Annotated in this window: 848 protein-coding genes, 18 tRNA genes, 10 pseudogenes, 1 CRISPR repeat array, 3 riboswitches and 1 other annotated feature (2 of these 881 only partly in view); of the genes and pseudogenes, 500 read left to right on the top strand and 376 right to left on the bottom strand. The window is 53.5% G+C overall.

Annotated elements, in window-relative coordinates; translation table 11 throughout:
- From ybbA to ACOXYR_RS15680, 6 genes are all read left to right on the top strand, one after another.
- On the top strand, positions 1–189 hold the final stretch of the coding sequence (gene ybbA, locus ACOXYR_RS15705) for a putative ABC transporter ATP-binding protein YbbA (protein ID WP_407732217.1). 498 nt of this gene lie to the left of the window's left edge; the window shows 189 of its 687 coding nt (coding positions 499–687); its start codon lies beyond the left edge, outside the window; the stop codon is at positions 187–189.
- Positions 186–2600: a putative ABC transporter permease subunit YbbP gene (gene ybbP, locus ACOXYR_RS15700; protein WP_421356518.1), complete on the top strand. Its 2415-nt coding sequence runs from the start codon at positions 186–188 to the stop codon at positions 2598–2600. The genes ybbA and ybbP overlap by 4 nt, the downstream gene beginning before the upstream one ends.
- A gap of 325 nt (positions 2601–2925) precedes the next feature.
- Positions 2926–4065 carry a porin gene (locus ACOXYR_RS15695; RefSeq protein ID WP_108474090.1) on the top strand — a complete coding sequence of 380 codons (1140 nt, stop codon included), beginning with the start codon at positions 2926–2928 and terminating at the stop codon, positions 4063–4065.
- Positions 4066–4311: 246 nt separating this feature from the next.
- A complete protein-coding gene (locus tag ACOXYR_RS15690) occupies positions 4312–5142 on the top strand; it encodes a MetQ/NlpA family ABC transporter substrate-binding protein (RefSeq protein WP_113858821.1) in 831 nt (276 codons plus the stop codon).
- Positions 5143–5202: 60 nt separating this feature from the next.
- Positions 5203–6219 (top strand): virulence-associated ABC transporter ATP-binding protein SfbB, encoded by a 1017-nt coding sequence (gene sfbB, locus ACOXYR_RS15685; RefSeq protein ID WP_421356519.1) that lies wholly within the window; start codon positions 5203–5205, stop codon positions 6217–6219.
- Complete coding sequence (locus ACOXYR_RS15680; RefSeq protein ID WP_015965490.1) at positions 6212–6871, top strand: methionine ABC transporter permease; 660 nt, start codon at positions 6212–6214, stop codon at positions 6869–6871. Before sfbB ends, ACOXYR_RS15680 begins: the two co-directional genes overlap by 8 nt.
- 99 nt (positions 6872–6970) lie before the next feature.
- Here ACOXYR_RS15680 and mnmH read toward each other — a convergent pair whose 3' ends face one another.
- From mnmH to ppiB, 5 genes are all read right to left on the bottom strand, one after another.
- On the bottom strand, positions 6971–8056 hold the full coding sequence (gene mnmH, locus ACOXYR_RS15675) for a tRNA 2-selenouridine(34) synthase MnmH (RefSeq protein ID WP_421356520.1): 1086 nt from the start codon (positions 8054–8056) through the stop codon (positions 6971–6973).
- A gap of 101 nt (positions 8057–8157) precedes the next feature.
- Entirely contained in the window at positions 8158–9225 is a 1068-nt protein-coding gene (gene purK, locus ACOXYR_RS15670) for a 5-(carboxyamino)imidazole ribonucleotide synthase (protein WP_421356521.1), read from the bottom strand.
- A complete protein-coding gene (gene purE / locus ACOXYR_RS15665; RefSeq protein ID WP_421356522.1) occupies positions 9222–9731 on the bottom strand; it encodes a 5-(carboxyamino)imidazole ribonucleotide mutase in 510 nt (169 codons plus the stop codon). Before purE ends, purK begins: the two co-directional genes overlap by 4 nt.
- 119 nt (positions 9732–9850) lie before the next feature.
- The gene (lpxH, locus tag ACOXYR_RS15660; protein WP_421356523.1) at positions 9851–10573 is read right to left on the bottom strand and encodes a UDP-2,3-diacylglucosamine diphosphatase; all 723 of its coding nucleotides are present in this window, start codon (positions 10571–10573) and stop codon (positions 9851–9853) included.
- Between the two features lie 2 nt (positions 10574–10575).
- Positions 10576–11070: a peptidylprolyl isomerase B gene (gene ppiB / locus ACOXYR_RS15655; protein ID WP_015965485.1), complete on the bottom strand. Its 495-nt coding sequence runs from the start codon at positions 11068–11070 to the stop codon at positions 10576–10578.
- 184 nt (positions 11071–11254) lie between these two features.
- On the opposite strand from ppiB, the gene cysS reads away from it, so the two are divergent.
- The 3 genes and pseudogenes from cysS to ACOXYR_RS15640 form a co-directional block, all read left to right on the top strand.
- A complete protein-coding gene (cysS, locus tag ACOXYR_RS15650; protein WP_113858829.1) occupies positions 11255–12646 on the top strand; it encodes a cysteine--tRNA ligase in 1392 nt (463 codons plus the stop codon).
- Positions 12647–12733: 87 nt separating this feature from the next.
- Positions 12734–12934: pseudogene (locus ACOXYR_RS15645) on the top strand (CysS/YqeB C-terminal domain-containing protein); the annotation flags it as partial.
- Between the two features lie 87 nt (positions 12935–13021).
- Positions 13022–13204 (top strand): annotated as a pseudogene (locus ACOXYR_RS15640) (CysS/YqeB C-terminal domain-containing protein); the annotation flags it as partial.
- Positions 13205–13346: 142 nt separating this feature from the next.
- Here ACOXYR_RS15640 and ACOXYR_RS15635 read toward each other — a convergent pair.
- The 5 genes from ACOXYR_RS15635 to folD all read right to left on the bottom strand — a co-directional run bounded on the left by ACOXYR_RS15635 (position 13347) and on the right by folD (position 17839).
- Positions 13347–13868: a metal-dependent hydrolase gene (locus ACOXYR_RS15635; protein ID WP_421356524.1), complete on the bottom strand. Its 522-nt coding sequence runs from the start codon at positions 13866–13868 to the stop codon at positions 13347–13349.
- Between the two features lie 75 nt (positions 13869–13943).
- A complete protein-coding gene (locus tag ACOXYR_RS15630; protein ID WP_421356525.1) occupies positions 13944–14960 on the bottom strand; it encodes a substrate-binding domain-containing protein in 1017 nt (338 codons plus the stop codon).
- 78 nt (positions 14961–15038) lie between these two features.
- A complete protein-coding gene (locus tag ACOXYR_RS15625; protein WP_108474080.1) occupies positions 15039–16538 on the bottom strand; it encodes a PTS transporter subunit EIIC in 1500 nt (499 codons plus the stop codon).
- A gap of 222 nt (positions 16539–16760) precedes the next feature.
- Entirely contained in the window at positions 16761–16973 is a 213-nt protein-coding gene (ybcJ, locus tag ACOXYR_RS15620; RefSeq protein ID WP_108474079.1) for a ribosome-associated protein YbcJ, read from the bottom strand.
- Positions 16973–17839 carry a bifunctional methylenetetrahydrofolate dehydrogenase/methenyltetrahydrofolate cyclohydrolase FolD gene (gene folD / locus ACOXYR_RS15615; protein ID WP_015965477.1) on the bottom strand — a complete coding sequence of 289 codons (867 nt, stop codon included), beginning with the start codon at positions 17837–17839 and terminating at the stop codon, positions 16973–16975. Before folD ends, ybcJ begins: the two co-directional genes overlap by 1 nt.
- A 406-nt stretch (positions 17840–18245) precedes the next feature.
- Between folD and fimA the strand changes: the two genes are divergently transcribed.
- From fimA to sfmF, 6 genes are all read left to right on the top strand, one after another.
- Positions 18246–18797: a type 1 fimbrial major subunit FimA gene (gene fimA, locus ACOXYR_RS15610; protein WP_113858833.1), complete on the top strand. Its 552-nt coding sequence runs from the start codon at positions 18246–18248 to the stop codon at positions 18795–18797.
- Positions 18798–18861: 64 nt separating this feature from the next.
- A complete protein-coding gene (fimI, locus tag ACOXYR_RS15605; RefSeq protein ID WP_350435263.1) occupies positions 18862–19404 on the top strand; it encodes a type 1 fimbrial protein subunit FimI in 543 nt (180 codons plus the stop codon).
- Between the two features lie 30 nt (positions 19405–19434).
- Positions 19435–20127, top strand: a complete 693-nt coding sequence (gene fimC, locus ACOXYR_RS15600; protein WP_108474110.1) for a type 1 fimbria chaperone FimC — start codon at positions 19435–19437, stop codon at positions 20125–20127.
- On the top strand, positions 20127–22718 hold the full coding sequence (locus ACOXYR_RS15595; RefSeq protein WP_421356526.1) for a fimbrial biogenesis usher protein: 2592 nt from the start codon (positions 20127–20129) through the stop codon (positions 22716–22718). Before fimC ends, ACOXYR_RS15595 begins: the two co-directional genes overlap by 1 nt.
- Before the next feature lie 4 nt (positions 22719–22722).
- On the top strand, positions 22723–23727 hold the full coding sequence (gene fimH / locus ACOXYR_RS15590; protein WP_108474109.1) for a type 1 fimbria D-mannose specific adhesin FimH: 1005 nt from the start codon (positions 22723–22725) through the stop codon (positions 23725–23727).
- Positions 23728–23737: 10 nt separating this feature from the next.
- Positions 23738–24256: a fimbria assembly protein gene (sfmF, locus tag ACOXYR_RS15585; RefSeq protein WP_108474075.1), complete on the top strand. Its 519-nt coding sequence runs from the start codon at positions 23738–23740 to the stop codon at positions 24254–24256.
- A 38-nt stretch (positions 24257–24294) separates the two neighbouring features.
- On the opposite strand, the gene fimZ is transcribed toward sfmF, so the two are convergent.
- Entirely contained in the window at positions 24295–24927 is a 633-nt protein-coding gene (fimZ, locus tag ACOXYR_RS15580) for a fimbria biosynthesis transcriptional regulator FimZ (RefSeq protein ID WP_108474074.1), read from the bottom strand.
- Positions 24928–25736: 809 nt separating this feature from the next.
- Entirely contained in the window at positions 25737–26453 is a 717-nt protein-coding gene (locus tag ACOXYR_RS15575) for a DNA-binding response regulator (protein ID WP_113858836.1), read from the bottom strand.
- 308 nt (positions 26454–26761) lie between these two features.
- Between ACOXYR_RS15575 and ACOXYR_RS15570 the strand changes: the two genes are divergently transcribed.
- A tRNA-Arg gene (locus ACOXYR_RS15570) sits at positions 26762–26838 on the top strand.
- Positions 26839–26853: 15 nt separating this feature from the next.
- Here ACOXYR_RS15570 and ACOXYR_RS15565 read toward each other — a convergent pair.
- Positions 26854–27756 carry a DHHA2 domain-containing protein gene (locus ACOXYR_RS15565; RefSeq protein WP_421356527.1) on the bottom strand — a complete coding sequence of 301 codons (903 nt, stop codon included), beginning with the start codon at positions 27754–27756 and terminating at the stop codon, positions 26854–26856.
- A gap of 75 nt (positions 27757–27831) precedes the next feature.
- Positions 27832–27901, bottom strand: a riboswitch (Fluoride riboswitch).
- Here ACOXYR_RS15565 and ACOXYR_RS15560 point away from each other — a divergent pair.
- The 6 genes from ACOXYR_RS15560 to ACOXYR_RS15535 all read left to right on the top strand — a co-directional run bounded on the left by ACOXYR_RS15560 (position 27877) and on the right by ACOXYR_RS15535 (position 34651).
- A complete protein-coding gene (locus ACOXYR_RS15560) occupies positions 27877–28032 on the top strand; it encodes a hypothetical protein (RefSeq protein WP_158529130.1) in 156 nt (51 codons plus the stop codon). Its footprint overlaps the riboswitch before it by 25 nt.
- 425 nt (positions 28033–28457) lie before the next feature.
- Complete coding sequence (locus tag ACOXYR_RS15555; RefSeq protein WP_421356528.1) at positions 28458–29084, top strand: helix-turn-helix transcriptional regulator; 627 nt, start codon at positions 28458–28460, stop codon at positions 29082–29084.
- A gap of 459 nt (positions 29085–29543) precedes the next feature.
- Positions 29544–31280, top strand: coding sequence for an FAD-dependent oxidoreductase (locus ACOXYR_RS15550; protein WP_421356529.1), 1737 nt, complete (start codon positions 29544–29546; stop codon positions 31278–31280).
- 14 nt (positions 31281–31294) lie between these two features.
- Positions 31295–32410: an NADH:flavin oxidoreductase/NADH oxidase gene (locus tag ACOXYR_RS15545; RefSeq protein ID WP_421356530.1), complete on the top strand. Its 1116-nt coding sequence runs from the start codon at positions 31295–31297 to the stop codon at positions 32408–32410.
- The gene (locus ACOXYR_RS15540) at positions 32407–32730 is read left to right on the top strand and encodes an NIPSNAP family protein (RefSeq protein WP_108474004.1); all 324 of its coding nucleotides are present in this window, start codon (positions 32407–32409) and stop codon (positions 32728–32730) included. Before ACOXYR_RS15545 ends, ACOXYR_RS15540 begins: the two co-directional genes overlap by 4 nt.
- A gap of 1024 nt (positions 32731–33754) precedes the next feature.
- A complete protein-coding gene (locus tag ACOXYR_RS15535; protein ID WP_421356705.1) occupies positions 33755–34651 on the top strand; it encodes a helix-turn-helix domain-containing protein in 897 nt (298 codons plus the stop codon).
- Positions 34652–34669: 18 nt separating this feature from the next.
- Here the strand turns inward: ACOXYR_RS15535 and ACOXYR_RS15530 are convergent, their stop codons facing one another.
- Positions 34670–35488, bottom strand: coding sequence for an SDR family NAD(P)-dependent oxidoreductase (locus ACOXYR_RS15530; RefSeq protein WP_421356704.1), 819 nt, complete (start codon positions 35486–35488; stop codon positions 34670–34672).
- 224 nt (positions 35489–35712) lie between these two features.
- Here ACOXYR_RS15530 and ACOXYR_RS15525 point away from each other — a divergent pair, with 224 nt between their 5' ends.
- Genes ACOXYR_RS15525 through ACOXYR_RS15515 form a run of 3 tightly spaced genes read left to right on the top strand, consistent with a single transcriptional unit; the run spans position 35713 to position 37993 of the window.
- Entirely contained in the window at positions 35713–36480 is a 768-nt protein-coding gene (locus ACOXYR_RS15525; protein WP_421356703.1) for a basic amino acid ABC transporter substrate-binding protein, read from the top strand.
- 39 nt (positions 36481–36519) lie between these two features.
- Positions 36520–37284: an amino acid ABC transporter permease gene (locus ACOXYR_RS15520; protein WP_108474000.1), complete on the top strand. Its 765-nt coding sequence runs from the start codon at positions 36520–36522 to the stop codon at positions 37282–37284.
- Positions 37271–37993, top strand: a complete 723-nt coding sequence (locus ACOXYR_RS15515) for an amino acid ABC transporter ATP-binding protein (RefSeq protein ID WP_108473999.1) — start codon at positions 37271–37273, stop codon at positions 37991–37993. Before ACOXYR_RS15520 ends, ACOXYR_RS15515 begins: the two co-directional genes overlap by 14 nt.
- Before the next feature lie 29 nt (positions 37994–38022).
- Here ACOXYR_RS15515 and ACOXYR_RS15510 read toward each other — a convergent pair whose 3' ends face one another.
- Genes ACOXYR_RS15510 through ACOXYR_RS15495 form a run of 4 tightly spaced genes read right to left on the bottom strand, consistent with a single transcriptional unit; the run spans position 38023 to position 42015 of the window.
- Positions 38023–38796 carry an ABC transporter ATP-binding protein gene (locus tag ACOXYR_RS15510; RefSeq protein ID WP_421356702.1) on the bottom strand — a complete coding sequence of 258 codons (774 nt, stop codon included), beginning with the start codon at positions 38794–38796 and terminating at the stop codon, positions 38023–38025.
- Positions 38797–38806: 10 nt separating this feature from the next.
- Entirely contained in the window at positions 38807–39769 is a 963-nt protein-coding gene (locus tag ACOXYR_RS15505) for an ABC transporter substrate-binding protein (protein WP_015965457.1), read from the bottom strand.
- 52 nt (positions 39770–39821) lie between these two features.
- A complete protein-coding gene (locus ACOXYR_RS15500) occupies positions 39822–40658 on the bottom strand; it encodes an ABC transporter permease (protein WP_108473997.1) in 837 nt (278 codons plus the stop codon).
- 10 nt (positions 40659–40668) lie between these two features.
- Positions 40669–42015 carry an LLM class flavin-dependent oxidoreductase gene (locus tag ACOXYR_RS15495; protein ID WP_113857560.1) on the bottom strand — a complete coding sequence of 449 codons (1347 nt, stop codon included), beginning with the start codon at positions 42013–42015 and terminating at the stop codon, positions 40669–40671.
- A gap of 458 nt (positions 42016–42473) precedes the next feature.
- Here ACOXYR_RS15495 and ACOXYR_RS15490 point away from each other — a divergent pair, with 458 nt between their 5' ends.
- The gene (locus tag ACOXYR_RS15490) at positions 42474–43694 is read left to right on the top strand and encodes an HD domain-containing phosphohydrolase (protein WP_229837671.1); all 1221 of its coding nucleotides are present in this window, start codon (positions 42474–42476) and stop codon (positions 43692–43694) included.
- On the opposite strand, the gene ACOXYR_RS15485 is transcribed toward ACOXYR_RS15490, so the two are convergent.
- The gene (locus ACOXYR_RS15485; RefSeq protein ID WP_421356701.1) at positions 43684–44094 is read right to left on the bottom strand and encodes an EamA family transporter; all 411 of its coding nucleotides are present in this window, start codon (positions 44092–44094) and stop codon (positions 43684–43686) included. The two genes, ACOXYR_RS15490 and ACOXYR_RS15485, sit on opposite strands and share 11 nt — an antisense overlap.
- Here ACOXYR_RS15485 and ACOXYR_RS15480 point away from each other — a divergent pair.
- The 15 genes and pseudogenes from ACOXYR_RS15480 (at position 44078) to ACOXYR_RS15410 (ending at position 60615) form a co-directional block, all read left to right on the top strand.
- On the top strand, positions 44078–44242 hold the full coding sequence (locus ACOXYR_RS15480; protein ID WP_421356700.1) for a hypothetical protein: 165 nt from the start codon (positions 44078–44080) through the stop codon (positions 44240–44242). The two genes, ACOXYR_RS15485 and ACOXYR_RS15480, sit on opposite strands and share 17 nt — an antisense overlap.
- A 491-nt stretch (positions 44243–44733) precedes the next feature.
- Entirely contained in the window at positions 44734–46938 is a 2205-nt protein-coding gene (locus ACOXYR_RS15475) for a TonB-dependent receptor (protein ID WP_421356699.1), read from the top strand.
- 301 nt (positions 46939–47239) lie between these two features.
- Positions 47240–48628, top strand: a complete 1389-nt coding sequence (gene pheP, locus ACOXYR_RS15470; protein ID WP_113857556.1) for a phenylalanine transporter — start codon at positions 47240–47242, stop codon at positions 48626–48628.
- A 180-nt stretch (positions 48629–48808) separates the two neighbouring features.
- The gene (tssI, locus tag ACOXYR_RS15465; RefSeq protein ID WP_421425964.1) at positions 48809–51055 is read left to right on the top strand and encodes a type VI secretion system tip protein TssI/VgrG; all 2247 of its coding nucleotides are present in this window, start codon (positions 48809–48811) and stop codon (positions 51053–51055) included.
- A 14-nt stretch (positions 51056–51069) separates the two neighbouring features.
- Positions 51070–51843 (top strand): hypothetical protein, encoded by a 774-nt coding sequence (locus ACOXYR_RS15460; RefSeq protein WP_421356742.1) that lies wholly within the window; start codon positions 51070–51072, stop codon positions 51841–51843.
- The gene (locus ACOXYR_RS15455) at positions 51827–52498 is read left to right on the top strand and encodes a hypothetical protein (RefSeq protein WP_421356741.1); all 672 of its coding nucleotides are present in this window, start codon (positions 51827–51829) and stop codon (positions 52496–52498) included. The genes ACOXYR_RS15460 and ACOXYR_RS15455 overlap by 17 nt, the downstream gene beginning before the upstream one ends.
- Positions 52499–52620: 122 nt before the next feature.
- Entirely contained in the window at positions 52621–52905 is a 285-nt protein-coding gene (locus ACOXYR_RS15450; RefSeq protein WP_421356740.1) for a type VI secretion system PAAR protein, read from the top strand.
- A gap of 35 nt (positions 52906–52940) precedes the next feature.
- Positions 52941–53420: pseudogene (locus ACOXYR_RS15445) on the top strand (contractile injection system protein, VgrG/Pvc8 family); the annotation flags it as partial.
- Between the two features lie 439 nt (positions 53421–53859).
- Positions 53860–54498, top strand: a complete 639-nt coding sequence (locus ACOXYR_RS15440) for a hypothetical protein (RefSeq protein ID WP_421356118.1) — start codon at positions 53860–53862, stop codon at positions 54496–54498.
- Positions 54485–55075, top strand: a complete 591-nt coding sequence (locus tag ACOXYR_RS15435; protein WP_421356117.1) for a hypothetical protein — start codon at positions 54485–54487, stop codon at positions 55073–55075. Before ACOXYR_RS15440 ends, ACOXYR_RS15435 begins: the two co-directional genes overlap by 14 nt.
- 147 nt (positions 55076–55222) lie before the next feature.
- Positions 55223–55531 (top strand): hypothetical protein, encoded by a 309-nt coding sequence (locus ACOXYR_RS15430; protein ID WP_421356116.1) that lies wholly within the window; start codon positions 55223–55225, stop codon positions 55529–55531.
- 591 nt (positions 55532–56122) lie between these two features.
- A complete protein-coding gene (locus ACOXYR_RS15425) occupies positions 56123–57364 on the top strand; it encodes an MFS transporter (RefSeq protein ID WP_421356115.1) in 1242 nt (413 codons plus the stop codon).
- A gap of 16 nt (positions 57365–57380) precedes the next feature.
- On the top strand, positions 57381–58409 hold the full coding sequence (locus tag ACOXYR_RS15420) for a sugar phosphate isomerase/epimerase family protein (RefSeq protein WP_421356114.1): 1029 nt from the start codon (positions 57381–57383) through the stop codon (positions 58407–58409).
- Positions 58406–59557: a Gfo/Idh/MocA family protein gene (locus ACOXYR_RS15415; protein WP_421356113.1), complete on the top strand. Its 1152-nt coding sequence runs from the start codon at positions 58406–58408 to the stop codon at positions 59555–59557. The genes ACOXYR_RS15420 and ACOXYR_RS15415 overlap by 4 nt, the downstream gene beginning before the upstream one ends.
- 77 nt (positions 59558–59634) lie before the next feature.
- Positions 59635–60615: a LacI family DNA-binding transcriptional regulator gene (locus ACOXYR_RS15410; RefSeq protein WP_421356112.1), complete on the top strand. Its 981-nt coding sequence runs from the start codon at positions 59635–59637 to the stop codon at positions 60613–60615.
- On the opposite strand, the gene ACOXYR_RS15405 is transcribed toward ACOXYR_RS15410, so the two are convergent.
- The 5 genes from ACOXYR_RS15405 to ACOXYR_RS15385 all read right to left on the bottom strand — a co-directional run bounded on the left by ACOXYR_RS15405 (position 60616) and on the right by ACOXYR_RS15385 (position 65143).
- A complete protein-coding gene (locus ACOXYR_RS15405; protein ID WP_015965446.1) occupies positions 60616–61863 on the bottom strand; it encodes a mechanosensitive ion channel family protein in 1248 nt (415 codons plus the stop codon). It lies immediately after the preceding gene.
- Positions 61864–62056: 193 nt separating this feature from the next.
- A complete protein-coding gene (gene nfsB, locus ACOXYR_RS15400; protein ID WP_113857555.1) occupies positions 62057–62710 on the bottom strand; it encodes an oxygen-insensitive NAD(P)H nitroreductase in 654 nt (217 codons plus the stop codon).
- Between the two features lie 123 nt (positions 62711–62833).
- Positions 62834–63202, bottom strand: coding sequence for an MmcQ/YjbR family DNA-binding protein (locus ACOXYR_RS15395; RefSeq protein ID WP_421356111.1), 369 nt, complete (start codon positions 63200–63202; stop codon positions 62834–62836).
- 49 nt (positions 63203–63251) lie between these two features.
- On the bottom strand, positions 63252–64433 hold the full coding sequence (locus ACOXYR_RS15390) for an aminotransferase-like domain-containing protein (protein ID WP_108473987.1): 1182 nt from the start codon (positions 64431–64433) through the stop codon (positions 63252–63254).
- Between the two features lie 131 nt (positions 64434–64564).
- A complete protein-coding gene (locus ACOXYR_RS15385) occupies positions 64565–65143 on the bottom strand; it encodes a TetR/AcrR family transcriptional regulator (protein WP_108473986.1) in 579 nt (192 codons plus the stop codon).
- A 173-nt stretch (positions 65144–65316) separates the two neighbouring features.
- Here ACOXYR_RS15385 and ACOXYR_RS15380 point away from each other — a divergent pair, with 173 nt between their 5' ends.
- From ACOXYR_RS15380 to ACOXYR_RS15370, 3 genes are all read left to right on the top strand, one after another.
- Positions 65317–66432 (top strand): MBL fold metallo-hydrolase, encoded by a 1116-nt coding sequence (locus tag ACOXYR_RS15380; protein WP_421356120.1) that lies wholly within the window; start codon positions 65317–65319, stop codon positions 66430–66432.
- Between the two features lie 37 nt (positions 66433–66469).
- Entirely contained in the window at positions 66470–66814 is a 345-nt protein-coding gene (locus ACOXYR_RS15375) for a RamA family antibiotic efflux transcriptional regulator (RefSeq protein ID WP_108473984.1), read from the top strand.
- 279 nt (positions 66815–67093) lie between these two features.
- A complete protein-coding gene (locus tag ACOXYR_RS15370; protein ID WP_421356110.1) occupies positions 67094–68716 on the top strand; it encodes an alpha/beta hydrolase in 1623 nt (540 codons plus the stop codon).
- On the opposite strand, the gene ACOXYR_RS15365 is transcribed toward ACOXYR_RS15370, so the two are convergent.
- Positions 68648–68893: a DUF1158 domain-containing protein gene (locus tag ACOXYR_RS15365; RefSeq protein WP_108473982.1), complete on the bottom strand. Its 246-nt coding sequence runs from the start codon at positions 68891–68893 to the stop codon at positions 68648–68650. The two genes, ACOXYR_RS15370 and ACOXYR_RS15365, sit on opposite strands and share 69 nt — an antisense overlap.
- Before the next feature lie 507 nt (positions 68894–69400).
- On the opposite strand from ACOXYR_RS15365, the gene ACOXYR_RS15360 reads away from it, so the two are divergent.
- Entirely contained in the window at positions 69401–72115 is a 2715-nt protein-coding gene (locus ACOXYR_RS15360; RefSeq protein WP_421356119.1) for a cation-transporting P-type ATPase, read from the top strand.
- 83 nt (positions 72116–72198) lie between these two features.
- Here ACOXYR_RS15360 and ACOXYR_RS15355 read toward each other — a convergent pair whose 3' ends face one another.
- The 3 genes from ACOXYR_RS15355 to ACOXYR_RS15345 all read right to left on the bottom strand — a co-directional run bounded on the left by ACOXYR_RS15355 (position 72199) and on the right by ACOXYR_RS15345 (position 75772).
- Positions 72199–72924 (bottom strand): phosphodiester glycosidase family protein, encoded by a 726-nt coding sequence (locus tag ACOXYR_RS15355; RefSeq protein WP_421356109.1) that lies wholly within the window; start codon positions 72922–72924, stop codon positions 72199–72201.
- A gap of 73 nt (positions 72925–72997) precedes the next feature.
- Positions 72998–74113, bottom strand: coding sequence for a YbdK family carboxylate-amine ligase (locus ACOXYR_RS15350; RefSeq protein ID WP_189623373.1), 1116 nt, complete (start codon positions 74111–74113; stop codon positions 72998–73000).
- A 93-nt stretch (positions 74114–74206) separates the two neighbouring features.
- Positions 74207–75772 (bottom strand): AbgT family transporter, encoded by a 1566-nt coding sequence (locus ACOXYR_RS15345; RefSeq protein WP_108473979.1) that lies wholly within the window; start codon positions 75770–75772, stop codon positions 74207–74209.
- 354 nt (positions 75773–76126) lie between these two features.
- Between ACOXYR_RS15345 and ACOXYR_RS15340 the strand changes: the two genes are divergently transcribed.
- Positions 76127–77227, top strand: coding sequence for an NADH:flavin oxidoreductase/NADH oxidase (locus ACOXYR_RS15340; protein WP_421356108.1), 1101 nt, complete (start codon positions 76127–76129; stop codon positions 77225–77227).
- A gap of 38 nt (positions 77228–77265) precedes the next feature.
- Here the strand turns inward: ACOXYR_RS15340 and entD are convergent, their stop codons facing one another.
- Both entD and ACOXYR_RS15330 read right to left on the bottom strand, forming a co-directional pair.
- Complete coding sequence (gene entD / locus ACOXYR_RS15335) at positions 77266–77919, bottom strand: enterobactin synthase subunit EntD (protein ID WP_189623375.1); 654 nt, start codon at positions 77917–77919, stop codon at positions 77266–77268.
- 55 nt (positions 77920–77974) lie between these two features.
- Complete coding sequence (locus ACOXYR_RS15330; protein ID WP_421356107.1) at positions 77975–80203, bottom strand: TonB-dependent siderophore receptor; 2229 nt, start codon at positions 80201–80203, stop codon at positions 77975–77977.
- Positions 80204–80455: 252 nt separating this feature from the next.
- On the opposite strand from ACOXYR_RS15330, the gene fes reads away from it, so the two are divergent.
- From fes to entF, 3 genes are read left to right on the top strand one after another with little or no spacing between them, the layout of a single operon-like run.
- The gene (fes, locus tag ACOXYR_RS15325; protein ID WP_407732309.1) at positions 80456–81670 is read left to right on the top strand and encodes an enterochelin esterase; all 1215 of its coding nucleotides are present in this window, start codon (positions 80456–80458) and stop codon (positions 81668–81670) included.
- 29 nt (positions 81671–81699) lie between these two features.
- Positions 81700–81918 (top strand): MbtH family protein, encoded by a 219-nt coding sequence (locus ACOXYR_RS15320; protein ID WP_108473974.1) that lies wholly within the window; start codon positions 81700–81702, stop codon positions 81916–81918.
- A complete protein-coding gene (gene entF, locus ACOXYR_RS15315) occupies positions 81915–85790 on the top strand; it encodes an enterobactin non-ribosomal peptide synthetase EntF (RefSeq protein WP_421356106.1) in 3876 nt (1291 codons plus the stop codon). The genes ACOXYR_RS15320 and entF overlap by 4 nt, the downstream gene beginning before the upstream one ends.
- Positions 85791–85819: 29 nt before the next feature.
- Here the strand turns inward: entF and waaB are convergent, their stop codons facing one another.
- Positions 85820–86959: a lipopolysaccharide 1,6-galactosyltransferase gene (waaB, locus tag ACOXYR_RS15310; protein ID WP_421356105.1), complete on the bottom strand. Its 1140-nt coding sequence runs from the start codon at positions 86957–86959 to the stop codon at positions 85820–85822.
- Between the two features lie 409 nt (positions 86960–87368).
- Here waaB and wzz(fepE) point away from each other — a divergent pair, with 409 nt between their 5' ends.
- Positions 87369–88505 carry an LPS O-antigen length regulator Wzz(fepE) gene (wzz(fepE), locus tag ACOXYR_RS15305; protein WP_108473971.1) on the top strand — a complete coding sequence of 379 codons (1137 nt, stop codon included), beginning with the start codon at positions 87369–87371 and terminating at the stop codon, positions 88503–88505.
- Between the two features lie 82 nt (positions 88506–88587).
- Here wzz(fepE) and fepC read toward each other — a convergent pair whose 3' ends face one another.
- The 3 genes from fepC to fepD are packed head-to-tail and all read right to left on the bottom strand — an operon-like array spanning position 88588 to position 91384.
- On the bottom strand, positions 88588–89391 hold the full coding sequence (gene fepC, locus ACOXYR_RS15300) for an iron-enterobactin ABC transporter ATP-binding protein (protein ID WP_108473970.1): 804 nt from the start codon (positions 89389–89391) through the stop codon (positions 88588–88590).
- Entirely contained in the window at positions 89388–90380 is a 993-nt protein-coding gene (fepG, locus tag ACOXYR_RS15295; protein WP_350435732.1) for an iron-enterobactin ABC transporter permease, read from the bottom strand. Before fepG ends, fepC begins: the two co-directional genes overlap by 4 nt.
- On the bottom strand, positions 90377–91384 hold the full coding sequence (gene fepD, locus ACOXYR_RS15290; protein WP_421356104.1) for a Fe(3+)-siderophore ABC transporter permease: 1008 nt from the start codon (positions 91382–91384) through the stop codon (positions 90377–90379). Before fepD ends, fepG begins: the two co-directional genes overlap by 4 nt.
- Positions 91385–91496: 112 nt before the next feature.
- Here fepD and entS point away from each other — a divergent pair, with 112 nt between their 5' ends.
- Positions 91497–92738 carry an enterobactin transporter EntS gene (gene entS / locus ACOXYR_RS15285; protein WP_421356103.1) on the top strand — a complete coding sequence of 414 codons (1242 nt, stop codon included), beginning with the start codon at positions 91497–91499 and terminating at the stop codon, positions 92736–92738.
- Positions 92739–92822: 84 nt separating this feature from the next.
- On the opposite strand, the gene fepB is transcribed toward entS, so the two are convergent.
- Positions 92823–93788, bottom strand: a complete 966-nt coding sequence (fepB, locus tag ACOXYR_RS15280) for a Fe2+-enterobactin ABC transporter substrate-binding protein (RefSeq protein ID WP_350435733.1) — start codon at positions 93786–93788, stop codon at positions 92823–92825.
- Positions 93789–94035: 247 nt separating this feature from the next.
- Here fepB and entC point away from each other — a divergent pair, with 247 nt between their 5' ends.
- From entC to ACOXYR_RS15245, 7 genes are all read left to right on the top strand, one after another.
- Complete coding sequence (entC, locus tag ACOXYR_RS15275) at positions 94036–95211, top strand: isochorismate synthase EntC (RefSeq protein WP_421356102.1); 1176 nt, start codon at positions 94036–94038, stop codon at positions 95209–95211.
- 9 nt (positions 95212–95220) lie between these two features.
- Positions 95221–96831 carry a (2,3-dihydroxybenzoyl)adenylate synthase EntE gene (gene entE / locus ACOXYR_RS15270; RefSeq protein WP_421356101.1) on the top strand — a complete coding sequence of 537 codons (1611 nt, stop codon included), beginning with the start codon at positions 95221–95223 and terminating at the stop codon, positions 96829–96831.
- 13 nt (positions 96832–96844) lie between these two features.
- Complete coding sequence (locus ACOXYR_RS15265) at positions 96845–97699, top strand: isochorismatase (protein ID WP_421356100.1); 855 nt, start codon at positions 96845–96847, stop codon at positions 97697–97699.
- A complete protein-coding gene (gene entA / locus ACOXYR_RS15260; protein WP_415728686.1) occupies positions 97699–98454 on the top strand; it encodes a 2,3-dihydro-2,3-dihydroxybenzoate dehydrogenase EntA in 756 nt (251 codons plus the stop codon). The genes ACOXYR_RS15265 and entA overlap by 1 nt, the downstream gene beginning before the upstream one ends.
- A gap of 1 nt (position 98455) precedes the next feature.
- Positions 98456–98869, top strand: coding sequence for a proofreading thioesterase EntH (gene entH / locus ACOXYR_RS15255; protein ID WP_113857534.1), 414 nt, complete (start codon positions 98456–98458; stop codon positions 98867–98869).
- Positions 98870–99148: 279 nt separating this feature from the next.
- Positions 99149–101254, top strand: coding sequence for a pyruvate/proton symporter CstA (gene cstA, locus ACOXYR_RS15250; RefSeq protein ID WP_108473962.1), 2106 nt, complete (start codon positions 99149–99151; stop codon positions 101252–101254).
- A 144-nt stretch (positions 101255–101398) separates the two neighbouring features.
- Positions 101399–101596, top strand: a complete 198-nt coding sequence (locus ACOXYR_RS15245) for a YbdD/YjiX family protein (protein WP_421356099.1) — start codon at positions 101399–101401, stop codon at positions 101594–101596.
- On the opposite strand, the gene ACOXYR_RS15240 is transcribed toward ACOXYR_RS15245, so the two are convergent.
- From ACOXYR_RS15240 to ACOXYR_RS15230, 3 genes are all read right to left on the bottom strand, one after another.
- Positions 101593–101997 carry a helix-turn-helix domain-containing protein gene (locus ACOXYR_RS15240; protein WP_149464350.1) on the bottom strand — a complete coding sequence of 135 codons (405 nt, stop codon included), beginning with the start codon at positions 101995–101997 and terminating at the stop codon, positions 101593–101595. The two genes, ACOXYR_RS15245 and ACOXYR_RS15240, sit on opposite strands and share 4 nt — an antisense overlap.
- The gene (locus ACOXYR_RS15235; RefSeq protein ID WP_421356098.1) at positions 101978–102271 is read right to left on the bottom strand and encodes a type II toxin-antitoxin system RelE family toxin; all 294 of its coding nucleotides are present in this window, start codon (positions 102269–102271) and stop codon (positions 101978–101980) included. The genes ACOXYR_RS15240 and ACOXYR_RS15235 overlap by 20 nt, the downstream gene beginning before the upstream one ends.
- 184 nt (positions 102272–102455) lie before the next feature.
- Positions 102456–103544 carry an oxidoreductase gene (locus ACOXYR_RS15230; RefSeq protein ID WP_113857531.1) on the bottom strand — a complete coding sequence of 363 codons (1089 nt, stop codon included), beginning with the start codon at positions 103542–103544 and terminating at the stop codon, positions 102456–102458.
- 114 nt (positions 103545–103658) lie between these two features.
- Here ACOXYR_RS15230 and ACOXYR_RS15225 point away from each other — a divergent pair, with 114 nt between their 5' ends.
- Entirely contained in the window at positions 103659–104819 is a 1161-nt protein-coding gene (locus tag ACOXYR_RS15225; RefSeq protein ID WP_421356097.1) for a pyridoxal phosphate-dependent aminotransferase, read from the top strand.
- On the opposite strand, the gene ACOXYR_RS15220 is transcribed toward ACOXYR_RS15225, so the two are convergent.
- The 4 genes from ACOXYR_RS15220 to dsbG form a co-directional block, all read right to left on the bottom strand.
- Positions 104820–105446 (bottom strand): IbrB-like domain-containing protein, encoded by a 627-nt coding sequence (locus ACOXYR_RS15220; protein WP_189623388.1) that lies wholly within the window; start codon positions 105444–105446, stop codon positions 104820–104822.
- Entirely contained in the window at positions 105431–106654 is a 1224-nt protein-coding gene (locus ACOXYR_RS15215) for a phosphoadenosine phosphosulfate reductase (protein WP_113857528.1), read from the bottom strand. Before ACOXYR_RS15215 ends, ACOXYR_RS15220 begins: the two co-directional genes overlap by 16 nt.
- Positions 106655–106806: 152 nt before the next feature.
- Entirely contained in the window at positions 106807–107721 is a 915-nt protein-coding gene (gene citR, locus ACOXYR_RS15210) for a DNA-binding transcriptional repressor CitR (RefSeq protein WP_421356096.1), read from the bottom strand.
- A 203-nt stretch (positions 107722–107924) separates the two neighbouring features.
- Positions 107925–108671 carry a thiol:disulfide interchange protein DsbG gene (gene dsbG, locus ACOXYR_RS15205; protein ID WP_113857526.1) on the bottom strand — a complete coding sequence of 249 codons (747 nt, stop codon included), beginning with the start codon at positions 108669–108671 and terminating at the stop codon, positions 107925–107927.
- A gap of 412 nt (positions 108672–109083) precedes the next feature.
- Here dsbG and ahpC point away from each other — a divergent pair, with 412 nt between their 5' ends.
- Both ahpC and ahpF read left to right on the top strand, forming a co-directional pair.
- A complete protein-coding gene (ahpC, locus tag ACOXYR_RS15200; protein ID WP_002894394.1) occupies positions 109084–109647 on the top strand; it encodes an alkyl hydroperoxide reductase subunit C in 564 nt (187 codons plus the stop codon).
- A gap of 190 nt (positions 109648–109837) precedes the next feature.
- A complete protein-coding gene (ahpF, locus tag ACOXYR_RS15195) occupies positions 109838–111403 on the top strand; it encodes an alkyl hydroperoxide reductase subunit F (protein ID WP_108473952.1) in 1566 nt (521 codons plus the stop codon).
- A 59-nt stretch (positions 111404–111462) separates the two neighbouring features.
- Here the strand turns inward: ahpF and uspG are convergent, their stop codons facing one another.
- The 4 genes from uspG to dcuC all read right to left on the bottom strand — a co-directional run bounded on the left by uspG (position 111463) and on the right by dcuC (position 114894).
- A complete protein-coding gene (uspG, locus tag ACOXYR_RS15190; protein ID WP_015965402.1) occupies positions 111463–111891 on the bottom strand; it encodes a universal stress protein UspG in 429 nt (142 codons plus the stop codon).
- A gap of 166 nt (positions 111892–112057) precedes the next feature.
- Complete coding sequence (rnk, locus tag ACOXYR_RS15185; protein ID WP_108473951.1) at positions 112058–112468, bottom strand: nucleoside diphosphate kinase regulator; 411 nt, start codon at positions 112466–112468, stop codon at positions 112058–112060.
- 159 nt (positions 112469–112627) lie between these two features.
- Positions 112628–113434 carry a ribonuclease I gene (gene rna, locus ACOXYR_RS15180; RefSeq protein WP_108473950.1) on the bottom strand — a complete coding sequence of 269 codons (807 nt, stop codon included), beginning with the start codon at positions 113432–113434 and terminating at the stop codon, positions 112628–112630.
- An 89-nt stretch (positions 113435–113523) separates the two neighbouring features.
- Positions 113524–114894 carry an anaerobic C4-dicarboxylate transporter DcuC gene (gene dcuC / locus ACOXYR_RS15175; RefSeq protein ID WP_108473949.1) on the bottom strand — a complete coding sequence of 457 codons (1371 nt, stop codon included), beginning with the start codon at positions 114892–114894 and terminating at the stop codon, positions 113524–113526.
- A gap of 331 nt (positions 114895–115225) precedes the next feature.
- Here dcuC and ACOXYR_RS15170 point away from each other — a divergent pair, with 331 nt between their 5' ends.
- The 7 genes from ACOXYR_RS15170 to cspE all read left to right on the top strand — a co-directional run bounded on the left by ACOXYR_RS15170 (position 115226) and on the right by cspE (position 122954).
- Positions 115226–115621 (top strand): hypothetical protein, encoded by a 396-nt coding sequence (locus tag ACOXYR_RS15170; RefSeq protein ID WP_108473948.1) that lies wholly within the window; start codon positions 115226–115228, stop codon positions 115619–115621.
- A 54-nt stretch (positions 115622–115675) separates the two neighbouring features.
- Positions 115676–116008, top strand: coding sequence for a copper-binding protein (locus ACOXYR_RS15165; protein ID WP_108473947.1), 333 nt, complete (start codon positions 115676–115678; stop codon positions 116006–116008).
- A 12-nt stretch (positions 116009–116020) separates the two neighbouring features.
- Positions 116021–117277 (top strand): TolC family protein, encoded by a 1257-nt coding sequence (locus ACOXYR_RS15160; RefSeq protein WP_189623391.1) that lies wholly within the window; start codon positions 116021–116023, stop codon positions 117275–117277.
- On the top strand, positions 117274–118710 hold the full coding sequence (locus ACOXYR_RS15155; protein ID WP_421356095.1) for an efflux RND transporter periplasmic adaptor subunit: 1437 nt from the start codon (positions 117274–117276) through the stop codon (positions 118708–118710). Before ACOXYR_RS15160 ends, ACOXYR_RS15155 begins: the two co-directional genes overlap by 4 nt.
- Positions 118707–121826, top strand: coding sequence for an efflux RND transporter permease subunit (locus ACOXYR_RS15150; protein WP_421356094.1), 3120 nt, complete (start codon positions 118707–118709; stop codon positions 121824–121826). The genes ACOXYR_RS15155 and ACOXYR_RS15150 overlap by 4 nt, the downstream gene beginning before the upstream one ends.
- Before the next feature lie 149 nt (positions 121827–121975).
- Positions 121976–122551, top strand: coding sequence for a lipid IV(A) palmitoyltransferase PagP (gene pagP / locus ACOXYR_RS15145; protein WP_375875742.1), 576 nt, complete (start codon positions 121976–121978; stop codon positions 122549–122551).
- 193 nt (positions 122552–122744) lie between these two features.
- Positions 122745–122954 (top strand): transcription antiterminator/RNA stability regulator CspE, encoded by a 210-nt coding sequence (gene cspE, locus ACOXYR_RS15140; protein ID WP_000034825.1) that lies wholly within the window; start codon positions 122745–122747, stop codon positions 122952–122954.
- Between the two features lie 59 nt (positions 122955–123013).
- Here the strand turns inward: cspE and crcB are convergent, their stop codons facing one another.
- Positions 123014–123391, bottom strand: coding sequence for a fluoride efflux transporter CrcB (crcB, locus tag ACOXYR_RS15135; protein ID WP_421356093.1), 378 nt, complete (start codon positions 123389–123391; stop codon positions 123014–123016).
- A gap of 93 nt (positions 123392–123484) precedes the next feature.
- Here crcB and ACOXYR_RS15130 point away from each other — a divergent pair, with 93 nt between their 5' ends.
- Both ACOXYR_RS15130 and tatE read left to right on the top strand, forming a co-directional pair.
- Positions 123485–124273 (top strand): deaminated glutathione amidase, encoded by a 789-nt coding sequence (locus ACOXYR_RS15130; protein WP_421356092.1) that lies wholly within the window; start codon positions 123485–123487, stop codon positions 124271–124273.
- Positions 124274–124400: 127 nt separating this feature from the next.
- Positions 124401–124607, top strand: a complete 207-nt coding sequence (tatE, locus tag ACOXYR_RS15125; RefSeq protein WP_108473940.1) for a twin-arginine translocase subunit TatE — start codon at positions 124401–124403, stop codon at positions 124605–124607.
- Positions 124608–124834: 227 nt separating this feature from the next.
- Here tatE and lipA read toward each other — a convergent pair whose 3' ends face one another.
- From lipA to ACOXYR_RS15070, 11 genes are all read right to left on the bottom strand, one after another.
- Positions 124835–125800 carry a lipoyl synthase gene (lipA, locus tag ACOXYR_RS15120; RefSeq protein WP_108473939.1) on the bottom strand — a complete coding sequence of 322 codons (966 nt, stop codon included), beginning with the start codon at positions 125798–125800 and terminating at the stop codon, positions 124835–124837.
- Between the two features lie 199 nt (positions 125801–125999).
- Positions 126000–126953, bottom strand: a complete 954-nt coding sequence (locus ACOXYR_RS15115) for a YbeF family transcriptional regulator (RefSeq protein WP_421356091.1) — start codon at positions 126951–126953, stop codon at positions 126000–126002.
- Between the two features lie 250 nt (positions 126954–127203).
- Positions 127204–127875 (bottom strand): lipoyl(octanoyl) transferase LipB, encoded by a 672-nt coding sequence (lipB, locus tag ACOXYR_RS15110; protein WP_415728674.1) that lies wholly within the window; start codon positions 127873–127875, stop codon positions 127204–127206.
- Positions 127876–127936: 61 nt separating this feature from the next.
- On the bottom strand, positions 127937–128200 hold the full coding sequence (ybeD, locus tag ACOXYR_RS15105) for a DUF493 family protein YbeD (RefSeq protein WP_015965386.1): 264 nt from the start codon (positions 128198–128200) through the stop codon (positions 127937–127939).
- 104 nt (positions 128201–128304) lie between these two features.
- Positions 128305–129504, bottom strand: coding sequence for a D-alanyl-D-alanine carboxypeptidase DacA (gene dacA, locus ACOXYR_RS15100; RefSeq protein WP_015965385.1), 1200 nt, complete (start codon positions 129502–129504; stop codon positions 128305–128307).
- A gap of 145 nt (positions 129505–129649) precedes the next feature.
- Positions 129650–130750, bottom strand: coding sequence for an endolytic peptidoglycan transglycosylase RlpA (rlpA, locus tag ACOXYR_RS15095; protein WP_113857519.1), 1101 nt, complete (start codon positions 130748–130750; stop codon positions 129650–129652).
- A gap of 10 nt (positions 130751–130760) precedes the next feature.
- A complete protein-coding gene (gene mrdB / locus ACOXYR_RS15090) occupies positions 130761–131873 on the bottom strand; it encodes a peptidoglycan glycosyltransferase MrdB (protein WP_108473935.1) in 1113 nt (370 codons plus the stop codon).
- A 2-nt stretch (positions 131874–131875) separates the two neighbouring features.
- Positions 131876–133777: a peptidoglycan DD-transpeptidase MrdA gene (mrdA, locus tag ACOXYR_RS15085; protein ID WP_108473934.1), complete on the bottom strand. Its 1902-nt coding sequence runs from the start codon at positions 133775–133777 to the stop codon at positions 131876–131878.
- A gap of 27 nt (positions 133778–133804) precedes the next feature.
- Positions 133805–134272: a 23S rRNA (pseudouridine(1915)-N(3))-methyltransferase RlmH gene (gene rlmH / locus ACOXYR_RS15080; RefSeq protein WP_108473933.1), complete on the bottom strand. Its 468-nt coding sequence runs from the start codon at positions 134270–134272 to the stop codon at positions 133805–133807.
- Positions 134273–134275: 3 nt separating this feature from the next.
- A complete protein-coding gene (gene rsfS / locus ACOXYR_RS15075; protein WP_041686290.1) occupies positions 134276–134593 on the bottom strand; it encodes a ribosome silencing factor in 318 nt (105 codons plus the stop codon).
- A 257-nt stretch (positions 134594–134850) separates the two neighbouring features.
- Entirely contained in the window at positions 134851–135462 is a 612-nt protein-coding gene (locus tag ACOXYR_RS15070; protein ID WP_421356090.1) for an adenosylcobalamin/alpha-ribazole phosphatase, read from the bottom strand.
- Positions 135463–135522: 60 nt separating this feature from the next.
- Between ACOXYR_RS15070 and cobD the strand changes: the two genes are divergently transcribed.
- Positions 135523–136617 (top strand): threonine-phosphate decarboxylase CobD, encoded by a 1095-nt coding sequence (cobD, locus tag ACOXYR_RS15065; protein ID WP_415728670.1) that lies wholly within the window; start codon positions 135523–135525, stop codon positions 136615–136617.
- On the opposite strand, the gene nadD is transcribed toward cobD, so the two are convergent.
- The 4 genes from nadD to leuS are packed head-to-tail and all read right to left on the bottom strand — an operon-like array spanning position 136592 to position 141444.
- Complete coding sequence (nadD, locus tag ACOXYR_RS15060) at positions 136592–137233, bottom strand: nicotinate-nucleotide adenylyltransferase (RefSeq protein ID WP_350436339.1); 642 nt, start codon at positions 137231–137233, stop codon at positions 136592–136594. The genes cobD and nadD overlap by 26 nt on opposite strands.
- 1 nt (position 137234) lies before the next feature.
- A complete protein-coding gene (gene holA, locus ACOXYR_RS15055; RefSeq protein ID WP_108473929.1) occupies positions 137235–138266 on the bottom strand; it encodes a DNA polymerase III subunit delta in 1032 nt (343 codons plus the stop codon).
- The gene (gene lptE / locus ACOXYR_RS15050) at positions 138266–138847 is read right to left on the bottom strand and encodes an LPS assembly lipoprotein LptE (RefSeq protein WP_108473928.1); all 582 of its coding nucleotides are present in this window, start codon (positions 138845–138847) and stop codon (positions 138266–138268) included. Before lptE ends, holA begins: the two co-directional genes overlap by 1 nt.
- A 14-nt stretch (positions 138848–138861) precedes the next feature.
- Positions 138862–141444: a leucine--tRNA ligase gene (gene leuS / locus ACOXYR_RS15045; protein ID WP_189623399.1), complete on the bottom strand. Its 2583-nt coding sequence runs from the start codon at positions 141442–141444 to the stop codon at positions 138862–138864.
- Positions 141445–141667: 223 nt separating this feature from the next.
- Between leuS and ACOXYR_RS15040 the strand changes: the two genes are divergently transcribed.
- Positions 141668–142150, top strand: a complete 483-nt coding sequence (locus tag ACOXYR_RS15040; RefSeq protein ID WP_108473927.1) for a zinc ribbon-containing protein — start codon at positions 141668–141670, stop codon at positions 142148–142150.
- Positions 142151–142236: 86 nt separating this feature from the next.
- On the opposite strand, the gene rihA is transcribed toward ACOXYR_RS15040, so the two are convergent.
- From rihA to miaB, 10 genes are all read right to left on the bottom strand, one after another.
- Complete coding sequence (gene rihA / locus ACOXYR_RS15035; protein WP_421356089.1) at positions 142237–143172, bottom strand: pyrimidine-specific ribonucleoside hydrolase RihA; 936 nt, start codon at positions 143170–143172, stop codon at positions 142237–142239.
- A gap of 122 nt (positions 143173–143294) precedes the next feature.
- Positions 143295–144020 carry an amino acid ABC transporter ATP-binding protein gene (locus ACOXYR_RS15030; protein ID WP_108473925.1) on the bottom strand — a complete coding sequence of 242 codons (726 nt, stop codon included), beginning with the start codon at positions 144018–144020 and terminating at the stop codon, positions 143295–143297.
- The gene (gene gltK, locus ACOXYR_RS15025) at positions 144017–144694 is read right to left on the bottom strand and encodes a glutamate/aspartate ABC transporter permease GltK (RefSeq protein WP_015965370.1); all 678 of its coding nucleotides are present in this window, start codon (positions 144692–144694) and stop codon (positions 144017–144019) included. Before gltK ends, ACOXYR_RS15030 begins: the two co-directional genes overlap by 4 nt.
- Positions 144694–145434, bottom strand: a complete 741-nt coding sequence (gene gltJ / locus ACOXYR_RS15020; RefSeq protein ID WP_015965369.1) for a glutamate/aspartate ABC transporter permease GltJ — start codon at positions 145432–145434, stop codon at positions 144694–144696. Before gltJ ends, gltK begins: the two co-directional genes overlap by 1 nt.
- A gap of 161 nt (positions 145435–145595) precedes the next feature.
- The gene (locus ACOXYR_RS15015; protein WP_113857517.1) at positions 145596–146501 is read right to left on the bottom strand and encodes an amino acid ABC transporter substrate-binding protein; all 906 of its coding nucleotides are present in this window, start codon (positions 146499–146501) and stop codon (positions 145596–145598) included.
- A gap of 430 nt (positions 146502–146931) precedes the next feature.
- Positions 146932–148470, bottom strand: a complete 1539-nt coding sequence (lnt, locus tag ACOXYR_RS15010; RefSeq protein ID WP_421356088.1) for an apolipoprotein N-acyltransferase — start codon at positions 148468–148470, stop codon at positions 146932–146934.
- Between the two features lie 22 nt (positions 148471–148492).
- Positions 148493–149371 (bottom strand): CNNM family magnesium/cobalt transport protein CorC, encoded by an 879-nt coding sequence (gene corC, locus ACOXYR_RS15005; protein ID WP_015965366.1) that lies wholly within the window; start codon positions 149369–149371, stop codon positions 148493–148495.
- 97 nt (positions 149372–149468) lie between these two features.
- A complete protein-coding gene (gene ybeY, locus ACOXYR_RS15000) occupies positions 149469–149936 on the bottom strand; it encodes an rRNA maturation RNase YbeY (protein ID WP_108473921.1) in 468 nt (155 codons plus the stop codon).
- A complete protein-coding gene (locus ACOXYR_RS14995) occupies positions 149933–150979 on the bottom strand; it encodes a PhoH family protein (protein WP_108473920.1) in 1047 nt (348 codons plus the stop codon). The genes ybeY and ACOXYR_RS14995 overlap by 4 nt, the downstream gene beginning before the upstream one ends.
- A 186-nt stretch (positions 150980–151165) precedes the next feature.
- Positions 151166–152590, bottom strand: coding sequence for a tRNA (N6-isopentenyl adenosine(37)-C2)-methylthiotransferase MiaB (gene miaB / locus ACOXYR_RS14990; RefSeq protein WP_108474102.1), 1425 nt, complete (start codon positions 152588–152590; stop codon positions 151166–151168).
- 162 nt (positions 152591–152752) lie between these two features.
- Here miaB and ubiF point away from each other — a divergent pair, with 162 nt between their 5' ends.
- Positions 152753–153928 carry a 3-demethoxyubiquinol 3-hydroxylase gene (gene ubiF, locus ACOXYR_RS14985; RefSeq protein WP_421356087.1) on the top strand — a complete coding sequence of 392 codons (1176 nt, stop codon included), beginning with the start codon at positions 152753–152755 and terminating at the stop codon, positions 153926–153928.
- A 92-nt stretch (positions 153929–154020) separates the two neighbouring features.
- Here the strand turns inward: ubiF and ACOXYR_RS14980 are convergent.
- The 12 genes from ACOXYR_RS14980 to nagB all read right to left on the bottom strand — a co-directional run bounded on the left by ACOXYR_RS14980 (position 154021) and on the right by nagB (position 161077).
- A tRNA-Gln gene (locus ACOXYR_RS14980) sits at positions 154021–154095 on the bottom strand.
- 36 nt (positions 154096–154131) lie between these two features.
- Positions 154132–154206, bottom strand: a tRNA-Gln gene (locus tag ACOXYR_RS14975).
- Between the two features lie 44 nt (positions 154207–154250).
- A tRNA-Met gene (locus ACOXYR_RS14970) sits at positions 154251–154327 on the bottom strand.
- Between the two features lie 19 nt (positions 154328–154346).
- Positions 154347–154421: transfer RNA gene (locus tag ACOXYR_RS14965), tRNA-Gln, on the bottom strand.
- 36 nt (positions 154422–154457) lie between these two features.
- Positions 154458–154532: transfer RNA gene (locus ACOXYR_RS14960), tRNA-Gln, on the bottom strand.
- 23 nt (positions 154533–154555) lie between these two features.
- Positions 154556–154640, bottom strand: a tRNA-Leu gene (locus tag ACOXYR_RS14955).
- Between the two features lie 9 nt (positions 154641–154649).
- Positions 154650–154726, bottom strand: a tRNA-Met gene (locus ACOXYR_RS14950).
- 355 nt (positions 154727–155081) lie between these two features.
- Entirely contained in the window at positions 155082–156746 is a 1665-nt protein-coding gene (gene asnB / locus ACOXYR_RS14945; RefSeq protein WP_421356255.1) for an asparagine synthase B, read from the bottom strand.
- Between the two features lie 256 nt (positions 156747–157002).
- A complete protein-coding gene (nagD, locus tag ACOXYR_RS14940; protein ID WP_108473917.1) occupies positions 157003–157755 on the bottom strand; it encodes a ribonucleotide monophosphatase NagD in 753 nt (250 codons plus the stop codon).
- A gap of 87 nt (positions 157756–157842) precedes the next feature.
- Positions 157843–159063, bottom strand: a complete 1221-nt coding sequence (gene nagC, locus ACOXYR_RS14935; RefSeq protein WP_108473916.1) for a DNA-binding transcriptional regulator NagC — start codon at positions 159061–159063, stop codon at positions 157843–157845.
- A 12-nt stretch (positions 159064–159075) separates the two neighbouring features.
- Entirely contained in the window at positions 159076–160221 is a 1146-nt protein-coding gene (nagA, locus tag ACOXYR_RS14930; RefSeq protein ID WP_421356254.1) for an N-acetylglucosamine-6-phosphate deacetylase, read from the bottom strand.
- Positions 160222–160276: 55 nt separating this feature from the next.
- On the bottom strand, positions 160277–161077 hold the full coding sequence (gene nagB, locus ACOXYR_RS14925; protein ID WP_015965356.1) for a glucosamine-6-phosphate deaminase: 801 nt from the start codon (positions 161075–161077) through the stop codon (positions 160277–160279).
- 322 nt (positions 161078–161399) lie between these two features.
- Between nagB and nagE the strand changes: the two genes are divergently transcribed.
- The 4 genes from nagE to chiQ all read left to right on the top strand — a co-directional run bounded on the left by nagE (position 161400) and on the right by chiQ (position 167452).
- On the top strand, positions 161400–163421 hold the full coding sequence (gene nagE / locus ACOXYR_RS14920; RefSeq protein ID WP_407732333.1) for an N-acetylglucosamine-specific PTS transporter subunit IIBC: 2022 nt from the start codon (positions 161400–161402) through the stop codon (positions 163419–163421).
- A gap of 183 nt (positions 163422–163604) precedes the next feature.
- Entirely contained in the window at positions 163605–165269 is a 1665-nt protein-coding gene (glnS, locus tag ACOXYR_RS14915) for a glutamine--tRNA ligase (protein ID WP_189623407.1), read from the top strand.
- Between the two features lie 395 nt (positions 165270–165664).
- Positions 165665–167068, top strand: a complete 1404-nt coding sequence (gene chiP, locus ACOXYR_RS14910) for a chitoporin ChiP (protein ID WP_108473912.1) — start codon at positions 165665–165667, stop codon at positions 167066–167068.
- Between the two features lie 51 nt (positions 167069–167119).
- A complete protein-coding gene (chiQ, locus tag ACOXYR_RS14905; protein ID WP_108473911.1) occupies positions 167120–167452 on the top strand; it encodes a ChiQ/YbfN family lipoprotein in 333 nt (110 codons plus the stop codon).
- A 52-nt stretch (positions 167453–167504) separates the two neighbouring features.
- Here chiQ and tcuC read toward each other — a convergent pair whose 3' ends face one another.
- The 8 genes from tcuC to ybfF form a co-directional block, all read right to left on the bottom strand.
- Complete coding sequence (gene tcuC, locus ACOXYR_RS14900) at positions 167505–168800, bottom strand: MFS transporter (protein WP_421356253.1); 1296 nt, start codon at positions 168798–168800, stop codon at positions 167505–167507.
- A 55-nt stretch (positions 168801–168855) separates the two neighbouring features.
- The gene (gene tcuB, locus ACOXYR_RS14895) at positions 168856–169995 is read right to left on the bottom strand and encodes a tricarballylate utilization 4Fe-4S protein TcuB (RefSeq protein WP_421356252.1); all 1140 of its coding nucleotides are present in this window, start codon (positions 169993–169995) and stop codon (positions 168856–168858) included.
- Positions 169982–171385 carry an FAD-dependent tricarballylate dehydrogenase TcuA gene (gene tcuA, locus ACOXYR_RS14890; protein ID WP_421356251.1) on the bottom strand — a complete coding sequence of 468 codons (1404 nt, stop codon included), beginning with the start codon at positions 171383–171385 and terminating at the stop codon, positions 169982–169984. Before tcuA ends, tcuB begins: the two co-directional genes overlap by 14 nt.
- Before the next feature lie 97 nt (positions 171386–171482).
- On the bottom strand, positions 171483–172409 hold the full coding sequence (tcuR, locus tag ACOXYR_RS14885) for a tricarballylate utilization LysR family transcriptional regulator TcuR (protein ID WP_113857506.1): 927 nt from the start codon (positions 172407–172409) through the stop codon (positions 171483–171485).
- A gap of 127 nt (positions 172410–172536) precedes the next feature.
- On the bottom strand, positions 172537–172989 hold the full coding sequence (fur, locus tag ACOXYR_RS14880) for a ferric iron uptake transcriptional regulator (protein WP_013367108.1): 453 nt from the start codon (positions 172987–172989) through the stop codon (positions 172537–172539).
- Between the two features lie 281 nt (positions 172990–173270).
- On the bottom strand, positions 173271–173801 hold the full coding sequence (gene fldA, locus ACOXYR_RS14875; protein ID WP_113857505.1) for a flavodoxin FldA: 531 nt from the start codon (positions 173799–173801) through the stop codon (positions 173271–173273).
- Between the two features lie 150 nt (positions 173802–173951).
- Positions 173952–174245: a LexA regulated protein gene (gene ybfE, locus ACOXYR_RS14870; protein WP_015965345.1), complete on the bottom strand. Its 294-nt coding sequence runs from the start codon at positions 174243–174245 to the stop codon at positions 173952–173954.
- A gap of 129 nt (positions 174246–174374) precedes the next feature.
- Complete coding sequence (gene ybfF / locus ACOXYR_RS14865; RefSeq protein ID WP_421356250.1) at positions 174375–175139, bottom strand: esterase; 765 nt, start codon at positions 175137–175139, stop codon at positions 174375–174377.
- Between the two features lie 183 nt (positions 175140–175322).
- Between ybfF and seqA the strand changes: the two genes are divergently transcribed.
- Together seqA and pgm are read left to right on the top strand one after the other, a co-directional pair.
- Positions 175323–175880 (top strand): replication initiation negative regulator SeqA, encoded by a 558-nt coding sequence (gene seqA, locus ACOXYR_RS14860; RefSeq protein WP_015965343.1) that lies wholly within the window; start codon positions 175323–175325, stop codon positions 175878–175880.
- Positions 175881–175904: 24 nt separating this feature from the next.
- Positions 175905–177545: a phosphoglucomutase (alpha-D-glucose-1,6-bisphosphate-dependent) gene (pgm, locus tag ACOXYR_RS14855; RefSeq protein ID WP_113857503.1), complete on the top strand. Its 1641-nt coding sequence runs from the start codon at positions 175905–175907 to the stop codon at positions 177543–177545.
- A gap of 59 nt (positions 177546–177604) precedes the next feature.
- Here pgm and speF read toward each other — a convergent pair whose 3' ends face one another.
- The 7 genes from speF to kdpF all read right to left on the bottom strand — a co-directional run bounded on the left by speF (position 177605) and on the right by kdpF (position 187825).
- On the bottom strand, positions 177605–179767 hold the full coding sequence (gene speF / locus ACOXYR_RS14850) for an ornithine decarboxylase SpeF (RefSeq protein WP_421356249.1): 2163 nt from the start codon (positions 179765–179767) through the stop codon (positions 177605–177607).
- 266 nt (positions 179768–180033) lie between these two features.
- Complete coding sequence (gene kdpE, locus ACOXYR_RS14845; protein WP_421356248.1) at positions 180034–180711, bottom strand: two-component system response regulator KdpE; 678 nt, start codon at positions 180709–180711, stop codon at positions 180034–180036.
- Positions 180708–183395: a two-component system sensor histidine kinase KdpD gene (gene kdpD / locus ACOXYR_RS14840; protein WP_421356258.1), complete on the bottom strand. Its 2688-nt coding sequence runs from the start codon at positions 183393–183395 to the stop codon at positions 180708–180710. Before kdpD ends, kdpE begins: the two co-directional genes overlap by 4 nt.
- Before the next feature lie 2 nt (positions 183396–183397).
- A complete protein-coding gene (gene kdpC / locus ACOXYR_RS14835) occupies positions 183398–183973 on the bottom strand; it encodes a potassium-transporting ATPase subunit KdpC (RefSeq protein WP_421356247.1) in 576 nt (191 codons plus the stop codon).
- A gap of 8 nt (positions 183974–183981) precedes the next feature.
- Complete coding sequence (kdpB, locus tag ACOXYR_RS14830) at positions 183982–186030, bottom strand: potassium-transporting ATPase subunit KdpB (RefSeq protein WP_407732340.1); 2049 nt, start codon at positions 186028–186030, stop codon at positions 183982–183984.
- Positions 186031–186050: 20 nt separating this feature from the next.
- Positions 186051–187718 (bottom strand): potassium-transporting ATPase subunit KdpA, encoded by a 1668-nt coding sequence (gene kdpA, locus ACOXYR_RS14825; RefSeq protein WP_421356246.1) that lies wholly within the window; start codon positions 187716–187718, stop codon positions 186051–186053.
- A complete protein-coding gene (gene kdpF, locus ACOXYR_RS14820) occupies positions 187718–187825 on the bottom strand; it encodes a K(+)-transporting ATPase subunit F (protein ID WP_083867133.1) in 108 nt (35 codons plus the stop codon). Before kdpF ends, kdpA begins: the two co-directional genes overlap by 1 nt.
- A 410-nt stretch (positions 187826–188235) precedes the next feature.
- Between kdpF and ACOXYR_RS14815 the strand changes: the two genes are divergently transcribed.
- The 3 genes from ACOXYR_RS14815 (at position 188236) to phrB (ending at position 190939) form a co-directional block, all read left to right on the top strand.
- A complete protein-coding gene (locus ACOXYR_RS14815) occupies positions 188236–188442 on the top strand; it encodes a YbfA family protein (RefSeq protein WP_108473896.1) in 207 nt (68 codons plus the stop codon).
- Between the two features lie 109 nt (positions 188443–188551).
- Positions 188552–189508, top strand: a complete 957-nt coding sequence (locus ACOXYR_RS14810; RefSeq protein ID WP_108473895.1) for a YbgA family protein — start codon at positions 188552–188554, stop codon at positions 189506–189508.
- Between the two features lie 12 nt (positions 189509–189520).
- Positions 189521–190939: a deoxyribodipyrimidine photo-lyase gene (phrB, locus tag ACOXYR_RS14805; RefSeq protein ID WP_421356245.1), complete on the top strand. Its 1419-nt coding sequence runs from the start codon at positions 189521–189523 to the stop codon at positions 190937–190939.
- Positions 190940–191114: 175 nt separating this feature from the next.
- Here the strand turns inward: phrB and dtpD are convergent, their stop codons facing one another.
- The gene (gene dtpD / locus ACOXYR_RS14800) at positions 191115–192590 is read right to left on the bottom strand and encodes a dipeptide permease DtpD (RefSeq protein ID WP_108473893.1); all 1476 of its coding nucleotides are present in this window, start codon (positions 192588–192590) and stop codon (positions 191115–191117) included.
- A 279-nt stretch (positions 192591–192869) separates the two neighbouring features.
- Between dtpD and ACOXYR_RS14795 the strand changes: the two genes are divergently transcribed.
- The 8 genes from ACOXYR_RS14795 to nei are packed head-to-tail and all read left to right on the top strand — an operon-like array spanning position 192870 to position 199171.
- Positions 192870–193613 carry a type 2 GTP cyclohydrolase I gene (locus ACOXYR_RS14795; protein WP_421356257.1) on the top strand — a complete coding sequence of 248 codons (744 nt, stop codon included), beginning with the start codon at positions 192870–192872 and terminating at the stop codon, positions 193611–193613.
- A gap of 16 nt (positions 193614–193629) precedes the next feature.
- Positions 193630–194286: a 5-oxoprolinase subunit PxpB gene (gene pxpB, locus ACOXYR_RS14790; RefSeq protein WP_108473891.1), complete on the top strand. Its 657-nt coding sequence runs from the start codon at positions 193630–193632 to the stop codon at positions 194284–194286.
- On the top strand, positions 194280–195212 hold the full coding sequence (gene pxpC, locus ACOXYR_RS14785) for a 5-oxoprolinase subunit PxpC (RefSeq protein WP_108473890.1): 933 nt from the start codon (positions 194280–194282) through the stop codon (positions 195210–195212). The genes pxpB and pxpC overlap by 7 nt, the downstream gene beginning before the upstream one ends.
- Positions 195202–195936, top strand: coding sequence for a 5-oxoprolinase subunit PxpA (gene pxpA, locus ACOXYR_RS14780; protein ID WP_421356244.1), 735 nt, complete (start codon positions 195202–195204; stop codon positions 195934–195936). Before pxpC ends, pxpA begins: the two co-directional genes overlap by 11 nt.
- 57 nt (positions 195937–195993) lie before the next feature.
- Positions 195994–196716: a DUF969 domain-containing protein gene (locus tag ACOXYR_RS14775; RefSeq protein ID WP_421356243.1), complete on the top strand. Its 723-nt coding sequence runs from the start codon at positions 195994–195996 to the stop codon at positions 196714–196716.
- Positions 196716–197711: a DUF979 domain-containing protein gene (locus tag ACOXYR_RS14770; RefSeq protein WP_113857584.1), complete on the top strand. Its 996-nt coding sequence runs from the start codon at positions 196716–196718 to the stop codon at positions 197709–197711. Before ACOXYR_RS14775 ends, ACOXYR_RS14770 begins: the two co-directional genes overlap by 1 nt.
- A gap of 9 nt (positions 197712–197720) precedes the next feature.
- On the top strand, positions 197721–198365 hold the full coding sequence (pcp, locus tag ACOXYR_RS14765) for a pyroglutamyl-peptidase I (RefSeq protein WP_415728658.1): 645 nt from the start codon (positions 197721–197723) through the stop codon (positions 198363–198365).
- 14 nt (positions 198366–198379) lie between these two features.
- A complete protein-coding gene (gene nei / locus ACOXYR_RS14760; protein ID WP_415728656.1) occupies positions 198380–199171 on the top strand; it encodes an endonuclease VIII in 792 nt (263 codons plus the stop codon).
- Between the two features lie 57 nt (positions 199172–199228).
- Here the strand turns inward: nei and ACOXYR_RS14755 are convergent, their stop codons facing one another.
- The 4 genes and pseudogenes from ACOXYR_RS14755 to ACOXYR_RS14740 all read right to left on the bottom strand — a co-directional run bounded on the left by ACOXYR_RS14755 (position 199229) and on the right by ACOXYR_RS14740 (position 203090).
- Positions 199229–199507 (bottom strand): bacteriocin immunity protein, encoded by a 279-nt coding sequence (locus tag ACOXYR_RS14755; RefSeq protein WP_108473884.1) that lies wholly within the window; start codon positions 199505–199507, stop codon positions 199229–199231.
- Between the two features lie 11 nt (positions 199508–199518).
- Positions 199519–201281, bottom strand: a pseudogene (gene tssD / locus ACOXYR_RS14750) (type VI secretion system tube protein TssD).
- A gap of 213 nt (positions 201282–201494) precedes the next feature.
- Positions 201495–202778, bottom strand: coding sequence for a citrate synthase (locus ACOXYR_RS14745; RefSeq protein WP_113857489.1), 1284 nt, complete (start codon positions 202776–202778; stop codon positions 201495–201497).
- A gap of 204 nt (positions 202779–202982) precedes the next feature.
- Positions 202983–203090 (bottom strand): hypothetical protein, encoded by a 108-nt coding sequence (locus ACOXYR_RS14740; protein ID WP_420851427.1) that lies wholly within the window; start codon positions 203088–203090, stop codon positions 202983–202985.
- 326 nt (positions 203091–203416) lie between these two features.
- Here ACOXYR_RS14740 and sdhC point away from each other — a divergent pair, with 326 nt between their 5' ends.
- The 8 genes from sdhC (at position 203417) to sucD (ending at position 213126) form a co-directional block, all read left to right on the top strand.
- Positions 203417–203821: a succinate dehydrogenase cytochrome b556 subunit gene (gene sdhC / locus ACOXYR_RS14735; protein ID WP_015965319.1), complete on the top strand. Its 405-nt coding sequence runs from the start codon at positions 203417–203419 to the stop codon at positions 203819–203821.
- Positions 203815–204162 (top strand): succinate dehydrogenase membrane anchor subunit, encoded by a 348-nt coding sequence (gene sdhD / locus ACOXYR_RS14730; protein ID WP_015965318.1) that lies wholly within the window; start codon positions 203815–203817, stop codon positions 204160–204162. The genes sdhC and sdhD overlap by 7 nt, the downstream gene beginning before the upstream one ends.
- The gene (sdhA, locus tag ACOXYR_RS14725) at positions 204162–205928 is read left to right on the top strand and encodes a succinate dehydrogenase flavoprotein subunit (RefSeq protein WP_108473880.1); all 1767 of its coding nucleotides are present in this window, start codon (positions 204162–204164) and stop codon (positions 205926–205928) included. Before sdhD ends, sdhA begins: the two co-directional genes overlap by 1 nt.
- Positions 205929–205943: 15 nt before the next feature.
- Positions 205944–206660, top strand: a complete 717-nt coding sequence (gene sdhB, locus ACOXYR_RS14720) for a succinate dehydrogenase iron-sulfur subunit SdhB (RefSeq protein ID WP_108473879.1) — start codon at positions 205944–205946, stop codon at positions 206658–206660.
- A gap of 269 nt (positions 206661–206929) precedes the next feature.
- A complete protein-coding gene (gene sucA / locus ACOXYR_RS14715; protein WP_108473878.1) occupies positions 206930–209731 on the top strand; it encodes a 2-oxoglutarate dehydrogenase E1 component in 2802 nt (933 codons plus the stop codon).
- Between the two features lie 14 nt (positions 209732–209745).
- Positions 209746–210957 carry a 2-oxoglutarate dehydrogenase complex dihydrolipoyllysine-residue succinyltransferase gene (gene odhB / locus ACOXYR_RS14710; RefSeq protein WP_421356242.1) on the top strand — a complete coding sequence of 404 codons (1212 nt, stop codon included), beginning with the start codon at positions 209746–209748 and terminating at the stop codon, positions 210955–210957.
- 133 nt (positions 210958–211090) lie between these two features.
- The gene (gene sucC, locus ACOXYR_RS14705; protein ID WP_421356241.1) at positions 211091–212257 is read left to right on the top strand and encodes an ADP-forming succinate--CoA ligase subunit beta; all 1167 of its coding nucleotides are present in this window, start codon (positions 211091–211093) and stop codon (positions 212255–212257) included.
- The gene (gene sucD, locus ACOXYR_RS14700; RefSeq protein WP_015965312.1) at positions 212257–213126 is read left to right on the top strand and encodes a succinate--CoA ligase subunit alpha; all 870 of its coding nucleotides are present in this window, start codon (positions 212257–212259) and stop codon (positions 213124–213126) included. The genes sucC and sucD overlap by 1 nt, the downstream gene beginning before the upstream one ends.
- A 98-nt stretch (positions 213127–213224) precedes the next feature.
- On the opposite strand, the gene ACOXYR_RS14695 is transcribed toward sucD, so the two are convergent.
- Positions 213225–213941, bottom strand: a complete 717-nt coding sequence (locus tag ACOXYR_RS14695; protein WP_189623421.1) for a GntR family transcriptional regulator — start codon at positions 213939–213941, stop codon at positions 213225–213227.
- A 203-nt stretch (positions 213942–214144) separates the two neighbouring features.
- On the opposite strand from ACOXYR_RS14695, the gene mngA reads away from it, so the two are divergent.
- From mngA to pnuC, 22 genes are all read left to right on the top strand, one after another.
- The gene (gene mngA, locus ACOXYR_RS14690) at positions 214145–216058 is read left to right on the top strand and encodes a PTS 2-O-a-mannosyl-D-glycerate transporter subunit IIABC (protein ID WP_421356256.1); all 1914 of its coding nucleotides are present in this window, start codon (positions 214145–214147) and stop codon (positions 216056–216058) included.
- Between the two features lie 25 nt (positions 216059–216083).
- Positions 216084–218726 carry a mannosylglycerate hydrolase gene (mngB, locus tag ACOXYR_RS14685; protein WP_421356240.1) on the top strand — a complete coding sequence of 881 codons (2643 nt, stop codon included), beginning with the start codon at positions 216084–216086 and terminating at the stop codon, positions 218724–218726.
- 678 nt (positions 218727–219404) lie between these two features.
- Entirely contained in the window at positions 219405–220973 is a 1569-nt protein-coding gene (gene cydA / locus ACOXYR_RS14680) for a cytochrome ubiquinol oxidase subunit I (protein ID WP_108473871.1), read from the top strand.
- 15 nt (positions 220974–220988) lie between these two features.
- Positions 220989–222128 (top strand): cytochrome d ubiquinol oxidase subunit II, encoded by a 1140-nt coding sequence (cydB, locus tag ACOXYR_RS14675; RefSeq protein ID WP_015965305.1) that lies wholly within the window; start codon positions 220989–220991, stop codon positions 222126–222128.
- Between the two features lie 14 nt (positions 222129–222142).
- Complete coding sequence (cydX, locus tag ACOXYR_RS14670) at positions 222143–222253, top strand: cytochrome bd-I oxidase subunit CydX (RefSeq protein WP_015965304.1); 111 nt, start codon at positions 222143–222145, stop codon at positions 222251–222253.
- A 2-nt stretch (positions 222254–222255) separates the two neighbouring features.
- The gene (gene ybgE, locus ACOXYR_RS14665; protein WP_108473870.1) at positions 222256–222546 is read left to right on the top strand and encodes a cyd operon protein YbgE; all 291 of its coding nucleotides are present in this window, start codon (positions 222256–222258) and stop codon (positions 222544–222546) included.
- A 272-nt stretch (positions 222547–222818) separates the two neighbouring features.
- Positions 222819–223223, top strand: a complete 405-nt coding sequence (gene ybgC, locus ACOXYR_RS14660) for a tol-pal system-associated acyl-CoA thioesterase (protein ID WP_015965302.1) — start codon at positions 222819–222821, stop codon at positions 223221–223223.
- Complete coding sequence (tolQ, locus tag ACOXYR_RS14655) at positions 223220–223912, top strand: Tol-Pal system protein TolQ (RefSeq protein ID WP_015965301.1); 693 nt, start codon at positions 223220–223222, stop codon at positions 223910–223912. The genes ybgC and tolQ overlap by 4 nt, the downstream gene beginning before the upstream one ends.
- Before the next feature lie 3 nt (positions 223913–223915).
- Positions 223916–224344, top strand: coding sequence for a colicin uptake protein TolR (tolR, locus tag ACOXYR_RS14650; RefSeq protein ID WP_015965300.1), 429 nt, complete (start codon positions 223916–223918; stop codon positions 224342–224344).
- A gap of 83 nt (positions 224345–224427) precedes the next feature.
- Positions 224428–225714 carry a cell envelope integrity protein TolA gene (gene tolA, locus ACOXYR_RS14645; RefSeq protein WP_421356239.1) on the top strand — a complete coding sequence of 429 codons (1287 nt, stop codon included), beginning with the start codon at positions 224428–224430 and terminating at the stop codon, positions 225712–225714.
- A gap of 132 nt (positions 225715–225846) precedes the next feature.
- Entirely contained in the window at positions 225847–227139 is a 1293-nt protein-coding gene (gene tolB, locus ACOXYR_RS14640) for a Tol-Pal system beta propeller repeat protein TolB (protein ID WP_108473868.1), read from the top strand.
- A 35-nt stretch (positions 227140–227174) separates the two neighbouring features.
- Entirely contained in the window at positions 227175–227699 is a 525-nt protein-coding gene (gene pal, locus ACOXYR_RS14635; protein ID WP_015965297.1) for a peptidoglycan-associated lipoprotein Pal, read from the top strand.
- A gap of 9 nt (positions 227700–227708) precedes the next feature.
- Complete coding sequence (cpoB, locus tag ACOXYR_RS14630) at positions 227709–228503, top strand: cell division protein CpoB (RefSeq protein WP_108473867.1); 795 nt, start codon at positions 227709–227711, stop codon at positions 228501–228503.
- Positions 228504–228667: 164 nt separating this feature from the next.
- Positions 228668–228743: transfer RNA gene (locus tag ACOXYR_RS14625), tRNA-Lys, on the top strand.
- A gap of 126 nt (positions 228744–228869) precedes the next feature.
- Positions 228870–228945, top strand: a tRNA-Val gene (locus ACOXYR_RS14620).
- Between the two features lie 2 nt (positions 228946–228947).
- Positions 228948–229023, top strand: a tRNA-Lys gene (locus ACOXYR_RS14615).
- Between the two features lie 149 nt (positions 229024–229172).
- A tRNA-Val gene (locus tag ACOXYR_RS14610) sits at positions 229173–229248 on the top strand.
- 3 nt (positions 229249–229251) lie between these two features.
- A tRNA-Lys gene (locus ACOXYR_RS14605) sits at positions 229252–229327 on the top strand.
- A gap of 47 nt (positions 229328–229374) precedes the next feature.
- Positions 229375–229450, top strand: a tRNA-Lys gene (locus ACOXYR_RS14600).
- 32 nt (positions 229451–229482) lie between these two features.
- A tRNA-Lys gene (locus ACOXYR_RS14595) sits at positions 229483–229558 on the top strand.
- A gap of 237 nt (positions 229559–229795) precedes the next feature.
- Entirely contained in the window at positions 229796–230839 is a 1044-nt protein-coding gene (gene nadA, locus ACOXYR_RS14590) for a quinolinate synthase NadA (protein ID WP_108474098.1), read from the top strand.
- Positions 230840–230862: 23 nt separating this feature from the next.
- Entirely contained in the window at positions 230863–231582 is a 720-nt protein-coding gene (gene pnuC / locus ACOXYR_RS14585; RefSeq protein ID WP_113857482.1) for a nicotinamide riboside transporter PnuC, read from the top strand.
- Here the strand turns inward: pnuC and zitB are convergent.
- A complete protein-coding gene (gene zitB / locus ACOXYR_RS14580; protein ID WP_421356308.1) occupies positions 231579–232517 on the bottom strand; it encodes a CDF family zinc transporter ZitB in 939 nt (312 codons plus the stop codon). The two genes, pnuC and zitB, sit on opposite strands and share 4 nt — an antisense overlap.
- A 113-nt stretch (positions 232518–232630) precedes the next feature.
- Positions 232631–233011 carry a YbgS-like family protein gene (locus tag ACOXYR_RS14575; RefSeq protein ID WP_108473864.1) on the bottom strand — a complete coding sequence of 127 codons (381 nt, stop codon included), beginning with the start codon at positions 233009–233011 and terminating at the stop codon, positions 232631–232633.
- Positions 233012–233327: 316 nt separating this feature from the next.
- Between ACOXYR_RS14575 and aroG the strand changes: the two genes are divergently transcribed.
- From aroG to ACOXYR_RS14550, 5 genes are all read left to right on the top strand, one after another.
- Positions 233328–234380, top strand: a complete 1053-nt coding sequence (aroG, locus tag ACOXYR_RS14570; RefSeq protein ID WP_113857480.1) for a 3-deoxy-7-phosphoheptulonate synthase AroG — start codon at positions 233328–233330, stop codon at positions 234378–234380.
- A 166-nt stretch (positions 234381–234546) separates the two neighbouring features.
- Complete coding sequence (locus tag ACOXYR_RS14565) at positions 234547–236718, top strand: TonB-dependent receptor (RefSeq protein WP_421356307.1); 2172 nt, start codon at positions 234547–234549, stop codon at positions 236716–236718.
- Between the two features lie 10 nt (positions 236719–236728).
- Positions 236729–237718: an ABC transporter substrate-binding protein gene (locus tag ACOXYR_RS14560; RefSeq protein WP_421356306.1), complete on the top strand. Its 990-nt coding sequence runs from the start codon at positions 236729–236731 to the stop codon at positions 237716–237718.
- Between the two features lie 18 nt (positions 237719–237736).
- The gene (locus ACOXYR_RS14555) at positions 237737–238795 is read left to right on the top strand and encodes a FecCD family ABC transporter permease (protein WP_421356312.1); all 1059 of its coding nucleotides are present in this window, start codon (positions 237737–237739) and stop codon (positions 238793–238795) included.
- Entirely contained in the window at positions 238792–239559 is a 768-nt protein-coding gene (locus ACOXYR_RS14550; protein WP_421356305.1) for an ABC transporter ATP-binding protein, read from the top strand. The genes ACOXYR_RS14555 and ACOXYR_RS14550 overlap by 4 nt, the downstream gene beginning before the upstream one ends.
- 32 nt (positions 239560–239591) lie before the next feature.
- Here ACOXYR_RS14550 and gpmA read toward each other — a convergent pair whose 3' ends face one another.
- From gpmA to modE, 8 genes are all read right to left on the bottom strand, one after another.
- Positions 239592–240344, bottom strand: coding sequence for a 2,3-diphosphoglycerate-dependent phosphoglycerate mutase (gene gpmA, locus ACOXYR_RS14545; protein ID WP_015965286.1), 753 nt, complete (start codon positions 240342–240344; stop codon positions 239592–239594).
- A gap of 219 nt (positions 240345–240563) precedes the next feature.
- Entirely contained in the window at positions 240564–241604 is a 1041-nt protein-coding gene (gene galM / locus ACOXYR_RS14540) for a galactose-1-epimerase (protein ID WP_421356304.1), read from the bottom strand.
- Positions 241598–242746, bottom strand: a complete 1149-nt coding sequence (galK, locus tag ACOXYR_RS14535; RefSeq protein ID WP_108473857.1) for a galactokinase — start codon at positions 242744–242746, stop codon at positions 241598–241600. The genes galM and galK overlap by 7 nt, the downstream gene beginning before the upstream one ends.
- Positions 242747–242748: 2 nt before the next feature.
- Entirely contained in the window at positions 242749–243795 is a 1047-nt protein-coding gene (gene galT / locus ACOXYR_RS14530; RefSeq protein ID WP_421356303.1) for a galactose-1-phosphate uridylyltransferase, read from the bottom strand.
- Between the two features lie 9 nt (positions 243796–243804).
- Positions 243805–244821: a UDP-glucose 4-epimerase GalE gene (gene galE, locus ACOXYR_RS14525; protein ID WP_113857473.1), complete on the bottom strand. Its 1017-nt coding sequence runs from the start codon at positions 244819–244821 to the stop codon at positions 243805–243807.
- 249 nt (positions 244822–245070) lie between these two features.
- Positions 245071–245982, bottom strand: coding sequence for a DUF2167 domain-containing protein (locus tag ACOXYR_RS14520; RefSeq protein ID WP_421356311.1), 912 nt, complete (start codon positions 245980–245982; stop codon positions 245071–245073).
- Positions 245983–246153: 171 nt separating this feature from the next.
- Entirely contained in the window at positions 246154–247623 is a 1470-nt protein-coding gene (gene modF, locus ACOXYR_RS14515; RefSeq protein ID WP_421356302.1) for a molybdate ABC transporter ATP-binding protein ModF, read from the bottom strand.
- A 67-nt stretch (positions 247624–247690) separates the two neighbouring features.
- Positions 247691–248479 (bottom strand): molybdenum-dependent transcriptional regulator, encoded by a 789-nt coding sequence (gene modE / locus ACOXYR_RS14510; RefSeq protein ID WP_108473852.1) that lies wholly within the window; start codon positions 248477–248479, stop codon positions 247691–247693.
- Between the two features lie 128 nt (positions 248480–248607).
- Here modE and ACOXYR_RS14505 point away from each other — a divergent pair, with 128 nt between their 5' ends.
- The 4 genes from ACOXYR_RS14505 (at position 248608) to modC (ending at position 251437) form a co-directional block, all read left to right on the top strand.
- Positions 248608–248757 carry an AcrZ family multidrug efflux pump-associated protein gene (locus ACOXYR_RS14505; RefSeq protein WP_108473851.1) on the top strand — a complete coding sequence of 50 codons (150 nt, stop codon included), beginning with the start codon at positions 248608–248610 and terminating at the stop codon, positions 248755–248757.
- Between the two features lie 155 nt (positions 248758–248912).
- Entirely contained in the window at positions 248913–249689 is a 777-nt protein-coding gene (gene modA, locus ACOXYR_RS14500) for a molybdate ABC transporter substrate-binding protein (RefSeq protein ID WP_421356301.1), read from the top strand.
- On the top strand, positions 249686–250375 hold the full coding sequence (modB, locus tag ACOXYR_RS14495) for a molybdate ABC transporter permease subunit (RefSeq protein ID WP_108473849.1): 690 nt from the start codon (positions 249686–249688) through the stop codon (positions 250373–250375). The genes modA and modB overlap by 4 nt, the downstream gene beginning before the upstream one ends.
- Before the next feature lie 3 nt (positions 250376–250378).
- The gene (gene modC, locus ACOXYR_RS14490; RefSeq protein WP_407732359.1) at positions 250379–251437 is read left to right on the top strand and encodes a molybdenum ABC transporter ATP-binding protein ModC; all 1059 of its coding nucleotides are present in this window, start codon (positions 250379–250381) and stop codon (positions 251435–251437) included.
- Here modC and ACOXYR_RS14485 read toward each other — a convergent pair whose 3' ends face one another.
- Positions 251438–252256 carry a pyridoxal phosphatase gene (locus tag ACOXYR_RS14485; RefSeq protein WP_421356300.1) on the bottom strand — a complete coding sequence of 273 codons (819 nt, stop codon included), beginning with the start codon at positions 252254–252256 and terminating at the stop codon, positions 251438–251440.
- A gap of 114 nt (positions 252257–252370) precedes the next feature.
- Entirely contained in the window at positions 252371–253852 is a 1482-nt protein-coding gene (locus tag ACOXYR_RS14480) for a UbiD family decarboxylase (RefSeq protein ID WP_108473846.1), read from the bottom strand.
- 115 nt (positions 253853–253967) lie between these two features.
- On the opposite strand from ACOXYR_RS14480, the gene ACOXYR_RS14475 reads away from it, so the two are divergent.
- Together ACOXYR_RS14475 and pgl are read left to right on the top strand one after the other, a co-directional pair.
- Positions 253968–254852 (top strand): LysR substrate-binding domain-containing protein, encoded by an 885-nt coding sequence (locus ACOXYR_RS14475; protein ID WP_421356299.1) that lies wholly within the window; start codon positions 253968–253970, stop codon positions 254850–254852.
- A 197-nt stretch (positions 254853–255049) separates the two neighbouring features.
- Positions 255050–256045: a 6-phosphogluconolactonase gene (gene pgl, locus ACOXYR_RS14470; protein ID WP_421356298.1), complete on the top strand. Its 996-nt coding sequence runs from the start codon at positions 255050–255052 to the stop codon at positions 256043–256045.
- 168 nt (positions 256046–256213) lie between these two features.
- Here the strand turns inward: pgl and ACOXYR_RS14465 are convergent, their stop codons facing one another.
- The 3 genes from ACOXYR_RS14465 to bioA all read right to left on the bottom strand — a co-directional run bounded on the left by ACOXYR_RS14465 (position 256214) and on the right by bioA (position 259495).
- Complete coding sequence (locus ACOXYR_RS14465; protein WP_421356297.1) at positions 256214–257497, bottom strand: putative acyl-CoA thioester hydrolase; 1284 nt, start codon at positions 257495–257497, stop codon at positions 256214–256216.
- Between the two features lie 166 nt (positions 257498–257663).
- The gene (locus ACOXYR_RS14460; RefSeq protein WP_108473842.1) at positions 257664–258140 is read right to left on the bottom strand and encodes a kinase inhibitor; all 477 of its coding nucleotides are present in this window, start codon (positions 258138–258140) and stop codon (positions 257664–257666) included.
- Positions 258141–258205: 65 nt separating this feature from the next.
- The gene (gene bioA / locus ACOXYR_RS14455) at positions 258206–259495 is read right to left on the bottom strand and encodes an adenosylmethionine--8-amino-7-oxononanoate transaminase (RefSeq protein WP_421356296.1); all 1290 of its coding nucleotides are present in this window, start codon (positions 259493–259495) and stop codon (positions 258206–258208) included.
- An 84-nt stretch (positions 259496–259579) separates the two neighbouring features.
- Here bioA and bioB point away from each other — a divergent pair, with 84 nt between their 5' ends.
- Genes bioB through bioD form a run of 4 tightly spaced genes read left to right on the top strand, consistent with a single transcriptional unit; the run spans position 259580 to position 263204 of the window.
- On the top strand, positions 259580–260620 hold the full coding sequence (gene bioB / locus ACOXYR_RS14450) for a biotin synthase BioB (protein WP_108473840.1): 1041 nt from the start codon (positions 259580–259582) through the stop codon (positions 260618–260620).
- Positions 260617–261774, top strand: coding sequence for an 8-amino-7-oxononanoate synthase (gene bioF, locus ACOXYR_RS14445; protein ID WP_415728630.1), 1158 nt, complete (start codon positions 260617–260619; stop codon positions 261772–261774). Before bioB ends, bioF begins: the two co-directional genes overlap by 4 nt.
- On the top strand, positions 261758–262513 hold the full coding sequence (gene bioC / locus ACOXYR_RS14440) for a malonyl-ACP O-methyltransferase BioC (protein WP_421356295.1): 756 nt from the start codon (positions 261758–261760) through the stop codon (positions 262511–262513). Before bioF ends, bioC begins: the two co-directional genes overlap by 17 nt.
- A complete protein-coding gene (bioD, locus tag ACOXYR_RS14435) occupies positions 262506–263204 on the top strand; it encodes a dethiobiotin synthase (RefSeq protein ID WP_421356294.1) in 699 nt (232 codons plus the stop codon). The genes bioC and bioD overlap by 8 nt, the downstream gene beginning before the upstream one ends.
- On the opposite strand, the gene ACOXYR_RS14430 is transcribed toward bioD, so the two are convergent.
- Positions 263170–263892, bottom strand: coding sequence for an ABC transporter ATP-binding protein (locus ACOXYR_RS14430; RefSeq protein ID WP_108473836.1), 723 nt, complete (start codon positions 263890–263892; stop codon positions 263170–263172). The genes bioD and ACOXYR_RS14430 overlap by 35 nt on opposite strands.
- Before the next feature lie 749 nt (positions 263893–264641).
- Between ACOXYR_RS14430 and uvrB the strand changes: the two genes are divergently transcribed.
- Entirely contained in the window at positions 264642–266663 is a 2022-nt protein-coding gene (gene uvrB / locus ACOXYR_RS14425; protein ID WP_108473835.1) for an excinuclease ABC subunit UvrB, read from the top strand.
- Positions 266664–266800: 137 nt separating this feature from the next.
- On the opposite strand, the gene pmrB is transcribed toward uvrB, so the two are convergent.
- From pmrB to yvcK, 4 genes are all read right to left on the bottom strand, one after another.
- Positions 266801–267943 (bottom strand): two-component system sensor histidine kinase PmrB, encoded by a 1143-nt coding sequence (pmrB, locus tag ACOXYR_RS14420; RefSeq protein ID WP_189623440.1) that lies wholly within the window; start codon positions 267941–267943, stop codon positions 266801–266803.
- A gap of 3 nt (positions 267944–267946) precedes the next feature.
- A complete protein-coding gene (gene pmrA / locus ACOXYR_RS14415; protein ID WP_108473833.1) occupies positions 267947–268618 on the bottom strand; it encodes a two-component system response regulator PmrA in 672 nt (223 codons plus the stop codon).
- 4 nt (positions 268619–268622) lie between these two features.
- Positions 268623–270257, bottom strand: a complete 1635-nt coding sequence (gene eptA, locus ACOXYR_RS14410) for a phosphoethanolamine transferase EptA (protein WP_421356293.1) — start codon at positions 270255–270257, stop codon at positions 268623–268625.
- Between the two features lie 76 nt (positions 270258–270333).
- Positions 270334–271242, bottom strand: coding sequence for a uridine diphosphate-N-acetylglucosamine-binding protein YvcK (gene yvcK, locus ACOXYR_RS14405; protein WP_108473831.1), 909 nt, complete (start codon positions 271240–271242; stop codon positions 270334–270336).
- Positions 271243–271467: 225 nt separating this feature from the next.
- Positions 271468–271615: riboswitch (molybdenum cofactor riboswitch) on the top strand.
- On the opposite strand from yvcK, the gene moaA reads away from it, so the two are divergent.
- From moaA to ACOXYR_RS14370, 7 genes are all read left to right on the top strand, one after another.
- Positions 271603–272592: a GTP 3',8-cyclase MoaA gene (gene moaA, locus ACOXYR_RS14400; RefSeq protein WP_108473830.1), complete on the top strand. Its 990-nt coding sequence runs from the start codon at positions 271603–271605 to the stop codon at positions 272590–272592. (Overlaps the previous riboswitch by 13 nt.)
- Before the next feature lie 21 nt (positions 272593–272613).
- Positions 272614–273126: a molybdenum cofactor biosynthesis protein B gene (gene moaB, locus ACOXYR_RS14395; protein WP_015965256.1), complete on the top strand. Its 513-nt coding sequence runs from the start codon at positions 272614–272616 to the stop codon at positions 273124–273126.
- A 3-nt stretch (positions 273127–273129) separates the two neighbouring features.
- Positions 273130–273615: a cyclic pyranopterin monophosphate synthase MoaC gene (moaC, locus tag ACOXYR_RS14390; RefSeq protein WP_108473828.1), complete on the top strand. Its 486-nt coding sequence runs from the start codon at positions 273130–273132 to the stop codon at positions 273613–273615.
- The gene (gene moaD, locus ACOXYR_RS14385) at positions 273608–273853 is read left to right on the top strand and encodes a molybdopterin synthase sulfur carrier subunit (RefSeq protein ID WP_108473827.1); all 246 of its coding nucleotides are present in this window, start codon (positions 273608–273610) and stop codon (positions 273851–273853) included. The genes moaC and moaD overlap by 8 nt, the downstream gene beginning before the upstream one ends.
- 2 nt (positions 273854–273855) lie before the next feature.
- Positions 273856–274320: a molybdopterin synthase catalytic subunit MoaE gene (gene moaE, locus ACOXYR_RS14380; protein ID WP_421356310.1), complete on the top strand. Its 465-nt coding sequence runs from the start codon at positions 273856–273858 to the stop codon at positions 274318–274320.
- Between the two features lie 148 nt (positions 274321–274468).
- Positions 274469–275173, top strand: coding sequence for a Bax inhibitor-1/YccA family protein (locus tag ACOXYR_RS14375; RefSeq protein WP_108473825.1), 705 nt, complete (start codon positions 274469–274471; stop codon positions 275171–275173).
- Positions 275174–275550: 377 nt separating this feature from the next.
- Positions 275551–275751, top strand: a complete 201-nt coding sequence (locus ACOXYR_RS14370) for a hypothetical protein (RefSeq protein ID WP_421356291.1) — start codon at positions 275551–275553, stop codon at positions 275749–275751.
- 4 nt (positions 275752–275755) lie between these two features.
- Here the strand turns inward: ACOXYR_RS14370 and ACOXYR_RS14365 are convergent, their stop codons facing one another.
- Positions 275756–276175 (bottom strand): hypothetical protein, encoded by a 420-nt coding sequence (locus tag ACOXYR_RS14365; RefSeq protein ID WP_421356290.1) that lies wholly within the window; start codon positions 276173–276175, stop codon positions 275756–275758.
- A 34-nt stretch (positions 276176–276209) separates the two neighbouring features.
- Between ACOXYR_RS14365 and ACOXYR_RS14360 the strand changes: the two genes are divergently transcribed.
- The 3 genes from ACOXYR_RS14360 to ACOXYR_RS14350 all read left to right on the top strand — a co-directional run bounded on the left by ACOXYR_RS14360 (position 276210) and on the right by ACOXYR_RS14350 (position 277939).
- On the top strand, positions 276210–276872 hold the full coding sequence (locus tag ACOXYR_RS14360; protein WP_421356289.1) for a Bax inhibitor 1 family protein: 663 nt from the start codon (positions 276210–276212) through the stop codon (positions 276870–276872).
- Between the two features lie 77 nt (positions 276873–276949).
- Positions 276950–277405, top strand: a complete 456-nt coding sequence (locus ACOXYR_RS14355) for a hypothetical protein (protein WP_421356288.1) — start codon at positions 276950–276952, stop codon at positions 277403–277405.
- A gap of 48 nt (positions 277406–277453) precedes the next feature.
- The gene (locus tag ACOXYR_RS14350) at positions 277454–277939 is read left to right on the top strand and encodes a hypothetical protein (protein WP_421356287.1); all 486 of its coding nucleotides are present in this window, start codon (positions 277454–277456) and stop codon (positions 277937–277939) included.
- Between the two features lie 80 nt (positions 277940–278019).
- Here the strand turns inward: ACOXYR_RS14350 and ACOXYR_RS14345 are convergent, their stop codons facing one another.
- From ACOXYR_RS14345 to ACOXYR_RS14335, 3 genes are read right to left on the bottom strand one after another with little or no spacing between them, the layout of a single operon-like run.
- On the bottom strand, positions 278020–278976 hold the full coding sequence (locus ACOXYR_RS14345) for a lysylphosphatidylglycerol synthase transmembrane domain-containing protein (RefSeq protein ID WP_421356309.1): 957 nt from the start codon (positions 278974–278976) through the stop codon (positions 278020–278022).
- Positions 278977–278981: 5 nt separating this feature from the next.
- A complete protein-coding gene (gene clsB / locus ACOXYR_RS14340; RefSeq protein ID WP_108473824.1) occupies positions 278982–280223 on the bottom strand; it encodes a cardiolipin synthase ClsB in 1242 nt (413 codons plus the stop codon).
- A complete protein-coding gene (locus tag ACOXYR_RS14335) occupies positions 280220–280981 on the bottom strand; it encodes an endonuclease/exonuclease/phosphatase family protein (RefSeq protein ID WP_415728626.1) in 762 nt (253 codons plus the stop codon). Before ACOXYR_RS14335 ends, clsB begins: the two co-directional genes overlap by 4 nt.
- A gap of 131 nt (positions 280982–281112) precedes the next feature.
- On the opposite strand from ACOXYR_RS14335, the gene ACOXYR_RS14330 reads away from it, so the two are divergent.
- On the top strand, positions 281113–281529 hold the full coding sequence (locus ACOXYR_RS14330; protein WP_108473822.1) for a YbhQ family protein: 417 nt from the start codon (positions 281113–281115) through the stop codon (positions 281527–281529).
- Here ACOXYR_RS14330 and ACOXYR_RS14325 read toward each other — a convergent pair.
- Genes ACOXYR_RS14325 through cecR form a run of 5 tightly spaced genes read right to left on the bottom strand, consistent with a single transcriptional unit; the run spans position 281491 to position 287148 of the window.
- Entirely contained in the window at positions 281491–282597 is a 1107-nt protein-coding gene (locus tag ACOXYR_RS14325; protein WP_421356286.1) for an ABC transporter permease, read from the bottom strand. The genes ACOXYR_RS14330 and ACOXYR_RS14325 overlap by 39 nt on opposite strands.
- Positions 282598–282626: 29 nt before the next feature.
- Positions 282627–283760, bottom strand: a complete 1134-nt coding sequence (locus ACOXYR_RS14320) for an ABC transporter permease (protein ID WP_108473821.1) — start codon at positions 283758–283760, stop codon at positions 282627–282629.
- A complete protein-coding gene (locus ACOXYR_RS14315) occupies positions 283750–285489 on the bottom strand; it encodes an ATP-binding cassette domain-containing protein (protein WP_108474096.1) in 1740 nt (579 codons plus the stop codon). The genes ACOXYR_RS14320 and ACOXYR_RS14315 overlap by 11 nt, the downstream gene beginning before the upstream one ends.
- Positions 285482–286474 carry a secretion protein HlyD gene (gene hlyD / locus ACOXYR_RS14310; protein ID WP_253896686.1) on the bottom strand — a complete coding sequence of 331 codons (993 nt, stop codon included), beginning with the start codon at positions 286472–286474 and terminating at the stop codon, positions 285482–285484. Before hlyD ends, ACOXYR_RS14315 begins: the two co-directional genes overlap by 8 nt.
- On the bottom strand, positions 286471–287148 hold the full coding sequence (gene cecR, locus ACOXYR_RS14305) for a transcriptional regulator CecR (protein ID WP_421356285.1): 678 nt from the start codon (positions 287146–287148) through the stop codon (positions 286471–286473). Before cecR ends, hlyD begins: the two co-directional genes overlap by 4 nt.
- Before the next feature lie 260 nt (positions 287149–287408).
- Here cecR and rhlE point away from each other — a divergent pair, with 260 nt between their 5' ends.
- The 3 genes from rhlE to ybiB all read left to right on the top strand — a co-directional run bounded on the left by rhlE (position 287409) and on the right by ybiB (position 292079).
- On the top strand, positions 287409–288800 hold the full coding sequence (gene rhlE, locus ACOXYR_RS14300; protein WP_108473818.1) for an ATP-dependent RNA helicase RhlE: 1392 nt from the start codon (positions 287409–287411) through the stop codon (positions 288798–288800).
- 140 nt (positions 288801–288940) lie between these two features.
- Positions 288941–291085 (top strand): ATP-dependent DNA helicase DinG, encoded by a 2145-nt coding sequence (gene dinG / locus ACOXYR_RS14295; protein WP_421356284.1) that lies wholly within the window; start codon positions 288941–288943, stop codon positions 291083–291085.
- A gap of 31 nt (positions 291086–291116) precedes the next feature.
- Complete coding sequence (ybiB, locus tag ACOXYR_RS14290; protein ID WP_108473816.1) at positions 291117–292079, top strand: DNA-binding protein YbiB; 963 nt, start codon at positions 291117–291119, stop codon at positions 292077–292079.
- Positions 292080–292211: 132 nt separating this feature from the next.
- On the opposite strand, the gene ACOXYR_RS14285 is transcribed toward ybiB, so the two are convergent.
- From ACOXYR_RS14285 to ACOXYR_RS14265, 5 genes are all read right to left on the bottom strand, one after another.
- Positions 292212–292649, bottom strand: a complete 438-nt coding sequence (locus ACOXYR_RS14285) for a hypothetical protein (protein WP_421356283.1) — start codon at positions 292647–292649, stop codon at positions 292212–292214.
- Between the two features lie 264 nt (positions 292650–292913).
- Complete coding sequence (locus ACOXYR_RS14280) at positions 292914–293255, bottom strand: hypothetical protein (RefSeq protein ID WP_421356282.1); 342 nt, start codon at positions 293253–293255, stop codon at positions 292914–292916.
- A complete protein-coding gene (locus ACOXYR_RS14275) occupies positions 293252–293689 on the bottom strand; it encodes a glycoside hydrolase family 73 protein (protein WP_421356281.1) in 438 nt (145 codons plus the stop codon). Before ACOXYR_RS14275 ends, ACOXYR_RS14280 begins: the two co-directional genes overlap by 4 nt.
- A 21-nt stretch (positions 293690–293710) precedes the next feature.
- Positions 293711–294292 (bottom strand): hypothetical protein, encoded by a 582-nt coding sequence (locus ACOXYR_RS14270; protein WP_421356280.1) that lies wholly within the window; start codon positions 294290–294292, stop codon positions 293711–293713.
- Between the two features lie 76 nt (positions 294293–294368).
- On the bottom strand, positions 294369–295457 hold the full coding sequence (locus ACOXYR_RS14265; protein WP_421356279.1) for a hypothetical protein: 1089 nt from the start codon (positions 295455–295457) through the stop codon (positions 294369–294371).
- Between the two features lie 100 nt (positions 295458–295557).
- Between ACOXYR_RS14265 and ACOXYR_RS14260 the strand changes: the two are divergent.
- A pseudogene (locus ACOXYR_RS14260) lies at positions 295558–295653 on the top strand (hypothetical protein); the annotation flags it as partial.
- 61 nt (positions 295654–295714) lie between these two features.
- On the opposite strand, the gene ACOXYR_RS14255 reads toward ACOXYR_RS14260, so the two are convergent.
- The 4 genes from ACOXYR_RS14255 to tssI (ACOXYR_RS14240) form a co-directional block, all read right to left on the bottom strand.
- Positions 295715–296419, bottom strand: a complete 705-nt coding sequence (locus tag ACOXYR_RS14255) for a hypothetical protein (RefSeq protein ID WP_421356278.1) — start codon at positions 296417–296419, stop codon at positions 295715–295717.
- A 2-nt stretch (positions 296420–296421) separates the two neighbouring features.
- Entirely contained in the window at positions 296422–299217 is a 2796-nt protein-coding gene (locus ACOXYR_RS14250; protein ID WP_421425943.1) for a glycoside hydrolase family 19 protein, read from the bottom strand.
- Between the two features lie 25 nt (positions 299218–299242).
- Positions 299243–299701: a DUF3828 domain-containing protein gene (locus tag ACOXYR_RS14245; protein ID WP_421356749.1), complete on the bottom strand. Its 459-nt coding sequence runs from the start codon at positions 299699–299701 to the stop codon at positions 299243–299245.
- A gap of 100 nt (positions 299702–299801) precedes the next feature.
- Positions 299802–302003 (bottom strand): type VI secretion system tip protein TssI/VgrG, encoded by a 2202-nt coding sequence (gene tssI, locus ACOXYR_RS14240; protein WP_421425945.1) that lies wholly within the window; start codon positions 302001–302003, stop codon positions 299802–299804.
- Between the two features lie 199 nt (positions 302004–302202).
- Between tssI (ACOXYR_RS14240) and ACOXYR_RS14235 the strand changes: the two genes are divergently transcribed.
- Positions 302203–302430 (top strand): hypothetical protein, encoded by a 228-nt coding sequence (locus tag ACOXYR_RS14235; protein WP_350437201.1) that lies wholly within the window; start codon positions 302203–302205, stop codon positions 302428–302430.
- On the opposite strand, the gene ybiJ is transcribed toward ACOXYR_RS14235, so the two are convergent.
- The 7 genes from ybiJ to ACOXYR_RS14200 form a co-directional block, all read right to left on the bottom strand.
- Positions 302417–302677 (bottom strand): DUF1471 family protein YbiJ, encoded by a 261-nt coding sequence (gene ybiJ, locus ACOXYR_RS14230; RefSeq protein WP_108473815.1) that lies wholly within the window; start codon positions 302675–302677, stop codon positions 302417–302419. The genes ACOXYR_RS14235 and ybiJ overlap by 14 nt on opposite strands.
- 283 nt (positions 302678–302960) lie before the next feature.
- The gene (locus tag ACOXYR_RS14225; protein ID WP_108473814.1) at positions 302961–303227 is read right to left on the bottom strand and encodes a DksA/TraR family C4-type zinc finger protein; all 267 of its coding nucleotides are present in this window, start codon (positions 303225–303227) and stop codon (positions 302961–302963) included.
- Positions 303228–303296: 69 nt separating this feature from the next.
- Entirely contained in the window at positions 303297–303974 is a 678-nt protein-coding gene (gene ybiX, locus ACOXYR_RS14220) for a PKHD-type hydroxylase YbiX (RefSeq protein ID WP_421355617.1), read from the bottom strand.
- Between the two features lie 80 nt (positions 303975–304054).
- Positions 304055–306343: a catecholate siderophore receptor Fiu gene (locus ACOXYR_RS14215; protein WP_421355616.1), complete on the bottom strand. Its 2289-nt coding sequence runs from the start codon at positions 306341–306343 to the stop codon at positions 304055–304057.
- A gap of 346 nt (positions 306344–306689) precedes the next feature.
- Positions 306690–307544, bottom strand: a complete 855-nt coding sequence (gene licT / locus ACOXYR_RS14210; RefSeq protein WP_108474095.1) for a BglG family transcription antiterminator LicT — start codon at positions 307542–307544, stop codon at positions 306690–306692.
- Between the two features lie 164 nt (positions 307545–307708).
- Complete coding sequence (locus ACOXYR_RS14205) at positions 307709–309016, bottom strand: OprD family outer membrane porin (RefSeq protein WP_421355624.1); 1308 nt, start codon at positions 309014–309016, stop codon at positions 307709–307711.
- Positions 309017–309099: 83 nt separating this feature from the next.
- Positions 309100–309897 (bottom strand): histidine phosphatase family protein, encoded by a 798-nt coding sequence (locus ACOXYR_RS14200; RefSeq protein WP_108473810.1) that lies wholly within the window; start codon positions 309895–309897, stop codon positions 309100–309102.
- Positions 309898–310339: 442 nt separating this feature from the next.
- Here ACOXYR_RS14200 and surE point away from each other — a divergent pair, with 442 nt between their 5' ends.
- The 3 genes from surE to ACOXYR_RS14185 all read left to right on the top strand — a co-directional run bounded on the left by surE (position 310340) and on the right by ACOXYR_RS14185 (position 314619).
- A complete protein-coding gene (gene surE, locus ACOXYR_RS14195) occupies positions 310340–311209 on the top strand; it encodes a 5'/3'-nucleotidase SurE (RefSeq protein ID WP_350437205.1) in 870 nt (289 codons plus the stop codon).
- A 127-nt stretch (positions 311210–311336) separates the two neighbouring features.
- Positions 311337–313205 (top strand): PTS beta-glucoside transporter subunit IIABC, encoded by a 1869-nt coding sequence (bglF, locus tag ACOXYR_RS14190; RefSeq protein WP_421355623.1) that lies wholly within the window; start codon positions 311337–311339, stop codon positions 313203–313205.
- A 16-nt stretch (positions 313206–313221) separates the two neighbouring features.
- A complete protein-coding gene (locus ACOXYR_RS14185; RefSeq protein ID WP_421355615.1) occupies positions 313222–314619 on the top strand; it encodes a glycoside hydrolase family 1 protein in 1398 nt (465 codons plus the stop codon).
- A 61-nt stretch (positions 314620–314680) separates the two neighbouring features.
- Here the strand turns inward: ACOXYR_RS14185 and ACOXYR_RS14180 are convergent, their stop codons facing one another.
- The 3 genes from ACOXYR_RS14180 to ACOXYR_RS14170 all read right to left on the bottom strand — a co-directional run bounded on the left by ACOXYR_RS14180 (position 314681) and on the right by ACOXYR_RS14170 (position 316513).
- Positions 314681–315070: a DUF1090 domain-containing protein gene (locus ACOXYR_RS14180; protein ID WP_421355614.1), complete on the bottom strand. Its 390-nt coding sequence runs from the start codon at positions 315068–315070 to the stop codon at positions 314681–314683.
- Positions 315071–315472: 402 nt separating this feature from the next.
- A complete protein-coding gene (gene mcbA / locus ACOXYR_RS14175) occupies positions 315473–315736 on the bottom strand; it encodes a DUF1471 family periplasmic protein McbA (RefSeq protein ID WP_108473806.1) in 264 nt (87 codons plus the stop codon).
- A gap of 159 nt (positions 315737–315895) precedes the next feature.
- Complete coding sequence (locus ACOXYR_RS14170) at positions 315896–316513, bottom strand: flavin reductase family protein (RefSeq protein WP_189623448.1); 618 nt, start codon at positions 316511–316513, stop codon at positions 315896–315898.
- Positions 316514–316607: 94 nt separating this feature from the next.
- Here ACOXYR_RS14170 and rlmF point away from each other — a divergent pair, with 94 nt between their 5' ends.
- Entirely contained in the window at positions 316608–317534 is a 927-nt protein-coding gene (gene rlmF, locus ACOXYR_RS14165; protein WP_421355613.1) for a 23S rRNA (adenine(1618)-N(6))-methyltransferase RlmF, read from the top strand.
- Here rlmF and ybiO read toward each other — a convergent pair.
- The 6 genes from ybiO to rhtA form a co-directional block, all read right to left on the bottom strand.
- Positions 317531–319750: a mechanosensitive channel protein gene (ybiO, locus tag ACOXYR_RS14160; RefSeq protein ID WP_113857444.1), complete on the bottom strand. Its 2220-nt coding sequence runs from the start codon at positions 319748–319750 to the stop codon at positions 317531–317533. The genes rlmF and ybiO overlap by 4 nt on opposite strands.
- Before the next feature lie 213 nt (positions 319751–319963).
- On the bottom strand, positions 319964–320686 hold the full coding sequence (gene glnQ, locus ACOXYR_RS14155) for a glutamine ABC transporter ATP-binding protein GlnQ (RefSeq protein ID WP_108473802.1): 723 nt from the start codon (positions 320684–320686) through the stop codon (positions 319964–319966).
- Positions 320683–321342, bottom strand: a complete 660-nt coding sequence (gene glnP, locus ACOXYR_RS14150; protein WP_108473801.1) for a glutamine ABC transporter permease GlnP — start codon at positions 321340–321342, stop codon at positions 320683–320685. The genes glnQ and glnP overlap by 4 nt, the downstream gene beginning before the upstream one ends.
- A 108-nt stretch (positions 321343–321450) precedes the next feature.
- On the bottom strand, positions 321451–322197 hold the full coding sequence (glnH, locus tag ACOXYR_RS14145; RefSeq protein WP_108473800.1) for a glutamine ABC transporter substrate-binding protein GlnH: 747 nt from the start codon (positions 322195–322197) through the stop codon (positions 321451–321453).
- A 361-nt stretch (positions 322198–322558) separates the two neighbouring features.
- Positions 322559–323062, bottom strand: coding sequence for a DNA starvation/stationary phase protection protein Dps (gene dps, locus ACOXYR_RS14140; RefSeq protein ID WP_108473799.1), 504 nt, complete (start codon positions 323060–323062; stop codon positions 322559–322561).
- Between the two features lie 115 nt (positions 323063–323177).
- Complete coding sequence (gene rhtA / locus ACOXYR_RS14135; RefSeq protein ID WP_113857443.1) at positions 323178–324065, bottom strand: threonine/homoserine exporter RhtA; 888 nt, start codon at positions 324063–324065, stop codon at positions 323178–323180.
- A gap of 354 nt (positions 324066–324419) precedes the next feature.
- On the opposite strand from rhtA, the gene ompX reads away from it, so the two are divergent.
- Complete coding sequence (ompX, locus tag ACOXYR_RS14130) at positions 324420–324932, top strand: outer membrane protein OmpX (RefSeq protein WP_015965202.1); 513 nt, start codon at positions 324420–324422, stop codon at positions 324930–324932.
- Between the two features lie 134 nt (positions 324933–325066).
- Here the strand turns inward: ompX and ACOXYR_RS14125 are convergent, their stop codons facing one another.
- Positions 325067–326650: a phosphoethanolamine transferase gene (locus ACOXYR_RS14125; RefSeq protein ID WP_421355622.1), complete on the bottom strand. Its 1584-nt coding sequence runs from the start codon at positions 326648–326650 to the stop codon at positions 325067–325069.
- A gap of 279 nt (positions 326651–326929) precedes the next feature.
- A complete protein-coding gene (gene mntS, locus ACOXYR_RS14120; protein WP_108473796.1) occupies positions 326930–327055 on the bottom strand; it encodes a manganase accumulation protein MntS in 126 nt (41 codons plus the stop codon).
- A gap of 181 nt (positions 327056–327236) precedes the next feature.
- Here mntS and mntR point away from each other — a divergent pair, with 181 nt between their 5' ends.
- The 4 genes from mntR to ACOXYR_RS14100 all read left to right on the top strand — a co-directional run bounded on the left by mntR (position 327237) and on the right by ACOXYR_RS14100 (position 331046).
- Positions 327237–327710 (top strand): manganese-binding transcriptional regulator MntR, encoded by a 474-nt coding sequence (gene mntR, locus ACOXYR_RS14115; protein ID WP_108473795.1) that lies wholly within the window; start codon positions 327237–327239, stop codon positions 327708–327710.
- A complete protein-coding gene (locus tag ACOXYR_RS14110; protein ID WP_421355612.1) occupies positions 327707–328825 on the top strand; it encodes an anion transporter in 1119 nt (372 codons plus the stop codon). Before mntR ends, ACOXYR_RS14110 begins: the two co-directional genes overlap by 4 nt.
- 107 nt (positions 328826–328932) lie before the next feature.
- The gene (locus ACOXYR_RS14105) at positions 328933–330309 is read left to right on the top strand and encodes a glycoside hydrolase family 1 protein (RefSeq protein ID WP_421355611.1); all 1377 of its coding nucleotides are present in this window, start codon (positions 328933–328935) and stop codon (positions 330307–330309) included.
- Positions 330310–330329: 20 nt separating this feature from the next.
- Positions 330330–331046: a GntR family transcriptional regulator gene (locus ACOXYR_RS14100; protein WP_421355610.1), complete on the top strand. Its 717-nt coding sequence runs from the start codon at positions 330330–330332 to the stop codon at positions 331044–331046.
- A gap of 173 nt (positions 331047–331219) precedes the next feature.
- On the opposite strand, the gene ldtB is transcribed toward ACOXYR_RS14100, so the two are convergent.
- On the bottom strand, positions 331220–332140 hold the full coding sequence (ldtB, locus tag ACOXYR_RS14095) for a L,D-transpeptidase (protein ID WP_108473791.1): 921 nt from the start codon (positions 332138–332140) through the stop codon (positions 331220–331222).
- Positions 332141–332357: 217 nt separating this feature from the next.
- Between ldtB and ACOXYR_RS14090 the strand changes: the two genes are divergently transcribed.
- Together ACOXYR_RS14090 and ACOXYR_RS14085 are read left to right on the top strand one after the other, a co-directional pair.
- Positions 332358–333950 carry an ABC-F family ATPase gene (locus ACOXYR_RS14090; RefSeq protein WP_113857440.1) on the top strand — a complete coding sequence of 531 codons (1593 nt, stop codon included), beginning with the start codon at positions 332358–332360 and terminating at the stop codon, positions 333948–333950.
- Between the two features lie 337 nt (positions 333951–334287).
- Positions 334288–336075 carry a M48 family metallopeptidase gene (locus tag ACOXYR_RS14085; protein WP_421355609.1) on the top strand — a complete coding sequence of 596 codons (1788 nt, stop codon included), beginning with the start codon at positions 334288–334290 and terminating at the stop codon, positions 336073–336075.
- 54 nt (positions 336076–336129) lie between these two features.
- Here ACOXYR_RS14085 and ACOXYR_RS14080 read toward each other — a convergent pair whose 3' ends face one another.
- On the bottom strand, positions 336130–336654 hold the full coding sequence (locus tag ACOXYR_RS14080; RefSeq protein WP_421355608.1) for a hypothetical protein: 525 nt from the start codon (positions 336652–336654) through the stop codon (positions 336130–336132).
- A gap of 179 nt (positions 336655–336833) precedes the next feature.
- On the opposite strand from ACOXYR_RS14080, the gene ACOXYR_RS14075 reads away from it, so the two are divergent.
- Positions 336834–337046 carry a hypothetical protein gene (locus ACOXYR_RS14075; RefSeq protein WP_147251874.1) on the top strand — a complete coding sequence of 71 codons (213 nt, stop codon included), beginning with the start codon at positions 336834–336836 and terminating at the stop codon, positions 337044–337046.
- Here ACOXYR_RS14075 and ACOXYR_RS14070 read toward each other — a convergent pair.
- Together ACOXYR_RS14070 and ACOXYR_RS14065 are read right to left on the bottom strand one after the other, a co-directional pair.
- Complete coding sequence (locus ACOXYR_RS14070; protein WP_147251873.1) at positions 337017–339386, bottom strand: glycoside hydrolase family 31 protein; 2370 nt, start codon at positions 339384–339386, stop codon at positions 337017–337019. The two genes, ACOXYR_RS14075 and ACOXYR_RS14070, sit on opposite strands and share 30 nt — an antisense overlap.
- 14 nt (positions 339387–339400) lie before the next feature.
- A complete protein-coding gene (locus ACOXYR_RS14065; protein ID WP_113857436.1) occupies positions 339401–340702 on the bottom strand; it encodes an MFS transporter in 1302 nt (433 codons plus the stop codon).
- Positions 340703–341001: 299 nt separating this feature from the next.
- Between ACOXYR_RS14065 and ACOXYR_RS14060 the strand changes: the two genes are divergently transcribed.
- The gene (locus ACOXYR_RS14060) at positions 341002–342105 is read left to right on the top strand and encodes a LacI family DNA-binding transcriptional regulator (protein ID WP_421355607.1); all 1104 of its coding nucleotides are present in this window, start codon (positions 341002–341004) and stop codon (positions 342103–342105) included.
- Here ACOXYR_RS14060 and ACOXYR_RS14055 read toward each other — a convergent pair.
- The 5 genes from ACOXYR_RS14055 to ACOXYR_RS14035 form a co-directional block, all read right to left on the bottom strand.
- Positions 342072–343337 carry a DUF1479 domain-containing protein gene (locus ACOXYR_RS14055; RefSeq protein WP_421355606.1) on the bottom strand — a complete coding sequence of 422 codons (1266 nt, stop codon included), beginning with the start codon at positions 343335–343337 and terminating at the stop codon, positions 342072–342074. The genes ACOXYR_RS14060 and ACOXYR_RS14055 overlap by 34 nt on opposite strands.
- Positions 343338–343498: 161 nt before the next feature.
- On the bottom strand, positions 343499–344314 hold the full coding sequence (locus ACOXYR_RS14050) for a Cof-type HAD-IIB family hydrolase (protein WP_113857434.1): 816 nt from the start codon (positions 344312–344314) through the stop codon (positions 343499–343501).
- A gap of 96 nt (positions 344315–344410) precedes the next feature.
- Positions 344411–345301 (bottom strand): Rpn family recombination-promoting nuclease/putative transposase, encoded by an 891-nt coding sequence (locus ACOXYR_RS14045; protein WP_350436725.1) that lies wholly within the window; start codon positions 345299–345301, stop codon positions 344411–344413.
- A 231-nt stretch (positions 345302–345532) separates the two neighbouring features.
- Complete coding sequence (locus ACOXYR_RS14040) at positions 345533–347965, bottom strand: formate C-acetyltransferase/glycerol dehydratase family glycyl radical enzyme (RefSeq protein WP_421355605.1); 2433 nt, start codon at positions 347963–347965, stop codon at positions 345533–345535.
- A 4-nt stretch (positions 347966–347969) separates the two neighbouring features.
- Entirely contained in the window at positions 347970–348869 is a 900-nt protein-coding gene (locus ACOXYR_RS14035) for a glycyl-radical enzyme activating protein (RefSeq protein ID WP_421355604.1), read from the bottom strand.
- A 133-nt stretch (positions 348870–349002) separates the two neighbouring features.
- On the opposite strand from ACOXYR_RS14035, the gene fsa reads away from it, so the two are divergent.
- Positions 349003–349665: a fructose-6-phosphate aldolase gene (fsa, locus tag ACOXYR_RS14030; RefSeq protein ID WP_113857431.1), complete on the top strand. Its 663-nt coding sequence runs from the start codon at positions 349003–349005 to the stop codon at positions 349663–349665.
- A 51-nt stretch (positions 349666–349716) separates the two neighbouring features.
- On the opposite strand, the gene ACOXYR_RS14025 is transcribed toward fsa, so the two are convergent.
- Together ACOXYR_RS14025 and ACOXYR_RS14020 are read right to left on the bottom strand one after the other, a co-directional pair.
- Entirely contained in the window at positions 349717–351708 is a 1992-nt protein-coding gene (locus ACOXYR_RS14025) for a heparinase II/III domain-containing protein (protein WP_421355603.1), read from the bottom strand.
- 19 nt (positions 351709–351727) lie between these two features.
- Positions 351728–352957, bottom strand: coding sequence for an alginate lyase family protein (locus ACOXYR_RS14020; protein ID WP_421355602.1), 1230 nt, complete (start codon positions 352955–352957; stop codon positions 351728–351730).
- A gap of 500 nt (positions 352958–353457) precedes the next feature.
- Between ACOXYR_RS14020 and ACOXYR_RS14015 the strand changes: the two genes are divergently transcribed.
- From ACOXYR_RS14015 to ACOXYR_RS13990, 6 genes are all read left to right on the top strand, one after another.
- Positions 353458–354747, top strand: a complete 1290-nt coding sequence (locus ACOXYR_RS14015) for an ABC transporter substrate-binding protein (protein WP_189623462.1) — start codon at positions 353458–353460, stop codon at positions 354745–354747.
- Between the two features lie 32 nt (positions 354748–354779).
- Complete coding sequence (locus ACOXYR_RS14010) at positions 354780–355697, top strand: carbohydrate ABC transporter permease (RefSeq protein WP_373300315.1); 918 nt, start codon at positions 354780–354782, stop codon at positions 355695–355697.
- Positions 355698–355706: 9 nt separating this feature from the next.
- Positions 355707–356546, top strand: a complete 840-nt coding sequence (locus tag ACOXYR_RS14005) for a carbohydrate ABC transporter permease (RefSeq protein ID WP_421355601.1) — start codon at positions 355707–355709, stop codon at positions 356544–356546.
- A 10-nt stretch (positions 356547–356556) separates the two neighbouring features.
- A complete protein-coding gene (locus ACOXYR_RS14000; RefSeq protein ID WP_421355600.1) occupies positions 356557–357648 on the top strand; it encodes an ABC transporter ATP-binding protein in 1092 nt (363 codons plus the stop codon).
- Positions 357649–357658: 10 nt separating this feature from the next.
- Positions 357659–358810, top strand: a complete 1152-nt coding sequence (locus ACOXYR_RS13995; protein ID WP_189623615.1) for an alginate lyase family protein — start codon at positions 357659–357661, stop codon at positions 358808–358810.
- 375 nt (positions 358811–359185) lie between these two features.
- Complete coding sequence (locus ACOXYR_RS13990) at positions 359186–359866, top strand: oligogalacturonate-specific porin KdgM family protein (protein WP_421355599.1); 681 nt, start codon at positions 359186–359188, stop codon at positions 359864–359866.
- 82 nt (positions 359867–359948) lie between these two features.
- Here the strand turns inward: ACOXYR_RS13990 and moeB are convergent, their stop codons facing one another.
- Together moeB and moeA are read right to left on the bottom strand one after the other, a co-directional pair.
- Complete coding sequence (gene moeB / locus ACOXYR_RS13985; protein ID WP_113857430.1) at positions 359949–360698, bottom strand: molybdopterin-synthase adenylyltransferase MoeB; 750 nt, start codon at positions 360696–360698, stop codon at positions 359949–359951.
- Positions 360698–361933, bottom strand: coding sequence for a molybdopterin molybdotransferase MoeA (gene moeA, locus ACOXYR_RS13980; protein ID WP_113857429.1), 1236 nt, complete (start codon positions 361931–361933; stop codon positions 360698–360700). The genes moeB and moeA overlap by 1 nt, the downstream gene beginning before the upstream one ends.
- Positions 361934–362096: 163 nt before the next feature.
- On the opposite strand from moeA, the gene iaaA reads away from it, so the two are divergent.
- The 6 genes from iaaA to ACOXYR_RS13950 all read left to right on the top strand — a co-directional run bounded on the left by iaaA (position 362097) and on the right by ACOXYR_RS13950 (position 369993).
- Positions 362097–363035 (top strand): beta-aspartyl-peptidase, encoded by a 939-nt coding sequence (gene iaaA / locus ACOXYR_RS13975; RefSeq protein WP_421355598.1) that lies wholly within the window; start codon positions 362097–362099, stop codon positions 363033–363035.
- 11 nt (positions 363036–363046) lie between these two features.
- Positions 363047–364894: a glutathione ABC transporter ATP-binding protein GsiA gene (gene gsiA, locus ACOXYR_RS13970; protein WP_421355597.1), complete on the top strand. Its 1848-nt coding sequence runs from the start codon at positions 363047–363049 to the stop codon at positions 364892–364894.
- Between the two features lie 32 nt (positions 364895–364926).
- Entirely contained in the window at positions 364927–366465 is a 1539-nt protein-coding gene (gsiB, locus tag ACOXYR_RS13965; protein WP_421355596.1) for a glutathione ABC transporter substrate-binding protein GsiB, read from the top strand.
- Positions 366466–366506: 41 nt separating this feature from the next.
- The gene (gene gsiC / locus ACOXYR_RS13960; protein WP_421355595.1) at positions 366507–367427 is read left to right on the top strand and encodes a glutathione ABC transporter permease GsiC; all 921 of its coding nucleotides are present in this window, start codon (positions 366507–366509) and stop codon (positions 367425–367427) included.
- Positions 367428–368339 (top strand): glutathione ABC transporter permease GsiD, encoded by a 912-nt coding sequence (gene gsiD, locus ACOXYR_RS13955; protein WP_421355594.1) that lies wholly within the window; start codon positions 367428–367430, stop codon positions 368337–368339.
- A 418-nt stretch (positions 368340–368757) separates the two neighbouring features.
- Entirely contained in the window at positions 368758–369993 is a 1236-nt protein-coding gene (locus ACOXYR_RS13950) for a hypothetical protein (protein ID WP_421355593.1), read from the top strand.
- A 116-nt stretch (positions 369994–370109) separates the two neighbouring features.
- Here ACOXYR_RS13950 and ACOXYR_RS13945 read toward each other — a convergent pair whose 3' ends face one another.
- From ACOXYR_RS13945 to rimO, 3 genes are all read right to left on the bottom strand, one after another.
- On the bottom strand, positions 370110–370649 hold the full coding sequence (locus ACOXYR_RS13945) for a DUF2058 domain-containing protein (protein ID WP_108474658.1): 540 nt from the start codon (positions 370647–370649) through the stop codon (positions 370110–370112).
- 45 nt (positions 370650–370694) lie between these two features.
- The gene (locus tag ACOXYR_RS13940; protein ID WP_421355592.1) at positions 370695–371177 is read right to left on the bottom strand and encodes a cold-shock protein; all 483 of its coding nucleotides are present in this window, start codon (positions 371175–371177) and stop codon (positions 370695–370697) included.
- A gap of 217 nt (positions 371178–371394) precedes the next feature.
- Entirely contained in the window at positions 371395–372702 is a 1308-nt protein-coding gene (gene rimO, locus ACOXYR_RS13935) for a 30S ribosomal protein S12 methylthiotransferase RimO (protein WP_108474656.1), read from the bottom strand.
- A 228-nt stretch (positions 372703–372930) separates the two neighbouring features.
- Here rimO and ACOXYR_RS13930 point away from each other — a divergent pair, with 228 nt between their 5' ends.
- Complete coding sequence (locus tag ACOXYR_RS13930; RefSeq protein ID WP_108474655.1) at positions 372931–373314, top strand: biofilm formation regulator BssR; 384 nt, start codon at positions 372931–372933, stop codon at positions 373312–373314.
- Between the two features lie 107 nt (positions 373315–373421).
- Positions 373422–374534: a PQQ-dependent sugar dehydrogenase gene (locus ACOXYR_RS13925; RefSeq protein WP_421355591.1), complete on the top strand. Its 1113-nt coding sequence runs from the start codon at positions 373422–373424 to the stop codon at positions 374532–374534.
- Here ACOXYR_RS13925 and ACOXYR_RS13920 read toward each other — a convergent pair.
- Together ACOXYR_RS13920 and ACOXYR_RS13915 are read right to left on the bottom strand one after the other, a co-directional pair.
- Positions 374531–375820 carry an ABC transporter substrate-binding protein gene (locus ACOXYR_RS13920; protein ID WP_113857400.1) on the bottom strand — a complete coding sequence of 430 codons (1290 nt, stop codon included), beginning with the start codon at positions 375818–375820 and terminating at the stop codon, positions 374531–374533. The two genes, ACOXYR_RS13925 and ACOXYR_RS13920, sit on opposite strands and share 4 nt — an antisense overlap.
- A 24-nt stretch (positions 375821–375844) precedes the next feature.
- Entirely contained in the window at positions 375845–376933 is a 1089-nt protein-coding gene (locus ACOXYR_RS13915; protein ID WP_108474652.1) for a glycoside hydrolase 5 family protein, read from the bottom strand.
- Positions 376934–377075: 142 nt separating this feature from the next.
- Between ACOXYR_RS13915 and ACOXYR_RS13910 the strand changes: the two genes are divergently transcribed.
- Positions 377076–378086, top strand: a complete 1011-nt coding sequence (locus ACOXYR_RS13910) for a LacI family DNA-binding transcriptional regulator (protein ID WP_113857399.1) — start codon at positions 377076–377078, stop codon at positions 378084–378086.
- A 6-nt stretch (positions 378087–378092) separates the two neighbouring features.
- Here the strand turns inward: ACOXYR_RS13910 and ACOXYR_RS13905 are convergent, their stop codons facing one another.
- On the bottom strand, positions 378093–378719 hold the full coding sequence (locus ACOXYR_RS13905; RefSeq protein WP_108474650.1) for a glutathione S-transferase family protein: 627 nt from the start codon (positions 378717–378719) through the stop codon (positions 378093–378095).
- 240 nt (positions 378720–378959) lie between these two features.
- Between ACOXYR_RS13905 and dacC the strand changes: the two genes are divergently transcribed.
- The 3 genes from dacC to ACOXYR_RS13890 all read left to right on the top strand — a co-directional run bounded on the left by dacC (position 378960) and on the right by ACOXYR_RS13890 (position 380863).
- Entirely contained in the window at positions 378960–380162 is a 1203-nt protein-coding gene (dacC, locus tag ACOXYR_RS13900) for a serine-type D-Ala-D-Ala carboxypeptidase (protein ID WP_421355621.1), read from the top strand.
- Between the two features lie 279 nt (positions 380163–380441).
- Positions 380442–380654, top strand: a complete 213-nt coding sequence (locus ACOXYR_RS13895) for a DUF4177 domain-containing protein (RefSeq protein WP_421355590.1) — start codon at positions 380442–380444, stop codon at positions 380652–380654.
- Positions 380651–380863: a hypothetical protein gene (locus ACOXYR_RS13890; RefSeq protein ID WP_108474648.1), complete on the top strand. Its 213-nt coding sequence runs from the start codon at positions 380651–380653 to the stop codon at positions 380861–380863. Before ACOXYR_RS13895 ends, ACOXYR_RS13890 begins: the two co-directional genes overlap by 4 nt.
- Before the next feature lie 70 nt (positions 380864–380933).
- On the opposite strand, the gene deoR is transcribed toward ACOXYR_RS13890, so the two are convergent.
- Both deoR and ybjG read right to left on the bottom strand, forming a co-directional pair.
- Entirely contained in the window at positions 380934–381692 is a 759-nt protein-coding gene (deoR, locus tag ACOXYR_RS13885; protein ID WP_108474647.1) for a DNA-binding transcriptional repressor DeoR, read from the bottom strand.
- 69 nt (positions 381693–381761) lie between these two features.
- Positions 381762–382370 (bottom strand): undecaprenyl-diphosphate phosphatase, encoded by a 609-nt coding sequence (ybjG, locus tag ACOXYR_RS13880; protein ID WP_108474646.1) that lies wholly within the window; start codon positions 382368–382370, stop codon positions 381762–381764.
- A 267-nt stretch (positions 382371–382637) separates the two neighbouring features.
- Here ybjG and ACOXYR_RS13875 point away from each other — a divergent pair, with 267 nt between their 5' ends.
- Positions 382638–383873: an MFS transporter gene (locus ACOXYR_RS13875; protein ID WP_108474682.1), complete on the top strand. Its 1236-nt coding sequence runs from the start codon at positions 382638–382640 to the stop codon at positions 383871–383873.
- 34 nt (positions 383874–383907) lie between these two features.
- Here the strand turns inward: ACOXYR_RS13875 and ACOXYR_RS13870 are convergent, their stop codons facing one another.
- Complete coding sequence (locus ACOXYR_RS13870; RefSeq protein ID WP_421355589.1) at positions 383908–384720, bottom strand: Cof-type HAD-IIB family hydrolase; 813 nt, start codon at positions 384718–384720, stop codon at positions 383908–383910.
- Positions 384717–385883 carry an MFS transporter gene (locus tag ACOXYR_RS13865; protein ID WP_421355620.1) on the bottom strand — a complete coding sequence of 389 codons (1167 nt, stop codon included), beginning with the start codon at positions 385881–385883 and terminating at the stop codon, positions 384717–384719. The genes ACOXYR_RS13870 and ACOXYR_RS13865 overlap by 4 nt, the downstream gene beginning before the upstream one ends.
- 117 nt (positions 385884–386000) lie before the next feature.
- Here ACOXYR_RS13865 and ACOXYR_RS13860 point away from each other — a divergent pair, with 117 nt between their 5' ends.
- A complete protein-coding gene (locus tag ACOXYR_RS13860; RefSeq protein WP_421355588.1) occupies positions 386001–386543 on the top strand; it encodes a TetR/AcrR family transcriptional regulator in 543 nt (180 codons plus the stop codon).
- A gap of 2 nt (positions 386544–386545) precedes the next feature.
- Here ACOXYR_RS13860 and ACOXYR_RS13855 read toward each other — a convergent pair whose 3' ends face one another.
- From ACOXYR_RS13855 to ACOXYR_RS13845, 3 genes are all read right to left on the bottom strand, one after another.
- Positions 386546–386887 carry a HigA family addiction module antitoxin gene (locus ACOXYR_RS13855; RefSeq protein WP_407732416.1) on the bottom strand — a complete coding sequence of 114 codons (342 nt, stop codon included), beginning with the start codon at positions 386885–386887 and terminating at the stop codon, positions 386546–386548.
- Positions 386888–386940: 53 nt separating this feature from the next.
- The gene (locus ACOXYR_RS13850) at positions 386941–387246 is read right to left on the bottom strand and encodes a type II toxin-antitoxin system RelE/ParE family toxin (protein WP_421355587.1); all 306 of its coding nucleotides are present in this window, start codon (positions 387244–387246) and stop codon (positions 386941–386943) included.
- 283 nt (positions 387247–387529) lie between these two features.
- Positions 387530–389215: an aspartate:alanine antiporter gene (locus tag ACOXYR_RS13845; RefSeq protein ID WP_421355586.1), complete on the bottom strand. Its 1686-nt coding sequence runs from the start codon at positions 389213–389215 to the stop codon at positions 387530–387532.
- Between the two features lie 274 nt (positions 389216–389489).
- On the opposite strand from ACOXYR_RS13845, the gene ACOXYR_RS13840 reads away from it, so the two are divergent.
- On the top strand, positions 389490–389897 hold the full coding sequence (locus tag ACOXYR_RS13840) for an inner membrane protein YbjM (RefSeq protein WP_108474642.1): 408 nt from the start codon (positions 389490–389492) through the stop codon (positions 389895–389897).
- Here ACOXYR_RS13840 and ACOXYR_RS13835 read toward each other — a convergent pair.
- Positions 389894–390157 (bottom strand): GrxA family glutaredoxin, encoded by a 264-nt coding sequence (locus ACOXYR_RS13835; RefSeq protein WP_015965155.1) that lies wholly within the window; start codon positions 390155–390157, stop codon positions 389894–389896. The two genes, ACOXYR_RS13840 and ACOXYR_RS13835, sit on opposite strands and share 4 nt — an antisense overlap.
- 182 nt (positions 390158–390339) lie before the next feature.
- Between ACOXYR_RS13835 and ACOXYR_RS13830 the strand changes: the two genes are divergently transcribed.
- From ACOXYR_RS13830 to ACOXYR_RS13775, 12 genes are all read left to right on the top strand, one after another.
- The gene (locus ACOXYR_RS13830) at positions 390340–390630 is read left to right on the top strand and encodes a DUF1418 family protein (RefSeq protein ID WP_421355585.1); all 291 of its coding nucleotides are present in this window, start codon (positions 390340–390342) and stop codon (positions 390628–390630) included.
- A complete protein-coding gene (nfsA, locus tag ACOXYR_RS13825) occupies positions 390614–391336 on the top strand; it encodes an oxygen-insensitive NADPH nitroreductase (RefSeq protein WP_108474640.1) in 723 nt (240 codons plus the stop codon). Before ACOXYR_RS13830 ends, nfsA begins: the two co-directional genes overlap by 17 nt.
- 163 nt (positions 391337–391499) lie before the next feature.
- The gene (gene rimK / locus ACOXYR_RS13820; RefSeq protein WP_421355584.1) at positions 391500–392402 is read left to right on the top strand and encodes a 30S ribosomal protein S6--L-glutamate ligase; all 903 of its coding nucleotides are present in this window, start codon (positions 391500–391502) and stop codon (positions 392400–392402) included.
- Between the two features lie 118 nt (positions 392403–392520).
- On the top strand, positions 392521–393003 hold the full coding sequence (locus tag ACOXYR_RS13815; protein ID WP_108474638.1) for a type III secretion system chaperone family protein: 483 nt from the start codon (positions 392521–392523) through the stop codon (positions 393001–393003).
- Between the two features lie 406 nt (positions 393004–393409).
- The gene (gene potF / locus ACOXYR_RS13810; RefSeq protein WP_350435638.1) at positions 393410–394522 is read left to right on the top strand and encodes a spermidine/putrescine ABC transporter substrate-binding protein PotF; all 1113 of its coding nucleotides are present in this window, start codon (positions 393410–393412) and stop codon (positions 394520–394522) included.
- Between the two features lie 102 nt (positions 394523–394624).
- Positions 394625–395758, top strand: coding sequence for a putrescine ABC transporter ATP-binding subunit PotG (potG, locus tag ACOXYR_RS13805; RefSeq protein ID WP_421355583.1), 1134 nt, complete (start codon positions 394625–394627; stop codon positions 395756–395758).
- Between the two features lie 9 nt (positions 395759–395767).
- A complete protein-coding gene (gene potH, locus ACOXYR_RS13800) occupies positions 395768–396721 on the top strand; it encodes a putrescine ABC transporter permease PotH (RefSeq protein ID WP_189623481.1) in 954 nt (317 codons plus the stop codon).
- On the top strand, positions 396718–397563 hold the full coding sequence (gene potI / locus ACOXYR_RS13795) for a putrescine ABC transporter permease PotI (protein WP_421355582.1): 846 nt from the start codon (positions 396718–396720) through the stop codon (positions 397561–397563). Before potH ends, potI begins: the two co-directional genes overlap by 4 nt.
- Before the next feature lie 21 nt (positions 397564–397584).
- Complete coding sequence (locus ACOXYR_RS13790; RefSeq protein WP_108474633.1) at positions 397585–398109, top strand: YbjO family protein; 525 nt, start codon at positions 397585–397587, stop codon at positions 398107–398109.
- A 42-nt stretch (positions 398110–398151) separates the two neighbouring features.
- On the top strand, positions 398152–399285 hold the full coding sequence (gene rlmC, locus ACOXYR_RS13785; protein ID WP_421355581.1) for a 23S rRNA (uracil(747)-C(5))-methyltransferase RlmC: 1134 nt from the start codon (positions 398152–398154) through the stop codon (positions 399283–399285).
- Positions 399286–399358: 73 nt separating this feature from the next.
- Complete coding sequence (locus ACOXYR_RS13780) at positions 399359–400066, top strand: response regulator transcription factor (RefSeq protein ID WP_108474631.1); 708 nt, start codon at positions 399359–399361, stop codon at positions 400064–400066.
- Positions 400063–401541, top strand: a complete 1479-nt coding sequence (locus ACOXYR_RS13775; RefSeq protein ID WP_407732421.1) for a sensor histidine kinase — start codon at positions 400063–400065, stop codon at positions 401539–401541. The genes ACOXYR_RS13780 and ACOXYR_RS13775 overlap by 4 nt, the downstream gene beginning before the upstream one ends.
- A gap of 37 nt (positions 401542–401578) precedes the next feature.
- On the opposite strand, the gene artJ is transcribed toward ACOXYR_RS13775, so the two are convergent.
- The 6 genes from artJ to ACOXYR_RS13745 all read right to left on the bottom strand — a co-directional run bounded on the left by artJ (position 401579) and on the right by ACOXYR_RS13745 (position 406241).
- Entirely contained in the window at positions 401579–402310 is a 732-nt protein-coding gene (artJ, locus tag ACOXYR_RS13770; protein ID WP_108474629.1) for an arginine ABC transporter substrate-binding protein ArtJ, read from the bottom strand.
- 181 nt (positions 402311–402491) lie between these two features.
- Complete coding sequence (gene artM / locus ACOXYR_RS13765) at positions 402492–403160, bottom strand: arginine ABC transporter permease ArtM (RefSeq protein ID WP_108474628.1); 669 nt, start codon at positions 403158–403160, stop codon at positions 402492–402494.
- Entirely contained in the window at positions 403160–403876 is a 717-nt protein-coding gene (gene artQ / locus ACOXYR_RS13760; protein WP_108474627.1) for an arginine ABC transporter permease ArtQ, read from the bottom strand. The genes artM and artQ overlap by 1 nt, the downstream gene beginning before the upstream one ends.
- A gap of 6 nt (positions 403877–403882) precedes the next feature.
- Positions 403883–404614 (bottom strand): arginine ABC transporter substrate-binding protein ArtI, encoded by a 732-nt coding sequence (gene artI, locus ACOXYR_RS13755; RefSeq protein WP_041686492.1) that lies wholly within the window; start codon positions 404612–404614, stop codon positions 403883–403885.
- Between the two features lie 20 nt (positions 404615–404634).
- A complete protein-coding gene (artP, locus tag ACOXYR_RS13750; protein ID WP_108474626.1) occupies positions 404635–405363 on the bottom strand; it encodes an arginine ABC transporter ATP-binding protein ArtP in 729 nt (242 codons plus the stop codon).
- Between the two features lie 362 nt (positions 405364–405725).
- Positions 405726–406241, bottom strand: a complete 516-nt coding sequence (locus ACOXYR_RS13745) for a lipoprotein (protein WP_108474625.1) — start codon at positions 406239–406241, stop codon at positions 405726–405728.
- A gap of 306 nt (positions 406242–406547) precedes the next feature.
- Here ACOXYR_RS13745 and ACOXYR_RS13740 point away from each other — a divergent pair, with 306 nt between their 5' ends.
- Both ACOXYR_RS13740 and ACOXYR_RS13735 read left to right on the top strand, forming a co-directional pair.
- Entirely contained in the window at positions 406548–406871 is a 324-nt protein-coding gene (locus tag ACOXYR_RS13740) for a heavy metal-binding domain-containing protein (RefSeq protein ID WP_108474624.1), read from the top strand.
- Positions 406868–407698, top strand: coding sequence for an N-acetylmuramoyl-L-alanine amidase (locus ACOXYR_RS13735; protein ID WP_421355580.1), 831 nt, complete (start codon positions 406868–406870; stop codon positions 407696–407698). The genes ACOXYR_RS13740 and ACOXYR_RS13735 overlap by 4 nt, the downstream gene beginning before the upstream one ends.
- A gap of 47 nt (positions 407699–407745) precedes the next feature.
- On the opposite strand, the gene ACOXYR_RS13730 is transcribed toward ACOXYR_RS13735, so the two are convergent.
- The 8 genes from ACOXYR_RS13730 to aqpZ form a co-directional block, all read right to left on the bottom strand.
- Positions 407746–408759 carry an NAD-dependent epimerase/dehydratase family protein gene (locus tag ACOXYR_RS13730; RefSeq protein WP_108474622.1) on the bottom strand — a complete coding sequence of 338 codons (1014 nt, stop codon included), beginning with the start codon at positions 408757–408759 and terminating at the stop codon, positions 407746–407748.
- A gap of 85 nt (positions 408760–408844) precedes the next feature.
- Complete coding sequence (locus tag ACOXYR_RS13725) at positions 408845–410287, bottom strand: SDR family oxidoreductase (protein WP_108474621.1); 1443 nt, start codon at positions 410285–410287, stop codon at positions 408845–408847.
- A gap of 10 nt (positions 410288–410297) precedes the next feature.
- Positions 410298–411299 carry a low-specificity L-threonine aldolase gene (gene ltaE, locus ACOXYR_RS13720; protein ID WP_421355579.1) on the bottom strand — a complete coding sequence of 334 codons (1002 nt, stop codon included), beginning with the start codon at positions 411297–411299 and terminating at the stop codon, positions 410298–410300.
- 36 nt (positions 411300–411335) lie between these two features.
- Positions 411336–413054, bottom strand: coding sequence for a ubiquinone-dependent pyruvate dehydrogenase (poxB, locus tag ACOXYR_RS13715; protein ID WP_421355578.1), 1719 nt, complete (start codon positions 413052–413054; stop codon positions 411336–411338).
- Between the two features lie 158 nt (positions 413055–413212).
- The gene (gene hcr / locus ACOXYR_RS13710; protein WP_421355577.1) at positions 413213–414181 is read right to left on the bottom strand and encodes an NADH oxidoreductase; all 969 of its coding nucleotides are present in this window, start codon (positions 414179–414181) and stop codon (positions 413213–413215) included.
- Between the two features lie 10 nt (positions 414182–414191).
- Positions 414192–415844: a hydroxylamine reductase gene (gene hcp, locus ACOXYR_RS13705; RefSeq protein ID WP_421355576.1), complete on the bottom strand. Its 1653-nt coding sequence runs from the start codon at positions 415842–415844 to the stop codon at positions 414192–414194.
- Positions 415845–415990: 146 nt separating this feature from the next.
- Positions 415991–416890 (bottom strand): LysO family transporter, encoded by a 900-nt coding sequence (locus tag ACOXYR_RS13700; RefSeq protein WP_421355575.1) that lies wholly within the window; start codon positions 416888–416890, stop codon positions 415991–415993.
- A 261-nt stretch (positions 416891–417151) separates the two neighbouring features.
- Positions 417152–417847, bottom strand: a complete 696-nt coding sequence (gene aqpZ / locus ACOXYR_RS13695) for an aquaporin Z (protein WP_015965127.1) — start codon at positions 417845–417847, stop codon at positions 417152–417154.
- Positions 417848–418329: 482 nt separating this feature from the next.
- Here aqpZ and ACOXYR_RS13690 point away from each other — a divergent pair, with 482 nt between their 5' ends.
- The gene (locus tag ACOXYR_RS13690; RefSeq protein ID WP_108474616.1) at positions 418330–419988 is read left to right on the top strand and encodes an ATP-dependent endonuclease; all 1659 of its coding nucleotides are present in this window, start codon (positions 418330–418332) and stop codon (positions 419986–419988) included.
- On the opposite strand, the gene ACOXYR_RS13685 is transcribed toward ACOXYR_RS13690, so the two are convergent.
- The gene (locus tag ACOXYR_RS13685; RefSeq protein ID WP_108474680.1) at positions 419985–420935 is read right to left on the bottom strand and encodes a VirK/YbjX family protein; all 951 of its coding nucleotides are present in this window, start codon (positions 420933–420935) and stop codon (positions 419985–419987) included. The two genes, ACOXYR_RS13690 and ACOXYR_RS13685, sit on opposite strands and share 4 nt — an antisense overlap.
- A 162-nt stretch (positions 420936–421097) precedes the next feature.
- On the opposite strand from ACOXYR_RS13685, the gene macA reads away from it, so the two are divergent.
- Both macA and macB read left to right on the top strand, forming a co-directional pair.
- Positions 421098–422213 (top strand): macrolide transporter subunit MacA, encoded by a 1116-nt coding sequence (gene macA, locus ACOXYR_RS13680; RefSeq protein ID WP_108474615.1) that lies wholly within the window; start codon positions 421098–421100, stop codon positions 422211–422213.
- Positions 422210–424150: a macrolide ABC transporter ATP-binding protein/permease MacB gene (gene macB, locus ACOXYR_RS13675; protein WP_113857385.1), complete on the top strand. Its 1941-nt coding sequence runs from the start codon at positions 422210–422212 to the stop codon at positions 424148–424150. Before macA ends, macB begins: the two co-directional genes overlap by 4 nt.
- A 65-nt stretch (positions 424151–424215) precedes the next feature.
- Here macB and cspD read toward each other — a convergent pair whose 3' ends face one another.
- Complete coding sequence (cspD, locus tag ACOXYR_RS13670; protein WP_108474613.1) at positions 424216–424440, bottom strand: cold shock-like protein CspD; 225 nt, start codon at positions 424438–424440, stop codon at positions 424216–424218.
- 309 nt (positions 424441–424749) lie between these two features.
- Here cspD and clpS point away from each other — a divergent pair, with 309 nt between their 5' ends.
- A complete protein-coding gene (clpS, locus tag ACOXYR_RS13665) occupies positions 424750–425070 on the top strand; it encodes an ATP-dependent Clp protease adapter ClpS (protein ID WP_015965121.1) in 321 nt (106 codons plus the stop codon).
- A gap of 30 nt (positions 425071–425100) precedes the next feature.
- On the top strand, positions 425101–427380 hold the full coding sequence (gene clpA / locus ACOXYR_RS13660; protein WP_015965120.1) for an ATP-dependent Clp protease ATP-binding subunit ClpA: 2280 nt from the start codon (positions 425101–425103) through the stop codon (positions 427378–427380).
- Positions 427381–427680: 300 nt separating this feature from the next.
- Positions 427681–428128: a CRISPR direct-repeat array (repeat unit 28 nt; unit sequence GTTCACTGCCGTACAGGCAGCTTAGAAA).
- Positions 428129–428301: 173 nt separating this feature from the next.
- Here the strand turns inward: clpA and infA are convergent.
- The 5 genes from infA to trxB all read right to left on the bottom strand — a co-directional run bounded on the left by infA (position 428302) and on the right by trxB (position 434109).
- Complete coding sequence (gene infA / locus ACOXYR_RS13655) at positions 428302–428520, bottom strand: translation initiation factor IF-1 (protein WP_002211347.1); 219 nt, start codon at positions 428518–428520, stop codon at positions 428302–428304.
- 271 nt (positions 428521–428791) lie between these two features.
- On the bottom strand, positions 428792–429496 hold the full coding sequence (aat, locus tag ACOXYR_RS13650; protein WP_113857378.1) for a leucyl/phenylalanyl-tRNA--protein transferase: 705 nt from the start codon (positions 429494–429496) through the stop codon (positions 428792–428794).
- 39 nt (positions 429497–429535) lie between these two features.
- A complete protein-coding gene (cydC, locus tag ACOXYR_RS13645) occupies positions 429536–431257 on the bottom strand; it encodes a heme ABC transporter ATP-binding protein/permease CydC (protein WP_421355574.1) in 1722 nt (573 codons plus the stop codon).
- On the bottom strand, positions 431258–433024 hold the full coding sequence (gene cydD, locus ACOXYR_RS13640) for a heme ABC transporter permease/ATP-binding protein CydD (protein WP_421355573.1): 1767 nt from the start codon (positions 433022–433024) through the stop codon (positions 431258–431260). It lies immediately after the preceding gene.
- A gap of 116 nt (positions 433025–433140) precedes the next feature.
- Complete coding sequence (gene trxB / locus ACOXYR_RS13635; protein ID WP_415729342.1) at positions 433141–434109, bottom strand: thioredoxin-disulfide reductase; 969 nt, start codon at positions 434107–434109, stop codon at positions 433141–433143.
- Positions 434110–434658: 549 nt separating this feature from the next.
- Here trxB and lrp point away from each other — a divergent pair.
- The 9 genes from lrp (at position 434659) to ACOXYR_RS13590 (ending at position 448351) form a co-directional block, all read left to right on the top strand.
- Complete coding sequence (gene lrp / locus ACOXYR_RS13630; RefSeq protein WP_000228469.1) at positions 434659–435153, top strand: leucine-responsive transcriptional regulator Lrp; 495 nt, start codon at positions 434659–434661, stop codon at positions 435151–435153.
- A gap of 120 nt (positions 435154–435273) precedes the next feature.
- Positions 435274–439317, top strand: coding sequence for a DNA translocase FtsK (gene ftsK / locus ACOXYR_RS13625; protein WP_421355572.1), 4044 nt, complete (start codon positions 435274–435276; stop codon positions 439315–439317).
- Between the two features lie 121 nt (positions 439318–439438).
- Positions 439439–440050 carry an outer membrane lipoprotein periplasmic chaperone LolA gene (lolA, locus tag ACOXYR_RS13620; RefSeq protein ID WP_108474600.1) on the top strand — a complete coding sequence of 204 codons (612 nt, stop codon included), beginning with the start codon at positions 439439–439441 and terminating at the stop codon, positions 440048–440050.
- 9 nt (positions 440051–440059) lie between these two features.
- A complete protein-coding gene (gene rarA, locus ACOXYR_RS13615) occupies positions 440060–441403 on the top strand; it encodes a replication-associated recombination protein RarA (protein WP_421355571.1) in 1344 nt (447 codons plus the stop codon).
- A gap of 92 nt (positions 441404–441495) precedes the next feature.
- A complete protein-coding gene (gene serS / locus ACOXYR_RS13610; RefSeq protein WP_113857371.1) occupies positions 441496–442788 on the top strand; it encodes a serine--tRNA ligase in 1293 nt (430 codons plus the stop codon).
- 200 nt (positions 442789–442988) lie between these two features.
- Positions 442989–445433 (top strand): dimethylsulfoxide reductase subunit A, encoded by a 2445-nt coding sequence (gene dmsA, locus ACOXYR_RS13605; RefSeq protein WP_421355570.1) that lies wholly within the window; start codon positions 442989–442991, stop codon positions 445431–445433.
- A 10-nt stretch (positions 445434–445443) separates the two neighbouring features.
- Positions 445444–446061 (top strand): dimethylsulfoxide reductase iron-sulfur subunit DmsB, encoded by a 618-nt coding sequence (gene dmsB, locus ACOXYR_RS13600; RefSeq protein ID WP_015965110.1) that lies wholly within the window; start codon positions 445444–445446, stop codon positions 446059–446061.
- 1 nt (position 446062) lies between these two features.
- Entirely contained in the window at positions 446063–446926 is an 864-nt protein-coding gene (locus ACOXYR_RS13595) for a dimethyl sulfoxide reductase anchor subunit family protein (RefSeq protein ID WP_108474596.1), read from the top strand.
- Positions 446927–447202: 276 nt separating this feature from the next.
- Complete coding sequence (locus ACOXYR_RS13590; RefSeq protein WP_421355569.1) at positions 447203–448351, top strand: MFS transporter; 1149 nt, start codon at positions 447203–447205, stop codon at positions 448349–448351.
- A 51-nt stretch (positions 448352–448402) separates the two neighbouring features.
- Here the strand turns inward: ACOXYR_RS13590 and ACOXYR_RS13585 are convergent, their stop codons facing one another.
- Entirely contained in the window at positions 448403–449476 is a 1074-nt protein-coding gene (locus ACOXYR_RS13585; RefSeq protein WP_189623497.1) for a linear amide C-N hydrolase, read from the bottom strand.
- Between the two features lie 103 nt (positions 449477–449579).
- Between ACOXYR_RS13585 and ACOXYR_RS13580 the strand changes: the two genes are divergently transcribed.
- Positions 449580–450464, top strand: a complete 885-nt coding sequence (locus tag ACOXYR_RS13580) for a LysR family transcriptional regulator (RefSeq protein WP_421355568.1) — start codon at positions 449580–449582, stop codon at positions 450462–450464.
- A gap of 27 nt (positions 450465–450491) precedes the next feature.
- Here the strand turns inward: ACOXYR_RS13580 and pflA are convergent, their stop codons facing one another.
- The 4 genes from pflA to ycaO all read right to left on the bottom strand — a co-directional run bounded on the left by pflA (position 450492) and on the right by ycaO (position 456804).
- Positions 450492–451232, bottom strand: a complete 741-nt coding sequence (gene pflA, locus ACOXYR_RS13575) for a pyruvate formate lyase 1-activating protein (protein WP_108474592.1) — start codon at positions 451230–451232, stop codon at positions 450492–450494.
- A gap of 207 nt (positions 451233–451439) precedes the next feature.
- Positions 451440–453722, bottom strand: a complete 2283-nt coding sequence (gene pflB / locus ACOXYR_RS13570) for a formate C-acetyltransferase (RefSeq protein ID WP_015965104.1) — start codon at positions 453720–453722, stop codon at positions 451440–451442.
- A 56-nt stretch (positions 453723–453778) separates the two neighbouring features.
- A complete protein-coding gene (focA, locus tag ACOXYR_RS13565; RefSeq protein WP_146745466.1) occupies positions 453779–454636 on the bottom strand; it encodes a formate transporter FocA in 858 nt (285 codons plus the stop codon).
- A 401-nt stretch (positions 454637–455037) separates the two neighbouring features.
- Entirely contained in the window at positions 455038–456804 is a 1767-nt protein-coding gene (gene ycaO, locus ACOXYR_RS13560) for a 30S ribosomal protein S12 methylthiotransferase accessory factor YcaO (protein WP_113857572.1), read from the bottom strand.
- Positions 456805–456943: 139 nt separating this feature from the next.
- On the opposite strand from ycaO, the gene ACOXYR_RS13555 reads away from it, so the two are divergent.
- The 14 genes from ACOXYR_RS13555 (at position 456944) to ACOXYR_RS13490 (ending at position 472814) form a co-directional block, all read left to right on the top strand.
- Positions 456944–457639, top strand: coding sequence for a DUF421 domain-containing protein (locus tag ACOXYR_RS13555; RefSeq protein ID WP_108474590.1), 696 nt, complete (start codon positions 456944–456946; stop codon positions 457637–457639).
- A gap of 186 nt (positions 457640–457825) precedes the next feature.
- A complete protein-coding gene (gene serC / locus ACOXYR_RS13550; protein ID WP_421355567.1) occupies positions 457826–458914 on the top strand; it encodes a 3-phosphoserine/phosphohydroxythreonine transaminase in 1089 nt (362 codons plus the stop codon).
- Positions 458915–458982: 68 nt separating this feature from the next.
- Positions 458983–460266: a 3-phosphoshikimate 1-carboxyvinyltransferase gene (gene aroA / locus ACOXYR_RS13545; RefSeq protein WP_113857364.1), complete on the top strand. Its 1284-nt coding sequence runs from the start codon at positions 458983–458985 to the stop codon at positions 460264–460266.
- 142 nt (positions 460267–460408) lie between these two features.
- Positions 460409–461176: a metalloprotease LoiP gene (loiP, locus tag ACOXYR_RS13540; protein ID WP_421355566.1), complete on the top strand. Its 768-nt coding sequence runs from the start codon at positions 460409–460411 to the stop codon at positions 461174–461176.
- Between the two features lie 174 nt (positions 461177–461350).
- Positions 461351–462034 carry a (d)CMP kinase gene (gene cmk, locus ACOXYR_RS13535; protein ID WP_108474586.1) on the top strand — a complete coding sequence of 228 codons (684 nt, stop codon included), beginning with the start codon at positions 461351–461353 and terminating at the stop codon, positions 462032–462034.
- Between the two features lie 114 nt (positions 462035–462148).
- On the top strand, positions 462149–463822 hold the full coding sequence (rpsA, locus tag ACOXYR_RS13530; protein WP_015965095.1) for a 30S ribosomal protein S1: 1674 nt from the start codon (positions 462149–462151) through the stop codon (positions 463820–463822).
- A gap of 153 nt (positions 463823–463975) precedes the next feature.
- Positions 463976–464260, top strand: coding sequence for an integration host factor subunit beta (ihfB, locus tag ACOXYR_RS13525; protein ID WP_015965094.1), 285 nt, complete (start codon positions 463976–463978; stop codon positions 464258–464260).
- Positions 464261–464500: 240 nt separating this feature from the next.
- Positions 464501–466768 carry a ComEC family protein gene (locus tag ACOXYR_RS13520; protein WP_421355565.1) on the top strand — a complete coding sequence of 756 codons (2268 nt, stop codon included), beginning with the start codon at positions 464501–464503 and terminating at the stop codon, positions 466766–466768.
- A 36-nt stretch (positions 466769–466804) separates the two neighbouring features.
- Complete coding sequence (gene msbA, locus ACOXYR_RS13515; RefSeq protein ID WP_113857361.1) at positions 466805–468553, top strand: lipid A ABC transporter ATP-binding protein/permease MsbA; 1749 nt, start codon at positions 466805–466807, stop codon at positions 468551–468553.
- On the top strand, positions 468550–469530 hold the full coding sequence (gene lpxK / locus ACOXYR_RS13510) for a tetraacyldisaccharide 4'-kinase (protein ID WP_421355564.1): 981 nt from the start codon (positions 468550–468552) through the stop codon (positions 469528–469530). Before msbA ends, lpxK begins: the two co-directional genes overlap by 4 nt.
- Before the next feature lie 41 nt (positions 469531–469571).
- Complete coding sequence (locus ACOXYR_RS13505; RefSeq protein ID WP_350435746.1) at positions 469572–470801, top strand: winged helix-turn-helix domain-containing protein; 1230 nt, start codon at positions 469572–469574, stop codon at positions 470799–470801.
- 53 nt (positions 470802–470854) lie between these two features.
- Positions 470855–471037 carry a protein YcaR gene (gene ycaR, locus ACOXYR_RS13500; protein WP_108474581.1) on the top strand — a complete coding sequence of 61 codons (183 nt, stop codon included), beginning with the start codon at positions 470855–470857 and terminating at the stop codon, positions 471035–471037.
- Positions 471034–471780, top strand: coding sequence for a 3-deoxy-manno-octulosonate cytidylyltransferase (kdsB, locus tag ACOXYR_RS13495; protein WP_113857358.1), 747 nt, complete (start codon positions 471034–471036; stop codon positions 471778–471780). The genes ycaR and kdsB overlap by 4 nt, the downstream gene beginning before the upstream one ends.
- A 140-nt stretch (positions 471781–471920) precedes the next feature.
- Positions 471921–472814 carry a YcbJ family phosphotransferase gene (locus tag ACOXYR_RS13490; RefSeq protein ID WP_421355563.1) on the top strand — a complete coding sequence of 298 codons (894 nt, stop codon included), beginning with the start codon at positions 471921–471923 and terminating at the stop codon, positions 472812–472814.
- On the opposite strand, the gene elyC is transcribed toward ACOXYR_RS13490, so the two are convergent.
- Positions 472791–473570 (bottom strand): envelope biogenesis factor ElyC, encoded by a 780-nt coding sequence (gene elyC / locus ACOXYR_RS13485; protein ID WP_421355562.1) that lies wholly within the window; start codon positions 473568–473570, stop codon positions 472791–472793. The two genes, ACOXYR_RS13490 and elyC, sit on opposite strands and share 24 nt — an antisense overlap.
- A gap of 122 nt (positions 473571–473692) precedes the next feature.
- Between elyC and cmoM the strand changes: the two are divergent.
- From cmoM to ACOXYR_RS13450, 7 genes and pseudogenes are all read left to right on the top strand, one after another.
- A pseudogene (cmoM, locus tag ACOXYR_RS13480) lies at positions 473693–474479 on the top strand (tRNA uridine 5-oxyacetic acid(34) methyltransferase CmoM).
- A complete protein-coding gene (gene mukF, locus ACOXYR_RS13475) occupies positions 474476–475798 on the top strand; it encodes a chromosome partition protein MukF (protein WP_108474576.1) in 1323 nt (440 codons plus the stop codon). The pseudogene cmoM and the gene mukF overlap by 4 nt, the downstream one beginning before the upstream one ends.
- Complete coding sequence (mukE, locus tag ACOXYR_RS13470) at positions 475779–476483, top strand: chromosome partition protein MukE (protein ID WP_015965083.1); 705 nt, start codon at positions 475779–475781, stop codon at positions 476481–476483. The genes mukF and mukE overlap by 20 nt, the downstream gene beginning before the upstream one ends.
- Positions 476483–480931 carry a chromosome partition protein MukB gene (gene mukB, locus ACOXYR_RS13465; RefSeq protein ID WP_113857355.1) on the top strand — a complete coding sequence of 1483 codons (4449 nt, stop codon included), beginning with the start codon at positions 476483–476485 and terminating at the stop codon, positions 480929–480931. The genes mukE and mukB overlap by 1 nt, the downstream gene beginning before the upstream one ends.
- A 210-nt stretch (positions 480932–481141) precedes the next feature.
- Positions 481142–482941, top strand: coding sequence for a L,D-transpeptidase (gene ldtD / locus ACOXYR_RS13460; protein WP_407732444.1), 1800 nt, complete (start codon positions 481142–481144; stop codon positions 482939–482941).
- 182 nt (positions 482942–483123) lie between these two features.
- Positions 483124–483675, top strand: a complete 552-nt coding sequence (gene mepK / locus ACOXYR_RS13455) for a peptidoglycan L,D-endopeptidase MepK (protein ID WP_108474678.1) — start codon at positions 483124–483126, stop codon at positions 483673–483675.
- Positions 483676–483690: 15 nt separating this feature from the next.
- The gene (locus ACOXYR_RS13450; RefSeq protein WP_108474573.1) at positions 483691–484338 is read left to right on the top strand and encodes an MBL fold metallo-hydrolase; all 648 of its coding nucleotides are present in this window, start codon (positions 483691–483693) and stop codon (positions 484336–484338) included.
- Between the two features lie 220 nt (positions 484339–484558).
- Here the strand turns inward: ACOXYR_RS13450 and ACOXYR_RS13445 are convergent, their stop codons facing one another.
- The 4 genes from ACOXYR_RS13445 to pncB form a co-directional block, all read right to left on the bottom strand.
- Positions 484559–485749, bottom strand: a complete 1191-nt coding sequence (locus ACOXYR_RS13445; RefSeq protein WP_421355561.1) for an amino acid aminotransferase — start codon at positions 485747–485749, stop codon at positions 484559–484561.
- A 186-nt stretch (positions 485750–485935) separates the two neighbouring features.
- Positions 485936–487018 (bottom strand): porin, encoded by a 1083-nt coding sequence (locus ACOXYR_RS13440; RefSeq protein WP_308434234.1) that lies wholly within the window; start codon positions 487016–487018, stop codon positions 485936–485938.
- A 599-nt stretch (positions 487019–487617) separates the two neighbouring features.
- On the bottom strand, positions 487618–489018 hold the full coding sequence (gene asnS, locus ACOXYR_RS13435; RefSeq protein WP_421355560.1) for an asparagine--tRNA ligase: 1401 nt from the start codon (positions 489016–489018) through the stop codon (positions 487618–487620).
- A 165-nt stretch (positions 489019–489183) separates the two neighbouring features.
- On the bottom strand, positions 489184–490386 hold the full coding sequence (pncB, locus tag ACOXYR_RS13430) for a nicotinate phosphoribosyltransferase (protein ID WP_113857352.1): 1203 nt from the start codon (positions 490384–490386) through the stop codon (positions 489184–489186).
- Between the two features lie 265 nt (positions 490387–490651).
- Here pncB and pepN point away from each other — a divergent pair, with 265 nt between their 5' ends.
- Positions 490652–493264: an aminopeptidase N gene (gene pepN / locus ACOXYR_RS13425; RefSeq protein WP_350436785.1), complete on the top strand. Its 2613-nt coding sequence runs from the start codon at positions 490652–490654 to the stop codon at positions 493262–493264.
- A gap of 40 nt (positions 493265–493304) precedes the next feature.
- Here the strand turns inward: pepN and ssuE are convergent, their stop codons facing one another.
- Positions 493305–493874, bottom strand: a complete 570-nt coding sequence (ssuE, locus tag ACOXYR_RS13420; protein ID WP_113857350.1) for an NADPH-dependent FMN reductase — start codon at positions 493872–493874, stop codon at positions 493305–493307.
- Between the two features lie 347 nt (positions 493875–494221).
- Between ssuE and ACOXYR_RS13415 the strand changes: the two genes are divergently transcribed.
- From ACOXYR_RS13415 to zapC, 9 genes are all read left to right on the top strand, one after another.
- Positions 494222–494773, top strand: coding sequence for a fimbrial protein (locus ACOXYR_RS13415; RefSeq protein ID WP_108474566.1), 552 nt, complete (start codon positions 494222–494224; stop codon positions 494771–494773).
- A 73-nt stretch (positions 494774–494846) separates the two neighbouring features.
- Positions 494847–495524 (top strand): fimbrial biogenesis chaperone, encoded by a 678-nt coding sequence (locus ACOXYR_RS13410; RefSeq protein WP_421355559.1) that lies wholly within the window; start codon positions 494847–494849, stop codon positions 495522–495524.
- Positions 495525–495548: 24 nt separating this feature from the next.
- Positions 495549–498143, top strand: coding sequence for a fimbrial biogenesis usher protein (locus ACOXYR_RS13405; RefSeq protein WP_421355558.1), 2595 nt, complete (start codon positions 495549–495551; stop codon positions 498141–498143).
- Positions 498144–498160: 17 nt separating this feature from the next.
- Complete coding sequence (locus ACOXYR_RS13400) at positions 498161–499207, top strand: fimbrial protein (protein ID WP_421355557.1); 1047 nt, start codon at positions 498161–498163, stop codon at positions 499205–499207.
- A 42-nt stretch (positions 499208–499249) separates the two neighbouring features.
- Positions 499250–499762 (top strand): fimbrial protein, encoded by a 513-nt coding sequence (locus tag ACOXYR_RS13395; protein ID WP_421355619.1) that lies wholly within the window; start codon positions 499250–499252, stop codon positions 499760–499762.
- Between the two features lie 10 nt (positions 499763–499772).
- On the top strand, positions 499773–500282 hold the full coding sequence (locus ACOXYR_RS13390; protein WP_421355556.1) for a fimbrial protein: 510 nt from the start codon (positions 499773–499775) through the stop codon (positions 500280–500282).
- Positions 500248–500961 carry a fimbria/pilus periplasmic chaperone gene (locus ACOXYR_RS13385; protein WP_199538675.1) on the top strand — a complete coding sequence of 238 codons (714 nt, stop codon included), beginning with the start codon at positions 500248–500250 and terminating at the stop codon, positions 500959–500961. Before ACOXYR_RS13390 ends, ACOXYR_RS13385 begins: the two co-directional genes overlap by 35 nt.
- A 110-nt stretch (positions 500962–501071) precedes the next feature.
- The gene (pyrD, locus tag ACOXYR_RS13380) at positions 501072–502082 is read left to right on the top strand and encodes a quinone-dependent dihydroorotate dehydrogenase (protein ID WP_108474560.1); all 1011 of its coding nucleotides are present in this window, start codon (positions 501072–501074) and stop codon (positions 502080–502082) included.
- 165 nt (positions 502083–502247) lie between these two features.
- A complete protein-coding gene (zapC, locus tag ACOXYR_RS13375) occupies positions 502248–502790 on the top strand; it encodes a cell division protein ZapC (RefSeq protein ID WP_108474559.1) in 543 nt (180 codons plus the stop codon).
- On the opposite strand, the gene ACOXYR_RS13370 is transcribed toward zapC, so the two are convergent.
- Positions 502787–503896: a YcbX family protein gene (locus tag ACOXYR_RS13370; RefSeq protein ID WP_108474558.1), complete on the bottom strand. Its 1110-nt coding sequence runs from the start codon at positions 503894–503896 to the stop codon at positions 502787–502789. The genes zapC and ACOXYR_RS13370 overlap by 4 nt on opposite strands.
- 98 nt (positions 503897–503994) lie before the next feature.
- Here ACOXYR_RS13370 and rlmKL point away from each other — a divergent pair, with 98 nt between their 5' ends.
- From rlmKL to rmf, 6 genes are all read left to right on the top strand, one after another.
- A complete protein-coding gene (gene rlmKL / locus ACOXYR_RS13365) occupies positions 503995–506100 on the top strand; it encodes a bifunctional 23S rRNA (guanine(2069)-N(7))-methyltransferase RlmK/23S rRNA (guanine(2445)-N(2))-methyltransferase RlmL (protein WP_108474557.1) in 2106 nt (701 codons plus the stop codon).
- A gap of 12 nt (positions 506101–506112) precedes the next feature.
- Positions 506113–508020 (top strand): ABC transporter ATP-binding protein, encoded by a 1908-nt coding sequence (locus tag ACOXYR_RS13360; protein ID WP_108474556.1) that lies wholly within the window; start codon positions 506113–506115, stop codon positions 508018–508020.
- A 15-nt stretch (positions 508021–508035) separates the two neighbouring features.
- The gene (gene pqiA / locus ACOXYR_RS13355; protein WP_421355555.1) at positions 508036–509289 is read left to right on the top strand and encodes a membrane integrity-associated transporter subunit PqiA; all 1254 of its coding nucleotides are present in this window, start codon (positions 508036–508038) and stop codon (positions 509287–509289) included.
- 4 nt (positions 509290–509293) lie between these two features.
- On the top strand, positions 509294–510934 hold the full coding sequence (pqiB, locus tag ACOXYR_RS13350) for an intermembrane transport protein PqiB (RefSeq protein WP_108474554.1): 1641 nt from the start codon (positions 509294–509296) through the stop codon (positions 510932–510934).
- Positions 510931–511494 (top strand): membrane integrity-associated transporter subunit PqiC, encoded by a 564-nt coding sequence (gene pqiC / locus ACOXYR_RS13345; RefSeq protein ID WP_189623518.1) that lies wholly within the window; start codon positions 510931–510933, stop codon positions 511492–511494. Before pqiB ends, pqiC begins: the two co-directional genes overlap by 4 nt.
- Positions 511495–511750: 256 nt before the next feature.
- The gene (rmf, locus tag ACOXYR_RS13340; RefSeq protein ID WP_015965056.1) at positions 511751–511918 is read left to right on the top strand and encodes a ribosome modulation factor; all 168 of its coding nucleotides are present in this window, start codon (positions 511751–511753) and stop codon (positions 511916–511918) included.
- 57 nt (positions 511919–511975) lie between these two features.
- On the opposite strand, the gene fabA is transcribed toward rmf, so the two are convergent.
- Positions 511976–512494, bottom strand: a complete 519-nt coding sequence (gene fabA / locus ACOXYR_RS13335) for a bifunctional 3-hydroxydecanoyl-ACP dehydratase/trans-2-decenoyl-ACP isomerase (protein ID WP_010429339.1) — start codon at positions 512492–512494, stop codon at positions 511976–511978.
- 69 nt (positions 512495–512563) lie between these two features.
- Positions 512564–514327 carry an AAA family ATPase gene (locus tag ACOXYR_RS13330; RefSeq protein WP_421355554.1) on the bottom strand — a complete coding sequence of 588 codons (1764 nt, stop codon included), beginning with the start codon at positions 514325–514327 and terminating at the stop codon, positions 512564–512566.
- Positions 514328–514510: 183 nt separating this feature from the next.
- On the opposite strand from ACOXYR_RS13330, the gene matP reads away from it, so the two are divergent.
- Positions 514511–514963 carry a macrodomain Ter protein MatP gene (matP, locus tag ACOXYR_RS13325; RefSeq protein ID WP_113857338.1) on the top strand — a complete coding sequence of 151 codons (453 nt, stop codon included), beginning with the start codon at positions 514511–514513 and terminating at the stop codon, positions 514961–514963.
- A 67-nt stretch (positions 514964–515030) separates the two neighbouring features.
- On the opposite strand, the gene ompA is transcribed toward matP, so the two are convergent.
- Both ompA and sulA read right to left on the bottom strand, forming a co-directional pair.
- The gene (gene ompA, locus ACOXYR_RS13320) at positions 515031–516077 is read right to left on the bottom strand and encodes a porin OmpA (RefSeq protein ID WP_108474550.1); all 1047 of its coding nucleotides are present in this window, start codon (positions 516075–516077) and stop codon (positions 515031–515033) included.
- Between the two features lie 351 nt (positions 516078–516428).
- Positions 516429–516938, bottom strand: a complete 510-nt coding sequence (gene sulA / locus ACOXYR_RS13315; RefSeq protein ID WP_189623520.1) for an SOS-induced cell division inhibitor SulA — start codon at positions 516936–516938, stop codon at positions 516429–516431.
- Between the two features lie 208 nt (positions 516939–517146).
- Here sulA and ACOXYR_RS13310 point away from each other — a divergent pair, with 208 nt between their 5' ends.
- Positions 517147–517770, top strand: coding sequence for a TfoX/Sxy family DNA transformation protein (locus tag ACOXYR_RS13310; protein ID WP_108474548.1), 624 nt, complete (start codon positions 517147–517149; stop codon positions 517768–517770).
- On the opposite strand, the gene yccS is transcribed toward ACOXYR_RS13310, so the two are convergent.
- Both yccS and ACOXYR_RS13300 read right to left on the bottom strand, forming a co-directional pair.
- A complete protein-coding gene (gene yccS, locus ACOXYR_RS13305; RefSeq protein ID WP_108474547.1) occupies positions 517767–519893 on the bottom strand; it encodes a YccS family putative transporter in 2127 nt (708 codons plus the stop codon). The genes ACOXYR_RS13310 and yccS overlap by 4 nt on opposite strands.
- Before the next feature lie 18 nt (positions 519894–519911).
- Positions 519912–520358 (bottom strand): YccF domain-containing protein, encoded by a 447-nt coding sequence (locus ACOXYR_RS13300; protein ID WP_108474546.1) that lies wholly within the window; start codon positions 520356–520358, stop codon positions 519912–519914.
- Positions 520359–520478: 120 nt separating this feature from the next.
- Here ACOXYR_RS13300 and helD point away from each other — a divergent pair, with 120 nt between their 5' ends.
- Positions 520479–522533 carry a DNA helicase IV gene (gene helD / locus ACOXYR_RS13295; protein WP_421355553.1) on the top strand — a complete coding sequence of 685 codons (2055 nt, stop codon included), beginning with the start codon at positions 520479–520481 and terminating at the stop codon, positions 522531–522533.
- A gap of 33 nt (positions 522534–522566) precedes the next feature.
- Here helD and mgsA read toward each other — a convergent pair whose 3' ends face one another.
- Positions 522567–523025, bottom strand: coding sequence for a methylglyoxal synthase (mgsA, locus tag ACOXYR_RS13290; protein ID WP_108474544.1), 459 nt, complete (start codon positions 523023–523025; stop codon positions 522567–522569).
- A gap of 168 nt (positions 523026–523193) precedes the next feature.
- Here mgsA and ACOXYR_RS13285 point away from each other — a divergent pair, with 168 nt between their 5' ends.
- Positions 523194–523607, top strand: coding sequence for a CoA-binding protein (locus ACOXYR_RS13285; protein WP_167405869.1), 414 nt, complete (start codon positions 523194–523196; stop codon positions 523605–523607).
- A 59-nt stretch (positions 523608–523666) separates the two neighbouring features.
- Here ACOXYR_RS13285 and ACOXYR_RS13280 read toward each other — a convergent pair whose 3' ends face one another.
- Positions 523667–524644, bottom strand: coding sequence for an NAD(P)H-dependent flavin oxidoreductase (locus tag ACOXYR_RS13280; protein ID WP_350436167.1), 978 nt, complete (start codon positions 524642–524644; stop codon positions 523667–523669).
- Positions 524645–524782: 138 nt separating this feature from the next.
- Between ACOXYR_RS13280 and ACOXYR_RS13275 the strand changes: the two genes are divergently transcribed.
- A complete protein-coding gene (locus ACOXYR_RS13275) occupies positions 524783–525676 on the top strand; it encodes a LysR family transcriptional regulator (RefSeq protein WP_189623522.1) in 894 nt (297 codons plus the stop codon).
- 60 nt (positions 525677–525736) lie between these two features.
- On the opposite strand, the gene hspQ is transcribed toward ACOXYR_RS13275, so the two are convergent.
- Together hspQ and rlmI are read right to left on the bottom strand one after the other, a co-directional pair.
- Positions 525737–526054 carry a heat shock protein HspQ gene (hspQ, locus tag ACOXYR_RS13270; RefSeq protein WP_108474540.1) on the bottom strand — a complete coding sequence of 106 codons (318 nt, stop codon included), beginning with the start codon at positions 526052–526054 and terminating at the stop codon, positions 525737–525739.
- Positions 526055–526114: 60 nt separating this feature from the next.
- Positions 526115–527305, bottom strand: a complete 1191-nt coding sequence (rlmI, locus tag ACOXYR_RS13265; RefSeq protein ID WP_421355552.1) for a 23S rRNA (cytosine(1962)-C(5))-methyltransferase RlmI — start codon at positions 527303–527305, stop codon at positions 526115–526117.
- A gap of 156 nt (positions 527306–527461) precedes the next feature.
- On the opposite strand from rlmI, the gene yccX reads away from it, so the two are divergent.
- Entirely contained in the window at positions 527462–527743 is a 282-nt protein-coding gene (gene yccX / locus ACOXYR_RS13260) for an acylphosphatase (RefSeq protein ID WP_113857332.1), read from the top strand.
- Here the strand turns inward: yccX and tusE are convergent.
- Both tusE and yccA read right to left on the bottom strand, forming a co-directional pair.
- Positions 527740–528069, bottom strand: a complete 330-nt coding sequence (gene tusE / locus ACOXYR_RS13255; RefSeq protein ID WP_108474537.1) for a sulfurtransferase TusE — start codon at positions 528067–528069, stop codon at positions 527740–527742. The two genes, yccX and tusE, sit on opposite strands and share 4 nt — an antisense overlap.
- 89 nt (positions 528070–528158) lie before the next feature.
- On the bottom strand, positions 528159–528818 hold the full coding sequence (gene yccA / locus ACOXYR_RS13250; RefSeq protein ID WP_015965039.1) for an FtsH protease modulator YccA: 660 nt from the start codon (positions 528816–528818) through the stop codon (positions 528159–528161).
- Positions 528819–529019: 201 nt separating this feature from the next.
- Between yccA and ACOXYR_RS13245 the strand changes: the two genes are divergently transcribed.
- Positions 529020–530642 carry an ABC transporter substrate-binding protein gene (locus ACOXYR_RS13245; RefSeq protein WP_421355551.1) on the top strand — a complete coding sequence of 541 codons (1623 nt, stop codon included), beginning with the start codon at positions 529020–529022 and terminating at the stop codon, positions 530640–530642.
- A 144-nt stretch (positions 530643–530786) separates the two neighbouring features.
- Positions 530787–530874: transfer RNA gene (locus tag ACOXYR_RS13240), tRNA-Ser, on the top strand.
- A gap of 142 nt (positions 530875–531016) precedes the next feature.
- Here the strand turns inward: ACOXYR_RS13240 and ACOXYR_RS13235 are convergent.
- Positions 531017–531163 (bottom strand): annotated as a pseudogene (locus tag ACOXYR_RS13235) (DUF4942 domain-containing protein); the annotation flags it as partial.
- Positions 531164–531367: 204 nt separating this feature from the next.
- On the opposite strand from ACOXYR_RS13235, the gene ACOXYR_RS13230 reads away from it, so the two are divergent.
- The 8 genes and pseudogenes from ACOXYR_RS13230 to ACOXYR_RS13195 all read left to right on the top strand — a co-directional run bounded on the left by ACOXYR_RS13230 (position 531368) and on the right by ACOXYR_RS13195 (position 547891).
- Positions 531368–531667, top strand: coding sequence for a DUF2502 domain-containing protein (locus ACOXYR_RS13230; RefSeq protein ID WP_421355550.1), 300 nt, complete (start codon positions 531368–531370; stop codon positions 531665–531667).
- A gap of 430 nt (positions 531668–532097) precedes the next feature.
- Positions 532098–533705, top strand: coding sequence for a ShlB/FhaC/HecB family hemolysin secretion/activation protein (locus ACOXYR_RS13225; RefSeq protein WP_421355549.1), 1608 nt, complete (start codon positions 532098–532100; stop codon positions 533703–533705).
- An 11-nt stretch (positions 533706–533716) separates the two neighbouring features.
- Positions 533717–544996 (top strand): hemagglutinin repeat-containing protein, encoded by an 11280-nt coding sequence (locus ACOXYR_RS13220; protein WP_421355618.1) that lies wholly within the window; start codon positions 533717–533719, stop codon positions 544994–544996.
- Positions 544997–545380, top strand: a complete 384-nt coding sequence (locus ACOXYR_RS13215) for a hypothetical protein (protein ID WP_113859282.1) — start codon at positions 544997–544999, stop codon at positions 545378–545380. It begins immediately after the preceding gene.
- A gap of 340 nt (positions 545381–545720) precedes the next feature.
- Positions 545721–546095, top strand: coding sequence for a polymorphic toxin type 50 domain-containing protein (locus ACOXYR_RS13210; protein WP_113859283.1), 375 nt, complete (start codon positions 545721–545723; stop codon positions 546093–546095).
- A 10-nt stretch (positions 546096–546105) separates the two neighbouring features.
- Positions 546106–546414: a MafI2 family immunity protein gene (locus ACOXYR_RS13205; RefSeq protein WP_113859284.1), complete on the top strand. Its 309-nt coding sequence runs from the start codon at positions 546106–546108 to the stop codon at positions 546412–546414.
- A gap of 452 nt (positions 546415–546866) precedes the next feature.
- Positions 546867–547388, top strand: a pseudogene (locus tag ACOXYR_RS13200) (endonuclease toxin domain-containing protein); the annotation flags it as partial.
- The gene (locus tag ACOXYR_RS13195) at positions 547388–547891 is read left to right on the top strand and encodes a contact-dependent growth inhibition system immunity protein (protein ID WP_113859286.1); all 504 of its coding nucleotides are present in this window, start codon (positions 547388–547390) and stop codon (positions 547889–547891) included. The pseudogene ACOXYR_RS13200 and the gene ACOXYR_RS13195, both read left to right, overlap by 1 nt.
- 92 nt (positions 547892–547983) lie before the next feature.
- On the opposite strand, the gene ACOXYR_RS13190 is transcribed toward ACOXYR_RS13195, so the two are convergent.
- Positions 547984–549104, bottom strand: a protein-coding gene (locus tag ACOXYR_RS13190) for an IS3-like element ISSen4 family transposase (protein WP_096147877.1) whose coding sequence is annotated in 2 segments (ribosomal slippage) — positions 547984–548846 and positions 548846–549104 — 1122 coding nt in all. Because the reading frame shifts where the segments join, the coding sequence is not laid out codon by codon here.
- Positions 549105–549241: 137 nt separating this feature from the next.
- Between ACOXYR_RS13190 and ACOXYR_RS24800 the strand changes: the two are divergent.
- From ACOXYR_RS24800 to ACOXYR_RS13090, 19 genes and pseudogenes are all read left to right on the top strand, one after another.
- Positions 549242–551404, top strand: a pseudogene (locus tag ACOXYR_RS24800) (VENN motif pre-toxin domain-containing protein); the annotation flags it as partial.
- Positions 551391–551648 (top strand): hypothetical protein, encoded by a 258-nt coding sequence (locus ACOXYR_RS13175; RefSeq protein WP_113858460.1) that lies wholly within the window; start codon positions 551391–551393, stop codon positions 551646–551648. The pseudogene ACOXYR_RS24800 and the gene ACOXYR_RS13175, both read left to right, overlap by 14 nt.
- Before the next feature lie 470 nt (positions 551649–552118).
- Positions 552119–552430, top strand: a complete 312-nt coding sequence (locus tag ACOXYR_RS13170) for a calcium-binding protein (RefSeq protein WP_421355908.1) — start codon at positions 552119–552121, stop codon at positions 552428–552430.
- A gap of 291 nt (positions 552431–552721) precedes the next feature.
- Positions 552722–553699 (top strand): DUF1852 domain-containing protein, encoded by a 978-nt coding sequence (locus tag ACOXYR_RS13165; protein ID WP_421355909.1) that lies wholly within the window; start codon positions 552722–552724, stop codon positions 553697–553699.
- A 27-nt stretch (positions 553700–553726) separates the two neighbouring features.
- Positions 553727–554758 carry a methionine synthase gene (locus tag ACOXYR_RS13160; RefSeq protein ID WP_421355910.1) on the top strand — a complete coding sequence of 344 codons (1032 nt, stop codon included), beginning with the start codon at positions 553727–553729 and terminating at the stop codon, positions 554756–554758.
- Between the two features lie 552 nt (positions 554759–555310).
- On the top strand, positions 555311–555724 hold the full coding sequence (locus ACOXYR_RS13155; RefSeq protein ID WP_108474533.1) for a DoxX family protein: 414 nt from the start codon (positions 555311–555313) through the stop codon (positions 555722–555724).
- A gap of 183 nt (positions 555725–555907) precedes the next feature.
- Positions 555908–556645 carry a gluconate 2-dehydrogenase subunit 3 family protein gene (locus tag ACOXYR_RS13150; RefSeq protein WP_113858466.1) on the top strand — a complete coding sequence of 246 codons (738 nt, stop codon included), beginning with the start codon at positions 555908–555910 and terminating at the stop codon, positions 556643–556645.
- 2 nt (positions 556646–556647) lie between these two features.
- Entirely contained in the window at positions 556648–558432 is a 1785-nt protein-coding gene (locus ACOXYR_RS13145; protein WP_108474531.1) for a GMC family oxidoreductase, read from the top strand.
- Positions 558433–558443: 11 nt separating this feature from the next.
- Positions 558444–559772 carry a c-type cytochrome gene (locus ACOXYR_RS13140; RefSeq protein WP_421355911.1) on the top strand — a complete coding sequence of 443 codons (1329 nt, stop codon included), beginning with the start codon at positions 558444–558446 and terminating at the stop codon, positions 559770–559772.
- Between the two features lie 41 nt (positions 559773–559813).
- Positions 559814–560437, top strand: a complete 624-nt coding sequence (ccmA, locus tag ACOXYR_RS13135; protein WP_421355912.1) for a cytochrome c biogenesis heme-transporting ATPase CcmA — start codon at positions 559814–559816, stop codon at positions 560435–560437.
- Positions 560434–561090 (top strand): heme exporter protein CcmB, encoded by a 657-nt coding sequence (gene ccmB / locus ACOXYR_RS13130; RefSeq protein WP_421355913.1) that lies wholly within the window; start codon positions 560434–560436, stop codon positions 561088–561090. Before ccmA ends, ccmB begins: the two co-directional genes overlap by 4 nt.
- Before the next feature lie 31 nt (positions 561091–561121).
- The gene (locus tag ACOXYR_RS13125) at positions 561122–561859 is read left to right on the top strand and encodes a heme ABC transporter permease (protein WP_407732459.1); all 738 of its coding nucleotides are present in this window, start codon (positions 561122–561124) and stop codon (positions 561857–561859) included.
- On the top strand, positions 561856–562089 hold the full coding sequence (ccmD, locus tag ACOXYR_RS13120; RefSeq protein WP_350436757.1) for a heme exporter protein CcmD: 234 nt from the start codon (positions 561856–561858) through the stop codon (positions 562087–562089). The genes ACOXYR_RS13125 and ccmD overlap by 4 nt, the downstream gene beginning before the upstream one ends.
- Positions 562073–562540, top strand: coding sequence for a cytochrome c maturation protein CcmE (gene ccmE, locus ACOXYR_RS13115; RefSeq protein ID WP_108474525.1), 468 nt, complete (start codon positions 562073–562075; stop codon positions 562538–562540). The genes ccmD and ccmE overlap by 17 nt, the downstream gene beginning before the upstream one ends.
- Positions 562537–564498 (top strand): heme lyase CcmF/NrfE family subunit, encoded by a 1962-nt coding sequence (locus ACOXYR_RS13110; RefSeq protein ID WP_108474524.1) that lies wholly within the window; start codon positions 562537–562539, stop codon positions 564496–564498. The genes ccmE and ACOXYR_RS13110 overlap by 4 nt, the downstream gene beginning before the upstream one ends.
- Entirely contained in the window at positions 564488–565045 is a 558-nt protein-coding gene (locus ACOXYR_RS13105; RefSeq protein ID WP_108474523.1) for a DsbE family thiol:disulfide interchange protein, read from the top strand. Before ACOXYR_RS13110 ends, ACOXYR_RS13105 begins: the two co-directional genes overlap by 11 nt.
- On the top strand, positions 565042–565500 hold the full coding sequence (locus ACOXYR_RS13100) for a cytochrome c-type biogenesis protein (protein ID WP_421355914.1): 459 nt from the start codon (positions 565042–565044) through the stop codon (positions 565498–565500). Before ACOXYR_RS13105 ends, ACOXYR_RS13100 begins: the two co-directional genes overlap by 4 nt.
- Complete coding sequence (gene ccmI / locus ACOXYR_RS13095; RefSeq protein WP_421355915.1) at positions 565497–566300, top strand: c-type cytochrome biogenesis protein CcmI; 804 nt, start codon at positions 565497–565499, stop codon at positions 566298–566300. Before ACOXYR_RS13100 ends, ccmI begins: the two co-directional genes overlap by 4 nt.
- Before the next feature lie 86 nt (positions 566301–566386).
- Positions 566387–567295 carry a LysR family transcriptional regulator gene (locus tag ACOXYR_RS13090; RefSeq protein WP_189623536.1) on the top strand — a complete coding sequence of 303 codons (909 nt, stop codon included), beginning with the start codon at positions 566387–566389 and terminating at the stop codon, positions 567293–567295.
- Positions 567296–567425: 130 nt separating this feature from the next.
- Here ACOXYR_RS13090 and ACOXYR_RS13085 read toward each other — a convergent pair whose 3' ends face one another.
- On the bottom strand, positions 567426–567917 hold the full coding sequence (locus tag ACOXYR_RS13085; RefSeq protein WP_189623537.1) for a DMT family transporter: 492 nt from the start codon (positions 567915–567917) through the stop codon (positions 567426–567428).
- Between the two features lie 8 nt (positions 567918–567925).
- A complete protein-coding gene (locus tag ACOXYR_RS13080; RefSeq protein ID WP_108474518.1) occupies positions 567926–568360 on the bottom strand; it encodes a DMT family transporter in 435 nt (144 codons plus the stop codon).
- 99 nt (positions 568361–568459) lie between these two features.
- Here ACOXYR_RS13080 and ACOXYR_RS13075 point away from each other — a divergent pair, with 99 nt between their 5' ends.
- On the top strand, positions 568460–569395 hold the full coding sequence (locus tag ACOXYR_RS13075) for a LysR family transcriptional regulator (RefSeq protein ID WP_421355916.1): 936 nt from the start codon (positions 568460–568462) through the stop codon (positions 569393–569395).
- Between the two features lie 12 nt (positions 569396–569407).
- On the opposite strand, the gene ACOXYR_RS13070 is transcribed toward ACOXYR_RS13075, so the two are convergent.
- Positions 569408–570181, bottom strand: coding sequence for an AraC family transcriptional regulator (locus ACOXYR_RS13070; RefSeq protein ID WP_421355917.1), 774 nt, complete (start codon positions 570179–570181; stop codon positions 569408–569410).
- 114 nt (positions 570182–570295) lie between these two features.
- Between ACOXYR_RS13070 and ACOXYR_RS13065 the strand changes: the two genes are divergently transcribed.
- Positions 570296–571021 carry a type 1 glutamine amidotransferase gene (locus ACOXYR_RS13065; protein ID WP_421355968.1) on the top strand — a complete coding sequence of 242 codons (726 nt, stop codon included), beginning with the start codon at positions 570296–570298 and terminating at the stop codon, positions 571019–571021.
- 117 nt (positions 571022–571138) lie between these two features.
- Positions 571139–572089, top strand: a complete 951-nt coding sequence (locus ACOXYR_RS13060; RefSeq protein WP_421355918.1) for a bifunctional helix-turn-helix transcriptional regulator/GNAT family N-acetyltransferase — start codon at positions 571139–571141, stop codon at positions 572087–572089.
- Positions 572090–572186: 97 nt separating this feature from the next.
- Here the strand turns inward: ACOXYR_RS13060 and ACOXYR_RS13055 are convergent, their stop codons facing one another.
- Entirely contained in the window at positions 572187–573296 is a 1110-nt protein-coding gene (locus tag ACOXYR_RS13055; protein WP_108474513.1) for an AI-2E family transporter, read from the bottom strand.
- A 99-nt stretch (positions 573297–573395) separates the two neighbouring features.
- Positions 573396–574268: a LysR family transcriptional regulator gene (locus ACOXYR_RS13050; RefSeq protein WP_108474512.1), complete on the bottom strand. Its 873-nt coding sequence runs from the start codon at positions 574266–574268 to the stop codon at positions 573396–573398.
- Positions 574269–574376: 108 nt separating this feature from the next.
- Between ACOXYR_RS13050 and ACOXYR_RS13045 the strand changes: the two genes are divergently transcribed.
- From ACOXYR_RS13045 to ACOXYR_RS13005, 9 genes are all read left to right on the top strand, one after another.
- The gene (locus tag ACOXYR_RS13045; protein WP_421355919.1) at positions 574377–575567 is read left to right on the top strand and encodes an MFS transporter; all 1191 of its coding nucleotides are present in this window, start codon (positions 574377–574379) and stop codon (positions 575565–575567) included.
- On the top strand, positions 575564–576025 hold the full coding sequence (locus tag ACOXYR_RS13040; RefSeq protein ID WP_421355920.1) for an FAD/NAD(P)-binding protein: 462 nt from the start codon (positions 575564–575566) through the stop codon (positions 576023–576025). The genes ACOXYR_RS13045 and ACOXYR_RS13040 overlap by 4 nt, the downstream gene beginning before the upstream one ends.
- Complete coding sequence (locus ACOXYR_RS13035) at positions 576022–577422, top strand: FAD/NAD(P)-binding protein (RefSeq protein ID WP_421355921.1); 1401 nt, start codon at positions 576022–576024, stop codon at positions 577420–577422. Before ACOXYR_RS13040 ends, ACOXYR_RS13035 begins: the two co-directional genes overlap by 4 nt.
- Positions 577412–578752, top strand: coding sequence for a hypothetical protein (locus ACOXYR_RS13030; protein ID WP_421355922.1), 1341 nt, complete (start codon positions 577412–577414; stop codon positions 578750–578752). Before ACOXYR_RS13035 ends, ACOXYR_RS13030 begins: the two co-directional genes overlap by 11 nt.
- Before the next feature lie 14 nt (positions 578753–578766).
- On the top strand, positions 578767–578970 hold the full coding sequence (locus ACOXYR_RS13025) for a 2-hydroxymuconate tautomerase family protein (RefSeq protein ID WP_421355923.1): 204 nt from the start codon (positions 578767–578769) through the stop codon (positions 578968–578970).
- Between the two features lie 144 nt (positions 578971–579114).
- Positions 579115–579756, top strand: coding sequence for a 2OG-Fe dioxygenase family protein (locus ACOXYR_RS13020; RefSeq protein ID WP_421355924.1), 642 nt, complete (start codon positions 579115–579117; stop codon positions 579754–579756).
- Complete coding sequence (locus tag ACOXYR_RS13015; protein WP_350436767.1) at positions 579753–580985, top strand: ATP-grasp domain-containing protein; 1233 nt, start codon at positions 579753–579755, stop codon at positions 580983–580985. Before ACOXYR_RS13020 ends, ACOXYR_RS13015 begins: the two co-directional genes overlap by 4 nt.
- A 36-nt stretch (positions 580986–581021) precedes the next feature.
- Positions 581022–582077, top strand: coding sequence for an AbrB family transcriptional regulator (locus ACOXYR_RS13010; RefSeq protein WP_421355925.1), 1056 nt, complete (start codon positions 581022–581024; stop codon positions 582075–582077).
- Between the two features lie 35 nt (positions 582078–582112).
- A complete protein-coding gene (locus ACOXYR_RS13005) occupies positions 582113–583021 on the top strand; it encodes a LysR family transcriptional regulator (RefSeq protein WP_421355926.1) in 909 nt (302 codons plus the stop codon).
- Between the two features lie 6 nt (positions 583022–583027).
- On the opposite strand, the gene csiR is transcribed toward ACOXYR_RS13005, so the two are convergent.
- The 8 genes from csiR to ACOXYR_RS12965 form a co-directional block, all read right to left on the bottom strand.
- Complete coding sequence (csiR, locus tag ACOXYR_RS13000) at positions 583028–583705, bottom strand: DNA-binding transcriptional regulator CsiR (protein WP_108474503.1); 678 nt, start codon at positions 583703–583705, stop codon at positions 583028–583030.
- Positions 583706–583751: 46 nt separating this feature from the next.
- The gene (gene gabP / locus ACOXYR_RS12995) at positions 583752–585152 is read right to left on the bottom strand and encodes a GABA permease (RefSeq protein ID WP_113858480.1); all 1401 of its coding nucleotides are present in this window, start codon (positions 585150–585152) and stop codon (positions 583752–583754) included.
- A gap of 326 nt (positions 585153–585478) precedes the next feature.
- Entirely contained in the window at positions 585479–586759 is a 1281-nt protein-coding gene (gabT, locus tag ACOXYR_RS12990) for a 4-aminobutyrate--2-oxoglutarate transaminase (protein WP_421355927.1), read from the bottom strand.
- A 13-nt stretch (positions 586760–586772) separates the two neighbouring features.
- Positions 586773–588221, bottom strand: coding sequence for an NADP-dependent succinate-semialdehyde dehydrogenase (gene gabD / locus ACOXYR_RS12985; protein ID WP_421355928.1), 1449 nt, complete (start codon positions 588219–588221; stop codon positions 586773–586775).
- Positions 588222–588243: 22 nt separating this feature from the next.
- Positions 588244–589512: an L-2-hydroxyglutarate oxidase gene (gene lhgO / locus ACOXYR_RS12980; protein ID WP_421355929.1), complete on the bottom strand. Its 1269-nt coding sequence runs from the start codon at positions 589510–589512 to the stop codon at positions 588244–588246.
- Between the two features lie 19 nt (positions 589513–589531).
- On the bottom strand, positions 589532–590509 hold the full coding sequence (glaH, locus tag ACOXYR_RS12975; RefSeq protein WP_421355930.1) for a glutarate dioxygenase GlaH: 978 nt from the start codon (positions 590507–590509) through the stop codon (positions 589532–589534).
- A gap of 207 nt (positions 590510–590716) precedes the next feature.
- Complete coding sequence (locus ACOXYR_RS12970; protein ID WP_415727813.1) at positions 590717–591463, bottom strand: SAM-dependent methyltransferase; 747 nt, start codon at positions 591461–591463, stop codon at positions 590717–590719.
- Positions 591464–591478: 15 nt separating this feature from the next.
- Positions 591479–591736, bottom strand: a complete 258-nt coding sequence (locus ACOXYR_RS12965; protein ID WP_113858485.1) for a YjhX family toxin — start codon at positions 591734–591736, stop codon at positions 591479–591481.
- 1028 nt (positions 591737–592764) lie between these two features.
- Here ACOXYR_RS12965 and ACOXYR_RS12960 point away from each other — a divergent pair.
- The 4 genes from ACOXYR_RS12960 (at position 592765) to ACOXYR_RS12945 (ending at position 599152) form a co-directional block, all read left to right on the top strand.
- Positions 592765–593055: a hypothetical protein gene (locus ACOXYR_RS12960; protein ID WP_421355931.1), complete on the top strand. Its 291-nt coding sequence runs from the start codon at positions 592765–592767 to the stop codon at positions 593053–593055.
- Positions 593056–593112: 57 nt separating this feature from the next.
- Positions 593113–593445 (top strand): hypothetical protein, encoded by a 333-nt coding sequence (locus ACOXYR_RS12955; protein WP_146745481.1) that lies wholly within the window; start codon positions 593113–593115, stop codon positions 593443–593445.
- Between the two features lie 341 nt (positions 593446–593786).
- A complete protein-coding gene (locus ACOXYR_RS12950; protein WP_421355932.1) occupies positions 593787–598307 on the top strand; it encodes an autotransporter outer membrane beta-barrel domain-containing protein in 4521 nt (1506 codons plus the stop codon).
- A gap of 167 nt (positions 598308–598474) precedes the next feature.
- Positions 598475–599152, top strand: a complete 678-nt coding sequence (locus ACOXYR_RS12945; protein ID WP_350437244.1) for a hypothetical protein — start codon at positions 598475–598477, stop codon at positions 599150–599152.
- A gap of 80 nt (positions 599153–599232) precedes the next feature.
- Here the strand turns inward: ACOXYR_RS12945 and ACOXYR_RS12940 are convergent, their stop codons facing one another.
- Positions 599233–599679, bottom strand: a complete 447-nt coding sequence (locus ACOXYR_RS12940; RefSeq protein ID WP_108474493.1) for a hypothetical protein — start codon at positions 599677–599679, stop codon at positions 599233–599235.
- A 166-nt stretch (positions 599680–599845) separates the two neighbouring features.
- Between ACOXYR_RS12940 and ACOXYR_RS12935 the strand changes: the two genes are divergently transcribed.
- From ACOXYR_RS12935 to brnQ, 5 genes are all read left to right on the top strand, one after another.
- A complete protein-coding gene (locus tag ACOXYR_RS12935) occupies positions 599846–600544 on the top strand; it encodes an RluA family pseudouridine synthase (protein WP_113858490.1) in 699 nt (232 codons plus the stop codon).
- A gap of 79 nt (positions 600545–600623) precedes the next feature.
- Positions 600624–601034 carry a RidA family protein gene (locus ACOXYR_RS12930; RefSeq protein ID WP_421355933.1) on the top strand — a complete coding sequence of 137 codons (411 nt, stop codon included), beginning with the start codon at positions 600624–600626 and terminating at the stop codon, positions 601032–601034.
- On the top strand, positions 601019–601657 hold the full coding sequence (locus ACOXYR_RS12925; protein ID WP_421355934.1) for a helix-turn-helix transcriptional regulator: 639 nt from the start codon (positions 601019–601021) through the stop codon (positions 601655–601657). Before ACOXYR_RS12930 ends, ACOXYR_RS12925 begins: the two co-directional genes overlap by 16 nt.
- Positions 601647–602453, top strand: coding sequence for a PhzF family phenazine biosynthesis protein (locus tag ACOXYR_RS12920; protein WP_167405916.1), 807 nt, complete (start codon positions 601647–601649; stop codon positions 602451–602453). Before ACOXYR_RS12925 ends, ACOXYR_RS12920 begins: the two co-directional genes overlap by 11 nt.
- Before the next feature lie 146 nt (positions 602454–602599).
- Positions 602600–603763 (top strand): branched-chain amino acid transport system II carrier protein, encoded by a 1164-nt coding sequence (gene brnQ / locus ACOXYR_RS12915; protein WP_421355935.1) that lies wholly within the window; start codon positions 602600–602602, stop codon positions 603761–603763.
- A gap of 61 nt (positions 603764–603824) precedes the next feature.
- Here brnQ and ACOXYR_RS12910 read toward each other — a convergent pair whose 3' ends face one another.
- Positions 603825–604070, bottom strand: a complete 246-nt coding sequence (locus tag ACOXYR_RS12910) for a YmjA family protein (protein WP_108474487.1) — start codon at positions 604068–604070, stop codon at positions 603825–603827.
- Between the two features lie 46 nt (positions 604071–604116).
- Entirely contained in the window at positions 604117–605010 is an 894-nt protein-coding gene (locus ACOXYR_RS12905) for a LysR family transcriptional regulator (RefSeq protein WP_350437353.1), read from the bottom strand.
- A gap of 91 nt (positions 605011–605101) precedes the next feature.
- Here ACOXYR_RS12905 and ACOXYR_RS12900 point away from each other — a divergent pair, with 91 nt between their 5' ends.
- Both ACOXYR_RS12900 and ACOXYR_RS12895 read left to right on the top strand, forming a co-directional pair.
- Positions 605102–605842, top strand: a complete 741-nt coding sequence (locus ACOXYR_RS12900; RefSeq protein WP_350437352.1) for a pirin family protein — start codon at positions 605102–605104, stop codon at positions 605840–605842.
- Positions 605843–605919: 77 nt separating this feature from the next.
- The gene (locus tag ACOXYR_RS12895) at positions 605920–606558 is read left to right on the top strand and encodes an ECs1377 family protein (RefSeq protein ID WP_407732483.1); all 639 of its coding nucleotides are present in this window, start codon (positions 605920–605922) and stop codon (positions 606556–606558) included.
- A 181-nt stretch (positions 606559–606739) separates the two neighbouring features.
- On the opposite strand, the gene puuP is transcribed toward ACOXYR_RS12895, so the two are convergent.
- The 3 genes from puuP to puuA all read right to left on the bottom strand — a co-directional run bounded on the left by puuP (position 606740) and on the right by puuA (position 609848).
- Positions 606740–608125, bottom strand: coding sequence for a putrescine/proton symporter PuuP (gene puuP / locus ACOXYR_RS12890; protein ID WP_108474483.1), 1386 nt, complete (start codon positions 608123–608125; stop codon positions 606740–606742).
- Positions 608115–608279 carry a YmjE family protein gene (locus ACOXYR_RS12885; protein ID WP_146745483.1) on the bottom strand — a complete coding sequence of 55 codons (165 nt, stop codon included), beginning with the start codon at positions 608277–608279 and terminating at the stop codon, positions 608115–608117. Before ACOXYR_RS12885 ends, puuP begins: the two co-directional genes overlap by 11 nt.
- Positions 608280–608429: 150 nt before the next feature.
- Positions 608430–609848, bottom strand: a complete 1419-nt coding sequence (gene puuA / locus ACOXYR_RS12880; RefSeq protein WP_421355936.1) for a glutamate-putrescine ligase — start codon at positions 609846–609848, stop codon at positions 608430–608432.
- Between the two features lie 212 nt (positions 609849–610060).
- Between puuA and puuD the strand changes: the two genes are divergently transcribed.
- The 10 genes from puuD (at position 610061) to ACOXYR_RS12830 (ending at position 620200) form a co-directional block, all read left to right on the top strand.
- Positions 610061–610825 (top strand): gamma-glutamyl-gamma-aminobutyrate hydrolase, encoded by a 765-nt coding sequence (puuD, locus tag ACOXYR_RS12875; protein WP_350436532.1) that lies wholly within the window; start codon positions 610061–610063, stop codon positions 610823–610825.
- A 25-nt stretch (positions 610826–610850) separates the two neighbouring features.
- Positions 610851–611408 carry an HTH-type transcriptional regulator PuuR gene (gene puuR, locus ACOXYR_RS12870; protein WP_015964977.1) on the top strand — a complete coding sequence of 186 codons (558 nt, stop codon included), beginning with the start codon at positions 610851–610853 and terminating at the stop codon, positions 611406–611408.
- Positions 611409–611572: 164 nt separating this feature from the next.
- Positions 611573–613060 carry an aldehyde dehydrogenase PuuC gene (gene puuC / locus ACOXYR_RS12865; RefSeq protein ID WP_421355937.1) on the top strand — a complete coding sequence of 496 codons (1488 nt, stop codon included), beginning with the start codon at positions 611573–611575 and terminating at the stop codon, positions 613058–613060.
- 2 nt (positions 613061–613062) lie between these two features.
- Positions 613063–614343, top strand: coding sequence for a gamma-glutamylputrescine oxidase (gene puuB, locus ACOXYR_RS12860; protein ID WP_421355938.1), 1281 nt, complete (start codon positions 613063–613065; stop codon positions 614341–614343).
- A 37-nt stretch (positions 614344–614380) separates the two neighbouring features.
- Positions 614381–615646, top strand: coding sequence for a 4-aminobutyrate transaminase (gene puuE / locus ACOXYR_RS12855; RefSeq protein ID WP_421355939.1), 1266 nt, complete (start codon positions 614381–614383; stop codon positions 615644–615646).
- A 231-nt stretch (positions 615647–615877) separates the two neighbouring features.
- The gene (gene cuyA, locus ACOXYR_RS12850; RefSeq protein ID WP_108474476.1) at positions 615878–616891 is read left to right on the top strand and encodes a D-cysteate sulfo-lyase; all 1014 of its coding nucleotides are present in this window, start codon (positions 615878–615880) and stop codon (positions 616889–616891) included.
- A complete protein-coding gene (cuyB, locus tag ACOXYR_RS12845) occupies positions 616888–617604 on the top strand; it encodes a cysteate racemase (protein WP_108474475.1) in 717 nt (238 codons plus the stop codon). Before cuyA ends, cuyB begins: the two co-directional genes overlap by 4 nt.
- Positions 617605–617637: 33 nt before the next feature.
- Positions 617638–618645, top strand: a complete 1008-nt coding sequence (locus ACOXYR_RS12840; protein ID WP_108474474.1) for a taurine ABC transporter substrate-binding protein — start codon at positions 617638–617640, stop codon at positions 618643–618645.
- Positions 618642–619412, top strand: coding sequence for an ABC transporter permease (locus ACOXYR_RS12835; RefSeq protein ID WP_108474473.1), 771 nt, complete (start codon positions 618642–618644; stop codon positions 619410–619412). Before ACOXYR_RS12840 ends, ACOXYR_RS12835 begins: the two co-directional genes overlap by 4 nt.
- Complete coding sequence (locus tag ACOXYR_RS12830; protein WP_108474472.1) at positions 619412–620200, top strand: ABC transporter ATP-binding protein; 789 nt, start codon at positions 619412–619414, stop codon at positions 620198–620200. Before ACOXYR_RS12835 ends, ACOXYR_RS12830 begins: the two co-directional genes overlap by 1 nt.
- A gap of 44 nt (positions 620201–620244) precedes the next feature.
- Here ACOXYR_RS12830 and ACOXYR_RS12825 read toward each other — a convergent pair whose 3' ends face one another.
- Both ACOXYR_RS12825 and ACOXYR_RS12820 read right to left on the bottom strand, forming a co-directional pair.
- The gene (locus tag ACOXYR_RS12825) at positions 620245–620679 is read right to left on the bottom strand and encodes a universal stress protein (RefSeq protein WP_108474471.1); all 435 of its coding nucleotides are present in this window, start codon (positions 620677–620679) and stop codon (positions 620245–620247) included.
- Between the two features lie 229 nt (positions 620680–620908).
- Positions 620909–621226, bottom strand: a complete 318-nt coding sequence (locus tag ACOXYR_RS12820) for a putative quinol monooxygenase (protein ID WP_108474470.1) — start codon at positions 621224–621226, stop codon at positions 620909–620911.
- Between the two features lie 311 nt (positions 621227–621537).
- A riboswitch (guanidine-I (ykkC/yxkD leader) is annotated at positions 621538–621636 on the top strand.
- Between the two features lie 58 nt (positions 621637–621694).
- Between ACOXYR_RS12820 and ACOXYR_RS12815 the strand changes: the two genes are divergently transcribed.
- From ACOXYR_RS12815 to uca, 6 genes are all read left to right on the top strand, one after another.
- Positions 621695–622753 carry a putative urea ABC transporter substrate-binding protein gene (locus tag ACOXYR_RS12815; RefSeq protein WP_421355940.1) on the top strand — a complete coding sequence of 353 codons (1059 nt, stop codon included), beginning with the start codon at positions 621695–621697 and terminating at the stop codon, positions 622751–622753.
- 24 nt (positions 622754–622777) lie between these two features.
- Entirely contained in the window at positions 622778–623593 is an 816-nt protein-coding gene (locus ACOXYR_RS12810) for an ABC transporter permease (RefSeq protein WP_113858501.1), read from the top strand.
- The gene (locus ACOXYR_RS12805; protein WP_113858502.1) at positions 623590–624411 is read left to right on the top strand and encodes an ABC transporter ATP-binding protein; all 822 of its coding nucleotides are present in this window, start codon (positions 623590–623592) and stop codon (positions 624409–624411) included. The genes ACOXYR_RS12810 and ACOXYR_RS12805 overlap by 4 nt, the downstream gene beginning before the upstream one ends.
- On the top strand, positions 624374–625102 hold the full coding sequence (locus ACOXYR_RS12800) for an urea amidolyase associated protein UAAP1 (RefSeq protein ID WP_421355941.1): 729 nt from the start codon (positions 624374–624376) through the stop codon (positions 625100–625102). Before ACOXYR_RS12805 ends, ACOXYR_RS12800 begins: the two co-directional genes overlap by 38 nt.
- Before the next feature lie 10 nt (positions 625103–625112).
- A complete protein-coding gene (locus ACOXYR_RS12795; protein ID WP_421355942.1) occupies positions 625113–625748 on the top strand; it encodes an urea amidolyase associated protein UAAP2 in 636 nt (211 codons plus the stop codon).
- Positions 625749–625911: 163 nt separating this feature from the next.
- Positions 625912–629514 (top strand): urea carboxylase, encoded by a 3603-nt coding sequence (gene uca, locus ACOXYR_RS12790; RefSeq protein ID WP_421355943.1) that lies wholly within the window; start codon positions 625912–625914, stop codon positions 629512–629514.
- 22 nt (positions 629515–629536) lie between these two features.
- Here uca and ACOXYR_RS12785 read toward each other — a convergent pair whose 3' ends face one another.
- The 3 genes from ACOXYR_RS12785 to ACOXYR_RS12775 form a co-directional block, all read right to left on the bottom strand.
- Positions 629537–629728, bottom strand: coding sequence for a hypothetical protein (locus tag ACOXYR_RS12785; protein WP_108474463.1), 192 nt, complete (start codon positions 629726–629728; stop codon positions 629537–629539).
- Between the two features lie 284 nt (positions 629729–630012).
- The gene (locus ACOXYR_RS12780; RefSeq protein WP_015964953.1) at positions 630013–630252 is read right to left on the bottom strand and encodes a DinI family protein; all 240 of its coding nucleotides are present in this window, start codon (positions 630250–630252) and stop codon (positions 630013–630015) included.
- 97 nt (positions 630253–630349) lie between these two features.
- On the bottom strand, positions 630350–631465 hold the full coding sequence (locus ACOXYR_RS12775) for an acyltransferase family protein (RefSeq protein ID WP_167405907.1): 1116 nt from the start codon (positions 631463–631465) through the stop codon (positions 630350–630352).
- 378 nt (positions 631466–631843) lie between these two features.
- Here ACOXYR_RS12775 and ACOXYR_RS12770 point away from each other — a divergent pair, with 378 nt between their 5' ends.
- The 9 genes from ACOXYR_RS12770 (at position 631844) to ACOXYR_RS12730 (ending at position 640946) form a co-directional block, all read left to right on the top strand.
- Positions 631844–632818: an aliphatic sulfonate ABC transporter substrate-binding protein gene (locus ACOXYR_RS12770; RefSeq protein WP_113858507.1), complete on the top strand. Its 975-nt coding sequence runs from the start codon at positions 631844–631846 to the stop codon at positions 632816–632818.
- 4 nt (positions 632819–632822) lie between these two features.
- A complete protein-coding gene (locus ACOXYR_RS12765) occupies positions 632823–633635 on the top strand; it encodes an ABC transporter permease (RefSeq protein WP_189623567.1) in 813 nt (270 codons plus the stop codon).
- Positions 633636–633637: 2 nt separating this feature from the next.
- On the top strand, positions 633638–634372 hold the full coding sequence (locus ACOXYR_RS12760; RefSeq protein ID WP_015964950.1) for an ABC transporter ATP-binding protein: 735 nt from the start codon (positions 633638–633640) through the stop codon (positions 634370–634372).
- 55 nt (positions 634373–634427) lie between these two features.
- On the top strand, positions 634428–635825 hold the full coding sequence (locus ACOXYR_RS12755; RefSeq protein WP_421355944.1) for an LLM class flavin-dependent oxidoreductase: 1398 nt from the start codon (positions 634428–634430) through the stop codon (positions 635823–635825).
- Complete coding sequence (locus ACOXYR_RS12750; RefSeq protein ID WP_421355945.1) at positions 635822–637039, top strand: acyl-CoA dehydrogenase family protein; 1218 nt, start codon at positions 635822–635824, stop codon at positions 637037–637039. Before ACOXYR_RS12755 ends, ACOXYR_RS12750 begins: the two co-directional genes overlap by 4 nt.
- A 200-nt stretch (positions 637040–637239) precedes the next feature.
- Positions 637240–638451, top strand: a complete 1212-nt coding sequence (locus ACOXYR_RS12745; RefSeq protein ID WP_421355946.1) for an SfnB family sulfur acquisition oxidoreductase — start codon at positions 637240–637242, stop codon at positions 638449–638451.
- Positions 638452–638461: 10 nt separating this feature from the next.
- Positions 638462–639127 carry a methionine ABC transporter permease gene (locus ACOXYR_RS12740; RefSeq protein ID WP_108474455.1) on the top strand — a complete coding sequence of 222 codons (666 nt, stop codon included), beginning with the start codon at positions 638462–638464 and terminating at the stop codon, positions 639125–639127.
- Between the two features lie 22 nt (positions 639128–639149).
- The gene (locus tag ACOXYR_RS12735) at positions 639150–639923 is read left to right on the top strand and encodes a MetQ/NlpA family ABC transporter substrate-binding protein (protein ID WP_421355947.1); all 774 of its coding nucleotides are present in this window, start codon (positions 639150–639152) and stop codon (positions 639921–639923) included.
- A gap of 12 nt (positions 639924–639935) precedes the next feature.
- Complete coding sequence (locus ACOXYR_RS12730; protein WP_108474453.1) at positions 639936–640946, top strand: methionine ABC transporter ATP-binding protein; 1011 nt, start codon at positions 639936–639938, stop codon at positions 640944–640946.
- 97 nt (positions 640947–641043) lie between these two features.
- Here the strand turns inward: ACOXYR_RS12730 and ACOXYR_RS12725 are convergent, their stop codons facing one another.
- Positions 641044–641211: a hypothetical protein gene (locus tag ACOXYR_RS12725; protein WP_199538671.1), complete on the bottom strand. Its 168-nt coding sequence runs from the start codon at positions 641209–641211 to the stop codon at positions 641044–641046.
- Positions 641212–641461: 250 nt separating this feature from the next.
- Here ACOXYR_RS12725 and ACOXYR_RS12720 point away from each other — a divergent pair, with 250 nt between their 5' ends.
- From ACOXYR_RS12720 to agp, 5 genes are all read left to right on the top strand, one after another.
- Positions 641462–642289 carry an ABC transporter substrate-binding protein gene (locus ACOXYR_RS12720; protein WP_415727830.1) on the top strand — a complete coding sequence of 276 codons (828 nt, stop codon included), beginning with the start codon at positions 641462–641464 and terminating at the stop codon, positions 642287–642289.
- 1 nt (position 642290) lies between these two features.
- Positions 642291–643109 carry an amino acid ABC transporter ATP-binding protein gene (locus tag ACOXYR_RS12715; protein ID WP_350436517.1) on the top strand — a complete coding sequence of 273 codons (819 nt, stop codon included), beginning with the start codon at positions 642291–642293 and terminating at the stop codon, positions 643107–643109.
- Positions 643106–643894, top strand: a complete 789-nt coding sequence (locus tag ACOXYR_RS12710) for an amino acid ABC transporter permease (RefSeq protein ID WP_108474450.1) — start codon at positions 643106–643108, stop codon at positions 643892–643894. The genes ACOXYR_RS12715 and ACOXYR_RS12710 overlap by 4 nt, the downstream gene beginning before the upstream one ends.
- A complete protein-coding gene (locus ACOXYR_RS12705) occupies positions 643884–644573 on the top strand; it encodes an amino acid ABC transporter permease (RefSeq protein WP_421355948.1) in 690 nt (229 codons plus the stop codon). The genes ACOXYR_RS12710 and ACOXYR_RS12705 overlap by 11 nt, the downstream gene beginning before the upstream one ends.
- Before the next feature lie 103 nt (positions 644574–644676).
- Positions 644677–645918 (top strand): bifunctional glucose-1-phosphatase/inositol phosphatase, encoded by a 1242-nt coding sequence (gene agp, locus ACOXYR_RS12700; RefSeq protein WP_421355949.1) that lies wholly within the window; start codon positions 644677–644679, stop codon positions 645916–645918.
- A gap of 187 nt (positions 645919–646105) precedes the next feature.
- On the opposite strand, the gene ACOXYR_RS12695 is transcribed toward agp, so the two are convergent.
- The 4 genes from ACOXYR_RS12695 to ACOXYR_RS12680 form a co-directional block, all read right to left on the bottom strand.
- Positions 646106–646333, bottom strand: a complete 228-nt coding sequence (locus ACOXYR_RS12695; RefSeq protein WP_015964936.1) for a YccJ family protein — start codon at positions 646331–646333, stop codon at positions 646106–646108.
- 20 nt (positions 646334–646353) lie between these two features.
- Positions 646354–646950: an NAD(P)H:quinone oxidoreductase gene (gene wrbA / locus ACOXYR_RS12690; RefSeq protein ID WP_108474447.1), complete on the bottom strand. Its 597-nt coding sequence runs from the start codon at positions 646948–646950 to the stop codon at positions 646354–646356.
- Between the two features lie 530 nt (positions 646951–647480).
- Positions 647481–648989, bottom strand: coding sequence for a lysine--tRNA ligase (gene lysS, locus ACOXYR_RS12685; protein ID WP_421355950.1), 1509 nt, complete (start codon positions 648987–648989; stop codon positions 647481–647483).
- A 96-nt stretch (positions 648990–649085) separates the two neighbouring features.
- Positions 649086–649628, bottom strand: a complete 543-nt coding sequence (locus tag ACOXYR_RS12680) for an XRE family transcriptional regulator (RefSeq protein WP_421355951.1) — start codon at positions 649626–649628, stop codon at positions 649086–649088.
- Between the two features lie 192 nt (positions 649629–649820).
- Between ACOXYR_RS12680 and ACOXYR_RS12675 the strand changes: the two genes are divergently transcribed.
- From ACOXYR_RS12675 to rutR, 6 genes are all read left to right on the top strand, one after another.
- Positions 649821–650114, top strand: coding sequence for a helix-turn-helix domain-containing protein (locus ACOXYR_RS12675; protein ID WP_189623578.1), 294 nt, complete (start codon positions 649821–649823; stop codon positions 650112–650114).
- A 71-nt stretch (positions 650115–650185) separates the two neighbouring features.
- On the top strand, positions 650186–651511 hold the full coding sequence (gene potE, locus ACOXYR_RS12670) for a putrescine-ornithine antiporter (RefSeq protein WP_421355952.1): 1326 nt from the start codon (positions 650186–650188) through the stop codon (positions 651509–651511).
- Positions 651512–651515: 4 nt separating this feature from the next.
- A complete protein-coding gene (gene cadA / locus ACOXYR_RS12665) occupies positions 651516–653660 on the top strand; it encodes a lysine decarboxylase (RefSeq protein ID WP_421355953.1) in 2145 nt (714 codons plus the stop codon).
- A gap of 293 nt (positions 653661–653953) precedes the next feature.
- Entirely contained in the window at positions 653954–654130 is a 177-nt protein-coding gene (locus ACOXYR_RS12660; protein ID WP_015964929.1) for a con-10 family general stress protein, read from the top strand.
- Positions 654131–654288: 158 nt separating this feature from the next.
- Positions 654289–655212 carry a DMT family transporter gene (locus tag ACOXYR_RS12655; RefSeq protein ID WP_108474441.1) on the top strand — a complete coding sequence of 308 codons (924 nt, stop codon included), beginning with the start codon at positions 654289–654291 and terminating at the stop codon, positions 655210–655212.
- A 65-nt stretch (positions 655213–655277) separates the two neighbouring features.
- Complete coding sequence (gene rutR / locus ACOXYR_RS12650) at positions 655278–655916, top strand: HTH-type transcriptional regulator RutR (RefSeq protein WP_108474440.1); 639 nt, start codon at positions 655278–655280, stop codon at positions 655914–655916.
- Here rutR and ACOXYR_RS12645 read toward each other — a convergent pair.
- A complete protein-coding gene (locus tag ACOXYR_RS12645) occupies positions 655913–656314 on the bottom strand; it encodes a lysozyme inhibitor LprI family protein (protein ID WP_108474439.1) in 402 nt (133 codons plus the stop codon). The genes rutR and ACOXYR_RS12645 overlap by 4 nt on opposite strands.
- 197 nt (positions 656315–656511) lie before the next feature.
- Between ACOXYR_RS12645 and ACOXYR_RS12640 the strand changes: the two genes are divergently transcribed.
- Both ACOXYR_RS12640 and ACOXYR_RS12635 read left to right on the top strand, forming a co-directional pair.
- Positions 656512–657852, top strand: coding sequence for an MATE family efflux transporter (locus ACOXYR_RS12640; protein WP_108474438.1), 1341 nt, complete (start codon positions 656512–656514; stop codon positions 657850–657852).
- Between the two features lie 108 nt (positions 657853–657960).
- The gene (locus tag ACOXYR_RS12635) at positions 657961–658698 is read left to right on the top strand and encodes a C40 family peptidase (RefSeq protein ID WP_108474437.1); all 738 of its coding nucleotides are present in this window, start codon (positions 657961–657963) and stop codon (positions 658696–658698) included.
- A gap of 56 nt (positions 658699–658754) precedes the next feature.
- Here the strand turns inward: ACOXYR_RS12635 and ACOXYR_RS12630 are convergent, their stop codons facing one another.
- From ACOXYR_RS12630 to ACOXYR_RS12590, 9 genes are all read right to left on the bottom strand, one after another.
- Positions 658755–659111, bottom strand: a complete 357-nt coding sequence (locus tag ACOXYR_RS12630; RefSeq protein WP_407732539.1) for a type II toxin-antitoxin system HicB family antitoxin — start codon at positions 659109–659111, stop codon at positions 658755–658757.
- A complete protein-coding gene (locus ACOXYR_RS12625; protein WP_000598760.1) occupies positions 659104–659382 on the bottom strand; it encodes a type II toxin-antitoxin system HicA family toxin in 279 nt (92 codons plus the stop codon). Before ACOXYR_RS12625 ends, ACOXYR_RS12630 begins: the two co-directional genes overlap by 8 nt.
- 101 nt (positions 659383–659483) lie before the next feature.
- Entirely contained in the window at positions 659484–661577 is a 2094-nt protein-coding gene (flhA, locus tag ACOXYR_RS12620) for a flagellar biosynthesis protein FlhA (RefSeq protein ID WP_421355954.1), read from the bottom strand.
- Complete coding sequence (gene flhB / locus ACOXYR_RS12615; RefSeq protein WP_421355955.1) at positions 661561–662700, bottom strand: flagellar type III secretion system protein FlhB; 1140 nt, start codon at positions 662698–662700, stop codon at positions 661561–661563. The genes flhA and flhB overlap by 17 nt, the downstream gene beginning before the upstream one ends.
- Positions 662690–663472, bottom strand: a complete 783-nt coding sequence (gene fliR, locus ACOXYR_RS12610) for a flagellar biosynthetic protein FliR (protein WP_421355956.1) — start codon at positions 663470–663472, stop codon at positions 662690–662692. The genes flhB and fliR overlap by 11 nt, the downstream gene beginning before the upstream one ends.
- 1 nt (position 663473) lies before the next feature.
- The gene (locus ACOXYR_RS12605) at positions 663474–663749 is read right to left on the bottom strand and encodes a flagellar biosynthetic protein FliQ (RefSeq protein WP_113858532.1); all 276 of its coding nucleotides are present in this window, start codon (positions 663747–663749) and stop codon (positions 663474–663476) included.
- Entirely contained in the window at positions 663749–664501 is a 753-nt protein-coding gene (gene fliP, locus ACOXYR_RS12600; RefSeq protein WP_421355957.1) for a flagellar type III secretion system pore protein FliP, read from the bottom strand. Before fliP ends, ACOXYR_RS12605 begins: the two co-directional genes overlap by 1 nt.
- Complete coding sequence (locus ACOXYR_RS12595) at positions 664498–664869, bottom strand: FliM/FliN family flagellar motor switch protein (protein WP_189623589.1); 372 nt, start codon at positions 664867–664869, stop codon at positions 664498–664500. Before ACOXYR_RS12595 ends, fliP begins: the two co-directional genes overlap by 4 nt.
- Positions 664862–665713 carry a FliM/FliN family flagellar motor switch protein gene (locus ACOXYR_RS12590; protein WP_421355958.1) on the bottom strand — a complete coding sequence of 284 codons (852 nt, stop codon included), beginning with the start codon at positions 665711–665713 and terminating at the stop codon, positions 664862–664864. The genes ACOXYR_RS12595 and ACOXYR_RS12590 overlap by 8 nt, the downstream gene beginning before the upstream one ends.
- Before the next feature lie 386 nt (positions 665714–666099).
- On the opposite strand from ACOXYR_RS12590, the gene ACOXYR_RS12585 reads away from it, so the two are divergent.
- From ACOXYR_RS12585 to ACOXYR_RS12550, 8 genes are read left to right on the top strand one after another with little or no spacing between them, the layout of a single operon-like run.
- A complete protein-coding gene (locus ACOXYR_RS12585) occupies positions 666100–667086 on the top strand; it encodes a sigma-54 interaction domain-containing protein (RefSeq protein ID WP_421355959.1) in 987 nt (328 codons plus the stop codon).
- Between the two features lie 14 nt (positions 667087–667100).
- Complete coding sequence (fliE, locus tag ACOXYR_RS12580; protein WP_421355960.1) at positions 667101–667442, top strand: flagellar hook-basal body complex protein FliE; 342 nt, start codon at positions 667101–667103, stop codon at positions 667440–667442.
- A gap of 4 nt (positions 667443–667446) precedes the next feature.
- Positions 667447–669108 (top strand): flagellar basal-body MS-ring/collar protein FliF, encoded by a 1662-nt coding sequence (gene fliF, locus ACOXYR_RS12575; protein ID WP_421355961.1) that lies wholly within the window; start codon positions 667447–667449, stop codon positions 669106–669108.
- Positions 669086–670096, top strand: coding sequence for a flagellar motor switch protein FliG (locus ACOXYR_RS12570; protein WP_421355962.1), 1011 nt, complete (start codon positions 669086–669088; stop codon positions 670094–670096). Before fliF ends, ACOXYR_RS12570 begins: the two co-directional genes overlap by 23 nt.
- Positions 670097–670099: 3 nt before the next feature.
- Positions 670100–670810, top strand: a complete 711-nt coding sequence (fliH, locus tag ACOXYR_RS12565; protein WP_421355963.1) for a flagellar assembly protein FliH — start codon at positions 670100–670102, stop codon at positions 670808–670810.
- Positions 670803–672140: a flagellar protein export ATPase FliI gene (gene fliI, locus ACOXYR_RS12560; protein WP_421355964.1), complete on the top strand. Its 1338-nt coding sequence runs from the start codon at positions 670803–670805 to the stop codon at positions 672138–672140. Before fliH ends, fliI begins: the two co-directional genes overlap by 8 nt.
- Positions 672141–672142: 2 nt before the next feature.
- A complete protein-coding gene (gene fliJ / locus ACOXYR_RS12555; protein WP_421355965.1) occupies positions 672143–672577 on the top strand; it encodes a flagellar export protein FliJ in 435 nt (144 codons plus the stop codon).
- Between the two features lie 2 nt (positions 672578–672579).
- Positions 672580–672984 (top strand): FAD synthase family protein, encoded by a 405-nt coding sequence (locus tag ACOXYR_RS12550; protein ID WP_421355966.1) that lies wholly within the window; start codon positions 672580–672582, stop codon positions 672982–672984.
- Here the strand turns inward: ACOXYR_RS12550 and fic are convergent.
- The 6 genes from fic to flgA (ACOXYR_RS12520) all read right to left on the bottom strand — a co-directional run bounded on the left by fic (position 672978) and on the right by flgA (ACOXYR_RS12520) (position 679458).
- Positions 672978–674054 carry a protein adenylyltransferase Fic gene (gene fic / locus ACOXYR_RS12545; protein WP_421355967.1) on the bottom strand — a complete coding sequence of 359 codons (1077 nt, stop codon included), beginning with the start codon at positions 674052–674054 and terminating at the stop codon, positions 672978–672980. The genes ACOXYR_RS12550 and fic overlap by 7 nt on opposite strands.
- A gap of 174 nt (positions 674055–674228) precedes the next feature.
- Positions 674229–676685, bottom strand: a complete 2457-nt coding sequence (locus ACOXYR_RS12540; RefSeq protein WP_421355969.1) for a glycosyltransferase — start codon at positions 676683–676685, stop codon at positions 674229–674231.
- Between the two features lie 178 nt (positions 676686–676863).
- The gene (locus ACOXYR_RS12535) at positions 676864–677793 is read right to left on the bottom strand and encodes a lysine-N-methylase (RefSeq protein ID WP_421356721.1); all 930 of its coding nucleotides are present in this window, start codon (positions 677791–677793) and stop codon (positions 676864–676866) included.
- Positions 677794–677920: 127 nt separating this feature from the next.
- Positions 677921–678349: a flagellar export chaperone FlgN gene (gene flgN, locus ACOXYR_RS12530; protein WP_421356722.1), complete on the bottom strand. Its 429-nt coding sequence runs from the start codon at positions 678347–678349 to the stop codon at positions 677921–677923.
- Positions 678350–678361: 12 nt separating this feature from the next.
- Positions 678362–678640 carry a flagellar biosynthesis anti-sigma factor FlgM gene (flgM, locus tag ACOXYR_RS12525; RefSeq protein WP_421356723.1) on the bottom strand — a complete coding sequence of 93 codons (279 nt, stop codon included), beginning with the start codon at positions 678638–678640 and terminating at the stop codon, positions 678362–678364.
- Between the two features lie 80 nt (positions 678641–678720).
- Positions 678721–679458, bottom strand: a complete 738-nt coding sequence (gene flgA / locus ACOXYR_RS12520; protein ID WP_421356724.1) for a flagellar basal body P-ring formation chaperone FlgA — start codon at positions 679456–679458, stop codon at positions 678721–678723.
- An 81-nt stretch (positions 679459–679539) separates the two neighbouring features.
- On the opposite strand from flgA (ACOXYR_RS12520), the gene ACOXYR_RS12515 reads away from it, so the two are divergent.
- The 12 genes from ACOXYR_RS12515 to ACOXYR_RS12460 all read left to right on the top strand — a co-directional run bounded on the left by ACOXYR_RS12515 (position 679540) and on the right by ACOXYR_RS12460 (position 690027).
- Entirely contained in the window at positions 679540–679875 is a 336-nt protein-coding gene (locus ACOXYR_RS12515; protein WP_000512950.1) for a flagellar basal body protein, read from the top strand.
- Positions 679876–679877: 2 nt separating this feature from the next.
- Complete coding sequence (flgC, locus tag ACOXYR_RS12510; protein WP_000010954.1) at positions 679878–680309, top strand: flagellar basal body rod protein FlgC; 432 nt, start codon at positions 679878–679880, stop codon at positions 680307–680309.
- The gene (locus ACOXYR_RS12505) at positions 680309–681022 is read left to right on the top strand and encodes a flagellar hook capping FlgD N-terminal domain-containing protein (RefSeq protein ID WP_189623601.1); all 714 of its coding nucleotides are present in this window, start codon (positions 680309–680311) and stop codon (positions 681020–681022) included. The genes flgC (ACOXYR_RS12510) and ACOXYR_RS12505 overlap by 1 nt, the downstream gene beginning before the upstream one ends.
- A gap of 143 nt (positions 681023–681165) precedes the next feature.
- A complete protein-coding gene (gene flgE / locus ACOXYR_RS12500; protein ID WP_421356725.1) occupies positions 681166–682368 on the top strand; it encodes a flagellar hook protein FlgE in 1203 nt (400 codons plus the stop codon).
- Positions 682368–683105 (top strand): flagellar basal body rod protein FlgF, encoded by a 738-nt coding sequence (locus ACOXYR_RS12495; protein WP_032296869.1) that lies wholly within the window; start codon positions 682368–682370, stop codon positions 683103–683105. Before flgE (ACOXYR_RS12500) ends, ACOXYR_RS12495 begins: the two co-directional genes overlap by 1 nt.
- A 78-nt stretch (positions 683106–683183) precedes the next feature.
- Positions 683184–683969 carry a flagellar basal-body rod protein FlgG gene (flgG, locus tag ACOXYR_RS12490; RefSeq protein ID WP_136672118.1) on the top strand — a complete coding sequence of 262 codons (786 nt, stop codon included), beginning with the start codon at positions 683184–683186 and terminating at the stop codon, positions 683967–683969.
- Positions 683970–684421: 452 nt separating this feature from the next.
- Entirely contained in the window at positions 684422–685087 is a 666-nt protein-coding gene (gene flgH, locus ACOXYR_RS12485; protein WP_421356747.1) for a flagellar basal body L-ring protein FlgH, read from the top strand.
- 14 nt (positions 685088–685101) lie between these two features.
- The gene (locus ACOXYR_RS12480) at positions 685102–686202 is read left to right on the top strand and encodes a flagellar basal body P-ring protein FlgI (protein ID WP_147251889.1); all 1101 of its coding nucleotides are present in this window, start codon (positions 685102–685104) and stop codon (positions 686200–686202) included.
- Positions 686202–686501, top strand: a complete 300-nt coding sequence (locus ACOXYR_RS12475; protein WP_000700148.1) for a rod-binding protein — start codon at positions 686202–686204, stop codon at positions 686499–686501. The genes ACOXYR_RS12480 and ACOXYR_RS12475 overlap by 1 nt, the downstream gene beginning before the upstream one ends.
- A 211-nt stretch (positions 686502–686712) precedes the next feature.
- Complete coding sequence (flgK, locus tag ACOXYR_RS12470; protein WP_113858556.1) at positions 686713–688089, top strand: flagellar hook-associated protein FlgK; 1377 nt, start codon at positions 686713–686715, stop codon at positions 688087–688089.
- A 14-nt stretch (positions 688090–688103) separates the two neighbouring features.
- On the top strand, positions 688104–689033 hold the full coding sequence (gene flgL / locus ACOXYR_RS12465) for a flagellar hook-associated protein FlgL (protein WP_421356665.1): 930 nt from the start codon (positions 688104–688106) through the stop codon (positions 689031–689033).
- A gap of 16 nt (positions 689034–689049) precedes the next feature.
- On the top strand, positions 689050–690027 hold the full coding sequence (locus tag ACOXYR_RS12460; RefSeq protein WP_421356666.1) for a flagellar hook-associated protein: 978 nt from the start codon (positions 689050–689052) through the stop codon (positions 690025–690027).
- A gap of 58 nt (positions 690028–690085) precedes the next feature.
- Here ACOXYR_RS12460 and ACOXYR_RS12455 read toward each other — a convergent pair whose 3' ends face one another.
- Complete coding sequence (locus tag ACOXYR_RS12455) at positions 690086–690934, bottom strand: transcriptional regulator (RefSeq protein WP_421356667.1); 849 nt, start codon at positions 690932–690934, stop codon at positions 690086–690088.
- A 434-nt stretch (positions 690935–691368) separates the two neighbouring features.
- Here ACOXYR_RS12455 and lafA point away from each other — a divergent pair, with 434 nt between their 5' ends.
- The 9 genes from lafA to lafU all read left to right on the top strand — a co-directional run bounded on the left by lafA (position 691369) and on the right by lafU (position 698599).
- Positions 691369–692283, top strand: a complete 915-nt coding sequence (gene lafA, locus ACOXYR_RS12450; RefSeq protein WP_113858560.1) for a lateral flagellin LafA — start codon at positions 691369–691371, stop codon at positions 692281–692283.
- A gap of 209 nt (positions 692284–692492) precedes the next feature.
- Complete coding sequence (gene fliD, locus ACOXYR_RS12445; RefSeq protein WP_421356673.1) at positions 692493–693806, top strand: flagellar filament capping protein FliD; 1314 nt, start codon at positions 692493–692495, stop codon at positions 693804–693806.
- A gap of 22 nt (positions 693807–693828) precedes the next feature.
- Entirely contained in the window at positions 693829–694221 is a 393-nt protein-coding gene (gene fliS / locus ACOXYR_RS12440) for a flagellar export chaperone FliS (protein WP_113858562.1), read from the top strand.
- 4 nt (positions 694222–694225) lie between these two features.
- On the top strand, positions 694226–694537 hold the full coding sequence (locus ACOXYR_RS12435; protein WP_044721122.1) for a hypothetical protein: 312 nt from the start codon (positions 694226–694228) through the stop codon (positions 694535–694537).
- Positions 694534–695595, top strand: coding sequence for a flagellar hook-length control protein FliK (locus ACOXYR_RS12430; protein WP_421356668.1), 1062 nt, complete (start codon positions 694534–694536; stop codon positions 695593–695595). The genes ACOXYR_RS12435 and ACOXYR_RS12430 overlap by 4 nt, the downstream gene beginning before the upstream one ends.
- Before the next feature lie 7 nt (positions 695596–695602).
- The gene (locus ACOXYR_RS12425) at positions 695603–696070 is read left to right on the top strand and encodes a flagellar basal body-associated FliL family protein (RefSeq protein WP_421356669.1); all 468 of its coding nucleotides are present in this window, start codon (positions 695603–695605) and stop codon (positions 696068–696070) included.
- 19 nt (positions 696071–696089) lie between these two features.
- Positions 696090–696806 carry a FliA/WhiG family RNA polymerase sigma factor gene (locus ACOXYR_RS12420; protein ID WP_113858565.1) on the top strand — a complete coding sequence of 239 codons (717 nt, stop codon included), beginning with the start codon at positions 696090–696092 and terminating at the stop codon, positions 696804–696806.
- Positions 696807–696818: 12 nt separating this feature from the next.
- Complete coding sequence (gene motA / locus ACOXYR_RS12415; RefSeq protein WP_113858566.1) at positions 696819–697682, top strand: flagellar motor stator protein MotA; 864 nt, start codon at positions 696819–696821, stop codon at positions 697680–697682.
- A gap of 2 nt (positions 697683–697684) precedes the next feature.
- The gene (lafU, locus tag ACOXYR_RS12410; protein WP_421356670.1) at positions 697685–698599 is read left to right on the top strand and encodes a putative lateral flagellar export/assembly protein LafU; all 915 of its coding nucleotides are present in this window, start codon (positions 697685–697687) and stop codon (positions 698597–698599) included.
- Between the two features lie 113 nt (positions 698600–698712).
- Here the strand turns inward: lafU and putA are convergent, their stop codons facing one another.
- Positions 698713–702675, bottom strand: a complete 3963-nt coding sequence (gene putA / locus ACOXYR_RS12405; RefSeq protein ID WP_421356671.1) for a trifunctional transcriptional regulator/proline dehydrogenase/L-glutamate gamma-semialdehyde dehydrogenase — start codon at positions 702673–702675, stop codon at positions 698713–698715.
- Between the two features lie 478 nt (positions 702676–703153).
- Between putA and putP the strand changes: the two genes are divergently transcribed.
- The 5 genes from putP to phoH all read left to right on the top strand — a co-directional run bounded on the left by putP (position 703154) and on the right by phoH (position 709448).
- Positions 703154–704662, top strand: coding sequence for a sodium/proline symporter PutP (gene putP, locus ACOXYR_RS12400; RefSeq protein ID WP_415728070.1), 1509 nt, complete (start codon positions 703154–703156; stop codon positions 704660–704662).
- Positions 704663–704908: 246 nt separating this feature from the next.
- Positions 704909–705742 carry an iron uptake transporter permease EfeU gene (gene efeU / locus ACOXYR_RS12395; RefSeq protein ID WP_407732565.1) on the top strand — a complete coding sequence of 278 codons (834 nt, stop codon included), beginning with the start codon at positions 704909–704911 and terminating at the stop codon, positions 705740–705742.
- A gap of 35 nt (positions 705743–705777) precedes the next feature.
- A complete protein-coding gene (gene efeO, locus ACOXYR_RS12390) occupies positions 705778–706893 on the top strand; it encodes an iron uptake system protein EfeO (RefSeq protein ID WP_113858570.1) in 1116 nt (371 codons plus the stop codon).
- A 5-nt stretch (positions 706894–706898) separates the two neighbouring features.
- Positions 706899–708158, top strand: coding sequence for an iron uptake transporter deferrochelatase/peroxidase subunit (gene efeB, locus ACOXYR_RS12385; protein WP_421356672.1), 1260 nt, complete (start codon positions 706899–706901; stop codon positions 708156–708158).
- A 501-nt stretch (positions 708159–708659) separates the two neighbouring features.
- On the top strand, positions 708660–709448 hold the full coding sequence (gene phoH, locus ACOXYR_RS12380; protein ID WP_189623323.1) for a phosphate starvation-inducible protein PhoH: 789 nt from the start codon (positions 708660–708662) through the stop codon (positions 709446–709448).
- 831 nt (positions 709449–710279) lie between these two features.
- Here phoH and ACOXYR_RS12375 read toward each other — a convergent pair.
- The 3 genes from ACOXYR_RS12375 to ACOXYR_RS12365 form a co-directional block, all read right to left on the bottom strand.
- Positions 710280–710367 (bottom strand) — tRNA-Ser (locus tag ACOXYR_RS12375).
- Positions 710368–710515: 148 nt separating this feature from the next.
- Positions 710516–711193 (bottom strand): isochorismatase family protein, encoded by a 678-nt coding sequence (locus ACOXYR_RS12370; RefSeq protein ID WP_113858573.1) that lies wholly within the window; start codon positions 711191–711193, stop codon positions 710516–710518.
- An 18-nt stretch (positions 711194–711211) separates the two neighbouring features.
- The gene (locus ACOXYR_RS12365; protein ID WP_421356744.1) at positions 711212–712072 is read right to left on the bottom strand and encodes a pirin family protein; all 861 of its coding nucleotides are present in this window, start codon (positions 712070–712072) and stop codon (positions 711212–711214) included.
- A 114-nt stretch (positions 712073–712186) separates the two neighbouring features.
- Here ACOXYR_RS12365 and ACOXYR_RS12360 point away from each other — a divergent pair, with 114 nt between their 5' ends.
- On the top strand, positions 712187–713089 hold the full coding sequence (locus ACOXYR_RS12360) for a LysR family transcriptional regulator (RefSeq protein ID WP_421356745.1): 903 nt from the start codon (positions 712187–712189) through the stop codon (positions 713087–713089).
- A gap of 782 nt (positions 713090–713871) precedes the next feature.
- On the opposite strand, the gene ACOXYR_RS12355 is transcribed toward ACOXYR_RS12360, so the two are convergent.
- Positions 713872–713959: transfer RNA gene (locus tag ACOXYR_RS12355), tRNA-Ser, on the bottom strand.
- Between the two features lie 267 nt (positions 713960–714226).
- Between ACOXYR_RS12355 and ghrA the strand changes: the two genes are divergently transcribed.
- From ghrA to ACOXYR_RS12335, 4 genes are all read left to right on the top strand, one after another.
- A complete protein-coding gene (ghrA, locus tag ACOXYR_RS12350; RefSeq protein WP_407732569.1) occupies positions 714227–715165 on the top strand; it encodes a glyoxylate/hydroxypyruvate reductase GhrA in 939 nt (312 codons plus the stop codon).
- A gap of 93 nt (positions 715166–715258) precedes the next feature.
- Positions 715259–715996, top strand: a complete 738-nt coding sequence (locus ACOXYR_RS12345; RefSeq protein ID WP_421355247.1) for a phosphatase — start codon at positions 715259–715261, stop codon at positions 715994–715996.
- A gap of 20 nt (positions 715997–716016) precedes the next feature.
- Positions 716017–716571: a TorD/DmsD family molecular chaperone gene (locus tag ACOXYR_RS12340; RefSeq protein WP_108474422.1), complete on the top strand. Its 555-nt coding sequence runs from the start codon at positions 716017–716019 to the stop codon at positions 716569–716571.
- 96 nt (positions 716572–716667) lie between these two features.
- A complete protein-coding gene (locus ACOXYR_RS12335) occupies positions 716668–717150 on the top strand; it encodes a DUF1097 domain-containing protein (protein ID WP_421355246.1) in 483 nt (160 codons plus the stop codon).
- Positions 717151–717193: 43 nt separating this feature from the next.
- On the opposite strand, the gene ACOXYR_RS12330 is transcribed toward ACOXYR_RS12335, so the two are convergent.
- The gene (locus tag ACOXYR_RS12330) at positions 717194–717598 is read right to left on the bottom strand and encodes a curli assembly protein CsgF (RefSeq protein WP_421355245.1); all 405 of its coding nucleotides are present in this window, start codon (positions 717596–717598) and stop codon (positions 717194–717196) included.
- A gap of 379 nt (positions 717599–717977) precedes the next feature.
- Here ACOXYR_RS12330 and ACOXYR_RS12325 point away from each other — a divergent pair, with 379 nt between their 5' ends.
- On the top strand, positions 717978–718475 hold the full coding sequence (locus ACOXYR_RS12325; RefSeq protein WP_108474419.1) for a hypothetical protein: 498 nt from the start codon (positions 717978–717980) through the stop codon (positions 718473–718475).
- Between the two features lie 41 nt (positions 718476–718516).
- On the top strand, positions 718517–719773 hold the full coding sequence (locus ACOXYR_RS12320; RefSeq protein ID WP_421355244.1) for a hypothetical protein: 1257 nt from the start codon (positions 718517–718519) through the stop codon (positions 719771–719773).
- 107 nt (positions 719774–719880) lie between these two features.
- On the opposite strand, the gene ACOXYR_RS12315 is transcribed toward ACOXYR_RS12320, so the two are convergent.
- From ACOXYR_RS12315 to csgD, 3 genes are all read right to left on the bottom strand, one after another.
- On the bottom strand, positions 719881–720843 hold the full coding sequence (locus ACOXYR_RS12315) for a CsgG/HfaB family protein (RefSeq protein ID WP_421355243.1): 963 nt from the start codon (positions 720841–720843) through the stop codon (positions 719881–719883).
- Between the two features lie 163 nt (positions 720844–721006).
- Positions 721007–721387: a CsgE family curli-type amyloid fiber assembly protein gene (locus ACOXYR_RS12310; protein WP_108474416.1), complete on the bottom strand. Its 381-nt coding sequence runs from the start codon at positions 721385–721387 to the stop codon at positions 721007–721009.
- Positions 721388–721392: 5 nt separating this feature from the next.
- Positions 721393–722043 carry a biofilm master transcriptional regulator CsgD gene (gene csgD / locus ACOXYR_RS12305; protein ID WP_108474415.1) on the bottom strand — a complete coding sequence of 217 codons (651 nt, stop codon included), beginning with the start codon at positions 722041–722043 and terminating at the stop codon, positions 721393–721395.
- Between the two features lie 510 nt (positions 722044–722553).
- On the opposite strand from csgD, the gene csgC reads away from it, so the two are divergent.
- The 3 genes from csgC (at position 722554) to ymdB (ending at position 724093) form a co-directional block, all read left to right on the top strand.
- Positions 722554–722886 (top strand): curli assembly chaperone CsgC, encoded by a 333-nt coding sequence (csgC, locus tag ACOXYR_RS12300; protein ID WP_421355242.1) that lies wholly within the window; start codon positions 722554–722556, stop codon positions 722884–722886.
- A 194-nt stretch (positions 722887–723080) separates the two neighbouring features.
- A complete protein-coding gene (locus ACOXYR_RS12295) occupies positions 723081–723455 on the top strand; it encodes a fimbrial protein (RefSeq protein WP_113858582.1) in 375 nt (124 codons plus the stop codon).
- 95 nt (positions 723456–723550) lie between these two features.
- Positions 723551–724093 carry an O-acetyl-ADP-ribose deacetylase gene (gene ymdB, locus ACOXYR_RS12290; protein WP_113858583.1) on the top strand — a complete coding sequence of 181 codons (543 nt, stop codon included), beginning with the start codon at positions 723551–723553 and terminating at the stop codon, positions 724091–724093.
- Between the two features lie 45 nt (positions 724094–724138).
- On the opposite strand, the gene mdoC is transcribed toward ymdB, so the two are convergent.
- Complete coding sequence (gene mdoC / locus ACOXYR_RS12285; RefSeq protein ID WP_421355241.1) at positions 724139–725290, bottom strand: glucans biosynthesis protein MdoC; 1152 nt, start codon at positions 725288–725290, stop codon at positions 724139–724141.
- Positions 725291–725542: 252 nt separating this feature from the next.
- Here mdoC and mdoG point away from each other — a divergent pair, with 252 nt between their 5' ends.
- The 3 genes from mdoG to ACOXYR_RS12270 all read left to right on the top strand — a co-directional run bounded on the left by mdoG (position 725543) and on the right by ACOXYR_RS12270 (position 729909).
- Positions 725543–727096, top strand: coding sequence for a glucans biosynthesis protein MdoG (gene mdoG / locus ACOXYR_RS12280; protein WP_421355240.1), 1554 nt, complete (start codon positions 725543–725545; stop codon positions 727094–727096).
- The gene (gene mdoH, locus ACOXYR_RS12275; protein WP_108475768.1) at positions 727089–729617 is read left to right on the top strand and encodes a glucans biosynthesis glucosyltransferase MdoH; all 2529 of its coding nucleotides are present in this window, start codon (positions 727089–727091) and stop codon (positions 729615–729617) included. Before mdoG ends, mdoH begins: the two co-directional genes overlap by 8 nt.
- Positions 729618–729681: 64 nt before the next feature.
- Positions 729682–729909, top strand: coding sequence for a YceK/YidQ family lipoprotein (locus ACOXYR_RS12270; protein ID WP_108475767.1), 228 nt, complete (start codon positions 729682–729684; stop codon positions 729907–729909).
- Here the strand turns inward: ACOXYR_RS12270 and ACOXYR_RS12265 are convergent, their stop codons facing one another.
- From ACOXYR_RS12265 to ACOXYR_RS12255, 3 genes are all read right to left on the bottom strand, one after another.
- A complete protein-coding gene (locus ACOXYR_RS12265; RefSeq protein ID WP_015964894.1) occupies positions 729910–730284 on the bottom strand; it encodes a MysB family protein in 375 nt (124 codons plus the stop codon). It abuts the gene before it with no gap.
- 120 nt (positions 730285–730404) lie between these two features.
- Positions 730405–731631 (bottom strand): multidrug efflux MFS transporter MdtG, encoded by a 1227-nt coding sequence (gene mdtG / locus ACOXYR_RS12260; protein ID WP_108475766.1) that lies wholly within the window; start codon positions 731629–731631, stop codon positions 730405–730407.
- Positions 731632–731749: 118 nt separating this feature from the next.
- The gene (locus ACOXYR_RS12255; protein WP_108475765.1) at positions 731750–732670 is read right to left on the bottom strand and encodes a Kdo(2)-lipid IV(A) acyltransferase; all 921 of its coding nucleotides are present in this window, start codon (positions 732668–732670) and stop codon (positions 731750–731752) included.
- Positions 732671–732892: 222 nt separating this feature from the next.
- On the opposite strand from ACOXYR_RS12255, the gene trhO reads away from it, so the two are divergent.
- Positions 732893–733942 carry an oxygen-dependent tRNA uridine(34) hydroxylase TrhO gene (trhO, locus tag ACOXYR_RS12250; protein WP_108475764.1) on the top strand — a complete coding sequence of 350 codons (1050 nt, stop codon included), beginning with the start codon at positions 732893–732895 and terminating at the stop codon, positions 733940–733942.
- Here trhO and ACOXYR_RS12245 read toward each other — a convergent pair whose 3' ends face one another.
- The 7 genes from ACOXYR_RS12245 to mdtH all read right to left on the bottom strand — a co-directional run bounded on the left by ACOXYR_RS12245 (position 733943) and on the right by mdtH (position 739552).
- Positions 733943–734056 (bottom strand): DUF2770 family protein, encoded by a 114-nt coding sequence (locus ACOXYR_RS12245; protein WP_108475763.1) that lies wholly within the window; start codon positions 734054–734056, stop codon positions 733943–733945.
- Between the two features lie 129 nt (positions 734057–734185).
- Entirely contained in the window at positions 734186–735304 is a 1119-nt protein-coding gene (gene solA, locus ACOXYR_RS12240) for an N-methyl-L-tryptophan oxidase (protein ID WP_421355239.1), read from the bottom strand.
- A 138-nt stretch (positions 735305–735442) separates the two neighbouring features.
- Entirely contained in the window at positions 735443–735697 is a 255-nt protein-coding gene (gene bssS / locus ACOXYR_RS12235) for a biofilm formation regulator BssS (protein WP_350436047.1), read from the bottom strand.
- Between the two features lie 399 nt (positions 735698–736096).
- Positions 736097–736339, bottom strand: coding sequence for a DNA damage-inducible protein I (gene dinI / locus ACOXYR_RS12230; protein ID WP_421355238.1), 243 nt, complete (start codon positions 736337–736339; stop codon positions 736097–736099).
- A gap of 71 nt (positions 736340–736410) precedes the next feature.
- Positions 736411–737457: a dihydroorotase gene (gene pyrC / locus ACOXYR_RS12225; RefSeq protein ID WP_350436037.1), complete on the bottom strand. Its 1047-nt coding sequence runs from the start codon at positions 737455–737457 to the stop codon at positions 736411–736413.
- 154 nt (positions 737458–737611) lie between these two features.
- On the bottom strand, positions 737612–738172 hold the full coding sequence (locus ACOXYR_RS12220; RefSeq protein ID WP_149464674.1) for a lipoprotein: 561 nt from the start codon (positions 738170–738172) through the stop codon (positions 737612–737614).
- A 171-nt stretch (positions 738173–738343) separates the two neighbouring features.
- Positions 738344–739552, bottom strand: coding sequence for a multidrug efflux MFS transporter MdtH (gene mdtH / locus ACOXYR_RS12215; protein WP_189623309.1), 1209 nt, complete (start codon positions 739550–739552; stop codon positions 738344–738346).
- 231 nt (positions 739553–739783) lie between these two features.
- Between mdtH and rimJ the strand changes: the two genes are divergently transcribed.
- The 4 genes from rimJ (at position 739784) to murJ (ending at position 743629) form a co-directional block, all read left to right on the top strand.
- Positions 739784–740368: a ribosomal protein S5-alanine N-acetyltransferase gene (gene rimJ, locus ACOXYR_RS12210; RefSeq protein ID WP_108475757.1), complete on the top strand. Its 585-nt coding sequence runs from the start codon at positions 739784–739786 to the stop codon at positions 740366–740368.
- Between the two features lie 9 nt (positions 740369–740377).
- Positions 740378–741025, top strand: a complete 648-nt coding sequence (locus ACOXYR_RS12205; RefSeq protein ID WP_421355237.1) for a YceH family protein — start codon at positions 740378–740380, stop codon at positions 741023–741025.
- Between the two features lie 2 nt (positions 741026–741027).
- Positions 741028–741951: a Gfo/Idh/MocA family protein gene (locus ACOXYR_RS12200; RefSeq protein ID WP_421355236.1), complete on the top strand. Its 924-nt coding sequence runs from the start codon at positions 741028–741030 to the stop codon at positions 741949–741951.
- A gap of 142 nt (positions 741952–742093) precedes the next feature.
- A complete protein-coding gene (murJ, locus tag ACOXYR_RS12195; protein ID WP_189623307.1) occupies positions 742094–743629 on the top strand; it encodes a murein biosynthesis integral membrane protein MurJ in 1536 nt (511 codons plus the stop codon).
- A 48-nt stretch (positions 743630–743677) separates the two neighbouring features.
- Here murJ and flgN (ACOXYR_RS12190) read toward each other — a convergent pair whose 3' ends face one another.
- The 3 genes from flgN (ACOXYR_RS12190) to flgA (ACOXYR_RS12180) form a co-directional block, all read right to left on the bottom strand.
- On the bottom strand, positions 743678–744103 hold the full coding sequence (gene flgN / locus ACOXYR_RS12190) for a flagella biosynthesis chaperone FlgN (RefSeq protein ID WP_113858594.1): 426 nt from the start codon (positions 744101–744103) through the stop codon (positions 743678–743680).
- A 4-nt stretch (positions 744104–744107) separates the two neighbouring features.
- Positions 744108–744401 (bottom strand): flagellar biosynthesis anti-sigma factor FlgM, encoded by a 294-nt coding sequence (gene flgM, locus ACOXYR_RS12185; protein ID WP_108475752.1) that lies wholly within the window; start codon positions 744399–744401, stop codon positions 744108–744110.
- Positions 744402–744494: 93 nt separating this feature from the next.
- Complete coding sequence (gene flgA, locus ACOXYR_RS12180; RefSeq protein ID WP_108475751.1) at positions 744495–745154, bottom strand: flagellar basal body P-ring formation chaperone FlgA; 660 nt, start codon at positions 745152–745154, stop codon at positions 744495–744497.
- 157 nt (positions 745155–745311) lie between these two features.
- Here flgA (ACOXYR_RS12180) and flgB point away from each other — a divergent pair, with 157 nt between their 5' ends.
- The 11 genes from flgB to flgL (ACOXYR_RS12125) all read left to right on the top strand — a co-directional run bounded on the left by flgB (position 745312) and on the right by flgL (ACOXYR_RS12125) (position 755200).
- Positions 745312–745728: a flagellar basal body rod protein FlgB gene (flgB, locus tag ACOXYR_RS12175; protein ID WP_108475750.1), complete on the top strand. Its 417-nt coding sequence runs from the start codon at positions 745312–745314 to the stop codon at positions 745726–745728.
- Between the two features lie 3 nt (positions 745729–745731).
- The gene (gene flgC / locus ACOXYR_RS12170; RefSeq protein ID WP_108475749.1) at positions 745732–746136 is read left to right on the top strand and encodes a flagellar basal body rod protein FlgC; all 405 of its coding nucleotides are present in this window, start codon (positions 745732–745734) and stop codon (positions 746134–746136) included.
- An 11-nt stretch (positions 746137–746147) separates the two neighbouring features.
- Positions 746148–746837, top strand: a complete 690-nt coding sequence (flgD, locus tag ACOXYR_RS12165) for a flagellar hook assembly protein FlgD (protein WP_015964874.1) — start codon at positions 746148–746150, stop codon at positions 746835–746837.
- A gap of 14 nt (positions 746838–746851) precedes the next feature.
- Entirely contained in the window at positions 746852–748105 is a 1254-nt protein-coding gene (gene flgE, locus ACOXYR_RS12160) for a flagellar hook protein FlgE (protein WP_108475747.1), read from the top strand.
- Between the two features lie 18 nt (positions 748106–748123).
- Positions 748124–748879, top strand: a complete 756-nt coding sequence (locus ACOXYR_RS12155) for a flagellar basal body rod protein FlgF (protein ID WP_108475746.1) — start codon at positions 748124–748126, stop codon at positions 748877–748879.
- A gap of 8 nt (positions 748880–748887) precedes the next feature.
- Positions 748888–749670 (top strand): flagellar basal-body rod protein FlgG, encoded by a 783-nt coding sequence (gene flgG / locus ACOXYR_RS12150; protein WP_015964871.1) that lies wholly within the window; start codon positions 748888–748890, stop codon positions 749668–749670.
- Positions 749671–749780: 110 nt separating this feature from the next.
- The gene (gene flgH / locus ACOXYR_RS12145) at positions 749781–750479 is read left to right on the top strand and encodes a flagellar basal body L-ring protein FlgH (protein WP_108475785.1); all 699 of its coding nucleotides are present in this window, start codon (positions 749781–749783) and stop codon (positions 750477–750479) included.
- 11 nt (positions 750480–750490) lie between these two features.
- A complete protein-coding gene (locus ACOXYR_RS12140; RefSeq protein WP_350436043.1) occupies positions 750491–751588 on the top strand; it encodes a flagellar basal body P-ring protein FlgI in 1098 nt (365 codons plus the stop codon).
- On the top strand, positions 751588–752535 hold the full coding sequence (gene flgJ, locus ACOXYR_RS12135; RefSeq protein WP_421355235.1) for a flagellar assembly peptidoglycan hydrolase FlgJ: 948 nt from the start codon (positions 751588–751590) through the stop codon (positions 752533–752535). The genes ACOXYR_RS12140 and flgJ overlap by 1 nt, the downstream gene beginning before the upstream one ends.
- 73 nt (positions 752536–752608) lie before the next feature.
- Positions 752609–754249 carry a flagellar hook-associated protein FlgK gene (gene flgK / locus ACOXYR_RS12130; protein ID WP_108475743.1) on the top strand — a complete coding sequence of 547 codons (1641 nt, stop codon included), beginning with the start codon at positions 752609–752611 and terminating at the stop codon, positions 754247–754249.
- 15 nt (positions 754250–754264) lie between these two features.
- The gene (gene flgL, locus ACOXYR_RS12125; RefSeq protein WP_421355234.1) at positions 754265–755200 is read left to right on the top strand and encodes a flagellar hook-associated protein FlgL; all 936 of its coding nucleotides are present in this window, start codon (positions 754265–754267) and stop codon (positions 755198–755200) included.
- Between the two features lie 40 nt (positions 755201–755240).
- On the opposite strand, the gene ACOXYR_RS12120 is transcribed toward flgL (ACOXYR_RS12125), so the two are convergent.
- Complete coding sequence (locus tag ACOXYR_RS12120) at positions 755241–756443, bottom strand: MFS transporter (protein ID WP_421355233.1); 1203 nt, start codon at positions 756441–756443, stop codon at positions 755241–755243.
- Positions 756444–756549: 106 nt separating this feature from the next.
- Here ACOXYR_RS12120 and ACOXYR_RS12115 point away from each other — a divergent pair, with 106 nt between their 5' ends.
- Positions 756550–757482, top strand: a complete 933-nt coding sequence (locus tag ACOXYR_RS12115; protein WP_421355232.1) for a LysR family transcriptional regulator — start codon at positions 756550–756552, stop codon at positions 757480–757482.
- A 42-nt stretch (positions 757483–757524) separates the two neighbouring features.
- Here ACOXYR_RS12115 and rne read toward each other — a convergent pair whose 3' ends face one another.
- On the bottom strand, positions 757525–760728 hold the full coding sequence (rne, locus tag ACOXYR_RS12110; protein WP_421355231.1) for a ribonuclease E: 3204 nt from the start codon (positions 760726–760728) through the stop codon (positions 757525–757527).
- Positions 760729–761446: 718 nt separating this feature from the next.
- On the opposite strand from rne, the gene rluC reads away from it, so the two are divergent.
- Positions 761447–762406, top strand: a complete 960-nt coding sequence (gene rluC, locus ACOXYR_RS12105) for a 23S rRNA pseudouridine(955/2504/2580) synthase RluC (RefSeq protein ID WP_108475737.1) — start codon at positions 761447–761449, stop codon at positions 762404–762406.
- 44 nt (positions 762407–762450) lie between these two features.
- Here the strand turns inward: rluC and ACOXYR_RS12100 are convergent, their stop codons facing one another.
- Positions 762451–763035 carry a Maf family protein gene (locus tag ACOXYR_RS12100; RefSeq protein WP_113858603.1) on the bottom strand — a complete coding sequence of 195 codons (585 nt, stop codon included), beginning with the start codon at positions 763033–763035 and terminating at the stop codon, positions 762451–762453.
- Positions 763036–763177: 142 nt separating this feature from the next.
- Here ACOXYR_RS12100 and yceD point away from each other — a divergent pair, with 142 nt between their 5' ends.
- The 14 genes from yceD to ptsG all read left to right on the top strand — a co-directional run bounded on the left by yceD (position 763178) and on the right by ptsG (position 775859).
- A complete protein-coding gene (yceD, locus tag ACOXYR_RS12095; protein ID WP_108475735.1) occupies positions 763178–763699 on the top strand; it encodes a 23S rRNA accumulation protein YceD in 522 nt (173 codons plus the stop codon).
- A gap of 16 nt (positions 763700–763715) precedes the next feature.
- Positions 763716–763889 (top strand): 50S ribosomal protein L32, encoded by a 174-nt coding sequence (gene rpmF, locus ACOXYR_RS12090; RefSeq protein ID WP_002440227.1) that lies wholly within the window; start codon positions 763716–763718, stop codon positions 763887–763889.
- 202 nt (positions 763890–764091) lie between these two features.
- The gene (plsX, locus tag ACOXYR_RS12085; protein ID WP_108475734.1) at positions 764092–765150 is read left to right on the top strand and encodes a phosphate acyltransferase PlsX; all 1059 of its coding nucleotides are present in this window, start codon (positions 764092–764094) and stop codon (positions 765148–765150) included.
- Between the two features lie 60 nt (positions 765151–765210).
- Positions 765211–766164 carry a beta-ketoacyl-ACP synthase III gene (locus ACOXYR_RS12080; protein WP_108475733.1) on the top strand — a complete coding sequence of 318 codons (954 nt, stop codon included), beginning with the start codon at positions 765211–765213 and terminating at the stop codon, positions 766162–766164.
- Positions 766165–766180: 16 nt separating this feature from the next.
- Positions 766181–767110 carry an ACP S-malonyltransferase gene (gene fabD / locus ACOXYR_RS12075; protein WP_108475732.1) on the top strand — a complete coding sequence of 310 codons (930 nt, stop codon included), beginning with the start codon at positions 766181–766183 and terminating at the stop codon, positions 767108–767110.
- Positions 767111–767121: 11 nt separating this feature from the next.
- Positions 767122–767856: a 3-oxoacyl-ACP reductase FabG gene (fabG, locus tag ACOXYR_RS12070; RefSeq protein ID WP_108475731.1), complete on the top strand. Its 735-nt coding sequence runs from the start codon at positions 767122–767124 to the stop codon at positions 767854–767856.
- Between the two features lie 209 nt (positions 767857–768065).
- The gene (gene acpP / locus ACOXYR_RS12065) at positions 768066–768302 is read left to right on the top strand and encodes an acyl carrier protein (protein WP_003857954.1); all 237 of its coding nucleotides are present in this window, start codon (positions 768066–768068) and stop codon (positions 768300–768302) included.
- An 88-nt stretch (positions 768303–768390) separates the two neighbouring features.
- On the top strand, positions 768391–769632 hold the full coding sequence (gene fabF, locus ACOXYR_RS12060; RefSeq protein WP_108475730.1) for a beta-ketoacyl-ACP synthase II: 1242 nt from the start codon (positions 768391–768393) through the stop codon (positions 769630–769632).
- 141 nt (positions 769633–769773) lie between these two features.
- On the top strand, positions 769774–770583 hold the full coding sequence (pabC, locus tag ACOXYR_RS12055) for an aminodeoxychorismate lyase (protein ID WP_421355230.1): 810 nt from the start codon (positions 769774–769776) through the stop codon (positions 770581–770583).
- Position 770584: 1 nt separating this feature from the next.
- A complete protein-coding gene (gene yceG / locus ACOXYR_RS12050) occupies positions 770585–771607 on the top strand; it encodes a cell division protein YceG (RefSeq protein ID WP_113858605.1) in 1023 nt (340 codons plus the stop codon).
- Positions 771597–772238: a dTMP kinase gene (tmk, locus tag ACOXYR_RS12045; protein WP_421355229.1), complete on the top strand. Its 642-nt coding sequence runs from the start codon at positions 771597–771599 to the stop codon at positions 772236–772238. The genes yceG and tmk overlap by 11 nt, the downstream gene beginning before the upstream one ends.
- The gene (holB, locus tag ACOXYR_RS12040) at positions 772235–773239 is read left to right on the top strand and encodes a DNA polymerase III subunit delta' (RefSeq protein ID WP_421355228.1); all 1005 of its coding nucleotides are present in this window, start codon (positions 772235–772237) and stop codon (positions 773237–773239) included. Before tmk ends, holB begins: the two co-directional genes overlap by 4 nt.
- A 10-nt stretch (positions 773240–773249) precedes the next feature.
- Positions 773250–774044: a metal-dependent hydrolase gene (locus ACOXYR_RS12035; RefSeq protein ID WP_421355227.1), complete on the top strand. Its 795-nt coding sequence runs from the start codon at positions 773250–773252 to the stop codon at positions 774042–774044.
- A 381-nt stretch (positions 774045–774425) separates the two neighbouring features.
- Positions 774426–775859, top strand: a complete 1434-nt coding sequence (gene ptsG, locus ACOXYR_RS12030; RefSeq protein WP_108475724.1) for a PTS glucose transporter subunit IIBC — start codon at positions 774426–774428, stop codon at positions 775857–775859.
- A gap of 130 nt (positions 775860–775989) precedes the next feature.
- Here ptsG and mfd read toward each other — a convergent pair whose 3' ends face one another.
- Together mfd and ACOXYR_RS12020 are read right to left on the bottom strand one after the other, a co-directional pair.
- Positions 775990–779436 (bottom strand): transcription-repair coupling factor, encoded by a 3447-nt coding sequence (gene mfd, locus ACOXYR_RS12025; RefSeq protein WP_421355226.1) that lies wholly within the window; start codon positions 779434–779436, stop codon positions 775990–775992.
- Between the two features lie 143 nt (positions 779437–779579).
- Positions 779580–780647, bottom strand: coding sequence for an acyltransferase family protein (locus ACOXYR_RS12020; protein ID WP_421355225.1), 1068 nt, complete (start codon positions 780645–780647; stop codon positions 779580–779582).
- A 298-nt stretch (positions 780648–780945) separates the two neighbouring features.
- On the opposite strand from ACOXYR_RS12020, the gene lolC reads away from it, so the two are divergent.
- The 5 genes from lolC to cobB are packed head-to-tail and all read left to right on the top strand — an operon-like array spanning position 780946 to position 785891.
- On the top strand, positions 780946–782145 hold the full coding sequence (gene lolC, locus ACOXYR_RS12015; RefSeq protein ID WP_421355224.1) for a lipoprotein-releasing ABC transporter permease subunit LolC: 1200 nt from the start codon (positions 780946–780948) through the stop codon (positions 782143–782145).
- The gene (gene lolD / locus ACOXYR_RS12010) at positions 782138–782839 is read left to right on the top strand and encodes a lipoprotein-releasing ABC transporter ATP-binding protein LolD (protein ID WP_108475720.1); all 702 of its coding nucleotides are present in this window, start codon (positions 782138–782140) and stop codon (positions 782837–782839) included. The genes lolC and lolD overlap by 8 nt, the downstream gene beginning before the upstream one ends.
- Positions 782839–784083, top strand: a complete 1245-nt coding sequence (lolE, locus tag ACOXYR_RS12005; protein WP_108475719.1) for a lipoprotein-releasing ABC transporter permease subunit LolE — start codon at positions 782839–782841, stop codon at positions 784081–784083. The genes lolD and lolE overlap by 1 nt, the downstream gene beginning before the upstream one ends.
- A gap of 60 nt (positions 784084–784143) precedes the next feature.
- Complete coding sequence (nagK, locus tag ACOXYR_RS12000; RefSeq protein WP_421355254.1) at positions 784144–785055, top strand: N-acetylglucosamine kinase; 912 nt, start codon at positions 784144–784146, stop codon at positions 785053–785055.
- A 14-nt stretch (positions 785056–785069) separates the two neighbouring features.
- A complete protein-coding gene (cobB, locus tag ACOXYR_RS11995) occupies positions 785070–785891 on the top strand; it encodes a Sir2 family NAD+-dependent deacetylase (RefSeq protein WP_108475718.1) in 822 nt (273 codons plus the stop codon).
- Between the two features lie 37 nt (positions 785892–785928).
- On the opposite strand, the gene bglX is transcribed toward cobB, so the two are convergent.
- Together bglX and ACOXYR_RS11985 are read right to left on the bottom strand one after the other, a co-directional pair.
- Positions 785929–788148: a beta-glucosidase BglX gene (gene bglX / locus ACOXYR_RS11990; RefSeq protein WP_421355223.1), complete on the bottom strand. Its 2220-nt coding sequence runs from the start codon at positions 788146–788148 to the stop codon at positions 785929–785931.
- Positions 788148–789416 carry a PTS sugar transporter subunit IIC gene (locus tag ACOXYR_RS11985; RefSeq protein ID WP_421355222.1) on the bottom strand — a complete coding sequence of 423 codons (1269 nt, stop codon included), beginning with the start codon at positions 789414–789416 and terminating at the stop codon, positions 788148–788150. The genes bglX and ACOXYR_RS11985 overlap by 1 nt, the downstream gene beginning before the upstream one ends.
- Before the next feature lie 214 nt (positions 789417–789630).
- On the opposite strand from ACOXYR_RS11985, the gene ACOXYR_RS11980 reads away from it, so the two are divergent.
- On the top strand, positions 789631–790344 hold the full coding sequence (locus ACOXYR_RS11980) for a GntR family transcriptional regulator (protein ID WP_421355221.1): 714 nt from the start codon (positions 789631–789633) through the stop codon (positions 790342–790344).
- 34 nt (positions 790345–790378) lie between these two features.
- On the opposite strand, the gene potD is transcribed toward ACOXYR_RS11980, so the two are convergent.
- The 4 genes from potD to potA form a co-directional block, all read right to left on the bottom strand.
- Positions 790379–791425 carry a spermidine/putrescine ABC transporter substrate-binding protein PotD gene (gene potD, locus ACOXYR_RS11975; RefSeq protein WP_421355220.1) on the bottom strand — a complete coding sequence of 349 codons (1047 nt, stop codon included), beginning with the start codon at positions 791423–791425 and terminating at the stop codon, positions 790379–790381.
- Positions 791426–791492: 67 nt separating this feature from the next.
- The gene (potC, locus tag ACOXYR_RS11970; RefSeq protein WP_108475713.1) at positions 791493–792284 is read right to left on the bottom strand and encodes a spermidine/putrescine ABC transporter permease PotC; all 792 of its coding nucleotides are present in this window, start codon (positions 792282–792284) and stop codon (positions 791493–791495) included.
- Positions 792281–793138, bottom strand: coding sequence for a spermidine/putrescine ABC transporter permease PotB (potB, locus tag ACOXYR_RS11965; protein ID WP_108475712.1), 858 nt, complete (start codon positions 793136–793138; stop codon positions 792281–792283). Before potB ends, potC begins: the two co-directional genes overlap by 4 nt.
- Complete coding sequence (gene potA / locus ACOXYR_RS11960) at positions 793122–794258, bottom strand: spermidine/putrescine ABC transporter ATP-binding protein PotA (RefSeq protein ID WP_421355219.1); 1137 nt, start codon at positions 794256–794258, stop codon at positions 793122–793124. Before potA ends, potB begins: the two co-directional genes overlap by 17 nt.
- 266 nt (positions 794259–794524) lie before the next feature.
- On the opposite strand from potA, the gene pepT reads away from it, so the two are divergent.
- On the top strand, positions 794525–795754 hold the full coding sequence (gene pepT, locus ACOXYR_RS11955) for a peptidase T (RefSeq protein ID WP_108475710.1): 1230 nt from the start codon (positions 794525–794527) through the stop codon (positions 795752–795754).
- A gap of 59 nt (positions 795755–795813) precedes the next feature.
- Here pepT and ACOXYR_RS11950 read toward each other — a convergent pair whose 3' ends face one another.
- From ACOXYR_RS11950 to rluE, 9 genes are all read right to left on the bottom strand, one after another.
- A complete protein-coding gene (locus ACOXYR_RS11950; RefSeq protein WP_113858616.1) occupies positions 795814–796935 on the bottom strand; it encodes a ribosomal protein uL16 3-hydroxylase in 1122 nt (373 codons plus the stop codon).
- 75 nt (positions 796936–797010) lie between these two features.
- Positions 797011–798474: a two-component system sensor histidine kinase PhoQ gene (phoQ, locus tag ACOXYR_RS11945; RefSeq protein ID WP_108475708.1), complete on the bottom strand. Its 1464-nt coding sequence runs from the start codon at positions 798472–798474 to the stop codon at positions 797011–797013.
- The gene (gene phoP / locus ACOXYR_RS11940; RefSeq protein ID WP_015964830.1) at positions 798471–799145 is read right to left on the bottom strand and encodes a two-component system response regulator PhoP; all 675 of its coding nucleotides are present in this window, start codon (positions 799143–799145) and stop codon (positions 798471–798473) included. The genes phoQ and phoP overlap by 4 nt, the downstream gene beginning before the upstream one ends.
- Positions 799146–799248: 103 nt before the next feature.
- Entirely contained in the window at positions 799249–800781 is a 1533-nt protein-coding gene (locus ACOXYR_RS11935) for an EAL domain-containing protein (protein ID WP_189623289.1), read from the bottom strand.
- Between the two features lie 183 nt (positions 800782–800964).
- On the bottom strand, positions 800965–802335 hold the full coding sequence (gene purB / locus ACOXYR_RS11930) for an adenylosuccinate lyase (protein WP_108475706.1): 1371 nt from the start codon (positions 802333–802335) through the stop codon (positions 800965–800967).
- A gap of 3 nt (positions 802336–802338) precedes the next feature.
- A complete protein-coding gene (gene hflD / locus ACOXYR_RS11925; RefSeq protein WP_108475705.1) occupies positions 802339–802980 on the bottom strand; it encodes a high frequency lysogenization protein HflD in 642 nt (213 codons plus the stop codon).
- A gap of 81 nt (positions 802981–803061) precedes the next feature.
- Positions 803062–804168 carry a tRNA 2-thiouridine(34) synthase MnmA gene (mnmA, locus tag ACOXYR_RS11920; RefSeq protein ID WP_146745460.1) on the bottom strand — a complete coding sequence of 369 codons (1107 nt, stop codon included), beginning with the start codon at positions 804166–804168 and terminating at the stop codon, positions 803062–803064.
- A 53-nt stretch (positions 804169–804221) separates the two neighbouring features.
- Positions 804222–804683, bottom strand: coding sequence for an NUDIX hydrolase (locus ACOXYR_RS11915; RefSeq protein WP_421355218.1), 462 nt, complete (start codon positions 804681–804683; stop codon positions 804222–804224).
- A gap of 12 nt (positions 804684–804695) precedes the next feature.
- Positions 804696–805346 carry a 23S rRNA pseudouridine(2457) synthase RluE gene (rluE, locus tag ACOXYR_RS11910; protein WP_421355217.1) on the bottom strand — a complete coding sequence of 217 codons (651 nt, stop codon included), beginning with the start codon at positions 805344–805346 and terminating at the stop codon, positions 804696–804698.
- Between the two features lie 214 nt (positions 805347–805560).
- On the opposite strand from rluE, the gene icd reads away from it, so the two are divergent.
- Together icd and ACOXYR_RS11900 are read left to right on the top strand one after the other, a co-directional pair.
- Positions 805561–806811 carry an NADP-dependent isocitrate dehydrogenase gene (icd, locus tag ACOXYR_RS11905; RefSeq protein WP_421355216.1) on the top strand — a complete coding sequence of 417 codons (1251 nt, stop codon included), beginning with the start codon at positions 805561–805563 and terminating at the stop codon, positions 806809–806811.
- A 220-nt stretch (positions 806812–807031) separates the two neighbouring features.
- Positions 807032–807592 (top strand): serine acetyltransferase, encoded by a 561-nt coding sequence (locus ACOXYR_RS11900; RefSeq protein ID WP_113858621.1) that lies wholly within the window; start codon positions 807032–807034, stop codon positions 807590–807592.
- A gap of 93 nt (positions 807593–807685) precedes the next feature.
- Here the strand turns inward: ACOXYR_RS11900 and ACOXYR_RS11895 are convergent, their stop codons facing one another.
- Together ACOXYR_RS11895 and fhuE are read right to left on the bottom strand one after the other, a co-directional pair.
- Positions 807686–808849, bottom strand: a complete 1164-nt coding sequence (locus ACOXYR_RS11895; RefSeq protein WP_421355215.1) for an MFS transporter — start codon at positions 808847–808849, stop codon at positions 807686–807688.
- Positions 808850–808963: 114 nt separating this feature from the next.
- Entirely contained in the window at positions 808964–811075 is a 2112-nt protein-coding gene (gene fhuE, locus ACOXYR_RS11890; RefSeq protein ID WP_421355253.1) for a ferric-rhodotorulic acid/ferric-coprogen receptor FhuE, read from the bottom strand.
- A gap of 426 nt (positions 811076–811501) precedes the next feature.
- Between fhuE and ACOXYR_RS11885 the strand changes: the two genes are divergently transcribed.
- A complete protein-coding gene (locus ACOXYR_RS11885; RefSeq protein WP_108475698.1) occupies positions 811502–812593 on the top strand; it encodes a YncE family protein in 1092 nt (363 codons plus the stop codon).
- A 48-nt stretch (positions 812594–812641) separates the two neighbouring features.
- On the opposite strand, the gene ACOXYR_RS11880 is transcribed toward ACOXYR_RS11885, so the two are convergent.
- From ACOXYR_RS11880 to ACOXYR_RS11870, 3 genes are read right to left on the bottom strand one after another with little or no spacing between them, the layout of a single operon-like run.
- Positions 812642–812824: a DUF1869 domain-containing protein gene (locus ACOXYR_RS11880; protein ID WP_108475697.1), complete on the bottom strand. Its 183-nt coding sequence runs from the start codon at positions 812822–812824 to the stop codon at positions 812642–812644.
- Positions 812825–812829: 5 nt separating this feature from the next.
- Positions 812830–813183 (bottom strand): TehB family protein, encoded by a 354-nt coding sequence (locus ACOXYR_RS11875; RefSeq protein ID WP_108475696.1) that lies wholly within the window; start codon positions 813181–813183, stop codon positions 812830–812832.
- Between the two features lie 30 nt (positions 813184–813213).
- The gene (locus tag ACOXYR_RS11870) at positions 813214–813540 is read right to left on the bottom strand and encodes a TehB family protein (protein ID WP_108475695.1); all 327 of its coding nucleotides are present in this window, start codon (positions 813538–813540) and stop codon (positions 813214–813216) included.
- A gap of 184 nt (positions 813541–813724) precedes the next feature.
- Between ACOXYR_RS11870 and ACOXYR_RS11865 the strand changes: the two genes are divergently transcribed.
- Both ACOXYR_RS11865 and ACOXYR_RS11860 read left to right on the top strand, forming a co-directional pair.
- On the top strand, positions 813725–813988 hold the full coding sequence (locus tag ACOXYR_RS11865) for a DUF2534 family protein (RefSeq protein ID WP_015964815.1): 264 nt from the start codon (positions 813725–813727) through the stop codon (positions 813986–813988).
- Between the two features lie 450 nt (positions 813989–814438).
- Positions 814439–815923 (top strand): GGDEF domain-containing protein, encoded by a 1485-nt coding sequence (locus tag ACOXYR_RS11860; RefSeq protein ID WP_421355214.1) that lies wholly within the window; start codon positions 814439–814441, stop codon positions 815921–815923.
- Between the two features lie 17 nt (positions 815924–815940).
- Here ACOXYR_RS11860 and ACOXYR_RS11855 read toward each other — a convergent pair whose 3' ends face one another.
- Genes ACOXYR_RS11855 through ACOXYR_RS11845 form a run of 3 tightly spaced genes read right to left on the bottom strand, consistent with a single transcriptional unit; the run spans position 815941 to position 817178 of the window.
- On the bottom strand, positions 815941–815994 hold the full coding sequence (locus ACOXYR_RS11855) for a hypothetical protein (RefSeq protein ID WP_071532068.1): 54 nt from the start codon (positions 815992–815994) through the stop codon (positions 815941–815943).
- Positions 815995–816011: 17 nt separating this feature from the next.
- Positions 816012–816116, bottom strand: coding sequence for a YoaK family small membrane protein (locus ACOXYR_RS11850; RefSeq protein ID WP_108475694.1), 105 nt, complete (start codon positions 816114–816116; stop codon positions 816012–816014).
- Between the two features lie 45 nt (positions 816117–816161).
- Positions 816162–817178, bottom strand: coding sequence for a GGDEF domain-containing protein (locus tag ACOXYR_RS11845; protein WP_421355213.1), 1017 nt, complete (start codon positions 817176–817178; stop codon positions 816162–816164).
- Positions 817179–817471: 293 nt separating this feature from the next.
- On the opposite strand from ACOXYR_RS11845, the gene ACOXYR_RS11840 reads away from it, so the two are divergent.
- Together ACOXYR_RS11840 and ACOXYR_RS11835 are read left to right on the top strand one after the other, a co-directional pair.
- On the top strand, positions 817472–817720 hold the full coding sequence (locus ACOXYR_RS11840) for a putative hemolysin (RefSeq protein ID WP_350437228.1): 249 nt from the start codon (positions 817472–817474) through the stop codon (positions 817718–817720).
- A 71-nt stretch (positions 817721–817791) separates the two neighbouring features.
- Positions 817792–818097, top strand: a complete 306-nt coding sequence (locus ACOXYR_RS11835; RefSeq protein ID WP_108475692.1) for a hypothetical protein — start codon at positions 817792–817794, stop codon at positions 818095–818097.
- Positions 818098–818129: 32 nt separating this feature from the next.
- Here ACOXYR_RS11835 and ACOXYR_RS11830 read toward each other — a convergent pair whose 3' ends face one another.
- Positions 818130–818474, bottom strand: a complete 345-nt coding sequence (locus ACOXYR_RS11830) for a DUF488 domain-containing protein (protein WP_421355212.1) — start codon at positions 818472–818474, stop codon at positions 818130–818132.
- A gap of 139 nt (positions 818475–818613) precedes the next feature.
- Here ACOXYR_RS11830 and ACOXYR_RS11825 point away from each other — a divergent pair, with 139 nt between their 5' ends.
- A complete protein-coding gene (locus ACOXYR_RS11825; protein ID WP_421355211.1) occupies positions 818614–819321 on the top strand; it encodes a CTP synthase C-terminal region-related (seleno)protein in 708 nt (235 codons plus the stop codon).
- 4 nt (positions 819322–819325) lie between these two features.
- Here the strand turns inward: ACOXYR_RS11825 and ACOXYR_RS11820 are convergent, their stop codons facing one another.
- Positions 819326–820507: a CynX/NimT family MFS transporter gene (locus tag ACOXYR_RS11820; protein ID WP_421355210.1), complete on the bottom strand. Its 1182-nt coding sequence runs from the start codon at positions 820505–820507 to the stop codon at positions 819326–819328.
- Between the two features lie 96 nt (positions 820508–820603).
- On the opposite strand from ACOXYR_RS11820, the gene ACOXYR_RS11815 reads away from it, so the two are divergent.
- Positions 820604–821395: an AraC family transcriptional regulator gene (locus ACOXYR_RS11815; protein ID WP_167405918.1), complete on the top strand. Its 792-nt coding sequence runs from the start codon at positions 820604–820606 to the stop codon at positions 821393–821395.
- Here the strand turns inward: ACOXYR_RS11815 and ACOXYR_RS11810 are convergent.
- The 6 genes from ACOXYR_RS11810 to yeaG all read right to left on the bottom strand — a co-directional run bounded on the left by ACOXYR_RS11810 (position 821379) and on the right by yeaG (position 828068).
- Positions 821379–821825 carry a DUF441 domain-containing protein gene (locus ACOXYR_RS11810; protein WP_421355209.1) on the bottom strand — a complete coding sequence of 149 codons (447 nt, stop codon included), beginning with the start codon at positions 821823–821825 and terminating at the stop codon, positions 821379–821381. The two genes, ACOXYR_RS11815 and ACOXYR_RS11810, sit on opposite strands and share 17 nt — an antisense overlap.
- A gap of 122 nt (positions 821826–821947) precedes the next feature.
- On the bottom strand, positions 821948–822451 hold the full coding sequence (locus ACOXYR_RS11805; RefSeq protein ID WP_108475687.1) for a YbaK/prolyl-tRNA synthetase associated domain-containing protein: 504 nt from the start codon (positions 822449–822451) through the stop codon (positions 821948–821950).
- A 69-nt stretch (positions 822452–822520) separates the two neighbouring features.
- Positions 822521–824020 carry a diguanylate cyclase DgcJ gene (gene dgcJ / locus ACOXYR_RS11800; RefSeq protein WP_421355208.1) on the bottom strand — a complete coding sequence of 500 codons (1500 nt, stop codon included), beginning with the start codon at positions 824018–824020 and terminating at the stop codon, positions 822521–822523.
- Between the two features lie 102 nt (positions 824021–824122).
- A complete protein-coding gene (gene uspF / locus ACOXYR_RS11795) occupies positions 824123–824557 on the bottom strand; it encodes a universal stress protein UspF (RefSeq protein WP_108475685.1) in 435 nt (144 codons plus the stop codon).
- A gap of 187 nt (positions 824558–824744) precedes the next feature.
- The gene (locus tag ACOXYR_RS11790) at positions 824745–826016 is read right to left on the bottom strand and encodes a YeaH/YhbH family protein (RefSeq protein ID WP_113858632.1); all 1272 of its coding nucleotides are present in this window, start codon (positions 826014–826016) and stop codon (positions 824745–824747) included.
- A gap of 117 nt (positions 826017–826133) precedes the next feature.
- Positions 826134–828068: a protein kinase YeaG gene (gene yeaG, locus ACOXYR_RS11785; protein ID WP_015964800.1), complete on the bottom strand. Its 1935-nt coding sequence runs from the start codon at positions 828066–828068 to the stop codon at positions 826134–826136.
- 439 nt (positions 828069–828507) lie between these two features.
- Between yeaG and ACOXYR_RS11780 the strand changes: the two genes are divergently transcribed.
- Positions 828508–829254: a MipA/OmpV family protein gene (locus ACOXYR_RS11780; RefSeq protein WP_108475683.1), complete on the top strand. Its 747-nt coding sequence runs from the start codon at positions 828508–828510 to the stop codon at positions 829252–829254.
- 143 nt (positions 829255–829397) lie between these two features.
- A complete protein-coding gene (locus ACOXYR_RS11775; RefSeq protein WP_421355207.1) occupies positions 829398–830249 on the top strand; it encodes an aldo/keto reductase in 852 nt (283 codons plus the stop codon).
- Positions 830250–830326: 77 nt separating this feature from the next.
- Here the strand turns inward: ACOXYR_RS11775 and ACOXYR_RS11770 are convergent, their stop codons facing one another.
- Positions 830327–831211: a D-hexose-6-phosphate mutarotase gene (locus tag ACOXYR_RS11770; protein WP_421355206.1), complete on the bottom strand. Its 885-nt coding sequence runs from the start codon at positions 831209–831211 to the stop codon at positions 830327–830329.
- Between the two features lie 73 nt (positions 831212–831284).
- Entirely contained in the window at positions 831285–832280 is a 996-nt protein-coding gene (gene gapA, locus ACOXYR_RS11765) for a glyceraldehyde-3-phosphate dehydrogenase (protein WP_015964796.1), read from the bottom strand.
- A gap of 339 nt (positions 832281–832619) precedes the next feature.
- Here gapA and msrB point away from each other — a divergent pair, with 339 nt between their 5' ends.
- Positions 832620–833033, top strand: coding sequence for a peptide-methionine (R)-S-oxide reductase MsrB (gene msrB / locus ACOXYR_RS11760; protein ID WP_189623279.1), 414 nt, complete (start codon positions 832620–832622; stop codon positions 833031–833033).
- Between the two features lie 43 nt (positions 833034–833076).
- A complete protein-coding gene (locus ACOXYR_RS11755; protein WP_015964794.1) occupies positions 833077–833355 on the top strand; it encodes a YeaC family protein in 279 nt (92 codons plus the stop codon).
- Positions 833356–833361: 6 nt separating this feature from the next.
- Here ACOXYR_RS11755 and ACOXYR_RS11750 read toward each other — a convergent pair whose 3' ends face one another.
- On the bottom strand, positions 833362–835284 hold the full coding sequence (locus ACOXYR_RS11750; RefSeq protein ID WP_421355205.1) for an aliphatic sulfonate ABC transporter substrate-binding protein: 1923 nt from the start codon (positions 835282–835284) through the stop codon (positions 833362–833364).
- Between the two features lie 274 nt (positions 835285–835558).
- On the opposite strand from ACOXYR_RS11750, the gene ssuD reads away from it, so the two are divergent.
- The 8 genes from ssuD (at position 835559) to ACOXYR_RS11710 (ending at position 844881) form a co-directional block, all read left to right on the top strand.
- Positions 835559–836731: an FMNH2-dependent alkanesulfonate monooxygenase gene (ssuD, locus tag ACOXYR_RS11745; protein ID WP_108475679.1), complete on the top strand. Its 1173-nt coding sequence runs from the start codon at positions 835559–835561 to the stop codon at positions 836729–836731.
- A gap of 22 nt (positions 836732–836753) precedes the next feature.
- Positions 836754–838136 carry an FAD/NAD(P)-binding protein gene (locus ACOXYR_RS11740; RefSeq protein ID WP_421355204.1) on the top strand — a complete coding sequence of 461 codons (1383 nt, stop codon included), beginning with the start codon at positions 836754–836756 and terminating at the stop codon, positions 838134–838136.
- Positions 838137–838206: 70 nt separating this feature from the next.
- Positions 838207–839613: an LLM class flavin-dependent oxidoreductase gene (locus ACOXYR_RS11735; protein WP_108475677.1), complete on the top strand. Its 1407-nt coding sequence runs from the start codon at positions 838207–838209 to the stop codon at positions 839611–839613.
- Positions 839610–840629, top strand: coding sequence for a methionine ABC transporter ATP-binding protein (locus ACOXYR_RS11730; protein WP_421355203.1), 1020 nt, complete (start codon positions 839610–839612; stop codon positions 840627–840629). The genes ACOXYR_RS11735 and ACOXYR_RS11730 overlap by 4 nt, the downstream gene beginning before the upstream one ends.
- The gene (locus tag ACOXYR_RS11725; RefSeq protein WP_108475675.1) at positions 840626–841321 is read left to right on the top strand and encodes a methionine ABC transporter permease; all 696 of its coding nucleotides are present in this window, start codon (positions 840626–840628) and stop codon (positions 841319–841321) included. Before ACOXYR_RS11730 ends, ACOXYR_RS11725 begins: the two co-directional genes overlap by 4 nt.
- Positions 841321–842196 (top strand): MetQ/NlpA family ABC transporter substrate-binding protein, encoded by an 876-nt coding sequence (locus ACOXYR_RS11720; protein WP_189623274.1) that lies wholly within the window; start codon positions 841321–841323, stop codon positions 842194–842196. The genes ACOXYR_RS11725 and ACOXYR_RS11720 overlap by 1 nt, the downstream gene beginning before the upstream one ends.
- Positions 842197–842243: 47 nt before the next feature.
- Complete coding sequence (locus tag ACOXYR_RS11715; RefSeq protein ID WP_113858638.1) at positions 842244–843659, top strand: MFS transporter; 1416 nt, start codon at positions 842244–842246, stop codon at positions 843657–843659.
- Positions 843660–843669: 10 nt separating this feature from the next.
- Complete coding sequence (locus ACOXYR_RS11710) at positions 843670–844881, top strand: acyl-CoA dehydrogenase family protein (RefSeq protein WP_415728084.1); 1212 nt, start codon at positions 843670–843672, stop codon at positions 844879–844881.
- Positions 844882–844917: 36 nt separating this feature from the next.
- Here the strand turns inward: ACOXYR_RS11710 and pncA are convergent, their stop codons facing one another.
- The 3 genes from pncA to sppA are packed head-to-tail and all read right to left on the bottom strand — an operon-like array spanning position 844918 to position 848490.
- Positions 844918–845559 (bottom strand): bifunctional nicotinamidase/pyrazinamidase, encoded by a 642-nt coding sequence (pncA, locus tag ACOXYR_RS11705; RefSeq protein WP_113858640.1) that lies wholly within the window; start codon positions 845557–845559, stop codon positions 844918–844920.
- Between the two features lie 9 nt (positions 845560–845568).
- Complete coding sequence (gene ansA, locus ACOXYR_RS11700; RefSeq protein ID WP_113858641.1) at positions 845569–846585, bottom strand: asparaginase; 1017 nt, start codon at positions 846583–846585, stop codon at positions 845569–845571.
- Positions 846586–846636: 51 nt separating this feature from the next.
- Positions 846637–848490: a signal peptide peptidase SppA gene (gene sppA, locus ACOXYR_RS11695; protein ID WP_189623271.1), complete on the bottom strand. Its 1854-nt coding sequence runs from the start codon at positions 848488–848490 to the stop codon at positions 846637–846639.
- 164 nt (positions 848491–848654) lie between these two features.
- Here sppA and ACOXYR_RS11690 point away from each other — a divergent pair, with 164 nt between their 5' ends.
- Positions 848655–849206, top strand: a complete 552-nt coding sequence (locus ACOXYR_RS11690) for an NAD(P)H nitroreductase (protein ID WP_108475668.1) — start codon at positions 848655–848657, stop codon at positions 849204–849206.
- A 41-nt stretch (positions 849207–849247) separates the two neighbouring features.
- On the opposite strand, the gene phoC is transcribed toward ACOXYR_RS11690, so the two are convergent.
- Positions 849248–849997, bottom strand: coding sequence for an acid phosphatase PhoC (phoC, locus tag ACOXYR_RS11685; protein WP_421355202.1), 750 nt, complete (start codon positions 849995–849997; stop codon positions 849248–849250).
- Between the two features lie 223 nt (positions 849998–850220).
- On the opposite strand from phoC, the gene selD reads away from it, so the two are divergent.
- Both selD and ACOXYR_RS11675 read left to right on the top strand, forming a co-directional pair.
- On the top strand, positions 850221–851264 hold the full coding sequence (gene selD, locus ACOXYR_RS11680; protein WP_108475666.1) for a selenide, water dikinase SelD: 1044 nt from the start codon (positions 850221–850223) through the stop codon (positions 851262–851264).
- Between the two features lie 4 nt (positions 851265–851268).
- Complete coding sequence (locus tag ACOXYR_RS11675; RefSeq protein ID WP_421355252.1) at positions 851269–853227, top strand: DNA topoisomerase III; 1959 nt, start codon at positions 851269–851271, stop codon at positions 853225–853227.
- A 147-nt stretch (positions 853228–853374) separates the two neighbouring features.
- Here the strand turns inward: ACOXYR_RS11675 and gdhA are convergent, their stop codons facing one another.
- Positions 853375–854718: an NADP-specific glutamate dehydrogenase gene (gene gdhA / locus ACOXYR_RS11670; RefSeq protein ID WP_113858645.1), complete on the bottom strand. Its 1344-nt coding sequence runs from the start codon at positions 854716–854718 to the stop codon at positions 853375–853377.
- 240 nt (positions 854719–854958) lie between these two features.
- Between gdhA and ACOXYR_RS11665 the strand changes: the two genes are divergently transcribed.
- On the top strand, positions 854959–855222 hold the full coding sequence (locus ACOXYR_RS11665) for a DUF1496 domain-containing protein (RefSeq protein WP_108475663.1): 264 nt from the start codon (positions 854959–854961) through the stop codon (positions 855220–855222).
- Here ACOXYR_RS11665 and ACOXYR_RS11660 read toward each other — a convergent pair.
- Entirely contained in the window at positions 855197–855598 is a 402-nt protein-coding gene (locus ACOXYR_RS11660) for a pyrimidine (deoxy)nucleoside triphosphate diphosphatase (protein WP_421355201.1), read from the bottom strand. The genes ACOXYR_RS11665 and ACOXYR_RS11660 overlap by 26 nt on opposite strands.
- A 78-nt stretch (positions 855599–855676) precedes the next feature.
- Here ACOXYR_RS11660 and ACOXYR_RS11655 point away from each other — a divergent pair, with 78 nt between their 5' ends.
- Both ACOXYR_RS11655 and ACOXYR_RS11650 read left to right on the top strand, forming a co-directional pair.
- Complete coding sequence (locus tag ACOXYR_RS11655; RefSeq protein ID WP_189623268.1) at positions 855677–856243, top strand: carboxymuconolactone decarboxylase family protein; 567 nt, start codon at positions 855677–855679, stop codon at positions 856241–856243.
- A complete protein-coding gene (locus tag ACOXYR_RS11650; protein ID WP_421355200.1) occupies positions 856236–856868 on the top strand; it encodes a CDP-alcohol phosphatidyltransferase family protein in 633 nt (210 codons plus the stop codon). Before ACOXYR_RS11655 ends, ACOXYR_RS11650 begins: the two co-directional genes overlap by 8 nt.
- Here the strand turns inward: ACOXYR_RS11650 and ACOXYR_RS11645 are convergent.
- The 7 genes and pseudogenes from ACOXYR_RS11645 to xthA all read right to left on the bottom strand — a co-directional run bounded on the left by ACOXYR_RS11645 (position 856865) and on the right by xthA (position 863959).
- Positions 856865–858169 (bottom strand): sulfurtransferase, encoded by a 1305-nt coding sequence (locus ACOXYR_RS11645; RefSeq protein WP_421355199.1) that lies wholly within the window; start codon positions 858167–858169, stop codon positions 856865–856867. The genes ACOXYR_RS11650 and ACOXYR_RS11645 overlap by 4 nt on opposite strands.
- Positions 858170–858286: 117 nt before the next feature.
- On the bottom strand, positions 858287–858928 hold the full coding sequence (locus tag ACOXYR_RS11640) for an ATP-binding cassette domain-containing protein (protein ID WP_421355198.1): 642 nt from the start codon (positions 858926–858928) through the stop codon (positions 858287–858289).
- A complete protein-coding gene (locus ACOXYR_RS11635; RefSeq protein ID WP_421355197.1) occupies positions 858928–860460 on the bottom strand; it encodes an ABC transporter permease family protein in 1533 nt (510 codons plus the stop codon). Before ACOXYR_RS11635 ends, ACOXYR_RS11640 begins: the two co-directional genes overlap by 1 nt.
- On the bottom strand, positions 860433–861614 hold the full coding sequence (locus ACOXYR_RS11630) for an ABC transporter substrate-binding protein (protein WP_421355196.1): 1182 nt from the start codon (positions 861612–861614) through the stop codon (positions 860433–860435). Before ACOXYR_RS11630 ends, ACOXYR_RS11635 begins: the two co-directional genes overlap by 28 nt.
- 18 nt (positions 861615–861632) lie before the next feature.
- Positions 861633–862326: pseudogene (locus ACOXYR_RS11625) on the bottom strand (TVP38/TMEM64 family protein).
- Positions 862319–863005, bottom strand: a complete 687-nt coding sequence (locus ACOXYR_RS11620; RefSeq protein WP_421355251.1) for a TVP38/TMEM64 family protein — start codon at positions 863003–863005, stop codon at positions 862319–862321. Before ACOXYR_RS11620 ends, ACOXYR_RS11625 begins: the two are co-directional and overlap by 8 nt.
- A gap of 147 nt (positions 863006–863152) precedes the next feature.
- Entirely contained in the window at positions 863153–863959 is an 807-nt protein-coding gene (gene xthA, locus ACOXYR_RS11615; protein ID WP_108475655.1) for an exodeoxyribonuclease III, read from the bottom strand.
- 310 nt (positions 863960–864269) lie between these two features.
- Here xthA and ACOXYR_RS11610 point away from each other — a divergent pair, with 310 nt between their 5' ends.
- The 7 genes from ACOXYR_RS11610 (at position 864270) to spy (ending at position 871697) form a co-directional block, all read left to right on the top strand.
- Entirely contained in the window at positions 864270–864422 is a 153-nt protein-coding gene (locus ACOXYR_RS11610; protein ID WP_015964762.1) for a Hok/Gef family protein, read from the top strand.
- A 434-nt stretch (positions 864423–864856) separates the two neighbouring features.
- Complete coding sequence (gene astC, locus ACOXYR_RS11605; RefSeq protein WP_421355195.1) at positions 864857–866077, top strand: succinylornithine/acetylornithine transaminase; 1221 nt, start codon at positions 864857–864859, stop codon at positions 866075–866077.
- Positions 866074–867108 (top strand): arginine N-succinyltransferase, encoded by a 1035-nt coding sequence (astA, locus tag ACOXYR_RS11600; RefSeq protein WP_113858655.1) that lies wholly within the window; start codon positions 866074–866076, stop codon positions 867106–867108. The genes astC and astA overlap by 4 nt, the downstream gene beginning before the upstream one ends.
- Positions 867105–868583, top strand: coding sequence for a succinylglutamate-semialdehyde dehydrogenase (astD, locus tag ACOXYR_RS11595; protein WP_421355194.1), 1479 nt, complete (start codon positions 867105–867107; stop codon positions 868581–868583). Before astA ends, astD begins: the two co-directional genes overlap by 4 nt.
- The gene (gene astB / locus ACOXYR_RS11590) at positions 868580–869905 is read left to right on the top strand and encodes an N-succinylarginine dihydrolase (RefSeq protein ID WP_421355193.1); all 1326 of its coding nucleotides are present in this window, start codon (positions 868580–868582) and stop codon (positions 869903–869905) included. Before astD ends, astB begins: the two co-directional genes overlap by 4 nt.
- Before the next feature lie 9 nt (positions 869906–869914).
- The gene (astE, locus tag ACOXYR_RS11585; protein WP_350435436.1) at positions 869915–870886 is read left to right on the top strand and encodes a succinylglutamate desuccinylase; all 972 of its coding nucleotides are present in this window, start codon (positions 869915–869917) and stop codon (positions 870884–870886) included.
- Positions 870887–871205: 319 nt separating this feature from the next.
- Positions 871206–871697, top strand: a complete 492-nt coding sequence (gene spy / locus ACOXYR_RS11580; RefSeq protein ID WP_189623261.1) for an ATP-independent periplasmic protein-refolding chaperone Spy — start codon at positions 871206–871208, stop codon at positions 871695–871697.
- Positions 871698–871775: 78 nt separating this feature from the next.
- Here the strand turns inward: spy and nadE are convergent, their stop codons facing one another.
- A complete protein-coding gene (gene nadE, locus ACOXYR_RS11575; protein WP_108475648.1) occupies positions 871776–872603 on the bottom strand; it encodes an ammonia-dependent NAD(+) synthetase in 828 nt (275 codons plus the stop codon).
- A gap of 233 nt (positions 872604–872836) precedes the next feature.
- Here nadE and osmE point away from each other — a divergent pair, with 233 nt between their 5' ends.
- The 7 genes from osmE (at position 872837) to chbG (ending at position 878695) form a co-directional block, all read left to right on the top strand.
- The gene (gene osmE / locus ACOXYR_RS11570; RefSeq protein WP_108475647.1) at positions 872837–873178 is read left to right on the top strand and encodes an osmotically-inducible lipoprotein OsmE; all 342 of its coding nucleotides are present in this window, start codon (positions 872837–872839) and stop codon (positions 873176–873178) included.
- A 285-nt stretch (positions 873179–873463) separates the two neighbouring features.
- Positions 873464–873784 (top strand): PTS sugar transporter subunit IIB, encoded by a 321-nt coding sequence (locus tag ACOXYR_RS11565; RefSeq protein WP_108475646.1) that lies wholly within the window; start codon positions 873464–873466, stop codon positions 873782–873784.
- 79 nt (positions 873785–873863) lie between these two features.
- The gene (gene chbC, locus ACOXYR_RS11560; protein WP_108475645.1) at positions 873864–875222 is read left to right on the top strand and encodes a PTS N,N'-diacetylchitobiose transporter subunit IIC; all 1359 of its coding nucleotides are present in this window, start codon (positions 873864–873866) and stop codon (positions 875220–875222) included.
- A gap of 48 nt (positions 875223–875270) precedes the next feature.
- A complete protein-coding gene (gene chbA, locus ACOXYR_RS11555) occupies positions 875271–875618 on the top strand; it encodes a PTS N,N'-diacetylchitobiose transporter subunit IIA (protein WP_015964750.1) in 348 nt (115 codons plus the stop codon).
- Between the two features lie 12 nt (positions 875619–875630).
- Positions 875631–876470 (top strand): transcriptional regulator ChbR, encoded by an 840-nt coding sequence (chbR, locus tag ACOXYR_RS11550; RefSeq protein WP_255415258.1) that lies wholly within the window; start codon positions 875631–875633, stop codon positions 876468–876470.
- A 111-nt stretch (positions 876471–876581) separates the two neighbouring features.
- Positions 876582–877928: a 6-phospho-beta-glucosidase gene (locus ACOXYR_RS11545; protein ID WP_407732668.1), complete on the top strand. Its 1347-nt coding sequence runs from the start codon at positions 876582–876584 to the stop codon at positions 877926–877928.
- 11 nt (positions 877929–877939) lie between these two features.
- Positions 877940–878695 (top strand): chitin disaccharide deacetylase, encoded by a 756-nt coding sequence (chbG, locus tag ACOXYR_RS11540; RefSeq protein WP_108475642.1) that lies wholly within the window; start codon positions 877940–877942, stop codon positions 878693–878695.
- A gap of 59 nt (positions 878696–878754) precedes the next feature.
- Here chbG and katE read toward each other — a convergent pair whose 3' ends face one another.
- Entirely contained in the window at positions 878755–881013 is a 2259-nt protein-coding gene (gene katE, locus ACOXYR_RS11535; protein WP_421355192.1) for a catalase HPII, read from the bottom strand.
- A 249-nt stretch (positions 881014–881262) separates the two neighbouring features.
- On the opposite strand from katE, the gene cedA reads away from it, so the two are divergent.
- Positions 881263–881517 carry a cell division activator CedA gene (gene cedA / locus ACOXYR_RS11530; RefSeq protein ID WP_421355191.1) on the top strand — a complete coding sequence of 85 codons (255 nt, stop codon included), beginning with the start codon at positions 881263–881265 and terminating at the stop codon, positions 881515–881517.
- A gap of 142 nt (positions 881518–881659) precedes the next feature.
- Here the strand turns inward: cedA and ACOXYR_RS11525 are convergent, their stop codons facing one another.
- From ACOXYR_RS11525 to hxpB, 4 genes are all read right to left on the bottom strand, one after another.
- Positions 881660–883051, bottom strand: a complete 1392-nt coding sequence (locus ACOXYR_RS11525) for an L-cystine transporter (protein WP_015964744.1) — start codon at positions 883049–883051, stop codon at positions 881660–881662.
- A gap of 131 nt (positions 883052–883182) precedes the next feature.
- A complete protein-coding gene (locus tag ACOXYR_RS11520) occupies positions 883183–883773 on the bottom strand; it encodes a metal-dependent hydrolase (protein ID WP_108475639.1) in 591 nt (196 codons plus the stop codon).
- Positions 883774–883863: 90 nt separating this feature from the next.
- On the bottom strand, positions 883864–884625 hold the full coding sequence (kduD, locus tag ACOXYR_RS11515; RefSeq protein WP_421355190.1) for a 2-dehydro-3-deoxy-D-gluconate 5-dehydrogenase KduD: 762 nt from the start codon (positions 884623–884625) through the stop codon (positions 883864–883866).
- Positions 884626–884777: 152 nt separating this feature from the next.
- Entirely contained in the window at positions 884778–885446 is a 669-nt protein-coding gene (gene hxpB / locus ACOXYR_RS11510) for a hexitol phosphatase HxpB (protein WP_421355189.1), read from the bottom strand.
- A 145-nt stretch (positions 885447–885591) separates the two neighbouring features.
- Between hxpB and ACOXYR_RS11505 the strand changes: the two genes are divergently transcribed.
- Complete coding sequence (locus ACOXYR_RS11505) at positions 885592–886128, top strand: YniB family protein (protein ID WP_108475636.1); 537 nt, start codon at positions 885592–885594, stop codon at positions 886126–886128.
- 36 nt (positions 886129–886164) lie between these two features.
- Here the strand turns inward: ACOXYR_RS11505 and yciA are convergent, their stop codons facing one another.
- On the bottom strand, positions 886165–886563 hold the full coding sequence (yciA, locus tag ACOXYR_RS11500; RefSeq protein WP_108475635.1) for an acyl-CoA thioester hydrolase YciA: 399 nt from the start codon (positions 886561–886563) through the stop codon (positions 886165–886167).
- 214 nt (positions 886564–886777) lie between these two features.
- On the opposite strand from yciA, the gene uraH reads away from it, so the two are divergent.
- Complete coding sequence (gene uraH / locus ACOXYR_RS11495; RefSeq protein ID WP_108475634.1) at positions 886778–887188, top strand: hydroxyisourate hydrolase; 411 nt, start codon at positions 886778–886780, stop codon at positions 887186–887188.
- A gap of 255 nt (positions 887189–887443) precedes the next feature.
- Here the strand turns inward: uraH and ACOXYR_RS11490 are convergent, their stop codons facing one another.
- The 3 genes from ACOXYR_RS11490 to ACOXYR_RS11480 form a co-directional block, all read right to left on the bottom strand.
- Positions 887444–887980, bottom strand: coding sequence for a septation protein A (locus ACOXYR_RS11490; RefSeq protein WP_108475633.1), 537 nt, complete (start codon positions 887978–887980; stop codon positions 887444–887446).
- A gap of 55 nt (positions 887981–888035) precedes the next feature.
- Positions 888036–888779, bottom strand: a complete 744-nt coding sequence (locus tag ACOXYR_RS11485; RefSeq protein WP_108475632.1) for a YciC family protein — start codon at positions 888777–888779, stop codon at positions 888036–888038.
- Between the two features lie 148 nt (positions 888780–888927).
- Positions 888928–889332, bottom strand: a complete 405-nt coding sequence (locus ACOXYR_RS11480; RefSeq protein ID WP_421355188.1) for a YkgJ family cysteine cluster protein — start codon at positions 889330–889332, stop codon at positions 888928–888930.
- 276 nt (positions 889333–889608) lie between these two features.
- Between ACOXYR_RS11480 and ompW the strand changes: the two genes are divergently transcribed.
- Entirely contained in the window at positions 889609–890244 is a 636-nt protein-coding gene (gene ompW / locus ACOXYR_RS11475; RefSeq protein WP_108475630.1) for an outer membrane protein OmpW, read from the top strand.
- Between the two features lie 68 nt (positions 890245–890312).
- Here the strand turns inward: ompW and ACOXYR_RS11470 are convergent, their stop codons facing one another.
- Positions 890313–890471 (bottom strand): hypothetical protein, encoded by a 159-nt coding sequence (locus ACOXYR_RS11470; protein WP_421355187.1) that lies wholly within the window; start codon positions 890469–890471, stop codon positions 890313–890315.
- A gap of 551 nt (positions 890472–891022) precedes the next feature.
- On the opposite strand from ACOXYR_RS11470, the gene ACOXYR_RS11465 reads away from it, so the two are divergent.
- A complete protein-coding gene (locus ACOXYR_RS11465; RefSeq protein ID WP_113858665.1) occupies positions 891023–891919 on the top strand; it encodes a diguanylate cyclase in 897 nt (298 codons plus the stop codon).
- Positions 891920–892359: 440 nt separating this feature from the next.
- Here ACOXYR_RS11465 and trpA read toward each other — a convergent pair whose 3' ends face one another.
- The 5 genes from trpA to ACOXYR_RS11440 are packed head-to-tail and all read right to left on the bottom strand — an operon-like array spanning position 892360 to position 898900.
- Positions 892360–893169, bottom strand: a complete 810-nt coding sequence (gene trpA / locus ACOXYR_RS11460; RefSeq protein WP_108475628.1) for a tryptophan synthase subunit alpha — start codon at positions 893167–893169, stop codon at positions 892360–892362.
- Positions 893169–894362, bottom strand: a complete 1194-nt coding sequence (gene trpB / locus ACOXYR_RS11455) for a tryptophan synthase subunit beta (RefSeq protein ID WP_108475627.1) — start codon at positions 894360–894362, stop codon at positions 893169–893171. Before trpB ends, trpA begins: the two co-directional genes overlap by 1 nt.
- Before the next feature lie 18 nt (positions 894363–894380).
- Entirely contained in the window at positions 894381–895739 is a 1359-nt protein-coding gene (gene trpCF, locus ACOXYR_RS11450; protein ID WP_350435427.1) for a bifunctional indole-3-glycerol-phosphate synthase TrpC/phosphoribosylanthranilate isomerase TrpF, read from the bottom strand.
- Positions 895740–895742: 3 nt separating this feature from the next.
- Positions 895743–897338: a bifunctional anthranilate synthase glutamate amidotransferase component TrpG/anthranilate phosphoribosyltransferase TrpD gene (gene trpD / locus ACOXYR_RS11445; protein ID WP_015964659.1), complete on the bottom strand. Its 1596-nt coding sequence runs from the start codon at positions 897336–897338 to the stop codon at positions 895743–895745.
- Positions 897338–898900: an anthranilate synthase component 1 gene (locus ACOXYR_RS11440; RefSeq protein WP_421355186.1), complete on the bottom strand. Its 1563-nt coding sequence runs from the start codon at positions 898898–898900 to the stop codon at positions 897338–897340. Before ACOXYR_RS11440 ends, trpD begins: the two co-directional genes overlap by 1 nt.
- A gap of 34 nt (positions 898901–898934) precedes the next feature.
- Positions 898935–899028 (bottom strand) — a sequence feature (Trp leader region).
- A gap of 163 nt (positions 899029–899191) precedes the next feature.
- On the opposite strand from ACOXYR_RS11440, the gene rnm reads away from it, so the two are divergent.
- The 4 genes from rnm (at position 899192) to ACOXYR_RS11420 (ending at position 904175) form a co-directional block, all read left to right on the top strand.
- On the top strand, positions 899192–900073 hold the full coding sequence (gene rnm / locus ACOXYR_RS11435) for an RNase RNM (protein WP_108475624.1): 882 nt from the start codon (positions 899192–899194) through the stop codon (positions 900071–900073).
- Positions 900070–900690 (top strand): L-threonylcarbamoyladenylate synthase, encoded by a 621-nt coding sequence (locus ACOXYR_RS11430; RefSeq protein WP_108475623.1) that lies wholly within the window; start codon positions 900070–900072, stop codon positions 900688–900690. The genes rnm and ACOXYR_RS11430 overlap by 4 nt, the downstream gene beginning before the upstream one ends.
- 198 nt (positions 900691–900888) lie before the next feature.
- Positions 900889–901773: a 23S rRNA pseudouridine(2605) synthase RluB gene (gene rluB / locus ACOXYR_RS11425; RefSeq protein WP_015964655.1), complete on the top strand. Its 885-nt coding sequence runs from the start codon at positions 900889–900891 to the stop codon at positions 901771–901773.
- 209 nt (positions 901774–901982) lie between these two features.
- The gene (locus tag ACOXYR_RS11420; RefSeq protein ID WP_108475622.1) at positions 901983–904175 is read left to right on the top strand and encodes a TonB-dependent siderophore receptor; all 2193 of its coding nucleotides are present in this window, start codon (positions 901983–901985) and stop codon (positions 904173–904175) included.
- Between the two features lie 41 nt (positions 904176–904216).
- Here ACOXYR_RS11420 and cobO read toward each other — a convergent pair whose 3' ends face one another.
- Complete coding sequence (gene cobO / locus ACOXYR_RS11415) at positions 904217–904807, bottom strand: cob(I)yrinic acid a,c-diamide adenosyltransferase (RefSeq protein ID WP_421355185.1); 591 nt, start codon at positions 904805–904807, stop codon at positions 904217–904219.
- Complete coding sequence (locus tag ACOXYR_RS11410) at positions 904804–905562, bottom strand: YciK family oxidoreductase (RefSeq protein ID WP_421355184.1); 759 nt, start codon at positions 905560–905562, stop codon at positions 904804–904806. The genes cobO and ACOXYR_RS11410 overlap by 4 nt, the downstream gene beginning before the upstream one ends.
- A 251-nt stretch (positions 905563–905813) precedes the next feature.
- Here ACOXYR_RS11410 and sohB point away from each other — a divergent pair, with 251 nt between their 5' ends.
- Positions 905814–906860: a protease SohB gene (sohB, locus tag ACOXYR_RS11405; protein WP_015964651.1), complete on the top strand. Its 1047-nt coding sequence runs from the start codon at positions 905814–905816 to the stop codon at positions 906858–906860.
- A 60-nt stretch (positions 906861–906920) separates the two neighbouring features.
- Here sohB and ACOXYR_RS11400 read toward each other — a convergent pair whose 3' ends face one another.
- Positions 906921–907172, bottom strand: coding sequence for a YciN family protein (locus tag ACOXYR_RS11400; RefSeq protein ID WP_015964650.1), 252 nt, complete (start codon positions 907170–907172; stop codon positions 906921–906923).
- A gap of 407 nt (positions 907173–907579) precedes the next feature.
- On the opposite strand from ACOXYR_RS11400, the gene topA reads away from it, so the two are divergent.
- From topA to ACOXYR_RS11355, 9 genes are all read left to right on the top strand, one after another.
- On the top strand, positions 907580–910177 hold the full coding sequence (gene topA / locus ACOXYR_RS11395; protein WP_350435422.1) for a type I DNA topoisomerase: 2598 nt from the start codon (positions 907580–907582) through the stop codon (positions 910175–910177).
- 177 nt (positions 910178–910354) lie between these two features.
- Complete coding sequence (gene cysB / locus ACOXYR_RS11390; RefSeq protein WP_015964648.1) at positions 910355–911329, top strand: HTH-type transcriptional regulator CysB; 975 nt, start codon at positions 910355–910357, stop codon at positions 911327–911329.
- Positions 911330–911643: 314 nt separating this feature from the next.
- Positions 911644–911805, top strand: a complete 162-nt coding sequence (locus ACOXYR_RS11385) for a YmiA family putative membrane protein (protein WP_108475618.1) — start codon at positions 911644–911646, stop codon at positions 911803–911805.
- Complete coding sequence (locus ACOXYR_RS11380) at positions 911805–911957, top strand: hypothetical protein (RefSeq protein ID WP_158529121.1); 153 nt, start codon at positions 911805–911807, stop codon at positions 911955–911957. Before ACOXYR_RS11385 ends, ACOXYR_RS11380 begins: the two co-directional genes overlap by 1 nt.
- Before the next feature lie 121 nt (positions 911958–912078).
- Positions 912079–912177 carry a small membrane protein YmiC gene (ymiC, locus tag ACOXYR_RS11375; protein WP_229837649.1) on the top strand — a complete coding sequence of 33 codons (99 nt, stop codon included), beginning with the start codon at positions 912079–912081 and terminating at the stop codon, positions 912175–912177.
- Positions 912178–912379: 202 nt separating this feature from the next.
- Complete coding sequence (gene acnA, locus ACOXYR_RS11370) at positions 912380–915055, top strand: aconitate hydratase AcnA (RefSeq protein ID WP_108475617.1); 2676 nt, start codon at positions 912380–912382, stop codon at positions 915053–915055.
- Between the two features lie 312 nt (positions 915056–915367).
- Positions 915368–916258 carry a carbohydrate ABC transporter permease gene (locus ACOXYR_RS11365; protein ID WP_113858690.1) on the top strand — a complete coding sequence of 297 codons (891 nt, stop codon included), beginning with the start codon at positions 915368–915370 and terminating at the stop codon, positions 916256–916258.
- Entirely contained in the window at positions 916251–917153 is a 903-nt protein-coding gene (locus ACOXYR_RS11360; protein WP_421355183.1) for a carbohydrate ABC transporter permease, read from the top strand. The genes ACOXYR_RS11365 and ACOXYR_RS11360 overlap by 8 nt, the downstream gene beginning before the upstream one ends.
- An 11-nt stretch (positions 917154–917164) precedes the next feature.
- On the top strand, positions 917165–918292 hold the full coding sequence (locus tag ACOXYR_RS11355; protein ID WP_421355182.1) for an ABC transporter ATP-binding protein: 1128 nt from the start codon (positions 917165–917167) through the stop codon (positions 918290–918292).
- A gap of 35 nt (positions 918293–918327) precedes the next feature.
- On the opposite strand, the gene ribA is transcribed toward ACOXYR_RS11355, so the two are convergent.
- Positions 918328–918921 carry a GTP cyclohydrolase II gene (gene ribA / locus ACOXYR_RS11350; RefSeq protein WP_015964640.1) on the bottom strand — a complete coding sequence of 198 codons (594 nt, stop codon included), beginning with the start codon at positions 918919–918921 and terminating at the stop codon, positions 918328–918330.
- A 179-nt stretch (positions 918922–919100) separates the two neighbouring features.
- Between ribA and pgpB the strand changes: the two genes are divergently transcribed.
- The 5 genes from pgpB to yciH all read left to right on the top strand — a co-directional run.
- Positions 919101–919865, top strand: a complete 765-nt coding sequence (gene pgpB, locus ACOXYR_RS11345; protein WP_113858679.1) for a phosphatidylglycerophosphatase B — start codon at positions 919101–919103, stop codon at positions 919863–919865.
- A 152-nt stretch (positions 919866–920017) separates the two neighbouring features.
- Positions 920018–920326 carry a LapA family protein gene (locus tag ACOXYR_RS11340; RefSeq protein ID WP_108475612.1) on the top strand — a complete coding sequence of 103 codons (309 nt, stop codon included), beginning with the start codon at positions 920018–920020 and terminating at the stop codon, positions 920324–920326.
- A 6-nt stretch (positions 920327–920332) separates the two neighbouring features.
- Positions 920333–921502, top strand: coding sequence for a lipopolysaccharide assembly protein LapB (lapB, locus tag ACOXYR_RS11335; protein WP_015964637.1), 1170 nt, complete (start codon positions 920333–920335; stop codon positions 921500–921502).
- Positions 921503–921693: 191 nt separating this feature from the next.
- Complete coding sequence (pyrF, locus tag ACOXYR_RS11330) at positions 921694–922431, top strand: orotidine-5'-phosphate decarboxylase (RefSeq protein ID WP_421355181.1); 738 nt, start codon at positions 921694–921696, stop codon at positions 922429–922431.
- Positions 922431–922746, top strand: partial view of a stress response translation initiation inhibitor YciH gene (gene yciH, locus ACOXYR_RS11325; protein ID WP_350435418.1) — the 5' portion only. 11 nt of this gene lie beyond the right edge of the window; 316 of the gene's 327 nt are visible here — the first part of the coding sequence; its start codon is at positions 922431–922433; the stop codon falls past the right edge of the window. Before pyrF ends, yciH begins: the two co-directional genes overlap by 1 nt.

The following is a 922746-nucleotide window of genomic DNA, read 5'->3' as shown; positions in this document are numbered from 1 at the left end:
CTCCTCTTCGCCGATGAACCCACCGGCAACCTCGACAGGCAGACGGGCGATAAAATTGCCGACCTGCTTTTCTCTCTCAATCGCGAACATGGCACGACGCTTATTCTCGTGACCCACGATCCCCAACTGGCGGCGCGGTGTGATCGACGTTTACGCCTCGTGGACGGTGAATTGCGGGAGGAAGCATGATTGCACGCTGGTTCTGGCGAGAGTGGCGCTCGCCGTCGCTGCTGATTGTCTGGCTGGCGTTAAGCCTGGCGGTGGCCTGCGTGCTGGCGCTTGGCAGCATCAGCGACCGCCTGGAAAAAGGCTTGAGTCAGCAAAGCCGTGAATATATGGCGGGCGATCGCGCGCTGCGCAGTTCGCGTGAAGTGTCTGCTGCCTGGATCGATAAAGCGCGGGAAGAAAGGTTAAAGGTTGGCGAGCAGGTTAGTTTCTCAACCATGACCTGGGCGGGGAATACTCCGCAGCTCGCTGACGTCAAAGCCGTAGACCGTGTTTATCCGATGTACGGCACGCTGCAAACCAAACCGGAAGGTGTAAAACCACAGCCCGGCACTGTGCTACTGGCACCGCGTTTGCTGGCGTTGTTAAACCTGAAGGTCGGCGATGAGATTGATGTCGGTGATGCCACGCTGCGCATCGCCGGAGAAATTGTTCAGGAACCGGACGCGGGCTTCAACCCTTTCCAGATGGCGCCGCGCCTGATGATGAACATGGCTGACGTCGAAAAAACCGGGGCAGTGCAGCCTGGCAGTCGTGTGAGCTGGCGCTACAAATTTGGCGGCACGCCAGAACAGCTGGCGAGCTATGAAAAATGGCTACTACCGCAACTGAAACCTGAGCATCGCTGGTATGGCCTTGAGCAGGACGAAGGCGCGCTGGGTAAATCGCTCGAACGTTCGCAGCAGTTCCTGTTGCTTTCCGCGCTGTTAACGTTGCTGCTGGCGGTGGCTGCTGTCGCGGTGGCGATGGGGCACTACTGCCGCAGTCGTTATGACCTTGTGGCAATCCTCAAAACGCTGGGTGCCGGGCGGGCGCAGTTACGCAAGCTGATTATCGGCCAGTGGCTGTTGCTGCTCACGCTGGCGGTCATCACCGGCGGCGCGATGGGGCTGCTGTTTGAACATATATTGTTGATTCTGCTTAAACCGGTTTTACCGGCAGCGCTGCCTTCCGCCAGCGCCTGGCCGTGGTTGTGGGCAATTGGCACGATGGTGGTGATTTCGCTGCTGGTCGGTCTGCGCCCCTATCGCCTATTATTGGCAACGCAGCCGCTGCGCGTGCTGCGGCGTGATGTGGTCGCCAGCGTCTGGCCGCTGAAGTTTTATATTCCGGTGATTTGCCTGGTGGTTATCGGCCTGCTTGCCTGGTTGATGGGCGGCAGCCCACTGCTGTGGTCAGTGTTGGCGGGCGCTGTGGTGCTGGCGTTGTTGTGCGGCGTGCTGGGCTGGATGCTGCTTAACGTGCTCAGGCGCTTAACGCTGAAAGCGCTGCCGCTGCGTCTGGCGGTCAATCGTCTGCTGCGCCAGCCGTGGTCCACGCTGAGTCAGCTGGCGGCATTTTCGCTCTCCTTTATGTTACTGGCGCTTTTACTGGTGCTTCGCGGCGACCTGCTTGACCGCTGGCAACAGCAGTTGCCACCTGAAAGCCCCAACTACTTCCTGATTAACATCGCGCCGGAGCAGGTGCAGCCGGTGAAAACGTTCCTTGCAGAACATCAGGTGATCCCGGAGGCGTTTTATCCCATCGTTCGCGCGCGTCTGACCCAGATAAACGGTCAAAGCACAGGAGGGAATAAAGATGAATCGCTCAATCGGGAGCTGAACCTCACCTGGCAGGATAAACGTCCCGACCATAACCCTATCGTCGCCGGAACCTGGCCGCCGAAAGCGGGGGAAGTGTCGATTGAAGAGGGGCTGTCGAAGCGTCTGAATATCAAACTGGGCGATAAAGTGACCTTTACCGGCGACACCCAGGATTTCAGCGCCACGGTCACCAGTTTACGAAAAGTAGACTGGGAGAGCCTGCGGCCTAACTTCTTCTTTATCTTCCCGAGCGGGGCGCTGGACGGTCAGCCGCAGAGCTGGCTCACCAGTTTCCGCTGGGATGGCAAAAATACATTGTTAACGCAGCTGAACCGTGAGTTTCCGACCATTAGCCTGCTGGATATCGGCGCGATATTAAAACAAGTTGGGCAGGTGCTGGAGCAGGTAAGCCGCGCGCTTGAAGTGATGGTGGTGCTGGTGACCGCCTGCGGCGTGCTGCTGTTGCTGGCACAGGTGCAGGTGGGCATGCGTCAGCGGCATCAGGAACTGGTGGTCTATCGCACGCTGGGGGCCAGCAAGCCGTTGCTGCGCACCACGCTGTGGGCAGAGTTCGCGCTTCTGGGGCTGGTCTCCGGGCTGGTGGCGGCTATTGGCGCCGAGACGGCGCTGGCGATGCTGCAAACGCGCGTGTTTGATTTCCCCTGGGAGCCGGACTGGCGCTTGTGGCTGGCGCTGCCGCTTTGCGGCGCGGTGCTGCTTTCACTGTGCGGCGGTTGGCTGGGGATTCGCCTGTTGAAAGGCAAAGCGTTGTTCCGCCAGTTTAGTCACTAAGAGATTGCCGGATGACGGCGACGCCTTATCCGGCATTGCCGGATGCGCTGACGCTTATCCGGCCTACACGGGGGCCCGGTAAGCGTTAGCGCGACCGGGCAACTGCTGCCACTTAACTTTCATCCCGCAAAAATTCCGCGCGCTGAATCCCACTTTTTACCTTTAACCCCAAAAGTTCCATGGAATTGTTCAATAAAGGCACAGATTGTATAGAACCGTCATTTTAACCGCACAAATCATTAAAAAACGGTAAAGATAAGTTCATTTAGACACGATAATATTCACTGGCTAAATAAATGGCAGTTAACCTATCCAAGGAACAACCATGTCCATAAAAATAAAAGCGCTGGCATTATCGATCGGCGCAGCAGTGGCACTGACGACTTTCGCAACTCAGGCGGAAATCACCGTTTTAAAAGCTGATCCGCAGGCTGGCGATCCGCTGAGCCGTCTTAACTTCACCGTTGGCGGGAGTATCCGTCCTCAGTTCCAGAACATGACCGGGGATGATGGTGCGAACGGCTACAAACGTAATGGCTTCGATGGCGGCACCCGTTTCCGTTTCGCTGCTGATTACTACCTGTTCGATGATATTAGCTGGATAAGCTACTACGAACTGGGTGTTAACTTCCCGGCGATGTTCAACTGGGATAACCACTACGCTGATGGCGCAAACGACACCACCCGTCGTATGCTCTACACCGGTCTGAAAAGCGATACCTGGGGTACGCTGACCTTCGGCCAACAGAACAGCATCTACTATGATGTGGTTGGCGCGAAAACCGATATCTGGGACTACGACATGATCGGTCAGGCTCCGGGTAACGGTATCAACGGTGACTACGATGGTTCTTATCGTACCCGTAAATCTCTGAAATATAAGAAAACTGTAGGCGACGTTGATCTCTACGCGTCTTACCTGTTCAGCGATGATCTTAACCCTAACAACGGCCTGAAATACAAACGTCGTGGCGGCGGTTCTCTGGGTGTGGATTACCACATTACCAAAGACCTGACCTGGGGTACGTCCTGGAACTACACCCGTGCGGAAATGCGCGGTGACGATCAGGGCAGCAAAACCTACGATCAGAACATCGTCGGTACCGCGTTTAGCTGGAAACCAGACAACTGGACCTTCGCCCTGGGCGGCGGCTGGTACCAGAACTTCATGACCACCAAGAAAATCGACGCGAAAGATTACTTCGCGGGCGACGCGTGGGGCCTGGAATACTTCGCGGGTTACACCTTCCCGATTGGTCAATACGCAGTGAAATCCATCCAGCCGTACTTCATGGGTGACCGTATTGAATACGTGAATGGTCGTAACTACCTGCGTACCGACAACGGCGTAGGTATCAGCTTCCAGCTGGATTACGGTTTCCGTGTTGACTACGAACACGTGTTTACCTCCAGCACCGACAACCTGGGTGATATGAACCTGGTTCGTCTGCGTTACGACTTCTAAGTCGTTTCCGCTTTCAAAAGCCGGGCACTGCCCGGCTTTTTGCTGTTTACAACTAAGCATTGTTATTAAACGCATATCCCCTCTCAGCGCCCCTTTAAGACATACTTCGAAATATCATGAAATAATTTCAAGGACAGCAGGTTGTGAACTGTGTCATGTTAAGGATTGCCCCTTTTGTGGACATAACAACAGCGCCGCATCGCACGGCGATATGCACGACATCACAACGTTTAAAATGGAGAAGTTATGGGATTGCGTCAGAGTTTACGTGTCGCGACCGGAGCCCTGCTGCTGGCCTGTGGATTACAGTTTGCCCATGCCAACAGCGACCCGCACACGATAGTTTTCGGCGTTGCGCCGGGGCCGTATGGCGACATGGTTAAGCAGGCGATAGCGCCGTCGCTGAAAGAGAAAGGGTATAAAGTCGTGGTCCGCGAATTTAGCGACTACGTCCAGCCGAATATGGCGTTATCTAACGGCAGCATCGACGCCAATCTGTTCCAGCATTCACTCTATTTCGATAAATTCACCACCGACAAAGGCCTCAAGCTAACGAAGCTGATTGTGGTGCCGACGGCGGGCATGGGCTTCTATTCCCGTAAGGTGAAGAGCCTGGATGAGCTGAAGAAGGGCGATATCATCACCCTTTCCAATGACCCGACTAACCTCGCGCGCGGCCTGCGTTTCCTGCAATCGATCGACCTTATCACCATTAAACCGAATATTGATCCCACCAAAGCCTCCGAGCGCGATATCGCCAGCAACCCGAAAGGGCTGGTATTCAAGCCGCTGGAAGCCGCGCAGTTGCCGCGTACGCTTGATGGCGTTACCGGCGCACTGGTGAACGGTAACTTCGCGGTGGCGGCGGGGCTTGATCTCTCCAGTGCACTCAAACAAGAGCATCTGGACGAGAACCTGAAAAATATTATTGCCGTGCGCAGCGAAGATGCGGATAAACCGTTCGCCAAAGATATCGTCGAGGCGGTGAAATCCCCGGCCTATCGTGCAGTAATAGACGATCCGAAAAATATTTATAGCGCCTTCCAGAAACCCGAATGGATGTCTGACGCGAAGTAATCGCAGGACGCAACCTGACAGAGCAGACGTGTCTGCCCTTTTCGCATTTCTGAGGTGTGTATGATTGAGATAGAAAAGGTCTGTGTGGATTTCTCCACCGGACACGGCCCGTCTACGCGGGCGGTGAATAACGTCAGCCTGCATATCGGTGCGGGCGAAATCTTCGGTATTGTGGGCACCAGCGGGGCGGGGAAAAGCACGCTACTGCGCACGCTTAACGCCTTAACGCGCCCGAGCGAGGGTAGCGTTAAGGTTAACGGCGTGGAAATCTCTGCGCTTGAAGGTGCAAACCTGCGTAAAGCGCGTCAGCGAATTGGTATGATTTTCCAGCACTTTAACCTGATGCACACGCGAACCGTGGCGCAAAACGTCGCCTTCAGCCTGAAAGCGGCGGGCTGGGATCGAGATAAAATTGCGCCGCGCGTAACCGAGATTTTGTCGCTGGTGGGGCTTGCCGATAAAGCAAACCGTTATCCGGTGCAGCTCAGCGGTGGGCAGAAACAGCGCGTGGGGATTGCCCGCGCCATCGCAAATCACCCGGACGTACTGCTGTGTGATGAACCGACATCCGCGCTCGATCTGGAAACGTCCGCAACCATTCTGGCGCTGCTGAAAGAGATCAACGTGAAGCTTGGGATCACGATCGTGCTGATCACCCATGAAATGAACGTGATCAAAACCATCTGCGATCGCGTGGCGGTGATGTCCGGCGGGGAAGTGGTGGAATCCGGCGAAGTATTTGACGTCTTCGCCCATCCGCAGCATGCGTTCACCCGGCAACTGGTGTCGCACACCCTGAACCTGACGCTGCCCGAGCGCCTGCGTGAACATCTGCCGGGCCAGTTGCTGAAAATTCTATTTATCGGCGATTCCGCCGAGCAACCGGTGCTGTCGGAAGTGGCGGTGAAGTTTGGCGTGGCGGTGAATATTCTGCACGGCAAAATTGAGTATATCGCCGAGCGGGCGCTGGGAATTTTAGTGGTGCAACTGACCGCACCGCATAACCCTGCGTCAGTGGATGCGGCGGTGGCCTATATTCGGGAAAATACGGCGCAGGTGGAGGTGATCCGTGGATGATTTACTGCCGGACTTAACGCTGGCGTTTAACGAAACTTTCCAGATGCTGAGTATTTCGACGGTACTGGCGATTGTCGGCGGCCTGCCGCTCGGTTTTCTGATTTTTGTCACCGACAGGCATCTCTTCTGGCAAAACCGCTTTGTGTACCTGGTGTCGTCAGTGCTGGTGAATATCATCCGCTCGGTACCGTTTGTGATCCTGCTGGTTCTCCTTTTGCCGCTCACACAGTTTTTGCTCGGCAACACTATCGGGCCGATTGCGGCGTCGGTGCCGCTTTCCGTGGCGGCGATAGCGTTCTACGCGCGGCTGGTTGATAGCGCCCTGCGCGAAGTGGATAAAGGCATTATCGAAGCCGCTGAAGCATTCGGGGCAAGTCCGATGCGGATTATCTGCACCGTGCTTCTGCCCGAAGCCAGCGCCGGGCTGCTGCGCGGCCTGACCATTACGCTGGTGAGCTTAATCGGCTACTCGGCGATGGCGGGAATTGTCGGCGGCGGCGGGGTGGGTGACCTGGCGATTCGCTACGGCTATTACCGTTACGAAACCCAGGTGATGGTCGTGACCGTTATCGCGCTGATTGTGTTGGTACAGGTGGTGCAGATGTTGGGCGACTGGCTGGCGAAGCGGGCGGATAAGCGTGAACGGCGTTAAGAATGGTGCTTTTTTGCCGGATGCGGCGTAAACGCCTTATCCGGCCTACATCTCGCATCCATTCGGATGTCGGGTAAGCGAAGCGCCACCCGACACTCATTAATGCCCCTGCAACCAATGCTCCACCGCCTCCGATGTGCCGCGAAAGACTATCTTGCTGGCCTTTTTCTCCAGTTGATAGCGGTACATCGGGTCGTAGTATTCATTGAGCAGCGGCACCAGCCAGGCAAAGTGCGGTTCGGTTGAGCCGCTCTGCTGTTGCTCAACAAGTGCCTGATCGAGCTGTTGCGTCAGTTCGGCGAAGCGTTGCAGACCAAGGCGGCGACGAATGGCGAACAATCCGTGATGCAAATACTCACTGTACTCCCCCCAACCTTTCTCTTCGCCAAATGCCTCAATAAAGGCCTGATGCATATGCGTAAAATACTCTTCGCGCAGGCGTTCAAGGCGCAGTTCAAAGGGATCGTCCACCACCGCAATCGGCGATTGCGCCATGCGTTCGCGCAGGCTCTCCGGGAGATGATTCGCGCCAATCATATGACCTTCATCTTCGAGCACCCAACGCACCGTTTCGCGTCCTTCGCTACGCTGAAGCAACGCGCTGGCAAGATGGTTCTCAAAGGTTGCTTGCGGAAACTGCGCGTCCAGTGTGCGGCCAAAGGATGAACCGCGATGGTGTGCCAGCCCTTCCAGGTCAATACCAAAAGGTTGATTGCGCACCAGCGGCGTTTTGCCGTTTCCGGTACAGCCGCCAATCAACACGATCGGATGCTGAACCAGTTCGTCGGTAGCCTGAATCGCCGCCTGGCGCAGCATCTTGTAGCCACCGACAATCAGTGGATAATCGACGCCACTCTCTTTTAACCATGCCTGCACGATATGCGAACGCTGGCCGCCGCGCGCGCAGCAAAGAAAGCCGTATGGAAAACGTGCGCAGGCTTCCCGCCATGCATCAATGCGCGCCTGGCGTATCTCGCTTGACACCAACTGGTGTCCCAGCGCTAAAGCCGCGTCGGGGCCCTGGCGTTTATAGCAGGTACCGACCGCAGCACGCTCGTCATCGTTCATCAACGGCAGGTTGATTGCCGCAGGCAGCGAGCCTTGCTGAAACTCAACGGGGGCGCGAACGTCAATGATGGGGGTACCGGCGGTCAAAATAGCCCGGTAATCCGTCCCATTATTCATGGGCAAATCCTTCTGTAAAAATCGGGAGGGAGACTCGGACGGGATTCTACGCTTGTGACGGGAGCCGGGGAAGGGGAGGATTGTTCCCCGGCACGTTAGGCTTAAACCAGTTTTGACTGTGCCCAGCTAATTCCACTGGCGTATTCTGGCGGTAGCAGCGGGGTAAGCGCTTCAAGCGTCGCGCTTAAACGTCCGGTATCGCTGTCGTTCAGGTTGAGGTGGCCCACTTTACGGCCTGGGCGAACCTCTTTATCGTACCAGTGCAGATGCACCAGCGGCAGCTTCAGCCAGTCGTAATTCAGGTCGGTACCAATCAGGTTAACCATCACGGACGGGCTATTCACCACCGGCGGCGGCAGCGGTAAGTCGGTGATGGCACGCAGATGCAATTCAAACTGACTGATAGAGGCACCGTTTTGCGTCCAGTGACCGCTGTTGTGTACGCGCGGGGCCAGCTCATTAATCAGCAACCCGGCAGGAGTAACGAAGCACTCCATCGCCATCACACCCACGTAGTTCAGCTCGTGCATGATTGCCGAGAGCATGCTTTCGGCCTGATTTTGCTGCTGTGCGTTCGCCTGCGGGAAAGCCACGCTCATGCGCAGAATGCCATCCTGATGCAGGTTGTGAGTCAGCGGATAGAACACGGTGCTGCCGTCGTGAGCTCGCGCGCCCACAAGGGAGACTTCACCGGAGAAATTAATGCCCTGCTCAACGATACATTCGCCATAGCATTCGTCAGGCAACTGAGCGGTCTCATCGGCACGCAAGCGCCACTGCCCGCGACCATCATAGCCACCGGTGCGACGTTTCACGATCGCAAGCTCACCCAGACGTTCGAAAACGGCAGGCCATTGGCTTTGCTCGGCCAGCAGTTGCCACGGTGCGGTCGGCAGGCTGAGTTTGTCGAACAACTGCTTTTGCGTCAGGCGATCGGCAATGATTGGGAAGACGTCGCGGTTGACGAATGCCGGATGCAGCGCCAGCTCGCGGGTTAACGGGGTTTCCGGCCAGCGTTCGATTTCAGCGGTGATGACGCTCTGCTGGAACGGCACCGCTTCCGGCGAGGCTTCCAGACCGACGGGCCACACGGCAATGCCCAGCGGCTCGCCAGCCTGACGCAGCATGCGGCCTAGCTGGCCGTTGCCCAGTACGCAAACCTGCTTCATGCGTCACCTCGTGGGTCTGGGTTTTCCAGCACTTCATCGGTTTGTGCGCGACGCCAGTCGACCAGGCGTTGATGCAGTTCGACGTCGTGCTGGGCAAGAATCTGCGCGGCCAGCAGGGCGGCGTTAGCGGCACCCGCTTTACCAATCGCCAGCGTTCCGACCGGAATACCGCGCGGCATTTGCACGATGGAATAGAGACTATCGACGCCGCTCAGGGCAGCGCTTTGTACTGGCACACCCAGCACCGGTACTAAGGTTTTAGCCGCAATCATGCCCGGTAGATGCGCCGCGCCGCCAGCGCCCGCGATGATCACCTGATAGCCGTTCTCTTCCGCGCTTTCGGCGAAGCTGAACAGTTTATCGGGCGTGCGGTGGGCGGAGACCACTTCGACATGATGAGGAACATTCAGGATATCAAGAACTTCGGTAGCAAACTGCATGGTAGCCCAGTCGCTTTTGGACCCCATCACGATAGCGATACGTGCCGGATTATTGCGGGAAGACATACGTCTTAAAACTCCTGTGGGTGTGCTGCACACGACGATGTAGGGCACAGAGAATAGCATGGAAAATGGGCAAGGAAAACGGTTGCGTGGGCATGAGGCGGGCTTTTGTCGCGGAGTCACTAAAATGGAAAAGCAATCAACTCGACCTCTTTCTCGCTAACTTTCACCATTGACCCTTCCGTATGCCACGCGCCCAGTACCACGCGATACGCGGGTTCGCCGTTGGCGGTCAATGTATGCACATCCGGGCGATGGGTATGCCCGTGGATCAGCCACTGCACATGGTGCTTTTCCATCACATCCACAACGGCCTGCGGGTTAACATCCATAATTTCCATTGATTTATGGCTGTTAGCGGCTTTGCTATCGGCGCGCATGCGGGCGGCAATTTTCTGGCGGAAAAACAGCGGCAGCATCAGGAAGAGTTTTTGAATCCACGGCGTATGCACTTTGGCGCGAAACGCCTGATAACCTGCGTCATCGGTGCAAAGGGTATCGCCGTGCAGTATCAGAACCGGGCGACCATACAGTTCCAGGCGTTGTTCCTCTGGCAGCAGCGTCATGCCGCTTTCCCTGGCAAAGCGTTTGCCGAGCAGGAAATCACGATTACCGTGAATGAAATAACAGGGAACGCCGGAATCGACCAGCGCTTTTATAGCGCGGGCAATGTGCTGGTGCAGAGGATTTGGGTCGTCGTCGCCAATCCAGGCTTCGAAGAGATCGCCGAGAATATAGAGCGCATCGGCGTGACGTGCTTCACCGGCTAAAAAACGCAGAAAACCGGCGGTGATCGCCGGTTCTTCTGTTTGCAGGTGCAAATCTGCAATAAAGAGTGTCGCCACGATTACTCGCTGACGGTCACGCTTTCGATAACAACGTCTTCTTTAGGAACGTCCTGGTGCATACCGCTGCGGCCCGTAGCGACAGCTTTGATTTTATCAACCACGTCCATACCTTCGACGACTTCTGCGAATACGCAGTAGCCCCAACCCTGCAGGCTTTCGCCAGAGAAGTTCAGGAAGTCGTTGTCAGCGACGTTGATGAAGAACTGCGCGGTTGCGGAGTGCGGAGCCTGAGTACGCGCCATTGCCAGCGTACCACGGGTGTTTTTCAGACCATTGTTGGCTTCGTTTTTGATAGCCTCTTTGGTCGCTTTCTGATTCATGCCCGGCTCAAAGCCGCCGCCCTGAATCATAAAGCCGTTGATAACACGGTGGAAAATCGTGTTGTTGTAGAAACCTTCGCGGCAGTAGTCCAGGAAGTTTTTAACTGTTTCCGGCGCTTTGTCATCAAACGTTTTGATTACGATATCGCCGTGATTAGTGTGGAAAGTAACCATTTCTGCATCCTGTTCCGTTATAGTGGTGCGTTAACTCGCGTGCGAGTCGTATATAGGCGCCTGTTATAGCATAACCGCGAGGTTCGATCACCTTGCAATGTGTGCTGCTTCAGAGTTGAATTAAAGGTAGAATACGCCGTTTCAGGCGCAAGCCCAGATCACACACGTCAACATGGAATTATCGATGCTAAAAATCTTCAATACAATGACCCGCCAAAAAGAGGAATTTAAGCCTATTCACGCCGGTGAAGTCGGCATGTACGTGTGTGGTATTACCGTTTACGATCTCTGTCATATCGGTCATGGACGTACCTTTGTTTCCTTTGATGTGGTCGCGCGTTACCTGCGTTTTCTTGGCTACAAACTGAAATACGTCCGCAACATCACCGATATCGACGATAAAATCATCAAGCGCGCCAATGAAAACGGCGAAAGTTTTGTGCAGTTAGTCGATCGCATGATTGTCGAAATGCATAAAGATTTTGATGCCCTGAACATTCTGCGCCCGGATGCTGAACCGCGTGCGACGCACCATATTCATGAAATCATCGAGATTACTGAACGTCTGATTGAACGCGGTCACGCGTATGTCGCTGAGAGCGGTGACGTGATGTTCTCCGTGCCGACCGATCCGAACTACGGCAAGTTGTCGCGTCAGGATCTGGAGCAGTTGCAGGCCGGTGCGCGTGTCGAAGTCGCGGAAGTGAAACGTAACCCGATGGACTTTGTGCTGTGGAAGATGTCGAAAGCGGGCGAGCCGAGCTGGCCGTCGCCGTGGGGCGAAGGTCGTCCGGGTTGGCACATTGAATGCTCCGCGATGAACTGCAAACAGTTGGGGCATCATTTTGATATCCACGGCGGCGGTTCTGACCTGATGTTCCCGCATCACGAAAACGAAATCGCCCAGTCTACCTGTGCGCACGATGGCGAATACGTCAACTACTGGATGCACTCCGGGATGGTGATGGTTGACCGCGAGAAGATGTCAAAATCGCTCGGCAACTTCTTTACCGTGCGTGACGTGCTGAAGTATTACGACGCGGAAACCGTGCGTTACTTCCTGATGTCCGGCCACTATCGCAGCCAGTTGAACTACAGCGAAGACAACCTGAAACAGGCGCGTTCCGCGCTGGAGCGTCTTTACACGGCGCTGCGCGGCACCTCGGCAACGAATGTTGAATTCGTTCGCAGCGCGCAGTACGTCGATCGCTTTAAAGAGGCGATGGACGACGATTTCAACACTCCGGTGGCTTACGCCGTGCTGTTTGATTTGGCGAAAGAAGTGAACAATGCCAAACAGGCAGGCAACAGTGAAGAAGCGAATGCGGCCGCAACCTGTCTGCGTACGCTCGCGGCTGTTCTCGGTTTGCTGGAACAAGAGCCAGAAGCCTTCCTGCAAAGCGGTGCTCAGGCGGATGACGGTGAAGTCGCGGAAATCGAAGCCCTGATCCAGCAGCGTCTCGACGCGCGTAAAGCGAAAGACTGGGCCGCGGCGGATGCGGCGCGTGACCGTCTGAACGAGATGGGAATCGTGCTGGAAGATGGCCCGCAGGGAACGACGTGGCGTCGTAAGTAACCCCTCACCCTAACCCTCTCCCTCAGGGAGAGGGGACCGACAGAGCCAGTGGTAAACTAAGTGCAGTTTTCTCCCCCTCCCTGTGGGAGAGATCCAGAAGCCTTCCTGCAAAGCGGTGCACAGGCGGATGACGGTGAAGTCGCGGAAATCGAAGCCCTGATCCAGCAGCGTCTCGACGCGCGTAAAGCGAAGGACTGGTCGGCTGCGGATGCGGCGCGTGACCGTCTGAATGAGATGGGGATCGTGCTGGAAGATGGCCCGCAGGGGACGACGTGGCGTCGTAAGTAACCCCTCACCCTAACCCTCTCCCTCAGGGAGAGGGGACCGACAGAGCCAGTGGTAAACTCAGTGCAGTTTTCTCCCCCTCCCTGTGGGAGAGATCCAGAAGCCTTCCTGCAAAGTGGTGCTCAGGCGGATGACAGTGAAGTCGCGGAAATCGAAGCCCTTATTCAGCAGCGTCTCGACGCACGTAAAGCGAAGGACTGGTCGGCTGCGGATGCGGCGCGTGACCGTCTGAATGAGATGGGAATCGTGCTGGAAGATGGCCCGCAGGGGACCGACAGAGCCAGTGGTAAACTAAGTGCAGTTTTCGCCTTCACCCTCTGGAAGAACGGGCCGATAGCGCAGGTGGTAATGGATGTGCGGTTTTCTCCCTCTCCCTGTGGGAGAGGGCCGGGGTGAGGGCATCAGTGCGCACCCTTCAACGCCTTTGCCACCACAATATCCCCATCAACACCACTCCCGGCAGCCACACCCAAAGCAGTTCCGACATAATCACCTGATGCCCATATGCCGTCGTATAGCTCGACAGTGCAAACGGCGCGACCTTTATCACCTGCCACGGCGCAAAGAAGCGTTCATCCGACCACGGCCACAGCCAGCCGACGCCTTTCCCGCCCGTTGTCACTGAATCCAGCAGGCTGTGCGATAGCAGCGATACGATCAAAAAGAGCCAGCAGCGAATCAGCCCGGCCCGGAACCACCGTCGGCCAATCAGTACGCAAAGTAGCGGAACCACCAAAGCGAAAAGCAGCGAGTGGGTAAACCCGCGATGACCAAAAGCGTTGCCATAAGCCACGCCAAACTTAAATGCCAGCACGTCGGCGTCGGGGAGCATAGCGAGAACAATGCCGGTAAACAGTAATCGGGGTGGGATAACTCTGCTGCCAAGGCCTAAACCCAGGCACAGAGGAACGGCGGCGTGTGTGATAATGGTTGGCATGGCGAAACATTCCCGGATAAATCAGGAGAATATAGCAGCAAACGGGCGCAGTAAGGCCCGCGCACGATTCTGAAATTAAGCTGATTCCCGCGTAATCAATTGCCCGGAAAGCGTAATTTTCTGCGTTTGCAGTTCCGGCTCTTTGAGCTTACGGATAATCAACCCCGCGGCCTGCCGCCCGGTCTCTTCGCTTGATGATGAGACATAGGTAAAAGAGGGCGAAGTGAGATTCACGTTAAGCATATCTTCAAAGCCAATCAGCGCGACCTGCTGAGTCAGAAAGACATCCTTCCCCACGGTGCGCCCAATCTGGTGAATCCCGCTTATGCTGCCAATCATTGCCGCTGGTGAATGGCACAGCAGGGCGGTGATGGTGTTGTTTTTTTCCAGCAACTGGCGCGTAACGAGGCTTGCTGCATGAGTATCTTCGCTACAGCACGGCGTCGCCTCTTCGCGATTCACCAGGCCATATTGCGTTAACACGTTGCGAAAACCCGCCAGCCGCTGCTGACGAATTAAATCGTCTTCGCGCCCGCCAATGTAGGCAATGCTGCGATGCCCGCGCTCAATCAGATAACGTGCGGCAAGGACGGCGGCCTGGCGGTTATCGCGCATCACCAGGTTGCACTGCTCATCAAGCGGCGACTGGGAAACGACTACATACGGCAGTGGGCAGTGGCGAATTTTGTCTGGAATATGAAGGCTGAAGGCGTCGGACGCGAGGTAGATAACGCCCGCCACGCCCTGTTGTTTAAATGACAGCAGGCAGCGCTCTAAATGATCATGACTGTTGAGCGGTTGGCCGAGAAAAACCATAAACCCTTGTTTTTCCAGCTCCTGCACGATGCTTGCCATCACTTTAATGGAAAAACTGTCGCTAAAATCAGGAAGGATCAGGCCAATCAGATTGGAAGTATTCGCGCGAAGGTTGGCGGCCGCGACGTTGTGAACGTAGCCCAGCGCCTCGATAGCGGCCTGCACTTTGCCGATCGTCGCTTCAGAGATTTTCCCTTTCTGACGCAGCACCAGCGACACGGTCGACACCGATACGCCTGCCTGTTTTGCGACATCAATAATGCTGACTTTCTTCAATTCCGCTCCCTGAAAATGATCGATTCATGCCACGACGCCCCCTCAAGCGTAACGGAGGCGTCGTCGATCGGCATAGTATTATTTGCCAATCATCGTGGACATGGTTTGCGCGATAAACTGTGCTCTGGCACCGAAAATAACCTGAATGCCTTTATCCCCGACGAAGACCACACCGCGCGCCCCGACGCCATTCAGGCCATCCTTATCGACTTTATCCCCCTGTGACACCTCCAGACGCAGGCGGGTAATACAGGAACCGACCGAATCGATATTCTGCGCGCCGCCCAGCAAGGCAATAATTTCCGTTGCCAGCTCGGTATCAGTTTTATCTTTCGCATCGGCGACAACGTCTGCACGTCCCGGCGTTTTGATATCAAAGCGGCGGATCACAAAGCGGAAAGTGAAGTAGTAGATAATCGCCATCGGGATACCGACGATTGCCGCGCTGAGGAAGTTGGTCTGATAACCGTTAAACGACGGCAGAATGCCGAACGAGATATAGTCAATCATCCCCGCAGAGAAGGATTTGGCAATGTGCGCGTGCAACAGGAACATACACATATACGCCAGCCCGGCCATGATAGCGTTAAAGACGTAAAGGATAGGCGCCACGAAAATAAAGGTGAACTCGACCGGTTCGGTGATCCCGGTCAGGAAGCAGGTGAGGGCCGCAGAGAACAGAATACCGAAAGCAATTTTTTTGTTTTTGCTGTTCGCTTCGTGATACATCGCCAGACATGCCGCAGGCAGCGCAAAAAGCATCAGCGGGAATTCGCCCTGCATGAATTTACCGGCATTCTGGTAGGTGTCGCTGCTAAAGGATTTCACGCCTTCTTCCAGCATTTTAAACCAGATAGTCTGATCGCCGTGGATGACCTGGCCTGCCTGCGTGGTGTAGTCGCCAAAGGAGTACCAGAACGACGGATACCAGATGTGATGCAGGCCGAGCGGAATCAACGCGCGTTCGACCAGACCAAAAATAAACGTAGAGGCTGCCTGATTATCACCGTTCACCACCGTGGAGAGCGCATCAATACCCGCCTGAATATGCTGCCAGACGTAGGGCAATAGCAGGCCGAGCAGGAATGACAGCACCGCGGTGGCAATGGCGACAAAACGTTTGCCGGAGAAGAACCCCAGAAATTCCGGCAACTGCATGGCATGGAAGCGGTTATAACACCAGGCCGCGAGAATACCGCAAATCAGCCCGCCAAAGACGCCCATTTGCAGCGTCGGTATGCCGACCACCATCGCATATTTCCCGCCCTGAGACGCCATTTCCGGCGTAATGTTCAGCACGGTACCGATGGTGATATTGGTGACAAACACCGAAACGGCGGCAGAGAGTGCCGCGATACCCGATTCCGACGCCAGCCCCACAGCAGAACCAATCGCGAACAACATCGGCAGGTTATCGAAAATAACCCCGCCTGCGTTCATCATTAGCGGCAAATGGAATTTATCACCGAACGCCAGCAGCAAACCGGCCGCGGGCAGGAGTGAGATTGGCAGCATTAATGCGCGACCAATCATCGATAGTTTTGACAATGATTTAACAATACCGGACAGCAAACCCATACCCGTTCCCCCGACTGGAGATAATGAATTGCGCGTAAATCGCGCTGTTATTGTAAGTAGAACGTTCTACTAGAACGTTCTACTTATGGTCGGAGAAACGTAAAATTTCCGCAACAAGATTATGAAGCGTCGTCATAGGAGATTGTGATTTTTTGAACTTGATCGACAATTGACCGCAAGAGGAGTGGGGAATACCCGGCAGGGTGCCGGGTATCATTCGGCTTACGCCGTAACGGTAATGCTCTGCCCCGCAAAGCTCACCGTTTGCCCGGCGACAATTTTGCAGCGCTTGCGCGTTTCAACCGCGCCGTCAACTTTCACCTGGCCATCGGCAATGACGATTTTCGCCTGCGCGCCGCTTTCGGCCCAGCCTTCCAGTTTCAGCAGATCGCACAGTTCTACGTGCGGGTGTTTTCCTAAAGAGAATGTGGCCATTATGCTTCCTCGACGTCGTGATACTCTTCACAGGCCTGAAGCGTATTCTGAATAAGTGTTGCAACGGTCATCGGGCCGACGCCGCCCGGAACCGGGGTAATGTAAGACGCGCGTTTTGCCGCATCTTCAAAGACCACATCGCCCACCACTTTGCCATTTTCCAGTCGGTTAATGCCGACGTCCATGACGATTGCGCCTTCTTTGATCCAGTCACCCGGAATAAAGCCAGGCTTACCGACGGCGACAATCAACAGGTCAGCATTTTCAACGTGGTGACGCAGGTTTTTGGTGAAGCGGTGAGTCACGGTGGTGGTGCAACCGGCCAGCAGCAGCTCCATGCTCATCGGGCGACCGACGATGTTGGATGCGCCAATAACGACGGCATTCAGCCCATAGGTGTCGATGTTGTAGCGCTCAAGCAGCGTAACGATACCACGCGGCGTGCACGGACGCAGACGCGGCGCGCGCTGGCACAGGCGGCCCACATTATACGGATGGAAACCGTCAACGTCTTTATCGGGCGCAATGCGTTCCAGCACTTTCACGTTATCGATGCCCGCTGGAAGCGGCAATTGCACTAAGATGCCATCAATGGTTTTGTCGGCATTCAGAGTGTCGATAAGCGTCAGCAGCTCGGCTTCACTGGTAGTTTCCGGCAGGTCATAAGAGCGGGAGACGAACCCCACTTCGTCGCAGGCTTTGCGTTTGCTTGCGACATAAATTTGTGATGCCGGGTTGCTGCCAACCAGCACAACGGCAAGCCCGGGGGCACGTTTTCCTGCTGCAACGCGCGCCTGCACTTTTTCCGCAACCTCAGAGCGCACCTGCTGCGCAATCGTTTTACCGTCAATAATCTTAGCTGCCATCAGAGAGAAGATTCCATCTGTCACTTTCGAAAGGGGGATGGCCATATTTTGTCAGATGCGGGGCTTTCTGTCAGTCATCCTTTACGAGTTTTCGCGCGAAAGCCCTTCCCGCTGGCGATTGTCTTACTGATTGTGCGGTTTTGTCCTGGTGAAAATTAGGACGTGGCTTAGCCTGAGCTCAGTGTTTATACGTATTTTCTCTTATTTAATTTCTGTACCTTACCCTCGAAATAAAATTCTTCTGGTGTTATCGCCGGAATATCTCACTGCTTATTATTTGGCAGTGTTTTAACTCTCTCAGGGATGCTGAGGTTATGCGGTCTGGCAATTATTTGCCGTGCTATGTCATGCGAGTCGTACAGGATATTCGGTTCGTCACAATGTTTTAATTCATCAAGGAATACCTATGAAACTGAGTACTATTGCCTCTACTGTGATGGCGTCTTTCGTATTAATGGCGGGTGCCGCACAGGCTGCGCCGGTTTCCGTTAATGGCGGCAGCGTTCACTTTAAAGGTGAATTAGTCAACGCAGCGTGTGCGGTAAATACTGAGTCTTCAGATCAAATTGTTGAACTGGGCCAGTATCGCACGGCGAAATTTACTGCGGTCGGCGATACCACCACCAATATGCCGTTCACCATCGTTCTGAACGATTGCGATCCGAGCGTTTCGGCTACCGCTGCTGTGGCATTTAGCGGCCAGGCTGACGCTACCGACGCAACGCTGCTGGCAGTGAACTCTTCCAACAACAATACTGCGGCGAAAGGCGTGGGTATCGAGATCCTCGACAGCAAATCGAAAACCCTGAGCCCGGATGGCGCAACCTTCTCTTCTGCGCAGACTCTGCTGCAGGGTACCAACACCCTGAACTTCACCGCGCGCTACAAAGCGACGGCGGATACCGCAGAGCCGGGTCAGGCGAATGCGGACGCGACCTTTGTGATGAAGTACGAGTAATCGCTAATACAGGGAGTGACTTTGCCTCAGGGATGAGGCTCGAATCACCTGAAGAGAGCCACGAATGAGAGGGATTGTGTTCCTGCTGGCCACGCTGATGCTTTCTCTGCCTGTGCTGGCACACAGAGTTGTCATCGAAGGTGGAAAGGTACAAATGCGCGGTGAACTGGTTAACAGCGCCTGTGCTGTCGCCACTGAAAGCCAGAATATGCGTATCGAGATGGGGCAGTACCGTACCAACGCGTTTACTGGCCCGGGTAGCTTTGCCACCACGCAGGTACCGTTTACGCTGCGCCTGGTCGACTGTCGAAAAGATGTCTCGCAGACCGTGGGGATAGCCTTCCAGGGGCTAACGCCGACGGAAGATCCGCTGGTGTTTATGACCACTTCGCGCGTCGATGGCCGTCAACCAAACAGTGGGGTAGGGCTGGCGTTATTTGATAATAGCCAGCGGCACATTATTCCGAATGCCCAGCCGGTTTCCTATTTTCCCATTAATGATGATGAGCTGATATTTCATTTCAGCGCACGCTATCGGGCTATTTCCGGCCAGGTTATGCCTGGCGCCATTCAGTCTGATGTCTGGTTTACGCTGCTTTATCCCTGAAGCGTCAAATAAAGAAAAGGTATTGTTGTGATTAACGCATTTATTAAATCAAGCATGGCCCTGTCATTTTTACTGCTGTGTGTCTCGTTGCCTGCACAGGCATCCGGGGGAGTGGCACTGGGCGCTACGCGCGTTATTTATCCGGCGGATGCTAAACAGACTTCGCTGGCCATCACTAACAGCAACGATAAAGAACGTTATTTAATTAACGCATGGATTGAAAACGACCTCGGGAAAAAAGAATCAACATTTGTCGTGACGCCACCTCTGTTCGTCAGCGAGCCAAAAAGTGAAAACACCCTGCGTATTATTTACGCCGGTCAGCCTCTGCCGTCCGACCGCGAGTCGCTGTTCTGGATGAACGTGAAGGCGATTCCTTCCGTTAACAAAGCGAATATCGAAGGGAAGAACGTTCTGCAACTGGCGATTTTGTCGCGCATCAAACTGTTCGTTCGCCCGAAAAATCTGGCGATGCCGCCGGAAGAAGCCCTCTCGCATCTGCGTTTTGAGCGTAGCGGCACGCATCTGAAGGTGACCAATGCGTCGCCTTATTACGTTACGTTGGTCAATTTGCAGCTTGGCGGTCAGCGCATTAACAATCTGATGATTGCGCCGAAAAACAGTGCTCAACAGGCAATTCCGGCCTCAGCGAGCGGCACGCTTTCATGGCAGAGCGTGAATGATTACGGGGCGATCACGCCCGTTCACCGCGTAAATCTCTGATGAAGCCAGGGCAGGCCGACACCATGAAAATCCACCACCCGCTCAGTATGCTGACGCTGGCTGTGATGGCGGCGCTCTGGTCACCCAACGGGCGCGGCGAAAGCTACTTTAACCCCGCATTTTTGTCGGAAGATACGGCCTCGGTGGCCGATCTTTCGCGTTTTGAACAAGGGCACCAGCAAGCGCCGGGTGTTTATCGCGTCGATATCTGGCGCAACGATGAATTTATCGGTACCCAGGATCTCACGTTTGTCGCCGCCGAGGGCTCGCCACCGCCTGCAGCGGGCCTTGCACCCTGTATTCAGCGCGATTTCTTACAGCGTCTGGGTGTCAACATGACGGCCTTCCCGGCGCTGGCCAGTGAGCCGAAAGGAAACTGTGTGGCGCTGGAAACACTGCTGCCGGGGAGCGTGGTGGCGTTTGACTTCGCCTCGCTACGCCTGCGACTCAGCCTGCCTCAGGCGGCGATGAGCAACAGTGCACGCGGTTATATTCCGCCAGACGAGTGGGACGAAGGGATTCCTGCGCTGCTGTTGAACTACAGTCTCACCGGCAACAAAGGCAGCGATGACGATAGCCACTACCTCAATTTGCAAAGCGGCCTGAACTATGGCCCGTGGCGGTTGCGTAATAACGGCGCGTGGCGCTATACCCGTAATAACGGCCATCGCCACAGCGAGTGGGAAAATATCGGAACCTGGCTTCAGCGCTCGATTATCCCGCTGAAAAGCGAAATGGTGTTGGGCGACAGCAATACCGGCAATGACGTGTTCGACAGCATCGGTTTTCGCGGTGGGCGGCTTTACTCCTCAGACAGTATGTATCCGGACAGCCTGCAGGGCTACGCGCCGACCGTCCGCGGCATAGCGCGCACGCCTGCGAAGGTGGTGATTCGCCAGAACGGCTATGTGATTTATCAAAGCTACGTCCAGCCGGGCGCTTTTGCGATAAGCGACCTGAACCCGACCTCATCGAGCGGTGACCTGGAGGTGACCGTTGAGGAGAAAGACGGTAGCCAGCAGCGCTACACCGTGCCTTATTCCACGGTGCCATTGCTGCAACGTGAAGGACGACTGAAGTATGACCTGGTCGCCGGGGAGTACCGCAGCGGAAATAGCCAAAAAGATACGCCATTCTTTGGTCAGGGCACGATGATTGTCGGTCTGCCGGGCGGTTATACCGTTTACGGCGGCACGCAGATGGCCTCGCGCTACGCGGCGGCGGCGATTGGCGCGGGCAAAAACCTCGGTGACTGGGGCGCGATTTCTCTTGATGTCACCCATGCGCGTAGCCAGTTAGCCGATGATAGCTGGCATGAAGGGCAGTCTCTGCGTTTCTTGTACGCAAAATCCCTGAACGGCTACGGTACCAACTTCCAGTTGCTGGGCTATCGCTACTCGACGCGCGGTTTTTATACCCTTGATGACGTGGCGTGGAAACGGATGTCCGGGTATGAGTATTCCGACACAGAAAACGATAAAAACGGCGTGCCGGATGTCGTGAGCTATCACAACCTTACCTGGAGTAAAAAAGGGCGTTTCCAGGTCAACATTTCGCAATCGCTGGGGGATTACGGTTCGGTCTATCTCTCCGGTAGTGAACAAACCTACTGGGGAACCAGCGATTCCAATATCTGGTATCAGCTTGGTTATGCCGGTGGCTGGAAAGGCGTCAGCTACTCGTTGACCTGGTCCTGGAACCGCTCGGTAGGTATCGACGGCACCGATCGAATTGTTTCTGCGAACGTCTCTATTCCGTTCAGCCTGTTTACGCCGAATGGCTATCGTCGCGATAGCGTGCTGGATCGTGCCTATGCCACCGCCTCCGCGAGCCGCAATAAAGACGGTGATAGCAGTTGGCAAACCGGCGTCAGCGGCACGTTACTGGAAGGACGCAACCTGAATTACAGCGTGACCCAGGGCCACACCAGCAACAATGGATCGAGCGGCAGCGCATCTGCAAACTGGCAGGCGACTTACGGCACAGTCGGTGCAGGCTACAACTACTCCCGCGATCAGCATGATTTTAACTGGCAACTGGCCGGTGGCGTGGTCGGTCATGCCGATGGTGTGACCTTTAGCCAGCCGCTGGGCGATACCAACGTGCTGATTAAAGCGCCGGGGGCGAGCGGCGTGAAAATCGAAAACCAGACTGGGGTGAAAACCGACTGGCGCGGATACGCCGTTATGCCTTACGCCACCGTGTATCGCTATAACCGCGTGGCGCTGGATACCAACTCCATGAATGACCATACGGATGTGGAAAACAACGTCAGCAGCGTGGTGCCCACCCGCGGCGCGCTGGTGCGTGCGGCGTTTGATACGCGAATCGGTGTGCGTGCGCTGATCACGGTGCGGCGTGGCGATCGCGTGGTGCCGTTTGGCGCAATCGTGCGTGAAGTCAACAGTGGCGTCACCAGCATGGTGGGTGAAGAGGGGCAAATTTACCTCAGCGGTTTGCCGCTGAGCGGGGAGCTGCTCATTCAGTGGGGCGACAGCGCGCAGGAACGCTGCCGGGTAACTTATACGCTCCCGCAGGAGAGTTTAAATCAGGCGATTACCATGATGGGAGCACGCTGTGAACGTGAATAAGAGTATGAAAGGTGCCCTTGCACTGGCGGCGGCATGTCTGGGAATGACGGCGCTTCCCGCCTGGGCGACGGTGTGTGCGAATTCGGAGGGCGTTGCAAAAGATATTGCCTATAACCTGACGGATGTTTTTACCAGCGCGAATAACCAGGTGGGGCAGATAGTTACGCTGTCGCAGAAGTCGGGTTTGGTGGGTGTCAACGCCATTTGCCCAAAGGGAACCTCTGGCAACACGACCATGCGAAGTTATACCACCGATCTCCCGATTACCAGCGTGGAAGATAAATTCCAGTATGTAAAACTGAATGAATATCTTGATGGTGCCATGAAGATTACGGATGACTATGCAGGGGAGTTTTATCCTCCGGTGCGTTACATCCAGATGGGTTCGCACCCGAATGTCTCGAAAAACAAAGCGTTTCCGGTAACGGATTCCAAGCTGGTTTTCCGTCTTAAAGTGACACGGCGTTTTATCAATATGGTTGTGATCCCTCAGCAGACCATGTTCAGGGTCTATGTCACTACGACAAGTGCTGATCCGCTCACCACCGTCGTTTACACCATCAGCTACAGCGGCACCATTGAAGTGCCGCAAAGCTGTGAAATTAACGCCGGTAATGTGGTCGAGTTTGACTTTGGCGACATTGGCGCATCGCTCTTTTCTCAGGCTGGCGCCGGGCAGCGTCCACCGAGTGTGCCTGCACAGAGCAAAACTATCGGAATTAAATGCACCAACGTGGAAGCCAATGCGTACCTGACGATGCGTATCGAAGCTGAAAAAGTGTCGGGGAATGCGTTGGTCTCCGACAATCCCGATTTAGGTTTCGTGGTTGCTGATGCAAACGGTAATCCGCTAACGCCAAATTCGCTGGGCAGTACCATCCCGTTCCGTCTGGATGACGCCGCGCAGGCGCAGGTGGGCATTCGTGCGTGGCCGGTCAGCATTACCGGCAATAAACCCGCGGAAGGGATATTTACATCGCGAGGCTATTTGCGTGTTGATTACGATTAAGAGAGGCAAGATGCCACGTCATTTCACCTGTGCTCTGACATTGCTGGCGATGATGAGTACTGTACAGGCGGCCACGCCCCTGGGCGAGATCAACATTCAGCTGTCCGGCAATATTGTGGATTTAAGCTGCGTGGTCAACGCCAGCGACAGTGCGAAAGAAGTCCAGTTGGGATCCTGGCCCACAAAGCAACTCCAAACGGCGGGCAGCAAAACTCAGGCGATGCCCTTTTCGATTCGCCTGACGGGCTGCCCGCCGGGGGCGGTATCGATAACCTTTGCCGGAACGCCTGACGCTCAGGACAATACTCTGCTGGCGCTGAATGGCACAAGCCAGGCCAGTCGCGTTGCGGTGGAGATCCTTGATGAGGATAAATCTCGCCTTCCGTTACAACAGGAGAGTAAAGCGGTAGCCATTGACGCACAAGGGGATGCCACTCTGTCGTTTTACGCCAATTACATTTCCACGGCAGATAATCCACAACCGGGGAGTGCCGATGCGGATGCAACCTTTACGCTAAACTATAACTGACTTCCCGGGCCCGTTTCAGGGCCGGGATTCATGAAGGGCTAGAGTAATTCGTGAGCTTTCGCATAATCTATCAGTTCAACGATAGTATGCACGCCAAGTTTGGTGAAAATATTTGATTTATGCGCGCTAATGGTTTTATTACTCAACAATAGTTGGGCTGCTATCTCTTTATTAGACAAACCATTAGCAAGATAACGTAGTACGGTAATTTCTCGATTGGATAACGGCATGTCGTTAAACTTATTACTGCGCGTGTTACCGCCACCGAAGATATTCATGGAGTCGGCCGGGAAAAAAGAATATCCGGCCAGGAGCATCTCCACCGCTTTATAGATATCACACAGATCCTTCCGTTTACTGACAAAACCATTTGCGCCAGCCCTGATCGCCCGACAGGCATAGAACGACTCAGATTTGGATGATAAGAAAAGAACCTTGGTGCTTTCACTGATGTTCTTTATCCGTTTGAGTAATGAAAACCCGTCTGAACCAGAAAGCTCAATATCAAGTATAACCATATCAACATTGTTATTCCTAATGTATTCAATGACTTCATGGCTATTATCTGATTTCAGAACAACCTGAACCTGTGGGTTTTTTTGGAGCAGGACCTCGATCGACATTCTGACTATAGGGTGTTCGTCCATAATGATAACGGATGCCGGTTTCATCTTTATATGCCTCAGACTGGTGGAATAGTTACGTGGGATTCCTTTACGGAAACTATTACAAGTCGAATGGATAAATAAAAAATTTTAATTTTTAGCTTACTTCCAGAGGAGTTATCTATCCCTACTTGTACCATTATAAAGTGACAATTCTGTCCGGTACTTAAACAATGCCTAAACCCTTGAAAAAGGCTTTTCTTATAACACGATAAGTACATGGCTATTATACTTGCTATGAATTGTCCGAAAAGCATTATTAAAGTCGCATCAATCCGTAATTAATATGATGTTCTAGTCAGAAAGTTTATTCAAATTATTTTTGGTATTTACCACCAGGTGTTTAAAATCCTGTAGAGGACTTAACTTTTTTTCCAGGCATAAATATTAATAGATGCTAAATGTTGAAAACGTGTTAATTGATGTGGCGCAATTATTGGGGAATAATCGATCGGTAAACATATCCGGAATGGCGCAATTCAACGATTATTCCACAAAAAATTCCTTTTGATCTCGATGCGAGCTATGGGAATGGCAAAAGAAAGAAATTTTATCTCTGTAATCTAAAACCCTACGATATCTGGCCGTTAACGCCGGTCAGCTCTGCAAATAGCGCTATTTGCAAGGTTCCTTTATGAATACACAACAGAGGAATGCACTTTTACGAACTGGTTTAAGAGTGACTTTCGCTATCTAAAATCGGGTCTTAGGAATAGTTATAAAGTTTGCGATATTGTTTAAATTTAACAAAAAAAGATCAATTCGATTAAGTAATTTCTTAAAACAATCTAAGATTTAAGAGGTTAACGAAATTGTCAGTTTGAACTAGCAGAAAGATTTTTCAGCAAGTGAATAAGTTCTGAGCGATGCTGTAGCTTGAGCCGTTCAACAATGCGCCCCAGGCGATAGATAATCCTGTGATAATCTTTGTCGTGATCGCTGGCGATGGATTTCAACGAACGCCCCTGGGTCAGCGCCATCAGAATGAGCCACTCATCACGTGAGAAATGACTTTTCCGGTTGAACTGCATTGGCTGCGGCATAAGCAATTTTTTGCGCAGCGTACGAAAGGGTGAGTGCCGACTGATTATCCGCAGCGTTGTCACCGCCTTCATAAAATGCAGGGCTTTTTTGTCCTGTGTCGGGGTTATCAGATGAATATAATTTTGCGGAAACGCAAAGCTAATGCGCCGCAAGCGATCCAGCGTTTCGATGGCTGGCGCATCGGTGTAGTAAATATCGACCAGCAGTTGCACGCCGGGGGCTTTGGGAAGCAAGTCCAGCGCATTATCCAGCGTTGAGGTTACCCAACCGTTACTCAGTGGATAGGGGGCGAAACGAAACCCCTGCCGTAAGAATTGATCGCTGCTGACCAGAATAAAATGAGGGGAGTCGGTTTTGTGCGTGAGGGCAAGTGAGTGAGTCAGGCGTTCAAGTCGATCAAAAAACGGGGGCCAGGCGTGTGGATTCTTAAATCCAGGGTGATCGGTGCCTGAACGACGCCTCCTTTCTCTGCGAATTGCGATGCGCATGCTTCTCTTCCTGGCGCCGTCACGCGCGTCTTCACTTATAGCTTATCTAACGATGCGGTCAAACAGCCAGTAGCAGACATTGTGACACCAGAGTCAGGTTCTTCTCTAAGGCAATACTTAAAGTTAGGTAAGGGTTTTCGCAGCACTTAGGCTACCGTAAGAAGAGTGGTTAAAAAAAACGCAAGGGCTGTTCGCGTAATGTCCATCTTCGCGAACAACCCTGATTTCACATTGAAATGGATTGACTCACCGCCCGGTGACCGTATAATTCCTCGCGTTTCACCCCCGCGAAGTTCTGGCTTCACAATGCGCCCTTAGCTCAGTTGGATAGAGCAACGACCTTCTAAGTCGTGGGTCACAGGTTCGAATCCTGTAGGGCGTACCATTTTACCGTCTAGCGTTATTTCCCCTTTGCAAGAGAGTTTTCAAGCCACGGCAATAGCTGTTTTTTACGGCTCAGCATGCCTTCTACTTTGCAGGGCGCGTCTGCTTGCTGGCCTTCCGGCACGGCAAAATAGAGCGTCGAATACCCGGCATTGATATCCGTCAGCATGAGCACCACCCGTTGCGCGCCGGTCTCACGGATATTCTGCGCCATCGCCTGTTGTAACTCATCCAGTACCGCATCCACCTGATTTAATGAAAACAGTTCGATCTGTGCGGCGTTGATCTTCAGGCCCTGGATCTGGAACGTTTTGATATCTTTATTAAGCAGTGCTTTTCCGCTCAGCCCTTCAATGCTGGTTTTTGCGGTCAGTAGCCCGGCAATAAAGGCATCTTTCTCGATGCCCGCGAGAGCTGAGAGTTCCTCAACCGCAAGCGTGTCATCGGGCGTTGTGGTGGGTGAACGCAGCGCGACGGTGTCGCTTATCACAGCACCCAGCATTAAAAGTGCTTCCGCAGGCGTTATCATCTGGCGGATCGCTGGGGTCATCAGTTGCCACAGCAGCGTACTGCTGCTGCCCACCGGTTTTACCCATACTTCCGGAGGCAGACGCGTGACCAGGCCACCAAGGCGATGATGGTCTATGATCCCGACAACGTTACTTTCCGCTAAAGAAGCGGGGCCCTGGGTGGGCTCGGTGAAGTCGACCAGCCAGACATCGCGATCGGCGAGTGAATCGGTGAGTAAGGCGGGAACAGACAGTTGTGCCTGTTCAAAAATAAAGCGCGTTTCGCGATTAATTTCCCCACAACGCCAGGCCTGTGCCTGACAGCCCCTCAGCGTAAGCCAGCGGCTTGCCATATAAGCGGTGCAAACAGCGTCGCTATCAGGATGAAGGTGACCGAGTACATTTATCATTGCTTAAACCTTTTCAGGGAAGCATGTTGAGCTGGAGAAGAAAGGCCAGCCTGACACGCCCCATCGTGAATGAGAGTCATATCAGGCGTCATTAGCCTCCAAACGAGGCGGTTGGGGAAGGTGGAACGCCATCACCTTGCAACCAGTGTGAACCACGGCGCGCTGGCTTTCAAGCGCTTGCGCGGCAGTAAAAAGACTTTGCGCAACAATGCAAAAAAAACGCAAAGTGCTTTAAGAGCAGAAAATTATTTTGAGTTTAAGATTTTAACCAGATGAAAATCTCAGTTCGGTGTAATAACAACAAATGATAATCAATCTCCACTTACATGTAGAAACAATATTTCATTTTAATTTTGTGGTCATTTCACTCCTTTGCAAATAACCTTTATATTAAAATGGTTATCATTAGGTATTACCTCTGATATAAGAGGTGGTATCACAAATTTGATACTTTTTTTTCGTGGTAAAATTCTTACAGATAGCCGCAATTGTCCTGGATGATGTTTGTGTTAGAAGAATGTTTATTATTTAAGTGTTGATTTTTAAAACGTGTTTTTTTTGCGTTTATTTATTAAACCAGGAATATTATCGTATATGTTGGTTTTATCGGTATTGGTATGCTTCAGGCCGGGCAGGGAAGCCATTGACAAGGATTTATGTCAATGGAACTATATATTTACAAAAGGGAGGAGGGTGGCAGTATGTTGTCTGAAGTTAATTTAAAAAAATTAAGCTGTATTACATGCCCTTTAAATTGTGAGATAAAACCTACAACATCAGTGCGTATTGCTTTTTGCCAGAGTTTTTGTTTTAGCACCTGGCCAGAAGGCAGTCGTTATTTTGCTCTGGGTATCACGGAAGGTGTGTTGAAAAAAAGCCATGCGTGGATTTATTCTGGTTGTGTTTTTGTTGATTTTTCAATAAGTTATTTTAGAAGCTATTTAAGCAGACTCTGGCTGGATACGTTGATAGAAACCAAACTTAAAATCATCCTTGTCTGTGACAGGCATCTGCAGGCATTGGCTAACTATTGGTTCAAAAATGACGATAATATTTTTTTGATTTTGTATCCTGGAGAGAAAATCGACGCGGTTGCTGAAAAAATCAAAAGGAAATTTCTCGGGCATCACGCAATGTCCATACGTGGTGAAGTTTTATCCAGGCTAGAATTTAACATCCTGCATGATTTAAGCGCGGGGCAGGATTGTGTCGTAGTAGCTGAGACATTTAATCTGGGGATACGTAGCGTTTATGCCGCAAAGCAACGCGTAGAGAAAAAAATGGGGGCGGATATTAATGATCTTTTCCGTTATTCCTATGCTATGTAAAAGTCTACTGTTCTATTTTGCTATGTTTTAACGATAGTCGTTATAACATTTAACGTTAAGGTCGTAATCTTAAAGCTTTTCTAAAAAGTATTACTTATCATATGCATGACGAATTTACTTTATACGCTTTATTATCGATTGTCGCGGTGATGAATATTTTTATTTTGCTGTTTGTTTTCTAAACTCTATTTTTTCGTTCCGATCGCACAGATCGGAACCCGCTCTTGCTCCTGCTCCTTTCCCCCGGACAAAACTTTGATTCACTCCACACTTCTGCGTCATTGTCGAAAAGTGCAGGTTTTACTTACAAAGTGCCCTTCTTTTTCCCTTTCAGCCTGTCAAAAATGCAGATGAAACAAAATTAAAACATAAATTAAACAAATTGGAACATTCATCTGCGAGGTATCCTATGAACAGTCCTGGCAAGTTTCTTCTTCTTAGGGATAAGGGGAGGGGATTATGACGATGAAGCAACCGGCACGCGAGTGCGATGTTCTGGTGGTCGGCAGCGGGGTAGGCGGCCTCTCGGCTGCGGTGACGGCGGGCCTGAAGGGGCTGGATGTACAGATCATTGAGAAAGAGGCCGTTTTCGGCGGTACGACGGCGTTTTCCGGCGGTGTGCTGTGGATCCCCAACAATCATCTGGCGCAGCAACAGGGCATTGAGGACTCTATCGATGCGGCGCGTACCTATTTGCGTAGCGAAGCGGGCGAAAGCTATCGCCCGGAGCTGGTGGAAGCTTTCCTGCAACAGGCCCCGCAGATGCTGCGCGTTTTTGAAGAGAAAACCCGTTTTTGCTGCAACCTCTATCATTATCCCGATTACCACCCGGATGCACCGGGCGGCGTGATGCGCGGGCGCTCGGTGGTACCGGAAGCGTTCGATATTCGCCAGTTGGGCGATGACATGAAACGTCTGCGTAAACCGTTACGCACTATCACGTTTATGGGAATGATGTTTAGCTCGTCGAATAACGATCTCAAACACTTCTTTAATGCTACCCGGTCACTGAAATCTTTCGCCTACGTGGTGAAGCGGCTGAGCCGTCATCTGCTGGAAATTGCCCGCTATGGGCGCGGGATCACCGCTAACGGCGGGAATGCGGTGGTCGCAAGGCTGGCGTGCTCGGCGCGTGATCTTGGCGTGCCGATTCATACCAGGATGGCCGTCAAAGAGCTGATTGTGGAAAACGGCGTGGTACGCGGTGTGGTGGCTGAGCGCGACGGCGAGCGCGTGTCTTTGTATGCGAATCGCGGCGTGGTGCTGGCTTCCGGTGGTTTTGCCCGCGATGATGCGCGGTTGAAGAACTTATATCCGCATGTTAAACGCGGCGGCATTCAGCTTTCACCGACGCCACCGGGCGCGGACACCGGCGACGGTATTGCGATGGCCGAACGCATTGGCGCGCGTTTTGATAACAGTTATCCGAACGGTGCGGCGTGGATCCCGGCATCGAAAGTGCAGATTGGTCGCCAGCAATTTGTCTTCCCGCATCTGGTCGATCGCTATAAGCCAGGTTTTATCATGGTCAATCGCCATGGCGTGCGCTTTTGTAATGAAGCGGACTCCTATCATGACGTCGGTATCGCCATGATTGAAACCTGCCGCGACGATAACGAAACCTTCGCGTGGCAAATCTGTGACCACAAAGCCTTGCGTAAATATGGCATGGGATTCGCCAAGCCTGCGCCATTGCCCGTTTCGCTGTATACCCGCAACGGTTATCTGCTGAAAGGCAAAACGCTGACGGCGCTGGCAGAGAAAATGGGCGTGCCCGTTGCTGCGTTAAATCATACGGTTACGGCTTTTAACGCCGATGCACGGCGTGGGAAAGATACTCAGTTTGGGCGCGGTGAGTCAGCGTATAACCGCTATCTTGGCGATGCCAACCATCAGCCAAATCCTTGTGTCGCGCCCATTGAACAAGGGCCCTTTTACGCCGTGAAGCTGTTTATGGGCGATCTCGGTACTTTCCACGGTTTGAAAACCGATAGTGAAGCGCGCGTGCTCGACTTACAGGGCTTGCCCATTCCCGGCCTGTACGCCGCCGGAAATGAGATGGCAAGCATCATGGGCGGCAGTTATCCGGGCGCGGGGATCACCATCGGCCCTGCCGCGACCTTCGGTTATATCGCCGCCAACTCCCTTGCCGCACGCGGTGAAACCTCTGCGCTGCTTCAGCGTGAAGCATCCTGAATTCGGAGATGATGATGTCTACACTTTTTACCCCCCTTACCGTGGGGCCGTTAACGCTGACCAACCGTATTGTCGTCCCGCCGATGTCGCAATATTCCGCCGCCCACGATGGTATCGCTACGCCGTGGCACGCCCAGCACATTGGCGGTCTGGCGATTTCCGGTGCCGGGCTTGTGATTTGTGAAGCGAACGGCGTCACGCCTGACGGGCGCATTACGCCGCACTGCCTCGGCTTGTGGCATGACGAACAGGCGCAGGCATTGAAAAAGCTGCTGGCGGATATTCGCACCTACAGCGCCACGCCGATTGGTGTGCAGCTTAACCATGCGGGACGCAAGGCGGGCACCAATCCGCCGTGGCGCAATCAGGGCACTTCACTGGCTGACGAAGAGGGCGGCTGGCCGACGGTCGCACCCTCCGCTATTCCCTATAAACCCGGTTGGCGGGTGCCGGAAGAACTCGACGAAGCAGGCATGACGCGCATTATCGACGGTTTTGTCGCGGCGGCGTCACGTGCTTTAGCGGCGGGCGTCGATTTTATTGAGCTGCACGCCGCCAACGGTTATCTATTGAATCAGTTCCTGTCGCCGCTCAGCAACCAACGCAAAGATGAGTACGGCGGCAGCCCGGAAAATCGAATGCGTTTTCCGCTGCGCGTTGCAAAAGCGCTGCGTGATGCGTGGCCTAAAACGCACCTCTTGGGTGTGCGTTTCAACGGCGGCGAATTTGCCGAAGGCGGTTTAGGGCTGGAAGAGGTGGTGCAGTTTGCCCGCGAACTTCATACGTTGGGCTATGATTATCTTCACGTTTCTGGCGGCTACAATATCTACAACCAAACTCCGCCGGCTGATAAGCCTGGCTATATGGTGCCGTTTGCGGCAGCGGTCAAAGAGGCATTGCCGGACGCGGTGGTAATCACCGTTGGGCTGATTTATGAAGCGCAGCAGGCGGAAGAGATCTTGCAGGAGGGAAGGGCGGATCTGGTCGCGATTGGGCGCGGGATGCTCGACGACCCGAACTGGCCGATCCATGCCGCGATTGCGTTGGGCGAAACGCCGCCGTGGCCGAAACCGTATGACCGCTTTGGGCCGCTTGGCTGGCCGACGCACCAGACTCAGGAGGCCAAATGAATACGATGCCGATTGTCGATCACCGCATTTACACCATTCGCCTGCGTAAGATGAACGAGTTCATCGAGGTGTTTGATTCGCTGGCGATGCCGATTTTGCTGGAAACGCTGGGGCATCCGCTGGGTTTTTACACAAGCTTTGTGGGGCCGCAGAACCAGTTTGTTCACCTGTGGGGGTACGAAAGCCTGGCGGAGTATGAACGCCGGAGTCAGTTGCGCGATTCCCATCCAGGATTTGCCGCCTATTTAAAGGCGTCGGAACCCTTTATTGTGGCGCAGGAGACGCGGTTAATTCGGGCGACGATGGAGGGTGCGCGCTGATGCCCTCACCCCGGCCCTCTCCCACAGGGAGAGGGAGAAAACCGGCGCAGCACTCAACACCGTGCACAATCGGTCCCCTCTCCCTTGAGGGAGAGGGTGAGGGGGGAATGTGCGCACCGATGCCCTCACCCCGGCCCTCTCCCACAGGGAGAGGGAGAAAACCGGCGCAGCACTTAACACCGTGCACAATCGTCCCCCACTCCCTTGAGGGAGAGGGTTAGGGTGAGGGGGGAGTGTGCGCACCGATGCCCTCACCCCGGCCCTCTCCCACAGGGCGAGGGAGAAAACCGGCACAGAACTCAGCACCGCGCACAATCAATCCCCTCTCCCTTGAGGGAGAGGGTTAGGGTGAGGGGGAAATGTGCGCGCTGATGCCCTCACCCCGACCCTCTCCCATAGGGAGAGGGAGAAAACCGGCGCAGCACTCAACACCGTGCACAATCGGTCCCCTCTCCCTTGAGGGAGAGGGTGAGGGGGGAATGTGCGCACCGATGCCCTCACCCCGGCCCTCTCCCACAGGGAGAGGAAGAAAACCGGCGCAGCACTCAACACCGTGCACAATCGGTCCCCTCTCCCTTGAGGGAGAGGGTGAGGGGGGAATGTGCGCACCGATGCCCTCACCCCGGCCCTCTCCCACAGGGAGAGGGAGAAAACCGGCGCGGGACTCGACACCGTGCACAATCGGTCCCCTCTCCCTTGAGGGAGAGGGTTAGGGTGAGGGGGAAATGTGCGCACCGATGCCCTCACCCCGGCCCTCTCCCACAGGGAGAGGGAGAAAACCAGCGCAGGACTCAACACCGTGCACAATCGGTCCCCTCTCCCTTGAGGGAGAGGGTGAGGGCGAGGGGGAAATGTGCGCACCGATGCCCTCACCCCGGCCCTCTCCCACAGGGAGAGGGAGAAAACCAGCGCAGGACTCAGCACCGTGCACAATCGATCCCCTCTCCCTTGAGGGAGAGGGTTAGGGTGAGGGGGAAAATGCTCGCACCGATGTCCCTCATGATTTCCATCCAATGGAGGCACCATGAACCTGACCAACAGCATTCCGGTCTTTAAGCTCTACGGCGAAAGCCTGCACTGGCCGACGCCGGATTTGCTGCATTGTGAATCCATTCACAGCCGCAGTAGCCTCTATGACTGGTGTATCCGCGTGCATCAGCATACGGATCTTATCCAGCTTCTTTACGTCCACAAAGGGCAGGGCGAGATTGAAATCGAAGGCGTGACGCACGCCTTCGATGACGCCTGTATCCAGATAATCCCTGCGCTTTGCGTGCACGGTTTTCGTTTTTCTCCCGGAACCGAAGGGTTTTCCCTCTCGCTTGCCGCGCCGTTGGTGGCGCAGTTCGAGCAGCAGTTTGGCCGCCCGCTACAGGTGTTAAATCAGGCCACCTGCGTCCCGGTTGGCGACTCGCGGGAGAAAATTCAGTCACTTTTCGAGACCCTCCAGCAGGAGTATCAGTCCGATAACGACGCGCGCGATATGATGATTCATTCGCTACTCAGTGCCCTGATGGTCTGGCTGAACCGCCAGGCCGCACCGCAGCCGAGCGCCAGCGATAAAGTTGAGCGCAAACGTGCCGCCATTCGTCGCTTTAATCAACTGGTTGAAAATCATTATCGCGAACACTTACCCGTGGCGCACTATGCCAGTGAGATTGGCATGTCCGGTGTTCATCTCAATACCTTGTGTCGGGAATTTCACGGTTGCAGCGCCCTGAGCGTGTTACATCAGCGTCTGCTGCTGGAGGCGAAACGTAGCCTGCTGTACACCAGCATGACGGTCAGTCAGATTTCGGATTATCTCGGCTTCAGCGATGCGACCTACTTTTCACGCTTTTTCCGCCGTGCAACGGGAGCGTCTCCACGCGGATTTCGTGAGAAACCGACCGCGGGCTGTGAGACGCCTGCCCACGCATAACCGCGAGCAGGACCTGGTTTATTTTCCGCTAAACCCGGGTCGCGGCAGTTTTCCCATCAACATGGTGGGCAGGCCGCCATCGACGCCCAGTTCCGCGCCGTTGATATACCCGGATTTGTCGCTCAGCAGGAACAGTACCGCGTGAGCGATATCTTCCGGCTTGCCGATGCGCTGGCTGGCGGTGAAGGCTTCGCGGCTCTCGCGCACGCCGGGTTGCGCATAATAGTCTGCGGTCAGTGCGGTTTCGATCATCCCTGGCGCGACCACATTACTGCGTATTCCGTCGCTACCCCATTCCACCGCAATCTGTTGTGATAACAGGCCCACCGCCGCTTTGCCCGGGCTGTACGCGCCGCTCCACGGCTGCGGAATGCGCCCCGAAATGGAGCCGATGTGCACAATACTGCCGCTACCCGCCTTGCGCATATCATGGGCAAACTCGCGCGCGCATAGCAGATAACCGGTCAGGTTCACCGCCAGTTGAGCTTGCCATTGCTCAACACTAATCTCCGCAAGCCCCGCCGGGCGCAAAATCCCGGCGGCGTTCACCAGCCCGCAGCACGGCCCCAGTTTTTCTCGTACGCTCAACGCCGCCTCTTTGATTTGTGCTTCGCTGCTGACGTCGCAGGCCACCACTAAACGCCGCCCCGGATAGGTCGCCAGTCGTTGTTTTACCTCTTCGCAGCCTTCGGGATTACGGTCGAGCAGGGCGACATTTGCTCCCTGTTGCGCCAGCGCCGTGGCGATGGCCTCGCCAATGCCGCTTGCCGCGCCACTTACCGCAAAGATGCGCCCGGCAAGGCCCAGCCAGTCGCGAGAATGATGTGATTCGCTCATAGGGTTACTCCCTTTTTATGGTGATGAATGCAGGTGTCAGACGTCTGTTAATTGTTTGATGCACACGGAAAAAAGGGAATGGACGAAAAGAAAGCTGACTGACACTTTTCGATGCGAAAACGCTTTTTGCGAACCCGCGCATGGTTGAGTTCATAAAACTGTTAGTGTATTTTTATTCACTAAAATCGCATAATTAACAAAATTAACTCTTTAGGGGATGAATCATGTTGAAGAAAATGGCACTGGCAGGATGTTTACTGGCGGCGTTGGCAGCGCAGACTGTCGCGGCGGCGCAAACCTATGTGGTGGGCTCTGGCGGAACTTATCGTCCATTTGAGTTTGAAAACAGCCAAAAGCAGCTGGAAGGCTTTGATATCGACATCATCAAAGCGATCGCCAAAGCAGAAGGTTTCGACATTAAGCTGGTGAACACGCCGTGGGAAGGCATTTTCGCCACCCTGAACTCCGGCGATCGTGACATCATTATTTCCGGTATTACTATCACCGACAAACGTCAGCAAATGGTGGATTTCTCTGCGCCTTATTTCCCGGCCGATCAGTCCATTGTGGTGGCGAAAGACTCTGCGGTGAATTCCCTCAGTGCGTTAAAAGGCCAGAAAGTCGGCGTGGTGAACTCCAGCACCGGCGATATCGTGGTTTCGGATGTATTGGGTAAAAACAGCACCGATATCAAACGTTTTGATAATACGCCGCTGATGCTGCAGGAACTGTATGAAGATGGCCTCGGTGCGGCGGTAGGCGATGTGGGGGTCGTGAAGTACTACATCAAAAATCATCCGGAAAAAGCGTTTAAACTGGTGCAGGATGCCAAATTCCAGCGTCAATATTTTGGTATTGCGGTCGCCAAAGGAAACGATGAACTGCTGGGCAAAATCAACGCTGGCCTGAAGAAAATCGTCGCAAACGGTACCTACGCCAAAATTTACACCCAGTGGTTTGATGCCGATGTGCCTGTCTTACCTGCGCAATAACAACGCGGATACTTATTTTAAAAACGGACAGGATGTGTCATGACCGGATTTCGTTGGGAAATCATCCAGGAGTATGCGCCGCTCTTTGTTGAAGGCGCGTGGATGACCATTAAGTGCACCATTATCTGCGTGATTTTGGGCACTTTGTGGGGGTTATTACTGGGCCTCGGGCGGATGGCGAAAGCCGAGCATGGCCCGTGGCGCGTTATTCTGCGCTATTTTGTGCAGTTGCCGGTGCGCGTTTACGTCAGCGCATTTCGCGGTACGCCGCTGTTTGTGCAGATTATGGTCGTGCACTTCGCGCTGGTACCGTTGCTCATCAACCCGCGCGATGGTGTGCTGGTGACGAGCGGCATCATGTCGGTCGATTTCGCCCGTATGCTGCGCTCAGACTACGGCGCGTTTCTATCGTGTATTGTGGCGATTACCCTCAATGCCGGGGCGTATGTCTCTGAAATCTTCCGCGCAGGCATTCAGTCTATCGACCGCGGGCAGATGGAAGCCTCACGCGCGCTGGGCATGACGTGGGGCAAAACCATGCGCAAGGTCATCCTGCCGCAGGCGTTTAAACGCATTCTGCCGCCTCTCGGGAATAACGCGATTGCTATTGTGAAAGATTCTTCGCTGGCTTCGGCGATTGGTCTGGCCGATCTCGCCTACGCGGCGCGGACGGTTTCTGGCGCGTATGCCACCTATTGGGAACCGTATCTGGCTATCTCGATTATCTACTGGGTGCTGACGTTTATCTTGTCGCTGCTGGTTCAGCATATGGAAAAGAGGTTGAGCAAAAGTGATTCACATTGAAAATCTGCAAAAACGTTTTGGTGCGACTCATGTGCTGCGCGGGATCTCCTGCGAGATTAAGCCTCAGGAAGTGGTGTGCGTTATCGGCCCCTCCGGCTCCGGGAAAAGCACCTTTTTGCGTTGCCTGAATGCGCTGGAAACGCCCGATGACGGTAAAGTCTCGGTGAATGGTTTTGATATTCATGAGCCGAAAACCAACCTCAACAAAATGCGCGAAAGCGTTGGCATGGTGTTTCAGCGCTTTAATCTTTTCCCGCATATGACGGTGCTGGAAAACCTGATCATGGCACCCGTGTCGGTGAAAGGGCTGTCGCGCTCTGAAGCGATTAGCCGTGCGGAAGTGCTGCTGCGAAAAGTCGGGCTGCTCGACAAAATCGACGCCTGGCCCGCCAGCCTTTCTGGCGGTCAGCAGCAGCGCGTAGCCATTGCCCGCTCTATGGCCATGGATCCTTCTATCATTCTTTTTGATGAACCGACCTCCGCACTGGATCCTGAACTGGTGGGCGAAGTGCTGGACGTGATGAAAAATCTCGCGCAGGAAGGGATGACGATGGTGATCGTGACTCATGAAATGGGCTTTGCGCGGGAAGTAGCCGATCGCGTGCTGTTTATCGATCAGGGCATTATTCAGGAAGAGGGTACGCCGGAGCAGATCTTTACTGCGCCGCAAAACCCACGCACGGCGGCATTTCTGAGTAAAGTGTTGTGAGTTTCGCCCGGCCTCTGCCGGGCGTTATTTCAGTGCAGACCAAACTCCGCCATTAACTGTTGGCGCAGTTCCACAAATGCGCCGTCGCTGCGTTCACGCGGGCGGGGCAGATTCACATCGATAATCCTGATGGCGTTGCCTTTCTCTTTCGGCAAAATCAGCACCCGATCCGCCAGATAAATCGCTTCTTCCAGGTCGTGCGTCACCAGCACCATGGTGATATTTTCCGTGGCGCGGATGCGTTCCAGCTCTTCCTGCATGGTGATTTTTGTCATCGCGTCCAGCGCACCGAGTGGTTCATCCAGCAGCAGAATTTCCGGGTCGATCGCCAGCGCACGGGCGATGCCGACGCGCTGCGCCATGCCGCCGGAAAGCTGGCCGGGCAGGGCATTTTCATACTGGCTTAAACCGACCAGCTCAATGGATTGTTTCGCGCGAAGGCGCGCCTGCGTTTTTGACTTTCCCTGCACGTCCAGGCTGAAGCTGACGTTATCGAGCACCGATAGCCAGGGCAGCAGGCGAGGCTCCTGGAAAATGACCGCGCGCTCGCGGCTCATTCCCTGCACTGCGCGACCGTCGATGACTACCTCTCCGGCATCGGGCTGCTCCAGCCCGGCAAGAATACGCAGCAGAGTGGTTTTCCCGCAGCCGCTGGGCCCGACGATAGCGATGCTCTGCCCGCTCTCAATATGCAGATTCAAATCGCGAAACACATCAAACGGCTGACCGTCGAGAGAGAACGCTTTATGCAGGCGGCGGATAGCGATATCGCCGCGCGGTAAATCCGTATGTGGCATCGTCATGGCGGTCTCCTCAGACTTTTAACAGTATATCGCTGGTTTTCAGCTGATCTTTTTGCAACACGCCGCCGCGTTGCAGAACATCCAGCCAGAACTGCACGTCGTGATCTTCCGCCAGCCCGCCTTTACGCACGCCATAGCCGGTGAAGTATTTCGCCAGCTCCGGGTTTTCGCCGCGTTCTTTTAGTTTCTGTGCCAGAATTTCGCGCGTTTTTTCCGGGTTCTCGCGGGCGAAATCGAGCGCGCGTGCGGATTGCAGCACAAAGTCACGTGCCGCCTGCGGGTGCGCTTTTACGAAATCCGCGCGCAGAACGGTAAATCCACCGGCGATAGGGCCAAGCACCTCCGTGTCATTCAGAATCGGACGCAGGCCGCCGTGGCTGCGGGCCACGCCTTCAAAGGTGGTCTGCCAGTAGCCAAACGCGGCAACATCCACCTGGCCGGAACGCAGCGTTTGCTCAAGCTGCGGGCCCGGCACCGCCACCAGGCGTGCGGCTTTTTCCGGCAGCCCGGCCTTATGCAGCGCCTCGCGAACCGTGTAATCGAGATGTGCACCTAACGTATTGATAGCGATACTTTTCCCTGCCAAATCTTTCACTGATTTAATCGGGCTGTCTTCCCGAACATAGAAAATCGATTTGGTGGTGTTATCAATGCCGTTGGTTGGATAGGCCGCGACAAACTGATTGCCTCCGGCGATGGAGTTGATCACCGCAGGCGTGGCCGCAGAACCGATATCGATGCTGCCAGAAGCCAGCGCAAACAGCGACTCTGGCCCGCCGCTGGCGTAACCGGCACTTTTAAAGGTAATCCCCGTCCCTTTGAAATACCCTAACGCATCCGCCAGTTCATGGGCCGCAATGCCACCGTGGCTGGTCATATAGCGCATCGTGACTTCATCCTGCGCCTGTGCTGCGGAGGAAGCACCAAAAAGCATCAGCGTGGTCGCCCAAAAAAGCGGAAGAATTTTTTTCATGATCTGTTCCTGTCTGCGATGAGTGTTTTCTTATAGTGGGTGGTGCAAAACGTTATTGGTCACGCGGATTCCAGCGACACAGGCGGCGTTGCAGGAACACCAGAATGCTGTTGGCGAGCAGTCCGGCCAGCGCCAGCAGGAAGATGGCGGCAAACATCAGCGGGATCTGGAAATTGTACTGTGCGTTCATCACCTGGAAGCCAATTCCGCGATTTGCGCCAATCATCTCGGCGGCAATCAGCAGCAGCAGGGCGGTGGTGGCGGATAAACGCAGGCCGACGAAAATGCCCGGAATTGAGGCCGGAACGATCACCCGGCGGAACAGCGTCAGTTCGCCTGCGCCGAAGGTGCGTGCCATCTCCAGCAACTTGCTATCGACCTGCTTCACGCCGCTAATGGTTGATAACAGCACCGGGAAGAGGGCGGCCCAGAAGATGACGAACACTTTCGACGTTTCGCCAAGGCCGAACAGCAGAATAAAGACCGGGTAGAGCGCCAGCGCGGAGGTCTGACGGAAAAGTTGCAGAATCGGATCCAGTGCGCGTTCAATCGGGCGAATTTGCCCCATAAACAGGCCCAGTGGAATACCGATAATCACTGCTGAGAAGAACGCCAGCCCGGCGCGTTGCAGGCTGATTGTGATATCGCCCAACAGCGCGCCAGAATGGACACCGTTCCACAATGCCAGCACCACTTTATCGAGCGGTGGGATCACTGCCGGATTCAGCCAGCCGACGCTGCTGGCGACTTGCCAACCTGCGAAGAAAAGCATCAACAGGCCGTAGCGGGCGAAGAAATTCAGGCTGCGCGTTGACCAAAGCGCCGCGGTTTTCGCCGCCTTACGTGGGCGGGAGACGGTGGCCCCGGTGGAAGGATATAACATGCTCATGATTCACTCCTCAGGCGACTTTGGCGCGGTGCTGGGCGGCATGCCGATTCTCGGCAAACGGCAGCCCGAGGTTTTCGCGCAGCGTCGTCCCTTCGTACGCGGTGCGGAACAGCCCGCGCTGTTGCAGGATGGGCAGCACCAGTTCAATAAAGTCATCCAGCCCCCCTGGCAGCCACGGCGGCAGAATATTAAACCCGTCGGCGGCTTCGTTCTCGAACCATTCCTGGAGCGTATCCGCCACCTGTTCAGCGCTGCCGACGAGGGTAAAGTGACCGCGGGCGGTGGCGACCCACTGATAGAGCTCACGAATGGTGAAGTTGTTTTCATCGGCGATCTGGCGGATCAGCTCCGGGCGCGATTTCATCCCTTCCGTTACCGGCAGCGGCGGCAGCGGCCCATCGAGATCGTAGTCCGCCAGATTGATCGCTCCCCCGGCCAGTCCGTTCAACAAGGCGATACCGTCAGACTCGACAATCAGTGAGGTAATCTTGCGGTACTTTTCCTGCGCGTCTTCTTCTGTACGCCCGACAAACGGCGCGACGCCTGGCATGATCAACACATGGTCAGGATTACGGCCTGCCGCTCTGGCGCGTGCTTTGATATCGCGGTAGAACGCCTGAGCGGTGTGCAGATGCTGATGGGAAGTAAAAATCACTTCTGCGGTGGCGGCGGCCAGCGCGCGTCCGCTCTCGGATTGCCCGGCCTGGACAATTACCGGTTGCCCCTGCGGTGAGCGCGGCACGTTCAGCGGGCCTTTCACTTTGAAGAATTTTCCCCGGTGATGCGTGGCGTGTACCTTCTGCGCATCAAAGAAAACGCCGGAGGCTTTATCGCGGATGAATGCGTCGTCTTCGAAGCTGTCCCACAGTTTTTTCACCACCTCAACATGCTCTGCCGCGCGCTGGTAGCGATATTCATGGGGATGCTGCGTATCAAGATTAAAGTTGTGCGCGGCGGCATCGGTCGCGGTCGTCACCACGTTCCAGCCCACTCGGCCGCCGGAAATGAGATCCAGCGAGGCGAATTTGCGCGCCAGGTTGTAGGGTTCTTCATAAGTGGTGGAGGCGGTGGCGATAAAACCGATATTTTTGGTCAACGGGGCGAGGGCGCTGAATAAGGTGACGGGTTCAAAACCAGCCACTTTGGCGCTGCCGCCTTCGGTTCCGCCAGCGGCGGGAGCTGCCAGGCCATCCGCCAGAAAATAGGCGTCAAACAAGCCGCGCTCAGCCGTTTGTGCGAGCTGTTTATGAAATTCAAAGCTGGTTGCGCCATCTGCCGGCTGGTCCGGATGACGCCACGCCGCGATGTGTTGTCCACCGCCGGGCAGAAAAGCGCCGAGCTTTATCTGTTTAGTCATGTGCCTTACCTCCTGATGGGATACGGGATGTTCCGCCTGGAGGCCAGAATAGCGAGGGAGTTCCGCTAATTTGAAATAACAAATGTTGAATAGATTATCTGTTTTTTGATTATAGTTTGATGACGACAAGAGAATGCAGGCTGATATGAGCGAGTTTTGTATTAATTGTTAAGCTAAATTAGCAATAACTTTGCCTGTCATCGAGAGTACGACTAAGTAGGTAGGTTATTATTTAGTTTTACCAATAGTTCGCCTCTTTTTAATTTGCGATAACATATAATCTGTGTTGCAGATGAGGATAAAATAACGCAGAAGAGCAATAATGGCTGGGTTTTACTGGATATGCCCGACATTTATAATTAAAATAATCGTGACAATCATAATTGCAGGATCTTCAATTCGCAACGAAATGAAGCGGGTGTATCATTGGGTAAAAGAGAGAAAAATAGAATCGAATCATGGATATATCCCTGCAATTATCAATAAAGTTTATTAACGAACTCATTAAAGTTGTCTCTCCAGAGTTAGTGAAACACATGGAGCGAACGGCTATCGTCGCAATGGAGCTTTGCGAGTATCTTGGGCTGAGTAAAGAGCAGCAGAAGAATCTCTACATTGCTGCATTACTCCATGATATCGGCGAGCTTATCGATATCCGTAGCCGCGAACACGGCGATTTTCATTCTAACAATGAATTACATCAGCGTTATTCTTATAACATGCTGAATGGCCTTGAGATTTTTGACAAGACAAAAGCAATTCTCTACACCCGTCGTCCCGGGTATGAAGACAACTATCGGCTGGAAAAAGCTATTCTCTCTTTCTGCGATCGGTTTGAATACGATTTACGCCTGTACCCGGAAAACCTTGCGACCTGTAGTGAAGATATCTGCAACGGATTTGCTCAGCGTTACGCTGATTTTCCCGTTGAGTTTTATGATTTTCTGAAGGTTATCAGTCAGAGAGAATATTTTTGGTTTCGTTTGCAAACCGATAATATTCCTCGGGTTGTGAAGGTTATCTCTCCTATTAAAGTTATTCACCTGGATATCGATGACTTCCAGCAAATTTGTACGCTGATTGCCCGTATTGTTGACACTCACAGCGGGTTTACCGCTGCCCACAGCATGACTGTCGGGCTGGTGGCCCGCGAACTGGCTTATTACAGCGGAATGACCAGCCACGATCAGCAGCGAATTGAAATAGCCGGTTATCTTCACGACATCGGCAAACTGTATGTTCCTATCAGGCTGCTGGAGAAAAAAAGCGCGTTGTCGAGGAAAGAGTACAGCATGCTGAAAGAGCACAGTTATAAGACCGCAGAAATACTTAGCGTTGTGGCGGAATTAGGCGATATTGCTGCATGGGCGGCGAACCATCATGAACGTCTTGATGGTTCAGGATATCCTTATCATCTGAACCGTATTTATCTCGATATCCCCAGTCGTATTGTGGCGGTGGCAGACTTCTTCACCGCATTAACAGAAGTACGTCCATATCGTGGCCCACTGAGCATTCAGGATGCGCTGGACATTATGGATAAAGCCGTAGAGGACGGCTCAATTGACGGTGAAATCGTTGCGTTGCTGCATCAGCACAAAGACGCCTTTTACAGCATCGTAAACCAGGCTCGCGAAGGTGGCCGGGCGCTGGTGCGGGATGTGGCGTCTATTCCTTAGTGTTTCGGCTGCGATCGGCATAGATAACCAACCCAATCCCCGACAAGGTCACAGCGATAGAGATCAGCATACGGGCGGTGAGCGCTTCGCCCAGAAACACCATTCCACCTAACGCCGCCAGACAAGGAACGCTGAGTTGTAGCGTGCTTGCCGTCGCGGGGCTGAGCATTGGCAGCAGAGAATACCATAGCAAATAGGCAGCGCCTGACGCCAGTGCCCCCGAGGTGACCGCCAGCATCAATCCGCTCGCATCCATATGGGTTTGCATTCCGCTCAGCAGAAACACGACCAGCGCAATCGGCACGGCCAGTATAAAATTTCCGGCGGTGGCGGCGGCGGCATTTTGTACCCGTTTCCCGGTGATGCAGTACAACCCCCAGGCGATGCCGGATACGATCATCGTCAACGCCGCGGTGAGCGGGGGATGCGCTGCGCCAGGCAGCAGTAATAGCACCGGCGGCGACGATACCGACGGCTTTCAGCGGCGTCAGGCGCTCGCCGCGCATGAAACCCCACCCGGCCATCACCAGTTGTACCGTGCCGAATAACAGCAGTGCCCCCATTGCCGCGCCCATTGAGACATAAGCAATTGAAAATGCGAAAACATAGAGCGCGAGCAGGCAGGCATTCAGCCAGTTAAATTCCGGTTTCTTTTTAAGGGCGGGAAGCTGCAGCAGAAGGAAAAGTGCAATCGCGCCGCTGAGCAGGCGCACGCTGCTGAAAGAGACGGCGTCCATATGCAGGCCCTTTAACGCCAGACGGCAGAGCAGGGAATTTGCCGCGAACGCGACCATCGCCAGAATAATTTTCAGCAGCACCGATATTCCCCCTCTGTGTAAGCGCTCCATTCTACAGGCTCTGCTTCGTGCGTCATCCCTTTCATTAACCGGCTAATTATGCTTGATTGCTAATTTTTAATGAGTATAGTTCTCGTTCTCTTTATCGTTTGTGGTGAGTTCTGACGCCCTTCATCGGACGTACAGGCAGATAAATAAGCATCGCCGCAAACGTCATCTTCAGCGTCTTTCACGAGCGAATTATGCACAACACACAGGGTTTCACTTCTCTATTACGCAAAACGCTGCTGGCGTTAGCGATAGGCAGCGTAGCGCACTCCGCCAGCGCGGCAACCACCACCGACACTCCGGCTAAAAAAGCGCAGGAAGAGACGATGGTGGTTCAGGCCGTTGAGGGCAGCGATTTTAAAACGGGTGGCGATCAACCGGTTCCGGCCTATCTCGACGGACAAATCGCCCACGGTGGGCGTCTGGGGATGCTGGGCGAGCAGAAAGCGATGGATGTGCCGTTTAACGTCATTGGCTACACCTCAAAGCTGATGGCCGATCAACAGGCGAAAACCATCGCCGATGTGGTCAGCAATGATGCGGGCGTGCAGACGGTGCAGGGTTACGGTAACTTTGCTGAGACCTACCGTATTCGCGGCTTTAAGCTTGATGGCGATGACATGACCATGGGCGGCCTGGCCGGCGTGGTGCCACGTCAGGTCATGGATACCCAGATGCTGGAGCGCGTGGAAGTCTTCAAAGGCGCAAATGCCTTGCTGAATGGCGCGGCGAGCAGCGGTGTCGGTGGGATGATCAACCTTGAGCCTAAACGTGCCGAAGACACGCCAATTACTCGCGTGGGCGTGGACTACACCTCTGACTCGCAGGTAGGCGGTTCGCTGGATCTGGGGCGTCGCTTTGGGGATAACAACCAGTTTGGCGCACGCGTGAACGTGCTGCATCGCGAAGGGGAAGGGGCGGTCGATAACGATAAACGTCGCACCACGCTGGCTTCGGTGGGGCTGGACTATCGCGGCGACCGTTTCCGTTCATCGCTTGATTTCGGCTACCAGAAGAAAACCTTCCACGGCGGCACGATGGGCGTCAACATTAGCGGCGTCGATTTCGTTCCTTCCGTTCCGGATACCACCAAAAACTACAGCCAGAAATGGGGCTACAGCGATATCGAAAACGAATTCGGTATGGCGAAAGCTGAGTACGATCTGACCGATAACTGGACGACCTACGCGGCCTGGGGTATGCAGCATGGTCATGAGCTGGGAACCTACAGCGCGCCGAAGCTGGTCAATGCCAATGGTGATGCGACGGTTGGTCGTCTGGACACTAATCGTCTGATTGATACCTACAGTGGAATGGGCGGCGTGCGCGGCAACTTCGAGACCGGGCCGGTCAGTCATCAGGTGAATATTGGCTATGCCGCACAGGTTCGCAAAGACGCGACGGCGTGGCGCATGTCCTCCAATAACCCGACTACAAACATCTATGATAATCATGATGTCACGATGCCGGATAATGCATGGTTTGGTGGAAATTATACTGACCCGCTGACCACCTCGCGCAGCCGCGTTCAGGGTTGGCTGTTCAGCGATACGCTGGGCTTCTTTGACGACAGCGTGCTGCTGACGGCGGCAACGCGCTACCAGAAAGTGGTGGTACGCAACTACAGCAATGCCACAGGTAATGAAGACCTTTCTGGTCGCTACACGGAAAGCCGCTGGACGCCGACCGTGGGCCTGGTCTACAAACCGTGGGAAGAAGTCTCGTTCTACGCTAACCATACCGAAGCCTTGCAACCGGGCTCCAACGCACCGAGTACCGCCGCCAACGCCGGGCAAAGCACCGGTATCGCACATTCCAAACAGAATGAGCTGGGCGTGAAGGTGGATTACGGCAACGTCGGCGGCTCGCTGGCGCTGTTTGAAATCAAAAAACCGAACGCTATTTCCGATGCGCAGAATTATTACAAAATGGACGGCGAGCAGCGCAACCGTGGCGTTGAGTTAAATGTCTTTGGCGAACCGATGCTGGGCCTGCGCCTGAACGGCAGCACCCAGTGGTTGAACGCGGAACAGCGTAAAACCGCCAATGGCGTAACCGACGGCAAAGATGCTGTGGGCGTGGCGAACTTCTATATGGTGCTGGGCGCTGAGTACGATATCAAACCGGTGGAGGGCTTAACCGCCACCGCACGCGTCAATCATACAGGCTCTCAATATGCCGATGCGGCAAACACCAAGAAACTGGATAGCTATACCACCCTCGACCTCGGGATGCGTTATCGCATGCGCCTGAACGCCGATCAGAACGAAATGGTCTGGCGTGTCGGTGTGACCAACGTGACCAACGAGAAGTACTGGTCTGGTGTGGATGATACCGGCGTTTACCTGTTCCAGGGTGAACCACGAACGCTGAAAGTGTCGATGTCGTACGACTTCTAATCAGATTGCTGACAACGTGCGCTTTGTTCTTGCCGGATGTGGCGTAGACGCCTTATCCGGCCTACAAGATGTTGCGATTTCAATCTATTGCAGGCACCCTGTAGGCCTGATAAGCGTAGCGCATCAGGCAATTTTGCGTTTGTCATCAGTCTCCTGATGTCGCTATTTTCTGCTTCTACGCCCCGGTAAGCCTGGCTTATCGGGGCGTTTCATTAATTACCGCTCTGAATGTATTGCCTTGCGACATCGGCATTGAAGTGTTAAAAGATGCGCCTTCATAAAAAAGCTACAGGGGTTTGACGTGAAAGACACGTCCTCAGCATCCGGGAGTATTCAGGATGCTTCGTCGGAACAGGTTCCGACGCTGCAACGCGGCTTACAAAACCGACATATTCAATTGATTGCCCTCGGTGGCGCGATTGGCACCGGTCTGTTTCTCGGCATTGGCCCGGCGATTCAGATGGCGGGCCCGGCGGTACTGCTGGGCTATGGCGTTGCCGGGATTATCGCATTTCTGATCATGCGCCAGCTTGGTGAAATGGTTGTGGAAGAGCCGGTATCTGGATCATTTGCTCACTTCGCCTACAAGTACTGGGGGCCGTTTGCGGGCTTCCTCTCCGGCTGGAACTACTGGGTGATGTTCGTACTGGTTGGCATGGCGGAACTCACCGCCGCGGGCATCTATATGCAGTACTGGCTACCGGATGTGCCCACCTGGATCTGGGCGGCGGGCTTCTTTGTGCTGATTAACGCCGTCAACCTCGTGAACGTCCGCTTATATGGCGAAACGGAGTTCTGGTTTGCGCTAATTAAGGTGCTGGCCATCATCGGTATGATCGGTTTCGGTCTGTGGATGTTGTTCACCGATCACGGCGGCGATCGCGCCAGCATTGATAATCTGTGGCGCTACAACGGTTTCTTCGCCACCGGCTGGAATGGGCTGATTACCTCGCTGGCAGTGATTATGTTCTCCTTCGGCGGGCTGGAGTTGATTGGTATTACCGCCGCAGAAGCGCGTAACCCGGAAACCACCATTCCAAAAGCGGTTAATCAGGTGGTGTACCGTATTCTGCTGTTTTATATCGGTTCGCTGGTGGTTCTGCTGGCGCTTTACCCATGGGTAGAGATCAAGTCCGACAGCAGCCCGTTCGTGATGATTTTCCATAATCTGGACAGCAACATCGTGGCATCGGCGCTGAACTTCGTGATTCTGGTAGCTTCACTTTCGGTGTACAACAGCGGCGTATACTCCAACAGCCGTATGCTGTTTGGTCTTTCCGTGCAGGGCAACGCGCCGAAATTCCTCACCAAAGTCAGCCGTCGCGGCGTACCGGTGAATTCACTGCTGCTTTCCGGGGCGATCACCTCGCTGGTGGTGCTGGTGAACTATCTGTTGCCAAAAGAGGCCTTCGGCCTGCTGATGGCGCTGGTTGTCGCCACGCTGCTGCTCAACTGGGTGATGATCTGCATGGCGCACCTGAAGTTCCGCGCAGCGATGCGTCGTAAAGGCCGTGAGCCGAAGTTTAAAGCGCTGCTGTCGCCTGCAAGCAACTATATCTGCATCGCCTTCCTGCTGATGATCCTCGGTCTGATGTGCACCATGGATGGCATGCGCCTGTCGGCAATTCTGCTGCCGGTGTGGGTGGTGTTCCTGTTTATTGCGTTTAAGACGTTGCGGCGTAAAGGGTAAATTCCCGCCTTTGGCATTATAAAAAAAATCGGATAGGGGCTAAGCCCTGTCCGGTTTTTTTATTTCCTATCCACGATCTAAACGTATTCTGAATCTTACTGATTTCCTTCCTTCATCACGTTCCCTCCCCTTTTCCGGATTTAAATTACGCATCCTTTAAATACGCAGGGATGTGTGCATATGGCCTTTGACGGATTACGTTTCACCCTGACGGTGGACGGACTGGTGCCGGAGACGTTTGCGGTGGTGGATTTCCGCCTCACGCAGGCATACTCATCGCCGTTTGTCCTGGATGTGGATGTCGCCAGCGACTCGTTCCGCCAGACGGCGGAGAAGCTGCTGGAAAAGGGTGTCGTGCTGACTATCTGGCAGGGCAGCACGGTGCTGCGTTATGTGAGCGGTGTGGTGTCGGGGTTCGGCATGAAGGAGCACAACGGCTGGCAGATGCAGTACCACCTTCAGATACGCCCGCCGTTGTGGCGCAGCGGGCTGCGCCAGAACTACCGAATCTTCCAGCAGCAGGACATTAAGGCCATCTCCGCCACGCTGTTAAACGAGGACGGAGTGACGCAGTGGACGCCGCGCTTTTATGAGAGCCACCCGGCCCGGGAGTTCTGCGTCCAGTACGGTGAAAGCGACCTGGCGTTTCTGACCCGGCTGTGGGCGGAGGAAGGCATCTTCTTTTATGACAGATACGCTGACGACAGCCCGGGGCAGACGCTCACGCTGTGTGATGATGTGGCGGGCCTGCCGGTGTACGGGGAGATACCGTTTAACCCGAACACCCGCGAGGTGACGACGGCGTGCATCAGCCTGTTCCGCTACCAGGCGCAGGTGCGCCCCTCGCAGGTGCGTTCAAAAGACTACACGTTTAAGGTGCCGGACTGGCCGGGTATTTACATTGAGGATGCTGAAAACCTCAACGGGCAGTTAACGCAGTACAAAATACTGGACTGGCCGGGGCGCTACAAGGACGAGCAGCACGGTCAGGACTTCACCCGCTACCGGCTGGAAGGGCTGCGTAACAATGCCGAAGCGGCGACGGGGGTGAGCAACTCCCCGGCGCTGTGGCCGGGACGGCGGTTCACCCTGACGGGGCATCCGGTACAGGGAGCGAACCCGAACCGTGAGTGGCAGGTGGTGAGCAGCACGCTGACGGGGAGCCAGCCGCAGGCGCTGCACGGGAGCCGGGGGCGGGGTACGACGCTGAGTAACCATATCACAGTCATCCCGGCAGACCGGACCTGGCGCTCACAGCCCCTGCCGAAGCCGAAGGTGGACGGCCCGCAGAGTGCCGTTGTCACCGGGCCGGAGGGCGAGGAGATTTTCTGCGACGAACACGGACGGGTGCGGGTGAAGTTTCACTGGGACCGTTATCACGGTATGACGGAGGAGAGTTCGTGCTGGATACGGGTGTCGCAGGCGTGGGCGGGAACGGGGTTCGGCAACCTGGCGATACCGCGCGTGGGCCAGGAGGTGATAGTGGACTTCCTGAACGGCGACCCGGACCAGCCCATTGTGACGGGCCGTACCTACCACGAGGATAACCGTTCACCGGGCGACCTGCCGGGGACGAAGACGCAGATGACCATCCGGTCAAAGACGTACAAGGGCGGTGGTTTTAACGAACTGCGATTCGAGGACGCCACGGATAATGAACAGGTCTATATCCACGCGCAGAAGAACATGGATACGGCGGTACTTAACGACCGGACGACGGACGTGAAACATGACCACACGGAGACCATCGGCAACAACCAGAAAATCACGGTGGGGCTGGGGCAGACGGTGACGGTGGGCACAAAAAAAGAAGGGGGACATGACCAGACCATCACAGTGGCCCATGACCGGAGCATCACGGTGCGCAATGACCAGACGCTGAAGGTGACGAACGACCGGCGGGTGGAGGTCAGCCACGATGACGGTCTGTATGTAAAAAACGACCGAAAGGTGACGGTGGAAGGCAAGCAGGAGCACAGGACGACGGGGAACCACGTCAGTCTGGTGGAGGGGAAACACAGTCTGGAGGTGAAGGGCGACCTGGCGGAGAAGGTGAGTGGCGCGCTGGGGATAAAGGTGGACGGGGATATCGTGCTGGAGAGCAGCAGCCAGATAAGCCTGAAGGTGGGCGGCTCGTTCGTGGTGATACACGCTGGCGGGGTGGATATAGTGGGGCCGAAGATAAACCTCAACGGGGGAGGCAGTCCGGGGACACCTGTGTCAATTCTGGCATCAGATATTTCGCTCATGTTTGATGAGCAATTTTTGCTTCAGGACGACGAAGGGAGTCCAATTGCATTTATGAAGTATAAAATAACAACAAGCGGGGGAATGATTTATAGAGGAACAACTGATCAGGACGGGAAAACAGAACGAATAACAACCACTGAAATAGAAGAGCTTGTTTTTGAATATGACTTTGATTAATTGGAGTGATGGATATGGCATTAAGCAACAATAATGGAAGTACTAACCCGCAAGCTAATAGTCAACAGATTGTAAAGGGAGTCGTGGTATATAGTAATCGCCTTCCTAATGAAACCGAACCTGAAGGTTGGCTAAAAGTTAAAGTGGAGCCTAATGACTATGCTTTCTTACATGAGAATACAAAACTCACTGTTTTAAAGGAAGAAAATGGTCGAGTTTATTATAGAGTTGAAAGTGATAAGTTAGAAGTAATGGGGAAGACTATTAGTTTGGCAAAAAAGAATGCCATCGTTTGCACCCATAAAAAAGGACCAACTCAGGAAAGTGCTATTTTAAAGTTGAAGTATGATGGTAAGCCTGTTAAAGCTGTATCAAAATTTAAAGGTGAGTTATTGCAACAATTCGCGACCCTGACTGTTAATGGTACAGAAATAAAAGCAACTCTTAATAGCTTGTGGCCACCAGAATTTAACTTTTCACCAATTGTTCCTGGTAATCATAAAATAATGGCTCCAGATCATTCTCATAATATTGCAGGGCCAACGGATTGGTACAGAAAGGCATTTCCACCTGGTGTTATAGTATGTAATGATATATGGTTCCCAATAGAGCTGGCTGGAACTCGTGGGAATAGTTCTAGGTATATACATTTAGGGAATTTATCTGAAGGTTGTGTGACAATATATGATGTCCAGAAATGGAATATAGTATATGATTATTTGATTTCGCACAGAACTCCAAATACAAAAGGATTATATATAGGTGAGCTAATTGTGGAAAAAATATAAATTTTTATTGTTATTGCTGCCTCAATATGCAATGGCATGCGATATTGATGACGGTGCCTATGCTGAATTTAAAAAAATACAACATGAGATTTTAGAAAAAAAAGTGTCGAATGATCTTGCGTATAATACGCTAAGAAGACTTTGGGAGAATATAGATGTATATTGTCCAGAGGCAGATAGAATAGTATCTGATGCAAGAAATAGAGTGTACTCGTATGATCAACTAGGAAGGCAAATTAAGGCAAGCAATATATATGAATGTGACGATATTTCCGCAAGTAATCAATGTATTAATAAGTATTATTCAGATTGGGATTGGACCTCAAGGATATATCCACGAAGTTCAACTGAATTAATGAGGCCATCTTTACATCTTAGTGTAAATATGAAATTTCGTTCTGGTTTTGATGGATTTAACCTAACACGTGTTTACTTTACATATGTTTTTCAAGGTGTAGAGAAGTATTTATCGGCAGAGTTGCAAGAGTCAGGTGGGAAATATACTGTTGCTTTCTTTTCTTTCGATGAAAAAATAGTCTTGAATGATGTTATTAATAATGATGATTTTTCTAATTATTGGCTGGTGGCTATATATAAAAAAGCAAATGGGGGAGGGCTTAAAGTTGTTTGGTATTACACCAATATTGTTCGTTGATTCCCATTGGTGCTAATAAACATACCCTTTGACATCAGCTTATAAAAATACATCGAAATAACAATTAAATAACTACAAAGAAGAGAACGATATCTGACCAATATGCATTTAAGGAACTTAACATGCCCACAGCAGCCAGACTCAGTGACAAAGGCACCCAGCATGACGGTTATTACGAGACCGCCATTATTGCAGGCTCCTCCACCGTTTTTATTGACGGCCTGCCCGCCGCCCGCCAGGGCGACCCGCTGACGCCGCACGCCAAACCGGACCATCCGCCTCACCCCCGTAAAATCGCAGGCGGCTCTTCTTCTGTCTTTATCGATGGCCTGTCCGCCGCCAGAACCGGCGATGCCATTGACTGCGGCGGCGTGGTTATTGGTGGCGGCACGGTCAATATCGGTTAATTGCTTTTTACTGTAGCAATATTAGGGAGGTCATCATTCCATTAAAAGGGCTGCGTTTTACGCTGACGGTGGATGGACTGGTACCGGAGACGTTTGCGTTGGTGGATTTCCGCCTCACGCAGTCATACTCATCGCCGTTTGTCCTGGATGTGGATGTCGCAAGCGACTCGTTCCGCCAGACGGCGAAGAAGCTGCTGGAAAAGGGTGTCGTGCTGACTATCTGGCAGGGCAGCACGGCGCTGCGTTATGTGAGCGGTGTGGTGGCGGGGTTCGGCATGAAGGAGCACAACGGCTGGCAGATGCAGTACCACCTTCAGATACGCCCGCCGTTGTGGCGCAGCGGGCTGCGGCAGAACTACCGTATCTTCCAGCAGCAGGATATTCAGGCCATCTCCGCCACGCTGTTAAACGAGGACGGTGTGACGCAGTGGACCCCGCGCTTTTATGAGAGCCACCCGGCCCGGGAGTTCTGCGTCCAGTACGGTGAAAGCGACCTGGCGTTTCTGACCCGGCTGTAGATGTCGTTGAGTCATCTAGGGAAGTGAGCGCAAAGATCTTAGGGGAAGGTATTACCGAGGAAGAATTAGGGAATTATGGTCTCTGGAATGAAAAATAAATTTATTTTGAAAATGTTTGTATTTGTCTTTTCTGTAATTGTAATGACGAATAGTTACAGTTTTATATTTTTTGTTTATGAACATTTTTTTCTGATATCTGCACATAATAGTGTAGGGATAATATTTATTTCGTTTTTTTCTATTTTAATTGCGTCTCCGGTTTTATTGGTTGCAACGTTTCTATCGACAAAGCTAAGTTTTCCAATTTTTTACAGGGAATCGCTTACTTGTTTTTTTGAGTGGTTTTCAATACATTCTCTTTGGATTTCTCTTATGGGGGCATTAGGTTATATTTTTATTGTGATAGTGGATAGATGTTTTTTGTCTAAAATTAGTCATGGGTGAATTATACTTTAAGCATCGTGGTTGGGCACACAGCTCATTTGCGAATTTACTTGGTAGTGTGGAATCCAAAAATGATTATACAGCTTATAATGTTCATGTGACTTACAGAGCACATTTTAAAACTAATTTTACCAGTATGACCATTCAAGAGGTTATGGAATCTCAAGCAGATCCTTCTTCAAATGGTTTATTTGCCACAGGTAGATTTCGGATTGTACCAGTAACTTTAAAGGAAGCCGTAAGGGTGCCTGGACTTGATGTTAATGCCCGGTATGATGAGGATATGCAAGATAGAATATTCGAAGAGTATTTAATTAAAATAAAGCGGTCAGCAATAATTAATTATCTTGACGGGGATCGTAATATTGAAGACGCTATCTATGATTGGGCAAAAGAATTTACTTCGGCAGGAGTTCGCTTGGGGAAAGAAATTAGTCGCTCAAAAACGGAGTTTGAGATAAATTTTGATGGCTCGATTAAAATAGATGCTCATGGGAACAGAATACATAAAAGAAGATATGCTGCTGTTGAAGGCGTGTCTTATTACTCGGGTGATGGTATAAATCGCGCGCACATTATGCCGGAAGATATGTTTAGAGTATTTGAGGAGTCAAAAAATGAAGGTAAATAAAGTCTTTTTGTTTCTGTGTGTATTTTTAACGGCGCATGCTGATGTAAATACACCGCCAAAATTTTCAAACTATCCAGTTAATATAAAGCATGGCGCTTTTGTGGAAGAAGTTGATTTTTCTGACCGGCAGGAGATGTATTCTGAGAAATGGAAAAAGTTAATGAGAAATTCTATTTTAAATCCAGTTAATTTTTCCGGTCACTATGGTATTTATATTAGTAAAAACGGAGAGCTTCCTGAAGAATGTGGCGACGATGGATGGGTATGTGGATGGATTATTGATAAAATTAATGGGAAAAAAGTATCAGAACTACCAGCTTTCAATGGTAATACAAAATATTATTCCATCATTGACAATGGAACACCTTCCCCTGATTTATTTGATGCAGAATTTTATGCTACAAGTAGTATGCTGTGGATTAGGGGTCAAAACATCCCCGCAAATGGAAAAGCAGGAGAAGACAGATGTGCTAATGTGGCATATGATTTTAAATCTGATTTATTCGTAAAATTGTTTTCTGGTGAGTGTGAAATCGAATTGGGTAGTATTCCAAATGCAGACCATAATCTGCCGTAATTAGTATTAAAAGTATGAAACATAGTAAATGTTAACACTGAAATCCTTAGGTTTGTATTAAAGCGACTGAAAAACAAGAAGAAATCTTGTACCTTCGCACAACACTATCATTGATTATAATTAAAAATTCCCGGATGAATTAATAATATGAATGTTTCTGTAGTCGATTTAACAACCCGTCCTGTTGACCTGATATATAAATCACTAACTCCCAGTGTCGCTCCTTATATGATTGAACCAGAAATAGTTGAGAAAAAATGTTCATTTTGCGAGCGCCCGGTAAGTGAATTTGGTCGTCAGGGCTACACGTTTAAAAACAGCTATAGCCAGCATGTTGTACATTTTGTGCAATGCTATAGCTTTTGTGTCTCAGCGCCGGATATTATGGGCATTGACGCTCCTTCAAAACTGAAATCGAGTCAGAAATTTGATCTCTGGCGTGGCGTCGGCGCTTGAATCAATGTTGCTACCCTCAATGCGGTTTTATATGTGACCACCTGTATGGTGAGAAAGCTGCCAGTGGTATTCTTCGACAAAGTGAATGCCATTACAGCCACAATGGCTCAGCAGACTGATTATATTTTTACTGCCGACCTTCAGTATCTTTTTATTTGTAACAGGGTATTCGGGAGAAAAACGTATGAGCTGATCCGGTCGCTGCGGGTAAGTTACAGCGGTAATGTTGTCTATGCCTGGTGCGATACACTGATGACCCGGATGAATGAAGTCGATTTCAGAATTAATCTGAATCAGAAATTTTCAGAAAACATTAAATACAAATTCAACTAGCTGATGACAACAAGCCATATGTTGCACAAGGTTTATGCCTCTTGACGTCGTTCATTAGTATTATGGGGAGGCATGGTGCTGTGGACACTATAAGAGCGGATATCTCACAGTATCACGTTAGCTTTTACGATACGTGCATACTGCTTTAATCGTGACCCATCTCCCAGATCCCACTCATGATCCGCGATCTTCTTTTTGTAATCGATTACTTTTTCTTTAGGGATAAATGTAATCGATTACTTTTTGAGGGTGGCAAATATGGTGTCAACAACCGAAAGTAGTAATGGCCTCGCAGTACAGCACCGCATGCTGGTTCCGCGCTTGTCGTTAATGATGTTTATGCAGTTCTTTATCTGGGGCAGTTGGTCGGTCACGCTCGGGTTAGTGATGACTCAACACAACATGTCGCTGTTAATCGGCGACGCGTTCTCCGCAGGCCCCATTGCGTCTATTCTTTCCCCGTTTGTGCTGGGTATGCTGGTGGATCGCTTCTTTGCGTCGCAGAAAGTGATGGCGGTGATGCATCTGCTGGGCGCGGCGATCCTCTGGTTTGTGCCGCAGGCGTTAGTCGCGCAAAACGGTTCGCTGCTGATTGCGCTGCTGTTCGGCTATACGCTTTGCTATATGCCAACCCTGGCGCTAACCAATAACATTGCCTTCCACAGCCTGGCGAATGTCGATAAAACGTTCCCGGTGGTGCGCGTGTTCGGCACCATTGGCTGGATTGTGGCGGGTATTTTTATCGGCGTGACGGGGATTTCCGATACTACGGGTATCTTTACCCTGGCGGCGATTTGCTCGGTGGCGCTGGCGATTTATAGCCTGACGTTGCCGCATACACCAGCTCCGGCAAAAGGGTTGCCGGTGAAGCTGCGCGATCTCTTTTGCGCCGATGCTTTCGCGCTGCTGAAAACACGTCACTTCCTGGTCTTTGCTATTTGCGCGACGCTGATCTCTATTCCGCTGGGCACCTACTACGCCTATACCGCGTCCTACCTTGCTGACGCGGGTGTGGGAGATGTCAGTACGGCGATGTCCTTCGGTCAGATGTCCGAGATTTTCTTCATGCTGGTTATTCCCTTGCTGTTCCGCCGTTTGGGCGTGAAGTACATGCTACTCATTGGCATGCTGGCGTGGTTTGTACGTTATGCCTTTTTTGCGCTGGGCGTTAGCGAAGAGGGGCGTTTCCTGTTGTATCTCGGCATTTTGCTTCACGGCGTATGTTACGACTTCTTCTTTGTGGTGGGCTTTATCTACACCGACCGCGTGGCGGGCGAGAAGGTGAAAGGGCAGGCGCAAAGCATGGTGGTGATGTTCACCTACGGTATCGGCATGCTGTTGGGCTCACAGATTTCCGGTGCGCTCTACAACCGTTTGGTCGCCGGGCACAGCGTGCCGCAGGCATGGGTCACCTTTTGGTGGATCCCGGCGGTTGCCGCCGCCGTTATTGCCATTATTTTCCTCTTCTTGTTTAAGTATGACGATAAGACGCAGGCGTAGTGTTTAAGGAGGTGGTATGAAAACAATCAAAGGACCGGGGATTTTTCTTTCTCAGTTTATCGCAGGCGATGCGCCCTTTAATTCCCTGGATGGCCTGACGGAGTGGGCCGCCGGGTTGGGTTATAAAGCGCTGCAAATCCCCTGCAATCATCCGGCGATATTTGACCTGGAAAAAGCGGCTGCCAGCCAGACATACTGCGATGAGATTCGCGGCAGGCTGGCGGAAAAAGGGCTGGAGGTAAGCGAGTTGTCTACGCATTTGGAAGGACAACTTGTGGCGGTGCATCCGGCCTATGATAACGCGTTCGACCACTTCGCACCGTCCGCGCTGCGCGGTAAGCCTCAGGCGCGTCAGCAGTGGGCGGTAGGTATAGTGAAGAAAGCCGCGCAGGCATCCGCTCGGCTGGGGTTATCGGCACATGCGACATTTTCCGGCGCGCTGGCGTGGCCCTATTTTTACCCCTGGCCGCCGCACAATGCCGCACTGTTGCAGGACGCCTTTGCTGAGCAGGCGCGCCGCTGGCGACCGATTCTGGATGTGTTTGATGAGCATGGCGTGAACCTGTGCTATGAAATTCATCCCGGCGAGGATCTGCATGACGGCCTGACGTTTGAGCGTTTTCTGGAAGGCGTAGGACATCATCCGCGCTGTCATATGCTTTACGACCCCAGCCATTTACACCTGCAAAATATCGACTATCTGGCGTGGATCGATATCTATCATTCACGCATTAAAGCGTTTCACGTGAAGGATGCCGAGTTTGAGCGCAACGGGCGCAGCGGCGTTTACGGTGGTTATCAAAACTGGCTCACCCGAGCCGGACGCTTTCGGTCATTGGGAGACGGGCAAATCGACTTTAAAGGGATTTTCAGCAAATTAACCCAGCATGATTACGACGGTTGGGCGGTGCTGGAGTGGGAATGTTGCCTGAAATCCGCAGAAGTGGGGGCACGCGAGGGAAGCGAGTTTATTCGTCGGCACATCATCCCTGTGTCCACACGGGCGTTTGATGATTTCGCCGCTGGCAGCGAGGTAGAGAAATGATTCAGGTAGGAATTATCGGCAGCGGATTTATTGGCCCGGCGCATCTGGAAGCGCTGCGTCGGCTCGGTAATGTGCAGGTGGTGGCGTTGTGCGACAGCACTCTGGCGCGCGCGCAGGCTAAAGCAAATGAACTTTCGGTGCCGCACGCTTATGGCGACGTCAACGCCTTTCTGGCGCATCCGGGCTTGCAGGTGGTTCATAACTGCACGCCCAATCATCTGCACGCGCAGATTACCCGGCAAATTCTTGCCGCCGGAAAGCATATCTTCTCGGAAAAACCACTGTGCCTGACGCCAGATGAGGCGCGGGAGCTGGTGACGATGGCGGATGACGCGGGCGTCGTGCATGGCGTCAGCTTTGTTTATCGCCAGTTCGCGATGGTGCAGCAGGCGGCAAGTATGCAGCGCAGCGGCGCAACCGGGCGGTTGTTCTCGGTTTACGGCAGCTACTTACAGGACTGGATACTCAACGAAACGGATTTCAACTGGCGCGTGGATGCCGCGCAGGGCGGGGCGTCGAGGGCGATGGCGGATATCGGTTCTCACTGGTGCGATACAGTGCAGTTTGTAACCGGCAAGCGCATTGTCGAAGTAATGGCGGATCTCGCGATTGTTTGGCCGATGCGCAAAGCGAATGTTGCCGGTTCCTCAACCTTTAGCCAGCAGACGCATGCCGCGCAGTACGCGGATTATCCTGTCACCACGGAGGATGCGGGTTCGGTACTGTTCCGTTTTGACGATGGCAGTAAAGGGTGCTTTAGCGTTTCGCAGGTGAGCGCTGGGCGTAAAAATCGCCTTAGCTTTGAGCTTAACGGCAGCGAATGTTCGCTGGCGTGGGATCAGGAAGTGCCGCAACAGCTGTGGATAGGCAAGCGTGAAGGGGCGAATCAACTGCTCAGTGACGACCCTGGATTGCTGAATCGGGATATTGCCAATAGTGCCCATTTCCCCGGTGGTCACATTGAGGGCTGGCCAGACGCTTTTAAAAACATGATGCAGAACTTCTATCGTGCGGTGGCGCAGGGGGAAATGCCGCCAGCCGGGGTGCGTCGTTTTGCTTCCTTCCGCGATGGCGCAAATGTGATGTATATCATTGACGCAATTATGAAAAGCCATCAGCAACAACGTTGGGTGCGCGTGGCGGATTAAGCCTCCGCCCGGTTCGCCGGGCGGCGTTTTTGTGATAGCCTGCAACCAACGCGTTAATAGCAGGAAATCTCCTTCCTATGTCCATTCAGAAAATTGCGCGGCTGGCCGGTGTGTCGGTCGCCACGGTGTCGCGCGTGCTGAACAACAGCGATACCGTAAAGCCGAAAAACCGCGAGCGGGTACTGCAGGCGATTAAAGAGAGCAACTACCAGCCAAACCTGCTGGCGCGTCAGCTTCGCACGGCGCGCAGTTCGATGATCCTCGTGATGGTTTCTAACATCGCCAACCCGTTTTGCGCCGAGGTGGTGAAGGGCATTGAAGAACAGGCCGAGAAAAAAGGTTATCGCATTCTGCTGTGCCATTCCGGTTCGGATATCGAGCGTTCGAAATCCGGTTTGCGCTTGCTGACCGGTAAGATGGTTGACGGCATTATCACCATGGATGCATTCAGCAAGTTGCCGGAGCTGAAAACCTTTATCGGTGATGCGCCATGGGTGCAGTGTGCGGAGTATGCCGACACCGGCTCGGTTTCCTGTGTGGGAATTAACGATGTCGATGCTGCTCAACATGTGGTGAGTCATCTGGCCGACAAGGGTCGAAAGCGCATTGCGTTGATTAACCACGACCTGAGCTATAAATATGCCCGCCTGCGCGAGCGAGGCTACAAAAGCGTGCTGCATGTGCGCGAACTGGACTATCACTCCGTGGAGTACGCGGCAGAGCTGAGTTCTGCGGCGGGGAAAGCAGCAATGGAAAAATTGCTGGCGCAACAGCCGAGGCCGGATGCGGTGTTCGCCGTTTCTGATACCCTGGCCGCCGGGGCAATGCGCGCGATTGAACAAGCGGGGTTGAACGTTCCGCAGGATATCGCCGTAGTGGGATTCGATGGTACCGAGCTTGCGGAGATGGTCTCTCCGCAACTGACAACGGTGCAACAGCCTTCACGCGAGATAGGCGCGAAAGCGGTAGAACTGCTACTGAATAAAATTGACAACCCGGCCTCTGTGGCCGAGCGAGTGATGATGGACTGGCGCTTTATTTCGCGCGCCAGTGCCTGATTATTGCGCTTGAATGGCGCCTGCCAGTGAACGAATATCGTTCCCGGTAGGCGACTGATATACGCGCAGGCCAAACTCTTCCACAACTGCAAAAATATGGTCGAAGATATCCGCCTGAATGCTTTCATATTCCGCCCAGACTACCGTATTGGTAAAGCAATATATCTCCATCGGCAGGCCGTTATTATCTGGCGCAAGCTGGCGAACCATCAACGTCATATCTTTACGAATACGTGGGTGGTTACGTAAATATTCGTTGAGATATGCGCGGAACGTGCCGACGTTAGTCATTTTACGCAGATTCAGTACCGATGCTTCGCTGCCGTGCTCGCGGTTCCATTCATCAATTTCCTGATGGCGCGAATCCATATAAGGTTTAAGCAATTTGGCCTGAATCAGACGCTGCTGTTCCTGCTCATCGAGAAAATGCACGCTGGTGGTGTCGATATTAATGCTGCGCTTAATTCGACGCCCACCGGATGCAGACATACCGCTCCAGTTTTTAAAAGAGTCAGAGACCAGCGACCAGGTAGGAATGGTGGTAATGGTGTTATCCCAGTTACGCACTTTTACGGTGGTCAGGCCGATATCCGTGACCGCGCCGTCAGCGCCATATTTCGGCATCTCCAGCCAGTCACCAAGCTTCAGCATATCGTTGGCTGAGAGCTGAATACCGGCGACCAGGCCAAGAATCGGGTCTTTAAACACCAGCATCAGCACGGCGGCCATCGCGCCAAGGCCACTAATCAGAATCGCCGGTGATTGCCCCAGTAGCAGAGAAATAATCAGAATACCGACCAGGATGGCACTGACTAGTTTCACCCCCTGGAATATCCCTTTAAGCGGTAACTGAGACGCCGCGGAAAATTTCTGGCTGAGATTAAAGATAACATCTAATAACGAGAAGAAAGACAACAGGGCATAAAGCATGACCCACAGTTGAGCGCAGGTTGTTAGAATTTGCGCCGCATCGCTGCCTTTTTGTAGCCATAAAACGGCCTGTACGTTGACGATAATCCCTTGCAGGGTAAACGCCAGTCGATGGAAAAGTTTATTTTGGGTAATGATTTGCAGCCATAATTTGCTGCTGGCCTGTGCGCGTCGCTCAAATGTCCGTAGCACAATACGGTGCAGGATAATATGTACGACAATTGCGGTAAGTAAAATAATACCAAAGATAATCACCAGGGAACTGGTGTGATTTATTTCGATGCCGAGTTCTTCGACCTGAGCTATCAATTCCTGCATAACATCTCCTTTATAACCAGTGCCTATAATGGCGGCTGGGGGGATATTATGCAAATTGGTGGGAATTACGGTGCGGTTTGGTGCCCTCACCCTAGCCCTCTCCCACAGGGAGAGGGAACCGATCGCGCCAGGTTAAATTTTGGTGCTGGTTTCTCCCTCTCCCTGTGGGAGAGGGCCGGGTGAGGGGGATAAATTAAATCTCAGTCAAGATTTCTGACAGCGGCAGACGCGATTTCGGCAGAGCAGCGTTGAAATCTTCCACGCTGTGATGACCCACTGGCACGACCACCAGGCTGGTGAAGCCTTTCTCTTTCAGGCCAAATTCGGCGTCGAGCACGGCGGCGTCGAAACCTTCAATCGGTACCGCATCCAGGCCCATAGCGCCGACGCCCAGCAGGAAGTTACCGACATTCAGGTAAACCTGTTTTGCCATCCACTGATCGTCATCTTTCAGATCCTTGCGGTGCATATCAGCAAAGAACGTACGGCCTTTGTGGTTAGCGGCTTTCGCTTCCGGAGTGGCAAAGCGGCCATCGGCCTCTTCCTGATCAACCACTTTCTCAAGCCATGCGTCATCCATCGCGGTTTTGGCGCAGAAGACCACCACGTGAGAGGCGTCCAGCATTTTACGTTCGTTGAAGACGTAGTTCCCGGCTGCAGATTTCGCCACGCGTGCTTTGCCTTCATCGCTGCTGGCAACGATAAAGTGCCACGGCTGAGAGTTGGTGCTGGACGGGCTGAATTGCAGCAGCGTCTTCAGGTTGTCTGCCTGCTCAGCGGTCAGTTTTTTGCTGGCGTCGAAGGCTTTAGTGGAATAGCGCTTTTTGGCAACGGAAATGATATCCATAACAACTCCTGAATGATAAAAAGCACCGCTCAAGCGGTGCGTTAAGACGGAAAAGGGTACAGCGCAGAAGGCGATTTGAGAAGTGTGAAAAATGCGATAACAGTTATTGATAAAAACGGAAAATCATTGAGGACGAAACCGTTTTTGCTCGCGTTTTGGCAACTTATCGACAACGCGTTCCCATGAATCGGTAATCAGCGATTCCAGTAACGCTGGCGTAATATCATCACCCGGATAGACAGAGACCCAGTGCTTTTTATTCATATGGTATCCCGGTTTGATGCTGGGATAGATAGCCTGATTGAGCAGCGAAATTTCCGGATCTGACTTGAGATTGACAACGGGCAAGCCGCGAGTCCACAGGTTGATCATAAAGATTTTTCCGCCGATACAGAACACATCGTACTCCGGGCCAAAAGGCCAGGTCAGCTCGGCAAACGGCATCTCCAGCGCCAGGCGTTTTGCGCTGGCGTGTAATGCTTCACTGTCCATCGCTCCTCCGTTGTGCAAAACGGGAACGGCGGCACCGTCCCCGTCAGGCTTACAGTGATTTTGCCAGACGATCGACCGCCTCAACCAACCCTTCGTGAGAAACGGTGGAGTAAGAGAGACGCAGCGTCGTGACGTCAGGCGCATCGTTATAAAACGCTTCGCCCGGCACAAAGACCACGCGGTTTTCCAGCGTCTTTTTCAGCCATTCGGTAGTATTGAACGGGTAGCGGAAATGGGCCCACAGGAACATCCCGCCTTTCGGGCGGCTGAAAGCAAGATGATCGCCCAGTTTGGCTTCCAGCGCACTCGCCAGCGTTTCGCATTTTTTACGATAATCTTCGCGGATCAGCGCAATTTGTGCGGGCAGACGATTCAGAGAAAGATACTGTGCCGTGATTTGCTGCGACAGGGTGCTGGTATGCAGATCGGTCGCCTGTTTCACGATAATGGCTTTGTTTGCCAGCCATTCCGGCATCACCAGCCAGCCCACGCGCATACCCGGCGCCAGAATTTTGGAGAAGGTTGAGGTATAGATGACCTGGTCGGTGCAGCCGAGCGCCATCGCGTGTTGATAAAGCGGCTGCGGGCGTTCATCCGTAAAGCTGATTTCACCGTACGGGTCGTCTTCAACGATGATAAAGCCGTGCTGTTTTGCCAGCTCGACCAGACGACGGCGGCGCGGTTCGCTGAGCGTCTTGCCGCCAGGGTTGCCAAAGGTAGGAACCAGATACACTACTTTAACCGGGCTGGTCTGCACTAAATCGGCCAGTTGTTCCACCAGCATGCCGTCTTCGTCGGTATCGACGCTCTGAATGTTGGCCTGCGCCAGCTGGAAAACCTGCAACGCCGCCAGATAAGTTGGGCGCTCGACGACGACCACATCGCCAGGGTTAAGCAGCGTGCGGGCAACAATATCCAGCGACTGCTGAGAGCCGGACGTGATGTAAACCTGTGACGCGTCACAAGCCACGCCGCGCGCGCGACAAATATCGGCAATCGCCTGACGCAGCGGCGGGTAACCTTCGCTCAGGCTGTACTGCATCGCTTCCTGAAATTGTGACGCCATAACCTGCTGTACCGCGAGCTGAATACCTTCGTTATCAAACAGTTCTGGCGCAGGAATACCACCGCCAAGCGAGATAACGCCGGGCAGTTTGCTGTGTTTGAGGAGTTCGCGGACGGCGGAAGGTTTCAGCCCTGTGGCGCGCGATGCCAGCTGATGTTCGAACATAATGACCCTGATTTCATGATGATGAGAAGAGGGTCTACTATAAAACAGTCTGCCGTAGAATGGCCGCAGCTTTTTAATTTTCAGAATATCGTGCTGTCAACATGGGGGAATCCGCTACCGGACGGATAGCGTTAAGGCTTTTCCTCGGCCAGAGCGCGCCACATTGCTTCAAAACCCAGCGCTTTGAGTTTATCCGCACGCGCGGGCTGTTGGCTGGCGAATTCAATGGTGGCTTCCGCAAGTGAAAGAAACAGCGCGTCGCCAAAGGTTTCGAACTCGCCGGACAGATACACCGGGCGCACAGAACGTTGGCACAGGCGGTTGAGTTCCGGGAACATCTCTTTTACCTGCTGTTTTGTCGCTTCGGTGATCTTTTCGCTCATCGACATACGGCGCATCGCGCGGTTGCCGACCGGATTACGTACGCCCCAGTCGATGTAACTGTTCCAGATGCTGTGAATCACCTCTTTCGGGGCTTCAGAATTGCTGAGCCCGGCAATCATCGCCTGGCAAAGGTCGTATTTCAGATGCAGGTAAAGCGCATTAAGCAGATCGTCTTTGGTGGCAAAATAGCGGAACAGGGTGCCTTCTGCGACCCCCGCGTTGCGGGCGATTAGCGCCGTCGAGGCGGCAATGCCGGATTGGGCAAAAGCCACCGTTGCGGCATCCAGTAACGCCTGCTTTTTATCTTCACTCTTGGGACGAGCCACTACACTTTACCTCACTGCGTACAAAAGAAGAGATTGAAACATGCAACCCGGCCTCACTTCAACGAGGCAGGTCAAAATTCGAAAATCGGCTTGACGATTTTTTCTCCCTCTCTCTATAATGAGTGCCTACTCACTCATAATCAAGTTTTTCACGCTGCTTCAGGATGAGGCATCTGTCTGGTCAGGAAATGAAACCTTTCATCATCAGTGTGGTTGTCATCATGCTTATTGCATCCGCAGCGAGTCTGCCTTTTGTTCTGAATGCCGGTTTCGGCCAGGCTCCGCAGGGGGCTGAGAAGAGCCGGGTAGAGGCGTCGCCAAACTACCGTGACGGTGTATTCCACAATCAGTTGCCGACGCCGGGATTTACCAGCGACAAAAACATGCTGGTGGCCTGGTGGGAGTTTCTGACGGTCAAACGCGAGAATGCGCGCCCGGCACAACCGCTGCCGATGGTCGCGACCGATCTGGCAAACATTCCGTTGCAGGAAGAGGTTACGATTTGGCTGGGTCATTCATCGTGGTATCTGCAACTGGCGGGGAAACGCATTCTGATTGATCCGGTGTTCAGCAACTACGCCGCGCCGTTCTCGTTTCTGAATAAAGCATTTGCCGGGGATTATCCCTGGCACGCGAAAAACATGCCGGAAATCGATCTGCTGATTATCTCGCACGATCATTACGACCATCTGGATTACGCGACGATTAAGGCGCTGATCCCGAAGGTAAAAAGGGCGGTGGTGCCGCTGGGCGTGGGGTCGCATCTGCGTTACTGGGGAATGAATGACGAGCGGGTGACCGAGGCAGACTGGCAGGAACAGGTTGAAATCAGCCCGTCGCTGAGCGTACACGTACTGCCCGCGCGGCATTTCTCCGGGCGCGGTATCAAGCGCAACCAGACCCTGTGGGCCAGCTTTATGTTCGTCACGCCGCAGCGAAAAATTTACTACAGCGGTGACTCCGGCTATGGGCCGCACTTCAAAGCCATTGGTGAGCAGTTTGGTGTTGTTGATGTCGCGATTCTGGAAAATGGTCAGTATGACCAGGACTGGCGCTATATCCATATGCACCCTGAAGAGACCGCTCAGGCCGCCGTCGACCTGCATGCCGCTGCTGTGCTGCCGGGCCACTCCGGGCGCTTTGTGCTGGCAAAACACACGTGGGATGACCCGTATAAACGGCTTGCTCAGGCCAGCAAGGGTAAGGCTTATCGTCTGCTGACACCGATGCAGGGCGAGCCCGTAGCGCTTGCCGACCGTACACAGCAATTCCGGGCCTGGTGGGAATAATCACCAGCAGTAATAAAAAAGAGAAGGAGAGGGAAGCATGACTATTTCCGCTCAGGTTATCGACACTATCGTTGAGTGGATCGATGACAACCTGCACCAACCGCTTCGCATTGACGATATCGCACGTCACGCGGGCTACTCGAAATGGCATCTGCAACGGCTCTTTTTGCAGTACAAAGGCGAGAGTCTGGGGCGCTATATCCGCCAGCGCAAACTCAGCCTGGCGGCGCAGGAGCTGCGCACGACCAACCAGCGCGTGTATGACATTTGTCTGAAATATGGCTTTGATTCACAGCAGACATTTACCCGCGTCTTCACCCGGACGTTTAACCAGTCGCCGGGAGCGTATCGTCGGGAGAATTTTTGTAGTCAGATGCATTAGGGCGGGGCGGCGGCCTGTTCCCCCTCACCCTGTCCCTCTCCCACAGGGAGAGGGGACCGATGGTGCCAGTGGTGAGGTATGTGCGGTTTTCTCCCTCTCCCGCAGGGAGATGGAACCGATTGTGCTGGTGGTGAGGCATGTGCGGTTTTCTCCCTCTCCCCGTGGGAGAGGGCCGGGGTGAGGGGAGAGGCAACGGTCACCCAGCCCCATCTCATCTATTGAAAACAATTCCCATTTGCATTAGCGTTGTTAACAAATTTCAACGGGAATGTGTGTTCGATGAAACTGGCGTGGAGTGGATTACTGATTGGGCTGACGGCGCTGCCTGCATCAGCGATGGAGTGTGAAACCTCTCCCAACCGGGGGGAGCAGAAGGGCAAATTTGATGCCAGCGGCGAGGTTTGTTTTACTCTGCCAGCGCTGGGCGAAAATTATGTCTCGGCGCGCTTATCGGGCGTGACCGATGCGCAGTTACTGGATGAGCAAAACCGCGCCATTCGCACGCTGGTGTCCGGTGGCCCGACGGATGGGCAGCATATGTTGCTGTTTTCTCTGCCGGTTAAGCAGTCCTCTTCACTGGTATTACACGGTGAAGCGGGCTCGGCCTGGCATTTCCAGTGGCAAATCAATGAAACTCACGCGCTGGCGGTGGAAGAGCAGCAATCGCCCGCCAGCCCGCAACTGCAAAAACTCGCACGTGAACTTGCCGCCGGTAGGAATACTGACGCGTTCTGGCTGACGCGTCAGCAGGAAGGAACCCCGATGGTGGAGCCCGTCGACGCGCAGCATAAACGGGTGACCTTCCTGTGGCGCGGCGCGCGCAGCAATGTTTATCTTCTGGGCTCGCCCGGTGGCGATCATGATGCGCTGTTTCGCTTAGGGCAGTCGGACGTCTGGTTTCGCAGTTATGTCGTGCCTGCCGATACGCTGATGCAATATAAACTCGCCCCGGATGTGCCTAAAGTCGCGGGCAGTTTGCGCGAGCAACAGCGCGCTATTCAGGTCAGTGCGCAGGCCGATCCGCTTAACCCGCTGACGCTGAGCCCATTGACGCTCGATCGCTGGAACCGCTTTTCTCTACTGGCGCTGCCAGCTTCCCGTTACTTCTCCGCCCAACGCATGGCCCAGCCGATCCGCTACGGTAGCCTGACGCGCCATACGTTGAGTAGCCACCATCTTGGCAACAGCCGCGAAATCAAAATCTATCGCCCCCGCGTCGCGCAGCCCGCGCGATGGACGATGTTTATGTTTGATGGGCAAAACTGGCAGGATGAGTATCGCACCGCTAACGTGCTGGATGGCCTGATTGCTCGCCATCTGCTGCCGCCAATCAATATTGTTTTCATTGATAGCCTGGACCACGCAAGACGCGGAAAAGAGCTGCCGCCGAATCCTCATTTTGCGGATTTTATGGCCCATGAGCTGGTGCCATTCCTGCAACAGCAAGGCATTACGCTAACGCGGCAGAAGACGATTCTGGCCGGGTCGAGCTACGGCGGGCTGGCTTCTTCGTGGGTGGCGCTGCGCTATCCGCGTCTGTTTGGCAATGTGTTGAGCCTGTCAGGCTCCTATTGGTGGGCGCCGAAAGGCGAGCCGGTGAACTGGCTTGCCCGGCAATATGCGCAGTCGCCGCGCTACCCATTACGCTTCTGGTTACAGGCCGGGCAGTTTGAGAGCAGCGGGCCCGGCGGTGGCAACTATCGCCACACGCTGGCGTTTGAGCAGGTGCTGCGTGAAAAAGGGTATCCAGTGAGTTTTCATGCCTCATCCAGCGGCCATGATTACGCCGGATGGAGTGAAGCGCTGGTGCTGGGGCTGCGCGATTTAACCGGCTTAGCGCACGGCAAACCAGCGGCGCCATACGTAGCGCAGAACAAAGTACTCTACAGCGCCAAGCACTAAAAACCAGAGACAAAACAGCAGGGTATAAAGCTGGTCGAGATCCATCAGATGGAAGGCCTCGACCAGTTTTTGCGCCAGCGTTAAGCCGAGAGAGGGCGCCGGTAGCAGCAGGCAAGAGAGTAGCGCCATAAGCAAAATACCGGCGGCAGAAATCAGGGTTTCGAGCGGGTGTTTCATGCGATGTTAATCTTAGGTTAAAAACTATATTTTCCGGCAATAGGCGGCATAACGCAATGATTCTGTGTAAACATATTTTGGAAAATAAAAAACAGCCGCTACGTATTAATTCGTAGATGAATTAAATAAATACTCTGGGTTTAAATGAACGCTAATTTACGTAAATAATCGTCATGTTTAACCCAGTAGTTTTACAAATGTATAAGTGCTGTAGCCAATCAGCGTTGCAACGATGATTGCAGCGGCGATGTACAGCGCCAGGCGGCGTCCGCGGTAGATTCCGAACATAATTTACCTCGTTTAGTTTGAGTTTAAGAACATTCTGTAATATTAATATTATTAAATCAACTGGCATCATCTTTGAATTTTAATGGATATCGAATATTGCGTGAGATCAATTTTTTCATCCGCAAGGATTAATAATTATTAAAACGTCTTAGCCTTGGCCAGAAATGATTTCAGGCCTTCCGTATACAGGAATTTAGAAGGAAATTTATCGTGTCTAAAATGATGAACCCGCAGAACATACCGCCAACGGGCGGTAACACCCACCGGCAGGCTTATCAGCAAACCCTTGCCCAGATCCTTGAGCAAAAGCAAACCCAGCCGGAAGGTCTGAGCCGGGCTGAAGCCGCCGCTCGCTTGCAGAAGCTCGGCCCTAATGCGCTGCCGCAGAAGAAAGGTAAGCCCGCGTGGCTGCGCTTCCTCGCGCACTTCAACGACGTCCTGATCTACATCCTGCTGGCCGCTGCTGTGATGACGGCGGTGATGGGCCATTGGGTCGATACCGCTGTGATTCTCGGCGTTACGGTGATTAACGCGCTAATTGGTTATATCCAGGAGAGCAACGCGGAGAAATCGCTGCAAAGCATTCGCAACATGCTCTCCAGCGACGCTCAGGTGATCCGCGACGGCAAACACGCCACGATCCCGACCACCGATTTGGTGCCAGGTGATATCGTAGTGCTGCGCGCGGGCGACCGTATCCCGGCGGATATGCGCCTGATTGAAGCGCATAACCTGCGCGTGGAAGAGGCGATTCTCACCGGTGAGTCGACGGTTGTCGATAAGCACACCGACGCGCTGACCGGCGACCTGCCGCTGGGCGATCGCACCAATATGCTGTTCTCCGGCACCACCGTGAGCGCGGGCGGCGGCGTAGGTGTGGTGGTGGCAACCGGGCAGGCGACCGAGCTTGGCCGCATCAACCAGATGATGGCTGACGTTGAAACTAACCGCACGCCGCTGCTGGTGCAGATGGACAAACTCGGTAAAGCGATTTTCGTCATTATTCTGGCGATGATGGCGGTACTGTTCGTGTTCAGCGTGCTGCTGCGCGATATGCCGATGGGCGAATTGCTGCTGTCGCTGATTAGCCTGGCTGTCGCGGCGGTACCCGAGGGTTTACCGGCGATTATCTCGATTATCCTCTCGTTGGGCGTACAGGCGATGGCGCGTAAGCGGGCGATTATTCGTAAGCTGCCAACCGTTGAGACGCTGGGCGCGATGACCGTGGTGTGCTCTGATAAAACCGGCACCCTGACCATGAACGAGATGACCGTGAAAGCGGTGATCACCGCCGATAGCTGCTACCGCGTGGACGGCGACAGCTACGAGCCGGTTGGCAATCTCTACCTTGAGGGCAGCAATGAGCCGGTAAAAGTTCAGCCTTATACGGTGCTGGAAAAATACCTGCGCACGATTGATCTCTGTAACGATAGCCAACTGGTACGCAATGAGCTGGGCCACTGGGGAATTACCGGTGGGCCGACCGAAGGCGCACTGAAGGTACTGGCAACGAAAGCGTCGCTGGAGCCGGTGACCACGGAACTGGTGGCGAAGATCCCGTTTGATTCCCAGTACAAGTACATGGCAACGCACTATAAGCTGGATGCGGAAGAGTGGGTGATGGTTACTGGCGCGCCGGATGTACTCTTTGCGCTGTGTGAGCAGCAGCAGACTGCACGTGGCCTGGCGACATTCGACCGCGCCTACTGGGAGTCCGAGATGGAGCGCTTTGCCCGTCAGGGCCTGCGTATGGTGGCGGCGGCTATTAAACCTGCCGATATCGGCGCGACCACGCTGGATCACAGCGACCTCCAGCAGGGGCTTATCTTCCTTGGTATCGCCGGGATGATGGACCCGCCACGCCCGGAAGCGGTCGATGCGATCCACACCTGCCAGACGGCAGGGATCCGCGTGAAAATGATCACCGGCGATCACCCGCAAACGGCGATGAGCATTGGTCAGATGTTGGGGATCCACAATGCGACCGAAGCGATGACCGGCTACCAGCTGGAGCACATGGATGACGACGAGCTGGCGAAAGCGGCGGTGGAGTATGACATCTTTGCCCGCACCAGCCCGGAGCATAAACTGCGTCTGGTTAAAGCGTTGCAGAAGAACGGTGAAGTGGTCGGGATGACTGGCGACGGTGTGAACGACGCGCCAGCGCTGCGTCAGGCTGATGTCGGCATTGCGATGGGGATTAAAGGCACCGAAGTCACCAAAGAGGCGGCGGACATGGTGCTGACCGACGACAACTTCGCCACCATCGCCAGCTCGGTCAAAGAGGGGCGTCGGGTGTACGACAACCTGAAGAAGACGATCCTCTTTATCATGCCAACCAACCTGGCGCAGGGTCTGCTGGTGGTGATTGCCCTGTTGGCAGGGAATATGATCCCGCTGACGCCGGTGCTGATTTTGTGGATGAACATGGCGACCTCCGCGACGCTTTCCTTCGGCCTGGCCTTCGAAGCCGCCGAGCGTAACGTGATGAATCGCCCGCCGCGTAAAACCGGCCAGCACGTCATGGACGCGTTTGCGGTCTGGCGTGTGGCGTTTGTCGGCTCGATGATTGCCATCAGCGCCTTCATTCTGGAAGCCTGGCTGGCGCCACGCGGCCACAGCGCAGAGTTTGTCCGTACCGTGCTGTTGCAGATGCTGGTGACCGCGCAGTGGCTGTACATGATTAACTGCCGTAACACCGACGGTTTCTCTATCAACCGCGGCCTGCTGAAGAACAAAGGTATCTGGATGGTGACGGGCGTTCTGTTGCTGCTCCAGCTGGCGATTATCTATCTGCCGGTGATGCAGATGATGTTCGGCACCGAAGCGCTGCCTGCTCGCTACTGGTTCGTGACGCTGGCAATGGGTGCGGTGATGTTCTTCATCGTCGAGATTGAGAAGCGCCTGACGAGGCGATTCCGCAAGGCTGCTTAATTGAAAAAAGGCCCGGTGGCGCGTCGCTTACCGGGCCTGTTTACTTGTAGGCCGGATAAGGCGTAGCCGCCATCCGGCAATGCTCAGGAAGACGTTTTACTCTCCACTGTAATCATGGTGACAAACGGATGATACTGCCACGGTACCGAACTTCCCTTCTGATACATCTTCGAAATCGTGCCATCAAGATACAGCATCTGCTTGATATCCAGCTTTGACTGCGCATAGCAGGCGAAATCATAAAAATTGGTTTCTTTCGCGCTCAGCATAAACACCACGCGGCCCTGACGGTTAATGCCCACCGCATTACGTAATTTTCGCGAACTGGCCGACGGCTTTAGACGCCAGTTGATGGTGCCGTTTTCAATCAGCATCGGGCCGGACTGCACTGCGTATTCCATCCCTTTGGTGCTTTTTAGCGCATCAAGCGTCACGATGCCTGCTTTTTGATTCTTGAGATAAAACACGCCGCCCGGGCGAATAAAGAAGTTGCCGCCGCCGGATGCGCGATTAATCGGCGCCAGCTTTTTTCCCTTTTCGATATAGAGCCCCAGTGGCGCATAATCTTTGCCATAAATCCCGCCGTTCATCGCCATCAGCACCTGCCCGTTGCCGTTGATATCCGCCAGCAGCGAATAGAGTGAACCCCAGGCTTTGCCGTCCGGTTTCTTCCAGCGCAGGGTGATATTTTCTTGTTGCAGATCGACTTCATAGCTTTGAAGCTTAAGTGACGGGTCGGTCAGCGTGCAGGCGGCATGGGCGAACGGCGTTAGCGCAAGCAGAGCGGGCAACGGCCAAAGACGCAGCATATCTTCGTTCCTTGTGCGATGAGCGGGAGGGCAAAATAGCGCGTAATCCCGCTCATGCAAAGGTTTTCTGTGCTCAGGCCGCCCAGGTGTCGCAGTGCTGTTGTACCAGGCTTATCAACGAGCCACCCCCGGCGATAAACTCGCGCATGCGCTGGGCTTCGCTTTTTCCGTGTTTCACCATCAGCGCCAGTTCTTCGAGCGCGCTTCCGGCGCGATGTACGTCGGCGTACGGTTGTAGCTGTTCCAGCAGCGTTTCCAGTTCACTGGCAATGGTGCGCTGTTCGCCGCTGGCGACATCGGTCACCACGCCCTGAAGACCATAACGGCATGCCTGGAAGCGATTGAACTTATACAGCAGGTAATCCTGCGGACTGACTTTATGCGGGCGTTTATCAAGCAGCCAGTGCGCCAGCGCCTGAATCAGCCCGGCCATATTCACTGCGTGGCCGAGGGTGAGCGGCGTGTCCATGACGCGCACCTCTACCGTGCCAAAATGCGGGCTGGGGCGAATATCCCAGTGTAAGTCTTTAATGCTGTCGACCATGCTGGTGTAGCTCAACTGGCGAAACAGCCGGGTAAACTCTTGCCAGTTTGCGGCCCAGGGCATGGGGCCGTTATCGGGAAACGCCGAGAAAATATTGAGCCGCGCGCAGGCGAAGCTGCTATCGGCACCTTGCAGATAGGGCGACGCGGCGCTGAGCGCAATCAGATGTGGAACGTAGCGCGAAAGGCCGTGCAGCAGATACAGCGCATCGTCGCCGTTGGTGCAGCCGACATGCACGTGTTGACCAAACACTGTCGCCTGACGGGCAAGGTAGCCATAGGCTTCGAGAGTGTGCTGATAACGGGGATTATCCCCGACCTCCTGACTTTGCCAGCGCTGGAACGGATGCGTTCCGCCGCCGCAAATTTTGACATGCTGCTCGGACGCCGCACGGAGTACGGCGCGTTGAATGGCGGCAAGCTGGGTGGCGGCCTGGTGGATATCGTCACACACGCCCGTTGCCACCTCCAGCATGCTGTTAGTGATGTCATGCTTGATTTCCCCCTGTGCTACTCCACGGCTGGCGGCGGCTATCAGGGCTGAAGAGTCCTGGCAAAGATCGTAACCTGGCGGGTTAATGACCTGAAGCTCAAGCTCAATGCCGAGCGTAAAAGGTGCAGAAACATGAAAGTCAGGTAAAGGCATAGTCGTCTCACGATGGTGACTGGTGCCTTTAGTATAGGTGGGAGAAAAAAAGAGATCGGACGGTGCGATTAAGTACCGTCCGTAACGTTAGGGTTAACCCGCGCTCCAGGTGTACGGCGCAGCGACGCCAAGCGGCATTCCCAGCCCCCACCAGGCCAGCAGGAACAGGCTCCAACTAATAAAGAAGGCGATGGAGTAAGGCATCATCATGGATACCAGCGTGCCGACGCCCGCGCCCTTCACATAGCGCTGGCAATAGACCACCACCAGTGGGAAAAAGACCATCAGCGGGGTGATAATATTGGTGCTGGAATCCCCGATACGGAATGCCGCCTGGGTCAGTTCCGGGGAGATACCGACAGCCATCAGCATCGGTACCATAATCGGCGATAACAAACCCCATTTGGCCGAGGCGGAACCAATCAGCAGGTTCACGGCGGCGGTCAGCAGGATCATGCCAATAATCGTCGCTTCACCCGGCAGCTCCATCGCTTTCAGGCCATCCGCGCCGACCAGCGCCAGCAGTGTGCCAATGTTCGAGTCGCTGAACGCTTTAATGAACATGGCGCAGAAGAACGCCATCACCATGTATGAGCCCATTTTGCTCATCGCGTCATTCATCGACGCGATGACATCTTTTCCGGTTTTAAACGTACCGGAGGCAAAGCCGTACACAATCCCCGGCAGAATAAAGATCAGGAAAATCAGCGGCACAATGGATTTCATGATTGGCGCGCTGTAAGAGGTGAGCGAGCCGTCGGTGCCGCGCAGCATCGAGCCTTCCGGCCAGGCCGCTGCCGCCAGCGCCGCAAGGCCCAGCAGCATTACCAGCGACGCGCGATTAAAGGCGCGGCTCTCTTTGTCTGAGACGCTGGACATATCTTCTTCATGCTTATAATCGCCGTCGATGGTCATTTTGCTGACGCGCGGCTCAACGATGCGCTCGGTGACCCACCAGCCGACCAGGGTGATCAGAATTGAAGACGCAATTCCGAAGAAGAGGTTACACAGCGTGTTGACGGTATAGGTGCTGTCGAGCAACTGCGCCGCGGCCTGGGTAAAGCCCTGCAACAGCGCATCGTTTCCGGTAGGCACCATGTTAGCGGCAAACCCGCCCGAGACGCCCGAGAATGCAGCGGCGATCCCTACCAGCGGGTGACGCCCGGCGGACATAAAGATAATTGCACCCAACGGAATCACCAGTACATAGCCTGCATCTGCCGCCACGTGGCTGAACATCGCGACAAAAATCAGCATCGGCGTCAGCAGTTTCTTCGGCGTCACGCGCAGCATCTTCTTCAGGCCGACGTTAATAAAGCCGGAGCTTTCGGCTACGCCGACGCCGAGCATCGCCACCAGCACAATACCGAGCGGGGCGAAGGTGGTGAACGTCGTCACCATATTGGCCAGCGTATTGGTGAGCGCTTCGGCGGAGAGCAGGTTGTTGACCTGAACGGTCTCCTGCGTCATAGGATTGACGACATCAAAAGTCATCAACGACAGGACGGCAGACAGCCCCATGACGACCAGCAAAAAGTAGAAAAATATTAACGCCGGTTCAGGAAGTTTATTCCCGGCGCGTTCAATCGCATTGAGGAAACCGCTCATCAGACGGCTTTCACCGGCCCCGTTCCCTGGTGTTGTAGTGTGTGTACTCATTCGCTTCCCTTAACACTGACAAAGTGTTTCATAATTTGTCTGAATGTATCACCAGGGATGATAGGGGTAATTACGCGGCTAAACTATCTTTTTTGCCCGCAAAAACTCGACGAATGTCTTATTTATTTACTTACTGTGCTGATTATTCGGTAATTGTTGGTGGATTATTCTATGCTGCCGAATTAATTTGCCGTTCTGTCTGTTTCTTCATCGCAATGGAAGCACGCCATGGTTGGTTTTACGCGAGGAATTTCCTGATTTTGGGCGTAAGGTGGATGACAAACATGACCCGTTGATTTTTTTGCGCGATAGTTAATGTTATCGAAATCCAACAGTCACTCTGGAGTAAAAGATATGTCGCAACCCAAGCTGTTCACGCCTTTTCGCATTCGCAACCTTGAAATTGATAATCGCATCGTGATTGCCCCTATGTGCCAGTACTCGGCAACGGATGGCTGCATGAATGACTGGCATGTGCAGCATCTGGGGCAACTGGCGCAGTCGGGCGCAGGGTTACTGACCATTGAAGCAACCTCCGTTTCTCCCGAAGGGCGCATTACCTTTGCGGATGTAGGTTTGTACGACGATCGTTGTGAAGAAGCCATGGGCCGGGTGATTGCTTCCATTCGTCAGTGGTCAGATATGCCTATCGCAATCCAGTTGGCTCATGCGGGCAGGAAAGCATCCACGTCCAAACCGTGGGAGCAAAAAGGGCCACTCGCGCCCGATGAAGAGGGCGGTTGGCAGACCGTCGCGCCTTCGGCCATTCCCTATAATGAGGGGCATTCCACACCCGCGGCGCTGGATAGCGAAGGGTTAGACACCGTGCGCCAGCAATTTGCGGATGCTGCGAAACGCGCGGCCCGGCTGGATGTGGATCTTATCCAGATACACGCTGCTCATGGCTATCTGCTGCATCAATTTTTATCGCCGCTGTCGAATCAAAGAATGGATAATTATGGCGGTTCTTTTGAAAACAGAGTCCGGTTCCCACTTGAAATCTTTGACGTCGTTCGCGCCGCGTTTCCGGCGGATAAAGCCATCAGTGTGCGCATCTCTGCAACCGACTGGGTTGAGGGCGGGTTCGATATTCAGGAAGCGGTCGAATTTTCAAGACTGCTGGAAGAACGTGGGGTGGATGCAATACATGTTTCCAGCGGCGGTTTGCATCCTGATCAGCAGATTGACGTTTTCCCAGGCTATCAGGTTCCGTTGGCCCGGGCGGTGAAATCCGCCGTTACTATCCCGGTCGTTGCGGTGGGCTTAATTACCGAGCCAGAACACGCCGAGTCAATTGTGGCGGGTGGCGATGCTGATTTTATCGGGCTCGCGCGTGGCGTACTTTATAATCCGAGATGGCCATGGCATGCAGCGGCGGCGCTGGGCGCGCAGGTTCACGCGTCGAATCAATATCTTCGCTGCCAGCCACACAGCCTGAAGCATTTATTTAAATAGCCTGAGTGCGCGATGCGAGACAACGTATCGCGCTTCCATTAAAGAGGAGTCACCGTACAGGTCACCACCTCGTCGCCCTCTACCTCATAAGCCACACTGATCTCCTTCCCGGCAAGCCGGGCTGAAAACGCCGGTGCTAAGCGCAGACAAAGCGCATTCTCATCAATCGCGGTCATCTCTGCTGCTGCAAATCCCGGGCAGGGCTCTGCCTGTGAAGAGAATGCTTTATAGACGCTCTCTTTGGCAGAGAACGCCAGCGTCAGGGCAATCGCAAAAGGCAGGCCGCTGGTTTGCAGGCGAAAAATCTCCGCAGGCGAGGCAATCTGCGTCGCCACTTCGGCAGCTAACTGCGAGCTGAAGATGTGCTCGATATCAATGCCAACGGGCTTGCGGGAAACGGCGGCGATCGCCCGTTTTCCACTGTGGCTGATGCTGCCAAAAATGCCTTCCGGCCACAGTGGCTGGCGCTGTTCACCGATGCCGGGAATGGCTTTCAGGCCAAAGGGCTGCAGCGCATACGCGGCGGCAATGCGTCCGGCAAGATGCTCAATACGTCGTTTTTTGCCGAAATGCGCCAGGTCGGCGTGATGCGGTAACCACAGCAAATCGCCGTCGCTAAAGGTTTCTGGCTGAAAATCAATACGGTGTAGAAGATGGTGGGCGAGGGTAAATGTAGAATGGTAGGTTTGCATCTTTTCCCCATCATCCTCTCCCCTGGCGGGGAGAGGATCCGGAACAACATTACAATTAGAAGTGGGTGTTCACGCTCATAAACCAGGTACGGCCAGATTCGTTATAGGTATTCGCGCCTGCGCCATACATATAACCGGTAGCCCCGCCCGTGGTCTGGGCATTACCTTCACGCCAGTGGCGTTTATCGAAGACGTTATCCACGCCGCTGGTCAGGCTGACGTTTTTGGTCACATCCCAGGTCGCGCTCAGGCCAACGATGCTATAAGGGCTGACTTCTTCTGTTTCCGGGCCCGTGGCCGGTTGCCCTTTATAGTTGTATTTCTTCGGCTGCTGCTTGCCGTACCAGGTGAAGGTCGACTGCAAGGAGACATCCTGATGTACCTGCCAGCTCAGAGTGGAGTTCAGCGTATACTCCGGAATGATGGACAGGCGATCGCCGGTCTCTTTGTTCTTACTTTGCAGCATGTAGGTGATGTTGTTGGTCCAGTTCACCGTTTCGCTAACCGGAATGTTCAACGTTCCTTCAAGGCCTTCAACTACGGCTTTCGGCACGTTTTCCCATTTGTAGATATCGGTACCGCTGGCGTTACTGGAAACCGCAGAGTAGCCCGCTTCAATTTTGTCGCGATAATCGTTACGGAACCAGGTCACACCGGCCAGCCAGCCATCACGTTTGAACTCCAGACCAATCTCTTTGTTGATGCTGGTTTCTGCTTTCAGGTCGTCGTTACCCTGCAGATAGCAGGCACCGCCGCTGGCGTAGCAACCCTGACCTTTACTGTAGAGAATGTAGTTCGGGTTAGTCTGATACAGGCTTGGCGCTTTATAAGCGCGCGCGATACCCATCTTCAGAGTGAAGTCATCGCCCAGACCCTGAGACAGGTTCAGCGACGGGCTCCAGTTGTTGCCGACAATGGTATGATGATCGAAACGCAGCGCTGGCGTCAGCATGGTGCTGTCGGTCAGCTCAATGTTGTCTTCGGCAAACAGAGAGAATATTTCCGCCTGCGAGTAAGGGCTACGGTTCGTGCTGGTTGCGCCCGGAACGTCGCCGCCCATAAAGGTTTGGGTATTCGAACCTAAATCCTTCATGCGCTGCTGGTTCCATTCGGTGCCCAGCGTCAGGTTCTGATTAACCAGCAGGTCGAGCGGAATGCTCACTTCGCTGTGCAACATCAGATCGGCCAGATCGATATTCACATAGTCGTTGGTGGAGAAGATCCCTTCCGTACCGCCCGCCAGACCTTCACCTTTACGGGAGTTGCGAGTGTGCTCGTACTGTACCCAGTTGCTGGTAGTCACGCCGTTATCCCAGCCGCCGTTCCAGGTGACAGAGTAGTTCTGACGGTAAAGACGGTTAGTCTCTTTGCCGTAGTTATCTTTCACTAGCTGGTTGCTGTTGGTGTTCTGGGTATCACCGGCGTAGAGGTTACCCTGGCGGCTATAGCCCGCTTCGAACTCCAGAGACTGCATCGGCGCAAAGTCCCAACGCACCTGGCCGTTGATATCTTTGTTGATGACGCCTTCACGGCCTGCAGGCAGCGTGTCGGAGTAGATTCCTGTACGATCAGACTGATGCCCTTTGTTAATATCCCACGCATCCGCCTGCGTTTTATCCAGGTTACCGTACAGACGGAAGCTGAAATCGCCGCCCATCGGGCCGCTCAGGCTAAAGTTAGTACGCTTGGTGGAGCCTTCGTCTTTGTGCTCCGGCACGTTGAAGTAGGTATCCCACGACCCGTGCCACTCATTGCCGCCTTTCTTAGTGATGATATTCACCACGCCGCCCGCTGCGCCGTTACCATAACGGGCTGCCGCCGGGCCACGGATGACCTCAATACGTTCGATCATCTCCGGCGGTACCCAACTGGTATCGCCACGGGTATCACGCTCGCCGCGCCAGCCCTGACGCACAGAGTTACGGCTGCTGACCGGTTTACCGTCAATCAGGATCAGGGTGTTTTCCGGGCCCATTCCGCGAATATCAATCTGGCGGTTGTTGCCACGCTGGCCGCTGGTGGAGTTACCGGTCAGGTTCACGCCTGGCATGGTACGGATAATTTCCGACACATCGCGCGCAACCGGATTTTTACGGATTTCATCAGCGGTAATGGTCGAAACGCCCGGCGCCTGGAGATTCTGCTGCGCGGCGGTGACGACCATCGTCTCGCCAGTGGATTCGGTTTCGCTGGTGGAGGCGGTTTCTGCGGCGTTGAGGGGGAAGGCGACGCCGTAGATACCCAAATTGACCAGTAAGGCCAGGGATTTGATCTTGTTATTCATCACTAATCCTGCTTTTCTTCGCCGCTTTCTCCACTTGCTCCATTCCCACGGGGAGGAGAGGCGGCATGAGTTGTGTCAGGGAACTGCGAAAGCTGCCATCCATGGGGAAGAAAGCGGTTCCTGACTAATCTTTTAATTTGAAAGACATCTCTTGCGCGCCAATACGTTATTGCAAATGCAAATAGTTATCAATAATATTATCAATAGATTTTTACATGTAACAAAAAATTCCACACTAAACATGGGGTTAACGTGACGGAGAAGTTAGCAACAGGAAGCGATGCCTGGTGGGCGACGATAAAAGGCCCACAATATGAACGCGTTGGCGATCGCTATCAGGTCACATTCTGGTGGCGCGATCCCGAGGGCACCGCGCAAACATCCCCTGTTCGTCGGGTGTGGATTTACATCACCGGCGTCACCGATCATCACCACAACTCCGCGCCACAAACGCTGGAACGCCTGCCTGATACGGATGCCTGGTTCTGGCAAACGACGCTGCCTGCCACCTGGCGGGGAAGCTACTGCTTTGCCCCTTCTGAACGCGAAGATGATTTTCCGGCAGCGATCTTTAGCCAAAGCGTGCCGGATCGTGCGTTGCTGCGCGAAGGCTGGCGCAAGCTCTTGCCACGTGCGGTGGCGGATCCGTTAAATCCCCAAAGCTGGAAGGGCGGACGCGGCCATGCGGTCTCGGCGCTGGAGATGCCCAATGCCCCGGAACAGCCGGGATGGACGGCGCCTGCGGCGCACTGGAACGCGCCGCAGTGTATTGAATGGCATAGCACGATCCTGAATAACACCCGGCGAGCGTGGATTTTTACTACCGGTGACGAGAATGATTCCGACAGGCCGCTGGCGGTGCTGCTGGATGGTCAGTTCTGGGCGGAAAGCATGCCCGTGTGGCCGGCGCTGACGGCGTTAACCCAGGCTGGAAAACTGCCTCCGGCGGTCTATCTGTTGATCGACGTGATCGACAATGCGCACCGCAGCGTAGAACTGCCGTGTAACCCGACGTTCTGGCAGGCGGTACAGCAGGAACTCCTGCCACAAGTTCAGGCCATCGCGCCGTTTAGCGATCGCGCCGATCGCACCGTGGTGGCCGGGCAGAGTTTCGGCGGCCTCTCATCGCTCTACGCCGGGCTTTACTGGCCGGAGCGTTTTGGCTGCATATTAAGCCAGTCGGGATCGTACTGGTGGCCGCATCGCGGTGGGCATGAAGAAGGACTGATTTTACAACGCCTCAAAAGCGGTGAGATACAGCCAGCAGCCTTGCGCATCGTGCTGGAAGCCGGCGTACGCGAGCCGATTATCTTTCGCGCCAATAAGGCGCTCTTATCACAACTACAGCAAACACAGCAGTCGATTTTCTGGCGTCAGGTTGACGGCGGGCATGATGCGCTTTGCTGGCGTGGCGGGTTAACCGCGGGGCTGATAACGCTCTGGGAACCTTTGGTTCACGCCGACTAGCAAAGCACGATTAACGACAGGAGTTTGGTATGCAAGTTAGTAACCCCTTCGACGATGTGCAGGGGCTGTTTTATCTTCTGCAAAATGAACAGCAGCAGTTTAGTCTATGGCCTGCCCAGTGCGCGCTACCTGCGGGCTGGCGCGTGATGAGTGAGCCGCAATCTATTGACGCCTGCAATGCCTGGCTCACGGATAACTGGTCAACGCTTACCCCGTCGCACTATGCCTCTGAAAAGGGGGCCGCATGAGCCCGCGTTTACCGTTAGTCGCCGCCCAACCGGGGATCTGGATGGCGGAAAAACTCTCAACGTTACCCAATGCCTGGAGCGTGGCGCATTATGTTGAGCTTGAAGGCGAAGTGGATGGCGAACTGCTGGCGCGCGCGATTGTCGCCGGGGTGAATCAGGCCGATACGTTACGTATGCGTTTTGGCGAGGACAACGGCGAGCCGTGGCAGCAGGTTGACGACAGCCTGACGTTCACAACGCCTGACATACACGATCTTCGCGCGGATGACGACCCGCACCAGGCCGCAATGCACCTGATGCAGGCCGATCTGGCGCAAAACCTGCGTCTGGACAGCGGTAATCCGCTGCTGTGTCATCAGCTTTATCGCGTCGGTGATCGACGCTGGTACTGGTATCAGCGTTATCATCATTTGCTGGTAGATGGCTTCAGTTTCCCGGCAATTACCCGCCAAATCAGCGAAATTTACCGCGCCTGGCAGCAGGGCGAACCGACGCCAGCATCGCCATTTACCCCGTTTGCTGAGGTGGTGGAGGAATACCAGCGCTATCGGGAAAGCGAGGCGTATCAGCGTGACGGCGCGTTCTGGCGCGAGCAGCGTCAATCGCTGCCGTCACCGATATCACTCTCTCCCGTTCCGCTGCCAGGTCGCGCGGAAACCACCGATATCTGGCGGCTAAAACTGACCGCCGATCGCCACGCGTTTTCACGTCTGGCGGCCTCGGCGCCGCAGTGCCAGCGCGCCGATCTGGCGCTGGCATTGAGCGCGCTCTGGCTTGGGCGTTTATGCGGGCGCAGCGACTTTGCCGCTGGGTTTATTTTTATGCGTCGTATGGGATCGGCGGCGTTAACCGCCACCGGGCCGGTGCTGAATGTGTTGCCGCTCTCCGTCACCCTGAATGGAAAAGAAACGCTGGCAGAGCTGGCGGTACGCCTTTCCGGGCAGCTGAAGAAAATGCGTCGTCATCAACGTTACGATGCCGAGCAGATTGTGCGCGACAGCGGTCGCGCGGCGGGCGATGAACCGCTGTTTGGCCCGGTCTTTAACGTCAAAGTATTTGATTACCATCTGGCCTTCACCGATGTACAGGCGACGACCCATACGCTGGCGACCGGCCCGGTGAATGATCTGGAACTGGCGCTGTTCCCGGATGAGTCGGGCGGCCTGACGCTGGAAGTGCTGGCAAACCAGCATCGCTATGACGAGCCGACGCTTACACGCCACATTGCACGCCTCAGTGCTTTATTGCAGCAATTCGCGGATAACCCGGCGTTAGCCTGCGGCGATGCGGATTTGCTCTCTGACGACGAGTACGCGCAGTTAGAAAAAATTAACGACACCGCGCATGCGATCCCGGCGGCTACGCTGAATTCGCTGGTGGCGGAGCAGGCGGCAAAAACGCCAGATGCCCCGGCGCTGGCGGACGCACGTTATCAGTTTAGCTATCGTGAATTGCGCGAGCAGACGCTGGCACTTGCGCGGTTATTACGCGCTCATGGTGTTCAGCCGGGCGACAGTGTCGCAGTGGCGCTGCCGCGTTCTGTGTTCCTGACGCTGGCGTTGCACGGGATCGTGGAAGCCGGGGCCGCATGGCTGCCGCTTGATACGGGCTACCCGGACGATCGCCTGCACATGATGCTGGAAGATGCGAAACCGAAACTGCTGATCACTTCAGCCGATCAGCGTGATCGTTTCCCGAACATTGAAAGCCTTTGCTACAACGAACCGTTGCCGGTGGATGGCTGTGAACCATTGGGCCTGACTACGCCGCAACAGACGGCCTATATCATCTTTACTTCAGGTTCTACTGGCAGACCAAAAGGTGTGATGGTCGGACATGAAGCCATCGTCAACCGTCTGTTGTGGATGCAGAATCACTATCCGCTGACGGCTGATGATGTGGTTGCGCAGAAAACACCGTGCAGTTTTGATGTCTCGGTCTGGGAATTCTGGTGGCCGTTTATCGCCGGTGCGAAACTGGTGATGGCTGAGCCGGAAGCTCACCGCGATCCGCAGGCGATGCAGCAATTCTTCGCAGAATATGGCATCACCACCACACACTTTGTCCCGTCGATGCTGGCGGCGTTTGTGGCCTCGCTGACGCCGGAGACGGCACGTTGTTGCCGTACGCTGAAGCACGTGTTCTGTAGCGGCGAAGCGCTGCCTGCACAGCTTTGCCGCGAGTGGGAACAGCTTACGCACGCCCCGTTGCATAATCTGTATGGCCCGACGGAAGCCGCCGTGGACGTGAGCTGGTATCCGGCGTTTGGCAAGGAACTGGCGAATACCACCGGAAATAGCGTGCCGATTGGTTATCCGGTGTGGAATACCGGATTACGCATTCTTGATGCAATGATGCGCCCGGTTCCGATGGGAATTGCGGGCGATCTTTATCTGACCGGCATTCAACTGGCGCAAGGCTATCTGGGGCGACCCGATCTCACCGCCAGCCGCTTTATTGCCGATCCGTTTGCACCGGGTGAGCGTATGTATCGCACCGGGGATGTCGCACGCTGGCTGGAAAACGGTGCGGTGGAGTATCTGGGACGCAGTGACGATCAGCTGAAAATTCGCGGCCAGCGTATTGAGTTGGGGGAAATTGACCGCGTAATGCAAATCTTGCCGGATGTGGCGCAGGCGGTCACCCATGCCTGCGTCATCAATCAGGCGGCAGCCACCGGCGGCGACGCACGTCAGCTGGTCGGTTATCTGGTGTCAGAATCGGGTTTACCGCTGGATCGTGACGCTTTATTGGCGCAGCTACGTGAACAATTGCCGCCGCATATGGTACCGGTCGTGCTGCTTCAACTGGATTCTCTGCCGCTGAGCGCTAACGGGAAGCTCGATCGTAAAGCCTTACCGCTGCCGCAACTGACCGTAAGCACGCAAAGCCGCCCGCCATTGGCAGGCACGGAAACGCTGGTGGCGCAGGCGTTCAGCGTGCTGCTCGGTTGCGAGATTACGGATGTGGAAGCGGATTTCTTCGCGCTGGGCGGACATTCGCTGCTGGCGATGCGCCTTGCCGCCCAGTTGAGTCAGGAAACCGGGCGTCAGGTGACGCCGGGGCAGGTGATGGTGGCCTCTACGGTGAGCAAACTCAGCGCGCTGCTGGAGGCTGAAAATGACGAACAGGCGCAGCGCCTGGGCTATGAGACGCTGCTTCCGCTGCGTGAAAGCCATGGGCCAACGCTGTTTTGCTTCCATCCGGCCTCGGGTTTTTCCTGGCAATTCAGCGTGCTGGCGCGCTATCTGCCAGAAAACTGGTCGATTACCGGTATCCAGTCGCCGCGCCCGGAAGGGCCGATGCAGCATGCCGCGACACTGGACGAGGTTTGCGACCATCATCTTGCTACGCTGCTGGCGCAGCAACCGCATGGGCCGTACTATCTGTTCGGGTATTCGCTGGGCGGCACGCTGGCGCAAGGCATTGCCGCGCGGCTGCGTGCACGCGGTGAAGCGGTGGCATTCCTGGGCTTACTCGATACCTGGCCGCCGGAAACGCAAAACTGGTCGGAAAAAGAAGCCAACGGTCTGGATCCGGAAGTGCTGGCTGAAATCGCCCGCGAGCGCGAGGCGTTTCTCGCCGCTCAACAAGGGCAAACCTCTGGTGAACTGTTTACCGCTATCGAAGGCAACTATGCCGATGCGGTGAGGTTACTGACCACCGCGCATAGCGCCCGGTTCGATGGCAGGGCGACGCTGTTTGTCGCTGAACGCACGCTACCGGAAGGCATGGATCCGCAGCAGGCCTGGGCTCCGTGGGTCGGTGAGCTGGAAGTCTATCGTCAGGATTGCGCCCACGTCGATATTATCTCGCCGCAGGCGTTTGTGGCGATTGGCCCGGTTCTGAAGCATATCCTTGGCAAACAATAACCGCTGACCCTCCCTTTCGGGGGAGGGCATCAGTTCAGTGCGGTAGTCAGTCTCGTGCGCTTCTTTTTGCTTTCCTGAAACGAAAGAGAAGGCGTAAGGGAGCGAGAACACAGAATGTCACTTAATCTGCGATAGTAATTATCTGCGTAAAATGCTTCGATGGTGGCCGGAATTGCCGTATGGTCGAACGTTATCTCACCGTTTATCATGGCTGAAATAAGCGCTGAAAGTTCTGCCCGTTCGCCTGGCGGATAGAGGCAACCATTCACTCCGGGAATGATGATATCGCCCGGCCCGGAGACACAGTCTGCACTGATGCAGGGAATACCCCGCGCCATCGCTTCCAGCAGCGTCATGGGGAATCCTTCAAAAGAGGAGGTCAGCAGCAGTGCCGTCACCTGGCCTATCTCTTCCTGCACCACTTTCCACGGTTGTGCCTGCCAGCCATGCCAGGTAATTCGATTCGCAATACATAACTCCTGGGCATATGTTTTGCAGCGATCTCTGTCAGAGCCGTCACCGATCACATGTAATTTCCAGCGTCCGGGTACGCGGGATAAACCGTCGAGTAAATCTTTAACCCGTTTCTGCCCTTCGAATTTTAATCTCCCAACATAGATAAAGGTTGGAATATCCTCCTGATTATGGGCGGGAATAATGATCGGCGTTTTATCCGTTGGATTATAGATGACGTGAATATTCTTTTCGGGTACGCCTCGCTTAATCATCTGCTGGCGGATGCCGCAGCTAATAGCCAGATGCTCATCGGCGCAGGTGATATATTTTGCGTGCTTTTTATGGTCCAGCGAAAAATGTGGCCAGGAAAATAGCGTAAAGTGGCCGTTAATTTTTAAGCGCGCCTTACTGGCATAGAAGCATGATAGTGGGTCGATAGCGATAACCACGTCGGGCTGTTCATCAGCAAGCCAGCCACGCAGGGCGCGAAGGTGTTTCGCTCTGCGTAAAGATGAAATTTTGATAGTCGAAATGGAGTAATGTACATCAATGTCTTTAAGCCATTTCTTATCCATGTCATTCTTGCGACAGGTAAAAAATATTTTACATTGCGCGGAGAACGGTTCGGCGCTTAATGTCTTGATGACATTGCGAATCACCGTTTCCATTCCGCCAAAACCTGAAATAGCTTCACCAATAAATACTATTTTCATTATTTTTTATCCACTTGAACCTTATTGTGATGATGCTGTTAATGAAATAGCTGAAAGGAGACTGGCAGTCTTAGACTAATTTTAACTTTGCTCAAAATAGGGCTCAATTTGGAATATTTCCGGAAGGGGAGTGGAACTGTCAAAATGTGATCGTGATCACGGGTTATTGCAGGTCTGATTATTTGAGAGTGGCAACTGTTCTTGATGCATTATTATCGATATGAATTATTCGAATGCATTTTATTTGAGGGAGTGCGGTTTTGTTACATAGCAGTAACATCGAGCCCGGTTTTCCTGCCATTATTGGTAGCGTGCTTACAATATAGGCAATTTAGAGTAGGAATAATCTGAAGTTCTGGTATTATGTTGTCGGGATGTTATCTATCAGAACCGCTGCAGGACATACAGCATGTCATCAATCAATATAAAACCTAACAAAGATTCAGACTTCTCTTCCTATCCAGCTCTCTCTTCAAACAGTAAAGAAATTGATTTGCTCCACCTGGTGGATATTTTATGGCGCGCGAAAACACGCATTATTGCAATCGCGTTCGGATTTGCCGTGGTAGGACTATTAGCGTCGTTCCTGATGCCGCAAAAATGGACCAGCCAGGCGGTGATCACCACCGCCGAACCGAGCCAGTGGCAGGAGCTTGAGAAGACGCTGGTGGCATTACGCGTGCTGGATGTTGATGTGAGCGTCAAAAAGTCCGAGGTGTTCACCCAGTTTATTAAGAAATTTAATTCACTTTCGCTACTGGAAGAGTATCTGCGCACATCGCCGGTGATTATGGATCAGCTGAAAGGGGCTGAAATTGACCCGCTGGATCTGCACCGGGCCATTGTTGGCCTGAGCGATAAAATGAAAGCGGTAGATAACAACTTCGGTAAGAAGAATGAGCCTGCGTTATTCACCTCCTGGACGCTGAGCTTTACCGGCCCAAACCCGGAAGAAGCACAGAAGGTTCTCAAGGGCTATATCGATTATATCTCGGCAATTGTGGTGAAAGAGACGCTGGACGATATGCGTAACCGTCTCGATATTAAAACCCATTTTGAGAAAGAAAAACTGGCACTGGAGCTGATAAAATTAAAGAATCAGCTCGATGCGAAGATTAATCGTCTGCACTATTCACTGGAGATTGCGACCGCAGCGGGTATTGCAAAACCGGTATACAGCAATGGCCAGGCGGTTAAAGACGATCCTGATTTCTCTATTGCATTAGGTGCCGATGGTATTGCGAAAAAACTGCAGATTGAAAAGGGCGTAACGGATCTTGCGGATATTAATGGTGACCTGCGTAACCTGCAATATCATGTTCAGCAGTTAACTGCGCTGAATATCTCCGATGTGTCGTTCGAGCCGTTTAAATATCAGCTCACACCATCATTGCCAGTGAAGAAAGATGGCCCGGGTAAAGCGTTGATCATTCTGCTGGCCGGGCTGGTGGGAGGCATGGTGGGTTGCGGTGCGGTGCTGCTGCAAAATGCAATGCTTTCTCGCAAGCTTGAAGAAGCGACTCCCCTGGAGGAGCAATTAGCCTAATGAGCATTTGCCGGATGCGGCGTGTAGCGCCTTATCCGGCCACTCACGTAGGCCCGGTAAGCGTAGCGCCACCGGGCAAATATCAGGCACGCCCGGTTCGTCCAAGCGGCACCACCAACGGTGTGCCGGCAACCGGGTCTTCAATGATCATGCATTTTAAACCGTAAACCTGCTCAATAAGTTCTGCGCTGACAATCTTGCCCGGTGCGCCCTCCGCGACAATCTTTCCTTCCTTCAGTGCAATCAAATGGGTGGCGTAACGGCAGGCCTGGTTCAGGTCGTGAAGTACCGCCGCCAGCGTGTAACCCTGTTGACGATTGAGTTCGCTCAGCAGTTCCAGCAGGTCGATTTGATGGCTGATATCAAGCCAGGTGGTCGGCTCATCCAGCAGCATAATGGCCGTTTCCTGCGCCAGCACCATCGCTATCCACACGCGCTGACGTTGACCGCCCGACAGTGTGTCGACGCTTTGGCTGGCGAGATTGGTCACCCCCGTGGCCTGCATCGCCTTCGCCACCGCGCGTTCATCCTCCTCACGCCAGCGAGTGAACAGCGGCTGATGCGGATAACGTCCGCGTGCTACCAGTTCCTGCACGGTGATATCGCCCGGCGTGGTGGCATTTTGCGCCAGTAACCCAATGCGGCGCGCGACTTCCTTACTGGCATAATGCTGAATATGTTCGCCATCGAGAAAAACATGCCCTTGCGTGGGCGTCATCAAACGGCTGAGCGTACGTAAAAGGGTCGATTTTCCGCAGCCGTTGGGGCCAATAATCGCGGTGAAATGGCCATCGGGAATGGTGACGTTAAGATCTTCCGCAATCGTCTTTTTACCATAGGCCAGCGTTAACTGTTCACCGCGCAAACGGGGCTGAGAAACGGTCATTTTTTGCGGGACTCCTGAATAAGCAACACAATAAGGTAAATACCGCCCAGGCTTACGGTGACGACGCCGACCGGAAGCTGGTATGGCTGGAACAATTGCTGCGCGCAGAAATCGGCGGCGGCCAGCAGCAGTGCGCCGCACAGTGCTGCCTGCATCAGACCCCAGCGCGCAGTGCCGCTGAGACGGCGGGCGATATGCGGTGCGACCAGCGCAATGAAGGAGATCGGCCCTGCCAGCGCGGTGGACGCCGCCGTCAGGATGACGGCAACAAACATCATCAGCAGGCGCGAATATTCTACGCGAACGCCAAGCGCGCAGGCGGTGTCATCGCCCATCTCCAGTAGCCGCAGGCGGCGCACCAGCAGAGCGGCGCAGACCAACATCACGATAATAATCGGCACCGACGGCCAGGCTTTTGCCCAGGTCAGACCGTTGAGTGAGCCCGCATACCACAGCCCGGCAGAGATCGCGGTTTCCAGCGACGCGCGTAGCAGCAGCCAGGTATTGAAGGCTACCAACATTGCTCGCACGCCGATACCGATGATGATAAGCCTGAAAGTATCAATGCCGTCGCGCCAGGACAGCAGCCAGACAATCAGCGCGGTCAGAATACCGCCCACCATCGCGGCGACCGCAATGGCGGTAAGGTGCTGATCGAAGAACACCATAGCGACCAGCACGCCGCTCCATGCGCCGGTATTAAAGCCCATCACATCAGGGCTGCCGAGCGGATTGCGCATCAGTGACTGAAAAATAGCGCCGCTGACGCCGAGCGCTGCGCCAATCACCAGCGCCATGACCACGCGGGGCAAACGCCATTCGGTCACCACCATGGTGATAGCGCGCGGAGCATCGCCCAACAGGGCGGAAAGCACCTGGCTAAACTCCAGCGTGACCGCGCCGCTGCGAAGACTCCAGATCATCACCAGCAGACAAGCGGCAGCCAGCAGCAGACAGGTCGCGACTAAACGGCGAGACGGGGCAATCATCGACCACCTCCCGCGCGCTGACGTCGTACCAGGAAGATAAGCACCGGCGCACCGATAAACGCGCTGACTACCGAGACGCGCATCTCACCGGGCACGATTAAGCGGCCAATAATATCGGCGAACAGCAGCAGGGAAGGGGTTGCCAGTAACGTCACAGGCAGCGATCTCCGGTGATCGGCCCCGACCAACCAGCGAGAAATATGCGGCATCATCAGGCCAATAAAGGCAATCGGGCCGACAACCGCCGTGGCGCTACCGCACAGTACGGTGATGATCAACAGGCCGAAAATTTGTGTACGCGCCACTTTACTGCCGAGCGCGGTGGCGGTGTCAGTGCCGAGGCTCAGGCTGTTCAGCGCGCGGCTGAGCATCAGGGAAGCGATACCGGCAATAAGTACGGGGCCCAGCACCACTTTCAGCGTGGTAAAGGTGCGGATATCCAGCGATCCCGCCTGCCAGAAACGCAGTTGGTCATAAACGTCCGGGTTGAGGAGAGCGATGCCGCTGGTTAAGCCTTCCAGCACTGCCGCCAGCGCGACACCCGCCAGCGTCAGGCGAACCGGGCTCAACTGGCCGCCGCCCTGGCTGCCGGTAAAGGCCACAATCAATGACGCTACAAACGCGCCACAAAAGGCCATTACCAGCTGCTGTTCCGGTGAGGCAATACCGAGTAGCGCCGCGCCCAGCACGATGGCAAAACTGGCCCCGGCGTTGACGCCGAGCAGGCCGGGGTCAGCCAGCGGGTTGCGGGTGAGCGTTTGCATCAATGCCCCGGCCAGGCCCAGCGCCCCCCCTACCAGTAATCCTGCCAGCGTTCGGGGTAGACGGGCATCAAGCACGATAGTGCAGTCCGCACTCTGACAGGTTCCGCTAAAGGCATCGACGACCACGGACACAGGAAGCGCTTTCGCGCCGATAAGTAAGCTGAGTGTTACTGCGAGGAGGAGCAGCAAAAATAAACCGGGCAGCGCAAAGGCGCGTAGCGCGGTAGTGGAAAACGACATAACACATCCCTGAAGTTGATAATGATAGTAATTATCGTTATCTATCTTATTCGTTTATGTTAGCATGTGCGCCCACGAAAATGGTATGAAAAAAAAGCATCAAGGCGCTGTAATGAATCGACAATCCTGGCTGCTGAACCTTAGCCTGCTCAAAACGCATCCGGCCTTTCGTGCCGTCTTTATCGCCCGATTTATCTCTATTCTCTCTCTGGGGCTCCTCGGCGTAGCCGTTCCAGTCCAAATCCAAATGATGACCCATTCCACCTGGCAGGTGGGGCTTTCGGTCACACTCACCGGCGGGGCGATGTTTATCGGCCTGATGGTCGGCGGTGTGCTGGCCGACCGGTACGAGCGCCGCAAGCTGATTCTGCTGGCGCGTGGCACCTGCGGCATCGGTTTTATTGGTCTGTGGCTGAATGCCCTGCTGCCGGAACCCTCGCTGATTGCGATTTATCTGCTGGGCTTATGGGATGGCTTCTTTGCCTCGCTTGGCGTAACGGCGTTGCTGGCGGCGACGCCGGTGCTGGTCGGGCGCGAGAATTTAATGCAAGCCGGGGCAATCACCATGCTGACGGTACGTCTGGGTTCGGTGATTTCACCGATGGTAGGCGGCCTGCTGCTGGCATCCGGCGGTGTCTCCTGGAACTACCTGCTGGCGGCGCTGGGCACCTTTATTACCACGTTGACCCTGCTGCGCCTGCCGCAATTACCCCCTCCGCCGCAGCAGCGGGAACATCCGCTGGCCTCGCTGGTGGCGGGCTTCCGCTTTCTGCTCGCCAGCCCGTTGATTGGCGGCATTGCCCTGCTGGGCGGTTTGCTGACCATGGCGAGTGCGGTGCGCGTGCTTTATCCGGCGCTTGCGCTTAACTGGCAGATGTCGGCGGCGCAGATTGGCCTGCTGTATGCGGCGATCCCGCTGGGTGCGGCGTTTGGCGCGCTGACCAGCGGTAATCTGGCGCGCCATGAGCGCCCTGGGCGCATCATGCTGGTGTCCACCGTGGCGGCGTTCGTGGCGATTGGCCTGTTCGCGTTAATGCCCGTGTGGGCAATGGGCGTGGTGTGTCTGGCGCTGTTCGGCTGGTTGAGCGCAATTAGCTCGCTGTTGCAGTACACCTTGATTCAGACGCAAACGCCGGAAGCGATGCTCGGGCGTATCAACGGATTATGGACGGCGCAGAACGTGACGGGCGATGCCATTGGCGCGGCGTTGCTTGGCGGATTAGGGGCCATTCTGACGCCGGTTGCGTCGGCCAGCGCCAGCGGTTGGGCACTGGCGATTGTTGGCGTGATCCTGCTTGGCTTGTTAACCGAGCTGCGACGTTTCCGCCAGCAGCCGGTGATTGTTGAAGGGTAAATCGACCTGTGACCGTTGCGGCCGGCAACCCCTGCGAATGTCGGTAGACCGGATAAGGCGCAACGCGCCGCATCCGGCAAAACGTTACTTCGCGCTAAACAGCGCAGACAACCGCTCCAGCACCAGCATCGCGCTGTAGTAGTCCAGGCGGAAGGTTTCGGTACCCAACGCATAAACATGCTTTTGCTGTACCGCAGGCAGATGGGAAAGCAGCGGGTTGGCATAGATAGCGTCGCTATCTTTCTGGTCGCCCGCAAACAGGAACAGACTTTTACCGTTCAGACCCGTTGCCAGATTTTCCCCGCCAAGTTGAATAATATCGTGACGTTTTCCCTGACTCTGGCTGGCGTGCAGACCTTCGGGCAGCGTCGCCAGTTTAAAGCCCAGTTGTTCCAGCAGCTTGCCCTGTGCAGACTCCGGCGTCCACAGGTTCGCGCTGTGTGCCGCCGCGGTGTATACCATCGCGCTGACTGGCTGTGGCGGCAGGGTGATGTGCTGTTTCACCTCGGCGAGTTTTTTATCAAAGCTTGCAATGCGCGCGCTGGCAGCTTTTTCCTGGCCGGTGATGTGTCCAAGCTGCGTCAGCAGTTCCTGCCAACTTTTATCGTCATAGTTGATGATAAGCGTCGGGGCGATAGGGGAAAGCTGGTCGTAGAGCGCAAGCGCCGAGTCACCACCGGTGGCGCTGATGAGAATTAAATCCGGCATTTGTGCGGCGACGGCTTCAGCGCTGGGTTCGCCAATATAGAGGCGCGCCAGTTTGCGCTGCTTCGCCACATCGCTCCACTGGCGCAGGAAACCCTGACTGTCGGCCACGCGGTTGTTCGGCGTGGTGGCCCCGCTGGCAATCACTGGCGCATCAATCGCCAGCAGTGAACCGGTAAGGGTGACGCTGGTGGAGACAATCCGTTCCGGCTTGTGTTCAAGCGTGATTGTGCCACGGCTATCGCTAACCTGGCGCGGCCAGTCGGCGGCAGTGGCTGAGGATAGTCCTAAAAGGCTGACAAAGCATAACAGCAACAATTTGTGGGGCAGAGTAGGAAAGTTCACAACGCAGTATCCTGTTTATGATGTGGTGAATGCTTCTCATTTTCAATCATTGTGCCTGCCTGATGCAAGTCTATGAAGAAATACCGTAAAAAGCGCGGGGTATTGCGCACTTGCGCTGCAAAGCCGTCTATTGCGCACAACTTACTACCCCGGGCTGTTGACATACGGAGCATTTACTTTTAGGTTACCGACCGAAAATATAAATGATAATTATTCGTAATATCTTTATCGTTTTTTGGAGGATGATATGGAAACGTCACTGGCTGTGGATACGAACGAGCAGCAAGAAACACTCTGCGCGGATAACTTCTTCTTTATGTCGCCTTACCGGAGCTTTACTGCCACCGGTTGTTTTCGTCGTTTTTCCTGCCCGGCGGCAGGTGGCGATGCCCTGAACAGTCCTTTCCAGCAACAACTTGCCGCCGCATTTGCCGAGGCGAAAGCGGCGGGGATCGAAAAACCTGTGATGGTCGGCGCGATCCCCTTCGATACCAACCAACCCTCTTCACTCTTTATCCCGAAACAGTGGCAATCTTTCTCGCGCACCGGGAAGCAGCACTCTGCACGCTATATCGCATCGGCCTCGCCGGTTGGCGTCACCGAGCGCCGCGAAATTCCGCAGCAGCAGGTGTTTATGGAGATGGTTGCCCGCGCCGCGGCGCTGACCGCCACGCCGCAGGTCGATAAGGTCGTGCTTTCCCGTTTGATTGAAATCGCCACCGACCGCCCGCTGGATAGTGGCGTACTGCTGGAGCGTCTGGTCGCACAAAACCCGGCGAGCTTTAACTTCCATGTCCCGCTGGAAAACGGCGGGGTGTTACTGGGCGCCAGCCCTGAACTGCTGCTGCGTAAAGAGGGGAGCCATTTCAGCTCTCTGCCGCTGGCCGGTTCCGCGCGTCGTCAACCGGATGACGTACTGGACAGGGAAGCGGGCAACAAGCTGCTGGCATCGGAAAAAGATCGCCACGAACACGAACTGGTGACCCAGGCGATGAAAGCCACGCTGGCCCCGCGTAGCCGCGCGTTGTCACTGCCGGAAACCCCGCAACTGATTACCACGCCAACGCTCTGGCATCTGGCGACGCCGATTGAAGGCGAGGCGAACCCGGCTGAGAACGCACTTTCGCTGGCATGCCTGCTGCACCCGACGCCTGCCCTGAGCGGTTTCCCGCATCTGGCGGCGAAACGCATTATCGCCGAACTGGAGCCTTTTGAACGCGACCTGTTCGGCGGCATTATGGGCTGGTGTGATGCCGAAGGAAACGGCGAGTGGGTGGTCACTATCCGCTGCGCTGAAGTGAATGCGAACAAAGTACGTCTGTTTGCCGGAGCCGGCATTGTGCCAGCTTCCTCTCCCGAAGCGGAGTGGCGTGAAACGGGCGTGAAGCTTTCCACCATGTTGAACGTTTTTGGTTTGCACTAAGGAGCAACGATGTCTGTGGAATTTACCCGCTGGCCAGCCGAACTGGCGGCACGCTATCGTGAAAAAGGCTACTGGCAGGATCTGCCACTGACCGATATTTTAACCCGCCACGCGAATAGCGATGCCGTTGCGGTTATCGATGGCTCTCGTGAAATCACCTATCGCCAGCTTAATCAGGCAGTCGATAACCTGGCCTCGGCGCTTCAGCGTCAGGGGCTGAAGCAGGGCGAAACGGCGTTGGTGCAGCTCGGTAATATCGTCGAGTTCTATATGACACTGTTTGCGCTGCTGCGAATTGGCGTCGCGCCGGTTAACGCACTCTTCAGCCATCAGCGCACCGAACTTAACGCCTATGCCGATCAAATCGAACCGTCACTGCTGATTGCCGATCGCGACCACGCGTTATTCGCCGATGACAGTTTCCTGAACACCTTTATCGAAAACCATCCGTCAATACGCGTGGTGCTGCTGCGCGGTGGGGAAGGTGAGCACTCACTCGATGCCGCGCTAACCCAGGCGGCGGATAACTTTACCGCCACGCCAACGCCCGCCGATGAAGTGGCGTTCTTCCAGCTTTCCGGCGGCAGCACCGGTACGCCGAAGCTGATTCCGCGCACGCACAACGACTACTACTACAGTATTCGCCGCAGTGATGAAATTTGCCATTTCAGCCCGGAAACCCGCTTCTTATGCGCGATTCCGTCGGCGCATAACTATGTGATGAGCTCGCCGGGCGCGCTGGGCGTGTTCCTGGCCGAAGGCACCGTCGTACTGGCCGCCGATCCGAGCGCGACACTCTGTTTCCCGCTGATTGAAAAGCATCAGGTTAACGTGGCGGCACTGGTACCGCCTGCCGTCAGCCTGTGGCTACAGGCCATCACCGAGTGGGGCAGCAATGCGCCATTGCGTTCGCTGAAGCTGCTGCAGGTGGGCGGGGCGCGGCTTTCCGCTACGCTTGCCGCACGTATTCCGGCAGAGATTGGCTGTCAGCTACAGCAGGTGTTCGGCATGGCGGAAGGGTTGGTGAACTACACCCGGCTGGATGATTCTCTGGAGCGCATCATCAATACCCAGGGCCGCCCGATGTGCCCTGACGATGAAGTGTGGGTTGCCGATGAAAACGGCGAACCGCTGCCGCGTGGCGAAGTAGGGCGGCTGATGACGCGTGGCCCGTATACCTTCCGTGGCTACTACAAAAGCCCGCAGCACAACGCCAGCGCCTTTGATGCTAACGGTTTCTATGGTTCCGGCGATCTCATCTCCATTGATGAAGACGGTTACATCACCGTGCAGGGACGCGAAAAAGATCAGATCAACCGCGGCGGTGAGAAGATCGCTGCCGAAGAGATAGAAAACCTGCTTCTCAAGCATGAGTCGGTTGTCCACGCCGCGCTGGTCAGTATGGAAGACGAGCTGATGGGCGAAAAAAGCTGCGCGTATCTGGTGGTGAAAGAACCCCTGCGCGCCGTTCAGGTTCGTCGTTTCCTGCGTGAGCAGGGCGTTGCTGATTTTAAACTGCCGGATCGCGTCGAGTGTGTAGATGAACTGCCGCTGACCCACGTCGGTAAAGTCGATAAAAAACAACTGCGTCAGTGGCTGGCTTCCCGCGCGCTGGGCTGAAGGAGAGAAGAGAATGGCTATTCCAAAATTAAAGGGTTACGCACTGCCGACGGCAATGGAGCTTCCGGATAACAAAGTGAGCTGGGCGTTTGAGCCTGAGCGTGCGGCGCTGCTTATCCATGACATGCAGGAATATTTCCTCAACTTCTGGGGCGATAACAGCGAAATGATGGAAACCGTGGTGGCGAATATCGCCGCGCTGCGTGATTTCTGCAAAAAGAATAATATTCCGGTCTACTACACCGCGCAGCCGAAAGAGCAGAGCGATGAAGATCGCGCCCTGCTGAATGATATGTGGGGGCCGGGCCTGACCCGTTCGCCAGAGCAGCAAAAAATTGTCGCCGCGTTGACGCCAGACGAAGCGGATACGGTGCTGGTGAAGTGGCGCTACAGCGCGTTCCACCGCTCGCCGCTGGAGCTGATGCTAAAAGAGACGGGCCGCAATCAACTGATCATTACCGGTGTGTATGCGCACATTGGCTGCATGACCACCGCGACTGATGCATTTATGCGTGATATTAAGCCGTTCTTTGTGGCTGATGCGTTGGCGGACTTCAGCCGTGAGGAGCATTTAATGTCGCTGAATTATGTCGCCGGGCGCAGTGGCCGCGTGGTGATGACGGATGAACTGCTGCCTTCTGTTCCGGCCAGTAAAGACGCACTGCGTGCGCTGGTGCTGCCGCTGCTGGATGAATCCGACGAGCCGATGGATGATGAGAACCTGATCGACTACGGCCTGGATTCCGTGCGCATGATGGCCCTGGCCGCCCGCTGGCGCAAAGTGTACGGCGATATCGATTTTGTAATGCTGGCGAAGAATCCGACGATCGACGCCTGGTGGGCGCTGCTTTCCCGCGAGGTGAAGTGATGAGCGGCTTCGATTTCAGCGGTAAAACGGTGTGGGTCACCGGCGCGGGCCGAGGTATTGGTTTGGCCACCGCCCAGGCGTTTGTCGATGCGGGCGCAACGGTGGTGGGGTTTGATCTCGTCTTCTCAGGTGAGGCATATCCCTTTACCACACAGGTGCTGGATGTTTCCGACGCGCGTCAGGTGTCGCAGGTGTGTGAGCGCCTGCTCGCCACCACGCCGCGTCTCGACGTGCTGGTGAACGCTGCCGGTATTCTGCGTATGGGCGCAACGGATGCGTTGAGCATTGACGACTGGCAGCAGACCTTTGCGGTCAACGTCGGTGGAGCATTCAACTTTTTCCAGCAGACCATGGCGACCTTCCGCAACCAGCAGGGCGGGGCGATTGTCACCGTGGCGTCCGACGCCGCGCATACGCCTCGCATCGGCATGAGCGCCTATGGCGCGTCGAAAGCGGCGCTGAAAAGCCTGGCACTGACGGTTGGCCTCGAACTGGCGGGTTCCGGCGTACGTTGCAATCTGGTTTCGCCGGGATCGACGGATACCGATATGCAGCGCGGAATGTGGCAAAGCGACGATGCGGAACAGCAGCGTATTCGTGGTTTTGGCGAACAATTTAAGCTCGGCATTCCACTGGGGAAAATCGCACAGCCGCAGGAAATTGCTAACACGGTGCTGTTCCTCGCCTCGGATTGCGCCAGCCATATCACGTTGCAGGACATCGTGGTTGACGGCGGCTCAACGCTGGGGGCGTAAGATGATCTGGAAACGTCACTTATCGCTTGAAGAACTGAATGCCACCAGCCTGAATACGATGGTGGCACATCTGGGGATTGTTTACACCCATCTCGGGGATGACCTTCTCGAAGCGGAAATGCCGGTGGATGCGCGTACCCATCAGCCGTTTGGCCTGTTACATGGTGGAGCCTCGGCGGCGCTGGCTGAAACGCTCGGTTCAATGGCGGGTTTTATGATGACCCGCGACGGCCAGTGCGTGGTGGGAACGGAACTTAACGCCTCGCATCATCGCCCGGTCTCACAGGGCAAAGTGCGCGGTGTCTGCCGCCCGCTGCATTTAGGCCGCCAGAGCCAAAGCTGGGAAATCGTCGTGTTTGATGAGCAGGGGCGTCGCTGCTGCACCTGCCGTTTAGGAACGGCGGTGATTGGCTAAAGCGACATCAATATGCCTGATGCGCTTCGCTTATCAGGCCTACGATTTGCAAGAATGTGTAGGCCTGGTAAGCGTATGCGCCACGGGGCAAAGCAGCGACCTACCTCACTCATCCTGCCTGTTTTTACACTTCTTTTCGTAACTTAAGTGATCCCGTTAACAATGTAATGTAAATACGTAGTGTTCTTGTTGTACTTATTGGTTTCGGAGTTGTTAAATCAAACCTGTTGATACAGAAATAAAATGTAACACTCTCAGCGACTCACACGGACAACATCTATGAACAATTCAGGGAAATACCTTACATGGGCATTGCTCTCCATTGTCGGAGCGTTTGCCCTGGGCTATATCGCCCTCAATCGTGGTGAACAGATTAACGCCCTCTGGATAGTGGTGGCGTCAGTCTGTATCTATCTGATTGCTTACCGTTTTTATGGACGCTATATCGCCAGAAATGTGCTGGCGGTTGACCCAACGCGTATGACACCCGCCGTGCGTCATAACGATGGGCTGGATTATGTACCGACCGACAAGAAAGTGCTGTTCGGTCACCATTTTGCGGCAATTGCCGGAGCGGGGCCGCTGGTGGGCCCGGTGCTGGCGGCGCAGATGGGGTATCTGCCGGGGATGATCTGGATCCTCGCGGGCGTAGTGCTTGCCGGTGCGGTGCAGGACTTTATGGTGCTCTTTGTCTCCACGCGCCGCGACGGTCGTTCGCTGGGTGAACTGGTGAAAGAGGAGATGGGGCCAACCGCCGGGGTTATCGCGCTGATTGCCACCTTTATGATCATGGTGATCATTCTGGCGGTGCTGGCGATGATCGTGGTGAAAGCCCTGACGCACAGCCCATGGGGAACCTACACCGTAGCGTTTACCATTCCTCTGGCGCTGTTTATGGGGATCTACATTCGTTATCTGCGCCCGGGGCGCATTGGCGAAGTCTCTGTCATCGGCCTGTTCTTCCTGATTTTTGCCATTATTTCTGGCGGGTGGGTGGCGGAAAGCGAAACCTGGGCACCGTGGTTTGACTTTACAGGCGTACAGCTGACCTGGATGCTGGTGGGTTATGGCTTTGTGGCGGCGGTGCTGCCAGTGTGGCTGCTGCTGGCGCCGCGCGATTACCTCTCTACCTTCCTGAAAATCGGTACTATTGTTGGGCTGGCCGTCGGTATTCTGATCATGCGTCCGACGCTGACCATGCCTGCGCTGACCAAATTCGTCGATGGTACCGGCCCGGTGTGGACCGGCAACTTGTTCCCGTTCCTGTTTATCACCATCGCCTGTGGCGCGGTGTCGGGCTTCCATGCGCTGATTGCTTCCGGTACCACGCCGAAGATGCTGGCGAATGAAGGCCAGGCGTGCCTGATCGGCTACGGCGGAATGCTGATGGAATCCTTCGTCGCTATTATGGCGCTGGTTTCCGCCTGCATTATCGACCCGGGCGTGTACTTCGCGATGAACAGCCCGATGGCGATGCTGGCACCTGCAGGTACCGTTGATGTGGTGGCTTCTGCGGCACAGGTGGTCAGTAGCTGGGGCTTTACGGTGACGCCGGAAACCCTGAACCATATCGCTAATGAAGTGGGCGAGCAGTCGATTATCTCCCGTGCGGGCGGTGCGCCGACGCTGGCGGTCGGTATGGCGTACATTCTGCACGGCGCGCTGGGCGGCCTGATGGATGTGTCATTCTGGTATCACTTCGCCATTCTGTTTGAGGCGCTGTTTATACTGACGGCGGTGGATGCGGGTACGCGAGCGGCGCGCTTCATGTTGCAGGATCTGCTGGGCGTCATTAACCCGAACCTTAAGAAAACGGACTCGCTGCCGGCGAACCTGCTGGCGACGGCGCTGTGTGTACTGGCCTGGGGCTACTTCCTGCACCAGGGCGTGGTTGACCCGTTAGGCGGTATCAACACCCTGTGGCCACTGTTTGGTATCGCTAACCAGATGCTCGCAGGTATGGCGTTAATGCTGTGCGCGGTGGTACTGTTTAAGATGAAACGTCAACGCTATGCGTGGGTGGCGCTGGTGCCAACGGCCTGGCTGCTGGTATGTACGCTGACGGCGGGCTGGCAGAAAGCGTTCAGTCCGGACGTACGCGTGGGCTTCCTGGCCATCGCCAATAAATTCCAGGCGATGATCGACAGCGGGGCGATTCCGCCGCAGTATACGGAATCTCAGCTGGCGCAACTGGTATTCAATAACCGTCTGGATGCTGGCCTGACCATCTTCTTTATGGTGGTGGTTGTGGTGCTGGCCCTGTTCTCGATTAAGACTGCGCTGGCGGCACTGAAAGAGGATAAACCGACGGCGAAAGAAACCCCTTATGAGCCGATGCCTGAAAATCTCGAAGAGATTGTAAGCCAGGCGAAAGGGGCGCATTGACAGATGCCCTCACCCTAACCCTCTCCCTCAGGGAGAGGGGACCGACCGAGCTGGTTGTAACATTTGCGTCGGTTTTCTCCCTCTCCCTGTAGGAAAGGGCGGGGTGAGGGGAACAAAACGCACCACAATCAATGAGAAATCACCATGTTCGACACATTATCAAAAGCAGGAAAATATTTAGGCCAGGCCGCGAAAATGATGATTGGCGTGCCGGACTACGACAACTATGTCGAGCATATGCGCGTGACCCATCCTGACCAGGCACCAATGACATACGAGGAGTTTTTTCGCGATCGCCAGGACGCTCGCTATGGGGGAAAAGGCGGTGCGCGCTGCTGTTAACCCTCTTTTGGCAGATACAGACTGATTTGTTCCTGCTTACAGCCGTAAATCGCCGCCAGTTTTTCGCGTGTGCGTTTTTGTGGGCGAGACTCGGGGGATTCAAGTTGTGAGACGGCAGACTGGCTGATACCCAGTTTCTCCGCCACGTCCTTTTGTGATAAGCCGCAATGAATGCGCCATGCTGCCTGTAAGCTCACCCCTTCTTTATCCATGATGTCACACACAATGCCGGGGAGGCTGGTGTTGTCATCGTCATCATGTTCGCAGGGAATATCTTCCCATTCATCGTCATCGTCGCTCGCGGACTCTGCCAGTTGCAAACGCAGGCGATAATATTCGTCGTAAGGGATCACAACGTACTGCGGTTTCCCGTTTTCATCCTTAATTAGCTGAATAGCCATAGGGCGCCTTCTCCTCGTGCAGATATGTCGTTGTTGTTCTGCGCTTCACGGCCACAATGTGGCAGGTGTTTTCGTCGTCTATCACCGTAAAAATAATGCGATAGTCGCCCACGCGCAGGCGATAGTGGTCCTTTGGTGTAGAGAGTTTAACGAGATCGGGCATTGGTGCGTTTCTGTCATTCAACGCCATTATCTTCTCGGTGACTTTTTGCCGATATCTCACATCAATGCTTTCTAACTGCCGCCTTGCCACTCTTGACCAGGTAATAACCATCCTGTACCTCCACTGTACGCTTTCGTGTTGAATAAGTAAAATATAAGTTTATTAGAAAATGATTTATTTCTAATAAACGTCACGATAAGCAAGACTGGGGAGAGGAGGAAGAGGCAAAAGGCAAGGCTTCGTGAAGGCTCGCAAAAACCTCTGTCAACCGACAGAGGCTTGCAGTCGCCGTGGATTAACCCGCGAAGTTTTCCACTTTTTCGAAGGCCGCAAACAGTGTATCCGCGGTTAACGTGATAGGCAGGAAATGAATGGATTCCACCGGGCGCAACGTGTGGGCGATGACTTTATCCAGCTCGGCGCGGTTATGAATATCTACGTCAAGCTGCGCAAGCGTAGTGGGTAAATGGAAGCGCTTATAGGCATGAACCAACTGCGCCAGCACATCATCCTGACCGAGCAGGGCGCTTTGTACCAGAATACCGTAGGCCACCTTCGTGCCATGGAGAAACTTCTCCGTCTGGGGCAGCACGGTAAGGCCGTTATGTACGGCATGTGCGGCGGCAACGCGGGTGAAGCGTTCGCCCAGGCCGCCAACCATACCGCCACCGGCGATAATGGCATCCACCACGTCGCGAAATGCCTGGGTTAATTTCCCTTGCTGCTGATCATTTAGCGCCTGCTCACTGCTTTCCAGCAGCACATCCCGAATCGCCAGCGCGCCGTTAATGCCTAAGCGCACCGTCAGCGGCAGCGTTTCAGGCAGCGGGGCGAGAACCACGGCTTCATACCACTTCGCTAAGGTATCGCCAATGCCTGCCAGCAGATATTCTGCCGGTGCGTCGAGGATAATGCGCGGCTCAACCAGCACCAGGAAGTTGGCATCGTCGAAAATCTCAAAATGCAGCGCCTGACCGGCATCGTTGTACCACACGGAAAGTGGTGTCCACGCGGCGCAGGTGGCGGCGATTGTCGGAATACCGACGAACGGCAGATTCAGCCTGCGGGCTACGGCTTTCACTGTATCAAGCAACGCGCCGCCCCCCACGCCAATCACGACGCTGCGATCGTCGCCTGCCTGTGAAACCAACGTGTTTACATCCCGTTCGCTACAGTGACCGGTGAAAAGAATCTGCGTTGACCCCGGCGCGGTAGCGCATTCCGGCAGATAAGGCCGCGCGCCTGCTATCGCTTTTTCGCCGTAAATCCAGACCGCACGTGCGAGTTGCTCTGGGCTGAAAAAATCATTCAGACGTTGCAGACAGTCAGGATGCGAGAAGTAGTTGGCGGGGCCGGGAACCACGCGTATATCGGTATGACTCATAGATGTTGTGCCTCTGGCTATTATTGTTGTATGGACGTCTAAACGTCTTGATTGCCAAATACTAACATCGTGTTATAGTGGCTTCAACACCGCATCACAGATGGAACAACAATAATGACGCACAACCCACTGATTCCACAGAGTAAACTCCCTAATCTCGGCACCACGATTTTCACGCAAATGAGTGCGCTGGCCCTTAAACATCAGGCGATAAATTTGTCGCAGGGTTTCCCTGATTTCGACGGCCCACGTTATCTCCAGGAGCGGCTGGCGTATCACGTTGCCGCAGGCGCGAATCAGTATGCGCCGATGACCGGCGTACAGGCGCTGCGTGAAGCTATTGCTGAAAAAACCGCTGCGCGCTACGGTTACACGCCGGACGCGAACAGCGATATCACCGTGACGGCCGGTGCAACGGAAGCGCTTTATGCGGCGATTACTGCACTTGTTCGCCCTGGTGATGAAGTCATCTGTTTTGACCCAAGCTATGACAGTTATGCGCCAGCGGTTGAACTGTCGGGCGGCATCCTCAAGCGCATTGCGCTACAGCCGCCACATTTCCGTGTCGACTGGGCCGCGTTTCGCGCATTACTGAGCGATAAAACGCGTCTGGTTATTCTTAATACGCCGCATAATCCTTCCGCCACCGTCTGGCACGCGGCAGATTTCGCCGCGCTCTGGCAGGCCATTGCGGAACGGGAAATCTACGTGTTGAGCGATGAAGTTTACGAACATATCTGCTTTGACCCGCAGGGCCACGCCAGCGTGCTGGCTCATCCTCAGTTGCGTGAACGGGCTATCGCGGTATCTTCGTTTGGTAAAACCTATCATATGACAGGCTGGAAAGTCGGCTATTGCGTTGCGCCGCCCGCGATAAGCGCCGAATTACGGAAGGTGCACCAGTATTTGACCTTTGCAGTCAATACCCCGGCGCAGCTGGCACTGGCCGATATGCTGCGCGCCCAGCCGGAGCATTATCGCCAGTTGCCCACGTTTTACCGTGAGCGGCGAGATCTGTTTATTGATGCATTAAGAGAGAGCCGACTGGACGTTCTGCCCTGTGAAGGCACCTACTTCCTGCTGGCCGATTACAGCGCTATCTCCGACATGGACGATGTGAGCTTCTGCCAGTGGCTAACCACTGAAGTCGGCGTTGCCGCAATTCCGCTATCGGTTTTTTGCGCCGATCCGTTCCCGCATAAGTTGATTCGCCTGTGCTTTGCCAAGCAGGAACCGACGCTGCTTGCAGCAGCAGAACGCTTGTGCCAGCTTTGATTATTTAACGGTCCAGGCCTGCGAGAAATGACGATTTCCGAACATTTCGAGCAGGCCATTAATTTGCTTCAGTCGCAGCACTTCATCACTGTCCATCCCCAGTTCTTTACTGATCTTCTCATCATTCCAGCCTAAACGCGCCAGCTCCAGCACGATATCTGACATGGCATTAATTTGATGTCGCCCACGTGCGCGGTTGTGGCGCACGGTAGCCGCCATACGCGAAGGCAGCGTGGCGCTACGATGATCAATACTGGTAACCGGCAGATAGCCTTTAAATTGTTTTTTTAGCGCTGATTTGCTGCTGGCGAGCGCATAACGGTGGAAACCATCAACGATTTCATACTGATCGCCATCTTTGTCCATAACCACCAGCGGTTGTGTGAAACCATCTGCTTCCAGAGATTTCTGAAGCAGGCGTTTTTCCGGTGGCGCCATATTATTCGGGTTATAGGCATTGGGCGTTACCTGTTCCTCTTTTACCCAAATGACGCAATCAACCGGCTGATCCTTAAACGGGCTGATGCCGTGTAGCGCCTGCCGAAAGTGATTGATGGCTTCTACGCGTGCCTCAAAATCAAGCGATTGCAGCCAGGTAGTCATATCATTAATTAATCGTTGTTGCACAGGATCCCCCATTGTTGACGTTTATGGTTCATCCGCTCACGATAGCGTTGATAGTGGACGGACTTTGTTGGGCTGAAAGAGAGCGCACGACACCAGTAGTCATTGTTTAACATGACCTTACAGATACGACGCCAGGAGGGGATATCCTTTGTGCCGACGTCACCTTCCTGGCTGTCCGGAATATCCTCCATGCCCTGTTTTTGATACCAGCGCAGGTAGACCGCGATTTTATTACGGTAATGCTCAGCGGTGGTTTGCGGCATGCTTTGCAAGAGAAACATTGCGTAGCTTCGCCAGCTGTGATGCGCGGGTTTTTCAATTTTGCGATGACCATAAAACTGATTGTCACGCCCGGCGTAGACGCCGCCACTGTGCACGCCGCTTACGCGCTGGCACATCGCGGCCCAGCGCTCAGGTTCCAGCACATGGTAGAGCCACAATCCCTGGCGCTGTTCCGGCCCGAACGGTTCGCAAATACGCATGTTGCGAGGGGGGACACCGGCCTGGTACATCAAATCGTAAAGAGGGTTGTAGCACTGTTGCGAGTGAGCAAACCATGTCCAGATGTCCGCCGTTTTCCAGTCGTACAGTGGATACACATACCAGGCATGGCCGCCAGGCGCGGCGGTAGTCCACGGTTTATCATCGGCAAAACGCTGCTTGCGTCTTGATGCGATAGTCAGGAATCGATTGTAGGATTCATCGGCGCGGATACCCACCAGAATGGCGGCCGGGCGCTGTTGCGAAAACCACTCTGCAAAGCTCTGGACAAAGCTTTCAAAAGTACAGCCAGGACGGTAAAAAGGGAAAAATGCCGGGTCGGTAATCGCGCCTTTAGGGGGTTGCCTGACCCATTGCGCGCCGGGTTCCCAGCACTGCCATTCGGGTTCAAACTGGGTAAGCGCATTTTGAGTGGTAAGGGGAATTGCCACCCAGTAAAAATCGTCAATAACATCTTTATAGAGATCGCGCATGCGTTTGCAGTGGGCGATAGTGCTCGAAAACTGCGCCTCCCAGTCAATAAACAGAACGCTGATTTTCTTGCCCATTTCCCGTGCCAGTAGCGCGGTGATATGCAGCATTACCGTGGAGTCTTTGCCACCGGAAAACGAAACGCAAACGCGGGGGAAATTTTGTAAGGCCCAGACTGCGCGATGCTGGCTGGCTTCCAGCACGGTACAGGATAGTGGAACCTTTAATAATGACATTGTTGGCAATCCTTGCGAAATATGTGGCTTAATTTATTAGCTATCATATAACGACAAGGATGGCGAATGTAATATTTTTAATTAATGGTTACTGTAAGATACAGATATTGATAAATATGTATCTTACGAGTGAATGCATGACTATTATTAATTCATTCAATAAATTTATCATGCGCTGAGATTCTTTCAATCACTTTTGCAAATGATGGTGTATTCATCGACGAGCGATTATAGATAATGTATATCATTATCGAGGGTAATGGTTCAGGCGTGATAATCTCTTGCAGCTGGCCATTACCACCTAAATAATCGAAAAATTCACGCGGAATAATGCCAATTAAATCGGTTTTTTGAATAATGTTGACCATACCTATAAGTGAATTAGTGCGTAAACCTGTGCGTCTGCCCAGGTACTGCTCATCCACTTCCGTTTGATATCCCTTAATACCGGGTTCTTCAGTTGTGTAGGTCGCGAAACGTTCCTGAAGAATCTCTTCCCGTGTCGCGCGCCCTTCCAGACGAGGGTGATCTTTGCGGCAAACCAGAACGGTAGAGACTTCTTTAAATGGCTCGCAGACAACCGAACGGTTGATGATAGGCGAGGTGCTTAAAACCAGATCAGCCTTCCTGTAACTCATTAAATCTTCGATGTTATCGGAAGTTGCGACGTAATCGTAATGGGCAATTTCAATGCTGGGATCGTCAAGCAAACGTGTCACGATATTGATGACTGGGCCGGAAATGAAAATCTGCGGCCCATAAATGACAAAGCGCTTCGTGAGCTCCGAATTGCTCATAATATTGATGGTTTTTTCCAGCTGATTCAGGTTATCCGCAAGGTGATGATGCAGGTTAACGCCGACCGTAGTGGGAGTGATCCCTTTACCGGAACGAACAAACAGCGGGTCGTTGAGCTGAATACGCAAGCGCTGTAATGACTGACTGACCGCGGAGGGGGTAATAAACAGCGTCTCCGCGGCTTTACTGATGCTGAGATGTTGATAAATGCATTCAAAAATAACTAATAAGTTAAGATCGAACCGCTTTAGATCATAGAGGTTGGCCATTTTGTTGTCCTTGTTTCGGTGCAGGTAGCAGAGAAGGCACTGATGCTCTCCTGTACCGCGAAGATTATTAACATTCCATGTTTTCGTAAAACTTAAAGCACCTTACATCCTGACTAAATATATATCAGAAAATTGCGTTTTACTATAGATCCTAGAAAACAAGGTGATTGATATTTTATTTTTATACAATCACCCTGGATTTATTACTCCTCGCCCATCATGACCTTCAGTTTTTGAGCATCAGGCAGACCGACGACCTGCTGTAACTGGCCTTCTTTATTCATATAGTAAATGGCAGGAGTAACGTTGGCGCCCAGATCATCCATCAGTTTCTGATTCTCGTTTAATGTGCGCATGGCATCCGCAGATGGCGTGGCGGGCAGGGTGAGTTTCATCTTCCCGCCGGATTGTTCATAGTCATGCCAGGTTTTGGCGGGATCTTTCGCCGCCAGGATTGCCGCAGCAGTATCCGGGCTTTCTGGCTTGATAACGCCAACCAGTAGCGTGCGAAGCTGAACTTTTCCCGCATCGACCCACGGGCGAGCCTGCTGCCAGAACTGCTTGCAATACGGGCAGAACGGATCGGCAAATACATACAGTTTGACCGGCGCGTCTTTTTTACCGTCCAGTAACCACGTGCTTTTTTCCATACGCTTCCACATTTCCTGCCCGGCCGGGGTATAAATCTCCTTCTGGAACAGCTGCTCGCTGAGATTTTGCCCCTTCTCATCATACATATAGCCGGAAATGGCGTGTTTGCCGTCTGGTGTCACATAGATAGCCACGCCCATATCCTGATACTTGCCCAGATACCCTTTCATACCTGCGGGTGCATCAAACGGTTTGATGATGGTAATACCCTGTTTTTCGATGGCTTTTACCGGTGCAGGGAGTTCTTCCGCGTGGGCGAGGAGAGGGAGAAGAGTGAGGAGTAAAGAACGTTTTAACATAGAAAATCTCTGTAAAATCAGTCCGTAAGATGAATGAAATGGTGTAGCCTATCACAACCATAGATAAGACCAACCGGCAGCGGATTGCCCTTTGAAGGGTGGGGTGATGTAATCCCTGAGCTGTTACAACCTTTGTTAAGGTAATGTAGAGCGCAACATATTGCCAGCCTGGCTGGTGCTGAATCCACCGACGGGTGTTCAGGTAACGGGGCCGCCTGAAGAGGGGGCCTTTTTACTTTACGCAGATTTAAACGGGCAAGGGGCATTTTGTGCCTTACCCATTTTCAGGTTCACAATGTTGTCTTGAGTCGGTTGTAAGGTAACGCTTATTGATTTGATAATAGAAACGCATTGGCTCTATCAATCAAAATTCGTTAACTTACAACTCAACGAAAACACGGAGGAAGTATAGATGTCCTTGATTAACACTAAAATTAAACCTTTCAAAAACCAGGCATTCAAAAACGGCGAATTCATCGAAGTCACCGAAAAAGATACCGAAGGTCGCTGGAGCGTATTCTTCTTCTATCCGGCTGACTTTACCTTCGTTTGCCCGACTGAACTGGGCGACGTAGCAGATCACTACGAAGAACTGCAGAAACTGGGTGTGGACGTGTACTCTGTCTCTACCGATACCCACTTCACTCACAAAGCATGGCACAGCAGCTCTGAAACCATCGCGAAAATCAAATACGCGATGATCGGTGACCCGACTGGCGCCCTGACCCGTAACTTCGACAACATGCGTGAAGATGAAGGTCTGGCTGACCGTGCGACCTTCGTAGTTGACCCGCAGGGTATCATCCAGGCTATCGAAGTTACCGCTGAAGGCATTGGCCGTGACGCATCTGACCTGCTGCGCAAAATCAAAGCAGCACAGTACGTTGCTTCTCACCCAGGCGAAGTTTGCCCGGCTAAATGGAAAGAAGGCGAAGCGACTCTGGCTCCGTCCCTGGACCTGGTTGGCAAAATCTAAGTCTTTATTGCCCGGCGGCGCGACGCGTGCCCGGGCCTACAAATGTAGGCCGTGTAAACGCTGTGTCATCCGGCAACCAACGGGTGCTATGCACCCGTTTTTCTTCCCCACGCACTATGATGCAAGTTGCATCCAGGCCGCCCGAATGAGGCAGCTTGCATGATGATGTATTTAGCCCAGGAGATTAACAATGCTCGACACCAACATGAAAACCCAGCTCAAAGCCTATCTTGAAAAGCTGACCAAACCTGTTGAGCTGATTGCCACGCTGGATGACAGCGCCAAATCGGCAGAAATCAAGGAACTGCTGGCTGAGATTGCTGAACTGTCAGATAAAGTGACCTTCAAAGAAGATAACACCCTGGCCGTTCGTAAACCGTCGTTCCTGATTACCAACCCAGGTTCCCACCAGGGCCCGCGTTTTGCCGGCTCCCCGCTGGGACATGAGTTCACCTCGCTGGTACTGGCGCTGCTGTGGACCGGTGGTCATCCGTCGAAAGAAGCGCAGTCTCTGCTGGAGCAGATCCGCAATATCGACGGTGATTTTGAATTCGAAACCTACTACTCGCTCTCCTGTCACAACTGCCCGGACGTGGTGCAGGCGCTGAACCTGATGAGCGTGTTGAACCCGCGCATCAAACACACGGCGATCGATGGCGGCACCTATCAGAACGAAATCACGGAACGTAACGTGATGGGCGTTCCGGCTGTGTTCGTCAATGGCCAGGAGTTTGGTCAGGGTCGCATGACGCTGACGGAAATCGTGGCGAAGATTGACACCGGTGCAGAAAAACGTGCGGCGGAAGAGCTGAGCACCCGTGATGCTTATGAAGTGCTGATCGTGGGTTCTGGCCCGTCTGGTGCAGCCGCCGCTGTCTATTCAGCGCGTAAAGGCATCCGTACCGGCCTGATGGGCGAACGTTTCGGCGGCCAGGTGCTGGATACGGTTGATATCGAAAACTATATCTCTGTGCCGAAAACCGAAGGTCAGAAACTGGCTGGCGCACTGAAAGCCCACGTAAGCGAATATGATGTTGATGTGATTGATAGCCAAAGTGCTTCAAAACTGATTCCGGCGGCGCAGGAAGGTGGCTTACACCAGATTGAAACTGCCTCAGGCGCGGTGCTGAAAGCGCGCAGCATCATCATCGCAACCGGTGCGAAATGGCGCAATATGAACGTGCCGGGTGAAGATCAGTATCGCACCAAAGGCGTAACGTACTGCCCGCACTGCGACGGCCCGCTGTTTAAAGGCAAACGCGTTGCGGTGATCGGTGGCGGTAACTCCGGCGTGGAAGCAGCCATTGACCTGGCTGGTGTTGTTGAACACGTTACACTGCTGGAATTTGCGCCGGAAATGAAAGCGGATCAGGTTCTGCAGGATAAAGTCCGCAGCCTGAAAAACGTCGATATCATTCTGAATGCGCAAACCACGGAAGTGAAAGGCGACGGCAGTAAAGTGACCGGCCTGGAATACCGTGACCGTGTCAGCGGTGATACGCATCAGATTGAACTGGCGGGGATCTTCGTACAGATTGGTCTGCTGCCGAACACCACCTGGCTGGAAGGCGCGATTGAGCGCAACCGGATGGGTGAAATCATCATCGATGCGAAATGTGAAACCAGCGTCAAAGGCGTCTTTGCCGCGGGTGACTGCACCACCGTTCCGTACAAACAGATTATCATCGCCGCAGGCGAAGGCGCGAAAGCGTCACTCAGCGCCTTTGATTATCTGATTCGTACCAAAACGGCATAAAAAAAGAAGTAAGACGACACCTGCAAATGAAAAAGGCTACCGAAAGGTAGCCTCTTTTTTTATCTCACCACCATTACCGGCACATGGGCGTGGCGAATAACGCTGGAGGCGTTCGAACCCAGCAGGTGAGTGGAGATGGACGGGTTGCGGGAGCCGATCACCACGACATCCGCTTTCAGTTCTTCCGCCAGCTCATTTACCACGTCGCGAACGCTGCCGATGCGCACGTGCAGTTTCAGGCGCTCAGGGTCGATGCTGAAGTGGCTTTTCATTGTTTCTAAACGGTTGATCGCTTCCTGATGAAGATGCTCTTCAAAGCGACGAACATCCGCGGCAAAACGGCTCATGGTGTAGCTGGCCGAGCCGGGCAGCACGTGGAGCAGATGAATGATCCCATCCTGCTGCGCCAGAAATTCAGCGTGAGCGATAGCTTTATCACTCAATTCCATCTCGAATACGTCAACGGGCATAATGATTGTCTTGTACATATGCATTCCTCCTTGTCTCTGTATTTGATATCAAAGCATATTACGACGTTTTAGTTTGTCATTGATATCGCAAATTTCTCGTTCGCTGTGTGGATGGATGTAAAGTTTTTTCAATGTCACCAAATACAGAAAGAGGATGCCGGGGCATCCTCTTAATTCATCGCGATTAGCGTTGGTAATCACCGGCTGCTTCCGGCTGGTAGAGCAGTTCCAGCACCTCCAGATGCGTGGATGCGCCGCCGGGGAGCTCCCAGTGAATGGTGCTGCCGACGCGCAGGCCAATCAGCGCCGCGCCCACCGGGGCCAGCACGGAAAGCTGCGTGTTGCTGTCTGTCATTTGCGTGGGAAATACCAGCGTTCGCACGCGCTCTTCGCCGCTGGTCAGATCGCGAAATCTCACCTGGCTGTTCATGCTTACGACATCAGGCGGAACCTGTTCCGGCGGGCACATTTGCGCGCGGTCCAGTTCTTCATTCAGCGCGCCAGCCACCGGAGAGTTTGCGTAAGCAGGCAGTTCCAGCAGTCTGTCGATACGCTCCGCATCGAACTCATTAATGATGATGGCAGGTCTGGTCATAGTTACTCCATGTCGTTCCAGATACGTCTTTCCAAAAGAAAACCCTCACCGCCAGCGGCAAGGGTTCATCTCACACCATCATACGCATTCAATCATCAGGTTTGAAGTGATACAACGCACATTCAATCACTGAAAATTATCGATTTATCGCGATTATTGTCAGTATCCCACTTTATCCAGCACAAACTGTTTACCACAGTTACCTGGGTGCGGCTGAGGCAGGAACGACGCGGGAGAAAGTGGGGCATTGATGTTCCCGGCTTTTAGTGAAATTTGCATCTCTGTGAGATAGCCCGGGTTGCCATTACAGGTCAGCTTAAACGCTTTGACGTTCTCCTTGCCAAAGGCGCTGGCGACGGCGGCATCAAAATCGCTGCGCTTCACTTTTTGCCCATAATTAGCGGCTAAAAATTGCCCCAGCGCACTGGCTTTCACTTCGCTGTTCAGGCGCACCATGGTGCCAAAATATGCATCCGGGTCGAAACCAAAACAGACACCGTGTTTGGCATATTCATAACGCTCAAGGCAGGATTTTCCGCCGCTGCCGGGCATCACGCCGTTCAGCTTGTTCGCCATTTCCAGCGATAAACCGGTTTCAGGGGCAGAGCATTTTCTGCTGCCTTTGGCTTCCGGCATGTTCGGAATCGGGCGCGTCGCGCATCCAAAGCGCATCCAGCGGCCTTCATCCACGCCGCGAGAGGCGATGGATTTTGGCAGCCCCGGCCAGAGACCATGGACGGTGAGGTGGTCGGCTTTATTCGCCGTCTCTTTCTGGATTTTGCACTCCTGCGGCTCTTTGCGATTTCTGTCGTTCATGCTCTGACAAAAACCGGTTTGCCACGAAAGCGCCAGCACATAACGGTCAAAATCGCCATATTGCGAGGGCGTGAGGGGGGCGGCGCTGGCGCTTTGCGCGACGAGCAGCAGGGTGCCGACGCATCCGGCCAGAAGATCCTTCCTGAACATAGTACGTATCCGGGGTGTTAACGATTCAAGGCAATTATTAAAACATAAAAAAGGCGTCGTTAGACGCCTTTTATCAGTTTAGCGAATACTTACAGCGCGCTGCCCGGCACCAGGATTTCGGTCGCGATGATCACCACGACCAGGCCAACCAGCACCGGAACGGAGGTGCGTTTTACCACTTCGAACGGCGAGATTTTTGCCATTCCGGCCACTGCAACCACTACGCCGGAAACCGGGGAGATGGTACGGCCAAGGTTGGAGGCCTGCAGCATCGGAATGGAAAGATAAGCCGGGTTGATACCTGAGGTGTGCGCAAGCTTAGGAATCATTTCGACGAATGCATAAAACGGCGCGTTCCCGGAACCGGTGGTCATCGCCGCCAGCATGGTCAACACCACCAGCACCAGCATCAGAATAATGCTGGCGGAACCGAACGAGGTGGCGATGGAGATCAGGCTATCGATAAAGCCGATCGTGCTCAGCCCCTGCGCAAAGACACCCGCTGCGACTAACAACATCACCACGCTTGCAAAGGCGTCTGCCATTCCGCGATAGGCCACTTCCAGGCCAGAGAACACGTTTTGCGTGTTGAAACTGCGGCAAAATTCCAGCACCGCCGCCAGCAGCATGCAGATAACCAGAATGGTAATAATGTGCAGCTGCGGGCCCCATTTACCGTCGAAAATCAGTACGCCAATAATCGGCGCGAACGGCAGAATGGCGTAGAAGCTCGGTGCGGTGGTGGTGATTTCATTCACATCGAGCATTTCATGAGACACATTCTCTTTTTTATCGAGATAGCGCTGCCAGAAGAAGTGGGCAATCGCCATGGCGATAATCGCTGCGATGGAGATTGGAAGCGTCGTTTTAAAGGCAAAATCAATCAACGGCATCTCTGCCGCTTTTGCCGCCAGCACGACATCGCCGGAGGTAGGGGAAAGAATAATCGCCGCCGGGGAGGCGCAAATCGCGGCAGCCGCACCGCGGCTAATGCCGACGTTAACCATCACCGGGAACAGCGTCGCCATTAACAATACGCCAAGACCTGTTGCGGACGATACGGCCAGCGACATCAGGCAGGCGACGAAATAGGCGGCAATCATCAGTAAATAGGGTGAGTTAATATAACGCAGCGGTTTTGAGGCCAGCTTCACGACCATGTCGTTGGCACCAATATGCGTCATGTAGGCGGCAAAACCACACAGCATCATGATCATCATGCCGAGGTCGCCGCCGCGGCTCATCAGCAGGATTTTAATATATTCAACGATGTCGGTCGCGGAATAACCGGTGCTTGCTTCGCTGGCTGGTAACACTTTATGTCCCATCAGTGCGCTGGCGATCAGCAATACAATCCCGCCGACGAACAAGACGCCTGTGGCGGAGAAGCCTTTAATGATATAGCGGGCAACGCCCACAATGACCACGACCCCTATCAGGAGCTCAAATGCCGTTAACATATTTATACCTGTCACCATTGTCGAAAATATGCGCTACAAATGACGCATAAAAAAGAATAATAACGGGAATGTGCCGAAATAAGCGGCAATACTTGCTGATGGAAATCAATAAAATGATTATTTGTAGTAATACAACAGGCAATTGATCGAGTAAATCACAAAGCTGCAAACCGTTTAATTATAGTGGGGCAGGAGGACTGTGAAAGCGATAAGTGAATTAATTGTTATAATTATTTCCAGTTTGTTGAATCGTAAAGCAATTAAAAAAAACTTTATTTCGCGAATATTGCCTGCGTATACTCCGGTTACTTTCATTAACTGAATCGTGATTATGTACGCATCCTGGAACTGGCGCTTACGCTTCATCAGAAAACATTTTCTGATGCTTCTGCTCGCGTTCGGTTTTTGGTTTATCCAGTGCCAGGTGGCGATTGCTTCTCATGACTGTCAGTTAAGCCCGGCGGGGGAGACGGCGATGATCCAGCATATGGATCACCAGATGTCATCCCATGCGACCGAAACCAATATGTCGCTGTGTGGGCAGCACTGTGTGCCCGACTCCTCGCAGAAAACGCTCGATAACGCCTCTTTAGTCGCGATTCCGGTGGCTTCCAGCCTTGCGCTGGTTATGCCGACCTGTGAAGCCGTCCAGGAAGATGCGTGGTCACTGGCACCTCCCGCCGTAGGGCCGCCGGCAACGATTCGTTTTTGCCGGTTCCGCGAATAGAAACCTGATAATCCGTTTAACTATCAATTCATTAACGATTATCAGGAGTTTACTATGTCTGCAATTTTCTCCCGTGCGCTGGCTGGCGTACTGTTTGCTGTATCCGCTTTTTCCGTTTCCGCGCACGATATGAGCGCGCACACCACCATGACAATGCCCTCCGCCGCCAGCTGGCAGGGGGAAGGCATTATCAAAAAAGTGACCCCCACTACCATTACTATTGCCCATCATCCTATCCCCGCGCTGAACTGGCCTGCGATGACGATGCAATTTGCGCAACCGACAAGCCATCCTGTGACCGCGCAACGCGTGGGCGAGGAGGTGGATTTCACCTTCACCGAAGGTGAGGGCGGTTACCAGATTGTCTCCCTGAATCCGCACCGCTAAGCCGGAGGTGATATGAAACAACACACGTTGAGCCTCTGGCTCGGCGGGGTGTTGCTTGGGCTTTTTGGCTCCGCCGTGCAGGCGGAGTCATGGACGCTCACGCAAACCCTGTCGCAAGCCCAGCGCTATTCCGCTGAACTTTCCGCGAACCGCAATGAAGCGAGGGCGCTGGAAAATATGGCCGACTCCGCAGGAGAATTGCCGGATCCGAAACTGAAATTTGGCATTGAAAACGTTCCGGTACAGGGCAGTAATAACCAACGTCTGACCCGCGAAGGGATGACCATGCAGCGCGTGGGCATTATGCAGCGCTACGTCAGCGCCGAAAAACGCGAACGTAAAGCGCAGACGTTGCAGGCGCAGGCGCAAAGCGTTAGCGCGAAATCAGAAGCGATTCGCGCCGCGCTGCAACGCGATACCGCGCAGGCGTGGCTCGACCTCGCGCTCTCGGAAAAAGCGCTGCAATCGGCCAAAAAGCTGGTGGCGGAAACCGAGCGACAACAGGGTACGCAGCGCGCCAGCGTCGGCAGCGGAACCGCCGCGCCGGACAGCGTACTGGCGCTTAAAGTCACGCTGAACGCAATGCGCAATAACGTTACGCTGGCGGAGCGTGATGTACAGGTGGCGCGGGCAAAACTGATGAAATTTACCGGTCAGCCGATCGAATCAGTTTCCGGCACGTTGCCGCCGTATCAGCGTTTGCCTGCGGATGAAGCCACGCTGCTGGCCGGCGTGGATCAACACCCGGAAGTCATTGCCGCCGCGCGGGAAGCCAACGAAGCTAAAGCGCGTTCGGCGCAATCCGCGGTGGCGGCCATCCCCGATGTCGATGTCGAGGTGTATTACGGTCATCGCTCGGAAGGATATGACGATATGGCGGGCGTGATGTTTACCGTGGATTTGCCGCTGTTTAAGGATAAACGCCAGGATAAAGATTACGCGGCAGATGTCTCCCGCACGATGCAGGCGAACGATCAGCTTTCGCTGACGGAACGCGATCATGCCGCCCAGGTCAGCTCGCTGATTGCCGACTATCAGGCCGCGCAAAATATCTGGTTGCGCCTGCGCGATGAAACACTACCGCTTCAGCAGCAGCGCCTTTCCTTACTGACTGCCCAGTATCGCGCCGGGCAGTCTGACCTTTCTTCTTTACTTGCCGCGCGTCGCGATGTGCTGGACAGCACCCTTGCCACCAGTCAGGCCGAACGCGAGGTCGCGCGGACCTGGGCGGCCATTCACTATTTGATTCCACAGGAGCTGGCGTTATGAACAAGAACTTACTGACCCTGGCGATTGTGGCCGCGATGGCGGCGGGCGCGGGCTATTACGCCGGACATCGTAACCCGGAGGCAGATGCCCCTGCTACTGAATCTCCCGCGCGCAAAGTGCTCTATTGGTATGACCCGATGGTCCCCGGCCAGCGCTTTGATAAGCCGGGTAAATCACCGTTTATGGATATGCAACTGGTGCCGCGTTATGCCGATGAAACGCCGGATAACGGCGGCGTTAGCATTAGCCCGCAACAGCAGCAAAGTCTCGGCATGCGAATCGGCAGTGTGGAAAAACGCGCGCTGGTTCAGCCTTTTTCCGCGTTTGCGACGGTCACCACCGATGAGCGTAGCCTGCAAATTATTCCGTCTCCGGCCAACGGCGTCGTCGAGAAATTGTTCGTTCGCGCCCCGCAGCAATGGGTGAAAGCCGGTGAGCCGCTGGCGCAGTTGTGGATCCCCGAATGGACGGCGGCACAGCAGGAATATCTGGCCGTACGTCAACTGGGCGATGCCGCATTGAGCCGTGCCGCTCGCGAGCGCCTGACACTGACGTTTATGCCCGAATCCGTCATTCGCCAGGTAGAACGCAGCGGCAAACCGCAGCCGCGAATGGTGTTGCGTGCTGAGCAGAACGGTTACGTGTCGAAGCTCGATACGCGTGAAGGCGCGCAGGTGACCGCCACCGCGCCGTTGTTTGAACTGGCAAGCCAGGACCCGGTATGGGTGGTGATTGATTATCCACAAACCCAGGCGCAACGCCTGATACCGGGCAGCGATGTTGTCGCAAGCGCTGACGGCTGGCCTGGCGAGCCGTTCCACGGAAAGGTGAGCGAACTGCTGCCGCAGATGGAAACCAGCACGCGCACGCTGAAGGCGCGCATTGTGCTGGATAACCCGCAGCACAAACTGAAGTCCGGCATGTTTTTAACCGTGCGTTTGCAGGATGAATCCGCGCAGCCGCCGGTGCTGGCTATTCCGGAGGAAGCGCTGATTGCCACCGGCAGTGAAAATCGGGTGATTGTCGCTACCGGCGACGGGCATTTTGCACCCGCGCGCGTCACCACCGGGGTAACCGCCAACGGCTGGACGGAAGTCAAAGAGGGGCTGAAAGAGGGCGATAAAGTAGTGACCTCCGGCCAGTTCCTGATTGACTCCGAAGCCAGCCTGCGTAGCGCCTTGCCGCAGGAAACGAAAAAGGCGCAAGAGTATGTCGGTAACGGCGTCGTTAAGGCTATCGAAGGGAACACGATAACGCTGTCGCACCAGCCCATTCCTGCACTGCACTGGGGCGCAATGACCATGGACTTCACTCTCGGCGCCAGTACGGCAAAACCAAAAAGCGGCGATAACATCATGTTCCACTTTACGCTGGATGATGCGCAGGGGCCGCTGATTTCACAATGGATGCCAATGACGGGAGGCGAGAAATGATTGCCGCCGTGATTCGTGCTGCGTTGCGTAATCGTCTGCTGGTGATTTTCGCGGCGCTGGGGATGGCGCTGTGGGGTGCCTGGGCGGTGCAACGCGCGCCGCTGGATGCGCTGCCGGACCTCTCTGATGTGCAGGTGATTATCCGCGCCAGCTATCCGGGAAAAGCGCCGCAGATTATTGAAGATCAAGTCACTTATCCGCTTACCACCACCATGCTTTCGGTGCCTGGCGCGAAGACGGTGCGTGGCTTTTCGATGTTTGGCGACGCCTATGTGTACGTGTTGTTTGAAGATGGTACCGACCTCTACTGGGCGCGTTCGCGCGTGCTGGAGTATCTGAGTCAGATTCAGGCGCAAATGCCGGAGGGCGTCACGGTCGCATTAGGGCCGGATGCCACGGGCGTGGGCTGGATTTACGAGTATGCGCTGGTTGACCGTACCGGCAAACACAGCCTTGCGGATCTGCGTGCGCTCCAGGACTGGACGCTGAAATATGAACTGAAAACCGTGCCTAACGTTTCGGAAGTCGCCAGCGTCGGTGGGATGGTGCGCCAGTATCAGGTGATAGCCGATCCGACGCGGATGCGGGCGCTAAACGTGACGCATCAGCAAATTGTCGATGCGCTGAAATCTGCCAACCAGGAGGGCGGCGGCGCACTGATGGAGATGGGTGAAGCGGAATACATGGTGCGCACCACCGGTTATCTGCATTCGCTTGATGAGTTCCGCAAGGTGGTGGTGACCAGCCGTGATGGCGTGCCGGTGCTGCTGGCGGATATCGCCGATGTGCGGATGGGGCCGGAAATTCGGCGTGGCGTCGCGGAGCTTAACGGCGAGGGGGAAGTGGCCGGCGGCATTATCATCATGCGTTATGGCAAGAATGCCCGTCAGACCATTATGGACGTGAAAGCGAAACTTCAGTCGCTGCAAAAAACCTTGCCGGAAGGGGTGGAGATCGTCCCGGTTTACGACCGTTCGCAGCTTATCGACCACGCGATCGAAACGTTAACCCATAAGCTGATTGAAGAGTTTATCGTTGTCGCTCTGGTGTGTACGTTGTTTCTGTTTCATTTCCGCTCGGCGCTGGTGGCGATTGTCTCGCTACCGCTGGGCATACTTGGCGCGTTCATCGTCATGCACTATCAGGGGATCAACGCCAACATTATGTCGCTGGGCGGGATCGCGATTGCCATCGGTGCCATGGTGGACGCGGCGATCGTGATGATCGAAAACATGCATAAAGTGCTGGAGCAGTGGCGGCACGATCATCCCGATAAAACGCCGTCCGGCCCCGATTACTGGCACATTGCCGGGCAAGCGGCGACCGAAGTGGGGCCCGCGCTGTTTTGCAGCCTGTTGATCATCACGCTGTCGTTTATTCCTGTCTTCTCGCTGGAAGCGCAGGAAGGGAAGATGTTCGCGCCGCTGGCGTTCACCAAAACCTGGGCGATGGCAATGGCGGCAGGGCTCGGCATCACCTTAGTACCGGTGCTGATGGGCTATTTTATTCGCGGAAAAATTCCCGATGAGCAATCCAACCCGATCAACCGCTGGCTGATTCGCGCCTATGAACCGCTGCTTGATAAGGTGCTTGCCTGGCCAAAGGCCACTCTGGCGCTGGCGTTGCTGCTGCTGGGCTTCACACTCTGGCCGCTAAGCCAACTGGGCAGCGAATTTATGCCGCCGCTCGACGAGGGAGATTTGCTCTATATGCCGTCTACGCTGCCGGGCATTTCTGCACGCGAAGCGAGCCGCCTGCTGCAGCAAACCGATCGGCTGATTAAAAGTGTGCCGGAAGTGGCCAGTGTATTCGGTAAGGCCGGACGCGCGGAAACGGCGACCGACCCTGCGCCGCTGACCATGCTGGAAACCACCATTCAGTTCAAGCCTCGCGACCAGTGGCGACCGGGCATGACGCCGGACAAACTGATTGAGGAGCTGGATAAAACGGTGAAAGTACCGGGGATTGCTAACGTCTGGGTACCGCCGATTCGCAACCGTCTTGATATGCTGGCAACTGGCATCAAGAGCCCGGTGGGGATCAAAGTAAACGGCAACAATCTCGCGGATATCGAACGTGTCGCCCGCGAAATCGAACAGGTGGTAAAAGGCGTGCCGGGCGTAACTTCCGCGCTGGCGGAGCGGCTTTCCGGCGGGCGGTATGTCGATATCGCCATCAACCGCCAGCAGGCGGCGCGCTATGGCGTGTCGGTGAAAGAGCTGCAATCGCTGGTGTCGACGCTGGTGGGCGGCGAAAACGTCGGTCAAACTATCGAAGGGCGTGAACGCTACCCGATTAACATCCGTTATCCACGCGAATGGCGCGATAATATCGATAAACTGCGGGCAATGCCGGTAGTGACGGCCAGCGGTAGCCAGGTGGCGCTCAGCGAACTGGCGGATATCCGTATCACCGAAGGCGTGCCGATGCTGAAAAGCGAAAATGCGCGACTGTCGAACTGGATCTATGTTGATTTACGCGGGCGTGATCTGAAATCGGCGGTGGATGAGATGCAGCAGCGTGTTGCGCAACAGGTGACCTTGCCGCAGGGGGTAACGCTCTCCTGGTCCGGGCAATTTGAATATCTTGAACGCGCCACGGCGAAACTGAAAATAGTGCTTCCGGTAACCTTAGTGATTATTTTTACACTACTTTGGCTCACCTTCAGACGTATTTCAGATGTATTACTGATAATGGGAACACTTCCCTTTTCGCTGATTGGCGGCGTCTGGCTGTTATGGCTATTGGGGTATAATCTCTCGGTGGCCGGCGCGGTAGGATTTATTGCCCTTGCTGGCGTGTCGGCGGAATTTGGCGTGATTATGGTGCTTTATTTAAATCATGCGCTTGAGAAACATCGAAAGCTCGATCCTGATGGCGGTACACCGCGATTAATGCGCGCGATTCATGAGGGCGCGGTGCTACGTGTGCGCCCTAAAGTGATGACGGTGGCGACCATCATGGCCGGCCTGCTGCCTATCATGTGGGGTAGCGGTACGGGTTCGGAAGTGATGAGCCGGATTGCCGCACCAATGATCGGCGGGATGATTTCCGCGCCGTTACTCTCGATGCTGGTTATTCCCGCGCTCTATCGCATCATTCACCATAAACAATGAATATCAGCACCCTGCGGGGTGCTTAATTACTTTACTTTCTTTACTCAGAATTACCCTAAAATAAAGAATTACCCGATATTGTTAAGCCTTGATTAAGGTTAGCATTGGTAGGCTATTTCTATTATGTAATAAGATTTGGTAATGCTAACGTGTTAATGCTCAAACGAATTTATTTAGTGGCTGCGCTAATTGCGGCCCAACTCTGCATTCTGCCTGCGGCGAATGCCTCATTTACCGAAACGGTGCGTAACGGCTTCTCCACGCTCAACGATAATATTGCGCAAACCTGGGATGAACCTCAACATTACGATCTCTATGTTCCGGCCATCACCTGGCATGCGCGCTTTGCCTACGATAAAGAGAAGACCGACCGTTACAACGAGCGTCCATGGGGCGCGGGTTTCGGTGTCTCTCGCTGGGATGAAAAAGGAAACTGGCACGGCATCTATCTGATGGCGTTTAAAGACTCCTGGAACAAATGGGAGCCCATTGGCGGCTACGGCTGGGAGAAAACCTGGCGACCGCTGACCGACGATAATTTCCGTCTGGGGCTCGGTTACACAGTTGGGGTAACGGCGCGTGATAACTACAACTATGTGCCGATTCCGGTGCTGCTGCCGATGGCGTCAATCGGTTATGGCCCGGCCACGTTCCAGATGACCTACATTCCGGGCACCTACAACAACGGTAACGTGTACTTTGCCTGGATGCGCTTCCAGTTTTAACCCCTGGTTTTGCGCACGGAAGCAGTGGGGTTGACTGGGTTGCTAACAAACTCGAATTAAAGTCAACCCCCGTATAAAAGTTAGAGACATTTATCACTTTTTAGCTAACCTGCACTAGACAAAACGCAGCATTATTGTTGTACTGATACCTGACACAGCATTTGTGTCGTTTTTTCATATAAAGGTAATTTTGATGTCTAAGATTAAAGGTAACGTTAAGTGGTTTAATGAGTCCAAAGGATTCGGTTTCATTACTCCGGAAGATGGCAGCAAAGACGTGTTCGTACACTTCTCTGCAATCCAGACCAATGGTTTCAAAACTCTGGCTGAAGGTCAGCGTGTAGAGTTCGAAATCACTAACGGTGCCAAAGGCCCTTCTGCTGCTAACGTAATCGCTCTGTAATCAGCGCATTAGCAGTCAGAATTCAAAACCCGCCTAATCGCGGGTTTTTTTTCGCCTATTTAGCGGCTGGCGTTAAACAGCCAGAAGGCCAGGGCGGTCATCGCAAAGGAGCCCAGCAGATTTACCGCGATATTCAGCAGCGCCCATCCCGGCTTCCCCGCCTGTAACAGAAAGACCACTTCCGCTGAAAAGGTTGAGAAGGTGGTTAAACCGCCGCAGAACCCTGTGGTGATAAGCAGTTTCCACATCGGATCGATATGCGTCATTCGGCTAAACCACGCCAGTCCCGCCCCAATGATAAACGCGCCCAGCAGGTTTGCTGTTAACGTGCCAATCGGCAGTGCATGATGCATTGGGTTGAGCCGGGTGCTGAGCATCCAGCGCGCGACGCTACCGGTACCGCCGCCGATAAAAACGGCCAGGAGAACGTTGAACACCTGATTATTCCTGTTTTCAAACCATCGAAGTGGGTGAGTTTAGCGTCGAAGCAGCTAATCTTGCCAGAAACAATGTAATAAAGAGGGCGTTATATGTGGGTCGCAGCGGGTCAATTTAGCGTTTCTGCCGACTGGCAGGCCAACGCACAGGAGTGCGTCGCGTTGATGCGCACGGCAGCTGAACGTGGTGTGTCATTGCTGGTTCTGCCTGAAGCATTGCTGGCGCGTGATATCGCCGACCCGGATCTCAGCGTGAAATCCGCTCAGACGCTTGATGGCGACTTTATGCAGCTACTGAAGACTCAGAGTCGTCAGGATACCCTGATGACCATTCTGACGCTGCACGTGCCTTCTACGGCGGGCAGGGCGATGAATACGCTGGTGGCGCTGCGTAGCGGAGAAGTGATTGCGCACTACCAGAAGCTGCACCTCTATGACGCGTTCAACGTGCAGGAGTCGAGGCTTGTGGATGCCGGTGATGTAGTGCCACCGCTGCTTGAAGTGGGCGAAATGCGCGTGGGGTTAATGACCTGCTACGATCTGCGTTTTCCGGAACTGGCATTGAGCCTGGCACTTCAGGGGGCAAATCTGCTGGTGTTACCGGCGGCATGGGTGCGAGGGCCGCTGAAGGAGCACCACTGGTCAACGCTTCTGGCCGCACGCGCGCTGGATACGACCTGCTATATCGTCGCTTCGGGCGAATGCGGCAGTCGGAATATTGGCCAGAGCCGTATTATCGACCCTTTAGGCGTCACGCTTGCCGGTGCCGGGGCGACGCCGCAACTTATAATGGCAGAAGTCTTTGAACAGCAGGTGACAGAGGTTCGCGCACAATTACCGGTATTAACTAACCGCCGCTTTGCGCTACCGCAATTACTGTGACGTTTTTTTAAACAACACTTGATTCACCTTGTTACAGATTGCTATTGTGTGCGCGCGGTAAGATGACCGTTAATACGCTATGGTCATTTAACGCATTTTGCAGCCTGTTTTAGAGAAGAAGGTATCTATGGGTGAGATTAGTATTACCAAACTGCTGGTTGTCGCAGCGCTGATTATTCTGGTGTTTGGTACCAAAAAATTACGTACGCTGGGTGGTGACCTGGGCTCAGCAATCAAGGGCTTCAAGAAAGCCATGAACGAGGATGACGTCAGCGCGAAGAAAAGCGTTGATGCGGATGACATCCCGGCGGAAAAACTCTCTCACAAAGAGTAAGCAGCAGACATTGGATAAGGCGTGCGGACAAATTCTGCGTTAAGCAGATGCATGCTTTATAACGGGCGATAGCTGCCTGTAAAAAAGGGCCAACGCGGAGACGCAATGGCCTTTTTTGATGCCTGAAATATGACGAAAGGTATTAAGTTGCAATCAGATGTTTCTAATGCCGATATAAAAAAACCGCTGCTTAAAAGCAACGGCTTCGTTAAACGCAGCGCCTGCGTTTATTTCACTTCCATCCCTTTCGCCTGCAGATCGGCGTGATAGGAGGAACGAACGAACGGGCCGCACGCGGCGTGGGTGAAGCCCATCGCCAGCGCTTCCGCTTTCATCTCTTCAAACTCATCCGGGCTGACATAACGCTGTACCGGCAGGTGATGGCGGCTCGGTTGCAGATACTGTCCCAGGGTCAGCATGGTGACACCATGGCTGCGCAGGTCGCGCATCACTTCGATGATTTCTGCATTGGTTTCACCCAGGCCGACCATCAGGCCAGATTTGGTTGGGATTTCCGGGTGCGCTTCTTTAAAGCGTTCCAGCAGCTTCAGTGACCAGTTGTAGTCCGCGCCCGGACGCACCTGGCGATAAATACGCGGCACGTTTTCCAGGTTGTGGTTAAAGACATCCGGCGGGGTTGCCGTCAGGATCTCTAACGCGCGATCCATGCGACCACGGAAGTCAGGAACCAGTGTCTCAATTTTGATCGCAGGGCTTTTCTCGCGGATGGCGCTGATGCAATCGGCAAAGTGCTGGGCACCGCCGTCGCGCAGATCATCACGGTCAACTGAGGTAATTACAACATAACGCAGCGCCATGTCGGCGATGGTTTGCGCCAGTTTGCCCGGTTCGTTGGCATCCGGGGCAATCGGGCGACCGTGGGCAACGTCACAGAACGGGCAACGACGCGTACAGATCGCACCCAGAATCATGAATGTCGCAGTGCCGTGGTTAAAACATTCCGCCAGGTTCGGGCAAGAGGCTTCTTCACAAACAGAGTGCAGGCCATTCTTGCGCATCGCCGCTTTGATGCCCTGAATACGGGAGGAGTCCGCCGGAAGTTTGATTTTCATCCACTCGGGTTTGCGTAGCAGCGCTTCGCGCTCGGTGGCCACGTTTTTGACCGGGATAAGTGCCATTTTATCGGCGTCGCGGTACTTAACACCGCGTTCCATCACAATGGGTTTACTCATAGCGTGCGTGTTCCAGTTGCGAGTCTTTAAGGAAAGCGTTTCAATTCAATGAAATGTTGCATTTATCAACTATTTTTGAATTCATTGTAAGCAGTATACCATTGAAACGGGTGTCAAAGCAGCCTGCCAGTGCGGCAAATTGTAAAATAGTTGTTGTTTTATGCTTTTTAGTTATCGGACGGACTGGCTCTTTTCGTGTTCAGAATGCCTGACGAATGACATCAATGACACCCTGCAAAACCGGATCCCGCAGGCTGAGTTTGTTGTAATGCAATGAAAATTCAACTTCTTCTTGCTGAATAGGGGCAAAATCAATGCTCGTCAGCGGCCAGCACTGGCGATAAAGAGAGAAGAACCGGTGCGGCATAATCCCCAACAGGTCGCTGCCGCCAATCAGTGACGCAATGGTGAATAAATTGTAACTGCTGAAACTCACCTGTCGGTCTGGCAGCATTTCATGGATGCGTTTATGCAGGCTGCTGTGGCTGCTGCCATCGGGCGTCAGCAGCGTATATTCATATGCCTTGAGCAATGACAGCGTGATCGGTTGCTGTAAGATGGGGTGCCCATGGCGACAGACCAGTACCAGCGGGTCGCGGAAAAGAGTGTGGCTGTATAGCGCTGGCATTGTCTGAGTATGACTATCGATGATCAAATCCGTCTGGAACTGACTAAGCTGGTTTTCTGTGTCGTTGACGGCAATATTACGTACCAGAATCTGCGGGAAGCGTTCTTTTATGGCCTGGTAAATTGCAGGCATGACAAGCGCCCCAACAGAGGGCGTCGTCCCAATGGTGAGGATACGTTGTTTATCGTAACTGCCAGTAAGATCCAGCGCGCCAAGTATCGACTCCAGCCCCTGGCTAATATATTCATGCAGGTGAGTGGCATAGGCCGTTGGCGTCACGCCCTGGCCTTTACGGACAAACAACGGGTCAGGAAACAGTCCACGCAGTTTTTGAATCGACTGGCTGATGGCAGACGGTGTGATATTCAACACCTTTGCGGCATTAACAATACCCTTATGCACATAGACCGCTTCAAAAATTGTCAGCAAATTAAGATCAATATTACGTAAGGTGCGGAAAAGCTGGGTTGAATCATTTTTGATACGTGTCGGTGATTTGTCTTTTAATGGTCGCTGATATTCCACTCTGTTTGCCCTGTATATATTCACTGTGTGAATATCTTATTGCCTGTGTCATTATTATTATCGGTGATGAAAAATGCTGATTTTATTTTAATCGCATTTATTCAATGGGTTGTGATACTGCGAAAGTCGGATGTGTTAATTTCTGAACGGTGCAATGAGTGAAAAATATAGAAGTTTTATATTCTTGTAAAGAGCGAGAACGGGAAATGTTCTCAGCCCAATGATATTATCGGGCCGAGACGAAAAGAGATTAAGCGTGAATATATTCGTGTGGCGGATTGTTTAGCAGGGCTAAAAAATGTGAGACTAAAAGTGGCGAAATATTGTCAGGTGTGGCATCTGTTTTCCACTGCTGAACCTGCGTCATCTCCATACCGGCGTAACCGCAAGGATTGATGCGCAGGAACGGAGATAAATCCATCGCAATATTCAGTGCCAGGCCGTGGAACGAACACCCTTTACGAATTCGTAGCCCCAGGGAGCAGATTTTTTTCTCTCCCACGTAAACGCCAGGCGCATCGGCACGCGGATGCGCGTCAATACCGCATTCCGCCAGCGTATTCACGACCGTTTGTTCCAGCAGCGTCACCAGTTCACGCACGCCAAGCTTACGACGCTTCAGGTTCAGCAGCACATACATGACCTGCTGGCCCGGCCCGTGATAGGTCACCTGACCGCCACGGTCGCTTTGAATGACGGGGATATCCCCCGGCACCAGTACGTGCTCCGCTTTACCGGCCTGGCCCTGAGTAAAAACAGGGTGATGCTCTACCAGCCAGATTTCATCGGGCGTTGTGTCGTCGCGTTGATCGGTAAACTCATGCATGGCCTGGGAGACGGGTTCATACGGCTGTAAACCAAGCTGGCGGATGAGAAGGGTATTGGTGTCCAAAACAGCATCTCCGTAGAGAAGGGAATTCATGGACGGGGAGTATATCACAAACAATTAACGTTACCCGGCAGGCCGGGTAACGTGGCAGGGATTACAGCACCATACGAACAATTTCGATATTGCCTAACTCTTCGTACAGCGTCTCCACTTGCTCAATATGCGTCGCGTTGATGGTAATGGACACCGAGTGGTAGTTGCCTTTGCTGCTCGGTTTTATCTGCGGAGAGTAATCACCAGGCGCATGGCGCTGTACCACTTCCACCACCTGGTCAACCAACTCAGGTTTCGCCAGACCCATCACTTTGTAGGTAAAGGGAGTCGGGAATTCAAGCAGTTCGTTCAGTTTGGTTTTCATGTCAGCTCCAGTGGTAAAAAGAACAACTCCCGCCGGACAGGCGGGAGTTGTTTAACGTTACATAGTATATGGGGATCGAAATCACACTTTCAAGTGGGTGATTTTTAACCAAACCAGTGATGGAACATTAATTTAATGTAATCAATGATTTTGCCGAAGAAGTTACCTTCCGGAATTTCCTGCAGCACCACCAGCGGACGCTGTTCAATCGTTTTGCCGTCCAGCTGGAAGTTAATTGTACCGACCACCTGGTTTTTCTGCAGCGGCGCGTGCAGTTCGGTAGAGGTCAGCACATAGCTGGCTTTCAGGTCTTTCATGCGACCGCGCGGGATAGTCAGGTAAACGTCTTTGTCCACGCCGAGGGAAGCACGATCGCTGTCGCCGAACCAGGCGGGCTCAGAGGCGAACTCTTTACCGGCTTTCAGCGGGCTGACGGTTTCGAAGAAGCGGAAACCCCAGGTCAGCAGTTTTTTGCTTTCACTCTCGCGCCCTTTAAAGGTGCGCCCCCCCATTACGGCAGAGATCAGACGCATTTGCCCTTCGGTCGCGGATGCCACCAGGTTGTAGCCTGCTTTATCGGTGTGCCCGGTTTTAATACCATCAACGTTCAGGCTGTTGTCCCACAGCAGGCCGTTACGGTTGGTTTGACGAATACCATTAAAGGTGAACTCTTTCTCTTTATAAATTGTGTATTCGTTTGGCACATCGCGAATCAGCGCCTGACCGATTTTCGCCATATCACGTGCGGAGCTGTACTGACCGTCAGCATCCAGGCCGTGAACGGTCTGGAAATGGGTATTTTGCAGGCCCAGCGCGCTGACGTAGCTGTTCATCAGGCCCACGAAGGAATCCTGACTGCCCGCCACGAAGTCGGCCATTGCCACGCAGGCATCGTTACCGGATTGCAGGTTGATTCCGCGGATCAGCTGAGAAACAGGAACCTGCATGCCAGGTTTCAGGAACATCAGCGAAGAGCCTTTGAACACCGGATTGCCGGTCGCCCATGCGTCGTTGCCGATGGTGACCAGATCGGATTCTTTAAATTTACCCGCTTTCATCGCCTGGCCGATAACGTAGCTGGTCATCATTTTGGTCAGACTGGCCGGGTCGCGGCGGGCGTCAGCGTTTTGTTCCGCCAGAACTTTGCCTGAGTTGTAGTCGATCAGGATATAGGATTCCGCGTCAATCTGCGGTACGCCTGGGATCATGGTTTTGATGTTTAAATCATCGGCATGGGCAGCGGAAGTCAGTACGGCGACTGAGAGCGCTGGGATAAGTAAGCAAGCAGAAAGAGAGGTCTTCATGGTCAGAACAACGACGTCCGTTTATGGAATTAAAAAAAGTGCCTTACTATAGCAAATGCACTGCGGGCAGGCATCCGACATCGCATACGACTTTGTTAATGACTTTTACATTCATTAGCAAACGATATCGGAAGCCTGCTACATCTTAGTTGGCGCGTGTAATAAATGATTGCAACTGGGCTTCACTCTGCAAACGCTGTTGTAGGGTGCTGGCTTCGCCTTTATTGCTGAACGGGCCTAACTGAATACGCCAGACAGCACCGTTTTGCGTGACGCGTCCCGGCACAGAGAATTGCTGGCTCAGACGCTGTTGATACTGTTGCGCGCGCGCCTGGTCGCTGACGGCACCAACCTGAACCACAAAGTCACCGGTTGCGGCAGGCGCTGCCACTGGTGCGGCGACGGCCGCAGGGGCTGGCGTTGCTGCGGGCGCGGTCACCGGCGCGGCGGTTTGCACCGGCGGGGTAGGCTCGCTGCTCTCCAGTACACCGTTGTTGAGCGGGGTGGGGGCGCCGAGGAAACCACTGCTGCTGACAGGCGCACCGGCGGTATCTTCAGGTTTTAGCGTATCGTTGCTGATGGCACGCACATCGCCCTGGGGCATAGTCGCTTGCGGGGCAGATGACGCGCTGCCTAATCCACTGCTCAGATCCGGGCGCGCGGGTAGTGCGTAGGTCTGTTTTGCCACGGTTGTACAGGCCATACCCGGGCCCGACAGCGTACCGTCCTGGGCCACGATAATCGGATCAATACGCACTTTGGTGTTGTTCGACGTATTTAAACGATCGGCTGCCGCGCGCGAGAGGGAAATCACGCGATCGTTGCCATATGGGCCGCGATCGTTAATCCGCACGACGATCATACGCCCATTCGCCAGGTTGGTGACACGCGCGTAGCTTGGCACCGGCAACGTAGGGTGTGCGGCGGTGATTTGCATCGGGTCGAATGTTTCGCCGGTCGCCGTCAGATTGCTGCCGGGTTCCGCGTCGTAAATAGCAGCAAAACCTGCCTGGCTGAAATTGGCAGGATCCTGCACGATTTTGTAGTTTTTACCGTCGCGCTGGTAATCCTGGTTGGCGGTGGCGCTCAGCGGCTCAAAGCGCGGATCGGCCCCGCTGATTTCCACTATCGGGCCATTACATACTGCGGGCTGCGGAACGGTGACGGTTTTTTGTTGCACATCATCATTCGAACAACCTGCCAGCAATCCTGCTGCGATGCAGATCCCCAGCCAAAGCTTTTGCATTGAGCACCTCTTAGACGCTTTTCGACAACATTTTTCTGTGGGTGTGTATCGACATGACGATACCGAACCCGGCCATCAGTACAATAAGGGCCGAGCCCCCGTAGCTGACCAGCGGCAGCGGAACGCCCACCACCGGAAGGATGCCACTTACCATACCAATATTTACAAAGACATAAACGAATAAAATCAGCATCAGGCCACCGGCCATGACGCGGCCAAAGGTGGTTTGCGCCTGGGCGGCAATCCAGAGCCCGCGCATAATCAGCAGCACGTACAGCGCCAGCAAAACCAGAATGCCAATCAGCCCCAGTTCTTCCGCCAGAACGGCGAAGATAAAGTCGGTGTGACGTTCAGGCAGAAATTCCAGCTGCGACTGGGTGCCGTGCAGCCAGCCTTTCCCACGCAGGCCGCCGGAGCCTATCGCAATTTTAGACTGAATAATATGATAGCCCGCGCCAAGTGGATCTGACTCCGGATCGAGCAGCATCATGACACGCTGACGTTGATAGTCGTGCATCAGGAAGAACCACAATATTGGAATAAAGGCGGCAATAAGAACGACGGCGATGCCGATAAGCCGCCAGCTCAGACCGGAGAGGAAAAGCACAAATAAACCGGAGAGCAGAACCAGTATTGACGTGCCGAGGTCAGGCTGCGCCGCGACCAGCAGCGTGGGCATGAAGATGAGTATCAGCGCGATACCCGTATTTTTCAACGACGGTGGGCAGACATCACGGTTGATAAAGCGCGCAACCATCAGGGGCACTGCAATTTTGGCAATCTCTGACGGCTGGAAGCGCACAATACCAAGATCGAGCCAACGTTGCGCGCCTTTAGAGATAGCACCGAAAGCATCGACCGCCACCAACAAAATAATACAGAAGATATAGAGCCAGGGCGCCCATCCTTCATACACGCGCGGCGGGATTTGCGCCATCACCACCATGATCACCAGACCCATGGCAATCTGGCCGATTTTACGCTCCATCATGCCGATGTCCTGGCCGCTGGCGCTCCAGATGACCAACGAACTGTAGGTCAGCAGCGCCAGCAGGATCAGCATCATGGCCGGATCGATGTGGATTTTATCCCACAGCGATTTTTTGTTCGGATTATCCGTCATGTTTATTGGTCCTCCGCCGCCGTTGCGGCCGGATTTTCGGCTGGCAATTCGGTGTTGTTATCGCCAAGCATAATGTGGTCGAGAATTTGACGCATAATCGTCCCCACCGCCGGGCCTGCGCCGCCGTTCTCCAGAATAATGGCAACGGCAACTTTCGGATCGTTGTACGGTGCGAAGGCGGTCATCAGTTTATGGTCGCGCAGACGTTCGGCAATTTTATGCGCGTTATAAGTTTCATTCGCTTTGAGGCCGAATACCTGTGCGGTACCGGACTTAGCCGCAATTTTATACGGCGCGCTGGCAAAGTATTTATGCGCAGTACCGTTGCCACGGTTGGCGACGCCATACATTCCATCTTTGGCGATTTCCCAGAAACCGGAATGAATATCGCCTACCGGCGGTTCATGTGGCTGCTCCCAGGGGATCTGTTTCCCGGCTTCGGTGGTGCTCATCAACAGATGCGGTACTTTCACGACGCCATCGTTAATCAGGATCATCAGCGCTTTGCTCATCTGAATCGGCGTTGCCGTCCAGTAGCCCTGGCCGATACCGACCGGAATGGTGTCGCCCTGATACCACGGCTTTTTGAAGCGCTTCTGCTTCCACTCGCGGGTCGGCATGTTACCGGAACGCTCTTCCGCAAGGTCGATTCCCGTGTAATGGCCATAACCAAATTTCCCCATCCACTCGGACAGGCGGTCAATACCCATGTCATAGGCGACCTGATAGAAGAAGGTATCCGCGGATTCTTCCAGCGCTTTCGTCACGTTGAGGTGGCCGTGCCCCCATTTTTTCCAGTCACGATAGCGTTTTTCTGAGCCCGGCAACTGCCACCAACCGGGGTCAAACAGGCTGGTATTGCGGGTTATCACGCCTGCGCTGAGGGCGGATACGGACACATAGGGTTTAACGGTAGAGGCCGGAGGATAAACGCCCTGGGTGGCGCGGTTAACCAGCGGTGTATTCGGATCGTTTAGCAACCCGGAATAGTCTTTGCTGGAGATACCGTCCACAAACAGGTTTGGATCGTAGCTTGGCATGGAAACCAGCGCCAGAATACCGCCGGTGCGTGGGTCGGTAACCACAACGGCCGCACGGCTGCCGGCCAGCAGCGTTTCAATGTACTGTTGCAGCTTAAGATCGAGCGTCAGGTAGATATCGTGCCCGGCCTGCGGCGGCACTTCCTTCAGCTGTCGGATAACGCGCCCACGGTTGTTGACCTCAACTTCTTCATATCCGGTCTGACCGTGTAGCACATCTTCATAATAGCGTTCGATACCGAGCTTTCCGATATCATGGGTTGCCGCGTAGTTAGCGAGTTTGCCGTCTTTGTCGAGTCGATCAACGTCTTTATCGTTAATTTTTGAGACGTAGCCGATGACGTGGGTGAGGGCAGAACCAAACGGATAGTAGCGGCGTTTATAGCCTTTCACCTCCACGCCCGGGAAGCGGTACTGATTCACCGCAAAGCGCGCCACCTGCACTTCCGTCAGGTTAGTTTTCACCGGGATAGAGGTAAAACGATGCGAGCGTGAACGCTCCTTTTTGAAATTGGCGATATCATCATCGTTGAGATCGACTACGCCGCGCAGCGCTTCGAGCGTGTCCTGCACGCTGTCGACTTTTTCCGGCATCATCTCCAGTTGGTAGATAGTGCGGTTGAGCGCCAGCGGGGTACCGTTGCGATCGTAGATAATGCCGCGGCTTGGCGCTATTGGCACAAGCTTGATGCGGTTCTCGTTGGAACGGGTTTGATAATCGGTAAAACGGACAATCTGCAGATTATAGAGGTTAGCGATCAGCACGCCGGTAAGCAGCAAAATCCCCGTAAAGGCGACCAGCGCCCGGCGCACAAACAGCGCAGACTCAGCCGAATAGTCGCGAAAAGAATTCTGTAGTTTCATTCGCTGCTTAATTTACCCTGGTCATCATTACTCGCGGTGGTAAGGGTGGTTGGTGGTGATGCTCCACGCCCGGTACAGACTCTCGGCGACCAGCACGCGCACCAGCGGGTGCGGCATCGTGAGGTTCGAAAGCGACCAGCTCTGTTCAGCGGCGGCTTTACAGGCCGGAGAAAGCCCCTCAGGCCCGCCAATCAGCAGGCTGACGTCGCGGCCATCCTGCTTCCAGCGCTCCAGTTCGACCGCCAGATGGGGCGTATCCCACGGTTTGCCGGGAATATCGAGCGTGACAATGCGATTTTTACCGGCGGCGGCGAGCATCAGCTCGCCTTCTTTATCGAGAATACGTTTGATGTCCGCATTCTTACCGCGCTTACCGGCAGGAATCTCTACCAGTTCAAACGGCATGTCTTTCGGAAAACGGCGCAGATATTCGGTAAACCCGGTTTGTACCCAATCCGGCATTTTGGTGCCGACGGCGACCAACTGCAGCTTCACAACTTAACTCCAGAGCTTTTCCAGTTCATACAGGCGACGGCTCTCTTCCTGCATGACGTGGACAATCACATCGCCTAAATCGACAACAACCCAATCGGCGACGTTTTCGCCTTCCACGCCCAGCGGCATTAAGCCCGCGGCGCGAGATTCCTGAACAACATGATCGGCGATAGACATGACATGACGGCTGGATGTGCCGGTGCAGATCACCATGCAATCGGTGATGCTGGATTTACCGTGAACGTCGATAGCCACGATGTCCTGACCTTTCAGGTCATCAATTTTGTCGATTACAAAATCCTGGAGTGCTTTACCCTGCAAGTGTGTTCCCCTTGGGTGTGTGAAGAAAATCGTCGTAGAGCCCGACAGTATACCCGAACTGAAGGCGTTGTCGGGACAAATGTCACCGGACGGGTCGTAAGGCGGGCTATCATCCCATTCATTAATAACGAATGCATCGCCATTTTTGTAAAACAATTTTTGCCAATAGCTGCATCTGGAATGATTCTGGCTGCGGAGAATAACAGTCTGTCGGCGGGTGTCAATGGCTGCGCCGGACGCGGCGGTAGAAATCGGGATTATCCCGCTTCTGGCTGCCAGCGTGCGCGGCTATTGAGGACGCGAAGCGTGGCAAACGCAGGTGTAAACTCAATCACGCTCCAGGCGCCCTGGTCGATGCGAAAATGCCACATTGCTGATGATGGCATCTTCAGTAAAAGTGCGGTCAACAGGCTTAAGACGCCCTGATGACTGACCAGCAGCAGGTTCTGGTAATCTCGCTCGGGAAATCTGTCGATAAAGGTATTAACCCGCGCAGAGAAAGCCTGGAAGCCCTCGCCGTTGGTGGGGATAGCATTCTGCCAGTCGTTACACCAGGCGTCATAATTGGCTGCGTCTTCGATAACCAAATCACGGTGGTGGCGCATCTCCCAGTCGCCAAAAAACATCTCATTGAGCTGGGGGACAATTTCGGGCACAAGCGGGCGATCGCCCAGCAGCAGGCGCGCGGTTTGCTGCGTACGTTCCAGTTCGCTGCACATCACATGATCAAAAGGCACCCGTTGCAGGAGCGTACCGAGCGTCTCGGCTTGCCCGATGCCTTTTGCCGTCAGCGGGGTAGGCGAGTGGCCGGAGTACAGCCCATCGACATTTGCCTGGGTTTCTCCGTGACGAACCAGCCAGAGTTTCATTGTGTTTCTCCCTGAATCAACAAACTGAAGTAAGATACTGCTTTTTGGCGGAGAAGTATCATGGCTAAGCTTACCAGCACGCACGGCGGTAATATTCGCGAGGCTGCGCAGTTGCTGGGCATTGAACCCGCTTTGCTCGTTGATTTTAGCGCGAATATTAATCCGTTGGGTATGCCGGAGACGCTCAAACAGGCGTTGTTTGCGCAAATTGGCGTGGCGGAGCGCTATCCGGATGTGGAGTATCAGCGTCTGCATCAGCAACTGGCGGCGCACCATGAGGTTCCCGTTGAGTGGGTTCTGGCCGGTAATGGCGAAACGGAATCCATTTATACGCTGGCGCAGGGGCTTGAACCGCAGCGAGCCATGCTGGTGACGCCGGGTTTTGCGGAATACCGACGGGCGCTGGCGCAGATCGGTTGTCAGATCAGCGAATTTTCCCTGTGCGAAGACGAGGGCTGGCAGCTTACCGAACGCTTGCTTCCGGCCCTGACCGCTGAGCTGGATTGCCTGTTTCTGTGTACGCCGAATAACCCGACCGGGCTTTATCCTGATGCATCATTATTGGCGGCGATTATGGAACGCTGTCGGGCGCTGTCGATAACGTTGGTGGTCGATGAGGCGTTTCTCGATTTCCTTCCTGATGAACCCGGGCTGATTCCGCTCCTGAGAAATAACCCGCATGTATGGGTGCTGCGATCGTTGACCAAGTTTTATGCCATTCCAGGGCTGCGTCTGGGGTATTTGCTGAACAGCGACGCTGACGCCGTGGCGCGATTACGTCAACGCCAGATGCCCTGGTCTATCAATGCATTTGCGGCGTTGGCGGGCGAAATGGTTCTGCACGATCGTGCATATCAGCAGGCAACCTGGCAGTGGCTGGCGAAGGAAAGAGCGGCGTTGCTGTCGCGGCTGCGTGACTTTTCCGCGCTGACGGTCTGGGAAGGGCGCGCGAACTACCTGTTTTTACGCTGTAATATTCCGGAACTGGATTTACAGCAGGCGCTGCTGACGCGTCATGTGCTCATTCGTAGCTGTGCGAATTATCCGGGGCTGGACGGGCGTTATTATCGCGTGGCGATTCGCAGTCGGGAAGAAAACGCCCGGCTGTGCCAGGCGTTGAATGAGATATTTAGCGGTACAAGCCCTGCTGCATGATGTATTCCAGCACCGGTGCGGGCATCATTTCGTCGCAGGATTCGCCGTTTTGTAATCGTTCGCGAATGATGGTGGCGGAGATATCAAACCACGGCGTCTCGGCGAGGAAGATTTTCCCCGCAGGCAGTTCGTGCAGATCTTCCGAGCGCAGCGTCAGTCGGTCATCCAGCCACTGCTGATGCTCCGGCTGCTTCATCGTCATTGGGTAGCCGGGCCGACGCGTGACAATCAGATGCGCGTTATCCAGAATGGTTTCGTACTGGTGCCAGGTGGGAAACGTCAGTAAGGAATCCTGTCCGATGATAAACGCCAGCGGCGTTTCCGGCCCTTCCTCCTGACGCCACTCCTGTAAGGTTTGCGCCGTATAAGACGGCATGTCGCGGCGCAGCTCACGTTCGTCCAGCACAAATAACGGTTTATCGGCAATCGCCAGTTCCACCATATGTTTGCGTTGATCGCTGGTGGCTTCTGGCTGCGGACGGTGCGGCGGCACGTTATTTGGCATAATAATTATGCGCGATAACCCTATCTGATTTGCCAGAATTTCTACTGGCTTCAGATGACCATAATGAATGGGATCGAAAGTACCGCCAAACAGTGCCTGGAGCTTAGTCATATTATCCGTCAATAAATACGTCGGCTAAGGCTTTATGGCAAAGCAGTAGCGACAGGCTTTCCAGTTCAGCCCACACAGACTGACCGAAATCCTGCTTCAAAGTAAGTTCCGCACGCGTCAGCAGGGTGACCGCCTGACGTAACTGGTCACCGCTCAAGCGATTAATCGCGTCGCCCACCAGACCACGGCGATTCTGCCAGACACGATGTTTATCAAACAGTGCGCGCAGCGGCGTATGAGCGCTCTGGCGCTTGATGTTCACCAGTAGCAGCAGTTCGCGTTGCAGCGTACGCAGCAAAATGACCGGCTCACTGCCTTCAAGCCGCAGCTGTTGCAGGATATGCAGGGCACGTTTGCTTTTTCCCGCCAGCAGGGCATCAACCCAGTGGAAGGGCGTAAAGTGCGCGGCATCATTCACCGCCTGTTCCACGCGTGGCAGAGTCAGTTTACCGTCCGGCCACAGCAGCGATAAGCGTTCCAGCGCCTGTGACAACGCCAACAGGTTGCCTTCGTAGCAGTAACACAATAGCTGGCTGGCCGGTTCATCCAACTGAATATTGAGCTGTTTCGCGCGCGTCGCCAGCCAGCGGGGAAGCTGGGCTTGCTCTGGCGTCTGACAGCTTACCTGAACGGCATTGCTGGCAAGAGTGCTCACCCATGCGGCATTTTCCTGCGCTTTGGTGAGTTTGTTACCGCGTATAATGAGCAACAGATCGTCATGCAGCAGCGAAACCAGGCGCGTTAACTGTTCGTTGATCGCAGCATTCGGGCCGTTTTCCGGCAGCAGCAGTAACAGCGTCTGGCGGCTGGAGAACAGGCTCAGGGCCTGGCTTAGCGAGAAGATCTCGTTCCAGTCGGTGCTGGCGTCGAGGGAAAAGGTGTGATGCTCGATAAAGCCCTGTTCAGTGGCCGCATGGCGCACGGCGTCCTGGCTCTCCTGAAGCAGTAACGGATCGTTACCGAGCAGCAGATACGCCGCGCGCAGCCCTTCAGAGAGCTGCGCGCGGAGTTGTTCTGGATACAACCGAATCATCAGTTACCCAGAGTGGTGGAGACGCGGCCAGGGCCAATCGGCGATTCTTCCGCCATTGGTACGGTATCTGGCGCCGTTTTACTGTCGGCGATGTGTACGCTCGGCAGTTTACGGATCAGCTGTTCAGCCGCTTTATCGTACATTTCGTTGATGATAATCGTCTGCTCGGCATCTTTCGCCAGCGCACGCTGCGGGTTATCGAAGAACGAACGGTACACTTTGGTCGAGATCGGGAAGATATCCTGACCCGGGATCAGCACCGACGCACGCACGGTTAATACCATCTGGTATTCCGCCGTCTGCCCGTTCTGGAACACGGATGCCGTATCTTTCGAAATGCCGGAGCTGATAATACGCAGCGACGGCACATCTTTACGCAGAGTGCTGTCTTCCAGCAGGGTGATGTCGTTCAGACGCAGCTGATTACGCACCGCACGGCTTAACGGGCCGTTCGGATCGCCGGACTGGAAGATCATCGTTTTCATTTCGCTGGGCACCTGCGTCGTACTACGCAAGTGCCAGCCGCATCCGGCGGTGACCAGCACCGCCAAAGATAACAACAGAGTTGTCAGATATCGCACGCTTCCTCCCGCGCTTAGCCCACGACCAGGTTAAGGAGTTTACCCGGCACGTAAATCACTTTACGCACGGTAACGCCATCAAGGTATTTCGCGACCAGGTGTTCCTGGCCTGCACGTTCACGCACCTGTTCTTCGGTCGCGTCAACGGCCACGGTGATTTTACCGCGTACTTTACCGTTCACCTGGACGACGACCAGCGTGGTGTTTTCTACCATCGCTTTTTCGTCAGCCACCGGCCACGGTGCGTTGTCGATATCGCCAACACCTCCCAGCTCACGCCACAGGGTGAAGCTGGCGTGCGGCGTGAACGGGTTGAGCATACGCACAACCGCCAGCAGCGCTTCCTGCATCAGGGCGCGATCCTGCTCACCTTCTACCGGGGCTTTTGCCAGTTTGTTCATCAGCTCCATGATCGCCGCGATCGCGGTGTTGAAGGTCTGACGACGACCGATATCATCGGTGACTTTGGCGATAGTTTTATGAACGTCACGGCGCAGCGCTTGTTGATCTTCGCTCAGCGCATCGACGTTCAGTGCCGCAACCGGGCCCTGAGAGGTGTGCTCGTAAACCAGTTTCCAGACACGTTTCAGGAAGCGGTTAGCCCCTTCGACGCCGGATTCCTGCCATTCCAGGGTCATATCCGCCGGGGATGCAAACATCATGAACAGACGAACGGTGTCTGCGCCGTAGCGCTCAACCATCACCTGCGGGTCGATACCGTTGTTTTTGGACTTGGACATTTTGCTCATGCCGGTATACACCAGCTCATGGCCTGCCGCGTCCTTCGCTTTCACGATACGACCTTTCTCGTCACGTTCAACGATAGCATCAACCGGAGAAACCCAGTTACGCTCACCGTTCTCGCCAACATAGTAGAAGGCATCAGCCAGCACCATGCCCTGACACAGCAGCTGTTTAGCCGGTTCGTCAGAGTTCACCATGCCTGCATCGCGCATCAGTTTGTGGAAGAAGCGGAAGTAGAGCAGGTGCATGATGGCGTGTTCGATACCGCCAATGTAGATGTCTACCGGCAGCCAGTAGTTGGCCGCATCGGAATCCAGCATGCCTTCCTGATACTGCGGGCAGGTGTAACGCGCGTAGTACCAGGAAGATTCCATAAAGGTGTCAAAGGTGTCGGTTTCACGCAGCGCAGGCTGACCGTTAACGGTGGTTTTCGCCCACTCAGGGTCAGCTTTGATTGGGCTGGTGATGCCGTCCATAACCACATCTTCCGGCAGAATAACCGGCAGCTGATCTTCTGGCGTTGGAATAACGGTGCCATCTTCCAGGGTTACCATCGGAATCGGCGCGCCCCAGTAACGTTGACGGGAAACACCCCAGTCGCGCAGACGGTAGTTCACTTTACGTTCGCCCACGCCCATTGAGGCCAGTTTGTCGGCGATGGCGTTAAAGCCGTCTTCATAGCTCAGACCGTCGAATTCGCCGGAGTTGAACAGGGTGCCTTTTTCGGTCAGCGCCTGCTCGGAGAGATCCGGTTTCGAACCGTCTGCCGCCAGGATAACCGGCTTGATGTTCAGACCGTATTTGGTAGCGAACTCATAGTCGCGCTGATCGTGACCCGGAACGGCCATGACCGCGCCCGTGCCGTATTCCATCAGAACAAAGTTAGCCGCCCAAACCGGAATGGCTTCGCCGGTCAGCGGGTGAATCGCTTTAAAGCCGGTGTCGACGCCTTTTTTCTCCATGGTCGCCATATCGGCTTCGGCCACTTTGGTGTTACGGCATTCATCAACGAAAGCCGCCAGCGTCGGGTTGTTGGCAGCAGCCTGCTGAGCCAGCGGGTGGCCTGCGGCTACAGCCAGGTAAGTACAACCCATAAAGGTGTCTGGACGGGTAGTGTAGACGGTCAGCTTATCGGCGTAGTCGTTTACGTCGAAGGAGATTTCCACACCTTCGGAACGGCCAATCCAGTTGCGCTGCATGGTTTTCACCGTGTCAGGCCAGTGATCCAGCGTATCCAGATCGTTCAGCAGTTCGTCAGCGTAAGCGGTGATTTTGATAAACCACTGCGGGATCTCTTTACGCTCAACTTTGGTATCACAGCGCCAGCAGCAGCCGTCTATAACCTGTTCGTTCGCCAGTACGGTCTGGTCGTTCGGGCACCAGTTGACCGCAGAGGTTTTTTTGTAGACCAGGCCTTTTTTATACAGTTCGGTGAAGAATTTCTGCTCCCAACGGTAATATTCCGGGGTACAGGTCGCCAGCTCGCGGCTCCAGTCATAGCCGAAGCCCAGCATTTTGAGCTGGTTTTTCATGTAGGCGATATTGTCATACGTCCACGGAGCCGGTGCCGTATTGTTTTTAACCGCGGCACCTTCTGCCGGCAGACCGAACGCATCCCAACCGATCGGTTGCAGCACGTTTTTGCCCAGCATGCGCTGATAACGGGCGATCACGTCACCGATGGTGTAGTTACGCACGTGGCCCATGTGTAGTCGACCAGAAGGATAAGGAAGCATCGACAGGCAGTAATACTTCTCTTTGCTCTCGTCTTCAGTTACTTCAAAGGTACGCTTCTCGTCCCAATGTTGCTGGACTTTCGATTCTATCTCTTCCGGGCGGTATTGCTCTTGCATGGCAGCCAGTGGTCCTGTTTTCAATACAGCTACGATGTAGCCAATGGATGTGGTAATCAGATCCGCATAGCATAGCCCAAAGCGCATCGTCAAAACAGCCTTTCACACATTATGGCGATGAAAAGCCCGGACACGGATTTACGAACTCTGTGGGGTAGCTGACAGAGTAGTGAAGAAATAAGGTCTATTATAAGAGTAGGTTAACTGCCCGGGAGAGGAAACAATGAACAAGGTTGCTCAATTTTACCGCGAACTGGTGACGACGCTGACCGAACGTCTACGCAACGGCGAGCGTGATATCGATGCGCTGGTGGAACAGGCGCGTGCGCGGGTTATTCAGACCGGCGAGTTAACGCGAACGGAAGTGGACGAACTGATTCGTGCCGTCAGGCGCGACCTGGAAGAGTTCGCTATGAGCTACAGCGAAAGCCAGGACGATGAAGAAGACAGCGTATTTTTACGCGTCATCAAAGAGAGTATCTGGCAGGAGCTGGCGGATATCACCGATAAAACGCAGCTGGAATGGCGCGAAGTCTTTCAGGATCTCAATCACCACGGCGTGTATCACAGCGGTGAGGTGGTCGGGCTGGGCAATCTGGTGTGCGAGAAGTGCCACTTCCACCTGGCGGTATATACGCCGGACGTGCTGCCACTGTGCCCGAAATGCGGGCATGATCAGTTCCAGAGAAGGCCGTTTGAGCCCTAAGGATGTGTGCCGGATGCGCTACGCTTATCCGGCCTACAATATGGCTTCTCCGTAGGCCCGGTAAGCGAAGCGCCACCGGGCATTTTTTATTGGTAGAATGCCAATCTTTCCGCCAGCAAATCCACAAACCCCTGACGATCCACATCAACCATCACTCGCGCGTTTGGCTGATTGCCGGTGAGGAAGTAGTAATCCACCACCGTCATGCCCTGGGTATATTTCCCCTGCGTTTCCACACCAACCCAACGCTCTACCGTGGTAAACAGCTCGGGTTTCAGTAGCCAGGCGATGGTGCACGGATCGTGCAGCGGCGCGCCGACAAAGCCCCATTTCTCATCTTTGTGATACTCGAAGAAGAAATCGAGCAGCTCGGCAACGATGGTGGAAACCGGGTTACCAATGGCGCGGAATCGCTCCGTATCTTCGATGTGAATTTGCGCTTTGTGGGTGACGTCCAGACCTGCCATCACCACCGGAATGGCAGACTGGAAGACAATTTCTGCCGCTTCCGGGTCAACATAGATATTGAATTCAGCGGCAGGCGTCCAGTTACCGAGGCCCATTGCCCCACCCATAATCACAATTTGCGCAATCTTCGCGTGCAGTTCCGGGTGGCTATTAAGCAGCAGGGCGACATTCGTTTGTGGGCCGGTGGAAACAATCGTAACCGGCTGGTCGCATTCGCGCAGGGTTTTCGCCATTAACTCAACGGCGGTACAACTCAGCGGGGCAAAACCGGGTTCCGGCAGCGTTGGGCCATCGAGACCGCTTTCTCCGTGTACATTATCGGCAATAATCAGTTTACGCATCAGTGGCTTAATCGCACCGCCCGCCACCGGAATATCGGTACGTTTCAGCAGCGTGAGCATGCGCAGCACGTTACGCAGGGTTTTGTCCGGCGTTTGGTTTCCTGCGGAGGAGGTAATGGCTTTGACGTCCAGTTCCGGGGAGGCGAGGGCCAGCACGATGGCAATGGCATCGTCGTGTCCTGGGTCGCAGTCGAGTATGATTGGGGTTGCCATAGTTACTCCTTGTCTGGTCAGGTATTTTTTTGCGACAAGGGTAGCGCTGCGTGGCAATGCATTCGAGGAGATGTGCAGAAAAGCGTGAAGCGGCGCGCACTCTGAAGCACGCGCCGAAAAGATTAATGCAGAATTTTCGCGAGGAAGTCTTTGGCGCGTTCCGATTTCGGGTTGGCGAAGAAGGCCTCTTTTTCGGAGTCTTCGACGATTTTCCCTTCATCCATAAAGATCACCCGGTTCGCCACTTTACGGGCAAAGCCCATTTCGTGGGTTACCACCATCATGGTCATGCCTTCGTTGGCCAGTTCGACCATAACGTCCAGTACTTCGTTGATCATCTCAGGATCGAGCGCTGAAGTCGGCTCATCAAACAGCATCGCCACCGGATCCATACACAGCGCGCGGGCGATCGCCACACGTTGCTGCTGACCGCCGGAAAGCTGGGACGGGAACTTATTGGCATGCGCGGAAAGGCCCACGCGCTCCAGCAGTTTTAGCCCTTTTTCGCGGGAGGCGTCTTTATCGCGCTTCAGCACTTTTACCTGCGCCAGCGTCAGGTTTTCGATAATCGACAAATGCGGGAACAGCTCGAAATGCTGGAACACCATCCCAACCTTCGAGCGCAGGGATGCAAGGTTGGTTTTTTTATCGTTAACCTGAATCCCGTTCACCAGGATCTCGCCTTTCTGTACCGGCTCAAGGCCATTCACCGTTTTAATCAGCGTCGATTTCCCGGAGCCTGACGGGCCGCAGACGACCACGACTTCACCTTTTTTCACCTCGGTGGAGCAGTCGGTCAGCACCTGAAATTGACCATACCATTTAGAAACATTTTTCAGGGTAATCATTGAACTGTCCTTCTTTTCAAGTAGCTGACCAACAACGAAGCACTCAGGCTAATCACAAAATAAACGGCGCCGGCAAACAGGATCATTTCGACCTGGGTTCCATCACGCTCACCGATGGTGGACGCGGTACGGAAGAAATCGGCAAGACTTAAGACATACACCAGCGAGGTATCCTGGAACAGGACGATCCCCTGGGTGAGCAGCAGCGGCACCATCGCGCGGAACGCCTGCGGCAGAATGATGAGCTTCATTGACTGCCAGTGGGTCATCCCGAGTGCCAGTGCGGCGCTGGACTGACCGCGCGAAATACTTTGAATACCGGCGCGGATAATTTCCGAGTAGTAGGCGGCTTCAAACATCGAGAACGCCACCATCGCGGAGATCAGGCGGATATCGGTTTTCGGCGAGAGCCCCAGCACATCCTGCAGCAGCCCCGGTACAATCAAATAAAACCACAGCAGTACCATCACCAGTGGGATGGAGCGGAAAACGTTAACGTAGGTTTTAGCAAACCAGGAAATCGGCGCGAAGGTCGACAGGCGCATCACCGCAAGGATGGTGCCCCATACAATACCGACGATCACAGCCGTTACGGTAATTTTCAGCGTTACCACCAGCCCGGCAAGCAGATAGGGCAGGGAAGGAACGATGGAACTCCAGTCAAACTCGTACATTATTTGCCTCCCATATTGCCCGGCAGGCGAACTTTACGTTCCACCAGAGTCATCACCAGCATAATGAAGGCGTTGATCAAGACATAAGCAAGGGTAATTGCGGTGAACGATTCCCAGGCGTGGGCCGAGTAATCCAACAGTTTACCTGCCTGCGCCGCCATATCGACCAGGCCGATGGTCGAGGCGATGGCGGAGTTTTTCACCAGGTTCATCATCTCTGAGGTCATCGGTGGCACAATAACGCGGTAGGCGTTCGGCAGGAGCACATAACGGTAGGTCTGCGGTAGGGTTAAGCCCATCGCCAGGCCGGCGTTTTTCTGCCCACGCGGCAGCGACTGAATCGCTGCGCGTACCTGCTCGCACACGCGTGCCGCGGTAAAGAGGCCAAGACAAATCATCGATGAGAGGAAGAACTGAATATTGGGATCCAGCTCTGCTTTAAACCACATCCCCAGATCTTCCGGCAGCAATTCCGGCACGACCAGGTACCAGGTAAAGAACTGTACGATCAGCGGGACGTTACGGAAGAGTTCAACGTACAGCGTGCCGATACCCGAAAGAAAGCGGTTAGGGACGGTACGCAGGATGCCGAACAGGGAGCCAACGAAGAAAGCGATAATCCAGGCGGTAATCGACAGGGCGACGGTGACCTGAAAACCACTCCATAGCCAGCCAAGATAGGTGGTGTTGCCGAACGGGGCTTGCTGAAGAAATATCCCCCAGTTCCAGTCTATTGACATAAATCTACTCCAGAAAAAAAAGGGTAGCAGTGCTACCCTCGAAGATTGGTGAACGGCGTACTGCGATATTCGGGCCCGGCGGGGAACGACCGCCAGACCTGTAGTCTGTCCGTGCTATTCAACAATCGAGAGGGCAGGTAGTCCCGCCCTGGTTGTTATAATTAGTTCAGAGCTTTGTCATTCGGGTCTTTAAACAGGGCCTTCATCTCGTCAGACAGTTCAAAGTTCATGTTCAGGTTCTTCGGTGGGATTGGGTTTTTGAACCACTTATCAAACCATTTAGCCGCTTCACCGGAGGTTTGCGCCTGAGCGATGGTGTCATCCATCAGTTTTTTGAAGTCCGGATCGTTTTTACGCAGCATACAGCCGTAGGCTTCCTGCGACTGAGGCTTGCCGACGATCTCCCAGTTGTCTGGTTTTTTCGCTTTCGCGCGCTCACCGGCCAGCAGGGCGTCATCCATCATAAATGCCACCGCACGACCGCTTTCCAGGGTACGGAAGGAGTCACCGTGGTCTTTAGCGCTGATGATGCGCATATCCATCTTCTGTTCGTCATTCAGCTTATGCAGCAGAATTTCAGAGGTGGTACCGGAGGTTACAACAACCGCTTTGCCTTTCAGATCCGCGAAGTCTTTAATATCGCCGCCTTTTTTGGTCAGAAGACGAGTACCGACGACAAAGATGGTGTCAGAGAAAGCCGCTTGTTTCTGGCGTTCGAGGTTGTTGGTGGTCGAGCCACACTCAAAATCGAAAGTGCCGTTTTGCAGTAGCGGGATACGGTTCTGGGAGGTGATTGGAATCAGTTTGACCTGAAGGTCAGGTTTGTTCAGCTTCTTCTTCACGGCTTCAACGATGGCGTTGGAGTAATCCTGAGAATAGCCGACCACTTTTTGCTGGTTGTCGTAGTAAGAGAACGGAACGGAAGATTCACGGTGTCCGACAACGATCACGCCGTTTTTGGCGATTTTGTCCAGGGTGCTACCTGCTGCCGGCGCATCTTCTGCGTGTGCCGCCCCGGCGCATAATCCCATCGCCAGCATAGCAGCGGTCAGTTTACGTAATTGCATATCCAACTCCTTTATCCTCTGCGTCATCGACGCATAGATACCCATTGTGATGTTTGTGTTGTTATCGTCTGCAATTTCAGCGTGCAGCGTTATCTGTGTTTGTTAACATTTAGTGTGGCTTAATGTAAAGAATTTGCTGATTTATTGTTTATTTTTGCGAACTGCACCGCACCGTTTTGAGGCAAAAATCGCAGATTGCACTAAAGAGGTGCTACCGGTGATTCGTTTTGGTGCTACCAGGTTGCGCTCATGCAGAATTCGTTACTGCCTGTATTGATTAAGCAATTGGCGTGCCAGAATGGGGAGTAGGGGGGCGCTGATGCCCTCACCCTGACCTCTCCCACAGGGAGAGGGAGAAAATCCGCGCAGGGCGTAAAAAGGGGGGGCGAACAGTCCCCTCTCCCCGTGGGAGAGGGGTAGGGTGAGGGGATTACTTCCGACGCTGACGCAAACTCATCACCAGCGCACCAAAGCCAAACAGCGCGGTCAGTGCCCACAGCGGCCAGTTGCCGGTGCGTGCATACGGCGTTAAGCCGGTCGTTGGTGTCACGGTGGTGGTTAACACCTGGCGGGTAAATTGTGGAATCATCGCCTGAATCTCGCCCTGCGGGCCAATTACGGCGGTGATGCCGTTATTGGTGCTGCGCAACAGCGGGCGAGCCAGCTCCAGCGAACGCATACGCGCCATCTGGAAATGCTGCCACGGGCCGATTGACTTACCAAACCACGCATCGTTAGAGATGGTCAGCAGGAAGTCTGTATCCGGGCGGAAATTATCGCGCACCTGCTCGCCGAGAATAATCTCATAGCAAATTGCCGCCGTCAGCTTCAGGTTGTGCGCCAGCAACTGCGGCTGGACATAAGCGCCCCGGCTGAAAGAGGACATTGGCAGGTCGAAGAACGGCGCCAGCGGGCGCAGAATCGATTCCAGCGGGACAAACTCACCAAACGGGACGAGGTGATTTTTATTGTAGCGGTTCTTCGATTCGTAGCTGTACGGGCTGTCTTTACCCAGCGTGATGATAGTGTTGTAGGTATCGTAACGGTTCTGCTTATTCAGACGCGCATCAACGATACCGGTCACCAGCGTGCTGTCTTTAGAGCGCAGCAGATCGTCCATCATGCGCAGGAAGTTCTGCTGATTAATCTCCAGATCCGGGATTGCCGATTCCGGCCAGATAATCAGTTGCGATTTACCCATCTCTGGCTGCGTGGCATTGAGATAAATTTTCAGCGTGTTAATGAGCTGATTTTCATCCCACTTTAATGACTGCGCGATATCCCCCTGCACCAGAGAAACCTGTGTCGCGCGCTGTGGTTCAAGCTGATACCACTGAATGTAACGCAGCGGGAAGGGCAGCGCGAAGAGCATGATGGCAACAACCGCAGGACGCCAGTTACGGGTACAGGCCGCGAGCACCAGTAAACCGCTGACTGCCATCAGCAGGAAGTTAATCGCTTCGACACCCATAATCGGCGCAATGCCTTTAAGTGGGCCGTCAATCTGACTGTAGCCAAACTGCAACCATGGGAAGCCGGTCAGCACCCAACCGCGCAGGAATTCAGTGATTTGCCATACCACGGGTGCGGCAATGGCGACGCGTATCCAGGTGGCTTTCGGCCACAGTCGCGACAGAATACCGCTAAACAACCCGGTATAAAGCGACATATAAGCAGCCAGCAGCGCCACGAGGAAAACGTTAATCGGCCCTGGCATACCGCCAAACTGGGCGATGCTGACATAAATCCAGTGAATACCTGAGCCGAACAGCCCCAGCCCCCAGAAGTAGCCAATCCAGGCGCTTTGTAGTGGGCGGCGATTGAAGGTGAGCCCTTGCAAGCCCATTAAGGAGATGAGCGCGGCAGGCCAGAAGTCATAAGGAGAAAAAGCCAGCGTACCGCTGGCTCCGAATAACAGCGCCAGCAGTAAGCGCACGCGCTGGCGTTCAATAAGAGAGGCAAATACCATTTAGGCGAAATGTCCTGTTAGTTTAGTCTTCCATTTTCGGCTGTGGCGCGTCATCAGGAAGTTTGACATGAACCTGAATGATACGGCGGCTGTCCGCCATTGCCACTTTGAATTGGTAACCGTCGATGTCGATGGTCTCGCCGCGTGCCGGCAGATGACCAAACGCCTGCATCACCAGCCCGCCGATGGTATCGACTTCTTCATCGCTGAAATGGGTGCTGAAGGCTTCGTTGAAATCTTCGATAGAGGCCAGCGCGCGCACCGTCCAGGTGTGGCGGCTGAGCTGACGGAAGTCGATATCATCTTCTTCGTCGTACTCATCTTCAATTTCACCGACGATCAGTTCCAGAATATCTTCGATGGTGACGAGGCCGGAGACGCCGCCAAACTCATCGATAACAATCGCCATGTGATAGCGCTGCGAGCGGAACTCTTTGAGCATCCGGTCAACCCGTTTGCTCTCAGGCACGACAACCGCCTGGCGTAACACTTTGTCCATGCTGAAGGCTTCGGCATCGCTGCGCATAAACGGCAGCAAGTCTTTGGCCATCAAAATCCCTTCGATGTGATCTTTGTCTTCGCTGATCACCGGGAAACGGGAGTGCGCAGATTCGATGATGACGTCGAGACATTCATCAAGGGTCTGGTTACGTTTCAGGGTAATCATCTGGGAACGCGGGATCATGATATCGCGAACGCGCTGGTCGGCGATGTCCATTACCCCTTCGAGCATATCGCGCGTATCTTCGTCGATAAGGTCGTTCTGCCCGGAATCACGGATCAGCTCCAGCAGTTCGTCGCGGTTTTTCGGTTCACCGTGGAAAAGCTGGCTGAGTAAGAGGGAGAAAAATCCCTTTTTGCTGCTTACTGTGTCACTACTGTGTGAATTGTCGTCGCTCATGGCGTCGTTTGGGTTCTCATGGTTAGTTAATCTGGGCCGCCACGCGCAAATTCAGCGTTGGGCGGCAATAAGGCACTGACGGGCCGAAACCCGACAGTTACTCTTTCTCGGCAATGTACGGATCCTCATAGCCCAGAGCAAGCATTATCTCCGTTTCGATGCCTTCCATCTCTTCGGCTTCGTCATCTTCGATATGGTCGTAGCCCAGCAGATGCAGGCTGCCGTGCACCACCATGTGCGCCCAGTGGGAATCAAGCGACACATTCTGCTCTTTGGCTTCACGCTCAACCACCTGACGACAAATGATGAGATCGCCCAGCAGCGGCATCTCCATTCCCGGCGGTGCTTCAAACGGGAAAGAGAGCACGTTGGTTGGCTTGTCCATCCCGCGATAGGTCAGGTTGAGTTCATGGCTTTCCGCAGTATCCACCAGGCGAATCGTCACTTCTGATTCTTCCTGAAATTGTGGGATAACGGCATCCAGCCATGTCTGAAATTGACTTTCGTCGGGCAGACCGGTGTTGTCTTCACAGGCCAACTGGAGATCGAGGATCACCTGACTCATTTCTGCTCCTGTTCCTGAGCTTCGCGTTTTCTTTCCGCAGCCAGCTCAGCTTTACGTTTTTGTTCTGCTTCTTCCCAGGCTTCATAGGCGTTAACGATACGCGCCACGACCGGGTGACGTACCACGTCTTCGCTGTGGAAGAAGTTAAAGCTGATTTCATCGACGTTCGCCAGCACTTCAATGGCGTGGCGCAGGCCGGATTTGGTGTTACGCGGCAGGTCAATCTGGGTAACGTCGCCGGTGATCACCGCTTTCGAGTTAAAGCCAATACGCGTCAGGAACATCTTCATCTGTTCGATGGTGGTGTTCTGGCTTTCATCGAGAATGATAAACGCGTCGTTCAGCGTGCGCCCGCGCATGTAGGCCAGCGGGGCCACTTCAATCACGTTGCGCTCAATCAGTTTTTCCACTTTCTCAAAGCCGAGCATCTCGAACAGCGCGTCGTACAGTGGACGCAGGTACGGGTCAACTTTCTGGCTTAAATCCCCCGGCAGGAAGCCGAGCTTTTCACCGGCTTCTACCGCCGGACGCGTGAGCAGAATACGGCGGATTTCCTGACGTTCCAGCGCATCGACTGCCGCCGCGACCGCCAGATAGGTTTTACCGGTACCTGCCGGGCCTACGCCAAAGGTGATGTCGTGATCAAGAATATTGGCGATGTACTGCGCCTGGTTCGGCGTACGCGGTTTAATCACGCCGCGTTTGGTTTTGATATTGACCGCTTTACCGTACTCCGGCACGCTTTCGGCGCTCTGTTCCAGCACGCGCGCTTCTTTAATGGCGAGGTGGATTTGCTCCGGTTCGATATCCTGAATCTGGCCGCGCATCGGAGCGGTGTCGACATACAGACTGCGCAGAATATCTGCCGCAGCGGTGACGCAAATCGCGCGTCCGGTGAGTTTGAAATGGTTGTCACGACGGTTAATTTCGATGCCCAGTCGCCGTTCAAGCTGTTTGATGTTGTCATCAAACGGGCCGCAAAGGCTCAGCAAGCGGGCGTTGTCTGCTGGTTCCAGCGTAATTTCGCGAGTGTCTATGTTCAAACTGTTCCTCTTTCATGTTTGCCGGAAAGCAATACGCGTATCCGGCCTACGATTAGGCTCATCCCGACAATCGGGTCATCATTGATGAAATTATTCACGCCAGCGAATAAAGGCGCAAGCATTGCAGTGGATATTTGGGTGAAAGGCAGAGAAAACAAGGCCTGCCGGAGCGGCAGGCCGAAAGGTTTACGGCTGATAAACGCCGACGCCCAGATCATTCTCTTTACGGGTACGAGAAATGACGGACTCCGGTGATTCGACCACACGTAGCCCCATTTCATCTTCCGTACGCACCACTTTGCCGCGCAGTGAGTTGGTGTAGACATCCACAATTTCGACATCGACAAATTTACCGACCATATCCGGGGTGCCTTCAAAGTTCACCACACGGTTATTTTCGGTGCGTCCGGTCAGTTCCATCACGCTCTTACGTGACAAACCTTCCACCAGAATACGCTGGGTGGTGCCGAGCATGCGACGGCTCCACGCCATGGCCTGCTGATTAATACGCTCCTGCAGAATGTACAGACGCTGTTTTTTCTCCTCTTCCGGTACGTCATCCACCATATCAGCGGCTGGCGTACCCGGACGGGCGGAGAAAATAAAGCTGTAGCTGACGTCGAAATTCACTTCGCCAATCAGCTTCATGGTCTGCTCGAAGTCCTGCGTTGTTTCGCCCGGGAAGCCGACGATAAAGTCAGAGCTAATCTGAATATCCGGACGCGCGGCGCGCAGCTTGCGGATAATCGATTTGTACTCCAGCACGGTGTGGGTACGACCCATCAGGTTCAGTACGCGGTCGGAACCGCACTGGACCGGCAGATGCAGGAAGCTCACCAGTTCCGGGGTATCGCGATATACATCAATGATATCGTCAGTAAACTCGATAGGGTGGCTGGTGGTGAAACGCAGGCGGTCGATGCCGTCGATGGCGGCGACCAGGCGCAGCAGTTCGGAGAACGAGCCGGTTGTGCCGTCATAGTTCTCACCACGCCAGGCGTTAACGTTCTGGCCGAGCAGGTGAATTTCACGCACGCCCTGTGCCGCCAGTTGCGCCACTTCAAACAGAATATCGTCGCACGGACGGCTAACTTCTTCACCGCGGGTGTACGGCACCACGCAGTAAGTACAATATTTGTTGCAGCCTTCCATAATGGAAACAAAGGCGGTTGGGCCTTCTGCGCGCGGTTCCGGCAGACGATCAAACTTCTCGATTTCCGGGAAGCTGACATCGATGACCGGGCGGCGGTTGCCACGCACGGTATCAATCATCTCAGGCAAGCGGTGTAAGGTTTGTGGGCCAAAAATAATGTCGACGTAGTGTGCACGCTGACGGATCAGCTTCCCTTCCTGAGAAGCCACGCAGCCGCCTACACCAATAATCAGCTTCGGATTTTTTTCCTTTAATAATTTCCAGCGGCCTAACTGGTGGAAGACTTTTTCCTGAGCCTTCTCGCGGATTGAGCAGGTATTCAACAGCAGCACATCCGCTTCTTCAGCCACATCAGTGAGTTGATACCCATGAGTGGCATCCAGCAGATCGGCCATCCTGGATGAATCATACTCATTCATCTGACAGCCCCAGGTTTTAATATGGAGTTTTTTTGTCATCGACTCGCTCTTGCTCAAATGTTTAAACCCCGAAAATGGCGGGGAAATAGCCAGGAATGCAGGGCGCGTATTGTAATGCTTTGACGCGGTTGTGACCAGTATGACCTCAAGCGGCGCAAAATCCGGTAAACTTAAGGCATTAACGGTTAAGGATAATTGACTATGACAATTCAGCAAACAGACATCGTCGTGGTAGGTGGTGGGATGGTCGGCGGCGCGCTGGCGTTAGGGCTGGCGCGGGAAGGGTTCTCCGTCACCGTGCTGGAGAAATCGGCACCTGCTGCGTTTGATCCGGCATCGCCGCCGGATGTGCGCATTTCGGCCATCAGCGCTGCGTCCGTATCGCTCCTGCGCGGGCTTGACGTCTGGGATGCGATTCAGGCAATGCGTGTGCATGCCTGGCGTCGCCTGGAGACCTGGGAGTGGCAAAACGCGCACGTGGTGTTTGATGCCGCTGAGCTGAAGCTGCCGCAACTGGGCTACATGGTCGAGAATAATGTCTTGCAGCTGGCGCTGTGGCAGGCGCTGGAAGCGCATCCGCAGGTCACGCTGAAAATCGGGCAAACGCTCAGTGCAATGACGATGGACGCCGGGCGACGTCTGGTGACGCTGACGGAAGGCGAGACGCTTTCCGCGCGTCTGGTGGTCGGCGCGGACGGCGCATTTTCGCAGGTTCGTCAGATGGCTGGAATTGGCACGCATGGCTGGCAGTATCCGCAATCCTGCATGCTGATCACCGTGCAGTGTGAAAACGATCCCGGTGACAGCACCTGGCAGCAGTTTTCCCCAACCGGGCCGCGGGCGTTTTTACCGTTGTTCGGGAACTGGGCGTCGCTGGTGTGGTATGACACGCCGGCGCGGATTCGCCAGTTGCAGACGCTCACCATGGCGCAGCTGCAACAGGAAATTCATACTCATTTTCCGCAGCGTTTAGGAAACGTCACGCCGGTTGCCGCTGGTTCGTTCCCGCTGACGCGTCGTCACGCGTTGCAGTACGTCCAGCCGGGGCTGGCGCTGGTGGGCGATGCAGCACATACCATCCATCCGCTGGCGGGGCAGGGGGTGAATCTGGGCTATCGTGACGTGGATGCGCTGATTGACGTGCTGGCGAATGCGCGCGGTTATGCCGAAGATTGGGCCAGTGAAACGGTGCTGAAGCGCTATCAGGCGCGCCGCCTCGCAGATAATTTCCTGATGCAGTCAGGTATGGATCTTTTCTACGCGGGATTCAGTAACGATCTCAGCCCGCTGAAGGTTGTGCGCAACATTGGGTTAATGGCTGCCCAGCGCGCAGGTGTGCTGAAACGTCAGGCGCTGAAGTATGCGTTAGGGTTGTAATTTTCGTGGGCCGGATAAGCGCAGCGCATCCGGCACTTCCCCTGAATGACAAAAACAAAAAAGCCCGCCGAAGCGAGCTTTTTTGTTTTATATGGCTGGGGTACGAGGATTCGAACCTCGGAATGCCGGAATCAGAATCCGGTGCCTTACCGCTTGGCGATACCCCAACAGGGTGCGCTCACAACGTGAACGTCTTTTGAAAATGGCTGGGGTACGAGGATTCGAACCTCGGAATGCTGGTATCAGAAACCAGAGCCTTACCGCTTGGCGATACCCCAACAAGTCTTGCAAGTTTACCGAAAGAATCGATAAATTTCTAATTTGGTGGCTACGACGGGATTCGAACCTGTGACCCCATCATTATGAGTGATGTGCTCTAACCAACTGAGCTACGTAGCCAATTTACTGCTTTCTTCGATGGCTGGGGTACCTGGATTCGAACCAGGGAATGCCGGTATCAAAAACCGGTGCCTTACCGCTTGGCGATACCCCAATACCGTCGCGGTTATCCGCACATATCGAAGAAAAATGGCTGGGGTACCTGGATTCGAACCAGGGAATGCCGGTATCAAAAACCGGTGCCTTACCGCTTGGCGATACCCCATCCGTGCAACGCTTATTGGTGAATGGTGCGGGAGGCGAGACTTGAACTCGCACACCTTGCGGCGCCAGAACCTAAATCTGGTGCGTCTACCAATTTCGCCACTCCCGCAAAAAAAGATGGTGGCTACGACGGGATTCGAACCTGTGACCCCATCATTATGAGTGATGTGCTCTAACCAACTGAGCTACGTAGCCATCTTTTTTTCGCGTTACCTTATCGGCGTTGCGGGGCGCATTATGCGTATTGAGCTTTGTAGCGTCAACCTCTTTTTCAAGGAAAATTGCCGGAATGTGACTGTTTGGTTAGGTTGCGAACAGCGTGATGGAATATTCGGCAAAAATTGGTTACTTCGTGTTTTTATACGCGCCATGAAGCTGTTATTTCAGCGTAAAGGATGATTCAGGGAATTCAACAATTGTACTGCGAAATCGACCTATTCATCTGCGATGCGGCTTATGCTGAACATGGCCTGAGGGTGTATATGGGCAGGATATAAAAAGGGGAATGAAAAAGCCCCGGATATCTCCGGGGCTTACAAGATACAGGCAATTATTTGTAGGCTGACTGGTGTACGCCCACCGCACGACCAGACGGATCGTCCATCGTTTTGAACGCTTCATCCCATTCAATCGCTTTCGCAGAAGAGCACGCAACTGACGGGCCCCCCGGCACGCATTCTGCAGCGCTCGGCACCGGGAACAGCTCTTCGAAGATTTCACGGTACAGATAACCCTCTTTCGAGCTCGGCGTGTTGTACGGGAAACGGAAGTGTGCGGTTTCCAGTTGCTGATCGGTAACCTGTTTTGCCGCCACTTCTTTCAGCGTGTCAATCCAGCTGTAACCTACGCCATCAGAGAACTGCTCTTTCTGACGCCACGCGACGCTTGCCGGCAGGTAGGATTCAAAACATTCACGCAGAACGTGTTTTTCCATTTTGCCGTTGCCGCACATTTTGTCCTGCGGGTTGATGCGCATCGCCACGTCGAGGAATTTTTTATCCAGGAACGGAACACGCGCTTCGACGCCCCAGGCCGACATCGCTTTGTTGGCGCGTGCGCAGTCGTACATGTGCAGCGCCTGCAGTTTACGCACGGTCTCTTCGTGCAGCTCTTTGGCGTTTGGCGCTTTATGGAAGTAAAGGTAACCGCCAAACACTTCGTCAGAACCTTCGCCAGAGAGCACCATTTTGATACCCATCGCTTTGATTTTACGCGACATCAAATACATCGGGGTGGAGGCGCGAATCGTCGTCACATCATAAGTTTCGATGTGATAGATAACATCGCGAATAGCATCCAGGCCTTCCTGCACGGTGAAGTGAATTTCATGGTGCACAGTGCCAAGGTGGTTTGCCACTTCCTGTGCAGCTTTCAGGTCAGGCGACCCTTCCAGACCGACGGCGAAGGAGTGCAACTGAGGCCACCAGGCTTCAGAGCGTTCCCCATCTTCCACGCGACGTGCAGCGAATTTTTTGGTGATGGCGGAAATCACGGAGGAATCCAGACCACCGGAGAGCAGTACGCCGTAAGGCACGTCAGACATCAGGTGGCTTTTCACTGACTCTTCCAGCGCCTGACGCAGTGCGTTTTTATCGGTAACGTTGTCTTTTACCGCGTCATAATCGAACCAGTCGCGGTGATAATACTGACGAATTTCGCCATCTTTGCTCCACAGGTAGCTGCCTGCCGGGAACTCTTTGATGGTGCGGCAAACCGGGGTCAGCGCTTTCATTTCAGAGGCAACATAGAAGTTACCGAATTCGTCGTAACCCATATACAGCGGGATAATGCCGATGTGGTCACGACCAATTAGATAGGCATCTTTTTCGCTGTCGTAGAGGGCGAAAGCAAACATTCCCTGCAAATCATCAAGGAATTCCGGGCCTTTTTCCTGATACAGCGCGAGGATCACCTCGCAGTCAGAACCGGTCTGGAACGGGTAGCGGTCAGCGTATTCCGCGCGCAGTGCCTGATGGTTGTAGATTTCACCGTTCACGGCCAGCGCATGCGTTTTCTTTTCGTTATACAGCGGCTGCGCACCGGCGTTGACGTCGACAATCGACAAACGTTCGTGCGCCAGAATAGCTTTATCGCACGCATAAATGCCCGACCAGTCCGGGCCGCGGTGACGCATCAGGCGGGAGAGCTCCAGCGCTTTTTTACGCAGCTCGCCCGCGTCAGTTTTAATATCCAGTACACCAAAAATCGAACACATAGACTTCTCCGTTAACCCTGTAATGTCGTGAAATTGTTGTGGCTATGGGTTAAAAAATGCCGTAAAGCGCAAGAGGGCGCAAGCGTTTTAGGGGCTGAAAAAGAAATAGTGCAACAGGAGTTAATGGATGCTGAAAAATGGACAGGTTATGAACGATGGAATTAGCGGATCAACAATAATTTGGTGTTTTTATTGAATGAATCGATGGTTACGAGTGTTGCCGGATAAGCAACATGTCATCCGGCAACCTAACGACTTAAATCACATCGATTTCCGCAACCGATGGATAAATCCACGAAGGGCGGAACGGCATGCTGTCGATATCGTCCAGCGTCGAGACGCCAGAAAGCACCAGAATGGTTTCGAGCCCGGCCTGGAAGCCCGCCAGAATATCGGTACGCAGGTTATCGCCGACAATCACCGTCTGCTCCGAGTGCGCCTGCATTTTGTTCAATGCCGCGCGAATAATCCACGGGCTTGGTTTACCCACGTAGAAAGGCTTGCGGCCGGAAATCTTTTCGATGCCCGCGCACAGCGCGCCGCAGGCCGGATAAAAGCCGCGACCGTGGGTATCCGGGTTGGTAGCAATAAAGCGCGCGCCGTTGGCGACGAAGAAGGCCGCTTTGTGCATCATCTCCCAGTTGTAGGAGCGGGTTTCGCCGACGATCACAAAATCCGGATTCACATCGGTGATGGTAAAACCGGCTTTATAAAGTTCGTGGATCAGCGCGCCTTCCCCGACAACGTAAGCTTTTTTCCCTTCCTGACGACGCAGGAAATCGGCGGTGGCCATCGCGGAGGTATAAAACACGCTGTCCGGCACGTTAACGCCTGCGGTGGCAAAACGGTTCGCCAGATCCTGCCCGGTTTGGGAAGGATAGTTGGTCAACAGTACCAGCGGCAGGCCTTTCTCCAGAATTCGTGTTAGAAATTCTGCGGCACCGGGTACGGCCACGTTATCGTGCATCAGCACGCCGTCGATATCACAAATTACATTCTGAATGGTCATGGACTACCTGACATGGTCTGAAAGAGGCGTAATTATACACGGAATTACGCAGGCTGCCTTGCGAGAGGCAGCCTGCGCGCAAGAGGATTAACCTTCCAGCAAATGCTGTAACAGAATCCCGTTGAGCATCGCACGTTTGACCAGCGCAAACGCGCCAATCGCGGAGCGGTGATCGAGCGTAGAGCGCACCACCGGCAGATTTTTGCGGAACGCCTTCAGTGCCTGGGTGTTAATGCAGCCTTCGATAGCAGGCAGCAAAATACGTTCAGCTTCGGTGATTTCACCGGCAATGACAATTTTCTGCGGATTGAACAGGTTAATCGCAATAGCGATGGTTTTACCTAAATGACGTCCTACATGCTCAAGCACTTCCGTTGCCAGCGCATCACCCTTAGTGGCGGCTTTGCAGATGGTTTTGATAGTGCAATCATCAAGCGTCACGCGGCTCTGATAGCCCTGTTCCAGCAGGTGACGCACGCGGTGTTCAATGGCGGCGTTGGCGGCGACGGTTTCCAGACAGCCGAAGTTACCGCAGTGGCAGCGCTCGCCCAGCGGATCGACCTGGATATGGCCGATTTCACCGACGTTACCATTACGACCAATAAAAATGCGCCCGTTAGAGATAATCCCGGCGCCGGTTCCCCGATGCACACGCACCAGAATAGAGTCTTCACAGTCCTGACTTGCACCGAAGTAGTGCTCTGCCAGCGCCAGGCTGCGGATATCGTGGCCGACGAAACAGGTAACCTTGAAGCGTTTTTCCAGCGCGCCAACCAGTCCCCAGTTTTCTACCGCAATGTGCGGCATATAGCGGATCACGCCACTTTCAGGGTCAACCAGTCCGGGCAAAATTACGGAAATAGCAATCAGCTCGCGAATTTTGCGCTGGCAGGTTTCTATAAAGGTGGCGATGGTATTGAGCAGCGCATGTTCCAGCGTTTCCTGGGTACGCTCGGGCAGGGGGTAGTGCTCTTCAGCCACCGCTTTACTGCTGAGATCGTAAAGGGTGAGCGTCGCATCGTGACGGCCAAGGCGCACGCCGATGGTGTGAAAATTGCGGGTTTCGGTGACGATAGAGATAGCGCGGCGGCCCCCGGTGGAGGCCTGTTGATCGACTTCTTTAATCAATCCGCGCTCAATAAGCTGACGCGTAATTTTGGTTACGCTGGCGGGAGCAAGCTGGCTCTGTTCGGCGATTTGAATGCGCGAGATTGGCCCATGCTGGTCAATCAGGCGGTAAACGGCCGCACTGTTAAGCTGTTTTACGAGGTCAACATTACCAATTTGAGCTTGTCCGCCTGATGTCATACTTTCGCTTACTCAGTTAACGACCTCGTTACCATTAACGATGGTCTTGGTGATTTTATAATCGCGCGTGAACGCGGTCAGGTTTGCGGTCATGCCCGGGGCAATCTGACCCAGATGCCCATCAACGCCAATTGCGCGAGCCGGGTAGAGTGTCGCCATACGCAGCACTTCATCCAGTGCAATGCCGCAGTGCTCGACCAGGTTGCGAACGCCTTCAATCATGGTCAGAGAGGAGCCGCTTAACGTACCGTTTTCATCTACGCATAAACCGTTACGGTAGTATATTGTTTTACCAGCAAAAATGAACTGATCAATATTTGCACCTGCCGGCGCAGTGGCGTCCGTAACCAGACACAGTTTCTCACCTTTCAGGTGTTTGGCGTTACGGATGTTGGCGTAGTTGACGTGCAGGCCATCAGCGATGATCCCGCAGTAGACATCGGCATTGTCAAAAATGGCGCCCGCCAGACCCGGTTCGCGGCCGCTGATGTACGGCATCGCGTTATAAAGGTGGGTGGCAAACGTAATGCCCGCGCGGAAGCCGGTTTTGGCTTCTTCCAGCGTCGCATTGGAGTGACCCGCAGAAATCACGATCCCTGCGGCAACCAGTTTACGGATAACTTCAGGCTCCACCATTTCCGGGGCCAGGGTGATTTTGGTAATCACGTCCGCGTTTTCGCACAGGAAGTCGACCAGCGAGGCTTCTGGCTTGCGGATATAGACCGGGTTATGGGTGCCTTTCTTAATAATGTTCAGCCACGGCCCTTCCAGATGAAGGCCCAGCGCCTGATTAGGATGTTTGGCCAGGTACTCGCGCATCACGCGCACGCCCTGTTTCATAAGATCGTCGCTACAGGTGATAAGCGTTGGCAGATAGCTGGTGCAGCCCGATTTTTCGTTGGCTTTCTGCATGATTTCCAGCGTTTCAACGCTTACGGCTTCTGCTGTATCGTTGAACTGCACGCCGCCGCAGCCGTTCAGCTGAACGTCGATAAAACCAGGGGCAATAATGGCGCCGTTGACTGAACGTTGTTCAATATCTGACGGTAATTCTGCCAGCGGGCAGAGACGTTCGATAAGGCCATTAGCGATAATAATCGCGTGGTCATCCAGAATTTCGCGGCCAGTGTAAATCCGACCATGAGTTAATGCATACATTACGACCCCCGGGTTTCTAAAAAGCGCCCTGCACATACCGCAGGGCGATAATACATTACAGACCTTTGATGTTTTCTGCTTCCAGTTCGTTGAAATATTTCAACGTTTTCACTTTCAGCTCCATCGTAGACGGCTCATCGCAGACCATAACGGCTTTCGGATGCAGCTGCAGGCAGCTGATGGTCCACATATGGTTGACGTTGCCTTCTACGGCCGCCTGCAGCGCCTGAGCTTTCTGGTTGCCCAACACCAGAATCATCACTTCTTCCGCGTCCAGCAGGGTGCCCACGCCAACGGTCAGCGCATATTTTGGAACCAGAGAGACGTCGCCGTCAAAGAAACGGGAGTTCGCCACGCGGGTTTCGTGTGTCAGAGTTTTGATACGGGTACGGGAAGCCAGAGACGAGGCCGGTTCGTTGAACGCGATGTGACCATCGTTGCCCACGCCGCCCATAAACAGGTGGATTTTGCCGTAAGAACGAATTTTTTCTTCATAACGACGGCATTCTGCGTCAATATCTGCGGCATTACCATTCAATAGGTTGATGTTTTCAGCCGGAATATCCACGTGGTCGAAGAAATTACGGTGCATGAAGCTGTGATAGCTTTCCGGATGCTCTTTCGGCAGGCCCACGTATTCGTCCATGTTGAACGTTACAACGTGTTTGAAGCTAACCTGGCCCGCTTTATGCATTTCTACCAGTGCCTTATAGGCAGTCAGCGGCGTGCCGCCAGTCGGCAGACCCAGCACGAACGGACGATCGGCGGTCGGGTTGAACGCGTTGATGCGGTTAACGATATGACGCGCGGCCCATTTGCCCACTTGTTCTGCTGTAGCCAGGGGAATCAGTCTCATTGTTCACCTCAATAGTTAATTTAAAAAGGTCGTGGATTGACGAATGCTTATCTTAAAGCGTAACGCACTTTCGCGGTAACAAGGGGTCAATCCGCTTTGATTTTTTGAATGATAAAATAAGTTTTGCGAGTTAGCCAGCAAAAGGGAGGGGGTATAGCGATATTTGGTGACAAAAATCACAAAAAAAGGGTGTTTAATTTGCGATACGAATTAATTTTTCACACACTCCACATGTCAATGAATAATTCGTCGTACTTATCAGTTGTAACACTATAAAAAACAGCAAAGCGTGAGCCTAACGGGGTCTCATAGGGGGAATAAAGTGAGTATTCTAGGTTATTTACAAAAGGTCGGTCGCGCCCTGATGGTGCCGGTCGCCACGCTGCCTGCGGCGGCAATTTTGATGGGGGTTGGTTACTGGATCGACCCTGTCGGCTGGGGTGGCGATAACGCCCTTGCCGCGTTCTTCATTAAGTCTGGCTCGGCCATTATTGATAACATGTCCGTCCTGTTTGCCATTGGTGTGGCTTATGGGATGTCGAAAGATAAAGACGGTGCTGCGGCGCTGACTGGCTTCGTAGGCTTCCTGGTGTTGACTACGTTATGTTCTCCGGCGGCAGTGGCGATGATCCAAAAAATCCCGGCGGACCAGGTTCCGGCGGCGTTCGGTAAGATCAGTAACCAGTTCGTGGGTATTCTGGTCGGTATTATCTCTGCGGAACTCTACAACCGCTTTAGCAGCGTTGAGCTGCCGAAGGCGCTGTCGTTCTTCAGCGGTCGCCGTCTGGTGCCGATTCTGACCTCCTTTGTGATGATCGTGGTCGCCTTTATTCTGATGTACATCTGGCCGGTGATTTTCGACGGTCTGGTGAACTTCGGTGAGCACATCCAGAAGCTGGGCTCCGTTGGTGCGGGCGTTTACGCCTTCTTCAACCGCCTGCTGATCCCGGTTGGCCTGCACCACGCGCTGAACTCCGTGTTCTGGTTTGACGTCGCGGGCATTAACGACATTCCTAACTTCCTCGGTGGCGCACAGTCTATCGAAGCGGGTAAAGCGGTAGTCGGTATCACCGGTCGTTATCAGGCGGGCTTCTTCCCAATCATGATGTTCGGCCTGCCGGGTGCCGCGCTGGCTATCTATCACTGCGCGCGTCCTGAGAACAAAGCGAAAGTGCTGGGTATCATGATGGCGGGGGCTTTCGCGGCATTCTTCACCGGGATCACCGAGCCGCTGGAGTTCTCCTTCATGTTCGTGGCACCGGTACTGTACGTGATCCACGCCTTCCTGACCGGTATCTCCGTGTTCATCGCGGCCAGCATGCAGTGGATTGCCGGTTTCGGCTTCAGCGCCGGGCTGGTGGATATGGTGCTCTCCTCGCGTAACCCGCTGGCGACACACTGGTGGATGCTTATCCCGCAGGGCCTGGTGTTCTTCGTTATCTACTACGTGGTGTTCCGTTTCACCATCACCAAATTCAACCTGATGACCCCGGGTCGCGAGCTGGCGGTTGCCGGCAGCGAAGCGGATGGTCAGGACACCAATGTAGGCAGCGATAAAGAGCAGGATGTTTCCGGCCTGGCGCGTCAGTACATCGCCGCGATTGGCGGTTCTGACAACCTGACCGGCATTGATGCCTGTATCACCCGTCTGCGTCTGAACGTGAAAGACTCTTCTCTGGTGAACGACGCGATGGCGAAACGTCTGGGCGCATCCGGCGTGATTCGCCTGAACAAAACCAGCGTGCAGATTATCGTTGGCTTCGTGGCAGAGAAAATCGCCAACGCGATGAAAACCACAGGCCCGGTCGCGGCGGCAGAAGCCACTGCGGCACCGGCAGCAGCGCCTGCGGCCAAACCGCAAGCTGTGCCCAATAACAGCACCGTGATTGCCGAGCTGGTTTCCCCGGTCACCGGTGACGTGGTGGCGCTGGAAGAGGTGCCAGACGAAGCCTTTGCCAGCAAAGCGGTAGGTGACGGCGTTGCGGTTAAACCAACGGATAAAACCGTGGTTTCCCCGGCGGCGGGCACTATCGTTAAAATCTTTAACACCAACCATGCGTTCTGCCTGGAAACCGAGAAAGGCGCGGAAATCGTTGTCCACATGGGTATCGATACCGTTGCGCTGAACGGCCAGGGCTTTACTCGCCTGGTGGAAGAGGGTGCAGAAGTGAAAGCAGGTCAGCCGGTTCTGGAAATGGATCTCGACTACCTGAACGCCAATGCACGTTCAATGATTAGCCCGGTGGTGTGTAGCAACATCGACGACTTCAGCGGCCTGGTGATTAAGGCGCAGGGTCATGTCGTCGCAGGGCAAACAGCGCTGTATGAAATTAAAGGTAAATAATCGCTCCTGAGTTCGCGATTGCCTTAAGCGGCGGGGGACTATCCTCCGCCGCTTTTTTTTGCAGCAAATGATCCCCATATTCCTCTTCAAAGACGCATTTTCTGTAAGTTAAGGGTTGTCTCTGCGTCCGGCTTATAAGATCATACGCCGTTATACGTTATTTACGCTTTTGAGGAATCCACGATGAGTGAGGCTGAAGCCCGCCCGAGTAACTTTATTCGTCAGATCATCGATGAAGATCTGGCCAGTGGGAAGCACACCACAGTCCATACCCGTTTTCCGCCTGAGCCGAACGGTTATCTGCACATCGGCCATGCGAAATCGATCTGCCTGAACTTTGGCGTCGCGCAGGACTATCAGGGCCTGTGCAACCTGCGTTTTGATGACACTAACCCGGTAAAAGAAGATATCGAATACGTCGAGTCGATTAAGCACGACGTCGAGTGGTTAGGTTTTCACTGGGCTGGTGATATTCACTACTCCTCAGACTATTTCGATCAACTGCACCAGTACGCGGTAGAACTTATCAACAAAGGCCTGGCCTATGTTGACGAACTGTCACCGGAAGAGATCCGCGAATACCGCGGCACCCTGACTGCGCCGGGTAAAAACAGCCCGTTCCGCGACCGCAGCGTCGAAGAGAACCTGGCGCTGTTTGAAAAAATGCGTACCGGCGGTTTTGAAGAAGGTAAAGCCTGCCTACGCGCGAAAATCGACATGGCGTCGCCGTTCATCGTCATGCGCGACCCGGTGTTGTACCGTATTAAATTTGCCGAGCACCACCAGACCGGCAACAAGTGGTGCATCTACCCGATGTACGACTTTACCCATTGCATCAGCGATGCGCTGGAAGGTATTACGCACTCCCTGTGTACCCTGGAGTTCCAGGACAACCGCCGACTGTATGACTGGGTGCTCGACAACATCTCTATTCCGGTTCACCCGCGCCAGTACGAATTCTCGCGCCTGAATCTGGAATACACCGTGATGTCCAAGCGCAAGCTGAACCAGCTTGTCATGGAAAAACACGTTGAAGGCTGGGATGACCCGCGTATGCCGACCATTTCCGGTCTGCGTCGTCGTGGTTATACCGCCGCCGCTATCCGTGAGTTCTGCAAACGCATCGGCGTGACCAAGCAGGACAACACCATTGAGATGGCGTCGCTGGAATCCTGCATTCGTGAAGATCTTAACGAAAACGCCCCGCGCGCAATGGCGGTGATCGATCCGGTGAAACTGGTTATCGAAAACTACCAGGGCGAAGGCGAAATGGTCACCATGCCGAACCATCCGAACAAACCGGAAATGGGCAGCCGTGAAGTGCCGTTTAGCGGCGAGATCTGGATCGATCGCGCTGACTTCCGCGAAGAAGCCAACAAGCAGTACAAGCGTCTGGTGATGGGTAAAGAAGTGCGTCTGCGTAATGCTTACGTGATTAAAGCAGAACGCGTAGAGAAAGATGCAGAAGGTAACATCACCACTATCTTCTGTACTTACGATGCCGATACCCTGAGCAAAGATCCGGCAGATGGCCGTAAAGTGAAAGGCGTTATTCACTGGGTGAGCGCAGCACACGCGCTGCCGGTTGAAATCCGCTTGTACGATCGTCTGTTCAGTGTGCCGAACCCGGGCGCGGCGGAAGATTTCTTGTCGGTGATGAACCCGGAATCGCTGGTAATCAAGCAGGGCTTTGCTGAGCCGTCCCTGAAAGACGCTGTTGCCGGTAAAGCGTATCAGTTCGAGCGTGAAGGTTACTTCTGCCTCGACAGCCGCTACGCTACCGCAGAAAAACTGGTGTTCAACCGCACCGTTGGCCTGCGCGACACCTGGGCGAAAGCAGGCGAGTAATCCCCTGTTTGCGAAAAAAACGCCGCCTCTGCGGCGTTTTTTTTATCTCTCATATTCGCGATGCGAATTAATCTTTTTTATGCAGGCATCACCCGTTTGCATCATTTCATACAGATACATCCCCGCAACCTACGCTATTAACATTTTCCCCTGATGAGATAAGGCGTTGCGCCGCTTAATGTTAATAAATCGCATTTGTTACAAGACGCAACGAAATATGTGCGCTTTGTCATAGTCCTGCGTTTTGCTTGCGAAAAAGGATTGATAATTCGCGTCGCGAAAAATAATCTAATCCTGTAGCAAAAGGTGCTTTTCACCACGCTACTTTTTTATCTGTTTTTTATTTTTAGCCTCTGCTTTGCGGCGGCATTTTAAAAGTCAAAGAGGATACACATATGCGTACGTTCAGTGGCAAACGTAGTACGCTGGCGCTGGCTATTGCCGGTGTCACAGCAATGTCGGGCCTGGTTATTGTTCCCCAGGCGAGTGCAGCAGGCTTTATTGATGACTCCACGCTAACGGGCGGCATCTATTACTGGCAGCGTGAGCGTGACCGTAAAGATGTGACCGATAACGACAAATATAAAACCAACCTTTCTCACTCCACCTGGAACGCCAACCTCGATTTCCAGTCCGGCTATGCCGCTGATATGTTCGGCCTCGATATTGCCGCATTTACCGCTATCGAAATGGCAGAATCCTCAGAAAGCGGTCACCCGAACGAAATTGCGTTCTCTTCTAAAAATAAAGGCTACTCGGAAGATTACTCCGGCGATAAAAGCGGTGTAAGCCTTTATAAAGCCGCTGCGAAATTTAAGTACGGCCCGGTTTGGGCGCGCGGTGGTTATATTCAGCCAACCGGTCAAACGCTGTTAGCGCCGCACTGGAGCTTTATGCCGGGTACTTATCAGGGCGCGGAAGCCGGAGCGAATTTTGACTTTGATGATGCCGGTGCGCTGAGCTTCTCCTACATGTGGACCAATGAATATAAGGCCCCATGGCATATCGAAATGGATAATTTCTACCAGAACGATAAACGCACGAAAGTCGATTATCTGCACTCCATCGGTATGAAATATGACTTCAAAAATGACCTGGTGCTGGAAGCGGCATTTGGTCAGGCAGAAGGCTATGTCGATCAGTACTTCGCCAAAGCCAGCTACAAATTTGATATCGCCGGTAGCCCGCTGTCTACCAGCTATCAGTTCTACGGTACCCGCGATAAAGTCGATGATCGCTCTGTAAACGATATTTACGATGGCACCGCGTGGTTGCAGGCGCTGACCTTCGGTTACAAAGTGGGGCAGGTTGACCTGCGCCTGGAAGGGACATGGGTTAAGGCTGAAGGCCAGCAGGGCTACTTCCTGCAGCGTATGACACCAACCTACGCCTCCTCAAATGGTCGTCTGGATATCTGGTGGGATAACCGTTCTGACTTCAACGCCAACGGCGAAAAAGCGGTGTTCTTTGGTGCAATGTATGACCTGAAGAACTGGAACCTGCCGGGCTGGGCAGTGGGGGCATCATACGTTTATGCCTGGGACGCCAAACCGTCTACCTGGCAGATCAACCCGGATGCATACTACGACAAAAACAGAACCATCGAAGAGTCTTCTTACAGCTTCGACGTGGCGTATACCGTACAGGAAGGCCGCGCGAAAGGCACGCTGTTCAAACTGCACTTCACCCAGTACGACAACCACTCCGATATCCCGAGCTGGGGCGGCGGTTACGGCAACATCTTCCAGGATGAGCGTGACGTGAAATTCATGGTTATCGCACCGTTCACCATCTTCTGATAAGTACTCAGGCGGGCCGCAGAGCCCGCCGTGTCGTATAAGGCTAATAACATGAAAAAAATGATGATGATGACCGCGCTTGTCGCGGCGCTGGCGGGCTGCGCGCAGTCTGAAGCACCCAAAGAAGATACCCGTTTAAAAGAAGCGTATAGCGCCTGTATCAATACCGCCGAGGGCTCGCCGGAAAAAATTGAGGCCTGCCAGCAGGTGCTGAACGTGCTGAAGCAAGAGAAGGCGCATCAGCAGTTTGCCAATCAGGAGACCATACGGGTAAGTGATTATCAGGCGTGTATTCTGGCGCGAAAAACCGGTAACGATCAGGCCGTGAAGAAAGATTGCGGTTTAATCTGGCAGGAAATTCGCAGCAACAATACCGCAAAATAAATCGACGAGACAGGTTTTTACGGGCGGAAGAAAATCGCCGCCCGTTTTTCTCTTAGAGTCTATTTTCTGCCGTCTGATAATCCCGGCTGAGGCGAACAAACAGCATCGCCGTGGCGGCAAGCCCGCACAAGGCGGCGCACATGAGCCACCATCCAGGGGCGCTCTTATCGCCAGTCAACTGAACTAATGCCGTTGAAATAACCGGCGTGAGGCCACCAAAAATGGCGGTAGCGAGACTGAAAGCAAGTGAAAAGCCAACTGTTCGGACATAGACCGGCATCACTTCGGTGAGTGCGGCGACCATTGCACCATTATACATACCGAAGAAAAATGAAAACCAGAGTAATACCAACGTCATACGCGTAAAATCAGGTGCCACAGTCAACCACTGCATTACGGGCCAGGTAGTGAACAACGCCAGTAATGTAATGCCCATCAATACGGGACGACGTCCAATCTTGTCAGATATCGCGCCGCCAATGGGCAACCAGATAAAATTCGATATACCAACTATCATGGTGACGATCAGACTGTCACGCGCACTGAGATTCAGTACCGCCCGGCCATACGTTGGCGTATAGACAGTGATGAAATAAAACGTCGTTGTTGTCATTGCGACCAACAGTGTGCCGGCAGTAATGATTCGCCAGTTTTTCGCGATCGTTGTAAAAATTTCTTTGGTATCCGGGCGATGCTTACGATGTAAAAACGCCTCGGTCTCCTGAAGCGAACGGCGCAGAACGAATATAAGAGGAATGATCATACAGCCAATAAAGAACGGAATTCGCCAGCCCCACTCTGAAATGGCATCGTGCCCCAGTGTTGCATTCAGGGCGTAGCCAATCAGTGCCGCAAAAACGATGGCAACCTGCTGGCTGGCGGATTGCCAACTGGTATAGAAGCCTTTATTACCCGGCGTGGCTATCTCTGAGAGATAAACCGAGACACCACCCAATTCCACACCTGCGGAGAATCCTTGCAACAAGCGTCCAATCAGCACCAGAACCGGTGCAAGTACACCGATTGTCTGATACCCCGGAACCAGCGCGATAAGTAATGTACCGCAGCCCATGATCGCGAGCGTAACCATCAGCCCTTTGCGCCGGCCAATTCGGTCTATATAGGCACCCAATACAATAGCGCCGATTGGCCGCATCATGAAACCTGAGCCGAAAACCGCAAAGGTCAGCATGAGCGCAGCAAACTCACTTTCCGCCGGGAAAAAGGTTTTCGCGATATACGTGGCGTAAAAGCCGAACAGAAAGAAGTCAAACTGTTCGAGAAAATTACCGCTTGTGACTCTGAGGATGGCGCCGAACGTGCCGGCGCGTGAGGTAGGTTGTGTCATTGGGTCTGCTCTCCAGTGTCTTCATCTTGTTTTTATAGAGGTAAGCGTTTGTGGGTTAGTCGCCAGCGACTCCCGCCTGTATTCCGCGTCGCTTCTCAATAGCCCACTTGAGTAAAGACGCGCACCGGTAAAATCCGTGGGCAAATTTTCCATAGGGTAGGGTTAAAAAAAGCGCCATTACGACCCCGAGATGGATGGCAAGCAGGATCCCCATCCACGTCGTATCTCTTACCGCCAGCAGCCCTAGGCCTGTGAGGCTGGTGAGTAATAACAGCATGATGAATCCTCGATCCATCGGCTTTTGTCGCGGATCGCCATGCAAAGGTGAGCGGCGAAAATTCAGCCACAGTAACCCTGCCGGGCCGATAAGCAGTCCCAGCCCGCCAAGGGTGCCGAGTATGACCGGCGCACTAAAGAAGGGGTAGGGGGCTTCCCAACCGGCAATATAGTGATAAGCCGTGGCGACAAGCGTGGCGGCAAAACAGAGCATAAATCCGTAAAAAGTGAAGTGATGAAAGCGACGGCGCAGCAATGTAAAGGCATCGTCTGCTTCGTTGCAGCCTTTGCCATGGCCGCCATCAAGATATTTCAGGGTGAGGGCGTCGTGAGAGGCTTTCGCGATATCTCTGACGTGCGGAGCGCCCGGTGTGATTTCTCGCCAGAAACGTATGATTCCCGCCATGAGTAACGCTACCGCTATGGCAAAAACCGAACCAAACATCCACGCCAGCAAATTATGGGGAAAGATTTGATAAAAATCGCCGGCAAGCGGAGGGTGTGTAAGCTGCCCCTTCAATGCCATCGCGAGAAGTAAAAAGAGTACCAGACCGAAAGCCAGGGCCAGAGTTACGGTCAGCCCGGCCCGACGATAGAGTGCTCCGAACGCAGCAGGTTGCGCATAATGTTGATAGGTCTCCAGGCGCACTTCCGCCATGGCTTTTGGCACATTGATAGCAAATTCATGGGGTGGCGCATACTGACAAGCGTGCAGGCAGGCACCGCAGTTGTGACATAGGTTAGCAAGATAGTTGATATCCGCTTTGCCGAACGCCAGCCGCTGGGTCATCGCCGGAAATACCGCGCAAAAACCTTCACAATAGCGGCAGGCATTACACACCTGCATCACCCGTTCAACTTCTGCTTCAGGTTCGGTCAGTATTTTCGCCTCAATAATGAGTTTCTCAAGCTGCTTCATTGCGCACCTCCCGTTTTGCCGCCAGCGCGGCTTCTTTCCCTGCGATGCGCCCGAAAGTTGTCCCGATGGACATGCCGACGCCTGCGGTATACCCCTTACCCAACACATTTCCGGCCATCATTTCCCCTGCGACAAACAGATTCCGGCTTGGGCGCCCGGCAAAATGAACCGCCGCACGATCGTTAACCCGAAGCCCAAGATAGGTAAAAGTGATCCCGGGTCTGAGGGCGTAGCCATAATAGGGGGGCGTGTCGATTGGCCGCGCCCAATGCGATTTTGGTGGCATAAGATTTTCGGTGGCACAGTTGTCGAGCGTGGTGTGATCAAATTGTCCTTGCTGGCATGCCTGGTTGTATTGGGTCACTGTCCTGGCAAAACGGGTCGCGTCAAGGCCCAGTTGACGGGCGAGTTCTTCTAACGTGTTCGCCTGAGCTCCGGGAAAAACAGGGGGCATAAAATGGCCGATCGCTTTACTGTCGATAATGGAATAACCAATCTGCCCAGGCTGTTGAGCGACCAGACGCCCCCAAATGGCATAACGTTTCGGCCAGAAATCTTCACCCTCGTCATAGAAACGTTGCGCGTCGCGGCTGACGACGATGCCCAACGATACACAATCAACACGCGTACAAATGCCGCCGTCGTAAAGTGGCGCACGGGCATCAATCGCTACGCAGTGGGATTGGGAGGGATCGCCGATGATATCCGCGCCGCTATCCATCATAAATTTGAGCAGTACACCCTGGTTAAACCGTGTCCCGCGGATCAGAAAGTTGTCGGCAGGCCATTCTCCTCGCGCGTTTTCCCCCCATGCTTCGCGCAGCCATTCGCGATTGGATTCAAAACCTCCAGCGGCAAGCACGCAAGATCTGGCTTCAATTCGCTCGTCTCCTGCCAGTGCGGCAACGAATTCTCCGTCCTGAAGCTCCAGAGCCTGCACAGGCGTGTCATAACGTATTTCCACGCCCAGATTTTCGGCGCTGCGATAGTAGGCGTTGACGAGGGCTTTGCCTCCGCCCATGAAAAAGGCATTCGTGCGGGCGACGTGCAACGCGCCGGAAAGGGGCGGCTGAAAGTTAACGCCATGCCGACGCATCCAGTCGCGGCATTCGGATGACGTACGGATCACCAGTCGGGCCAACGCTTCGTTGGTGTTACCTTCCGTGACGCGAAGCAGATCTTGCCAGAATTCCTCTTCGGGATAGCTCTCTACCAGAACGTCCTGTGGCGCGTCATGCATGCAGCGTAAATTACGCGTGTGTTGCGAATTTCCTCCGCGCCACTGGCGGGGTGCCGCTTCCAGCATGAGCACCGAAGCACCCGCTTCGCGAGCCGTCAGGGCGGCGCATAAGGCGGCATTTCCGCCGCCGATCACCAGAACATCAACCATCTTCAACCTCATTACACTTTAACTTTTTGTTAAATTTGTAATTGAAATGTACATGGCTAATTTGCAAGAGCGCTATGCTGGGTTGCTAAACAGGGGTTTAGTTAAGGTAAAGCGTTGCGCCCGGCCACTCTCCTTCCTGAACGAGTTCACGCATGACTTTGGTGAGTACGACGCGGGTGGCAAGGCCTGCGGGGGTCAATTCATTATCCGATAAACTGACCAGAAAGTTGGGGCGGCTAAGTATAGGATTGTGGATCGGGATCACTCTCAAGACTTCATTATCAAGATGCGAAACGGCAGCGCCAGGCTGAAGCGTGGCCCCCAGACCGTTTCGCACGGCCTGCATTAACAAGGCAAGACCATCAATCTCTGAGACGATATCAAGATGTATGGCGTGTTCCCTGGCCATTGTTTCTAATCTCCCACGCAGTCCGTGGCCCAGGCTCGGCATAATGAGGGGGATACCAGACAGCTGTATCGGTGATAGCGTGTCATCGGCAATGTTATCAAGCAGGGTATGGTGGGCAATGAGAAACAGTCGCTCTTCCAGGATAGGCCTGGCGCTCCAGCGAACGATTTTTTCCTTTTGAAAGACAATGGCTAAATCAATCTGACGGGTATTTATCATTCGCTCCAGATTGCCGGAAAGGCTTTCGACAACATGCAGACGCACGTCGGGGTAGCTTTCACGCATGGCTTTCATGAAGGGGATACCGAGAATAGAGGCGGTACTGGGTGCCATGCCTACGCTGACGTGTCCGGAAAGGCGTGCTTCTCTGGCGGCGAGAATCGCATCATCGGCATGGCGGATAGCCAGTTGTGCCTGTGAGAAAAAAGCTAAACCCGCATGGGTCGGCGTCACACCGCGTGACGTCCGCTGCAACAGACGAATGGCGAGATCGTTTTCCAGTCGGGTCATCTGCTGGCTAAGTGCCGAAACGCCAATATTCAGATCGAGGGCCGCACTACCCATGCTGCCGGTTTCGACAATGCGGACAAAATAGCGTAACTGGCGAAGCTCCATCTCACTCTCCAAAAGGTGGGGGATTTTACATTAAAGCAACATTAGCGGAGAGGGAAGTGAGAAAAAGGAAGTACACACCAATAAAAAAGCCAACCCGAAGGTTGGCTTTACAGAATCCTGAAGATAATTACTTCTCTACGCCATCGTGCGCGTGTTCATCTTCGCGGCAGTCACCTTCAGCGCAGTGACCATACAGGTACAGGCTGTGGTTGGTTAAGCGGATCCCGTGTTTCGCAGCGATTTCACGCTGGCGGGCTTCGATGGAATCATCGCTGAATTCGATAACTTTGCCGCAGTCGAGGCAAATGAGGTGATCGTGATGGTGTTGCTGAGTCAGTTCGAAAACGGACTTGCCACCTTCAAAATTATGGCGTGTAACGATGCCAGCGTCATCAAACTGATTGAGAACGCGATAGACGGTCGCCAGACCAATCTCTTCACCCATGTCGATCAGGCGTTTGTATAAGTCTTCCGCACTGACATGGTGATTGTCTGGTTCCTGAAGCACTTCCAGGATTTTTAACCGGGGAAGTGTGACTTTCAGGCCAGCCTTCTTTAATGCGGTATTGTTGTCAGTCATGCGGAATCTGTCCTGTTGCTAAACGATTGACTTCCAAACGCGGAAGTAACACAGAGAGTGCACCGAGTGTAATGCGTCTCATTATAGAATGACGCCTTCTAAATGAAAACAGCAAGACCTGGGCGAATAAAGATATCGAAAACGAGGCTTGACCTGCAAACTCGCTAAATTCAGAAGATATTGTACAGATTTACGCTCAAAAGTTAAAAAATTGTAGCTATTATTTTGATTGCTTCTACCTATTAATGCGGCGCGATTTAACAATCACGCCGCATTAAACATCAGGCGTTTTTAATCTCTTCCAGATGCAGCTCTTCAGAAATCTGTTTAACCCATTTTTCTACACGTTCAGCGGTCAGTTCCGGCTGACGGTCTTCATCGATAGCCAGACCCACGAAGTGATTGTCATCGGCCAGGCCTTTAGAGGCTTCGAAGTGGTAACCGGCCGTTGGCCAGTGGCCGACGATGGTCGCACCGCGCGGTTCAATGATGTCGCGGATAGTACCCAGCGCATCACAGAAGTATTCCGCGTAGTCTTCCTGGTCGCCGCAGCCGAACAGTGCAACAAGTTTGTCATTGAAATCAATTTCTTCCAGAGTCGGGAAGAAATCGTCCCAGTCGCACTGGGCTTCACCGTAATACCAGGTCGGAATACCTAACAGCAGAATGTCGAATGCAGCCAGGTCTTCTTTGCTGCTCTTGGCAATGTCATGCACGTCGGCAACGTCTTTACCAAGCTGTTTCTGAATCATTTTTGCAATATTTTCGGTATTGCCGGTGTCGCTACCAAAGAAAATGCCAACGATTGCCATGAGTTAAATAACCTCTTGAAACTTAATGATATGGTGGTGGCGTATTGCCCACAGATAAGGGCAATCATAGCAGAACAGAGAAGGGTGCGGAATCAGCAATCGTACCGGACTGCACACTCTGCTACATGAAAGCGGGATTTTACGTAATTTTCAGAGCTTTTCCTGCGCGCGGAGCACGGCTAACTGGCTCATCAGAATCTCTTCGATAAGCTCGCTGCGACTCATATCGCGCGCGGTTGCCAGTTCGTTCAGGGCATCTACCGCGTCGTTATTGAGTTTCAGTTCGACGCGCTTCAGACCGCGAACTTTATCGCGTTTTAATTGATTACGCTTATTGATGCGCAGCTGTTCGTCACGCGAAAGCGGATTGGTTTTGGGTCTTCCCGGCCGACGCTCATTTGCGAACAAATCAATTGTCGTGCGGTCCGTTTGTTCTTTTGCCATGATTCAGAGTGACTTCGGGGAAACAAGCTACCGGGAAACGCCCGGTGCAGACAGCGCGCAATCATACATCAGTGCAACCGACACGCCAACGACCACGGCCATAATGGCGCGCGGTCGTTGAGTTTTTAATCAGTCTGCTAAATAACGGCGGATGGCGCGCAGTACCGCGTCCGGTTTTTCAGCATGCACCCAGTGACCGGCACCAGCGATAACATGTGCACGCGCCTGCGGAAATTGCGAGAGCAGGTCGTCACGGTAAGCTTCGGTAACGTAAGGCGAATTCCCCCCGGGAATAAACAGTGCCGGCTGATCCCACGCCGGAATCGTCTCCCAGCCGACGATGTGCGGGTATTGATCCCACAGCACCGGCACATTAAAGCGCCACTCGCCGTCAACAAATGACTTCAGCAGAAACTGAATCACGCCTTCTTCGGCTAAAAATTCGCGCATGACGGTTGCGGCCTGCTGGCGTGAGGAGACGCCCGCGCGGGTGACGGCGTTAATCGCCGCAAAAATCTCATCGTGGCGACGCACATGATAGTCCACCGGCGCGATATCAATAGCGACCAGATGCTCGATACGTTCCGGGGCCAGGGCGGTCAGGGCCATCACCGCTTTACCGCCCATCGAGTGACCAATCACCGTGGCTTTCTCAATGTTGTGGGCGTCGAGGGTATCCAGTAAGTCTTGCGCCATCGCCGGGTAGTTCATCTCATCTGCTCGCGGCGAAAGACCGTGGTTACGCATATCGACTTGCAGGATATCGTGGTCGGTCACCAGGTCGCGTGCCAGCACGCCGAGGTTATCAAGGCTGCCAAAAAGGCCGTGAACGAGCATGATGGGGGAATTATTGTGCAGGTTTTGTGCAGATTGCGCTCGGGTATTCAATTTCATAGCAAAGTTCTTTTTTTCGCTCTGTCGGGTTAGGGTATTATGTTGGACATTCTCACATTCAGGGGCAAGATACGATTTTTATCCCATTTTTGCCGCTATCCTGGTATGACGCTATCCGCTGTTGGGTTTTGAACATATAATCCCAGCAACTTGTATTCAGAAAAATTATTGCACTGGATTAAGATGAAAACGATCGAAGTTGATGACGAACTCTATCGCTATATTGCCGCCCACACACTGCACATTGGCGAGAGCGCATCCGACATTTTACGGCGAATGCTGAAGTTTTCCGCCGCATCACAACCTGTTGTTGCTGCTCCGGTTGCCAAAGCTGAAGTCGCGCCTGCTCAGGTTGCTCCAGTTGCCGAGGTAAAACCGGTTAAAACCGCGAAAGACAAAGTTCGTGCTATGCGTGAACTGCTGCTCTCTGACGAATATGCCGAGCAGAAAAAAGCCGTCAATCGCTTTATGCTGATCCTGACGACGCTCTACAAACTGGATAACAACGCGTTTGCCGAAGCGACGGAATCGCTTCATGGGCGCACGCGTGTCTACTTTGCCGCCAACGAGCAAACCCTGCTGAAAAACGGTAATCAGACTAAACCGAAACAGGTACCGGAAACCCCATATTGGGTAATCACGAATACCAATACCGGTCGTAAATGCAGTATGGTGGAACACATCATGCAAACCATGCAGTTCCCCGCTGAATTAATCGAAAAGGTATGCGGCACAATCTAACCCTTGCATAAGAAGGATCAAGCAATGGCAATCCATAACCGTGCGGGCCAGCCTGCACAACAGAGTGATTTGATTAACGTCGCCCAACTGACCTCTCAGTACTATGTGCTGAAACCGGAAGTGGGTAACGCAGAGCATGCAGTGAAGTTCGGTACTTCCGGACACCGTGGCAGCGCGGCGCGCCAGAGTTTCAATGAACCTCATATTCTGGCGATCGCGCAGGCTATCGCCGAAGATCGTGCGAAAAACGGCATTACCGGCCCTTGCTTCGTCGGTAAAGATACCCACGCGCTCTCTGAACCGGCGTTTATCTCGGTGCTCGAAGTGCTGGCGGCAAACGGTGTGGATGTCATTGTGCAGGAAAATAACGGCTTTACGCCGACGCCTGCGGTGTCAAACGCCATTCTGGTTCACAACAAAAAAGGTGGCCCACTGGCAGACGGTATCGTGATTACGCCGTCTCACAACCCCCCGGAAGACGGTGGTATCAAATACAATCCGCCTAACGGTGGCCCGGCCGATACTAACGTCACCAAAGTGGTGGAAGATCGCGCCAATGCGCTGCTGGCCGATGGCCTGAAAGGCGTGAAACGTATTTCTCTGGATGCCGCGCTGGCGTCCGGCCATGTGAAAGAGAGGGATCTGGTACAACCCTTCATCGAAGGGCTGGCGGATATCGTCGATATGGCGGCTATCCAGAAAGCGGGCCTGACGCTGGGCGTCGATCCGCTGGGCGGTTCCGGTATCGAATACTGGAAACGTATCGGTGAACACTACAACCTGAACCTGACCATTGTTAACGACCAGGTTGACCAGACTTTCCGCTTTATGCATCTCGACAAAGATGGCGCCATCCGTATGGACTGCTCCTCCGAGTGCGCAATGGCGGGCCTGCTGGCGCTGCGCGACAAGTTTGACCTCGCGTTCGCCAACGACCCGGACTACGACCGTCACGGTATCGTCACGCCTGCGGGTCTGATGAACCCGAATCACTATCTGGCGGTTGCCATCAACTATCTGTTCCAGCATCGTCCGCAGTGGGGCAAAGATGTCGCCGTGGGCAAAACACTGGTCTCTTCGGCGATGATCGACCGTGTGGTGAACGATCTGGGCCGTAAGCTGGTGGAAGTGCCGGTGGGCTTCAAATGGTTTGTTGATGGCCTGTTTGACGGCAGCTTCGGCTTTGGCGGCGAAGAGAGTGCCGGGGCATCGTTCCTGCGCTTCGACGGCACGCCGTGGTCGACTGATAAAGACGGCATCATCATGTGCTTGCTGGCTGCGGAAATCACCGCCGTCACCGGCAAAAACCCGCAAGAGCATTACAACGAGCTGGCTAAACGCTTCGGCGCGCCAAGCTACAACCGTTTGCAAGCGGGCGCGACTTCTGCACAGAAAGCGGCGCTGTCAAAACTCTCTCCAGAGATGGTGAGCGCCAGCACGCTGGCAGGCGACCCTATCACCGCACGTCTGACGGCTGCACCGGGTAATGGCGCATCTATCGGCGGTCTTAAAGTGATGACCGATAACGGCTGGTTTGCCGCGCGTCCGTCAGGCACGGAAGACGCATATAAAATCTACTGCGAGAGCTTCCTGGGTGAAGAGCATCGCAAGCAGATTGAGAAAGAAGCGGTTGAGATTGTTAGTGAAGTGCTGAAAAACGCGTAATCTGATCGATTGTGAAAAAGGAGCCGAAAGGCTCCTTTTTTACTGGCGTGTCGCGCAGGTTAACTCTCTTTAATCACGTAACACCACACCGCTTTGCGGCCTTCATGCTCCTGAATATAAACGCCCTGTAATTCCGGTGCGAAGCCCGGCAGCAGGTTGATACCTTCCTCCAGCGCGGCGAAATAGCGAAGCACCGCACCGCCCCAGATCTCACCAGGAACGACGCACAAGACGCCCGGTGGGTAAGGGAGGGCGCCTTCAGCCGCAATGCGTCCTTCAGCATTACGCAGAGAAACCAAATCAACCTGACCACGCAGGTAGGCATAGTTGGCCTCCTGAGGGCTCATAACAACACGGGGCAGATGTGCTTTGCGGAACATCTCTTTTTGCAGCTGTTTAACGTTATTACGCGCATACAGATCATGCATCTCCTGACACAGCTGGCGCAGAGTGTATCCGGCGTAACGTTGTTGGTGCTGTTTGTACAGGCACGGTAAAACCTCAGCAAGAGGAGCATCTTCTTCGAGCAATTGTTCAAACCGTCCCAGCAACGCAACCAGTTGTTGCAGTTTGGGCAAGTCTTCTGCTGGCGTCAGGAGGAACAAAATCGAGTTCAGATCGCATTTTTCCGGCACAATATGATTTTCGCGCAAGAAATTGGCAAGAATCGTAGCGGGGACGCCAAACGCTTCATACTCGCCGGTTTGTGTGTTGATACCCGGCGTGGTGAGCAGCAGTTTGCAAGGGTCAACAAAGTACTGATGATCCGCATAGCCTTCAAAGGCATGCCAGCGTTCACCTGGCACAAACTGGAAGAAACGCAGGTCGTTGGCAATAACGTCGGTATCCCAGCTTTCCCACGGCTTACTGTCAATGGTCGTCGGTACAAACGGGCGAATGTGGCGGCAGCGGCTAAGGATAAGTTTGCGGGCTTCAACACCATTCTTCACGCAATCCATCCACATCTTTTTACCGCTCTCGCCTTTATGCATCTGCGCGTTGACGTCCAGTGCCGCAAACAGCGGATAGAACGGGCTGGTGGAGGCATGTATCATAAATGCGTTGTTCAAACGCTTATGGGGAACGTAGCGCGATTGCCCTTTGATGTGGCTGTCTTTTTTGTGGATCTGAGACGTTTGCGAGAAGCCGGCCTGCTGTTTATGGACAGACTGAGTCACCAGAATACCCGGATCGTTTTCGTTGAGTTCCAGTAGCAGTGGCGAGCAGTCAGCCATCATCGGAATAAATTGTTCGTAGCCAACCCACGCTGAGTCAAAGAGAATGTAGTCGCAGAGTCCGCCAATCTTATCGACCACCTGACGTGCATTGTAGATGGTGCCATCGTAAGTCCCGAGTTGAATAATTGCCAGGCGGAAGGGGCGTTTTTCCTGCGCACGTGCTGGCGCCACTTCGGCGATCAATTCACGCAGATAACGCTCTTCAAAGCAGTGGGCATCAATGCCGCCAATAAAGCCGTAAGGATTACGCGTAGTTTCAAGATACACCGGCGTTGCACCTGCTTGCAGCAGTGCGCCATGGTGATTTGATTTGTGGTTGTTACGGTCGAAAAGCACCAGATCGCCCGGCGTCAGAAGTGCGTTGAGCACGACTTTATTTGATGAGGACGTGCCATTCAGAACGAAATAGGTTTTGTCAGCATTGAACACTTTTGCGGCATGCTGCTGCGCGGTGCAGGGGGCACCTTCATGAATGAGCAGATCGCCCATTGCGACATCCGCGTTACACAAGTCTGAGCGAAAAAGCGTTTCACCAAAATAGTCGACAAACTGATTTCCCGCAGGATGACGGCGAAAGAATTGCCCGCCCTGGTGCCCAGGGCAATCGAAGGCGCTATTCCCTTGCTCAACGTAATCGACGAGCGCGTGGAAAAAAGGTGGCAGTAGCTGGCTTTCATATTTCTGTGCGGCAGTTTCCAGCTGTCGGCCCTGATATTCTGCCGCTTCTGGTTTCTCTGAGAAAATAGCGGTAATAGATGCCAAATATTTCTCATTAATGTTTTGCTCTGATGCAAGAGTAACAAAAATGGGTATTGAATATCCGGTGGTATGAATACGCTTTAATACAGTATCGTTCAGTTCAGCATAACTCAGTACAATGGCGGCGACGTCAACAAAGTTTGTCGTGTCGAGTGATGTGAACTCTCGGGTAGTGATGAATGCTTGCGGGCAGGCCTTGCCCATGGCAATTTTTAATTTTTTCATGATGTCCTTCTGCCTGATAACGATATTTTGGCAAGTTAACAACTTGCCTGTTCCCTGAAGATGATCACGACGTCGCAGATTAACTGTCGGTTGGATGTTAGCAATAATTAATCTCTGGGGGCACGATGAAAATAGCGTTTTTTTGTGACGCTGCTCGATAAAAAAGAATAAAGAGAGACGAGATAATTCCATGAGATTATTCCATGGAATTATCTCGTGGAATATATTTGAAGGTTTATTTGTATGACAGGGAAATAACTATTGAGTTAAAGCATAAATCGATAGCCAATTCCCGTTTCGGTTAAAAAGTGGCGAGGCCGTGCCGGGTCAACTTCCAGTTTCTGCCGAATATGGCCCATATAAATGCGCAAATAATGACTGTGTTCCACCGCATTCGGCCCCCAGACGTGATTCAGCAATTGACGCTGGGTCAGCACCTTCCCCGGGTTATTGAGCAGTTCCGCGAGCAGGCGAAATTCAATAGGGGTGAGATGCACTTCTTCACCACTGCGCACAATGCGTCGAGCGGCGAGATCCACCTGCACATCAGAGAATGTCAGCACCGGATCATTAGGCTGGGAACTGGCGTGGCGGCGTAGCGCGACGCGCAAACGGGCCTGTAACTCGCCAATGCCAAAGGGCTTGCTGAGATAATCATCCGCGCCCGCATCCAGCGCAGCGATTTTGTCATGTTCTTCACTGCGTGCGGAAAGGACAATGACCGGCGTGGCGCTCCACTGGCGGAAGTCGCGGATAAAATCGATACCGTCGCCGTCGGGCAAGCCGAGGTCAAGGATCACCAGATCGGGTTTGCGGGTCGCCGCTTCCAGCAACCCACGTTGTAACGTTTGAGCATCAAACACGCGTAGCCCTTCGGCTTCCAGCGCGGTGCGCAGAAAACGGCGAATGGCTTGTTCATCTTCAACAATCAGAACGCTGGTCACATATCCTCATGAAATTCTTCAAGTTCCGGTGGAGACTCCAGCGGAAGTGTAACACGAAAACAGGCACCGCCTTCAGGACGATTGCTGGCTGACAGCGTGCCGCCATGAATATCGACAATGGCCCGGCAAATCGCCAGCCCCAGCCCGACGCCGGGAATGGCGGATTCTTTATTCCCGCGGGAGAATTTATCAAAAATTCGCGTTTCTTGCCCCGGCGCGATGCCCGGCCCGTAATCCCAGATATCAAGGCGCAGTTGATGATTTTGCTCGCTGGCATTAATGCCTATCTGAGCCTGCGGCCCGGCGTACTTAACCGCGTTTTCCAGCAGATTAATCAGAACGCGCTCAAAGAGCGGGCCATCGACGTGAATAAGCATCAGCGGGTCGGGAAGCGACAGCGCAATCTGCTGCCCGTTAAGGCCGGGCTCCAGCATGCGCAACGCGCTGCCAATCACTTCTTCCAGCGTCAACCACTCTTTCTTAAGATTAAAGCCGCCAGACTGAATACGCGCCATATCCAGCAAATTATTTACCAGACGTGTCGTGTTTAACACGTGCTGGCGAATTTCGTTTGCCTGCGGCGCGTACGGCGAGCCGCTGCTGGCGAGATCGAGGGTCAGAATTTCCGCCTGACCAAACAATACTGTCAGCGGCGTGCGTAAATCATGGGAAAGCGCCGCCAGCAGCGAGTTGCGTAAACTTTCCCGTTCGCTGGCAAAACGTGCCTGTTCTTCACTGGCGGTCAGCGCCAGCCGTTCCAGTGCGTTGGCGGCCAGCAAAGTGAAGGTCTCCAGCAAACGTTGCTGCTCGGGGATCATCAACTGGCGCAAGTTAAGCGGTTCGACCACCACCAGCCCCAGCGTTTTGCTGGCGCTTTTTAGCGGCAGGATTTGGTACGGCACGCCGGGCAGCGTGTCTGTGCCCGCGCCTGCCGGTTGGCCTTTATCAAAGCTCCAGCGGGCGATAGCGTCATCCCACGGCGTCAGGCCATCCTGCGGCGTGAACGGTGTGAGCTTATCATCCTCGTCGGGAAGCAGCACCTGGCTGCGGGCATGGAAAGTTGACTGAATATACTGCTCGCAGGTGCGGGCGATATCTTCGGCGCTGCGCCCCACAGCCAGTGCTTTCGACATCTCGTACAGATGGCGGGTGCGTTGTTCGCGATAGCGCGCCACGCGCGCCTGGTAGCGCACACCGGCGGTCAGGTTGCCGATCACCAGCCCCACGGTGAGCATGACGCCGAAGGTCAGAAGGTATTGCACATCAGACACCGCCAGCGTACCGCGTGGGGCAATAAAAAAGAGATCGAAGCTAATAACATTGATAACCGTCGCCAGTACCGACGGCCAGCGGCCATAGAAGAGGGCGACGATCACAACGCCGAGCAGATAGAGCATGACCAGGTTGGCGGCGTCGAACGCCATTAACCACTGCGCCGCGATAAGCGTAATGGCAGTACAAAGAGCAAATGCCACCGCGCAGCCACGGATTTGCACCTGCCACTTGTCAAAGAAGCTGCGCGGATCGCGGGTTGATGAAGGCAGCGGAGCGGGTTTCTCGTCCATCGCGACGACCAGCAGATCGAGATCCGGTGCATGACGGGCCAGGCGGTCACCGAAGCGTTCGCCGCTCCACCAGTGACGTTTCTCCTGCCTGCCGATCACAATTTTGCCAAGATTATGCTCTCGGGCGTAGCGGATCACCGCTTTTTCTTCCGAAGGATCGGAAAGGGTGGCGGTTTCCGCGCCCAGTTCCTGCGCCAGACGTAGCGAGCTGAGGATCGCGCGGCGCTGGGCTTCAGGCAGGCGATGCAGCGTAGGCGTTTCCACATACACGGCATGCCATACGCTGCCTAAACGCGCGGCCAGACGCGCGGCGGTGCGCACCAGTTTTTCGCTGCCCGTATGGTGGCCGACACAGAGCAGGATAGCATCGCGGGTATGCCAGACTTTTTCCTGACCCTGCATGTCGCGCCAGGCGCGCATCTGTTCATCAACGCGATCCGCCGTGCGACGCAGGGCCAGTTCTCGCAGGGCGATGAGATTCCCTTTGCGGAAAAAATTCTCGATAGCGCGTTCGGCCTGCCCGGCGAGATACACTTTGCCTTCGTTCAGCCGCTGGCGTAAATCGTCCGGCGGGAGATCGACCAGTACCACTTCGTCGGCGGCATCAAAAAAAGGATCGGGCACCGTTTCGCGCACCTGAATACCGGTGACGCCGCTGACAATATCATTCAGGCTTTCCAGATGCTGGACATTAACGGTAGTAAAGACGTCGATTCCGGCTTCCAGAAGTTCGTCGATATCCTGCCAGCGTTTAGGATGACGCGAACCGGGCGCGTTGCTGTGCGCCATTTCATCCATCAGCACCAGCGCCGGACGGCGGGCGAGGGCGGCGTCCAGGTCAAATTCATGCAGATAACGCCCCTGCCATGACAGCCGCTTTTGCGGTAGTACCGTCAGGCCTTTGAGCATTTCCGCAGTCTCTTTACGCCCGTGGGTTTCCACCACGCCCGCCAGGATATCCAGCCCCTGCGCTCGCAAACGCTGGGCCTCTGCCAGCATCGCCCAGGTTTTCCCCACGCCGGCACAGGCACCAAAGAAAATCTTCAGCTTTCCGCGATGCGGGGAGGCCGTCTGCTCCAGCAGGCGATCCGGGTTTGGACGTTGCGGCTCGTCGGTCATCATCAGTTTTCCTTGTGGGCATCCAGCGCCATATTCAGCTCAACAATATTTACCACAGGTTGGCCGAGAAAACCGAGCAGCGGTTTTTGTGTCGCCGCGTCGATTTGCGCATTTAGCCACGCCGGTGAGACGTGACGCGCTTTGGCGACGCGCGGTACCTGCCAGCGCACGCTTTCCGGGGTCAGGCCGTAATCCAGTCCGCTGGCGGAGGCCGTTACCAGCTCCGTAGGAACGGCGGGTGGTGCATCCGGATTTGCTGCCCTCAGTTGGGCGACACGTTGGCGAATGGCATCATCCAGCGCCGGATTGCTGGCGGCCAGATTACTGCCGCCCGAGGCCATCGGGTTGTAAGGCACATCAGATGTGGCGGAGGGGCGACCGTGGAAATAGCCGGGTTGGGTAAAGTTTTGCCCAATCAGCGTGGAACCGCGAACCTCATTGCCCTCCGTAATCAGCGAACCGTTAGCTTGTTCGTGGAACCACCACTGGCCGAGCGCGGTGGTCAGCAGCGGGTAGGCGCCACCCGTGAGAAGCGCCAGAAAAAGAAAAATCACAACAGCAGGACGAAGCAGAGACATGGTATACCTCACACCAGACCAAACAGAGTCAGTAACAGATCGATAGCTTTGATGCCGATAAACGGCACAATCAGGCCACCCAGACCGTAGATCCACAGATTACGGCGCAGCATCGCAGAAGCGGATAAGGGCTGATAACTCACCCCTTTCAGCGCCAGCGGCAGCAGAAAGACGATAATCAGGGCGTTGAAAATCACCGCGCTCAGAATGGCTGAATCCGGCGAATGCAGATGCATAATGTTCAGCACGCCAAGCTGCGGCCAGCTTGCGGCAAACGCCGCCGGAATAATGGCGAAATACTTCGCCACGTCGTTGGCGATACTGAATGTGGTGAGTGAGCCACGGGTCATCAGCATCTGTTTACCGATATGCACCACTTCAATCAGCTTGGTCGGGTTGGAATCGAGATCGACCATATTGCCCGCTTCTTTTGCCGCCTGAGTACCGGAGTTCATTGCAACCGCCACGTCAGCCTGCGCCAGTGCCGGGGCATCGTTGGTGCCGTCGCCAGTCATCGCCACCATACGACCTTCGGACTGATACTGGCGGATCAACGCCAGCTTGGCTTCCGGTGTCGCTTCGGCAAGAAAATCATCGACGCCCGCTTCGGCGGCAATCGCGGCGGCGGTCAGGCGGTTATCGCCGGTGATCATCACCGTCTTGATGCCCATTTTGCGCAGTTGCGCGAAGCGTTCTTTAATACCGCCTTTTACGATATCTTTCAGGGCAATCGCCCCAAGGACTTTTGCGCCTTCCACCACCACCAGCGGGGTTGAACCCTGACGGGCGATACCGTCGACCAGATGCTCGACATCCGCCGGGAAGTGCCCGCCGTTACTTTCAACATGACGGCGAATGGCATCCACTGAACCTTTACGGATCATGCGGTTATCGATGTTAATTCCGCTCATACGGGTTTGCGCGGTAAAGGGCACAAAGGTGGCGTGCAACTGCTGCACGTCGCGCTCCCGCAGGTTAAAACGCTGTTTGGCGAGCACCACAATGCTGCGGCCTTCAGGCGTTTCATCCGCAAGCGACGAAAGCTGCGCGGCGTCGGCCAGCGTTCTTTCATCCACGCCATTAGCCGGTAAAAATTGTGATGCCTGGCGGTTGCCGAGGGTAATGGTGCCGGTTTTATCCAGCAGCAACACATCGACGTCGCCTGCGGCTTCCACTGCACGGCCGCTGGTGGCAATTACGTTGGCACCTAACATCCGGCTCATCCCGGCGACGCCAATTGCCGACAGCAGGCCGCCGATGGTCGTTGGGATCAGACACACCAGCAGGGCGATCAGGACGATCACACTCACCGGTTTACCGCCCCAGGTGGAGAAGGGCCACAGGGTCGCGGTTGCCAGCAGGAAGACGATAGTCAGGGCGACCAGCAGAATCGTCAGCGCCACTTCGTTCGGGGTTTTACGACGCTGCGCGCCTTCGACCATGGCGATCATCCGGTCAAGGAAGGTTTCGCCCGGGTTGACGCTACAGCGGATCACCAGCCAGTCGGAGAGGATACGCGTACCGCCTGTTACCGACGCGAAATCGCCGCCGGATTCACGAATAACGGGGGCCGATTCCCCGGTGATGGCGCTTTCATCCACCGACGCGCCGCCTTCGATCACTTCGCCATCGCAGGGAATGATGTCACCGGCTTCCACCAGTACCACGTCACCTTTGCGCAGTTCATCAGAAGGGACGTGGTCCATTTCGGCCCCGTAGTGCGGGGCGCGCAGTTTGCGGGCGAAGGCGGTTTTCTGCACGCTCTTCAGGCTGTTGGCCTGCGCTTTGCTGCGGCCTTCCGCCATCGCTTCGGCGAAGTTGGCGAACAGCACCGTAAACCACAGCCACAGAGCGATCGCACCGCTAAACAGCGCGTTGCCCTGCAGGTGCCCGGTTGCCATCGCGAGGCTCATCATGGTGGTCAGCACACTGCCAATCCAGACGATAAACATCACCGGGTTACGCCACTGAATGGTCGGGCTCAGTTTTTTAATGGCGTCGAGTAGCGCCTGTCCAACCAGTTTGCGGTCAAACAGCGCCAGTTGCTTGCGACTCATAAACACATACTCCGCAATGCTTAAAACAGGGAAAGGTGTTCCGCGACCGGGCCAATCGCCAGGGCGGGAATAAAGGTCAGTGCGCCAACCAGCAGCACCGTACCAATCAGCAGGCCAATAAACAGCGCATCATGGGTTGCGAGCGTGCCGGGTGTGGCGGGCTGGATTTTTTTGTTCACCAGCGAACCGGCAATCGCCAGCACCGGCACGATGACGGCAAAGCGCCCCACGAACATGCAAAACGCCAGCAGGCAGTTCCAGAACGGTGTGTTAGCGCTTAACCCGGCAAAGGCGCTGCCGTTGTTGTTTGCCGCAGAGGAAACGGCGTAAAGCACTTCACTAAAGCCGTGGGTGCCAGGGTTGAGCATGGCGCTGCGCCCGGCGTCGGTCATCATTGCCAGCGCCGTGCCAAGCAGCACCAATGTTGGGGTCACCAGAATCGCCAGCGCGGTCATTTTCATTTCAGGCACTTCGATTTTCTTACCGAGATACTCTGGCGTGCGGCCAATCATCAGCCCGGCGATAAACACCGCCAGCAGAACGAACAGCAACATGCCGTACAGCCCGGAACCGACGCCGCCAAATACCACTTCACCAATCTGCATCAACCACATTGGCACCATGCCGCCAAGGGCGGTAAACGAGTCGTGCATCGCGTTGACTGCGCCGCAGGATGCCGCGGTGGTCACCACCGCATACAGGCTGCTGGCAAGAATGCCAAAGCGACTCTCTTTCCCTTCCAGATTGAGGCTGCTGTCTGCGCCCAGCGCCAGCAGGTGCGGGTTGCCTTTTGTTTCCGCCCACATCACGACTGCGACGCAGATGACAAAGATGATGCTCATCGCCCACAGAATCGCGCGGCCCTGGCGTTTGTCATTCACCACTTCACCAAAGGCGAAGCAGAGTGCGGCAGGGATCAGGAAGATCGCCAGCATCTGGACGAAATTGGTCAGCGCGGTCGGGTTTTCAAACGGATGCGAGGAGTTGGCATTAAAGAAACCGCCGCCGTTGGTGCCGATCATTTTAATCGCGTCCTGTGAGGCGACCGGCCCCATCGGCAACTGCTGGCTAACGCCTTCCAGCGTGGTGATGTGCTGATACGGCAGCAGATTTTGCAGCGTGCCTTGCTGAATAAAGAACAGGGCGACCAGCAGCGATAACGGCAGCAGCACCCACAGCGTGATGCGTACAAGATCGACCCATGCGTTCCCGAGCGTAGTCACACGCTGGCGGGCAAATGCGCGGGCGAGGGCGAAAAGCACCGCGATGCCGCTTGCCGCCGACAGGAAGTTTTGCACGGTCAGGCCAGCCATCTGGCTGAGATAACTGAGCGTGGTTTCCCCACCGTACGATTGCCAGTTAGTGTTGGTGACAAAGCTGACGGCAGTGTTGAGCGCCAGATGCCAGGAGAGCCCCGGAAAGCCCTGCGGATTAAACGGCAGCACGCCCTGGAGCATCAGCAGCGCGAACAGAGCCACCAGGCCGCAAAGATTGAGCAGCAGAATGGCGAGCGCATACCGCTGCCAGCTCATTTCGTCGGTCGAAATCCCCAATGTTCGCCACAGCACGGCTTCACCGCGCAGCGGTTCGTTTGCGATCATGCCCGCCAGCATTTTGCCTAACGGGCGCGCCAGTATGAACAGAACGACAAAGAAACTGGCGATAAGTAAAAATCCCTGAGCGGCCATCAGAACGCCTCCGCATTTAGCAGGGCGTACACCAGATACGCCAGTAACAGGAACACCAGCACCATGCCGGCTATTACGCCTGTAGTCACAACCCACCTCCAACACATTAAGTGATTGGATTAACGGTAGGATTTTCGGTGCAAAGATTTCGCAAAAATCAGGGGGCGGGGTGTAAAAAAAGTATAAAAATGGCAAAGACCATGATTTAACTCATGGTTAGTATTAATTTAACTTTTTTGTAACTCAGTTACGGCGTAAATGTAAATTAAACTTAAATAACCAAAAATAAGTGGTCGGATGAGTAGTAAAATTACAGTCAAAGCGGTATTATTTTAGTCAGATTACTGAGCTTTATTTTTATGGCGTAGATTGCCAGCCAACATACACAAAATCATTCAAGTTGCATCAAGGCGGCAAGCGCGTGAATCCCCAGGAGCGTACAAAAGTACGTGACTGGGGGAGCAAGCGCAGCCAACGCAGAGGCAGCTTGAAGGATGAAGTGTAAGGGGAGAGAATTATGGAACTGTATAAAGAATATCCAGCACATATTGTCCTTTTGCGTCGTACTTTCGCCGTGGCGGCTGGCGTGATTGCCCTGCCGGTCATGCTGTTCTGGAAAGATCGCGCACGTTTTTACAGCTATCTGCATCGCGTCTGGTCGAAAACCAGCGATAAGCCGGTGTGGATGGATCAGGCGGAAAAAGCAGCAGGTGACTTCTACTAAGCGCCGCACCGCCCGTAAATCAGACTTTTCAATAAGAACCGCCGTCATTTGACTGCGGTTTTTTTTATGCCTGCTGGCTACACTTACACCATGGATGTAAGGAGTCGGTATGCAAAAGAAAATCCCCGTTGGCATCAGCGCCTGTCTGTTAGGTGAGCCCGTTCGTTTTGACGGCGGCCATAAGCGTTTACCGTTTGCGGTAGAAGAGTTGTCGCCGTGGGTGCGTTTCGAGCCCGTTTGCCCGGAGATGGCGATAGGCTTACCCGTGCCGCGCCCGGCGCTACGGCTGGTGAAGGTGGCAGAAGACGAGGTTGCGCTGCGTTTTAGCGATGGCCGGGAAGGTGATTTAACCCAGGCCATGCGCGAGTTCAGCGCGCAACGCATTGAATCTTTCGACAGGCTTTGTGGCTACATTGTCTGTGCAAAATCCCCCAGTTGCGGAATGGAGCGTGTGCGCATCTACGAAGCGGACGGCAAAAACAATCGTAAAGCCGGGCGAGGTATTTACACCGAAGCGTTGATGGCGCGCTTTCCGTGGCTACCGGTGGAGGAAGACGGACGGCTGCACGATCCGGTGCTGCGCGAAAACTTCGTTGAGCGTATTTACGCGCTGCATGAGTTGAACAGTCTGCGCGAAGAAGGCCTCACGCGCGGCAAACTGATTGCTTATCACAGCCGCTATAAACTTTCGCTACTGGCTCATTCACAGCCCGATTACCGCGAACTGGGGCGTTTTGTCGCCACGTTGCATGAGTGGGAATCGCTGGACGCGTGGTTTATTGCTTATCGCCAGCGGCTGATGAACCTGCTTTCCATTCCGGCCACCCGGCGTAATCACACCAATGTGCTGATGCACGTGCAGGGCTATTTCCGTAAACAGCTTAATAGCCGCCAGCGCCAGGAGCTTTCAAACCTGATTGAGGGCTATCGTCTGGCCACGCAGCCGCTGCTTGCGCCCGTTACCCTCCTCAAACACTATATGGCAGAATTTCCCGACACCTATCTCGCCACACAACGCTATTTCGACCCCTGGCCGGAGGCCCTTCGTTTACGTTATGGATCTTAATGCAGGAGCGCTATGCCCACCCATTTGATGTGGTTTCGCCACGATTTACGCCTGAATGACAATCTTGCGCTATCCGCTGCCTGTCGCTCTGCCGATGCGACGGTGATAGCGCTGTACATTGCCACGCCAAAGCAGTGGCAGCAACATGCGATGTCGCCCAGACAGGTGGCGTATATTTATGCCCAACTCACCGCGTTACGGGCGTCGCTGAAAGAAAAGGGGATCCCGTTGGCGTTTGTGGAGGTCGATGACTTCGCCGCAAGCGTAGGGGTGTTAAAAAGTTTTTGTGAAGAGCATGGGGTGACCGATCTTTTCTACAACTATCAATATGAAGTGAACGAGCGCCAGCGCGATGCTGCGGTAGAAAAAACGCTGGACGGGGTACGCTGTCAGGGATTTGATGACAGCGTGATCCTGCCGCCGGGCGCGGTGATGACCGGCAATCATGAGATGTATAAAGTGTTCACCCCGTTTAAAAAAGCGTGGCTGACGCGCCTTAATGATGGCTTGCCTGAGTGCGTCGCGGCCCCCGCGACGCGCAAAAACGCGGCGCACAACGTGACGTGTGCGCCCATCAAATTCAGCTATCCGCAGCAGGATTTTGATGCGTCGCTTTTTGCTCCAGATGAAAAGAGCGTGCTTCACCAGTTACGGCAGTTTTGCCAGCAGGGAGTCGGCGAGTACGCCTCTCAGCGTGATTTTCCGGCGATTGAGGGTACCAGTCGTTTATCTGCCGCGCTTGCTGTTGGGGCAGTCTCCCCGCGTCAGTGCCTGCATCGTCTGCTGACCGAACAGCCTAAAACGCTGGATGACGGGCCCGGAAGCGTCTGGCTTAACGAGCTAATCTGGCGTGAATTTTACCGTCACCTGATGACCTATAACCCGGCGTTGTGTAAACATCGCCCATTTATCGGCTGGACGGAACGGGTGAAATGGCGTGTTTCGCCTGAACATTTGAAGGCCTGGCAGGAGGGGCAAACGGGCTATCCGATTGTCGATGCGGCGATGAGACAGCTTAACACTACGGGTTGGATGCATAATCGCCTGCGGATGATCACCGCCAGTTTTCTGGTGAAAGATCTGCTTATCGACTGGCGCGAAGGTGAACGTTACTTTATGTCGCAGTTGATTGATGGCGATCTGGCGGCGAACAACGGTGGCTGGCAGTGGGCGGCGTCTACCGGCACGGATGCAGCGCCTTACTTCCGCATCTTCAACCCGACCACTCAGGGCGAACGGTTTGATAAAGAGGGCCAGTTTATTCGCGAGTGGGTCGGAGAGTTAGCGGAGGTTCCGCAAAAAGCGATTCATGAACCGTGGAAGTGGGCGGATAAAGAGGGCGTTACGCTTGCGTATCCGCGCCCGATTGTTTGCCACAAACAGGCGCGGAGTGAAACGCTTGCCGCCTATGAAGCGGCGCGGAAAGCGTGATGCTATCAGATTGCTGACAAAGTGCGCTTTGTTGTTGCCGGATGCGGCGTAAACGCTTTATCCGGCCTACAAAATATTGCAAATTCAATATATTGCAGAAACCTTGTAGGCCTGATAAGCGTAGCGCATCAGGCAATGTTGCGTTTGTCATCAGTCTCATGCTATTCGGCATCTGTCAGGCTTCAGCGACAACCCGACGGGCGCGGAATTTCAGCGCCTGATAGAGCCAAATCACCAGCACAGCACCCACGCAGGCCAGTGCGCCCCAGGTAATCTCGCTAAAGACGTCGATATAGGCGTCGATAGCGTAATTCACCGCGCCCGCCGCATCGAAGGCGCTTTGCGATGTCTGGTCGGCGATCACGCCCGCCAGATAGTTGGCAATTGCCCCGGACAACAGCATATAGATGCCTGTCAGTACACCGGTGACGCCGGGAATTTCAATACGCGTAATTTGCGACATGGCGACCGGGTCGATAAACAGTTCGGCAAAGCCCATCACCGCCATCCCCAGCACCATCAGCGGCATTGAAGAGTGACCGTAAGCGGCTGACCAACGTGCGCTGAGGGTCAGAATGCAGAAACCTGCGCTCATCAGTCCCAAACCTAACGCGAACTTACCCCAGATACGCACGGTACGGTTGCCGCTAACACCTTCTTTAATCAGCCACGCCAGTACGACACCGCAGAGCATAACCGCAAAACCATTCACCGACTGGAACATTGCCGTTGGCACTTCGTAACCGAAGATATCGCGGTTTACGAAGCGGTCGATATACAGGCTAATCGAGCTGCCGCCCTGCTGCGCGAAGGCCCAGAACAGCATACTGAAGAAGGTGAGCACCACGATCAGGCCGAGCTCTTTACGTTGTTTGCTGTTTTCCGCTTTGGTGTAGATTTTCGCCAGCACGCCAAGGCCAATGATCGTCGCGACAATCAGCGCATACACCGACCACTCTTTCCAGAAAAGTACGGTGATCAGCAGTGGAGTGGCAACCAGCAGCACCAGCAACCAGCCCCAGTTTGGCAGGCCAAACTGACGCGAATGCAGAGCGGCTTTATTGACGCCCGCCGTATGGGTGAAATGGCGATTACCGCACAGGAAAATCACCAGCCCGGCGAGCATTCCAATGGCCGCCAGCGCAAAGCCCATCGCCCAGCTATACTCCTGCTGCACGTAGCCGCAGGCAATTGGCGCGACGATGGAGCCGATATTCCCGGCGGCATACAGCAGCGAGAAACCGCCGTCACGGCGCGGATCTTCCGGATGATACAGTTCACCAAGCAGGCAACTGACATTAGATTTAAACAATCCATAGCCGCAGACAATAATTGCCAGCGACAAATAGAGGAACACCGGGGCTATCTCACTGGCACCCAGCACCAGATGCCCGACCACCATCAGGAACGCGCCAATCATCACGGCCATACGATTTCCCAATAGCTTGTCTGCGAGGAAGCCGCCGAGGATAGGGGTCACGTAAACCAGTGAACAGTAGGCGCTGAACAGCGCATAGGCGTGGTTATCGTCGTACTTAAGCTGGTTGGTGAGATACAGAATCAGCAGCGCGCGCATGCCGTAAAAACTGAAATATTCCCAAATTTGCAGGGCGACAACGTAGTAAATCGCTCGCGGCTGTGACGTGTTCATAGTGCTCTAACCTCGGTTCTATCGGGCATCTCAGCGCCGGATAGATTTGTTTTCGTAATGTATTTTTGCTAAGCAGCTCAAGATATTTATGTAATATGCTGTCTGATTGCATAAATATACAGGATATCGTTCAGGTAAAGAAAAGTAATTTGTGTGATTAAATGTTGAAAGGGGCAAGTTTGACGCACGATTTCGACTACAAAGAATGGGTTATCGACGTCAGACGCAGAGGACGCTATTTTAGTCTGTGATACGACATTCGCGCACAAGGGAGCGATGATGAAAAATACCGAGCTGGAACAACTGATTAACGAAAAACTCGGCAGCGCCGCCTTCAGCGACTATGCGCCAAATGGCTTACAGGTCGAAGGTCGCGAAGAGATTCAAAAAATTGTCACCGGGGTGACCGCCAGCCAGGCGCTGATTGACGAAGCGGTTCGCCAGCAGGCGGACGCGGTTATCGTCCACCATGGCTACTTTTGGAAAGGCGAATCGCCGGTGATTCGCGGCATGAAGCGCAACCGCCTGAAAGCGTTGCTCAGCAATGACATCAACCTTTATGGCTGGCATTTACCGCTGGACGCGCATCCGGAGCTGGGAAACAACGTGCAACTGGCACAGCTGCTGGGCATCAACGTGATGGGCGAAATTGAGCCGCTGGTACCGTGGGGCGAGCTCTCTATGGCGGTTTCCGGGCTCGAGCTGGCCTCGTGGATTGAAGCGCGTCTGGGGCGTAAACCCCTGTGGAGCGGCGATACCGGGCCGGATAAAGTCACCCGCGTGGCGTGGTGCACAGGTGGTGGTCAGGGCTTTATTGATAGCGCCGCCCGTTTTGGTGTGGATGCGTTTATCACCGGCGAAGTGTCCGAACAAACCATCCACTCCGCCCGCGAACAGGGGCTGCATTTTTATGCGGCAGGGCATCACGCCACTGAACGCGGCGGCATTCGCGCATTAAGCGAATGGCTGAATGAAACGACCGATCTGGATGTGACCTTTGTCGACATCCCTAACCCGGCCTGATTAAAGAGGGTAAAGAGTGCAGCGAGCGCGTTGTTATCTATTGGGGGAAACGGCTGTGGTACTCGAACTCGAGCCGCCGGTCACCCTGACGAGCCAGAAAAGAATCTGGCGATTAACTCAGCGTCTGGCTGAGCAACCGGAAGTGGTGGAAGCTATTCCGGGCATGAATAACATTACGGTGATTTTGCGTCATCCGCAGGATCTTGCCCTCGACGCCATCGAGCGTTTACAGCGCTGGTGGGAGGAGAGTGACGCGCTGGAGCCGGAATCCCGCTATATCGAAATTCCGGTGATTTACGGCGGTGAGCAGGGGCCCGATCTCAATGAAGTGGCGCAACATAGTGGCCTAACGCCAAAGCAGGTCGTTGAACTGCACGCATCGGTGGATTACGTGGTGTGGTTCCTCGGCTTCCAGCCGGGCTTCCCGTACCTTGGCGGCCTGCCGGAACAACTCGCCATGCCGCGTCGTGCCGAACCGCGTTTGTTGGTTCCAGCGGGATCGGTGGGGATCGGCGGCGCGCAAACCGGGATCTACCCGCTCGCGACGCCGGGTGGCTGGCAGCTGATTGGCCTGACTTCGCAGCCGTTGTTTGATCCACAGAAAGACGATCCGGTGCTGTTACGCCCCGGCGATACCTTGCGCTTTGTGCCGCAAAAGGAGGGCGTATGCTAAAACTCATTCGCGCCGGGCTTTATACCTCGGTACAGGACAGCGGGCGAGAAGGGCTGCGCCAGTCGGGGATCAGCCGCTGCGGCGCGCTGGATAAACCCGCGTTGATCACCGCTAACCTGCTGGTGGGCAATGACGCTAACGCCGCGGCACTGGAAATCACCCTCGGCCAGGTCAGCGTTGAATTTACCCGCGACAGCTGGTTTGCCTTAACCGGCGCAGGCTGCGACGCGCAGCTGGATGATAAACCGGTGTGGAGCGGCTGGCGACAGTGGGCGAAAGCCGGGCAGCAGTTGGTTCTCAAACGCCCCGTTCACGGCATTCGTAGCTATCTTGCGGTCGCGGGCGGAATTGATGTTCCGCTGGTGCTGGGGTCGCGCAGTACCGACCTGAAAGTGGGTGTCGGCGGGCTGGAAGGGCGACGATTACAGGATGGTGATACGCTGCCGCTGGGTAACGCATTGCGTCAGTTCGACGGGCCGCAAGGCGTGAAACAGTTGCTTCACAGCAACCGCATTCGTGCGCTGCCGGGACCGGAATATCACGAATTCGATAAGGCGTCACAGGATGCGTTCTGGCGTTCTCCGTGGCAGTTAAGTCCGCAAAGTAACCGCATGGGTTATCGCCTGCAAGGGCAACCTCTGATGCGCCAGACCGATCGCGAAATGTATTCCCACGGCCTGCTGCCTGGCGTGGTGCAGGTGCCGCATAACGGCCAGCCGATTGTGCTGATGAACGACGCGCAAACCACCGGCGGTTATCCGCGCATTGCCTGCATTATCGAAGCCGATATGTATCAACTGGCGCAAATTCCTCTCGGGCAACCGATCCACTTCGTTCCCTGTACGCTGGAAGAGGCGCTAAAAGCGCGCCACGATCAGCAGCGTTATCTGGAACAACTGGCATGGCGACTCAACGATGCTCATTGATTTAAATGCCGATTTAGGCGAAGGCTGCGGCAGCGATGCCGCCCTGTTACAACTGGTCTCTTCCGCCAATATCGCCTGCGGCTTCCACGCGGGCGATGCACAAACCATGGTTGAAAGCGTGCGTGAAGCGCTGAAAAACGGCGTCGCGATTGGCGCGCATCCGAGCTTCCCTGACCGCGAAAACTTTGGCCGCACGGCAATGCAACTGCCGCCTGAAACGGTTTACGCCCAGACGCTGTATCAAATTGGCGCGCTGGATGCCATCACCCGGTCGCAGGGCGGCACCCTGCGTCACGTGAAACCGCACGGTATGCTCTATAACCAGGCGGCCAAAGATCCGCACCTGGCGGATGCCATCGCCCGCGCGGTGCATGACTGCTCGCCATCGCTGATTTTAGTGGGCCTGGCAGGTAGCGAGTTGATTCGGGCAGGTGAGCGTTACGGGCTGGTCACGCGCCAGGAAGTGTTTGCCGACCGGGGTTATCAGGACGATGGCAGCCTGGTGACGCGCAGTCAGCCGGGTGCACTCATCAGCGATGAAGAACAGGCGCTCGCGCAAACGCTGGAGATGGTGGAATCAGGGCAGGTCAAAAGTATTAACGGCGTCTGGACGCCGGTAACGGCACAAACGGTATGTCTGCACGGTGACGGGGAACACGCGCTTCTTTTTGCCCGCCGCTTGCGTCGCGCTTTTGACGAGCGCAGTATAAAAATTAGCGCCTAAGCGCATATAACTAGATATTTTACAACAACATAACATAACGAAAACAGGGTGGAGAGTATGGGAGAGGTGGTATCTCTCTGGCCGCTGATGGGTATCGCCGTCATTGTGGCTGGATTCTTATTGCGTTTTAACCCGGTGCTGGTGGTGATTGCCGCCGGTATCGTCACCGGTCTGGCGGCGCATATGCCGCTGCTGACTATCCTCGAAAAGCTCGGCGAGGGCTTCCTCAACACGCGTAACCTGCCGTTTATCCTTCTGGTGCCGCTGGCGGTTATTGGTCTGCTTGAACGTCACGGGCTGAAAGAGCGCGCTCAGGCGTGGATTGCCAAAATACACAGTGCGACCGCCGGGCGCTTGCTGGTGGTTTATCTCTTTGTGCGTGAAGCCACGGCGGCGCTGGGGCTGACCAGCCTCGGTGGACACCCGCAAATGGTGCGCCCGCTACTGGCGCCAATGGCGGAAGGCGCGGCGGAGAAGACGCACGGTGAACTGCCGGGTGCGGTGCGATATCGCCTGCGCGCGATGTCGGCGGCAACCGATAACGTCGGGCTGTTTTTTGGTGAAGATATCTTCGTGGCCTTCGGCGCAGTCATCTTCATGCATAACTTTATGCTGGAGTCAGGCGGTATTCAGACCGAACCGCTGCACATCGCCCTGTGGGGGATTCCTACCGCATTGTGTGCGTTCCTGATCCACGGCGCGCGGATGTGGCGGCTGGATAATTACCTGCAACGTGAAGTGGCGAAAGCGCATACCCAAGCCGGGCGGGGGGACGCATAATGCATTTTCAACAAAGTTACCTCTACTGGCTGGCGGGGATCGTACTGCTGATTGTGGCGCTGATGTCCTGGCGCGACAAAGCCAACCCGCGTCGTCTGACGACGGGGCTTTTCTGGGGGGTCTACGGCCTGCTGTTTTTGCTCGGCGACTGGGCTTATGAACTGGTTGGCGACAAACGTACGGTGCATATCGCCGTTGGCGTGGCGGTCGTGCTGATGGCGCTGATTGCCGGTTTCGGTGGTGTGCGTTTGGGGAGCTATTCTCAGCGTACGCAGAAACAGCGTGAAGAGAGCGCCAGCCGCCTGGGAAATCGTCTTTTCTATCCTGCGCTGGCGATCCCGGTGGTGACCGTTATCGGCGTGCTGCTGTTTAACAACGTGCCGGGCTTACAGACCTCGCTGTTTGGCGAAGGCAATCACTCCACGCTGGTCACGCTTTTCTCAATGACCGTTGGCACGCTGATTGGCCTGGCGATGGCGATTAAAATGACCCACGAGCGCGTGCATCAACCGATTCAGGAAGCGCGTCGCCTGCTGGACTCTATCGGCTGGGCGTTTATTCTGCCGCAGATCCTGGCGACCCTCGGCCTGCTGTTTACTGCCGCAGGCGTGGGCGAAGGGATTTCGTGGTTGACCAAAACCTATCTTGCAGTCGACAGCCGATTCATTGCCGTGGCGGTCTATACCATTGGCATGGCCTTATTAACGATGGTGATGGGTAACGCCTTTGCGGCCTTCCCGATTGTCACGGCGGGGATCGGGATCCCGATTCTGGTGTTGCAGCACGGCGGCAACCCGGCGGTGATGGCGGCGATCGGCATGTTCTCAGGCTACTGCGGCACGCTGATGACGCCGATGGCGGCGAACTTCAATATCGTTCCGGCAGCATTACTGGAACTGCCGGATAAAAACGCGGTGATCAAAGCGCAGGTGCCGACGGGCGTGCTGTTGCTGCTGGTTAACGTTTTCCTGCTCTATTTCCTGATGTTCCTGTAAGGAGTGAAAATGCGCACAGTATTAATCACCGGGTTCGAGCCGTTTGATGGCGAAGCGGTTAACCCTTCTTGGGAAGTCGTATCGCGTCTGGATAATGCTATCATCGGCGGGTGTCGCGTCGTGGCGCGTCAGCTGCCGTGTGTCTTTGGCGAAGCGCTGATTGAACTGAACGCGGCCATCGATTCGCTCTCGCCAACGCTTGTTCTGAGCGTCGGGCAGGCCGGGGGGCGCACGGATATCAGCGTTGAACGCGTGGCGATTAACGTCGATGACGCCCGCATTCCGGATAACCGGGGCAATCAGCCGGTCGATACGCCGATTGTGCGGAATGGCCCGGCAGCGTGGTTGAGTTCGCTGCCGATCAAAGCCATCGTGAGTGCGCTGCGTGATGCCGGTATTCCCGCGTCAGTGTCACAAACGGCGGGCACCTTCGTGTGTAATCACGTGATGTATGGTCTGCTGCATAAACTGAGCGGTATGCCGGAAGCGAAGGGCGGTTTTATCCATATTCCGTATCTGCCTCAGCAGGCGGCAGCGCATCCTGGTGCGCCGAGCATGGCAGCGGAAACCGTGCGTCAGGGATTGGAACTGGCGATAGCCACTGCCTTACAGGTGGAAAATGATATCCAGGTTACCGGCGGCGCAACGCATTAACAAAGGACGATACTATGCCTGAAGGCCCGGAGATCCGCCGCGCGGCGGATAGCCTGGAGGCAGCTGTTAAAGGCAAACCACTCACAGAGGTGTGGTTCGCCTTCGAACAACTGAAACCTTATGAATCTCAGCTGGTGGGGCAGCGCATTACCCATATCGAAACGCGCGGTAAGGCGCTTCTCACCCACTTCTCAAATGGTTTGACGCTCTACAGCCATAATCAACTCTACGGTGTATGGCGAGTGGTGGAGGCGAATTCCGCGCCGCAAACGACGCGCGTATTGCGCGTGAAGCTGCAAACGGCGGATAAAGCGATTCTGCTCTACAGTGCGTCAGACATCGAAATGTTGACGCCTGAGCAACTGACCACACATCCGTTTTTACAGCGCGTGGGCCCGGATGTACTCGACCTTAAACTGACGGAAGCCGATGTTAAAGCGCGACTGTTGTCGCCGCGTTTTCGCAATCGTCAGTTTTCCGGATTGTTACTGGACCAGGCGTTTCTTGCCGGGTTAGGCAATTATCTGCGCGTTGAGATTCTCTGGGAGACGCAGCTTGCCCCGCAACGTAAAGCCTCGCAGCTTACTGATGCCCAACTGGATGCGCTGGCGCAGGCGTTGCTGGCGATCCCGCGGTTGTCGTACAACACGCGTGGGCGGGTGGATGAGAATAAACATCACGGCGCATTGTTCCGCTTTAAGGTTTTTCATCGCGATGGCGAAACGTGCGAGCGGTGTGGGGGCGTGATTGAGAAAACGACGATGTCGTCGAGGCCGTTTTACTGGTGTCCGAATTGCCAGAAGTAGAGGGATTTTGCCGGATGATGGTTTACATCATCATCCGGCCCTGCACGGTGGGCATAGTTATTCGCTGTCTTTGAACAGCGGGAGCCCCTGGGATTTTCGCCAGCGTTTGATTTCTTCAACGATACCTTCAGGGCTATCTTCTCTATCTTTGGGTGGGTAAAACAATAGACCATTACCTTCCGGATGCGTTACGATTTGGTCAAAGTATTCTACTAATGAATCAATGTATAACTCTCGTTCTTTGCCTTTGAGATTCTTAGGGTTTTTAAAGAATTCATCAAGGAAGTCAATGAATTCAGATTCTGTATAATCTTCGAGATGAGGTTTTAGTTCCATGTGGATTCTCTCTATTTATTTGAATGATTCTTAATGTGATTTTTAACAGTATTGATATGCATATTATCCATATCAAAGACTTCACCTCCTTTGCTAATAAAGTCAAGATGATGAATTTCGAATCTTTTCCTTTTTCCAACTTGCTCTGGTGGAATGCTAAAAGGAGCGTTACCGAGAAGAATTTCTCTTCGGTTTAAATCACTAAACTGAGCCATTAATTCAGGGGATAGCGACACAGCAAGCCAAAACTCCCTCCTGAAATGATCAAAATCCCTGAACTCCCTTCCTCTTAACTTATCCGCCACCTGTGCAGGTATTGGTGCGCCGATTCCTGAACTTGCCGCCTCAAGCCAACGTACATTATCGGGGATGACCTGCCCATTTCCAGTGGCAACACCAGGTTCATCTCTGGCTGTTTTAAGATAAACATAAATGGGTTTAATTCCCGAACCGATGGGAAACACCAGAATGTAATCATTAAAATCCGTGACGTCCGGAACCGGATAAGGTGGTGTCGTGTAGTCGTCTTTCCCGTCAGGAATAGGTGTAATCAGTATGGTCGGCTGATCAAGCGTGGGCACATTATTTCCGGTGTGGGCTGGCGCATGGCCATTTTCGGGATGTTCGGGCGTCCAGGTGATCAGCGGGCCATCTACGCTGTTTGCGGGGGTATATTCGTAGCGACCCGTTGTTGCGTTCCACACCATATTGGCAACGCGCACATTTTCATAGGGCGTGCCTTCACCCGTATGTACCCCATAGACCTGAGGATTACCGTGAATATCGTTTCGCCAGAAAAAACGCACGCGAGTGGTGGCGGTGCCGCCTACGGCGGCCTTTTGCCGAAGAATATCGTCATACCAGTACTCATCGCGCCCGGGGACGCGCGCGCTTCCTTCTCCCGCCGCAGGAATGTAGAGTGCTGATGCCAGCGCGCCTATCCATGGCACGCTTTCAGCGGTACCCAGAAGGCCTCCCAACGACTCTGAGCCCCATACCCGGCTCATTGCCACTGGCAACATCGGGGCTAAGGAAGAAGCTTCAGCGGGGACTGTAGTATGTTTGCTGTCTGGCTTATGATCATATCCGCAGCAATCATCGGCGGTAGTCCGGGTAAATATCGCCATTTCGCCGAAATGCTCTGCGGGCTCCTCAGCATCTCCCGCATCCGTGCATCCCGTTTCTTTCAGACAGGATTTGGCGTACACCGGTGTGACTTTTTCCGGGGCGGGAGGTGGGGTTTTAATCTCATTATTGTTGAGCTGAACTTTAGGGACGGAAGTTGTAGATTGGGGAAGAATAGGTTGTTATATTCAGCTGGTATATTTAAGTAGCTATATTCGGTGTTAGTAATGAGATGCTTACAGAGAATATAGTCATAAATAACAGAAATATGTTCGTAAGGAAGATGCTTGATATTAATGGATATATCAATTTTTGATACGGAAGCATTCCTCAGCTGAATATAATAATAGCGCTCCCAATGACCGGTGCGGTTTATGCGATAAAAATCAATTTCGATAAATAATCGTTCATTGTTATTGATGGCATTACTGAGTAACGGATTGCTTTTATCGATAGTTTTTGTGAATTCCAGTGCTTGAAAATGACATCCTCTACCGGTATTGGTTACATCGTGTCGAAGTGAAAATGCGAAAATTTCGTCCGTATGATTCTGTTGCCAGCGGTTACCGATTGACGCCTCACTCCCACAATCAGCGGAAATGTTTCCCTGCTGCTCACCTGTAATTCTCAGGTAAATAATATTGCTCATTCCATTAGCATCTTTATTTTTAAAGTGGGTAATTAGATGCTGAACAAAAAGAAAGCACAAGTCAGATATAAGCAATTCGTGCGGAGGACGTTAATTGAGATGGTTATTTAGATTAAAGAGAATAGATATGATAAATAAATACACAAAGAAATATTGAAAAGGGAAATAATTTAAAGAGGGGAGAAAGCTGCCGGTTTCCCGGCAGCCTGCACATTAATGCTTCAGATCAGACTTAAAATCGCGTTTTTCGTAGCCGGTGTACAGCTGACGAGGACGGGCGATTTTCATGCCTTCGCTGTGCATTTCGTTCCAGTGTGCAATCCAGCCCACGGTACGCGCCATTGCGAAGATAACGGTAAACATGGAAGACGGAATGCCCATCGCTTTCAGAATGATACCGGAGTAGAAGTCTACGTTCGGGTAGAGTTTCTTCTCGATGAAATACGGGTCGTTGAGCGCGATGTGTTCCAGCTCCATCGCCACTTCCAGCAGATCATCTTTGGTACCCAGCTCTCTGAGCACTTCATGGCAGGTTTCACGCATTACAGTGGCGCGTGGGTCATAGTTTTTATAAACACGGTGACCGAAGCCCATCAGACGGAAAGAATCATTCTTATCTTTCGCACGACGTACGAATTCCGGAATGTGTTCAACAGAGCTGATCTCTTCCAGCATCTTCAGTGCCGCTTCGTTGGCACCGCCATGCGCCGGCCCCCACAGGGAAGCAATACCGGCCGCGATGCAGGCAAACGGGTTTGCACCGGAAGAGCCCGCGGTACGCACGGTAGAGGTAGAGGCGTTCTGTTCGTGGTCAGCGTGCAGGATCAGAATACGATCCATCGCGCGTTCCAGAATCGGATTCACTTCGTACGGTTCGCACGGTGTGGAGAACATCATGTTCAGGAAGTTGCCCGCGTAGGAGAGGTCGTTGCGCGGGTAAACAAACGGCTGGCCGATGGAGTATTTGTAACACATCGCCGCCATGGTTGGCATTTTAGACAGCAGACGGAATGCGGCGATATCGCGATGACGCGGGTTATTCACATCCAGTGAGTCATGATAGAACGCCGCCAGCGCGCCGGTGATCCCGCACATCACCGCCATTGGGTGAGAGTCGCGGCGGAACGCATGGAACAGACGTGTGATCTGCTCGTGGATCATGGTGTGGCGGGTAACGGTGGTTTTGAATTCGTCGTACTCTGCCTGGGTTGGTTTTTCACCGTGCAGCAGGATGTAGCACACTTCAAGGTAGTTGGATTCAGTGGCTAACTGGTCAATCGGAAAACCGCGGTGCAGCAGGATGCCTTCATCACCATCAATAAATGTGATTTTGGATTCGCAGGATGCGGTAGAGGTGAAACCAGGGTCAAAAGTAAAAATGCCCTTTGAACCAAGACTACGGATATCAATAACATCCTCACCGAGCGTGCCTTTTAGCACATCCAGTTCGATAGCAGTGTCACCACCTAGGGTGATTTTTGCTTTTGTATCAGCCATTTACGGTCTCCTTAGCGCCTTATTGCTTAAGACTGCCGGCTACCTGGTTTGCATTCATTTGATATTTCGACGTTACCAGTTTGTTATTTGGCTCAAGGCTCTGCTGCAGAGGTGATACCAGGGTACAGAGCAAATGGCGCTTGACGGTATGCGTCTAATCTACAGTGAAACAACAGCAAATCAGGGTATTAGCAGTCCGAGTATTCAAACCTGTCTATCACTAATAACTTTCCTGATAACTTTGGTCAATAGCACCACACTGTTACATAACTTATTATCAGGTGAAAGAGTGACCCCATAACTTTTGCGCATTATATGCTTTTTCAGGTGATGGTTGTAACAATAATGTTTAATATTTGTCAAATCACGTGATTAATTTTTAAAATATTGTTGTAATCGTGACATTGATCACTGTTCAGCATAAAACCCGACAAACTATATGTAGGTTAATTGTAATGATTTTGTGAACGGCCTATACTGCCGCCAGGTCTCCGGAACACCCTGCAATCCCGAGCCACCCAGCGTTGTAACGTGTCGTTTTAGCATCTGGAAGCAGAGTTTTATATGACGCGAAGTTATAGATAAGGACGCTGTCTGACCCGCAAGCAGACCGGAGGAAAGGAAACAATAAGAACAGCATGTGGGCGTTATTCATGATAAGAAATGTGAAAAAACAAAGACCTGTCAACCTGGATCTGCAAACGATCCGGTTCCCAATCACGGCGATAGCGTCCATTCTCCATCGCGTCTCCGGAGTCATAACGTTTGTGGCTGTCGGGATTCTGCTTTGGCTGCTGGGCACCAGTCTCTCCTCCCCGGAAGGCTTCCTTTATGCGTCCTCCATCATGGGCAGCTTCTTCGTTAAATTCATTATGTGGGGCATTCTGACGGCGCTGGCTTATCACGCCATTGTAGGGATTCGCCATCTGCTGATGGATTTTGGCTATCTGGAAGAAACCCTCGAAGCAGGTAAGCGCTCCGCCAAAATTTCTTTTGTTATTACTGTCGTGCTTTCAATTCTTGCAGGAGTCCTCGTATGGTAAGCAACGCCTCAGCATTAGGACGCAACGGCGTACATGACTTCATCCTGGTACGTGCCACCGCTATCGTCCTGACTCTGTACATTATCTACATGGTTGGTTTTTTCGCGACGAGCGGCGACCTTACCTGGGAAGTCTGGAGCGGTTTCTTCTCCTCTGCGTTCACCAAAGTGTTCACCTTGTTGGCCCTGTTTTCTATCCTGATTCATGCCTGGATTGGCATGTGGCAGGTGCTGACCGACTACGTTAAACCGCTGGCACTGCGCATGGTGCTGCAACTGGCAATCGTTGTTGCGCTGGTGGTTTACGTCATTTATGGATTTGTTGTGGTGTGGGGTGTGTAATGAAACTGCCAGTAAGAGAATTTGATGCTGTTGTGATTGGTGCCGGTGGCGCGGGTATGCGTGCGGCACTGCAAATTTCCCAGAGCGGCCAGACCTGTGCGCTGCTCTCTAAAGTTTTCCCAACCCGTTCGCACACCGTTTCCGCGCAGGGTGGTATCACCGTTGCGCTGGGTAATACCCATGAAGATAACTGGGAATGGCACATGTACGACACCGTAAAAGGGTCGGACTACATTGGTGACCAGGACGCGATCGAATATATGTGTAAAACCGGCCCGGAAGCGATTCTGGAGCTGGAACATATGGGCCTGCCGTTCTCTCGTCTGGACGATGGTCGTATCTATCAACGTCCGTTTGGCGGCCAGTCGAAAAACTTCGGCGGCGAGCAGGCGGCACGTACTGCGGCGGCGGCTGACCGTACCGGACACGCACTGCTGCACACGCTTTATCAGCAGAACCTGAAAAACCACACCACGATTTTCTCTGAGTGGTACGCGCTGGATCTGGTCAAAAACGCCGATGGCGCAGTGGTCGGGTGTACCGCGCTGTGTATCGAAACCGGTGAAGTGGTTTACTTCAAAGCCAATGCCACCGTACTGGCGACCGGCGGGGCAGGCCGTATCTATCAGTCCACCACTAACGCGCATATCAACACCGGTGACGGCGTCGGTATGGCCCTGCGTGCCGGTGTGCCAGTGCAGGATATGGAAATGTGGCAGTTCCACCCAACCGGTATCGCCGGTGCGGGCGTGCTGGTCACCGAAGGCTGCCGTGGTGAAGGTGGCTACCTGCTGAACAAACATGGCGAGCGCTTTATGGAGCGTTATGCCCCGAACGCAAAAGACCTGGCGGGTCGTGACGTGGTGGCGCGTTCCATCATGATCGAAATCCGTGAAGGTCGTGGCTGCGATGGCCCCTGGGGCCCGCACGCGAAACTGAAACTCGACCATCTGGGTAAAGAAGTGCTGGAATCCCGTCTGCCGGGCATTCTTGAGCTTTCCCGTACCTTCGCACACGTTGACCCGGTTAAAGAACCGATTCCGGTTATTCCAACCTGCCACTACATGATGGGCGGTATTCCGACTAAAGTGACTGGCCAGGCGCTGACGGTGAACGAGCAGGGTGAAGATGTGGTGATCCCAGGGCTGTTCGCGGTCGGTGAGATTGCCTGCGTATCCGTACACGGCGCTAACCGTTTGGGCGGTAACTCACTGCTTGACCTGGTGGTGTTTGGCCGTGCGGCAGGCCTGCATCTGCAGGAATCTATCGCTGAGCAGGGCGCGCTGCGCGATGCCACCGAAGACGAGATTGACGCGTCTCTTGAGCGTCTGAATCGCTGGAACGGCAACCGTGACGGTGAAGATCCGGTAGAAATCCGCAAAGCGCTTCAGGAGTGCATGCAGCATAACTTCTCGGTATTCCGTGAGGGTGATGCGATGGCGAAAGGTCTTGAGCAATTGAAAGCTATCCGTGAGCGTCTGAAAAATGCCCGTCTGGACGATACTTCCAGCGAATTTAACACCCAGCGTGTTGAGTGTCTGGAACTGGATAACCTGATGGAAACCGCTTACGCGACCGCCGTATCCGCAAACTTCCGCACCGAGAGTCGTGGCGCGCATAGCCGCTTCGACTATCCGGATCGTGACGACGAAAACTGGCTGTGCCATTCCCTGTATCTGCCAGAGTCTGAGTCCATGACGCGTCGTAGCGTCAATATGGAACCCAAACTGCGTCCGGCATTCCCGCCGAAGATTCGTACTTATTAATGCGGAGACAGGTCAATGAAACTCGAATTTTCAATTTATCGTTATAACCCGGATGTCGATGACGCTCCGCGCATGCAGGATTACACCCTGGAAGGCGAAGAAGGGCGCGACATGATGCTGCTGGATGCGCTCATCCAGTTGAAAGAGAAAGACCCAAGCCTGTCGTTCCGCCGCTCCTGCCGTGAAGGGGTATGTGGTTCCGATGGCCTGAACATGAACGGTAAGAACGGTCTGGCCTGCATCACGCCTATTTCGGCGCTGGGCAATGGCAAACAGAAAATTGTTATCCGTCCACTGCCTGGTTTACCGGTCATTCGTGATTTGGTGGTAGACATGGGGCAATTCTATGCACAATATGAGAAGATTAAGCCTTACTTGTTGAATAATGGGCAAAATCCTCCTGCTCGCGAGCACCTCCAGGGGCCAGAGCAGCGTGAAAAACTCGATGGGTTGTACGAGTGTATCCTGTGTGCATGTTGCTCGACGTCCTGCCCATCGTTCTGGTGGAACCCGGATAAGTTTATCGGCCCGGCAGGTCTGTTGGCAGCGTACCGCTTCCTGATTGATAGCCGTGATACCGAAACCGACAGCCGTCTTGATGGCCTGAGTGACGCTTTCAGCGTATTCCGCTGCCATAGCATCATGAACTGCGTCAGTGTATGTCCGAAGGGGCTGAACCCGACGCGCGCGATTGGTCATATTAAGTCGATGTTGTTACAGCGCAGTGCGTAAGTAACTGGAGGGGGAAACCCCTCACCCTAACCCTCTCCCTCAGGGAGAGGGGATGGATTGCAGGAAACCTCTAAAAACTGCCAGATTTATCTCCCCCCTCTCCCTTTGGGAGAGGGCCGGGGTGAGGGGAGACCCCAAAGACAGTTTTTAAAGGTTCCTTCGCGAGCCACTACTTAGACAAGAGCTCGCAGGTGAACCCCGGCACGTACAGCCAATGTACGTGGTAGTATCCACGGCGAAGTAAGCATAAAAATGCTTAAGGGATCACGATGCAGAACAGCGCTTTGAAAGCCTGGTTGGACTCTTCTTACCTCTCTGGCTCGAACCAGAGCTGGATAGAACAGCTCTATGAAGACTTCTTAACCGATCCTGACTCGGTAGACGCTAACTGGCGTTCGACGTTCCAGCAGTTACCTGGCACCGGAGTCAAACCGGATCAACTCCATTCCACAACGCGTGAATATTTCCGTCGTCTGGCGAAGGATGCCTCACGTTACTCTTCTTCGATTTCCGACCCTGACACCAATGCGAAGCAGGTAAAAGTCCTGCAGCTCATTAACGCTTATCGCTTCCGTGGTCACCAACAGGCCAATCTCGACCCGTTAGGACTGTGGCAGCAAGATAAAGTGGCAGACTTAGATCCGTCTTTCCACGATCTGACCGAGGCCGATCTCCAGGAAACCTTTAACGTAGGCTCATTTGCTATCGGCAAAGAGACGATGAAGCTGGGCGATCTGCTTGAAGCCCTCAAGCAAACCTACTGTGGCTCCATCGGTGCGGAATATATGCACATCACCAGCACCGAAGAAAAACGCTGGATTCAGCAGCGCTTCGAAGCCGGGCATGCCACCTTTACGGCGGAAGAGAAAAAACGCTTCCTGAGCGAACTCACCGCGGCGGAAGGTCTGGAACGCTACCTGGGTGCGAAATTCCCGGGCGCGAAACGCTTCTCGCTGGAAGGCGGCGATGCGTTGATTCCGATGTTAAAAGAGATGATTCGTCACGCGGGTAACAACGGTACGCGTGAAGTGGTGCTGGGTATGGCGCACCGCGGTCGTCTGAACGTACTGATTAACGTGCTGGGTAAAAAATCTCAGGATCTGTTTGACGAGTTCTCCGGCAAACATAAAGAGCACCTCGGCACCGGTGACGTGAAGTACCACATGGGCTTCTCGTCTGACTTTGAAACCGACGGCGGCCTGGTACACCTGGCGCTGGCGTTCAACCCGTCGCACCTGGAAATTGTCAGCCCGGTGGTTATCGGTTCCGTGCGTGCGCGTCTGGACCGACTCGACAACCCGAGCAGCAACATGGTGCTGCCAATCACCATTCACGGTGATGCGGCGGTTGCAGGGCAGGGCGTGGTTCAGGAAACCCTGAACATGTCAAAAGCGCGTGGTTACGAAGTGGGCGGTACCGTTCGCATCGTGATTAACAACCAGGTCGGCTTTACCACCTCTAACCCGCTGGATGCGCGTTCCACACCGTACTGTACCGATATCGGTAAGATGGTGATGGCGCCGATTTTCCACGTGAATGCGGATGACCCGGAAGCGGTCGCGTTTGTGACCCGTCTGGCACTGGATTTCCGTAACACCTTTAAACGTGATGTCTTCATCGACCTGGTATGCTACCGCCGTCACGGCCATAACGAAGCCGACGAGCCGAGCGCAACCCAGCCGCTGATGTACCAGAAAATTAAGAAACACCCGACCCCGCGTAAGATCTATGCTGACAAACTTGAACAGCAGAAAGTCGCCACGCTGGAAGATGCCACTGAAATGGTCAACCTGTACCGTGACGCGCTGGACGCGGGCGAGTGCGTGGTGAAAGAGTGGCGTCAGATGAACCTGCACTCCTTTACCTGGTCGCCGTACCTCAACCACGAGTGGGATGAAAGCTATCCGAACAAGGTTGAGATGAAACGCCTGCAGGAACTGGCTAACCGTATCAGTACGGTGCCGGAAGCCGTCGAAATGCAGTCTCGTGTCGCAAAAATCTACGGCGATCGTCAGGCGATGGCCGCCGGTGAAAAACTGTTCGATTGGGGCGGCGCTGAAAACCTGGCTTACGCCACGCTGGTGGATGAAGGGGTTTCCGTCCGTCTGTCTGGTGAAGACTCCGGCCGCGGTACCTTCTTCCACCGCCATGCGGTTATCCATAATCAGGCAAACGGTTCGACTTACACCCCGCTGCAACACGTGCATAACGGGCAAGGCGAATTCAAAGTGTGGGACTCCGTGCTGTCTGAAGAAGCGGTGCTGGCGTTCGAATACGGTTATGCCACCGCAGAACCGCGCACGCTGACCATTTGGGAAGCCCAGTTCGGCGACTTCGCCAATGGCGCGCAGGTGGTTATCGACCAGTTCATCTCCTCCGGCGAACAGAAATGGGGCCGTATGTGTGGCCTGGTGATGCTGCTGCCGCACGGTTACGAAGGCCAGGGCCCGGAGCACTCCTCCGCCCGTCTGGAACGTTATCTGCAACTTTGCGCTGAGCAGAATATGCAGGTTTGCGTACCGACCACCCCGGCACAGGTTTACCACATGCTGCGTCGTCAGGCGCTGCGCGGAATGCGTCGTCCGCTGGTTGTGATGTCACCGAAATCTCTGCTGCGCCACCCGCTGGCGGTTTCCAGCCTGGATGAACTGGCAAACGGCACCTTTATGCCGGCGATTGGCGAAATCGACGAGCTGGATCCGAAAGCGGTGAAACGCGTCGTGCTTTGTTCTGGTAAGGTTTATTTCGACCTGCTCGAGCAGCGTCGTAAGAACGAGCAGAAAGATGTCGCCATCGTGCGTATTGAACAGCTCTATCCATTCCCGCATCAGGCGATGCAGGAAGTGCTTAAGCCGTTCGCCCACGTACATGATTTCGTCTGGTGTCAGGAAGAGCCGCTTAACCAGGGCGCCTGGTACTGTAGCCAGCACCATTTCCGTGAAGTCATTCCCTTTGGAGCGTCTCTGCGTTACGCAGGTCGCCCGGCCTCCGCTTCACCGGCGGTAGGATACATGTCCGTTCACCAGAAACAGCAACAAGATCTGGTCAATGACGCGCTGAACGTCGATTAATTAAAGGATACACAATGAGTAGCGTAGATATTCTGGTCCCTGACCTGCCTGAATCCGTAGCAGATGCCACTGTCGCAACCTGGCATAAAAAACCGGGCGACGCGGTTGTTCGCGATGAAGTGCTGGTAGAAATCGAAACTGACAAAGTGGTACTGGAAGTACCGGCGTCGGCAGATGGCATTCTGGATGCAGTTCTGGAAGATGAAGGCACAACCGTAACCTCTCGCCAGCTCCTGGGTCGCCTGCGTGAAGGCAATAGCGGTGGGAAAGAAACCAGCGCTAAGTCTGAAGCGAAAGAGTCTACCCCGGCGCAGCGCCAGCAGGCGTCTTTAGAAGAGCAGAACAACGATGCGCTCAGCCCGGCAATTCGCCGTCTGCTGGCTGAACATAACCTTGAAGCCGGCGCCATTAAAGGCACTGGTGTTGGTGGTCGTATCACCCGTGAAGATGTAGAAAAACATCTGGCGAAAGCGCCGGCGAAAGCCGACGCACCGGCCGCCGCCGCGCCGGTTGCACCGCTGGCTGGACGTAGCGAAAAACGCGTACCGATGACCCGTCTGCGTAAGCGTGTTGCAGAGCGTCTGCTGGAAGCGAAAAACTCCACCGCGATGCTGACCACGTTTAACGAAGTCAACATGAAGCCGATTATGGAGCTGCGTAAGCAGTATGGCGAAGCGTTTGAGAAACGTCACGGCATCCGTCTGGGCTTCATGTCCTTCTACGTAAAAGCGGTTGTTGAAGCGCTGAAACGCTATCCGGAAGTGAACGCGTCTATTGATGGCGAAGATGTGGTTTATCACAACTACTTCGACGTGAGCATGGCGGTATCGACTCCGCGCGGCCTGGTGACCCCGGTTCTGCGTGATGTCGATTCACTGGGCATGGCTGACATCGAAAAACGCATTAAAGAGCTGGCGCTGAAAGGGCGTGATGGCAAATTGACAGTAGAAGATCTTACCGGCGGCAACTTTACCATTACAAATGGTGGTGTTTTCGGTTCTCTGATGTCTACCCCTATCATCAACCCGCCGCAGAGCGCTATCCTGGGCATGCACGCCATTAAAGATCGCCCGATGGCTGTGGATGGTAAGGTAGAAATTCTGCCGATGATGTACCTGGCTCTCTCTTACGACCACCGTCTGATCGATGGCCGTGAGTCGGTTGGTTTCCTGGTGGCAATTAAAGAGCTGCTGGAAGACCCGACTCGCCTGCTGCTGGACGTGTAGCCATTTTGTCCGGCGCGTGTCGCCGGACAGGAGCATCACCTGTAGGCCGGAGGGTGTGAAGCCCTCCGGCGAAACAAAGAAAGTCAGGATGAATATAGCCTGGCGATGATTACCTGAAGGATGGATAGAACACATGAACTTACATGAATATCAGGCAAAACAACTTTTTGCCCGCTATGGCTTACCGGCTCCGGTGGGTTATGCCTGTACTACTCCGCGTGAAGCAGAAGAAGCCGCTTCTAAAATCGGTGCAGGTCCGTGGGTAGTAAAATGTCAGGTTCACGCTGGTGGCCGCGGCAAAGCGGGCGGTGTGAAAGTCGTGAAGAGCAAAGAAGAAATTCGCGCTTTTGCTGAGCACTGGCTGGGTAAACGTCTGGTGACCTACCAGACAGATGCGCACGGTCAGCCGGTTAACCAGATTCTGGTTGAAGCTGCGACGGATATTGATAAAGAACTCTATCTGGGCGCGGTTGTAGATCGTTCCTCTCGTCGCGTGGTCTTTATGGCCTCAACCGAAGGCGGCGTGGAAATCGAGAAAGTGGCGGAAGAAACCCCACATCTGATTCACAAAGTGGCACTGGATCCGCTGGCGGGCCCGATGCCGTATCAGGGTCGCGAGCTGGCATTCAAACTGGGTCTGGAAGGTAAGCAGGTTCAGCAGTTCACCAAAATCTTCATGGGTCTGGCGACTATCTTCCTTGAGCGCGACCTGGCGCTGATTGAAATCAACCCGCTGGTTATCACTAAACAGGGTGACCTGATCTGCCTCGATGGCAAACTGGGCGCGGACGGTAACGCGCTGTTCCGCCAGGCTGATCTGCGCGAAATGCGCGACCAGTCTCAGGAAGATCCGCGTGAAGCCCAGGCTGCACAGTGGGAACTGAACTACGTTGCGCTGGACGGTAACATTGGTTGCATGGTTAACGGCGCGGGCCTGGCAATGGGCACCATGGACATCGTTAAACTGCACGGCGGCGAACCGGCTAACTTCCTCGACGTTGGCGGCGGCGCAACCAAAGAGCGTGTGACTGAAGCATTCAAAATCATCCTTTCCGATGACCAAGTGAAAGCCGTGCTGGTTAACATCTTCGGCGGTATCGTCCGTTGCGACCTGATCGCTGACGGTATTATCGGTGCTGTAGAAGAAGTGGGCGTCAACGTACCGGTTGTTGTCCGTCTCGAAGGTAACAACGCCGAACTCGGCGCGAAGAAACTGGCTGATAGTGGCCTGAATATTATTGCAGCGAAAGGTCTGACGGATGCAGCAGTTCAAGTTGTTGCAGCAGTGGAGGGGAAATAATGTCCATTTTAATTGATAAAAACACCAAGGTTATCTGTCAGGGCTTCACCGGTAGCCAGGGGACTTTCCACTCCGAACAGGCGATCGCTTACGGTACGCAGATGGTTGGCGGCGTAACGCCAGGCAAAGGCGGCACCACGCATCTGGGTCTGCCAGTATTTAACACCGTGCGCGAAGCCGTAGAAGCAACCGGCGCAACCGCCTCTGTTATTTACGTTCCGGCACCGTTCTGCAAAGATTCCATTCTGGAAGCCATCGATGCAGGCATTAAGCTTATCATCACCATCACCGAAGGTATCCCGACGCTGGATATGCTGACCGTGAAGGTGAAACTGGACGAAGCAGGCGTGCGCATGATTGGCCCGAACTGCCCAGGCGTTATCACCCCGGGCGCGTGCAAAATCGGCATCCAGCCAGGCCACATTCATAAGCCGGGCAAAGTGGGCATCGTTTCCCGCTCTGGTACCCTGACTTATGAAGCCGTTAAACAGACTACTGACTACGGCTTCGGCCAGTCCACCTGTGTGGGCATCGGCGGCGACCCGATCCCGGGTTCTAACTTCATCGATATCCTGAAAATGTTCCAGGAAGATCCGCAGACTGAAGCGATCGTCATGATCGGTGAGATCGGCGGTAGCGCGGAAGAAGAAGCGGCGGCGTACATTAAAGATCACGTCACCAAACCGGTTGTCGGCTATATCGCGGGCGTTACCGCGCCGAAAGGCAAACGTATGGGCCACGCTGGCGCCATCATTGCGGGCGGCAAAGGCACGGCAGACGAGAAGTTTGCTGCACTGGAAGCGGCTGGCGTTCGTACCGTTCGCAGCCTGGCCGATATCGGCGAAGCGCTGAAAGTAGTACTGGGATAAAAATCCTCTCCGCTCCCCGGTAAGCTTCGAGAAATATGAAGCAGGGGAGCCTTATATGTTCGATTTCGACATGGTTGGCCATCTTATGATGGCCTTTTTTAATGGCGGCGTCTGGCTACCAACGTAAAGCGGTAGTCGTCGCTATTAAATACATTCCGGCTATATTCAAAGATTTGTCCATCTTGTAGAAAACCACGTGATATTTTTTCCAGTATCGGTTTTGTTGGGTCGATGTTCAGGATCCCGGCAATCTCATCTGTTGGCATAATCGGCACAATTTCTTGTTCGCTGCGATCGATGACCTGCTTTTTGATCTCTTCAATAAAATGGTACTTAGACCCTTCCATCACAGACCAGGTCAGGTCTGGAAAGAGTGATAATGGCATCCATGTTTCTTCCATGGCGACCGGTTTATGTTTGATAAAGCGCACACGCTTCACATGCCAGATTTTATCATCTGTTTTGAGTTGCAATTGCGAAGCCAGTGATTCATCCGCACCAATGACTTCAAAAACATGCACTTCGCTGTGGGTCGTTACCTGACGGTCGGCCAGTTTCTCATCGAAGCCGGTGAGTTGATAAATATCATAATTCACTCGCTCCTCTTTCACGTAGCTTCCGCTGCCCTGAATACTTTCAATCACCTTTTGCTCGGTAAGCTGTTTAAGCGCCTGACGCACCGTTACCCGGCTCACGCCATATTCTGTCTGAAGCGCGGCTTCGGTGGGCAGGGCATCTCCCGCTTTTAACTCGCCGCGCTCAATTCGCAGGCGTATGGCATCGGCAATCTGCCTGTAGAGGGGTTTTTTACTCATGATCATTCAGCCCAGGGATGTATCAGAAAAATAATACGATTCTGGCTCATTATGCGCGGTTAGCGGGAATAGTAAATAATACAAATTAAATACAAATTTTGCGTATTAAGTGAAATTGATCACGTAAAGGTATTAAATCCCTGGGCAAAATGCATGTTTTCTGCGCAACGAGGCGTAGATTTCATAGCAGAGGATGAAACGTGATGAATCTGATGGCGTTGACACACCCCAGTGCAATTTGCCTGAACGCCCGGTTTAACAGCCGGGATGAGGCGATTTGCGAACTGGCGAAGCGGCTGGCTGAGCTGGGTAAAATTGATGATCTCCAAACGTATTTACAGGAAGTCTTTCATCGAGAGAGCATCGGGCCGACCGCGCTGGGTGAAGGTCTGGCGGTGCCACATGGTAAAAGCGCTGCGGTAAAAGAAGCGGCCTTCGCCGTAGCGACCTTAATCGAGCCATTACAGTGGGAAGGCGTAGACGGCCCGGAGAGCGTTGAGCTTATTTTTCTGCTGGCGATTCCGCCATCAGAGGCGGGCTCGACGCATATTGAGATCCTCACCCAGCTTACCAGTGCGTTGGTTGATGATGATGTGCGGGCGGCGGTGATGAATGCGACGACGCCGCAGGCGTTATTGTCAGCACTTTCCCTGACCACGCCTGAGAAGACGTCATCCCTGTCAGACGACACGCCTTTGATTGTCTGCGTGACAGCCTGCCCGGCGGGCATTGCGCACACCTATATGGCGGCGGAGTATCTGGAAAAGGCCGGGCATAAACTGGGTGTGCGCGTGGTGGTTGAAAAGCAGGGGGCGAACGGGATTGAAGGGCGACTGACGCCCGAGCAACTGTCAACGGCGCAGGCGGCGATTTTTGCGGCTGAAGTTGCGATTAAAGATGTTGAGCGATTTCGCGGTATTCCCTCGTTAAACGTACCGGTTGCCGAGCCGATTAAGCATGCGGAAAAGCTGATAAATCAGGCGCTGGCGTTAGAACCGGTCGACGAAAAACGAGCGACGGTCGTTCAGGAGACGACCCGGCACGATGTTAAAACGGAATTAAAACAGGCTCTGCTCAGTGGCATCTCTTTTGCCGTACCGTTGATTGTGGCCGGTGGCACCGTTCTGGCCGTGGCGGTGTTGCTCGCACAAATGTTTGATTTACAGCATCTCTTCGACCAGGAGAACTCGTGGTTATGGCTCTACCGCAAACTCGGGGGCGGCCTGCTCGGCATTCTGATGGTGCCCGTTTTGGCTGCCTATACCGCCTATTCCCTCGCCGATAAACCCGCGCTGGCGCCCGGTTTTGCCGCAGGTCTTGCTGCCAACATGATTGGTTCAGGGTTTTTAGGGGCGATTGCCGGGGGGTTGATCGCAGGTTATCTGATGCGTTGGGTGAAAAATCATATTCGCCTGAGCAGTCGTTTTAACGGCTTTCTGACGTTCTATCTCTACCCGGTCATCGGCACGCTGGCTGCGGGTAGCCTGATGCTATTTGTTATTGGTGAGCCTGTTGCCTGGATCAACAGCAGCCTTACAGCCTGGTTGAATGGTCTCTCTGGCAGTAATGCGTTGGTACTGGGTGCCATCCTTGGTTTTATGTGTTCATTTGACCTCGGGGGGCCGGTAAATAAAGCCGCTTATGCCTTCTGTCTCGGGGCGATGGCAAATGGTGTGTATGGCCCGTACGCCATCTTCGCATCGGTCAAAATGGTCTCCGCCTTTACCGTTACCGCATCCACGATGATCGCGCCACGGCAGTTCAAATCGTTTGAGATCGAAACGGGAAAATCGACATGGCTGTTGGGCCTGGCGGGTATCACCGAAGGGGCGATCCCCATGGCGATTGAAGATCCGCTGCGGGTGATCGGCTCATTTGTGATCGGTTCAATGGCGACGGGCGCGATCGTCGGCGCGATGAACATTGGCCTGCAAACGCCTGGCGCAGGCATCTTTTCTCTCTTTTTATTACAGGATGGCGGACTGGGCCGGGTCCTGGCGGCAGGCGGCTGGTTTGGCGCGGCGCTGGTAGGAACAGCCATTTCAACCTGCATTCTGGTGCTGTGGCGACGTCAGGCAATTCAGGCCGGCGCCTACAGTACACAATCCATTGATTAATAATTAATTCATTCAGGAAACGAAGATGAAAGCTGTATCTCGCGTTCACATTACGCCGCACATGCATTGGGACAGAGAGTGGTACTTCACCACCGAAGAGTCGCGGATTTTACTGGTTAACAATATGGCGGAGATTCTGGACCGCCTGGAACAGGATGACGCATACAAATATTACGTGCTGGACGGGCAGACAGCGATTCTGGAAGATTACTTCGCTGTGGTGCCGGAAAACCGCGAGCGTGTTAAAGCGCTGGTTCAGGCGGGCAAACTGATTATTGGCCCTTGGTACACGCAGACTGACACAACCGTTGTCGCCGGGGAGTCCATCGTCCGTAACCTGATGTACGGGATGCGCGACTGCATGGCGTTTGGCGAGCCGATGAAAATTGGTTATCTGCCTGATTCGTTTGGTATGTCCGGTCAACTGCCGCATATCTATAACGGTTTTGGAATTACGCGTGCCATGTTCTGGCGAGGCTGCTCTGAGCGTCACGGCACCGATAAAACCGAGTTTCTCTGGCAAAGTCAGGATGGCAGCGAAGTGGTGGCACAGGTGCTGCCGCTGGGTTACGCCATTGGTAAGTACTTACCTGATGATGAGGCTGGGCTGCGTAAGCGTCTGGATAGCTACTTTCCGGTGCTGGAAAACGCCTCAATCACCAAAGAGATTCTGCTGCCTAACGGCCACGACCAGATGCCGCTGCAGCAAAATATCTTTGCGGTGATGGACAAACTGCGGGAAATCTACCCGCAACGTGAATTTGTGATGAGCCGTTTTGAAACGGTTTTTGAACGAATCGAAGCGCAACGCGAGAAGCTGGCGACGCTGATAGGTGAGTTCAACGACGGTAAATATATGCGCGTCCATCGCACCATTGGCTCGACGCGCATGGATATCAAAATTGCGCATGCGCGCATTGAAAACAAAATCGTCAATGTCCTCGAGCCGCTCGCCACGATTGCCTGGTCGCTGGGCTTTGACTATCACCATGGCCTGCTGGAGAAAATGTGGAAAGCGATCCTCAAAAATCACGCCCACGACAGTATTGGCTGCTGCTGTAGCGATAAAGTCCATCAGGAGATAGCCGCGCGTTTTTGGCTGGCGGAAGATATGGCGGATAACCTGATTCGTTTTTATCTGCGAAAAATTGTCGACAACATGCCCGCCTGCGAACACGACCGGCTGGGGTTGTTCAACCTGATGCCGTGGCCGCGCGACGAAGTTTTCGACACCACGATTCGTCTGCGCGCAAGCCGGTTCCGGCTGGTGGATGAACAGGGTGAGGCGGTTCCGTACTTTATTCGCGCCAGCCGCGAAATCGACCCTGGCTTGATTGACAGGCAGATTGTCCACTACGGGAATTATGAGCCGTTTATGGAGTATGACATCCAACTGCGGCGGGTGCTCCCGGCGATGGGGTACGTTTCGCTGCGGGTGATTGCAGGCGAGACGGGTGAGGTGAAAAACGTCTCTACTGCGGCGAGTTCGATGCTGGAAAATGCGGCATGGCGTATCTCGCTCAATGCCGACGGTACGCTCAGAATGGAAGATAAAGAGAGCGGGCTGGTCTACGACCGGGTGCTGGAGTTCGAAGAGAGCGGTGATGATGGCGATGAATACGATTATTCTCCGCCGAGAGAAGATTGGATATTAACCTCTGCTGCATATCCACATGCGGTAGAGATCGTGGAGGAAGGCTGGCGCAGCAAAATGATTCTACGCAGTACGCTCGCCGTTCCACTCAATCTGGCCGAGCGCGCCGCCCGCAAGCGTAGCGGGTATGTTGAAATTGAAACCACCATTACGCTGAGCGACAACAGCAAGCGTGTTGATTTTGACGTGCAGATTATTAATCAGGCCGATGATCATCGTCTGCGCGTTCGCCTGCCTGTGCCGTATCACGCACAAACGGTACTCACTGATACCCAGTTTGGTTCAATGGCGCGGCCGGTCACGGACGAGGCCATGCGTCAGTGGCAGCAGGAAGGCTGGAAAGAAGCCCCGATTCCAGTGTGGAATTTCCTTAATTACGCGGCGTTACAGCACGGGGTTAACGGTATCGCGCTGTTCAGTGAAGGGCTGCGGGAGGTGGAAATTATCGGCGAAGAGAACAGCGCTTTCGCGTTAACGCTAATGCGTGGCGTAGGGCTGCTGGGTAAAGAGGATCTGCTTTTGCGTCCTGGCCGACCTTCGGGCATAAAAATGGCAGTGCCAGATTCACAATTGCGCGGCACGTTGCAATGCCGCTTCAGCCTGTGGCCATATAGCGGGACACCGCTTAATGCGGGGGTGGCGCAGCAGGCGCGTAGCTGGCTTACGCCCGTGCAGTGCTATAACAAAATACCGTGGGATGCGATGAAACTTAATCGCGCGGCCATGACTGTGCCGGAGCACTATAGCCTTCTCACGCTCTCGTCCGTAGGCTGTGCACTCAGCGCGTTGAAGAAAGCGGAAGACAGGCCAGAACTGATTATTCGGCTCTATAATCCGTCAGCGACGGAGGCCACCGATGCGCAGGTTGCCTTCAATCACCATCAGGTGGCGAGCGTTGAAACGGGGATGGATGAACAGGCGCTGGCAGGCGCAAACCGGGGAGATGTTAGTCAGGCAAGCGTGCGGTTTCTTCCTTGCCAGTCGCGTACCTTTAGCGTGTCGCTTATAAAATAAGTTTGAAGAGAGGCAAACATCGGCCTGACCGAATTTGCCTCTTTTTTGAATAATAAAGTCATGGTGTTAATTTTGTCTGTATTTCAAGTGAATAAAATGTGATTATTCAAAAAAGGTTCAGGTTTCCTGGCAAAATACTGTGAGTCGGCTAACATTAACTATTCTGTATCACTTCATTTTTAAAACTATTCCGCCGTTAAAAACTCTCGCCTCTTTTTTCGCATTACCCCACTATGAAAATTTCCCGAGATATTTTTTAAACATATCTGTAACATTCGTTTCACTGATCACATCTAATAAAAACATAATTAACAAATACAAATAAAATTGATTTATATCAATGCGTAAAAACTGGATATGCACCATAAAAGTGGTTAAATTGTCCTGGATCAAAGTGGCTGCAACCCGCCTGATTAGCTATAAATTGATCACCGTCGAAAATCGTAAATCTAATACAATAAAAACCTGTTTATTGTAAGGATATTACAGAGTAATATATTTTAGGGATCAATTGAGTTGTTTTTTAACGTATTTGTAACCTTTGCTCACGACTGATATCGGCTAACGCGAACGGTCAGCAGTGGGGGAGGGCGCAAATAAATTTGTATTGGGGCATGTGTATGAACCCTGTCCGCAGGTTCATTCTCGGAGTCTTCATGCGATGAGCAAGGAGTCATGATGTTAGATATAGTCGAACTGTCGCGCTTACAGTTTGCCTTGACCGCGATGTACCACTTCCTTTTTGTGCCACTGACGCTCGGTATGGCGTTCCTGCTGGCCATCATGGAAACGGTCTACGTCCTTTCCGGCAAACAGATTTATAAAGATATGACCAAGTTCTGGGGCAAGTTGTTTGGTATCAACTTCGCACTGGGCGTGGCCACCGGCCTGACCATGGAGTTCCAGTTCGGGACTAACTGGTCTTACTACTCCCACTACGTGGGCGATATCTTCGGTGCACCGCTGGCCATTGAAGGTCTGATGGCCTTCTTCCTCGAATCCACCTTTGTAGGTCTGTTCTTCTTCGGTTGGGATCGCCTGGGTAAAGTGCAACACATGGCGGTAACCTGGCTGGTGGCGTTGGGTTCAAACCTGTCCGCGCTGTGGATCCTGGTGGCAAACGGTTGGATGCAAAACCCAATCGCGTCGGACTTCAACTTTGAAACCATGCGTATGGAGATGGTGAGCTTCTCCGAGCTGGTACTGAATCCGGTAGCCCAGGTGAAATTCGTTCACACCGTGGCATCAGGTTACGTCACCGGCGCGATGTTCGTGCTCGCAATCAGTTCCTGGTACATGCTCAAAGGTCGTGACTTCGCGTTTGCTAAGCGCTCTTTTGCTATCGCAGCAAGCTTTGGTATGGCGGCAATTCTTTCCGTTATCGTTCTGGGTGATGAATCCGGCTACGAAATGGGCGACGTGCAGAAAACCAAACTGGCGGCCATCGAAGCAGAATGGGAAACCCAGCCTGCGCCGGCGTCGTTCACGCTGTTTGGGATTCCTGACCAGGATAAGCAGGAAAACCATCTTTCGATTCAAATTCCTTACGCGCTGGGCATCATCGCGACCCGTTCTGTTGATAAACAGGTTACCGGTCTTAAAGAACTGATGGTGCAGCACGAAGAGCGTATCCGTAACGGGATGAAAGCCTACTCGCTGCTCGAACAGCTGCGTTCCGGCGCAACCGATCCGGCTGTGCGTGAACAGTTTAACGATGTGAAGAAAGATCTTGGCTATGGCCTGCTGCTGAAACGCTATACGCCGAACGTGGCGGATGCGACAGAAGAGCAGATCGCCAAAGCGACCAAAGACTCTATCCCACGTGTCGCGCCGCTGTACTTTGCCTTCCGTATCATGGTGGCGTGCGGTGTGCTGATGCTGCTGATTATCGGTGCCTCCTTCTGGACCGTGATTCGTAACCGCATCGGTGAGAAAAAATGGCTGCTGCGTGCGGCGTTCTACGGTTTACCGCTGCCATGGATTGCTGTGGAAGCGGGCTGGTTTGTCGCCGAGTATGGCCGTCAACCGTGGGCAATTGGTGAAGTATTGCCAACCGCTGTGGCGAACTCTTCGCTGACAGCAGGCGATCTTATCTTCTCAATGGTGCTGATTTGCGGTCTTTACACGCTGTTCCTCGTGGCCGAACTGTTCCTGATGTTCAAGTTCGCACGCAAAGGGCCAAGCAGCCTGAAAACCGGTCGCTATCACTTTGAGCAGTCCACCGCGACTACTCAGCCGGCACGCTAAGACAGGAGTCGTCAAATGATCGATTATGAAGTATTGCGTTTTATCTGGTGGCTGCTAATCGGCATCTTGCTGATTGGTTTCGCAGTCGCTGACGGCTTCGACATGGGGGTGGGCATGCTCACCCGTTTCCTCGGTCGTAATGACACCGAGCGTCGAATCATGATCAACTCAATCGCGCCACACTGGGACGGAAACCAGGTATGGCTCATCACTGCCGGCGGCGCGCTGTTTGCTGCCTGGCCGATGGTGTACGCTGCGGCGTTCTCCGGCTTCTATGTCGCGATGATTCTGGTGCTGGCGTCTTTATTCTTCCGTCCGGTGGGCTTTGACTACCGTTCGAAAATTGAAGACACCCGCTGGCGCAACATGTGGGACTGGGGCATCTTCGTGGGGAGCTTCGTTCCACCGCTGGTGATTGGCGTGGCCTTCGGTAACCTGCTGCAGGGCGTACCGTTCCACATTGATGAGTATCTGCGTCTTTACTACACCGGTAACTTCTTCCAGCTGCTAAACCCGTTTGGCCTGCTGGCAGGTGTGGTGAGCGTGGGGATGATCCTGACGCAGGGCGCAACCTACCTGCAAATGCGTACGGTTGGCGAACTGCATCTGCGTACCCGCACCACCTCTCAGGTGGCGGCACTGGTCACATTGGTATGCTTCGCGCTGGCAGGCGTTTGGGTCTACTACGGCATCGATGGCTACGTGGTGAAATCGGTTATGGATCACACTGCCGCCTCCAACCCGCTGACTAAAGAAGTCGCACATGAAGCGGGCGCATGGATGACCAACTTCAACAACATGCCGGCGCTGTGGGCGATTCCGGTACTGGGGGTGGTGCTTCCGCTGCTGACTATCCTGATGACGCGTCTGGATAAAGGGGCATGGGCGTTCCTGTTCTCCTCACTGACGCTGGCGTGCATCATCCTGACCGCCGGTATTGCCATGTTCCCGTTCATCATGCCGTCCAGCACGATGTTTAACGCGAGCCTGACCATGTGGGATGCAACGTCCAGCCAGCTGACGCTGAGCGTGATGACCTATGTCGCTGCGGTGTTCGTTCCAATCATTCTGCTGTACACCACCTGGTGCTACTGGAAAATGTTTGGTCGTATCACCAAAGAAGATATTGAACGCAACACCCACTCTCTGTACTAAGTAAGGAGCTTAAAATGTGGTATTTCGCATGGATTTTAGGAACGCTTCTTGCCTGTGCCTTTGGGATAATCACTGCGCTGGCGCTGGAACACGTCGAAGCGACCAAAGCAGGTGAAGAAAAATAGTGATGAAAATTATCGCAACGCTGTACGCGATAATGGATAAGCGCCCCCTGAGGGCGCTTTCCCTTGTTATGGCCCTGCTGCTGGCAGGTTGCATCTTCTGGGACCCGACGCGTTTCGCGGCGAAGACCAGCGAGCTTGAAATCTGGCACGGTTTTCTGCTGATGTGGGCCGTTTGTGCAGGCGTCATTCATGGCGTGGGTTTTCGTCCTCGCGCACTCCACTGGCAAGGGATTTTCTGCCCGCTTATCGCCGATTTAGTCCTTCTTGCAGGTCTGATTTTTTTCTTCCTGTAACCAGGAAACATCCGCAAATATTTATGGGCTTGCAATAGCCCATAAAAATTTACTCTCCGTTTACCTCACCCCATTCCAAACCACGATTACCGCGCGTATAGTAGCGAAGTTCAAAAGCTCAAAATTTTTTGCATTACCGGGATGTAAAGTGAATACAACGCTATATACAACGTCATTCGTGCTGCATCATGGCGGCAAATTCGCGAATCCCCGGGAGCTTACGTCTGTAAGTGAGCGGGGTGAGGGATGCAGCCAACGAAGAGGCAGTACGAATGAATAAGTATATATTTCGATGGCCGGTTCGGGTCTATTATGAAGACACCGACGCCGGTGGTGTGGTTTACCACGCCAGCTATGTCGCTTTCTATGAGAGAGCACGCACAGAGATGCTGCGTCATCATCATTTCAGCCAGCAAGTGTTGCTGGAAGAGCGCGTCGCGTTTGTGGTGCGTAAAATGACGCTGGAGTATTTTGCGCCGGCAAGGCTCGACGATATGCTCGAAGTCCAGACGGAAATTACATCAATGCGCGGCACGTCACTCGTGTTCACGCAGCGGATTGTCAACGCTGAGAATAAAGTGCTGAACGAAGCTGAAGTACTGATTGTCTGTGTTGATCCACTCATCATGAAGCCTCGTGCGCTTCCCAAGTCTATTGTCGCGGAGTTTAAGCAGTGACTGACATGAATATCCTTGATTTGTTCCTGAAGGCGAGCCTTCTGGTTAAACTTATCATGTTGATTTTGATTGGTTTTTCAATCGCATCCTGGGCCATCATCATCCAGCGGACCCGTATTCTTAACGCGGCGGCGCGTGAAGCTGAAACGTTTGAGGATAAATTCTGGTCCGGAATCGAACTCTCTCGCCTCTATCAGGAGAGCCAGGGACGCCGCGATAGTCTGGCCGGTTCAGAACAAATCTTCTACAGCGGGTTCAAAGAGTTTGCCCGTCTGCACCGTGCAAACAGTCATGCGCCGGAAGCCGTGGTTGAAGGCGCGTCGCGTGCGATGCGTATCTCCATGAACCGTGAACTGGAAACGCTGGAAACGCATATTCCGTTCCTTGGCACCGTCGGCTCCATCAGCCCGTACATCGGTCTGTTCGGTACCGTTTGGGGGATCATGCACGCCTTTATCGCGCTGGGCGCGGTGAAACAGGCAACGCTGCAAATGGTTGCGCCGGGTATCGCAGAAGCGTTGATCGCCACGGCGATTGGCCTGTTTGCCGCAATCCCTGCGGTTATGGCTTACAACCGTCTGAACCAGCGCGTTAACAAACTGGAGCTGAACTACGACAACTTTATGGAAGAGTTCACCGCCATTCTGCACCGTCAGGCGTTTACCGTTAGCGAGAGCAACAAGGGGTAAGCCATGGCCAGAGCACGTGGACGCGGACGTCGCGAACTGAAGTCCGAAATTAACATCGTTCCGCTGCTGGATGTGTTGTTAGTGCTGTTGCTGATCTTTATGGCGACAGCGCCGATCATCACGCAGAGCGTGGAGGTTGATCTGCCGGATGCAACCGAATCGCAGGCCGTTAGCAGCAACGATGATCCACCGGTGATCATCGAAGTTTCGGGAGTGGGGCAGTACAGCGTAGTGGTTGAAAAGGATCGCTCCGATCAACTGCCGCCAGAGCAGGTTATCGCGGAAGCGAAAAGCCGCCTGCAGGCCAATCCGAAAACGGTCTTCTTAATTGGGGGCGCGAAAGACGTGCCTTACGATGAAATAATTAAAGCGCTAAACCTGTTACACAGCGCAGGTGTGAAATCTGTTGGATTAATGACCCAACCGATCTAACTCTCTGCGTGTGGTTTGTAAGCGTTGCATGCACATCGGCAACGCTTACAGGCTAACGGGCGAGCAGTTTTTGGGAACCGAGAGTGTCAAAGGCAACCGAACAAAACGACAAGCTTAAACGAGCGATAATTATTTCAGCAGTGCTGCACGTCATTCTGTTTGCAGCACTCATCTGGAGTTCGTTCGATGAGCACATGGATGCTGCGGCCGGTGGCGGCGGTGGTTCGGCTATCGACGCCGTGATGGTCGATCCTGGTGCGGTGGTTGAGAATTACCAGAAGCAGCAGAAGTCCAGCGCTAAACAGCAGGCCGATAACGCCGCGAAAAAAGCGCAGCAGCAAAAAGATAAAGAAGCCAAAGAAGCTGCCGAAAAAGCAGCGGCTGAAGCGAAAGAAAAAGCAGACGCTCAGGCGAAAGAGGCAGCAAAAGAAGCAGCCGAAGCGGCGAAGAAAGCTGAAGCTGACGCGCAGAAACAGGCTGAAGAAGCCGCGAAAGCGGCAGCAGAGGCTGCGAAGAAAGCGCAAGCCGATGCGGCCAAAGCGGCGGCTGACGCGCAGAAACAAGCCGAAGCAGAAGCTGCGAAAAAAGCGGCTGCTGATGCGAAGAAAGCAGCAGAAGCGGAAGCGGCCAAAGCGGCTGCTGCCGCGAAAAAAGTAGCCGAAGCAGAAGCGGCGAAAGCGGCAGCTGAAGCGGCGAAAAAGGCCGAAGCCGAGGCTGCCAAAAAAGCGCAAGCAGAGGCTGAGAAGAAAGCCGCTGCTGCTGAAAAAGCCGCAGCGGAAAAAGCTGCCGCCGCCGAGAAAGCGGCAGCAGACAAGAAAGCTGCGGCTGAGAAAGCGGCTGCTGATAAGAAAGCAGCAGCAGAAAAAGCGGCTGCCGATAAAGCCGCTGCAGCGAAGAAAGCAGCAGCGGATAAAGCAGCTGCCGACAAAGCGGCTGCAGCTAAGAAAGCAGCAGCAGATAAAGCCGCTGCCGCTTCCGGCGTTGACGACCTGTTGGGCGATCTCAGCTCAGGTAAGAATGCGCCGAAAGGTAACACCAGTGGTACCGCTGGAGGCTCATCTCCTGCTAAAGGTAATAAGCCGGGGCAGGGTGGTGCGTCTCAGGCAGAAATCGCGTCCTATATCGCACAGGTTCAGGCCGCGATCCGTGGGCATCTCTATGACTGGGATACCTACAAAGGTAAAACCTGTACGCTACGTGTAAACCTGGCGCAGGATGGAACTGTATTGACCGTTAAACAGGAAGGCGGCGATCCGGCGTTTTGTCAGCAGATGCTGGCAGCAACCAGTCGGATGACCAAATTCCCCAAACCGCCTTCACAAGCGGTATGGGAAACGTTCAAAAATGCACCACTGGACTTCAAACCTTAAGTTATATTTTCCCCATGTAAATGGGGAAAATAAAGGCAGCGCAGTCGCAGGGTTTTGGTAGTTTTGTGTATTTGAGTTTGTTAACATTCTGCTAAATTATCGTGGGCTTTTCGTCCAGATAAGGGAGATATGATGAAGCAGGCATTACGAGTAGCATTTGGTTTCTTAATGCTGTGGGCAGCAGTGCTGCACGCAGAAGTACGTATCGAGATCACCCAAGGGGTGGACTCGGCGCGTCCTATTGGCGTGGTTCCGTTCCAGTGGGCAGGCCCTGGCGCCGCGCCTGAAGATGTCGGCGGTATCGTCGGCGCTGACCTGCGTAACAGCGGTAAATTTAACCCGTTAGACCGAGCCAAACTGCCACAGCAGCCTGGCACTGCGCAGGATGTTCAACCTGCGGCATGGTCTGCGCTGGGTATTGACGCGGTTGTCGTCGGCCAGGTCTCACCTAACGCTGATGGCAGCTATACTGTTGCCTATCAGTTAGTTGATACCGGCGGTGCGCCGGGTACCGTTCTGGCGCAGAACTCCTACAAAGTGAACAAGCAATGGCTGCGTTATGCGGGCCATACTGCCAGTGACGAAGTGTTTGAGAAGCTGACCGGTATTAAAGGTGCGTTCCGTACTCGTATCGCTTATGTCGTGCAGACTAACGGCGGTCAGTTCCCGTATGAACTGCGCGTATCTGACTACGATGGCTACAACCAGTTCGTGGTTCACCGTTCTTCGCAGCCGCTGATGTCACCGGCGTGGTCTCCGGACGGTTCTAAACTGGCTTACGTTACCTTCGAAAGCGGCCGTTCAGCGCTGGTTATTCAGACGCTGTCTAACGGTGCGGTACGTCAGGTTGCGTCATTCCCGCGTCACAACGGTGCGCCAGCGTTCTCACCGGATGGCAGCAAACTGGCGTTTGCCCTGTCTAAAACCGGTAGCCTGAACCTGTACGTGATGGATATCGGTTCTGGCCAGATCCGTCAGGTAACCGACGGTCGCAGTAATAACACCGAACCAACCTGGTTCCCGGACAGCCAGAATCTGGCCTTTACCTCTGACCAGGCCGGTCGTCCGCAGGTGTATAAAGTGAATGTTAACGGCGGTGCGCCGCAGCGTATTACCTGGGAAGGTTCTCAGAACCAGGACGCGGATGTGAGCAGCGACGGTAAGTTTATGGTAATGGTCAGCTCCAATAGTGGTCAGCAGCACATTGCCAAACAAGATCTGGTAGCGGGTGGCGTACAAGTATTGTCGTCAACGTTCCTGGACGAAACGCCAAGTCTGGCACCTAACGGCACTATGGTAATCTACAGCTCTTCTCAGGGGATGGGATCCGTGCTGAATCTGGTTTCTACAGATGGGCGTTTCAAAGCGCGTCTTCCGGCAACTGATGGACAGGTAAAATTCCCTGCCTGGTCGCCGTATCTGTAATAATAAATAATTGAATTATTAAAGGAATCAAAGAAATGCAACTGAACAAAGTGCTGAAAGGACTGATGCTGGCTCTGCCGGTAATGGCGATCGCGGCGTGTTCTTCTAACAAGAATGCAAGCAACGATGGCAGCGAAGGCGGCATGCTGAACGGCGCTGGCACAGGTATGGACGCAAACGGCAGCGGCAATATGTCCTCCGAAGAGCAGGCTCGTCTGCAGATGCAACAGCTGCAGCAGAACAACATCGTATACTTCGATCTGGACAAATACGATATCCGTTCTGACTTCGCTGCAATGCTGGATGCACACGCTAACTTCCTGCGTAGCAACCCGTCTTACAAAGTCACCGTAGAAGGTCACGCGGACGAACGTGGTACGCCTGAGTACAACATCTCCCTGGGCGAACGTCGTGCTAACGCTGTTAAAATGTACCTGCAGGGTAAAGGCGTTTCTGCTGACCAGATCTCCATCGTTTCTTACGGTAAAGAAAAACCTGCAGTACTGGGTCATGACGAAGCGGCTTACTCCAAAAACCGTCGTGCCGTACTGGTTTACTAAGAGAATTGCATGAGCAGTAACTTCAGACATCACATGTTGAGTCTGTCGTTACTGGTTGGCATAGCGGCCCCCTGGGCCGCTAATGCTCAGGCGCCAATCAGTAGTGTCGGCTCAGGCTCGGTCGAAGACCGCGTCACTTCCCTTGAGCGTATTTCTAATGCTCACAGTCAACTTTTGACTCAACTCCAGCAACAACTCTCTGACAACCAATCTGATATCGACTCCCTGCGTGGTCAAATCCAGGAAAGTCAGTACCAGATGAACCAGATTGTTGAGCGCCAGAAGCAGATCCTGCTGCAGATTGACAGTCTGACGAGCGGCGGCGCTGGCACACAGACGCAGCAGGCGTCCGGTGACCAGAGCGGTAGTTCTACGGCGACGGCGGCACCAGCTGCCAGCGCTGCGGCCTCGGGTGTGCCAGTACAAACGGGTGACGCGAATACGGACTACAACGCAGCGATTGCACTGGTGAAGGATTCCTCTCGCCAGGACGACGCAATGGCGGCGTTTCAGAACTTCGTCAAAAAATATCCTGATTCAACGTATCAGCCGAATGCCAATTACTGGCTCGGTCAGTTGAATTACAACAAGGGTAAAAAAGACGACGCGGCGTACTATTTCGCCTCCGTGGTGAAAAACTACCCGAAATCACCGAAAGCGGCTGACGCGATGTTTAAGGTCGGGGTGATCATGCAGGACAAAGGGGATACTGCGAAAGCGAAAGCAGTGTACCAGCAGGTGGTTGCGAAGTACCCAGGCACCGATGGGGCCAAACAGGCTCAGAAACGCCTTAGTGGGATGTAATGCCTGAAGCATGACCAGGAATCGCGTTATTTCTGGTCATGCCGCATGAAACATAAGCACTTAAGTGATCTTCGTCGAAATATTTGTTGCGCTCAATTCTGAAATCAGTAATATATGCCGCCGTTGCAACGGGATATTAAACATCTCGAAAACAACGTAAAAGTGGGTCGTTAGCTCAGTTGGTAGAGCAGTTGACTTTTAATCAATTGGTCGCAGGTTCGAATCCTGCACGACCCACCAATCGTTCTGGTGGAAGCGGTAGTAAAACGTGAAGGATAACGTTGCGTCAGCAACGGCCCGTAGGGCGAGGCGAAGCCGAGTCATCCTGCACGACCCACCACTTAAAGCAGTATCCAGCGTAGTATCGGGTGATTAGCTCAGCTGGGAGAGCACCTCCCTTACAAGGAGGGGGTCGGCGGTTCGATCCCGTCATCACCCACCACCGGGTCGTTAGCTCAGTTGGTAGAGCAGTTGACTTTTAATCAATTGGTCGCAGGTTCGAATCCTGCACGACCCACCACTTTAACATCGAATGATGATGTTAACCGTGAAGGATAACGTTGCGTAGCAACGGCCCGTAGGGCGAGGCGAAGCCGAGTCATCCTGCACGACCCACCATCATTTCAGGTGGGTTTGGTGGAAGTAGTTTGTAGTATCCAGCGCAGTATCGGGTGATTAGCTCAGCTGGGAGAGCACCTCCCTTACAAGGAGGGGGTCGGCGGTTCGATCCCGTCATCACCCACCACTCGGGTCGTTAGCTCAGTTGGTAGAGCAGTTGACTTTTAATCAATTGGTCGCAGGTTCGAATCCTGCACGACCCACCAATTTTAAATTGGTAACCGAGTAAAAATCTTTCAGGCAACACCCGAATGGGTCGTTAGCTCAGTTGGTAGAGCAGTTGACTTTTAATCAATTGGTCGCAGGTTCGAATCCTGCACGACCCACCATCCTGAATGATTAAAGAGTAAAATCCCGCAAGGGGTCGTTAGCTCAGTTGGTAGAGCAGTTGACTTTTAATCAATTGGTCGCAGGTTCGAATCCTGCACGACCCACCAATGTAAAAAAGCGCCCTAAAGGCGCTTTTTTGCTATCTGCGGTTTGAGAAATTGCCCGCGCCGGCCTTGTAGGTCGGGTAAGCGCAGCGCACCCGACACCGCACGCAATAAAATCCTCACGACTTTTCCCCTTATTTCAGCTATCTTGTTTAGCATATAAAACACCGGTGCCCGATTGATGCGTTTTATACGCCTGTTATCGGCAATTTCGTTAAGTCAGTAAAACGAGACAGCATGATGAGCGTGATGTTTGACCCAGAAGCCGCAATTTACCCCTTCCCGCCGAAGCCGGTGGCCCTCAGCGTGGATGAAAAGCAGTTCTACCGCGAAAAAATCAAACGCCTGCTGAAAGAACGCAACGCGGTGATGGTGGCGCATTACTACACCGACCCGGAAATTCAACAACTGGCGGAAGAGACGGGGGGATGCATCTCTGACTCTCTGGAGATGGCGCGTTTTGGCGCAAAGCATCCCGCAACAACGTTACTGGTCGCAGGCGTGCGTTTTATGGGCGAAACGGCGAAAATCCTCAGCCCTGAGAAAACCATTCTCATGCCCACACTGCACGCGGAGTGTTCGCTCGATCTTGGCTGCCCCATCGAAGAGTTTAACGCCTTCTGTGATGCTCACCCGGATCGCACTGTCGTGGTCTATGCCAATACTTCTGCCGCGGTGAAAGCGCGTGCGGACTGGGTGGTAACCTCCAGCATCGCAGTCGAACTCATTGAGCATCTCGATAGTTTAGGGGAAAAAATCATCTGGGCGCCGGATCGCCACCTTGGCAGTTATGTGCAGAAACAGACTGGTGCAGACGTACTGTGCTGGAAGGGCGCGTGTATCGTCCATGATGAATTCAAAACCCAGGCGCTGGCGCGCATGAAAGCGTTGTATCCCCAGGCGGCCATTCTGGTACACCCGGAGTCACCCCAGGCAATTGTCGACATGGCTGATGCCGTAGGTTCAACCAGCCAGCTCATCAACGCCGCGAAAACGCTGCCGCACCCACAGCTGATAGTCGCTACCGACCGTGGGATTTTTTACAAGATGCAGCAGGCCGTACCGGAAAAAGAACTGCTGGAGGCGCCGACGGCGGGGGAAGGCGCCACGTGCCGCACTTGCGCACATTGCCCGTGGATGGCGATGAATGGCCTGAAAGCCATTGCTGAAGGGCTGGAGCAGGGCGGCGCTGCGCATGAAATCCACGTTGATGAGACGCTGCGCCAGGGCGCGCTGGTGCCGCTTAACCGCATGCTTGATTTTGCGGCTACACTTCGGGGATAGCGTGTTAACCCTCTGGAGATAAAATGGATTTCTTTAGTACGCAAAACATTCTGGTGCACATCCCTATTGGCGCGGGCGGTTACGATCTCTCGTGGATTGAAGCCGTCGGCACCGTAGCGGGGCTACTGTGTATCTGGCTGGCAAGCCTGGAAAGAATCGTGAACTACTTTTTCGGGCTGGTGAACGTCACTCTGTTCGCGATTATTTTCTTCCAGATTCAGCTCTATGCCAGCCTGCTGCTGCAACTCTTCTTCTTTGCGGCAAATATTTATGGCTGGTATGCCTGGTCGCGGCAAACGACTCAGCATGAAGCGGAACTGCAAATTCGCTGGCTACCGAAGCCGAAAGCTATCGGTTGGCTGGCAGCCTGTGTGGTGGCGATTGGCCTGATGACGATTTATATCGACCCGGTGTTTGCATTCCTGACGCGCGTGGCGGTGAACGTGATGCAGTTCTTTGGCCTGAACGTCACCCAGCCCACGCTGCAGCCTGACGCCTTCCCGTTCTGGGATTCCTGCATGATGGTGTTGTCGATTGTTGCGATGGTGCTGATGACACGCAAATACGTGGAGAACTGGCTGCTGTGGGTGATCATCAACGTGATCAGCGTGGTGATTTTTGCCTTGCAGGGCGTGTACGCCATGTCGCTGGAATACCTGATTTTGACCTTTATCGCGCTTAACGGTAGTCGACTGTGGATGAACAGCGCGCGTGAGCGAGGCTCTCGCGCGTTTTCTCATTAATGATGGTGATGATGCCCGTGTCCGGCTGTCGTCTCGTTGAGATGGCATTCCGGGCCGCTACAGGGCTGATACTCCATCTGGATGGTCGCGTGCTCAATCTGATAATGATGTTCAAGAAAGTGCTGAATACTGTCGAGTAGCGCATCGTGATCGTGCGGCGGTACCACCTGAACATGCAGTGTCATAAGCGGCTTTTCTCCTACCAGCCAGACATGAACATGGTGCACGTCGCGAACTTCGGGAATGGCCCGGCGCAGATCGCGTTTCAGCGCCGGGACGTCCATGGTGCGCGGCGCGCCTTCCAGCAGTTCATTAACGCTCTCTTTCAACAGCGACCACGCGCTACGCAGCACCAGGCACGAGACCAGCACGGACAGAATCGGATCGATAGGCGTCCATCCCGTCATCATAATCACCACCGCGGCCGCAATCGCGCCCACCGATCCCAGCAGATCGCCCATCACGTGTAGTGCCGCTGCGCGAACATTGAGGTTTTTCTCTTCGCTACCACGATGCAGGATCCAGAACGAAAGAATATTGGCAATCAAGCCCGCGACGGCAATGATCATCATGGTCGCCCCGGCAATGGGCTGCGGATGATAGAAGCGTTGAATCGCTTCCCAGACAATCAGGATGGTAATGACCACCAGTGCGATAGCGTTCACGAAGGCTGCGAGGGTTGTCAGGCGCAGCCAGCCAAACGTATGGCGGGCATTGGGCGGACGGCGTGCAAAGTGGACGGCAAGCAGCGCAAACAGCAGCGCGGCGGAGTCGGTCAGCATATGCCCGGCATCAGCCAGCAGCGCCAGCGAACCAGAAATGACCCCACCGATAGTTTCCACCACCATAAAACCAGCGGTGATAACAAACGCCAGCAGTAATCGGCGGGCGTTTTTGTCTTCGGGAAGGTGAGGGGAAGTGTGCGAGTGCGCCATAATGCCATCCGTTTTTTTATGCTTTTGTTAACTGTATGACATCATACCTTTTTTGTGCCAACAAAATAAAAAGGAGAGCATAAGCTCTCCTGTTAGCGACGCGTATCAGTACGTTACTGAGTGGTACCGTCCGTTTTGGTTTCAGCATCGTTATTGACGCCATTACCGGTTTCAACTTTCTTGTTAATATCCGGGCAGCGACCATCTTTGCACATGGAATTTTTGTGCACTTCATCTTTGGTCATGCCGTCATGACCGCTGGCCGACCCATTCTGGTGGAGCATAGTGCCGCCAGAGCCGGTGTTAATCTGGCTATTATCAACACCATTTGGTGCAACGTTTTCTTTTGCATCAGGGGCGACCTGCCCGGCGTCAGCGGCGGCATTCGCCTGACCATTATTACTTTGCGCGCCCGCATCGGCAGCCAGAGCCGCGCCGCTGGCGAGGCTCAGGGTAGCGGTAAGAAGAAGTGTGGCCAGTTTAGTCGTTTTCATAAGGTGCTCCTGTTATGTATTCAGTACCGGATAGCATCTTCCGACGTACTTATGCCAGCGAGGGTGGCAGGCATGGTTAAAGATGTCGTCACAGGCGGATAAAGCCAGTAGAGAATCTCGAAAAAATAATAAAACAGAGTCTTTACAGTTAAAAATTGTAGGTTAGATCTCGTTATTCGCTACTTTCTGGCGTTTTTTAGGGTAATTCCAGGATTACTCTGCGCAAAGTGTAAAACCCAGTTTACACTTTCTGGTGAAAGATATAGATTGAGGGGATTGCATTCAATCATATAAGTATGGCAACACTGGAACGAACATGAATTATCAGAACGACGATTTACGTATTAAAGAGATCAACGAGTTATTGCCTCCGGTCGCACTCCTTGAGAAATTCCCCGCCACAGAAAACGCGGCTAATACGGTTTCCCGTGCGCGCAAAGCGATTCACAAAATCCTGAAAGGCAACGATGATCGTCTTCTGGTGGTGATTGGCCCGTGTTCGATTCACGATCCGTCCGCAGCGAAAGAGTACGCATCACGCCTGCTGGCGCTGCGTGAAGAGCTGAATGATTCGCTCGAAATCGTTATGCGCGTCTATTTTGAAAAACCGCGCACCACGGTGGGCTGGAAGGGGCTGATTAACGATCCGCATATGGATCACAGTTATCAAATCAACGACGGCCTGCGCATCGCGCGTAAGTTGCTGCTTGATATCAACGATACGGGTCTGCCGGCAGCGGGTGAGTTCCTTGATATGATCACCCCGCAGTATCTGGCTGATTTAATGAGCTGGGGCGCAATTGGTGCGCGTACCACCGAATCTCAGGTGCACCGTGAACTGGCTTCTGGCCTTTCTTGTCCGGTCGGTTTCAAAAACGGTACCGACGGCACAATGAAAGTGGCCATTGACGCCATCAATGCCGCGGGGGCGCCGCACTGCTTCCTCTCTGTCACCAAATGGGGGCATTCCGCTATCGTTAACACCAGCGGTAACGGTGACTGTCACATCATTCTGCGCGGCGGCAAAGAGCCGAACTACAGCGCAGCTCACGTGGCGAGCGTAAAAGAATCGCTGAAAAAAGCCGATCTCCCTGCGCAAGTGATGATCGACTTCAGCCATGCCAACTCCAGCAAGCAGTTCAAAAAACAGATGGAAGTGGGTGCGGACGTCTGCCAGCAGATTGCAGGCGGCGAGCAAGCCATTATTGGCGTGATGATTGAAAGCCACCTTGTTGAAGGCAACCAGAACCCGGACAACGGCGAACCATTGGTTTACGGTAAAAGTATTACCGATGCCTGCATTGGCTGGGAAGATACTGAAACTATCCTGCGTCAACTGGCAGATGCAGTTAAAGCCCGTCGCGGTTAACCGATAAAATCTCCTCGAAACCGGCCTTGAGCCGGTTTTTTTGTGCTCGAAATATTATAACCATGAATGGTTAGTGAGCTAATTGTGCTATTTCAGTGTGATCTCGATCATAAATATTTGTTCATCCTGATCGTAATATAGCGTTTTATATAACGACTAGTGATACATGAAAACTCAAATAACACTTGCTGCGCTTCTGCCAGCATTAGCGTCTTTGGCACCGCTTCACGCGCATGCCGCGTCCAGTTCCACTCCTGAAGATGAAATGGTTGTCACCGGTAACACTGCGGCTGATACAACTGATTCTGCTGCCGGAGCGGGGTTCAAAACGAATGATATTGATGTCGGCCCGCTGGGTACAAAATCCTGGGTTGATACACCGTATTCTTCCACCACCGTCACCAAAGAGATGATTGAAAATCAGCAGGCGCAAAGCGTCAGTGAGATGCTGAAATATTCTCCGAGTACGCAGATGCAGGCGCGTGGCGGGATGGATGTCGGTCGACCACAAAGCCGGGGAATGCAGGGTAGCGTGGTTGCCAACAGCCGTCTTGACGGATTGAACGTGGTATCGACAACGGCGTTTCCGGTTGAAATGCTGGAACGTATGGATGTGCTCAATAGTTTGACCGGGGCGCTGTATGGCCCGGCAAGCCCGGCAGGGCAGTTTAACTTTGTGGCGAAACGCCCAACCGAAGAGACACTGCGCAAGGTCACGCTCGGTTACCAAAGCCGCAGCGCATTTACGGGTCATGCCGATCTGGGCGGTCATTTTGATGATGAAAAACGCTTTGGTTACCGCGTGAATCTGCTGGATCAGGAAGGGGAGGGTAATGTCGATGACAGCACGCTGCGTCGCAAGCTGGTTTCCGTGGCACTCGACTGGAATATTCAGCCGGGTACACAGTTACAACTGGATGCCAGCCACTATGAGTTTATTCAGAAAGGCTATGCTGGCAGCTTTAGCTACGGCCCGAACGTCAAGCTGCCTTCCGCGCCAAATCCAAAAGATAAAAATCTGGCACTGAGTACGGCAGGTAACGACCTGACGACCGATACCATCAGCACACGTTTGATTCACTACTTTAACGATGACTGGTCAATGAATGCAGGTGTGGGCTGGCAGCAAGCCGACCGCGCAATGCGCAGCGTCTCCAGTAAAATCCTCAACAGCCAGGGCGATATCTCACGCTCGATGAAAGATTCTTCCGCTGCCGGGCGTTTCCGTGTGTTGAGCAATACCGCCGGACTGAACGGCCATATTGATACAGGGTCAATCGGCCACGATCTGTCGCTCTCTACCACCGGCTATGTCTGGTCGCTGTATAGCGCTAAAGGCACGGGTTCCAGCTACAGTTGGGGCACCACCAATATGTATAACCCGGACGGTATGGAAGAGCAGGGCGATGGCAAAATCAGAACCGGTGGCCCGCGTTATCGTTCCAGCGTGAACACCCAGCAGAGCATCACGCTCGGTGACACCGTGACCTTTACGCCACAATGGTCAGCGATGTTCTACCTGAGCCAGAGCTGGTTACAGACCAAAAACTACGATAAGCACGGTAATGAAACCAGCCAGGTCGATGAAGACGGTTTAAGCCCGAACGTGGCGCTGATGTACAAAATCACACCCAACACCATGGCTTACGTTAGCTATGCCGATTCGCTGGAGCAGGGCGGGACAGCACCAACAGACGATAGCGTGAAAAATGCAGGTCAGACGCTCGACCCGTATCGCAGTAAACAGTATGAAGTGGGCCTGAAATCTGACGTTGCCGGGATGAACCTGGGCGCGGCGTTGTTCCGCCTGGAACGTCCGTTTGCCTATCTCGACACGGATAACGTCTATAAAGAACAGGGCAATCAGGTTAACAACGGCCTGGAACTGACCGCGTCCGGGAACGTATGGCAGGGGCTGAACATCTACAGTGGCGTCACCTTCCTCGATCCGAAACTGAAAGATACCGCCAGTTCTGCCACCCAGGACAAACAGGTTGTCGGCGTGCCGAAAGTACAGGCTAACCTGCTGGCAGAATACAGCTTCCCGTCAATCCCGCAGTGGGTTTACAGCGCCAATGTTCACTACACGGGAAAACGTGCGGCGAACGACACCAACACGTCTTATGCCAGCAGCTACACCACCTGGGATCTGGGCACGCGTTACGCCACCAAAGTGAGTAACGTGCCGACAACCTTCCGTGTGGTGGTAAACAACGTGTTTGATAAACATTATTGGGCGTCTATCTTCCCGTCAGGCACCGATGGCGATAACGGCTCCCCGAGCGCGTTTATCGGCAGCGGCCGTGAAGTTCGTGCTTCTGTGACCTTTGATTTCTAACGGACAGGTAATGAAACTTTCTCGTTTACTCCCCGCGCTGGCGCTGTTTCTGGCGGCCAGCCTGCACGCAGAAAATACGCACAAGGAGGTGCGTATTGCCTCGCCGTGGCCTGCGCAAAACACCATTATCGCCATGCTGGGTTATGGCAATAACATTGTTGGCACCTCGATGATTGCCAAAAAAATCCCCCTGTTTCGCCAGAGCCTGCCCGGCATTGAAAAGGTACCGATAGTGAGCGTCAACAGCGGTCACGAAATTAACCCGGAACAGATTATTTCGCTGGGCGTAGATATGCTGTTTGTGCCGCATAACATGGTGGTGCCGCAACAGGATTTGCTGAAACAGGCGGGCGTGCAGGTGCTGGCGTTCGAGGCTAATTCCATGCAGGCACTGACCCATCGCGTGCAGCAAACGGCAGCCGTGCTGGGGCCGGATGCACAACAAAAAGCGCAGGCCTATCAACGCTACTTTGACCGCAATGTGGCGCTGGTTGCCGGGCGTCTGAAGGATCTTCCTGCGGCTAAACGCGTATCGCTCTACCACAGTATGGGAAATCCGCTAACCACCACGGGCAGGCCATCGCTGAATCAGGACTGGATAGATCTGGCTGGCGGCAAAAATATTGCTGAAAACTGGTTCGGTGGCACGAAGCAGAATCGCTCTGGTGAAGTGGCGATGGAAAACATCGTCACCGCCAATCCAGCGGTGATTGTGGCCATGAATAAACGCGATGCCGAGTCTATCCTCACGTCGCCTCAGTGGGCGGGCATAGACGCCGTGATCCATCACCGCGTTTACGTGAACCCAAAAGGGATGTTCTGGTGGTGTCGGGAAACCAGCGAAGAGGCGTTGCAGTTCCTGTGGCTGGCGAAAACACTCTATCCGGAACGCTTTAGTGATGTGGATATGCATAAAGAAACGCATGATTTTTATCAGCAATTCTTTGGCCTGACGCTGAGTGATGCGCAGGTGGATGATGTGCTCAATCCGTCACGCTAATGTGCGGTAAGGAAAATGATGTCTGTGATGGGAAATATCCTGCCGGTGGAGGCCCGCTATCGGCAGGTGCTCCGCCAGCGTCTGGCGATTATGATGGCTATTTTTATCGCCATAATTATCTCGCTGCTGCTCGATTTTACGCTCGGCCCGTCCGGGCTCTCTGTTCATTCACTGTTGCAAACGCTGATTCACCCTGCTGACGCAGCAACCGGTATACGCGTTATCGTCTGGGATATTCGTTTGCCGTATGCGCTGATGGCCCTGTTAGTGGGAATGGGGTTGGGGCTGGCGGGCGCAGAGATGCAAACTATCCTCAACAATCCGCTGGCAAGTCCGTTCACGCTGGGCGTATCGTCCGCGGCTGCCTTTGGTGCCGCGCTGGCGATTGTGCTGGGCATCGGCATTCCCGGGGTGGCGGAGAGTTGGTTTATCCCTGCCAATGCGTTTCTCTTTGCATTGCTTTCGGCGCTGTTACTTGACGGCCTGACCCGCTGGACACGCGTGGCGAGCTCCGGGGTGGTTCTGTTTGGTATCGCACTGGTTTTCACCTTCAATGCGCTGGTTTCCATCATGCAGTTTGTTGCCGATGAAGATACGTTACAGGGGCTGGTGTTCTGGACAATGGGCAGCCTGGCCCGCGCCTCCTGGGAAAAACTGACGGTACTGGGTGCGGCGATGGCGATTATCTTGCCGTGGTCGATATGTCGCGCCTGGCAACTCACGGCGTTACGACTGGGTGAAGAGAGAGCGATGAGTTTTGGGATAGACGTTCGCCGGTTGCGGCTGGGCTCGTTGCTGCGCATCAGTCTGCTGGCGGCACTCGCGGTGGCGTTTGTCGGGCCGATTGGCTTTATCGGGTTGGTTGCGCCGCATATTGCGCGTCTGTTACTGGGAGAAGATCACCGTTTTTATTTACCGGGCAGTGTGCTGGTGGGGGGGCTGGTGCTGTCGCTGGCATCAATAGCGTCGAAGAATATTATTCCAGGTGTGATCCTGCCCGTCGGTATCGTGACTTCGCTGGTAGGTGTGCCTTTCTTTTTAAGTATCGTGATGCGCCACAGAGGAAATATGTCATGAGTGGGCTAACGATAAACGGGCTGAATGCAGGCTACGCAAAACGACAAATTATTGAGAATCTGAATGTTGAAACCCTAAGGCGTGGGGAGGTGACGATTTTACTGGGCCCGAACGGTTGTGGAAAATCGACGCTTCTGCGTGCATTGGCCGGACTTAACCGCGCCAGCGGTGAGGCACGATTAGATGGCGTGAATTTGCTGACACTACCCTTTGCCCGCCGGGCGGATAACGTGGTGTTTATGCCGCAATCTTTACCTCAGGGCGTGCATTTACAGGTGCTGGAGTCAGTGATTGTCGCCCAACGTGCATCGGGGGGTGAACCAGAGCGAACGCAGGCTATCGGCCTACTGGAAGCGTTAGGAATTTCGCATCTGGCGATGCACTATCTCGATCAACTCTCCGGAGGGCAAAAGCAGTTGGTCGGACTTGCCCAGTCGCTGATCCGTCGCCCCTCGCTTTTGCTGCTGGATGAGCCGCTCAGTGCCCTCGATCTCAACTATCAGCTTCACGTGATGGATGTGATTCAACGCCAGACGCAGACGCGTAAGATGGTCACACTGGTTGTCGTTCATGATATTAACATTGCCTTACACAATGCGGCGCAAGTGCTGATGCTTAAACAGGGGAAATTGATTGCCAGCGGTGCACCCGAAAAGGTCATTACCCCAGCAAGTCTGGCCGAAGTATACGGCGTACGCGGGCGAATTGAGCATTGTTCGCAGGGAAAAGCGCAGGTGATTCTGGATGGGGTGATAGAAAAGTAATCAGGCAGCCGTAGCTGCCCGATTGTGGCGAATTACTTCGCTTTGCCCTGGTTTGCCACGGCCGCCGCTTTCGCCGCGATTTCGTCAGCATTGCCCAGATAGTAGTGTTTGATCGGCTTGAAGTTTTCGTCGAACTCATATACCAGCGGTACGCCGGTTGGGATGTTCAGGTCGATGATCTCTTCTTCACCCATGTTATCCAGGTATTTCACCAGCGCACGCAGGGAGTTACCGTGAGCGGCGATGATCACGCGCTCACCGCTTTTAATGCGTGGCAGAATGGTTTCGTTCCAGTATGGCACGACGCGATCAATGGTCAGCGCCAGGCTTTCGGTAACCGGCAGCTCTTTATCGGTCAGTTTGGCATAACGCGGGTCGTGGCCCGGATAACGCTCGTCATCTTTGGTCAGCTCTGGCGGGGTGATGGCAAAGCCACGACGCCACTGTTTCACCTGATCGTCACCATATTTTGCTGCGGTTTCCGCTTTGTTCAGACCCTGAAGCGCGCCGTAATGACGTTCGTTCAGTTTCCAGGATTTCTCTACCGGCAGCCACGCTTGATCCAGCTCGTCCAGTACGTTCCACAGCGTATGAATGGCACGTTTCAGCACAGAGGTATAAGCAAAATCGAAGGTGTAGCCTTCAGCTTTCAGCAGTTTACCGGCCGCTTTCGCTTCGCCAACGCCTTTCTCTGACAGGTCAACGTCATACCAACCGGTAAAACGGTTTTCGTTGTTCCACTGACTTTCACCGTGACGAACCAGTACCAGCTTAGTTACAGCCATACTCTCACTCCTCAAGCTTTATTTGAATGATAACAATTCTCATTATATTGCCGCGATCGGCTCGACGGCAACGCTTATGCATAACCATAGCGAAAATAGCGGCTGAGTGTAAGATGGTTGTGAATGCAGGGTTGTGAATTTGTCTGTATCTGCTGTTAAATTCAGCAATATGCGCAAAAAAATCATGGCCGACTGTCAGAACAACACTCGGCCGGGACGTTATCCGGCAATAAATTGATATTCCGTGACACTCACATACTCTTCACCAGGGCGCAGCACGCAATCGGGTTGCGGCCATTCCGGGTGATTCGGGCTATCGGGCAGGAACTCGCTTTCCAGCGCCAGACCTTGCCAGGCGGTATAAGGTTCACTGCCGCGTGATGGGGTACCGTCGAGGAAGTTGCCAGAGTAAAATTGCAGCGCAGGCGCTGAGGTATAGACCTTCATCTGCAATTTCTCATCCTGCGACCACAGGCGGGCAACAACCTGAGAAGCATCCCCCTTCGCCTGTAACAGGAAGGCGTGATCGTAACCTTTTACTTTCTGCTGATCCCCATCGGCCAGAAAATCGGTGGAAATTGCCTTTGGCTGGCGGAAATCGAAGCTGGTGCCCGTCACATCCTTCAGGCCGTCGTGGGGAATACCCATTTCATCCACCGGCAGGTAAGCATCCGCCAGTAGCTGTAGCTTGTGGCTGCGAACATCGCTCTGTTCGCCATTCAGGTTGAAGTAGACGTGGTTGGTCATGTTCACCGGGCAGGCTTTATCGACCGTTGCACGATACTCGATAGCGATACGGTTATCTTCTGTCAGGCGATAAAGGGCTGAGGCGTTAAGCGTGCCGGGGAAACCCTGGTCGCCATCGTCGGACGTCAGCGTGAACAGCACCTCGGTATCATTCTGGTTACTGATCGCCCAGCGACGTTTATCAAACCCTTCGGTGCCGCCGTGCAGCTGGTTTTCGCCCTGGCTTGGGGTCAACGCATAGGTTTTGCCCTCCAGTGTAAAGCGGCTTTTAGCGATACGGTTGGCGTAACGGCCAATGGATGCGCCGAAGTAGGCGGCCTGCTGGCTATACTGTTCCGGAGAAGCGCAGCCAAGCAGCGCCTCGCGGATTGAACCATCCGCCAGCGGAATACGGGCCGAGAGCAGCGTCGCGCCCCAGTCCATGAGTGTCACCACAACACCCTGCGCATTGCGCAGAGTGACGAGGCGGTAGGGAAGGCCGTCGGGGGCCAGGGTTGGTGTTTCGCTTAGCACTGTCCAGCTCCTTGTGAAGGTTTGCAGACGTAGAACGTCTCTTTGATACCGGTTTTGGCTTCATACTGATCGGCCACAGCTTGCTGTACGGCATCCACCATCTCTTCTGGCACCAGCGCCACGATGCAGCCGCCGAAACCGCCGCCAGTCATACGTACGCCGCCCTGATCGCCAATTGTGTTTTTTACAATCTCAACCAGAGTATCAATTTGCGGTACGGTGATTTCAAAGTCGTCACGCATAGAGGCGTGAGATTCTGCCATCAGTTTACCCATACGCTTCAGGTCGCCTTTTTCCAGCGCCTCGGCGGCTTCGACTGTGCGGGCATTTTCCGTCAGCACGTGACGCACGCGTTTTGCAACGATCGGATCAAGCTGGCTGGCGACCGCGTTGAACTGATCCAGCGTCACGTCACGCAGGGCGGGCTGCTGGAAGAAACGTGCACCCGTTTCACACTGTTCGCGGCGCGTGTTGTACTCGCTACCGACCAGCGTACGTTTGAAGTTACTGTTGATGATAACCACTGCTACGCCCTTAGGCATAGACACCGCTTTGGTGCCTAATGTGCGGCAATCGATCAGCAACGCATGATCTTTTTTACCCAGGGCAGAAATCAGCTGATCCATGATGCCGCAGTTACAACCCACGAACTGGTTCTCGGCTTCCTGACCATTTAGCGCAATCTGCGCGCCATCCAGCGGCAGATGATACAGCTGCTGGAACACGGTGCCGACCGCCACTTCCAGCGAGGCGGAAGAGCTGAGGCCCGCACCCTGCGGCACGTTGCCGCTAATCACTAAATCCGCACCACCGAAGCCCGCGTTGCGTTTTTGCAGATGTTTCACCACGCCGCGCACATAGTTAGACCACTGTTGGCTGTCATGCGTGACGATAGGCGCATCGAGAGAAAACTCGTCGGTCTGGTCATCGTAATCGGCAGCAATCACGCGAACGGTGCGATCCTGACGTGGTGCGCAGCTGATCACCGTCTGGTAATCAATAGCGCAAGGCAGCACAAAACCGTCGTTATAGTCAGTGTGTTCGCCAATCAGGTTAACGCGGCCTGGAGCCTGGATGACGTGAGTAGCAGGGTAGCCAAATTTTTCAGCAAACAGGGATTGTGTTCTTTCTTTCAGACTCATTGTTATTCTCCGGACTCGCGAAAATGGATATCACTGACCGCGCGCAGGCGCTCGGCGGCTTGTTCTGCCGTCAGGTCGCGCTGAGTTTCTGCCAGCATTTCATAGCCAACCATAAATTTACGCACGCTGGCAGAGCGCAGCAGCGGTGGGTAGAAGTGCGCGTGCAGCTGCCAGTGCGGATTTTCTTCGCCATTAAACGGCGCACCGTGCCAGCCCATGGAGTAGGGGAAGGAGCACTGGAACAGGTTGTCGTAACGGCTGGTGAGTTTTTTCAGCGCCAGCGCCAGATCGTCACGCTGGGCAGCCGTTAAGTCGGTGATGCGCAGAATATGTGTTTTCGGCAGCAGCAGCGTTTCAAACGGCCAGGCCGCCCAGTAAGGCACTACAGCCAGCCAGTGTTCGGTTTCCACCACGGTACGGCTGCCGTCTGCCAGTTCACGCTGAACGTAATCGACCAACATCGGAGAACCCTGCTCGGCAAAATAGGTACGTTGCAGGCGATCTTCGCGTTCGATTTCGTTTGGCAGGAAACTATTGGCCCAGACCTGACCGTGCGGATGTGGGTTTGAGCAGCCCATCGCCGCGCCTTTGTTTTCAAAGACTTGTACCCATGGGTACATCTGCCCCAGCTCGGCGGTTTGTTCCTGCCAGGTTTTCACCACCTCTTGCAATGCGGGTAGCGTTAATTCCGGCAGCGTTTTGCTGTGATCTGGCGAGAAGCAGATTACGCGGCTGGTGCCGCGCGCGCTCATGCAGCGCATCAGCGGATCGTCGCTTTCCGGCGCATCCGGCGTGTCGGTCATCAGCGCGGCGAAATCATTAGTAAAGACGTAAGTGCTGGTGTAGTCGGGGTTTTTGTCACCCGTCACCCGGGTGTTGCCCGGGCATAAAAAACAGTCCGGATCGTGCGCGGGCAGCGTCTGTTTTGACGGTGTCTCTTGCGCCCCTTGCCAGGGGCGTTTTGCGCGATGCGGTGAAACTAAAATCCACTGCCCCGTTAAAGGGTTATAACGGCGGTGGGGATGATCGACGGGGTTAAATTGCGTCATCACAAATCCTTAGTCTGGATATCCCTGAGGATGACGGGACTGCCAGTGCCAGGTGTCCTGCGCCATTTCATCGAGATTACGGGTTACGCGCCAGTTCAGATCCTTGTCAGCTTTGGAGGCATCGGCCCAGTAGGCCGGAAGGTCGCCATCGCGACGCGGAGCGAAATGGTAGTTAATCGGTTTGCCGCAGGCTTTGCTAAAGGCGTTCACCACGTCAAGCACGCTGCTGCCTACGCCGGCACCGAGGTTATAGATATGCACACCGGCTTTGTTCGCCAGTTTTTCCATCGCGGCGACGTGGCCATCGGCGAGGTCCATCACGTGGATGTAGTCGCGTACACCCGTGCCGTCAGGCGTGGGGTAGTCGTTACCGAAAATCGCCAGCGATTCGCGGCGACCAACGGCAACCTGCGCGATATACGGCATCAGATTATTCGGGATGCCCTGCGGATCTTCACCCATATCGCCAGACGCATGTGCGCCCACCGGGTTAAAGTAGCGCAGCAACGAAATGCTCCAGTCCGGCTGCGCTTTTTGCAGGTCGGTCAGGATTTGTTCAACCATCAGTTTGCTTTTGCCATACGGGCTTTGCGGCGTGCCGGTAGGGAAGCTTTCAACGTAAGGGATTTTAGGCTGGTCGCCGTAAACGGTCGCAGAGGAGCTGAAAATGAAGTTTTTGACATTCGCGGCACGCATGGCGGAAACCAGTCGTAGTGTTCCGTTGACGTTATTGTCATAATACTCCAACGGTTTTTGTACCGACTCGCCAACAGCCTTCAGACCCGCGAAGTGGATCACCGCCTCGATGGCATGATCGGTTAAGATCGTGGTCATCAATGCTTCATCGCGAATATCGCCTTCCACGAACGTGGCTTTTTTGCCGCCCAGACGTTCGATCACCGGTAGGACGCTGCGTTTGCTGTTACACAGGTTGTCAAGAATGATGACATCATGGCCCTGTTGCAGCAGTTGCACGCAGGTATGACTCCCAATGTAACCGCTACCACCCGTAACCAGTACTCTCATTTTTCGCTCCATTAGGCATATGGTATGTAATGAAGATAGCATACCAGAGAAGGGAAAAGTGTGACATGGGATAAATTAGTGGAATCGTTTACACTGAATAAATCAACGCGATGTTAGTTAATATTTTTTATTTATCAATTGGTTACCTCTTATCGTATAAATCTTAAAAATGGGCACTGATTTTTTGTGTAACGTCTGACGTTGCGCCCGCGCAGTCAAGCCGCACTGGCGCAACCGGGGAGGGGCTGATTAGTCGTCAGATTTTTTACGGAACAGCAAGTGTTTCAGCCCTGCCCCTGCGGCAATCAGGCCAAACATAGCAATTTTCCAGAATTTAAGCAGCGTGATGCCAATCATCGCCAACAGGCCAACTTTTTTCGCGGCAATACCTCCAATGAGTGCGGCCAAACCATATTCAGCCAGTTTATCGGTTTTAGCGTTGTAGTCGCTGTAACGCTGACCCTGGTTAAAGTTGACCGTATTAAGCAGCGTTTTCGTCAACGGTTTGGCGGCTTCCACACTGCCGCGATCGGTAATCAGATTCAGCTCGAAGTAACCCTCACGACCCAGCAGGTAAGTATTGTAGTTAACACCTTGTTCGTTCACGGGCACATTGCTGCCAATGTCTTGCAGCGCGGCAGACCAGATTAAACGGTGAGTTGTAGCATCATAGGTGGGTTTTTCGACCCAGCCAATGACCTCTATTGCCGGAATTCCTTTTTTCACGCGATCTTTATTGCCCTCTTTTGTTCCTTCACGCAGGCTTTTGAGTAATTCATCGGCATCCCAGTCTTTTGCATCATCATCTTTGATATAACCGGAATTGTCATAATCAATAGAAATAAAGCCATCGATATTTTTATGGAACACCAAACCATAAAAATTCTCATCGTCGACGTAATTTCCCAGCTCCGTCATAAATACGGACGATTCTTTCGGCGGGAAATAGACATAATCTTTGGGTAATTGAATGGAGGCTTTTTTGCCCAATGGGATGGTCGCCGGGCCGGGAACCGCTACACGCTGCATGGCGGCAAAGGCAATCTCGGCGGGGTCTTCGGCTTGCTGCGGTTCTGGTTGATTCGCCGCAAAAACCTGAAAAGATAATGCAAAAAGGAAACTGAAAAAAATGCAATGTGCGTGGGGAAACCTAAACGTCAGATTCATGTATTTTCCTGTAAATAACACAGCCGACGTCATTGTCAGCGCTAAAATTAAAAGAGCGTTGGGATTCTATTCCTGACGCTCTGTTTTCACTTTTTAGATTTTGTTAATACAGGATTAAGGTTGCCTTTATATATAATCAGGGCTCCTCAAAGAGAGCCCTGATATTTATATTTTACCTACCTGGTAGCGATATCCCTCACCGTCGGCAATAAATTCCAACCGATGGGTAATACAGTCTGGCGCATCTTCCGCATGGTGTGAGACAAACAGTAACTGCGTTTTCCCCTCGCTGATCAACACATCAATAAAGCGGCGCACTAGCTGGCGGTTGAGCGGATCCAGCCCTTGCAGTGGTTCATCAAGAATCAGCAACGTCGGGTGTTTGACCAGCGCACGAACGATAAGCGCCAGCCGCTGCTGTCCCCATGACAGACTGTGAAACGGCGCATCGGCGGTACGCGCATTCATACCGAGAATCGCGAGCCACCGATCGACCAGCTTACGTTGTTTATCCGACACCGCCTGGTAAATGCCGATGGAGTCAAAATAACCGGAAAGAATGACGTTACGTACCGTGGTGCTAACGCGGTAATCCAGATGCAGACTACTGCTGACGTAGCCGATATGTTTCTTGATATCCCAGATGGTTTCGCCGCTGCCGCGACGGCGGCCAAACAGCGTCAGGTCGTTGCTGTAACCCTGCGGATGGTCGCCTGTCACCAGGCTTAACAGCGTCGATTTCCCCGCACCGTTAGGGCCGACAATCTGCCAGTGCTCGTTGGGCCCAACTGTCCAGCTCAGGTGATTGATAATGGGCCGATCGTTATAGGAGACGACGCCGTCACGCAGCACAATGCGTGCTTCATCGTCGGCAAGCAGCAAACGTGCAGAAGGGGCGTCAGGCTCGGGCAAAGTCATGCCGCTCAGTTTTTCACTGTGTGCCAGTTGGGCGACGAGCGTTTGCGCCAGCAGCGCATTTTTTTCGCCAGTTTCGATGAGTGAACATTCGGCCAGCACCCCAGCAAAGGGCACAAAATCGGGGATATCATCAAAGCGGTTGAGAACCAGCACCAGCGTATAACCGGCCTCACTGAGGCTGGCGAGATGCTCTGCCAGTTGCTGGCGGGAGGCAACGTCGAGCCCGTCAAACGGCTCATCGAGGATCAATAAATCGGGTTCCGCCATCAGCGCCTGACACAGCAGGGTTTTGCGTGTTTCGCCGGTAGAGAGATATTTAAAGCGCCTTTCCAGTAAATGGCTGATGGCAAAACGGTCGGCGAGCGCTGCGCAACGTGTCGCGTTTTTGACCTCATCCTGAATGATTTCTGCGGTAGTGCGGCCAGTGTCATCCTCGCCGGGGCTGAGCAAATCCGTGTTGTTGCGCTGCCATTCCTCGCTCACCAGTTTCTGCAATTGCTCGAAGGAGAGGCGGGTGATACGTGTAAACTGACACGTGCGGGTTCCGGAAAGGAGCGGCAGTTCTCCCGCCAGCGCACGGGCGAGTGCTGATTTGCCGCTACCGTTGCTTCCGACAAAAGCCCAGCTTTCACCGGCGCGCAGGGTCAGTTGCTCAATTTTTAGCGTTTTGGTGTCGCTAAGACGAAACGTGCCTTGCGAAATTTGCAATGATGACATTGTGTATCCCATTTTTTGCAGCGATTTTTATCAGGGATACGTCTTTCACATCATGATGTCAATGGCATCAGCACAACGTGGCGAGAATGATGCGGTCAGCATTAAAATATGCTGTGACCTCGGCACCTTCTTCCAGTTCTTCGGCTTTCTTTAGCGGCAATGTTGCACACAGAGTCTGCCCGTCCGGCAGCGTCATTAGTACCTCGCACTGTTCGGTGCCGCGCTGGATATGGCTGATACGACAGGCAAGCTGGTTGTCCGCATCGCGGGCTTGCGACGGATCGCGCGTAACGCTGACCCACGGCGCCTTCAACAGCACCAGTACTTCCTGGCCTTCATCCAGACCAAGGCGTTCGCCGCTTTGCGCGGTGATGGCAACTTTCAGGCGGGTTTCACCGTCGGCCAATAAAATATCCACATGCTGCTGCACCTGCTGGTGGTCGCGACGGGTGACGGTACCAAACCACTGGTTGCGGGCGCTGGTTTGCAGGGAAAAACGGGAAATGGCGGCCAGCAGACTATCGAGGGGCAGGGCGTCATCATCGCTCAGCACGTCGAACGCTTTTTGCTGAATTTGTGCCAGCAGGTCGTAAAGCTGAATAAGACGCTGGCCATAACGCGTCAGCACCGCGCCGCCGCCGCCTTTCCCGCCCGTTGCGCGATCCACCAGAGACTGTTCGCTCAATGTATTCATTTCATTGATGGCATCCCAGGCGCTTTTATAGCTGATGCCGGCGTTCTTCGCGCCCTGGCTGATGGAGCCGGTTTGCGCAATTTGTTTCAACAGCGAGATGCGACGCGGGTCGGCAAACAGACGTTGCTGAAGCTTGAGGGTGAGGAGAATTTCTGCCTGCATAAAGAGCATCCTGAAAAAAGGGTTATTGTGACTGAAATGATGGCAAGGGCAAAGCGCATCGCACAAAAGGGAGTGTTTTTCTCCTGAAGATGGTTACAATAAGGTAAACGTAATGTCTGGAGTAAACCATGTTAGAACTGCTGAAAAGTCTGGTTTTTGCCGTAATCATGGTACCTATCGTAATGGCAATCATTATGGGGGCGATTTACGGACTCGGTGAAGTGTTCAACGTCTTTTCTGGCGTTGGCCACAAAGATAATCGCCCGCAGAACCACTGATTTCCCCCAACGCCCGGTCTATACCGGGCGTTTTGCTTTCAAGCTCCCCGCATTTTTGCCGATAATACCCCTTAAAAGTAATGAATTAACGCTAGGAAATGGTCTGGCTTGTCGCTATATTTGTCGATATACAACGATATTCACAGGAGTTTCAAATGGCAGGTTCATGGTTACGTTTGGTTGCAGGGACTACGCTTGCGCTCTCAGTGGCGGGCCACGCCCTGGCGGATGACGGCAAAATCACCGTTTTCGCTGCAGCATCGCTGACGAATGCAATGCAGGATATTGCCAAAGCGTATAAGAAAGAGAAGAACGTGGATGTCGTCTCTTCGTTTGCCTCTTCTTCTACGCTTGCGCGTCAGATTGAAGCGGGTGCACCTGCGGCTCTCTTTATTTCTGCTGACCAGAAATGGATGGATTACGCGGTAGATAAAAAGTCTATCGACACGGCGACGCGCAAAACGCTGCTCGGCAATAGCCTAGTGGTCGTCGCGCCTAAGGCCAGCGCGCAGGGCGATATAACTATTAATGCCAAAACCGATTGGACGAAACTGTTGAAGGACGGACGTCTGGCGGTAGGCGATCCGGATCACGTGCCGGCGGGCATTTATGCGAAAGAAGCGCTGCAAAAACTGGGCGCCTGGGATACCCTGTCACCAAAACTGGCCCCGGCGGAAGATGTGCGTGGCGCACTGGCGCTGGTAGAGCGCAGCGAAGCACCGCTGGGTATCGTCTACGGCTCTGACGCTGTGGCCAGCAAAGGCGTGAAAGTGGTCGGTACGTTCCCGGAAGATTCCCATAAGAGAGTGGAATACCCGCTGGCGATTATCGACGGTCATAAAAATGCCACCGTTACCGCGTTCTACGACTATCTGCAAGGGCCGCAGGCTTCAGCCATCTTTAAACGTTACGGATTTACCACACAACAATGATATTAACGGATCCCGAATGGCAGGCGGTGTTGCTGAGCCTGAAAGTATCAACTCTCGCGGTGTTATTCAGTTTGCCCTTTGGGATCTTCTTTGCCTGGCTGCTGGTGAGGCGTAATTTCCCCGGCAAAGCCTTACTCGATGGATTCATCCATCTTCCGCTGGTGTTGCCGCCGGTGGTGGTGGGTTATTTATTGCTGGTGGCGATGGGGCGACGCGGTTTTATCGGTGCCTGGCTTTATGACTGGTTCGGCCTGACCTTTGCTTTCAGTTGGCGCGGGGCCGTGATGGCCGCAGCGGTGATGTCTTTTCCGCTGATGGTACGCGCGATTCGTCTGGCGCTGGAAGGGGTGGACATCAAACTGGAACAGGCCGCAAGAACGCTGGGTGCAGGGCGCTGGCGGGTGTTTTGCACCATTACGTTGCCGCTGATGCTACCCGGAATCATCGTCGGCACCGTACTGGCGTTTGCCCGCTCGCTGGGCGAGTTCGGGGCAACCATTACCTTTGTCTCCAATATCCCTGGCGAAACCCGCACCATTCCTTCCGCCATGTACACCCTGATTCAAACGCCTGGTGGTGAAAGCGCGGCGGCAAGGCTGTGTCTTATTTCGATTGCGCTGGCGCTGATTTCTCTGATGATTTCGGAATGGCTGGCGCGCGTGAGCCGTCAACGGATTGGGGCGTAAAGCATGCTTGAACTGAACTTTAGCCAAACGCTGGGCTCGCACTGCCTGACTATTCATGAATCGCTGCCTGCCAGTGGGATCACCGCCGTATTTGGCGTATCCGGCGCGGGGAAAACGTCGCTAATTAATGCCATCAGCGGTCTGACTCGCCCCGAGAAAGGGCGCATAGTGCTTAACGATCGTGTACTGAATGATGCCGAAAAAGGCATCTGCCTGGCCCCGGAAAAACGCCGCGTGGGCTATGTCTTCCAGGATGCACGTCTTTTTCCTCACTATAAAGTGCGCGGCAATCTGCGGTATGGCATGGCTAAAAGCATGGAGAGCCAGTTTGATAAACTGGTGACGCTGCTGGGTATTGAAGCACTGCTCGATCGTCTGCCGGGAAGTTTATCCGGCGGCGAAAAGCAACGCGTGGCGATTGGTCGGGCGCTGCTCACCGCGCCAGAACTTCTGCTGCTCGATGAACCGCTCGCCTCGCTGGATATTCCGCGTAAACGCGAGCTGCTGCCGTATCTGCAACGCCTGGCGCGCGAGATTAATATTCCGATGCTTTATGTCAGCCACTCGCTGGATGAAATTCTTCATCTGGCGGACAAAGTGCTGGTGCTGGAAGCCGGTCAGGTTAAAGCCTTCGGTAATCTGGAGGAAGTCTGGGGCAGCAGCGTGATGCATCCCTGGCTGCCGCAGGATCAGCAAAGTTCGATTTTACGCGTCACGGTGCTGGAGCATCATCCGCATTACGCGATGACCGCTCTGGCGCTGGGCGATCAGCATGTGTGGGTGAATAAACTTGAGCGCCCGCTTCAGTCTGCCGTGCGCGTGCGTATTCAGGCGACAGATGTTTCGCTGGTGCTGCAACCCTCACCGCATACCAGTATCCGCAACGTGCTGCACGCCAAAGTGATGCAATGTTACGATAATAATGGCCAAGTGGAAGTGCAGTTAGACGTCAGCGGCAGAACGCTGTGGGCGCGGATCAGCCCGTGGGCAAGGGATGACCTGGCGGTGAAGCCAGGCCAATGGCTCTATGCGCAAATCAAGAGCGTGTCGATTACTGCCTGATCACAGCAAGCGGGTATAGATAAATTCGGCGATGGTATCGGTGGTGTTATCGCCAATCACCACGTTGGCGCGCGCTTTCACCGCGTCGTCGGCATTTCCCATCGCTACCCCCATTCCAGCCGCTTCCAGCATGCTGATATCGTTGAAGTTATCGCCAAACGCAATGACGTCTTTCATCGACAACCCTTGTGATTCCACCCACTGGGTTAGACGCTTGCCTTTGCTGTTTCCCTGGCGAGCGATGTCCACCTGATCGTGCCATGACCATTCGCACTCAAGCTGTAACGTCTCTTCAACCTGCTCGCCGAATTTTCTCAGTTTCGGCAGGTCTTCATCGGTCAGGGCAAATTTCCAGACGTTTTTCACCTCGCTCGCGGCCCGTGCTAGAGAATCGACCTGGGTGAAGGAGGGACGCTGTGCTTCCGGCAAAGACTGCGCCCAGTTGCTGGTACGTACGACATGCCCGGTGGGATACTGATACATCATGGTGTCATCCACATACATCAGGCCGTGGATGTGATATTCATCCAGCATCGCGATAAGCTGCTGTGCTTTGTCGACCGGCATCGGATCGGCTTCTAACACTTTTTTCGCATGATAATCATACAAATAGGTGCCGTTACAGCAAATTGCCGGTGTATCTAACGCCAGCGCCTGATAAAAAGGGTGAATGGCAACGTGATGGCGACCGGTGACGATAAGTAATTGATATCCCGCATCTTTTGCGCGCATCAGCGCTTCCAGCGAGGAAGGCAGGAGCGTTTTTTTCGGAGTGAGTAGGGTACCGTCCAGATCCAGGGCAATCACACGTGCAGTCATAGTAGGGTCTCAAGTCAGATTAAAATCACTGTCCAGGATGGTACACCGACTCGCCTGTGCAGCAAAATGGCGCGGGCAAATTCCGCATTGCCCGCTAAAATGACGACCCGTCCATTATTTCTCAAATAAGTCCGGTGCCCAGGGGGTGGGATCCAGTTCCATAAAGGGTGCGCGTTCAAATTTTGATTTCAGCGCCCAGGGTACCGTGCAGTCAAACACGGTTTTGCAGGTAATGCCGTTACCGCGAATAGAGTGACTGTATTCAGGTGACTGGGAAGGATCCAACTGATGACCCCTGAGCCCCGGTAAGTTCGTAATGCTGACATCGCCCTGCATGCGTGTCGTCATCGCCCAAAGGATGTCATCGCTATCAAAGATATCGACATCTTCGTCGACGAGAATAATATTTTTGAGCTCGGAATAGGTGGCAAGTGCAATGAGCGCGGCTTGCCCCTGGCGTCCTTCATCGGAAGCCTGACGTTTTTTGACCTGCAAAATCCCCAGGAATTTACCGCCGCCTGCCGTATGCGCATAGACATTTTGCAGGAAACCAGGAATGGCCTCTTCCACGGCATTTCGGATGCTGGCTTCCGTGGGCAGACCGGCAAGCGTTGTATGCTCTTCTCCGGGCCCGACCAGTGTTTGCAGGATAGCCTGACGACGCATGGTGACCGCTTTCACTTTGATGACCGGCAGGGAAGGGTTAGCTTCACCACAATAACCGGGAAACTCCGGCATCGCGTGTCCGGAATCCGTGTGCTGATCTTCACGAACGCGAACGCCTGGCAGTAATTCCCCTTCAATAATAATTTCCGCGCGGGCGATCGCTTTTTCATTTACCGCCACGCCCTGCACCAGTTCGACCGGAGATTGACGAAGCGAACCCGCAACGCCCAATTCGTTATAACCAAACGGCGTGGTCGGCGCTTCAAAGCAGGCACCGATATAAATTGCTGGATCGAGCCCCATATTAATGGTCACCGGTAAAGGCTTACCGGCCTCTTCTGCTTTTTTTCTGAAGACTTCGATATGCCGTCCTGCGGCCAGGAACATCGACAGTTCATCCCGTTCCTGTACACACAGGCGATGGATAGTGACATCCGTCAGCGACGCGTCCTGCGGATCGCTGGCTAAAACCAGGCCCAGGCAGAAAAAAGGCCCGGCATCAATGGGCGTGTTGGTGGGGGCGGGAAGCAGTTTGCGCAGGTCAAAGTCAGGGTCATCAGCGTACCAGACTTGCTCCTGGCATGGTGCGTGTTCGGCAGGAACCACGACCGGCGCGATGGGATTTTTTACCGCCTGACCCACATGCTGTGCCAGTTCGGAAGGCTTGCAGCCGAGAAGCAGCGCTGCGCGTTCACGGCTGGCGTGCATCCCGACCAGAATACGCGAATCAGGGTAGCCTTTAATGCTATTAAACATCATCGCCGGGCCAGTTCGGGTAGGGCGTTTTACCGTACCGCCCGCGCCGATGTAGCGATAAACGCCGGCGAGTTCTGCTTTAGGATCAACCGGATGGTCTGTTTCTCTGTATTGGCCTTCATGCTGTTGTAACACGGCAATGGCGCTTCTCAAATCGTTAATCTGCTGTTCCATACATCCTCCTTAAAATGAATAACCCTATTTTTATGCGAAAGAGGAATGTCATCAATTGCATCATTAATGCTAAATTGATAATAAAATTCATATCAATTTTATGAGGTAGTGGCTGATGCAATTTCGACTCATGCGCCACTTTATTACCGTTGCCGAAGAGCTGCACATGCACCGGGCTGCTGAGCGCCTGAATATGGCGCAGCCTGCGCTGAGCCAGCAGATCAAAACGCTGGAAGAACGTCTCGGGGTTACGCTCTTTCATCGCGCGCACCGCCGTTTAACGCTGACTCCGGCGGGTGAAGCCTTTCTGCAGAAATCGAAAGTCGCGCTGCATATGGTTGACGAGGCCATCCTTGATGCCCGCCAAACCGCACGTGGCGAGCAAGGGGTATTGAATCTGGGCTGTGTCTCAAGCGCGATGCTCGATGAAAAACTGCCTGCAGTTTTACGCACGTTACATGCGCAGTGGCCGAATATTACGCTTTCGCTGACCACGGGGAATGTACAAACGCTGTACGCCTCGCTACAAAGAAACCAACTGGATGCGGCTATTATTCGTGCGCCATTACCTTTATTACCTGAAGAGTTGCAATGTAAAACCTTCGCCTCAGAGAAAACCGTCCTCGCGCTGCCTTGTCAGCATCCTCTTGCCGGTTCGGCGGCGCTAACGCTCGCTTCTCTCAAGGGCGATGAGTGGATAACGCTGCGCGATCCTGAGGGTATCGGTCTGGAGCAATATTTTCATGATGCGTGTCGTCAGGCGGGTTTTCATCCGAGAGTCGTACAATACGCGACTGAAGTCTCTATGGTCATCAGCCTGGTTTCAGCAGGATTGGGTGTTGCGCTGCTACCGATCTCTGCAACCGCCGTACGCCTGGAAAATGTGGCCTACATTGACATTATTGATAGGCTCAACGAGAGCGAGCTGACGTTGGTGTGCCACCGGATTGTTCGCTCGGAAGTGCTAAAAAAGTTCCTTACGACGCTTCAGCGCCTGTGACCGGGCCTGTCCACGCTTGTGGAGATGCAGGGTCTATACTTTTAATCTTGCATAAAGCAGAAGAAATGATGTGCTAAATTATTGATTTCCTTGTCGCGTTATGGTGTGTTGTATCGCTGATTGTCGTTTGAACGTTATGCTTCAATATTCGTTAACCTATTGGAGTAGAATGGATTTCCATTTTCTGAGGTGTAGTCATGAAACAAACCGTTTATACCGCCAGCCCCGAAAGCCAGCAGATCCACGTCTGGTCGCTGGGCCATGATGGCAACCTGACGTTGGTTCAGGTGGTGGATGTACCGGGTCAGGTGCAGCCGATGGTGGTAAGTCCTGATAAACGTTATCTGTATGTGGGCGTACGCCCGGAATTTCGCGTGCTGGCCTATCGTATTGCCCCGGACGATGGTGCACTGACATTTGCCGCCGAAGCGCCGCTACCGGGCAGCCCGACGCATATTTCAACCGATCGCCAGGGTAACTTCGTCTTCAGTGGTTCTTATAATGCCGGGTGCGTCAGCGTGACGCGTCTGGAAGACGGTATTCCGCGCGAAACAGTAGATGTTGTTGAAGGGCTGGAAGGCTGTCACTCGGCGAATATCTCCCCGGATAACCGTACCCTGTGGGTTCCGGCGCTGAAGCAGGATCGCATTTGCCTGTTTACCCTGAGCGACGACGGGCATCTGGTTGCGCAGGAGCCTGCTGAAGTCACCACCGTTGAAGGGGCGGGCCCGCGTCATCTGGTGTTCCATCCGAATCAGCAGTACGCTTATTGCGTGAACGAGCTGAACAGTTCGGTTGATGTATGGGAGCTGAAAGATCCGTACGGCAAAATCGAGTGCGTACAGACGCTGGATATGATGCCGCCTGATTTCTGCGATACCCGCTGGGCGGCAGATATCCACATTACGCCGGATGGTCGTCATCTCTACGCCTGCGACCGTACTTCCAGCCTGATTACTGTTTTCAGCGTCTCTGAAGATGGCAGCGTGCTGGCAGTAGAAGGTTTCCAGCCGACGGAAACCCAGCCGCGCGGTTTCAACATCGACCACAGTGGTAAATATGTCATTGCCGCCGGGCAGAAATCGCATCATATCGCGGTGTATGAAATCAAAGGTGAACAAGGTTTACTGGAAGAGAAGGGCCGTTATGCTGTCGGGCAGGGGCCAATGTGGGTGGTGGTTAACGCCTACTAAGCGTTGAGCTTATGCTGAAAACAAAAAACCTCGCCGCGGCGAGGTTTTTTCGTTAACAAAGTGCGCTTTGTTCATGCCGGATGCGGCTTCGCCTTATCCGGCCTACAAATACACCGATAGTAGGCCTGATAAGCGTAGCGCATCAGGCAATTTTGCTAACCGTAAAGCTTACTGCTTCGGCTCTGCCAGGACAGTGCTTCCCACGCCGCGGTTGTTGAATTCCCACATGCGGTTGAAGTTACGGTCGTTCAGATCACGCTGCACATTCCCTTTATCGTCTTTCGCGCCGGTGTTACCTGCGAATGGACGTTTGGAGATTGCCGCGTCGGCCCACGGTTTTGCCATGTTGAAGCCTCCGTTAATCACGCTGTCGCGAATGACGACCTGACCGTTGGTGTTGCCATCAACGTCCAGAGAGCGACCCAGTTGTGCAACGTTATCGCCGGACGCCGTAAAGCGACTGTTGATAGCCAGGAAACCGTAATAGATATTTGACTGAGTCGCCGGTGCGAAGACGTAGCCTTCTTGCTGAGTGCGCGAGTTCACCACGCGGAAGTCGGTGTTATCGAATACCACGGCGCCACGGCCAGAAACGATGTCCACATCCCCTTCGAGGTAGCTGTTGCTCACCAGCGTGCGGGTCTGACGGTCGTTTTGCAGGCGGTTGTTGACGCTGCTGTTGGTCACAAAGAAGGTGTTCTGGCGGCCCAGAATGTTCACCTTATTGATTTGTACCTTATCCCCATCGGTGCGCAGGGCCACTGCCTGATGTGTACCGGCATCGACGCTGTCGCCAAGGTTATTTTCAATGGTCAGATTCTGCAGTTGCAGGCCGTTGTTCTGAGACCAGAAGACCGCTGAACACATCACGCCGATGGTTGCGCTACGTTTGCTCTGGCAGTTGTCATACATATACCAGGACGGTTTGCCCGGCATGTATTTTCCGGCCGGGTTGACCAGATGACGCCAGGCGGCAGGCGCCATTTCGGAGTCGATTGCCAGGCCAATTTTCACGTCGAGCGGTTTTTCGCCCGTACCGTACAGCGTGATGCTGCCCGGAGCCGCTGGAACATAGACGGTACCCTGATACTCGCCCGGCAGAATCGCAATGTACTGGCGCTTGCTGCTGTGACGCGCAATGGCAGCATCGACAGCGGCCTGGATGGAGGTGTGCGTTACGCCCTGCTGGCCCGCTGCGCCGACAACGAAATCAGGTTGAGCCGGGGTGCTAATAGAAGACGGCGACCAGGCCGCGCCTTTAGGATCGAGAGCAGTGAAGTAACGTGCGGCAACGAAGTTTTGCGCTTCATCTGCGGATAAAACCGGACGGGATGACGTCCCCGGTGCGGCCTGTTCAGACGGGCGTTGATCCGCAGGGGTTGAGCTGCAAGCAGTCAGTGTCACGCCGAAAGCCAATGCCAGCGCCAGACGGGAAACCGATAAAGTGTTCATGTTGCTCCAGGCTAGTTGAGTAAAAGGGTTCCATTTAAACCAGCCTTTTTATACTAAGTTGAGCGAAACGGGAAGATGTGCTGAACAAAAAAGCGCAGTGACTGATGTAAAAGGTTTTTTAGACAGGATTAGGGCCGGAATGTAGCAATACATTCCGGCAATCCGATTAGCTGAACAGGGCCGTAATTGAAGCGCTGCCGAGCGTATGGAAATGGACGTTAAAGCCAACCATCGCGCCGCTGGCGTTTTCGTCAACGTCGATGCGTTCCACATCCAGCGCGTGGACGGTAAAGATATAGCGGTGCGTTTCCCCTTTCGGCGGCGCGGCACCGCCGTAGCCCGCTTTACCGAAGTCGGTGCGCGTCTGAACGGCACCTTCCGGCAGAGCGGCAATGCCGGAGCCCGCGCCCTGCGGCAGCACGCGCGTATCGGCAGGCAGGTTCGCCACGACCCAGTGCCACCAGCCGGAACCGGTCGGCGCATCAGGGTCGAAACAGGTCACCACAAAACTTTTGGTGCCTGGCGGAACTTCATCCCACGCCAGATGCGGAGAGAGATTGTCACCTTCATAGCCCATGCCATTAAACACCTGACGTTGCGGCAGTTTTTCGCCCTCACGCAGGTCATGACTGACTAAAATCATCATTGCCTCCTTAATCTACTGATTAATAAAGCAGTGTAGCCTTAGAGAGGCACATTTACCGGGCATTAATCGATAAAAAATGTGTCAGTATCCAGCGCTTCACACATCGCGCGGGTGAGGCGACTTAATTGGTCTGTGGAAATGATATACGGCGGCATCAGGTAAATAAGCTTACCAAACGGGCGGATCCACACGCCCTGTTCGACAAAGAAGCGTTGCAGGGCGGCCATGTTCACCGGTTTGCGAGTTTCCACGACGCCAATCGCCCCCAGCACGCGAACATCCGCCACCTGCGCCAGGCTTTTCGCCGAGGCAAGTTCACGACATAACTGTTCTTCAATCGCTGCAACCTGCTGCTGCCATTCCCCGCTCTCCAGAATTGCCAGGCTTTCCGTCGCTACCGCGCAAGCCAGCGGATTACCCATAAAGGTTGGGCCATGCATAAAGCAGCCCGCTTCGCCGTTGCTGATGGTTTCAGCCACCAGCCGGGTGGTGAGCGCGGCGGAAAGGGTCATGGTGCCGCCAGTGATCGCTTTCCCCAGGCAGAGAATATCAGGCGTGATACCCGCATGTTCACAGGCAAACAGTTTTCCGGTGCGGCCAAATCCGGTCGCGATTTCATCGGCAATCAGGAGAATGCCTTCCCGGTCGCACATCTTACGAATACGTTTGAGCCACTCAGGATGATACATACGCATCCCGCCCGCGCCCTGCACAATGGGTTCGAGGATCACCGCCGCAATTTCATGACGATGCGCGGCCATCAGGCGGGCAAATGCCACCATATCGCGTTCATCCCATTCACCGTCAAAGCGGCTGGCGGGGGCTGGCGCGAACAGGTTTTCCGGCAGGTAGCCTTTCCACAGGCTGTGCATGGAGTTGTCCGGGTCGCAGACCGACATCGCGCCAAAGGTATCGCCGTGATAACCGTTGCGAAAGGTCAGGAAACGCTGGCGTGGTTCGCCTTTGGCCTGCCAGTACTGCAATGCCATTTTCATCGCCACTTCCACCGCCACGGATCCGGAATCCGCCAGGAAAACGCATTCCAGCGATTCTGGCGTCATCGCCACCAGCTTGCGGCACAACGCCACCGCGCTGGGATGGGTAATGCCACCAAACATCACATGCGACATCTGGTCAATCTGCGCTTTCATCGCCGCATTCAGACGCGGGTGATTGTAGCCGTGAATTGCGGCCCACCACGATGACATGCCGTCAACCAGTTGTTCGCCGCTCGCCAGTTGTAGCTCGCAGCCGTGTGCGGAAACCACCGGGTATACGGGAAGCGGGGCGCTCATCGAGGTGTAAGGGTGCCAGATATGCTGTTGATCGAAGGCGAGATCGTCCGTTGTCATAATCGACTTGTAAACCATTTTGAAAAGTTTTAGGTTTACGAGTATAAACCGATCCGAAAATTAACAAAACCCCCGGAGAAGCCAATGGCTAACCCTTTACGCTGGACAATGTCGCAGGTCACCGAACTTTTTGAGAAACCGTTGCTTGATTTGCTGTTTGAAGCGCAGCAGATCCATCGTCAGCATTTTGACCCGCGCCAGGTGCAGGTCAGCACCCTGTTGTCGATTAAAACCGGCGCATGCCCGGAAGATTGCAAATATTGCCCGCAAAGCTCGCGCTATAAAACCGGGCTGGAGAGCGAGCGCCTGATGGAAGTGGAGCAGGTGCTGGATTCGGCCCGCAAGGCGAAGCTCGCCGGTTCTACCCGTTTCTGCATGGGCGCGGCGTGGAAAAACCCGCACGAGCGCGATATGCCTTACCTTGAACAAATGGTGCAGGGCGTGAAAGAGATGGGCCTGGAAGCCTGTATGACGCTCGGAACGTTGTCCGATTCGCAGGCGCAGCGCCTGGCCTCGGCGGGGCTCGACTACTACAACCACAACCTGGACACCTCGCCGGAATTCTACGGCAATATCATCACTACCCGCAGCTATCAGGAGCGCCTCGATACGCTGGATAAAGTGCGCGATGCCGGTATCAAAGTCTGTTCCGGCGGGATTGTGGGTCTTGGCGAAACGGTCACCGATCGCGCGGGCCTGCTGCTGCAACTGGCGAATCTGCCGACGCCGCCGGAAAGCGTGCCTATCAACATGCTGGTGAAGGTGAAGGGCACGCCGCTTGCGGATAACGAAGATGTTGATGCTTTTGATTTTATTCGCACTATCGCCGTGGCGCGCATCATGATGCCGACCTCGCACGTGCGCCTTTCTGCCGGACGCGAGCAGATGAATGAGCAAACGCAGGCGATGTGCTTTATGGCCGGTGCCAACTCGATTTTCTACGGCTGCAAACTGCTGACGACGCCGAACCCGGAAGAAGACAAAGATTTACAGCTGTTCCGCAAGCTGGGCCTGAACCCGGAACAAACCACCGTTACCGCGGGCGATAACGAACAGCAGCAGCGCCTGGAGCAGGCGTTGATGACGCCGGACACCGAAACGTATTACAACGCGGCGGCGGTATGAGCTGGCAGCAACGCATCGATAGCGCGTTAGCGCAACGGCGAGAGGCAGATGCCTTGCGTCGTCGTGTGCCGCTGGCGCAGGGCGCCGGGCGCTGGCTGGAGTGTGAAGGTCAGCGCTACCGCAATTTCTCCAGTAATGACTATCTGGGGATGAGCCAGCACCCTAAGGTGATCCGCGCCTGGCAACAGGGCGCGGAACAGTACGGCACAGGCAGCGGCGGCTCGGGTCACGTCACCGGATTCAGTCACGCCCATCGCGATCTGGAAAAGGAACTCGCCCAGTGGCTGGGCTATCCGCGCGCGTTGCTGTTTATCTCTGGTTTCGCCGCCAATCAGGCGGTTATCGCCGCGCTGATGAGTGAAAAAGACCGGATCGTCGCCGATCGTTTAAGCCATGCCTCGCTGCTGGAAGCTGCGGCGCTAAACCCGGCGGCGCTACGCCGTTTTCAGCACAACGATAGCCAGCATCTGGCGCGGTTGCTGAGCAGTGCTGTCGAGGGGCAGCAACTGGTGGTGACCGAAGGTGTCTTCAGCATGGACGGCGATAGCGCGCCGTTGGCGAACGTCACCGAGGCGACCACGCAGGCAGGCGCATGGCTGATGGTGGATGACGCGCACGGTATCGGCGTGAAGGGCGCGCAGGGGCGGGGAAGTTGCTGGCAACAGGGCGTGCGTCCTGAGTTGCTGGTGGTGACCTTCGGTAAAGCCTTTGGCCTGAGCGGTGCGGCGGTGCTGTGTAATGAATCGCTGGCTGATTATCTGCTGCAGTTTGCCCGTCATCTGATTTACAGCACCTCGATGCCCCCGGCACAAGCGGTGGCGCTGCGTGCGTCTCTTGACGTGATTCGCAGCAGTGAGGGCGACGAGCGGCGGGAAGTCCTGGCGCAGCATATCGCGCATTTTCGCGCGGGCGCGCAGGGGCTGGACTATCAACTCACGCCATCGGATAGCGCTATTCAGCCGCTGATTGTCGGCGAGAACGCGCGTACGCTTGCCCTGGCGAAAACGCTGCGCGAAAAAGGCTGTTGGGTGACAGCAATCCGCCCACCGACCGTACCCGCCGGAACCGCGCGTTTGCGATTAACCCTCACGGCGGCACATACACGAGAAGATATCGACACATTGCTGGAGGTGCTGCATGGCGTCCGTGAATAAACAGGCGGTGGCGGCGGCCTTTGGCCGCGCGGCGACGCACTATCACCAGTTTAACGAACTTCAGCGCCAGAGCGCGTCACATCTGCTTGAACAACTCCCGGTGCGCACGTTTGACCGTGTGCTGGACGCCGGCTGCGGCCCCGGTAGCTATAGCCGCTACTGGCGTGAACAGGGCTGTGAAGTCACCGCGCTGGATCTCTGCGCTGAAATGCTTGTGCAGGCGCGCCAGCAGCAGGCGGCACAGCACTACTTGCAGGCGGATATCGAAGCTATTCCGTTGCCCGACGCCGGGTTTGACCTGGTGTGGAGCAATCTTGCTGTGCAGTGGTGCAGCGATATCCGCATTGCGCTGGCCGAGCTTTATCGCCAGTTGCATCCCGGTGGCGTACTGGCCTTCACCACGCTGACCGCTGGATCGTTGCCCGAGCTGAATCAGGCCTGGCAGGCGGTGGATGCGCACCCCCATGCGAACCGTTTTCTGCCGGAGGAGACACTTCGACAGGCGCAGGCGGGCTGGCAGCAGCACAGTAGTGCCCGCTCAATAACGCTGCTCTTCCCTGATGCGCTGAGCGCGATGCGCTCTTTGAAAGGCATTGGCGCGACGCATCTGCATGAAGGCCGGGCGCGCGAGCCGTTAACCCGCAGCAAACTTCAGCAGCTGCAGCTGGCGTGGCCAAAAGTTGAGGGGCAATGCCCGCTGACCTACCATCTTTTTTCTGGAGTGATTACGCGTGATTAAACGTTATTTTGTTACCGGCACTGACACGGAAGTGGGGAAAACGGTGGCCAGCACAGCACTGCTACAGGCCGCGCGGGCACTCGGATACCGGACAGCAGGCTACAAACCTGTCGCTTCTGGCAGCGATGAAACATCTGACGGACTGCGTAACAGTGATGCGCTGGCATTGCAGCGCAATAGCGTGCTGCCGTTGGCCTATGACGTGGTGAATCCCTACACCTTCGCTGAACCCACGTCGCCGCACATTATCAGCGAGGTGGAACAGCGCCCGATCGAAGCGGATGTTCTGTCGGCGGGTCTGCGCACGCTGGAAGCGCAGGCGGATTGGGTATTAGTGGAAGGCGCGGGTGGCTGGTATACGCCGCTTTCGCCCTATCTGACGTTTGCGGATTGGGTGCAGCGCGAGCAATTGCCGGTGATTCTGGTGGTCGGCATGAAGCTGGGCTGTATCAACCATGCGCTCCTGACCGTTCAGGCCGTCAAGCAGGCTGGCCTGAAGCTGGCGGGCTGGATAGCCAATGATGTCGAGGAACCAGGGAAGCGTCACCAGCCCTATCTGGCGACGCTGCAACGGATGATTGATGCGCCGATGCTGGGCGAAATCCCCTGGCTGGGCGCGACGCTGGCAGAGCACGACCTGGGACAGTATCTTGACCTCAGTGCCCTGTCCCGGGCGTCATCCACGTTTTAATTAACTGCTCATCAAGCTGCGCCACGCCGCCCTGGGCCACGTTTCTGCCGCGATGTAACAGGCAGAAACGGTCTGCCACGCGCTGAATAAACGGAAGCTGCTGTTCTGCGAGCAATATCGTCAGCCCAATCTCCCGATTCAGGCGCAGCAGCAAATCCCCCAGCCGATGGATAAACGCGTGGCCCACGCCGCGCGTCGGCTCATCCAGAATCAGCAGCCGTGGCCGTGTGACCATCGCGCAGGCCAGGGCTAATTGATAACGGTCATCCTCGGTGAGAGCAGAGCCCTTAAGTTGCCTGAGCGCATACAGAGAGGGGAAGAGTGCGTAAATTTCCGGACTCACTGTTCCGCTGTTTTCCCCCGCCGCTTTGAGAGCAATCAGCAAATTCTCTTCCACGCTAAGCTGCGAAAAAATGCGTTTATCCTGAGGCACGTACCCGATCCCAAGCGTTGTGCGCCGCACGGGCGATAGGGGCATTAAATCGCAGGGGGGCGAACCGGTTTGCTGCCAAATCATGCTGCCGCTTTCAATGGGCTGATGACCGGTAATACAGTTCACCAGTGTGGTTTTCCCCGTGCCGGGAAGGCCGATTAAGCAGGTGCACTCGCCGGAAGCCAATTCGAGATCGATGTTCCAGAGTGTGTGCTGGTTTCCGTAGAAATGATTGACTGCATGCAAACTCAACATCGTGTTCTCCTCAAGCCAAAAGACGGGGTCACGAAAGAAGATTGCAATTCTCTTGCCAGAACGGATATTCCTCAGCATAACGGCTGATTTTTAAGAATTAACTTAAGAAAGAGGAATGAGTTGGAGAGAGGGAACTGCATAGCACTGGCGCAATAACCCGCAAATTCTGTGCAAAATTTATACGAAAATGTGAAGGCCGTCACGCAGAAAGCACATGATGATTTTCGCTGATAAAAATCAAAATTTAACGATAAAAAATTTTTACCCCTCGCTTTTGCGGCGATCGACGAAAACGCCCGAGTGACAGGGGATAGGGGCTCCAGACACTTATCCACTATTCCTGTGGATAACCTTGTGTATTAGAGTTAGAAAACCTTCGGCAGACGAGAGAATACGCGGCTTGCCAGTAAATTGATGCGAAACGCGGCTTTTCAATCTTCTCTTTTATTATCAGTAAGATGAATAAAAGCAATGGCCCGGTTGAAAGCGTGGCTCACTGACATAAAAGTTTCATGACACATATTGACAAATGTTAAAACAGAAAAAGTTCTGGGGATAACCTCGGCAGGGCGTTTTTTTATCCTGCCAGAGCGCAAATTTCAGCCGCTAAACGTGGGTTCAGGACGGCGTAACAGCAATACCATAATGTGCTACTGTTTTTATATCCAGTGTTTTTTGTTGGCAAATTTTGCGCTGAGGAGTAAAATTAATCACCTGCCCGATCAACCCGCCACCAGGTAGCCTTGTTAATGAGTAAACCGTTCAAATTGCATTCGGCCTTTCAACCCTCTGGCGACCAGCCTGATGCCATCGCGCGCCTGAAAGAGGGGCTGGAAGATGGTCTCGCACATCAAACGCTGTTGGGGGTAACCGGCTCGGGGAAAACGTTCACCGTGGCTAACGTTATTGCCGATCTCCAGCGCCCAACGATGGTGCTGGCGCCAAACAAAACGCTGGCGGCGCAGCTTTATGGCGAGATGAAAGAGTTTTTCCCTGAAAACGCCGTTGAGTTTTTCGTCTCCTACTACGATTACTACCAGCCGGAAGCCTACGTTCCCAGTTCAGACACCTTCATCGAGAAAGATGCGTCGGTGAACGAACACATTGAACAGATGCGTTTGTCGGCCACCAAAGCTTTGCTTGAACGTCGTGATGTCATTGTGGTGGCTTCCGTATCGGCTATTTACGGGTTGGGCGATCCGGATCTCTACCTGAAAATGATGCTGCACCTGACGGTCGGCATGATTATCGACCAGCGCGCTATACTGCGGCGGCTGGCCGAGCTTCAATACGCGCGCAACGACCAGGCCTTCCAGCGTGGTACCTTCCGCGTACGCGGCGAAGTTATCGATATTTTCCCGGCGGAATCAGAAGACCTGGCGCTGCGCGTTGAACTGTTTGATGAAGAAGTCGAGCGCCTGTCGCTGTTTGACCCACTGACGGGCCACGTAGAGGGCACCATTCAACGTTTTACGGTCTATCCCAAAACGCACTACGTCACCCCGCGTGAGCGCATCGTACAGGCGATGGAAGAGATCAAAGACGAACTGGTGGATCGCCGTAAAGTGTTATTGGAAAACAACAAACTGCTTGAAGAGCAGCGGCTCAGCCAGCGCACGCAGTTTGACCTTGAAATGATGAATGAACTGGGCTACTGCTCGGGCATTGAAAACTACTCGCGTTATCTCTCGGGACGCGGGCCGGGCGAACCGCCGCCGACGCTGTTTGACTACCTTCCGGCGGACGGCCTTCTGGTCATTGATGAATCCCACGTGACCATTCCGCAAATTGGCGGCATGTATCGCGGCGACCGGGCGCGTAAAGAGACGCTGGTGGAGTATGGTTTTCGTCTGCCGTCAGCACTCGATAACCGCCCGCTGAAGTTTGAAGAGTTTGAAGCCCTCGCGCCGCAAACGATTTACGTGTCTGCGACACCGGGGAACTATGAGCTGGAGAAATCCGGCGGCGACGTTATCGATCAGGTGGTGCGTCCTACTGGCCTATTGGATCCCGTGATTGAAGTGCGTCCGGTGGCGACGCAGGTCGATGACCTGCTATCAGAAATTCGCCTGCGCACGGCGATTAACGAGCGCGTGCTGGTCACGACGTTGACCAAGCGGATGGCGGAAGATCTCACCGAATATCTTGAAGAACACGGTGAACGTGTGCGCTACCTGCACTCAGATATCGACACCGTCGAACGTATGGAAATTATTCGTGATTTGCGGCTTGGCGAGTTCGATGTGCTGGTGGGCATCAACCTGTTGCGAGAAGGTCTCGATATGCCAGAGGTGTCGCTGGTGGCGATTCTGGATGCCGATAAAGAGGGCTTCCTGCGTTCCGAACGCTCGCTAATCCAGACCATTGGGCGCGCCGCGCGTAACATCAACGGTAAAGCCATTCTGTATGGCGATAAAATCACACCATCGATGGCGAAGGCTATCGGTGAAACAGAACGTCGTCGTGAGAAGCAGCAGCGTTACAACGACGAGCACGGTATTGTTCCGCAGGGTCTGAACAAGAAAGTGGTCGATATTCTGGCGCTGGGTGAGGGGCTGGCGAAAACCAAAACCAAAGGTCGTGGCAAGTCTCGCGGCAGCGCGCAAATTGTTGAAGCGGATCAGGTGCTGACGCCGAAAGCATTACAGCAGCAAATTCAGTCTCTGGAGGCGCAAATGTTGCAGCACGCGCAGAATCTGGAATTTGAAGAAGCTGCCGAGATCCGCGATAAACTTCATCAGCTACGTGAATTGTTTATCGCTGCGTCATAACCTCAAAAAATTGAGGCTGGCATCACATGGAGCAATGCCAGCCTTAATGTTTGCTTAATATGCAACATGGATAATTTCCTCATCAATAAGAGGAGAGTTCCATGTCAAATCTAAACGTTCAGCAATCTCTAACTGTGTTACTTTCCGGCCTGATTGTCGTTGGTTTTCTCTGCCACTGGGTTCTGACTTTTTAACTTCGGTTTCAGGTTCGCGGGTGTGAAGGCAATCCACGCCCGCGTGCCGCTTCTCTCTTCGCGATTTTGCAAATAAAATGCTGCTTCGTGCAGTTGTGCAATACGCGTGACAATACTTAACCCCAGCCCAATTCCGCCATAGCGGCTGTCCATGCGTACAAACGCCTGGCTTAGTTCGCCCACTTTCGATTCATCAATGCCTGGACCTTCATCTTCGACAACTAACATTGGCGTCGGTGATGCGGCAGCCGACAGGGTAATGGTTGAATGGGTGGGGCTGTAGCGATACGCGTTTTCGACGAGGTTGCGCACCATCACCTTTATCAATGTGGCGTCGCCTGCAACCACAGTGGGAGGGACGTTTTCGGTTATTACCAGCGTCTGTTCGCGTCCTTTCAGCATCGATTCAAGCTCATCCTTCAGCGGCAAAATGACATCCGCCATTAACTCAACGCGCTGATAGCTCCCGGCAGAAAATGACTGGCCGACGCGCGCAAGTTGCAGTAACTGCGTGACGCTGTTAGTCATTTGATCCAGACGTTGAATCAGTGGCCCAATGTTTATGGCATGTGCTTTTTCGATGAGTTCAAGATGCAGGCGTAACCCAGCCAGCGGAGTGCGCAGTTCATGGGCCACATCAGCGGTGAACAATCGTTCGCGATCGAGTGTTTGCGTCAGTCGCGCCACCAGTTGGTTGATGGCGGATGTTACCGCATCCACCTCCAGAACGGTTTTTTCCAGATGGATAGGTTGTAAATTATCCGGAGTACGCGCATCGAGCTCTTTTTGCAGGTCAGACAGCGGGCGGGTAATGCGTTTTACCGCTTTCAAACAGACAAACAGCGCCAGGCCAATAATCACCAGGCTCGGTACCAGCAAGCTGGCAACCGCTTCGCGAACTTCATGCTGAATATGTTTGGCGTTGTTGTGGCCTTTCAGGATGCTGGCAACCTCCAGGTCAATCTGCTCCTTACTTTCATGCCAGAGCCAGAAAACGCTGATAACCTGAAAAACCAGCAGAATGATACCGACGGTCAGTAAAAGCTGGTGGCGCATCGGCCATTTTCGGATTGCGAAAAGAGGCATACGTTAATCTGTCACCTCGCTGTTTTCCAAAAGATAACCGAAACCCCTGACCGTGCGAATTCGTGACTTGCCGACTTTATCGCGCAGATTGTGAATATGGACTTCCAGCGTATTGGTCGATGGCTCGTTATCCCAGTTATAAATATCGTTGTAGAGAATTTCGCGATGTACCGGGCTACCGGCTTTCTGCATCAGGCGCGAGAGCAGGGCAAACTCTTTTGGGGTCAGTTCCAGCAGTTGTTCGTCCAGCCAGACCTGACGGCGCGTGGTGTTAAGACGTATGTTCGCCACCGTGATTTCGTTTTCGCCCTGATTATAATGACGACGTAACAGGGCGCGAATGCGGGCGTTGAGCTCTTCAAGCGCAAAGGGTTTCACAAGATAATCGTCCGCGCCGGTATCGAGGCCGCTGATACGATCGTCGAGGGTATCGCGAGCGGTAAGAATCAATACCGGCAGGCTGCATTTTTGCTGGCGAATACGCGAGAGGAAATGCAGCCCGTCTTCGTCGGGCAGGCCTAAATCCAGCACAATCAAACTGTAGAGCCCGGATTGCAGGCTAAGCTCCGCCTGACGTGCGGTGGTTACGCCATCACAGGCGTAACCTTCACTTTGCATCGCCAGAATTAAACCCTGTAATAACAGCGCGTCATCTTCCACGACTAAAATTTTCATTTCGTTATCCTCTGCACGTCTTAAGTATGTCATCAGCCGCGCGATATTCAGTGGTCTCTACGCCCAGTATACCCAACATCGTAGAGAAGAGATTGTCCTGAGAATATTCATTTTGTGTCGATTCTTTTTTCAGACAGTCGTAATTCACGCCATAACGTTTCTGATAATCATCTGACAGCCACACCAGCATTGGCACATGTTTTTGCGTATCCGGCGCAATGGGATAGGGCAGTCCGTGCAGGTAAATGCCATTTTCACCCAGTGATTCCCCGTGATCTGAGAGATAAACCAGGCTGGTGGTGAATTTATCCTGTTTGGATTGCAATAATTTAATCGCTTTATCGACGATATAATCCACGTACAGCACGGTGTTATCGTACGTGTTAACCAGTTGTTCCTGAGTGCAGGACTGAATTTCATTGGTATCGCAGGTTGGCGTGAATTTACGAAATTCCTTTGGATAACGGTTGTAATAAGTTGGGCCATGGCTGCCAATAGTGTGTAACACAATTAGCCCATCACCGTTTAATTTATCAATATCGTTAGCAAGATCGTGGAATAGCACTTCATCATAACATTCACCGTCAATACATTGACCTGGTAAGTTTAGTGCGTTCATATTCTGATGCGGTACACGATCGCATGCGCCTTTGCATCCGCCATCATTCTCATTCCACTGAACCTGAATACCTGCGCGTTGCGCGATATCCAACAGGCCTTCCTGATGATGAGCCAGTTGCTCGTTATAATGGGCCCGCGGCATATTAGAAAACATGCACGGAACTGAAACGGCGGTGGCGGTACCGCAGGACGTGGTTCTGGGAAAATAGACGACGTTATCCTGCGCCAGTCGTGGATTGGTTTCGCGTGAATAGCCGCCGAGGGAGAAATCGTCTGCGCGTGAAGTTTCGCCGACAATCAAAATGGTCAGGTTCTTACGCGGCCCGTTTTGCATCGACGTTTTTTGTTTTGCGTCTTCGCCGATGCGTACCAGCGGCAGGTTATCCATTTTATTGTGGGTATACCAGGAGTTGATCGCGGTGATGCTGTTAGAAGGATTGAGTGACTTCACCAGCTCCTTATTGTTGCGGAACAGTGAGGCGTAGTCTTTATAAAAGAGAGCCGCTACCATCACAATAAGTACTACAGAAACCAGCACCGACGCGCCTCGCAGCCCGGCCTCGCGCCATTTTCGTGTTGCCGGTTTTATTTTTATCCACCACGCAAGCGCGACGAAAAGCGCAGCGGTAAAAAGCAGCGTAAGAATCATCTTGCCTGACATCAGAGCATAACTTTCCGCCGGAGTGGTATCGAGAATATTGCTAATCATCGACCGGTCGATAATCACGCCGAAGGTCAATATAAAATATTGCGCCGATGCGCTGAGTAAAATAAACAGCGTCGCCAGTACTTTTTCCAGCCGCAGGAAGGAGGCCAGCGCCAGACAAATCACCATCACCGAAAAGGCGACCAGTGGCATGGTAAAGAACACCAGCGCGTTATGGACGCTATTTACGGGGAGTAGGGTCCAGGCCTGGCGATAAAACGCAACGTTCAGTGCCAGCGCAATATAAAGCGCAAAAAGCAGAATATAAGTTAAGCGGCTAACGGCGGGGCGATAGCGTAAATAGCGCAACATAGCGATCTTCCTGGATAAATGATGCTCGCTATGTTGCCGGGTATTTTTTAAGACAACCTTAAGATTTTAAGGAACGCTAGCCTAACGCCTGAAGCGCCTTTTCCAGGGCGTCGTGCAATAGCTGACGATCGTGACGATAGCGGATATCGCTGGCTTCCAGCGGCTCCTGAATGACGACACGACTGCCAATGCCAGTGGTATCGACTTTCGGCCCAACGACCACCGCATCAATCACCGGTTTCCCAACATAATGCTCAAGAATGTCGAGTTTTTTCGCAAGGGTCAGGCTGGCTGCCGCCGGGCTGAGCTCGCGGCCTAAATTACCGATATAGACCATTGGCGCAGGCGTACGGCGCAGCGCCTGAGCCACATCGCTCAACAATAAGGCGGGCAGCAGGCTGGTATAAAAACTGCCGGGGCCGATTAAGATAAGATCCGCTTCGCCAATCGCCTGCACCGCTTCACGCGTCGCACTAACCGAAGGTGTAAGCATCAGTTGCTGCGGTGGCAACGGCAGTTGATCGATATTCACTTCCCCGTAGACTTCATGACCCTCCTGATCAATCGCCATCAGATCGACAGGTTGTTCCGACATGGGAATTAACGACGCTTCAACTTTCAGCAGATTTCTTATTAAATTGATCGCCTCTAAAGGCCGTACGCTCAGGTGGTCCAGCGCCTTTAACATTAAATTTCCGAGGTTATGACCGGAAAGTTCGCCATTGCCGCCAAAACGGTACTCAAACATGGCGGACGCTACGCTGGGTTCGGTGATCAACTGGTTAATGCAGTTACGCATGTCGCCCCAGGCGATGCCGCCTTCAGAGCGACGAATACGGCCGGTCGAGCCACCATTATCAGTGGTAGTAACGATACCGGTTAAACGAGAGCCGAGAGAGGAGAGTGAAGACATCACCCGCCCTAATCCATGTCCACCCCCAAGGGCGACGACGCGATCGAGATCGGCCAGAGTGCGATTGCGCATACAACTTCCTTATGTTGGAACATCTGCTTACATTAGCGTAACTACTCCCAAAAGACGATGCCGCACGCCGGGCAAAATGACGTATATCAATGCAAAAGCCTGATTTATGCGTATTCTGTAGGGAAAGTGCACGATCAGGTCGCTATGTATCACTTTATATAGCGAAAGCGAAAATGGCGAAGTTGTCCATCTCGCGCTACTATCGGCATAATCCCTTTCAGCAACATTGCTGAAAAACACTCTAGCCTCTGTGCCTAAGTCGAAAGATAAGGCGTTTTGGCCGTGATGCTCCTGGCTTTACTGAACATCACCAGGGCGAAGGAAGAAATGACCTCGCCTCCCGTATTTGGAAAGGTGTCTATGGCTTCACAACTTACTGATGCGTTCGCGCGCAGGTTCTTTTATCTGCGTCTGTCGATAACCGATGTGTGCAACTTCCGTTGTACCTACTGTCTGCCCAACGGCTACAAGCCGGGCGAAGTCACTAACAATGGCTTTTTGTCGCTGGATGAAGTGCGGCGGGTTACCCGTGCGTTTTCCGCGCTGGGTACCGAAAAAGTGCGTCTCACCGGCGGCGAGCCGAGCCTGCGTCGCGACTTTGTCGACATCATCGCAGCAGTAAGAGAAAACGCGGCCATCAAACAGATTGCCGTGACTACCAACGGTTACCGTATGGCGCGCGATGTTGCCGCCTGGCGCGAAGCGGGCCTGACGGCGCTGAACGTCAGCGTCGACAGCCTTGATGCGCGTCAGTTTCACGCGATTACCGGTCAGGACAAATTCCGCCAGGTGATGGACGGTATCGACGCCGCCTTCACTGCTGGCTTTGAAAAGGTAAAGGTCAACACCGTGCTGATGCGCGATGTAAACCATCACCAGCTCGACACCTTTCTGGCGTGGATCAAACCGCGCCGCATTCAACTCCGATTTATCGAACTGATGGAAACCGGCGACGGCGGCGACCTGTTCCGTAAACACCATATCTCCGGGATGGTGCTGCGTGACCAACTGCTCAAACGCGGCTGGATACATCAGATCCGACAGCGCAGCGACGGCCCGGCGCAGGTCTTTTGTCATCCCGACTATGAAGGGGAAATCGGCTTAATCATGCCGTATGAAAAAGACTTTTGCGCTACCTGTAACCGTCTGCGCGTCTCATCTGTGGGCAAACTGCATTTATGCCTTTTCGGCGAGGGCGGCGTAGACCTTCGTGACCTGTTAGTGGCCGACGCCCAGCAGCAGGAACTTGAGGCGCGCATCGCAGAAGCGTTAACCCATAAGAAGCAGACCCACTTCCTGCACCAGGGCAACACCGGGATCACCCAGAACCTGTCCTGGATTGGTGGCTAATTCGTTTTCAAGGAGAGTTAAATGAGTCAGGCGAGCACTGAATTTTTCCCCACCCGTATCGCTATTCTTACTATTTCCAGCCGTCGTGGTGAAGAGGATGACACCTCTGGCCATTATCTGCGTGATTCCGCGCAGGAGGCGGGCCACACAGTCGTCGACAAAGCGATTGTTAAAGAGAACCGCTACGCGATTCGCGCGAAAGTTTCTGAATGGATTGCGCGCGATGACGTGCAGGTGGTGCTTATTACCGGTGGCACCGGCCTGACCGACGGCGACCAGGCACCGGAAGCACTGCTTCCACTGTTCGATCGTGAAATCGAAGGCTTCGGCGAAGTATTTCGCATGCTCTCTTTTGAAGAGATTGGCACCGCCACGCTGCAATCCCGCGCCATTGCAGGGATGGCCAACCGGACGCTGATTTTCGCCATGCCGGGTTCGACCAAAGCGTGCCGCACCGCGTGGGAAAATATTATTGCGGCGCAACTCGATTCCCGCACCCGTCCGTGTAACTTCTACCCTCATCTGAAGAAATAAACGATGTCGCAACTGACCCATATCAACGCGGCGGGCGAAGCCCATATGGTGGATGTCTCCGCCAAGGCCGAAACCGTACGCGAAGCTCGCGCCGAAGCGTTCGTCACCATGCTGCCGGAAACCTTATCGATGATCATCGACGGTAGCCATCACAAAGGCGATGTGTTCGCCACCGCCCGTATCGCAGGGATTCAGGCTGCCAAGCGCACCTGGGATCTTATCCCGCTTTGTCATCCGCTGATGCTCAGCAAAGTGGAAGTGAATCTTCAGGCCGAGCCGGAGCAAAACCGTGTGCGTATTGAAACGCTCTGCCGTCTGACCGGCAAAACCGGCGTAGAGATGGAGGCGTTAACGGCCGCATCGGTGGCCGCGCTGACGATTTACGATATGTGCAAAGCGGTACAAAAAGATATGGTCATTGGCCCGGTGCGCCTGCTGGCGAAAAGCGGCGGCAAATCGGGTGATTTCAGGGTGGATAGCGATGATTAAGGTTCTGTTTTTTGCGCAGGTTCGCGAATTGGTCGGCACGGACGCGTTGCAGCTTCCGGCGGAGTTCGCCACGGTTGAGGACATCCGTCAGCATCTGGCGGCACAGGAAGGTCGCTGGGCGCTGGCGCTGGAAGAGGGGAAACTCTTGGCGGCGGTCAATCAGACGCTGGTCAGTTTTGAGACAATCGTTGCTGATGGCGATGAAGTGGCATTTTTCCCGCCGGTAACCGGAGGTTGATGATGAGCGAAACGCGTATTCGCGTCGGCCACGAAACGTTTAATGTGGGCGATGAGTATGTCTGGCTTGCCGAACGTGATGAAGATGGCGCGGTGGTGACGTTTACCGGCAAGGTGCGTAATCACAACCTTGGCGACAGCGTGGAAGCGCTGACGCTGGAGCATTATCCTGGCATGACCGAAAAAGCGCTGGCGGAGATCGTTGAGGAAGCGCGCGGCCGCTGGCCGCTGGGGCGTGTCACGGTCATTCACCGCATCGGCGAACTCTGGCCGGGCGATGAGATAGTCTTTGTGGGGGTTACCAGCGCGCACCGCAGCAGCGGTTTTGAAGCCACCGAGTTCATCATGGACTATTTGAAAACGCGTGCACCGTTCTGGAAGCGCGAAGCCACGCCGGAAGGCGACCGCTGGGTGGAAGCTCGCGACAGCGACAAGCAAGCGGCAGGGCGCTGGCATAACGACACCTGACCCATAGGCCGGATAAGGCGTAGCCGCATCCGGCGGTTTCACCCGCACCCTGCAGGAGGGTATAACCCATACGTTTACTCTCCGTCGATGCACACCTGCAACATTTGCGATATCCTTGAGGTATTCCTTATATCATCAGGAGCTTCTCATGGATCGATTCCCTCGTTCTGATTCAATCGTACAGTCCCGTTCCGGGCTGCAAACGTATATGGCACAAGTGTATGGCTGGATGACCTGCGGATTGCTGCTGACGGCGTTTATCGCCTGGTATGCGGCGAACACTCCTGCGGTGATGATGTTTGTCTTCTCCAGCAAAATCACTTTCTTTGGCCTGATCATCGCGCAACTGGCGCTGGTCTTTGTGCTTTCAGGGATGGTGCAACGCTTGAGCGCGGGCGTCGCCACCACGCTGTTTATGCTCTATTCGGCGCTTACCGGGTTGACGCTTTCCAGTATTTTCATCGTCTACACCTACTCCTCCATCGCCAGTACCTTTGTGGTGAGCGGCGGGATGTTCGGCATCATGAGCCTCTATGGCTACACCACCAAACGCGATCTCAGCGGCCTGGGAAATATGCTCTTTATGGCGCTGATTGGTATCATTCTGGCCTCGCTGGTTAACTTCTGGCTGAAAAGCACCGCGCTGATGTGGGCGGTGACTTATATTGGCGTTGTGGTATTTGTTGGCCTGACTGCGTATGACACGCAGAAACTGAAAAATATCGGCGAACAAATCGATGTGCGTGATACATCCAGCCTGCGTAAAACCGCCATTCTTGGCGCGTTAACGCTGTATCTCGATTTCATCAACCTGTTCCTGATGTTACTGCGGATATTTGGCAACCGCCGTTAAGGGGCAACCCCGTAAAAATCCCGGACAAGTTCCGGGATTTTTTTCGGATTTTGTCTGCTTGTAAAACGCACGATTGACGTAACATATCTATTTTTATTTATGCAAAGTAGTATTTTTAGTTTTTGTGATGCGTCATAGATGAAATAATGAAGAAAAAGGGATGTCTGTGCTTCTTAGTTAATTCATTTGTATTCTTTCTAGTGATATATACATGCATATTTATAGCTAACACATATTCAAATTTAGAGATAGCCAAAGAATTACTCGCGGTAAAATGGTGTAAAAAACCGCCGCCAAAAATTGGCCAACAATATAGTTTTCCTCATTATGGCTTTTATCTTTTCCTTCGAGATTCATCCTCGGGGCAGGTCGAGATTGTGGGAAGAGTGTTGTATGCCAAAGTATTAATGGGCAGATATCGCCCTGATGACACGCCAGTTCTGGCGACAGCACCCGATCGCGTAACCGCGCGTAGGTTGTGGGGGCACCTGGCCTGCACTGAGAATGGCGATATGAAAATTGGGCAGGGAGAGAGCCATGTTATCTGGCATTACTGGAAAGAACAGCCGAGCAAGTAAAGGGTTACCTGTTCAGATGCTTATCTTTTTCCTCTGTGTGTTGATCGTCTGCTTTGGAATATTTGCGCACACTAAACTTATTCAGCGGACGTGGTTTCAGTGGTTTGGTGAATATGCAGTAAGCATTTATTACGACAATCAACACGCGGACTCGCATGTTGAATTTGGACGAGCAGATCTTTATCTCGAAATCTACAAAGGGCGCTGGCATATGTTCTTTGACATACCCTGTTATCGGCTGCGGATTGCCAACCAGGTTGAAAACAATAAATGTTGAATGAATGGGAGATCCCAGAAATGGATGATTACAGTTTTGTACTGAAAAATAACGCCCGGCAAACTCGCTATCGCCACTTTTGTCGCTGATTACGTTCACAAGAAAATCATCTTCATGGAGAATTGGGTTGAATACTTTCTCTTCCATACGACTTAATCAGGTTTGCGCTGCGCCATCAAGTATGATGATTCGCATCTGGTTTTTGACTGCGGTTATGATGGGGTTGACGCCTGCTGTTGCGTGGCTGGCGATTATCTCAGGTGTGTCGAATCTTGACAGTCGTCCAGAGATGTTTATGTTCAATCTTGTACTTATCGTTCTGATTTCCGTCTGGCTAGATTTCAAAAAGGATAAATTCAGTACATTTCTTGCAAGTACGATTGGCCTGGCGTTGATTATTTTGGTAGGCACTGCGCTATCGATGTTCTTTTCTTTTCAGTCGATAATCACCGTATTTGGTATTGTCGGCGCCATGTTTACGATTAACGCATTCCTGGGCCTGCTTTTGGGATGGAATCCGGATTCCCGATGGCTGATATTACTGATGGCGGTCAGTGGGCTGTTTATCGCCGTCGTGATCAACAGTGTGCTGGACAGCTATTTATCTGTATGGATCATGAGTTTTCTGGCCGTGCTGGTCTGGCCCATGGCGGTGAGTTATAAACTCGATGTGTTAAGTGGACTTTCGCGTAATTTTTTCGCGGGCGAATTTTCTACAATGTCTCGCTGTATGGTGTTGGGAAGTGTCATCACGTATTTAAGTGTGCTGAGCCTTTTCTGTCAGGTTGTGATTTTCTTGCTTGAGGCGTTGATTAGTTCGGGTATAGGGATGTGGGGATGGTGAAAATTATACCATTGTTAAATGACCTGCGATGACAACAATCAATAAGCTGCCGCTGTTTATAATTCATGGTACAGATAATGAATATGGAAATATTTAAGGAAGAGACCTCTTTCGAATACCGAATTGAAGAGGTTAAAATAATAATGTCACTAACTCAGATGAATCTAAAGGAAAAGTATCCTGGAATTACACTGCCCGTAGAACAATGGTGCTATGTCCTTTTGCCAGGAAGGATAGGAAGCGAACGCTGGAATGCGCTCATTGCAGCAGACTATCGCTGTCTTACACATCCGGATGGATATCAATGTGCAATCGTACTTTCAGCTGAAGAGTTATTTTCTAAGTTTATAATTGATACGTTATCCATACAAAATGATTTTAATTATTTAATGGCTTTTGCTTCAATGTCGCCATCAGATGATGAAAAGCTCTTGAAATGGATTAATGGCGTGTTGAATAATATATCCAGCGATCCATTGCCACCTTATCAACTTCTGACGTTAGAGAGTGGCTTGCTGATATCGTGTGGATAAAAAGAAAATTCTCCAGGATAAACCTGATGAATTATAAAAGGAATGGTAATGCGAATAAATAAAGATGATTATATTGAGTACAATGGTTTTACATTTATTGAAGCGAAAGTGAATAAAATTGCGTATTCCATAGAAAGATATCCTGCTGCCAGTAAAATCACGCAGTGTCGCAATTGCATGCTGGAGATATTACTCTTTTTTATTGTGGAAACGCTCGAACCTTCATTTGTTAAAGAAGCTTTTGACTCAGCGTGGCGAGAACTTCAAAAAAATAAAAGAGATCTCTCTTTATTCGATAAAATAGCGAATGACCTGGATGCCTGGATCTGTGCTGATAATGGATGGAATAGAGTGGATAATATTCATCTCTTATGGGCATGCGCCGTTTGGGATTTTATTTATTCGCAACGTAGGTTTAAGCAACCGGAAGATTTGAGCAACGCATTCGTTGATTTTATGGAACGGATATGTCGATTGATCGATAAATCCGAGGAAGATCAACTGTTAACTATTATTAAGAAATACTTCCCATAGGTATGAATGGCTAAAAAAGCGGAGTGCCCATCAGCAATAATAATATGTATTTTCGCATCCTTCTACCGGCTGAAGGTCTCTCACCCTCCAGCCTTCTCCTCATTCTTCTCCCGAATCCTTTTCGCCTGACTCTCAAGCCCTAGATAACACACCAGCGCCAGCATCAGCGGAATAAAGTAATACAGCACACGCCACACCAGTAGCGCCGCGATAATGGTGCCGGAAGAGACTTCTTCGCTGGCCAGCAGCGCGACAAATACCGCTTCCAGCACCCCGATACCTGCCGGAATATGCACAATCACCGCCACTACGCTGCTCACCAACAGTACGCCGAGCACAAAGAAATAATCAACGGCCTGGCCCATCAGCAGCCAGATGGTTGCCCCCATTGCCATCCAGTTCAGACTGGAAATGGCCATCTGGGCGAGGGCGAATTTCCAGGTGGGAAGCACCAGCTTTTGCCCTTTGATGGAATAGTGGCGCTTTTTGGCAAACGCGCAAAATCCCAGATAAATCAGTACCGTTGCCAATAGCACCGCGCCGAGCAGTCGAAGAGTCGTGTCGTTAATGTACCAGTGTGGGGGCAGGTCGATGGCGCCACCGGTAAACATCACGCCCGCCAGTAATAAATACCCCAGCCAATTAGTCGAAATACTCAGGGAAAAGATGCGGGTGATGGTGCCGGGCTTCAGGCCAAGCCGCGAGTAGAGGCGGTAGCGCATGCCAATACCGCCGACCCAGGTGCTGAGCGTCAGGTTGAAGGCATAGCAGATAAACGATACCAGCATAACCCGGCGTTTAGCCAGCTTATGCCCGCACCAGACGCGCGCCAGCAGGTCGTAGCAGCCATACAGCAGATAATTGAATATCACCAGGCCTACCGCGCCCAGAAGCGCCAGACGGTTATAATCGCGGATGACGTTCCACACTTCGTGCCAGTCAATTTTGCGCGCGTAAAGCACCAGCAGTACCGCGACGGCAACCAGAAATAGCCAGGTCAGGGCACGTTTAGTCCACTTCCACTGTTTTTTACTCATCCATTTCATTGCCGGGCTCCCGAGTTCTCCGGTTCGACGCGATCCTGCGTTTCCATCGTGGGCTGTGCAGGGGGAGGCACTTCCGCCAGTTTTGGCGTATGTGCGGGTAGCCAACCGGCCATTGCCGGGAAATGGCGCAGGAAGTGGAACACCACTACGCCAATGCCGAGGTTTATCCAGCTGCGCTTAGGTACCATACTTTCGTCCACGCGCTGTGAATCACGGCTAATTAAGGTATTGAGATTGTCACGCAGCGTTTGGTTAAACTGACGGTCATGAATCATCAGATTGGCTTCAAGATTCAGCGACAAACTTAACGGATCGAGATTGCTGGAACCTACCGTCGCCCAATGATCGTCCATCAACGCCACTTTGCCGTGCAACGGGCGGCGTTGGTATTCGTAGATATGCACGCCGCTGTTGACCAGGTATCGATAGAGCAGCACCGCGCCCACTTTGACGATTGCCATATCCGGATTGCCCTGAACCACCAGTTTCACCCGCACCCCACGGCGCGCGGCACGGCGCATGGCGTGCAGCAGGCGATAGCCAGGGAAGAAGTAGGCATTGGCAATGATCACTTCGCGTTTGGCGGTCGCCAGCATCCGCAGATAGTGACGTTCGATATCAGTACGGTGCTCGCCATTGTCGCGCCACACCAGCAGTGCCTGCGCTTCACCGGGTTTGCGGTTCTCTTCTGCGCGATGATGGCGGCGCCACCAGCGGCGTACCGGGGCATTTTCGGGCAGGTTTTCCAGTTCAAACTGAACGATGTCATCGACTACCGGGCCTTCCACACGTACCGCGTAATCTTGTTTGGCTTCAGGCCCGTAGTCCGACATATGTTCGGCGGAGTAGTTTATGCCGCCAATAAAGGCGATACGCGCATCCACCACAACGATTTTGCGGTGCATACGGCGAAAGAGGTTGGTGCGCATTCCAAAAAGACGCGGGCCGGGATCGTAATAGCGGAAAATGACGCCAGCTTCGGTCAGAGCGTTAACAAACTCGTCGCTCAAATCGGGGGAACCATAGCCGTCCAGCAGCGCTTCTATCTGCACTCCGCGTTTCGCGGCACGCAGCAGCACGGCATGTAACTGCTTACCCACGTCGTCCTCAAACCAGATGAAGGTTTCGAGGATCACTTTACTCTGTGCCTGATCAATGGCTTTAAAGACAGCGGGATAGTACTGATCGCCATTCTCCAGCAGGGTTATCTGGTTGCCTTCTCTCCAGGCGCATTTCATAGATGGATCTCCGCGCTAAGGGGCGCATGGTCTGAAAGGTGTCGCCAGCCACGTAAAGCAAGTTTGGTCGGTTTACTGGCATTTGCATTTTTCACGTAGATACGATCCAGTCGCAATAGCGGCAAACTCACCGGAAAGGTGCGCGCTGGTCTACCCCTGGCGCGGGTAAAAATCTCTTCCAGCCCGGCCTTCGTCTTTAATGGATGGTTAGCTTTCTGTCGCCAGTCATTGAAATCGCCGGCCACCAGAACCGGTTCGCCCTGCGGCAGCGCATTGACAAAATCGGCCAGCATCACAATCTGCGCCTGACGCTGCTTTTCGCCGAGCCCAAGGTGTACGCAAATCACGTGAATCGGCGTATTAAGATGCGGGGGCGTAATTCGACAATAAAGCAGCCCACGTTTTTCGCTATTACCGATGGAAACATCGTGATTTTCAAAATGTTCAATAGGATAGCGTGAGAGCACCGCGTTACCGTGATGCCCTTCCGGATAAACCGCATTTCGCCCGTAAGCATAATCGCTCCACATCGTGTCAGCGAGAAATTCGTAGTGGCTGGTATCGGGCCAGTTTTCGACGTGCAGCGGATGTACTTCATGCGCGCCCAGCACTTCCTGCAGGCAAACAATATCCGCGCCGACGGTGCGAACGGCGTCGCGAAGCTCTGGCAAAATAAAACGTCGGTTAAAAGCCGTAAAGCCCTTATGGGTGTTAATTGTCAGTATTTTTACCGAAAAAGGCGTGCTGTTCGCGGTCATTTGGCTCCCGTTATCTTTTTCTTCCTGATTAAATAGTGTAGTCGGCGTCACAAAAAGATGCGGTGATACGGAATTTTCCGTAAAGTGGCGTACTCTGAATAGGCAAATAAAATCCTTCAGGAGAAGAAGCCATGAAGTGGCAACAACGCGTTCGTGTCGCAACAGGGTTAAGTTGCTGGCAGATTATGTTGCATTTGCTGGTGGTGGCGGTGCTGGTTATGGGCTGGATGGGCGGTGCATTAGTCCGCGTCGGCCTGGGCCTGTGTGTGCTCTACAGCGTAACGGTGATACTGATGCTGGCATTCCAGCGCCACCGTGAACAGCGCTGGCGTGATGTGGGCGATGTACTCGAAGAACTCACCACCACCTGGTATTTTGGTGCGGCAATTATCGCCTTATGGCTGCTGTCGCGAGTGTTACACAATAACTTCCTGCTGGCCCTTGCGGGGCTGGCGATCCTCGCCGGGCCAGCGTTGGTCTCTTTGTTAGTCAAAGAGAAAAAACGCAACTCAGGCGATCTTCCGGCGAAACATCGCGTACGCCACTGAGCCTGTCGTGGCCGCTATCACCAGTAGCGGCCACAAACTTCCCCACACAATCGTTAAGCTCGCATCCTTCAGATAAATTTGCTTGGTGATATCCGTAAAGTGACGAATCGGGTTAATCCACGTCAGATTCTGCAACCATACCGGCATGTTCTCCACGGGCGACACGTATCCCGACAGCAGAATCGCCGGCATCATAAAGACGAACACACCGATAAACGCCTGCTGCTGCGTTTCGCACAGGGATGAAATCAGCAGACCAAACCCTACCAGCGATAACCCGTAGATAATCATGGTGAAGTAGAACAGCGCCAGCGAGCCGGCGAACGGAATCTGATACGCCCAAATGCCGATACCCAGCACAATAGTGGCCTGGAAGGTCGCGACAATCAGCGCCGGAACGGCTTTGCCGATAAAGATCTGCCAGGTCGCCAGCGGTGAAACCAGAAGCTGATCCAGCGTGCCTTGTTCACGTTCGCGGGCGACGGAGAGAGACGTTACGATCATCACGCCGATGGTGGTGATCATGGCGATCAGCGACGGTACGACAAACCATTTATAGTCCAGGTTTGGGTTATACCAGTTACGCCCCACCAGCTCGCTGTTGTTGGGTTTCGCCTGGCCGTCGGTTAACTCCTGCTGATAATCTTTGACGATCTGCTGCAGGTAGTTGGCCGCGATTTGCGCGCTGTTAGAGTTTCGCCCGTCAAGAATTAACTGCATAGGTGCCTGCTGGAAGGTATCCAGATTACGCGAAAAATCCGCCGGGAAACGCACCAGCAGCAACGCTTTCTGGGTGTCGATAGTGGGTTGGATCTCCTGCGGGCTTTTTAGCAGCAGAACATGAGTGAACGCTTTGGCGCGGGCGAAGCGTTGCGTTAACTCAACCGCGTGTTTGCCGTTATCTTCGTTATAGATAGCGATGGTGGCGTTGGTCACCTCAAGCGTCGCGGCAAAAGGGAAAAGAATCACCTGAATCAGCACCGGCAGAATCAAAATGGCGCGAGTCTGCGGCTCGCGCAGCAGCGATTGCAGCTCTTTGCGGATTAATGTCCATAAACGATAAAACATAGTTTATTCCTCAGCGCATCCGGCAAAAATCAATCCAGTCGACGTTTCGTTTTGAGCCACGTCAGGCCGATAAACATCACCGCCGAGGCAATCAGAAACAGGGTATTAATCACCAGCACCACCGGGATATTGCCCGCCAGGAACAGACTTTGCAGCGTGCTCACGAAGTAACGGGCCGGGATGATATAGGTCACGATACGAATCGCCGCAGGCATACTGTCTATCTGAAAAATAAACCCGGACAGCATAATCGACGGCAGAAACGCGGCATTCAGCGCCACCTGTGCGGCGTTAAACTGATTACGGGTGATGGTTGAAATCAACAGCCCCATCCCCAGCGTGCTAAGTAAAAACAGGCTCGTAATGAAAAACAGCACCAGCAGTGAGCCGCGATAGGGCACACCAAGGATGAACACCGACACCAGCATACAAAGCAGCATTGCCAGCATGCCAAGGAAGTAGTAGGGGATCAGCTTACACAACAGCAGTTCGACGCGGGTCACTTCGGTTGACAGTAGCGCTTCCATCGTGCCGCGCTCCCATTCGCGCGCCACCACCAGCGACGTGAGGATCGCCCCAATCACCGTCATGATGATGGTCACTGCGCCGGGAATGATAAAGTGCTGGCTGATGGCGGCCGGGTTAAACCAGTAACGGGTCTGGACATCAATGAGCGGTGTGAATTCCTGCCCTTTGTCTTCCGCACGTTGTGCCTGCCATAGCTGCCAGATACCTTGCGTATAGCCCTGCACAAAGTTGGCGGTGTTCGGCTCGCTGCCATCGGTGATCACCTGAATCGGCGCAGTTTCATTGTCGCGCGCCATCTGGCTGTCGAAATTCACCGGGATGACCACTAACCCGCGAATACGCCCGGCCTGCATCATCTCAACCAGTTGCTGGCGGTTATCGCTGATGGTGGCATCGATATAGGGCGAGCCGGTCATGGCGTGGGTAAAATCAAGCGCCTCTTCACTTTGCTGTTCCAGCAAAATGCCCACCCGCAGTTTGCTGGAGTCGAGGTTGATACCGTAGCCAAAGATAAACAGCAGCAGCAGGGGGATCACCACGGCAATCAGCCAGCTACTGGGGTCGCGGATAATCTGCCGCGTCTCTTTCACGCACAGCGCGCGTACGCGGCGCCAGGAAAGGGGGCTAGTGCGCATCGGCGTGCTCCTTATCCCAGTTGTGGATCAAGGTGATAAAAGCCTGCTCCATGGTGGGGTCGGTGTGTTCCTCGTCAGCGGCCTGCGCTTTCAGGTCATCCGGCGTGCCGCTGGCAATCAGTTTACCGCGATAGACCAGGCCGATTCGGTCGCAATACTCGGCTTCATCCATAAAGTGGGTGGTGACCATCACAGTCACACCTTTCTCCACCATGCTGTTGATATGCAGCCAGAATTCGCGTCGGGTGATGGGGTCAACGCCGGAGGTGGGTTCATCGAGGAACAGAATATCCGGCTCGTGCATTAGCGAGCAGGCGAGCGCCAGACGCTGCTTAAAGCCAAGCGGCAGCGAATCCGTGGCGTGGCTGGCGATGCTTTTCAGGCCGAAAGCCTCGCTCATGCGGGCGATTTTGTCATTCTGCGCTCGTCCGCGCAGGCCATAAACGCCCGAGAAAAAGCGCAGGTTCTGTTCCACGGTCAGGTTGCCGTAGAGCGAGAATTTTTGCGCCATATAACCTAAATGCTGGCGCGCTTTTCCTGAACTCACTTTCAGATCCATATTCAGCACCAGCGCTTTGCCGGATGTCGGCACCAGCAGGCCGCACATCATCTTAAAGGTGGTCGATTTCCCCGCACCGTTAGGGCCGAGCAGGCCAAAAATTTCCCCGCGTTTAACAGCGAAATCCACGTGGTCGGTGGCGGCAAAGTCGCCGAATTTTTTGGTGAGCTGTTTGGCCTCAATCACCGTTTCATCCGGCGAGCCTTCAACCGTATGCAGAATGGCCCCCAGCGGTGATTCAGAGGTTCCCGCCCCGCCCAGCAGGTCAATAAAGGCGTCTTCAAAGCGCGGCGTGGTTTCGTTAATCTCAATTTCGGGCATGTCCGGCGCGTGGCGAATATCGTCGGCGGTGGCCTCTTTTTTGACGATGACACGCACAGAGCGCCCCTGAATCATCCCGTCGCTGACCTGCGGTAATTTCAGCGTACGTTGTAACAGGCGGCGGTTGTTTTCAGCAGGGCTACTCATCAGGAAACTGCGTCCGGCCATGGTTTTCGTCAGCGCCGTCGGTTCGCCCTGATAGAGCAATTCGCCTTCGTTCATCAGCAGCACGTCGCGGCATTGCTCGGCTTCGTCGAGGTAGGAGGTGCTCCACAAAATCAGCATCCCGTCGCCCGCCAGTTCATGCACCATCTGCCACAGTTCGCGGCGTGAGATGGGGTCTACGCCCACGCCCGGTTCATCGAGCAGCAATACTTTCGGTTCGCCCACCAGCGTACAGGCGAGCCCCAGTTTTTGTTTCATCCCGCCGGAAAGTTTCCCCGCCAACCGCCCGGTAAATGGGCCCAGCGCGGTGAACTCCAGCAGACGGGCGAAGGTTTTCTGTCGCGCGTCGCCGGTGACACTGCGCAGGTCGGCATAAAGATTGAGGTTCTCCATCACCGTTAAATCTTCATACAGGCCAAATTTCTGCGGCATGTAGCCCAGCATGCTGTGTAGCTCGCTGTCATTTTCAATAGGATCGAGCCCCAGAACAGAAGCCGTTCCTTCGTCGGGTTTCAGCAAGCCCGCCAGCATGCGCATCAGGGTGGTTTTCCCCGCGCCGTCCGGCCCCACCAGCCCGGTAACATAACCAGAGTGAATGGTACAGTTCAGCGGCGCGACGGCGGGTTTATCCATCCCGGCAAAGCGTTTCACCAGCCCGTCGAGCTGAATGATCTCTTCACTCATGGCGCGACTCATCGTTGAACTTCAGGGTGACAGGCATACCCTGACGCAGGGTATCGTCGGCATCGGTGACGATAATGCGCAGGCGGTAAACCAGATCGGTACGCAAATCCGGCGTTTCGACAGTTTTCGGCGTAAATTCTGCGGTGGGGGACACGAAGCCGATTTTGCCGTGGTAAGGCTTATCCGGACGACCATCGGTATAGAGCAATATTTCTCGTCCCGGTTGCGCCTGATTCAGATTCTTTTCGTCAACATAAGCGCGAACCCACACCGGGCGCGTCAGGGAAAGGGTGAGGGCGGTGCTGCCCGCATTAAGCATGCTGCCAGGTTCTACCGCGCGAGTAAGCAACGTGCCGTCCGACGGAGCCACCAGGGTGGTGTCATGTAAATCGAGCGTCGATTGCGCCAGCTGCGCCTGCGCCTGTTCAAGATTGGCTTTCGCCTGGGCAATTTCCTGCGGACGATTTCCGGCGCGGTACTGGCTCAGTTTATCCTGTGCTGATTTCAGGGTTGCCAGCGCCTGGTCACGCGATGAGCGCGCATTTTCCAGATCGTTGGCGGAAATAGTACGGCTTTTCCATAACCCCTGCTGACGTGCGTAAAAGTTCTGCGCGTAGTCATAGGCGGCCTGCGCCTGTTTAACCGCGGCGGCGGCCTGGGCAATCTCTTCTGCCCGGTAACCCGCCATCATCAGGTCATACTGCGCCTGGGCGGTAGAGACGTTGGCTTTCGCCTGCATCAGCGCGTTTTCATAGGGCGCTTTATCGAGCTGTCCCAGCGTTTGCCCGGCTTTAATGGCATCGCCTTCATCCACGGTTAATGACTGTAAACGGCCCCCGACGCGGAAGCTCATATTCACCGTGCGAATATCTACGTTACCGTAGAGTGTCAGCCCATTGTCCTGGCGGCTCTGATACCACCAGGTTCCGCCAATGGCGGCAACAATCAGCACCAGTACCAGTGCAATAATGACCGGCTTTTTCATTGTTTCAGGCTCCTTTGCGTTAGTCCCTGCAAAATGAAATCGATGTGGCAGCTCACCACCTGGAAAATCTGTTCCGCTTTGTCGTCGTCAAATCGCGCCCAACCGGCACGCAGCAAAATGGTTTCGCGCCCCAGCCGGAAGGCGAGGATTTCACCGAGCAGAGCGTGCGTGTGCAGAATGGTTTGCGTGTCGTGCGGATCGCGCCCGGTGTAGGCGGCAATCAGATGTGTTAGATGCGTATGCATCGGCGCAATCACCCGGTCGTGGATATGTTGGTAGGCGGCGGTGGGCGAAAACTGTTCGCGTGAAATAAACTTACTGAGGTTGACCGTATCGTCCTGGGTCAGCAGTAAGATCATGTTCTTGCAGGCACGCAAAATCAGTTCATGAATGGCGGCTTTATCAGGCTCTGGTTGGGCGAAAAGCGCCTCGGCAGCCTGAACGTGTGGGCGAAAGTTCTCACCGATAAAATCAGCAATCCACTGGGCGCAGGCGAGGTATAAGTCGTCCTTTGAGTTGAAATAGTAGGTTATCGCCGCAATGTTTTGCCCGGCCTGCGCGGCGATGTCGCGGGTGGTGGCATGCAGGCCATACTCGCCAAACTGCGCGAGGGCGGCGGCGATGAGTTGGCTTTTGGCCTGTTCGCCTTTGGTGGTGATGGGAGTCGTATTCATCGCGTCACATAAAATTAATCAATCGATTGATTAACATTATGACCGTTTTTTGAGCTTGTCCAGTCGTATACGCAATAAACGGCGAAAACACAGAATTTTCACCGCCTCGCAGGCCGCCTGACTGGAGAGATATTTTATGCGCCAGGTCACAAAATCTGCTACACTCCGGCCCTTCATGACATTGTGGTTTTTGTCATTATCTGGTTTTTTATCCCCTCGAAAACTACACCGCATGCGGTCGGGGTGGGTGTGGAGTAAATATGTCTTTCGATTCATTAGGGCTTAGCCCTGAAATTTTGCGTGCCGTTGCAGAGCAGGGCTATCGCGAACCCACCCCCATTCAGCAGCAGGCGATTCCTGCGGTGTTACAGGGCCGTGACCTGATGGCCAGTGCCCAGACCGGTACTGGTAAAACGGCTGGCTTTACGCTGCCGCTGTTACAACATCTGATCACTACCCAGCCACATGCGAAAGGGCGTCGCCCGGTACGCGCGCTGATCCTCACGCCAACCCGTGAACTCGCCGCGCAAATTGGCGAAAACGTGCGCGACTACAGCCAGTACCTGAACATTCGTTCGCTGGTGGTGTTTGGCGGCGTGAGCATCAATCCGCAGATGATGAAACTGCGCGGTGGTGTCGATGTCCTGGTGGCCACGCCGGGCCGTTTGCTCGACCTGGAACATCAAAACGCGGTAAAACTGGATAACATCGAAATTCTGGTGCTGGATGAAGCAGACCGTATGCTCGACATGGGCTTCATTCACGATATTCGCCGCGTGCTGGCAAAACTGCCTGCAAAACGCCAGAACCTGCTGTTCTCTGCGACCTTCTCTGACGACATTAAAGCACTGGCAGAAAAGCTGCTGCATAACCCGCTGGAAATCGAAGTCGCGCGCCGTAATACCGCCTCCGAGCAGGTGACTCAGCACGTTCACTTTGTGGATAAGAAACGTAAACGGGAACTGCTGTCCCAGATGATCGGTCAGGGCGACTGGCGTCAGGTGCTGGTGTTCACCCGTACCAAACACGGGGCAAACCACCTGGCAGAACAGTTGAATAAAGATGGCATCCGCAGTGCGGCTATTCACGGTAACAAATCGCAGGGTGCGCGTACGCGTGCGCTGGCTGATTTTAAATCCGGCGATATCCGCGTGCTGGTGGCGACCGATATCGCGGCCCGTGGCCTGGATATCGAAGAACTGCCGCACGTGGTGAACTATGAGCTGCCAAACGTACCGGAAGATTACGTTCACCGTATTGGCCGTACCGGCCGTGCGGCGGCAACCGGGGAAGCGTTGTCGCTGGTGTGTGTTGATGAACACAAACTGCTGCGCGATATCGAAAAACTGCTGAAAAAAGAGATCCCGCGTATTGCGCTGCCGGGCTATGAGCCAGATCCATCCATTAAAGCAGAACCGATTCAGAATGGCCGCCAGCAGCGTGGCGGCAACGGCGGCGGTCGTGGGCAAGGTGGTCGTCCGCAAGGGCAGGGCCAAAGCCAGGGCCGCGGTCAGCAACAGCCGCGCCGTAGCGAAGGTGGCGCGTCGAAGTCTGATGCTAAACCGAAACAATCTCGCCGCATTGGCGATGCCAAACCCGCAGGCGAACAACAGCGTCGCCGCCGTCCGCGTAAACCGTCTGCAGCCCAATAACGGTTTATGTGTTGTAGGGCGGATAAGCAAAGCGCATCTGCCATCTCTGAAGCCTGGCCGCAAGCCAGGCTTTATTTTTTGCCGACCGCGCAGGAAAGTGCCACAATAGTGGCTGTTTATACAGTATTTCAGGTTTTCTCATGGCATTGACCGCTGCGCTGAAAGCGCAAATCGCCGCCTGGTATAAGGCGCTTCAGGAACAGATCCCGGACTTTATTCCCCGCGCGCCGCAGCGGCAGATGATTGCTGACGTGGCAAAAACGCTCGCCGGGGAAGAGGGGCGGCATCTGGCTATCGAAGCGCCGACCGGCGTCGGGAAAACCCTTTCTTATCTCATTCCCGGCATTGCGATTGCCCGGGAAGAGCAAAAAACACTGGTCGTCAGTACCGCCAACGTCGCATTGCAGGATCAGATCTACAGTAAAGATCTCCCGCTGTTGCGCAAAATCATCCCCGATCTTAAGTTTACCGCCGCCTTTGGACGCGGGCGCTACGTTTGCCCGCGTAACCTCAACGGGCTGGCGAGTACCGAGCCCAATCAGCAGGATCTGCTCGCGTTTTTGGATGACGACCTCACGCCGAACAATCAGGAAGAGCAGAAGCGTTGCGCGAAACTAAAGGCCGACCTCGACAGCTATAAATGGGACGGCCTGCGCGATCACACGGATATCGCGATTAACGATGATTTGTGGCGACGTCTGAGCACCGATAAAGCAAGCTGCCTGAACCGCAACTGCCTCTATTATCGCGAGTGCCCGTTCTTCGTCGCGCGGCGCGAGATCCAGGAAGCGGAAGTGGTGGTCGCTAACCACGCGCTGGTGATGGCCGCAATGGAAAGTGAAGCGGTGCTGCCGGAGCCGAAAAACCTTCTGCTTGTTTTGGATGAAGGACATCATCTGCCAGATGTCGCACGTGATGCGCTGGAGATGAGCGCGGAAATTACTGCGCCCTGGTATCGCTTGCAGCTAGATCTTTTCGTCAAGCTGGTCGCGACCTGTATGGAGCAGTTTCGCCCGAAAACGACGCCGCCACTGGCTATCCCGGAGCGTTTGACCACTCACTGTGAAGAACTTTATGAGCTGATTGCTTCACTCAACAACATTCTGAATTTATATCTTCCGGCGACCCAGGAAGCAGAACACCGTTTTGCGATGGGCGAGTTACCCGAAGAGATCATGGAAATCGTCCAGCGGCTGGCAAAGCTCACCGAAATGCTGCGTGGGCTGGCGGAACTGTTTTTAAACGATCTCAGCGAGAAAACCGGTTCTCACGATATCGTGCGTTTGCATCGGGTTATTCTGCAAATGAACCGCGCGCTGGGCATGTTTGAGGCACAAAGCAAGCTCTGGCGTCTGGCGTCGCTGGCGCAAGCCTCCGGCGCACCGGTCTCTAAGTGGGCGACGCGCGACACGCGTGATGGTCAGATGCATCTGTGGTTTAACTGCGTGGGTATCCGCGTCAGCGATCAGCTTGAACGTTTACTTTGGCGCAGCGTGCCGCACATCGTAGTGACTTCCGCGACCCTGCGGTCTCTCAATAGTTTCTCGCGTTTGCAGGAGATGAGCGGCCTGAAAGAAAAAGCGGGCGATCGTTTCGTCGCGCTCGACTCGCCGTTTAATCACGTTGAGCAGGGTAAAATCGTCATTCCACAAATGCGCTACGAGCCGTTAATGGAAAACGAAGAGTTGCACATTGCTGAAATGGCGGCCTATTTCCGCGAGGCGCTGGAAAGTAAAAAACACAAAGGTATGCTGGTGCTGTTTGCCAGCAACCGCGCGATGCAGCGTTTTCTGGAGCACGTGACTGATTTGCGCCTTTTGATGTTGGTGCAGGGCGACCAACCGCGTTATCGGCTGGTGGAATTACATCGCAAACGCGTGGAAAACGGCGAGCGTAGTGTGCTGGTGGGGCTACAATCATTTGCAGAAGGGCTCGATTTAAAAGGCGAGCTGCTAAGCCAGGTGCATATCCACAAAATCGCCTTCCCGCCCATCGACAGCCCGGTGGTGATTACCGAAGGTGAATGGCTGAAAAGCCTGAACCGTTATCCGTTTGAAGTGCAAAGCCTGCCCAGCGCGTCGTTTAACCTGATTCAACAGGTGGGACGACTGATTCGTAGCCATGGCTGCTGGGGCGAAGTGGTGATTTACGATAAACGCCTGTTGACCAAAAACTACGGCCAGCGCCTGTTGAATGCGCTACCGGTATTTCCTATTGAGCAACCCGCGGTGCCCGATGTTAAAGTAAAAACCAAAGCTAAAACGACCCGTCGCAAAAAACGCTAATCGGCACGCGACACCGGACAAGGAGCATCTGATGGATTTACGCAATGTGATTAAAGAGATTGGCCGGGGTAAGAACCATGCCCGCGATCTGGATCAGGATACCGCGCGCAGTCTCTATACCCACATGCTGAATGGCGATGTGCCGGATCTCGAAATGGGCGGCATTTTGATTGCGCTGCGCATTAAAGGTGAAGGCGAGGCAGAGATGCTGGGCTTCTACGAGGCGATGCAGCAGCATACCCTGCGCCTTACGCCGCCGGTGGGTAAACCGATGCCGATTGTGATCCCGAGTTATAACGGTGCGCGTAAACAGGCCAACCTGACGCCGCTGTTAGCAATCCTCCTGCACAAAATTGGCTTCCCGGTGGTGGTGCACGGCGTGAGCGAAGATCCGACCCGGGTTATCAGCGAAACGATTTTTGAATTGCTGGGCATTGAACCTACGCGCCATGCGGGTCAGGCGCAGGCCAAACTGGATGGTCATCAGCCGGTGTATATCCCGGTGGGGGTGCTGTGTCCGTCGCTTGAAAAACAGCTTGCTATGCGCTGGCGAATGGGCGTGCGTAACAGTGCGCACACGCTGGCGAAGCTGGCGACGCCGTTTGCCGAAGATGCCGCGCTGCGCCTGTCGAGCGTCTCGCATCCGGAATATGTTGGGAAGGTGGCGAAATTTTTCTCGGATATCGGTGGTCGTGGGCTGTTGATGCACGGCACAGAAGGCGAAGTGTATGCTAACCCGCAGCGTTGCCCGCAAATCACGCTGATCGATGCGCAGGGTACACGCATTGTGAGCGAACGGCAGACGGAAACAGCAAGCGAAGTCTTACCTGAAGGTAAAGATCCGGAAGTGACCGCGCGCTGGATTGAACGCTGCGTGGCAGGAAGCGAGCCGGTGCCGCAATCGCTGAAAATCCAGATGGCGTGCTGCCTACTGGCGGCAGGGGAGGTAGCCTCACTGGACGCAGGGCTGGCGAAGGTGGCGGAGTCTTATTAAGACATAGTGAAATTGCAGAAATTGCCATTCTTTACAGGTCTATCGGATAGCCTATAACATAATCGATACAATGGGTGACCTATCTGGTCACCCACATTCGGTTTCTCGCCCTGTTTCTGCTACACTGCTGCATTAGTTAAAGTTACATTTTTTCATTTTGATGTTCTGTCGGTTCTCTATCGCCACTACAAAGTCCGGTTCATTTTTCCAGACATATTGCTTCTTTTTTATATCATAAAATCCACTCCAGGAAATATTCAATACGCTATCTCGTAGGGAAACAACAGCTATTGGTTTACTTGTTGAAATGTTAGCCCAATCAATAATGTTATTTTCAGACTCAATCACACTTTGGTAGTAAAGTTCCGTTTCCCCATGCGGACTCTGATTTAACCTAGCCAATATAAATAAATTGTTATTATTTATGTTGATTTTCGCATCATCTGCCGAATTGATCTCTATGCTTCCTCCAAAACCTCCACATTTTACAGACCAATAGCCAGACATTCCAGTCTCCCCAAACGCAAACATAGGAAAAGTGGATATTAATAAAAACACAAATTTATTCATATAAAAAATCCTTCAAAAAACCGTAGTAAATATGTAAGTCTGTTTTCCAATTTAATTCTTCATCAAAAAGATTCTTATAAATATTTAACCATTCGCAAATTGATTTTATTGGCTGTCCATGGCGTCCGGGTTGCAGGCTAGCAAAAGGATAACAATAGCGTTCTCATAAAAATACCTACTCGCACAATAGATAAGCAGTCTTTCGTTCCGTCAACCCCGTGACATCACCATTAACAGCCCTTTTTTCTTTCTCTGATTGTAAAGTCATTCAGGCCCATCCCCCTTACTTGTAGGTAAGATTGATTTTGAATGAATCCAACCACTAACAGGTTCACCATTTTTCTTGAAAAAAACAACAGATGAAAAACCTTTATATTCTGCATACAAATTAATTAAATCACCATTAATAATAAATAAATTTTTAATTTTACAATCTTCATTTGGAGCGCTATAAAAATAAACACGATTAGTGTCAACTACTTTATACACTGATTCTGATGACGGTATTAAATCTTGATATCGTTCGGCAATAAGATTGAGTGCATCACACCCCCCCCAGGATAGAAGCGGGAACAATAGCCACAAAAAAGACAATACAAATTTCATAGTAGATTTTCTCTCCGCATAATATTTATTAATTTATCGGCGTAATGAGGACCTGTCGCATATTTTGCTTCCTGAAGCCCTCTTGCCCAGTCACAAGGATCTGTATAATTAAATAAAAAATGATACCTTTTATTCTTGACAAAAAAATCAGTTCGCCCGGCAATACTCTCTTCAAATGAATCGTATTTTATAAATTTATCAATAATCTTAACTTTAACTCCGTTTATATATTCATGAGTATAAGTCGAAACAAAACTTTGACTTCCATGTGCTTTAATTCCGAATAAGTTATTGCTATATGAACCATTATAAATATCAACGGGAACAATTCTTCCATAACCCGTTTCCAGTATAGCTTGTGCTGTAGTAATCGCTGCTGGAACGCCTGAAGTTATTTCATTTTTCTTTGCCTCATTGCTAGATAAAACCAACATCAGCAATACTCATGAATATAACTACTCAATATTGCAACCATTTCTTGACTCTATGATTTTCATATATTCATTTCCATTAAAATCAAATATAACTGTTTTACAAATAGGGTTGTCATATTCATTATTCTTCAATGGAATTACTTGGCCAGTTATTACTATCATAGAACTATCCTTATACGTGACTATTTCAAAAGGTAAGCCAACTGGAGTTCCATTATCGGTTATATCTGCATAACGATTACTGCCATTATTATCCTGTGGTAGGCTAGCAACAATCTTACCAGTATGTTTATCAATAACCCATCCGCACACCCAATTATCTCGCAAGCATTCTATTCCATGCCCACCGAATGCAGTATAGATTCTGAAGTGACCTGCAAAGTTGACGGGGTAATTTAATTGTTTTTGTATATTCTCTTTCCAGTACATTGAATACTTATTCTGAGTATTACTGAAAATGATATTTTTTTTAAATGGTCCTTTACTTATCTCAACTTGATAATCAGAGAATTGGGGGTTGAGAATTTCTCGCGGTGATGTGTAAAACGAAGTAAAAATAATAATAAAAATGAAAGCATTATAAAACCTTGTCTTATTGACCATATTTAGACTCCTCTAAAGATTGAATCATTTCATCCGGTGATATGTGTGCATTGTTTAGACCATCACCAGAGTAATATTATTCTCCTTCTGTTTGCGCTATCCTTGGTACTAAATGGCATTTCTCTTTACCATTTTCATAAACAACGTGACCCTGTTCGTCTTTTACCTTTACTTTTTTAGGGCTTATTGCTTTTCCTTTGCGTACTCCAGCAGAGGCAAACTCTTTAGCCCAATCATAAATGGTATCTTCGATATCACCATTCCCTTCCAGATAACGAATGAAAGACGGCCTCTTGGTTTTGATAATATATTCCTCAAAAATTTTATCTTGCACATTTTCATTGTAAGGAAGAGACGTGTCGAGTTTCAGTTTTTTAACTGCACCTGCAAGCGTATCAGGAATAAGCTGAAAACGCCCTGCTGCAAACATCGCTCTATTTTTTTGAGCTTGCATGACTTCAGAAATAGTCATCGTAGTTAAATTTGTATTATATTGAGGGACTGATTTTCCTGTTTTCGTGACGTTATAAGCAGTGTAATCATTTTTAGACTCTGCACTTCCTAAAAGATTTGCAAAGGGACTACGTGCCCATCCTACGTGAACCTTTCTTATCGCATCCAAAAACACCACCGGATGAAAATGCCACACCGGGCTATCCGCACTGAATGGCGGCACCTCACTCATCCACTCCAGATCTGTCTGCCACTTCTCACAATATGCCACTTCATCGGTGTCCAGATCTTTATAAAACTCTTCCCACCGCCCCGTTGAGCGCCCGCCATACCATTCGCTGTGGTGTCTGACTGTCAGATGATTGACCACATTTCGCACCAGCGGATCACGCACAACCAGCGCCTGCCGGATTTCTTCTTCCGTCACTTTTCCGTTACCGTCCTTACCCATTTCAGCCATCAGCTGACGGTAATAGGGAGGAACCTGCTCGTACAGCCATTCATCTCCCTGCTCTGCGGCACGGCTTATTGAACCAAATGCTTCCGGTACCCATCCTTCATAGGGGCTGTACGTCATATCGCCACTGCTGTTCTCTTCCAGCGGCTGAAAACCCAGCTTCAGTAAATCGTACTGCCCGACCTCTTCAACATCCTTCTGTGGTAGCCAGCCGCTTCCGTTGATGTTAAACCACCACTGTTGCGATTCATCCATGACCGGTGTTGTCGTTTCCCGTGGAAGAACACACTGCGCACCCAGTGTGGCTACAGTTGCAGTAAAGGTCTCCTGTCAAAACGCAGACTGATGGATGTAATGCCGTGCAATGTGGCAGTTGCTGAAAAAGGTCCGTCATTTTATGAAAACTGCCAGTCCATTGCCCGGAGGGACACATAGTCTGGCAAAAGTGTAGCGGTATTAGGCAAAGCTATTTGGATAAACATACCTTTTGCCTTTACACCCAATTCATATTATCATTTAATGATGATATCATTAGATTTAATCCAATATAAGGAATTTTTTCCTGATTTCGATTTATAACTGATTTGATAAAAAAAACCGTCCTCTGACATATCTGCAATTCCAAAAACATCATCTCTTACTAAATATGCTTTAATTTCTTTGTTTTCATTTGGTAGAGAATACAAAGATGCCTTTTGGACCGAAATCACACCATTTAAAGGTTTTCTTTTAGAAAAGTCATCACCTTCTGATAGTAACTCTCTATTACCTTTAATGCCATTAATATAATAAATTCTTTTGACTTGCAGACAATCAGAACAAGAATCAGTGAACAATAACACCCAGTTCTTTTTTGATATCCATTGATAGACATCATTAAACCATACTCCTTGATCACGATAGGAACTTACAATATTCCCGTTGACTTCTGATACATTGCATAATTTTCCATTGCCCCCAATGAAGGGTGTAGTGTCTATTTCAATCCCAGTGATATCAAAAACAATGGAGCATTTGTTTACATTGTTTCCAGTGCTTAAAAAAAGATATTTATTATCATTTAATGTTTTAATTTCAATGTCTTCATATCCTTGTGATATAAAATCTTGAGCGACCGGCGGCAGCATTAAGTTATCACATGCTTTTATAGTGCACTCAGATGCGTAACTACTTATACTCACACCAATTATACTCAATAATGTTATCAACTTGTTCATTATCAATCCAACCCCCATGTTTCTTTAATTAAGTCAAAATACGCTTGCCTTTCAGACAATCCGTTCCGCCCACCATTAACGGCTAGCGTAATTAATTCAACATTATTCTTCTCATGATCAATTAAAACATTAATATCTCCTTTGGCATCATATTTTTTATAAATGCCGCCATTATGCCGCCAAAACCAGCAAGATGCTTTAATTGCGTTGTCCATTATTGATGCCACTAATTCAGGATTATTAACACAATTAATTCCTGAATGGTTAGAAAACCGTTGATAATTTTTCTTCCATGTCAGTTGAATTAACCCCCTTCCTTTATAACGAGGACCATCACCAACAACTGTGTTTCCATTTTTAATGGCATCTGAATGCTGTCCTGGATCATAGTTATGACCTGAACCAAATTCTATTGTCGTATCGAAATGAGCAGACTCATGTAAGCATTGAGAAAGAAAATGAGCTTTGTGATAGGCACCCGTAATCTCATATACAATTAACTGCTCATTAAGACGACTTACAAAATCATTTTTATCAAACTCAAATACTTCTGGGTAATTAATCTTAAAATGTGTAGCAAATGCTCTCCCCCCAATTGTTCCTGTAAACCAAGGATTGGTATGCCCTAATAGTTTTTCAATTAACTCAACAGTAATTTCACACTCATAATTTCCTTTTATTGCATCCAAAAAAAACACTGGATGAAAATGCCACAGCGGGTTATCGCCACCGAATGGCGACACCTCTCTCATCCACTCCATGTCTGTCTGCCACTTCTCGCAGTACGCCACTTCATCGGTGTCCAGATCTTTATAAAATTCTTCCCACCGACCCGTTGAGCGCCCTCCGTACCATTCGCTATGATGCTTGACCGTCAGATGATTGACCACATTTCGCACCAGCGGATCACGCACAACCAGCGCCTGCCGGATTTCTTCTTCCGTCACTTTTCCGTCACCGTCCTTATCCATTTCAGCCATCAGCTGACGGTAATAGGGCGGCACCTGCTCGTACAGCCATTCATCTCCCTGCTCTGCGGCACGGCTTATTGAACCAAATGCCTCCGGTACCCATCCTTCATAGGGGCTGTACGTCATATCGCCACTGCTGTTCTCTTCCAGCGGCTGAAAACCCAGCTTCAGTAAATCGTACTGCCCGACCTCTTCAACATCCTTCTGTGGTAGCCAGCCGCTTCCGTTGATGTTAAACCACCACTGTTGCGATTCATCCATGACCGGTGTTGTCGTTTCCCGTGGAAGAACACACTGCGCGCCCAGCGTAGCTGCGGTTGCAGTAAAAGTCTCCTGTTCTGACGCAGACTGACGGGCGTAGAGCATTTTGCCTTTCGGGGCCATTACTGTTCGTTTTTCCCCTTTAACATCCGCCGGGTTGGATAAAAATGTCGGCATTCTGGCATCAGCACTCAGCACCTCAAGATGAACAAACCACTCACGCTCAACCTGACCGCCGCCTTCGCCGGGGTATTCCTCACATCCCATAAATCCGACCGGTGTTCCGGCGCTGACCTGCCATTCTGCCGTTTCTCCCCCCAGTTGCACCCGGTCAAATTCCCCTTTTGCCTTCGCCTTCAGCATCCACGCTGGCATCAGCGCCTGTATTTCACCGTCCTGCTCCATCAGCGCCGGGTCCAGCGTCACCCAGTACTGCTCATTTCCCGTCGTTTCACCGTTCAGCAGGCGAACCAGACCGAATGTCATCAAATATGTTTGATTATTCTTCGTTATGTAAAAACGCCCGGTTCGCGATGAGACAAACCGCTCCCCTGCGTTTAGTTTTTTGCTGGTTTTTGGTGGAGCCTGGTATGTTACATAATCCCCGCTCTCCTGACCCTCTGGAAGTCCATTTTGCCCGTTGATATATTTACGCAACAGTATACCGCTGTGTCCGGCTTTCACTTTATAGCAGGGAGAGGCCGGATAATCTTTCAGCGGGGCCAGATGCATATACAGGCTGTAGAATTCCAGCCAGCTTTCTTCTTTTTGCGGGTCAGGCTGGCACAATGATTTCACCAGAACAAATGTGCTGCTGTACCGGAGTTGCTGCCCTTTGTAAGGGCCTTTCAGGTAATCATTATTTATCCGGTACGCTGCAATCGTGCCGTCGGCCATAAACTGCAGAGGAACCGGCTCTCCGGTATTCAGCGCATCCGGATTCAGGGAAGAGAAGGGGTTCGATACGTCGCTAATATGTATGCCGCCGTGCCACAATTGGTTTCCACCCAGCAACCAGGTCCCGTGCGCTTCTGCATCAATAAGCCGCATTATCTTATCCAGTGAGTCGAACTCTTTTCCGTCTGTATCCCTTATGGGGTAACAGATGTTCATTTTTTTTCCACGGACGATTGCAGAACCTGGTGCTCCTTCTCCCTGAACATCTTTATGTCGATAAAAAACACATGCAGGTTTTGCTTTTCGGTAATCGCCGCCAGGATAATAGCCATTATTTTGTTTAAAATCTGATACCCATTGTTGACCATTAAACATTGCCATATGACCATGAGGATGATCTCTTTTTATCTCGTATTCTGGAAAGTCCGCTTTTCTGAAGCCCTGAATAATGACCACATCACCAGAAATAAACCCACTCTCAGATGAGATAATGTTAAACCCTCTATTCAGCAGTGCACTACCATAATCTTTTGCACTTTCAATGGCAGGCCATGGGCTGATATCTCCCCCGGCACTGATTGCGTTTTTAACATACCTGGCGCAATACCCAACCGATCCTGGTTCCGCATGCCTGTTTAAATACTCGACGGCTTTACTCACGTCCCACATGTTATATCCTTATATACCTAATTCATTAATTAACGGGTTGTACGGAATCAATTTTCCAACAAGATTTATGATTAAGCTCAACCTGATATTGACTCAATGAATCTTTTTCACCCAAAGAAAGCTGTACTTCTGAATGGCTAAGCGTCTGTTTTATTACTTTGGCATTAATATTTGTCAGCCATGAGTCAGAAAAATCTTGTGCGTATGTGAAATAATCGTAATCGATTTCATCACGCAATATCCCATTCATCAGTTTATTAAGCAAAGATGGGCTAATCCATTGAGTTATGCTGGTCTTATCACCATTGTAGTTTTGGGCCAAAGGATATCTTTCATTTTTAACTTCATTCAGGTACCAATGATAAAAATGAAGGACCGTTTGCTGTGGCGATGCGCATTCAACAGCCGCTGCGATGACTTTACTGACCGGGAGAAAGATCAGGACGGTCATCAATAAAGTATCTTTCAAATTAATGTTTCTCATCAATTACTCCAGTCCATAGGTTTTATACCTGGCTCCATATGCATTTCCGGTTAGCGTCAATATGTTTTGATACACAATAAACTTATGTTTATCTCACTGTTTATCGTGAGAATCTTCCCAGCTGTTGTGGCGGTATTGGAGCCTGTCGTGGGGGAGTAAAGGTGTCCTGGACATTTTTCCGTGGCGGCTCCGAGCCTTCACTTCCGGTACTTCCATCCCCCGTATCTGCCAGCGCTTTCAGAACCGCCGGTTGTAACGTCGGCACAGGCGTACCCGGACTCCCCCCGCCATTCAGATTGATTTTCGGCCCGACAATATCCACGCCACCAGAGTGTACCACCACGAACGAACCACCCACTTTCAGGGTGATTTTCCCACCACTCTCCAGCACGATTTCATCCCGGACTTTCATTCCCAGCGCACCGGTAATTTTCCTCGCCAGGTCGCCCTTCACCTCCAGGCTGTGCTTCCCTTCCACCAGGCTGACGTGGTTCCCCGTCGTTTTGTGCTCCTGCTTGCCTTCCACCGTCACCTTTCGGTCATTTGCCACGTACAGACCGTCATCGTGGCTGACCTCCACCCGCCGGTCATTCGTCACCTTCAGCGTCTGGTCGTTACGCACCGTGATGCTCCGGTCATGGGCCACTGTGATGGTCTGGTCATGTCCCCCGGCATTCTCTTTCCCCACCGTCACCGTCTGGCCCAGCCCCACCGTGATGTTCTGGTTGTTGCCGATGGTCTCCGTGTGGTCATGCTTCACGTCCGTCGTCCGGTCGTTAAGCACCTCCGTGTCCATGTTCTTCTGCGCGTGGAGATACACCTGCTCACTGTCCGTCGCATCCTCAAACCGCAGCTCGTTAAAGCCGCTGCCCTTGTAGGTTTTTGACCGGATGGTCATCTGCGTCTTCGTCCCCGGCAGGTCGCCCGGTGAACGGTTATCCTCGTGGTAGGTACGGCCCGTCACAATGGGCTGGTCCGGGTCGCCGTTCAGGAAGTCCACTATCACCTCCTGGCCCACGCGCGGTATTGCCAGGTTGCCGAACCCCGCGCCCGCCCATGCCTGTGACACCCGTATCCAGCACGAACTCTCCTCCGTCATACCGTGATAACGGTCCCAGTGAAACTTCACCCGCACCCGTCCGTGTTCGTCGCAGAAAATCTCCTCGCCCTCCGGCCCGGTGACAACGGCACTCTGCGGGCCGTCCACTTTCGGCTTCGGCAGGGGCTGTGAGCGCCAGGTCCGGTCTGCCGGGATGACTGTGATATGGTTACTCAGCGTCGTACCCCGCCCCCGGCTCCCGTGCAGCGCCTGCGGCTGGCTCCCCGTCAGCGTGCTGCTCACCACCTGCCACTCACGGTTCGGGTTCGCTCCCTGTACCGGATGCCCCGTCAGGGTGAACCGCCGTCCCGGCCACAGCGCCGGGGAGTTGCTCACCCCCGTCGCCGCTTCGGCATTGTTACGCAGCCCTTCCAGCCGGTAGCGGGTGAAGTCCTGACCGTGCTGCTCGTCCTTGTAGCGCCCCGGCCAGTCCAGTATTTTGTACTGCGTTAACTGCCCGTTGAGGTTTTCAGCATCCTCAATGTAAATACCCGGCCAGTCCGGCACCTTAAACGTGTAGTCTTTTGAACGCACCTGCGAGGGGCGCACCTGCGCCTGGTAGCGGAACAGGCTGATGCACGCCGTCGTCACCTCGCGGGTGTTCGGGTTAAACGGTATCTCCCCGTACACCGGCAGGCCCGCCACATCATCGCAGAGCGTGAGCATCTGCCCCGGGCTGTCGTCAGCGTATCTGTCATAAAAGAAGATACCTTCCTCCGTCCACAGCCGGGTCAGAAACGCCAGGTCGCTTTCACCGTACTGGACGCAGAACTCCCGGGCCGGGTGGCTCTCATAAAAGCGCGGCGTCCACTGCGTCACTCCGTCCTCGTTTAACAGCGTGGCGGAAATGGCCTGAATGTCCTGCTGCTGGAAGATACGGTAGTTCTGCCGCAGCCCGCTGCGCCACAACGGCGGGCGTATCTGAAGGTGGTACTGCATCTGCCAGCCGTTGTGCTCCTTCATGCCGAACCCCGCCACCACACCGCTCACATAACGCAGCACCGTGCTGCCCTGCCAGATAGTCAGCACGGCCCCCTTCTCCAGCAGCTTCTCCGCCGTCTGGCGGAACGAGCCGCTGGCAACATCCACATCCAGGACAAACGGCGATGAGTATGCCTGGGCGAGGCGGAAATCCACCACCGCAAACGTCTCCGGCACCAGTCCGTCCACCGTCAGGGTGAAACGTAATCCGTCAAAGGCCATATGCACACATCCCTGCGTATTTAAAGGATGCGTAATTTAAATCCGGAAAAGGGGAGGGAACGTGATGAAGGAAGGAAATCAGTAAGATTCAGAATACGTTTAGTTCTGATAAGCGAAGTGTCACTGGATGGTTCGACATGTAGCGGTGTGGATTGTTTTTTTCTGCCTGCCACTGCTCATAAAACGCTTACGAGTCTGTATGTGGATCGCTCTGCCTGGCGATAACGATACCCGTGATACCGGGGACCACGATATCTCATTAGCGATTAAGAAAGGAAAGGGGAAAAAGACAAAAAAAACCCGGCGTGGCATGCCGGGCGTCAAAAAGGGTATCAACAAGTTCAATGAGGGTTACAGCAACCGCCAGTGGGTTAAGCTGGCGGGGTACAACTTCTGGCAGTTAAATCTTTCGGTTATTTATAGATAACCGCAGTACCGCTAACTTTGTTGTTGGTGTTAGCAGAGGTGATGCTGTAAGCAGATGCGCCAGCCGCTTCTGCTTTCGCAGCCAGTTTTGCTTCCAGACCATCCAGAGTCGATGCACCTTCCGCAGAAACCACACCGATTTTGTTCATGTTCTGAGCCTGAGCCGCGCTTACGGATTCCGCAGCGAAAGCACCAAAGGACAGGGTAGACAGGGCAATAGCAGCAACAGCATATTTGATAGTTTTCATTTTCAATCTCTCGCAGGTTATTTGTTAGGGGACGATGTTCTGTCGATGTGATGAGTATCACGTTTTATTGCGAAAGAATAAATCGAAGAGAATTGATAGCCTTCATCAATAATTTTGAACAACTATTAATTTACTGATTATTAATAAATTATTTTCGCTATGAATGGTTTCGGAGGGGGATAATAACCTGCTCGATGAATTATGGCACTTTTTGCGACTTTTTTAGCCGAAAAAGGTGGTCGTAAAGATAACCGTTTGCGCTGTATTCTCAGGTAGAGAACTGTCAACGAAGCTGGCTATCTTTCGATCCTCTGCGATTATATCCTGCAAATGTAGAGTTATGTAAATCTTTCTCCTGCTGGCAGGTGACGCATAACTGCACACCTGGGATTGCCTGCCGACGAGCCTCTGGAATCGGTTCCCCGCATTCTTCACAAAATTTGCGGCTTTCTCCCTTAGGCAGACCACTTCTTGCCCGCGCCACGGCATCTTCAATGGTGCTATCGATTTGATCCTGCACGGCACCGTCGTTTGCCCAACCTGAAGCCATTGTCCACCTCCTGATTATTTATTGAGCTAATTATACTCAATATGGGGACGTCTCGCGTCCAGACAAGGCCTAAATCTCCGACCATTCACGCAGCAGGTTATGATAGAGATTAAGCAGAGACAGCACTTCTTCGGATTCCCCGTGTCGGGCTTTTAGCGTTTGAATATTGCGGTCGAGGTCAAACAGCATCGCCCGGCGCTTATCGTCACGAATCATTGACTGGATCCACATAAACGAAGCAATACGCACGCCGCGCGTCACCGGCGTTACGCAGTGAAGGCTGCTGGAAGGGTAAAGAACCAGGTCGCCTGCCGGAAGCTTCACGCTGTGCTGCCCATAGGTATCGTTCACCACCAGTTCGCCACCGTCGTAGCTTTCCGGATCGCTTAGAAACAGTGTGGCGGAAAGGTCAGTGCGCATCCAGCCGCTTTGCGGGTGACTGCGCACGGCGCCATCCACGTGAAAGCCGTAGGTGTCCTGCTGCTGATAGCGGTTGAACAGCGGGCTGGAGATCGTTTTCGGTAGCGCGGCGGCAAAAAAGAGCGAATGCTGATTCAGCGCGGCCAGGACTCGTGCCTGAAGCGCGGCGTAGAGCGGGTTCTGGGTGTCAATTTGCTGATTGTTTTTAACCTGCGCGCCCTGGGTGCCAACCGTGGCGCGCCCGTCAATCCAGGGGGCGCGGTTGGCGTCCTCCACCAACTGGTGAAGTTCATCGGCGCTCAGCACGCCGGGAATGTGGTACATCATGATGAGGTTCTCCTTGCCTGATGCGCTACGCTTATCAGGCCTACAGTAGGCCGAAGAAGCGCAGCGCCCCGGTAATGTGATTAGAAATGCACGTTCGCGGTTAACAGGAACGTTCTCGGCTCGCCGGGATGGTAACGGTAGCCGCTCTTGTTGATAGAGGCGACATAATCCGTATCAAACAGGTTGTAGACGTTCAGTTGCAAATCGAGATTGCGGTTGATGCGATAACCCACTTTGGCATCCGCGACCCAGTAGCCTTCGGTATAAGACGGTGTGCCGACGGCACCATCGCTGCCACGATGCATGCTGCCCACATAGCGTGCGCCAGCGCCCACGGAAATATCGTCCGTTGCCTGATACTGCGACCACAGGGTAAAAGCGTGCTCTGGGGTGTAAGGCAGGGCAGAACTTCCGTCCTGCGCCACGTTCGCGCCTTCCCGAATCGATGCTTTTTGCTGCGTGTAACCACCAATAATCTGCCACTCCGGCGTAATGTTACCCGCGACAGACAGCTCGTAACCCTCGACACGCTTTTTACCGTACTGCGAATAGGTGCCGTCGTCATTCTGAGCGACTTCATTTTCGATGTCGGTGCGGAACAGCGCGGCGGTCAGCAGCAGGCGCTTATCAAACAGCTGCCACTTGGTGCCCACTTCGCTGGTTTTCGCTTTTTGCGGTTTGAAGTCGGTGCGGTTGGCGCTATTTCCGGTTCCGCCCTGGGCCAGCGCGAAGTTACTGCCGCCCGGAGGCTGCTGGGAAATCGCGTAGTTCACATAGATATTGCCCTGTTCAGTCAGGTGATAGAGCGCACCGGCTTTCCAGTTCACCAGATTGCCTGATTTCGCCGTATCGACAGTTTTAATTGGCGAGCCTTTCGGCGTGCCGGTCGGGCAGGTGAGCGCACCACGGCCAGAACCGCCGCAGGCCGTCGAACTGTCATATTCAGTGTGGTAGTTATCCAGACGAATGCCGCCGTTCAGCTCGAAATCATGAGTAATTTGCAGCGTATCAAAGGCGTAGATGCCGAATGTGTCGGTTTGGCCATTAGCGTTCGCGCCGCTGCGATGCAGGCTGCCAACGTTGATATTGCTGTTCGGGCTGTAGATATTCACCGGCGGGGCGGTGATCGCGTTCACGCCATAGTTGGTTTGCGTCTCGCGGGTGAACTCAACGCCAGTGCTGATATCGTGGCCGACCGCACCGGTATAAAACTTCGAGGTCAGGTTGGTCTGGTTGGTGAGGATCTTGTTGCTGACATCCTTGGTGTTCGGCGTGCGAGTCCAGGTCCAGCTACCGACGTTGTTTGGATCCGGCATGCCGATATTGCTGGCACCGCCCATCACCGCCGTCATCAGGTAGTCCTGCTTCACACGCGACCAGCGAGTGGTGTTACGAATCGTCGTGGTGTCGTTGAAATCATGCTCGAAGCGCATAGTGGCGGTATCAGTGGTGGAGTCGTCGTAATCGGAATCCGTACCATAGAAGTTGCTGGTGTTCACCTTGCCGGAACCGTTCAGCGCAGAGGTTGCCGCGTTTGGCGCTGAGTAACCCGGCAGACCGATGGTCGGAACGCCGCCATCCGGTGTGTTGTGCTGGGTAACGTGCAGATAGTTCAGGTAAAGACGGTTTTCTGTCCCCAGACCGAAGGCCACGGAAGGCGCAACGCCGTAGCGTTCATTCTGTACTTTATCACGGCCCGCGTCGTGGGTTTTCTCGCCCATCACGTTCAGACGCACGGCGGAGGTTTCACCGATCGCTTCGTTTATATCAAGCGTACCACGACGGAACCATGCGCTACCGATACTGGCGGAGGCGTCGATCCCTGAATCAAGGCGCGGCTGTTTGCTGATCATATTGATCGAACCGGTTGGCGCGCTGCGGCCATAGTCGCTGCCCGATGGCCCCTTGATCACTTCTACCTGCTCGGTGTTGAACGTGTCGCGCGAAACGCTACCGATATCGCGTACGCCATCGACATAGATACTGTTTGAAGTATCCGCGCCACGCATATAAATGGCGTCACCGGTTGACGAACTGCCGTTTTCCCCGGCGAAGAAGGCACCCACGCCAGGCACATTTTTCAGCGCATCGGTCAGGTTATTCACGCCCTGATCTTTTAACACCTGATCGGAAATCACGGTAACGGTACGCGTGGTATCCGCAATCGGGCGGCTGAATTTCGGGTCGGCGGATTTCTGCGGCGCGTAGAGGGAAGGTGCCTGCGCCTCCACCACCAGCGTATCAGCGGATTTTTGATCTTTACTGTCGGCGGCGGCTGCCTGACCAACCGGTGTTAAACCGATACACAGGCCCGTAAAGAAAGTGAGTGAACTAAAACTGTTGAACGGTAAATTGCGATTATTATCCATATAAATGAGCGTCTTATAATTTCTAACGAGCTGTTTTTACGATGACAGCAGAGCACTTCTTTGCCCCGGTCACGGCAGGTTTTACAAATACGTTTGATAATGATTGTGAGAAGCATTATCAAACGCGTAACTTTCTAACACTCATTTATGGAAAAATAAATACAAAAATTTACATTTGCTCCTTTTTTTATACATAAGGCTCAGGGAGTGTAAGGGCTTTTAGCCGAACGCTGCGTGTGATAGCCGATTCGAAAATCGGACATTTGCGAAAGGGGTAACTTTGATTATCTTCCCTGCCAAAAGAGCAGAGAAGATAATGAGAAATGAAAATCACAAGGTGGAATATTCAACAACTGTGTTCGTTGTGGCGAAGCGTATCTTTGCGAACCCGTTCAATATGAATGGTTAAAAACATAATCTCTTCGGTGGTGAGTTCGCGCTGATACGTATTACGGATATGCAGCGCGATTTTTTCCGCACACTTCCAGGCGAGGGCGTAGTTCTCTTTTACGGCATCGTGCAGGGTTTCATCATCATCAGGCACAACGTTACGCGACAGCATACGTTGGGCAAAAAATTTCAGGTGGGTGACAAACCGTTGATAGCTTAACGTGCTGGTGTCATATTCCAGCCGCAGCTGATATTTCACTAACTGTAGAATCTCCTGCATCACCTGGGTGATATGCATGACTTCCGGCATTTCACTGTTAAGCTGCCCGGTCACCAGGTGCAATGCAATAAAGCCCGCTTCATCTTCCGGTAGCTCGACGCCAAGCCGCTGGGCTATTATAGCCCTGGCCTCATTACCCAGTTCAAACTCGCGCGGATAAAGACGTTGCGTTTCCCACAGCAGGGCATTCTTAATCGCTAAACCTTTCTTTTGTCTCTCGATGGCGTAGTGGCAGTGATCGGTCAGGGTGATATAAAGGCTTTCCTGCAGCTTTCCTAACCGACTACGCGCCAGGTCAATAATACGGTCGCAGGTCGTAATCACTTCTAGCGGAATTTGGCTTAGCAGTTCGCCCAGGCGTCGGGTCAATTCGTCACTCTGTAAGGCAAAAACCTTTTCGATACGCGAGGTATCCAGTGTGTCTCCTGCGCGTTTCTGAAAGGCTAAACCGCGCCCCATAACGACCTGTTCTCGTTGTTGCGCATCCAGAATAACCACGACATTATTATTCAATATTTTTGCGATGATCATCGGATCCTCAAAAATCAAAAAACCTGATCCATAATAATCGCTGGAAATCAGGTTTTGTTAGCTAAAGCTGTCACAATCCGCGGCGCAATCTATCACCGAATGATTCCCTTTAAAAACCTAAGGGCAAAAAACGTGAGATTGATCCGCCGCGTTCCTCTTCGAGATCAGAATAACCTGAATCGATATTCCATAATGACTTCTGCCGATAATGTATGGGTGCGGGTATAATGACCGTTAGTGAGTACAGGTGTTTTCCCGCTCGCTTTATACGACCAGCCAGGCCCGAACATCGCCCAAAAGGTGAAGTTTTTGAAGTACGCATCAGTGGGTGCCCAACGGGTAAAAGCATTGAGCTCCCCGCTGCGTACGTGATTGCCTTTATAATTAAACTGCCCAATATTCCCTGCCAGACCCACGCCCAGATTAGGCGTTAAGCGATATTCAGTCATGTTGGCAAACATCAGTTCGCCGTCACGCAGGTAATCGTCACCCGCATAAGCCATCGAGATAAAGGTGCCGCGCGAATTCTTACTCATATGACGCGGATAAAATCCCACTTCGTTGGCTTTTTGAGCGTCGGTATAACCGATTCCTGATTTACTGCTCCAGCGCTCGCCTTTCCAGGTGGCATCCACGGCGAAGTGCCAGGCGTTATTATCAAAATCTCGCTTATTTGCAGGCATTGCGCGGTACGCTTCCTGCGCATGCGTGCCATAAATTTGTGTGCCGATTGTCCAGTCAGAGGTCGGACGAAGTTGCGTGAACAGGATGTGGCGTTGTAAATAGTTTTTGCTTTCTCCCCAGGCATACTGCGCATCGAACCCGTCACTTTTCCAGAGAATTTCACCGCTTGTCAGATAGCCAATATCTTTGCCGGTGTTGGTCTGAAACTGTTTTTTATCCGGCGAGTTTCGGTCCATGGAATTTTCCATCCACGCACCGCGTAGGGTTAGCTGTCCATAATTTATACCTCCACTAATGCCTGAGTAGGTCGTCGGGGAGAGACGTGTTGACGTCGAGATGACGCCATAGTTTTTCAGCATCTGCCATCCCCAACGCGCATTGAGCTGCAAATCCTCAATAGCATATTTCAGCTTAATGTTTCGTTGTCCGAACTTTGAATATCCTTCAGCATTGTTTTTATTGTTACCCGTTCCATTATTATAGAGTACGCCGCGCGAGTTAAAATAATCACTGGCCCCTAATTTGATGGCGCTATAATAAGTGACATCAAAACCAATGATATCGGCGAAATAGCCAGATTGATAATCTGCGGCAAAGCCCTGGCCCCATGCGTTATGTACATGCTTGGGGTTAGCGTTTTCTTCTTTCAGGTATTTCCAGTAGTTCTTTGCTGATAGCGTGAGCTGTGAGTCTGTGAAAAATGCATCATTCAAGAAAGCGTTCTCGCTTGCCCAAACGGGCGAAGAAAGCCCGCACGTTAACAACGTGAGAGTAATATACTTAAGCATCATCCGTTCCTGAAAAAAGGACCGTCGCAGCAATTGAGACAGAGGAGACACTGCAAACGGCCAAAATAAAAAAGAGAAAGCGTTTATTTGTTGCTGAGCGCCTTTTTACCGGCCTCGACATACTTCATCGTGCCAATTTCAGGTACGCTATATTTGCCATCTTTATAGGTGATTTTGACGACTGCGGCATTGGTGAGCGGCAGATTTTTGGCCGGATTATCGGTCAGATCGGAGATCATTATCTGCATTGATGTCCCGGACGAGATCGCCAGAATATTTTTGTCGCCTTCTTTTTTCGCCGTTTCAACAATGGTGTCCAGCGCTGCCTGAGTGCGGGTTTTCACCTGCTCATAGTTTTCAGCCAGATGCTGCGGATCTGCCTTCGCCAGCGCATTTTGGTTGTCTTTTACCGGCAGCGTACCTGATTTCATCGCGGTAAACAGTGCTTTCGCATCGCTCAATCCTAATTCATGCGCGCCAGCATTGGCCATATCTTTGTTATAGCCACCTTCAAAACTACCAAAAAAGGCTTCGCGTAAACCTTCTAGTTCCGTCAGATGATAATTTGTTACACCAGCCTGCTGAAGAATAACCGCCATCGTTTCGCGCTGACGCCCGGCATCGCTGGAATAAAAACGGTCAAATTTAATGTCTTTCAATCCTTCGCCTAAATAACGGGCAACCTCTTTACCTTCTGGAGTGAGCGGTGAATCGGCCCACCCCTGAACGCGATCTAACGTATTAAGCAGTGTTTTACCATGGCGAGCAAAATAGATATTAATAGCCTCATCCTGGCTGTTTTTATCATTAACCTGCGCCAGGATCGTTGGGCTTGCAGTGGCGGTAACCACCATTAATACACTGAGTAACCATCTTTTCATTGTTGCGTCGTCCTTTTTTAGCCAAAAAAAAACCTACGTGCTCTTCTTGTTCCCAATAGAGAGGGAGAGAAGAAAACGTAGGTTTTGCCTGTTGAAACAGTAACAATCCAGTTTCAGCGGACATTACCACTAATATTTATTTCGTGCATCAGATTTATAACGGTGAAGTATATAAATGTGATCCTCCTCATATCAGGAATATCTCGCTTCTTAATTTTGAGAGCACGTCACGGAATGGCGTAATATGCAAAGAAAGGTGATCGTTATCACAAAATACCATTTCACCGTCTGGACGTAATCACCGACAAGACGTATTTTCGTTAGCAACTCGGGATTGTTACTGATTCAGGCAAAACCTAAGGCACTTTCTGCACACGTTGCAGCAGGGGCCTTAGGTTTTTTTTTGCATTGTATTTATCCCCCAGAGATAACAGGAGCTACGATGAAGATAACGTTAATTGCCGCCGCGCTGATTTCCGCGATAAGTTTTACAGTTTCTGCCGATCCGCTAAAAATTCTGATTGTGAATGATGACGGCTGTGAATCTCCCGGCAGCATCCAGCTTCAGGAAAAGCTTACTCAAAAAGGTTATGACGCCTGGATGGTTGCCCCGGCGACCAATCAAAGCGGTATTGGCTCTGCGATAACGTTCAAAACCGGTAAGGTTTTTGACGTTAAAAAAGTCGCCGATAAACGTTACTGCTTCCCGGGTACGCCGGCGGATTCCGTCGATTTTGGCCTGCAGGGGCTGTTGAAAGATAATCCTCCCGATCTGGTTATTTCTGGCGTTAATGATGGCCCGAACACCGGGATGGCGCAGGTGAATTCCGGTACCGTGAGCGCCGCCGCACGCGCTATTCGCTATGGTTTCCCGGCGATTGCCGCCAGCATTGGCTACATCTATACCGAAGATGAAATGAAAAACAAATGGCCAAGTACACATAAATACTGGCCTGATGCGATTGATTACGTCGTTGAGGTGGTGGGGAAACTTAACGACAAATCGGTATCCGGCAGCGCTTTATTGCCGAAAGGCTCCGGGTTAAGCATTAACTATCCGCCGCTGCCAAAAGAACAAATTAGAGGTGTTCACTTCGTTGAAAATGAAATGTTCCCTACGCCACAGATTGGCTATGACATTTTGCCTGACGGAACCGCTAAGCAGACGATTAATCCGGCATCTTTAAATAATACTCAGGATGACACTGATTCGGGCTGGCTAAATAAAGGTTACATCACCTATACGTTGATTGATGGCGCGTGGAACGCCCCGCAATATCAGGCGCAATATGAAAAGATGTTGAAAAAATAGTTTTACCTCGCGCCGGAAGAGACATAAAGGATTGTTACTGCTTAAGCAGGCAAAACCTGATACATCAGTGGAGATGCTTCGCTGATGATCAGGTTTTTTTATTTGAGTACGGATGAAGTCGATGAAAATGAAATATGAAGATCTGGCACAGGATATTCTCCGCCACGTAGGAGGGCGCGAGAACGTGAGTAGCCTGGTGCATTGCGCCACCCGTCTACGCTTTAAGCTGAAGGATGACGGCAAAGCGGATGCCGACGCGCTGAAGAAGAACCCGGATGTCATCATGGTGGTGGAAAGCGGCGGGCAGTTTCAGGTCGTGGTCGGTAACCACGTTCATGATGTCTGGCAGGCCGTATGCCAGGCCGGGGGCATCACAGACGATGCGCCTGCTGACAAAGAGAAGTCAGATAAAAAGACCGGAGTGCTGGCGGCGTTTATCGACATGGTTTCCGGTATTTTCACTCCGTTCCTTGGCGTACTGGCTGCCTGCGGTATCATGAAAGGTTTTCTGGCGCTCAGCGTTGCTTTTGGTTGGCTCAGCGAAACCGGAGGTACCTGGCGCATTCTGTTTGCCGCCAGCGACACCCTGTTTTATTTCCTGCCTATTGTGCTGGGCTATACCGCCGGGAAAAAGTTTGGCGGTAATCCCTTTATTACGATGGTCATCGGCGGCGCGCTGGTGCATCCGATGATGGTCGAAGCGTTTAGCCTGAGCGGCGATAACGCGGCACTACATTTCCTGGGCATCCCGGTGGTGCTTATCAATTACACGTCGTCGGTAATTCCGGTGATTTGTGCCGCGTGGTTCGCCTGCTGGCTGGAAAAACGCTGCAACACCCTTTTCCCGGCGGCGGTTAAAAACTTCTTAACTCCGCTGGCGTGTTTGGCGATTACCATTCCGTTGACGTTTTTGGCGATTGGGCCGCTCGCGTCGGGGCTTGGCGAACTGCTCGCGACGGGCTTCCAGGCGGTGTACAAATTTGCGCCGTGGCTGGCGGGAGGGATCCTTGGCGGTCTGTGGCAGGTATGTGTGATTTTTGGCCTGCACTGGGGGCTTATTCCGCTGATGATGAACAACATGGCGGTCTTCGGTCATGACCCGATGCTGGCGATATTACTGCCTGCGGTGTTTGGACAGGTCGGTGCGGCGCTGGGTGTCTTCCTGAAAACCCGCGAACAGCGCCTGAAGGCATTGTCGGGTTCGGCAACGATTGCTGGCGTTTTTGGTATTACTGAACCTGCCGTTTACGGGGTGACACTCCCATACCGCCGTCCCTTTATTTTTGGCTGCGTGGGCGGTGCCATAGGCGGTGCGGTCGTGGGCTTCAGCCTGAGCCAGGTCTACTCCTTTGGCCTGGCAAGCATCTTTACGGTAGCGCAAATCATTCCCCCAACGGGAATCGACTTTACCGTCTGGGGCGCGATGATGGGTGTGGCCGCCGCCTTTATTTTCAGTGTCGTGATGACATATTTTGTTGGCCTTCCTGCAGAGAAAACCGCAGAAAGTGCCAAACCGGTTAGCGTGAGCGCAATTGTCGATGAAAACACCGTGCTGGCTCCGCTTAGCGGCGTAAGTCTGCCGCTTAATGAGGTGCCGGATGCCACATTCGCCAGCGGTTTGATGGGGGCAGGAGCCGCCATTATTCCATCGGAAGGCCGCGTCGTCGCACCTTTTAGCGGCGAAGTCGCCAGCCTTTTTGCCACTCGCCACGCGATTGGTTTACTCAGTGACTCGGGAATTGAAATTCTCATTCACGTTGGTATTGATACGGTAAAACTCAACGGTGAACACTTCACCGCACACATAAAAGAAGGGGACAGGATTGCGCCAGGCGATCTGCTTATTACCTTCGATCGTGATGCCATTCTGGCAAAAGGTTTTGACCTGTGTACACCGGTCATTATGAGCAATAGCGATGACTATCAGGGGCTGGAGCAAAAGAACGAAACCCCTTATGTCAATGCGGGCGATCCTTTCCTCTCTGTCAAACGCTGAAATTAAGGTAGATAAGATGAGCACAATATTTTCGGAAGAGTTTTTATGGGGCGGTGCGTTAGCCGCTAATCAGGTTGAGGGCGCATGGCAGGAAGATGGCAAAGGTATTTCCACCTCTGACATGCTGCCACAGGGCATATTCAGTGAGCCGGTAAAAAGCCGCGAAGGGATCAGCAGTATTAAAGACATCGCCATCGATTTTTATCATCGCTATCCAGAAGATATATCTCTGTTCGCGGAAATGGGCTTTACCTGCTTACGCGTGTCGATTGCCTGGACGCGTATATTCCCGATGGGCGATGAAAATGAGCCGAACGAGGCGGGCCTTGCGTGGTATGACAAACTGTTTGATGAGCTACTGGCACACAATATTCAACCGCTGGTCACCTTGTCACACTATGAAATGCCGTGGGGGCTGGTGGAAAATTATGGCGGTTGGGGAAATCGTAAGGTTATTACGTTCTTCGAACGTTATGCCCGGACGGTATTTACTCGTTACCAGCATAAAGTCAAACTGTGGCTGACTTTTAATGAGATCAATATGTCACTGCACGCGCCTTTAACTGGTGTCGGCCTGCAAAAAGGGTGCAGTAAAGCGGAAGTCTATCAGGCAATCCATCATCAGCTGGTTGCCAGTGGCCTGGCGGTGAAAGCCTGCCACGAAATTATCCCTGAAGCTAAAATCGGTAATATGTTGCTGGGCGGTTTAATGTATCCACTTACCTGTAAACCGGAAGATGTCTTCGCTACGTTGCAGGATAATCGCCAGTGGCAGTTCTTCGGCGATGTACAATGTCGTGGGCGTTATCCGGGGTATATGCAGCGTTATTTCCGTGAAAATGATATCGTGCTGAATGTCACCGAAGAAGATAACGCTGCACTCAGCCATACCGTCGATTTTATCTCTTTTAGCTATTACATGACCGGCTGCGTAACGGCAGACAGCGAGCTGGTTGAAAAACTCAAAGGAAATATTCTGGATATGGTGCCGAACCCGCATCTGGAAAGCTCGGAATGGGGATGGCAAATTGATCCCATCGGTCTGCGAACACTGCTAAATGTCTTATGGGATCGCTATCAGAAACCGCTCTTTATCGTCGAAAATGGGTTGGGGGCGCAGGATAAACCGGAGGCTAACGGTGAAATCAATGACGATTACCGAATCAGTTATTTGAACGATCATCTGGTGCAGGTGCAGGAAGCTATTCAGGACGGCGTTGAGGTTATGGGATACACCTCATGGGGGCCGATTGATATTATCAGTGCCTCGAAAGCAGAAGTGACTAAACGCTACGGGTTTATTTACGTTGATTTAGCGCAGGACGGTTCCGGTACGCTTAACCGTAGCCGTAAGAAAAGTTTCTACTGGTATCAGAAAGTGATTGCGACACGTGGCGGTGCTTTGCAGCGATAGCCGCTATAGAAGAAGATAATAAAATAACCCCATCGGAGTATGATGGGGTTATTTTTTGGCGTTATTTATTTAATGCTGCACGTGCTTCGGCAAGTTCAACTTTCGCTTCTTCCAGTTTCTTACTTTTTTTGCCGATTTTTTCCTGATTTCCCGTCTCACGGGCTTCCTTTAATTCCTCGGTGCGTTCTGCAACTTTACGCTCTTTTTCTTTAATTTTTTGCTCGCGATCTTTACGCAAAGAACTATCAGTACAATTACGATTGACCTCGCTCAACGCCTTTTCAAGACCATTTACACGGTGTTGGTTGCCGTGCGTTTTGGCGTAATCAATTTGTCTTTCAATTTCCTGCTTTTTAGCGGCACAGCCGGTTTGTACTTCGGCATGTGTGGCGGTAGCAAACAGAGGAGCGATAAGAAGCAATGCAGGGATGAACTTTTTTTGAGAAAACATTGTTATGTGCCTTGTATGACGTTGAATAAATCCTTTGTGCAGGAAGTATATAAATTCCTTCCCTGAACGTAAATACACTGTTGCGGGGGGCGTCATTCCATAGTGTAAAATTTTTATCATCAGTGTTGAATTTACAAGCCGTGAATTGTCGTGTCGTTTAGCGACGAGTTGTATACGCTGAGAAGTCACGGTGGTGGATTATTTAATAATATTAATGTATTCCTGCAGGGCGAAGTGAAAACTAAATACAATTAGTTTTATTATACGCGTATTTTATCAACGTATTGTATTGAAGATGGCGCTCGGACAAGATTAACGCGTTAAACATATTTGGTTTTGGGAAATGATATGAAACTGCCCGACGCGGGGGCTATCGGGCAGGGAAATGGATGTGTGAAGCCATTATTTATAAATAGTCGCTGTACCAAACATCTTGTTATTGCCGCTTGCGGATTCAACCACGAACCCTTTCGCCCCCTCTTTCTGGGCTTTTTCCGCCAGTTTTGCCTGGAGATCGTCAAGGGAACTGGCGCCGGAGGCAGAGACGGTACCGGCCGGGCGGAGTTGCCCGGTGTTATCACCATCAAGGGGTTGCGGAGCGGCGATGGCAGAGAAGGTAACGACGGCAAACGCGCCTGCGACAAGCAGGGCGAGACACTTCTTCATAAGTACATCCTCCAGTTACGACGGGGTAACTCTGTAAGTGTAGGCGGTGGTGAAGAGGCGTTATCCGCAAAAAATCGCGCAAGACAGGTGGCTTTTTTGAATGAATTAAGTTGACGAAATACTGACAAATCAGCCACATACAAGTGGCTGATTTTAAAGCTATCGGCGAGCGTCCGGGCGGATGAGATCGAAACGATGTGCTTCATCGATGGTGTAGTAGGCGGATGGGCCGCCGGCCCGCAACACCGGTTTTGCCCGGGCAGTTTGATAGATGCCCTCCTCGAGCAGAGACTCATCGATATGAATCCCAACCACTTCGCCCAGCACCAGCCAGGTATCAATGGCAGTGCCGTCGGCTGAGGTGAGCTGAATGCATTGCGATAAGCGACACTCGAAATTGACCGGGCTCTCCGCCACGCGTGGGGCATCAACCAGGCGACTGGGGGCGGCGGTTAAGCCTGCGCGAACAAATTCATCCTCCCCGTGCGGCAACGTCGCGGAAGATTCATTCATCGCGATGGCGAGATCCTGCGTGGTCAGGTTCCAGACGAACTGTTTGGTTTCCATGATATTCTGCACGCTATCTTTCCAGCCACTGCTGGCAAAGCCGATAATGGGCGGACGATAGTTAAAGCAGTTGAAAAAGCTGTAGGGCGCGAGATTACGTTTTCCCTGCGCATCCTGCGAGGATATCCAGCCGATTGGGCGCGGCCCAACAATGGCGTTTAGCGGGTCATGCGGCAGCCCATGTCCCTGTGAGGGTTCGTAGAAATACATAGCGTACCTGTTATTTGCAAAGGTATTCCAGACTCCCTTATTTACCGCGCCGCCGTCAACGGGTATCTTACGCCGCTTAAGACAGGAGAAAGTCATGAATGCCCAAAAACCGGGTCTACACCCGCGTAACCGTCACCATAACCGCTACGACCTTACCGCATTGTGTCAATCGTGCCCGGAACTGGGTGATTTTATCACTCTGAATCCGGCCGGTGAGCAGACCATTAATTTTGCCGATCCGCAGGCGGTGAAGACCCTGAATAAAGCGCTGCTTGCGCATTTTTATGGCGTGAGTGCATGGGATATTCCTGACGGTTTCCTGTGCCCGCCGGTTCCTGGGCGTGCGGATTACATCCACCATCTGGCCGATCTGCTGACCGATGAGAGCGGCAATGTGGTGCAGGGCGCAAATGTGCTGGATATCGGCGTGGGCGCGAACTGTATTTATCCGCTGATTGGCGCGCATGAGTACCGCTGGCGCTTTACCGGCAGCGAAACGCACCCTCAGGCGTTTGCCAGTGCGCAGGCGATTGTCAGCGCTAACCCGTCGCTGACCCGCATGATTCGTTTGCGTCGACAAAAAGACAATGAATCCATGTTCAATGGCATTATCCATAAGAATGAGCAGTACGACGCCACGCTGTGCAACCCGCCGTTCCATGATTCTGCCGCATCTGCACGGGCAGGAAGCGAGCGAAAACGGCGCAATCTTGGCCAGGAGCGAAATGACGCGCTGAACTTTGGCGGTCAGCAGCAGGAGCTGTGGTGCGAAGGTGGTGAAGTGGCATTTATCAAAAAAATGATTGCCGAAAGCCGCGACTACGCGCGTCAGGTGATGTGGTTTACCTCGCTGGTGTCGAAAGGGGAAAATCTGCCGCCACTTTACCGCGCATTGACGGATGTCGGTGCGGTAAAAGTGGTGAAAAAAGAGATGGCCCAGGGGCAGAAACAGAGTCGCTTCATTGCCTGGACCTTTATGAACGACGAGCAGCGCCGCCGCTTCCTGGCGCGTAAACGCTAAAGCGTCGGTTCAGCAGGCGGCAGTCCCGCGTCCGGCGGGGCTGCGTTGGTGGGGGCTGGTAGCACCTGATACGTCTGCACCGGTGGGCGCACCCCCGCAAGATCAAAGTGTTTTTTCACCATGCTGTCCAGCGCGAAGCGCACCGACCACTGTTTCAGTGGCAGCGTGGTAAAGGTGACGCGCAGCGTAAAGGCGGTATTGGTGAGCCCGACGATCCCGGCAAACGACGGCTCGCCAATAATCAGGCCACGAATGTCCTCCATCTGCATGACCTCATCCACCGCATCCTTGAGCGCCTGATTGGCTTTTTCCGTCTCTTCATGCCGGTCAACATCGTAGTTTGCGACCACAGAACCGATCCCGCGTACAAAGTTGGCGAAGGTGGTTATCGATGACCACGGAATAATGTGATACGCCCCGGTATCCTGACGGACGCCCACAGAACGAATTGACATACGTTCCACCGTACCCGTGAGCGGCCCGATGGTGACCAGATCGCCGGTATTCATGCCATTCTCAAACTGAATAAACACTCCGGTAATAATATCTTTTACCAGTGTCTGTGCACCGAAGGAGATAGCCAGCCCCAGTGCCCCGGCACCCGCCAGCAGCGGTGCAATGTTAACGCCTATCTCAGAGAGCAGGATCATCACTGTAATGGTGCTGATCACCACCGCCAGCGCATTGCGGAACAGCGTCAGAAGCGTACGCGTGCGCGCGCTGGGCAGCGGTCGGCCATGAATATCCGAGGCCAGACGGTTCTCAATCAGGCTGGCAAGCACCGTCCAGCCGACGGCGGAGAAGAAGAGAATTAAGGCGATGCGGATAAGCACATCCACCGTTTTCTCCCCCGCTCCCTGGTGAAGCCAGCTCCAGAAATCGAATAAGCCCCAGGCGCTGAGCAGCAGCATGACCGCCACACAGACAACCAACGTGCGCGCGGTTTTCAGTGCGCCGGACAGCCAGCCGTTAAGCCGCTTTTGCAGTTCCGGGTAATTACGTTGTGTCTCCGGCGACAGGGTGATGGTCTTGGCTATCCAGCGTGACAGGATGCCAGAAATAAAGGCGGCGATGCCCATAATCGCCAGGCTCTTCACTGACGCGCCCATCATAAACTTCAGGCTGTTGCCCGGGTCGAACAGTGAAAAGAAGAACAATACAATGAAGTAAGCGCTCGCCAGCCAGTGCCACACCAGCGCAAAGGCGCGGATGAACAGGCTGAAAAACGCCAGCGAGCGGTCGGCAACCTGTAGTAAGCCGGCGGTAATCGCTTTTTTATTGTGGAAAATCAGATACAACGCCCACAGTGTGATGGACAGCATAATGATGACGTTTGCCATCGCGCCCGCCTGTACGTTGACCTGATTGGAAATAATTGGCACGGCGACAACCAAACCGTAGCCAATCAAACTGCTCAGTGCGCTGAGGCGTAAGTTCCAGTAATGCGCAGTTTCATCGGTGATTGCAAAGGGACGAAGATCCGGCACGCGCGGGCAGAAAATCAGACGCAATAAGGCTTTGAAAAACTCAATCAGCGCAAAGGCGTTGAGGAAAAGGCTCTGCTGGAAAGCGATGGTGCTGTTGCCGCCATTTAAATTGTCGCTCAGTAGCTGGCCAATAAACAGCGTCAGCGCCAGTAGCAGTAAGTCGATAATTAGTGCACCGGTAATCATCGCCGGAAGCTGCAACCAGTTACTGCGGTCACGGTTCTTGTGCCGCCCCCAGCGCCCCATTTTGCGATACAGCGGCAGGGCGCACAGACGTACCAGGCCATAAAAAGCAAAGACCAGCGCTGCCAGCATCAGAAAATGGGTCACGGCATTGAAGAAGGTCGCGGTGTGAAACGGTTTGTGCGGTGCGGTAGAGATGTTGCGCCATAGCTGGGCGAAGCGGGTAGCGAACTCGCCGCCGTAGTGACGCGTCACATCCGTAACGTTTTCCAGTACCGTTTTTTCCTCTTTCACTTCTGGAGGCGTGAGGGTGGGCGCGGCTTCCGGGGGCGGTGTGGCTGCGGCTTGTCGAAGCTGCTCAATCAGTTCTTTACGCGATGTGTCGTTTTCCAGCACATCGGCAAGCGCAGAATAGGCCGCTTTTTTCTGCGCGGCATCGGGTTCGCTGGCCGCAGTGTCGCTGGGCGTTGATGTGACGCCGGGGATGGTCACTGCATGCAGCGGCGTGCTAATAAGGGCGAGCAAAAACAGCAGGATGTATGGCACGAGTCCCTCCGAAAGCAACAATCACAAAGGGTTAAGTATAGATTGCGAGGAGAAGGGGGAAGGATTTTGGGAGAAATACCGGGACTCGGTGCGCGTTGTTGCCCTCATCCCGACCCTCTCCCACGGGGAGAGGGAGAAAAATCGCACCGGCCTCACCGCTTGCTCGGACAGTTCCCTCTCCCTTGAGGGAGAGGGCCAGGGTGAGGGGGATAATTACGATACGTGCTGCAAAAACTCCTGCAAACGCTGGCTCGGCGGGTTTTTTACCAGTGTCTGCGGGTCGCCATCTTCCGCAATACGGCCTTTATCGATAAAGATCAATCGCGATGCCACTTTCTCGGCAAAACCGATTTCATGGGTCACGATAACCATCGTCATGCCTTCTTCGGCCAGATCCTGCATCACTTTTAGTACTTCATGACGCAATTCCGGGTCAAGCGCAGAGGTTGGTTCATCGAACAGCATCATCTTAGGTTTTACCGCCAGTGCACGGGCGATTGCCACGCGCTGCTGCTGGCCGCCGGAGAGTTCAGACGGGTAATGATGCGCGCGTTCCGCGAGGCCCACTTTCGCCAGCAACTCTTTCGCCAGTTTTTCCGCATCTGCCTTTTGCGTACCACGCACGCGCAGCGGGCCGAACATCACATTCTCCAGCGCCGTGAGATGCGGGAAGAGGTAGAACTGCTGGAACACCATGCCGGCTTCCTGACGAATCAGGCGTTCATCCACTTTCGGATCGTTGACCTTCAGTCCATCGACAATCAAATCGCCGCTGGTGATCTCTTCAAGCTTATTTATGCAGCGCAGCAGGGTGGATTTACCGGAACCGGATGGCCCGATGATCACCACGACTTCGCCCTGTTTCACGTTGAGATCGATATTGTGTAGCACCTGGGTTTTGCCAAAGTGCTTGGAAACGTTTTTAAATTCAATCACAGGATTTTCATCCTTCTTTCAAGAATGCGAAGCACGATGTTCAGCACCTGAGTAATGATCAGGTAGATAACGCCGACGGCGGTCCAGATTTCCAGCGCGCGGAAGTTACCGGCGATAATTTCCTGGCCGCTGCGGGTCAATTCGGCAGCGCCGATAACGATAAACAGCGAGGTGTCTTTGATACTGATAATCAGCTGGTTACCCAACGCTGGCAGCATACGACGGAGCGCCAGCGGCATAATCACATGGCGAATGGTTTCGCGACGAGACAGCCCCAGCGCCAGCCCGGCTTCACTGAAGCCTTTGTGAATCGAGAGAACTGAACCACGGGTGATTTCCGCGATATAGGCGCCGGAGTTGATCATGATGGTGATCACGGCGGCGGTGAAGGTATCGATGCGGATGTCCGGGAAGGCCATCGGCAGGGCGAAGTAGATATACATCACCTGCACGACGATGGGCGTGCCGCGAATCACTTCGATAAAAACAAGGGCAATGTGGTTTGAAATCCAGCCGCCATAGGTTCGTGCTAAACCGGCCAACAGACCGATAACAATACCTCCGGCGAGGCCAAGGATCGAAATCCACAGAGTCATTTTGGCGCCATCCAGCAAAATTGGAATGGCCGGCCAGATGACGCTCCAGTCAAACTGCATAATGTGTTCCTGTTACCGTGGTGGAAGAACAATAGCCCACTAAAAGGGTGTGCTAAAAAACGTGCCCGGTGCGCAGTGCGCAACCGGGCACGATAATCTCAGTCAATCTTATTTAGGCTCAGTACCGAACCATTTTTTGTAGATTTCGTTATAAGTGCCGTTTTCGCGCAGGGTTTTCAGCGCGCCGTTCACTTTTTCACGCAACTCATCGTTGCCTTTGGAGAAGGCAATGCCGTAGTCCTGCGCTTCCAGTGAATCACCTACCGCTTTAAACTGGCCGTTGCCTGCGGTTTTGATGAAATAGAGAATATTCGGGGTATCGTGCAGCACGGCGTCAGCACGGTTGGTGCCGAGTTCCATGTACGCGTTATCGATATTCGGGAACTGGCGCAGATCTTTAGTTTTGATATTGGCTTTCGCGTAATCCACGGAGCCGGTACCGCTCTTCACGGCAACCACTTTTCCGTCCAGATCCTTCACGCTTTTCACGTCATTGTTGTTGGCTTTCACCATCACCAGCAGGCCGCTTTTGTAGTAACCGTCAGAGAAATCGACCGCTTTTTTGCGTTCTTCTGTGATAGTGATCCCGGCCAGCGCCAGGTCAACGTTTTTAGTTTGCAGCGCCGGGATGATGCCGCTGAAATCCATTGGTTTTAGGGTGTAGTCCAGCTTCAACTCTTTAGCGACAGCGGCCCACAGGTCAACGTCGAACCCCACGTATTTATCACCCTGTTTGAACTCAAACGGAACGAACGCCGTATCGGTTGCCACAATCAGTTTCTTCTCAGCAGCCTGAGAGGAAACGGCAAATGCCAGGGTAAGTGCAGCCAGGGAAACTTTAAACAGAGACTTCATAACATTTCCTTTTATATCCACGGGGCAATCCCCTGCGAGAACGTACGAGTTATGAAAAAATCATGCCAAGTTTTCAACTTATTGTTTTATAACAAAAGTAGAAGACAGTGATGCACGATTTCGGCGATCGTCAGGCCTGATTGCACCATAATGGGGCTTTGCTATGGTGCAGCGTGACGGGTTCACGATTCATGCTGTTTTTTAACGCAAGTGACGGTGACAAAACAATCTTTTATTAACGATTGTGTGAGGTGATTATTACAAATAGTTTACTTTGGCGAGAGATTTTAACAGGAAGGCGCACCCGGATGGTGCAACCCCCTCATCAGGGTGATGAGAGGGTCATAAGAATAACCTATGATTATTCAATGTTAGCTTCGATGAACCACAGGAATTTATCCAGGTCACGTGAAGCCGCGGTGAAGATATCCGCAGTGTCTTCATCCTTCGCTTCTTCAATCGCTTTACGCACGTCATTAGCGACGATAGCGTAACGGTCAGCCAGTTCTTTCAGGTGATCCTGAACGGTGTGGATGTCCAGCGGATAGCTTTTCAGCGGGGTTTTGCTGTTGATGACCTGCGTTGTTCCCAGTGCCACGCCGCCCAGCTGCACAGCACGTTCAGCCATAGTATCCAGATGATCGGTCAGCGCAGTCCTGAAGCCATCCAACATTTCATGAACGGCAATAAAGTTAGCTCCGCGCATATTCCAGTGGGCCTGTTTGGTAATCAGAGACAGGTCAATGAACTGGATCACCTGGCGATTCAGCAACTCGACAGTGGCTTTTTTCTCGCTGTCAGCGACATCGTTGCGGGTATAAAGCAGATTGGATGCTTTTGATTTGACCAGTTTAGCGGTACTCATAATCTCATATCCTCTTGATGTTTTGCGTTCCAGTATTAACTGGCAATAAGTATAGCACCGAGTTCCGGATAGAAAATTCTGACTCTGCCTATCGGTCTAATAGTGACATTAAGCTTTAACTCACATCTACTTTCTGAATTTTTGTATCGCGCCGCATTGTCAGCGTAGACCCCATCGACGCGGCAATAATGGCGGCCAGCGCTAAAGTTTGCGTGCCCGTCAGCGTCTCGCCGAGGAAGATCATACCTGAAATGGCGGCGAGGCCAGGTTCGAGGCTCATCAGTGTGCCGAAGGTGCGTGTTGGCAAGCGAGTCAGGGCCAGCATTTCGAGTGAATAGGGTAGGGCCGTTGAGAGCACGGCAATGGCCAGGCCGATCGGCAGAATTGACCAGTGCCAGCTCACATCAACAGACTGTAATACCCCAAGCGGCACAAAAATCACTGCCGCAATTAATGAACCCATCGCCACCGTCGCCGGGCCATGCTCCGCGCCGGCACGTTGGCCGCTCAGAATATAGATGGCCCAGCCTGCGCCAGCCCCCAGTGCCAGCAGGGCGCCAGTGAGATCGACGTGCGCCACGTCCTGGCCCAGCGGCAGAAGGAACCAAAGGCCAAGCACGGCAAGGATAACCCAGATAAAGTCCACCGCGCGGCGAGAGGCGAACAGCGCGACGGCCAGCGGCCCGGTGAACTCCAGGGCAACGGCAATCCCCAGTGGAATACGCTGAATAGAGAGATAGAACATGTAGTTCATCGCCCCCAGCGACAGGCCATATAAAAGTAGCGGCAGACGCTGCTCTTTTGCAAAACGCAGTCGCCACGGCTTAAAGATGACAACCAGAATCAGCGTGCCAAGCGCCAGACGCAGGGCGGTGACACCCGGCGCGCCAATCAATGGAAACAGTGACTTAGCGAGCGATGCACCGCTCTGAATGGAAAGCATCGACACGATGAGAACCAACACGGGCATCCATGCGGGAGATTTACGGAGCAAACCAGACATCTTTTTCCTGTCAATTTGTGTCAAACGGAGTAAAAAAAGCAGTGTAAATGAAATACCAGGCTACGGTTGAGGAATTGTTGAAAAAAAATCGCCCGCGAACCGTTAGAATGTCCTTAGTCGATGGATTATTAATCTGTCAAACTAGGAATTATCTGGAATATTGTGATGAAATCACAGTGTGATACTAGTCTGGTATTTCGGGAAAACCTGTGATGTTTGAATGAGATAACCAAGCCCGGAAATTTTTAGTTACATCAAAGGCAGGTTTAGACATCACAAGTTCGAAAGAGTTTCCTAACAATTTTTGATATATTTAAAACTTACGGATTTACTTGAAGCACATTTGAGGTGGTTATGAAAAAAATTGCATGTCTTTCAGCACTGGCCGCTGTTCTGGCTGTATCCGCAGGTACTGCAGTAGCTGCAACTTCTACCGTTACTGGCGGTTACGCTCAGAGCGATATGCAGGGCGTTGCTAACAAAGCTAACGGTTTCAACCTGAAATACCGCTATGAAATGGACGACCAACCGCTGGGCGTTATCGGTTCCTTTACTTACACCGAAAAAGACCGTAGCTCCAGCGACAACAACTACCATAAATCACAGTACTACGGCATCACCGCAGGTCCTGCTTACCGTCTGAACGACTGGGCAAGCATCTACGGCGTAGTAGGTGTTGGTTACGGTAAATTCCAGACTGCTGATCTGCCGAACAAACACGACACCAGCGACTACGGTTTCTCTTACGGTGCGGGCCTGCAGTTCAACCCGATCGAAAACGTTGCTCTGGACTTCTCTTACGAGCAGTCTCGTATTCGTAGCGTTGACGTTGGCACCTGGATTGCCGGTGTTGGTTACCGCTTCTAATCACTTCGGTGATATGAAAAATCCGCCCTTGTGGCGGATTTTTTTTGCCTGTATTTTGCCGGAGGCGCTGCGCTTGCCCGCCTACAACCGTATCGATTCGTAGGCCTGATAAGCGAAGCGCCATCCGGCGTGTTTTAACGACTCTTCGTCGTAAACAGATCCGTACCCAGATGGTTGTAATCTACCTTCTGGAGCTGGAAGTTGGTGATGTACACCGGCCCGGCTTTCTGTTCAGAGATAAAACGATAGCGCTGGCTAATTTCTTTCGCTTTGATGCCCGTCCACTGGGCGAAGAAACCGAGGAAATCGTTCGCCGAACGTCGCGCTTTAATTACCTTATGCGCTTTGTCATCACTCGACAGCACCATAAAGGGCACCTGGAAGTTCTGCTGGAACTTATCGTCGTGTGCCAGATACTGCACCTCTTTGCCGCGCTCTTTAAATGCCAGCCCGTGATCGGAGAAGTACACCAGCGAGAAGCTGTCGCCGCTGTTGCGTAGCTGATCGTAAAGCTGGCGCAGCAGATCGTCGGTTTGCGTCATGGTGTAGAGATAGCAGGAGGTCTCTTTCGATTGCACAAAGACGTCATATTTTCCGTGTGTGCGGTCGCAGGCCTGCGGATGAGAACCCATCAAATGCAGCACAATTAGCTGCGGCTGAGTACGCTGAGACGCGAAGACCTGTGCGGTCATTTTCAGCAGCGCCGTGTCCTGGGTGTTCTTATCGGCTTCAAAATCGCCGCTTTTGAGGAACTGCACTTCATCTGCCCGTTTCGCGATGCTGGCGATGGCGGTGTCGTATTCACCGATTTGCCCCTGGTTTGAGAACCACCAGGTCTGGAAACCTGCACGGTTAGCCAGGGTAACAAAGTTATCCTGATACTGCGGTTTGCCATCGACGACGCGGTTAAGGGTCAGCCCCAGCGATTTCTGCGTTGAACCGCTGGCGGCAATATAATCGTTAAACAGATAGCCATTCACCGAACTGGCAAACGGTGTGTTGTCCCAGTGGCTGCCAAACGCGCCCATAGCATCGCGACGCGCGCTCTCGCCAATCACCACCACATAGGTGTGATATTTCGGCTTCACGGCTGTCACCGTCCAGGTATCTTTCATTTGCGCGAACTGTGCCATCCGCTGCTGTTCGTCAATCACCTCGTTATTGTTAACGATGACATCCTTCACAAAACGAAATGCCGGATAGCCGGTATCTTTAAGTTTAAAAACGCCGCCCCATGCCAGGTTTTGAATCGGCTGCACGAAAAAGGTGCCGACGCTGAATAGCAGACACAGGGTTTCCATTTTACCCCAGCGTTTTACCGGGCTGGCCTTGCGGCGCACGGCAATCACACCCAGCGCAAAAATGAATAACGCCACCAGATAGCTGTACCATGGGAAGATGGTAAACATTTCGGTGGATTCTTCGACATTCGTCGAATGCAGCGCCAACAGAGTATTAAAGTTCGGCGCGCCGTAGGCCTGGCTGAACGGGAAATAGAGCGCCGCCACCAGTGAATAAAGACCCAATACAGTTTTCTGTACTTTCGGCGCGGCTCGCCACAATAAATGGAGCACGCAGGTAAAGGCCACCGCATACAACAGGCTGAAGGGGTAACCCAGCGCCAGGTTGATCAGCAGTGATTGCAGGAAATAGAGGCCCGTCCACGGACTCAGCGTAATTCCACGGGCGGCGAGAGTTTCTTTCAGCGTGACATTCATAAATCGCAACTATAAAAACGCCATGTGCGTCCCCTGGCGTCAAGGGGCTTTTTGCCGGACATTATTGCGTAAAGAAAAGGGTAAGCTTCGCATCTGCGAGCCGCAAAAGTGCAGGGCCGCACGAAGATAAAGCGCACGCTGTTTTTGGTCAACTACCCATAACAAAATGTTTTGCGAAGATGATTACAAAAGCGGAAGAAATGTGGGGTTTTTGCTCATGACGAGCGAGTCAGTCAGAAAATGACCCAAAAAAATGAAGCGGCGTACCGCGACGCCGCATTAGTGTGATTTGTTGTCCTGCTGCGGTTTGCTGTTAATCATATCGCACAGCATGTTAACCAGCATTAAGCGGACTTTAAAAGGAGAGTGACTAAACACGCGTAAACACCTCTTGAATTCGTTCATGGTAACCTCCTGCTTTTGCGCTCGTCGTTCCGTGATGAGTGATTGCATTACATACAGATATAGCACAGGCTATATTTTATAGCTATGGCTAAACGTTAAATTTTTGTACTCAGAGCACGATCCATTACAATGGAGGCAATTTTTAAGATGCTTTGACGCGTCACACCGATGAGGAAGTGTTATGAACCGCCGCGCAGGTAAGCCAACAACAAAAAAAGTGACGCAGCTGGTGAATGTGGAAGAACACGTTGAAGGGTTTCGTCAGGTGCGGGAAGCGCACCGTCGTGAGCTGATTGATGACTACGTTGAGCTGATTTCCGATTTGATCCGTGAAGTGGGTGAGGCGCGTCAGGTGGATATGGCCGCGCGGTTGGGTGTGTCACAACCAACTGTGGCGAAAATGTTAAAACGCCTGGCGGGTGTAGGGTTGATTGAGCAGATCCCCTGGCGCGGGGTGTTTTTGACTCCTGAAGGTGAGAAGCTGGCGCAGGAGAGCCGCGAGCGTCATCAGGTCGTTGAGAGCTTTTTACTGGCGCTGGGCGTCAGCCAGGATACTGCCCGCCGCGATGCCGAAGGCATTGAACATCATGTCAGCGAAGAGACGCTGGACATGTTCCGACAGTTTACCGAAAAACATGGGCAGTACATTGAATGACACCTCCTTTTATTCGGTCGCTGGCGCGCGATCGTTTTCTGCACCTGCTGCTGCTCATTGGCGTCATCCTGACTTTTCTGGTTCCGTTTGCCCCAGCGCGTTGGCCTGCGGCGATTGACTGGCACACCATTATTACCCTGAGCGGGTTAATGCTGCTCACCAAAGGCGTTGAGCAGAGCGGTTATTTTGACGTGCTCGGGCGTAAGATGGCGCGTCGTTTTGTTACCGAGCGACAGCTGGCTGTCTTTATGGTGCTGGCGGCCGCGTTGCTATCGACCTTTCTGACCAACGATGTGGCGCTGTTTATCATTGTGCCGCTCACCCTGACGCTGAAAAAGTGGTGCGCCATTCCGGTTAACCGGTTGATTATTTTCGAGGCGCTGGCGGTGAACGCCGGTTCACTGCTGACGCCTATCGGCAATCCGCAGAACATTTTGCTGTGGGGCCGCTCCAGCCTGAGCTTCCCGGCCTTTACGTTGCAAATGTTGCCGCTGGCGCTGGCGATGATGGCAACGCTGCTCGTGCTTTGCTGGTTCTGCTTCCCGGCGAAAAAACTGCATTTTCAAAGCAGCGACGCCTCACCGTCATGGCGGCCAAAGCTTGTGTGGAGTTGCCTGGCCTTCTATCTGGTTTTTCTCGCAGCACTGGAGATAAAGCTCGAACTGTGGGGGCTGGTGTGCGTGGCGGCGGGCTTCCTGTTGCTTGAGCGGCGTGTGGTTTACAGCGTCGACTGGACGCTGCTGCTGGTCTTTATGGCGATGTTTATTGATGTGCATCTGCTTACGCAACTGCCTGCTTTGCAGCATTCGCTGCATGGTGTCGGGCAACTGTCGGACGGTTCTTTATGGCTTACGGCGATGGGTCTTTCGCAGGTAATCAGCAACGTGCCCTCCACGATTTTGCTCCTTAACTATGTGCCGCCTTCCATTCTGCTTGCGTGGGCGGTGAACGTTGGTGGTTTTGGAATGCTGCCCGGGTCGCTTGCCAACCTGATTGCGCTACGCATGGCGAACGATCGCCGTATCTGGTGGCGTTTCCATCTCTATTCTCTGCCCATGCTGGTATGGGCGGCGCTGGTCGGTTACGGCTTGCTCCATCTTCTCGGTCAACGTTGATTTTCGGACAGGCTCACAAAACGTGAGCCTTTTCGTTGCGTCCTGTACCGCTTTCTAATATGACTAGTCATATACATTATTTGACTAGTCATATTTTTGAGGGCGTCATGATGAACAAACTGCCAGCTGATTTTCTTTGGGGAAACTCCGTTTCCAGCATGCAAACCGAAGGCGCATGGAACGAGGGCGGGAAGGGCATGTCGGTGTATGACATTCGCGAGCCGAAAGAGAATGCCTCGGACTGGAAGGTCGCTACCGATAGCTACCACCGCTTCGAAGAGGATTTTGATTTAATGCAGGATCTGGGCATGAACTGTTACCGCTTCCAGATTGCCTGGAGTCGCGTTTGCCCGGATGGCGATGGTGAGTTTAATGAAGAAGGTATCGCGTTTTATCAACGCTTTATCGATGGTCTTCTGGCGCGCGGCATCGCGCCGATGATTTGCCTCTATCACTTTGACATGCCGCTGGCGATGGCGGAAAAATATAACGGCTTTACCGACCGTCGGGTGATGGAGGCGTTCATCCGCTACGGCAAAAAAATGATCGACTGCTTTGGCGACCAGGTGACCTGGTGGCTCACCTTTAATGAACAGAATCTTTACCATATGCCTGAAGCGTTTTTGATTTCGGGTTATATGCAGGGCGAGAAAACGTTACGGGAGCTTTACCAAATCCAGCACCACGTGATGATGGCGCACGCGCATCTCACCCACTATCTGCATGAAACCAAACCTGGAAAGCTGATGGGCGGCATGCTGGCGCACGCCCAGGTGTACCCGGCAACCTGCAAACCGCGCGATGTGTTTTGCGCCCGTCAGCTCGACGAATATTTCAATCAGAATCTGTTACGTGCGTTTGCGGGGCAGGGTTACAGCCCGGAAGTGATGGCGTTTGTCGAGCGTGAAGGTCTGGGGGACATTTATCACGATGAAGATCTCGCGGCGCTTTCGACGCTCAAAAATGATTATATGGCCTTCAGCTACTATGCGAGCCGCACGTTGAGTAGCGATCCCATTCCGGAAGGGACTGCCGTCAATCACTATATGCTCTTTGGCGATACCCCAAACCCCCACCTGAAAGCCACGGAATGGAACTGGCAAATCGATCCCCTCGGATTCCGGAGTATCATTACGCGCTACTATAACGACTGGCGTCTGCCGGTCTTCCCGATTGAGAACGGTATCGGGGTGATTGAATCCTGGGACGGCGAAACGCCGGTCGCTGATGATTACCGCATCGCCTATCATCGCGATCATATCAACGCCATGAAAGAGGCCATTTTTGAGGATGGCGCACAGGTGATAGGCTATCTGGGGTGGGGGTTAATTGATATTCTCAGCTCTCAGGGCGACATGCGTAAGCGTTATGGCGTGGTGTATGTGAACCGTGAAAACCATGATTTGAAGGATTTGCGCCGTGTACCGAAGAAAAGCTATGCGTGGTTGAAGCGGGTGATCCACAGCAACGGCGAAGAGATGTAACACCAAAAAAGGAGTGGAAGATGGCGGCGAAGTACCTCTCCATCGCGCAGGAAATTAAACAGCGCATTTTAAGTCAGCGTTATCCGGCGACGGAGCCGCTGCCCGATCAACTGGCGCTGGCGGCTGAGTTCAAGACCAGCCGCATGACGATTCAGCAGGCGATGCGCCAGCTGATAGTTGAAGGCATGATTTACGCGCGTCAGGGGCAGGGGACGTTTGTGCGCAAAAACTTCCGCCAGCTTTCGCAATGGGATGTCTCGGGCAGTGACTACTTTGGCGCAACCGAAACCTGGCGGCATCTTGGCGAGGTGACAAGCCAAGTGATTGCCTTTGAGGTGCGGTTCCCGGATGAAAAAGAGCAGGCCTCGTTGCTGATTAACGCCGACGCGCCGGTATACGATTTTATTCGGTTGCGCTTGGTTAACGGTGAACCGATTTCACTGGATATGACAGTAATGCCGGTATCTTTGGTGCCGGGGCTGAATAAATCACATCTCGAAAGTTCGGTATTCCGCTACGTGCGGGAAACGCTGGGCTTAAAGATGATGGGTTCCTATCGCGTAGTGCGCGCCTGTAAGCCGGATGCGCGCGACAGAGAGTATCTCAACTGCGATGAGACCGACCCGGTACTGGAACTGGAGCAGGTTATTTATCTGGAAGACGGTACGCCGCTGGAGTATGCGCACTGCCATTATCGCTACGATCATGGCGGGTTTGTGATGGTGAATAATGGGTGATAGTTGTGCGCTGATGCCCTCACCCCGGCCCTCTCCCACAGGGAGAGGGAGAAAAGCGGGCACGAACGGTCCCCTCTCCCTGTGGGAGAGGGTTAGGGTGAGGGAAAAAAAACGCACTAACCCCAAAAAAAATGGCGAAGCATCCGCTTCGCCATTTTCACATCTGAACCTAATCAGTTCAGACGAATCGGGATACCCGCACGGCTCTGAATCGCCTGATTCAGTACATCCTGGTCTACATCAGACTGAGAGGTCACTTTCTGCACCGCAGAATTCAGCGTAACCGGAACAATTTCACCGCCTTCAAACTGTGCTTCGGTCACGGACAGCGGGTTGTGTACTTCGATAAAGCGGCTGCCATCTGGTTCCGTGGTCGCTTTCACAGGTTCATCGATAAACTGTACGCGGGTACCGACCGGCACGCTCTCGAACAGGAATTTGATGTCTTCGTTACGCAGACGCACGCAACCGTGGCTCACGCGCAGACCGATACCAAAGTTGGCGTTGGTACCATGAATGGCGTACAGGCGGCCGATGTACAGCGCGTACAGTCCCATCGGGTTATCCGGGCCAGCCGGAACCACGGCCGGCAGCGGGTTACCCGCCGCGCGATATTCCGCGTGCATTTTCGCTGTCGGTGTCCAGGTCGGGCCCGCTTTCTTACGTTCTACTTTGGTCGTCCAGTTAATCGGGGTGTCTTTTCCTAACTGGCCAATCCCGATTGGCAGCACGATGACCGTGTTAGTGCCTTTTGGGTAGTAGTACAGACGCATTTCCGCGCTGTTGATGATAATGCCTTCATGTACGGTATCCGGCAGAATCAGTTGCTGCGGAATAGTGAGCACAGTGCCGCCTTTCGGCAGATACGTATCCACGCCCGGGTTAGCTTCCAGCATATTGGAAAGACCCATCTGATACTGCGCCGCAAAGTATTCCAGCGGCTGCTTATTGTTCTCAGGGATGGTGATCACCTGATTCTGACCAATGACACGACTACCATCCGTCGGCAACGGATATGTCACTGCGGATGCGGTTTTACAGAAGCCAACGACTGCAAGCGCCGCAGCGAAAAGTGTTGTTAATTTCATGTTCATGTTGTTCGAGATATCAGTGCCACTCAGGCTGTGGTTGGAAAATCGGATGTATGATGGAAGCGCATTATATGTGCATTCCCGGCAACAGGGAATTCAGATGTGTACGAAATCACATTTTTTTCACTTAGGTGACAGTTTAGCCCGTTACGAAGGCGGGCGATTTTAATTCGGAATTGTGGCATAATAGGCGGTTTGTCACATTCCTCAGGATACTTCCGTGTTAGTTACCAGCAACGTTACCATGCAGTTTGGCAGTAAGCCGCTGTTCGAAAACATCTCCGTCAAATTTGGCGGCGGCAACCGTTACGGCCTGATTGGCGCTAACGGGAGCGGCAAATCCACCTTTATGAAAATCCTCGGCGGCGATCTTGAACCGACGCTCGGCAACGTCTCTCTCGACCCGAACGAACGCATCGGTAAGCTGCGTCAGGATCAGTTCGCCTTCGAAGAGTTCAGCGTACTGGATACAGTCATCATGGGGCACGGTGAGCTGTGGGAAGTTAAACAAGAGCGCGATCGCATCTACTCACTGCCCGAAATGAGCGAAGAAGACGGCTATAAAGTGGCCGATCTTGAAGTGAAATACGGCGAAATGGACGGCTATTCCGCTGAAGCGCGCGCCGGTGAACTGCTGCTGGGCGTGGGTATTCCGCTGGAACAGCATTACGGCCCGATGAGCGAAGTGGCACCAGGCTGGAAGCTGCGTGTGCTCCTGGCCCAGGCACTGTTCTCTAACCCGGACATTCTGCTGCTCGATGAACCGACCAACAACCTGGACATCGACACCATTCGCTGGCTGGAGCAGGTGCTGAACGAGCGCGACAGCACCATGATCATCATTTCGCACGACCGTCACTTCCTGAACATGGTCTGCACCCACATGGCGGATCTCGACTACGGTGAGCTGCGCGTCTACGCCGGTAACTACGACGAATATATGACTGCCGCCACCCAGGCGCGCGAACGTCTGCTGGCCGACAACGCCAAGAAGAAAGCGCAGATTGCTGACCTGCAATCCTTCGTCAGCCGCTTCAGCGCCAACGCTTCTAAATCTCGCCAGGCAACGTCCCGCGCGCGTCAGATTGACAAAATCAAGCTCGACGAAGTCAAAGCATCGAGTCGCCAGAACCCGTTCATTCGTTTTGAGCAGGATAAAAAACTGTTCCGCAACGCGCTGGAAGTGGAAGCGCTCAGCAAAGGCTTTGATAACGGCCCGCTGTTTAAAGGCGTTAACCTGCTGCTGGAAGTGGGCGAGAAACTGGCTATTCTCGGCACCAACGGCGTGGGTAAATCTACGCTGATGAAAACCCTGGTTGGCGACTTAACGCCGGATCAAGGCACGGTGAAATGGTCTGAAAACGCACAAATTGGCTACTACGCGCAGGATCATGAATTCGAATTTGAAAATGATCTGACCGTCTTCGAATGGATGAGCCAGTGGAAACAGGAAGGCGATGACGAACAAGCGGTGCGCAGTATTCTGGGTCGTCTGCTGTTCAGCCAGGACGATATCAAGAAACCGGCGAAAGTGCTTTCCGGTGGTGAAAAAGGCCGCATGCTGTTCGGTAAACTGATGATGCAAAAACCGAACGTGCTGGTGATGGATGAACCGACCAACCACCTGGATATGGAATCCATTGAATCCCTGAATATGGCGCTGGAAATGTATCCAGGCACGCTGATCTTCGTTTCTCACGACCGCGAGTTTGTTAGCTCTTTGGCGACGCGTGTAATTGAAATTACGCCGGAGCGCGTCATTGACTTCAGCGGTAATTACGAAGATTACCTGCGTAGCAAAGGTATCGAGTAATAGAATGGCTGGAAGCGCAGAGTACGATTTGTGTTTCCAGCCACTTTTTGTTTTTCTTCCCTTTCAACTCTTTTCTTTTATAATAAAAAATTAATTTCACCGCCTTGCTAATTTGTAATGAATTTTACAAAGTGATTTATTCATTAAATATATAACGCATTGCAATTAAATTACTTAATAATATTCTTAATTTAAATGGATGAGTTTTTCTATGGAAAGAAAAAGGGTTCTTAATCTTTTTTATACCCCGCTGTTTCTCTTTATATATGGATTATGGAAATGCTGGCGGGCAAGTGATAATACTGATGATATAGAAGTTATCCAGTTTGGATTAGCCATGCTGGCGCTTCTGTTAAGTCTGGTGGCGATGTTTATTCTGGGAAGCGCGGTTATGGTGTGTAAGGCCAGTGCGCGCACTTCGCGACGTTCCCAGGATGTGCTCATCCAAAAGTTTAATCTCTGCCGACGACTGCTGCCCTTTATGATGGTTGGAGACATTCTTTTTTGCGGCCTCGCGACCGTTGCCTTAGTGCTCTCTGAAATTATCTGGACAATGGGTCACGTAGAGATGAATGGCGGCGGGATAAAATTGCTCTTCGCCATGGTGTTAGCGGTATTTGCCATACTCTGGATGATCATTAAAAGTTTCTTTTCTGTGCGTAAATGCTTTGCCCTGTTTGAGCCTGAAGATTCGCGGGTGATAGGCGTCAATCTGCCAGAAATGCAGGCGCCTGAACTCTGGCAGTGGGTTCGGATCCTTACCTCTCAGGCGCAGCTTACGCCACCAGATAACATTGTCGTGGGGTTTTTTGACTGTTTTTATGTTACGGCTAACCCTGTCCAAATTGAAAAGGGCGAGCGCTTAACGGGGAATACACTCTATTTACCGCTGACGTATCTGTCACTCCTTAATGAAGCGGAGATTGCCGCTGTCGTGGGGCATGAGTTAGGTCACTTTACCGGCGAGGATACGCAGTACAGCTTGCGCTTCGCCCCCCTCTACGCGGGCATGCAAAATAGCCTGCAACAGATGGCCAAAAACATGCAGGATGCCTGGATAGATCGCCTTGTGCTGTATTCCGCCCTGGATATGGCAATGTGGTTTTTACAAACATTCCATGAGACGGTGAACCACTGGAGCCGCATCCGGGAACTGGCCGCCGATGAAACCGGAGCTCGCGTATCATCCTCTTCGGCCTTCGCCTGCGCATTGCTGAGAATATCGGCGCTGAATGAGCCCGTTGAGCGCTTTCTGGAGGACGTTCTTCGCGGGCGGAAGAACAGTGCCAATTGGACGGAAGGGCTGATCTCTGCGTTACAAAAGCTGGGGCCGCTTGATGTCCTTGCCAGCATCGACAGTGAAATTGCGCATCCCATGGATAGCCATCCCACGACCCGCACGCGTATCACTGCCCTGAATCTTTCCCTCGATGAATCGCTGCTGTCACGCGCCTCTCGTGCCGTTGTACCAGAAGAGAATCTTTTCTTCCCGGCGTTATTCACGCCCGTTGCCAGCGCATTGTCTTGCGAGATATCTCAGGAGATTGAACCATTGCGCGCCGAGATACGCGAGGAAATCGAGGCAGAAGCAGCACTGGCGACAGAAGCTAAAGCTATATGGTCTTCCTCATCGATGGCCTGGACCATAATGATCGTGGGTATTGTGCTGATATTTGGCTGCGGCTATCTGGCCATCTTTCTACACCTTAGCGCGATATGCTGGCTCTTAATGCTGATAGGTGTCCCGCTGGGTATGCTGGGGAACGTGTCATTACAGCGGTCTCGTCAGCCGTTGTTCACATTGACGCCGCAAAGCATTACCAGCATCTATCTTCCGCAGCCTTTACCGCTCGAATACATTGAACGTTATGAGGTAGTCTTTATCTCCGGCACCGCGATGCTCCATCTTTATGTGCGTAATGGCGATAAGCTGAATATCACCACCAAACGCTTTATGCAGATATTCCGTTATGAACCTCAGGAAAGCCGGGTCGTCGTCGTTGTCAGCAGCCCTTGCTGTGAAGAAGAGGGGAAGAAAGTTAAGCTCGATGCTGTAACGCTATCGCAAATCGTGGGGCAATATATTTCATCTGCGCATGCGCGTGCGGAATTGAGTAAAGAGTAGATTTGTTGTTGCTGTGATGCCGGACTGAGTCCGGCAATTTGTTTTAATCTGTTATTAATGATACGCAGACCAGCGAGCGATTGTGATTTCAATGTTATGTGCTTTTGCAAATTTTTCTTGCTCTTTGCTTAACACATCTGCTTGCTGGCTGATTTCCTTAAAAGATTGTGTGAGTTGTTCTTTTTTTATCTGGAATTCATCATCTTTAATATTTTTATCACCGGCCAGTACAGTGAGTGCCTCCAGGCTTTCATCTGATTTAATGACTTGTTCTAAATACTGATATGTTGCGTTTTGGAGATCTCGGGCATCATCGGGTACACCCTTTTTTTCTTCCATTTCATGCCAGATTTTCAGACGGTTCTGAACACCTTTTTTATGGCGAAGCACATTATCATTGTAATCCGCAAGAAACTCGCGCGAGTCATTACTAGATATTTGCGTAATCATGTTTTCAATATCACTGATGGTCGTATTCCACATTGCAATATTTTCGCCAAGATAGGCTTTCGGATCGGGGCCGCATCCCGTCAACCATAAGCATGACAGGCTAATTAATAATATTTTTAGGCATTTCATTAAAATAAATTCCTTTTATTTATGGGTTGATTAAAATAGCAGCGTGATAAAGTAATGGATGTTATCCTGATAAGGATAAATTTTTCTTAAATATTAACTGTTTGATGAATTATAACTTTTCGTTTTTTATTTTCAATTTCTATTTTGCCAGCCATGCTTGGGATAAAAAGGAGTAATTAATGTTATTGTTCGTATTATTTTTTTTATATAACATTGTTTCTGGCCACGGACAAATCACTACACCCATGCCTTATCTCCAGAATGATGGTGAGCGTTATTTAATACCTGAGATTATGGATGGGAAAATGAAGGGGAGTGAAAACAGAACGGCCCATCCTCGGGCCGCTCTCTTTTTTACAGCGTTATTCCGCGAGTTTCCACGCGTCAATTAACTGACCGTTGACGCGCAGCTGGCGTTTCTCATCCTTCGGCAGAGAAATCGTTAAGGTTTTCCACGCCGGGCGATAATCCCCACGGGCGCTGATGTTCAGGTTGATAGTTGTTCCATCGCAAACCATCTCCCATTCCACCCACAGCGCATTCCCATTCTGATAACCCCACGATTCGCCGTCATCTTCGAACAGCAGGCCGGATGTGGTGCCCACGCCTTTTACCGGGAAGAGTTTCAGTTCGCGGGTATCATCGTCTTTGGCGCTGACAAAGGTGATGCGCTCGCTAAACGGCAGGGCGGCCCCGGCGCGAACCAGTAGCGGCAGTTTCTCAAGCGGCGCGTCTCGGGTGATCCACTGCCCGCCGCTAAACCATTCCTCGGTGTAAAAATCGTACCAGCCGGTTTCGTTATCAGGCAGCCAGAGACGGCGCTCGCGCTGGCCGGGCTCAACCACGCTTGCCACCAGTAAATCACGCCCCAGCAGGAAGTCATCGCATTCCTCGAACGTTTGCGCGTCGTGCTCGTGGTCGAGGAACGTTGGGCGTAGCATCGGTTCATCGTCTGCGTGAGACTGCCACAGCAGGGTGTAGAAGTAGGGCAGCAGGCGATAGCGGAGTTCAATGGCGCTGCGAATCGCCGGTGTGACTGCCGGATACATCCATGGCTCGTTGACCGTGTGATCGTCATTCCATGAGTGAATGGTAAAACGCGGGTGCATCACGCCGTTCTGTACCCAGCGTACAAACAGTTCCGGGTCTGGTTTATCGCCGGAGAAACCGCCAACGTCATGGCCCAGGTTATAGAGACCAGACAGGCTCATCCCCAGCCCCATTCGCGTGTTATAGCGCAGGGTATCCCAGTTGGTGCGGTTATCACCGCTCCAGGTTTGCACATAACGCTGCATGCCTGCACAGCCGGAGCGCGAAATTAAGTATGGGCGCTTATCTGGCGCAAACTGCTGCTGCGCTTCCAGCGAGGCGCGCATCATCAGCAGCGGCATTACCGGGCGGATGTGTTTGATGGCAATTTGTTGGCCGAAGCCGTGGCAGCGCGCTTCCCCGTCCCACACTTCAAATTCGTTATTGTCGTTCCAGGTGGAGTCGATCCCCATCTCCAGTAGCTGTGTGGTGACGCCGTCTTTCCACCAGTTAACAGTTTGCGGATTGGTGAAATCGAGGTGCGAACCTTCGTCATCCCAGAAGCTGGAGCGCTCCGGTGCATCGCTTTCAGAATCACCAATAAATAATCCTTTCGCCGCCACCTCGTCATAGCGCGGATGATCCTGCAACAAACACGGTTTGATGTTGGCCGCCAGATGCAGCCCGGCATCGTGAAACGCCTGGCTCATCATTTTCGGCTGCGGCACTTTTTCATAGTTCCAGTTGAAGACGTAGCGCTTACCGTTGATCGAGGTATAGCCGGATGAAAGCTGGAACGAGTCGCACGGAATGGCGTGCTCGTCGCACAGGCGAATAAAGTTCATCAACTGATTTTGCGCATCCGGCGCGTCGGTGTAATGCATAGTGGAACCGCTGTAACCCAGGCTCCATTTCGGCCCGAACAGCGTTTTCCCGGTCAGGCGCACAAAGGCTTTGGTGACGTCGAGCACGCGCTCGCCGGTAAAGATGTAGTAGTCGATATCGCCTGCTTCCGCCTGCCAGCGACGGTACGCGGTGTGATAGTTATCGATCTCGTTACCGAGATCCAACCAGCAACTGCTGAGGTTGTCGTAAAACAGACCAAAACTGATATCGTCGCGGCGCGTAATGGTGAACGGAATATGTTTGTAGAGCGGGTCGGTGCTGACGGCGTTATAGCCCATCGCGTCCAGGTTACGCATCTCATAGCGTTTACCGTTGCGTTGCAGGTCACCGGCTTTATCGCCAAGTCCATAAAAACGCTCATCTTTACGGCGGCTTTGATAGTGTGCCACACCGTCGCCGTGGGCGTTCAGCAGATAGGCGCTGGTGGGGCGATCGTTGACTAACGGCTGCCATTCGCCTGCGGTATTACGGTAGTGCCACTCCAGCCACAGCGGCTGGTGGACGGTCGCGCGCAGGGAGTCGGTGGCGACAATGATCGTGTCATCCTGCTCGGTCAGCGTCCAGCCGGGTAGGGTAAAGCCACTGAGATCTTCGCGTGGTCGGCCTTCCCACGGTACGTCCTGCTGCGGGGCGATGCTCCAGGTTCTGTCCAGCGCCAGCTCGCCTTTGCGCTTAATCAGTACGCGGAACAGGGTTTCTTCCAGCACGTACAGACACAGGGTGTGCTGGCTGTCGACCAGCAGTTCAATGTGGTGATCAGATTGCTTTTGCAGGGTCCAGTTTTTCAACGTTTTCATTTTTACATCCACTCTCAGGCGCGTTTTGCGCGACGTTCAGCAATAAATGCCACCAGGAAACAGGCGCCGATCAGGTCGAAGAAACCCATGGCGACAAACAGCGGGTTGAAACCGATTTTGTCGGCGGTCACCCCAATAATCAGCGAAAAGAGGAAGCTGGCGATCCAGGCCGCCGAGCCGCGCATACCGTTAACGGTCGCCATCTGGCCTTTATCGAAAGACTCAACCACCAGTGCGCTCAGCATGCAGGAGATGATCTGGTGACCGAAGCCGCCAATGGACATCAGTATCACGGCTACCACCGGATCTTTAGTGATGGCGACGACCGCCAGTGAAATCATCATGAAGGCGCCGGTGACTGAGCTGGCGACGGTGGAGTTGACGCGTGAACAGCCAAACAGACGCGTATAAAGGCGGGTCAAGTAACCGCTTGCTACACTGCCGAGGTCTGCCGCCAGGAACGGCAGCCAGGCAAAGAGGGCGATTTGCTTGAGATCCATGTTGTACTGTTTTGCGAAGTAGAGCGGCATCCAGAAGCTGAACACGGCCCAGGCCGGTTCGGCCATAAATGCCGGTATGGCGATACCATAAAAGCGTTTGTTTTTGCCGACAGTTTTCAGTGCGGTAAAGAACGGCAGTTTGACCGGCGGTGCTTCGTTATCCTGACGGATGTACTCCAGCTCGCGTTTGCTCAGATTGGGGTGTTTTTCCGGGTTGTGGTAGAAGGCCCACCACAGCACAACCCACAGCATCGCCAGCACGCCGGTAAACATAAACGCGCCCTGCCAGCCAAAGGAAGCATGTGCAAAATAGATAATCGGTGGTGCCAGCATGGCGCCAACAGAGAACCCTACGCCTGCCCAGCCAGAGGCAATCGGGCGCTCATTTTTCGGGAACCATTCGCCAATCGTTTTGGCGTTGGCGGGCGTGGCTGCGGCTTCCGCCCCCCCCATAAAGAAGCGCAAAATCGCCAGATGCAGCCAGCTCCCGGCCCCCGCGTGCAGCAGACAAGCCAGCCCCCACAGGGTGGCACAAATCATAAAGCCAAGCTTCAGGCCGATAACGTCGATTAACCATCCGCAAAGGGGCTGGAAGAGGGTGTAGGCAATCTGAAACGCGCCGACGATCCAGGAGTACTGCTCGGTGGTAATGCCGAGGCTGGTTTTTAGTTCAGGTGCCAGAATACCCAGCGAGTTACGGGTAATGTAGTTGACGGTTACGCCAAGCAAAAACAGAACCAGCATCCACCAGCGCAGGTTCTTCACCACCCGGCGGGTTTTGCTGACGGTCATATCATTATTGATGCCCTGACTCATGGGGATCTCCACAGAATTTTGTAGGGTAAGGTGAGGCAACTCCGTGGAGAGTTGTCACACCAATCTCATTAACCTTCTGATATCTTTATTATTTGCTGTAAGATACTTCCGCTATTCTTGTATGGAAGTTGTTCTACCAATTCAGACTAAGAGTTACAAAAAGCCAGGGAAAGCGGGTTTTGTGCACGTTTTTTCATGAATGGCTGAGATACATTATCAATGCCTGCTTTAGGCCTTATGACATAGGGTGTTTGCCTTATGAAAATTCTTTCATTCGTGAATTTGAATCGGATCACAAAATGGAAAAGAAGCTGAAAATCGCTGAAATTGCCCGGCGCACCGGGCTCTCTGCCAGCACCGTTTCGCGCGTGCTGGCGGGCAAAGCCAACACCAGCCCGCGCGCGCGTGAACAGGTATTGAAAGCGGCGCGCGAATTAGGGGTGATGGACGGAATGGCCGCGGGGCGTTTGTTGCTTAACAGCCTGATGATCTTTGCGCCCCCACGCGCTTTCGACGAACGTTCAGATGTCTTCTACTACCGCGTGATCCAGAGCATCAACAAAGCGCTTGCTCCGCACGAGGTACGTCTGCGTTACTGTCCGCTGGAAGAAAATGACAGTGACCCAACGCTGTTTCTCTCAAGGATGAACGATGCGGAAACGCAGGCGGCCGTCCTGTTGGGTATTGACGATCCGCATATCCATGATTTAGCGGCTGATCTGGGTAAGCCTTGCGTGCTCATCAACTGCCGCGATGAACGTATGCGTTTGCCGGCGATCTCCCCGGATCACCGCATGATTGGTGCCTTTGCGGCCCGCTATTTGTTTGAAATGGGGCATCGGGAAGTGTTGAATATTATGTGCCTGCGCCGTTACACCATGGAACAGCGGTTGGCGGGCATCCGTGAGTCCTGGGCCCAGCATAATTTGCGCTTCCAGCACGATAAAGATCTGCTGAATATCAACAGTTTCAGTGCCAAAGCCACGGAAGAACGCGTGAGTGAGTGGCTGGATGCGCATAAAGGGCAAAACCTGCCGACGGCGTTTTTGGTGGGAAGTGATTTTATGGCGGCGGGTGCTATAAACGCGCTGCGTCTGCGCGGTCTGCGTGTGCCACAGGATATCTCGGTGATGAGCATTGATGGCTTTAATCTTGCGGCTATCGAGGATGTTCCGCTGACCGCAGTACATGTTCCCCGTGACGAGCTGGGCAGTGAAGCGGTGCAGATGCTGCAACAGCGGCTGATTCGCCCGGATGCGCCGGTTGGTTCGCTACTGCTGCATGGGCGATTAGCTGTGCGGGAATCGGTGCGGCGAGTGCGCCCCGGCAAAGGGCACACCGCCGTCGAACGTGAAGGGCTTTATGACAATCACTCTTCCATACCGAGCGCGCGTCTGCCATGAAGATTCAGGTCGTTAAGGGTAAAGCGACCCTCCCAGTTAACCTCGTAGTCCTCGCGCGGAAAGTCGCCCGGCGATGCGCCTTTCTCCAGCGCAGCCCGCACTTTGTGCGCGTAGGCGAGGTTTTTCTCACACATTGGCGCGGCAGGGATATACATCACGTTGCCCCAGCCTTGCTGATTTTCCACCGGCGCGACGGCGTGAATCACGTCGCAGTGCCACCATACGGAATCACCGGCTTCCACTGCCGGAATTGAGGTTAGCGCCTTGATAAGCAACGGGTGCCACTTTTCGGAAATCGGTAAAACTTTGCCTGGCGCGACGCCGCACAGTTCATCTTCCGGTACATCATCAAGCAGCGGACGCAACAGAACGTAAGCCATCGCTTCCGGGATCGGCACCACGTGGAGCAGGCCTTGATCCGCAATCATATCCGAGAGCGCGACCCAGCCCTGGAAGGTGCGGAAGACGGAGCATTTGGTGGTGTTATCGACGGTGTATTCCTCCACCTCGGTACGGTGCGCCGCGTTCCAGGGATCGTATTCATCAATCCTGCCATTAAACACATTGGCAAACACCTGCTGATAAGCGGGCAGCAGCCAGCGTTCCAGCGCGCCGGAATCCGTATGTGCGCCAAGCCCTTTCGAGGTGGTGCCCGGCGGGCGGCGTCGGATGCGATCCGGATAAATCACGCTGACGTCCGGGTTAAACCACTGTTTGCCGTCACTCTCGACCTGCCACAGGCGGTTCAGGAACGATTGTACGGCGGCCATGTTGTCGCTCTGTCGGGCCTGCATTTGCGCCTGTGACCAGTAGATAGGGTAGATCTCAGGGCGCGATGCCTCCAGCGAGCCAAAGAAGCTGTCGCCAGGGCCTTTGTAGACATCATCAAAGTGGTTGGTATCCAGATAATCCAGCATGGCGCGATCCCATGCCAGCGCCTGCTCGCGCGGGAAATGACCTTTGATCACCGCACAACCGCGACGTTTGATCTCGTTACGCGTTGCCTCGCTGATGGCACCGGAAGCAATGTCAGCGTAAGGGATCTCTGGCCATACCGGCAGGCCCTTTGTTTTTCGAGCTTCAATTTCGGTAACGCGCGCTTCAATTTTTGCGGTCAGCTTATCGAAAACCTGCTGTACATCGCCGAGTTGTGCACGCAGTGCGGCCTTCATCTGGCGAATTGCTAATTTTGGATCGGCAGGCAGCGTGTCGTGGGTAAAGGTAAGAGCCATATCAACCTCGCAATCTTTCATTCGAAAGTAAAAATGATTACAGGTGATACTTTAAGTTAAAAATAAGTTAATGCAAGTTTAAAATGTTGCTGGCTGATTCGGCAGAGATCGGTAAGCCGGATAAGGCAAAGCCGCATCCGGCAATATACGGGGGTGCAGGCTTACGCCTGGAAGGGGCCAGTTTTGTCCAGCACGGCCTGAATAACATTTAACGCGCCATGATGGTTGTTATCATCCGTTTGATAACTGGCGATTGATTTAATGCTCTCAGCAGCATTTTCCATCGCAAACGCGTATTTCACCAGCTTCAGCATTTCGGCATCGTTGCCGCTGTCGCCAATCGCCACGCACGCCTGCGGTGAAATATCCCAGCGCTTAAGCAGACGACTGATGCCGTTGGCTTTGTGCAGGCCGGGAATGATTAAATCGATAAAACCAAAGCCGCTGGTGACCGGTTTCATCACGCCATCGAGAGAGACACGCAGTTTATCAATCAGCAGAGGAATCTGTTCATCGGGCAAATTGAGCGAGAATTTAAACAGCTTATCGTCGATATCCGCGTAGCTGGCGACGCGCTTCAGGCGATAGTAGTGCTTTGACATCAGCGCCACAAACTCATCGGGCGCGTTTTCGCTGACATACGCGCTGTCCAGACCGCAGGCCACAAAGTTGAGCGTTTTATCCTTCAGTAGCTCGCCAATCACTATTTGCGATTCATGATGGGTCAGTTCACCGTGGAAAAGCTGTTGCCCGTGCTCATACACCAGCGCGCCGTTTTCAGCGACGAAGGAGATGCGGTTCTGGATTTCCGGAAAGAAGGTGATGAGCTGGTAATACTGATTACCGCTGGCAACGACGAACTCAATGCCACGCTGTTGAAGCTGTTCAAACTGCGCCAGAAAACGGTCACGATCGTACTTTTTGGCGTCATTAAGAAAAGTTCCGTCCATATCGGTGACGATAACTTTAACGGTCATACTCAGTGCTCCTGATGTAACTGCGACCAGAAACATTCTAATTACAATGTGACCGAAACCACAAATTTATTTCATATGAAAGTATGAGGGCGTGGGTTAATGTGCTTGCTGTTGCAATTCCTCCACCGCCACGCCGGTTATCGCGCTGACTTTTTCACGATCAAGGCCTTCTTTGAGCAACGTTTGTGCGATGCGTTGCGCGGCGATACGCTGGCCTTCTTCACGACCTTTTTGCTCAAGCTGTTCCGCAATAGTCATCAGAGTCTCCCTGTGCTTTGGCGCGCGCTGCGCCAGTTTCTCCAGCAATGCGCTACAGTTCTCGGTGTTGCCTTCTACGAACATATAGCTCACTAACGCTTTTAACTGCGTTTCCGTAGTGTATCCCAACAGTAAAAGGGTCACCAGTTGCTCAAGCAAACCTGAGAGGTCGCGCTGACGAATATGTTTTTGTAGCAGCTCGAGCAGCGCCATTCGACGGTGCTGCATGATGTCGTCATCCGGCGTGACGGTGATGTCCACCAGCGGGAAAGCATTGTAGAAAACCTGGCGGGCCAGGTCGGGATCGTCAAATTCGTCAATCCAGTCCATTGAATGGGGATAAGGGCTTTCCACGCCGTGATAAAACAGAATCGGAATGACAAGTGGAATGGTTTTATGGCCGATATCCAGATGACGTTGCATCGCCGCGATGGCGTAGCGCATCAGGCGAAAAGCCATATGATCGTCCGGCGAGCTTTGATGCTCGATGATGACGTAAATATAGCCGGCGCCGTTCCCGGTTTGTAGCGAGTAGAGTACATCGGAGTAGCGGGATCTCAGTTTTTCGTCGAGAAAACTTTCGGGCTCAAGCTTAAGTGTATCGAGGTTGCAGTGCGGGCGTAAAAAGGGGGGGAGATGCGCTTCAAGAAAGTCGCGCGCGGTTTCACCGTGGCGCAAAAACGTTTTGAAAATCGCATCATGAGGCGTGGCGGGAAATTTGGTTTTCATGGCTATCCGTGCCGGTTGTTTAAGATAGGCGGACTGTAGCACTCGCGAAATGATGTGTGTTTTTGGCGTGATTATCCTGCGAAGCGACTCGGAGAACGGCACCGTAAGACGTAAAAAAGCCGGGTTTCCCCGGCTTGAAATATTGCCTGATGCGCTGCGCTTATCAGGCCTACATGACTTGTGCCATGATTGGTAGGCCGGATAAGGCGTTTACGCCAACCCGGAAAGGGCTTACAGCGTATGCTCCGTACGCGCGATGATATCGTCCTGCGCATCCGGCGACAGGGCGGTGAAGAACGCCGAGTAACCTGCCACGCGCACCACCAGGTCGCGATATTGATCCGGATGTTTTTTCGCTTCCAGCAGCGTGTCGCGGGAGACGATGTTGTACTGAATATGCCAGCCTTTGTGCACCTCAAAGAAGGTACGTAGCAGCATCATCAGTTTTTGCTTATCGCTGTCGTTATCCAGCGTCGCCGGGTTCAGCTTCTGGTTTAGCAGCACACCGCCAAGTATTGCGGCGGTCGGCAGCTTGCCTACGGAGCTAATCACGGCGGTTGGCCCCAGATGATCAGTGCCCGATGCCGGGCTTGCGCCTTCCGCCAGCGGGGTTTTGGCTTTACGGCCATCCGGCGTTGCCAGGGTTTGGGCACCAAACGGCACGTTGGCCGAGATAGACGATGTGCCGGCGTAGTAGTTACCACCAATCGGGCCACGACCGTAGCGCGGGTTATGATACTGCTTCAGTTCGTCGATATAGGTCTGGTAAGCGCGCGCCAGCAAGGTATCAACGCTATCGTCGTCGTTGCCGTACTTTGGTGCGCCGTTGATCAGACGTTGACGAAGCTGTTCATGCGTCAGCCCTTCAAAATCTTCCGCCAGCGCTTTCGCCAGTTCCTGCTGGCCAATCACTCCCTGATCGAAAACCAGTTTTTTCACGGCTGCCAGGCTGTTGCCGAGATTTGCGATACCGACCTGAAGCCCGGAAACCCAGTCATATTTTGCGCCACCTTGCTTGATGCTTTTCGCCCGCTCAATGCAGTCATCAACCAGCGCTGAGCAGAGAATGTCATGGACGTTTTCTTCCAGCATCGTATCGACGACATACTCAATTTCAATCGACTTACGCGTGTAGTAGCGAATTTGTGTATCCCAGGCTTCCATCACTTCATCGAAGTTATTGAAGTTACCCGCAGACAACGCTTTCTCCTGACCGAGAAATACCTGCTGGCTGGTGGCGTCACGTCCGCCTTCCATTGCCGCCAGCATCACGCGGGCGAAGTTGATAAAGCTCATGCCTGTACAGCGATAGCCCCATTTGCCGCCGACGGCGGTTTCGATGCAGCCGATAGCCGCATAGTCGTAAGCATCCTCCTTTTCGACGCCGAGTTTAATAAATTCCGGAATAACGATTTCATCGTTGTTGAATGCGGGCATCCCGAAGCCACAACGGATCACCTGCACGCAGGCGTCGAGGAAGTCGTTGCTCATGCCCGCATGGTAGCGAACGCTCAGGTTCGGCTGTGTGGAACGCAGACGACCGCAGGATTCCAGAATGGCGTAAGAGAGCGGGTTCACTGCATCCTGCACTTCACCATTCACCAGTTTCTGACCGCCGATGGTGACGTTCTGATACAGCGGGCTACCGGCAGAGGCTTTAGAGTGCGAGCCGGAGCGGATTTTGTTCACTTCCAGCAGTTTCAGCCAGCAGCTGTGCAGCAGCTCAATGGCGTGCTCGCGGTCCAGCGTCTGTTCCAGTTCGACGTCGCGGCGATAATACGGATAGAGGTACTGGTCCATCTGGGCGAAGGAAACCGAGTGCCCGTTGGACTCAATTTGCAGAATCAGCTGAATGAAATAGCACAGTTGCAGCGCCTGCCAGAAGGTTTTCGGTGGCTGGTGGGCGATGATGTCGCAGTTTTCTGCCATCGCCAGCAGTTCGTCGCGACGGCTCTCGCGCGTCTCTTCAGACGCCATTTTGCGTGCCAGTTCAGCAAAACTCACGATGTGCAGGCTGACGGCTTCAAGAACAATATCAATCGCTTTCAGGAACTGTTCGCCGTGCAGATCGTCCAGCACGGTCAGGTTAATGCGCGTGCGGCGCTCGGCCACTTTGGCACGCATACCGTCGAGGCCTTTTTCCAGCAGCAGCGGGAAGTTCACCGCCAGGTGCGCGTCGCCGGAGGTCATATTGCCTTCGGCTTTGATAATTCCCGTGGCCAGCAGCGCTTTTTGTTCATCGGTAAACATACCGTAGCAGCGATCCTGCACGGTCTGGCCGCGCCACCATGGGCACACTTCGTGCAGCACGCGTTTGTTCTCTTCGCTCACCGCGAAACCAGCACCCGGGCGATCCGCCAGATCGTCAATCTCTTTCTCAATCCAGCTCACGGTATATTCCGGGAAGATAGGTGCAGCGCGTACTTCGCTTGCCTGGTTACCGATGATCAGCTCGTCGTGTTTGATCCAGATAGTGCGCTCTGCCAGATGATGTGCCAGCGCCAGCGCGCGGCGAACCGGAATGGGTTTATCCAGATGCTGTTGGTAGGCTTCGGTGTAGTGACGGGCGCGTTCGGTACATACCGGCGGCTTGACGATGTTTACCAGCGCGGATTTATGCGCTTTGATGCGGTCGGTTAATTTGTCGAGCGTCAGAGTGGTCATCAGTTTATCCTCGTAGGGTCGCCGTTAAGCCTTTTTCGCGGGCATACTGCTGGGCAAAATCCAGCAATGCCGGGTCATCGAGCGGCTTGTCGGGGGCATTGTAGGGTTGGCCAAGCAGCGAATATTTATTGATGCCCAGCGTGTGATACGGCAAAAAGTGAATCTCCTGTGCGCCCAGTATGTCGGCAGCAAATTCGGTTATAGCTTTGATGGAATCTACATCCGCGTTAAACCCTTGAATCAGCGGCACGCGAATGGTCATTTTTTTACCTGCCACGGCAATACGTTGCAGGTTATCGAGCACGCGTTTGGCGGAGCCATCGGTCCAGGTTTTGAAGCGCGTGTCGTCAACGTGTTTCAGGTCAGCCAGAAAGAGATCGATGTAGGGCAGCGCAGGTTCCAGATAACGCCACGGCACGTGCAGGCAGGTTTCGACCGCCGTATGAATGCCTTGTTCGTGAGCGTTTTTCAGCAGCGCCAGCGCCAGCTCCGGGTTCATAAACGGTTCGCCGCCGGAGAGTGTCAGCCCGCCGCCGCTGCGATCGTAAAAGGGTTTATCGCGCAGGACGGTTGCCATAATCTCATCGACGCTTTTCTCCTCACCGCAGACGGTAAGCGCCTGAGTGGGGCAACAATCGCTTAGTGCGGAGAGATGCGTTTGGTTAAGCTTCTCACGGTGGATAATCAAGCCATTCAGCGCGCGTTCTATGACCTCGGGGGCCGCCTGATGACAAAGATCGCATCCTTCAAGGCACAGACGCGGATCGAACAGCAGATCCTGCTCGCGGGATCGGCTTTCCGGGTTCTGGCACCAGCGACAACCGAGCGAGCAGCCTTTAAGAAACACTACGGTGCGGATGCCCGGGCCATCATGGGTGGAATAGCGCTGAATATTAAAAATCATAGGTTGCCCTCATCTTTCGTATAAAGATTTAAATACTTTCGAATGAAAGTTATTTTGACGCAAATCAACCAAACGTGAGGTTTGCCCGTGGTAGTGTTAAAGCATGCTCAATCTCACGGTTTAAGGAACGGCGATGGAACTCTATCTCGACACATCTGATGTAGCGGCAGTAAAAAAACTGGCACGGATTTTCCCACTGGCGGGCGTGACCACCAACCCAAGCATCGTTGCCGCAGGAAAGAAACGTCTCGACGTTTTACTGCCGGAACTGTACGAAGCGATGGGTGGGAAAGGCCGTCTGTTTGCGCAGGTGATGGCGACCACCGCTGATGGAATGGTGAAGGATGCCCACACCCTGCGCGCGATTATTCCCGATCTGGTGGTGAAAATTCCGGTTACGGCAGAAGGTCTGGCGGCCATCAAGATGTTGAAAGAGGAAGGTATTCCCACGCTTGGCACCGCAGTTTACGGCGCAGCGCAAGGCTTGTTGTCGGCGCTGGCGGGGGCGGAGTACGTTGCGCCTTACGTGAACCGCGTTGACGCGCAGGGCGGCAACGGTATTCAGACCGTCTGTGAGTTACAGGAACTGCTGACGCTGCATGCGCCGCGCGCCAACGTGCTGGCCGCAAGCTTCAAGACACCGCGTCAGGCGCTGGATTGCCTGTTGGCGGGCTGTAAAGCGATTACATTGCCGCTTGATGTCGCGCAGCAGCTAATTAGCTACCCGGCGGTGGACGCTGCAGTGGCGAAATTCGAGCAGGACTGGCAAACGGCGTTTGGTCGTACCTCGCTGTAAAACACGTTATTCCCGACAGCGCGTGCTGTCGGGAAGCGGTTAATGAAGAGGTTACATCCGAATCGGTAACACGCCCGTTGACGCAGGAAGGGTTATTTGACTGACCGTTTCCCCTCGCCAGCAGGTTAAATAGCTACCTTCTTCATCCTGTCTAAGCTGAATTTCTGTTATCGGATTGGCGGATTCAAAATCCCACACGCAAACAAACTGCGCGGTTTTTTTCTGGCTGCGTAATATCACGTAACTCAGGTCGCTAATCGCCGGATTGCCTGGCGCGTTACCCTGCCACAACTCCCCATCACCCGCGAACCAGAGCGTGATTTCACCCCGAGGGTGGCGGAACTGACGGCGCTGAAAATTATTCAGCGGCGAAACCACGCTGTTACGCAGGATGCTAAGCGGGCCGGTAGCCGAGAAGGTGGACATCTGTCCCTGCATATCCACGGCCTGCGCATCCAGGTGCAGCGTCCAGTCAAGCTGCTGCTCATGCGGATTCACCACGTCGGAAACATCAATTAAGAGATCATCCACCCACAGCACTCTGCGGCGAAATTGAATGTCTTTCCAGGCTTCGGCATCCCATTCCACGCGCGTGTGACTGTTGAGCTGCGGTGCGGGTTGCCGCCAGTCTACGTGGCTGTCGAGCCAGAAATAATCATCCCCCTGGCGCCAGCCGGAAACTTGTGGCGTGGCGGGAGGCTGATTAGTCTGATTGACGCTAAGCGTGTTATGGGTGGCGCTGTTTTTATAATAGGCGTAATGCATCGCCGCTCCGTAGCCGGTAGTACCGAGATCCGGCAGGACAGGGAAGTGTTTATCCCAGATCAACACGCTCAGGCGATCGTAATGATCGTGTTCGCCGCCGTAGGGAGAGTGCTTGATCAGCACCGCCTGACCATTTTGCGGCTTGCGCCACAGGCTTATGCCCGCGCCCGGCGCGTACAGCGACGTGTCTGGAATCAGGGATGCGCGGGTTTCCGGCAGGGCATTATCCCGCCAGAGCAGGGTTTCCATATCTTGCGTCTCTTCACCGAGGAAATGCAGCACCTGAGCATAGCGGGTGTCGTGATACAAAAACCATGCGAATTCATAGACATCGCGATGATGCAGCGTCTCCTGCCCGGCGATGCAATCATTCAGGCGCGGGAAGGTGCCGTCGGGCATCAACAGGGAAAGTGGAAAATCGAGCATGTGCCGATAGTAAGGAAGATGCCACAGGCTCCAGTACGTGCCGTACGCCAGTTTTTCAAAGGCCATAAAGCCCTGTAGCGCATAGTAGTGATAATGTACCGAACCTTCGAACCATAAGCCTTCATCCAGCAGGCCATGCTCCAGTTGCCAGCGAAGCCCGTAAGGCTGATTGACGGCAAAATCAAGCAGCGCATCATCCTCCAGAATAAAGCCTATCACCGCAATCGCCGCGCCGATTTTCACCTCATGATTATGAATTTGTGGGCTACGGTGAGCCATTAAAAACGTGGCGGCCTCACGCAGCAGACGCTGACAGATATAGTGCTGCTCGGCGGCTGATAACGCATCGGCGATAAAATCGTAGCCCAACGCCATATCCAGAATACAGTTAGCTTCGCACAGGGTTTGTGCATTCATCTTGCCAGGGCCGTTGTGCGGAATATTGCCGTGCTCTTGATAAGCAGGATAGTACTCGGCGTAACGGGTTAATATTTCTGCGGCTTTATCGGCATACCGCCTTTCTCCGGTGAGTTGCCACAGCAGGCCCAACTGGTAGCAAGCCTGCGCATTACGCCCATTCATCTCGCGCCACCACGCGCTGTCATAGGGTTCGCCGCTGAATATCTGGTTATCAATCGGGCAGCGATGCTGCGTGGGTGAGTGGCGATCCCACATCAGCCGGACGCCGTGTTCGGGGCAAAAGTAGTAGAGATTCCAGCTGGCAATCCCCGTCTCTGGCACCTGCGGAGGGGCGCTGAGAACGGGTTCCAGCCCACGGATTAACGCTTCAACCTGGGAACCGCGTAAGGCTCGTTCGCGAATCGCATCCCAGCGATGAATAAATTGCTTCATGATCTGCTTATCCTTTGCATCAGTGTGCGAGCGGAAGAGGGCTGATGAGTGTGGTGATATCATCCGGGTATTTCGCCTGCAGCCAGCGTGCTTTCTGCGTGAAGGCCGCATCGTCAGGCCAGGCATGCGCAGCGGAAGAGACGTTAAACAGCGCCTTTTTATCATCCCACTTGTCGATGTCTTTCCATGGCCAGGCGGTGGTTCCATCTACAAATTGGCTGATGTAGGCATAGCCGTTGCGCAGGCTGTGATCGTCGAGGGAGAAATTCCAGATATCAACGCCCACTTTTTCGCCCAGACGTCCTAAACGACTATAAGCTTCAAGGTTAAAGTTGCTGTAGTGCCACGGGCGAGTGCGTTCGAGTTCGGCTGTCTGACGGCCCTGACTATCAAAGTGCCCGGCGATGCGGCGAAGTTGGGTTATTTGTAGCTGCTTTTTCGCTTCCTCTGGTTTTCCGCTAAACCAGGCAAACGTCGCGGCCTGCAGATCAAACCAGGAACCGTGGTTGTTATGCCAGTTCTGCTCTTCAAATCCGTTCTGGCTGGTCATCATCCAGTGCCAGAACTCGCCATACCACGCCTGAAGCTTCTGATAATCGCTGTCGGAAAGCTGTTGCGTGCCGTGCAGCAGTTCGATGGCGTCCACCACGTCAACCAGCGCGCGGCTGTCAATAATGCCGATACCACGGCCATTGTTGATGCCCGGAATCGCCTGCGCATATTGCAGGTTAGCGTTCATTTTGGTTTGCGGATTGAGGAACCAGTTGTTGATTTGCGCCACGGCTTTTTCGGCGTAGCGTTTATCCTGCGTGAAATACCAGGCAAGCGACAGGGTGTACACATCGTTGCTCATTTTGACCAGACGATTTTTATCCGTGGCATCACTGTTTGCGGCAGGATTGGTTTCGCCATCTTTGCGGATATAGGGCAGACCGTCTTTTTTATCCGGATCGGGCCACCAGTAGGGTGGGAAACTGTAGTAGTCATGTTTATCACCGCTGACTGCGACCAACGTTTTATCCATCACCGAAAACAGGGGATGCTTAAGCGCGGTGTCGGCGCGTTTTACCAGCGCATCGCGCGCCTGAACGAACGCCGGCGCTTTTGCGGTTATTTGCTGTTGGCTGAACGCCAGATCCTCTGGCGAGAGAATCGCGGGGGTCAGCGTTGTTCCCGCATACAACGAGGCGCTCATGCTCAGGGAGAGCATTGTTAAACATAATGCCCCACTATATTTCGCAATTTTCATTTTTATACCCTTAGTTAATGTCGGGATGTCTGCCAAAAAATATGTTCCGGACACCGTTGGTGCCATCACATTGAGAATGCAAATAAACACCGTGCAGTATTTAAATACTGCCTAAAACAATGTTTCGGATTTAATTTGTCGCAGTGTAAAAGAGCTTGCGGGAAAAAATGTGATGTAGATCGTTCCTGACGACAGAACGAAAAATTAGGCTTAAAAATGTGTTCCTCATCACGAAATAACGTGGAAATCAAAAAAAGTAAAAAATATAAATAAAAACAACAAATAAATAACACAATGAAAAATAAAGATATTTTAATTTAGTATGAATTTTAACCAATTTTTTATGTGATCTAAAGCAAACTTCTCCATTTCGAAACGCTATTTCTATTTTGCCTGGTTGTATTTGAAAAATGCATTCTATTAAATGAAGGTTAATATTGGTTTGGTCTGATTTAGGATAACCGGTAATACCTCTTCGCCCTACATAAAAGGATATGAAAATGTCTGGAAATAAATTTCGCTCGTTACTTCTTTTAACAGCATTGGGATTGGGATGTGGGCAAACCTTTGCCAGCACAACGTTGAATGTCTGGATTCGTGCGAGCAATGACTCAAAGAATATCTACAAAAATGAGGCTGAAGCCTTTGAGAAAAAAACGGGAGTCACGATTGAGTATTTCAATGCGACGACCGATTTTGAACAACGTCTGGCGCGTGCGGCGGCGGGTAATGCACTGCCTGATTTGATCTTCAACGACGCCACGGCGCTGGGACAGTTTATCCAGCTCGGCATTGTCGATGAAATTAAACCTGAGTCGATTTCTGGCTATCAGGATATCTACCCAACGGCCTGGGAAAGTACCCGCTATGCCGACGGCAAATACTACGGCGTGCCAACTTCCGCACAAACTTTTGCCCTCTTTGTGCGCAAAGACTGGCGCGAAAAACTCGGCCTGCCGCAGCCTAAAACCTGGGATGACATTTTAGCGATGGCAAAAGCCTTTACCACACAGGATCCGGACGGCAACGGTAAGCAGGATACCTACGGGTTTATTGTACCGGGCTCAACCACACGCGGTTACGCCAGCTGGTTTATGAGCAGTTTTATCTGGCAGGCAGGTGGCGATTATGTCGAGAAGAAAGGCGATAAATTTACCGCCACGCTGAATACGCCGGAAGTCGCGCAGGCGACGCAGTTCGTGCGCACGCTGCTGTGTGAAAAAGTGGCCCAGCCAGGGGCGATTAACGCCACCACCGCAGACGTCATTCCCTCTTTCCGTTCTGGTCAGTCCGGGATGTTCTTCACCGGGCCGTATCACATTGCGCTGATGGATAAAGATCCCGGCAAAGATAATTATGAAATCGTCAACATCCAGGGGCCCAAAAGCGAAGCGACGCTGGCGGAAGGTACCACGGTATTCCTGATGAAGGGCAGTAAACAGAAAGAGGACGCGCGTAAATTTATCGAATTTATGATCTCCAAAGAAGGCCAGGAGATCGGTATGGGTAAAGGCAGCAAAAACATTCCGGTTGTTCGCCTGCCGGTGAACAAAAACGTCAACGTTGAGCAGGTTTATCAGGACGCTCGCTGGAATACCTTTGCCGCGCTGTATAACAACCATGGCCGCTACGTTCCGCAGATCCCAAACTGGACGCCAGCGCGCCAGGTCACGGCTGACGGGTTTAACCGCATATTCGCCGATTGTTCCAGCGACATTTCAAAAGAACTGAACGCCATGAATGAGAAGCTTAATCAGGAACTGGCGAAGCAAAACGTGTTGGCTAATTGAGGTCCCGGTTAATGACACTACATGAAAGTAAAATGGCGACACCTCAACGCAAAGAGGCCAACGGTGTACGCTGGTTGACACCTGCGCGTAAGCGCGCGCTGATCCCATGGATGTTCCTCGCACCGGCGCTGATCATTTTTACCTGGTTCAAATTCATCCCCATGATTCAGGGGCTGGTCATGAGTTTCTACAAGGTGAACTTTAACCAGCCCAATGAGTGGGTGGGCGGCGCAAACTTCGCGCGCGCGTTTGCCGATACGGAATTACATTCGGCGGTGGCGAATACCTTTCTGTACGTGCTGGTCACGATGGTGGTCGCTGCTGTGCTGGCATTTTTCCTTGCGATGCTGCTCGAAGGCCCAGCGCGCCATTTGCGGTTCATCCGAACCGCTATCTTTTTGCCCGCGGTCACCAGTGCGGCGATCGTGGCGGAGATGTGGCGCATTCTGTTCAACCCCACGCCGAACGGCGTGGTGAACCATATTCTGAGCTGGTTCGGCGTAGCGGATCAGGGCTTCCTTGCCAGCAGTGATCAGGCGCTATGGGTCATTATGCTGCTGCATATCTGGAAAGCCGTGCCGTACAACATGGTGATCTTTATCGCCGGGCTCGCCGGAATCAGCCGCGACCTCTATGACGCGGCAAACGTTGACGGCGCGAACTGGTGGAACCGCCTGCGTTACGTCACGTTGCCAGGGATGATCCCGGCGCTCTCCGTGGTGCTGATGCTGTCATTTATACGAGGTTTCCGCGTGTTTGCTGAAGTGTATGCCACAACCGGCGGCGGGCCGTCTAACGCCACCGAGATGATCATGACACATATCTACAAACTGGGTTTTGAGCAGTTCGATTATGGCTATGCCTCTGCCGTATCGTTCCTGCTGTTCGCCTTCACCGTGGTGCTGACGATTTGCCACCTGACGTTGAAAAAACGCATTGCGCGTTACTAAGGAGACAACATGTTAAGTAAACGTTGGGACACGGCTGGGCGCTGGTGTATCTATCTGTTGCTGTTGATTGTATTTGTCGGCCCATTCTGGGGCATTGTCGCCACGGCATTCAGCGGCGCACCGGTTAAACCTGGCGAACTGCTGGCCTGGCCGAAATCCTTCTCGCTGGATAACTTTATCTTCGCCTGGCAGGATATCGGCGTCTGGCAGTATCTGCTGAACTCTATTCTGGTGGTCTTTTTCGGCACCATTTTGCAGGTCTCCGTCAGCGCGCTCGCCGCCTATGCGCTGGCGCGTAAGAAGTTTCGCGGCGTTGCGCTGGTGAGTCTGGTGATCCTTTCCACCATGATGCTGCCGGAAGAAGTGATCGCCATTCCGCTGTACATGATCATCAACTGGCGTTTACCGTTGATTGATGCCTCGCTGTACAACAGTTACCTCGGCATGATCCTGCCCGTTGTGGGCTGGGCGTTCTCCATTTTCGTGCTGACGGAATTCATGTCAGCTATTCCGAAAGAGCTGGAAGAAGCCGCGCGCATTGACGGCGCGAACGAATGGCAAATCTTTTTCCACGTCATTCTGCCGCTGGTGAAATCCGCGCTGGGAACGGTGGTGACCTTTGGTTTCATCATGATTTGGGACCAGTATTTACTGCCGCTTATCGTCATTAACCAGGACAGCCTGAACACCATTCCGGTGATTCTGGGGACGCTGCGTACCGATGAAAGCATCACGCCGAATATTTTCATCGCCATTACGCTACTGGCCATGCTGCCGAGCATCATCGTTTACCTGGGTCTGCAAAAACATTTCAATCGCGGGATTATGTCCGGCGCGGTTAAAGGATAAGGAGTCTGCTATGGGATCTGTAGTACTGAACAATGTCCGTAAATCATACGGCGACGCGCATGTGATTAAAAATGTCTCATTGACGATTCCGGATGGCGAATTTTGTGTGCTGGTGGGGCCAAGCGGCTGCGGTAAATCGACGCTACTGCGCATGATTGCCGGGCTGGAGGAGATCTCCGAAGGCGATATCCACATTAACGAACGCGTGGTGACCGACGTCGAACCGAAGCTGCGTGATATTGCGATGGTCTTTCAGAGCTACGCGCTTTATCCGCAAATGACAGTACGCGAAAATATGGGCTTCGCGCTGAAGATGGCGAAGCTGCCGAAAACGGAAATTAATCAGAAGGTGGAAGAGGCGGCGGAATTATTGAACCTGACGCCGCTGCTGGAGCGTCTGCCGAAAGATCTCTCCGGTGGTCAGCGCCAGCGTGTGGCGATGGGCCGCGCCATCGTACGTAAGCCGCAGGTATTTCTGTTCGATGAGCCGCTCTCTAACCTTGATGCCAAGCTGCGTACTCAGGTGCGCGGCGAAATTCGCGAGCTGCACCGCCGCCTGAAAACCACCTCGGTATATGTTACCCACGATCAAATTGAAGCGATGACCATGGGGCAGATGATTGTCGTTTTACGCGACGGTCGCATTGAACAGGCCGGTACGCCGCTCGAACTTTACGATCGCCCGGCAAATCTGTTTGTCGCCGGATTTATTGGCTCGCCAGAAATTAACCAACTTAAGGGCGAAATTGTGCTTGATGGCACCATTGCCCAGCTTCGGCTACGTGACGGTTCACTGCTGCGCTTGCCGGATGACGTTAACGTTACTCACGGTCAGCAGGTGATTTATGCCATTCGTCCGGAGCAGGTCAATGTGGTGAGCCAGGCGCAGGAAGATGCATTGGGCGCGGTGATCACGGCGATTGAAAATACCGGTTCCGATATGCAGCTGTTTTGCGATACCGGCGGTGGCGCGTTTACATCGGTATTTAAACAGCGTCTGGCAGTGAAAGAGGGCGAGAAAGTCTGGCTGCAACCGAAGCTTTCCGGCGTGCATTTATTTGATGCCGCATCTGGCGAGCGCATTGCCTGCAAGGGAGAATAACGCCGTGGCGATGAAACTCTATACGCTTGATGAAACCTGCCTCGAGAATGCGCGGCTGGGGTTGAAACAGCCGTTTTCACCGCTTCAGTTAGCACTTAGCCGTCTGGTGAGCGATGCGGATGGTTTAAAGCGGACACCACCGGAAAGCGTGGTGCATAAAAAATTGCGCCCGGCGAGCGGTGACGCGCATGATTATTACAGCCTGGGCACCTACTGGTGGCCGAACCCGCGCAGGCCCAACGGCCTGCCTTATATCCGCCGCGACGGGCATACCAATCCGCAATGCGAAAATAACGATACGGACACCACGCGGATCATTCGCATGTGCGAACGTTGTCTGACGCTAGGGTTGGCGTGGTATTTCACCGGGCAAAAACAGTACGCCCAGGCAGCGGCGGTGCAAATCCGCTGCTGGTTCCTTGATGGTGATACGCGGATGAACCCGCATCTGAACTATGGCCAGGCGATTCCGGGCGTGGTGTCGGGCAGAGGCACCGGGCTCATTGATACGCGCCTGCTGTGGATGGTTATTGATACCATCGGCCTGATTTCGCCCGCGGGGGTGCTGGATACGGACGATATTATTGGCCTGCATCAGTGGTTCCGCGACTTTAACCACTGGATGTACTACAGCGACATTGGCCATTCGGAATATGTCTGGCACAACAATCATGGTACCTGGTACGACGTGCAGCGGACGGTAAATGCGCTGTTTTACGGCGACAAAGGGCTGGTGGCGCGGATTATCGAGCAAGGATTCACCCAGCGAATGGCCGCGCAGATTGACCAGGACGGTAAACAGACCATGGAGCTGGAGCGCACCATTCCTTTCCACTATTCACTGTTTAATCTTGAAGCGCATTTATTATTAAATCGCTATGCCGAACATGTTGAAATCGATCGCTGGAATCATATTCGGGATGGGAGGGGAGTAAAAAAAGGTATCGATTATTTGGTGCCTTTTATCCGCGAACCCGATTTATGGCCCTACAGTGATTTACAGGGTATTGTCTGGGATAGCGCAACGCGTGTCCTGCTACAAACTCTGCGTGGATACCACAAAGATGCTGGTCAATATCGTGATTTATTATCGCACTTTCCGCAGGAGACGTTGAGCCTGAAAGAGCAACTGATGTGGTGCCCACCGGTGCGTAGAGTCTGATGCGTGTGTCCCTGGCCGGATAACACCTTCAGGCTGTATCTGGCAAACCGTTGTGTGCCCTGCAACAATGATTTAACGCCCGGTTATTCCGGGCTTTTTTGTATTTGCTATTCCTGATGCTAATAATTATAAATCACTTCAAATTATATATTTTTTAATAAAAATAAAATCAAAACAATATTTCATTTTAACTTGATAATGATCTCATTTTTATTTTTAGAGGAATGACAGTTCTGTTTTTTATAATTAACATTCATTCCGTGGTACAGGATTAATGTCTGCGGCATGCTTAATAATTTTGTCATTAAGCATCAGGGAATTATTACGTCTAAAAAATACTTCTGCCGCCTTTTTGTTATATCAGAGGAAAATAGCATGAAAAAAATAGCTACCTTTATTGCACTTGCTCTGGTCAGTGCATCGGCAGGTGCTGTCACTATCGATCTGCGTCATGAATATACCGATGACAGTCGGGTACAGAAAGATCGTTTATTGATATCTCACCGCTTTGCCAACGGCTTCGGTATTTCGATTGAGGGTAAGGTCAAGTCTGGCGGCGATGACCCGGATAAGGCGTTTAACGATGTTGTTGATAATGGCGATGAATATGTGGTGAGCTACCAGTTTAACGCCGCGCCTGGCTTCTCGGTACAACCCGGCTTTGCGCTGGAAACATCATCGTCAAAAGCGATTTATAAACCTTATATTCGTGGCCAATATACATTTGATAATGGTATTTATATTGCGGCCCGTTATCGTTATGAATACACCCGCGATAACTCAGCCGATAAGGACGATGAACATGTCAACCGGGGTGACCTGTGGCTCGGGTATAAAATCAAAGCATGGGCTTTTGAAGGCAACTATTTGTATAAGAAGAGTGAAGACTATAATCGCTTTAATAACGGCAAAGACGATTACGAGTTGAACTTAAAAGTGGCTTACAGCATTGATAAAAACTGGAAGCCTTATGTGGAGTTGGGCAACGTCTCCGTGCGTTCGACAACCGACGAACGTCAGACGCGTTATCGTGTTGGGTTGCAATACACATTCTAAAGCTGAATGCGTTGCCTGATGGCGCTGCGCTTTGTTTGCCGGGTAAGGCGTAGCCGCCACCCGGCAAACAGATCGCACCCTGTTACCCGCAAACCTCACACCCCGGATGGCGCATCAGCTTCATTTCGCGGAACTGACAGGTCATCGCGTCATACATCACGATTTTCCCGGCGGCAGGCGTACCGTAGTGGGCGAGCACTTTAATCGCTTCCATCGCCTGTAAGGAGCCAATCACGCCAATCAGCGGCGACATCACGCCCGCTTCTACACAGGTCAGGGCATTTTCGCCGAACAGTCGGCTCAGGCAACGGTAACACGGTTCGCCGTCCTGCCAGGTGAAGACGCTGATTTGCCCCTCCATACGAATGGCGGCACCGGAAACCAGCGGCGTTTTATGGCGGAAGCAGCCGGCATTAAGCTGATTGCGCACCGCGACATTGTCGGTGCAATCGAGCACCAGATCGTGTTGTGCGATCAACGCCCACAGCGCGTCGTCGTCGAGCATCGCGTTATGCGTCACCAGATGCGTATGCGGGTTTATCCGCGCCAGCGCATCACGCGCAGAATCGACCTTTGGCTGACCAATGGTGGCGTCGCTGTGCAGTGTCTGGCGCTGAAGGTTGGAGAGCGCCACGGTGTCGAAATCAACCAGCGTTAATTGCCCGATACCGGCGGCAGCCAGATACTGCGTCGCCGCGCAGCCCAGCCCGCCGAGGCCGACGACCAGCACTTTCGCTTCTTTCAGCCGTTCCTGCCCGTCGAAATCAAAGCCGCGCAGAATGATTTGCCGGTTGTAGCGCATCATCTCCGCATCGCTGAGTTCCGCTGCCATCACAGGCCTCCCAGCAGATGATTAAACGGTTCCACTTCAACCCATTCGCCTGCTTCTACGTGACCGCGTTCGCGTTCCAGCACGATAAAGCAGTTACCCTGACTGAAGGAGCTGAAAATATGCGAGCCCTGATGGCCGGTGGTGCTGACGGTCAGTTCGCCGTTAGCGTCTCGCTGCAAAATACCGCGCTGAAAATCGAGCCGGCCTGGCGATTTTTTCAGGCGCGAGGCGGCACGCACGCGCAGCCGCGGCGCTTGTGTGGCGCCGGTGGAACCGCTCAGTTTCGCCAGCAGCGGCTGCACCAGTTGGTAGAAGGTGAGCGCCGCAGAGACCGGGTTACCCGGCAGGCCGCAGAACCAGCTGTGGCTCAGTTTGCCAAACGCGAAGGGTTTGCCCGGTTTAATCGCCAGCTTCCAGAAGCCGATTTCGCCCAGTTCATCAAGAATGGTTTTGGTGTAGTCCGCTTCGCCAACGGAGACGCCGCCGGAGCTGATAACCACATCGGCTTCGCTATCCGCTTTAATAAACGTCTGGCGCAGCTGTTCCGGGTCATCGCGAATAATGCCAAGGTTAATCACCTCACAGCCCAATTGTTCCAGCATCAGATGCACCGCCAGGCGGTTGGTATCGTAAATCTGACCGTCACCCAGCGGCTGCCCAGGCAGTTGCAGCTCGTCACCGGTGGAGAACAGCGCCACGCGGATCTTGCGCACCACCTCAACCTCAGGAATGCCCAGTGAGGCCAGCACCGGCAGTTCAGCGACGGTCAGGCGTGTACCGGCCGGGAAAACCACCGCGCCGTTAGCGATATCTTCCCCGCGACGGCGGATGTTCTGGCCCGCTTTTACCGGGGCAATAAAGCGCACGCCGGCGTCAGTGTGTTCGGTTTCTTCCTGCATCACGACCGCGTCGCAGCCCGCGGGAACCGGCGCACCGGTCATAATACGGATGCAGCTTCCGGCAGGCCATTCGCCGTGATACGGCTGACCGGCGAAGGCTTTCCCCGCGACCATCAGCGGTGCGTCGGTGGCGATATCGCTCAGGCGTACGGCGTAACCGTCCATCGCTGAGTTATCAAAACCGGGGACATCCAGCGGCGAAACCACATCGCGCGCCGTGATACGACCAAACGCCTGAACAAGCGGAACAGATTCTGAAGTATTAAGCGGGGTGATTCTTCCGAGCATCTGGCTCAGCGCATCATCAAGCGGGATCAGGCCGGCGGTAAAATCCATGGGTAAACTCCTGGGAAAACATCGAATCCGCCCATTATGGCAGAAAAGCGCCGCCCGCTGTATTCCACCAGAGGCGTATCTTTATTCAAAAATCGAATAGGTTTGACGCCACGATAATGATATTTATAGATAAAGTTATTTAATGATAGGCAATGAAGAATCCATGGGAAAAGCAGTGATTGCGATTCATGGCGGGGCGGGGGCAATCTCCCGTACGCAGCTCTCGGCACAGAAGGAACTGGAGTATGTTGAGGCGCTTTCTGCGATTGTTGAACAGGCGCAGCACAGGCTGGAGGAGGGCGCGAGCGCGCTCGACGTTGTTACCGAAGCGGTGCGCCTGCTGGAAGAGTGCCCGCTGTTCAACGCCGGTATTGGCTCGGTGTTTACCGCCGATGAAACCCACGAACTGGACGCCTGTGTGATGGACGGTTATTCGCTGAACGCGGGTGCGGTAGCAGGGGTAAAACATCTGCGTAACCCGGTGCTGGCGGCGCGGCAGGTACTGGAAAACAGCCCGCACGTGTTGTTGATTGGCGATGGCGCTGAAACCTTTGCACAGCAGCAGGGTATTGAGTTGGTGAATAACCACATCTTCTCGACGCCCGATCGCTTCCAGCAACTTCAGGAAGCAAAATCTCAGCGTTCGATTCGTCTTGATCATGATGCACCGCTCGACGAACGCACCAAAATGGGCACCGTTGGCGCGGTGGCGCTGGACAAGCACGGCAATCTGGCGGCGGCGACCTCCACGGGCGGCATGACCAACAAGCTGCCAGGTCGCGTCGGCGATAGCCCGCTGGTTGGCGCAGGATGCTACGCGAATAACGCCAACGTCGCGGTCTCGTGTACCGGCACGGGGGAAGTGTTTATCCGTGCGCTCGCGGCTTATGATATCGCGGCGCTGATGGAGTATGGCCACCTGAGCCTGCACGAGGCCTGCGAACGCGTGGTGATGGAAAAATTGCCCGCATTGGGGGGGAGCGGCGGCCTGATTGCCATCGACAGCGAAGGCAACGTGGCGCTGCCGTTTAACAGCGAAGGAATGTATCGCGCCTGGGCCTATGCGGGCGACACGCCAACCATCGGCATTTATCGGGAATAAGGAGGCATTGCTTGCCGCACGCTGAACACCTCGATGCACAGAATGTCCTGAGCGTTCAGGATCTCTGCGTGACCTTCGGCCAACAGCAGGCCGTTCGCCAGCTCAGCTTTAACCTTAAACGGGGCGAGACGCTGGCGATCGTCGGCGAATCGGGATCCGGGAAATCCGTGACCGCATTGGCGCTGATGCGCCTGCTGGAGCTGGAAAACGCCCGCGTGCGCAGTAAACAGATGCTGCTGCGCCGCCGCAGCCGCGACGTCATCGAGATAACAGAGCAGTCGTCCGCACAGATGCGCAAAGTTCGCGGTGCGGATATCGCGATGATTTTTCAGGAGCCGATGACCTCGCTGAACCCAGTATTTACCATCGGCGAGCAAATTGCGGAATCTATTCGTCTGCATCAGGGAATGGGTCGCGAAGAGGCGCTGACGGAAGCGAAGAAAATGCTGGAGCGCGTGCGCATTCCTGAAGCGCAGGCGATGCTGGCGCGTTATCCGCATCAGCTTTCCGGCGGTATGCGTCAGCGGGTGATGATCGCGATGGCGCTCTCCTGTCGCCCGGCGGTGCTGATTGCCGATGAACCCACAACGGCGCTGGATGTCACTATTCAGGCGCAAATCTTACAGCTTATCGACGTGCTGCAAAAAGAGATGTCGATGGGCGTGATTTTCATTACCCACGATATGGGCGTGGTGGCGGAAATTGCCGATCGCGTGCTGGTGATGTATCAGGGCGAAGCGGTCGAAACGGGTAGCGTCGAGACGATTTTCCGCGATCCTCAACATCCATACACCCGCAAACTGCTGGCGGCGGTACCGACGCTTGGCGAAATGCGCGGCAGCGATTTACCGCGCCACTTTCCGGAATTTGATTCGCCCGCGTCTGCCATTGAAGAACAAAATACCGTGGTTGCCGGCGAGCCCGTGCTTAAGGTGCGCAATCTGGTCGCGCGTTTCGATATACGCAGCGGCTGGTTGAATCGCGTGACGCGCGAAGTCCACGCTGTGGAAGATGTCAGCTTTGATCTCTGGCCCGGCGAAACGCTGGCACTGGTGGGGGAATCGGGCTGTGGAAAATCGACCACCGGGCGCGCACTACTGCGTCTGGTCGAGGCGCAGAGCGGCACTATCACCTTTAACGGCGCGCGTATTGATACGCTCTCGGCGCATCAGCTTCAACCCCTACGCCGCGATATTCAGTTTATCTTTCAGGATCCTTATGCGTCGCTCGACCCGCGCCATACGGTGGGTTACTCGATTATGGAGCCGTTGCGCATTCATAAGAAAATGGAAGGCGAGGCCGCGCAGCAGCGCGTGGCCTGGCTGCTGGAACGCGTAGGCTTGCAGCCGGAGCACGCCTGGCGTTATCCGCATGAGTTTTCCGGCGGCCAGCGTCAGCGCATCTGCATTGCCCGCGCACTGGCGCTGGAGCCGAAAGTGGTGATTGCCGATGAATCGGTTTCGGCGCTGGATGTGTCGATTCGCGCGCAAATTATTAATCTTCTGCTTTCATTACAGCGGGAGATGGGCATTGCGTTTCTGTTTATTTCACACGATATGGCGGTGGTGGAGCGCATCAGCCACCGCGTGGCGGTGATGTACCGTGGGCGAATTGTTGAAATTGGCCCCCGGCGCGCCGTCTTTGAAAACCCGCAACACCCTTACACCCGCAAATTACTGGATGCCGTACCGGTAGCCGATCCCGCACATCGTCGGCCGCAGCGCGTGCTGCTCTCTGACGAACTGCCGGGCAATATTTATAAGCGGGGAGAAGCGGTGGTGAGCGTCCCCTTGCAGCAGGTTTCACCGGGGCATTACGTGGCCCGCGAACCGATGGCAAATGCGCTCTCGCGAGAATAATAATGACAGGCAGGGTACTTCAGGAGAACAACATGACACAACGCGTATCAGGTAAATGGCTTTTGGCGCTGGGCGTGGCCTCCGTGCTGGCGGCGTCCCCGGCGTTTGCCGCCAAAGATGTGGTGGTGGCGGTCGGCTCGAACTTCACCACGCTCGACCCGTATGACGCCAACGACACCCTGTCACAGGCGGTGGCGAAGTCGTTCTATCAGGGGCTGTTTGGCCTTGATAAAGAGATGAAATTGCAGAACGTGCTGGCGGAGAGCTACACGGTTTCTGACGATGGGCTGAACTATACGATCAGGCTACGTGAAGGTGTGAAATTCCAGGATGGCACCGATTTTAACGCCGAAGCGGTGAAGGCCAACCTCGACCGCGCCAGCAATCCGGAAAATCATCTCAAGCGTTATAACCTGTATAAAAATATCGCTAAAACCGAGGCGGTGGACGCCAACACCGTCAAAATCACCCTGAAAGAGCCGTTCTCGGCGTTTATCAATATTCTGGCTCACCCGGCGACGGCGATGATCTCCCCGGCGGCGCTGAAAAAATATGGCAATGAAATCGGCTTCCATCCGGTGGGAACCGGGCCGTATACCCTCGAAACCTGGAATCAGACCGATTTTGTGAAGGTGAAGAAGTTTGACGGTTACTGGCAAAAAGGGCTGCCGAAGCTGGATACCATCACCTGGCGTCCGGTTGTCGATAACAATACCCGTGCGGCGATGCTGCAAACGGGCGAAGCGCAGTTTGCCTTCCCGATCCCTTATGAGCAAGCACCGTTGCTCGAGAAAAATACCAACCTGGAACTGGTCGCCAGCCCATCAATCATGCAGCGTTATATCAGCATGAACGTGACGCAAAAGCCGTTCGACAACCCGAAAGTACGTGAAGCGATTAACTACGCCATCAATCGCCAGGCACTGGTGAAGGTCGCATTTGCCGGTTATGCCACGCCGGCGACGGGCATCGTCCCGCCGTCGATTGCCTATGCGCAAAGTTACCCTGCGTGGAAGTACGATCCGGCGAAAGCGCGTGAACTGCTGAAAGAGGCGGGCTACCCGAACGGCTTCAGCACCACGCTGTGGTCATCGCATAATCACAGCACCGCGCAGAAAGTGTTGCAGTTTACTCAGCAGCAGCTGGCGCAGGTGGGCATTAAAGCGCAGGTGACGGCGATGGATGCCGGGCAGCGTGCGGCGGAAGTTGAGGGCAAAGGGCAGAAAGAGAGCGGTGTGCGCATGTTCTATACCGGCTGGTCTGCTTCAACGGGCGAAGCGGACTGGGCGCTGTCGCCGCTGTTTGCCTCGCAGAACTGGCCGCCAACCCTGTTTAACACCGCGTTTTACAGCAACCCGCAGGTGGATAAAGATCTGACCGAGGCGCTGAAAACCACTGACAGTAAACAGAAAGCCAGCCTCTACAAAGCCGCGCAGGATACACTCTGGAAAGAGTCGCCGTGGGTGCCGCTGGTGGTTGAGAAACTGGTTTCCGCACACAGCAAAAAACTGACGGGCTTCTATATCATGCCGGATACCGGTTTTAGCTTCGACGAGGCGGATCTGAAGTAAGGTTCTGCCCCCCTGCGCGGGGGCTGAACACAAGGAGAGTCATGCTCAACTATGTTATTAAACGCCTGCTGGGGCTTATCCCGACGCTGCTGATTGTGGCGGTGCTGGTGTTTCTGTTTGTCCATATGCTGCCGGGCGATCCGGCGCGCCTGATTGCCGGGCCGGAGGCTGACGCAGAAGTGATCGCGCTGGTGCGTCAACAACTGGGGCTGGATCAGCCGCTATATGTGCAGTTCTGGCACTATATTACCAATGCGATTCAGGGAGATTTCGGCCTGTCGATGGTCTCGCGTCGCCCGGTTTCGGAAGAGATTGCCAGCCGCTTTATGCCAACCCTGTGGCTGACGCTTGCCAGCATGGTTTGGGCGGTGATTATCGGGATGGCGATGGGGATTGTCGCCGCTGTCTGGCGTAATCGCTGGCCCGATCGTCTTGGCATGGCAATCGCCGTTACAGGTATTTCCTTCCCGGCGTTTGCACTGGGCATGCTGCTGATGCAGGTTTTCTCAGTTGAACTCGGCTGGCTGCCCACGGTGGGTGCGGACAGCTGGAAGCACTACATTTTGCCGTCGCTGACGCTGGGCGCGGCGGTGGCCGCGGTGATGGCGCGCTTCACTCGAGCGTCGTTTGTCGATGTGCTTAACGAAGATTACATGCGTACCGCGCGCGCCAAAGGTGTCAGCGAGCGCCTGGTGGTGCTCAAGCACGGCCTGCGTAACGCGATGATCCCGGTCGTCACCATGATGGGCTTACAGTTTGGCTTTCTGCTGGGCGGCTCGATTGTGGTGGAGAAAGTGTTCAACTGGCCGGGGCTGGGACGGCTGCTGGTCGATTCGGTGGAGATGCGCGATTATCCGGTGATTCAGGCGGAAGTGCTGCTCTTTTCGCTGGAGTTTATTCTTATCAACTTAGTGGTGGATGTGCTCTACGCTGCCATTAACCCGGCTATCAGGTATAAATAAGTGCGACTACTTAACTGGCGACGCCAGGCCGCTCTCGATGCGCTGCCGACGATTCACAGTACGCAACCGCGCACGCCGTGGCGCGAGTTCTGGCGTCGATTCCGTCATCAACCGGTGGCGATGGCGGCGGGGATATTCATTCTGCTGCTGATTGCTGTGGCGCTGGTCGCGCCGTGGATTGCACCATTCGATGCGGAAAACTATTTCGACTATGACCGTCTTAATGAGGGGCCGTCATTAATACATTGGTTTGGTGTCGATTCACTGGGGCGCGATATCTTCAGCCGCGTGCTGGTCGGCGCGCAAATCTCGCTGGCAGCGGGTGTCTTTGCCGTGCTGATTGGGGCAGCGATCGGCACGGTGCTGGGGTTGCTGGCGGGATACTATGAAGGTTGGTGGGATCGCATCATCATGCGCATCTGCGATGTGTTATTTGCCTTTCCCGGGATACTGCTGGCGATTGCCGTGGTGGCGGTGATGGGCAGCGGTATGACCAACGTGATTATCGCGGTCGCGATTTTCTCGGTGCCGGCATTCGCACGCCTGGTGCGCGGGAATACGCTGGTGCTCAAGCAGCAAACCTTCGTTGAGTCGGCCCGCAGCATTGGCGCGAACGATATCACGATTATTTTTCACCATATTTTGCCTGGAACCGTGTCGTCGATAGTGGTCTATTTCACCATGCGAATCGGGGTGTCGATTATCTCCGCGGCCAGCCTCTCTTTCCTCGGTCTGGGCGCACAACCGCCGACGCCGGAGTGGGGCGCTATGCTCAACGAAGCGCGCGCGGATATGGTGATGTCGCCGCACGTCGCGCTCTTCCCGGCAATCGCGATATTCCTGACGGTACTGGCGTTTAACCTGCTGGGCGACGGCTTGCGTGATGCGTTGGATCCGAAAATTAAAGGGTAATTGTCTGTTTGCGTGTTTTAGCGTTGCATGAAACACGCAAACAGAGGGGGGAATATTATTCCCTCGTGATAATTACAACCTGGAATGAGGCGCGCCAGGTTATTATTTGAATGCGTATATTCACCCGCAGCGCGCTCAATACAGGACTGTTCCATAATTGATATATATTAAAGTTTTTGTTGTTTTGATTTTAATTCGCATCTTTTGCGAAGAATGCCTGAATATACGAATTTCCAGATATATAAATTGTATTTTTTATTAATATGTTGTTACAAGTAATAGAGCATTAATTGCCTATTTTTAAGCACGTTTCGCAAATATTTCCTCGTCTCGCTAAGCCACCATTATATCAAGACTAAGTATTATCTGAATTATGATGTCGCTAAGCGGCTTTTACGTTGAAAAAAGGAAGTACAAAATGAAACGTTCAACACTCGCTCTATTCATTTCATGCGCAATGTTTTCCGCGGCGAGCTTTGCTACGCCGGTACAATTAGCCTCGGTAAAAAATCTCTCTACCGATAAGGAAGTCAACGGCTTCCAGAGCTCCCTGTTTTACAGCGATACCGGCACGGTAAACGGTTTTGATCTCCCGATTCTTGGCTATACAGAAATGGACCAGGTTAATGGTTTCCAGCTTGGTGCGGCAGCCGGTTCCCACGTGCGTAACGGCGTCAACGGGGCGGCGATTGGCCTGTTCAACTGGCACGGTGGTGAAGACAACGGCCTGAACATCAGCCTGGCAAACCAGGTTGGCGTCATGAACGGTGCCAGCCTCGGTATTTACAGCGCAGCAGACGAACTTAATGGCCTGAATATTGGCGCGGCCACTGCCGTCGGTAATCTGAATGGTACCGGCGATATTAATGGTATGAACGTTGCGGGTCTGGGCAATTATAACAAAGGCCGGATGTACGGTTTGAATGTTGCCGGTCTGGGTAACTACACCGAAGGTACGATGCGTGGCATGAACGTGGCGGGCATTGGTAACTATATTGGCGGTGACATGAAAGGCTTCAACGTTAGCCCGTTCAACTGGATTGAGAAAGATATTACCGGTGCTAACGTTACCGTTGCTAACCATAGCCGTAACGTTGAGGGTCTGAACGTTGGCGCTATTGCGAACTGGAGTGAAGGTGATATTAAAGGCATGAACGTGGCGGTCGTCAACGTTTCCGAAAATATGACCGGTCTGAACGTTGCGCCATTTAACAAATCAAAAGAGACGGGGGGTGCCAATATTTCTGCATTCAACTGGTCTGAAAACACCACCGGTTTTAATATGGCGGCGTTTAACCGCACGAACGACATGACCGGTTTCAACCTGGGCGGTTTCAACGTGGCGAATAATGTCACCGGTATGAACCTGGGCGCGGTGAACTTCAACGGTGGGAATGTTGACGGCCTGAATATGGGGGCGGTGAACGTAACCTCTGAAAATGTTACCGGTTCAAACATAGGGGCGATCAACGTGACGTCAGGCAGCAGCTCCAGCGACTTTGGTGCCTTTAACTATGCCGATACCACCAACTTCCAGTTTGGCCTGATTAACGCCACTAAACACCTGGAAGGTTTGCAGATTGGTGTGATTAACGTTGCGATGAACGCCACGGTGCCGGTATTACCGCTGGTTAACTTCCACCGTTCATTCTGATTCGGAGACTGAGTGCCTGATGCGCTACGCTTATCAGGCCTACAAGGTTTCTGCAATATATTGAATTCGTGATATTTTCGCATGAAAGCCCGAAAGGGCTTTCTTTCACTGCGCCATCACCACATCAAGTCATCCGGCACTTTAAAATCAGCGTACGGATCGTCTTCGTCCTGCTCTTCCTGACTCAATGCACTGTTTAGTACAATGCTGTCCGCATCACGTTGAGCGATTTTATCTGCCACGCTTGCCGGGATAATGGCGTATTGTGCCTCGCCATTCGCATCGACCAGCAAACGGGCAATCGCCAGGCGGCCATTAATCAGCTGAGTTTGGGTCACTTTATCGACCACCACTTTTTTGATGAGGTTATTGTCGGTAAAGTTAAAATCGATATTGCCTTTGCTAATGGTGATGCGATTCATCTCAATCAGCTGTTTAACCTGCGCTTTCAGCTCTTTCGATAATACGGCCTGTTTTTGCTGCTCGCTCAGTTGCTTATCGCGCTCAAGCTGCGCTTTTTTGTTTTCTTCAACCGCTTCGCGCGCCTCGCGTGCCTGCACGCGTGATTTCTTCGCTGTTCTCTGGACTTTGGCCATTTTTTTGCTGGTCACTAAGCCCGCTTTGAGCATCTGCTCTTGTAAGGTAAGTTTTGTCATCTTGCTTGTCAGTCCGTTAAGAGTGTCAGGGGGAGAATGTCAGGCTTAAACCTTGAGCATTTTCACCGTGGCATCGATATCAATTTCATCTTCCGAGAAGATATGCGTTGTCCCCTGGAAGGTAGTGATCGCCAGTTTTTTCAGCGTGCGCGTCGCGCCCGGTTTGGCCTCACTTTTGGGGCGAATACTGTTCATCAGCAAGCCGACTGAAAGTACCGCGTTCTCTTTATCGATACGCGTATCGGCAGGCACATCTTCGCTGAACACCACGTAAGATTTAATTGAGGTAAGTTTCAGACGCTCGCCCGCAATGTAGATATATTTGCTTTCTGGCAGCACTTTTACCGCATACGCCGAGAGCCCTTTGTTGTTAGTCGTGGGCTCAAAGGTTACAGCTGCATCTTTCTTGATAAGATCAGGATTGGCGACCTTAATCACATGAAAATAGCGATTGTCGCCGTTCTCGTCTTTGATAAATCCAAAACCTTTATCTTGAAACCACGTTGTGATTGTTCCGTTCATCGCCATTACCGCCTGATTAATCGTTTATCTACTCAGTTTTTGCAGCGCGCAGTTTAATGCACAATGCCTGCGCAGACCATGCCTTTGACTTAAGTTTGGGTGAGAAAGTGTGGGTTTGCGAGGGAGAGGAGTCAACTGATGGAAGAGGTTAATGCGGCGCTGAGATTCCTTCCTCATGCTTACTCATTCAGAGTTAACGCCGCTCAGTTTTAAACGCGAGTTTTTAAACCCGGCTGCCCCACAGGTCATACTCGTCGGCGTTATCCACCTTCACGCGGATAATGTCGCCCGGCTTGACGTTGGTTTCGCCATTCAGATACACCGCGCCGTCGATTTCCGGGGCATCGGCCATGCTGCGGCCAATCGCGCCTTCTTCATCCACTTCATCGATGATGACCATCACTTCGCGGCCCACTTTCTCCTGCAGACGCTCGGCGGAGATCTGCTGTTGCAGCTGCATGAAGCGGTTCCAGCGATCTTCTTTCACGTCGTCCGGTACCTGATCCGGCAGATCGTTGGCGCTGGCGCCTTCAACCGGGCTGTACTGGAAACAACCGACGCGATCGAGACGCGCTTCTTTCAGGAAATCGAGCAGCATCTGGAAATCTTCTTCCGTTTCGCCCGGGAAGCCGACAATAAAGGTCGAGCGCAGGGTGAGATCCGGGCAAATTTCACGCCACTGTTTGATGCGTGCCAGCTGGCGGTCAACGGAGCCTGGGCGTTTCATCAGTTTCAGAATACGCGGGCTGGCATGCTGCATCGGGATGTCGAGATACGGCAGAATTTTGCCTTCCGCCATCAGCGGAATAACGTCATCGACATGCGGATACGGATAGACGTAGTGCAGACGCACCCAGACGCCCAGTTTTGCCAGTTCTTCACACAGGCTGACCATGCTGGTTTTGACCGGGGAACCGTTATGGAAACCGGTGCGGTGTTTTACGTCGACGCCATAAGCGGAGGTATCCTGCGAGATAACCAGCAGCTCTTTTACGCCAGCGTCGGCCAGACGCTTTGCTTCAGAGAGCACATCGCCAATCGGGCGGCTGTCGAGGTCGCCACGCATGGATGGAATGATGCAGAACGTGCAGCGGTGGTTACAACCTTCAGAAATTTTTAAATAGGCGTAATGACGCGGCGTCAGCTTCACACCCTGTTCCGGCACCAGGCTGGTAAACGGGTTATGCTGCGGCTTCGGCGCATAGTGATGGACGTGTTCCAGCACCTGCTCGTAGCTGTGCGGGCCGGTAATTTCCAGCACTTTTGGGTGTACTTCGCGAATCTGATCTTCTTTGGCACCCAGGCAGCCAGTGACAATCACTTTGCCGTTTTCTTTTAAGGCTTCGCCAATCGCTTCCAGAGATTCCTGGACGGCGCTGTCGATAAAACCGCAGGTGTTGACGATAACCATATCGGCATCATCGTAGCTCGGTACCACGTCGTAACCTTCAGTACGCAGCTCCGTTAAAATACGTTCGGAGTCCACCAGGTTTTTCGGGCAGCCCAACGATACAAAACCAATTTTGCTCATTTTATATACTATTCATTGCTCGGAATCGGGAGATTATACATACGGCGCGGCATGACAGCCAGATACGTTATTCACCATTTTTCGGGCCGGAGGCCGGGGATCTCAGCCAGTGTAGAAAAAGTGTTTCTGGCTCGTTTCAATTGTTGAATTATTGACCTCACGCATCGTTTTGTACAAAAAATGACCTTATAATAAATGTGCCAAATGGATGAGGAGGGAGGAAATCACATGAGTGGAATGACGCTGAAACGCAACATGATGAATAAAATCATCAATGCGCGCATCGATCTCGACGCTTATCTGCAACTCAGAAAAGCGAAGGGATATATGTCGGTCAGCGATAACGAGCATCTGCGTACTAACTTGTTTGATTTATGTGGTGAATTACGTCGTAATGCGCCACAGCTGATACAGTCCGCAACGCCGAAAGAAAGGGACGCTTTGCGGCAGGCAGGCGAAGCAATCGCTTCTGCGGCTGTGTGTTTGATGACCGGGCACCATGACTGCCCGACCTCCATCGCCGTTAACGTGGCATCGCTCGAACGCTGTCTGACGACGTTGAGTGAAAGCATTTATAGTATGAATGCCCACATCGACACTTTGCACGCCTGACCTCAGGGGGAGTTAACTCCCCCTGTTAAAGGTTTTGTAAAATCCCCCGCATTATCAATGACGTTGACTACCCTTAAGCCAAACAATGGCGGTTACCGGAGTGGGCTATGCGTCGTACTTTTCTTACCCTTACCTTAAGTTCTCTGCTGTATGTCGCTTCCGCTCAATCGGCGGAGGTCAACGTTCAGGTGTTGCAGGATAAGCTCGATCATCCGTGGGCGTTGGCTTTTTTGCCGGATGATCGCGGGATGCTGATTACCCTTCGTAGCGGCGAACTGCGTCACTGGCAGCAAGGTAAAGGGCTCTCAGCGCCCATTTCGGGCGTGCCAAAGGTATGGGCAAACGGGCAGGGTGGTTTGCTGGATGTCGCGCTGGCCCCGGATTTTGCGAAGTCGCGCCGCGTGTGGCTGAGCTTTGCGGAAGCGGGCGATGACGGTAAAGCTGGAACCGCGGTCGGTTATGGGACATTAAGTGACGATAACCAAACGTTAAAGAACTTTACCGTAGTGTTCAGGCAGATGCCGAAGCTCTCTACCGGTAACCACTTTGGCGGCAGACTGGTGTTTGATGGCAAAGGACATCTCTTTATCGGCCTTGGCGAAAACAACCAGCGCAGTACCGCGCAGGATCTTGACAAGCTTCAGGGTAAAGTCGTGCGCCTGACCGAGGACGGTAAGGTGCCGGGAGATAACCCGTGGGTAAATAAATCAGGCGTTCGCCCGGAAATCTGGTCTTACGGTATTCGTAATCCGCAGGGGATGGCGATGAATCCCTGGAGCGATACGCTGTGGCTGAACGAGCACGGCCCGCGCGGCGGTGATGAAATCAACATTCCGCAAGCGGGCAAAAACTATGGCTGGCCGCTGGCGACGCACGGCATTAACTACAGCGGGCTGCCGATCCCCGAAGCGAAAGGGGAAACCGCGCCTGGCACCGAGCCACCGCTTTATGTGTGGAAAAAATCCCCGGCGTTGAGTGGTATGGCATTTTACGATGCGAAAACCTTTCCACAGTGGCAACACAAACTGTTTATCGGCGCGTTGAAGGATGAATCGGTCATCGTGATGCAGGTGGAGGGCGATAAGGTGACGGAAGAGACGAGAATCCTCGGGGATCGCAAACAGCGTATCCGCGATGTACGCGTCGGGCCCGACGGTTATCTGTATGTCTTAACCGATGAGTCCGACGGCGAGTTGTTGAAGGTTAGCCCTAAAAATTAACGCATAATGCGACGTAAAATACGGTTTGCCTGCTCTTCGAAGGTGGTTGCAGCTTCGTCGATGGAGGCTTTACCGTGGTCGATGCTTTCGCGGGCTGCGGTGAACAGCGCGCCAAATTGCGGATCTTCCAGGTAGGGCGAGGCCGTTGATTTGTTTGGCATTGACGTCGATTGAATCAGACCCGCGATCACCGGATCTTCATCTTTCAGAATACCCGCGTCGCGGAGGATTTTTTCACCGTCCCGGCTCAGCGGCGCGCCGCGTTCAAGGCCAACCGGAAGCACACCCTCAGATTCGCTCATCAGGAAATGCAGTAATTGCGCGGCCTCCTGCGGATGCCTGGTGTTGCGGCTGATGGAGTACATCAGTGCGGTTTTCCTAAACTGCCCGGCGTCTTTTGCGTCTTTATGCATTGGATAGGGGCCCATCACCAGGTCTGACGGATTCTTCAGGTTTTGCGATTCGGCAGTGTAGAGCACGTTCCAGTTATAAACGCCGCCCCATTCGCCGTTGATCCACGGTTTCATTTCATAATTCACGCCTTTACCAAACGAGGCCATCGCTTTGGTGTCCGGAATGACGTGGTTATCCGCCAGCTTGCGATAGAAGGTTAACGCCTCGACCAGTTCTTCATGTGACCAGGCGATCTTCTTCGTTTTCTCGTCGATCATCTCTTTCTGGTTCTTCTGATACATATAAGAACGCAGCATCAACAAGGCATCCTGCTCGGAGAGAATCAGCGGGTAATAGTTATCGCCCAGTTTTTCTTTAAATACCGGGCCGGTCGCCAGCAGTTCATCCCAGGTTTTTGGAAACTCAACGCCTGCTTTTTTCCAGGTGGCGGCATTGTAGAAGAACAGCATGACGTTAGAGGAGATAGGAATGGCGTTGATTTTGCCATTCACGGTGGTGGTTGCCAGCGCTTCAGGCGGATATTGATCCAGACCTAAAGGTTGACTCAGTTTATTGAGATCGTAAAAACCATCACCTTTCTTCGACAGCAGCGTCAGCCAGTTCCAGTTGGTCTGGATAACGTCGGCTTCGGTATTACTGTTCATCTGAGTGGTGAGGCGCGGGTAAAAACCGTCCCAGCCGGTATATTCGGCTTTCACCTTGATGTTTGGATATTTTGCCTGGAATGCTTCCAGCGCTTTCATGGTGGCCTGGTTACGGGCTTTGCCGCCCCACCAGGCAAAGCGTAGTTCAACCTGTTCGGCGCTGTGCGCAAGAATGGGCATGGCGCTGAAACCGCAGCAGGCCAGCATCAGCAGTACTGATTTTTTCATTGAATAACCCTCCGTGTAAAAGGATCAGCGGCGATCTCTGCGCTGTTGATGGTAAGTGGATAGCGCTTTCACCATCTTCATTTCTTGTTCACACCACGGTTTGCCGTCGGCGTGAAGCACATCGTGATACCAACGTGATTGCCAGTCTGGCTGTGACCGCTGTACTACGGGCCAGGGGATCCAGGTTTGTGTTCTGCCTTCCACCAACCCCCAGTGATAACATCCAGTATCGAATGCGCTGAAGAGGGGAAGCTGTTCTGTCAAATTGCAATCAAGATGGCGAGCGAGCCACTCGGTGCAGAGCACAGGACGTCCACGCTGAGACAGTTTGTCGAGAATTTCAAGCTGGCATGCGACGGTGTTGTAGTTGTGATAACTGACGATATCTGACAGTGCGAGCGCAGTGGCATCAATGGGATGTTCAAAAGTCGCATAATCGTCATGTTCAACATGCCACGCACCAACAGTAAGCGGCTGGCTTGGACGAACATCGTGTGCCCAACTAAACGCTGAGACCATCAGTGTTAATGCAAATTCCTCCAGGGCGTCGTCTATATCTGATGATTCGCCGGGGCCGACAAACACGCCACGGTTGCCGGGTTCATTGTAGAGATCCCAGATAGCCACACGTTCGTCATTTTTAAAGCGGGTTAAGACGTCGCGCACGTAGGCTTCGACGCGCGGCCACAGGCTTGGGCTCATGACAATAGCACGTCCCGGGCTGGCTGCCGCCTGGCTGTTGTGCAGATTAGGTACGGGATCTTTTTGCGGGCCAAGATAAGGTTCGTCGCCGGAGAAACCACAGTCATCCATTAGGGTCAGCATGACCTGAATATGATGTTTTGCGGCTATCGCCAGGAACGTATCGATACGCGCCAGCAGCCCATCACGATCGTCTTCCCAGACAATAAACGGCAGGTTGGTGCGCAGAGCGTTGTAGCCATAGTTATGCGCCCATTCCAGCTCTTGATCGATAGTATGGGCGTCGAAGGTTTCGGCCTGCCACATTTCCGTCCAGTTGACCGCGGTACGCGGTAAATAGTTAAATCCACAGGCCCATCCATGCTCGTTGTACCACTCCTGCGCCTGTGACTTACTCCACTGAGATTGCATGAGTATTCTCCATTGGTAATAATATTAGCTAATATTTATTACCCTCATGGACTGGGCAATAAAAATCCTGGTAATTTGCCGGGTTGTTCACAAAAAAGGCGTAGAAGTTTTGTGCTATAGTCGGCAGCGATAAGGAGCCGAAATGCAAAAGAAAAATAAGATAACCATGAGCGATATTGCCAGAGAAGCGGGGGTCTCACAGGCCACCGTGTCACTGGTATTAAACAATAGCCGGGCAGTGCGTTTGAGCGAAGATACGCGCGAGCGCGTCGTGATTGCAGCGCAGAAGCTGGGCTATAAGAAAATCGCCGTGTCGCACCGCCAGGAAGGGCAGGAAGAGATTGCATTGCTGTTATGCGGAATGGACGGTTACGACCCCTTTATTGACGCGCTGAGTGAAGCCAGCAGCACGGCCTGGCAGCGTGACACGCTACTGACCGTTTACGACTATGGTGATGATTTTGAGATGGCGCGGCAGATTATCCAGCAACTGGCTGGTCGCAATTGTGCCGGGGTAATTCTGGCGAGTCCAACCACACGCGCATTCGATTTTTCGCCTTTTGAACCTTTGCTGAATGTGCCGGTTGTACTGCTGAATCAGTACGATCCCGCGCGGCCTTTATTGCCCACGTTCTTGCCAGACGATCGCGCGAATGCTTGCCAGATCGTGAGTCACCTGCTGGATCAGGGGGTAACGCGCATCGCGCACATTACGGGGGATGAGTGGATGGATGCCAGCGTCCTGCGTCTTGAGGGTTATCGCCAGACGCTTGAGCAGGCGGGTATCACGATTGATGACGCGTTAATTAAGCCGACAGACTGGTCGTTGAATGCGACCTTTAACGCCACGCTGGAATTAATGAAATTACCGCAGCCGCCGCAGGCCATCTTTTGCGCCAGCGACTGGATGACGCTCGGCTGTTATCAGGCGCTGGCGACGCTCAATATTAAGGTGCCGGAAGACATTCTGGTGTGCGGATATGACGATCAACGGATTGCGCATCAGCTGACGCCCATGCTTACCAGCGTGCAGTTAGCCTACAGTGAGCTGGGCCGAATGGCGGTGGCGTATTTATGCGATGGCGATGATGTTGCGACGCACGTGCGGCTGGTCGGGAAATTGCAGGTACGCGGCAGCAGCCAGCGTACCTGAGGAACATCAGGAAACGGGGATCATCACTACGCTCTGGAAGGCAGGGCGCTCCGCAAGCTGCTGATACCAGCGCGCGAGATGCGGATGCGGTTGCCAGGTTTTCACCGTTTCCAGCAGGTTGTAGACGAACGGCGCGACGGCAATATCGCCAGGGCCAAATTCCTCGCCCGATAACCAACGTTGTTTCGCCAGTTCGGCATCAAGAATCGCCAGCAGGGGTTCGCACTGGGCAATGGCTTTATCAATCGCTGCGTGATCGCGTTTTTCCGGCGGCGTTCTGACCAGCCCCATCAGGATCAGGCGGTGAGTGGCGGCTAAAGTGTCATTGGCCCAGTCCATCCACTTCTCGCCCAGTGCGCGCTTAGCAGGTGACTCCTGCCACAAGCGCCCCTGACCGTACTGGGCCACCAGATAACGCACGATGGTGTTGGATTCCCACAGCACGATACCGGCTTCGTCGTCCTTTAGCAGCGGCACCAGCCCATTGGGATTAAGTGCAAGGAATTCGGCATCGTGATTCACACCAAACTCCATGCCCGCCATAATCTGCTGATAAGGTAATTCCAGCTCTTCCAGCGTCCAGCGGACTTTTTTCACGTTCGTTGAGTTATTTCTGCCCCACAGCGTAATCATAACCACTCCAGTGTTTCGTATCAGTACGTTTTTGCATGGTGATTCAATCTTAGTCTTTAGGCAATCTCGATCAAAAAATTGTTCAGGTTTTTCGCACATCCAGAGGATCTTGCGTAAACTTAAAAAACTTTACCAACTCACTGTTTCTTTAAGAGAGTTTATACGTTATTACTCACCGCCTGGTGCAGCACGGTTACGGTAGTGGCGTGTTTTTTTGGAATGGATACTTGGGTGGCTTTTATGACGCGTGATGCTTTTTCCCTTCGTGGCCTGGTGACGGGCTCTGTTCTTTTACTTTTTGTCGCACCTGCTGTGCAGGCGGCGGAACAACTTCCTGATGCGCCGTCGATTGACGCACGCGCGTGGATCCTGATGGATTACTCCAGCGGTAAAGTGTTAACCGAAGGGAATGCGGACGAAAAACTTGACCCGGCCAGCCTGACCAAAATTATGACCAGCTACGTCGTGGGACAGGCGCTGAAAGCGGGCAAAATTAAGCCGACCGACATGGTGACTATCGGGAAAGATGCGTGGGCGACCGGCAACCCGGTGCTTCGCGGCTCTTCCGTCATGTTCCTCAAACCGGGCGAGCAGGTTTCCGTTGAGAACCTGAATAAAGGGGTGATTATCCAGTCCGGTAACGACGCCAGTATCGCTATTGCGGATTACGTCGCGGGCAGCCAGGACTCTTTCGTGAGCCTGATGAACGGCTACGCGCAGAAGATTGGCCTCACCAATACCACCTTTAAAACCGTCCACGGCCTTGATGCGCCGGGGCAGTTCAGTACTGCGCGCGATATGGCCTTGCTGACTAAAGCCATGATCCACGATGTGCCCGAAGAGTACGCGATCCACAAAGAGAAAGAATTCACCTTTAATAACATTCGCCAGCCAAACCGTAACCGTCTGTTATGGAGCTCAAGCCTGAACGTCGATGGCGTGAAAACCGGTACCACCGCGGGTGCAGGCTATAACCTCGTAGCGTCCGCCAGCCAGGGTGAAATGCGCCTGATCTCCGTGGTACTCGGCACCAAAACAGACCGCATCCGTTTTGGTGAATCAGAGAAACTGCTGACCTGGGGCTTCCGCTTCTTTGAAACTGTGACGCCAATTAAGCCAGACGCCACCTTTGTGACGCAGCGCGTCTGGTTTGGTAATACCAGCGAAGCGAAACTGGGCGCAGGCGAAGCGGGCTCGATTACCATACCGAAAGGGCAACTGAAAAACCTGAAGGCCAGCTACTCCCTGACTCAGCCGCAACTTACCGCGCCGCTGAAGAAAGGTCAGGTTGTCGGGACTATTGACTTTAAACTGAATGACAAAACCATCGAACAGCGTCCGTTGATCGTGATGGAAGCCGTGGAAGAGGGCGGGTTCTTTAACCGGATGCTCGATTTCGTGCTGATGAAATTCCATGAATGGTTTGGTGGCTGGTTCTCTTAATCCATTCACCACGGGCGAAATTGCCTGATGCGCTACGCTTATCAGGCCTACAAAAGAGTGCAAAACCTTGTAGGCCGGATAAGGCGTTTATGCCGCATCCGGCAAGAACAAAGCAGACGCAACTCTTTGCCCGTATTTTCTTAATATATCATTAAGATTTCCTAAATTGTCTCTCGTTGACGACCCCCGATAATAGTATGGCTGTACCGTTGGCACATTCTTATTTTTTGTGAATAAGAAAATATCTAACTATTATTTATTTTTATTAGAGAGACCCTCGTGAAGGAATATAAAGCTGTTATTTATAAGGAAGGTATGCTGGGGAGCCTGCTCTTGGGCGGATCAAAAATCAACCCTGTTAAGTTAAGTGATTTTCTCAATAAAAATGCCAAAGAGGGTTGGCGGGTCGTGACAATGGAAAAGGATTATCGCCGTATGCTGCTGTTTTTTATGCGCGAAGCCTATGTCATTGTTCTTGAAAGGGAAGTATGAAAACAACCATCATTGTCTGTCTGATAATCCTGGTGGCATGGTCATGTCTGGCGCTGATTCAGCTATGGTTTGTCCCGCTTAATGGCTGGACGTTTATTAAAATATCCATCACCGCTGGCGTACTGGATTTCGTCGTATTGATTGTCGGTTTATGTCGGCGAGAATATTGCGAAAACACCAAAATGAAGGACGATGGATATATAGACTAAATATATATTTGTCGCAGGAAGAGTGATTAACATCATACGGAAATTATTCGTATGATGTTAATTCTCACAGTTACCACAGCAATTCAATCTTCTTGCTTTTGCAGTAGTCCTGCAAAGGACGCTCAGGTGCAGCATCACTGACGAGCACATCAAATTTTTCCAGCGCGCCCATTCTGGCCGGGCGTACCTTGCCGAATTTACTGTGATCCGCCACAAGTACGTGATAACGAGCCTGACGCATCGCCCAGTGTTTTACCGGCAGCTCTTCAAGATTAAAGCAGGTAGCGCCCTGAATCATATCGATGCCTGCCGCGGAATAGAAGGCGATATCCGGGCAAAGATGGGCGAGCGTGTCGTGCTCGCTCAGCGGTTTAAAGATGGCGTTGCTGGCATGAAATTCCCCTCCGCATAGGATCACTTTGCAGTTGGGCTTTTCCTGCAACGCCAGAAAGGTGTTCAGTGAATAGCAAACGCCGGTAAAAGGCAGGTCATTATCAATCGCATCGATGATCCACGGCGTTGTTGTCCCGCAGTCGAAAAAGGCCATCTGGTGGGCTTTAAGCAACTGCGCAGCATGCTGTGCCGCACGTTTCTTCTCCTCCACCAGGCGTGTTTTTTGATCGCTTAAGAGATAATGCGAGGCACTTCGCGGTTCGAGGACGATGTAGCCGCCGAGCAGCACCACTGGCCCGCCCTGGCTATTCAGGTCACGGCGAACCGTCATTTCTGAGACACCCAATAGCGCCGCCGCTTCTTTAAGGTGCAGTTTATCGCTACGTTTTAATGCCTGAATGAGTTGACCAATCCGCTCGTCGCGTCGTGTTTCCATGTTTCCTCTACCGGGCCAGCTCCGGCAGGGCGCCGGAGTCAGCCTGTCATATTACCTGTGCCTGACAGCTTAGTCACGCACCCAACCTTTGCGGATTGGCAGCGAGAACAGCATGCGGTAAAGGGATTGCAGGCGCTGATAAATCTGGCTACCAAAGTGGTGCCACAGCATCTGTGAGGTCAGGCAGCCGATAAGCCCGCTCAGGAAACCACCGAGCATATCGATAGGCCAGTGCACGCCAAGATAAACACGTGACCAGGCAATTGCACCGGCGATAACCATTAACACAGCGCCGGACCACAAACGGTGCCAGAACAGGAAGGCGAGGGCGAAGGTGAAAATCACCGTGCCGTGATCGCTGGGGAAAGAGTCGTCTGCGGCATGCGGCAGGAAGTTGTAGCCCACGCCGTCGACAAATGGACGATCGTGCGGGAACAGATGGCCCACCACCCATGAAAGCGTCAGGGCGACGACAATCGCCAGCGCGGTTTTGACCACCAACTGACGCTGGGCGCAAACCTGCTGTTTCGGCCCCCATAGCCAGAGCGCAGCCGCCAGGAAGGGCACGATTGAAATCAGGTCACGGGCGATAAAGGTCGCCAGGGAGATTAACCACTGCGCCGAAGCGGGTGTGGCATTCAATAGTGCGAAGAGTTGGTGGTTCAGGGTTTCCAGCATAACATCCAGACTTTTATGACAGATTAATGACCGATACCTTAAAAAGCTTAACCGCAGCGGTAAAGAGGGATAGTCTTAATTCCGCTTTCACATGCACGTGCTAATCAGGCTAACTTGTTGAATTCAGCACACTATACCTGCTCAACGTTAAGCAAACCTTAAACGAGTAAAATTGTGCGGAAATATTACATCCAGGCGATAATTTACTATCGTCACTACGATGTGTGGATTAAACTTGCGCGTTTTTACACTGAGTTAGTTTTGGTCATGAGTCATCCCTCTGTTTCCGGCAAACGTCTGGGCCGTCAGGCGCTGCTTTTTCCGCTCTGTCTGGTGCTGTACGAATTCTCCACCTATATCGGTAACGATATGATTCAGCCGGGAATGCTGGCGGTGGTAGAACAATTCAACGCGGGCAACGAGTGGGTTCCCACCTCAATGACGGCGTATATGGCAGGCGGCATGTTTTTACAGTGGCTGCTGGGGCCGCTTTCTGACCGTATTGGCCGCCGTCCGGTGATGTTGACCGGCGTGGTGTGGTTTATCGTTACCTGTCTCGCCACGCTGCTGGTGCAGAATATTGAGCAGTTTATTTTCCTGCGTTTTCTGCAAGGGGTCAGCCTGTGTTTTATCGGCGCGGTAGGCTATGCGGCAATTCAGGAATCTTTCGACGAAGCCACCTGCATTAAAATTACCGCACTGATGGCGAACGTTGCGCTGATTGCGCCATTGCTTGGCCCACTGGTCGGTGCGGCCTGGGTGCACGTTGCGCCGTGGGAAGGCATGTTTGTGCTGTTCGCGGGGCTCTCGGTTGTCGCTTTTGGCGGTTTGTTCCGTGCGATGCCGGAAACCGCCACGCGTATTGGTGAAAAGCTTTCTCTCGGTGAGCTGGGTCGAGATTACGCGCTGGTGCTCAAAAATGGACGTTTCCTGGCGGGTGCGCTGGCGACGGGGTTTGTTAGCCTGCCGTTGCTGGCGTGGATTGCCCAGTCGCCGGTGATTATTATCAGCGGTGAGCAGGCAAGCAGCTATGAATATGGCCTGTTACAGGTACCTATCTTCGGCGCGCTGATCGCCGGTAACCTGACGCTGGCGCGCCTGACCTCTCGGCGTTCCGTGCGTTCGCTGATTATCATGGGCGGTTGGCCGATAATGGCCGGTTTAGTGCTGGCTGCGGCTGCGACGGTTGTGTCTTCACACGCGTATCTGTGGATGACGGCAGGATTGAGCGTTTACGCGTTTGGTATTGGCGTGGCGAATGCCGGCCTGGTGCGTCTGACGCTGTTTGCCAGTGAGATGAGTAAAGGCACCGTTTCGGCGGCGATGGGGATGTTGCAGATGCTGATTTTTACCGTCGGCATCGAAGTCAGCAAACACATGTACCTGCAAGGGGGGAATGGGCTGTTTAGCCTCTTCAACCTGGCAAACGGCGTGCTGTGGCTGGTGGCGGTTGTCTTCTTTTTGAAAGATAAAACGGTCGGCAGCAGTAACCAACCGCAATAATGTGTGTGCCCGGCAAGCGCTGCCGGGCAGTCATTCAGGCGAACGGGTCTTCCCCGTTTAGCGCTTTCTCAATAATCTCCAGCACGCCTTCCTCGTTATTATGCGGCGCGCGGTATTTCGCGACTGATTTCACCACATCAGAAGCATTCGCCATTGCAAAACCATAGCCTGCCTGTTGCAGCATTTCGATATCATTACCACTGTCGCCGAAGGCGAGAACTTCGCTGTCATCAATACCCCAACGCGTCTGGAGCAGACGCAGACCGTTCGCTTTATGAACGCCTGGAACGATGAGGTCGATACTGCCATGTCCGGTGGTGACGGCGGTGAGCATATCGCCCACTTCTTCATGAATCAGTTTTTGCATCTCGGGAACCAGAGTATCCGGGACGTTAAGACCAAACTTGAGGAAGGTATCGTCAATGTTGTCGAAGTTATCCACTTCTTCCAGACGATGATAGTAGCGGATGGCAATATCTTTGAATGCCTGATCGTAGCGTTTTAGCGTGTAAGCGCTCTGTTTCCCGCAGGCGATAATCTCCAGTTCAGTCCGGGTTTGCAGATAACGCACCACGTCCTGAAAATGCGGCTTCGGAATACTGCAGTTGAAAATATCTTCTCCGGCATCCACTACCCAGCCACCATTTTCGGCAACAAACGCGATTTCATCAGCAATCTCCGGGAAGAAGGAGATGAGCTGATAATACTGGTTACCGCTGGCGACCGCGAAGCGGATACCTTGCTGTTTCATGCGCTGATATTGAGCCAGGAAACGCTCGCGATTATAGGTTTTCGCATCGCTGAGGAAGGTGCCATCCATGTCGACTGCAATCAGTTTGATACTCATCCATTACTCTCCATCACAACGTGGGGTTCAGGTTTCGCCACCGCGCGCGCCACCAGCGCGGCGATCAGTACCAGCGCCAGTACGGCGAGCATGGCGCTGCGCAGACCATAATGTTCGCCCAGGAAGCCCAGCAGCGGCGGCCCGACAAGAAAAGCAAGGTAACCGGTGGTGGCGACCACGCTAACGCGCGTCGGCGCATCCGGGCCGGTATCGCTGGCGGCGGAAATGGTCAGCGGGAAGCCTAACGACGCGCCCAGCCCCCATAAAATAACGGATACACCGGCCACCCAATCAACATCGACAAAGATGATCAGCGCAATACCCAGCGCGCCCATCAGCGCACTGGCGCGCACCACCGTCACGCGGCTATAGCGGTCAATGAACCAGCCTCCGGTAAAGCGGCCAATGGTCATGCCCAGGGTAAAACCGGCGTAAATCAAGGCACCGGACTTCGGGCTAAACCCGTGGCCGTCAACCATCAGCAGCGGTAACCAGTCATTCGCTGAGCCTTCAGCAAATGCCATCGCCAGCACCACAACGCCAATCAGCATCAGTTGCATATCGCGCCAGAAAGGTACCCCTTTCTCAATATGTTCGGTGCCTTCTGCGGCGTTTTTACCGGTTCCTTCGGGAATCGCCCGAATGGCGATAGCGATAGGCGCAATGCCCACCAGCGCCGCCAGGGCGATATGCCACATAGCGGGTAGACCAAAGGCGGTTAACGCCATGCCAACGCCCGCGCCCACCAGCGTGCCGAAACTGTAAAAACCATGCATCATCGGTAGTACGGTTTTTTTCATCTCTTGTTCTACGGCGGCGCCTTCAACGTTAATAGCCACTTCCGCTGCGCCAAAGCTGCCGCCAAACACCGCCAGCCCGGCGGCAAAAATCCACGCTGAACTGAACCAGAGCGCGATGCTTAAAATCAGCATTCCGATGACGGCGCATGACATGGTGGTGCGAATAACTTTGCGCGTGCCAAAACGTTTCACCAACGGAGCCGAACAAAGAATCCCGCTCATTGAGCCCACCGATAGCCCGAACAGCACAATGCCCATCTCCGCCGTTGATACCGATAAAATATCGCGGATTGCAGGCGTACGTGTCGCCCAGGAGGCCATCAGCAAGCCCGGTAAAAAGAAGAACATAAACAGCGCATACATGCGCAACTGAAGGGCTTTGCGGGGCGTCACGTTGTTATCCCTTAGCGAAGTTGACGAAATGATGCGACAACACTAGCAAGGCTGTGTACATTTGTACATAAACAAACGAGGAGAAATATGGCCCGTCGACCCAACGATCCGCAGCGCCGGGAGCGCATCCTTGACGCCACGCTGGAAACCATTGCCGCTCATGGCATCAGCGCTGTCACGCACCGCAAAATCGCCAGCTGCGCGGATGTTCCGCTTGGCTCGATGACCTATTACTTTGAAGGTATAGAAGCGTTACTGGTGGAAGCGTTCACAGTATTCACCGAACGGATGTCTCAGGAGTATCGTGACTTCTTTTGTGCGGTTGAAAACCCTGTTGCCGCCTGTGATGCCATCACTCAGCTTATCTTTAGCAGCGAAGTCACCACGCCACGTAATATGACGCTGATGTATCAGCTGTACGCCTTCGCGGGGACTCGCCCGGCGCTGAAAGGCGTGATGCAAAACTGGATGCAGCGCAGCCAGCAAACGCTGGAGCAGTGGTTTGATCCGGCAACCGCCCGCGCACTGGATGCGTTTATCGAAGGGATGACACTGCATTTTGTCACCGACCGCCAGCCGCTGACAAAGGCGCAGATACGGGAAACGGTGGGGAGGATTGCGGGGTTATAACGTCAAGCCACATCCTTCGCCTGTTGTTTACGTGCAGCAATAAAGTCTTCTGCCGTGATGATGCGGCTGAATTCAAGCTGAGTACGCGGATTGTTTTCAATCTCCCAGATATCGACGGCAGATTGCAGGTTTAGCCAGAATTCAGCAGAAGTATTAAAAACAATCCCTAACCTGAAGGCCATGTCTGTTGTCAGCTTACGGTTGTTATTGACCAGCGCGCTGACCGTATTGCGGTGAACCTGAAGCATTTCTGCGAGATCATTAATCTTAAGATTTAACGGCTCCAGAAATTCATACAGCAGGATATCACCGGGGGTAGTCGGTTTACGGGTTGCCTGGTTCATCTGTTTTATCCATCTCATGTGACGGCTAACGGTATGTTGCCGCGGATTATTCGTTAATATTCATGGGGATCGAGGTAAAGTTCATATGCTTTTCCATCTATCCATCTGAATATTAAACGATACTGCTTATTGACTCTGATAGAGGAGTAACCTTTCAGTTTTCCCTGAAGCAGCTCATAACGATTCCCCGGAGGCGACTTGAGATCCTGCCAGCACGTAGCCGAGTTAATGATATCGAGTTTACGGGCTAGTCCGGCATGAATTTCCCCAGGGATTGCTTTGTGTGGGGCCGCGTAGCAAAAAAAATCGGCGAGCCAGCGATCCCGAAAACTTCCAATGTTGAATAATTTTTGCGGCATTCCATGCAGCCTTTTGGGGTTATCTGTCCCTAATTTTAATACATTTATGCACAGTTATGAAGTGCAATTTTTAACAAAAGATGTGGGGTTGAAAACGAGGTGGGTGAAACTGAAGAGTCGTAGAAAACAAAAAACCCATCAACCTTGAACCAAATCTGGCGGGGTTGATGGGCTCCACAAAATGGGGACATCAAAGAAAAGCAGTGGCATAAGTTATGACTGACGCTTATGCGAAAAGTTCTCTGTATCCCTAAAAATTTTTCTAAACCGTTAAGACTAAGAATTATCCTAGCCCAGGCCAAATGATGATAATCAGCGTACCAGCCAATGTTAACAATACGTTAGCAATCGCGTAGGTGCCTGCGTAGCCCAGCGCTGGAATGTTGCTTCGTGCAGTGTCGCTAATGATTTCCATGGCCGGTGCACAGGTACGTGCGCCCATAATAGCGCCGAAGAGCAGCGCGCGGTTCATGCGCAGAATGTACGCACCAAAGAGGAAGCTAATCACCACCGGCACCAGGCTGACAATCAGCCCCGCGACCAGCATCTGGCCGCCGACCGCGCCGAGGCTGTTGCCGATGCCGCTGCCCGCGCTTAAACCGACGCCTGCCATAAAGACCATCAGGCCGAACTCTTTCACCATATTCAGCGCACCCTGCGGGATGTAACCGAAGGTCGGGTGGTTGGCACGCAGGAAGCCGAGCATGATGCCCGCGAACAGCAGACCTGCCGCGTTACCCACGCCAAAGCTAAAGTTGCTGAACTGGAAGGTGATCATACCGATCATCAGGCCGACAATAAAGAAGGCGCAGAAGGCCAGCAGATCGGTAACCTGGCTGTGAATAGAGACGAAGCCGATACGGTCGGCGACGGTCTTCACGCGTCGTGCATCACCGCTGACCTGAAGCACATCACCTTTGTTGAGCACCACGTTGTCATCGATAGGCATTTCGATCTGGCTGCGAATGACGCGGTTAAGGAAACAGCCGTGGTCGGTGAGTTTCAGCTGTGCCAGGCGGCGGCCCACTGCATTGTGGTTTTTGACCACGATTTCTTCGGTGACGATACGCATGTCGAGCAGGTCACGATCGAACACTTCTTTACCGTTGCGGAAGCTTGGGTCGAGACGGGCGTGCGCGTCCGGATATCCCACCAGCGCAATCTCATCGCCCATCTGCAGCACCGCGTCGCCGTCCGGGTTCGCCAGAATGCCGTTACGGCGAATACGTTCAATGTAGCAACCGGTCTGGCGATAGATGCCCAGCTCGCGCAGGTTTTTACCGTCGGCCCACGCCACCAGTTCCGGGCCGACGCGATAGGCGCGGATAACCGGCAGATAGACTTTACGATTGGTGTCCGTATCCAGACCACGTTCGCGGGCGATTTGCTGGGCGCTGGTTTGCAGATCCTGATGTTGCAGTTTTGGCAGATAGCGCGCGCCGACAATCAGGCTGACCAGACCAATCAAATAGGTGAGGGCATAGCCGAGGCTTAAGTGATCCTGAGCGATAGCTAACAAGCTCGGTTCCATTCCCGAATGGCGGAGGGTATCACCCGCGCCAACCAGTACCGGGGTGGAGGTCATCGAGCCTGCGAGCATACCGGCCGTCAGACCGATGTCCCAGCCGAACAGCTTACCGAGGCCCAGGGCAATCAGCAGGGCGCTGCCAACCATCACCAGCGCCAGCATCAGGTAATTTTTGCCGTCGCGGAAGAAAATTGAAAAAAAGTTAGGCCCGGCTTCCACGCCGACACAGAAAATAAACAGCATAAAGCCGAGATTGAGCGCCTCCGTGTTAATACTGAAATGCTGCTGGCCTAATAACAGGGAGACGACTAAAACGCCAATAGAATTACCGAGTTGAACGGAACCCAGACGTAATTTCCCCAGGCAAAGGCCAAGTGCCAGCACCACGAATAATAACAGGATGTAATTCCCATTTAACAAATCTGCGACGTTTATATTCACGGAGACTAACTTCTTGTTTACCAGTAACTTGTTGAAAGAGTTGGTTATTTAGTCTAATGTTTTGGTTCAGACAGCCGCGTAGTTGCCTCTGTTCTGTACCTACAAAATAACCAAAAAATTGAAGCCGTTAGTTTAATCGTTCCTTATCGCTTCGGCTAGCAACAATCGCTTTTTGTACTTAAGTGTTTTGGCACGGATGGCCAGATGCTTTATCTGACTGGGCGCCCAATGGGTGAAATGTTGAGTTTGATAGAGAATTTTTCAGGAGGATCCTTTGAGATCTGAACGCGGCTGGACCGGCGTGATCTGCTGTTTCCTGCTTTTTATCGTGGTTTTCTTTTCATTGCTGCTGCATATGAAGGGCGCATTTCGCGCATCTGGCGCACCTGAACTGGGATTATTGTTCTTTTTGATTCCCGGTGCGGTCGCCAGCTTCATCTCGCCAGGACGTCGCGTGTTACGGCCACTGGTCGGCGCGATTATGGCGGCACCCTTATGTATGGTGCTGATGCGGCTGTTTTTCTATTCTGAGCGTTCGTTCTGGCAGGAGCTGGCGTGGCTGTTTAGTGCGGTATTCTGGTGTGCGCTGGGGGCGTTGTGCTTCTTGTTTGTTACCACGTTATTACGGCTTAAAAACCGTGATGCCGACGCCCACCCGCTGGATGGGCATCAAAAGGATTAAGCGTACAGGCCGAGGGTCTCTTTTGCCCAGGCTTCAAAATCCGTGCAGCCGCCGATGTGTTGCTGATCGACAAAAATCTGCGGCACCGTCTCAACCGGCTTACCCACTGTTTTTTCCAGATCGGCTTTGCTGATGCCTTCCGCGTGGATATCAACGTAGCGATAGTTGAAGTCGTCGCGTTCTTGCGTCAGTTTCTCAGCCAGTTCTTTTGCGCGCACACAGTACGGGCACCCCGGGCGACCAAAAATTACGGTGAACATCGTTTCTCTCCTCAACCTTAAAATAAGGCGCTCATCATGACCTTATTACGTCTGGCGTGAAAGAAGGTTCTGCCTGTTGCTTCGATTCATTCTGGCTATGTGTGGCGAATTGCCCTGCAACAATCGCTTCGTGTGAGATAGACTTGTGGTCTGATAAAGCAGCACGGTTAAGCGGAGGATGCATGCGTTCGCTCGGGGCGTTACCCAAAAGCGTTTTGATTCTTGAAGCAATAGGTATGGTGTTGTTGGGGGCCGCCTGGCTCTCACTCAACGGCTATGTCTCGTTGCCTGAGCCGGTCGCCAGCCAGGGGGCGGCGGCAGTGATGATTTTCGCCGGGATAATCCTGATGCTCCCCGCCGCCTTTGCCCTGTTTTGGGGCATGGCGCAAACCGTTGCACCACAATTGATGGGGCGTAGTGCCAAAACGCCCCCTAAGCAAGATAAGGAAAAACATGATGACGCCGACCATTGATCTGCTTCTCAGCCATCGTTCTATTCGCCAGTTTACCGATAAGCCCATCAGTGACGAGCAACGTGCAGCGATTATCGCCAGCGCGCAGGCGGCATCCAGTTCGAGTTTTCTACAGTGCAGTTCGATTATCCGCATCACCGATAAAGCGATGCGCGCACAACTGGTTGAAATGACTGGCGGCCAGCAGCATGTGGCGCAGGCGGCGGAGTTCTGGGTTTTCTGCGCCGATTTTAATCGCCATCTGCAAATTTGCCCGGAGGCGCAGCTTGGCCTTGCGGAGCAACTGCTGCTGGGCGTGGTCGATACGGCGTTGATGGGGCAGAACGCCTTTACCGCCGCAGAATCCCTCGGGCTCGGCGGCGTTTACATTGGCGGGATTCGCAACAGTATTGAGGCGGTGACCGAACTGCTGAAGCTGCCTAAACACGTGCTGCCGCTGTTTGGTCTGTGCCTGGGCTGGCCGGACAGTAACCCGGATCTTAAGCCGCGCCTGCCGTCGTCTATCGTGGTGCATGAAAACCATTATCAGCCGCTGGATGCTGACGAACTGGCGAAATATGATGAACAGCTTGCGCAATACTACCTCTCTCGCGGAAGCAATAATCGTCGTGATACCTGGAGCGATCACATTCGCCGCACCATCATTAAAGAGAATCGTCCGTTTATTCTCGATTATCTGCACAAGCAGGGCTGGGCGACCCGCTAATAATCTTCATCTTTCGAATGGTCTCTGCGTTGGCTGCGCGCCTTGAGACGATTCGAATAATTTTGATTATTAGATAGAAAAAAAGGCCGCCGGACGCCATTTTTATTCCGGCGGTGCGTGTATGATACGCAGGCTTTTTTCAGGTTTTTTAGCGAGGTAAAGGGTGAAAATTGCCATTTTGTCCCGGGATGGAACGCTCTACTCCTGTAAGCGTCTGCGTGAAGCGGCGATGCGCCGTGGTCATATCGTCGAAATTCTTGACCCGCTCTCCTGCTATATGAACATCAGCCCGTCGGCGTCGTCCATCCACTATAAAGGTCGCAAGCTCCCGCATTATGACGCGGTGATCCCGCGTATCGGCTCGGCGATCACCTTTTATGGCACGGCGGCGCTGCGTCAGTTTGAGCTGCTGGGTAGCTATCCACTTAATGAATCCGTCGCCATTACCCGCGCGCGCGACAAGCTGCGTTCACTGCAACTGCTGGCGCGGCAGGGCATCGACCTGCCGGTCACCGGTATCGCCCATTCGCCCGATGACACCAGCGATTTAATCGATATGGTGGGCGGCGCGCCGCTGGTGGTAAAGCTGGTGGAAGGTACGCAGGGTATTGGTGTCGTGCTTGCCGAGACGCGTCAGGCGGCGGAAAGCGTGATTGACGCCTTTCGCGGCTTAAACGCGCATATCCTCGTGCAGGAATATATCCAGGAGGCAAAAGGGTGCGACATACGCTGCCTGGTGGTTGGCGATCGCGTGGTGGCGGCGATTGAGCGGCGAGCGAAAGAGGGCGATTTCCGCTCTAATTTACATCGCGGCGGCGTGGCGACGGTGGCGGAAATTACGCTGCGCGAGCGCGAAATCGCCGTACAGGCCGCGCAAACGTTGGGGCTGGATGTCGCTGGCGTGGATATTCTGCGCGCCACGCGTGGCCCGCTGGTGATGGAAGTGAATGCCTCACCGGGGCTGGAAGGGATTGAAAAAACCACCGGTATTGATATCGCAGGCAAAATGATCGAGTGGATTGAACGTCAGGCACACCCTGGTTTTTGTCTGAAAATCGGCGGCTGAGACTGTTTTTTCGGCTTTCGTGGTATACGCGTGCAATTTTGCGTAAGCTATAGCGATCGACTGCCGGGCTCATTGCCCGGTTTTGTTATGTTTTAACCCTCATGAGGTCATAGGTCATATGGATTCACTCGTCGTCCCGAGTCTGGATACGTTACGTCAGTGGCTCGACGAATCAGGCATCAGCTTTTATGAGTGCGATACCTGTCAGGCGTTGCACCTGCCGCATATGCAGAATTTTGATGGCGTGTTTGACGCCAAAATCGACCTTATTGATAACACCATTCTCTTCTCTGCGTTGGCGGAAATTCGGCCGACCGCACTGCTAGCGATAGCGGCGGATCTCTCGGCCATTAATGCCAGTTCACTGACCGTCAAGGCGTTCATCGACATACAGGATGATAATTTGCCAAAACTGGTGGTTTGCCAGTCTTTATCTGCCTCTGTTGGCGTGGCTTACGAGCAGTTTGTGGCTTTTATGCGTCAAAGCGAAGAGCAGGTGTCGATGGTGATTCTGGAGGCTTTCGCACAGCAGCTGCTGTTTAAAGCGGAAGAAGAGGAAGAACAGCCAACTGAAGAGATTCAATACCACTTTCTTCACTGATCCCACCCCGGAATAGCGCAGCCACTGCCAGAGCGGCTGCCTATCACGTTCGTTTATTTTGCATTTAACCTATTTTTAAAGATTAATTCACTACCTGAAAGACCCTTTTGGCCTATCAGATAGAGTGATCTTGCATAAAAAATTGATAAAAGGCGTTTTTAACGCTGAGCTATAGCCTCTATCTCTGGCTACAGTTATTCTTGCGATGCCCGGATGATCCCCCCTCAGCAGCCAGACCTTTCGCAGATTTGGCGAGGTTTTTGCATCCGTTAAGCGAGCGAAGACTGCGGCGAGAGGAACTTTTTCTTCTTCAATGCGGTACGACAAAAATATGCATGATTATTGCATACCTCCGACTGCGTATATTTGGTCCAAATGTTAACGGACGTTGAGAAGGAAAAGAGATATGGCCGCTTTCAGTAAAAAATGGTTAACAGGTCTGGTGACAGGTGTGCTGATGGCCACCTCGGCAAGCGCGCTCGCTGCGGAGCAAAAGACGCTGCATATCTATAACTGGTCTGATTATATCGCGCCGGATACGGTGGCGAATTTTGAAAAAGAGACCGGCATAAAAGTGGTGTATGACGTTTTCGATTCCAACGAAGTGCTGGAAGGTAAACTGATGGCGGGCAGCACCGGGTTTGACCTTGTCGTGCCCTCGGCGAGCTTCCTGGAGCGCCAGTTAACAGCGGGCGTGTTCCAGCCGCTGGATAAAAGCAAACTGCCAAACTGGAAAAATCTCGACCCGGAAGTGCTAAAGCTGGTGGCGAAACACGATCCCGATAATAAATACGCCATGCCTTATATGTGGGCCACGACCGGGATTGGCTACAACGTTGATAAAGTGAAAGCGGTGCTCGGCGATGATGCGCCTGTGAACAGCTGGGATCTTATCTTCAAACCTGAAAATCTGGAGAAGCTGAAAAGCTGCGGCGTTTCCTTCCTTGATGCCCCGGAAGAAGTCTTCGCCACTGTGTTGAATTATCTGGGTAAAGACCCGAACAGCAGTAAAGCGGATGATTACACCGGCCCGGCAACGGAGCTGCTACTGAAGCTGCGCCCGAACGTGCGATACTTCCACTCCTCACAATATATCAACGACCTGGCGAACGGTGACATCTGCGTGGCTATCGGTTGGGCGGGTGATGTATGGCAGGCGGCGAATCGCGCGAAAGAGGCGAAAAACGGCGTGAATGTTTCCTTCAGCATTCCAAAGGAGGGGGCTATGGCGTTCTTTGATGTCTTTGCCATGCCTGCTGATGCGAAAAACAAAGATGAAGCTTATCAGTTCCTCAACTACCTGATGAAACCCGAGGTGGTGGCGCATATCAGCGACCATATCTTCTATGCCAACGGCAATAAAGCCTCAACCCCATTAGTGAGTGAGGCGATTCGCAATAACCCGGGTATTTATCCGCCGCCAGATGTCTTTGCCAAACTCTTCACCCTGAAAGTGCAGGAGCCAAAGATTGATCGCGTGCGTACCCGTGCGTGGACCAAAGTAAAAAGCGGTAAATAACTGACGCAATCCGCCCGGCGCGCTACCGGGCGGATTAGCCGCGCAGTTTTTCGTATGGCAACCGGGCCATAACGAGTGTTTTTTTTGCCGGAGAGCACCCTATTGAACGACGCGACCCCCCGCCCGCAGGCGAAAATCCGTAAAGCGCTCACCCCGCTGCTGGAGATCCGTAACCTGACCAAATCTTACGACGGCCAGCATGCCGTGGATGACGTCAGCCTTACCATTTATAAAGGCGAAATTTTTGCGCTGCTTGGCGCATCCGGCTGCGGAAAATCAACGCTGCTGCGGATGCTGGCGGGCTTTGAGCAGCCCAGTAACGGGCAAATTATGCTCGATGGCGTTGACCTGGCCCATGTTCCGCCCTATCAGCGTCCGATCAACATGATGTTTCAGTCTTACGCACTGTTTCCCCATATGACCGTGGAGCAGAACATCGCTTTTGGCCTGAAGCAGGACAAGTTGCCAAAAGCGGAAATTAGCGCCCGAGTTGCTGAAATGCTGGCGCTGGTGCATATGCAGGAATTTGCCAAACGGAAACCGCATCAGCTTTCCGGCGGCCAGCGTCAGCGCGTAGCGCTTGCCAGAAGCCTGGCGAAGCGGCCAAAACTGCTGCTGCTGGATGAGCCGATGGGCGCGCTGGATAAGAAACTGCGCGACCGGATGCAGCTCGAAGTGGTCGATATTCTGGAACGCGTCGGCGTGACCTGCGTGATGGTGACGCACGACCAGGAAGAGGCGATGACCATGGCCGGGCGCATTGCCATTATGAATCGCGGTAAGTTTGTGCAGATTGGTGAGCCGGAAGAGATTTACGAGCACCCGACCACCCGCTACAGCGCGGAGTTTATTGGCTCAGTCAATGTCTTTGAAGGGCTACTGAAGTCGCGCGAAGAGGATGGGCTGGTGATTGAGGCTCCTGGGCTGGTGCATCCATTGAAGGTCGATGCTGATGCATCCGTAGTGGATAACGTCCCGGTTTACATCGCGCTGCGTCCGGAAAAAATCATGCTCTGCGACGCGCCGCCTGAGAATGGCTATAACTTTGCCGTGGGCGAAGTGGTACATATTGCGTATCTGGGCGACTTGTCGATTTATCACGTGCGCTTAAAAAGCGGGCAGATGCTCAGCGCCCAGCTACAGAATGCACATCGCTACCGGAAAGGATTACCCACCTGGGGCGATGAAGTGCGTCTGTGCTGGGATGCTGATAGCTGCGTCGTTCTGACGGTGTAAGGAGGGCGAATGCGTGCTTTAGAATCGCCAACCCACGCCGCGAAACCGGTGGGTTTTACCCAGTGGTTCACGCGTGTGAAGGTCGCGCACGGGCGTAAATTGGTTATCGCGCTGCCGTTTATCTGGCTAATTTTGCTGTTTTTGCTGCCCTTTTTGACGGTATTTAAAATCAGCCTGGCCGAAATGGCGCGCGCGATCCCGCCGTATACGGATCTCATGTCGTGGGACGACGGGCAGCTTACACTGTCGCTGAATTTCGGCAATTTCCTGCAATTGACCGACGATCCCCTGTACATTGAGGCCTATTTTCAGTCGTTGCAGGTGGCGGCTATTTCGACGATCTTCTGTCTGCTGTTAGGTTACCCGCTGGCGTGGGCGATCGCGCACAGTAAACCGTCGACACGCAATATTCTGTTATTGCTGGTGATCCTGCCGTCGTGGACGTCGTTTTTGATTCGCGTTTATGCCTGGATGGGTATCCTGAAAGGCAACGGTGTGCTGAGTAATTTTCTGCAATGGGCGGGCATTATCGACCAGCCGCTGGAGATCCTGCACACCAACCTCGCTGTATATATTGGCATCGTCTATGCCTATCTGCCATTTATGGTGCTGCCTATCTACACCGCGTTGACGCGCATTGATTACTCGCTGGTGGAAGCCTCGCTGGATTTAGGCGCAAGGCCGCTGAAAACCTTTTTCAGCGTGATTGTACCGTTAACTCAAGGCGGGATTATTGCGGGATCAATGCTGGTATTTATTCCGGCGGTGGGGGAGTTTGTGATACCTGAACTGCTCGGCGGCCCGGACAGCATCATGATTGGCCGCGTGCTGTGGCAGGAGTTCTTTAACAACCGCGACTGGCCGGTCGCGTCGGCGGTGGCAATTGTCATGCTCCTGCTGCTGATTGTGCCGATCATGTGGTTCCACAAACATCAGCAAAAACAGATGGGAGAACACGGATGAACAACTTACCGGTCGTCCGCTCACCGTGGAGAATACTGATTCTGGTGCTCGGTTTTACATTTCTGTATGCGCCGATGCTGATGCTGGTGATTTACTCCTTCAACAGCTCAAAGCTGGTGACGGTGTGGGCGGGATGGTCAACGCGCTGGTACGGCGAATTGTTTCGCGATGAGGCAATGATGAGCGCGGTGGGGCTCAGCCTGACCATTGCCGCCTGTGCGGCAACCATGGCGGCAATTATGGGCACCATTGCGGCGGTGGTGATGGTGCGTTTTGGCCGTTTTCGCGGCTCCAACGGCTTTGCCTTTATGATAACCGCGCCGCTGGTAATGCCTGATGTGATCACCGGGTTATCGTTATTGCTGCTGTTCGTTTCACTCGGTCACGCCATCGGCTGGCCGTCCGATCGCGGCATGCTCACCATTTGGCTGGCGCACGTCACCTTCTGTACCGCGTATGTGGCGGTGGTGATCTCATCGCGCCTGCGCGAACTGGACCGCTCGATTGAAGAAGCGGCGATGGATCTCGGAGCAACGCCGCTGAAAGTGTTCTTTATCATTACCTTGCCGATGATTATGCCGGCAGTGATCTCAGGCTGGCTGCTGGCGTTTACGCTCTCGCTCGACGATCTGGTGATTGCCAGCTTCGTCTCCGGGCCTGGCGCGACTACGCTGCCGATGCTGGTCTTCTCCAACGTGCGTATGGGCGTCAACCCGGAAATTAACGCCCTGGCGACGCTCATTCTCGCGGTAGTCGGAATTGTCGGATTTATCGCCTGGTACCTGATGGCGCGCGCAGAAAAACAGCGTACGCGTGATATCCAGCGTGCAAGACAAGGATAATCCTCTTAAAATTAAGCAAGGTTGTATTCGGTTCCCTGCCGGTGGGGAACCGATTTCACGGAAGACGACATCTTGGGATTCTTTGCTAAAACCAGCCGTTCACATGCCAGCTTAAACGTTCCTGCTCTGGTGCAGGTGGCGGCGCTCGCCATTATTTTGATTCGTTGTCTCGATCTGCTGATGATCTTCAATCTGTTGGGTCTGCGCGGGCTCCTCGATTTTATTCATCGTAGCGTGCAAACCTGGAGTCTGACGTTGGTGTTTCTGGCGAGTCTGATGCTGGTGTTCGTTGAAATCTGGTGTGCGTTTTCCGTAGTAAAAGGGCGCAACTGGGCGCGCTGGCTCTATCTGTTGACGCAAATTATCGCCGCTGGCTATTTGTGGGCGGCGTCGTTGGGCTATGGCTACCCGGAATTGTTCAGCATCGCCGGAGAGTCAAAACGGGAAATATTCCGTTCGCTGGTGATGCAGAAAATGCCGGATATGCTGGTTCTGTTCCTGCTTTTTGTCCCGGCACACAGTCGACGGTTTTTCCGCTTCCAGTAACGGTGATACAATCGCCGCCCCTGAATTTCTGAAGGTCTTTGTATGCAGTGCGCACTTTATGACGCGGGTCGCTGTCGCTCATGTCAGTGGATTGAACAGCCGGTAAACGATCAACTCGCCGCTAAAATGAACGATCTCCACACGCTGCTGGCCGGGCAGACGGTAGAGGCGTGGTGCGCACCCGTCAGCGGGCCAGACCAGGGTTTTCGTAATAAAGCCAAAATGGTGGTCAGCGGCAGCGTGGAAAAACCGCTGCTGGGCATGCTGCATCGTGACGGCACGCCGGTTGACCTGACCGATTGCCCGCTGTATCCCGACTCTTTCGCGCCGGTTTTCGCCGTGATCAAGCCGTTCATCGCGCGCGCCGGGCTGACGCCCTATAACGTCGCGCGTAAACGTGGCGAGCTGAAGTATCTGCTGCTCACCGAAAGTCAGCGCGATGGCGGCATGATGCTGCGTTTTGTGTTGCGCTCTGAAAGCAAGCTGGAACAGCTTCGCGCCGCGATGCCCGCGTTACAGGCGCAGTTGCCGCAGTTGAAAGTCATCACCGCCAATATTCAGCCGGTACACATGGCGATTATGGAAGGCGAGCAGGAGATTTTCTTTACCGAACAGCAGGCGCTGGCGGAAACGTTTAATGGCGTGCCGCTGTGGATCCGTCCGCAAAGTTTCTTCCAGACTAACCCAACCGTTGCCAGCGCTTTGTACGCGACGGCGCGCGACTGGGTGCGCGCACTGCCGGTCACGCACATGTGGGATCTCTTTTGTGGTGTTGGCGGTTTTGGCCTGCACTGCGCGACGCCGGAGATGACCCTCACCGGTATCGAAATTGCGCCGGAAGCCATCGCCTGTGCAAAGCAGTCTGCGGCGGAACTGGGGCTGACTAAGCTTCAGTTTCAGGCGCTTGATTCCACGCAGTTTGCCAACGCGCAGGGTGACGTGCCTGAGCTGGTACTGGTCAATCCGCCGCGTCGGGGCATCGGTAAAGCACTGTGCGATTACTTAAGCCAGATGGCTCCGCCGTTTATTATCTACTCCAGCTGTAACGCCCAGACGATGGCAAAAGATATAGCCAATCTGCCGGGCTACCGCATCGCGCGGGTTCAGCTATTCGACATGTTCCCCCATACCGCCCACTATGAAGTGCTTTCGCTGCTGGTAAAAAGCGGAAGTTAAACAAAATGTGAACTTTTGCCGGGCGGAAATCAGGTAAGCTTTATCTCAGAAGAGTTGGAAAAGGCACTGATTGATGACGGCAAAACAGATCCTGCTGGTGGAAGACGATCGCGATATCGCCACGCTGCTGCAACTTAACCTTGAAGATGAAGGCTATACCATCGTCCATGAAGAGGACGGCGGTAGGGCGTTACAGCGCCTGGAGCAGACGCAATGGGATATGGTGATCCTCGATTTAATGCTGCCTAACGTCGATGGGCTGACAATTTGCCAGCGTATCCGCGAGCGCGGGCGCTATCTGCCGGTGATTATTATCAGCGCGCGCAGCAGCGAAACGGAGCGCATTCTGGGCCTTGAAACCGGGGCCGATGATTATCTGGCAAAACCTTTCTCGGTGCAGGAGCTGGTGGCGCGTATTAAAGCGCTGTTCCGTCGCCAGCAGGCAATGGGGCAGGATGTGCAGCAAACCAGCGGCACCATTGCCGCCCATGGGCTGGTGATCGACCCGCTGGCGCGCAGCGTGCGTTTGCGCGGTAATCTGGTCGATCTCACCCCGCGTGAATTCGATTTATTGTGGTTCTTCGCCCGCCATCCGGGGGAGACGTTCTCGCGCCTGGATCTGCTCGAGCAGGTGTGGGGCTATCAGCATGAAGGCTACGAACACACGGTGAATACACACATTAATCGCCTGCGCGTCAAAATCGAACATAACGCCGCTGAGCCGGAAATCATTCTGACCGTCTGGGGTAAAGGGTATCGTTTTGTTGGAGGCCCGGCATGAAAGCGAAACTAAGCCTGAGCCAGCGCTTAACGCTACTGTTTATTCTGCTGCTGGTATTGTGCGCGACCATCGCCGGGGCGGTGCAACTCTACAGCAGCATGCAGTTTGGTAACGCGATGGTGCAGCGGCTGTCGGCGAATCTGGCGCAACAAATTGTGCGCAGCGAGCCGCTGATGGATGCGCAGGGCAGGGTGGATCGCAACACGCTAAAACCGCTTTTTGACCGCCTGATGACTTTTAACCCCAGCGTGGAGCTCTATGTTATCTCGCCCGATGGCGAGATTCTGGCCGATGCTGCGCCGCCAGGGCATATCAAGCGCCAGCGCGTCTCGCTCGCTCCGGTAGAACAGTTCCTGAATCAGGCTGCGATGCCGGTGTATGGCGACGACCCGCGCAGTGCTGATAAGCATAAAGTCTTCAGCGCCGCACCGCTCCGTCAGGACGGTGAACTGCGTGGGTATCTCTACATTATTTTGCAGGGTGAAGAACTCAACGCCCTGGCAGAAAACGCCTGGCATAAAACACTGTGGAGCACGCTGCTGTGGGCGCTGTTGTTAGTCGCGGCCGTTGGGGTACTGGTGGCGGTGCTGGTGCGTCAGTGGGTGACGCGCCCGGTGAATGCCTTAACGCGCGAAGCCAGCCGCATCGATCAGGACAGCATTAGCGCGATTAAACATCTGGCCGCCCAGCCGACGGTCGATGAGCCGGGCGATGAAGTGGCGTTGCTGCGCAATACGTTTATCGAGCTGGCGCGCAAAATAGCCTCGCAGTGGGATGCACTGGCCGACAGCGATCGCCAGCGTCGCGAGTTTATCGCCAATATTTCCCATGACCTGCGCACGCCGCTTACGTCGCTCCTCGGTTATCTCGAAACCCTGTCAATGAAAGCCGCTACGCTGACGCCGGAAGAATCCCGGCATTATCTGGAAATCGCCCTGCGTCAGGGGCACAAAGTGCGTCACCTCTCGCAGGAATTGTTTGAGCTGGCCCGGCTGGAACATGGGGCAATTAAACCCCAGCGGGAGCGCTTTGCCCTGAGCGAACTGGTTTCCGATGTGGTGCAGAAATTCGATCTCTCCCTTGAGACGCGCAAAATCACCTTACAGACGGAGATCCCTGCACATTTACCGCTGATCAACGCCGATCTCTCGATGGTGGAGCGCGTGGTGACCAATTTGCTCGATAATGCGATTCGTCATACGCCGCCGGGGGGAACAATCCGCCTGAAGATCTGGCAGCAGGAGGAACGGTTGCAGATGGAAGTAGCCGACAGCGGGCCGGGTATCGACGCAGCGGTGCGGGAACAGCTTTTTGTTCGCCCTTCGGCGCTCAGTCAGCAGGCGACGCGCGAGAAGCGTGGTGGGTTAGGTTTGCTGATAGTCAAAAAAATGCTGGAGCTGCACGGTGGGGGAATCGGGCTGGAGGAATCGACGGGCGGGGCGTGTTTTCGTTTTTGGCTTCCGTGCGGGCGGTGATTACCGGATGGCGTAGCAGCCATCCGGCGAAGAGCACTTACTCAGGGAACCACTGATTGCTGATTTTCTGATAGGTACCATCAGCTTTAATCGCTTTCAGCGCGCCGTTCAGTTTTTCCAGCAGGGCTTTGTTATCCGGACGAACCGCGATGCCAAGGCCCGTGCCAAAGTATTGCGGATCGGTCACTTTCTCAGTTGCCGCACCCAGTTGCGGGTTGGTTTTCAGCCACTCGTTCACTACCGCGGTATCACCAAATACGCCATCGATACGGCCATTTTTCAGGTCGATAATCGCGTTCTGGTAGCTGTCATAGGCCACGGTTTTCACTTCAGGATGCTTATCCATCAGGTATTTCTGGTGGGTGGTGCCGTTTTCCATCCCGATGCGTTTGCCTTTCAGGTCAGCGAAGGTTTTATAGGTATCTTTCTTCGCGATCACCAGCGCAGAGTTAGCGTAGTACGGTTCGGTGAACGCCACCTGCTTGCTACGTTCCGGGGTGATATCCATTCCGGAAATCACGGCGTCATATTTTTTGAATTTTAGCGCCGGGATCAGGCTGTCAAACGCGTGGTTAGTGAAGGTGCACTCTGCCTGCATCTGTTTGCACAACGCTTTCGCAAGATCGATATCAAAGCCGACAATCTGATTGCTGGCATCCATCGACTCAAACGGTGGGTAGGTTGCGGAAACGCCAAAGTTGATTTTATCTGCGGCGCTGGCGCCAGCGGCGAAGGTGGCAAGTAATGCGGCCAGAACTAACTTTTTCATCGGTAAGGCTCCCGTCTGTCAAAATTAAAAGATGCTGCCCTGCGTGTGGCATGAATATATCCTGCCTGTTCCTGAATTTATATGCAATAAAAATGATTTTTTATTTTATTGGTTATAAAAAAAAGCGGACAACTTATCAGGTTGTCCGCTCTATGATTGTGCCTTTATGCAATCATCGTCATCAGTTTCTGCGCTCGAATACCAGCGCTTTACGCTCTATCAGACGCATCAGCAGCGTCAACAGACCGTTGACGATAAGATAGACAACGCCCGCCGCGCCAAAGACCATTACATCGTAGGTGCGACCATAGAGCAACTGACCGTGGCCCATAACTTCCATCAGCGTGATGGTATAGGCCAGCGAGGTGCTTTTGAAGACCAGCACCACTTCGTTGGAGTAGGAAGAGAGGGCACGTTTCAGCGCGTACGGCAGCAGAATGGCCAGCGTATCTTTCTTACTCATTCCCAGCGCGCTACAGGATTGCCACTGCCCATCAGGAATGGCGCGAATCGCCCCGTAGAACAACTGTGTGGTATACGCGGCGCTGTTCAGCGACAGGGCGATTAACGCGCACAGCCACGGTTCAGAGAGCAAATGCCACAGGGCCGGATAATCCTGCAACGACGGGAACTGGCCCGGGCCGTAGTAAATCAGGAAGATCTGCACCAGCAGCGGCGTGCCGGTAAACAGCGTGATATAACCGCGCACAATCCAGACCAGCAACGGCGTTTTCAGCGTCAGGATGATAGTAAAAATCAGTGACAGGATCAGCGCAACGGCAATTGACGCTACGGTCAGCGTCAGGCTGGTGTGCAGCCCTTTCATCAGTTCCGGTAAATACTCGAGCATCAGCCTGGTCTCCGTTCGAAGCGAGTGGTACGCAGGTCAATGCGTTTGAGGATGTACTGGCTGAGCAGAGTGATCACCAGATAAATCGCCGCCGCAACGATGTACCAGGTAAACGGCTCCTGCGTACGCGTGGCGATACTTTTGGTTTGCAGCATTAAATCGTTCACGCTAATCAGCGACACCAGCGCGGTATCTTTCAGCAGCACCAGCCACTGGTTACCGAGCCCCGGCAGCGCATGACGCCACATCTGCGGCATCACCAGACGGAAGAAAATGGCTGTTTTCGACAGCCCCAGCGCCTGGCCCGATTCCCATTGACCAATTGGCACCGCTTTCAGCGCACCGCGCAGGGTTTGCGAGGCATAGGCTGCATAAAGCAGCGACAGCGCAATCACGCCGCACAGGAACGGGCTAACGTCGAAATTTTCGATCTGCATCTGCACCGGAATTTGCACCACGCCAAGGTTAAGCGTGAAGCCATCCGAGAGCATCAGCAGTAGCTGTGAGGAACCGAAATAGATAAACAGAACCACCAGAATCTCCGGCAGCCCACGCAAAATGGTCACGATAGCGGAGCCCACCCACGCGACAGGACGCCATTTTGCTGACTCCCATACCGCGAAGAACATCGCCAGCGCCAGCCCAATGACCAGTGCACAAACGGCAAGGCCGACGGTCATCCCGGCGGCGCTTGCTAACGGAAAAAATTCGTTCATCAGATCTTACTTCTGGAACCATTTGCTGTAGATGGTTTGATAAGTGCCATCTTTTTTCACTTTTTCCAGGGCTGCGTTGAATTTCTGCTGCAGCTCGGTGTTGCCCTGACGAACGGCAATGCCAAGTCCGGTGCCGAAGTAGTCTTTATCCGTCACTTTATCACCGATAGCCGCCAGTTTGTCGTTGGCTTTCAGCCACTCGTTTACGACGGCAGAGTCACCGAAGACCGCATCAATACGACCGTTTTGCAGATCAAGCTTCGCATTCTGATAGCTGTCGTACGGCACGGTGGTGATTTCCGGATGTTTATCCATGATGAATTTCTGGTGAGTGGTGCCATTCTGCACGCCCACTTTCTTGCCTTTCAGCGCATCAATGCTGGCGACTTTACCCTGCTGGCCGATAAACAGCGCCGAGTTGTCGTAATACGGGGTGGTAAAGAGAACTTGTTTTTCACGTTCTGGCGTGATGTCCATCCCAGCCATGACCGCGTCAACGCGGCGGAATTTCAGGCTTGGGATCAGGCTGTCGAAGGACTGGTTGGAGAAAGTGCAGGTAGCATCGATCTCTTTACACAGCGCATTCGCCAGGTCGACGTCAAAACCAACAATCTTGTTGTTTGCATCCATCGATTCGAACGGAGGGTAGGACGCTTCGGTCGCGAAACGGATAGTCTGAGCAGCGCCAGCAGAGAGGCTTACGCTTGCGAGCAGTGCGGCAATCAGTACTTTTTTCATGGTCATTGTCCCGGGTCTCTTCAGTGAGAAAGGTAATTCTTAAACGCTTCAGTCTGTGGTTGGGCAAAGCAGCTGTTATCGCCCTGTTCGACGATATGGCCGTTTTCCATGTACACCACGCGGCTGGCGGTTTTACGCGCCACTTCCACTTCGTGGGTGACGATCACCTGTGTAATGTTGGTTTCCGCCAGTTCGCGAATGATGCTGACGATCTGGGCGGTGATTTCCGGGTCGAGAGCCGCGGTCGGTTCATCAAACAGCAGAACCTGCGGTTCCATCATCAGCGCACGGGCAATCGCCACACGCTGTTGCTGACCACCCGAAAGGTGCAGCGGATAACGATCGCTGTAAGGCTTCAGGCGTAAACGTTCGAGAAGTTTCTCGGCGCGCGCCATCGCGCTTTCTTTGCTCAGCCCCAGCACGCGGCAGGGCGCTTCAATCAGGTTTTGCACGACAGTGAGATGCGGCCAGAGGTTGTACTGCTGGAACACCATGCCGACGTTCTGGCGCAGTTCGCGAATGGCTTTATCCGACGGCGCTTTGGCGAAATCAAAATGATTACCGGCGATGTTCAGCGTGCCGGAGCGCGGCATCTCAAGGAGATTCAGCACGCGCAGCAGCGAGCTCTTACCCGCGCCGCTTGGCCCCAGCAGCACCAGCGTTTCACCCTGCGGGCACTCAAGCGTGATGTCGAACAGCGCCTGGTGCGCGCCGTAGAAGCAGTTAATGCCGTTTAATTTAATGCTCATCGATACTCGTCAAGATGCGTTAGCTGTAGGTACTTACCCTGAACGTTCGTTCAGCGGCTCACTCAGTTGCTGCGGTATCCAAAGGCTTAGGCAGAATAACCTTCTGCTCAACCCGGCTTTGCCCGCTCATTATGTAACGAAAATGTTGCTATATTCTCGAAGGTTTTCAGCAATTGAGGCCGCAAATAGTACCTTTGACAGAATAGTTATGCAATATTTGTGCGTTAAAACTTAAATATAAACCAGCGTTACACTTAAAGTTAGCACAAAATGTTGGGTGGGCGAGGCGGGAGGCAGAAATGTCGGCATTCCTCACGGAATGCCAGACAATTTACCCAAGTGATGATTGATGCCCGGGAAGGTTAGCGTTTTTCAAGCGACTGGCGCAGCGTTCCGGCTGGCGCGTGCACGCTGCCGCCAAGGTAACGCACATCATCAACCGCCCAGCACTGGCCTTCGCGGATCATCAGCACTTCATCCTGCCAGCTTTGCGTACCCTGTTTGAGGCTGACGCGCAGAGGAATATTGCGCGCATCGGTATTCGGAATGGTGGAAGCGCTGGCGACGGTAGCACTGTCTGCCGGCGTGGTGCGGCTTGAGAACGGATCGGACTGCAACAGGGCGCTGTGGCTGGCATCGCTGCGGCTGTCATTGAGCAATTTCGCCAGATCGTCGCTCAGGTACGGGCGAAGCGCCGTAAGGTCATTATTGCGATGCTGAATGCGATAATCGTAAAACTTTTGTGCCACGGCGTCCGGCCCGCCTTCCACGCAGGGCCCGCTTCGTGTACCGATATCTTTAAAGGCTGGCGTCACAGTAGTACAGGCGCTCAGCAGCATGACGCCAGGGAGGAGGAGTGCAAGAGTGGAGTAGCGCATAATTTTTCCTTTTAAGCAGCTCAACACATCCTCCTTCAAACGTGTCGTTTGTCCGATGCAGTCTGAAGGATTTGTGTATACGATTATGATGTTTACACTAAATCCTTCAAGTTACATCAAGGCGGCAAGGGAGTGAATCCCCGGGAGCTTACATGAGTAAGTGACCGGGGTGAACGGCCGCAGCCAACGCAGAGGTAGCGTGAAGGATGACGTGTATAATCCCTTTCCAAGCATAGCGTATCAGCCCGATAATGGCAGTGCGTGATTGACGCTAAGGCATTGAACGTTAAAAGAAGGAGTACAACGATGCAATTCTCAACCACCCCGACGCTGGAAGGCCAGACCATTGTGGAATATTGCGGCGTGGTCACCGGTGAAGCGATTCTCGGCGCCAATATTTTCCGCGATTTCTTCGCCGGCATTCGCGACATTGTGGGCGGTCGTTCCGGTGCCTATGAAAAAGAGCTGCGTAAAGCGCGTGAAATCGCCTTTCAGGAGCTCGGTGAACAAGCAAAAGCGCTGGGCGCTGACGCTGTGGTGGGTATCGACATTGATTATGAAACCGTCGGCAAAGATAGCAGTATGTTAATGGTGAGCGTCAGCGGCACGGCGGTGAAAACGCGCCGATGAAACGCTTCCTGACGCTGGCTTTACTCGCGGGGCTGCTGGTGGGCTGTGCGGGCGAAAAGGGCGTAATAGATAAAACCGGGTATCAGCTTGATACCCGCCATCCGGCGCAGGCTGCGTATCCGCGCGTAAAAGTGCTGGTTATCCACTATACGGCGGACGATTTCGATGTCTCGCTGGCGACACTCACCGATAAACATGTCAGCTCGCATTATCTCATTCCTGACGTGCCGCCCATGCACAACGGGAAACCGCGCATCTGGCAGTTAGTGCCGGAAGATAAACTGGCCTGGCATGCCGGTATCAGCTTCTGGCGCGGAGCGACGCGGATAAACGACACTTCTGTCGGCATTGAGCTTGAGAATCGTGGCTGGCAGAAAACGGGGAACGTAAAACATTTTGCGCCGTTCTCGCCGTCACAGATAGAGGCGTTGATCCCGCTGGCGAAAGATATCATTGCCCGTTACGACATCCAGCCGCAGAACGTGGTGGCGCATGCGGATATCGCCCCGCAGCGCAAAGACGATCCCGGGCCGCTCTTCCCGTGGCAGCAGCTTGCTGCGCAGGGCATTGGCGCCTGGCCAGATGCGCAACGGGTCGCGTTTTACCTGAACGGACGCCCGCCATATCAGCCTGTGGATACCGCCGGGTTACTCGATCTGTTGTCGCGTTACGGTTACGAAGTGAAACCGGATATGACGCCCGCGCAGCAGAAAAGGGTGATTATGGCGTTCCAGATGCACTTCCGCCCGGCGTTATGGAACGGCATTGCCGATGCGCAAACTCAGGCAATAGCGGAAGCCTTGCTGGAGAAATATGGGCAGGGTTGATGGATTGCGCCGGGGGCGCTGCGCTTGCCCGGCCTACATTTTCACCGCTAGCGGTGCAGCTTCCCGTGATCTTCCAGCCACTCGGCGGTGCGCACGATACCTTCGTTCAGCGTCACAATCGGCGTATAACCCAGTTCTTCTTTCGCGCGGGTGATATCGAGCGTGAAATCAAAGTTCAGCTTTGACACGCCGTAGTGGGTGAGGGCGGGCTCTTTGGCGGATTTATTGCCAAAGCGCTCCATGCTGCGCGCAACCATATCCAGCATCGGGTACGGCACGGAACGGATCCGGCACTTGATATCCAGTTCATCAATTAAACGCTCGACGATGCTGCGCAGGGTGCGCGGTTCATCGTTGGTGATGTTATACGCGCGGCCAGAAGGCAGGTTGTCGCACTGTGGCTGGCTTGCCAGCCACATGGCATGCACTACGTTTTCGTAATAGGTCATATCGACCATCGCATGGCCGCCGCGCGGCAGCAGCACGCTGCCGTAATGGTGCATCATCTGCGCCAGACGCGGAATAAACACTTTATCATGCGGCCCGAAAATACTTTGCGGACGCAGAATGGTAAAGCGCGTGTTCGGGTTAGCCTGCGCCAGCAGTTGCACAACGTCTTCACCGGCGGCCTTGCTGCGGGCAAACTCGCAGGCAAAACGGTGTGGACGAAAATCTTCTTTGATATCGCGATGGTGGTGATAATCGAAATAGAGCGACGGGGAAGAGATATGAATAAAGTTGCGCACGCCCCAGGCCACGGCCCATTCGCCCAGACGGCGCGTGGCGCGCACGTTGGCGAGGTCAAACGCTTCCTGGGTTCCCCACGGAGAGGTAAAGCTGGAGCAGTGCCACAGCGTATCGACACCGGCGAGCATGACCTTCGCCTGAGAAGAAACCAGTTCCGTTAAATCGGCGTGGACGAACTCCGCACCCATCTTCTCCAGCAGTTTGCCCATCGCTTCATTGCGACCGCTCGCTCTGACGCTGATGCCCTTGTTGCGCAAATACTCGACGGCATTTCTGCCGAGCCCGCTGGTCGCGCCGGTAACCAGTACCTTCATATCGATCCACTGTGTAAAAAGAATTTCGTGCGCATTTTTCCGTGAATTTCACTCTCATGCAATGGGAAACTAAGAAGAAATGAGCTTATGCCTCTTTTTTGCCCGTGATTTCTTCTGCAAGCCTGGCAATTCGCCGCGCCATACCGCGAAAAATGAACAGATGCGCGGGGATCATTAACAGCCAGTAGAGTAATCCTGGCATACCGTGTGGATGCCACCAGGCGCGAACGTCAAGTTCACGATGGTCGCCTTTATCGACGAGGGTGAAACTGAGTCGGCCCAGACCGGGCGCTTTCATACCAAACAGCAGTGAGAGTTGTTTCTCCGGCTCGACGATAATCACTTTCCAGCTATCAACACTGTCGCCCGTTTTCAGCCGCGCGTGCGCCGGGCGGCCTTTCGCCAGTTTATGCCCCACCAGCAAATCCATCGCGGCACGCGTTTTCCACAGAATATTGCCAAAGAAATAGCCTTCGCGACCGCCCAGTCGATTCACCACCTGCCACAGTGCCGCCAGGCTTGCCGGGGTTTTTACCGTATAACCCGCCTGTTTGGCGAAATAGCCGTATTCGGGCCGCCAGCGGGCAAACGCGTGTTCGTCGTAGCCCCAGTCGCTGGAGTTCACCAGCTTCTTTTCTTCTTCCAGCGTCTGGCGTACGGCTTCATCAAACGTAATCAATTTTTGCGGGATCAGCGCGCGCAGTTCGCGATCGTCTGCGAGAAGATCGTGCTTTAAGCCCTGGATCAGCGCTTTTGCAATTGTCGGCGGCACAGAGGTGATCACATTTAAGAACCACACCGAGATCCAGCTTGTCGGGAAAGGGATAGGGATCAAGGGGCGATGTCGACCGCTCACCGCCATAAAGTGCTCAAACTGCTGTTGATAGGTAAGTTCTTCCGGGCCCGCTGCTTCAAAGACGCGATGCTCTGAGGCTGGATATTCCAGCAGCCCCGCCAGATACACCAGCAGGTTTTCGAGGGCAATTGGCGTGGTGCGCGATCGAACCCAGCGCGGCGGTGTGAGAACGGGCAGGTTGTAAACCATATCGCGCATCACTTCGAAAGCGGCAGATCCCGCACCGACAATGATCCCCGCCCGCAGTTCGGTGAGCGGAATGCCCGCTTCCCGCAGAATATCTCCGGTGGCCTGACGGGCGCGCAGGTGTTCCGATTGTTCATGTGCGGGAGCCTGCAATGAGCTTAAAAAGATAATCTGTTTGACCGGAACCTGGCGAAGCGCATCGCGCACATTCAGCGCCACCTGTCGTTCATGGGCGAGAAAATCGCGGCTCTCACCCATGCCGTGCACCAGATAATAGAGCGTCTCTACGCCTTCAAGCAGGGCGGGGAGGGAAACCGGCCACTCAAGATCGAGTGAATGACAGGTTACGCCGGGAAGCTGCTGCTTTTCCAGACGGTCAATGTGCCGCGCCGCAGCCCGCACGGTATGTCCGCGCGCGCTCAGTTCCGCCACCAGATGCTGGCCGATGTACCCACTGGCACCGAGGACTAAAACGGTATGCGGCACGTCACTCTCCTTATTGGGCTAAAAACGCTTTCCAGTGGCTGACCACGTCGCTGAGCTGCTCGCGGCTGACGTCGAGATGCGTCACCAGACGCACTACCGGCGAGGCGTTGATCAGCACATCACGTTCACGCATAAATGCGCCCAGCGCGGCAGCCTGCTCATCACCTACGCGAACAAACAGCATGTTAGTGTCATGACGCATGACGTCCGCACCGATTTCACGCAGTTGTGTCGCCAGCCACGCGGCGTTGTCGTGGTCATCCTGCAAACGCGCGACGTTGTTTTTCAGCGCATAGAGCCCGGCGGCTGCCAGAATCCCGGCCTGACGCATTCCGCCGCCGGTCATTTTGCGCCAGCGTGTCGCGCGCTTGATGTAATCATGACTGCCGACGAGCAAAGAACCGACAGGCGTGCCGAGACCTTTCGAGAGACAAATAGTGAACGAATCACAATATTGCGCAATCTCTTTCAGTTCACAGCCGTATTCCACCACGGCGTTGAAAATGCGCGCGCCATCGACATGCAGCCCCAGCTTGCGCTCGCGGGTGAATTCCCACGCCTGACGGAGATAGTCTCGCGGCAACACTTTGCCGTTATGGGTGTTTTCAATGCTCAGCAGTTTGGTACGCGCAAAGTGAATATCGTCAGCTTTAATTTTAGCCGCGACTTTATCGAGTGGCAGCGTGCCGTCCACAGCTGCGTCAATCGGCTGCGGCTGAATACTGCCCAGCACCGCAGCCCCGCCCGCTTCATACAGATAATTATGCGCACCCTGGCCGACGATATACTCCTCGCCGCGTTCACAGTGGCTTAAGAGGGCAACCAGGTTGGCCTGGGTGCCAGTGGGTAAAAAGAGGGCGGCGTCTTTACCGGCAAGGCTGGCAGCGTAGCGCTGGAGCTCGTTGACGGTAGGATCGTCGCCATAAACGTCATCCCCAACCGGGGCGGCCATCATCTCTTCGAGCATGGCGCGACTCGGTCGGGTAACGGTATCACTGCGTAAATCGATCATGACATTTCCTTGTAACCGGGGAGAATGTCAGATGTTTTACCTTAGCCAGTTGGTTTTCGCCAGTTCCATCACTTCATCGCCGCGCCCGTTAATGATGGCGCGCAGCATATAGAGGCTGAACCCTTTGGCCTGCTCCAGTTTGATTTGCGGTGGCATCGCCAGCTCTTCTTTGGCGACCACCACATCCACCAGCACCGGGCCGTCAATACTGAAGGCTTTTTGAATGGCCTCATCGACGTCAGCGGACTTCTCTACGCGGATCCCTGTGATGCCGCACGCTTCGGCAATCCGCGCGAAGTTGGTGTCGTGCAGGTCGGTGCCGTCCGTCAGATAACCCCCGGCTTTCATCTCCATCGCCACAAAGCCCAGTACGCTGTTGTTAAAGACGAAGATTTTCAGCGGCAGTTTCATCTGCACAACCGAGAGAAAATCCCCCATCAGCATGCTGAAGCCGCCGTCACCGCACATTGCCACCACCTGGCGGCCAGGGTGAGTGGCCTGTGCGCCCAGCGCCTGCGGCATGGCATTCGCCATCGAACCGTGGTTAAACGAGCCGAGCAGGCGGCGTTTGCCGTTCATTTTCAGATAACGCGCGGCCCAAACGGTTGGCGTGCCGACATCGCAGGTGAAGATGGCATCATCAGCAGCGAAATGGCTGATTTGCTGCGCCAGATATTGCGGGTGAATGGCTTTATCGCTGGGTTTGGCGAGGTCATCCAGTCCCTTGCGCGCATCGCGATAGTGCTCCAGCGCTTTATCGAGAAAGCGGCGATCGGTTTTCTCTTCCAGTTTTGGCAGCAGGGCGCGAAGTGTCGATTTGATATCGCCGACCAGCGCCATATCGACCTTACTGTGCGCGCCAATGCTGGCGGGGTTGATATCAATCTGGATAATTTTGGCATCCGTGGGGTAGAACGGGCGATATGGGAACTGTGTGCCGAGCAGGATTAGCGTATCGGCGTTCATCATCGCGTGGAAGCCCGACGAGAAGCCAATCAGCCCGGTCATGCCCACATCGTAAGGGTTGTCGTATTCGACGTGTTCTTTGCCGCGCAGGGCATGAACAATCGGTGCTTTCAGTTTAGCGGCAAATTCCACCAGCTCTTTATGCGCCCCGGCACAACCGCTGCCGCACAGGAAGGCGATGTTGCTGGAGTAGCGCAACAGTTGCGCCAGTTTATCAAGTTCTTCTTCGGCGGGTGTCACTACCGGAAGCGGGGCGTGATACCAGTGGCTGCTGGCGCTTTCCGGCGCGGCTTTCAGTGCCACGTCGCCTGGAAGCACAACCACCGATACGCCGCGATTGAGCACTGCTTTGCGCATGGCAATCGCCAGCACCTGCGGAATTTGTTCGGGTGACGAAACCAGTTCGCAGTAATGACTGCATTCGCGGAACAACTCCTGCGGGTGCGTTTCCTGGAAATAGCCGCTACCGATTTCGCTCGACGGAATATGGGCTGCTATTGCCAGCACCGGCACGTGGTTGCGATGGCAATCAAACAAGCCGTTGATTAAATGCAGGTTGCCTGGCCCGCACGAGCCCGCACAAACGGCAAGTTCACCGGTGAGCTGTGCTTCTGCGCCTGCGGCAAAGGCGGCCACTTCTTCGTGGCGCGTGGGCATCCAGTCAATGGTGCCCATTCTGTTGAGGCTGTCACTCAGGCCATTTAACGAGTCTCCGGTGACGCCCCAGATGCGTTTAACGCCAGCTTGTTCAAGGGTTTTAGCGATATAAGCGGCAACGGTTTGCTTCATGGTTTTCCATCTCCTGAAATGTGATATCGCTAACAAGTTTAGTCGAAGATAACGGTTGTGCTTTTTATTTTCCCTTTGATTTGTATGGTTTTATGTCAATGCATAAAAAAACGGTCATCGTTTCCGATGACCGTTTCGGTTTTGGTTGTTTCAGGCGTTTATGCCAGCACTAAATCACCCTGCGGATGGCAGGAGCAGGCCAGTACGTAGCCGTCGGCGATTTCCTGTTCGCTTAGCGTCATGGTGCTGGTGACGGTGTAATCGCCAGACACCACTTTGGTTTTGCAGCAACCGCACACGCCTGCACGACAAGCGGCCTGAACCGGCACTTTGTTGCTTTCCATCGCCTCCAGCAGCGTCGTGCCTACCGGGCCGTAGAATTCCTGCGCCGGTTGCAGTTTGGTAAATTTCAATCCGCTGTTAACGGCGTCGGCCACCGGCGTAAAGAACTTCTCTTTGAAGAAGCGAGTTACGCCGAGCGCTTTCACTTCTTTCTCCACCATGTCCATGTACGGCGCGGGGCCGCAGGTCATCACGGTGCGCGCGGCAATATCAGGCACGCTTTGCAGCAGCTCGCGGCTTAAACGGCCAGAGACAAAACCGTGGGTGGCGTTGTTTTCTGCGACCAGCGTGACCGGATAGTTGCGCCATTCGTCAGCGAAAATCACATCCTGCGGTGAGCGAATGTTGAAGATAACCTGCACGTCAGCCTGCGGGCGATATTTTGCCAACCAGCGACGCATCGAAATGATCGGCGTCACCCCGCAACCGGCTGCCAGCAGCAGGAAACGGTCGTTCGGCTCATTGTCACAGGTAAACTCGCCCATCGCATCAGACAGCCAGATGTAATCGCCGCGTTTGACATCGCGGGTCAGCCACTGAGAGCCCGCACCATCGTCGATACGACGAACGGTCAGCGTAATGTATTCGCTGACACCCGGCGTCGATGAGAGGGTATAGGCGCGCAGGGTATCTGCAGAGTTACCCACGCTCACCAGCGCATGCTGGCCAGGGCGGTACGGATAGTAGTCGTGACACAGCAGTGACAGCGTCCACACATCCGGCGTTTCCTGATGGATGTGGTGTACCTGCATCCGCCACGGACATTGAGGGGTTGGCATTGTCATCGTTTACTCCTTACGCGCTCAGCAACTGCTTCATGTCTTCCTCAACGGTGGTCACGGAACGCAGACCAAATTTCTCGTTGAGGATTGCCAGCAGATCCGGGGTGAAGAAGCCCGGCGCAGTTGGCCCGGTGACGATGTTTTTCACACCGAGGGACAGCAGAGTCAGCAGGATAACGATCGCTTTTTGCTCGAACCAGGAGAGCACCAGAGAGAGCGGCAGGTCGTTAACACCACAGCCCAGTTTTTCTGCCAGCGTCACCGCCAGAATAATCGCGGAGTACGCATCGTTACACTGACCGGCATCCACCAGACGCGGCAGGCCTTCGATATCGCCGAACTCCAGTTTGTTGAAACGGTATTTACCGCAGGCCAGGGTCAGGATCAGGCAATCGTCCGGGACGCTGGTGGCGAAATCGGTGAAGTAGTTACGTTCACCACGCGCACCGTCGCAACCGCCGACCAGGAAGATGTGACGCAGTTTTTCGCGGCTGACCAGATCAATCAGGGTATCCGCTGCGCCCAGCAGTGTCTGACGGCCAAAACCAACGGTGATCAGATGCGGGATTTCGCTGTACGGGAAGCCCGCCATTTGCTGCGCCTGGGCGATAACCGGGCCGAAGTTGTCGCCTTCGAGGTGGCTCACGCCCGGCCAGCCGACAATGCTGCGGGTCCAGATACGGTCGTCGTATGCGCCAACGGTCGGGTCGATGATGCAGTTTGAGGTCATCACGATAGGGCCCGGGAAGCGGGCGAATTCAACCTGCTGGTTCTGCCAGCCGCTACCGTAGTTGCCGACCAGATGTTTGAATTTACGCAGTTCCGGGTAACCGTGTGCCGGCAGCATTTCACCGTGGGTATAGACGTTAACGCCGGTGCCTTCGGTTTGTTCCAGTAAGTTGTAGAGATCTTTCAGGTCGTGACCGGAAATCAGAATACATTTCCCTTCGGTTGCTTTCACGTTCACCTGAGTCGGCGTTGGGTGACCATATTTGGTGGTTTCACCGGCATCCAGAATACTCATTACTTTGAAGTTCATCTGGCCGATTTCCATTGAGCACTCCAGCAGAGCGTTCATATCGGAAGGCCAGGTGCCCAGCCACGCCATGATTTTGTGATACTGCGCGTAGATGTCGTTATCGTACTGACCGAGAACGTGCGCGTGCTCCATATAAGCGGCCGCGCCTTTCAGGCCGTACAGGCACAGCAGACGCAGGCCGAGGATGTTCTCGCCAATCGCTGCTTTGTCTTTGTTCGGGGTAAATTCAGCGGCCTGCTGCTGCAGTGCGCCTAAATCATCGCTGACCAGATGCAGGTCGGCCATCGGGTTATTCACGCTCGCGTGGGCATCAACGGCCAGGCATTGGGTTTTCAATGCTTCACGCAGGGCGATAGCGTCACGCGCGTAGCTAACGATACGCGGAGAATCGAAGTTGACGTTGGTCAGCGTAGAGAAAAATGCACGTGGCGCAAAGTTATCAATCGCATGATCGATAATGCCGTATTCACGCGCTTTCACCGCCCAGGCGGAGAGCCCTTGCAGAGCGGCAATCAACAGATCCTGAAGATCGGATGTTTCGGCGGTTTTACCGCACATCCCCTGCGAGTACGCGCAGCCGTTTCCTGCCGGAGTACGGATGGTTTGTTCACATTGCACACAGAACATGGTCATACCTTTTAAAGTTATATTTAATATACATGTTTAAGGGTAAGCCTGTGCCATATGCTTGAAAAGCGGTTTTTATGGCTAGTTAAAGGGAGGTTGATTTAGCGCAATTTTGGCGGCAGCGAAGGCTACCGCCATGGGGGTAATCAGGCGGTGAAAAAGGCCATTAGCAGGGGAACCAACAGGCTCAATACAAAGCCGTGAACGATGGCCGGTGGCACCATCTCCACGCCGCCGGAGCGCTGAAGAACGGGCAGGGTGAAATCCATCGACGTGGCACCGCACAAACCCAGTGCCGTAGAACGGCTGCGCTGCACCAGCGCCGGAATCAGCATAATGGCAATGAGTTCGCGCGCCAGATCGTTAAAGAAAGTGGCGCTACCAATCACCGGGCCAAAAGCATCGGTGGTCATGATGCCGGAGAGCGAGTACCAGCCGAACCCGGACGCCATCGCCAGTCCGGTTTTTAATGGCAGTCCGAGGATCAGGGAATTAATCACTCCGCCAATTAACGAACTTGCCATCACCACCACGGAAATAATCATCCCACGGCGATTGAGTACAATCTGTTTTAGCGTCATGCCGCTGTTGCGCAGCTGAATACCCACAAGGAATAAAAGGAAAATAAGCGTATATTCGCTGGCGGCAGTCGCGTGTTGTAAAAATGAGAGGCCAGTTAAACCCAGGACAAAACCACCAACTACCACAAAGCACAGTTTTAATGATTCCAGCGCCATTGCCAGGCGCGAAGGCAATTTTTCCTGCTGATGATGATGACGCCAGGGCAGAGATTTTTCGAGCCAGAAAAGTGCTGCAATATTACACAGCAAAATAACCACAATACTGATAGAGGAATAGTAGAAAATAGCCAACAGATTGCTGGCCAGATTATCAAGAAATGCCAGGCTCACGCCCATCAAAAAGAGGATCACGTAAACAATCCAGCTAAGCAGTCGATTAATCAGCTGAAGCGTGGGGCGATGGGTGAGGGGGATCAGGTAACCCAGAATCAGGGGTACGAGAATGATTAGCAGTCCCGACAACATGAGCGGCGTATTCCTTGCAGTGTGTATTGAGCGGCAATGACACTACCCAAATTGGCATGAAATATCAAACCTGCCCGGTGGCGCAGCGCCATCCGACACAAAAAAGCCCGCTTAGCGGGCTTTGAGACTGATAACAAACGTAACATTGCCTGATGCGCTATGCTTATCAGGCCTACAAAGTTTCTGCAATATATTGAATTTGCACTATTTTGTAGGCCGGATAAGGTGTTTACGCCGCATCCGGCAAGAACAAAGCGTAAATTAGTCGCGTTTTTCCAGCAGAGTACGGTAGATGAGGCCACCGAGGATACCGCCGATAATCGGCATAACCCAGAACAGCCACAGCTGCTGCAGTGCCCAGCCGCCCTGGAAGATAGCGACCGCGGTGCTACGCGCCGGGTTAACAGACGTATTGGTAACCGGGATGCTGATCAGGTGGATAAGGGTAAGCGCCAGACCGATAGCGATTGGTGCAAAACCTGCCGGAGCGTGTTTGTCGGTCGCGCCGTGGATAACCAGCAGGAAGCCACAGGTCAGCACGATTTCAATGACGATAGCGGAAAGCATAGAGAAGCCGCCCGGTGAATGTTCGCCATAGCCGTTAGACGCGAAGCCGCTGGCTGCCGCATCGAAGCCTGCTTTACCGCTGGCAACCAGATACAGCACTGCCGCTGCGACGATACCGCCAATAACCTGAGCGACGATATAACCGATAACATCTTTCGCCGGGAAACGACCGCCCGCCCACAGGCCCAGTGTCACAGCCGGGTTAAAATGACCGCCGGAGATGTGACCGACAGCGAACGCCATGGTCAGTACGGTCAGACCGAATGCCAGCGCCACGCCCGCGAAACCGATACCCAGTTCCGGGAATGCCGCAGCCAGAACGGCGCTACCGCAACCACCAAACACCAGCCAGAAAGTACCGAAGAACTCTGCAGCTAATTTTCTAAACATAACCACCTCAATAAAAAAGCACGTACAGGATGAGTAAATTCTCTCTGTACATTATTTATCGTCAGAAAGGGGTGACGACACAATTTATACCCACGGCATAACCGCTGGCAGGGTAAGTGAACAAAATCACCGCAATGCCAACAGAATAAAGCTGAGTATAGAAGTCGTTATTTTAAAAACGTTGTCATCCCTTCACCAGTTAAATTTATACGTTAAATTTGATGTAAGGCAATGTGATGTTATTCCTTAAACAATCTGGTTGGTTAAATAGAGTGTAGTGCATTCTTTTAAGAATATTCATTGGTAGCATTATCTGTTTGTTATTCCATTTTTGTGCTAATGGCAAACAGCTTCATCTCCTCCCTGAGCTGTCCGGATTCGTATCAATGCCGCACTCTCTTAACGGCTTGACGCAACTTGAATGTTTTTGCGTATATACTGCCGATAACAGAAGGAAAAGGCGGTAGCTAAACGGAGGGGACATGCTTCTTGAACGCGTAGAAATTGTCGGTTTTCGTGGCATTAATCGATTGTCATTAATGCTGGAGCAAAACAACGTCCTGATTGGCGAGAACGCCTGGGGCAAATCGAGCCTGCTGGACGCGTTAACCCTGCTGTTATCTCCTCGTGATGAGCTCTATCACTTTGTACGCAACGATTTTTGGTTCCCGCCGGGTGATGTGAAGGGGCGTGAGCACCATCTGCATATTATTCTGACCTTCCGCGAATCTGAGCCAGGGCGGTACCGCGGGCGGCGCTATCGTCCCCTGGCCGATTGCTGGTCGCGCGGGGAAGATGGTTATCATCGTCTGTTTTACCGTCTGGAAGGTGAGCTGGGCGCAGATGACAGCGTCATGACCCTGCGCAGCTTTATCGACAGCAACGGGCATGCGCTGGAACTGGACGATATCGACGCGATGGCGCGTCATTTGATCCGCCTGATGCCCGTGCTCCGCCTGCGTGACGCGCGCTTTATGCGCCGCATTCGCAACGGCACCGTGCCCAACACGCCAGACGTCGAAGTGACCGCACAACAGCTTGATTTTCTCTCCCGCGAGCTGGTTTCCAGCCCGCAAAATCTGAGCGATGCGCAGATTCGTCAGGGGCTGTCGGCGATGGTGCAACTGCTGGAACACTACTTCTCTGAACAAGGCTCAGATGAAGCGCGTCATCGCCTGATGCGTCAGCGTTCCCACGATGAACAGCGCAGCTGGCGTTATCTCGATATCATCAACCGCATGATTGATAAACCCGGCGCGCGCAGCCACCGGATGATCCTTCTTGCGCTCTTTTCCACGTTATTGCAGGCAAAAGGCACCGTACGCCTTGATAAAGACGCCCGACCGTTGCTGTTAATTGAAGATCCGGAAACGCGCTTACACCCGATTATGCTGTCTGTCGCGTGGAATTTACTCAATCTGCTGCCGCTTCAGCGCGTGACCACCACCAACTCTGGTGAGCTGTTATCGCTGACGCCGATGGAGCACGTTTGTCGTCTGGTGCGTGAATCCTCCCGTGTGGCGGCGTGGCGTTTAGGGCCGGGCGGCATGAACCCCGACGACAGTCGCCGCATTTCGTTCCACATTCGCTTTAATCGCGCGTCGTCGTTGTTTGCTCGCTGTTGGCTGCTGGTGGAGGGCGAAACCGAAACCTGGGTCATTAATGAACTGGCGCGCCAGTGTGGTCATCATTTTGACGCCGAAGGGGTAAAAGTCATCGAGTTTGCCCAGTCCGGCCTGAAGCCACTGATTAAATTTGCCCGGAGAATGGGAATTGAGTGGCACGTGCTGGTGGATGGCGATGAGGCAGGTAAGAAATACGCCGCGACCGTGCGCAGCCTGCTCAATAATGACAGAGAGCAGGAGCGTCACTACCTGACAGCACTTCCGGCGCTGGATATGGAACACTTTATGTACCGTCAGGGGTTCTCTGATGTCTACCATCGGGTGGCGCAACTGCCGGAGAATATTCCCATGAATATGCGCCGGGTAATAACGAAAGCGATTCATCGCTCCTCAAAACCCGATCTGGCCATTGAGGTGGCGATGGAAGCAGGGCGGCGCGGCGTGGACGCCGTACCGACGCTGCTGCGTAAAATGTTCTCGCGCGTTATCTGGCTGGCGCGCGGTAAAGCCGACTAAACATTGAAGCGCTGTTGGATCTGGCGGGTGATGCTGTCCAGCAGCGCGTAACGGCGGCGATATTCCGCGCGTTTTTTACTGGCGATATCCGCTTCGTCTTTACGGGCGACGGAGAGCGGTAGATGGTAATAACCGCGCTCATCATTCACGCCGCCAACGGCTTCCCAGAAATTGTCATAATCCGCGTGGATCTTTTTTTCTTTATCGCGATAACGCAGGCTGCGGTAGATATGCGCCTGATTGCTGACTGCCAGAATTTGCTCCATCTGCCAGCGCTGGGCAAAGCTGCATACCGCTTCCATCACCACGCGTTTTGGAAACAGGCCGTGACAGGCTTTGGTCGCCTGATGAATATCCTGCTGTGACTGCTCGGTTTTCCCGCCCTGCAAGCCGCCAATAAACAGTGTGCGTTTACCGTCATATTCGCAAATGGTAAAAGTGATTTCCGCCAGCATCTCATTACGCGCGTTACGCAGCAGAATCGTGCTTTCACCCTCTTTATCCAGCGAGATAACGGACGCAAAATGCAGGGTATAGATTTCGCCTTCTTTGCCTTCGATCTCAGCCAGCGGAATGCCTGCACAGGCGAAGTAACGCTGTAGCTCATCCGTGGTCAGCGCCTGGCGCAGCGTGCGGTAGTGATAGCGCAGCGCATCCAGCAACTGTTGGCGATCAAGATTAACGGCCAGATAAGGACGATGCAGGCGGACGGGCAGGCGCGGCTGAATTAACAGCAGGCGTTCGAGGTCGGGCCATTTTGCCATTTCAGCCATCCACTGGCGGGATAAACGCGGCATCCATAGCGAACGCAGCATAAACTTTCTACGAAAGCTGCGCTGATGCCAGAATTTACCGGGGCGCCACAGCCCGCTCCATAAGCAGAAGAACAGGCCAACGCTGGAGGTGGGCAGCGTCGGGTAATGGGAGTTTTCAGTGGTTTGCAACATATCAGCAATCCGCGTAATGGATGATGCGTTGATTTCACCACTGGCAAACTTAACCAATTCTCAATAACTCTGTTACCCTGTTCACCTTTACTTGTTTGTTTAGTAACGGTTGATGTTGATGCTCTCACTCTGGCTGAAACAACGAAAAATATCAGGATAGGTATGCGTATTAAGGGAAAAATAAAAAAACGATATGTGCTGCTCGCGGTGGTGGTCATCGCGGGGCTGATTGCTATTTGGCGCACGCTGAATGCGCCGTTACCGCAGTATCAAACGTTGATTGTTCGCCCGGGCGAGCTGGAACAGAGCGTGCTGGCGACCGGTAAGCTTGATGCACTGCGTAAAGTTGACGTCGGTGCGCAGGTGAGCGGGCAGTTAAAAACGCTCTCCGTTGAGATTGGCGATAAAGTTAAAAAAGGGCAACTGCTTGGGGTGATTGACCCGGAGCAGGCCGAAAACCAGATTAAAGAAGTGGAAGCCACGCTGATGGAACTGCGCGCGCAACGCGCTCAGGCGGAAGCGGAACGTAAACTGGCGCAGGTGACGCTGGCGCGTCAACAGCAACTGGCGAAAACCCAGGCCATTTCACGCCAGGATCTGGATACCGCGACGACTGAGCTTGCTGTTAAACAGGCGCAAATCGGCACGATTGATGCCCAAATCAAACGTAATCAGGCCTCGCTCGATACGGCAAAAACCAACCTCGACTATACGCGGATCGTAGCACCAATGGCCGGGGAAGTGACGCAGATTACCACCCTGCAAGGGCAGACCGTGATCGCCGCACAGCAGGCGCCAAACATTCTGACGCTGGCGGATCTCAGCACCATGCTGGTGAAAGCGCAGGTCTCTGAAGCCGATGTCATCCATCTGAAGCCGGGGCAGAAAGCCTGGTTTACCGTTCTTGGCGATCCCCTGACGCGCTACGAAGGGACGCTGAAAGATATCCTGCCGACACCGGAAAAAGTGAACGATGCCATTTTCTATCATGCACGTTTTGAAGTGCCTAACCCGCAAGGTGTATTGCGTCTTGATATGACGGCGCAGGTACATATTCAGCTCACCGGCGTGAAGAACGTGCTGACCATTCCGTTGAGTGCGCTGGGCGACAGCGTGGGCGATAACCGCTATACCGTGCGCCTGCTGCGTAACGGGGAGGTGAAACCGCGCGAAGTGTCCATTGGTTCGCGCAATGACACGGAAGTGGAAATCGCAAAAGGTCTGGAAGCTGGTGACGAAGTGATTATTGGCGAGGGCAAAGCGGGAGCCGCGAAATGACGGCGCTGCTGCAGCTCACGGACATTCGCCGTAGTTATCCTTCCGGTGACGGAAGTGTCGAAGTCCTGAAAGGCATTACGCTGGAGATCAACGCCGGGGAGATGGTGGCGATTGTCGGCGCATCTGGATCCGGTAAGTCCACGTTGATGAATATCATCGGCTGCCTCGATAAACCGACCAGTGGTACCTACCGCGTTGCGGGCGTTGATGTTGCCACACTCGATAGCGACGCGCTGGCACAACTGCGGCGTGAACACTTTGGTTTTATCTTCCAGCGTTATCATTTGCTCTCGCATTTGACGGCGGTGCAAAACGTGGAAGTGCCGGCGGTGTACGCAGGTATGGAGCGTAAAGCTCGTCTGGTGCGCGCGGCGGAACTGCTTAAGCGCCTCGGACTTGAAGAGCGCGTCGATTACGCGCCTTCACAGCTTTCCGGCGGTCAGCAGCAGCGCGTGAGTATTGCGCGTGCGTTGATGAACGGCGGGCAGGTGATCCTCGCGGATGAACCGACCGGCGCGCTGGATAGCCGTTCCGGCGAAGAGGTGATGGCAATTCTGCACCAGCTCAAAGAGCAGGGGCACACGATTATTATCGTCACCCACGATCCGCAGGTGGCCGCGCAGGCCGAGCGAGTGATCGAAATTCATGACGGCGAAATTTTACGTAATCCACCGGCCAAAGCGGCGACGGGCGAAGCGCGACGCCTGAACGGTGAACACGTCTCCGGCTGGCGGCAATTCAGCAACAGTTTTCGCGAAGCGCTGTCGATGGCGTGGCGCGCCCTGGCGGCCAATAAAATGCGCACGCTATTAACCATGCTCGGCATTATTATCGGTATTGCCTCGGTGGTGTCGATTGTGGTGGTGGGGGATGCGGCAAAGCAGATGGTGCTGGCGGATATCCGTTCTATCGGTACCAACACGATTGATGTGTATCCGGGGAAAGACTTTGGCGACGACGACCCGCAGTATCAACAATCGTTGAAATACGACGACCTGCTGGCGATTGAAAAACAGTCGTGGGTGAGTTCTGCCACGCCCGCTGTTTCTAAAAACCTACGGTTGCGCGCGGGCAATATTGATGTGGCTGCAAGCGTGCAGGGGATTGGCCAGCAATATTTTAACGTCTACGGTATGACCTTCAGCGAAGGCAACACCTTTAACGCGATTCAGGCCGCTGAGCGTGCGCAGGTGGTGGTGCTCGATAACAACACCCGCCGCCAGCTTTTCCCGAATAAAACCAGCGTGGTGGGTGAAATTATTCTGGTGGGGAATATGCCTGCCACGGTAATTGGCGTGGCGGATGAGAAACAGTCGATGTTTGGCAGCAGCACAATCTTACGCGTCTGGCTGCCTTATTCAACGATGGCGGGGCGCGTTATGGGGCAATCGTGGCTTAATTCCATCACGGTACGCGTAAAAGAGGGCTATGACAGCAGTTTTGCCGAACAACAACTCACGCGCCTGCTCAGTTTGCGTCATGGGAAAAAAGATTTCTTCGTCTGGAATATGGACAGCGTCTTGAAAACGGCGGAACGCACCACACATACATTACAGCTGTTTCTGACACTGGTGGCGGTCATCTCGCTGGTGGTGGGTGGTATAGGCGTGATGAATATTATGCTGGTGTCGGTGACCGAGCGAACGCGCGAAATCGGTATTCGTATGGCGGTGGGTGCGCGGGCCAGCAATGTGCTGCAACAATTTTTGATTGAAGCCGTTTTGGTGTGTCTGGTAGGCGGGGCGTTAGGTGTGACGCTATCCTTAATGATAGCGCTGGCGCTGCAGTTGATTTTGCCGGGCTGGGAAATTGGTTTTTCGCCCGTCGCGCTGCTTACGGCGTTTATCTGTTCGACGCTCACCGGCGTGCTGTTTGGCTGGTTACCGGCTCGCAACGCGGCCCGGCTTGATCCGGTGGATGCGCTGGCACGCGAGTAAAAGAAAAATGCCAGTCGAAGGGACTGGCATTTTGACGGCGGGATGTACACAATGAAGCGTGAAGGCTATGCGGCCGTTTCTGCCTCGACAATGGGAATAATCACGCTGGCGTGGTTACCCTTCGGGCCTTCATGAACATCAAACTGGACCGATTGCCCGGCTTTTAGCGTTCTGTAACCATCCATCTGAATGGTGGAGTAATGGGCGAATATGTCATCGCCACCGCCTTCCGGGCAGATAAAACCAAACCCTTTGGCATTGTTGAACCACTTAACAGTACCCATTTCCATACTTCGACATCCTTCGTAACTCTTATATGTAGATGGAATGAACCGGTGGTGGAGTCAGGAGTTGTTTAAAACCTCGCCAACTCTCGCCACTACAATTTAGAGTTTTCGCGCGAAGCGTCAAGGGTTTGAAGGGCCAGATGGGCGGAAAATGAATCAAAATTTGAAGCAGTTAACGCTATTGACGGGAATGTGACAGAGTTCGCTAATGACAGCTATAGGTGATAGTTATCTATGATCTACAGTAGATTTAGTACCTGTATAAACAGAGGTCAGCGACTGCGCACTTGCCACCGAAGATGATGACTGACAATGAGTAAGAGCAGAGACTGGCTGGATTTTGACCAGCTAACGGAAGACAAACTACAGGATGGGCTGAAACCACCGTCGATGTATAAAGTGATTTTAGTCAATGATGATTACACGCCAATGGAGTTTGTTATTGACGTGTTACAAAAATTCTTTTCTTATGATGTAGAACGTGCCACACAACTCATGCTCACGGTTCACTATCAGGGTAAAGCTATTTGTGGTGTTTTCACTGCCGAGGTGGCAGAAACCAAAGTAGCCATGGTGAATAAATACGCGAGGGAGAACGAGCATCCATTGTTGTGTACGCTGGAAAAAGCCTGAAATCAGGCATGAAAATTGGGGGAGGTGCCTATGCTCAATCAAGAACTGGAACTCAGTTTAAACATGGCTTTCGCCAGAGCGCGCGAGCACCGTCATGAGTTTATGACCGTCGAGCACTTGCTGCTGGCACTGCTTAGCAACCCATCGGCCCGTGAAGCGCTGGAAGCGTGTTCTGTAGACCTGGTCGCGCTGCGTCAGGAACTCGAAGCCTTCATCGAACAAACCACGCCGGTTCTGCCGGTCAGTGAAGAAGAGCGCGACACACAGCCGACGCTCAGCTTCCAGCGTGTCCTGCAACGTGCGGTATTCCACGTCCAGTCTTCTGGCCGTAGCGAAGTCACCGGTGCAAATGTTCTGGTCGCCATTTTCAGCGAGCAGGAGTCGCAAGCTGCGTATCTTCTGCGTAAACATGAAGTGAGCCGCCTCGATGTGGTCAACTTTATCTCTCACGGTACGCGTAAAGACGAACCGAGCCAGTCTTCCGATTCCGGAAGCCAGGCCCCGAACAATGAAGAGCAAGCAGGCGGGGAGGAACGTATGGAAAACTTCACCACCAACCTTAACCAGCTTGCTCGCGTCGGCGGTATTGACCCGCTGATTGGCCGCGACAAAGAGCTGGAGCGCGCCATTCAGGTGCTCTGCCGTCGTCGTAAAAATAACCCGCTGCTGGTGGGTGAATCTGGCGTCGGTAAAACCGCGATTGCCGAAGGTCTGGCATGGCGTATCGTGCGCGGTGACGTGCCGGAAATCATGGCCGACTGCACCATCTACTCACTCGATATTGGCTCGCTGCTGGCGGGTACCAAATATCGTGGTGATTTTGAAAAACGCTTTAAAGCGTTGCTCAAACAGCTGGAGCAGGACAACAACAGTATTCTGTTCATCGATGAAATCCACACCATTATTGGTGCGGGCGCAGCGTCGGGCGGCCAGGTGGATGCCGCTAACCTGATTAAACCGCTGCTCTCCAGCGGTAAAATTCGGGTGATGGGCTCAACCACTTACCAGGAATTTAGCAACATCTTCGAGAAAGACCGTGCGCTGGCGCGTCGTTTCCAGAAAATCGACATTACCGAACCTTCTGTCGAGGAAACCGTGCAGATAATCAACGGTCTGAAACCGAAGTATGAAGCTCACCATGATGTGCGTTACACCGCGAAAGCGGTTCGTGCGGCGGTTGAGCTGGCGGTGAAATACATCAACGATCGTCATTTGCCTGATAAAGCGATCGATGTGATTGATGAAGCGGGTGCGCGTGCGCGCCTGATGCCTATCAGCAAGCGTAAGAAAACGATCAACGTGGCAGACATCGAATCCGTGGTCGCGCGCATTGCGCGTATCCCGGAGAAAAGCGTCTCCCAGAGCGATCGCGACACGCTGAAAACGCTGGGCAATCGCCTGAAAATGCTGGTCTTTGGCCAGGATAAAGCCATCGACGCGTTAACCGAGGCGATCAAAATGAGTCGTGCTGGTCTCGGCCACGATCATCGCCCGGTCGGTTCATTCCTGTTCGCCGGGCCAACCGGGGTCGGGAAAACCGAGGTTACCGTTCAGCTGGCGAAAGCGATGGGTATTGAACTGCTGCGCTTTGATATGTCCGAATATATGGAACGCCACACGGTGAGCCGCCTGATTGGTGCGCCTCCGGGATACGTCGGCTTTGACCAGGGCGGTCTGCTCACCGACGCGGTGATTAAACACCCGCATGCGGTACTGCTGCTTGATGAAATCGAAAAAGCGCACCCGGACGTCTTTAATCTGCTGTTGCAGGTGATGGATAACGGTACGCTGACCGATAACAACGGCCGCAAAGCCGACTTCCGCAACGTGGTGCTGGTGATGACCACCAACGCCGGGGTGCGTGAAACCGAGCGTAAATCCATCGGCCTTATCCAGCAGGATAACAGCACTGATGCGATGGAAGAGATCAAGAAGATCTTCACGCCGGAATTCCGCAACCGTCTGGACAACATTATCTGGTTCGATCACCTCTCTACTGAGGTTATCCATCAGGTTGTCGATAAATTTATCGTCGAACTGCAGGTGCAGTTGGATCAGAAAGGCGTGTCGCTGGAAGTCACTCAGGAAGCCCGCAACTGGCTGGCAGAGAAAGGCTACGACCGCGCAATGGGTGCCCGTCCAATGTCCCGCGTGATTCAGGACAACCTGAAAAAACCGCTGGCAAACGAGCTGCTGTTCGGCTCGCTGGTGGATGGTGGCCAGGTGACGGTGGCGCTGGATAAAGAGAAAAATGAGCTGACCTACGGTTTCCAGAGTGCGCAAAAGCACAAACCGGAAGCGGCGCATTAATTTCTTTGAGGCGATTGGCGACCGTTGAAATGCCCGATGCGCAAGCTTATCGGGCCTACGGGTGGCCAGGAACGAGTAGGCCGGATAAGGCGTTGTAAGCACATAGTTTCAACCAAAAGCCGGGCTGGAGACAGCCCGGCTTTTTTATGTTCGTCGGAATGGTTTTGGAACCCTTTTTTTGGACATGTTTGTAAGTTATTGATTGTTAACGCAGGGAATTGGTACGTGAAAAATAGGGTCAAAAGGGAGATTTGAGTGTTAAGTTTAAGGATAACAATATGCTAGAGTGTTTTGGGTTCAGTTCACTGCCGTACAGGCAGCTTAGAAAGTTCGAATATCGGCACCAACGACAACCAAAAGGTTCACTGCCGTACAGGCAGCTTAGAAAATCAGCAAGCACCGACATAACACGGCCGGTAAGTTCACTGCCGTACAGGCAGCTTAGAAAAGCTCGGCCACTGTTTTGACCGGTTCTGGCACGTTCACTGCCGTACAGGCAGCTTAGAAAAAATGATGATGCAGCCATCGCAGGATGACCTGGTTCACTGCCGTACAGACAGCTTAGAAACTTGCCGCCGATTACAGACGTCCAGTGCAACCGTTCACTGCCGTACAGGCAGCTTAGAAATCACGCAACTGGCGTGCAAACATCTCAGATGAGTTCACTGCCGTACAGGCAGCTTAGAAAGAACGGGCACTTAACATGGGCAAAATTGCGATGTTCACTGCCGTACAGGCAGCTTAGAAAGATGAGTATCAGAGAGCCTGCCGGAGGGCAAAGTTCACTACCGCGCACGCAGCTACAGAAACTCGTTCTTAGCGATAACGTGCTGTCCAGGCAGTCATTACGCCACAAACGGAAAAGGCCGGGGATTTCCCCGGCCTTTCAGCATCTGGTGCCACTAAAGGGCTCAGGAACGATCAGCGACTACGGAAGACAATGCGGCCTTTGCTCAGGTCGTACGGGGTCAACTCAACAGTCACTTTGTCGCCCGTCAGAATGCGGATGTAGTTTTTGCGCATTTTACCGGAGATGTGCGCAGTTACCACGTGACCGTTTTCAAGTTCTACGCGGAACATAGTGTTAGGCAACGTATCAAGTACGGTACCCTGCATTTCAATATTGTCTTCTTTGGCCATCTAGTCCTCGGGGTATCACTACCATAGTTTTTAACCGGCAAGATAATGCCGAACTTCATCATGTAAGTAAAGATTTTGCGAATGAATCGCCGAAAGTCGTTTTTGCGCATTACCCCATCGCCACACGAAAAAAGCGTGCGAGTAACGCAGACCGGGTTGGATACTGCGGGAGATCTGACTCGAATGATTCCCAAACGGCGGTAGGGCAAAAGGCAGAAGCGACTCTCAGGGCACAATTATATCATCCTGACAAAAATTGTGCTGAAAACATTTACACTTCCGGTGAAAAGAGTGTCCGTGGCACCCAGAAATGTTCCGGCAGACGATGCATACGTAATATATCGAGTTGTTCCAGATATTCACGACGCGCTATTTCCACGGCACCCAGGGACGCGGTATGACTATTCAGCACCTGACAGTCGATGAGTTTCCCGCCGCTTTGCTGAAATGTCTCACAAAATACCAGCAGCGCCGTTTTCGAAGCGTTTTCCGCGCGGCTGAACATAGACTCCCCGCAAAAAAGGGCGCCCAGCGAAACACCGTACATGCCGCCAATAAGTTCATCACCTTTCCACACTTCAATCGAGTGCGCGTGCCCCAGTTCGTGCAGGCGATGATAGGCTTGTACGATGCCGGTGGTTATCCAGGTGCCTTCGTTGCGGTCTTGCGCGCAGCCTTCAATCACCCGACCAAATGCATAATTTAGCGTGATGCGATAAGGCGAACGGCTGTGAAAGCGCTTCATGCTGCGACTGATGTGGAAGGTCTCCGGCCACAGCACCGCGCGCGGATCGGGCGACCACCATAAAATAGGATCGCCCGGTGAGAACCAGGGAAAAATGCCGCGCTGATAGGCCATCAGCAGGCGAGCGGGGCTTAAATCGCCCCCTAAGGCCAGTAAACCATTCGGCTCGCGAAGCGCCCCTTCCGGTGAAGGAAACGCTATCGAGTGACGGGAGAGCTGAACAAGGCGCATGTTTCGACTACCTCATAATACCGATCGCTCAATAATAGCCTACAAACGCTGCTTAAACTGGTAATAACGCCCCTGTTGCGACAGCAATTCTGCGTTAGTACCTTGTTCGATAATTTGCCCGTTGTCCATCACTACGATGCGATTAAAACGCGCCAGCCCGCGCAGACGGTGCGTCACCATCAGCACGGTTTTATCACGCATGAGCTCGGCCATTAAATCAAGGATCTGGCTTTCAGTGGTGGCGTCCAGCCCTTCGGTGGGCTCATCCAGCAGCATCAGCGGCGCATCGTGCAGCAACGCACGGGCGATTGCCAGGCGACGCAGTTCACCCCCGGAGAGCTGGCGTCCGCCTTCGCCCAGCCAACTATTGAGACCGCTCTCTTCCAGTAGTTTGCCGAGGCCCGTCTGTTCCAGAACGGCGCTCAGTTCGGCATCGCTGGCGTCAGGACGCGCCAGCAGAAGGTTGTCGCGGAGTGTGGCGCTGAAAAGATGCACGCGCTGAGGTACCACGCTCATGGCGCGACGCAGCGTCGGTTCATCCAGATTGCTAAGCGGTTGCTCATTGAGCAAAATCGCCCCCTGCTGCGGATCCCATGCGCGCGTAATCAACTGAAGCAGCGTCGATTTACCACAACCGGTGCGCCCCAGAATGGCGATATGCTCACCCGCGTTAACCTGCAGGGCGATATCGCTCAGCGCCGCCTGTGCTTGCTCTGGGTAGCTGAAGGTGACGTTCTCAAAGCGTAGCGCCACCTGTGTTGGCACAGTGGCTTCTGTTTGTGGGAACGTGACTTCGGGTTTCTGGTCGATAATCTGCGTCAGGCGCAGCGCTGAGGCAATCACCTGACCAAGATGCTGGAATGCACCGGTAACCGGGGCCAGCGCTTCAAACGCGGCCAGCGCGCAGAAGACAAACAGCGCAATCAGCGCGCCAGGCTGGGTGTTATCACCTACGCCACCGGCGGCCAGCCAGAGCATGGCGATCACGGCTAAGCCACCAATCAGCAGCATCAGCGCTTGCGACAGGGCCGTCAGTTCCGACTGGCGACGCTGTGCGTCATGCCAGTTTACTTCCGTTTGTTCCATCTGCTCGCGGTATCGCGTACTGGCGTTAAAAATCGTCAGCTCAGCCTGACCCTGTAACCAACTGGTCAACTGTTGGCGATAGCGCCCACGCAGATGCGTTAGCTGCTCGCCGGTGGGTTTACCGGCGCGATAGAACAGGGGCGGCAGCAAAAAGAGTGTTAGTAGCATAATACCGCCGAGGGTCAGCGCCAGTGTGCCATCCAGGAAACTCAGCCCGAAGGTCACGACCAGAATAACCACCAGTGCGCCAACTAACGGTGAAATCACGCGCAGGTAGAGGTGATCGAGGGTATCAACATCAGCCACCATACGGTTGAGCAGTTCGCCCTGACGAAAACGTGCCAGCCCGGCAGGGGAGAGGGGAAGCAATTTGCTGAAGGTGAAGACGCGCAGGTGCTGCAATACGCGGAAGGTGGCGTCATGGCTAACCAGACGCTCGAAATAGCGCCCCGCGGTACGGATAATCGCTGAGCCGCGTACGCCCGCCGCCGGTAGCATGTAGTTGAAGCTGTAGACGCCCGCTACGCCGACGACGGCGGAGGCCGATAAGAACCAACCGGACAGCGTCAACAGACCAATGCTCGCCAGCAGGGTGACGATCGCCAGCACCACGCCGAGCGTCAGCAGCCATTTATGGCGTTTGTACAGTGCCAGATAGGGGAGTAACGCACGCATTTAAATTTCCTCCTGACGGTTGGCGAGCAGGCGCGCAAACGGGCCCTGCGCTCCGGCAAGCTGCTGATAGCTGCCTTGCTCAACAATCTGGCCGTTATCCATCACCCAGATGACATCCCAGTTGGTAATCTCTTCCAGTTGGTGTGTGACCATCAGCGTGGTTTGCTGGGTAGAGGCGCGGGTGAGCGCCTGCATGACACGCTGCTCGCTGTGTGCATCCAGGCTGGCGGTGGGCTCATCGAGCAACAATAATCGGCAGGGCATCAGCAGCGCGCGTGCCACGGCAACGCGCTGCGCCTGGCCGACGGAGAGCCGTGCGGCCTGATCGCCTACAACGGTGTCGACGCCCTGTGGAAGATACGGTAAAAACTCGCTGACCCAGGCGTTATCCAGCGCGGCTTGTAACTGTTGCTCGCTGGCGTGAGGATTGGCCAGCAGAACGTTTTCGCGTAGCGTGGTGGCCGGGAGTTGCGGGTTCTGCCCGACCCAACTCATCATGCGCCGCCAACTATCGGGGTGAAGCTGACTCAGTTCCACGCCATTGACCTGTAAAGAACCGGTATACGGCAGAAATCCTGCCAGCGTGTTCAGCAATGAACTCTTTCCGGAGCCGCTTTGTCCAACCATCACTACGCGCTGACCGGCCTCCAGAGTGAAGTTCAGCGGCCCGGCAAGAATTTTCCCTTCGGGCGAAGTAATGAACAGATCCCGCGCCGTCAGGGTTACCGGCTCTTTATCGTTGAGTTCACGCTCGCCTTGTTCCGGATGCGCCAGTGGCGTTTCCATAAAGGTTTTTAAACTGTCGGCGGCGCCAACGGCCTGCGCTTTGGCATGATAGAAGGTACCTAAATCGCGCAAGGGCTGGAAAAACTCCGGGGCGAGGATTAACGCAAGGAAACCTGACGAGAGCGTGACCGCCATCCCGTAGCTGCCGAAATTGAGTTCGCCGAGATATGAGAAACCAAAATAGACTGCTACCAGGGCAATTGAGAGTGAGGTAAAGAACTCCAGCACGCCGGAAGAGAGGAACGCCATGCGTAACACTTCCATCGTGCGCTGACGGAAATCTTGTGAGGCTTCGCGGATGTTTTCGGTTTCAGCCTCCCCGCGACCAAAGATACGCAGCGTTTCCATCCCACGCAGGCGGTCGAGGAAGTGTCCACTCAGGCGAGCCAGCGCCTGGAAGTTGCGACGGTTAGCGTCCGCCGCGCCCATTCCAACCAGCGCCATAAACAGCGGGATAAGCGGGGCGGTAAACAGCAGAATCAACGCAGCCGCCCAGTTAGATGGGAAGATTGCGACCACAATCAGCAGCGGCACGCAGACGGCCAGCGCCATTTGCGGCAGATAGCGCGCATAGTAGTCGTGCATGTCGTCAATCTGCTCAAGAATTAACGTCGCCCAACTACCGGCTGGTTTACCCTGAATCCATGCAGGGCCGGCCTGTTGAAGCCTGTCGAGCACCTGCTTGCGTATTTCAAAGCGAATATGCTGGCCGGCATGGAAACCCACGCGTTCGCGTAACCACACCACCCAGGCGCGCAAAATGAACACCAGAACGAGCAGTACAAAAGGCAGCAATAGTGCCTCGCGCGGGATGTTCTCCATAATCATATGATGGAGGATGCGGGCCAGAAGCCAGGCCTGGGCGATAATTAATGCGCCGCTGACAAAGCCCAGCAGGCGGGAAATCATCAACCAGCGACGGGAGATCAAACTTTGCTGTTTTAACCAGCGGGTGAGTTCTTGTTGACGGCTTTTATTCATTGCGTGCTTCGCAGGTGCTTGTAATGAGAATTTTTAGGCACGGCAATGTTACATCGCGGCAAAAATAAAGGCGACTTATAGTCGCCTTATTTACCTTTGTTACTGACTTGTAAAGATTATTTACACGCGTCAGCTAAACCGTCGAGATAACGTTCTGCATCCAGCGCGGCCATACAACCGGTGCCGGCAGAGGTAATCGCCTGGCGGTAGATGTGGTCCATGACATCGCCCGCGGCGAATACGCCCGGGATGCTGGTCTGGGTAGCGTTACCGTGGATACCGGACTGTACTTTGATGTAGCCGTTTTCCAGCTCCAACTGACCTTCAAAGATAGCGGTATTGGGGCTGTGGCCGATGGCGACGAACAGACCCGCAACGTCCAGCGTTTCAATATTGTCGCTATTCTGCGTATCGCGCAGACGCAGGCCGCTCACGCCCATCTGATCGCCCGTCACTTCTTCGAGCGTACGATGCGTGTGCAGCACGATGTTGCCGCTTTCCACTTTATCCATCAGACGCTTGATCAGGATTTTTTCCGCACGGAAGCTGTCGCGACGGTGAATCAGGTGCACTTCAGCAGCGATGTTAGAGAGGTACAATGCCTCTTCCACCGCGGTGTTGCCCCCGCCGATAACCGCGACTTTCTGGTTGCGATAGAAGAATCCGTCGCAGGTCGCGCAGGCGGAAACGCCACGACCTTTGAACGCCTCTTCAGAAGGCAGACCCAGATAGCGAGCAGACGCCCCCGTAGCGATGATTAACGCATCGCAGGTGTATTCCCCATTGTCGCCAATCAGGCGGAACGGACGATTTTGTAAATCCACGCGGGTGATGTGATCGAACAAAATTTCAGTTTCGAACTTTGTCGCATGCTCGTGCATACGTTCCATCAGCAGCGGCCCGGTCAGGTCGTTTGGATCGCCAGGCCAGTTTTCCACTTCTGTGGTGGTGGTCAGCTGACCGCCTTTTTCCATACCGGTAATCAAAACCGGCTGCAGGTTTGCGCGTGCGGCGTAGACCGCTGCGGTGTATCCCGCAGGTCCTGAACCAAGGATAAGCAGCTTACTGTGTTTGGCCGTGCCCATGAGATCCCCATAATTGTTGGCAGACATTGGGCTGGATTGTAGGGAATTTGTTGACGTAAAAAAAGGGCAGAGCGATTTTGTTAACGATATGTGCAATAGCAAGAACCGATGAATTGATGATTTTTACGACAGGAAATATAACTATTCCTACTGTGAGTCGCCCAATTATAAGACGATTTGCTATCAATTTCGCCCCACTGATAATGAATATCCGGCATGTTGTACTAAAAAACGATGTTTTGCTTTGACAATCCCCTGTGCTTTTGCGAAAACATTCAAGGAAGAAGAAAAGCAGTGTTGGCAGTGTTACGAATTTTAATGCACTGAAACACCATTTTTACCCGGTTAGCTGAAATCTACGTATGGTGTGGACAGACACCATACGTGATGTCAGCGGCCGCTTTGCGGCACCGGGCTTCTCATACACGTACCCCTGGGTTATGCGCCGTCAGTGAATAGGCTGCGCGTGGACGACGGGTTCAGGCTCTGAACAGTGAAGTGCACAGGGTCAAGACAGGAGTAGGGAAGGAATACAGAGAGACAATAATAATGGTAGATAGTAAAAAGCGCCCCGGCAAAGATCTCGACCGCATCGATCGTAATATTCTGAATGAACTGCAAAAAGATGGGCGTATTTCCAACGTCGAGCTTTCAAAACGAGTAGGGCTTTCTCCGACGCCATGCCTTGAGCGTGTGCGCCGACTGGAACGTCAGGGCTTCATTCAGGGCTATACTGCACTGTTGAACCCGCATTATCTGGACGCTTCACTGCTGGTCTTTGTTGAGATTACTCTGAATCGCGGTGCGCCGGATGTGTTTGAACAATTTAACGCCGCCGTACAAAAACTTGAAGAAATTCAAGAGTGTCATCTGGTTTCAGGTGATTTCGACTACCTGTTGAAAACCCGCGTACCGGATATGTCGGCATACCGTAAACTCCTGGGCGAAACCCTGCTGCGCCTGCCTGGCGTAAACGACACCCGTACCTATGTTGTTATGGAAGAAGTGAAGCAGAGTAATCGTCTGGTAATTAAGACTCGCTAATACGGAACAGGTGCAAAATCAGCTCAGTTTGATTACACTCCTGTTAATCCATACAGCAACAGTGCCGGGGAGACCCGGCGCTGTTGTCCGTTTTAGCATTTGGCACCTGGAGAGCCTTTCTTGAGCCAGGAATATACAGAAGACAAAGAAGTCAAACTGACAAAACTGAGCAGTGGACGCCGACTCCTTGAGGCGTTACTCCTCTTATGTTCCCTTTTTGCCATCTGGTTGATGGCGGCACTACTGAGCTTCAATCCTTCCGATCCCAGTTGGTCGCAAACAGCCTGGCATGAACCTATCCATAATCTGTGCGGCGCATCGGGCGCATGGCTTGCTGATACGCTGTTCTTTATTTTCGGCGTCATGGCTTACACCATCCCGGTGATTATCGTCGGCGGTTGCTGGTTCGCCTGGCGACACCGCGCCAGCGATGAATACATCGATTACTTTGCGGTCTCGTTACGCCTGATTGGCGTGCTGGCGATGATCCTCACCGCCTGCGGTTTGGCCGCGATCAACGCCGATGATATCTGGTACTTTGCCTCCGGCGGCGTGATTGGCAGCCTGCTCAGCACCGCGCTGCAACCGATGCTGCACAGCAGCGGCGGCACCATTGCCCTGTTATGTATCTGGGCGGCGGGCTTAACGCTGTTCACCGGCTGGTCCTGGGTCAGCATTGCCGAAAAAATCGGTAGCTGGATCCTCAATATTCTCACCTTCGCCAGTAATCGTACGCGCCGGGATGACACCTGGGTGGATGAAGAAGAGTACGAAGATGACGAAGAGTATGAAGATGATGAGCCCGTAGCGAAGCGTGATTCCCGTCGGGCGCGTATTCTTCGTGGCGCGCTGGCGCGTCGTCAACGTATCGCTGAAAAATTCTCTAACCCAATGGGGCGCAAGACCGATGCGGCGCTTTTCTCGGGTAAACGCATGGATGACCCGGAAGAGGCGGTGCAGTACAGCGCCCGTGGCGTTCAGGCCGATCCTGATGATGTGCTGTTCTCCGGCAGTACTGCATTGCGTCCAGATACCGATGATGTGCTGTTTTCAGGTTCAAGCGCAGTGCGAAGCGAAAGCGATGAATACGATCCGCTGCTGAATGGCCATACCGTCACTGAACCGATTACCGCCGCGGCCGCCGCGACAACGGCGACACAAGCCTGGGCGGCTCCGGCTGATCCTGTGACGACAGCACCGAGCGCGCTTGATGGCGCAGCACAGCCAGGCGTCGAGTGGCAGACGGTTTCTGCCGCAAATCCGGTTGAACCTTCAATTGCGCCAGCGCCAGAAGGCTGGCCGCCTGCACAACCTCAGCCATATCAGGATGACCCGCTATTGCAGGGCTATCAACAGCCTCAGCCGTATGCCCAGGAACCGGTTTATCAGCAACCGCAGCAGTACCAGCCGTATGAACCAGAACCTGTGTATGCACAGCCGCAGCAATATGTGCCAGAGCCGGTCTATCAACAGCCTCAGCCATACGTGCAAGAGCCTGTTTACGAACAGCCGCAGCCGTATGCGCCGGAGCCAGCTTATGAGCAGCCTCAGCCATACGCGTCGGAACCGGTTTATCAACAGCCGCCGGTTGAGCCTGTCGCGCCTGAGCCGGTTGTAGAAGAAGAGCCGAAACCGCATCAGCGTCCACCGCTTTACTATTTCGAAGAAGTCGAAGAAAAACGTGCGCGCGAACGTGAACAGCTGGCGGCCTGGTATCAACCGATTCCGGAGCCTCTGGCCCCGGTTGAGCAGCACATTGCGCCAGCCGTTACGCCAGCGATAGATCCGACGCCTGCCGTCGCGCCTGTTGCTGCCAGCGTGCGTGAGGCTTCCTCCTCCGTTGCGGCAGCCGCCGCGACGGCAGCCGCTGCTGCACCGCTCTTTAGCCCGGTTGATGGCCCGCGTCCACAGGTCAAAGAAGGCATTGGCCCTAAACTGCCTCGCCCTAACCGCGTACGCGTGCCAACCCGTCGCGAGCTGGCGTCTTATGGGATAAAACTGCCTTCACAACGTATGGCGGAAGAGCGTGCTCGTGGCACGGAGCGCGGTCAGCACGATGTGGATGTCGACAACCTGACTGATGATGAAGCCGATGCGTTGCAACAGGATGCCTTAGCGCGTCAGTTTGCGGCGACGCAGCAGCAGCGTTACGGCAGCGATACACATATTGACAACGATGAAGACGACGCAGATGCTGCCGCCGAAGCGGAACTGGCACGCCAGTTTGCCGCCAGCCAGCAGTCGCGTTATGCCAGTGAACAGCCGGAAGGCGCGCATCCGTTCTCGCTGGATGACTTCGATTTTTCGCCGACCAAAGCACTGATTGATGACACCCCGAAAGCCCCGCTGTTTACGCCGAGCGTAGCGCCGGAGCCGCAGGTGCAACAGCCTCAGACACAGCAGCATTATCAGCAGCCACCGGTGCAACAACCGCCGCAGCATCAGCAGGCTTACCAGCCGCAGGTGCAGCAGCCACATTATCAGCAGCAGCCGGTACAGCAGCCGCCTGTGCAACAGCCGATGCCGCATCAGCAGGCGTACCCATCTCAGACGCAGCAACCGCAGCCGCAGGGTTATCAGCCCCAGGTGCAGCAGCCGCAACAGCCGGCTCCGCAGCCTAAAGAGAGCCTGATCCACCCGCTGTTGATGCGTAACGGCGACGATCGTCCGGCGCTTAAGCCGACCACGCCGCTGCCGTCATTAGATCTGCTGACGCCGCCGCCAACGGAAGTTGAGCCGGTGGATACCTTCGCGCTGGAACAAATGGCGCGTCTGGTCGAAGCGCGCCTGGCGGATTTCCGTATCAAGGCTGATGTGGTGAACTATTCTCCAGGCCCGGTCATCACGCGATTTGAGCTGAACCTGGCACCGGGTGTGAAAGCGGCGCGTATCTCTAACCTGTCGCGCGACCTGGCCCGTTCACTCTCGACTGTCGCTGTGCGCGTGGTGGAAGTGATCCCAGGTAAGCCGTACGTTGGCCTGGAACTGCCTAACAAAAAACGTCAAACCGTTTATCTGCGCGAAGTGCTCGACTGTGCACGTTTCCGCGATAATCCGTCTCCACTTTCTGTGGTGCTGGGTAAAGACATTGCCGGTGAACCGGTGGTGGCGGATCTGGCGAAAATGCCGCACCTGTTGGTTGCCGGTACGACGGGCTCTGGTAAGTCTGTCGGGGTGAACGCCATGATCCTCAGTATGCTTTACAAAGCGCAGCCTGAAGATGTGCGTTTCATTATGATCGACCCGAAAATGCTGGAGCTTTCCGTGTATGAAGGTATTCCGCATCTGTTAACGGAAGTGGTCACCGACATGAAAGACGCCGCCAATGCCCTGCGCTGGAGCGTCAATGAGATGGAACGTCGCTATAAGCTGATGTCGGCGTTGGGCGTGCGAAATCTTGCGGGCTACAACGAGAAAATCGCTGAGGCAAAACGTATGGGCCGCCCGATTCCGGATCCATACTGGAAACCGGGTGACAGCATGGATGCCACGCATCCGGTGCTGGAAAAACTGCCGTATATCGTGGTGCTGGTGGATGAATTTGCTGACCTGATGATGACGGTCGGTAAAAAAGTGGAAGAGCTTATCGCCCGTCTGGCGCAGAAAGCGCGTGCCGCGGGTATCCACCTGGTGCTGGCCACCCAGCGTCCGTCGGTTGATGTTATCACCGGCCTGATTAAAGCGAACATCCCGACGCGTATTGCGTTTACCGTGTCGAGTAAAATCGACTCCCGCACCATTCTCGACCAGGGCGGCGCGGAATCACTGCTGGGGATGGGTGATATGCTCTACTCCGGGCCGAACTCCAGCACGCCAGTGCGTGTTCATGGCGCGTTCGTGCGGGATGAAGAAGTGCACGCTGTGGTGCAGGACTGGAAAGCGCGTGGTCGCCCGCAATATATCGAGGGCATCACCTCTGACAGCGAAAGCGAAGGTGGCGGTGGCGGTATAGATGGCGGTGAAGAGCTGGATCCGTTATTCGATCAGGCGGTCAACTTTGTGACGCAAAAACGGAAAGCCTCGATCTCTGGCGTGCAGCGCCAGTTCCGCATCGGATATAACCGTGCGGCGCGCATCATCGAACAGATGGAAGCGCAGGGCATTGTCAGCGAGCAAGGGCACAACGGTAACCGCGAAGTGCTTGCGCCACCGCCGTTCGAGTGATCGTAAAACCAGGTAAAAAAGTCAAAATTCAGTATTTTCTTCTGTCGCCTCGCTGAGCTTAAGCCTAAAGTGAGCGACAGAAGCCTCCCCGTCGGGAGCATGATGCTATTAAGGATTAATGATGAAAAAGGCAGCAATCACGTGTGCATTACTTTCCAGCTTTGTTGTCAGTAGCGTCTGGGCAGATGCTGCCAGCGATCTGAAAAGCCGTCTGGATAAAGTGAGCAGTTTCCACGCGAGCTTTACCCAGAAAGTAACGGACGGTAGCGGCAACGCGGTACAGGATGGCCAGGGCGATCTGTGGGTGAAACGCCCGAATCTGTTTAACTGGCACATGACCCAGCCGGATGAAAGCATTCTGGTGTCTGATGGTAAAACCCTCTGGTTCTACAACCCGTTTGTGGAGCAGGTGACCGCTACGCGTCTGAGCGATGCGACAGGCAATACGCCGTTTATGCTGATTGCCCGTAACCAGTCCAGCGACTGGGCGCAGTACAACATCAAGCAGAGTGGTGATGACTTTATGCTGACGCCGAAAGGCAGCAACGGCAACCTGAAGCAGTTCACCATTAATGTTGGTCGCGATGGCACTATTCATCAGTTCAGCGCGATTGAGCAGGACGACCAGCGCAGCAGCTATCAGCTGAAATCGCAGCAAAACGGCGCGGTAGACGCGTCTAAGTTTACCTTTACGCCGCCAGCCGGGGTGACGGTGGACGATCAACGTAAGTAGAGGTAGGTCGTGAGCAACATGTCGCTCGACTTTTCAGATAATACCTTTCAACCTCTGGCCGCCCGTATGCGGCCAGAAAATTTAGCGCAGTACATCGGTCAGCAGCATCTGCTGGCCGCCGGGAAACCACTACCGCGCGCCATCGAAGCCGGGCATTTGCACTCAATGATCCTGTGGGGGCCGCCGGGCACCGGTAAAACGACACTTGCGGAAGTGATTGCGCGTTACGCCAGCGCCGATGTCGAACGCATCTCTGCGGTGACGTCCGGGGTGAAAGAGATCCGCGAAGCCATTGAACGCGCCCGGCAGAACCGTAACGCCGGTCGCCGCACCATTCTGTTTGTTGATGAAGTTCACCGTTTCAATAAAAGCCAGCAGGACGCCTTTCTGCCGCATATTGAAGACGGCACGATTACTTTTATTGGCGCGACCACCGAAAACCCCTCGTTTGAACTGAACTCGGCGCTGCTCTCCCGGGCGCGCGTCTATTTGCTGAAATCCCTCACTACCGAGGATATTGAGCAAGTTCTGTCTCAGGCGATGGAAGACCATGCGCGTGGTTACGGCGGCCAGGATATCGTTTTGCCGGATGATACCCGCCGGGCGATTGCCGAACTGGTGAACGGCGATGCGCGGCGCGCCCTGAATACGCTGGAAATGATGGCCGATATGGCCGAAGTGGATGATTCCGGCAAGCGCACGCTCAAACCTGAACTGTTAACCGAAATCGCCGGTGAGCGCAGCGCGCGCTTCGATAACAAAGGCGATCGTTTCTACGATTTAATCTCCGCACTGCATAAATCGGTGCGTGGCAGCGCGCCAGATGCTGCACTTTACTGGTATGCCCGTATCATCTCCGCCGGGGGCGACCCCTTGTATGTCGCGCGTCGTTGCCTTGCGATTGCTTCAGAAGATGTCGGCAACGCCGATCCGCGTGCGATGCAGGTCGCGATTTCCGCATGGGATTGCTTTACTCGCGTGGGCCCGGCGGAAGGTGAACGCGCGATTGCTCAGGCGATTGTGTATCTGGCCTGTGCCCCGAAAAGTAATGCCGTCTATACCGCTTTCAAAGCGGCAATGGCCGATGCGCGAGAACGCCCGGACTACGATGTGCCGGTTCACCTGCGTAATGCGCCGACCAAACTGATGAAAGAGATGGGCTATGGGCAGGAGTATCGCTATGCTCATGACGAACCCAACGCCTACGCCGCCGGTGAAGAGTACTTCCCGCAGGAAATGGCACAAACGCGCTATTATCGTCCAACTAACCGTGGCCTTGAAGGCAAGATTGGCGAAAAGCTCGCCTGGCTCGATGAACAGGATCAAAATAGCCGCACAAAACGCTACCGCTAGCGCAGGCGTTGCGGTAATGTTGGCAATGTATCTTTGCAACCGCAGGCTGCGGTTGCATTCCCTTTTTTCAATTCGATAAGCACAGGATAAGCATGCTCGATCCCAATCTGCTGCGTACCGAGCCAGACGCAGTCGCAGAAAAACTGGCACGCCGGGGCTTTAAGCTGGATGTAGATAAACTTCGCGCTCTTGAAGAGCGTCGTAAAGTGCTGCAGGTAGAAACCGAAAACCTGCAGGCAGAGCGCAACTCGCGATCGAAATCCATTGGCCAGGCGAAAGCGCGCGGGGAAGATATCGAGCCATTACGCCTGGAAGTAAACAAACTCGGTGAGCAGCTTGATGCCGCGAAATCTGAGCTGGATGTGCTGCTGGCGGAAATCCGCGATATCGCACTGACCATCCCGAACATTCCGCACGACGATGTGCCGGTCGGTAAAGACGAAAACGACAACGTTGAAGTCAGCCGCTGGGGTACACCGCGTGAGTTCGATTTCGAAGTCCGCGACCACGTGACGCTGGGCGAAATGCACAGCGGTCTTGATTTCGCGGCGGCAGTGAAACTGACCGGTTCCCGCTTTGTGGTGATGAAAGGCCAGATCGCGCGCATGCACCGTGCGCTGTCTCAGTTCATGCTGGATCTGCACACCGAACAGCACGGCTATAGCGAAAACTATGTGCCGTATCTGGTAAACCAGGACACGCTGTACGGTACCGGGCAGTTGCCGAAATTTGCCGGTGACCTGTTCCATACGCGTCCGCTGGAAGAAGAAGCTGACAGCAGCAACTATGCGTTGATTCCAACGGCGGAAGTGCCGCTGACCAACCTGGTGCGCGATGAAATCATCGACGAAGATGACCTGCCGATCAAAATGACCGCGCATACGCCATGCTTCCGCTCTGAAGCGGGTTCTTATGGTCGTGATACCCGTGGTCTCATCCGTATGCACCAGTTCGACAAAGTTGAGATGGTGCAGATTGTTCGCCCGGAAGACTCCATGGCGGCGCTGGAAGAGATGACCGGTCATGCAGAAAAAGTTCTGCAGTTGCTCGGTCTGCCATACCGCAAAATCATTCTGTGCACGGGTGATATGGGCTTCGGTGCCTGCAAAACCTATGACCTGGAAGTGTGGGTGCCGGCGCAGAATACTTACCGCGAGATCTCTTCCTGTTCTAACGTCTGGGATTTCCAGGCGCGTCGTATGCAGGCGCGTTGCCGTAGCAAATCTGACAAGAAAACCCGTCTGGTGCACACCCTGAATGGCTCCGGCCTGGCAGTAGGTCGTACGCTGGTGGCAGTGCTGGAAAACTACCAGCAGGCCGATGGTCGTATCGAGGTGCCGGAAGTTCTGCGCCCGTATATGAACGGCCTGGAATATATCGGTTAATTCACCTTTCTTATGTAAAAAGCGCCTGCGGGCGCTTTTTTTGTGCCCATCATTGATACTGAGCAATACCTTAACCATTCAAAAGAGAAATACTCCCTTCGAAGTAACCCGCAGCAGATAAAACTAAAAAATAAAAATTTCGCTATATCTATAACTATATAGCGGTATTGTTTTCAATGTGAGCAACGAAGTGAGTATTCATGAAAATTAAGACCCCCGATGCCATTCTGGCAGCCGAGGTCAGCCGTCGCGGTTTGATGAAAACCTCGGCAATTGGCGGCCTGGCGATGGCCAGCAGTGCCTTCACGCTCCCGTTTAGCCGTATGGTAAGCGCTGCTGATGCGCTAGCCCCGGCTACTGCCGCCGAGCGTCTCACCTGGAGCGCGTGTACCGTAAACTGTGGCAGTCGCTGCCCGCTGCGCATGCACGTTGTGGATGGTGAAATCAAATACGTCGAAACCGACAATACCGGTGATGATAACTACGATGGCTTGCATCAGGTTCGCGCCTGCCTGCGCGGGCGTTCTATGCGTCGCCGCGTCTACAACCCAGACCGCCTGAAATACCCGATGAAACGCGTGGGCAAACGCGGTGAAGGGAAATTTGAGCGCATCAGTTGGGAGGAGGCGTTCGATACCATCGCCACCAACATGCAGCGCCTGATCAAAGAGTACGGTAACGAATCTATCTATCTCAACTACGGTACCGGTACGCTGGGTGGTACCATGACGCGCTCTTGGCCGCCGGGAAATACCCTGGTTGCCCGTCTGATGAACTGCTGTGGCGGTTATCTGAACCATTACGGTGACTACTCGTCCGCACAGATTGCGGAAGGTCTCAACTATACCTACGGCGGTTGGGCCGACGGTAATAGCCCGTCTGATATCGAAAACAGCCAGCTGGTCGTGCTGTTTGGTAACAACCCTGGCGAAACGCGTATGAGCGGTGGCGGGGTGACCTATTATCTTGAGCAGGCACGGCAGAAATCGAATGCACGGATGATCATTATCGATCCGCGCTATACCGACACCGGCGCCGGGCGTGAAGATGAATGGATCCCGATTCGTCCGGGAACCGATGGCGCTTTGGTATCTGCACTGGCGTGGGTGATGATCACCGAGAATCTGGTCGATCAGCCGTTCCTCGATAAATACTGCGTCGGTTATGACGAGAAGACGCTGCCAGCGGGCGCGCCAGCCAATGGTCACTATAAAGCCTATATTCTCGGCGAAGGCAACGACGGTGTGGCGAAAACGCCGGCGTGGGCGTCGGCTATCACCGGTATCCCGGTCGATCGCATTGTGAAGCTGGCGCGTGAAATCGCGACCGCTAAACCGGCGTTTATCTCTCAAGGCTGGGGCCCGCAGCGTCATGCGAACGGCGAAATTGCTACCCGTGCGATCTCCATGCTCTCTATCCTGACCGGAAACGTCGGTATTCACGGCGGTAACAGCGGTGCGCGCGAAGGTTCTTACTCTTTACCGTTCGTGCGGATGCCGACCCTGGAGAACCCGATTCAGACCAGCATTTCCATGTTTATGTGGACCGATGCAATCGAACGCGGCCCTGAAATGACGGCGCTGCGCGATGGTGTGCGCGGGAAAGATAAACTCGATGTGCCGATCAAAATGATCTGGAACTATGCGGGCAACTGTATTATCAACCAGCATTCAGAGATCAACCGTACCCACGAGATCCTACAGGATGATAAGAAGTGCGAGCTGATTGTGGTCATCGACTGCCATATGACCTCGTCCGCGAAATACGCCGACATCATCCTGCCGGACTGCACCGCGTCTGAGCAAATGGACTTCGCGCTGGATGCGTCCTGCGGCAATATGTCGTACGTCATCTTTGCTGATCAGGCGATTAAACCGCGCTTCGAGTGCAAAACCATCTACGAGATGACCACAGAGCTTGCCAGGCGTATGGGCGTTGAGCAGCAGTTCACCGAAGGTCGCAGCCAGGAAGAGTGGATGCGTCATCTGTATGAACAGTCGCGCAAAGCCATCCCTGAACTGCCGGACTTCGACACCTTCCGTAAGCAGGGGATTTTCAAAAAGCGCGATCCGCAAGGACATCACGTGGCGTACAAAGCCTTCCGTGAGGATCCACAGGCCAACCCGCTGACCACGCCGTCAGGCAAAATCGAAATTTATTCTCAGGAACTGGCGAAAATCGCCGCAACCTGGGAACTGACGGAAGGCGATGTTATCGATCCGCTGCCGATCTACACCCCAGGATTTGAAAACTATAACGATCCGCTGACGGAAAAATTCCCGTTGCAGCTGACCGGTTTCCACTATAAATCCCGCGTTCACTCTACCTATGGCAACGTTGACGTGCTGAAAGCGGCCTGCCGTCAGGAGATGTGGATCAACCCGCTGGATGCGAAGAAACGCGGTATCGCCAACGGCGACCGGGTGCGCATCTTTAACGATCGAGGCGAAGTACATATCGAGGCGAAAGTTACGCCGCGTATGATGCCGGGCGTTGTCGCCCTGGGCGAAGGGGCATGGTATGACCCGGATGCTAAACGTGTCGATCAGGCGGGCTGCATCAACGTTCTGACAACGCAGCGTCCATCGCCGCTGGCGAAGGGAAACCCGTCACACACAAATCTCGTTCAGGTTGAAAGGGTGTAAGGAGTAATCGATGACAACCCAATATGGTTTTTATATTGATTCGAGTCGTTGCACCGGCTGCAAAACCTGCGAGCTGGCGTGTAAAGACTACAAAGATTTAGGCCCGGACGTCAGCTTCCGTCGTATCTACGAATACGCGGGCGGTGACTGGCAGGAAGACAACGGCGTCTGGCATCAGAACGTCTTTGCTTACTATCTTTCTATTTCGTGCAACCACTGCGAAGATCCGGCCTGTACCAAGGTTTGTCCGAGCGGCGCGATGCACAAACGCGAAGATGGTTTTGTGGTCGTCGATGAAGATGTCTGCATCGGCTGTCGCTATTGCCACATGGCCTGCCCGTACGGCGCGCCGCAGTACAATGCGGCGAAAGGGCACATGACGAAGTGCGATGGCTGTCACGATCGCGTGGCGGATGGTAAAAAACCTATCTGCGTGGAATCCTGCCCGCTGCGTGCGCTCGATTTCGGCCCGATTGACGAGTTGCGCAAAAAACACGGTAATCTTGCCGCCGTTGCGCCGCTGCCGTCTGCGCACTTTACCAAACCAAGCATCGTCATTAAGCCGAATGCCAACAGTCGCCCAACCGGCGACACCACTGGCTATTTAGCCAATCCGAAGGAGGTGTGAGATGGGAAGTGGATGGCATGAATGGCCGCTCATGATCTTTACAGTCTTTGGGCAATGCGTGGTGGGCGCGTTTATCGTGCTGGCAGTGGCGCTGCTGAAGGGGGATTTACGTCCGAACGCGCAACAACGTGTGGTAACCGGGATGCTTGCACTGTGGGTGCTGATGGGCATTGCGTTCATTGCCTCAACGCTTCACCTGGGCTCGCCGTTTCGCGCGTTCAACTCGCTTAACCGCGTGGGCTCCTCGGCGCTGAGTAATGAAATTGCCAGTGGCGCAATCTTCTTTGCAGTCGGCGGCCTTGGCTGGCTGCTGGCGATGGTGAAAAAACTGTCGCCGGCGCTGCGTGGGCTGTGGCTGATTGTGACCGCCGTCCTGGGTGTGGTATTCGTCTGGATGATGGTACGTGTGTACAACAGCATTGATACGGTGCCGACCTGGTACAGTGTCTGGACGCCGATGAGCTTCTTCCTGACGCTGTTCATTGGCGGCCCGCTGCTGGGCTACCTGCTGCTGCGCGCAGCCGATGTCACCGGTTGGGCGATGCGTCTGCTGCCTGCCGTTAGCATTGTTGCGCTGGTGGTGAGCGTGGTGGTTGCGCTGATGCAGGGCGCGGAACTGGCGACGATCCATAGCTCCATTCAACAGGCATCCGCACTGGTGCCTGATTACGGCTCGCTGATGGCCTGGCGTGTGGTGCTGATTGCTCTGGCGCTGGTGTGCTGGGTTGCGCCGCAGCTGAAAGGGTATCAACCCGCGCTGCCGCTGCTGAGCATCGCCGTCGTGCTGGTCATTGCGGGCGAACTGATTGGCCGTGGCGTTTTTTATGGTCTGCATATGACTGTCGGCATGGCGATTGCCAGTTAAGTTATTGTGTGTATGAAAAAAGCCAGGCATCGCGTCCTGGCTTTTTAATGCTTTTTTATCATGAAATTTTTCGACCAATCGTTCCGGGTTGTTCCGGTAATAAACGAATAAAAACAATGAAATGATTGTTGGTGTGAATTTATTTCCGCTTCGCTGGATAAGAAACATCAATCGTCGCCCCATATTCCCCGCAGCCCCCGTCAGCCGGGCGATTGACTTTAATTATGGCCGTGGCATGATGCGCTCGAAATCTGATCATCCTCACGGTTTTTACCCATGAACACCTATACTCGCCCGGTGCAGCTGTTGCTCTGTGGCTTACTTTTGTTGACTCTGGCGATTGCGGTATTAAATACGCTCGTCCCGCTTTGGCTCGCCCGCGAAAACTTGCCCACCTGGCAGGTCGGGATGGTCGGCTCCTCCTATTTCACCGGTAACCTGGTGGGGACATTGCTGACCGGGCACTTGATTAAGCGCATGGGATTTAACCGTAGCTACTACATTGCTTCCGCGATTTTTGCCGTGGGCTGCGTCGGCTTAGGTGTAATGGTCGGATTCTGGAGCTGGATGTTCTGGCGTTTTATTGCGGGCGTTGGCTGCGCGATGATTTGGGTTGTCGTGGAAAGCGCGCTGATGTCCAGCGGTACGTCGCGTAATCGCGGGCGTTTGCTGGCGGCGTACATGATGGTCTATTACGTGGGGACGGTGCTCGGCCAGTTGATGGTCAGCAAGCTGCCAACCGATCTGTTGACCGTGTTACCGGTGATGACGGGCCTCGTACTGGCAGCCATTCTGCCGATGCTATTTGCGCGCATCAATAACCAGCAGGATGAAACGCATGTTTCAACCCGCGTGTGGTCGATGTTCACATTGCGCCAGGCGCGCCTTGGCGTAAATGGCTGCATTATCTCCGGGATTGTACTGGGGTCGCTTTACGGTCTGATGCCGCTCTATCTGAATCACCAGGGGGTGAGCGATTCCGGTATCGGTTTCTGGATGGCAGTGATGGTTAGTGCAGGCATCGTGGGGCAGTGGCCGGTGGGTCGCCTGGCGGATCGCTATGGCCGTCTGTTAGTCCTGCGTGTACAGGTCTTCGTGGTGATCCTCGGATGCCTTGCTATGCTCAGCAACGCGGCTATGGCCCCTGCGTTATTTGTCCTCGGCGCTTCCGGCTTTACGTTATACCCGGTGGCAATGGCCTGGGCCTGTGAAAAAGTGGAACATCATCAACTGGTGTCAATGAACCAGGCGTTGCTGCTGAGCTATACCATCGGTAGCCTGCTCGGCCCAACGCTGACCGCAATGCTGATGCAGAATTATTCCGACAACCTGCTGTTCGTGATGATTGCCTGCGTATCGTTTGTCTATTTGCTGATGCTGCTGCGCAAAGCCGGGCATCATCCAACGCCAGTGGCGCATGCCTGACCCGTACTTCAAGTAAAAGCCCGATAATTCAAATCTTATCGGGCTTGACGATTATTTTGCCTGCGCCAGGATATTCCCTTCCCAGCCTTTCTGCGCATAGTCGTTGAGGCCGCTGATGGTTTTCACCGGCTGGCCAGCGCTAAAGTTGATTTGTTTTAAATCCACCCACACCTGCGAGGCGGCAAAGGTCGATTTAAAATGATATTCCTGATGCGACAGGTCAGATATTGTCGTCCAGTAGGTACCAATACCTTTATTGTTCTCGGGCTTCTTACTGTATTTCGCATACATGTCGGTGACTTTCTGTTCATCGCTTTCTGCCGGAATACCGATGGGGTAAGCCACATTGTTAACCACCGACAGCACAAATCCCTGGGCCTGATTCTTGTTATCCGGTTTTGGCAGATTCTGTAAGTTCCAGCTGGCGCGTACCAGTCGCTGGTCGGCATCAAGCCCGGTTGGGATCGCGTCACGTTTCGCGTGGCTGAAACGCGCGAGATTTGCTAACTGTTTATCGTAAGAAGGCGGGTTGGTCATCACGCGGTAGTTTTTATCGTGATAGATATTCACTTTGCCGTTATCGATTTCAATGATGGCAGAGTCACCGCTCTTATCTTCGATCGCGATATGTTTAGTATCGGTCGCGTAATCCACCGGCAGTTTAGCCGCCGCCAGACGCACGTTATGGCGAATACCTTCGACGGCGTCGTTAACAGTGGCATAGTTATCCAGGATATAGCTTAACCACGCCCGGCTTTCGAGCACGGGTTTATCCTGGTTATCCTGTTGTACCTGCGAGCCATTCATATAAAACAACGTATGCCCCGCCAGCCCGGCTTCATTCATACCATCCATCGGAAAGACGCCATCCGCATAGACCACAACGCTGCCATAACGGGTGGTCCAGTGTGCCGCTTTAGCGCTGTCTCCGCCATTATGGGCGATGCCTTTTGGGGTGATCACCAGTGACGGGTCGACAGGGCCAAAGAAATCCAGATTGCGGGCGGTGACCATATAGCCCGGAAACATGTTCATAAACGCGCGGGTACAGGCATCGGCGCTGACGCTGACCCCCGCAGTGAGTACCAGACCTAATGCGACGGCGGAGATTTTTTGATTCTTCATTTTTCTTCCTCAGTTAAGTTCACCCGTCTATGTTAGGGTTAATATACTCAGCGCAATAAATCACTTAGCGGGGGAATATCCCCCGCAGATGGAGAGAAGACCTATGGAGCCGATTAATTTTTCTCTGGCGCAAATTGAAGCGTTTGCCTGCGTTTGTGAGTGCGGAACCCTGACTCAGGCGGCCAAAAAGCTGAAGAAGGACAGGACGACGGTAAGTCAGCTTATTGATTATCTTGAAATAGACTTAGGTTATATTCTGTTTGATCGCGCAAAACGACCGCTTGAACTCACTGATTACGGTAAGCGTCTGTATCGCCAGGCTCGACTGTTTTTACATGAGGCGCAGGCCTTTTCGCAGGTCGCTAAGCAACTGCCCGATCAGCTAAAGACGCAGTTGACGCTGTGCTATGACCCTTTCACGCCGCGTGATTTTTTACTTAGTCTGGCAAGTACCCTCGCGCAGCAACATATTTCGCTGGATTTGCTGATGTGTGAACGTGAACAGGCGGAGCGGTGGCTGGATGACGGGAAGGTGGATATGGGGATCTACCAGGCGCTGAATCGTTCGGTTAACGATCATCTTAAGTGGCGGGCCGTGGGTGCTATATCGCTATCCGTCTGGGCGTGTAAAGGCTTTTTCCCGGTCTCGCCGGTGTCGATGTTGCATCTTGCCGCCAGCCCGCAGTTGGTGCCTTTTTGTATGCTGCAGGATGCGCTGGCACAGCGTATTCAAATCGCCGACCGTATCATTCGCGTTAATGAAATCGCGCTGTTAGAAAAGCGGTTGTCCGCCGGTGACGGCTGGGCGTTTTTACCACGTCATTTCGGCGTGGGCGAGTGGGAGAACGTCGAACGTCAGGAGACCGAGGCGGGGGATCAAGGGTTAACGCATCCGGTGGTCGCGCTGTGGAAGCCCGGGCAAATACAACCCCATCAACTGGGGCAGGTTCTGAATGCGATTGATATGACGTGGAGAGAAGACGCGTGACTCCGGATGAGAGCCACGCTAAAGGCTTTAGTACATTACCTTATGACCATACTGTTCCAGAATGCCTTTGACGCGTTCCATGGTCTCTTTTTTCGGTGGATGGACGCCATCCAGTTTGTACTCTTCACCCATCGCCACCCATTTATGTTTACCCAGTTCGTGATATGGCAGCAACTCGATTTTCTCGACGTTGCCCATGTCGCGGGTAAATTCGCCCAGGCGGTGCGCAGAATCGTCATCATCTGACCAGCCAGGAACCACAACATAGCGGATCCAGACTTTTACTTCTTTTTTTGACAGGTATTGAGCGAATTCCAGTGTGCGATGGTTCGACACGCCGACCAGATTCTGGTGAATCTCGTCGTTCATCTGTTTGAGATCGAGCATCACCAGATCGGTAACGTCCAACAGTTCATCAATGACCGGATCGTAACGACGCACAAAACCGTTGGTATCAAGGCAGGTGTGGATGCCTTCTTTTTTACAGGCGCGGAACCAGTCACGCACGAACTCAGCCTGAAGAATGGCTTCGCCACCGGATGCGGTCACACCGCCGCCGGACGCGTTCATGAAGTGACGGTAGGTCACAACTTCTTTCATCAGTTCTTCAACGGTGACCTCTTTGCCGCCGTGGGTATCCCACGTATCACGGTTATGGCAATAGAGGCAGCGCATCAGACAGCCCTGGAAGAAGGTAATAAAACGGATACCTGGGCCATCAACGGTGCCACAGGATTCAAAGGAGTGAATGCGACCAGTTACAGACATTGCAGTGTTATCTCCAGTTTTTCCCCGCGTCCGGCAGGGGTGACGATCATGACTTCAGGCCGTCTCGAGTTTATTTTGCACGTTAATTTCATTATAGAGATTAACCCGCAAAACAGGCTCGGGGAGAGTGGGGGACTTATAAGAAAGGCCCCACTTGCGTGGAGCCTTTATTGTACGCTTTTTAAATCGCGATTTCAGTCAAATCCATTACATGGACTGAGTGAAGGTACGAGTAATAACGTCCTGCTGCTGTTCTTTAGTCAGGGAGTTAAAACGTACTGCGTAGCCAGATACGCGGATGGTCAGCTGCGGATATTTTTCCGGATGTTCCATCGCGTCGAGCAGCATTTCGCGGTTCATAACGTTAACGTTCAGGTGCTGACCGCCTTCGATAGACGCTTCATGGTGGAAGTAACCATCCATCAGGCCTGCCAGGTTGGTTTTACGAACGTCGTCGTCTTTACCCAGTGCGTTTGGAACGATAGAGAAGGTGTAAGAGATACCATCTTTAGCGTAAGCAAACGGCAGTTTTGCTACGGAGGTCAGAGAGGCAACAGCACCTTTCTGGTCACGGCCGTGCATCGGGTTAGCACCTGGTCCGAACGGAGCGCCTGCGCGACGACCGTCTGGGGTGTTACCGGTTTTCTTACCATACACAACGTTGGAAGTGATGGTCAGAACGGACTGAGTCGGGATAGCGTTGCGGTAAGTAGTCAGTTTCTGAATTTTTTTCATGAAACGTTCTACCAGGTCAACAGCCATGTCATCGACGCGAGCATCGTTGTTACCAAACTGCGGGTATTCGCCTTCGATTTCGAAGTCGATAGCCAGACCGTCTTCGTCACGAATCGGTTTAACTTTCGCATATTTGATCGCAGACAGGGAGTCAGCCGCTACGGACAGACCCGCGATACCGCAAGCCATGGTACGGATAACGTCACGGTCGTGCAGCGCCATCAGAGAAGCTTCGTAGCTGTATTTGTCATGCATGTAGTGGATGACGTTCAGTGCGGTGACGTACTGTTTAGCCAGCCAATCCATGAAGTGATCCATACGATCGATAACTTCGTCGTAGTTCAGCACATCGCCTTTGATTGGTTCAGATTTAGGACCAACCTGCATTTTCAGTTTTTCATCAACGCCGCCGTTGATTGCGTACAGCATGGTTTTCGCCAGGTTAGCACGCGCACCGAAGAACTGCATTTGTTTACCAACGATCATCGGGCTTACGCAGCAAGCGATAGCATAGTCATCGTTGTTGAAGTCTGGACGCATCAGATCGTCATTCTCATACTGCAGAGAAGAGGTATCGATGGACACTTTCGCAGCGAATTTTTTGAACGCCAGCGGCAGTTTTTCAGACCACAGGATAGTGATGTTCGGTTCCGGAGACGGGCCCATGGTGTACAGGGTGTTCAGGAAACGGAAGCTGTTTTTGGTAACCAGAGTACGGCCATCAACGCCCATACCACCGACGGATTCAGTTGCCCAAATCGGGTCACCGGAGAACAGTTCATCATATTCAGGAGTACGCAGGAAGCGAACCATACGCAGTTTCATGACCAGGTGGTCAATCATTTCCTGAGCTTCTTGTTCAGTGATTTTGCCTGCTTTCAGGTCACGTTCGATGTAGATATCCAGGAAGCTGGAGGTACGACCGAAGGACATTGCAGCGCCGTTCTGAGATTTAACAGCAGCCAGGTAGCCGAAGTAAGTCCACTGAATCGCTTCCTGAGCGTTAGTCGCCGGACCAGAGATGTCGTAGCCATATTTAGCTGCCATCTCTTTGATCTGACCCAGCGCACGGTGCTGTTCGGAGATTTCTTCACGCAGACGAATAGTCGCTTCCAGGTTCACACCGTTTTCCAGGTCAGACTGGAGAGAGGTGAACTGAGCGAATTTGTCTTTCATCAGGAAGTCGATACCGTAAACGGCGATACGACGATAGTCACCGATGATACGACCACGACCGTATGCATCCGGCAGACCGGTCAGGACGCCAGATTTACGGCAACGCAGGATGTCCGGAGTATAAACGTCGAACACGCCCTGGTTGTGAGTTTTACGGTACTCGGTGAAGATTTTTTTGATCATCGGGTCCAGTTCGCGGTTGTACGCTTTGCAGGAACCTTCGATCATTTTGATGCCGCCAAACGGAATCAGCGCGCGTTTCAGCGGAGCTTCAGTCTGCAGGCCAACGATTTTTTCCAGCGACTTGTTGATGTAGCCCGCGTCGTGGGAGGTGATGGTAGAAGCAACAGCAGTGTCGAAATCAACAGGCGCGTGAGTGCGGTTTTCCTGTTTAACACCTTCCATTACTTTGTCCCACAGCTCGGTAGTTGCTTTAGTAGCACCTGCCAGGAAGGACTCGTCACCCTCGTATGGAGTGTAGTTTTTCTGGATGAAGTCACGTAAGTTGACTTCATTCTGCCAGTCACCTTTAGTAAAACCTTCCCAGGCTGTGGCTAACTTTTCATTAAGCTCGGACATGTAACACCTACCTTCTTATGTGGATTTTTTATTTACTGCCTGACACAACGCTCACTTTAGTGATGGTCGCCTTCACGCAGGTAAATGACCCAGTATGTCAGCCCAACTAACAGGCCTCCGCCAATGATATTCCCGATAGTCACCGGAATGAGGTTATCAGTGATGAAGTTCATGATAGTCAGGTGAGAAAAACTATCCGGCGTTGAACCTACTGCGGTCCAAAACTCCGGGCTTGCAAAGTTGCGAATCACAATCCCCATCGGGATCATAAACATGTTTGCAATACTGTGCTCAAAGCCGCTGGCGACGAACATGGCAACCGGAAGAACCATAATCATGGCTTTATCCATCAGGCTGCGGCCAGAGTAGCTCATCCAGACAGCCAGACAAACCATCAGGTTCGCCAGGATGCCGAGGGCAACGGCTTCGATAAATGTGTGGTGCATTTTGTGGTCAGCGGTTTGCAGGACATTCAAGCCCCAGCCACCGTTAGCGGTCATATATTCGCCGGAGAGCCACATTAGCAGAACAAAGAGCAGACATCCTACCAGGTTACCAACATAGACGTTCAACCAGTTTTTCGCCAGTTGACCCCATGTGATTCGACCACTGGCTTTCGCGACAACGATAAGTACCGTGGAAGTGAAGAGGTCGGCCCCGCAAATGACGCAGAGAATCAAGCCCAGTGAGAAGCAGATACCCCCAATCAGTTTCGCGACGCCAAAAGGCATACCCGCGGTTCCTGTGGTGGCAGTAATGTAGAAAACAAAAGCAATCGAGATAAACACGCCCGCAGTTATCGCCAGATAAAAGGTTTTCAGCGGATGCTTCGTTGCTTTATAGACACCTGCTTCTTCGGCAACTTTGGCCATAGCAGCAGGAACAAGTAGATCAAAAGGGTTGTCAGCTTTCACACTAACTCTCTCTTTATTAAGTCGGCGACGAGATACTAACAAAGCATTATAGATGAGAATTTGATGTAGATCATATCTCGCCTGGCTTATAGGCCCGCAAATCGAATGGTTTTTCGTCGAATGCGGCATAACTTTTTGATTATCAAAATAAAAATAAATTTTAAAGTTTGCAAAATCAGTTGATTTTTTTCGTCAGCCTCCCGTTTTGCCAGTTAATTAAAATGGAGTAATGATCATTTAAATTAACATTATTGGTAAGCTACCAATAATAGTGTTTACTTGTACGTAACGTAATTATCACAAATAAATTAACGTCTTTTTAAAAATAAAAAAAAGGGCCGTTAAACGGCCCCATAATATAGCGTAGAGTAATCTTTAAACCTACTTATTATCCGGTCTTTTTAGCTCTGCTTTGACCAAAACGCAGCTTTTGCACACTGCAGTTTTTCGTAAGCTGCCAACAACGACTGATGCGCCGGGAAGGCCGTCAGGTCGTTATCAACGGCCTGCAAACCGTAGAACGGCGCTTCACCGCTCAATGCCGCGCTGGCGGCCTCTACGGCTTCAGCACCGTACATACGAATAAATGCGTTCAGATATTGCAGCGGCTGGCGTTCTTCTTCCTGAGACAGCAGCAGTAGGGTTTGCAGGCAACGGTAATAATTGGCACGCTCGGCACTAAAGATTGACGCGTTGAATTCCATTGTCCACTCAGTCCAGATAAGCGCCTGTTCCAAATCGCCCCCCGCAAGGGCAAGCATCGCTTTCAGCTCGCCGACGCGCAGGGTATACCAGCCGTTGTCTTTGCCCGTTGCCAGGCCCAGCAGTTCACGCACGCGGGTGAAATCGTCCAGACCTTCTTCATCCAGCTGTTCAATCAGATTCAGGTACTCTTCTTTTTCCCACTCGCTGTTTGGCAGGGTCAGGATCGTCTCGCGCAAATGACTGCCCATATTATTATTCGCCAGCCACAGATCTTCCGCTGGATAGATATCAGACATTCCAGGCACCAGGATACGGCAGGCGTAAACGCCTAAATGCTCATAATCCGCGATGTAAACCTCTTTATCTTCCGCGTTGAAAATCGCCATCAGCGTCGCGAATTCTTCTTCGGTCGTTCCCGAGAAATTCCAGTCCACGAACGGGTAGTCGGCATCCTGTTTGAAGAGATCCCAGGAGATCAAACCGCTGGAATCAATAAAGTGAGTTTCCAGGTTGGCGTGCTCGGCGACTTCTTCATCATCAAAAGTAGGCGGTGTGAACACATCCAGATCTTTCAGGCCTCGGCCCTGCAGCAGTTCTGTAACGGTACGCTCAAGTGCGACACCAAAGTCCGGATGCGCGCCGAAGGAGGCGAAACAGGTTCCGTTTGCCGGGTTGAACAGTACAACGCAGATAACCGGATATTTCCCCCCTAAAGAGCCGTCGTAAGCGAAAATAGGGAACCCTTCCGCTTCCAGTTTTTCGATAGACGCCACGACGCCTGGATAGCGTGCCATCACCTCTTTTGGGATCTCCGGCAGGCTGATGCTCTCAGCGATGATGCGGTTTTTAATATGACGCTCAAACACTTCCGACAGACCCTGTACGCGCGCTTCATTAGCGGTATTGCCTGCAGACATACCGTTAGAAACATACAGATTGCCGACGATATTCATCGGGATATAAATGGTTTCGCCATCGGACTGGCGAGTAAACGGCAGACCGCAAACACCCCGATCGGTATTGCCCGATTGCAGATCCACCATCAGGCTGCCGGTCAACTGATCGTCAGGATCGTAGAACGCGCGCAGACGCGCATCGAGCAGACCTTCCGGCAGCTCATCATCTTCCGGGATCGGGAACCATTTTTCGTTCGGATAATGCACGAATGGGCCGTTAGCGATTTTCTCGCCCAGCCAGAAATCGGCGAAGAAGTAGTTGGTCGACAGGCGCTCAAAATATTCCCCTAACGCGGACGCCAGCGCGGCTTTTTTGGTTGCGCCTTTACCGTTGGTAAAGCACAGCGAACACGCTTTGTCGCGAATATGTACCGACCAGACGTTTGGTACCGGGTTCAGCCATGAGGCCTCTTCGATGTCAAAGCCCAGGTCGAGCAGTTTTTGCTGGAAGCGAGCGATGGAATCTTCCAGTGCGGCATCTTTGCCGGGGATATAGGTTTGCGTCATGACGGTCTCGTTTTTATCGTACGGAAAGCGCGCAATCATACGGGGTTTGGATGAATGTATCTATCGCGATTGATAATCAATAATAAATTAAATGCGCTGGTCTATGATTAACGACAATGACATCGTTACAGGCATAAAAATGAAATCGTTCGATCTCCATCGCATGGCTCTGGATAAAGTTCCTCTGGATTTCCTCGGCGAAGTGGCACTGCGTTCGCTCTACACATTTATTCTGGTTTTCCTGTTCCTGAAAATTACCGGTCGGCGCGGCGTGCGGCAGATGTCGCTGTTTGAAGTGCTTATCATCCTGACGCTGGGCTCCGCCGCGGGCGATGTGGCGTTTTATGACGATGTGCCCATGCTCCCCGTGTTAGTCGTTTTTATCACGTTAGCCGCCCTTTATCGACTGGTGATGTGGCTGATGTCCCGTAGCGAAAAACTGGAAGATTTACTGGAAGGAAAGCCGCTCGTTGTGGTGGAAGAGGGGGAGCTTGCGTGGGAGCGTTTGCAATCCGAGAACATGACCGAATTTGAGTTTTTTATGGAGCTGCGGTTGGGCGGCGTAGAGCATCTCGGGCAGGTGCGGTTGGCCATTATGGAGACGAACGGGCAAATCAGCATTTATTATTATCCCGATGATGATGTGAAGGCCGGTTTGGTGATTTTACCGTCGAGCTGCATATCGCGCTTTACCACGATTCCCGAGGCCGCCGATTACGCCTGCGTTCGGTGCAGCGCGATTTTTCATTTTAATGCCGGGGAACATCAATTATGTCCTCGCTGTGCAAATCCAGAATGGTCGAAGGCCAGCAGCGCGAAACGCGTCACCGGCTAGCGGATTTCTCCATTTTCACTCGTCAATGCCGAATATTCTGTTGTGTGACTCAGAGCGCATTTTCTGGCCGCTCAGTATTACCCATTGCGGCGCGTGTCACTGAATGATAAAACCGATATCCACAGGAATAACTTATATCCGGGTGAACACACCCGGGTAGACAACATTGCAACGTGGTGAGGGGAAATGGCTCAGGTCTTTAATTTCAGTTCGGGTCCGGCAATGCTACCGGCAGATGTCCTTAAACAGGCGCAGCACGAATTACGCGACTGGAACGGATTGGGTACATCAGTAATGGAAGTCAGCCACCGTGGGAAAGAATTTATCCACGTGGCGGAAGAAGCAGAAAAGGATTTTCGTGACCTGCTCAATATCCCTTCCAACTATAAAGTGTTGTTCTGTCACGGCGGTGGTCGCGGTCAGTTCGCGGGCGTTCCGCTGAATATTCTGGGGGACAAAACCACCGCAGATTACGTTGACGCCGGCTACTGGGCTGCCAGTGCGGTAAAAGAAGCGAAGAAATACTGCTCGCCAAATGTGATTGACGCCAAAATTACCGTTGACGGGAAGCGTGCCGTGAAGCCGATGAGCGAATGGCAACTCTCTGACAATGCGGCATACCTTCACTATTGCCCGAATGAAACCATTGATGGCATCGCCATTGATGAAACCCCGAATTTCGGCAAAGACGTGGTTGTTGCCGCCGATTTCTCCTCGACCATTCTTTCCCGCCCGATTGACGTCAGCCGCTTTGGCGTGATTTACGCAGGCGCGCAGAAAAACATCGGCCCGGCAGGCCTGACGCTGGTGATTGTGCGTGAAGATCTGCTCGGCAAAGCCAACATCGCTTGCCCGTCCATTCTGGATTACTCGGTACTGAACGAGAACGACTCCATGTTCAACACGCCGCCGACCTTTGCCTGGTATCTGGCGGGGCTGGTATTCAAATGGCTGAAAGAGCAGGGCGGCGTGGCGGCAATGGATCGCATCAACCAGCAAAAAGCTGAACTGCTGTACGGCGTTATCGACAACAGCGATTTCTATCGTAACGATGTTGCGGCGTCTAACCGTTCTCGCATGAACATTCCGTTCCAGCTGGCGGACAGCGCACTGGATAAAGTCTTCCTGGAAGAGTCCTTTGCCGCAGGTCTGCATTCGCTGAAAGGCCACCGCGTCGTCGGCGGGATGCGTGCGTCAATCTACAACGCGATGCCGCTGGCAGGCGTTCAGGCATTGACCGATTTCATGCAAGACTTCGAACGTCGCCACGGTTAATTTTTTCATTTTCATCCCCTGCAGCACTCTGCAGGGGTTTTTATTGTCGATTTTGAGAGTTGAGTTTCATGGAATCCCTGACGTTACAACCCATTGCGCGTGTTGATGGCACCATTAACCTGCCTGGTTCAAAAAGTGTCTCTAACCGCGCCTTGCTGCTGGCAGCTTTAGCACGCGGCACCACTGTCCTGACAAACCTGCTGGACAGCGACGATGTTCGCCACATGCTAAATGCGCTGAGTGCGCTGGGAATTCACTACACCCTGTCTGCCGATCGCACCCGCTGCGAAGTCACGGGTAACGCAGGTCCATTGCAGGCTAATGAATCACTGGAATTATTCCTCGGGAACGCCGGCACGGCGATGCGCCCTCTGGCGGCGGCGCTCTGCCTGGGTCATAACGATATCGTGCTGACCGGCGAACCGCGCATGAAAGAGCGTCCGATTGGGCACCTGGTTGACGCGCTACGTCAGGGTGGGGCACAAATTACCTATCTCGAACAGGAAAACTATCCACCGCTGCGTTTACAGGGCGGGTTTAGCGGCGGCAACGTTGAGGTTGACGGTACTGTTTCGAGCCAGTTCCTGACGGCATTGCTGATGACCGCGCCGCTGGCACCGAAGGACACCATTATCACCATCAAAGGCGATCTGGTTTCTAAACCGTACATCGACATCACCCTGCACCTGATGAAAACGTTTGGTGTTGAGGTTGAAAACCAACATTATCAGCGCTTTGTCGTGCGCGGCGGTCAACAGTATCACTCTCCGGGCCAGTATCTGGTGGAAGGAGATGCCTCGTCCGCGTCCTATTTCCTGGCCGCGGGGGCAATCCGTGGCGGTACCGTGAAGGTAACAGGTATTGGTCGTAACAGCGTGCAGGGCGATATCCGCTTTGCTGACGTGCTGGAAAAAATGGGCGCGACCATCACCTGGGGCGATGACTATATTGCCTGTACCCGTGGCGAACTGAATGCCATTGATATGGACATGAACCATATTCCCGACGCTGCGATGACTATTGCTACGGCCGCGTTGTTCGCTAAAGGCACCACTACGTTACGTAATATTTACAACTGGCGCGTGAAAGAGACCGATCGTCTGTTTGCGATGGCGACGGAGCTGCGCAAAGTGGGTGCGGAAGTGGAAGAGGGCGAAGATTACATTCGCGTCACGCCGCCGGCAAAACTGCAGTTTGCTGACATTGGCACCTACAACGATCACCGCATGGCGATGTGCTTCTCGCTGGTGGCGCTGTCTGATACGCCGGTAACCATCCTTGACCCGAAATGTACGGCGAAGACCTTCCCGGACTATTTCGAACAGCTGGCGCGTATTAGTACGCTAGCTTAATTGAAATCGTAATAATAAAACGCCGACCTTGTGTCGGCGTTTTTTTTCGGACTTTCTGCGTGTTCCTCGTAGTGATAACCTTGGTTTCCTTTTTAACTTATTGATATTTAGATAATTTATACATAATCAATGGATGATTCACATGAAGAATACTCAACTTTTACTGGCGCTGGCAGTCTCCGCGACGCTGCTCAGCGGCTGTAAAAATACCCACGGTATCGACACCAACATGGCGATCAGTTCAGGTATGTCAGCTTATAAAGCAGCAACCCTGACAGATGCAGATGCCAAAGCCATCGCCAATCAGGGGTGCCAGGAGCTGGATAGCCAGAACCAAATGGCTGGCGCATCCAGCAAATACAGCAAACGTCTGGCGAAAATCGCCAAAGCGCTGGGCAATAATATCAACGGCACGCCGGTTAACTATAAGGTTTACATGACCAGTGATGTGAATGCCTGGGCGATGGCTAACGGCTGTGTGCGTGTGTATAGCGGCCTGATGGATATGATGAATGACAACGAAATCGAAGGCGTTCTCGGTCATGAACTGGGCCACGTGGCGCTCGGTCACTCACTGGCTGAAATGAAAGCGTCTTATGCGGTCGTTGCCGCGCGTGATGCTATCTCGGCAACCAGCGGTGTGGCAGCTCAGCTCTCTCGTTCTCAGCTTGGCGATATCGCGGAAGGTGCTATCAATGCGAAATACTCGCGCGATAAAGAGTCTGAAGCCGATGACTTCTCCTACGATTTGCTGAAAAAACGCGGTATCAGAACCCAGGGCCTGGTCGGCAGCTTCGACAAGCTGGCGAGTATGGACGCCGGACATACCAAATCGATGTTTGATTCCCATCCGCCTTCAACTGAACGTGCGCAGCATATCCGCGAACGTATCGCTTCAGACAAAAAGTAAAACATTGTCATCTTTCGGGCTGGCCGTGCGCCAGCCCGCTATAATTATTGTTCACTATTCCCACCATTATTGGCGTTATTTCCGTATTTCGCAGACAAAGGTAACTGTCAGGCGTAGACATGCGTATAATGCGCGCGTTTAGGTTCTATACGCCTTGTGTTGAAGGAGATAAAGATGACGGCAGTTGCCCCGGTAATCACAATTGATGGACCAAGCGGTGCGGGTAAAGGCACCCTGTGTAAAGCGATGGCTGAGGCTTTACAGTGGCATTTATTGGACTCGGGAGCCATCTATCGTGTTCTGGCACTGGCCGCGTTACATCACCACGTCGACGTGACGTCGGAGGATGCGCTGGTTCCGCTGGCCGCTCACCTGGATGTGCGTTTTGTCTCAACGGAAGGCAATCTGGAAGTCATCCTGGAAGGGGAAGATGTTAGCGGTGAAATCCGCACTCAGGACGTGGCGAATGCAGCATCACAAGTAGCGGCTTTTCCGCGCGTTCGCGAAGCGCTTCTGCGCCGCCAGCGTGCGTTTCGTGAAGCACCGGGATTAATCGCCGATGGCCGTGATATGGGGACGGTGGTATTCCCTGATGCGCCAGTCAAAATTTTCCTCGATGCCTCATCGGAAGAGCGTGCCAACCGCCGCATGCTACAGTTGCAGGAAAAGGGCTTTAGTGTTAACTTTGAACGCCTTTTGGCCGAGATACAGGAACGAGACGACCGCGATCGCAACCGCGCCGTGGCGCCGCTGGTTCCGGCTGCTGATGCTTTAGTGTTGGATTCCACCACCTTAAGCATTGAGCAAGTGATTGAAAAAGCGCTACAATACGCGCGCCAAAAGTTGGCTCTCGCTTAATACGCGACCGAATTTGCAGTACCCCCGTTGCAATGGATTGACAGCGGGTATGTTAAACAACCCCATCCGGCACGGAGCCAGGTGGACGTTAAATATGAAACCTGAAGATTAAACATGACTGAATCTTTTGCTCAACTCTTTGAAGAATCCTTAAAAGAAATCGAAACCCGCCCGGGTTCCATCGTTCGTGGCGTTGTTGTCTCTATCGACAAAGACGTCGTTCTGGTTGATGCGGGCCTGAAATCTGAGTCTGCTATTCCGGCAGAACAGTTCAAAAACGCAGCTGGCGAACTGGAAATCCAGGTTGGTGACGAAGTTGACGTTGCTCTGGATGCAGTAGAAGACGGCTTCGGTGAAACCCTGCTGTCCCGTGAGAAAGCTAAGCGTCACGAAGCCTGGATCACGCTGGAAAAAGCATACGAAGAAGCTGAAACTGTTACCGGTGTTATCAACGGCAAAGTTAAAGGTGGCTTCACTGTTGAGCTGAACGGTATTCGTGCGTTCCTGCCGGGTTCCCTGGTAGACGTTCGTCCGGTTCGCGATACTCTGCACCTGGAAGGCAAAGAGCTTGAGTTCAAAGTAATCAAGCTTGATCAGAAACGTAACAACGTCGTTGTTTCCCGTCGTGCCGTTATCGAATCCGAAAACAGCGCAGAACGCGATCAGCTGCTGGAAAACCTGCAGGAAGGCATGGAAGTTAAAGGTATCGTTAAGAACCTCACTGACTACGGTGCATTCGTTGATCTGGGTGGCGTTGACGGCCTGCTGCACATCACCGACATGGCATGGAAACGCGTTAAGCATCCGAGCGAAATCGTAAACGTTGGCGACGAAATCACTGTTAAAGTGCTGAAGTTCGACCGCGAACGTACCCGTGTATCTCTGGGCCTGAAACAGCTGGGCGAAGATCCGTGGGTAGCTATCGCTAAACGTTATCCGGAAGGTACTAAACTGACCGGTCGCGTAACCAACCTGACCGACTACGGCTGCTTCGTTGAAATCGAAGAAGGCGTTGAAGGCCTGGTTCACGTTTCCGAAATGGATTGGACCAACAAAAACATCCACCCGTCCAAAGTTGTTAACGTTGGCGACGTAGTGGAAGTTATGGTTCTGGATATCGACGAAGAACGTCGTCGTATCTCCCTGGGCCTGAAACAGTGCAAAAACAACCCATGGCAGCAGTTTGCGGAAACCCACAACAAGGGTGACCGTGTTGAAGGTAAAATCAAGTCTATCACTGACTTCGGTATCTTCATCGGCCTGGACGGCGGCATCGATGGCCTGGTTCACCTGTCTGACATCTCCTGGAACGTTGCAGGCGAAGAAGCAGTACGTGAATACAAAAAAGGCGACGAAATCGCAGCAGTTGTACTGCAGGTTGACGCAGAACGTGAACGTATCTCCCTGGGCGTTAAACAGCTCGCAGAAGATCCGTTCAACAACTGGGTTGCTCTGAACAAGAAAGGCGCTATCGTAAACGGTAAAGTGACTGCAGTTGACGCGAAAGGCGCAACCGTAGAACTGGCTGACGGCGTTGAAGGTTACCTGCGTGCTTCTGAAGCATCCCGTGACCGCGTTGAAGATGCAACTCTGGTTCTGAGCGTTGGCGACGACGTTGAAGCTAAATTCACCGGTGTTGACCGCAAAAACCGTGCAATCAGCCTGTCTGTACGTGCTAAAGACGAAGCTGACGAGAAAGATGCAATCGCTACTGTTAACAACAAACAGGAAGACGGCAACTTCTCCAACGCAATGGCTGAAGCATTCAAAGCAGCTAAAGGCGAGTAATTCTCTTACTCTTCGGTCTGATTATCAGCCGAAGAATCATGAGATTACTTGACAGATTACGGTTTTCGTTCTGTAATCAAGCACAAAGGGCGGCTACGGCCGCCCTTGTTTAAGCTGTTAGCTAATTTTCCTGGACAGGAAACCGGAGGAATCATGACCAAGTCAGAATTGATTGAAAGACTTGCCAGCCAGCAATCCCATATCCCTGCAAAAGCAGTGGAAGATGCGGTAAAAGAGATGCTGGAGCATATGGCCTCAACCCTCGCACAGGGTGAGCGCATTGAAATCCGCGGTTTCGGCAGCTTCTCCCTGCACTATCGAGCACCACGTACCGGGCGTAACCCGAAGACTGGCGATAAAGTGGAACTTGAAGGCAAATATGTGCCGCACTTTAAGCCGGGTAAAGAACTGCGCGATCGCGCCAATATTTACGATTGAGTTATGCCGTTCGATAACGGTCTGACTTAATTGCGAAAAAGCACCTACGGGTGCTTTTTTTCATTTCTCGCATACTAATAACATCGCTCTCACTTTCCTCGCTTTCTGAATTCTCCTCGCAAAACGTTTTCCCGTTTGCTGCAAACACATAATTGTCTGGAAGACGCCTCGATACTTCTTCTTTTGCCCCACGACAAGAAATGAGTCTCGCGCGACACTCGGCACAACAAGGAGGTGTTGATGCGTGTCCCATTGTTTGCCTGCTGCGTGATTCTCGGTGTGAGCCCATTACTTTGGCTGCCTGTGCTTCCGTCGTTGTCGGTCATTAAAGCTGTAATTGTTGCTCTTAGCCTGTTAGCGTTTATTTGCCCGAAACGGGGAATACGGATTGTGTGTATCCTCGGACTCCTTTTTTGCTGGGGCGTGCTGGCAGCCTGGCAGGTGCAATTGCCTGCGCTGCGTATTGCCGGGAAAAATCAGTCCGTTGAGATTGTGCTCAGCCAGACTGACGGGCAAACCACACACCAGGGGAATATTATCCGTTTTAACGGCCAGCGGCTTTTCCCGACGCCCGTTATCACGCTGTATGGCAACTATCTGCCACAGCCACCCTGCGCGGGTCAGCGCTGGGCGATGACAATTCGCGCTCGTGCGGTGCATGGTCAGCTTAATGACGGTGGCTTTGATTCTCAGCGCTACGCGCTGGCGCAGCATCAGCCGCTTACCGGACGATTTATTGCTGCAACGCCGCTGGATCTCACGTGTAGCCTGCGTGCGCAGTTTCTCGCGTCATTACAGGCTTCTCTTGCGGACTATCAATGGCGCGATGTACTGCTGGCGTTAGGGCCAGGCGAGCGTTTGCACGTTGACCCGGAAATAAAAAGGCTGATGCAGCAAACCGGCACTTCGCATCTGATGGCGATTTCCGGGTTACATATTGCGCTGGGGGCATCACTGGGTTGGTTGCTTATCCGCGCATTACAGTTTTTCCTGCCCTGTCGCTATATCAACTGGCGACTCCCGCTGGTTGGTGCACTGGTTTGTAGCTTTCTGTATGCCTGGCTCACCGGGCTACAGCCACCAGCGGTGCGTACGGTGGTGGCAGGAGGGATCTGGACACTGCTGCGACTTTCGGCCCGGCGATGGTGCGCCTGGGATGTCTGGCTGTGCTGCATCGCTGCTATCGTATTCATTGATCCGCTAGCGGTGCTGTCCGACAGCCTCTGGCTTTCTGCCTTCGCGGTAGCTACGCTCATTTTCTGGTACCAGTGGGTGCCTCCGCCACGCTGGAAAGGGCAGGCGCCAGTGCGTTTTGTAAAGGAAATACTCTACCTGCAGTTAGGGTTGATGCTATTGCTAACGCCATTACAGGTGCTGATGTTTCATGGCGTCAGCACCACCTCTCTGCTGGCGAATCTGCTGGCGGTACCGGTGGTGACGTTTGTGGTCGTACCGCTGGTGCTGCTGGCCATGTTTATTCATCTGAGTGGGCCTGCAGCACTGGAGTCGGTCATCTGGTTTAGTGCTGATACGGTGATGGGATGGGTGTTCGCCTATCTGCGTATTCTGCCTAACGGCTGGCTGGGTGTGGACTCGCGTTGGGCATGGGCGACGCTCATTCCGTGGATGATGATTATTGTGTGGCGTTTTGGCGGCTGGTGGTCATTTCCGGCGGTCTATCTGTCCGGATTTACCATGCTCACTTTTCCTCTGTGGCGGTCGTCGCCTGACGACCGTTGGCAGGTCACCATGCTGGACGTGGGACAGGGGCTTTCCGTTGTTATCTCGCGGCATGATAAAGCAATTGTCTATGATACCGGGCTCGCGTGGCCGGGGGGCGATAGCGGAACGCAACTGCTCATTCCCTGGCTACGCTGGCACAATTTAACCCCTGAAGGGATCATCCTGAGCCATGAGCACCTTGATCATCGGGGCGGTTTCGACAGCCTTCACAATGCCTGGCCAGAAAGCTGGGTGCGTAGCCCTCTGGGCTGGCAAGGGCACAGGCGCTGTTTTCGAGGTGAGGCCTGGCAATGGCAGGGATTATCATTTCGGGTGCTCTGGCCGTTATCAGGCAACAGACAAACCGGCAACAATGGCTCCTGTGTAGTTCGAGTCGATGATGGTAAAAACAGCGTTCTGTTGACGGGTGATATCGAACTATCGGCGGAAATGGCCATGCAAAGTCATTACTGGCAGTATCTTGCGTCTACAATTATTCAGGTGCCGCATCATGGCAGTAACACCTCGTCAGGCATCGCATTATTACAGCAGGTAAACGGGCAGGCAGCATTGGCTTCCGCATCCCGCTATAACGCGTGGCGCCTGCCTTCGGCGAAAGTAAAGGCGCGCTATCAACAGCATAATTATGCATGGTTTGACACCCCGCATCAGGGGCAGATTACGGTCACGTTTTTCAGCAATAAGTGGAAAATAGAAGGCTTACGCGATCAACTTTTACCTCGTTGGTATCATCAGTGGTTTGGCGAGGGGCAGGATAACGGGTAGAATATGCGGCTATTTCAACATAAGCTGGTTTTTTGAATGCAGAACGACAAAGATCTCTCCACGTGGCAGACCTTCCGCCGACTCTGGCCGACTATTGCGCCATTTAAAGCGGGGCTGATTGTGGCTGCGGTTGCGTTAATCTTCAACGCAGCCAGCGATACCTTTATGCTATCGCTCCTCAAACCATTACTGGATGATGGTTTTGGTAAAACGGACAGGTCAGTGCTGTTATGGATGCCATTGGTGGTAATTGGTCTGATGATCCTCAGGGGCATCACCAGTTATATCTCCAGTTATTGCATCTCCTGGGTTTCCGGCAAGGTCGTAATGACCGTGCGTCGCCGCTTATTCAGTCACATGATGGGAATGCCCGTCTCCTTCTTCGATAAACAATCCACCGGTACGCTGCTTTCTCGTATTACTTACGACTCTGAGCAGGTTGCATCGTCTTCTTCCAGTGCGCTGATTACCGTTGTGCGTGAAGGGGCGTCGATCATCGGTCTGTTCATCATGATGTTCTACTACAGTTGGCAGCTGTCGCTGATCCTCATCGTGCTGGCGCCGATTGTGTCAATTGCTATCCGTGTGGTTTCTAAGCGCTTCCGTAACATCAGTAAAAATATGCAAAACACGATGGGGCAGGTGACCACCAGTGCAGAGCAGATGCTGAAAGGGCACAAAGAGGTGCTGATTTTCGGTGGTCAGCAGGTTGAGACCAAGCGTTTCGATAAAGTCAGCAATAAGATGCGTCTGCAGGGCATGAAAATGGTTTCTGCATCCTCTATCTCTGACCCGATCATTCAGCTGATTGCTTCTCTGGCGCTGGCTTTTGTCCTGTATGCCGCAAGCTTCCCAAGCGTTATGGAAACCCTGACCGCCGGTACGATCACCGTGGTCTTCTCATCCATGATTGCCCTGATGCGCCCACTGAAATCGCTGACTAACGTCAACGCACAGTTCCAGCGTGGGATGGCTGCTTGCCAGACGCTGTTTGCTATCCTCGACAGTGAACAGGAAAAAGACGAAGGTACGCGTGTCGTTGAACGCGCGAAAGGTGACCTTGAATTCCGAAATGTCACCTTTACCTACCCTGGGCGTGAAATGCCTGCGTTGCGTGATATTAACCTGTCTATTCCGGCAGGGAAGACGGTGGCGCTGGTAGGGCGTTCGGGTTCCGGTAAATCAACCATCGCGAGCCTGATTACCCGCTTTTACGATATTGAGCAGGGTGAAATTTTGCTCGATGGTCACGATTTGCGGGAATACACCCTCACGTCACTGCGTAATCAGGTTGCGCTGGTATCGCAAAACGTACACCTGTTCAACGATACCGTTGCCAATAACATTGCTTATGCGCGTACCGAAGAGTTCAGCCGCGAGCAGATCGAAAAAGCCGCGGAAATGGCCTACGCCATGGACTTTATCAATAAGATGGATCAGGGGCTGGATACGATTATCGGTGAAAACGGCGTCCTGCTCTCCGGCGGCCAGCGTCAGCGTATTGCGATTGCCCGTGCGCTGCTGCGTGATAGCCCCATCCTGATTCTTGACGAAGCGACCTCTGCGCTGGATACGGAATCAGAACGCGCGATTCAGTCTGCGCTAGATGAGCTACAGAAAAACCGTACGTCACTGGTGATTGCGCACCGTCTGTCGACTATCGAACAGGCGGACGAAATTGTGGTGGTGGAAGATGGTCGCATCGTTGAACGCGGTAGCCATGCGGATCTACTGGCTCATCGTGGCGTCTACGCACAGCTGCACAAGATGCAATTTGGCGAATGATAGCGCGCATCTGGTCGGGCGAATCACCGCTCTGGTTGTTGCTGTTGCCGCTCTCCTGGCTTTACGGCCTGGTGAGCGGGCTTATCCGACTGAGCTATAAGCTGGGCCTTAAAAAGGCCTGGCATGCACCGGTACCGGTTGTCGTTGTCGGTAACCTGACGGCAGGCGGAAACGGGAAAACGCCGGTGGTGATTTGGCTGGTCGAAAAGCTCCAGCAGCAGGGGATTTGCGTGGGTGTGGTCTCTCGTGGTTATGGCGGCAAGGCGGAAACGTATCCGTTGCTGCTGGATCGTGACACCACTACCGCTCAGGCCGGTGATGAACCGGTACTTATTTTCCAGCGAACGGGCGCGCCGGTGGCGGTATCGCCCATCCGTACAGACGCGGTCAAAGCCCTTCTTGCCGCACATCCATTGCAACTCATCATCACCGACGACGGTCTGCAGCATTATCGCCTGGCGCGTGATAAAGAGATTGTGGTTATTGATGGTGTACGTCGTTTTGGCAATGGCTGGTGGCTACCCGCCGGGCCGATGCGCGAACGGGTGTCTCGACTAAAATCGGTCGATGCGATCGTTACCAATGGCGGTAAAGCGCTGGCAGGAGAAATCCCGATGCGCCTACAGCCTGGCCTGGCGGTCAATCTCTTGACCGGCGAACGTCTGGCGCTTCCTGAACTGCATAATGTGGTGGCGATGGCCGGTATTGGCCATCCTCCACGTTTCTTCGCCACGCTTGAAAATAGCGGTCTGCAACCGATCAAAACCGTTGCGCTGGCTGACCATCAGGCGCTGACGCTCGCGGATGTCGAAGCGCTAACTGCGCCGGGGCAAACGCTCATCATGACCGAAAAGGATGCGGTGAAATGCCGCGCGTTTGCTAAGTCCAACTGGTGGTATCTGCCGGTTGATGCCGAACTGAGCGGCGAGCGGGCGCAACGTTTACTTCAGGAACTGGTCGCTCTGGCGCAACAATAACCGAAACGGTAAGGCGCGGGAGCGGAACATGGGGATGTGACATGTCAGAGTTGCACTTGACCCTCAGCGCCGCGCGCCATCTCCATCTTGCTGCGCAGGGGTTACTCAAACGCCCACGGCGTCAGGCGAAACCGGCGGATATTCTCGCGACTATTCAGCGCATGTCGCTGCTGCAAATCGATACCATTAACGTCGTCGCCCGCAGCCCCTACCTTGTTCTCTTCAGTCGCCTCGGCTCCTATCCGCAACACTGGCTGGATGACGCGATGGTGCGGGGTGAACTGATGGAGTACTGGGCGCACGAAGCCTGTTTTTTACCGCGATCCGATTTCCCGCTTGTTCGTCACAAAATGCTCTCGCCGCACAATATGGGCTGGAAATACCATCCGGAATGGATGGCCGAACATGCCGACGAAATTGACTCGCTTATCGCGCATATTGCTGAAAATGGCCCGGTGCGTTCTGCGGATTTTGTTCACCCGCGCAAAGGCGCAAGCGGCTGGTGGGAATGGAAACCGCACAAACGTCATCTGGAAGGGTTGTTTACCGCAGGCAAAGTGATGGTGGTGGAGCGGCGCAACTTTCAGCGCGTCTACGACCTCACTCATCGCGTTATGCCAGGCTGGCAGGATGAACTGCATGCGCTCTCGCAGAATGACGCGGAAGCGTTGATGCTGGAAAATAGCGCGCGTAGTCTGGGGATATTCCGTCCACAGTGGCTGGCGGATTACTATCGTCTGCGACAGCCCAATCTCCCCGCGTTGCTCAAACGCTGGCAGGACACTCAGCAGGTGGTACCCGTACGGGTTGAGCAACTGGGTGAGATGTGGGTGCATACCGATCTGCTGCCTCAATTGGCGCTGGCGGCAGAAGGCAAACTTAACGCCACGCACAGTGCGGTGCTTTCTCCTTTCGACCCTGTCGTGTGGGATCGTAAACGCGCGGAGCAATTTTTTGATTTTTCCTATCGGCTGGAGTGTTATACCCCGGCGCCCAGACGTCAGTACGGCTATTTCGTGTTGCCGCTGTTGCATCAGGGTAAGCTGGTAGGGCGTATCGATAGCAAAATGCACCGCAAAGAGGGTGTGCTGGAGGTTATCGCGCTTTATCTGGAAGAGGGCACACGCGTGAGCGCCTCGCTTGAGAAAGGCCTGAAACAGGCGCTGAATGATTTTGCCCGTTGGCAAGGCGCTAACCGGATCCGTCTGCAACGGCTACCGGAAAAGCTCTTTTTGCATCAGCGGGATGGCTGGGAAATTGACGTTGCCTGAGATGGCACTATGATATGCTGCATCGAGGCCTACCCGGTGCATCAGGAGGAACCATGGATCACCGTTTATTAGAAATTATCGCCTGCCCAATTTGTAACGGCAAACTCTACTACAGCCAGGATAAGCAGGAACTGATTTGCAAGATTGATAACCTGGCGTTCCCGTTCCGCGATGGGATCCCGGTTTTGTTAGAACATGAAGCCCGCCCGCTGGCGGCAGAAGAGAGCAGACCATGAGTTTTGTCGTTATTATCCCGGCGCGATTCGCTTCCACACGTCTGCCAGGTAAACCGCTGCAGGATATCAATGGCAAGCCGATGATTGTACACGTGCTGGAACGCGCGCGTGAATCGGGCGCCGATCGTATCATTGTGGCGACTGACCATGCCGATGTGGCGAAAGCCGTAGAAGCGGCGGGCGGTGAAGTGTGCATGACCCGTGCCGACCATCAGTCTGGTACCGAGCGTCTGGCGGAAGTGGTCGAGAAATGCGGTTTCAGCGATGACACTATCGTCGTGAACGTGCAGGGTGATGAGCCGATGATCCCGGCGGTCATCATTCGTCAGGTGGCAGAGAACCTCGCCGCCAGCAAAGCCGGTATGGCCACACTTGCGGTACCTATCGACAACGCGGAAGAAGCGTTTAATCCGAATGCGGTAAAAGTGGTGATGGATAAAGAGGGCTATGCGCTCTATTTCTCTCGCGCCACCATCCCGTGGGATCGCGACCGCTTTGCGAAAAGCCGTGAAACGGTAGGCGATTCTCTGCTTCGTCACATTGGAATCTATGGCTATCGTGCCGGGTTTATTCGTCGCTACGTCGGCTGGGCACCAAGTCCGCTTGAGCAGATTGAAATGCTCGAACAGTTGCGCGTGCTGTGGTACGGCGAAAAAATTCACGTTGCTGTTGCTGAGGAAGTGCCGGGTACGGGCGTCGATACGCCGGAAGATCTGGAGCGCGTACGCGCGGAAATGAAGTAATCCTCTCGCCCCTGCGTCCGCGGGGGCTCTTTAGCGCTACGTATTCTTCTGTTTTCTGTAACGGTTTTGATCTAATCCGGTGACATCTGTCTTGCATTTGCTCATTATAAAAGCAGTAGCTTTTATGGGGGCAAACTGAAATGGAACAACTGCGCGCCGAACTAAGCCACCTTCTGGGGGAAAAACTCAGTCGGGTGGAATGTATCAGCGAGAAGGCTGATACCGCGCTGTGGTCACTGTATGACGCCCACGGCAATCCGCTACCTTTACTCGCCAGAAGCTTCACTACACCCGGCCTTGCCCGTCAGCTGGCATGGAAAATCTCCATGCTCGCCCGCAGCGGCACGGTGCGAATGCCCATCGTTTACGGCGTCATGACCCACGAAGAACATCCCGGCCCGGACGTCCTCCTGCTCGAACGCCTGCGCGGCGTTCCGGTCGAAGCGCCAGCCCGTACTCCGGAACGTTGGGAACAGCTAAAAGATCAGATTGTTGAAGGTTTGCTGGCCTGGCACCGTCACGATAGCGGCGGACTGGTCGGGTTTGTCGACAGTACTCAGGAAAATCTATGGCCATACTGGTACCGCCAGCGCGTTGAAGTGCTGTGGGGTACCCTGAATCTTTACCACAACACGGGTTTAACGATGCAGGATAAACGTATTCTGTTTCGTACCCGCGAGTGCCTGCCTGCGCTGTTCGAGGGGTTTAACGATAACTGTGTGTTGATCCACGGTAATTTTACGTTACGCAGCATGTTGAAGGATGCACGCAGCGATCAGTTGCTGGCGATGGTAGGCCCCGGGGCGATGTTGTGGGCGCCACGCGAGTTTGAACTGTTTCGCCTGACCGAAAGCGGTCATGCGGAAGGGCTACTGTGGCGCTATCTTCAGCGCGCACCGGTGGCGGAATCGTTCCTCTGGCGGCGCTGGCTTTACCTGATGTGGGATGAAGTCGCCCAGTTGGTGAACACCGGGCGGTTTAATCGCGCGAATTTCGATCTGGCGGCGAAATCACTCCTTCCCTGGCTCTCCTGAAATGCCTTTCAGCCACTGCCAGAGTCGCCCAAGCGTTTCATAGCCGACGCGATCGCTGTGCATCAGCCAGACCGGGGACGGGATCGCTTTCTCCCATGGGTTGAGCGGCGATTCGATCGCCAACTGGTTGGCGGGGGCGGGAAGGGGATGCAGCCCCGCATGCTGGAAGAAAATCATTGCGCGTGGCAGATGCGAGGCGGAGGTTACCAGCAGGAACGGTGCATCGCCAATTGCGGCCTTCACTGCGGCGGCTTCTTCCTCGGTATCTTTCGGTGTATCAAGGACGATAATGTCGTTTCGCGGCACGCCGAGGCTCTCCGCCACGCGTGCGCCGGCTTCACCGGTGCTGACCGGGTTGGTCAACGCGCGTGCTCCAGTGAAGATCATTTTAGATCCCGGATTGGCCTGCCACAGTCGAATCCCTTCATTCAGGCGCGGCAGACTATTATTTATAAGGTTTGAGCTGGGCGCCCAGTGCGGGTTCCAGGTGTATCCGCCGCCCAGTACCACGATATATTCAACGCGTTGCTCACCGCGCCAGGTGGGATATTTATCTTCAATCGGTTTAAGTAACCCATCGGCAACGGGCTGCAGGCTTAATAGCAATAACAGGAGCCAGCCAACCGTGATTGCCGTTTTGCCCGTCTTTTGAAAACGCGTAAACCAAACCAGGAATAATCCTAGCCCCGTCAGTAAAAGCAGGAGCGGCAGTGGCAGCATCATCCCGCCAATATACTTTTTCAGCATAAAAAGCATCTGAATGGGTCCTTTTTTAACCATCTAAGTGGATCAACGCAGGGATATTACACCAGATAGCTTCATTATCGCCGTGGGTGTGACAAAATAGCCGCCTTGTTGTTGGCGAGTGAGGTCGTCCTGTGCAGGATCGCAATTTTGATGACATCGCGGAAAAATTTTCGCGCAATATCTATGGCACAACGAAAGGGCAGTTGCGTCAGGCCATTTTGTGGCAGGATCTCGACCGGCTACTGGAAACTTTTGATTCTCGCCCGCTGCGCGTACTGGATGCTGGTGGTGGGGAAGGCCAGACGGCGATTAAAATGGCCGAGCGCGGTCATGAGGTGATTCTGTGCGATCTTTCCGCAGAAATGATCGCCCGCGCAAAACAGGCTGCCAGCGATAAAGGTGTGAGCGACAACATGCATTTTATACAATGCGCGGTTCAGGATGTGGCTCACCATTTGGAAACCCCGGTTGATCTGATATTGTTTCATGCTGTGCTGGAGTGGGTGGCGGAACCCAAAGACGCGCTGAATGCGTTATGGTCTGTCCTGCGTCCGGGCGGCGCATTATCGTTAATGTTCTACAATGCAAACGGCTTGTTGATGCATAACATGGTGGCCGGTAATTTTGACTATGTCATGATCGGAATGCCGAAAAAGAAAAAGCGGACGTTATCGCCGAACTACCCGCGCGATCCGCAACAGGTCTACGGCTGGCTGGAAGACGCCGGCTGGCAGGTCACCGGGAAAACCGGCGTGCGAGTGTTTCATGATTATCTGCGCGAAAAACATCGGCAGCATGACAGCTATGAGATGTTACTGGAATTAGAGACGCGCTATTGCCGTCAGGAGCCTTACATTAGCCTGGGGCGCTATATTCATGTCACCGCGCTGAAGCCGCAGAAGCAAGGATAAACTATGAGTGAATTTTCCCAGACAGTCCCCGAACTGGTTGCCTGGGCCAGAAAAAATGATTTTGCCATCTCGCTTCCAGTCGACAGGCTCTCATTTTTGCTGGCTGTCGCAACGCTGAACGGCGAGCGACTGGAGGGTGAAATGACGGAAGGCGAGCTGGTGGACGCGTTTCGTCATGTGAGTGATGCGTTTGAGCAAACCAGTGAAACCATCAGTACGCGTGCCAATAACGCGATTAACGATTTGGTACGCCAACGTCTGCTGAACCGCTTTACCAGCGAAGTGACCGAAGGCAATGCTATTTATCGCCTGACGCCGCTTGGGATCGGTATTACCGATTATTACATCCGCCAACGCGAATTCTCGACCCTGCGCCTTTCAATGCAGTTATCGATCGTGGCCAGTGAGCTGAAACGCGCCGCCGATGCGGCAGCGGAAGGCGGTGATGAGTTCCACTGGCACCGTAACGTCTATGCGCCGCTGAAATACTCGGTGGCCGAGATTTTCGACAGCATCGACCTGACGCAGCGCATCATGGATGAGCAGCAGCAGTCGGTTAAAGATGATATTGCCCAGTTGCTGAATAAAGACTGGCGCGCGGCGATCTCCAGCTGCGAAATGCTGCTCTCTGAAACGTCCGGCACACTGCGTGAACTGCAGGATACGCTGGACGCGGCGGGCGATAAGCTACAGGCTAACCTGTTGCGTATTCAGGATGCGACGCTCAGCCACGATCATTTGCACTTTGTCGACCATTTAGTGTTCGATTTGCAGAATAAGCTCGACCGCATTGTGAGCTGGGGTCAGCAGGCGATTGACCTGTGGATTGGCTACGATCGCCACGTACATAAATTTATCCGTACCGCTATTGATATGGATAAAAACCGCGTCTTTGCCCAGCGTTTGCGTCAGTCAGTGCAGAATTACTTCGATGCACCATGGGCGCTCACCTACGCCAGCGCCGATCGTCTGCTGGATATGCGTGATGAAGAGATGACGCTGCGCGATGAAGAGGTCATGGGTGAACTTCCGCCAGACTTAGAGTACGAAGAGTTTAACGAAATCCGCGAACAGTTGGCGGCACTGATCGAAGAGCAGCTTGCTGTCTATAAAACCAAAGCGATCCCGCTGGATCTGGGGCTGGTGGTTAAAGAGTATCTGCTCCAGTACCCGCGTGCGCGTCACTTCGACGTGGCGCGTATTGTGGTCGATCAGGCGGTTCGTTTAGGCTTTGCACAAGCAGATTTCACCGGGTTGCCAGCAAAATGGCAGCCAATTAATGATTACGGAGCCAAGGTACAGGCGCATGTCATCGACAAATATTGAACAAGTGATGCCAGTAAAACTGGCGCAGGCCCTGGCCAATCCTATTTTTCCGGCGCTGGATAGCGCGTTGCGTGCGGGTCGGCATATCGGTCTGGATGAGCTGGATAATCACGCCTTTTTGATGGATTTCCAGGAATATCTGGAAGAGTTTTATGCGCGTTATAACGTTGAGCTGATTCGCGCTCCGGAAGGGTTTTTCTATCTGCGTCCGCGTTCCACCACGTTGATTCCGCGCTCGGTATTGTCCGAGCTGGATATGATGGTCGGCAAAATTCTCTGCTACCTCTATCTGAGCCCGGAGCGCCTGGCGAACGAGGGAATTTTCACTCAGCAGGAGCTCTACGACGAGCTTCTTGCGCTGGCGGATGAAGCCAAACTGCTGAAGCTGGTGAACAACCGCTCCACAGGTTCTGACCTTGATCGTCAGAAGCTACAAGAAAAAGTCCGTTCGTCCCTGAACCGTCTGCGCCGTCTGGGTATGGTGTGGTTCATGGGCCATGACAGCAGTAAATTCCGCATCACCGAATCCGTGTTCCGCTTCGGCGCTGACGTGCGTTCGGGCGACGATGCGCGTGAAGCGCAACTGCGGATGATCCGCGACGGCGAAGCGATGGCGATTGAAAACCATCTGCAACTTAATGATGAGAATGAAGACAATCAGCCGGATAGCGGGGAGGAAGAGTAATGATCGATCGCGGTAAATTTCGTTCGCTAACGCTGATTAACTGGAACGGGTTCTTTGCCCGTACCTTTGACCTTGATGAATTAGTCACCACCCTGTCGGGCGGTAACGGGGCAGGGAAATCCACTACCATGGCGGCATTCGTCACGGCGTTGATCCCTGACCTTACTCTGCTGCACTTCCGTAACACCACCGAAGCGGGCGCGACCAGCGGCTCGCGCGATAAAGGCCTTCACGGTAAGCTGAAGGCGGGGGTCTGTTACTCAGTGCTGGACGTCATGAACTCGCGCCATCAGCGCGTGGTCGTGGGTGTACGTTTGCAACAGGTCGCCGGGCGCGACCGTAAAGTTGACATCAAACCGTTCGCCATTCAGGGGCTGCCGACCTCTATGCAGCCGACGTCGCTGCTCACCGAAACGCTCAACGAGCGTCAGGCGCGCGTGCTGACCCTGCAGGAGTTGAAAGATAAGCTTGAAGCCATCGAAGGCGTGCAGTTCAAACAGTTTAACTCGATAACCGACTACCACTCGCTGATGTTCGATCTGGGCATCGTCGCTCGTCGTCTGCGTTCCGCATCAGACCGTAGCAAGTTCTATCGCCTGATTGAAGCCTCGCTGTACGGTGGGATCTCCAGCGCTATCACCCGTTCTCTGCGCGACTATTTGCTGCCGGAAAACAGCGGCGTGCGTAAAGCGTTCCAGGATATGGAAGCCGCGCTGCGCGAAAACCGCATGACGCTGGAAGCGATTCGCGTCACCCAGTCTGACCGTGACCTGTTTAAGCATCTGATTTCCGAAGCGACAGATTACGTGGCGGCAGACTACATGCGCCACGCCAATGAGCGTCGTATTCATCTGGATAAAGCGCTGGAGTATCGTCGCGAACTGTTTACTTCTCGCCAGCAGCTGGCCGCGGAGCAGTATAAGCACGTTGACATGGCCCGCGAGCTGCAGGAGCACAACGGTGCGGAAGGCGATCTGGAAGCCGATTACCAGGCGGCAAGCGATCACCTGAATCTGGTGCAGACCGCGTTGCGTCAGCAGGAAAAAATTGAGCGTTACGAAACGGATTTAGAAGAGTTACAGGTTCGTCTTGAAGAACAGAACGAAGTGGTCGCTGAAGCGGCGGAGCAGCAGGAAGAGAACGAAGCCCGCGCCGAAGCCGCTGAACTGGAAGTGGATGAGCTGAAAAGTCAGCTCGCTGACTACCAGCAGGCGCTGGACGTGCAGCAAACCCGCGCCATTCAGTACAATCAGGCGCAGCAAGCGCTGGCCCGCGCGAAAGAGCTTTGCCATCTACCCGATCTGACGCCTGACAGCGCCGATGAATGGCTGGAAACGTTCCAGGCCAAAGAGCAAGAAGCCACAGAAAAACTGCTCTCCCTTGAACAGAAAATGAGCGTGGCGCAAACCGCCCACAGCCAGTTTGAGCAGGCCTACCAGATTGTGGTTGCCATTAACGGCCCGGTTGCCCGCGATGAAGCGTGGAACGTGGCGCGTGAATTACTGCGTGACGGCGTCAATCAGCGTCACCTCGCCGAGCAGGCGCAGTCTCTGCGTGGCCGACTGAACGAGCTTGAACAGCGTTTGCGTGAGCAGCAGGAAGCTGAGCGTCTGCTGGCGGAATTCTGCAAACGTCAGGGTAAACACTACGATATTGAAGACCTGGAAACGCTGCATCAGGAACTGGAAGCGCGTATCTCCGCGCTCTCTGACAGCGTCTCCAGCGCCAGCGAGCAGCGCATGTCGTTGCGTCAGGAACTGGAAACGCTGCAATCGCGCATCTCCGCCCTGATGCACCGCGCGCCGGTGTGGCTGGCGGCGCAGAACAGCCTGAACCAGCTCTGCGAACAGAGCGGCGAGCAGTTTGAGTCCAGCTCCGATGTCACCGAATATCTGCAACAACTGCTGGAACGCGAGCGTGAAGCGATTGTTGAGCGCGATGAAGTCGGCGCGCGTAAACGTGAAATCGATGAAGAGATCGAGCGTTTAAGCCAGCCGGGCGGCTCCGAAGATCAGCGTCTTAACGCGCTGGCCGAACGTTTCGGTGGCGTGCTGCTGTCTGAAATTTATGACGATGTCAGTCTGGATGATGCACCGTACTTCTCTGCGCTGTATGGCCCGTCGCGTCACGCGATTGTGGTGCCGGATCTCTCGCAGATCGCCGAGCAGCTTGAGGGGCTGGAAGATTGCCCGGAAGATCTCTACCTGATCGAGGGTGACCCGCAGTCGTTCGATGACAGCGTCTTCAGTGTAGATGAGCTGGAAAAAGCGGTGGTGGTGAAAATTGCCGATCGCCAGTGGCGTTATTCGCGTTTCCCAAGCCTGCCGCTGTTTGGACGTGCAGCGCGTGAAAACCGCATTGAGGCCCTGCATGCCGAGCGTGAAGTGCTTTCCGAGCGCTTCGCCACGCTCTCCTTTGATGTGCAGAAAACCCAGCGCCTGCATCAGGCGTTCAGCCGCTTTATCGGCAGCCATCTGTCGGTGGCGTTTGACGATGACCCGGAAGCAGAAATTCGCAAGCTGAATACCCGTCGCGGTGAGCTGGAACGCGCGCTGAATACGCACGAAAGCGACAACCAGCAGCAGCGTACGCAGTTTGAACAGGCGAAGGAGGGCGTTGCTCAACTCAACCGTCTGCTGCCGCGCCTGAGCCTGCTGGCCGATGAAACGCTGGCAGACCGCGTCGATGAAATTCAGGAACGCCTGGATGAAGCGCAGGAAGCCGCACGCTTTATTCAGCAGCACGGTAACCAACTGGCGAAACTGGAGCCGGTTGTCTCCGTGCTTCAGAGTGACCCGGAACAGTTTGAACAACTGAAAGAAGATTATGCCTGGTCGCAGCAGGTGCAGCGCGAAGCGCGTCAGCAGGCGTTTGCACTGACGGAAGTGGTGCAGCGTCGTGCACACTTCAGCTACTCTGATTCCGCGGAGATGCTCAGCGGCAATAGCGATCTTAACGAAAAACTGCGCCAGCGTCTGGAGCAGGCAGAAAGCGAGCGTACGCGTGCCCGTGAAGCGATGCGTACCCATGCCGCGCAGCTAAGTCAGTACAGCCAGGTGCTGGCGTCGCTGAAAAGTTCTTACGACACCAAGAAAGAGCTGCTTAACGATCTCTACAAAGAGTTGCAGGATATTGGCGTTCGCGCCGACAGCGGGGCGGAAGAGCGTGCGCGTATTCGCCGCGATGAACTGCACGCGCAGTTAAGCAACAACCGCGCGCGTCGTAATCAGCTGGAAAAAGCGCTGACCTTCTGCGAAGCGGAAATGGACAACCTGACCCGCAAACTGCGCAAGCTGGAACGTGATTATCTGGAAATGCGCGAGCAGGTCGTGAGCGCGAAAGCCGGCTGGTGCGCGGTGATGCGTCTGGTGAAAGACAACGGCGTAGAACGTCGTCTGCATCGCCGCGAGCTGGCGTATCTTTCTGCCGATGACCTGCGTTCGATGTCGGATAAAGCGTTAGGGGCGTTGCGTCTGGCGGTAGCGGATAACGAACATTTGCGCGATGTGCTACGTATGTCGGAAGATCCGAAACGCCCGGAACGTAAAATTCAGTTCTTCGTGGCGGTGTACCAGCATCTGCGCGAGCGTATCCGTCAGGATATTATTCGCACCGATGATCCGGTTGAAGCCATCGAACAGATGGAAATCGAACTGAGCCGTCTGACCGAAGAACTGACCGGACGTGAACAGAAACTGGCGATCAGCTCTCGCAGCGTGGCCAACATCATTCGCAAAACCATTCAGCGCGAGCAGAACCGTATTCGTCAACTGAACCAGGGGCTGCAGAGCGTGTCGTTTGGTCAGGTTAACAGCGTGCGTCTGAACGTTAACGTGCGTGAAACGCACTCGACGCTGCTGAATGTGCTTTCTGAGCAGCACGAACAGCATCAGGATCTGTTTAACAGTAACCGTCTGACCTTCTCCGAAGCGCTGGCGAAGCTCTATTCACGCCTTAATCCGCAAATTGATATGGGCCAGCGCACGCCGCAAACCATTGGCGAAGAACTGCTTGATTACCGCAGCTATCTTGAGATGGAAGTGGAAGTCAACCGTGGTTCCGATGGCTGGCTGCGTGCGGAATCGGGCGCGCTCTCAACCGGTGAAGCGATTGGTACCGGGATGTCGATTCTGGTGATGGTGGTACAGAGCTGGGAAGATGAAGCGCGTCGCCTGCGCGGAAAAGACCTCTCGCCGTGTCGTCTGCTGTTCCTCGATGAAGCGGCGCGTCTGGATGCCCGTTCTATCGCCACGCTGTTCGAGCTGTGCGAACGTCTGGAAATGCAGTTGATTATTGCGGCGCCAGAGAATATCAGCCCGGAAAAAGGCACCACCTATAAACTGGTGCGTAAAGTGGTTGGCAATCACGAGCACGTTCATGTGGTGGGGCTGCGAGGGTTTGCCGCGCAACTCCCAGAGACACTACCGGGAACGGCTGACGCCTCCTGATGTAAAAGGGCGTAAATAAAAAACCCGGCGCGAAAGTGACCGGGTTTTTTCTCATTCAGGGAGAAGCGCCGTTTTAGCTATCTGCTTTTGCGGCCAGAGGGGGTATTATCTTCAGACTTCTTTACATTTGGTCAGGCAGAAATTTTTTGTCTTTATATACTGAGAGTAAGCCCGTTTTACGAGCATTAATGCAATAACAGGGGGCAAGGGATGTTGCTTAATAAAAAGAATGGTCGTCGATTGTCGGTCGTGAGTGTGTGTCTGGCAATGACGTTTGCTCCACTGTTTAACGCGCTGGCCGATGAGCCAGAAGTCGTGCCTTCCGACAGTTCCGCCACCGTTGCGGAAACTGCGCCTGCGCTGGCGGTTCCGGGAAGCCAGGCGTCAGCGATGGCGAATCTGTTGGGAACACAGCCGCTCCCGGATGGGGCTGCGGCGAAAAGCCGGGCTGATATTCAGTCCTGGCTGCCAGCAGGCTACACGCCTGTTTATCTCAATCCATTGGTTACGCTTTACGCCGCACACGATATGAAACCGATGTGGGAAAATCGTGATGCCGTTCGTGCGTTCCAACAGCAGCTGGCCGAAGTGGCGATTGCTGGTTTTCAGCCGCAATTTACCAAATGGGTTGAGCTGTTAACCGACCCGAAAGTAAACGGGATGGCGCGGGATGTCTTGCTGTCTGATGCACTGATGGGCTACCTGCACTTTATCAGCGGTATTCCGGTTCAGGGTAATCGCTGGTTGTACAGTGCGAAACCGTACACCATGGCGACGCCGCCGCTGTCGGTCATTAACCAGTGGCAACTGGCGCTCACTGAGGGCACATTACCGCAGTTTATCGCCGGGCTGGCTCCTCAACATCCGCAGTATGAAACCATGCACCAGACACTGTTGTCGCTGCTCTCGGACACCAAACCCTGGCCGACGCTGAAATCAGGCGCGTCACTGCGGCCTGGGCAATGGAGTAGTGATGTCCCTGCGCTGCGGGAAATTTTACAACGTCATGGCATGCTTGATGGTGGGCCCAATATTATGCTGCCAGGTGACGAACCGGCCGTCAGCCCATCCGCGAAAACCAGAAAAACGGCAAAGTCTGGCCCACAAGCGTATGACCGTACATTGTCCGACGCCGTTAAGCGCTTCCAGGCTTCACAGGGGCTGGGCAGCGACGGCGTCATTGGCGGTGCCACGCGTGATGCGCTCAATCTTTCCAACGCCGAACGTGCCGGTGTCGTGGCGCTGAATATTCAGCGTTTGCGTTTGCTACCCGGTAAACTTTCTACAGGCATTATGGTGAACATCCCGGCGTATTCGCTGGTCTATTATCAGGACGGCAATCAGGTGCTGGCGTCGCGCGTCATTGTGGGGCGTCCGGATCGCAAAACGCCGATGATGAGCAGCGCGTTGAATAACGTGGTGGTCAATCCGCCATGGAACGTACCGCCAACGCTGGCGCGCAACGACATTCTGCCGAAACTGCGTAACGATCCCGGTTACCTTGAGCGTCACAACTATACGGTGATGCGCGGCTGGAACAGTAGCGAAACCATTGATCCCTGGCGTGTAGACTGGTCAACCATCACGGCGTCAAATCTGCCGTTCCGCTTCCAGCAGGCACCAGGGCCACACAACTCACTCGGGCGGTATAAATTTAATATGCCGAGTTCGGACGCCATCTATTTACACGATACGCCGAACCATAATTTGTTCCAGAAAGATGCCCGCGCGTTAAGTTCTGGTTGCGTGCGTGTGAATAAAGCCTCTGAACTCGCCGGTATGTTATTGAGTGATGCCGGATGGAATGACGCGCGAATTTCCGATGCGCTGAAGCAGGGGAATACACGCTACGTGAATATTCGACAGAATATCCCGGTGAATCTTTATTACCTCACCGCCTTTGTTGACGCTGATGGAAAGACACAATATCGCACAGATATTTACAATTATGATGTAACAGCGCGATCTGGCGCACAAATCCTGCCAAAAGCGGAACAATTAATCAGATAAATGAAGTAGTTCAGGTAATTTAGTGGTCGTATCTATGTCGCAACGCCCACCACGGAAAGCCCTGGTGGTGCGGGTTGCGCTGGGATGGTCGCCTTGACGCTGGCAGAAATGCCCGGTAAGGTGCCCTACGTGCGCCAGAAGTGCATAAATTTCGATCACATTTACTTGTAGACCTGATTATCATGGACAAATTTGACGCTAATCGCCGCAAACTGCTGGCGCTGGGTGGGGCTGCGCTGGGCGCTGCTGCTATCTTGCCGACGCCTGCACTTGCTACCCTCTCGACCCCACGTCCGCGGATCCTGACGCTGAACAATCTTCATACGGGTGAGTTGATAAAAGCCGAGTTTTTCGACGGCAGAGGCTATATTCAGGATGAATTAGCAAAACTCAATCATTTCTTCCGTGATTTTCGCGCGAATAAAATAACCACTATTGATCCCTCATTATTCGATCAGCTTTATCGGCTGCAGGGCTTATTAGGCTCTAATCGTCCGGTACAGTTAATCTCTGGCTACCGCGCCATTGATACGAATAATGAATTACGAGCCCATAGCCGTGGTGTAGCGAAAAACAGCTACCACACGAAAGGACGGGCGATGGATTTCCATATTGAAGGTGTTTCGTTAAGCAATATTCGCAAAGCCGCGTTATCTATGCGCGCAGGTGGTGTAGGATACTACCCACGTAGCAACTTTGTGCATATTGATACCGGGCCGGTGCGGCACTGGTAACGAAACAGGAGCCTTATGAACTATCGTATTATTCCGGTCACCGCGTTCGCGCAGAACTGTTCATTGATTTGGTGCGAGCAAACGAAACTTGCTGCGCTGGTCGATCCTGGCGGCGATGCTGAGAAAATCAAAGAGCAGGTTGAGGCCGCTGGCGTTACCCTGGTTCAGATTTTACTCACTCACGGGCATCTCGATCACGTAGGTGCGGCGGCGGAGCTGGCTGCGCACTACGGTATTCCTGTGATTGGGCCGGAAAAAGAAGATGAGTTCTGGCTGCAGGGATTACCGCAACAGAGCCGGATGTTCGGCCTCGAAGAGTGTCAGCCTCTGACGCCTGACCGTTGGCTGAATGAAGGCGAAACGGTAAGCGTGGGCAATGTGAAGTTACAGATACTGCATTGTCCGGGTCACACGCCGGGCCACATCGTCTTTTTCGATGATGCGTCCCGGCTGTTGATTTCCGGTGATGTTATCTTTAAGGGCGGGGTGGGGCGCAGTGATTTTCCGCGCGGTGACCACGGCCAACTGATCGACGCGATTAAACGCAAGCTATTGCCGCTGGGTGACGACGTGACGTTTATTCCAGGTCATGGCCCTCTGTCAACGCTCGGCTATGAGCGGCTGCACAACCCGTTCCTGCAGGATGAAATGCCTGTCTGGTAATAGCAAAAAAGGCCGCGAAAGCGGCCTTTTTCCTGAGGACAAACGCAACATTGCCTGATGCGCTACGCTTATCAGGCCTACAAGGCTCCTGCAATATATTGAACTTGCACTGTTTTGTAGGCCGGATAAGGCGTTTACGCCGCATCCGGCAAGAACAAAGCGCACTTTGTCAGTGAAATAAGGCCGCGAAAGCGGCCTTTATTATGTCGTCTGACCCGTCTTACAACACGGCGACAATGGCTTCGCACAGCGGCGCCATGTTGTCCGGTGTCATACCCGCGACGTTGATACGGCCAGAAGCCACCGCATAGACGCCAAACTCTTCACGCAGACGCAGCACCTGGTCTTTGGTCAGGCCGCTGAACGAGAACATGCCGTTCTGTTTGGTGATAAAGCTGAAGTTGCGGTTCGCACCTTTCTCCTGCAGCGTGTTCACAAACAGCAGACGCATGCGCTGAATGCGTTGACGCATATCGGTCAGCTCCTGTTCCCAGATGGCGCGCAGCGCGTCATTGCTGAGAATGGTCGCGACAACGGATGCGCCGTGAGCCGGCGGGTTGGAATAGTTAGCACGAATCACCGACTTCATCTGGCTGAAGGCGCGATCGGCGTTGTCAGCATCGCGGGTGACCAGGGTGCAGGCACCCACACGTTCGTTATACAGACCGAAGTTTTTAGAGTAAGAGCTGGCAACAATCAGCTCATCATGCAGCGCGGCGAACGCGCGCAGACCTTCGGCATCTTCTTCCAGACCACGGGCAAAGCCCTGGTAGGCGAAATCGAACAGCGGTAGCCAGCCTTTCTCAGCGGAAAGCTTCGCCAGTTGTTGCCACTGCTCCAGCGTCGGATCGATACCGGTCGGGTTATGGCAGCAGCCGTGGAACAGCACCACATCACCAGCCTGTGCATTGTTCAGGCTGGCAATAAGGCCATCAAAATTGAGCGCGTGGGTCTGGGCGTCGTAGTAGTCATATTCGCAAACTTCGAGGCCAGCGGCGTTGAACACACCTTTATGGTTCGGCCAGCTCGGGTTGCTTACCCAAACGCGTTTCGCGCTGGTGTTTTTGGCGAGGAAATCTGCCGCGACGCGCAGTGCGCCGGTACCGCCAGGCGTTTGCGCCGTACGGGCGCGTTTCGCATTGACGATTTCACTTCCTTTACCGAACAGCAGCTCCTGCGTGCAACGACCAAACTCCGGGATACCATCAATACCGAGGTAATTTTTGGTCGTTTCATTTTCCAGCAGATAAAGCTCCGCTTTTTTAACGCTGGTCAGAACCGGGGTTTTACCGGTCTCATCTTTGTAAACTCCAATCCCGAGGTTGATTTTGCTCGGGCGGTCGTCGGCACGAAACAGATCGGCCAGGCCCAGAATTGGGTCGGCAGGGGCGGCTGTAATGTTCTCAAACATGACGGGGTTCCATTTATGAGTGACTTGGAGAAATCCGCTATCAGGTTAACGGCAGATTTACAAAATGCCAACCGTTTGCAATGAAAAGCGCGAGCCTTTTCAAAAGTCGCGATTTTTAACTAGTGTAAACGAGAAAAACAGGGCCGAAGCCCTGTTTCCTGTGCATATAACAAAGTGGCGTACTGATTAGAACTGGTAGACGATACCCACAGCAGCCTGGTCGTCGGTAGACAGGCCAGTGGCTGCGGTGTAGTCGTTTTCGTCCAGCAAGTTGAACTTGTACGCTGCATAGACGTTCATGTTTTTGTTGAAGTAGTACCAGGTGCCGACTTCAACATATTTCAGCAGGTCAGCAGTGCCGCCGTCGAAGCCAGGGCGTGACGCCAGGTTTTTACCTTTAGACTGTACGTAGCCAACGGAGGGACGCAGGCCGAAGTCGAACTGGTACTGAACCACTGCTTCAATGTTCTGTGTTTTGTTGGCAAAGCCCGCGTCTTCCGGGGTCATGTTGTAGGTCTGAGAGTACATGACAGCCGCATAAACGTTGTTTGCATCGTACTTAGCAGAGGTCGCCCACGCTTCGGCTTTGTCGCCGCTTGCGCTAAAGGCCTGGTTTTTCTGATCGGTAGTACGGTTAGAGTTAGCGTAGCCTGCGGAGATAGCAAAGCCTTCGCCAAAGGCCCAGGTCGCAGAGGTACTGATACCGTCGCCGTTCTGCTTCTGAATGTTACGATCTTCGTTTTTGCCCTGATACTGAACCGCGAAGCTCAGACCGTCGACCAGCCCGAAGAAATCTGAGTTACGGTAGGTTGCTACGCCATTGGTACGCGCAGTCATAAAGTTATCGGTGTAGTTCCAGCCGTCGCCGCCCCACTCAACCAGCATATCGGTTGCGGATTCAACGTCGTAGATAGCGCCGTAGTTACGACCGTAGTCGAAAGATCCGAATTCACCGGCTTTCAGGCCCGCGAAGGCCAGACGGGTTTTGGTGGTTTGGGAACCTTCAACGTTGGACGCATCCATGTTGTATTCCCACTGACCGTAACCGGTCAGCTGTTCGTTAATCTGAGTTTCCCCTTTCACACCAATACGGGCATAGGTGGTATCCGAGTTGCTGGTGTCACCATTGGTGGTCCACACATGCTCACCGACCATTTTGCCGTAAAAGTCCAGTTTGTTGCCGTTTTTGTTGTAGATTTCTGCAGCGTTAGCTGCACCGGCTACCAGCAGGGCAGGGATCACCACTGCCAGGATATTGCGCTTCATCATTATTTATTACCCTCATTAGGTTTTTTTTATATCGACACTCGCCACTGCCGCCAATAACTTCTGTCAATAAAAATTTACAAAAGTATTGATGATAGTTTGGTGTCTTTTTGTGTCTGAGAGGCATATTTCCATTCAAACCACCGTTTCGCTAGCCGGAAAGTGCTACAAATATCCTAATTAAGTAACAAAAAGAAATTTTATGTAACAATAAATTAAAGATAAGGAACTTTGTGAGACAACTCAAAGTTCTGTTGGGGTTAGGGTAAGCGTTAGTGAATTGCTGTATATCTATATGAATTTCTTATCTTTAATTTAATTATGGGTTGTTTATTGCGCAAGTTGCTGTAATTGTGAACAACTGAAAATGTTAAAATTAAGTTTCAGAAAGGACGTGATCTCGCTTGAAAATAATACTATTTGCTCAGGTGAACCTAAAATCCACAAAGAATTGCGTGTTTTTTGTGCGAAAACGTTAACAGAAATGGGATGTAACAAACTACGTTCTATAGGGGGGTTGATCCTTAAGGTAATTGACGAAGATTTACGTTAAGGGCACAAAAAAGGCCAGCATTTGCTGGCCTTGTTGAAATAGCGGAGCTTTAGAAACTGGCGTTACGCGGCGTTCTTGGGAAGGCAATCACGTCACGGACGTTTTGTACGCCAGTTACATAGGCAATCAGACGTTCGAAGCCCAGACCGAAACCGGAGTGCGGTACGGTGCCGTAACGACGCAGATCGCGGTACCACCAGTAATCCTCTTTGTTCAGGCCCATCTCTGCCATACGGGCATCCAGCACGTCCAGACGCTCTTCACGCTGAGAACCGCCGATGATTTCACCGATACCCGGGGCCAGCACGTCCATCGCCGCGACGGTTTTACCGTCGTCGTTAAGACGCATGTAGAATGCCTTGATCTCTTTCGGATAGTTTTTCACCACCACCGGCGCTTTGAAGTGTTTCTCAGCAAGATAGCGTTCGTGTTCGGAAGAGAGGTCAACGCCCCAGTAAACCGGGTTTTCAAAGGTCTGGCCGCAGTTTTCAAGGATGGTGACCGCGTCGGTGTAATCCACCTGTGCGAAATCCGCCTCGATAAAGCGTTGCAGACGTTCAATAGCGTCTTTATCCACGCGTTCAGCGAAGAATTTCATGTCGTCCATACGTTCTTCAAGAACCGCTTTGAAGACATATTTCAGCATGGCTTCCGCCAGCGCGGCGTTATCTTCCAGGTCGGCAAACGCGACTTCCGGCTCCAGCATCCAGAACTCGGCCAGGTGGCGGCTGGTGTTGGAGTTTTCAGCGCGGAAAGTCGGGCCGAAGGTGTAGATTTTTGACAGCGCACAGGCGTAGGTTTCGCCGTTCAGCTGGCCGGAAACGGTCAGGAAAGACTCTTTTCCGAAGAAGTCTTTATCGAAATCGACTTTACCCTGGTCGTTACGCGGCAGGTTTTCCAAATCCAGCGTGGAGACGCGGAACATTTCGCCAGCGCCTTCGGTATCGGATGCGGTGATCAGCGGGGTGGACACCCAGAAGAAACCCTGCTCGTCGAAGAAACGGTGCAGCGCCTGCGCCAGCGTATGGCGAACACGCGCCACTGCGCCAATCAGGTTGGTGCGTGGACGCAGGTGCGCCACTTCACGCAGGTATTCGATGCTGTGACGTTTGGCCGCCATCGGGTAGGTATCGGGATCTTCCACCCAACCGGTCACTTCCACGTGGGTCGCCTGGATTTCGAAGCTCTGGCCCTGGCCCTGAGACGCCACGACTTTACCGGTGACGACCACGGAGCAACCGGTGGTCAGACGCAGGATTTCCTGATTGTAATTGGGCAGAGAATTATTAATAACGGCCTGTACAGGATCAAAGCAGGAACCGTCATAGACGGCGAGGAAGGAAAAGCCAGCTTTTGAATCTCGGCGAGTACGCACCCATCCGCGCACGGTGACTTCGCTGTCAACGGCGGCACGGCCCTGGAGTACGTCGGCTACAGGCACAACGCTCATAATAGTCTCTCTGTTAAGTTGTCCAATAAAGATTAAGTTGCTCCCTAAAAAGGGAGGTATCTATGTTACCTGTCATCCGCTATCAGACAAGCAGATTTCGCACTGTGAAGGGGAGAATTCAGAAATTAATAAAGAAGAAGGGAGCCGATTGGCTCCCTTTGGTGATTAACTCGCCTTTTTGACCTGAGGCAGGTCGAAGGCTTTGCGCAATGCGCGAACGAATGCCTTGTCGTGACAGATGGTTTTGCCAGGGCTGTCGGAGAGTTTTGCGACCGGCTTGCCGTTACATTCCACCAGTTTAATGACGATATTCAGAGGTTTTACCTGGGGAATATCGCAGGTGAGACGAGTGCCAATACCGAAGCTCAGGTTCACGCGCGATGAGAAGTGGCGATAGAGATTGACCGCTTTGGGCAAATCGAGATTATCGGAGAACACCAGCACTTTGCTGTGCGGGTCGATACCCAGTTTTTCATAATGGGCAATCGCTTTTTCGCCCCATTCAACCGGGTCGCCAGAGTCGTGGCGTAGCCCCTGATAACGGGTAGCAAATTCCGGCCCGAAATCGCGCAGAAAGGCGTCCATGGTTATGCAGTCGGTCAGGGCGATACCCAATTGGTCTGGATATTCTGCAAGCCAGGCCGCCAGCGCCGCACGTTGGCTGGTTGCCAGGTCAGGACTAATTTGCTGATGCGCCTGGAACCACTCGTGCGCCTGTGTACCCATTGGGGTAAGGTCGAGACGACGAGCGAGATCGTAGTTGCTGGTACCGGTAAACCACGGCTCCTGCTGGAGACGTTTGACGATCGCTTCCTGCACGTCGCGGGAGAAACGACGACGAGTACCGAAATCCATCAGGCGGAACGCGGACATATCAAGGTCAGCGGTCATACGCGTGAAATCAGTGAGTTTATGCTCAAGCATTTCAAGCGCCTGCGGTACGCCTTCTTCCGGCGAACGGTAGCGATGAACCAGCTCGCTTATCACCGCCAGTAGCGGCACTTCCCACATAATGACCTCACGCCATGGGCCATCGAGGCGAATGTTCAGCTTGCCGTTGTCGTTGGTAACGGTCACCTGTTGCGGGTCGTAGCGAAAATCGCGCAGCCAGTTCAGGTAATCTTCTTTAAAGAAGGGTAGCCCTGAAAGCCAGTGATATTCATCATCACTGAGTTTCAGCGAACGCATAGCGTCTACCTGTTCCCGAATGGCATCAGCATAAATGCCCAGCAGATCGTCACCACGGCAGCGGAATTCCGCTGCGACGTTAACGTCGTAGTAGTGGTGGAATACGGCCTGCTGCATATGCAGTTTGTAGGCATCCGTATCAAGCAACGAATGCAGAACAGGAGTCACGAATTGAGTCATGGTGCGCAATAGCATCCTCTCACAGGAGCGTTTAGTAAAATAAACAACAGGGAGATTAGCAGGAGTATACCTTGTTTATTCATTTATTGAACCCCGATCACATCATAAGGCCTGCTAAGGGGCTAGGGCATTTCGTGCCAATGTGTTATCCAAATGTAGCAATTTTTGGTATTTGTCTGGAAAAGATGAAGATTCTGCATAGCGCGATTTAAACAACAGGAATAGACTGGATACGACATTTTACAAACGACGCTAAAGGTTTTTTATGACACAACAGCCCCAAGCCAAGTACCGCCACGACTACCGTGCGCCGGACTACCTGATCAGTGATATCGACCTGGCCTTTGACCTGGATGCCGCAAAAACCGTCGTGACGGCCCAAAGCCAGGTTTCCCGTCATGCAGCGTCTGATGTGCCGCTGCGTCTGGACGGCGAAGATTTAACGCTGATTTCCGTACACGTGAACGGCGAGCAGTGGACGAACTATAAAGAAGAAGAGAAGCAACTGGTTATCAGCGGCTTGCCAGAGCGTTTTACGCTGCAAATTGTGAACGAAATCAGCCCGGCGTCGAACACCGCGCTGGAAGGGCTTTACCAATCGGGCGAAGCGCTGTGTACGCAATGCGAGGCGGAAGGTTTTCGTCACATCACCTGGTATCTCGATCGCCCGGATGTTCTGGCGCGCTTCACCACTAAAATCACCGCTGACAAAGCGAAATACCCGTTCCTGTTGTCTAACGGTAACCGCGTTGCGCAAGGCGAGCTGGACAATGGCCGTCACTGGGTACAGTGGCAGGATCCGTTCCCGAAACCGTGCTACCTGTTTGCGCTGGTAGCGGGTGATTTCGATGTTCTGCGCGATACCTTCACTACCCGTTCCGGGCGTCAGGTGGCGCTTGAGCTGTTTGTCGATCGTGGCAACCTTGACCGCGCGCCGTGGGCGATGACGTCGCTGCAAAACTCCATGAAGTGGGATGAGGCGCGTTTCGGCCTCGAATATGACCTCGACATCTACATGATTGTCGCTGTCGATTTCTTTAATATGGGCGCGATGGAGAATAAAGGTCTCAACATCTTTAACTCCAAATACGTGCTGGCGCGCACCGACACCGCCACCGATAAAGATTATCTCGATATTGAGCGCGTCATCGGCCACGAATATTTCCATAACTGGACCGGGAACCGCGTCACCTGTCGCGACTGGTTCCAGCTGAGCCTGAAAGAGGGCTTAACCGTGTTCCGCGATCAGGAGTTCAGCTCTGACCTCGGCTCGCGCGCGGTGAATCGCATCAATAACGTGCGTACCATGCGCGGCTTGCAGTTTGCCGAAGATGCCAGCCCGATGGCGCACCCGATTCGCCCGGACATGGTTATCGAGATGAACAACTTCTACACCCTGACCGTGTATGAAAAGGGGGCGGAAGTGATTCGCATGCTGCATACCCTGCTGGGTGAAGCGAATTTCCAGAAAGGTATGCAGCTCTATTTCGAACGCCACGACGGCAGTGCGGCCACCTGTGATGATTTCGTGCAGGCGATGGAAGATGCGTCCAACGTCGATCTGTCGCATTTCCGCCGTTGGTACAGTCAGTCCGGTACGCCAATTGTCAGCGTGCATGATGACTATAATCCGGAAACCGAGCAGTACACGCTGACCATCAGCCAGCGTACGCCAGCGACGGCTGACCAACAGGATAAACAGCCACTCCATATTCCGTTTGATATCGAACTGTATGATAACGAAGGGAAAGTGATTCCGCTGCAAAAGGACGGGCACCCGGTTCACAACGTGCTGAACGTCACCCAGGCAGAGCAGACCTTTATCTTTGATAACGTCTACTTCCAGCCGGTGCCGTCCCTGCTGCGCGAGTTTTCTGCACCCGTTAAGCTGGAATACAAATGGAGCGACCAGCAGTTAACGTTCCTGATGCGTCATGCGCGAAACGACTTCTCCCGTTGGGATGCGGCGCAAAGCCTGCTGGCCAACTACATCAAGATTAACGTTAACCGTCATCAGCAGAACCAACCGCTGTCACTGCCGGTTCATGTGGCCGATGCGTTCCGCGCCATCCTGCTGGATGAGAAAATCGACCCGGCGCTGGCGGCTGAAATTCTGACGCTGCCGTCGGCCAATGAAATCGCAGAACTGTTTGATGTTATTGATCCGATCGCTATCGCGGCTGTTCGCGAAGCGCTGACCCGTACGCTGGCCAATGAACTGGCGGATGAGTTCCTCGTTATCTACAACGCCAACAAATTGCCGGTCTATCGCGTTGAGCATGACGATATCGGTAAACGTTCGCTGCGCAATACGTGCCTGCGCTATCTGGCGTTTGGCGAGCGTGAACTGGCGGATAAACTGGTGCGCCAGCAATATCATCAGGCCGACAACATGACCGATGCGCTGGCGGCGTTAGCGGCATCCGTGGCGGCAGAGCTGCCGTGCCGCGATGCGCTGATGCAGGAGTACGACGATAAATGGCATCAGGATGGTCTGGTAATGGACAAATGGTTCATTCTTCAGGCCACCAGCCCGGCGGATAACGTGCTGGAAACGGTACGTAAGCTGTTGAATCACCGCTCGTTCACCATGAATAACCCGAACCGTCTGCGTTCGCTGATCGGCGCGTTTGCCAGCAGCAACCCGGCCGCGTTCCACGCGCTTGATGGCAGCGGTTATCAATTCCTGGTTGAGATGCTGACGGAACTTAACAGCCGTAACCCGCAGGTGGCGTCACGTCTGATTGAGCCGCTGATCCGCCTCAAACGCTATGATGCAAAACGTCAGGCGCTGATGCGCGCAGCGCTGGAACAGCTGAAAGGGCTGGAGAATCTTTCCGGGGATCTGTACGAGAAGATTACCAAAGCGTTAGCGTAGTGAAAAAGCCGGGTGAGGCATTGCCGCCACCCGGCATTTATTACGCATGTTCAAATTGCTGAAGAAACGCCGGAACGCGAATATCGCGACGGTGCAGCGCCTGCCAGAATGTCTCCAGCGCACTGTCCAGACGGCCCTGTAAATTTGGGCTGAACTGCGGCTTATGCTGGTAATCTGTTACCTGACTGTCGTCTGCGAACACGCCATGCAGGATCTCCTGCGCTTTTAATGCGCTCAGTACCGGTTTCAGTGCGTAATCCACTGCCAGCATATGGGCAACCGTACCACCCGTCGCTAACGGCAACACCACTTTTCCCTCCAGTGCACGCTCGGGCAGTAGATCCAGCAGCGTTTTTAACGCACCAGAAAACGACGCTTTATAAATCGGTGTGGCAACGATTAAGCCATCTGCCTGCGACAGCTGTTCGGTCAGGGTTTTCAGCGCTGGGCTATCGAAACGCGCATACAGCAGATCTTCCGGCTCGAAATTTTGCAGATGCCAGTGGCATACCTCAACGTCCACCGCCGCCAGTTTTTCACGGGCGTACTCCAGCAGAGCGCTGGAGCGTGAGGGAAAACGCGGGCTTCCCGCCAGGGTGATGACGCGCATACAACCTCCTTGCAACCTTAATGTGTGTTTTGTTTAACATTCTGAAGGGCAGTTTGGCAGACGATGCCGTGATTCCTAAATGCTTTTTCAGCTAAACGAATTCTGATAAATGGATATGCGCTTACGTGCTCTATTTAAAAAAATCGAAAGGTTTTCAACATGCTTTTATTTTGTTGAATTATTGTGATGATAAATTCAGCTGTTAAATACATTGTTCTGTATTAATCAATTAATTTTTTCTAAAAACTCAATTCAGTTGCATAAGGATAAGCGCATCTGTTTATATTCACCGATATTTTATTTTAATCAATTGAGCCATGTATTTTATTTATTAAATGGAGATATGCATGCGTAAGAATATATTAATTTTATCAATGAGCGCGATGCTGGGATGGGGTAGCGCCATGGCAGCCGATGATACTGCCGAAACAGACGGTAGCCTGACAATCACCGGTGAAGTTGTTGCTCCGGCCTGCACTATTGCGCCAGAAAGCGAGTCTGGATCTGTTGCGATGGCGAAAGTGAGCGCGACAAAACTCCAAACGCTGGGCCAGGAGTCTGGGGTGAAAAAAGATATCCCGATTAACCTGAAGGATTGTGACAACACGGTGACCAGCAACGCGGCATTTACGTTCACCGCAGAAGCCGATCCTGCCGTCGCCAGCGCGTTTAAGAATCAGAACTCGGGTAACGGCGCGGCGACCAACGTCGCGGTACAGATGTATATGCCTGATGGCACGACGAAAATTTTGCCAAATACCGAAACCGCACAAAACGGTATTCCGCTCGCCGCGACGGCTGACCAAACGATAACCTTTAAAGCGGATTACGTGGCAACGGGCAAAGCCACGGCAGGTACGGTTCAGGTTGCGACCACATTCCATATTAACTACTACTGATTTTGCCCCTGTATCCTGAAGGGGCGGGAAAGGCGAAAGGTACCCTCAAGTGAATACCCGCAAAGTAATAAGCATGGCTGCCGTGAGTTTTATCGGCACATTAACCCTCAGTGCGCCCGCCTGGGCTAACGATAGCGGCGGAGTGGGATTGGGTGCCACGCGGGTGATTTACAGCGAAGGTGATGCGCAGGTCGCGCTGAGTGTGAGAAATACCAGTAAAACCGTGCCGTATTTAATTCAGGCATGGGTGATGACGCCCGATAATAAAAAAACGCAGGACTTTATTACGACGCCACCGCTATTTGTGCTTAACCCCGCCAGTGAAAATTTACTGCGTATTATGTACGTCGGGCCTGTGTTGCCAAAAGACCGTGAATCGTTATTTTACGCAAGCGTACGCGCGGTGCCGTCAACGACAAAAAAAGAGGGGGGCAGTGTGTTAAAAATTGCCACCCAGAGCGTCATTAAGCTGTTCTGGCGTCCGAAAGGGCTCTCAATTTCTGTTAATCAGGCGGCAGAAAAACTGCGTTGCGATTGGTCAGGGCAGAGCGTCACTGTCCATAATCCCACGCCCTATTACATTACACTAACCGGGCTGACGCTCGGTGGTAAAGGCGTGAAGAACCAGATGATATCGCCGCTTGGCAGCTTTCGTTTTGACGTGCCAAACGGCGCTGTTAACCAGACAGTGAGCTACCGAACCATCAATGATTATGGTGCCGAAACGCCCTCTATGACGTGCAAGTCCTGATGGATTGACGCTCCCGGACGCGAAATGTCGAGTTCTCCACGCCAACGCTGTCATCCGCTTGCCAGTACGATTCCCTCCTTTTTAGGCGGGCTGGCGGTGTTCGCCTCAACCTCTTTGAGCGCGCTGGCTGACACCTGGTTTGATCCGGCTTTCTTTAAAGACGATCCGTCGCTGGTCGCTGACCTTTCACGTTTTGAGCAGGGCCAGCAAATCGCGCCAGGAAAATATCGGGTTGATGTCATTTTCAACCAAAGCTTTATTGCCACCCGCGATATTGAGTTTGTTGCCAATAACGAAAATCATCAGGTCGACCCCTGTCTGAATAAAACATACCTCAGCCAGATTGGCGTGAATATCGCCGCGTTCCCGGCGTTTAACGCGCTGGATGACGCCGCGTGTGTACCCCTGGCGAAGATGATTTCTGATGCCAGCGTTGCATTTGATGCCCGACAGCTTCGGCTGGAGATTTCTGTGCCGCAAATTGCGGTTAAAAAAGATGCCCGTGGCTACGTTCCGCCAGAACGATGGGATCGCGGAATCAATGCATTACTTTTAGGATATTCTTTCAGCGGGGCGAACGATGTGGAGAGCAGCGATGAAAACGGCGCCGACACGAACTATTTTCTCAACCTGAACAGTGGGCTGAATCTTGCGGGCTGGCGTCTACGCAATAACTCCACCTGGCGCTATAGCCAGGACGAACCAGGGCAATGGCAGAATATCAGCAGTTATATGCAGTACGCGCTCATTCCTGTAAAAGGCGAATTGACCGTTGGGGACAGTTATACCGGGGGCGATTTTTTCGATAGCGTCGGTTTTCGCGGCGTGCAGATAGCCTCGGACGACAATATGCTGCCCGATAGTCTGCGCGGTTTCGCCCCCACCGTGCGCGGTATTGCCAAAAGTAACGCTCAGGTAACCATTAAACAGAATGGCTATACGGTATATCAAACATACGTGCCTCCCGGCGCGTTTGAAATTAATGACCTGTTTTCCAGCGCCTCCAGCGGCGACCTGCAGGTGGAAATAAAAGAGGCCGACGGCACCCTCAACCGCTACACCATTCCTTACTCCAGCGTACCGCTTCTCCAGCGTCAGGGACGATTAAAATATGCACTGACGGCGGCACACTATCGCAGTAACAGCAACGATCAAGAGGAAAAAGCGTTTACCCAGGCGACGCTGCAATGGGGAGGGCCCTGGGGCGTCACCTGGTACGGCGGCGGGCAATTCTCTGAAGATTATCGCGCTGGCATGCTGGGGCTGGGATTTAACCTCGGTGAATTTGGCGCCATTTCGCTGGATGGAACGTGGGCAAGCAGTATGCTGGCTAATCATCAGGATTCTCAGGGGCAATCCTGGCGTTTTTTGTATGCCAAAACGCTAAATCCCTTCGGCACCAACTTTCAGTTGATGGGCTACCGCTATTCAACCTCCGGTTTTTATACCCTTGCCGATACCATGTACGACCGTATGGAAGGTTACACGGAGAGTCAGGACGATGATACTCCGCTGTGGGCGCGTTACTACAACCTCTATTACAGCAAGCGCGGAAAGCTGCAAATCAATATTTCTCAACAGCTTGGTGAGTATGGCTCGTTTTACTTAAGCGGTAGCGAACAAACGTACTGGAACACGAATGACCAGGATCGGTTATTGCAATTCGGCTACAACACCCAGATTAAGGACATTACCCTGGGATTTTCGTGGAACTACAGCCAGTCTCGCGGCCAGCCCTCTGCCGATCAGGTCTTTGCGCTTAACGTCTCACTGCCGCTGGGCCAGTGGCTCTCCTCGTCCGACGGTAATGTAAATAGTCGAGGCCACACTGCATGGATGACGTCCAATACCAGCGCCGACAACGACGGAAATGTGACGCAAAACGTGGGCGTTTCCGGTTCATTACTGGAAGACGGGAATCTCAGTTATAGCGTGCAACAAGGCTATGTGAGTCAGGGGGAGAGCGCCAGCGGGAACGCGAGTCTGGATTACAAAGGTTCCTGGGGCGAATCAAAAATGGGTTACAACTACAGCGATAACGGCAATCAGCAGCAGGTGAACTATGGGGTGTCCGGCAGCGTAATTGTGCATTCAGGCGGGGTCACCCTCGGCCAGTCGCTGGGGGAAACGAATGTTCTGGTTTCCGCGCCCGGTGCGGAAAATACCAAAATCGCCAACTACACCGGCATCAGCACGGACGGGCAAGGCAACTCGCTGCTTCCCTACGCCACGCCGTACCGCGAAAACCGTATTGCGCTGGATACCGCGTCTTTAAAACAAAATGTCGATATAGAGAACGCCGTGGTTAACGTGGTACCCACCAAAGGCGCGCTGGTGCGTGCAACGTTTAGCGCGCATGTGGGCGCGCGCGTACTGTTTAGCCCGCTCATGAAAGGCAAGCCATTACGTTTTGGCGCGATGGCTACTCTCGATAACGGGGAAAAGATCAGCGGTATTGTGGATGACGACGGCTCCCTGTATCTGTCCGGGCTACCTGAAAAGGGGAGCATCACCGTACGCTGGGGTGACGCACCAGAACAACAGTGTCGCCTGACGTTTGAACTAACGGCCGCAGAGATGGCCGCACCGATTACGCGCAAAAGCGCGCGATGCGAATAAACAGAGGAAACGGTCACATGCAACGAATCATCAAAATGCTGCTGGTGGGGGTTCTCATGTTAGCGAGCGCAAAAGTTATGGCTTACACCGGGCAGTGCCATACCGCCAGTGGCGATCCCTATATTGGCGTCAATTTTGGGGTGAGTACGATTTCTGAGGAAGAAAACCAGGCGGGGGTTGTTAAGGATAATTTTTATGCGTGGAATGAGGCCAATGATTATTACGTCTCATGTGACTGTAATAAAGACGCGGTAAGAGAAGGGCGCTGGGCGTTTGCGTCCGATTCCCCGCTGCCTGCGCTCGGCGAGAGTTGGTACAAAATTAATGATTACCTGGCAGCGCAGATATGGTTAGGTGTGAAAGGTAACTCGCCGAGTAGAGTGCCATTCGAAAATGTGGGGACCAGCGCAGATACCCGCTGGCACATTTGTGATCCCGGCGGTCAGCGGTTGGGCGGTTCGGGAGCCAGTGGTAACAGCGGAAGCTTCTCGCTGAAAATCCTGGAACCTTTTGTTGGATCGGTAACTATCCCGCAGATGGTGCTGGCCAGACTCTATGAGTGCTACAACATTCCTGCCAGCGATACCTGCTCCGCCACGGGCTCGCCGGTACTCACTTATTACCTCACAGGTACCATCAACTCGCTGCAATCCTGCTCAGTTAACGCTGGTGAGACGATCGAGGTCGATCTTGGCGATGTCTTCGCGGCCAATTTTAAAGTGCAGGGGCAAAAACCGATGGGGGCGAAGACGGCGGCACTCTCGATTCCGGTGAGATGTAACACCGGCAATAGCGGGCTGGTGAATGTCAATCTTAGCCTGACGGCCACGCGTGATAGCGAGTACCCGCAGGCAATTAAAACCTCAAGGCCCGGGGTTGGCGTGCTGGTGACGGATGCGCAGGGAAATGCGGTCTCTCCCGATGGCGGTGCTATCTCGTTGGCTATACCGGATAACCGCGATGCCTACGCGCAGATGAATGTGTTTCCCGTCAGCACCACGGGTGTGCCGCCGGAAATCGGTAGCTTTGAGGCGACGGCCTCCATCCGTATCAATTTTGACTGAGGCGTGATGCAGATGGCTAAACGGTTGTGTTTCCTTCCCGGCATGTTCGCCCTCTGTGCCTTCTCCGCGCTTGGCAATCTGAAAGGCGCCGATCAGGTGAACATGCATATTTATGGCAATGTTATCGATCAGGGTTGCGATGTGGCAACCAGCAGCGCCATGCAGAATATTTTTATTGGCAACTTTAATATCAGTGATTTTCAGGACGCGAATGCCGTCAGCGGGTCAGCCGATTTAACGATTGATATTAATGGTTGTGCGGCAGGGATAGAGGGGGCAAAAGTCTATTTTAGCGGCGATTCCGATCCCCTTGCGCCAACGCTGCTGAAGCTAACCGATACCGGAGGGGGCGGCAATATGGCGACCGGGATCGCCGTACAAATTATTGATGCGCAAACTCAGGAAGAGATCCCGCTGAACCGTTTGACCGCGCGTAATCCACTCCAGGCCGGGGATAATGAACTGAAATACAAGCTGCGTTATAAATCGACGAAAACGGGTGCCACGGGCGGAAATGCCACTGCGGTGCTCTATTTTGATCTGGTTTATGAGTAGGGCGCAGACGATGAAAACCAGGCAATGTCTCATTTATGCGCTGATGGCATGCAGCAGTCCCGCCTTTGCGCACGACGGTACCGTCAATATCAGCGGAACGTTTCGCAGCAACACCTGTATTCTTGCTCAGGACAGTAGAGCGATTCAGGTTCCACTCGGCACGCTTTCCATCAGTCAGTTTTCCGGGGGACGCGCGTCGGCTGAAAAGGCGTTCGTTATTCATCTTGAGCAGTGCGGGGCAGATGTTAGCGCGGCGAACGTAACGTTTTCTGGTCAGTCGGACAGCGCAATGGCGGATCTGCTGGCGATAGAAACCGGGAGCGGCGCCGCAACCGGCCTGGCAGTCGCCTTGCTTGATGACCATCAGGCGATCGTCCCTTTAAAGCAGGAGAGTAAACCTTATCCATTAAAACAGGGCAAGGTCGCGTTGACGTTTTATGCGCAGTTACGCCCTACGGGCGGCGAGGTGACATCGGGGGTGGTGAATGCCAGCGCGACTTTTGTGGTGCGTTATGACTAGGTATGCATTGCTGTTGCTGTGCGCGGTGTCCGGTATCAGCCACGCCGGGGTGGTCGTCGGGGGGACACGCTTTGTTTTTCCTTCTTCAAGCGATACCCGAACAATCTCTGTGACCAATACCAGTCATGAGCCCTGGCTTATCAACAGCAAAATTAACGCCCCAACAGCGTGGCAGGGGGCGATTACTGTTAGCGGGCAGCCGCCGATGTTAGCAACGCCGCCGTTGTTTTTACTGCAACCAGGAGCAACAGGAACGATTCGGTTAGTGAAAACAGATAACCGGATGCCTGAGGATCGCGAAACGCTGTTCGCGCTCAGTATCGCGTCGATCCCTTCGGGGCGGGTGGAAGATCGCAGTGTTAAAGTGGCGCTGCGCTCCTCCTTCAAACTCTTCTGGCGTCCTGCTTCGCTGAAGGGCAGCCCTGACAACGCGTGGCAACAGGTTTTATGGCAGCGTGACGCACAAGGCGTGACGGCCAGCAACCCTACGCCTTTTTACATCAACCTGGCACAGGTGAGCGTAAATGGCCGCCAGGTCGATGATGCCGGCGTGATCCCGCCATTAACGCAGCGCCATTTTGCCTGGTGTACCACAAAAATGCCCTGCAGCTTGCGCTGGCGAACCCTGAATGACTTAGGTGGGTTCACGCCAGTGAAGGAACAACGTTTTGCACAATAACGTGCGTGATGAAAACGTTTGCGTTTTTTTTGTTCCTGGTCAATTCCCTTTTTGTGCGCAATCACACATAATACGCCCCCGGTTTGCACACCGGGAATCCAGGAGAGTTCATGTACTACCCCTTCGTTCGTAAAGCCCTTTTCCAGCTCGATCCTGAGCGCGCTCATGAATTTACTTTTCAATCATTACGCCGGGTAACCGGAACGCCGTTTGAAGCGCTGGTTCGCCAGAAGGTGCCTTCAAAGCCGGTGAGCTGTATGGGATTGACCTTTAAAAATCCGCTAGGTCTGGCGGCAGGTCTGGACAAAAATGGCGAGTGCATTGATGCGCTCGGTGCGATGGGTTTTGGCTCGATCGAAATCGGCACCGTTACACCGCGTCCGCAGCCGGGTAACGATAAGCCGAGGATCTTCCGTCTGGTTGATGCCGAAGGTTTGATCAACCGTATGGGCTTTAACAACCTGGGTGTTGATAACCTGGTTGAGAACGTTAAAAAAGCGCATTTCGACGGCGTACTGGGTATTAATATTGGAAAAAATAAAGATACACCGGTTGAGCAGGGTAAAGATGACTATCTGATTTGTATGGAAAAAATCTATGCCTACGCCGGATATATTGCCATTAACATCTCTTCGCCAAATACCCCAGGGTTGCGTACGCTACAATATGGTGAAGCGTTGGACGATCTGCTTTCCAGTATTAAAAATAAGCAGACTGAACTTCAGGCGAAACACCATAAATATGTCCCTGTGGCGGTGAAGATCGCACCGGATCTTTCTGTCGAAGAGTTGATCCAGGTTGCCGATAGTTTAGTTCGCCATAATATCGATGGGGTGATTGCAACCAATACGACATTGGATCGTTCTCTGGTCCAGGGGATGAAATATTGTGATGAAACGGGTGGACTGAGCGGTCGTCCATTGCAATTAAAAAGCACCGAAATTATCCGTATGCTCTCAGCTGAATTAAACGGACGCTTGCCGATTATCGGCGTGGGCGGAATTGACTCCGTTATCGCCGCCCGCGAGAAGATTGCCGCCGGGGCGACACTGGTGCAGATCTATTCCGGGTTTATTTTTAAAGGCCCGCCGCTGATTAAAGAAATCGTTACTCACATCTAATCTTTTATCTCATTATGTGAACCAGGGCTTTATTTTAAGCCCTGGTTGCTTTATATTTCCTCATTGTTGCTTATTTAAACATTTTAGTCTTTTATTATTTAGGCAGTAAAAACGACGCGGGAAAGATTACACAGCAAACGGATGCTGAAATGAGGGGAGCGGACAATGCGAATTAAACCAGATGATAACTGGCGTTGGTATTATGATGAAGAGCACGATCGTATGATGCTCGATTTAGCCAATGGCATGTTGTTTCGTTCGCGTTTTGCTCGCCGGATGTTAACCCCTGACGCCTTTGCCCCTACCGGATTCTGTGTGGAAGACGCGGCGCTCTACTTCTCCTTTGAAGAGAAATGCCGCGACCTCGAACTCTCTAAAGAACATCGCGCCGAACTTATTCTTAACGCGCTGGTGGCGATTCGCTTCCTGAAACCGCAAATGCCGAAAAGCTGGCACTTCCGTGCCCATGACGATAGCTGGTCACCGATTACCGGTGATGCGGCAAGCGTCTGGCTGAGCGATACCAATCAGCAGGTGAATTTGCTGGTGGTTGAACCGGGCGAAAATGCCGCTCTGTGTCTGCTGGCGCAGCCGGGCCTGGTGCTGGCCGGGCGAACCATGCAGTTGGGCGATGCTATTAAAGTGATGAATGACAGGCTGCAACCCCAGCCAGGCCTGGCGGGTTACAGCCTGGAGCAAGCGGTTTAACTACGCAGTTTCAATGCGGTTTTTGGCACACAGCTACAGCACAGTACGGTGCCATCGTTGCCAATCGCGCTCTTCTTGAGCGGCGTCACTTCACCTTCTTCCAGCGTAATACGGCAACTGCCACAAATTCCTGCGCGGCAGGAGTAGGGTATACGTATGCCCTGTTGTTCGAGCTGTTCCAGTAAAACCTGCTGATTATTGCCGTTAAATGTTTGCCCCTGCCAGTTGATATCCACTTTCGAAGCCAAATCTTGCTCGACGGTCAGCGTGTCATCGTCTGCGCCAGCACCGTACACTTTCCCCGGCCCGGTAGCTAAAATTTCCACTTCATCGCCCACGCGAACCACACCGCTATTGCGCGGGATCAGGTTCTGGCCAAAATCGACGTCGCCGTTATCCTGCGCGGTGCGGAAGGATTGCAGCGTGTGTAACGGTTCGCCCGCCGGGTGTTTTTGGCCTTTCTCCGGGCTAATGGTGGTAAAAATGCAGCGGCTGCACGGTTTCACCACGTCAAAGACGACTTCACCAATGCGAATCGTTTTCCAGTTGTCTTCGTCCCACGCCTGCGCGCCGGTCACCACCAGATTCGGCCGGAACTGTTCCATTCTGACGCTGGCCGGGCAACGCTGCTGTAAATCGCGCAGAGACGCTTCGTTCGTCAGCAGGTAGGGGAAACCATCGGCAAACGAGAGCGGCACCGCGTCGTGACGTTTTACCCGACGCGTGAGCGTGTCGCCAAGCCAGCGCAGCTGCACATCGCGTTTAAAAAACGGTGACAGCCATTGATTGATCGCCTCCGGGGCGATGTGAGCGGTAAAATGGTTGCCCCACACTTCCGTTGGTTCAGCCTGTGCGGTGAAATCGGCAAAACGTACCAGTGCGCTGCTACCGTCCGGCGCTGTGAGATGCAGGCCGTCGCGCAGAATGGCCGGAGTGAAGCGCACCATCGCCGGGTACTGCCGCGCAGTGATAAACGTGCCATCGGGTTCGGTCACCATAAAGATACGGTCAAACGCCATTCCGCTCATATCTGCGAAGGCGTGAGTGAGCCCGATACCCCTCATGGATTTCACCGGGTGAATGAAAAGTCGCGATAACGTCAGCATGACGCATTCCCTGAGTCAGAAATAAGCCTTTAACTTTATGACATGGGGCCGAGATTGGCTATAATGCGCAACAATTTTCTGCAAGTAAAAGTGATGATATGAATTCTCTGTTTGCCAGTACGGCCCGTGGGCTGGAAGAGCTGTTAAAAACTGAACTGGAAGGTCTGGGCGCACAAGAGTGCAAAGTCACCCAGGGTGGGGTCCATTTTCAGGGAGACACGCGCCTTCTTTATCAAAGCCTGATGTGGAGTCGCCTGGCGTCGCGCATCATGATGCCGCTGGGCGAATGCAGTGTCTGGAGCGATCTCGACCTCTATCTCGGCGTGCAGGCGATCGACTGGACGGAGATCTTCACCCCGAACGCCACTTTTGCCGTGAGCTTTAACGGGCTGAACGATGAGATCCGTAACAGCCAGTACGGCGCGCTGAAAGTGAAAGACGCCATCGTTGATGCGTTCACGCGCAAGAATTTGCCGCGTCCGAATGTCGATCGCGAAAATCCTGACCTGCGCATTAACGTGCGGTTAAACAAAGAGAAAGCGTTTATCTCTCTTGATCTGAGCGGTGAAGGTCTGCATCTGCGCGGCTACCGTGACCGCACGGGTCTGGCGCCAATTAAAGAGAATCTCGCGGCGGCGATTGTGATGCGTTCTGGCTGGGTGCCGGGTACACCGATGCTCGACCCGATGTGTGGTTCCGGTACGCTGCTGATTGAAGCGGCGATGTGGGCGACCGATCGCGCGCCGGGTCTGCATCGTGGTCACTGGGGCTTTAGTGGCTGGGCGCAGCATGACGACGCTATCTGGCAGGAAGTGAAAGCCGATGCGCAGACCCGCGCACGCGCAGGCCTTGCTGCTTATGAATCCCGTTTTTATGGCTCCGACACCGATCGCCGCGTAGTGGAAATTGCGCGCAGTAACGCCCGTCGTGCCGGTATCGGCGAACTGATCACCTTTGAACAAAAAGATGTGGCTCAGTTGACCAATCCACTGCCGAAAGGCCCGTACGGTACCGTTATCAGCAACCCGCCATACGGCGAGCGTCTGGAGAGCGAACCGGCGCTGATTGCCCTGCACAGTCTGCTGGGGCGGATCATGAAAAACCAGTTTGGCGGCTGGAATCTGTCGCTGTTTAGCGCCTCACCGGAACTGCTGAGCTGCGTTTCGCTGCGTGCTGAACGCCAGTTTAAAGCCAAGAACGGCCCGCTGGATTGTATCCAGAAGAACTATCATGTGTCGGAAAGCACCGGCGAAGTGAAAGCTACCGTTGCGGAAGATTACGCCAATCGCCTGCGTAAAAATCTCAAGAAACTGGAGAAGTGGGCGAAGCAGGAAGGCATTGAGTGCTATCGCCTGTACGATGCTGACCTGCCGGAGTATAACGTCGCCGTTGACCGCTACGCCGATTGGGTCGTGGTGCAGGAATACGCGCCGCCGAAAACCGTTGATGCGCACAAAGCACGTCAGCGCCTGTTTGATATCATCGCCGCCACGATCTCCGTGCTGGGCATTGCGCCGAATAAACTGGTGCTGAAAACCCGTGAACGGCAGAAAGGTAAAAATCAGTATGAGAAGATGAACGAGAAGGGCGATTTCATGCAGGTAAGCGAATATAACGCTCGCCTGTGGGTCAACCTGACCGACTACCTCGATACTGGCCTGTTCCTCGACCACCGCATCGCCCGTCGTATGCTGGGTCAGATGAGCAAAGGCAAAGATTTCCTTAACCTCTTCTCCTACACCGGTAGCGCCAGCGTTCATGCGGGCCTGGGCGGCGCGCGTTCTACTACAACGGTTGATATGTCGCGCACCTACCTTGAGTGGGCCGAACGCAACCTGCGTCTGAATGGCTTGACCGGTCGTGCCCATCGTCTGATGCAGGCTGATGTGCTCGCCTGGCTGCGCGATACTGACGAACAGTTCGACGTGATCTTCATCGATCCGCCGACCTTCTCCAACTCAAAACGTATGGAAGATGCGTTTGATGTTCAGCGCGATCATCTGCGCCTGATGAAAGACCTGAAGCGTCTGCTGCGTAAGGGCGGCACCATCATGTTCTCGAACAACAAACGCGGTTTCCGTATGGATCACGACGGCCTGGCTGAACTGGGACTGAAAGCACAAGATATCACCCATAAAACACAGTCTCAGGATTTCGCCCGTAACCGTCAGATCCACAACTGCTGGCTGATTACCGCAGCCTGAAAGGAATAAAGAATGTCATTAATTAGTATGCATGGCGCGTGGCTATCCTTCAGCGATGCGCCGCTCCTCGATAATGCCGAATTGCATATCGAAGATAACGAACGTGTCTGTCTGGTGGGGCGTAACGGCGCTGGTAAATCGACGCTGATGAAGATCCTCAACCGCGAGCAGGGTCTGGACGACGGGCGCATTATTTACGAGCAGGATCTGGTGGTGGCGCGTCTGCAACAGGATCCGCCGCGTAATGTGCAGGGCAGTGTTTATGACTTCGTCGCTGAAGGCATTGAAGAACAAGCGGTTTACCTGAAGCGTTACCACGATGTTTCGCAACTGGTGATGACGGATCCCAGCGATAAGAATTTGCAGGAACTGGCAAAGATTCAGGAACAGCTGGATCACCATGGTCTGTGGCAGCTGGAAAATCGCATTAACGAAGTGCTCAACCAGCTAGGACTCGAACCGAATATGGAGCTGGCCTCGCTTTCTGGCGGTTGGCTGCGTAAAGCGGCGCTGGGCCGGGCACTGGTTAGCGCGCCGCGGGTGTTGCTGCTTGACGAACCCACGAACCACCTCGATATCGAAACCATCGACTGGCTGGAAGGGTTCCTGAAGACATTCAAAGGCACCATTATTTTCATCTCGCATGACCGTTCGTTTATCCGCAATATGGCCACCCGTATTGTCGATCTGGATCGTGGCAAACTGGTCACCTATCCGGGAAATTACGATCAGTATCTGCTTGAGAAAGAAGAAGCGCTGCGCGTGGAAGAGCTACAAAATGCCGAGTTCGACCGCAAACTGGCCCAGGAAGAGGTGTGGATCCGTCAAGGCATCAAAGCGCGTCGTACCCGTAACGAAGGCCGCGTTCGCGCATTAAAAGCGATGCGTAATGAACGCAGCGCTCGCCGTGAAGTCATGGGTAGTGCCAAAATGCAGGTCGAAGAAGCGTCCCGCTCCGGTAAAATCGTCTTTGAAATGGAAGATGTGAACTACCAGGTTGACGGAAAGGTGCTGGTAAAAGACTTCTCCGCCCAGGTGCAGCGTAGCGATAAAATTGCGCTGATTGGCCCGAACGGCTGCGGTAAAACCACGTTGCTCAAACTGATGCTCGGCCAGCTGCAGGCCGACAGCGGGCGAATTCACGTTGGTACCAAGCTGGAAGTCGCTTATTTTGACCAGCATCGCGCGGAACTCGACCCGGATAAAACGGTGATGGATAACCTGGCAGAAGGGAAGCAAGAAGTCATGGTCAACGGGAAACCGCGCCATGTTCTGGGCTACCTGCAGGACTTCCTGTTCCACCCGAAACGCGCCATGACGCCGGTTCGTGCGCTCTCCGGCGGGGAGCGTAACCGTCTGCTGCTGGCGCGCCTGTTCCTCAAACCCAGCAACCTGTTGATTCTCGATGAACCAACCAACGACCTGGACGTTGAAACCCTCGAACTGCTCGAGGAGCTGATTGATGGTTATCAGGGTACTGTTCTGCTGGTAAGCCACGATCGTCAATTTGTGGATAACACCGTCACTGAGTGCTGGATCTTCGAAGGTGAAGGTAAGATTGGTCAGTACGTCGGCGGTTATCACGATGCGCGTGGGCAACAGAGCCAATCGCAGACACAAAAACAAGCTATTGTTAAGAAAACAGCCGAAGCGACGCAGCCAAAAGCAGAAACTGTTAAACGAACCAGTACCAAACTAAGCTATAACCTGCAGCGCGAGCTGGAGCAGCTTCCGCAAAAGCTGGAAGAACTGGAAGCGAATCTGGAATCGTTGCAGGCACAGGTTGCTGATGCCTCCTTCTTCAGCCAGCCGCATGACCATACGCAAAAAGTGTTGTCTGAACTGGCGCAGGCCGAACAGGCATTAGAAGAGGCGTTTGAACGCTGGGAATATCTGGAAGCGTTAAAAAACGGTGCCTGATACCGAGGAGTTTTCATGTGCGATCAACATCATGCCGCGCGGCATATTCTTTGCCGTCAGTGTGACATGCTGGTGGCGTTGCCGCACCTTGAACATCGTCATAAAGCGGAGTGCCCACGCTGCGGCACAACGCTAACCACCGTATGGGACGAGCCGAGAACGCGTCCCACTGCTTATGCTATTGTCGCGCTTTTCATGCTGGTGCTGGCTAACCTCTTCCCTTTCATTTATATGAAGGTGGCAGGGGTCAATAGCGAAATTGAACTGCTGGAAATTCCGCGCGTACTGTTTATCGAAGACTACGCAAGCCTGGGCACCTTCTTTATGCTGTTTGTGCAGCTGGTGCCTGCCTTTTGTCTGGTCACCATTTTACTACTGGTGAATCGGGTAAAAATGCCGCTTAGCGTGAAGTCGTATCTCGCCAGAGTCCTGTTTCAGCTGAAATCCTGGGGGATGGCAGAAATCTTTCTCGCGGGTGTACTGGTCAGTTTCGTGAAGCTGATGGCCTATGGTGATATTGGCATTGGTAGCAGTTTCATTCCCTGGTGTCTTTTCTGCATCCTGCAACTGCGTACTTTCCAGTGCGTCGATCGCCGTTGGTTGTGGGACGATATTGCTCCGATGCCAGCACTTAAGACTGAACCTCAGCCCGGTGTAACGGGGATACGACAGGGGCTGCGTTCATGCGCGTGTTGCACCGCCATTTTGCCTGCCGATGAACACGTTTGTCCGCGTTGTCACTCGAAAGGATATGTGCGCCGCAAAAATAGCCTGCAATGGACTATGGCGCTGCTGGTCACTTCTATCATTCTTTATCTTCCGGCGAATATTCTGCCGATCATGATTACCGATCTGTTGGGCGACAAAATGCCATCGACGATCCTCGCTGGGGTGATTTTGCTGTGGAGCGAAGGTTCCTATCCGGTGGCGATGGTCATTTTTATTGCCAGTATTATGGTACCAACGCTCAAGATGATTGCCATCGCGTGGCTCTGCTGGGATGCGAAAGGGCATGGACGTCGTGACAGCGAGCGTATGCACCTGATTTATGAAGTGGTGGAGTTTGTTGGCCGCTGGTCGATGATTGATGTATTCGTCATCGCAGTGCTTTCTGCTTTAGTGAGAATGGGCGGGCTAATGAATATCTACCCGGCGATGGGCGCATTGATGTTTGCGCTGGTCGTGATAATGACCATGTTTTCCGCAATGACCTTTGACCCTCGACTGTCGTGGGATCGGGATCCGGAATCAAGCCATGAGGAGTCGTAAAAGCATGGAAACGAAGAGTGGGGAGGCCAAAGTGCAGAAGGTGAAGAACTGGTCTCCGGTCTGGATCTTCCCAATTGTCACTGCGCTGATTGGTGCATGGATCCTGTTTTATCACTACAGTCACCAGGGGCCGGAGGTGACGCTCATCACCACCAATGCCGAGGGGATTGAAGGCGGTAAAACCACAATCAAAAGTCGTAGCGTTGATGTGGGCGTGGTGGAGAGTACAACACTGACGGACGATCTCACGCACGTGGAGATTAAGGCGCGCCTGAATGCCGGCATGGAAAAACTGCTGCATAAAGACTCGGTTTTCTGGGTCGTGAAGCCGCAGGTTGGACGTGAAGGGATCAGTGGGCTGGGTACGTTACTCTCCGGGGCGTACATCGAGTTGCAGCCCGGTAATAAAGGCGGTCAGCAGGAAGATTATCAGTTGTTAGATCAGCCGCCGCTGGCGCCGCCGGATGCGAAAGGTATCCGCGTGATCCTCGACAGTAAAAAAGCCGGTCAGCTGAATCCTGGCGATCCGGTATTGTTCCGTGGCTATCGCGTCGGATCCGTTGAAACCAGTACCTTTGATGCGCAGAAACGTACAATCAGCTACCAGCTGTTTATCACCGCGCCAAACGATCGTCTGGTGACCAGTAACGTTCGCTTCTGGAAAGACAGCGGCGTAGCGGTCGATCTGACCTCTGCCGGGATGCGTGTAGAGATGGGCTCCCTCACCACGCTGTTTAGCGGTGGCGTGAGTTTTGATGTACCGGAAGGGCTGGATCTGGGACAACCGGTTTCCGAGAAGAGCGAGTTCAGATTGTATGATGATCAGAAAAGTATTCAGGACTCCCTGTACACTGAACATCTTGATTATCTGATGTTCTTTAAAGACTCTGTTCGTGGCCTGCAGCCTGGTGCGCCGGTGGAATTCCGCGGCATTCGTTTGGGTACCGTGGCGGAAGTTCCCTTTGATGTGAAAGGTCTGCGTCAGGCACTGAATAACGACTATCGTATTCCGGTACTGATTCGTATTGAACCTGAGCGTCTGGCAAATCAGTTGGGTGAGCACCCGGATCTGGGACAGCATCTTGAAGAGCTGATGAAGCGTGGTCTGCGTGGCTCGCTGAAAACCGGTAACCTGGTGACCGGCGCGCTGTATGTGGATATGGACTTCTATCCAAAAGAGCCGCAGATGACCGGTATCCGTGAGTTTAGCGGCTATGAGATTATCCCGACAGTGAGTGGCGGTCTGGCGCAAATCCAGCAGCGTCTGATGGATACGTTGGATAAATTCAACAACTTGCCGTTGAATCCGATGATTGAGCAAGCGACCAATACGTTGACCGAGAGCCAACGTACCATGCGTCAGCTGCAAACGACGCTGGATAACCTCAATAAGATAACGGCCAGCCAGTCGATGCAGCAACTGCCAGAAGACATGCAGAAAACGCTGCGTGAATTGAATCGCAGTATGCAGGGCTTCCAGCCAGGTTCAGCCGCTTACAACAAGATGGTCGCGGATATGCAACGTCTTGATCAGGTGCTGCGTGAGCTGCAACCGGTTCTGAAAACGCTGAACGAGAAGAGTAACGCGTTGGTGTTTGAAGCGAAGGATAAAAAAGATCCAGAGCCTAAGAGGGCGAAACAATGAAAAAATGGTTAGTGCTGGTGGCGGCCTGCCTGCTGGCAGCCTGTAGCAGCAGCGGTGAGAATAAAACTTACTACCAACTGCCGGTAGATAAAGGCACGGTGCAAAATAGCGCCAGCTCCGGTCAACATCTGTTATGGGTAGAGCAGGTCACTGTTCCGGATTACCTCGCCGGCAGCGGCGTGGTGTATCAGACCAGCGACGTGCAGTATGTCATTGCCAGCAACAATCTGTGGGCCAGCCCGCTTGACCAACAGTTGCGTACCACGCTTATCGCCAACCTGAGCAATCAGTTGCCAGGTTGGGTGATTGCGTCGCAACCTCTGGGTCACGATCAGGATACGCTCAATGTGTCGGTGAATGGTTTCCATGGGCGTTATGATGGAAAAGTTATTGTCAGCGGTGAATGGCTGCTGAACCATAATGGGCAACTGACTAAACGTCCGTTCCACATTGAACTGGCGCAGCAGAAAGATGGCTATGACGAGATGGTGAAAATGCTCGCACAAGCGTGGAGTCAGGAAGCGGTCTCTATTGCGCGCTTTCTCAATCAGCAACTATAAGAAGAATTAATAGAACTTAAGACCGCCGTGGGTGAGAAATCCACGGCGGTTTTTTTGTTTTTGTGCTCAGCAGGTTAATTGTCCCGGCTCACATTTTTTGTACAAATGAACTCTTGGGTAGCTCACAAATATGACACTGGCGTGAATTTTGCGCATTGACGATCGCGATGATTCAGGTTATTCGTAATGTGTGGTTGCACACTTTGTAATCACTGTTTTCATTTCCACCAGATAAAAGTAATGAGGGAAACGAGGCATGAAGAGACAAAAACGAGATCGCCTGGAACGGGCACATCAACGTGGGTATCAGGCCGGTATTGCCGGTAAGTCGAAGGAGATTTGTCCTTACCAGACGTTAAATCAACGTTCACACTGGCTCGGAGGCTGGCGAGAAGCCATGGAGGACAGGACAGTTATCGCCTGACGCTGTCTCTTTAGAAGAAACCTCCGCGTCGCGGAGGTTTCGCGTTAATACAGGGTCTTAAAACGCAGAAGTATCCTGGAACAACCCAACCTTCAGGTCGTTAGCGGTATAGATCAGACGACCGTCAACCAGCACCTCGCCATCCGCCAGGCCCATGATCAGACGACGGTTAACGATGCGTTTAAAGTGAATACGATAAGTCACTTTTTTCGCGGTGGGCAGAACCTGACCGGTGAATTTCACTTCACCCACGCCCAGCGCACGGCCTTTGCCTTCGCCGCCAAGCCAGCCAAGATAGAAGCCGACCAGCTGCCACATGGCGTCCAGACCCAGGCAGCCTGGCATCACCGGATCACCGATAAAGTGGCAGCCGAAGAACCACAGATCCGGGTTGATATCGAGCTCTGCTTCAACATAACCCTTATCAAAGTTGCCGCCGGTTTCGGTCATTTTAACGACACGATCCATCATCAGCATGCTAGGGGCTGGCAACTGCGGGCCTTTTGCGCCAAACAGTTCACCGCGACCAGAGGCAAGAAGATCTTCTTTTGTATAAGATTCGCGTTTATCTACCATGTTTTCAGTAAGCCTTATTTTGAGTTCGGGACGCAGGATAGCTAACACGTGTACGCTGAACAAGTCCGATCAGTTCGAATTGAACCAGCCCAGCCAGCGCAGCGGCCACGGATAACGATGCCGCGCGTCGGGCTGTGTGGCCTGCGCGATACGTTCCTGAATCGTTTGCAACAATGTTGTCTGCCCTTCAGCATCCCAGTTTAGCTGGGTAAGAAGCGGCAGGGCCTCGGTTACATCATCGACCGCCCAGATAGAAAATTGCCCGGCTTCAACCGCTTCCTGAACATCCATGGACAAACTCAAATGGCGTACGTTGGCGTTGGGAATAATCACGCCCTGTTTACCGTTCAAGCCGCGCTGCTGACAGATAGCAAAGAAGCCTTCGATTTTTTCGTTCAGACCGCCAACTGGCTGCGCGCGCCCAAACTGGTCGACGGAACCGGTGATGGCGATGCTTTGATTAATCGGCACACCGGAAAGGGCGCTGATCAAAGCACACAGTTCAGCCATGGACGCACTATCGCCATCCACTTCGCTGTAGGACTGCTCGAAGGTTAATGATGCAGAGAACGGGATCTGCTGATCGAGTTCGAGTTCCGACATCAGAAACGCCTGCATGATCATCATGCCTTTAGCATGAATATTGCCGCCAAGCTCGGCTTTGCGTTCGATATCCGTAAATTCACCGTCACCGATGTGCACGACGCAACTGATACGGGAAGGTTCACCGAAGGCGCGCGGGTGGCCCGGAAATTCAATTACCGACAGGGCGTTAATCTGACCGACACACTCACCTTCTGTTTCAATCAGAATTTGCTCAAGCAGGATCTCATCCTGCATACGCTCGGCCAGATAGCCTTCACGCCACTGGCGTTGCTCAAGCATTGTTTTGAGCTGCTCATCACCCAGGGTTTCACCTTCGCAGAATGGTGCGGCTTCGCGCAACTGGCGGCTGATCCAAAGCGGGCAAAGCGGCAGCGTTTCCTGATCGCCGGTATAGCGAGCACCTTCCTGAATCAGACGCGGCCAGGCATCAGCCGCAAGCATCGGCAGATTTGCATCACGCGCAACCTGCTGTACCCACTGACACCACTGTTTTACGGTCTCTTCATCGGTGATCTGAAGATTATCCTCATACTCGCAGTAGAGCGATTTTTCTGCCAGCTCAGGTTCCATTTCCTGGAAATCGGCCAGCGCGTCACGATCGCCAACCAGCATCACCTTCAGCGACAACGGCATGGAAGGAATAGTGACCGGCAACGGACGTGACTCATCAAAGGATAGCCACTCAAAACGCTGCTGGGTCACTTGTGATTTTAGACGCATCCATAGCAGGGGCTGAGCCAGTAATGCACGCAGAGAGAGAATGAGCACGCCACCGTTGGCTTTGTGCACCAGACCAGGCTGAAGAGAAATGTCGCCATTAAACTGACGCACGCAGCCGAACAGCTGCTCGGCTTCCACCCAGTCTGCAAAGATGACCGGGCTAAGGCTCGCGAAATCATCGTCCGGTGACGTTGCCGCAGAGACACTGACCTGGCCCGCGGCGATGGTGTAGTTCACGCCGGTCAGTCGAGACGCTGAATCGCTGCGTAAGGCGAGGGTCGCGTTGTGAAGCAGTTGCAGGTACGACTTTTCTTCTGGCGCTTTCACCAGTAAAAAGTCGCTGACGCCCTGAGGATGCAGAAACTGCTCCAGAGCATAATGCAAACGAGCCTGCAGCTCGCTGAATAAGGATTCATTAACTGACGAGATTTCAGGCAGAGTAAATAGCGCCTGGTACGCATCAGTCGCAGGGGCAAGGTCGCGCCGGGAAAGAGTATTTATGGTCAAAGTCGCTATTTTTAGTCAGATGTAAAGCGCGGGATTATACCTTATGCCGCAGGGAAGCTCACGGAGAATAGGGCGGTAATTCTGATATCGCCAACATTGTCTTCACGCTCACTGATTTCTTCTCAGCACATTGGCAAAAAACTGATATCCTGAAAAGAGTTACACGGTCACCTTGGGATCGCAATGAAATATCAACAACTGGAAAATCTTGAGAGCGGGTGGAAGTGGAAATACCTGGTGAAGAAGCACCGGGAAGGCGAACCTATCACCCGTTACATTGAAACCAGCGCCGCGCAGGAAGCGGTTGATCTCCTGCTGAAACTTGAGCATGAGCCGGTACAGGTGAATGAGTGGATTGCGCAGAATATCAATCCTGGCCTTGTGAACCGCATGAAGCAAACCATTCGCGCGCGACGCAAACGTCATTTTAACGCCGAACATCAACATACGCGTAAGAAGTCGATAGATCTGGAGTTCGCCGTCTGGCAGCGGCTGGCAGGGTTGGCTCAGCGGCGCGGCAAAACGTTGTCAGAGACCATTGTGCAGTTGATAGAAGATGCGGAAAACAAAGAGAAATATGCCACGAAGATGAGCACACTGAAGCAGGATTTACAGGCCTTACTAGGCAAAGAATAAACGTTTACATCTTTTCTTCCGGCCAAAAAAAACCCCGCAGCGCGGGGTTTTTTCATAAGACGATAACTTAAGCCTGCGGCTGAGCTACAACGTCTTTGATGCCTTTAACTTCGATCTCTACGCGACGATCCGGGGCCAGGCAGTCGATCAGTGCAGCGCGAGCTTTCACGTTGTCACAGGTGTTGCCGGTAACCGGGTTGGATTCACCCATGCCACGTGCAGAGATTTTGTCAGAAGGAATACCTTTAGAGATCAGGTAATCAACAACGGACTGAGCACGTTTCTCGGACAGACCCTGGTTGTAAGCGTCAGAACCGATGCGGTCAGTGAAGCCCAGAACAACAACTGAACCGTCTTTCGGATCCAGGTTGCTCAGCTGGCTGTACATCTGATCCAGAGCCTGCTGGCCTTCTGGTTTCAGCGTTGCTTTGTTGAAGTTGAACAGAACGTCAGACTTCAGAGTGAAGTGTTTGGTCTGTACTTCTGGAGCCGGAGCCGGAGCCGGAGCTACGACTGGCGCATCTTCCTGCTGGCCGAAACGGTAGGAAACACCTACGCTCAGCAGGCCGTTGTCCGGACGACCACCAACGGTGTTCGCGTCACCGATGTTGTTAGTCCACTGGTATTCCAGACGGGTAGCGATGTCACGGGTAACCGCGTATTCAACGCCGCCAGCGAATACTGGGGATACGCCAGTGTCGTGGTCTTTGAAGCCGGTGTTGTTTTTAGCGTCTGCACGCCAAACCATACCACCCAGACGAGTATAGATGTCCAGATCGTCAGTGATTGGGTAACCCAGTTTAGCGGTCAGCTGAACGCCCTGAGCTTTGAAAGCACCGTTCTGCTCGCTGCCTTTGTACGGCATACGACCTAACCAGTCATAACCCATTTCGAAACCAACATACGGGTTAACCTGATAACCACCGAAGGCACCAGCGCCCAGTTGGCTTTCATGGGTCGGACCGTTGTTGTTGATCTGGTTGTTGCCGACATCGTGGAACTGAGACCAGCCCAGTTTAGCACCAGTATACCAGGTGTTATCTTTCGGAGCGGCCTGCGCTACGGTAGCGAAACCAGCCAGTGCCACTGCAATCGCGATAGCTGTCTTTTTCATTTTTTGCGCCTCGTTATCATCCAAAATTTGCCATGAAAATCTAAAAGACTCACGGTTAAATCCTTCACCGGGGGCGTGACTTATTAATTACTCAGCAGATCTCTGCGGCGTAAGCTGATCACCCCTGGCGATGTAAAGTCTACAACGTAGTTGGAAACTTACAAGTGTGAACTCCGTCAGGCATATGAAAAAAAAGGGGTTGTATACACAATATTTAACATTTACGGCTAGAATTTAGACGAGATAAAATTCTGAGAACCGCATCACACCAGCGTTCTCAGGAATTTTAGCTCCTGAAACATGCCCGTAACGAGACTGCAAAAAAAATTCCAGGAAAATTCCTAATTTCTATCAATGATACAAATTTGAGTGAATTTTTAGCCCATTCAGTTGTCCTGCTGGAGAAGAGGACGAGTTAACCGGCCGCATGATAAACGCCATCGCATTTCCTTCTTCAGCCGCACGCATCAACCGGGCATGTTCCTGTTCCGACAATTCATCCGCCACCCAGGCAATGACCACACTATAGTTTCCTGTACGTAATGCGCGCTCCATCGAGTCGAGCATGTTGCACGAGGACATCTGGCGAAGCTGCATGACCTTGGACAATGGCAGGCCGGAAGCCTGAACCCACTGGCGGCTCAGTTTTTGTTGCGGCGTGAGCCAGAGCTGCCAGCGAGACTGCTGTCCCAGTTGTTGCAATAAAGGCAGCAGGAGCAACTGCGCCATCATGGGCTGATCTTCACGATAAACCACTTCGCTCACCAGGGCAGGGGAGGCCTGTACAGGAGACGCGAATGCGCGATGTGTCGCAGGTGCTGCCGCGACAGAAGTACGATTTACAACACCAGATGTATACATAGCTAATCCAACCTTGTGGGTTACTGTATGAATATACAGTACCTCCCCTGACACGAAAGATCAACCTCATTTTCTGAAAGCGACTCGCAAATTCGCACATCAAATTCACGCAGCCCTTGCTGTGCTGACGGAAGTTTTTTATGTTGCTCATTACTGGAACTACTAACAGTTTTTATGCTTCTAAAGGCATGATTAGTAAGGGATAATCATGAAAAAAATATCATATAAACGGATTTATCAATCCCAGGAATATCTTGCGCCTCTTGGGGTCGTGCGCTCTCGATCGCTCTTTGGTGGATATAGCCTCTCAATTAATAACACCGTTTTTGCCATGGTCTCTGAAGGGGAGCTATACCTTCGGGCTTGCGAGGAAACGGCGGTGTATCAACGGAAAGTGAAAACGCCACTTTTAACGCTGAAGAAGAGAGGCGGCCCGCTTCAGCTCAACTATTTCCGCGTCGATGATACGTTATGGCAGAACCAAAAATTGTTGCTGCGCTTAAGTAAGCTTTCGTTAAAAGACGCACAGCGCGAGAAAAAAGATCGTCAGGTTTCGCAACGGCTGAAGGACTTGCCTAATCTTTCCTTCCATATGGAATTGTTGATGGCCGAGGCGGGAATTAAGAACGTGGCTGATTTACGTCAATTGGGTGCCAAAGACGCCTGGGCCAAATTACGTCGCCTGCGCGAAAACCTGAGTGTGGGGTTTATTTTATCGCTCGAAGGGGCGCTGACGGGCGTTCATGCCGCAGCCATTCCGTTACGGCGACGCGATGAGTTGATTGACTGGGCAAGCGCGCTGAACCTCCACGCGCCCGCCCAGGCTGATTAGGCCAGAACGCGTTGCTGCAGACGACAGATTTCCGGCAGCAGGGCAACGAGCAAGCCTATTTGTTGCAATACCAATGGCTCTTTACTGTCCGGGCGCGGTTCAAGATGGCGGATACGTTCCGCCAGCCCGGTTAGCGCCTCCTGAACGCGTTCCTCATCCGCGGGGAGATGATGGAACGCATCGTCGACATAGCATACGGCGTCATCCAGCAGCGCCAGAATTTCCGGGTTGGTGAGCTTTTCACGGTGTGCGCCCAGCGCGGAGATGTAGCTGGTAAGTGTATGGTTCAGACACAGCAGGCGGAATGCCGTTTCCCGCATCTCGTGAGTAACCTTTGGCTCCGTCGACATATTTGATACCACCGACGCCAGCTCAGCATCGCGGTTATGCGCGTCACGGCGGGCGATGCGATAGGCAAGACGGTTATCGCGACCCTGGTGATACTGTTCGAGGATGGCGTCCAGATAGCGGCAGTTGGCATCAACCGCACGGGCCAGCACCCGAGGGAGGTCGCGGAACTTCCAGTCCGGCCAGATAAAACTGACGGCAAACCAGGCGATACCACACCCTATCAGCGTGTCGATAACGCGCGGCAGCGCCACCTCAAAGCCTTCACCCAGTAGGTTGAAGCACAACAGCACCAGCAGGGTAATGAACATGGTGGCGTGGGCGTATTGTATGTTACGGAAGGCGAAGAACAGCACCCCGGTTACCACAATCAGCGCCAGTTGCCCTTCCAGCGACGGCACCAGTAGCAGAACGGGAATACCCAGAGCCACGCCGACCAGCGTACCAATTATACGCAGCGCCAGACGGTGGCGCGTGGCGTTGTAGTTGGGCTGGCAGACAAACAGGCTGGTAAGCAAAATCCAGTAACCATGGTTCAGTCCGGTAAGCTGAATAAAGGCATATCCGGCGCAAAGCACCAACGACATTCTGACCGCATGGCGGAACAGGGCGGACTCAGGCGACATATTCATGCTCAGACGCAGGCGAATATCGCTAAAGCCGTGCAGGCCGTCATCGGCGAGCAGGGTTTCTGTTTCGCTTTTCGCCTGTGCTTGTGCCTGTTCGGATTCGATGGTGGCCAGTTGAGCGTCAATCGCGCGCAGGTTATTGAGCAGAAAACCCAGCGCTTTCATCTGTTCTGGCGACGCACCGCTTGCCCGAACGCGATCTAACGCGGCATCCAGATGGGTAAACGCCCGTTCAAAGCGGCTGTCATGCTGGTAAGGCGTACGCAGCAGAATCGCTTTCGACAGTTGCTGGCAAGCCTGCGCCTGCATAGAAAGGAGGCGCTGGAAGCGAAACATTACGTCACTGTAGCGGAAGTTATCGCGCAACGTCTGATACTGGATATGCGAGGAGCTGGCTCGTTCGTGGATATCCTGCGCCACAAAATAGTAGTGCAGCGTGCGACGCGTCCCGCGCTGACCGCGGTCGCCGCGCAAACGCGTGAGCAAGGAGGTTTTGGTCTGGTTGAGCGTCGCCATCAGCTTGCCGTTTGCCAGCGCCAGCTCATACAGCGGGGCCTGGTTTTCATCTTCAATGTCCGGGTCGAACAGACGTGATTTCAGTTCCAGATAATGTGCCAGCTGTTCATAACTGCGTGCGATATTATCCTGCAACGGACGGATCGGGAAAATCAGATGCCCGGTGAGGGTCAGTAAGTTATACCAGACGGCACCGGCGATCAGCAGCAGCGGTTGCTGATACCACTGGGAATAGAGGGAAACGCCCAGCATGGTATAGATGGCAATCAGCAGCGCGCCAAAAGCTATTGTGGCGTAGCGTTGCCCAAGGGCACCTAACAAAATAAACCCGGTCGTCGATACCGTCAGCCCCAGCGCAAACAGCCACGGCCAGGGGAAAAGCAGTTCAACGGAGGCGGAAGCAATAAAAAAGCAAATAAGCGTAATCACCAGATTACGCAGCCGTCCGGCTAAACGATCGTCAAGGTCGGTCAGCGCCGCCGCAACGACGCCGAGGGTTAATGGAATGGTCAGTTTTGAATCGCCAAGCCACCACGGCAGCGCCGTGGTGCCACACAGGGCGATAAAAATCCTGACGTTATAAAGCCATGCGCTGTTCCATGTATAGCGGCGTAGCAGGGGACTTAACATAAAGATAATCAGCCCCGATTACTGAAAGCGACGACGCGCATTGGCTTCGCGCGCGGCACGAGCCACTTCAACCGGCACGACGCGCCGACCGACCGGCCAAAGCGCAATGGCGGCGATTTTAAAATTGGCGATACCCACAGGAATGCCAATGATGCTGATGCATTGAGTGATACCGACCGTGATATGGGTCAGGCATAACCACCAGCCAAACAGCACCAGCCAGACGATATTGAGCACGGTGCCGCCCGCATTCAGCACGCTGTTTTTCGACTGCGGATCCAGTTCATCGACATGCACCGCTTCGTTGCCATATGGGATCAGCGACAGCTTGGTGATTTCCCAGCAGGAGCGGGTGAGCGGCAGAGTGATAATAAAAATGATGCTGAAAAACGTTGCGACCAGCCAACCGAAGGTTGTGGCGAAACCACCTAATACAAAATTTAAAATATTCAGAACGGTACGCATAAATCCTCTGTGCGGCCTGTGAATAATAAGTCCGGGTAATTGTAACGTTTTTTTGCGCTGGAGCACCTATTCTCTGGCGGTTACACTGTGTGTTATCGAAAAAAGCAGGATTTGGCGAAGATGGAATTAAGAGCGACAACGTTGGGTAAGCGCATGGCGCAGCATCCTTACGATCGGGTTGAGCTTCTCAATGCGGGGGTTAAGGTATCGGGCGAACAGCATGAATATCTCATTCCTTTCAATCAGTTGTTGTCGATTAACTGCAAGCGCGGTCTGGTATGGGGCGAGCTGGAATTTGTGCTGCCCGAAGATAAAGTTGTCCGTTTGCACGGTACCGAATGGGGTGAAACCCAACGTTTCCATCGTCACTTAATCACCCGCTGGCAGGCATGGAGCCAGGAGATGAGCGACATATCCGCCGGGGTCTTACAGCAATTGTTGGCGGAAATCGCCGACAATAACGACGCCGATAAATGGCTTACCCGCCAGCAGACCTCAACTATCCGTCAGAGGATTTTACATGCGCTGGAAGGTTTGCCGGTGCCGGTAAGTCGCCTGAACAGCTTCGACAACTGTCGCGAGGCATGGCAGCAGTGCCAGGCCTGGCTCAACGATGTGGAAGCGAGCCGACAGGCACATAACCAGCGCTACACCGAATCAATGCTGGAACAGTACGCCGATTTCTTCCAACAGATCGAATCCTCGCCGCTGAATGATTCGCAGGCGCGCGCGGTGGTGAATGGTGAACGTTCACTGCTGGTGCTGGCGGGTGCAGGTAGCGGTAAAACGTCAGTGCTGGTGGCGCGTGCAGGCTGGCTGATGACACGCGGGGAAGCGGCAGCAGAGCAAATCTTACTGCTGGCGTTTGGGCGCAAAGCGGCGCAGGAGATGGATGAGCGTATTCAGGCGCGCCTGCATACGGATGCGATATCCGCGCGAACCTTCCATTCTCTGGCGCTGCACATCATTCAGCAGGGCAGCAAAAAAGTGCCGGTGGTCAGCAAACTGGAAAATGACACCGCCGCGCGATACAAACTTTTCACCGACTGCTGGCAGCAGCAGTGCAAAGAGAAAAAAGCCCAGGCCAAGGGCTGGCGCTTATGGTTGCAGGAAGAAATGGGCTGGGAGGTTGGCGAAGACAATTTCTGGAATGATGCGAAGATCCTCAAACGGATGGGCAGCCGACTGGATCGCTGGGTTAGCCTGATGCGCATGCACGGCGGTACACAGGCCGAGATGATCGACAACGCGCCGGAAGAGGTTCGTGAACTGTTCGGTAAGCGCGTTAAGCTGATGGCCCCTCTGCTGAAAGCGTGGAAAACCGCGTTAAAAGTAGAAAACGCGGTGGATTTCTCCGGGCTGATTCATCAGGCGATTAACGTGCTGGAAAAAGGCCGCTTTGTTAGCCCCTGGAAACACATTCTGGTCGATGAATTCCAGGATATCTCTCCACAACGCGCAGCATTGTTAGCAGCCTTACGTAAGCAGAATTCACAAACCACACTCTTTGCCGTGGGCGATGACTGGCAGGCTATTTATCGTTTCAGTGGCGCTCAACTGTCGCTTACCACTGCCTTTACACACTATTTCGGCGAGGGTGATAACTGCGCGCTGGACACAACCTATCGCTTCAATGGCCGCATCGGTCAGATAGCCAACCGCTTTATTCAGCAAAACCCGCATCAGTTGCGTAAACCGTTAAACAGCCTCACCGCAGGTGATAAAAAAGCGGTCACGCTGTTGCCGGATGACCAGTTAGATGCACTTTTCGACAAACTGAGCGGTTACGTCACCCCGGATCAACGTATTCTGGTGCTGGCGCGTTATCATCATTTGAAACCGGCCACCCTGGAAAAAGCCGCTACCCGTTGGCCGAAGCTGTCTATCGATTTTATGACCGTGCATGCCAGTAAAGGCCAGCAGGCGGATTACGTGATTGTGCTGGGGTTGCAGGAAGGCCAGGACGGCTTCCCGGCACCGGCGCGGGAATCGATCATGGAACAGGCACTGCTGCCGGAGCCTGAGGATTTCATCGACGCCGAAGAACGGCGTTTGCTGTATGTGGCGATGACCCGCGCCCGTCACCGCGTGTGGTTGATGTTCAACAAAGAGAATCCGTCGCCGTTTGTCGAAATCCTGAAACAGCTGGATGTCCCGGTGGCGCGTAAACCCTGAAAAGAAACCCGGCGTGATAGCCGGGTTGATGAATTATTTCAGACGTTCTGCCAGATAACGTTGATAATCCGGAATCAAAATCTCTACCGGATCGCTGAAATGCGGCGACTGAATAATAAGATCTGCCGTTGAGGCGTTTGTAGCGACCGGAATGTTCCAGACGGTCGCCAGACGCAGCAGCGCTTTGACGTCCGGATCGTGCGGCACGGCGTTGAGTGGATCCCAGAAGAAAATCAGCACATCAATTTTTCCCTCTGAGATCAGCGCGCCGACCTGCTGATCGCCGCCCATCGGGCCGCTCAACAAGGCATTCACTTCCAGACCCGTGGCGCGAGCCACCAGATTCCCCGTCGTGCCGGTCGCCGATAAGGCGTGCTGCGCCAGCACGGCCTTATGGCGGTCGACCCATTTCAAAAGCATATCTTTGCAGTGGTCGTGGGCAACCAGCGCAACGTGTTTGCGCGCCGGCAGTGTGCGAGTAGTGAGTTCCATAGCGTAATATCCTAATCAATAAATGCAGACAGATTACTGGATGCGAATAGTGCTGCAAGCATTAAGGATAAAAAATATGATGAGTGGCGAAATTGGCGGCAGTGTGCGCGTTTATGGCTGCCCTGTGCGGATTGGCGTACACTTAACGTAAAGGCTTGGAGGATAATGATGACTGAAAGTGATATTGCAGACATTCTGAACAGCACGCGCACCATTGCGCTGGTTGGGGCAAGTGACAAACCGGATCGCCCAAGTTATCGGGTGATGAAATATTTGCTGGATCAGGGCTACCACGTGATCCCGGTCTCGCCAAAAGTGGCGGGTAAAGAACTGCTGGGCCAGAAAGGCTACGCAACCCTTGCGGATGTGCCGGAAAAAATTGATATGGTTGATGTTTTCCGTAACTCAGAAGCGGCCTGGGGCGTGGCGCAGGAAGCGGTAGCGATAGGTGCAAAAGTGCTGTGGCTACAGCTGGGCGTGATTAACGAACAGGCGGCCGTGCTGGCGCGCAATGCGGGGCTGAGCGTGGTGATGGATCGTTGCCCGGCGATCGAAATCCCGCGTCTGGGGCTGGCGAAATAATCCATTCCGCCCGAAGAATCTCACGGGCGGTCTCTGATTTTCCTGCCTACAGCACGCCATCAAACGGTCAGCGCATCCACCACCTCAGCGACGCTGACAACGGCTTTAATGCCGCCAATCCCGGTTCCCAGTGAGATATAGCCTTCATCCGTATTGCCTTCCAGCATGCCTAACCGCAAGCCGCGAAGCCCGCCCATCGCGTGAGCAATCTCCTCTTTGCTGGCCCCTGACTTGTCCATCGCGACCAGTTTCTCGGTCAGTTTCCCCGGAAGAGAGCGATAGTAATCCGGCAGAGTACGGAACAGACGTAAATCCAGCCCGTTCGCGGCAACAATTTTCTCTTTAATCGACAGCGGTACACGGTTTTCCAGCGTGCTGATAAATACTGAACCCGCGAATACACCTTCCGCACCCAATGCATGGGCGGCTCTGGCCGTACGTTTATCAACAATCCCCCCGGCTGCAAGAACCGGCACGTTTTCTACAGCATCGACAATCATCGGAACGACGGAGAAAGTACCCAGTGCGGTGGCAGGTAATGTTCCGCCTTCGTCAAAACCGGTGGCCACGATGATATCTGCCCCGGCGCGTTCGGCTTCTCGGCTGTTGGCGGGCGTGGGGTTGATATCACGATAGATAATCGCAACGCCAGCGGCTTTTAGCTCAGCAAACAGCGCAGGAATAATCGCGCCCTCGCCATAGCCGGTATAGACCACCGCTTTTACCGCTTCTTCTTTGATAACCCCCAGGATGCCCGGCGTCCAGATATCATTTTCTGGCGAAGGGATCAGATTCACGGCAAATGGCTTTTCGGTTAATTGTTTGGTTTTGCGGATCTCTTCGCGCATTTTCTCGGCGGTTTCTTCAGGAGTAGAGACCGCCGTTGCCGCGGTCAGACCCGCATTTGGCCCCAAAACACCCAGCCCGCCGGCGTTACTCACGGCGGCAACCAAACGCGCGTCGGTTAACCACGAGAGTGGGCCCTGAATAACCGGCTTTTCAATACCTAAAATCTGGCAGATACGATTCTTTTTCATGATCTTATTTCCTCGTCACGAACGCATTTCTGATGTGGGAGGGAGTGTATAGCGATTTATTGTTCATAAAAATAGTGAAAAAAGTTCTTCACTATTATTAAATTAGTAACAATATAAACGGGATGATGGTCATCGCGCATGCAATTAAATCTGTTTGAAAACATTAAGATTTTTATGGAAATTGTGGATGCCGGGAGTTTTACTCAGGCGGCAGAGAACCTGCAACTGCATCGCCCGGCGGTCACCAGGGCAGTGCAGCAACTGGAAACGCAATGCGGCGTTCGCTTACTGCAGCGCACCACGCGTCGCATCGCGTTAACTTCGGAAGGCGAAGAGTTTTATCGCCGCAGTAAACCCTTGTTGTATCAGGCCGATGAATTGCTGGCGTCGTTTGCGCCAGACCGCCCCCTTCACGGACAACTGCGCGTTGATATGCCGGTTGCCTTTGCGCGTCAGTTGGTGGTTCCCCGGCTCGCTGAGTTTTATGCCAGACACCCTGACCTCGAAATCATCCTCACCGGTAGCGATGTGCGGCGCGATATGCTGCGCGAGGGGCTGGACTGCATGCTGCGCGTCGGGAAGCTTGATGATGGCGACTATATGGCGCGCCCGATGGGCGAGGTGAGGAGAATGACCTGCGCCAGCCCTGGTTATCTTGCACAGTATGGCACGCCGCAGACGCTTGACGATCTGCGTCATCATCAGGCTGTTAACTGGATTGTCAGCAATAACCGGGAGATTGTGCCCTGGCACTTTACGACGCCTCAGGGCGTCGAAGAACGGTTACTGCCGGGAAAATTGATTCTGGATAATGCCGAGGTTTATATTTCGGCGGGTCTTTCCGGGCTTGGGTTATTGCAGGGGATGAATTTCTTCTTACAGCCCTATATCGATAGCGGTCAGTTGGTCGAGGTTCTGCCGAATTTTCCCTGCCCGTCGCGAAAGTTATCGCTTATTTACCCGCATCGGCATCTGCCGCAGAAGGTGAGGGTATTTGCGCAATGGCTCGAAACCGTGTTGCAGGCGTTATGACGGAATGAATGTAAAAAAACACCGCTCACGTAAGTGAACGGTGTGATAAGGCGCGGGGGGTTAGTTACGCAGTCGCGGCGCCTGAAGCTGCTGGCGAATAGTGCGAGCCAGCTCATCCATTGAAGGTTGTTCCGGATGATCTTCACGCACTTCACCGCTCAGTTGCGCTTCAGCCAGATAGGTGTGAACCGGCTGGCCGTCTTCATCTTCCATGACCACGTGATACCACGGCAGCATACGCAGTTCATCGTTTGCCGCCAGTTCATCGGGCTCTGGTTCATCAAGTGAGTATTCCGGGTCGATATCGACAACCACGCCCAGATACCCTAACAAGGAATGACGGACCTGTTGGCCGATACCGAATTTGCTGGCAATCATAGTCACCTCCCGGGAAACATTAACTACATACAATATGTGGTCGTTGTTTCGCTTTTCAAGTTACATGACGCGACAGGCAAACCCTTTCAAATACAGCCCTTCGGGATAAGTCGCGATCACCGGGTGATCGGCTGCCTGACGGAACTGCTCTATAAATTGTACATCACGACCAGCATCTATTGCGGCATCAGCGATGATTTTCTGGAATAAATCTGTTGTCATCAGCCCGGAGCAGGAGAAGGTCAGCAGCACACCGCCCGGATTCAGCAACTGGATAGCCAGCATGTTGATATCTTTATAGCCACGGCAGGCGCCCTGAAGCTGGCTTTTGTTCTCAACAAATTTCGGCGGATCCATCACGATAACGTCGAATTTCTCGCCCTGATCGCGATATTTACGCAGCAGTTTGAAAACATCGTCACGGACAAATTCCGCTTTACTGAGATCCAGCTTGTTCAGCTCGACGTTCTGTTTTGCGACGTCCAGCGCTTCCTGCGAGGTATCAACGCTGGTGACCTGACGGCAACCGCCCATCAGTGCAGAGACGGCGAAACCACCGGTATAAGAGAAACAGTTGAGCACGCGTTTGTCGGCCACATAGCGGCGTGTCGCCAGACGGCTGTCGCGCTGATCGAGGTAATAACCGGTTTTATGACCGTGCTGGATATCCACCAGCAGCTTCATACCGTGCTCCTGAATTGGCAGCAGGGCTGGGGGCAGCTCACCGGTAACCGGGCCTTGCGTCAGTTCCATCCCTTCCTTTTTACGCACCGCAACGTCGCTGCGATCGTAAATCGGGCACTCCGGATACAGGGTTCGCAACGCGCTGATTAATGCCGCGCGTTGGTATTCCGCACCGGCGCTCAACAGCTGCAATACGAGAAAATTGCCAAAGCGGTCGATGGTCACGCCCGGCAAGCCGTCAGATTCGCCGGCAATCAGACGATAGCTATCGAGGCCATCCTGCTGTGCCAGCCAGTCGCGCCACTGCTGCGCCTGCTGCAGGCGACGAACAAAAAAGTCGATATCAATGGTTTCATCGGCATCGAACGTCCAGACGCGTGCGCGGATTTGCGATTCTGGAGAATAAGCCCCGCGGGCTAACCATTTCCCTTTGTGATCGACGATATCAATGGTTTCACCGAGGTTGGCTTTGCCTTCCATGCGGGCAACGGCCCCGGAAAAGACCCAGGGATGACGGCGGAGTAAGGATTTCTCACGCCCTTTGGCTAACACTAAACGTACGCTCATAGATAATTATTCTGGCTATTCGATGGGAAGGGCTGCATTTTCCCGACTTCGCCATCCAATTGCAATGAACATGGCAATATTGCGGCCTCCCGTTCGGTAAAATGTCTGGAAAATGTCATACTTAACAGAACTTCAGGGATTGCGACGGGAGGCAAAATGGCAGCAGTGTGCACGATTGCGTGGGTCTATGGCATGGTTCAGGGCGTAGGGTTTCGCTACAGCACTCAGCGAGAAGCATTGCGTTTAGGGCTTAAGGGCTACGCCCGTAATCTGGACGACGGTAGCGTGGAAGTGGTGGCCTGCGGCGAACAGGAGCAGGTTGAAACGTTGCTGGCGTGGCTAAAAGCCGGAGGCCCACGCAGCGCCAGAGTTGACCGGGTTCTGGCCGAACCGCATCAACCCCAGAAAGCGTGGGATGGTTTCAGTATTCGCTATTAAATGCATTTTACCGGTTTAGGCAGGCCAGCAATTTTTGTTGCCTGCTTGGCCGGGCCTTTCGGGAACAAACGGTAAAGGTAGCGGCTGTTGCCTTTCTCTTCGCCAAACTTATTGGCCATCGCCTTCACCAGCATGCGGATAGCGGGGGAGGTATTAAACTCCAGATAAAACTCGCGCACAAAACGCACCACTTCCCAGTGCTCCGGGCTCAGTTCAATGCCTTCATTTGCGGCAATGGCGACTGCCATGCCTTCACTCCACAGGGTGGAGTCTTTCAGATAACCGTCGTTATCGGTCTCAATTTCGCGGTCTTCGTAGATCAACATAATTTTTCACACGTCATACAAACGGTGGGCAGTGTAGCAAAAAAAAAGACCCCGCATAAGCGAGGCCTCGTGTTGTTCAGTTTGCGTTATTAATCGCGGCTGGCAAAGCCCAGGATGCTCAGCAGGCTGATAAAGATGTTGTACAGCGACACATACAGGCTCACAGTTGCGCGGATGTAGTTGGTTTCCCCGCCGTGAATGATGTTGCTGGTTTCATACAGAATCGCGCCTGATGAGATCAGGATGAACACTGCGCTGATCGCCAGATGTAGCGCTGGCAGTTGCAGGAAGATGTTTGCCACCATACCAATCAGCACCACCACGATACCCGCCATCAGCATACCGCCGAGGAAGGACATGTCTTTGCGTGTGGTCAGCACGTAGGCTGAACAGCAGAAGAACACCAGTGCGGTACCACCCAGCGCCATACCAATCACATCGCCCATACCAGCGGAAAGGTAGGCGTTGAGGATTGGCCCCAGGATATAACCGAGGAAGCCGGTGAAGGCGAACGCAGAGATAATCCCGGTCGGTTTGTTCGCGGTTTTATAGGTCAGGAACATCAGGCCGTACATGCCGACCAGCGTCAGAATCAACCCCGGAGACGGCAGCATCAGCACCGTGCTTGCCGTTGCGGTAATAGCCGAAAACGCCAGCGTCAGGCTCAGCAGGAAATAGGTGTTACGCAGAACTTTATGCGTGCTCAGCAGGGACGAGCGGTCACGCGATGAGGTAATTATGCGATCCATGATTCACTCTCTTTATGATGGATATTAATAGTGAAACAGCATAAGAAATGTCCTGCATATCCCCTAATCCTTTTACCCATCTTTACTCAGCGCAAAGAGCGAGATCAACCTCTTATAGGTGACTGAAAATCATTGCCTAATTTCATTACCAGCGCTAAGAGTGAAGAGGGTGTCTCGACAATTAAAATAAAGGCAAGGGAAATGAAACCACATCATCACAACCGTATTACCGCCATCATGCTGGCAACAGGGCTGGCGTTCTTCACTACCGCAGTCAGCGCGGCGAACGTACCGGAAGGCACGGTACTTGCGGATAAACAGGAACTGATCAGAAACAACGGCAGCGAGCCTGCGTCGCTCGACCCGCATAAAGTGGAAAGTGACGTTGAGTTTAATATCATTAGCGACATGTTCGACGGGCTGGTGGCGGTGAAGCCTGATGGCACGATTGAACCCCGGCTGGCGGCATCGTGGGAGAACAAGGGTAACTGGATATTCCACCTGCGCGAAGGCATTACCTGGTCCGATGGCACACCGATTACCGCGCAGGATGTTGTCTGGAGCTGGCAGCGGCTGGTTGACCCGAAAACGGCGTCACCCTACGCCAGCTATCTGGGCAATATGAACATCGTCAATGCTGGCGATATCGCTGAAGGGAAAAAAGCGCCGGATACGCTGGGCGTTAAAGCGCTTGATGATAAAACGCTGGAAATTACGCTCACGCAGCCTACCGCCGCGTTTTTGCCGATGCTGGCGCACCCGTCGTTGGTGGCGCTGGATAAGACGCTGGTCACCCGCTTTGCCGAGAAATGGACTAAGCCCGAGCACTTTGTCAGCAGCGGCCCCTACACATTGTCGCAATGGATCGTCAATGAGCGAATTGTCGGCAAACGCAATCCGCGTTACTGGGATGACGCCCACACGGTGATCAATCAGGTCACTTATCTGCCCATCTCATCGGAAGCGGCGGATGTGAATCGCTATCGGGCGGGAGAAATCGACATTACCTCAACGGTGCCGATTAACCAGTTTGCGCTGCTGAAGAAAACGATGCCGGAGCAGCTTGATGTTTCTCCTCATCTGGCGACCTATTACTATGAACTCAACACCACGCGTCCACCTTTCAACGACGCCCGCGTGCGCCGTGCGCTGAATATGGCGCTGGATAAAGAGATCATTGCTGAGAAAGTATTAGGACAGGGGCAACGTCCGGCATGGTTGGTGAGTCAGCCGGAGATAGGCGGTATCACGCTAAAAAATCCTGACTACGCCAGCTGGCCACGCGAGAAACGGATTGCCGAAGCCAAAAAGTTGCTGGCGGAAGCCGGTTTTGGCGACGACCACCCGCTGAGTTTTAATCTGCTCTATAACACTTCGGAATCGCATCAACGGATTGCCATTGCTGCGGCATCAATGTGGAAGAAAAATCTCGGCGTGGAGGCCAAACTGCAAAACCAGGAGTGGAAAACGATGCTCGACGCGAAACGCACGGGGAATTTTGACGCCGTACGCTACGCCTGGATTGCCGATTATGACGATGCCACCACCTTCCTTAACAACTACCGTACCGGCGATAGCAGTAATACCAGCCGCTACAGCAACCCTGCCTACGACGCGGCACTGCTGAATGCGGCGAAAGCCCCTGATATCGCCGCGCGCGGACGTTATTATCAGCAGGCAGAAGATCTGTTAGCGCAGGATGTGCCCTCTATTCCGGTGTACCACTATGTCCGCTCGCACCTGGTGAAACCGTGGGTGGGGGGCTTTACGCCCGACAGACTGGGTTATTACTTCACAAAGGATATGTACATCAAGAAGCATTAATCGAAATGAGCGCGCTGTAAGTGCCGAAAAACTCGCCATTTTGTTGTAATTTCAGACGAATAACACGTTTTTGACTGTTTTTCAGGCAAACGAACAAAATGGGGCTTTACAGGTCGGGGCGGGATGTTTATAGTGCGCCTCATTGGAAGCGTGGCCGAGCGGTTGAAGGCACCGGTCTTGAAAACCGGCGACCCGAAAGGGTTCTAGAGTTCGAATCTCTACGCTTCCGCCAAATACGAAACCCCAGACAAGAAATTGTCTGGGGTTTTTGCTTTTCTGTCGGTTGCCTGTATGCCATTTTCGTCAGGCTTGCGTTAGTGAGTTCAAGAATACATCGGACAGATTCGTGACTAGCATCTGTTTTACCTTGCAGCCTAAGTTCCAGGATAATGTCGGGCGATGATGTCATTCAGTTTATCGACCCGCACAGGTCGCTTGAATACGGTGTGTGCGACTCCCTTCTGAAAGTACGTGATCACAAACATCTCATCCTCATAGTGATTACTGTGCCTGTTTTCATGAAAATATTTCACCAGCCCTGCACGATGATCTTAAATGCTTTATCTCAGGATGAAAAATGTGCCCTAGCAAAGAGCAGTACCGAATTTAATCATACCGGCGCTGTTAAGGGATAAGAAAAAACAAAAGCAGAATTAGCCTGGATCTCAGGTAACAGGGATGTGATAAATTGTATCAATTAATATGCACTTGTTAAGGAGAGGCAAATGCGAAAGATACTATTATTGGCCGCTGTGTTGTTGGCGTCACAGCCACTGGTGACTCAGGCGGAAGAGATAACGCTATTACCTTCAATTAAGCTACAAATTGGCGATCGTGATTCATATGGTCACTACTGGGATGGTAACCACTGGCAAAATCGGGATTACTGGGATCGCCATTATGAATGGCACGATAAGCACTGGCGTAAAAAAGCGAAGAAGCAGTGCAAAGCTTATGAGAAAGGCTATAAAGACGGCCAAAAGGCCTATAAGCATGACCGGAAGAAACATCATCACCATCACTGAGTAGGGAAAAAGGCCTGTTTCAGGCCTTATCTTTTTCTGCTGCTTCAACTGGCAAGCTTTGGGGGCTGATCGGGATGTTCTGGTTTTTGCACCTGTAGTATCAACCAAGATTAAGTTAACAAAAAGCACTGCATTACTTCACGTTTTTAACATATTTTTAATTGAAATGAGCCTCATCAGCGTCCGCCCCGCATACATTCATCCTATTGATAAATAAAGCTATCCAGAATTGTTGCAGTATATCTCCCTGATCTTATGAATAAATACAAACAATTACATTCATTGACTTGATTTTACTTAAAGTGCAATGTCCCTCTTTATCACATGCCTTTTATTAAGATGATGTTGATTATCAGGGAATTGATGGATGGTGATTTCTCCACGGCAAGCGGCTTTCGCACTTTTTTTAAGCGGTATTTCCTTTTCAGGCATGACGGCCCTTTTATCGCCTGCTGACCGTAATTCGATTCAACAGCAGCAACAGCAACTGCTGGATCAAAACCAGCAGCAACGTGATGAGCTTCAGCGCGCCACACCGATACCGCAGGAACGTCCTTCATCCGCACCGGCAGATGCTGCGGGCCCTTGCTTTACGCTCAATCACATTACCCTGCAACATGCGACGCTGATGCCCCCACGGGAACAGCAAAAAATGATTCGCCCGTGGCAGGGGCGTTGCCTCAATATTGCGCAAATCACCCAGCTCACGAATCAGATCTCTGACTGGTATATTCAGCGTGGCTATATCACCAGCCGGGCGTATCTGACGGAGCAGGATCTCTCTGGCGGTGAATTACATATCGCCGTGCTGGAAGGTCGCTTGCAACAAATCCGCCTGGAAGGTGTACCTGCGCGTACACTGGCAATGACCTTTCCTGGCCTGGAGGGTAAACCGCTAAACCTGCGGGATATCGAGCAGGGCATGGAGCAAATTAACCGCGTACGTACCACCCCCGTACAAATTGAAATCTTGCCCGGAGAGCTGCCGGGCGACTCCATTGTAAACCTCACCGCCACGCCGGAGTTTCCACTTCAGGCATCCGTCACGTTTGATAACAGCGGCCAGAAAAGCACGGGTGTCGGGCAAATCTCCGCCTCGCTGGTGGGTAATAACCTGTTAGGTCTGGCAGATAAATGGTTTGTCAGCGGCGGGCGGAGCAGCGCGTTTTCTCATTCGCGCGATGCGAAAAATCTTGCCGCTGGTGTCAGCATCCCCTACGGCTATGGTCTGTTTGATTACACTTACACCTGGAACGACTATCTCAACGTCATTGATAACACCGGCTACAACTGGCGATCCACGGGTGACACGGAAACGCACCGGGTAAATTATTCCCACGTGTTGTTTCGCAACGGCGACCTGAAAACCGGCGTTTCTCTCGGTCTGAACCACCGCGTTAACCGTAATTTCCTTGATGGTGTAAAACTGGAAAGCAGCAGCCAGGAGTTCACCAGCCTGCTGTTTGGTCTCAATCATACCCAGAAAATTCTCGGCGGCGTAGCGACATTCAACCCTACCTTCAGCCGCGGGATGCCGTGGTTTAACGCCACTGACGATCACCTTTACCCCGACCAACCGAAAGCGCAGTTCCGCAAATGGAGCGTTAACGCCAGCTGGCAGCGCGGGCTGACGGATAAGCTGTGGTGGCTTTCCAGCGTCTACTGGCAGTGGTCGCCAGACCGGCTTTATGGCAGCGAACGCCTGAGCATTGGCGGTGAAAGTTCCGTACGCGGTTTTAAAGAGCAGTACATCTCTGGCGATAACGGCGGCTACTGGCGTAATGAAATCAATTACACCCTGTTCACGATGCCTGTTCTGGGACAAATCGGCACGATGGCGGCGCTGGACGGCGGCTGGCTGAAAAAAGATGCCAGCGACCAATATGCCGCTGGCACGTTGTGGGGCGGTGCTGTCGGGCTGACCAGTGCCGGGCGCTGGTTCTCCAGCCAGTTCACCGTTGGTACGCCGCTGGCGTATCCAGGCTGGCTTTCGCCGGATCATCTCAATATTTATTACCGCATTTCAGTGGCACTTTAAGGGGCAGGATGATGGAAAAGGATCAGGTTCGTTTTTCCCAACGTGTCGTGAGTGGGCTGTTCAGCCTGCTGCTGATAACACAGCCTGTGCTCCCGGCCATTGCGGCCACCATCACCCCATCCGGCAATACGCAGATGGATAAAGCGGGCAACGGTGTGCCCGTTGTGAACATCGCCACGCCAAATCAGTCCGGTATTTCGCACAACAAATATAACGATTACAACGTCGGCAAAGAGGGGCTGATCCTCAATAACGCCACCGGCAAGCTGAATCAGACCCAGCTTGGCGGCCTTATCCAGAATAACCCCAACCTGAAAGCCGGGCAGGAAGCCAAAGGTATTATTAATGAAGTGACCGGCACGAACCGCTCGCAGCTTCAGGGCTACACCGAAGTGGCGGGGAAAGCGGCTAACGTGATCGTGGCGAACCCCTATGGCATCACCTGTAACGGCTGCGGATTTATCAATACCCCTAACGCCACGCTGACCACCGGAAAGCCGGTGCTCGACGCGAACGGTAAACTCCAGTCGCTCGATGTCACAAAAGGCAGCATCACCATAGAAGGGCAGGGGCTGGATGGCAGCCAGAGCGACGCCGTATCGATTATCGCCCGAGCCACGGAAATCAACGCCGCGCTGCATGCCAAAGATTTAAAGGTCACCGCCGGAGCCAATCGGGTATCGGCCAGCGGTGAAACCACTGCGCTGAAAGGTGAAGGCGATGCGCCGAAAATTGCCGTCGATACCGGTGCGCTGGGTGGCATGTATGCCAACCGTATTCACCTGGTTTCCAGCGAAAAAGGGCTGGGCGTCAATCTGGGGAATCTGAATGCGCGGCAGGGCGATATTACGCTGGATGCGAACGGGAAACTGACGGTAAATAACAGCCTGGCAAGTGAAGCGATGACGGCGAAAGGGCAGGATATTGCGTTAAGTGGCGATCATAAGGCGGGCGGGAACGTATCTGTCAGCAGTCAGGACGCTATCGCCCTGAATAACGCAACGCTGGTCAGTGATAAAAACATACAGTTAAGTGCTAATGGACGGCTCACGCAGAACGGCGGCAAGCTTACAGCAGGCCAGAATCTGACAGCCAATGCGCAAATGCTCACACAGAACAGCGTAGCTCAGGCGGACGCTGCTGGAAATATTGCGCTAACCAGCAGTGAAAGTATCACTACTCAGGGAAGTGTTATTGCCGGAAAACAGCTTAATGTTGTCGGAAAATCTTTGAGTAATAGCGGGCAGTGGAGTGCTGAGGGGATTGCAAGCATTAAGGGAAGCAGCCTGAGTAACAGCGGGATACTGCAGGGGAAATCACTGGCGATTGTCGCCGAACAGGATGTCCGTGTTACAGGGCGACTCAATGCAGCGGACTCACTGAATATCAACGCTAAATCGGTGACGACCGCCGCCAGCGCGCAGGTACAGAGTGGAAACGATCTGACGCTGACGACAGAAACCGCCTCCCTTAGCGGAACCCACGCCGCGAATAATCAATTTACGGTGGCAGCGAATACGCTGACCCATGATGGTAAATCGAATGCCCGAACAGTCTATCTTAACGCGCAAGACAATATCGCCAATAACGGCACGCTGGTGGCTGATAGCCTGAATCTTACCAGCCAGCGGATCACCAATAGCGGCCTGATGCAGGGCAATGCGGCGCTGAATTTGCATACGGGTGAATTAACTAACCTCAGTGGCGGTTCGCTCTACAGTATTGCTGCGCTAACGCTGGATATTCCCAGTCTGACTAACCGCGGGTTGATCACGACTGATGGCAATTTACGTCTTGGCGGTAGCAGCCTGGTGAATGCAGGTGAGATAAACGGCATCAGTATGCAAAACGATTATGCGACGGTGACAAACGACGCAGCGGGTCGTTTACTGGCGGAAAATGCCCTATCCATCTCCGGGCAACATCTCGATAACGCCGGTTTACTGGCGGCGAATAGCATGATGTTGAGCAGCCAGTCCGTGAATAACCGTGGAAATATGCTCTCCGTCGGGGCGTTAAATCTCACCAGTCAGACGTTTAATAATGCGGGGTTGTTACAGGGAGGTACCCTGACGCTGCAGACAAATGAATGGGTTAATAGTGGAAATGCGTTAGGTGAATCGGGCGTAACGGCTACGGTTCATGATCTCTTCTCCAGCCAGGGGAAAGTGTTAAGTCAGCAAAAAATGGTGCTGGCGGCCACGCGTATTGATAACCAGGGGATGCTGGCAGCGAAGCTCCTTGAGCTGCAAGGTGATCTGAACAATAGCGGGATTTTGCAGGCAAGCCAGACTCTCGCCTGGAACGGTAGCCATTTCAGTAACCTTGCCGGCGGTCAGGTGACTGGGGGTGAAGGGCTGCTGATTAATGCTAATCAGTTTGAAAATAACGGCCAGGTGGAAGGTTCTTCGGCGACGATCACCGCTGACAACCTGCAAAATAGTGGCAGTGTTCAGGCACAAAATGACCTGAAGATTGTGGCAAGCGGGCAGCTTGATAATCAGGGGAAATTACTTAGCCAGAATTTGTTTGAACTGACTGCATCCCGGTTGTTTAACGACCATACCATTGCGGCAAAATCGCTCATCATCGGATCGCCGGAACTGACCAACAACGGTATTGTGCAGGGAAATAACGCATTACAGCTCACTTCCCGGAATGTGCTGAATGGTCAGCCGGGCCAAATAGTGAGTGGGGCGGGGCTGGTTCTGAATCTCGACAAGCTGGAAAACCACGGCCTGTTGCTGGTTAACAACGGCTTTACCCTGGAAGGCGCGCAGTTGTCTAACGTAGGCAATATTCAGGCAGACAGTGTAAATCTGCAGATGCGTGATGCGTTAAACAACCAGGGGCAGATACTGGCGAAGCACGATGCGTTAGTCAGCGCTGCCACGCTGGAAAATGACGGCTCTCTGGCCGCCCAAAATATGACGCTGAGCGGAACATTAATTCGTAACGGTGGCCTGGTACAGGGGAATGACAATGCGTCAGTCACTGCGGGTATCCTCACAACGAACCCGGCAGGCCGATGGTTAGCGGGCAAAGCGCTGACGATGGACGCAAGCCTGGTGGATAACACGGGTGTGATGCAGGGCGATACGATTGCGTTAACGGCAAAGACGCTGAACAACAGCGGCGTACTTAATGGTCTGAGCAGCATGCAAGGGGCACTGACCGGGCAGCTTCTTAATCAGGGGCAGATTCAAAGTGGTGGTGCTTTGTCGCTGGTGGCCGATAACCTGAGCAGTGCCGGACGTATTGCGGGCGATACGCTTTCGCTCTCTGCCGGGGCGTTCAGTAATACCGGCCTGTGGCAGGGGATGAAGGGGTTAACACTGACTGGCGATACCCTTGCTACCGGTTCTGCATCCCGCACATTGAGCGGCGGTATGCTTGCCCTCAATGCAGGGAATATGACAACACAAGGCACCTTACAGGGGCAGAACGTTACCGTTGTCGCAAATGACTGGCAGCATAATGGCTCACTGATTAGCCTTGGTACTCTGACGGCTGATGTCAGTAATACGCTCACTACGCCGGGCGATCTGATGAGTCAGGGAACAATGCGGCTGGTTACACCGCAATTTGATAACAGCGGTAAGATCCTGAGTGAACGTGGTATTACGCTGGACGGCCAGCAATTGACGAACAGCGGGACAGTACAGGGAAATACGCTGGCGGCGCACCAGAAGAGTATCCGCAACCAGGGAACGCTGACCGGCCTGCAAAGCCTGACGCTCGAAGCGCGGGAGAATTTGACGGCTCGGGTGGCGATGGCGTCATCGCAACAGGAACTGATTAACGCAGCGGGTGGCTCATTGTTGACGCAGGGCGCGCTGACAGTGACGTCCGCAGACGTTACCAATGCCGGAATATGGCAGGGGCAATCGGTGTTACTCAGTGCCCGGTCGCTGAATAATAGTGGTGCAATTCAGAGTGCCGATACGCTGCAACTGACGCTCGCCGATAATTTAACTTCTTCTGCAGCAAGTAAAATTACGGCGCTCGGTAATGCGGCTCTACAGGCGCTCTCGTTAACTAACCAGGGGCAGTGGGCGGCCAAAAACCTTACGCTGAAGGGGACTTCGTTCGATAACGGTGGGGCGATCAGCGGTGTAAACGGTCTGACATTAGCCATGAGTGGGGCCGTCAGCCAGACGCGTTCTGGTAGTCTGTTAAGCGGTGGCGTGCTGGATCTGAACGCAGCATCCGTGGCCAACAGCGGTAAAATTCAGGGCGCGGTGCTTGCTGTGACTTCCGGGGGGTTAACCAACAGTGGAAGGTTGCAGGGCGATAATGGCACAACGCTGACGCTTAGCGGCGATTTAACTAACAATACTGACGGAGAAATTGTCAGCCGCGAGGCGATGACGGTAAATACGTCCTCTCTTTTCAATGATGGATTAATTCAGGGTGGCAGTGATAGCCGCCTTAATGCCACAGCCCGACTGCATAATGAGGGCAAACTGCTTGCCGGCGCGGGGCTGACGCTCACCACCCCAAGTTACGCCGGGACGGGCTGGCTGCAGGCGACGAATCTTATCGTTAATGCTGCAACGGCCAGTAATGACGGGAACTGGCTTGCGGATAACGCGACGCTGACAGGCAGCAGTTTTACGAATCAGGGCACAACCCAGGCAGACCAGCTTACAGTCAACTACGATCAGTTGAACAATAACGGCACGCTAATGGGAACGTCGCAACTTCTTGTGAATGCCGTTCAGGTTAACCAGAGTGCCGCAGGTACGTTGTTAAGCGGCGGTGATTTGTCGGTTCTGAGTACGGGTCTGAATCCTCTCGGCCAGGTGATTGCGCTGGGAAATGTAACGCTAAAGCTGGTTAATGCCTTTACCGCCGAAAATACGCTTGCCGCAGGGAAAACACTTTCTGTCACCAGCGATGGTGCTATTGATAACCAGGGCGTTATGCAGGGGCAGGCAGTCAATCTGCACGCTGGCGGGCAACTCAGTAACAATGGGCAGATAACGACCGGTCGCGATGCGAGTTCATTCAGCGGTAGCAATGTACTGCTGAAGGCGGCGGGAACGCTGCAAGGCGGCGGTGATATTGCGGTAACCAGTTTAGGCAATATTTCGGTCGATGGCTTTACCGGCACCTTAGGTTCGTTGACGCTTAATGCGCCGGGCGCAATTATCAATACGGCGTTGCTGTATGCCGCAAATAACATTGCGCTTTTTGCCAACAGTATTACCAATCTGCGCGGCGATATTCTTGCGGGTAATCATCTGTGGATGCAAAAAGATGCGTCAGGCAATGCTAACGTTGAAGTTGTGAATACTTCCGGCACTATTGAGACGCAAAACGGCGACATCACCATTAAGACGGCGGCATTGCGTAATGAACGTGCTGGTTTGCAGTCAACAACGCAGCCGACAGATCTCTCCTCAAACTACGACTGGATTGGGCAATCGGATGTTGATATTCCGGTGGCTGTCCTGGGTCTCGAGACATTAATTCAGGATAAATACAGCACTTATACTCATGATGGGGCGGGTTCCTGCGGAGGCAAACCCTGCTTCCTGTATGAGGATACCCATTTCTATTATCGCCCGGTTGAAGGCTATGAAACGCGTAAATTTGCACTGAGCCAGACTGCACAGATTGTGAGTGCAGAGGGTGGCAGTGCGCGTATTGCCTCCGGTAACGATATTCATATTGTTGCGGGTCAACTCAACAACCAGGCGAGCGTAATCCTGGCGAATAATGATATCAACCTGGCAGGGCAGACACTTAATAATCAGAGCTACCAGAGTGGTACCTTTACTGAATACGCCGTTTATAAGTATGAACGTGTGATCACTGATGGTTCCCCATCCTCATCTTCAGGTACCTATTCGCCGACACATCGCAATACCACTTACGAACATAATGTGCCTTATATTTTGGATGGCATTGTTACTGAGACTGAAAATGGCGAGCTGTTCCGTGCGGTGATTCAGGCTGGTGGCGATGTAACGGCAAACTTCACGGATGCTATAGGTAACGAAACCGCGATCGCTAATGCCGGACGCGTCAGCAATACTCTCTCTGCACCGACGCTGAATTCAATAAGTCAGCAGCCAATCGGTAACGGTGTCCAAAAACAGACACTGGTTGATAGCGGCACGGTCAACGTTAATTCCCCGCAATGGAATGACCAGCTACAAAACGCGTTACAGCAGATTAATGGCGGTGGGGCACTCGATAATGGGGCGGTATCCGACGCCGGACTGAGCAATATCTCAGGAACACAAAAAGGCAATACCAGCCTCGGCCAACTGACAGGTTCGGTTAATCCTGGTGCCAATGGAGTGGATGTCTCCGGGAAAAATCAGGGAAAAACGATTGATACCAGTGCGTATCCGCAGCCCTCAGGGCAGAACGGTTACTTTGTCGTTTCCGACGATCCGTCAAGCCCATACCTTATCAACGTCAACCCGAAACTTAATGGTCTTGGGGAGCTTGATCCCAATCTGTTTGCTGATTTGAACGCTTTATTGGGTATTAAGCCTGGCGATGTACCGCGTGAAACCAACAGCGCATATACGGATCAAAACCAGTTCCTGGGGTCATCCTATATGCTTGGCCGCCTCAACCTGAACCCGGATTATGATTACCGTTTCCTGGGTGATGCCGCCTTTGATACGCGCTATGTCAGTAACGCCATGCTGAACCAGACGGGTAGCCGCTACATTAACGGTATAGGTTCCGAGCTTGATCAAATGCGTTATCTGATGGATAACGCCGCCAGCGCACAGAAGTCGCTGGGGCTGAAATTTGGCGTGGCTCTGACGGCAGAGCAGGTGTCTTCACTTGAGCACAGTATGCTGTGGTGGGAAACCGCAGTCATCAACGGTGAAACCGTCATGATACCGAAACTCTATCTGTCACCGAAAGACGTCACGGTGAATAACGGTAGTGTGATTTCTGGCAATAATATCCAGCTTACGGGCGGTCATATTACTAACTCTGGCAGCACGCTGCTGGCAAATAACAACCTGGTTCTCGACAGCCAGAACAGTATTAATAATCTCAATAATGGTCTGATGCAGGCAGGCGGTCACCTCGACCTGAATGCAATTGGTGATATCAATAACATCAGTTCCACTATTAGCGGCAAGACTGTCGCGCTGGAAAGTCTGGACGGCAATATTAATAACCTGACGCTGGTGGAGCAGGTTGATATTGCGAGCTTTAAAGATACCCGGCTTGGGGATACCGCGGCTATTAACGCCCAGGACTCTCTGTCGCTCGCCGCCGGTAATAACATCGCCGTGACCGGAGCAAACCTTACATCTGGCGGCGATCTGCTGATGAATGCGTGGGGTGATGTCGCGGTGAATGCGAATCAGATCAACGATTCCTTCAGTCGTTCCACAGCCTGGCAGGTGCAGACCAGCCATGATGCCGTGAGCTGGCAGGGCAGTTCGATAAGCGCGGGCGGCAACCTGGGTATTAATGCCGGAAACAACCTTGACCTGACAGCGAGCGGCGTTAACGCAGGCAGCAGCGTAGTCCTGGCCGCAGGTAACGACCTCAATCTGAATGCAGCACACACCCGTCAGGACAGTCATAACGGGAACAGTGAGTCGCACAGCTCCGGGCTTGAACGTACCACGGTTTCCGCCGGGGGTAACCTGATTCTGAAAGCGGGCCAGGATATTAACTCTCAGGCCGCAGGCCTCGCTGCAGAAAATGATGTTACCCTGCAAGCCGGGCGTGATGTGAATCTGCTGGCGGAAGCAACAGTCAGTGGCAGCAGTACGCATGAGAAGAAAAAAACCGTCATTGATGAGTCGGTACGCCAGCAGGGTACGGAAATTGCCAGCGGCGGCAACACAACTATCGTTGCCGGGCAGGACGTCAATGCACAGGCTGCGCAGGTCACAGCACAGGGTGATATCGCCGTGGGCGCGGGTCGGGATATTAACCTGACTACCGCAACGGAAAGCGATTACCACTACTTCGAACAGACCAAAACCCAAAAAGGGTTCCTCAGCAAAAAGACCACGCATACCATCGAGGAAGAGAGCGCTACCCGTGAAGCTGGCACGTTGCTGAGCGGTGATAACGTCACCGTTTCGGCGGGGAACAACCTGCTGGTGAAAGGCTCAAATGTGGTGGGGGACGGTAATGTGTCGCTGCACGGCGGCAATAATGTTGATATTCTGGCGGCAACTAACAGCGATACATCGTGGCGCTTTAAAGAGACCAAAAAGAGCGGTCTGATGGGTTCCGGCGGTATCGGCTTCACCATCGGCAGCAGTAAAACGACACACGACCTGCGTGAAGCAGGTACCACTCAAAGTGAGAGCTTCAGTACCGTGGGCTCGACGGGCGGTAGCGTGGCGATTTCAGCGGGAAATCAGGCGCATATTGGTGGTGCCGATATTATCGCGCAGAAAGATTTGTCGGTTATCGGGGACAGCGTGGTGATTGAACCCGGCCACGATAAACGCACCCGCGATGAGAAATTTGAGCAAAAATCCAGTGGCCTGACAGTTGCGCTCTCTGGTGCGGTGGGTGGTGCCATCAACAACGCCGTCAGCGCCGCGAAAGAGGCGAAGAGTGAGAGTGATAGCCGACTGGCGGCGCTGCAAACGACGAAAGCGGCGTTGTCGGGATATCAGGCGAGTCAGGGCGTGGCGCTGGATGCGGCCAAAGGTACGGCAGATGGGAACAATAACACCATTGGTATCAGTGCGTCTCTGACCAGCCAGCATAGTAAATCAAAACAACATCAGGAAAGTGATGCCATCGCGGGAAGCACTCTGAATGCCGGGAACGATCTCTCTATTGTTGCCAATGGCAAAAAGGGCGGTGTAAACAGCGGTGACATTCTGATTGGCGGAAGCCAGCTGAAGGCCGGAGGCGATACGCTTCTCAGTGCGCAGAACGATATTCTGCTGAGCGGCGCAGCCAACACTCAGAAAACTACCGGAAGCAACAGCAGTAGCGGGGGGGGCGTTGGGGTTGGGATCGGCGTGGGTAGCGGTGGCTGGGGAGTTAGCGTTTTTGCTAACGGAAATTCCGCGCACGGCAATGAAAAAGGCGACGGTACCGAATGGACCGAAACCACGCTTGATAGCGGCGGTACCACGACGCTCAGCAGTGGCCGTGACACCCTACTCTCCGGGGCGCAGGTCAGCGGTGACCAAATTGTGGCAGATGTTGGCCGTGATCTTTGGCTCATCAGTCAGCAGGACAGCAATGCCTACGATTCAAAACAGAACAGCCTTGCGGCAGGTGGGAGCTTTACTTTTGGCTCGATGACGGGTTCCGGCTATATCAACGCCAGCCAGGACAAGATGAAGAGCACCTATGACTCGGTGCAGGAGCAGACCGGGTTATACGCAGGTAAGGGTGGCTACGATATTACGGTCGGTAACCATACCCAGCTGGATGGCGCGGTGATTGCCTCGACGGCGACAGCGGATAAAAACAGCCTCGATACTGGCACGCTGGGCTTTAGTGATATCGGTAATAAAGCTGATTACAAGGTCAGCCACGCAGGGGCCAGTATTAGTGGCGGCGGTGATATTGGTGGTAAGGAATTTACCGGCAACATGGCCGGGGGGATGGCTTCAGCGTTAAGCCACAGTGGTCACGCAGAAGGGACAACCCAGGCGGCGGTCAGCAATGGCACAATTACGATACGTGATACCGCCAGGCAGCAGCAGGATGTGGCTGACCTGAGCCGCGACACAGAACATGCCAACGACAGTATCAGCCCGATCTTTGATAAGGAAAAAGAACAGAAACGTCTGCAGTCTGTTCAACTGGTCCAGGACATCGGTAGCCAGGCGTCAGATATTGCCAGAACACAGGGGCAACTGGCAGGGCTGGCGGCACAGAAAGACCCTGACGCACTGGATAACGCCCGGGCACAGTTACTGGCAGAGCATAAAATCGTAACCGATGAGATGGTGTCGCAGCGGGCGTATGACAATGCGATGCAGCAGTACGGTACCGGGAGCGATATCCAGCGGGCCATCCAGGGCGTGACGGCCGGGCTGTCTGGCCTGGCGGGTGGCAATATAGCGGGTGCACTGGCGGGCGCGTCGGCCCCGGAACTGGCCAACCTGATTGGTCACGGGATGGGAATTGATGAAAATGACCATGCGACAAAAGCGCTGGCTCATGCAATTTTGGGTGGCGTGGTCGCATCCTTGCAGGGGAACAGTACTACCGCCGGCGCGATGGGCGGCGCATCGGGTGAGCTGGTTGCAGCCGCAATAGCAAATGCTCTTTATCCGGGGCAGAAGCCAGCAGAGCTGTCGGAAGAGCAGAAACAAACGGTCAGCGCACTGGCGTCGGTATCGGCGGGAATTGCAGGTGGGTTGACTGGTGATAGCGCCTCTGGCGCGGCGGCAGGAGCGCAGGCAGGGAAGAATACGGTTGAGAATAACTATCTGAGCGTGTCTGAAAAGACAGAGCTTGAGATAGCGAAACAAAAACTCAACAGTAAAGACCCGGCAGAGCGTGAGAAAGCACAGCAGACAATTAATGAACTGCGTGAAAAGGATATTGCCAGCGACCAGAAAGTTCTTGATGCCTGTGGTAACGGTAATGCAGACAGTGCAGCCTGTGCCGGAGCAAGGCTGGAAGTTATCGCGGCGAAAGGTGAATATGAAAGTATCGGCAACTACAACTCGAAGGCTAGCCAGCAGTATGCGGATGCTTACGGCCAGATAGTGAATTTGCTGAATATCACCAGCGTTGATGCCCAGAATCAGCAGCAGGTGAAGGATGCGATGGTGAACTATGCTATGGTGCACTTTGGAGTGGATAAGGCGACGGCGGAGAACTATGTCGAAACCTATGACGGGATGAAGACGGTGGCGGCATCAATGGCGCCTCTGTTGGGTGCCGCCGCCGTCACTAAGATCGATTCTATTGTGGCTAATTATTCAAAAGCCAATCAGTTATCGACAGGAACCGTTTTCGATTCAATCAAGGCAACGCAGCCTGTGCATCCAGGATCTGTAATTCCTCAATCATTTGAAATGTCTTTACCAAATGGACAAAAAATATGGGTGCATGGTAATGCTACAGAACATATGGCTGAATATGCGGCATCAAAAGCTGTGACACATACGCCTGAAGCTGTGCGTCTTGCCAGCCAAGAGGAATTGCGTAGTTTTCAGGCAGCTGTGAACACAGCAACTAAAACTAATATGCCATATGGAGAACGAATTACGGTTGATGGCTGGCAGCTAGAAATTAAGCCACCTCGTGTTGACGGAGAATTGCCGACAATAATCCATGCACGTTATTTAGGGTCTCATTAAATGGATATAGAAATTACTAATCCTGTAAATATAAAGCTGGACGTTATTGAGCTTGATGAGCATGTTCCATCCTTAAAGTTTAGAGTCTCAATTTCAGTTGAGAAGTTTGGTTATAAGGCTGAAGTTAATGCTCACTTCTGGATAGAATGTCAGTGCTTTGACCAGTTTGTTAGTTGTATGAACTGTGGCAAGCTTGCCATCCTCAAGGATATGAACGACAGTTTTGAGTTAGTTTTAAATCCAGTCGCTGGTGAGCTTAATTGGTCATGTATGAAGGAAGATATTAATGGTGGTATCGCCATATCAAAAGGAAGTGAAAAGCTTGATGATGCTGCTAGTCAATCAATATCACGTGCTTTTAACGATTATCCTAAATGGTGGTAGATATTGCAGAGGTCCCGGTCACCGAGCCGGGATCTTTTACCTATCGGCCTTTAACCCCTCTCTTCATGCAACCACTAATTCTGAAGGCGGGCGTCGCTGGTAAGATGTTGTGGCTATCAGCTCTTTAACAGCGTCGGGAAAAGTGGAGAACGGGGAGCAAAACTGCGTATCGGGGCGTTGCGTCCGTTCAAACAGAACGCACCGGGAAAAAGTGGTTGTAATCTGCTGACTATAATGGAAAAAACCGGCTTCGACGGCCAGCTTCGCACCGGATAAAGTTGTTGTTGAGAATAATGCGCTAAGCAAGAAAGACAAAATTAATATCTTTGATATCAACCCGATGCTGAAAGTCGGGATTGAAGGAGCTGATGGCGATCCACTGAAAGGTGGTGGTGGGATAGCCAAATATACGATTAATAAAGGACAACAAAACAAACATATTGAGGGGACTAATGAGTATAAAACTGCGGCTGCTTCATCAGGAAGCCAACGCAGTATCTTAACGGTTGATCCACAATCTTTGTTGCCTCAATTAGGTACAGGGCAGCAAGTCGGGAAGGTAGAGGTTGGCTTAGCTGGTTCTAAAGAGAGAATTGATTTTGGTAAGCCTATTGGAAATTTTGTCGATAGAGATACTGGCCTATCTGTGCCTACGACAAAAGGAATCGTTCATTACGGCAAAGATGGTGCTCATATAGTACCTGCACGCCCGTGATTGAGAGGTTATGATGAAAAGTAATTATGAAAATATTAAAAGATTAAAGTTGTCTATACAGTCAGCGCTTCTTGGTGCTATTACTGAGAATATGAGAAATATAGCTGTAGATATCAGTGAAAACAAAATTATGCTATATTTTTTTATTAATGGAGAAATTACCGAGGGTGATAAGGAAAATATATCCATAATTGAAACGGAGGTTATAGCTGACTTCGAAGATAAATTTGATATAGAATCTGTTATAAAAAGAGTTGACTATCCAGAATCAATTATTCTAGAACGAGGTTGTAGTGTTTTTCAAAGAAAAGAAAGATAATTATAAATGCGACCTCAAAATCAAAAATTTCTAGAATCCACCCCGGCAGGCTATTTTACGATAGCCTGCTTCTTACCTCGCCCCCTTCACCTCTCCCTTGATCACCTAATTAGTCACTGACAGACGCATCTGAGGTACGTGTCGTGGCATCACGGCGTCATGCTGATATGAGGGTGGTGCGTCAGAGGGAGGTCACGGCGAGGCGGTAGCGTGTTCGGGCCAGAAACGCGCGTCGGGGCAAAATGCAGTCAGCGTCAGAGCGCACTAACGAAAACGGACTGTAAACTACTGATAGAACAGGGAAAACAGCCTTGCGCTCTCAATAACCGTGTCGGAACGAGTTGTTGTTGAGAATAACTATCTTAGCGTGCCTGAAAAGACAGAACTTGAGATAGCAAAACAGACGCTTAAAAACAGTAACGATCCGGCAGAGCGTGAAAAGGCGCAGCAGAAATCAGGCTATGCTGGTGTCTGGTGGACTGCTAGCGAAGGATGTGACAAAAGCTGCTATATCCTTCATGAGCCGCAATACAGCAACGGCCACCGTCAGTGCTGCCGAAATCGGTATGAAATGGGGCCAAGGTAACATGAAGCAAGGAATGCCGTGGGAAGACTATGTCGGAGGCTCATTGCCTGCTGATGCTCGTTTGCCACAGAACTTTAAAACGTTTGATTACTATGACGGCGCAACAAAAACTGCAGTATGTGCTAAATCAATGGACACTCAGACAATGGCTAAACTGGCTAACCCGAATCAGGTCTACAGCTCGATTAAAGGAAATATTGATGCAGCGGCGAAATTTGAACGATATGATTTGTCAGGGCAGTTCCTGAATTCCTCAATGATCACTAACCGAGAAATTAAGTTAGCAATACCAGCCAAGACAACACCAACTCAATGGGCAGAGATTAACAGGGCCATTGAATATGGAAAATATCAAGGTGTCAAAGTTACGGTTACACAGGTTAAATGATGAAATTTAATAAAGATCAGGATTACTGGGCGAGCGTGTATCATACAAAAGAATTTACATGTATAGATACCTACTCAGGATTGGGGCGTGTGGGTAGAGACCCTGCTTTCCCACCTCATTTATTATCACCGGATGCTGAAGATAAGCTTATTGGTGAGAAAATACTTCAGGCATTATCTGACAGTCGTACATTGAATGAGCTAAAGGAACGAATTGTTTTTTTTGACCTTGAGAAAGGTAAAGAGCAATACGCAACGTGGATAGCAATGCTGATGGGAAAATATGGGTATAAAACCAAACGTGCATTATTCAAAGATATGAAAAATTGCGGAGTTCATTTGATAAATGGAGTTATCACCATATCACCTACACGGCACGAAAAACTGGAAGGGTGGGGAAGAACCAAAGGTGATGGTATTGAAGATGTCATTCTTCCGGCAGACGGATCCCCTGGAGATATTGGTGCTGGTCTTCGCTTGGCACTGAGTCGCTGTAAGGGTTAACCAGAATATCCCGCCATAGTTGGCGGGATTTTTTGCCCTGCGTTTTTCACAGTCGAACAAGATTGACCTGCCCCCACGATTAGATACAACACTCAGTTAGTAACGTCGGAATCTTCATTCTCAGAATGACCCTTTCTCCAGCCCGCTGCAAATTCAGACGGTGTCTGATAATTCAGCGTGGAGTGCGGGCGGCATTCGTTATAATCCTGCCGCCAGTCATTAATAATTTTCCTGGCATGAACGATATCGCTGAACCAGTGCTCATTCAAACATTCATCGCGAAATCGTCCGTTAAAGCTCTCAATAAATCCGTTCTGCGTTGGCTTGCCCGGCTGGATTAAGCGCAACTCAACACCATGCTCAAAGGCCCATTGATCCAGTGCACGGCAAGTGAACTCCGGCCCCTGGTCAGTTCTTATCGTCGCCGGATAGCCTCGAAACAGTGCAATGCTGTCCAGAATACGCGTGACCTGAACGCCTGAAATCCCAAAGGCAACAGTGACCGTCAGGCATTCCTTTGTGAAATCATCGACGCAGGTAAGACACTTGATCCTGCGACCGGTGGAAAGTGCGTCCATGACGAAATCCATCGACCAGGTCAGATTGGGCGCCGCCGGACGGAGCAGCGGCAGACGTTCTGTTGCCAGCCCTTTACGACGTCTTCTGCGTTTTACGCCCAGGCCACTGAGGTGATAAAGCCGGTACACGCGCTTATGATTAACATGAAGCCCTTCACGGCGCAGCAACTGCCAAATACGACGGTAGCCAAAACGCCTGCGCTCCAGTGCCAGCTCAGTGATGCGCCCTGATAAATGCGCATCAGCAGCCGGACGGTGAGCCTCATAGCGGCAGGTCGACAGGGATAAACCTGTAAGCCTGCAGGCACGACGTTGCGACAGACCGGTCGCATCACACATCAACATCACGGCTTCCCGCTTCTGGTCTGTCGTCAGTACTTTCGCCCAAGAGCCACCTGAAGCGCCTCTTTATCCAGCATGGCTTCGGCAAGCAGCTTCTTGAGTCTGGCGTTCTCTTCCTCAAGCGACTTCAGGCGCTTAACTTCAGGCACCTCCATACCGCCATACTTCTTACGCCAGATGTAAAACGTGGCATCGGAAATGGCATGCTTGCGGCAGAGTTCACGGGCGGGTACCCCAGCTTCGGCTTCGCGGAGAATACTGATGATCTGTTCATCGGAAAAACGCTTCTTCATGGGGATGTCCTCATGTGGCTTATGAAGACATTACTAACATCGGGGTGTACTAATCAACGGGGAGCAGGTCAAGATGTTTTTTGGGAATACCGACGTCTCGCCGTTAGTGTCTTCGGGCAAAAAGACGCGTCGGTGCAGAAACCACGCTTGATAGCGGCGGTACCACGACGCTCAGCAGTGGCCGTGACACCCTACTCTCCGGGGCGCAGGTCAGCGGTGACCAAATTGTGGCAGATGCTGGCCGTGATCTTTGGCTCATCAGTCAGCAGGACAGCAATGCCTACGATTCAAAACAGAACAGCCTTGCGGCAGGTGGGAGCTTTACTTTTGGCTCGATGACGGGTTCCGGCTATATCAACGCCAGCCAGGACAAGATGAAGAGCACCTATGACTCGGTGCAGGAGCAGACCGGGTTATACGCGGGTAAGGGTGGTTACGATATTACGGTCGGTAACCATACCCAGCTGGATGGCGCGGTGATTGCCTCGACGGCGGCAGCGGATAAAAACAGCCTCGATACTGGCACGCTGGGCTTTAGTGATATCGGTAATAAAGCTGATTACAAGGTCAGCCACGCAGGGGCCAGTATTAGTGGCGGCGGTGATATTGGTGGTAAGGAATTTACCGGCAACATGGCCGGGGGGATGGCTTCAGCGTTAAGCCACAGTGGTCACGCAGAAGGGACGACCCAGGCGGCGGTCAGCAATGGCACGATTACGATACGTGATACCGCCAGGCAGCAGCAGGATGTGGCTGACCTGAGCCGCGACACAGAACATGCCAACGACAGTATCAGCCCGATCTTTGATAAGGAAAAAGAACAGAAACGTCTGCAGGCAGTTCAACTGGTCCAGGACATCGGTAGTCAGGCGTCAGATATTGCCAGAACACAGGGGCAACTGGCAGGGCTGGCGGCACAGAAAGACCCTGACGCACTGGATAACGCCCGGGCACAGTTACTGGCAGAGCATAAAACCGTAACCGATGAGATGGTGTCGCAGCGGGCGTATGACAATGCGATGCAGCAGTACGGTACCGGGAGCGATATCCAGCGGGCCATCCAGGGCGTGACGGCCGGGCTGTCTGGCCTGGCGGGTGGCAATATAGCAGGTGCACTGGCGGGCGCGTCGGCCCCGGAACTGGCCAACCTGATTGGTCACGGGATGGGAATTGATGAAAATGACCATGCGACAAAAGCGCTGGCTCATGCAATTTTGGGGGGCGTGGTCGCATCCTTGCAGGGGAACAGTGCTACTGCCGGCGCGATGGGCGGCGCATCGGGTGAACTGGTTGCAGCCGCAATAGCAAATGCTCTTTATCCGGGGCAGAAGCCAGCAGAGCTGTCGGAAGAGCAGAAACAAACGGTCAGCGCACTGGCGTCGGTATCGGCGGGAATTGCAGGTGGGTTGACGGGTGATAGCGTCTCTGGTGCGGCGGCAGGAGCGCAGGCAGGGAAGAATGCGGTTGAGAATAATTTCCTCGGAGCGACATCTTCAGACAAGCTTGATAAAGCTGTTGAGAAAATTATGAACGGCGATAAGTCATTAGCGACAGCCAATGAGCTTATTAAGCTGGAAAATGCCGATAAACGTAGCGATGCGCTGGTATCCAAATTCACCAAAGACCCTTCACAGATGACCAGTACGGAACGAGCTGAACTGGCCGGGTATCTGCGTGTCTATGCTTTTGAAATGGAGAATGCCTACGGGCCAGCGGTAGCACAGCAACTGGTTACAGGTCTGCTCTCTGGCCAGGATTACATGAAACGAGCTCCTGACTCCGAAGCTATGTCCAAGGCCCAGAGCATCATGAATACCTGGGGCTATCATAAGTCGAATGCCAGTATTGGCGATGCGCCACTGATGTTTGGTGGTAATGTACTGGGCCTTACTGTGAAAGGTATGGCGGCTAATGCGGCAATCGGGGTGGGCGTTAATACAGTCTCTCAGTTGTCTGGAAAAGAACCTTTCAGTTATGTCGATGCAATAATGGCTGGGCTAACATCAGCAGCGACAACAGGAAAAAGTATTGGGGCATCTGCTGCAATAAATATGGCAGGAGCTGCTATAGGCAGTGGAATCAAAGGGGAAAATCCAACTAATTCGGTTATTGGGGCTGGACTAGGTTCCGTTGCTGGGAGTAAAGCGGAAAAATATATTACAGGAGGGTTATCGACAGCAGTTAAAGAGGGGACGGCTGAGGCGGTTGGAGCTGTTGGTGGTTCCACTGCAAGTGAAATGGTCAGCGATGCTGCAAAAAATGCTCTTGATAAAGCGGAGTATAAAGATGAAAAGAAATAAAGTATATGAGCTTGTTACCCTAATTTACCGCTGCATTTTTGTGTTTTTTGTAATTTGTTTTATGGCAAGTGCTTTGGGCGCGTTGCTGGTTTATTTCAAAATCGGTTATTTTGAACTCAACTGGAAAGAAACTATCCTGCTCTCGCTGAAAAAAGGGGGAGTTGTCGGCTCAGCTATTGGTCTAGGGCTATGGATAAAAGCGAGGATACAAGAACGTAAGAGCGCTAAAAAGCTAAATCAGTAAGCAGGCGAATCCCAGCCATTTAGGCTGGGATTGTTGTTGAGAATAACTCGCTGGCCGCAGACCAGGCCCGTGCAGCAGCGAAGCAGGCTGCTGAATCCCTGAAAAATCAGGTCAGGGAGACGCTGGGGGAAGGTACAACGTCAGCCATCGCAAACGCCATTATTAATGGCCTTGCTGATACGGGTGATGCGGCATTAGGATCTCTACGAAGCCATCGAGGAGCAGGGCTTTGCCGCGATCGTGGCACGCAATACGGGCCTGACCAATCTTCCTGTGAATATCTTTGGCACCAGTCTGCTTGATAATCCGCCGGTTGTTGTCGGTCACAACCTCGTCCTCAATGGTGGGAATAGCATTGACGTCCTCAAGGGGGGCTCGGCGACGACGTCCTCAATGGCGGTGGCGGCAACGACACGCTTAACGGTGGGGCCGGTAACGACACACTCAACGGCGGGTCTGGCGCCGATGTGATGAAGGGTGGCCTGGGTACTGATATCATGACCGGAGGTGCCGGAGATGACACCTTTGTCTTTAGCAAAGGCTTTGGCCGGGACCGTATTACCAGCGGTTTCGATAGTAATCCCAGCGGTGGACAGGACCACCTCGATTTGAGCTTGTTAGGCATTAGTGGGGCGAATTTTGCCAGCAGCGTCACGATTGCCGGGGGCGCGGGTAACAGTACCGTCATAACCCTCGGCAATCCGATTGATGGCAATGTTATTACTTTAGAAAACGTAAACACTAAAAGCATCGATGTTAATGACTTTCTTCTAATCGGATAAGGGAAGGTCGCCTGGTCTTGCGCCAAATACACAACCCCGGATAAGAAATTGTCTGGGGTTTTTTCTTCTCGACATTCTTCAACGCTTACGCCCCGCATGACCCAATCGCCAACATGAACATCGCTCATGTTGCAGTGAAATTAACTCGCTTTCTCTTCCCCTGCGGCTCTGTCATTAATATCACCATAACTTACTGACAACATGAATAGTGCGGCGTCAACAAGCCAGTTACATCTGACTTGTTGACGCTAATGCGCGGTTTCATGTCTGAACCCAGGGTGCCAGAAAACGATGAATAACGAATTTACTTTTACCATCAAGCGCAGTCGATTTGATGAGAATTATAACCCTTCAGAAAACACGCGTATTACCACTAACTTTGCGAATCTGGCGCGTGGGGAAAATCGTCAGCAGAACTTACGTAACACGTTGAAGATGATCGATAACCGATTTAATTCGTTAGCCTATTGGGATAATCCAAAAAGCGACCGTTATTCGGTCGAGCTGGAGATTATCTCCGTAGATATGAGCATCAAAGGGCAGAACATTACCTTTCCGGTGATCGAAATATTACAAACTACGATTCATGACAGGAAAGTGGGTGAGCGTATCGACGGTATCGTGGGAAATAATTTCTCCTCTTACGTACGCGATTATGACTTCAGTGTACGGTTGTTAGAACATAATAAAAACACGACCCAGTTCAGTATTCCGGGGAATTTTGGTGAGCTGCACGGGAATATCTTCCGGCATTTTGTGCATTCCCCTGTCTATAGCGATAACTTTAAAAAATCGCCGGTTATCTGTCTGAGCGTGTCGAGCAAAGACACCTATCAACAAACCGGGAATCAACATCCTGTGCTTGGTCACGAGTACCAGCAGGAAGGCACCTCGTTAACGGAGAAATACTTCAATAAGATGGGGTTACAGGTACGCTATTTTATGCCGAAAGGCAGCGTGGCACCGCTTGCATTTTATTTTACCGGCGATTTACTGAGCGATTATACCGACCTTGAATTGATCGGCACGATTAGCACGATGGAGACATTCCAGAAGATCTATCGCCCGGAAATTTATAACGCGAATTCACCTGCCGGGCTGCACTATCAACCGGATCTCAATCACGACGATCACTCGTTAACGAAAATTGTTTATGACCGCGAAGAACGCAGCCAGTTGGCGATTGAACAAGGGAAGTTCACCGAGCAACACTTTATTAAACCGTACCAGCATATTCTTGAGCAATGGTCCGCTCACTACGCGCTTTAATTAATTGAAAAGATAAGGTCACCTGTTATGAAAACATTGCTCCCAACCTCGACTGCGGGCAGTTTACCGAAACCGTTATGGCTTGCTCAACCCGAGACGCTCTGGTCGCCGTGGAAACTGCAAAATGAAGAATTAATTGCGGGCAAACAAGATGCCCTACGCTTATCACTGGACGATCAACTACGCGCGGGCATTGATATTGTCAGTGATGGTGAGCAAACGCGTCAGCATTTTGTGACAACCTTTATTGAGCACCTCAGCGGCGTGGATTTTGAAAAACGTGAAGTCGTTAAAATTCGTAATCGCTATGACGCCAGTGTTCCCACCGTTGTCGGTGCCGTGGAACGGCAAAAACCTGTTTTCGTCGATGATGCTCGCTATCTGCGCCAGCTGACGAAACAACCTATCAAATGGGCGCTGCCTGGCCCGATGACCATGATCGACACGCTGTATGACGCGCATTATAAAAGTCGTGAAAAACTGGCATGGGAATTTGCCAAAATCCTCAATCAGGAAGCCAAAGAGTTAGAAGCGGCGGGCGTCGATATTATCCAGTTTGATGAACCGGCCTTTAACGTGTTTTTTGATGAAGTGAATGACTGGGGTATCGCCGCCCTGGAAAGGGCCGTTGAAGGGCTGAAATGCGAAACGGCGGTGCATATCTGCTACGGATACGGCATCAAAGCTAACACCGACTGGAAAAAGACGCTGGGCTCCGAATGGCGGCAATATGAAGAGGCGTTCCCGAAACTGCAACAATCGACAATCGATATCATCTCGCTGGAGTGCCACAACTCGCGCGTCCCGATGGATCTGCTGGCGTTGATTCGCGGTAAAAAAGTGATGGTCGGGGCCATTGATGTGGCAACCTCTGCCATTGAGACGGCGGAAGAGGTTGCTGATACCCTGCGCAAAGCGCTTCAGTTTGTCGATGCAGATAAGCTTTACCCTTCGACTAACTGTGGGATGGCACCTCTGGCCCGTCAGGTGGCGGCAGGGAAACTCAATGCGTTGAGCGCAGGTGCGGAAATTATTCGCCGAGAGTTGCAGGCGAAATAGTGTTATCGCATTTCGTATCAAAAAGTATTGAGATCGTACTGAATTAATCGCCCCGCTATTGGGGGGCGTGGCTTTATCAACATGAGTGCCAGGATTACAGGCTTAGCACTCATTTCAATTATCTGCAATTTGCAAATGGTAATGGATGAATTGTTATTAATAGCCAATACCTTTACTATTTCTGTATCTGTTTTCCCCCGATGTTCCTCGTTTTCCCCATATAGTGTGATAATGATGAATCGATGAAACTTTTTAGCGATGTTATTAATTGCACACAAATACACCATTCAGGCTGAGTAATTTCTAAATAGCACTTTTTGCATGTTGAAACGTTAAGGCAATCCGGGGTTCGTCAACTAAACTGAGACACTGAGTATCCTGATTTGATATTGTAAGGTAATTCTGAAGGAATAGAATGCGCATGTAAAAAGTAGTGTTATCTCATCGCGATGGCGCTTTTTACGGGAATGGCCTTCAGACGTATCTGAAGCGCCTTCACTCAATGTCATAAAAGAGTGTTTTGTAATTTATTGTTTTATCTAGGGAAATATCATGCAGTACTTATCGCTGGACAAATATAAAAATGGTTTTTTACTGGTTGCCCGTATTTTACTGGTAATCCTGTTTGTGTTATTTGGCTGGCAGAAAATGATGGGGTTTGAGGGTACCGTGGGCTATATGGCGTCGGTTGGCGCACCGTTGCCGCAACTTTCCGCGATTATTGCCGTTATTGTTGAGCTGGTGTTTGGCTTGCTGATTGTTGCCGGTTATTTCACCCGCCCACTGGCACTGCTTCTGGCCGTCTACACTGTGGCAACGGCTATTATCGGCCATCCTTACTGGAGCATGACCGGAATGGACCAGTACATGGCAATGACCAATTTCTTTAAAAACGTCAGTATCTGCGGCGGATTCTTACTGCTGGCTTTCACCGGCCCTGGCAGCTATTCACTCGATCGCAAATAATCTATAGCATTAATGGTCTATCATTGATGCCATAATTATGCCTTCAGGCCCATTAAGAGGCCGAAAGGTTAATGACTCATATTGCCATTCGAGCGATTTTGTTGGAATGGTAATATTTCTTTTATTGGCTAGGTATTTTCTTATTCGGTAGCGTGTGAAAATTAATTGAAGGGATGTGTGACAATGTCGAGCGAGAAAACAAACAGTTCGAGACGTGACTTTCTGGTCAAGTCGATGACGTTAATTCCTGCGGTAGTGGTGGGCGGCAGCAGTGTGGGCGCCCTGGGGATGGTTGAAAACGCCGTCGCCGCAGAAAGTAAGCCTCACTCAACGCCCGACCAGGGTGAGTGGACGCCGCAATTTTTTAACAGTGATGAGTGGGCGTTTGTCAAAGCCGCCGTCGCGCGGCTTATTCCTGCGGATGAACGCGGCCCAGGCGCGCTGGAAGCGGGCGTCCCTGAGTTCATCGATCGCCAGATGAATACGCCGTATGCCACTGGCTCCATCTGGTACATGCAGGGCCCATTTAACCCGGATGTACCGAAAGAGATGGGTTATCAACTTCCGCTGGTGCCAAAGCAAATCTATAACCTGGGCATTGTCGAAGCCAACGACTGGTGCCGCCAGCAGTATGGCAAACCGTTTGCCGAGCTGGACGGTGCAAAGCAGGACGCCGCCCTGAGCCAGTTTGAATCAGGTGCCGCCAGCTTTAAACAGCTTCCCGCCTCTCTGTTCTTCTCCTACTTACTCCAGAACACCCGCGAAGGATTCTTCAGCGATCCGATTCATGGCGGTAACAAAGGCATGGTGGGCTGGACGTTGATCAATTTTCCCGGCGCGCGCGCCGACTTTATGGACTGGGTTGAACGGGGCGAGCGTTACCCCTTCCCGCCGGTATCAATTAATGGGGAGAGGGCATAACGATGGCAACAGTAATGAAAAAAACCGACGCGGTGATCGTCGGATTCGGTTGGGTTGGCGCGATTATGGCCAAAGAACTGACCGAGGCCGGGCTGAACGTGGTGGCGCTGGAGCGCGGCCCGATGCGCGACACCTGGCCGGATGGCGCATATCCGCAGGTTATTGATGAACTGACCTACAATATTCGTCGCAAGCTGTTCCAGGATCTCTCCAAAAGCACCGTCACGATTCGCCATAACACCAGCCAGACCGCGGTTCCCTATCGTCAGCTTGCCGCATTCCTGCCGGGTACGGGTGTCGGCGGCGCCGGGTTACACTGGTCAGGTGTGCATTTCCGTGTTGATCCGGTCGAACTGCGTATGCGCAGCCACTACGAAGAACGTTACGGGAAAAACTTCATTCCGCAGGACATGATCATTCAGGACTTCGGGGTGACCTACGACGAGCTTGAGCCGTTCTTCGACAAAGCGGAAAAAGTATTTGGTACCTCCGGTACCGCCTGGTCAGTGAAAGGAAAAGTGGTCGGCAAAGATCGCGGCGGTAACCCGTTTGCGCCGGATCGTTCAGACGATTTCCCGCTGCCTGCGCAGAAAAATACCTGGTCTGCGCAACTGTTTGAAAAAGCGGCGCGCGAAGTGGGCTATCACCCTTATAACCTGCCGTCGGCGAATACCTCCGATTCCTATACCAACACCTACGGCGCGCAGATGGGGCCGTGTAACTTCTGCGGATTCTGTAGCGGTTATGCCTGTTACATGTACTCCAAAGCCTCGCCAAACGTGAATATTCTGCCTGCGCTGCGGATGGAAAAACGCTTTGAACTGCGTACCAACTCGAACGTACTTAAAGTCAATCTGACCGATGATAAAACCCGTGCGACGGGGGTGACCTATGTCGATGCGCAGGGGCGTGAAGTGGAGCAGCCAGCCGATCTGGTGATCGTCGGCGCGTTCCAGTTCCATAACGTCCACCTGATGCTGCTGTCGGGTATCGGTAAGCCTTACAACCCTGAAACCGGGGAAGGCGTGGTAGGGCGTAACTTTGCCTACCAGAACATGACAACAATTAAAGCTATCTTTGATAAAGATACCTTCACTAACCCGTTCATCGGGGCAGGCGGTAACGGCGTCGGCATCGATGATTTCAACGCAGATAACTTTGATCACGGTAGTGCTGGTTTTGTTGGCGGCTCGCCGTTCTGGGTAAACCAGGCCGGTACTAAACCGATCTCCGGCCTGCCTGTGCCTCCGGGAACCCCGGCATGGGGAAGCAAATGGAAAGCGGCGGTCGCCGATACCTATACGCATCATCTGTCGATGGATGCCCACGGCGCACACCAGTCCTATCGTCAGAACTATCTTGACCTCGATCCTCACTACAAAAACATCTACGGCCAGCCGCTGCTGCGTATGACGTTCGACTGGCAGGAAAACGACATCAAGATGGCGCAGTTTATGTACGACAAGATGGCACCGATCGCTAAAGCGATGAACCCGAAATATATGCTCGGCAGCCCGAAAAACGCCAACAGTCATTTCGATACCACCACCTATCAGACCACCCACATGAACGGTGGGGCGGTGATGGGCGAAGATCCAAAAACCAGTGCGGTGAACCGCTATCTGCAAAGCTGGGATGTGCACAATGTGTTCGTTATTGGCGCTTCGGCCTTCCCGCAGGGGCTGGGATATAACCCAACAGGGACGGTTGCCGCGCTGGCGTATTGGTCTGCAAAAGCGATCCGTGAACAGTATCTGAAAAACCCAGGCCCACTGGTACAGGCATAAGGAAGGCAACGATGAAAATTCAACTGTTATCGGCGCTGGTGCTGGGCGCGCTGAGCTTCGCAAGCTTCGCGCAGGATGCGACAACCGACAGCAATCTCATTCGTCAGGGGGAATACCTGGCGCGGGCGGGCGACTGTGTGGCTTGCCATACCAACGGTAAGGACGGCAAACCGTTCGCCGGTGGCCTGCCGATGGAAACACCGATCGGCACCATTTACTCGACCAACATTACGCCGGACAAAAAGAACGGCATCGGCGATTACACCTTCGAAGAGTTTGACGATGCGGTGCGTAAAGGGGTACGCAAAGATGGATCAACGTTGTACCCGGCGATGCCATTCCCGTCGTTTGCTCGCGTGAGTGAAGCGGATATGCGCGCGATGTACGCCTACTTTATGCATGGCGTGGAACCGCAGGCCGAGCCGAACCGCGACTCCGATATTCCGTGGCCGCTCTCAATGCGCTGGCCGCTCTCTATCTGGCGTTTGATGTTTGCGCCAACGCCAAAAGACTTTGTCATCAATCCCAACGCCGATCCGGTGCTGGAACGCGGCCGTTATCTGGTGGAAGGGCTGGGGCACTGTGGCGCATGCCATACGCCGCGTAGCCTGACCATGCAGGAAAAAGCCCTGAGCGAGAAAGATGGCGATAACTATCTTTCCGGCAGCAACAGCCCGATCGATGGTTGGGTGGCGTCGAGCCTGCGCGGTGAAAACCGTGACGGTCTTGGCACCTGGAGCGAAGAGGAGCTGGCGGAATTCCTGAAAACCGGGCGTAACGACAAATCCGTGGTCTTCGGCGGTATGAGCGATGTGGTTGAGCACAGCCTGCAATATCTCTCTGACGAGGACATTACGGCGATTTCCCGCTACCTCAAATCCCTGCCGCCGCGCGACGGTAAGCAGACGCCTGCGCCGGTTGAAGACAGCGTGGCGAAAGATTTGTGGAAAGGGAATGACAGCAAGCCTGGCGCGTCGCTATATGTGGATAACTGCGCAGCCTGTCACCGTACCGATGGCGTAGGCTATAAACGTGCATTCCCGTCGCTGAAAGGTAACCCGGTGGTGCAGACGGAAGATGCCACCTCGCTGATTCACATCATCCTCACCGGTAGCACAACGCCGGCGGTGAAAGGGGCGGTGTCGAACCTGACCATGCCATCATTCGGCTGGCGTCTGGACGATCAACAGGTAGCGGACGTAACCAACTTCATCCGCACCAGTTGGGGCAACAACGCGCCTGCGGTCAGTGCATCGGATGTGGCGAAGGTGCGCAAATCGCTTTCTCATGACGAAAAAGCGATGGGCAACGCCGATATCTCCAAACTACCAACGCCGTAACGGACAAACGGGGAGCCTCGCTCCCCGTTAAAGGGTTTTTCATGCTGCAAGCAAATCAACTGACCTGCGTCTACGAAGAACGGGTGCTATTTGAGTCGCTATCTTTTACGGTAGAACCGGGAGAAGTGGTGCAGATAGCGGGCGAGAACGGTTCTGGTAAAACCTCTCTGCTGCGCCTGTTAACCGGCCTCACTCAGCCCGAAAGTGGCTATGTATGCTGGCAAGGCGAGCGGCTTTCTCGCGTACGCGACACGTTCCATCAACAGATGTTGTGGATTGGGCACAAACCGGGCGTCAAAGCCTCGCTGACTGCCGACGAGAATCTGCGCCTCTTTTATCCGCGATCGACGCTTGAAGCGCGGGAAGCGGCGCTGTTGGCGATTGGCCTTGCGGGATTCGAAGATTTACCGCTGTATCAGCTATCGGCAGGACAGCAACGGCGTAGCGCACTGGCGCGACTGTGGTTAAGCGATGCCGCGTTATGGATCCTCGATGAACCGCTGGCGGCCCTTGATGTCGCCGCGATTGAAACATTGACCCATCGGCTGGAAAAACACGTGCACAGGGGCGGCAGCGTCGTACTGACCACCCATCAGCCGCTGCGTTCGCTGGACTGCCCCTTACGCGTCTTAAGGTTATCCGGCGGGGAGGCGTACGCTTCATGATCCGGACGATTTTTCTTTGTGAGCTGCGCCTGGCCTGGCGGCGAGGTGCGGACATCCTAAACCCGCTGTGGTTTTTCCTGATTGTCATCACGCTGTTTCCCTTTAGCGTTGGGCCGGAAAACGCCCTGCTGGCGCAAATCGCGCCAGGCGTTATTTGGGTCGCGGCATTGCTGGCTGCGCTGCTGGTGATGGATCGCTTATTTCGCGATGACCTGCTCGACGGTTCGCTGGAGCAGCAATTACTGCTGCCGACGCCGCTCCCGGGCGTGGTGATGGCGAAAGTGCTGGCGCACTGGATGATGACCGGGCTGCCGCTGCTGCTGGTTTCCCCCCTGGCGGCGCTGCTGCTGGGAATGAATGCACACAGCGCAGGCGTCCTGTTTCTGACGCTACTGCTGGGCACGCCAACCCTGAGTTTTATTGGTTCGGTCGGCGCGGCGCTCACGGTGGGGTTGAAACGCGGTGGCGTTCTGCTCAGTTTACTGGTGCTGCCGCTCTCGGTTCCGATGCTGATTTTTGCTTCCGCCGCCTGCGAAGCGGTCGCTGCGGGTCTACCCGTCGATGGTTATCTCGCGGTGCTGGGCGCTTTTCTGGCGGGGAGCGCAACGCTATGTCCGTTCGCCACCGCTGCCGCATTGCGGCTTTCCGTTTAACGGGCCTGTTTTCACCAGGAAGGGCAATTTTATGTGGAAATTATTACATCAACTGGCGATACCGGAGCGGTTATACACGCTCTGTGGCCGCTGGCTTCCGTGGCTGGCAATGCTCAGCGCACTGTTGTTGATTGTCGGGCTGGGGTGGGGATTCATCTACGCGCCAGCTGATTATCAACAGGGTGAAAGCTACCGCATTATGTACGTGCACGTACCGGCTGCAATATGGTCAATGGGGATTTACGCCATGATGGCGGGCGCGGCGTTTGTCGGCCTGGTCTGGCAGATGAAAATGGCTGACTTAACCCTTATGGCGTTGGCTCCGGTTGGCGCAGGCTATACGCTTATCGCCCTGGTGACGGGCGCGGCCTGGGGCAAACCGATGTGGGGCACCTGGTGGATCTGGGATGCGCGCCTGACATCTGAACTGGTGCTGCTGTTTCTTTACGCCGGAATTATCGCGCTATGGAACGCCTTCGACGACCGACGCCTTGCCGGACGTGCCGCGGGGATCCTCGCGCTGGTTGGCGTCGTTAATTTGCCGATCATTCATTATTCGGTTTTATGGTGGAACACCCTGCATCAGGGTTCCACCAATATGCAGCAGACTATTGACGTCAGCATGCGTATGCCGCTGCGGTTGTGCATTTTCGGTTTCCTTTTCCTGTTTATCACCTTAACGCTGTTGCGTCTGCGTAACCTGATCCTCTGGCAGGAGCGCCGTCGTCCGTGGGTGGCGACGCTCGCAAGCAAAGGAGGCGCGCAATGACGCCGGCTTTCACATCATTCGCCGATTTTCTGGCGATGGGCGGCTACGCCTTTTATGTTTGGCTTTCGGTGGCAACGACGCTGGTTGTGCTGCTGGGGCTGGTAGGTTATTCGCTCTGGCAACATCACGCATTATTACAGGCTGTAAGGCGTCAGCAGCGTCGCGAGCAGCGGCTTCGTCATGCGCGCGAACACATGAACAAGGAGCAGGCTGATGCAGGCACGCCGTAAAACTCGCCTTTATCTGGTACTGGCCGTGCTGGCAGGGCTCGGGCTGGCGGTGACCCTGGTGCTGTATGCCCTGAGCACCAACATCGACCTGTTCTATACGCCAGGGGAAATCCTCAACGGCAAAAATGAAACGCAGGAAAAGCCGCATATCGGCCAGCGCCTGCGCGTGGGGGGCTATGTTGAAGCGGGCAGCATCAAACGTGATGATAAAACGCTGGATGTCACCTTCCGCCTGTACGACGCGCGCGGCGCGGTCTCGGTGAGCTATAAAGGCATTTTGCCGGATCTGTTCCGCGAAGGGCAGGGGGCGGTTGCGCAGGGGATCCTTGACGGCGAACGCCATATTACCGCGCAGCAGGTGTTAGCGAAGCACGATGAAAACTACACGCCGCCGGAAATCCACAGCGCGATGACTACCGCGCCAACCGTGCAAAAGGAAAACCACCCATGATGCCGGAACTGGGCAACTTTTTACTCTGTCTGGCGTTAGGGTTTTCGCTGCTTTTGGCGATTTACCCCCTGTGGGGCGCGTATCGCCAGAGCCGCTGGCTGATGGCGCTGGCACGGCCCTTAAGTTGGGCGCTGTTTTTCACGATTCTCGCCGCGTTCCTGGTGCTGGTGCATGCCTTCGTGGTCAACGATTTCACGGTGCGCTATGTAGCGGATAACTCTAACGTTGCGCTGCCCGTCTGGTATCGTGTCGCCGCCACCTGGGGCGCGCACGAAGGTTCGCTGCTGTTGTGGGTGCTGTTGATGAGCGGCTGGACTTTTGCCGTTGCGCTGGGCAGTCGCCGGATGCCGCTGGATGCCGTCGCGCGCGTGCTGGCGGTGATGGGCATGGTCAGTGCCGGTTTCCTGCTGTTTATTCTGTTCACCTCTAACCCGTTTACTCGCGGGCTGCCGGAATATCCCATCGATGGGCGCGATCTCAATCCGCTGTTGCAGGATATCGGCATGATCTTCCACCCGCCGCTGCTCTATATGGGCTACGTCGGTTTCTCGGTCGCGTTTGCTTTTGCGATAGCCTCGTTACTGGCCGGGCGTCTTGATACCGCCTGGGCGCGCTGGTCGCGCCCGTGGACGCAGGCGGCGTGGGTCTTCTTAACGATGGGTATCGTGCTCGGCTCGGCATGGGCCTATTACGAGCTGGGCTGGGGCGGCTGGTGGTTCTGGGATCCGGTCGAAAACGCCTCGTTTATGCCGTGGCTGGTGGGAACCGCACTCATGCACTCCCTGGCCGTGACTGAAAAACGCGGCAGTTTCCGTGCCTGGACGGTACTGCTCGCGATCAGCGCTTTCTCGCTGTGTTTGTTAGGCACGTTCCTGGTACGCTCCGGCGTGCTGGTGTCGGTGCACGCTTTCGCCTCCGATCCGGCGCGGGGTATGTTTATTCTGGCGCTGCTGGTGCTGGTTATCGGCGGCTCGCTGCTGCTGTATGCCCTGAAAGGCGGCAGCGTGCGGGCGCGAGTGGAACACACAGTATGGTCGCGGGAATCTTTCCTGCTGGGCAACAACATCTTGCTGATTGCCGCCATGCTGGTGGTGCTGCTGGGTACACTTCTGCCGCTGGTGCATAAAGAGCTGGGGCTGGGGAGTATCTCCATCGGTGAGCCGTTCTTTAATTCCCTGTTTACCGTGCTGATGGCACCGTTTGCACTGCTGCTGGGTATCGGCCCGCTGGTGCGCTGGCGTCGCGATGATGCGAAGAAACAGATTAAGCGGCTGGTCATTTCGCTGCTGCTGACGCTGGTGTTGTCCATTGTTCTGCCGTGGTGGCTCCAGGATCGCATCGCCGCAATGACGGTTATCGGTCTGATGATGGCGCTATGGGTCTTTATCTTCGTACTGATTGAACTGCATGAACGTGCCACCCATCGTCACGGTTTCTGGCGTGGGTTGACGAAACTTTCTCGCAGCCAGTGGGGCATGGTGCTGGGGCATATTGGCGTGGCGGTGACTGTCACCGGTATCGCCTTTAGTCAAAGCTACAGCGTCGAGCGCGATGTGCGCATGAAGGCGGGCGACAGCATTGATATCCACGCGTATCACTTTGTATTTAAAGGCGTACGTGACATTGTCGGGCCGAACTGGTTTGGTGGGGAAGGTATCATCGAGGTAACGCGTCATGGTCGCGCGGAAGCCACACTGTATGCGGAAAAACGGTTTTACAGCGCCAGCCGAATGATGATGACCGAAGCGGCCATTGATGGCGGCCTGACGCGCGACCTGTACGCGGCGCTGGGTGAAGAGCTGGATGACGGCAGTTGGGCGGTGCGTCTCTATTACAAACCGTTTGTTCGCTGGATCTGGTATGGCGGCGTACTGATGGCGCTGGGTGGACTCTGCTGCATGCTCGACCCGCGCTACCGGATGCGGAAATCTCGTCAGGAGGTCAGTCATGACGCGTAAGGCACTTTTTATACCACTGGTGCTGTTTCTGGCGCTGGCGGTTGCACTACTGTGGCAACTGATGCGTAACGCGGGCGGGGATGATCCGACGTCGCTTGAATCGGCGCTTATTGGCAAACCGGTTCCCGCCTTCCGTCTTGAATCGCTGAATAATCCCGGCGAGGAATACGATCGTTCGGTACTGGTTAGCGGTAAACCGCTGCTGCTCAATGTGTGGGCAACCTGGTGTCCAACCTGCCGCGCCGAGCATCAGTTCCTCAATCAGCTCTCTGCGCAGGGCGTAAGAGTGGTGGGGATGAACTATAAAGACGATCGCCAGAAAGCGATCGACTGGTTGAATCGCCTTGGTAATCCTTACTCGCTAAGCCTGTTTGACGGCAACGGCATGCTGGGGCTGGATCTCGGCGTCTACGGTGCGCCAGAGACGTTTCTCATTGATGGTCAGGGCGTGATTCGCTGGCGTCATGCGGGCGCGCTGGACGACCGCGTCTGGCGGGAACAGCTGGCCCCACTCTGGCGGCAATACAGTAAAGAGGCGTCATCATGAGGCGCTGGATACTCGCTATTGTCGCGCTGCTGCTGGCCTGCAACGCGCTGGCGGCCATCGACACCTGGCAGTTTAAAGATGACGCACAGGAGCAGTCGTTTCGCGAAATCACCTCTCAACTGCGCTGCCCGAAATGCCAGAACAACAGTGTCGCTGACTCCAATGCGATGATCGCCGCCGATATGCGGCTGAAGGTCTATGAACTGTTGCGCCAGGGGCAGAGCAAACAGCAGATTATTGATTACATGGTGGCGCGCTACGGTAATTTTGTTAGCTATGAACCGCCCGTCACGCCAGGGACGATTGCCCTGTGGCTGATTCCGGCGCTGTTTATCGTGGCCGGTGCGACGGTTGTGGTGACACGCGCCCGGCGGCGCATGACGCAAAGCGATGCGCTCAGCGACGAAGAGCGCGAACGTCTGGCAGCCCTGTTGAATAAAGAGAAAGAGCTATGATCCTGTTTTTAATCGTCGCCGCGCTGCTGCTGGTCGGCGCACTTGCGCTGCTTTACTTCCCGTGGTCTTCGCGCGACGACGTCAATCACGACGCGTTGAACCGCGCGTTTTATCACTCGCGCCTGCAGGAAATTGAGCAGGAAGCGCCTCAGGATCGTGATGCGATGGTGGTGGAACTGCAACGTACGCTATTGTCAGATATTCCTGAAACGGCCTCGCCGACCGCTCGCCCACAGAGTCGCTGGCTGCTGTTGCCCGGTGCGCTGGCGCTGGTGATTATCAGCGTCGGGGTATTTTTGAAAACCACTGATATCGGTAACGTGCTGACGCTACGTCTGGCACAAAATGAACTTCGTGGTCTTGTGCAACGCGCGTTAAACCCCGCAGAACGTCCATTGCGTACGGATGAAGTGGAACAACTGGGGCTCGGCCTGCGTAGCCACGTCCAGAGTGCGCCTGACGATCTCGATGCCTGGCGTTTACTGGGGCGGGTAGGCATGGTGCTGAACAACGGCGACATGGCGATAGGCGCATACGCCAGAGCGAGCCAGCTCGCGCCGGACAGCCCCGCCATCGCACTGGATTACGCCGGTGCCTTGCTGTGTACGGGGGATGAAAGCGCGAATCGTCAGGGCGAAATGAAGCTACACGAATTACTGAAAAAATACCCCGAGAGCGTGCGCGCGGCGTCGATGAACAGCACTCAGCCGCCACTCAATCTGTTAAATAACAGCGGAATGCGCTGCGATGTGATGGTACACCGTTTCCTCGACATTCTGGCGCGGGGCGGTAAGCCGTAACAGACGTGCAACCTGACGCGCTGGCACTTACAATGATTAGCGTTGATGGCCTGATGTAGTGAGCATCCCGTACCGTTGGTGGAAGAATGCAGTTAGAAGATATCCGAATATTTGTCACAATTGTGAATATGGGAAGCTTTACGGCAGCGGCGGAACATTTGCAGCTGTCGAAACAATATGTCAGCCGGCGCATGGCGGCACTGGAGAAAAAAGTTGCCGCCCGTTTACTGGTACGCAATACGCGAAAACTGTCTGTCACCGATACCGGGCAGGTTTTTTTTCATCATGCACAGCGTATTCTCGAAGAAGTTCAAGAAGCCGAACAGGTTATTTCCGCTCGTCAGCAAAAACTGACGGGCTCTTATCGTATCAGCCTGCCCATGATTTATGGTGTGCGACGATTGGCGCCGCTGGTCGTGGAGTTTCAGTCCGCGCATCCGGAATTAGCGATGCATATCGATATGAGCGATCATTATGTCGATGTGGTCGGCGAGGGCTACGATATGGTGTTGCGTATTGGCAACCTGATGGATTCCACGCTGATTGCCCGCTGTCTGGGTAAACTGGCAATGGTGCTCTGCGCCAGCCCGGACTACCTGAAGGTACACGGCACGCCGCGCTCATGTGACGATTTAAGTCAGCATAATTGCCTGTTATACGGGCGCGAAGGACAACTCGGCTGGAAATTAAAATCGGATGGGGCGGTCAATACCTTTGCGGTAAAAGGCAGCCTGAGCAGTAATAATGGTGAAGTGATCCGTGACGCCGCGGAAGCTGGTGTCGGTATCGCGTTGCTACCCACCTTTATAGTGGAAGAGTCGCTGCGTCAGGGCTCACTGGTACAAATATTAGCGGAATGTTCACCCCCGCATCTCACCCTCAGCGCACTGTATCCCAAACATCGGCAGAATAGCGCGGTTACACGAGTACTGCTCTCTTTCCTGGCGGAAAGAGTGGCGGGGATTGTCGATGAGGATGCGGGTGATGAAATATGAATCGTGGTTGCCAGGATAATGTCCGGGTAACCCCTCTCGACACTCCACGCTTTTGAATACCGAATGCAGGCGAAATCATCGGAACAATTTTTCCTCTATACCCTGCTACATCCCTCTGAACAGGTTGAACTTATCTGCCAGCGGCTACCTGCTGCTGGGGCTTTTTCGCCGGTGCGGCTTTCAGCTTGCTGCTGGAGTAGATGAAGAACAACGCCATACCCAGGCAGACGATGGCGCCGAGTCGGCTCATCGAGAACGGAATCGGCGCATTGCCCAGCCAGCCGAAGCTATCGATCAGCATGCTCATCGATAGTTGGCCAAAAATGACGGCGACCGTGGCAACCGCTGCGCCAATGCGCTGGACAGCCAGTACCATAATGACGATATACGGCACGCCAAACATTGCCCCCAGCAGCTGCCATTTAGGCACGTCCATCAGGGTCAGGGCGTGTTTGGGTTCGAAGAAGAAGATAAGCAGCCCTGTCACCAGCGCTCCGACTGAAAATGTCAGGAACGCGCTTTTGAATACGCCGACCTTGCTGCCCAATTGGCCGTTGATAGCCGCCTGGATACTCAGCATGGCACCCCCGGCGACGGCGAGAAGAATCATAATAAGCGTCATACTGTTATTTACCCCTGTGCAACCATAACTAGCGCCGCAATGATGAAAATCAGCGCGATGATACGTTTTCTGTCAATTTCCCTGTGCGGCGTACCGAGCAGGCCGAAGTGGTCAATTATCAGGCTCTTGAAGACCTGGCCTGCCAGTATGCCGATCATCGTCATGGCGATACCGATTACCGGTGTTGCCACGGTCAGGATAATGACATAAATCGGCCCAAGTACCCCGCCCAGCAACTGCCATGATGGCTGGGCAAAGAAGGATGGGCTATTACGCGGGCTGAAAAAAAGCATCAGCAGAAAGGTCAGCGCCGCACCCACGCCAAAGACACTAAAGGTGGCCCAGAGGTCACCGACCTCCCCGGCAAGTGGCCCGAGCAATCCTGCCTCTATGGACAGTCCCATGCCTCCGGCAATAACGATAAAAATTAATATCAGTTGCATAGCAATCAGTCTCCCATTGTCCTGGCGGAGAAGATTACGTCTTAACATGAATGATAAAAATGCAATAATGAGATAAACACTTATGCAGGATATGCATCAATGAATGAGCCTGGTAACATCAGTATTCGTGCGCTGCTGATTTTTATTGACGTTTATGAAACGCAGAATTTCTCTGTGGTGGCGCGGCGGGAGGGGATATCCGCCTCTCAGGTATCGCGCGTCATCCATCAAATAGAGGATGCGCTCGGGCAGCAGCTCTTTTACCGCAATACCCGGGCTATTATCCCGACGGAAAGTGGCCATCTTTTTATCCGCTATGCGCGCGCGATGACGGGTAGCCTGGAGGAGGCCCGGCGGGAACTCTACGAGAGAACGCTTGAGCCTTCCGGAATGGTTCGCATAAACGCCCCTGTATTCTTTGGACAGCGCCATGTAGCCCCCGCGTTACCCCGCCTGATGGAACGCTATCCGAGGCTTAACATTGAGCTTACGCTGACTGATGATTACATTGATCCGCATCGGGAGGCGGCTGACGTCATTTTCCGGATTGGCGCGCTGAAGGATTCCTCATTTCATGCGCGCGTGTTTGGCCAGCAGTTCTATCATCTTGCCGCGTCACCGGATTACATCCGCCGACACGGCATGCCTGATTCACCTGACGAGCTCGCACGTCATAAATGCCTGGTCTATAGCGGCTCGTCAGGGCCAAACCGCTGGCTGCTGCGCAGGCATGGCGAGGAGTGGGTGCACTATCCTGTCTCGCCCCTGATGTCATCCAATAATGCTGAATCGCTGCTGATTGCTGCCCTTGGGGGAATGGGGATTGTGCTGTTTCCTGACTGGCTGATTGGAGACCGCCTGAAGAGCGGTGAGCTTGTCGGGCTGCTGCCGGAGCTGGACACGTCCATAAAAACGGAGCCGCAGTACATCGCGGCAATTTATCCACATGCCCGCCATCCACCATTAAACGTTCGGGCAATTATCGATTACTACATTGACGCGTTCGGTTCACCGCTTTACTGGCAGGCAGAGTAAGATATTCGATTCTTATGGCAAAAAATGCCCTGGCGTTTTACCTATAATGGCCCGAAAGGCGGCGGAAAACGCGGCCGGGCATGAGAAGCCAAGCTGATAAGCGACCTGCTTTACCGGGATGCCGTTTGCAAGAAGATCCAATGACGCGCAAACTCTGGCACGTTGCTTCCATGTTCTGAAGCTGAACCCGGTATCCTTGATAAAAAGCCGTGAGAATGTGCGTTCGGACATATTAGCGATATACGCCAGGTCGCTCATTGCCGCTTCCCAGCGATGGTTAACCAACAATTCCTGAGTTGCACAGAACAACCGTTCATCACGCGGCATGGGAAGTTCCGTGGCTAAAGGGGCCGCCTCACTTAAAATTTCCAGAAGTAGCAGCGCCATTTTTCGTTGGCTCGATCCGTTATATTCCTGGCTAAAGATTCCCTGAATGAGTTCTTTCACCAGAGGCGTGGCGGTTATGACATGCACATCGTGACTTTTTGTGAAGTTCGTACACTCGGCGATAAGACTACTGCTGAAATAGACCGATTGCAGGTCTGTTTGTGATAACAGGTGATAGCTGTGGATTTGCAGGGGCGGAAGCCATAATGCGCGCTGCGGCGGTATGACCCAGCGATGACCTTCGGTTTCAACGAGCATCACGCCTCTGGAAGCAAACAGTAACTGCCCTTCAAGATGATGATGAGGGGGATCTGACTCGCCGCGCTGATAGTGTATTGCCGTGCCGGACCAGCCAACACGTTCATCATGCCTTGGCGTTTTATCTATACCTCCTGGCATTTAAGATTCAACTCCTGCGCTTATGATGATGGCGTTATCCCCCTGAGCCAGAATCAGACTGGCTCGCTGAGGTGGTATTCATAATTATCATAAGTATTACAGGAGCATATGCAAATGAGAGTTCACTTCATCGTTCACGAGAGTTTTGAAGCGCCCGGCGCTTATGAAACGTGGGCAAGAAAGAAGGGGCATGACGTCACTTATTCGCGCCTTTATGCGGGTGAAAAACTCCCAACGAATACCGGTGGCATTGATTTGTTGATTGTGATGGGCGGCCCGCAGGATCCGAGCGTGACGACTGACGAATGCGCCCATTTTGATGCAAAAAGTGAACAAGCCTTTATTGCTTCTGTTATCAGATCAGGAAGCGCCGTAATCGGAGTGTGTTTAGGCTCGCAATTGATTGGCGAAGCGCTTGGTGCGCCTTTTGCGCACAGCCCGGAGAAAGAGATTGGCAAATTCCCGATTTATTTGACGAAGGATGGAAGCAAGAGCGAGATGTTCAGTCATTTTGGCCCCATGCTCGAGGTGGGGCACTGGCATAACGATATGCCTGGCCTGACGGCTGATGCGGTCATTATGGCTTACAGTGAAGGGTGTCCACGCCAGATTGTGGCTTATTCCGATCGCGTTTACGGATTTCAGTGCCATTTGGAGCTAACGCGGGAAGTCGTTGAACAACTTATTGCCCATTCAGCATCGGAGCTGAGTCGGTCCAGTGAATATCGTTTTGTCGATACGGTGGAGAAACTTCGGGCACATGATTACGGTGAAATGAATGCGGCTTTGTTCATCTTCCTTGATAAACTTGAAGCGCGCTGCGCATTAGTGCGCCCCTAAAAACGAAGCCAGAATCGGGTGACAGAGATGAGCAAGGCGCTGAAAGAGAGTAAAAGATTGACAGGCTTCCTGTTTAAATGGTTGTATCGTACAACTATATAAGCAAGGGCAATGTTAATGAATCCAGAATTGCAGACCATAAAAAATGTACGTGAAGCCTCTCGTTTAATGGTGCGCGAGCTGGGTTTTATGAATCAGACGCTGGCGGCGACGGATTATCCTCCTTCCGCCGTTCACGCCCTGCTTGAAGTTGAAACGCATGGGGCGATATCAGCGGCTCAGTTGGTACAGATTCTGGGGCTGGAGAAATCCAGCGTGAGTCGCATGCTCGCAAAGCTTGTCAAAGCGGGTGAGCTGGAAGAAAGACCTTCCGCCGAAGACGCGAGGACGAAACTGTTAAATCTCACCGAAAAGGGGAGAGTGACTGTCCAGAGCATCAATGCTTACGCTGACGACCGTGTCATCGCCGCACTCAAAAAGTTGGCCCCATTTAACCGAATAACGACCTCGCAGGGGCTTTCATCCTATGCCTGCGCCCTGAAAGCTAGCCGCGAAAATACGGACGTCAACGCAAGCAATAGTGTCAAAATTGTCACGGGGTACTATCCAGGAATGATCGGTCGCATTGCTGAAATGCATGGCGTCTATTATGCAAGGGAGCATAACTTCGGCATTATTTTTGAATCGAAGGTTGCTGCGGGCCTTGCTGATTTTTCTGCCCGTCTGGATAAACCCTGCAACCAGATTTGGTTGGCAATGGTAAACGACAGAATCGTCGGCTCGGTAGCCATCGACGGTGAGGATCTGGGAAATAACGACGCGCATCTGCGTTGGTTCATCCTCGACGATGGATGTCGTGGCAGTGGACTGGGTAGAAAACTCATTGCAGAGGCGATGTCATTTTGTGTCGAGCAGAGGTTCTCTTCGGTACAGCTATGGACATTTAACAAACTGACAGCGGCAATACGATTGTATGAATCATTTGGTTTTAAATTGTCCAAAGAATGGGAAGGCGACCAGTGGGGAAGTATCATTACGGAGCAACAGTTTATTCGAAAAATCACCTGAGCATTCCTGACGTCTCTTTCTTTTGAATATAGACATGTTTCAGCACTCTCTCTGTTTCATGAATATCGGCGGCCCAAACCGCCGATATCCTCATCCATTACAAATCCGGCCCTTTTTTCCCTTCCTCAATAAAAGCCTCGTCAAGCTCTTCAGCATTGCCTTCATGATCGCGACCAGAGAAAAGATTCCAACTGGCAAGGAACAGGGCGGCAATTAAGGGGCCGATGACGAAACCATTAATACCGTACATTTCCATGCCACCCAGCGTAGAAATCAGAATCAGATAATCGGGCATTTTGGTGTCTTTACCGACCAGAATCGGACGCAAAATATTATCAACCAGGCCGACGATTATCACAAAGAAACCAATAATAAACAGGGCTTGCCACAGCTGGTGGGTCGCGAACAAATATATCGCCGCCGGCACCCAAACGATAGCCGATCCCACAGCGGGTACCAGCGACAAAAAGGCCATCAGCGCGCCCCATAAGATACTGCCGTCAATACCGACGATAGCAAATGCAATACCACCCAATGCGCCCTGAACAATGGCGACAACCGCCGTACCTTTTACGGTTGCGCGCGACACACCGACAAATTTGGCGAACAGATGCTGTTTCACAAAGTCGGAAAGCGGCAGTGAGTCCAGAATCTGATTCACCAGATACGGCCCATCTTTAAGCAGGAAAAAGAGCAGATACAGCATGATGCCGAAGCTGATGGCGAAGCCAAATGTGCCTTTACCTATCAGGAAAGCGCTACCCGCGAGATATTGCCCACCCTGCAAAGCGGCTTCTGACAATTTTTTCTGGATCTGTGCGGCATCATCCAGATTATGCTCCGTCAGGAACCCACGCGCCCAATCGGGGAGATGCGAGAAGAGGGCGGCCACCACTTCCGGGAACTGGGTATTGTTCTGCTGGAGTTTGGTGTAAACCACATTCAATTCAAACGCCAGCGATGACAAAATGATCATTAACGGGATGAAGACGATAAGACAAATAATCACCAGCGTGAGCAGTGAGGCCAGCCCGTTACGATCCCCCATCGCATCGCGTAATTTATTTTTTACCGGATAAAAAATAACCGTTAACACGGCAGCCCATAAAATGGCGGAAAAATAGGGGGACAGTACATCGAAGAAGGCCCATGTCACCAGGGCCAGAATGAAGAGAAAGAAACCTTTAGTAAGTCCATTAAAGCGCATTAGTAAATCCTGTAACTGAAAGACTGTAACGACTATAGAACCGTACAGACGATTTACCAACCTAAATACTTCCAGGGCGCTATAAAGTTGCGAAACACCTTAATGGGATGAAACAAAGGATACAAAGCAATTCAATACCCGGCTAACCTCACGATTTTTCAGCCATATCATCATGGTATTAACGTTGCCGATGTGCGGTGAAATAGAGTGGCAGCGAATGGGAAAACTCGCTTCATACTGTTTCACAACGCTTTCAGGTAATAATGCAATACCCATTCCGGCGCTTACGCAGCCAAGAATTGCCTGAAAAGAACCAAACTCCAGCGGTTCGGCATAATCGATATTTTGCAGCCGCAACCATTGCCCCAGCCGCGAACGATAATTACACCCTTTTACAAAGACGAGTGGCCTTGTCACTTCAAGGTCGGCTCCCGTGACGACATGACCATGCTCGGCGGCGGTAACTAACACCAGTGTTTCCTGACACAGCACCTGCGTTTGTAGCCTGGAATTGTCCATGTGCAACGCCTGATGGTCAGCGACGAAGGCGATTTCAAGTTCACTATTCAGGATCTGCTGAACCAACACATCTGTCGGTGACGTTTTTAAGTTCAGTTCAACAGAGGGCATTTCACGATGAAAGTTAGCCAGCAAAGCAGGAAGCCTGACGGCGGCCGTGGTTTCCATTGCGCCAATGCGTAGTGGGCCTGCGGCTTTTGTTCCCTGCATGGACAATTCGGCTTCGTCTAACAGCGCGAGGATTTTGTTGGCATAACGCAGCAGCAGTTCACCTTCAGGGGTGATGTGCAGCCGGTTTTTCTCACGAATGAACAACGACACATCCAGGCTGGACTCCAGTTGTTTGAGCCGCGTCGTGACGTTTGATGAAACGCAGTGCAGGCTACGGGCTGCAGCGGTGATAGAGCCGGTTTCCGCGACAGTTTTAAACAAATTTAATGAGGTACTGTTCATCGTATCTGTTACTCAAAGTGAAGGTTTTCGTCATTTTTATTAACTTTTTATTATCATTTCTTTATGTAACATAACAATCAAATCTGATTGACATATTGAGCCTGAAAAATGGATCTTGATCACAATGTTACTGGCCATCGCCAGTTCAGCACGGCTGTCTTCGGTATGATCGTTTTAACACTGGGCATGGGAATTGGTCGGTTTTTATATACGCCGATGCTACCGGTTATGTTGCATGAAGGCATTTTTAGTTTTTCGCAATTATCGTTGATTGCCAGCGCGAATTATGCCGGATACCTGGTTGGCAGCCTCCTGTTCTCTTTTGGTATTTTTGGCGGCCTGAAGAATATCAAAGGGATGTTAATTTGTGCTGCGTTGGTCACCGGGCTGCTTATTTTTGCGATGGCTGTGGTCACGCACCCTGATATAGTGATTGTTATTCGATTTATTGCCGGTGTTGCCAGCGCAGGCATGATGATATTCGGATCGATGCTTATGTTACAGCATACCCATAATCCGTTTGTCATTGCTTCTTTGTTTGCCGGCGTCGGAGTGGGTATTTTTATCGGCAACGAATATGTGATAGCCGGTATCGCCTATGCATTAAATTCAAAACTGCTATGGATCGGCGCATCCATCATTTCCGCTGTCCTTTTCCTTGCGCTGATTATCTTACTGCCGGCAAACAAACACGTACTGCCTCCTCAGAAAGCAGCTTCCTCATCTGAGCCGAATATTCAGTGGTGGAATTTATCATTGCTATATGGCCTGGCCGGTTTCGGTTATATCATTGTGGCGACTTATCTCCCTTTAATGGCCAGAGGCGTGGGTAATGAATTTCTGGCCAACCATATCTGGTCTATTGTTGGCCTCGCCGTTATCCCCGGATGCTATGGCTGGTTATGGGCCGCACGCAAGTGGAGCATATTGTCCTGCCTGAGCGTTAACTTAATTGTACAGGCGAGTTGTGTTGTGATGGCCTCGTTTATCCACTCGCCGTTTTTATTAACCTTAAGCTGTATTGGCTTCGGCGCAACCTTCATGGGTACCAGTTCTCTGGTGATGCCACTCGCGAAAAAGATTTCTGCTCCACAGAAAATTAATCTTCTTGGGCTGGTTACACTGACCTATGGCATTGGGCAAATTGCCGGGCCTTTGATCGTAAGTGCGTTTCAGAACAACAAAAATGGAATGACTATTTCAATATTATCTGGCGCTTGCGCGTTATTTATCGCAGCAGGGATTAGCTATGTTCAACACAGCAAAGTTAAATACTCTCAAAGTTGGAGCAAAGAATGAAAAAAACGACCGTTGCTATTATAGGAATGGGGCCTCGGGGGCTAAGTATTCTGGAAAGAATTTGTGCCCAGTATGCACAGCAAAAACAGAATGGACATATCGATATTGTTATCATTGATAAAAATGCCATGGGGGTGGGCGCCCACAGCTTATCACAGCCCGACCATTTATTAGTTAACACCGTTGCCTGCCAGATAACATTATTTGGTGATGCAACGGTAAAAAATGCCGGGCCTTTCCGTTCAGGGCCCTGTTTTCATCAGTGGGCCAATGAGCAAGGCTATAAAAACGTTGATGGCCGTTTTTTAAAAAATGTGGCAGGCAAACCCATTCAGGCTAACGATTATTTACCTCGTCGATTGTTAGGTGAATACTTAAATTGGTTTTATCATGAAATTATCAACACCCTGCCTGAAAATATCTCGGTCACCCAGATAAATCAGCCAGCAATATTTTGATTCAGGACGACGAGAAGTCCATTATCATTTTAGAAGATAGCCAGCGCGTGGTGGTCGATTATGTTTATCTGACCACAGGTCACAGTGACAATGTTAAAACGTTTGACGATCATCTTGTCGAACGCTTTATTGCCAATAATTTTAAGAAAAATGAACGCCTGGACTACTATGCGACGCCTTACCCAGTAAACAACCTGGATAAAATAACAGCAGAATCGAATGTGATTGTTCAGGGTATTGGGTTGACTGCCTATGATGTTATTTCGCAATTAACGATTGGCAGAGGGGGGCGCTTTTGCCGGGAGGACGGTGAACTCCGCTATCACCCTTCAGGAAAGGAGCCGGGTATCTTTATCTATTCGCGTCAGGCTCTTCCTTTTAGCAGCCGCGGTGAGAATCAAAAAGGCGTCTCCGGGCAATACTCACCACGCTTCTTAACGGCAATGGCCATCAGAGAATTGCGGGTGAAAAATGTGCTTGCGAAAGGGTCTTCAAAAATCGATTTTATTGAACAAGTTTTCCCTTTATTGCATAAAGAAATGTGTTATGCCTACCGTTCGACCCTCAATGGGCAGTGGTTAGATGCAGGCACTTATGAACCGAGCGCTGAAGACATCGCCGTCATCGACAGTGTGCTTTATCCACACCAATCGCAGGAACATTTGAGTTTAAAAGATTATACGCAATGGTTTATGTATTTCTTGCGTAAGGATCTGCAGGAGTCTGCGGAGGGCAATGTCCATGGCCCAATCAAAGCAGCGACAGACATCATTCGTGATGTGAGGGATATTTTACGAGAAGCGATTGATAATTCGGGTCTGAATTCTCGGTCACATCAATATTTTCTTGAGCATTTTAATCCTATTTTTAACCGCATTGCCGTTGGCCCACCGAAGTTAAGAAATGAACAATTATTAGCGTTAATGGAAGCGAATGTGGTGTGCCTGGCCGGCGGTAAAGATGCAAGGTTAGTGTTAAATGACTGCGATGGAAAATTTGAGGTTCATTCAACTTTCAAAGAAGAGAGTACAGAGATTCAGGCTGATGTTTTAATTAAGGCGAAAATTGCCAGTTTTTCGCCGCTACATGATGCTTCACCGTTAATCAGAAATATGACAGCCACGGGTATCGTTCGTCCATTTATGAATGAGGGGTACCACCCGGGGGGACTGGATATCGATCAATGCCAGCATCCTGTTAACCGTATGGGGGAAGCGCAGACGACTTTCTGGGTGCTGGGTAACCCTGCTGAAGGGGCGAATTTTTACACCTACGTCCTGCCACGTCCGCTGGTAAATTCAAGATTCCTGGTCGATGCAGGCCGTTGTGTCGCAGATATGTATCATCAAATGACGGTGCGCCATGTTCAGTCTGAGGTTGTGATAAATGCAGACTGAGCAAATCCAGGCCCGTGGCAAGACGTGGCAATCATTGCAATCTGCGTTAGCGATAACATCCTTGCTGGTGTTTCTGCTCGCTTGTGCGCTGATGAATAAACATCTAGCGATGCCGATCATTGCGGGCGTTACCGCCGTGCTCTATTTCGCATCTACCGCTGCTTTCTGGTTAAAAAAATCCTCCGCCCGAAGTGGTTTGATTATTTTTCTCTGCTCGATGGTGTTTATTCTCGCGACAAACAACCTGCAAGGCATTGCGCTTCCCGCAATTTTTTCGCGATATTTTGATGTGATTTTACTGCTTGTTGGTATTGCCTTATTACGTCACGTCATGGCTTCTCTAAATTTTACGGCTGTACTGGGGGCGTATTTTTCGCGTAAAAAGACATCGAACCTGACTTTTTGGGTGACCTTATTGACGGCTTTCTTAACATGGCCGATGAGCCTTGGGGCAATCTCATTACTCCTCGATGGTCTCAAGTCAGTTCTTGGGCCAGGACGCAATCTGGCAAAGATTATTACCCGCACCGTATGCATTACGATGGTACTGATGCCAACAACCATCGGCGCTGCCACCGTTTGGGCGGCAATGCCGGACGTACCGCATGTTAAGGCAATGCTTGTGGGTATCCCTCTCTTTTTATTCAGTATCCTGCTCAACCAACGGGCAAAAGTGACGGTCATCACTGAAAACGAGACGCTGAAACCCAACCGAGATGGAATGCGCTATATCCTGCTGTGTGTAGGTCTGTTCTGGGGGGGATTCATTTTTTCATTAACGGCGCTGAATCTCAATTCATTGCAAAGTATTGCCTTTACTGCAATCGTACTTTTTGTTGTCGATCATCTGGTTAAAAAGGATAGATCGTGGGCTGAACAGTTAACGGAAACAGCACAGAATATATCCGGTGAGGTATTGTTGCTTTTAAGCTGCAGTGTGTTGACCTCAGTTTGCTGGCTGCTTTTTGCCCATGTACCGGCAGGTATTACTGCTTATGTAGGCGGCCTGACAACGTTTGAGATCTACGCGATTATTTTGTTCATTGTCCCGCTTTTCGGTTTATTAGGTATCCATCCTCTGATTATCTTTAGCGTTTCATGGTCAATATTTTCCGATTATCTGACAGGGGGAATGGTTGATTATCAGATATGGATTTGCTTGTTTATTGCCACACAGCTTATCTCTCCCGTGTCGATAAATGCTATTTTTGCTGCGAACAGCCTGAATGTGTCACCCAGTAATACGAGTTTTAAAATGCACTACGGTTATGTTCTGTCGTTTAATCTCTTTGCCCTTGTTTATCTTGGTGCAATGTCAACAATTATCTAAAAACAGGAGTTAATATGCCCTACGTAAACATCAAGATCACTAATGAAGGTGCTACCGATCAGCAAAAGAAACAGTTAATGGAGGGGGTAACACAGCTTTTGGTTGATGTTCTGAATAAAAACTCCAGTACCACCATTGTGGTCATTGATGAGGTAGAAACGGATAACTGGGGAATTGGTGGCGTGCCGGTTACAGAATTACGTAAAAAAAGCAAATAGTGTATTTTAAAAGTAAGGAGCGTGCCTCCTTACTTTTTCCCACTGATGGTCAGTATAAAAAGTCTGCAATATTATTTATTGTTGGATATGCATTTCATATCTTATTAATAGACTGCTCAACCTATTGTTTAAAGGATGTTATTTATGCACGCTTATCATCATATTCGGCTGGGGGAGTCTTCCGCGAAAGTCAAAAATAGTTTTGATGAATTATTACCCGATCCGTGGCTTAAAGCTGAAGATGGTATTTTTCGATTCAGAAGTTACATGCAGGCCAGGGCCGGACGCGAAAAGTATTTTGAGCTCTGCGCAGCGGGAGAGTTTTTTCAAACGGAAAAGCTGAATCATTACGCCGGTGGGATTGCAAGAAAATACCCTGAAATAAAAAAAGACGTTGCTGAAGAGGTCATGAATCTGGTGTTTCGTAAGCTTTTGCCACTGCTTCCTGACACCACCTACAACATAGGTATTCATCAGATACGAATAACTACAGATGACCGCAGACCAGGCTATCCGGCGCCAGAAGGAATTCATAAAGATGGATTTAAGTACATCGCAATTTATTGCAGTGAAATTGAGAATGTGACCGGTGGTGAAACCACGCTTATTCCTAATCACGATGGGGGTAATGACGCATCTACGTTCAAACTGCATGCGGGTGATGCAGTCATATTCAATGATGTAAATTATCAACATTATACCGCGGCAGTAGTTCCTTTGTTGCCGGGAAAAGGTTATCGGGATGTTTTTGTTATTACATTTGATATTGAAGGGGAAAAACAATGAATATCTTACTGTGCCCACCAAAAATTATTTTTCAGCACTCACGGGAAGAGTGGCAATCATTACAAGCCGTGACCCCGGTTTTGATCGCGACGTGCGCAAGCCAGACCGATAATATTCTAAATCATATGGGGGAGGGATTCTCTTTCCTCTTTTATGAAAATTTCAATGATAATCCCTTTGTGGAAATGGATATTTATCACTACGCCCAGGCTAATAACGCAACGGGTATCTTTTTCCTCGCCGAAATCGATGTTCTGAGAGCCGCGAGAATCAGCGATCGTCTGGGTTTAACTCACGACCGTGAAAAAAAAGCCATGTTTTTCCGCGATAAATTTATGATGAAATCGCTTGTTCAGTCTCATCAGTTGACAGTTCCCGCTATGGCGCGCGTTGACAGTGCGACGGCGATGGCGCGATTTATTGCCGAACAAGGATATCCCTGCGTGATCAAACCTAATGATGGGCGTGGATCACAGGGTGTCGTAGTTCTCAAGAATGAAGGGCAGCTTTATAAATATCTGGCGCAGGTTAAGCCGTCAGAGTATCACAATCTGCTTATTGAAAAATTTGTCGAAGGCGAAGCCTATCAAATTAATGCGCTGTATTTAAAAGGTAAACCGATATTTATTTCCGCATCCCGCGCGACCGTCTCCTGCCTGGATTTCCTGTCCGGGAAAACGTTAGGTCTGGTGATGGAAGATGACACGCCGCTGCATCGTAAACTGATCGCCTACACCCAATATCTTGCGGAAGAGGTTTTTCCAACGGAAGAAAATGCATTGCTTCATCTTGAGGTTTTTGTTGATAAAGATAACAACATTATTTTTGGTGAACTTGCCTGCCGGTTAGGTGGCTGTTTTGTCAATGAAGAATTAGGCGCCGCGTTTGGTCTTGATCCTCGTATGACCTGGCTTAAAGCGTCTCTATGCGATATCTACCCACAGGACTTGTCCCAAAGACAACCTGTTCTACGGGTCGGTCAATTAAATGTGCCGCCTGCGCAGGGTACGCTTCTCTCTATTGCGGAAAAATGTCCGTTACCCTTTGTGGTTAAATATCGGGCAACCGGTGTTATTGGTCGTCAATATGACATGATGAAGTTAACAAATGGCGAGATCGTGAGTGCTATTGTTAAAGCGGAGTCCAGCCGGGAAATCAAAGAAAATCTTGATGCATTGACCCAATGGGTTGCTGAAAATACCCTTTGGGTAAACGAAACCGTTCACTAAGAATTCCACATTCCCGGTTGCCAGGAGAAAAGGCGTATGAAATTGTTGGTCGGTTTTGTTCTTTGTATCCTGGTCGGGTTGGGATTTACCTATTGCAACGTTCCGTTAGGTATGATGTTTGGCCCCCTGATTACCGTGCTGGTGTTAAAACGTACCGGCCTTTCTGTACCCGTGCTGCCTGGCAGCATGACGGTGATTCAACTCTCTCTTGGCACGTCGATTGGCCTTTTATTTCGCGATTTTTCTTTTGGGGTGCAAGGAAATATCGCATTTTTACTGATGTTCTTATTGCTGTGCTTATTTTTACAGTTTACCGTATGCTATTTGTGGTGTATTCATCGATTACGCTGGAGTAAGGAAGAAGCGTTATTAGGTGCGGTTCCTGGAGCAATGGCAGCGGTTTTAGCGTTGGCTTCCCACATAAAAACACCACCGCAAAAAATTATCATTTCGCACTCTTTGCGGCTCATCACACTGACTTTATTTGCCGGATATATTAGCGGTGGCGCGCACACCCCTACGGCCATGTCGCCTGAATTGTTTACCGCGACTAATATACTCTGGTTACTGGGTATCGTCCTGGCTGGCTATGTGTTGGGCAAGTGCCTTGAACGCGTTCATTTCCCCGCACCTTTTATGATTACCTCATTACTTTGTGCGGCGCTATTGCATCCTTTTTCATCGCAGACGGTGCTTTTCCCCGATGTATTCAATCAGTTCAGTATGGCCTTAATGGGCATTTTACTGGGGCATCATTTTATTGCGTTTACGTTGACGGCATTTATGCGCCATCTCTGGTCTTCAATGCAGCTCATTACCATTGGGCTGGGCGTGACGGTGATTATGGCATTGACTGCGGCACATCTTCTGGATTATCCCTTTTATTTATTAATGCTGTCCTGGGTTCCAGGAAGCGTGGAATCGATGTCCTTTGCGGCACTGGCGCTTAACGCGAATGCCAGTTTTGTAATGGCAAGTCATATTATACGCATGTTGCTCATTCAAACGATTCCGGCAATGGTTATTTACCGCAAAAGAGAAGTGACACAAGATAATGGCGCTACAATGCGTAAACCGACGAAGCCACTATAGGATTTCACTCATGACGGTGTTAAGGGAATTCGTCCATGCTTAAAGAAAATTTTAATGAGCTGCAGCTCTTTCTTGCTGTTGCGCGAGAGCGCAGTTTTACCAAAGCAGCAGGTAAACTTGGCGTCACGCAATCTGCGTTGAGCCATGCGATGAAAGCACTGGAGGCGCGGCTTAATCTTCGTTTATTAACGCGTACAACGCGAAGCGTTGCGCCAACGGAGATAGGAGAGCAAATCATTGCTTGTCTTGAACCCCGACTTTACGAACTGGATGAAGAGTTGCAACGCCTGGTTCAACAAAATGGCGTCGCCGCGGGAAATCTCCGCATTTCAGCCGGCGAGCACGCCGCTAAATATCTGTTATGGCCAAAACTGAAGTCATTTTTACGCGAATATCCCAATATTAATGTTGAGATGGTCGTTGATAATGGTTTCGTCAATATTGTGGATGGGCGTTTCGATGCGGGCGTGCGCCTGGGTGAGAGTGTCGACAAGGATATGGTCGCGGTAAGAATCGGCCCGGATGTCCGTTTGGTTGTGGCGGGCTCTGCGGAATATTACGCGAAATACGGTAAACCTCATACGCCGCACGATCTGCAGCATCACCGCTGTATTAATATGCGGCTTCCCACTGCTGGCGGGCTGTATCATTGGGAGTTTGAAAATGCAGGCAAACCTCTAAAAGTCAGGGTCGAGGGGCAACTGACATTCAATACTATTGCGGAACGGATTGATGCTGCCGAGTCTGGTTTTGGCCTGGCATTTATTCCTGAGGACAGCATCTGCGAGCAAATTGCCGATGGACGGCTGGAAACAGTATTATCCGAATGGAGTCCTGTTTTTTCGGGATATTATCTTTATTACCCCAACAGAAAACAGCATCCACCTGCATTTGCATTACTGATCGATGCACTCAGATATTCCGCTAATCCAGATGATGTCTGAACCTGCTTAACGGGATCTGGCCATCGCCTGCTGAATCACCGGAATTGGCGTAAGTAGATGCTGACGCATTAATTCACTGGCATGTGCTGCATCACGTGCCAGTATTACCTCGGTCAATTGCTGATGCTGGTCATGTTTATCTTCCAGCATTTCGACAGACAGCACTGTTGTGCGCAGCCAGATAAAACGATAGCGTGCGGCCAGATCAAATAATCGTTCGCGCATTTGCAGCAGATAATGTGAACCACAGCCGGCGACAATTGCCGTATGGAACGCCTGATGGCGGCGATCCCATTCATCCAGCATATTTTCACTGGCGTCGTTGGCTTCCAGTTTGCTGAGCATATGCGCGCGGGCAAGGATTTCAGCTTCCCAGGCGTCATCACCGCGCTCAATGGCAAGGCGTACCAGCATGGCTTCCATGTTGGCGCGTGCATCGAAGATGTCGAGCAACTCCTTTTCCGACATGGAAGCGACGTTATACCCTTTCTGGTTCACCACCGTGACCAGGCGTTCGGCCACCAGCTGCGAAAGCGCCTCTCGCAGTGGCCCCACGCCCAGGCCATAGCGAGTGGTCAACAGGCTCATGCGCAGCTTTTCATCGGGTTGATAAACGCCGCGAATAATATCGTTTTTCAGCCAGCGATAGCCATCAATGGCCGTTGGTTGAGGAATAGCGGTCATTGCCTTGCTCCTTTATAGAAATCCCGGCTTTCGCCGGGATAATACGCTATCGGGTATTGTGTAGCGGAGTTTTTTGCCACAATACCAGTTTTTTCCAACGCGCCATAATCGGCACGGTACAGATGATCCCTATCGCTAATACGCCCGTGGAAATGACCTCGAGTTGCTGCGCCGGACGAAATAGCATCACCACCAGGACAAAGGTAATAAAGCCAATCACCAGCCAGGTGAGCCAAGGATAAAGCCACATGCGCAGGCGAATTTCGCTGCCTTCCGCCAGCAGAATTTTACGCATGCGCAATTGCGAAACGGCAATGACCAAATAAACCAACAGAGCGATAGCGCCTGAACTGTCGATCAGGAATTTAAACACTTTCGCAGGCGCGTAGTAGTTCACCACCACCGTTAAAAATGCTGCACCGGTGGAGAGTAAAACGGCCACGTACGGTGTTTTGCTGCGGTTGATTTTGCCCATCACTGCTGGCGCATCCCCACGACGGCTTAAGGAGTAAAGCATCCTTGATGCGGTATAGAGCGCCGAGTTCAGGCAACTGGTTACGGAAAGTAAGATCACGCAGTCCATGATTAATTTTGCGTGCGGAATATTGAGTAACTCCAGCACCGAGCGATAAGAACCGACGGCTTTTAGTCCCGGCATATTCCACGGAATTAATGCCACAACGACAAAAATAGAACACAAATAGAAAATAGAGATACGCCAGATAACTGAGTTGGTGGCGCGAACAATGTGTTTTTCCGGCGTGTCGGATTCTGCTGCCGCAATGGTGACAATTTCTGCGCCCATAAACGAGAACATGGTGATCAGCATCGCGCTTAAAACTGCACCAAAACCGTTCGGCATAAAGCCGCCGCTATCCCACAATCTTGAGATTCCGCTTACGTCAGCGTAAGGGTAGAAACCGCTAATTGCGACTGCGCCAAGGAAAATAAAGGCCAGGATAGCAATGACTTTGCACAGCGCGAGCCAGAATTCAAATTCGCCGTAGTTTTTGACGCTTAGTAAATTACTGCCGGTTAAGGCGAGGGTGATGACCAGAGAAAATAACCAAATGGGAATGCCGGGAACCCATGAATGCAAGATCATAGCGGCGATGTTGGCCTCCAGCGGGATAACCAGTACCCAAAACCACCAGTACAGCCAGCCGATGGTATAGCCTGCCCAGCGGCCAATCGCTTTATCGGCGTAGGTGGAAAAGGAGCCGGTGTCGGGCGTGGCAACCGCCATTTCCGCCAGCATCCGCATAATCATAACCACCAGTAATCCGGCGAACAGATAGGCCAGTAAGACCGCCGGGCCCGCTTCGGCGATAGCGACGCTGGAACCGACAAACAGACTTGCGCCGATAACACCGGCAATAGATAACATGGTGACGTGGCGTGATTTCAACCCGCCGCCTAACTCATGTGGTTGCGATGATTGCCCCATCCTGAATCCTCTCGAAAGTGTGTCACTTGGGAGAGCGCCCCGACATTTCCCGCGTCGGGTCACGCGTTTAATTGTTATTGGTTCTTTTTGCCGGAGAGCGGCTCCGCCTTATCCGGCCGACATAGATTTATTCCTGTTCATGTACAGATTGTCGGATGCGGCGTAAACGCCTTATCCGACCCACATACCCGTAGGCCGGACAAGACGCGCAGCGTCGCCTCCGGCATGGTGCGCCGAATGTCGGATGCGGCGTAAACGCCTTATCCGACCTACATCCCCGTAGGCCGGACAAGACGCGCAGCGTCGCCTCCGGCATGGGTGCGGTGCTACTGTTTCGCCTCATCAAAACACTGGCCGATGATCTCCAGACCCTGACGAATCTGAACATCTTCAATGGTGAGCGGTACCAGGATGCGCAGCACGTTGTAATACGGGCCGCAGGAGAGAAGAATCAGCCCTTTGTCACGGGCGCGCGCCACGATCTCGGCGGTAAGTTTGGCGTTGGGTTTACTGTGATCGCTATCTTCAAACAACTCGATGGCGATCATCGCCCCCAGTCCACGTACGTCGCCGATCTCCGGGTGATTTTCGGCGATTGCCAATAATCCGTCTTTTAGCTTCTGGCCCAGATCGTTGGCTTTTTGCAGCAGATTTTCCTGCTCGAACACCTTCAACACTTCCAGCGCCGCCACGCAGGCAATCGGGTTACCCGCATAGGTACCGCCCAGACCGCCTGGTGCGACAGCATCCATCACTTCAGCGCGCCCGGTGACGCCCGCCAGCGGGAAGCCGCCCGCGATCGATTTCGCAAAGGTGGTGAGATCTGGCGCAACGCCCATCTGTTCCATTGCAAACAGCGTTCCGGTACGCCCGGCACCGCTTTGCACTTCGTCGGCAATCAGCATGATCCCGTGCTCATCGCACAGTGCGCGTAAACGCTGCATAAAGGCTGGCGTCGCGGCGTAGAAACCGCCTTCGCCCTGAACGGGCTCAATCACGATGGCAGCGATATCTTCCGGCGCAGCGTCATTTTTAAAAATTCGGTGGATACTGGCGATAGCGTCGTCTTCACTGATGTTATGCAGCGGGCAAGGATAAAGCGCGCGATAAACATGCCCCGGCATCAGCCCCATCCCCGCAGAATACGGATTCACCTTGCCGGTCAGCGCCAGCGTGTAGTGCGTGCGCCCGTGGTAAGCGCCGCTAAAGGCGATGGTGCCGCTGCGTTTGGTGGCGGCACGGGCGATTTTCACCGCATTTTCCACCGCTTCGGAACCGGTCGTTACCAGCAACGTTTTTTTGGCGAAATCGCCCGGCACCTTCTGATTCATTATTTCGCACAACTCCAGATACGGCTCGTAAGCCAGCACCTGGAAGCAGGTGTGCGACAGCTTTTTCAACTGCGCTTCCACCGCCGCCACCACTTTCGGATGCAGGTGCCCGGTATTGAGCACCGCAATCCCGCCCGCGAAATCAAGATACTCACGGCCTTCAACGTCCCACACCCGGCAGTTTTCCGCACGGTCAGCGAAAATTGGGTGAATTTGCCCAACGCCACGAGGAACTGCCTGACTGCGGCGCTGCATTAACTCTTTATTGCTGCTCATTCGCGTTCTCCAGTTAAAGACCGATGCACATATATTTGATTTCTAAGTAATCTTCGATGCCATACTTCGAACCTTCACGACCCAGTCCCGAGGCTTTAATACCGCCGAACGGGGCCACTTCATTGGAAATAATGCCGGTGTTGATGCCGACGATGCCGTACTCCAGCGCCTCGCCCACGCGGAAGACGCGGCTTAAATCGCGGGCGTAGAAATAGGCGGCAAGACCAAACTCAGTGTCGTTGGCCCGTGCAATCACATCGGCTTCATCTTTAAAGCGGAACAGTGGGGCGAGGGGGCCAAACGTCTCTTCTTTCGACACTTTGGCGTTGGCTGGCACGTCCACCAGAATGGTCGGCTGGAAGAAGTTGCCGCCGCGCTCGTGCGCTTTACCACCGCAAACCACGCGCGCGCCTTTCTCCAGCGCATCGGCAATATGCTCTTCCACTTTGGCTACCGCTTTTTCATCGATCAGCGGCCCGATGGTGACGCCTTTGTCCAGCCCGTCGCCGATGTGGAGTTTGCTCACCGCCTGCTGCAATTTTTCAGCAAAGCGGTCATACACACCGTCCTGCACATACAGGCGGTTGGCACAGACGCAGGTTTGCCCGGCGTTGCGGAATTTCGAGGCCAGCGCGCCTTCCACGGCTTTATCGAGATCGGCATCGTCAAAGACGATAAACGGCGCGTTGCCGCCCAGCTCCAGCGACACTTTTTTGATGTCTTTCGCGCACTGTTCCATCAACTGGCGGCCAATTTCGGTCGAGCCGGTAAACGACAGCTTGCGCACCAGCGGATTGCCGGTCAGTTCGTTACCGACCGCCCCCGCCGAGCCGGTGACCACGTTAAATACGCCAGCCGGAACGCCCGCGCGGATCGCCAGCTCCGCCAGCGCCAGGGCGGAAAACGGTGTTTGACTCGCAGGTTTCAGCACCATGGTGCAGCCTGCCGCCAGCGCCGGGCCGGCTTTACGGGTAATCATCGCCGCCGGGAAGTTCCACGGCGTGATAGCGGCGGTAACGCCAATCGGCTGCTTGATAACAATCAGGCGTTTATCGGCCTGATGACCGGGAATGGTGTCGCCATAAATACGCTTGCCTTCTTCGGCAAACCACTCAATAAAGGAGGCGGCGTAGCTGATTTCGCCTTTCGCTTCAGCCAGCGGTTTACCTTGTTCGAGGGTCATCAGACGTGCTAAATCGTCCTGATGCTCCATCATCAAATTGAACCAGTTACGCAGAATGGTGGCGCGTTCTTTGGCGGTGAGCGCACGCCAGGCGGGCAGGGCGCGGTTGGCGGCATCGATAGCGGCGCGGGTTTCCTCCGCGCCCATTTTTGGCACGCTACCCAGCTTGTCGCCGTTCGCCGGATTGGTGACGTCGATGACCTCGCCATTGTTGGCGTCCAGCCATTCCCCGTTAATCAACGCCTGCTGGCGAAATAAGTTACTGTCGTTAAGTTTCATCGCTACATCCTGTTTTCAAAGGTTATTGATTAAAGGCGGCGTGTAAGGCATCCACACTACGGGCCGCTCGCAGCGTGCGTCCGGGGTTACTCTGGCTTGCCAACAGCGTTTGTACCTTGCTGACAATATGCGCACCAATAGGAATTGCTGATGTCGCTGCCGGGGAGGGCGCATTGCAGGTGTGGATCGTGCGCGGGGTGGTGACAAACAGAAAATCGTCAATCAGCTTGCCGTCCGGCGATACCGCCTGCGCCCGCACACCGGCGGGCCAGGGCTGGAGATCGCTTAACGAAAGCCGGGGACAATACTTTTGCACCAGCCGCAGATAGCCGCTTTTGCACAGCGAGTTTTTCATCTCGCCCAGTCCTGAGCGTAGATGGTTTTGTAGTACCCGGCGAATCCCCGGGGAGCCCAAAATCTCCAGCGTGTCGCTAAATGAGAAGTCGCGCTTGCGATAGCCCTCGCGTTTAAAAGCCAGCACCGCGTTTGGCCCGACGGTCACGCTGCCGTCAATCATCCGCGTGAGATGAACGCCTAAAAAGGGCATCGCTGGATCGGGAATGGGGTAAATCAGGTGGTTAACAATCTGGTTATGCTCCGGCGCGAGGCGGAAATACTCACCGCGGAACGGGCAGATGATAAAGCCGGGTTCAAGGCCGAGCATTTTCACCAGCCGATCAGCCATCAGGCCAGAACAGCTAATCAGCGTCGACGCTTCATATTCGCTGCCCTGACGGGTTCGTATCACCACGCCGTTGTTATGCTCACTGAGGCCGCTAACTTCGGCGTTATAGATAATCTCGCCGCCTTTGGCCTGGAAGATTTTTGCCATCGCCGCCGTCACGTCGCGGTAGCTGACAATGCCGCTGGACGGCACAAAAATACCGCCAAGGCCGGTGATATTCGGTTCACGTTCGCGAAGCTCGTCGGCGTTTAACCACTCGCGCTCAATCCCGTTCGCCGCTGTGCGTTCCCATAACGCGCGCATTCGTTCCATTTCGAGTGTGGAAGTGGCGACCAGCATCTTGCCGCAGTTGTCATAGCGGATGCCGTTTTGATCGCAAAAGGCTTTGGTGGCACGGTTCCCCGCCAGGCAAAACTGCGCCTTCAGGCTGCCGGGCGTGTAGTAAACCCCGGCATGGATCACGCCGCTGTTGTGGCCCGTCTGATGGCAGGCGGGGCCGGACTCTTTTTCCAGCAACGCAATGCGGGCGTCCGGATAAACATCAATCAGTTGCATGGCGGTCGACATGCCGATGATGCCGCCGCCAATAATCACAAAATCATACATCCGCTCAATTCCTTTGCGCTTACTGATGCGTCTGGTAGTGGTGAGTGGCGTAAGCGAAATAGCCGCGCTGGCGCATCAGTTCACGACGCAGATCCGGATGCGGGGTAAAGCGGTCACGACCGTGCAGCCAGAACAGGTTGTTAATCAACAGGAATTTGCCAACGGGAACCGGCACAGACAGAATGCCTTTGCTGGTTTCAATGGCATCGGAAAGCTCGCTCAACCATACGCCTTCTTCGAAATCTTTTGGCTGGACGAACTGGTCGATATAACGCATCACCGGGCGACCCTGCTGATCGACGTCGAACACCGGATGGAAGACCTCTTTGCTGACGTTTTTACTCGGCGGCGCGGCAAAGCGCATCGGGCGACGCGCCAGCGGATGGCTGAAAAAGTGCTCAAGATGTTCCCAGTCGTCGAGGTGCAGCAGCAGCGAGTTTCCGCCCTGCATGTTTTGCTCATCGATTTTCATCATCAACACGTAGTCGGTTATCTCTTCAACGTAGGTACCATCGTTGTGCAGTTCCATCACGCGGTGTGGCTGACGCAGGTAGCTGTCTGAGTTATCGACATTTTTTACCACGAAACGCGCATAGTACTGGCCGCTCATGGCATCGAAATTGGAACGGCCAATCAGATGCGCCACCGCCGTTGCCAGCTTCACCATTTCGTCCGCCTGCTTCACATCATCGATACCCACGGCGTTGATCAGCAGCGCACCTTCAGCGCGGTTTAGCAGCGTCTTCAACAGCAATGGTTGCAACTGGTTTGCACACAAGTCGTCAAGAATTTTGCCTACCCGAAAACGCAGAAACGATTTGTACTCCAGTGCCTGCACGGGCCACTCGGCAACCTGTTTAAGAAACTGTTTTGTCGTCTGTTCAGAGAAGGTCAGTTCCAGCAGGCGCGGGGATTGCGCCGACGGGGTGAGGGTGAATCCGCTATAGTCCTGGCCTGAATCGACAGCGTTAGTATGTACGGCGGTCAGTGCATTCATCAGAAGCAATCCTCTTAGGGTTTCAGGAAGAAAAGGTGATGCTCATTTCGTAGCCATAAGTAAAAAATATCTACATTTTTATAAAACGTGCACAAACAGGGCGATTTGTTTCAAATTTGTGATCAAATGCGGCAGGAATTAAACGTCTTATTTGTGTGGGTATGCGTTGCCGGGTAACCACGTTACCCGGCTTGTTGGGGAGGGGGATTATCTCGGCATCAGGGCAAAAACGCCCCAACCAATGTACTCACGGGTGTAAGTGACATGCCTTTTCGGTGATTCAGTTAACATTGTGCGTACCTCCGGCGCGAACGGATCGTCCGGGTTGGCTTCCAGCCAGCGGCGCAGGGTGAGCCATTTCGCCGCTTCATAGCGATCCCAGCCTTCCTGGTCGGCCAGTACCATTTCCACCACGTCATAGCCGCACTCATCAAACCTCCCGACCCGTTCGGGCAGCGTCAGGAAATCTTCAGTCGCGTTTGCTCCGCACGCCTGTGCAACCGCGTCGGATTCTGGCATTTGGCGCCAGAAAGGTTCACCAATAAGCATAATACCGCCGGGTTTCAGGCTTTGGCGCAGAAGGGACAGCGTGCCTTCAACGCCACCGGCAATCCAGGTAGCGCCGATACAGGCCGCGACATCACAGGGTTCAGCCGCCACATAACCTGCTGCATCGCGATGGATGAAGTTGACACGTTCACTCACCTTCAGCTCCTGCGCACGCGCTTTAGCCTGCTCGGTAAACAGTGGGCTTAAATCAACGCCAGTACCGGTTATCTGATGATCGCGCGCCCAGGTGCAAAGCATCTCACCGGAGCCGCTGCCGAGGTCAAGAATGTGCATTTCTGGCACTAGCCTGAGCACGCGCCCCAGCGTGGCGTACTTTTCTGCCGTGAAGGGGTTATGAATGCGGTGCTCGCTTTCGCTAATTGTAAAAATACGTGGGATATCCATAGGTTTTCTCCTTGTTTAGCGGTTATCCAGTTGGGCGCGAACGTTCAGCAACCCGGTGGTGTTGATACGGTAAGGTTGCCCATTGACGGACTTAATCAGTTTTTTGGTTTTGAGTTTTTTGAAGACGGCGAGAGTACAATCGCTCAGGAGAAGCCCTTCGCGGCTATAGCATTCGACTGAGGTCACGCGGCCTGATGAATCGCGAACGTGCGCAATCCGACCACCTTTGGCGAGAACGTGTAAGGTACGTTGTTCCTGACGGGATAAATTCATACTGGTGAACCTGTTAATCATCATGTGCAAAACGTGCAAACACACAGCGGTGTCCGCATTCGATTTCGGCGCATTGATAATCAGCCCGGCCTGTAAAGGTCGAGTCACTGATTATCAGATGATTACATTCTCCAGCATCAAAGCCTCGGTATGAGTTGAAAGGTATTTACGGGGTGAATGATAACACACGTTTTTGACGTGGCACGCTGAACAGACAAGTTTTGTAGCCCAGATCACAGACGCGGCAAAGTGAATACCTCTGGTGACTCCTTTATGATGAGCAATGTGAAGCGGCTTACTACTTTCAAATGAAGGCGAGTGTAATGGACTCTTTAATTTTTGTTATCAGTTTTAATCTTCTTCTTATCAATAACGCTCTGTTAAGTTGCTACTCTTCGGACACTGTACGTGCTGTGCATGAGAAGTAATACGCATTTTTTGTGCATTTTTTTTAAAGGGAAATCCGTGTGCTGCTATTATTTATGTAATTTACTTACTGAAATATATGAAAAGTAATGTTTAACGCTGTTTTGAAAAAACGGGTCGCGTAGTTCTGATAAAACTTTTGCTTTTTTAACTGCGCGCCGAGATGATTGTTTTTGATTTTTGTCAAAGTTACCTTTCATTTTTATGAGACTCATTTCCATTAAATTTGTTGCTTAGTGCAAGTGTAACGCAAGGTTATACTTCAATTATTAATCAATAGCTTTCAAAGATATTATCAATATTTACTGTATTTCCAGTAAAGTATATTAAAAACAATGCCTTAAAACTTACCTCTTGCGTAAATTGATAAGAGTTATTGAATATTCCTTCTTTGTATGATCGGTCAAAACGATCATACAAAGTGTTATGATAGATAATATCTATCAAAAAATCTTTTCTCTTCTTATAAAAACGATTGGAATAATCCTCTTTTTTACACAATTCTGAGTATGCATAGACATGGTGAATATATTTTTTTAATGCTCCTGATAGGGCGTGGTTTCATTGTGAACTCAGATTTTTCCTGGTGTGTGAGGTTTATTATGGCTATGTATGATCGGGAAACGGAGACCATCAGGCTTACGCTCAGGTATCTATTGCTTGAGGATGACCAGGACGCCATTTTTTTGCATCTTGAAAGTATTTTTGAGCAATGTGATTTTCCGAAAACTGTGGAGATTATACTCCGTGATGCATTAAGGAAATTACGCAAGTCGGGATGCGTGGATGCTGAGGTTCTGGATACGCTTTTGTTAGCTTATGAGAAGATGAGTGGTCATAAATATGTAGAAGAATACATTAGCGAAAGAAATCAGCTCATTAAGGCAAACTAGCAGGATACGTTTTCTAGCCTGTGATTCGTTGCATTTATGTGCGTCAGGGAGGTGTCATTGATTGTCAGTAATAGGGATTGTTTTCCCGAGAATGACATTTATTTTTGTTTGGGCATAGCTGCACTTAAATCTGAAATGCAGAAAAAAGGACTTTCCTGTGATTACACATTTATTCATCTTACACGGCATACATTAGCTCAGGTACTACAGAAACTTCCGGAGGTACAAGGCAAGATCGTGATTGTTGCCAGCCCGATGTTAGTCCCGGTGGCGTTATGTTGGCAGGTTAAAACAAATAATATTACAGCCGTTTTAGACTCAACCAGTTCTGTACCTGGTATTATCCGTGCATTAACGCAAAGAACCTGTGCTTTGTGGACAGATGACTGATTGGGATTTTATTTTCTGAAATGGCAGAGCAGCTATTGCTCTGTTTATTAGCAGATATTCAATGTTTTTTACTTGCGGCCTGCTGCTGCGAGAAGACGGCTATTCATTTTTTAAACCATCACCATTAACAGTGAAGTAAGGGGAAACCCAAGGAGCTCTGTATGAGAACGATCCCTCTCAGGCAAAAAAAGATAGCGATATATATTTCTCTGGCATTGATGTATACAGCGTTGCAGGCACCTGCAGCCCATGCTGACATTTTTGAATATAATAATGTTCTTTATTATAGTGGATCGGGCAATCCAAATGGTAATGGACGCGATTATACCAACTATGAGGAGGTGCGTGTAAGAACGGAAGCTGAGGGCACGGTTGCACCTTTGGCCGGATGGGCTATCTATCTGAATGATGGCTCAACCTATAAATTCAACAACCTTACGGTGAATACCTCGGGGACTGCGGCAGACGGGATCCATACTAAAGCGGGGGGCGGCTTCGTTGTTATACAGAACTATCAATCAGAAACAACGGGTTCCAGTGCTGATGGTATCAACCTGGGCCGAGAACTCAACAGCGGAATAAACCGCGCTGAAGTAACGATTAATGGTGATGCTAACATTGTCGCGAGCGGAATGGGGATCCGAGCTAACGCTTCGTCGGAAAATGAAAATGCAAAATCGACAATAACAATTAATGGAAATGCCGATATTACCACTACGACCAATGGTGGGGGAGATTCAGGTTATGCTGTATTCGCAGGTCAAGATACTGGCGTTGCTGCTCTCTTCAAAACGGCGAAAGGAAAGGCAGAAGTTTATCTTAATGGCGACAGTAAAATAAAAACCACGGGTAATAATGCGCATGGCGTCTATGCCAGGGGTTTAGGCATGATTTCGCTGGGGAATGTTGATATTTCAACAACCGGTAATACCGCAAATGGCTTGTATGCTTCTTCAACAACCGCAAATAAATTAGCTGAAATTTATCTTTCTGGTGATGCTGATATCACTGTAGGGACAGGTTCAGCGATCTACGCAACAGGCGCATCGGCAATTATAAAATCCCATGATGTAAGCACCAGTACCGATGTTTCTGGGATTTATAACATTAATGGAAATATCCTCAGTGCAAGCAAAGCGCTGGTCTCTCTTAATATGGCAAATGGCAGCCAATTTGTGGGGGTGACGGATTCCAAACTTGGCTCTTCAACGGCAGGAACCCTCAACCTCTCTATGGATGGCGAGAGTAGCGTCTGGGAAATGACCGGGAATTCAAACCTCACGTCGTTGACCCTCGATAACGGTAGCACGCTACGCTATGGTGCGGTGGCTGATATCAATACCGCTGATTTTGTGCTGGGTGCAGGCGGAGGGGTTGTCGATACCAATGGTTTCGATAACACCCTTGATGAGTTGATTACAGGTTCCGGCTCTTTGAGTAAAACCGGGGAAGGCACGTTGATGCTGACTGGCATCAACGAATACGCCGGTGGCACAAATGTTGAGAAGGGCACATTACAGCTTGATGCGACCACAACCACCTCTCAGATCAACCTGAGCTCTGGCGCAGCAAACATTGCGCTGGAAGCCACGCTTGCGGCTCTCGCCGACGGCGAATTTACCTTTAACAACGTTCTGACCGGTGAGGGCACTTTACGCGCATCAAATCAGGGCGAAGCATTCCACTTCTCTTCAGATGTCGGTTCTGACTTTAAAGGGACTGTCGCGCTGGCCAATAACACCTTCGCCCTAACTGGCGACAACACGGCCGCTTTAACGCAGGCTACCCTGCAACTTGATGCAGGCAATATCACGACCGTGGGCGATGGCACCGCTGCGGATAGCCATCAACATATTGGCGGCCTGACTTTTAACGGTGGTAAGGCTATTTTCAATGCCGACGCGCCTGCGGACAAAACGGCCGTCAGCGTGATTACGGCGGACAAGCTTGATATCTCTGGTACTGGAACGGTACAGGTGAATGTGCCAGCAGAGTTTAATAATACGCAACCGATTCCTGATAGCCGACTACCGCTACTTGAACAGGACGATCAGGGTGCGGGTGTGAAATTAGTCAATGCTAATAGTGTGACCGGTACGGGCGGAAGCATTCAGTTAGTGGATCAAAATGGCGATGCAATCTCTGACGCGCGGACGTTGGATCTCAGCCAAAACGGGGTCAAAGTGGCCGAAGGCACCTATGATTTCGGCCTTACCGCCGGGGCCGCTTCCGATGGCTTATATGTGAACTACGGCCTGCAACAGGTCAATTTGCTGGGAAGCGGTGATGAAGCGTTGGTTCTGACACCTGCCGATGGCGCGACGGGGGCCGCGACCGATTTAGCCGCGAAGGTGATTGGCGTGGGCGATCTGGCAATTGCGGCTGGCACCGGACAGCAGGTGTCACTTTCCAACGGCAGTAATCGCTACACAGGTGAAACGGATGTGCGTTCCGGCACGCTGGTAATGGCAAACAATAATGTGTTGGGGCAAACCTCTGCGCTCAATCTGGCCGAGGGGACAGCAGCAGATATGCAAGGTCACAGCCAGTCTATCGGCGCGCTTAACACGGCGGCCGGAAGCCTGATGACTCTCTCGGGATCATTGACTATCACCGAGAGCCAACGCACAGCGGGTGATACGTTTGGCGGTGCAATTGAAACGGGAACGCTGGCAGGTGATGGCGCTCTGACCATCGACCCAGGTGTAGTAATGGTCAACGGCGATCAGACAGCTTATACGGGCGAGATTACGCTTAAGGGGGGTTCCGAACTCAAACTGAACACGGCAAGTGCTTTTAATCATGCCCAGGGCATTACCCTGACGGGCTCGGATGACACGCTCACCTTCGGTTCACTGAGTCAGGAAAATGCGGCATGGACTTCTTCACCAACGGGAACGGCATCGGTTGCGCTGGCGGGGGCGGGTAAAGTCCATACCCAGGCTGGGGCAGATGTTACGCTATCGGGCAATAACAGTACGTTTGCCGGGCTATTCCAGATTGATAACGACGCTACGCTGCAGGCGTCTCAGGCAGAGAATCTGGGCACCGCTAACATCATTGATGACGGTACGCTGGTTTTCAACAATGCTCAGGACTGGTTGTTAGCGAATACCGTCACGGGCAGCGGGCTGGCGGTGAAAAAGAGTGCGGGAACGCTTAGCGTGGGTTCGTCCATGTCGGGCTTCAGCGGTATCACTCAGATTACGGCGGGTTCGCTGGTCGTTGGTGAGGAAGGCTCAGCGTCTTCTGAGCTGGGCGGCGATGTTGAGGTTACCGATGGCGGCATACTCTCAGGAACCGGCACCGTGGCTGGCGTGGTGAACAACGCAGGCGTTATCGCTGCTTACAACGCGCTCACCAGTCTTACGGGTTACGGGAGTTCAACAGGCGCGACCCAATTTAACCTTGGCACGCTGAATAATGCGGGCACCGTACAACTGGCAGGCTCCACGGTGGGGAACATCCTCACAGTCAGCGGTAATTACACGGGTGATAACGGTACCTTGGTAATGAATTCCGTACTGGGTGATGATAGCTCCCTGACCGATAAACTGGTTGTTATGGGGGATACCGCAGGGACTACGCATGTTGTGGTGAACAACGCAGGAGGCAGCGGTGCGAAAACGATTAACGGGATTGAAATTATTGAGGTGGGTGGACGCTCTGAGGGTGATTTCGTGCAGTCCGGGCGTATTGTTGCAGGCAGTTATGAGTACTTCCTTGGGCGAGGTACAGGGGGAAATGCCGCGAACTGGTACCTGACCAACACGCAGCCAACCGATCCGGTTGATCCCGACCCGGTAGACCCTGTTGACCCAGTTGACCCCGTAGATCCTGTAGACCCGGTAGACCCTGTCGATCCAACTGACCCGACAGGCCCATCCACATATCGCCCGGAAAGCGCTTCTTATATCGCGAACCTGGCGGCGGCAAATACGCTGTTCAACACCCGTCTGCACGATCGTTTAGGCGATACGCAGTACACGGATTTATTGACCGGCGAACAGAAAGTGACCAGCCTGTGGTTACGTCAGGTTGGAGGACACAATCGCTTCGATACCGCGAAAGGGCAGCTTGAAACGCAAAGCAACCGCTATGTAGTGCAGCTTGGCGGAGATCTTGCTCAATGGAGTAGCAACGGGCTGGATCGCTGGCACCTCGGGATGATGGCCGGGTATGGTAATAGTAAGAGCAACACCAAATCTAATGTGACGGGCTATCGTTCGCATGGTCAGATAACCGGCTATAGTGTGGGCTTCTACGGCACGTGGTACGCGAATGAAGCGGATAAAACGGGCACCTATCTGGACAGTTGGATCCTTTACAACTGGTTCGATAACAACGTCTCCGGTCAAGGCCTGGCGAGTGAGAAGTATGACTCTGACGGCATCACCGCCTCAGTTGAAGCCGGTTACAGTTTCTTGCTGGGTGCGGATGATTCAGGACGTTCCAGCTATTGGCTGCAACCGAAAGCGCAACTGACCTGGATGGATGTGCAGGCGGATAACCATACGGAAGCAAACGGCACCCGTGTGAAGGACAAGAGTGAGGGTAATCTGCAAACGCGGTTGGGGATGAGGGCGTACATTAAAGGCCACAATGCCATCGACGAAGGAAAAACGCGTGACTTCCAGCCATTCGTTGAAGCTAACTGGATCTACAATTCGCAGACCTATGGCGTCAAGATGAACGGCGTCACCAGCTACCAGGAGGGCGCGCGTAATCTCGGTGAGCTGAAGGTTGGCGTGGAAGGGCAGTTGAATAAAAACCTGCAGATTTGGGGGAACGTGGCACAACAAGTGGGCGACAAAGGCTACAGTGATACGCAGGGGATGCTGGGCATTAAATATGCATTCTGATAATAACGTGTAGCAGTATCAGCGGGCCGCTCTCTCTTTGCGGCCCTTTTTTAATGGCTAAAGCGTGAAGATTTCACAGGTATTTTCTAATAAGGTAAAAATGCTTTAAACCGCAACCCGCCGCGCTATGCTGCCTGAAGAGACTGCTACGATTCGAAAGGACGCCGATGCAACCCCTGGCCTGGATATTCTGTGTCGCCCCACTTATTTTTACCTCTACACTTTCCGCCGCTGAAAAAAATGATTATTTCAAGCGCATTAGCTTTCACTCGCCCACCAATTCTGGTTTTCGTACTGCCAGTATTCTGAGTGTCGGTTTTACCGGCGCTACGGTCACCATGAGCAGCAATCATGAAGCGCTCAATCTGAACGATGTCGTCTTTAGCGTGGCGCATAACTGGCTGGAGATTCGACCCCATCAGGAAGGGCGAGTCACGCTGGTGATGAAACGGCAGCCACAGGCGCATGAACTTTCTAATACCCTGACGCTGCGTAACCGCAAGACGGGAAATACGCAGCACTATCCTTTCGTTGTGAATACCTGGCTTGTCGGTGAGGGCACGGTCGATAATAATTTCTCTACCGCCCGCGAACGCTGTGAAAGGATCGGGGGGCGACTATTAACCACACGCGAGTTTCGTGAGGTGTCGCGGAAATGGTTTGGGTTGAGTCAAGGCGCGCTTAGCGAAAGGTATCCGCAAGCCACTCTTTTTCACCCACAGGCACAGGCAGGCGGCAGTTTCTGGGTGCATGAAGCCAAAGCATTACACCTGCATACGGGAATTAAAAGCCATCAGCGAGGGATAAATACGATTTGTCGGTATGAATATGACGATGCACCTTAGTTCGAAGATGCCACGCCATGATGAAGGCTCATAGATTGCTTCATATGGGCCTTTCATATACACAGAGACGCGAATAAGTGTTACTGCTGGCAACCCTGATTTTTGGAGTAATATTTGGGGCCAGGGTTATAAGCCTTAAAGCTTCCCTTTTCAAATATTTTGCTATTTTCAATAGCCGCATCATTGGCTAACGCGTCCGGATTGATGCTAAATTTCATATAACTGACATCTACTTTCCCGTCTTCAGCATCTTGCCTGACGTCTATTTCTTCCAGGTTATCCTTACTACGAAATATTGCGTTGGTCAGTTTTGGTGTCGAGGCTGCGTTAGGATTGTATAAAGGATACACAACACCCCCCATGATTAAGCCCTTTTCGGTTATATGCAGCGGTGTTGGGGAAATATCCTTACATATGAAAGGTTTTGATAGGTCTATAGGGCTGCTAAAAAGCCCTGCATGTGTCGAGAAGGTTGCCCCTGAAAATAAAACAGTGGCAACGACAATAAGCAAAGAATTGTGTTTCATTAAGTAAAGCCTGTAAGGATATTATTCGGTTAAATTGCAACAGATCATAAATTATTGGTCAGGGAAATCAACCCGCCACTCCGCCTGAAATACTTAACCAAATAATTCGCCCCCCAGCCTAATCTCCGTTATCATCCGCTGCCACCCTCACAACTCAGGTCGCGTCATGTCTACCCTTATCGACACGTTTATAGCGCCTCCATGCCATGACGATGTAGAGATCCTCTATCAGGATGAACATATCCTGTTAATTAACAAGCCTTCCGGCCTGCTGAGCCTGTCAGGTAAAAACCCGCAAAACAGTGATTCGGTACATTACCGGCTGGTGCAGCAATTCCCTGGCTGTACGCTGGTGCATCGCCTGGATTTTGGTACATCTGGTTTGATGCTCGTCGCGCGCAACAAAGCGATTAACGCGGCGCTGTGTCAGCAGTTTAGCCAACGTGCTGTAAGCAAGGTGTACACGGCGCTGCTTTGCGGGCATCTGCAGAATGACCAGGGCGTGATTGACGCGGCAATTGCCAAAGATCCGTCGTTGTTTCCACGCATGTCGATAAGCACCCGTGAAGGTAAACCTGCCCGTTCGCGGTACAGCGTCATGGCGCGTTTTTACTATCCAGTGGTACAAGGCGCGTCGCTACCGGTCACGCGGGTGAAGCTCTTTCCAGAGACCGGACGTACTCATCAGTTACGTATTCACTGTCAGTATCTTGGCCATCCCATTTTAGGTTGTGATCTCTATGGTGGCCGGCTTCTTCCGGGTACCGATACGGTGCCTCGGTTAATGCTGCACGCAAGCGCATTGCAGTTTACTCATCCTGTTAGCCAATTGCCGGTGAATGCCCGGCATGACAGCCCCTTTTAGGAACCTCATCGCGCACCGGTAAAATTCAACAACTGTTTATTTTTATAAAAATGTTTAATTTTAAAATCGCGATGCTATCATGTGCCCATACATCAACTATGGGCATGGCATTATGACGCTACAACGATACCCTTCCAGCAAACCGTTTCCCTTCTCGGATATGGTGAAAGCCAACGGTTTTGTCTTTCTTTCAGGCCAGGTCTCCATGACGCAACACGGTGAGCCTTTGCCGGGTTCCGTCACCGAACAAACGCTGCGCATTATGAATTCTATTGAACAGACGCTGGCGCTTGCCGGGGCGACGTTAAACGATATTGTGCGCGTACAGGTGTGGCTCAGCGATATGGCGCATTTTGCTGAATTTAATGCGGCATATCGCAGCCACTTCCCGGACGGATTCCCTGCGCGTTCGGTGGTCACCAGCCAGCTCGCCTTTGGGCTGGATGTGGAGGTAGAAGTACAGGCGGTCGAACCATGTCAAACCTGCTGAACATTCTAATGGCGTCGATGGATGCCCTGCGCACTACGCTTGCCGCGAATACAGAAGCCGTTTTACACGATCTGACGAAGCCGGAATGCTCTGTTATCAGTATTGTCAACGGTCATGTCAGTGGCCGAAAACCGGGCGATTCTTTGCTCTCCGGGCCCAATGATGATGTCGGGTTCCTGGGGCTGCTGGAGCCGGCCCAGCGTGTGCCTTCCCGCGTGTTCAATAACTACAAAACCACCACCTCCTCAGGCAAAGTGCTCAATAGCGCCTCGACGATTTACTACAGTGAGGACGGCGTCCCGCTTGTGGCCTTTTGCATTAATGTCGATTTGGACGTTGTAAATAACCTGAAGCGCAATCTGGATTCTCTGTTACCGCCAGCGGCAGAGCAGGAAACAGAGAATACGAGCGACAAAATACCCGCGCACTCTTTTGATGACGTTATTGCTAAATTCCGCCAGACGGGGGCAGAAAACAAAATACAGTTTCGCAAACGTGTGGTCGCGGAATTGCAAAAAATGGGCTTCTTTAAGGTTAAAGGCAGCGTGGGGCATATCGCGCATGCGCTGGGCGTTTCGCGCTACACCATTTATAACTACCTGGGAAAAAATGATGAAAAATAACAAAACACACAACATTCCATTCTATCAGGTTGATGCATTCACCTCCGAGCCTTTCGGCGGTAACCCGGCAGGCGTGTGTCCGCTGAATGAATGGCTAAGCGACGACACATTGCAGGCTATTGCCCGCGAAAATAACCTGTCGGAAACGGCGTTTTTTGTGCCAACGGACGAGGGCTATCACCTGCGCTGGTGCACGCCGGCGGTAGAGGTGGATCTGTGCGGTCACGCCACGCTTGCCGCATCCTGGGTGCTGTTTAATAAACTCGGCTATTCCGGGAAAACGATTCGCTTCCTGACACGCAGCGGGGAGCTTAACGTCACGCGAAATGGCGATGAATATTGCATGGATTTCCCGGCGCAAAAGGCGCAGCCCATCGACACGCCCGCAGGATTACTGGCGGCGCTGGGCATCACTCACGGTGTGGTTGGCGTGTGGAAAGCGGCCGATTTAGTCGTGCTGGTTGAAGATAAAGCGATAATTGATGGCCTGTCGCCTGACTTTAACGCGCTCAATGCTTTTGATACGCGCGGCATCATTGTGACGGCGGCGGGTGACAATTTTGACTTTGTCTCGCGCTGGTTTGGCCCACAGGTTGGCGTCAATGAAGATCCGGTTACCGGTTCAGCGCATACGTTCCTCGCGCCGTTCTGGGCGGAGCGTCTGGGCAAAAATAGGTTATCAGCCCAGCAGGGCGGGGCACGTAAAGGCACGCTGCGCTGTGTCGTTCGCGACGATGGACGTGTCGAACTGTACGGTGCGGCACGCATGATGATTGAAGGAACCTTTAGCCTGTGATGAAGCATAAAGAGCCTCGCTATGTGGTCGCCTTTGGAACGGCCATCATTGTGCTTTTGTACGTTGCCTATGTCTGGGGAAGTTTGAGCCAGTTCTGATATCGGGTGGCGCATAACGTCGCCACTCTCTTTTAAAGAGTTTCTTTCATGTCGGATACAAAACACCTCTCTTTCGCGGATACGCTCGCGTTAGGTGGGATGACCCTTGCGTTATTTTTGGGGGCCGGGAATATTATTTTCCCGCCTCTGGTGGGGATGCAGGCGGGCGCCAATTCTGTCACCGCGGGAGCCGGTTTTATTATTACTGCCGTGCTTTTTCCTGCGCTGGCCATTATTTCTCTGGCGATCAATAAAGGGGATATTAACGAACTGACGCGCCCATTAGGGCGGGCCGTGAGTATTGCTTTTATCAGTGTTTGTTTCCTGACGCTCGGAGTTTTATTTGGTACACCGCGTACGGCCACCATTAGCTATGAAGCGATTACCAACGGTGCGCAGAGTACGTTGACGCAAAAAACGGTATTCTCTTTCGCGTTCTTCGCCCTGGCAGGCGCGGTGCTGGCAAAATCGGGTAAACTGCTGGAAATTGTCGGTTTCTTCCTCTCTCCGGTAAAAATTGGCGCACTGATTTTCATTGTCGTCACGGCCTGGATTTACCCTACTGGCGCACTGACCTCCGCGGTCGATGCCTTTGATAGTAATCCGTTTGGTGCCGGATTTATTAATGGCTATCAGACACTGGATGTCATTAGCGCCTTATGCTTTGGGGCGATCATCACGCACACGCTTTATCAGCGCGGCATCGTCAATGCCAAAGGTATTCTGCGGTATTCCAGCCGCGCAGCGCTGATTGCCGCCGCCGGGCTGGTGCTTATTTACGTCTGTTATATTTCTATGGGCGCGCATACGCTGGAACATTCCGCCAGTAACGGGATGCAAATTATGAGCGCTTACGTGGAGACCGTCTTTGGTGTATATGGCCGCGCGTTGTTGGCGGCAATTATTACGCTGGCGTGTCTGGTCACGGCGATTGGTTTGACGACCGGCACCGCGCGTTATTTTCATCAGGTTACCGGGATCCCTTATGGCCTGCTGGTAATGTTATCACTGGTGCTTTCTGCGATGATTGCCGTACTGGGGCTGGATTCGCTGACGATGCTGGCGGTTCCGGTGCTGAGTGCGATTTATCCGGCGGCGCTGGTGGTGGTGGCGTTGGGAATTGTCAGAAAATGGCTCGCCATTCCAACGATGTTATACCGGGGATTATTCTTTACCGCGCTTATCGTGGGTGTGGTTAGCGCCTTTCTCTGATGGGCTTCACTGCCCGGTATGTGTACCGGGCAGTACCCGCATTATCGTCACGGGTAGGGAATTACTCATTTCCCCATTGATTCAAAAACTCCGCAATCTCATCAATTCGCGCGGCTTTTATGCCCGCTTCATCGGCCATCTCTTTCTGCGCCTCTTCGCTGATCTCTTCGTTATTCATCAGGCGGGTCAGCAGCAGTTGAAAATAGTGCGCCAGCGGTGTGCGTTCAGACTCGGCGACCGGCTCTGCGCATTCCGTCGCGTATTCATCGGCAATATCGTAATACTTCAATGGGATATCGTTGTTCATAAAAAGCCTCGGGTTAACGTTTCGCGTGTATCTGCGCGGGATAGTATCACTCAATGGACGTACACAACACTTCGCGCAGCCACGCCATAAAGGTGGTGACGCGCACGGGCGTATAGTGGCGAGTGGGGCGGATGAGCGAAAGGGGCAGCGCTGACGGCGCATGATCCTGCATTACCGGCACCAGCGTGCCCGCATGCAGGGCGTCTTCGACGATAAACCACGGCAGCATAGCAATGCCCATCCCCTGGATTGCCGCTTCCCGCAGCACGTCGCCGTTATCGGTGATAAGCGGGGTATTCATCTCAGGCAGCTCTTTGCCTTCGGTAAATCCCCACTCATCGCGCGCGGAGAGCAGCGAATAACGTAGACAATTGTGCCCTGCGAGTTCAGCAGGTGATGCCGGAACACCGTTACGCGCCAGATACGCCGGCGAGGCGCAAAACAGCCGTGGAAGGTCTGCCAGATGCGTGCAAACCAGCGAAGAATCATTTAATGCGCTGATGCGTAATGCCAAATCCAGTCCCTCTCCCACCAGATCCGACAGTCGGTCTTCCAGCTGTAACTGCACGGTGATGTGCGGATATTTCGCCATAAATACGGGCAGCAGAGGTGCCAGCTTTTTCACCCCGAAGGTTAACGGCGCCGACAGACGAATTACGCCGCTCAGCGTCTCCTGAAAGCAGTTCAGCCGCTCTTCCGCCTGTTCCAGTGATTCAAGGATCCCTTTCACATCCTTGTAAAACTGCTCACCGGCGGTGGTGAGCTCCAGGTGTCGCGTCGTGCGGTTGAGCAGACGCACGCCCAGGCTCTGTTCCAGCGAGGAGACGCGGCGGCTGATGGAGGCACTGCTGGTTTCTAGTTGTACGGCGGCGTTATAAAAACTCCCCGTTTCGATCACGGCGACAAAACTGCGCAGGGCGATCAGATCGTATTCTTTCATTTTTCGTAACGGTGAATTGTGTGTGGCCCCATTTATCCTGGGGAGAAAGGTCATTACTCTGTCCGCATTATATGAACACCGGAGAGAAACAATGACAACCCAATACCGCGTAAAAAAAGGCGAATCCCTGCATTATCTGCCCGCAAGTGATTATCACCCGGCCGATACCTACTTCCATTTTTCGTTCGCCAATTATTACGATCCTGACAACATGAATTATGGCGTATTGCGTGTGGTGAATGATGACAACGTGAAACCGCACAACGGTTTTGGCCGCCATCCCCATCAAAACATGGAAATTGTCAGCTATGTGATTGATGGGCACCTCACCCACTGGGATAGCGCAACACAAACAGAAGAGACGTTGGGACGTGGGCATGTGCAGGCGATTACCGCCGGGAACGGCGTCTGGCACTCAGAGCTTAACAAACATGATGAGTGGTGCCGCTTCCTGCAAATCTGGATCCTGCCGCCGAAACAGGGGCTGGAGGTGCGTTACAACCAGCGTAAATATCAGGCGGAAGAGCGCGAAAACAAGCTCCTGCATATTGTCGGTAGCCTGAATAATGACGATGCGCCGCTGATGCTCAACCAGGATGTGAACATGTTTGTGAGCGAACTGACCAATCCGACTGCGGAAGTGGAATATCAATTGCAGGCCGGTCGTCAGGCGTATATCAATAACTTCGAAGGTGAAGTGAATGTGAAAGGCATCGCTACGTTAGGTAAAAAAGATACGCTGGAAATTACCGGGCCGGCAACGCTGAAATTCAGCACCGCTAAAGAACAGAGTCATTTCATTATTATCGAAATGCCTGAGTCTCACGCCTGATTTTTAACGCATGACCCTGTCGATTTTTCCGGACACTTGCTAAAGTAAGCTGCTGATAGCAAAGGAAGGAATGCACCGTGGCCGGAAGAATCGATTATCAGATTGAAAAATACAGCTTCACCGAAGTGGGCGAGTCGCCGCGTCTGGCCCAGCAGTGGCGAGAGGTGATTGAAGAGTGCCGTCAGTCCGGCGCGGGTGCGCAGGAGCGGTTGCGTATTGCGCTGCTGAACGTTGACTACGTCACCAGCTTCGAATTGCCTTTTCGTCTGCTGTTAATTCGTGCGCCACAGCTTATCGCCGCCGTGCGCGATGAACTTCAGCTCAGTCAGAAAAATGTCCTCTTTAACGGCAAACGTTTTGGTTGTGTTTACAGCCTGAAAGCCAGCCTGGACGCCATTCCCGACGACTATCAATACCGCTTGTCCACGCGCATCCGGCGAATGGATGGCCCGCTTTCAACCGCCTCGCCGTATCAGGAGATTGCCAAACAGATTAAACAGCCGCGCGAGCGTTTGAAGCTGGCGCTGGAAAATGACTTACAGGTAACGGCGCTTGATGGGCTTTTTTGGTTTGGCATTCAACGAATAGCCGCAGATGTGCAGCGGTTGCGTAAAACGGGGATGCAGATCAGCACCGCAGAGGTGGAGGTCTTTGATAACCTGACCGGCACCACCCGGCGGGTACCGTATTACCAGCAGGTTAAAAGCGGCGCGTAGTGCGCCGCTTGAGTCTGATGGCAAACGCAACATTGCCTGATGCGCTGCGCTTATCAGGCCTACAAGGTTTCTGCAATATATTGAATTTGCGCTATTTTGTAGGCCGGATAAGGCGTTTACGCCGCATCCGGCATGAACAACGGGCACGTTGTCAGCGTTGTTGCCCGATGCCATCCAACAATTACGTCTCACTCACTGGCGTTCTGTCACCCTCATACAGCGGTACTTTGCGATAACGTCGCACCAGATACCACAGATACGCCCCACCCAGCGCCGCCCACACCAGGCCCAGCGTCAGTGACGTTGACTCCAGGTTAACCCACAGCACGCCCACCGTCAGCGCGCCAACCAGCGGCATCAGTAAATAGTGGAAATGCTCTTTCCAGCTTTTATTCATTCCTTTGCGCCGCCAGAAGTGGTTGAACACCGACAAATTCACGAAGGTAAACGCCACCAGCGCGCCGAAGTTAATCAGCGCCGTGGCGGTGACTAAATCGAAGAACAGCGCCGACAGTGCCACAATCCCGACCATAATGACGTTCAACGCAGGCGTGCGCCATTTCGGATGCACATAGCCAAACACGCGTTCCGGGAACACATTGTCGCGCCCCATCACATACAGCAGACGCGACACGCTGGCGTGTGACGCGAGGCCGGATGCCAGCGTGTTCACAAACGTGGTGCAAAGGAAAATCGACTGGAACAGCTTGCCGCCGACGTACAGCGCAATCTCTGGCAGAGCGGCATCCGGGTCTTTAAAGCGGCTGATATCCGGGAAGAACAGCTGCATAAAGAACGACGCCGCGATAAAGATAATGCCGCCGTACACCGCCGTCAGAAAAATCGCTTTCGGAATAACCCGCGCGGCATCCGGCGTCTCTTCGGAAAGCGTGGTCACCGCATCAAAACCGAGGAACGAGAAGCAGACGATCGTCGCCCCGGTAATGATCGGGATCAGATGCGCGTTCTCACTGATAAACGGCTGTAGCGACCAGACGGTGCCAACACCTTCACCTTTATGCAGCCCCTGAACCACCAGAATGATAAACACCACCATGATGGAGATTTGCACCAGCACAAACAGGGTATTGAAGTTAGCCACCAGGTTAACGCTCTTCAGGTTCGCGGCGGTTAAAATGGCGACAAACGTCACCACCCACACCCACGGCGGCACATCCGGGAAGAGGGCAGAGAGATAGATCTTCGCCAACAGCACATTGATCATCGGCAAAAAGAGATAATCCAGCAGCGATGACCAGCCGACCATAAAGCCGACATGCGGGTTAATCGACTTTTGCGCGTAGGTATAGGCCGAGCCCGCCTCCGGGAACTGGCGAACCAGTTTGCCGTAACTGACAGCGGTAAACAGCACGCCGGCCAGCGCCAGCAGATAGGACGCCGGAACGTGGCCGTCGCTGATGCCGGACACGATGCCAAAGGTATCGAAGACGGTCATCGGCGTGAGATAGGCAAGCCCCATCATCACCACCTGCCACAGCTTCAGCGACTTACGCAGTTTAGTTTTGCCGGGTTGGGCGGCGATATCCAGTGAGGAATTAAAGGCCATGATGCGTGCCTCCGCTGCGTAATCGGGTTTGCGGTCGCGTCGACCTGAAATCAAACCTGTTTAGCAGGGGAAGCAAGGGGGGCGGGGTACTTTCGGTCGTGGAGAGGGCGCAAACGCAGCCTCCCTCGCCATGCGGGTATTTCATCATCGGCATCATCTCATTTCCTCGTCACAGTCTGTATCGTTAACGGAAGCCCGTTGCCGCCTGCGTTCCATAACGCGACATACGGGAAATGTCTGGATTACCAGCAAATGTCAGGCCAGGCTCCGCTCAGGCCGGTGATACATACCCCGCAAGGGGCCACTACGCGTTTTTCAACATCCACTCAATTTCGGTTTCAGTAATGAGGCGCTCAAACTGCAACAGCTCATCATTCTTACAGGCGTGATAAACATGGCAGAAACGCTCGCCCAGATAGTGGCGCAGATCGTCATTTTGCATAAACTCCCACAGCGCATCGCTCTGACGAATCGGGAAGGGTAAGCCCTCCTGCTCCAGCCCGTTGCCTTCTACTTCTTCCAGCAACGGCAGTTCGTTATCGAGACCGTGCAGAATACCGGCGAAAATTGCCGCCATCACCAGATAGGGGTTGGCATCCGCCCCTGCCACGCGGTATTCCACGCGGTGGTTATGACGATCGCCGCACGGAATACGCAGGGCGACGGTGCGGTTGTTATGGCCCCACGACGCCTGCGTTGGCACATACATCCCCGGCTGGAAGCGGCGATACGAGTTCACGTTCGGCGCCAGCAACGCCATCGACGATGGCATCAGGTCAATCATCCCGGCGAGCATCTTTTTCAGCAGCAGCGAATCTTCGCCGTCAGCGTCAGCAAGAACGTTCTCACCACGGTTATTTTGCATGCTGATATGAATATGCATCCCGCTGCCCGCGTGCTCTTCATACGGCTTCGCCATAAAAGTGGCGTGCATCTTATGCTTTTCCGCCATCAGACGCACCAGGCGTTTAAGGGCTAATGCATCATCGCAGGCATCCAGCACGTTATCGGTGTGATACAGGTTGATTTCGAACTGGCCCGGTGAGGCTTCGGCGACCGCGCCATCAGCCGGGATGAGCTGTAACTGCGCCAGTTCATCAATATCATTGAGCACATCGGCGAAGTGGTTGAGGTTATCAACCGAGTAAACCTGGCTTTGGGTGTTGCGGTCATCGGTGCCGGGCGCGCAGGGCGGTTGCAGATACCCTTCGGCGTCGCGTTTGCGATCCAGTAAATAGAACTCCAGCTCTACCGCTACGACCGGGAACAGTCCGCGCTGGCGTAGCTGCTGCCACAGGCGGTTGAGTACGTTCCGCGGCTCAACGTCAAAGGGAGCGCCATCTTCATCGACCATGGTCAGGAGCATCTGACCGATATATTCCGGGTCGGCGGCGGAAGGGGTTAAGGAACCCAGTACCGGCACGCAGGTACGATCCGGTTCGCCCATATCCTGACCCAGGCCCGCTTCTTCTACGACGTTACCCAGAATGTCCATCGCGAAGACGGAGGCCGGGAAATAACATCCTTTCTCAAGCTTCTTCAGGCTGGCTACCGGGACGCGTTTTCCGCGGAAGCAACCATTCAGATCGGTAAGCAGTACATCAACATATTGCGTATTCGGGTAGCGCTCCAGGTAGCGTTTCACTTCCTGCGTAAAGGCGCTACCCCGCCTCTCTTCTGACTGCTGAACAAAGTTCTCAACTTCAACGATATTGGTTTCCATGATTCTTCGCCTTTGGTTTTGTTTTCCGCTCGCTATGAAAACGTAAAATATAATGACCACTCTTCGAATTTGTATGCAAACTAAATGTTTGTCAAATGTTAAATTAAGTTTGCAAAACCGAAAATCCACTGCTAGATTGAAAAAATATTGAACAGAAAGGTCATTTTAACCGCAGTAATGGCGATAATTTAGTCCACTTTGTGAGATCGATCATGGAAAATATAATGTACAAGCCGGTTATCGGTATCGTGATGTGCAGGAACAGGCTTAAGGGTCACGAGACCCAGACCCTGCAAGAAAAGTACCTGAATGCCATTATTCACGCGGGCGGTTTGCCGATTGCGCTGCCACACGCGCTGGCGGAGCCAGCGTTGCTCGCAGAACTCCTGCCGAAACTCGATGGCATTTATCTGCCTGGAAGCCCCAGCAATGTGCAGCCGCACCTTTATGGTGAAAACGGCGATGAGCCTGACGCCGATCCCGGGCGTGATCTTCTGAGCATGGCGTTGATTAACGCTGCACTCGAAAGGCGCATCCCCATTTTCGCCATTTGCCGCGGGTTACAGGAGCTGGTGGTGGCCACCGGCGGGAAGCTGCATCGCAAACTGTGCGAGCAGCCAGAACTGCTGGAACATCGTGAAGATCCTGAACTGCCGGTAGAACAGCAGTATGCGCCATCGCACGAAGTGCAGGTTGAAGAGGGCGGATTACTTTCCGCGCTGTTACCTGACTGTAGCAACTTTTGGGTAAACTCTCTGCACGGGCAGGGGGCGAAGGTTGTGAGCCCGCGATTGCGCGTCGAGGCCCGTTCGCCGGATGGGCTGGTGGAGGCGGTGAGCGTCAATCATCACCCCTTCGCGCTGGGCGTGCAGTGGCACCCGGAATGGAACAGTAGCGAGTATGCGCTTTCGCGTATATTGTTTGAGGGCTTTATTACCGCTTGTCAGAACCATATCGCTGAAAAACAGCGACTCTGACCCCTACAGTTAAGGAAATGCAAATATGAGTGATGACGGACTGGCACCGGGTAAACGCTTGTCGGAAATCCGCCAGCAACAAGGACTTTCACAACGTCGTGCCGCCGAACTCTCCGGGCTGACTCACAGCGCTATCAGTACGATAGAGCAGGATAAAGTCAGCCCAGCCATCAGTACGCTGCAAAAGCTGCTGAAGGTGTATGGTCTGTCACTCTCGGAATTCTTTTCCGAGCCGGAAAAACCTGATGAACCGCAGGTCGTCATTAATCAGGACGACTTAATTGAAATGGGGAGTCAGGGTGTGTCGATGAAGCTGGTTCATAACGGGAACCCGAATCGCACGCTGGCGATGATATTTGAAACTTATCAGCCGGGTACGACGACCGGGGAGAGAATTAAGCATCAGGGTGAGGAAATAGGCACTGTACTGGAAGGTGAAATTGTACTGACCATTAATGGTCAGGATTATCACCTCGTCGCGGGGCAAAGTTATGCCATTAATACCGGCATCCCGCACAGTTTCAGTAATACGTCGGCAGGTATTTGCCGAATTATTAGCGCCCATACCCCCACCACGTTTTAATCTTTTTGTTTTTGTTAGCCGGGTAAGCGAAGCGCCACCCGGCTAGCTATAAAGGCAATCCATAAAGAATGTCGCCGGAAATAAACGGGCTCAGCGCCCGGGGATCTCTGCGCCCTGACGTTCACAAACTGCATATATCTGATAGACGTGAAACAGGAGTCATAATGAATTTTCATCATCTGGCTTACTGGCAGGATAAAGCGTTAAGTCTCGCCATTGAAACCCGCTTATTTATTAACGGTGAATATTCCGCCGCGGCGGAAAATGAAACCTTTGAAACCGTTGATCCGGTCACCCAGGCACCGCTGGCGAATATCGCGCGCGGCAAAAGCGCCGATATTGACCGCGCAGTGAGTGCAGCGCGCGGCGTATTTGAGCGCGGCGACTGGTCGCAGGCCGCCCCGGCAAAACGTAAAGCGGTGCTGAATAAACTCGCCGATTTAATGGAAGCCCACGCGGAAGAACTGGCGCTGCTGGAAACCCTCGACACCGGTAAACCGATTCGTCATAGCCTGCGTGATGATATTCCCGGCGCGGCGCGCGCCATTCGTTGGTACGCCGAAGCCATCGACAAAGTGTACGGTGAAGTCGCCACCACCAGTAGCCATGAGCTGGCGATGATCGTGCGCGAACCGGTCGGCGTGATTGCGGCCATCGTCCCGTGGAACTTCCCGCTGTTGCTGACCTGCTGGAAGCTTGGCCCGGCGCTGGCGGCGGGGAACAGCGTTGTCCTGAAACCGTCTGAAAAATCACCGCTCAGCGCGATTCGTCTCGCCGGACTGGCGAAAGAAGCGGGGCTGCCGGATGGCGTGCTGAACGTGGTGACCGGTTTTGGTCATGAAGCCGGGCAGGCGCTTTCGCGTCATAACGATATCGATGCCATCGCCTTTACCGGCTCGACGCGTACCGGTAAACAACTGCTGAAAGACGCAGGCGACAGCAATATGAAACGCGTCTGGCTGGAAGCGGGGGGCAAAAGCGCCAACATCGTTTTCGCCGACTGCCCGGATTTGCAGCAGGCGGCAAGTGCCACCGCCGCAGGCATCTTCTACAACCAGGGCCAGGTGTGCATCGCCGGAACGCGTTTGTTACTGGAGGAGAGCATTGCCGATGAATTTTTAGCCCTGCTCAAACAGCAGGCGCAAAACTGGCAACCGGGGCATCCGCTTGATCCCGCAACCACCATGGGCACCTTAATCGACAGCGCTCACGCTGACTCGGTCCACACCTTTATTCGTGAAGGCGAAGGCAAAGGGCAACTGCTGCTGGATGGTCGTAACGCTGAACTGGCTGCGGCCATCGGCCCGACCATTTTCGTGGAAGTGGATCCGAATGCAGCCTTAAGTCGCGAAGAGATTTTCGGCCCGGTGCTGGTGGTGACGCGTTTCACATCAGAAGACCAGGCGCTGCAGCTTGCCAACGACAGCCAGTACGGCCTCGGTGCGGCGGTATGGACACGCGATCTCTCCCGCGCGCACCGCATGAGCCGCCGTTTGAAAGCGGGTTCCGTCTTCGTTAACAACTATAACGATGGCGATATGACCGTACCGTTTGGCGGCTATAAGCAAAGCGGCAACGGTCGCGACAAATCCCTGCACGCCCTTGAAAAATTCACCGAACTGAAAACCATCTGGATAAGCCTGGAGGCCTGAAAATGACCGAACATACCAGCAGTTATTACGCCGCCAGTGCGAATAAATATGCGCCTTTCGACACGCTGAATGAGTCCATCACCTGTGATGTTTGCGTGGTTGGCGGCGGCTACACCGGGCTTTCCTCTGCGCTGCATCTGGCCGAAGCGGGCTTTGACGTGGTGGTACTCGAAGCCTCACGCATTGGCTTTGGTGCCAGCGGGCGCAACGGCGGCCAGCTTGTAAACTCCTACAGCCGCGACATCGACGTCATCGAAAAAAACTACGGCATGGACACCGCCCGTATGCTCGGCAGCATGATGTTCGAAGGCGGAGAGATCATCCGCGAACGCATCAAACGCTATCAAATTGACTGCGACTATCGCCCCGGCGGCCTGTTCGTGGCGATGAATGATAAACAGCTCGCCACGCTCGAAGAGCAGAAAGAGAACTGGGAACGCTACGGTAATAAACAACTGGAACTGCTGGACGCCAACGCCATTCGCCGCGAAGTGGCCAGCGATCGCTACACCGGTGCGCTGCTGGATCACAGCGGCGGGCATATTCATCCGCTGAACCTCGCCATTGGCGAAGCCGACGCTATTCGTCTGAACGGCGGGCGTGTGTATGAGCTTTCAGCGGTGACGCAGATCCAGCACACCACGCCCGCCGTTGTGCGCACTGTCAAAGGCCAGGTGACGGCGAAATATGTGATTGTCGCCGGGAATGCGTATCTGGGCGATAAAGTGGAGCCGGAACTGGCGAAGCGCAGTATGCCGTGCGGCACGCAGGTCATCACCACCGAGCGGCTTTCCGATGAATTAGCCCGTTCGCTGATCCCGAAAAACTACTGTGTCGAAGACTGTAACTATCTGCTTGATTACTACCGTCTTACCGCCGATAACCGCCTGCTGTACGGCGGCGGTGTGGTCTACGGTGCGCGTGACCCGGATGACGTTGAGCGTCTTGTGGTGCCGAAACTGCTGAAAACCTTCCCGCAGCTGAAGGGCGTGAAAATTGATTACCGTTGGACGGGCAATTTCCTGCTGACCCTGTCACGCATGCCGCAGTTTGGTCGTCTTGATACCAACATCTATTACATGCAGGGCTACAGCGGCCACGGCGTGACCTGTACCCATCTTGCCGGGCGTTTGATTGCTGAACTGCTGCGCGGTGATGCCGAGCGTTTCGACGCCTTCGCCAATCTGCCGCATTATCCGTTCCCCGGCGGGCGCACGCTGCGCGTGCCGTTTACCGCGATGGGCGCGGCTTATTACAGCCTGCGCGATCGTCTGGGCGTTTAATTTCCGACTAACCGTGAAGAGTCATAAGGTGTGAAACATGAGCAACAATGAATTCCATCAGCGTCGTCTTTCTGCCACCCCGCGTGGGGTAGGCGTAATGTGTAACTTCTTCGCCCAGTCGGCTGAAAACGCCACGCTGAAGGATGTTGAAGGCAATGAATACATTGATTTCGCCGCAGGCATCGCGGTGCTGAACACCGGACATCGCCACCCTGAACTGGTGGCGGCAGTGGAACAGCAACTGCAACAGTTTACCCACACCGCGTACCAGATTGTGCCATACGAAAGCTACGTCACCCTGGCGGAGAAAATTAACGCCCTTGCGCCGGTGAGCGGTCAGGCCAAAACCGCGTTCTTCACCACCGGTGCGGAAGCGGTTGAGAACGCGGTGAAAATTGCCCGCGCCCATACCGGGCGCCCAGGCGTGATTGCGTTTAGCGGTGGCTTCCACGGTCGCACGTATATGACCATGGCACTGACCGGAAAAGTTGCGCCGTATAAAATTGGCTTCGGCCCGTTCCCCGGTTCGGTGTATCACGTGCCGTATCCATCAGAACTGCATGGCATTTCGACGCAAGATTCCCTCGACGCCATCGAACGCCTGTTTAAGTCTGATATCGAAGCGAAACAGGTTGCCGCCATTATTTTCGAACCGGTGCAGGGTGAGGGCGGTTTCAATGTGGCGCCAAAAGAGTTGGTTGCTGCGATTCGTCGCCTGTGCGACGAGCACGGTATTGTGATGATTGCCGATGAAGTGCAAAGCGGTTTTGCGCGTACGGGTAAACTGTTTGCTATGGATCACTACGCCGATAAGCCGGATTTAATGACCATGGCAAAAAGCCTCGCGGGCGGGATGCCGCTTTCGGGTGTGGTGGGTAACGCAAACATTATGGACGCGCCCGCGCCGGGCGGGCTTGGTGGTACCTACGCCGGGAACCCGCTGGCGGTGGCCGCCGCGCACGCAGTACTCAACATTATCGACAAAGAATCCCTTTGCGAGCGCGCGAATCAACTCGGTCAGCGGCTGATAGAAACGCTGATTGAGGCCAAAGAAAGCGTTCCGGCAATTGCTGCGGTACGCGGGCTTGGCTCGATGATCGCGGCTGAGTTCAACGACCCGCAAACGGGCGAGCCGTCAGCCGCCATTGCGCAGAAAATTCAGCAACGCGCGCTGGCTCAAGGGCTGCTACTGCTGACCTGCGGCGCGTACGGCAACGTGATTCGTTTCCTGTATCCGCTGACTATCCCGGATGCGCAGTTTGATGCGGCCATGAAAATTTTGCAGGATGCGCTGAGGGATTAATTACCATAATAGCGGGCTGCAATTGTGCAGCCTGCTATTAAGACTGGATTAATATTATTAATTAACGCTTTTTTAGAATAACGTTCTTCGTCCTTTCTCTTATGCTGCCTGCTCATATCAATAGCCAAAAAACTTGGTTAGCCCGTTCTTCATTGTTCAATATAGTCATTCCTGTGTTCTTGCTCATTCGCGTGATAAGCGTTTAGCGACTATTTTACAGGAGTTATAATTATGCATCTCGCTCGATTTCCCCGGCTCTCGTTCGGTCATTTCCCCACGCCATTAGAACCGTTAACCCAGCTCTCTCAACTGCTTGGCGGTCCGAATATTTGGATCAAACGCGACGATTGCACTGGCCTTGCGACGGGGGGAAATAAAACCCGCAAACTTGAATTTTTACTGGGCGATGCGCAGGAAAAACAGGCCGACGTTATTATCACTCAGGGTGCAACCCAATCAAATCATGTGCGACAGACCGTAGCCGCAGCGGCAAAACTTGGCCTCAAAACACATATTTTCCTTGAGCAGCGAGTGACCACACTCGGCGATGACTACCAGCACTCTGGCAATATTTTGCTTGATGGCCTGTTAGGCGGCGAAATTATTGCACACTTGCCAGCCGGAACCGATATGCAGCAGGCGATGGAGCATCACGCAGAAACGCTACGTTCGCAGGGATTCAAACCGTATGTTATCCCCGGTGGCGGTTCGAATCCTGTCGGTGCGTTGGGCTATGTAGCCTGCGCACAGGAACTGCTGTGGCAGTCCAGTCAGCAACGTCTGAGAATCGATCATATCGTTCATGCAACGGGAAGTGCCGGCACGCAGGCAGGATTAGTGGCTGGCCTTCACGCCTCAAACAGTGGTATTCCGCTGCTCGGTATTAGCGTACGAGCACCGCGTGAAAAACAGGAGCAAAACGTCTGGCGCCTGGCCCAGCAAACGCTGGAACTGTTGGGCGTCGAGGGCGAATTGCCACGCGAAAGCGTAAGAGCTAACAGCGACTATGTTGGTGAAGGGTACGGCCTGCCGACATCATCCATGCTGGAGGCCCTGCAACTGTTAGCACAGCATGAAGGCATTTTGCTCGACCCGGTTTATTCCGGAAAAGGATTCGCCGGGCTGATTGGTCTGATTCGCGAAGGCGCTTTCCGTAAAGGGGAAAATGTGGTCTTCATCCACACTGGCGGTTCCGCAGGCCTGTTTGGCTACCGCCAGGTGATCACCGACTCGCTCGCCTCATGAGCCGCCCCTTTTTATTAGGTGTGCTGGGTGGGATGGGCCCATTGGCCACCGTCGATTTTATGCACAAGCTTCTGCGAGCCACGCCTGCCAGGAACGATCAGCAGCAAATTCCTCATGTGGTGTGGAATGTTCCGCAAATTGCCGATCGTCAGCGTGCGCTGGCCGGAGAAGGACCGTCGCCGCTTCCGCAACTGCTTCACGGTATACAGCAGCTTAATCGGTTGGGTGTTAGCCATATTGTTATCGCCTGTAACACCGCGCATCACTGGTACGACGCGTTAAAACAAGAAAGTGAGGCGCTGATGCTGCATATCGCGGATGCCACGCTCGAGGCGATAGAGGACAAACCGCAAAAGGTGGGACTCATCGCAACACAGGGAACGCTGGATGCAGGTTGGTTTCAACAACGATTCGCGGCCATTGGCACGGAAAGCCTGCTCCCGACCCAGGATGAAATCGCGCGTTGGTTTGTTCCGGGGTGCTATGCGGTGAAACGCGGTGATTTGCAGCAGGGGGGCGAGTTGCTGACATTGCAGGCGCGGGCGCTGCGTGAACGTGGTGCTGAGAAACTGGTGCTGGCCTGTACAGAAGTCCCTGTAGCGTTAGAGGCTGTTTCTTCCCCCTTCCTTAACGAGGCCATTGATCCTGCCGAGGCGCTGGCGCAGCAGTGCGCAAGCCTTTGGTTGTCCCGGCGTAATGGTCAAATTATTTAAATGATTTCACACAGAATAATACAGAGAGACAACATGAAAAAAAGTCTGGTTTTTTTACTCGCAGCAGGCAGTTTCTGGGTTAACAGTGTTTTTGCCGACACGCCGTCTGAAGTGCGTGTTGCCTATAGTGGTGGCTCTCAGGTTTTAATGCTGGCAAAGGCGGATGGGTCACTGGATAAAGCATTAAACAGTAAAGTGAAGTGGGTGCAATTTGCGTCAGGTGCCGATGCCTTAACCTACTTCGCCAGCAATGCGATTGATATTGCCAACTTCGGTTCCAGCCCGGCAACCGCAGGCATTGTCAGAAAACTGCCGGTCGAAATTATTGGTGTTTCCGGCGTCATTGCCAGCTATGAGCGGTTGATTGGTAAAGAGGGGATTAACGGAATTAAGGATATCGAAGGCAAACGCGTGGCGTATCCGCCAAACTCCACCGCGCAATATGCGCTGGAAGCCGCGATCACCGTCAATAAACTGGATCGCAGTAAAATAACCCTGCTGCCGCTACGTCCGGCAGAGATGGTGGCGGCGTGGAAACGTGGTGATATTGATGCGGGTTATGTATGGGCGCCTTTTGCGCAGGAGCTGGAATCGGCAGGGGGGCATCAGGTCTTTGCCACTAAAGAACTGCAAAAAGCAGGCTATCTCATTTACAACAACTATGTTGTCCGTAAGGCCTTTGCGGAACAATATCCTCAGGTGGTAACCGCCTTCCTGCGCGTGCATCAGGAAAAAGTCAACGAGTTCAAAAAGGATCCGGAACGCGCTTCCGCGATTGTTGCAAAAGAAGTCGGTGCGCCGCAAACGACGGCGGCTAACACACTGAATGGCCTGGAATATCCGACATTAGCTGAGCAGAGTACGCCATCCTGGTTGGGGAACGGTACGAATACCAGCGACAGCGGTATTGGAAAAGCGCTGAGTAAAACGGCGAACTTCCTTGCCGGCATTGGCGAGATCCGGCAGCGCGATATCCCGACAAACTGGAACAGCGCCATCAATGTCCACTACATTCAAGATGCGGCGGTGTCCGGACAATGAAATTGAGTCAACATATCGCCATCAGCGTGGTATCGGTGGCGGTTTTCTTTATGCTCTGGCAAACGGCGGCAACAAGGCAGTGGGTGGATCCACTGCTGCTTCCCTCGCTGACGGATATTGGCTTAACGGCGCGTGAGTTGCTGGAAGATGGCTATCGTCAGGTACCGCTCTGGCAGCATATCGCTGTCAGTCTGGCCCGTGCATTGAGCGCCTTTGCGCTGGCTATTGCGATTGGCATCCCGCTGGGATTATTAATGGGGCTTTCAGACACGCTGGCTGCTGTCCTTAACCCGTTTGTGCAATTTCTTCGTCCGTTGCCCAAAATCGCGCTGATTCCGCTGGCGGTGGTGTGGCTGGGAATTGGCGAGTCGTCAAAATTCTTTTTGATATTTATCGCGACGTTTTTGAGTGTGGTTGTCGGTGCGTCGGCGGCCGTAGAGCGAATTGGCCGCTCGCGTATTCGCGTGGCACAAACGCTGGGCGCGACGCGTCGGCAGATCTTTATGCGTGTGGTATTGCCTGATGCGCTGCCGGATCTTTTTACAACAGTCAGGCTCTCGATTGGTATTGGCTGGACGTCGCTGATTGCGGCGGAAATGGTGGCTGCCAGTTCAGGGCTTGGTTGGATGGTGGTGAACGCCAGCGCCTATCTGCGCACGGATATTGTCATGTTGGGTATTCTGCTGTTGGGCGGGATTGGATATCTGCTCGATTTAATGATTCTGGGTTTGCAGCGCGTAGCTGTACCCTGGGCGGGGAAAGAATAATGAGTTCTATCTCACTTGAAAACGTGTCACTTGCCTTTGCGGCCAAGCCGAATCCGGTCACGGTTCTCGACGATATCTCCCTCACCCTGAAAAAAGGGGAGTTTGTGGTATTGCTGGGGCCATCGGGCTGCGGGAAATCGACCATCCTTAATCTTGTTGCGGGGTTTACTCGCCCCGATAAAGGTACGGTGAAAGCCGCGGGGAAAAAGGTGACGCAACCGGGGCCGGATCGCGGCATGATCTTTCAGCAGGCAAACTTGTTCCCGTGGCTGTCTGTGCTGGAAAACGTCACCTTTGGCCCGCGTCTAGGCAAATATAATAAAGAGGACGTGAATAATCAGGCGATTAACTGGCTGTCCCGCGTAGGATTAAAAGGTTTTGAGCATCATGCGCCCTGGCAGCTTTCTGGTGGGATGAAGCAGCGTGTCGCGTTGGCTCGCGCCTGGCTGCCGGAGCCGGAGGTTTTGTTGCTGGATGAACCCTTTGGCGCGTTGGATGCACAAACACGATTAATGATGCAGGAACTGCTCCGCGACGCCTGGCTGAAAACGGAAACGACTCTCCTTTTTGTCACTCACGATGTGGAAGAGGCGCTGTTTCTGGCTGACCGTATTCTGGTTATGTCGGCCAAGCCGGGGCGAATTGTCGAAGAGATTGTGCTGCCGTTTACCCGTGAGCGGAATATCGAAACGCTGGCAGAACACCCGCAGTACACTGAAATAAAACATCGTGTTCTTCATCGCGTGCGTACGGAAGCGAAGCGCCATATGGCCGCGTCGCTTCAGTAATCGACCGATAGCCTGCTAAGCAGGCTTATTTTTTTTGCATACCTTTACAGGCGAATCACAAACACCGGCACGCGAGCATGGCGTAAAATCCCCGAAGCTTCAGACCCCAGAAGATGCGACTGCTTTGCCGGATTGCGCGAACCAATCACCACCACATCCGCTTTCAGTTCATCCGCCAGCGTCGCGACGGCGTCACGCACTTTTCCGCTACGAATATGGTGATGAATACGGTTCTGCGGGAATGAGAGACTTCTTGCCAGCTGCGCCATTTTCTCTTCGCTCGCACACTGTAAATATTGCTGCATTTTCTTCGCGTCGGCGATAAAACCGCGGGTAAGCATAGGGGAAAATTCCGGGAGCACGTGCAGAAGGTGAATATCACCATCTGCTTTCTCGGCCAGATATTGCGCGTGTGCTAAGGCGTTGTTGGCAAGGTCGGACTCAAAGACATCAACAGGAACCAGAATCGTTTTATACATAGTTGAAATCCCTTCATATCAATCATTTGCTGAAATAATCTTTATTGTGGATAACAACGCATGAAGGGGGTAGCGATCGCGGTCACTGATTAAGAAATATCGACAAATCAGATGGTTAATTTACAGTTTGTGACTGACATTTGCCGGGGGCGCTGCGCTTGCCCGGCCTACAGGGATGAAGAACCCGTAGGCCTGATAAGCGAAGCGCATCAGGCGTTATGGCACACACCTACAGTTTGTTCAGCCGCTGAACGCTAATGTTATCCAGCTTGCCGTCTAAGATTTCCAGAAAGTCATCGTGATACGGCATGGCGACGTGTTTTTTCAAATCGTCCTCAGACTTCCAGCGCTCAATAAACACAAATGACACCGCGCCTTCCACCGCCAGATTACGTACGTCCGGAATGGCGCGGCTTTCGTGCAAATCATATTGCAGGCAACCCGCCTCCAGCTGTGTGGGGCCAACCATTGCCTGTGCGGCGGAGCGGATGGTATCGACATACTCTTTGCGCGGGGTCAGGGTGGCGACAATTTTCACTTCACTCATCGTGATATCCTTTTTGTTATCAATATCTTTAAAGCCCAATCATTGAGCTTAGTGGTGAAATGGCACTTGCGCCAATAATGATGACCTCCGGCTACCAGAGCCGAACTTTCCCCGGTGAGGCCTCTTTCATATTTCCCTTAAACAATGCGGTTTTTCATTACGCCCCAAATCCATGCAATGCACCGCTTTGGTTCCCCAAACTGGTGTTGTTGACATCGAAAATATCTCATCCTGGTGATTTAACGGCACGTTCCCTTCTGGCATGCAGATTGCAATATCACAGGCAGAAGGCAGCGTAAGACAATCTGGCATCAATGGCTGGCTAGGGTTCCGGTTCACGAAGGTGAACGTCAGGTCCGAGAGCTGGCGACCTCGACGAGGTTACACGGCGGGACAAAAGCCCGGGAGACAGCAGCACCATAGGGTGTCGCGCTGCCCCCACTTTTTTGTGCCAAACCGAGGTCTAAGATGAAGAGATTGCCGTTTGTTCGCTCACTTGCTCTAACGCTTGCGCTGTTCGCCTGCGTCCCCTCATTTGCCGCCGTCAAAAAAGAGTTCAACATCTGCTGGACTATCTACGCAGGCTGGATGCCCTGGGGCACCATCAGCAACGAAAAAATCATTGATAAATGGGCCAGCAAATACGGCATTAAAATCAATATCGTCCAGCTTAACGATTACATCGAATCCATAAACCAGTATACCGCGGGCCAGTTTGACGGTTGCACCATGACCAACATGGATGCGTTAACTATCCCCGCAGCGGGTGGTGTTGACACCACGGCGCTGATTACCGGTAGCTACTCTGACGGCAACGACGGCGTGGTACTCAAAGGTGCGGATAAAAAGCTCAGCGACCTGAAAGGCCTGTCGGTGTATCTCCCTGAACTGTCGGTTTCTCATTACCTGCTGGTGCGCGGGCTGGAAAAAGCGGGGCTGGCGGAGCGAGACGTGAAGGTGGTCAACACCTCGGATGCGGATATCGTCTCGGCATTTTCTACCGCTAACGTGCGTGCCGCGGTGGCGTGGAACCCGCAGCTTTCCGTTATTAAGCAAACGCCGCAAACCACGGAAGTGTTCAGCTCTTCGCAGGTACCAGGTGAACTGATTGACATGCTGGTGGTGAACAGTGAAACCCTGCATGACAACCCGGCGCTGGGTAAAGCCTTGACCGGCGCATGGTTTGAAATGATGGCAAAAATGCAGGCGGGCGATAAGCAGGCTTTGAGCGCAATGGCCGCTGATTCTGGCACCGATCTCGCTGGTTACCAGGCACAACTCAAAACTACCCATCTTTTCTGGACGCCCGCCGATGCGCTCACCTTTGTGACTTCGCCCGAGCTTGCAAAAACCATGCAGCGCGTGGCGCAGTTCTCTTTTGATAAAGGGTTATTAGGCGAAGGCGCGGCGAGCGCGGATTTCATCGGCATGGCGTTCCCCGGTAATGCGACCCTCGGGGATACCGCTAATACCAAACTGCGCTTTGATGACCGCTATCTGAAGATGGCCGTTGCCGGCCAGCTGTGATAATTGACGACGGGAGCCTTCGCCATGCGCCAGATTAACCGCCACCCCCAGCACGGCATGCGAATCATGTTAATGCTGCTGCCCTTTGTGCTGCTGATTGCCGCCTGGTTTGTCGGCTCGACCCTGCGTCTGGAGGCTAACCCGCACGACAAACTGTTGCCGGGCCTGTCGCAGATGCTGTCGGCCATCGACCGAATGGCCTTCACCCCGGATCGTCGCAGCGGCGAATATTTGCTGTGGGCCGATACGTTCATCAGCCTGACGCGTTTGCTGCTTGGGCTGGCGATTGCGTCACTGATTGGTCTCAGTATCGGGATTACCGCGGGCGTTTTCCCGATGTATAGCGCGATGCTGTCGCCGCTGATGACCGTGCTTTCTATGGTGCCTCCGCTGGCAATCCTGCCGATTCTGTTCATCGTGTTTGGTCTTGATGAGCTATCCAAAGTGATGCTTATCGTGATTGGCATCACGCCGATGCTGGCGCGCGACCTCGAACAGCGGGCGAAAGAGATCCCGGCGGAGCTGTTCATCAAGGCGCAAACGCTCGGTGCCAATAGCTGGACGGTGGTGCTGCGGGTGGTTCTGCCGCAGTTGCTTTCCCGGTTAATTACCTCACTGCGCTTAATGCTTGGCTCGGCATGGCTGTTTCTGATTTCAGCGGAAGCCATTTCCGCCACTGCCGGTCTGGGCTATCGCATCTTCCTGGTTCGTCGCTATATGGCGATGGACGTCATTATTCCTTACGTCATCTGGATAACCCTGCTGGCGTGGCTGATGGATCTGGCATTACGCCAGTTGCACAAACGCTGCTTCCCGTGGGCAGAAGGGGGCCGGGCATGAGTTTTATCGCGGTGAACAATATCTGGCAGGAATATGGCGACCATGTCGTGCTGGAGCGCATCAACCTGACGGTGAAAGAGGGTGAGTTTTGTTCAATGGTCGGTGCGTCTGGCTGCGGAAAATCGACCTTTTTACGCCTGCTGTTGGGCCAGGAGCGCCCCAGCCGTGGCGAAATTTTGTTGGATGGCAAACCGCTGCCCGGTGAACCCGGCAGCAGCCGGGGCGTGGTATTCCAGCGCTATTCCGTTTTTCCGCATCTCAATGTGCTGGATAACGTGGCCGTTGGGCTGGAACTCCCGGCGTCGCCGTTGCTGGGTCGACTGTTTGGCGCACGCAAACGTGCCGCGCGGGAACAGGCCGCGCAGATGCTGGAAAAAGTGGGTTTGAGCCATGCGCTGGATAAATACCCGGCACAGCTGTCGGGCGGCATGCAGCAGCGTCTCGCCATCGCCCAGGCGTTCATTATGCAGCCGCGCGTCCTGCTGCTGGATGAACCCTTCGGCGCGCTGGACCCCGGCATTCGAAAAGATATGCACGCGCTGCTGCTGGCGCTATGGCGCGAAACGGGGATGACCGTGTTTATGGTCACTCATGATCTGACGGAAGGTTTCAACCTTGGCACCCGTTTGCTGGTGTTTGACAAAGTGCGCATCGACCCGCAGGCCCCCAATGCCTACGGCGCGCGGGTGACCTACGACATTCCGCTCAATGAATCGCGGCTGTCGCAGCGTCAGGCAACCGGTACAGACCACAACGTATTTCCCATAAGGAGAGAATCTGATGAAACCACGACTTCACACTACATCGAGCCTGCGTGAAGAGCAGGTGCCGGGCGGCGGTCAGGCGTCGTTTATTCTGCGGCGCGGGCAGATCCTGCGTCTGACCGATATCGATGGCAATGCCAACGTCAGCATGATGATGCTCAACCCACACGAGAAAAGTGAACGGCTCAATCTGCCCGATACCCTGAAAGGGCAGCACACTGCGCGTCTCACTGCCGGGCACTGTTTCTACTCCGACATGGGGCGCGTGCTGGCGGGCATTGTTGCCGATACCTGCGGCTGGCATGACCCTTTTGGCGGCGTGTTAAATGCGCAGGAGACCGCGGAAAAGTATGGTACCGGACGCTATCAGGAACTGCGCAACGGCTTTTATCGCAACGGCGTCGATAACCTGCTGGTGGAGTTGGGTAAATGGGAGCTTGGTCTGGAAGATTTGCTGATGGTGGTGAATTTCTTCAGCAAGGTGACGGTGAATGAAAATGGCGACTTCCATTTTGTGCGCGGGCATTCGCAGGCGGGTAATTACGTCGAACTTTTTGCTCCGATGGACGTGTTGATCGTCCTGACCGCACTGCCGCATCCACAAAACCCTGACACGGATTATGCGCCGCGTCCGGTTCAACTGAGCTGGTACCAGGCTTGCGATGAGCAGGCTGCAACAGCCGCGCTGTTCACGCGCGATGAAAATCAGCGCGCGTTTTTGAATACGCAACTTTTCACCCGTTAAGGAGCCTGTGATGACCACGATGACCAGTTCACGCCATCCGCAAGACGCGGTGTTCCGCCACGTGATCCCGGCGGGCGAGCCCTATTTGTTTGAAGTGAAAAAAGGACAGACCTTACGTTTGCTCGATCTCGAAGGTAATCAGGCTATCGACACCCTGTTCTACAACGCGAATAACCCGCGTGAACGCTATGACGTGCAGCGGACATTGCGCCGCCAGGGGAATGCCTATTTGACCACCGGCAGCGTGCTTTACTCTAACCTTGGTAATCCGTTGTTAACGATAGTGGCTGACACCTGCGGGCGTCATGACACTCTTGGCGGCGCTTGTGCTCAGGAGAGTAATACCGTGCGCTATTCGCTGGACAAACGTTACATGCACAGTTGCCGCGATAACTTTCTGTGCGCCTGCCTGCACGATGGTCGGCTGCATAAGCGCGATATCAGCGCCAACATCAACTTCTTTATGAACGTGCCGGTGACGCCAGAGGGGGGATTGACCTTCGAAGACGGTATCTCGGGGGCGGGTAAGTATGTGGAGCTGATTGCTGAATGCAACGTGATGGTGCTTATCTCCAACTGCCCGCAGCTTAACAACCCGTGCAACGGCTGGAACCCAACGCCTGCCGAGGTGCTGGTATGGAACTGACCCGCTGGCAACGCTGGCGCAAGGTGATTTTTCGCCTGTTTGCCGCCCGTGCCGATCGCCTGAACCATACGCCGACGCCGAAAGCGTAAGCGCGTGTACCCTGAGGACGACCTCAGGGGAATGACTTTATCGCGGGACGACCCGCCTGAATTGAGTCATCACTATGTTCACAAAACTCCTCATTGCCAATCGCGGCGCTATCGCCTGTCGAATTTTACGTACCTTGCGCGCTATGCACATTAAGGGCGTGGCGGTCTATTCTGAGGCAGACCTCAGCAGCCTGCACATCCGTGACGCTGATGAGGCGATAAGCCTTGGCGAAGGCCCGGCGGCACACACTTATCTGGTTATCGACAACATTATCGCCGCCGCTAAAAGCCGCGGGGCCGGCGCGATTCATCCCGGATACGGTTTTCTGTCGGAAAACGCGGCCTTTGCCGAAGCCTGCGAGGCCGCTGGGCTGGCATTCGTGGGCCCAACGCCTGAGCAACTGCGAACTTTTGGGCTGAAGCACACCGCACGCGCGCTGGCGAAAGCACAGGGCGTGCCGATGCTGGAAGGAACGGAACTGCTGGCGGATGCGCAGGAAGCCTGCCAGCAGGCCGCATTGATAGGCTATCCGGTGATGCTGAAAAGTACGGCGGGCGGCGGCGGAATTGGGATGCGCGTGTGCCGGGATGCGCGAGAACTCAGCGAGTCGTTCGACGCTGTCGTGCGTTTGGGGCAGAACAACTTTAGCGATGCAGGCGTCTTCCTGGAAAAGTACATTGAACGCGCCCGTCATCTGGAAGTGCAGATTTTTGGCGACGGAAAAGGTGATATCATCGCGCTCGGCGTGCGCGACTGTTCGGTTCAGCGTCGTAACCAAAAAGTGATTGAAGAGACGCCCGCGCCGAATCTGCCGGACGGGATGAGCGACGCGTTGTGTGAGGCCGCCATTGCTCTTGGAAAAGCGGTGAACTACCGCAGTGCGGGTACGGTGGAGTTTGTTTATGACAGCCTCGCCGCGCAGTTCTATTTCCTCGAAGTGAATACCCGTTTGCAGGTGGAGCACGGCGTCACGGAACAAGTATGGGGTGTGGATCTGGTACGCTGGATGATTGAACTGGCCGCCGGGGAGCTCCCTCCCTTATCAACGCTGGCTGCCGGGTTAACGCCGCGCGGCCACGCGATTCAGGCGCGTATCTATGCTGAAGATCCGGGGCGTCAGTTTCAGCCATCGCCGGGTTTACTGACCGAGGTCGTTTTTCCACCTGCAGATGGCGCGACGCTGCGCATTGACCGCTGGATTGAAGCCGGATGCGAGGTGCCGCCGTTCTTCGACCCGATGCTGGCTAAAATGATTAGCTGGCGTGATAACCGGGCAGAGGCGATAACGGCCCTGAGCAACGCGCTTGCCGAAACGCGTTTATATGGAGTTGAAACCAATCGCCTTTATCTCCAGCAAATTCTGACGTTTGCACCGTTTAGCCAGGGCGAACCCTGGACCCGCTGCCTGGACGCGTTGCACTATCAGGCGAATACCGTTGAGGTGATGAGCGCCGGAACGCAAACCAGCGTGCAGGATTATCCAGGGCGACTGGGCTACTGGGCCGTCGGCGTACCGCCTTCAGGCCCAATGGATAACCGGGCACTGCGTCTGGGCAATCGCCTGCTCGGTAACCCGGAAGGGGAAGCTGCGCTGGAGATAACCCTCAGCGGCCCGACCCTGAAATTTAATACGGCGGCGGTGGCGGTTGTCTGCGGCGCAGCAATTCCCGTAACGCTTGATGGCATCGCGCAGGGGATGAACCGAACGTTCACCATCCCCGCCGGATCGACGTTGAAAATCGGCGAAATCACGGGGGCTGGCGTGCGAAGCTACGTATGTTTGCGTGGCGGCATCCAGGTACCCATGTATCTCGGCAGCAAAAGTACCTTCACTCTCGGCCAGTTCGGTGGGCATGCCGGGCGCGCGTTGCGCGCGGGCGATGTGCTACATCTGGGCGAATGCCGTGACGCACAGCAGGCGACGCTGCCCGCATCGCTGGAAATGCACTTGCCGGATGTGCGCACGCTGCGCGTAATCTACGGCCCGCACGGTGCGCCGGAATTCTTTGCCGAAAGCTACATTGACACCTTCTTCGCCACCGACTGGGAAGTACACTTTAACTCCAGCCGTACGGGGGTGCGCTTGATCGGCCCGAAACCCCTTTGGGCACGTGAGAGCGGTGGCGAAGCGGGGCTGCATCCATCGAATATTCACGATAATCCCTATGCGGTGGGCGCGGTTGATTTTACCGGCGATATGCCCGTCATTCTTGGGCCGGATGGCCCGAGTCTGGGCGGGTTTGTTTGCCCGGTCACCGTTATCGAAGCCGATCTCTGGCAGCTAGGTCAGCTAAAGGCGGGAGACAAAATCCGCTTTACGCCTGTCAGCCTGAAAACCGCGCGTCAGCTTGCGCAGTCGCAGGATATGGAAATAGATACACTGCAAGCCATCGACAATGAATGGCAGCCTGCCGCGTTAAACTCGCCGATCGTGATGAACTGCGGTGAGGGGGATAAGCGGCTGATTGCGCGCGTATCGGGCGACACCCATTTGCTGCTGGAAGCCGGGGAACCGGAGCTGGATCTGGTGCTGCGTTTTCGTATCCACGCCCTGATGCAGGCGCTGGAGCGCGCATCGCGGCCAGGTGTTGTTGACCTGACGCCAGGCATTCGATCTTTACAGGTGCATTTTGAGCCGGAAACTTTGGCGCTTGATGCGTTGCTGGCGTGGGTGCGCGATGAATGGCATTCCGTTTGCGGCAGTGACGATCTACAGGTGCCCACGCGAGTAGTGCATCTTCCGCTCTCATGGGATGACCCGGCCTGCCGCAAGGCGATTGATAAATACATGACCACCGTGCGTCCGGACGCGCCCTGGTGCCCAAGCAACCTCGAATTCATTCGTCGGATCAACGATCTGCCCGATGAGCAGGCGGTCTGGGATACGGTGTTTGACGCCAGCTATCTGGTGATGGGGTTAGGGGATGTCTATCTGGGGGCGCCGGTGGCGACGCCGCTGGATCCTCGCCACCGTCTGGTGACCACCAAATACAACCCGGCGCGAACCTGGACTGCGGAAAACTCGGTAGGCATCGGCGGGGCTTATCTCTGCGTGTATGGCATGGAGGGGCCGGGCGGTTATCAGTTTGTCGGACGAACCCTTCAAATGTGGAATCGCTATCATCACGTCGCCGATTTCGACGGCAAGCCGTGGCTGCTGCGCTTTTTCGACCAGATTCGCTTTTATCCCGTTTCGGGGGAGGAGTTGCTGCAAATCCGCCGCGATTTCCCGCTCGGACGCTATCCGTTGCGCATTGAGCACGGCACGCTGCGGCTGGCGGAGTATCAGCAGTTTCTTGAACGTGAAGCGCAAGAGATTGACGCGTTTCGAGAGCATCAGCAGCGGGCGTTCAACGAGGAACGCGATCGCTGGATCGCCAGCGGACAGGCGCATTTCGACAGCCAGGAGAGCGTGGCGCAAGAAGACGCAGATGCACCACTCCAGATGGGAGAGCTGGGTGTGGAGAGTCCCATCTCCGGGAATCTCTGGCAGGTGCAGGCCGCCGCAGGTAGCCGCGTGCGTGCAGGCGATGTGCTGGTGATTCTGGAGTCGATGAAAATGGAGATCCCGCTGCTGGCACCGTGTGATGGCGTGATCCAGCATCTGAGCGTGCAACCCGGCTCGTCAGTGCGTGCCGGGCAACGGGTTGCGGTGATTCTGGAGGAAGTCGCTTAGCCGTAAGGCTCGCGCGGTGTGATTACTGCAGATTCCCGGCAGTCAAATTTTCTGCATCAAAAGCGTGGCTGACATCGATATGATTCTGCCCGACGGACGTATCGATGTTTGAGCCCGCTTCAACACGGGTATTATCGGCAGCCAGCGCGCTGGCGGATAACAGAGAAGCCAGTGACAGTGTCGCGACAACGGCAAAAGATTTGAGTGATTTCATGATGAGGCTCCCAGGTACAATCAGAGGGTGAGTAAGGAGGTTGTTGTTTTGATAACCACAAGGATAAAGTGTGACGGCGATCATGAAAATCGGAATGTTTTGCGGTTCTTGTTCAAAAAAATAGAATGATGGTTGCTTGATACGGGTCAGTTAAGGGGGGATTCACTTCTCAGCGCTTCTCCTTGTTGCGATCCTGTTTTCAGGCAGGAGATCTAAAAGGATTTTTTGCTGAGAGACGCCCAGGACAGAGCCTGGTGGGCTCTGCCCGTCGAATGCCGGGTGTTTTATTCTGCCACCATCCACATATCCGCTTCTTCGAACATCTCTTCCAGCATTCGGTTAAGTTTTTCCCGATCGCTTTTGCTGGCGTCACTATTGAGGCCGTTGGCCTGCATCGGTTTTACGCGTACATCGGCATCTGGAAACAGGCGATGTACCCGTTTAGTCAGCTCCGCTAAGATGATTTCACGCGCGTCAGGCAGCCCTGCAACGTTACGTTTATCGTAAACCAGTTCTACAAACATACTGTCTCCAAATACTGAATGTTTATACAGTATTATGCGCTATAACCGGGGGCAAACGTCAAGTGTTTTACGTGAAAGAGCATGTATAAGAATTTGATCACTGTTTGAGCAACATGAGTCGATGTTTTGAGCGATACATAAAGCGTTGCTCTACATAAAGATACAATACAGGTGCGCAGACCCCAGTAAGAATTAGCGAAGCAATAGCCCACAAATAGTGGTGATAGCTGAACAAATAGTGTTTGGAAACGGCTTGCGTGATGCCATGTATCAGATAAATGGAGAAGCTGCATGTGCCCAACATCCTGAATGGTTTACTTACTAAAAGGCCAAAAAAATCGGCTCTGTTTTTCAGCAACCAAAAGACGGGCAATATGTAAAGTGCAGTGGTGGAGCTATATGCTTTGCGCGTGAAGATAATTGCGATGATGAGCAGAAGTATACAAATAATATTATTTCTTTTTATTTCAATATCTTTTGTCGCAGCGACAAGAAATCCTGCAAGAAAGTACATCAGATACCCAGCAATGCTACTTTCTATCATTCGCGTTTTATCCAAAATGATGACACCGATCATAGCGATGATTACCACCATTTTTTTATAGGGTGTAAAACGCATTAATATATAGAGAAAAGGTATACATAAATAGAGACGGATTTCCCAAACCAGCGTCCACAGAACGCCTGAATTTGTGATGTTTATAGGAAACGTGTTAACTAAACTCCCTTGATACTCACGAATAAAGGGCAGAGCGGTGATAACCCAGCTTAACGGTGTAGTAAAGATTCCGGAGTTCATTACTGCGGTAGCGCAATAAATTATGGCCAGTGAAGCGATTACGGCAGGATAGATTCTGAGAATCCGAGAGATAAAAAAATCTTTGATGTTGAAATAATTTTCAGTGAGTGCTTTACGGAAAAAGAGAAAACCGGAAAGCATAAAAAAGGCACCAACTGGAAGTTCGCCAATAAGGAGTATGGCTCTTCGTAGTTCACTACTGGCAAGATAATCGATAGACCAGTACCTATCCGAAGAGCCGCCCGCACGCCAGTAAAGATGAAAAATAGCTACCAATGCAGCGGCTAATCCGCGCAAGCCTTCAAGGGATGCGTACTTATAATTGGTATCTTTAACACCCAATAGATGACAAGTAAAAGTGGTCGTAAGGATTAGAATAAGAAGAGCGATAATAATTTCAAAAAACTCCAACATTCGTATTATCCGGGTGCAACTATTTGTGATGTCAAAGGGAAAGCCAAGGTCAAATCGGGACGTCAATGTTAACCTAAACTCGGATTTTTCCGATCCTATCATTCTGATAACCAATTATCCATGGTGTTTCGGATAAAACGTTTATGCACATTTCTCGATGAAATGATGAACATCGATCAGGATATTCTTGGGCCAGGTCAAACCTGCGCAGGATTCGACTTAGCACATCCTCACCTCACAAGCATGGTCAAATGACCCGCCACATTTCAAAAATGTTAATAACCTTCTGCGTAATTGTTATTTTGTGGCCTTAAGGCTATCCCCTACAGTGGCGAAACAGAAACAACAATAATCACATCGCACATTTGGGGCCGCACCATGCACGCTAAAAAAACCTTTTTCGCCAGAACCGCATCTGCGCTGGCGCTGACATTCGCCGCCTTTTACAGCCAGGCAGAGGCGTTACCGACACTAAGTCTCGATTACGCTTACTACGCCCCGGAAAGTCTGATCGTTAAGAAAAATCATTGGCTGGAAGATGAATTAAAACCGCAGGGGACGGAAGTGCGCTGGGTATTATCGCGCGGTTCAAATAACTCGCTGGAGTTCCTGAACAGCGGCTCAACCCAGTTTGCGCTCACCTCCAGTATCTCGGCGTTTGTCAGCCGCACCAACGGCCAGCCGGTGAAAGCGGTATACAGTTATCTTTGGTACGTTCCGAGCCTGCTGCTCATTCAAAAGGATTCACCGCTGAAATCCATTGATGAACTGAAAGGCAAGAAAATTGCCGCGACCAAAGGCACCGATCCCTATTTCTTCCTGCTGCGGGCGCTGGAAGCGAACCATCTCAAGCCGAGCGATGTGAACATTGTTCATCTTCAGCATCCTGATGGACGTACCGCCCTGGAGCAGGGGCGCGTTGACGCCTGGGCCGGGCTGGATCCGCATATGGCGGCGGGGCAACTGGCAGGAGATAAGGTGCTCTATAGCAACGATAAATTTGGTGTCGCGGCGTTCCTCAATACCAACGAGAAATTCCTTGCGGAACATCCCGACACGGTCAAACAGGTGATTGCCGCTTACGACAAAGCGCGCCAGTGGATCATCGCCAACCCGGACGAAGCGGTGAAAGTGATTGCCGCAGAAACCAAACTGCCGGAACCGGTTATCAAACTTCAGCTCAGCCGTTATGACCTGACCAAACCGATTCCCGGCGACGCGCATCTGAATGCCATCAAACCGGTCATCCCTCTGCTACAGCAGGACAAAATTTTGCGTTCCGGTACCGATCCTGATAAGGCGCTGAGCACGCTGGTGGATAGCGCGCTGGCTAAGCAGGTTGTGGGGGAATAAGTCTATGTCCGATATCTTGCGGGGGACGAAGGTTAAATCGCCACGACGATTTCGCGTTAAGCGCTATAACCTGCGCGGCTGGGCGCTGCCGATTCTGGCGGCGCTGGCGGTGGAGATCATCGTGCGGCTGGGGATTATCCCGGCGTGGGTGATGCCGCCTCCGGAAGAGCTTTTCTACAGCTTTGTCGAGCTGGCGCAGGGGGAACTCTGGCAGCATATTCTGGCCAGTTCTCTGCGCGTGCTGGCAGGCTTTACCATCGGCGCGTCGCTCGGCGTGCTGGTGGGATCGCTGGTGGGGTTAAGCCGCAGCCTCGAAAGCTGGCTCGACCCAACATTTCAGGCGCTGCGCGCAGTGCCCAGCCTCGCATGGGTGCCGTTGCTGCTTATCTGGATGGGTATCGATGAAAGCGCCAAAATCACGTTGATCGCCATTGGCGCGTTCTTCCCGGTTTATCTCAATCTGGTGGCGGGCATTCGCAATGTCGACCGTAAATTGATTGAACTCGGCACGCTCTATCGCCTGAGCGGTGCGCAACTCATCCGCCGAATTATTCTTCCTGCCGCGCGGCCTTATCTTTTTACCGGGCTGCGCAGTGGGCTGTCGATGTCCTGGCTTTGTGTGGTAGCGGCAGAGCTGCTGGCGGCGACGCAGGGTGTCGGCTATCTGCTGACCGATGGTCGGGAAAACTCGCGCCCGGACCTGGTGCTGGTGGCGATTATTACGCTTGCGATGATGGGCAAACTCTCCGATAGCCTGCTGAAAAAACTGGAAAACCGCATGATGACCTGGCGGGATAACTACGAAGGAGGTCGTTAATCATGGGGGCAATTTTACAGCTTGAGCACATTGAGAAAAGCTTTGCCGAACGCACTATTTTGCGCGATATCCACATTCGCCTGGACGAGGGCGAAATCGTCAGCCTGCTGGGTGCCAGCGGCTGCGGCAAAAGTACGCTGCTGCGAATTGCTGCCGGGCTGGACACGGATTATCGCGGACGTTGCCTGTATGGCGAAGAGCAGAGCACCCGCCAGGATCACCGTGTCGGCGTGGTGTTTCAGGAGGCGCGTCTGTTCCCGTGGCTGACCATTGAACAAAATATTGGCTTTGAAGATGACAACCGCGCCGATGAGGCCTGGGTGACGCAGTTGCTCAACGATGTCGGCCTCAGCAGCCATCGCGGCAAGCTGCCCAAACAGCTCTCCGGCGGACAGGCACAGCGCGTGGCGATTGCACGCGGGCTGTACGGGCGCCCGAAGATTTTACTGATGGATGAACCCTTTAGTGCCGTTGACCCGTTTACGCGCATGAACCTGCAAAACCTGGTGCTCAATCTGGCGCGCCAATACGGGATTGCGGTGCTGCTGGTGACCCACGATCTGGATGAAGCGTTTTATCTCAGCGACCGGGTGGTCATTTTAGGCGGCGAACCGGGGCGTGTGCTGCGTGATGTCGCGGTTTCGCTCCCGCATCCGCGTGACCGTAACGCCAGTGAGCTCGCCAGCTATCGCAAGAGCGCGCTGGATTTACTGGTCAGTCACCACGCCGTTTCCTGAATCCTTTTCATGCATTTCTTACCTTTTATCGCCGTGTTGCGAGGGGAGCCCCTTGATGAAAAAACAGATACGACTGAATGCTTTTGAGATGAATTGCGTCGGGCATCAGGCTTCCGGGCTGTGGCGACATCCGCGCGATCGCGCCTGGCAGTATAAAGATCTCGCCTACTGGACAGAGCTTGCCCGCCTGCTGGAGAAAGGGCTGTTTGATGGCCTGTTTATCGCCGATGTGATTGGTTATTACGATGTTTATGGCGGTAACACTGAGGCTGCATTGCGTGATGCGGCGCAGATCCCGCTCAACGATCCCTTACAGCTGATCGCGCCTGTTGCCATGGTTACCGAACATCTGGGAATAGGCGTCACCATTTCGACCAGCTATGAGCATCCTTACACTTTTGCCCGCCGTCTGGCGACGGCCGATCATCTTTCCGGCGGTCGCGTGGGCTGGAATATCGTGACCTCTTATCTCGACAGCGGCGCGCGCAATACCGGGCAACAGGCGTTGCTGGAACATGACGCCCGTTACCAGCGCGCCGACGAGTATATGGAAGTGGTGTATAAGCTGCTGGAAGGCAGTTGGGAGCAGGATGCGGTGGTGCGCGACAAGGAAAAGGGCATTTTTGCCCATCCAGAGAAAGTGCATCCCATTCGTCACCACGGTGAACATTTTCGCGTGCCGGGCGTGCAGATGAGTGAACCCTCGCCCCAGCGCACGCCGCTGCTATTCCAGGCCGGTTCGTCCGGCGCGGGCGTCAATTTTGCGTCTCGTCACGCCGAGAGTGTGTTTGTGAATTCTCACACCCTTAGCGGCCTGAAGAGTTATGTCGCTTCCCTGCGCGAGCAGGTTATCGCCAATGGGCGACAGGGTAACGATGTGCTGGTCTACACCCTGGTGACGGTGATTGTGGAAGAGACCGACGAAAAAGCACAGCAAAAATATGAAGAGTATCAACGCTATATCTCACGCCCCGGCGCGCTGGCGTTGATCTCGGGCTGGACGGGTCTTGATCTCGCTGCGCTGCCGCATGATGTGCCGTATCCGCAATTACCGGAACCGGCTTCAGGGCTGGTGGCGCGTTTTGCCGCGGGCGACACCTCGTGGACGCTAAACGATCTTGCTGATTATGGCGCTATCGGCGGCCTGGGGCAGGTCTTCGTGGGATCGGCATCAACCGTCGCGGACAAGCTTCAGCTGTGGGTCGAAGAGACCGATATCGATGGCTTCAACCTTTCGTATGTGGTGGCGCATGAAACCTTTAATGATGTGGTGAAGTGGCTGGTGCCGGAGCTTCAAAGGCGCGGCGTTTACCGAACGCATTACCCCAAGGGAAAAACGCTGCGGGAAAAAATGTTTGGCCGGGGGCCGCTGCTGCCGGAAAACCACCCGGCGCACGCCTACCGCGATCCTGCCCGCTATACCGACAACGTCAAGCAAGAGGTAAAACAATGACCGCATTCTGGACGCTACAGACCAATGATAACGATCCGCAATACGCCGCGCTGGCGGAAACCTTTCGCCCGGTATTTGCGCGGATTCGCGAAGGTGCACAGGCCCGTGAGCAGCAGCGAGAACTGCTGTTTGAACCGCTACAGTGGCTCAAAGCCGTGCGCTTCGGCGCGCTGCGCGTGCCTGTCTCGGCGGGAGGCTATGGGGCCAGCTTGCCACACTTTTTTGCGCTGCTGACTGAGCTTTCTGCCGCCGATTCCAATATCACTCAGGCGTTGCGAGGGCATTTCGGCTTTGTCGAAAGCGTACTGGCGTCTACGGATGTCGGGAAACAATCGCGCTGGTTTACCCGACTTTCTCAGGGAGATTGGGTCGGCAACGCCTGGAGTGAGCCGGGTGATGCGAAGCAGGGGACGTTCACAACTCAGATTGTGCGTGAGGGCGAACACTATCGCCTGAACGGTAAAAAATATTACACCACCGGTTCGCTGTATGCCGACTGGATCAACACCGGCGTCAGCGATGAGCAGGGCGTGTGGGTCAATGTGGTGGTGAATCGCCATGCGGATGGGGTGACGGTAGAAGATGACTGGGACGGTTTTGGTCAGCGCCTCACCGCCAGCGGCACCACGCTGTTTGCCGATGCACCCGTGCTGGCAGAAGAGTTGACGCGCCATGAATCGGCGACGTCCTACGATCCTGCGTTCTATCAACTGGTGCATCTCGCGACATTAACCGGCATTGGTCTGGCGGCGGCGCAGGATGTGGCACAGGCGGTACGTACCCGCACGCGGAGCTACTCCCACGGCAACGGCCCGCGCGCGGCACAGGACCCGCAAATCTTGCAGGTCGTGGGTGAGGTTTACAGTGCTGTGTATGGCGCAAATGCCATTGTGGCGCAGGGTGCACGCGCCTTGCAGCAGGCGTTTGAGGCTATCGGACATGCCGAGGCGGCGGACAACGCCAATCAACAGGCGGAACTGGAGATCGCCCAGGGGCAAACGGTGGTGTCTGCGTTAATTCTGGATGCGGTAACGCGACTCTTTGATGCCCTTGGCGCATCGGCAACGTCCTCTGCACAGGGATTAGATCGCTATTGGCGTAATGCGCGCACGCTGGTTTCGCATAACCCGCGCGTTTATAAGGCGCGCATCGTAGGGGATTACGCCGTGAACGGCACTCCGCCGGGGTATCAGTGGCGAATTGGTACGGCATGATTGATTGCCGGGGGCGCTGCGCTTGCCCGGCCTACAACGGCTCAACCCCCCGTAGGCCTGATAAGCGCAGCGCATCAGGCGCAGTTCGGCACCGTTGCCGGGGGCGCTGCGCTTGCCCGGCCTACAACGGATGAAGTCCCCGTAGGCCTGATAAGCGCAGCGCATCAGGCAAGGACAGCAACCACCAAGAGAACAGAAGCATGTCAGCAGAAAACGATACACAGCGCATACCTCGCGCTCACCTTATTCAAAGCGATGATGAAGCGATAGCCATCGCTCATGAAATCGCGGCATATCTGCAAACGGGCGCATCGGAACGTGACCAGACAGGGATTGTGCCTCCTGAGGTTGTTGATACATTTTCCAACAGCGGGCTATGGGGAATTACCGTTCCCCGCCGGTGGGGCGGAGCGGAAGTCTCTGCCGTGACGCTTGCGAAGGTGATTGCCATTATTTCGGCGGCAGATCCCTCGCTGGGGCAGATTCCCCAGAATCATTACTGTCTGCTGGAAGACATTCGTTTGCAGGGGAGCGACGATCAGCAGCAATTCTTTTTTTCCCTTGTGTTACAGGGCTACCGCTTCGCCAATGCGCTTTCGGAAACGGGCGGAAAAACGGTGCAGGATATCCAGACCCGCTTGACGCGCACGCCCGAAGGTTTACGTATTAACGGACGAAAAGGTTACTGCACCGGCTCGCTGTATGCCCACTGGCTGGGTGTGCTGGCACTGGATGAAGAGGGACTAACACAACTGGCGTTCGTACCACGCAATACCCCCGGTCTGACGGTAATCAATGACTGGCAGTGCATCGGACAACGTAATACGTCCAGCGGTACCGTTCTGGCAGAGAATCTGGCGGTAGAGGCGTTTCATCTGATTCCCTCCTGGAAATCTTATGCTACGCCGACTCTTGCCGGGCCGTTTGCCCAGTTGACGACGGCCGCGATCGATGCAGGGATTGCTCGTGCCGCGCTCAATGATACCGTGCAGTTTGTCACGACCTTTGCCCGCCCGTGGATTGACGCGGGAGTGGAACAGGCAGGAGACGATCCCCTTACCATTTATCAGATTGGCGCACTGGATAGCCGACTTGCCGCCGCCGATGCACTGCTCGAGAAAGCAGGAGAAGTGCTCGATCTTTATAAACATGATCTTAGTGAAGAGACCGTTGCCCAGGCTTCTGTTGCCGTCGCGCGCGCCAAAATATTTACCACCGAAGCCGCGCTGGAAGCGACGGGTCGCCTGTTTGAACTGGGTGGCACGCGTTCAACGCACCCGCGTTATAACTTCGATCGCCACTGGCGTAATGGCCGCGTTCATACGCTACACGACCCGGTGCGATGGAAGTATCACCTGCTCGGTAATTGGGTGCTGAACGGTAAGCGCCCACCGCGTCACGACTGGAACTGAGGAGCGCGAAATGCTGGCGTTTCTCGCGCAAATTGACTGGCCCGACGTGGCTGAAGCCGGTATCGATACGTTGACGATGTTGGCCTGGGCGTTGGGCTTTACGGTGCTGATTGGCTTGCCGCTGGGTGTGATTCTCTATCTTACTGGACAGCCGCGTTTGCTCTACGCGCCGTTGCTGCATCGCACGTTGTCGTTACTGGTGAACATAATGCGATCGCTGCCGTTCATCATTTTGCTGATTGTGATGATCCCGCTCACCACGCTGATAACCGGAACCTCGCTGGGTGTACAAGGCACGATCCCTCCGCTCGTTGCCGGATGTGCGCCGTTTTTTGCCCGCCTGGTTGAAACCTCGCTGCGCGAAGTGGATCACGGCCTGGTAGAGGCAAGTTGGGCGATGGGGGGCAATACCTGGCAACTCATCTGGCATACCCTGCTGCCGGAGTCGCGGCCCGGTTTGATAGCGGCTGTCACGGTCACCGCCATTGTGCTGGTTGATTACACCTCCATGGCTGGCGTTATTGGCGGCGGTGGGTTGGGGGATTTAGCCATTCGCTTTGGTTATCAACGTTTTCAAACAGACGTGATGGTGGTGACGGTCGTGCTACTGATTGCGTTAGTGCAGATTTTACAAATGAGCGGTGACCGTCTGGTACGCCGAATGAGTCGAAAATAGAATATTTAACGGATTGATAAAAATGAAAAAAACATTAATTGCCAGCCTGCTGGCGCTGTTTTCTGTCTCTGCGCTGGCGAATGAAACCTTAACGGTGGGCGCCACGCCGGTGCCGCACGCCGAGATTCTGGAATTTGTAAAACCGGAACTGGCGAAGCAGGGCGTGGATTTAAAGATTAAAGTGTTTAATGACTTTATTCAGCCGAACCAGCAATTGGCCGAGAAAAATCTCGATGCCAACTACTATCAATATCGTCCATTCCTCGATGATTACAATAAAACCCGTCACACCAATCTGGTGCCGGTTGTGGGGGTGCACATTGAACCGTTCGGCGCGTATTCGAGTAAATATAAGAGCGTGAAAGATCTGCCTGAGGGGGCCACTATCGCCATTCCTAACGATCCGGTTAATACGGGGCGTGCGCTGGTGTTACTCAGTGAAGCGGGTCTGATTACCCTGAAAAATCCGCAGGATCCGCAGTCAGCGGAAAAAGATATTACCGCCAATCCGCATCACTTTAAAATTCGCCCGCTTGAAGGCGCAATGCTGGCACGCGCAGTAAACCAGGTTGACCTTGCTTTTATCTTTGCGAACTATGCACTGGAAGCCGGTATTGATACCGATAAAGCGTTAATTGTTGAAAAGGGAAAAAGTCTGTACGTCGAATATCTGGTGGCACGTCCGGACGATGTTAACGATCCCGGTATCCAGAAACTGGCAAAAGCGCTTAATTCCCCGGAAGTCCGTCAGTTTATCCTGACGCGCTATCAGGGAAAAATCATGCCTGGGTTTTAAGAGGGTACTCGGATGAGCGTGACACAATCGACGCCCGAAATACAACTTCGCGGCGTTAGCAAAACCTATGCTAATGGGGTGAAAGCCCTGGATAATATCGAACTGGATATTTATGCCGGAGACATTTTTGGCATCATTGGCCGCAGTGGCGCGGGGAAATCGACGTTACTGCGTTTGTTTAACGGCCTTGAGCAGGCCGACAGTGGCGATATCACTATTCATGGTGTGTCTGTTACAGGTAAACGGTCACAATTGCGCGATTTACGTCGCCGCGTGGCGATGATATTTCAGCACTTTAATTTGATGTCGACCAAAACGGTGGCGCAGAACGTTGAGCTGCCGCTGCGTATGGCCGGAATACCTGCACAAGAACGCCGGCAACGGGTGGACGAGATTTTGCGCCTGGTAGGCCTGGAATCACTTCGTGACAGCTGGCCGTCACGGCTTTCTGGCGGGCAAAAGCAGCGAGCCGGTATTGCTCGCGCCCTGGTCATGCAGCCGGAAATCCTGCTTTGTGATGAAGCCACTTCAGCGCTGGACCCAGAAAATACCCTCGCGGTGCTAACACTGCTGAAAGAGATCAATCAGCGGCTTGGGCTGACTATCATTCTGATTACCCACGAAATGGACGTGATTCGCACACTCTGCGATCGGGTGGCGGTTATTGAGAAAGGGCAAATCGTCGAGCAGGGGGAGGTGTGGCGTGTCTTTGGCGATCCGCAGCACGCGGTGACCCGAGGGATGCTCGGAACGTTGCATCATGGCCGCGCAGAAAGCGGTACTCAGGTGGAGGACGGTCAGCAACTTATTACTCTGCATTTTAATGGTGTCAGCGGGCTGGAGCCTGATCTCCAGCACATTACTCGCGTGCTGGGAGGTAACGCTCGGTTGGTTTACAGCAGTTGTGAGCCGATTCAGGGCCGGGTTGTCGGGCAGCTAAAAATTCGACTGGATACGCCGATGACGCGGGAGGTGTTGCGCCTGGCGGAGCAGGTAGCAGACAGGATTGCCATTCACGAATAGCGCGGCATTGACCGTCGTCCCAGGAGGTGACGCGGTCAATCAGTTAGCAAGGTGAGCGCACAGCTCATTCCAGTAGGTTTCGCGGATAAGACGTTTCTCAGCGTGCTTTGTCACGAAACCACTCCGGCTCAATATTGGCGACATCCACACCGTACAGGCTCGCGACCGGAAGCACCGATTCAATAATGCGCTCCACATTATGTTCATCTGACCCCAGCCATATTTGTTGCAGGCGCTGCAAAAGCGCTGTTAGCAATATTTTCATTCTTTTCTCCAACGTCATTTTAACCGTATAAAAACAGTAAACTCCCTTCCTTTAAAAAGATGAAATAACAATATTGGCTGACCTTTTGCGATAACTGGCATTAGATTTTGTTAATTCATTTACCTTCATATAACAATGTTTTCACTAATATTTTTTTGCTCTTGATAATAAAGATTCGTTATTTGGTGAGAGGGAAAGCTTATGGGAGCGTAACAGCACACAACAAAAACAGGGATATCGGAGAAAAACTATGGCACTGAAATTACATACCGCACAGACGCTGGCAATATTTGTCGGGCTGGCCGTCAGTACACTGGCGGCTATTCCGGCGCAGGCCGATCAGCTGGCAGATATTAAAGCCAAAGGCGTGGTGAAAGTGGCAACCTTTGACGCCAATCCACCGTTTGGCTCCGTCGATGCCAAAACCCATGAGCTGGTGGGGTATGACATTGATTTTGCTAAAGCACTGGCAAAATCACTGGGCGTGAAACTGGAACTGGTGGCGACCAACCCGGCTAACCGCATTCCGCTGCTGCAATCGGGCAAGGCAGACCTCATCGTTGCGGATATCACCATTACCCCGGAACGTGCGCAGGTAATTGATTTCTCAACGCCTTATTTCGTGACCGGCCAGCAGTTCCTGGTGCCAGCGGCGTCTGGCGATAAACTGGATGATTACAGCAAAGCGCGCATTGGTGCGGTAAAAGGCACTACCGGCGAACAGACGTTGCATCAGCGTTATCCGCAGGCGCGCGTGCTTTCCTATGACGATATTCCGCTGGCGCTTACCGCACTGCGCAACGGCAATGTTCAGGCGATAACGCAGGACAGTACCATTCTGGCGGGGCTGCTGGGAGAAGCGCCGGATAAAGCGAAATTCAAAATTATCCCGGATTTACTGAGCAAAGAAGAGATTGGCGTCGGCGTAAAAAAAGGCGAACCCGCGCTGTTAAAAGCGGTGAATGATGAACTGGTGAGTCTGGAAAAATCGGGCGAAGCGGTGAAAATTTACGACACCTGGTTTGGCCCGGCGACAAAAGCGCCACAGCCACGTTCCTTTACCATAGAAGCAAAATAATATGTTGTCGGCGTTATTCTCTCGTTCCGCGGCGAAGGCCGCGGATTTCTCTCATCTTCAGCAAGCGAGCGTGCAGTTTCGTCAGGCGGTGAAAAGCTATGGCGACCATCGTGTGCTGAACGGTATCGATTTAACCATTAATGCCGGGGAAGTCGTGGCGATTTTGGGGCCATCAGGCTCAGGGAAATCGACGCTGATTCGCCTCATCAACCAGCTGGAAAATCTGAGCGATGGTGAAATTCTGATTGATGGTAAAGCGACCTCTCAGCTCACGGGAAACGCACTGCGTCAGTTACGCAGCCGGATTGGCTTTGTTTTTCAGCAATTTAACCTCTACGCCCACCTGACGGCTCAACAAAATATCATGCTGGCGCTGGAGAAAGTGCATGGCTGGTCACATGCCAAAGCCGAAACCAGGGCGCTGGAACTGCTGCGCAAGGTCGGGCTGGAAGAGAAAGCTGACCATATGCCGTCGCAGCTTTCCGGCGGCCAGCAACAACGCGTCGCGATTGCCCGCGCACTCTCATCCTCACCGCAAATAATTTTATTCGATGAACCGACGTCGGCGCTGGATCCCGAAATGATCGGCGAAGTGTTGCAGGTCATGCAGTCGCTGGCACACAGCGGCATTACGATGATTGTGGTGACGCATGAAATGCAGTTTGCGCGTGAAATCGCTGACCGGGTGGTGTTTATCGATGGTGGTGATGTGCTGGAAGTCGCGCCGCCGGCGACGTTCTTTGCGCGGCCACAGCATCCCCGCGCCGTGCAGTTCCTGCAAAAAGTGCTCGATCCGCTGCATCAGGAGCGTGCCGAGTGACTCACTTGCTTGACTGGCAGGGCGTGCTGACCGGGCAGCCTTTGCAATGGATCCTTTCCGGTTTTCTGACCACCTTGTGGGTGACGCTGGCAGGCATTGTGCTGGCGAGCCTGCTCGCAATTCTGTTTCTGGCGCTGCGTTTGTCGGGGGGGCGCGCGGGGCGTGGGGTCACTGCCGCGTGGGTGTCGCTGTTTCGCAATACGCCACTGCTGGTGCAGTTGCTATTCTGGTATTTCGCCGCCTGGAATCTGCTGCCGCAGGGCATGCGGGATTTCGTCAATGACGACCACGCCTGGTCTACTCTGCCGGGTAATGTCTGGTGGCTCACACCGGAGTTTCTCTGTTCTGCATGGGGGCTTGGCGTATTTACTTCGGCGTTCTTGATTGAAGAGGTGGCATCTGGGCTGCACAGCGTGTCGAATGGTCAGCGGGAGGCGGCACTGGCTCAAGGGTTTAGCTCATGGGGAATGTTGCAGCATATTCTGCTACCGCAGGGGCTGGCGAATGCCTGGCAACCGATCGTGGGGCAGTATCTCAATCTGATGAAACTCTCTTCCCTTGCGAGTGGCATCGGCTTTGCTGAACTGACTTATCAGGTACGACAAATCGAGAGCTATAACGCCCATGCGCTGGAAGCCTTTGCTGTTGGCACGGTGCTGTATCTCATCACCGGAGTTGTGTTGGGATTTCTGTTCACGCGTATCGGCCCGCCGCCAGTGGGAACCGCAAAAAGGGTGAAAAAGGTTTCGCTGAGTATCGCCGGGAGAGTTGAAGATGGACGCTAATCTGGCGGTTATTATTGATAATCTGGATTATTTACTCTGGGGCCGATTGATGGACGGCGAACCGGGCGGCGTGGTATTGACGTTGATGATGGCGTTGGGGGCCGGGGTGCTGGCGCTGCCCGGCGGCATTGTCCTTGCCTGCCTGGCATGGCGCTATGGCGGTGTGGTACGCAAGTTACTCTATCTGTGGGCGGAAATTATTCGCGGCATCCCGCTGATTTTCGTCATCTTCTGGCTCTGGTATCTGTTACCCATGTTGACCGGCAGTGACTTGCCAGGTGCTTTGACGGTCACGTTGGCCCTGGCCTGGTTTACGGCCGCATCGGTGATGCATTCGGTACTGGCGGGGCTTCGCGCGCTTTCAGCCGGGCAATATGAAGCCGCATTGACGCAAGGTTTTAGCGCGGGGCAGAGTTTGCGTTTTATCCTCCTGCCGCAGGTGCTGAAAAATGTTATGCCGTCATTGCTGGGGATATTCATCGGCCTGCTGAAAGATACATCGCTGGCCTTTATCGTTAACGTGCCGGAACTGACCACCGTCGCGGGGCAGGTGAACAATCGGGTGCAAATCTACCCGATGGCGATATTTATCTTTGTCGGTCTGGTGTACTACCTGCTGTGTGCCGCGCTGGGGCTATTGGCGAAACGATGGCAATCCGGAAACTATTCGCCAACGTGATGAAAATACGCGCTTAATCCCAGCTTTGCGAGCTAACCCCCGGAAAATTGTCACATTACTGTCACAATCAAGCGGTGGGTTATCACGCAAAGAGGATTGAGGGATGAAAAAAGCCGTACTGGCCGTCGCGGTGGCGACGACACTATTAACCTCCGTTGCCGCGCAGGCAGAGACCTCCCCGGAGGGATACCAGCTTCAGCAGGTGTTGATTATGAGCCGACACAACCTGCGCGCGCCGCTCGCCAATAATGGCAGCGTGCTGGAACAATCCACCCCGCAAGGCTGGCCGGAATGGGATGTCCCTGGTGGGCAACTCACCACCAAAGGCGGCGTGCTGGAAATCTATATGGGCCATTACATGCGTGAATGGCTGGCGCAGCAGGGGATGGTGACCTCAGGCGAGTGCCCGACGGATAACACGGTATACGCGTATGCCAATAGCCTGCAACGCACGGTGGCGACAGCGCAATTCTTTATCACCGGGGCATTCCCGGGGTGTGATATTCCGGTTCATCATCAGGCTGCAATGGGGACCATGGACCCGACCTTTAACCCGGTGATCACCGTCGATTCTGCGCAGTTCAGCCAGCAGGCCGTGCAGGCAATGGAAAAAGAGCGCCAGCAAATGCATCTCGACGAGAGCTATAAACTGTTGGAGCAAATTGCCGACTACCGTCAGTCACCGAGCTGCAAAGAAAAACAGCAATGCGACCTGAACGGGGCCAAAGACAGTTTCAGCGCGCAATACCAGAAAGAGCCGGGTGTTTCCGGGCCGTTGAAGGTGGGCAACTCGCTGGTGGATGCCTTTACGTTGCAGTACTACGAGGGTTTCCCGCTCGATCAGGTGGCATGGGGTAAAATCAAGACTGACCAGCAGTGGCGTGTCTTATCACAGCTGAAGAACGGTTATCAGGACAGTCTCTTCACCTCGAAAGAGGTGGCGCAAAACGTTGCTGCGCCGCTGGTGAAATATATCAATAACGCGCTGGTTGCAGATGCAGATAAATCTGCCAAAGTGACGCTGATGGTCGGGCATGATTCCAATATCGCCTCGTTACTGACCGCGCTCGATTTCAAACCTTATCAGTTGCATGACCAGTATGAGCGTACCCCGATTGGCGGGAAAATCGTTTTCCAGCGCTGGCATGACGCGAAAGGAAACCGTGATTTGATGAAGATTGAGTACCTGTATCAAAGCACGAAGCAAATTCGTGACGCACAGGCGTTGACCCTGCAATCACCACCGCAGCGCGTGACGCTGGCGCTGGACGGTTGCCCGGTGGATGCTAACGGTTTCTGCCCGATGGAGACGTTTAAAGCGGTGATGAAGGACGCTGTGAAGTAGGAGAGGTTAGTTGTTTGCCCCTCACCCTAACTCTCCCCCCAAAGGGGCGAGGGGGCCTACCGAGCGCGGTGTGGCTTTCTTCCTCTCCCTGTGGGAGAGGGGCGGGGTGAGGGCGTCAGCGCGCAAGGACTCATCCATAACAAAAAGGCTCCCATCGGGAGCCTTTGTCATTCACACAGCACGTTCATCAAACGTTTTTACGTTCGATGGTCTGCTCGCCCCAGAAGAGCGAATCTTTATCGGTTTTACTGAACGCCAGGGCGAGGACTTCATCACTGCCTTCTTCCCAGATCTGTTCGGCCAGTTTTTCATCATATTTGGCCACCTCAAAAATCGCCTGGGCGATTTCCGGCGAGGTGTTGCGCAAGCTCGCCCATTCGTTAACGTGGTGAGCTTTTGCTTCTTGTGTTGGCATAGAAATCCTCCTGCTGAAGATTAACCTTTTAACTTAACCGCAAGGCCGGCGACATATTCACCCTGATAGCGGGCAATGGCGAGTTCTTCTTCGCTCGGCTGACGTGAGCCGTCGCCGCCCGCGATGGTGGTCGCGCCATAAGGCGTGCCGCCGCGAACCTGGGAGACATCAAATAATTCCTGTGCGCCGTAGCCGATAGGAACAATCACCATCCCATGATGAGCAAGCGTAGTCCATGTTGAGGTTATCGTCTGCTCCTGACCGCCGCCGGTGCCGGTAGAACTGAAGACGCTACCGATTTTGCCGTACAGCGCGCCAGAAGCCCACAGACCGCCGGTTTGATCAAGGAAAGTACGCATCTGCCCGGACATATTCCCGAAGCGAGTAGGGGTACCAAAGATGATGGCATCATATTCAGCCAGTTCCTGCGGCGTGGCAACCGGCGCGGTGTGCGTTTTCCCGCCCGCTTTAGCGAAAGCTTCCGGTGACATGGTTTCAGGTACGCGTTTGACGACAACTTCGGCGCCAGAAACCTTATTTGCACCCTCTGCGACAGCTTTGGCCATCGTCTCAATGTGTCCATACATGGAATAATAAAGCACCAGAACTTTTGCCATCTGCAACACTCCTCGGTTTATCGTTACACAGCTTTTCGCTGTCCTTCTTTAAAGATAAGCCGTGTCGACAGGAGTGCAAACTTTAGAACCATTTCTTTGATTTGTAACAATGACGCATGTGATTGAATGTAAAATAAAGATTCACTGTTAATGTTTTGAAATGATCTGACAAATTGACCTGCTCAGAAAGCAGCCTAACCAATATGTCAGCGTAGCTACGCGGGCAAAAACTGCCCGCGTTGACGTTAAAATGTCACTCCGCGTGTTTTAAGCCAGTGACGCGCACACACTTCCGAACAGGTACGAAAGTGAATATCAATTGTGAGTCTGCTGTCTCGGGTAACGTTAAACACGCTGGCAGGCCCATTGGCGTCATGATCGCTGACCAACAGATCGCCTGAGGCTGGTTTGTCACCTGATATCAATGTCCCAATGATGAACTCTCCATGCTCGTTAAGGCTGCAAATACACCCTGTTCTGGCACTGAAATGCAATACCACATTGCACAATTCGCTTCCTCCTGCGATCGCTCAGTTTACCGGGCGCAGAGTTGGAAAGAGAATGACATCGCGGATAGTGGCCGAGTCTGTAAAAAGCATCACCATTCTGTCGATCCCGATTCCCAGGCCAGCCGTGGGCGGTAATCCATATTCCAGCGCCGTGACGTAATCCGCGTCGTAATACATCGCTTCATCATCCCCTGCGTCTCTGGAGGCAACCTGAGCCATAAAACGTTCAGCCTGATCTTCGGCATCATTCAGTTCTGAGAAACCATTGCCAATTTCTCGTCCACCAATAAAGAATTCGAAGCGATCGGTTATCTCGGGATCGCTATCGTTACGCCGCGCCAGAGGTGAAACTTCGGCCGGATATTCGGTTATAAAGGTGGGTTGAATCAGATGGCTTTCAGCGACGACGTCAAAGATCTCCGTGATGAGGCGCCCATTCCCCCAGCTCTCCTCTGGCGTAATCGCCAGACGATGTGCCAGCGCTAACGTTTTCTCCGGTGAATTAAGCTCCTCCGGATGAATGTTATTGCCATATTTCACGATGGCTTCTTTCATGGTTAGCCGCGTAAAAGGTTTACCAAAGTCAAAAGCGTATTCGCCATAGGTCACCACAGTATCGCCTGTAACCTCCATGGCGACCTGGCGGAATAGCGCTTCGGTCAGGTCGATGAGATCGTTGTAGTCGGCATAAGCCATATAGAGTTCCATCATGGTGAACTCTGGGTTATGGCGCGGTGAAATGCCCTCATTGCGGAAGTTGCGGTTGATCTCGAAAACGCGTTCAAAGCCGCCAACCACCAGGCGTTTAAGATAGAGCTCAGGTGAGATGCGCAGGAACATATCCTGATTTAACGCATTATGACGCGTAATAAAGGGGCGCGCTGATGCACCGCCAGGAATAAGCTGCATCATCGGCGTTTCGACTTCCATAAAGTGCCGCGTATGCATAAAGTTGCGAATCACCGACATGATTCGTGAACGCACCTTGAAAGTGTGGCGCGTTTTTTCATTGGCGATAAGATCCAGATAACGTTGTCGATAGCGCCGCTCCTGGTCAGTTAGCCCATGAAATTTATCGGGTAAGGGTTTGACGGCTTTGGTGAGAAGACGCATCTCTTTGCAGTCGAGGGTCAGCTCACCTGTTTGTGTTTTAAACAACACGCCCGATGCACCGATAATATCGCCTTGATCGACCAACTTAAGAAGCGTGTCATATTTTCCGGCATTAAGATTCTTCTCGCTGATATAGAGCTGAATTCTTCCCCCCATATCCTGAAGCGTTAAGAACGACGCTTTACCCATCACCCGCCGGGTCATCAGTCGCCCTGCAACAGATACGCTAATTTTATGCTCGCAAAGTGCTTCGGCACTGAATGCATCATAGAGATGGTGCAGGGATTCCGATGTTGCATCACGACGGAAGTCGTTAGGAAAGGCGTTACCTGACTGACGAAGCTGCGCAAGCTTTTGTGTACGTACACTGACTTCGTCTTGTAAGGTTTGCTCGTTATCTGAAGTTTCCATCCTCATAGCCTCCTGGGCAGTAGTCGCTATCGCGTACTTTACTGCCAGGGTGAGCGTTATTGCAAGAAAAATGATCTCCATAAAGATCATTTCGGGTTTAATCTAGCCCTCATTTTTTTGCTCAGACTTTAACGCATCAATCAGCGCCTGTGCATGAAAATAGAAATCACGACGTTGAGAGGCGTTAAGTTCCGACAACGCCTGAGCCAGGTGGTGACGTTGTTCCGACTCACGCAAGATCCCCTGAATACCTTCTTTGTGAACCAGTTTCAGTACGGCTTCTTGTTCTTGTCGGTCGAGCGAATTGAATACCAGCATCCAGGCCATCTGTAGCGGTTCGCTTTGGGTGGGCTCGGCTCTGTTGACTTGATAAACCGGAGGGGCGTCATGAAGTGTAACAGAGGACTCGTCGCGATCCCCCCAGGCTAACCACTCGATGGTAACCCCTTCAAGTTCAGCGATTTTGGCTGCCACGCTAAGAGAGGGTTCCGTGCCCCGGGTGATGTAATTATTAAGGGTCGAGTAGGAGAGTTGCCAGGCTTTCGCCGCCGCCCGGGTGCTTCGACGACCAATCAGGTAGCGGAGCCTGTCCGCTAAAGAAATCAGTTCACCCTTCTCATCAATGTGCCGACCTTCATTACTCATTTTTATCCATCCATCGTCATTGAGCTCTGCGATTGGTTCACATAGAGATCATTAAAATACGATTTAAATCACAAAAACTGTGTTTAGTGCTTTTTGTTATCTCAAAAGAGATCAATGCTAGTGCCAACAGCATCATATTGAATTCACTCCATGGGGTTAACCCAAGGGGTAATTGCAGAGGGTAATCCAATTATGGTCACAAATGAAGATCGTGCTGACTGGCACAGAGTAGATATTGTTGCGGCACTCCATAAACAGGGGCTCTCGATTCGCGCGCTTTCCGTTCGTTCAGGTCTTAAGCCCGACACGCTCAAGAATGCGCTCTCACGTGCCTATCCAAAAGCGGAACGCATTATTGCTGATGCGCTGGGTCTCACACCGGAGAAAATCTGGCCCAGCCGTTATCCCAATATCGGGAACGCACCATCAAATCCCCCTTCATTAATGAATGAATCTCTTTCATACAAGGAGCGTCTTATGACGTAGCGAAACTTTCAGCGTAGATAGAGTGTGTCGTATTCAAGGAAATTATAATTTTATTATAAAGAGAAGTCATTATGAGTAATCCCGGGAATAAAATGGGCGTAATGCACCTGACGATATTAACAGCGGTGAATATGCTGGGGTCAGGCATTATTATGTTACCGACAAAGCTTGCTGAAGTAGGCACAATGTCTATATTGTCCTGGCTGGTGACCGCATTTGGGTCGCTTGCGCTGGCATGGGCATTTTCGAAATGCGGTCTCTTTAGTTCGAAAAGTGGCGGCATGGGCGGCTATGCAGAGTATGCATTTGGAAAGTCAGGAAATTTCATTGCTAATTATACGTATGCAATAAGTTTATTAATCGCCAATATCGCCATTGCAATTTCTGCCGTAGGTTACGGAACGGTTTTATTTGGCGCAGAACTTACTCCGGTTCAGGTTTGCCTGGCCACAATTGCAGTGCTGTGGGTGACGACTGTATTAAATTTCGGTGGGGCAAAAATAACAGGGCAAATTGGTTCTGTTACCGTCTGGGGCGTCATTATTCCTGTTGTAGGGTTATGTGTTATTGGCTGGTTCTGGTTTAGTCCATCGCTTTATGTTAGCGCATGGAATCCCAATAATATGGATTTCTTCTCCGCAATTTCAACGTCAATCTCTATGACGCTGTGGGCATTCCTGGGATTAGAATCTGCCTGTGCGAATATGGATACTGTCGATAATCCGCAAAAAAATGTTCCCATTGCCGTTTTCGGCGGTACGCTGGTTTGCGCCGTTATCTATATTTTATCCACTAACGTTATCGCGGGTATTGTCCCGAATCTCGATCTTCTGCACTCTACAGCACCGTTTGGTTTGGCTTATGCTTCAATGTTTACGCCGGTGGTCGGAAGCATTGTTATGTTCCTGATGGCGCTGGCCTGCATTGGATCGCTGCTGGGCTGGCAGTTTACCGTGGCCCAGGTCTTCAAATCTTCGGCCGATATCGGTTATTTCCCTCGCGTGTTTTCACGCGTCACGGCGAAAGATGCGCCCGTTGTTGGCATGATTATTTTAGGCATTATTCAGACGTTACTGGCATTGATGACCATAAGTCCGTCGTTGAATAAACAATTTAATAGTTTGGTTAATCTGGCTGTCGTAACTAATTTGGTGCCTTATGTTCTCTCCATGGCAGCGTTAATACCGATGCAAAAATTAGCAGCAATTCCTGGTGGGCAGATGAAAGCCAACACATTTATTGCACTGCTGGGTACTATCTATAGCTTCTATGCACTTTATTCATCTGGTGAAGAAGCCATGATGTTGGGGGCGTTAGTCACATTCTCTGGCTGGACTTTCTGGGGCATGTTTATCCAGAAAAAGGATGAGAGCGCAGTAACGGCTTATCAGGGATAAGAAAATGAAAATAATTGCAATCATGAATCACTTTGGTGTTCTGGCAAAAGAAGCACCTATCGAAGAACTGCATAAAAAGTTACTGGCAGAACAGTATCGTATTATTTATCCAGAGGATGTGGATGACCTCATGGAGTTGGTTGAAAATAACGCGAAAGTATGTGGTGTTGTTTTTGACTGGGATACATGGTCAGTGCTCTTACCAAAAAATATCTCAGGATTAAATGAACAGTTGCCAATGTATGCATTTTCAAGTCAGCGTAAGCAGCTCGAAATAAATGTAGAGGATCTTGGCCTTAACCTTCATTTTTTCGAATATGCTTTTGACGAGGTGGATGAGATTGCCGCACGCATTCAGCGCGGAACTGACGCCTATTTTGATGCGATTCTTCCACCGTTTACGAAAGCGCTGTTTCGCTATGTAGACGAAGGGAAATACACGTTTTGCACACCGGGCCATATGGGCGGAACGGCTTTCCAGCAAAGCCCAGTGGGGAGTCTTTTCTATGACTTTTTTGGCGCAAATACCATGAAGTCAGATATCTCGGTGTCTGTGTCTGAACTCGGTTCGCTTCTTGACCACTCCGGCCCTCATCGTGAAGCAGAGAATTATATCGCTGAGGCATTTAACGCCGACCGCAGCTACATGGTGACAAACGGCACATCGACAGCCAATAAGATTGTGGGCATGTACGCCGCACCTGCGGGAAGCACTATTTTAGTTGACCGTAATTGCCACAAATCGCTGACCCATTTAATGATCATGAGCGACGTCACGCCAATCTACTTTCGTCCAACGCGAAACGCGTGGGGAATTTTAGGCGGTATTCCTCGCAGCGAGTTTGCTCGCGAAACGATCGAAGCGCGTATAAAACAGACGCCAGGTGCGACCTGGCCCGTTCATGCCGTGATCACCAACTCCACCTATGACGGGCTACTTTATAACACCGACTACATTAAACAGACGCTGGATGTAAAATCCATTCACTTTGATTCTGCCTGGGTGCCCTATACCAATTTCAGCCCCATCTACAAAGGGTTGTGTGGAATGAGTGGCGAGCGTGTACCGGGTAAAGTGATATATGAAACGCAGTCTACACATAAATTGCTGGCCGCTTTTTCCCAGGCTTCAATGATTCATATTAAAGGGGAGGTGGAAGAGGAGACCTTCAACGAAGCGTTTATGATGCATACTTCTACGTCGCCTCACTACGGTATTGTTGCCTCGATTGAAACCTCTGCGGCGATGATGAAAGGAAATACGGGTAAGCGATTGATGGAAAACTCCATCCTGCGCGCCGTTCGTTTCCGTAAAGAGATTAAAAAGATTAAGTCCGCTTCAAATAGCTGGTTCTTCGACGTCTGGCAGCCAGACGATGAATCTTTGGCACCTTGCTGTTGGAATCTTACACCGGAAGCAGAATGGCACGGATTTAAAAATATCGATGATGGGCACATGTTCCTTGATCCCATTAAAGTCACTCTGCTCACTCCTGGTATGGATAAACAGGGCAAAATGGAGGAGCAGGGGATTCCGGCATCCATCGTGGCCAGATATCTCGATCAGCATGGCATTATTGTCGAGAAAACAGGCCCCTATAACCTCTTATTCCTGTTCAGTATTGGTATCAATAAAACCAAAGCGCTGAGCCTGCTGCGAGCATTAAATGATTTCAAATGTGCCTACGATCGTAACGAGCTCGTCAAAGAGATGCTGCCCTCGGTCTATGAAAAGCAGCCCACGTTCTATGCCGGTATGCGCATTCAGGAGCTGGCAAACGGCATTCATCAACTGATTCGCCAGCACAAGTTGCCAGAGTTAATGTTCCGCGCTTTTGAGAATTTACCCACGATGGTGATGAACCCTCATGCGGCTTTCCAGAAAGAGCTTCATGGCGAGATAGAGGAGATCTACGTCGACGACATGATTGGGCGGGTCAGTGCCAACATGATTCTGCCGTATCCGCCAGGTGTACCTCTGGTGATGCCCGGAGAGATGCTAACCGAGGAGAATCGCCCTACGCTTGAGTTCATACAAATGCTCTGTGACATTGGTGCCTGGTATCCTGGGTTTGAAACGGATATCCATGGCGCTTATCGACAAGCCGGTGGTCGTTATACAGTTAAAGTGATTAAAAACGTGCGTTAAGCGCACCTGACACCCTGCCCCTTATTGTTAAGGGGCAGACAGAAGCATCATGACACACTTTCTCTTATGCATTTTTTCGTTGAGATAAGAGTTAATTATGACGCGTTCTTATCGTAACGGTGTTCTGAGGCCATGAACCCATTACAAAATGTTACAAACCCCCTCATAAACCTGCGTAGTTCGCTAAGCTTAGTGTCACGCAGCACAAAAAATGGTCAACGCCATTGCTGCGGGGGAATGACTCCCTGATTTCACGTAATGCAATATGATGTCTAATCAACTGGAGGTCAGAAATGGCAAATCATCGTGGTGGTTCAGGTAACTTTGCTGAAGACCGGGACAGAGCATCAGAAGCAGGTCGTAAGGGTGGCCAGCACAGCGGCGGTAATTTCAAAAATGATCCGCAGCGCGCCTCCGAAGCAGGTAAAAAGGGAGGGAAAAACAGCCATGGTAGCAACCGCAACAGCTAACCTCTCACATGGCTGAGTTAATCCGTAGCGAGTGTTTATACACTCTGTAACCCCCTCCGCCGCCGATGGATCCGGCGGCTTTTTATTATGCGTCTCCGCCTTGAACTGTGACCTTGCTCACTGCACACTGTAAGGCTGTTTGATTTCCCGGCGGCATCATGTCTTTTTTCTCACGCTACGCATTCTCTGTTAAGCCTCAGGAAGCTATCCTGATCCTCATCACCATGTTCTGGGGCGGCACTTTTCTCGCCGTGCAGTACGCGGTCTCCCTCAGTGGGCCGTTCTTTTTCGTTGGCGTACGCTTTGCGATGGCAGCGGTCGCCGTTGGAGTGCTTTGCGCGCGCTCACTGCGTGGTTTGACACGTCTTGAATTGAAAGCAGGCATGGTGATTGGTATCGCCATTGCGCTGGGTTACAGCCTGCAAACCTGGGGATTGCAGTCGATTCCCAGCAGTAAATCCGCTTTTATTACCGCCATGTATGTTCCGCTGGTGCCGCTGTTGCAGTGGCTCTGCCTGGGGAGAATGCCGGGTCTGATGTCCTGCGTGGGCATCGTGCTGGCTTTTATCGGGCTGATTTTTCTTGCCGGGCCAAATGGCGATTTGCTGGCGCTCGGGCAGGGCGAGCTGATTACGCTTGCCAGCGCGGTGGCGATTGCTGCTGAAATTATTCTTATCAGCGCCTGGGCAGGGAAAGTCGATGTGCGGCGGGTGACCGTTGTACAACTGGCGACGGCGTCGATTGTGGCGTTCGCCATGATGGTACCTGCTGGCGAAAGCGTGCCGCCTGTATCCTCTGGATTGCTGATAGTGGCGTTGGGACTGGGGATCTTCAGCGCCATTATTCAGGTGACCATGAACTGGGCCCAGCGCAGCGTATCGCCGACGCGCGCGACGGTTATTTATACCGGTGAACCCGTATGGGCGGGGATTTTTGGCCGACTGGCGGGGGAGCGTTTACCCGCGCTGGCGCTACTCGGCGCCGCCTTTATTGTGGTGGGCGTACTGGTCAGTGAAATGAAATTTAAGCGTAAAAAGATACCGCAATCGGCTACGGAAGCATCACTTAATCAGGAGCCGTAAGTATCACGCCTGTGTATGCCTCCCGCTTTTGCTATGCTGTGGAGGCTAATTACAGGAGAGGGCGTATGGCTCAGGACGCAACTAAGAAAAGCGGAAAACGCTCGCAGGCAGTCAGTGCAAAAAAACAAGCCATTCTTTCGGCTGCGCTCGATACTTTTTCCCAGTTCGGTATTCATGGCACACGCCTGGAGCAGGTGGCGGAGCTTGCCGGCGTGTCAAAAACCAATCTGCTCTACTACTATCCCTCTAAAGAGGCGCTTTATATCGCCGTGATGCGGCAAATTCTGGCTATCTGGCTGGCGCCCCTGAAAGCATTTCGTGAAGATCTCGCCCCGCTGGTGGCAATCAGAGAGTACATCAGGCTGAAACTGGAAGTCTCACGTGACTACCCGCAGGCGTCGCGACTGTTCTGCCTTGAGATGCTGCAAGGCGCGCCGTTGCTGATGAACGAACTGACAGGCGATTTGAAGGCGCTGGTCGAGGCAAAATCCGCGATTATCGCTGCGTGGGTCAATACAGGGAAACTCGCACCAGTCGATCCCCATCACCTCATTTTTATGATTTGGGCAACGACCCAGCACTATGCGGATTTTGCCACCCAGGTGGAAGCCGTGACGGGCGCGACATTGCAGGATGACGCCTTCTTTCAGCGCACGGTCGACAATGTGCAGCAGATGATTATCGAAGGCATTCGTGTCCGTTAATTGGCGTTCGCGGGCGGCAGCGGGCAACTCAGGTCTCCCTCTTCGCACTGTAACAGGGAAGCGAGAAAGGCTTCCCGCTCGGCGGTTTTATCCGTCAGGCACTGGTTACGCACCATTGGCTGCACGCTACCACCTTCGCTACTGGAACTGAGCAGTTCGCAATCGGCATCGCGGGAAGCAATCCATGCGTTCTGCGCTTTTTTCAATTGCTCACGCTGCGGTTCCTGTGCGCGCTTTTGTGCTGCCTGATACGTCTCGTTTAACTTCTTATCCGCCGCCTGATATTGAGCGGCAGTGCATTGATTCAGGTCGCTCTGGGTGCTGGCGTCATTGCATTCATCCGCCAGTGCCAGGCCGCTTGCCATCAGGGTGATCATCGCCAGTAAGGTACGTTTCATCTGTTCACTCCCTTAAAAAAGATGTCGATGAATATAGTACGAATCGCTTGCGCTGCGAAAGGGGCGAGTTGGGAATATCACCTCCTACCAGTGTGCGCTTTTCTGATTTTATACGCCGCCATAGACCGCATGAGTGAAGATGGTTGATCATCATTCACCGCTATTTAAAAAGTGTTCAATAACAGGGATGACGGGCGATGTGTGGTGGTGAAAATACCTTTCGGCTGGGGCTTTATACATTGGCCTGGCCGATATTTGTCGAGCAGTTGCTGCGATTGCTGATGAACTACGTCAGCGTGTTTATGCTGGGGCACTATTCCGATGAAGCGGTGGCGGCGACCGGTGTCGCCAGTCAGATTCTGGCAATATCGGTTATCTTTTACGGTTTTTTGACCGTAGGTGTGCAGATTGTTGTTGCACAGCTTATTGGCGCGAAAAAGTTTCACCGCGTGGAATACGTGATAACTAACGGGCTGGTGGTGGCCTTCATCATCGGCGTGTTGATGAGTTTTCTCTTTATTTTTCTGGGGGAAGGTTTTTTGCGCGCACTCGGGTTGAGCGAACGCCTGGTCAGCGTGGGTGCGCCGTTTATCCAAATTATTGGCGGCAGCTCGGTGATTATTGCGCTTTACTCCTCGGTGCTGCCTATTTTACGTACCCACGGTTACGTGCGTCAGGCGATGGTGGTGCCCATCACGGTGAGCGTGGTGAACGTAATTCTCAACTATATGTTCCTCTATGGCCCGCTTCATTTTCTGGACATGGGGGTGACCGGCGTCGGCATTGCCAGTAGCATCGCCAACATTGTGGGCATGGTGCTGAGCGTCTGGCTGCTGAATAAATACATTGGCTATCGTTTTCGCTGGCAGAAACTGAAACAGTGCTCGCGCAAAATGCTCAGTTCTATCCTGCAATACGGTCTGCCGTCCGCCGGCGAGAACTTATCCTACGCAGGCTCCCAACTGGTGGTGACGGCCATTATCGCGCTGTTGGGTACCGAAGCGCTGACCACCAAAATTTACGCTTCCAGCATCAGTCAGTTTGTCGCGCTGTTTGCCATGTCGATAGGCCAGGCCTCGCAAATTATCATTGGCCGGGCGATTGGCGCGCGCGAGCTGGATACCGCCTATCGTCAGGGAATGCGCAGTTGGCGAATTGGCTTGTTCATTGCCTTGCTGGTGAGTGCGCTGCTGGCAACGTTCGCAAGGCCTATAATGGCGCTGTTTACGCCAAGCGAAACGATTATTGAAATGGCGCGGGTGCTGTTTATGTACTCCATTTTGCTGGAGCTTGGGCGTGCCACCAACATCATCGTGATCAGCTCACTCAACTCAACCGGGGATGTGCGTTTTCCGTTTATCTGCGGAATTATTGTGATGTGGATTGTCAGCCTGCCGTTCTCGTACGTTCTGGGTATTTCCGCCGGTCTGGGGCTGGTGGGAGTATGGTTGGCGTACATTATTGATGAGGGCGTGAGAGCCGCGTTGATGTACCGACGCTGGCAGAGCCGAATCTGGACGACGAAATCGCTGTTTTGATTAGCGGCGAACCGGGGTTAATAATCTTTTAATAAGCCATTATTAACCCTGCTTTGGGCATCGGTTCGGTAAAATCAGCGTCTGTTTTTTACCCGGTTTTTGCCCGTTATGTCTGTGTACCCCCTCGCGCGCTGTTTGTTTACATGGTGCGTTCTGCTCCCTGCTATGTCGTTTACTGTCGCATCGCATGCTTCCTTCAGTTACGCCGCCCACGAGCGGATGCAAAACCGTGCGCGGCTGCTAAAACAGTACCAGGTACATTTGAAAAAACAGGCCAGCTATATTGTTGAAGGCAATGCTGAAAGTAGAAGGGCACTGCGCCAGCATAACCGCGAGCAGATTAAACTGCATCCTGAATGGTTTCCTGCGCCACTCAAGGCGAATGACAGACGCTGGCAGGCGCTGGCGGAAAACAACCATTTCTTAAGCAGTGACCATCTGCACAATATCACCGAAGTGGCGATTCACCGTCTGGAGCAACAGCTTGGCAAGCCTTACGTCTGGGGTGGTACGCGGCCCGATCAAGGCTTCGATTGTAGTGGGTTAGTTTTTTATGCCTACAACAAGATCCTCGAGGCAAAACTCCCGCGCACGGCCAACGAGATGTACCACTATCGCCGGGCAACCATTGTGGCGAATAACGATCTGCGCCGGGGCGATCTGCTGTTTTTTCATATCCACAGCCGCGAGATTGCCGATCATATGGGCGTGTATCTGGGCGATGGGCAATTTATCGAGTCGCCGCGTACTGGCGAAACCATTCGGATAAGTCGGTTAGGGGAACCTTTCTGGCAGGATCATTTTTTGGGCGCGCGGCGGATTTTGACGGAAGAGACGATTTTGTAAACGGAAAATACTGATGAACACATAAAGGGTCGGATGCCACCCGGCATCCGACCTGTTTACATCTGGACTGAAAACTCACGTTCTAAAACATCAACAATGAGCTGGTTTTTTGAAATGGAATGTTGTCTGGCGACGATGGTCAACCGTGAATCGATGTGATGAGGAACACGAAGCGTCAGGCGTTTTTGCTCTTCTTCTTCACGAAAAGGGGCAATGCCGTCCTCTTCACAATCCGCCACCCACTCATCCAGCGCACTTTCACCTTCCCGGTATAACGCCTCAATGCTTGTCGCCACAAAGTCGCAATAACCATTTACATTGAGGAATTTGCCGCGAAATGCGTTGATATCGGCTTCAAATGTCACTGCGGCTGGTTGACCTTTAATTGTGATAATGTTCGATGCTTTATTCATAATCTACCCCTACACAGTTAACGAACCACTCCTTAAGACCTGCTACTGCACCTTTATCCATCACATTCTTTGGATGTGGCTCATGTGTACTGAATTTGGTTGTTCCAATCTGAAATTTCCTTCTGGAACCATTGTTATTTTTTATTGTTCCACCCACTGCTTTAATGAGTGCAACAACATCATCCCATTTAATTCCAGATTTTGGCGGCTCCGTCATAACATCGTCGAATGTTTTTCTATGACGAGAGCCGAGCGCGCTGACCTTAATCATACTATCAATCCATGACGTCATTGTATGGTGTCATCGTAATCTGTTTACAGCATGACGTCAATCAATGACGTCATGCTGCATGGCATTGAAAAGAATCCCAATCAACTCAACGCCCCCATAATCTTCAACTCCAGCTCATCCGGCACTTCGTTATACGACAGCACATGCAGCCCCGGCGCAAACAATCTCGCATAGCGCGCCAGCAAAGGGCGTAACTGCGGCGGCACCAGCAGCACCGGGTCTTTTCCTGCCGCTTTCATCTGCTCCTTTACCTGCGGCATCGTCGTCTGAAATTGGTTGAGCATATTCGGGTCGACCGGCACGCTGTCGAGCATCACTTTGCCGGCCTGTTGCGCCTGATTCACCACGTTGGTGAGCAGATTTTCCAGCTCATTGTTCAGCGTATACACCGTCAGCTCCTGCTTACGCACGAACGGATGGGTAATGCTGCGCCGCAGCGCCAGGCGCACATCGGCTGCCAGCAGAATAGGATCTTTCGTCACCGCGCTACTGGCGACCAGCACGGTGGCGATGGTGACGATATCGCGCAGGGAAACGCCTTCGGTCAGCAGCGCGCGGTACACTTTCAGCAACTGGCTGTAATTCAGCGCTGCGCTCAAATCCTCTGCCAGCCGTGGTGCCATCGACGATAAACGGTTATGCAACTGCGTAATATCGTCATAGTTAAACAAATCAGGAATATAGCTGCGCACAATCTTATTCACATGGGTAGCAATCACGCTGGCGCTGTCGATCACCTGATACCCCATATTCAGCGCCTTCGCTTTCTGCGCAGGCTGAATCCAGGTGACCGGCATGCCGTACGCCGGGTCGTTCCCCAGTACGCCGTCAATCTCGCCGTAGGTTTCGCTGGAGGGCAGGGCCATCAGTTTATCCGCCGGAATATCCGCTTCATCAGCCTTAATGCCGTTGATGAAAATAGCGTACTGGCTGGGCTTGAGGCGGAAGTTTTCCCGAATGCGGATCTCCGGTAGCAGCACGCCGTTGCCGTCAGAAATCACCTGCCGCACGCCGCGAATTCGCTGGGTGAGCGGGTTGCCCTGCGCTTTATCCACCAGCGCCACCAGCTTATAACCCAGGCTTAAACTGATGGGTTCGATCAGCGGGATGGTCTCCCAACTGACCTGTTGCTCGCTGGTTTCGGTGATGGTGCGGGTCAGCGTTTCGAGGCTTTTCTCTTCCGCCTCCGCCGCCTGCGGGCGTTTGCTCATCCGCCAGCCGGTAAAACCAAGCAGGGCGCTGAACATCAGGAACGGGAAGTGCGGCATTCCCGGCACCACCGCCAGCACAAACATAATCCCGGTGGCGGTGTAGAGCACTGACGGGCTTGCCAGCAACTGGTTACGCACGTCGTGGGCGATATCGCCGTTGTCGCTGACGCGGGTGACAATAATCGCCGCCGCAGTGGAGAGCAGCAGGGAAGGGATCTGCGCCACCAGGCCGTCACCGATGGTCATCAGCACATATTGCTGGAAGGCGGCATCGGCGCTCAGGTTGTATTTGAAAATCCCGATACAGACGCCGCCAATCAGGTTGATCGCGAGAATCATCATCCCGGCGATGGCGTCCCCGCGTACAAACTTCGACGCCCCGTCCATCGCGCCGTAGAAATCGGCCTCGCTGGCAACATCTTTACGCCGGGTTTGCGCCTGCGCCTGGTTGATCAGCCCGGCGTTAAGGTCGGCGTCAATCGCCATTTGCTTGCCGGGCATTGCGTCCAGGGTAAAGCGGGCAGAAACCTCGGAGATTCGCTCGGCCCCTTTAGTGACAACGATAAAGTTGATGATCATCAGGATGATAAACACCACGAAACCGACGACAAAGTTGCCGCCAATCACCACCTGACCAAACGATTCAATCACCTTACCCGCCGCACCCGCGCCGAGATGCCCGTGCAGCAGCACCACGCGCGTAGAGGCGACGTTGAGCGTCAGGCGCATTAAGGTGGTGATCAGCAAAATGGTCGGGAACAGGCTGAATTCCAGCGGCCTTTTTGCCGACACCGCCACCAGCAGCACCATCACCGCCAGCACAATGTTGAAGGTGAACAGAATATCCAGCAGCGCAGGCGGCAGCGGCAAAATGACCATCGCCAGAATGCATAGGATCACCAGCGGCACGCCGAGATTACCGCCGCGCAGCAGCGCGAGGAACGATTTAGTTGTTTTCGCCATCCAGTTTAAGCACCTCTTTGGGAATGGAAATATGTCTGTTCAGGGCCGGGCGCGGCTGTGCGCCGTCGCGCCAGTGTTTCATTTGCAGGACGTAGGTCAGAACGTGGGCGATGGCCCGGTAAAGCTGGAACGGAATTTGCTGATTCACCTGGGTGGTGTAGTAAACCGAGCGCGCCAGTCGCGGGAACTCGACCACTTCCACCTGATTCTCAGCGGCGACCTGGCGAATATAGAGGGCGATTTCATCGGTGCCTTTTGCCACCACAAACGGCGCAGCGGCGCGCGACGTGTCATATTGCAACGCCACGGCGTAGTGGGTCGGGTTGGTGATCACCACGTTGGCTTTCGGCACCACTTTGCGGATTTGCCCCATCGCCAGCTGCCGTTGTAGCCGCCGCACGCGCGCCTTCACTTCCGGTTTGCCTTCCTGATTTTTGTACTCTTCTTTCAGCTCCTGTTTGGTCATCTTCAGCCCTTTGGTGAAAAGGGCTTTCGCCAGCGGCACGTCGACAAGCGCAAAGAAAATAAACAGGATGACAAAGTTGCGCATCACGCTGGCGTAGAGCGATAAACCCTCATTCATCGCCAGCTTAAAAGGCAGCGCCTGTAGGCCGAGAAAGGCGGTAAAGTTATTGCGTAGGCTAATCCACAGCATCACCAGCACCACCACCGACTTCACCGTCATCTTTCCCGTTTCCGCCAGATGTTCACTGGAGAACAGCCGCCCAATGCCTTTTAACGGGCTGATTTTGCTGAAGTCCGGGAGGATTTTTTTCGGCAGAAACAGCCAGCCGCCAGGCACCAGCGAAGAGAGCAGCGCGGCGGCGGGCATCGGCAGCAGCGTGAGAATAAACTTGCCGAGAATTAACAGGTGATGGCGCAGAAACTGGCCGATAACGTCCGGATTATTAATCTGCTGCGCGTACTGATGCACGCTGATAAAACTCTCGCGCACAAAATCGGCATACCACGGGAAGCTGCTGGAAATCACCACAAACGCCGCAAACAGGCTCGCCGCCAGCCCCATATCCTTCGAGCGCGGCAGTTGCCCCTCTTCACGCGCTTTACGCAGCTTTTGCGCCGAGGGCTTCTCTGTTTTTTCTTCGCTGCTGCTATCCGCCATAGTGACCTTTCAGCGCGTCGAGTTGCTGCAACACAAAATTCGCCAGATGCAGATAGTGATCCGGCAGGTTGTAGAGCAGGGTGGCAAAGCAGACCAGCCCCGCCAGCATGTTGATGGGAAAGCCGAGCGAGAAGAGGTTCAGCGGCGGCGCAATGCGGTTGAGCAGACCAAAGCAGCCCTGCACAATCAGCATGATAAAAGTGGTCGGCAGCGCCAGCAGCGATGCGGATGCCAGCACCCAGCTAAAAGCTAGTGCGATAGTCCGCAGAGTTTGCGGATGCAGCGCGTTGCCAATCGGCCAGTAGGTGAAGCCCTTGTACAACACGCTCACCAGCAGCAGATGCCCGTCCATGGCGAAAAACAGCAGGATCGCGTAGACGTTGATAAGCTCCGCCAGCACGGTGGTTGATGCGCCGCTGCTCGGGTCGTTCATCACCGCCATGCTCATCCCCATAATGAACGAGAGAATTTGCCCGGCCAGTTGCAGCGCGAGAAACAGAAACTGAAACATCAGCCCGAATAACATCCCCCATAAAATTTGCTCCACCGTCAGGATCAGGCTGTTGAGTGAAAGCAAATCATGGGGAATGGGATGCGGGATCAACGGCGTGATGATAATTGCCAGCGCCAGCGACAAAATAATCCGCACGCGCACGGTCAGGGCGCTGTTATCCAGCACCGGCACATAGCGCAGAAACGCCATTATGCGCACGAAGGGAAACCACAGCCCCAGCGCCAGATCCATCAGTTGTGTCACGTCGCTTGTGCGCATCTTAATGCACCAGCAACGCGGCCTGGCTAAACAGGTGAATGCACAGGTCATGCAACTGGATAATCATCCATTTGCCGCACACGCCCAGCACGACCAGCGTGACAATCAGCCTTGGCAGAAAGCTCAGGGTCTGTTCGTTAATCTGCGTTACCGCCTGGAACACGCTCACCAGCAGGCCGACCAGCAGGCTCGGCACCACCAGCACCGAAACCAGCAGGATCACCACTTTTATGCCGCTGGCGACAATGTCGGCGGCTACGTCAACGGTCAGCGTCATCAGCCCAACCCCAGCCCGCGAATGCTGGTGGTGAGCGTGCCGATGGTCAGCGACCAGCCGTCGATCAGCACAAACAGCATGAGCTTAAAGGGCAGCGAAACAATCAGCGGCGACAGCATCATCATCCCCATCGCCATCAGCACGCTGGCGACAATCAGGTCGATAACCAGAAACGGGATGTAAATCATAAAGCCAATCTGGAAGGCGGTTTTCAGCTCGCTCAACACATAGGCAGGCACCACGATGGAGAGATCCTGGTCGGCGGCATTGCCCGTCGCGCCGCCGATGGTCATGATTTGCGCCATCGCTTTTTTGTCGGTCTGCGCCAGCATAAAGCGTTTGAGCGGCGTAGCGGCGGTGCTTAGCGCATCGGTCAGGGTAATCTGATCGTTTTCAAACGGCACCACCGCGTGGTCGTAAATATTGAGCCAGATAGGGCGCATCACCAGTAGGGTGAGAGACAGCGCAATGCCAATCAGAATGCGGTTTGGCGGCGTTTGTTGCAGCCCCAGCGCCTGGCGCAGCAGCGACAGCACGATAATAAAGCGCGTAAAGCAGGTCATCATCAGCACCATCGTCGGCAACAAACCGACGAGGGTCATCAGAATCAGCACCTGAATTTTGACGCTGTATTCCTGGGTGTTGCCGTGGGTCACCACGTTAAGCAGCGCAATATCGCCGCCCTGGGCCAGTGCCAGCGGCGCGAGCGCCAGCAGTGCCAGACCCAGCATCAGTTGAGTGCGGCGTTTCATGGCGCCAGATCGTTGATGTCGCGGGTGTTAAACTCCAGCACGCGCAGGCCGTACTTCTCGTTGACCACCACCACTTCCGCTTTGCCCAGCAGGATATTGTTCACTTTAATATCCAGCGGCTCCCCGGCGAGTTTATCCAGTTCAATCACCGTGTCGTCGTCGATGTTAAGCAGGTCGGCTAACATAATCTCCACCGACGACACTTCCAGCGTTAAGGTCACCGGAATGCGTTTCAGCAGCGTCATTGAGTCGGAAAAGCGGTCTTCCAGGCGGGTGACCAGCGTCTCGGCGTCGGCGGATTTCACCGCTGGCGCAACGTCATCGGTGAGGCCAAAATCCGCGGATAAAATATCGTCTTGTTTACTCATGGCTATTCTCATTTTTGCCCGCTAAGTCCGACAAAAACAGCTTGTCTTTGTCTTCCACAATCAGGGCGCTAAATAATTCAGATTGCCCAATCGCTACCGGAAAAGTTTCTCCCAGCGAAATGGGTAAAATATCGCCGGCTTTTATCTGCGTGAGATCCGCGACATTCATCGACAGCTCGGCAATTTTGACGTTCAGGGTCAGCGGCAGGGAGCGGATGATTTCTTTAATCAGGGCCGGTTTATTAACCGGCTTCGCCGCCTGCTGCGGTTTACTGTGTTCGCTGTGGCGAATCAGATTTAAAATAAAATCGGTATGGGCGTCGTCGAGCAAAATACGAAAGCTGCTCTCTTCATCACCCGCGAGGGTAAAGGTTAATTGATACGCCCAGTGGGTAATCACCGTGCTGCTGTCCAGTTTTAATTTCAGCGCAATACCGGAGGTTTGCGGATTAAAAATCAGCGCGCCGATATCCAGCGCCAACCGACTTTTTAAACGCATTTCGGTTTTGGTCGGCAGCCCATCGTGGGATTTCGCCTCTTCGAGGGATGATTCCAGACCATAAAAATTGCCCAGCAGCATTAACAGCAAGGAGCGATCAATATCAAACGCCAGATGCCCGACCTGCGAAACCATCAGTTCGGCGTTTTTATTGCTGATATCCATTTCGCAGCCAATCTTTTTTAAGGTGATATTGCTGCGATGCTTTTTGAGAAAGTAGCTGCCAAGATGCGAATCAATAATGTCAAAATTCCCTGTAAACAGGGTCGGCAGGCGATGGTAGGGGCGTCCGAGCCGATTACCTTCTAATTTAAAGATGCCTGGCGTTTTACTGTACTTCAGCATGGGTTACTTTCTCTGCTGTAATGGTAAGGGTGTTTCTGTGTCCGCAAGTCCGGCAGTGACACAAGGTGAGGTATTAAATAGAGGGAGCGAGAAAGGGGCAAATTATTAATCGGGTGAAAAAATAATTAAATGATTAAAAGGTGAGATATCGGGCATCGGCGCACCATTGCCGGATGCGGCGTAAACGCCTTATCCGGCCTACCGTTCGGGCGCGGGCTTGTTGGCCTGATAAGACGCGCAGCGTCGCATCAGGCATGGCGTTGCATGTAATTCATTGTTTAAAAACAAATAATATTTTTATTATCGTTTAATTCAGAATTGTTAATCCCGCTGGTGATACGCTTCAGAACATCCTGTTTTCTGTCGCTATTTATATCGTTCGTCCTATGTCTGAACTTATTGCATCTGCCGCTTCCAGCATTAACGCTTTTACGCTGGCAAAACGTGTCGCCGCTTTTAACGTTCCGGTGCTCATTCAGGGCGAAACCGGTGCGGGCAAAGAGTGCGTGGCGAAATATATTCACACCGTGGCTTTTGGTGAAAATGAAAACGCACCCTATATCGGTGTAAACTGCGCGGCGATCCCGGAAAATATGCTGGAAGCCACCTTATTTGGCTACGACAAAGGCGCATTTACCGGCGCCATTGCCAGCGTGCCGGGGAAAATGGAACTGGCAAATAATGGCACCTTATTGCTCGATGAAATTGGCGATATGCCGCTGGCGCTACAGGCTAAAATATTACGCGTGTTGCAGGAACAGCAGGTTGAACGATTAGGCAGTAATCGGCAAATTAAACTTAATTTTCGCCTGATTGCCTGCACCAATAAAAATCTTGAGCAGGAAGTGGCTGCCGGACGTTTTCGTGAAGATCTCTATTATCGTCTGGCGGTGATCCCCATTACTATGCCGCCGCTGCGTGAACGTCTGAACGATATTATTCCGCTGGCCGAATCGTTTATAAAAAAATACTCCACGGTGCTGGTGAAAAATATCACCCTGTCGGAATCCACTCGTCGCGCGCTGCTGAATTACCGTTGGCCGGGTAATGTGCGCCAACTGGAAAACGCCATTCAGCGGGGAATGATTTTAAATCGCGACGGCGTGATTTTCCCGGACGCACTCGGTCTGCCAGAAACAGACGTAACCGAAAATACAGAACTGCAATGGCCCATTCAGCCCACCGTACCTGTTGCGGAAACTCGCGATTTAGGCCAGCACGGACGTAGCGCCCAGTATCAATATATCGCCGACCTGATGCGTAAATATCAGGGCAACCGCAGCAAAATCGCCGACCTGTTAGGCATTACCCCGCGCGCGCTGCGTTATCGACTGGCCTCCATGCGCAAGCACGGTATTGAAGTTTTCTCCTGACCCGGAAGTTAAAAATGAGCATTACCACAATCAACAGCACCATGCAGGCGCAAATCATGCAGGACGTGCAGCGGATGCAGGCCAACGCCCAGGCGTCGGTGCTGCCCGCCATGACCTTCAGTTCCACCGACCCGGACGTGTCGTTTAACCGCATTATGAGCGGCGCGCTCAGTCATGTTGACCAGTTCCAGCAGGTGGCGGAACAGCAGCAAACGGCTATCGACATGGGCAAAAGCGATGACCTTGCCGGGGCGATGATCGCCAGCCAGCAGGCGTCGCTCTCTTTTTCCGCGCTGGTGCAGGTGCGCAATAAAATCGCCACCGGATTTAACGATCTGATGAGTATGTCGATCTAACCCTATGAATGAACAAATCAAGAAGTTAACCCAGGCACTTCCGGCGTTTCGGCTGCGTCTCGCAGGTAATAAACGCTGGGCGCTGATGGCGGGGCTGGGGCTTGCGGTTGCGGCGACGGCGATTATCGTCAGCGTACTGTGGACCGGCAATCGCGGCTACGTTTCGCTCTACGGACGCCAGGAAAATCTCCCTGTGTCGCAGATTGTCACCGTGCTGGACGGCGAAAAACTTACCTACCGCATCGACCCGCAAAGCGGACAAATTCTGGTGCCGGAAGATGAATTGTCGAAAACGCGCATGACGCTTGCTGCGAAAGGCGTGCAGGCGATTTTGCCCAGCGGCTACGAGCTGATGGACAAAGACGAAGTGCTCGGCAGCAGCCAGTTCGTGCAGAACGTGCGCTATAAACGCAGCCTCGAAGGGGAGTTGGCGCAGAGCATCATGTCGCTGGACGCGGTGGAGAGCGCGCGGGTGCATCTGGCGCTTAACGAAGAAAGCTCGTTTGTGGTCAGCGATGAGCCACAAAACAGCGCCTCGGTGGTGGTGCGCCTGCACTACGGCGCGAAGCTGAATATGGACCAGGTTAACGCCATTGTGCATCTGGTTTCCGGCAGTATTCCGGGGCTACAGGCTAATAAAGTCAGCGTCGTCGATCAGGCAGGAAATCTGCTGACCGACGGCATTGGCGCTGGCGAGGCGGTTTCTGCCGCTACCCGTAAACGCGATCAGATCCTCAAGGATATTCAGGACAAAACCCGCGCCAGCGTAGCGAACGTGCTGGATTCTCTCGTCGGAACAGGTAACTACCGCATCAGCGTGATGCCGGATCTTGACCTCAGTAATATCGATGAAACTCAGGAACACTACGGCGATGCACCGAAAATCAACCGTGAAGAAAACGTGCTGGACAGCGACAGTAGCCAGCTGGCGATGGGTATACCCGGTTCGCTCAGCAATCGTCCGCCAGTTGCGACCGCCCCCAATCAGGTAACCAGCGGCGCAACGCCAGCCGGAGAAAACCGTTCACCGGAAGCCTCAACCAGACACAGCGAAAGCAAGCGTGACTACTCATACGACCGCAGCGTTCAGCATATTCAGCATCCCGGCTTTGCGGTGAAACGCCTCAACGTGGCGGTGGTGCTCAATCAAAACGCCCCGGCGCTGAAAAAATGGAAGCCGGAGCAGACCACACAGCTTACCGCGCTGCTGAACAATGCTGCCGGTATCGACGCCCAGCGCGGCGACAATCTCACCTTATCGCTGCTCAACTTTGTGCCGCAGGCGGTGCCGGTCGAGCCGGTCATTCCGCTGTGGAAAGATGACAGCGTACTGGCGTGGGTACGCCTGATTGGCGGCGGCCTGCTGGCGCTGTTGCTGCTGTTCTTCGTGGTGCGCCCGGTAATGAAACGGCTGACGGCGGTACGTGCGCCGGTTATCCCGCCAGAACCGGAAGCCGTCAGCGAACCGTGGATTGCCACGCCGGAAGAGGAGCGTAAAAACGTCGACCTGCCGTCGCTGCCTGGCGATGACAGCCTGCCGTCCCAGAGTTCCGGCCTCGAAGTGAAACTCGAGTTCCTGCAAAAACTGGCCATGAGCGACACCGATCGCGTCGCCGAAGTACTCAGACAATGGATTACCAGCAATGAGCGAATTGACAATAAATAAGAGCAACAGCTACCTGGAACAGGCGGCGATCCTGCTGCTGTGTCTGGGTGAAGAAGCGGCGGCGACGGTGATGCAAAAACTGAGCCGCGAAGAGGTGGTGCGCCTGAGTGAAAACATGGCGCGGCTTTCCGGCGTCAAAACCAGCATGGCGCGCAAAGTGATCAACAACTTTTTTGACGAATTCCGTGAACAGAGCGGGATTAACGGCGCATCGCGCTCTATGTTGCAGGGCATTCTCAATAAAGCTCTCGGCACTGAGATCGCCAGCAGCGTGATCAACGGCATTTATGGCGATGAGATCCGCTCGCGGATGGCGCGCCTGCAATGGGTGGAACCGCGCCAACTGGCGATGCTCATCTCCGAAGAGCATCTGCAATTGCAGGCGGTGTTTCTCGCGTTTTTGACGCCGGAAATCTCGGCGGCGGTGCTCTCGTATCTCAACGAATCGGTGCAAAACGAAATTCTCTATCGGGTGGCGAAACTCAATGACGTTAACCGCGACGTGGTGGATGAACTTGACCGCCTGATCGAACGCGGCCTGTCGGTGCTTTCGGAGCACGGATCGAAGGTGAAAGGCATCAAACAGGCGGCGGATATCGTCAACCGCTTCCAGGGCAACCAGCAGGTGATCCTCGACCAGATGCGCGAGCGCGACGAAGACGTGCTGGAGCAGTTGCAGGATGAGATGTACGACTTCTTTATCCTCAGTCGCCAGAACGAAGAGGTGCGTAGGCGTCTGCTCGACGAAGTGCCGATGGAAGACTGGGCGGTGGCGCTGAAAGGCACCGAAGCTCTGCTGCGCCGTTCCATTTACGCGGTAATGCCAAAACGTCAGGTGCAGCAACTGGAAGCGATCACCGCGCGTCTGGGGCCGGTGCCGGTCAGCCGTATCGAACAGATCCGCCGCGAAATCATGGGTATCGCCCGTGAACTGGAAGAGGCGGGCGAAATGCAGCTACAGCTCTTTGCGGAACAGACGGCGGAGTAACCCATGACCATTGAAACACTGCGCGGACGCTATCGCCTGCATCGATTTCCGCCGCGCCAGCGGGCCGTGGCGAGTGAACCGCTGATCGCGGGGATCAGCGCCGCCGACTACCAGCGCCAGTTAAAAGACGGTTTTCAGGAAGGGCTGCAAAAAGGCTTTGAGCAGGGGATGACCGAAGGCATCGACCAGGGATTTCTTGAAGGCCATCAAAAAGGGTTTGACGATGGGCGACGCCAGGGCTACACCGAAGGCAGCCTCGCCGGGCAGCAGGAAGGGCGCAAACAGTATATCGAGGCGGCGCAACCGCTGGAAAACATCACCCGTAAAGTGAACGACTTCCTTGCCCATATCGAACGTAAACAGCGGGAAGATTTGCTGCAACTGGTGGAAAAAGTGACCCGCCAGGTGATCCGCTGCGAACTGGCGCTCCAGCCGACGCAACTGCTGGCGCTGGTGGAAGAGGCGCTGGCGGCGTTCCCGTCCATGCCGGAAACCCTGCAAGTAATGATGAGTGCGGAAGAATTTAACCGCATCCGTGACGCGGTGCCGGAAAAAGTGAACGAATGGGGGCTGATGCCTTCACTTGATTTAGCGCCGGGCGAGTGTCGGGTGATCACCGATAAATCAGAGCTGGATATCGGCTGCGAGCACCGCCTTGAACAATGCATGACCGCGCTGAAAGAGACGCTAACGCCGGAGTCGCAGGGTGAGTGATTTTTCCGCTTTCGATAACGCCCTGCGCTCGCTGGAGTCTATCCCGCTGGCCCGCGTCGCCGGGCGGCTGGTGCGCCTTAACGGCATTCTGCTGGAGAGCGTCGGTTGCCCGTTAATGACCGGGCAACTGTGCCGTATTGAAAGCGCCAATCACACGCTTATCGACGCCCAGGCCGTGGGCTTTAATCGCGACATCACCTACCTAATGCCGTTTAAACAGCCGGTCGGACTGATGGCGGGCGCACGCGTCTTCCCGGAAGAAAAAGCCCACGATATTTTGATTGGCGAAAGCTGGTTAGGCCGCGTGGTTAACGGCCTCGGCGAGCCGCTGGATGGCAAAGGGCGCTTAAATGGCAGCGATCTTTTGCCGCCGCTGCCGCCGTCTGTCAATCCCTTAACCCGCCGTTCGGTGGACGAGCCGTTAGACGTGGGCGTGAAAGCGATCAACGGCCTGCTGACCATCGGCAAAGGCCAGCGCGTTGGGCTGATGGCGGGTAGCGGGGTGGGGAAAAGCGTGCTGCTGGGGATGATCACCCGCCAGACCAAAGCCGACATTGTGGTGGTCGGGCTGATTGGCGAACGCGGGCGCGAAGTGAAAGAGTTTATCGACCACTCGCTGGGCGAGGACGGGCTGGCAAAGTCGATTGTCGTCGTCGCGCCCGCCGATGAATCTCCGCTGATGCGCCTGAAAGCCACCGAACTGTGTCACTCCATCGCCGCCTGGTTTCGCGACCGTGGGCATCACGTTTTACTGCTGGTGGATTCCCTGACCCGCTACGCAATGGCGCAGCGGGAAATCGCCCTCTCGCTCGGCGAACCGCCTGCCACCAAAGGTTATCCACCATCGGCATTCGGCATGATCCCCAAACTGGTCGAAAGTGCAGGCAACAGCGAAAGCACCGGCTCGATGACCGCCATCTACACCGTGCTGGCGGAAGGCGACGACCAGCAAGATCCAATAGTCGATTGCGCCCGCGCGGTGCTGGACGGGCATATCGTATTAACCCGCAAACTGGCGGAAGCGGGGCACTATCCGGCCATTGATATCGGCCAGTCGATCAGCCGCTGCATGAACCAGGTCACCAGCCGGGAACATCAGCAGGCTGCCCGCGCGATGAAGCAAAATTACGCTGCATATATGGAGATCAAACCGCTGATCCCGCTCGGCGGTTATGTGCCAGGCGCAGACGCCAGCGTCGATAAGGCGGTAAAAATGTACCCGACCATCGAGCGATTTTTACGCCAGGAGATGCGCGAACCCGCCTCCCTTGAACTGGTGCAAAGCCGCCTGCAAATCCTCTTTCCCGCCACTAAAAAGGCAGAACAGTAACCATGCGACAAATCATCGACACGCTGGCGCAGTTGCAGCGCCTGCGGGACAAATCAGTCAAAGACAAAACCGTCGAGCTGGCAAAGCAAAAACAGATCTGCGTGGGCTATGACAACAATATCAAAGCGTTAGGCTACCTAGTGGATAAAACGTCTGCGGGCGCGACTGCATCGGTGGAATCGCTGAAAAATGTCAGCGGCTACAAAGGCACCCTGCGCAAGGTGATCGCTTGGCAGGAGCAGGAAAAAACGTTGGCCAACATCAAAGCCACGCGAATGCAGAAAAACCTGACGGCGGCGGCGTGTGAAGAGAAAGTGGTGGCTTTGACGCTGGACGACAAACGCCGCGAACAGCAAGAAAGCGCCACGGCGAAAGCGCAAAAAGCGGTGGATGATATCGCCGTGCAGTGCTGGCTGCGGCACAAATTAGCGGAGTAGCCATGAAAACGGTCATCACCTTCGGCACCTTTGATGTATTTCATGTCGGCCATCTGCGCCTTTTGCAACGTGCTCGCGCGTTGGGTGAGCGGCTGCTGGTCGGCGTGTCGTCAGACGCGTTAAACATCGCCAAAAAGGGCAGGGCACCGGTTTACCATCAGGATGACCGCATGGCGATTATCGCCGGGCTGGCGTGTGTGGATGGCGTATTTCTGGAAGAATCACTGGAGCAAAAAGCGGAGTATCTGCGCCGCTACCGTGCGGATATTTTGGTGATGGGCGATGACTGGGCCGGAAAGTTTGATAGCTTCGCGTATATTTGTGAGGTGATGTATTTTCCCCGCACGCCGTCGGTGTCGACGACGGGGATTATTGAGGTGATTAGGGCTAAATCAGCCACCTACTGATTTAATTCCCGCAGTAGTCTGGTATTGAGATACAGTTTTTCCCGGCCCACGCTCATCTCCTCCAGAACGCCAGCTTCTGTCAATTGCTTAAGATAAGATGACGCTGTCTGCCGTTTGGCTATGTTACGTTCGACAAGGTTTTCTATCCGGCAGTAGGGCTGGGCAAAAAGCGCCTGAACTAACTCATGGCTGTAGATTTTTGGCAGCTTCTCGCGGACATAATCCGTTGTTTCAGTAATCAATTGCCGAACAACTGATATCTTTGTGGTTGTCCATCGGGACGTGTTTTCAACTGCTGACAGCATAAACAAAATCCACGCCTCCCAGTCACCTTTCTCCGTCACTCTGCGCAGATGGGTGTAGTAAGCCGTGCGATTTTCAAGAATAAAACGCGACAAATACAGGATTGGCAGCGAAAGTAATTCTGTCTGGATCAGATACAAAATATTCAGGATACGGCCCGTTCGTCCGTTACCGTCCGGGAAGGGATGGATACATTCAAACTGATAGTGCGCAATGGCCATTTTTATCAACGGATCTAAATCATCATCACCATGAATAAACCGTTCCCAGTTCGCCAGTAAGTTGCGGATAGTATCTTCACCAACAGGTGGCGTGTAGACGATGTTATTGTCCTGATCGCGTAATACGGTACCCGGTGTTTTACGGATATCGGTTTGCACAGCGCGTAACTTTGTGCAAATCGCGATTGCGGTGTTTGTACAGAGCGGCCAGGCCTCGAGATGGGTATAACCATCATTCAGTGCGGTGCGATAGCGCAACGCTTCTTTGGTTGCCGGATCGGCACCTTCTTCACGATCGGCATATTGAAACAGTCGATCGCTGGTGGTTACGATGTTTTCAATGCGTGAAGAGTCTTTCGCTTCCAGCATCGGGAGAATGTTGATGAGCAGACCTTGATCGGGGAGCAATTCGCCAGCCGTTTTCAGCTCAGCAATCGCAGCCCGCGCATTGATACACGCTTTCAGAACGCTTCGTGTTTCTATGCGTTCTAAATCTGGAGGCAAACCGGGCAGATCGTTGTAGGGGATTTCTGGGTTCCATTTCATATGTTTAAAAAATCGCGTTTTATCGACATATAGCCATCATATGTCGATACCATAAACATGTCACTGCAATACGTTTAAAAAAATGCGTTTTTTCGACATGTAGTCCAAACATGTCGATGGCATAGACAAATTTTGGCAATATGTTTAAAAAAATGCATTTTATCGACATATTCCTTACGGTTTCTGGCCCACCAACGCCTCCACAATCACCATCGCCGCCCGTTCTCCCGCCTTGCCATCCATAAAGGCATCGCAATAGTGATGACGAATTTCCGCCAGCCGCGCCTGCAACGCCCCCCAGTCAAACGCCTCTGACAACAGATAACGTAATTCCGCCATATCATGAGCCACCGGCAATATTTCGCGGATTTGCTGATCGGCGCTTTCGGGCGTGGAGTAGCTTTTCTCGCCGTCAAGCAAATCATTCATGCCAGGAAAGTCGAGCAGGATCAACCGCTTATCAGCGTGGAGAGCATCGAAAATAAAGCCGCTGTTATCGGTGAGCACGTAATCGGCTTTATCCAGCAGCGCCAGCGTATGTTGCGCGGAGTTGGTGCGTTGTTTTAAATGCTTGAGTGCCAGTGTCAGCGATGCCGCTTCTTCCGGGCGCGAGCAGGTGCCGTGGTGCAGTTTGCAAATCAGGTTCACATCACCGTTTAAGCGGCCCAATTTTTCTGCCCAATGGGGCAGGGAGCTTAATGCGCCAAACGTTGGGGCGTAGAGTACGGTGGGTTTACGCTCGTCCAGTTTGATATTTCCCGGCAACGCGCGGTCGAACGTGGCGTTATGCCAGGCATCGAAGCGCGGGTTACCTACCACTTTCGCGCTGCCGAAATGTGCCAGCGCCCGTTGGCTGTAGTGGCTGTAACACAAAATGCGCTGATAAAAACCATTCCAGTCGGCGTGGTTCCACGTTTCTTTGGCTAAGCCGTACATGGCGCGGACATTCACGGGGGAAAGGCCATTAAGCGCGGGCGTATGGTAGGGGCTTACCAGGCATTTCACTCGCTGACCGTGGGCCTGCATTTCAGATAAGCGCATTCCTTTGAGTTGCGGATCGTCGATGCTTTTTAGCGTTTCCAGCATCTCATCAAGAAACGGTTTAAACGCGCGGTCGTTAATCACCAGCGTGCAGCTCTGCCCCTGTGCCTGTAGCGCGGTGATAATCGGGCGGTACAGCGCGTAGTGGAAGGAGGTTTCCATAAAAAAGCCGATAGTGTCGGCGATGGGTAACGCGGATGGCCTGGTCGCTACAGGTAACTTATTGAAGTAGTGGCTGATGTTGTCGGTCTTTTTCCCCTCGATATCACTAAAGCCCGGTCGCTGATAACAAAGACTCGGATAACAGGCCAGCCACTTGTCGGCGCGTAGCAGCGGTAGCCAGCAGGCTTCCAGCGAGTGCTCATCGTTGCTCATCTGCTGCGCCAGTTGCGAGTAGTAACGGCGGTTCACCAGATAAGCGCACACCTTGCGGCAGTCTTGCGCGTGCACGACCCCTGGCAAACTTTTCAGCATTGTTCCCTGGGTAATCTCACCGCCGAGGATCATCACCTGCCAGGGGATTTTCGCCAGGCTCGCGAGCAGGGTGTTCAGCACCTGAATATGTTTCTCCTGTTTGAGAATGACCGCGTCATCTTCCAACAGCAGGTAGTTTTGCCAGCCGTGCTGTTGCGCGAGGCGTAGCGCCTGCAAGTGTGACAGACGGCGGCCACGTTGACCGTTTTCATCTTCACAGGCGGCAAGGCGGGTGATCTTTTCGGGCGGAATATGCAGCCGTGCCAGTTCATCACGGATCTGCTGTAAGCGATCCGGGCGTTTATCCAGATTCACCAGAACAACCTGATCGACAGCCTGATGGTGGATCGCCTGGTGATGGGTGGCGTTATGCAGACTCAAATAGGCATTGCGCAGCAGCGGATCGCTGACGATATCCGTAAGCGCCGTATTTACAGGTGTGCTGGCGCTGAGGATAAAGTCTTTATCAAAGGTATTTTGGCTGTGCGAGATACACAGGATGGTACGCTCGCCGGGCAGTTGCAGCGGGTTAACGCTGAAGTTATGGGTAAAACTTTTCTCTTCGCCAAGATTGCAATCATCGTCGTAACGGTGTTTTTTCAGGTAGTTACGGTGATAGCAAAAGGTGCCGTTGAGGATGTTGTGCGGGCCAAAGCTGCGGCTTTGAAAGATGCGATTGATATGGCTGTACCAGATGGGGATCTGGTCGGAGCCGGAGATTAACGCCCGGTGTTTTTGCATCATGGCGATGGTGTACGAGATTTTATCTGCCGGGTAGTAGTCGTCATCATCCATACAAAGGATGTACTCGCCGGATGCCAGTTCATTGAGCATATTGCGTTTTTTGCCCAGCGGCAGTTTTTCCGGGTGATGGATATAGCGGATGTTAAAGGCTTCCGGCGTACCATTGGTCAGGCGGTCGATGATGTGCTGGTGGCTTTGCGGGGAGTCATCGAGGATAACCAGTTCGCGGCGGTCTGCGGGGTAATCCTGATAGCGGTACATATAAAGCAGGTACGGCAGGAATGCGCTGCGGTTCCATGTGGGCGTGACGACGCTGACGAAAGGTTTTTCGCGGTGGGTAGTGAGTGTTTTGATGATGGTCGGTGTTGGCATGGTGTTTGGGTAAGTTAATGGGTGAATGTGATGAATGTGCGCGCTGATGCCCTCACCCCGACCCTCTCCCCAAAGGGGCGAGGGGACCGATCGAGCATGGTGTTAGAATCGGCGCGGGTTTTCTCCCTCTCCCTGTGGGAGAGGGCCGGGGTGAGGGCATCAGCGCGCACGTTGCCCTTCACGTAAGCAGCGAAAACGCTGAAAGCAACGGCTCTGCGGCACATAACGACTGAATTTGTTGGCGAATCAGCAGCGCATTTTCACTGGCCCGCCAGCGTTCAAACATGGCGAAGAGAGATAAAATATCCTCCTGCCGCAGCGGAGAATCATCCAGCGTCCACATACTGATTAACGTGCGGATGAGATAAAAATCGCACACCAGCGGGAAATAATCCGCCCCGCCTGCCTGCCCGATCGCCTCATGGTAAACGCGGTAGATCAGGTAATTACGCATAATCCAGGGTGAAGTGGTGAAATGCTGCTGCCAGGTCGTTTGCCACTGCGCCTGAAGCTGCTGATGTAACAGGGCTTCACTGTTGGCGTCATGCAATGTCAGTAAAGAAACCTGCAACGGCAGCGAGGCTTTGCGCGGGCTTTCCGGCAGAATCGACCAGTCAAACGCAAAACTTCCTAGCAGTGTCACCAGTTGGCGTGCCAGCTGTGGCACAGGTGGCAGCTGGGCGAACTGTGCCTGTAGTGTGCCTTTTTGCGCATGGTCGGCCAGCGCCTGCGGCAGCGTCGTCAATCGGGCCAGAGTATCGCCATCCTTGCCCGGCATTTTACCGGCGCGGGAAAGCAGGATCCCGACGGCATACAGTGACAATTCAGGGGTTAAATCGGCGAGCGTAAGGGCGCTCAAAATGACCTGGTTTAGTATCGCATCGCGCGCGGAAAGCTCACCGGCACTCTCTTCCATAGACCGATAGGTGAGCTGTAATTCAAACGCATTGGCGTTGATGAGCACGGCTTCGCAGCTTTCTGGCTCTGTAAGCATCAGGCTCAGGCGAATCTCGTTTTTCCACACTTTGCGGACATACATAGGCGAACCGGGATGTTGTGCGATAAATTTGCGTACAAATTCCGGTTCGTAACATTCAATAAAACTCATAGGAGGCTTCCAGTCTTTAATACTGAACAGGAATAGCAATAAGCGTGCCGGAAAATTTTTAAATACAAAACAAAGCGTTGTTTTTCAGGCGGAAAATCCGTTTCCGCCAGGGGGGAAGGAATGGTCATCACTCCTGATAAATAAAATCCGCTTCGCTGCCTAAAAAAGAGTGAATAAATTCATACTGACGAATCAGCAACTCGCCGTTTTTATCGTTATACGCCTTACAGCGTTCGGCTTTTTGCTCAAGGCGTTGCCACAAGCGTTGTGCCGCCGCTTTTTGTGCGGCGGGTAGCCAGTTAAAAATCTGCTCTAAACCTTGCCGATTGACGCTGACGCCGAGAAATTTCAGCAGGCTGTGGCGCTGTTGGCTGTGGCTGTTTAACCGATCGTAGTGATGCGTTATTTCATCATTCACCGCCAGTAATTCCTCACTCGCGCGGCGAATCATGCAGATCCGCTGACGCTGAAGCAGTTCGCGCAGGGAATCATACAGCGCGTCATCGTCGCGAATGCCCTGTAGCAGCGCCTTTACCTGTTGTAACCGAATACTCACTTTATCGGCCTCTTATTTCTGGAAAAAACTCAGCATGTCGCTGGCTAACTGTTCGGTGTCCACTTGCAGGCTACCGGAGGCCAGCATCGCCTGCATTTGCGCGACTTTGTCGCTGTCGATGTCGCTCTCTTGCTGATCGTTCAGCGTTTGCTGGGCTGACTGCAACCCTGCCTGGGTAATGTCGTCGGCGCTCAGCGTCGTGGTGGTGGTCGCTGTGCTTTTGCTGGTCTGGCGAGTGCCAGCAGCGGTGGCCGTTGGGCGGTTGCCAGGCATAGTCGGGGTGATTTTCATCGCAACTTCGTCTCTGTTTGAAGGTGTGTTACTCCGGTAAAGCGGTTAACAGGCGGCAAAACTTTAATCATTAGCACAAATTACTCCGCGCTTACCGTCGCCACCACGCCGCTTTCTGCCACCATCGCGCTGATTATTCGCTGGCTGCTGGCATTGCGCACTTTCACCATCTCCCCTTTGCGGCCATTTTTCAGCGCCACGCCGGGCATCGAGGCGGTGATCCCCGCGCTCTGGTAAACAATCATCACCGGCTGATCGCGCTCGACCAGCACCAGTGAAACCAGTTCTTCTTTGGTGATGGGCTTACCCGGTTGCAGGGCGTGTTTACTGCTTAAACCAATCGCGTCATCAAGATCCATCAGCACATCCCGCCGCTGGGCGCTGACGTTGTAGGGCTTCAGTTCCACATCATTCGCCGTGAGCGGCGTATCGCGAGCAATCACTGACTTTGCCATCACCACTGGCACCCGCACATCCGGGCGCACCGCCACGTTCATCTGCCAGCTTTGCGGGCAACTGACGGTGAAATTCATCCGGTTGAGGGTGATGTCCGCAGGCGAAGTTAGCGTGACGCCGGGTGCAGTCGCACAGGGCGCGGCGGTCGCAATTTGCGAGGGAATGTAGACGTTAAAAGTGTAGCGATAGTCATGCCAGCGCCGCTGTTGCGCCAGCAATTCAATCTGCTGGCTCGCGGCGCTCAGCACCTGGGCGTTGACTTGTTCCCGCGCACTGTGTTGCACGGGATGAACGGCGGCGTAGCCCGGTAAGGCCAGCGCCAGGAGGAAATACAATTTCCGCCTGCAAAATTGAAAACTCATAAACCCTTTCTCTTCAGTTACTTAAAAATTGGCATGGCGATTGCTTAGCGTATGCGGATTGAAGCAGGAGTAACGCAGAGAATGGGGATCAGTTTTCAACAAGCATTGGGAGTGCATCCGCAGGCAGTGAAGTTACGTCTTGAGAGGACCGAGCTACTGACTGCGAATCTGGCGAATGTCGATACGCCAAATTTCAAGGCTAAAGATATTGATTTTGCCAGGGAGATGCAACGGGCAAATAACGCGGCGGTGGATGTCCAGTACCGCGTACCGATGCAGCCATCGGAAGATGGCAACACCGTGGAGCTGAACAGCGAACAGGCGCGGTTTTCACAAAATAGTATGGATTATCAAAGCAGTCTGACCTTTCTGAATCTGCAAATCAGCGGCATCAGAGAGGCCATTGAAGGGAAATAAGTATGTCATTTACTGATATCTATCAGATTTCCGGTTCGGCGATGACGGCGCAAACGCTGCGTCTGAATACCGTCGCCAGTAACCTGGCGAACGCCAATGCGCCCGCCAGCAGCGAGGCGCAGGCCTATAAAGCGCGCAGCCCGGTATTTGCGGCGGTCTACCACAACAGCTTGCTGGCCGGAACGCATCGTCATGCCATTGACGGCGCCAGCGTGCAGGTGCAGGACGTGCTGCAAACCGGCGGGGCGGTGAAACGCTATGAACCGCATTCGCCGCTGGCGGATGCCAACGGTGATGTCTGGTATCCCGACGTCAATGTGGTGGAACAGATGGCAGACATGATGTCGGCCTCGCGCGATTTCGAAACCAACGTCGATGTGCTCAACAACGTGAAAAGTATGCAGCAAAGTTTGCTGAAACTGGGAGAAGCCTGATGAATACCCTGGCGCTGAATGCGCAATCGCCGCAGCCTACGGCCACGCAGGAAAGCAGTAATGTGGCGGCCAACGACACACAAAGCAGCAGCGATAGCTCGCCGGTTGATACCTTCCTGACGCTGTTTGTCGCTGAGATCCAAAATCAGGATCCGACCGACCCGACCGACGCCACCGAATATATCGACCAGCTGTCGTCAATGGCGCAGGTGGCGATGATGGAAGAGATGAGCGTACAGGCCAATACCAATGCGGTGCTGATGAGCAACATTCAGGTGATGGCGCTCGGCAACCTGGTGGGCGACGACATTATGGTACAGACCACCGCCTTGCAGGTGAGCGACCAGACCATTAACGGTCGCGCCACGCTTGACGATGCCTGTACCACCGCCGATCTCCACTTTACCGATGCCGCAGGCGATGACTACACGGTGTCGCTAATCCCGGAAGGGAGTTCTTCCGTCGGGCCAGGGCAGGTGGATTTCTCGATTAATCCGGCTGATTACGGTATCCCGCCGGGCGATTACGACGTCTCGGTGGTGACCAACACCGGGGAAGAAGAGGTGCCGATTGAAGTCTCCGGCGAAGTGGAAGATGTGCGCATCCCGCTCGACGGCAGCTCTCCGGTGCTCAACGTTGCAGGCGTGGGCGAAGTGCCGTTCACCATGATTAGCCAGTTTGGCGTACCCGATGCCGACAGTGATGTGGCGTGATGACCGGTGCCAAATTGCCTGATGCGCTTCGCTTATCAGGCCTACATGAAACTGCATAGTTTTGTAGGCCGGGTAAGGCGTTTTCGCCGCATCCGGCAAAACAACGGGCACGCTGTCAAAATTTGAATTAACAGGAAGACACAATGAGTTATGAAATTGCCGCGACGGGGCTGAATGCCGTTAACGAACAACTGGACGGGATCAGTAACAACATCGCCAACGCCGGAACGGTGGGCTATAAGTCGATGACCACCCAGTTTTCCGCCATGTATGCCGGAAGCCAGGCGATGGGCGTCAGCGTAGCGGGCACCGCGCAAAGTATCTCCCGTGGCGGTTCGCTGGTCTCCACCGGTAACGCGCTGGATCTGGCGATTAACAACGATGGTTTTTTTGTGATGTGCGACAGCGCGGGCAACATCTGCTACACCCGCGCTGGCTCGTTTGAAACCGACAAAGACGGCTATATCGTCAACGCCTCGGGCGATTACTTACAGGGCTATCCGGTCGATGACAGCGGCACCCTGCAAACGGGTACGGTGACCGATATCCAGATCAAAACCGGTAATATTCCGGCGCAGGCCAGCAGCAGCCTGACCTTTACCGCCAACTTTAATGCCAGCGACGCGGCTATCGATCGCACAGCCGTGCCGTTCGACCCGGCCAACAGCAGTTCATACACCGACAGCTACACCACCACGGTGTATGACTCATTAGGCAACGAACACTCGGTTTGCCAGTACTTCACTAAAACCAGCGATAACACCTGGGAAGTGCAGTACACCTTCGACGGTCAGCAGCAGACTGGCGTTCCGGCGACCACCTTAACCTTCGATCCGAATACCGGGAAGTTAACTTCGCCAACCTCGCCGCAGACCATTGAGTTTCAGACTGACGCCGCCGCGCCCATCGATTTAACCGTCGATTACGCCACCTGTACGCAATACGGCTCTGACTTTTCCGTCACCACTAACGCCGCCAACGGCTACGCCTCCGCGACGCAAAACGGTGTGCAGGTTGATGGCGATGGCAAAGTGTACGCCACCTACAGCAACGGCGAACGCATGTTGCAGGGGCAGGTGGTGCTGGCGACCTTCCCGAATGAAAACGGCCTGGAGGCGGTGAGCGGCACGGCGTGGGTACAAACAGGGGAATCCGGTACACCGTTGATTGGCGTTCCTGGCTCCGGCACCTGCGGCACCTTGTCGTCGGGCGTACTCGAAAGCTCTAACGTCGATATCACCAGCGAACTGGTCAACCTGATGACCGCCCAGCGTAACTATCAGGCCAACACCAAAGTCATCGCCACCAGCACGCAGCTCGATGACGCGCTGTTCCAGGCCATGTAATGGATCGCCTGATTTATACCGCCCTGAGCGGTGCTTCCCAGACGTTGTACGAGCAGCAGATTAGCGCCAACAACCTGGCAAACGTCAATACCAACGGTTTTCGCGCCGATATGGCGATGGCGACCAACGACAAGGTGAAAGGCGGCGGCTTCGACACGCGCTATATGGCGCAGGAAGGGGCCAGCGGCGTGAACGACAGCACCGGTGTTGCGGAGAAAACCGAGCGTCCGCTGGATGTGGCGATTCAGGGGGCGGGTTACATCGCGGTGCAGGATAAGAATGGCAACGAAGTGTATACCCGCAACGGCAACATTCAGCAGGACGACCAGGGGCAACTGACCATCGATGGCAATCTGGTGCTGGGGGATAACGGGCCGATCATTCTGCCGCCGAACGCCATTGCCTCGTTTGGCAGCGACGGCACGCTCTCGGTGACGCCCGATGACGGCGACGTGACCGCGACGATGGATATCGATCGCCTGAAGCTGGTGGATATTCCGGTTGCTAACCTGGCGAAAAACGCTGAAGGGATGCTGATCACGGCGGATGGCGTTCCGGCCCAGCGCGATGAAAACATCAAGGTCAGCGGCGGTTTTCTTGAAGGCAGCAACGTCTCGGCGGTGAGCGAGATGATGTCGTCCATCGCCATGAACCGCCAGTTTGAAGCGCAAATCAAGATGATGAAAACCGCCGAAGATATCAGCGACGCGGGCAACCGCTTATTGCGCGGCTCGTAATCGCACATCGTAGGCCGGATAAGGCGTTAACGCCGCATCCGGCAATCGGCGGCAAAAAACAATACGGAATTTACCACCATGAACGCAGCATTATGGATCAGCAAAACCGGCCTCTCGGCGCAGGATGCTGAAATGAGCGCGATTGCCAACAACATCGCCAACGTTAACACCACCGGCTTCAAGCGCGACCGGGTGATGTTTCAGGATCTGTTCTACCAGACCCAGGAAGCGCCGGGCGCGATGCTCGACCAGAACAACATCATGCCGACCGGGCTGCAATTCGGTAGCGGCGTGCGCATTGTCGGCACGCAGAAAACCTTCACCGAAGGCAACGTTGAAACCACCGACAACGCGATGAATGTCGCCATTATGGGGCAGGGATTTTTGCAGGTGCAGAAGGCCAACGGCGATATCGCCTATACCCGCGATGGTAACTTGCAGGTGAACGCCGACGGCATACTGACCAACTCGCAGGGCTTGCCGCTCCAGCCGGAGATCGACGTACCGGCGGGGGCGACCAACGTTGCGTTTGGCGAGGACGGCACGGTGACGGCGATCTTACCTGGCGACAGCGACGTGACCGAGTTAGGGCAACTGACGCTGGTGAACTTCGCCAACCCGGCGGGGCTTTCCGCCGAGGGCGATAACCTTTATCTGGAAACCGCCGCCAGCGGTCAGCCGACCGAAGGTGTGCCGGGTGAAGATGGGCTTGGCACCTTGCAGGACAACGCGCTGGAAGGCTCGAATGTGGATATCGTCAACGAAATGGTGGCGATGATCACGGTGCAACGCGCTTATGAGATGAACGCCAAAATGGTGTCGGCTGCGGACGATATGTTGCAGTACATCAGTCAGACGCTGTAAGGCGGTGGGCAGCGTGCGATCTGATGCCCTCACCCCGACCCTCTCCCACAGGGAGAGGGAGAAAAGCGGTGCACAATGTAACAACGCGCACGGTCAGTCCCCTCTCCCTTGAGGGAGAGGGAGCAAAGCGGTGCACAATGTAACAACGCGCACGGTCAGTCCCCTCTCCCTTGAGGGAGAGGGAGAAAAGCGGTGCACAATGTAACAACGTGCACAGTCAGTCCCCTCTCCCTTGAGGGAGAGGGAGCAAAGCGGTGCACAATGTAACAACGCGCACGGTCAGTCCCCTCTCCCTTGAGGGAGAGGGAGAAAAGCGGTGCACAATGTAACAACGCGCACAGGTCAGTCCCCTCTCCCTTGAGGGAGAGGGTTAGGGTGAGGGGGAACAAACGGCTCCACACCTACCAAACCACCGGCCACCCCCGTGGCCAGCAACACTAAACAGGCAGAACGTGAAAAATTATCTCTGGCTGGTGGCGCTGCTTCCACTCCTTAGCGGGTGTGAATCGCAGGCCATTCTGGTCAAAAAAGACGACGCATACTTTGCGCCACCGAAAACCGAAGCGCCGCCTCCGGCAGACGGACGTGCCGGGGGCGTGTTTGAAACCGGCTACAACTGGTCGCTCACCGCAGACCGGCGGGCTTACCGTGTGGGCGATATTCTGACGGTGATCCTCGAAGAATCGACCCAGTCGAGCAAACAGGCGAAAACCAATTTCGGCAAGAGCAACAGCGTCGATATCACCGCGCCAACGGTATTCGGTCACACCAAAGATAAGCTCTCCGGCTCCGTCGACGCCAACCGCGACTTTGACGGCAGCGCCACCTCCCAGCAGCAGAACAGCCTGCGCGGGGAGATCACCGTTTCCGTCCATGCGGTGCAACCGAACGGTATTCTGGAAATTCGCGGTGAGAAATGGCTCACCCTCAATCAGGGCGATGAGTACATCCGCTTAAGCGGCCTGGTACGCGCCGACGATATCCAGAACGACAACTCGGTCTCCTCGCAGCGGATTGCCGACGCCCGCATCTCCTATGCCGGACGCGGCGCGTTAAGCGATGCCAACGCCGCAGGCTGGCTGACGCGTCTGTTTAACCATCCGCTGTTCCCGATTTAATGCCGGAGAGTGCAATGCAAAACTGGATTAAGACGGTGGTGGTCGCCGTGAGCCTGGCGCTGCCCGGCATGGCGCTGGCGCAATCGCTGGAGTCGCTGGTCAACGTACAGGGTGTGCGTGAAAACCAACTGGTGGGCTACAGCCTGGTAGTCGGCCTCGACGGTACTGGCGATAAAAACCAGGTCAAGTTCACCAACCAGACCATCACCAATATGCTGCGCCAGTTTGGCGTACAGCTACCGAACAAAATCGACCCGAAGGTGAAAAACGTCGCGGCGGTGGCGGTGAGCGCCACGTTGCCGCCAATGTACTCACGCGGGCAGACCATTGACGTGACCGTTTCATCCATCGGCGATGCGAAAAGTATTCGTGGCGGCACTTTGCTGCTGACCCAACTGCACGGCGCGGATGGCGAAGTGTACGCCCTGGCGCAGGGCAGTGTGGTGGTGGGCGGGATGAGCGCCACCGGAGCCAGCGGTTCCAGCGTGACGGTTAACACACCGACCGCCGGGTTAATTCCCAACGGCGCGACGGTGGAGCGCGAGATCCCCAGTGATTTTCAGATGGGTGACACCATCACCCTTAACCTGAAACGTCCGTCATTTAAAGACGCCAACAACATTGCGGCAGCGATCAACGCCTCGTTTGGCGGCATTGCCACCGCGCAGAGTTCCACCAACGTGACCGTGCGAGCGCCCACCAGCCCCGGCGCGCGGGTGGCATTTATGTCGCAGCTTGACGATGTGCAGGTGCAGGCGGAGAAAATCCGCGCGCGCGTGGTGTTTAACTCGCGCACCGGTACGGTAGTGATGGGCGACGGCATCGCGCTACACGCGGCGGCAGTATCGCACGGCAGCCTGACCGTCTCGATTAACGAAACCAGCAACGTCAGTCAGCCGAATGCCTTTGCAGGCGGGCGCACGGCGGTAACGCCGCAGAGCAATATCGCGGTGAATCATGCCCGTCCGGGCGTGGTGAGTTTGCCGGAGTCGAGCAGCCTGAAAACGCTGGTGAATGCGTTGAACAGTTTAGGGGCGACGCCGGATGACATTATGTCGATTTTGCAGGCGCTGCATGAAGCGGGCGCGCTGGATGCCGACCTGGAGGTGATCTGATGAAAATCAACGGCAGCGGCGGCATTGACGGCAGCGATGCGTTAATGGGGCCGAAGATTCAGGCCAATGATATCAAACAGGCCGCCGAACAGTTCGAGGCGATTTTTTTACGCAATATGCTCAAAGAGATGCGTAAAACCAACGAGCTGTTCGATTCGAAAGATAACCCGTTTAACAGCGATTCGGTGCGCATGATGCAGGGGTTTTATGACGATGAGTTGTGTAACACCCTGGCGCAGCAGCACGGGATTGGGATTGCGGCGATGATTGTGAAGCAGCTGTCGCCGAAGCATAAGTGAGGGGCGGTGCGCGCTGATGCCCCTCACCCTAACCCTCTCCCCGAAGGGGCGAGGGGATCGATCGAGCGCGGTATTGAACAGGGCGCCGGTTTTCTCCCTCTCCCTGTGGGAGAGGGCCGGGGTGAGGGCATCAGCGCGCAACATCACCCACTTAAGAATCCCCAACTTCACGCCGCTTTTAACCGGCACGATTTACCGCTAAGGATCCAACATGGACATGATTAACATCGGCTACAGCGGCGCATCAACGGCGCAGGTGGAGCTGAACGTCACGGCGCAAAATACCGCGAACGCCATGACCACGGGCTACACCCGTCAGGTGGCGGAGATTAGCACCATCGGCGCCAGCGGTGGCTCGCCGAACAGCGCCGGTAACGGCGTACAGGTCGACAGCATTCGCCGCGTTTCTAACCAGTATCAGGTGAATCAGGTGTGGTATGCCGCCAGCGATTACGGCTATTACAGCACCCAGCAAGGCTATCTCAGCCAACTGGAAGCGGTATTAAGCGACGATAACAGCAGCCTGAGCGGCGGTTTTGATAACTTCTTTGCCGCTCTCAACGAAGCCACCACCAGCCCTGATGATTCCGCCCTGCGCCAGCAGGTGATCAGCGAAGCCGGGGCGCTGTCGTTGCGTATCGACAACACGCTGGATTATATCGACTCGCAAAGCACGGAAATCATCAGCCAGCAGCAGGCGATGGTGTCGCAAATCAACACGCTCACCAGCGGCATCGCCAGCTATAACCAGCAAATCGCCCAGGCTGAAGCTAACGGCGATAACGCTTCCGCACTGTACGACGCCCGCGATCAGATGGTGGAAGAACTGAGCGGAATGATGGACGTGCAGGTCAATATCGACGACCAGGGCAACTACAACGTCACGCTGAAAAACGGCCAGCCGCTGGTGAGCGGGCAGCAAAGCTCGACCATTGCGCTGGAAACCAATGCCGATGGTACAGCAAGCATGACGCTGACCTTTGCCGGTACCACCTCGACGATGACTACCGACACCGGCGGTTCATTAGGCGCATTGTTTGATTATCAGAATGACGTGCTGACGCCGCTGACCGATACCATCAACAGCATCGCCTCGCAGTTTGCCGATGCGGTCAACAACCAACTGGCGCAGGGTTACGATCTCAACGGCAACCCCGGTGAGCCGCTGTTTATTTATGACGCCAGCAACGCCGATGGCCCGCTGACCGTTAACCCGGATATCACTGCCGATGAGCTGGCGTTCTCCAGTTCGCCGGACGAAAGCGGCAACAGCGACAACCTCCAGGCGCTGATCAACATCTCCACCGAACCGCTGGAGATCGACAACCTTGGCAGCGTAACGGTCGGGCAGGCGTGCTCGTCGATTATCAGCAATATCGGTATCTACAGTCAGCAAAACCAGACCGAAGTGACCGCCGCGTCCAATGTCTATTCCGAAGCGCAAAACCAGCAGAGCAGCGTCAGCGGCGTCAGCATGGACGAAGAAGCGGTGAACCTGATCACCTATCAACAAATTTATGAAGCCAATTTGAAAGTCATTTCCGCCGGCGCCGAGATTTTCGATTCGGTGCTGGAAATGTGCAGCTAAGCGGGAGCGCGAGAATGCGAGTAACCACCCAACAAACCTACGTCTCGATGACGCAAAGTTTTAATCATCTCTCCGGCGATCTGGCGCACGTGGTCGAGCAGATGGCGACCGGTAAGCAGATTTTGCAGCCGTCGGACGATCCTATTGCCGCCACGCGCATCACCCAGTTAAATCGCCAGCAATCGGCGATTGAACAGTATCAGAGCAATATTGACTCCGCGTCGGCGGGGTTAAGCCAGCAGGAGTCGATTCTTGATGGTGTTAACAACAGCCTGCTGGCGGTGCGTGACGACCTGCTGGAGGCGGCGAACGGCACCAATACCGCCGATTCGCTCGCAAGCCTCGGCCAGGATATTGAGTCACTCACCGAATCGATGGTCGCGGCGCTGAACTATCAGGACGAAGACGGTCACTATGTGTTTGGCGGCACCATCAACGATCGGCCGCCGATCGTGGCAGTGGATGATGACGGCGACGGTGTTACCGACAGCTACAGTTATCAGGGCAACAGCGACCACCGCCAGACCACCGTGTCGAACGGCGTGGAAGTGGATACCAACGTGGCGGCGAGCGATTTCTTCGGCAGCAATTTAGACGTGCTCAACACGCTCAATTCGCTCTCCCAGGAGCTACAAAACCCGGACGTTGACCCGGCGGATCCACAGGTGCAAAGCGATATTCAAAACGCCGTCGATGTGGTGGATACCGCCTCGGACGCACTCAACGCCTCAATTGCGTCGCTCGGCGAGACGCAAAATACCATGTCGATGCTGAGCGATGCCCAGACGGATATCGCCACCTCCAACGATCAGTTGATTGGCTCATTACAGGATCTCGATTACGGCCCGGCGTCGATCACCTTTACCGGACTGGAAGTGGCAATGGAAGCTACCCTCAAGACTTACTCGAAAGTGAGTGAGTTGAATTTGTTCAGCGTTCTCTAACTTCGTCAGGAACAGTATGCAGGTCGGACTTACATCTTCGTCACTCGCCACCGGCGGCGCGCATAGCGCTGCGGTATCGTCGTCAACCGTTGCGCCCACTCAGGCGGTGCGGCAAAAGCTCCCGGCGACGGCGAGTGAATATCCGGCCTCGCCGCTGATTACCACTCGCCCGCAGCGTTACAGCGTGCAGCTTAACGATCAGCTCACCACCTTGCAGCAGGCGGATCATTATCTTGGGCAACTGGAACAGCAGTTGCTCGATTATCGTCATAGTCAGCGCAAAGGTGGGCAGGCGCAAAGTTCGGCGCTCATACAGATGCTGGACAAACGCACCGCGCTTTCCGGCGGCGCGGTGGACAGGCAGTTGCAGCCGGTGTTGCAGGGGGAGGCGCGGGTGACGTTTCACTCGCCGGATCTGGCGGATCTGGTGCACAACCCTGCGCCGGGAACGCGGATGTTCAGCGTCTCTGACGGGCGTCAGACCCAGCTTGCGGCGGTGATGTTATCTGATGATGACAGTGCCGGGCAGTATCAGACACGGCTGACCAACGCGCTGCGCCGCGTGGGCGTACAGCTCCATCAGCAGCCGGACGGCGTCAGTTTTTCAACGACAGAAAAGCAGTGGCCCCACATTGAACGCACCTTAAGCGTACGCGCCGATGGCGATAACTCTGCGTTTACGCCGCTGAAAACCTTTGCCGAACCGTCGCAGGCCGAGCGTTTAGCGCAAAGCCTGCAACAGGGCGGGGCAGGAATTTCTCAGACGTTAGAAAGTATTGGTCAGCAGCGCGCGCAAATGGCGGTGCAGCAGGAAAAAGCGCGGCAGTTAATTGATGGCATGTCGCGCTTTCCCGACGCGGAGAACGCGGTACTGGCGTCGGAAAATCTCGGCGGCGTGCTGGACAGCGCCAATCATAATTATCAGGTGTTATTGCAGGCGGTGAACGGTCAGGCACGAATTTCCAGCCAGACGGTGAGGAATTTATTAGGCTAATGATTTGTAGGCCGGATAAGACGCGTTTAGCGTCGCATCCGGCATTTATTGGCATTCATCAGCACGTCTGCACAGTATTTAACAACTTCTCAAGATTCTGATACATCGCGCTATTAATATCGTTATTTTGCCAGTCTTCCACGTTAAAGGTTAATTGCCAGCTATCGTTACACAGGTTACGTAATACCATATCGCTCTCCAGCCGGTTTTGCACATAGCGATAATAGAGGGTCATGGTCATATGGTGCGCAGATAATAGTGACTCAACCTTTTGTTGCCCTGGCGCAAGGAAATTGGCCAGTGCAGGCGTTGTGCTACTTTTTCCTGTGGTGCTCAAATGAAAAATTTTTATGCGCGGGCTATTAACCGATTCTTTGACCAGTTTGGGTGTGTCGGTCGTTTGCTGGCGGGATAAAAAGATTCCGCCGGAGAGTGCGATGACGGCCAGAAGAAGCGGGGTTATCATTTTTGTACCGGGAAAAAATGCGCGTTTTACGGTTTTTTCCTGAATATCGATATGGTGTAATTCTTCCGGTGTTGCTGTTAATTCAGGTTTTGAGGGCTCAGTGGAAGGGAGTACTGCGTCTTCAACCTGATATACATATTCCTTATTGCACAAATAGCCTTTTTTGGGCACGGTTTTAATAATGTTCTGTTGTCTGCCATCATCGTCTATCGCGGCTCGCAGGGCGTGAATGGCCGTCGGCAGGCTGTTACCTCCCACGATCCGATTTTTCCATACCTGACCACATAAATAAGCACGTGATAAAACTTCATCCGCATTTGTGGTTAATGTTTCAAGAAGAAGAAAGTGATATTCACCAAGGCGTCGCATTTCTCCCGTTTCACAATGAATCAACGCATTCTGCGACGGGTCCATACGCCAGTTATTGACAATGATATTCATGGTCAGGTTTACCTGTGCAAAAAGTCATAATGTTGAGATAAGGCGTTGCTATGTCATTATCCTGGTGAGGGGATCATTCTTAGCGCCAGATGGCAGGGGAATGTAACCAAATGGCTGAATGTCGACAATAGGTAAAAGAGTGCCATTTGCAACGCAATGTAAATTTTAACATCAATTTAAAACTTTTTAAGTTTTAATGATGAGTAAAATCTTAATGAATTCAATATGCTGATAGTGGGTGTGTCGTGCGCGCCGGCATATGGCGAATATTGCTAATAATCATTTAATTTGCATTTAAGTATAACTAAATTGACCTGGGTTCATTACTGAATAAGAAGACGAAAAAAATTTTCACCTGTTTTTTAAGTTTGCTGATTGGCTGTCGTTTTTACAGGGTATCGAAACGAAATCGATTAATCCCAAGGAGCAGTATCATGTTATCTATTAATACCAATAACGCCTCAATGGCTGCCGTTAACGCAATCAGCAAAAGCAGCGCTTCTCTGTCTACTTCTATGGAACGCCTGGCAACAGGTAACCGGATTAACTCTTCTGCCGATGACGCCGCAGGCAAACAGATCGCTAACCGTTTGACCGCGCAGTCCAGCGGTATGGGTGTGGCGCTGAGCAACATCAATGACGCCACCGCGATGCTGCAAACCGCCGACAGCATGTTCGATGAAATGTCTGACGTACTGGGTCGTATGAAAGACCTGTCTACCCAGGCAGCGAACGGCACCTACAGCGACGACGACCTGCAGGCGATGCAGGACGAATATGACGAACTGGGCCAGCAGATGTCCGACATGCTGCAAAACACCACTTACGGCGGCACCAACCTGTTCGGTGTTTCCGGCACCAGCAACACCGGTACGGACGGCCTGTTCCAGAGCGCGGTAACTTTCCAGGTGGGCGCGGAATCTTCTGACACCATGACCGTGAACATTTCAAGCCAACTGAATACCCTGGTGACCGACCTTTCTGCGATCAGCAACTCCTTTAGCGCGGATCAGGCTGATACCACTGGCACCGCGGGCGTTTCTGGCGGTACTGAACTGACCGCGTCTGGCTCGGCTAACCAGATGATCACCAGCATTTCTACCGCGATGGATGATGTTTCTCAGATCCAGTCCAAGCTGGGTGCGTCTATCAACCGTCTGAACGATACCGCTAACAACCTGACCAGCATGCAGGACAACACTGAAGTCGCTATCGGTAACATCATGGATACCGACTACGCGACGGAAGCGTCCAACATGACCAAACAGCAGGTGCTGATGCAGACCGGCATCACCATGTTGAAACAGTCCAACAGCATGTCCAGCATGGTTTCCAGCCTGCTGCAGTAAAGGCGGACTTGCCGGATGCGGCGTAAATGCCTTATCCGGCCTACAAACAACACCGCCTGTGGGCGGTGTTGTCCGTTTTGCGGCAGGCGGTTTTCCGTCATAGCGGAAACAGTATTTCCGCCTCTTTTTCAATCTATTGATTATTCACAAAAAAATTATTGGCACGCCTTTTGCCAGTAACCTGACATCGTTACCCGGAGTCATCAAGGATTAACCCAAGAACCATTGCGCAAGAAATTGCTTATGCGGATGTCGTTACCCAGGCGGCAAATTTGCAGGAGAAGCAGACCGAACTGGATGCCGAAAGCAGCGGCCTGGATACGCTTAGCTCGGCGTTGAGCGATTTCCAGAGCGCCGTTGATGCGCTGAACAGCGATACCGACGGCCCGGTAACGTTTTCCGCTTCCAGCAGTAATGACTCGGCGACCGTATCTGCCAACTCGCAGGCGCAGGCGGGGAGCTACTCTTTTTACGTCGAGCAACTGGCGCAGGCGCAGCAGACCACGTTCAGCATGGGCGACGACACCTTTTCCGCGACCGGCACCTTCGAGCTGACGATGGGCGACAGCACCATGGATATCGACCTGGCTTCAGCCGATCAGAACGGTGATGGCGACGGTTTTATCGACGCCAGCGAACTGGTGAACGCGATTAACGATTCCGATGAGAATCCCGGCGTTTCGGCGGCGCTGGTGAAAACCGATGGCACCACCACCATTATGTTGACGTCGGACAGCACCGGCGCGCAAAGCGCGTTTTCGTTCAGCGTGACGGGGCATGACGCCACCAACGACAGCGCCAGCGCACCTGTTCCCACGGATGTTTCCTCCGCCCAGGACGCGATTATTCATCTTGGCAGCGCCACGGGGCCAGCCATCACCAACAGCAGCAACACCTTTGATGATGTGATCCCCGGCGTCACCATGACCTTTACCGAAGTCAGCGATTCTACCGACGATCTCACCACCTTTAACATCAGCGAAGATTCCAGCGCCAGCCAGGAAAAAGTGCAGACCTTTGTTGATGCCTATAACACGCTGATTGATACGGTTGATTCGCTGACCACCAACGGCAGCGATGGCAGCAGTGCCGGGGTTTTTGCCGGTGACGCAGGGCTAAGTTCGCTGGCAAACCAGCTCGATGATATTGCCCATACCAGCTACAACGGCGTGTCGATTGTGGATTACGGCATCACCCTCGATTCCCACGGTCATTTGCAGATTGACTCTGACCAGTTCAACGACGAAATGGCGAAAAATCCTGACGGTCTGACCTCTATTTTCGTTGGCGATAACAGCATGGTGGCGCAGATGGATGACCTGATCGACACCTACACGGATTCCAGCAACGGCATCATCACCCTGCGTCAGCAGAACATTGACGATCAGATGAGCAAAATCCAGGACGAAGGCGACCTGCTTACCGACACCTATAACGCTAACTACGACCGTTATCTGGAGGAGTACACCAACACGCTGGTCGAGGTGTACACCATGAAAGCCAGCATGGCGGCATTCGCATAATTCAGAAGGACTATCCCTAAAGATGTACGAAGTACAGGACGGCTATTCGCAATATAAACAGGTTGACCTTGCGGCCCGCACGGCGGCGGCGTCCCCTCTCGAACTGGTACTGGTGCTGTTTTCCGGCCTGATGGATGAGCTGGAACGCGCCAAAAGCCATATCGCCGCGAAGCGATTTGAAAAGAAAGCGCAGAGCATCAACAAATGCATCGACATTCTCAACGCGCTCACCAGTTCGCTGGAGTTTGAGACCGGCGGCGAGCTGGTGGTGAATCTTTCGCGTCTCTATGACCACTGCGTTTACCGCTTATATGAAGCCAGCGGCGAACTGTCGGCTGAGAAAATCGATGAAGTGATGCTGATCCTCGGCAACCTGCGTGAAGGCTGGGAAGGGCTTTCGGGCAAGCTGGGTTAAGACGATGGAAAAACAACGCAGGCAACTTTTCGCGCTGGTCGAGGCGATGAACGAGGCGCTGGATAAACAACGCTGGCGACGCCTTCCGGCGCTGCATCAGCAGTTGATGCGCCAGTTTCACGACTACGCGGCGGCAGAAACCGATGCCGCGCAGCTGTGTGCGGTGAAGGCGCAACTGTACGGCGCGTTTAACGCCCTGATTAAACGGCGCGAGCAGCGCGCTGAGGTGTTAAAGGCGCGTATGGAACAGCATCAGCGGCATCAGGAAGGCGTACTGGCCTACTCAATTGTTAATTTACTTTCGGAGAAGTCATGAATCCGGCATTGCTTGCCACGCTCGGAACGCTTGCGGAAACGGCGTCGCTGAAAACGGACATCTTACCGCCGGTGAGCGGTGAAAACGCACCCGCGTTTGCGCTGCCGAAAATGGCCGTCGCGGCGGTGGCGGAGCGCGTACACAGTGCTAAAACCGCTCAACATCAGGCGACGTGTGCGCAGGATAACGATCCGGCGGCGATGCAGGCGTTGATGGCACTGTTACTGCCGCAACCGGTCGCGCCGCATGAGGCGAGGCCGCAGCCGCAGAGTGTCGCAACATCGCCCGTTATCCAGCAACGGGCAAAAACGCGGGTGCAAAACGCGCCGCAACGTCTGGTGCAGCAGCAGGAACGCACACCACTGCCGCCACAGTTGCAGGAACTGGTCAGCCAGTTGCCGCAGGTGAAACCTGAACAGCAGGCAAAACTGGCGACTTACGCCAGTGAAGATTTACGCGCGATTTCGCCGCCGCAACCCCATGCATCTGTAAAGCCCGCTCGCCCGAAACCTGAGACAAACCGCGTGACCGTGCGCCCGTTGGTGGAGCGGAAAACGGAAAAAGTAGCGGACAGTGAACCGGTTATTGCGCGCGCCGCGTTGCCGGTGAAAACGCCGGAACTGATTAGCGATCATCAAGAGATTGCCGCCAAACCCGTCACGCTCTCGATGGATGAACTGGGCGAAAAACTGACGACGTTACTGAAAGATCAGATTCACTTTCAGCTCAATAAACAGCAGCAGATCTCCACTATCCGTCTCGATCCGCCGTCGCTTGGCAAGCTTGAGATCGCCGTGCAGTTGGATAGCGGCAAACTGACGGTGCATATCGGCGCCAGTCAGGGCGAAGTCTGCCGCGCGTTACAGCAGTTTAGCGACGATCTCCGGCAACATCTGACGGCGCAGAACTTTATGGAGGTGAACGTGCAGGTCTCCTCCGAAGGGCAGTCGCAGCAGCAACAACAGTCGGGCCATCAGCAGGAAGAGGTGAGTGCAGCTCTACTTCTCGAGGATGCGCCTCAATTTCAACACAACGAATCCGTTTTGATCAAAGTGTAAAGGCAATATGAAGAAAATCGTGGTGGCGGGCGTGGTCAGCGCCGTTCTGGCAATGGTCGTGGGCGCCGGAGCTGGATGGGGAGTCTGGCATCATTATGCCGGAAAAGGAAAACCGACTCACGCCGCGCAGGCGGGATCCGTGGAGACTCTGGATGAGAGCAAAAGCGTATTTGTGACGTTGCCAGAAACGATTGTCACGCTGCATGACAACAACGGCGCTGATCATTATTTGTCGGCAGAATTAGTCATGGTGGTGGCCAGTGATAAAGAGGCTGAAAAAGTAAAGCATCAGGAACCGCTGTATCAAAGTATTGCGGTGGAATGCCTGACGGAAATGAAATTTGAAGATTTGCGCGGCATGAAAATATCGGCCATTCACAAATTGATTTCTGATGCGCTGAAAAAAGATCTCAAGCGTCGCAATATGACCGCACCGTATAAGGATTTGCTGGTGAAAAAAGTGGTCTTCCAGTAATCACCAGGCGGATAAAAACATGCTACAGGACGTATTTGAGTCAGAAGAATTTGCTGCCGCGCCGGTATTAACCCCGCAGCAGGAGAGCCATTATTTGCAGGCCTATTTGCCGCTGGTGCGTAAAGTGGTGCGGCAACTTGCGCCGCAGTGTCACTGCATTATTGACCGTCAGGATATGGAGCAGACGGCGTTAATGGGGTTGCTTAACGCCATTCGCCGCTACGGGATGCCAGATGAAGGCTTCGCGGGCTACGCCGTACACCGGATTCGCGGCGCGATCCTTGATGAGCTACGCGCACTTGACTGGCGACCACGCCAGCTTCGGCAGAAATATCATCAGATGAAAGACCTGATTCGTGAAACACGGAAAAAACTGGGGCACGAACCGGAGTGGTCGGAACTGGCCGGGGAAGGGATCTCGCATGAAGATTATCTCGAATATCAGCAACTGGAAGGGGCGGAAGCGCTTGCCAGCCTTGATGAGTTGCTCAGTGGCGAAGGCCACGGCATTCCGCTTGCGGGCAGAGAACTGGAAGAGCAGTTTGTTACTCAGCGAATGCTTCAACATGCGCTGGCGCAATTAAGTGAAAAAGAGCAACTGATCCTTTCCCTGTATTACCAGCATGAGATGAATCTAAAAGAGATTGCGCTGGTATTAGGGCTGACTGAGGCCCGTATTTGTCAACTGAATAAACAGATCGCGCAGAAAATTCGTGATTGTGTCTATCCGAATTAAAGTGAAGAAATCATGCAAAAAATATTAGGTTTACTGGTGGTGCTCGGCTGCGTATTTGGCGGCTATTTTGAAGCGGGCGGGCAATTAGTGGCTATCTGGCAACCGGCGGAGATGATCATTATTTTGGGCGCAGGTTTCGGGGCGATGATTATCGGTAACCCGAAACACGTGCTGAAAGAGATCGCCCATCAAGTTAAAGGTGTGATCAGTAAAAAACAGCTTGGGCCGGAGTTTCAGCGTCAGCTTTTAATGTGCCTGTATGAGTTGCTGGAGATGGTACAAAACGGCGGCCTGCGAATGCTGGACCAGCATATCGATCAGCCGGAAGAGAGCACCATTTTCCAGAAATACCCGCTGGTGTTAACCCAGAAGCGGTTGGTGACCTTTATTGCCGATAACTTTCGCCTGATGGCGATGGGCAAGATTGACGCCCATGAACTGGAAGGCATTCTCGATCAGGAGCTGGACACCGCCGAAGAGTCGCTGTTAACGCCCTCGCGCTCGCTGCAACGTACCGCCGAAGCGATGCCGGGATTTGGCATTTGTGCGGCGGTGCTGGGCATCATCATCACCATGCAGTCCATTGATGGTTCTATCGCCCTGATTGGTCTGAAAGTGGCGGCGGCGCTGGTCGGTACGTTTTTGGGCGTGTTTATTTGCTACTGCCTGATGGATCCTCTCGCCAATGCGATGGAGCAGCAGGCGCGCGCCGAACACTCGCTGCTGGAATGCGTGCGTACCGTGCTGGTGGCACAGGCGGGCGGTAAACCGACGCTGCTGGCGGTAGACGCCGGGCGTAAGCTGCTGCATCTGGCGTCCAAACCGACCTTCGCCAACCTTGACGCGTGGGTGAATGCGATGCTGGAGCAAGAATAAGCATGAGAAAGACGGGCAACCGCCGCGAGCGTGGGGCAAAAACTACTATTGTCCGGCGGCAGATCAAAAAAAATCATGCCGGGCATCACGGCGGGGCGTGGAAGGTGGCGTTCGCCGACTTTACGCTGGCGATGATGGCGCTATTTATGACCCTGTGGATTGTCAACAGCGTCAGTAAATCTGAGCGCGAAAGCATTATGGCGGCGCTGCACGGGCAGTCTATTTTTAACGGTGGCGGACTGTCGCCGTTAAATAAACTCAGCCCGACGCATCCGCCGAAACCGACCACCGTGGCGGTGCCGGAAGAAACTGAGAAAAAAGTCCGCGACGTGAATGAGAAAACGGCGCTGCTGAAGAAGAAATCCGCCACTGAGCTGGGCGAGCTGGCGACCAATATCAACACCATTGCCCGCAATGCGCATATGGAAGCCAATCTGGAGATGGAGATTGTTCCTCAGGGGTTGCGGGTACTGATTAAAGACGACCAGAACCGCAATATGTTTGAACGCGGCAGTGCGAAGATTATGCCGTTCTTTAAAACCCTGCTGGTGGAGTTAGCGCCGGTTTTTGATTCGCTCGACAATAAGATCATCATCACCGGGCATACCGATGCGATGGCCTATAAAAGCAATATCTATAACAACTGGAATCTTTCGGGCGATCGAGCGCTGTCTGCCCGTCGCGTGCTGGAAGACGCCGGTATGCCGGAAGATAAAGTGATGCAGGTCAGCGCAATGGCAGACCAGATGCTGCTGGACGCCAAAAATCCGCAAAGCGCGGGTAACCGGCGTATTGAGATTATGGTGCTGACCAAAAGCGCGTCCGATACGCTGTATCAATATTTTGGTCAGCATGGGGATAAGGTGGTGCAGCCGCTGGTGCAAAGGCTGGATAAGCGTGCGGGGGACAGGGGATAACGGTGCGCGCTGTGCCCCTCACCCCGGCCCTCTCCCGCAGGGAGAGGGTGAAAAGCACTGTTCCCTCTCCCTTGAGGGAGAGGGTTAGGGTGAGGGGGCAAACCCGCACAGATTCAGCCGATCGTCATCAGACTCGCATTTCCTCCCGCCGCCGCGGTGTTCACACTCAGCGAGCGTTCGTGATACAGACGTTCCAGCAGCAGATTGGTTTCGCCGCGCGCGAAGCCCTGCACTGAAACAATCGCACCGTCGCGGGCGGCAACCTGTTCGCACAGTTTACGCAACTGATCGGAATCACCGTGGTAAATCACCGCATCGAAGAACTGGCTCATTAATACATCCGCTTTGGCGAAGCGAATACGCTCGCTCACCTCTTTCGGCAGCTTTTTCGCCAGTTCGCGCTGGAGTGGGGCGTCCGGCCACAGCACTTCACTGCCGACCGCCATCACTGCCGCCAGTTGCGTCAGCGCATCCTGTTCGTCATCAGCGACGCAGAGTACACGCTCGCGCGGCATCAGCGTCCAGGTGTTGCGTTCACCGGTCGGGCCCGGCAGGACGCGCTGGGTTCCGGCTTGCGCCAGTTCGCCATACTGCTGGCACAGAGCGCTCAGCGAGGCATTACCATTGCTCCAGTTCTTCAGGGCGGTAAGCGGTTTTTCCAGCAGCGCTTTTAGCTGCGCGTCTACGGGGTATTCCGCATCCTGACGAGCAAGGGTCGTGCCCAACGCCGTTTCCGGGCGGCTGGTCAGCAGGCGATAGAGATAGAGCGGGCCGCCCGCTTTCGGGCCAGTGCCGGATAAGCCTTCGCCACCGAAAGGCTGCACGCCCACAACGGCGCCGACCATGTTGCGGTTGACGTACAGGTTGCCGACTTTCGCGCTACCCGTGACCTGGGCGATGGTTTCGTCGATACGCGTATGCACGCCCAGCGTCAAACCGTAGCCAGAGGCATTGATCTGCTCGATGAGTTTGTCCAGATTATTGCGGTTGTAACGCACCACGTGCAGTACCGGGCCGAACACTTCCTTCTTCAGCTCATCAAAGCTTTCCAGCTCGATAAGCGTCGGCGCAACAAAAGTACCGGACTGCCATTCGCGCGCATCGTCACTGTTTTCGCGTGCCGCCTGGAAGATGGTGCGGCCTTTGGCGCGCATCGCCTGAATGTGGCGTTCGATATTGGTTTTCGCTTCGTCATCAATCACCGGGCCGATATCGGTGGTCAGGCGACCGGGGTTGCCCATCCGGCATTCGCCCATCGCACCGCGCAGCATGGTGAGGGTGTGATCGGCGATATCGTCCTGCAGACAGAGCACGCGCAGGGCGGAGCAGCGCTGACCCGCACTATCAAAAGCGGAGGCTACAACATCCACAACGACCTGCTCGGTGAGCGCGGAAGAATCGACGATCATCGCGTTCATCCCGCCCGTTTCGGCGATAAGCGGCGTCGGGCGCCCCTGCGAATCGAGGCGGGTGGCGATGTTGCGTTGCAGCAGGGTCGCGACTTCCGTTGACCCGGTGAACATCACGCCACGAACACGGTTGTCGGAAGTGAGTTGCGCGCCGACGGTTTCGCCACGACCAGGCAGAAGCTGTACCACACCCGGCGGTACGCCTGCTTCCAGCAGAATCGCAATGCCCTGTGCGGCAATCAGCGGGGTCTGCTCGGCAGGTTTCGCCAGCACGCTGTTACCGGCGGCGAGGGCGGCGGCAATTTGCCCGGTAAAGATAGCGAGAGGGAAGTTCCACGGGCTGATACACACCACCGGGCCCAGCGGGCGGTGGGTTTCGTTATCGAAATCATGACGTACCTGACCGGCGTAGTAGTGCAGGAAATCGACCGCTTCACGCACTTCGGCAATCGCGTTGCTGAAGGTTTTCCCGGCTTCGCGCACCAGAATGCCAATCAACTGCTGCATCTGGCCTTCCATCAGCACCGCGGCACGTTCAAGGATGGCGGCACGTTCCTGCGGCGGGGTAGCAAACCAGATTGGCGCATTGTTCACCGCGCTGGTCAGCGCCTGTTCGACTTCCGTTTCTGTCGCTTCACGAACATAACCCACCACATCTTTAGGCTCTGCCGGGTTAAGCAGCGGCGTCATTTCGCCTTCGACGACCGGGTGTTCCAGCATCGGCAGCGCGCGCCATTTTTGCAACGCACTGTTCAGCAGCGAGGAAGAGAGCGAGGCCAGGCGATGTTCGTTAGAGAGGTCAAGGCCCGCAGAGTTGGTGCGGTCTTTACCGTAGAGGTCGCGCGGCAGGGCAATTTTCGGATGCGGCAGGCCAGCAGCACCTTCCTGAATCGCCATTTTTTCAACGGCTTCAACCGGATCGGCCACCAGCTCATCGAGCGGCAGCGTGGTATCCGCGATTCGGTTAACGAAGGAGGTGTTGGCACCGTTTTCCAGCAGACGGCGCACCAGATACGCCAGCAGCGTTTCATGGGTGCCGACCGGGGCGTAAATACGGCACGGACGGTTTAACTTACCATCAGCGACTTTACCCACTACTTGCTCGTACAGGGGTTCACCCATGCCATGCAGGCACTGGAATTCATACTGACCCGGATAGTAGTTCTGTCCGGCCAGTTGATAGATGGCTGCCAGCGTATGGGCGTTATGGGTGGCGAACTGCGGATAAATCAGGTTCGGCACGCCAAGCAGTTTTTTGGCGCAGGCGAGGTAAGAGACGTCGGTGTACACCTTGCGGGTATAGACCGGGTAACCTTCCAGTCCGTCCATTTGCGCGCGTTTGATTTCGCTGTCCCAGTACGCGCCTTTCACCAGACGGATCATCAGGCGGCGACGGCTGCGGGTCGCGAGGTCAATCAGATAATCAATGACGAACGGGCAGCGTTTCTGATATGCCTGAATAACAAAACCAATCCCGTTCCAGCCTGCCAGTTCTGGCTCAAAGCACAGTTTTTCCAGCAGATCGAGGGAGATCTCCAGACGGTCCGCTTCTTCGGCGTCGATATTAATACCGATATCGTACTGGCGCGCCAGCAGCGTCAGGGATTTCAGGCGCGGATAGAGTTCGTCCATGACCCGATCGTACTGTGCGCGGCTGTAGCGCGGGTGCAGGGCGGAAAGCTTAATGGAGATGCCCGGGCCTTCATAAATACCGCGCCCGTTAGAGGCTTTACCAATGGCATGGATCGCCTGCTGATACGAGACCATATAGGCCTGTGCATCGGCGGCGGTCAGTGCGGCTTCGCCCAGCATGTCGTAAGAGTAGCGGAACCCTTTCTCTTCCAGTTTGCGCGCATTCGCCAGTGCTTCGGCGATGGTTTCACCGGTAACGAACTGTTCACCCATCAGGCGCATCGCCATATCCACACCTTTGCGGATCAGCGGTTCGCCGCTCTTGCCGATAATGCGATTGAGCGAGCGAGAAAGGCTGGCTTCATTGTGCGTGGAGACCAGTTTGCCGGTAAACAGCAGGCCCCAGGTCGCGGCGTTAACGAACAGCGATGGGCTACGGCCAATGTGCGACTGCCAGTTGCCATTGCTGATTTTGTCGCGGATCAGCGCATCACGTGTTGCTTTATCCGGGATACGCAGTAGCGCTTCGGCCAGACACATCAGGGCCACGCCTTCCTGAGAGGAGAGGGAGAACTCCTGCAGCAGGCTCTGAACCATACCCGCACGTCCGCTGGCGGTTTTCTGGTTACGCAGTTTTTCCGCCAGTTTCCAGGCCAATTGATGAGCCTGAGTGGCGATGTTCTCCGGTAAGCGCGCCTGCTCCAGCAGCATGGGCACCGCGTCGGTTTCGCTACGGCGGTAGGCGGCAGTAATGGCAGCACGGCTCACGGACTGCGGCAGGATCTGTTCGGCGAATTCGAGGAACGGCTGATGTGGCTCATCCTGGGCGGTGATGATTTCATCGCTTTCATTGGCGGCCCCGGCAAGCAGTGCCGGCAATTCCGGCAAGACTTCATCGTTTTCCAGTTTTTCCAGGTAATTAAAGATTGCCTGCTTAATTAACCAGTGTGGGGTGCGATCAATTCGTGTGGCCGCACTTTTAATTCGCTCGCGCGTGGCTTCATCCAGCTTAACACCCATGGTGGTGGTGCCCATGCCATCTACTCCTGTTGTTTTGTCGTCATATTTTCGGCGTAGCAAGAATATCCACTATGTTGCAACTTTGTGCAACCGTGTTAAATGTGACATCAATTACAACCTGAGAAATGAATTTATTGTTAAAAGAAAAACTGATGGTATGGAATGTAACCGATGTATCTGAAAGCTTGATTTTGAGGGCTGGTTAACAGTTCTAAAGGGTGCAACCCTAAAAAGCGTGAGGGAGTGCAACCTATAGGAAAATGGTATTACGACAGGGATGCATTCGATGTGAATGCAGTGTTAAATCATTTGTGAAAAATCTTCGCTTCCGTCAGGATACGGTCGCCTGAATAACAGAACAGGCCTTTACCTCGTTCCGGTAAGGGAATAACAACAAGTCGGGAAGTTGACGACGAATATACTCAAAACCATTCGAACTGCTTCAACGTAGAAGCCGCTTGACGGATGAAGAGTATAAATCTGGAGAGTTTTAATGAATATAAGCACACCGATGCTGGTGACTTTTTTTGTCTACATCTTTGGCATGATATTAATTGGGTTTTTCGCCTGGCGATCGACGAAAAACTTCGATGATTACATCCTTGGGGGACGGAGTCTTGGGCCATTCGTGACCGCGCTTTCTGCGGGTGCGTCGGATATGAGCGGCTGGCTGCTGATGGGCCTGCCTGGCGCAATCTTTCTCGCCGGTATCTCGGAAAGCTGGATTGCTATCGGCCTGACCGTGGGCGCATGGATCAACTGGAAGCTGGTGGCGGGGCGTTTACGTGTACACACGGAAGCCAACAATAATGCGCTGACGCTGCCGGATTACTTTACCGGGCGTTTTGACGATAAGAGCCGCGTGCTGCGTATTATCTCTGCGCTGGTGATCCTGCTGTTCTTCACCATTTATTGTGCGTCTGGCATTGTGGCCGGGGCGCGTCTGTTCGAAAGCACCTTCGGCATGAGTTATGAAACGGCGCTGTGGGCCGGTGCTGCCGCCACCATTATTTACACCTTTATCGGTGGTTTCCTCGCGGTGAGCTGGACAGATACCGTGCAGGCCAGCCTGATGATTTTCGCGCTGATCCTGACGCCGGTAATGGTTATTCTCGCCGTAGGTGGCCTGGATGATTCGATGGCGGTTATTAAGCAAAAGAGCATTGAGAATATCGATATGCTCAAAGGGCTGAACTTCGTCGCCATTATCTCCCTGATGGGCTGGGGTCTCGGTTACTTCGGGCAGCCGCACATTCTGGCGCGTTTCATGGCGGCAGATTCCCACCACAGCATCGTGCATGCGCGTCGTATCAGTATGACCTGGATGATCCTGTGCCTGGCGGGTGCGGTCGCGGTCGGTTTCTTCGGCATTGCTTACTTCCAGAATAACCCGGCAGTCGCGGGCCCGGTAAGCCAGAACGCCGAACGCGTGTTTATTGAACTGGCGCAAATCCTGTTCAACCCGTGGATTGCCGGCATTCTGCTTTCTGCGATCCTGGCGGCGGTGATGTCTACCCTGAGCTGCCAGCTGCTGGTGTGCTCCAGCGCGATTACTGAAGATCTGTACAAAGCGTTTCTGCGTAAAAACGCCAGCCAGAAAGAGCTGGTGTGGGTCGGGCGTGTCATGGTGCTGGTGGTCGCACTGGTGGCGATTGCACTGGCGGCAAACCCGGAAAACCGCGTGCTTGGTCTGGTAAGTTACGCGTGGGCAGGCTTTGGTGCGGCATTCGGGCCGGTCGTGCTGTTCTCGGTAATGTGGTCACGCATGACACGTAACGGCGCGCTGGCAGGGATGATTATTGGTGCGGTGACCGTGATCGTCTGGAAACATTTCGAGCTGCTCGGCCTGTACGAAATCATTCCGGGCTTTATCTTCGGTAGCCTGGGCATTGTTATCTTCAGCCTGCTGGATAAAGCACCGTCTGCGGAAATGCGTAAACGCTTCGAAGAAGCAGACGCACATTACCATTCTGCACCGCCGTCACGTTTACAGGCGGAGTAAAAATCTTGCCGGATGCGCGGCGTTTATCCGGCCTACAGGGGAATGTGTAGGCCGGATAAGGCGTTAGCCGCATCCGGCATTTTATCCTGCGAATTTTCCCGCCTTTCCCGCTTCCAGCTTTTACATTTGCTTATCATTTCCAACATATTTCACTTGTATTTCGTCTTTGCGTAATGATAATCGCTATCACTAACATTTACTTTTCTTTGCATCTTTTGACTGCGATTCACATTTAAGGACGTTCGCATGTTTGTGCCTTTTCTGATTATGCTGCGCGAAGGGTTAGAAGCCGCGCTGATTGTTAGCCTTATCGCCAGCTATTTGAAACGCACACAGCGTGGCGGTCTGATAGGCGTGATGTGGATTGGCGTTTTTCTGGCCGCGGCGCTCTGTCTTGGGCTGGGCCTCTTTATCAATGAAACCACCGGCGAATTTCCGCAAAAAGAGCAGGAGCTGTTTGAAGGTATCGTGGCGGTCATCGCGGTGATCATCCTGACCTGGATGGTGTTCTGGATGCGCAAAGTCTCCCGCAACGTAAAACAGCAACTGGAGCAGGCGGTGGATAACGCGCTGGCGCGCGGCAATCACCACGGCTGGGCGCTGGTGATGATGGTTTTTTTCGCCGTGGCGCGTGAGGGGCTGGAGTCGGTTTTCTTCCTGTTGGCGGCATTCCAGCAGGATCTCGGTATCTGGCCACCGCTTGGGGCAGTCCTTGGGCTGGCGACCGCCGTTGTGCTGGGTTTCCTGCTCTACTGGGGCGGCATTCGTCTGAATCTCGGCGCGTTCTTCAAATGGACTAGCTTGTTTATTCTGCTGGTCGCTGCGGGGCTTGCCGCCGGGGCGATTCGCGCGTTCCACGAAGCCGGGCTGTGGAACCACTTCCAGGATGTCGCGTTTGATTTCAGCGGCACGCTGACCACCCACTCGCTGTTTGGTACGTTAATGGAAGGCATTTTTGGCTATCAGGAAGCGCCAAGCGTCAGCGAAGTGACCGTCTGGTTACTCTATTTACTGCCTGCCCTGGCGCTTTTTTTCTGGCCGGCGCGAGCGCCAAACGCGGCATCACGTATCGCCCCCTGAGGCGAATAGCTTTTACTCATTGAAAGGGATGGATCATGACCACTATTTTTCGCCGTAGCGTGCTCGCTGCACTGTGCTCCTTCGCGTTTTCTGCGCAGGCTGCCGATATTCCGAAGGTCAATGTCACGGTAAACGATAAGCAGTGTGAGCCGATGACGCTCACCGTTAATGCGGGCAAAACACAGTTTATCATTCAGAACCACAGCCAGAAGGCGCTGGAGTGGGAGATCCTCAAGGGTGTAATGGTGGTGGAAGAGCGTGAAAATATCGCGCCAGGCTTTACGCAGAAGATGACCGCCAATCTGCAACCGGGTGAATATGAGATGACTTGTGGTCTGCTGACCAATCCGAAAGGCAAGCTGATTGTAAAAGGTGAAGCCACAAAGGATGCGGCGAAAGCGGATGCGGTTTTGAGCCTGGGCGAGGCGATCACCGCGTATAAAACCTACGTCACTACACAAACGGCAGATCTGGTCAAAGCCACCAAAGCCTTTACTGATGCGGTGAAAGCGGGGGATATCGAAAAAGCGAAATCCCTGTACGCACCTACGCGTCAGTATTACGAACGTATTGAACCGATTGCTGAGCTGTTCTCTGACCTCGACGGCAGCATTGATGCCCGTGAAGATGATTATGAGCAGAAAGCCGCTGACCCGAAATTCACCGGTTTCCACCGTCTGGAGAAGGCGCTGTTTGGCGACAACAGCACCAAAGGTATGGAGAAATATGCCGATCAGCTTTACAGCGATGTGGTTGAGTTGCAAAAACGCATTGCAGAATTAGCCTTCCCGCCGTCAAAAGTGGTGGGCGGGGCCGCCGGGTTGATTGAAGAAGTGGCCGCCAGCAAAATCAGCGGCGAGGAAGATCGCTACAGCCATACCGACCTGTGGGATTTCCAGGCCAACATCGATGGCGCACAGAAGATTGTTGACCTGCTGCGTCCGCAACTGCAAAAAGAGAACAGCGCGCTGCTGGCGAAAGTCGATGCCAACTTTAAGAAAGTGGATGCCATCCTCGCGAAATATCGCACTAAAGACGGTTTTGAGACCTATGACAAGCTGACGGATGCGGATCGCAACGCGTTGAAAGGGCCGATTACCACGCTGGCGGAAGATTTAGCGCAACTGCGCGGGATCCTGGGTCTGGATTAAGCATCATGGCAGAGCAACATGAAACCGGCGTGAATGAACCTTCACGCCGTCGCTGGCTGAAGGGCGTAGGCGCGCTGGCGCTGGCGGCGGGTTGCCCGGTGGCGCACGGTGCGAAAGCCGATTCGCCAGCGGTGACCGGGCGCGATGAGAAACAGCCTTTTTACGGGGTGCACCAGGCGGGCGTGCTGACGCCACAGCAGGCATCAATGATGCTGGTGGCGTTTGACGTGCTGGCGACCGATCGCGCTGACCTGCAGCGACTGATGCGCCTGCTGACCACGCGGATTGCGTTTCTTACCGAAGGCGGCCCGGCACCGGAGACGCCAAATCCGCGTTTGCCGCCGATGGATTCCGGTATTCTCGGGGCGTGGATCGCCCCGGATAACCTGACCATGACGGTCTCCGTCGGGCAATCATTGTTTGATGAGCGTTTTGGTCTGGCCTCCCAGGCGCCGAAAAAACTGCAAAAAATGACGCGCTTTCCAAATGATTCATTAGATGCGACGTTATGCCACGGTGACCTGTTACTGCAAATCTGTGCCAATACACAGGATACGGTGATCCATGCGTTGCGCGATATCATCAAGCACACGCCGGATCTCCTGAGCGTGCGCTGGAAGCGGGAAGGGTTTATCTCTGACCACGCCGCGCGCAGTAAAGGTAAAGAGACGCCGGTGAATCTGCTGGGTTTCAAAGATGGCACCGCGAACCCGGACAGCGGTGATAAAGCGCTGATGGACAATGTGGTGTGGGTGACGAAAGACCAGCAGGAACCTGCGTGGGCGGTGGGTGGTTCGTATCAGGCGGTGCGTATTATCCAGTTCCACGTCGAGTTCTGGGATCGTACGCCGCTTAAAGAACAGCAGACCATTTTTGGCCGGGATAAGCAGACCGGGGCACCGCTCGGCATGCAACATGAGCACGATGTGCCCGACTACAGCCGTGACCCGGACGGTGAGGTGATTGCGCTGGACAGTCATATTCGGCTGGCTAACCCGCGTACCGCTGAAACACAATCCAGCCTGATGATGCGTCGGGGGTACAGTTATTCTCTCGGCGTGACCAATTCGGGGCAACTGGATATGGGGCTGTTATTTGTTTGCTATCAGCACGATCTGGAAAAAGGATTTCTTACGGTACAGAAACGGCTGAATGGAGAAGCGCTGGAGGAGTACGTCAAACCCATCGGCGGCGGCTACTTCTTTGTGCTGCCGGGTGTGCCGTCATCGGCATCCTACCTTGGACAAACGCTGCTCGAAGCCTGAACAACACCTACCCCTTTGGGTAGGTGTTTTATCCACTTTTTTTCTTGTTTCTATCCCATTGATATAATTCTGTAATATAAATGTAAGAGACTGTATGTGAACGGATGCGATCTGATTTGTTACTTTTTAGTAAAATTTAAATTGCATTCTTAATTATTTTTGATGTATTTAATAAGTAGTAGCGGTAGTTCCCGGTTGTGATGCAGTTCACTATGGAGATCGCGAATGGTAGCGTCCTTTATCGGACAGGGTAAAAACAGTCACCGCACCACTTTGCGCGGAGGTTCAGCTTCCGGCAGCGATTTCGTCACCTCAAAAATCTCTCACGCTGAAAACAACACTCTCTTTTCCGATGTGGAACGCGATGCGCGTAGTCGTGCTTTCACGTCAGTTCGACAGGCAAGCAATGGCTTACAAGGAAGCCAAACCTCAGACGTTCGTGCGCATAATCGTGCTGCCAACGGCACGTGTGATGTAAACCTACAACTCAAGGTGCTATCCATGGGAAGACAAAAAGCAGTGACTAAAGCTCGTCGTGAAGCGAAACGTGTGCTGAGACGGGATTCACGTAGCCATAAACAGCGTGAAGAAGAATCGGTCACCTCGCTTGTGCAGATGAGTGGCGTGGAATCTATCGGTATGGCGCGGGACAGCCGCGATAACTCACCGATTAAGGCCCGCAATGACGCTCAGGCGCATTATCTGAATGCGATTGAAAGCAAACAGCTGATCTTCGCGACCGGCGAAGCAGGCTGCGGGAAAACCTGGATAAGTGCAGCAAAAGCGGCTGAAGCTCTGATTCATAAGGATGTGGAGAGGATAATCGTTACCCGCCCGGTATTGCAGGCTGATGAAGACCTCGGCTTCTTGCCCGGTGATATCTCCGAGAAGTTCGCGCCTTACTTCCGCCCCGTCTATGACGTGCTGGTGAAGCGGTTAGGGGCGTCCTTTATGCAGTACTGCCTGCGTCCGGAAATTGGCAAGGTGGAAATCGCGCCGTTCGCCTATATGCGCGGACGTACATTTGAAAATGCGGTGGTCATTCTCGACGAGGCCCAGAACGTCACCGCTGCGCAAATGAAGATGTTTTTGACGCGCCTTGGGGAGAACGTGACGGTTATCGTCAATGGTGATATCACCCAGTGTGATCTGCCGCGCGGCGTGCAGTCCGGGCTGAGCGATGCGCTGGAACGTTTTGAAGAAGATGAAATGGTAGGGGTGGTACGCTTTACCAAAGAGGATTGTGTACGCTCGGCACTGTGCCAGCGGACGCTGCAAGCGTATTACTGATGTAGTGAGAGTTGTGGCAAAGCCCGGGTGACCGGGCTTTGGCGTTTTTGGGATGGTGCGGTGTTTTCCCCTCACCCTAACCCTCTCCCCAAAGGAGAGGGGATCGAATGTGCTCGCTGTTAAGTTCGGCGCTGGTTTTCTCCCTCGCCCCTTGGGAGAGGGCCGGGGTGAACGAATGTGCTGGCTGTTGCGTTTGGCGCTGGTTTCTTCCTCGCCCCTTTGGGGAGAGGCCGGGGGGAACGAATGTGCTCGCTGTTAAGTTCGGCGCTGGTTTTCTCCCTCGCCCCTTTGGGGAGAGGCCGGGGGGGAACGAATGTGCCGGCTGTTGCGTTCGGCGCTGGTTTTCTCCCTCGCCCCTTGGGAGAGGGCCGGGGTGAACGAATGTGCTGGCTGTTGCGTTTGGCGCTGGTTTTCTCCCTCGCCCCTTGGGAGAGGGCCGGGGTGAACGAATGTGCTGGCTGTTGCATTCGGCGCTGGTTTTCTCCCTCGCCCCTTGGGAGAGGGCCGGGGGGAACGAATGTGCCGGCTGTTGCGTTTGGCGCTGGTTTTCTCCCTCGCCCTTGGGAGAGGGCCGGGGTGAGGGGAGCAGACGGCACCTGAACAACATACGAAAAAAAAGCCCGTACTTTCGTACGAGCTCTTCTTAAAATATGGCGGTGAGGCGGGGATTGACTCGCTGCGCTCGCCCTGCGGGCAGCCCGTTCACTGCGTTCGCGGCCTGTCCAACTGGCTGCGCCAGTTGTCGAACCCCGGTCCGGGCTTCTCACCCCGCCTGGTTGTGCAACATGCGAAAAAAAAGCCCGTACTGTCGTACGAGCTCTTTCTCGAATATGGCGGTGAGGCGGGGATTCGAACCCCGGATACGTTGCCGTATACACACTTTCCAGGCGTGCTCCTTCAGCCACTCGGACACCTCACCATATTGTTTTGCTGCCGAACTGCTTGGGTGGCAACGGGGCGCTACTATAGGGAGTTGCCCTAAAACGGTCAAGCATAATTTCTCAATTATCTTTCGTTCGGTTAAGCATTGAACATATTCCCCGTCCGGATACGAACGGGGACGGAAATCAACGCTGTGAATCGAGCAATTCGTTGTTTTTCACCACGTCCTGTGCTTTCCCATAGCTTTCAATCAATAACTGATAGGCCGGGAAGATGTGGGTATATACCTCCGCCCACTCGGCTGCGTCCTCACGATTCCAGGTACCTTGCAATTCTGCCGCGACGGCAGCCGTGTCCATTGGCACGACACCTGCCTGAACCACCCGCGCCAGGGTAACTTCTTGCGCCATTTTACTGTAGGTGCCGGAGGCGTCGATCACCGCGAAAACTTTATACCCCTCTGCGGCAGCGGCAATGGCCGGGAAAGCCATACACACGCTGGTGATTGTACCGGCGATAATTAAAGTCTTACGGCCGGTCGCTTTTACTGCTGCGACAAACTCTGGATTATCCCAGGCGTTAATCTCCCCCCGACGCGCAACGTACTGTGCGTGAGGGGCGTTCTGATGAATCTCCGGGATTAAAGGGCCGTTTGGCCCCTGTGGAACCGATGCCGTGGTAATGACCGGTAATTTTGCCAGCGTTGCCATTTTTGCCAGGGCAGCCGCACGGGCGCGCAGTTCTGGCATAGGCATATCTGCCACGGTCTGAAACAGGCCGCTTTGATGATCGATCAGCAGCATCACGGCATCATTAACATCAATCACCGGGCGTGCACCGTTAAAATTAGCGGGAATAGACATGTTATTTACCTCGTGTTGTTAAATCTGGCCGAAACGACCTGAATTAAAATCGCGAATTGCTTCAGCAATTTGCGCCTTGTGATTCATCACAAATGGCCCGTATCCAATAATTGGTTCGTTCAGAGGTTCACCTGCCAGTAGCAGCACGCTGGAATCCGTTTGCGGCTGAAGGTGGAATGCTTCACCATGCTGGCTGAATACCACCAACTGACCTTCGTGGGCTCGTTCATCACCGTTAATGGCGACGTCTCCTTTTAGCACCACCAGTGCGGTGCTCCAGCCATTGGGCTGCGTAAAGTCAATGTCGCGCCCTTGTTTCAACTGCATATCCCAGACATTCAGCGGCGAGAAGGTGTGCGCCGGGCCGTTGACGTCCTGAAAGCGGCCTGCGATGACGCGCAGGTTGCCGCTTCCATCGGGTAAAGCGATGTGCGGAATATCCTCGGCGCGAATACTTTGGTATCCGGGCGTCGCCATCTTGTCTTTTGCCGGCAGGTTGACCCACAGCTGAATCATCTTCAGTTCACCGCCGGTCTGACTAAAGGCTTGAGAATGGAACTCTTCGTGCAAAATTCCGGCACCTGCAGTCATCCACTGAACATCACCTGGGCCAATCACGCCGCCTTTTCCTGTTGAATCGCGATGCTCTACTTCACCGTCGTACACCAGCGTGACGGTTTCAAATCCACGGTGCGGATGTTCGCCGACACCGCGCTTCTCGTTTCCCGCCGGGAAGGTGAACGGCCCGGCATAGTCGAGCAGAAGGAAAGGGCTCAATTGCTCGCCATGGCTCTGGTAAGAAAACAGTGATCGTACCGGGAAGCCGTTGCCTACCCAGTGGGGGACGGGAGGGGTATACACGCCAGTAATCTGTTTCATCGTTATCTCCTGCGTTTCTGTTTCTGATGTCATTAAGCTTATATTTGTGGTTAATCACCCGGTAGATAGCAAAATGGCACTAGACTGTTCCAAAAATAGAACGATGAGGTGGATATGCAGGATCTCAATGATTTCGCGTGGTTTGTACAGGTGGTGGATCACGGAGGATTTGCAGCAGCAGGCAGGGCGCTCGATCAGCCGAAATCAAAACTGAGTCGGCGTATTGCGCAACTGGAGGCGCGGCTTGGCGTGAGGTTAATCCATCGTACCACCCGGCACTTTAGGGTGACAGAGGTCGGGCAGACGTTCTACCAGCACTGTAAAGCCATGCTGATTGAGGCGGAGGCGGCGCAGGATGCGGTGGCGACACTACAGTCAGAGCCGCGCGGGACGGTGAGGATCGTTTGCCCGGTAACATTGCTGCATGTGCACGTTGGGCCGATGCTGGCGCGATTTATGGTGCGTTATCCTGGCATCAATGTGCAGCTTGAGGCAACCAACAGACGCGTGGATGTGGTGGCGGAAGGGGTAGATGTCGCGATACGCGTACGTCCCCGGCCTTTTGAGGACAGTGATTTGGTGATGCGCGTGCTGGCAGATCGCGGGCACCGGTTGGTAGCCAGCCCTGAACTGGTTGCGCGTATGGGAAAACCCCTGGCACCCGCAACACTGAGTGGCTGGCCGGGTTTAAGCCTCGGAGCGGGTAAGCAGCATCGCTGGGAGTTAACCGGACCGGAGGGCGCGCGTGCTGAAGTCTGGTTTACGCCGCGCATGGTTACCAGCGATATGCTGGCGCTGCGTGAAGCCGCCATAGCGGGTGTAGGTATTGTGCAATTACCCCTGTTGATGGTGCGGGAGCAGTTGGCATCAGGTGAACTGGTGTCGGTTCTCGATGAGTGGCAACCACGTCGCGAGGTGATTCATGCGGTATTTGCGTCCAGGCGCGGGTTATTGCCGTCGGTCAGAGCATTGGTCGATTATCTGGCTGAGGAGTATCAGAAGATGGAGGAGGAATAAAAGGTGGGGCCTACTGCGTTCGCGGTCTGTCCAACTGGCTGCGCCAGTTGTCGAACCCCGGTCCGGGCTTCTCACCCCGCCTGGTTGTGCAACATGCGAAAAAAAAGCCCGTACTTTCGTACGAGCTCTTCTTAAAATATGGCGGTGAGGCGGGGATTGACTCGCTGCGCTCGCCCTGCGGGCAGCCCGTCACTGCGTTCGCGGTCTGTCCAACTGGCTGCGCCAGTTGTCGAACCCCGGTCCGGGCTTCTCACCCCGCCTGGTTGTGCAACATGCGAAAAAAAAGCCCGTACTTTCGTACGAGCTCTTCTTAAAATATGGCGGTGAGGCGGGGATTGACTCGCTGCGCTCGCCCTTCGGGCAGCCCGTTCACTGCGTTCTCGGTCTGTCCAACTGGCTGCGCCAGTTGTCGAACCCCGGTCCGGGCTTCTCACCCCGCCTGGTTGTGCAACATACGAAAAAAAGCCCGTACTTTCGTACGAGCTCTTCTTAAAATATGGCGGTGAGGCGGGGATTGACTCGCTGCGCTCGCCCTTCGGGCAGCCCGTTCACTGCGTTCTCGGTCTGTCCAACTGGCTGCGCCAGTTGTCGAACCCCGGTCCGGGCTTCTCACCCCGCCTGGTTGTGTAACATACGAAAAAAAGCCCGTACTTTCGTACGAGCTCTTCTTAAAATATGGCGGTGAGGCGGGGATTCGAACCCCGGTCCGGGCTTCTCACCCCGCCTGGTTGTGCAACATACGAAAAAAAGCCCGTACTTTCGTACGAGCTCTTCTTAAAATATGGCGGTGAGGCGGGGATTCGAACCCCGGATACGTTGCCGTATACACACTTTCCAGGCGTGCTCCTTCAGCCACTCGGACACCTCACCATATTGTTTGTTCCGTTGCTGCTGGAACGGGCGCTAATTTAGGGAAATCCGCTGCGTGCGTCAATAAACTTTTTTAAAAAATAGCGCGTTTAGACAAACTTCAAGCAACTTGCTGTTAAATCAGTCATAAATCGCCTTTTTTGCCACCACGCTGCTTTTTGCAGGAGTGATAAGATAATTTTGCTATGCTGAGGATCCGCTAAAAAAATCAATCAACATCGCGCCAAAGAGATAAAAATACGATGGCGCTTTATGTCAGGAGTAGTTATGGAGATCATCTTTTACCATCCGACCTTTGATACCCCGTACTGGATTGCTCAACTGAGTAAGCAACTGCCGGGCGCGAATGTTCGCGAATGGAAAAAGGGCGACATTCAGCATGCCGACTATGCGCTGGTCTGGCATCCGCCGGTTGAGATGTTGCAGGGCCGCGATTTAAAAGCGGTGTTCGCGCTGGGCGCGGGCGTCGATTCTATTCTCAGTAAACTCAAAGCCAACCCGGAAATGCTGCCAGAGTCTATCCCGCTGTTCCGCCTTGAAGATACCGGTATGGGCCTGCAAATGCAGGAATATGCCGTAAGCCAGGTGCTGCACTGGTTCCGCCGTTTTGATGATTATCAGGCGCAGCAGCAGAAATCTGAGTGGCAGCCGCTGGCGGACTATCATCGTGACGATTTTACTATCGGCATCATGGGCGCGGGCGTATTGGGCGGTAAAGTGGCTGAAAGTCTGCTGGCGTGGGGCTTCCCGGTACGCTGCTGGAGCCGTAGCCGCAAAACGATGCCGGGTGTGAAAAGTTTTGCCGGAACCGAAGAACTGGGCGATTTCCTGCGTGAAACGCGCGTTTTGATCAACCTGTTGCCGAATACGGCGGAAACTGTTGGCATTATTAATCTCACTTTGTTGAATCAGTTGCAGGATCACAGCTATCTGCTGAATCTGGCGCGTGGCGTGCATGTGGTGGAGGACGATCTGTTGCAGGCACTTAACACTCATAAACTGAAGGGCGCGATGCTCGATGTCTTCAGCCGTGAACCGCTGCCGCAGGAGAGCCCATTATGGCAGCATCCACGCGTGGTGATGACCCCGCACATCGCGGCGGTAACACGCCCGCAGGAGGCCATTGATTATATCGCCCGAACGATTATGGGGCTTGAGCGCGGCGACCACGTAAGTGGCCAGGTTGACCGCCAGCGCGGTTATTAGTCGCTCCCACAAACCCGGCTTCTGCCGGGTTTTCGCTAATAAAAGGCCTGGTTTCCTGCTATTCTTGGCGCTAACACGTTAGAGGAGAATGTGATGTATCCTGTTGACCTGCATATGCACACTGTTGCCAGCACCCATGCTTATAGCACGCTGCATGACTATATTGCCGAAGCGAAACGAAAAGGCATCAAACTCTTTGCGATCACCGATCATGGCCCGGATATGGCTGATGCACCGCATGCCTGGCACTTTATTAATATGCGTATCTGGCCGCGTATCGTTGCTGGCGTGGGGATCCTGCGCGGTATCGAAGCGAACATCAAAAATACCCAGGGTGAAATTGATTGCACCGGGCCAATGCTGACCTCGCTTGATTTCATTATTGCAGGCTTCCACGAGCCGGTTTTCCCGCCGCAGGATAAAGCCACGCATACGCAAGCGATGATTGCTACCATAGCCAGTGGTAACGTGCATATGATTAGCCACCCGGGTAACCCGAAATTCCCGATTGATATTCAGGCAGTCGCTGAGGCGGCAGCCAAATATCAGGTGGCGCTGGAGATCAATAACTCGTCATTCCTGACATCGCGCGTCGGGAGTGAAGGTAACTGTCGCGCCATCGCCGCGGCGGTTCGTGATGCGGGAGGCTGGCTGGCACTGGGCTCTGATTCCCACACAGCGTTTACTTTGGGCGAGTTTACTGAATGTCGGAAGATCCTTGATGCCGTCGATTTCCCCGAAGATCGTATTCTGAACGTTACCCCACGTCGTTTTCTGAATTTCCTGGAGTCACGCGGCAAAGCTCCGGTTCCTGAATTTGCCGAATTTTAATCAATAAGATGGATTAATTAATGAACGAGTTTTCAATTCTCTGCCGGGCGCTGGGCTCGCTGTACTACCGTCAGCCGCAGGACCCGCTGCTGGTTCCGCTGTTTACCCTGATCCGCGAAGGGAAGCTGGCGGCGAACTGGCCGCTTGAGCAGGATGAACTGCTGACCCGTCTGCAAAAAAGCTGTGATATTCAGCAAATTGCCGCAGATTACAACGCCCTGTTTGTGGGCGAAGAGTGCCGTGTTTCGCCATACCGTAGCGCGTGGGTTGACGGAGCGACAGAGGCCGATGTACGCGCGTTTCTCACGTCGCGCGGCATGCCGCTTGGCGAAAATCCTGCCGACCATATCGGTACTTTATTGCTGGCGGCTTCCTGGCTTGAAGATAATGCCGCGGAGGATGAAAACGAGGCGCTTGAGACGCTGTTTGAAGAGTATCTCCTGCCGTGGGTCGGCACTTTCCTTGGCAAAGTGGAAGCCCATGCGACGACCACGTTCTGGCGTACCCTGGCGCTCCTGACCCGCGAAGCGATTAGCGCAATGTGGGATGAACTTCAGGAAGAGGAAGAAGAGTGATTTAAATCACGTTTATGATGCAATTAATGTAATCGCATTGTCTGAAACGTGTTCATGCTCTCACTAACTCGGTGGGCATCTGTTAAAATGCCCGCCATGAACATACTTCTCTCTATAGCTATCACCACGGGCATTCTTTCCGGCGTTTGGGGCTGGGTAGCGGTGTCGTTGGGATTATTAAGCTGGGCCGGTTTCCTCGGCTGTACCGCCTATTTTGCCTGCCCACAAGGTGGGCTGAAGGGGCTGCTTATTTCCGCTTGTACCACAATGAGCGGCGTGCTGTGGGCGCAGGTAATTATTTACGGCAGCGCAATGGCGCCGCATCTGGAAATTGTCGGCTATCTGATGACGGGCGTGGTGGCGTTTCTGATGTGTATCCAGGCAAAGCAGCTTTTACTGTCATTTGTTCCCGGTACCTTTATCGGAGCCTGCGCAACCTTTGCCGGGCAGGGTGACTGGCGTCTGGTGGTGCCTTCACTGGTGGTGGGGTTGATATTTGGCTTTGCGATGAAAAACGCTGGGCTGTGGCTGGCCAACCGGCGAACATCGGCTTCAACGCAACGCGCAGTAGAAGAATGAAAACCGGCGACCATGTGTCGCCGGTTTTCATTCCAGAGGTGTGTTAGTTGCTCATGCCACTAATTTCAATTTGCGAAGTTTGATTGGTTTTTCTGTCGGTAATATTCATCACCAGCTGTCCATCCGTGTTGGTCACATTGACGATGAAATCTTCCGTCACCAGTTTACCGGGTTTCCCCTGACTGACGTTACCCATCAAACTCCCCAGCAACTGGGACTGGATCGATGATGTAAAGGCACTGAGTGCTGAAGTTTGATCATACGAATCATCAGAGTTCGGCGCAGAATAGCCGTTTTGCGCCTGCGCTTCGGAAAGCAGCGTGGAGCCATTCAATGGATTACCGCCAAAATTGGGGTTTACCGGCGTATAGACAAGTTGCCCGGCAATACAGACGTTGGCCAGCATAATGCCCGCCAGACTCAACAGCACTTTATGACGTTTTAACATGGTGTGCCCTCAAGCAAATATTGCGATATTGTTTTTGAGAACGCGTGGTATCACGACATTTTTATCATAGTTCCCGAGGAAAAGAATTCCACGACATTTCATGTAGAGGCGTTCAATAAAAAATTATTAAATAAAATTATTGATTAAAATCAATCGCATTTTTATTTACAAGATAATGCTAACCCAGAAAAATAGTACTTTTTGCTGACAGTCACGGACAAATCCTGTTTTTGTATGAGTGCGAAATAATCGCTGGTGAATACGCTTATTACCATATGTGAAATTTCGTATATACCTGGTGGTGTACCGGGATGCAGTAGCCTATTCATTTTTACGAGGGGGTACACAATAGTTTAATGATATTGACTGGAGGTATTCTATGAGAGGCTATGTCCTCGCAGCACTATTGTCATTCACTCCTGTGGGAGTTTATGCGCATTCTCAATCAAATGAACATCCTGATTTGTCCTCTCTGTCTGCTGAAGATTACGCATTACCAGATAAATTGAACTTACCTCGCAATGCGACTAACGCATGGATCAAACAGAATGGGGATGGGCTACGGGCTGATATTGATCAATACCATACCGGTAGAAATACCAACGCTATTATTCAACAACAAGGTGGAGGGCATACGGCTGACATTACCCAACTCTATGGTAATAACGATCTTGCTATTATTAGTCAGGCGGGTTGGGGTAATGATGCTGAAATAATACAAAAAGGTTCTGGGAACGCAGCGGCTATTTCTCAGGACGGATATTCAAATTATGCGAAAATTGTTCAGGTTGGAAATAACCTGGCAGGTATTAAAGTCAGTCAAACTGGAGTAGGTAAAACTATCAGCGTAAAAGTCACTCATGGCTATACGAGGTAGTCCATTTAACCCGTTACGTTAACTACATAATAGGTACTACTATGAATCTCTGGAAATTGACAGCAATTGCATCATTAGTTATTTCTGGAAGTGCCTTCGCGCAATATACCGGACCTGCGGTAACCGACGGTGGTAATTCCGAGCTCACCTCAACCGCGGGGCTTGCTACCGAAGCGGTTGCCGCGCACAGTAGCGAATTGCCAGGCTTTGGGCCGAATGCGGGTAGCAACAGTGAACACGTTGCCATCTACCAGGGTGGCTCCAGCGGCAGTGGCCACGGCGGTCATGGCGGTTGGGATGATAAAGGCGGCTCGGGTTATGGTAGCGGCAATAATCTGGCCAACGTCGAGCAGGATGGGGCAAAAGGCTCATCAACGCTGATTTATCAGGAAGGGGGCAATAACTCTCTGAGCACCCTGCAAACCGCAAAAGACAGCCTGTTGTATATCCGCCAAAGCGGGGGTAAAAACAACACCATCGGTACAGGCCTGCTCGACTCTAAAGGTGGCTCTTCCGGTAATACCTTCACCCAAAGTGGTTCCGATAACCAAATGGTGATTAACCAGGACCAGAGTGATAACCACATCTACAGTCCTGGCCAATCAGGTACACATAATAAGGCGGTGATTTACCAGAAAGGGAAAAATGACCTGACGGCGAACCTCTCCGGTAACTATAACGAAGCCTATATTAGCCAGAATGGGCAAGGCAACGGCGCCATCGTCAACCAGTCGGGTAGCTTTAACGACCTGAATTTGAAACAGAAAGGTAACTACAATACCGCAGATCTGACGCAAACCGGCGGTGGCTTCTACAACGGTAAAAACGATCTTAAAGGCGGCAGTGGTCACAGCAGCGGCGGCAACGTGCTGGATGTGACACAGCTCGGTTTCAAAAACGATGCTTCGGTTAACCAGAATGGTAGCAGCAACACCATTACGCTTGAACAAAACAGCAGTAATGGTATCGCCACTATCGATCAAAGCGGCGGAACCAGTCGTAACACGGTCACCGCAATCACCAACGTTAATAATGGTCTGGTGGATGTTGACCAGACTAGTGGTACCAAAGACAGCGATGTTGTCATTAATCAGAGTGGTGGCAGCAGCTGGGATAAATCGTTTGATGAGGATAAACACGGCGGCAGTTACGGCACCCTGGTCGCAGCGGCTAAAGTGCTGCAAACCAGCGCTAATGGCAGCAGCGTGAACATTAATCAGACCGTCGCAGGCGTGTCAACCACGGCATATGTGAAACAGACCGGGTCTGGTAACACAGCCATTGTGAATCAACACTAAGCAATATTTTGCCTGATGAGCCGCCACGTTGTGGCGGCTTTTTTATGCGCAGAATAATGGAATTAAAAAACCGGCTGCGAAAAGCTGACAGCCGGCAAGATATGCCATCAGGAACTGCTCTCGCTCGCGGCTTTCGGCAACGGTGCTTGCGGCGGGGCGAGATTTTGCTGTGCTGACTGCGCCGGTACAGTGGGGCGAACCGTTTGCGGCGGCGGCGCTTGCGTGAGTTCATCGGGCATCAGCAAGCCTTCTACCGCCTCTTTGCGATAACGCGTCAGGACTTCAGAGTGAATATCTGCGGCATTACTCAGCGCCCACAGTTTTTTGTTAATCCCATCATTGATCAGGTGGATGACGCCTTCCTCAATGGCTGACATCAGACAGGTCATTACCGGTTCGTTGGTGGTAAAGCCCGCTTCGCCTTCTAATAGTCGCTGGTAATCAATAAAGCGGAAGACGCCCGCCTGAATTTCATAAGAGAGGATCGTTTTGCTGGTATTTACCGAGGAGAGCACTTCGCCGGTATGGACATTCACAATACGCAGATTAACCGCCACCTGATCTAATTGATACTGGGTACTGCCGCCAATACCAAAATAGCGCGCGCCAAAACCGCCGGTTTTAACATTACTGGCGTAGCCAATTATTGAACCCTCGGCAATCACATTAGCCGAATAAAGCGAAGGCAGCGGGCTGGCGTTATTATCGCCCACGGTACCATTTTGCTGGGCGGCACGAATAATTTTTCGTTCATTGAGCAGGTTATTCAACCCCTGACGCTCCAGAGGAACAAACCAGCGCGAGTCTTTCAGAGAGGAAACCAACATTGCTGTGGCGCTTTGCGGAACTGATGTAGAAAAGTTACTGGCCGGATAGGGCTGGAACTGGCCCGTCTCATCCTGGATATTATAGACGGCGACATATATTTTTCCGCGCGGCGGAGGGAGCGATACCAGATCTTTATAGGTCGCATCGCGTGGGAGTAATGTGGGCCTGGCGGCTTCTTGTGGTGGCGTTGTAATGCACCCAGACAAGAGTCCAGCTACAACTGCCAGAGTAACGATACGCATCTTGTTCTTGCCTCTCTGAATGGTGACATTTAAAGACCCCTCTGTGAAATATTTACGCAAGAAGCCGTGAGCGCAATCAATAATAATTAATTGCGCTACGACTAATTTCCGGGTTGTAAATTACATCAGCACAAAAGGACTATTTTCGATAAAATATTCCAGATTAATATTCGTCGGAGGAAAGGTCTCCAGTTTGTAATAATGCTTGATTTATAATCCTTTTTTGTATTTCTTCCTGTACTGATGCGACGGCTTGAGTAATGACCGCATCATAATTTCGCATGACAGGTGAGACAATTGTCTGAAAGACAATGTCTTGATCATAACGAATAGTCATAATACTGCCCCAGCGTGCGCTGGGGCGTTCAATAATACTCAGGTTTATTTTATTATCTGTCCAGTGTTCGCTAAAGTCACGGCAGAATTTTTGTCCTACCGAGGTTACGGCACGTGTGACAATCAACCCAGGAACTTCAAGTTCTGCAGCCGTGGCTGGCGCCAGGTGTAAAAGCAGAACAGTCGCCAATAGAGGAACGGTTTTCATTGTCGTCACCGTAGGTATTTGTTCGCCCAAAATACGGCCTGAGTTCGGTTCTTCACCGAAAGCTTTTTGAAGAGATTGTAGATATGCGTTTTGACAGTGTTTTCACTGATGAATAGCAGATGGGCAATTTCGATGTTAGAAGCACCTTGTCGAAGTTTACCGAGAATCTGCTTTTCGCGATGTGTCAGGTCAACGGTTTCATTCCACTGCGGATGGGACAAATTTAGCTGCTGTGTAAGATAGTCATTAATCGACTTTGGAAAGAATTTTTCACCCCGGCATACGGTTTTGATACCTTCAATTAAATTTTCTTCGCCGGTTTCTGTATGAAATATACCGCTAATCATCGGCCATTCGACAATTTCACGGTGATGATAATGCGGCGGTATATTAAAAAGTAGTGTTTTAAACTTTTTCTGGCAGTTTTGTAGATCCTGGCACCACTGCCGTGATGTGTGTTCTTCAAGGGACATCATGTCGAATAAAAGAAGATCGCCATCTTCAATCGCCGAACTGTCGATGACATCACAGTGTTTAAGAGTGACTTCGTTGTAGAAGCGCTTTTTAAGTGCTTGTAACAAAAGTGTTGATTGTAATGACGGCTTGGTTATCAGAAACAAGAATCTGGGCTCTGACGGATTTTTATTGATTCTCATGGTTCACTCCAGAGAGATATATGCCAATTTATCTAATTGAAATATAAGGTATTAAAACAACACAAGCATGCTCAGGCCACCGCAAGAAGCGCGGCAATGCCAATCAACTACGAAATATGAATTAATCTAAAATTTAGGTAGGCAAAATTAATTAAACAAGTTTTAATAATGTAACAAAATGTAAAACTGGCTGATGATTTTTTCTTTAAGCGCTTTCATATGATGAATATTTAAAGTTAAAAATAAAATTAATAGTTATCATAATGATATTTAAGGTTTTTATTAAAAATAATAAAAAAGCATTAGTTACTTTCATCGAACCTTTGAAGTAGATTTGCATTAATTTTATTTACCGATTTAATGGTATTACGAATAAATTTTGCAAGCATCTTCACCCGTCGCCATGCCCTCTTAAGACAATTCTTATTGAACTCATGAGGATGAAAGCTATGGCAGCGCTACGGTGAGTTGAACTGGTCGATGACAAACAGCAGAGAGGTTAATCATACGATGCCCATTCTCATCGTTGCGGCAATGGTGGTAGGAACGCTGAGTTTTGACTCAAAGCAAGAGGGCGAGCAGGTCATCGTAATCCCCTGGGTAACGCTACCGGTAGCGTGCCAGTGTGAAGTCAGCATGGAAACCCAACGGCAGGGCGCATCCGGCGTCAGTCGCAGTCGACAAAAAAGTGTGCAGGTTATTCAGGCGCATCGCCCCCAGGCGCTGGCCACGCTGGTTCTGACGCCTGCGCCAGGTGACAATGTGCTGGTGACCGTTCATGTATCAGACGGCCGCGATATTGATCTTACGGAAACCTGGTCGCTTGACCCACAGAAAACTTAACTCCTTCACTCTAAAGTATTTTCCCCCATTGCCGATAGCTTCTCTGTTGGTAACTTCCTTCTGAATTACCAATAGCGGGTCATTTAACTCCTTGAAAATAAATGACGTATTGAACAACACACTATTTAATTTCATCCGTTGCTTGTTGATGCCTTCAAAAATCTCAGGGGCTGCTAGCCTGAGAAGATGAACAGATGACCCATCGTAATCAACAATCAGGGATGAGGCTTTGTGAAGAGGCTTACATGAAAGCAATTCTCGGTAATGCGTTGTTGATACTCTGTCTTACTCCCGCCGTTTGTTTCGACGCGCTGGCTGAATCCGAACGATCAGGCCAGGGGGGCGTTATTCACTTTCGCGGTCAAATTGTGGAAGGAGGCTGCGCGGTGAAGCCATCTACGGATAATGTCAACGTCTCCTGCTACCGCGATGGCAATCATCATCAAAGTACGATTCCCGTTACGTCACTTTCGCATGGAGAAACACAACACCTCAGGGACGCTACGCTCGATATGAAGTGGCTGAATAAACAGAAAACGCTTGCTGTGATAAGCGTGCAGTATCAATAATGGCACCCCCGTAAAGGGTTTCTATTATTTGTCAGCAAGCCCACCACCGCTATTGTCCAAACGGATAACAGGTTTGTGGTCGGCAGGAGGTCAGCATGACAGCACGTATTCAGGTGTTGCAGGGAGATATTACCCAACTTGACGTGGATGTGATCGTCAATGCAGCAAACCCATCGCTGATGGGCGGTGGCGGCGTTGATGGTGCCATTCACCGTGCCGCAGGCCCGGCGTTAGAAGAAGCCTGCGCGGTCGTGCGTCAGCAACAAGGAACGTGCCCGCCGGGTCATGCAGTGATTACTCAGGCGGGTAACCTGAAGGCGAAGGCGGTTATCCATACGGTCGGGCCGGTGTGGAAAGGTGGCGATGCGCATGAAGCCTCGCTGCTGGAGCAGGCTTATCGCAATAGCCTGCAGCTGGCACTGGATAACGGCTATCAAAGCGTTGCGTTTCCAGCGATTTCGACCGGTGTATACGGCTACCCGAAACCCGCCGCCGCAGAAATCGCCTTCCATACAGTTGAGCGTTTTCTGACGTTTCACCGCACGCCGGAGAAAGTCTTGTTTGTCTGTTACGACGAAGAAAATGCGAGGTTGTATCAGCGCTTATTAAGTCAGCAGGGCGACGACGTCGACGCATAAAAAAACGCCTGATACCGCAACGTATCAGGCGTTTTTGTTTGTGCGTTAGCCGCGTGAAGGCTGCGCTTTTTCAACCTTCTGCTGCGGTTTACCTGAGAACAGGAAACGCAGAAGCGGAATACGCAGATGGATCTCGTATAGCACCAGCGCACACCCAATCACAAAGACCAGCCCGGTAATAAAGCCCACGATATTGGAATGAATAGTGGGCGTGATCCACGCGCCATAAAAAAGCGTCAGCGGATGGTGCACCAGGTAGATAAACAGTGAAGCATTGACGAAGTAAGTGACGCGCGCAGACTGGAAATTGAGCAGGCGATGGCCCAGCGAAAACACCACGTTCACCATCCACAGACCCAGCACCATGGTGATCACCGACTCGGTTTCATACATCCACGCATCGCCAGAACCGTACTGTTGATTCAGGCGATAGGCGATGAAACCGGCGATGGCGGCTATCACGCACGGCCAGGAGGCGGTGGTAAACAACGCTTTAACGCGAGGGTGGATAAACGCCAGCGCGCCCAGCACGAAGAAGGGCACATAGAACAGCGTCTGCATCACCACAAAGTTAAACAGGCCATCGCTGAGAAAGGGGGGATAAACGATAAACAGCGTGCGTCTGATTGCGGCATATAGCACGCCCAACAGCAAGAACCATACCGTCAGTTTGCCCATGGTGAGGTTATCTAAACCTCCTGGCGTTTGACGGCGTTTAATGACTTTGAATGCCCAGATGCCAAGTGTGGTCAACACCACAAGAACCAATAAAAACCACAGATGCGACACCAGTTCCCATGCCAGAGTATTATATTTGTCATAGAGCGATAGCGTGTGCCAGCTTTCCGTTTTTCCTTTGACGTGTTGCAGCATCAGAAACTGCGGTAGCGTCAGCAAAGGGATCGCCGTCAACATGGGGATCCCAACGCGCTCAACGCGCACTTTCCACCACTTCTTCAGCGGATAACGCAAAAACAGCATGTAGGAGAAGTAGCCCGAGATAACAAAAAACACCTGCATGCGGAAAGCATGAATAAAATCATTAAATAGCGTGAGCCACCAGGAAGGTTCTGCGCTGTTAACATGCCAGGTGTGGCTGGAGTAAATCAGGGAAATGTGAAAAGGGATACCCAGAAGCATCAGCCATGCGCGGATGGAATCGAGGAAATATTCGCGCTGTGCAGGTACATTATTCATAGAGTTAGCTAAATTCTCAGACTATTCGTCTTATCGCACGCGGCGATAACGTTTACATTCGACGCAACCCTACACGAAGTCCGGGTACCTGTCTCCAGGATAAGCACGCAAAGTGCAAAAAGCAGTTAACGGTTGCTTATTCCCTGAGCCGCTATGCTGAACAATATGGGGATTATGTTGTCGGATTGCTTGAGTTTCCAGTAAAATGGATCGGATCGATTTAAGCACACAAAGGGGGAAGTGCTTAGCTATATGAACAATAAACCACAGATGATGAAAATGCGCTGGATTGGCGCTGCCGTAATGTTGTCCCTGTGTACTTCATCTGCATGGGCGTTTAGCATTGATGACGTTGCAAAGCAGGCGAAATCACTGGCCCGGAAGAGCTATGAAGCGCCGAAAAGCAACCTGCCTTCCGTATTCCGCGAAATGAAATATGCGGACTACCAACAGATTCAGTTCAACCACGATAAGGCCTACTGGAGCAACGTTAAAACCCCATTTAAGCTCGAGTTCTACCACCAGGGTATGTACTTCGACACGCCGGTTACCATTAACGAAGTTACCGCTACGTCCGTACGCAAAATTAAATACAACCCGGACTACTTTAATTTCGGTGATGTACAGCACGATAAAGACACGGTGAAAGACCTTGGCTTTGCTGGTTTTAAAGTGCTTTATCCTATTAACAGCAAAGGCAAAAACGACGAAATCGTCAGTATGCTGGGTGCCAGCTACTTCCGTGTCCTTGGGCAAGGGCAGGTATATGGTTTATCCGCACGTGGTCTCGCTATCGATACTGCTTTACCGTCCGGTGAAGAATTCCCGCGTTTTCGTGAATACTGGATTGAACGTCCGAAAGCGACCGACAAGCGTCTGACCATCTACGCACTGCTGGATTCCCCGCGCGCCACTGGGGCTTACCGCTTTGTCATCATGCCGGGTCGCGACACAGTGGTGGATGTACAAACCAAAATCTACCTGCGTGATAAAGTCGGTAAACTGGGTGTCGCGCCGCTGACCAGTATGTTCCTGTTTGGGCCGAACCAGCCGTCGCAGGTCACTAACTATCGTCCAGAGCTGCATGACTCTAACGGTCTGTCTATTCACGCGGGTAACGGTGAATGGATTTGGCGTCCGCTGAATAACCCGAAACACCTGGCCGTCAGCAGCTATGCGACTGAAAATCCGCAGGGCTTTGGTCTGCTGCAACGTGGCCGTCAGTTCTCCCGCTTTGAAGATCTCGACGATCGTTACGATCTGCGCCCAAGCGCCTGGATCACCCCGAAAGGTGAGTGGGGTAAAGGGACAATCGAACTGGTAGAAATTCCGACCAACGATGAAACCAACGATAACATCGTGGCTTACTGGACACCGGATCAACTCCCGGAAGCCGGTAAAGAGATGAACTACAAATACAGCATCACCTTCAGCCGTGACGAAGATAAACTCCATGCGCCGGATAGCGCGTATGTGGTGCAGACACGTCGTTCTACCGGTGATGTGAAACAGTCCAATCTGATTCGTCAACCGGATGGCACGCTGGCCTTCGTGGTCGATTTCACCGGCGCGGACATGAAAAAACTGCCGCAGGATACGCCTGTAGCTTCACAAGCCAGCATTGGCGACAACGGTGAAATCGTTGAAAACAGCGTACGTTATAATCCGGTCACCAAAGGCTGGCGCTTGACGTTGCGCGTTAAAGTGAAAGATCCGAAGAAAACCACTGAAATGCGCGCGGCGCTGGTTAACGCTGACCAAACGCTGAGTGAAACCTGGAGCTATCAGCTGCCTGCCAATGAATAAGACAACGAAGTACATTGACGCGCTGTCGCTCACGGAGGCGGAAAAATCGGCGCTGCCCGATTCGAGTCTGCGTGCTGTGCACGAAGCGCTGGATACCGAGCATCAAACGTTTGAACGCGATGACGATACCCCGCTCGCATCCGTGAAAGCACGTCTTGAGCAAAACTGGCCAGACTCTCTGGCCGGTGACCAGCTCATCAAAGATGACGAAGGACGTACGCAGCTTCAGGCCATGCCGAAAGCGAAACGTTCTTCCATGTTCCCGGACCCGTGGCGTACCAACCCGATTGGCCGTTTCTGGGATCGCCTGCGCGGTCGTGATGTTACCCCGCGCTATGTGTCTCGTCTGACCAAAGAAGAGCAGGAGCACGAGCAAAAATGGCGAACGACGGGTTCTATCCGCCGTTACATTTTGCTGATCCTGACGCTGGCGCAGACGGTGGTAGCGACCTGGTACATGAAAACCATTCTGCCGTATCAGGGCTGGGCGTTTATTAACCCTGTCGATATGGTTGGCCAGGACCTGTGGGTCTCCTTTATGCAGCTGCTGCCGTATCTGCTGCAAAGTGGCATCCTGGTGCTGTTTGCTGTGCTGTTCTGTTGGGTCTCTGCCGGCTTCTGGACCGCACTGATGGGCTTCCTGCAACTGCTGATTGGCCGGGATAAATACAGTATTTCCGCGTCCACAGTGGGCGATGAACCACTGAACCCGGAACATCGCACCGCGCTTATCATGCCTATCTGTAACGAGGACGTCGATCGCGTCTTCGCGGGCCTGCGTGCGACCTGGGAATCGGTGAAAGCGACCGGTCAGCAGAAACACTTCGATGTGTATATTCTGAGCGACAGCTACAACCCGGATATCTGTGTTGCTGAGCAGAAAGCGTGGATGGAGCTGATTGCCGAAGTGCAGGGCGAAGGGCAGATCTTCTACCGTCGTCGTCGTCGTCGTGTGAAGCGTAAAAGCGGGAACATTGATGACTTCTGCCGCCGCTGGGGGAGCGAGTACAGCTACATGGTGGTGCTGGATGCCGACTCGGTGATGTCCGGTGACTGTCTGACCAACCTCGTGCGCCTGATGGAAGCGAACCCGAATGCCGGGATCATCCAGTCTTCGCCGCGTGCATCGGGTATGGATACGCTGTATGCCCGTTGTCAGCAGTTTGCCACGCGCGTCTACGGCCCGCTGTTCACCGCCGGGTTACACTTCTGGCAGTTGGGTGAATCCCACTACTGGGGGCACAACGCCATCATCCGCGTAAAACCGTTTATCGAGCATTGTGCGCTAGCGCCGCTGCCGGGTGAGGGTAACTTTGCCGGGTCGATTCTGTCGCATGACTTCGTCGAAGCCGCGCTGATGCGTCGGGCAGGGTGGGGCGTCTGGATTGCCTATGACCTGCCGGGCTCCTATGAAGAACTGCCGCCGAACCTGCTTGATGAGCTGAAGCGTGACCGTCGCTGGTGTCAGGGTAACCTGATGAACTTCCGCTTGTTCCTGGTGAAAGGAATGCACCCGGTTCACCGCGCGGTGTTCCTGACCGGCGTGATGTCTTATCTCTCAGCACCGCTGTGGTTCCTGTTCCTGGCGTTGTCAACGGCGCTTCAGGTGGTGCACGCGCTCACTGAGCCGCAGTACTTCCTGCAACCGCGTCAGTTGTTCCCGGTGTGGCCGCAGTGGCGTCCTGAACTGGCGATAGCGCTGTTTGCTTCAACCATGGTGCTGCTGTTCCTGCCGAAACTGCTCAGCATTATTTTGGTGTGGTGTAAGGGGCCGAAAGAGTACGGCGGCTTTATCCGCGTGACGATTTCTCTGCTGCTGGAAGTGCTGTTCTCCGTGCTGCTGGCACCGGTGCGTATGCTGTTCCACACCGTGTTCGTGGTCAGCGCGTTCCTGGGCTGGGAAGTGGTCTGGAATTCGCCGCAGCGCGATGATGACTCCACACCATGGGGTGAAGCGTTTATGCGTCACGGCTCTCAGCTGCTGCTGGGGCTGGTGTGGGCAGTCGGCATGGCATGGTTGGATCTGCGTTTCCTGTTCTGGCTGGCGCCGATTGTCTTCTCGCTCATTCTTTCGCCGTTCGTTTCCGTCATTTCGAGCCGCGCAACGGTAGGTCTGCGGACGAAGCGCTGGAAGCTGTTCCTGATCCCGGAAGAGTATAATACGCCGAAAGTGCTGGCTGATACGGATGCCTACCTGCAACTGAACCGTAATCGCACGCTGGAAAATGGCTTTATGCACGCGGTGTTTAACCCGTCGTATAACGCACTGGCGACAGCGATGGCAACCGCACGTCACCGTGCCAGCCATGTACTGGAGATTGCGCGTGATCGCCACGTTGAGCAGGCGCTGAATGAAACGCCGGACAAACTCAACCGCGACCGTCGTTTAGTGCTGCTGAGTGACCCGGTGACGATGGCACGTCTGCACTACCGTGTATGGGCTGCACCTGAGAAATACACCTCCTGGGTGGACGCGTACTCGAAACTGGCGATTAATCCGCTGGCGATGAAAGCAAAATAAGCCGTAAAAAAGGAAAATACCGGCGTTAAAGCCGGTATTTTTTTGTCTGACGTTGAGGTATTGCATGAAAATCGTACTGGTCATCGCCATGACGCTGTTATTGAGCGGATGCGGCAGCGTTATCAGCCGCACCATTCCGGGCCAGGGCCACGGGAACCAATACTATCCTGGCGTACAGTGGGATCTGCGTGATTCCGCATGGCGCTGGCTGACGATTATTGACCTGCCGTTTTCGCTGATCTTCGATACGTTACTGCTACCTATTGATGCCAGCCACGGCCCCTATGAATAATCAGCGCTCATCCCATTCATCTGCCGCAGCCTGGCCCTCTTCGGTATCCAGCGAGGGTTCGAGCTGAAATTCGCCTTCATCCCATTCATGCAGCGTATTTTCTTCCAGCCACTCCTGGCGTAACTCGATTTCGTCATAATCGCCGTCAAAGACGCTCTGCGCCGCTTCCCCACTCAGTACCGGCAGGCACTCGCCTTCTTCGCTGTCGTCGGCAAAGAATTCTGCCTGCCACATGATGTCGCCGTCCTGCAAAACGTATTTCTGGATATTCAACTGCTGAACATCCGCATCGCTCTCTTCAACGGAGGGGTTATCGGCGAGGAACTCTTCTCGCGCCGCGTCAATAGCTTCTTCAAGCGTGGCATACATAGTCATCTTATTCTCCCTGCGATTTGACGTGGTCTCAGGTGCTGCCCGCTGAGAGGGGCAACATTCCGGGTTATTCAGGAAAAGAATAGCTTAAGATTGGAACGGGCAAGAAAAATTGGCAGAAAATCACCCGACAGTTTTAGCCGGGGCGCGACGGCGCAGGCTAAACCCGGTATAGATCGCATTGCACAACACGACGGCGGCGGTAATGCAGAAAACCGCACGAAAACCATAGCTTGCCGACACCGCCGAGCCAATCAATGGCCCGGTCACGTTACCAATATCGCGAAACGACTGGTTATAGCTAAACACCCGCCCGGCAATCTGGTTGCTGGCGTTATACACCAGCAGCGTTTGCACCGCGGGCAGCAGGGCGCCGTCGGCGGCACCAAGCAGAAAACGCAGGATGCCAAGCTGCAACGGATTTTGTACAAACGACATGGGGATCAACAGCAGCACCGAGAGAATGAGCGCGGCGATAAGGATTTTTTCCGGGCCGATTCTGTCGCCCAGTTTGCCCAGCCTTGGCGCGCTCAACAGGGCGGCGACGCCGGGTACGGAGGCAATCATCCCGCTGATAAAGGCAATGTTGCTGGCGTTGCCGGCGAGATCGCGGACATAAAGCGTCAGAATAGGCGCAATGGAGCCGGTGGCGACCTGAATGATCATGGTGGTGACAAACAGGCTGAGCACCAGTTTGGGATTCTTCAGCGAGCTGATGACCTCGCGGGCGTGCAGCATCTCTTTTTTATTGACCGGCGTGAACTGTTCACGAATCAATAGCAAGGTCAATACAAAGCACAAGAACAGCACCGTGGCCGTAATGAAAAAGACGGGCCGTAAACCATAGTTATCGGCCAGTAAACCGCCCGCCAGCGGCCCGAGGAGGGCACCGCTGACGCCACCCGTTGAGAGTGTTCCCAGCGCCCAGCCGCTTTTATTTCGCGGTACCTGGGTGGCAATCAGCGCATTGGCATTAGGCACAAAACCGCCCAGCACGCCAAGCAGCGCGCGCAGTACTAAAAATTGCCAGATATTCTGCGCCAGACCCATCAGCAGCATGACGATAGCCATTCCCAGGGCCGAGCGAAGCAGCATGATCTTACGGCCTTTGCGATCGGCCAGACCGCCCCAGAACGGCGAAGCAATGGCGGAAAACAGAAACGTGATACTGAAGACAATCCCTGACCACAGGTTAAGTTCGCTATGGCCGGTGACGCCAAGTTGCTCGACGTAGAGAGGGAGAAAAGGCATCACCAGGCTGAATGCCGCGCCGGTCAGGAAGCAGCCAAGCCAGGCGACAGTAAGATTACGTTTCCAGTTTATGGGGGCATCGGCATCAGAAGCAGGCATAAAATTCCAAAAGTGAGCAGAAGGTAGCAGATAATTCAATAAGCCTGCTAATTATGCGCGCGTGTGATTGTTACTGCAAGGCAGGGTATCAGCGCAGCCACGAAGGCTGCGCTAACGTTCAGTAGCGGGAAGGCATTCCTTTTGGGCGGGTCTTGAAGCGGCGATGCAACCACATATACTGCTCCGGGGCCATCATGATGCACTTCTCGACAATCTTGTTCATCCACGCGGCGGTGGTCTCTGCGTCGTCCAGTGGCGGGGTGACTTCCGGCTCAAGGATGATCAGCTCATAACCTTTGCCGTCAGGTTTGCGGCGCGGCACGAAGGGCACAATACTGGCTTTCGACATTCTCGCCAGCATCCATGTACCTGATGTCGTAGCCGCTTGTTCAACGGCAAACAACGGCGCAAAGACGCTGGCGCGCGGGCCGTAGTCGTGGTCCGGCGCATACCAGACGATTTCGCCGTTTTTCAGCGCGCGGATCATGCCTTTCAAATCTTTCCGGTCGATCATCGATTTATTGGAGCGCATTCGCCCCCAGGTTTGCAGTAAATCAATAACCGGATTGTCGTTTGGGCGATAAACGCCAATGCCCGGGTTGAAAAAGCCGAACATTCGCGCACCCATTTCGAGCGTCAGAAAATGAATCCCGATCAGCAAAATGCCGCGTTTCTGTTCCTGCATGGCAGCGATGTGTTCCAGACCGCTGGCATCTGTCCAACGTTCGATGCGGCGATCGGGCCAGAACCATGCCATCCCGGTTTCCATCAGGCCCATGCCGACCGACTCGAAGTTCTTCACCACATGTTGATGACGCTCGGCTTCACTCATTTGCGGAAAACATAATTCGAGATTGCGGTAAGCGATTTTTGAGCGACGCTTCATAAAACGCAGCGCCACGCGGCCAATGGCATTGCCGAGACGATAAATGATCGGGTAGGGCAATTGTACGATCAGCCACAGCAGGCCAATTCCCAGCCAGGTTAGCCAGTAACGAGGATGCAGCAACGCTGCGGTAAATTTGGGTAACTGGGTCATGTCTTTCCTGTTTTATCGAGCCACTTCCGCTATTGTCGCACTATTTTCCCGCCAGCCAAACCTGACCAGAGTACGAGTGTCGATAATTCGTGCAAATGTTTCATACGTTGTTTTGATGGAGAGACAAATGTAGCGCAAAATGTGTGGATGTAAATTATCGATGATTGCTATATCATCCGCCCGTTTTATCAATTTCATTCTTTCTTGCAGGATTAGAGCACCATGCCAGTGTTACATAACCGCATATCGAATGAGACTCTGAAGGCGCAGATGCTCGCTGAAACCGAGCCACGCACGACAATCTCATTCTATAAGTATTTCACCATCGTTAACCCAAAAGCGACCCGTGATGCCCTTTACCTTGCACTTTCCGAACTGAAAGTGTTTGGCCGCATCTATTTAGCTCATGAAGGAATCAACGCCCAAATTAGCGTACCCGCAAGCAATGTCGATGCGCTGCGTGAACTGTTGTACGGTTTTGACCCTGCGCTGAATGGGCTGCGCTTAAACATCGCGCTGGATGACGACGGCAAATCGTTCTGGGTGCTACGCATGAAAGTGCGTGACCGCATTGTGGCGGACGGTATTGATGATCCAACATTTAACGCGAATGATGTCGGCGCTTATTTAAAAGCGGCGGAAGTGAACGCGATGCTGGATGACCCGGATGCGGTGTTCATCGATATGCGCAACCACTATGAATATGAAGTCGGCCATTTCGAACGCGCCATGGAGATCCCGGCAGATACCTTCCGCGATCAGTTACCGAAAGCCGTCGAGATGATGCAGGAGCATAAAGACAAGAAAATTGTTATGTACTGCACCGGCGGGATCCGCTGTGAAAAGGCGAGCGCCTGGATGAAACATAACGGGTTCAGGCAGGTATGGCACATTGAAGGCGGTATTATTGAATATGCCCGTCGCGCGCGTGAGCAAGGGCTACCGGTGCGTTTTATCGGCAAGAACTTTGTTTTTGACGAGCGGATGGGGGAGCGTATTTCCGATGAGGTGATTGCCCACTGCCACCAGTGTGGTGCGCCATGCGACAGTCACACGAACTGCCTGAATGACGGCTGCCATCTGCTGTTTATTCAGTGCCCGACCTGCGCGGAGAAATATGAAGGCTGCTGTAGTGAAGCCTGCCAGGAAGAGCACAAACTGCCGGAAGAGGAGCAGCGTAAACGCCGCGCCGGACGGGAAAATGGCAACAAGATTTTTAATAAATCACGCGGGCGGCTGAATACTAAACTCGGGATCCCTGACCCGCAGTGATCAGGTGAAGAAAATCCAGATAAGGTCGATCACGGCCAGCAACAGGCAGAGCGCGACGTAGATCATAAAGTGTTCGCGCAGATTGTTGACCAGATAGTTATATAGACGCTGCATTGTTGTTCTCTTTAAAGGCACATCATTGTATGTGCCTGCATTTTTCAGGTGGCGCTGCGCTTACCTGACCGACAATTGGCTTCGATTGTAGGACTGATAAGCGCAGCGCCATCAGGCAAACCGCACGGATTAATCGTCAAAACGGGAAAGCGAGAAAGGCGCCAGGTTAAAGGTTTCTGGCTGCGACTGCGCGAATCGCGTGGCGATTTCACCCAGCACGGTGGCGAACTTAAAACCATGACCACTCAATCCGCCAATCAGCAAAGTATTTGGCTGACCGGGCAGTGTATCAATAATAAAATCTTCATCCGCTGTGTTGTCATAGGTACAAGCCGCGCCGTGTAAACAGCCGCCAATACCGGGCAGAATATTGCGCAGGAAGCTGAAAGCCTCAGAGCCATCGGTCGCCACGGTTCCGAACGGTTTGCGTCCTTGTGGTGTATTGATGAGCTGGCCGCCATTATGTTTGCCGATTTTAAGTTCATTCTCAACCGCCGGGAAACCATAGAACTGATCGCCATTCGGTAGTTCACCCGTAAACGCCGGGAAATTATTTTTACGGCTGTAGCGCCCATCGGCCTGGAACCAGGCAAACACTTTACGAACCGGTTGGATTGGCAATTGCGGGTAAAGCTGTTTAGCCCATGTACCGGCGCTGAGCAGCAATTTCTTCCCCTCAAAACGGCCTTCTGACGTTTCGATCGCCACACCGTCAGCGTGATGTTCAATCGCGGTTACCGGGCAATTGAAGAGCTGTGCGCAACCTGCGTCCTTTGCCAGTGCGATCAGCGTTTTTACTGCCAGCTCGCTTTTTAGCACGCCGGAGGCTGGCTCAAAAATGGCCTGGTAATTATCGGGCACCTGAATTTCCGGCCAACGCGCCATCACGCCTGTGGCATCCAGTCGCTCGACATCAAGGCCAAATTTTTCCGCACTCTGCGCCACGGTGGCCAGAAAGGTTGAATCTGCCGGGCCAAGGTTTACCACGCCGCTGCGTTCAAACAGTTCTTCACCGCTGGTGGCGGCAAGCGTGTCCCACAATTGCTGCGCGCGCAGCACCAGCGGGACATATTTTTCGCCTTCACCATACGCGTGGCGAATCAGGCGCGTATCACCGTGGTGGCTGCCTTCGGTATGAGGCGGCATGTGGGCGTCGGTCATCAGGACATTAAGGCCCGCTTTACGAGCGTAGTATCCGGCAGCCGCCCCGACGGAGCCACTGCCGACAATGATTAGGTCATATTGCATAGCGCTTCCTGGAATTGTTGTTTGATAAGTCGCATCAGCATGATGTGTATAGCAGGGTAATTAACAAGGAGGATGGATACAAGTCTGAAAATAAAGAAGGCACCCGAAGGTGCCTGTTGATAATTATTCGTATCAGCGCTAATGCCTGCGATACTCATTCGCCTGGTAATCGCCGGATTCAATTTTGGCGATCCCCGCCTCTAATATTGAAATAAATTGACGAGCGACATCGGTAGTCAACCAAAGCGTTTGACCTATTTCAGCTTCTTTATTGCTCGATTCATTGGGGTCTTGGTAGTGCAGGCGCAACATCAGCGCATCGTAGCTATCAACGGTGCTGATGTCCCATCCGACGAGAGGATGGGTCTGGATGACTTCATTATTCTTTTCCATCATAACCCCTTATATCTTTGTTAAAAGGCAACAACTCTCGAGGTTCAATGCAGGTTTTTTTCGAAGCTTTTTCAGTATACCAACAACTTACTTAATATTCGAGATTTTAAATAAAATGCAACACAAATTCCTAAAGCACGCGTTTTGTTGCGCAATAAATCACCATTATGGCTGAGATTTTATTAATGGAATCAGAATAAGGCCAAAAGAAGCGGGGCGGGAAGAAATAAAAAAGCCGGGGCGACCCGGCAAAGAACACAATGAGGGAGCAAATTAATCGGTTATATCCGTCATACTTCAGGTTGCAGATGCGTGGGCGGCGTTCATTCACCCCAGTCACTTACTTGAGTAAGCGCATGGGGAGTCTCTGACTTACCGCCTTCCTGCAACTCGAATTATTTAGGGTATGAACCAGTCATCCGCGCTTTCCCAGGTCTCCTGGAGAATTTCGCTGATCCGGTCTTTGTCTTCTTTTATGCCACCGATAACCGAAAGATTATTTGCCGATGCGTAGCGTACCGACACGGTGCCGCTGCTATCCGGAAACTGATTGTTAATTCGTCGGGAGAGTTCACCCGCCAGAGCGTCAAGCGCGCCAGCGGGGAGGGTTGTGGTTTTAGCAATAGTCACTTCAATGCGCATGGTTGCCCCCTGTATGTGTACTGTATATTTATACAGTTAAAACAAAAAACTTACAACAGGGAGCGGGCGATTTATTTTTTTACCGTCCAGCGCACGGTTTCACCCGCGAGGAAGGGAATCAGGGTGTCGTCAGAAAGGGCAATGCTCTCAACCACCTGGCTTTCTTCACGTACCAGCTCAACGGTCGATTCATTCACCGGCAGGCCATAGAAACGAGGGCCGTTTAGCGAGGTGAAGGCTTCGAAGTGCTGTAGCGCATTCATCTCTTCAAAAACGGTGGCATAGCTGCCAAGCGCGGTAGGGGCGTTAAAGCAGCCCGCGCAGCCGCAACTCGCTTCTTTGCGATGACGCGCATGCGGCGCGGAGTCCGTTCCGAGGAACGCGCGCTCGAAGCCGCTGGCGACCAGTTCGCGCAGCGCCTGCTGATGAATATTGCGCTTGAGGATAGGCAGGCAGTAAAGATGCGGTCGCACGCCGCCAACCAGCATGTGGTTGCGGTTAAACATCAGATGCTGCGGGGTAATTGTTGCAGCCAGCAGTTCATTACCGTCACGGACATAATCTGCAGCGTCTTTGGTGGTGATATGTTCGAACACCACTTTTAGCCCCGGCAAACGCTGACGCAACGGCTCCATAACCGTTTCGATAAAGCGCGCTTCGCGGTCAAAGATATCGATGTCCGCGTGAGTGACTTCACCGTGAACCAGCAGGGGCATCCCGAGTTTTTCCATCCGTTCCAGCACCGGCATAATGGCATCGATACTGGTGACGCCGTGGCTGGAGTTGGTGGTTGCGTTTGCCGGATACAGTTTGGCCGCCGTGAATACGCCTTCCTGAAAACCGCGTTCCACTTCGTTCGGATCGAGGGAGTCGGTGAGGTAACAGGTCATCAGCGGGGTGAAATCGTGGCCAGCCGGAACGGCATCCAGAATGCGCTGGCGGTAGCTGATAGCCGCTTCCACGGTAGTAATAGGCGGCACCAGATTTGGCATGATGATCGCACGACCATAGAGCTCGCTGGTATAAGGCACGACGGTCTTCAGCATCTCGCCATCACGCAGATGGATATGCCAGTCGTCTGGGCGGCGAATTTTCAGAACTTGCGGTAATGCGGTCATGTGTGTGCTCCGGCCTGGTGGGAAATCAGTCATTAGGGCTGTTTTTTGCCGGGCACTAAGGATAAACGTAAACGTTTTCCTTTGCACTCCTTTCTGTAAAAAAAGACGCCCGTCGATTGTTTTCGTCGGGCGTCTTTTTTACGCTGCTAAATCGTTAATCAGTAAACGGGATAATAATTTGCCCTGGTTTTACCTCAATGCCTTTGGCGTATTTTTTGGCCAGCGCTTCACCTTTGCTGGCATCTTCTTTCAGCACGTAAGCCGGTTGCTGATTAAAGTAATTGCGCAGTGACTGGTTCAGATAAGGCACCAACGTTTGTACCACCGATTGCATTTTCTCCGGCGTCACTTTGGCATCAACCACTTCCATCTCTTGCAGGAAAATGGCGCCTTTCTCTTTGTTGAAGACCGGCAACGCTTTCAGTTTCAGGTCAATGGTCGCTTTCTGACTGCCAAACAGCGAGTTTAAATCCAGTTTAGCGTCACCGGTAAGGGTAACTTTATTCGGCTCTTCACGGCCAATGGCGCTGGTAAGATTATTCAGCACGATGTGCGCGTCGGCCACGCCGGGCAGGCCAATATCTTTCGAGAAATTATTGTGCTTTTGCAGCGCCTGATTAATTTCCTGTTCACTCACTGTGTATTGCGTCAGTTGATTACAACCCGCCACCAGGCCGCCAACGATCAGTGCGGCAATGACAAAAAATTTCTTCATGAAGTTCCTCAATATGATGCTGTGCTGTAATCCTGTCCACAGGCAGCTTGCGCTTTCAGTCGTGATTATGACAGCGGAAAAGACTGAAAGTGCCATCTCTTCTTTCTTAGGATGAGATTCTACTGATGGCCTGCGTAATTTGCAGGCCAAAAATTATGCGTAATAAAAGGGTTAAAGGCGGGGTTCAAGCATGCGCGAGGTCGCGCGTTTAGGACTGAATTGCCACCATAAGGCAACGAACGTGATGATGCCGATAAGCCCTAACATCGCCCACGGCAACTCAGGCTGGTTCAGCGCTTTCCCGCTGTCGAACAGCCAGCCGCCACCGGTGTAGCCGAGTGCGCCGCCAAAGGCCAGACCCAGGCGGCTAAAGCCCATGTAGCTGCCGCGCGCGCGAGCATTGGCCAAATGTGCGCTCAGCGTTTCACGCGCCGGTTCCGCAATGATCGAACCGATGTAGAACGTACAAATTAATGTGAACAGCTGTTGTAGTGAGGTTGCCAGACCAATCGGCAAAAGGGAAAGCGTCATGATCAATAGCCCTCCCATTAAACGCTGCTCAAGGCGAAAGCGTTTTTCGCTCCAGCGTGCAATGGGGTAGAGCAGCGTCAAGGACAGCGCCGCCTCAATGGCGTACATCCATTTCACGGCAGAAGGCGAGCCCGCGATATCGTTCACCATGATCGGCAGCATTAGCATTACCTGCACCGCCAGCATGTAGTAACCGGTGAGGGTTAACACGTAGGTGACAAAGCGCTTGTCACGCAGCACCTGTGCAAGCCCTTCGCGTACCGGTGTTCTTACGGTCGAGAGCTTCCACGCCGGGAGGTAGCAGGCGTTAAAGATAGCGCACAGGATAAACAGTACTGCACCCGCGCTACACACCAGGCGGAAGTCATATTGCAGAAGCCAGCTGCCCATCAGCGCACCGATGACTGCGCCAGCGCTGTCCTGCATCATCAATAGTGAGAAAAAACGGCCCCGATGCGCCGGGCGCACCAGTTTCACCACCAGCGCGGAACGCGGTGGATCAAACAGTGTACCGCCGAGCCCGGAGAGTAAGCAGGAGAGCCACAATACCCACGGTTCGTGCGCGACCGCCATAATTGCAAACCCGCCCGCGCGCATCAGCATGCCGGTCACAATCATCGGTTTGGCGCCGAAGCGGTCTGCAATCGCGCCGCCAAAAATACCCAGACCTTGTTGTATTAACTGGCGCAGACCGAGCGCAATCCCGACCATTAATGCCGCCCAGCCCATCTGATCGACAAAACGAATGGAGATCAGCGGAAAGACGACAAAAAAGCCCAGCACAACCAGCATGTTATCGACTAAGAGGAAGTATTTACCCAGGCTCCTTGCCTGCGATACGCGGGACATTTCCCCTCCAGGGGAATAAAAAGAGATGAACATCTCCATTCTGCCGGGTCGCTTCACCTTTTCCCATATTGCCAGCGACAATATTTTTTTATCAAAATGCTGCTTTGATTGAGCTTGTTTATCGAAATCGCGATCGGGGTATGAAAAAAGGTATGTTGCTGTTTTCACAGACCCCCTGCAGACAGGTATAGTGAGTTAACCCGGGTTATTATTCAGGTACAGGAGTAAGAGATGTTTGGCTATCGCAGTAACGTACCGAAAGTGCGTTTGACAACCGATCGTCTGGTTGTGCGTCTGGTCCATGACCGTGATGCATGGCGTCTTGCCGATTATTACGCAGAAAACAGGCAGTTTTTGAAACCCTGGGAGCCCATCCGTGACGATAGCCACTGTTATCCTTCCGGCTGGCAGGCTCGCTTGTCGATGATTAATGAATTTCACAAGCAGGGAAGCGCGTACTATTTTGCGCTGCTCGACCCGGAAGAGAAAGAAATCATTGGCGTCGCCAATTTCTCTAACGTAGTGCGCGGATCGTTCCACGCCTGCTATCTCGGTTACTCGATTGGGCAAAAATGGCAGGGACAGGGGTTAATGTTCGAAGCGCTGACCAGCGCTATCCGCTATATGCAACGTACCCAACATATTCACCGTATTATGGCTAACTATATGCCGCATAATCAGCGCAGCGGCGATTTACTGGCGCGGCTGGGGTTTGAAAAAGAGGGGTATGCGAAAAACTATTTGCTGATCGACGGCGAATGGCGAGACCATGTTTTAACTGCCCTCACCACACAAGAATGGACTGCTGGTCGCTAAGGAGAAGAGATGAAATACGAGTTAACCCCCCTGGAAGCACGCGTGATTGGCTGTCTGCTGGAAAAGCAGGTCACCACACCCGAGCAGTATCCGCTGTCGATTAACGGCGTGGTGACGGCCTGTAACCAGAAAACCAACCGCGAACCGGTGATGGCCCTCAGCGAGTCCGACGTGCAGGAGTTGCTCGATACGTTGGTTAAACGTCACTATCTGCGTACGGTCAGCGGTTTTGGCAATCGCGTGACCAAATATGAACAACGCTTCTGTAATTCTGAGTTTGGCGATTTAAAACTCTCCAGCGCCGAAGTGGCCATTATCACCACGCTGCTCCTGCGAGGCGCGCAAACACCGGGTGAATTGCGTGGCCGCGCGCAGCGCATGCATGAATTTAGCAACATGGCAGAGGTGGAAGCCACGCTTGAACGGCTGGCAACGCGCGAAGATGGCCCGTTTGTAATGCGTCTGCCGCGCGAGCCGGGCAAGCGTGAGAGCCGCTACACGCATCTTTTCAGCGGTGAGATGGAAGTGCTGGCCCAGATTGCTGATGACGTTGCCCCGGCGGATGACGATCTCCACGCGCGCGTTGAAGCACTGGAAGGCGAAGTCGCGGAGCTGAAACAGCGCCTGGACTCCCTGCTGGCGCATCTCGGAGAATAACGATGGCAAAATTACGCGTAGGCGTGGTGGGGCTCGGCGGGATCGCGCAGAAGGCGTGGCTCCCGGTACTCAGCGCCGCCACCGACTGGACATTGCAGGCGGCCTGGTCACCCGGTAAAGAGAAGGCGCTGAAGATTTGCGAAACCTACCGCATGCCGTATGCGGATTCATTGGCTTCGCTGGCGGCGCAGTGCGATGCGGTGTTTGTCCACAGCGCAACGGCGTCGCACTATTCGGTGGTCAGCGAATTGCTGAATGCGGGCGTTCACGTCTGTGTCGATAAACCGCTGGCGGAGAAACTGAGCGATGCCGAGCGTCTGGTTGAACTGGCTACACGCAAAAAATTAACGCTGATGGTCGGCTTTAATCGCCGTTTTGCGCCGCTGTACCGCGAGCTAAAAAGCAATCTCACGCACGCCGCGTCGCTGCGGATGGATAAACACCGCACTGACAGCGTCGGCCCGCATGACCTGCACTTCACCCTGCTGGATGATTATCTGCATGTGGTCGATACCGCGCTGTGGCTGGCGGGCGGTAATGCGCCCTTAAGCAGCGGCACGCTACAAACCACAGACGATGGTGAGATGCTCTACGTAGAGCATCACTTCAGCCATCCTACGTTTAGCGTCACGACCAGCATGCATCGCCGCGCCGGTAGTCAGCGCGAGTGGGTGCAGGCGGTGACGGACGGCGCGCTGTATGACATCACCGATATGCGTGAATGGCGGGAAGAGCGGGGCGCAGGCATCGTCACACGCCCCATACCCGGCTGGCAGACTACGCTTGAGCAGCGCGGATTTGTCGGCTGTGCGCGACACTTTATTGAATGCGTGCAAAATCAGACGGTTCCGGAAACGGCAGGCGACCAGGCGCTGATGGCGCAACGTATCGTAGACGCGCTGTGGCGCGAAGCCGTTGATGAATAACCTGCTGTAACATCTGGCAGTAGCAATTCATCCCGAACCCGGTAGACTAACGCCTCTTCAGGCTCCTGCCTGTAAACCGCAGCCCGGCAATCGCGCCGGGCTGTTGCAGGCATTTTGCTTCCGGTTGTGGAATAACACGTTAATGAATCTTTTAAAATCGCTGGCGGCTGTCAGCTCGATGACCATGTTTTCGCGCGTTCTGGGTTTTGCACGTGATGCCATTGTGGCAAGGGTATTTGGCGCGGGAATGGCAACCGATGCTTTCTTTGTGGCGTTCAAACTGCCTAACCTGCTGCGTCGTATTTTTGCCGAAGGCGCATTTTCGCAGGCTTTTGTTCCGATTCTCGCAGAATATAAGAGCAAACAAGGCGAAGACGCGACCCGCGTATTTGTCTCGTATGTTTCCGGTTTATTGACGCTGGCGCTAGCGCTGGTGACGGTCATTGGCATGCTGGCGGCACCGTGGGTAATCACCATTACCGCGCCGGGTTTTGCCGATACCGCAGACAAATTTAACCTTACCTCGCAGCTACTGCGCATCACCTTCCCCTATATTTTGCTGATTTCACTCGCCTCGCTGGTGGGGGCTATCCTCAACACCTGGAACCGCTTCTCGGTGCCTGCGTTTGCGCCGACGCTGCTCAACGTCAGCATGATTGGCTTTGCGCTGTTTGCAGCACCCTATTTCAATCCCCCGGTGCTGGCGCTGGCGTGGGCGGTGACCGTTGGCGGCGTGCTTCAGTTGGCTTACCAACTGCCACATCTGAAGAAAATCGGCATGCTGGTGCTGCCGCGCATCAATTTAAAAGATGCGGGCGCGATGCGCGTAGTGAAGCAAATGGGGCCGGCTATCCTGGGCGTCTCCGTCAGCCAGATTTCGCTAATTATCAACACTATTTTTGCCTCTTTCCTGGTGTCTGGCTCGGTTTCGTGGATGTACTACGCTGACCGTCTGATGGAGTTTCCGTCCGGCGTGCTGGGCGTGGCGCTGGGGACGATTCTTCTGCCGTCGCTGTCGAAAAGCTTTGCCAGCGGTAATCATGATGAGTATTGCCGTCTGATGGACTGGGGGCTGCGTCTGTGCTTCCTGCTGGCGCTGCCGAGCGCCGTGGCGTTGGGCATTCTGGCGAAACCGCTGACGGTTTCCCTGTTCCAGTACGGTAAATTCACCGCGTTTGATGCGGCGATGACGCAGCGTGCGCTGGTGGCCTATTCCGTCGGCCTGATGGGGCTTATCGTGGTGAAAGTGCTGGCTCCGGGATTCTATTCGCGTCAGGACATCAAAACACCGGTGAAAATCGCCATTGTGACGCTGATTATGACGCAGTTGATGAACCTCGCGTTTATCGGCCCGCTGAAGCATGCAGGTCTGTCGCTGTCGATTGGTCTCGCGGCCTGCCTGAACGCCAGCCTGCTCTACTGGCAGTTGCGTAAGCAGAAAATTTTCACCCCGCAGCCGGGCTGGAGCAAATTCCTCGTGCGTCTGATTGTCGCGGTGCTGGTGATGGCCGCTGCCCTGCTGGGGATGATGCACGTCATGCCAGAGTGGTCGCAGGGGACGATGCCGATGCGCCTGTTGCGCCTGATGGCCGTGGTTGTCGTCGGGATTATTGCCTACTTCGCCACGCTTGCGGTATTGGGTTTCAAAGTCAAAGAGTTCGCGCGCCGGACGGCGTAAAATGATGCGGCGGCGGGAGCGTAATTTTTCCCGCCGTCCTGATTGCGGTTAGACGGTGAATTTCTTGCCGCTACGCGGTTGTCCCGCCGTTTGCCCATCCTTGCCATACAATCCCGTCTCCTGATAAGGCTTCAGCACCTCCAGCGCCTGCTGGTTACGCGTTATTTGTCCTTCCAGCAACCAGCCATTGTGCTGATTAAGGTCTCGCAATTGCTGCGTTTTCTGCGTAATGTTCAGCCAGCGCGAAGCCACGTCATCATCATTGGCGCAACGTTGCGCTTCCTGCTCCACGCGACGTTGTTGTTCAAGATAATCGAGTGCCGCCAGCAGCGAGCTTTTATCTTCGGTTATGCGCTGCAGCAGGCTTCCGTTCACACTTCCGGCGGAAAGCTGCTGTTGTTCGGCATCCATCACCTCTTTTAGCGAGTTCAGGATAGCGGTCATTTGATCCAAAATATCGGGCAGACGACTCATGCGGTTAGTTACTCTGTAGATAATTCTGCGTTTCCTGAATCAACGCATCAGCAATTTTACCGGTATCCATCTTCAACTCACCGTTGCGAATGGCGATTTTCAACGCTTCGACGCGCTCCATGTTGATATCACGCGTATCCGATTGCGTTAAGGTCGTTTGTGCGTCACTCAGCTTGACTCGGGTGCTGTTGATTTCAGCGTTTTTTTCCACACGCGCTTTTGGCGTCTGGGTCTCGTTCGGCTCGCGAGACTGTACTGCGTTAACAGGATTCAGAGGCGATGTACGTTCAATGCTCATGTGATTTCCTCATGGAGGCTTATGATGGCGCGGGGATTGCCATATTCATTTGTTAATACTTTATCGGCAATCGCCGTACTTTCTTTATCAGGATTATAGGTTAATCAGAACATTCCCATCCGCGTTCACTTCACCGCTGACCACCTGGCCTGAGGACATCCGCACACGTGCGTTTTGCGCCACGGCGGCGTTATTCAGCGCCTGACCTTCGCTGTTGACGCTAAAGCCGTCACCTTTCGCGATGACCTGGACGCGTTGCCCGGCTTTTACCCGCCACGCGGGGCGAATCATGGTTAGCTGCAACGCTTGTCCGGCGGCAACATCGCGAAGGCTGACTGCGTCCTGCGCCTGATTGATGTCCAGCATGGTGCGCGGCGGCAACTGATCCAGACGGCCACGTTTTAGCGTTACTGATTGTGCATTCAGCATTGTGCCCCGCGCGATCGGCCCGGCAGCGACCACATAATTGCCCGTGGCCTGCACCGTCACCTGCAAATAGCGTTTCTCATTACCGCAGCGTGCCACCACATTCAGATTTCCCCACAGCCGGGCATTGCCTGGCGTACTGAGCACCGGTTGCTCACAGGAGGGCCACATCGCAAGAGGGCTACGCAGTTGCACCACCACCTCGTCACTCAACCCTTCCAGCCGCTGGCTGAAAAATGTCGACAACTGGCTTTGCAGATCCTGCGCCAGGGCGATCGGGCTGGCGAGCAGTATACACGCGGCCAGCGAGGTAGTGAGCTTCGGCATCGAACACTCCGTCAGAGAGGGTAGTGTGACTATTTTACGCATCCGCCGCTGACATCAACGGAATAAATAGCGACGCATATTGCGTTTATTCCGGCGATAACGCGCGCACAAGGCGAATTAAGCTGTCGACTGAAATTTTGCCATCTGCGGAGGAGCCATGCTCGATAAACTCGACGCCGCGCTGCGTTTTCAACAGGAAGCCCTGAATCTGCGCGCTGAGCGCCAGGAGATTCTGGCTGCCAATATCGCCAACGCCGATACCCCGGGGTATCAGGCGCGCGATATCGATTTTGCCAGTGAAATGAAAAAAGTGATGGAGCGAGGGCGGGCTGGTACCAACGGCGTGGCGCTGTCGCTCACATCCGTTCGTCATATACCCGCACAAAACTTCTCATCTGCTGCCACCGATTTGCTCTACCGCATTCCCGATCAGCCCGCGCTGGACGGGAATACCGTCGATATGGATCGCGAGCGCACGCAGTTCGCTGACAACAGTTTGCAGTACCAGACCGGGCTTACGGTACTGGGCGGGCAAATCAAGGGGATGATGAGCGTCCTCCAGCAGGGGAATTAATGCATGGCTTTACTGAATATTTTTGATGTGGCGGGCTCAGCGCTTACCGCACAGTCCAAACGGCTGAACGTGGCGGCCAGTAACCTGGCGAACGCCGACAGCGTGACCGGCCCGGATGGTCAACCGTATCGCGCAAAGCAGGTGGTTTTTCAGGTTGACGCACAGCCAGGCGCGGCAACGGGCGGCGTCAAAGTTTCCGATGTCATCGAAAGCCAGGCGCCCGACAAGCTGGTTTACCAGCCGGGTAATCCATTGGCGGATGCCAAAGGTTATGTGCGCATGCCAAACGTTGATGTGGTTGGCGAAATGGTAAACACCCTGTCGGCCTCGCGCAGCTATCAGGCTAACGTCGAGGTGATGAACACCGTGAAAAGCATGATGCTTAAGACCCTCACGTTGGGCCAATAACGGAGAGAACAATGTCCATTGCAGTGAACGTCAATAGCACCAGCGCGACCAGCGCAACCAGTAACAGCGGGTCGCTGACCAGCAGCAGCGCGGATGATTTACAGAACAGTTTCCTGACGCTGCTGGTGGCGCAGCTAAAAAACCAGGATCCCACCAACCCGATGGACAACAGCCAGCTTACCAGCCAACTGGCGCAAATCAGCACTGTAAGCGGCATCGAGAAACTGAATACGTCGCTGGGCTCTATTTCCGGGCAAATCGACAGCAGTAAATCATTGCAGGCGTCATCGCTGATTGGTCATGGTGTGATGATCCCCGGAACGACAGTGCTGGCGGGCAAAAACAGCGATGGCGACGGCACGGACACCACGCCGTTTGGCGTTGAGCTGGAGCAGGCGGCCGACAAAGTGACCGCCACGATAACCGACAGTAACGGCAATGTCGTCAAAACGCTGGATATCGGCGCGCTGAGCGCAGGCGTCCATACCTTCACCTGGGATGGCACCGGCACGGACGGTGCGGCGGTGGCGGATGGCGCATACAACGTCAGCATTACCGCAAGCAGTGGCACCACGCAACTGGTGGCGCAACCGCTGAAATTTGCGCTGGTTCAGGGGGTAACGCTGAGTGGGAACGGCAATCAGTTGGATCTCGGCACCTACGGCACCACCACGCTCGACGAAGTTCGTCAGATTATTTAATTCAGGAGTGAATCATGGGCTTTTCTCAAGCGGTCAGCGGCATGAATGCCGCGTCCAGTAATCTCGATGTTATCGGCAACAACATTGCTAACTCCGCAACCTACGGCTTTAAATCAGGCACCGCCTCGTTTGCTGATATGTTTGCCGGTTCGAAAGTGGGGCTGGGGGTCAAAGTGGCCGGGATCACCCAGGACTTTACTGACGGTACGACCACCAGCACCGGGCGCGCGCTGGACGTCGCCATCAGCCAGAACGGTTTTTTCCGTCTCACCGACAGCAACGGTTCCGTTTTCTATAGCCGTAATGGCCAGTTTTCCCTCGATGCAAACCGTACGCTGGTGAACTCGCAGGGCTTGCAGGTAACAGGTTATCCGGCGTCCGGCACGCCGCCAACCATTCAGCAGGGGGCGAATCCGACAGCGATTACCATCCCGAACTCGCTGATGTCGGCAAAAGAGACCACCACAGCGGCGATGCAGGTCAACCTCAACTCGACAGATGCCAAACCGAGCGTCGCGACGTTCGATCCGGCTAATGCCGACAGCTACAACAAGAAAGGTACAGTAACCGTTTATGACAGTCAGGGTAACGCCCATGACATGAATATCTATTACGTCAAAACGGATGACAATAAGTGGGATGTCTACACCCAGGACACCAGTGTTAGCGGTGCGGCAGCGAAGAAAGCGGCGCAAATGTCCTTTAGCAGCAATGGCACGCTGAGCGGGATCCGTAATTACGACGACACGGGTACCCTCGCAACCGATGCCAACGCAAACCCTGAAATTCAGGTCGCTATTGATGCACTCAATGGCTCTGCCGCCGGTTCTTTCTCCCTGAGTTTCCTCAATTCCATGCAGCAGAATACCGGTGCTAACAATATCGTCGCCACCTCGCAGAACGGCTATGCGCCGGGCGATCTGGTGAGCTATCAGATTAACGAAGATGGCACCGTGGTCGGGAACTACTCCAACGAACAGAGCCAGTTGCTGGGGCAAATCGTGCTGGCGAACTTTGCCAACAACGAAGGCCTGCAGTCGGAAGGCGATAACGTCTGGTCTGCAACTCAGTCTTCCGGCGTGGCACTGCTGGGGACGGCGGGCAGCGGTAACTTCGGCAGTTTGACCAACGGCGCGCTGGAAGCGTCTAACGTCGATCTCAGCAAAGAGCTGGTCAATATGATTGTCGCCCAGCGTAACTATCAGTCCAACGCCCAGACCATCAAAACCCAGGATCAGATCCTGAACACGCTGGTTAACCTGCGTTAATCCCGATAAGGCAGCTTTATGGATCACGCAATATACACGGCGATGGGCGCGGCGAGCCAGACGATGGAGCAGCAGGCAGTCACCGCCAGCAACCTCGCCAACAGTTCGACGCCGGGGTTTCGCGCCCAGCTCAACGCCATGCGTGCGGTGCCGGTCGAAGGGATGTCCGTGCCGACGCGTACGCTGGTGACGGCCTCCACGCCGGGTGCGGATATGACGCCAGGCCAGCTCGACTACACCTCACGCCCGCTGGATGTCGCGCTGCAACAGGATGGCTGGCTGGCGGTGCAAACTGCCGATGGCGGGGAAGGATATACCCGCAACGGTAACATTCAGGTGGGGCCAACCGGGCAACTGACCATTCAGGGTAATCCAGTGATGGGCGATGGCGGCCCGCTCACCGTGCCAGAAGGCGCGGAAATCACCATCGCGGCGGATGGCACCATTTCGGCGCTTAACCCAGGCGATCCGCCGAATACGGTGGCACAGGTGGGGCGACTGAAAATGGTAAAAGCGGATAACACGGAAATCGTGCGCGGCGATGATGGCGTATTTCGCCTGACCGCTGCAGCACAAGCCACCCGCGGCCCAATGTTGCAGGCCGATCAGACTATCCGCTTGCAGTCCGGCGTGCTGGAAGGCAGTAACGTCAAACCCGTGGCGGCGATGGCCGATATGATAGCCAGCGCTCGCCGATTCGAAATGCAGATGAAGGTTATCAGCAGCGTGGATGAAAACACGCAGAAAGCTAACCAGTTGCTGTCAATGAGCTAAGGAAAATCATGATCAGTTCATTATGGATCGCCAAAACCGGCCTCGACGCGCAGCAGACCAATATGGACGTTATCGCCAACAACCTGGCGAACGTCAGTACCAATGGTTTTAAGCGTCAACGCGCGGTGTTTGAAGATCTTCTTTATCAAACGGTTCGTCAGCCGGGGGCGCAATCTTCAGAGCAGACCACGCTGCCGTCTGGTTTGCAGATTGGTACCGGTGTGCGTCCGGTTGCCACCGAACGTCTGCACAGCCAGGGCAACCTGTCGCAGACCGATAACAGCAAAGACGTGGCGATTAAAGGCCAGGGCTTCTTCCAGGTGCTGCTGCCGGATGGTACGTCTGCGTATACCCGCGATGGTTCATTCCAGGTCGATCAAAACGGTCAACTGGTGACGGCGGGCGGTTTTCAGGTACAGCCAGCGATCACCATTCCGGCGAATACGCTGAGCATCACCATTGGCCGCGATGGCATTGTCAGCGCGACCCAGCAGGGGCAGACCAACCCGGTGCAGGTGGGGCAGCTTAACCTGACGACCTTTATGAACGACAGCGGGCTGGAAAGTATTGGCGAAAACCTGTACGTCGAGACGCAGGCTTCCGGTGCGCCGAATGATTCCACCCCGGGGTTAAACGGCGCGGGGCTGCTCTATCAGGGATATGTCGAGACCTCTAACGTTAACGTGGCGGAAGAACTGGTCAATATGATTCAGGTACAGCGCGCCTACGAAATTAACAGTAAAGCGGTATCGACCACCGACCAGATGTTGCAGAAATTGACCCAGCTGTAACGGTGGTGCCGGATTTGTCGGATGCGCTGCGCTTATCCGACCTACAGAGTTCATACGTTCGTAGGCCGGATAAGCGCAGCGCATCCGGCGCAAACCAAAAGATGAAAACCATGCAAAAAACCGCAGCGTTTCGTTATCCACTTTTAACGGCACTGGCGCTCTCTATGACCGGATGCGCCTTCATTCCCAGCAAGCCGCTGGTAGAAGGCGCAACCTCGGCGCAGCCGATCCCCGGCCCGGTGCCGGTAGCGAATGGCTCAATATTCCAGACCGCGCAGCCGATTAACTACGGTTATCAGCCACTGTTTGAAGACCGACGCCCGCGCAATATTGGCGATACGCTCACTATCGTGCTTCAGGAAAACGTCAGCGCCAGCAAGAGTTCATCGGCCAATGCCAGCCGCGATGGCAAAACCAACTTCGGTTTTGATGTGGTGCCGCGCTATCTGCAGGGGCTTTTTGGCAATGCCCGTGCGGATGTTGACGCCTCCGGCGGTAACACCTTTAACGGCAAAGGCGGCGCCAATGCCAGCAACACTTTTAGCGGTACATTGACCGTCACCGTCGATCAGGTTCTGGCGAACGGCAACCTCCACGTGGTGGGGGAAAAACAGATTGCCATCAATCAGGGCACCGAATTTATCCGCTTCTCGGGCGTGGTTAACCCGCGCACCATCAGCGGCAGCAATACCGTACCGTCCACCCAGGTGGCGGATGCGCGAATCGAATACGTGGGTAACGGCTACATCAACGAAGCACAGAATATGGGCTGGTTGCAGCGTTTCTTCCTGAATTTATCGCCGATGTAATGAGGTGGATTATGTTTAAAACCCTGATTAGCGTAACGCTGGTTTTGGTGAGTACTCTGGCGCAGGCTGACCGCATTCGCGATCTCACCAGCGTACAGGGCGTCAGGGAAAACTCCCTCATTGGCTATGGCCTGGTGGTCGGGCTGGACGGTACGGGCGATCAGACCACCCAGACGCCGTTCACCACCCAGAGCCTGAACAACATGCTGTCGCAACTGGGGATCACCGTTCCGGCAGGCACGAACATGCAGTTGAAAAACGTGGCGGCAGTGATGGTCACCGCCCAGTTCCCGGCGTTTGCGCGTCAGGGGCAAACTATCGACGTGGTGGTATCTTCTATGGGGAACGCCAAGAGCTTGCGCGGCGGCACACTGCTGATGACGCCGCTGAAAGGGGTTGATAGCCAGGTGTATGCCCTGGCGCAGGGTAACATTCTGGTGGGGGGCGCGGGCGCATCGGCGGGCGGCAGCAGCGTACAGGTTAACCAGCTTAACGGCGGGCGCATTACCGGCGGGGCCACCATTGAACGCGAGTTGCCAACGCAGTTTGGCGCGGGGAATACCATTAACCTTCAGCTGAACCAGGATGATTTCACCATGGCGCAGCAGATTGCTGACACCATTAACCGCCGCAGCGGATTTGGCAACGCCACCGCGCTGGATGCGCGTACCGTGCAGGTTCGTGCACCGCAGGGCGGTAGCAGTCAGGTGCGTTTGCTGGCGGAAATCCAGAATCTGGAAGTGGGTGGCGTACCGCAGGATGCGAAGGTGATTATTAACTCGCGTACCGGTTCGGTGGTGATGAACCGCGAAGTGACGCTGGATACCTGTGCCGTGGCGCAGGGTAATCTGTCCGTCACCGTGAACCGTCAGGCGCAGGTTAGCCAGCCGGATACGCCATTTGGCGGCGGCCAGACGGTGGTAACACCGCAAACGCAGATCGATCTGCGTCAGAGCGGTGGTTCGCTGCAAAGCGTGCGCGAGAGCGCCAATCTGAATAATGTGGTGCGCGCCCTGAACGCGCTGGGGGCGACGCCGATGGAGCTGATGTCGATTCTGCAATCGATGCAAAGCGCCGGGTGTCTGCGTGCGAAAGTGGAGATCGTCTGATGCTGGGCGACAGCAAGTTGACTGCCAGCGCGGCGTGGGATGCGCAATCGCTTAACGAACTCAAGGCAAAAGCCGGACAGGATCCGCAGGCTAACCTGCGGCCTGTCGCCCGTCAGGTGGAGGGCATGTTCGTGCAGATGATGTTGAAGAGTATGCGCGAGGCGCTGCCGAAAGATGGCCTTTTCAGCAGCGACCAGACCCGGCTCTACACCAGCATGTACGATCAGCAAATTGCCCAGCAGATGACCGCCGGGAAAGGGCTGGGGCTGGCGGAAGAGATGGTGAAGCAGATGCAGACCCAGAAGGAGCCGTCCGCCACGGCGGGTCAGGTACCGATGAAATTCGATCCGCAGACCATCACCCGTTATCAGAACGATGCGCTGACTCAGATGGTGCGCAAGGCACTGCCGAAAACATCTGGCGGCAGCGATGCGCCACTCTCAGGAAACAGTAAAGATTTCCTCGCGAAACTGGCGCTTCCGGCGCAGGTGGCGAGCGAGCAGAGCGGTATTCCACACCATCTGATTCTGGCGCAGGCCGCGCTGGAGTCGGGGTGGGGCCAGCGGCAAATTCGCCGTGAAAATGGCGAGCCCAGCTATAACCTTTTTGGCGTGAAAGCCTCTGGCAACTGGAAAGGGCCGGTGACGGAAATCACCACCACCGAATTTGAAAACGGTGAAGCAAAAAAGGTGAAAGCGAAATTCCGTGTCTACGGTTCGTATCTGGAAGCGTTGTCAGATTACGTTGGCTTGCTGACACGCAATCCGCGCTATGCGGCGGTCACTAACGCGTCGACGGCTGAGCAGGGCGCGCAGGCGTTGCAGAATGCCGGCTACGCCACCGATCCCCAGTACGCGCGCAAGTTAACCAATATGATTCAACAGCTTAAATCCTTAAGCGACAAAGTCAGCAGCGCGTACCGAAATGATATTGAAAATCTCTTCTGATACACCTCAAGTTTGCCAGATGGTGACCGATAACGATTAAAGGCCACGCGTCTGAACGTACAAAAGGAAGAACATGTCCAGTTTAATCAATAGCGCCATGAGTGGATTGAGTGCGGCACAGTCGGCACTGAATACCACCAGTAATAATATTGCCAGCTACAACGTCTCGGGCTATACCCGCCAGACCACGGTGCTCGCTTCGGCGAACAGTACATTAGGTGCGGGAGGCTGGGTCGGCAATGGCGTCTACGTTTCTGGCGTTCAGCGCGAATACAATGCATTCATTACCAACCAGCTGCGTACGGCGCAGAGTCAGAGCAGCGGGTTGACCACGCGTTATGAGCAGATGTCGAAAATCGACGATATGCTTTCCGGCACCACAAACTCCCTTTCCACCACGCTTCAGGATTTCTTCTCCAGCATGCAAACGCTGGTGAGCAACGCTGAAGATCCCGCCGCGCGTCAGACCGTTTTGGGTAAAGCGGATGGTCTGGTCAATCAGTTTAAAGTCGCCGATCAGTATCTCCGCGACCAGGATAAGCAGGTGAATCTTTCTATCGCTACCACCGTTGATCAAATCAACAACTACGCGAATCAGATTGCCAGCCTGAATGATAAAATCTCTCGCCTGACCGGCGTCGGCGCGGGCGCGTCACCGAACGATTTGCTGGATCAGCGCGATCAGTTAGTCAGCGAGCTCAACAAATTGGTGGGCGTAGAAGTAAACGTGCAGGATAGCGGAACGTTCAACGTCACCATGGCGAATGGCTATACGCTGGTGCAGGGCAGTAATGCACGCCAGTTGGCGGCTGTGCCGAGCAGCAGCGACCCAACGCGCACCACCGTGGCGTATGTTGATAACGTTGCGGGAAATATTGAAATCCCGGAAAAACTGCTTAACACGGGCTCGCTTGGCGGCTTGTTGACCTTCCGCTCGCAGGATCTCGACCAGACTCGCAATAGCCTTAACCAAATGGCACTGGCCTTTGCGGATGCGTTTAACGCCCAGCACAAAGAGGGTGTGGATGCGAACGGAAAAGAGGGGAAGGACTTCTTCACGATTGGTAATCCGTCCGTAGTGGCGAACAGTAAAAATAGCGGTAAGGCGTCGCTGACGGCGGACGTGACCGATGCCTCCAGCGTGCAAGCCACGGATTATCGCGTGAGCTATAAAAACGGTGAATGGCAGGTGACGCGTCTTTCCGACAACACCACAGTGAAAGCGGAACAGAAGGATGGCGCATTAAACTTTGACGGGCTCTCCGTCACGGTGAGCGGCACGCCGGCCGAGAACGACAGCTTTACCGTCAAGCCGGTCAGCGATGCGATCGTGAACATGAGCGTGGCGATCAGTGATGAATCAGAGCTCGCGCTGGGTATTGATGACGCGGAAAATGGCGAGAGCGATAACCGTAATGGCCAGGCATTGCTCGATTTGCAAAACGCGAAGCTGGTGGGAAATTCGAAAACCTTCAACGACGCGTATGCGGCGCTGGTCAGTGATATCGGCAATAAAACCTCAACGCTTGAGACCAGCAGCACCACGCAAAGCAACGTCGTCACTCAGCTCAGTAAACAGCAACAATCTATTTCCGGCGTAAACCTGGATGAAGAGTACGGCAACCTGCAGCTCTTCCAGCAGTACTATCTGGCGAATGCCCAGGTGCTGCAAACGGCAAGCACGCTGTTTGATGCTCTGATTAATATTCGCTAAGGAGAGGAATAACGCATGCGTGTCAGTACCCTGATGATGTATCAGCAGAATATGCGCGGGATCACCAGCTCCCAGTCAGAATGGCTGAAATACGGTGAACAAATGTCGACCGGAAAGCGTGTGAACCGCGCATCCGATGACCCGGTAGCGGCCTCACAAGCGGTAGTGCTTTCGCAGGCTCAGGCGCAAAACAGCCAGTTTGCTACCGCCAGGACATTCGCTACTCAGCGAGTGTCGATGGAAGAAAATACGCTGGCGCAGGTGACGACTGCGATTCAATCGGCGCAGGAAAAAATCGTTTACGCCGGGAACGGCACATTAAGCGATGACGACCGGGCCTCGCTGGCGACCGACCTGCAAGGGATCCGCGATCAGCTTCTCAATCTGGCGAACAGCCAGGACGGAAACGGGCGCTATATCTTTGCCGGATATAAAACCGATACGGCACCGTTTACTGATGGCGGTACGTACGTCGGCGGATCGGCGAATGTCGCGCAGCAGGTTGACGCTTCACGTTCAATGGTGATTGGCCATACGGGCGATAAAATCTTTGATAGCCTGACCAGTAATGCGAAGCCGGACACGGACAGTAATCTGTTTGCGATGCTGGACAGCGCCATTGCCGCGCTCAATACGCCTGTAAGCGATGACGAAGACGCGCAGACTCTTGCCAGCGCCGCTATCGACAAAACCAACCGTGGGCTAAGCAACTCGCTCAACAATGTGCTGAGCGTGCGTGCTGAGCTGGGTACACAGCTTAATGAGCTGGATAAACTCGACGCGCTGGGCGATGACCGCGCGTTGAGCCAGACGCAGCAGATGAGTAACCTGGTGGATGTGGACTGGAATGAGACCATCTCTAACTACGTGATGCAGCAAACGGCGCTACAGGCATCGTATAAAGCGTTTAGTGATATGCAGGGAATGTCGCTGTTTCAGTTGAATAAATAATGTTACAGGCCGGATACGGCTATCCGGCCTGTAAGCGTGACTATGCAGTTTGCAACGCGGTACGGCGCAGACGACGGGTTTCCACCCAACGAACACCCCATGCGCAGGCACCTGCAAGCGTCGCCAGCCCGACAACCCCTTCCCAGCCGGCCAGCGCATACAGCTGACTACCCAGAACTGACCCCAGCGCCATGCCAATAAAGACTACGGTAAACAGCAGTGCGTTCAGGCGACCCCGCGCCTGAGGTTCCAGGCTATAAACCAGGTTCTGGTGCGCAACCAGGCTTGATTGCAGGCCCAGGTCGAAGCCGATGGCGGAGAGGGCGATTATCGCCAGTTGGGTCATCGGTGGCAAAACGGGCAGAATAAACATCAGTGCAAAGGAAACAGTGACCAGTGCTGCACCCAACTGCGTGACTTTCTCCGCACCTACTTTATCTGCCAGCCCACCGGCCAGCGGCGCGGCAAGCGCGCCCGCCGCACCCGCAATCCCAAAACCACCCGCGACGGCGCTGCCCATATGATGATGTTCCAGCAGCATGACCGCGAGCGTTGACCAGAATGCGCTAAACGCAATTGAAAGCAAACCTTGTGCCAGCGCGGCGCGGCGTAATGTGGGATAACGCTGCCACAGATGCACCAGTGACGCCATTAATGCCGGATAGCTCAGACTGGAGTGCGCGGTAAAGCGTGGCAGTACGCGCCACATCAGCACGCCAATCAGCGCAATACTGACCGCAGCAGCCTGATACACCACTCGCCAGCCAAAGAGTTCACCAATCACGCCGCTCACGGTGCGCGACAGCAAAATTCCCAGTAACAACCCCGTCATCACTATGCCGACCATTTTCCCTTGCTTCCCGGCAGGGGCGAGGATAGCGGCGGCAGGCACAATATCCTGCGCCATCGTTGCCGCCATACCGATCAGCAGGCTGACAACCAGCAGTGGATGAAAATGCTGCGTCACGCTGCACAGCAGCAGAAGGGCTGCCAGCATGCCGCTTTTTAACAGGATTAGCGTACGACGATCGTAGCGGTCGCCGAGCGGCAGCAGAAATAGGATTCCCAGCGCGTAGCCCGCCTGAGTGAGCGTGGGGATGAGCCCCATGCCTTCAACACTCAGATGCAAAGTATTGCCCATCAACGGCAGCAGCGGCTGGGCATAGTAGATGGCGGCAACGCTGAAGCCTGCGCCTAACGCAAGGATAAAGATAAGCCAGCCCGGATTAACGTGTGTTTTCATCAGATGTTCCTCAGATACGGTATGGCGCTATTTTTCCCTGAAGCGTGCTGGCACGGTAGCCAGCGTAGTGGTAAAACAGTTATACGTTTGACGTATAGGTAAGTGGATGATGAAGAAGCAGGAGCGTATAGACAGAGTTGAGCTGATGCGAACGTTTATTCGCATTGTCGAATCGGGTTCGCTATCGGCGGCGGCGCGTCAGCTTGAAACCACCCAGGCGACCATCAGCCGTCGTTTGCAATCGCTGGAGTCACTGTTGGGGGCGAAATTAATTCTGCGCTCCACGCATGCGATGAAACTCACTGACGATGGCGAGCGCTGTTACCAACATGCGCGACAGGTGGTGGATGCCTGGCTGGCGCTGGAGGATGAATTACAGCTTACGGACGATCAGCCCGTTGGTACGTTGCGGGTGCGTGCGCCGCATGCGTTTGGCCAGGAGCAGCTATTGATGCCACTGATTGGTTTTCTGGCCGAACATCCACAGCTGTCGGTCGAATGGATGCTCAATGATAAAAACGTCGACTTTATCAGTGACAATATTGATTGCGCGATCCGCGTTGGGACGGAAGTTGACCCGGCCACCGTATCTGTGCTGCTGGCTGAAGTCCCACGCTGTACGGTGGCTTCTCCTGAACTGTTAGCAAAGTTCCCCGAAATTACCCATCCCAGGATGATGTCGGCATTGCCATGGATTGCGATCAGTACCTTCTATCAGCATGACGTCACGCTGCATCGTCAGGAGGAGAGTGTGACGTTTTCACTGGTGCCGCGTCTGAGTACGGACAGTCTCTACGTCGCGAAAAATGCCGCGCTGGCGGGGCTGGGGATCGCTATTGTATCAACCTGGACGGTGGAAGAGGATCTGGCACAGGGTAGGCTGGTTGAACTGTTACCGGAGTGGCAGGTGGCCGCGCTGCCTGTTCATCTGGTCTATCCGTGGGCGCGTTATTATCCAACACGGTTGCGTAAGTTTCTCGATTTGATGCGCGAAGTGATGCCAAAAATTGCCGGGATGCAACTGCCGGGAAAAGCATAAAAAAACCGGCCACTTGGGCCGGTTTGGTTTTCAGCGTGTCGGTTACTCAACAGGCTGCGGACGCGTCGGCGCCGCAGAGGCCTGATGGGTTGCGCTGTGGCCACCCGCAGCACCTTTACCGTCAAAGCCGAACGCCGGGCGAACCCAGTCGCTTTGGCGCGGCGCTTCTGGCACATAAGCCGGAGCCGGTGCGCGAGTCATCGGCGCGCTGGCGTGATGTGCCGCAGCAGGTGCAGTTTCGACAACAGGCTCTGCCACCACTTCTGGCTCGGCGACGGCAACCGGTGCTTCTTCGACCACTTGCGCTTCTACCGGTGCAGCGGTTTCAGCAACCACTTCTGCAACCGGCGCTTCCGGCTCAACTGCGGCAGGCTGCACTTCTTCAACCACTTCCTGCGCAACCACAGCGTCTTCTTCGGCGATGATTTGCGGTTGTTCAGTTACCGGCGCTTCAATCACTTCCGGATGAGTGGTTTCAACTGCCGGTTCAACGATCTCAGCAACTGGCTGCGCTGCGGCAACGGGTTCAACGGTTTCAACCGCTGCTACTGGCGCTTCGGCAACCACAGGTGCAATCGCTGCAACTGGCGCAACAACCTGCTCTACGGTTTCCTGAACGACAACATCCTGTTCGCGTTGCTCTTCAACCACCTGATCCTGCGGACGGGTTACCGGATAACGGATCCACACTTTACCTGACGCCAGCTCCGGCGATGCGCACGCGACGGTCAGCGGCATCGGAGACTGGGTCGGATAACGCTCGTCACGATAGCGACGACGACGCTGACCGCTCACGCGCAGATGACGCGGGGAACGGCGTGAACGACGCGGCATACCCGCTGAGTCACGTGATTCTCCGTTGTCGTCGTGCTCGGCCTGAACCGGCGCACTTTCAACGACGGCAGGCAGATCGACTTTTGCCAGCTCGGTACGCGGTGCGGACGTTTCCTGCGGAATATCGTCTTCGAAGGTTTCGCGCGCTGCCGTCTCTTCCGCGGTTTCAATGCGGATTTTTTGCGTCAGCTGGCGTTGCTTACGACGCGGCATAGTCTGCACGCGCTCTTCCTGTGCATTGTCCTCTGCAACGATTTCGTCACGAACTTGTGATTTGGCTTCCTGCTGTGCCTGACGTTTTTCATCGTTGTTGCGACGACGATTACGTTCACGGCGCGGCTGCTGCTCGTCACGGGATTTTGCTTTCTCGCCATCGTCCGCGATGTTCTGCTGACGGTTGTCGCGCGTTTCCGCATTTTGCTGCGGTTTTTCGCGACGGTTGCGGCGGTTGTCCTCACGACCCTCGCGGCCTTCACGTAGTTCGCGGGCTTCGCGTCCTTCGTTATCGCCACGATTGTTATCACGACGTTCGTTGCGGTCGCCACGATCGCCTCGGTCGTTGCGGTCATTACGATCGCGACGATTGTTTTGACGCGGCTTGCGACGCTCCTGCTGGCGAGCAGGTTTCTCTTCTTTCTTCTCAGGCTGCGGCTCAACGACTTTCTCTTCGCTACCACCGAACAGGTTTTTCAGGGCGCTGAAGAAGCGAGACACCAGGCCAGGCGCGGCAGGCGCAGCGGCTGTTTTGGCTGCGGTCGGCGCGGAGACTGCCGGTTTTGCCGTTGTCGGTTCCGGCGGAACGTCTGGCATCACAAAGGTCGCGAGAGCAGGTTGCTCAGGCAGTTTACGTTCAGCAGGTTCATCTTCAGACGGCAGCGCCATCTCTTCTTCGTGCAGTTTCGGCAGCAGATAGCTCAGGGTCGAGGTCTCTTCGCCTTTACGAACGCGCAGTACATGATAGTGCGGCGTTTCCATCTGATCGTTCGGCACGATAATGCAGCGAACGTCGCCACCCTGACGGCTTTCAATGGCGCTTACCGCGGCACGTTTTTCGTTCAGCAGGTAAGACGCAATTGGCACAGGGACGATGGCGTGTACTTCTTTGGTGTTCTCTTTCAGCGCTTCTTCTTCAATCAAACGCAGGATCGAGAGAGCCATGGATTCGTTGTCACGCACGGTGCCGGTACCGGAGCAGCGCGGGCAGACGTGATGGCTGGATTCACCCAGTGACGGGCTAAGACGCTGACGCGACATTTCCAGCAGGCCAAAGCGTGAGATGTGGCTGATTTGGATACGCGCACGATCCTGGCGTACCGCTTCGCGCAGGCGGTTTTCTACCGCGCGCTGGTGGCGTACCGGCGTCATATCGATGAAGTCGATAACAATCAGACCGCCGAGGTCGCGCAGGCGCAACTGGCGGGCAATTTCATCAGCGGCTTCAAGGTTAGTGTTGAACGCGGTTTCTTCGATATCGCCGCCGCGGGTTGCACGCGCGGAGTTGATGTCGATGGCGGTCAGGGCTTCGGTGCTATCGATAACGATAGAACCACCGGAAGGCAGACGCACTTCGCGCTGGAATGCGGATTCAATCTGCGATTCGATTTGGTAATGGCTGAACAGCGGGATTTCACCGGTGTACAGTTTGATTTTGCTGCTGAAATCCGGACGACCCAGCGCGGAGATATGCTGGCGAGCCAGCTCCAGCACTTTCGGGTTGTCGATGAGGATTTCACCGATGTCCTGACGCAGATAGTCGCGGAAGGCACGCACAATGACGTTGCTTTCCTGGTGAATCAGGAACGGCGCAGGGCGGCTTTCAGCGGCTTTTTTGATGGCTTCCCAGTGTTTCAGGCGGAAGCTTAAATCCCACTGCAATGCTTCGGCAGATTTGCCAACGCCTGCGGTGCGAACGATAAGCCCCATGCCATCCGGCAGTTCAAGGCTTGCCAGCGCTTCTTTCAATTCAGTGCGATCGTCGCCTTCGATACGGCGAGAGATACCGCCCGCACGCGGGTTGTTCGGCATCAGCACCAGATAACTGCCCGCCAGGCTGATAAAGGTTGTCAGCGCAGCGCCTTTATTGCCGCGTTCTTCTTTATCGATCTGGACAATCACTTCCTGACCTTCACGCAGCACGTCTTTGATATTCGGACGGCCATGTGCGCTGTAGTTAGCGGGGAAGTATTCGCGGGCAATTTCTTTGAGAGGGAGGAAACCGTGACGTTCAGCGCCGTAGTCAACAAACGCTGCTTCAAGACTCGGTTCAATACGGGTAATTTTGCCTTTGTAGATGTTCGCTTTTTTCTGTTCATGGCCTGGGCTTTCAATATCCAGATCATACAGACGCTGCCCATCAACGAGGGCGACACGCAACTCTTCCTGCTGAGTTGCGTTGATTAACATTCTTTTCATCGTAACTTACTCATTATTCTTACATTGACGACTAAGCTGCGAGCAGAGTGATACCTTTCCGGGGTAAACCGATGGCCTCGTGACTGTTCACGTCGCCAACCTCACGGTTGTCGCTCGCTTAAGAGGCGCAGAGTGTCGGTCGCCTGTATTTCAAACGGAAACACAGCGCAATTATCAGGGGAACAGCCTGGGATAACTCTCCAGAGAAGATTCCATTTATACTCATCGTCATTCTCTCAACAGACGCGTGGCTTCGCCTGCTTACCCCAGTTGCTTTGACTTAGGTAAGCTTCCGGGGACGCCCGGCTTGCCGTCATTCTGTTGAGTGAAATCCAGTAAAGTATCTACCGGTAAGGACTGCAACCCGCAGCCCGCTAACTGTCTGAAAGATCAATACGTCTTACGCCATTGCTGCGTGGATGATCGGACAGACAAAACTGGTCATTCCGTTTAATTCCTTGCACTAACAAGATGAACACGGAAAACGTCTTCATTATTCCTTGCTAACCTTGTTATAGCAAGTTGACTTTCACCTTTTATCACCCGGTTAATCACAGTTTTTTCACTTGCTCGTTGAGATTGCTCTAATAACAATCAACGCATTCAGTGAAGAAGACCCTGAGTCAGGGTAATGATAAAAATCTATTCGAACTATGAAGAGTATAAGCACAGAAAAATGAGTGGCGCTATTGAGCAGGGATATTTAGAATCGCCCACCATGAAAACTGAGACTCCAACCGTAAAAATGGTTGCCATTAGCGCTGATGAAGCCGGGCAACGAATTGATAACTTTTTGCGCACCCAACTGAAGGGCGTGCCGAAGAGTATGATTTACCGCATCCTGCGTAAGGGTGAAGTGCGGGTGAACAAAAAACGCATCAAACCCGAGTACAAACTGGAGGCGGGCGATGAAGTGCGTATCCCGCCAGTGCGCGTTGCGGAACGCGAAGAAGACGCCGTTTCACCGCATCTGCAAAAGGTGGCCGCGCTGAGCGACGTTATCCTTTATGAAGATGAACATATTCTGGTGCTGAATAAGCCATCCGGTACGGCAGTACACGGTGGCAGCGGTTTGAGCTTCGGCGTGATTGAAGGCCTGCGCGCGCTGCGCCCGGAAGCGCGCTTCCTGGAATTGGTGCACCGTCTTGACCGTGATACATCAGGCGTGCTGCTGGTGGCGAAAAAGCGCTCTGCGCTGCGTTCGCTGCATGAACAACTGCGTGAAAAAGGGATGCAGAAAGATTATCTGGCCCTCGTGCGCGGTCAGTGGCAGTCGCACGTTAAAGCGGTGCAGGCGCCATTGCTGAAAAATATTCTGCAAAGCGGTGAGCGTATTGTACGCGTGAGCCAGGAAGGCAAACCGTCTGAAACGCGTTTTAAAGTCGAAGAGCGCTATGCGTTTGCCACCCTGGTGCGCTGTAGCCCGGTGACGGGGCGTACGCACCAGATCCGTGTGCATACTCTTCATGCGGGACATCCGATTGCCTTTGACGATCGCTATGGTGACCGCGAATTCGATCAGCAACTTACCGAAGCGGGGACCGGGCTTAAGCGCCTGTTCCTGCATGCGGCGGCGCTGAAATTCACTCACCCAGGCACGGGCGAAGTGATGCGCGTAGAAGCGCCAATGGATAACGCCCTGAAGCGCTGTTTGCAGGTGTTACGTACTATCAAATAAAAGAAGGGCAGCCTCAGGCTGCCCTTCTTGTCAGTATGTACACTCTATCTACTTAACGGATTAAACCCTTCCCGGCGCAGCATCTGGCACAGTGCAATCAGCGGCAGCCCCACCAGCGTGTTTGGATCGCGACCTTCGAGACGTTCAAACAGCGCGATGCCTAATCCCTCGCTTTTAAAACTGCCTGCGCAATTCAGCGGACTCTCTTTTTGCACATAATGGTTTATTTCTTGCTCAGTCAGATGACGAAAATGGACATCAAAAGGTTCGCATTCAGTTTGTAACTGGCCATTAACAGAATTATAAAGCGCCAGGCCCGTATAAAAAGTCACAATATTGCCACTGGCTTTCTTTAATTGTTTACGCGCATTTTCTTCCGTATGCGGTTTGCCGGTTATTTCGCCATCCAACACGCAAACCTGGTCAGAACCAATAATCAGATGATGCGGAAAACGTTCAGCCAGCGCCTGCGCTTTCGCCTGCGCCAGACGCAGCACCAGATGGCGCGGGGTTTCGGCGGGGAGGGGAATTTCATCGACCTCGGGCGCGGCGCAGGTGAAAGGGATACCGAGTTTCTCTAACAGCAGGCGGCGATAAGGCGATGTGGAGGCTAAAATAAGTTCAGGCATAATTTTTTAGGTAAACTCTGGCGAATTAGATTGCGACATTTTAAACTACACGCCGCAATGTGTGCGAATTATTGGCAAAAGGCAACCTGAGGCTGCCTTTTTCTTTGACTCTATGACGTTACAAAGTTAATATGCGCGCCCTATGCAAAAGGTAAAATTACCCCTGACTCTCGACCCGGTTCGTACGGCTCAAAAACGCCTTGATTACCAGGGTATCTATACCCCCGATCAAGCGGAGCGTGTCGCCGCGTCCGTAGTCAGTGTAGACAGTGATGTAGAATGCGAGATGTCCTTCGCTATCGATAACCAACGCCTCGCGGTTCTGACCGGTGATGCGAAGGTGACGGTATCGCTGGAATGTCAGCGTTGCGGGAAACCGTTTACTCACCAGGTTTACACAACGTATTGTTTCAGCCCGGTCAAAAATAATGATCAGGTTGAAGCACTCCCGGAAGCGTATGAGCCGATTGAGGTTAACGAATTCGGTGAAATCGATCTGCTGGCGGTGGTTGAAGATGAAATCATCCTCGCCTTGCCGGTGGTTCCGGTGCATGATTCTGAACACTGTGAAGTGTCCGAGGCGGACATGGTCTTTGGTGAATTGCCTGAAGAGGCGCAGAAACCAAACCCATTTGCCGTATTAGCCAGCTTAAAGCGTAAGTAATTGAGGAGTAAGGTCCATGGCCGTACAACAAAACAAACCAACCCGTTCCAAACGTGGCATGCGTCGTTCCCATGACGCGCTGACTGCAGTTACCAGCCTGTCTGTAGACAAGACTTCTGGTGAATCCCACCTGCGTCACCACATCACTGCCGACGGTTTCTACCGCGGTCGCAAGGTTATCGCTAAGTAATCACGCGATACTCTAAGGATTTCGCGTTGCAGGAAGGCGGCAAGCGAGAGAACCTCCTGAGCATAGATGACTATGCGATTGGAGTGAACGAACGCAGCCAACGCCCCTGTAGCGTGAAAGACGACGAGTTCAAGCGTGGTGAAGCTTAGTGAGGCGTTCCCCGTGTAAGCGGGGATTCCCAAACCGAGCGGCGACGATAACCTTGACACATCTAACCTTGGCGTTAGATGTCATGGGGGGAGATTTTGGCCCTACCGTGACAGTGCCTGCAGCACTGCAGGCACTGAATTCCTATTCGCAACTCACACTTCTTCTGGTCGGTAACCCCGACGATATTACGCCATTACTTGCCAAAGCTGATTTTGAGACGCGCTCTCGTCTGCAGATTATCCCTGCACAGTCAGTTATTGCCAGTGATGCACGGCCTTCACACGCCATCCGCAACAGTCGCGGAACATCGATGCGTGTGGCGCTGGAGCTAGTGAAAGAAGGGCGAGCTGAAGCCTGCGTTAGCGCCGGGAATACAGGCGCGCTGATGGGGCTCGCAAAATTACTGCTCAAACCACTTCAGGGGATTGAGCGCCCGGCGCTGGTGACGGTATTACCCCATCAGCAGAAGGGAAAGACGGTGGTGCTCGACCTGGGCGCTAACGTCGATTGTGATAGCACAATGTTGGTTCAGTTTGCGGTGATGGGCTCGGTGCTCGCGGAAGAAGTGGTTGGCATTGAAAACCCTCGCGTGGCGCTGCTAAACATCGGTGAAGAAGAGACGAAAGGGCTGGACAGCATTCGCGATGCTTCACAGATACTAAAAACATTGCCGTCTCTGAACTATATTGGCTACCTGGAAGCGAACGAATTGCTGACGGGGAAAACAGATGTTTTGGTTTGTGACGGGTTTACAGGTAACGTCACGCTAAAAACCATGGAAGGGGTTGTCAGAATGTTCCTATCGCTGCTGAAATCGCAGGGCGAGGGGAAAAAAACGGCGTGGTGGCTGATTTTATTAAAACGTTGGTTACAAAAAAGTCTGACCCGGCGATTCAGTCACCTCAACCCCGACCAGTATAATGGTGCCTGTCTGTTAGGATTACGCGGCACGGTGATTAAGAGTCATGGTGCGGCGAATCAACGCGCGTTTTGCGTGGCGATCGAGCAGGCAGTGCAGGCGGTGCAGCGACAAGTCCCTCAGCGGATTGCCGCTCGCCTGGAATTGTTATACCCGGCTGGTTTTGAGCCGCAGAACAACGACGCAAAGTAAGCGAGCGGCGTGCTGATGTGCAAAGCTGATGGGTATGTTACCGGATAAGATTGAGCGTACATGTATACGAAGATTATTGGTACCGGCAGTTATCTGCCCAAGCAAGTGCGTACGAACGCCGACCTGGAAAAAATGGTTGATACGACTGACGAGTGGATTGTCACGCGCACAGGTATCCGTGAACGCCGTATCGCAGGCCCGGATGAATCCGTTGCAACGATGGGCTTTGAAGCCGCTCAGCGCGCGCTGGAAATGGCGGGCGTGGATAAAAACGATATCGGCTTGATCGTTGTTGCTACCACTTCTGCAACGCACGCTTTCCCAAGCGCTGCCTGCCAAATTCAGAGCATGTTAGGCATCAAAGGCTGCCCGGCGTTTGACGTCGCCGCAGCCTGTGCGGGCTTCACCTACGCCCTGAGCGTAGCAGACCAGTACGTGAAATCCGGCGCGGTGAAAAATGCGCTGGTAATCGGTTCTGATGTGCTGGCACGCACCTGCGATCCTGCCGATCGCGGTACGATCATTATCTTCGGTGACGGCGCGGGCGCCGTGGTTCTGGGGCAGTCTGAAGAACCGGGAATTATCTCCACCCATCTGCACGCAGACGGTAGCTACGGCGATCTTCTGACGCTGCCTAACGCCGATCGCGTTCATCCAGAAAATTCGATTTATCTGACCATGGCCGGGAATGAAGTGTTCAAGGTTGCGGTCACTGAACTGGCACACATCGTCGAAGAGACGCTGGCGGCCAACAATCTTGACCGTGCTGAACTTGACTGGTTAGTGCCACATCAGGCCAACCTGCGTATCATCAGCGCCACGGCGAAAAAACTCGGCATGTCGATGGATAACGTTGTGGTGACGCTGGATCGTCACGGCAATACCTCCGCGGCCTCTGTGCCTTGCGCATTCGATGAAGCGGTGCGTGATGGTCGTATTAAGCGCGGGCAACTTGTGCTGCTGGAAGCCTTTGGTGGCGGGTTTACCTGGGGCTCTGCACTGGTTCGTTTCTAAGTATAAGGATAAAAAAATGACGCAATTTGCTTTTGTGTTCCCTGGGCAGGGTTCTCAAACGGTTGGGATGTTGTCCGAATTAGCGGCAACTCACCCAATTATTGAAGAGACTTTCCGTGAAGCGTCTGACGCACTGGGTTATGATCTGTGGGCACTGACCCAACAGGGCCCGGCGGAAGAGTTGAACAAAACCTGGCAGACACAACCTGCGCTCCTGACCGCATCCGTTGCGCTGTACCGTTTGTGGCAGCAGCAGGGCGGTAAAGCGCCGGTTCTGATGGCTGGCCATAGCCTGGGTGAATATTCTGCGCTGGTTTGCGCTGGCGTCATTAATTTCGCTGATGCGGTTCGTTTGGTGGAACTGCGTGGCAAGTTTATGCAGGAAGCCGTGCCGGCAGGCACCGGCGGCATGTCCGCTATTATTGGCCTGGACGATGCGTCTATCGCCAAAGCCTGCGAAGAATCTGCCGAAGGGCAGGTGGTTTCTCCGGTGAACTTTAACTCGCCGGGCCAGGTGGTTATCGCCGGACACAAAGAAGCCGTTGAACGCGCGGGTGCTGCCTGTAAAGCCGCTGGCGCAAAACGTGCGTTGCCACTGCCGGTCAGCGTACCGTCTCACTGTGCGCTGATGAAGCCTGCTGCTGAGAAACTGGCCGTTGAGCTGGCAAAAATCACCTTCAACGCACCGCAGATCCCGGTCATCAACAACGTGGATGTGCAGTGTGAAACCGCGCCGGACGCCATTCGTGATGCCCTGATCCGCCAGCTGTACAGCCCGGTTCAGTGGACGAAGAGTGTAGAACTGATGGCCGCGAAAGGTGTTGAGCACCTGTATGAGGTTGGACCGGGTAAAGTCCTTACCGGCTTGACCAAACGTATTGTAGATACCCTGACGGCATCGGCGATCAACGAGCCGGAAGCCCTGTCAGCGGCACTTGCGCAATAAAAGAGGAACGCATGAGCTTTGAAGGAAAAATTGCCCTGGTGACAGGCGCAAGCCGCGGTATTGGCCGCGCAATCGCTGAAACTCTCGTCGCCCGCGGCGCGAAAGTTATCGGCACTGCGACCAGTGAAAACGGCGCGCAGGCGATTAGCGACTACCTGGGTGCGAACGGTAAAGGTCTGATGTTGAATGTGACCGACCCGGCATCTATCGAATCTGTTCTGGAAAATATTCGCGCAGAATTTGGCGAAGTGGACATTCTGGTCAATAATGCCGGGATTACACGTGATAACCTGTTAATGCGCATGAAAGACGATGAGTGGAACGATATCATCGAAACGAATCTTTCATCAGTTTTCCGTCTGTCAAAAGCAGTAATGCGCGCTATGATGAAAAAGCGTCACGGTCGTATTATTACTATCGGTTCTGTGGTTGGTACCATGGGAAATGCTGGTCAGGCTAACTACGCTGCGGCGAAAGCCGGTCTGATCGGTTTCAGTAAGTCGCTGGCGCGTGAAGTTGCGTCTCGCGGCATTACGGTGAACGTTGTTGCTCCGGGCTTTATTGAAACGGACATGACGCGTGCGCTGTCTGATGACCAGCGTGCGGGTATCCTGGCGCAGGTTCCTGCGGGTCGCCTCGGCGGCGCACAGGAAATCGCCAACGCGGTTGCATTCCTGGCATCCGACGAAGCAGCTTACATCACGGGTGAAACTTTGCATGTGAACGGCGGGATGTACATGGTCTGACCGCGATTTGCACAAAATGCTCAGGATGCGCGCAGTCTACGTAGTTCTGGGCATAATTAGTGCAAAATGATTTGCGTTATTGGGGGGTATGGCCTCAAAATAACGTAAAATCGTGGTAAGACCTGCCGGGATTTAGTTGCAAATTTTTCAACATTTTATACACTACGAAAACCATCGCGAAAGCGAGTTTTGATAGGAAATTTAAGAGTATGAGCACTATCGAAGAACGCGTTAAGAAAATTATCGGCGAACAGCTGGGCGTTAAGCAGGAAGAAGTTGTGAACTCCGCTTCCTTCGTTGAAGACCTGGGCGCAGATTCTCTTGACACCGTTGAGCTGGTAATGGCTCTGGAAGAAGAGTTTGATACTGAGATTCCGGACGAAGAAGCTGAGAAAATCACCACCGTTCAGGCTGCCATTGATTACATCAACGGTCACCAGGCGTAAGTGAACATCTCCAGGCGGTCACTCGACCGCCTGAGTTTTATCTTTTTATCCCAACGAATCTTATTTATTCCCTCCCTGGAGGACAACCGTGTCTAAGCGTCGTGTAGTTGTGACCGGACTGGGCATGTTGTCTCCTGTCGGCAATACCGTAGAGTCTACCTGGAAAGCTCTCCTTGCCGGTCAGAGTGGCATCAGCCTGATCGACCATTTCGATACTAGCGCCTATGCAACGAAATTTGCTGGCTTAGTAAAGGATTTTAACTGTGATGACATTATCTCGCGCAAAGAACAGCGCAAGATGGATGCCTTCATTCAATATGGAATTGTCGCTGGCGTACAGGCCATGCAGGATTCTGGCCTTGAAGTGACGGAAGAGAACGCAACCCGCATCGGTGCCGCTATTGGTTCCGGTATCGGTGGTCTCGGCTTGATCGAAGAAAACCACAGTTCGCTGGTAAACGGCGGACCGCGTAAGATCAGCCCGTTCTTTGTTCCATCCACAATTGTTAATATGGTGGCCGGTCATCTGACCATCATGTTTGGTTTGCGTGGGCCAAGTATCTCTATCGCAACGGCTTGTACTTCAGGCGTACATAACATCGGCCACGCTGCACGTATCATCGCCTATGGCGATGCAGACGCGATGGTGGCCGGTGGCGCAGAAAAAGCCAGTACTCCGCTCGGTGTGGGTGGCTTTGGCGCAGCGCGCGCACTCTCTACCCGCAATGACAACCCACAGGCAGCGAGCCGTCCGTGGGACAAAGAGCGTGATGGCTTCGTGCTGGGTGACGGTGCAGGTATGGTGGTACTCGAAGAGTACGAGCATGCGAAAAAACGCGGCGCGAAAATCTACGCTGAAGTTGTCGGCTTTGGTATGAGCAGCGATGCTTACCATATGACGTCGCCGCCGGAAGACGGCGCGGGCGCGGCGCTGGCGATGGTCAATGCACTGCGTGATGCGGCGCTTGAACCGGGCCAGATTGGCTACGTTAACGCACACGGCACATCAACGCCGGCGGGCGATAAAGCAGAAGCGCAGGCGGTGAAATCTGTCTTCGGTGATGCAGCCAGCCGCGTAATGGTGAGCTCAACGAAATCCATGACCGGTCACCTGTTAGGTGCGGCGGGTGCGGTAGAATCAATCTACTCTATCCTCGCACTGCGCGATCAGGCTGTACCGCCAACCATCAACCTGGATAACCCGGATGAAGGTTGCGATCTGGACTTTGTTCCTCACGAAGCCCGTCAGGTAAGCGGAATGGAATACACCCTGTGTAACTCCTTCGGCTTCGGCGGCACCAATGGTTCGTTGATCTTTAAAAAGATCTAATGCTGACGGCGGGTTTGCCCGCCGACGGTAAGACCGTTTAAGAAGGCCCGCTTTGCGGGTCTTTTTTTATCTTCAGTTTTCTCTGCTTGTCCTGTGCTATTCATCCTGCGACACTATCCGCCCACCGAAAAGGAGCGCCTTATGTTCTTGATTAACGGCCTGGAACAGGACACCCTCGCGGTCAACGACAGAGCAACACAGTTCGGCGACGGCTGCTTTACGACTGCCCGGATAGCACAGGGGGGCGTATCCTTTCTCTCTGCCCATCTCGCCCGCTTACATCTTGCCTGCCAGCGTTTAAACATCGTCTTCAATGACTGGACTCTCCTGCAAGACGAAATGCGTCAACTGGCGACTCAGCAACAGCAAGGCGTGCTGAAAGTCATTATCAGCCGCGGAGTGGGGGGCAGAGGCTACAGCGGTGCGGACTGTCTCGCTGCGACGCGAATTCTTGCTACCTCCTCGTCACCTGCCCATTACATGAACTGGCGCAGGGAAGGCATAACGTTAGCGCTGAGCCCGGTACGTCTCGGGCGCAATCCGTATCTCGCGGGTCTGAAGCATCTTAATCGGCTGGAACAGGTGCTGATCCGCTCTCATCTTGAGCAGACGGACGCCGAAGAGGCGCTGGTTCTTGACAGCGAAGGGTGGGTTACGGAATGCTGTGCGGCTAACTTGTTCTGGCGTAAGGGGCGAGATGTTTTCACGCCGCGCCTTGACCAGGCGGGCGTGAATGGAATTATGCGCCAGCATATTATTGCGCAGCTTGCCGAATCGCCTTATCAATTGATTGAGGTGGTCGCACTGCCGGAAGCGTTAGCCGATGCAGACGAAGTGTTAATCTGCAATGCGTTGATGCCGATAGTACCGGTGCAGCATTATGCCGGGCACGATTGGCCGTCACGCGAACTTTACCACTATTTAGCCCCACTTTGTGAGTTGTCTGATTAGCATGAAGAAATTGTTAGGCGTTATTTTGATACTGCTGGTAGTGATGGCTATCGCTGCGGGCATTGGCGCATGGAAAGTTCGTCAACTGGCGAACAGTACGCTGTTAATTAAGGAAGAGACCATTTTCTCCCTCAAAGCGGGAACCGGCCGCCTGGCGCTGGGCCAACAGCTTTACGGCGAAAAAATCATTAATCGTCCGCGCGTCTTTCAGTGGCTGCTGCGCCTTGAGCCCGAGCTCTCTCACTTCAAGGCCGGTACCTATCGCTTTACGCCATCCATGACCGTACGCGAAATGCTGCAATTGCTTGAGAGCGGTAAAGAGGCACAGTTTCCGCTGCGCTTCGTCGAAGGTATGCGGGTGAGTGACTATCTGCGTCAGCTACGCGAGGCGCCGTATGTAAAACATACGCTGGCCGATGACAGCTACGAAACCGTTGCAAAAGTGCTTGAGCTGGAACACCCGGATTGGGTGGAAGGCTGGCTGTGGCCGGATACCTGGATGTACACGGCCAATACCAGCGATGTGGCGATTCTCAAACGTGCGCACCAGAAAATGGTGGCCGAGGTCGATAAGGTCTGGGAAGGGCGTATGGAAGGGCTGCCGTATAAAGATAAGAACGAACTGGTGACGATGGCCTCAATTATTGAGAAAGAGACTGCCGTGGCTGAAGAGCGCGATCGTGTGGCCTCTGTCTTTATTAACCGCCTGCGTATCGGTATGCGCCTGCAAACCGACCCAACCGTGATTTACGGCATGGGAGAGCGTTATAATGGTAAATTGACGCGTAAAGATCTGGAAACGCCAACGGCTTACAATACTTATGTGATTGCTGGTATGCCGCCGGGGCCGATCGCGGCACCTGGGGAAGCGTCGCTGAACGCTGCGGCTCATCCGGCCAAAACGCCGTATCTCTATTTTGTTGCTGACGGAAAAGGCGGACACACCTTTAATACCAATCTGGTCAGCCATAACCGCTCAGTGCAGGACTATTTAAAAGCCCTTAAGGAAAAAAATGCGCAGTAACTATATCGTCATCGAAGGTCTGGAAGGCGCAGGGAAAACCACTGCACGCGATGTGGTGGTAAAAACCTTGCAGGAACTGGGCATCACGGATCTGGTTTTTACCCGTGAGCCGGGCGGGACTGTCCTTGCTGAAAAACTGCGTAGTCTGGTGCTGGATATCAAATCTGTCGGCGATGAAGTGATCACCGACAAAGCCGAAGTTTTAATGTTCTATGCCGCACGCGTACAACTGGTTGAGACGGTCATTAAACCGGCGCTGGCAAAGGGCGAGTGGGTGATTGGCGATCGCCACGATCTCTCCACCCAGGCGTATCAGGGCGGCGGACGCGGTATCGATCAACATATGCTGGCGACGTTGCGCAATGCAGTGCTGGGGGATTTCCGCCCGAACCTGACGCTTTATCTGGATGTTACGCCGGAAGTGGGCCTTAAGCGCGCCCGTGCGCGAGGCGATCTTGACCGTATTGAGCAGGAGTCGCTGAACTTCTTCAACCGTACCCGCGCGCGTTATCTTGAGCTGGCGGCGGCCGATGACAGCATTCGCACTATCGATGCGACGCAACCGCTGGAGCGGGTTATGAGCGACATCCGCCAAACGGTTATTGACTGGGTTGCGGAGCAGCAGGCATGAAATGGTATCCGTGGCTGCGTCCCGCTTTTGAACAGCTGATTACCAGCTATCAGGCCGTTCGGGGTCATCATGCGTTGCTGGTACAGGCGCGCGCTGGCATGGGCGATGAAGCACTGGTCTATGCCCTGACGCGTTACCTGATGTGCCAGCAGCCTGAGGGGCATAAAAGCTGCGGAAAATGCCATAGCTGTCAACTCATGCAGGCTGGTACGCATCCGGACTATTACGCGCTTGCGCCGGAAAAGGGCAAGAGCACGTTGGGTATTGATGCGGTGCGTGAGGTCAGCGAGAAGCTGTACGAGCATGCCCGCCTGGGCGGCGCTAAAGTGGTATGGATTGCCGATGCCGCGATCCTCACAGAAGCCGCCGCCAATGCGTTGCTGAAAACGCTGGAGGAGCCGCCGAAAAATACCTGGTTCTTCCTCGCCTGTCAGGAACCTGCGCGTTTGCTGGCAACCTTGCGCAGCCGTTGTCGTCTTTTCCATCTCGCCCCACCGTCTGAACAATACGGTTTAGCGTGGCTGGAACGTGAAGTGACAATGTCACAAAATGAACGGCTGGCGGCGTTACGCCTCAGTGCCGGCGCGCCTGCTGCGGCGCAAACGCTACTGTTGGAAGAGAACTGGACACCCCGGGCAAAACTGTGTCAGGGACTCTCTGCTACCCTTAGCAGCGGTGACTGGCTGGCACTGCTGCCGTTACTAAACCATGAAACGGTGGCCCAGCGTTTGCACTGGCTGGCATCGTTACTGTTGGACGCGCTCAAGCAACAGCAGGGGATTCGCACTATCGTGAACGTCGATTACGCCGCGTTAGTGCACCAGATTGCTCATGGGGTAACGGCCACGCGTCTTCAGGCTATCGTGGCGGATATCTGTACCTGTCGCGAACAGTTGCTGAACGTGACGGGCCTGAACCGCGAACTGATCCTCACCGAGCGCCTTCTGCGCTGGGAACATTACTTGCAACCTGGTGCGGTACTGCCGGTATCGCATCTCTAAGAGAGACATTATGTTTTTAGTCGACTCGCACTGCCATCTTGATGGCCTCGATTATGAAAAACTGCATAAAGATGTAGATGACGTGCTGGCCAAAGCCGCCGCACGCGATGTGAAATTTTGTCTGGCTGTCGCCACAACCTTACCGGGTTATCGCAGCATGCGCGATCTGGTCGGCCAGCGTCCTGATGTTGTTTTCTCCTGCGGCGTCCACCCTCTGAATCAGGATGAAGAGTACGATGTAGAAGAACTGCGCCGTCTGGCGGCAGAAGAGGGCGTGGTCGCTATGGGGGAGACCGGGCTCGACTATTATTACACGCCGGAAACGAAATCCCGCCAGCAGGTCTCTTTCCGCCAGCATATTCAGATTGGCCGCGAACTGAATAAACCTGTCATCGTGCATACACGCGACGCACGTGTTGATACGCTGGCGATTCTTCGCGAAGAAAAAGTGACGGATTGCGGTGGCGTACTACACTGTTTCACAGAAGACAGAGAAACCGCAGGTAAGTTGCTGGATATGGGGTTCTATATCTCTTTCTCCGGGATTGTCACCTTCCGGAATGCTGAACAACTGCGCGATGCCGCACGGTATGTGCCGTTGGATCGTCTGCTGGTTGAAACGGATTCGCCGTATCTGGCGCCAGTACCGCATCGCGGGAAAGAGAATCAGCCCGCGATGACGCGTGATGTTGCGGAGTACATGGCCGTTCTGAAGGGCGTTTCCGTCGAAGAACTGGCGCAGCAGACAACACAAAACTTTGCCCGTCTCTTCCATATTGAGCCCGCCCGCCTGCAACTTCCCTGATTTCACGGCTTATTTTAAAGCTCGTAATTAATAATCAAAGCGAGTAAAGTTCACCGCCATAAAAATGGCGGTGGATGGATTTTTTGTAACATTTGGCAATCAGTTATGTAAAGTTTCATAAGTATTTCATCTGTCGCTCATTGAAACGTGATAGCCGTCAAACAAAGTTCAGGGTATTTATTTTACTCTGTGTAATAAATAAAGGGCGCTTAGATGCCCGTTACATCGCGAGGTTACTCCCCCCTCGCTAATGCGTGAAAACGTAGAAAAAATACACAACATCATTCTTGTTGCGTCAGCAGGCACCGTAACTGCCGCTCACGCAGACGTAGCCCGAAAGGTGATGTGTAAAAGCACAAATACTCAGGAGCACTCTCAATTATGTTTAAGAATGCATTTGCTAACCTGCAAAAGGTCGGTAAATCACTGATGTTGCCAGTATCCGTACTGCCTATCGCAGGTATCCTGCTGGGCGTCGGTTCTGCAAACTTCAGCTGGCTGCCAGCCGTCGTTTCCCATGTTATGGCGGAAGCGGGCGGTTCCGTTTTTGCCAACATGCCGCTCATCTTCGCTATCGGTGTTGCACTGGGCTTCACCAATAACGACGGTGTTTCCGCTCTGGCTTCCGTTGTGGCCTACGGCATCATGGTAAAAACCATGGCTGTGGTTGCGCCGCTGGTTCTGCATCTCCCGGCTGAAGAAATCGCCGCGAAGCACCTGGCGGATACCGGTGTTCTCGGCGGTATTATCGCCGGTGCGATCGCCGCGTACATGTTCAACCGCTTCTACCGTATCAAGCTGCCTGAGTATCTGGGCTTCTTCGCCGGTAAACGTTTCGTTCCGATCATTTCTGGTCTGACCGCAATCTTTATGGGCATCGTGCTCTCCTTCATTTGGCCGCCGATTGGTACTGCTATCCAGACCTTCTCACAGTGGGCTGCTTACCAGAACCCGGTCGTGGCATTTGGTATTTACGGCTTCATCGAACGCTGCCTGGTGCCGTTCGGTTTGCACCACATCTGGAACGTACCTTTCCAGATGCAGATTGGTGAATTCACTAACGCAGCAGGCCAGGTGTTCCACGGTGATATCCCGCGTTACATGGCCGGTGACCCGACTGCGGGCAAACTGTCCGGTGGTTTCCTGTTCAAAATGTACGGCCTGCCGGCTGCGGCGATTGCTATCTGGCACTCTGCTAAACCGGAAAACCGTGCAAAAGTGGGCGGTATCATGATCTCCGCGGCGCTGACCTCGTTCCTGACCGGTATTACCGAGCCGATCGAGTTCTCCTTCATGTTCGTTGCGCCGATCCTGTATGTCATTCACGCGATTCTGGCTGGCCTGGCATTCCCGATCTGTATCCTGCTGGGTATGCGTGACGGTACGTCGTTCTCTCACGGCCTGATCGACTTTATCGTTCTGTCTGGTAACAGCAGCAAACTGTGGCTGTTCCCGATTGTCGGTATCTGCTATGCGATCGTTTACTACACCGTCTTCCGCGTGCTGATTAAAGCACTGGACCTGAAAACGCCGGGTCGTGAAGATGCATCCGAAGACAGCAAAGCTGGCGCGACCAGCGAAATGGCACCGGCTCTGGTGGCTGCTTTCGGCGGTAAAGAAAACATCACTAACCTTGATGCCTGCATCACCCGTCTGCGCGTTAGCGTGGCGGATGTCGCCAAAGTTGACCAGCCTGGGCTGAAGAAACTGGGCGCGGCAGGTGTGGTTGTTGCGGGTTCCGGCGTTCAGGCGATTTTCGGTACGAAATCCGATAACCTGAAAACCGAAATGGATGAATACATCCGCAATAACTAAGCTCGGTTGAGCGAAGTTGGGGAGAAGAAAAGGGGAGCCGAATGGCTCCCCTTTTTGCAACCTGAGGTTGCCTGATGCGCTGCGCTTATCAGGCCTACAGTTCAGTGAAGGGTAGGCCTGATATTGGGCATTACGCGATGGCGTTCTCTTCTAACTGGCGCATAAATTGCCGCACCCATTCCATCCGTGTTTTACGCTCGCTCAAGTCCTGGAAGAACTTCAGCCGCGTTGGGCCGTCCAGGCGAAAGTGCTGCGGCTGTTTCTGCAGCAGGCCAATCAACCAGCTCGGGTTCACATGGTTTTTCTCTGCGAACTCAATCACGCCGCCTTTCTCATTACCTTCCAGCTTCCGAATACCCAGCTTCTGCGCCAGTTGACGCAAACGCGCGATATCCAGCAGCGTTCGCGCCGCATCCGGTAACAGACCAAAGCGGTCAATCAGTTCCACTTTGATTTCATCCAGCTCGCTTTCACTTTTTGCACTGGCGATACGCTTATAGAAAGAGAGACGCGTATTGACGTCAGGAATGAAATCGTCCGGCAGCAGCGACGGCATACGCAGCTCAACTTCCGTTTGCTGGCTGGTGAGATCTTCCAGCGACGGCTCGCGGCCCTCTTTCAACGCATCGACGGCGTTTTCCAGCAGTTCCATATAGAGCGAGAAGCCAATGGTTTCCATTGAACCGCTCTGATCTTCACCAAGCAGTTCACCCGCGCCGCGAATTTCAAGGTCGTGGGTCGCCAGCGCAAACCCCGCGCCGAGATCTTCCAACGAAGCAATGGCTTCCAGACGTTTCTGCGCGTCGGTGGTCATCGCCTTTGGATGCGGTGTTAGCAGCCAGGCATAGGCCTGGTGATGCGAACGCCCCACGCGGCCACGCAACTGGTGCAGTTGCGCCAGACCGAAGTGATCCGCCCGTTCAATAATGATGGTATTGGCGGTGGGAATGTCGATCCCGGTCTCGATGATAGTGGTACACACCAGCACGTTAAACCGCTGGTGATGGAAATCGTTCATCACGCGTTCCAGTTCGCGTTCGCGCATCTGTCCATGGCCTATTGCGATACGCGCTTCTGGCACCAGTTCAGCCAGTTTATCCGCTGTTTTCTGGATGTTTTCAACGTCATTAAACAGGTAATAGACCTGACCACCGCGCAGAATTTCACGCAGAATGGCTTCACGCACCACCAGATTATCGTATTCACGCACGAAGGTTTTCACCGCCAGTCGACGCGCAGGCGGGGTGGCAATAATCGACAAATCACGCATGCCGCTCATCGCCATATTCAGCGTCCGCGGGATTGGCGTGGCGGTGAGCGTCAGGATATCCACGTCGGCGCGCATCGCTTTAATGCGTTCTTTGTGACGCACGCCGAAGCGGTGCTCTTCATCGACAATCAGCAACCCTAAATCTTTCAGCTTCACGTCGCTTTGCAGCAACTTGTGGGTGCCGATCAGAATGTCGATTTTACCGTCTGCCGCTTGCTCGAGAATTTGTGTCTGCTCTTTGGCACTACGGAAGCGAGAGAGCATTTCAATACGCACCGGCCAGTTGGCGAAGCGGTCACGGAAGTTATCGTAGTGCTGTTGCGCCAGCAGGGTGGTTGGAACCAGCACGGCCACCTGTTTGTTGTTTTCAACGGCAAGGAATGCGGCGCGCATCGCCACTTCGGTTTTACCAAAGCCAACGTCGCCGCACACCAGGCGGTCCATCGCCAGCGGCTGGCACATGTCGCTTAATACAGCATTAATGGCCTGCGCCTGATCCGGCGTGGTTTCGAACGGGAAGCTATCGCAGAAAAGCTGATACTGTTCACGATCGTGTTTAAAAGCAAAGCCTTCTTTCGCCGCGCGCTGGGCGTAAATATCAAGCAACTCTGCCGCGACATCGCGCACTTTCTCAGAGGCTTTCTGCCGCGCGCGTGCCCAGGCATCGCCGCCCAGTTTATGCAGCGGCGCGTTTTCTTCTGCACCGCCCGCGTAGCGGCTAATCAGGTGTAGCGAGGAGACCGGCACATAGAGTTTGGCCTCGTTGGCGTAGGTCAGCATCAGGTATTCACCTTTGATGCCGCCAGCCTCCAGGGTGGTCATCCCTGCGTAGCGCCCAACCCCGTGTTCCAGATGCACCACCGGCTGGCCGATATGGAGCTCGGCCAGGTTGCGGATTAAGGTATCAGGATTGATGGTGCGGCGGGAGTCCTGACGACGTCGTGCCACGCGCTCGCCCAGCAGATCGCTTTCGCAAATCAGCGCCCGGTTATTCTGCGTGTCGATAAACCCGTGCTCCGCCGCGCCAATCATCAGATAACGCCCGGTATCCGTCGCTTCATCCAGCCGCAGAATGCGTTTTGGTGACAACTTAATCCGCGCCAGCAGCTCACCTAACGCTTCACGACGTCCTTCACTCTCCACGGAGAAAATCACCGGGCCGGTAAACGATTCCAGGAAGCGGCGCAGGTTATCCAGCGGCGCTTTGTTTTGCGCCTGAATCGCCAGCTCTGGCAGTGGACGGAAGCCGAGGTTAGTATTGGCGGCTTTCTCCGCCAGATGCTCAGTTTTGAGCTGAATCCGCGGCCATTTTTTTAGCTCACCGTTGAGCTCGTCCGGGCGCAGCCACAGGCGTTCGGGCTCCAGTAACGGGCGCATCGGGTCAACGCCGCGATTCTCGAAGCGCGCCTGAGCATCCGCCTGGAAGCGCGTGGCGCTGGCATCGAGATCGCCGGTATTGACCAGCAGCGTATTGGCCGGGAAGTAGCTGAACAGCGGCGGCAGCGGTTCGCTAAAGAATAGCGGCTGCCAGTACTCAATCCCCGCAGGCAGCGTACCTTTGCTCACCTGTTGATAGATGTGCTCGGCATCGCGCTTCACATCGAATTTATCGCGCCACTGGCTGCGGAACAGTTCGATGGCGGTCTTATCGGTTGGGAATTCGTGTGCAGGCAGAAGATTAATGGAGTCGACTTCTTCCAGCGTGCGCTGGCTGTCCGGATCGAACACGCGCAGGCTGTCAATTTCATCATCGAAGAAATCGAGACGATATGGCTGCTCGCTGCCCATCGGGAAGAGATCGAGCAGCGCGCCGCGCGTAGCGTACTCGCCGTGCTCCATAACCTGATCCACGTGACGATAACCCGCGCTGTCGAGCTGCGCACGCAAGGCATCGCGTGACAGACGCTGCCCTTTTTTCATCATCAAGGCGTGGCCGTGCAGATAACTGTGCGGGCAAACACGCTGCATCAGCGTGCTTACGGGCACTATCAGCACGCCGCGCTGCATCATCGGCAATTGATAAAGCGTTGAAAGACGAGACGAAATAATATCCTGGTGCGGTGAAAAACTGTCGTAAGGCAGCGTTTCCCAGTCAGCAAGGTTCATCACCAGATTATCGGTAAACTGGCTGATTTCATCGTGCAATCGCAGGGCATTCTGCATATCCGGTGCAATCAGGATAACCGGGCCGGTATGACGTTCGGAAATCTCCGCGACCAGCGTGGCGCAGGCCGCACCGGTCAATTCCCCCAGTTGACGCTGATCGCCAGCTTTGGTGGGTAGGGCGTAACGGGCTAGTTCAGGCATAGCGGGGCACGTTCTCCAGAAACCGCAAAGTGACACGGTAAAAATATCAATTTATTACGCTTATTATCCGTGATGGCGGCGGGAGTGCAACTGCGGAAAATCGAGGTGAGTCAATGCCAGGCCCGAAAGCCTGGCGTGAGGGGTCAGGACGTCGCCAGCGCGCGTTTTGCCGGTGGGCTAAACAGCAGATCGTCCGTCAGGCGGCGCGAAATCTGGCGCACTAAAAGGCCAAACAACGTACACACGATCAGGCTTAGCAGCGGGTAAGTGAGCAGCAGCGCCAGTTCGCTGGTTGCCGTAAGCGCATGCCCGTTGACCTGTTTGATGAGTATCAGGCTTGCGCCTTCGACCAGAATACGGTGCGTGGTGTAGATGGCGATGGTGTTTGAACCTACAACGTTCAGCCAGTTATTTTCGCGCGGTTGAATCACGTGACTGGCTCGCCAGAACAGCTTCATGATGACGAAAATCGACAGCAGTGCCATCAGCAGCGGTATCCCTTTGAAGTAGAGTGATACGGCGGCGAGCGCGAAAACCAGAAGTGGAACAAATGCCTTGCGTGGTAGCGCTGTCGTTAGCCAGGCCATAATCGCCGTGCCGTACCATGCGCCCAGCGCATAATAGATAACGTTACGCATCACGCTGTTCATTCCCCACCACGGTAGCGGCAGGAAGTTGATTGCCACGCTGAGAAGGGCTAACGCGATGATGAGCGGCGCTTTCGCGCGTGCGAACAGTTTGCAGAAAACGAAGTAGACCACCAGCGCGTAGAGATACCACAGGCTGGTGCTGGCGGTCAGCATGCCATACAAAAACTCCCCGGGGTTATCAGCGTAGGCGGCGTTGGCGGCATTGCCAAGGTCGCGCTCCGGCGCCAGCCAGCTGTTTAACTGGCGTAGCGCCAGCCACTGCAACAGCCCCCACAGCGCCAACACGTAAACGATGTTCCAGATGCGCTTATCAACGCAGCCTTTCCACGGCACCTCGGCAACATAGCGCTGAATGAGAAAGCCCGAGATAAAGAAAAAGACCGGCATGCGGAACGGGGCGAGGTATAAATTAAAGTAGATCCAGCATTTTGAGAGCGTCTCTGACAAGGGATGCTGGAACGCAGAGAGATGCGGATAGAAGGTAATTACCGAGTGGTACACCACCACCAGGCAGATGCATAGCCCTTTTATCTGATTGATCCAGAGTGTCTTTTTTTGCATGTCGCCGTGCCTTTGTTGCCAAAAAATAAGGCGTTATCCTGAAGGCCATAAAAAAGGATGTAATGGGTAACAGTCTGTATTAAGACCATTTTCAGAAAAGGATCAGGTAACAGATAGCCCTTTATTTCCACGTTATTGTGGACATCAATCGTCTGTTTTATCTGCTAATCTGGAACCAGTTGCTTGATTTTTAGGAATATTTTAACCGGGCAATGACGAAAACTTACTGTTTCACTCATTTACGCTCTTTGCTTTCGCTTATATACTCATGCCTCTGCTATCAGCAAAGACGGATTACATGTATCAACCTGTCGCACTATTCATTGGCCTGCGTTACATGCGTGGGCGTGCAGCGGACCGCTTCGGTCGCTTTGTTTCCTGGCTGTCGACAATCGGCATTACGCTTGGCGTAATGGCGCTGGTCACCGTGCTTTCGGTGATGAACGGTTTTGAACGCGAGCTGCAAAACAACATTCTGGGGTTGATGCCCCAGGCCATCCTGACCGCTGAAAACGGTTCACTCAATCCCCAAACGCTGCCTGAGAAAGACGTTAAGCTTCAGGGCGTCACGCGGGTTGCACCGTTAACCACCGGCGATGTGGTGCTGCAAAGCGCGCGCAATGTCTCGGTTGGCGTGATGCTGGGGATTGATCCCGCCCAGAAAGATCCGCTGACGCCATATCTGGTCAACGTCAAACAGAGTGCGCTGGAAGCGGGCAAATACAACGTTATTCTTGGTGAACAGCTGGCGGGGCAACTGGGCGTTAATCGTGGCGACCAACTGCGCGTGATGGTGCCGTCGGCCAGTCAGTTTACGCCGATGGGCCGCGTTCCGAGCCAGCGTCTGTTTAATGTCATCGGCACCTTCGCCGCGAGCAGCGAAGTCGATGGTTACCAAATGCTGGTTAATATTCAGGACGCCTCGCGCTTGATGCGCTATCCGGCGGGGAATATCACCGGCTGGCGTCTGTGGCTTGATAAGCCGTTGCAGGTTGACACTCTTAGCCAGCAAACGCTGCCGGAAGGCACCAAATGGCAGGACTGGCGCGAGCGTAAAGGCGAGCTGTTCCAGGCCGTGCGCATGGAGAAAAACATGATGGGGCTGCTGCTGAGCCTGATCATCGCGGTGGCGGCCTTCAATATCATTACCTCTCTGGGGTTGATGGTGATGGAAAAGCAGGGCGAAGTCGCCATTCTGCAAACCCAGGGGCTGACACCACGTCAAATTCTGATGGTCTTTATGGTTCAGGGGGCGAGCGCAGGCGTGATTGGTGCGCTGCTTGGCGCCGTACTGGGCGTGTTGCTCGCCAGCCAGCTTAATAACTTAATGCCAGTTACCGGCGCGTTTCTCGATGGCGCGGCGCTGCCGGTAGCTATCGACCCGTTGCAGGTCATCGTGATTGCGCTGGTGGCGATGGCGCTGGCGTTACTCTCTACGCTTTATCCTTCCTGGCGCGCTGCCGCCACTCAACCCGCTGAGGCTTTACGTTATGAATAAGATCCTGTTGCAATGCGACAACCTGTGCAAACGCTATCAGGAAGGCTCTGTGCAAACCGACGTGCTGCACAATGTGAGCTTTAACGTAGGCGAAGGCGAGATGATGGCGATTGTCGGTAGCTCCGGCTCCGGTAAAAGTACGCTGCTGCACCTGCTGGGTGGGCTCGATACGCCGACCTCCGGTGATGTTATTTTCAGCGGTCAGCCGATGAGCAAGCTCTCTTCGGCGGCAAAAGCTGAGTTGCGTAACCAGAAGCTGGGCTTTATTTATCAGTTCCATCATCTGCTGCCCGATTTCACCGCGCTGGAAAATGTGGCGATGCCACTGCTTATTGGCAAGAAAAAATCGGCGGAAATCAACGCACGCGCCTTAGAGATGCTGAACGCCGTAGGGCTTGGACATCGTGCGCGTCATCGCCCGTCAGAACTTTCGGGTGGTGAGCGCCAGCGCGTGGCAATTGCCCGTGCGCTGGTTAACAACCCGCGTCTGGTGCTGGCGGATGAACCGACCGGCAACCTGGATGCCAAAAACGCTGACAGCATATTTAAACTGCTGGGGGAATTGAATCAGTCGCAGGGAACGGCGTTTCTGGTGGTTACCCATGACCTGCAACTGGCGAAACGTATGGGACGCCAGCTTGAGATGCGCGATGGCCGTCTTACCGATCAGTTATCCCTGATGGGAGCAGATTGATGGCTCCGTCTCTCTCTCTTCTCATTGGCCTGCGCTTTAGTCGTGGGCGACGCCGCAGCGGCATGGTGTCACTGATCTCCGTGATTTCCACCGTCGGTATCGCGCTGGGTGTCGCGGTATTGATCCTCGGTTTAAGCGCCATGAACGGCTTTGAACGCGAGCTGAACAACCGCGTACTGGCCGTGGTGCCGCACGGGCAAATTGAAGCGGTTAACCAGCCGTGGAGCAACTGGCGCACCATCCTGCCGCAGGTTGAAAAAGTGAACGGCATCGCGGCGGCGGCACCGTACATTACTTTCACCGGGCTGGTGGAAAGCGGTAGCAATATGCGCGCGATACAGGTGAAAGGTGTCGATCCTGCGCAGGAAAGCCGTTTAAGCGCGTTGCCGAAATTTGTGCAGGGCGAAAGCTGGAGCGACTTCAAGGCTGGTAGCCAGCAAATCATCATCGGCAAAGGCGTGGCGGATGCGCTGAAGGTGAAGCAGGGCGACTGGCTGACCATCATGATCCCGAATGCCAACGCGGAACATAAGTTGCTGCAACCTAAACGCATTCGTCTGCATGTCTCCGGCATTTTGCAGCTTAGCGGCCAGCTCGATCATAGCTTTGCCATGATTCCACTGCAGGATGCTCAGCAGTATCTGGAAATGGGTGACAGTGTCACGGGCATCGCCATTAAAGTTAACGATGTCTTTAACGCCAATAAACTGGTGCGTTCGGCAGGGGAAGTGACCAACAGCTATGTCACGATTCAGAGCTGGATTGGCACCTACGGCTATATGTACCGCGATATCCAAATGATCCGCGCGATTATGTATCTGGCAATGGTGCTGGTGATCGGCGTGGCGTGCTTTAACATCGTCTCGACATTGGTGATGGCGGTGAAAGATAAAAGTAGCGATATTGCGGTGCTGCGCACATTGGGCGCAAAAGACGGGCTGATCCGCGCGATTTTCGTGTGGTATGGTTTACTCGCTGGCCTGCTGGGCAGCCTTCTCGGTGTGGTGATTGGCGTGCTGTGCGCGCTGAATCTGACGCCGATTATTAAGTGGATTGAAGGCGTTACGCGCCATAAATTTTTGTCTGGTGATATCTATTTTATTGACTTCCTGCCGTCTGAACTTCACTGGCTGGATGTCTTTTATGTGCTGGTCACCGCACTGCTGCTGAGTTTGCTGGCGAGCTGGTATCCGGCTCGCCGCGCCAGCCGTATCGACCCGGCGAGGGTGCTGAGTGGCCAGTAATTTAACGTCCTGACGGTGCAGTTTTGCCGCTGCGCGCGTCAGTAAGAGGAATTTACGATGATGCATTATGGATTTGATATAGGCGGCAGCAAAATTGCACTCGGCGTGTTCGATATGACGCGACAGTTAGTCTGGGAAACACGTGTCGCCACGCCAAAAGAGAGTTACGACGCGTTTCTTGAAGCTGTTTGCGGGCTGGTCGCGCAAGCCGACGCTCGCTTCAATTGTCGGGGAACCGTGGGTATTGGTATTCCGGGTATGCCGGAAACCGAAGACGGCACGCTGTATGCGGCTAACGTGCCTGCCGCGTCGGGTAAACCGCTGCGCAACGATCTGAGCCGTTTACTGGATCGCGATGTCCGTCTCGATAACGACGCTAATTGCTTCGCTATCTCAGAAGCGTGGGACGATGAATTTACCCAATACCCGCTGGTGATGGGGTTAATTCTTGGCACCGGTGTCGGCGGCGGTATTGTGCAGAACGGCAAATCGATTACGGGTCATCGCTACATTACCGGAGAGTTCGGGCACATCCGCTTACCCGTTGATGCGCTGGACGTGGTGGGGCGTGATTTTCCGTTAACCCGCTGCGGCTGCGGGCAACTGGGGTGCATCGAAAATTACCTTTCCGGGCGCGGATTCGCCTGGCTTTATACACATTTTTATCACCAGCAACTGACCTCACCGGAGATCGTCGCATTGTGGGGGCAGGGCGACAGGCAGGCGCGTGAACACGTTGAGCGCTATCTGGATCTTCTGGCGGTGTGCCTGGGCAATATTTTAACTATCGTGGACCCTGATTTAGTGGTTCTCGGTGGCGGGTTATCAAACTTTTCAGCTATTACAGATGGGCTTGCGCAGCGCCTGCCGCGCCATTTACTCCCCGTCGCTGCCGTACCGCGCATAGAACGCGCAAGGCACGGTGACGCGGGAGGAATGCGCGGCGCTGCCTTCCTTCATCTCACAAACTAATACATGGAGTAGATATGCAGTCGCGCCGCTTACATCGATTGAGCCGTTTTCGTCGGAATAAACGTCAGCTGCGCCAGCGTCTGCGCCAGCGGATTTTTTTCACTGACAGGGTGATACCAGAGCATATGGATAAACCAAGAGTTCTTGTGCTAACGGGCGCCGGTATTTCGGCTGAATCGGGTATTCGCACGTTTCGCGCGGCTGATGGATTGTGGGAAGAGCATCGGGTTGAAGATGTCGCCACGCCGGAAGGATTCCAGCGCGATCCGGCGCTGGTTCAGGCGTTTTACAATGCGCGCCGCAGACAGCTCCAGCAACCTGAAATCCAGCCGAATGCCGCGCATATCGCGCTGGCGAAGCTGGAAGAGGCGCTGGGCGATAACTTTATGCTGGTGACGCAAAATATCGACAATCTGCACGAGCGCGCTGGCAGCAAAAATGTGCTGCATATGCACGGCGAATTGCTCAAAGTGCGTTGCACGCAGAGCGGGCAAGTGCTGGACTGGACTGATGATGTGACGCCGGACGACAAATGTCATTGCTGTCAGTTCCCGGCGCCGCTGCGTCCTCATATCGTCTGGTTTGGCGAGATGCCGTTTGAGATGGACCACATCTATCTGGCGCTCTCTATGGCCGATATTTTCATCGCCATTGGAACCTCCGGTCACGTCTATCCGGCGGCAGGTTTTGTGCATGAAGCGAAACTTCACGGCGCGAAAACCGTGGAGCTTAATCTCGAACCCAGCCAGGTGGGCAGCGAATTTGAAGAGAAGTACTACGGGCTGGCGAGTGAAGTGGTGCCGGCATTCGTGGAAAAACTGCTGCAAAAAATGTAATCCTGCCACCCGGCGATGTTCGCCGGGTGGCAGTCGCTTAATCTGCGCGGTAGATAAATTCGCCCTCCAGTACGTCTACGCTACTGGTGCCGACGAAAATGTTGAATCTCCCGGGTTCAATAACCTGCTCGCCATCCGCGTTGTAGAACGCGAGCATCTCCTCGCTCACCTCAAAAATCACCCGTCGCGTTTCGTCGCCGCGTAAGGTGATCTGCCTGAAATCCTTCAGCATCATGACCGGACGCGCGACGCTGGCGACGCAATCGCGGAGATAGAGCTGGACTGTCTCAATGCCGGCATGTGACGTCAGATTTCGCACCGTAATACCCACACTCAGCGTTTCGCCTGCGCTAAATTGTGCGGCGAGGGTTAATTCGCTGAGTTCGACACGATGCCATGAGAGCCCGAAGCCAAACGGGAAGAGTGGCGTAGTGGGGCAATCGAGATATTTTGAAATAAACCGGGGGCTGTGGTCGGACTTATCCGCGGGCCTGCCGGTCGCGAGTGCATTGTAATAAATCGGCACCTGGCCGTTTGCACGTGGGAAACTCATCGCCAGACGTCCGCTCGGGTTCGATTTGCCGTACAGTACATCAGCTATCGCGTGCCCACCTTCACTGCCGGGAAACCACGCCTCAATGACGGCATCAACATGCTCCACGACATCGCTTAGCACCAGTGGACGACCGTTGAACAGGATCAATACCGTTTTCTTCGAGGCCTGCGCGATCGCCTGAATGAACGAAACCTGATGTCGCGGGAGATGGATATCGGTGCGGCTTGCGGCTTCACCGCTCTGCATCATGTGCTCACCCATAGCCAGCAGCACGACATCGGCCTCACGCGCATACTGCAATGCGCGCGCCTGCTCGGTTTGCCGTTGTTCTTCACTCATGCAGAATTGCGCATCAACCTGGGTTGTGGCACCAAATTCACCAAGAAAATCATAATTAAGCAGCAGATCGCAGCCCTGCGTACTTAGCAGCTCTTCCGATGTGATCACCTCATTGAGTGCCTGTTTCAGGGTGACACTGCGTGACTTCTCGCCATAGACCGCCCACAGGCCAATAATATCCGGATTATCGGCATAGGGGCCAATCAGCGCGACTTTTATGCCGGGTTTCAGCGGAAGCACGGCGTTGTCGTTTTTTAACAGTACAAGGCTGCGGGCAGCGGTTTCCCGCGCCAGCGCCAGATGATCCGGGTGATAAAACCATGCCCGTTCTTTTTCTTCTGATGCGCCGCGAAATGGGTCGTCAAACAACCCCAGGGTTTCTTTAAGTTGCAATACGCGTGTTACTGCCTGATCCAGCCGCTTCATTGGAATAACGCCTTCATTCACCAGCCCGGCCAGATAATTGACATAGCAGGGCGATTTCATGTCGATATCCAGCCCGGCGAGAAAGGCCAGTTGGCTGGCATGGCGCTCATCCTCTGCCACGCCGTGAGGGATGAGTTCCTTTACGGCGGCATAGTCGGCGATGGTCACGCCGTCGAACTGCCAGCGATCGCGCAAGACGGTTTGCAACAACCAGCGATTCGCGCTAGCGGGGATGCCATCGATTGTATTAAAGGCTGACATCACCAGTTTGCAGCCTGCCTTAACTGCGGCAAGATAAGGCGGGAGATAATCGTCGAAAAGGGACTGACGAGAAAGCTCAACGGTGTTGTAATCGCGCCCGGCGACAGGCGCGCCATATCCGGCGAAATGCTTCACACAGGCCGCCAGTCCTTCACCGCGTTCCAGGTTGTGCTGAAAGCCGCGCACACAGGCGCTGACCATACGGCTGTTGAGTAGCGGATCTTCCCCTGTCGACTCCATACAGCGGCCCCAGCGTGCATCGCGAACCAGATCGGCCATCGGCGCAAAGGTCACATGACTGCCTGCGCTGACGCCTTCTTTCGCCGCCACCTGACAGCAGCGTTCAATCAGCGTGGGCGACCAGCTACAGCCCAGCGCCAGCGGGATGGGGAAAACGGTGCGATAGCCGTACACGATATCCGCCATAAACAGCAGCGGAATTTTCAAACGGCTGTTTTGCAGATACTGCTCCTGAATATGACGCGTCTTTTTCGCGCCTGAGACGTTTAAAACCGAGCCAGCACACTGAACCTGTTGCTGGCTGATGCCAAGCTTCGCTTTTGGGCCAACAGTAAGCTGAGGCTCGTCGACAAAAAACTCGCCGGAAAGCTGCACTAGCTGGCCGACTTTTTCCTCCAGCGTCATTTGCGCCAGCAGCGTGGTGATTCTGCTCATCAGTGGGTTTCCTCTGTTTCACGCTTCAGCGCCGCTTTTTCCGCCAGCTTAAACCACGGGAACCACAGTAAGGGGGAAGGAATCAGCTGTAAAAAAAGATGCAGGAGAATAATGGAGGTCGCGCCGCCAATAGAGGCAAAGAAGCCCAGCGGCAGGCCGAAAATGGTTTGCGCGCCGACAATTTTGGCGACCAGCCCCATCTTGATCAGCGCCCAGGAAAGCGTTATCGCAATCGCGTTATTGGTGATAAAAGGCACCATCAGGTGATAGTTCATCACTAACGGGGTACCGAAAATAACAGGTTCAGTGATGCCAAAGAGGGCTGGCGTGAGTGCCAGACGGCCAACCTGTTTAAATTGCTTACTGCGTGACAGGCACATCAGCAGTACCAGCCCCAGCGCCAGCCCCCCCCAGGTGACGATATTTAAGAATGCCAGGCCCAACACATTAGGCAGTTCCTGACCGTTCTGCCAGGCAGCCAGATTTTCAAGATCCATGGCCAGCCAGATGGGCGTCACCAGCGGCAGCACGACATTGGTTCCGTGAATGCCCAAAAACCAGAAGATCTGCATAATCAACGTTACCAGCAGGAATGCCAGCAGGCTTCCGCCCAGCCCTTTCAGGGGTTGCTGAATCAGCGTATAGATGCATTGGTGGAAACTGCCCCAGGGTGTTTCCATAAAGGCGCGGTTAATCAGCATCGCCACCAGGCCTACGGTCAGAAAGGGTAATAGCCCCTGAAAAACACGGCTGATCATGGGCGGAACGCCTTTTGGCATTTTTATTGTCCAGCCGCGTTGCACCACAAAGATGAACAGCCGTCCAACGCCAAGGCCGATCAGCATGGCCGAGAAAACCCCCTGCACGCCGAGCCAGGTAAGAGGAATGGCGCTGATATTGCCTTCGGCATCCGCCAGCGGCGTGACGATCAAAAAGGCCATCACGGCGGCAATGCCGCAGAGGGAGCCGTCGACTTCGACGTCATAATGACTGACCAGATGGCGTGCCATAAAAAAGGTGACGTAGAGTGCCAGCATACCCAGTGTGCAGGTGGCGACACCGCTGAATACCGGAACCATCTTTGTTGCGACAAAGAATTGATGCACGCTATCGATGGGGAAAACGATAAGCAACACGCTAATCGAGCCGATAAGCGTAATAGCGATGGTGGAAACCATTGATACAGAGATGGTTTGCAACCATGGGCTGCGCCCCAGAGCGGCAATAATAGGATCTAATTTCTGAAAAGCTTTCTCAAATTTATTCATGGTAAATATATTTAATTGGCCGAGGTTGCCGTTATTTTTGTGATTATCAAAACGGGAATATGTTAAGCGTATCAATCTTTAAACATAACAACCTGTTCTACTCTAAAGCAGAAAATGAACATCTGGCGTGCATTTCAGTCAGAAAAAAGATAGTTAATTGATATCGCTGGATTTAAGGTGTCTGAAAGTTGTTCTTTTATGGATTGAATTCGAGATGATTTATAAAAATATTATTTATGCCATTCGGGAATTAATTTGCAGTAATAATATTTCTGTGGGGGACGCTTTACCTCCTGAATATCAACTGGCACAGCGCTGGAATGTCTCGCGCAACACTATCCGTAAAGCACTGGCGGAACTGGCTGCAGAGGGCGTCATTGAGACACGAAAGGGGGCCGGAAGCTTCTTGTGCGGTAAGAAATTTACGCCGCAGGTCAATACCTCGATGGGCTTTAGCGAAATTGCGCGCCTGCATGGTAAGCCATCCACCAGTCGCGTACTGAAGTTTGAAGCGTTACCCGCCACAGAGGAGATCGCCGCAAAACTAAACATTGCGTCCGGCGAGTGGGTTTATCAGGTGAAACGAATACGCCTCATCGATAATATTCCTATGCAACTGGAAAACACCTGGCTTTCGGTCACACGGTTTCCGCAGCTAACAATCAGCGATATGAATAAATCAAAGTTTGATTTTTTTGAACGCGTGTGTGGAATAATCCTATCAGGATCGTTTGAAACGTTTTCGACCGAGCTGGCGAATCAAGAGGTGGCGCAGATACTGAATATTAGCGTTAAAGATCCGGTCATGAGAATGGAAACGCAGGCGGTGGATATCCACCATACCATTCTCGATTATTCTATTCTTTATAATAATAGTTATGAATTTAATGTGCAGTATTTTTGGCCGCGGCAAGTGGCACGACAATAAACGTGCCGGAGGCGTCCTCCGGCACCGTGGTGGATTACCGTCCCGCCTTCAACTTATGATAATACTCTTCATAAATCGCGCTGGCCGCACCAACGTCATTCTGCCATTCGCCTTTGTTGATGGTATCGGCATCAGGATAGAGTGATTTATCGTTAGCAACATCTGGGCTCAGCAGCTTACGTGCCGCGAGGTTTGGCGTTGGGTAGCCGATGGTTTCCGCCACCTGTTTTGCCACTTCCGGGCGCAGCAGGAAGTTGATGAGCTTCAGCGCACCTTCTTTGTTTTTAGCATTTGCCGGAATAGAGAGGCTATCCATCCAGAAAATTCCACCTTCTTTCGGCCAGACGACCTCCAGCGGCGTGCCGTTCTGACGCGCGACCCACGCCGAGCCGTTCCACACCATACCCAGGTTCACTTCGCCTTCCATATACGGGTTTGCCGGGTTATCCGAGTTGAAGGCGGCCACATTTGGCATCAGTTTTTTCAGCTCGTTATAGGCCGCTTCAATCTCTTTTGGATCGGTGGTGTTGCCTGAATAACCCAGCTTGCGTAGCGCCATCTGGAATACTTCGCGCGCATCGTCGGTTAACAGCAGGCTATTTTTATATTCTGGCTTCCACAGATCGGCCCAACTGGTGATGCTTTTCGGATCGATACTGTCGCTGTTTACACCGATAGCGGTCGCCCCCCAGATATACGGAATGGAGTAATCATTATTCGGGTCGAACGGTTTATTGAGCATTTCCGGATCGAGGTTGTTGAAGTTGGTTAACTTCGTCTTATCGATCTTCTGGATCATACCCTCTTTGCGCATTTTATCGACGTAGTAGGTGGAAGGCACCACCAGGTCATACGCGCCGTCTTTATAGGTTTTGAGTTTGGCGTACATGGCTTCATTCGATTCATAGGTCGAATAGATAACCTTGATGCCCGTCTCTTTCGTGAACTGTTCTAGCAGCCCCGGCGGCACATATTCCGTCCAGTTGTAGAAGTAGAGGGTTTTCGTGTCATCAGCGTGAGCGGCGCTCATTCCCAGTGCTAAAGCACCCGCTGCGAGCAGGTGGCGTGACCATTTTTTCATTTAACGTCCCCTGATTGAGCCCCGAAAGGCTGCTGTGTTGATTGGCCTGAATTCAGGCCAATTCCCATTATGCCTGGCGCGCCAGACCTTTCGTTTTATCGCGTGCGATAAGCTGGCTGGCAATCACCAGTACCAGTGACAGCACCAGTAAAATCGTCGCCAGCGCATTCACTTCCGGCGATACGCCCACTTTCACCATTGAGTAAATCTTCAATGGTAAAATTTCATAGCCCGGCCCGGTCACAAACGACGAAACCACCACATCATCCATCGAGAGCGTGAAGCTCAACAGCCAGCCGGCGGCCACCGCAGGCATCGCCAGCGGTAAAATGATTTTACGCAGAATGGTGAATTCGCTGGCACCCAAATCTTTCGCCGCTTCCAGCATCCGCACATCAAACCCTTTCAGGCGCGAGTAGACGGTGACCACCACAAACGGCAGGCAGAAGGTGATATGCGAGAACAGCAGCGACCAGAAGCCGAGCTGGATCCCCAGCAGCATAAACAGTACCAGCAGCGAGATGGCCATCACGATGTCCGGCGACATCATCACCACGAACAGCATGCCGCTGACAAACGGTTTGCCGCGAAAACGGTAGCGGTAGAGCGCCACCGCCGTCAGCGAACCAATCAGCGTGGCGAAGGTGGCCGAGAAAATAGCCATCGTTAGCGAGTGTTGGGCGGCCTGCAGCAGGCTGTCATTGTTCATCAACAGGCTATACCAGTTGGTGGTGAAACCCTGCCAGTTAATCCCGAAACGCGAGCTGTTAAAGGAGTTCACGATCAAAATAATAATTGGGATGTAGAGATAAGCGTAAATGGCGGTCATAAAACCGCCGCGCAGCAGTTTACCGATCATTCCAGCTCCACCTTTTTGTTCAGCAGACGCGAGGCGCGCCAGTAAACCAGCAGCATTAGCCCCATCACTACGGTCAATGTAATGCTGGTGGCCGCACCGAACGGCCAGTCGCGAATATTAAGGAACTGGCTCTTAATAACGTTACCAATAAGCAGGTTTTTCGCGCCACCCATCAGGTCAGAGACGTAGAACAGCCCCATCGCCGGCAGCATGACCAGCAGACAGCCTGCGATAATGCCTGGCATCGTCAACGGAAGGATAATGCGGATGAATGTTTGCAGTTTATTGGCCCCCAGATCCTTCGCCGCTTCCAGCAGGGGTTTATCGAGTTTTTCGATGCTGGAGTAGAGCGGCATCACCATAAACGGCAGCAGGATATAGACCAGGCCAATGATGACCGCGCTCGGCGTGAACATGATGCGAATCGGCGTATCGATAATGCCCAGCCATAGCAAAAACTCGTTCAGATAGCCTTTGGTGCTGAGAAAAATCTTCAGGCCGTAGATGCGAATCAAGGAGTTCGTCCAGAAGGGGACGATCAGCAGAAACAGCAGCAGCGGGCGCACCTTCTGCGGCAGCTTCGCCAGAAACCAGGCAAACGGATAACCCAGCACCAGGCAGGCCAGCGTGGCGATGAGCGCCATATTCAGTGAGTGCAGCAGCACCTCGAAGTAAAGCGGGTCGAGCAGGCGCGCGTAGTTATCCAGCGTAAAGACCATTTTGACGAAACTGGCGTCGTCACGGGTCAGAAAGCTGGTACCGATGATCATCAGGTTGGGCAGAAAGACAAATAACACAAGCCAACCGACGATTGTGGCAATCACCACATTCTGGAACTTACTTGTGTTCTTCATCAGCCAGTACGACCTCCCAGCTTTCTACCCAGTTGATAGCCATTTTTTGATCGAGCGAATGGTCGAAGTCCGGGTCATCTTCATTAAAGAATTCACTGACCAGCACCATCTTGCCGTTTTCCAGCTCGACGACCGATTCCAGCGTCATGCCCTTATAGTTGCGCTCGCGGACGTAGCCAATCAGGCCTTCAATGTGATCGTTGTGGTTGATTTCATCCACGCGCAGATCCTCCGGGCGCAGCAGCACATTCAGCTTCTGGCCAGGCGTGACCGGGAAATTGACGTCAATATTACACTCGCGACCTTCGACGTTGGCGCGTACCCGCCGTTCATCAAGGCGCTCAATGACGGTCGCGTCGAAAATATTGATCTCGCCAATGAAACTGGCGACGAACAGGTTTTTCGGCTCTTCATAAATTTCACGTGGCGTGCCGTCCTGCTCAATACGTCCGTCGCGCATCACGACAATACGGTCGGACATGGTGAGCGCTTCTTCCTGATCGTGCGTAACAAACACAAAGGTGATGCCAAGCTTACGCTGCAATGCTTTGAGTTCGTTCTGCATCTGCTTACGCAGTTTGTAGTCGAGCGCCGAGAGCGATTCGTCCAGCAACAGTAAACTCGGTTTATTGACCACAGCACGGGCAATCGCCACGCGCTGCTGCTGGCCACCGGAGAGCTGATGCGGCTTACGCTCAGCGAAATCTTCCAGTTGCACCATACGCAGCGCATCGGTTACGCGAGGGGGGATTTGATCGGCAGGGGTTTTCTGCATGCGCAAGCCAAATGCCACGTTTTCAAAGACGGACATGTGCGGGAAAAGCGCATAACTCTGGAAAACGGTGTTCACGTGGCGATCTTCAGCCGGGATATTAGTAATATCCTGATTTTCCAGATGAATCGTCCCTGAGTCTACATTTTCCAGACCCGCAATAAGACGAAGGACGGTTGTTTTACCGCAGCCAGAGGGCCCAAGCAGCGTAAGGAACTCGCCGTTATTGATGGTCAGGTTCAGATCGGAGATGACCGTTTTACCATCGAAGCCTTTGCGAATTCCCGCCAGTTGCACCAGCGGTGAAAGCGAACGCGATTGTGTATTCAATTTTTTACTCTGTCCCATTCAGACGCACCGGATGGCTTACCGATGCGGGGTTTGTGGTTAACCACCTTTATTAAATGTATAGAGGTCTGACACATATTAAGGCCTGGCATTCTACGGCAATCGTGTTAAATCGCCAATCCTCTATGCATACAGATGAGCTATCTTTAAGCCTGTAAATGATTTAGCGAAAAAAAATGGGCTTTGCCGGGGTAAAAGTGACCTGACGCAATATTTGTGTTTTCTCGCTTATTGATAATGTTGTCACAAAAAGTGAGGGTGACTGCATGGATAAATTACTTGAGCGTTTTTTACAGTATGTTTCTCTGGACACGCAATCGAAGCCCGGCGTGCGTCAGGTGCCGAGTACAGAGGGGCAGTGGAAACTGTTGCATCTGCTCAAAGAACAGCTTGAAGCAATGGGGCTGGTGAATGTCACTCTGAGCGAAAAAGGCACTGTGATGGGCACGTTGCCGGCGAATATCGATGGCGATATTCCGGCAGTGGGCTTTATTTCACACGTCGATACCGCACCTGATTTCAGCGGTAAAAACGTCAATCCGCAAATCGTGGAAAACTATCGCGGCGGTGATATTGCGCTGGGCATCGGCGATGAAGTGCTTTCGCCAGTGATGTTCCCGGTGCTGCATCAACTGCTGGGGCAGACGCTTATCACCACCGACGGTAAAACGCTGCTCGGCGCAGATGATAAAGCGGGCATCGCGGAAATCATGACCGCGCTGGCGGTACTGAAAGAGAAAAACATTCCTCATGGTGACATCCGCGTGGCGTTTACGCCGGACGAAGAAGTAGGCAAGGGCGCAAAACACTTTGATGTGGAAGCCTTTAACGCCCGCTGGGCGTACACTGTCGATGGCGGCGGCGTGGGTGAGCTGGAATATGAAAACTTCAACGCCGCATCGGTGATTATCAAGATTGTCGGTAATAATGTGCATCCAGGTACCGCGAAAGGCGTAATGGTTAACGCGCTGTCGCTGGCCGCGCGAATTCACGCAGAAGTGCCCGCTGACGAGAGTCCGGAAAAAACAGACGGTTACGAAGGTTTTTATCATCTCAACACGATGAAAGGCTCCGTTGACCGTGCAGAGATGCACTACATCATTCGCGATTTTGACCGTAAGCAGTTTGAAGCGCGTAAACGCAAAATGATGGAGATCGCCAAAAAGGTCGGCAAAGGCCTGCATCCGGACTGCTACATTGAGCTGGTGATTGAAGACAGCTATTACAACATGCGCGAAAAAGTGATGGAGCATCCGCACATCATTGATATCGCGCAGCAGGCGATGCGTGATTGCCATATCGAGCCGGATCTCAAACCGATTCGCGGCGGCACCGACGGCGCGCAGCTCTCCTTTATGGGGCTGCCATGCCCGAACCTCTTCACCGGTGGCTACAACTATCATGGTAAACATGAGTTTGTGACGCTGGAAGGGATGGAAAAAGCGGTGCAGGTGATTGTGCGTATCGCGGAGTTGACGGCGAAGCGGGCCGGGTAAGTCTCCCCTCTCACTCTAACCCTCTCCCACAGGGAGAGGGCCGGGGGGAGGGGCCTCACTCATCCCTCAAAAAACCAGTACCCGCTGTTCACCAGCGCGGCCAGCATGGCAAGGAATGACGGGTCTTCCAGCGCATCACCGAAATGTTCGCTTTCCAGCACCATATTGCCTGCCAGCGCATTGAGCGCCGGGCGATGAGGCGAGTCGACTTTCTCACCGTTAACGAAAACATCGTCGCCGATTTTCAGTACGCGTAAGCCGCCCAGACGTGCCAGTTTATCACCCTGTTGGAGTGCGTCGTAAATTTCATCCGGCTGATACGGCGGCTCTGGTGGCGCCACGTCAAGCTCGTGGCGTGACTGACTGATAAACTCGCCGAGCCATTGCTGGAACTGCTCGGGCTGATTCATTAACCCCTGCATCATGTCACGCAGGCGGTCGACTTCCTGCGGCAGAATCTCCGCCGGATGCTCGCGTGCGGGCACGTCCGGATCGGTATAGCGCTGGCTGCCTAGTTCACGTTGCAGGATGTAATCGGCAAAACCACTGAACAATTCACGTCCACTGGGCGCGCGGAAGCCTACGGAGTAATTCAGCGAGTTTTCCAGCGAATAACCTTCGTGTGGGAATCCAGGCGGAATGTAGAGAATATCGCCAGGCTCCAGCTCTTCATCAATAATGCCTTCGAAAGGATCGACCTGGAGTAAATCAGGGTGCGGGCAGTGCTGCTTCATCGGCACCTTCTCGCCCACGCGCCAGCGACGGCGGCCCGTACCCTGGATAATGAAGACGTCGTACTGATCGAGATGCGGGCCAACGCCGCCGCCCGGTACAGAGAAGGAGATCATTAAGTCGTCAATGCGCCAGTCGGGGAGTGCGCGGAAGGGACGCATCAGCGCCGCAGAGGGCTCGTGCCAGTGATCAACCGCCTGAACCAGCAACGACCAGTTGGTTTCATCCAGGTGATCGTAGCTTTCAAACGGCCCGTGGCTGACCTGCCATTTCCCGTCGAGATGACTCACCAGGCGGCTGTCGACCTCATTTTCCATCGCCAGCCCCGCCAGCTCATCCGGCGAAATAGGGTCAACAAAGTTGGCGAACCCACGTTTGAGTACCACCGGGCGTTTCTGCCAGTAGCGTTCGATAAAGTCGGGCCAGTTGAGCGTTAAGTGATAATCCATATGAGTATGTCCGCAGCAGGTGTTTCACCGGATTATACACATAATCTGCGGAAACACCTGCTGCACAACCCGGATTTAGCCGACGTGATGTTCCAGGTTCTGGCGGCCAAACACCACGTCCATTTTTGCGCCTCCCAGCAGGCTGTCGGCGGTGATGATTTGCCCGTCATACTGTTCGACAATATCACGCGCCACGGAGAGCCCGACGCCCTGACCGGGCCTGAGCGTATCGGCACGCTGCCCGCGGTCGAACACCAGATCGCGCTTACCCTGCGGGATCCCCGGGCCATCATCTTCGACAATCACGTGCAGTTGGTTGTCAGACTGGTGCGCGGAAACTTCGACGAATTCAAGGCAGTATTTGCAGGCGTTATCCAGTACGTTCCCCATGACTTCCATAAAGTCGTTTTTCTCGCCGACAAAGCTGATCTCCGGCGAAATATCGAGGCTAATGCTCACGCCCTTACGCTGATACACCTTATTCAGCGCGGAAATTAAACTATCCAGCGTCGGCGCGACCGGGTGAAGCTCGCGGCTCAACAGGGTGCTGTCGGTACGCATGCTGGCGCGATTGAGGTAATAACCGATCTGCTGGGAGATGCGGCTGATTTGCTCCAGCATGATGGGTTCGGCCTCGCTGACGCTGATTTTTTCACTGCGTAGCGAACGTAGTGAACTTTGCAGTACCGCCAGTGGCGTTTTCAGACTGTGAGTCAGGTCGGTGAGGGTGGTGCGATATTTATCATAACGTTCGCGTTCGCTTTTCAGCAGGCGATTAAGATTGCGCACCAGACCAGTCAACTCACGTGTGGTTTCCGGGTTTAACGCTTCACGGTTATGCTCTTCAAGCTCGCGTACCTCGCGAGTCAGCGCCGCGAGCGGGCGCAGGCTCCAGTGCGCCGCCACCCAGAGCAGGGGAACGACCAGCAAGAGATTGGCCGCCAGTACGTATATAAACCAGCTCCAGACCATATAGGAGCGTTTTAGCTCAATAGGTATCGTATCGATCACCACGATCACCAGCGCGGGCATCATCTTTGTAGCCGGGTAGCTGTTGACGGCAACCGAGTGCGTCATCTCAGAATCATCATCTTCTTTGCGTATTTCGCTTAATTGTTCCTGTGCTTCATGATTGTCCGTCAGCAAGGTGCTGGAAGAGGTTATGTCCGCTTCAATCTCATGAAAACCGTTTCCGCGAAGCCACTCCTTCTGAATACGGTTTTTGAGCCAGGGAATATCTTTCTGCTGCCAAAGCAAATTGCCTTTGGTGTCATAGATAATGGCCATTGTCGGGCTTTGACGGATGAGATTATCGGGCATATCGACGGTTAATTTTCCGTCTTCCCATTTGGAAAAGGTGTAGAAAAGATTGCTTTCGCCGCGCAGCAGACGAAAAGTGGTTTTGTCGAAGCTGACGCTGTAGCCCACCAGGGCGACCATACCGTAAGCAAGAGAAAGCACCATTACCACGGCTGCGGTCGCCAGCAAGAAGCGAACCCGCAGCGAGAGGGGCAGCATATGCCGCAATAACTTATTCATCCGCGCAGTTCGAACAGATAGCCCTGTCCCCGAACAGTGTTGATTACGTCATGCGGATATTGCGCCTGAATTTTTTTGCGCAGACGCCCCATCAGTACATCAATGGTGTGGCTCTCACGCAGTTCTGCGTCAGGGTAGAGCTGAAGCATCAGGGAATCTTTACTGACGACTTTACCGTTATTGCGGATTAGCGTCTCAATAATGGTGTATTCGAATGCCGTTAGCTTGATCACTTCATCGTTAATCGACAGTTCACGACGTGAGAGATCCACCTGGAACGGCGGCAAGGAGATCACCTGCGATGCGTGACCGCTGTTACGGCGCATCAGCGCCTGCATGCGCGCAGCCACTTCTTCAATATGGAACGGTTTGGTGACGTAGTCATCCGCCCCGGCGCTCAGCACTTCGACTTTATCCTGCCAGCCTTCGCGAGCGGTCAGTACCAGAACCGGTAACGAGATATCGTGACTGCGCCAGCGGCGTATCAGAGAAAGACCGTCTTCATCCGGCAAACCGAGGTCGACAATAGCGATATCCGGCAGATGCTCGCCCAAATAGTAATCCGCTTCCTTTGCGTCTTCCGCTGCATCAACCTGATGACCCAGCTCCTGAAGCTGAACCTTCAGATGGTGACGTAACAGGGCGTTATCCTCTACCACGAGTACGCGCATGTTTTTTCTCCATATCATTATTGAAGCTAATAGTTTAACCCTGCCTGGTTATACTAAAACTAAACATCGGGCAGGAAAAGGTGCGTTATCCTGATTCCCTTATTTAGGGTTCCATGTAGCGCTCTATTCGGGCTTTTGGCTTCGTCAGTAATATTTTTACCAGTTCGACAAACTTTACGGGTTTATAGAAATAGTAGCCTTGCAGCAGCGTGATATGGTTGCGGTTGAGGTAGTCCAACTGCGTACGTGTTTCAACCCCTTCGGCCACGATAATTAACGAAAGCTTACGCGCCAGCTCAAGCACGCAATCCAGAAGTTTTGTGGAGTCTTCATCGTCATTTACTCTGCCGACAAAACTTTGGTCGATTTTGATGTAATCAATTTTTAGGTCATGAAGATAGGAGAGACCAGAATAACCGGTGCCAAAATCATCCAGCGCAATAGCAAAATGATGCGTATGAAGTCTGTTAAGTTTGTTCAGTAATTGCTCATCCACAGATAACGGTTCTCGCTCCGTCACTTCCAGAACCAGCGTCAAATGTTGATGAATAAAGCCAGACTGGTACTTCAGACAATCCTCAACGAACCCCGGTGAATTGATATGTGCGGCGCTAACGTTAATGCCGATATGAAACCCTTCAGGAAGTTTTGTGCTGATTAAATTCATGTGTTCTACCACCTGCCGCATCAGGGACTGGGTCAGGGGGATGATCAACCCGGTTTTTTCCGCAAGCGGGATAAACGTTGCCGGAGAAATGAACCCCGCGGTGGGATGTTTCCAGCGGGCGAGGACTTCGATACCTCGGATTGAGTTGTCTCTGCCATCCACTACGGGTTGGTAATACGGAACGATCTCCCCCAGGGTAATAGCCTGTCTTAGGGCATCCGCAGGCGTCGCCACATTGCCTGAATATTTCCTCAATAACCAGAAACCAATACAGGAAATGAAGAAAATAAAGAGCAGCATTCCACCTCCCTGGTGGAAAATACGCGTCAGGCTAAATAACGGTGGCAATTGGTACTGAATCCCGAAAGGATAGGCAGCGGAGCTAATAAACGCCGTATCCGTTCCGCCGGGGTGAAATGTCCGAACGTCGCCCCTGAGTCCGAGCGCATTCGGCCCAATCACTAATTGTGGATCGACATTTTGTTGCGAGGTAAACAGAGCGGTACGTAACTGTGAATCACTTACGGTAACCAGAATAGTGACGTCTGCTGTACGGGTTTGATACACCATTGACGCGGTGTCGTGAATGTTTTGCCCGGAAGCGGTAAGGAAGAGCGGGCTATCAGGCAAATCAGTGACGTTGGTGAGCAGTAAACGATTTCCCGGCAGAGAAGTACACCAGATCTTACCCTCCTTTAAGAGCAAAATTGTTCTCAGGTGTGGTTTGAGGGTGGCGACGGTAGCAAGTCGGTATTGTTCTTCCAGCGAGCATTGCGCGCGCGCTACAGCCAATCCAGTTTGCGTAGCCTGGCTGGCCTCTTCCAGAATTTGATCGATATTTTTCAGCGCGTACTGGGCCGCCGCGACATATTCACTCTTGTTGGAATACCAAATTTGTAAATTCAGAATGAACGATCCGCTCAGGAAGAAGAGCAATGCAGCAACAAAAGGAAGAATGACTCTGTACATAGTGATTCTCTGATGAGAAAAACGCGCCCCAAATACAGGAGTGTCTTACTGATTCATTAACGCTCCCGCCAGTGGTGGAAGTATAGATGACGTGGGTAGGATATTAGCGGTGAAAAAAATAAGATATTCAGAGAACTCGATTTGGCGAGAAACCCTCCTCCCGATTGGAAGGAGGGGCATATATTATTTCAGATCATCAACCATCTGAATCGCGCGGCCAATATAATTCGCTGGCGTCATTGCTTTCAGGCGAACTTTTTCGTCTTCCGGCAGGGCCAGACCGTCGATAAACTGTTTCATACCTTCGGCATCAACGCGCTTACCGCGCGTCAGCTCTTTCAATTTTTCGTACGGTTTTTCAATACCGTAACGACGCATTACCGTTTGAATCGGCTCCGCAAGCACTTCCCAGTTGTGATCCAGTTCGTCCAGCAGACGGTCACGGTTTACTTCCAGTTTACTTACACCTTTCAGGGTTGATTGGTAAGCAATCAGCGCATAACCAATACCGACACCCAGGTTACGTAGCACGGTGGAATCCGTCAGGTCACGCTGCCAGCGGGAGACAGGCAGTTTGCTCGCCAGGTGCTGAAGCACGGCGTTTGACAGGCCCAAATTGCCTTCGGAGTTTTCGAAGTCAATCGGATTAACTTTGTGCGGCATGGTGGAAGAACCAATTTCACCGGCGATGGTTTTCTGCTTGAAGTGGTTCAGGGCGATGTAGCCCCACACATCACGATCGAAATCGATAAGGATGGTGTTAAAGCGCGCCATGCAGTCAAACAGTTCGGCGATGTAGTCGTGCGGTTCAATCTGCGTGGTGTACGGGTTCCACTGAATGCCCAGAGACGTCACGAACTCTTCGCTGAACTGATGCCAGTCAACTTCCGGATACGCCACAATGTGGGCGTTATAGTTACCGACTGCACCATTGATTTTACCCAGAATCTCGACCTGGTTAAGCTGGCGATACTGACGCTCCATGCGGTAGGCCACGTTGGCCATCTCTTTACCGATGGTGGACGGTGTCGCCGGCTGGCCGTGAGTGCGCGACAGCAGCGGAATATCACGATACTGCACCGCTAAGTCTTTAATGCTGTCGATAAGCTTGCGCCAGTAGGGCAGGATCACTTCATCGCGCGCCGTTTTTAACATCAGCGCGTGAGACAAGTTGTTGATGTCTTCAGAGGTACAGGCGAAGTGAATGAACTCAGAAACCGCATGCAGTTCTGGGACATCCGCCACTTTTTCTTTCAGGAAATACTCAACCGCTTTCACGTCATGGTTAGTGGTGCGCTCAATGGTTTTGATGCGCGCGGCATCGTCTTCATTGAAGTCTGCAACGATTTTATCGAGGAAACCGTTTGCGTCTGCGGCAAAAGCAGGAACTTCCTTGATCGCTGCCTGTGCGGCCAGCTTTTGCAGCCAGCGCACTTCAACTTGCACACGGAATTTCAGCAAACCGAATTCGCTGAAAATGCCGCGCAGCGCGCTGACTTTATCGCCGTAGCGGCCGTCGACAGGGGAAACGGCGGTCAGTGAGGATAATTCCATAGATCATAACTCCGGGGTTAAATGAGCAAGAATTTGTTTGGCCTGAGTGGTCAGGCGATTACGGGAAAACATGAGCTGCAGGCGTCCACCACCAACCTGGTGCCAGAGCACGGCAGAGCGAATGCCCGCCAGCAACGAGGCGCGGACTTTCGCCTGCACCTGCGGGCTTTGCAGTACGGCAGGGGAGCCGGTAACCTGAATACGCGGGCCAAGCGGGCTGATCACATCAACATAAATGCCGGCCATCGCGCTCAGCAGGGTCTCAGACTGTAAATCAAAGTGGTCAAGCTGGCGCTGCAGGCCAGCGATGCGGTTGCCGAGCGTATCCATCGCGCCTTTCGCGGAGGCCAGTTTACGCTCGAGCACCATTAAACTCAGAGTATAGCGGGTGAGCTCGGCATTGAGTCCCTGACGGCTGCTGGCATTCAGCACGCCTAACAGTGTTTCCAGACCGAGACGAAGATTCGCTTCACTGCCACCGAATACGCCGAGGGTAGAATCCGGGTTCAGATCGATAACGCTGTTCAGCGACACGTGCAGCGCGTCGCCATCGCAGTGACCCTGATGGGCCAATTGTTGCACCAGGCTGGCGGACTGGCAGATACCCGCCAGCGCCAGAGTGATGTCGTAATAGTTCTTCGCCACGCTAACTCCTTGTTGATTCCCCGCGCTTAAGCGCGGCCAGGGCGTCTGGTGCCCCGGCGTTGGGGAGACGACTGCTGTTTATTATGCCGGCAGCGGGATGCGCTGTTCGATCACGCCGCCGCCCAGGCATACTTCGCCGTTGTAGAACACAGCGGACTGGCCCGGCGTGACTGCGGCAACGGGCTCATCAAAACGCACTTCAATGCGCTCTTCATCCAGTGCAGTGACGGTGCAGGGAATATCCGTTTGGCGGTAACGTGTTTTGACCGTACAGCGGAACGTACCCTTAACCGGTTCGCGATCGACCCAATGCAGTTGCTGGGCAATTAATCCCACTGACATCAGGCGTGGATGATCGTGGCCCTGGGCTACGACCAAAATATTGTTTTCGACATCTTTATCGACAACGTACCACGGATCTTCTGTCCCTTCTTTGGTTCCGCCAATGCCAAGGCCTTTACGCTGGCCCAGGGTGTGATACATCAACCCCTGGTGTTCGCCAATCTCTTCGCCATCAACCGTGACGATTTTACCCGGCTGAGCGGGGAGGTAGCGACCTAAGAACTCACGGAATTTACGCTCACCGATGAAACAAATACCGGTAGAGTCTTTTTTCTTCGCGGTGATGAGATCCAGCTCTTCAGCGATTTTACGCACCTGCGGTTTTTCCAGCTCGCCAACCGGGAAGAGGCTTTGGGCAATCTGTTCGTGGCCGAGTGTGTAAAGGAAGTAGCTCTGATCTTTATTGCCGTCCAGCCCGCGCAGCAGTTGGCTTTTGCCGTCCACATCTTTACGGCGCACATAGTGGCCGGTGGCGATGTAATCAGCACCTAAATCTTCTGCGGCGAATTCAAGGAAGGCTTTGAATTTGATCTCTTTGTTGCACAGGATATCCGGATTTGGCGTGCGGCCCGCTTTGTACTCTTCCAGGAAGAGTTCAAAAACGTTGTCCCAGTATTCAGCAGCAAAGTTAACGGTGTGCAGCTCAATGCCGAGCTTATCGCAGACCGCTTGCGCATCGGCAAGGTCGGCGGCGGCAGTACAATATTCCTCGCCGTCGTCTTCCTCCCAGTTCTTCATGAACAGGCCCTCAACCTTATAACCTTGTTGTTGCAACAGGTAGGCTGAGACGGAGGAATCAACACCGCCGGACATGCCGACGATCACTTTTTTCTGGCTTTCTGACATTGGAATACTCACGACATTGAACTTCAAGGCGGCATATTCTAGCACGCAGCCCCTTACTTGACACCCTCTGTAAACGGCCAGTTAAATGCGCCGATAAGCGAGAGAGGATAACGCTCGCCGCTCTGGTAGGCGTGAATGCTTTCCGCGACCAGCTTTGAACGCAGGTGAGGGGCACTAAGAATTTCCTCAGCACTGACCCACAGGCAGCGATCAATGTCACTGTCGTGCGGTTCGGTCGGACAAATATCCTCCAGCTCAATCAGAAACAAAAAACGCAGGAACGGCGTTTTATCGGGCGCTATCCACTGGTGCATACGGATAAAGTGCTGCGGCGTGGCGCGAATCCCGGTTTCTTCCCACAGTTCACGCTCAGCGGCCTGGACTAATGTTTCATCAGCTTCAAGGTGTCCCGCGGGTTGATTCCATAATGCTTTACCGTTGATGGACTCTTCAACAACCAGAAATTTCTCTTTAGCATGCACAATGCACGCGACTGTCACATGAGGTTTGAACATGTTCTCTCCTTTTTATTCGGCGTCACGCCATTCGCCGTTTGCCAGCCCATCCAAACGATAATCACCCATCGCGTAGCGAATCAGACGCAACGTAGGGTGGCCGACATGAGCCGTCATGCGGCGTACCTGACGGTTGCGGCCTTCGTACAGCGTGATTTTCAGCCAGGTGGTGGGGATTGATTTACGCTCGCGAATCGGCGGATTACGCGGCCACAGCCATTCGGGTTCATTGACCACTTCAATGCCTGCGGGCAATGTTGGGCCATCGTTGAGCGTCACGCCGGTTCGTAGAGCTACCAGCGATGCCTCGCTCGGTTCACCTTCAACCTGCACATAGTAAATTTTTCCGGTGCGCTTGCCCGGTTGCGTCAACCGCGCCTGCAGCACGCCGTCGTTGGTGAGCACTAAAAGGCCTTCGCTATCGCGATCGAGACGTCCGGCGGCGTAAACGCCCTGCACCGGAATAAAATCTTTCAGCGTGCTGCGGCCTGCTTCGTCAGTAAATTGTGGCAAAACATCGTAGGGTTTATTGAACAAAACTACGCGTTTTGGCGGGTTATCTTTGCGTTGTTTGGCAGCTTGTTTTGAGCTGAATCGCTTAACCGGGTGATTTCTAAAAGAAGTTTTCTGCATGGTATTTTCAGATGTTATGTATTCGCGCATTATAGCCTAATAACGAGTGTCTTTCATGGCGCCGAACAATAAGGTAGTATTGACACGATCATTACAAATCATTAACAAAAATGCTCTAACTCTTTGTGTTGCAGGAAGGCGGTAAGACAGTGCATTCCCGGGGTTTAACCGGCATGTAGTAAACAGCGAGAACCTGTGGCGTAAAGGATGACGAGCACACCAGAAGCGCTCGAAGGAGAGGTGAATGGAAAGCAAAGTAGTTGTTCCGGCAGAAGGTCAAAAAATCACCCTGAAAGACGGCAAGCTGAATGTGCCGCACAATCCGATTATCCCATTCATTGAAGGCGACGGCATCGGTGTTGATGTAACCCCACCGATGATCAAAGTTGTGAATGCCGCAGTTGAGAAAGCCTACAAAGGTGAGCGTAAAATTTCCTGGATGGAAATCTACACCGGCGAGAAATCCACTCAGGTTTATGGCCAGGATGTCTGGCTGCCAGCTGAAACGCTGGATCTGGTTCGCGAATATCGCGTTGCCATCAAAGGCCCGTTGACCACACCAGTTGGCGGCGGTATCCGTTCTCTGAACGTTGCCCTGCGTCAGGAACTGGACCTCTACGTTTGCCTGCGCCCGGTGCGTTACTACCAGGGCACCCCAAGCCCGGTTAAACACCCTGAACTGACCGATATGGTTATCTTCCGTGAAAACTCAGAAGATATCTACGCGGGCATCGAGTGGAAAGCGGACTCTGCTGATGCAGAAAAAGTGATTAAATTCCTGCGCGAAGAGATGGGCGTGAAGAAAATTCGCTTCCCGGAACATTGCGGCATCGGTATCAAGCCGTGCTCCGAAGAAGGCACCAAACGCCTGGTTCGCGCCGCTATCGAATACGCAATTGCCAACGACCGTGACTCTGTGACTCTGGTTCACAAAGGCAACATCATGAAGTTCACCGAAGGGGCGTTCAAAGACTGGGGTTACCAGTTGGCTCGCGAAGAGTTCGGTGGCGAACTGATCGACGGCGGCCCGTGGCTGAAAATCAAAAACCCGAAAACGGGTAAAGAGATCGTTGTGAAAGACGTTATCGCGGATGCTTTCCTGCAGCAGATCCTGCTGCGTCCGGCTGAGTACGACGTGATTGCCTGTATGAACCTGAACGGTGACTACATTTCTGACGCCCTGGCAGCGCAGGTTGGCGGTATCGGTATTGCTCCGGGCGCGAACATCGGCGACGAATGCGCTCTGTTCGAAGCAACCCACGGTACTGCACCGAAATACGCAGGCCTGGATAAAGTCAACCCAGGCTCCATTATTCTGTCCGCAGAAATGATGCTGCGTCATATGGAATGGTTCGAAGCGGCTGACCTGATTGTTAAAGGCATGGAAGGCGCGATTGCTAACAAGACCGTGACCTATGACTTTGAACGTTTGATGGAAGGCGCTAAACTGCTGAAATGTTCAGAGTTTGGTGACGCGATTATCGCGAATATGTAATGTTAGCTTTCTGAGAAAGCAAAAGGGGCCGAAAGGCTCCTTTTCACGTATTTTATTGCCCAAAGCAAATTTATTTCAATGGCCTAAAAGTCAGGCTTCTTTATATTTCTTCTCGTCAGGCGGGGAGAATCCTAATTTGTGAATTGATTCACAAAAGGGGTTTGTTATTAATACTTTTCTTTGTATTTTGTTTGTTTTTTCGAATAAATCTCATGACCTTATGGAATTCTGGCGAGTTGAAGTTGTGCGCAAAGAGTCGTTTTCATGGCATAGACTGTTAAGAAATAAAAAGAATCGCAGGAGAAACTTTCTTTTCTGGTGGCGCTTGGCCAGTGAAATGAGCCGGCACGGTTCTAAAGCGCAGAAAAAAGCCGCATCCGCGATTGCCGCAAAGTTAAAAGACAAATACGCCTGTGACATTGCGCTTGATGCTAAGATTGGTGCTTGCCTGCATATTCCGCATCATATGGGAATTGTCATTACCAGTAGGGCGCACATCGGCGAACATTGCATTATTCGCCAGAACACTACGTTAGGCGGGACCGTAAGCATGCGAGATGACGAAGTCATGACTATCGGGAATAATGTCGATCTCGGGGCTAATTCCTGTTTGGTTGGGCCAATCACCATTGGGGATAATGTCGTCATCGGCGCGATGTCCTTTGTAAATAAAGATATCCCGGCGGACACGATCTTTGTAAACCCCCGAATCCGGGACATGAGACCTGTACCTGAATCATTTCAGCGAATGCATATACCGCGTATAATTGATCGGAAATAGCACTATTTGCAGTAGATGCATTGGTGGTATTTGCGTCTAATAAGACTGTACAGGGCTTCCACATAAAAACGGAACACAAGGTTCCGTTTCCCTTTATTGATTTTTCTTTAACGGTCTGAATTCTTCACATTGTTTCCTGGGCACGGTAAACAGCATTCCCCCCGACATCCCGGCAAACACAATCAATGCTACGACCACGCTGTACTGTGCATAAATTTGCCCGAATGATGCGGAGCCAACAACCTGCCCGGCGGCCAGCATAAAGAACGCGACACTGACGCCAGCTGCTGGCGCTTCACGGACACTCTCCGCGGCATACACCAGCAACACGCCAGACAGCGTGACATACCCGGCGCCGCACATCGCCACGGCGGGAATCAACCATCCTGAGTAACTTTGTGAAAAAGCCATCAACAGCAACGGCAGCGCCATGCAAATCTGGGATAAACGATAAATATGCGTCCAGGTCAGATAGCGAGCTAATAATCCGGTAAATATCGCCAGAATGCCTGCTGCACCGCTTATCAGCCACAGCAGGCTGCGAAGCTGTGCCTTCACCGTGAGATGATGGCTCAGTATATCCGGGCCAAAACTCCACCAGGCTGCGCTCGCAGCCCCGCTTATCAGGGCGATGATGGATAAGCGTAACATCGCGGGAGAAAGCAATTCACGTAGGCTGAAGGGGAGATGCGCTGATTTTGCATGCGGTCGGTCAGGAAGGTGACGATAAGCCATTGCCAGACACAGCGCTGCCAGTGCGGCAAAGGACACACATGCCATTCGCCAGCCGCCGGGCATCGCCATTACTATGGGAACGCTGATAATAATTCCCGCGCCGGTACCCGCATTGATGACGGTATTCACCTGTGGCTGGTGGGGCGCGGAAATTCGCTGTGAAACAGCCTCTGCCAGCGCCGGAGAAGATAACCCTGCGCTAGTGCCTGCGATAAAAAGCCCAACGGCGAGCATGAACGGGGAGTGCGCCAGCGCCAGCAAAATGAGCCCAAGCGCTGCCGCCAGTGCAGCAGTCAGCGCCGGCATCCGTGGGCCGAAACGCGAGACCAGAAACGGTGCACAAACGATCGCCAGGCAGTAGGCCAGGTAGCTACAGGCGGCGATAATCCCGGCGATTTGCGGGCTAAACGGCACCTCTTTCACCACTTCCGGCATCATCAATCCCCACGAGAATCTCGCCATCCCGTAGGTTACAGCGATAAGCGAAAAACCGGTTATGCCCAGTGCAGTAGTATGTTTCATGCTTTCAAGCCTGGAATAACATCGCGGTAAGTTCCAGTTTACGCGGGGTTAATCAGTCTGAAAGCGGAGGGGGGAAAAGGGAAAAACGCAGAGGATATCCTCTGCGTGTGTCGGTCAGAATGCCCAGGAGACGTTCACTGAATAGTTACGCGGTTCGCCATACACCACGTAATCACTGGCCCAGGAATAGTATTCGCGGTCGAAGAGGTTTTCGATATTCGCCTGCACCGCCAGCTGTTTCGTGACCTGGTAGCGGGCAAACAGATTCGCCAATGGATAACTGCCCTGATGGACGCGGGCGGTTTCACCATCCGGTCCACTGGCATCCTGATACGTTCGATTCTGCCAGGTGAGGCCGCCGCCCACGGTCAGGTCGCGCAGCATCGGTAACTGGTAACGGCTGAAGAGCTTAAACTGCGTCTGAGGCATATTGCTGTTGAAGCGCCCTGTGGAATCGCGTGCGACGTAGCGCGTGGCGCCAAAGGTCATTTGCAGGTTATCGGTCACCGCACCGTTCAGCTCAAACTCCGCGCCCTTGCTGACCGCGCCTTTTGCTGCGTAGTAGGCCTGCTCGCTGCTGCCGTTGACGTGATTATCGCCATCGGCCTGGCCTACGTTATCCTGCTCAATGCGGAACACGGCAACCGTCGCGGTTAACCGACCGTCCAGCCAGGCGGATTTCAGGCCCGTTTCGTAACTTTTTCCGGTGACCGGCGAGAGGTAACTGCCTTTCTGGTCGCGGTAGGTCTGCGGCTGGAAGATGGAGGTATAACTGGCATACGCCGACCAGATTTCATTGATGTCATAGACCAGCCCGGCATACGGCGTGATGTTGTTTTTGCTCATATCCCCGCTCGAGCCGTGGGTGCTCCACTGGGTGTAGCGCGCGCCCACAATCAAGGAGACCGGGTCGGCCAGCGAGAAACGCGCCGCAGTGTAAGCAGATTTTTGCCGTACGATGTCATCGGACGTTAGCGTCCAGTCGCTCCACGCGGGCTCCGTGAGGCTGCCGTTCCAGTTGTTATCAAACACGCCAATGTCTGCTGCATCAATATCCGCCCCGGCGCTGTAATAGCGGTTGGTCTGGCGGCTGTAGCTCATGCCCGCCACCAGCTCGTGCTGGCGTCCCAGCAGCATGAAGGGGCCGGTGGTGTAGGTATCCACGGAATCGAGTTTCCGCTTGCCTCGATCGAGACTGCCATAACCGGACAGGCCTTCCCCGGTGGATTGATCCGGGAAGCCGAAAGAGTAGAGCAGTTTCGAGTCAAACGAGGCTTCCGCATGCGTACCATTCACCCGCAGGCTCCAGCCATTATCAAATTCGCGGGTCAGGTCGGCGAAAACTTTGCGTGATTCAAGGTAATAGTGCGCCCAGTCTGCTGAAGGGTTAGTACTGCGATCGTAATGGGTTTTTACGCCATTACTGTACCAGGTTGGCAGCCCGCCCCAGGTTGGATTGCGGGTAGTGCTTTGCTGATAATCATAGCCCAGCGAAACGGTCGTGTTGTCAGTGATGTCAGCATCCACCACGCCGTAGAAGAATTTTTTGCGTTTATGATAACGGTCCAGCCAGCTGTCCTGATCCTGATATCCGGCGATGATTCTGCCGCGCACGGAGCCCGTATCATTCAGCGGGGCTGAGAGATCGGCAACATAGCGCTGTTTATTCCAACTGCCATAAGTGACACCGACGTTGCCCATGAATTCACGGCTATTGGCGCGTTTGCGCACCATATTGACCGAGGCCGCCGGGTTGCCTGCGCCGGTCATCAACCCGGTTGCGCCGCGCACCACTTCAATTCGATCATAAATAGCGGTGTCGTCACCCGCGTCGCCAAAGTTCCACTCATCGCTGACGGAGGTGGGAATATCATCAAAGGTATAGTTGTTGATGTAAAAACCACGGGAAAAATAGCTGGAGCGTTCACTGTCAAAAATATTGGCGGAGATCCCCGTGGTATTCGCCAGCACATCGCCGACGGTTTCGAGGTTTTGGTCCTGCATGCGTTGTTCGGTAATGACGCTTACCGACTGTGGCACATCCCGTGGGGTGAGCAGCATTTTGGTGCCCGCACGCGTCGTTTTTACACTGTAGTCGTGCTCATCCTGTATCCCGTCTGCCGCATCCGTCGCTGCACCATCAACCACCATGACATCCTGCGTATCGGTATTTTCCGCAGCGACAGCCGAGCCAGAGGCGAGGGCGAGATGAATCATCGCCGCCAGGCTTGTAAAAAGAAAGCGTGATGCCTTTGCTGAAGATCTCTATGCGGAACGGGGAACCCTGTCAAAACAACCCATTGTACGTTCTCATATGTTGTGTTTGTTATAGAAAAACCTGCCACTGTAACCATCGCCCTTGATGAGCGAATGGCAATGATAATCATTTGCTTTACATAATTGAGAAATGATCTCATCTAAAATGTAAGTTAATGTAAATTCTTTAATTATCACAGTGTTGTAAGGGTTTTTCGCCAACAGGCCTGGGGCGGGCGTTGTACGAAGAGAAAGGTGATTAACCGCCGCAAAGTGCGGGTGAGGCGATATGACAGCAGAGCAGGGACCGTTTGCCAAAGTGGCGATAATAAGTATGATTCTCATTCTCTAATGGTTGCCTTTACGGGAACCTTTATCCATCGAATGGAGTACAGAATGAAATTAGTGCTTACGCGCCGTCACGTTACGGTGGCTTTTGTGATTGCTGCTGCGCTGGGGCTTTCAGCATGTCAGTCTCAGGCGGCGAAGAACCTGCCGGTAGAATCCAAAACGCAACCGCTTGCTGTCAGCAGTGATGTTACTCAGCGTGTATTAGCGAACGGACTCTATGAGATGAATTACGCGCCGACGGAAAAGGCGCTTTATGTCGCCAGCGCACAGGGTTTTAAAGATATTAACGGTGGCGTGTTGTATCGTCTGGACCCGGCAACCCTTGCCACTACCGGCGAAACGCATACTGATTATAAAAACTTTGGCATGGCGAGCGAGCCGGATGGTAGCGTCTTCTACACCACCAACTCCCTTGATGGTGCCGTATCGAAAGTGGATGCCAAAACCGGCAAGATTCTGCAACGGGTGAAATTTAGCGAAAAAGGCCCGGACGGCGACCCGGTTGGCGCGCGTGAAATCCTGTGGCACGACGGACTGTTGTTTATCGGCGGGGTGGCAGATCCCGGCCTGATTTGGGTGGTGGATGCCAAAACCATGACCCTGAAAACCCGCATCAAAAATGCCGGAAAATGGGTGACCGGACTTATCTACTCGCCTACCACCGATCGTATTTACGCGGCCAACGGCGGCGGTGAAATTCTGGTGATTAACCCGAAAAACTACCGTATTGAAAAACGCCTGACCGCAGGCGATGGCAAAAGCTACCTGTTCCTGAATATGGCGACAGATCCACAAACGGGGCGCCTGTTCGTGACCGATGACTCAAAAGCGAAAACCACGCTGGTGTTTGATGAGCGCACTGGACGCGTGATTAAACGTCTTGAAGGTGATGCGCTGGGCATCAAGTTTGACGCGAAACGCAATGAGATCTTTATCAGCCAGCGTGAATCGAAGAAAGTGTTGCAACTGGATGCCACCACTTATGCGGTGAAGAAAAGTTGGTCGTTTGACGCACGCCCGAACAGCCTGCTGCTGACGCCGGACGGTCAAACGCTGTATGTCACTCTGAAGCAAGACTTCAATGATGACAGCACCACTAAAGGCCCGGATAGCGTGGCGCGGATTGCGCTGAAGTAATTAAAAGCGGGAGCCCATTGGCTCCCGCTTTATCTCCCGCCGGATACGTTACCAGCCACACACGTCGTGTTCATTCTCGGTATCGTACGCACGCACGGTATTAATCAGATCTTTTACCACATCGGCAGCAACATCAGGTATCAGCAGCTCCATCGGTTTATCGGTTTCATAATCTACTGAAACGCCGTTGCTGTTGTTCGTGACGGTCACCGTATAGGTTGCTTTACCCATGATGTTTACTCCTTATGCGAATTAACCACTTTGCCCAGGCCTGCGCCTTCAAGTTTGACATCCGGGTCGGCAAAGAAGTCGATATTGAAATAAGTGTCGTCGGTCAGCAGCTCGATTCGGTGCCATTTTTGCGGCGGCGAAATACCGAAGGAACCGGCCTCAATGACGATATCGACGTCAGGCTCAGTGGCCTCGGCGTCAGGAAAACCAAAGTAGCGTACCGCGCCCTGCATTACCGACAGGCGGCCATAAACATGTGCTTTGGTGTTGTGGTGAGTGAACAGCGCTTTTGGCGCGGTGTCTTTATTCCAGAACGGTGTTGAACGGGAATGAACAAAATTTTCAGGAATACGCAGCATAATGGGCTCCTTACTCGTCGCCTTGTGAGCTTAAAGGGATCGCAAAACATCAGCTTCCACGAAAAAATCAATTTGAAAAACAGTATCTTCGGTCATCAGTTCTATCCGATGCCATTTCTCAGGTGGGAACACGCCAAAGTGACCCGCTTCAATCAGTAGCTCGGCTTCAGGCTGTTCAATCGTCTCATCAGCATAGCCCAGGTATTTCACCGCCCCTTTATGTACTGACAGACGAGGGTAGACCCCCTGGCGCGTACCTTTATCGAGATGACGCTGGAAAATTCCGGCGGGTGCCGTCTCTTTGTTCCAGAACGGCGTAGAACGCGTATGAACACAACTTTGCGGAATCCGTAACATGTTTCCCCCTGTTTTGTTACGGGTTATTAGAGCACGAAGTGCAGGTGAAAATTTATCAAAAAGTGCATTTTAAATGCTACTTTAAAAGGGGTAGATTACTGCAAATTCACAAAAAAATTCATTTATCGGCACATAAATGTTACAACTACAGCGTAATATATCGCCATGAAGGGGAGCGTTGAGTATGGTGCTGGAAAAATTGCGGACAAGGAACGGCAAAAAATTTCTGCTGTGTGCCTGTACAATATTTGTGATTGCGTTGTTTGTCGTGGGGCGGGCAACGTTTGGCGGTGTGGTGCGTGAGTACAACCTGCCTTATTCAGAGTGGACAACGGGCATGTTCTTTTTACAGGGCGCGATGGTCATGGTCTACAGCTGCATTTTCACCGTACTGGGATCAATTCCATTCGGGTTTATTTTCCTGGGCCCCAAAGAGAGTCACAGTTAAATAGATCAGGCGAGCACTGCTCGCCTGAATTTTCCTTGCTATCAACGATGGTGTGAGTGGTGATGTCCGCCACGATGGTGATGATCGTGATCGATGATGCATCCGCTGAGTGTGCTGCTCAATACAATTAATAAAGAGAATGCGAGCAATTTTTTCATTATAAGTGTCTCCAGTAACACGCTGTCGCTGTAAATAGTCTATGCGATTCAGCTGAGACGATTGTTATAAAAGCCCATGCATTAGTAGATAAGATTACTCCGTATTCCTCACGATCTACTCCATCTTTGCGCTTAATTCTCATGCACATAAAGTATCCAGTTGTACAATAATTTGTTAATAACCATGCATTTAATGCATGAATAGCCTATTTTTCTGATAGGTTCTTTCTGGACACGCTAAAAACACAAAGTGTGTTACGTTTAAAAGGATGACTTTTATGATGGTGCGCATGTGAGACGTGTTCAGGACAGCTTACGAAAGAAGCAGGCATTGCTGGTGGCCGCAGGGGTCACAGGCCTGTTAATTTTCCTGTATATCTTTTTTACGTATCAGCGTGCGATTACTCAGGTCAATGACGGCATTAATGCGCTGGAAAGCAATATGCTGGCCATCTTCAATGATAATGAATTAATTGCCGATGCCGCAGGTGTGCGCTATCAGCAGCTAAAAAGTAATAACCTGTGCGGTAACTTGAGCGATTTTCGTCCACGTAATCGTGACGAATGGGGTATCAATGCTGACCGGTCGGTTATCAATCCGGGGTACGGTACGCTGATATCCAGAACGCAGAGCAAAGAAGCGCGCTGTATGTTTGCCGCAGGTGAGTTTGTGCGTGCCAGAATGAACACGCTGAATCCTGGGCATTATGATACCCATCGTTATATTGTGGCGCATGATGCGCACTGGTTTTATTGGTTTACCAGTAAAGACTCGGTTCGTTTTTCCTTTGATACGTCTCAAATGGCGCGTAATCCTGCCGCCTTTTTCCAGATTCCTGAATCGTTTTATGACCGCTTATTACTCAAAGATTCTCGTAAAAAAGCGCGGAGTTCGACCAATTTTTATACGGATAAAATAACCGGCGAAAAAGCCTACAGCCTGGTAAGTTATATCTACGATCTTTCTGCAGGGCAGGTGAGTAATCATATAGTCGGTTATTTACTGTACGATTTTTCGAAGCCAGAGTTACAGCGCGCCTTACGCGAGTCGTTCAAAAATAACGTCCCCTCTGAGCTGATGCTGAAATTTGTTAACCGGCAGGACGGTAGTCATCTTTGCTTGACAGATAACTGCGACTGGCCAACGGTTTATCAGGTTTACGATCTCTCCGAGCGTTATGAATTCCGCTATGCACTACCCCTTTATTTATACATTTTGCATGATCCGATGGCTTCCACTGCTGTTCTGCTGACGCCGTTACTCTTTATATTACTGTTCTTTGTTATTCGCCGTCGGTTAAATAAAGGTGACAATCGATTCTATTCTGATGCGCTTACCGGTAGTTACACGCGTAATATCCTGGAACTCATTCAGAAGCATGAATTACGTTATACAACAGTGCTCCTCTTTGATTGCAACAAGTTTAAAGCGATAAACGATGCCTGGGGCCATAGCGTGGGCGACCGCGCGCTAAAGGTTATCGCGCAATGTATGTTGGATAATGTACGGGCCGTTCATGATCTGGTGATCCGTACTGGCGGTGATGAGTTTGTCATCCTGCTGGCCAGCGCGAGCAAAGAGGAGGCGCGCTATATCGCTGAACGTATTGCTTTGCAGATAACGCAGCATGCTTTTACGGTCGAGGGCGAAAGGGTGCCGTTATCCGTATCATGGGGAATGTCGACAGGTGCAGATAATCTGGATAACGCAATCCAGCAGGCGGATGCCGACATGTATCGCATGAAGAAGGGCGAAAAGGCGTCATCAGGCCGGTAAACCGGCCTTTATGCGGATTACCACCAGCCCAGTTGAGTCCCGGCGACGGCAACAATTGCAACAATCAACATAATGATGGTTGTTTTTCTCATCTTACACCGTCCGGAAGTGCGTAACCGCCGATAAAGAACCAGCCCAGAAAAATGACCGCCACTATAAAGATGACGATAGGAAAAGCGATACCAAGCCTCATTATTTTATCCTGAATGTTATTTATTCATATTGCGTAGGGTGAATCTTAACCGTTATACCATGGCGAATGCACCTGACGGCGCATTTGTTTATCCAGATACATCGCTCCATCAGCGTCTCGCATAGCGCTTTCAATATCCGTTGTGTTAGGGTCAATATCAATCACGCCGATACTGGTTCCCGGATAGTGGAAGGTGGTTTCTGCTAATAAATAATCCCCACTGAGCTGCTTGCGCAACGAAGTGACAAACTGCGTTGGTTTATGCGTTGAGGTACAGAGTACCGCAGCCAGAAATTCATCGCCACCCAGGCGGCCTACAAGGCCATCTTCCGTTTTGAAGTCTAAAAGCCGTTGCCCAATCTGCTGTAAGAACTGATCGCCACAGTGATGTCCGTAGCGATCATTGATTGCCTTAAAGTCATCGAGGTCGATATAGGCTAATGTAATATGGCAACCCACTTTTCGGGCATGAGAGAACAGGGTCTCCAGATTCTCAAATATCGCCCGGCGATTCGGCAAACCCGTAAGCGCATCGGTGTAGGAGTGGTATATCAGCGCCGCATTCGCCGCACGCAACTGATTCACCAGCGACTCTTTTTCAATGTAGCGCGCAATGATACTGGCGAACAGCTGAAGAACCTGCTCACCGTTCAGGCTAAAGGGCATGGTTTGCTTACTGGAGGCGCATAGCGTTCCATACAGTGAACCATCCGCCAGATGCACCGGGGTACTGAGAAAGGTGGTGATACCAAGCTCGCGCGCACGCTCACAATCGGCCCAGTGGACATCGACGTCATCACAAAAGAAAAAGTTCTCATCCATCGCCCGTTTGCATAACGACTCTTTCCAGGGAACGGAGGCGTTTTCCGGGATGGTCATTTCACCGCTATTGCGCGCATAAACAATATGTTGCAGCTGGGCTTCCGTATCGATTTTAGTCAGATACGTTGACTCCATATTGGTGACCAGCTCAAGCATTTCGAGCAACTGGCGAACCAGACACTCCAGTGATTGTTCTGTGGCAAGGGTATGTGATACCCGGGCAAGAATGTTGTCGGACATGAAAAAAGCTCCCGTACAGCGGTGGAGATTGCGGTACGTTGGTAAGAATTTTCTGACTGCGTAATAAGAATACAGCCTGGATATATCAAATTTTATACATTCTGGCGCAGGAAAATAAGGCTTTGAGGACAAAAAAAAGCCCCATCGGGGGAGATGGGGCAAAAACTCATTGATTATGGAATGATCTGTTCTCTGGTCAGTTCGAGAACGGGGAGTACTTTATTCGGCAAAAGTGCAGTTAAAATGGAGAAATCATGGAGTTTAAAGTGAAACCTCATCTAAAAGGAAAAAGCATGTTGAAACAGACCCTGATCGGTGCCGCACTACTTCTTGTCGGATGTGCACAACAACAACCCGATGCGCCACCGCCGCCAAAACAGATAGGTATGGCTAACCCGGCGTCGGTGTACTGCGTGGAAAAGGGCGGTAAATTGATTGCGCAAAAGAGTGCGCAAGGAGAGAGTAATCTTTGCCTATTGCCGGGTGGCGAGCGTATAGATGAGTGGACGCTCTGGCGGCGCGATCATCCGCAGAAATCGTGACAATATCGCGGCTCTTGAGTAAACTTCGTTTCGGATAATTCTTAACCGAAGAACGTGAGTAGAACGAGAGCATGTTTTTGCATAAACCGGGTAGCACTGCCCTGATTATTGCCGCGCGTACCCCAGCAGGTCGCGCGAATATTGGTAAAGCCGTTGAGCTGTTTGCGCTTTGCGCGCCGGGAGAGCGTATTTTAAATCCGGTGAATGGTGTGATGACGCAAATGCCTGCGCAATCACCCCGCGCGTTATGGCTGGTTACCGGTGATGTGCGGGCGGCAGATGGGCAATACGGATTCGCGTTTGTGCGCAGCGAGTATCTTTTGCCGCTTACGCCGGATGCGTTGCCCGAAGCGGAAAAAACGCTCAGTCTTGCATAATGCTACGCCGTCAGGCGTAGCATTGAGGCGCTTTACAGTTTGCTCAACCAGTCGGCTAACACGCGCGCATGGTTTTGTGTGGTATTGGTCGCAGCATAAAGTAGCGTAAGGCCCTGGGTATTGGCGATACCTTGCAGACGAATGCCTTCCTCGCGATGCTGATTCAGTTCATCGCGGTAGTGCTGGCAGAAGGTCGCAAAATCGATCACCTCGCTGTGATACGCCTTACGCAGTTCGGCGGAGGGCGTGAGCACTTTACACCAGTCATCGTAGACAAAGTTTTCCTTTTTGATGCCGCGCGGCCACAGCCGGTCGACGAGCACGCGATAACCATCCTCGGGTGTTGCTGCGTCATAAACGCGTTTACACTGGATCATCTCCTGCCTCCTTTACGCTCATCCAGATGATAGACTTTCCACAATACCACCCCCTCCCGGGTATTGCTATTCAAGGGCGACTCCACCAGGATTACGCGCATCATGTTGTTCGAAAAATTGTTATGTATAAGGACCACTCATGGAAAACCCTGCTGTCAAAAATACCCTTCGCATTGCCCTGGTTGGCGACTACAACCCAGACGTGACAGCCCATCAGGCGATTCCGCTGGCGATCGATGACGCGGCAGCGGTGCTGGATATTCCCGTGGACTACCACTGGCTCGCGACTTCAGATATCCACAGCATCGATGATTTAACCGATTTCGACGCCATCTGGGTGGTACCGGCCAGTCCGTATAAAAACAGTGAAGGCGCATTTTTGGCGATTCGTTACGCGCGCGAAAACAGCCTGCCATTCCTGGGCACCTGTGGTGGTTTCCAGCATGCGGTGATTGAATACGCGCGTAATGTCATGGGATGGGACGATGCGGCTCACGCCGAGACCGACAGCGAAGGCCGCATGGTGATTGCGCCACTGAGCTGCTCGCTGGTGGAAAAAACCGACACTGTCGAACTGCGCGCCAACACGCTGATTGCGCGCGCGTACGGGCGCGATGAAATTACAGAGGGATACCACTGTAACTACGGGATTTCAGCGGAATTCGCGGCGGCGTTACAGGATCAGCCGCTGCGGGTGACCGGCTGGGATGAAGAAGGGGAGATTCGCGCCGTTGAACTGGTGACGCATCCGTTTTTTGTGGCGACCCTATTCCAGCATGAACGCAATGCACTGGAAGGTCGCCCTGCGCCGCTTGTACAGGCTTTCCTGTACGCAGCGGCCAATTAAACGCTTAGTGAATTTCCCGGTCGCGTCCGGCGAGTGCGCCAAACAGCGCCATCACCAGTGAAATGACCGCCACGGCGTAGAGCGGGATATGCCAGTCACCGCTGGCGTCGTGGATTTTTCCCATCAGCGGCGGCCCACAGGCTGCCAGCAAATAACCCACAGACTGCGCCATTCCCGACAGTGCCGCTGCCTGATGTGCCGAGCTGGCGCGCAGGCCAATAAAGGTCAGACCGAGGATCATTGTCGCCCCGGAACCGAAGCCGAAAATGAGCGTCCAGACCACGGCCTGCGCCGGGAAGAGCCAGTAGCCCGCCGCACTCACGGCACACATTAGCGCGACGAGGATGGCGATCCCACGCTGATCTTTGAGCCGATGCAGGATCAGCGGAATCACCAATCCCGGTGCGGCGGTCGCCAACTGCAACAGCCCGTGCAGCGAACCCGCCTGCGCTTCGCTGTAGCCCTGCCCAATCAAAATAGCGGGCAGCCAGCCGATCACGACATAATAGACCAGTGAGTTGATCCCCAAAAAGAGAGTGACCTGCCACGCCAGCGATGAACGCCAAATCCCGCGGCTTTTCAGGGTACGCGAGGTGGTCAGCGTGGCGGTTTTTGCCGCGCGCCACTGCGGTAACCACAGCAGTAACGCCAGGAGCGGAAAGATCATCAGCCCCAGTAATGCGCCACGCCAGCCGAAACCGTTCAGAGCCAGCGGCACGACCATGGCGGAGCCCAGTGCGGCGGCGGCCCCCATGGTGACAGAATATGCGCCGGTCATGCGGGCGACGTTGCCCGCAAAATCGCGTTTGATTAACCCCGGCAGCAGTACGTTACCCAACGCAATTCCGCAACCAATGATCGCCGTGCCGACGAACAGCAGACTCACTGCCGGTAACGAGCGCACCGCAATGCCGCTGCAAATGAGTAGCAGGGCGACTAACAGGCTGCGTTCAATGCCCAGCCGCTGCGCGATACCCGCAGCCAGTGGGGAGACCAGCCCAAAAGCCAGCAGGGGAAGGGTTGTCAGCAAACCGGTTTGGGCAGTGGTTAAGGTGTATTGCGCGCGAATAGCGTCAAGCAGTGGCGCGGCTCCGGTAAAGGTGACGCGTAGCGTCGAGGCGATCAGTAAGATGCCCGCAATCAAAAGCCAGGTGTGGCGGGTGGCAGAAGGTGAAATAGTACGCATAGCATTCTCAATAAAACGATGGGAGGAAGACGATACCTTGTTTAGTACAGGATGAAATCAAGCTAAAATGACAAATTATCGCTAAATTCGGACAAAATTATGTTGGGTCTTGGTCTCGATGGTTATCACCCCGACGGTCATCATGATGCGGCAGTGGCATTCAGCGTTCAGGTTGCACCCGATGAGCAGTACATCCCACAGCATCAGCATCGTAAAGGGCAACTGATTCTGGCGTTGCACGGCGCGATCACCTGTGAGGTGGAAAACGCGCGCTGGATGGTGCCGCCACAGTTTGCGGTATGGATCCCCGGCGGTATGCCGCACAGCAATCGGGCGACGCCGCAGGCTCAGCTCTGTTTTCTGTTTATCGAACCCGGCGCGGCGCAGATGCCCGATCACTGCTGTTCCCTGAAAATTTCACCGCTGGTGCGCGAGTTGATTCTGGCGCTCGCGCAACGGCCTGGTAATGCGCGACAGACGCCGCAAAACCAGCGTCTGACGCAGGTACTGTTCGATGAGCTCCCGCAACAGGCCGAGCAGCAGCTACAGCTACCGGTATCGGGGCATCCGAAGATCCGCCTGATGGTCGAGACCATGGAGGCGGAGCCCGCGCAGTGGCAGACGCTCAGCCAGTGGGCCAGCCGTTTTGCCATGAGTGAGCGCAATCTGGCGCGGCTGGTGGTCAAAGAAACCGGGCTCAATTTTCGCCGCTGGCGGCATCAGTTACAGTTGATTCTGGCGTTGCAGTTGCTGGTGCGTGGAATGGCGGTGCAGCAGGTGGCGCTGGCGCTCGGCTATGACTCCACCACTGCATTTATCACTATGTTTCGTAAAGGACTCGGCCAGACGCCGGGGCGCTATCTGGCGAGCCTTACGACTTCCCAATAAGAATGGAGACCAGCCCGGCGGCAATCAACGGGCCCACCGGAACGCCGCGAAACAGCGCTACGCCCAGTACGGTGCCAATCAGTAGCCCAGCCACCAGCTGCGGCTGGCTACCCATCAGCACGACGCCGCGTCCCCCCAGCCACGAGACGAAGACGCCAACCGCTATCGCCACCAGCGATTTCCAGTTAACGAAGGAATGCAGAAGCGTAGAAGGGGGCAGGGTACCGCTGGCAATGGGCGCCATGACGCCGATGGTCAGGATAATAATTCCGATGGTCAGCCCCTGTTTTTCAATCCACGGGAAAAAGGTATTAAGCGGAGTGACACGAACAATAATCAGTACCAGGATGGAGACGGCTACGGTGGTGTTATGACTGACGAAGCTGAGCGCCGCCAGCCCCAGGAGGATCAGCAGAGTGGTATCGAGCATGAAAGGAAATCCTTGCCAGAAAAAGTAAGCCTGCTTACTTTACGCGCAACCGCGTGAATAAGCAGGCTTTTTGTTCTTCGGATTGATATTTGTGGCACTTGCACCAGGTATATTATTAATTCTTATAATTCGCGCCGAAACGTCACCAGTTCTGGCTGCGCAATACGTAAATAGTCTTCGGTATTCAAAATAACGGACTTTTCCAGACGGCCGGCGTTAAACGCAATTTCATCAAATCGTGTAAACAATAACGGGTCTGCAATCAGACGCAGTGAGGGATGAAATGAGAAAGGCGGGATAGCACCAAAAACGCAGGCGGTGAGTTGCTCAACCTCGGCTGGGCTGGCGAGTGAGGCTTTTAGACCGCCCACGTGCTCAGCAATACGCGATAAATCAGCTTGTTGGTCGGCGGCGAGCACCGCCAGAATATGTTGCTTAACGCCGTTGCCCTTGACTTTACACACCAGCGCTTTGGCGCCCTGGCCCAGCGCGGTGCCGCGCATCTCAGAAACGGCTTCGCATTTACCCACCGCTTCGTGGGTCATGACACGGTAGCGGGCGCGGTTTTCCGCTAACAGGGCTAGCAGATGCTGGTGAACATCCTGGGGCGCGTTGATTTCAGACATACCTTCTCCTTGCGACGAAAAACAGCCTTCAGGGTAGACCTTTTCACGGCTAACTCAAGTGGTGAACGCTTATCGGGAACGCTTCCCTTTTTTGTGCAGATACAGCGCGCCATCGGCTTTCGCAAACGCGCTGTCCAGCGATTCACCCGGCTGCATTTGATAACCGCCCCAGGAAAAATTCACCGGGAAATCGGTATCCATGGCTGCCAGATTGTTTTCGATACGTTTCACCACCTGCTGAGCCGCATCCAGGGTATTATCGATGAGGATGATATTAAACTCGTCACCGCCAAGGCGAATGCCGTAATCACTCTTACGAATCGACTGATCGATGGCTTTTCCCAACGCCTGAATCATGCGATCTCCCGCCGGATGGCCCAAAGTGTCGTTGATGCGCTTCAGGCCGTCGCAGTCCAGTGCGATGACGCTTACGGCAATCCCTTTTTCGAGTAGCTCGTCGATTTTGGCCTGCAGGGAAGGCGAGAGCAGTTTTCGGTTATACAGGCCGGTCATCACATCCGTGATGTTCTCTCGTGAGAGTCGCGCATTACGTGTCAGATGATAATTGGCATACGCACAAAGCAAATAGGTGGTTAAGAGATAACTGAAGATAAGCCAGGCATTCGAGATGATAAAGTAGACGATGTCCAGGCTGATATGCAGCGAGTAGTATTGCGTGATCGCTTCTTTATGATGAATAAGCGTACGCACTCGCCAGGTAGGGTTGTGGAAATTGATTTTTTTTCCGGTGGCGTTGTCTTCGATATGCATCGACAGGAATTTCCAGATAACCGGTCTGTCGGCAGTATAGAACGAAGTCGCCAGATCACTGATATTTATATCCGTGATGATAATGCCTTTAAACGTACTGTCTTTAAACACCGGCGTAAGCATGCTAATAATATTATGGTGAGTATAGCCATCCCGATAAACATGCGAAATGATGTTTTCACCCATCGCCAGATCTTTCAAGCTGCTGTCATCAATGCTGATTGTTTGCGCGCTCTTTTTAATATCGATTGAATTATGGTGGATAACCAGCCAGTTATTAAAGGTGTACTGAGTGCTATCAACCAGTTTATTGATATAGATATAGGAATTCGCCACGTCGATGTAATAGCGAATGTTATCAAATGCGTAGCCGGAATAGTTGGAAAAGGTATACTTTGACGTTTTTCTGGCAGGCAGTGAATTGATGAGCGGAAGATAAGCGATATCCTTGACCCACTGTTCACATGAGGCATTGGTGGTCTGCAGCGTGCCCGGTAGCGCCTGAAAATCATGGCTGGCAAGGTTAAAGCCATTCACACCGTTAAGGTGCTCGAGTTTCTGACAGGCGCGGGTATCATGCTTCTTTATATTGGCATCTGCTGAAAAAGCGCGCGATAGCCGAAAGGCCAGATTCTGATTGATATACTCTTCGTGAAAAAGCGCGGAACGTCCATTTTCAGAGATATAATTCATATAGTTATTAAGATTGCTGTACTCTTTATACAGCAGCCCAAGGAATACACAGGTCGATAAGATGATTATCACAAACGTTGTTTTTTTGCTGCTGAAATGTGACACATTTATATCCTGAACTTCGCGGGCGACGCTGAATTATAGCATGCATTTTTTCAGGATAGGGCACTAAGCGGAAATACCCTTTTCCGCTTAGTGTAAAGATAATTAGCGAATAACCAATACAGAACATTCTGCGTGTCTGACCACTGCCGCAGCGGTAGAGCCCAGTAAATAAGTGGTAAAATCAGGACGATGCGAGCTAATAATAACCAAATCCGCAGGAATGGTTTTCGCCAGCTCGAGGATTTTATCCTTTGGCGCACCTTCCGCGAAGTGTTTGTAAACCCGATCTTCCGGTAAAGAAAACTGCTTAACAATCTCGTCGAGCTTTTTCATGGCATCGGTTTCGAGATCGTCCATCACCGGCAGGTCGGCAACATAGCGTGCACCAAGGGTGGCATAGTATGGATACAAAGGGAGTACGGTCAGGAAATGGACTTCCGCATCATCCAGCCGAGCTTGCGCTTCTACCTGCGCAATCACGCGCTGAGTGAGTTCAGTTTCTGAAATATCAATCGGTACAAGAATCTTCGTGGTCATAATACCTCCTTTTGTCATCACCAATTTAAAAGTAACCGTTTATGGTGTGGGGGTATATTAAAAAGTGTACGTTTCGTGAGCTATACCATTTTTTAATGATAATTACCCCGATGAAAGACGTGTTGAGATTTAGCTGATAAGAAAATGAGGAAATCAGCCAGCAAACGGTGTTGCTGGCTGACGGATGTCAGGCATCCTGCTTATGAAAAAGTTCGCGGAATACCGGGTAGATATCTTCCTGATCGCGAATATGCTGCATCGCGAAGTTATCAAATGTCGCCTGTAGATGCTCATATTCCCGCCACAGGGTTTGATGCGCCCGGCGGGTAATTTCGATATAGCTGTAATACCGCACCACTGGCAGGATCTTCTTCGCCAGCAACTCATGACACAGCGGGGAATCATCCGCCCAGTTGTCACCATCTGACGCCTGGGCGGCATAGATATTCCACTGTGCCGGGTTATAACGTTCCGTCACCACTTCATCCATCAGTTTCAGGGCGCTGGAGACAATTGTGCCGCCCGTTTCCTGAGAGTAGAAGAACTCATGTTCATCCACTTCTTTCGCCTGCGTATGGTGGCGAATATAGACCACCTCAACGTTTTTATAGGTTCGACTCAGGAACAGATAGAGCAGAATGTAAAAACGTTTGGCCATATCTTTGGTGGCCTGATCCATTGATCCTGAAACGTCCATCAGGCAGAACATTACCGCCTGGCTGGTAGGCTCAGGGCGTTTCTCATAGTTTTTATAACGCAGGTCAAAAGTGTCGATAAACGGCACGCGATCGATTTTTGCCCGCAGCTCAGCAATCTCTTTACGCAGCCGCTCCTCCTCAAGCAACTGGGCAGGCTCACTTTTGGCGACGATTTCCAGACTGGTTTCCAGTTCATGCAATTCGCGCCGTTTTCCCGCCGTCATGGCGGTGCGTCGGGCCAGCGAGTTTTGTAGCGAGCGAACGACGCTGATGTTGGCCGGTACACCGTTTGAGGTAAAACCCGCACGGTGCGTTTTATACTCGGTCAACTGGCGCTGCTGGTTTTTTCGCAGGTTCGGCAGGGCCAAATCTTCGAAAAGCAGATCCAGATATTCGTCTTTCGAAATCTGAAAAACAAATTCATCCTGGCCTTCGCCGTCAGGGCTGGCCTGGCCCTGACCGCTTCCACCGCCACCACCGCCTCCTTGAGGGCGCTCAATGCGGTCGTTTTGCACAAAATGATCGTTACCGGGATGCACCCGATGGCGAAGCCCGCCGCGCCCCTGATGGAACATCGGCTCGTTAATATCATCCGTAGGAATGGAGACAGACTCACCGCTGTCTATGTCGGTAACCGAACGCTTATTGATGGCCTCGGAAATCGACTGTTTAATCTGCGCCTTATAACGGCGTAAAAAGCGCTGGCGATTCACCGCGCTCTTGTTTTTGCCGTTAAGACGCCGGTCTATAAACCAGGTCATATTTCCCCTCCCGTACTGCCAACTTTTCGCCGTAGGTAGATGCCGAATGGCGCTGCGCTTATCCGGCCTACGGAACGCTGTTATATGCCCGGCGGGCAAAAGCCGCCGGGCATCACATCATGACGATTTACGCACGCGCAGATACCATTCACACAACAGTCGTACCTGTTTACGGGTATAACCTTTTTCCATCATGCGATCGACAAAGTCGTCGTGTTTTTTCTGCTCGTCCGTTGACGTTTTGGCGTTGAAGGAGATAACCGGCAGCAGCTCTTCGGTATTGGAGAACATTTTCTTCTCAATAACCGTGCGCAGTTTTTCATAGCTGGTCCAGTTCGGATTGCGCCCGTTGTTGTGTGCTCTGGCGCGCAGCACGAAGTTGACGATTTCATTACGGAAGTCTTTCGGGTTACTGATCCCGGCAGGCTTCTCAATTTTTTCAAGTTCTGCGTTCAGGGATTCGCGGTCAAACAGCTGGCCGGTATCCGGGTCGCGATACTCCTGATCCTGAATCCAGAAATCCGCATAAGTGACATAACGGTCAAAAATGTTCTGACCGTATTCAGAGTAGGACTCCAGATAGGCAGTCTGAATCTCTTTGCCGATAAACTCGGCGTATTTCGGGATCAGATACCCTTTCAGGAACTCAAGATAGCGTTCCGCCATTTCCTGCGGGAACTGCTCGCGCTCAATCTGCTGTTCCAGCACATAGAAGAGATGAACCGGGTTCGCCGCCACTTCCGCATGGTCGAAGTTGAACACGCGAGACAGAATTTTAAAGGCGAAGCGGGTTGAGAGGCCGTTCATCCCTTCGTCCACGCCAGCATAGTCGCGATACTCCTGATACGACTTCGCTTTCGGATCGGTGTCTTTCAGACTTTCGCCATCATAGACGCGCATTTTGGAGTAAATGCTCGAGTTTTCCGGCTCTTTCAGACGCGACAGAATCGAGAAGCGCGACAAGGTTTCCAGCGTGCCAGGGGCGCAAGGCGCATGCACCAGCTCACTGTGATTAAGCAGTTTTTCGTAAATCTTGATCTCTTCCGAAATGCGCAGGCAATAAGGCACTTTGACGATGTAAACACGGTCAAGGAACGCCTCGTTGTTTTTGTTATTACGGAAGGTGACCCACTCCGATTCGTTGGAGTGGGCGAGGATAATGCCGTTGAACGGCAGGGCAGAGAGACCCTCGGTGCCGTTGTAGTTGCCTTCCTGAGTTGCGGTCAGCAGGGGGTGCAACACCTTAATGGGGGCCTTGAACATCTCGACGAATTCCATGATCCCCTGGTTGGCGCGGCACAGCGCGCCGGAATAGCCATAGGCATCCGGATCGTTCTGCGCGAAGTGTTCCAGCTTACGGATATCCACTTTCCCGACCAGCGCCGAGATGTCCTGGTTGTTTTCATCGCCTGGTTCGGTTTTGGCAATCGCCACCTGCTCCAGAATGGATGGCCACACTTTGACCACGCGGAATTTGGTGATATCGCCACCAAACTCATGCAGACGCTTAGCTGCCCACGGCGACATGATGGTACCGAGATAACGTGAAGGCACGCCGTACTCTTTTTCAAGAATCTGCGCATCTTCCTGCGGGTTAAACAGACACAGCGGATGATCGTTGACCGGGCTGCGTTCGCCGTTGGCGCTCAGCACGTAAATCGGCACCCGCTGCATCAAAGATTTCAGTCGTTCCGCCAGGGACGATTTACCGCCCCCAACCGGGCCCAGTAAATAAAGGATCTGTTTCTTCTCTTCCAGTCCCTGGGCGGCGTGTTTCAGGTAGGAGACGATTTGCTCAATCGCATCCTCCATGCCATAAAATTCTTCAAACGCCGGATAGCGTCCAATGACGCGGTTCGAAAACAGACGGGAAAGCCGTGGCTCCTGGGCTGTGTCGACCATTACAGGCTCACCAATAGCCATTAACAGCCGTTCTGCCGCATTAGCATAGGCACTGCGGTCTTGCCGACAAATGGTAAGAAACTCCTGCAGTGTGAACTCTTCGTCCTTGGCAGCTTCATAACGCTGGCGATAGTGATCGAATATATTCATGGCATGCCGTCCTTTCGTCTTTTTTAGCACAGGTGGTTAAGAGCCGTTCGTATGAATAGTGGAGGCTCCCGGAAGCGGTCTGCCGCACGACGCTCGCTGTCAATTCAGCACCCGAACTCCCCGGCTGTTGAACCTTTAACGAAAACGTGCCCTGCGATGACGACTTCTAAAAATAAGCGTAGATGGCATTTGCAAAACTTGCATGCTGTCAAAAATGAATTTCAATGACATATCAATAACTCATCAAAAAATACGGTCATTTATTCTTTTTATGGAGATAAGGGATTTCTTTCTGCTGTCACGTGTTTGCAAACACGCTGTCATCTATTTTCGAGAGAATATCGAGTCAAATTGTGCCATTTCAGGTAAATAATTTGTGATAAGCGGACCTGACGGGTAAACTTCCGCCGCTGATAAGTTGAAAAAGGAATAAAGGATTGTGAATAAAATCAAACTTCTGACGCTGGGCGTACTGCTGGCTACTTCTGCAACTGCCGTGCAGGCTGAAAGCAAACTGACCCTGGGGGCAGGCGTTGGTGTCATTCAACATCCCTATAAACAGTACGGCAACGATGTTGTGCCGGTGCCGGTACTGACCTATGAAAGTGAGAACTTCTGGTTCCGCGGCCTGGGCGGTGGTTACTACCTGTGGAACGACGGTACCGATCAGCTTTCCCTGACCGCGTACTGGCTGCCGATGTATTTCAAACCGAGCGACAGCGACAGCCATAAACTGCGCCGCCTTGACAGCCGTCACTCGACGATGATGGCCGGGGTCTCCTGGTTCCACCACACCCAGTACGGTTCTCTGCGCACCACGCTTTCCGGCGATACGCTGGACAAAAGCAACGGCCTGATTTGGGATTTGGGCTGGATCTATCGCTACACCAACGGCAACCTGACGCTGACGCCAGGTATCGGTGTCGAGTGGAACAGCGACAACATGAACGACTACTACTACGGCGTATCGCACAAAGAATCGCGTAAAAGCGGCCTGCGTGACTACAAAGCTGATGGCGGCTGGAACCCGTATCTGGAGCTGAGCGCGAACTATCGCTTCCTCGGCAACTGGAGCGTATACGGTACTGCCCGTTACACCCGCCTGTCTGATGAAATTACCGACAGCCCGATGGTAGACAAAAGCTGGACCGGCCTGCTCTCAACCGGTGTCACTTACACCTTCTGATGACAGCAACGCTGTATCAAGCCCGCCACTGGCGGGCTTTTTTTTGGCTTTTCCCCGGAAACTGGCGTCATAATTCAGGCAATTGACCAACCTAATGGCACGCGCTTTTCCTTTAGGGTAAGAGATAACAAAAGGAGGATGTCATGGCAGAAAGAACGGTTTTAGTCGCCGGGCAACGGTTACCGGCGATTGGCCAGGGGACGTGGTATATGGGCGAGAATGCCAGCGCGCGGCGTGAAGAAGTCATGGCGCTGCGGGCGGGCGTTGATTGCGGGTTAACATTAATTGATACGGCAGAGATGTACGCGGAAGGCGGCGCGGAAGAGGTGGTGGGCGACGCAATTCGCGGGATCCGCGACCGCGTATTTGTGGTGTCGAAGGTGTACCCGTGGAATGCCGGGGGCAGCAATATGGCCGCCGCCTGCGAAGCCAGCCTGCGGCGATTAGGTACCGATTATCTTGATCTTTATCTCCTGCACTGGCGGGGGAACTATTCGTTGCAGGACACTGTAACGGCAATGGAAACGCTGGTGGCGCAGGGAAAAATCCGTCACTGGGGCGTGTCGAACCTCGATTACGCCGATATGCAGGAATTGTGGCAGGTGAAAGGGGGTAAGGCCTGCGCAGCGAATCAGGTGCTCTATCATCTGGCCTCACGGGGAATCGAATACGATCTCCTTCCCTGGTGTCAGCAGCAATCAATGCCGGTAATGGCATACTGTCCGCTGGCGCAGGCCGGGCGTTTACGCAGTGGATTGTTTGCCAACCCGACAGTGAAAGCCATTGCGGATGCGCATCAGGTTACAGTCGCGCAGGTGCTGCTTGCATGGGTAATTCGTCAGCAGGGCATCATGGCCATTCCGAAAGCGGCAACAGTGAAACATGTGGAAGAGAATGCGGCGGCACTGGCGCTGATGTTAAGCGAGGAAGAACAGGCATTGCTGAACCGCGCGTTTCCGGCCCCGGGGCATAAAACGGCGTTGGATGTCGTTTGAAAATAATGCGGTCATTGTAGGCCGGATAAGCGCAGCGCATCCGGCAGGCAGCCCGCACAAAAGTGCGGGCTAACCACTTAGCCTTTCACAACCTTGATGGTCTGGCTCAAACGAGATGGTTTATCCGCCGTCGCTTTTTGCGTTTTGCTGGCGCATGCGGTTTCTACACACACGAAGGTTTTATAGCCATCGTCTGGCATATCGCCCATGCTGACAGACAGCGCCGGGCCAGGGTTCCAGCCCACCACGTCCGGATTATGGTGGTGAATCACGTTAATGCTGCGGTTCAGCGCCGCATCGTGGATCACGCTGCATGATTCCGGATTCAGATAAACGCGGTCGGTACGATCCGGGAAGGTTTGTACGCCGTCGCTCAACATGCCTTCTTTGGCATCGTTCACTTTATCGATATAGCGGTCGCCAAGGCCACTCACTTTCACCGCGTGGATATCGCCCACGTTGAAATAGGTGTGTAGCGCGCTGGTGGTGTCGAAATCACCGTGTGCTTCCAGTTCGATTTCGCAGGTTTTACCCAGTTTGAAACGAGCGAGCAGGGTGAAGTCGTGTGACCAGTACTGGCGAGAAGCCTCGCTGCTCTGCAGTTCAAAGGTCAGCACCACGCCGTTGTCATCTTCGTTGTGCGCCTTCAGCGCCCACGGCAGGTTGCGGGCAAAACCGTGAGAAGGCAGACCCTTTTGGGCTGCCGGGCCAAACCACGGCCAGCAAATTGGCACGCCGCCGCGCAGCGCAACACCGGTTTTAAACGGAGTATTGTTGCTGAGCCACAGCACATCCGCTTCTCCCGCCGGTTTCCACGACAGCAGATGAGCGCCCTGAAGCGCAACGGAGGCCTTAACCGCCGGGTGATCAACAACGATAATTTCCAGCTCATCAAGCTGACGACGGGAGAGCACAGGGGTAAGTTGTTCGATTACCGGAAGTGCAAAAATTTTATTAATCATTACGCAATCCTTCTTTTCAAACAAAAAAAAGAGCGACCGAAGTCGCTCTTTCAGATTACTGTTTCATCTCAACTTATTTGGAGATGTGAGCAATCAGGTCCAGAACTTTGTTGGAGTAACCGGTTTCGTTGTCGTACCAGGATACCAGTTTCACGAAGTTGTCGTTCAGTGCGATACCTGCTTTAGCATCGAACACGGAAGTGCAAACTTCGCCGTTGAAATCGGTAGATACCACGTCATCTTCGGTGTAACCCAGAACGCCTTTCATCGGGCCTTCGGAAGCAGCTTTGATTGCTTTCTTAATTTCTTCGTAAGAAGCAGCTTTTTCCAGACGAACGGTCAGGTCAACAACGGATACGTTCGGAGTAGGAACGCGGAACGCCATACCAGTCAGTTTGCCATTCAGTTCTGGCAGTACTTTACCTACTGCTTTAGCAGCACCGGTAGAGGACGGGATGATGTTCTGAGCTGCGCCGCGGCCGCCACGCCAGTCTTTGTGAGACGGGCCATCAACGGTTTTCTGAGTTGCGGTGGTCGCGTGAACAGTCGTCATCAGACCTTCGATGATGCCGAAGTTGTCGTTGATAACTTTTGCCAGCGGTGCCAGGCAGTTGGTGGTGCAGGATGCGTTAGAAACGATGTCCTGACCTTCGTATTTGTCAAAGTTAGCGCCTTTAACAAACATCGGAGTGTTGTCTTTGGACGGGCCAGTCAGAACAACTTTTTTCGCGCCAGCAGTGATGTGCTTACGAGCGGTTTCGTCAGTCAGGAAGATACCGGTAGCTTCAGCAACTACGTCAACACCAACTTCGTCCCATTTCAGGTTAGCCGGATCACGTTCAGCGGTAACACGGATTTTTTTACCGTTAACGATCAGATGACCGTCTTTCACTTCAACGGTACCGTCGAAACGGCCGTGAGTGGAGTCATATTTCAGCATGTATGCCATGTAATCAGCGTCTAACAGGTCGTTGATTGCAACGATCTCGATGTCAGAACGTTTCTGAGCAGCACGGAAAACAATGCGACCGATACGGCCAAAACCGTTGATACCTACTTTGATAGTCATATATTCCACCAGCTATTTGTTAGTGAATAAAAGGTTGCCTGTAAAATTACAAAAACCTTACGCAGCGTCAAGCGGAATCGTGTCAATCATTGCGACAAATCAATCCTCAGCACAACCTTTGCTCGATTGAAATGCCTCACTCTCCCTTTGAGCTTGTAACCACATGGGGTCGGCGCGGCGAATTTTAAAGGTTACAGCAGATAAAAATGTGAAATGAATCACAATAATCCGGCACTCTTTTCGTATCGAATAAGTTTAGAACAAAAGTCGATACGTCATTGTTAATGTTTTGTTAGAATCGAAGTTGAGATGTACTTTTCATAGCGAGATGTGAGCAAAATGGCGAACAAACCTACCCCCGAAGAACTCAAAAAAAATTTAAGCGAAATGCAGTTCTACGTTACGCAGAATCACGGCACTGAGCCGCCATTCACCGGGCGTTTGCTGCATAATAAGCGTGACGGGATCTACCACTGTTTAGTGTGCGATGCGCCACTTTTCCACTCCGAAAGTAAGTACGATTCCGGATGCGGCTGGCCAAGTTTTTATGAGCCCGTGAGCGACACGGCGATTCGCTATCTCAATGATTACTCCCACGGCATGCAACGTACTGAAATCCGTTGCGGAAATTGCGATGCCCACCTCGGCCATGTCTTCCCCGATGGGCCTCAGCCGACGGGTGAACGTTTTTGCGTCAATTCGGCCTCTCTGAGCTTCACGGATGGCGAGAAAGGTGAGACAACCAAAGGTTGAAAAAACGATTCAGCAAATTATTCCTTAACAGTCGGAGTCGGACATGAGTATTGAGCAAATTATCGACAATATGACACCGGACGTTTATCAGCGTTTGATGACGGCGGTGGAACTGGGAAAATGGCCGGATGGCGTGGCCCTGACCGCAGAACAAAAAGAGAACTGTCTGCAACTGGTGATGCTCTGGCAGGCGCGCTACAACAGCGACGCCCAGCATATGACCATCGACACCAACGGGCAGATGGTGATGAAAAGTAAGCAGCAGCTGAAAGAGGATTTCGGCATCTCACCGAAGCCTATCGCCACCTTTAAGCAGCACTGAGTGTTATCAGGCCGCAATCCACGGTTCGGCCTGTTCCACTTTCGCATTCCAGATGGCATCACGTACCGACACGGGCTTGCTCAGCAGGCCCAGCGCGTAGAAGCGGTCGGCGATGGTTTGTTGTGCGCGAATCACTTTCAGATCCATTTCCCGCGTCTGATGACTGCGACGGGCCAGCGCACACTCCAGCGAGGCGATATCGAGCCCCAGCTCGCTGGAAAGCAGTTGTGCCGCGTCATGACGCTGCCTGTCGATAAACTTGCCGGTTCTGCCGAGCGCATCCACCACCTGCGCAATGATGTCATTGTTGTGCTGCGCGTACTGGCGGCGGGCGATGTAAAACTGATGGTTGTTTACACGTCCCTCGCCGGTGGCGACAATCCGTAGCTGACCGCTTTTTTCCGCATCACTGAGCACCGGATCCCACATCATCCACGCATCGGCGGCCAGATAGTCGCTGGGCGTCAGCGGATACTTGGGCGGCGCGTACACCACTTTTACATCCTCAAGGCGTAAACCTGCTTCTTCCAGAATCTGCACCAGCAGCCAGTGCACATTGGAACCTTTATTCAATGCAATACGCTTACCCCGTAGCTGATGAATGTGCTGAATGTCGCTGTCATTCGGCACCACCATAGCGACGCTGCGCGGGGCGGGGGGCTCCCAGGCGACATAAAGCAGCGTGTTTTCACGTGATTGGGCAAAGACCGGCGGTGCTTCGCCCGTGGTGCCAAAATCGATATCGTTGTTACTCAGCGCCTGCAACATTTGCGGGCCTGCCGGGAATTCACTCCACAACACGTTCACACCGCGCCCGGCAAATTCGCGCTCCAGCGTCTGACGCGCCTTCAGCACGCCAAGGTTCCCGAAACGTTGATAACCAATACGCAGCTCACGCTCGCGAGGGGCAGGTGAGGCGGTGCTCATCAGTACCGCCTCCGGTTTACGGCGGCTTTTTATCACCCCGAGATGCGCCAGTTGAGTGCGCAACGAGTGGCGGCTGATGCCCAGCAGTGCGGCGGCCTGGCTCTGATTATTGTCGCTTTGGGTCATCGCCGTTTGAATCATCGCGTTCATCACCCGATCGTACAGCTGCCCGCCGTGCAGGGTTAATTGCTGGCGCATAAACGCCGCCAATGCATCTTCTTCTTGCTCATCGATCCTGGCGGGTGCGGAAGTAAAGCGTAGTTGCGCAGGCGTTATAACTTCCTCCTGGCTGAGCAATACGGCCGTATGCAGCATATTCTCCAGCTCACGAACGTTGCCGGGCCATGAATACTCCATCATCGCGCTCAGGGTTTCCGGGGCTAAACGGCGTGAGGGTTTGCCTAAGCGTTTTGCATAAAGCTGTAAAAAATGCTCCGCCAGCAGCGGGATATCCTGGCGGCGCTGGCGCAGTGCCGGAAGATTAACCGCGGCAATGTTGAGGCGGTAAAAGAGGTCTTCCCGGAACCGTCGCTCACGAATGGCCTGTTCAAGGTCAACATGGGTGGCCGCAATGACCCGCACGTTCACCTTGATGGGCTTGCGTGAGCCCACGCGGGTGATCTCGCGCTCCTGCAACACGCGCAACAGTTTGACCTGCAACGCCAGGCTCAGCTCGCCAATTTCATCCAGCAGCAGCGTGCCGCCTTCTGCGGCCTCAAACCAACCTGGCTGCGCCTGCATCGCACCGGTAAATGCCCCTTTCTCATGACCGAACAGTTCCGCTTCTGCCAGCGACTCGGTTAATGCACCGCAGTTCACCGCCAGAAAGGGCGCGTGGCTACGTGGGCTATGGTGATGGAGATATCGGGCGACCACCTCTTTGCCGCTTCCGGTTTCACCAATGATCAGCACAGTGGCATCGGTTGGGGCAAAGCGGTCAAGCAGGCTTTGAAAGGCTTTGGAAGCCGGGTCAATCAGCACAGGGGTTGAAGCGTTCAGCATAATTTGGGCTCCGCATGATTCATATGCCGAACTTATCTTTTACCGGAGCAATACACCAGAGGGGGGAAGGCCCGGTTTGTTGCATTTGCAGCAGGGAATGGTCGGACGGTGTTGCATTTGCAACGAGATGCCGATCTCGCCATCTCTGTTAACTTCATGATATTTAATGTTTTAATTTTTGTTAAATTCTGGCACGAATTTCGCTAGCACCGTTATAACCATCTTGAAGAAACGCTTCGATAAATAGTGAATATAGTTATAAAGGAAAGAGATAATGACAGCGAAATCCGATAATAACCTGAATGTCTTCTGGTTCCTGCCAACCCACGGTGATGGTCGCTATCTGGGCACTACCCAGGGCGGGCGTCCGGTTGATTTGCCTTATCTGCAACAGGTGGCAGTGGCCGCCGATAGCCTGGGCTATTACGGTGTGCTGATCCCAACCGGTAAAAGCTGTGAAGACTCCTGGCTGGTCGCCGCCGCGCTGGCCCCGCAGACGCGTAATCTGCGTTATCTGGTGGCGGTGCGTCCTGGTCTTCAGCCGCCTACGCTTGCGGCACGCATGGCGGCGACGCTGGATCGCCTGTCAGAAGGCCGTTTGCTGATTAACGTGGTCACCGGCGGCGATCCGGTAGAAAACAAAGGCGACGGGATTTTCCTGAATCATACTGAACGTTATGAAGTCACAGATGAATTTCTCAACGTTTATCGCCGCCTGTTGGCGGGTGAAAAGGTCGATTACGAAGGCAAGCACATTAAAGTGGAAGGCGCGGAAGTGCTGTTCCCGCCGGTACAGGAAAATGGCCCGCCGCTGTACTTTGGTGGTTCATCCGATGCGGCGATTGACGTCGCGGGCGATCATATCGACGCTTATCTCACCTGGGGCGAACCGCCTGCGCAGGTGGCGGAGAAGCTGGAAGTGGTGAAAGCGCGGGCGAAAGCAAAAGGACGCGAGCTGCAATACGGCATCCGTCTGCACGTGATCGTGCGCGAAACGGAAGAAGAGGCATGGGCTGCCGCCGACAAACTGATCGCGCACCTGGATGATGACACCATCGCGCAGGCCCAGCAGATCTTCTCGCGCATGGATTCCACCGGCCAGGCGCGCATGAGCGCGTTACACAAAGGCAATCGCGACAATCTGGTTATCTCGCCCAATCTGTGGGCGGGCGTTGGCCTGGTGCGCGGCGGTGCTGGCACCGCGCTGGTGGGCAATCCGCAGCAGGTGGCAGAACGCATTCGTGAGTACCAGGCTTTAGGGATAACGAATTTTATTTTCTCCGGCTACCCGCATCTCGAAGAGGCACATCGCTTCGCCGAGCTGGTCATGCCGCTGCTGCCGCTGAGTACGCGTCCGCGTAGCCAGTCCGGCAACGTGAATACCGGCCCATTTGGCGAAACCATCGGCGGTGCGGCGCGTCCGACTAAACAGGTCAGCGCCAGTTAAACAAGGTTTGGGGAGACGAGCGATGAGTGAACCTCATATTGTGATTATTGGCGGAGGCTTCAGCGGGGCGGCGGTGGCAATTCACCTGCTGCGCGAAGCGCAAGCGCCTGTGCGTATCACTCTCATTGAGCCCAGGGAGCAACCGGGGCTGGGCGTGGCATACTCCGCCGCTGACCCGGCGCATCGCATCAATGTTCCGGCGTCGAGGATGCAACTTTCCGGTGAAGAAGAGGGCGCGTTTGACCGTTGGTATCGCCAGCAGACGAGTTTTCTGCGCGATGCTGATGCCTGTCGCCCCGATGGCAGCGTCTACCCGCAGCGCGGCGAGTTTGGCCGCTATGTCGCCCAGACGTTTGTTACGGAGGCGCAAAAGCAGCCCGGGCGCGTGGTGCACCTGCGTGATACGGCCGTGGCCTGGCAGGATAATCAGGTGATCACCGCACAGGGCCGTAAGATCACCGCCGATCGTGTGGTGCTGGCGGTCAGCCATCCACCGCCGGACTTGCCAAAAGAAGTGCGGGCGATTGCCGAACATCCGCGCTTGGTCGCCAACCCGTGGGTTACCGGGGCGCTGGAAAACATCCCGCCTGAAGCGAATGTGGCGATTGTCGGTACAGCACTGAGCATGGCAGACGTTGTGGCATCGCTGACCCGTTTAGGTCATCGCGGCAAACTGCTGGCGTTCTCGCGCCATGGCTTGCTGTCGCGGCCTAACGCGGTGGCCGGGCTGCCAAAATGGCAGGCGGCGTATGCTCACGGTTCTCTGCGCCAGCGCCTGCGGCAGATTCGCCAGGATATTGCTCGTGCCGCTGAAAACGGCCTGCCGTGGCAGGTGGTGCTTGATGAGGTTCGCAGCCAGGGACAGTCAATCTGGCAACAGTTAAGCGAACGCGAACAGCGCCAGTTCCTGCGTCATCTGCGCCGCTTCTGGGATGTGCATCGTTACCGCATTGCGCCACAGGTTGCCGATGCCATTACCGCGAAACAGCAGGCGGGCTTGCTCACTGTGCTGGCGGCCAGGCTGAAAACGGTGACGGCGAAGGAGAATTATCTGCGTGTGCAACTGGCTGTCCGCAATGATGAGCAGCAGGATCTGTCCGTCGATTATCTGATTTTAACCACCGGCCCCGCGCACGCTTCGCTCACTGAAAGCCAGCCCTTTTTACGTGATTTGCGCCGGGCTGGCGTGATTCGCCCCGATGCGCTGGGGCTTGGAATCGACGTCGATATCCATTCGCAAACGCTGGATGCGCAGGGTAAACCTTCAACGATATTCCTGGTTTCCGGGCCTGCCGCCCGTGGCCGCTTTGGTGAATTGATGGGCCTTCCGCAGGTGGCGGATCATGCTCAGGCCGTCGCGCGCGAAGTCCTGCTGACGCTGTCAGCACGATGTCCCATCATCTAAAAAATTCCCCCTTTAAAAAACGATGAAAAGAGATAGCGCCAGATTCCCCCTGGCGCGACAGGAGAGTGCTATGCCATCGCAACGTGAAATTCGTCTTAATGCTTTTGATATGAACTGTGTCGGCCATCAGTCGCCGGGGCTGTGGGCGCATCCGCGCGATCGTTCCTGGCAGTATAAAGATCTGGATTACTGGGTCGATCTGGCGCGTTTACTGGAGCGCGGTAAGTTTGACGGGCTGTTTATCGCCGATGTGCTGGGCGTTTATGACGTCCTGAACGGTAACGGGGAGGCAGCGATTCGCCAGGCTGCACAGGTGCCGGTGAACGATCCGCTGGCGCTGATTACCCCGATGGCGCTGGTGACCGAACATCTTGGTTTTGGTCTGACCGCGTCGCTGTCGTTTGAGCATCCGTACCCGTTCGCCCGCCGTCTTTCGACCCTTGACCATCTGACTAAAGGCCGCGTGGGCTGGAATATCGTCACCTCTTACCTGGAAAGCGGGGCGCGGAATATCGGTCATAAAGCGCAAACGGATCACGACGCACGCTACGACTACGCCGATGAGTATCTCGATGTGGTGTACAAACTACTGGAGGGCAGTTGGGAAGAGGGCGCGATCCTGCGTGACCGCGAGCGCCGCATCTTTAGCGATCCGAGCAAAATTCACAATATTAACCACCACGGCAAATTCTTTGACGTACCGGGTTTTCACCTTTGCGAGCCTTCGCCACAGCGCACGCCGGTGCTGTATCAGGCGGGAGCCTCCAGCCGGGGTAAACAGTTTGCCGCCAGCCACGCGGAATGCGTGTTCGTGGCCGCGCCGTCAAAAGCGTTGCTCAAAAAAACCGTGGCGGATATTCGTCGCCGCGCCGCTGAAGCCGGGCGCGACCCGCACAGCATCCTGATTTTCAACATGCAAACGGTCATCGTCGGCGAAACGGACAAAGCCGCGCAGGCGAAATGGAATGAGTACAAATCTTACGTCAGTTATGAAGGTGCGCTGGCGCTGATCTCCGGCTGGACAGGAATTGACTTCGGCCAGTTTAAACCGGACCAAATCTTCACTTACTCGCAGACTAACGCCATTCAGTCAGTGGTTGAGGCGTTCTCAACTGCTGACCCCAACCGTCAATGGACGGTGGAGGCGATGGCGGAGTGGGTTGGCATTGGCGGCTTCGGCCCGTTAATCGTCGGTAGCGCGCAAACCGTTGCCGATGAACTGCAATCGTGGGTGGAAGAGACCGACGTGGACGGCTTCAACCTCGCCTATGCCGTGACTCACGAAACCTTTACCGATGTGGTGGAACTGTTGATCCCGGAACTGCAAAAGCGCGGTGTCTTCAAGAAAGAGTATCGCCCCGGCACTCTGCGCGAAAAACTGTTCGCCGGGGATGCCCGTTTGCAGGCGCCACACCCTGGCGCGAGCTATCGCATTCACGCGGGACAGGCCGTAGAGGCAGGAGAAAAAGTCGCATGATTGAAATCGAAAATCTTTCAAAGAGTTACCGTAGCGCAAGCGGCAACGTGACGCCGGTTTTGAAAGGGATTTCGTTGCAGGTTCAGGCGGGCTCGATCACGGCAGTGGTCGGCCCGAGCGGGGCGGGGAAATCGACGCTGGCGAAGTGCATCAGCCTGCTGGAGCGCCCGGATAGCGGCAGCATCAGGGTTAACGGTAACGATCTCTCGCTGCTCTCAGGCGTTGCCCTGCGCCGTGAACGACGCGCGATTGGTACTGTTTTCCAGTCCTCGGCGTTGCTCGGGCGGAAAACGGCGTGGCAGAACATTGCCCTGCCGCTGGAATACCTTGGCGTGGTCGATAGGGACATTCATGCCCGTGTGGGTGAACTGCTTGAAAGCGTCGGGCTGAGTCACAAAGCGCAGGCTTATCCGGCGCAGCTTTCCGGCGGCCAGCGTCAGCGTATCGGCATTGCCCGTGCGCTGGCGTTACGTCCGTCAGTTTTGCTGGCGGACGAAGCCACTTCCGGGTTGGATCCGCAGGCGACTGATTCGGTGCTGAAACTGCTGCGTCAGTTACGCGACGACTATCGACTGGCCATTGTGTTGATTACCCACGAAATGGACGTTGTACGAACCACGGCGGATGCGGTCGCGGAGATTCGAGAGGGCGAGATTGTGCAGTCAGGGGCGCTGAAAACGCTGCTGGCGCAGCCGGATTCCCACCTCGGTCAGCAACTGATGCCGCTGGCGCCGGCCTCGACGCCATCTGATGTGTTATTACGCGTCAGCTATCGCACGGACGGTAGCGTACGCACGGATTGGATCAGCCAGCTTAGCCAACAGCACGGTCTGCGGGTTGATGTGCTGGGCGGTCATGTTGAGCAAATTAATGGCTTGCTCAGCGGAAGAATGCAGATAGGCATCAGCTATACCCATGAAAGGGTGTCGATTCCTCGCCTGGTCGCGCAGTTAGCGCATCTCGGCGTAGTCGCGCAGGTTCTGGACGCACCGCGAGCGTTGAGGGAGGCGGTATGAAACCTACCACTGTCAGTCAGGATACGCCGTGGAGCGAGATTCACACGCTGCTACTTCCCGCCCTGGGTGAAACGGCGCTGATGGTCTCTATTGTGATGCTGTTTGTTGTGACGTTGGGAGGCGTGGGGGGCGTTGTCCTGTTCAATACCTCTGCGCGTGGGTTGTTTCCACGTCCGGCACTGCATCGTGTACTCAACAGCATTGCCAACGTCGGGCGATCGTTGCCGTTTCTGGTGCTGATGGCCGCCATCATTCCGTTCACCTGGTGGCTGACGGGAACCACTATCGGCATTCCCGCGGCGGTGGTGCCGATGATTGTCGCCGGGATCCCGTTCTTCGCGCGACTGGTGGAGAACGCGTTGCGCGAACTGCCCGCAGATGTGACGGCGGTCGGGCTGGTTTGCGGCGGCTCCGCCTGGCAAATCATTACCAAAGCGCAACTGAGCGAAGCGCTGCCTGCGCTGGTGGCGGCGGTGACACTTAACATCATCTCGATGATTGAGTATTCAGCGATCGCGGGCACCATCGGGGCGGGTGGAATCGGTTATCTCGCGGTGGTGTACGGCTATCAGCGTTTCGACAACCACATCATGATTGCCACCATTGTGGTGCTGATTGTGGCTATTCAGCTTATCCAGTTTTTGGGCGACCGCCTGGTTACCCGGCTTCGACACACACAGGGGAGTATTTGATGACGACAGAACAGTTTGAACTGCGTAAAGCCCGGCGCTGGCCGTGGCTGGTGGCGCTGGCAATTTTACTCATTGCGATTGCCGCGTTCGCCTGGTGGCGCACACAAGGGCCCGCGCAGGTGGTCTTTGGCACCACGCTGAAAATTCATTATGAACCGGCGATGGCGGGCGAACAGCGCATCATTGAATATATCGGTGAGCATATCGCGCCAGACTATGGATTGACGCTGGAAGCCGTAGGCGTGCAGGACCCGGTGCAGGCGGATCGCGCGGTAGCGGAGGGCACCTATGCGGGCACCATTTATCAACATCAGTGGTGGCTGAAGCAGGTTGTCGATGCCAACGGTTTTGCGCTGAGCACCACCGTGCCGGTTTTCCAGTGGGCGTTTGGGATTTACTCCGACCGTTATCCGTCTATCGATAAGCTGCCGAAAGGCGCAACGATTGTGGTGCCGGACGACGGCGCAAATCAGGGGCAGGCCCTGTGGCTGTTGGCGCGTATCGGGCTGATTAAACTCGACCCGGCGGTTGAACCACGGACTGCGAAACTAAAAAACATCGTTGAAAACCCGCATCAGTATCAGTTTAAAGAACTGGACTTGCTGACCATGCCGCGTGCGCTGAACTCGGTGGATGCAGCGATTGGCTATGTCTCGCAGTTTGATGCCGGGAAAATTCCACGCGAGAAGGGCATTCTTTTCCCGCCCGCGCCACGAACCTTTGCATCGCAACTGGTGATAGGTACGCCGTATCTCAACCAGGAGAATATTCAAAAACTGAAACAGGCATTTGCTGACCCCCGGATCCAAACCTGGCTTAAGACCACGGACGATCCGTTAGTCAAAGGTGTGCTGGTGCCCGTTTCCGCAGAATAACCATTCTTCGCCGGTCAGCCGACCGGCCTTTAAGGCAAGGTAAAACTATGAGTTCAATCCCGGTAGAAAATGCGGGCGGGGTTTCTGTACCCGTCGGTTCGGTGAGTGATGTGGCAAAGCTGATTAACAACCACGGCGAACAGGCAAAATATGCACGCATGATTGTCTTTTTAGCGCTCGGCGGCGTCTTTCTGGATGCTTACGATCTCACTACGCTCTCGTACGGTATCGATGATGTAGTAAAGGCGTTTCAGCTAACGCCACTGCTCACCGGGCTGGTGACGTCGTCAATTATGGTCGGCACCATTTTCGGCAATCTTATTGGCGGCTGGCTGACCGACAAATATGGCCGCTATTCGGTCTTTATGGCGGATATGCTGTTCTTCGTGGTGTCGGCGATTGCCGCTGGACTGGCGCCGAATGTATGGGTGTTGATTGGCGCGCGTTTCCTGATGGGGATCGGCGTTGGGATCGATCTTCCGGTGGCAATGTCCTATCTCGCTGAATTTTCGAAATTCGCCGGGAAGGGCAACAAAGCCGCGCGCCTCGCCGCCTGGTGCCCGATGTGGTACGCGGCATCTACTGTCTGTTTTTTAATTATCTTCGCGCTGTACTTCCTGTTACCCACACAGCATCTCGACTGGCTCTGGCGAGCGTCGCTGTTGTTCGGCGCGGTGCCTGCCCTGTTGATTATTGCCGTGCGCAGCAAGTTTATGAACGAGTCGCCCCTGTGGGCGGCTAATCAGGGCGATTTGCAGGGCGCGGCACGTATTCTGCGCGAATCTTATGGTATCGCCGCCCATGAAGCACCGGACGTAAATGTCGCGCCGCCGCCGAAAGTGAGCTACCGCGTACTGTTTGAAAAACCGTATCGCGAGCGCACGATTGTGTCCGGGGTGATGAATATCTGTATCGCGTTTGAATACACCGCGATTGCCTTCTTCCTCCCAACTATCCTGGCGCAGTTCCTCGGCGCGGGCGTGTTTGAAACCATTGCTGCCTCGCTTGGGCTGAACGCACTGTTCGCGTTTACCGGCGGCCTGCTCGGGATGCATCTGGCGTGGAAATATCCCTCCCGGCACGTGGCGATTGCCGGGTTCGCCCTGCAATTTGTCGCGCTGATTGTACTGGCGCTGGTGGGGCAACCGCACGCGGCGCTGGGCGTAGCGATTGCGGTGGGGATGCTCGGCCTGTGGCTGTTTGCCGAAGGTTTTGGCCCCGGTGCGCAACTGATGATTTACCCGGCGCTCTCTTACCCGACGCATATTCGTGCGACGGGCGTCGGTTTCAGCCGCGCACTGTCCGGCATAGGCAGCGCGCTGGCGCTGTTTATTCTGCCGCTGTTGCAGGCCTCACTCGGAACCAACATGTTCTGGGTGGTGTCGCTTGCCGCCCTGATCCCCATTTTCTTCCTGCTGGCGGTGCGCCATGAGCCTACACGCCACGATATTGACGACCAATAAGGAGCCTATGATGACCTTACTCTCAACCGGAACCGATTATGAGGCGCTGGCGGCGCGTTTCCGCCCGATATTTGAGCGCATTGCCACCGAGACGGTCGCGCGGGAACTTAACCGTACGCTGCCGTACGAACCGATTCGCTGGCTGAAGGAAGCCGGTTTCGGCACGGTGCGCATCCCGCAGGAAAAGGGCGGTTTTGGCGCATCGCTGCCGCAGCTTTTCGCGCTGTTTAGCGAACTGGCGCAGGCGGACTCAAATCTTCCGCAGGCGCTGCGCGGACACTTTGCTTTTGTTGAAGACCAGCTCAACCGCCCCGAAAGCGAACTGCGCGATCGCTGGTTCCGCCGCTTTCTGGATGGCGACATTGTCGGCAATGGCTGGACGGAAACTGGCGAAGTTAAACTGGGTGACGTCATCACCAAAGTCACGCCGACAGAGAACGGCTGGCGGCTGACGGGGGAGAAGTTCTACAGCACCGGCACGCTATTTGCCGACTGGATAGACGTCTTCGGGCGGCGCAGCGATACCGGTGGCGACATCATCGCGCTGGTCAGCACGCATCAACCAGAAGTTGAGCGTGACGATGACTGGGACGGCTTTGGCCAGCGCCTGACGGGCAGCGGTACGACGCGCTTTCGCGATGCGTTTGTCGAACAGGAACACGTGACGGATTTTGCCGAACGATTTCGCTATCAGACGGCGTTCTATCAACACGTCCTGCTCGCCACGCTAGCTGGTGTTGGTCGGGCTATTGAACGCGATGCCGCAGAGGGTGTGAAAAATCGCCGCCGTGTCTATAGCCACGGCAACGCGCCCGCCGCCCGCGATGACGCGCAGGTGTTGCAGGTGGTCGGGCAAATCAGCAGTTGGGTCTATGCGGTGGAAGCCACGGTCGAACGTGCCTCGCAGGCGATGCAGGCGGCGTACGAAGCACACGCCGATGCTGATCCGTCAGTGGTCACGCGCGCCAACGAACAGGCGGAAGTGGCATCCGCACAGGCGCAGGTGGTGGTCAGTGAATTAATCCCGCGCGCGGCAACCGAGTTGTTTAACGCACTGGGGGCATCGGACACGCGCACCTCAAAAGCGCTGGATCGTCACTGGCGCAATGCGCGGACGCTGGCATCCCATAACCCGGTTATTTACAAAAGCCGCAGCGTTGGCAACTGGCGGGTAAACGGCGTGCCGCCAGTATTTTTATGGCAGATTGGCAACGGAAGTTAAAAGGCGTAGGCCCGGTAAGCGAAGCGCCACCGGGCATTACCCCTGCGTCTCTTCCCAGTCTGCCAGCGTATACAATGTTGCACCTGCCGCTGCCATCTCCATAAACGCCTGATTGCTGTCCTGTGGCTGAATATTCACGCCGCGACAGCCGTCGGTTATCACATTCACGCGATAACCCAGCTCCAGCGCGTCCAGCACGGTAAACTTCACGCAGTAGTCGGTTGCCAGGCCGAGCACAATCAGCTCGCTGATCTCATGATGACGCAGCCACCCATCCAGCGCCGTTTTCTGTCGATGGCCGTTGTCAAAGAATGCGCTGTAACTGTCGATATTGACGCTTTCGCCTTTATGAAACACCGCATCAATAGACTTCTGCGCCAGCAACGGGTGCAGTTCGGCACCTTCGCTGTGTTGCACGCAGTGATCGGGCCAGAAGGTTTGCGGCAGGCCGTCGAGTTGGCCCTGGGTGTAGGGCTCTACGCCGTGCTGGCTGGCAAAGCTGCCGTGATTGGCCGGGTGCCAGTCCTGGCTGGCAACTACGGCTTCACCACGCGCTTTGCACCAGGTAATCAGCGTATTGGCGACATCAACCGTGCTATCGCCTTCGGCAACAGCCAGCGCGCCGCCGGCGCAGAAATCATTTTGCAGATCAACCAGTAACAATGCTCGTGCTTTCATGAAGGCTCCTTACTCGTCTGGCGTCAGCTCACCGCGCAGGTTTTGCTGCATGGCGCTACGGATGGCGTCGGCGTCAAGGTTCTGGCTTAACAGATAGTGCAGTTTGGTCAGCGTGGCTTCGACGGTCATATCCGCGCCGCCAATCACGCCTGCGTGGGCGAGGGCGTTGCCGGTAGCGTAGCCACCCATGTTGACCTTGCCCGACATACACTGTGTCAGGTTAATCACCACGATGCCGCGCTGGCTGGCTTCGGTAAGCTCTTTTAAAAACTCGCCGTTTTGCGGTGCGTTGCCGACGCCGTATGAACGCAGAATCAGCGCTTTTACCGGCTGGCGCAGGAAGTTGCGCACCACGTCAGCGGAAATGCCCGGATAAATGGTCACCACGCCAATCGGCTGCGGGGTAATCGGATGCACAATCAGTTCGCCCGAGGTGCTCGGCGCGGGTGGTGTCCCCAGACGGCGGATATGAATTCCCGCTTCCAGCAGTGGTGCCAGGTTGGGCGATGCGAAGGCATCAAAACCATCCGCATGCGCTTTGGTGGTACGGTTACCGCGATAGAGGCGATTATTGAAAAACAGCGAGACTTCGTTAATCGGGTAGTTCGCCGCGACGTACAGAGCATTCAGCAAGTTAATCTGTCCATCCGAACGTAGCTCGGCAAGCGGGATTTGTGACCCTGTCACAATGACCGGTTTGCCCAGATTTTCCAGCATGAACGACAGCGCCGAGGCGGTGAAAGCCATGGTATCCGTGCCGTGGAGGATCACAAAGCCATCATAATCGTCATAATGCGCTTTGATATCGTCGGCGATGTGCTGCCAGTCTTCCGGCGTCATATCGGAAGAATCCATCAGCGGCTGATATTCATGGATAGTGAAATCAGGCATCTCCTGACGATGGAATTCCGGCATCAGCGCCAGCTGGCGTTGCAGGTGGCCGGAAACAGGAATGTAGCCGTGTTCGGAACGCTGCATCCCGATGGTCCCGCCGGTATAGGCGACGTAAATGGATTTTTTTAGCATGGTGTCGTTTGAGTAAGCGAAAGAAAATCCCCTCCGTAGAGGGGATTATAATTATCGTATATTGGCGCAGGTCAGGCAAAACGCATAGCGATTTTGCGGGTCATTGAAAGCGGCCAACTTATCGGTTTCCGCTTTCACCTCTTTGGCGGCTGAGGCGAGCGGCGCAGGCAGATACGCCTGCAACGCCTGCGGCAGTGAGGCGCGTACCGAGCCAGAAACGCTATCCATCACCATATCGAAGAATGTCGGTTCAGACTGATAGTAGTCGATGTGCCACGTTTTCAGTTTCGCCAGTTCGGCCGCTTTGGCAACGGCATCATCGAAATCGCCGAGGCTGTCGACCAGACCGTTAGCTTTCGCATCCTGGCCGGTCCACACGTGGCCCTGTGCAATTTTATCGATCTGCTCCGGCGTGCTGTGACGTGACTGCGCGACCAGAGTGATAAAGCGCTTGTAACCGTTCTCGATGGTCAGTTGCATCATCTGCTGCACTTCTGGCGGCAGCGTTTTGGTCATCGACACATCTGCCAGCGGAGACGTGGCAACGCCATCCGTGTGCACGCCGATGGAATCCAGCGAGTTTTCCACGGTGTTGATCACGCCGAAGATACCGATAGAGCCAGTCAGTGTGCTCGGGTTTGCCACGATGTAGCTTGCCGGGGTGGAGATCCAGTAACCGCCGGAAGCCGCCATACCGCCCATCGACACCACCACCGGTTTCCCGGCATCTTTCGCCGCAGCCAGTTCCGCACGGATCACTTCGGAGGCGCTGACGCTGCCGCCAGGGCTGTTGACGCGCAGAACAATCGCTTTCACTTTCGGGTCGAGACGCGCATCGCGGATTTGCGCGGCTGTTGTATCGCCGCCGACGTTCCCCGGCGTTTCTTCACCGTCCATAATCGCGCCATTGGCAAAGACGACGGCAATGCTGGAACCCGTATCTGCTGGTGTTTTCAGCGCATAATCATAGATGCTCACCGCACGATAGTTTTTATCGGTTTTGCTCCAGCCAAACGCTTTGGTCAGTGCTTTTTCGATCTCGGCGCTGCTACCCAGAGAATCAACCAGTTTGCTGTCCAGCGCGTATTTCGCCGTATCGCCATCGACTTTGGTCAGGCCATCAAGCATTGCCTGCGCGCCAGGGAAGACCTGTTGCGCGGTGATTTTGCGGTTTGCCGCCACTGTATTGAGGTAGTTTTGCCACAGCTCGCCAATCCAGCGGCTATCGGCTTCACGCGCAGCAGGCGACATATCATCGCGAATAAACGGCTCAACGGCGGATTTATAGGTACCGACGCGGAACACATGTGTAGAGACTTTCAGCTTCTCAAGCAGAGATTTGTAGTAGAGACCGTTAGTGGCAAAACCGTGCAGGTCAACGACGCCCTGCGGCGAGAGCCAGATTTTATTGGCAAAGCTCGCGAGGTAATACTGCCCCTGGCTGTAGCTGTCGCCCACCGCGTAAACGGGTTTACCGCTGTCGCGAAACTCGCGCAGCGCTTTGCCAATATACTGCATCGAAGGCTGATCGCCCCCGGCGAAGTTCTTGAGATCCAGCACGATACCGGTGATATTGCGGTCATCTTTTGCCTGACGGATGGCCTGGACGATATCGAACAGGGAGTTTTCCTGTAAACGATCGGAACTTGCGCCAAAAAGCTGGCGGCCAATCACGCCCAGCTTACTGCTGGTGGAAGGCTTATCGACGATCACGCCGCTGATGTCCATCAACAACGCGCCCCGCGTGCTGTTGCTTTCAGGCGTGCTGCTAAGCTGCATCCAGATCCCCACGCCAACCAGCACGAGGAAAATAAAGAACAGATTCAGCACCAGTTCGCGGGCAAAATTGAGTAATCGCCACGTCCATTTAAAGAATCCGGCGATAAAACGCCATAGGGTTCGCATGTTTTCTCCCTGATAAAGACAGTAAACGGTTCACCGAAAGCGGTGAAACATCTGGCTATCCTAATTACAGCGCCGCCCGTTGTCAGCAGGAATCGCCATCGACGCTGTAACAAATTCCCTGCGCATGTTAATTTTGTGAAAAATAACATGACAGGAGCGAATCAATGGACGCACTTGAATTACTGGTAAATCGCCGTAGCGCCTCCCGCCTGGCTGACCCTGCGCCAGCCGGTGAGCAACTGGAAAATATCCTCCGTGCCGGGATGCGTGCCCCGGATCACGGAACGCTGCAACCATGGCAGTTTTTTATCATCGAGGGAGAAGGCCGTGAGCGCTTCAGCCAGTTGCTGGAAAAAGGCGCGATTGACGCCGGCAGCGATGAGAAAGCGATTGAAAAAGCACGCAATGCGCCATTCCGTGCGCCGCTGATTATCGCGGTAGTGGCGAAGTGTCAGCCACATCATAAAGTGCCGAAATGGGAACAGGAGATGTCGGCGGGCTGCGCGGTGATGGCGATGCAGATGGCGGCGGTTGCGCAGGGTTTTAACGGTATCTGGCGTAGCGGCGCGTTAACCGATAGTGCGGTAGTGCGCGAAGGTCTGAAGTGCGGGGAACACGACAAAATTGTCGGTTTTCTCTACTTAGGTACACCACAACTGAAAGCATCAACCACGGTGTCGGTGCCGGATACCGCCCCCTTTGTGGTGCGTTTCTGACAAACATACAGCCCGGCGGAAGAACCACCGGGCTTTTTTCTTTAAGACTTATGTTGTTTAGTGAATTCGTCTTTCGCTTTTTGCAACTGCTGCTGGAACGCCGGGTTGGTGTGCAGCGTGGCAACAACGGCAGAACCGACAATGCGCGCGGCATCAACGTCGCTCTGCCAGTGATAACCGCATATCACGCGGCTTTCACCCAGCTCATATCCACGCTTTAAAATTTCGTTCTGACGAGCCGGATTAATCTCTGCCAGCACCAGCGCGGTGGCCCAGCCGATAGAGGTATGGCCAGACGGATAAGAACCGTTTTTCGACAGCTTATCCTGCTCGGTGGTGTTACAGGTCGGTACGCCATAGAAAGCGAACGGACGAATGCGCATGTATTTCTCTTTTGCACCACGGGTTGCGAGGTCGCCCGCATCTTCAATCATGTTGGTCAGCAGTTTGTGTAACCGCGGCGCATCTTTTTCAGTGATCGGTGACCCAAATGCGCCAGAGAAGGCGTTTGCCACACCGCCGCCACTCAGGTTGGCATCTTCCACGGCCAGCTTCCCGCGTTCGGTATTACGCAGCAGGCGACCCTGCTCATACATCGCCTGATCGTTCAGGAACGCAATGCTCCCTACGGCTGGCGGAGGTGGCAGCAGAGCGAGGCTATCAATGGCTTGCGCATTTTTCAGGTAGTAAAGATCGGGTTTAGTGGTGGCGTCGTTCCCGGCCGGAGCAAGAGCAAAAGCGCTGGACGTAAAAAGGGTTGCCAGGCAAAGGGCGATAATGCGTTTTTTCATCGATATTTCCTTGTGATTTTTATCCTGATGTGCAGGTTTTGACATTCTTATATTCATGCCACTAATTAGTAGAAGGAAAAACGCGGTAAGAAAAATTGCCCTGTGTCGCAAAACGGACAATTGCTTGCGAAGTGAGCAGTAGTGAGCGATTTCGGAGTGACGGACTTACCACGCCGCCGTTTGGGCGCTACCATAGTGGGATTGGCAAAATCAGGAGATGTCCATGAGCGAGCAAGCCATTCGTTTAACACAGTACAGCCACGGAGCCGGTTGCGGTTGTAAAATTTCCCCGAAAGTGCTGGAAACCATCCTGCACAGTGAACAGGCGAAGTTTGTCGACCCGAACCTGCTTGTCGGCAATGAAACCCGCGATGACGCGGCGGTGTACGACCTCGGCAACGGTACATCGATAATCAGCACCACCGATTTCTTCATGCCGATCGTTGATAACCCGTTCGATTTTGGTCGTATCGCAGCCACCAACGCCATCAGCGATATCTTCGCGATGGGCGGTAAACCGATTATGGCGATTGCGATTCTCGGCTGGCCCATCAACACGCTGGCACCGGAAATCGCGCGCGACGTGATTGAAGGCGGACGTTTCGCGTGTCAACAAGCGGGTATCGCCCTGGCGGGGGGGCACTCCATTGATGCACCGGAGCCTATTTTCGGCCTGGCGGTGACGGGGGTGGTGCCAACCGAGCGCGTGAAGAAAAACAGCACCGCGCAAGCGGGCTGCAAACTGTTCCTCACCAAACCGCTGGGTATTGGCGTACTCACCACCGCCGAGAAAAAGTCGCTGCTGAAACCTGAACATCAGGGGCTGGCGACGGAAGTGATGTGCCAGATGAACCTGGCGGGTGCGGCATTCGCTAACATTGACGGCGTCAAAGCGATGACCGACGTTACCGGTTTTGGTCTGCTGGGCCACCTCAGTGAAATGTGTCAGGGCGCAGGCGTACAGGCGCAGGTGAACTTTGCCGACGTGCCAAAACTGCCTGGCGTGGAAGAATACATCGCGCAGGGCGCGGTGCCGGGGGGGACCGGGCGCAATTTCGCCAGTTATGGTCACCTGATGGGCGAGATGCCGGATGAATGGCGTTCGCTGCTGTGCGATCCGCAAACTTCCGGTGGGCTGTTACTGGCCGTTACCCCGGATGCCGAGCAAGAAGTGCAGGCTGCTGCGGCAGAATTCGGCATTACCTTAACCGCCATTGGTTCTTTGGTTGAGGCCCGGGCGGGTCGTCCGATGATTGAGATCCGCTAAACCGATGCGCCTGTTTATTGCGGAAAAACCGAGCCTGGCGCGTGCCATTGCCGATGTCTTGCCGAAACCCCACCGAAAGGGCGACGGTTATATCGAATGTGGCAACGGTCAGGTGGTGACCTGGTGTATTGGCCATCTCCTCGAACAGGCGCAGCCGGACGCGTATGACAGCCGTTATGCGCGCTGGAATTTGCAGGATTTGCCGATAGTCCCGGAGAAGTGGCAGCTTCAGCCGCGTCCTTCGGTGACAAAGCAGCTCAACGTGATTAAGCGTTTTTTGCACGAAGCCAGTGAAGTCATTCACGCCGGAGACCCCGACAGAGAAGGGCAACTGCTGGTGGATGAAGTGCTGGACTACCTCTCACTGGCTCCCGAAAAGCGCCAGCAGGTTCAACGCTGTTTAATCAACGACCTCAACCCGCAGGCGGTGGAACGGGCGATTACGCGTCTGCGCGCCAACAGCGACTTCATCCCGCTGTGCGTCTCCGCGCTGGCTCGCGCCCGCGCCGACTGGCTATACGGCATCAACATGACCCGCGCTTACACTATTTTAGGACGTAACGCCGGGTATAACGGTGTACTCTCCGTGGGGCGGGTGCAAACGCCAGTGCTGGGGTTGGTGGTGCGTCGCGATGAAGAGATTGAAAACTTCGTCTCAAAAGATTTCTTCGAAGTGAAGGCGCACATTGTGACCCCAAAAGATGAACGCTTTACCGCTGTCTGGCAGCCGAGCGAGGCCTGTGAACCGTATCAGGATGAAGAAGGTCGATTGCTGCACCGCGCGTTGGCCGATCACGTGGTCAAACGCATTGAAGGCCAGCCGGCGATTGTCACGGCCTATAACGATAAACGGGAATCAGAATCGGCCCCGCTGCCGTTTTCGCTTTCTGCCTTGCAGATTGAAGCCGCTAAGCGCTTCGGCCTGAGCGCACAGAACGTGCTCGATATTTGCCAGAAGTTATATGAAACCCACAAGCTGATTACCTACCCGCGTTCGGATAGCCGCTATTTGCCGGAGGAGCACTTCGCCGGGCGACATGCGGTGCTGAATGCGATTGGCGTTCACGCGCCGGATCTCCTGCCGCAACCGGTGGTGAACCCGGACACGCGCAACCGCTGCTGGGATGACAAAAAGGTTGATGCGCACCACGCCATTATTCCCACCGCGCGTGCCAGCAACGTTAACCTGACGGAGAATGAATCAAAAATTTACACCCTGGTGGCGCGTCAGTATCTGATGCAGTTCTGCCCGGATGCGGTTTTCCGTAAGTGTCAGATTGACCTCGACATCGCTAACGGTAAATTTATCGCTAAAGCGCGTTTTCTGGCTGAAGCGGGCTGGCGGGCGCTGCTTGGCGGGAAAGAGCGCGATGAAGAAAACGACGGCACGCCGCTGCCAGTGGTTGCCAAAAGCGACGAGCTGCTGTGCGAAAAAGGCGAAGTGGTGGAACGGCAAACTCAGCCGCCGCGCCACTTCACCGACGCAACGCTGCTGTCAGCGATGACCGGGATCGCGCGTTTTGTGCAGGACAAAGATCTGAAAAAGATTCTGCGTGCCACCGATGGTCTGGGCACCGAGGCGACGCGCGCCGGGATTATCGAACTGCTGTTTAAACGCGGCTTCCTGACCAAAAAAGGGCGCTATATTCACTCGACTGACGCAGGTAAAGCGCTGTTCCACTCCCTGCCAGAAATGGCGACACGGCCAGACATGACGGCGCATTGGGAATCGATTCTGACGCAAATCAGCGAGAAACAGTGCCGCTATCAGGACTTTATGCAGCCACTGGTGGGCACATTGTATCAACTGATTGATCAGGCGCGCAGCACGCCCGTGAGACGTTTCCGTGGCATTGTCGCGCCGGGCAGTGGAAGTGGCGATAAGAAAAAGAGCGCCCCGCGTAAACGTAGCGCGAAAAAAAGCCCACCATCGGATGAGGCGGGCAGTGGGGCGGTGGCGTAAGCGGAGGGTGCCGTGTTCAATGAATGGCACCCGTCCGTAGGCCTGATAAGCGAAGCGCATCAGGCATTTTCACCGGACTCTTGCCGGGGGCGCTGCGCTTGCCCGGCCAACAAGGACATACAATTTCAATGAATTGCACGCCTCTGCTTAAATCACACCCTGCGACAACATCGCATCCGCAACTTTAACGAAGCCAGCGATGTTAGCGCCGCGCACATAGTTGGTTTGCTTGCTTTCGCCGCCGTGCTCAACGCAGGCGTGATGGATGTCCAGCATGATGTGGTGCAGGCGCGCATCAACTTTCTCCGCTTTCCAGCCCATCCGTGCGGCGTTCTGCGCCATCTCAAGGCCGGAGGTGGCGACTCCACCCGCGTTCGCCGCTTTGCCAGGGGCAAACAGCACACCCGCTTCGAGGAACAATTCAGTGGCTTCAATGGTCGTTGGCATATTCGCGCCTTCGGCGACCGCTTTGACGCCGTTGGCAACCAGCACGCGAGCGGCATCGGTATCGAGCTCATTCTGCGTGGCGCACGGCAGGGCGATATCAACCGGTACGGACCACGGTTGCTGACCTTCCAGATACACCAGACCAAATTCTCGCGCGTAATCGGCCACGCGACCGTCACGGCTGGCTTTGATTTCAATCAGGCGCGCCAGTTTTTCTTTGGTAAAGCCGCTTTCGTCCACCACGGTACCGCTGGAGTCGGAGGCGGTGACCACGCGTGCCCCAAACTCCATCGCTTTCTCAATCGCGTATTGCGCCACGTTGCCTGAGCCAGAAACCGAAACGCGCATACCCTCAAAGCTCAGACCGTGGCGTTTGAGCATAGCTTCGGTGAAGTAGACCAGACCGTAGCCGGTGGCTTCCGGACGAATCAGGCTGCCACCGAACGAAAGCCCTTTGCCGGTAAACACGCAGGCGGTGTTGTTGGAGAGTTTTTTCATCATCCCGGCCATAAAGCCGACTTCGCGCCCGCCAACGCCGATATCTCCAGCGGGAACGTCGGTGTCAGCGCCCAGATGACGATAGAGTTCGGTCATCAACGCCTGGCAGAAACGCATCACTTCGCCTTCGCTTTTGCCTTTCGGGTCAAAATCACTGCCACCTTTGCCGCCGCCCATAGGCAGGGTAGTTAATGCGTTTTTGAAGGTTTGCTCGAAGCCGAGGAATTTCAGAATCGACAGGTTCACGGAGGGGTGAAAACGCATCCCGCCTTTGTACGGCCCAATCGCTGAACTGAACTGTACGCGCCATGCGCGATTCACCTGTACCTGATTGCGATCGTCCACCCAAACCACGCGGAACTGGATCACGCGCTCTGGTTCAACCAGCCTTTCAAGCAGCGAGAGGCGACGATATTGCGGGTTCTGTTCCAGAAATGGCCATAAGGTGGTCATGACTTCGCGTACGGCCTGAGAGAATTCTGTCTGGTGTGGGTCGCGTTGCTGAACGTGGGCAAGGAAGTTTTCCAGAGAGCCAACCTGATCCATAAGTATAAGTTCCTCTTATCGTTAATGATGTATGTGCTTGTTGTGATTTATGTTTTAACGTCGTGATGTTTTTTGACTATATCATTACGTTGCTAACTTTTGACAAGCAAAATTGAGCCTGAAAGGAAAATTAATACGCCGCGGTGGGTCATAATAAAAACCGATAGGCGTTTACACTTAAGGAAAGGCGCAAGCGGGTCGATATACAGGTATACAGAAGCCGATAACAGGAGCTCGACGATGAAAATGCAATGGCTGGCAGGAGTACTGGTTGTGATGGCGGGGGCGGCATTCGCGCGCCCGCAGGTAGAAGTCAATGTGCCGCCAGAGGTCTTCAGTACCCAGGGGCAACAACGACAAAACTGTAGCCAGTGCTGCGTCTATCAAAATGAATATTATTCTGAAGGTGCGGTGATTAAAACGGACGGCGGTTTACTGCAATGCCAGCGTGACGAAAAAACCATCAGCACCAACCCGCTTATCTGGCAACGCGTGAAGTCATAAATGCTTCGAGCAGCGGAATGTCTGCAGGTGCGAGAGAGTAATTGAAAGCCTCTTCCGGAAAACACCACGTCAGCGCACTGTGCTCGTGAGCGACAATGTCGCCAGCGTAAACCGGAACGTGCCAGGCGTGCAGGTGAATGATTCGCCCGGAGACTTCTCGCTGATGGCTGGCGATGTAGCGGGTGGGCTGCGCTTCAATACCTAATTCTTCACGTAGCTCGCGGATCAGCGCTTGCGGCTGACTCTCGCCTTGCTCGACTTTGCCCCCGGCAAATTCCCACATTCCTGCCTGATCGGCATGGGGTGGACGCTGGGCAAGCAAAATTTTCCCGTTTTGTTCAATAATGGCAGCAACAACATCGATGGTTTTTAGCATATCGGTCAAAGATCCTGTGAATGTATTACCATAGTATCCTTGCCTTTCCTTTCGCTAAAGCCTTGCCGGAGTTTTCGGGTGAAAAACAAACCATTCTGGGTGCAACCGCTGACATCATTGCCGCTGAGCCTCAAACCGATTGCCGCCATGCAGCAAAAACATTACGGAGCTGTGCTGAATCCCACGCGCTGGTGGGGGCGTATGCCACGCCTGTTTTGGCTGGTGGCGCTGTTTGTTGGCTATCTTGAGCGAAAAAAAGCACGGCTCGACCCTGGGCTGCGGGCGCTATTGATGACGCGCGTCTCCCAACAGTGCGAATGCGCATTCTGTATTGATGCCAATAGTCTACGGCTGGCGCAGCGAAGCGGCGCGATGGCGAAAGTGCAGGAGGTGGCACAGTGGCGTGATTCCACACTGTTCAGCCCGGCGGAACGCGTCGCGCTGGCCTATGCGGAAGCCGTTACTGCAACGCCTCCGATAGTCACCGCGGCAGAAAAAGAGGCGTTACAACGTCACTTTAATGATGCGCAAATTACGGAAATGACCGCACTGATTGCCTTTCAAAATCTCTCGGCGCGATTCAACGCCGCGCTGGATATCCCTTCTCAGGGATTATGTACCCCAACAGGAAAACCGCATGCTTGACCGACATCTTCACCCTCGACTGAAACCCTGGCTTAATCGCGCCGCGAGCGTGCTGGATCGCCCGTTAGTCACGCCTGATGGCGTCACGCTGGTTGGTTTTGCCATTGGCGTGCTGGCGCTGCCGTTTCTGGCGCTAGGGTGGTACGGCGCGGCTCTGGCGGCGATTATCCTTAACCGTTTGTGCGACGGGCTCGACGGTGCGCTGGCGCGGCGGCGCGGTTTAACCGATGCGGGTGGATTCCTCGACATCGCGCTCGATTTCCTCTTTTACGCGCTGGTGCCGTTTGGTTTTGTTCTTGCGGACCCATTGAACAACGCAATAGCGGGCGCGTGGCTGCTGTTTGCGTTTATCGGTACCGGCAGCAGCTTTCTGGCGTTTGCGGCGCTGGCGGCAAAATACAGTATTGATAACCCCGGCTATGCGCACAAATCGTTTTATTATCTCGGTGGTCTGACGGAAGGCAGTGAAACGATGGCATTCTTTGTACTTTGCTGCCTGTTCCCGGCGTACTTTTCCTGGCTGGCGTGGATTTTCGGCGCGCTGTGCTGGCTGACAACGTTTAATCGGGTATGGGGCGGGTATGTGACGCTGAGAGCGTGTCAGCGTCACGGAGATAAAAATTAATGCACGCTGTCCGGTTTGCGCTCGCCCGTCGCGACCGGATTTTTCGGGTTCGCGCTCCATTCGTACCAGCCGCCGTCGTAGACCGCAACGTTTTGCCAGCCCATGGCGCGGGCGTACATAAAGGTTTCAGATGCGCGCCAGCCGGTGCCGCAGTAAAACGCAACATGCTGTTCAGGCAGGATATTCCAGCTTTTCCACATTTCCGCAATATCATCCGCGCTACGCATGGTGCCGTCGGGGTTGTGGAAATCTTCCATATGCGTGGAGTCGCTGCCCGCATGGCCCCATCGTGCGCCAGCGATATCGCCTTTTGGCTTGATATAGCTATAACCGCTGGTGGTGCCGATAAATTCCGGCCAGGAACGAATGCTGACCAACGACGCGTCTTTACGGTTGAGCAGGCTGCGTGCTTGCTCCATATCCAGCATGAGCTGTGGTTGCGCCGGTATAGTGACGCCAAAGTCTGGCTCCGGTTTTACTTTTGTGGCGGTGCCCCGTTCCACGGGCAGCCCCGAATCAGACCAGGTTTTCCAGCCACCGTCGAGCAGACGCACATCTTTAACCCCGGCGTAGAGCATAATTTGCGCCACGCGCGCGGCGGCATAAACGTCACGTCCGTAGAGAATGACCGTGGTGTCGTGTCGAATGCCGTGTTTCGCCAGCATGGCTTTCAACTGTTCGTCGGAGACTTTATTCCACAGCGGCTCGCTTTCGACCTCGTTGGTGTCGATGTACCCCGCGCCCGGAATGTGGCTGAGCAGATAAAGTTTTGGCGCACCCCAACCGGCCTCCAGGACTTTCCAGTCACCTGCTGGTTTTGCCGTCACGGGTTTGTTTGTCTGCAGATCGCGAAGCCACTGCGGGTAGACCAGTTGTTCAAAGTGAGGAAGTCGCTGTAGGCGATTTTGCTGTTGCAGTGCGTCGCTTAAACGTGAAATCTGCGTGTAACCGATTTTCTCTAAACGTTCAGCAACAGCCTGATTGTCTTTATCGCTGCCGTACAGTGCGATTGCGGTCTCTTTTTTCAGCTTATGCTGCTGCGCCCAGGCGGCAAGCTGCTCGTCGCTCATCGACGAAAGCCAGTTGGCCGACAGGTTCAGTGCCATCGGTTCGTGACCCTGCGGGCCATTGGCGCTTTGCGGCCAGCCGTTGTAGAACGCGCTCATCCGCGTATCAATAGCCACACCGTTTTGCTGCAGCAGGTGAGAGAAGCTCAGCGTTTTCGCCATATCAGCAGCCAAAACCGAGGTGGAAAGTCCAAGCGCGAGGGCCAGCAAAGAGAGTTGAGAAACACGTTTCATCGAATCGCCCGACATATAAAAAATGGAACGCCATTTTGAACGTCTCCCTGCGGAAATACTTTGCGTTAACGCAGTATTATCGCGCCTGAACAGTTTTCACGATGAAATATCACGCCGCTAAACAGTCTGATGCCAGCGCATCATATCCAGGCTTGGCATATTTTCAGGCGCATCTGCCGGATCGTGTGTGACCAGAATAGTCGGGATATTTTGCGCGCGAATCGTGTCAAATACCCACTGACGAAAGGAGACGCGCAAGGCGCTGTCCAGCCGGCTGAAGGGTTCGTCAAGCAGGAGCGCGTCGGGCTGAGCCAGCAGCGCGCGCAACAGTGCGACACGCGCGCGCTGGCCGCCAGACAATGTTGCCGGATCGCGGGCATAAAAATCGCTCAGCCCGGCCTGTGCCAGTGCATGGAAAACGGCGGCTTTGCGCTGATGACCACGCATTGAGGCCGGGAGCGCCAGCTGCAGATTGTGGCCCACGCTCAGGTGATCAAACAGCAGCGCATCCTGAAACAGAATCCCGATGCGTCGCCGTTCAGTAGGCAGTTGCTCAATGCGTGAGCCGTTCAACCACAGTTCGCCGCTGGCCTGAAATGCCGGGGAAAGCGCGCCAATCATCCACGAAAACAGCGTTGATTTTCCACAGCCAGAAGGCCCCATCAGTGTGACTATTTCGCCTGGCTGAACGCTAAAAGAAACATTGCGCAGTAGCGGTTGTTGTCCTTTCGTCAGTGTGACGTTGTTTATCTGCAACATTAGCGTAGCCCCTGTCGATAATGGCCAATCGTACGCGCCAGTATCGCCGTGAAGGTGAAAAACAGTACCGGCAATATGAGCTGCCAGAGCCCCTGAGTGGCAAGCTGCGCTGAAGCACTGCCGCTGGAAAGCGCCACCGCTTCTGTCGTGAGCGTCGGTATGCGTCCGGCGCCCAGCCACTGAGTGGGTAAATATTGCGCGATGCTGACTGAAAATCCGACCGCCAGCGCGGAGAGCAGCGGTTTGATAATCAGCGGACATTTGATTTGCAAAAAAATGCGCGTCTGCTGCCAGCCGAGGGTACGGGCAATCAACACCTGACGCGAGTCGATACGCTGCCAGGCCGGGCGAAGGATAAACAACATCCACGGAATGACCCACAGCAGATGCCCCCACAGTACGGTGGGAAATTGCCCATCCAGCCAGCCATATAACGCAATCTCATACTGTCCCGCCGCTAGCGGCAGGGCGGGCAGAATAAGCGGCAACCACAGACAGCGCGTCAGGGCCGATGGCCCCCATTCCAGCCATAGCAGACAAAGCGCAGCACCCAGCAATGAAGCCCATAACGCCAGCCAGACACTGTTACTGAAGACGAGACCATCCGGCAGCGTAGCCCTGGCAAGTAGCACAAGCGTCAGGGTTGAGAATAACCCACTCAGCGGGATGAGCTGGCTTGCTATTGTTCCGCTCAGCAACGAGGTTTGCACGTGGCGACGGCCATGAAGCCCGGGGAAGAAACGCTGCCCTGTATGCCACAGTAGATACGCGCTAAGCGCCAGAACTGCCAGCAGCATCAGCAGTACAATGCAGGTAAGCTGGCCTTTAATTTGTGCCGTTTCTTCTCCCTGATTGAGCCATTGCCACGCCAGGACGGCAAGAGTTGGTGGATTACCGGGGCCGAGTACGATTGCCACATCGACCACAGAGAGTGTCCATGCGGTCGTCGCCAGCAGGGCCATGCTCAGTGCGGGCATAAGGGTGGGCAGAATCAGATATCGCAGGCATTGTCCTCGACTGTAGCCAAGACTGCGGAGCACGATAAGCTGTTCACCGAGCTGCTTTTCACCTAACGCCGCCCAGCTAACCCAGAGCAGAAATGCACTCTCTTTGACCGCCAGCACCAGTCCCAACCCGACACCATAACGATCCGGGAGCGCATGCAAAACGGGGATTAAACGGTAGATAACGCCACCTTCAGCAAATAACAGGAGGGCACTGGTGGCAAAGGCAACATGTGGTAGCGCCAACAGCAACGGCAGACGAGCAGCAAGTCGTTCCCAGCCGGAGGAAGGCCATAGCGCGGTAATCATTATCAGTGTCAGGGTAAGCGCACCGCCTACAGCGATAAACGAAGAAATAAGTGTGGCGCTTAAGGCCTGGCTGAACTGGGGCTCATCCATTAAAAGATGCCAGTTATCAGGTATAAACGCCGGGCGCAGAAAGGCAACCGCAGGAAACAGCGGCAGGTAGATAAGCAGCATCGCGCCGCAACACAGAGCGCTTAATGCGTACCGTAGCGGCGTAGCCATTCCTGCTCCAGTGCGTTAACCCATGCAGCATGCGGCTCTGCCAGAACAGGAGGCAGATCAGCAGGGACGTGAGCCAAAAGCGCATCGCGCTGTGGGCCGTTAAGCTTGTCCGGGGCCAGCACCGTGGGATCACCCCACACCTCAGGATCGGCTTTGCGCAGTTGCGCTTCAGGCGACAGCAGGAAATTCGCCACGACCTGCGCCGCCGCGCTGGCGCGGGCGTTCGCCGGGATTGTCACAAAATGGACGTTACCCAGCATCCCGGCCTGAAACCCAAAGCCGTAGCTGTCGTCCGGAAGCTCGCCGGTGGCGATTTTTTGCTGGGCATGCAAAGGATTGAACGTCAGCGATAAACGCAGCGTCCCGTTCGCCAGCATGGCATCCATTCGCGCGGGCGTCGGCGGAAAATCGCGTCCGTTACGCCACAGCAACGGGTGAAGTTCGTCGAGATAGCGCCAGAGCGGGGCGGTAACCTGCGCGAAGTGACTCTCCTGCGGCGGTTGTTTGAGTATGTCGGGTTCGGGAGTGAGAGAAATCAATAACTGTTCAAGCAGCGCCGTCCCGGTGAAGTCTGGCGGACGCGGGTAGCTGACGGTTCCCGGATTCTGTTTTGCATATGCCAGCAGTGCCTGAGGCGACAACAGCGGTTGTGGCGTCTGCGAACGGCGAGCAATAAACGTCAATTGAGCACTGCCCCATGGTGACTCCGCGCCCTCTACCGGTACGGAAAAATCCTCTCGCACCGGTTTTTGGGTATCAACGAACTGCCAGTTGGGCAACTGTTCGGCCCAGCCTGTACGCAGCAGGCCGCCTTCTTTCAGGGTACGGAAATTTTCCCCATTCACCCACAGGAGATCCACCGATCCGCCGGTGGTGCGCCCGGCTTTGGCTTCCGTCTGAATGCGTTTGACCGTATCGGCCGCATCGGCAATATGCACTATTCGTAGGTTTATGGCGTAATCACGTTTGACCTCGCCGCTGACCCAATCCAGATAGTGGTTGACTGCCGCATCACCGCCCCATGCGTTAAACCAAACCGTCTGACCTTTCGCTTCTTGTTCGATACTCTGCCAACGAGCATCACCGGCATTGGCGAGTTGAGGTGCCAGCATTAGCATTCCCAGGCACAGCAGGTGGCAGCGCAGATCACGCATAATTTCTCCTGAATCGTTTTAATGTTCGTTTTTTTGCCGGGCCAGCCACAGGCTCTTCACCATGATAATCAGCACGCTCAACGCAAAAAGAATAGACAAACCCGTGACAAACCAAAAGGTTCCGCCAGTGAGCATGCTGCCCACCAGGGAGTAGACGACGGTAGCGGGAAGCTGACCCAGGCCTGTTGCCAAAAAGAAGTCGCGAAAGCGTATGGCGGTGAGGCCTGCGGCATAGCTAATGGGATCGAAGGGAACAAAAGGAAGTAGCCGGCAAATAAGAATGGTGTGTTTGCCGTAGCGGGCAAAAAAACCATCCATGCTTTCAAGCACGCGTTTCCCGGTGAGCTTTTCGACCGCTTCACGCCCAAGGACGCGGGCAAGATAGAAGCACAATGTCGCTCCGGCCATGGCGCTGCTCCACGAGAGCAATCCGCCCCAGAACGCACCAAAAAGAGACGCATTGGCAAAGGTGAGGATAAACGCCGGGAGCGGGGCGATGATGGCCTGCAAAATCATCAGGAAGAATGATACGAGCGCCGCCTGAGGGGCCCCACGCTCGTATAAAGTGTTCTATGCCCTGTTGGTCAAGTGACGCGAGAGCGGCTACTCCGTGATTGATGAACAACTTAACGGGGGGAATAAAGGCCCATGCCAGCACGACGATAATCGCCAGCATGATAATCCCTGCACGGCACCGACGGAGGTTACTCATGGTGATGCTCCCGGCGCAAATCAATTTTCCGGTAGCGCGCGTAGCGCTTCGCCGCCTGTATCACGATAAACAACACCCCTCCCGCAAGGCACAGCTTTGCCATAAAGAGGGCCGTTGATCCCTGGGTGACAAGTTCATTAGCCATCAGCGTATAGATGAATATTCCCGGCAATGTTGTCACTGCGGAGATCACTGTATAGCGCCAGAAAGGGATGGCCGTCAGACCATAGGCATAATTTTGGATGTTATAGGGAAACAGTGGAATCAACCGCGTCAGAATTAAGTAATCGCTGCCGCTGCGCCTGATCCCTTTTTCAATAGTCTGAAAGACGGCAGTATGGCCGAGATATTTCAGTAAGAGGTCTCGCCCCATCCAGCGGGCAACTAAAAAGGAGAGCGCCGAGGCGAGTGTTGCCGCAACCAGCGATAACAGCGTGCCTGTCACGGTGCCAAATACCAGCCCGCCGACGATCACCAATAAACTGCCCGGAAGCAGGAAAAGTGTGGCAAGAGTGAATAAGACCACGTAAAGCGTGTAGCCGCGCACGCCGTGTTGCTGAACCGCGGCCTGTAAACGTGATAAATCGCTAAGCAGTGAAAATAATCCGCAGGAGTGCAGCAGATAGCAAACCACACCGAAGAATATAAAGGCGAGAATGAACTTACTCTCTGCCTGAATTAACACTTCTTTCGCATGAGGTTTCCCTGAGTTGACGAGTAAGAAAAGAGGCGCGACGGTATAATAAATCAAGATAAACAACAAAGTGTAAGTGTGGGTTTGTTGATTTGTCGCAAAAGAAACGCTCCCCGTAGGGAGCGTTTGAACTTACTCTTTAAACGTTGCCCAAACAGGCGCATGGTCAGAAGGTTTTTCCATACTGCGGATTTCGTAATCAATCCCTGTTTCAATGCAGCGTTCCGCCAGCGGGGGGCTCGCCAGCAGCAGGTCAATGCGCAGGCCACGGTTATCATCAAAGCCTTTAGAACGGTAATCGAACCACGAGAAGCGGTCGCTGGTTTCCGGGTTGGCATGGCGGAAGGTATCGACCAACCCCCAGTTCAGCAGACGTCCCATCCACTCGCGCTCTTCCGGCAGGAAGGAACATTTACCGGTACGCAGCCAGCGTTTACGATTCTCCTCGCCGATGCCAATGTCCAGGTCCGTCGGGCTGATGTTCATGTCGCCCATAATCAGCACCGGATTGCTACTTTTCAGCTCATTTTCCAGGTAATCCTGCAGATCCTGATAAAACTTCGCTTTCGCCGGGAATTTAGTTTCGTGGTCACGACTTTCGCCCTGTGGGAAGTAACCGTTGATAACGGTGACATTCCCAAGCGGCGACGGGATCTCAGCGATGATCAGACGACGTTGCGCTTCTTCGTTATCGTTGGGAAAACCACGGCGCACGGCAATGGGCGTCTCTTTCGTCAGCAGGGCAACGCCGTAGTGACCTTTCTGCCCGTGATAGAAAATGTTGTAACCCAGTTTTGCTACCTCTTCGAGAGGGAACATATCGTCGTGAACTTTTGTCTCCTGCAAGCCGATGACATCAGGTTGATGTTTCTCAACGATGGCTTCTAGTTGATGGGGGCGTGCGCGCAGGCCGTTGATATTAAAAGAGACAAATTTCATAGTCGCTGCCACTTTGCAAGGTGAATTGTAACGGAATGGTATCAGAAATGGTGGCTTACGTGAACGATTCGTCAGAATTTGCGAGGCGCTACGAGGAACCTGCAATTGGTCGCCAAAAGGCCGAAAAGCGGGTCGATTTTGTCGGGGGATGAGCAGAGAATTCGCGTGGGTGCTTGAGGCTTTCTGGCTTCAGGCAATCGATGAGGTTCAGAAGGACGAAAGCCCCAGGAAGATGTTTAAAATCAACCTGAGGCTAGCTTCCGAACCCAACAATTCGGATGTTAGTCTCTTCTTTGCATGGAGGCAAGACATGCTGACGAAATACGCCCTTGTGGCAATCATAGTGCTATGCATAACGGCACTCGGATTCACGCTGATGGTACGAGACTCGTTATGTGAGTTGAGTATTCGGGAGCGTGGTATGGAGTTTAAGGCCATTCTCGCTTACGAACCGAAGAAGTAGCCTGACGCGCGGGGAGCACTCCCCGCGTTTCGGATGGCTGGGTTTAGCATTCAATGCACCCAATTTTTCTTCATATCAGCCCATGCTCCGCAGCGTAATAGAGCAAAATCTGCACCACAATGACGCGTCTGGCCCCCAAATAGCGCATAAAAGTACGATAAATTTCGTAATGGATCACAATTCCAGAATTATATTTTATTAATGCATAATCGTTCGAATGATATCTCTGGAATCATCGATTGAATGTGTTTTATTCACTATTTATGCAAAAATAGTGAATAGTGGCTGCCTTTAACTTATTGATATTACAGAACCCTCTTCAGGTTATGCATTTTTGCCGCTGGCTGGCACAAACCGTGCAATCTACATTTACAGCGCAAACACCTATATTCATTAACATAAATGAAACCTTTCATTTACCAGAAGAGGTCGCTATGGCTCAGTCAATTACCCGTCAGGATTTCGATCAGTGGATGATGCCGGTTTACGCGCCGGCACCGTTTATTCCAGTGCGTGGCGAGGGATCACGCCTGTGGGATCAGCAAGGGAAGGAGTATATCGACTTTGCGGGGGGGATTGCGGTTAATGCATTGGGGCATGCGCATCCGGCGATGATTCAGGCGCTCACTGAACAGGCAACTAAGTTCTGGCATACGGGTAATGGCTACACCAATGAACCTGCGCTGCGTCTGGCGAAACAGCTGATTGATGCCACGTTTGCCGACCGGGTATTTTTCTGTAACTCGGGGGCGGAGGCTAACGAAGCCGCGCTGAAGCTGGCGCGCAAATATGCGCATGATAAGTTTGGCAGTCATAAAAGTGGCATTGTCGCGTTCAAAAATGCCTTCCATGGCCGCACGCTTTTCACCGTCTCGGCGGGCGGGCAGCCTGCCTATTCACAGGATTTCGCGCCGCTGCCGCCGGACATTCGTCACGCCGGGTATAACGATCTGGCGTCCGCCAGCGCACTTATTGATGACGGCACCTGCGCGGTGATCGTCGAACCGATGCAGGGGGAAGGCGGCGTGGTACCTGCCGATCCGGCGTTTTTACGCAGCCTGCGCGAACTGTGTGATCGCCACGACGCGTTGCTGATTTTTGATGAGGTGCAAACCGGCGTGGGCCGCACGGGCGAACTGTACGCGTATATGCACTACGGCGTGACGCCCGATCTGCTGACTACCGCGAAAGCGCTGGGTGGCGGTTTCCCGGTGGGCGCATTGTTGGCAAAAGAAACCTACGCCAGCGTGATGACCGTGGGAACCCACGGGACGACCTACGGCGGTAACCCTTTAGCCAGCGCGGTAGCGGGCGCGGTCTTTTCCATCATTAATACTCCGCAGGTACTCAACGGCGTGAAGCAGCGTCAGCAGTGGTTTAACGAGCGCTTATTGTCGATAAACGCGCGCTACAGCCTGTTTAACGAGATTCGGGGCCTGGGGCTGTTGATCGGCTGTGAGCTGAAAGCGGCGTATGCGGGGAAAGCGAAACAGATCAGTCAGCTGGCTGCGGAAGAGGGGCTGATGGTGCTGATCGCGGGGGCTAACGTCGTGCGCTTTGCGCCCGCGCTGATTATCACAGAAGAAGAGGTGACCCACGGACTTGACCGTTTTGAACGGGCCTGTGAACGTTTTCTGGCAGGAGTTTCGCCATGATGATTATCCGTCCAATCGAACGCGATGACCTGCCTGGCCTGTTACGATTAGCGGGAGAGACGGGCGGGGGGCTGACCTCTCTTCCCGCCGATGAATCTACTCTGTCGGCGCGCATCAATCGGTCATTGGCCACCTGGCGGGGTGAGCTTCCGCGCAGTGAGCAGGGTTACGTTTTTGTGCTTGAAGAGAGCGATAGCGGCAACATCGTGGGCATTTGCGCCATCGAGGTGGCGGTGGGATTGAACGATCCCTGGTACAACTACCGGGTCGGTACGCTGGTGCACGCCTCGAAGGAGCTGAATGTCTACAACGCGTTGCCAACCCTCTTTTTAAGTAACGATCACACTGGCAGTAGTGAGCTTTGCTCGCTGTTCCTTGAACCGGAGTGGCGTAAAGAGAATAACGGTTACCTGTTATCGAAAGCGCGGTTTCTGTTTATGGCCGCCTTCCGCGATCGTTTCAGCGAAAAAGTGGTCGCTGAGATGCGCGGTGTGATTGATGAACACGGCTACTCGCCCTTTTGGGATGCGTTGGGAAAACGCTTTTTCTCCATGGATTTCTCTCGAGCGGATTATCTGTGCGGCACGGGACAGAAGGCGTTTATTGCTGAATTGATGCCGAAGCATCCTATCTATACCGATTTTTTGTCCGACGAGGCGCGAGCGGTGATCGGCCAGGTCCATCCGCAGACCGCGCCTGCACGTAAGGTTCTGGAAAAAGAGGGTTTTCGCTACCGCGACTACGTCGATATCTTCGATGGCGGCCCGACGCTTGAGTGCGATCTCGACCGTATCCGGGCGATTCGCAAAAGTCGTCTGGTGACGGTGGCGGAAGGTCAGCCAGCCCCAGGCGAACGGCCCGTTTGTCTGGTTGCCAACGAACAGTACCAACATTTCCGCGCCATGCTGGTGGCGGCGGATCCCCATTGCGACAAGCTGTTACTCAACGCACAACAGCTTGATGCCCTGAAATGTCACGCTGGTGATAACGTTCGCCTGGTGCGCCTTTGCCCGGAGGAGAAAAAAATATGAGTTTATGGATTGGTGGTGAATGGCTTAACGGTCTCGGCCAGACGCGGGAGAAAACCAACCCGGTCACCCAGCAGACGCTATGGCAGGGGCGGGATGCCGATCCCGCTCAGGTTGCGCAGGCGGTCGCCGCCGCGCGTGCTGCGTTTCCTGGCTGGGCGCGTGAACCGTTTGAATTACGTCAACGTATTGCCGAAACCTTTGCTCAGTTGCTTGAAAGCCGTAAAGCGTCGCTCACCGAGGTTATCGCCAGCGAAACGGGCAAGCCGCGATGGGAAGCGGCCACAGAAGTGGCGGCGATGATCAATAAAATCGCTATCTCCGTTCGGGCGTACCACAGCCGCACCGGCGAGCAACATACGGATATGCCGGACGGCGCGGCGACGCTGCGTCATCGCCCGCACGGCGTGCTGGCGGTATTCGGCCCCTATAACTTTCCCGGGCATTTACCGAACGGGCATATCGTCCCGGCGCTGCTGGCGGGGAATACAGTGGTTTTTAAACCCAGCGAGCAGACGCCGCTGAGTGGTGAAGTGGTGATGAAATTATGGCAGGAAGCCGGGCTGCCTGCAGGCGTGCTGAATCTTGTGCAGGGTGGACGAGAAACCGGAGAAGCCTTAAGCAGCGATCCGGGTATTGATGGGCTGCTTTTTACCGGCAGCTCCCACACCGGTTTTCACCTGCATCGCCAGCTGGCGGGGCAGCCGCAGAAAATTCTTGCCCTTGAAATGGGCGGCAATAACCCACTGATTGTTGATGAGCCGGAGGATATTGATGCGGCGGTACATCTGACGATCCAGTCGGCCTTTATTACCGCCGGGCAGCGTTGTACCTGTGCGCGACGCCTGCTGGTGAGTCGCGGCGACCGTGGTGATGCGTTTTTACGCCGGCTGGTGACTGTAGCACAACGTATTATTCCCGGTGCATGGGATGCTGAGCCCCAGCCCTTTATGGGCGGCTTAATTTCGCCGCAGGCGGCACAAATGGTGCATCAGGCGTGGTTGCAGCATGTCGCCAACGGTGGCGTCACGTTGCTGGAGCCGCGTTTATTGCAAAGCGGCACGTCGTTGCTCACGCCAGGCATTGTTGACCTTACGGAGGTGAGTGCAGTGCCCGATGAAGAGGTTTTTGGCCCGTTATTGTGCGTGTGGCGCTATGACAATTTCGACGAAGCGATAGCCCTTGCCAACCACACCCGTTATGGGCTGGCAAGTGGATTAATCTCGCCCGACCGGGAAAAATTCGACCGCCTGCTGCTGGAGGCGCGTGCGGGAATTGTGAACTGGAATAAACCGCTCACCGGTGCCGCAAGCACCGCGCCATTTGGTGGCGCGGGAGCCTCGGGTAATCATCGGCCGGGTGCATGGTACGCTGCAGATTACTGCGCCTGGCCAATGGCAAGCCTGGAATCGCCGACTATCGCGTTGCCGCAAAACCTGAACCCTGGGCTTGATTTCAGCCAGGAGAGCGCATCATGAATGCCTGGGAGGTCAATTTTGATGGCCTGCCGGGCCTGACGCACCATTACGCCGGTTTATCTTTTGGCAATGAAGCCTCGACGCGCAATCAGTTTCAGATCTCGAACCCGCAGCGCGCAGCGAAACAGGGGCTGCTGAAAATGAAAGCGCTGGCGGATGCGGGATTTAAGCAGGGGATCATTCCTCCGCAGGCGCGCCCCAACGTCAGCGTGTTACGCCAACTGGGGTTCGACGGCAGCGATGAGCAGGTGGTGGCGAAAGTTGCCGCGCAGGCGCCACAACTGTTAAGTGCGGCCAGTTCCGCGTCATCCATGTGGGTCGCGAATGCGGCGACGGTGGCACCTTCAGCGGATACGTTGGATGGACGCGTGCACCTTACCGTGGCCAACCTGAACAATAAATTTCATCGCGCGACGGAAGCGCCCACCACAGAAGCGCTGCTGCGTGCGATCTTCATGGATGAAAACCGTTTCGTTGTACATCGGGCACTTCCTCAGGTGGCGATGTTCGGCGATGAGGGCGCGGCAAACCACAACCGTTTGGGTAGCGACTACGGCCAACTGGGTCTACAGCTATTTGTCTATGGGCGCGATGCGTGCCAGGAAACGCAGCCACAGCGGTATCCAGCGCGTCAGACCCTCGCGGCCAGCGAAGCCGTGGCGCGTCTGAATCAGGTCAACCCCAACCAGGTGCTGTTCGCGCAGCAAAACCCGGCGGTTATCGATCAGGGCGTTTTTCACAATGATGTTATCGCCGTGAGCAACCGTCAGGTGCTGTTGTGCCACGAGCAAGCGTTCATTAACCAGTCTGCGTTAATGACAGAACTGGCGCGCCGCGTACCCGGTTTTACGCCCATTGAAGTGCCGACATCGCGCGTGACGGTCGCCGATGCGGTCGCCACTTATCTGTTTAACAGTCAGTTATTGTCGAAACCGGATGGCAGTATGCTGTTAGTGCTACCGGCGGAATGCGAGACGAATCCGCGCGTCCGGCGCTATCTGAACGAATTACTGGAGCAGGATAACCCGATTAGCGAGCTGAAGGTTTTTGATTTACGAGAAAGCATGGCTAACGGCGGCGGCCCGGCGTGTTTACGCCTGCGCGTGGTGCTGACGGAGGAGGAGTATCACGCGGTGAATCCGGCGGTGTTGATGAATGACACCCTGTTTGCCACGCTCAATAACTGGGTTGACCGCTATTATCGCGATCGCCTGACCCAGGTCGACCTCGCTGACCCGCAGCTTTTACGGGAAGGGCGCGAAGCACTGGATCGGTTGACGCAAATTCTGCAACTGGGATCGGTCTATGACTTCCAGCAATAAGGAGACGCCATGCAGCATTTTTTACCGCTAACGCTTGCGGGCACGCAGCCAGAGAGCGTACAGGGAGAGGGGCCATCATTTTACTGGCGCTGGCGTGGGGCGGGAATGCTTGAGCTGACACCTTACCAACCGTGTCGACGCGCGCTGGTGATTTCAGCAGGCATCCACGGTAACGAAACCGCGCCGGTAGAAATGGTTGATGCATTGCTTGCCGGGTTGCTGGCCGGAAATATTGTTCTGCGCTGGCGGCTACTGGTGATTCTGGGGAACCCGCCCGCGCTGCGTAATAATCGACGTTACCTGCATAGTGATATGAACCGCATGTTTGGTGAGCGCTGGCAGCAGTTTCCATCTTCCGATGAAACGGCCAGAGTGGCGGAACTTGAGCAGGCGATGACGGCGTTTTACAACACCCATCCCGCCGACAGCGTGCGCTGGCATCTTGATCTGCATACGGCGATTCGCGGCTCGCATCATTTGCGTTTCGGCGTGTTGCCTGCGCGCGACGCGCCATGGGATGACAATTTCCTGAACTGGCTCGGGCGCGCAGGCTTGCAGGCGCTGGTGTTCCATCAAACGCCTGGCGGAACCTTCACACATTACAGTTGTGAACGCTTTTCGGCGCTTGCCTGTACGCTGGAGCTTGGGAAGGCGCTACCGTTTGGTCACAACGATCTCTCCCGTTTTGCTCTCACGCAACAGCAACTGGGATATCTGCTGGCGGGCGAGTGGGGCGGGGGTTCATCCGATACACCGCTTCGCTATCGCGTTGTGCAACAAATTACCCGGCGCAGCGAGGCGTTCCACCTCCATATGTCGGGGCAGACGCTTAACTTTACCCCGTTTGCGCGGGGGACACTGCTTGCGGAAGATGGCGACACGCGCTACGTGGTGGAGAGGCCCTGTGAGTACGTACTGTTTCCAAATCCTGATGTGGCGTTAGGGTTGCGGGCGGGGCTGATGCTGGAGCGCTGCGGTTAATTATTCCGGCGCCGCTACAATAACGTAGCGGCATTATTTCTTCGTTTTTATTTCTGATACAGATTATTCCTATCAAACTGCTTTATTTATCGTCAGTGCTATTTTATACTTCTTCATATTCCCTTCGTAATCAGTTGCTTGTTTATTATTGTTGCAACTCTCCATCATTTTTCCTTAATTCCTTCACAATTGGCGTAAAATTGTTTTTTACACTTTCATTGTTTTACGCACGCTCTGATTAATTGACGATAAACCCCGTAAAGTTAATCTCGTCAACACGGCAACGCGCCGTAAATAAGAACTTCAAAGTAAGGAATTAATGATGAAAAAGATGACTGCACTGTTTGTTGCCTCTACTCTGGCTCTGGGCGCGGCTAACCTGGCTCACGCGGCCGATACCTCTACTGCTCCCGCTGCACAGCCGGATGGCAAAACCATGATGCATCACCACAAAGGCAAACCTGGCCCGCGTCATCACGAAATGATGATGTTCCAGGGACTGAACCTGACCGATGCGCAGAAACAGCAGATCCGCGACATCAAGAAAGCGGAACATGACAAAATGCAGGACAATCGCCGCGCGATGCACGACCTGATCGCCAGCGACAGCTTCGACAAAGCGAAAGCGCAGGCGCAAATCGACAAAATGGATACCCAGCGTAAAGAGATGATGCTGTCTCACATGGAAACCCAGAACAAGATTTACAACATTTTAACGCCGGAACAGAAAAAACAGTTTAATGCTAATTTTGAGAAGCGTCTGACAGAACGTCACGCGCCGGAAGGTAAAATGCCGGTACCTGCTGAATAACTCAGCGCACTGACTTAAGACCGCCGGACCTGCTCATACGCCGCTTAGAGGCTGTGGGCAGGCCCGGCGGTTTTTCTTTTAGCGTTTCCAGAAATCGTCAAACACCGTAATCGGTGGGCGACGCTTGTGTTCTGTCTTCACATACCAGCCTTCGATAATCTTCGCCAGTTCAGGTGCGACAGTTTTACCTTCCAGGTAGTCGTCGATATTTTCATAGGTGACACCCAGCGCGACTTCGTCAGGCAGGGAAGGGCGATCGTCTTCCAGATCTGCAGTTGGCGCTTTCAGATAGAGATGCTCCGGGCAGCCCAACGCAGCCAGTAGCTGTTTTCCCTGACGCTTATTCAGACGGAAAAGCGGGTTTATGTCGGTACCGCCGTCACCATATTTAGTAAAGAAGCCGGTCACCGCTTCTGCCGCGTGGTCGGTGCCGACCACCACACCGTTGGTCATTCCGGCGATGCTGTACTGCGCTTTCATGCGTTCACGGGCTTTTTCGTTGCCGCGAACGAAATCGCTCAGTTCAATACCCGCTTCGCGCAGGGCCTCTTCGCTGGCGAGCACTGCCCCCTTAATATTGACGGTCAGAACGCGATCCGGCTGGATAAAGGCGATAGCGTCCTGACAATCCTGCTCGTCGGCCTGTACGCCGAACGGCAAACGCACGGCGATAAATTGCAGTGCGTCATCGCCGCTTTCTTTACGCAGTTCACTGATAGCCTGCTGGCACAGTTTACCGGCGAGAGTGGAGTCCTGGCCGCCGCTGATGCCTAATACCAGTGATTTAATAAACGGATAGGTTTGCAGATACGTTTTCAGGAAATCAACGCTACGGCGGATCTCCTGTTGCACATCAATCTGTGGTTTTACGCCAAGCGCCTGGATGATTTCCTGCTGTAAACTCATTTACCCCTCCAAAAGATGTTGCCGATACCCATCAGAACAAGACCTTAAAGCTACCTCTTTGAGGCTGAAACGACAAGGCGTGGCGCGCTGAGTGACGTAAATTAGCGCAATTCAGCGACTTACTTTTTTGTCAGCAGAATGTTCTTAAAACCATCCGATTTGCAGTGTAAGGTTGAAAAATAAGATCCTTTATTCCAGGCTTAAACTACACAAAACAACAAAGAGGATGTTTTATGAACAAGTACGTTACAGGATTTCTGGGTGCAGCAGCCGCTCTGACCATGTTGGCCGGGTGTACGACTTACGATCGCACGAAAGATCAGTTCACTCAGCCAGTAGTAAAAGATGTTAAGAAAGGTATGTCGCGCAGCCAGGTTGCGCAGATTGCAGGTAAGCCGTCTTCTGAAGTGAGCATGATTCATGCGCGCGGTACCTGCCAGACCTACATTTTGGGTCAACGTGATGGTAAAACTGAGACTTACTTCGTAGCCCTCGACGATACCGGTCATGTAATGAACTCTGGCTACCAGACCTGTGCTGAGTATGATACTGACCCACAGGCACCTAAACAGTAATCGTTCATTTTCCTGAGCACTACGTAAGCCCGACGAATTCGTCGGGCTTTTTTGTGGTTTCTGATGCTTATTTAATTGCGCGAATTATTTTGACTAAAATGTGAAGGGAATCATAAGGCGAGGTCAATGAGAGACAATTTTGGCTGAGGAGGAATTATCCTGGCCTGGAGAGATACCGTATACTCAACACATAAACAAAAGTGAAACATCTGATGTTGAAATGGGTTCATGGGCGGAAGGAACGAAGCCCGATGATGGCAGATTCGATAAGTTGAGGAAGCGTGAATGGAAAAGAAACATATCTATCTTTTTTGCTCTGCAGGGATGTCGACTTCATTACTGGTCTCCAAAATGCGTGCGCAGGCGGAGAAATATGAAGTACCAGTCATTATTGAAGCATTCTCAGAAAGCTTTGCCGCAGAAAAAGGCCCACAGGCCGATGTTGTATTACTGGGGCCACAAATTGCGTACATGAAGGCAGATATTCAAAAATTGCTGCCTAATAAACCAGTAGAGGTTATTGATTCAGCACTCTACGGTAAAGTCGATGGTTTAGGTGTTCTTAAAGCAGCCGTTGCTGCAATTAAAAAAGCTGCTGCACAGTAATTTTTTTATTTTTCCCGTCAAAGAGTTATTTCACATTTAACGCCGCGGTATTCGCTGCGGCCTTTAAGGGTATTTTTCTATGAGTAAAGTGATCAGTTCGCTTGAAAAGGTACTCCTTCCTTTTGCTATTAAAATAGGAAAACAGCCTCACGTTAACGCAATTAAAAACGGTTTTATTAAGCTAATGCCATTGACCCTCGCGGGGGCGATGTTTGTCTTAATCAACAACGTTTTTTTAAGCTTTGGTGAGGGATCTTTTTTCTATTCAATGGGGATTCGCCTCGACGCGTCGACCATTGAGAACTTAAATAGCTTTAAGGCCATTGGTGGTAATGTTTACAACGGTACGTTGGGCATTATGTCGCTAATGGCGCCTTTCTTTATCGGTATGGCGCTTGCGGAAGAACGTAAAGTTGATTCGCTGGCGGCAGGCCTGTTATCCGTTGCAGCCTTTATGACAGTCACCCCTTACAGCGTCGGAGAAGCCTATGCAGTAGGCGCGAACTGGCTGGGCGGGGCGAACATTATCTCCGGCATTATTATCGGCCTGGTGGTCGCGGAAATGTTCACCTTTATTGTGCATAAAAACTGGGTTATTCGCCTGCCGGATAGCGTTCCCGCATCCGTATCCCGCTCCTTCTCGGCGGTAATTCCTGGCTTTATTATCCTCTCTATCATGGGGATCATCTCCTGGGCGCTGACGCACTGGAGCACGAACTTCCACCAGATAATCATGGACGGCATCTCCACACCGCTGGCCTCAATGGGTGCGATTGTGGGTTGGGCATACGTTATCTTTGTTCCGCTGCTGTGGTTCTTCGGTATCCACGGTTCCCTGGCGCTGACCGCGCTGGACAGCGGCATCATGACCCCGTGGGCGCTGGAAAACATCGCAACCTATCAGCAGTACGGTTCTGTTGCCGCGGCGCTGGAAGCCGGTAAATCGTTCCATGTGTGGGCGAAACCGATGCTTGATTCCTACGTCTTCCTGGGCGGTAGTGGTGCGACTCTGGGCCTGATTATCGCTATCTTCATCGCTTCTCGTCGCGCAGATTACCGTTCTGTTGCCAAACTGGCGCTGCCATCAGGCATCTTCCAGATTAACGAGCCGATTCTGTTTGGCCTGCCAATTATCATGAACCCGGTGATGCTGATTCCGTTCGTACTGGTTCAGCCTATTCTCGCCGCCATTATGATTATCGCGTACTCACTGGGCATCATTCCGCCGATTACCAATATGGCGCCGTGGACTATGCCGACCGGCTTAGGCGCTTTCTTCAGTACCAACGGGAGTATCGCCGCTCTGCTGCTGGCGCTCTTCAACCTGGTTGTCGCCACGCTTATCTACATGCCATTTGTCATCGTAGCCAACAAAGCACAGACGGCCATTGAAGAAGAAGAGAGCGAAGAAGACATCGCGAATGCACTGAAATTCTGATGACGTGCGGTAGTGGAAACGCTACTGCCACCACTAAAAGGAAAAAGTATGTTTGATCTGGACAATATCACAGCAGAACCTGTGCAGGAAAATGACCTCGAAGAAGTGGTGATGGGCCTGATTATCAACTCCGGGCAGGCACGAAGCCTGGCGTATACGGCACTGAAGCAGGCTAAGCAAGGCGATTTTGAAACCGCCAGAGCGACGATGGAGCAATCTCGCATCGCACTGAGTGAAGCGCACCGCGTGCAGACGCAACTCATCGAAAGCGATGAGGGGGAGGGGAAAATGAAGGTGAGCCTGGTATTAGTTCATGCTCAGGATCATCTTATGACCTCAATGTTGGCCCGCGAGCTGGTCGCGGAATTGATCGAGCTTCACGAGAAGGTACAATAGGTTATCCGTATTATGAGGCAGCCTAAGATGATGACCATGGAAATTAATACCGCACGAGAACAGCAACTGTTTGATGGCCGGAATTTTCATGTCTTTATCTACAATAAAACGGAGAGCGTAAGCGGCCTGCATCAGCATGATTACTATGAGTTCACGTTGGTGCTCACAGGCCGCTACTATCAGGAGATTAACGGCAAGCGCGTCCTGCTGGAACGCGGCGATTTTGTCTTCATCCCGTTGGGTTCGCATCACCAGAGCTTCTACGAGTTTGGTGCGACGCGCATCCTCAACGTCGGAATCAGCAAAGACTTTTTCGCCACGCACTATCAGCCGCTGTTGCCATTTTGCCTGGTAGCGTCGCAGGTTTACTCTGTTAAAAGTACTTTTCTCAGCTATATCGAGTCAGTTATTGCTTCGCTACATTTTCGCGAAACTGAATTCGATGAATTTATTGAATTAGTGGCTTTTTATGTGATTAACCGTCTGCGTCATCATCGTGAAGATCAAGCTCAGGATGTGATACCGCAGTGGTTAAAAGCAACGGTCGAAGCCATGCACGATAAAATGAAGTTCGGTGAAGGTGCGCTGGAAAATATGGTTTCGCTCTCCGGGAAGTCTCAGGAGTATTTAACGCGAGCGACTCAGCGCTACTATGGCAAAACACCGATGCAGATTATTAATGATATCCGCATCAACTTTGCCATGAAGCAACTGGAAATTACGAACTACTCCGTTACTGATATTGCGTATGAATCCGGGTACAGCAGCCCCAGTTTGTTTATTAAAACATTCAAAAAGCTGACCTCGTTTACCCCGAGCAATTATCGCAAACGTCTGACGGTCATTAAGTAAAATAATTCACGCACTACGGTATTTTCCGTAGTAATGCGACAGCAAATTTAATATCCGCGCTGAATGTGGAGGGTTGACTGCATTTAGCGGGTGGATCACGAGGGAGAAAGTATGAGCCAGAAATTAAAAGTTGTAACCATCGGCGGCGGCAGCAGCTATACACCAGAATTACTGGAAGGTTTTCTCAAACGTTACCATGAACTGCCGGTAAGCGAATTGTGGCTGGTTGATGTTGAAGGCGGTAAAGAGAAGCTCGATATCATTCACGCGCTGTGTGAGCGTATGGTGGAAAAAGCGGGTGTACCGATGAAAGTCTTCAAAACACTCGACCGCCGTGAAGCGCTGCGTGATGCCGATTTCGTGACCACCCAATTGCGCGTCGGCCAGTTGAAAGCGCGTGAAAAAGATGAGCGTATACCGCTGAGTCACGGCTACCTTGGCCAGGAAACTAACGGCGCAGGTGGCCTGTTCAAAGGTCTGCGTACCATTCCGGTAATTTTTGACATCATTAAAGATGTTCAGGAACTGTGTCCGAACGCGTGGGTGATTAACTTCACTAACCCAGCCGGGATGGTCACCGAAGCCGTCTATCGTCACACCAATTTCAAACGCTTTATCGGTGTATGCAACATTCCGATTGGCATGAAAATGTTTATCACCGATGTGCTGAACCTTTCCGAAAAGGACGATCTTTCCATCGATCTTTTTGGCCTGAACCACATGGTGTTTATCCGCGATGTGCTGGTGAATGGCAAATCGCGTTTCGCTGAGCTGATTGACGGTGTCGCTTCCGGTACCCTGACGGCCAATTCGGTGAAAAATATCTTCGACCTGCCGTTTAGCGAAGGGTTGATTCGCTCTCTGAATCTGATTCCATGCTCTTACCTGCTGTACTATTTCAAAACCAAAGAGATGCTGGCGATTGAAATGGGCGAGTACTACAAAGGCGGCGCACGTGCGCAGGTGGTGCAGAAGGTTGAAAAGCAGCTGTTCGAGTTGTACAAGAATCCAGACCTCAACGTCAAACCGAAAGAGCTGGAGCAGCGCGGTGGGGCGTATTACTCCGATGCCGCATGCGAAGTGATCAACGCTATCTACAATGATAAACAGGCTGAACACTACGTTAACTTCCCCCATAACGGCCACGTGGATAACATCCCGGCGGACTGGGCGGTAGAAATGACGGCGATTCTGGGCCGCGATGGGGCGAAACCACACCCACGCCTGACGCACTTCGATGACAAAGTGCTGGGGCTTATCCATACCATTAAAGCTTTTGAAATTCAGGCAAGCCATGCGGCACTGAGTGGCGACATTAATGACGTTGAGCTGGCGATGAACTTAAGCCCGCTGATTGGCTCTGACAAGGACGCGGAGATCCTCGCGCGTGAAATGATCCTCGCGCACGAAGAGTGGTTGCCAAACTTTGCTGCCACAGTGGAGAAACTGAAAAAGTGACAGGAGGTACGATGGAACGACTGCTGATCGTCAATGCAGATGACTTCGGCCTGAGCAAAGGGCAGAACTACGGCATTATCGACGCCTGTAAAAATGGTGTCGTGACGTCAACCACCGCGCTGGTAAACGGCGCGGAGATTGAACATGCGGCGCAACTGAGCCGCCGTACGCCGGAGCTGGCGGTTGGGATGCACTTTGTTCTGACGCTGGGTGAACCGCTCTCAGAGATGCCGGGGCTGACCCGTGAAGGCAAACTGGGGAAATGGATCTGGCAAATGGCGGAAAACGATACGCTGCCGCTGGACGAAATTGCGCATGAGCTGGCGTGTCAGTTCGATCGTTTCGTCGCTATTTTCGATACTGCGCCAACGCACATTGATAGCCATCACCATGTGCATATGATCCCGCAGATCTATCCGCTGGTGGCGAAGTTTGCTTTAGAGAAGGGTGTGGCGCTGCGTATTGACCGTTCTCTTCCGCAGGCAGAGGGCGCGCCGGATGATGTGCGCAGTAGCGCCGGATTCAGCAGTGAGTTTTATGGTGATGAAATTTCCGAAGCGTTATTCCTGCAGGTACTGGATAAATCTGTGCAACGCGATGAACCCTCCGTTGAGGTGATGTGCCATCCGGCGTTTGTTGATAAGACAATCATGGGCAGCGCTTACTGCTACCCACGACTGGCTGAGCTGGATGTCCTCACTTCGCCATCGCTGAAATATGCCATTGCGGAACGCGGTTATCGTCTCGGCACCTATCGCGACGTCTGATTCTGCGAGTTGAGAGAATGTTGTGCTTTTCGCCCGGTTATCCGTCACCGGGCTTTTTTTTAGGCCGGTATCGCCGCCGTTTTACCTGCTCGAGACCAAACGCGATGCGCCGCGATCAGGCTGAGCAAATCTTCCACGGTTGATTTAGCGATAGCATCGCCTTCGACAATACCTTCTTCACCCTGGCTATCGACATTCAGCAGGCCTTTAAACTGGCGCGCATCGCCCGCCAGCAGGATTGGCTTAAGATGTTTGTAGGCTTCCAGTAGGTAGTATTGCGCGTCGCCACTTTTCAGCAGATCGCTAAGATCGCCGCCCGGCACCACCACCGCATCCACCGTGAGCGAAGGAGAACCCGCGAACGTTCCGGCGATAGGCAGTTCTGAACCATCATCGGCGGTCACTTCCCCCATACGCGAGTAGAGCAGTTTGGCATGCACGCCTTGTGCTTTAAGGCCCTGAAGCAGGGTCAGCACATCAGCGGATGCCGTGTTTTGATTAAGCAGAACGGCCACCACACGTCCTTTTACGCCACCGCTGGGGATAGCATATAAGCTGAGAGTGGGATCTTTATCCAGCCCATTTACATCCGCAGGCGGTTGACGATTTTGCTGCTCGTCATTGAGAGTAATACCTAAATTTTCTGCAACGGCCTGTGCCAGGCGAATATCGACGCTGACAAGTTGATCGACGACCCGTTCACGGATCCACTCGCGTGCGACTTTGCTGAGTTCAAAACTGAAGGCATCGATAATATGCTGTTGCTCAATCGGCGTCTGACTGTTCCAGAAGAGTCGCGGCTGAGCGTAATATTCAGCAAAGGACGGGCTACGTTCACGCACTTTATGCCCATCAACGCGTTCCTGGTATGATTCAAAACCACCCCGTTTCGGTGCAGGCGGCGTTTCACGCGGCCAGTTATCATTAATGGAATTGGGTTCGTAGTTGGCCGGGTTGCTATCGATATCCTGGCGATGCATGCCATCGCGCTGGAAATTGTGATACGGGCAGGTTGGGCGATTGATCGGGATTTCGTGGAAATTAGGCCCACCCAGACGGCTTATCTGCGTATCGGTGTAAGAGAACAGGCGTCCCTGAAGCAGGGGATCGTTACTGAAATCCAGGCCGGGAACAATATGCCCTGGGTGGAACGCGGCCTGCTCATTTTCGGCGAAGAAGTTGTCCGGGTTGCGGTTAAGCATCATTTTGCCGACGAGTTGCACCGGCACCAGCTCCTCGGGAATCAGCTTGGTGGGGTCGAGCAGATCGAAATCGAACTTAAATTCATCCTCTTCCGGGATAAGCTGCAAGCCCAGTTCATACTCAGGATAATCACCGGCTTCAATGGCTTCCCACAGGTCGCGACGGTGGAAGTCGGGATCGCGTCCGGTGAGCTTTTGTGATTCATCCCACACCAGAGACGCCTTACCGGCAACCGGCTTCCAGTGAAAACGAACAAACGTCGCTTTACCTTCGGCATTGATTAAGCGGAAAGTATGAATACCAAAGCCTTCCATGGTGCGATAACTGCGCGGGATCCCGCGGTCGGACATCGCCCAGAATACGTTGTGCAACGTTTCCGGTTGCAGCGAGACATAGTCCCAGAAGGTATCATGCGCGCTTTGCCCCTGCGGTATTGCGCAATGGGGTTCGGGTTTCACGGCATGCACGAAATCGGGAAATTTCAGCGCATCCTGAATAAAGAAGATAGGCGTGTTATTGCCGACCAGGTCAAAAATGCCCTCATCAGTATAGAACTTGGTGGCAAAGCCACGAATATCGCGCACAGTGTCAGCGGAACCCGCGCCACCTTGAACGGTTGAGAAACGCACGAAAACAGGCGTGATTTTCTCCTTTGAGGAGAGGAAGTCCGCTTTCGTGACATCACTCAGGCTCTTATATGGCTGAAAATAGCCGTGCGCCGCAGAGCCACGTGCATGCACGATGCGTTCAGGAATGCGTTCATGGTCAAAGTGGGTGATTTTCTCACGCAGAATAAAATCTTCCAGCAGCGTAGGGCCACGGCTACCGGCACGCAAAGAATTCTGGTCATCGGCAATACGGACGCCCTGGTTGGTTGTCAGCGGGAAGTTTTCGCCGCCTTTACGCTGCTCATCAAGCGCTTTTAATTTCTCATTGCTGGTGTTAGGCGCTTTAAGGCTCCCTGGCGCGGTAGGCTCTTCGCCGGGAGCGGTAGGTTTTGGCGTAGGCCGCCATGAACCGTCCTCAGGCGCCAGGGAATCCAGACCGGGTTTTGACTCTCTGGAATCGTGAACCGGTGATTGATGGGTTTTTGATTTATTGTGTTGATCCGACATGCTCATCTCCTGTTTTCATTACTGAAAATTGGCCGATTTTGCGGCAAGCCCTTCTAACTATAGAACAATCGCCAGCCCTTACCGCTTAAAGGACGACTTTAGGACTATGTAACATTTGCGTCGGCCCGGTATGCCAGCCGTGAATGAGGGGTGCCTGCAATCAGAATCGGTAAATCGCACACACAGGACAGGACTTCGCGAGGTAAAATCGGCTAATATTACCGTTTTCGTTTTTTAAATTGGTCTTTAGTGAATCAACCCATTATGAAACCTCTTCGCCAACAAAATCGTAAGGTTATCAGCTATGTGCCTCGTGTTGAGCCTGCGCCGCCTGAACATGCGATCAAAATGGATGCGTTTCGTGACGTATGGATCCTTCGCGGGAAGTATGTCGCTTTTGTGCTAATGGGGGAGTCGTTTCAACGCTCGCCGGCGTTTACGGTGCCGGAGTCTGCACAACGCTGGGCCAACCAGATTCGTCAGGAAAATGAAGTCTCGGAGTAAATGAGTGCCACTTTTGATAAGGCTCATCGTCGGATAAACGCGCATACGTTCCTGGCAGGCATTGGCCTTTTTGGCGAAATTTTGACGTTATAAAACAAAAAACGCGCAGACAGGCTGCGCGTTTTTTATCACACCAACAGTATTAACGATGCGCCAGTTCCGCATCATCCTCACTGTTCAGAATCTCTTTATCGGTTTGGCGCAGCCATTGGCTGGTCAGGGTGCCTGCAGTCATGGAGCCACTGACGTTCAGAGCGGTACGGCCCATATCGATCAGCGGTTCAACGGAAATCAGCAACGCGACCAGCGTCACCGGCAAGCCCATCGCTGGCAGAACAATCAGCGCCGCGAAGGTTGCACCGCCGCCGACACCTGCTACGCCCGCAGAACTCACGGTGACAATGCCAACCAGAGTAGCAATCCACAGCGGATCGAGTGGGTTGATGCCCACGGTTGGCGCCACCATAACGGCGAGCATTGCCGGATACAGACCCGCACAGCCGTTCTGACCGATCGTCGCGCCGAAAGAGGCGGAGAAGCTGGCGATAGATTCCGGTACACCCAGACGGCGCGTTTGTGCTTCCACGTTTAGCGGAATCGACGCGGCGCTGGAACGGCTGGTGAAAGCGAAGGTGATAACCGGCCACACTTTACGGAAGTATTTCAGCGGGCTGACACCGTTTACGCCCAGCAGCAGGCCGTGTACGGCGAACATGATTGCCAGACCGATGTAAGAAGCCACCACGAAGCTGCCGAGTTTGATGATGTCCTGCAGGTTAGAACCCGCCACGACTTTGGTCATCAGCGCCAGTACGCCATACGGAGTCAGTTGCATGACCAGACGAACCAGTTTCATCACCCAGCTTTGCAGCGTGTCGATTGCCGCAATGACGCGCAGGCCTTTTGGCTCATCATCTTTTAACAGTTTTAACGCAGCCACGCCCAGGAAAGCGGCGAAGATAACGATGCTGATGATAGAGGTTGGGTTCGCGCCGGTCAGATCGGCAAACGGATTTTTGGGTACGAAGGAGAGCAATAACTGCGGCACATTCAGGTCAGCAACCTTTCCAGCATAGTTGCTGTGGATGGCATCAAGGCGTGCGGTTTCCGCAGTACCCTGCACCAGACCTTCTGCCGTCAGGCCAAACAGGTTGGTGACCAGTACGCCGACCAGTGCGGCAATCAGCGTAGTGAACAGCAGGGTGCCAATTGTCAGGAAGCTGATTTTACCCAGTTGTGACGCATTGTGCAGACGGGCTACCGCGCTCAGAATCGAGGCGAAAACCAGCGGCATTACGATCATTTGCAGCAGTTGCACGTAGCCGTTACCGACGACATTGAACCACTGAATAGAATCTTTAAGAATCTGGCTGTCGGAACCATAAATAAACTGTAACGCGAGGCCAAACACGACCCCCATCACCAGACCGACCAGTACTTTTTTTGCCAGACTCCACTGTTTGTGACGCGTTTGCGCCAGCAGCAACAGCAGTGCCGCGAACACGATAACGTTCGCGATTAATGGAAAGTTCATCCCCGTTCTCCTGATTTCATTATATAGCCAGCCTCACCGGGCTGGTCAGATGTGAAAAGGGTAACAGAAGTGACAATCGTCGCTTATATCCAAATGGAATGGATTATGACAAAAGTGATAGTTTTGTGTAGTTATTGTTCGATCTGGTGATTTATAAAGCGATTGAAGGTCATTTGCAGAGAATTAATCATTCCCGAAGACCAGCGTACGGCGCTGTTTTCCGGTAATGACTGCGGCATCCAGACCGCGTAGGCGAACAACGCCATGCACAGAAAACGCTCCAGCTGATTGCCTTTTTGCGGTGCCAGAATCGGCAGACGAAAACGCCAGCGACAGGGCCATAACAGCGGCACACCTGCCGGGGTAAGCATATCGGCAAGGATATGGCTGAGATAGCCCAGCACCATTCCCTGAAGCGCGTCGGCGGGAACAAACCAACTCTCTGGCACTTTTAGATAGAAAACCGTGAGCAGGGCAAAAACGGCCAGCAGGCTATGGGTGAAGCCGCGATGACCAAATGCGCGGGCCACGGGTTTCGACAGCCAGCTTAGCCGCTGGCCGAGGAACGATTTCGGGTGGTCGATATCCGGTAGCAGGCAGGTTAGCACCGCTGACGGCACAATATGCCACCAGTCGCCTTGCGCCAGCACAGGCGTCAGCTCGGCATTTTTTGCAAATACCGCACAGGCGATGGAAAAGAGCAGGTGGCCTTCCGCCGTCATGATAAAACCCGATAAAACTGTCAATTCATACAGTATAGGGTTTTTATACAGTAGGCGGAAGAGGTTACGGTGTAACTCTTTGTTAAAAAATTAACGCGCCAGCCAGCCGCCATCCACTGCCAGCGTATAGCCGTTGATATAGTCAGACGCGGACGATGCGAGAAATACCGCCGGGCCTTTTAAATCTTCCGGTGAACCCCAGCGTCCGGCGGGGATACGGTCGAGAATTTCTTTGCTGCGTTCGGCGTCGTCACGCAGTTGCTGCGTATTATTGGTCGCCATATAACCGGGGGCGATAGCGTTGACGTTGATGTTGTACTGCGCCCATTCGTTCGCCAGCAGGCGTGTAATCCCCAGCACACCGCTTTTAGACGCAGTATAAGAGGGTACGCGGATCCCGCCCTGAAAAGAGAGCATCGAGGCAATATTAATAATTTTCCCGCCGCCGCCCTGATGTATAAACTGTTTTGCCACCGCCTGAGAGAGGAAAAATACCGACTTCAGATTCAGGTTAATCACGTCGTCCCAGTTTTTCTCGCTAAATGACAGGGCCTCTTCCCGGCGGATGGTACCGGCGTTGTTTACCAGAATATCAATACGGCCCATCGCCGCGACGGCCTTTGCCACAATATCCGTAATCGCCTCCTGACGACTGAGGTCAGCCTGAATAGCGGTGAACCGCCGCCCAAGAGCCTGTACTTTGGCGGATGTTTCTTCCGGTATTTTGCGGCTAACGCTGATGATGTCGCAGCCCGCTTCTGCAAGCCCCAAAGCCATTCCTTGTCCCAAACCGGTATCGCACCCGGTGACAAGCGCAACTTTGCCGTTCAGGTTGAAGGCGTTCAGTATCATAGTGACCTCTGTATGCGGTTATTGTCGTTATGGCTGATCTTCACGACAAGCATAGAAGGGCGTGATAAAAAAAACAAACTAAAATGAAACGTTGTTTCAATAATATGACGGGCGTTGGATTTGCGGACAACCAGGTGTTGCCCGCGAAGGGGTTAACCGCGAAGATCGCTCAGCGTCAAGTCGGCTAAGGAGTGCAGTTTCACGTTAGCCAGCACAAAGCGAGGATCGTGTTGTCCTTCTTCCGCAGGCACTACGATAGAGCGCATACGCGCGGCTTTACTGGCGATCATGCCGTTTACGGAATCTTCCAGCGCCACGCAGGTGAGCGGGTCGACGCCCAGTTTCGCAGCACAGTCCAGATAAACCTGCGGATGCGGCTTGCTGTAGGGCAGTTTTTCCGCTGATGCCAGCGCATCGAACTGATCGCGCAGCTCAAACATGGTCAGCACTTTTTCCAGCATATGCAGCGGCGAAGCCGATGCGAGGCCAACTTTCAGACCGTTTGCTTTGCACAGGACGACGGCTTCGCGCACGCCGGGCAGCAGCGGGCGAGTTTCCTCTACCAGACTAATGGCACGTTCGATAATACGCGCCGTGACCTCTTCACGGCTCGGCCCGTTCCAGGGCTGCTGGGCAAACCACAGATCCACCACCATATCGATGCGCAGACCCAGAGTGTCTGGCAGCTCGTTACGGCGGTTAATATCAACGCCAAGGCTCGCGATGACCTCCAGTTCAGCACGATCCCACAACGGCTCGGAATCGATCAGTAATCCATCCATATCAAAAATAGCGGCGAGTATCTGGCGCTCTGCGGACATAACAACCTCTCTGTTGAGTAACTTAGGCGATGAATGCCGTTTAATATGGTATATCATATCGCGCGTAAAGTCGGGAAAAATGGCTGCCAGCAGGTAGACTGATAGGATATAGCCTGACAAAAAGACGTCTGAACAAGGGGAACCCATGACGTATCAACAAGCGGGACGCATCGCGATTCTGAAACGTATTCTAGGCTGGGTGATTTTCATTCCTGCGCTCATTTCAACGCTGATCTCGGTACTGAAATTTATGTACGATCACAGTGAAAAGCAGCCGGGCATCGATGCGGTGATGATGGATTTTGCGCACGTGATGATCGAAATGATGCGTTTCAATACGCCGTTTTTGAACTTCTTCTGGTATAACTCACCGACGCCAAACTTCCAGCAGGGGCTGAACGTGATGTTCTGGGTGATTTTTGCCCTGGTGTTCATCGCGTTGGCCTTGCAGGACTCTGGCGCACGGATGAGCCGTCAGGCGAAGTTTCTGCGCGAAGGCGTTAACGATCAAATGATCCTGGAAAAAGCGAAGGGCGAAGATGGGATGACGCGCGAGGCGCTGGAAGCGAAAATTAAGGTGCCGCATAACACCATTTTCCTGCAAATTTTTCCGCTCTATATCCTGCCGATTGTGGTGATCGTGATCGGTTATTTCTTCTTTAAAGTCCTCGGTTTTCTCTGATCGTTTATGTCGCCCGGTGAATGGCCGGGCGTCGTATTAGTTGGCAGGGATCGCGCGCGGTTTGCCGGATGGATCAACCGCTACGTAAATAAACAGCGCTTCAGTCGCTTTGTAACGCTGACCAATCGGCTCAGATGAGACTTTTTTCACCCACACTTCAATATTCACCGTAATCGACGTATTGCCTTTTTTAACACAGCGCGCATAGCAGCAGACAACATCGCCCACGGCAACCGGACGCAGAAAGGTCATGCCATCTACGCGCACGGTGACGACCCGGCCATGAGCAATCTCTTTTGCCAGAATCGCGCCGCCAATATCCATTTGTGACATTAACCAGCCACCAAAGATGTCTCCATTGGCGTTGGTATCCGCTGGCATGGCGAGCGTGCGTAAAACCAGTTCACCCTGCGGGGCGTCATTTTTCAGTGTCATTATAATCCCTGTGCTTATTCAAAAGACGTCGGGCGGGATGCTACTACGAAATGGGCATCGAGAATAGTCAAACGCGCGTCATACGGGGCTTACGGGAGAAAAAACAGCCAATTAAGCGCTTATCCCAGAAACAGAAATATCACAAAAAGTTGAATATTTTAAAACATAAATCGGGCTAAGCTTTCGCTGACATTTCAATAAAAGGATGAAGACAATGAAGAAAATATCAGGGCTGGTTTTACTGAGCACCCTCATCGCGGCGCCGATTGCTTACGCGGCCCCTGTCGGTACGCTCAGCGTCCATATTCTGAATCAGCAAACCGGTGTTCCGTCTAAAGATGTCGACGTGACGCTGGAAAAACAGCAACCCTCGGGATGGGTAATGCTGGCGACTCAGAAAACGGATAACGATGGGCGCATTAAGTCGCTCTATCCTGAAAAAGAGGATATGCAGCCCGGTGTTTATCGCGTGACGTTTAAAACGGGCGAGTACTTTAAGGCAGAGAAGTTGTCCTCGTTCTTCCCGGAAATTCCGGTGCTGTTTACGGTGACGAAAACGAATGAAAAGTTACATGTCCCTCTGTTACTGAGTCAGTACGGGTATTCGACCTATAAAGGGAGCTGATAATGCATGGCGGGGCGGAATTAACCAGTTTTCTCTAAGAAAACTGGACAAAGACACACTATAATTAAGATGATGGCTCGGATGGGAGACGCAAAATGTACACTCCACTCGTCGCTATTATGTTTATTCTGCTGACAGCCCAGGCGCTTATTGAAATAGGCGTGCTGCGTAGCTGAACAGAATTCCGCACTCCCCCTGGTAATAAAAAAGGCACACTGTGAGTTGTGTGCCTTTTGATTTGCCTGCGATGGCGGTTTACTTTTCTTCCTGCGGCATATGCCGGTAGATGTAAACGCCGCTCAGTACGGTGAACAACAGCGTCATCGCCGTCAGGCCAAAGACCTTGAAATTGACCCAAATGTTTTGCGGCAGCCAGAACGCAATGTAGATATTAGCGAGGCCGCACAGAATAAAGAACACGGCCCAGGCGATATTCAGATTGGCCCACACTGAGGCGGGCAGTGTCAGTTCCTTACCCAGCATGCGTTGAATCAACGGTTTTTTCATCACCCACTGGCTCACCAACAGCGCACCAGCGAACAACGCGTAAATCACGGTGACTTTCCACTTGATAAATTCATCGTTGTGGAAGAAGAGCGTTAAACCGCCGAAGACCGCGACCAGCACAAAGGTGATAAGCGCCATCTTTTCAACTTTGCGGTAGCGCACCCAGCTGTAGATCAACACGATAGCGGTTGCAACGATCAGCGCTGAGGTTGCGGCATAGATGTCGTAAATCTTATAAAAGGCGAAGAAGACGACCAGCGGTAAAAAATCCAGAAACTGCTTCATACTTCGATTCCGTACTCCAGTTGCGGCCCAACGACCGTCGGGCCCGCAGGAAAAATTAGTTGCGAATAAGCATATACAAGCGGAATAAATAAATCAGCAACACGGCAGAGATAAGGTTGCTGAGCGTATTCACCACTACCGCGCCTACGTTTGGCGTCAACACGGCGAAGTTCGGTGCGAACACCAGTAACAGCGTTTTCGCCAGCAACCAGCCAATGACCGCCGGCGCCACCAGGCGCATATTGGCCCACGCCAGTTTCATACTGCTACGCATCGACACGAAGATGCCCATTTTATCCTGCACTAACATGACAGGTGCGAAAGCCAGCACAATGGCCAGCAATACGCCCGGCACGACGATCAACATCACGCCCATTTGTACCATAAACGTAGTGAGGAAGATCAATATAAACAGTTTAGGCAGGACAGGCGCACTTGCACCAATAGCACGCAGTGCGCTGACGCGGTGACCGGCAGAAACCAGTTGAATCATCAGCATGACGCCGCCGGCCAGAATGGCGTTGCCAATCAGCCCGGAAAACGTTGATGCCGCTGAAGCACGCAGCAGAATCTGTTGCTGCTCCGGTGTCATGTTTTGGACCAGATCAAACAGGCCGACGCTTCCGGTGAGATTGTCACCCTGGCGCAAGAGAGCAAGCTGTTCATCGCTGGGTGTAAAGGCGTGACCAATCACCACGGTGATAAATGCGCACAGCAGCGCAATCAGCAAAATGGTTAAAAACTGATTACGGAAAAAATTACCCGTGTCACGGTATACGGACTGCGCCGTGATAGACATGCACTCTCCTTGAGTATTGCATCCGCGTCACCCTTCAGGCTGCCTCTAAGTAGGCTGCGCTTACTCGCCCGAATCTCATAGCTGGGTAGCTCATCGGGCTCGCTCGTTAACTGCCTTGATGCAGCGTGAAAGATTTTGCGTAAAGGTGTTAATTAGCCGCTGATTGTACCGCAGTTAATACACTCGTTGCAGCCTCAAGACTCGTATGGAAAAGCATATCTTTGTAAAGAGGAGGTAAGCCGTAGTGTGCCCGGGCGCGATTACAGGCGTCGTTCTCCATACCATTATCACCGGACATGGCAAATTCGCGGCAGGGAGTGGGGCGTTCGTGGTACACAGAACAGCTGACCTTGCCGCCAATTTCGCCTTCAAGGGCAGTGCAGCGCGGATGTTTGCTGTTGGTACCCTTCATACAACGTAAAAAAGGGGTGAGGGGCTCAGTAAGCTGCGCAGGAAGCTGGCCGCCGCCATCGTTGGCTTCAGCCCAGTAAAAGGAGACACGGAAATACGCACAACAGGCCCCGCACGTCATGCACGGATTCAAATCGCTCATAGCACACCTGAAAAAAACGCATCAACAGAAATTGTCGTGTCTACGTTATCCAGAGGTTTGAAAGAGAGCAAGTGGGGATCCGGACAATTTTGTTTCAGAAAAATACCGCTGAAATTGATATGGATGCGTATTCATCATCTCAACAAAGTAAGCAAAAATTAATCCAGATCAACAAATGTTAAAATTTAACATTTGGTGTGATCTGTGTTGCTACCTGATTAACTATTTGTAGGTATATTTGCCATGACTAATAAAACCCCTAAAAAAGGAGTGGGTATGAAAAAATTAGCAGTGGCAGCTTTAGCACTTTCTACGCTTTCTGGTGGCGCATGGGCCCATGACGCAGGCGAATTTTTCATTCGTGCAGGTTCCGCAACGGTGCGTCCATCAGAGGGCTCGGATAACGTTCTTGGCGCTCTCGGCGGATTTAATGTTAGCAATAACACACAGTTAGGCCTGACATTTACCTATATGGCAACCGAGAACATCGGTATTGAACTGCTGGCGGCAACGCCGTTCCGCCACAAAGTAGGTACTGGCCCAACGGGGGATATCGCCACCGTTCACCACTTACCACCAACCTTGATGGCACAATGGTACTTTGGTGATTCCAGCAGCAAACTGCGTCCGTACATTGGTGCAGGTATCAACTACACTACGTTCTTTGATAACGATTTTAACAAAACGGGTAAAGAGGCCGGGCTGTCAGACCTTAGTCTGGATGATTCCTGGGGGGCCGCCGGGCAGGTGGGGATGGACTATTTAATCAACCGTGACTGGCTGGTAAACATGTCCGTCTGGTATATGGATATCGACACCAACGTGAAATTTAAACATAACGGCGAGCGTCAAAGCGTCAGTACCCGTCTCGATCCATGGGTGTTTATGTTCTCAGCAGGTTATCGATTCTAACGGATTGCAGGGCTGGTCTTTTGCGACCAGCCCTGGCTGAACTCCGCATCCTGACAATCTCTTCACCCTCATTCCTGCAGCATAAACAGCGTGTTATATCTGGCCCATTCTCGCAGCGCGTCCAGCCACGGATCAAACCATAGGACAATAGCGGGGACATCAATGTCCATCTCAAGAATTAAGCTGGTCACGGCGGCGGCGGCAATTACAATATAATTCGTACACATAAGAACATCCTTATTCTTATTAAATATTAAACGAATTTACAATAATTGAATAACTCTCGGCAGGCAATATCAGTCCTAATGCATTGCAGCTAATTCAATGATGATACCCTGTCAGAATGAAGGCCTGATTTGTGAAAATAGCCATAACTTTCGCCGTCAACCCAGCGGGTTTGCAGGCCTCTCTGCGCAGCCGGGTAGGGCGGCAACGTATGAGAGACTCAGTAACCGTGCATCCGTAAGGAAGGTAAAACACGTTGCCGGGCGAAGAACCATCGATAAGTAAGCGTTTAATTTTAGATTTTTGTTGTAGAAAGGCTTCCTAATCAGAAAATCTTCATTTATTCTCGGCCAGTATTGTTGTAATTTTCCTGGTATTGCAAGAGTATTAGTAAGACTTATTAATTAGAATGTATTGTATTTAGGGAAAGCTTTCCTTAAATGTTAATTAAACATTTAGCGTTTGATGCTAATTTTTGTCTTTCTTGACAGAGATTTAATTTATTATTGTTAATGTTTCACATCATTCGCTTAACGTTAATGTCGGAGGCCAGATGAACAGGAAGTTAAAAGAGATAGATGCGCTCCTTACGGGGTTAAATCGTTCTGTCGGGGGGCACTATCGCTGGTTGGTGCAGGCGTTCCGTCTTATTGCAAAACGTGATGATAGCGTGAATGACATTACCAGCCTCGAAGCACATAATTGTTGCCAATTTGGTGGCTGGTTGAATCAATATCTGGTAACTGATACTGAAGATAAAGGTTTTTTATTAACCATTAATGATAAACATATTCGGGTGCATGAGGTTTGTCGTCAATTAGTCGATTCAGTTTTACAAGATAATATACAAGAGACATTATTTAACGATTTTGAACATGCACTACAGGAATTTGTCGCGGCCATTACCGTTTATCAGACACATTTGTTACAGCTACGTATAAGTTATGATGCATTAACCAGTCTGCCGTTAAGAAGAATCCTGGATGAATCATTTGAAAGCCAGGTAATGGATCGCAGCAATGGTGAACTCTACGTGATGATTCTGGATATCGATCATTTTAAACGCATTAATGATACCTACGGACATATTATTGGCGATGAGGTATTGCGCGCCTTTGCGCAGAAATTGCAGAGTTGCACGCGCAATTACGAGCCAGTGTACCGATTTGGCGGCGAAGAGTTTATCGTGATCCTGAAGGCCAAGGATGAGTCAGAAGCGATGGCGGCTGGCCTGCGCATTACCCGGGCGATTGAACATCATCAAATCAAAGTTGGGCAATATGATATTCCGGTTACGGTCACCTCAGGCTTAACTCGGGCGATCCCGGGGGAATTACTGCGCATTGTGCTTGAACGTGCCGACGGTGCGATGTACGTGGGTAAGCAGTCAGGCAGGAATCGCTGCATGTATATCAATGAACAGGGCTCGATAGAGCGGGTGATTGAATAAAAAAAGCCCGCCGGAAGGCGGGCAAGTAATACTGGAAGCAATGTGAGCAATGTCGTAACGAATACCTGAGTGATTTGCTCAACTATTCGTTGATGAGAAAGATAATGGTTCTCATCTAAGATATCAACCCCACAGTTTGTGTTAATCGCTTTTTTTTCGCATCCAGAAGAAAAAGCTGCCTGTTGGCAGCTTTAAACTGATGACAGACGCAACATTGCCTGATGCGCTACGCTTATCAGGCCTACAAGGTTTCTGCAATATCTTGAATTTGGAATATTTTGTAGGCCGGATAAGGCGTTTACGCCGCATCCGGCAAGAACAAAGCGCACTTTGTCGGCGATCTGAAGCTGCCTGTTGGCAGCTTTAGTTTATTGATAACTTCATTAATAAATATGCCTGTATCTTGCCGGGGGCGCTACGCTTGCCCGGTCTACAGAGTACTACGCCTGGCGCGTTGCCGCTTTCATTGCCTGTGCAAAAGCTTTCAACTCGGCCAGCATAACGTCGGGCTTATCAAGATTCTTCTCGATAATTTTCACTGTGGCAGAGCCAGAAATCGCGCCTGCTGCCCCTGCTTCAATTGAGGCATGCACCTGCTCTGGCGTGGAAATACCAAAGCCCTGTAACGGAGGGGCGGCATGGTACTCCGCCAGTTTCTCAACGAGATGATGCAACGGCAGTGCTGCACGGCTGTCCACTCCCGTTACGCCCGCCCGGGAAAGCAGATAGGTATAGCCGCGGCCATGTGAAGCAATCTGACGCAACAGTTCGTCGTCGGCGTTCGGCGGGCAGATGAAGATAGGTGCCACGTTATGGCGCATTGCCGCCTGGCGGAACGGGGCAGACTCTTCCACCGGCACATCAGCGACCAGGACTGAATCGACCCCCACGCGCGCGCATTCAGCGTAAAACTCATCAATACCGCGGTTAAATACCAGGTTCGCATACATCAGCAGGCCGATAGGCATGGTCGGATGTTTTTGGCGGATCGCCGCCAGCATCTCAAAGCACTGCGTCGGCGTGACGTTCGAGGCGAAAGCACGTAGCGTCGCGCTCTGAATGGTCGGGCCATCCGCCAGCGGGTCGGAGAAAGGAATCCCCAGTTCCAGTGCGTCTGCGCCGCCTTCAATCAGCGCGTCGATAATTTTTAACGACTGCTCCGGGTTCGGATCGCCGAGGGTGACAAAGGGGACAAATGCGCCTTCCTTGCGGGCCGTCAGTTCTGCAAACAGGTTGTCATAACGTTCCATTAGATTTCCCCTCGAGCTTTCAGAATATCGTGTACGGTGAAGATGTCTTTGTCGCCGCGGCCGGACAGGTTAACCACCAGAAGCTGCTCTTTATCCGGATTTTCACGCATCATTTTCAGCGCGTGTGCAAGAGCGTGTGATGATTCCAGCGCCGGGATAATCCCTTCGTGGCGGCTGAGTTCTTTAAAGGCATCAAGCGCTTCGTTATCGGTGATAGAGACATACTCCGCACGGCCAATGCTGTTCAGATACGCATGCTGTGGCCCGACGGACGGGAAATCGAGGCCCGCAGAGATGGAGTAAGATTCTTCAATCTGCCCCTCATCGGTCTGCATCATCGGCGATTTCATACCGAAGTAGATGCCAACGCGACCATGTTTCAGCGGTGCGCCGTGTTCGCCGGTTTCAATGCCGTGACCTGCAGGCTCAACGCCAATCAAACCGACGCTGGTTTCAGTAATAAAATCGGCAAACATCCCGATGGCGTTGGAGCCGCCGCCCACACAGGCGATAACGGCGTCCGGCAGACGACCTTCTTTTTCCAGCACCTGAACTTTGGTTTCTTCGCCAATCATACGCTGGAACTCGCGTACGATGGTCGGGAACGGGTGGGGGCCTGCTGCCGTACCCAGCATATAGTGCGCGGTTTCGTAGCTGCCAGACCAGTCGCGCAGCGCTTCGTTACAGGCATCTTTCAGTGTGGCTGAACCACTGTGTACCGCAATCACTTCCGCGCCCATCAACCGCATACGAAAGACGTTCGGTGACTGGCGTTCAATATCTTTCGCACCCATATAGATACGGCACTTCAGGCCCAGCAGGGCACAGGCGAGCGCCGATGCAACACCATGTTGGCCCGCGCCGGTCTCGGCGATGATTTCGGTTTTGCCCATGCGCTTAGCCAGCAATGCCTGGCCCAGTACCTGGTTGGTTTTGTGCGCGCCGCCGTGCAGCAGATCTTCTCGTTTCAGATACAGCGTGGTTTTGGTACCCGCAGTTAAGTTACGGCATTTGGTCAGCGCGGTCGGACGACCGGCGTAGTTTTTCAGCAGGTCGGTAAATTCCGCCTGAAATTGTGGATCTTTTTGTGCGCTGACGAAGGCTTCTTCCAGTTGACGCAGCGCAGGCATCAGGATTTGCGGAACGTACATTCCGCCAAACTCGCCGAAATAGGGGTTAAGTAACGTGCTCATTGTTGCTCCTTTCATACCTTAATATGCGCGCAGTGTCTGGAAAACCGAGGCCAGTTTGCTGGCATCTTTTATACCCGGTTGCGACTCTACACCTGAATTGAAATCCAGCCCGGCGCAGCCGCTTTTGGCCGCTTCTACGCAGTTATCTGCGCCTAATCCACCTGCCAGAATCACGTTGCTGAGATCGTGACCCTGCAACAGCGTCCAGTCGAAACGTTGTCCTGTACCGCCCTGGCCGTTATCAAACACGTATTTATCTACGTGATGGAGATGACGGGCGGGCAGGGTTTCGCCTACGCTGAGGGCTTTCCAGATTTGTACTGCCGTTGGCAGTTGACTGCGCAGGGCGTCGATATACGCCTGATCTTCATCGCCGTGGAGTTGAACGGCAGTGAGCGACAGTTCGTTTGCGCGTGCGACTACGTCGTGAACGGGAGCGTTGCGGAAGACGCCGACGTAGCCAAGCGGTGCGGCAGCGATGACGTCACGAGCCTGTTCAGGGGTTACCGAGCGAGGAGACGTCGCCACAAAAATCAGCCCGCCATAAATGGCCCCGGCTTCATATGCGGCCTGTGCATCCTGAGGACGAGTCAGGCCGCAAACTTTGTTTTCGCCCAGCAGCACGCGGCGGACTGCCGCATTCAGATCGTCGTGCGACATCAGCGCCGAGCCAATCAGGAAGCCATTAGCAAAGTGGCTTAACTCGCGCACCTGGGCATAGGTGTTAATCCCCGATTCGCTGATCACCGTAACGTCATGGCCCAATCGCGGCGCTAACTGACGGGTGCGATTCAGGTCGATGGAGAGATCGCGCAGATCGCGGTTGTTAATCCCCACCACCTTTGCGCCCAACGCTATCGCACGTTCCAGTTCTTCTTCATTACTCACTTCCGTCAGCACGCCCATTTTCAGGCTGTGGGCGACGGCGGCGAGCTGGCGATATTGTTCATCATCAAGAACCGAGAGCATCAGCAGACAGGCATCGGCCTGGTAAAAGCGCGCCAGGTAAATCTGATAAGGATCGATAATAAAGTCCTTACACAGAATCGGCTGGTGCGCGATTTTGCTGACGATAGGTAAAAACTCAAAGTTACCCTGGAAATATTTCTCATCCGTTAATACGGAAATTGCGGAAGCATAATGCTTGTAGACACCTGCAATACGCGCCGGGTCGAAATCATCACGGATGACACCTTTCGACGGGGAGGCTTTTTTACACTCCAGAATAAACGCGGTGCGTGTACCGCGCAGCGCATCGTAGAAACTACGTTGCGTAGGCTGAACATCATTCTGGAACGTGGCTAACGGTTGTTGTTGTTTACGGGCTTCTACCCAAATCGCTTTATCGGCTACGATTTTTGCTAATACGGTCTGCATTTTTTACCCTCTTGCCGCTAATGCGGTGACGCAATCATAGGCTGCACCGCTGCGCAGAACATCCAGTACTTTTTGTGCGTTGGCTTTTAAATCTTCATGGCCATAAAGGCGCATTAACATGGCGACGTTGGCAGCGACGGCGGACTCATGCGCTGTCTCACCTTTACCTTGTAACAAGCGCGTCAGAATGTCACGGTTTTCTTCCGGCGTGCCGCCTGCCAGCTCTTCCTGATGATAAGGCTTGAGACCAAAGTCAGCGGCGGTGAGCTGATAGCTTTTGATTTCGCCCTGATTCAGCTCGGCCACCACGGTTGGCGCATGCAGGGACACTTCATCCATGCCACCGCTGTGGACGACGGCGGCGCGTTGATAACCGAGCACCCGCAGGGTTTCAGCAATTGGCAGTACCAGCTCCGGACTGTAGACGCCAATCAGCGCCAGCGGTGGATGCGCCGGGTTAATCAGCGGCCCCAGCACATTAAACAGGGTGCGCGTTTTCAGTTGCTGACGTACCGGCATCGCGTAGCGGAACCCGGTGTGGTATTTCGGCGCGAACAGGAAACAGACGCCCAGTTCATCCAGCGCTTTACGCGATTTATCCGCATTCATATCCAGATTGATGCCGAATGCCGCCAGTAAGTCCGATGAACCAGATTTGCTGGATACACTGCGGTTACCGTGTTTCGCCACCTTCAATCCACAGGCCGCAGCGACAAAGGCGCTGGCGGTCGAAATGTTGATGCTGTTGCTGCCATCGCCGCCGGTACCGACGATATCAGCAAACGGGTAGTCCGGGCGCGGGAACGGTGCGGCGTTTTCCAGTAATGCGGTGGCCGCCCCGGCGATTTCAATCGGGCTCTCACCGCGAATTTTCATGCTAACGAGCGCGGCGGCCAATTGCTCCGGCTTCACTTCACCGCGAACCACGGCGGAGAAGAGTTGGTGGCTTTCCTGCTGTGTCAGGGTTTGTGCCTGATACAGTTTTTCCAGAATCGGTTGCAAAGTGTTGGTCTGCTCCAGTTTTTGCAGCGCCCATGCCAGGGTTTGTTCCAGCAGGCGTGCGCCCTGAGTGGTCAGAATCGATTCCGGGTGGAACTGGAAACCACATACGCGATCCGCATCGTGACGAACCGCCATCACCATGCCGTTAAAGTGCGCGTTGATGGTTAAGCCCGCGGGAATATTGCTCCCTACCAGCGAGTGATAACGGGCTACCGGCAGTGGGTTGCTCAGCCCGGCAAACATCGCCTGGCCGTCGTGTTCAATGCTGGATGCTTTCCCGTGCAGGATTTCGCCAGCCTGACCAACGTAGCCGCCATAGGCTTCAACAATCGCCTGATGACCGAGACAGATACCGATAATGGGCAGTTTGCCACGCATGCGGGTCAACAGTTCCGGCATGCAACCGGCTTCGGACGGTGCGCCAGGGCCGGGTGAGAGCATCAGCACTGGGTTTTTCATCGTACCCAGACGCTCAATCAGCGTTTGAGCAGGCACGTGGTTGCGATAAATCACGACGTTGTGACCGTTGGCGCGTAGCTGATCTGCGAGGTTATAGGTGAATGAGTCGATATTATCGAGCAGCAGAATGTCAGCCATCAGAAAATCTCCTGTGCGTGGTGTGCGGTCGCGATAGCGCGCAATACCGCGCGTGCTTTATTACGTGTTTCATCGGCTTCGGACTGGGGAACGGAATCCAGCACTACGCCTGCGCCAGCCTGAACGGTGGCGACGCCGTTTTCAACGAAGGCAGAGCGGATGACGATGCAGGTGTCCAGGTCGCCGTGAGCGGTGAAGTAGCCCACCGCGCCGCCGTAGCTGCCGCGACGTTTGCCTTCCGCGCCAGCAATAAGCTGCATCGCGCGAACCTTCGGCGCGCCGCTCAGGGTGCCCATGTTCATGCAGGCACGGTAGGCGTGCAGGACATCAAGGTCTTTACGTAACTCACCGACGACGCGTGATACCAGATGCATCACGAAGGAGTAGCGGTCGACCTTGGTGAGGTCTGCCACATAGCGGCTACCCGGCGTACAGATGCGCGCCAGGTCATTACGCGCCAGGTCAACCAGCATCAGATGCTCCGACAGTTCTTTATGGTCGGTGCGCATTTCAAGTTCAATGCGGCTATCAAGGTCACGATCCAGAGAACCGTCTGCGCGTCGACCACGTGGGCGAGTACCGGCAATAGGGTAGATCTCAATCTGGCGGCTGCTGGATTCATATTTCAGCGAGCTTTCCGGTGAAGCGCCGAACAGGGTGAAATCGTTATCCTGCATAAAGAACATATACGGGCTGGGGTTGCTCTTTTTCAGTACATCATACGCCGCCAGCGGCGACGGGCAGGGCAGTGAGAAGCGACGAGATGGCACCACCTGGAAAATTTCCCCGGCGCGAATCGCTTTTTGCATTTTACGCACCACATCACCGTACTCTTCATCGCTTTGGTTGGTCTCGCAGCGCATCTGTTCAACGGTTACCACTGGCAGAGCCGCAGGGGGCTCATTCAGTTGCTGACGCAGTTGCTCAATGCGTTGCAGCAAGCGGTCTTTTTCACTCAATGATGGCGTGAACAGGCTGGCCTGAATACGCGTGTTTTTGGTCTGGTGGTCAATGACCAGCAGCGTTTCCGCCAGGTAGAAGCAGTAGTCCGGGCAGGAAGTATCGCTTTCAAGCGATGGCAGGTCTTCAAAACCGGCGACCAGGTCATAAGCGAACAGCCCGCCGAAGAACATCGCATCGCGTTCATCTTCTGGCAGCGTCACCAGCGTTTGCAGCAGGCGAAACGCGTCAAAAACGGACAGTGAGCAAAGACGTGCATCTTCATCCAGCAACTGGCTGACCGCCGGGAAGGTCAGTACGCGGCCATTCGCTTGATGCTGGTTGTCAACGCCCGCTGGCAGCGCCGTATCCAGCAACGGGAGCAGGGACGCGCCGTTATCGGTCAGCGCCTGAATTGTGACAGTGTCACCGAGCGCAGTGATACGCAGCGCACTGTCGACCAGCAGCAGGCTTTTTAAATCGTTTTTGCTATCGATATCCGCAGATTCCAGCAGCAATGTCGCCGGGCGTGCACCGCATAGCTGGTGAAAAAGCGCGGTTGGGTTTTCACGATAAATCGCGTCACTGGTCAGAAGCTCAAGCGCTGGTTTTGGTGTTTGCATTGTTTGTTTCGCCTGTTCTGTAAAATAGGTGTTCAATAAAAAGCCCGCTCAGTGGCGGGCCGGGTATCTGTTTGCAAAATGCAGACGTGATGACACTGCCCTTATTTGGGAGTGCGCCACCAACCCTGCAGTACATTGATTTTCGTCTTCATTTGCCGATACCTTGCTTAAGTGAACTTGCGTACTAGTTAACTAGTTCGATGAGTCAAAGTCAACCCCTGATTTTAGAAATTACTCAGTAAACGTTATGATGCGTCGTCTTATACGAATATTAGCCCAACGGGAGCCGTTTTGAGCGACACAACATATGCAGTGATTTACGATCTTCACAGCCACACCACCGCCTCCGATGGCCGACTAACGCCGGAAGCGCTGGTGCATCGCGCCGGAGAGATGCGCGTAGGTACGCTGGCGATCACCGATCACGATACTGTCGATGGCATTCCGCTGGCGCAGGCGGAGATCGCGCGCGCCGGGCTGGCGTTGAATTTAATCACCGGCGTTGAGATTTCGACGCTGTGGGAAAATCACGAAATTCATATCGTCGGCCTGAATATTGATATTCACCATCCAGCGTTAACGGCCTTCCTGAATCAGCAAAAAGCGCGGCGAAACCAACGGGCGGCGTTGATTGCCGAACGTCTGGAAAAAGCCCACATTCCCGGCGCACTGGAAGGCGCACAGCGCCTGGCCGACGGCGGTGCGGTAACACGCGGGCATTTCGCCCGTTTCCTGGTGGAGCAGGGAAAAGCGAACACCATTGGCGATGTGTTTAAAAAATATCTCGCACGTGGGAAAACGGGATACGTTCCGCCACAGTGGTGTACAATAAGGGAAGCTATTGATGTCATTCATCATTCAGGCGGCGTGGCGGTAATGGCCCATCCGGCTCGTTACAACCTGTCGGCCAAGTGGCTGAAAAGATTGCTGGCCCACTTCAGTGAACAGGGGGGGGATGCGATGGAAGTCGCGCAGTGCCAGCAGGCGCCACACGAGCGCGCTCAGCTTGCAACCTATGCCCGTGAATATGCGTTACTGGCCTCGCAGGGTTCTGATTTTCATCAGCCCTGCCCATGGATAGAACTGGGCCGTAAGCTGTGGCTACCCGCCGGGGTAGAGGGCATCTGGCAACGCTTCGAGACGCCACAGAATTCTACTGAGAGGGAAGCATGAGTCAGTTTTTTTATATTCATCCGGATAACCCGCAGGCGCGACTGATTAACCAGGCGGTTGAAATCGTGCGCAAAGGTGGGGTGATTGTTTACCCAACCGACTCCGGCTACGCGCTGGGCTGCAAAATTGAAGATAAAGGCGCGATGGAGCGCATCTGCCGTATTCGTCATCTGCCAGATGGTCACAACTTCACGCTAATGTGCCGTGACCTGTCCGAACTGTCGACCTATTCTTACGTCGATAACGTGGCGTTTCGCCTGATGAAAAACAACACGCCGGGCAATTACACCTTTATCCTCAAAGGGACGAAAGAGGTGCCGCGCCGTCTGTTGCAGGAAAAGCGTAAAACCATCGGTATGCGTGTGCCGTCTAACCCTATCGCCCAGGCGTTGCTTGAAGCATTAGGCGAGCCAATGCTCTCAACCTCTCTGATGTTGCCGGGCAGCGAATTTACCGAATCCGATCCGGAAGAGATTAAAGATCGTCTGGAAAAAGTGGTCGATTTAATTATCCATGGCGGTTATCTGGGACAACAGCCGACAACGGTGATTGATTTAACTGACGACACGCCGGTGGTACTGCGTGAAGGCGTGGGTGATGTGAAGCCGTTCCTCTGAGCGTGAATAAACCAGATGAATCTTTTCATCAGAAATTCATGTAAGATACGCGGCCACGAATTATTGTTATGGCGCACGTGGTGCGCCATTTTACGTGTAAAAGATACCTTTCAATGAGTTAGGGTTTAATAGAACTCAACACATTGTTTTTGAAAGTATACCCAGACGCCTGTGAAGGCGACACCGGAAGGAAGCTCTATGAGCGATAAAAGCGAAAAACTGCAAAAAGTGCTGGCGCGTGCTGGCCACGGCTCCCGTCGTGAAATCGAAGCGATCATTGAAGCGGGGCGCGTGAGCGTCGACGGCAAAATTGCTAAACTGGGCGATCGCGTTGAAGTGATCCCGGGCCTCAAAATTCGTATTGATGGCCATCTGATTTCCGTTAAAGAATCCGTAGAACAAATTTGTCGCGTTCTGGCTTATTACAAGCCGGAAGGTGAACTCTGTACACGTAACGATCCGGAAGGTCGCCCGACCGTATTCGATCGTCTGCCAAAACTGCGTGGTGCGCGCTGGATTGCCGTTGGTCGTCTGGATGTGAACACCTGCGGTCTGCTGCTGTTCACCACCGACGGTGAGCTGGCAAACCGCCTGATGCACCCAAGCCGCGAAGTTGAGCGTGAGTACGCTGTCCGCGTGTTTGGCCAGATCGATGACAGCAAAGTCCGTGAGCTCTCCCGCGGCGTACAGCTTGAAGATGGCCCGGCGGCGTTTAAAACCATCAAATTTACCGGTGGCGAAGGCATCAACCAGTGGTACAACGTGACGCTGACGGAAGGCCGCAACCGTGAAGTGCGTCGTCTCTGGGAAGCCGTTGGCGTGCAGGTGAGCCGTTTGATCCGCGTTCGCTACGGTGATATTCCATTGCCAAAAGGCCTGCCACGCGGCGGCTATACCGAACTGGATCTGGCGCAGACCAACTACCTGCGTGAGCTGGTTGAACTGCCGCCTGAAACCGCATCGAAAGTGGCGGTTGAGAAAGACCGACGCCGCATGAAGGCGAATCAGATTCGCCGTGCGGTGAAACGCCATAGCCAGGTGAGCAACCCGCGCCGTGGCGGGGGAAGCCGCAGCAACGGTTAATCAACTTCCTGATTATCAAGCCGGGCAAACAGCAATGTTCGCCCGGTTTTTTTGTGCCTGACATTCCACCTTCACAAAATCTGCCGAATTGATTGTTTTATAGTCAAAAAAGGAGATGTGGAGGAGATTCCATGAATCATATGTGAAATGCGAATAATTATCATTAGTATGCGCACTTGATTTTATGCTTCATGACAGGGAATGATGGAATGTATATTTCTGTAACAACACGCAAAAAACCAATTGCCCTCTTTTTAGCCAGCCTGCTGAGCACCACCGCGTGGGCCGCCAATGAAGAGCCAACAGAACCGCTTGCCGATAACGAAACCATGATTGTTACCGCTGAGCAGGAGCTCAAGCAACAGCCGGGGGTCTCGACCATCACCGCTGAAGATATCCAGAAAAGCCCGCCGGTGAACGACCTTTCCGACATCATCCGCAAAATGCCCGGTGTTAACCTGACAGGGAACAGCGCCAGCGGCAGCCGTGGTAATAACCGCCAGATCGATATCCGTGGCATGGGGCCGGAAAATACCCTGATTATGGTTGATGGTGTGCCGGTGACATCACGTAACTCTGTGCGCTACAGCTGGCGCGGAGAACGTGACACGCGCGGTGATACCAACTGGGTTCCGGCGGAAATGGTCGAGCGCATCGAAGTGATTCGTGGCCCGGCGGCGGCGCGCTATGGTTCTGGTGCGGCGGGCGGGGTGGTGAATATCATCACCAAACGTCCGACGAATGACTGGCACGGCTCGCTCTCTCTGTTCACCAACCAGCCGGAAGACAGTAAAGAAGGTGCGACCAAACGTGCTAACTTCAACCTGAGCGGCCCGCTGGCCGGTGATGCGCTGACCATGCGTCTGTATGGCAACCTGAACAAAACTGATGCTGATGCCTATGATATCAATACAGCCCAGAACGGTTCTGCCGCTGCGGGGCGTGAAGGCGTGCGCAATAAAGATATTAACGCGGTGGTGTCGTGGAAAATTACCCCGTTGCAAATTGTCGATTTCAGCTATGGCTACAGCCGGCAGGGGAATATCTACGCGGGTGATACCCAGTACAGCAACAGCAACGTCAGCCCGGGCGGATTAATTCAGACGCTGTATGGCGACGAAACCAACCGCATGTACCGCCAGAACTACGGCATTACCTACAACGGCATCTGGGACTGGGGAACATCTAAACTCAACTTCAACTACGAAAAAACCAACAACACGCGTCTGGATGAAGGTTCCACCGGCAAAGTGGAAGGGATGATCAACAGTGATGATTATTCAACCAGCCGTCTTGAAAGCTATCGTGCGGGTGGCGAAGTGAACTTCCCGCTTCAGTTGCTGGTCGATCAAACTGTTACGCTGGGCGCAGAGTGGAACCGCGACGAGTTAAACGATCCGGCATCAATGACCGCCACGGATAGCGCAGGCGTTACTGTAGGCAACGTTTCCGGCAGTGCCAGCGACCGCAGCAGTAAAAACAGTGCGACGATTAGCTCCCTCTATTTTGAAGATAACATCGCCGCGACGGACAGTACCCAGATTCTGCCCGGTTTGCGCTTTGATTATCACGACACTTTTGGAGCCAACTGGAGCCCGAGCCTGAATATTTCGCAAGGATTAGGCGATATGTTCACTCTGAAAGCGGGGATCGCGCGTGCGTTTAAAGCGCCAAACCTCTATCAATCTACTGAGGGATATCTGCTCTCTACGCGTGGCAATGGTTGCCCGGTCGGGGTGAGTACCGGTAGCTGCTTCCTGTTAGGTAACGAAGACCTTGACCCGGAAATCAGCGTGAACAAAGAAGTGGGGATTGAGTTCCATGACAATGGCTATGCGGCAGGGGTGACCTGGTTCCGCAACGATTATAAAAACAAAATCGTGGCCGGGGATGACGTGGTAGGTTACGCCTCAAATGGCGCCAATATTCTGCGCTGGGAAAACGGCGGTAAAGCGATCGTTGAAGGTCTGGAAGGGAACCTGACTATTCCTGTGCTGCGTGATGTCCTTGAATGGCGTACCAACGCGACCTACATGTTCCGCTCGGAGAGCAAAAAAACCGGTAACCCACTCTCGGTTATACCGGAATTTACCATTAACTCGCAGCTTGATTGGCAGGTCACTGACAAACTGGATACCACGTTAAGCTGGACGCAGTATGGTCGTCAGAAGCCGCGCCAGAATGCGGAGATCCGTAATGAAGCGGGCGAGATGTCGAACCGCGAAATCAGTCCGTACGCTATTTTCGGCCTGAACGTCAATTACGACATCACCAAAAACCTGCGCGCCAATGCCGGGATCAACAACCTGTTTGATAAACGGGTTTATCGTGAAAACGACGGTGCATCCACCTACAACGAACCAGGCCGCGCGTACTACGCAGGCGTAACCGTTTCGTTCTAAGCCGTATGCCGGAAAGGTGAATCTTTCCGGCATTTCTTCGTTTAATAATCGATGCCGATCTGCGCTTTTATCCCCGCGTCAAACGCATGTTTCACCGGACGCAGTTCGCTGACGGTATCGGCCATCTCGGTGATATCACGGTGACAGCCGCGACCGGTGATAATCACTGATTGGTGCGTCGGGCGCTGGCATAGCGCGCTCAGTACCTCTTCCAGTGGCAGATAGTCATAGGCCACCATATAAGTCAGCTCATCAAGCACAACCAGATCCAGTGATGCATCGGCCAGCATGCGTTTGGCGTGTTGCCAGACGGCCATACAGGCGGCAGTATCGCTCTCACGGTCCTGCGTATTCCAGGTAAAACCAGTGGCCATCACCTGAAACTCGACGCCGTGGGGCTCCAGTAAGTTGCGTTCACCGTTAGGCCAGGTACCTTTAATAAACTGAATAACGCCCACTTTTTTGCCGTGCCCGACGGCGCGCGTCGCCGTACCAAAGGCGGCGGTGGTTTTTCCTTTCCCGTTGCCGGTGAAAACCATCACAATGCCACGTTCTTCCTGAGCGGCCGCGACGCGGGCATCAACTTTATCTTTGACGCGCTGCTGGCGCTCACGGTAGCGTTCATCACTCATTGGGCAATCCCCGGTTTACGGCCTGGCTGGGCATCAAAAGTCATCCCCGTTTTACGGCGGCTATCGTCGCCCATCAGCCACAAATAGAGCGGCATGATATCGGCAGGTGTTTTCAGTTTTAACGGATCTTCCGTTGGGAACGCGCTGGCACGCATGCTGGTGCGCGTACCGCCGGGATTAATACAGTTGACGCGCAGGCGGTTTTGATACTCCTCAGCCAGCACCTGCATCATGCCTTCGGTGGCGAATTTTGACACGGAATAGGCCCCCCAGTTAGCGCGCCCCTGGCGTCCTACGCTTGAAGAGGTAAAGACCAGTGAGCCCGCTTCAGACTGCAACAACAGCGGCAGTAGGGCCTGAGTCAACATAAAGGTACCGTTAACGTTTACCTGCATCACCTGCTGCCAGACGTCGGGTTTCTGCTCAGACATCGGCACCACGTCGCCGAGCAGCCCGGCATTGTGCAGTACGCCGTCAAGCCGCGGGTAATGCATGCTGATTTGCTGAGCTACCTGATGGCAATCCTGTGGTGTGCAGGTGAGCAGGTCGAGCGTAAACCAACGTACGGGTAACCCGCCGTGGTTTTCAATTTCTTGCGCGACGGCGCGTAATTTTTCTTCATTACGACCAAGTAAAACCACGCTGGCGCTATAGCGTGCGTAGGTGATTGCTGCTTCCCGACCAATACCATCACTGGCTCCGGTGACCAGAATTATACGGTTTTGCAACAAATCGCGTTTGGGCTGGTAGTGCACGACGACTCCTTTGTGGCTTTTCGCTACCACAATCTGTGTTCTTTTCATGGCTTTTGGGCTTTATGCCCTAATCGCGCCACTATTTCAATCAGCCAGGAGGAGAGACAACGGAAAATTAACAATTTGCAATGATTTCATCATCCAATTTGAATTACGGAAAGCGTCTCGCAGGCTTTAATCGTGGATGAGACGTAGCGAAAACGGTGTTGTACACTGGGCGCAGATTCAGTGGATTTGTACAAGGTGAAAGCGTGGAAATTCTTTTTCAATATGGCCTGTTTTTGGCGAAGATCGTGACGGTTGTCGTCGCAATCATTGTAATTGCAGCACTTATTATTAATTTGTCACAGCGCAAGCGGCAACGTGGAGAGCTGCGGGTAACCAATCTCAGCGAGCAACATAAAGAGATGCAGGAGGATTTAGCGGTGGCGCTGCTCGACGGCCCGCAGCAAAAACTCTGGCATAAAGAACAAAAGAAAAAAGCCAAACTTGAAGCAAAGGCGGCAAAAGCAAAGGCCAAACAAGGCAACGCAACGCCTTCAGGCAAACCGCGCGTGTGGGTGATTGACTTTAAAGGCAGTATGGATGCACATGAAGTCGCTTCACTGCGTGAAGAGGTCACCGCCGTGCTGACGGTCGCCACGCCGCAAGATGAAGTGGTGGTGCGCCTGGAGAGCCCCGGTGGCGTGGTGCACGGTTATGGGCTGGCCTCGTCTCAGCTGCAACGCATCCGTGATAAGCAGATCCCGTTGACGGTGGCGGTCGATAAAGTGGCGGCCAGCGGCGGTTATATGATGGCCTGCGTGGCGAATAAAATTGTCGCTGCACCGTTTGCCATTCTTGGCTCTATTGGCGTGGTCGCGCAAATTCCGAACCTTCATCGTTTTCTGAAAAATAAAGATATTGATATTGAACTGCACACGGCGGGGCAGTACAAACGCACCCTGACGCTGCTGGGTGAAAACACAGAAGAGGGGCGACAAAAGTTCCGCGAAGATCTTAATGAAACCCATCATCTGTTTAAGGCTTTCGTTAAAGAGATGCGACCCACGCTTGATATCGACGCCGTGGCGACCGGTGAGCACTGGTACGGCGTACAGGCGCAGGAGAAAGGGCTGGTGGATGAAGTGGGCACCAGCGATGAACTGCTGCTGAACCTGATGAAAGACCGGGAAGTGATGAGCGTGAGTTATAAACAGCGCAAGAAAATGATGGACCGTTTCACCGGGAGTGCGGCAGAAAGTGCGGATCGTCTGCTGCTGCGCTGGTGGCAGCGGGGGCAAAAGCCGTTGATGTAAATCTCTGGACAGCCCGGTAGGCTCACTGCCGGGCTGTGAGATCGCCTGACTCAACGTGTGTTAGTCGACCAGGTGATATTTCTCGGAAAGCTGATGGGCAAGGTATTTAAACATGTTAAATACTGCCGTGCTTTTCGGCGTGGGCAGGCCTTGTTCATCCAGGAAATACTCGCCGCTGAATATCAATACGCCATTGCGCTGTTCTACGCCCGTGGCTTCGATGCCAGCTAAGGTATCTTCATGTTCACGGATGAGTCGGTTTGCTTCAATAAGCAGAGTTTGACGATCGATGGGTTGTGTATTACCAGACATTTTCTACTCCTCGAAAAACTTCCTCTAGTTTACGCCGGGCACGCGCTCGGGGCAAATACTCCCTTGAAACTTCAGGGCTATAGTTATGCTTTAGCCTGTGCCTGCCTTTCTGGCGCGTTTAACAAATGCGTGCTAATAAAGTTGCGTAACGAATTTTATCAGGTACAGTGTGACGCTTTCGGCAATCTGGCAACAGATTTGCTTGACATTCGACCGAAAATTCTTCGTGCTATAGCACCTGGCGGTAAAACGTCAGTGAACTCAACCGCCTGGCTTCAGGATGTGAAGTGGGTGGCTTAAGGGTTGATATCCATTGAGACCGCCGCAACATACAAGGCTTGTCGCCAGTGGACAGGTGACTCAATGTGCGATGTATTCTGGAAGAATCAAATTAGGTAAAGGTGAATATGGGTAAAGCTCTCGTTATCGTTGAGTCCCCGGCAAAAGCCAAAACGATCAATAAGTATCTGGGTAATGACTACGTGGTTAAGTCCAGCGTCGGTCATATCCGCGATTTGCCGACAAGTGGCTCAGCCGCCAAAAAGAGCGCTGACTCTGCCTCCACCAAAACGGCCAAAAAGCCTAAAAAGGATGAACGTGGCGCGCTGGTTAATCGCATGGGCGTTGACCCATGGCATGACTGGAAAGCGCACTACGAAGTGCTCCCGGGTAAAGAAAAGGTAGTTTCAGAACTTAAACAACTGGCGGAAAAAGCCGACCACATCTATCTCGCAACCGACCTTGACCGCGAAGGGGAAGCCATTGCCTGGCACCTGCGGGAAGTGATTGGTGGAGATGATTCGCGCTATAGCCGCGTGGTGTTCAACGAAATTACAAAGAATGCGATTCGTCAGGCGTTTGAAAAGCCGGGCGAACTGAATATCGATCGTGTTAACGCGCAGCAGGCGCGCCGCTTTATGGACCGCGTTGTGGGCTATATGGTGTCGCCGCTGCTGTGGAAAAAGATCGCCCGCGGTTTGTCCGCAGGCCGCGTGCAATCCGTTGCCGTGCGTCTGGTGGTTGAGCGCGAGCGCGAAATCAAAGCCTTTGTGCCGGAAGAGTTCTGGGACGTGGTTGCCAATACGACTACGCCGGGCGGCGACGCGTTACCGCTGGAGGTGACGCATCAGAATGATAAAGCTTTCCGCCCGGTAAATCGCGATGAGACAATGGCTGCCGTTAGCTTGCTGGAAAAAGCGAGCTACAGCGTTCTTGAGCGTGAAGATAAACCGACCAGCAGCAAGCCTGGCGCGCCGTTTATCACCTCTACGCTGCAGCAGGCCGCCAGCACACGTCTGGGCTTTGGCGTGAAAAAAACCATGATGATGGCGCAGCGTCTGTACGAAGCGGGCCACATTACTTATATGCGTACCGACTCTACCAACCTGAGCCAGGACGCAGTGAGCATGGTGCGTGGGTACATCAGCGATAACTTTGGCGATAAATATCTGCCGAAGAACCCGAACCAGTACGCCAGCAAAGAGAATTCACAGGAAGCGCACGAAGCGATTCGTCCTTCCGATGTCTCCGTGGTGGCAGAATCACTAAAAGATATGGAAGCCGATGCGCAAAAACTGTATCAGCTGATTTGGCGCCAGTTTGTTGCCTGTCAGATGACACCGGCGCAATACGACTCCACAACGCTTACGGTGCAGGCGGGTGATTTCAAACTCAAGGCGCGCGGTCGTACCCTGCGTTTTGATGGCTGGACGAAGGTTATGCCTGCGCTGCGCAAAGGCGATGAAGATCGCACGCTGCCGATGGTTAATCAGGGGGACACACTCTCGCTGGTTGAACTGACGCCTGCTCAGCACTTCACCAAACCGCCGGCGCGCTTTAGCGAAGCCTCACTGGTTAAAGAGCTGGAAAAACGCGGTATTGGTCGTCCGTCCACCTATGCGTCGATCATTTCGACCATTCAGGATCGTGGCTATGTGCGCACCGAAAACCGTCGTTTCTACGCGGAAAAAATGGGCGAAATCGTCACCGACCGTCTGGAAGCAAACTTCCGCGAGCTGATGAACTACGATTTTACCGCACAGATGGAAGACCATCTCGACCGCGTGGCAAACCACGAAGCCGAGTGGAAGCAGGTGCTGGATCTCTTCTTCGGTGATTTCACCAAGCAGCTTGAAACGGCTGAGAAACCGCCAGAAGAGGGCGGCATGCAGCCAAACGAAATGGTGCTGACCAGCATCGATTGCCCGACCTGCGGTCGCAAGATGGGTATTCGTACCGCCAGCACCGGTGTGTTCCTGGGCTGCTCCGGTTACGCGTTGTCGCCAAAAGAGCGCTGCAAAACCACCATCAATCTGGTGCCTGAAAACGAAGTGTTGAACGTGCTGGAAGGCGACGACGCTGAAACCAACGCGCTGCGCGCAAAACGTCGTTGCCAGAAGTGTGGTACGGCGATGGACAGCTATCTCATCGATCCGAAACGTAAACTGCACGTTTGCGGTAATAACCCGACCTGTGACGGTTATGAGATCGAAGAGGGTGAATTCCGCATCAAAGGGTATGACGGCCCGATCGTTGAGTGTGAGAAATGTGGTTCTGAAATGCACCTGAAAATGGGGCGTTTTGGTAAGTACATGGCGTGTACTAACGAAGAGTGTAAGAACACCCGTAAGATCCTGCGTAACGGTGAAGTGGCGCCGCCGAAAGAAGATCCGGTTCCGTTGCCGGAGCTGCCGTGTGAGAAATCAGACGCCTACTTCGTTCTGCGTGACGGTGCTGCCGGGGTCTTCCTGGCGGCGAACACCTTCCCGAAATCGCGTGAAACCCGCGCGCCGCTGGTCGAAGAGTTGTTCCGATTCCGCGATCGTCTGCCGGAGAAACTGCGTTATCTGGCCGATGCGCCGCAGGAAGATCCGCAAGGTAACAAGACGATGGTGCGCTTCAGCCGTAAGACGAAGCAGCAATATGTTTCTTCCGAGAAAGATGGCAAAGCGACCGGGTGGTCTGCCTTCTTTGTCGACGGTAAATGGGTCGAAGCGAAGAAATAATTGTCACCTGACAAACCGCATAAAGGGCCGATCATCGGCCCTTTTTTATAACCGCGTTATTATTTTTTGTTCCCATCTATACACACTTGCTATAAATGATATAGTGGTTATAGCAAACACTTTTCTTATTATTAAATCGTCTTAATAGCGTATCATTACGCAACCGGATATCGCACCATGAAACTACAGCAGCTCCGCTATATCGTTGAAGTGGTTAACCATAACCTCAACGTCTCCTCTACCGCTGAAGGCTTGTACACCTCACAGCCGGGCATCAGTAAGCAGGTCAGAATGCTGGAAGATGAGCTGGGTATCCAGATTTTTGCGCGCAGCGGTAAGCATCTGACGCAGGTCACGCCAGCCGGCCAGGAAATTATTCGCATTGCCCGTGAAGTGCTGTCGAAAGTGGATGCGATTAAGTCGGTGGCGGGCGAACATACCTGGCCGGACAAAGGCTCATTGTACGTCGCCACAACGCACACCCAGGCGCGCTATGCACTGCCTGGGGTGATTAAGGGCTTTATCGAGCGCTATCCGCGCGTTTCTCTGCACATGCATCAGGGCTCGCCGACGCAGATTGCGGAAGCAGTCTCGAAGGGGAACGCGGATTTTGCCATCGCCACAGAAGCGCTGCATCTGTATGACGATCTGGTCATGTTACCGTGCTACCACTGGAACCGTTCCATTGTGGTGACGCCGGAGCATCCATTGGCATCGAAAACGTCGGTGACTATCGAAGAACTGGCCCAATATCCATTGGTAACTTATACCTTTGGCTTTACCGGGCGCTCAGAGCTGGATACCGCGTTTAACCGCGCCGGGCTGACGCCGCGTATAGTTTTCACCGCTACCGATGCCGACGTTATCAAAACCTACGTCCGCTTAGGTCTGGGGGTTGGGGTGATTGCCAGCATGGCGGTTGACCCGGTTTCCGATCCCGATCTGGTGAAACTGGATGCCGACGGTATTTTCAGCCATAGCACCACCAAGATAGGCTTCCGCCGCAGCACTTTCCTGCGCAGCTATATGTACGACTTTATCCAGCGCTTTGCGCCGCATTTAACGCGTGACGTTGTCGATACGGCAGTTGCGCTGCGATCGAATGAAGACATCGAAGCGATGTTCAAAGATATTAAATTGCCTGAGAAGTAATTCTCTGACCTTCTGAACGGTATCTCCTGGCGGGGATACCGTTTAAATCGTAATACGTCCTTTCCTCATTCTCATTTTCTTACTCAGAATATACGTCTCTGTTTTTCATTAATTTGTCTAATGTATTGCTGCGGCGCGCACAAAAGTAGAAACGAATTCCCCTTAAGGCAAATTTTACTGCTCAATTATTTATTTTTGGTCAAAAGATTAAATAAATGCGTCTGTTTTGCTGGCGAAAGCACTGGATTTTTGACTAGATTTTATTTAGGATTTGTCTCAGTGATGATTAATCGTACCGATTGTTTGGTGCCAAAATGATAAGTAATATCGATTGTAAGAGGTTGTCGATGCCGTCAGGAACCAAAGGCCCACAGCGCGATCCGCACGTGAAGCGAAAAGCCTGGACGGCGGTGTTCCTGGGCTCTGCGCTGTTTTGGGTGGTTGTTGCACTGCTTGTCTGGAAGTATTGGGGTTGATGATGTTCATCTCCAGTCGTTCCCGGCCTGCTCAGCCCAAGCCGCAGCCGGAGAAACGCGACAAGGTCAAAATTCCTGAATCATGGGAATTGACGCCAGAACAACGTGAATTTATTGAGTCCTTTAATCCTGCTGAGCGTAAAAAAAAATAATAGCAGGGTGGCTCGCCCAACTTACCTTCCGCATTGGCGCTGGCTTTTAAATACACCACAGCAACGGTCTGTCGGCACATTGTCGGCTGAATGCACTCCTGCATAAAAAGGTGTACGCAAAATGAATACGCATCACAATTTGAAATACTGGTCATGGATGGGCGCGCTGTCGGCTTCGCTTCTGTTCTGGGGGCAAATTATCTGGCTACTGTGCCGATAAACCGGCAGAGCAACCTTCTCCGTCTTCCCGCTATCTCACGCCTGGTCGTTGCGCCGGGCGTTTTCATTTCTCCGAATAGTCTCACCAATTTTATCAATTAGAGTTGTTATCAAAACGTTACGGCATCTTTGTGTTATCTTTAATGCGTACCCTGAGGAGTGTCAGGGGGATTGCAAGTCCCGTTACGCATAAAGGAGGAGCTATGTCGTCAACACTACGAGAAGCCAGTAAGGACGCGCTGCACACACAAGATAAAACCTATCACTACTACAGCTTACCGCTGGCAGCCAACACGCTGGGTGACATTTCCCGTCTGCCCAAATCATTAAAAGTCCTGCTGGAAAACCTACTGCGCTGGCAGGATGGGGATTCTGTTACTGAAGAAGATATCAAAGCCCTGGCCGGGTGGGTGAAAACCGCCCATGTCGACCGGGAGATTGCCTACCGCCCGGCGAGGGTCTTGATGCAGGACTTTACCGGCGTACCCGCGGTGGTGGATTTGGCCGCCATGCGCGAAGCGGTGAAGCGTTTGGGTGGCGATACCGCGAAGGTGAATCCGCTCTCGCCGGTTGACCTGGTCATTGACCACTCGGTTACTGTGGATCATTTTGGCGATGACGATGCTTTCGCTGAAAACGTGCGTCTGGAGATGGAACGTAACCATGAACGCTATGTGTTCCTGCGCTGGGGGCAGCAGGCGTTCAGCCGATTCAGTGTCGTGCCGCCGGGTACCGGAATTTGTCACCAGGTCAACCTTGAGTATCTTGGTAAAGCGGTCTGGAGCGAGTTACAGAACGATGAATGGATTGCTTACCCCGACACGCTGGTTGGCACCGACTCACACACCACGATGATTAACGGCCTGGGCGTACTTGGCTGGGGCGTTGGGGGAATCGAAGCAGAAGCGGCAATGCTCGGTCAGCCGGTTTCGATGCTGATTCCGGATGTGGTGGGCTTCAAGTTAACCGGCAAACTCAGCGAAGGTATTACTGCCACCGATCTGGTATTGACCGTCACGCAAATGCTGCGTAAACACGGCGTGGTGGGGAAATTTGTCGAATTCTATGGCGATGGTCTGGACTCTCTGCCACTGGCAGATCGTGCCACCATCGCCAACATGTCACCGGAGTATGGCGCAACCTGCGGCTTCTTCCCGATTGATGGCGTTACGCTCGATTACATGCGCCTGAGCGGGCGCAGCGACGAGCAGGTTGCGTTAGTTGAAGCCTACGCGAAAGCGCAGGGGATGTGGCGCAACACGGGTGATGAACCGATCTTCACCAGCAGCCTTGAGCTGGATATGGGGACGGTAGAAGCGAGTCTCGCCGGGCCGAAACGCCCGCAGGATCGTGTTGCGCTGGGCGATGTGCCTAAAGCCTTTGCCGCCGCGACAGAGCTCGAAGTGAACGTCGCCCAGAAAGATAAGCAGGCGGTGGAATACACATTGAATGGTCACACTATCCCGTTGCCGGATGGTGCTGTGGTAATTGCCGCCATAACCTCCTGTACCAATACATCCAACCCGAGCGTTCTGATGGCAGCAGGGCTGCTGGCGAAAAAAGCTGCACAGCTGGGCCTGAAGCCGAAACCGTGGGTGAAAGCCTCACTGGCGCCGGGATCGAAAGTCGTTTCTGATTATCTCGCCCATGCACGTCTCACCCCATACCTGGATAAACTGGGGTTTAACCTTGTGGGTTATGGCTGCACCACCTGTATCGGTAACTCCGGGCCATTGCCTGAACCCATCGAAACGGCGATTAAGAAGGGCGACCTGACCGTTGGGGCCGTACTTTCTGGTAACCGTAACTTTGAAGGGCGTATCCATCCGCTGGTAAAAACCAACTGGCTGGCCTCGCCGCCGCTGGTGGTGGCTTATGCGCTGGCGGGTAATATGAACGTCAACCTGGCAAGTGACCCGCTCGGCCACGATCAGAAAGGCGACCCGGTTTACCTGAAGGATATCTGGCCGAGCAGCCAGGAAATCGCTAAAGCTGTGCAGCAGGTGTCTACAGAGATGTTCCGCAAAGAGTATGCGGAAGTCTTTGAAGGCACACCGGAGTGGAAAGCTATCACCGTCACCGAATCGGATACTTACAACTGGCAGCAGGACTCTACCTACATTCGTCTGTCACCGTTTTTTGACGATATGGAAGCGCAGCCGAAGCCGGTGGAGGATATCCACGGCGCACGAATCCTGGCGATGCTGGGTGATTCCGTCACGACTGACCACATCTCCCCGGCAGGCAGTATTAAACCGGACAGCCCGGCAGGCCGCTTCCTGCAGGCGCGCGGCGTTGAACGCCGTGACTTCAACTCTTATGGTTCCCGCCGCGGTAACCACGAAGTGATGATGCGCGGCACCTTTGCCAACATTCGTATCCGAAACGAAATGGTGCCAGGTGTGGAAGGGGGAATGACGCGTCTGTTGCCCGGTTCGGAAGTGATGTCGATATACGATGCGGCAATGGCGTATCAGAAGCAGGGTACGCCGCTGGCGGTGATCGCCGGAAAAGAGTACGGCTCGGGTTCCAGTCGCGACTGGGCAGCGAAGGGGCCGCGTTTGCTGGGCGTGCGGGTGGTGATTGCCGAATCCTTTGAGCGTATCCACCGTTCCAACCTGATCGGTATGGGGATTCTGCCGCTTGAGTTTCCGCAGGGTGAAACGCGGCAGTCGCTGGGGCTGACCGGGGAAGAGAAGATTGATATCCCGGATTTACAGCAGCTTAAGCCAGGTGCCACGATCCCGGTGACCCTGACACGTGCTGACGGCACCACAGAAACGCTGGCCTGCCGATGCCGTATCGATACCCAAACCGAACTGACGTATTACCAGAACGACGGGATCCTGCATTACGTAATTCGTAATATGCTGGATTGATTCGGTCAACACTACAGCCCGACACACGAAAGTGGTCGGGCTTTTTTTACCTATATTACTAATATTATTAGTTTTTGGTAAAAATAAATTTATGATTTATTAGTTTTATTAGCAAATATTTTATATTAATGCGTAAAGGACGATTAGAGCTTTAATTCATTCACGGTAATTATGTGTGACTCCTTGTGTGGCAAGGCTTTGATGCCGATCATAGCTTGCGTTTTCTTAATTATTTTGACTGTGATATCGATCGCGATGTTTATGTGGTTTTTACGGGATGATACGGCATCATTTATTTATCCTGAGGCTGTTATGAATGAAAATAAGTGGCTAGGGTTGGCATGGATCTCACCCTACATAATTGGATTGTTGGTGTTTACCGCCTTTCCCTTCGTCTCTTCCTTTCTGTTGAGCTTTACGCAATATGATTTGATGAGTCCTCCTGAGTTTAACGGTATCGAAAACTACCGTTATATGGTCACGGAGGACCCGTTATTCTGGAAATCTCTCGCGGTCACTTTTGTATATGTGTTCGTTACCATCCCGCTGAAGCTCATGTTTTCGTTGTTCATTGCCTTTGTGCTGAACTTTAAACTGCGCGGCATTGGTTTCTTCCGCACGGCGTACTACATTCCTTCTATTCTCGGCAGCTCGGTCGCTATTGCCGTGCTGTGGCGTGCGCTGTTTGCTATCGACGGCCTGCTGAACAGCTTTACTGGTCTATTTGGCCTTGATCCCATCAACTGGTTGGGTGAACCGCCGCTGGCGCTGTTCTCTGTAACGCTGCTCAGCGTTTGGCAGTTTGGTTCTTCAATGGTTATTTTCCTTGCTGCACTGCAAAACGTGCCGCAGTCACAATACGAAGCGGCGATGATCGACGGTGCCACTAAGTGGCAAATGTTCCTGAAAATTACCGTGCCGCTGATTACACCGGTCATTTTCTTCAACTTCATTATGCAAACCAGCGGCGCATTCCAGGAATTTACCGCGCCGTTTGTCATCACCGGCGGCGGCCCAACCTACTATACCTACCTGTTTTCGCTCTACATCTACGATACCGCCTTCAAGTATTTCGACATGGGGTATGGCGCGGCGCTGGCGTGGGTGTTGTTCCTGGTGGTGGCCATCTTTGCGCTGTTGGCCTTTAAGTCATCGAAATATTGGGTCTTCTACTCGGCGGATAAAGGAGGCAAAAATGAGTGAACAACATATCATGACGGCAACTGCACAGGATGCGCAGAGCGAAGTCGCACGTACGCTCCTCCGCGAAAAAATCAGCCGTAATATTCGCTATGTGATTTTGCTGTTGGTCGGCCTGCTGATGCTTTACCCGCTGGCGTGGATGTTTTCTGCGGCCTTCAAACCGAACAGCGAAATTTTCACCACCCTGAATCTCTGGCCAACACATGCCACCTGGGATGGGTTTATCAATGGCTGGAAAACGGGTACGGAATATCACTTCGGTCACTACATGATTAACACCTTTAAGTACGTACTCCCGAAGGTGATACTGACCATTATCTCCTCCACCATTGTGGCTTACGGTTTTGCACGTTTTGAGATCCCGTGGAAGAAATTCTGGTTTGCCACGCTCATCGCCACCATGCTGCTGCCGAGCACCGTGCTGCTGATTCCGCAGTATCTGATGTTCCGGGAAATGGGCATGCTGAATAGCTATCTGCCGCTTTATCTGCCAACCGCGTTCGCCACGCAGGGGTTCTTCGTCTTTATGCTGGTGCAGTTCCTGCGCGGTGTACCGCGTGATATGGAAGAAGCCGCACAGATTGACGGCTGTAATTCCTTGCAAGTGCTGTGGTATGTGCTGGTGCCGATTCTGAAACCAGCGATTATCTCGGTCGCACTGTTCCAGTTTATGTGGTCGATGAACGACTTTATCGGCCCGTTAATTTACGTGTACAGCGTGGATAAATATCCGATTGCACTGGCGCTGAAAATGTCCATCGACGTTACGGAAGGGGCGCCATGGAACGAAATTCTGGCAATGGCGAGCATCTCCATTCTGCCATCTATCATTGTGTTCTTCCTGGCGCAGCGTTACTTCGTCCAGGGCGTATCCAGCAGCGGAATTAAAGGCTAAGAGGGAATATCATGGCTGAAGTGATTTTTAATAAACTGGAAAAGGTGTACTCCAACGGCTTCAAAGCGGTACATGGTATCGACCTGAACATTGCCGACGGTGAATTCATGGTGATTGTTGGCCCCTCCGGCTGTGCGAAATCCACGACCCTGCGTATGCTCGCCGGGCTGGAAACCATCAGCGGCGGTGAAATTCGTATCGGTGACAACGTAGTGAACAATCTGCCGCCAAAAGCGCGCGGTATTGCGATGGTGTTTCAGAATTACGCGCTCTATCCGCACATGACCGTGCGGGAAAATCTGGCGTTTGGTTTGAAACTGAGCAAACTGCCAAAAGAACAAATCAATCAACAGGTTGAAGATGCCGCCAAATTGCTGGAGCTGGAAGATCTGCTGGATCGCTTGCCGCGTCAGCTCTCCGGCGGTCAGGCGCAGCGTGTGGCGGTAGGGCGTGCGATTGTCAAAAAACCGGACGTATTCCTGTTCGATGAGCCGCTCTCAAACCTCGATGCCAAACTGCGTGCCTCCATGCGTATTCGTATTTCAGACCTCCATAAGCAGCTCAAAAAATCGGGTAAGCCAGCGACCACCGTGTACGTCACCCACGATCAAACCGAAGCGATGACCATGGGCGACCGTATCTGCGTCATGAAGTTGGGCCACATCATGCAGGTGGATACGCCGGATAACCTGTACCACAAACCGAAAAACATGTTTGTCGCGGGTTTTATTGGCGCACCGGAAATGAACATCAAACCGGCGAAAATCGTGCGTCGCGGAGATGGCTTACATATCACTGTTGGCGAGGATTTACTGGCCCTGAACGCCAGCCAGCAGGGTAAAGTGGCGCATTATGTGGATAAAGAGGTGTATTTCGGTATTCGCCCGGAATATGTGGATGTGTCGACAGCGCCGTTCGATACAAGCTGCGGGCGAGGGAAGTTAATCCGTATTGAAAACATGGGGCACGAATATTTTCTTTATTTGCAGGTTGGTGAGTTTGAACTGACGGCGCGTATCGCTTCCGATGCCGCGAAACCGATTATCGACAATGGGTTGCAGCAGCAGGTGTGGTTCCGCTTTGAGATGGACAAATGCCACATTTTTGACGGAGTTACGCAGGAAAATATTTCGCTGTAAAAAAAGCCCGCCAGGGTGGCTGGCGGGCTTGATGTTTATTCTTCTTTCAACAGGTGGCCCATCTTGGCCGCCTTGGTATCGAGATAGTAGGCGTTTTTCGGGTTACGCCCGACGATGAGCGGGACGCGTTCAACGATGTTGATGCCCGCTTCGGTCAGGATCTCAACCTTTTTCGGGTTGTTGGTCAGCAGACGCACTTCGTCCACGCCCAGCAGCTTGAACATATCTGCGCACAGCGTGAAGTCACGCTCATCGGCAGCGAAGCCAAGCTGGTGGTTGGCTTCAACGGTGTCGTAGCCCTGATCCTGCAACGCATAGGCGCGAATTTTATTCAACAGGCCGATGTTACGACCTTCCTGGCGATGATAAAGCAGAATGCCACGGCCTTCTTCCGCGATGTGCGTCAGGGCGGCTTCAAGCTGGAAACCGCAATCACAGCGCAGGCTAAAGAGCGCATCGCCCGTCAGACATTCGGAGTGAACGCGTGCCAGTACCGGCGTTTGCCCGGAAATGTCACCAAAAACCAGGGCGACATGATCCTGCCCGGTTGCCAGTTCTTCAAAGCCCACCATCAGGAAATCGCCCCAGGGGGTTGGCAGTTTGGCTTCTGCCACACGTTTAAGCTGCATGTGATTCTCCAGATTATGTCAGCGCCATTAGCGCTTTCTGTTTTGTGTATTTTGCCACAACGTGCTTTGGTTCACCTAATAGTGCGCAAGTGACTGCTGTTAAAGCGCACAATTTTGCCAGTTTCGCCGTTATGTTATTATTCGGTTATTATTGAGGATTCAGAGACAAAGGAGCCGTTATGCTAACAATTGCCAGACGAACCGCCGTGGGGGCCGCCGTATTGTTAGCGATGCCGCTCGCAGTCTGGATCTCCGGCTGGGCCTGGCAGCCGGGCCATTCAGAAGTATGGCTAAAAGCGCTGTATTGGGTTACGGAAACGGTTACCCAGCCGTGGGGAATCATCACCCATGTCGTGCTATTTGGCTGGTTTTTATGGTGTTTGCGCTTTCGTCTGCGTCCGGCAATCATGCTCTTTGCGATCCTTGCCGGGGCGATAATGATCGGGCAGGGCGCGAAATCCTGGGTGAAGAGTATGGCGCAGGAACCACGGCCTTTTGTTATCTGGCTGGAAAAAACGCACCATATTCCCGTTGATGAGTTCTACACTTTAAAACGTAAGGATCGCGGCGCACTGGTAAAAGAACAGCTTGCACAACAACAGGATATCCCGTCGTTCTTACGCAAACACTGGCAAAAAGAGACCGGGTTCGCGTTTCCGTCAGGGCATACCATGTTTGCGGCCAGTTGGGCACTATTGGCGGTGGGCCTGCTGTGGCCGCGTCGACGCACGTTCACCATCGCGATTTTGCTGGTATGGGCAACGGCGGTCATGGGCAGTCGCCTGCTGTTAGGGATGCACTGGCCACGCGATTTAGTGGCGGCAACGTTGATGTCCTGGCTGCTGGTGACGGTGGCGACCTGGCTTGCTCAAAAAATATGCGGCCCGCTGTCACCGCCTGGCGAAGAAGCGCAGGAAATTCGCAAACGCGAGCAGGAAAATTGAGTCAGGGTTGATTTTGCCCCCTTTAACCCTCAAATCCTGAACTGGCCGTGTGCTTTTCCATTTCGTCCGCGTGGCGAAAATGATACTTTATAAGGCTGGATGCGATAGATTAAACAGGATTTATCAGCCAAAGCCACATAACGGGACGTCGTGTGAAATATTTTCTCATTTTCTTATTGGTGTTAGCGGTCTTTGTCATTTCAGTGACGCTGGGCGCGCAAAACGATCAGCTTGTGACCTTTAATTACTTATTGGCGCAGGGCGAGTTCAGAATTTCAACATTACTGGCGGTATTGTTTGCCGTAGGTTTTGCGATAGGCTGGCTGGTTTGTGGCCTGTTCTGGCTGCGCGTGCGTGTTTCTCTGCTGCGTGCAGAACGTAAAATTAAACGTCTGGAAAATCAGATTGCGCCTGAGAGTGTGCCGTCCGTTAACCCGACTGTGCCAGTAGCGAAGGAATAACGATTTATGCTGGAGTTGTTGTTTCTGCTTTTACCCGTTGCCGCAGCTTATGGTTGGTATATGGGGCGCAGAAGTGCACAACAGTCCAAACAGGACGAAGCGAGCCGTTTGTCACGAGATTATGTGGCAGGGGTTAACTTTCTCTTGAGTAACCAACAAGACAAAGCGGTTGACCTGTTCCTCGATATGTTAAAAGAGGATACTGGCACCGTTGAAGCTCACCTTACGCTCGGCAATCTGTTCCGTTCACGCGGCGAGGTTGACCGCGCCATCCGTATTCACCAAACCTTAATGGAAAGCGCCTCGCTGACCTACGATCAGCGCCTGCTGGCAGTGCAACAACTGGGCCGGGACTACATGGCTGCCGGGCTGTATGACCGCGCGGAAGATATGTTCAGCCAACTGGTGGATGAAACGGATTTCCGTATCAGCGCACTGCAACAACTTCTGCAAATCGCACAGCTGACCAGCGACTGGCAAAAGGCTATTGATGTTGCCGAACGTCTGGTGAAGCTCGGCAAAGAGAAACATCGTGGCGAAATCGCCCATTTCTGGTGCGAGCTGGCCCTGCAACAGATGGGCAACGATGATATGGATAAGGCGATGACGCTGCTGAAGAAGGGGGCATCTGCCGATCCGTCGAGCGCGCGTGTTTCTATCATGATGGGTCGCGTCTGGATGGCGAAGGGCGATTACGCGAAAGCGCGCGAAAGCCTGCTGCGCGTCATCGATCAGGATAAAGAACTGGTCAGCGAAACGCTGGAAATGTTGCAAACCTGCTATCAACAACTGGGTAAAACGGATGAGTGGGAATCGTTCCTGCAACGCTGCGTAGAGGAAAATACCGGTGCTGCTGCAGAACTGATGCTGGCGCAGGTGCTCGATCAGCGTGAGGGCGGCGACGTCGCGCAAACCTACGTGACGCGCCAGTTACAGCGTCATCCTACGATGCGCGTCTTCCATAAGCTGATGGATTATCACCTCAACGAAGCAGAAGAAGGGCGCGCGAAAGAGAGCCTGATGGTGCTGCGAGACATGGTTGGTGAACAGATCCGCAGCAAACCGCGTTACCGTTGCCAGAAGTGTGGCTTCACCGCCTATACGCTTTACTGGCATTGTCCATCCTGCCGCGCATGGTCCACCGTTAAGCCGATTCGTGGCCTGGACGGGCAGTAATATTTAAAAAAACACCTATCTTAGTTACAACATACTCTTTGCTTTTTCCCTTAACAGATTCAGCATCGTGCATGCAATGGTCGGCAGGGCGAATCGTGCCTGTCAATTTGGCGCACTCGCAGGTAGAATGCTCGCCGTTTACCTTTTCTGCGCCTGAATAGCCGGGCGCCCATCAACAAGAAGGTCTGGTCATGACGTCTACTGCTTCATCTTCTTCCCGTATTGTCACATCCTCTCCCGTTGTTGTTGCTCTCGATTACGATAACCGCGATAAAGCGCTCGCTTTCGTCGACCGTATCGACCCGCGCGACTGCCGTCTGAAAGTTGGAAAAGAGATGTTCACGCTGTTTGGGCCGCAGTTCGTGCGTGATTTGCAGCAGCGTGGCTTTGATATCTTCCTGGATCTGAAATTCCATGATATCCCGAATACCACCGCCCATGCCGTTGCGGCAGCGGCAGAGCTGGGCGTCTGGATGGTGAACGTCCATGCATCCGGTGGATCCCGCATGATGACCGCCGCGCGCGAAGCCTTGCTGCCATTCGGAAAAGATGCGCCGCTGCTGATTGCGGTCACCGTGCTGACCAGTATGGAAGCCAGCGACCTGCTGGATCTCGGCGTGACGTTGTCACCTGCGGATTATGCCGCCAGACTGGCAAAACTGACGCGTGATTGTGGCCTTGATGGTGTGGTGTGCTCGGCGCAGGAAGCGGTACGCTTCAAGCAAGAGTTTGGGCAGGCCTTTAAACTGGTAACGCCAGGTATCCGCCCCGTGGGCAGCGAAGCGGGTGACCAGCGCCGTATTATGACACCTGAACAAGCGCAGACTGCGGGCGTAGACTACATGGTGGTTGGTCGCCCGGTGACGCAATCTGCAGACCCGGCAATGACATTGCGCACCATTAACGCCTCACTGCAAAAGGGGGCGTAATGAGCGACTCCAATAGCCGTCTGGTGTACTCCACCGACAGCGGTCGTATCGACGAACCGAAGGCCGCTGTGCAACGTCCAAAAGGCGATGGCATTGTGCGTATCCAACGCCAGACCAGCGGGCGGAAAGGAAAAGGCGTGTGCCTGATTACCGGCATCGATCAGGATGATGAATCACTGGCAAAACTGGCGGCAGAACTGAAAAAGAAATGCGGCTGCGGCGGTTCAGTGAAAGATGGCGTGATTGAAATTCAGGGTGATAAGCGCGACCTGCTCAAAACATTACTTGAGGCGAAAGGGCTAAAAGTAAAACTGG

It is taken from the genome of Pseudocitrobacter faecalis (assembly GCF_965231525.1).
In the GTDB taxonomy this organism is placed as follows: Bacteria; Pseudomonadota; Gammaproteobacteria; order Enterobacterales; family Enterobacteriaceae; genus Pseudocitrobacter; species Pseudocitrobacter faecalis.
This window is presented reverse-complemented; position numbering and strand designations above follow the sequence as displayed.

Coding starts and splice junctions, on each gene's coding strand:
- cysB (WP_015964648.1), top strand. CDS start 910,355: ATGAAACTACAGCAGCTCCGCTATATCGTTGAAGTGGTTAACCATAAC.
- yciA (WP_108475635.1), bottom strand. CDS start 886,563: ATGACACTGAAAAATGACGCCCCGCAGGGTGAACTGGTTTTACGCACG.
- ACOXYR_RS11730 (WP_421355203.1), top strand. CDS start 839,610: ATGATTGAAATCGAAAATCTTTCAAAGAGTTACCGTAGCGCAAGCGGC.
- lhgO (WP_421355929.1), bottom strand. CDS start 589,512: ATGTATGATTTTGTGATTATTGGCGGCGGCATCATCGGCATGTCGACC.
- ACOXYR_RS12430 (WP_421356668.1), top strand. CDS start 694,534: ATGAATCCGGCATTGCTTGCCACGCTCGGAACGCTTGCGGAAACGGCG.
- ACOXYR_RS15555 (WP_421356528.1), top strand. CDS start 28,458: ATGTTGTCTGAAGTTAATTTAAAAAAATTAAGCTGTATTACATGCCCT.
- dtpD (WP_108473893.1), bottom strand. CDS start 192,590: ATGAACACGTCACAGCCGCGAGCGATTTACTACGTTGTCGCCCTGCAA.
- tolR (WP_015965300.1), top strand. CDS start 223,916: ATGGCCAGAGCACGTGGACGCGGACGTCGCGAACTGAAGTCCGAAATT.
- fic (WP_421355967.1), bottom strand. CDS start 674,054: ATGAAATGGAACCCAGAAATCCCCTACAACGATCTGCCCGGTTTGCCT.
- ACOXYR_RS11545 (WP_407732668.1), top strand. CDS start 876,582: ATGAGCCAGAAATTAAAAGTTGTAACCATCGGCGGCGGCAGCAGCTAT.
- potD (WP_421355220.1), bottom strand. CDS start 791,425: ATGAAAAAATGGTCACGCCACCTGCTCGCAGCGGGTGCTTTAGCACTG.
- cobB (WP_108475718.1), top strand. CDS start 785,070: ATGCAGTCGCGCCGCTTACATCGATTGAGCCGTTTTCGTCGGAATAAA.
- pyrC (WP_350436037.1), bottom strand. CDS start 737,457: ATGACCGCATTACCGCAAGTTCTGAAAATTCGCCGCCCAGACGACTGG.
- ACOXYR_RS15375 (WP_108473984.1), top strand. CDS start 66,470: ATGACTATTTCCGCTCAGGTTATCGACACTATCGTTGAGTGGATCGAT.
- puuA (WP_421355936.1), bottom strand. CDS start 609,848: ATGGAAACCAATATCGTTGAAGTTGAGAACTTTGTTCAGCAGTCAGAA.
- ACOXYR_RS11380 (WP_158529121.1), top strand. CDS start 911,805: ATGATGTTCATCTCCAGTCGTTCCCGGCCTGCTCAGCCCAAGCCGCAG.
- glnH (WP_108473800.1), bottom strand. CDS start 322,197: ATGAAGTCTCTGTTTAAAGTTTCCCTGGCTGCACTTACCCTGGCATTT.
- kdpA (WP_421356246.1), bottom strand. CDS start 187,718: ATGGCCGCTCAGGGATTTTTACTTATCGCCAGTTTCTTTGTCGTTCTG.
- rluE (WP_421355217.1), bottom strand. CDS start 805,346: ATGCGCGAATACATAACATCTGAAAATACCATGCAGAAAACTTCTTTT.
- chbA (WP_015964750.1), top strand. CDS start 875,271: ATGTTTGATCTGGACAATATCACAGCAGAACCTGTGCAGGAAAATGAC.
- ACOXYR_RS11400 (WP_015964650.1), bottom strand. CDS start 907,172: ATGTCTGGTAATACACAACCCATCGATCGTCAAACTCTGCTTATTGAA.
- osmE (WP_108475647.1), top strand. CDS start 872,837: ATGAACAAGTACGTTACAGGATTTCTGGGTGCAGCAGCCGCTCTGACC.
- ACOXYR_RS14015 (WP_189623462.1), top strand. CDS start 353,458: ATGTCTGGAAATAAATTTCGCTCGTTACTTCTTTTAACAGCATTGGGA.
- ACOXYR_RS14070 (WP_147251873.1), bottom strand. CDS start 339,386: ATGAAAACGTTGAAAAACTGGACCCTGCAAAAGCAATCTGATCACCAC.
- ACOXYR_RS12340 (WP_108474422.1), top strand. CDS start 716,017: ATGAACGAGTTTTCAATTCTCTGCCGGGCGCTGGGCTCGCTGTACTAC.
- ACOXYR_RS12905 (WP_350437353.1), bottom strand. CDS start 605,010: ATGAAAGAATACGATCTGATCGCCCTGCGCAGTTTTGTCGCCGTGATC.
- ACOXYR_RS11365 (WP_113858690.1), top strand. CDS start 915,368: ATGAATGAAAATAAGTGGCTAGGGTTGGCATGGATCTCACCCTACATA.
- ACOXYR_RS11810 (WP_421355209.1), bottom strand. CDS start 821,825: ATGCTCGATACCACTCTGCTGATCCTCCTGGGGCTGGCGGCGCTCAGC.
- ldtD (WP_407732444.1), top strand. CDS start 481,142: ATGTTGCTTAATAAAAAGAATGGTCGTCGATTGTCGGTCGTGAGTGTG.
- ACOXYR_RS13170 (WP_421355908.1), top strand. CDS start 552,119: ATGAAGGGTGGCCTGGGTACTGATATCATGACCGGAGGTGCCGGAGAT.
- ACOXYR_RS13085 (WP_189623537.1), bottom strand. CDS start 567,917: ATGACGCTTATTATGATTCTTCTCGCCGTCGCCGGGGGTGCCATGCTG.
- artP (WP_108474626.1), bottom strand. CDS start 405,363: ATGAGCATTAAATTAAACGGCATTAACTGCTTCTACGGCGCGCACCAG.
- yvcK (WP_108473831.1), bottom strand. CDS start 271,242: ATGCGCAATCGCACTCTGGCCGATCTCGATCGCGTCGTCGCCCTTGGG.
- ACOXYR_RS12805 (WP_113858502.1), top strand. CDS start 623,590: ATGAGTTTTATCGCGGTGAACAATATCTGGCAGGAATATGGCGACCAT.
- ACOXYR_RS15365 (WP_108473982.1), bottom strand. CDS start 68,893: ATGAAACACCCGCTCGAAACCCTGATTTCTGCCGCCGGTATTTTGCTT.
- ybcJ (WP_108474079.1), bottom strand. CDS start 16,973: ATGGCCACATTCTCTTTAGGAAAACACCCGCACGTAGAACTGTGCGAT.
- ACOXYR_RS14270 (WP_421356280.1), bottom strand. CDS start 294,292: ATGGTCAATAAGACAAGGTTTTATAATGCTTTCATTTTTATTATTATT.
- ACOXYR_RS14505 (WP_108473851.1), top strand. CDS start 248,608: ATGTTAGAACTGCTGAAAAGTCTGGTTTTTGCCGTAATCATGGTACCT.
- ACOXYR_RS14255 (WP_421356278.1), bottom strand. CDS start 296,419: ATGAACAAGTTGATAACATTATTGAGTATAATTGGTGTGAGTATAAGT.
- ACOXYR_RS11715 (WP_113858638.1), top strand. CDS start 842,244: ATGAGTTCAATCCCGGTAGAAAATGCGGGCGGGGTTTCTGTACCCGTC.
- potI (WP_421355582.1), top strand. CDS start 396,718: ATGAACAACTTACCGGTCGTCCGCTCACCGTGGAGAATACTGATTCTG.
- tatE (WP_108473940.1), top strand. CDS start 124,401: ATGGGTGAGATTAGTATTACCAAACTGCTGGTTGTCGCAGCGCTGATT.
- ybiJ (WP_108473815.1), bottom strand. CDS start 302,677: ATGAAAACTATCAAATATGCTGTTGCTGCTATTGCCCTGTCTACCCTG.
- ACOXYR_RS12660 (WP_015964929.1), top strand. CDS start 653,954: ATGGCAAATCATCGTGGTGGTTCAGGTAACTTTGCTGAAGACCGGGAC.
- hxpB (WP_421355189.1), bottom strand. CDS start 885,446: ATGTCCGCAGAGCGCCAGATACTCGCCGCTATTTTTGATATGGATGGA.
- ybgE (WP_108473870.1), top strand. CDS start 222,256: ATGAAAATTATCGCAACGCTGTACGCGATAATGGATAAGCGCCCCCTG.
- clsB (WP_108473824.1), bottom strand. CDS start 280,223: ATGAAATGCGCCTGGAGAGAAGGCAACCAGATAACCCTGCTGGAGAAT.
- ACOXYR_RS12765 (WP_189623567.1), top strand. CDS start 632,823: ATGTCCGATATCTTGCGGGGGACGAAGGTTAAATCGCCACGACGATTT.
- ACOXYR_RS12680 (WP_421355951.1), bottom strand. CDS start 649,628: ATGAGTAATGAAGGTCGGCACATTGATGAGAAGGGTGAACTGATTTCT.
- ACOXYR_RS14045 (WP_350436725.1), bottom strand. CDS start 345,301: ATGAAAACCAAATTTCCCGCCACGCCTCATGATGCGATTTTCAAAACG.
- flgK (WP_108475743.1), top strand. CDS start 752,609: ATGTCCAGTTTAATCAATAGCGCCATGAGTGGATTGAGTGCGGCACAG.
- ACOXYR_RS11565 (WP_108475646.1), top strand. CDS start 873,464: ATGGAAAAGAAACATATCTATCTTTTTTGCTCTGCAGGGATGTCGACT.
- ACOXYR_RS14075 (WP_147251874.1), top strand. CDS start 336,834: ATGTTATTGTTCGTATTATTTTTTTTATATAACATTGTTTCTGGCCAC.
- ACOXYR_RS15510 (WP_421356702.1), bottom strand. CDS start 38,796: ATGACGATGCCACATACGGATTTACCGCGCGGCGATATCGCTATCCGC.
- mfd (WP_421355226.1), bottom strand. CDS start 779,436: ATGCCTGAACTAGCCCGTTACGCCCTACCCACCAAAGCTGGCGATCAG.
- uca (WP_421355943.1), top strand. CDS start 625,912: ATGTTCACAAAACTCCTCATTGCCAATCGCGGCGCTATCGCCTGTCGA.
- lolA (WP_108474600.1), top strand. CDS start 439,439: ATGAAAAAGGCAGCAATCACGTGTGCATTACTTTCCAGCTTTGTTGTC.
- ACOXYR_RS13930 (WP_108474655.1), top strand. CDS start 372,931: ATGAGTGGAATGACGCTGAAACGCAACATGATGAATAAAATCATCAAT.
- ACOXYR_RS11835 (WP_108475692.1), top strand. CDS start 817,792: ATGTTTTTGCATAAACCGGGTAGCACTGCCCTGATTATTGCCGCGCGT.
- ACOXYR_RS13835 (WP_015965155.1), bottom strand. CDS start 390,157: ATGTTCACCGTAATTTTTGGTCGCCCGGGGTGCCCGTACTGTGTGCGC.
- ACOXYR_RS15695 (WP_108474090.1), top strand. CDS start 2,926: ATGTCCATAAAAATAAAAGCGCTGGCATTATCGATCGGCGCAGCAGTG.
- msrB (WP_189623279.1), top strand. CDS start 832,620: ATGGCGAACAAACCTACCCCCGAAGAACTCAAAAAAAATTTAAGCGAA.
- ACOXYR_RS11720 (WP_189623274.1), top strand. CDS start 841,321: ATGACGACAGAACAGTTTGAACTGCGTAAAGCCCGGCGCTGGCCGTGG.
- bglX (WP_421355223.1), bottom strand. CDS start 788,148: ATGAGCAGAATCACCACGCTGCTGGCGCAAATGACGCTGGAGGAAAAA.
- ACOXYR_RS12550 (WP_421355966.1), top strand. CDS start 672,580: ATGAAAACGGTCATCACCTTCGGCACCTTTGATGTATTTCATGTCGGC.
- ribA (WP_015964640.1), bottom strand. CDS start 918,921: ATGCAGCTTAAACGTGTGGCAGAAGCCAAACTGCCAACCCCCTGGGGC.
- bssS (WP_350436047.1), bottom strand. CDS start 735,697: ATGGAAAAGAATAATGAAGTCATCCAGACCCATCCTCTCGTCGGATGG.
- pyrD (WP_108474560.1), top strand. CDS start 501,072: ATGTACTACCCCTTCGTTCGTAAAGCCCTTTTCCAGCTCGATCCTGAG.
- ACOXYR_RS11690 (WP_108475668.1), top strand. CDS start 848,655: ATGGACGCACTTGAATTACTGGTAAATCGCCGTAGCGCCTCCCGCCTG.
- deoR (WP_108474647.1), bottom strand. CDS start 381,692: ATGGAAACACGACGCGACGAGCGGATTGGTCAACTCATTCAGGCATTA.
- modA (WP_421356301.1), top strand. CDS start 248,913: ATGGCAGGTTCATGGTTACGTTTGGTTGCAGGGACTACGCTTGCGCTC.
- cydD (WP_421355573.1), bottom strand. CDS start 433,024: ATGAATAAAAGCCGTCAACAAGAACTCACCCGCTGGTTAAAACAGCAA.
- clpA (WP_015965120.1), top strand. CDS start 425,101: ATGCTCAATCAAGAACTGGAACTCAGTTTAAACATGGCTTTCGCCAGA.
- rlpA (WP_113857519.1), bottom strand. CDS start 130,750: ATGCAAAAGCTTTGGCTGGGGATCTGCATCGCAGCAGGATTGCTGGCA.
- ACOXYR_RS13870 (WP_421355589.1), bottom strand. CDS start 384,720: ATGAGTATCAAACTGATTGCAGTCGACATGGATGGCACCTTCCTCAGC.
- lipA (WP_108473939.1), bottom strand. CDS start 125,800: ATGAGTAAACCCATTGTGATGGAACGCGGTGTTAAGTACCGCGACGCC.
- fimZ (WP_108474074.1), bottom strand. CDS start 24,927: ATGAAACCGGCATCCGTTATCATTATGGACGAACACCCTATAGTCAGA.
- ACOXYR_RS15550 (WP_421356529.1), top strand. CDS start 29,544: ATGACGATGAAGCAACCGGCACGCGAGTGCGATGTTCTGGTGGTCGGC.
- ycaR (WP_108474581.1), top strand. CDS start 470,855: ATGGATCACCGTTTATTAGAAATTATCGCCTGCCCAATTTGTAACGGC.
- sucC (WP_421356241.1), top strand. CDS start 211,091: ATGAACTTACATGAATATCAGGCAAAACAACTTTTTGCCCGCTATGGC.
- ACOXYR_RS13925 (WP_421355591.1), top strand. CDS start 373,422: ATGCGTCGTACTTTTCTTACCCTTACCTTAAGTTCTCTGCTGTATGTC.
- yccX (WP_113857332.1), top strand. CDS start 527,462: ATGGCAGCAGTGTGCACGATTGCGTGGGTCTATGGCATGGTTCAGGGC.
- yceD (WP_108475735.1), top strand. CDS start 763,178: ATGCAAAAGGTAAAATTACCCCTGACTCTCGACCCGGTTCGTACGGCT.
- ACOXYR_RS14100 (WP_421355610.1), top strand. CDS start 330,330: ATGGCGGCGAAGTACCTCTCCATCGCGCAGGAAATTAAACAGCGCATT.
- ACOXYR_RS13150 (WP_113858466.1), top strand. CDS start 555,908: ATGTCGAGCGAGAAAACAAACAGTTCGAGACGTGACTTTCTGGTCAAG.
- ACOXYR_RS14040 (WP_421355605.1), bottom strand. CDS start 347,965: ATGACCACTCTGACGCTCGACAAATTAACCGACCGCATCAAAGCGCAT.
- ACOXYR_RS14475 (WP_421356299.1), top strand. CDS start 253,968: ATGCAATTTCGACTCATGCGCCACTTTATTACCGTTGCCGAAGAGCTG.
- pxpC (WP_108473890.1), top strand. CDS start 194,280: ATGCTAAAACTCATTCGCGCCGGGCTTTATACCTCGGTACAGGACAGC.
- cobD (WP_415728670.1), top strand. CDS start 135,523: ATGGCTAAGCTTACCAGCACGCACGGCGGTAATATTCGCGAGGCTGCG.
- ACOXYR_RS14200 (WP_108473810.1), bottom strand. CDS start 309,897: ATGAAAAGATGGTTACTCAGTGTATTAATGGTGGTTACCGCCACTGCA.
- spy (WP_189623261.1), top strand. CDS start 871,206: ATGATGAAAAAGATGACTGCACTGTTTGTTGCCTCTACTCTGGCTCTG.
- ACOXYR_RS13080 (WP_108474518.1), bottom strand. CDS start 568,360: ATGCAACTGATATTAATTTTTATCGTTATTGCCGGAGGCATGGGACTG.
- ACOXYR_RS13390 (WP_421355556.1), top strand. CDS start 499,773: ATGAAAACCAGGCAATGTCTCATTTATGCGCTGATGGCATGCAGCAGT.
- rne (WP_421355231.1), bottom strand. CDS start 760,728: ATGAAAAGAATGTTAATCAACGCAACTCAGCAGGAAGAGTTGCGTGTC.
- flgL (WP_421356665.1), top strand. CDS start 688,104: ATGCGAGTAACCACCCAACAAACCTACGTCTCGATGACGCAAAGTTTT.
- ACOXYR_RS11360 (WP_421355183.1), top strand. CDS start 916,251: ATGAGTGAACAACATATCATGACGGCAACTGCACAGGATGCGCAGAGC.
- ACOXYR_RS13160 (WP_421355910.1), top strand. CDS start 553,727: ATGAAAACATTGCTCCCAACCTCGACTGCGGGCAGTTTACCGAAACCG.
- ACOXYR_RS15485 (WP_421356701.1), bottom strand. CDS start 44,094: ATGATCGTATCCGGCATCGCCTGGGGGTTGTACTGCATCACCGGGAAA.
- ACOXYR_RS13175 (WP_113858460.1), top strand. CDS start 551,391: ATGAAAAGAAATAAAGTATATGAGCTTGTTACCCTAATTTACCGCTGC.
- dinI (WP_421355238.1), bottom strand. CDS start 736,339: ATGCGCATTGAAGTGACTATTGCTAAAACCACAACCCTCCCCGCTGGC.
- ACOXYR_RS13125 (WP_407732459.1), top strand. CDS start 561,122: ATGTGGAAATTATTACATCAACTGGCGATACCGGAGCGGTTATACACG.
- fimI (WP_350435263.1), top strand. CDS start 18,862: ATGAGAGGGATTGTGTTCCTGCTGGCCACGCTGATGCTTTCTCTGCCT.
- fliP (WP_421355957.1), bottom strand. CDS start 664,501: ATGAAACGCCGCACTCAACTGATGCTGGGTCTGGCACTGCTGGCGCTC.
- ACOXYR_RS15500 (WP_108473997.1), bottom strand. CDS start 40,658: ATGAGCATGTTATATCCTTCCACCGGGGCCACCGTCTCCCGCCCACGT.
- lapB (WP_015964637.1), top strand. CDS start 920,333: ATGCTGGAGTTGTTGTTTCTGCTTTTACCCGTTGCCGCAGCTTATGGT.
- putP (WP_415728070.1), top strand. CDS start 703,154: ATGAATATAAGCACACCGATGCTGGTGACTTTTTTTGTCTACATCTTT.
- flgN (WP_113858594.1), bottom strand. CDS start 744,103: ATGAGTCGTCTGCCCGATATTTTGGATCAAATGACCGCTATCCTGAAC.
- ACOXYR_RS11385 (WP_108475618.1), top strand. CDS start 911,644: ATGATAAGTAATATCGATTGTAAGAGGTTGTCGATGCCGTCAGGAACC.
- sdhC (WP_015965319.1), top strand. CDS start 203,417: ATGTGGGCGTTATTCATGATAAGAAATGTGAAAAAACAAAGACCTGTC.
- artM (WP_108474628.1), bottom strand. CDS start 403,160: ATGCTCGAGTATTTACCGGAACTGATGAAAGGGCTGCACACCAGCCTG.
- serC (WP_421355567.1), top strand. CDS start 457,826: ATGGCTCAGGTCTTTAATTTCAGTTCGGGTCCGGCAATGCTACCGGCA.
- tcuB (WP_421356252.1), bottom strand. CDS start 169,995: ATGAAGCAGCTTGAGAAACTCATTATTGAGGCGAAAATACTGACCGAA.
- cydX (WP_015965304.1), top strand. CDS start 222,143: ATGTGGTATTTCGCATGGATTTTAGGAACGCTTCTTGCCTGTGCCTTT.
- ACOXYR_RS15495 (WP_113857560.1), bottom strand. CDS start 42,015: ATGACTAAACAGATAAAGCTCGGCGCTTTTCTGCCCGGCGGTGGACAA.
- ACOXYR_RS11895 (WP_421355215.1), bottom strand. CDS start 808,849: ATGAAACATACTACTGCACTGGGCATAACCGGTTTTTCGCTTATCGCT.
- ACOXYR_RS12295 (WP_113858582.1), top strand. CDS start 723,081: ATGACCCATCGTAATCAACAATCAGGGATGAGGCTTTGTGAAGAGGCT.
- ACOXYR_RS15415 (WP_421356113.1), top strand. CDS start 58,406: ATGATTCAGGTAGGAATTATCGGCAGCGGATTTATTGGCCCGGCGCAT.
- nagD (WP_108473917.1), bottom strand. CDS start 157,755: ATGACCATTCAGAATGTAATTTGTGATATCGACGGCGTGCTGATGCAC.
- ACOXYR_RS12785 (WP_108474463.1), bottom strand. CDS start 629,728: ATGAAATCACTCAAATCTTTTGCCGTTGTCGCGACACTGTCACTGGCT.
- ACOXYR_RS13690 (WP_108474616.1), top strand. CDS start 418,330: ATGCTTCTTGAACGCGTAGAAATTGTCGGTTTTCGTGGCATTAATCGA.
- ACOXYR_RS13245 (WP_421355551.1), top strand. CDS start 529,020: ATGAAACCACATCATCACAACCGTATTACCGCCATCATGCTGGCAACA.
- ACOXYR_RS11755 (WP_015964794.1), top strand. CDS start 833,077: ATGAGTATTGAGCAAATTATCGACAATATGACACCGGACGTTTATCAG.
- ACOXYR_RS14170 (WP_189623448.1), bottom strand. CDS start 316,513: ATGTATTTCTACGAACCCTCACAGGGACATGGGCTGCCGCATGACCCG.
- kdpB (WP_407732340.1), bottom strand. CDS start 186,030: ATGAGTCGCAAGCAACTGGCGCTGTTTGACCGCAAACTGGTTGGACAG.
- ACOXYR_RS11665 (WP_108475663.1), top strand. CDS start 854,959: ATGAAAATGCAATGGCTGGCAGGAGTACTGGTTGTGATGGCGGGGGCG.
- ACOXYR_RS13370 (WP_108474558.1), bottom strand. CDS start 503,896: ATGCTGACGTTATCGCGACTTTTCATTCACCCGGTGAAATCCATGAGG.
- galE (WP_113857473.1), bottom strand. CDS start 244,821: ATGAGAGTACTGGTTACGGGTGGTAGCGGTTACATTGGGAGTCATACC.
- ACOXYR_RS12270 (WP_108475767.1), top strand. CDS start 729,682: ATGAAAATCGTACTGGTCATCGCCATGACGCTGTTATTGAGCGGATGC.
- cmk (WP_108474586.1), top strand. CDS start 461,351: ATGACGGCAGTTGCCCCGGTAATCACAATTGATGGACCAAGCGGTGCG.
- serS (WP_113857371.1), top strand. CDS start 441,496: ATGCTCGATCCCAATCTGCTGCGTACCGAGCCAGACGCAGTCGCAGAA.
- nfsA (WP_108474640.1), top strand. CDS start 390,614: ATGACGCCGACCATTGATCTGCTTCTCAGCCATCGTTCTATTCGCCAG.
- ACOXYR_RS11420 (WP_108475622.1), top strand. CDS start 901,983: ATGTATATTTCTGTAACAACACGCAAAAAACCAATTGCCCTCTTTTTA.
- ACOXYR_RS11885 (WP_108475698.1), top strand. CDS start 811,502: ATGAAATTAGTGCTTACGCGCCGTCACGTTACGGTGGCTTTTGTGATT.
- selD (WP_108475666.1), top strand. CDS start 850,221: ATGAGCGAGCAAGCCATTCGTTTAACACAGTACAGCCACGGAGCCGGT.
- cecR (WP_421356285.1), bottom strand. CDS start 287,148: ATGAATACGACTCCCATCACCACCAAAGGCGAACAGGCCAAAAGCCAA.
- moaB (WP_015965256.1), top strand. CDS start 272,614: ATGAGTCAGGCGAGCACTGAATTTTTCCCCACCCGTATCGCTATTCTT.
- ACOXYR_RS15235 (WP_421356098.1), bottom strand. CDS start 102,271: ATGGTTATTACCTGGTCAAGAGTGGCAAGGCGGCAGTTAGAAAGCATT.
- ACOXYR_RS14330 (WP_108473822.1), top strand. CDS start 281,113: ATGAAGTGGCAACAACGCGTTCGTGTCGCAACAGGGTTAAGTTGCTGG.
- ACOXYR_RS14205 (WP_421355624.1), bottom strand. CDS start 309,016: ATGCTTAAGTATATTACTCTCACGTTGTTAACGTGCGGGCTTTCTTCG.
- efeU (WP_407732565.1), top strand. CDS start 704,909: ATGTTTGTGCCTTTTCTGATTATGCTGCGCGAAGGGTTAGAAGCCGCG.
- nei (WP_415728656.1), top strand. CDS start 198,380: ATGCCTGAAGGCCCGGAGATCCGCCGCGCGGCGGATAGCCTGGAGGCA.
- ACOXYR_RS11820 (WP_421355210.1), bottom strand. CDS start 820,507: ATGCGTACTATTTCACCTTCTGCCACCCGCCACACCTGGCTTTTGATT.
- ACOXYR_RS13310 (WP_108474548.1), top strand. CDS start 517,147: ATGAAAAAAATATCATATAAACGGATTTATCAATCCCAGGAATATCTT.
- entD (WP_189623375.1), bottom strand. CDS start 77,919: ATGCAAACCTACCATTCTACATTTACCCTCGCCCACCATCTTCTACAC.
- ACOXYR_RS11675 (WP_421355252.1), top strand. CDS start 851,269: ATGCGCCTGTTTATTGCGGAAAAACCGAGCCTGGCGCGTGCCATTGCC.
- ACOXYR_RS14375 (WP_108473825.1), top strand. CDS start 274,469: ATGGATCGATTCCCTCGTTCTGATTCAATCGTACAGTCCCGTTCCGGG.
- flgC (WP_000010954.1), top strand. CDS start 679,878: ATGTCATTTACTGATATCTATCAGATTTCCGGTTCGGCGATGACGGCG.
- ACOXYR_RS15160 (WP_189623391.1), top strand. CDS start 116,021: ATGAAACAACACACGTTGAGCCTCTGGCTCGGCGGGGTGTTGCTTGGG.
- ACOXYR_RS13090 (WP_189623536.1), top strand. CDS start 566,387: ATGCAGTTAGAAGATATCCGAATATTTGTCACAATTGTGAATATGGGA.
- ACOXYR_RS12645 (WP_108474439.1), bottom strand. CDS start 656,314: ATGAAACGTACCTTACTGGCGATGATCACCCTGATGGCAAGCGGCCTG.
- fimH (WP_108474109.1), top strand. CDS start 22,723: ATGAAAGGTGCCCTTGCACTGGCGGCGGCATGTCTGGGAATGACGGCG.
- ACOXYR_RS15390 (WP_108473987.1), bottom strand. CDS start 64,433: ATGTTCGAACATCAGCTGGCATCGCGCGCCACAGGGCTGAAACCTTCC.
- ACOXYR_RS12715 (WP_350436517.1), top strand. CDS start 642,291: ATGTTGTCGGCGTTATTCTCTCGTTCCGCGGCGAAGGCCGCGGATTTC.
- zapC (WP_108474559.1), top strand. CDS start 502,248: ATGCGAATTAAACCAGATGATAACTGGCGTTGGTATTATGATGAAGAG.
- ACOXYR_RS13050 (WP_108474512.1), bottom strand. CDS start 574,268: ATGAACAGTACCTCATTAAATTTGTTTAAAACTGTCGCGGAAACCGGC.
- fldA (WP_113857505.1), bottom strand. CDS start 173,801: ATGGCAATCGTTGGCATTTTCTTTGGTAGCGACACCGGCAATACCGAA.
- rluB (WP_015964655.1), top strand. CDS start 900,889: ATGAGCGATAAAAGCGAAAAACTGCAAAAAGTGCTGGCGCGTGCTGGC.
- ACOXYR_RS12120 (WP_421355233.1), bottom strand. CDS start 756,443: ATGAAAACACACGTTAATCCGGGCTGGCTTATCTTTATCCTTGCGTTA.
- ACOXYR_RS13415 (WP_108474566.1), top strand. CDS start 494,222: ATGCGTAAGAATATATTAATTTTATCAATGAGCGCGATGCTGGGATGG.
- citR (WP_421356096.1), bottom strand. CDS start 107,721: ATGGCCAACCTCTATGATCTAAAGCGGTTCGATCTTAACTTATTAGTT.
- ACOXYR_RS13275 (WP_189623522.1), top strand. CDS start 524,783: ATGCAATTAAATCTGTTTGAAAACATTAAGATTTTTATGGAAATTGTG.
- ACOXYR_RS12310 (WP_108474416.1), bottom strand. CDS start 721,387: ATGAAAACCGTTCCTCTATTGGCGACTGTTCTGCTTTTACACCTGGCG.
- lipB (WP_415728674.1), bottom strand. CDS start 127,875: ATGAATTCCCTTCTCTACGGAGATGCTGTTTTGGACACCAATACCCTT.
- tcuC (WP_421356253.1), bottom strand. CDS start 168,800: ATGACACAACCTACCTCACGCGCCGGCACGTTCGGCGCCATCCTCAGA.
- ACOXYR_RS12820 (WP_108474470.1), bottom strand. CDS start 621,226: ATGAGTGAAGTGAAAATTGTCGCCACCCTGACCCCGCGCAAAGAGTAT.
- artJ (WP_108474629.1), bottom strand. CDS start 402,310: ATGAAAAAGTTAGTTCTGGCCGCATTACTTGCCACCTTCGCCGCTGGC.
- ACOXYR_RS12780 (WP_015964953.1), bottom strand. CDS start 630,252: ATGTTTGTAGAACTGGTTTACGATAAACGTAACGTTGCAGGGCTGCCT.
- flgH (WP_108475785.1), top strand. CDS start 749,781: ATGCAAAAAACCGCAGCGTTTCGTTATCCACTTTTAACGGCACTGGCG.
- ACOXYR_RS13815 (WP_108474638.1), top strand. CDS start 392,521: ATGGATTCACTCGTCGTCCCGAGTCTGGATACGTTACGTCAGTGGCTC.
- potC (WP_108475713.1), bottom strand. CDS start 792,284: ATGATCGGTAAACTGCTGCGCGGCGGTTTTATGACCGCCATTTACGCT.
- ACOXYR_RS12755 (WP_421355944.1), top strand. CDS start 634,428: ATGAAAAAACAGATACGACTGAATGCTTTTGAGATGAATTGCGTCGGG.
- ACOXYR_RS15540 (WP_108474004.1), top strand. CDS start 32,407: ATGAATACGATGCCGATTGTCGATCACCGCATTTACACCATTCGCCTG.
- odhB (WP_421356242.1), top strand. CDS start 209,746: ATGAGTAGCGTAGATATTCTGGTCCCTGACCTGCCTGAATCCGTAGCA.
- fliJ (WP_421355965.1), top strand. CDS start 672,143: ATGCGACAAATCATCGACACGCTGGCGCAGTTGCAGCGCCTGCGGGAC.
- ACOXYR_RS11725 (WP_108475675.1), top strand. CDS start 840,626: ATGAAACCTACCACTGTCAGTCAGGATACGCCGTGGAGCGAGATTCAC.
- ACOXYR_RS12965 (WP_113858485.1), bottom strand. CDS start 591,736: ATGAATTTATCCCGTCAGGAACAACGTACCTTACACGTTCTCGCCAAA.
- ACOXYR_RS14280 (WP_421356282.1), bottom strand. CDS start 293,255: ATGAAATTTGTATTGTCTTTTTTGTGGCTATTGTTCCCGCTTCTATCC.
- ACOXYR_RS14465 (WP_421356297.1), bottom strand. CDS start 257,497: ATGAACACTTTATCGGTTTCCCGTCTGGCGCTGGCATTGGCTTTCGGC.
- ACOXYR_RS14775 (WP_421356243.1), top strand. CDS start 195,994: ATGGGAGAGGTGGTATCTCTCTGGCCGCTGATGGGTATCGCCGTCATT.
- gltK (WP_015965370.1), bottom strand. CDS start 144,694: ATGTACGAGTTTGACTGGAGTTCCATCGTTCCTTCCCTGCCCTATCTG.
- rnk (WP_108473951.1), bottom strand. CDS start 112,468: ATGACCAGACCTGCCATCATCATTAATGAGTTCGATGCGGAGCGTATC.
- ACOXYR_RS15520 (WP_108474000.1), top strand. CDS start 36,520: ATGACCGGATTTCGTTGGGAAATCATCCAGGAGTATGCGCCGCTCTTT.
- ACOXYR_RS12455 (WP_421356667.1), bottom strand. CDS start 690,934: ATGAATATCATTGTCAATAACTGGCGTATGGACCCGTCGCAGAATGCG.
- ACOXYR_RS12770 (WP_113858507.1), top strand. CDS start 631,844: ATGCACGCTAAAAAAACCTTTTTCGCCAGAACCGCATCTGCGCTGGCG.
- ACOXYR_RS11870 (WP_108475695.1), bottom strand. CDS start 813,540: ATGTTACGGATTCCGCAAAGTTGTGTTCATACGCGTTCTACGCCGTTC.
- ACOXYR_RS15530 (WP_421356704.1), bottom strand. CDS start 35,488: ATGAGCGAATCACATCATTCTCGCGACTGGCTGGGCCTTGCCGGGCGC.
- lolE (WP_108475719.1), top strand. CDS start 782,839: ATGGCTCCGTCTCTCTCTCTTCTCATTGGCCTGCGCTTTAGTCGTGGG.
- ACOXYR_RS11470 (WP_421355187.1), bottom strand. CDS start 890,471: ATGTGTACGAATTATATTGTAATTGCCGCCGCCGCCGTGACCAGCTTA.
- flgM (WP_108475752.1), bottom strand. CDS start 744,401: ATGAGCATTGAACGTACATCGCCTCTGAATCCTGTTAACGCAGTACAG.
- ACOXYR_RS13210 (WP_113859283.1), top strand. CDS start 545,721: ATGCTGAAAGTCGGGATTGAAGGAGCTGATGGCGATCCACTGAAAGGT.
- ACOXYR_RS12495 (WP_032296869.1), top strand. CDS start 682,368: ATGGATCGCCTGATTTATACCGCCCTGAGCGGTGCTTCCCAGACGTTG.
- nagB (WP_015965356.1), bottom strand. CDS start 161,077: ATGAGACTGATTCCCCTGGCTACAGCAGAACAAGTGGGCAAATGGGCC.
- mukB (WP_113857355.1), top strand. CDS start 476,483: ATGATCGATCGCGGTAAATTTCGTTCGCTAACGCTGATTAACTGGAAC.
- pgl (WP_421356298.1), top strand. CDS start 255,050: ATGAAACAAACCGTTTATACCGCCAGCCCCGAAAGCCAGCAGATCCAC.
- helD (WP_421355553.1), top strand. CDS start 520,479: ATGGAATTAAGAGCGACAACGTTGGGTAAGCGCATGGCGCAGCATCCT.
- entA (WP_415728686.1), top strand. CDS start 97,699: ATGAGCGGCTTCGATTTCAGCGGTAAAACGGTGTGGGTCACCGGCGCG.
- cobO (WP_421355185.1), bottom strand. CDS start 904,807: ATGAGTGATGAACGCTACCGTGAGCGCCAGCAGCGCGTCAAAGATAAA.
- ACOXYR_RS15525 (WP_421356703.1), top strand. CDS start 35,713: ATGTTGAAGAAAATGGCACTGGCAGGATGTTTACTGGCGGCGTTGGCA.
- mdtH (WP_189623309.1), bottom strand. CDS start 739,552: ATGTCCCGCGTATCGCAGGCAAGGAGCCTGGGTAAATACTTCCTCTTA.
- cadA (WP_421355953.1), top strand. CDS start 651,516: ATGAAAATAATTGCAATCATGAATCACTTTGGTGTTCTGGCAAAAGAA.
- moaA (WP_108473830.1), top strand. CDS start 271,603: ATGGCTTCACAACTTACTGATGCGTTCGCGCGCAGGTTCTTTTATCTG.
- ACOXYR_RS11430 (WP_108475623.1), top strand. CDS start 900,070: ATGAGTCAGTTTTTTTATATTCATCCGGATAACCCGCAGGCGCGACTG.
- ACOXYR_RS12435 (WP_044721122.1), top strand. CDS start 694,226: ATGGAAAAACAACGCAGGCAACTTTTCGCGCTGGTCGAGGCGATGAAC.
- uraH (WP_108475634.1), top strand. CDS start 886,778: ATGAAGAAAATATCAGGGCTGGTTTTACTGAGCACCCTCATCGCGGCG.
- pncB (WP_113857352.1), bottom strand. CDS start 490,386: ATGACTCAATTCGTGACTCCTGTTCTGCATTCGTTGCTTGATACGGAT.
- ACOXYR_RS13780 (WP_108474631.1), top strand. CDS start 399,359: ATGACGGCAAAACAGATCCTGCTGGTGGAAGACGATCGCGATATCGCC.
- ACOXYR_RS14080 (WP_421355608.1), bottom strand. CDS start 336,654: ATGAAATGCCTAAAAATATTATTAATTAGCCTGTCATGCTTATGGTTG.
- ACOXYR_RS11840 (WP_350437228.1), top strand. CDS start 817,472: ATGTTGAAACAGACCCTGATCGGTGCCGCACTACTTCTTGTCGGATGT.
- aqpZ (WP_015965127.1), bottom strand. CDS start 417,847: ATGTTTAGAAAATTAGCTGCAGAGTTCTTCGGTACTTTCTGGCTGGTG.
- flgJ (WP_421355235.1), top strand. CDS start 751,588: ATGCTGGGCGACAGCAAGTTGACTGCCAGCGCGGCGTGGGATGCGCAA.
- ACOXYR_RS13685 (WP_108474680.1), bottom strand. CDS start 420,935: ATGTTGCAAACCACTGAAAACTCCCATTACCCGACGCTGCCCACCTCC.
- ccmD (WP_350436757.1), top strand. CDS start 561,856: ATGACGCCGGCTTTCACATCATTCGCCGATTTTCTGGCGATGGGCGGC.
- ompA (WP_108474550.1), bottom strand. CDS start 516,077: ATGAAAAAGACAGCTATCGCGATTGCAGTGGCACTGGCTGGTTTCGCT.
- clpS (WP_015965121.1), top strand. CDS start 424,750: ATGAGTAAGAGCAGAGACTGGCTGGATTTTGACCAGCTAACGGAAGAC.
- ACOXYR_RS15355 (WP_421356109.1), bottom strand. CDS start 72,924: ATGCTGCGTCTTTGGCCGTTGCCCGCTCTGCTTGCGCTAACGCCGTTC.
- kdpF (WP_083867133.1), bottom strand. CDS start 187,825: ATGTGTTGGAGGTGGGTTGTGACTACAGGCGTAATAGCCGGCATGGTG.
- phrB (WP_421356245.1), top strand. CDS start 189,521: ATGCCCACCCATTTGATGTGGTTTCGCCACGATTTACGCCTGAATGAC.
- murJ (WP_189623307.1), top strand. CDS start 742,094: ATGAATCTTTTAAAATCGCTGGCGGCTGTCAGCTCGATGACCATGTTT.
- ACOXYR_RS13395 (WP_421355619.1), top strand. CDS start 499,250: ATGTTCGCCCTCTGTGCCTTCTCCGCGCTTGGCAATCTGAAAGGCGCC.
- ACOXYR_RS13555 (WP_108474590.1), top strand. CDS start 456,944: ATGAAATCGTTCGATCTCCATCGCATGGCTCTGGATAAAGTTCCTCTG.
- solA (WP_421355239.1), bottom strand. CDS start 735,304: ATGCAATATGACCTAATCATTGTCGGCAGTGGCTCCGTCGGGGCGGCT.
- ACOXYR_RS12255 (WP_108475765.1), bottom strand. CDS start 732,670: ATGACCCAGTTACCCAAATTTACCGCAGCGTTGCTGCATCCTCGTTAC.
- yceG (WP_113858605.1), top strand. CDS start 770,585: ATGAAGAAATTGTTAGGCGTTATTTTGATACTGCTGGTAGTGATGGCT.
- chbG (WP_108475642.1), top strand. CDS start 877,940: ATGGAACGACTGCTGATCGTCAATGCAGATGACTTCGGCCTGAGCAAA.
- ACOXYR_RS15395 (WP_421356111.1), bottom strand. CDS start 63,202: ATGGACAGTGAAGCATTACACGCCAGCGCAAAACGCCTGGCGCTGGAG.
- fliF (WP_421355961.1), top strand. CDS start 667,447: ATGAATGAACAAATCAAGAAGTTAACCCAGGCACTTCCGGCGTTTCGG.
- rimO (WP_108474656.1), bottom strand. CDS start 372,702: ATGAGCAAAATTGGTTTTGTATCGTTGGGCTGCCCGAAAAACCTGGTG.
- ACOXYR_RS12535 (WP_421356721.1), bottom strand. CDS start 677,793: ATGAGTTTTATTGAATGTTACGAACCGGAATTTGTACGCAAATTTATC.
- ACOXYR_RS15245 (WP_421356099.1), top strand. CDS start 101,399: ATGTTCGACACATTATCAAAAGCAGGAAAATATTTAGGCCAGGCCGCG.
- ACOXYR_RS14575 (WP_108473864.1), bottom strand. CDS start 233,011: ATGAAAACGACTAAACTGGCCACACTTCTTCTTACCGCTACCCTGAGC.
- ACOXYR_RS13075 (WP_421355916.1), top strand. CDS start 568,460: ATGAATGAGCCTGGTAACATCAGTATTCGTGCGCTGCTGATTTTTATT.
- ACOXYR_RS13195 (WP_113859286.1), top strand. CDS start 547,388: ATGAAATTTAATAAAGATCAGGATTACTGGGCGAGCGTGTATCATACA.
- ACOXYR_RS14345 (WP_421356309.1), bottom strand. CDS start 278,976: ATGAGTAAAAAACAGTGGAAGTGGACTAAACGTGCCCTGACCTGGCTA.
- flgD (WP_015964874.1), top strand. CDS start 746,148: ATGTCCATTGCAGTGAACGTCAATAGCACCAGCGCGACCAGCGCAACC.
- ACOXYR_RS11525 (WP_015964744.1), bottom strand. CDS start 883,051: ATGAACTTTCCATTAATCGCGAACGTTATCGTGTTCGCGGCACTGCTG.
- mngA (WP_421356256.1), top strand. CDS start 214,145: ATGAATCTGATGGCGTTGACACACCCCAGTGCAATTTGCCTGAACGCC.
- flhA (WP_421355954.1), bottom strand. CDS start 661,577: ATGGCGAAAACAACTAAATCGTTCCTCGCGCTGCTGCGCGGCGGTAAT.
- nfsB (WP_113857555.1), bottom strand. CDS start 62,710: ATGGATATCATTTCCGTTGCCAAAAAGCGCTATTCCACTAAAGCCTTC.
- ACOXYR_RS13105 (WP_108474523.1), top strand. CDS start 564,488: ATGACGCGTAAGGCACTTTTTATACCACTGGTGCTGTTTCTGGCGCTG.
- flgE (WP_421356725.1), top strand. CDS start 681,166: ATGAGTTATGAAATTGCCGCGACGGGGCTGAATGCCGTTAACGAACAA.
- ACOXYR_RS14810 (WP_108473895.1), top strand. CDS start 188,552: ATGCAAAAGAAAATCCCCGTTGGCATCAGCGCCTGTCTGTTAGGTGAG.
- fimA (WP_113858833.1), top strand. CDS start 18,246: ATGAAACTGAGTACTATTGCCTCTACTGTGATGGCGTCTTTCGTATTA.
- ACOXYR_RS12735 (WP_421355947.1), top strand. CDS start 639,150: ATGAAAAAAACATTAATTGCCAGCCTGCTGGCGCTGTTTTCTGTCTCT.
- ACOXYR_RS14755 (WP_108473884.1), bottom strand. CDS start 199,507: ATGGAACTAAAACCTCATCTCGAAGATTATACAGAATCTGAATTCATT.
- ACOXYR_RS15165 (WP_108473947.1), top strand. CDS start 115,676: ATGTCTGCAATTTTCTCCCGTGCGCTGGCTGGCGTACTGTTTGCTGTA.
- pqiB (WP_108474554.1), top strand. CDS start 509,294: ATGGAAACGAAGAGTGGGGAGGCCAAAGTGCAGAAGGTGAAGAACTGG.
- cydB (WP_015965305.1), top strand. CDS start 220,989: ATGATCGATTATGAAGTATTGCGTTTTATCTGGTGGCTGCTAATCGGC.
- ACOXYR_RS11850 (WP_108475694.1), bottom strand. CDS start 816,116: ATGAGGCTTGGTATCGCTTTTCCTATCGTCATCTTTATAGTGGCGGTC.
- phoP (WP_015964830.1), bottom strand. CDS start 799,145: ATGCGCGTACTCGTGGTAGAGGATAACGCCCTGTTACGTCACCATCTG.
- astE (WP_350435436.1), top strand. CDS start 869,915: ATGCAGCATTTTTTACCGCTAACGCTTGCGGGCACGCAGCCAGAGAGC.
- ACOXYR_RS11980 (WP_421355221.1), top strand. CDS start 789,631: ATGATTTATAAAAATATTATTTATGCCATTCGGGAATTAATTTGCAGT.
- mdtG (WP_108475766.1), bottom strand. CDS start 731,631: ATGCCTGCTTCTGATGCCGATGCCCCCATAAACTGGAAACGTAATCTT.
- macB (WP_113857385.1), top strand. CDS start 422,210: ATGACGGCGCTGCTGCAGCTCACGGACATTCGCCGTAGTTATCCTTCC.
- ACOXYR_RS13140 (WP_421355911.1), top strand. CDS start 558,444: ATGAAAATTCAACTGTTATCGGCGCTGGTGCTGGGCGCGCTGAGCTTC.
- ACOXYR_RS11630 (WP_421355196.1), bottom strand. CDS start 861,614: ATGCGTGATCTGCGCTGCCACCTGCTGTGCCTGGGAATGCTAATGCTG.
- ACOXYR_RS13950 (WP_421355593.1), top strand. CDS start 368,758: ATGAAACGTTCAACACTCGCTCTATTCATTTCATGCGCAATGTTTTCC.
- iaaA (WP_421355598.1), top strand. CDS start 362,097: ATGGGAAAAGCAGTGATTGCGATTCATGGCGGGGCGGGGGCAATCTCC.
- ACOXYR_RS15320 (WP_108473974.1), top strand. CDS start 81,700: ATGCAAGTTAGTAACCCCTTCGACGATGTGCAGGGGCTGTTTTATCTT.
- ACOXYR_RS11645 (WP_421355199.1), bottom strand. CDS start 858,169: ATGAAACGTGTTTCTCAACTCTCTTTGCTGGCCCTCGCGCTTGGACTT.
- ACOXYR_RS13595 (WP_108474596.1), top strand. CDS start 446,063: ATGGGAAGTGGATGGCATGAATGGCCGCTCATGATCTTTACAGTCTTT.
- xthA (WP_108475655.1), bottom strand. CDS start 863,959: ATGAAATTTGTCTCTTTTAATATCAACGGCCTGCGCGCACGCCCCCAT.
- ccmE (WP_108474525.1), top strand. CDS start 562,073: ATGCAGGCACGCCGTAAAACTCGCCTTTATCTGGTACTGGCCGTGCTG.
- sucD (WP_015965312.1), top strand. CDS start 212,257: ATGTCCATTTTAATTGATAAAAACACCAAGGTTATCTGTCAGGGCTTC.
- pal (WP_015965297.1), top strand. CDS start 227,175: ATGCAACTGAACAAAGTGCTGAAAGGACTGATGCTGGCTCTGCCGGTA.
- lolD (WP_108475720.1), top strand. CDS start 782,138: ATGAATAAGATCCTGTTGCAATGCGACAACCTGTGCAAACGCTATCAG.
- ACOXYR_RS11440 (WP_421355186.1), bottom strand. CDS start 898,900: ATGCAAACACCAAAACCAGCGCTTGAGCTTCTGACCAGTGACGCGATT.
- ACOXYR_RS15215 (WP_113857528.1), bottom strand. CDS start 106,654: ATGTCATTATTAAAGGTTCCACTATCCTGTACCGTGCTGGAAGCCAGC.
- rutR (WP_108474440.1), top strand. CDS start 655,278: ATGGCTCAGGACGCAACTAAGAAAAGCGGAAAACGCTCGCAGGCAGTC.
- ybgC (WP_015965302.1), top strand. CDS start 222,819: ATGAATAAGTATATATTTCGATGGCCGGTTCGGGTCTATTATGAAGAC.
- ACOXYR_RS12745 (WP_421355946.1), top strand. CDS start 637,240: ATGTCAGCAGAAAACGATACACAGCGCATACCTCGCGCTCACCTTATT.
- asnB (WP_421356255.1), bottom strand. CDS start 156,746: ATGTGTTCGATTTTTGGTGTACTGGATATTAAAACTGACGCGGGCGAG.
- ahpF (WP_108473952.1), top strand. CDS start 109,838: ATGCTCGACACCAACATGAAAACCCAGCTCAAAGCCTATCTTGAAAAG.
- gabT (WP_421355927.1), bottom strand. CDS start 586,759: ATGAGCAGCAATAAAGAGTTAATGCAGCGCCGCAGTCAGGCAGTTCCT.
- flgE (WP_108475747.1), top strand. CDS start 746,852: ATGGGCTTTTCTCAAGCGGTCAGCGGCATGAATGCCGCGTCCAGTAAT.
- mntR (WP_108473795.1), top strand. CDS start 327,237: ATGAACCGCCGCGCAGGTAAGCCAACAACAAAAAAAGTGACGCAGCTG.
- dcuC (WP_108473949.1), bottom strand. CDS start 114,894: ATGTTAACGGCATTTGAGCTCCTGATAGGGGTCGTGGTCATTGTGGGC.
- folD (WP_015965477.1), bottom strand. CDS start 17,839: ATGGCAGCTAAGATTATTGACGGTAAAACGATTGCGCAGCAGGTGCGC.
- ACOXYR_RS12515 (WP_000512950.1), top strand. CDS start 679,540: ATGGGGATCAGTTTTCAACAAGCATTGGGAGTGCATCCGCAGGCAGTG.
- ACOXYR_RS12655 (WP_108474441.1), top strand. CDS start 654,289: ATGTCTTTTTTCTCACGCTACGCATTCTCTGTTAAGCCTCAGGAAGCT.
- rlmKL (WP_108474557.1), top strand. CDS start 503,995: ATGAATTCTCTGTTTGCCAGTACGGCCCGTGGGCTGGAAGAGCTGTTA.
- ACOXYR_RS12505 (WP_189623601.1), top strand. CDS start 680,309: ATGAATACCCTGGCGCTGAATGCGCAATCGCCGCAGCCTACGGCCACG.
- fliR (WP_421355956.1), bottom strand. CDS start 663,472: ATGCGCACAAGCGACGTGACACAACTGATGGATCTGGCGCTGGGGCTG.
- ACOXYR_RS12730 (WP_108474453.1), top strand. CDS start 639,936: ATGAGCGTGACACAATCGACGCCCGAAATACAACTTCGCGGCGTTAGC.
- rimJ (WP_108475757.1), top strand. CDS start 739,784: ATGTTTGGCTATCGCAGTAACGTACCGAAAGTGCGTTTGACAACCGAT.
- ACOXYR_RS14020 (WP_421355602.1), bottom strand. CDS start 352,957: ATGAAAATTGCGAAATATAGTGGGGCATTATGTTTAACAATGCTCTCC.
- fabD (WP_108475732.1), top strand. CDS start 766,181: ATGACGCAATTTGCTTTTGTGTTCCCTGGGCAGGGTTCTCAAACGGTT.
- ACOXYR_RS13490 (WP_421355563.1), top strand. CDS start 471,921: ATGGAACAACTGCGCGCCGAACTAAGCCACCTTCTGGGGGAAAAACTC.
- mngB (WP_421356240.1), top strand. CDS start 216,084: ATGAAAGCTGTATCTCGCGTTCACATTACGCCGCACATGCATTGGGAC.
- lolC (WP_421355224.1), top strand. CDS start 780,946: ATGTATCAACCTGTCGCACTATTCATTGGCCTGCGTTACATGCGTGGG.
- artQ (WP_108474627.1), bottom strand. CDS start 403,876: ATGAACGAATTTTTTCCGTTAGCAAGCGCCGCCGGGATGACCGTCGGC.
- ACOXYR_RS11985 (WP_421355222.1), bottom strand. CDS start 789,416: ATGAATAAATTTGAGAAAGCTTTTCAGAAATTAGATCCTATTATTGCC.
- brnQ (WP_421355935.1), top strand. CDS start 602,600: ATGTCGGATACAAAACACCTCTCTTTCGCGGATACGCTCGCGTTAGGT.
- trpB (WP_108475627.1), bottom strand. CDS start 894,362: ATGAGCACGTTACTTAACCCCTATTTCGGCGAGTTTGGCGGAATGTAC.
- pflA (WP_108474592.1), bottom strand. CDS start 451,232: ATGTCTGTAACTGGTCGCATTCACTCCTTTGAATCCTGTGGCACCGTT.
- pncA (WP_113858640.1), bottom strand. CDS start 845,559: ATGAAAGCACGAGCATTGTTACTGGTTGATCTGCAAAATGATTTCTGC.
- dmsB (WP_015965110.1), top strand. CDS start 445,444: ATGACAACCCAATATGGTTTTTATATTGATTCGAGTCGTTGCACCGGC.
- mnmH (WP_421356520.1), bottom strand. CDS start 8,056: ATGAATAATGGGACGGATTACCGGGCTATTTTGACCGCCGGTACCCCC.
- astD (WP_421355194.1), top strand. CDS start 867,105: ATGAGTTTATGGATTGGTGGTGAATGGCTTAACGGTCTCGGCCAGACG.
- ACOXYR_RS14565 (WP_421356307.1), top strand. CDS start 234,547: ATGAAAACTCAAATAACACTTGCTGCGCTTCTGCCAGCATTAGCGTCT.
- ACOXYR_RS15225 (WP_421356097.1), top strand. CDS start 103,659: ATGACGCACAACCCACTGATTCCACAGAGTAAACTCCCTAATCTCGGC.
- glnP (WP_108473801.1), bottom strand. CDS start 321,342: ATGCAGTTTGACTGGAGCGTCATCTGGCCGGCCATTCCAATTTTGCTG.
- ACOXYR_RS14180 (WP_421355614.1), bottom strand. CDS start 315,070: ATGTTTTCTCAAAAAAAGTTCATCCCTGCATTGCTTCTTATCGCTCCT.
- ACOXYR_RS12970 (WP_415727813.1), bottom strand. CDS start 591,463: ATGGATATCCCACGTATTTTTACAATTAGCGAAAGCGAGCACCGCATT.
- puuC (WP_421355937.1), top strand. CDS start 611,573: ATGAATTTTCATCATCTGGCTTACTGGCAGGATAAAGCGTTAAGTCTC.
- yeaG (WP_015964800.1), bottom strand. CDS start 828,068: ATGAATATATTCGATCACTATCGCCAGCGTTATGAAGCTGCCAAGGAC.
- ACOXYR_RS13385 (WP_199538675.1), top strand. CDS start 500,248: ATGCCAGCGCGACTTTTGTGGTGCGTTATGACTAGGTATGCATTGCTG.
- ltaE (WP_421355579.1), bottom strand. CDS start 411,299: ATGATCGATTTACGCAGTGATACCGTTACCCGACCGAGTCGCGCCATG.
- tssI (WP_421425964.1), top strand. CDS start 48,809: ATGGCCTTTGACGGATTACGTTTCACCCTGACGGTGGACGGACTGGTG.
- kdpD (WP_421356258.1), bottom strand. CDS start 183,395: ATGACCGACGAGCCGCAACGTCCAAACCCGGATCGCCTGCTGGAGCAG.
- dsbG (WP_113857526.1), bottom strand. CDS start 108,671: ATGTTAAAACGTTCTTTACTCCTCACTCTTCTCCCTCTCCTCGCCCAC.
- ACOXYR_RS15345 (WP_108473979.1), bottom strand. CDS start 75,772: ATGAGTACACACACTACAACACCAGGGAACGGGGCCGGTGAAAGCCGT.
- uvrB (WP_108473835.1), top strand. CDS start 264,642: ATGAGTAAACCGTTCAAATTGCATTCGGCCTTTCAACCCTCTGGCGAC.
- pabC (WP_421355230.1), top strand. CDS start 769,774: ATGTTCTTGATTAACGGCCTGGAACAGGACACCCTCGCGGTCAACGAC.
- ACOXYR_RS13920 (WP_113857400.1), bottom strand. CDS start 375,820: ATGAAAAAATCAGTACTGCTGATGCTGGCCTGCTGCGGTTTCAGCGCC.
- ACOXYR_RS14485 (WP_421356300.1), bottom strand. CDS start 252,256: ATGACTGCACGTGTGATTGCCCTGGATCTGGACGGTACCCTACTCACT.
- nadE (WP_108475648.1), bottom strand. CDS start 872,603: ATGAGTTTACAGCAGGAAATCATCCAGGCGCTTGGCGTAAAACCACAG.
- lrp (WP_000228469.1), top strand. CDS start 434,659: ATGGTAGATAGTAAAAAGCGCCCCGGCAAAGATCTCGACCGCATCGAT.
- ACOXYR_RS14000 (WP_421355600.1), top strand. CDS start 356,557: ATGGGATCTGTAGTACTGAACAATGTCCGTAAATCATACGGCGACGCG.
- ACOXYR_RS13590 (WP_421355569.1), top strand. CDS start 447,203: ATGAACACCTATACTCGCCCGGTGCAGCTGTTGCTCTGTGGCTTACTT.
- sucA (WP_108473878.1), top strand. CDS start 206,930: ATGCAGAACAGCGCTTTGAAAGCCTGGTTGGACTCTTCTTACCTCTCT.
- ACOXYR_RS14285 (WP_421356283.1), bottom strand. CDS start 292,649: ATGAATAAATTTGTGTTTTTATTAATATCCACTTTTCCTATGTTTGCG.
- ACOXYR_RS12675 (WP_189623578.1), top strand. CDS start 649,821: ATGGTCACAAATGAAGATCGTGCTGACTGGCACAGAGTAGATATTGTT.
- ACOXYR_RS12625 (WP_000598760.1), bottom strand. CDS start 659,382: ATGATTAAGGTCAGCGCGCTCGGCTCTCGTCATAGAAAAACATTCGAC.
- ACOXYR_RS11900 (WP_113858621.1), top strand. CDS start 807,032: ATGGAATTCTGGCGAGTTGAAGTTGTGCGCAAAGAGTCGTTTTCATGG.
- ACOXYR_RS13015 (WP_350436767.1), top strand. CDS start 579,753: ATGAATATCTTACTGTGCCCACCAAAAATTATTTTTCAGCACTCACGG.
- puuB (WP_421355938.1), top strand. CDS start 613,063: ATGACCGAACATACCAGCAGTTATTACGCCGCCAGTGCGAATAAATAT.
- ACOXYR_RS12100 (WP_113858603.1), bottom strand. CDS start 763,035: ATGCCTGAACTTATTTTAGCCTCCACATCGCCTTATCGCCGCCTGCTG.
- flgK (WP_113858556.1), top strand. CDS start 686,713: ATGGACATGATTAACATCGGCTACAGCGGCGCATCAACGGCGCAGGTG.
- ACOXYR_RS14085 (WP_421355609.1), top strand. CDS start 334,288: ATGCTGGCGCTTCTGTTAAGTCTGGTGGCGATGTTTATTCTGGGAAGC.
- ACOXYR_RS11875 (WP_108475696.1), bottom strand. CDS start 813,183: ATGCTGCGTATTCCTGAAAATTTTGTTCATTCCCGTTCAACACCGTTC.
- cydC (WP_421355574.1), bottom strand. CDS start 431,257: ATGCGTGCGTTACTCCCCTATCTGGCACTGTACAAACGCCATAAATGG.
- bioB (WP_108473840.1), top strand. CDS start 259,580: ATGGCTAACCCTTTACGCTGGACAATGTCGCAGGTCACCGAACTTTTT.
- kdsB (WP_113857358.1), top strand. CDS start 471,034: ATGAGTTTTGTCGTTATTATCCCGGCGCGATTCGCTTCCACACGTCTG.
- fepG (WP_350435732.1), bottom strand. CDS start 90,380: ATGATTGCCCCGTCTCGCCGTTTAGTCGCGACCTGTCTGCTGCTGGCT.
- ACOXYR_RS12080 (WP_108475733.1), top strand. CDS start 765,211: ATGTATACGAAGATTATTGGTACCGGCAGTTATCTGCCCAAGCAAGTG.
- ACOXYR_RS13025 (WP_421355923.1), top strand. CDS start 578,767: ATGCCCTACGTAAACATCAAGATCACTAATGAAGGTGCTACCGATCAG.
- potA (WP_421355219.1), bottom strand. CDS start 794,258: ATGGGACAGAGTAAAAAATTGAATACACAATCGCGTTCGCTTTCACCG.
- ACOXYR_RS12815 (WP_421355940.1), top strand. CDS start 621,695: ATGAAGAGATTGCCGTTTGTTCGCTCACTTGCTCTAACGCTTGCGCTG.
- fliS (WP_113858562.1), top strand. CDS start 693,829: ATGTACGAAGTACAGGACGGCTATTCGCAATATAAACAGGTTGACCTT.
- ACOXYR_RS12810 (WP_113858501.1), top strand. CDS start 622,778: ATGCGCCAGATTAACCGCCACCCCCAGCACGGCATGCGAATCATGTTA.
- ACOXYR_RS12635 (WP_108474437.1), top strand. CDS start 657,961: ATGTCTGTGTACCCCCTCGCGCGCTGTTTGTTTACATGGTGCGTTCTG.
- purK (WP_421356521.1), bottom strand. CDS start 9,225: ATGAAGCAGGTTTGCGTACTGGGCAACGGCCAGCTAGGCCGCATGCTG.
- cspE (WP_000034825.1), top strand. CDS start 122,745: ATGTCTAAGATTAAAGGTAACGTTAAGTGGTTTAATGAGTCCAAAGGA.
- modF (WP_421356302.1), bottom strand. CDS start 247,623: ATGTCATCATTGCAAATTTCGCAAGGCACGTTTCGTCTTAGCGACACC.
- ACOXYR_RS13505 (WP_350435746.1), top strand. CDS start 469,572: ATGTCAGAGTTGCACTTGACCCTCAGCGCCGCGCGCCATCTCCATCTT.
- ACOXYR_RS13220 (WP_421355618.1), top strand. CDS start 533,717: ATGGAAAAGGATCAGGTTCGTTTTTCCCAACGTGTCGTGAGTGGGCTG.
- moaD (WP_108473827.1), top strand. CDS start 273,608: ATGATTAAGGTTCTGTTTTTTGCGCAGGTTCGCGAATTGGTCGGCACG.
- mdoC (WP_421355241.1), bottom strand. CDS start 725,290: ATGAATAATGTACCTGCACAGCGCGAATATTTCCTCGATTCCATCCGC.
- cydA (WP_108473871.1), top strand. CDS start 219,405: ATGTTAGATATAGTCGAACTGTCGCGCTTACAGTTTGCCTTGACCGCG.
- fabA (WP_010429339.1), bottom strand. CDS start 512,494: ATGGTAGATAAACGCGAATCTTATACAAAAGAAGATCTTCTTGCCTCT.
- ACOXYR_RS14235 (WP_350437201.1), top strand. CDS start 302,203: ATGTGGATCGCTCTGCCTGGCGATAACGATACCCGTGATACCGGGGAC.
- ssuE (WP_113857350.1), bottom strand. CDS start 493,874: ATGCGCGTCATCACCCTGGCGGGAAGCCCGCGTTTTCCCTCACGCTCC.
- ACOXYR_RS14560 (WP_421356306.1), top strand. CDS start 236,729: ATGAAACTTTCTCGTTTACTCCCCGCGCTGGCGCTGTTTCTGGCGGCC.
- ACOXYR_RS15505 (WP_015965457.1), bottom strand. CDS start 39,769: ATGAAAAAAATTCTTCCGCTTTTTTGGGCGACCACGCTGATGCTTTTT.
- ybfE (WP_015965345.1), bottom strand. CDS start 174,245: ATGGCAAAAGAACAAACGGACCGCACGACAATTGATTTGTTCGCAAAT.
- chiQ (WP_108473911.1), top strand. CDS start 167,120: ATGAAAAAAATGATGATGATGACCGCGCTTGTCGCGGCGCTGGCGGGC.
- ACOXYR_RS13915 (WP_108474652.1), bottom strand. CDS start 376,933: ATGCAATCTCAGTGGAGTAAGTCACAGGCGCAGGAGTGGTACAACGAG.
- pxpA (WP_421356244.1), top strand. CDS start 195,202: ATGCTCATTGATTTAAATGCCGATTTAGGCGAAGGCTGCGGCAGCGAT.
- ACOXYR_RS11660 (WP_421355201.1), bottom strand. CDS start 855,598: ATGCTAAAAACCATCGATGTTGTTGCTGCCATTATTGAACAAAACGGG.
- ACOXYR_RS12830 (WP_108474472.1), top strand. CDS start 619,412: ATGAGTTCTATCTCACTTGAAAACGTGTCACTTGCCTTTGCGGCCAAG.
- efeO (WP_113858570.1), top strand. CDS start 705,778: ATGACCACTATTTTTCGCCGTAGCGTGCTCGCTGCACTGTGCTCCTTC.
- cpoB (WP_108473867.1), top strand. CDS start 227,709: ATGAGCAGTAACTTCAGACATCACATGTTGAGTCTGTCGTTACTGGTT.
- miaB (WP_108474102.1), bottom strand. CDS start 152,590: ATGACAAAAAAACTCCATATTAAAACCTGGGGCTGTCAGATGAATGAG.
- ACOXYR_RS12825 (WP_108474471.1), bottom strand. CDS start 620,679: ATGTATAAAACGATTCTGGTTCCTGTTGATGTCTTTGAGTCCGACCTT.
- ACOXYR_RS13060 (WP_421355918.1), top strand. CDS start 571,139: ATGAATCCAGAATTGCAGACCATAAAAAATGTACGTGAAGCCTCTCGT.
- ACOXYR_RS12945 (WP_350437244.1), top strand. CDS start 598,475: ATGCAACCCCTGGCCTGGATATTCTGTGTCGCCCCACTTATTTTTACC.
- ACOXYR_RS11710 (WP_415728084.1), top strand. CDS start 843,670: ATGACCTTACTCTCAACCGGAACCGATTATGAGGCGCTGGCGGCGCGT.
- ACOXYR_RS13285 (WP_167405869.1), top strand. CDS start 523,194: ATGACTGAAAGTGATATTGCAGACATTCTGAACAGCACGCGCACCATT.
- rmf (WP_015965056.1), top strand. CDS start 511,751: ATGAAGAGACAAAAACGAGATCGCCTGGAACGGGCACATCAACGTGGG.
- surE (WP_350437205.1), top strand. CDS start 310,340: ATGAAGATAACGTTAATTGCCGCCGCGCTGATTTCCGCGATAAGTTTT.
- pgm (WP_113857503.1), top strand. CDS start 175,905: ATGGCAATCCATAACCGTGCGGGCCAGCCTGCACAACAGAGTGATTTG.
- fepC (WP_108473970.1), bottom strand. CDS start 89,391: ATGACCGTTTCTCAGCCCCGTTTGCGCGGTGAACAGTTAACGCTGGCC.
- ihfB (WP_015965094.1), top strand. CDS start 463,976: ATGACCAAGTCAGAATTGATTGAAAGACTTGCCAGCCAGCAATCCCAT.
- ACOXYR_RS12345 (WP_421355247.1), top strand. CDS start 715,259: ATGTATCCTGTTGACCTGCATATGCACACTGTTGCCAGCACCCATGCT.
- pepT (WP_108475710.1), top strand. CDS start 794,525: ATGGATAAATTACTTGAGCGTTTTTTACAGTATGTTTCTCTGGACACG.
- dps (WP_108473799.1), bottom strand. CDS start 323,062: ATGAGTACCGCTAAACTGGTCAAATCAAAAGCATCCAATCTGCTTTAT.
- nadD (WP_350436339.1), bottom strand. CDS start 137,233: ATGACTAAGCTCCAGGCACTGTTTGGCGGTACTTTCGATCCCATTCAT.
- ACOXYR_RS13360 (WP_108474556.1), top strand. CDS start 506,113: ATGTCATTAATTAGTATGCATGGCGCGTGGCTATCCTTCAGCGATGCG.
- ACOXYR_RS12720 (WP_415727830.1), top strand. CDS start 641,462: ATGGCACTGAAATTACATACCGCACAGACGCTGGCAATATTTGTCGGG.
- ACOXYR_RS13905 (WP_108474650.1), bottom strand. CDS start 378,719: ATGATTACGCTGTGGGGCAGAAATAACTCAACGAACGTGAAAAAAGTC.
- cysS (WP_113858829.1), top strand. CDS start 11,255: ATGCTAAAAATCTTCAATACAATGACCCGCCAAAAAGAGGAATTTAAG.
- entF (WP_421356106.1), top strand. CDS start 81,915: ATGAGCCCGCGTTTACCGTTAGTCGCCGCCCAACCGGGGATCTGGATG.
- flgG (WP_136672118.1), top strand. CDS start 683,184: ATGAACGCAGCATTATGGATCAGCAAAACCGGCCTCTCGGCGCAGGAT.
- ACOXYR_RS15480 (WP_421356700.1), top strand. CDS start 44,078: ATGCCGGATACGATCATCGTCAACGCCGCGGTGAGCGGGGGATGCGCT.
- ACOXYR_RS14815 (WP_108473896.1), top strand. CDS start 188,236: ATGGAACTGTATAAAGAATATCCAGCACATATTGTCCTTTTGCGTCGT.
- ACOXYR_RS13040 (WP_421355920.1), top strand. CDS start 575,564: ATGAAAAAAACGACCGTTGCTATTATAGGAATGGGGCCTCGGGGGCTA.
- ACOXYR_RS13045 (WP_421355919.1), top strand. CDS start 574,377: ATGGATCTTGATCACAATGTTACTGGCCATCGCCAGTTCAGCACGGCT.
- pmrB (WP_189623440.1), bottom strand. CDS start 267,943: ATGCCTCTTTTCGCAATCCGAAAATGGCCGATGCGCCACCAGCTTTTA.
- gsiC (WP_421355595.1), top strand. CDS start 366,507: ATGCTCAACTATGTTATTAAACGCCTGCTGGGGCTTATCCCGACGCTG.
- pnuC (WP_113857482.1), top strand. CDS start 230,863: ATGGATTTCTTTAGTACGCAAAACATTCTGGTGCACATCCCTATTGGC.
- ACOXYR_RS14315 (WP_108474096.1), bottom strand. CDS start 285,489: ATGAGTGAAGAGATCATTCAGCTCGACGGGCTGGTGAAACGCTTTGCC.
- ACOXYR_RS15410 (WP_421356112.1), top strand. CDS start 59,635: ATGTCCATTCAGAAAATTGCGCGGCTGGCCGGTGTGTCGGTCGCCACG.
- ACOXYR_RS13020 (WP_421355924.1), top strand. CDS start 579,115: ATGCACGCTTATCATCATATTCGGCTGGGGGAGTCTTCCGCGAAAGTC.
- csiR (WP_108474503.1), bottom strand. CDS start 583,705: ATGACCGCTATTCCTCAACCAACGGCCATTGATGGCTATCGCTGGCTG.
- ACOXYR_RS11880 (WP_108475697.1), bottom strand. CDS start 812,824: ATGGGTAAAGCAACCTATACGGTGACCGTCACGAACAACAGCAACGGC.
- ACOXYR_RS13910 (WP_113857399.1), top strand. CDS start 377,076: ATGCAAAAGAAAAATAAGATAACCATGAGCGATATTGCCAGAGAAGCG.
- ACOXYR_RS11485 (WP_108475632.1), bottom strand. CDS start 888,779: ATGTCTATCACGGCGCAGTCCGTATACCGTGACACGGGTAATTTTTTC.
- ACOXYR_RS11790 (WP_113858632.1), bottom strand. CDS start 826,016: ATGACCTGGTTTATAGACCGGCGTCTTAACGGCAAAAACAAGAGCGCG.
- corC (WP_015965366.1), bottom strand. CDS start 149,371: ATGAGCGACGACAATTCACACAGTAGTGACACAGTAAGCAGCAAAAAG.
- loiP (WP_421355566.1), top strand. CDS start 460,409: ATGAAGAATACTCAACTTTTACTGGCGCTGGCAGTCTCCGCGACGCTG.
- ACOXYR_RS12330 (WP_421355245.1), bottom strand. CDS start 717,598: ATGTTAAAACGTCATAAAGTGCTGTTGAGTCTGGCGGGCATTATGCTG.
- ACOXYR_RS12315 (WP_421355243.1), bottom strand. CDS start 720,843: ATGCGTATCGTTACTCTGGCAGTTGTAGCTGGACTCTTGTCTGGGTGC.
- potF (WP_350435638.1), top strand. CDS start 393,410: ATGGCCGCTTTCAGTAAAAAATGGTTAACAGGTCTGGTGACAGGTGTG.
- potB (WP_108475712.1), bottom strand. CDS start 793,138: ATGAAGAACACAAGTAAGTTCCAGAATGTGGTGATTGCCACAATCGTC.
- pflB (WP_015965104.1), bottom strand. CDS start 453,722: ATGTCCGAGCTTAATGAAAAGTTAGCCACAGCCTGGGAAGGTTTTACT.
- ssuD (WP_108475679.1), top strand. CDS start 835,559: ATGACAGCGAAATCCGATAATAACCTGAATGTCTTCTGGTTCCTGCCA.
- purE (WP_421356522.1), bottom strand. CDS start 9,731: ATGTCTTCCCGCAATAATCCGGCACGTATCGCTATCGTGATGGGGTCC.
- entE (WP_421356101.1), top strand. CDS start 95,221: ATGTCTGTGGAATTTACCCGCTGGCCAGCCGAACTGGCGGCACGCTAT.
- ACOXYR_RS15155 (WP_421356095.1), top strand. CDS start 117,274: ATGAACAAGAACTTACTGACCCTGGCGATTGTGGCCGCGATGGCGGCG.
- ccmB (WP_421355913.1), top strand. CDS start 560,434: ATGATCCGGACGATTTTTCTTTGTGAGCTGCGCCTGGCCTGGCGGCGA.
- infA (WP_002211347.1), bottom strand. CDS start 428,520: ATGGCCAAAGAAGACAATATTGAAATGCAGGGTACCGTACTTGATACG.
- ACOXYR_RS11775 (WP_421355207.1), top strand. CDS start 829,398: ATGGCAGAAAGAACGGTTTTAGTCGCCGGGCAACGGTTACCGGCGATT.
- ACOXYR_RS11845 (WP_421355213.1), bottom strand. CDS start 817,178: ATGTCCGACAACATTCTTGCCCGGGTATCACATACCCTTGCCACAGAA.
- macA (WP_108474615.1), top strand. CDS start 421,098: ATGCGTATTAAGGGAAAAATAAAAAAACGATATGTGCTGCTCGCGGTG.
- ptsG (WP_108475724.1), top strand. CDS start 774,426: ATGTTTAAGAATGCATTTGCTAACCTGCAAAAGGTCGGTAAATCACTG.
- motA (WP_113858566.1), top strand. CDS start 696,819: ATGCAAAAAATATTAGGTTTACTGGTGGTGCTCGGCTGCGTATTTGGC.
- ACOXYR_RS13230 (WP_421355550.1), top strand. CDS start 531,368: ATGCGAAAGATACTATTATTGGCCGCTGTGTTGTTGGCGTCACAGCCA.
- ACOXYR_RS15150 (WP_421356094.1), top strand. CDS start 118,707: ATGATTGCCGCCGTGATTCGTGCTGCGTTGCGTAATCGTCTGCTGGTG.
- ACOXYR_RS14460 (WP_108473842.1), bottom strand. CDS start 258,140: ATGATTTTAGTCAGTCATGACCTGCGTGAGGGCGAAAAACTGCCGCAA.
- gabD (WP_421355928.1), bottom strand. CDS start 588,221: ATGAAACTTAACGACAGTAACTTATTTCGCCAGCAGGCGTTGATTAAC.
- flgM (WP_421356723.1), bottom strand. CDS start 678,640: ATGAAAATCACCCCGACTATGCCTGGCAACCGCCCAACGGCCACCGCT.
- ACOXYR_RS13145 (WP_108474531.1), top strand. CDS start 556,648: ATGGCAACAGTAATGAAAAAAACCGACGCGGTGATCGTCGGATTCGGT.
- glnS (WP_189623407.1), top strand. CDS start 163,605: ATGAGTGAGGCTGAAGCCCGCCCGAGTAACTTTATTCGTCAGATCATC.
- ybeD (WP_015965386.1), bottom strand. CDS start 128,200: ATGAAAACCAAACTGAACGAACTGCTTGAATTCCCGACTCCCTTTACC.
- ACOXYR_RS12205 (WP_421355237.1), top strand. CDS start 740,378: ATGAAATACGAGTTAACCCCCCTGGAAGCACGCGTGATTGGCTGTCTG.
- tcuR (WP_113857506.1), bottom strand. CDS start 172,409: ATGGAGCTTCGCCAGTTACGCTATTTTGTCCGCATTGTCGAAACCGGC.
- ACOXYR_RS14795 (WP_421356257.1), top strand. CDS start 192,870: ATGAAAAATACCGAGCTGGAACAACTGATTAACGAAAAACTCGGCAGC.
- mukE (WP_015965083.1), top strand. CDS start 475,779: ATGTCATCGACAAATATTGAACAAGTGATGCCAGTAAAACTGGCGCAG.
- rhtA (WP_113857443.1), bottom strand. CDS start 324,065: ATGTCTGGTTTGCTCCGTAAATCTCCCGCATGGATGCCCGTGTTGGTT.
- ACOXYR_RS15370 (WP_421356110.1), top strand. CDS start 67,094: ATGAAACTGGCGTGGAGTGGATTACTGATTGGGCTGACGGCGCTGCCT.
- ACOXYR_RS14105 (WP_421355611.1), top strand. CDS start 328,933: ATGATGAACAAACTGCCAGCTGATTTTCTTTGGGGAAACTCCGTTTCC.
- mnmA (WP_146745460.1), bottom strand. CDS start 804,168: ATGTCAGAAAGCCAGAAAAAAGTGATCGTCGGCATGTCCGGCGGTGTT.
- ACOXYR_RS14250 (WP_421425943.1), bottom strand. CDS start 299,217: ATGTGGGACGTGAGTAAAGCCGTCGAGTATTTAAACAGGCATGCGGAA.
- trpA (WP_108475628.1), bottom strand. CDS start 893,169: ATGGAACGTTATGACAACCTGTTTGCAGAACTGACGGCCCGCAAGGAA.
- rna (WP_108473950.1), bottom strand. CDS start 113,434: ATGTTCAGGAAGGATCTTCTGGCCGGATGCGTCGGCACCCTGCTGCTC.
- leuS (WP_189623399.1), bottom strand. CDS start 141,444: ATGCAAGAGCAATACCGCCCGGAAGAGATAGAATCGAAAGTCCAGCAA.
- ACOXYR_RS11735 (WP_108475677.1), top strand. CDS start 838,207: ATGCCATCGCAACGTGAAATTCGTCTTAATGCTTTTGATATGAACTGT.
- puuR (WP_015964977.1), top strand. CDS start 610,851: ATGAGTGATGACGGACTGGCACCGGGTAAACGCTTGTCGGAAATCCGC.
- ACOXYR_RS13445 (WP_421355561.1), bottom strand. CDS start 485,749: ATGTTTGAGAACATTACAGCCGCCCCTGCCGACCCAATTCTGGGCCTG.
- ACOXYR_RS13580 (WP_421355568.1), top strand. CDS start 449,580: ATGGAGCCGATTAATTTTTCTCTGGCGCAAATTGAAGCGTTTGCCTGC.
- sfbB (WP_421356519.1), top strand. CDS start 5,203: ATGATTGAGATAGAAAAGGTCTGTGTGGATTTCTCCACCGGACACGGC.
- pcp (WP_415728658.1), top strand. CDS start 197,721: ATGCGCACAGTATTAATCACCGGGTTCGAGCCGTTTGATGGCGAAGCG.
- flgB (WP_108475750.1), top strand. CDS start 745,312: ATGCTCGATAAACTCGACGCCGCGCTGCGTTTTCAACAGGAAGCCCTG.
- ACOXYR_RS12585 (WP_421355959.1), top strand. CDS start 666,100: ATGTCTGAACTTATTGCATCTGCCGCTTCCAGCATTAACGCTTTTACG.
- asnS (WP_421355560.1), bottom strand. CDS start 489,018: ATGAGCGTTGTGCCTGTAGCCGACGTACTCCAGGGCCGTGCCGCCGTT.
- ACOXYR_RS14555 (WP_421356312.1), top strand. CDS start 237,737: ATGTCTGTGATGGGAAATATCCTGCCGGTGGAGGCCCGCTATCGGCAG.
- galK (WP_108473857.1), bottom strand. CDS start 242,746: ATGAGTCTGAAAGAAAGAACACAATCCCTGTTTGCTGAAAAATTTGGC.
- rluC (WP_108475737.1), top strand. CDS start 761,447: ATGAAAACTGAGACTCCAACCGTAAAAATGGTTGCCATTAGCGCTGAT.
- ACOXYR_RS12840 (WP_108474474.1), top strand. CDS start 617,638: ATGAAAAAAAGTCTGGTTTTTTTACTCGCAGCAGGCAGTTTCTGGGTT.
- gabP (WP_113858480.1), bottom strand. CDS start 585,152: ATGGGGCAATCATCGCAACCACATGAGTTAGGCGGCGGGTTGAAATCA.
- ompW (WP_108475630.1), top strand. CDS start 889,609: ATGAAAAAATTAGCAGTGGCAGCTTTAGCACTTTCTACGCTTTCTGGT.
- ACOXYR_RS15625 (WP_108474080.1), bottom strand. CDS start 16,538: ATGGGTTTGCTGTCCGGTATTGTTAAATCATTGTCAAAACTATCGATG.
- icd (WP_421355216.1), top strand. CDS start 805,561: ATGGAAAGCAAAGTAGTTGTTCCGGCAGAAGGTCAAAAAATCACCCTG.
- ymdB (WP_113858583.1), top strand. CDS start 723,551: ATGACAGCACGTATTCAGGTGTTGCAGGGAGATATTACCCAACTTGAC.
- nadA (WP_108474098.1), top strand. CDS start 229,796: ATGAGCGTGATGTTTGACCCAGAAGCCGCAATTTACCCCTTCCCGCCG.
- ACOXYR_RS12935 (WP_113858490.1), top strand. CDS start 599,846: ATGTCTACCCTTATCGACACGTTTATAGCGCCTCCATGCCATGACGAT.
- ACOXYR_RS11635 (WP_421355197.1), bottom strand. CDS start 860,460: ATGGCTACGCCGCTACGGTACGCATTAAGCGCTCTGTGTTGCGGCGCG.
- trpCF (WP_350435427.1), bottom strand. CDS start 895,739: ATGCAGACCGTATTAGCAAAAATCGTAGCCGATAAAGCGATTTGGGTA.
- modC (WP_407732359.1), top strand. CDS start 250,379: ATGCTTGAACTGAACTTTAGCCAAACGCTGGGCTCGCACTGCCTGACT.
- ACOXYR_RS15170 (WP_108473948.1), top strand. CDS start 115,226: ATGTACGCATCCTGGAACTGGCGCTTACGCTTCATCAGAAAACATTTT.
- ACOXYR_RS12035 (WP_421355227.1), top strand. CDS start 773,250: ATGTTTTTAGTCGACTCGCACTGCCATCTTGATGGCCTCGATTATGAA.
- ACOXYR_RS15475 (WP_421356699.1), top strand. CDS start 44,734: ATGCACAACACACAGGGTTTCACTTCTCTATTACGCAAAACGCTGCTG.
- ACOXYR_RS15070 (WP_421356090.1), bottom strand. CDS start 135,462: ATGAAACTCTGGCTGGTTCGTCACGGAGAAACCCAGGCAAATGTCGAT.
- ACOXYR_RS13890 (WP_108474648.1), top strand. CDS start 380,651: ATGAAAACAACCATCATTGTCTGTCTGATAATCCTGGTGGCATGGTCA.
- sppA (WP_189623271.1), bottom strand. CDS start 848,490: ATGCGAACCCTATGGCGTTTTATCGCCGGATTCTTTAAATGGACGTGG.
- cuyA (WP_108474476.1), top strand. CDS start 615,878: ATGCATCTCGCTCGATTTCCCCGGCTCTCGTTCGGTCATTTCCCCACG.
- fliE (WP_421355960.1), top strand. CDS start 667,101: ATGAGCATTACCACAATCAACAGCACCATGCAGGCGCAAATCATGCAG.
- ACOXYR_RS13405 (WP_421355558.1), top strand. CDS start 495,549: ATGTCGAGTTCTCCACGCCAACGCTGTCATCCGCTTGCCAGTACGATT.
- mrdA (WP_108473934.1), bottom strand. CDS start 133,777: ATGAAACTACAGAATTCTTTTCGCGACTATTCGGCTGAGTCTGCGCTG.
- ACOXYR_RS13070 (WP_421355917.1), bottom strand. CDS start 570,181: ATGCCAGGAGGTATAGATAAAACGCCAAGGCATGATGAACGTGTTGGC.
- mdoG (WP_421355240.1), top strand. CDS start 725,543: ATGAACAATAAACCACAGATGATGAAAATGCGCTGGATTGGCGCTGCC.
- ACOXYR_RS12930 (WP_421355933.1), top strand. CDS start 600,624: ATGTGCCCATACATCAACTATGGGCATGGCATTATGACGCTACAACGA.
- sdhA (WP_108473880.1), top strand. CDS start 204,162: ATGAAACTGCCAGTAAGAGAATTTGATGCTGTTGTGATTGGTGCCGGT.
- ACOXYR_RS12925 (WP_421355934.1), top strand. CDS start 601,019: ATGTCAAACCTGCTGAACATTCTAATGGCGTCGATGGATGCCCTGCGC.
- ACOXYR_RS12265 (WP_015964894.1), bottom strand. CDS start 730,284: ATGACTATGTATGCCACGCTTGAAGAAGCTATTGACGCGGCGCGAGAA.
- gpmA (WP_015965286.1), bottom strand. CDS start 240,344: ATGGCTGTAACTAAGCTGGTACTGGTTCGTCACGGTGAAAGTCAGTGG.
- ACOXYR_RS14275 (WP_421356281.1), bottom strand. CDS start 293,689: ATGTTGGTTTTATCTAGCAATGAGGCAAAGAAAAATGAAATAACTTCA.
- holB (WP_421355228.1), top strand. CDS start 772,235: ATGAAATGGTATCCGTGGCTGCGTCCCGCTTTTGAACAGCTGATTACC.
- rihA (WP_421356089.1), bottom strand. CDS start 143,172: ATGGCAACCCCAATCATACTCGACTGCGACCCAGGACACGACGATGCC.
- flgA (WP_421356724.1), bottom strand. CDS start 679,458: ATGAGTTTTCAATTTTGCAGGCGGAAATTGTATTTCCTCCTGGCGCTG.
- aat (WP_113857378.1), bottom strand. CDS start 429,496: ATGCGCCTTGTTCAGCTCTCCCGTCACTCGATAGCGTTTCCTTCACCG.
- uspF (WP_108475685.1), bottom strand. CDS start 824,557: ATGACCACGAAGATTCTTGTACCGATTGATATTTCAGAAACTGAACTC.
- holA (WP_108473929.1), bottom strand. CDS start 138,266: ATGATTCGGTTGTATCCAGAACAACTCCGCGCGCAGCTCTCTGAAGGG.
- fur (WP_013367108.1), bottom strand. CDS start 172,989: ATGACTGACAACAATACCGCATTAAAGAAGGCTGGCCTGAAAGTCACA.
- cstA (WP_108473962.1), top strand. CDS start 99,149: ATGAACAATTCAGGGAAATACCTTACATGGGCATTGCTCTCCATTGTC.
- ACOXYR_RS13110 (WP_108474524.1), top strand. CDS start 562,537: ATGATGCCGGAACTGGGCAACTTTTTACTCTGTCTGGCGTTAGGGTTT.
- ansA (WP_113858641.1), bottom strand. CDS start 846,585: ATGCTAAAAAAATCCATTTACGTCGCCTATACCGGCGGGACCATCGGG.
- tssI (WP_421425945.1), bottom strand. CDS start 302,003: ATGGCCTTTGACGGATTACGTTTCACCCTGACGGTGGACGGACTGGTG.
- mntS (WP_108473796.1), bottom strand. CDS start 327,055: ATGAACGAATTCAAGAGGTGTTTACGCGTGTTTAGTCACTCTCCTTTT.
- ACOXYR_RS13400 (WP_421355557.1), top strand. CDS start 498,161: ATGCAACGAATCATCAAAATGCTGCTGGTGGGGGTTCTCATGTTAGCG.
- tusE (WP_108474537.1), bottom strand. CDS start 528,069: ATGTTGATCTACGAAGACCGCGAAATTGAGACCGATAACGACGGTTAT.
- ACOXYR_RS12960 (WP_421355931.1), top strand. CDS start 592,765: ATGGCTATGTATGATCGGGAAACGGAGACCATCAGGCTTACGCTCAGG.
- ACOXYR_RS11915 (WP_421355218.1), bottom strand. CDS start 804,683: ATGTTCAAACCTCATGTGACAGTCGCGTGCATTGTGCATGCTAAAGAG.
- ompX (WP_015965202.1), top strand. CDS start 324,420: ATGAAAAAAATTGCATGTCTTTCAGCACTGGCCGCTGTTCTGGCTGTA.
- ACOXYR_RS12320 (WP_421355244.1), top strand. CDS start 718,517: ATGAATCTCTGGAAATTGACAGCAATTGCATCATTAGTTATTTCTGGA.
- moeA (WP_113857429.1), bottom strand. CDS start 361,933: ATGGATTTTACCGCCGGCCTGATCCCGCTTGATGATGCGCTGAGCCAG.
- hcr (WP_421355577.1), bottom strand. CDS start 414,181: ATGACAATGCCAACCCCTCAATGTCCGTGGCGGATGCAGGTACACCAC.
- ACOXYR_RS15405 (WP_015965446.1), bottom strand. CDS start 61,863: ATGCAGGAATTGATAGCTCAGGTCGAAGAACTCGGCATCGAAATAAAT.
- ACOXYR_RS12245 (WP_108475763.1), bottom strand. CDS start 734,056: ATGCAGCGTCTATATAACTATCTGGTCAACAATCTGCGCGAACACTTT.
- ACOXYR_RS11750 (WP_421355205.1), bottom strand. CDS start 835,284: ATGCTGAACGCTTCAACCCCTGTGCTGATTGACCCGGCTTCCAAAGCC.
- mukF (WP_108474576.1), top strand. CDS start 474,476: ATGAGTGAATTTTCCCAGACAGTCCCCGAACTGGTTGCCTGGGCCAGA.
- ACOXYR_RS14060 (WP_421355607.1), top strand. CDS start 341,002: ATGGAAAAGAAGCTGAAAATCGCTGAAATTGCCCGGCGCACCGGGCTC.
- fabG (WP_108475731.1), top strand. CDS start 767,122: ATGAGCTTTGAAGGAAAAATTGCCCTGGTGACAGGCGCAAGCCGCGGT.
- ACOXYR_RS15690 (WP_113858821.1), top strand. CDS start 4,312: ATGGGATTGCGTCAGAGTTTACGTGTCGCGACCGGAGCCCTGCTGCTG.
- licT (WP_108474095.1), bottom strand. CDS start 307,544: ATGATCATCGCAAAAATATTGAATAATAATGTCGTGGTTATTCTGGAT.
- modE (WP_108473852.1), bottom strand. CDS start 248,479: ATGCAGGCAGAAATTCTCCTCACCCTCAAGCTTCAGCAACGTCTGTTT.
- aroA (WP_113857364.1), top strand. CDS start 458,983: ATGGAATCCCTGACGTTACAACCCATTGCGCGTGTTGATGGCACCATT.
- ACOXYR_RS12705 (WP_421355948.1), top strand. CDS start 643,884: ATGGACGCTAATCTGGCGGTTATTATTGATAATCTGGATTATTTACTC.
- ACOXYR_RS13875 (WP_108474682.1), top strand. CDS start 382,638: ATGAGTCATCCCTCTGTTTCCGGCAAACGTCTGGGCCGTCAGGCGCTG.
- galT (WP_421356303.1), bottom strand. CDS start 243,795: ATGACGCAATTTAACCCCGTCGATCATCCCCACCGCCGTTATAACCCT.
- pmrA (WP_108473833.1), bottom strand. CDS start 268,618: ATGAAAATTTTAGTCGTGGAAGATGACGCGCTGTTATTACAGGGTTTA.
- ACOXYR_RS12750 (WP_421355945.1), top strand. CDS start 635,822: ATGACCGCATTCTGGACGCTACAGACCAATGATAACGATCCGCAATAC.
- mgsA (WP_108474544.1), bottom strand. CDS start 523,025: ATGGAACTCACTACTCGCACACTGCCGGCGCGCAAACACGTTGCGCTG.
- bioA (WP_421356296.1), bottom strand. CDS start 259,495: ATGACAACGGACGATCTCGCCTTCGATCAACAGCATATCTGGCACCCT.
- ACOXYR_RS12540 (WP_421355969.1), bottom strand. CDS start 676,685: ATGCCAACACCGACCATCATCAAAACACTCACTACCCACCGCGAAAAA.
- ACOXYR_RS13700 (WP_421355575.1), bottom strand. CDS start 416,890: ATGTTGTCGGGACTGCTAATCATTCTCGTACCCCTGATTCTGGGTTAC.
- trpD (WP_015964659.1), bottom strand. CDS start 897,338: ATGGCTGACATTCTGCTGCTCGATAATATCGACTCATTCACCTATAAC.
- bioC (WP_421356295.1), top strand. CDS start 261,758: ATGGCGTCCGTGAATAAACAGGCGGTGGCGGCGGCCTTTGGCCGCGCG.
- puuP (WP_108474483.1), bottom strand. CDS start 608,125: ATGGCCTTTAATTCCTCACTGGATATCGCCGCCCAACCCGGCAAAACT.
- ACOXYR_RS15425 (WP_421356115.1), top strand. CDS start 56,123: ATGGTGTCAACAACCGAAAGTAGTAATGGCCTCGCAGTACAGCACCGC.
- ACOXYR_RS15450 (WP_421356740.1), top strand. CDS start 52,621: ATGCCCACAGCAGCCAGACTCAGTGACAAAGGCACCCAGCATGACGGT.
- ACOXYR_RS14320 (WP_108473821.1), bottom strand. CDS start 283,760: ATGCGCACTAGCCCCCTTTCCTGGCGCCGCGTACGCGCGCTGTGCGTG.
- ACOXYR_RS12800 (WP_421355941.1), top strand. CDS start 624,374: ATGAAACCACGACTTCACACTACATCGAGCCTGCGTGAAGAGCAGGTG.
- ACOXYR_RS14025 (WP_421355603.1), bottom strand. CDS start 351,708: ATGAAGCAATTTATTCATCGCTGGGATGCGATTCGCGAACGAGCCTTA.
- ybiB (WP_108473816.1), top strand. CDS start 291,117: ATGGATTTACGCAATGTGATTAAAGAGATTGGCCGGGGTAAGAACCAT.
- ACOXYR_RS13850 (WP_421355587.1), bottom strand. CDS start 387,246: ATGCCGCAAAAATTATTCAACATTGGAAGTTTTCGGGATCGCTGGCTC.
- ubiF (WP_421356087.1), top strand. CDS start 152,753: ATGACAATTCAGCAAACAGACATCGTCGTGGTAGGTGGTGGGATGGTC.
- tolB (WP_108473868.1), top strand. CDS start 225,847: ATGAAGCAGGCATTACGAGTAGCATTTGGTTTCTTAATGCTGTGGGCA.
- ACOXYR_RS15330 (WP_421356107.1), bottom strand. CDS start 80,203: ATGAATAACAAGATCAAATCCCTGGCCTTACTGGTCAATTTGGGTATC.
- rlmF (WP_421355613.1), top strand. CDS start 316,608: ATGAATGCCCAAAAACCGGGTCTACACCCGCGTAACCGTCACCATAAC.
- ACOXYR_RS12140 (WP_350436043.1), top strand. CDS start 750,491: ATGTTTAAAACCCTGATTAGCGTAACGCTGGTTTTGGTGAGTACTCTG.
- ACOXYR_RS15265 (WP_421356100.1), top strand. CDS start 96,845: ATGGCTATTCCAAAATTAAAGGGTTACGCACTGCCGACGGCAATGGAG.
- sdhD (WP_015965318.1), top strand. CDS start 203,815: ATGGTAAGCAACGCCTCAGCATTAGGACGCAACGGCGTACATGACTTC.
- ACOXYR_RS15430 (WP_421356116.1), top strand. CDS start 55,223: ATGAATGTTTCTGTAGTCGATTTAACAACCCGTCCTGTTGACCTGATA.
- ldtB (WP_108473791.1), bottom strand. CDS start 332,140: ATGAACATGAAATTAACAACACTTTTCGCTGCGGCGCTTGCAGTCGTT.
- ACOXYR_RS15490 (WP_229837671.1), top strand. CDS start 42,474: ATGGATATATCCCTGCAATTATCAATAAAGTTTATTAACGAACTCATT.
- ACOXYR_RS14355 (WP_421356288.1), top strand. CDS start 276,950: ATGAATATGGAAATATTTAAGGAAGAGACCTCTTTCGAATACCGAATT.
- ACOXYR_RS14110 (WP_421355612.1), top strand. CDS start 327,707: ATGACACCTCCTTTTATTCGGTCGCTGGCGCGCGATCGTTTTCTGCAC.
- ACOXYR_RS12760 (WP_015964950.1), top strand. CDS start 633,638: ATGGGGGCAATTTTACAGCTTGAGCACATTGAGAAAAGCTTTGCCGAA.
- efeB (WP_421356672.1), top strand. CDS start 706,899: ATGGCAGAGCAACATGAAACCGGCGTGAATGAACCTTCACGCCGTCGC.
- dacC (WP_421355621.1), top strand. CDS start 378,960: ATGACGCGTGATGCTTTTTCCCTTCGTGGCCTGGTGACGGGCTCTGTT.
- yccA (WP_015965039.1), bottom strand. CDS start 528,818: ATGGATCGCATAATTACCTCATCGCGTGACCGCTCGTCCCTGCTGAGC.
- ACOXYR_RS14350 (WP_421356287.1), top strand. CDS start 277,454: ATGCGAATAAATAAAGATGATTATATTGAGTACAATGGTTTTACATTT.
- nagC (WP_108473916.1), bottom strand. CDS start 159,063: ATGACATCAGGCGGACAAGCTCAAATTGGTAATGTTGACCTCGTAAAA.
- ACOXYR_RS13055 (WP_108474513.1), bottom strand. CDS start 573,296: ATGCGCTTTAATGGACTTACTAAAGGTTTCTTTCTCTTCATTCTGGCC.
- ybiX (WP_421355617.1), bottom strand. CDS start 303,974: ATGATGTACCACATTCCCGGCGTGCTGAGCGCCGATGAACTTCACCAG.
- ACOXYR_RS12370 (WP_113858573.1), bottom strand. CDS start 711,193: ATGTCTATTCCCGCTAATTTTAACGGTGCACGCCCGGTGATTGATGTT.
- phoH (WP_189623323.1), top strand. CDS start 708,660: ATGGGAAGACAAAAAGCAGTGACTAAAGCTCGTCGTGAAGCGAAACGT.
- cspD (WP_108474613.1), bottom strand. CDS start 424,440: ATGGAAATGGGTACTGTTAAGTGGTTCAACAATGCCAAAGGGTTTGGT.
- ACOXYR_RS11950 (WP_113858616.1), bottom strand. CDS start 796,935: ATGGATTATCACTTAACGCTCAACTGGCCCGACTTTATCGAACGCTAC.
- lnt (WP_421356088.1), bottom strand. CDS start 148,470: ATGGTATTTGCCTCTCTTATTGAACGCCAGCGCGTGCGCTTACTGCTG.
- ACOXYR_RS12115 (WP_421355232.1), top strand. CDS start 756,550: ATGATGAAGAAGCAGGAGCGTATAGACAGAGTTGAGCTGATGCGAACG.
- ACOXYR_RS11480 (WP_421355188.1), bottom strand. CDS start 889,332: ATGAGCGATTTGAATCCGTGCATGACGTGCGGGGCCTGTTGTGCGTAT.
- ccmA (WP_421355912.1), top strand. CDS start 559,814: ATGCTGCAAGCAAATCAACTGACCTGCGTCTACGAAGAACGGGTGCTA.
- artI (WP_041686492.1), bottom strand. CDS start 404,614: ATGAAAAAAGTACTGATTGCCGCACTGCTCGCAAGCGTAAGCCTCTCT.
- ACOXYR_RS15350 (WP_189623373.1), bottom strand. CDS start 74,113: ATGCCTTTACCTGACTTTCATGTTTCTGCACCTTTTACGCTCGGCATT.
- ACOXYR_RS14480 (WP_108473846.1), bottom strand. CDS start 253,852: ATGGAACAGCAGATTAACGATTTGAGAAGCGCCATTGCCGTGTTACAA.
- rlmC (WP_421355581.1), top strand. CDS start 398,152: ATGCAGTGCGCACTTTATGACGCGGGTCGCTGTCGCTCATGTCAGTGG.
- ACOXYR_RS11770 (WP_421355206.1), bottom strand. CDS start 831,211: ATGATTAATAAAATTTTTGCACTTCCGGTAATCGAACAACTTACCCCT.
- pqiA (WP_421355555.1), top strand. CDS start 508,036: ATGTGCGATCAACATCATGCCGCGCGGCATATTCTTTGCCGTCAGTGT.
- ACOXYR_RS15440 (WP_421356118.1), top strand. CDS start 53,860: ATGGGTGAATTATACTTTAAGCATCGTGGTTGGGCACACAGCTCATTT.
- ACOXYR_RS14215 (WP_421355616.1), bottom strand. CDS start 306,343: ATGGATAATAATCGCAATTTACCGTTCAACAGTTTTAGTTCACTCACT.
- chbC (WP_108475645.1), top strand. CDS start 873,864: ATGAGTAAAGTGATCAGTTCGCTTGAAAAGGTACTCCTTCCTTTTGCT.
- rhlE (WP_108473818.1), top strand. CDS start 287,409: ATGTCTTTCGATTCATTAGGGCTTAGCCCTGAAATTTTGCGTGCCGTT.
- ACOXYR_RS15130 (WP_421356092.1), top strand. CDS start 123,485: ATGTGGGTCGCAGCGGGTCAATTTAGCGTTTCTGCCGACTGGCAGGCC.
- ACOXYR_RS15015 (WP_113857517.1), bottom strand. CDS start 146,501: ATGCAATTACGTAAACTGACCGCTGCTATGCTGGCGATGGGATTATGC.
- nagK (WP_421355254.1), top strand. CDS start 784,144: ATGCATTATGGATTTGATATAGGCGGCAGCAAAATTGCACTCGGCGTG.
- ACOXYR_RS11520 (WP_108475639.1), bottom strand. CDS start 883,773: ATGACGGCGGAAGGCCACCTGCTCTTTTCCATCGCCTGTGCGGTATTT.
- ACOXYR_RS12775 (WP_167405907.1), bottom strand. CDS start 631,465: ATGTTGGAGTTTTTTGAAATTATTATCGCTCTTCTTATTCTAATCCTT.
- ACOXYR_RS12910 (WP_108474487.1), bottom strand. CDS start 604,070: ATGAACAACGATATCCCATTGAAGTATTACGATATTGCCGATGAATAC.
- phoC (WP_421355202.1), bottom strand. CDS start 849,997: ATGAAAAAACGCATTATCGCCCTTTGCCTGGCAACCCTTTTTACGTCC.
- ACOXYR_RS15545 (WP_421356530.1), top strand. CDS start 31,295: ATGTCTACACTTTTTACCCCCCTTACCGTGGGGCCGTTAACGCTGACC.
- moaC (WP_108473828.1), top strand. CDS start 273,130: ATGTCGCAACTGACCCATATCAACGCGGCGGGCGAAGCCCATATGGTG.
- ACOXYR_RS13065 (WP_421355968.1), top strand. CDS start 570,296: ATGAGAGTTCACTTCATCGTTCACGAGAGTTTTGAAGCGCCCGGCGCT.
- ACOXYR_RS12940 (WP_108474493.1), bottom strand. CDS start 599,679: ATGAAACACAATTCTTTGCTTATTGTCGTTGCCACTGTTTTATTTTCA.
- rpmF (WP_002440227.1), top strand. CDS start 763,716: ATGGCCGTACAACAAAACAAACCAACCCGTTCCAAACGTGGCATGCGT.
- gltJ (WP_015965369.1), bottom strand. CDS start 145,434: ATGTCAATAGACTGGAACTGGGGGATATTTCTTCAGCAAGCCCCGTTC.
- rlmI (WP_421355552.1), bottom strand. CDS start 527,305: ATGAGCGTACGTTTAGTGTTAGCCAAAGGGCGTGAGAAATCCTTACTC.
- ACOXYR_RS11355 (WP_421355182.1), top strand. CDS start 917,165: ATGGCTGAAGTGATTTTTAATAAACTGGAAAAGGTGTACTCCAACGGC.
- ACOXYR_RS13520 (WP_421355565.1), top strand. CDS start 464,501: ATGCGTGTCCCATTGTTTGCCTGCTGCGTGATTCTCGGTGTGAGCCCA.
- fepD (WP_421356104.1), bottom strand. CDS start 91,384: ATGTCGTTTTCCACTACCGCGCTACGCGCCTTTGCGCTGCCCGGTTTA.
- ACOXYR_RS11830 (WP_421355212.1), bottom strand. CDS start 818,474: ATGATCCAGTGTAAACGCGTTTATGACGCAGCAACACCCGAGGATGGT.
- ACOXYR_RS12725 (WP_199538671.1), bottom strand. CDS start 641,211: ATGAAAATATTGCTAACAGCGCTTTTGCAGCGCCTGCAACAAATATGG.
- sulA (WP_189623520.1), bottom strand. CDS start 516,938: ATGTATACATCTGGTGTTGTAAATCGTACTTCTGTCGCGGCAGCACCT.
- puuD (WP_350436532.1), top strand. CDS start 610,061: ATGGAAAATATAATGTACAAGCCGGTTATCGGTATCGTGATGTGCAGG.
- agp (WP_421355949.1), top strand. CDS start 644,677: ATGAAAAAAGCCGTACTGGCCGTCGCGGTGGCGACGACACTATTAACC.
- tmk (WP_421355229.1), top strand. CDS start 771,597: ATGCGCAGTAACTATATCGTCATCGAAGGTCTGGAAGGCGCAGGGAAA.
- entC (WP_421356102.1), top strand. CDS start 94,036: ATGGAAACGTCACTGGCTGTGGATACGAACGAGCAGCAAGAAACACTC.
- ACOXYR_RS12835 (WP_108474473.1), top strand. CDS start 618,642: ATGAAATTGAGTCAACATATCGCCATCAGCGTGGTATCGGTGGCGGTT.
- yccS (WP_108474547.1), bottom strand. CDS start 519,893: ATGTTAAGTCCCCTGCTACGCCGCTATACATGGAACAGCGCATGGCTT.
- ACOXYR_RS15340 (WP_421356108.1), top strand. CDS start 76,127: ATGTCGCAACCCAAGCTGTTCACGCCTTTTCGCATTCGCAACCTTGAA.
- acpP (WP_003857954.1), top strand. CDS start 768,066: ATGAGCACTATCGAAGAACGCGTTAAGAAAATTATCGGCGAACAGCTG.
- ACOXYR_RS12885 (WP_146745483.1), bottom strand. CDS start 608,279: ATGCCGATGATGAAATACCCGCATGGCGAGGGAGGCTGCGTTTGCGCC.
- fsa (WP_113857431.1), top strand. CDS start 349,003: ATGGAACTCTATCTCGACACATCTGATGTAGCGGCAGTAAAAAAACTG.
- ybjG (WP_108474646.1), bottom strand. CDS start 382,370: ATGCTGGAAACCCTGAACCACCAACTCTTCGCACTATTGAATGCCACA.
- ACOXYR_RS11505 (WP_108475636.1), top strand. CDS start 885,592: ATGACGTATCAACAAGCGGGACGCATCGCGATTCTGAAACGTATTCTA.
- uspG (WP_015965402.1), bottom strand. CDS start 111,891: ATGTACAAGACAATCATTATGCCCGTTGACGTATTCGAGATGGAATTG.
- ycaO (WP_113857572.1), bottom strand. CDS start 456,804: ATGACGCAAACCTATATCCCCGGCAAAGATGCCGCACTGGAAGATTCC.
- ppiB (WP_015965485.1), bottom strand. CDS start 11,070: ATGGTTACTTTCCACACTAATCACGGCGATATCGTAATCAAAACGTTT.
- ACOXYR_RS15240 (WP_149464350.1), bottom strand. CDS start 101,997: ATGGCTATTCAGCTAATTAAGGATGAAAACGGGAAACCGCAGTACGTT.
- moaE (WP_421356310.1), top strand. CDS start 273,856: ATGAGCGAAACGCGTATTCGCGTCGGCCACGAAACGTTTAATGTGGGC.
- ACOXYR_RS12570 (WP_421355962.1), top strand. CDS start 669,086: ATGAGCGAATTGACAATAAATAAGAGCAACAGCTACCTGGAACAGGCG.
- ACOXYR_RS12020 (WP_421355225.1), bottom strand. CDS start 780,647: ATGCAAAAAAAGACACTCTGGATCAATCAGATAAAAGGGCTATGCATC.
- ACOXYR_RS15635 (WP_421356524.1), bottom strand. CDS start 13,868: ATGCCAACCATTATCACACACGCCGCCGTTCCTCTGTGCCTGGGTTTA.
- flgA (WP_108475751.1), bottom strand. CDS start 745,154: ATGCCGAAGCTCACTACCTCGCTGGCCGCGTGTATACTGCTCGCCAGC.
- ACOXYR_RS14225 (WP_108473814.1), bottom strand. CDS start 303,227: ATGGCTTCAGGTTGGGCAAACGACGGTGCCGTGCAGGATCAAATCGAT.
- ACOXYR_RS13440 (WP_308434234.1), bottom strand. CDS start 487,018: ATGATGAAGCGCAATATCCTGGCAGTGGTGATCCCTGCCCTGCTGGTA.
- puuE (WP_421355939.1), top strand. CDS start 614,381: ATGAGCAACAATGAATTCCATCAGCGTCGTCTTTCTGCCACCCCGCGT.
- ybbP (WP_421356518.1), top strand. CDS start 186: ATGATTGCACGCTGGTTCTGGCGAGAGTGGCGCTCGCCGTCGCTGCTG.
- ACOXYR_RS13740 (WP_108474624.1), top strand. CDS start 406,548: ATGCAATTCTCAACCACCCCGACGCTGGAAGGCCAGACCATTGTGGAA.
- ACOXYR_RS12920 (WP_167405916.1), top strand. CDS start 601,647: ATGAAAAATAACAAAACACACAACATTCCATTCTATCAGGTTGATGCA.
- ACOXYR_RS15360 (WP_421356119.1), top strand. CDS start 69,401: ATGATGAACCCGCAGAACATACCGCCAACGGGCGGTAACACCCACCGG.
- ACOXYR_RS12595 (WP_189623589.1), bottom strand. CDS start 664,869: ATGAGTAAACAAGACGATATTTTATCCGCGGATTTTGGCCTCACCGAT.
- phoQ (WP_108475708.1), bottom strand. CDS start 798,474: ATGAATAAGTTATTGCGGCATATGCTGCCCCTCTCGCTGCGGGTTCGC.
- ACOXYR_RS14185 (WP_421355615.1), top strand. CDS start 313,222: ATGAGCACAATATTTTCGGAAGAGTTTTTATGGGGCGGTGCGTTAGCC.
- ACOXYR_RS13745 (WP_108474625.1), bottom strand. CDS start 406,241: ATGCGCTACTCCACTCTTGCACTCCTCCTCCCTGGCGTCATGCTGCTG.
- ACOXYR_RS13995 (WP_189623615.1), top strand. CDS start 357,659: ATGAAACTCTATACGCTTGATGAAACCTGCCTCGAGAATGCGCGGCTG.
- ACOXYR_RS14360 (WP_421356289.1), top strand. CDS start 276,210: ATGATGATTCGCATCTGGTTTTTGACTGCGGTTATGATGGGGTTGACG.
- ACOXYR_RS11610 (WP_015964762.1), top strand. CDS start 864,270: ATGCTGACGAAATACGCCCTTGTGGCAATCATAGTGCTATGCATAACG.
- kduD (WP_421355190.1), bottom strand. CDS start 884,625: ATGATACTGAACGCCTTCAACCTGAACGGCAAAGTTGCGCTTGTCACC.
- trhO (WP_108475764.1), top strand. CDS start 732,893: ATGCCAGTGTTACATAACCGCATATCGAATGAGACTCTGAAGGCGCAG.
- ACOXYR_RS14245 (WP_421356749.1), bottom strand. CDS start 299,701: ATGAGAAACATTAATTTGAAAGATACTTTATTGATGACCGTCCTGATC.
- ACOXYR_RS12605 (WP_113858532.1), bottom strand. CDS start 663,749: ATGACGCTGACCGTTGACGTAGCCGCCGACATTGTCGCCAGCGGCATA.
- astA (WP_113858655.1), top strand. CDS start 866,074: ATGATGATTATCCGTCCAATCGAACGCGATGACCTGCCTGGCCTGTTA.
- ACOXYR_RS12480 (WP_147251889.1), top strand. CDS start 685,102: ATGCAAAACTGGATTAAGACGGTGGTGGTCGCCGTGAGCCTGGCGCTG.
- astC (WP_421355195.1), top strand. CDS start 864,857: ATGGCTCAGTCAATTACCCGTCAGGATTTCGATCAGTGGATGATGCCG.
- ACOXYR_RS14125 (WP_421355622.1), bottom strand. CDS start 326,650: ATGAATGTCACGCTGAAAGAAACTCTCGCCGCCCGTGGAATTACGCTG.
- ACOXYR_RS11825 (WP_421355211.1), top strand. CDS start 818,614: ATGGAAAACCCTGCTGTCAAAAATACCCTTCGCATTGCCCTGGTTGGC.
- topA (WP_350435422.1), top strand. CDS start 907,580: ATGGGTAAAGCTCTCGTTATCGTTGAGTCCCCGGCAAAAGCCAAAACG.
- potE (WP_421355952.1), top strand. CDS start 650,186: ATGAGTAATCCCGGGAATAAAATGGGCGTAATGCACCTGACGATATTA.
- entH (WP_113857534.1), top strand. CDS start 98,456: ATGATCTGGAAACGTCACTTATCGCTTGAAGAACTGAATGCCACCAGC.
- csgC (WP_421355242.1), top strand. CDS start 722,554: ATGCCCATTCTCATCGTTGCGGCAATGGTGGTAGGAACGCTGAGTTTT.
- lafU (WP_421356670.1), top strand. CDS start 697,685: ATGAGAAAGACGGGCAACCGCCGCGAGCGTGGGGCAAAAACTACTATT.
- ACOXYR_RS12640 (WP_108474438.1), top strand. CDS start 656,512: ATGTGTGGTGGTGAAAATACCTTTCGGCTGGGGCTTTATACATTGGCC.
- ACOXYR_RS12325 (WP_108474419.1), top strand. CDS start 717,978: ATGAGAGGCTATGTCCTCGCAGCACTATTGTCATTCACTCCTGTGGGA.
- ACOXYR_RS13830 (WP_421355585.1), top strand. CDS start 390,340: ATGCGTTCGCTCGGGGCGTTACCCAAAAGCGTTTTGATTCTTGAAGCA.
- flgL (WP_421355234.1), top strand. CDS start 754,265: ATGCGTGTCAGTACCCTGATGATGTATCAGCAGAATATGCGCGGGATC.
- astB (WP_421355193.1), top strand. CDS start 868,580: ATGAATGCCTGGGAGGTCAATTTTGATGGCCTGCCGGGCCTGACGCAC.
- gsiB (WP_421355596.1), top strand. CDS start 364,927: ATGACACAACGCGTATCAGGTAAATGGCTTTTGGCGCTGGGCGTGGCC.
- purB (WP_108475706.1), bottom strand. CDS start 802,335: ATGGAATTATCCTCACTGACCGCCGTTTCCCCTGTCGACGGCCGCTAC.
- entS (WP_421356103.1), top strand. CDS start 91,497: ATGAATCGACAATCCTGGCTGCTGAACCTTAGCCTGCTCAAAACGCAT.
- ACOXYR_RS14010 (WP_373300315.1), top strand. CDS start 354,780: ATGGCGACACCTCAACGCAAAGAGGCCAACGGTGTACGCTGGTTGACA.
- elyC (WP_421355562.1), bottom strand. CDS start 473,570: ATGCTTTTTATGCTGAAAAAGTATATTGGCGGGATGATGCTGCCACTG.
- ACOXYR_RS12900 (WP_350437352.1), top strand. CDS start 605,102: ATGACAACCCAATACCGCGTAAAAAAAGGCGAATCCCTGCATTATCTG.
- ACOXYR_RS14325 (WP_421356286.1), bottom strand. CDS start 282,597: ATGTTTTATCGTTTATGGACATTAATCCGCAAAGAGCTGCAATCGCTG.
- ACOXYR_RS14050 (WP_113857434.1), bottom strand. CDS start 344,314: ATGACCGTTAAAGTTATCGTCACCGATATGGACGGAACTTTTCTTAAT.
- ACOXYR_RS13225 (WP_421355549.1), top strand. CDS start 532,098: ATGACGGCCCTTTTATCGCCTGCTGACCGTAATTCGATTCAACAGCAG.
- pepN (WP_350436785.1), top strand. CDS start 490,652: ATGACACAACAGCCCCAAGCCAAGTACCGCCACGACTACCGTGCGCCG.
- ACOXYR_RS12460 (WP_421356666.1), top strand. CDS start 689,050: ATGCAGGTCGGACTTACATCTTCGTCACTCGCCACCGGCGGCGCGCAT.
- ACOXYR_RS13010 (WP_421355925.1), top strand. CDS start 581,022: ATGAAATTGTTGGTCGGTTTTGTTCTTTGTATCCTGGTCGGGTTGGGA.
- ACOXYR_RS13730 (WP_108474622.1), bottom strand. CDS start 408,759: ATGAAGGTACTGGTTACCGGCGCGACCAGCGGGCTCGGCAGAAATGCC.
- ACOXYR_RS13100 (WP_421355914.1), top strand. CDS start 565,042: ATGAGGCGCTGGATACTCGCTATTGTCGCGCTGCTGCTGGCCTGCAAC.
- ACOXYR_RS14005 (WP_421355601.1), top strand. CDS start 355,707: ATGTTAAGTAAACGTTGGGACACGGCTGGGCGCTGGTGTATCTATCTG.
- tcuA (WP_421356251.1), bottom strand. CDS start 171,385: ATGGTTGATGTTCTGGTGATCGGCGGCGGAAATGCCGCCTTATGCGCC.
- ACOXYR_RS13300 (WP_108474546.1), bottom strand. CDS start 520,358: ATGCGTACCGTTCTGAATATTTTAAATTTTGTATTAGGTGGTTTCGCC.
- ACOXYR_RS14065 (WP_113857436.1), bottom strand. CDS start 340,702: ATGAGTCAGGGCATCAATAATGATATGACCGTCAGCAAAACCCGCCGG.
- flgG (WP_015964871.1), top strand. CDS start 748,888: ATGATCAGTTCATTATGGATCGCCAAAACCGGCCTCGACGCGCAGCAG.
- acnA (WP_108475617.1), top strand. CDS start 912,380: ATGTCGTCAACACTACGAGAAGCCAGTAAGGACGCGCTGCACACACAA.
- ACOXYR_RS15565 (WP_421356527.1), bottom strand. CDS start 27,756: ATGATAAATGTACTCGGTCACCTTCATCCTGATAGCGACGCTGTTTGC.
- hspQ (WP_108474540.1), bottom strand. CDS start 526,054: ATGATTGCCAGCAAATTCGGTATCGGCCAACAGGTCCGTCATTCCTTG.
- mcbA (WP_108473806.1), bottom strand. CDS start 315,736: ATGAAGAAGTGTCTCGCCCTGCTTGTCGCAGGCGCGTTTGCCGTCGTT.
- ybeY (WP_108473921.1), bottom strand. CDS start 149,936: ATGAGTCAGGTGATCCTCGATCTCCAGTTGGCCTGTGAAGACAACACC.
- poxB (WP_421355578.1), bottom strand. CDS start 413,054: ATGAAGCAAACCGTTGCCGCTTATATCGCTAAAACCCTTGAACAAGCT.
- ACOXYR_RS14365 (WP_421356290.1), bottom strand. CDS start 276,175: ATGGAAGAGAAAGTATTCAACCCAATTCTCCATGAAGATGATTTTCTT.
- dinG (WP_421356284.1), top strand. CDS start 288,941: ATGGCATTGACCGCTGCGCTGAAAGCGCAAATCGCCGCCTGGTATAAG.
- ACOXYR_RS12220 (WP_149464674.1), bottom strand. CDS start 738,172: ATGAAGAAATTTTTTGTCATTGCCGCACTGATCGTTGGCGGCCTGGTG.
- msbA (WP_113857361.1), top strand. CDS start 466,805: ATGCAGAACGACAAAGATCTCTCCACGTGGCAGACCTTCCGCCGACTC.
- cuyB (WP_108474475.1), top strand. CDS start 616,888: ATGAGCCGCCCCTTTTTATTAGGTGTGCTGGGTGGGATGGGCCCATTG.
- ACOXYR_RS15230 (WP_113857531.1), bottom strand. CDS start 103,544: ATGAGTCATACCGATATACGCGTGGTTCCCGGCCCCGCCAACTACTTC.
- modB (WP_108473849.1), top strand. CDS start 249,686: ATGATATTAACGGATCCCGAATGGCAGGCGGTGTTGCTGAGCCTGAAA.
- gdhA (WP_113858645.1), bottom strand. CDS start 854,718: ATGGATCAGGTTGGCTCTCTGGAAAACTTCCTTGCCCACGTTCAGCAA.
- ACOXYR_RS12155 (WP_108475746.1), top strand. CDS start 748,124: ATGGATCACGCAATATACACGGCGATGGGCGCGGCGAGCCAGACGATG.
- ACOXYR_RS12425 (WP_421356669.1), top strand. CDS start 695,603: ATGAAGAAAATCGTGGTGGCGGGCGTGGTCAGCGCCGTTCTGGCAATG.
- ghrA (WP_407732569.1), top strand. CDS start 714,227: ATGGAGATCATCTTTTACCATCCGACCTTTGATACCCCGTACTGGATT.
- ACOXYR_RS15575 (WP_113858836.1), bottom strand. CDS start 26,453: ATGCGCATCGCAATTCGCAGAGAAAGGAGGCGTCGTTCAGGCACCGAT.
- bioF (WP_415728630.1), top strand. CDS start 260,617: ATGAGCTGGCAGCAACGCATCGATAGCGCGTTAGCGCAACGGCGAGAG.
- ahpC (WP_002894394.1), top strand. CDS start 109,084: ATGTCCTTGATTAACACTAAAATTAAACCTTTCAAAAACCAGGCATTC.
- ybfF (WP_421356250.1), bottom strand. CDS start 175,139: ATGAAATTGAATACCCGAGCGCAATCTGCACAAAACCTGCACAATAAT.
- ACOXYR_RS11805 (WP_108475687.1), bottom strand. CDS start 822,451: ATGTCTGAAATCAACGCGCCCCAGGATGTTCACCAGCATCTGCTAGCC.
- kdpC (WP_421356247.1), bottom strand. CDS start 183,973: ATGTCTCTGCTTCGTCCTGCTGTTGTGATTTTTCTTTTTCTGGCGCTT.
- hlyD (WP_253896686.1), bottom strand. CDS start 286,474: ATGAAAAAGCCGGTCATTATTGCACTGGTACTGGTGCTGATTGTTGCC.
- pqiC (WP_189623518.1), top strand. CDS start 510,931: ATGAAAAAATGGTTAGTGCTGGTGGCGGCCTGCCTGCTGGCAGCCTGT.
- dmsA (WP_421355570.1), top strand. CDS start 442,989: ATGAAAATTAAGACCCCCGATGCCATTCTGGCAGCCGAGGTCAGCCGT.
- lafA (WP_113858560.1), top strand. CDS start 691,369: ATGTTATCTATTAATACCAATAACGCCTCAATGGCTGCCGTTAACGCA.
- ACOXYR_RS12420 (WP_113858565.1), top strand. CDS start 696,090: ATGCTACAGGACGTATTTGAGTCAGAAGAATTTGCTGCCGCGCCGGTA.
- matP (WP_113857338.1), top strand. CDS start 514,511: ATGAAATATCAACAACTGGAAAATCTTGAGAGCGGGTGGAAGTGGAAA.
- trxB (WP_415729342.1), bottom strand. CDS start 434,109: ATGGGCACGGCCAAACACAGTAAGCTGCTTATCCTTGGTTCAGGACCT.
- aroG (WP_113857480.1), top strand. CDS start 233,328: ATGAATTATCAGAACGACGATTTACGTATTAAAGAGATCAACGAGTTA.
- ACOXYR_RS14335 (WP_415728626.1), bottom strand. CDS start 280,981: ATGACCGCGAACAGCACGCCTTTTTCGGTAAAAATACTGACAATTAAC.
- ACOXYR_RS11935 (WP_189623289.1), bottom strand. CDS start 800,781: ATGTACAGAGTCATTCTTCCTTTTGTTGCTGCATTGCTCTTCTTCCTG.
- ACOXYR_RS13860 (WP_421355588.1), top strand. CDS start 386,001: ATGGCCCGTCGACCCAACGATCCGCAGCGCCGGGAGCGCATCCTTGAC.
- ACOXYR_RS12200 (WP_421355236.1), top strand. CDS start 741,028: ATGGCAAAATTACGCGTAGGCGTGGTGGGGCTCGGCGGGATCGCGCAG.
- potH (WP_189623481.1), top strand. CDS start 395,768: ATGCGTGCTTTAGAATCGCCAACCCACGCCGCGAAACCGGTGGGTTTT.
- ACOXYR_RS12365 (WP_421356744.1), bottom strand. CDS start 712,072: ATGAAACAGATTACTGGCGTGTATACCCCTCCCGTCCCCCACTGGGTA.
- ACOXYR_RS15535 (WP_421356705.1), top strand. CDS start 33,755: ATGAACCTGACCAACAGCATTCCGGTCTTTAAGCTCTACGGCGAAAGC.
- chiP (WP_108473912.1), top strand. CDS start 165,665: ATGCGTACGTTCAGTGGCAAACGTAGTACGCTGGCGCTGGCTATTGCC.
- lpxK (WP_421355564.1), top strand. CDS start 468,550: ATGATAGCGCGCATCTGGTCGGGCGAATCACCGCTCTGGTTGTTGCTG.
- ACOXYR_RS12630 (WP_407732539.1), bottom strand. CDS start 659,111: ATGAATAAAGCATCGAACATTATCACAATTAAAGGTCAACCAGCCGCA.
- ACOXYR_RS14265 (WP_421356279.1), bottom strand. CDS start 295,457: ATGGATGAATCGCAACAGTGGTGGTTTAACATCAACGGAAGCGGCTGG.
- ACOXYR_RS14430 (WP_108473836.1), bottom strand. CDS start 263,892: ATGTTGAGTTTGCATGCAGTCAATCATTTCTACGGAAACCAGCACACA.
- pyrF (WP_421355181.1), top strand. CDS start 921,694: ATGACGTCTACTGCTTCATCTTCTTCCCGTATTGTCACATCCTCTCCC.
- ACOXYR_RS15435 (WP_421356117.1), top strand. CDS start 54,485: ATGAAGGTAAATAAAGTCTTTTTGTTTCTGTGTGTATTTTTAACGGCG.
- ACOXYR_RS12795 (WP_421355942.1), top strand. CDS start 625,113: ATGACCACGATGACCAGTTCACGCCATCCGCAAGACGCGGTGTTCCGC.
- gapA (WP_015964796.1), bottom strand. CDS start 832,280: ATGACTATCAAAGTAGGTATCAACGGTTTTGGCCGTATCGGTCGCATT.
- ACOXYR_RS13215 (WP_113859282.1), top strand. CDS start 544,997: ATGGATATAGAAATTACTAATCCTGTAAATATAAAGCTGGACGTTATT.
- ACOXYR_RS15420 (WP_421356114.1), top strand. CDS start 57,381: ATGAAAACAATCAAAGGACCGGGGATTTTTCTTTCTCAGTTTATCGCA.
- ACOXYR_RS13165 (WP_421355909.1), top strand. CDS start 552,722: ATGAATAACGAATTTACTTTTACCATCAAGCGCAGTCGATTTGATGAG.
- waaB (WP_421356105.1), bottom strand. CDS start 86,959: ATGAAAATAGTATTTATTGGTGAAGCTATTTCAGGTTTTGGCGGAATG.
- ACOXYR_RS12695 (WP_015964936.1), bottom strand. CDS start 646,333: ATGCCAACACAAGAAGCAAAAGCTCACCACGTTAACGAATGGGCGAGC.
- dacA (WP_015965385.1), bottom strand. CDS start 129,504: ATGAAGACCTCTCTTTCTGCTTGCTTACTTATCCCAGCGCTCTCAGTC.
- eptA (WP_421356293.1), bottom strand. CDS start 270,257: ATGTTGCGCTATTTACGCTATCGCCCCGCCGTTAGCCGCTTAACTTAT.
- ACOXYR_RS13990 (WP_421355599.1), top strand. CDS start 359,186: ATGAAAAAAATAGCTACCTTTATTGCACTTGCTCTGGTCAGTGCATCG.
- zitB (WP_421356308.1), bottom strand. CDS start 232,517: ATGGCGCACTCGCACACTTCCCCTCACCTTCCCGAAGACAAAAACGCC.
- ACOXYR_RS14745 (WP_113857489.1), bottom strand. CDS start 202,778: ATGGCTGATACAAAAGCAAAAATCACCCTAGGTGGTGACACTGCTATC.
- ccmI (WP_421355915.1), top strand. CDS start 565,497: ATGATCCTGTTTTTAATCGTCGCCGCGCTGCTGCTGGTCGGCGCACTT.
- ACOXYR_RS15595 (WP_421356526.1), top strand. CDS start 20,127: ATGAAGCCAGGGCAGGCCGACACCATGAAAATCCACCACCCGCTCAGT.
- ACOXYR_RS11640 (WP_421355198.1), bottom strand. CDS start 858,928: ATGTTGCAGATAAACAACGTCACACTGACGAAAGGACAACAACCGCTA.
- ACOXYR_RS13940 (WP_421355592.1), bottom strand. CDS start 371,177: ATGGCGATGAACGGAACAATCACAACGTGGTTTCAAGATAAAGGTTTT.
- hcp (WP_421355576.1), bottom strand. CDS start 415,844: ATGTTCTGTGTGCAATGTGAACAAACCATCCGTACTCCGGCAGGAAAC.
- mepK (WP_108474678.1), top strand. CDS start 483,124: ATGGACAAATTTGACGCTAATCGCCGCAAACTGCTGGCGCTGGGTGGG.
- mrdB (WP_108473935.1), bottom strand. CDS start 131,873: ATGACGGATAATCCGAACAAAAAATCGCTGTGGGATAAAATCCACATC.
- moeB (WP_113857430.1), bottom strand. CDS start 360,698: ATGGCAGCGGAACTCAGCGATGCGGAGATGATGCGCTACAACCGGCAA.
- fliH (WP_421355963.1), top strand. CDS start 670,100: ATGACCATTGAAACACTGCGCGGACGCTATCGCCTGCATCGATTTCCG.
- wrbA (WP_108474447.1), bottom strand. CDS start 646,950: ATGGCAAAAGTTCTGGTGCTTTATTATTCCATGTATGGACACATTGAG.
- ACOXYR_RS13410 (WP_421355559.1), top strand. CDS start 494,847: ATGGCTGCCGTGAGTTTTATCGGCACATTAACCCTCAGTGCGCCCGCC.
- ACOXYR_RS14055 (WP_421355606.1), bottom strand. CDS start 343,337: ATGGCTCTTACCTTTACCCACGACACGCTGCCTGCCGATCCAAAATTA.
- ACOXYR_RS12590 (WP_421355958.1), bottom strand. CDS start 665,713: ATGCTGAAGTACAGTAAAACGCCAGGCATCTTTAAATTAGAAGGTAAT.
- ACOXYR_RS11865 (WP_015964815.1), top strand. CDS start 813,725: ATGGTGCTGGAAAAATTGCGGACAAGGAACGGCAAAAAATTTCTGCTG.
- putA (WP_421356671.1), bottom strand. CDS start 702,675: ATGGGCACCACCACCATGGGTGTTAAGCTGGATGAAGCCACGCGCGAG.
- sdhB (WP_108473879.1), top strand. CDS start 205,944: ATGAAACTCGAATTTTCAATTTATCGTTATAACCCGGATGTCGATGAC.
- ACOXYR_RS13865 (WP_421355620.1), bottom strand. CDS start 385,883: ATGTATGCGCTGTTTATGTTCTTCTTTTTACCGGGCTTGCTGATGGCC.
- lysS (WP_421355950.1), bottom strand. CDS start 648,989: ATGAGGATGGAAACTTCAGATAACGAGCAAACCTTACAAGACGAAGTC.
- ACOXYR_RS15040 (WP_108473927.1), top strand. CDS start 141,668: ATGAACAAGGTTGCTCAATTTTACCGCGAACTGGTGACGACGCTGACC.
- ACOXYR_RS13585 (WP_189623497.1), bottom strand. CDS start 449,476: ATGAAGAATCAAAAAATCTCCGCCGTCGCATTAGGTCTGGTACTCACT.
- csgD (WP_108474415.1), bottom strand. CDS start 722,043: ATGAGAATCAATAAAAATCCGTCAGAGCCCAGATTCTTGTTTCTGATA.
- ACOXYR_RS11740 (WP_421355204.1), top strand. CDS start 836,754: ATGAGTGAACCTCATATTGTGATTATTGGCGGAGGCTTCAGCGGGGCG.
- ACOXYR_RS13775 (WP_407732421.1), top strand. CDS start 400,063: ATGAAAGCGAAACTAAGCCTGAGCCAGCGCTTAACGCTACTGTTTATT.
- ymiC (WP_229837649.1), top strand. CDS start 912,079: ATGAATACGCATCACAATTTGAAATACTGGTCATGGATGGGCGCGCTG.
- ACOXYR_RS12740 (WP_108474455.1), top strand. CDS start 638,462: ATGCTGGCGTTTCTCGCGCAAATTGACTGGCCCGACGTGGCTGAAGCC.
- flgC (WP_108475749.1), top strand. CDS start 745,732: ATGGCTTTACTGAATATTTTTGATGTGGCGGGCTCAGCGCTTACCGCA.
- speF (WP_421356249.1), bottom strand. CDS start 179,767: ATGAAAAAATTAAAAATTGCCATGGGCAAGGCCTGCCCGCAAGCATTC.
- chbR (WP_255415258.1), top strand. CDS start 875,631: ATGAGGCAGCCTAAGATGATGACCATGGAAATTAATACCGCACGAGAA.
- ACOXYR_RS13735 (WP_421355580.1), top strand. CDS start 406,868: ATGAAACGCTTCCTGACGCTGGCTTTACTCGCGGGGCTGCTGGTGGGC.
- mdoH (WP_108475768.1), top strand. CDS start 727,089: ATGAATAAGACAACGAAGTACATTGACGCGCTGTCGCTCACGGAGGCG.
- ACOXYR_RS12360 (WP_421356745.1), top strand. CDS start 712,187: ATGCAGGATCTCAATGATTTCGCGTGGTTTGTACAGGTGGTGGATCAC.
- ACOXYR_RS14695 (WP_189623421.1), bottom strand. CDS start 213,941: ATGAGTAAAAAACCCCTCTACAGGCAGATTGCCGATGCCATACGCCTG.
- ACOXYR_RS12335 (WP_421355246.1), top strand. CDS start 716,668: ATGAACATACTTCTCTCTATAGCTATCACCACGGGCATTCTTTCCGGC.
- ACOXYR_RS12475 (WP_000700148.1), top strand. CDS start 686,202: ATGAAAATCAACGGCAGCGGCGGCATTGACGGCAGCGATGCGTTAATG.
- ACOXYR_RS14550 (WP_421356305.1), top strand. CDS start 238,792: ATGAGTGGGCTAACGATAAACGGGCTGAATGCAGGCTACGCAAAACGA.
- ACOXYR_RS11465 (WP_113858665.1), top strand. CDS start 891,023: ATGAACAGGAAGTTAAAAGAGATAGATGCGCTCCTTACGGGGTTAAAT.
- ACOXYR_RS13945 (WP_108474658.1), bottom strand. CDS start 370,649: ATGACAAAACTTACCTTACAAGAGCAGATGCTCAAAGCGGGCTTAGTG.
- ACOXYR_RS13205 (WP_113859284.1), top strand. CDS start 546,106: ATGATGAAAAGTAATTATGAAAATATTAAAAGATTAAAGTTGTCTATA.
- ACOXYR_RS11650 (WP_421355200.1), top strand. CDS start 856,236: ATGCTTGACCGACATCTTCACCCTCGACTGAAACCCTGGCTTAATCGC.
- bglF (WP_421355623.1), top strand. CDS start 311,337: ATGAAATATGAAGATCTGGCACAGGATATTCTCCGCCACGTAGGAGGG.
- ACOXYR_RS15030 (WP_108473925.1), bottom strand. CDS start 144,020: ATGATTACCCTGAAAAATGTTTCTAAATGGTATGGTCAATTTCAGGTG.
- ACOXYR_RS13155 (WP_108474533.1), top strand. CDS start 555,311: ATGCAGTACTTATCGCTGGACAAATATAAAAATGGTTTTTTACTGGTT.
- ACOXYR_RS13030 (WP_421355922.1), top strand. CDS start 577,412: ATGCAGACTGAGCAAATCCAGGCCCGTGGCAAGACGTGGCAATCATTG.
- ACOXYR_RS13005 (WP_421355926.1), top strand. CDS start 582,113: ATGCTTAAAGAAAATTTTAATGAGCTGCAGCTCTTTCTTGCTGTTGCG.
- flhB (WP_421355955.1), bottom strand. CDS start 662,700: ATGGCGGATAGCAGCAGCGAAGAAAAAACAGAGAAGCCCTCGGCGCAA.
- ACOXYR_RS14035 (WP_421355604.1), bottom strand. CDS start 348,869: ATGATTTTTAATATTCAGCGCTATTCCACCCATGATGGCCCGGGCATC.
- ACOXYR_RS15460 (WP_421356742.1), top strand. CDS start 51,070: ATGGCATTAAGCAACAATAATGGAAGTACTAACCCGCAAGCTAATAGT.
- seqA (WP_015965343.1), top strand. CDS start 175,323: ATGAAAACGATCGAAGTTGATGACGAACTCTATCGCTATATTGCCGCC.
- katE (WP_421355192.1), bottom strand. CDS start 881,013: ATGTCGGATCAACACAATAAATCAAAAACCCATCAATCACCGGTTCAC.
- ACOXYR_RS13450 (WP_108474573.1), top strand. CDS start 483,691: ATGAACTATCGTATTATTCCGGTCACCGCGTTCGCGCAGAACTGTTCA.
- ACOXYR_RS11490 (WP_108475633.1), bottom strand. CDS start 887,980: ATGAAGCAGTTTCTGGATTTTTTACCGCTGGTCGTCTTCTTCGCCTTT.
- ACOXYR_RS13280 (WP_350436167.1), bottom strand. CDS start 524,644: ATGAAAAAGAATCGTATCTGCCAGATTTTAGGTATTGAAAAGCCGGTT.
- ACOXYR_RS13855 (WP_407732416.1), bottom strand. CDS start 386,887: ATGAACCAGGCAACCCGTAAACCGACTACCCCCGGTGATATCCTGCTG.
- nagA (WP_421356254.1), bottom strand. CDS start 160,221: ATGTATGCATTAACTCATGGTCGGATTTACACTGGCCGCGAAATTCTG.
- ACOXYR_RS14740 (WP_420851427.1), bottom strand. CDS start 203,090: ATGCGCAAAAGTTATGGGGTCACTCTTTCACCTGATAATAAGTTATGT.
- sfmF (WP_108474075.1), top strand. CDS start 23,738: ATGCCACGTCATTTCACCTGTGCTCTGACATTGCTGGCGATGATGAGT.
- pgpB (WP_113858679.1), top strand. CDS start 919,101: ATGCTAACAATTGCCAGACGAACCGCCGTGGGGGCCGCCGTATTGTTA.
- ACOXYR_RS14770 (WP_113857584.1), top strand. CDS start 196,716: ATGCATTTTCAACAAAGTTACCTCTACTGGCTGGCGGGGATCGTACTG.
- glaH (WP_421355930.1), bottom strand. CDS start 590,509: ATGAATGCACTGACCGCCGTACATACTAACGCTGTCGATTCAGGCCAG.
- rpsA (WP_015965095.1), top strand. CDS start 462,149: ATGACTGAATCTTTTGCTCAACTCTTTGAAGAATCCTTAAAAGAAATC.